Raw genomic sequence first — 922746 nt, forward strand, 5'->3', positions numbered from 1 at the left:
GTCAAGTTTAAGCCGTGCTGAATCTGCTGCAAACTTACAGGAAAAGAAGTTAATATTAAAAGCTAAACAGGAAATTATTGGTGAAGTTATAATTAATGCAAAAGCCTCTCTTTTAAGCTTACCTGATAAGGAATATTTTGATGTAATAATCAAAATGATTCAAAAGCATGCACTGGCTGGGGCGGGATATATCCTGTTTTCTGATACCGACTATAAACGCCTGCCGCAACAATTTGATGAATTAATGAAAATCGGCCTGTCAGGAAAAGCGGGAGCATCCTTAACATTAGCCGGTGAAACGGTTAATATAAACGGCGGATTTATATTGGTATATGGTGATGTGGAAATAAACTGTTCCTTTGATGCTTTATTTGCCGCTGCAAAAGAAAACCTGCAGGATAAAGTCAGTGAAATCCTATTTGATTAGGAATACGGTAGAAAGGTAGAGTGTTGATATGGCTGATAACCAATATATATATGCCGTAGCGCGTATACGTTCTTTAGAACTTTCCTTGCTGGATAAAACTTTTTTTGATCAGCTTCTAGCCTGTAAGTCTTTCGAAGATTGCCTGCGTCTGCTGTCCGATAAGGGTTGGGGCAGGAATGGAGATTTAACGGCTGAGCAATTATTGGAATCGGAACGTGAGAAAATCTGGGATACAATAAAAGAGCTGGTAAAAGACACATCCGTTTTTGATACCTTCTTGTATGGAAATGATTTTCATAATCTAAAAGCGGCGATTAAACAAGTTTATATGAATGAGGAGGTACCCGGAATTTTTATTTCCCGTGGGACTATTGCACCGGAGTCTATATTAAAAGCAGTTATGGAACACGATTTTTCCACACTGCCAAAACGAATGTCCGCCTGTGCGGAGGAGGCTTACCAAGTGCAGTTTCATACCGGTGACAGCCAGTTGTGTGATGTCATTATAGACAAGGCAGCGTTAGAATCAATCTATCAAAGCGGAAAAACCTCAGGAAATGATTTGTTGAATGAATATGCAGAACTTAAAGTTGCTTCCGCTGATATTAATATAGCTATAAGAAGTTATAAAACCGGTAAAAAGAGGGAATTCCTGGAGAGGGCAATTGCTGATTGTACCAGCCTTGACAGGAAGAAATTAATTGAAGCGGCGCAAAGCGGGGAAGAAGAAATCTATGACTATCTGAGTAATACCGCTTATTCCGATGCAGTGCAGGCAATTAAGGAATCCTTATCCTCTTTTGACCGGTGGTGTGACAACCTGATAATAAGGCATATAAAACCGCAGAAATATAACTCATTTACCCTTTCTCCCATAGCGGCTTATATATTGGCACGGGAAAATGAGATTAAATCAGTTCGGATTTTGCTTTCCGGTAAGTTAAATGATCTGCCGGAAGAATCGATTCGGGAAAGATTGAGGGAAATGTATGTATAAGATAGCAGTTTTAGGTGATCGCGACAGTGTTTATGGTTTTGCTGCCTTGGGACTGGATACTTATCCTGTCAGTAATGAAGAGGATGCTGCCAAAAAATTAAAAAAACTTGCAGAAGGACAATATGCGGTTATTTATATTACAGAAGCACTTCAGGCAAAACTGGAAACAGAAATAGAGCATTACCGTACGGAAAGGCTGCCAGCGATTATACCGATTCCCGGAGTATCCGGTAATACTGGTATGGGTATGTTAAGTGTTAAAAAATCTGTTGAACAGGCAGTTGGTTCCGATATTATTTTTAACAACAATTAAGGAGAATAGCAAATGAGTAAAGGCACGATTAAAAAAGTTGCCGGTCCGTTAGTAATAGCTGAGGGTATGCGTGATGCCAATATGTTTGACGTGGTACGTGTAAGTGAACAGAGATTAATCGGTGAAATCATTGAAATCCACGGTGATCAGGCATCCATTCAGGTTTATGAAGAGACCTCAGGTTTAGGACCCGGTGAACCGGTGGAATCCACTGGTGCACCATTAAGCGTAGAGCTTGGGCCGGGGCTTATAGGAAGTATATTTGATGGAATACAGCGGCCGTTAGTCAGTATCATGAATGCTACCGGCAATAACTTAACCCGGGGTGTCGAAATTCCATCTTTGGAAAGAACTAAAAAATGGAATTTTGTTCCAAGCTCAAAAATAGGAGATGCAGTGGAAACCGGTGATATCATTGGTACGGTAAACGAAACAGAGATAGTTCTCCATAAAATAATGATACCGAAAGGAATTAAAGGAAATATCACATCCATTCAGGGAGGGGAATTTACCCTTGAAGATACGATAGCCTTGGTTCAAAATGAGAATGGTGAAATCTTTAATATTACCATGATGCAGAAATGGCCGGTTCGTATTGGAAGACCATACAAAGAAAAACTGCCGCCTGCCATGCCCTTAGTTACCGGGCAGCGTGTTATTGATACTTTATTTCCTATTGCTAAAGGCGGTGTTGCATCGGTTCCCGGGCCTTTCGGCAGCGGTAAAACCGTAGTTCAGCATCAGTTGGCGAAATGGGCGGAAGCAGATATCGTAGTTTATATCGGCTGTGGTGAACGTGGAAATGAAATGACGGATGTATTAAATGAATTTCCCGAATTAAAGGATCCCAAAACGGGCCATTCCTTAATGGAGCGGACCGTATTAATTGCAAATACCTCCGATATGCCGGTTGCGGCCAGGGAAGCTTCCATTTATGTAGGTATTACCATAGCGGAGTATTTCCGTGATATGGGATTTTCCGTGGCACTTATGGCAGATTCCACTTCCAGATGGGCAGAAGCACTTCGTGAAATGTCCGGACGTTTGGAGGAAATGCCGGGTGAAGAGGGGTATCCGGCTTACTTGGGAAGCCGTCTTGCCCAGTTTTATGAACGTGCGGGGCGTGTAATTTCCTTAGGTAAAGACGGAAGAGAAGGTGCCCTATCCGTAATTGGTGCGGTATCCCCTCCCGGTGGTGATATCTCGGAACCGGTTTCCCAGGCAACTCTGCGTATTGTTAAAGTATTCTGGGGACTGGATTCTAACCTGGCTTACAGGCGTCATTTTCCCGCTATTAACTGGTTAACCAGTTATTCCTTATATGTGGATAATATGGGAAAATGGTTTAATACCAAAGTGAATGAAAGCTGGATGCCTGACAGGGCCCGAATCATGCGTATCTTACATGATGAATCCGAATTAGAGGAAATTGTAAAATTAGTAGGTATGGATGCTCTTTCCGCACCGGATCGGTTGAAATTGGAAGCAGCCCGTTCCATCCGTGAAGATTTCTTGCATCAGGATGCATTCCACGAAGTGGATACCTATACTTCACTGGAGAAACAATATAAAATGATGGAGCTGGTATTGGGATATTTTGATATTGCATCAGAAGCTTTACAAAAAGGCGCTTCGGTTGACGGACTTGTAAAACTTCCCGTTCGTGAAAGAATCGGCCGTTTTAAATATATAACGAATGATAAGATTGAGAAAGAATATGATGATATAGTAAACAGTTTACATCGGGAAATTAATGAATTGACACAAAAGGAGGAAGCCTAATGCCAAAAGAATATAGATCCATTAGAGAGGTTGCAGGCCCTCTTATGCTAGTTCATGGTGTAGAAGATGTAAAGTATAATGAACTTGCAGAAATAGAACTTGCAAGTGGTGAAAAACGCCGCTGCAAAGTACTTGAAATCGATAAAGGCAATGCACTGGTTCAATTATTTGAAAGTGCTGCCGGTATTAACTTATCCAATAGTAAAGTAAGGTTTTTAGGCAGAAGTATGGAGCTTGGCGTATCGGATGATATGTTAAGCCGTGTATTCGACGGCCTTGGCCGTCCAATCGATAACGGCCCGGAGATTTTACCCGAAAAAAGATTGGATATTAATGGTCTGCCAATGAATCCGGCTGCCAGAAATTATCCTCAGGAATTTATCCAGACCGGTGTATCTGCAATCGACGGACTAAATACACTGGTACGGGGACAGAAGCTTCCGATCTTTTCTGCCAGCGGTCTTCCCCATGCGGAATTAGCCGCTCAGATAGCCCGACAGGCTAAGGTACGGGGGACAAGCGAAGCATTTGCAGTAGTATTTGCCGCACTGGGTATTACCTTTGAGGAAGCAAATTTCTTCACAGAGAGTTTCCGTGAGACCGGAGCCATTGACCGTACGGTTATGTTTATCAACCTGGCTAATGACCCCGCCGTTGAACGTATTGCAACACCACGTATGGCTTTAACCGCAGCCGAATACCTGGCATTTGAAAAAGATATGCATGTACTTGTAATACTGACGGATATCACAAACTATGCGGATTCCTTACGTGAAATCTCGGCTGCTCGTAAAGAAGTTCCGGGGCGTCGTGGATATCCCGGTTATATGTATACCGATTTGGCTTCCCTTTATGAACGTGCCGGACGTCAGAAAGGCAAGGCTGGAAGTATTACCATGATTCCTATTTTAACCATGCCTGAGGATGACAAAACCCATCCGATTCCTGACTTAACCGGTTACATCACCGAAGGGCAGATAATTTTAAGCCGCGAATTATACCGGCAGAGTGTGGCACCGCCAATTGATGTTCTTCCCTCCCTGTCTCGTCTTAAGGATAAGGGAATTGGTACCGGCAAAACCCGTGCAGATCATGCCAATACCATGAATCAGCTCTTTGCCGCATATGCAAGGGGAAAGGAAGCTAAAGAATTAATGGTAGTTTTAGGTGAAGCTGCCCTGACGGATATTGATAAATTATATGCTAAGTTTGCAGATGCTTTTGAGCAGGAATACGTCTCCCAGGGGTATCATACCAATCGGGATATTGAAGAAACCCTGGACTTAGGCTGGAAGCTCTTATCCATACTTCCAAGGACGGAACTAAAAAGAATTAAAGATGAATTTCTGGATCAATATTACGGTAAGTAAAGGAAGGAGGTGCTATCTTGGCCAAAGCACATATTAATCCGACCCGTATGGAACTTACCAGGCTTAAGAAGAAATTAACGACAGCAGTCCGTGGTCATAAACTCTTAAAAGATAAACGGGATGAGCTGATGCGCCAATTCCTTGACCTGGTACGCGAGAATAAAACCTTACGCGAGAAAGTTGAAAAAGCGATTATTACTGCTAACAAAAATTTTGTAATTGCGCGTGCGGGTATGGAGAATGAGGTGGTAAATGTTGCATTAATGGCACCAAGGCAGGAGGTTTATCTGGAAGCGCATACCCGTAATGTTATGAGTGTTGACATTCCGGTATTTGAGTATAAAACCAAAACTCCGGATGTCAATGACATTTATTCTTATGGTTATGCATTTACCTCCAGTGATCTGGATGATGCTGTAAAGTTTTTACAGGACATTTTTCCTGACATGCTGCGATTGGCGGAATGTGAAAAAGCATGCCAGTTAATGGCATCGGAAATCGAGAAAACAAGGCGCCGGGTAAATGCACTTGAGCATGTTATGATTCCTGAGATGCAGGAAAACATTAAGTATATTAAGATGAAACTGGATGAAAATGAACGAAGTACTCAGATACGTCTTATGAAAGTAAAAGATATGATGCTGGAACAGGCACATCATTACAGCGAAAATATGTATTAATAATAACCGGATTGTTCTTATCACCAACAAGTGAAAACAATCCGGTTTTTTTTACAGAATCAGGAAAGTTTTGGTAAACCTGCCTGCATAAAACTTTCATATTTTTATTATTTATATAATTTAAAAGGTTTTTTCTTTAGCGATAAAGGATTCGCAATCAGTATCTTCAGATTTGGATGAGAATGAATCCACTCTGCCCACTGAAATTTGGTCAAGGGTACAATAATCAGTATTTCCGGCATGATATCTGCACTCAGAAACTACACATTGAATACTTGGATTTTTTTTATCCATAATTAAATTCCTCCTTTCGTTTTACACACTTCAAGACATGGTTTTATACCAAAGAAACTGCATAACAGTTTCTTTTTCATAGTTAGCATGTGCGAATAGAGAAATTTTATGCATTGGTATGACTGTGTCTTTTTTACATATAAAAATAAAATAATGAAAAAAATAATTTAAATAGGGTATAATGAAATGTTCGAAAATGAAATATATAAATATTTTGTTTGCTGAAAACGAACAATTAAAGCGATTTTGTTGACAAAGTATTTAATTAATTATATTATTGCAACATAAGCAAACAAAATAGACAATTAACAAACAATATCTAACATTAAGGAGTGTGATTGCTGTTATGCTTGCTGCGGAAAGACATTCAAAGATAATTCAAATGATCAGTGAATCAGGAGTTGTTCAGGTTGAAGAATTAGCAAAAGTATTAGACGTAAGTTTGATGACCATACGGCGGGATTTGGAAAAGTTAAAACAGGATGGAATCATAGAACGCTGTCATGGCGGTGCGGTTATAAAACGGGAAGTTTCCTACATGGAGAAGCGAACTCTTAAGATTGAAGATAAAATTAAGATCGCTGAAAAATGTGCAAGTTTTGTTAAAAAAGGTGATGCGGTTTTTCTAGATGCCGGAACTACAACCTATGAGATAGCAAAACGGATTCAAAATATTCCGGGTATTACGGTTATCACAAATGATTTGGAAATTGCAAGAGTATTACTTGAATCCGATGCGCATCTGATGATATGCGGAGGTATGGTACAAAAATCAACAGGGAGCATGCTAGGCCCGTTTGCAAATCAAATGATGGAAGATATTCGGACTGAGATAGCATTTTTAGGTGCTATGTCTATTGATGATAATTTTAACGTCCTGACTCCGACTATAAATAAAGCGGTTTTAAAACGAACTATCTGTAAAAACTCAAGCCGTCCTTATCTGGCAGTGGATGAATCAAAGTTTGGAAAACAGGCTTTAATGAGAATTAACCATTTATCAGACTATACAGGCGTTGTTACCAATAAATCATTAAATGCCGAAGAAGAAGCAAAAATCAAACAAATGAAAATTAATATGATATGGGTTTAGGAGGAGTACAGATGCCCCAATGTGTAATTATTGCGGATGATTTAACCGGTGCCAATGCGACCGGTGTATTACTTAAAAAAATAAATTATAATACGTATACGGTAATGAATACGGAGAGACTTGAGTTAAGTAAGCTATCGGAAAGTGACTGTATTGTCTATCCCACGGACAGCAGGGCGGTAGATTCCTCTATTGCGTATAACAGAGTATACAACGTAGCTAATTTATTAAAAAATGATGATGTTCTCGTATATTCCAAAAGGATCGACAGTACCCTGAGAGGAAATTTAGGCAGTGAAACAGATGCATTATTAGATGCCCTGAGTAATGATGCCATAGCCATGGTAGTACCGTGTTTTCCACAGGCGAACCGTATTCTGGTAGGGGGATATATGCTTGTAAATACGATTCCCCTCCATAAGACGGAAGCTGCCCTGGATCCCAAAACTCCGGTTGATACATCCGCAGCCGGTGATATATTTGGTAAGCAGTCCATTTATCCAATCGCTTCCCTTTATATTAAAGATATTATGATGGGTAAAAAGCATTTAGCTGATGAGATTAAAAGATTCAGGGAGGAAGGGTACCGGATTATCATTTTTGATTGTGTATCCCAGGAAGACCTGGATACCATAGCCGATGGTGTAATTGAAAGCGGAGTAAAATTCATTTCTGTAGATCCTGGAAGTTTTACAGCAACTATTGCAAGAAAACTCATTGTTCCCCGGGAAATAAAAAATAAGCATAAAGTACTTGCCACGGTGGGCAGTGTAAATGCCGTTGCAAAAAACCAACTGGATGAACTTCTGCTTGCCCAGAAAGTATTACAGGTATATGTCGTTACCAAAGAATTGGTTGAGAGTGAAGAGAGAAGAAAACAGGAAATAAACAGGGTAGTAGGGGAAATTCAGAAAAATTGCGGTAATTATGATATCTGTGCAGTAATCGGCAATGGAATTTTACCGGAGAACCGTTTGAATTTTTCGGAATATGCTGAAAAATTACAGTGTTTACCAGAGGATGTAAGTAATTTAATCAATGATTCCCTGGCAGAAATTACGTATCTGTTATTAAATAATAACCCTGATTTTAAAGGTCTGTATACCAGCGGCGGTGACATAACGGTAGCAGTAAGCAGAAAATTCAGGACAGCAGGCATCCGATTACTGGATGAAGTGGTGCCTTTAGCTGCTTACGGAGAGTTTATTTCCGGTGAATTTGACGGACTCAAAGTCGTTACCAAAGGCGGTATGGCAGGGGATAAAAATGCAATGAACCTGTGTATTCGCTATTTAAAAGAGAAACTTTTTATTTAATGAATTGGTAATACAAACAGTAATAATTGGTGATAAGAGGAAGATAACATTAAGATAACAAAAAAAAGATGAATGTAAAAAGGAGATGTAACACATGGAAAAACCATATATAGCAATACCTTTAGGAGATCCGGCAGGAATCGGACCGGAAATAGTTGTAAAGTCCATAGCAACGAAGCAGGTGTTTGATGCGGCACGCTGTGTTGTTGTCGGGGATAAAAAAATTGTTGATGATGCAATCCGTTTTTCAAGGATTCCATTAAAAGTAAACATTATAAATCATCCCAAGGAAGGAGTGTATGAAGAAAAAGTTTTAAACCTGATTGACCTTGATAATGTAGATATGTCAGAATTCAAAATCGGAGAAATCAGCGGAATGTGCGGGCGGGCTGCTTATGAATATATTAAGAAAAGCATTGAGCTTGCTAATACACGCGAAGTAGCAGCAGTATCCACTACACCAATTAATAAAGAATCTTTAAAGGCAGGTAATGTAAATTATATCGGCCATACGGAGATATTTGGCGCGCTGACCGGTACAAAAGATCCTCTTACCATGTTTGAAGTACGGGGAATGAGAGTATTTTTCTTAACCCGGCATGTATCCTTAAGACGGGCATGTGATTTAGTTACTAAGGATAGAATTAAGGATTATGTAAAGAGATGTAAAGAAGTACTGATGAAGTTAGGCGTAACGGAAGGAACCATGGCGATAGCAGGTTTGAATCCACACAGCGGTGAACATGGTTTATTTGGTAACGAGGAAGTAGAACATGTAACACCGGCGGTTGAGGAACTCAGAGCGGAAGGTTATGACGTAGTCGGCCCGATCGGAGCGGATTCCGTATTCCACTTAGCGTTAAAAGGTCGTTATAACAGTGTATTATCTTTATATCATGATCAAGGTCATATAGCTACTAAAACATTGGATTTTGAAAGAACCATAGCGATAACCGGAGGAATGCCGATCCTTAGAACCTCCGTAGACCATGGAACAGCATTTGATATAGCTGGAAAAGGTATTGCAAGTGAAATCAGCATGGTGGAAGCTATTTTATTAGGGGCGAAGTATTCTAAGAATTTTATGAATTAATGGGGATAGTAAGGTAGGGGTAATTACCTATTATGAGGTATTTTGAAAGGAGAAGGGTAAGATGGAGGTTTCTGTTTCTGGAACTCAAATGTTAATTGGGTTAGGTATTGGGTTAATTGTTTTAATTTTATTGATTTTGAAAACAAAGATTCATGTTTTTCTTGCTTTAATTATTGCAGCAGTAATAGTTGGTCTGGTTGGGGGACTAGCACCTGCTGCTACAGTTGATGCAATTTCAGCAGGATTTGGTGGAACCTTAGGAAATATCGGTATTATCATAGGTTTTGGTATTATGATGGGACAGATATTTGAAATGTCAGGTGCGGCAGAAAGAATGGCGCGTACTTTCTTAAAGATATTTGGTAAGGGCAGGGAAGAAATGGCACTCTCGCTAACTGGTTTCCTTGTTTCCATACCAATCTTCTGCGATTCCGGTTTTGTTATATTATCACCTCTGGCAAAAGCATTGTCACGTAAAACCAAGAAATCCATAGTAGGTTTGTCCGTAGCACTTGCAAGCGGACTTGTTATCACACATTCCTTAGTTCCGCCTACTCCGGGACCTCTTGGAGTAGCAGGAACATTTGGAGTTGACGTGGGACAATTTATTTTATTAGGCATAGTAATTGCAATACCTATGGCCTTGGTTACGATGTTATATGGAAAATTCCTTGGTAAAAAGATATATCAGTTACCAAATGAAGCCGGAGATGGATGGGAGAGACCGGCTTATCAAAAACCAATTTATGATGTTATATCAGATGAAAAGGATAAAAAACTGCCATCCGCATTTTTAGCATTTTTACCTTTAATACTTCCGATTATATTGATACTGCTAAATACGGTTTTAAGCGCTTTATCATTAACAACTGGAATTTATGCAGCCCTCATATTCCTTGGAAAACCAATTATTGCTGTTGCCATTGGTTTGATCATATCTATTTACACCTTAACAGTTTCCGTTGAACGAAAAGCAGTTATCAGTGCTTTGGAAGACAGTATGAAATCCGCCGGCGTAATTATCTTTGTTACCGGAGGCGGCGGTGCATTAGGTCAGGTGTTAAAAGTAGCAGGTGTTGGTGATTATATTGCAAATGGAATAGCGGCTACTTCCATACCGGTTATATTACTTCCTTTTATTATAGCCACTTTGGTTCGTTTCGTACAAGGTTCCGGTACGGTGGCAATGATTACGGCAGCCGGCATAACAGCACCCATCGTAGAAGCAGCCGGCGGCAGCATGTTGTTGGGAGCATTTGCAGCCTGTATAGGAGCATTATTCTTCTCCTATTTTAACGACAGTTTCTATTGGGTTGTAAACCGTTTAAGCGGAATTACGGAAACAAAAGAGCAGATCAGGGTTTGGTCAATCACAACTACAATTGCCTGGGCAGTTGGATTAGTAGAATTATTAATATTAAATATTTTTATGTAATTTCTTTGCATTTGAGGTAATTAAAAACAGGTAGTATATTCCGGAAGTAAATTTATTGATATATTGTATCTTTCAGCGGATTCAATATAAAATATATATTACTCTCGGAATATGTACCTGTTTTTATTCACGAAATAAAGGGGTGTTTGGATTTTAAATTATTAATTGTAATTACAATACCTCACCGTCTTTGTATACTTTTTCTATGTTGTAGTTTTGATCCATAATAATAAAGTCTGCTCTTTTTCCTGCAGAAATAGAACCGATTTCCTTTTCTGCATGAATAGCTGTTGCAGGGATTAAAGTTGCACTAAGAATTGCCTGTTCAACCGGTATACCGTATTGTATGACATTTTTAAATGCTTTATAAACCGTAGTGGTTGATCCGGCAATCGTTCCGTCTTCAAGAGTGGCTTTTCCATTTTTTACATAAACCTTTTGTCCGCCCAATTCATAGATACCATCCTCCAAACCTGCGGCACTCATGGAATCGGATATTAGGATAATTTTATCCGAACAGGCTTTATACATTAGGCGGATTACAGCAGGATGAATATGGATGCCATCACAAATCATTTCCGCGTGGACATCAAAATCGGAAACAGCTCCCACTAAACCGGGCTGCCTGTGGTGCAGACCGTTCATAGCATTAAATAAATGGGTAATATGAGTCGCTCCGGCTTCAATGGCTTGTGCTGCCAGATCATAATCACAACTGGTGTGGGCTAAAGATATTACTTTTGATTTACTATATTTTCTTATAAAATCCATGGAACCGGACAGCTTAGGATCTAAATCAATAATTCTTACATTGTCTCCGGACAATTCATTTAATTCCAAATATTTCTCTTCATCAATGGGCATGAGATATCTCTCATCATGAGCACCTTTTTTATCTGCACCAAGAAAAGGACCCTCCATATTAATACCGATAATACGGCTTCCTTTCTTTTGGGTGTTCATTGTTTCTTTAATATGGAGCATAGCTTTTTTATATATTTCATAATCTATGGTCATTGTAGTTGCCAATATGGAAGTTACCCCGTTTTTACCATAGAATTCACACATTTTTTCTATACCCTCTGTATCGGTAGTTGTAAAGTCATAACCGATACAACCGTGGGAATGTAACTCTATAAAACCCGGTATCATGTATTTGCCGGTACAATCTATAGAATTCTCTGTTTTATCAGTAGTTAATGCAGGATAAACAGCCTGAAAACGTCCGTCGGTAACTTCGATATCGGCTTTTTGAAACCTGCCCTCAATAAATACTTCAGCATTTTTATATAACATAACTGCCTCCTATTCAAAACAATAAACTACAGTTAAATCCGGGTGAAACTGCAGAATGGACGCAGGTACATCCGGTGTTACCGGGCCGTGGAGCGCTTTCTCGATAATATCTTTTTTATCAGGCCCATTGGCAATTAATAATACTTTTTTTGCCTGCATAATAGATTTAATTCCCATGGTAATTGCTTTACCGGGGACCTCATCGATTGTACTAAAAAATCTGGCATTGGCTTGGATGGTGGATTCATCCAAATTAACAATATGAGTAGTTTTTTCAAATGAAATATCCGGTTCATTAAAACCAATATGTCCGTTACGGCCAATACCAAGAAGCTGCAAGTCAATTCCTCCAAGCTCAGCAATCAGATTATCATAACGGGTACATTCTTCCTCATAATTATCAGCCAAACCATTGGGAACATTAGTATTTTTTCTGTCGATATTGATATGAAGAAAAAAGTTATGATCCATGAAATAGCGGTAGCTCTGATTATTCTCGGGTGACAGGCCGCAATATTCATCTAAATTAACGGTTGTTACCTGAGAAAAATCTATATCACCTTTTTTATACCATTCCACTAACTGTTTATAAGTTCCGATAGGTGTGGAACCGGTCGCCAAGCCTAATACACAGTCAGGTTTTAAAATAACCTGTGCGGATATAACATTGGCTGCCTTTCTGCTTAAATCATTATAATCATTTGCTTTTATTAAATTCATTTTTTTCACCAGTACCTTTCATTAAACTTCTATAACTTTATTATTAGTATATTCCAACTATTTTAAAAATCAAGTGAAAATAAAAAAAATTTTTATTTATTTTGAAAATTTGCATAAACATGCGGATGATAACCATTGACATTTGGAAAAATGTAATATAATATTTAAAAAAAGAAAAATATTTTCATATATTAAAGAAATTAATTTTCCGTTTGTATATGAACTTCAGAAACAAAAATGATTTTTGTTGTAATAAAAGTGAAAAAAGGATAAAATTAATTAGACAATTGTCTGAACCAGTTAAAATGGGGGTAATAGTGTTGAAAAATTTAAAAATACTAAGCAAGATAAAAGGTGGATTAATTGTATCCTGCCAGGCACTAAGTAATGAACCTTTATATAGTTCCTATATTATGTCCAGAATGGCATATGCGGCTGAACTCGGGGGAGCCTGCGGAATTCGCGCCAATACACCGGAGGATATTACAGAGATTAAAAAGTCCGTAAAATTACCGGTTATCGGATTATATAAACAGGTATTTCCGGACAGTGAGGTATACATAACTCCTACGGAAGATGCTGTTGATGCCCTTATGGAAAGTCAGCCGGATATTATTGCAATAGATGCAACCGGCCGTTTACGGCCATATGGCAGCAGCCTGAGTGATTTCTTTCATAAAATAAGAATAAAATATCCGGATATGTTATTTATGGGAGACTGTTCTACCTATGAAGATGCATTACAGGCAGAAAAACTGGGGTTTGATCTGGTAGGAACGACATTATCCGGTTATACGAATGAAACGAAAGGTACCAAACTTCCCAACTTTGATTTGATGAAAGAGCTCTCGGTGAATTTAAGTATTCCTGTCATAGCTGAGGGAGGGATATGGACACCGGAGCAATTAAAAGAGGCATTCAGGTGCGGAGTACATGCAGCAGTTATCGGCACTGCAATAACACGGCCTATGGATATTACCAGGAGATTTGTAAACGTCATAAACAGCAAAGAATAAAGGAGTTTGGTTATGGAAGGAATATATTCCAGAATTGATAACAGTTATGCTAAATTTACAAAATCGGAAAAATTGGTTGCGGATTTTGTATTTCAAAATCCGCAAAAAGTATTGTATACATCCATTACGGATTTGGCTGAGATGTGCGGAGTAGGGGATACAACCGTATTTCGGTTCTGTAAAGCCTTGAAATTAAATGGTTATCAGGAATTTAAAATGCTTTTAGCCCAGGACATCGCTAATAAAAAGGGTATGAATAATGCAATCGCAGGAACCATTGAATTAGAGGATGATGTAAGAACAGTATGTAAAAAAACCTTTGCAACTAATATAGCTGCGCTGAATGAAACCTTTAATTTATTGGATTTTGATGCAATAACAAAGGCGGTTGATTTAATATCTGCTGCAAAAAGAATTCATTTTTTTGGAGTTGGTTCATCAGGAGTTATTGCCCTGGAAGCGAAGCAGAAATTTATGAGAATACTTCCAAATGTAGAATTTATTGCAGATTGCCATATGCAGTGTATGGCAGCAGCTCTTCTGGACAGCAGGGATCTGGCCGTCATATTTTCTTATTCCGGTTCCACAAAAGATATGATTGAAGTGCATAAGCTTGTAAAGCAAAATGCCTGCAAATCTATATGTATAACCAGGTTTGCCAAAACAGCCCTGACCAATCAGGCCGACGTTGTTTTATTGTGCGGTTCAAACGAAGGGCCTCTTGACGGCGGTGCCTCCTCCACATCCATGGTACAGCTGTACTTATTAGATGTTTTATATATGGAATATTTTGTTAAGCATTATAATCAATCCAGGGATAATAAAGCCAGAACAACGGAAGCCATATCTTCCAAGCTGTTATAATAGAATAGTTTTCTCCGGTTCACGAGCGCATTCGAATTATTGCAAGCAAGCTTGCTAATTCTCATTTTGCTTTCGCGGAAACCGGAAGAAACACGCTTTGCGAGTTTCTTCGGTTCACGAGCGTATTCGAATTATTGCAAGCAAGCTTGCTAATTCTCATTTTGCTTTCGCGGAAACCGGAAGAAACACGCTTTGCGAGTTTCTTCGGTTCACGAGCGCATTCGAATTATTGCAAGCAAGCTTGCTAATTCTCATTTTGCTTTCGCGGAAACCGGAAGAAACACGCTTTGCGAGTTTCTTCGGTTCACGAGCGCATTCGAATTATTGCAAGCAAGCTTGCTAATTCTCATTTTGCTTTCGCGGAAACCGGAAGAAACACGCTTTGCGAGTTTCTTCGGTTCACGAGCGCATTCGAATTATTGCAAGCAAGCTTTGCTAATTCTCATTTTGCTTTCGCGGAAATGATAAGGACTGCACACTAATTACAATTTAGTGCGGCGGTCCTTAATTTTACCCTCCGGGGGATATGCACTGGCGCGAAGAGGAATTGTGTCATATGTACCCGCACCCGACACCTGGTTTAAGACAACTAATATATGGAAAATATCGTTTGCTGTAATAAATATATATTAAATGTCGAATAATGTATACAAATATGTTGAAATTACCACAAAACAAGATTGAAAGGCATATGCGGTTATTCAAAATGCTATAAATGTATAAATCTTATACCTTTCTATTGAACAATAAACACAAAAGTGTTACTATCAATTATGTGGTTTAAAATAGCCAAAATAATTGAATAGGAGATGAGTAAATTGGAATTTAACGTAGTATTTTTTGAAGTTGTATCAATTATCATTTCTATCCTGGCATTTGGGGCTGCATTTTGGCTCTATAAATGGGTAGCATCACAACCCTCCTCCAATAAGCGCATTGCAGAGGTTGGCAAGCTGATTAGAAATGGAGCAAACACGTTTTTAGCAAAAGAGTACAAAACACTTTCACGCTTCTGCGTTGTGGCAGCTATAGTTATTTTCATATTCCTGCCTTCCCCGATCTGGAATGGCCATCCGTTGGGGAATATTCTGATGGCTGTATCATATTTGTTTGGAACCGTTTTTTCCGGAATTGCTGGGAAAGTCGGTATCAGCATTGCAACGATAGCGAATATAAAATCTGCGGAAGCTTCCACCAAAGGGATAAAACCTTCTTTTATGTCCGGTTTCCGCGGCGGTGCTGTTATGGGAATGGCTGTAGTTGGTTCCAGTCTTCTTGGAGTTACTTTAGTTCTCCTTTTAACAGATAATACAACCGCACTTTTAGGATTCAGTTTCGGAGCAAGTTCAATGGCTCTTTTTGCAAAAGCCGGCGGTGGAATTTTTACTAAAACTGCAGATATCAGTGCCGATTTAGTTGGTAAGGTTGAACTTGGTATTCCCGAAGATGATCCAAGAAACCCGGCAGTTATAGCAGATAATGTTGGTGATAATGTTGGTGATGTTGCAGGTATGGGCGCTGACTTATTTGATTCCAACGTAGCTTCTATGGCAGCAGCCCTGGTTATGGCAGCAGCGATTGATAAAGTAAAAGGCGGAACCATAAATGTCAGCATGGTATTCTGCTATGCAGCAATTGGTTTATTAGCATCTATTATCGGTGTTTTAACCGCAAAAATGGACGAAAAAGGAAGTCCAACGAAAGCGCTTAACAGTAATACATACGTAACAATGATAATCTTTGGTGTTTTAACTGCTCTGGCGACCGTTGTTTTCCGGTTCGAATGGAGAATATGGTTTGCAAGTGCAATCGGATTATTTGTTGGATTTATTATAGGTATCGCAAGTGATTATTTTACAGATGATACAAAGAAACCGGTACATGAAGTTGCAAAAGCTTCCGGATCCGGACCGGCCTTTACTATATTATCTGGTGTTTCTTATGGTTTAATGAGCACTTTGCCATCTATGATTGGAATTGGTATTTCCGCATTGGCTGCCTACAAAATATGCGCTCCTCTCGGTGAAGGATATGCCATGTTCGGTATTTCTATGGCTGCAGTCGGTATGCTTTCCATTGTAGGTATGATTATATCTAATGATGCCTATGGTCCTATTGTTGATAATGCACGCGGTTTAGTTGAAATGGGTAATTTAGGTGATAAAGCCCTTGAAATTACAGATTCCTTAGACAGTGCCGGTAATACTGTAAAAGCAGTAACGAAAGGATTCTCAATCGGTGCGGCCGGACTTACTGTTATAGCACTGTTAGGTGCATTTATCAGTGAGGTAAACGGAGCAGCAGCTGAAATAGGAAAAGAATTAATAACAGGATTTGATATATTAAATCCAACCGTATTTTTTGGATTGTTATTTGGTGCGGCAATACCACCGGTATTCTCAGCTATGTTAATGCTGGGTGTAGATCGCAATGCACAGCGTATGGTTGATGAAATTCACCGTCAGTTCAGGGAAATTCCCGGATTAAAAGAAGGAAAGAAAGGCGTTGTTCCTGAATACGAAAAATGTATAGCAATTGCTACATCCGGTGCCTTAAAGGAATTAGTACCTGCAGGTTTGATGACTATCTTTGCAACACTGATAGTAGGATTTATAGGTGGTGTCCAGGCAATCGGCGGATTTATCTCCGGTAATATTGTTAGCGGTTTAATATTTGCCTTATTTATGTCCAATGCAGGAGGTCTTTGGGACAATACGAAAAAATACGTGGAAGCCGGCAATAATGGCGGCAAGAATTCAGAAACCCATAGAGCAGCAGTTGTTGGTGATACGGTAGGTGACCCGTTTAAAGATACGGCAGGGCCATCGATTAACACCCAGATAACAGTAGTATCCCTTGTTGCTTCCTTAACTGCAACTATTTTCTTAACTTTTAATTTATTTGGTTAATGCTTTAATAGTTTTACTAAAAACCCAAAATATATGAAAACATATTAAAATAATAAAACATAAAAATACAGGTACACGAAATCTTTTTATAAGTTTCGTGTACCTGTATTTTTATGCTTTTTCCGCACTACCTATATATAATTTGATTTTATCAATTCTTTTTTTGTAACGCTTTCAATTTTAAATACCAGATTATCAACTTCTATGGTACGGTCATCATGGTCATTTGGAATTTCACCCATTGTATCAATTAATAAACCGGAAATCGTTTCATAATTATCTGAGGAAATATTTAAATCCAGCTTATCATTTAATTCATCAATAGTTAATAAACCATCAATAAGATAAGTGTTATTGTCTAATTTCTTGATCTTTGGTGTTGTAATATCGTATTCATCCTCAATATCACCCATAACTTCTTCCACCAGGTCTTCCATCGTAACAATTCCGGAAAAACCACCATATTCATCGATTAATACGGCAATATGATTTTTAGATAACTGCAGTTCCTTAAATAATTCATAGATATTCTTACTGTCCGGAACCAAGTATGGTTTAGTCATTATGGAACGGATATCAATATTACGGTAACCCACCTTTATTGCTTCCCTCATAAAATCTTTGGAATACAGGATACCGATAATATTATCAATATCATCTTCATAAACCGGAATCCGGGAGTATTTTGTTTCTAACAATTTGTCAATATAATCGTCAAGAGGATCTAATATATTGATTGCATATATATTTATCTTAGGAGTCATGATCTCCTTAGCAAGTTTATCATCAAATTCAATGATGGAATTAATCATTTCTTTTTCATTTTCATTCAGGACACCATGAACTTGTCCTTCTTCAACAAGGGACTTTATCTCTTCTCTTGATAAAATGTCTTCAACCATATCATTTTTTGCTCCAAATAATTTCATTACTAAATTGGTGGAAGCTGTAAGTAATCGAATAAATGGAGAGGCAGCCTTAGATATCAATATAATCGGTTTAACGGCAAACATGCTGATTGATTCCGTATTTTGTAATGCGACCCTCTTAGGCACCAGCTCACCGAAAACCAAGGTGAAATAAGATAATAATATAGTTATCAGGATTAAGGACATTTGATTACCATATGGTATACGCATAGCTTCCAGCCATTGTCCTAAAGGTCCTGAAAGTCCGGTGGCAGCGGAAGCACTGGAAAAGAATCCGGCTAATGTAATAGCTACTTGAATTGTTGAGAAGAATTTAGTTGGTTCCTCAATTAATTTTTGAACTAGATCTGCCTTTTTATTGCCCGATTCTGCTAACCTTTTAATTTTATTTTTATTAACAGAAACGGTAGCCATTTCGGCACAGGAAAAAAAAGCATTAATAAATGTTAGTATAATAAGTATTACTATTTGAAAAATAATACTATCCCCGTCAGGGTCTGAATCCATTGTAACTTTCCTCCTAAAAATTTTAATATTAGTATAATAGCATAATTTTTTTATTATGCAAGTTTATGAGAAACCAATAACTATTCTAATTAAATAATTCAACAGATATTACTTATAAATAAACAGATTTATTAATCATAAAGGTTCAGTCATTAAGAAAAACAAAGTTGTATTTTTCAATATTTTTTGACCAGTCACAGAAAATCTTTGCTACATTTTCTATAATAAGCCAAATATCGGAAAATACAACTTATAAGTAAGTACGACGGAATATGCGATAGGATTAAAAGTCGTGTTCCTATTACCGTATGCACGGTAAAAAAGCACTATCTTTAGTCAGAATTATGAAAGGTAATTTCTGGTAATAATAGTATTATTGCCTGGAATTATTCATGGGATTTAAGAAAAACTGATTTAAAATTCCAAAGGCCATAAAGTCAGCCATCTGTAATGCCTGAGTTTCAATGCTGTCAAATAAGGCTATATCGGAAGCGTATTTTCCGTTCAACCTGTATACAGCTTCATCTTCCGTCATCTTAAGATGTTCATAAAGTAGTGCCCGAAATTGTCTGGGGGACCAGTGTGGGTTGATTTCTCCAAGAAATAAAGCGATTTCATCCGCATTTTTATGCCATTTTTTCCTGTCCTCGTAAGCTGCTTCCGTATTACCGTTTTTCGTATTATTAACTAAACTGGCAGCTATTAAAAGATGTTCTTTTAATAAACCCTCAAAAGTTCTTGCTTTATCTGCAGAATAAAAATTCTTTAGCACTATAGCAAAATCAGTAGGATTACGCAGCAGTCTTTCCGTAACAAGTTCCAGATCTCCCAGATTAGATGCAGTACTTATTATAAATGTTCTGGTCCAAAAAACATGTTGTTCCCATAATTTACGGAAAGCGTTAAATACATTGATTTGATTTTTGCAGTTGGATAAATTGTTGTTGTTGAATAGCATACAATTTCTCCCTTTATTCTTTTTAGTTATTATATGAGAGCGATTTATTTATGATACAAAAATTAATCAAATGCCGCATAGTAATCCTAACGGATACTATTTTCAGTTATTTTGTTTTTCCCTGATTTGCGACCTGTTCCATCTGTGCTTTTATAATATCCGGATCACCCAGATAATATTTATTTATCACCTTAAAGTCCGTACTAAAGTCATAAACTAAAGGGATACCTGTTGGGATATTTACATCAATAATTTCTGATTCTGATAAATGATCCAGATGTTTTACCAAAGAGCGTATGGAATTGCCATGAGCAGCAATAAGTACTCTTTTACCGGCAAGCATATCTTTCCTTATGACATCATTAAAGTAAGGAATAACACGATCTATGGTATCCTTAAGGCTTTCGCAAAATGGAAGTTCATCTTTGTCTATATTCCTGTATTGCAATTGATTCTTTGGATTTTGTTCGTCTTCATCAGAAAGTTTCGGGGGACGGATATCAAAAGAACGCCGCCAAATCTTAACCTGGTCCTCTCCATATTTTTCTGCAGTTTCTGATTTGTTCAAGCCTTGAAGAGCTCCGTAATGACGTTCATTTAACTTCCAGGTTTTTATAACCGGAAGCCAGGTTCGGTCCATTTCGTCTAATACATAATATAGGGTGTGAATAGCTCTTTTTAGATAGGAAGTATAACAAATATCAAAATCAAACTCATTTTCTTTTAACAATTTACCTGCAGCTTTGGCTTCTTCTCTGCCTTTTGGAGATAAGTCCACATCGGTCCAACCGGTAAAGAGATTTAATTTATTCCACTCACTTTCACCATGCCTGATTATTACCAGTTTCATAATAGAACCTCACTTTCAATTTATTTAATAAGATCTGAGTCTCAAAAGTTACTCAAATCTTATTAGAAAATAACGAAACTTATAATTTTTTAATACCATAAATATTGTTTCACAATTAAAAAAATTAATTTATTTATATATTTCATATTTGGTTATATTGTACTGCTTTTATATGTCATTTACAAGAATAGCCTTTTTAAGAGATATTATATCGAATATCATATGGAATTTAGGATAAATTAATATTATAAAAAACATGTTCCTATAATCGGATACACGACGGTAAAGCACCGCCTTATATCGGAAGAGAAAAGTATTCTTCCCATAAGTAATAATATTGTATGAAAATTATTAATTTTGTTGAGAACATAAAAAAGACTGGTTTATCAATATAAGAAGAAACATAAGAATTATGGCATAAAAAGTCATATTGACAGAGTTAATAAAATAAGATATACTCAGTAGGAAAGTAGGTATTTAAATGACAAAGGGTCAATTAGAAGCTAGGTTAAGCGAGGCAATCAGTAAATATGAGATTGAGTATATGGGCCGAGGTCCAAAGGTAATAAAATCTTATATTATTGGTGACATGATTATTGTAAGACTTCTGGGATTTTTAAGCCCATCGGAACAAAAACTTACAGAGAACCCTCAAGGTATTGAATTGTTTAAAAAAGTACGTACTTCACTCTTTGAAAGCGGGAGAGCATACTTGGAAACATTAATTCGTGAAATCGTGGATGTAGCCATTGTGAGCACTCATAGTGACATTAGCACTAAAACCGGTGAAAAGGTGATCATTATAACTGTTGATAAAAACTTAGAAGACTTAATATTGCAAAAATAATTTCGGAAGACGATACAAAATAGCCAGACTAAGTTGTTAGTAAACCGATATCCATGGGATAACCATGGGTATCGGTTTTTTTGTTTAAAAGAAAAGTTCGGAGAATTTTCCTTTTAAACAAAAAGCCTCTCCGCGCAGGAAACGTCCCTAGCGGAAATAAAATATTAAACGAACAACTTAACCAGTCGATTTCCGTAAAATTATATATTTTCATCAGCATTCATTAGAAAGGATAATAAGGTGATAGAATTGTTTCAAAAATTTATCTTATCGGAAGATGTACAAAATATCTTAAACAATTGTAAAAATGTCATAGTACCAAAAACCAGGGAAGAATTATTGGCATTAACCTTTGGTAATAATACAAATGATACATTTGAGGTAAAATATGAAGTAGTAGGTAAAGGCTCCGTTAGTGAGGCCACGGTTACCCGCTGTAAAAATGGGGCTGTTGTCAACTATCCGGATGATTATATGAGAAGACGCGATCCGGATTGTCTATTGGTTGCCGATGAATTGGGAACAGATAAACCAAGGTATGATGATGTCTATAAAGATGATTTTAATCCTCTGCGTGAGGCTACCTTAACCTGGTTAAAAGAACAGGAATTACTTGTGATACCTTTTATGGCCGGAGGTGTGGAATACGGTTATGAGGCTCTATTACTGGCTCCGGTGAATGCGGCATTTTTTGGAGCGGCATTGGCTGATTTACAGGGATTTATAAATATAGATAAGTTTGAAAAAGAATTTACTCCGAAAGCGGTTGTATATTTGGCTCCTCCTTTTAGGCATACTCATTTTAACGGAAAACAGATAGTGATTCACAACCGATTAACTGATTTACACGAAGTTTTTTCTTATAACCTATATCCTGGTCCTAGTGCTAAGAAAGGCATCTATGGTGTTCTCCTTAATATTGGAGAGAAAGAAGGATGGACTACGGTTCATGCTTCTACGGTAAAGGTTATAACTCCTTATGATAATGAAATCGTAATTATGCACGAGGGAGCTTCCGGCGGCGGCAAAAGTGAAATGGTAGAAAATATTCACAGGGAATTGGACGGAAGGGTTATCTTAGGCAGAAATACTGTAACCAAAGAGAAAAATTATATTGAACTCATTGATACCTGTGAACTTAGACCGGTCACCGATGATATGGCCATCTGCCATCCTGCCATGCAAAATGAAAGTAAAAAGCTGGTTGTAAAAGATGCGGAAGCCGGGTGGTTTTTACGTCTGGACCATATTAAAAAATACGGAACTTCTCCTCAGTTTGAAAGCATTTTTACACAACCCTCAGAACCGTTGGTATTTCTGAATGTACAGGGTGTGCCAAAAGCCACCTGCCTGGTATGGGAACATACATTAGACTCAGATGGAAAACCTTGTCCGAATCCCAGAGTAATATTACCGAGGCATCTGGTACCTAATATTGTAAATGAACCGGTTGAGGTTGATGTAAGAAGTTTTGGAGTAAGAACACCACCTTGTACAAAAGAGAACCCCAGTTATGGTATCCTTGGATTATTCCATATACTGCCTCCTGCTCTTGCCTGGATATGGAGGCTTGTAGCACCCAGAGGGTATAATAATCCAAGTATTACTTCTTCTAATGCCATGACCAGTGAAGGGGTAGGTTCCTACTGGCCGTTTGCTACTGGTAAAATGGTAACCCAGGCAAATTTACTCTTAGAGCAGATTAAAAATTCTTCTCATACAAGATATGTATTAATACCAAACCAGCATATCGGCGCTTATGAGGTAGGATTTATGCCTCAGTGGATCGCAAGGGAATATATAGCCAGAAGAGGCGGAGCAAAATTTAAACCGGAACATCTTGTGGAAGCCAGATGTAAACTGTTAGGTTATTGCCATGATTCCTTAAAGATAGAAGGACATTATATCAGAAAAGCTTTCTTACAGCCGGAGATGCAGGCAGAGGTAGGAACAGAAGGGTATGATAAAGGTGCGGAGATTTTAGTTAATTTCTTTAAAAAAGAATTGATAAAATTTGATAATGAAAATCTTGATCCTTTAGGAAAAGCAATTATTGAATGTTTCTTAAGAGACGGTTCTTTAGAAGAATTTAATCAATTAATTCCAATGAGGTATTAATTTTTTATTGAATATGGTTTTTGATTCCGGAACATACTTATGGTGTAGTAAAAACTAATCTAGGTTAAGTTGTATGGTATATATGGAGAACTATTACATTTACCATAACAACAAATTAATATGAGGAGATTAATATGCCAAAAGATAGTCAGCCAGATAATAAAAAAGCAAGAATGGAAAAAGCAAATGGTCAAACTCCCATAACCCGTGAAAATCAAAATCACAATAAAAATGCAAAGAGACAATCAATCAAAAATAATGATGTTTAGGGGGAGAGCAATATGGCTAAAGCAGGTATGAGACGTCCGGATCCAAGTGAACCCCATGGAACAGAAGGCGGACCGGGGATACACATGCAAAAAAATGATGTGAAACCTGTTCCGGAGATTCAGGGAAAAGCTAAGGCAGGACATGAGAAAGCGAATCCGATAAAATTTGATGGAAAATGGTAATTGTAAAATGGAGTTGTTATAAGTAAAATATAACAGCTCCATTTTTTTGATATGCATTTATTAACTCAGGTATTTTTATAGAAAAAACAGTTTATATTTCATTATTCGTTAAAACATTGTATAATCGAATTGTACGAATTATGAATTCGTATGAAAAATAGTAAAAGTGAACTTATACGTAAAAAAGGATATTGATTTAACATATTGGAGGAATAAAAAATGCAAATAGGTTTCTTTGACTCAGGCATCGGAGGTATTACTGTCTTATATGAGGCATTGAAAGTACTCCCTAAAGAAGATTATATATATTATGCAGATACATTAAACGTACCATATGGACCCAAACCCAAAGATGAAGTAAAAGAATATATCTTTAATGCAATTGATTTTATAACCAAACAAAGAGTCAAAGCTATCGTTATTGCCTGTAATACTGCAACAAGTGTAGCAATTGAAGAGTTAAGAGCAAAATATAGTATTCCTATCATTGGAATGGAACCTGCTGTAAAACCCGCAGTGGAAAATAATAAAGATAATAAAAGAGTCTTAGTGACTGCTACTGCTTTGACACTAAAAGAAGAAAAACTGCAAAATCTAATCGCAAAATTGGACAGCGGACATATTGTAGATTTATTACCTCTTCCTGAATTGGTCCAATTTGCAGAACGATTTGAGTTTGATGAACATACCGTATTACCATATCTTCGGAAACAGTTATCTGAATATGATTTATGTAATTATGAGACTATTGTTTTAGGTTGTACGCATTTTCCTTATTATAAGGATATGTTTCGAAAGCTGCTTCCGCCTGAGGTGAGTATTATTGATGGGAGTTTTGGTACTGTAAAAAATCTGAAAAGAATTCTGGAAGAAAAGGATTTAATTAAGGAAGGTAATGGAAGTATTACTTTCTATCATTCAGGATTAAAAGTTGAGGATAATATAATATTGGATAAATACATAGGGTTATTGAAAAGATTAGATACTATTAATAAATAAAATCATTTTTAATTGAGAATTTAATTCGTTTATGAACAGGAGCCCGAATGAAAGAAAAAATATGAAATATAGTTTGTTAATCGGAATTTTTGTAGCCTTGATTAATTTCCTGTTACTTATCCTGGGAGTGAGATTTTTGCTTTTAAATGCTGTAATATTGCAGAACATGATTGCTTATAGCATTCTCTCCTTAATAGTAGGAGGAATCACTGCAGTTTTAAGTTATTTTCATTTAAAACTTGCTGTTATTATTTATTTTTCAGGGATTGTAATTGGATTTATTAATTTATATACCATGTTTGTTAAAGATACCAACGGATGGGGTGATCTGACTGGATTTATGTCTTATCTTGCCTGGTTATTTATTGGTTTTATATCCGGTTTAATGGTACAATTTGTTTTATATCTTTATAAAAAGGTGAAACAAAAATGAAAAAAGAAGTATATATAGAATTTAAATAGTTAAGGGCTTTCCCATAATTCATTCAGTGAAATTATGATAGAAATATGTGGGATAAATTAAAAAGCATATCCCACATATTACGGGTACAAGTACACTGGGTTAGAGATTGTGCAATCGCCCTTTGCATGAAAAAGTATTTTAAATTTTCTTTACTCAAAGCGAAACTGATTCTAAACAAAACTGATTTTAAGTGAAACAGATTCTAAGCAAATCAGATTCTAAGCGAAACTGCTAAGTCCCAGTTCATTCCGTTTTTTCTCGATATGGTCTACATAAATTTGAACAGTTTTTTCCGCATCCAGTTCTACCACAACTTTTCCAAGACCAAGGGTTTCCGTTGTTTCTGTTAAAGTTTTTACGACAACATCGCTGCCTGTAATAGATGGAACGGGAGCTACATGAACCAGCCAGCCAAGTGCAACTGCAGTGCAGGCATCTGCCACGGCTTTTTGTTCCAGGTATTCCGGTGCACCGATAACTAAGGGCAGTTTATTAGTATCAATTTTAAGTGCATCTGCCAGTTCTTTTGCGGTATGAGTCATTTTACCGATATCAACGCAGGCTCCATATGATAAAACCGGAGGAATCCCTAATTTTTTGCACACGGCTTTTAGACCATCCCCGCATTCCTCTGCGGCTTTTGGATCTGTTAATCCGGTATATTCCATGACAGAGGAAGTACATCCGCCTGATAAAACAAGTATATTATTTTTAATTAATCCTTTTGTGATTTTAAAAATATTACTTCCGCCCTGTCCGAAACGGGCGGTGGTACAGCCGACAATCGTCGCTATTCCACGGATATTACCGTTTGCAATCTGCTCGATTAATGGATCAAAACTTCCTCCTAAAGCATTCCGTACGGATTCCGTACTAAAACCAACGGTGCAATCTGATTTATAAGGAGGGATATAAGTTTTACGATTGTCTGATTTCCGTTTCTTAAAGGTTTCAATTGCCATATCCAAAGCTTTTGCCGCCTGCTCCTCCATTTTTTCAGGGATAAAATCCAGAGTTTCAGTACCCTGTAATTTTATTACCGGATGAGTACTTAACAGCTTAGTACCGAAGCGTTTTGCAAATAACGGCATGGTGGGAACCGTACAGTTGTAGTCAAACATAAACATATCAACAACTCCGGTTGCCAGCAGGTATTCCTGGGACAGCCATTCTCCTTCCTGTCCGCCGTATCCGCTTTGATTATGGGTTCCCTCATAGTTCATTAACTGCTGTCCTTCGCAGACATGACCCAATATCTGGATTCCATCTGCGCCGGCTTCTTTTGCTTTAGCCTGCCATTCCTTTGTGGATGCCATATCAATAGCAACATGTGCTAATAAAGGCATGTGACCATTGGTAACAATATTAACCATGTTTTCTTTTAATAAGCCCATATTCTGTTGTTTTTCTGCTATTTCCTGAGTTCCCATAAGAATTTCCTGTATGATATCTAAGAGAAACAAACCCTGGTATTCATTTGCAACACCAAGTCTTACACTGTTTAATAAGAATTCGACAGGGTCAGAGTTAAAGTTTGTCATACACCTGGTCTGGGCGTAAGCTACTTCACTGTAACCGCCGCCCGGGTAAAGTCCCAGTTCTTTCCAAAGTTCTTTTCTTTTGGTAGGAGCAAATGCTTCCACAGTTTTAGAGGGCTCATAATAAGGCAGATGAATATCATCCATTACCCACTGGGCAAAATGAACAGCCAGTTTCTGGATGGATTCGCTGGTATCCAGACCGGCCATTTCTGCATATTTCTTTAATTTCTCCGGATCTCTTATTTTTAACCCGCTCTCTGGATGTTCTCCGGCAGCTTTTAAGGTTCTGGCAGCCTGTTCACAATGGAAAATATTGGCAGAAGTACCAATGGTAACATGACGGTACACAAAATTTCTGGCAACCATGGTGTGGGCATCAACGCCGCAGGTACCCCTGGGTACTTTATCATTAATACGGCAGGGACCGTTAGCACATAACTGGCAGGACAGACCCTCTATGCAAAACTTACATTGTATCGGCTGCTGTTGGCTAAAACGATCAAATACATTGGTCATGCCGGCATCATGAACGACTTTATACATTTCCCGCATTGCCGGGTCGATAATAACGTTTAATGGGTAACCTTCTTTTGACTGGTCATCTTTTTTAATGTGTTCCCTTTGCCATTTATGGACCTCTTTCATGGATGGTGATCCATCGATGATGTTGTAATCCACCTGGATACGGTTATGGATATCTGTGTGGGTATTAGGATCGTTGGATGCCTCATTGGTAAGCTTACTGCCAAAAGTTGTATTATCCCCCGCATGGTTTTTGCGCTGTTTTCAAATGATTCCATTATATTTTTATCAGACATAATGATTCCTCCTAAGGTATTATTTGACATTAGGTTTTGCGAATCAAACTTTTTTTATACTTTTGATCATGAAAAAAATATAAGTATAAAAGTAAAAGAATAAAAGAAAGTTTCAGGAAACTATTGCATTTGTTATATCCGAGTATTATAATAGGGATTAAAATAGTAGGAAATAAAATAATAGGAATTAAAACAGTAGGAATTAAAAATGAAAACTAAATTATATTTCCTAAATTTCTACGGAAAGGGTAACAGGTGGCAGGAATGTCAAATAAACTATTGGAAATCAATAATCTGCAGGTACAAGCAGAAGATAAAATTATATTAAATAACTTAAATCTTACGGTGAATCAGGGAGAGGTTCATGTAATAATGGGTCCGAACGGCGCCGGTAAATCCACATTAGGTTATACCATTATGGGACATCCGGGTTTTAAAGTAAACCATGGAAACATCTATTTTGAAGGAGAGGATATTACGGAAGAAAAAGCAGATGTCCGGGCTAAAAAAGGAATTTTCCTTTCTTTTCAGAACCCCCAGGAATTACCCGGTGTCACTTTGGAGAACTTTCTTAGAACGGCTCAGACGTCCGTTACCGGTAAACCCATCCGGGTAATGGCGTTTAAAAAGGATCTTAGTAAAACGATGGAAACCTTAAATATGGATAAGGATTATTCCACCAGATATCTGAATGTAGGTTTTTCCGGCGGGGAAAAGAAAAAATCAGAAATCCTGCAGATGTTATTACTGAATCCTAAACTAGCCATATTGGATGAAACGGACTCCGGACTGGATGTTGATGCTGTTAAAATTGTATCCAAGGGTGTAGAAACCTTTAAAAAAAAAATTCCATCGTTGTAATCACCCATAACACGAAAATCCTGGAGTATTTGCCGGTGGATAGGGTGCATATCCTGCAAAACGGAAATATAATAAAGTCCGGTGATGCCGCCCTGATCGATCAGGTAAATAAGAACGGATTCCGGGAACATTCTAAAAATTAAGTAGTTTCGTAATTGCCTTATAACTGAATATATTAGGTAATTGCGAAACTCCACTATGGTATATTTAGAAAACTATATAGTTTCACAATTTACCTAACTGAAATATATAAGAAAGAGGAATTCGTTATGGATATAGAGAGAAATAAAACCTATATTGAAGATATAGATCGGAGCATTTATGATATCAAAGATCAGGTCAAAGCTTCTTATACTTCCAAAAGAGGACTTACCTTTGGTATTGTGAATACGATATCCTTAGAGAAAAACGATCCAAAATGGATGAGGGAATTCCGTCAGGAATCCTTAAAAATATATAATAGTCTGGAGCTTCCGAAATGGGGTCCCAGTCTTTCGGGATTAAATATGGAGGACATTGTTACCTATGTACGGCCTGATACAAAGATGCAGGTAAGTTGGGAAGAGGTACCGGAGGATATTAAAAATACTTTTGAACGCCTTGGGATACCCCAGGCGGAAAGAACTTCTCTGGCTGGAGTAGGAGCACAATATGATTCGGAAGTGGTTTATCATAATGTTAGGGAAGAAGTAAAAAGTTTAGGTGTTATTTATACGGATATGGAGAGTGCCTTACGTGAGCAGGAAGATATGGTCAAAAAACATTTTATGAAGTTAGTACCGCCAAACTCCCATAAATTCGCTGCCTTACACGGCGCGGTTTGGTCAGGCGGCTCATTTGTTTATGTACCGCCGGGGGTATCCGTAGAAATTCCGTTACAGTCTTATTTCAGATTAAATGCACCGGGAGCCGGACAATTTGAACATACTTTAATTATAGTTGATAAGGGAGCCAGCCTGCATTTTATAGAGGGATGTTCCGCACCTAAATATAACGTAGCCAATCTGCATGCCGGATGTGTCGAATTATTTGTCGGGGAAAATGCCAGATTACGATATTCCACCATAGAAAACTGGTCTAAGAATATGTACAATTTAAATACGAAAAGGGCTATTGTGGATAAAGGGGGAACCATCGAGTGGGTATCCGGTTCCTTTGGCTCCCACGTCTCATACCTATATCCCACCAGCATATTAAACGGGGAAAATTCCAAAATGGAATACACAGGGATTACATTTGCAGGCAAAGGACAGAACCTGGATACCGGAGTATCGGTAGTGCATAAGGCCCCAAATACCTCATCCCATATGAATGCCAAATCCATTTCCAAGGATGGGGGATGGAGTACATTCCGGAGTGCTGTAATCGTCGAGGATGATGCTTCACACAGTAAATCCTCCGTATCCTGTGAATCCCTTATGTTAGACGGTAATTCCAGATCCGATACCATACCGGTTATGAATATAAGGAATGATGAAGTTGATATCGGCCATGAGGCTAAAATCGGAAGAATCAGTGATGATACGGTTTTTTATCTTATGAGCCGCGGATTAAGTGAAACAGAAGCAAGGGCTATGATTGTAAATGGATTTGCAGAGCCGATTGCGAAAGAACTGCCTCTGGAATATGCAGTGGAGATGAATCACTTAATACAATTGGAGATGGAGGGCAGTATCGGTTGAGTGTTCTGATAGTAAGGAGGAAAACAGATGAATTTACAATTAAATAACATAAATAAACTTCCGGTCAGAACATGGAGCTGGCTGGGTATCAATGAAGTATCCGTAAAGGAAAACATTCCTGAGGTTACGGCATATAATAAAAATCCGATCAAATCTGATAAAACAATACTTGATAATCTTATATTGCAGAATAGCCTTAATTCTGAAACTTTACTTTCATCAATAGAAACCGGAATGGAAGAGGATACGGTCAGATTTATTAAGAAATATAAAAACAGTGGAATATCCCTTTGCATACCGGAAGGAATCAGAGTAAAGGAACCAATCTATTTAGATTACCGACTGGATGAAACGAATTCTACCGTTGTAGATTTCAATCAGATTATAGCAGAGGAAAACAGTGAAGTTACGGTCGTTCTTTCCTATCGCTCCGACGAGGATAAAACGGTATTTCACAGCGGGTTAACATATCTATATGCCGGTAAAAATGCTGTTATTAATTTAATTCAGGTCCAGTTACTCGGGGAAAATGCAATTCATTTAAATAATGTAGGTGCCAAACTGATTGATGGTGGTACTGTTAGGTATACCCAGAGTGAATTAGGAAGCATTCAATCCTTAAGCAGTGTACATGCGGATTTATCAGGTAATAACAGCAGGATGGACATTAATACCATATTTTTTGGGGATAAAAACCACTCGTTGGATTTTAATTACGTAATAAATCATATTGGTAGAATGACGCATAGTGAGATAACGCTGAACGGGGCTTTGCTGGATCAAAGCAGTAAGGTATTCAGGGGCACTCTGGATTTTAAAAAAGGAGCCTCCGGTTCCGTAGGTCAGGAAAGGGAAAATACTCTGTTATTCAGTCCGAAGATTAAAAACATATCAGCACCGTTAATTCTATGTGCGGAAGAAAATGTTGAGGGTAAACATGCTGCTAACAGCGGAAAGATAGATGAAGATAAATTATTTTATATGATGTCCAGGGACTCGATGATATAACAGCGAAAAAACTGATGATAGAGGCCTGGTTTGATCCGGTTATCAGAGAAATTCCTTTCACTTCATTACAAATGGACATTACAGAATATGTGAAAGCGAGGTTAAACCATGTATAATCAATTCAGGCAAGACTTTCCTGTACTTAATAGTAATTTTCATGATAAACAACTTATTTACCTGGATAATGCGGCAACCAGTCAGAAGCCAAGTTCCGTATTACAGGCAGTGAAGGAATATTACCAGAAACACAATGCCAATCCTTACCGGGGATTATATGGATTAAGTGTGAAAGCTACGGATGCATATGAGAGCGCAAGAAAATTGACAGCTGAGTTTATTCATGCAGATAATCCGAGTGAAGTTATTTTTACCAGAAATACCACCGAAGCTTTAAACCTGCTTGCTTATAGTTATGGTAGATCGGTGCTGAAGAGCGGGGATGAAATTGTATTATCCATATCCGAACATCACAGCAATATTATCCCATGGCAGCAGGTAGCCAAAGAAAAAGGAGCCGTTTTAAAGTATCTTTATCTAAGCGATGACGGACGTATCATAGAGGAGGATTTGGAGAAGAAAATAACAGAACGTACTAAAATTGTTTCTATCGCCCATGTCTCCAATGTATTAGGTACAATTCACCCCATTGAAAAAATAATACAAAAAGCCCATAGCGTAGGTGCAGTTGCCGTTGTGGATACTGCCCAGGGGATTCCGCATTATCCGGTAGATGTACAGAAGTTGGATGTAGATTTTCTGGCTTTTTCCGGACATAAGATGTTAGCGCCTATGGGTATTGGCGTATTATACGGAAAAGAAAAATTATTAAATGCCATGCCCCCTTTTTTAACCGGAGGTGAAATGATAGAAATAGTGTCCGAACAAGATGCAACCTTTGCACCGCTTCCGCATAAATTTGAAGCAGGAACTCCCAATGTAGGCGGTGCTGTTGGATTAGCAGCGGCGATTGAATATATAAATCATATCGGTTATGAAACCATACAGAATATTGAGGAGGAATTAACCGATTATGCCCTGCAGGAATTAAATAAGCTTCCGGAAATAACTATTTACGGTGATAAGGTAAACTGCAGAAAACGATGCGGGGTTATTTCCTTTAATGTTAACGGGGTACATCCCCATGACACGGCGTCCATTCTTGACGGGGATGGAATAGCCGTCCGGGCAGGACATCACTGCGCCCAGCCGTTAATGAAATATTTGAATGTTCCGGCTACGTGCAGAATCAGCTTTTATTTTTACAATACAAAAGAGGAAATTAATCTATTTATTCAAAGTCTGAAAAAAGTAAGGAGGTTGCTAGGTTATGGGAATTGAACAGATATATACGGAAGTATTACACGAGCATACGAATTCCAAGCGGAATAAGCACCACATAGATAATCCTACCGTGAAAAGAAACGGAGTAAATCCAAACTGCGGAGATGAAATACAATTAGAAATGCGTTTAAAAAACGGTGTAATAGAAGATGCCGGTTTTACTGGCAGCGGCTGTGCCATATCCCAGGCATCAGCCTCCATCATGGTTGATCTGATTAAAGGAAAACCGGTGGAGGAAGCCATGAACTTGGCAGATACTTTTTTTGCCATGATAAAACAGGAAATTACGGAGGAAGAAAAGCTGGAGATTTTAGAAGATGCCGTTGCTCTAAAAGATATCTCCTATATGCCGGCAAGAGTAAAATGTGCCGTATTAAGCTGGCATACCTTAAAAGATTGCGTTGAAACGGATTAACAGCAGCCGGGCCTGAATTAGCATAGGAATATGAGTTAATTTAAAATTCAATAAATTCCTTGTTAATATCAGGCCCTTAACTTAAGGGGCTGTTTGGCATTATTTGATAGTATGTATTATGTATTTATATTAGTTAATTAAAATATTAATCTTCTAATTTAATTGCAGAAGCCGGACAATTTTCTTTGGCTTCCATTGCTTCGTTTCTATCCTCTTGTGAAACTTCGTCTACATAAACTTCTGCATATGCTTTCTTCGACATCTTGAATACCGTGGGACAAATGTCTGTACATAGGCCACATCCAATACATTCTTTTTTTACAATTACCGCTCTCATAACCTGGTCCTCCATCTTATTATTTATTTTGCCATAAGTCATGGCGATACCCCTCATTCCAAATGGCATAGTTAAAGAGAAAAATAGATAAAATATGTACTTTTACAAAATTATTTTATCAGAATCTATATTTATTGACAATAAATAGAATTTGTTATTTTTGATAAAATATGTAAATTTTGATATAATATATTAAAGTTAATTTTTTATTAATAAATGATTTTCCATATATATGATATAATGAAGCGGAATGTGGAATTACAAGCTAGCTTGTAAATTCCGATTGGAGCAACAAAATCATGAACGCAGGTTTCGTTCATGATATAATAATTCCAATGTAATTTAAGGAGGAATAGCATGACAACATTTGAAGAGTTATACCGCAGACTTGTAGAAGATTCTTTAATTAATTCGGATAAAAAACAGGACTTACAGGATTATGATCCCCATCATCTGGATTGTTTGTTACATCCGGATAAATATGCGCCTGTTATTAAAATCGGTAATTGTAATTGTCCGCCGGATAAGCCTTCTGCCTGTTCGGAAAGCTGTATCTTTAATGCAATCACAAAGGACAAAGACGGGGTTATTACTATTGATAAAGATCAATGTGTAGGGTGTTACGCATGTATAGATAATTGCAAATCTGAAAAATTAACGGCCAGCAGGGATATATTACCTGCTCTAAATGCAATCCGAACAGCAAATGGGCCGGTTTACGCGTTGATAGCCCCTGCATTTTTGGGGCAATTCAGTAATGATGTTACACCGGGTAAACTGCGTACCGCATTTAAGAAACTAGGGTTTGCAGGAATGATAGAGGTTGCACTTTTTGCAGATATCCTGACATTAAAAGAAGCATTGGAATTTGATAAAAATATACTTACCGAATCCGATTACCAGTTAACAAGCTGCTGCTGTCCTATGTGGATTGCTATGATTCGGAAGGTATATAACGAATTGATGCCCCACGTACCAGGAGCAGTGTCACCAATGATAGCCAGCGGAAGAACGATTAAAGTACTTCACCCGGATGCAATTACCATATTTATTGGGCCATGTTTAGCAAAAAAAGCAGAAGCCAGAGAAAAAGACATTGCAGATGCGGTGGATTATGTCTTAACTTTCCAGGAAGTACATGATATATTTGAATTTGCACAAATTGATCCTTCCAAAATGAAAGAGAGTGAGAAAGATCATTCTTCCAGAGCCGGCAGGATATATGCCAGAACAGGCGGTGTCAGTGAAGCGGTACAGAAAACCGTGGAACGCTTAAATCCGAACCGTAAAATTCATGTACGGACCCAGCAGGCGGACGGAGTACCGGCATGCCGTGAAATGATTAACCAGTTAAGAGATGGAAAAACGAATGCTAACTTTTTCGAAGGAATGGGATGTAACGGTGGATGTGTCGGCGGACCTAAAGTTATGATCGATCATCATGAGGGAAAGAAACATGTTAATGAATATGGTGATTCAGCAACCTATCCTACTCCTATAGACAATCCGTATGTAATTGAATTACTGCACAGGTTAGGCTTTGATACGGTAGAAAGTCTTTTGGAACACAGTGATATTTTTACAAGAGAGTTTAGTTAAATAGACTAGGGCTGTTTTAACAGCCCTTTTAAGATAGACGATACTTAATAAAGGATAAAATGTTAGTTATAGGGGAGGCATAAGAATGTTAGATAATATTATACATAGAAAAGAAAGACTGATTATTACAACGATTGAAATAATTGATGAACTAGGTTTACAGGGATTATCGACCAGAGAGATTGCGGGAAGACAAGGTGTCTCTGAAGCTACTATATTCAGACACTATAAAAGTAAAAATGAATTGCTGCTTGCTGTTTTGGAAAATTTTACTGAATTTGACCAAGATATTTTTCAGTCAATAAAGCTGAAAAAACTCCCGCCCAGGGAAGCAATCAATTTCCTGATACGCTCTCATGTTGAATATTATGAAAATTATCCGGCAATCACTTCTATATTATTAAATTTTGATGAATTAAGACATGAAAAGGTACTTGAGGATAAGGTAAATTGTATTATTAATAACCGTACTGAATATTTAAGAGAATTATTTGAAGAAGCACAAAAGCAGGAGAAACGAATCCTAATGTTAAGATTGATTTTATTCCGGATGTAATATTCGGATCCATTATTATGATATGCATGAAATGGAAGATGGATGGTCGGAAGTTTTCTTTAAAGGAAAGAATTTTATCAATGCTGAATCAAATTTTGGATGCTTTCTTAAAACAATAAAAATACGGAGCTTTATATGCTGCTGGCTAATCATTAGTTCAGCAGCTTTTTTGTTTTTTACTAATAGGTGACATAGTCACGGTTTCTTCCGCGATAGGATGATAAGATACTCCTATAAAATAATTTGCAAACAGTTGAATTCCACTATTATGAAATTATTCGGTGACTGCGGTTCTAATAAGTAATGCATTCATGCGTTTATGAACGTAAAATATGCATTATTTAAGCATGGCTTACAGTACTTTGTATCAACCAGCTCGAAATTCTGCGAATTTCTTGGGTGTCCTGAATAGATACAATTATAGTTCTTTTAGAACAATCGTAAGATATGGATTCAACCTATAGATGGAGGAAAATATGAATAAAATCATTGTTGTTGGTGGAGTGGCAGGGGGAGCTTCTGCCGCAGCGCGTCTTAGAAGATTAAATGAAAATGCCCAAATAATTATGTTTGAACGCGGGGAATATATTTCATTTGCAAACTGCGGTTTGCCTTATTATATCGGTGGGGATATAACTGATAAAGAAGCTCTTACCTTACAGACTCCGGAAAGCTTTCACAGCAGGTTTCGTATCGATGTAAGAAATTCACAGGAAGTTACTCATATTGATAAAACAAATAAAGTTGTAACGGTTAAAAATTTAAAAACCAATGAAACTTATGAAGAGAGTTATGACAAATTGATCTTATCCCCCGGTGCCGAACCGGCTAAGCCTGGTATAGCAGGTGCCGATAATTCCAAAGTATTTACCCTGCGCAATATTCCGGATACTTATAAAATTAAGGAGTATATTGATCAGGAAGATGTGCATTCAGCCGTTGTGGTCGGAGGGGGTTATATCGGAATCGAGATGGCAGAAAACCTTCGCAATGCAGGTTTAACAGTAACTGTTGTGGAATTTGCTGACCATGTGATTGCTCCGCTTGATTTTGATATGGCTGCAGATGTTCATAACCATATCAGAAGCAAAGGAGTAAATTTAATACTGAAAGATGGTGTTAAGGAAATACAAAATAGTGGAAATAAATTAAAAGTATTACTTGGTACCGGAGAAATTACCGCGGATATGGTTATTATGTCCGTAGGCGTAAGACCAGAGAGCTCCCTGGCGGTGGAAGCCGGTTTGTCGGTAAATAGCAGGGGGGCGATCCTGGTTAATGAGCATATGCAGACATCGGATGAAGATATCTATGCAGTGGGAGATGCAATTGAAATTAAGGATTTTGTAACGGGGGAAGCCGGTTATATTCCCCTTGCAGGACCTGCCAACAAGCAGGGAAGAATAGCAGCCGATCATATCTGCGGTATAAACAGTTCCTATCACGGAACACAGGGTACAGGTATTCTTAAATGTTTTGATTTAACCATTGCCACCACAGGGATAACAGAGACAAAAGCAAAACAATTAGGTATAAATTATGAAAAATCTTTTACGTATTCTAATTCCCATGCATCATATTATCCCGGAGCTGTCGGTATGTCCATTAAACTGATCTTTCAAAAAGAGGATGGTAAGGTAATCGGTGCACAGATTGTCGGATATGAGGGTGCAGATAAACGAATGGATGTACTGGCAACGGCCATTCGTGCAGGGATGACCGTATACGATCTGGCCGAATTGGAATTAGCTTATGCGCCGCCTTATTCTTCTGCGAAAGATCCGGTTAATATGGCAGGATTTACAGCAGAAAATGTATTAACGGGTAAAGTTAAAATATTTCATTGGCATGATGTAGAGAAACTACCAAGGGATGGCAGTGTTAATTTATTGGATGTTCGTACGGAATTGGAATATGAGAATGGATCCATAGATGGATTCAGGCACATTTCTTTGGACGAATTACGTGATAATTTATCAGAACTGGATAAATTAAAACCGGTATATGTAACCTGTCAGATCGGATTACGAGGTTATATAGCTTGCAGAATATTGGAGCAGTACGGATACGAATGTTACAACCTATCCGGTGGTTACCGTTTATATCATAGTATTTTTGATAAAATAACCATGGTGACCCGTGATGAAGAAAGAGCTGCCGATGATGAAATATTGTCAGCTGCAGCAATTACCGGCCAGAAACCGGATAAAAAAATAATAGAAATTAACGCCTGCGGGTTACAGTGTCCCGGCCCTATTATGAAGTTAGCTCAGGCTGTTAAGAATGCCAAAGAAGAGGATATTATTGAAATATCCACAACAGATACGGCTTTTGCGGCAGATGTGGATGCCTGGTGCAGGAGAACAGGGAATACTTTTATGGGTATAAATTCAGAGAAAGGTATAGCAAAGGCATCTATTAAAAAAGGCTGTTTAAATAAGCAGGTCGATAAGAATTGCAAGGACGTCCCATCGGAAGGAAATAATAAGAATATAATTGTATTTTCCGGTGATCTGGATAAAGCAATTGCTTCTTTTGTAATTGCCAATGCCTCTGCAGCAATGGGACGAAAGGTCAGTATGTTTTTCACTTTTTGGGGATTAAACATTTTAAGAAAACCGGAGAATGTGCCGGTGAAAAAGGATCTTATCAGTAAAATGTTTGGTTTAATGATGCCGAAAGGAAGTAAAAAGTTAACTTTATCAAAAATGAATATGGGCGGTATGGGAGCAAAAATGATTCGTATGGTGATGAAAAATAAAAATGTTGACAGTCTGGAAAGTCTTATTCAGGCATCCATTGATAACGGAGTTGAACTGATAGCCTGTACTATGAGCATGGATGTGATGGGGATTAAAATGGAAGAACTGATTGACGGAGTAAAACCAGGCGGAGCTGCTGCCATGCTTGCAAACGCAGAAGAATCGGATATGTCCTTATTTATTTCATAATTAATTTTTCCGGGCTAAAATTAGTTACCGCTAAATGGTCTGTTATATCTTTATAATAAACTTTTTCCGGGTATGATAATCCATGTATACATCACCGTTAACGTAAAAGCGGTGAAGTGTAGCAGAGACAATGGATTAGGATACCCGGATTTTTATATTCCATAGGATTAATTTTTATAATTTAAATTAAAAATAAATTATAATGCATATATCTTATAAATCCGGAAATACTAGTTTACGTAGAAAAAGGAGCAGATATTATGGAGATGACTTATTTAAGTATTATGAATAAAATTCAGACAGTAGATGAGCAGAATATATATGATAAATTAACTTTATTCATTGATATTCATCATCACCTATTAGAAGATGAGAGCCCGTCTAATTACTTGAACGAAGCATCTAATAAAAAAATATTTAAAGATGCTCCTTTTTCTATGTTAAATCGACTGAAAGAAACCAAACAGTCACCGATTCATCATCCTGAGGGAAATGTCTGGAATCATACCATGTTGGTGGTAAATGAAGCAGCCGGCAGAAAAAATAAAAGTAAAGATCCGGATGTTTTAATGTGGGCAGCTCTTTTACATGATATCGGCAAACCCGATACGACCAGGTACCGAAAAGGAAGAATAACTTCATATGATCATGATACTGCAGGAGAAGTTCTGGCTAAAGAATTTCTCGAATATTTTTCTTGTAAAGATGAGTTTATAGAGAAAGTAGTTAATCTGGTCAGATTTCATATGCATATTCTGTATGTACTGAAAGATCTTCAATTTGGTAATATCGAATTAATGAAAAAGAAGGTTGATCTGCATGAATTGGCATTACTGGGTTTATGCGACAGACTGGGAAGGCTTAATCCCAACAGGGAAGAGGAGGAAAAAAATTTAGACATTTTTCTCACTAAAGTAAACAATATGGAAAGGTCAGGTAAAACTTATGCCAAAAAATAAAGATAACAAAGGAAGAAATAACATAAATAAAAAGATCATCAATTAAAAACCAATGCGTCGGTTAGTAATAATAATGCAGAAAACAGTACTGCTGATAAAACAGAAAATAAAGCAAAAAATAAGGTGAAAAATTAATAATTAGTAATAACAAACACGCACGCGAACCGAAGAAACCCGGAAAGTGTTTCTTCCGGTTATGAACTTGATTTTTGCTAATTGATAAGTTTATCATTTAGCAAATACATAACTGTGTATGACTCGAAACAAAACAAAGTGATATTTACCTTTTTTCGTTACTGGATTTATGTATATAATTTCATCTCCATTTACAATTTTTGTAGAATCTATTATTATTTATCTAATCAAATTTATTTTAAAATTCCTGTTAAATTTCTGGTTTTAATTCCATTATTCTCTAAAATATATTGATAAACAGGCCTTTCTCGGTATTTTATTGTGCATTCTATTGTAGTGCAAGTAATTATTTTGTAAATATAAGATTATTCAAAGATATATTTGTTAAAATAGTATATAGATTATTTTTTTGATAGATTTATTCTATGAAATAGTGTATTATTAATCCCGTAGCTCCAAGTGGATTCGACAATCAATTGACATTAGAGTATTTTACTGATATGGAGCTGCTTATGTTCCTGACTATTGAAAAAGGTCAAATAATATTATAGGAGGACAAAATGAGAAAAACGAAAATCATTTGTACATTAGGTCCCTCAACAGATCGTGAGGGTGTTTTAAAAGAACTAGCTAAATCAGGTATGGACGTAGCCAGATTTAACTTTTCACATTCAGACCATACAGAGCACTTAAACCGTTTAAATAAGTTAATTGAAATAAGAGAAGAATTAAACCTCCCTATTGCCGCATTATTGGATACAAGAGGACCGGAAATAAGAATCGGTAAATTCCGTGACGGTAAGATAACATTAACCAAAGGACAGACTTTCACCCTGACAACAAAACAGATTGAAGGAACATCCTCCTTTGTATATATAAATTATGAACATCTGGTACGGGATATTAAACCGGGTGCAATCGTGTTAATCGATGACGGTTTAATTGAATTAACCGTTAACAGTGTTACGGATACCGAAATTATCTGTACGGTAAATAACGATGGAATTATATCGGATAATAAAGGTGTCAATGTTCCTGGAACTAAGCTGTCTATGCCATTTATCAGTAAAAAAGACAGGGAAGATATTATATTCGGTATTCAACATGGATATGATTTTATAGCTGCTTCCTTTACCAGATGTGCAGAAGATATTTTAGAAATCCGCAGAATTATGGATGAATATAACTGTACCACAACAAATATTATTGCTAAAATTGAAAACCTGGAAGGCGTAGAAAATATAGATGAAATTATTGCAGTATCCGATGGAATCATGATTGCCCGCGGAGATATGGGAGTTGAAATTCCAAACGAGGATGTACCTGTAATCCAGAAGATGATTATTAAAAAAGTTTACAATGCCGGCAAGCAGGTAATTACAGCAACGCAGATGTTAGATTCCATGATTAAGAATCCAAGACCGACCAGAGCTGAGACAACGGATGTTGCAAATGCAATTTATGACGGAACCAGTGCCATCATGCTTTCCGGAGAAACCGCAGCAGGATTATACCCGGTTGAAGCTCTTCAGACCATGGTACGCATTGCTTTACGTACGGAACAGGATATTGATTACAAGAAACGTTTCCATTTATTGGATCATAAGGAAAATCCGGATATTACCGATGCAATCTCACATGCAACCTGTACAACAGCTCATGATTTAAATGCAAAAATGATTATAACCGTTACAAAATCGGGTAAAACAGCCAGAATGATAAGCCGTTACCGTCCGGCCTGTATGATTATCGGATGTACGACTGAGGAACATGTATGCAGGCAGCTAAGTTTATCCTGGGGTGTAATACCGGTTTTAATTTGCGAAGAAAGAGATACTTTTGAATTATTTGAGCATGCTGTTGATGCAGTGGAGGAAAGGGGATATCTGAAAAAAGGTGACTTAACAGTAATAACAGCGGGTGTACCTTTAAGAGTTTCCGGAACAACGAATTTAATTAAGGTTCATATTGCGGGAAATCAATATTAATGCTATGAATGTATTAAAACTTCATGAATTAAATGAAAAACAAAAAAGCGATGTAGATAATCTGGTCAGGGAATGTCTGAAAGAAGAAAACCTGGAAAGGACCTTATACCTTGAATCCGATATTAATTATTATGTTAATATGAACAGCTTTTATCTGCTGTATAATAATCAGAAATTGGTTAGTGTTCTTACTATTTTTCAACCCCTTAAGGATGAAGCAGAGATAAGTGCCTATACATTGCAGGCGGAAAGAAAAAAAGGATATTTTGATGTTTTGCTAAGCTATGCAGAAGAGGAATTATGTGGATTTGGAGTTAAAAAGATTTTATTTGTGGTGGAGCCGGAGAGTAAAAGCGGTATTGCCGCCGTAAAAGCTTATGATACAATATATTATAAATCGGAATATCTTTTAAGAATTGATACCGGTAAAATAGTGGAAGACAGAACACATACTGATTTTAATCTTAAGGAAATCTCTTTTGATAAGCATTTGGATGCAGTTAATTTAAGCCAGAAAATCTTTGGCATTGAACTTGAAGAGGCTTATGATATTGTTGATACTGCTATGGAATCTGAAACGATGAACTGTTATGGATTTTATACGGGAGACAATTTAATAGGTATCTGCAATGTGAGTTACGGAAAAAATAGTGCATCAATTTTTGGTTTAGGTATTCAACCGGATTATCAGGGAAAAGGATACGGCAGGATCTTATTAAACTTTGTTTTAGTTGCTGTTAAAAAATATGGATTATCATCTATAACTTTACATGTTGGCAGTGAGAACAAGAGAGCTTTCTCATTATATAAAAGCGCTGGTTTTCAAATTCAGAAACAATACGATTATTATGAATATTTTATAGAATAAATAACGAATAAAGCAGAAATTAAATGTTTATTATTTGCCGAATGATGCTGCAAATATGGTAGCAAGAATTTTTTACTGTTCCTTTCTTATGTTCAGTAACCTTATAATGGCACATGCATATTATATTATAAGTTTATTAGGTGTCGAGGATATTATGGCATATAGAATTGTTATAGATGCAGGACATGGTGGCTATGATAATGGTGCTACGTACGATGGACGTCTGGAGAAAGAGGACAATTTAAACCTTGCTTTGGCGGTTGGAGAAATACTGGCTTACAGCGGTATAGATGTCATATTTACCAGAATAGATGACAGTTATATCTCCCCTCTTGAGAGAGCTTATATGGCAAATGAGGAAAATGCGGATCTATTTGTTTCCATTCATAGAAATTCCAGTCCTACACCAAATACTTACAGTGGTGTTCAGACGTTAATTTATGATGAGGGCGGACTTAAACAGGACATTGCGGAAAACATTAATCGGGAATTGGAAGAAGTTGGTTTTACTAATCTGGGGGTTGATATCCGGACTGAATTGGCAGTACTCAGGAGAACGAATATGCCTGCGCTGCTGGTGGAAGTAGGATTTATTAACTCGGATTCGGATAATGAATTATTTGATGATCAATTTAATGAAATTGCTTATGCAATTGCCTCCGGTATTTTAGCGGGATTAGGCGAGGAAGAAGAGGAAGGGCCGATATACCGGGTACAGGTCGGCTTATTTCGTATTTTATCCAATGCCCAAAATCTTCAGAATAATTTGATTGATGCAGGTTATGATGTATTATTAGTTCCCCAGGGTGATTATTATGCTGTTCAGGTAGGCGAAATGCAGACTATGGATGATGCGGTAGAACTGGAACAGGAATTAAGAGAACAAGGGTACAGTACATTTATTGTAACAGATACTTAATATGAAATTTGGGTCATATCAGTATTTCGTAATAGATACAGTCAGGAAGGATGATCTTCTTAACTGTATCTATTATTTTTTATAATATCCGGGAGATGCGCCTAAACGCCAGAAATCTGTTGAGAGAATCTCTTAGGTATAAATCAATCTAATTTTCAGTTACCTGTCTGTCATACTTATAGATTCGACTGCAACACTTCCGCCCCGAACTACTTCAATCTGTTTAAACTGACCGGTAAGGAGCCGGATTAAAGCATCATTTTTCGATTCCGTCTGAACACATTCCAATAGAATACTGTCAATTCCATAATCGACAATCGATAATTTAAAAACCTCTGCAATCTGGAAAATCTCAGTCTTATCTTCTTTGGTGCAATTCTTTATTTTAATAAAAAGGATCTCTTTCATATGAGTTGATGTGTTTGTAAAGTCTAATACTTTAATTACTTCCACCATACGGTTGAGCTGTTTTTTTATCTGTTCAAAGGTAATATCATCACTGTTTAAGCCTATGGTCATTCTTGAGATGGTTGGGTCCTCCGTAGTACCTACAGTTAAGCTTTCCAGATTATAAGATTTACCGGAAAATAATCCGGAAATCTTAGCAAGTACGCCTATATCATTTTCCACCAACAAAGATATCCATCTTTTTTTCATATTCAATACCTCATTTCCTTAATAATTTTACGAAATAATTAATCATTAAATTAGTTTTAACAGTCCAATATCATATAATTTAGTGGCTTACCGCCCTGAACCATGGGTAGTACCAGCTCTTCGCTGTCAATAATAAATTCAATCACCGTAGGTGCCAGTGTATTTTTGGCAGCTTGTAAAAATGCGGACTCGATATCTTTTTCATCCTCTACCCGTATGCCGTACGCACCATAACTTTCGGCAAGCTTAATAAAATCAGGTGAATAAACCGGGCATTTACTGTTAGTACCTCCGCAGTGTTTGTTACAGTTCTTTTTTGAACGTAAGCAAATAGAAGAGTAGCGTTTTCCGTAAAAAAGTTTCTGACACTGGCGTACCATTCCTAAACAGCTGTTATTAAAGATACAAAGAATTAATGGAAGCTCCTGTGCAACTGCGGTTGCCATTTCCTGTATATTCATCTGCATCCCCCATCACCGGAGATACATATTACAGCCTTATCCATATTGCCAAGCTTTGCACCGATTGCTGCAGGAAATCCATATCCCATGGTACCAAGGCCACCGGAAGTTAGTAACTGTATTCCTTCTTTCATCTCCAAAAACTGTGTCGTCCACATCTGATGCTGGCCAACATCAGTAACAATAATGGATGCGGGATATAACTCATTAATCTTCTTAATTATTTTTTGAGGAGTGATTCCTTTGTCTTCTGCCATTCCAAGAGGATGCTCCTGCTTCCATTCACTAATGTGCTTTAGCCAGGAAGTTGTATTACCTATTGTGGAAGAGTTCAAATCTCTGCTGTACTTTAAAGAAGATAATTCTTCCAGCATTTTTTTATGGCCTGCTTTGCATCTGCTACAATTGGGACATCAACCACTACATTCTTAGAGATAGAAGCGGAGTCAATATCGATATGAACAATTTTTGCCTTTGGTGCAAATTTTTCCAGCATACTTGTAACTCTATCATTAAACCTGGTACCTATAGAAAATAGAAGATCACATTCGTTTATAACCTGGTTCGCCGCATAACTTCCATGCATACCGATATTGCCGATATAAAGCGGGTGGGAAGTATCAATAGCTCCTTTGCCCATAATTGTGGTAACTACAGGAACCTTAGTTAGTTCTGCTAGTTTCGTAAATTCTTTATTTGCACGAGAAATGGTTACACCTCCACCTGCTAAAAATACCGGTTTTTCTGCATTTATAATCATTTCAAGAGCTTTTTTAATCTGTCCGATGTGTACATTTTGATTTGGTTTGTAACTACGAAGATTAACTTCTTTCGGGTAACCGTCACTGCCTAATTCCAGCATAATGTCCTTGGGAAGATCTACTACTACAGGTCCGGGTTTCCCTGTGGATGCTATATAGAAAGCTTCTTTTATGATTCTTCCCAGATCCTCACGTCTTCGTACCGTAACACCGTATTTACAGATGCTTCTGGTAATACCGATGATATCCACTTCCTGAAAAGCATCGTTTCCGATCAGATACGTTTGTACCTGACCGGTAAAACATACTAACGGTACACTATCATAATTAGCTGTTGCTATTCCAGTTACCAGATTCGTAGCACCGGGGCCGCTGGTAACAAGGCATACTCCGACTTTTCCGGTGGAGCGGGCATAACCGTCTGCGGCGTGAATCAGTGCCTGTTCATGTCTCGGCAAAATTATATCAATCTCATTTTGTTTGTACAGCTCATCAAAGATATCAAGTACACATCCTCCGGGATATCCAAATAACGTTGTTACCCCTTCTTCCTTTAATGCTTTTACGAATAATTCAGTTCCTGTTACTTTCATATAAAGCTCCTTTCTATGTCTTAAGTTACTGTTGATTGGGAAACATCCGGTTTTTTTAAAATGGTGTTTCGCAATTAAGTGTTTTTAACAAAAATATAAAAAAACGCCCTAAGCTTATTAAAGCTTAGGGCGAACATTATAGTCCGTGTTACCACCTAGATTCAAGGATATATCCTAAGAAAATTCCTGAGGAAAACCTCCTGAGGAAAATATCCTTGCACTCAGCCAGTACGGGATATGATATGAAGAATTTTCATAAGAATATCTGATACCGCTTTCCTTTTAACGGCGGAAACTCCGGTGAAGTCTACTTAAGTTGCCTTGTTCGGTTCACAGCTCAAAGGCTACTTCCAAAGCTTACGCTTAAGTATGTCAAAAACATACTTTACCCCCTCCAGGAAGATTCGCACCAACCATCTTCTCTCTGTGCTTTTGGTGAGTATGTACTACTCCTTGTCAACGCTTCTTATTTTTTATATTTTTGTAATTATATCAAGATATACGTATGGTGTCAAACATTTTTTAAAATTAATACTTTAAGTATGATTCATTTATGATAATGTCTTAGTGTACCACAAATGATTATGTCCCAAATAGTAGTAAGTATATTATAATAGAACCTCATGAGTAAGAAATGAGGTGGCACAATCAGAAAGGTATTACTAACAATGGATGAAAACCATAAGTATGAAATTATTAAAAAGCTCGTTGATACTAACGGTAACAAGAAAACAGCAGCTCTCAAAATCGGTTGTTCAGATCGTCATATAAATCGGTTGATAAAAGATTACAAAGAAGAAGGTAAAGCTTTCTTTGTTCATGGCAACCGAGGTAGAAAACCCGCTATCACTCTACCTACAGATACCAAACAGTTAATCTTGGACTTATATCGTAATAAATACTATGACTGCAACCTAACTCATTTTTCTGAATTACTTGCTGAAAAAGAAAATATCAAGGTATCCGTCAGTACTATTTCTTCTACCCTTAGAAAGGAATTCATCCTTTCACCTAAAGCAAAGCGTTCTACCAAAAAGGAAGTAAAAAAAGAATTAAAGGCTCTTCAATCAAAGACTAAATCGAAAAAGAAAGCAGCCGCATTCCAAAGCTCCATCCTGGAACTTGAGGATTCCCATCCAAGGCGCCCTAGGTGTGCCTATTTCGGCGAAATGCTACAAATGGACGCTTCTCTGCATCATTGGTTTGGAGATACTAAAACACAGCTTCATATCGCTGTTGATGATGCAACTGGAGCAATTCTTGGTGCTTACTTTGATATGCAGGAAACCCTAAATGGCTACTATCATGTACTACATAAGGTTCTTAACTCTTACGGTATACCGTATCAGTTTTTTACTGATAATCGAACTGTTTTTGAATATAAAAAGAAACAGGAAACTTCTGTTGATAAGGATACCTTTACTCAGTTTGGTTATGCCTGCAAACAATTAGGAATTGACATTCAGACATCGAGCGTTGCACAAGCAAAAGGGCGGGTTGAAAGAATGTTTGGCACCCTTCAATCCCGCCTTCCAATAGAGCTACGCTTAGCCAATGTTTCCTCTATCGAGGAAGCAAATGAATTTCTAAACTCCTACATAAAGAAATTCAATAAGCAATTCGCTTTACCTATAGATAGTATCAAATCTGTGTTCGAAACGCAACCAGATAATGAAAAAATCAATCTTACACTGGCTGTGCTGTCTTCTCGCAAGATAGATAACGGGAGTTGTTTAAAGTATCAAAACCAGTATTACCTTCCCGTAAATGGCCAGGGTATTGCTGTACATCACAGAAAAGGTACTACCGCAATGGTGATAAAAGCATTTAATGGCGATCTCTATAGCTGTATTGGTGAGCAGGTCTACGCACTTGAATTACTGCCAGAACATAAACTTTCCTCGAAAGCATTTGATTTAGCAACTATACCTGATGCGCCCAAGAAAAAATACATACCACCAATGAGCCATCCATGGAAACAGGCATCATTTGAAAAATATGCAAAAAGCCAGTTACATAGAAAAGAAGTAGCTTAACTAACATTTAGAAATCGGCAGGTTTATTAAAGTTACCCTAAAACCGACTCAGTAATTAATATTCACCTGAAATATAACCCAAGCTCAGCACCAGAACATGGTGCTTATATTAAAACTTTTTTAGGACATTTTCAAAAACGCTTGACAACATTTTTTAAAATTAATACTTTAAGTGACTTTTCGACAATCGAATCAAATAATAAATTTAGGCAGAATATTCATTTTTATCTTAATATAATTATTTCGCATATATCCTTAATGCTTTTTTAAAGTCACCTTTGACCAGAATAGCAACCTGTTCAGCAATATCCTCAGGTTCTTCTTTCATACCGCCCCGAACCCAGTCCAGTCCCATAGCAACAACGGCAAGGCTGTAAAAATGTGCAATGAATTCTTTATGCTTAACATCAACATTCATTCCTGCTGATTGTTCTTCGACAACCGGATATATGACATCGTGCAAAACTTTATACATAAAAGTTTCCAGGTATTCACGGCTGATGGAACGATAGACATTAACAACAAGAGCCTTATTATCTCTCATGTTTTTAAGCACATGGCAATAACCCTGCTGCCAATTATCAATATTTCGATTATCGGCTAATGCTTTCGATGCTTCTTCTACGAAAATCCATTCCACAAGCTCAAAGATATCATTGAAATGATAATAAAACGCCTGACGGGAAATACCGCAGTCTTTTACTAAATCTTTCACAGTTATTGATTTAAGCGTCTTTTTTTCAAGCATTTTCTTAAGTGATTCCGCCAAGACTTCTTTAGCACTCTTAAGCAACAAATCATCTCCCTTTTATATCACAATATTCAATTATCATAACACTTTTTTAAACTCTTTACAATTCATGGAAATTCGTTTTTTACAAATTAAGTTATCTGTAAAAATGCTTTACACTACGGCATCAGTGTTAATTTTAATTCATAAAAAATTGCATTATAGTATAACTGTAATGAAGCATTAGCAGCACATTCATATTAATGATAAGGAGGTTTACTTATGAACATTTATTCAACGATGTACCATCCCAATAAGCCTGAGGGTATCCATGAAAGAAAGGTTTATATTGTAGGAGGCGGCTTGGCAGGTCTGGCAGCAGCAGCTTTTCTGGTAGATGATGCAGGTGTCCCCGGGGAAAATATTACGATTTTAGAAAAACATAATGATGTAGGCGGGAGTATGGATGGTATACGCAGTGAGTTTGGTTATCTGTGCCGTGGTGAACGTGAAATGGAGCCATATATGGAATGTCTCTGGTATCTGTACAGTAAGATCCCATCTCTTGAAAACCCGGGCCGCACGGTGCTGGATGACATCGTTGACTTTAACAGAGACGAACCGATACATTCAGAATGCCGTGTACTTGTTAACAGGGGAGAAAGATACAATAGGGTTCATGATTACCGTTTTGCTCCAAAAGATATGGCCGATATGCAGCGTTTTCTGAAGTTACCGGAAGCTGCTCTGGAAGATAAAAAAATTTCTGATTTTTTTGATGAATCTTTCTTTAAAAGCAGCTGCTGGATAAACTTTCATAGTTGTCTTGCTTTTAAAACCTATCATAGTGCGCTGGAATGTCAGCGGTATTTTGAGCGGTTTGCGCTGGAAGTCCGCCATGAATACCTGGAAGGAATTATTCATACAAAATACTGTGAGTATGATGCCCTGATTCGTCCTCTGATGACTTGGCTTTGCAATAAAGGTGTTAAAACAGCATACGGATGTTTTGTTTATGATATAGAAATGGATGAGTTATGTAATACGGCAAAAACTATTTTACTTCGTCAAAATGGTGAGGAATCAGTTATCAAAATGGATGGTAAAGACCTTGTATTTGTAACTAATGGTTCCATGACCACAAACAGTACTTTTGGTGATAACAACACGGTTGCACCGGTGAATCGTGATACCTCCGATCTTGGAGCATTTACCCTCTGGCAGAATCTTGCAAAGAAGCATGAGAAATTCGGGCATCCGGAGAAATTTATCGGCCATATTGATAAGACAAAATGGGTATCTTTTATGCCAACTATTAAAGGTTATCCGGAGCTTGTAAGCAGAATCGAAAAGATGACCGGAAGTAAAGCCGGAACCGGCGGAGCTATTACTATTTTGGACTCTAACTGGGATATATCCTTTGAATTGCATCATAATCCATTCTTTTTAGACCAGAAAGAGGATGAACAGGTTATGTGGGGATATGGCTGTTATGGAGAAAATGAAGGCAATTATATTAAGAAACCTATGTTTGAATGTACCGGTGATGAGATAATGACCGAGCTTTTGTATCATCTGAATATGTTGGATATCAAGGATGAGGTGCTTTCCCACTCCTATATTTCTACCTGTATGATGCCGTATATCACCAGCCAGTTTATGCCAAGAAAAGAAACAGACCGTCCGAAGAATGTCCCGGAGGGATGCAAAAATATAGGTTTTCTTGGACAGTATGTAGAAATTCCTGAAGATGTGGTTTTCACAGTAGAAATGTCCGTACGTACCGGACTGGAAGCTGTCTATAAACTTACCGGCCTTGAGAAAGATATATTGGAGGTTTATCCATCCCGCTACGATATCCGCTATACCGTAGAACGCCTTAAAAAGTTTGCAGGAAAAACAGCGGCTGAAAAACTGACCATAGAGGATATCCCGGCACTTAATAATATCCAGGATATAAATGAAATGAAACATATGGCTATTAGCCTGTTAAATTCATTCCCGCCATATTATCGTATGTACCTTGGACGTGACAAAACGGTTCCGTTAAAAGAGACTGTACTTCATCCTGAGGCTCCATTGAGTAGATAAAATTAAAAGTTATAACCGGGTAATTCAATAAGAACATAACAAGAAGCAGATCTGTACACCAGAACTGCTTCTTGCAGTTGTTCTTTATGATAATAATACTGTTAGAATATTCAATGAAAAAATGGAATTTGAGTTTGATAACAATTAAGGATATAACTATAGGAAAAACCTGAAAAGGATATCGTTCTGTACAAGATATTTCTAACCTCAAAATTATTTATTTCTAGACAACTGCATGTATTAAAATATGAGAAAATAATTGTAAAAACATGTAAATAATATAAAATAATACCGAATAAGAAATGCAATAAAAATAACGGCAGTCTCTCGTGATACAGGTAACATTTGCTTAGTATATACATAGATTACAATAAGAATAAATCTTAGTGGTAAATCATGAACGTCAATGAAAAGTTTAAAATCATTAGTAATGACTATGCGGATTTATTAGTTGAATATAAAAGAAGTATGGATTATTTAGAAAATGTTCCTGACGTATCTTATAATCTAGTTAATGATAAATATGCCGTACTGCATATTCCTGTCAGTGAGCTGACAGAAAACAGTATGAATCGGTTTGGTTATGCTGCAATTCCAAAATGTTATGGATTAATGACTCTTTTACCGAGTGGATCAGAAAGCGGATATACGGTCCGCAGGTTACCGGAAGAAAATATTACAGGGAAAGGAGTATTGATCGGATTTGTAGATACAGGAATTGTTTATACAAATCCGATATTCCGGTATCCGGATAATACTACAAAAATAGTATCAATCTGGGATCAGACCATAGATAGTGACGATAAGTATCCCAAAGATTATTATTATGGAACTGAATATACAAGAGAACAGATTAATGAAGCATTAAATTCAGAAAATCCTTTGGAAATAGTACCCAGTACCGATACAATCGGTGAGGGAACTGCAATGGCCGGTATTGCCGCCGGGTTCTATAATGAAGAAAATAATTTTTCAGGGGTGGCGATAGATGCTGAATTAATTATTGTAAAACTAAAACCTGCAAAAACTAATTTAAAAGAGTATTTTGGTATCCCGGAAGACGCAATTTGTTATCAGGAAAATGATATCATGATGGGAATCAGTTATTTGCTATCAATGGCTAACAGATTACAGAGACCTATCGCCATCTGTTTAGGGGTCGCTTCCTCTCAGGGTTCCCACAAAGGGGAAGATATTATGAGCAATTATCTGGCGGAGACAGGTAATCTTCCTGGTAATGCAATTATTCTTGCCGCAGGAAATGAGGGAAATCAGCGGCATCATTATTATGGAGAGATTTCACCGCCTAATTATTATGATATGGTCGAGTTAAATGTTGGTGCTTTGGATAAAAATTTTTCTATGGAAATATGGGGATATCAACCCAATGTCATTAGGATGGAAATTTATGCACCAACCGGGGATTTTATTTATAATATTACTGATAATTTTGTAGGACAAAGCAATTTTACCATAACATTTGGCTCCGCTACGATACTTGCAGATAACGTTACCAGTGAGGCATACTCGGAGCAACAAATAATTTTATTTCGTTTTAAAAATGCAATGGAGGGAGTATGGAGGTTTCGGATAAACGGAGCGGAAGATTTAATTAACCGGTTCCATATTTGGCTGCCAATCCATAATTTTATTTCAAATGAAACCTATTTCTATAATTCAAACCCATATACTACCATTTGCCTGCCTGGTAATGGATATAACACCATAACTACCACAGCATACAATCCCATTGACAGAACTTTGGCTTCCTATGTCAGTAAAGGTTTTAACTCATTAAATATACCAAAACCAGATATAACAGCTCCGGGAGTCAATATTTTGGCACCTACAATTAACGGTAACTTTCTTCCATTTTCAGGCACCAGTATATCTTCCGCTCATGCAGCCGGGATAGCAGCCGGTTTATTGGAATGGGGAATCACAGACGGATATTTTCCCAACGTGGACAGTGCGATAGTTCGTTACATTATAACAAGCACCGCGGAAAGAGAGAATGGAGTAATATATCCAAATCCGGACTGGGGGTATGGTGTTATAGAATAGTCTCTTACCGTTCAGCACCAAGGCTGAACGGTAAGAATAAATTAATGATTTTTACTAAAAAATATTGACTTTAAATGTAGAAAATATTAAAATTATATAAAAATCGGTTGAAGGAGTTGGGAGAGACTGTAAATATATGAAATATTTACAGCGCCGAAGGTGATTCGCAATAACTCTCAGGCAAAAGGACCAACTCTGGACGATACTCTGGAAAGCGATGTAGCACCGACGAAGCAACTTCATGTAATTCTATGGGGGAATCTTTCAGGTAAATCAACAGAGGCGTATTGATTATTCAGTACGTCTTTTTTTATTTGCCTAAATGTATGGAAAGTAATACCAGAGGGTGCCGAAACAGCCGAAATTCATCCTATGATTTCTTTAAGGTTACGCTTATAAAAGACGTTTGAATAATTGTTATTTTCATTCATATTTCAAGGATTATTCCTGAAAGTAAAAAAAGGAGGATGTTATGGAATTAAAAACACCGCTTTACGATTGTCACTTACAATGGAAAGGAAAAGTGGTACCCTTTGCAGGTTACCTATTACCGGTTCAATATGATTCCGGTGTTATTACTGAGCATATGGCAGTAAGAAAAAAGGCAGGGTTATTTGATGTATCCCATATGGGTGAAGTTGTACTTAAGGGCAAGGACGCGTTATGGAATGTGCAGAGACTGGTAACGAATGACTGCAGCAGGATGTATGACGGGCAGGTAAAATACAGTCCCATGTGTAATGAATCCGGTGGGGTCGTAGATGATCTGTTGGTTTATAAAATAAACAGTGAAAAGTACTTACTGGTCATTAATGCCGCAAACCGTTTTAAAGATGTGGAATGGATAAAAGCACATTTGTCTGGCAGTGTGGAATTTAGAGATATTTCCGATGAAGTAGCCCAGCTTGCTCTGCAGGGACCAAAGTCCGGAGAAATACTGCAAAAATTAACTGATAGCAATGATATTCCGGTGAAATACTATAGTTTTGTGGAAAAAGGTTTGGTGGCCGGCATACCTTGCCTTCTATCCAAAACAGGATATACCGGAGAAGATGGGTACGAATTGTATTGTAAACCGGAGGATGCGGTAAACCTATGGAATGCACTTTTGAATGCAGGTAAAGAGGAGGGGCTCATACCTTGTGGTTTGGGGGCCAGAGATACTTTACGGTTGGAAGCTGCAATGCCCTTATACGGACATGAAATGGATGATACGATTTCACCACTTGAAACAGGGTTAGGATTTGCTGTTAAGATGGAGAAAGAGGATTTTATCGGTAAAAGCGGATTGGAGAGGAGAGGTGAAATAAAACGTAAGCGTGTAGGACTCTCCATAACCGGAAGAGGGATTGCCAGGGAAAAATGTCCCGTATATTTTAAAGATAATCTGGTTGGAATAACCACCTCCGGAACACACTGCCCATACCTTGGAAGTCCGGTGGCGATGGCTTTAATAGATCTTGAATATACTGAAATAGGAACACAATTGGAGGTTTTAGTAAGAGGTAAAAAGATAACCGCTGAAGTTGTGGAACTGCCTTTTTATAAAAAGTAATTTGTTATTATAAAATCAGTACATTAGAATTTTAAAATACAAAATTAGATTAGATGCAATCTACTAGATACAATCTAATCATAAAAACATAAAAAAGACGATTATAAAAATTTGGAGGATAGAACTATGAAAGCATTATTATTTACCAAAACTCATGAATGGGTACAATTTTTAGAAGAATCTACCATAAGGGTGGGGCTTACCGATTATGCACAGAAAGAATTAGGAGACCTGGTTTTTGTAAACCTGCCGGAAGTGGGAGATGAGGTAACGGCAGAAGAGGCATTTGCTGATGTGGAATCTGTAAAAGCTGTTTCAAATGTATACAGCCCGGTTACCGGTACGGTAAAGGCTGTGAATGAAGAGTTGCTGGATACGCCGGAATTAATTAATTCAGAACCATACGAAACCTGGTTTATTGAAATTGATAACGTCAGTGAACAGGTTGAGCTTTTATCCAAAGATGAATATGAAAAATTCATCCAGGAGGAGGAATAAATGGGGAGTTATGTACCAAATACCAAAAAAGAGCAGCAGGAAATGTTAGCTTCCATGGGGTATTCCAGTATCGAAGAACTCTTTTCTGCCATACCGGAAGAGGTGAGGATGAAAAAGCCTTTAGATATTCCCGACGGATTATCGGAAATGGAAGTAAGGAATAAATTAACCCGGATAGCAGAAAAAAATAAGGTATTTCGAAGCATTTTCAGAGGATGTGGCGCTTATAATCATTATATTCCATCCCTTGTAAAGCAAATAACCTCCAAGGAAGAGTTTGTTACTGCTTATACTCCTTATCAGGCAGAAATCAGTCAGGGAACCCTGCAGGCTATTTTTGAGTTTCAGACCATGATATGCGAACTTACCGGTATGGATGCTGCCAATGCTTCCGTATATGACGGAGCGACCGCTGCGGCGGAAGCTGTAATTATGTGCAGGGAAAAGAAGAGAAATAAAGCCGTTATCTCGGGTGCGGTTAATAAAGAGATCATAGAAACAGTAAAAACCTACTTGCACGGTACCGGAATGGAAGTTATTGTGGTACCGGAATTGGACGGACGTACGGATATTTTGGCATTGGAGGACGCTTCCGGGGAAGAAACTTCCTGTATTCTTTTGCAGCAGCCGAATTATTATGGACAGCTGGAGGATCTTGATTCCGTAAAGAAAATTGCTGATAAAAGCGGTGCTAAATTTATTATCAGCTGTAACCCGGTCTCCTTAGGAATCTTAAAAACTCCAGGGGAATATGGTGCGGATATTGCGGTAGGAGAAGGCCAGCCTCTTGGTTTGCCTTTATCTTTCGGCGGTCCATACCTGGGATTTATGGCAGCCACGGATAATATGAAACGCAAACTTCCGGGAAGGATAGTCGGTGAAACGAAAGATGTCCAGGGCAGAAGAGCATTTGTACTGACTTTACAGGCAAGGGAGCAGCATATCAGGCGTGAAAAAGCCTCCAGTAATATTTGCTCCAATCAGGCTTTATGTGCTTTAACTGCATCGGTCTATTTAAGTACTATGGGACGTAAGGGGTTAGAACAGGCGGCAGTCCTTAGTATGTCAAAAGCCCATTACCTGGCAGAACGGTTATGCGAATTAGAGGGGTTTGAGATGTTTTATACAGGAGACTATTTTAATGAATTTGTGACAACCTGCAAGGGAGACCCGTATCGCTTGATGAACAAACTTGAACAGCATGGTATCCTTGGCGGTTATCCGTTAAGCGGTAAAAATGCCGGAAATATTCTCTGGTGTGCAACCGAGATGAATTCGAAAGAGGATATGGATGAGCTGATTCAGATTGTTAGGGAGGTGGAGGAATAATGGAATTGATCTTTGAAAAAAGTGTGGAAAATAGAGGTTGTGAGATACTACCGCCTTCCGATGTACCTGTAATCAAAATAGAAAATAGATATTTGCGGCAAAATGATCTTCATTTACCTGAAATGTCGGAAACCGATATTAGCAGGCATTATACGGAGCTTGCAAAACGAACCTATGGAATTAATAACGGTTTTTATCCTTTAGGTTCCTGTACGATGAAATATAATCCGAAAATAAATGAAGAGATAGCAAAATTTCCAGGCTTCTCAAATGTGCATCCTCTTCAGCCTGTGCATACCGTTCAGGGATGCCTAGAAGTTATAAAGTTGGCGGAAAAGTATCTTTGTGAAATTACCGGTATGAATTCCATGACTTTTCAGCCTGCGGCAGGTGCCCATGGCGAATTTACAGGTCTTAAATTAATTCGTGCTTATCATGAAGAGAGAAAAGATAATAACCGTAACGAGATAATAGTTCCCGATTCAGCCCATGGTACCAACCCTGCCAGTGCGGCTATGGCAGGATTTTCGGTTATTAATATATCTTCCACAAAAGATGGATATGTAGATTTAGAAGAACTTAAGAAAGCAGTAGGTGAGAATACCGCAGGGTTTATGTTAACGAATCCTAATACGGTTGGATTGTTTGATAAAAATATTCTTGAAATCACACAGATTGTCCATGATGCCGGTGGTTTATGCTATTATGACGGAGCTAACTTAAATCCTATCATGGGAATTGCCAGACCTGGTGATATGGGATTTGATGTGGTACATTTAAATCTTCATAAAACTTTCTCTACGCCCCATGGCGGCGGTGGTCCCGGCGGCGGTCCTGTAGGCTGTAAATCAATACTAAAAAAATATTTACCGGCACCCCGTGTTATAGAGAGGGAGGAAGCATTTGATAAGTATGATCTGGCATCTGCCGGAGAACTGTCTATCGGAAGAGTAAAAGAATTTTACGGTAACTTTTTGGTAATTGTAAAAGCGCTTACCTACATTCTTACCTTAGGTGGGGATGGATTAAAAGAAGCTTCCGAAAATGCTGTATTAAATGCAAACTATATGATGAATCAGTTAAAAGATACGTATCATATACCTTTTGCAGGTCCCTGCATGCATGAGTTTGTTATGAGTCTGGAAGAACTGAAAAAAGAAACGAAAGTTACCGCTCTGGACATCGCTAAATCTTTACTGGATTATGGGATTCATCCGCCGACTATGTATTTCCCGCTTATTGTTCATGAAGCCCTGATGTTAGAACCAACAGAGACAGAGTCCAAAGAAACTCTGGACCAGGTAATTGCCGTATTTAAAAAAGTATACGAAGATGCTCTGAACAATCCGGAAGTCTTAACTGGAACACCGAAAAAAACTCCGATCGGCAGACCGGATGAAGTAACGGCTGCGAGAAATCCTATGTTAAGATATATATTTTAAGTAAGCCGAAACGGATATTGTTAAGGAGACTTACATTACTTGCTATTAGTTTAATATAACCCCAACAATTAAACAGTAATTTATTTTTATTTTTATCCTATGTATGCTGTCACCGGCGAATTAAAATGCGGGGAAATACCCTTCGCCTTTGCATACATAGGATAAAAATTACTGGTAAACTTAAAGACTGTTTATCTGATTTTAGAATCTTATCGAAAGATCTTAAGAAAGAGGTTTCATTTGATTAAACATATAAACTATATTTTAAATGATGAATATAACCCATATCATAATCTGGCACTGGAAGAATATTTATTGAATCATGTAAAGCAGGATGAATGTATCTTATATTTATGGCAAAACGAAAAAACCGTAGTAATCGGTAAGAATCAAAATCCCTGGAAAGAATGCCGAATAAAAGAATTAGAAGAAAACGGAGGGAAATTAGTCCGAAGATTATCCGGGGGAGGTGCGGTATTCCACGATTTAGGTAATTTGAATTTTACTTTTTTAGTGAATAAAGAGAATTATAATTTAGAGAAACAGTTAGATGTTATTTTAAAAGCTGTCAATCATCTTTCCATACCTGCAGAGAAATCCGGAAGAAATGATATTACGGTAGAGGGTAGAAAATTTTCCGGTAATGCCTTTTATTCAGATGGGAAACAGGCTTATCATCATGGTACCCTTTTAATTAATGTGAATATGGACAATTTATCCAAATACCTTAATGTATCACGGGATAAATTAGTATCAAAAGGTGTGGATTCCGTTCGTTCCAGAGTGATTAATCTGTCTGAATATCAAGAAGGACTAAATATAAATATCATGAAAAATGAACTAATACGGGCATTTGGAGAAGTATATGGAGATGAACCAATACCCTTGGCTGCAGAAAGGATTAATCATAAGGAAATAGAAGACTTAAGTAAAAAGCATTCCTCCTGGGATTGGATCTTTGGGAAGAAGATTCCTTTTAATTATCTCATTGAAAAAAGACTGGAATGGGGGAATATCGAAATCGAGTTTCATGTAGAAGCTGGAATTGTACAGGAATGTATGGCTTACTCCGATTCTATGGATACCGGTTTTATTAACCTGATACCGGACTCTTTTAAAAATTGCTTATTTACCGGTGAAGCTTTAATCAGGCGGTTAAAAGAAATCCCATGTATTGACAGTAATACGGATGCCATACGTGAGGGGATAATCGGTGTACTGAAAGAGGAACAAATTTAAAGGATATCAAAGTTTGCAGGTTGTGAGAAAGGTTTGGTTATTAATATGAATGAAAAATATGATCTTGTAGTAATCGGAGCCGGTCCGGGTGGGTATACTGCTGCTATCAAAGCAGCTAAATTGGGCCTTAAAACCGCAATTATAGAGGACCGGGAAGTGGGGGGAACGTGTTTAAACCGAGGTTGTATACCTACCAAAACATTGATGTTTGCCTCCCATCTGTATTATGAAGCTTCTAGCTTTGAAAAACTTGGAATTAATGTAACCGGGTTAAGTTACGATATGGAAAAAATACAGGACAGGAAAGAAACAGTAGTTGATAAAATTCGGGATGGAATCGGTTCTTTACTGAAAGGAAATAAGATTACCGTTTTAAATGGAACTGCAACTATCTTAAATCAGAATACCATTCGGATTACTGGAAATGCCCCTCAGGTAAGTGAGGAAGAAACGGCGGTATGGGAAATACCAGCGGAAAAAATTCTGATAGCCACCGGATCAAAACCATTTATTCCTGAAATTGAGGGAATTCATAATAAGAACGTAATCACCAGTGATGAACTTTTAACGAAGAGAGAGCAAATATATAAGAAATTGCTGATTATCGGCGGAGGTGTAATCGGTATCGAGTTTGCTACTATTTACCAGGAACTAGGTTGTGAAGTTGAAATCATTGAGGTAATGGACCGAATATTGTATGGCATGGATAAAGAGGTCTCCCAAAGTGTTGCAATGAATCTGAAAAAAAGAGGAATCAAGATCCATACCAAATCGAAAGTTTTAAGAATAATAGAAGAGGGGTTAGGCTGCGAATATGAAGAAGCAGGTAAAGTTAAAATGGCAAACGCAGACGCAATTCTGATTTCAGCCGGCCGTAAAGCTAATACGGAGAAACTGTTTGATTCGGGCTTTCAGATTGATAGGAACGGAGAAAAAATTAAAATCGATACTAATTTTGAGACCAGCGTAAAGGGTATATATGCCATTGGGGATGTGACAGGAGGAACCCAATTAGCCCATGCCGCTGCAGCCCAGGGGATTGCAGCCGTTGAAGTTATGTGTAACCTTACCCCAACGATTAATCTTAACGTAATTCCAGCCTGTATCTATACCTCACCTGAAGTAGCGGTGGTAGGATTTAGCGAAGAAGCAGCTATAAAAAATGGTTATATGGTTAAGACAGGAAAATATCCAATGTCAGGAAATGCAAAAACCTTGTTATCCTTGGATGAACGAAGTTATATTAAGGTAATCAGTGATTCTGAATCTGATAAAATTCTTGGTGCTCAGATTGTCTGTGCAAGAGCAACGGATATGATAGGGGAATTTGCCACTGCTATTGTAAATGGCTTGACGGTTAAGGAAATGGCATCGGTCATTCGGCCTCATCCCACCTATAACGAAGCAATTACGGAAGCAATTGAAGATATAGAGGGAATGGCAATTCACCTTATGCCGGACAGAAAGTAAGATCTGAATTTGATAATCGCATATAATGAATACTTTATGGCAATGAGAGGTGAAAGAACTATTATTTTAGTTAATTCCAAATATATTAATTTAGATTTTACTAAAGTTAAAAAAACATAAATGTGAAATATGCTTATATTACAGTGTTTTATAAAAGTTAGTAAATGATAGTTTATCAAAAGTATAATAATTTATAAAAATGTAAAATATAGCTTGATGTAATCCACTTAAAATAGTATAATATAGACTATGAGGTTTATTTAAAATAATTGTGACTATTTTATCACGGCGGTATTTATCAATGAATATATGGATTTTAACGTACAAAGCAATTGATATCTGTAATAAGCTGAATAACAAGAAATTGAAGTGATTTCTTTGGTATTTTAGAATAGTTACAAATAATTTAACATACTATAATCAATTCATAAGTGAATTGAAAGAAGGCAGGAGGATTACATAATGACAAAAAAGTATGCAAAAATGGTAGTCGATAAGGATTTTAGGATTGCTGAGATCGATAAAAGAATGTACGGTTCTTTTATTGAACATCTGGGCAGGGCTGTTTATGAGGGTATTTACCAGCCGGATCATCCAAGCGCAGATAAGGATGGTTTCAGAAAAGATGTCATGGAGCTTGTTAAGGAATTAAATGTACCGATTATCCGTTATCCCGGCGGTAATTTTGTATCCAATTATTATTGGGAAGATGGAGTGGGTCCGGTAGATGAAAGACCGAAGAGGCTGGAACTTGCATGGAGAAGCCTTGAAACCAATGAAGTCGGATTAAACGAATTTGCGAAATGGAGCAAGCTTGTCGGCAGTGATATGATGATGGCGGTAAACCTTGGCACAAGAGGGGTCGGTGATGCCTGCAACCTGTTAGAATACTGTAATCATGAAGCAGGAACAAAATACAGTGATCTTCGTATCAAACATGGATATAAGGAACCTCATAAAATCAAAACCTGGTGTCTTGGAAACGAAATGGATGGGCCTTGGCAGGTGGGGTCTAAAACTCCGGCGGAGTACGGAAGAATTGCCTATGAAGCAGCAAAAGCTATGAAATTAATAGACCCGGATATCGAACTGGTATCCTGCGGTAGTTCCAGTACCAGTATGAAAACTTTTCCGGAATGGGAAGCTACCACATTAGAGCATACTTACGAACATGTTGATTACGTATCATTACATCAGTATTTTGGGAATGCTGACGGTGACACACCCAATTTCCTGGCGAAATCCATGGAGACGGAACATTTTATTAAAACGGTTATTTCTACCTGTGATTATGTCAAAGCGAAAAAGAGAGGTAAAAAGAATATTAACTTAAGCTTTGATGAATGGAACGTATGGTATCATTCCCATCAGGCAGATGACAATACTATGAAGAGGGAGCCTTGGCAAAAAGCACCGGCATTATTAGAGGATATTTATAATTTTGAAGATGCATTAGTAGTCGGTCTTATGTTGATTACTTTTATGAAGCATGCCGACAGAGTTAAGATGGCTTGTCTGGCACAGCTCGTTAATGTAATAGCCCCAATAATGACGCAGGTTGACGGACCGGCGTGGAAGCAGACAATATATTATCCCTACCTGCATGCCTCTAAATACGGAAGGGGAATTGCACTCCAGCCTGTTTTATATTCCACGAAACATGATACCAAGGAATATACGGATGTTTTTGATGTGGATTCCGTTGCCGTATATAATGAAGAAGCGGAGGAAGTTACCATTTTTGCGGTAAACCGCGATTTAGCGGACAGTATAGAATTTACCTGTGATATCAGGAGTTTTGAGGGTTATGGCTTAATAGAGCATATCGTCTTAACCAATGATGATCTGTTGGCTTCCAACTCAGCCATAAAGCAGGCAGTTGCTCCTGTAACTGTAAATGATACTTTCCTTGATAATGGTATTATAAAAACGAATTTAAGGAAAGCTTCCTGGAATGTAATACGTTTAGGCAAAAAATGATTTTAGTAAAAACGACATAATAAAGTATATGGCTGAAATAATAAATTTGGCTTTATAAAAGAATAATAATGAAATAAATAAAACCTGGCTGAATTAAAGTATACAACCTGTAAAATTACGGGTAGAGAACCTTAATTCGGCCAGGATTTTTGTTGTCGTTTTTTGAACAAAATTTGAATAAATTATTAATTTTTTTTTATTTTAGTAAAAACACTTTTCAATAGAAAATAATCATGATACAATTAAAACAGAAAAGATGATTTATAACAGAATTTCTGTTATAAATAAAATAACGAAGGAGTATGAGACTTGGGTAAAACAATACAGTTGGATTTAGATGATAAGGAACAGCTTGTTTTGTTGGCAAAAGCTCTATCGGCAGAGGTTAGAATTGAAATATTAAAGCTTTTATGCAGGTATGATTTAAATATTAACGAAATTGCCGAACGCTTAGAACTGCCACAGTCTTCCGCTGCGGCTCATATAAAAGTACTGGAAGAGGCAGGATTAATTATAACAAGCCTGAAACCTGCCGTAAGAGGATCCATGAAAGTCTGTACGAAGCAGGTTAAATCATTTAACATTGATTTGACAACAGATCTGGAAGAAGAAACAGAGGTTATTAATATGCCAATTGGCAACTTTGTTGATTATTATGTGGAGCCAACCTGCGGAATAGTCAGTGAAAAGGGACATATTGACGAAGAAGACGAACCCAGGTGTTTTTATAACCCGGATCGAATTAAGGCAAAACTGCTCTGGTTTGGTAAAGGGTATGTAGAATACCGCTTTCCCAATAAAATACTTACTAATCGAACCGAGAAACGGTTGGAGTTATCTATGGAAATCTGTTCGGAAGATCATGAATACAATTTTGATTTTCCCTCCGATATTACCGTTTGGATCAATGGAATTGAAGCCGGTACCTGGAACTGTCCCAGTGACTTTGGCGGCAGAAGGGGAAAATTAAATCCGGATTGGTGGCCGGATAAGAATACGCAGTATGGGGTACTAAAAACCTGGATACTAACGGAACAGGGTACTTATCTTGATGAGGAAAAAGTGGATTCTCTTCCGATTAAAGATTACCATTTATCTGAAAATGCCTATATTTCCGTTAGAATCGGTATTAAAGCAGATGCAGAACATATTGGCGGAGTAAACTTATTTGGGGATTGTTTTGGGGATTATGCGCAAAATATCAGAATGAAATTAGTATTTTAACAAATGTGGTCAAGCAGGGATATTTTACCGTAAGGATGCAGAATTGCTTTAAGTAAACCTGCTTTCTATAAAGAGAAAGAATTTTAAAAGGAGCGCTATATGAAAGAACAGTTATTACAGAAATTTAATGAAATATTTGGTTCAGGCGGGGAGGTACAGGTTTATTTTGCACCGGGTCGTGTGAACCTCATTGGAGAACATACGGATTATAACGGAGGGCATGTATTTCCCTGTGCTCTGACGATAGGTACTTATGCTGCGGTAAGAAAAAGAGAAGATAAAACCTTACGTTTTTATTCCATGAATTTTGATCACCTTGGAGTAATTACTTCCTCTGTGGAGGGATTAACAAAGAAGCAGGAAGATGACTGGGCAAATTACCCAAAAGGGGTTATTTGGGCTCTTAAGCATAGGGGTTATGTCATTGATCAGGGAATGGATATTCTTTATTTCGGTAATATTCCCAATGCCTCCGGATTATCTTCATCCGCTTCCCTGGAAGTTTTAACCGGTTATATCCTAAAAGAACTATTTGGGTTTCATCTCTATATGATTGAACTGGCATTAATCAGCCAGTTTGCAGAAAATAAATTTATCGGGGTAAACTGCGGCATTATGGATCAGTTTGCCGTGGCTATGGGTAAAAAAGATAATGCAATCTTCTTGGATACCAGTAATTTAGCATGTGAATATGCTCCCATTAAACTAGAGAATGCCAGAATAGTCATTGCCTCCAGTAATAAGAAAAGAGGCTTGGGGGATTCTAAGTATAATGAAAGAAGAAGTGAATGCGAAGAAGCACTGAAAGAATTACAGGCAGTGCTCGATATCGCAACCCTTGGAGATTTAAGTGAGGAAGAATTTGAAAAGCATAAAGATGTGATAGCTGATCCGGTACGTATAAAAAGAGCAAAACATGCCGTATATGAGAATCAGAGAACCATTAAAGCCGTAGAAGCTCTGAAAGCAAATAATATAACGGAATTTGGTGAGTTAATGAATGCATCCCATGTTTCCCTCAGAGACGATTATGAAGTTACCGGAATTGAGTTAGATACTCTGGTTGAAGCGGCATGGCAGCAAAAAGGTGTAATCGGTTCCAGAATGACAGGAGCAGGATTTGGCGGCTGTACCGTAAGTATTGTTAAAAATGACTGCGTTCAGGATTTTATAGATAATGTTGGGAATACCTACGAAGAAAAAATCGGATACAAAGCAGATTTTTATGTAGTAGATATCGGTAATGGCCCAAGCAGAATATAAGATAGGAAAATAGGTTGAAAGAAAATAAAAAATTGAAAGGATGCCACATATCAGATTCTTTCAACCGGTGGAACTTATTTCACATTTTATTTGTGGCAGTAATACATCGGTCTGCTGATGTATTATGTAAAGGGTGTTAATATGACAGTATTAGTTTTAGGAGGAGCCGGTTATATTGGCTCACACACTGTTTATGAGTTAATTGACCAAGGTCAGGATGTTGTAATAGTTGATAACTTAGAAACCGGATATAAAGAAGCAGTTCATCCAAAAGCTCGTTTTTATCAGGGAGATATCAGAAACAGAGCATTTATTGACGGTGTTTTTGATCAAGAAAAGATAGATGCGGTAATCCATTTTGCAGCAAACTCTCTGGTCGGAGAAAGTATGACTAACCCACTTAAGTATTATGACAATAACTTAAACGGAACCAAGGTATTATTGGAATCCATGGTTGCCCATGACGTTAAGAAAATCGTATTCTCCTCCACTGCGGCGACTTACGGAGAACCGGAGAAAGTACCTATTTTAGAAACAGACCGTACGGAACCTACCAATACTTACGGGGAAACTAAGTTATCTATGGAGAAAATGTTTAAATGGGTTGATAAGGCACACGGTTTACGTTATGTTTCCCTACGGTATTTTAATGCCTGCGGTGCCCATAAAAGCGGAAATATCGGGGAAGCCCACAATCCGGAATCTCACCTGATACCTTTAATTCTTCAGGTGCCAAACGGTAAAAGAGAATCCATCAGTATCTACGGGGATGATTATGATACAAAAGACGGTACCTGCATTCGTGATTATATTCATGTTACAGATTTGGCTTCCGCTCATATATTAGCTGTAAAGTATCTGATGGAGGGCAAGGAAAGTAACATTTTTAACCTTGGTAACGGAGTAGGTTTTACAGTAAATGAAGTAATTGACGCAGCCAGAAAAGTAACAAATTCTTCTATACCTGCAGTGATAACGCCAAGAAGAGCCGGAGATCCTGCCAAACTGATTGCTTCCAGTGAGAAAGCAAAAACAATCTTAGGCTGGAAACCTCAGCATGAGGATATCGAAGAAATTATTTCTTCTGCCTGGAAGTGGCATAAATCCCATCCAAACGGATATAAAAGCAATTAGAAATTGAAAATGATTTGGTAAAAACCAGCATGGCAGCAAATTAATAGTTTTGCATAAAAGCTTGTATCGGGCAAACCGATGCAAGCTTTCAGTTGTAGGACCGGAGGAAAATAATGATTAATCAATATATAACAGCACTGGTATCATACGGTTTAAAAAAAGGATTAATTGAAGAACAGGATAAAATCTATACAATCAACCGGTTTTTGGAATTATTTGGACTGGAGGAATTTAAAGAGCCAGCCGCTTCCGAAGAATTAACTATGTCTTTGGAACAAATATTAAACGGTATGCTTGATTATGCGTATGAACAGGGAATTATAAAGGAAAACAGTATTGTCTACAGAGATTTATTTGATACAAAAATTATGGGAGTACTGGTTCCTAAACCATCTGAAGTAATAAAGAAATTTCAGTCTTATTATAAGGATAATCCTAAAAAGGCTACGGATTTTTATTACCAATTCAGCCAGGATACCGATTACATAAGACGCTACCGCATAACAAAGGACATTAAATGGGTGACAAAAACGGAATATGGTGATATCGATATCACCATAAATTTATCAAAACCGGAAAAAGATCCAAAGGCGATAGCCGCAGCAAAACTTATGAAACAGAGCGGCTATCCGAAATGTCTGTTATGTAAAGAAAATGAAGGTTATTCAGGAAGAGTAAATCATCCGGCCAGACAAAATCATAGAATTATTCCGGTACAGATTTTTAATCAGAAATGGGGATTCCAATATTCACCTTACGTTTATTATAATGAACATTGCATCGTATTTAATGGCGAACATACTCCAATGAAGATTGATAGAGCGGCATTTGGTAAATTGTTTGATTTTGTAAAACAGTTTCCGCATTATTTTGTAGGTTCCAATGCAGATTTACCTATTGTAGGCGGATCCATACTTACCCATGACCATTTTCAGGGTGGTAATTATGAATTTGCCATGGCAAAAGCACCAATCGAAAAATATTTTACTATGAAAGGATATGAAAAAGTACGTGCTGGTATTGTAAAGTGGCCGATGTCTGTTATCAGACTGCAAGCGGAAAAAGCAGAAACATTGATAGAACTGGGTGACTCTATATTGGGCTGCTGGAGAAATTATACCGATGAAGCTTCCTTTATCTATGCTTATTCCGATTCGGACGGAACCCTTCTTACAGCTGAAAAAGCAGCTGAGAGGACTATTTCTGATAAGTTAAAACTGGAACCTCATAATACCATAACACCGATTGCCCGTAAAGTTGGTAACTTTTTTGAATTGGATTTGGTGTTACGCAATAATGTTACTACGAATGAGCATCCCTTTGGAGTTTATCATCCTCATGATGAATTGCATCACATAAAAAAAGAAAATATAGGACTGATTGAGGTTATGGGACTTGCGGTCTTGCCATCCAGGTTAAAAGAAGAGATGGAAATTCTAAAATCTTATATACTATCAGGAAAAGATATAAACTCCAATAAAATGATTTCTAAACATAAAAACTGGGTGGATGAATTTCTTCCGAAATATCAGAATATTTCAGAAAATAATATAGACCATATTATTCAGGATGAAATCGGTCTGGTATTTTCAAAGGTTTTAGAGCATGCCGGAGTATATAAGCGTAACGGGGAGGGTCAGGAAGCGTTTTTACGTTTTATTAATTATTTAAATGAATCCTATATGAAATAATCTTAGAAATACTCTTATGCCGGTGCATATACTGCCATGCGCATAGGAGTTTTTTAATATATCGGAAGCATTGTGAAATAAGGTCATTAGTGTTAAAATAATATTAGTTTACTGTCTGGGTAAAAGTTAAAATTAAAAAAAGGAAATTAAGGGTATATTTATAAGTAGATAATGTACGGAAGGAGATTATCAAAATTGTAAATATTACATTTTTGGTATATTAATAATATGTATGCAGCGAAAGAAATAAGCGTTTTCGATATTATTGGTCCTAATATGATCGGGCCCTCCAGTTCCCATACGGCTGGAGCTCTCAGAATTGCCAGATTGGCTAAAAATATGGTAAAAAGTTCAATTAAACAAGTTAAATTCATATTATATGGATCTTTTGCAGAGACGTATCAGGGTCATGGTACGGACCATGCATTAGTTGCGGGGATGCTTGGGTTTGATACGGAGGATTACAGAATAAAAGAGTCCTTTGAATATGCGAAAGAAGCAGGACTGCATTATATTTTCGAAACTAATTCCACCAAACAGGATATTCACCCTAATACAGTGGATATCATAATAACGAATGAGAATAATGAAGAAACCACCGTTACCGGCGTATCCATAGGCGGAGGCAGAGCAGTTATTAAAAAAATTAATGGAGTTGATATTGATTTATCCGGTGATTATCACACTTTAGTAATAAGGCATAAAGATCTGCCGGGAGTGGTAGCAGGTGTTACCAATGTGTTAAGTCAATTTGATATCAATATAGCATTTATGAAGTTATACAGGGAAAATAAAGGAACCATTGCTTATTCCATTATTGAAACAGACCAGCCCATCAATGAAGATGTTATTGGTAAAATTGAAGAATTCCAAAGTGTTTTCGATGCGTTTTTAATAGAAAAATTATAGTCAGATTCAAATTAAGTAACTGGAGAGGAAGTTTACACTATGAATTTTAGAACCGGACAGGCACTGATAAAATTATGTGATGAAAATAATATAGCTATTTCAGAAGCGATGATACTTCGGGAAACAAATTATCTGGAAAACAACAGAGAGGAAGTTATAAAAAAGATGGAGCATGCCTGGTCCATTATGAAAAACTCCGCAAAGGAAGCTTTAAAAGGTGATATCGTTTCCATGGGCGGCTTAATCGGCGGTGAGGCGATGAGAATTAACAGCCGAAGAATGGAGGGTAATTCTCCGGTATGCGGTTCCTTAATGTCTAAGGCAATAACATATGCCATGGGTGTTCTTGAGGTTAACAGCTCCATGGGTCTAATTGTTGCGGCTCCAACAGCCGGATCCTCAGGAGTCATTCCCGGAGCATTCTTAGCAATTCAGGAAGAGATGAATTTAACGGATGAAGTAATAATCAAAGCGTTATTTAACGCCGGAGCCATAGGGTATCTCATAGCTTATAATGCAACCGTTGCCGGTGCGGAGGGCGGCTGTCAGGCGGAGGTGGGTTCCGCATCAGCTATGGCTGCATCTGCTATCACGGAAATAATGGGTGGTACTCCAAGACAGTGTCTCCATGCGGCAACCAGTGCTATTGCTAATCTTTTAGGTCTCATTTGTGATCCCATCGGCGGTCTGGTAGAGGCACCCTGTCAGCAAAGAAATGCCATGGGTGTGTCTAATGCTCTGGTCTGCTCAGAAATTGCATTAAGCAGTATAAAAAACATTATTCCTTTTGATGAGGCTGTTACTGTTATGTATAATGTGGGGCGCAGTATTCCCCATGAATTGCGGGAAACTGCTTTAGGAGGATTGGCTGCTGCCCCAAGCGCCTGTGGTGCATGCAGAAAGTGTAAATAAAGTTTAAGATACCGCCGTACTATAATAATTTTATATAGTATAAGAAGCTGTTGTAATTCATAATTATGAATCGCAATAGCTTTTTTTCGTGAATGGCAAGCAGGAGACGGATGCCGGTTCCTGTATAGAACAAAATCCCTGCAAATTCATGTTGTTTACGTTTTATATGTTTTAAAGATTCGATAATTAAGTAAATAAAAATAAAAAATTAAATAAAAAAATAAAATAAAAAATAATTGACACATATTATTTATTATTGTATATTATATTTATTAATAATATTATACAGCATATAATATATAAAATAAAATAGTATTAAAATAGAATATTAAATTGGTGGAACAAATATGTAAAAATCGATGTGGGAATAGAGGGTGAATCAGGAGTATAAATTTGAAAGGAAGTAGATACTATGGTATTCAATACGGGTGCTGCATTACTCGATGCAATTGTACTTGCGGTTGTATCGAAGGAGAAAGAGGGAACCTATGGATATAAAATTACCCAGGATGTAAGGCAGGTCATAGAAATATCGGAATCCACCTTATACCCGGTTTTAAGACGGCTCCAGAAAGATGATTGTCTGGAGGTTTATGATCTGGCATTTGACGGGCGGAACAGAAGATACTATAAAATAACCGATAAAGGTAAAATACAGCTTAGACTTTATTATGAAGAATGGAAATCCTATTGCAATAAAATTAATAAAATGTTCGTGGGGGTGAATTTTTAAATGACCAAGAATGAATTTATAAAACAGCTGGAAGATCTGTTAACCGACATTTCATCAGATGAAAGATTAGAGGCGCTTCAATACTACGAAAATTATTTTGAAGACGCCGGCCCGGAAAGGGAGGAAAGTATTATTTCAGAACTGGGTTCTCCTGCGAAAGTGGCTGCAAGTATTAAGGCAGATCTAAATGCAAGCGAACAGGAAGTAAAAAACCGGGGATATTTTACGGAAAAAGGCTATGAAGATGAAACCTACAAGGAACCTAAATTTGAAATAATGGATGGTAATGGTAAAAGAGCAGAAGGTGACAATTTTAAAGAAAAGAGTACCTCTGGTTCAGGTTATACCAGTGGATATAATAACAATACAAATCAAGGCAGTAATGATTATGGTTATTCTCAAAACAGGTATAATAAAGCTGGTAATACCAACAGTGCAGGAAAGGCAGTATTAATTATACTTCTTTGTATTTTTGCGATTCCTATTGGTCTGCCTTTATTATCTGCGGTATTTGGAGTATTTATTGCAGTGATTGCTACAGTAGCTTCTCTTTGGCTGGCTTTTGTGATTGTATCTATCGTATTAACAGTCGTAGGTATAGCGGCAACGATTGTCGGAATTGTTAAACTACTTACCGTTCCCATCATCGGAATCTGTTTTACGGGCGGAGGTTTGATATTATTTGGCCTTGGATTGTTATTTACCATGGCTACCATTGCACTCAGCACCAAAGTTATGCCGGTAATCATACGTGCATTCATTAATTTATGCAGACTTCCCTTTCAGAACAGGAGGGTAGCAGCATGAACGCATTCATAAAAAATTGTTTAAAAATAGCAGGAATATCCATACTTTTGGGATTGTTCTTACTATTAATCAGTTTCAGTATGGATAATACTGTTTTTAGTAATTGGGAGAATTTTAATATAACATTGGGAAATAATAATAATCATTCCGGCAGATGGTCAGATTCTGATAAAGAAGAAGCATGGGATGATTGGGATAATGAGAAAGCAAAGGAAGAAGAGCCTGATGGGTTGGTTTTGGATAATGCAGACGGTAAACTAACAGAAGTTGAAGCTGAGGATAAATCTTCCCATAACGAAGACAGTTTTAAAGATGTGAAGTCTTTAGCACTGGATATATCCTATGGTACAGTATCGATTAACGAGGGAGAAGATTTTGATATTCATGTAGATAACATAGGCAGTGATAATTATTACAGTACTGTTAAAAATGGAGTGTGGAAAATAGGTGATAATGGTGAAAATAATAACAGCGAATTTTCCATTTTTGGAGTTAAAATATCAGATTCAGCAATCCATCCGTTTAATGCTGCTAATATTGAACTTACCATCCCGGAAGATTTTGTTTTTGAGAATCTGGATATTAAACTTGGCGCCGGTACCATAAAGGCAGAACGACTAACCTCTAAAAAGGCAGATATTGACGTAGGTGCAGGAAGTTTGCATATAGAAGAATTATCAGCCAGTGAAAATTCTTCCTATTCCATTGATACGGGCGAATTGGTTATTGAGAATATAAATGCCCAAGATGCAAATATAAACTGCGGAGTAGGTAATCTTACTGCCTCGGGTGTTATTATCGGCGACAGCTTAGTTACATGCGGTATTGGTAATGTCAGCCTTGATATTAACGGTAACGAAAATGATTATAATTATAATGTTGACTGCGGAATCGGAACTGTTATAATTAATGATAACAGTTATAGCGGAGTTAATTCCAAACATAAGACAAATAATAACGCAAAAAACAGTTTTGATTTGGATTGTGGTATTGGTAAGATAGCACTGGAAATTCATGAATAGGAGGAAATAAATATGGAACAAAAAAGATTGTACAGATCTAATTCAAACAAAATGATTGCAGGTGTATGCGGTGGTATTGCTGAGTACATTAATCTTGATCCGACGGTAGTCAGATTATTATGGGTTTTATTATGTTTCATGGGTGGCACAGGTGTTATTGCTTATATTATTGCAGCAATCATTATGCCAAATCAATATCAATAATTAAAGACTTTAATGAAAATGAAAGAATAATCAATACCAAAGGGAGCTTACTAAAGCTTTGCAAACCTTCAAACTGATGTAAAATAAAATTACTCAGTTTGGAGGTTTTTTACTTTAAATAGTGTATATGACTCAGAAAAATAGTATAAGTAAAAGTAAACTCCCTAAAGAGCATGATAAATCATGATTTAGGGAGTTTTTTCAATAAAAGTTATTATTATAATTTTGTGTATACTTTTTACTTACGGTTATATTCGATTTTAACATTATTACCGTCAAAATATAAAAAGTCACCCTCTGGATAGTGCCATACTGCCTGCAGAACATTAGGACAGCGTAATCCGTTAACAAGTCTGTAGTCACTTAAAATAGCTGACCATTCTGCCTCTCTTTGTGTACCGTCCATATCCGTAGAGGTTCTGTCTTTTGTGCGGAATGAAAGCATTTCTCCCTTTTCATTAAAAGTAAATATACCTTCCGCAGATAATCCGTAACATGTTATAACGGCTTTCGCATGAGTATCATCGATTTCTTCCCAGGTGATATAATCCTGTAAGGCCGCGCTGGGTACAATAAGGCATTCGGACAGAAAAGTTACGAGGCAAGCTTTATCCATGGCTTCTCCGCGTTGATCAAATAAGGTAATAAGTTTAGCAAGTACCCCTTTCATACTTCCGATTCCCTTTTGATAAGAATCAAATCCCTCAAAAGGGATACCATACATAGAGGAGTCAATCAAGGCAAAACGTTCCGGTTTTTTTATAAAGTTATATTGGGTATAATCAATTTTAAGCTTGGATTTTTTTCCCCCTTTTATCATATAGAAGTCAACGTTCTTAAAAGTTGCTTTCATATATGTCATTTTAGGTAAACCAATATAACCGCAGTAGCGGAAATATCTTTGAACCGGTGCCGGAAGATGTTTCATATCTTCTTCGGTTATACTTCCATGTTCACTGGTTATTTCAGATATTTTTGTTTTCATTAACCTGTGAAATACGCTTTTTGTTTTAGAATATGGTATTTGAAAAAATATTACAATAAAAACAATCAATAAAACTGCAATGGTTATAACATACATAAATTTATTCCTCCCACTCTTTAAATTCATAATTTATCTCCATTTCCTTTACAGTATTGCTTAACATTTCGATACCGGAATATAATCCATTCAGAAGATCGGCAGGAAAACCTGTAAACAATTCTTCTATAAATTTGATTTCTTTATTTTCGCGTTTTTTTAAATATTCCTTACAATTACAGGTAAGCTCCAATCTAAGAATTCTGGCATCCTGGGAATCTTTTTTTAAAATAAGGAATCCTTCCCGTTCCAATATTAAAGCCATTTTTTTGATATTCTGTCTGGAATTACCGATCTGTGCCGCGACTTCGCTTAAAGTAGGGGCTTCATTCGTATACTTAGTTAAACCGGCAAGTAATAGCCACTGTTTTACCGTAAGATTTTTATCAAGTTTATCACCAAGAATCTGCAGTCTGTTAGCCAAGGTAAATATGGAACCAAAAACATAAGCCTTTTTATCAATTGAATCCACTAAAATCATCCCTTTCCCTTTATGTAACTGGTTACCTTTATTATATGTAACAGGTTACCTTTTGTCAAGGATAATTTTTCATGTATTTACATCCGAAAATAATTATGGTAGAGTATTTTAAAGAAAGAAATGGTATAAGGAAAGAAAATTTGGGTTAATTTATAAAAGACCCAAAGATTGAATGGAGGAACTTATGAAAAAGTTAATTGATTTAATTGCTGATGAATTAATGCAGGCATTTGAAAAGAAAGGTTATGACGGAAAGTATGGTATGGTTACCTTATCCAACAGACCTGATTTATGCCAATATCAGTGTAACGGTGCATTAGTGGCGGCAAAACTATATAAAAAGGCTCCCATCATGATTGCAAATGAAGTTGTGGACAGTTTAAAGGATAACAAAACATTTGATAAAATTGAAGCAATTATGCCGGGATTTATTAATATTACTTTAAATACTGCTTATCTGGCGGAATATTTAAATAAGATGAGTAAGGCAGAACAATACGGCTGTGAAAAAGCAGAGAATCCGGAGACTATAGTTATTGATTACGGCGGTGCCAATATAGCAAAACCGCTTCATGTCGGCCACCTTCGCTCAGCAATCATCGGAGAAAGTATTAAACGGATTAGCAGATATTTAGGCCATAATGTAATCGGTGATGTACATCTGGGAGATTGGGGTCTGCAGATGGGATTAATTATTTCGGAGCTTAAGAAAAGACAGCCGGATTTAGTTTATTTTGACGAAAATTATACCGGAGAATATCCCAAAGAAGCACCCTTTACCATATCCGAGTTAGAAGAAATATATCCTGCCGCTAACGAATATTCCAAAAACCACCCGGAATTTAAGGAAGAAGCGAAAAGTGCCACGTTTCAGCTGCAAAACGGTAACCGTGGGTATAATGCTCTCTGGAATCATATTCTTAATGTATCGGTATCAGATTTAAAGAAGAATTATGATAATCTCAATGTTACTTTTGATTTATGGAAAAAGGAAAGTGATGCACAACCTTATATTCCCGATATGATAACTTACTTAAAAGAAAATAATTATACCAGAATCAGTGAGGGTGCTTTAGTTGTAGATGTGAAAGAGGATACGGATACAAAAGAATTTCCGCCCTGTATGATTCTTAAATCCGACGGTGCAACGCTCTATAATACCACGGATTTGGCTACCATGGTGGAACGCAGGAAATTATTCGATCCGGATGCCATTACTTATATTGTTGATAAAAGGCAGGAACTTTATTTTGAAACCGTGTTCCGCTGTGCAAAAAAGACAAAACTGTTAGAGGAGAAGGTTAAACTTACCTTTTTAGGATTTGGCACCATGAATGGTAAGGACGGTAAACCTTTTAAGACCAGGGACGGCGGAGTAATGCGTCTTGAGAACCTGATTCAGAATATTAATGATGCCGTATATGACAAAATGATGGAAAACCGTGAAATGTCTGAAGAAGAAGCAAAAGGTATTGCCAAGAAAGTCGGATTGGCAGCATTAAAATACGGTGATTTATCTAATCAGACATCAAAAGATTATATCTTTGATATTGACCGCTTTATATCCTTTGAGGGAAATACAGGTCCTTATATTTTATATACGATTGTACGAATCAAATCAATTCTGATGAAATACAAGGAATTAACCGGAAGTGACTTAAACGATACCGGAAGTATCATTCCATCCGATATACCGGGAGAAATCAGTTTGATGCTTGAAGCTTCCAAATTTAATGATGTCATTGAGCATAGTTTTGAAGAAAATGCACCGAACAAAATTTGTCAGTATATTTATGATATAGCGAATGCATTTAACAGTTTTTATCACGAAAATAAAATTATTACCCAGGAGGATAAAGGGAAACAGAAATCCTGGATTTCCTTGATATCGTTAGTTCAGGGAATCCTGGAAACCTGTATTGATTTACTTGGTTTTGAAGCTCCGGATAGAATGTAATAAAAAAATGGCATAGTATAATACGGATATAATAATAGGTCGAAGAAGCCGATATAAGGACACTCTTCGGCCTTTTATACTTGTTGCATACTTTTAAAAGTGTTATAATAGGCCTTAATATTAAATAATTATGTCATTAGGTAATTGCGAAGCTACATCATTGTATTTATATCCATGCAATTAATATAATTTCAGAGCTGAATTTTGCCCCAAAGGCAACTGAAGCTATGAAATTCGTATAATTGTATGGTATATTCTTTAAAGTTTCGTAATTACCTAGATTGCATCATATTAGAGGAGCAGATTTATGTACAGCAAAATATCAAAATTAGTAATATACCGTAATTTAGGACAAGACAGCATCTTATTTTCTCTGGCAGATGCCATAGAAGATTTAAGAAAATTACCGGCTGACCCAAAGGACCCTGCGTTAAGGGAGGCGGTAACAACTAAGATCTACATACAAATTAACCGCCTGCTGGATATTGCAACGGAATATGGTTTTGATCACAATTTATGGCATAATTATTTAGCGTATATTTTAGCCACCAATGAAAATCCCTTTAGTATAACCTGTGAGAAAGTCGGTAAAAGGGACGGTACGGTAAATCAATTTGCATGTGGCGACTTTAAGATATTTAAAGAGTTATTTGATTATGATTTCAGTAAGGTCGAACAGGAATTAGGGGTTAATTGTTTCAGCATTATTTTAAACTACCAGGCTGTTGCTAAAAACGGAAAAAGATATAATAAAAATGTAAGTGATAAGGTGCGTTTCTTAAGCAGTCAGATTGAACAGGCTAAAAATGAGGATGAAATATTAACGATCGTTACGGACTTTTACAGAGAATATGGTGTGGGCAAATTTGGTTTAAATAAAGCATTTCGTGTGAAACAGGAAGAAAGGAAAGTCGATTTATATCCGATTACCAATACGGATGATATTCGCTTATCGGATCTGGTGGGTTATGATATCCAAAAGAAAAAATTAATTGATAACACGGAAGCTTTTGTAGAGGGCAGAAAAGCAAATAATGTCCTTTTATTTGGTGACAGCGGAACCGGTAAATCCACCAGTGTTAAAGCTATTTTAAATGAGTATTACAGCCGGGGCCTTAGAATGATTGAAATTTACAAGCATCAGTTTGAAGATTTGTCTTCCGTTATTGCACAGGTAAAAAACCGAAATTATAAATTCATTATTTATATGGATGACCTGTCCTTTGAAGAATTTGAAATCGAATATAAATATCTGAAAGCGGTAATTGAGGGAGGACTGGAAACCAAACCGGATAATATTCTGATTTACGCAACATCCAACCGCAGGCATTTAATTCGGGAGACCTGGAGCGACCGTTCGGATATGTCCAAAGATGAGTTGCACCGTTCGGATACCATGCAGGAGAAATTGTCACTGGTTGCCAGATTTGGTATAACCATTAATTATTCGGCGCCGAATCAGAAAGAGTATTATGAAATTGTAAAAGGCCTGGCCAAGCAGATTGACGGGTTAACCTTAAGCGAAGAGGAATTATGTGCACAGGCTAATATGTGGGAAATGAGCCATGGCGGACGTTCCGGCAGAACAGCCCAGCAGTTTATTAATTATCTGGCGGGCCAGGTAAAGGGCATATAGGTTCGAATAAATATCTGAAAAGTTATCAGTATCTAATTAATTCAAAATAGAATTAATTAGATACTTTTTTTTATTTTTAGTTAAAACGTAAATGTTATTGATAATTATTTTCAATTATTATATTGACATGTTTATGGAATAGACATATAATATTTGCAAATGATAATCATTCGCAATATAGTAGAAGGAGAGTGGAAATTATGTCGTTAGCATTTGCAAATTTAGGAGAGACAAAAGTAATCGTTGATTTTACAGGAAAAGAGGATGTAAAAAGACATCTGCAGGATATGGGTTTTGTAAAAGGTGAGAGCGTGAAATTGTTATCTGAGAATGAAAGCGGTATGATTCTCCTGGTAAAAGGTGTAAGAGTAGCAATAAATAAAGGATTGGCATCCAAAATTATGGTAGCTTAGGAGGAAAAAGACATGACATTAAGAGAATTAAAACCGGGACAGGAAGGTAAAGTAACCGGGATTGGAGAAAAGGGTCCCGTCAGACGCAGAATCATGGATATGGGTGTTACTCCGGGAGCTATTATCAAAGTTATTAAAGTTGCACCGTTAGGTGATCCGATTGAAGTGAATATCCGGGGATATGAGTTGAGTTTACGTAAAAATGAAGCAGAGCAGATTGAAATCAGTCAAAACTACTAGATAATAATGAAGGAGAATTTAAAATGAATTATTCCATAGCATTAGCAGGTAATCCTAACTGCGGTAAAACAACCTTATTTAACGAATTAACCGGTTCGAAGCAGCATGTTGGTAACTGGCCGGGTGTTACGGTTGATAAAAAAGAGGGTATTTACAAAAAGGACAAAGAGGTAACTATACTTGATTTGCCCGGTACCTATTCCTTATCACCTTATTCGGCAGAAGAGATCGTTGCCAGAGATTACATAGTGAAAGAAAAACCGAATGCAGTTATAAATATCGTTGACGGTACCAGTATGGAACGTAATCTATATCTGACTTTGCAGATCCTTGAGACCCAGATTCCTGCTGTTATAGCTCTAAACATGATGGATGAAGTGGAAGCCAGAGGAGATGCAATCAACTGCGATAAATTATCTAAATTATTGGGCGTTAAGGTGATTCCAATTGTAGCACGTACCGGTAAAGGCTTAAAAGAACTTATGGATGCGGCCATAGATACTGCTAAGAAGGGTACGAAACCCGGAAGACTTAATATCTTTGATGGTAATATAGATTCTGCCATTTCCGGAATCGAAGAAATCTTAGAGGATAAAGATTCCGAGGAAAGGTTATGGAAGGCAGTTAAGATATTAGAAGGGGATGAAATTGTTACCAATAACCTTTCCGAATCCGTAAGAAGTCAAGTGGATGAAATTGTAAAAGAAGCAGAAAAACACGCGGATGGAGATACGGAAGCAAAGATTGCGGACTTACGATACCAGTTTATAGCTAAAACGGTTAAGGAATCCGTAAAGAAAAAACATATCGGACATGTGGAAACCGTCTCCGATAAACTGGATAAAATACTAACCAACCGATTTCTTGCAATTCCATTATTTGCTGTTCTCATGTATGTAATGTTTGCCATAACCTTTGGCGACAGTCCCATAGGAATCGGAGCCTGGCTGCAGGGATTGGTAACCGGGTTCTGGGATGGCCCCTTACTACAACTATAGAAGATTTTATTGTAAATGCCGGCGGTGCCGACTGGGCAGTTTCCTTAGTAGTAGATGGTATTTTAGCCGGCCTTGGCGGTGTAATATCTTTCCTGCCTCAAATATTAGTCTTATTCTTGCTTATGTCCTTTATGGAAGACAGCGGTTATATGGCAAGAGTTGCGTTTGTTATGGACCGTATTTTCCGCAGATTTGGTCTATCAGGTAAATCTTTTATACCATTACTCATGGGTTTTGGCTGCTCCGTACCGGCTCTTATGGCTTCCAGAACACTTGAAAATGAAAAGGACAGAAGACTTACCATGATGATAACTCCTTTTATGTCATGCGGTGCGAAATTACCGATTTATCTTATGTTTGCAGCTACCCTCTTTCCGAATGATAATCAGACCATTGTGGTTTACTCTATTTATTTACTTGGTTTAGCCGTAGCTATCTTAAGTGGTATTATTTTAAGTAGAACAATGTTTAAAGGTGACATTTCCAATTTTATAATGGAACTTCCTCAATACAGAATACCAACCTTAAGAAGTATATTAATTCATGCCTGGGATAAGGTAAAAGGATTTGCCATTAAAGCGGGTACTATCATTTTTACTTCCACAGTTTTAATCTGGCTGTTATCAAACTTCAACTTCAGTGGTATGTGTGATATGGAAGACAGCTTTTTAGCTTATATCGGAAATGCATTTAAGTTCCTTTTTATTCCGCTTGGTTTTGGTAACTGGAGAGCTGCGGTGGGAACATTTACCGGATTTATTGCAAAGGAAAATATTGTTTCGACTTTTGGCATTTTATTTGGTGCATCTGATGATGTGGCAGCTGCCGCAGCAGAAGGAAGTGCAGTACTTCCCGGGGTTGCAGATGTATTTACTAAAGTTTCCGCTTATTCCTACATGGCTTTCAACTTATTATGTATGCCTTGCTTTGCAACGGTAGGTACTATGAGAAGAGAAATGGGATCTTTAAAATGGACATTAAAAACCATAAGCTTTCAGATGTTAACTGCCTGGATAGTAGCATTTTTTATTTATAATATAGGAAATATCATCTTTTAACTTTACAAGTAATTCCCCGCAAAGAATCTAATTGCCTTATAAGCGGGCGGATGGGAGTGAACTATGAAAATGAAGTCAGATAAGGAACCGATTTTAGTTAAGATTCATAAAAAAGAAATGATTATAGATCAGCTGCGCAAGAGAGGTTACCGAATAACGGAACAAAGACGGCTGCTAATTGATACCATACTGGAAGATGAGTGTTCCAGCTGCAAAGAGATTTATTATAAAGCTGTGAAAAAGGACAACACAGTAGGTATCGCAACTGTGTACCGAATGGTTAAAACCCTGGAAGATTTAGGTGTTATAAACCGCAAGAACCTTTATTTAATTAATTATGAAAATCTTGAATTAAAGCAGGAACAGCAGATTATTTTTGTTGATGAAAAGACCAATCATGCAGTTAATTTAAATAAAGGAGAATGGTTTGAACTTCTGAAAAAGGAACTTATGAAGCAGGGGTTTGATGTTCAAAATCTTTCCGTAGTCATTAAAAATGAAAAGAAAGCAGAGGAGGAAAAATGCGATGATCAATTATATCATAGCTGCCACTGTAACAATTTTGGTTGTAAGTATCATTGTAAGAAGCGTGATGTCTCATAAAAAAGGAATTCAATCAGGCTGCAATTGCAGCGGTTGCAGCGGCTGTGGTATGGAAAAAAAGGAAAATACCTAAATTAAAATACAGTATTAGTTTATTTTAAATTAATTAACAGGATTGAAAAGATACAATGATTTTTTAAAATAAGAATAATCAAAAAAGAGAAAATCCAAAAATAAAGGATATTCAAAGATTATATAATCATCATCTCTGATTCGGTTGGCTTTCTAAGCCTGATACAAAAAGATATGATTACATAGTTTTGAAATATCCTTATTTTTAATTCTAATGACACGAACCGGACAGTGGAGCCTTTCCGCTTCAGAATAATGGCTTTTAAAAGTTAGTAGATTCTCCATATCGGATTTTATTATGGATATAAGTAACTTCCAAAGGAAATTCAGGGTTTGAGATTCTGTATAAAAGTTGTTTTACCAGACGTTTTCCTAATTCTCTGGTCTGAACCTGAACCGTTGTAAGGTAATCAGCCTGATCAATATACTCAGTCGTACCGTCATACCCGGATACGGCAACATCTTCCGGAACTCTGTAATTGTTGGCACTCAGATATTTAATTACAAAATGAGCCACATAATCGCTGGCACATATAAAAGCTTTGGGCATAGGTTTCAAATTAGATAAAAACTCATTAATTTCTTCTGCATAAGTATAAATTCCAATACTGTGAACCAAACTATATTCTTTTTTAATTGGGATTTTGTAGTGATTCATGGCGGTCAAATACCCTTCATAACGATCGTAATTTGTCTTAGCGTATCCAATATCTCCGATAAATCCAATCTCTGTTCTTCCTTTTTTTATAATTGCTTCCGTTATTTTACCGACACTGGATTTTCCCTCAAATAGAAACAAATCCCCGGATAGTATATCTTCCGGTATGGATGTAACCATATCTAAAAAAACTTTCTGGATTTTTAATTCATTTAGCATGTTCAGCAAGTCGTGGTCGTAAACATTTAAAACGATGATTCCCTGTAATGTTCCGTTTGTTAAAACGGATGGAAGACTATAACCGTCAGTAGTTTTGGACGGAAGGTAAGTGTACATCAGATTAATATTTGAGTTGACCAATTCTTTTGCAATTTGATGAATAATATTCATCCAAAACATAGAAGATTCAGGACGGGATACTACGACAGATACTGTCATCTCAGTTTTTACGGGAGTGTTATCGTCAGATTTAATATCCATTATATTATGGGAAAGTTGCGGTTTCATCTTAAAATATCCCAGTTCCTGTGCTTTACTCAGGACTTGTTCTCTTAGGGAATCTGATACTCCTGGATAACTATTAAACACCTTCCAGACGGTAACTCTGGAAATGTTAAGAGCATCAGCGATTTCCTGCATGGTTATTTTCTTCATAAAGTACTCCTTTTATATTCTTAACATTTTGCGGAATGTCTGCCTGCGGCAGCTGCAAATGACGTATGAACGAATGTATCTTGTATTTCATGCTTATTATAGCATAGCAAATATAAAATCACAATAAATGTCTATTCTTTTTTAACACTAAAGTTAACAAAAGATAAAATTGGTTATCCTGATTATGATAAAATATGATAAACAGAATTTAAATACATAAATTTAATGATTTTTTGTAATTGTATAATATTATTACAAATAGAATATTTGATACTTGATATATATAAATATAGTATAAAAATTATAAAAGCATGATAAATACGGTGTTAAAATACTTCATTAAAACTAAAATAAACATTGCAACATATTTTGAAACATGTTAATATAATTTTAATCAAATGATAAGTAATGTATACGATGGAGGTTAACAAAATGAAAAGTTAAAATGCCAATTGGAATATTTAAGATTATCAGTGATGTTCATAACTTATTACGGATGGCTTTCTAAAACGTCGTTATGAAGTGCAATTACAAATGGACGTTTTGAATAATAAATAAAAGAAAATAAAGAGCCGTCAGCTTCAGGCAGGAGACCTGGTTACTTCAGGTTAGTGTACCGCTTATGGCGGCGGAATGAGAAGTTTTGGTAGAAAGGTAAATATAATAAAAGAAAGGAAAGGGCTGTTGCAATTAGTAAATTGACTATTTTGCAACAGCACCTTATGTAAGGGTGAAAATTATGAGTAAAATTATTGGGAGTTCATTACCAAATATTCCGTGGGTAGATAAGCCGGAAAATTATAAAATGCCAATATGGCGTTATCCACAGAATCCGATTATCGGCAGGGATGCAATCGAGTGTTCCAACAGTGTTTTTAACAGCGCAGTTGTTCCGTTTAAAGACGGATATGCAGGTGTATTCCGTTGTGACAGCAAATCCGTCAGTATGGATTTATTTCCCGGATTCAGTAAAGATGGTATCCATTGGGAAATCAATGAAAAACCAGTTACATTTTTAGGAGAAGATAAAGAAATATTAAAAAGGGAATACCGATATGATCCCAGAGTCTGCTTTGTGGAAGACAGATATTATATAACCTGGTGTAATGGATATCATGGTCCAACCATCGGTGTGGGATATACCTTTGATTTTAAAACTTTTTACCAGTTAGAAAATGCTTTCCTGCCATATAACCGCAACGGTGTTTTATTTCCGCGTAAAATAAACGGCTATTATGGTCTTTTAAGCCGTCCCAGTGATACAGGCCATACTCCTTTCGGAGATATTTTTTACAGCCGGAGTAAGGATCTGGAGTATTGGGGACATCATCGTCATGTTATGGCACCAATTAGAGAGGATGCATCCGCATGGCAGTCAACAAAAGTCGGCCCGGGTCCAATACCGATAGAGACAGAAGAGGGCTGGCTGTTAATTTATCATGGTGTTATTAATACCTGTAATGGTTTTGTATACCGTGTCGGTTGTGCATTATTGGATATTGATGAACCCTGGAAAGTTAAATGCCGTTCTAAATATTATGTCCTTGCTCCCTATGAATATTATGAGTGTGTAGGTGATGTACCTAATGTTGTATTCCCCTGCGCAGCATTAACGGATGCCGATACCGGCCGTATTGCCCTGTATTACGGATGTGCGGATACGGTAACAGGATTAGCTTTTACAACGGTAAATGATTTGATGGATTATATGAAAAAATATCCATTATAAGGTTTATGTTAACGAACATTAAGCGGGTCTGTTTTAGAAACACCTTTCTATCAGATAACTGTTAATGAAAATGGTATGTTTACTTCCATCTTTGATAAGGAAAATGCCAGGGAAGTATTAAAGAAAGGTCAATCCGGTAATTTATTCCGTAAATTTAAAACCATATGAAATTAAATCATACAGGGTAATCTTAAACAGATAGTAAAACCATTATATTGTGGTTTTAATAAATAAGTATTAACCCGGAACGTTTCAATCAGAACGGGGTTGCTATGGCTTTTGTCGGGCGAATCAATAAAGAAATGGAGGTCATAACATATGACTGATCTATACCAGGATAATAAATTCTCTGCCAGACAGCGTGCAGAGAATTTATTATCACTTATGACTGTGAAAGAAAAGGTAGGACAGTTAAATCAGCGTTTATATGGTTTTTCCATCTATGAGCGGAATGGTAATGAAATCGAACTGACCGAGGAATTTAAAAATGAGGTAGCAAAATTCGACGGAATAGGCGTCCTATACGGGCTTTACCGTGCGGATCCCTGGTCAGGGAAAGATTTTGAATCTGGTCTTACAGGTGAGCTTGCACCAAAAGCCTATAATATGATACAACGTTATGTTATAGAACATTCCAGGCTGGGAATTCCCATGCTGTTAAGTTCTGAATGTCCTCATGGACACCAGGCACTTAATGGCTACCTTTTACCGGTTAACTTAAGTGCAGGCGCAACTTTTCATCCGGAACTGTTAAAAAGTGCCTATCAGGTATGCGGAAAGCAGTTAAAAGACATGGGCGTTCATTTAGCCTTGATATCGGTACTTGATCTGTTAAGAGATCCCAGGTGGGGCAGAAGTGAAGAATGTTACAGTGAAGATCCCTATCTTTCATCGGAGCTTGCCAAAGCAGCCGTTACAGGGATACAGGTTAATGACATTGTGGCTGTAGCCAAACATTTTTGTGCCCAAGGGGAGGGGACAGGCGGAATTAATGCCAGTGCTGCCCGCATTGGTGAAAGAGAGTTAAGGGAAATTCATCTTCCTGCTGCAAAAGCCTGTGCAAAAGCCGGAGTAAAAGGGATTATGGCTGCTTATAATGAGATTGACGGAATCCCCTGCCATGGAAATAAAAAGTTATTAACGGAAATTCTTCGTGATGAAATGCAGTTTAAAGGTGTGATTATGGCTGATGGAGTTGCAATCGACCGGTTAGATATAATGACCGGAGACAACGTGGCATCCGGTGCTCTTGCACTGAAAGCAGGTGTGGATATCAGCTTATGGGATACCGGATTTTCCAAACTGGAGGAGGCCCTTAACCGAGGTTTCATTATGGAAGAAGATATTGATCAGGCAGTTCTTCGTGTCCTCACTCTGAAATTTGAGCTGGGACTGTTTGATCATCCTTACATCGAAGAAAGGGATTCCAGGACAGATTATACCTATGAGAAATACCCGGAGGCACTTAAGCTTGCAAGAGAATCGGTTGTATTGCTTAAAAATACTAACCATACACTGCCCCTTAACATTAATAACCTCCGCTCTATTGCAGTAATTGGACCCAATGCGGATGAAATATATCATCAATTAGGGGATTATACACCACCAATTAATCATAATGACGGGGTTACGGTTTTACAAGGGATTAAGGATTATATCCAAAAAAATAATTGCTCTGTGGAGATTAAATTTCATAAAGGCTGCGGTTTATTTGAGGGGACGGAAGAGAGTATCAGGGAAGCAGCCAAACTTGCCGAAACCAGTGATTGTACAATCCTGGTCCTGGGCGGTTCTTCCAGCCGTTTTGGCGGAGCACATTTTGACAGTAATGGTGCTGCGAAGATCAGTAATATCAGTGATATGGACTGTGGCGAGGGTGTAGACAGTGCCGACTTAAGACTTCCGGGTTTACAAAATAAATTAGCAGAGGCAGTTTTCAAAGCAGGCCGTTCTGTTGTAACTGTTTTAATCCAGGGGCGGCCTTATTCCATTACAGAGGTTGCCGAAAATTCCGATTCCATTCTATGTGCCTTTTACCCCGGAGTGAAAGGCGGACAGGCCATTACAGAAATTCTATTTGGTAAGATCGCTCCGTCCGGGCATCTTCCGGTTTCCATTCCTAGACATGGGGGGCAAATACCGGTATATTACAATTATAAAAATTCTTATGCCGGTATGAAATATTATGATATAGATAATACTCCGTTATATTCTTTTGGATATGGACTAAGTTATACGGAATTTATTTATAAGAATATTACTCTGGAATGTATTCCGTTTAAGGAAGAAGCCAAACACCTAAAGAAGAATTTTTATGCAAGCGATATTGCAAGAGACAACTCATACAGGATTTCATCATATGAACTGCATTCAGGTGAAATCAGGGTAAATTTTGAGATCTCCAATCTTGGCAATTATGATGGCTTTTCTGTGCCCCAGCTTTATATTAGGGATTTACAAGCAAGTACCATACGCAGGGTAAAAGAATTAAAAGCGTTTGATAAAGTGTGGATTCCAAAAGGAGAAACCAGATCCTCTACATTATATTTAAATGAAGAAAAACTATCCCTATGGAATGATAAAATGCAGTTTGTAACGGAACCGGGAGAATTCAGGCTGCTTCTTACAGACGGCTGCAAAGATATATGGGAGGGTAATTTATTTCTGGAATAGTTGATTCTAAAATAATAAAATAAAAGGCATATTTTTATAGAAAGCCTGTCCATCTGTAAAATTCGATGGACAGTTTTTTATTTCCGCGAAAGCAAAGTGAGAATTAGCAAGCTTGCTTACAATAATTCGAACGCGCACGCGAACCGAAGAAACTCGTAAAGCGTGTTTCTTACGATTTCCGCGAAAGTATTCTTTCCTAGTCAAAATCAGAATATAAATAAAATATTTGTTAGAAAAAATATATTATAATGGCATATGGCTATAATAATGAAATAAGCAGATGTAATAACGGATATTTATAAATATAATAATTTTAAAATTTTTACTAAAAAATATTTTTAAGGTATTGACATTAATATAAAGTTAGTGTACTATATAACTAGTTCACTGGTAAGCGAGTGCAATAAACATAAAATAAAATGGGAAATGGAAGAAAAGAGGAAAGCTTAATTGGTGACAAGGGTAACACAGTCATATAAAAAGATAGAAAGGAGGACATGAATGGAATTTGACAATAATATTCCAATCTATATACAGGTTATTAATGATATCAAAAAAGATATAATAAACGGTGCCCTGGCTTTAGGTGAGAAACTTCCGTCGGGCAGGGATCTGGCTTACAAATATAAAATAAACCCCAACACCGCGAATCGTATCTATAAAGAAATGGAAGCGGAAGAAATATGTTACACGAAAAGAGGACTGGGCACTTTTGTAACGGAGGATAAGGAGAAATTGAAAAATATAAGAGAAGAAATGGCAGGCTCCCTCCTGGATAGTTTTATTGAGGGGATGAAGCAGTTGGGTTTTACAAAAGAAGAGTTAATTCATTTATTAGAGCATAAATATGATTTAAATACAAAGCAATAAGAAATCGGCAAACGACAACCGCCATAGCGGGTGCCAATAAAAAATAATAGGAGTGAGAATATGATATTACAATGTAATGATTTAGTAAAAAAATATATGAATAAAACTGCTGTAGACGGTATTAGTTTTGAAGCAGAAAAAGGTAAAATCTATGCGTTACTCGGGCCCAACGGCAGCGGTAAAACAACACTGATGAAAATGATTGCAGGGTTAGTGAAACCAACCAGCGGAACAATAACGTATAAGGGCAACCCTATCGGGGTGGAATCTAAGAAAAGAGTCGCTTATATGTCAACGGAACCTTTCTTCTATAATTATATGTCTGTAGCAGATGTAGGTAAATATTATAAGGACTTTTTTGAGGATTTTGATGAAAAGCGTTATGAAGAATTAGTAGAAAGAATGGAATTAGGAATGAGGGATAAAGCCAAAACCTTATCCTCAGGTCTGGCAGCCAAACTTAAAATAGCAGCAACTTTGGCAAGAAAAGCGGAACTCTATATGCTGGATGAACCTTTGAATGGAATTGATATTATAGCAAGGGAAAAAATTATCACTGCTGTATTAGAAGTTGCAAGAGAAGATTCAACCATATTGATATCCAGCCATTTGGTAGATGAACTGGAAAAAATCATAGATAATGCGGTATTCATTAAATCCGGTTCAATCGTATTAAATGGCGATGCAGAAAACCTGCGGGCTTCTCACGGTAAATCAATAGTTGAATTATACAAAGAAATTTATGCATAACAGGGGGATGGAAGAATGTTAAAATTAATGAAATATGAATTTAGGAAACAGGCATTTTCAAAGCTTATTATTTTAGCCTTAGTTGGTTTATTAGAATTAGTATTCTTTTTTGGAGTAGTTACGGATAAAGAAAATGTAATTGCAATGGCTATGTCATTGTTAGCAATGTTCACTTTCGGTGCACTGTTTTATCTGGCATTTGAATCCATTATTACTTATTCCAATGATTTAAAGCAGAAATGCAGTTATATGCTTTTCCTGACACCGAATACCAGTTATAGTATTGTGGGTGCAAAAGTTTTAACGGCAGGAATTCAGATCGTTTTGGCAGGTATCGCATTTTTTGCTATATTTGCTTTAGACGGTGGTGTATTAATAGCAAAATATCATGTATTGGCTGAGGCTAAGAAAGTGATTTTACAAGCCATAGATGAATTTTTAAAATTAAAAATAGATTTTTCCGATATTGTATCGGTGGTAGCCGTAGTACTAACAAGTTGGATTAGTACCATAACCATCGCTTTCTTCTCAATTACATTAAGTTCAACATTTTTAGAAAATAAAAAGTTCAAAGGTGTAGTAAGTTTTATTATCTTTATTGCTTTAAATTATGCAACGACTAAAATTTCTCAGCTGCTCCTTGGCAATATTGACAGCTATACCAATAATTTAAGTATCTATTTCATCTGGGAAAGTGTAATAGCACTAGTATTTATTGTTCTGACCTATATCGGAACCGCCTGGATGCTGGATAAAAAAGTAAGTGTTTAATCGTTGTTTAGTGGTTTCCACATAATTTAGACAAAATAATATAAAAATAGTAACCGGAATTTGGTAACAACCGGATAAAAGCATACTATTATATAATAGGAATATGAATAAAAAACAGGGTAAGTCAGCCGTAATTCAAATGAGATGGTAATGATTTACCCTTTTCCTGTATCAGGCATAATCAGAAAGGGGTTTTTTATGTGGAAGAAGAGATATTTTTATGGAATAAATATATTGAAGATATAATGGATGTATATGCTGATACCGTTTACAAATTCGCCTTTGTTCTTACCGGAAATAAAATGGATACCGCCGATGTATTTTCTCAGGTGTTTATTAAATATATAAAACAAATGCCAGTTTTCCATAATAAAGAACAGGAAAAATTATGGTTCATCCGGACCACCATGTATTGTATAAGAAATCTATGGCAGTTTAATTATAAGAAAAGCAGATCAGGAGAAAAAGAAGACTTTACCTGGGATTCAAAATTAGCAGAAAATATATCCGAAAAATCCTTATTTGAAGAATACCTTAAGTTAATCCCAAGGAAATATAACATAGTACTCCATTTATATTATTATGAAAAGATGACAACCAGACAAATCGGCAAACTACTAAATAAAAAGGAGGATATAATACAATTGCAGCTTGAGCGTTTGAATCATCTGCTGAATGAATATATGTCAAGAGAAAATGTGGATTTAGAAAAGAATTATCAATCCTTTCTTATAAAAATAAATGCAGATGAGAAAATAAAAAATAATATTAAAAATATGATGATTCAGACATTCAGGAGTAAATATTCCTACCTTTCAAAAATTAAATATCGTGTTGGGATACTGCTTTGTTATCTGGTTTTTGTTCTGCTTTCCATGTTGATTTTTAATATACAAAATGAACGGTATTTAAAGGATAAATCCGGTAAAGAGGTTGTTTTATTTCAGGAGAACAGTAATTATGCGGAAAATGGAATTGAATATAAAGAAGGAGATATCGTTGATTTAAATATCGAAATACCCGGAAGTTATATTGGTAAAGAAATAGAATTAGTATATCATGATTATTATTCCGGTATAAGTACGGATGTTTTTAAAGGAACCGTACAAGAAACATTGGTTCAAACATTTATTGTGAAAGAAGACGGGAAAGCGGATTTTATTATTTTGGATTCAAATAAACAGAAAATTACCGAGCTGGTTCATATAGATTATATAATAAAACGTTCGAAAGAAAATAAATGATATTTTGTGTTGTTTATCCGGTTGGAGCCAGAGGCTCCAACCTTTTTTCATCCAAGTTGTACGGACTTGTCCGCTTTGTCTTATTTAGAGTTGGAAATGTTAGTATTTATAAGGTATAATAGAAATAGATATGATTAAATTGGTCCTTTTGGGAAAAAAATCATATATGAAACTAAAAATGAAAGGAAGTGTTTAATTGTTATTAATACTGGAAAAAGTGAAAGAGGTTTTGGTCTCCATAATACCAATATTTCTGGTAATCATAGTATTAAGTCTGTCTATAACACCTTTAAGCCTTTTTCTTCTGGGAGAATTTATTATCGGAACACTCTTCATAATTATTGGTATGCCTGTTTTCCTGTTGGGAATCGATATATCCATTACCCCAATCGGTGAGCAGATCAGTGAAACACTAACAAATTCAAATAAGCTTTGGATTATTCTTTTAGGAGGTGCTTTTTTCGGTTTTATGGCTACCATCGCAGAACCGGATCTATACATTCTGGCAGGACAGGTAAAGAGTGTTACAAACGGCAGGTTTGATTCCGGTTTAATGCTTATTTTAGTCTCGGCCGGGATTGGGTTTATGGTAACCTTTGGAATGTTCCGCATATTAAAAAATATAGTTCTTAAAAATTTTATGACTGCTGTTTATCTCATAGTTCTTTTATTGGCCGTTTTCTCTGAAAATGATTTTATTGCCATTGCCTTTGATGCCTCCGGTTCAACTACCGGTTCCATATCCGTACCATTTATACTGGCTCTTTCCGTGGGGGTATCTGCAATGACTCGAAGCAATGAAAAAGAGGAAAATGACGGGTTCGGAATGCTTGGAATAACTTCGGCGGGAGCAATTATAGCGGTTTTATTCCAGGGGCTTTTATCCAATACGGCATTAGAGGGAGACATTCCCGGAGAAAGTCTGGTATCAGGTAATTTGCTGCAAATCTTTGGCACAGGTCTTTTAAGTTATGCCAAAGAGGCACTGTTAGCGCTAATGCCTATATTATCTATTTATTTTATTGCCAATGCTATCTGGATAAAAGTTTCCAAAAATAAATTCAGAAGAATTCTGATAGGGGCAGTTTATACTTATATCGGTCTGATTTTTTTCCTTACAGGGGTTAATATTGGTTTTATCCAGGTATGTACGGATGTGGGTTATCACCTGGCTTCGCTTGAAATACCCTGGCTTCTGGTAATGGTAGGTATGCTTTTTGGAGTTATCACTATACCGGCAGAGCCTTCCGTTCATATTTTAACACGTCAGATCGAAGATGAAACTGCAGGTTCCATAAAGGCAAAGACGGTTATGTTTGCATTATGTCTGGGAGTATCGACTGCCGTTGGTTTATCAATACTTAGAATTTTGATTCCTAAACTTCAGTTATGGCATATTTTGCTGCCGGGAATGCTGATAGCTATTGTGCTGTCTTATATAGTACCGGACATATTTGTCGGAATTGCCTATGATTCGGGAGGGGTTGCAGCCGGAACTATGACCGCAGCTTTCATACTTCCGTATACGCAAGGTGCAGCAAATTATATTCCCACCGCAAGTATTGTAAAGGACGGCTTTGGTGTAATTGCCTTGGTGGCTATGACTCCGCTGATTACTGTTCAGATTTTAGGATTGATTTATAAACTAAAGTCGTCAGCACAACTGGAGTGAGAGAAACGTGATGAATGAAAATAGAGAGGAGATCTAAGATGTTAAGTTATAAACTGCCCGATATCGGATATAGTATGCTGATTGTAATTGTTAGCCGTGGAAAAGGCAGTAAGGTCCTGGACTTTGTAAAAAATATGGGAGCATTGGAAGCGAGTTGTTTCTACGGACGTGGTACTGTTAAAAATAATGTTTTACAGTTGGTGGAGTTAAATGATGTAAATAAGGAAATTGTATTGTTTATCATACATTCCGAAGAGGAAGAAGAAATCTTAAGACAGATCAATTTAAAATTCCATTTGGATAAACCTAACCAGGGAATTGCTTTTACCACATCCCTTGCAGCTTTTCATAAAATGAAAAGTGATGCTGCATTCAAGTATAATACTAATTCTTATTCAGCTCAGAAAAGAGGAAAATATACCGCCCTTTTGATCATTATGGATAAAGGAAAAGCGGATTCGGTTATTGAAATAAGCCAGAAAGCCGGTTATTACGGCGGAACTATTGTTAAGGCCCGGGGAATGGCGGGTAAACTTAACATTATTCTTGACAAACAGGTTGAGCCGGAGAAAGAAGCGGTACTTATGTTAACGGAGAATAAAAGGGCATATAAACTGGCTTCACTGTTAACCAAGCATTTTAAACTGAAACAGCCTAATACAGGAATACTGGTTATGTTTGAACTAAACAGAACTTTAGGGCTGTTTCAGACGTAGAAGTAAAGGCGGGAGGTAGCGATTTGAATCAATTTATGACAATAGTAACGGTTCCCATGGGGCACTCGGAAAAAATACTAAAAGCAGCATGCCAGGCCGGTGCCAATGGAGGCACGGTTCTCAAAGCACGTGGGGCAGGAAAATCTACAAAGGCAGATTTGTTTCATTTTCGGGTAGAACCGGAAGAAGAAATCGTAATCATTATGGCAACCCAGGAAATTACTGAAAAATTAAGTGAAGGAGTTCATGAATTATATAAAGATAACTCTAAAAGTTCCGCAACCTTATTTGTGTTGCCGATAGACTGCCTGAGTCATGTAAACAGTCTGGAGTTTGATGTCTAATTTTGCAGCAACCCATGTTTTTATGTTTTGCATTCCGTGAATTTTTCAGATATCATTATTGAATTGTCTGAACAGGTGGGGTATAATTAATATTTGCATTTATAACAAGTAAATATTAAATAAATAATCGTTCTGGTTGACAAATCTATGGAACACTCCTATTATAAAATTCGTATTAAATTAATAGGATAAGTAAGAATGAGATAGAAAAGATGAAACAGATTATATTCTGTTATGAGATAAAGTAAACAGAAAGGTGCAGGTGCTATAATGATTTATTTGGATTATGCAGCTAATACACCGGTTGATAAAGGGGTATTGGATACATTTTATGATATATCTTTAACTTATATAGGAAATCCCAATTCACCTCATACTTTGGGAGACAAAGCTAGAGAGAGGATGGAACAATCTACGGAACAGATTGCAAATCTTCTGGGAGCAAAAGCGAATGAAGTGATTTATACTTCAGGTGCAAGTGAATCGAATAATATGGCCATAAAAGGCATAACTTCCAGTTATTTACGATATGGTAAACATATTATCACAACCTATCTGGAACATGCTTCCGTGACCGGACCGATAACAAAATTGCAAAATGACGGGTATGATGTGGATTTTGTTAATCTTAAGGATAACGGGCAGGTAGACCTTAATCATCTGAAGGAGTTAATGAGGGACGATACTATTTTAGTTTCTGTTTGTTATGTAGACAGTGAAGTAGGAACCATACAGCCGATTGAAGAAATAAGTAGAATCGTTCATGCAAAACCACATTGTTTTTTACATGTTGATGCCACACAGGCAGTCGGTAAAATACCGGTGAGCTTTGAAAATATCGACTTAATGACATTTTCCGGTCATAAATTTTACGGATTAAACGGATGCGGAATCCTGTTAAAAAAGGAAGCCATTATGCTGGAACCATTAATCCATGGGGGCCTTAGTACGACTTCTTTTCGGAGCGGTACACCTATGCTTGCACTGGCTGCGGCAACGGAGAAAGCTCTGACCATAGGAATAGAGAATCTTGCTGTCCGTTATGAATATGTAAATGAATTAAACAAGGAATTAAGAGAGGCTTTTAAGGCTTATCCAGCTATCAAAATAAATACACCAGCAGAGGGTTCCCCTTATATTTTAAATATCAGCATAAAAGGGGTAAATACCAATCAGCTGCAAAATGAATTAAACAAAAGGGATATCTGTGTGGCAACCAAATCGGCCTGCTGCGCGCCCAATACGGTTTCAAGACCGGTATATGCTATGACCAAGGATCGTAAGGCAGCCTTGTCAACTCTTCGAATCAGTTTAAGTCATTTAACCACCATGGATGAAATTGATTTCTTCCTGGACAATTTTAAGCAGGTTTTGCAATAGATGGGAGAAGATCATGGATAATTATATCGATGTGGAAAGAAGTATTATTAAAAGATTCCGGAAAGAGATCTGGAGAAAATTTATTTCTGCGGTAAATGAGTATCAGTTAATTAAAGAAGGGGATAAAATAGCCGTATGTATCTCCGGCGGCAAGGATTCCATGCTTTTGGCAAAATGTATGCAGGAGCTGCAAAGACATGGTAAAGTAAAATTCGAAACAGTTTTTTTGGTTATGAATCCCGGTTATAATGAATATAACAAACAGGTTATTTTAAATAATGCGGAATATTTAAATATACCCATTCATATGTTTGAAACCGATATTTTTGACATTGTTGCAACGGTGGAGGAATCTCCCTGTTATCTGTGTGCGAGAATGCGCAGAGGATATTTGTATAAACATGCAAAAGAACTGGGCTGTAACAAAATCGCATTAGGCCATCATTTTGACGATGTTATTGAAACGGTTCTTATGAGTATGTTGTACAGCGGGCAGATGAAAGGAATGATGCCAAAACTCCATAGTACAAATTATGAAGGAATGGAATTAATCAGGCCGTTATACATGGTTAAGGAGGCAGATATCATTGCCTGGAGAAAATATAATAACCTGCAGTTTATCCAATGTGCCTGCCGGTTTACCGAGAATTGCATGTTAGGAGATAACGGAGGCGGCTCCAAACGTCAGGAAATGAAAGAGTTAATCAAGAAATTCAGGCAGACAAGCTCTATAATAGATATGAATATCTTCCGCAGTGTTCATAATGTTAATCTGGATACCATGATAGGGTATCAGAAAAAACAGGTATTTCATAGTTTTTTAGACGATTACGATACGGATATCAGCAGTGTGAATTCGGAAAATGAGTAGAATAAGAAGAATAGAATAAAAAGAATAGTATAAAACAACCTTTATGCAATAAAGGTTTTAGTACGTTTCAACGTAGACGAAGTAGGAGAATCATATGACAAAACAAGATTTTTATTTTGATTTACCGGAAGAATTAATAGCTCAGGACCCGCTTCCTGACCGGTCCAGTTCACGGCTGTTAGTACTTAATAAAGATACCGGTGAAACAGAGCATAAAATATTTAAGGATATTATTGATTATTTAAAGCCGGGAGATTGCCTGGTGATTAATAATACGAAAGTAATTCCTGCCAGATTAATCGGTGAAAAAGAAGGGACCGGTGCGAAAGTTGAGATCCTGCTTCTTAAACGGCAGGAAAATGATATCTGGGAAGCTTTGGTTAAACCAGGTAAAAAGGCTAAGGTAGGTACTAAGATCAGTTTTGGTAATGGTTTACTAACCTGCGAAGTTATTAAAATCGTAGATGAGGGGAACCGGTTAGTTCAGTTTTATTATGAGGGAATCTTTGAAGAGATTCTGGATCAATTAGGACAAATGCCGCTTCCGCCTTATATAACCCATCAGTTAGAGGATAAAAACCGGTATCAGACCGTGTATGCAAAGTATGAAGGATCGGCCGCAGCACCCACCGCAGGTTTGCATTTTACGACGGAATTATTGAAATGTATTGCAGAGAAAGGGATTATCATAGCCAATGTTACCCTTCATGTGGGTCTGGGAACTTTCCGACCCGTTAAAGAAGAGAATATCTTAGAACACCATATGCATTCGGAGTTCTATATTATTGAACCGGAAGAGGCGGAAAAAATTAATAATGCCAAGAAAAACGGCGGAAGAATCATATGTGTTGGAACTACCAGCTGCAGAACCGTAGAATCCGCAGCAGATGAACAGGGGTTTGTAAAAGCAGGAAGCGGGGATACGGAGATTTTTATTTATCCCGGATACCAGTTTAAGGTGCTGAATGCCTTAATTACTAACTTCCATTTACCGGAGTCCACATTGATTATGTTAGTATCAGCCTTAGCAGGCAGGGAAAATGTTCTAAAGGCTTATGAACTGGCGGTAAAAGAACGGTACCGTTTTTTTAGTTTCGGGGATGCCATGTTTGTGACAAACAATCTAAAAGTTACAAATATTAACAATAATTGAGTGAGGTAAAATCTCAGTAATACTGTAAAAATGAAAAAGAGATAGATGAAAGCCCGGAGAACATAAGGTTCTAAGGGCTTTTTTTATCACTTCTGAAAAACTGAGAAAAACTGTGAAAAACTGTGAAAAACTGTAGGGAAAACTTGGATTTAGTTAAACATAGAATTAGCGTAATTGACATTTAAATATTGGTAGCTGGTAATTAAAATCATATTAATTTTAGCTTATCCCCTATAACACTTATTATATTAGTTATTGTAATAAAAATATTATATAACATAAAAAGCATTAAATATTTAAATATTTGGCTTCAATACTCATATATAATAATAATTATAAATTTTGGAGATTTTATGGATATATATGTAGTTCAACAAGATGATAATATATCTAAAATCGCTGCAAGATATGGAATTACAATAGAGCGAATAGTAAAAGATAATGGATTGGAATATCCTTTTAATTTAGCCATAGGGCAAGCTTTAATAATTACTTTTCCTAAGCAATCTCATATTGTACAAGAAGGAGACACAGTACAAAGTATTGCAGATTCTTATAATGTAACAATCATGCAAATATTAAGGAATAACCCATATCTGACCATCAGGGAACCTTTAATAGGTGAAACGCTGGTTATAAGTTATTATACGAGCGGGAGTATAGCGACCAATGGATTTTCTTTTCCTTATATACGGATAGAAACATTAGTTCAAACTTTACCCAATTTGACTTATCTATCCATTTTTAATTATACAGTTGCGGAGGGAGGGCAAATAATATCTTATTATGATGATTCAGAGATAATTAGAACTTCAAAGGATTATGGTGTTATCCCACTCATGTTGTTAACCACATTAACACCTCAAGGAGTACCTAATATAGAGATAGCATTTAATATATTGCTAAATGAGGAATATCAAGAGAGACTTATAAATGAATTTATTGATATTATGAAACAACAAGGTTATCAAGGAATTAATATTGTTTTTAATTTTATAAACGAAAACAATCAATCTCTTTATCAGAATTTTGTACAAAAAATATCAAATAGATTGCAACAAGAAAATTTCTTATTCTTTATAACTATTAATTACAATGTACAGATAATTGATAATAAAATATCTGTCGAACAAGTAAATTTTTCGATATTAAGTAATTATGTTAATGGGATAATTTTCTTAAATATTATATGGGGTGCAAATGTTAATCCTCCTGCACCTGTCAGTAACATTAATTATTTAAGAGAGTTAATGAATCATGTAATCTTTAGCACACCAAATAAAAAAGTTTCTATTGGTATGCCAATATTAGGTTATGATTGGCAGCTGCCATTTATACCAAACGTAACCAAAGCTAATTCGCTTACCATGGAATCTGCCATTAATTTAGCATATGATACTGGTTCAATAATTCAATTTGATGAAGACTCACAGACACCATATTTTTATTATAATGATTTTTCATTTGGCTATCCATATCAACATATTGTTTGGTTTATAGATGCGAGAAGTATACATGTTTTAAATCAATTAATTGATGAACATGGCCTTAGTGGAAGTGGTATATGGAATATAATGATTTATAATCAACAATTATGGACACTTATTTGTGCAAGTTATGATGTTGTTAAATTAATTTAACAGTTAAATATTTAGTAAGTATTATCTTTATATTAAACAAATAAAAGGCGAAAATAACTACCGGCTATCAAATTCAGTTGGTAGTTTTTTGTACCCACAATTAGAAATCAGATGACATAGGAGAACACTTTTAAGATACCCAGGGAGTAAACAGCATTTTAAAAGGCCCACCTGGTTGATGGGCCTACGAAATCTAATATTGAATTAATTGCAAGAGCTGATACGGCAATATTTTAATAATTGTCTACATAATTCACTAAAATCGCAAAAAGGGCTTCAGGAGTCTTTGGATTCATGGGGTAGTAAACAGACAGGTGTAGATTCATAAAGTGTTGATTATAAGTATGCTAACGCTCTCCCACTGAGCTATATCCCCGATACTATCGCTTATAGCACGGAATAAGACTTAGTACAAGAATTATAAGCGGACAAATAGAGGAGGGGCCAGCAGGTTATCCTACTGGCCGATTTATGAAAAAGAAATTTATGTCAACAAGGTTGGGGAACCTTGATTTATGCTATGAACTTAGTATACCGTTCATATGTGTCCTGGATATGAAAGGTTATTGAAAAGTTTGTGAACATTGGAGGAAGATATGAGCAATGACGAATTTAAAATTTTACGCTGAGCAGTTAAGTAATATAAGATTTACAGATCAGCAATTATCAATGGCCTTGAAAATACATAACGAAAATCCAGAGGTACATTTGCTCGACCGATGAATTAAATGAAATGATTATTAGATTAAGAACAGAAATAATAAGAATAACTAATAAAGATACAATAAGGTAAAGTTGAAAGGCCGTCTCAAAATAACCTTAACAATACTTGTTAAAGCAATTTTAAGAGAGCCCTTAGCATAAAAAAGTACTGCGTATTGATAAAGGTTATCGCAAATTTAAAATTACCGTATTAACCTCTTCAAGTCCGAATAAAATTCCGGATAAGAGATATTAACACACTCAGCACCAAGTATTTCAGTGTCACCATCAGCAGCCAATGCAGCGATAGCAAAGGACATGGCTATTCGATGATCTAATTTACTGTCTATAACAGCTCCTTTTAACGGGCTGCCGCCCTCAATTATCATGCCGTCCTCTGTGGGAGTTACAGTTACGCCCATTAGGGACAAGTTATGCACCATTACATCAATACGGTTGGATTCTTTCACTTTAAGTTCTGCTGCGTCTTTGATTATAGTTTTACCTTTTGCAAAGCAAGCCATTACAGCAATCACAGGTAATTCATCAATTAATGTCGGGATTAAGGCACCTCCGATTTCAGTTCCCGTTAATTCGCTGTGGCGAACCAGAATATCTGCAACAGCCTCTGTGTCCGCATTTCGTATATTTTCTATTTTAATATCGGCACCCATCATTTGACAAACTTTAATAATACCATCCCTGGTTGGATTGATACCTACATTTTTAACCAATATTTCGGAACCGGGTATTAAAAGGCCGGCCGCTATAAAATAAGCGGCGGAAGAGATGTCACCGGGAACTGTAATTTTTTCGGCATGTAAGTCAGGTTCCGGTTTTATAACCACCGTATTACCTTGATTCTCTATATCCGCACCCAACAATCGTAACATTAATTCTGTGTGATTTCTGGACACATATGGTTCCGTTACGGAAGTAGGACCATCTCCGTATAAACCGGCAAGTAAAACTGCGGATTTCACCTGGGCAGATGCCACCGGTGACTGGTAGGAGATGCCATGAAGCGGTGTTTGTCTGCCTAGGATTTCTAAAGGTGCACAGCCGTTTCCGTTTATGCTTTTTATATCTGCACCCATCATTGCTAATGGTGTGATTACTCTGCCCATGGGGCGTTTTTTAATAGAATCATCACCGGTCATAGTTATAGAAAATGACTGACCGCTAAGGATACCCGACATCAGCCGCATGGTAGTACCGCTGTTACCAACATCCAGGATACCGGAGGGGTGTTTTAATCCATGAAGACCTTTGCCATGTACCAGAACTTTATTACTTAAAGGATCGTTTTCTATAGCAATTCCCATGTTTCTAAAGCATCCGATCGTAGACAGGCAGTCGGCCCCTGCAAAAAATGAGTGATCTCCGTGGTTCCTTCTGCTAAAGCACCGAACATGACGGCACGGTGGGAAATGGATTTATCTCCGGGAACTGTTATCTCACCTTTTAAAGCGTTTACTTTTTGTAATATCATTGTTAAAACTCCAATCTTACTGAATCAATATAGGGTAATACGTACAGCTGTAGAACGAACATTCAGGGTGAATATGCGTTTACCTTTCGTATACAGTATAACGGTATTTTTTTAATAATTCAACTGCTAGTACGGAAGCTTCCTCCTCGTAAAATTCTATTCTGAGTACGCCTTGCTCAAATTCCCTGTTATGAATTATTCCGATATTTTTAATACTGATCCGGTTTGTGGCAAGTAATGTTGCGATGGTAGCGATTGCTCCGGCTTCATCGATAATATCCAGATAAATCTCAAATACTTTTTTCATCATACCGATGGATTTATTTGGAATGGAGTCCCTGTATTCGCTGGCCGTATCAAAGAAACGGTAGATATAATCTTCATCCTTTCGTTCCAGAGCATTTCGCATGTCCTGTAAGCAGGCTATATATTGATTTAATACATTACTTATACTTTCCGTATTGGTTAAACATATATTTTGCCACATAACAGGGGAGGAAGACGCAATTCTTGTAATATCTTTGAAACCGCCGGCTGCCAGCGTGCGCATTTTTTCAGCTGTGTCATCCGATTCCTTAACCAGATTCACCAGACCGGAGGCTATAATATGAGGCACATGGCTGATAGCTGCGGTTATATTATCATGTTCTTTTGGCTCCAAAATCAAAGGAATCGCACCGATTTCACTAACAATTTCATATAGTTTATGAAGTTTATCCTGCGGGGTTTTCTCCGTAGGAGTCAAAATGTAATATGCATTTTCCAGCAGCTTACTGTGAGAATTTTGATAACCTGTTTTCTCCGAACCGGCCATAGGATGTCCGCCGATAAACTGGTGTTCCAGTCCTAATTCTGAAACTGTTTTATGTATATTCCCTTTCACACTTCCAACATCCGTCACAATGCAGTCTGGTTTTATCATGTTTTTCAAATTAGTCAGATAAGTAATATTGGATAATACCGGAGCACATAGGAATATAATATCGCAGGTGGGAAACCTGTCATTCAGATCATATGTGATATGGTCCAGAACCTTATCATCCAATGCTTCCTTTAGGCCGTTTCCTAATTTATTTATATTATAATTAAATGCAATTAAAGTATTGCCTGGATTTATTTCTTTTAATGCGCGGGCAATGGAACCGCCGATCAAACCAAAGCCAATAAAACCAACAATTGAATCATTCATAATTTTCTCCTGAGGGTTAGAATTTTTTACCCATTAATTCAGCTAACGGTCTTAGTTCCGAACACAATTCATTCAGCTGAGGGAATGTTAGAGATTGAGGACCATCGGATAAGGCAATTGCCGGATTGGGATGAGCTTCAATCATCAGCCCGTCCGCACCAACAGCAACAGCACATTTGGCTAAGGGTTTTACATATTTCCTTACACCGGTTGCATGGCTTGGATCAACAATAATCGGTAAGTGGCTTTTCTCTTTTATAACAGGAACCGCACTGATATCCAAAGTATTTCTGGTTGCCGTTTCAAAGGTGCGGATCCCGCGTTCACATAATACTACATTAGGATTTCCTTCCGCAATAATATATTCGGATGCATTTAACCATTCATCAATGGTTGCTGACAAGCCTCTCTTTAACAATACGGGAAGCCCGGTTTTTCCTGCTTCTTTTAATAAGTAGAAATTCTGCATGTTTCTTGCGCCAATCTGAAGCATATCAACATATTTCACAGCTGCTTCGATAGCGGCTAAACTGGTTACTTCACATACAACTGCCAGACCGGTTTCTTCTCTGGCTTCTTTCATAAATTTTAAACCTTCTTCCTCTAATCCCTGAAAAGCATAAGGGGAAGTTCTTGGTTTATAAGCACCGCCCCGTAGAATCTGAGCACCGGCTTTTTTTATTGCCCGGGCGGTTTCTAATAATTGTTCTCTGCTTTCAACTGCACAGGGACCGGACATAATAATAAATTCATCACCGCCGATAGAAGTATTACCTACTTTAATAACAGAGGGTTCCGGGTGAAATTTCTTATTTGCTAATTTATAGCTTTCTGTTACAGGAACAATTTTATCAACATCATCCGCTATTTCCAGATTCTGATCCTGGAGTTTACTTTTATCCCCTACAACCCCTATGATAGTTACCTCTTTTCCATTGGATATGTGGGCGGTAAGTCCTTTCCCCTCAATTATTTCAATAATATTCTGAATGGATTCTTTTTTAGCATTTGGTTTCATTACAATAATCATGTCTATACCTAAACCTTTCTTGTCATTCTAATCTTATTATTCTCATTTTTTATGATAAGAGACTATTAATTTTTATTTTCTGTTTTTATTTTACAACAAACCAATAGGGATGTCAATACTGTAAAACATTAAAGTGTAACAGTTTAAAGTGTTACGGTTTAAAGCGTAAATACAGAAAAAAATGTCTGATAAAGTAATTAAATATAGAAATATGAGAAATAAGAAGAATTATTTGAAAATAATGTCCTGCGTTTTACTATTTTATATAAATATATTTGTTAAACTGGTATAAAATAGTTGTAAAATCTGACAACTTTTAGTAAAATATAGACATGGGTACCTGATCTGGTATGAATACCCATATTTTACTTAAAATCAGTAATAGGATATACAAAAATATTATGTAATGGAGGAAAAAAGGATGAATGTTTACACTTCAGAAAAGATTCGAAATGTTGTATTGTTAGGCCACGGTGGCTGTGGCAAGACGACTTTAGTCGAAGCCATGGCCTACACAACTGGAATAACAAAGCGTCAAGGTAAGATTGAAGAGGGTAATACCATCAGTGATTATGATAAGGAAGAAGTGAAACGTCTTTTTTCTATCAGCACCACAGTGGTACCTGTAATTTGGGAGGATACCAAGATCAATATTTTGGATACTCCTGGTTATTTTGATTTTGTTGGGGAAGCAGAAGAAGCATTAAATGCTGCGGATGCGGCGATAATAGTAATTTCTGCGAAAGCGGGTGTCGAAGTAGGAACCATGAGGGCATGGGATTTTTGTGAAAAGTATAACCTGCCGAGAATGTTTTTTGTAACGGATATGGATGATGATAATGCAAGTTATCGTCAGGTAGTGGAAGATTTAACTGAAATTTACGGTAAAAAATTGCACCGTTTCATATACCAATAAGAGAAAATGAAAAATTTGTCGGATTTGTTAATGTAGTAAAGATGGCCGGAAGAAGATTTACTTCTATGGGAAATTATGAGGAATGCCCGATTCCGGATTACTCCATGGAGAATCTAACCAGATTTCGTGAAACTCTGCTGGATGCAGTCGCTGAGACCAGTGAAGAATTAATGGAAAAATATTTTGCAGGAGAAGAATTTACACAGGAGGAGATTTCTCTTGCACTTCGAAATAATGTAATAGATGGCACCGTTGTTCCGGTTTTAATGGGTTCCGGTTTAAATGCACAGGGAGCGACTATGCTTTTGCAGGCAATCGAGAAATATTTCCCTGCTCCGGGCAAACAGGAGATAGCAGGAACCAATGTAAAAACCAAAGAAATATTTAAGGCGGACTATAATGATAAACTTCCCATGACTGCAAAAGTTTTTAAAACCATTGCAGATCCGTTTATCGGTAAATTTTCACTTATTAAAGTCTGTTCCGGTGTCTTAAAATCCGATTCTTCAATCTATAATGCCGACAAAGATACGGAAGAAAAAATTTCCCGTCTTTATGTATTAAGAGGAAAGGAACAAATTGAAGTAAATGAACTTCATGCGGGTGATATTGGAGCAATCGGTAAATTATCCGATACGACAACGGGTGATACCTTATCAACCAAAGCGGTTCCGGTAGTATTTGAACGGCAGGAAATGCCGAAACCATATACCTATCAGCGTTTTAAGACTAAGAATAAAGGTGACGATGATAAGGTATCCCAGGCATTAGCGAAAATTATGGATGAAGACCTTACTGTAAAAGTTGTAAATGATAAAGAAAACAGACAGACATTATTATATGGTATCGGTGACCAGCAGTTAGAAGTTGTGGTAAGTAAGTTACAGACCAAATACAAGGTCGATATTGATATTATGAAACCCAGAGTACCTTTCCGTGAAACACTTCGTAAAAAAGTCAGAGTTCAGGGTAAATACAAGAAACAATCCGGCGGACATGGCCAGTATGGAGATGTACACATTGAATTTGAGCCTTCCGGTAATATGGAACAGTCTTATGAATTTGCTGAAAAGATATTCGGTGGTTCTGTTCCTAAGAATTATTTCCCGGCTGTGGAAAAGGGAATTGCCGAATGTGTTTTAAAAGGGCCGGTAGCAGGTTATCCGGTAGTAGGGTTAAAAGCTACCTTGGTGGATGGTTCTTATCATCCCGTAGATTCATCGGAAATGGCTTTTAAGATGGCAACCATTCAGGCGTTTAAACAAGGTTTTATGGAAGCTTCACCCGTTCTGTTAGAACCAATTGCTTCCTTAAGGGTAGTTGTACCGGATAAGTTTACAGGGGATATCATGGGTGACTTAAATAAACGAAGAGGCAGAGTATTAGGAATGAATCCGCTTCACGGCGGCAAACAGGAAATTCTGGCTGACATACCTTTATCTGAATTGTACGGATACTCTACCGATCTTCGTTCCATGACCGGAGGGGCCGGAGATTTCTCCTATGAATTTAACCGTTATGAGCAGGCACCGTCTGATATCCAGCAAAAAGTAATTGAAGATAATGAAAAAGAGCTGATGGCAAGCGGTGAGTAAAGATTATATTTAATGGATGTTAATTAAATTGGTTTAAAAGAATGGATTTGTGTCAGCTTATTGATACAAGTCCATTCTTTATCTATTCATAAAAACCATACCTATGTCAAAAAGTTGTTCTGACTATAATTATCTAAGTTAAAATTCTATAATTTGAAATCAAAGATAGATAATTTGTATATTTTGTCAATTGATAATTATTGTATATCTTATATACTTATTATTAAAAAGGTATATAATTCCAAATTATAAAAAAAGTGGAAATAGATTATTGAATATATGGTAATTTTAAAAGAACATGGTAAGAAATAAAGGTATTAGAAATATAATAGAATATAAAATAAAAGGAGAAAAATTTATGAAGAGACGAATATTAAGTTTTTTTATTTGTTTAATTTTGATTAATGTTTCTTTTTTTGCATCAAATCATGTAAAAGCGGTAAAAGCATCAGAAACCATTATATCTGCTGAAAATGCAAAAAAACTAGCGATTGCCCAGGTTAATTCGGATAAACTATCTAATAAGGAATCCTTTAAGGACAATATACATATAAGTAAAATGGATAGTTTATTCGATCTGGATGGTATTATAAGTGCATATCTTTTTCAATTTGAAGATCCTGACAAGACTCCATCCGGATATATGATTGTTGGAGCATCTCGAGATCATCTGCCAATTATAGAGTATGCCTATGAAGGAAGCTGCTTTTTGGAAAGGGCTAAACAGTTTATTGTGAAGAATGAATACCTTACTGAATCCTCAATAAATTATTATTATACAGGAGGATTAGATTATTATATTGGTAAAAATAAGGACAGTTATATTTATAGAGTTTCAGCCAATGGAATAGACAAAATTAAAAGATCGGAAATAAATTCATCTGAAATTGCTGAATTTAATAACTCAGGCAAAGATGAAGTAAATTTAATGTGGAACAACTTAGAGAATAATGTAAAAGAAAATAATATCAACAATAATTTAAATGATAATATCGTTTTCAAGGAGGGTAAATATAAATCAGCATACACAGCAGTAAATTCCTTAACCGTTAAAGATAATGCCAGTGTATCATATACCACAATATATGATCAAAAAATGGTTTATACTCAGCTAAGTGGTGCAGTATGCGGGTTTAATCTGCTAAAATATTGGAATAAGCAAGATAGCAAGTATTATCGTTTAATACAAAATTTAAATTATGTTTTTTATGATTTATATGATGACATGTGCATAGCTGAAAATACAACGACTTATCCTGAAGATTATAGGAATGTTATGGAAGAGTATTTTAAAGATCATGCAGATGGTTACAGTTCTTCCGCTTATTATAGCTTTAATGTAAGTTGGGATAGAATAACAGATGAAATAAATAGTAATTATCCGGTTAGTGTAATATTTAAGGGAAATGATTTAATAATTAGTCAGTATGTTTTAGGAGTTGGATACAAGGAATATACAAATGGTACAAATAATTACCGGTATATCTTGATTGCTGATGGATTAGAAAACAAAGCTACCCGTTATGTTAATTATTATACTGAATATAAAACAGGAGGCGGAGTTGGGGCAATTCGTTTAAGACCTTATTAATTTAAAATTTATGGTCCTATCTAAGAGATATAAATCTATTTATCCTCAGGCTAATTTTACGCAGATTGGTAAATGTTTATATTACATAAATAAACTATCGACTATTTCCTGAAGTTCGGTTATACTAGATAGATGTGACAATAAATAGGCCTTGTCTGAAAGGAGAAAGGGCTGCCGCGGAAGATACTGTGAAACGGCATCCCTATATCAATAGATATGATAAAAGATTTTTTACCTGTTTCCAGAGAAGATATGGAAAAAAGGGGATGGGACCAATGTGATTTTGTTTATGTTATCGGGGATGCTTATGTGGATCACCATTCCTTTGGACCGGCAATCATAAGCAGAGTTTTGGAAAGCCATGGATATAAGGTTGGAATTATTTCACAGCCTGACTGGAAAAACAGTGACAGTATCACCAGTCTTGGAACTCCAAGACTTGGTTTTTTAGTCAGCGGCGGTAATATGGATACCATGGTTAACCATTACACGGTTGCTAAGAAAAGAAGAGCCCAGGACGCTTATTCTCCCGGAGGAGTAATGGGGAAAAGACCGGACCGGGCTACTATTGTATATTGTAATTTAATACGCAAGGTATATAAAAACAAACCGATTATAATCGGCGGGATTGAAGCCAGCTTAAGACGACTGGGACACTATGATTACTGGAGTGATACGGTGAAACGCTCCATACTTCTGGATTCACAGGCAGATCTGATTTCTTATGGTATGGGTGAGCACTCCATAGTTGAGATTGCGGATGCTCTGAACAGCGGTATCGACATAAAGGATATCACCTTTATTGACGGAACTGTTTATAAGGCAAAAGAACTATCTTCTGTCTATGATGCCATTACTTTGCCAAGCTTTCAGAATATAGCAGGGGATAAGAGAAAATTTGCGGAAAGCTTCTATATTCAGTATTCTAATACGGATCCTTATTCCGGAAAACGGTTAATAGAACCATATAAGGAAAATGAATACGTAATTCAGAATCCACCCGCCAAACCACTTACCCAGGCAGAAATGGACCGGGTATATTCCCTTCCATTTATGAGGGATTATCATCCCTCTTATATTCCTTTAGGCGGAATTCCTGCCATTGAAGAATTAAAATTCAGTCTGACCAGTAACAGAGGATGTTTTGGCGGATGTAATTTTTGTGCCTTAACTTTTCACCAAGGCAGGATTATACAGACCAGAAGCCATGAATCCATTGTGGCAGAGGCAAATCACTTAATCTGGGATAAGGACTTTAAAGGCTATATCAATGATGTTGGAGGGCCGACTGCAAACTTCAGACATGTTGCCTGTGAGAAACAGAATACGAAAGGCGCCTGCATAAATAAACAATGTTTATTTCCAACTCCATGTAAAAATCTGAAGATCGATCACAGTGATTATCTTTCTTTACTAAGAAAATTACGCAGTTTGCCAAATGTTAAAAAAGTATTTGTCCGTTCCGGAATTCGGTTTGATTATCTGATTAATGATAAAGATAATGCATTTATGAGTGAACTCTGTGAACACCATATTAGTGGACAGTTAAAGGTGGCTCCGGAGCATATCAGCGACAGAGTATTAGATATGATGGGAAAACCCAAAGATTCTGTTTATGAGGAATTTTTAAGAAGATATAAAAAGACGAATGAAAGATTAGGTAAAAACCAATTCGTAGTACCCTACCTTATGTCTTCTCATCCGGGTTCTACCCTAAAAGAAGCAGTAGCCCTTGCGGAATATTTAAGGGATTTGGGATATATGCCGGAACAGGTTCAGGATTTTTATCCTACTCCCTCCACGATATCTACCTGTATGTATTACACCGGACTGGATCCAAGGACCATGCAGGTTGTATATGTTCCGAAAACGCCTCATGAGAAAGCCATGCAGAGGGCTCTGATCCAATACCGCAATCCTAAGAATTATGATCTGGTGGTAGAAGCCCTGACATTGGCACACCGTACGGATTTAATCGGATTTGATAAAAAATGTTTAATCCGTCCAAAAACAAAGGGAAACCGCTATGATAATAAAAGTGGTAAAACCCGGGAGGGTAAGCGTAAGAAATCTGATCAGTACGGAGATAGACATGGCAGTTCAGAAAATGTGTCTGAAAGGTCAGGGAAAAGTAAAAACAAACTTAATAGTTATAGTTCAAAAAGTAATCCCAAGGGGAACGGTGTATTACCGGATCAAAAGAGAAACGATAAGACCGGAACAGTAAGGGGCAGAAGTAACGAACAAACCCCCATGGTTAAGAATACAGTTAATAAAAGAAATAAAAACAATGGGACCGGTAGAACTAACCGGCATAAAAGGGTAACGGCAAAGCGTTAATCAAAGTAACAGATGTAACAGTATAATAACTTAGCAACATATTTATTTAAGGGATATTGTCAGTAGATAAACTATGAATAGTTTACGGAGAGTACGTTATTACCTCTTCTCATTCATAAAGATTGTCTATTTAACAATAACCCCTGAATTTTTATTTAAGTAAAGGTTAAGTTTGTATTTGTAAATTTTCATTCCTAACTTAAGCAAACACCTGAACATAAGAAATTTACCCAGTGTAAAATTGAGGTTTATACACAGGCATCAACAAATGCTTTAAAGATACGAAAGGCATCATCCTCGGTTTTAAATAAATGTTCCGGATGCCATTGTACACCAAGAAAGAATTTATGTTCCGGCAGATATACAGCTTCAACTAAGGAATCAGGAGAAACTCCGGATGTAACAAGGGAGGGAGCAAGATCTTTAATTGCCTGATGGTGAAAGCTGTTAACTCTGATGGAATCTTTACCTAAAATTGTGTGGAGTTTGGTACCTTTTGTGATATATACACTGTGAGTCAGGACGGAATTACCGGACTGCTGGGAATGGGATAAAGACAGGTCAGAAGAGAACTGGGCAGGTACATCCTGATATAAAGTACCTCCTAAGAATACATTAAGTACCTGTATTCCCCTGCATATTCCAAGAATGGGCTTATCAGATTCCATTGCAATCTGGAATAAAAATTCTTCCATTTTATCTCTTTCGGGAACAACAACACCGCATTGTTTTATGGTTTCTTCACCGAATCGAAAAGGATCGATATCAGGACCGCCGGTAAATAAAAATCCATCACAAACAGAAGCAGCAGCTTCTAATTCATACTTTTCAACCTGTAATGGCAGTAAGATAGGAATACCTCCGGCTGCCCGTATGGCTTCCAGATAATTTGGACCTATCCATACCCTGTTTTTATCGTAATCATATTGTGGAGTTAATCCTATAATTGGTATTCTCATGGAATCACACCCTTTCTAAATTATATCTATAGTATATGATGTTTTGAATTCTTTGCCAGCCTTTATATGATTTCCCCATTCTCTGTCTTCTAAACTACCGTCAAAATCATTGCTGTCACAGCGCCCATACCATGGTTCAATACAGACAAAGGGCGCATTCTTCCCGGCAGGAGACCATAGTCCGAATAAAGGTGCATCAAAGTGAACTGTTACATAGGGATTTTTCTTTGAATCTGCTAAAGAAACCGTATGGGCTTGGTTATTTTCTATAATTAGGGCATCCTCATCAAATAAATGGGGATTAATATTCAGAAATCCATTCTCTGTTTCCAGAACGGCCTGCTCCTCAAATGGTTTCTTCACGACCAGTCCATTATCATTTATAAGCAGATAATGGATAGTATCTTTATTATCAAAAGAAATATAACAATCACTTTGGTTTTCCATATCTTTTAAAGGACATAGAAAGGCCGGGTGTGCTCCTATGGAAAAATACATATCCGAAGTCCCGTTATTGATAACGTTCCACAGGACAGTTATTTGCCTGCCGGTTAAACGGTAACCGATTTCCAAAATAAAATCAAATGGAAAGACTTTTTTGGTTTCATCAGTAGCATTAAGTTGAAACCAGATTTCAGAATCAGAACTACTCATCAAACCAAACTCCATATCTCTTGCAAATCCATGCTGGGGTAAAGAATATTCTTTCCTGTTATAATGATAGCGGTGATTTTTTAAGCTTCCCACAATGGGAAAAAGTATCGGTGAATGACGTTTCCAGTAAGCAGGATCACCGTTCCATAAATAATCGGTGTCCGTTTTTAAATCGGTTATCCTTGTCAATTCTGCCCCCAAGCTGTTAACCGATAATACAAGTTCCTTATTTTTCAGTTCATAATCAGACATAATTTCCTCCTGCTTTCCCTTCTTTACAAAACCTAATATTTGTAGATTTTTCGAGAAGTATCCCGTATATTTTATTAAATAATTACGCATATTGTAACACGGGATAAATATATTTTCCATCCCTGTTTCATATAAGTAAAACTAAATTACCAAAGGGGATCCTTGTTAGTAGTTATCATTTACAAATATGTAAAGACTCATTCCATGGTTACTCTTGCCAAATTAAAATAGCTTCTGCTATAATGGTAGACATAAGATAATAAGATTACAGTTGGAGGTAGGAATGTTCCAAGAATTTTATCCAGATGAATGTGCGGATTCAGCCTATGATATACATTACGAAGCACTCTATCAACAAGGTTATCGGGGGCTGCTTTTTGATATAGACAATACCTTAGTGGAACATGGCGCTGATGCAGATGCAAGATCAATAAAACTTATAAACAAATTAAAGAAAATAGGTTTTAATATCTGTTTGATTTCCAATAATAGTGAAGAAAGAGTAAAGCGCTTTAATAAAGATATAAAGGTTAAATATATATACAATGCCCATAAGCCTTCTGTCAAAAATTATATGAAAGCTATGCAGTTAATGAAAACAAATCAATCGAATACCGTATTTATCGGTGATCAGCTGTTTACAGATGTGTATGGTGCAAAACGTGCAGGTATCAAAAGTTATTTTGTTAAACCCATCGGACCTGAAAAAGAAATCCAGATTATATTAAAACGTTATTTAGAACGTATTGTTTTATATTTCTACAGAAAAAAATACCGTTATAAACAAGTAATGGGAAATAAAAAAAGATAACCGGTGTTTAATATTTACTTAAGAGAGAAATGGGGAATATATGAATAATCTAATTTTAATCGGATTTATGGGATGTGGGAAAACCAGTGTAGGTTTTCAGTTGGCTAAGCGGCTAAATTTTAATTTCTGTGATACCGATCAGATAATTGAAGAGAAAGTTAAGGATACCATCAATCATATATTTGAAATAAAAGGGGAAGAGTATTTTCGAAAATTAGAAACCGAAACTATCAAAGGATTAATCGGGAAGCTGAATAATACCGTATTGTCTGTTGGAGGAGGACTTCCCATACAAACCGGAAATGAAAGATTAATACGGGAACTGGGGTGCGTAGTTTATTTGAAAACATCCAAGGATACCATTATGCAACGTTTGTCCGGTGATACGACCAGACCTTTACTGGCGGGAGATCAGGACAAAAGAATTGAAAAACTTCTAAGCTTTCGGGCACCGATATACGAAGCAGCAGCCCATCTGATTGTTACTACGGATGGAAGACTGATTCACGATATTATAGATGAAATTATTAATAGAACAGGAGTATTATTATGAAATTGTTAGTAATCAACGGACCTAATCTCAATTTTTTGGGTATCCGTGAAAAAGAGGTTTATGGTAATCAGGATTATCAATATTTATTATCTTTAATTAGCGAGAAAGCGAAAAAAGAGAATATTATGATTGATACTTTTCAAAGTAACGGGGAAGGACAAATAATTGACCGTATTCAGGAAGCATATTTTGACGGAACCCAGGGAATTATTATAAATCCCGGTGCGTTTACCCACTATAGTTACGCAATCAGGGATGCTTTGGCTTCCATGGACATGCCCAAAATAGAAGTACATATTTCGAATGTCCATAAGAGAGAGGAATTCAGGAATGTGTCAGTAACAGCTCCCGTATGTACCGGACAGGTAGTTGGATTAGGGTTGAACGGTTACATTCTGGCAGTGGACGCCATGTTAAACATGTTGCAATAAATGGAATAAAACTTAATGACAGTTGGTGATTTCTAACAGTTTAAGTTCGTATATATTTTTTCAATTTAATAAAAAATAGTTGAAAAAACTTGTCAGATAAGATAAACTATAGAGTAGTTAATTTAAGGAGGAAAATATCATATATGGTATCAGCAGGCGATTTTAGAAATGGCTTAACAATCGAATTAGACAATAATATATATCAGGTTATAGAATTCCAACATGTAAAACCTGGTAAAGGTGCAGCTTTCGTTAGAACAAAATTAAGAAATATTAAGAGTGGTGGTGTGGTTGAAAGAACTTTCAGACCTACTGAAAAATGTCCGCAGGCTCATATAGAACGTTCCGATATGCAATATTTATATAAAGACGGTGATTTATATAACTTTATGGATGTAAATACTTATGATCAATTTGCTTTAAATGAAAGTGCAATTGGTGACTCTTTAGAATTCGTTAAAGAAAATGAGATGGTTAAAATGCTTTCTCATAACGGACAGGTATTTGCAATTGAACCACCTTTGTTTGTTGAGTTAGTTATAACTGATACAGAACCAGGCTTTAAAGGCGATACCGCACAAGGTGCAACAAAACCTGCTACAGTTGAAACCGGTGCTACCGTTTATGTTCCTTTATTTGTAGAACAAGGGGACAAGATCAGTATCGATACCAGAACTGGTGAATACTTAAAGAGAGTGTAGAGAGATATCAAGAATTTTATATGGCGCAATTCGTGGAGAATCAAAATTTTCCATGGGTTGCGCTATTTATTTTTATTATCAACAATTATTAAGAGTGTATTGGGAATAGTATTGATTTAAGATACCTAAAAGTAATATAATGAATTAAAGGTTTCAAATAATAAAATTTAAAAAAATGTATTCTAAGAAAAGAGGCTATTATGAAAAGTGTTGTTGAAAGATTTTTAAAGTATGTTAAATTTGATACCCAGTCTTTAGAAGATATGGAAGCAGTACCCAGTACAGAGAAGCAAAAGAAACTGGCGGTTGCATTAGCGGAAGAGTTAAAAGAGATTGGTGCTAAAAATGTAAGAACGGATGAGCATGGTTATGTTTATGGAACGATTCCGGCAACCAGTAACAAGAAATTGCCTGTACTTGGTTTTATAGCTCATATGGATACTTCCAATGCGATCAGCGGTAAAGATGTAAAACCAAGAATTATTGAAAATTATGACGGTAAGGATATCGTTTTAAACGAAGAATTAAAAATAATCATGGAAACTTCACAATATCCCGCAATGGAAAAATATGCGGGCCAGGATTTAATCGTTACGGACGGAACCACATTATTAGGAGCCGATGATAAAGCAGGTATAGCCGAAATTATGTTTATGGCAGAGACTTTATTAACCCATCCTGAGATAGAACATGGAACGATCCAGATTGGCTTTACACCGGACGAAGAAGTTGGACGTGGAGTTGACTTTTTTGATGTAGAGGGCTTTGGTGCTGATTTTGCCTACACCATAGACGGCGGAGAATTAGGTGAGATTGAATATGAGAACTTTAATGCTGCAGCGGCAAAACTAATAATTCAGGGTACCAGTATCCATCCGGGTTCCGCAAAAGGTAAAATGATAAATGCTTTATTGCTGGCTATGGAATTCCAGACTATGCTGCCGGTTGAGCAAAACCCTATGTTTACTGAAAATTATGAGGGATTTTTTATGTTATCATCCTTAGAGGGTTCTGTGGATTCAGCCAAAGCAAGTTATATTATCCGTGATCATGATAAAGTGAAATTCGAAGAAAAAAAAGCAAGATTTCAGAAAATTGCCGATTATCTGAATGATAAGTATGGTGACGGAACTGTTAAGGCGGTCTTAAAAGATTCTTACTATAATATGAAAGAAATGATAGAACCTCATATCCATTTAATCGATAATGCCAGAAAAGCAATGGAGGAACTTGGGGTAACCCCCATCGTAGTCCCAATCCGCGGCGGTACGGATGGTGCCAGATTATCCTATATGAATCTGCCATGCCCGAATCTTTGTACAGGCGGTAATAATTTCCATGGCAGATATGAATATATCTCCATCCAATCCATGGAAAAGGTTACGGAAATATTATTAAAGATTATTGCATTGTATTCCAATCAATAATCTGTAAAATCACCTTAAATATAAAAATTGATTGATTTTTTATCAGAAATAAGTTATTATATACAGAAACCCGAAATTTTATACATTATAAATGTATAAAATTCGGTCTGATTCTGTATGTTACAGCAGACTGAATCATAGGTAAAATTCAATTTTATAGAAAAGGTGGTTATGAATATGAATAGTGATGCAGTTAAATCAGGAATGCAGCAAGCTCCTCATAGATCGCTGTTTAATGCCCTGGGACTAACAAAAGAGGAACTCCGTAAACCAATGATAGGTATTGTAAGTTCCTATAATGAGATAGTCCCGGGCCATATGAATTTGGATAAAATCGTTGAAGCTGTTAAACTAGGTGTAGCTATGGCAGGAGGAACGCCCATTGTATTTCCGGCTATTGCAGTATGCGATGGAATAGCCATGGGACATACCGGGATGAAGTATTCTCTTGTAACGAGGGATCTGATTGCCGATTCCACGGAAGCAATGGCTATGGCACATGCATTTGATGCCCTTGTTATGGTACCTAATTGTGATAAAAATGTGCCTGGGCTTTTAATGGCTGCAGCGCGTATTAACATACCCACAATGTTTGTGAGCGGCGGACCTATGTTAGCGGGAAGAGTACACAGAGAAAAGACCAGCCTTTCCAGTATGTTTGAAGCAGTCGGTGCTTACAGTGCCGGAAATATGAGTGAAGAAGAAGTAGAAGAATATGCATGCAAGACCTGTCCGACTGCCGGTTCCTGTTCCGGAATGTATACCGCCAACAGTATGAACTGTCTGACAGAAGCATTAGGTATGGGGTTACAGGGAAATGGTACAATACCGGCCGTATATTCCGAGAGAATCCGTTTGGCAAAACATGCCGGCATGAAAATCATGGAATTATATGAAAAGAATATCAGACCAAGAGATATCATGACAGAAAAAGCATTTTTAAATGCTTTAACCGTAGATATGGCGTTAGGATGTTCAACCAACAGTATGCTTCATTTGCCAGCCATTGCATTTGAAGCAGGAATTGAATTAAATGTTGATATAGCAAATGAAATCAGTGCAAAGACACCGAACCTGTGCCATCTGGCTCCTGCAGGCCATGCATATATGGAAGATTTAAATGAAGCCGGCGGTGTTTATGCCGTAATGAATGAATTAAATAAAAAGAATTTATTATACACAGATCTAATAACCGCCACGGGTAAAACCGTTGGTGAAAACATAGAAGGCTGTATTAACCGTAATACGGAAGTCATAAGACCTATTGATCACCCATATAGTGAAACAGGCGGTATCGCAATACTAAAGGGTAATCTGGCACCGGATTCAGCTGTTGTAAAACGTTCTGCCGTTGCACCTGAGATGATGAAACATGAGGGCCCTGCAAGAGTATTTGACTGTGAGGATGATGCTATTGTAGCTATTAAGGGCGGTAAGATTGTACCTGGTGATGTTGTGGTAATCCGTTATGAAGGACCAAAAGGAGGTCCCGGCATGAGAGAGATGCTAAATCCTACCTCCGCAATAATGGGAATGGGACTTGGCTCCTCCGTAGCACTCATTACCGACGGACGTTTCTCAGGAGCATCCCGCGGCGCTTCTATCGGCCATGTATCTCCGGAAGCTGCCGTAGGAGGAAATATTGCTCTGGTAGAGGAAGGCGATATCATCCAGATAGACATTAATGCCAATACCTTAAATATCATGATTTCAGAGGAAGAATTAGAAACCAGACGTGCAAACTGGAAACCGAGGGAACCAAAGATTACAACCGGTTATCTGGCAAGATATGCCGCTATGGTAACAAGCGGGAATCGGGGAGCAATCCTTGAGATACCTAAAAAATAAACCCCAGTGACTGAATAGTCACAAATAGACAAGGATTTTCTATGAAAGAGGTGCAAAATGCAGTTAACAGGTTCACAGATATTAGTTGAATGTTTAAAAGAGCAGGGGGTGGATACCATATTTGGGTATCCGGGAGGTTCTGTTTTAAATATATATGATGAATTATACCGGCATCAGGATGAAATACGCCATATCTTAACCTCACATGAACAGGGAGCTTCCCATGCCGCTGACGGTTACGCCCGTTCAACCGGTAAAGTAGGTGTTTGTCTGGCAACCAGCGGTCCGGGAGCTACGAATCTGGTTACAGGTATAGCGACTGCCTATATGGATTCCGTACCTATGGTTGCAATTACAGGTAATGTTACGGTAAATTTACTTGGTAAAGATAGTTTTCAGGAGGTGGATATTGCCGGAATAACCATGCCTATTACGAAACATAACTTTATTGTTAAGGATGTAAATAAATTAGCGGATACCTTGCGTAGAGCATTTAAAATCGCTCAAACAGGAAGACCGGGACCGGTTTTGGTGGATATCGCAAAGGATGTGACTGCGAATAAAGCAGAATACATGAAAGAGGAGATCCCACCGATAGAACGGATAAAGGATACTATAACGGAAGAAGATATTAACACTGCATTAGCTATGATTAAAGAGGCTAAAAAACCTATGATTTTTGTCGGCGGCGGTGCTGTTATATCCGATGCGGATCAAGAATTAAAAGAATTTGTTTATAAAGTGGATGCTCCGGTAACGGACACCTTAATGGGTAAAGGAGCATTCAGCGGCGAAGATCCTTATTATACCGGTATGCTTGGAATGCATGGTACAAAAACGGCAAATTTAAGTGTAACGCAATGTGACCTTTTAATAACCATAGGGGCCAGATTCAGTGACCGTGTTACCGGAAATGCCCAAAAATTTGCCAAAAATGCAAAAATTCTTCAGATTGATATTGATCCGGTTGAAATCAATAAAAATGTAATTGTCAGTCACTGTATCATAGGTGATGTGAAAGAAGTCTTAAAGATATTAAATGATAAAATTGAACAGCATGATAACAAGGAATGGGTTAATCAAGTCATGGAGATGAAAAAGCAATTTCCTTTAAAATATCATCCTGAAGTATTAACCGGTCCTTATATCTTGGAAAAATTATATGAGATAACCGGTGGAGATGCCATTATTACCACGGAAGTGGGACAGCATCAGATGTGGTCTGCACAATATTTTAAATATAAGAAACCAAGGACATTTATAACCTCCGGAGGTCTTGGAACCATGGGTTACGGATTAGGAGCCTGTATTGGAGCCAAGGTCGGAAATCCTGATAAAATAGTAGTGAACATTGCAGGCGACGGCTGTTTTCGAATGAATATGAATGAGATTGCAACAGCAGCCCGTTATCATATTCCAATTATTCAAATCGTATTTAATAATCATGTATTAGGTATGGTAAGGCAATGGCAGTCGTTATTTTATGGGCAGAGATATTCTCATACAACCTTAAATGACAGTGTGGATTTTGTAAAACTTGCGGAAGCAATGGGAGCAAAAGCTTATCGTATCACTAAGAAAGAAGAAGCAGAAGAAATAATTAAGGAGGCTATTTCTTTAAATGTTCCTGTTGTTCTGGATTGCCAGATTGCCAGTGATGATAAAGTATGGCCAATGGTTGCACCGGGAGCGGCGATAGAAGAAGTATTTACGGAAGAAGATTTACAGGCGAAAAAATAATACCGGGTTTAAAACATAAGTGAATTCATCTTAAGTTCAAAGAAGAACAGAGTTTTGTAATATTATATTGACTAAAATTTAACTAAGTTTTATAATGTAGTAGATTAAAGTGGTCAAGTGGCAAATAGGAAAGAGAATAGAAATGAGCATTATGGCATCATATCTTAAAGTCGTGATCCAGTTATAACTAATAATTATGTTTATATATTAAAGGAGGATTTACAAGTGGGAAGAGTTTATAATTTTTCAGCAGGTCCGGCTGTTTTACCCGAGGAAGTACTTAAGGAAGCAGCAGCAGAGATGTTAGATTACAATGGTACCGGAATGTCAGTTATGGAGATGAGCCACAGATCCAAAGCTTATGAGACCATAATAAAGGAAGCCGAACAGGATTTAAGAGATTTAATGAACATACCGGACAATTATAAGGTATTATTTTTACAGGGCGGAGCTTCTCAGCAATTTGCCATGATACCGATGAATCTGATGAAAAACAAAGTAGCAGATTATATTATTACAGGACAATGGGCAAAAAAAGCTTATCAGGAAGCACAAATATATGGTAAAGCAAACGCGGTTGCATCATCTGCTGATAAGACATTCTCCTACATACCTGATTGCTCTGATCTCCCAATCAGTGAAGATGCTGATTATGTTTATATTTGCGAAAATAATACCATCTACGGAACTAAATTCAAAAAACTCCCTAATACAAAAGGCAAAACTTTAGTTGCAGACGTATCCTCCTGTTTTCTTTCCGAACCGGTTGATGTTACCAAATACGGAGTTATTTACGGCGGTGTTCAAAAGAATGTCGGACCAGCCGGTGTGGTTATCGTAATTATCCGTGAGGATTTAATTACAGAAGATACCTTGCCCGGAACACCTACCATGTTAAAATATAAAATACATGCGGATAACGAATCCTTATATAATACACCACCTGCTTATGGTATATACATTTGCGGTAAGGTGTTTAAATGGCTGAAGAAATTGGGTGGGTTAGAAGCGATGAAAGTCATTAATGAAAAGAAAGCAGCAGTCCTTTATGACTTCCTGGATCAAAGCAAGTTATTTAAGGGAACAGTAGTAAAAGAAGACCGTTCCTTAATGAATGTACCTTTTGTTACCGGCAATGAAGAATTAGATGCTAAATTCGTAAAAGAAGCTAAAGCAGCCGGATTTGAGAATTTAAAAGGCCATAGAACCGTTGGTGGTATGAGAGCAAGTATTTATAACGCAATGCCAATGGAGGGTGTTGAAAAATTAGTAGAATTCATGAAAAAATTCGAAGAAGAAAACACTAAATGATATTAAATAAATAAAAGGAGAACTATTATGGTTAAATATAATTGCTTGAATCCCATTGCACCGATTGGTCTGGAATTGTTTACTGAAAGCTATGAAAAAGTAGATAACATTGAAGAAGCTGATTCCCTACTGGTAAGAAGTGCATCCATGCTGGATATGGAACTGCCGGATAATTTAAAAGCCATCGCAAGAGCCGGAGCAGGTGTGAATAATATACCGGTTGATAAATGCGCAGAAAAAGGTATAGTTGTATTTAATACTCCAGGGGCTAATGCCAATGGTGTTAAAGAATTAGTTATTGCAGGTCTTATGCTGGCTTCCCGTAATATTGTAGGCGGTATTAACTGGGTTCAGACTGTTAAAGATGATGAAAATATTGCAAAATTAGTTGAAAAAGGAAAGTCTAAATTTGCAGGAAAAGAAATCGAAGGTAAAAAATTAGGTGTTATCGGCCTTGGTGCCATCGGTGTTTTGGTAGCCAATGCAGCAAAACGCCTGGGGATGGAAGTTTATGGTTGTGATCCGTACATATCAGTTAAGCATGCGTGGAACTTATCAAGAGATATAATATATGTAAAAACAAAGGAAGAAATTTACCGTACCTGCGATTATATTACCGTACATGTTCCACTTTTGGATGATACCAAAAAAATGATTAATAAAGATACCATTGCTCTGATGAAAGATGGTGTAATTGTACTTAACTTTGCAAGGGATCTGTTGGTAAATGATGATGATATGGCTGAAGCTTTAAAGTCTGGTAAAGTTGCTGCTTACGTGACAGATTTTCCAAATGCAAAAACTGCAAATATGGAGGGCGCAATTGCTATTCCTCATCTGGGAGCCTCCACAGAAGAATCTGAAGATAATTGTGCTGTCATGGCAGTGAAAGAAATCATGGAATACATGGAGAACGGTACCATTAAAAATTCCGTTAATTATCCGGATTGTGATGCAGGTGTATGTGTTTCCGGAAAACGTATTACCATATGCCACAAAAATATACCAAACATGTTAACCCAGTTTACCGGTTTGTTTTCCGTTGAAAATATTAACATTTCCAATCTGATTAACAAGAGTAAAGGGGATTTCGCTTATACCGTACTTGATATAGAGGGTGACGTATCCGAATCCACCGCGCAGAAGTTAAATTCCATTAATGGAGTATTGAAGGTAAGAATACTGTAAAGGTATTAAAGATAAAAATACTGTAATAGATGGAAAGAAAATTAATTACAACAAGGGCTGTTACAAAATTCAAAATCTATCTTACCGGGTGAGAATATAATGAATTTTGTAACAGCCCTATTCTTGTATTTTCCTTAAAATAATCTTACATTTTATACCATTAAATGAAGAGCTGGTAATGAGATACAGACTTGCTTTTTATTGGGAATGAATTATAATGGGTGTATAAGTTTGCAGCAAACAAACAGTATAATTACAATCAGGAGGATTTGCTTCATGGCAGATGTGAAACCATTTCAGTGTATCAGACCGAAAAGGGAAGTTGCGGGGAGAATAGCTGCCCTGCCTTATGACGTATATAACAGGGAAGAAGCAAAAAAAGAAATACAAAGAGAACCTTTGTCATTTCTTCGTATAGACCGGGCTGAAACACAGTTCGAAAACAGCGTGGACACTTATGATAATAGAGTTTATGAGATGGCGGGAAATCTGCTGGAAGGAATGATAACAGACGGTTTATTCGTTACGGAAACCAAAGAATGTTATTACATCTATGAGCTGATTATGAACGGACGATCACAAACCGGTTTGGTGGCTTGCGCCTCGATAGATGATTACTTACATAATGTTATTAAGAAACATGAAAATACCAGAGAGGAGAAAGAACTGGACCGGATACGCCATGTTGATACCTGCAATGCACAAACCGGGCCGATTTTCCTGGCTTACCGTTCCCGTGAGGAAATAAATCAGATAATTGATGAAGTAAAACAAGGGGAAGCTTTATATGACTTTCAATCAACGGATGGTATTATTCATCATGTATGGGTGATAACGGAAGAAGATAAGGTAAGGGAAATCCGTAATGCGTTTGATGGTGTTGGGAGTATCTATATCGCTGACGGTCACCACAGGGCTGCATCTGCAGTTAAAGTAGGTTTAAAAAGAAGAGAAGCTAATCCGGGGTGTAATGGCAGGGAAGAATTTAATTATTTCTTATCCGTATTATTTCCCGAAGACCAGCTGATGATAATGCCCTATAACAGGGTAATTAAAGATCTGAATGGAAATAAGTTAAGTGAATTTATAGAAAAAGTGAAAGCGTATTTTGAGGTATCGCTCCTCGGAGAACATCCTTATGCACCGGAAGAAAAGGGATGTTTTGGTATGTATATTGGCGGATGCTGGTATAAACTTACTGCTCATGAGAATATTAGAAATAATGCAGATCCGGTGGAGGTTTTAGACGTATCCATACTGCAGAATTATATCTTATGTAATATTCTTGGCATTAAGGATCCCCGTACTGATAAAAGGATTGATTTCATCGGAGGTATCCGGGGTCTTAGTGAATTGGAAAAAAGGGTCAATACTGATATGAAAATTGCTTTTTCCATGTATCCTACCAGCATAACGGAATTATTTGCAGTATCCGATGCAGGTAAATTAATGCCGCCCAAATCAACCTGGTTTGAACCTAAATTAAGGAGCGGTTTATTTATACATAAACTCGGTTAAAGTCAGCTGTACCGGCTTTTGATCTAATCAATAAGACTAAAATATAAATTGAACCAGTAGCATATAAATAACGGTTCCCACTCCGATACTTAAAAAAGTATTATTTTTCCATAAATGCAGAATCATAATAACTGCAATAGAAATAATCTCCGGTAAGCCATGGGAGGCTTTGGTAAAAGAAACGTCTTTTAAACAATAGACCACCAGCATACTGATGATAGTATATGGTAATACTTTTCCTAAATAGGTAACATATTTTGGCGTTTCTTTATTCTCGGGAAAAAGTAGAAAAGGCAGGACCCTGATAAACATTGTAGTTAAGCTGATTATACCAAAAAATATAATAGATTCACCTGTTGTAAACGGCATTATTTATTCCTCGATTCTATTTTATTTTGAAAAATGGTTACGGAAAGTAATATAACAATCATTGAGGGTATTATAAAATTCGCTGAACCAAATAGGATACGGCATATTACGGAAGCACTTAACCCTATCAGAACAGGCATGTGATTTGGGGCTGATTTCCACTGGTTTATAAATATAACAACAAAAAGTGCGGTAAGTACAAAATCAATTCCCTTTGTATTAAAGTGGAGAAAACTGCCTAATATACTGCCTAAAATGGAACCGCTTACCCAGTATATCTGATTAAGCAAAGTAATAAAAAATAGAAACCACCCTTTATCTACACCGTCCGGTGGCTGCGTCGAACACAATATGGAAAAAGTTTCATCGGTCAGACCTAAAATAAGATAGGGCTTTTTCTTCCCGATACCCTGAAACTTGGAAAGCATTGAAATACCATAAAATAAATGTCTTGCATTAACCATTAAAGTCATAAAACAGGCATATAAAGGATGAAATCCCGCAGCTAAAAGGCTTACGGAAACGAATTGCATGGATCCAGCATATATAAAAATACTTGTAAGCGCTGCCCAAAGATAAGAGTAACCTTTGCTGTTTAATAAGATTCCATAAGCTGTTCCAAGTATAATATATCCCGTAAATACAGGAATCGTTAAGGGAAATGCAGCCCTCAAAGCTTTTATTTTTGTATTCATTGTTTTACTCCTTATGTATAATTATAAATACTTATATCGAATCGTTATTTTTCTTTTATGATAAGTTCTAACAAAAGATTTTGGATAGAATGGCATTGTTTCTAGCTATATCAAGGGTTTAAGAGACCAAATATAATAGTTAATAATAATATAAAACTTATGTTTAGGCAATAACAAATCGGTATAAATTAAAATTTATTAAAGAAATCTAATTTATATGTGATAGGTAAGAAACCAAATATAACTGCCTTTACCGGAAATGTAACATTGATATAAGTTTTTAACAATCATTACAGTAATTTCAAATAAATATAAAATTTAGAAATTAAATGGAACTAAACCAAATTTTACATCGTCTAATGTATGAATGTAAATAGAAAAAGGAGGAATTTATATGTTTAGAAAAAAATTAGTACCCTTGTTTATTGCAGGATGTATGCTTACGTCCAGTTTACCGTCAATGGTATATGCGGCAGCAGAAAGTGACATCAGCACTGCCACCGCAGATATTCCGGTTACTGAGGCTGCGGTTGCAGTCGATAAGACGTCACAGGAACCTGCTGCGGGTGATCTTGAACGTATTATTACGGTTATAAAATCTAAGATTACAATACCTGAGGAGTTAACGCAATTTGATTATAATTTTAGCACGGACAATTATTATGGATCGGCCATATGGAATTTAAACTGGTATGCAAAAGAGGATAACGGACGTATATTCGTTTCCTGCGACCAGAGCGGCAATATATTAAGTTTTTCTTCTTATGACGGCAATTCCAATAATTACGTACCTAAATTTTATAAGTCTGAATTAAAAAATGCTGCAAGTGAGTTTATAAAAAAAGTGACTCCCGACATAGCAGGAAAAATAGAGTATGTTGGAGTGACTGCATACGGAACTTACAGCGGGCAGTATAATTATCAGTTTCAGCGTGTGGAAAACGGTATACCGATGCCGGATAATACGGTAACCGTTGGTGTAAATTATCAGACCGGCAGCGTTACTTCATTTAATTCCAACTGGTTATATAATGTTAAAATTCCATCAGCGGAAACTAAAATTACAAAGAATGAAGCTGCCGAGAAAATAGGTAAAACCGTGACCATGAAATTATCCTATCAGAATGCATATATAACGGATAAGAATGGTGACACCAAGATTAAGGCTTTCTTAGTATATTCTCCGGATAATGCCTATACCGCCGTAGATGCAAAAACCGGTGAAGTATATACGACTCAGAATGAATGGGTTCAGGCAACGGATTCTGCGGCAAGCTCAGAGAAAGCGGCAGGAGACAAGGGTGATAACGGTAATTTATCCAAAGAAGAAGTAACCAAAGTTGACGAGATGAAAGGTCTGATTACGAAGGAAGCTGCAATCAAAGCGGTTACGGAAAATAAAAGCTTATTATTGGATGATACTTTAAAATCCATATCTGCATCCCTTTATAAACAGGATGGTTTCTACCGCGGCAGCGGAGAATCCAAATATATATGGAATATCAGTTTATCTGATCCCAGAGAAGGTAAGGATGCCGGTTCGGATACGTACCGGGCATATGCCTATGCAACAGTTGATGCAGTTACCGGTAAGTTAGTATCTTTTCAGGCAAGTGTGAAAGACTATTATAATATGAGTAAGCAGGAATGGGAATCTGTTAAAGTAAAATATACGAAAGAACAAGGTAAGTCAATTCTGGAAGACTTCTTAAAAGTCCAGATTCCGGAGAAATTTAAAAATTCAAAATTAACTGATAATAAAGAATCTTATATAATTGCATACAAAGACGGAAAAGAAGTTTACGGCGGTTACTATTATAACTATAATAGAGTAAATGCAGAGGTTGAATATCCGTATAACAGTATATACGGAGCTGTTGACGGGGTAACCGGCAAAATTTATTCTTATTCCTATTATTGGGATGATAATGTAACTTTCGAATCACCTAAAAATATTATCAATGAGGAAAAAGCATTTGATGCATATATAGGAGATAAAGGTTATCATCTTGTATACGAAATCAATAATATTCATACCATTTATAACAGCGGTGCAAAGGAAATTATTAAAACGGACGCCTACTCTGTGGATAATGAAGTGCGGCTGGTATACAGAACGGACATTTCTCCAAATTATATATCTCCTTTTACCGGAAAACAATTAAATTATGACGGAGAAGAATATGTAGATCCGGATAAGATGTTTGATTACAGTGATATTAATGATAACGCTTCCAGCCGTAATATAAGGCTTTTGGCTGAAATCGGTATCGGATTTAAAGGCGGTGAATTTCAACCGGATAAATCCATCACAGGGAAAGAATTAACAGAATTTTTAAATGAGGCAGGTATTTATTACAATAATAATAAATACAATCTGAAAAATGACAATTCAGCCATAACAAGGCTTACAGCAGCTAAATTCAGTATCCAGATATTAGGATATGAAAGTGTTGCAAAATTAAAGGGTATTTATAGTACTGATTTTAAAGATATAAGTGAAATCTCCGATGCGAACCTCGGTTATGCTGCATTAGCTCAGGGGTTAAATTTAGTTACAAGCAACAAAGATGGTGAGTTTAGACCAAATGATAAACTAACACGTGCGGAAGCTGCCGATATGTTAATTAGTATGTTAGATGTGGAAGAATAATTATATTTAGCAGGAACGGGGCTGTGGCAAAATAATCTGATTTACTCTAATAAAAGGATTTAGGGTTTAAAGGATATTTTGCCACAGCTCTATTCTGGTTTAAATAATAACCAGGAACATACCGCTAATGCCAGAAAAAGTATATCCTTATTAAAATAATTTAGATAATTTTCACTTTTGTATACAGCAAAAATGTGGTAAAATAAAGGCAAGCTATATAATACTTTAGGAGGCAGCATGAAAGACGTTATATTTTTGGAACCAATATTTAAAGAAATGATTTGGGGCGGTAATCGGTTAAAAACCGATTTCGGTTACGATATACCAAGTGACAGTACGGGAGAATGCTGGGCAGTCAGTGCACATACCAATGGTGACTGTACCGTAAAAAACGGGGAATATAAAGGTGAAAAATTAAGCAGCTTATGGAAAAATCACAGGGAATTATTCGGAGGAATAAAAGGTAATACCTTTCCTCTGCTTATTAAAATAATTGATGCCAAAACTGATCTAAGTATACAGGTACACCCGGATGATGAATATGCAAATAAATATGAGAATGGATCCTTAGGTAAAACAGAATGCTGGTACATCCTTGATTGTGATAAAGACGGTAAAATAGTGGTGGGACATAATGCAAAAGATAAAGAAGAATTAAAAACTATGATAGCCGACCGCAGATGGAATGAGTTAATCCGTGTATTGCCGATAAAGAAAGGAGATTTTTTTCAGATAGAACCAGGAACAGTACATGCAATAAAAGGTGGTACCGTTATTTTAGAAACCCAGCAGAACAGTGATATTACCTATCGTTTATATGATTACGACAGATTATCCGGCGGAAGTTTAAGAGAACTTCATATTGATAAAAGTATTGACGTAATCAAATGTCCTCATAAGGATGTAAATACGGACAGAAAGAAGATAAACTTAGAACAGGCAGAGGTAGAAGAATTAGTAACCTGTGAGTTCTATTCCGTAAGAAAAATATCTGTTTTTGGAAAACAGGTATTGAAACAACCCGAGCTTTTTACTATTCTTAGTGTTATTGACGGAGAGGGAGCAATCGACGGCATTAAGTTAGAAAAAGGCGATCACTTTATATTACCAAACGGTTATGGGGATTATAGCTTAGAGGGTAATTTGCAGCTTATTACATCACATATTTAGCATTGCACATAAGTCCCCCCTCTTCTTTGCAAGACATAAGCGGTGGGTTTGGGACTTACTTGTTTCAGAGTTTAAGCTCCGACTGAAATGCCTGCCTGGCAGGTATAAGGATAGAGCCAGGTAGCAGAGCGGCTTGTGAAGATCCGCCTAGACTTATAGATAAAAAGGAGATTTCAAATGGGTAATTTTTTTAACATGGACAATGGTTTTTTTACAGCCTTGGGCAAATTTGTAGATTTAATCATAATTAGTTTGGTTTGGCTGATTTTATGCATTCCGGTTATTACCATAGGACCTGCGACAACATCCTTATATTACGCTGTTGTTAAAGTAATACGAAGAGAGAGGGGTTATCTGGTACGTGAATTTTTCCATTCTTTTAAAACCAATTTTAAAACAGGACTTGTCGCAGGAGTTATTTTAACTATATTATTTATTGTTCTGGCATTTGACCGCAGATTTGCAACGACTATGACCGGAAAACAGAGTTTTATTTTGCTAAGTGTATTTAATGCCATGATTTTTCTTCTCATTTGTGTGGCACTGTATATTTTTCCGCTTCTCTCCAGATTTACAATGGGAATCAGACAGTTATTTAAAACTGCTGTTTTTATGGCTATGAAGCATTTGCCTACGACTATTCTGTTAATCATAATTTTTGCTGCCATTAGTTTGGGAACTTATATTATGCCTATAGCGATACTGATAACACCGGCGTTATGTATTCTTCTTATGTCTTTCCTATTAGAAAGAGTATTTAAAAAATATATGCCTGAAAAATCCGATGAAGCAGAAAGTTCTGGCAGGGATGAATGGTATTTAGAATAATGTTATTATTCAGCCATACGGATGAATGGTTAACAAAATAATCATAGTTTAGGAGGACTTGTATATGGAAGAGTTGCTTTATGATTTATTAGACTGGACGGAAGCCAGTAAAATTATTTACTCGGAACATGATAATCCACATAGTCTTTTGGGTGCCCATGTTACAGAAAAAGGAATTCTTATTAATGCATTTATTCCTACCGCTGTTCATATTGATGTAAAAATAACCGGTTCGGGGCAGGTCTATCCTATGATTTGCAAGGATAAGGATGGATTTTTTTCTGTAATAGTAACAGGGAATAAAGTGATTCCATATACCTTGTTTGTTACTTACAATAATAATTCCACAGAGGAAATCAGGGATCCGTATTCTTTTGATCCTGTGATTGATCCTATGGATTTAACCCGTTTTGCAGGCGGGATTCACTATAATATTTATGATAAATTAGGTGCTCACATGATGGAAGTAGACGGTGTAAACGGAATTTTATTTGCCGTATGGGCACCAAATGCTGTCCGTGTCAGTGTCGTCGGTAATTTTAATAATTGGGACGGCAGACGGCATACGATGAGAAGATTATATGATTCCGGTATATTTGAACTGTTTATACCGAATCTTAGGCCTGGTGAAATCTATAAATATGAGATAAAAATCAAAGGCGGCTTAATCGTTTTAAAAGCGGATCCTTATGCCAACCAGACTGAGTTAAGACCTAACAATGCCTCTATCGTCTGTAATCTGAATGAATATGAATGGCAGGATGGTAATTGGATTCAGGAAAGGGCGGAAAAGCAATATGAGTCGGAACCAATGAGTGTATATGAGGTACATTTAGGTTCCTGGAAAAAACCTCCTGTGGATGAGGGCAGAGAATTTTATAATTACAGAGAACTGGCACCGATGCTTGCCGGATATGTAAAGGATATGGGTTATACCCATATAGAATTAATGCCTGTTATGGAGCATCCTTTTGATGGGTCATGGGGTTATCAGGTTACCGGTTATTATGCACCGACGGCAAGATATGGCACACCTTCTGATTTTATGTATTTTATGGACTTTATGCACAGGCAGGGTATTGGTGTAATATTAGACTGGGTTCCCGCACATTTCCCAAGAGACACTTTTGGATTGGCTAATTTTGACGGTACCTGCCTTTATGAACACAAAGATCCCAGGCAGGGTTCACATCCGCATTGGGGAACTTTAATATATAATTATGGAAGACCCCAGGTTTCCAATTTTTTAATTGCCAATGCCTTATTCTGGATTGAAAAGTACCATGCGGACGGTATCCGGATGGATGCAGTTGCTTCCATGCTTTATCTGGATTATGGTAAAAAAGCAGGACAATGGGTCGCTAATATTTATGGCGGAAATGAGAATCTGGAAGCTATGGAGTTATTAAAACACCTGAATTCCATATTTAGAAAGAGAAAAGACGGATCCTTAATTATTGCAGAAGAATCTACTGCATGGCCGAAAGTTACCGGAGATGTTAAAGCGGGTGGACTGGGATTTGATTTAAAATGGAATTTAGGCTGGATGAACGATTTTACTAATTATATGAAATGCGATCCGTTGTTCCGCAAAGGAAGGCACGGAGAGCTTACTTTCAGTATGATTTATGCCTATAGTGAGAAATTTATGCTGGTTCTTTCCCATGATGAAGTTGTACACGGAAAAGGCTCCATGATTAATAAAATGCCTGGCAGTATAGAACAGAAATTTGCGAACCTGCGGGTTGCTTATGGTTTTATGATGAGCCATCCCGGTAAAAAATTATTATTTATGGGTCAGGATTTCGCACAATATGCTGAATGGAATGAAGCGAAAAGTCTGGATTGGGATTTGTTAAATGAAGACCAAAACTGCAAATTAAACCGTTATGTAAGAGACTGGAACAAGCTGTACCGTTCCTATCCTGCATTTTATCAATTGGATTATGATGAGAACGGATTTGAATGGATCAGCTGTATGGATGCTGACCATAGCATTATTGTATTTATCAGAAAAACCTCAATAATTGAAGAAACTATGCTGGTTGTTTGTAACTTTACGCCGGTTGTATATAAAAACTTTTTAATCGGAGTTCCTTTTACCGGTAAATATAAAGAAATTTTTAATAGTGATAAAACAATTTACGGGGGAAGCGGCAATATGAATCCCAGACAGAAACAATCACGGAAAGTGGAATCAGACGGCAGGGACCAATCAATCAGTCTTACCGTACCTCCATTAGGGATAGCTGTATTTACCTGTACCCCTGTAATAACAAACTAATAACATGTTTTGAAAGGATTAAGTATGGAATTATTTATAAATCGCTGTTTATCCATATTAGACACAGGCACAAATAATAATAATTATAACAGTATCCTGGGAGATTTTATTGATAATGGGTTAAAAGGTTTCCTTAATGAAGGCTTAGATTTTATCAAACGATTGCTGTTTGCTGTTATAATATTAGTTATCGGTAAAAAATTAATCCACTATTTTACCGGTTTATTAGCTAAATACTTTAACCGTACAAAAATGGAAATCAGTGTCTCCGGCTTTTTATTGGCAATGATTCGGGCGGTATTGTATATTGTACTTGCAGCATTTATAATAATACAGGTAATCGGTATAGCGAGTGCTCCGATAATAGCAATACTCGGTTCAGCAGGCCTCAGTATTGGATTAGCCTTGCAGGGAAGCCTGTCAAATTTTGCCGGAGGAGTCCTGATATTGCTTCTAAAGCCTTTCCGGGTTGGTGACTATATCATAACAGGCGGAAATGAAGGTACGGTTACGGCAATTGATATATTTTATACCAGGTTATTAACCGTGGATAACAGACTTTTAGTTATGCCGAATGGTTCTTTATCAAACGCTAATATTATCAATGTAACTTATGAATCCAAACGCAGACTTGATATCTCAGTTCTGATTGATTATTCGGAGAATATTAAAAAAGTCAAAGACATTTTAATAGAAATTGCAGAAAATCATGAGCTTGTTTTGAAAGATCAGGATATATCGGTGTTTGTTAACAGCTTTGATCCCAGTGCAATTAATATCGGAATCAGAGTCTGGGTTTTGAAAGAAAATTATTGGACTCTAAAATGTGAGTTATTGGAATTAATAAAAAATCAATTTGATAAAAATAAAATTACCATTCCTTTTGATCAATTAGATGTAAATATAAGAAATAATCCTTAATATACCTTTTATTTTAAATTTACTCTTGTTGACAACTTTAATAATGAGGAAGAAAAGCGAGTTCACTACAGTGATTGAATACGATTTTATGTATTTTGATGAAAAAATAGGTTCTTTTTTATTAAATTCCGTATGAATTAACATTTTGTAAGAAAAATTCATTTTTTTAAAAAAAAAGCTTTCCTTTTTCATAAAAAAGTGGTATTTTATCTTTAGACGAAATAATCGTTAGAGCAATGGTGTTCTCAAATGTCTTTTTTGAGAACACTTTTTTATTATACAATTATTGGAAAGTCCGGTTTTTGTATAACTTAAATAATTATGATAATATAAAATATATAATGAATGGAAGGAGCTTTTATTATGGCAGAAAAATTAACAGAAATCTTTGGAATTGATGTATTTGATGAAACAACCATGATTGAACGTTTACCAAAAAAGACTTATGCCGCATTAAAGAAAACAATCCAGAATGGAGAGGATCTAGATCCCGCTGTAGCTGATGTTGTTGCTAATGCAATGAAAGATTGGGCAATTGAAAGAGGTGCGACGCACTTTACCCATTGGTTCCAGCCAATGACCGGCATAACCGCAGAAAAACATGATTCTTTTATCAGCCCTGCTTCCGGCGGTAAAATTTTAATGGAATTTTCCGGTAAAGAATTAATTAAAGGTGAACCGGATGCATCTTCATTTCCTTCCGGCGGATTAAGAGCAACGTTTGAAGCCAGAGGTTATACAGCTTGGGATTGTACTTCTCCGGCATTTTTAAGAGAAGACGCTGCTGGTGTTACCTTATGTATTCCTACAGCATTCTGCTCCTATACAGGAGAAGCTCTGGATAAGAAAACTCCTTTATTACGTTCAATGGAAGCAATCAGTGACCAGGCTGTACGTATATTAAAATTATTCGGACATGACAATGTTAAATCCGTATCCTGCTCCGTAGGACCTGAACAGGAATATTTCTTAGTAGATAAAGCAAAATACTTAAAAAGAGAAGACTTGATTTTCAGCGGGCGTACTTTATTTGGTGCTATGCCTCCAAAAGGCCAGGAAATGGAAGATCACTATTTCGGATGCCTGAAAGAAAGAATTTCTGCTTTCATGAAAGAAGTAAATGAAGAATGCTGGAAACTTGGAATCTTGGCTAAAACACAACATAACGAAGTTGCTCCTGCCCAGCACGAATTAGCTCCTATCTATGCAACTGCTAATATTGCTACCGATCATAACCAATTAGTAATGGAAGTTATGAAAAAAGTTGCTAACCGTCATGGTTTAGCTTGTTTACTTCATGAAAAACCTTTTGCAGGTGTGAATGGTTCCGGTAAACATGACAACTGGTCAATGGTTACTGATACCGGCAAAAACCTTCTTGATCCGGGAAAAACACCTCATGAGAATGTGCAATTCCTGTTATTTTTAGCAGCCGTATTAAAAGCTGTTGATGATCATGCAGATCTTCTTCGTCTGTCTGCTTCTAATCCTGGTAATGATCACAGATTAGGTGCTAATGAAGCTCCTCCTGCTATTATTTCCGTGTTCCTGGGTGATCAGTTAGCAGATGTATTAACTCAGTTAATTGAAACCGGTGAAGCTACCAGCAGTAAACAAGGTGGTAAATTAAATGTCGGTGTTCATACAATTCCTGAATTCAGAAAAGATGCAACAGACAGAAATCGTACATCACCATTTGCATTTACCGGTAATAAATTCGAATTTAGAATGGTTGGTTCCTCTATGTCCATAGCTGGACCAAATACTACTTTAAATACAATAGTTGCAGATGTATTATCAGATTTTGCAGACGAATTAGAAAAAGCTGATAACTTTGATGTAGCAGTTCATGACTTAATTAAGAAAACTGTTACCGAACATCAAAGAATCGTATTCAACGGAAACGGTTACTCAGATGAATGGGTAGCAGAAGCGGAAAAGAGAGGCTTACCAAATATCAAATCCATGGTGGAAGCAATCCCTTGTATGGTTACTGATAAAGCAGTAAAAATATTCAGCAAACACAAAGTATTCTCAGAAGTTGAGCTTCATTCCCGTGCCGAAATTGAATATGAAGCATATTCTAAGACCATAAATATTGAAGCTAAGACCATGATTGAAATGGCTAACAAGCTTTATATTCCAGCTGTAATTAAATTTGCTTCCAGTTTAGCAGCATCCATTAATTCAATAAAATCTGCTGTTCCGGATGCAGATGTAAGTGTACAGGAAAGTTTATTAAAAGAAACTTCTTCCCTTTTAGCAAATGCTAAAACTGCAGTAAGTGCTCTTACCTCCTATGTAGCTGCGGCTGCTGAAAAAGAAGGTGCTGAACAGGCATTATATTTTAGAAAAGTTGTATTCCCTGCTATGTCAAGTCTTAGAACACCGATTGATGAACTTGAGTTAATCGTAGATAAAGAATTATGGCCAGTTCCAACTTATGGTGATTTATTATTTGAAGTATAATTTAACCAGCAAGAAAGGGGCTGTCGCACTAAATGCGGCACCCTTTTTCATTTCCGCGAAAGCAAAGTGAGAATTAGCAAGCTTGCTTGCAATAATTCGAACGCGCACGCGAACCGAAGAAACTCGCAAAGCGTATTTCTTCCGGTTAGAGATGTTTATCACATTTAGGGTATCAAAATAGCGTGTGATTATTATCCAACAGAGACACGTTCTCACTCGGCTGCCAAACATAGCGGTACATAAGTACCGATGGCGGCAAACGGTCTTTTAGTGGATTAATAATCACACGTTATTCTTTACAAATCTACGTGATAAGCATTCAAGATTTCTGAGGCGCCGTCCTACTTTTTCGAAAACAAAACAAATCCCAAGCTTCGAAAAGTAAGGGTTTTATGGTAAAATATTTGTATGGGATTACAAAATAATTTACTTAAAAATTATACTTCATTTCAACAATTTTTCACAAAAGCGAGCTAAAGATATTTCAATTGAGCAGAACATAATTAGCTCTGCACAAAAAAGAATAAGTTGTGACAGAGACAAAAATAATATAACTGGACATTTATGCTAATATGTTGGATAATTATGTCGTTAGTATAGCTAAAAAGAGGTAGATGCCTATAATGCTGTATTACTGAATGAATCTATTTAAAGGAGTAATTATGCGTAATATAAAATTAGTATTGGAATATGATGGATCCCGTTATGACGGCTGGCAGAAACAGGCTGGTAATCTTAAAAGCATTACCATACAGGACAAGTTAGAAAGCGTATTATCTAAAATGGAAAACGAACCTGTAACTGTAATCGGAGCATTAAGGACAGAGGCAGGTGTTCACGCATATGCACAAATAGCAAATTTTACAACAAATTCAGATATGAAGTTATATGAAATCAAACATTATCTTAACCGGTTTCTGCCCAGGGATATTGCTGTGCTGGAGGTAGCGGAAGTGCCAGAGCGGTTTCAGAGCAGTTTTAATGCAAAGGCATTTCGTTATGAATATAAGATATCTATGGGAGAAGTACCGTCTGTTTTTGAACGTAAATATAACTATTACAGCTTTCATAAACTGGATGTTTTAAAAATGAAACAGGGCGCCGCTCATTTAATTGGAAAACATGATTTTAAAGCATTTTCTGATAACAAACGAATGAAAAAATCAACGGAAAGAACCATTAACCAAATTGATGTTTACTCAGATATTAATGAAGTGGTCATTACTATTGAAGCAGATGACTTTTGGCCTAACATGGCAAGAATAATTATTGGAACATTGATTGAAATAGGAGAGGGTACCAGAGAACCTGAATCTATGAAAGAAATTCTGGAAAGCGGTAAAAGGGAAATGGCAGGAATGACTGCAGAAGCCAGAGGATTATTTTTACAGGAAGTGATTTTTTACTAAGGGTTAACTTAGATTAAATCATGATTTTGCAAGTAGCTTTGCAATTATTTATATAAAATTAGTAATGGTTAATAACACTTATAACATGAATTTACCTAAATTAATTGCATATTTTTATACCGGCTTAAATCATTATATTAAAATTAAAAAGATTATTTGGGAAATATATTATAAAATTACTAAAAAAAGGAAATTGATTAAACCAATAATGATATTATGATTAAATTTAAACTGATCTAAATTTTAGTAAGCTAATTTATATTAATTCAATGTTAAATTTAACTGGTAATTTAGTTTAAAATTAGGTTATTATTTTATTGCTATATAGAATAAAAAGGTATATAATTTTCATAGATAAGATTTGGGGAGGATATCTATGAAAAATGTAACAATGAAAGATATTGCTGATAAACTTAATATAAGTACTGTAACCGTATCAAAAGCACTTTCTGATAAGGATGGAGTAAGTAATGAGCTGAGAGATAAAATTAAAAGTATTGCGGAGGAGATGGGGTATCGTTATAATTCTCTGGCAAAAGGAATGAAAGAGGGAAAGAGTTATAATATAGGCATACTCATAGCTGACCGTTTTATCCGGGATGATGGAGATGCATTTTATCTTAAAATGTATCAGGGTGTTGTAAAGGCTTTATCAAAAGTTAACTATTACGGTATTATGGAAATTATCTCATCAGATTCCGAGAAAAAAGTGGTATTGCCTAATATTCTTTCCGATAATAAAGTGGATGGAATCATTATTTTGGGGCAAATAAGCTTTAATTATGTGAATCTTGTCAAGAATACTGCAATACCTTTAGTGCTTTTAGATTTTTATGATGAACTTCTGGATGTTGATTCTATAATCAGCGATAGCTTTTATGGCTCTTATAAAATTACAAATTATTTAATAGCTCAAGGCCACAGAGAAATTGGATTTGTAGGTAATATTTTTTCAACAAGCAGTATTCTGGACCGGTATCTGGGTTATTATAAAGCATTAATATCCAATGGATTTGCTGTGAGAGAAGATTGGATACTTAACGATCGAAGTGAAGAAGGCGAATATATAGACTTTAAGCTTCCGGATCAGATGCCAACGGCTTTTGTATGTAATAACGATGGGGTTGCTTATTTGTTTATGAACAAATTAAAAAAGCTGGGTTACAATGTACCTTCTGAAATATCCGTAGTAGGATTTGATAATGATATAGTTGCCAGTATCTCAATTCCCAAGTTAACAACAGTAGAGGTGGATATAGAAACGATGACAGAAACTGCAGTTGATGTGGTTATACAAAAAATTAACGGGGACAAACTAACAATTGGAAGAAAAGTAATTACCGGGAAGTTAATACTTCGTGATTCTGTTGCTAAGTTGGAACGCAAAACTGATAAATTGGACCATAAGATAAAAGAAGGATTAAAACAATATATCTGATAGAAAGAGGCATTCACAAAACTAAGATTTTTGAGAATGCCTCTTTTATTTCCGCGAAAGCAAAGTGAGAATTAGCAAGCTAATATGTCTTTTTGCATAATTCTTTTAACATTTATCGTTTACTATTATTCTTTTTCGAAAATTTTCGCAATTTCTGATATATAAAGATAGTGATAGTCTTTATCCGGGTAATTGATTCCAGGTAACTCGGTATCAATGAAGCTTTTTTCATCATATTGTTGCATAAACAGTTTTTTACAGAATAACACTGTCTTGGCTTCTGCAAAGTAAGGAATCTTGTCCTCATGAAGTACCGTTAAACCGGATTTTAATATCTTATCTTCATCTCTGCCGGAAACGGAACCTAAATAACCTAAAACTTTGTGATAACTTTCATCATAAAAGCTTAGTGAAAACGAATCTGCTGCATCAATAAATTCTTTTGTGTAACGCTGGGGACGGATTACTATAAATGCTACATTTTTACCCCACATGATACCAAATCCACCCCAGGAAGCTGTCATTGTATTTACTTTACCTTCTTTTTCTGCTGTAATTAACATCCACTCCTGGCCTAGCATATGAAAAGGATTCCCTTGCAGCTGTACAGGTGAAATTTCTTTAAACATAGTATTCAACTCCTTCCTAATCTTAATAAAAACAAGTTGCAATATCCGACTTTTTAAATTATTATAGCTGGCTTTATATTTATTATAGCTGACTTTATAAATATATAACTTTATAACGAACAAAAAATTTGGAAAAGATTTACCTCTAAAGTAAGATATTACTTATATTATAATACTATGTTATTCCCAGAAGCAAGTAAATTAGTTGCAGAATAAAGGGAAGTCAAAAGTTATCTTTTACCAAAATCAGATAAAAATCTAATGTTTGGAGGATATCATTTTGACTTCCCTTACTATTTCTCTAGAACAAAATTTTCAATAATAAACACCGGTTTTTATATTTAATAAAAATCTATTCTACAGTCACGGATTTAGCTAAGTTGCGAGGTTGATCTACATTTAATCCGCGATGTACAGAGGTGTAATAAGCCAGTAACTGCAATACAACAGCGGTCGTAAAGGGCGCCATATTATCTGATAACTTAGGTAAAGCGATATGATAATCGTAAATTGAGGAATCTACTTCGGAATCCCCATTGGTTATTAATATAACCAAAGCTTCTCTTGCACGGACTTCACGGATATTGGAAATCATCTTATTATATACATTGGACTGAGTTGCCAATGCGATTACCGGTATACCCTCCGTAACAAGGGAGAGAGTGCCGTGTTTTAATTCTCCGGCGGCATAAGCTTCCGAATGGATATAGCTGATTTCCTTTAATTTTATAGAACCCTCACAGGAAAGAGCATAATCAAGTCCTCGGCCTATAAAGAATAAATCTTCCTTTTCTGCAAGGGTTTCGCAGATCTTATTTATATCATCTGCCAAAGTCAGGGTTTTTTCAACTGCCGGAATAACCGATTGCAGTTCCTCAATTTGTCTCATACAATCCGTTTCCGATATCGTACCTTTTATTAGTGCAAAATGGTATGCGACTAGATACAGGCAGGATAATTGGGCAGTGTAAGCTTTTGTACTTGCAACGGCGATTTCCGGTCCGGCATGGGTATATAATACATAATCACTTTCTCTTGCGATGGAAGAACCTTTAACATTAACGATAGATAAAGTTTTAGCCTGATGCTTATTGGCAAGTCTTAACGCTGCTAAGGTATCGGCAGTTTCTCCGGATTGGGAAATGGTAATAAGCAATGTATTTTTATCAATAATCGGATCCTGGTAGCGGAATTCTGAAGCTATTTCAACAGTAACCGGTATTCTAAGCAGTTTTTCCATCATTACTTTACCGACTAAACCCGCATGCATAGCCGTACCGCATGCGGCGATTACAATTCGGTTAACATTATCAAATACCTGATCCGGAATTTCATCCGTAGAAAAGTCAGGAAGCTGTTTGTTTTTAATACGGGGTACGATGGTAGAGCGGAGTGACTCAGGCTGTTCATGGATTTCTTTTAACATAAAATGCGGATACCCCCTTTCCTGGCTGCGGTCATATCCCAATTGACATGAAGCATTTTAGGGGTAATTACGGTATCATTTAAATCCATAACGGTTATATTATCCTTTGTTAAGCGTGCAATATGCATTTCCGGCAATACAAAATAGTCCTTGGAATAACTAATTAATGCAACCATATCAGATGCAATAACGGAACCTTCTTTTGCATGGCAGGCAACCAAAGGACTTCCGTTACGCAAACAATAGATTACCTCCGGTTCGTCAGCAAACAAGATGCAAAAAGCGTAGGCACCGTCCAGGCGTTTAATGGCTTCTTTTATGGCAGCAACGGCATCTCCGTCATATAAACTATCGATTAGCATAGCAGCGATTTCCGTATCGGTCTGTGATACGGGATGTTTCCCTAAAACAGCAAGTTCTAACTCTAATTCATGATAATTTTCAATGATACCATTATGAATTAAAGTAACACGGCCAAAAGTATGAGGATGGGAGTTAGTATCTGATACACCCCCATGAGTAGCCCAACGGGTATGACCAATTCCACAGGAACTATTCATATCAGTGGCATAGGTTACCTTATCACGCAGGGAGGATACTTTTCCGGTTGTTTTAATTGTCCGGATACTGCTATTATGAAAGAATGCAATTCCTGCGCTGTCATACCCACGGTATTCCAATGCAGTAAGCCCATCCAAAAGCACATTTTTAGCCTCTAAATATCCTGTAAAACCAATAATTCCACACATAAAATAATCTCCTTCCTTATTTTCGCATAACAATAAGCCGAATGAGGATATAATTTTAAGCAGGGAAAATAACAGTTCCTAAAGATTCCGGGACTGTCTATCAGCGTGTAAATTATATTGTTCATTCAGTTAAAGTATTACGAAAGAGCAAACCGATTTACGGTTCAAATTTAGTTTTCAATGTTCAGTTTTCTATAACAACTTTCGATCAGAATTCACAGTAATACTAAGCTTCAATATATATTGAAGTCAGGGCAGTACCTAATTCTTTTCCTGGTTATGCCGTTTTTGTATTCCGGTTACCCGGAGTTTTTTCGACATATCACACATCCAAGTATGTGAGAGAGCATCCGCCGAATAGTTCGATGACTCTCTTCCTCGTTAACCTCTAAATAACAGGGAGTATCCTTTACTCCGAAGAGTGGTTTTTACTCCGAAGAGTGGTGTTTACTCTGAAGAGTGGTTTTTACTCTGAAGAGTGATTTTTACTCTGAAGAGTGATTTTTACTCTTTACCCAATAGAGGTGCATGGCGCTAATTTAAACATTTCTGTTAGACAGATCTTGGGTTGATCTAATTGACGGGTTTATAAGTATCACAAAATCAATATATGTATTAACACTCCTTCCTGTTACAAATATAAAATTGTTCAGTAACTATGATTTCTGCGATGGTGTCATGGTAACATGAAAATGAGAAAAAGTCAATGTATCAGGCGGTAGAATTGTATTATTTAGAATACTATTATAAGCAAATAAGGACGTAAATTAAATTAAATAGCGTCCTTATTTTTTAAAATAATTTCGGTATAATATAACTTAACGGATGATGCTTTTTATCTTTCGAAAAAAAGGTGCTGGCTTTGTACCGAGCATCCAATTAAAGGAACATGATTTCGTTCCAATAATATAAAAGCACTGACTTATGGGAGATGTGTATTTAGAGGAAGTGAGGATTTATATGCAGAAATACTATTTAGCAGTAGATATTGGTGCATCAAGCGGCAGACACATTTTAGGCTGCCTTACAGATGACAAAATTACCTTGGAAGAAGTTTACCGTTTTGAAAATGGTATGGTAAAAAAAGACGGAAATTTGTGCTGGGAACTGGACAGACTTTTTGAAGAAATCAAAAATGGTTTGAAAAAATGTAAAGAGATTGGTAAAATTCCGACCAGCATGGGTATTGATACCTGGGCGGTGGATTTTGTATTACTGGATTCCAAGGATCAGATTCTTGGTAATACGGTAGGGTACCGTGACAGAAGAACTACAGGTATGGACACTTTAGTTTATAATAAGATTGCCGAAGATGAATTATATAACAGGACAGGTATACAGAAACAGATCTTTAATACCATATATCAATTAATGGCAGTTAAAACACAAAATCCCGATCACATGGAAAAAGCAGAGAGCTTCTTAATGGTACCGGATTATTTTAATTATTTATTAACCGGGAATAAACGGAATGAATATACCAATGCAACAACGACTCAACTTGTGAGTCCGGTAACGAAAGACTGGGATGATGAATTAATAAATCAACTGGGATTTAACAGAAAGATGTTCTGTGAGATTTCTCTCCCTAAAACCGTGGTGGGTAAATTCTCAGATCAGGTAAAGGAAGAAGTCGGATTTGACTGTGAGGTAATTCTGCCGGCTACTCACGATACTGGATCTGCCGTATTATCCGTTCCGGCTAATGATGATGATTACTTCTATATCAGTTCAGGAACCTGGTCATTAATGGGTATTGAAAGAACGGAGGCAGATTGCAGCCAGGTAAGCAAAATGGCAAACTTTACTAATGAAGGCGGATATGATTATCGTTTCCGTTATCTTAAAAATATCATGGGATTATGGATGATACAGTCTGTCAGACATGAATTAAACGATGCTTATTCCTTTGCAAAGTTATGTGAACTGGCAATGGAAGCAGACGATTTTACATCCAGAGTTGATGTAAATGCAGACTGCTTCCTATCTCCGGATAATATGACAGAAGCAATAAAGAAGTATTGCAGGGATACCAATCAGAAAGAGCCTGCTACGGTGGGAGAGCTTGCTGCCTGTATCTATCATAGTTTAGCCAAAAGTTACGCGGATACTGTGGATGAAATTGAAAAGATAACCGGAAGAACATATTCCAGAATTCATATCGTAGGCGGCGGATCCAACGCGGATTATTTAAATGAACTGACTGCAAACTATACAAAAAAGCCGTATATGCCGGCCCAACAGAGGCAACGGCGATTGGTAACATACTAGCGCAAATGTTGAAAGCAGATGAATACAAAACTTTAGAGGATGCAAGAACAGGTGTATTCAATTCTTTCCCAATTAAAGAATTTAAAGGCTATTGCGAAACTATATAGTTTTCTGAATATACCATACAATTAATACGAATTTCATAGCTTCAGTTACCTTTCAGGCAAGATTCAGCTCTGAAATTGTATTATTTGCATGGTATATAGATGCAATAAGCTAGTTTCGCAATTGCCTATTAAAGAATTTAAATAAAAAGGAGAATAAAACAATGACAACAAAACAAAGATATGAATCAGCAAGAGAAATCTATAAAAATATCGGTGTGGATACCGATGAAGTGTTAAACCGTTTAAAAAATGTGGCTATCTCCATGCACTGCTGGCAAGGGGATGACGTGGCAGGTTTTGAAGGCGACGGACAGTTATCCGGCGGTATCCAGGCTACCGGTAATTATCCGGGTAAAGCCAGAAACCCGGAAGAATTAATGGCAGATATTGATAAAGCACTTAGTCTTATTCCAGGTACACATAGAATTAACCTTCATGCTAATTATGCAATCTTTGCACCTGGTGAAGAAGTAGATCGTGACAAATTAGAACCGAAGCATTTTACAAAATGGGTAGAATTTGCAAAAGCAAGAGGTCTTGGTTTGGATTTTAATCCTACTTATTTTTCTCATCCAAAGGCTGACGGATTAACTTTGTCCAGCGAAGATGAGTCCATCAGAAAATTCTGGATAAACCACGGAAAAGCATGCCTTAGAATTTCCGAATATTTCGCAAAAGAATTAAACAAACCTTGTTTAATGAACATCTGGATTCCGGACGGATTTAAAGATATTCCGGCTGACCGTATGAGTCCAAGAGCCAGATTAAAAGATTCCTTAGATCAGATCTTATCTATTGGTTATGATAGAAACCTTGTAAATGTTGCAGTTGAATCCAAAGTATTTGGTATCGGTGTGGAAGCATGCACAGTCGGTTCCCACGAATTCTACATGAATTATGCGGCAAAGAATAACATTCTCTGCTTATTAGATAACGGACATTATCATCCAACGGAAGTGGTTTCCGATAAAATACCATCCATGCTTCTTTTCTCAGACAAACTTGCCCTTCATGTTACAAGACCGATCAGATGGGATAGTGACCATGTGGTTTTATTTGATGATGAATTAAAAGAAATTGCAAAAGAAATCGTAAGATGTGATGCCCTTGACAGAGTATTAATCGGATTAGATTACTTTGACGCAAGTATTAACCGAGTATCTGCCTGGGTAGTGGGTATGAGAAATATGCAGAAAGCTCTTTTATATGCAATGCTTTCTCCAAGCAAAAAACTTGCAGATTTACAGAATGGCAGAAATTATACGGAACTTATGATGTTCCAGGAAGAACTTAAATTCTATCCTTTTGGCGATGTATGGAATTATTTCTGCGAATTAAATCATGTTCCTGAAAAAGAAGATTGGTTTAAGACCATAAAAGAATATGAATCAGATATTTTAGCTAAGAGAAGCTAATAAAATAAAACAGCCTGACATAAGAAGTATCTCTGGGATATCTTTTATGCCAGGCTGTTTTTAACAATATAAAAGCAAATCTAAATTCCTGTTAATAAGATAAAACAAATATAAAATAGAACAAATATAAAATAAAACAAATATAAAAAAATTAAGTCGCATCCGGAGTAGAATTTATTTCTGCCGGAATTCTGATTTCAACTTCTGTATATTCTCCCTCTTTACTCCGGTAAAACAATCCAAACTGTGTATCATAAAATAACTGCAGTCTGTTATGAGTATTTAAGATTCCAACACCGCTTCCGGTGGAACTTTTCGTTTGCCCGGAGAGTAACTGGTTAATTTTCTCCTGGGATATACCGACACCATCATCTGAGATGAGAAAAACCAGAGTGTCTTCTTCCATCCAGCCGGTAATAACAATATTACCTTCTTTGGATTCCTTGCAGAAGATACCATGTTGAATGGCATTTTCCACAACGGGTTGAAAAATAATTTTAGGAATGGTATAGTCCAGCATATTATCCGGTATATCTACGGTAAAATGAATCTTATTATCATAGCGCATATTTTGCAGCTGTATATAGAGTGATACATGTTCTAGTTCTTCTTCAATAGTTACTACGATATTTCCTTTACGCAAGGTCATTTTATAAAACTTTGACAGCGCCTGTACTGCGGTTGAAACGTCTTCGTTTAATCCTTTTTTGGACAGCCAGTTTATCATATCCAGGGTATTATATAAAAAATGAGGATTAATCTGGGCCTGGAGTGCCTTAAATTCAGCGGTTCGAAGTTCACTGGCGGATCTTAACTGCTCCTCGGAAAGATTATTGATTTCACTGACCATATAATTATAGGTTTCAATTAAATCCCCGATTTCATCCCGTTCCAAGGGAGCATCTAATGGGGTGGGTTTATTGATTTTAACCGATTTCATCTGGTTGATAACGGTCGAAATTCTTCGGACAATGGAATTGGATAATAAAAGGGAAACGATACAGGCAAAAGCCAGAACGAGAATATATGCAACTAAAAATTCCATGATTAAAGATTTATTTTCTGACCATATACTGTTAATTGGTATTACCGATATCATATACCAATTAGCACCGTTTATTTCCTGATAGGAGATATAACAACGGTCGGATGAAAAAGTTTTAATTTCAAACTGATTGGTATCCGGTACCAGGGGAGGTATTTCATTGTAATAAACCAGATATTTACCTACCAGATTATTACTGGAGGAGGAAACAATTGCATCTCTTTCATTTACAATATATTTTGCACTTCCCGGAAGCGTTGTATATTCCCGTAACATGGAATTTAGATAAGTCTTATTAAAATAAACAGCTACATAAGCAATTTCTGAGTTATCTTTTCCGCTTATCTTTCGGGTAAATGAAATCAGACCTGAATTTTGTTTTTCTTTGGTGGTCAGATATAGGGTAGGACAGAGCAGCTGCCTTGCTTTTGTACTGGAAAAGATACCGTGCCAGTAAGAGTTTTGGATCTCGCTAACTGGATTTAGAATACCGTTACTGGCCAGTTCTTCATCACTGAAATAATCCTGATAGGCTGGACTTAAATAAATTTTAATATCCGTAATCGTTACACCGTCGATCATGGCATCCACAGTCTGGAGAAAGGAATAAATCCTGGAATAACGTTTATCATCGGGATTTGGAAGGGAACGATTGGAAATAAGTTCGGTAAAGGTTTCGTCTTTTACAATTTCACTTGATATATTTCGTATATCTTCCACCGTATTTTCGATATTTCTTACCGTTTCCCTTGACAGGCTTAATTCCGTATCCTTTGTATTAGAAACAATAATATTAAAGAGCTGGCTGTAAAATAGGGCGGTAATAATTAAGATCGGAGCAAGAATCAGGATAAGATGTGAAATTAATAGTTTATTTTTTAATTTCATATCATAGGAATAATAAGCGATAAGGTTTTTTATTAATTTAATCATTTTCCAAACCGCTCCCTGTACTCCGATGGTGACAAATCAACTATTTTCTTAAACGCTTTACCAAAATAATTACTGTCACTGTAACCTACTTTAGCTGATATATCCGTGATTTTAATTCTGGAATCCATAAGCATATTTTTTGCTTTATCAATACGGTATTCCGTAAGGTATTGGTTTAATGTTTTACCCGTTTCATTTTTAAATAAAGTACATACATAAGAAGAAGACAGGTAGACATGTTCGCTGATATCCTTTACGGATAAGGTTTCGTTCTGATAATTTTTACTTATAAATTCCTTGATGGCATAGATAGTGGCATTATCTTTCGTATGTTCCTGGAGATAGGAAAACAGCAGATTTATTTTATCCAGTAATAATTGATGGAGTTCTATTAAATTATAATTTCTGGTTACGTATTCAAGCACAGCCCAGGAATCTTCTTCAAAAAAAGCCGGTACATGAAGGTTTGAGGCCGTCTGGATCAAAGCATTAAATAATTTGTAATAGAGATCCTTGACCTGATTCGGCAGGACATGCTGGTTTTCTTTGTAATTCTGAAAGATAGCGGTAACCACCTTGGTGATTTCTTCCCGGTTATGTTGGGTTAAGGCATCCAGATACTCGTTGAAAATAGAATGATCTGAAACCGGTGTTTTTGGAGGGGCTGCCTCCGGTACTATGATACTGTTATAATCATAAAAAAAGGAACTTTGCAGTAAAACTACAGCTGAATTATAGGATTCAAACACATTTTTAATACCTTTAACAGTTTTGCCAACCGCAATAAAATACTGGTATGATTTATTAAGGTAAGAAGAAATTGACAGGCAAGTATTACGGATTCCGTAATCAATTGCTTTATTTGCAGAAAACAGGTGCAAGATTAAATACTCGTCATTTTTAACTGCAAGGATATAATTCATATGAAACCGGGTAACAATTTCATCAATAGTATAATATAATTCATTCATATCCTGTTCGGAAATACTGGAAACAGCAGTTTTTAATGTTATAATTACGGTTGTAAAATCAGTAGCAGGTTTAATGGTGTAACCTAATTCTTCAAATTGCCTTATATAATCTGTTTGATTTTCTTTCGCCAACGGGTAAATAATCTGTAATGCTAATTTGTTTTGCGAATACTTATTGTGATACTCCGTCTTAATCTGGTTTTTGACATGATTAAATTGCTCCTCCATAGCCAGTTTGATAGAGTCTTCTAATTCGGCAGCATCAATTGGTTTTTCCACGTAACTGATTACTTTTAATTTAATAGCTTCTTTTAAATATTCCTTATCGGAGTAACCGCTCATAAAAATAATACTGGAATTTGGTAATATTTTTTGAAGCTCTTTTGCCATCTCTATCCCATTCATTCTGGGCATTCGGACATCACTTAATATAATATCCGGTTTATGGATTTTACTCAGTTCAATGCCGTTATATCCGTCATCCGCTTCGTAAATTTCATCAATTCCAAGTTTTTTCCAATCTAAATTAGAGATGATACCTTCTCTTGTCAGTTTTTCATCATCTGCTATTAATACTTTCATGTAAACTCCTATTATTATCTCAAGTCATTCTTAAGATTTTTTCTAATTAAAAATAATTGAATGGTTAAAGAAAAAGGTTTTGCTGGTTAAGATTATTTTGTCCCTTTATTCCGGATTCATTTATTTTAACAAAGAAATATATAAAATGCAATTAGTATCATTTTCTGCAAATATGAATGCAAAACAGATGAAAACCGCTCAAAATCAATAAAAACTCTTGGAAAAAATAACAAAAATCAATAAAAAACAAAAAAATAACAGTAAAAAAATACCCAACATCAAAGAATATTACGATAGGATTTAGGGGGGACGGATGCTATTATAATACTATACTAATTAGCGCATAAGCGTAAAAAAAGCTTATTATAAGTTTTGGAAAGCAGTGGCTGAAGGCGCTGCCAGAAAGAATGGAAGGAGAAAAACATGTCTGATTATGTTCTTGAACTAAAAGGAATAACCAAAATATTTCCGGGTATTAAGGCTTTAGATAATGTGCACTTTCAGTTAAAAAAAGGTGAGATTCATGCTTTAATGGGTGAAAACGGAGCAGGAAAATCAACTTTTATTAAAGTAATTACAGGGGTGCATAAAGCTGAGGAAGGCAGCATGTTCCTGGATGGGAAAGAAGTCAATTTTAAAAATCCTAAGGAAGCCCAGGCAGCAGGTATAGCGGCTATTTATCAGCATGTAACAGCGTATCCTCACTTAACCGTAACGGAAAACATTTTTATGGGGCATGAAAAGGTACAAAAAGGAACCGGCAGAATTCTTTGGAATCAGATGCATGCGGAAGCAAATGAATTGTTAAGACAGTTAAGTGCTGATTTTGATGCCACCACAGAAATGGGTACTTTAAGTGTTGCACAGCAGCAAATGGTTGAAATAGCAAAGGCGTTATCCATGAAAGCAAGAATTATCATAATGGATGAACCCACTGCAGCTTTAACGAAAAGAGAAAGTGAAGAGCTATATAAAATAGCAGAAAAATTAAAGGATGACGGAGCCTCTATCATCTTCATATCTCACAGATTTGAAGATATGTACCGACTGGCGACCAGGGTTACCGTATTCAGGGATTCCAAATATATCGGAAGCTATGATGTAAATGGAATAACCAATGAAGACTTAATTGTTGCCATGGTTGGCCGTGAAATTACTCAGCTTTTCCCGAAACCGGAAATAAAAATAGGGGAAGAAGTTTTAAAAGTTGAGAATTTAAGCCGTGCCGGTTATTTTAAGGATGTTACTTTTCATGTTAAAAAAGGTGAAATCCTGGGTCTTACCGGTCTGGTAGGTGCCGGACGTACGGAAGTATGTGAAACGATATTTGGCGTTGAACAAAAAGAAGCAGGAAGAATTTACTTTAACGGCAAAGAAGTGCAGATTAAAGGGCCGTTACAAGCAATGAATCTGGGTATCGGATACTTGCCGGAAGACAGGCAGAAACAAGGTCTGATATTAGACTGGGGTATCGGACAGAATATAACTTTACCTATAATAGATAAGATGACCAAATACGGAATTATGAATGAGAAAAAAGAAAGAGAACTAGGAAAATCCCTGGCTGAAAAGGTTGACACGAAAGCTGTTACTATCTTTGACAAGGCAAGTTCTTTATCCGGTGGTAACCAACAGAAAGTGGTTGTTGCTAAATTACTTGCTCTGGATTTAAAAGTTTTGATTCTGGATGAACCGACAAAGGGTGTGGATGTCGGTGCAAAGGCAGCTATTTATGAAATTATGGGTGAATTAGCGAAACAAGGTTACGCAATTATTATGGTCTCCTCTGAAATGCCTGAAATTCTTGGTATGTGTGACAGAATCGTGGTAATGTGTGATGGCCGGGTAACCGGTGAACTTACACGTGAAGAAGCAACACAGGAAGCTATACTGGAGTTAGGTATGGCAAAGACTGTTCATAGTAAAGGGTAAGTGAGGTGACAGGGAATGGATAAGAAAAAATTTAACTTAAAAAAAATTACCGGGACACGTGAAATGAGCTTGGTTATCATTTTAATTGTTCTCAGTATATTCATACAAGCCAGAAACAATACCTTTATGTCAATAACAAACATCAATGACTTAGTAACCAATGCCGTAATGATGGGTATTTTAGCAGTAGGTATGATGTGTGTATTGCTAATTGGCGGAATTGATATTTCCATTGGTTCCACCATAGCATTTTCCGGTATGTCGGTGGCATTGCTCTTAAGAGCACATCCGGAAATTCCTACTTTCATATCCTTTATCCTGGGAATTGTGGTAGGAACATTATGCGGATTACTGGTAGGACTTATCATTACCAAGGGTAAGGTTATCCCTATTATTGCAACACTGGGTCTAATGAATGTTTACCGTGGTGCGACTTATCTGATAGCAAATAATCAATGGGTAGCTGCATACCAGCTTCCGGAGGGCTTAAAATCATTTGCAACCGGCAGTGTATTAGGGATTAATAACATGATTCTTGTTGCAGTTTTTATCTACATTGTTTTTGCATACTTTATTAAGTTTACAAGAACCGGAAGAAAGATCTATGCGGTAGGAAGCAATGCGGAAGCAGCAGAAATCAGCGGTATTAATATTGACAGGATTAAAATTTTAGTATATTCCATCATGGGTGGTTTATCCGGTTTGGTAAGTATACTTTGGTTATCAAAATATGCATCAGCCCAAGGTGATGCGGCAACCGGCCTTGAAATTGACATTATTGCGGCCTGCGTTATCGGCGGTGTTAGCTTAAACGGCGGTAAAGGAACGGTATTAGGGGTAATATTAGGTACTGTTACATTAGGTATTTTAAATAATGCACTTCCATTAATTAATATATCTCCTTTCTGGCAGGATGCAATCAAAGGGTTGGTTATTATTTTAGCTATTATAATAAATACAACATCACAAAGATCCATTGACAGAAAGAATCTGAAAAGGAGGGAACTTTAATTATGGGTAAGACAAAAAGAGTAATCAGTGCAGAAAAGAAGTTTTCCCTGAAAAAATTTTTTCTTCAGTGGGAGTGGTTTTTAGTACTGCTGTTTATTGGAATTAATATTATGAATTCCAATCTGTCACCATATTATATGAATGCGGACGGGCTGTTAAATGCAACATCATCCTTTTTGGAAAAAGCTTTCTTAGCTTTACCTATGGCATTTGTATTAATACTTGGAGAAATTGATATTTCAGTAGGTTCAACCGTCGCATTATCTTCCGTAGTTATGGCAGTTTCCTATAACAACCTGGGTGTTCCCATGGGAGTCGCAGTATTAATCTGTTTATTAACAGGAACAATATGCGGATTTATCAATGGTTTTATATTAACCAAATACAAAGAACTGGCACCTATGATTGTTACCTTAGGTACTCAGATATTATACAGGGGTATTGCCACTATGATTTTAAAAGATCAGGCATCCGGTAATTTCCCAACCTGGTTTTCCGATATTTATTGGGGATCCGTTGGAAGTATTCCTTATATGTTAATTACCTTTATTGTATTAGCAGTTATTTTTGGAGTAATTTTACACAAAACTACATTCGGAAGAAGAGTTTTTGCTATCGGAAGTAACCGTGTAACCAGTCTTTACTCCGGTATTCAGGTAGACAGAATCCGGTTGATCATTTATACCTTAACCGGTACAATGGCAGCGATAACCGCAATTTTCTTAACTTCCAGAATGGGAAGTACAAGACCTAATATCGCTATGGCATATGAAATGGATGCAATCGCCATGGTAGTACTTGGCGGTATCTCAACAAGCGGTGGTAAGGGAAGATTTATCGGAGCAATTATATCCATATTTATCATTGGTTTCTTAAGATATGGATTAGGATTAATAAATGTAAGTTCCCAGGTTATGTTAATCATTATCGGTTGTCTTTTAATTGGAGCGGTAATGATACCTAAATTAAATCTTGGAAAATTATTTAAGAAGAAAGCAGCTTAAGATCTTACGCTTTGAAAGTAGAAGACTTACTAGTAAGATTAATTAATTAGTTACAAATAGCGAAAGCTATTAATGTATAAAAATATCTTAGGAGGTTTATTATGAAAAAATTTAAAAAAGTACTCTCTATGGCACTTATACTTTCCATGTCTTTAAGCTTATTGGCAGCTTGTGGAAAGAAAGCACCGGAGGCAACCCAGACCCAGGACGGCGGCACAAATACGGAAGCACCCGCAGCAAGCGATTCCGTAGCAGGAAAGAACTTTGCAATTTTAGTAAAGAGCGCTGGAAATCCTTACAATGAAAAAGAAAGCGCCGGTTTTAAAGAAGTTATTGAAGCAGCCGGAGCAAATGCAATTATTAAAGCACCGGAATCAGCAACCGCTGAAGCACAGATTACCATGATCAATGAATTAATTGCTCAGAAAGTAGATTCCATAGCAATTGCAGGTAATGATTTTGACGCACTTCAACCGGCTCTTAAAAAAGCTATGGAGGAAGGAATTAAAGTATTATCCTTAGATGCATCTGTTAACAAAGACAGCCGTATGGTTCATATTAATCAGGCGGACAGTGAGAAAATCGGCCGTACATTAATTCAGGCTACAAAAGAAATGGTAAAAGGAGAAGGACAGATTGCCATTCTTAGTGCTACCAGCCAGGCTGCTAACCAGAATACCTGGATTGAATGGATGAAAAAAGAATTAGAAGAAGGAGACTATAAAGGTCTTGAGTTAGTTAAAATTGCTTACGGTGATGATGAATTCCAGAAATCCGTAGACGAAACGGAAGCTTTGCTGAAAAACTATCCTGATCTGAAAGCAATTATCGCTCCAACAACGGTTGGTATCATGGCAGCTGCAAAAGTTGTTACTGATAAAGGTTTAATCGGTAAAGTTGCAGTTACAGGTCTTGGTCTTCCAAGTGAAATGGCTGAATACATTGCAAATGGTTCCTGTCCTTGGATGTACTTATGGAATCCTATTGATGTAGGTGGTTTAGCAGCTTATGCATCCATCTCACTTGTTAAAGGTGAAATTACAGGAGCTGCCGGTGACAAATTCGAAGCAGGTACGCTTGGTTCTTATGAAGTTATTTCCGCAGCAGATGGTGGTACAGAAGTACTTTTAGGTGCTCCGTTTAAATTTGACCCTGAAAACATCGACGAATGGAAATCAGTTTACTAAAATAAAATCAGATTACTAAAATAAAATCAGTTTACTTATGCAACATCAAAATACAAAATTTTTGATTTTGCATATAAAATGAAATCAGGGCTGATGCAAAATAAAAGTTTATTTGACTTGTGAATGGGCATTCCGAATTACTTACCTCGCAGGTACTATAGTCTTGAATTTTGCATTAGTCCTTTTTGTATAAAAGATATTTAACATAAGAAACCCGCTGCAGGGTGTCATATTAAGGAGGATTTAACTATGGAAAAAAGTAATAAATATGCTTGGACTTGGAAAGTAAAAGAAGAATGTTTAGAGGAATATGTGAAGATGCATTTGGACCCATGGCCTGAAATCATGGAAGAACATACAAAAGCGGGATATCGTAATTATTCTATTTTCCAAAACGGGAACCAGTTTTTTTATTGTTTTGAGTGCGATGATGTTGAAGCTGCCAATGCCTATATAGCAAAAAGTGAAGCTTGTAACCGATGGAATGCCATTACCTCAAAGATGGTAGAAGGTTCTTTTGATTTTAATGAAAAAGAACCAATTAAATTCATGAATGAGGTATTTTACCTGAAATAAGAATAATGGATACAAATATCCATGATGCAGCCGGAGGATTAATAAGGATGAAACAAAAGAGAAGAAAGCAGAACAAACAAAAAGCAGTGGCTGATTCGATTAAGATTAAACTTGGAAGGTCATTAAGGTTAACAGGTGCTGTCAGTGCATTTTCAATTATTATGGCAATCGTATTTTTACTTAGTATATCGGGAGATGTAAAATCGTTTCGTGACAGTGCATTTTCAGCATCCGATTATGCCTGGCGGGCACGTCAGGCTTTGCTGCTAATTGAATCAAATTTATTAAAGGCAGCAGCGGATTCATCCGGCGAGAAAACCGGTGGTTACTTAGCTGCGGCCAATACCGCCTCTAATGATTTAATCAGTACCGTAACCGTATTGGCTAAATTAAAAGTGGCAACCAAAGAGGATATGAACCGTATTAATGATTTAACCATGGAGATGTCTGCTGTAAAGACGAATATGATGGCCAAAGCATCTCTTAATACGGAGGATGGTTATGGGAAAGTAAAAGAACTCCTGATGAATGATTTTATGAAACCAGCAGATGAAACCGGATTGATACTGGAAAAGATTTCTGAAAGGGCAGCACAGTCAGCCGATCATTTTGTGTTTTGGTCAAGTATGAAATCCTATGCCAGCCTTGGGATTCTGTTTCTTTTCTTTGGTTTGACTGTGATTATCTTAATCAGAACTTCAAAATCTATAATAAATAGAATCACAGCTCCCATTGATACAATTAAAAATGCTTTACTGGAAGTATCAGGAGGCAATTTGGATATAGAATTAAATTATGAGTCAAAAGATGAATTTGGTACTTTGGCGGATTCCATCCGGGAAACAATAACAGAATTAAAAAAATACATTGATAATATCCGTGAGGTTCTTAAAAATATATCAGAGAAGGATATGAGAAACGGTATTGAGATTGAATATAAGGGCAGCTTTTACCCCTTAAAAGTATCTGTAAATTATATTGTAGAATTTTTAAATGAGATAATAGGGAAGATGAAAGAAATGTCCTTACAGGTATCGGATGGGGCAGCGAGAATGGAACAGTCGTCCGTTCGGTTAGCGAATGATGCAAATGACCAGTCCGGCTCTGTAGAGGAATTAGCGGCCACAATACAGGAAATATCAGAAGCGGTGCATATAAATGCAGCTCACGCACAACACGTTAACCGATTTTTTGATGATTCGATTAACGAAATAAATAAAGGCAACGACTATATGCGGGAAATGCTTTTATCCATGGAGCAAATTACGGAACAATCAAACCAGGTATCGGAAATTGTTCAGATGATTGATGAAATTTCCACCCAGACAGATCTGTTATCATTGAATGCATCCATAGAGGCGGCAAGGGCAGGAGCTTTTGGAAGAGGGTTTGCCGTTGTGGCAGATGAAATCGGAAAGTTGGCGAAAGGCAGTGCGGAAGCTGCGAGAAGGTCAACGGAGCTGATTCATAAAACCCTGGAAGCGGTTGAGTCAGGTTCCGAACTAACTAACAGGACCGCAAATGTTTTTGAAAAAATTGTAAAAGATTCTGAAGAAATGAGAAAATTGGTTGACGGGATCGATAAGGCTTGTTCCAAACAGTCGGTAACTTTGGAAGAAATTCTGAAAGCAGTACATCAGATTGCGGAAATAACAGAATCAAATTCTGCAGCGGCAGGGGAGAGTGCTGCCTTAAGTAATGAGTTATTAAAAGGAACAAAAACCCTGGATTCCATGCTTTCCGAATATAAGGTTGGATTGTAAATTATAAACAAATAAAATAACAACAAAAACAACAAAAAACATAATATAACAGTTGACTTAAACACAAATAAATGATACAATACAGTTAAACAAACAAAAAACCAACAAAAACCACACATAAAGGAGATATCTTATGACATCTGAATACGAAATCAAGAAAGAAATTTGCGAAATAGGCAGAAGAATTTATAACAAAGGTATGGTAGCAGCTAATGATGGTAACATTTCCGTTAAATTAAACGACAATGAATTCTTATGTACCCCTACCGGTGTAAGCAAAGGTTTCATGACTCCTGATTATATCTGTAAAGTTGATAAAGAAGGAAAAGTAATTCAGGCTAACGGTAATTTTAAACCCTCTTCCGAAATTAAGATGCATATGCGTGTATATAAAGAAAGACCGGATGTTGTTTCCGTTGTTCATGCACATCCTATGTATGCAACAGGATTTGCGATTGCAGGTATTCCTTTAACACAACCAATCATGCCGGAAGCAGTTATTTCCCTTGGATGTGTTCCTATTGCAGAATATGGCACACCTTCTACAGAAGAGATACCTGATGCAGTATCAAAATATCTTCCATATTATGATGCCGTATTATTAGAAAACCATGGAGCACTTACTTATGCAGATTCTTTATTAGCTGCATACCACAAGATGGAATCCGTAGAATTCTATGCTCAGTTATTATTCATTGCAAAACAAATCGGCGGACCAAAGGAATTATCCGATGCACAGGTACAAAGATTATATGAAATCCGCAGACAGTTCGGTATGACAGGTAAACATCCCGCAGATCTGTGCCAGAACAAAAAAGATGGTAAAGCAAGCTGCTACGGATGCAACGGCAAAGGACATCAGGGTGCGGATGCGAATGAATTAGTCTCTGAAATCACAAAAAGAGTAATTGAACAATTAGGCTTAAAATAAGGTGACTATTCAGCCAAAGATAATCATTCTATAGAAAAGAGGAATGATGATGCCTGTAAACAAAGAAAATGAGAAATCAAATCTTTCGGATCTTTATGAAGATTTAAATAGATTAGCGGGATCTATCGATCAAATTTTAGAGAAATCAAATCAGACAGAATTAAATAGTAATCTCAAGCTAATGAAACATAACGTACAAAAAGCTCAGATGCAAATGGTTGAATCAATCGTAAAAAATGTCGTAGGCGAATATATACCAACCCAAAAGGAAGAGATAAAAAAAGATATCAGTTTGGGACAGGCTGTTGCTTTAATCGGCGAAATCGAGAAAAAGGCAAATGATATGGGAATGAAAGTTGTAATTGCTGTATATAACACTGCAGCCCGCCCGGTTGCCATCCACTGTATGGATGATTCCTATATCGCCAGTTTTGATGTTGCGGAAAATAAAGCGTATACATCGGCAGCTTTAAAAATGTCCACCGCAGTGTTGAAAAATCTTAGTCAGCCCGGACAGGAATTATACGGAATTCAAAACACAAACGGGGGTAAGATTGTAATCTTCGGAGGCGGCGAACCGTTAATCTATCAAGGGAAACTGATCGGTGCCCTGGGAGTCAGCGGCGGTACGGAAGAAGAGGATCGGGATCTGGCAGCATTTGGCAGAAACAAATTAGAGGAGGTTATGGCGTGGTAAATGAGGCACAACTTCAAGACATTGTAAAGAAAGTATTACTTCAGCTGCAACCTGGGACAGGTAATAGCGGTGACAGTACAAAATTATCCGGTGTCTTTGAAGATATGAATGAAGCAATTAATGCTTCCAAAAAAGCGCAGGCAGTGATGCAGAAATTATCCATGGACTGCAGAGAAAAAATAATAAGCAATATTCGTAAGAAAACCATAGAGAATGCTGAAATAATGGCAAAAATGGGTGTAGAAGAAACCGGTATGGGCAATGTGGGACATAAAATTTTAAAACACCAGTTACTGGCAGAAAAAACACCCGGTACAGAAGATATCACAACTACAGCCTGGTCGGGAGACAGAGGACTTACCCTGATTGAAATGGGACCTTTTGGAGTTATCGGTGCAATTACACCATGTACCAACCCAAGTGAGACAATACTTTGCAACAGTATTGGAATGATTGCCGGAGGCAATACGGTAGTATTTAATCCTCATCCGGCAGCGATCAAAGTTTCAAACTTTGCAGTAAATCTGGTAAATGAGGCGTCCATAGAAGTAGGCGGTCCTGCCAATGTTGCAGTATCCGTAACAAAACCAACAATGGCAACCAGTGATATCATGTTAAAACATAAGGATATTCATCTTATTGTTGCAACCGGCGGTCCCGGAGTTGTTACTACGGTACTTTCCTCCGGAAAGCGCGGTATCGGAGCAGGAGCAGGAAATCCCCCCGTGCTGGTGGATGAAACAGCCGATATCAAAAAGCGGCAATGGATATAGTAAATGGCTGTACCTTTGATAACAACCTGCCTTGTATCGCTGAAAAAGAAATTGTTGCTGTAAATCAAATCGTAGATGAGTTAAAACACTATCTTTTGGAAAATGACTGTTATGAAATATCCAAAGAGGAACAGGATAAATTAACCGCAGTTGTATTAAAAGATAATAAATTAAATAGAAAATGTGTAGGTAAAGATGCCCGTACTTTACTTTCCATGATTGGTATTAATGCTCCGGACAATATAAGATGTATTATCTTTGAAGGAGAAAAAGAACATCCTCTGATTGCGGAAGAATTAATGATGCCGATCCTTGGTATCGTAAGAGCAAAAGATATTGATGATGCAATTGAAAAAGCAGTATGGTTAGAACATGGAAACCGTCATTCCGCTCACATGCATTCCAAGAATGTCGACAATATCACCCGTTTCGGTAAAGCAATCGATACGGCAATCTTTGTTAAGAATGCACCTTCTTATGCCGCATTAGGTTTTGGTGGTGAGGGTTATTGTACCTTTACGATTGCAAGCAGAACCGGTGAGGGTCTGACATCAGCCCGTACCTTTACAAAACAAAGACGCTGCGTTATGTCTGACAGCCTTTGCATCAGGTAATGGAATTTGAAAAATGGAGGATTTGTTATGGATGTAAATTCAACAAAAATAGAAGAAATCGTGAAACAGGTTCTGCAGGAAATGACCAGTGCACCTGCTGCTAAACAACCGGCAGCTTCTGCCAATGGAGCTATCCCTAAGACCAGCAGGGCAGCATTACTTTATAAATTGGAACAGTTTGAAATAAAAGAATATCCTATTCCGGAGCTTGGCGATGATGATATTCTTGTAAAAGTAGAAGGCTGCGGTATCTGCGGTACGGATGCCCATGAATTCAAAAGAGATCCCTTTAGTTTAATACCGGTTGTTTTAGGACATGAGGGTACCGGTGAAGTTGTTAAAATGGGTAAAAACGTGAAAAAAGACAGTGCAGGAAAACCTCTTAATGTAGGAGATAAAGTTGTTTCCTGTATGATCTTTAAAGATAATCCCGATATTACCATGTTTGACTTAAATAAACAAAATGTAGGCGGAGCGGATGTTTACGGACTGCTTCCGGATGACGATACACATCTTAACGGATGGTTTGCTGATTACATTGTAATCCGCGGTGGTTCCACCATATTTAATGTAAGTGATCTGGACTTAGATTCCAGAATCTTAATTGAACCCTGCGCAGTATTAATCCATGCAGTGGAAAGAGCGAAAACCACCGGAATATTAAGATTTAACAGCAGAGTCGTAGTACAAGGCTGCGGACCGATCGGACTTATCTGTATCGCTGTTCTTCGTACCATGGGTATCGAAAATATCGTAGCAGTTGACGGCGAACAGAAGAGACTGGATTTTGCAAAGCAAATGGGCGCAGATACCTCTGTAAACTTTAAAGATTATAAAGGAATCGAAGCATTAGCGAAAGGCGTGGAAGATGCATTCGGCGGACATTTGGCAGATTTTGCTTTCCAATGTACGGGTTCTCCGGTTGGACATGCCAATATCTATAAATTTATCCGTAACGGCGGGGGTCTTTGTGAACTTGGTTTCTTTATCAACGGCGGAGATGCTACCATTAATCCTCACTTTGATATTTGCGCAAAAGAAATTACAACGGTTGGTTCCTGGGTATATACCTTAAGAGATTATGCTACCACCTTTGATTTCTTAAAGAGGGCAAAAGGAATTGGGCTTCCTATAGAAAAATTAATTACCCACAAATATCCTTTAAGCCAGATTAATGAAGGTTTTGCTACAAATCTTAAAATGGAAGGCTTAAAGATTGCTGTTATAAATGAATAGGTAAGAAAGGCGTAGATGTATGGTTAATGCTGTTGGAATGATAGAAGTGTTCGGTCTTGTAGCTGCTTTTGTTGCAGGAGATGCAGGCTGTAAAGCAGCGAATGTCACGATTGAGACTTTCGATCGAAATAAACCTGCGAATGCAGACAGCCTTCCGGTCCCTTTAATAGTTATGGTAAAGTTTCGTGGAAGCGTAGAGGATGTAAGGGCAGCAGTTGAAGCAGCAGAAGCTGCTGCAAACAAAGTATCCGGAGTTATTACAAAACATGTTATTGCCAACCCGGAAAAGGATACGGAGAAGATGCTTGCTTTAAACGGACTTGATAAAAACTAAGAAGTTCTAAAGTTAATAAATATTAAAAAGTAATAAACATTCAAAAGTAATAGACATTCTGTTTCACATAAATTATGATAAAACTTTAAAACGTAATCAATCAGGAGGATAATAAAATGGCACAAGAAGCTTTAGGTATGGTAGAAACCAGAGGATTAACAGCCGCTATTGAAGCAGCAGATGCAATGGTTAAAGCAGCAGAAGTAGTATTAGTAGGAACAGAAAAAATCGGTTCCGGACTTGTAACAGTTTTAGTACGGGGTGATGTCGGCGCTGTAAAAGCAGCTACGGAAGTAGGAGCAGCAGCAGCTACAAGACTTGGAGAATTAGTTGCAGTTCATGTAATCCCAAGACCACATACAGATGTAGAAAAAATTCTTCCGAAGATTTGATCTAAACTAAGATTGGAACATGTGTAAAGGAAAACCATCTTTACACACCCTGATTTAAAAATGTGCCAAGGCACGGAGATTGGAGCAAAGCATTTATGAAGTCATACGGATTTATTGAAATCCCAAGCGTAACAGCAGCAATTGAAGCACTTGACACCATGTGTAAAACGGCAGATGTAGAATTCGTTACCTGGGAGAGAAAATTAGGCGGAAGATTGGTGACAATCATTGTACAGGGCGATGTTTCAGCAGTTACGCAGGCGGTTGAAACCGCAGCCAGCAAAGCAATGAAACCCTGTGTACACGCAGTAATTCCAAATCCCCATGAAGAGACAGTTAAGATGGTTAATATAAGTGCCAGCAGATTAAGTAAATAGTAATCCCAACTAAAGTTTAAATTGAGCTTAACGGTGGTTATTAGAAGAAACCAAGTTGAAAGAAAATTAAATGAAGAAAGGTCTGCCAAGTTTTGATTCTTTCAACTTATTTTTATGGCAGTATCACATCTGTAAACTGATGTGATATGCAATGGGTGTAAGTATGGCAGAAGAAAAAAAGCCTGAGGTAAAAGCAATCGCAAAAGAAACAATAAGTGAAGATACAAAAGTAACAAAAGAAGTAAAAGAAACAACAAAACCAACTAAAAAAGAAACAGTAAAAACTACTGTTAAGGAGGAAAAAAGAATGGCACAGGAAGCATTAGGAATGGTAGAAACCAGAGGTTTAGTAGCAGCAATCGAAGCTGCAGATGCAATGTTAAAAGCAGCTAACGTAACTTTAGTAGGAACAGAAAAAATCGGTTCCGGTCTTGTAAGTGTTATGGTAAGAGGTGATGTTGGAGCTGTTAAAGCAGCAGTTGAATCCGGCGCAAGCTCAGCTAGTAAACTTGGTGAATTAGTAGCTACTCACGTAATCCCAAGACCTCATACAGATGTTGAAAAGATTCTTCCGGCATTAAAATAATCTGTTTTGATTCCTATGGATACAGCTCTTTGTAACTGAAAGGTTGCATAGAGCTGTAAAACCCATAAAGATTCTTATAGGTAATTCCAAAACTATGTTAGTTTTTCGAATATACCATACAATTGATACGAATTTTATAGCTTCAGTTGCCCTCCGGGCAAAATTCAGTTCTAATATTGTGGTAATTGCATGGTATCTGGATATAATAGTTGAGTTTCGCAATTGCCTAAGATTCTTAAAGAAAAAGGTGACTTTACAGTTAGGTCAAAAGAAGAAAGTAATAACAGACAGTAGTAATGAATAGGGAAAAATTGCGTTATGTCACGAAGTATCTGAATATGAAAAGAGTAGGTGAATTTCTTGGAAGAAAAAACAATTGAAATGATTACGAAACTTGTAATGGAAGCAATGAATCAACCCAAAAATGAGGAACAGGGATTTATTGTTCCCATAGGCGTATCAGCTAGACATGTCCATCTGACACAGGCGGATGTGGAAACTCTGTTTGGAAGCGGATATGAGTTAACCAAGAAAAAAGAATTAATGGGTGGGCAGTTTGCATCCAATGAAGTAGTTACCATTGTAGGCCTGAAACTTAGAGCAATGGAAAATGTAAGAATATTAGGGCCGGTCCGTAAGGCATCCCAGGTGGAAATATCCGCTACCGATGCAATTAAACTTGGAATCAAGACACCAATCAGGGAATCCGGTGATACCAAAGGTTCTGCCCCGATTGCAATTGTTGGTCCAAAAGGTGTCGTTTATTTACAGGAAGGCTGTATTATAGCAAAAAGGCATATCCATATGTCACCGGAAGATGCAGTGAAAGCAGGAGTTCAGAATGGTGATACCGTATCTGTTAAAGTTGAAAATGAAAGAGGAACTACTTTTAATCATGTTCAAATCCGTGTAGATAAGAGTTTTACATTGGAAATGCATATTGATACGGATGAAGCGAATGCAGCTAAAATCAGTACAGGTGATACTGTAGTTATAATCAAATAGAATGTAATGACAGGAAATAAGTGCAGCATGGAATAAGATTCGCAAATATGCAAGGCTGTACAAGTACAGAACACTGTACTAAGTCAATCAAATAAATATAAGGCTTATTCACTTAAAAATGATAAGTAGGTGAGGATATGATCGTAGGTAAAGTTGTAGGCAGCGTAGTAGCAACAAGAAAAAATGAAAATCTGATAGGAAGTAAATTCTTAATTGTTGAACCATTTGAATCCATGGAACAAGGGAAAGGAAGAATTGTAGCAATCGACAATGTTGGAGCAGGTATCGGTGAAATCGTACTTGTTGCAAAAGGCAGTGCGGCACGTATCGGCTGTAATTTGAAAGATGCACCTATTGACGCTGCGATTGTTGGAATTGTAGATGACGGAATCGGACTGGAGTAGAGCTGATATATGGATATTAAGGAACTGACAAGCAGGCTTAGGGAAAATGGAATTGTTGGTGCCGGCGGTGCCGGATTCCCTACCTATGCGAAAATAGATAAAAAAGCTGATACGATTATCTTGAATTGTGCTGAGTGTGAACCTCTATTAAAAGTCCATAGACAATTATTACAAAAGTATGCTTACGAAATCATGTCCGCTCTCGATATGATAGCAGTATCTGTGGAAGCCAGTGAAGTAATAATATCAGTAAAAGAAGCTTATACCAAAACGGTAGAAGCAATAAGAGCTAATATGGAAACATTCCCAAAGATAAAATTAAAGCTGCTTAAAGAAGTATATCCCATGGGGGATGAAGTTGTTTTAATCTATGAAACAACAGGTAAAAAGGTACCGCCGGGAAGTATTCCCATTGAGGTGGGCGTAGCCGTATTTAATGTTGAGACAGTATTTAATGTTTATAAAGCTGTAATAAAAAATGAACCGGTGTATATGAAATATCTGACTGTAGCCGGTGAAGTGAATACACCGATTACTATAAAAGCACCAATTGGAATGCCGGTAGAAGCTGCTGTGGAATTAGCAGGCGGAAGTAAAATAAAAGATTATGTTTATATTATGGGCGGACCGATGACCGGCAGTATTGTAGAGGGTTATGATACCGTTAAAAAAACCACCAATGCCATTCTGGTTCTGCCAAGTGATCATACGGTAGTTCATAAAAAAGTAGGTAAATCTTCCATTGATATGAAAAGAGCAATGGCCTCCTGCTGTCAATGTGAGATGTGTACGGATTTATGTCCGAGACATTTATTAGGTCATCCCATAACCCCTCATATGTTTATGAGGGCGGCAACCAGTGGAGTAACTAAAGATCTTGCCCCGTTTTTGGATACCATGTTTTGTTGTTCCTGCGGAATATGTGAAATGTTTGCTTGTCCCCAGGATTTATCCCCAAGAAAATTAATTACGGAGTATAAAGCCGGTTTAAGAAATAAAGGAATCCCCATACCAAAGGGAATTCCATCAAAAGATACGGATCCCATGAGAGAATACCGAAAGGTACCCATGGAGCGGTTAACCGCAAGATTAGGTTTAGTGGAATATGATGTCGATGCGCCGCTGGATGAGAAAGATATTGCAGCTGGCCAGGTAAAAATCAGCCTTAGCCAGCATATAGGTGCCAAAGCCCTTGCAGTAGTTAAGAAAAACGACCTGGTAAACAGGGGAGACATTATAGCAAAAGCTGAAGATGGTAAGCTGTCTGCTTCTGTTCATGCCTCCATATCCGGTGAAATCATAGAGGTAAATGACAGATTTGTAATTATAAAATCAATAAGTGACTGAATATAGAGAGGATGTACACTTTATGAGTAAGGCAATCGGAATGGTTGAATATAAAACAGTTTCAACAGGATTATTAGTGGCTGATACCATGTTAAAAACTGCCCAGGTAGAAATAATTGAAGCACAGACGGTTTGTCCCGGTAAATATATCGTTTTATTAAGGGGAGATCTTAGTGCAATCAATGCATGTATCGAAACAGCCAGGACAAGATACAGTGAACATCTGATTGACAGCTTTATACTTGGCAATCCCCATGAATCCATATTTGCTGCCATTTATGGTGCTACACAGATTGAAAAAATCAATGCCCTGGGCATATTGGAGACATTTTCCGCAGCTTCCATTATCGTAGCAGCTGACGAAGCTGCAAAAACAGCCCAGGTTGAATTAATTGAATTAAGAATAGCAAGAGGCATGTGCGGAAAATCGTATTTATTATTAACAGGTGAAGTTGCCGCGGTGGAAGCCGCAATCGCAAAAGCAAAAGCAGCGGTTGGTGAAAATGCAATGCTTTTAGATTCTGCTATTATTGCAAATCCGGATGATAAACTTTGTAAAAGTATATTATAGGAACGAAACCCGTGTTCCTATAATCGGATGGACGGCGCAAGTACAGCGCCTTTTCTCAGAAATTTGAAAAGTACCGCCTTTCAAAGAAATTGTCCCAATTACTTTGAAGATATATTATAATATTATTTATATAATATTAAATGGGTTACCATGTATGAAAGTAGGAATGAGATATGCTTGCAATTGAAAGAAGAAATAAAATACTTGCCATGTTACAGCGGGACAGCCGTGTTGTTGTCAGTGATTTAAGTACGAGTTTTAATGTAACGGAAGAAACTATCAGACGGGATTTGGAAAAACTCGAAAAGGAAGGTTTTGCAAAAAAGACCTATGGCGGAGCTATTATTAATGAAAGTCTGAATGTGGATTTACCCTATACGGTGAGAAAAAAAGCAAATGTAACAAATAAGCAGTATATCGCTGATATTATTAGTTCTATGATCGAAGACGGCGATCATATTATGATGGATGCAAGTTCTACGGCAGTATATGTAGCAAAACATTTAAAAAACAAAAAAAATATTACAATCATAACGAATTCTATCGAAATTTTATTGGAATTATCAGAGGTAGCAGGCTGGAAAGTTTTATCTACCGGCGGTACTTTAAGGGAAGGATCCCTATCGTTGGTCGGATACCAGGCAGAAAAAATGATTACAAACTATCATGTTGACAAAGCTATCATTTCCTGTAAGGGTATTGATATGGAAAAAGGCATTACCGATTCCAATGAAATGGACGCTCATATAAAGAAATTAATGTTGGAGTCTGCAAACATAAAGATATTGGCAGCGGATAATTCCAAATTTAATAAAATATCCTTTACGAAGATTGGTGATTTAACAGATATTGATATCTTAATCACGGATACCGAACTGGATGATAAATGGAAACAGGTTTTTAACACTATGAAAGTAGAGACACAATATTAAATAGATAAAAAACAGTAACTGGTATAAAAGCATGCTAAAGCATACAGATGGGAGCAAGTGTAAAGAAAAGCATATTTACACTGAAAGAACCTTAAAATGAGCACAGAGGTGCTCATTCCAAGCTTCTTTCTTTATTTAAAAGCATGTTAAAGCATGCAGATGGGAGCACAGTATGAAGAAATATAATGATATGGAAATTACAAAAAGTCCTAGAATAACGAAATTAGTGGAAGCCTTATATGCCAATATGCCGGAAATTGAAGCAGACCGGGCGTATTTACTTACGGAGAGTTATAAGCAGACTGAAGCAGAGCCAATTATTATTCGTCGTGCGAAGGCTTTTGAACATATCCTTAAATATATTCCTATAACTATAAGGGAGAATGAATTGATTGTCGGCAGTGCAACAAAGGCTCCCAGAGGATGTCAGGTGTTCCCTGAATTTTCTTATTCCTGGCTGGAAGAAGAATTTGATACCATCAGCACCCGTACTTCCGATCCATTCTTTATTTCAGATGAGACAAAGAAAATTCTTCATGAAGTATATAAATATTGGCAGGGTAAAACGACCAGTGAACTGGCAACTGCTTATATGGCACCGGAAGCAAAACAGGCAATTGATCATAATATTTTTACACCCGGTAATTATTTTTATAACGGTGTAGGACATGTCACTGTTTCCTATGAAAAAATTCTCTCGGTTGGTTATGAGGGTATTATAAAAGAAGCACAGGCTGCCATGGATAGTCTAAAAGCTTCCGATATGGATTATGTGAAACGCCATGGATTTCTTGAGGCAGTAATAACAAGTTGTCAGGCTGCAATCGATTATGCTCACCGTTATGCTGAACTTGCTTTGGAAGAAGCGAGCAGCTGTCAGGATACGGCCCGGAAAGCAGAACTTTTACTTATTGCAGAAAATTGTGCGAAAGTTCCGGGAAAAGGGGCAGCTAGCTTTTATGAAGCATGCCAGTCATTCTGGTTTGTACAGATGTTATTACAGGTAGAATCCAGCGGTCATTCCATCTCACCGGGACGTTTTGACCAATACATGTATCCTTATTATGAAGCAGACATAAAAACAGGCAGAATAACACGTGAATTTGCTCAGGAATTAATGGATTGTATCTGGGTTAAGTTAAATGATTTAAATAAAGCCCGTGATGCTGCTTCTGCAGAAGGTTTTGCCGGATACAGCTTATTCCAGAATCTTATCGCAGGAGGACAAAATAAAGAAGGCGTTGATGTAACAAACGATTTATCCTTTATGTCCATTGAGGCCTCCATGCATGTAGGACTTCCCCAGCCATCTTTATCCGTCAGGGTATGGAACGGAACTCCTTTTGAATTTATGATGAAAGCAGCGAAATTAACCCGTACCGGAATTGGACTTCCTGCTTATTATAATGATGAGGTAATCATCCCTGCTTTAGTAAACCGTGGTTTAACTTTGGCAGATGCAAGGGAATATAACATAATCGGCTGCGTGGAACCGCAAAAAGCCGGCAAAACAGACGGATGGCATGATGCAGCTTTCTTTAATATGTGCAGACCTTTGGAATTAGTTTTTTCCAACGGTATGGATAAAGGTGTTCAGATCAGCATCCAGACCGGTGAAGTAGAAAATATGAATTCTTTTGAAGAATTCTTCGAAGCATACCAGAAACAGATGAATTATATGATCGGGCTTTTGGTCAATGCGGATAATGCAATTGATGTTGCCCATGCAGAGAGATGTCCGCTTCCGTTCTTATCCAGTATGATCGAAGATTGTATCGGACGGGGCAAGAGTGTTCAGGAAGGCGGAGCAGTATATAACTTTACCGGACCTCAGGGATTTGGAATTGCTAATATGACAGATTCTCTATATGCCATTAAAAAATTAGTATTTGAAGAAAAGAAATTAACTCTTTCACAATATAAAAAAGCTCTGGAAATGAATTATGGAAAAGGACTTGATAAAAATGTTGCAGAGAAAGTCACTATGGAAATCGTTCAGAAATTGGTAAACAGCGGACAAAAAGTGACGGAAAAAGAAATTGCTGATATTTTTACTATCGCATTAAACGGTGGTATCTCAAAGGAAGAAAAACAAAAGTATGAGAATTTACTGGATATGATAGCAGAAATTCCTAAGTACGGTAACGATATAGCGGAAGTGGATGAATTTGCAAGAGAAGTTGCCTATACTTATACCAAACCGTTAGAAACTTATAGAAACCCCCGTGGTGGACAGTATCAGGCAGGTCTGTATCCCGTATCAGCCAATGTACCTTTAGGAGCACAAACCGGAGCAACCCCGGATGGACGACTTGCTTTCACCCCTGTTGCAGACGGTGTTTCACCATCCTCAGGCAAGGATACCCACGGACCAACAGCAGCAGCAAATTCCGTGGCAAAACTGGATCATTTCATTGCGTCCAACGGAACATTATTTAACCAGAAATTCCATCCGTCAGCCTTAAGTGGTGTAAAAGGGCTTGAAAACTTTATTTCCCTGATTCGTGCTTATTTTGATCAGAAAGGCAGCCATATGCAGTTTAATGTCGTAAGCCGTGATACTTTACTGGATGCACAAAAGCATCCTGAAAATTATAAAAGCCTGGTGGTACGTGTTGCCGGATACAGTGCTTTATTTACTTCTCTTTCGAGATCACTGCAGGACGATATTATTGCGAGAACAGAGCAAGGCTTTTAAAGTATTAATGGGAAGTTGTTACCAGAAACAATCCTCTTAGTACAGACTTATAAATGCCGGATTACAGATTTAAACACATTAGGAGGAGCAGATGGAAATGGATATAATGAAAGTTAAGGGACGAATATTTGATATACAAAGGTTTTCTATCCATGACGGACCTGGAATACGAACCATTATCTTCTTAAAAGGCTGTGTGCTCCGATGTAAATGGTGTTGTAATCCGGAATCCCAGGAATACGACATACAAACTATGATGGTACAGGGAAAACCAAAAATCATCGGCAGGGATGTTACTGTGGAAGAAGTGATGGAAGAAATTAAAAAAGATCTTCCATACTACCGTAGAAGCGGCGGCGGAGTGACATTATCCGGCGGAGAGGCACTTTGCCAGCCGGAATTTGCTACGGCACTTTTACAGGCCTGTAAGGAATATGGTATTAATACGGCTATTGAAAGCACAGGATACGCCGATTTTAACGTGATTGAAAAGTATCTGCCTTACCTTGATGTATATTTAATGGATATTAAACATGTAAACAGCGCAAAACATGAGAAGTTTACTTCAAAATCCAACGAGTTGATATTGGAAAATGCCAGGAAAATTGCCGAAACCGGTGCAAATCTGATAATACGGGTACCGGTGATACCAACCTTTAATCATACGATAGAGGAAATTAAGGACATAGCTGCTTTTGCAAAATCCCTTCCAGGGGTAAAAGAATTGCATTTACTTCCTTATCATCGGTTAGGACAGGATAAATATGAGGGACTTGGCAGGGAATATACTTTAGCTTCTATTGAGCCACTAAGTAAGGAGTATATGGAAGAGTTGTTAGAAGCAGCAAAACTATCCGGCTTGTTATGTCAGATCGGCGGATAACCATATAATAAATAAAGCAGATCAGGATAACAGACAGAATTCAGAAAACTAACTGATGCTTTTGGAGGATATTTTGAATATTCAGGATATATTAACCAACGACAATAAAATGAGAATCATTCAGGAAATTGTACCGGGAAAACAAATTACTATTGCCCATGTTATTGCTAACCCTGATACGATTTTATATAAAAAACTGGGGTTAAATCCCGAGGTGGATTATTCGAAATCTGCTATCGGCATTGTAACAATGACTCCCAGTGAAACCGCAATTATTGCAAGTGATATTGCGATGAAGACATCCGGCGTGGAATTAGGTTTTGTAGACCGTTTCAGTGGAACCTTAATTGTTACCGGTTCTGTTTCCGAGGTTGAAACTTCACTAAATGCAGTAGTAGATTATGCAAGAGAAAAATTACATTTTACCGTTTGTGAAATTACGAGAACATGAAAAAAATAATTTTAATGGGCAGAAGTGAATGCGGAAAAACTACCTTGACGCAGGCTTTAAGGGGAGAACAGATTAACTATCAGAAAACGCAATACATGAATCATTATGATTTAATTATCGATACTCCCGGCGAATATGCGGAAAATAAAGTCTTAGCCGGTGCCTTAGCCTTGTATGCTTATGAAGCAGATGTTGTGGGGCTTTTACTTAGCGCTACGGAACAATATTCTCTGTACAGCCCTAATATCACCAGTTTAGTAAACCGGGAAGTAATTGGCATAGTAACTCAGATTGACCAACCGGATGCAAATACAGCAAGGGCAATGGAATGGCTTAAGCTTACCGGATGTAAGAAGATATTTTTTGTCAGTGCCTGTACCGGAGAAGGAATTGATAAACTATTAAATTATTTAAATGAAAATGAACAGGCTGAACAGTAATACATCATGTTCAGCCTTTCTTAGAATATTGGTACATTTTATGGGATGGTGGTGATATCATGAATACGGATTTATTACAAATATTAGAGAAAATAACAAAGGAAGAGGAACTGATTTTATCCGGAAGAAATTCCGTAGTTAAAAATTTGTATACGACCAAAAAAGACTTTATTATTGACAGCAAAAAAATGCTTGAAAAAGGAAAATTAATTGATGTAAGAACCCACACCAGGTTTACCCATTTCCCGAAGCATAAACATAATTTTGTTGAAATTATTTATATGTGTAAAGGAAGCACTACCCATATTATAAATGATATCAGTCAGGTAGTTCTTGAAGAGGGTGATTTATTATTTTTAAATCAGAATGCTTATCAGGAAATTTTACCTGCCGGAGAACAGGATATCGCTATTAATTTTATTGTATTACCGGAATTTTTCGATGTGGCTTTCAGTATGCTTAAAGGAGAAAATATGCTGAAAGATTTTATTGTTGATTCCTTACGGCAGGATACCGGAAAGTCAAGTTATCTGCATTTTAAAGTAGCGAATATATTACCCATACAAAATCTCATTGAAAATATGATCTGGTCGTTGATGAATAAACAGCCGAATAATCATAAAATCAATCAGACAACCATGGGTTTATTATTTTTGCAGCTGCTTAATTATACAGATAAAATCGAACAGTCGAAAAATGATCCCTATGATAATTATATGACGCTGTCAGTACTTCGTTATATTGAGGAAAATTACAGGGAGGCAAGCCTTACAAAACTTGCCGAAGATTTAAACCAATCAGTTTATTCCTTAAGTAAATTAATTAAACGGAATACCGGACATACTTATAAAGAACTGCTGCAAGTGAAACGCTTTAATAAAGCGGTGGAATTACTGACAAATACAGAATTATCAGTATCGGATATTATTGCAGTGGTAGGTTATGATAATACAAGTTATTTCCACCGGATTTTTAAAGAAAAATATCAAATGACTCCAAAACAGTTCAGGATGTAATAAAAGCAGGTATTGGGAAACTATATTATTTTCTGAATATACCATGCAATTAATACGAATTTCATAGCTTCAGTTACCCGTCTGGCAAGCTTTTGCCCCATTTTGCATTTTTTATTCTCCGCTTAAACTTTCAAAAGTACCGTAAATATTAACAATACCATAACCCCATTCCTGATTGGGATAGGTCACGGCAGGATTCCTGGTTACGCCACGTATTAAATATTTTTTGATCTGATAAGTGTCCATGGAGCGGTCATTACCTCTTACAATTCCCCATTCAAGCAGCATAGCGGCAACACCGGTCAAATAAGCAGCGGCAATGCTGGTGCCAGAAGCTAATCCATACTGGCTGCCAGGTAAGGGAGAATAGATATTCACACCTGGTGCGGCTACATCAGGATTAATTATTTCATACCGTGTGTAACCTCTGCTGGCATCCAAATAAAGACTTTGATTGACCGGATTATAAGCTGTCACAGTAACGGAAGATAAGTTATTTCCAGGATCCGTTATGGTCGTAAATTGATTTGGCAGTAGAAAAAAAGTGTCTTCGGAGATAAAACCCCGGCATGGAAGCCATATATGAAATCCGGAAGTGGTTTTTGATCCGTAGACTTTGATTTTCCATATACCCGGAGCAGGTTTTCTGAATCGAATCAGAATCAGTTCATCACCTGTTTGTGCTTCTACAATTACATAATCTACAATAATATTAGTACTTTCAAAAATAAATCTGATATTTCTAAATTCTCCTAAACGTGCAGGGATACGGGGGATATATTCTCCGGAGGGAGAAATAATATCAATGGAATAAGTCCCTGGAGTATTACCCCATAATTCCATGGAAAAATTATTTTCGTTATTTCCAATCTTTAATTCTACCAGGGTGCTGCCGATTGATTTATCAATTTCACCATAAAAATGATGTTTGGTATTACCTTCATTACCAACTGCGGTAATCATGGCTACTCCCACCTGATTGGAGTAAGATGATATCAGGTCATTTAAGGGTCCTAATCCTTCATGGCTTCCCTGGTTGGTTCCTAATCCGATACATATGGCAATGGGACGGTTTAATTTTCGAGCTGTATTAACCAAATAGGTTAAACCAAACATAATATCATTTTCCTGATAGCAAATTGCGTTATCAGGTACTCCAAAATAATCTTTTACATATGGCTTTGCAGGTTTTAGCTTTACAATAACATATTCTGAAAAAGGAACAACTCCTGAAAAATCAGAGGTTTCAGTGGGTACTCCGCCTGCAAGGCCTGCCAGTGTTGTTCCATGGCCGGATTCGTCAATACTTGGAACGATGCTAAGTGGCGTGTCACTCTGAATGGCAGCATTAATCTGATCTCTTGTATATTCCGTTCCATAAAAAAAGATATCGGAAGAAGCCTGCATATTTTCAATGGTTTGATCCCAGATAGAAACAATTCTGGTAGTCCGGTCCGTATACTGAAACAGTGGATTGAGATAATCGATTCCAGTATCTATAAAACCCAACAGAACACCATTTCCTTTCAGAGATAAAGGTGATTTTTGAAGTCTTAATACACCCATTTCCTCAAGACTTAAAATATCCAGCAGAGAATAAAGTTTTGGTATGACGGAATAAGCAACTGAGCCGGTTAACCTGTCTGGAATTCTGGAAAGAGGAACATAAACTGCAGCATATTTATAATTTATATAATTTAGAGTCTCACCCGCAAATCTTGCATATTCTTCTGAGCTGACGGCATATTCAACAATACCATCTGTAAAATCGTTACTGACTATTTTCTTTCTTTCTTCCTCATTCATCCTAAAACTACTTTCAGATTAATAAAGTTTATTTATTATATGAAAATTGATGAAAAAGATATCTTTAAAAATGGAGGAGAACGGTATTTTAGTCAGCCCTCGAAATTTATGAAATAAAGATTAGAATCGATTCGACATTGTTCTTTATGGTAAAAACTGTTATACTTAAACTATGAATTAAAGCAGTTTTTCAAAATGATTTGGAGGTCCCAGTCATAAGAACAAAAAAACAAAAGCAGATAGGAGATTATCATGAAAGAGATATATAAAAAAGGACAAATAGTTTTATTTCAAGGAGATAGTATAACCGACTGCGGAAGAAACAGAGAAGACATTACTTCACTATCGGAAGGATATCCGGGTGTTATAGCTAACATGTATAACCTTTTGTTTCCTGATAATGGAGTTACTTTTATTAATAAAGGAATTTCCGGCAACAGGGTTAAAGATCTGGTAGAGCGTTATGACGAAGATTTTAAGAGTATAAAGCCTGATTTTATTTCTATTCTAATCGGAATCAACGATACCTGGAGAAGGTATGACAGCAATGATCCCACCAGTACGGAAGAATATGAGAAAAACTATAGGTTCCTTTTAGAAAAGATTAAGACAGATCTGCCTGATTGCAGGATTATGATTATGGAGCCTTTTGTCTTATATTCCCTGCCTGACCGCGAACAGTGGAGGGAAGACCTGAATCCCAAAATACAGGTAGCCAGAAAACTTGCTAAGGAATATGCGGATTACTATTTACCATTAGATGGTATCTTTGCAAAAGCTGAAGTGGAGGATTATACCTGTAATCAGATAACTGAGGATGGAGTTCATCCAAGTGCAATCGGACATAGTATCATCGCTAAGGAATATCTCAAGGCTTTGGCAAAGGGAAGTTTTTAATCAGTAAAACTACATAAAACTTTATATAAAAGAATAATAACCCCCAATATTATATGGACATTTCCATTTAATGTTGGGGGTATTATATATGAATATTCAGAATACAATAACTTATGTACTGCCTTGCTATTGTATTCAATTTTATGATAAAATAGGTTTAATAAATTGACGAATTTAGGTGATTTCAACATAAATGGAGGAAGAAAATGAATAAGCAGGTTAAAAAACTGAATAAAAATAACTTTAATAAAAGTACAGGCTCATCTAAAATAAATACCGAACAGGATATAAAACAGAAGGTTACCATTACAGATTGGTATTATATGACTCCTGGGGATGTAAATGCAAAAATGATAGCGGACAGGCTTAAAATAAACGGTTTTTCGGAGGTTGAATTATGGGAGGAAATGAATATACTTCAGATAGAATTAGCGGATAAGAAAACGGTTGATTTTGAACCGGTGGAATATTCCTTTAAAGATCCGTCCGATGTATCTTTTATTAAAAACCGTAATATAAAAACCATTTTTGCAGTTACATTGGAGGAAGGAAATATTGAGCTATTTAGACCTGTTTTAAAGATACTTTTGGAAGAATGGGAAGGTTTTCTTTGTGCTGACAGTATTGATTTTAAGCCGATTTATGGAAAAGGTGATGTATAATGAAGTACGGGAAAGCCAATTCAAAAAATAAATATTTGCTTATTTTTACCTCATGCAATACAATGAAACAAGGATAGATAAAATTGTAAATATGTAAGGTGAGTAAGGTCACGGAAAGTATAGGTAGAAGTAATGATAAGATGGATTTTTGGAATGTTATTTGGAATGCTTCTTTTGATTTCAGTAATGTTTGGCCAGCTCTTATATAATGCCAGTGAAGATAAGGGGAAACAGGAACCCATAGAAAAACCGGAATATCATCTCCAAATCATTGTACAGAATACGGACGAATACTTTTGGAACTTTTTTAAAGAAGGAGCCAAAGCAGCAGAAGAGGAGTATGGTGTTTATGTGGAATTTGTTCCGGTATCCAGGAAAGATGCCGGTGTAATTAAAGAAGCAGTTGAGAAAGGAATTAATGCAGGAGTGGATGGAATTGCATTTCAGCCTGCGGACACGAAACAGACAAAGGATATTGTTGCGGAAGCCAAAAAACGGGAGATTGCACTCCTTACCTATGAAAATGACAGTTTTAATATTCCCAATACGCCAATGGTAGGCTCCAGCAGTTATAACATTGGAACTATGGCAGGAAATATGGCCGTGAATGCTACTAACGGAAAAAGCAATGTGGTGGTTATTATGAATGAAGCCGGTGAACAGGGGGATGTTCTATATCGTAATTTATTAATTCAGGGTATTATGGAAGCCTTTTCAAAATACAGTACAATCAATATAAAAGAGATATTTACTCTGGATAAAGATATGTTTGAAGCGGAGAGAGTTACCTCCTCTATTATTTCAGACGTAAAAAATGTAGATTTAATTATTTGTTTCGATGAAAGAAGTACTCCGGCAGTTGCACAGGTATTAGTGGATAATAATATGGTTGGTGATGTTAAAATAATAGGATATGGATTTATGCCCCAGACTCTGGATTATATTGAACGAGGTGTTATTTATGGAACGGTTTGCCCCAATGCCTACGAAATCGGATATTATACGGTAAAACAATTGGCTCAGAGTCTTAAGGGGGAACAAATCAGCGATTATACACCAACGGAGGTTTATTCCATAGATGCAAAAAATGTTAATGAATATAACAACGTAATAAAATAACCGTAGTGTCATTTTAAGGGGAATTAAGAATATGAAGGAAAAACAGGGACTTACGTATCGAACAAAGCTGATTGGTTTCTTTTTACTGGCAACTGTTATAACAACTTTGGTAGGTTTATATAATTATACTTCATCACGGGTTTTAATGAAAAATATGACGGATATGCTAAATAAAAGCCAGGAACTGACCACGGTTTATAATGAATTAGACCAGATTCAGAATAATCTGGAGGTATATCTGTCAACCAGAAGTTCGGACAGCCTGCAGTCTTTTTATGACCACAGCAATTCCATATCATACAATAACAGTATTTTAAAATCCGATGCAGGTTATTCAGACAGAGGTATTAAGATTAAAAACTTGACCGGTATGGTAGATCATTACCTGAAAATATTGGATGAGACGGTAGTGGATAAAAGAAATAAAAAAATCAACGAATATACCGCGGGGTATCAGGAAGCAGTAAAAGAATATAATTATATCGGGAATTATATACAGGAAATCATGAGTACGGATTTAAGTGACAGTGCCCAGAAATATATTGATCTTAAGAAAGAAGCCGATCAGACGGCAATGATTAACTATTTTCTCTTTGGTATTACCATTATATTAATTTCTGTTATTTTAGTTTTATTCAGTATTGAAATTACCAAACCTATTTCCAAGTTGGTTTCTTATGCAAAAGAGGTTTCCGACGGTAATTTTGACGTGGAGATTACCGATGAAAAGACAAGCAGTGAAATCAGTATTCTATACCAGACTTTTCATAGAATGACGATAAGCATTAAGGAATATGTAAATGAGTTAAAAGAAAAACAGAGGTTGGAACGTACCTTAATTGAAGAAAAATTGGACAATCTGAAGATGAAAAATGCGCTTCATGAAGCGGAATTGTTGGCGTTACAGTCTCAGGTAAATCCACATTTTATCTTTAATTCCATTAATATCGGGGCAAAGGTTGCAATGCTTCAGGGGGATGATATCACCTGTGAGTATCTGGAAAATTTTGCGGATATCTTCCGTTATAATTTAAAGGGGTTGGATTATAACGCGACCTTACAGGAAGAAATCAATAATGTTGTCGCGTATATGAATTTGTTGATAACCAGATTCGGTGATATTATTGATTTTCGTCTAGCGGAGCCGGAGGATGACAGTATAAAAAACTTCATTATACCAAGAATGACTTTACAGCCTTTAGTAGAAAATGCGTATATCCACGGTGTCAGTAAGTTTGAGGATGGCGGTACCATTGAACTGAAAACAGCGAAAGATGAAAACCGGTTATACATTACCATTTCCAATACCGGAGATGAATTTCCGGAGGAAACGATAGAATCGATTTTAAACCGTAAATTAAAAGCACAGAAAGAAACGTCAAAAAAGGGACATACAACAGGTATAGGGTTAGATAATGTATTAAATCGTCTTCGATTATTTTACGAAGAAAATAATGTGATGAATATAACCTGTGTAAATGGAAAAACCAATGTAATATTATCATTGCCGCTTAACTTTAAGAAAGAAACAAAATAGAGGTCGACAGGAAAATGTATAAAGTATTAGTAGTTGATGATGAACCGATAGCGGTTGAATCCGTAGTATATATGATAAAAAAGAATTTTGAATCAATTGATATCGTAGGAACCTCCCGCTCAGGGAAGGATGCAATAGAAAAAGCACATAATCTTCACCCTGATATTATCATTATGGATATTAATATGCCCGGAATGAATGGACTGGATGCAATGAAGGAGATAAGACTGCATATTCCGAATGTAAGTTTTATTGTTATCTCGGCTTACGACTATTTTGCCGAAGCGGAAGTAATGGGTATCGAAGAATATATATTAAAGCCGGTGAAAGAAGTGAAATTCATAGAAACTCTAAATAGAGCATTAAGTAAAATCATACTAGCTCCCATGCTTTTTGGGCATAAATCGTGAAGAATAGCGTTTTTTGCTATTCTTTTAATGGCTCGCATGTTCTTGGCGAGACTATTCATACTATGAAAATGATATGCTAAGATTTTTAAGTTTTTAAGAGGAGGGTTTTATGGGAAAGAAAAATCGAATGCCAAAACTCGCAGTATTTATGATTTTTGTCATTAGTACGGCGGTTATGTTTGGGTGCAGCAGAAAAGATGAACTACCGAAAGGTCCGGAGAAAGAGAAAAAGATCGTCGTTGGTTTATCACTGGGAACTTTAATGGAGGACAGGTGGATCAGAGACAGGGACATATTTATGTCTAAAGCCCAGCAGGAGAGAATTGAAGTCATAGTAAATAATGCAAATAAGGATTCTGACCTTCAGTACAAACAGGTGCAGGAGATGATTAAGCAGGGTATCGATGTACTTGTAATTGCTCCCAATGACAGTAATAAAGAGGCGAGATGCGTTAAGGCTGCCAAAGATAAGAATATACCGGTAATATCCTACGACCGCTTAGTTCATGACAGTAATGTGGATGTATATATTTCCTTTGACAACAATCAGGTAGGTAAAATAATGGCTACGTACCTGACGGACCATGTGCCGGAAGGCGGTTATATCATGATCGGAGGTTCTGAAAATGACAGTAACAGTAAAATGTTATACGAAGGAGCAATGAGTGTATTAAAACCATTCATTGATAACAATAAGATACAGATATTGGCGCAGACCTGGGTGGACGGATGGATAAGAGAAACTGCCTATAATTTTTTATTTGAGGAGTTAAAAACACATAAGGATGACGTGAAAGCCATCATCTGTGGAAACGATTCCCTGGCCTGGGGGGCAATTGATGCATTGTCGGAAGCACAAATCGCTGAAAATGTGCAGGTGGCAGGACAGGATGCGGATTTAGTTGCCTGTCAGAGAATCGTTACAGGGAAACAGGCTTTAACCGTATATAAACCAATAAAAGATCTGGTAGAAAAAACCGTGGAACTATGCGTGAAGCTTGTAAACGGAGAGAAAATAGAAAGTGATGGTACCATCAATGACGGAACGTATGATGTACCATACATATTTATTGGAGTACAGGCTGTAACAAAAGATAATATTGACGAGACGGTTATAAAAGACGGTTTTCATCTGTATGAAGATGTTTATCAAATAAAAAATTAAGTAATAATAATATCTTTTATTGCGGTGGTTCGTTTTTTAATTTTTAAAGAAAATAAAAGGAAAATATTGCTATTTTCCATTGAATAAGGTATGATTACTATAGTAATTAATAAGGGGATATATTTATTTTAGTATAAATTTTATTATTTTGGAATTAATGCAAATATGTAGGGAGTGCGAACTATATAGTTTTCTGAAAATACCATACAATTGATACTTGTAGCTTCAGTTGCCCTCTTGGACAGATTTGGCTCTGAAATTGTATTAATTGCAAGGTATATAGATACAATAGTGGAGTTCCGCAATTACCGAAATATAAATATGAGAGGAAAAAACATAATTTATGAAACTGGAGAGAAATAAATTAAATTCTAATAAGTTTTTCATATTGCCCCTATATATCCTTTATATTTTATTCACAGAAGTAATTTTAAGATTCAGTGTCAGCGATGTCTGGGACAGGCTGGTAGCAAATACCGTAAAGAATAATAAAAGGAGTATTTTATGACAGATGATAAGCGCTTTGCTGTTTTAATAGATGCTGATAATGTATCCGCAAAATATATTAAGAATATCCTGGATGAAATATCCAATTATGGTATCGCTACCTACAAAAGAATTTATGGGGATTGGACAAAATCCACAGCAGCTTCCTGGAAAGATGTTTTATTGGAAAATTCGGTGACACCGGTGCAGCAGTATGGTTATACAGTGGGCAAAAATGCCACGGATTCTGCTATGATTATAGATGCAATGGACATACTTTATTCCGGTAATGTAGAAGGCTTTTGTATTGTATCCAGTGACAGTGACTTTACCAAATTATCCTCAAGACTTCGGGAATCCGGTATGCTGGTGGTTGGTATGGGTGAAAAGAAAACCCCAAAACCATTTATAGCTGCATGCAATCAGTTTAAATATCTCGATGTTTTAGCAGCATCAGAGAAAAAAGGGATTGAGATGGAAGTATCTACTCTGCTTCCGGGTGAAAACACAGCAGAAGATAAGAACATAGATGCTAAGAAAACAGAGGATGGTACATTAAATAATAAAGAATCAAAAGGATTACTGTTAACAGAAACACCGGATATCGTTAAGAATATGACGGATCTTAGTGTAATTAAAGCCGCAATTATTAAGATGATGAATGAATCCGAAGAACAAAGTATGAATATGGGAGAATTGGGTAGCCGGCTGGTTAAAAGATATCCTGATTTTGACGTAAGAAATTATGGTGATACCAAATTGTCCAAATTCTTAAGAAAGTTTGACTTTCTTGAAATCAAAGCAATGGGCAAAGAAGGCTCTTCTATGTGGGTATCCCTAAAAACAGATTCGAACCAGAAAGAGGACGGAATTAATAATTCCGGTAATAAAAATTCCGTAAGTCCTCATAAAAACAGAAAAAGAAAAGTTTACAGAAAAAGGAAAAATGTATAATTATTTATATACTAAAAATGTATATTTATTTATATTTAACTATTGACAAATTAATGTACTAAAGTTATACTTAAGTCAATTTAATGATAAAACCGATGAGCAAGAGAAGTAGGTAAAAGAAATCTTACAGAGAGTCGCAGTATGGTGTGAATGCGATAAGACAGATTTTATTGAATGGACTTGTGAGGGTGGCTTGAAACCGTAAGGAAGTAGATGTCAACGGGAACCCCAACCGTTATCAGCGGGGTGTATATGATAGTATACAAACAGAGTGGATGTCTTATGGCATCAATATGGGTGGTATCGCAGAAGTTATTAGCTTTTGTCCCTTAGATTAAGGGATAAAGGCTTTTTTTTATTTCCATGAAAGCAAAGTGGGAGTTAGCAAGCTTGCTTTCAATAATTCCAACGCGTACCGAAGAAACTCGCAAAGCTTGTTTCTTTCGGACATATAGAAAATAAAAGGAGGACTTTAAATGAATGCCAGTTATGAAAAAATGCAGCAATACGAAACAGACTACAATTTAATACCCGTTTGTAAAGAAATCTTTGCTGATATTATTACGCCGATTATCTTATTAAGAAAATTAGCACAGGTAGATAGAAATTATTATCTATTGGAAAGTGTTGAGGGCGGAGAGCGATGGGGCAGGTACTCCTTTTTGGGGTTTAACCCGTTATTGCATCTAACCTGTGAGAATGGAGAGGTTACTGTTAAAAGCGGAGAAATAGTAACAAAAACAACGGAAGATCCGATGACAGTTCTAAGAGGACTTCTGAATAAATATAAATCACCTCATATTGACGGGTTACCGCCCTTTACCGGAGGTTTCGTAGGTTATTTTTCTTATGAAATGATAGGATATGCGGAACCGAAATTAAAAATTAAAACAAATAATTTTAAAGATTATGATTTAATGCTTTTTGATAAAGTGATAGCTTTTGATCACTTAAGACAAAAGATCAGCATTGTAGTCAATTATAAGTCGGAGGACAAAGAATTGGGTTACCATGCCGCCTTATTGGAAATTGAGAAAATTATTCATTTAATTAATGATCCCGCTCCTTTGCAGACATTAAAAGCTGACACCGCTCCCCAATTTACCTGCAATATTTCAAAAGAGACTTATTGTGAAATGGTGGAAAAGACTAAAAAATACATCCGTGAGGGTGATATTTTTCAGGCAGTAATATCCAGAAGATTTGAAGCGGATTATAACAGCAGTCTGTTAAATACTTACCGGGTATTAAGAACCACGAACCCATCCCCTTATATGTACTTTATACAATGCGAAGATGTTCAGATTACAGGGGCATCTCCAGAGACTATGATTAAGTTGGTGGACGGCAAATTAACTACATTTCCAGTAGCAGGAACCAGACCCCGGGGCAAAACGACAGACGATGATCGGGAACTGGAAAAGGAACTGCTTGCGGATGAGAAAGAGTTATCGGAACACAATATGCTGGTGGATTTAGCCAGAAATGATGTAGGTAAAATAGCTAAGTATGGCAGCGTTATGGTGGAAGAATATATGAAAATACACCGGTTTTCCAAAGTAATGCACATTGCTTCCGTAGTAACCGGCCAAATTGAAAAGAGTAAAGACAGCTGTGATACGGTAGCAGCACTGTTACCGGCAGGGACCTTATCCGGTGCACCCAAATTCAGGGCATGTGAAATAATTGATGAACTGGAACCCACACCCAGAGGTATTTATGGCGGTGCTATAGGGTATCTTGATTTCTCGGGTAATCTGGACGTATGTATTGCGATTCGGACAGCCGTGAAAAAGGGAAACAAAGTATATGTCCAGGCAGGTGCCGGTATTGTAGCCGATAGTGTTCCTGAGAAAGAATATGAGGAATGTGCGAATAAAGCCGGAGCAGTAATGGAAGCGATTAAGAAAGCTTGTGAGGTAGAGCTATGATTTTATTAATTGATAACTATGACAGTTTTTCCTATAATCTGGTACAGTTAATCGGAAGTATAATCGAAGAAAAAAAAGGTACTGATGTAAAAACTGAAATCAAAGTAATCCGTAATGATGAGCTAATGGTAAAAGAAATAAAAGCTTTAAAACCCTCCCACATCATTCTTTCTCCTGGACCAGGACGCCCGATGGATGCCGGAGTTTGTGAAGAGGTAGTGAAAGAAATGAAAGAAACAACGCCTATCTTAGGTGTATGTTTAGGACATCAGGCAATCTGTGAGGTATTTGGGGCAACCATAACTTATGCGAGTACCTTGATGCACGGAAAGCAAAGTATAGTAAAAGTTGAAACCGACAGCAGTATATTTAAAGGCCTCCCTGAAAAAATTACTGTAGGAAGATACCATTCTCTCGCAGCGAAACCGGATACTTTGCCGGAGGAGCTAAAAGTAACAGGTATAGCCGATGACGGAGACATCATGGCCGTAAAACATAAAAAATATGAAGTTTATGGCTTACAGTTTCATCCGGAATCCGTACTTACACCAAACGGTAAAAAAATGATGGAGAATTTTTTAAAGTAGTGAAATCCAATTTTAACAATCTTTTATTTAATAGAAGATGCAGGTTGAAAGAAAATAGGTAATTGGGAAACTATATAGTTTTTCGAATATACCATACAATTAATACTTATTTCCAGCTTCAGGTGCCCTCTGGGCAAGAATTGACCCAGAAACTGCATTAATTGCATGGTATAGAAACAATAGTGGAGTTTCGCAATCGCTTAAAAAAATATAAATAGAAAGGAAACCAGTAAAAATGATTAAAGAAGCTATTTATAAGATTACGAATAAGGAAAATCTGTCATACGAAATGGCAGAGAGTGTAATGGATGAAATCATGAGCGGTGAAGCCTCAGATATTCATATAGGAGCCTATCTGACAGGGCTTCGTATGAAAGGTGAAACCACCACGGAGATTACGGCAAGTGCGGCAGGTATGAGAAAACACTGCATACGACTGCTGCATAATATGGATGTACTTGAGATAGTGGGCACGGGGGGTGACGAAGCCTATACTTTTAATATATCCACAACGGCCTCCCTGGTTGTTTCCGCCGCAGGAATTCCGGTTGCGAAACACGGAAACCGTAGTGTATCCAGCAAATGCGGTGCAGCGGATGTGTTAGAAGCATTAGGAGTAAATATTATGATAAGTCCGGCAGAAAGTGCAGATGTTTTAAAAGAAATCGGATTATGTTTTATGTTCGCACAAAGTTATCATACAGCAATGAAATATGTTGCTCCGGTAAGAAGAGAACTGGGTATCCGCACAATATTTAATGTCTTAGGCCCGCTTGCAAACCCTGCAGGTGCCAATATGCAGCTTCTGGGAGTCTATGATGAAGCTCTGGTAGAACCGTTAGCAAAGGTATTAGCCAATCTGGGCGTAAAACGTGGGATCGTAGCTTATGGAAATGACGGAATTGATGAAATATCACTTAGTGCGCCAACAACCTGCTGTGAAATCCGTGACGGAAAAGTTATTTCCTATAAGCTGGAGCCAAAGAATTTTGGACTTTCTACATGCAAAAAAGAGGATTTAGTGGGCGGCGGACCGAAAGAAAATGCCGAGATTACGCTGGCTATCTTAAATGGAGAAAAAGGCCCGAAAAGAGATGCGGTGTTAATGAATGCAGCTGCCTGTATCTTTATGGTAAGAGATAATATTACTTTAAAAGAGGCCGTAGCAGAAGCTGCCGAAGTAATTGACAGCGGGAAGGCATTAGCCCAGCTGGAGAAATTTAAAGCACTTACGAATCGGTAAACTATCAGAGCTTCTATAAGGTAAAAAAATAAACGGAATATTAGCAAAAATAAAATTCAGGATAGTAAAACAGAAAGGTAAGGAAATTATGATACTGGATAAAATAGCAGAAGCCACAAAACGTCGGATACAAAATGACAAAAAGCAGATTCCACTGGAAGCCATAAAGCTGTTTGCAGAGAAAATGCCCCAATATACAGAATTTCCCTTTGAAATAGCCTTAAGAAACGGGGATATCAGTTTTATTTGTGAAGTAAAAAAAGCATCTCCCTCTAAAGGCATCATTACAGAAGATTTTCCTTATGTGGAGATTGCGAAAGATTATGAGCGGGCCGGGGCAAGCTGTATTTCCGTATTAACGGAACCGGATTTTTTTAAAGGTTGTAATGAATACCTGACAGAGATTAAGAAAAATGTAAATATCCCGGTACTCCGTAAGGATTTTATTCTTGAACCTTATCAGATCTATCAGGCTAAAATAATCGGAGCAGATTGTGTCTTGCTTATTTGTTCCCTGTTAGAGGAAAATATAATGAAAGAATATATTCATTTATGTGATAACTTAGGTCTTTCTGCCTTAGTGGAAGCCCATGATGAAGAGGAGATTGCAGCTGCGGTAAATGCAGGTGCAAGAATTATCGGTGTAAATAACCGGAACTTAAAAACCTTTGAAGTAGATATCCATAACAGTGAACGTCTCAGGAAATTGATACCCGGTAATATTCTGTTTGTCGCGGAAAGCGGTATTAAAACTGCTGATGATATTGAAGTATTAAGAGCTGCAAAGGTAAATGCCGTTTTAATCGGTGAAACCTTAATGCGAAGCCCGGACAAAAAGAAAATGTTAACTAAGTTAAGAGGCGGCTATGACAAAAATTAAAATATGCGGCTTGAAAAGGCCTGAGGATATATCCTATGTTAATAAATATCTCCCGGATTATATTGGTTTTGTATTTGCACAAAGCAAACGGATGGTGGACGATGCAACTGCCTTACAATTAAAGAGAGCTTTAGATAAACGAATAAAAGCGGTTGGCGTATTTGTAAATGAACCCATAGATCATATTACGGCATTATGCAGGAATAACATAGTAGATTTGGTACAATTGCATGGAGAGGAAGATGAAAGGTATATAAGGGAACTCAGGCAGCGAATTCCCAATGAGATTATTAAAGCAATCCGTGTAAAAGAACCTTTAGAGCTTGAAACCATACAAAAACTTCCCTGTAACCATATTCTTTTTGATACTTACATCAAGGAACAGTATGGCGGCAGCGGATTAACGTTTAACCGGGAATTAATACCGAAGAACAGCAAACCATTTTTTTTGGCAGGAGGGTTAAATGAAGACAACATACTAAAGGCAATAGAAGATTGTCACCCCTATTGTGTGGATATCAGCAGCGGAGTTGAAGCAAAGGGTATTAAGGATGAGATAAAAATTAAAGAAATAATAAAACTGGTACGAAGTCAGGACAAAGTACTGCATTAGCATATTTATGTAAGATAAAGAAAGGAATGATAGAAAAATGAAAAAAGGAAGATTTGGGCAATACGGAGGTCAATATATACCGGAGACTTTAATGAATGCCGTGCAGGAAGTGGAAAAGGCTTATGAATATTATAAGAATGAACCTCAGTTTGTAGAAGAATTAAATGATTTATATAAAAATTATGCCGGCAGGCCTTCCCTCTTATATTTTGCAGAAAAAATGACTAAGGATTTAGGCGGTGCTAAGATTTATTTAAAAAGAGAGGATTTAAACCATACCGGGTCCCATAAAATCAATAACGTATTAGGGCAGGTACTTTTGGCAAAAAAAATGGGTAAAACTAGAGTAATTGCGGAAACAGGTGCAGGACAGCACGGAGTGGCAACAGCAACAGCAGCGGCGCTTATGGGAATGGAATGTGAAATTTTTATGGGTAAGGAGGATACGGACCGGCAGGCTTTAAATGTATTTCGAATGGAACTCCTTGGGGCGAAAGTTCATCCGGTTACCAGCGGTACCAAAACCTTAAAAGATGCGGTGAATGAAACCATGCGTGAGTGGACGAAACGAGTCGATGATACTTTGTATGTACTTGGATCGGTTATGGGACCTCATCCGTTTCCTACCATAGTAAGGGATTTTCAGAAAATTATCGGAAAAGAAATCAAAGAGCAGTTAAAAGAAAAAGAAGGCAGGTTACCCGATGTAGTAGTTGCCTGTGTCGGGGGCGGCAGTAATGCCATGGGAGCATTTTACGAATTTATAGAGGAAAATGGTGTAGAGCTAATTGGCTGTGAGGCAGCCGGCCTTGGAGTAGATAATCCGAAAAATGCAGCCACAATAGCCAATGGAAGCGAAGGAATCTTCCATGGAATGAAATCAATCTTCTGCCAGGATGAATACGGACAGATTGCGCCGGTTTATTCCATATCAGCAGGACTTGATTATCCGGGAATCGGGCCGGAACATGCCATGCTAAACGATATGGGGCGCGCCAAATATGTTCCGATTACCGACGAAGAAGCTGTCAGGGCTTTTGAATATCTGTCACGTACGGAGGGCATTATACCTGCGGTAGAAAGTGCCCATGCAGTGGCTTACGCCATGAAAGCCGCATCCGCTTATGATAAGGGTAAAATCATGGTTATTAATATATCCGGCCGTGGTGATAAGGATGTAGCAGCAATAGCCAGATACAGGGGGGTTAACATTTATGAGTAGAATCGGAAATGCATTTGATCATGGTAAGGCTTTTATCACTTTTGTTACCGGTGGAGATCCGGACCTTGAAACAACAGAAAAATTAATTTATGCCATGGAAGAAGCAGGGGCAGATTTGATTGAAATCGGAGTACCCTTTTCAGACCCGATAGCAGAGGGTATTGTTATTCAGGAAGCCAATGAAAGGGCACTATCGGCAGGTTGTACTACGGATAAGCTCTTTGAAATGGTAGCAAAAGTACGGCAAAAGGTCCAGGTACCGCTTGTCTTTTTAACGTATATCAACCCAATCTACACCTATGGCAAAGATAAATTTATGTCAAAATGTAAAGAGACCGGTATTGATGGAATTATTGTTCCTGATCTTCCTTATGAAGAAAAAGAAGAACTGGAACCGGATTGTTTAAAATATGGAATAGATTTAATATCACTGGTTGCACCTACTTCCAATGAGAGGATTAAAATGATTGCCGGACAGGCAAAAGGATTTATTTATTGTGTATCCTCCATGGGGGTAACCGGTGTCCGTTCAGAGATTAAGACGGATATTAACGCGATGATACAATTAGTCAGGGAATCAACTACAGTGCCCTGTGCCGTAGGTTTTGGTATATCTACTACGGAGCAGGCTGCTAAGTTTGCCGCCTTGTCAGACGGTGCGATTGTAGGTAGTGCGATTGTAAAAATCGTTGCACAGTACGGCAAATACAGTGAAAAACCTGTCTATGAATACGTAAGATCTATGAAAAAAGCAATTAGCAGCTGACAACAAATAGCAGCTAGTTCCGTAGATGGAATACGCAGTCTTTGTTGTGATATTCAAAAGGGCCATATACTTTAATGAGGACTCAGACTTCAAAACTTTGATTTAAACCTCTCATTTGATATTAGTAGATCAAGTGAGAGGTTTAAATTTGGGTTATAAAACAGCTAAAACCCATAATGTCGTTGCATGCTGCTTAAATAATCCAATAATGTTTTATGATCCAAGTTTTAAAACTGTGCCTCAATAATAAACTTTGAGATTTTTATTCCTGTATATTCTCAGCCATATAATCCATCCCCCATTGATTCATCGAAAATAATACGGGCATAAATGATTTGCCAAATGCCGTTAATGAGTACTCTACTTTCGGAGGTATCTGATAGTATTCTTGTCGTAATATTAAACCATCACGTTCCATTTCCTTAAGTTGCTGTGCCAGCATTTTTCGGGTGGTATTCGGAAACAGGCGTATTAATTCGTTGAATCGTAACGTTTTATTCGATAGTTCCCATAGAAGTACTGCTTTCCATTTACCGCCGATCAGTTCTATCGTCAGTTCAACAGGACAACGGTATACTTTATCTCGAAAAGTAATCATTTTTATCATCTCCATTTGAATGCTTGGTTCCACCCGGTTCCCATATAGGTACTGAGGTACTTATAAGTGCGTACTTGTTCCAGCGATATCAGTATTATATCATAATTATTGGAAACAAAAAACAAAAATAGCGGAGGTTTTTATGAAAAAAGAAATTACCTATTACGAATCTACAAAACAAGATCATACACTTGAAACATTTACACTAGTAGAACAGAAAATAGCAGAAACTGGGGTAAAAAAAGTCATTCTTGCTTCTACAACAGGCCGTACTGCTTTACAGGCCATGGAATATTTTGCCGATAAAGGAATTTCACTGATTATCATCCCTCATCAATATGGTTTTTCCAGTGATACCAATCGGTTTCCCTCTGATACAGTAAAAACCCTACGAGAAAATGGTCATGAAGTACATTTTGGTACAATGCTTTTCCATACCGATAAGTTGTATGGGTCTAATGCTCCTACTATTATAGCAGACTTCCTTCGATGCTTCAGTGAAGGAGTAAAAGTTTGCTATGAAATCACACTAATGGCTGCAGATGGCGGTTTTGTAAAAAGTGGTGAATCTGTGATCGCAATCGCAGGAACCGGAATAAATTCCGATACCGCACTTCTATTGCAGGCATCAACTACCAGAAATATTAAAAAACTTCGTGTTAATGAAATTATCTGCAAACCATATAACAACCAATGAAAAAAGCAGTTAAAACTGCTTATGCAGCTCCACAGATCAATAGCTCCGTGTAAATTGGTTAAGATTTGCTATATATTATAATTTATTAAAAGGTCACAACAGTCGTAATGAAGTGACCTTTTATATATATCATATAAAATTTTGTGTTGGCTTGACTTATTCTATAAAATAAACTTACGCTAAGAAGTTTACCTAAATAATTTCTGCTGTATCACTTTTTGGAAAGATGTATTTGAATCATAAGACCGCTTAAAAACAAGAATTAGGACTTTCTTTCTGCTTTTTATATTAAAAAAACTGCACCACAGCCTTGGCAGGCCATCGCGCAGCGATTTTGATCAACTTATATAGGTTTGCTTTTATATACATAGTAGTTACATGAAATGCTTTTATACTTAATATTCCAATTCGATATCAATCCTAATTAATATTATCTCAGATTCATTGCAAGTGTATTGGCCGACAGCATCCCGCTGTATAAGGAACCTTGCATCCAACCATGTTTTACAGAGGTATGTTCTCCAGCAAAAAAAAGATGGTTATCATATTCCGGCTGCAGCATCGTAAGTCCAAAATTTATCTTCTGACCGGGAAGATTCATGGCAAAAGCCCCTCGAAACCACTGTTGCTGATTCCAATCCACAATTCTGTAATTTTCCACAATAGAATCTAAGAAATTCTCCGACAGTCCATGTACTTCCTCCACATTTCTCTTAATTAACTGAAACCGTCGTTCATTGCTTTGATTAGCAACGCGTATGGAATCCTGATTCAAATTATAGGAGGAAATTAATACCCCTGGTTCAAGAGGTGAGCAAAAGGAAGGTTCTGGACATTGAATATGATCGGAGGGATATACAATGGACTGGATTGGCAGATCAGTAAAGGAAATACCTCCATTCATATTACCATATGCCGCATCTTCCTCCCAAAAACGGTGATTACAGAAAAAGGCAGCCTTGAGGGAATCACTGTAAAACAATTCCCGGATAGCCTGCATCTTCTGGTTACTGAAAAAGGGTTTTATATCAATCACTCGTAAGGTGGAAAATGGGATAGCACAGATAACATAATCAAATTCTTCATATACATCTTTCAGGGATGTATTATTATATCTTAAAATAACTTTGTTATCCGTGGAATTCTGATAAATGCCGGTTATGATATGTCCAAAGTTGATATTAACTTTTCCAAGCATTTCCGGAGCAATATCATATTCTCTCGGATTGGGTGAGGTAAGGGAATGATAAAAAGCAAGAGGGAGGTTTATCATTCCACCTGCTATTCGGTAAGTATTCAGAAAATCCAGGGAATATAACTCCTGCAAGGATTCAGCATAGCTAATATTAAGGAGTCCTCCGGTCAGGGGGTCTACACTGGCAATTAAATTTATGGCATCCTGACTCAAACCACGGCTTTCTAATATTTCTCTTATGCTGTTATTCGTATAGACGGAATACTCAGGTGAATATTCGGGTAAAATCTGCAGCAGTTCCCTCCGTATTTCCGGTGACAGACTAAGTAAAACAGAATTAAATGCATAATCATCTAATTCTGACCATGGCAGAGATTTTTCATATTCTGTAAGATTAAATAAAGGATATAAATATTCCGTTATATTTTTTCCTTCATAGTCTCTTCGTATTCTGGTATTATGAACGTATATAAAATTGTTGGGAAAAGGTGAAGTTATCGGAACGGTATTCAGGTGTAACAGATTTATGTAATGCCAGGTTGTACCATGGGATAAGGGAATTCTCATCGGGCCAAATTCTCCATAATATCGTCTGTTCTGATTAAAATAATACGTATATACCCTGCCTCCGATTCGGTCTTCCATGGCATCATATATGGTAATCTCTGCGCCAAGTTTTCTTAATTCAAATGCAGCAGATAATCCTGCCAGGCCTGCACCTATTACACCTATTTTAATGTTTTTATGCTCTCCTGCAGTTGCATAGGAAGTAATATCAGGTGGGGGATTCAGTAGTTCAAGTACATTTTCAAAATCTTCTGGACGGTGTGCATTAATAAAAGCGTTTCTCAGGATATCATATCTTTCCGAATCACTTGGATTCGTCAGATAACTTACCGGTTGATCGGACATATTAGGATACCTTTCATTTAGTTCTCTTGTTGTAAATGTATTGTCTGAATTAAGAAAGTATACTTGTGTTAAGACTATTCAGAGGAATAAAGTTTATAAATAACTTAAAAAAAATTGTAATCATCAGAGGAATCATGTATAATCAAAAACGAGTTGATTTTTACATAACAGTTATTAAAGAAAGGTTACTAAGATGAAATTATTACAGGAAAGAATAGTTAGAGACGGCAATGTAAAAAGTGGAAATGTACTAAAAGTAGATAATTTTTTAAACCATCAAATGGATATTGAATTATTTAATGAAATAGGAAAAGAATTTAAACGAATTTTTAGTGATCTAAAAATCACAAAGATATTAACGATAGAAGCCTCCGGGATTGGTATCGCCTGTATTACGGCACAATATTTTAAGGTACCCGTTGTTTTTGCGAAGAAAGCACAAAGTATCAACATCGATGGAGAAGTTTATTCTACAAAAATAGAATCTTTTACTCACAAAAAAACTTATGATGTAATTGTTTCTAAGAAATTTATAAGTCCGGAAGATAAGGTGTTAATCATTGATGATTTTTTGGCCAACGGCTGTGCCCTGGCTGGTTTAATTGATTTGGTCAGAAGTGCGAGTGCAAGTGTGGAAGGAATCGGTATTGTGATAGAAAAAGGATTTCAAAACGGTGGAGAAATGATACGTTCCATGGGTGTCAGATTAGAATCCTTAGCTATTATAGAAAGTATGAATGCGGAAAACGGAAGTATTATTTTCAGGGATGAATAGTAAATAGTAAAAGAATCCGTACAGCTTATCTCATTTTATCTGTTTGAATCCCTTTACTATATCAAGTTTATGAAAAAACGTTGGGAGTGTAAGGAAGTTTCCCAATTTATATAATTGTAATCAATTTGCTTAATCCTTTGCTTAATCCAGATATTTTTTTGTATCAGTCTTTAAATTTTTGTATAGTCTTTAAATTTTTGTATAGTATTTTAATTTTTTACTTGCTTATTTTACTATTTCTTAGTAAAATAGATGTGCTGTTAAAAGTATTGGTTTTGTATGCAGGAGTAAGTATGAATCGTCTCACGGAAGACATGTAAGCCAAAGTCTCGGATACGAGACTAGAGAAGAATAGCAGAAGACGTTATTCTTCTGGAGTTGTGCCTGCGGTTCAAAGTTTGCAGGTTATAAGAAAGGTATGGTTATTAATATGAAAAATATTAAAGAGCATATCAGACAGAATCAGTTTAAACCGGTGTATTTGCTGTATGGATCAGAAAGTTATCTTAAGAAATTATATAAAGATAAGTTAAAGACAGCTATACTGGGAGAAAGCGATGAAATGAATTACTCCTATTTTGAAGGCAAAGGTGCGGAAGTTCCCAAAATAATCGCAGCAGCCGATACATTGCCTTTTTTCAGCGATAGAAGATTGATTATCATTGAAAACAGCGGTTTATTTAAAAATCAGAATAACCTGGCTGATTATATAAAATCCATTCCGGAAACCACCCATATAGTATTTGTGGAAACGGAAATTGATAAAAGGAACCGCTTATTTAAGGCTGTTAAAGATGCAGGTTCCATATCGGAAATGAACGGTATGGATGAAAATAATTTGAAGCTGTGGATTACTTCTTTACTGGATAAGGAAAAAAAGAAAATTACAGGTGACAACATTCTGTATTTATTAAGTAAGACTGGAACCGACATGGAAAATATCCAGAACGAAGTGGAAAAATTAATCTGTTATGCTATGGACAGAGCGGTAATTACCTCTGAAGATATCGATGCTGTCTGTACAACCCAAATCAGCGGCAAGATATTTTTAATGATTGATGCCATTGGAAGCAGAAAACAGAAACAGGCTTTGGATTTATATTATGACTTGTTAGCTTTAAAAGAAAAACCCATGTCAATCTTATTTTTAATTACCAGACAGTTTAATATACTGATTCAGGTAAAGGATTTGGCTGCTTTAGGTTACAATAACACCATAATCAGCCAGAAAACAGGCCTGATGCCTTTTACTATCGGCAAGTATCTGGGCCAGGGTAAGAATTTTACCATGAAGACCTTGAAAGAAGCCCTGCAAAGCTGTGCGGAGATCGAGGAATTGATTAAAACCGGACGGTTAATGGATACGATTGGTGTAGAACTTCTGATTGTTAAGTACAGTGCCGCATAAACAATAGCATAAATTAATAATAATCTGGAGAAGTACCCAAGTGGTTGAAGGGTCCGCACTCGAAATGCGGTAGGTCGGGCAACCGGCGCATGGGTTCAAATCCCATCTTCTCCGTCAATCAAAATGAAACAAAAGGATTTGAGCCATTACGGTTTAAGTCTTTTTGTTTTTGTGGCATTTATCCTATCCTGATCGTTCTTTTTATATACTTAAAAAACGGGGCGCACAAAAAGAGTACATTTCGCCAAGGATATACTTTCCCGTCGAACATACCGGCCTAAATTTAATTTAATACAAACAATGACAGCGTGTCAGCTTTCTGGCACTTTGTTCTTTTCATAGGAGGAGACATGAAAAATTTTTTATTAAAACACCATTTATTGCGTACACTTGTCGAGTTACGAGGTAATCCACGGGCTTGTGTTTACACAGAACCGATGTGGGGGTTATCCATGAACCTATGTCTGCCATATGCCACGGTTTACATGCTGACATTTGGTATGAGTGACGTACAAGTGGGATTGGTGACTTCTATTTATATGTTTTCCCAAATGGTTTTTGCTTTTCTTTCCGGAATTATCGTAGATAAGATGGGGCGCAGGCTGAGCACCATGGTATTTGATTTCCTGGCATGGAGCTTACCATGTCTGATTTGGGCATCCAGTCAGGGCTTCTGGTTCTTCGCCGTAGCGGCACTGTTAAACGGTACAATGAAGATAACTACGGTATCCTGGGATTGTCTGCTGGTAGAGGATGCGCCAAGGGATAAAATAACTCAAATCTACTCTTGGGTCATCATCTGTGGGAATCTCTCAGCAATCTTCGCACCGATATCTTCAATTTTAGTTGCGAAGCTGACATTGACACCGGCTATAAGAATACTCTACATCAATGCTTTTGTTATCATGACGGCAAAACTGCTTATATTATATAAGTTTTCCAAAGAAACAGCTGTTGGTAAAATCAGGCAGGAAGCGGCCCGAAAAATGTCATGGGGGGAGATGTTATCCGGCTACAAAGTTGCAATACGAATGATATTTACCTCGCGCGGGACGATATTTGCTATAATAATCAGTATATTGGTTGAGATTGTAGGAATGATTGGGATGACTTTCTGGCAAATTATTGCATCCCGCCGAATTGGGGTCCCGGATACGTTACTGCCCATCTTCCCAATGGTACGGAGTATATTATCTATCCTGCTTTTCTTTACAGTTATCTCTCATATTAAGCAATCGAAGTTAAAATGGCCGTTATTTGGTGGTTTTCTCAGTGCCATCATTGGCTGCTTATTGCTGATAACCATATCAAACACCGGGGTATGGGGGTATGTAATCTTATTCGTTTCGTTATTGTTTGAAGCATTGGGTTCAGCCGTATTAAACACACTCAGGGAGTCACTGGTAGCCATACATGTTAATCCGAATGAACGTTCAGGAATTATGGCCCTACTTCAGACAACAGTTATGTTGGTGAGTGTACCCTTTGGTTACATAGGCGGACTACTTAGTGATATTTCGAGGGTATTGCCCTTTGTTCTAAGTATTGCCCTGCTGCTGTCAGGTATTTTGGCTACCTCTATATTTTACCGAGGTAAAAACTAAACAATGGAAGCAGTGGTAGCCTTTCGTTTTTCCTTTTCACAAAATATCTGTTAAACATAAACTATTTTCTGAATATTGAGTGAGACACATGTCTGCATTGGCAATCACTCATGAAATTGATACAACAGTTACTTAATGAGTACTGCCATTGCAGCTATGTCATGAGAGGCCATTTCAAATTTTGATTTTTCTATCAAAATGTTTCCGCCGGTCATAATGTATGACGGCATAACTCTAATGCTGCCATAATATATTTCGGTACCCCGGAGTTTGTACGTAGATATTGACGGAACAATGTTTTTCTTAAGGGATTTTTTGGTTATCATATTAAAAGACTTTTTTGCTACATCACCCATTAACAGAATGACTTTGACATTGGAAAATAAATTTATTTCTTTCTCCAAAAACGGTAAGCTGTTCTCAATGCTGCTTTTTTCTATGGTATATTCATATTTTGGACTTTTAACGGCATTAGTAATATAAACACCCATCTCCAATATATCACTGATAGAGGATATGGGGAGTCCGGCTTTCTGAAATAATGGAATCGTAGTTTTTAAATAGTCTGCATCATCGTCTCCATAGAAGTCTTGATTAGGATCTTCAGGAACAACTTCGTTAATCATAATTGCCTGGATTTTTTCCGGATTTATTTCCAGATCATTAAATCTTAAATTAGTTTGAGTGGTAACAAGCTTTCGTAACTCCTCTTTAATATTCATTATTATCCTCCTATTTTTTAAACAAGGTATGATAAGGTTATACTATCATATTAAACCTGACAATAGCATGTCAACATATAAACGAATGTTAAAAATACTCTCAAAAAAAATATAGGAATCGCTGCCCGTTTATAACTCACATATTTTATAAAGTTCGTGTAAATCCGAAATAACATAAGTGCTTTTTATATCTTCAGACCCAGCCTGTGATTTTTTATTAAACCAGCAGGTATCTATATCCGCAAGAATTCCCCCTTTGATATCAGTATTAAGGGAATCCCCGATAATAAGGGAATCCTTCCGGTCAAAATCTGTAATATGGCCGGTAACATAATCAAAAAATTCTTTCTGAGGTTTTTGATAACCTATACTTTCGGAAGTAAAAATATCTTCAAACAAATCATATAATCGACTCTGTTTTAATCGTTTTACCTGAGTAATGGTAACACCGTTGGTTACAACAAAGTTCCGGTGGGTTTTCGACAGGGTATGGCACACCTCTAAGGCACCGTCTATCAGCTGATGTCCGTTACCTAGAAGTTCCCGGTAATGACTTTCCCATTCGCTGCCGTCAACCGTTTTACCAAGTTTGCCCATGGTCTTTGAAAATCTTGTATTTAATACTTCTTTTAATGGTATGATACCATTTTCATAAGCAGTCCATAATTGTTTGTTCACGGAATGGTACAGAGTAAAGATTTCATTGGTAAATGTAATACCTTGGCCGGTGAATAGTTTATATAAAGAATCGGCTTCATTCGCAGCAAAGTCTAAGAGGGTATCGTCTAAATCAAAGAGTAGTATTTTATATTTCATGCGTATTCCTTTCCAATAATTTATTGAAGTATTTTATAGTTCTGTAATTTCTGCTATTATAACATGATTTAGATAATAAGGAAATGATAACGGGATTAATTGGGTTTGGAATATTTTTTGCTTATACTACTAAATACTATGTTGATTTTTAAAATGTAACATCACACCGTAAAGCCATAAGTAGAATCATTAAAGTAAAAGTGCTGCTCTTTGGAGATTTCTAAGAACAGCACTTTATTATTTTTACAAACAGTGAGATTAAATAAATGACATTATATTGAAAGTACTTTTGAAGTTTTCGTATATATGTTATACTAAAAACTAAGTTGATTGTTCGAAATGATAAATATTAGTGTAGGAGCAGTTGTGTCGGGATAAAGAAAAGAAAAAAATAAACCTGACAGGAGGATAATTTTATGGAATCAGATTCTCTAAAGCTTTTTAGTCAGTATACAAGTGATTGGTTTACCAACTCCCTTGGGGGCCCCACAGCGGTACAAAAGGCAGCCTGGCCCGCCATAGCAGGCGGTGGGGATACTCTGGTATCGGCACCTACCGGAACAGGAAAGACACTGTCAGCCTTTCTGGTATTTATCGACAGGCTGAAAGCACAGGCCAGGGAAGGTACTTTAAAGCAGGAACTGCAGCTAATCTATGTATCCCCGTTAAAAGCTCTGGCAGGAGATATCCGCGAAAATCTGCGGCGCCCTTTGGCAGGAATAAAAAATGAGGAACGGAAACAAGAAGGTAAAGAACCGACGGATTTGGATATTGCCATCCGGACCGGTGATACACCCCAGAACGAACGGCGCAGGATGATAAAAACTCCGCCTCATATACTAATTACCACACCGGAATCTTTATACCTGATGCTGACCGGCAAAACAGGACAGGTTATCCTGCAAACGGCACGCTATATAATCATAGATGAACTCCATGCACTGATCGACTCCAAAAGGGGAGCTCACTTAATGCTTTCCATTGCCAGGCTGGACAAGCTATGTCAAAATAAGCTGCAAAGAATCGGACTTTCAGCAACCATTGAACCGTTAAGCCGTGCCGCCGAATATTTATCCCCGGATCCCGTGACTCTTGTAGCCCCGAAGATGGAGAAAGAGATAAAATTTATCATAACCAGTCCTTTCGCTGAGAAAAAGCCATTAAGCCGGGACCCGATCTGGCAGGAACTTGCCGGTACCGTCTATGCTTACTGTAAAGATACGAAAAGTGTCATCGCATTTGTGGAGGGCCGGATGTATGCAGAAAAACTGGCCTACTATGTTAACCAGTTAGGAGGAGAGGGTTTTGCAAGAACCCACCATGGAAGCTTATCCAAAGAGCAGCGCTTTGAAGTGGAGCAGTCGCTTCGAAACGGGGAATTGCGCTTATTGTGTGCCACTTCCTCCATGGAACTTGGAATTGATGTAGGCGATATCGATCAGGTATTTCAGATTGGCTGTCCCCGATCCATTTCCAGTACCCTGCAGAGATTGGGCCGTGCCGGACATAATCCCGGACGTGTCAGTGTAATGCATATGTTTCCGCGGGCGGCAGCAGAAAGTTTGTATTGCGGAATGACTGCAGAAACAGCAAGAAATGGGGGAGTGGAGTACTCCCATCCCCCCAGACTATGTCTTGATGTATTGGCCCAGCATTTGGTGTCCATGTCGGTTAACGGCGGATACGGCTTGGATGAAGTTATGGAACTTTTGCCCCGTGCTTATCCTTTCCGGGAGGTAACCAGGGAGGATGTACACGATGTATTATGTATGCTGGCCGGGGATTATGAACATGACCGTGATATACCGGTCCGGCCCAGGCTTCTTTATGACAGAATACATGGATATGCAGAAGGAGATACTTACAGCCGGATGCTGGCGGTATCCACAGGAGGTACCATACCGGACAAGGGTTTGTATAACGTAAAAACTGAAAACGGAGTAAAACTTGGTGAACTGGATGAAGAATTTGTTTATGAGTCCAGAATCGGGGACCGGTTCTTATTGGGTACTTTTGCCTGGAAAATTGCAAGTGTACAAAAAGATACGGTTATCGTTTCCCCTGCAGCGGTTTCCGGTGCCAGACTGCCGTTCTGGAAAGGAGAAATAAAAGGCCGGAGTATGCAGACCGGTATTGCCTTTGGAAAGATCTTTAACAAATTAGAGATTGCTTATAGGTCTCATGAGCTTGAAAATGAATTAAAAAGACTTGGACTTGATGAGGAAGCAGCGTCTGATGCCGGAGATTATATAAAACGTCAGATAGAAGCGACCGGAGGACTGCCGGATAATTCCACTATCATCATTGAACATTTTAAGGATGAAACTGGTTATCAGATGATGGTACACTCCGTATTTGGGCGACAGATAAACAGTCCTCTTGCAATTCTTGCAGGGGAAGCTGCCAGAAATGAATTGAACATGAATATTAATTACGTGGATGATGATGACGGTTTTTTGCTGCTGCCCTATGGGGATGAAGCAGTTCCGGAAGGACTGCTATACCGGATACGTCCGGATTCGGCAAAATCCACACTTGCAGCACTTCTTCCGGCCACACCATTGTTTAACATGAACTTTCGCTACAATTCCGCCAGGGCATTGATGATGGGAGTTAGAAAAGCCGGACGTCAGCCTTTATGGGTGCAGCGGATTCGAAGTGCAGAAATGCTGGATTCCCTGGTCAAAGTGGAGAAACATCCGTTAATTAGGGAAACGAAGCGGGAGTGTCTGGAGGATTATTGGGATCTGCCGGGAGTTGAGAGGGTTTTACAAGGAATACAGGCCGGTACTATCCAAATCCGGGAAATGTATCTGGAAACACCGTCTCCTATGTCAATGCTTTTACGGCAGCAGACGGAAGCCTCCATGATGTACGATTATGCACCAACCCCTGTTGGCATCCAGGTTGCGGCGAAAGAAGCGTTAGAACAGGCACAGGTTACAGTACCGGAACCGGAAGTGCTGGCTAAGGTATCTGAGCGGAAAAAGCTTCCGGAAGATGAAAAGCAGCTCCATTCTCTGTTAATGGCAGAAGGGGATTTGATTGCCGGGGAACTTGCGGTACCTATCGAATGGCTGGTTAGTCTGGTAAAACAGGGGAAAGCCATGTATATTGAACCGGGTTTATGGATAGCAGCAGAACATAAAGACAGATACCATGCCGCATTGGAAGAAGGAGATAAGAATTCCAGGATGTTCATTGTCCGCAAGGTTTTAAGATATCGGGGAGTATTTACGGCTGAACAAATCGGTGAACGTTACTTCTGGACGGAAGAAACTGCAAGGGAGGTACTGAATGATCTTTCCCAGCAAAAACTGGTTATAGAAAGGGAAGGCCTATATTATCATGGGGAACTGTATGACCGTGCACAAAGAGAAACGGTTAAACAACGGCGCATACAGGTTAAAACCCTGCCGTCGGAAAGTTATGCCGCTTTTTTTGCAAACCGTATTTACAGAATGGGACCGCCTTTGGAACAGTTAAAAAATGCCCTGCCTGTACTTTGTGATCAGTCATATCCTGCTGCTATGTGGGAGAATATAATTTTTCCAGCCAGAGTTATAGGATACAGAGCAGAGCTGTTGGATACCCTCCTTTCACAAGGAATCGTATTCTGGAAAATTTCTGCGGATGGAGGGCTTAGTTTTCATTTGTATGACGATATCGATTGGGATGCTGACTTATCGAGTGTTGCGGCTTCTTTGGACGGAGATGAGAAAATCCTGTATGAAGCCTTATTAAAACGGGGTGCCAGCTTTATGCAAAGACTTTCCCCGCTTATAGAGGGAGGTTCTCCATACAATAGTCTGCTTACTCTTGCTGAAAAAGGACTCGTTTTTGCAGACAGTTTTCTGCCGGTACGCATGTGGCAAATGAAAGACAAAATGGAGAAAGCTTCCCCAAGGCAAAGAGTCAGCGCCAGGAGTAAAGCGCTCACAACCGGAAGATGGGAAGTATTAAGGCCTATAAAACAGTTAACCATGGAACAGCAGTTGGAGCGGGTATTTGACCGTGCGGTCCTTATATGCCGTGAAACAGCAAAAGATATTAATTGGACGGCAGCACTGGAAGTATTGCGTGTATGGGAGTATACCGGTCGTGTACGGAGAGGATATTTTATTGAAGGCCTTTCCGGCATGCAGTATATTAGAGAAAAAGATTATGGTGGAACAATCCTGGCATTGGAACAACCTGTGAATCAAATTGTATGGCTTACAGCAGCAGACCCGGCGCAACCTTGGGGAAAGATACTGCCTCATAAACCGGAGAGGGCTTTTATCAATGTAATTGGAACTGCGGTAGCCTTACGTGCGGGTATACCAATAGCCGTATTCGAAAAACAGGGTAAAGTGCTCCGGATTTTTGAGGAAGAATTTTTGTCAGAGGCTCTTATTGAATTTACCCGTTATTTTTCAGAACGCCGGCTGTTTCCGGTGCTTAACCGGATAACCGTAAAACAATATCCCGAGGGAGCAGCAAGAGTCCTGTCGGAGGCAGGATTTATCAGGGAAATGCAGGACTATACCTTGTACCGCAAATAATATCTAATATAATTATAATAATATTACAAATATTACCTATGTTAACTGATGAGCGTTTTGCCCAATACGGATATTACTTGACGTTCCGTATTTAAAATTTAAATCGGTTATGGAACCCATAATTATATTTGGCATATATTATATTGACAAATTACGCTATGAATTGACAGAATTCCTTGGTGTATAAATATGCCAATATATTATAAAGGAGAGTTATTATGGGAAATATAGCTTTACAGATAGAACGTACACTTTTAGGAAATATAGGTCCTTCGGAAAATGTTATATTTGATTTGGTGTCACATTCCACAGGAGATATAGACTACGATAATACAACGGGTGTCATTACTTTCAATGAGGCGGGAAGATATGTGGTAAATTGGTTCGTTGTAACACAATCATCCAGTTATGCAAATGGTGTGGTACTTGTACTGACATCTTCCGAGGGAGACCTTATAACAGGTAATTCAAACATGAAATCAGGTCAGGTGATGGGTATCGGAATCATTGAAATTACAACGGTTCCGGCCACACTCTCCTTAATAAATGCAGCTACGGGAAATTATTATTATTCCGACCAGATTCCAATTAAAGCATCACTGGCTGTAACAAGGGATGATATAACAGAACCTGCAAATATGTACTGTTTTGCAGTCGATCAGCTTATCAATATACTTTCCCAGATGATTACGACGTATGGAACCAATACATGGACAATATATTCAGAGTCACTTGCTTCTTACTCAGGTGTACCGCTTGATTTATATACTGCACCGGGTGCACAGAAACCGGGTCTTTTACGATTAATGGATGCTAATAATGACTTTGAAATAATACCGATTGAAAACATTACCGTTATTTATCCCGGAGATGGAACGGTATATAATCCTGGGTTTACCTACCTGACTCCGCCGGATCCCCTGCCGGTAAGCTGCTACTCAGATTTGTTTGCAGCGATTCAATCCTATCTCACCATCGGTACACCGGTAGAAATGAGACTTGGTCCGACAATTTCAGCCTCCGGTGATGTTTACCGTAACGAATTTGGAGTCGTGGTTCTTTCCGATGCGGACGGGAATACACCAATTTTTATTGCTTCGCCCAAAATTCTCAGGATTTTTATAACCGGGACTCCGCCTGTTTTAAAACAGCCTGATGGCAGCAAAAAACCAAAGGTTGAAATTATAAAAAATATAAGCTAAATGAATCAGGGGATGTTGTAACATCCCCTCAAATATGAATACAAAGGAATTTTTAACAAACAAAGGAACATTGCGATAATTTTGTTTTATGTTTAGTAATGTAAATAATAACTATTCGTTGTAAAAACCATCTTTCCAAAAAAGATAAAAGGAGTGATAAAAATGATTAAGAATGAAGTAGTAAACTGTATTCTTGCCAGGAGAAGTACACGTAAATTCACAGAACAGCAGATAAAAGAGGAGCAGCTGGAAACATTGCTGGAGGCTGCCAGATGGGCACCAAGCGGAAGTAACAGCCAAAGCTGGCTGTTTACTGCAATCCAGAATAAAGACATCCTTCTAAAAATCAATGAACTGGTACGGGAAGGGTTTCAGCACTGGATTCCGGATGACGATTATCCCGGAAAACTTGGGGCCAAAGCAAGTTCGAGCCGGGAAGATTATAATTTTTACTATCATGCTCCGACCCTTATAATAGCCACTAACCGTCCTAATTATGAAAATGCTATGGCAGACTGTGCCCTTGCCCTTGAGAATATTTTTCTGGCTGCTCAATCACTGGGTTTAGGCAGCTGTTATATTAACCATCTGCATTGGCTGCGAAATGACCAGGAGCTTCGTAACTATTTGTCGGAACTCGGAATTCCCAAAGAACATACTATCTGTTCTTCGGCTGCGATTGGATATATCGGAAAGGAATCAAACACACCTTTACGTAAGGACGGTACCATCCATATAATCAGATAAAATAATCTTGATAAAAATTAAATAATTCATACTGCGGAGGAAATAACATGATTTGCTACAGAATAGCTGATATGGATGATATTGATATGTTGACTGGATTACGTTTATCAATGTTAAACGCAGATGGGGATTTAACTGCAGAAAACATAGAAAAACTTGGGATAAATACAAAACAATACATGATAAATGGATATAAAGAAAAGAGCTATATGGTCCTGGTTGCTGAAATAAACAGAGAGATCATTGCTATGAGCGGGGTTACCTTTTATACTTTACCACCAAATGACTGGTGCCCCAATGGTAAGACAGCTTACATAGGTAACATATACACTTTACCGGAATATCGCAGAAACGGTATAGCCTCCAAACTATTATCACTGACGGTAGATGAGGCAAAAAAAACAGGCTGTGAGAGAATACAGCTCCATGGGACGGATATGGGCAGGCCAATATATGAGAAATACGGTTTTGAGGATTCCATAACTTCCATGGCGTATTATCCCTTTGGTAAAACAGGCAGTAAACACTGATATATAATCCGTTATTTTCTGTATGGTAAATGACGGGCATATGAAATTAAAACTCTTTATACTATATCCAGGAGGTGAAGCAATGGATTGGGTTGATAGAATGAATAGTGCGATAGACTATGTGGAAAATAATCTGAATAATGATATAGATTATGAACAGATCAGTAAGATAATGGGGTGTCCTATTTCCGTATTTCAGCGTTCTTTTACACAAATTACAGGCATACCCTTATCGGAATATATCCGAAACAGAAAACTTACCTGTGCGGCTTATGATCTGCAAAATTCGGAGGAGAAAGTAATAGATATCGCCATGAAATACGGTTATGAATCAGCCGATGCATTCAGTGTCGCTTTTAAGCGGATGCATGGTATTATGCCTATTATGGCCAGAAAACCGGATGTTAAACTGACATTCTATTGCCGGCTGCACTTCGAACTTACTATAAAGGGGGTTTATAAAATGAATTACACAAAAGTAAATCGGGAACCGTTTAAGGTAATCGGCCGAAGAAGGACGACTCCATATGGAGGGGGTACTTGGGCAATTGTTAAAAGTGACGGCAGCGCAGAATTTATGAAAGAGTTAAGCGGGCACTTATGCGATTTAGGATTATGTTTTGGCTTTGGTGAAGACGGCAGTAATGATTATATGTGCGGTATTGAATGGGAGAAAGAGGATATTCCCGGATATGAAAGTTATGTATATCCTGACGCTACCTGGCTTATATTTGAAGCAAAAGGAGCAATATCGGATAATATCCTTGGAAGTACCTGGCATCGAATCAACCAGGAATTTCTTCCTCAAAGCAAATATAAGAAGTCTGGGTTACCTACCATTGAAAAATATGTGGAATGGGATGACGCTGCGGATACCTGTAAGGTTGAAATCCGGATACCTGTAGTTATTAAATAGGCTGACAGAATAGGCAGCAAAACAGTTTAACCACAGACATGAGTCGGTATATGTCTTAAATAAACGGTCGTATAAATAAAGAATACCTCCGTTTATTTTTTTTAACCAAAAGGAGCATTAGAAAGCTGATATATTAAAGTTTAAATTTTTTGTTTTATTATATGGAATTATATGGTAATATGAATTTATGTGTATTTATTATGTTGTGTGGAGGATATCATGGAATTTCAAAATTTAGAACAAAGAATCATACATATGTATTTGGATACTTTCCCCGAATTTGTCCCCGTATATGATAAAACCGTATCCGAGCAGGCGCAAAAACAGTTTTATGATTTTATGAAAGATATTTACCGGATTTTGTACGATGACCCTGGTTTATTGTTTACAAGCACTCATGCTGACGATGCCCATACTAACCGGTTTAATAAAAGTGCGGATAAAAAACCGGAATTAACGAATCAGATGAGACGTATCAGTAAAAAAATAGAGGATTTTCTGGCTGTTTTATTTACTATAGGTAATAAGGGGAGCTTGGATAAAAACAGACTTGTTGCCTGGAATGAATTGAAAATCAATAAAAATCATCTTAATATTCTGAATTCATTAGGATTAAAGTATGGGGTGGAGGATAACCGTAAGGTCTTTATCCATGAGGAATACGGGGATTTATTTTATGGGTGGAAATTGCTTACGGACAAACCGGGGGCATCCTTACTATCCTTTTCAAGATGTATGTATAACTCTAAGTACTCCTATGCATGTGACATATATAAACGTCTTTGCGGAAAGGAAGAGGCCTTTGAGAAGCTCATTAACTTCCTGGAGGAAAATGGATATATTCGTATTGATAACAGGGATAATCAGATAGCACTTGATTATGTAAAAAATTACGATTCCAAGGAGCAGCCTGTGAAAGATGCATGGGCTGAACGTACTCACGGCGGAATCTCTGCAAAATATGATCCCTTTATATGGCAGCCGGTATATTTCTGCCTGCGTCTGCCAAAAACGAAAGAAGTTCTGTCTGCTTTTAAATCCATGGAGGAGGAACTTCAGGATTTCATTATAAAATATAATAAAAAATGTGATAATTGCGGTTACTGTACCCAGACTGACAAGACAGGTACACGAAAGCCTAATTATATTACCGTTAACAAGGGTAAGGATTATAACTTATGCCTTTTATTTCCGGGTTTTAATTACTGTTTTACGGATATTCAAGAGGAAGTGGCGGATAGTATGATACGGTGTCTTTCCTTTATTGATAAAGTATTGAAATAAAATTAACAGTTGGTGAAGTAGTGCTTAATCTAGCAGTTTTGTGCAATTATTGCAAGGTATTTGGAGTACATTATTGTTATACTTTATTGGAAAGGAGGAGATACAAGTGAAATGGCTTGAAAACATGAATAATGCGATTGATTATATTGAAAATAACCTTCAGGAGAAAATGGATTACGAAAAAGTGGCACAGGCAGCCTGCTGTTCGGTCTATCATTTTCAGCGAATGTTTTCCTTTATGACAAATATTCCGTTATCTGAATATGTTAGACGAAGAAAGATGACATTGGCTGCATTTGAGCTTCAGAACAGTGACATCAAAATAATAGATCTGGCACTGAAGTACGGCTACGATTCACCGGAATCCTTTACCAGGGCATTTCAATTATTACATGGCATTACCCCTACGACGGCCCGCAAGTTAGGTACGAGTATAAAAGCCTATCCACGTATTTCCTTTCAAATAACAATTAAAGGAGATAGCGAAATGAATTACCGAGTTGTACAAAAACAAGCATTCCAGGTATATGGTATTGAAAGGATTTTCGATACAAAGGATGGAGAAAACTTAAAAGAAATACCGAAATTCTGGACGGAACTTATGGACAAGGGAGAATATGATAAGTTAGCTAAGTCAGCGAATTATCCCAGTTCCCTTAACGCCGTATGCGGATACAGAGAAATGAACGGAACGAAATTTCCGTATATGGTTTGCAGTTTAAAAACTCCCCTTTCTGACACAACGGATTATACGGTTGTGGATGTTCCGGCTGCAACCTGGGCGATATTTGTAAATGAACCTCATGGCATAGAGGATACATCCAAGGAAACACAAGCTTTGATAGCAAGGGTTTATACCGACTGGCTTCCAACGTCTAACTATGATTTGATTCCCGGATATGAGTTTGAAATGTATTATGATACTTTTGACGGAAAATGTTATGAAGAAGCCTGGTATAGGGTCATTCCGAAAAGGTAAATACTGTACCAACACTGGTGTATATAAGACATGTGAATCTAATAACAAGAAATGAATAAAAAAAGGCTGTTGTAAAATTTATCTATTTTATTACTTGCATTTATACAAGTTCAATAAAATTATTAATTTACGGCAGCCTTTTTGCTTGTATAAAAGCAGGGGCAAAAAGACACGAAAACTGTAAAAAAACATATTATAGTAATGTAGGCATAAATATATGAGCTTAACATAACAGTTTTATTATTGATATCAGAAATTTAGATATAATTAATTATTTTAACGTATGGGAGGTTTTAAATGTATAAGTCGGTTCCTATACCAGTACATGTGGAAGAAAAAATGAAAAGATCCTTAAGAAAAATGGATTCAGAACCAACCGTTGGTATTGGACTAGGCAGTGAACATGATAAAGTGACGAGAACCGCCATTTTAAATGCAGGAGGACTTGAGGGTTTCATAAAAGCAAATGATACGGTAGTAATTAAGCCAAACCTGGTAAAACCATCCTTGCCGAACGAGGCAGTAACTACTGATTACAGAGTTGTACAAGAAGTAGTTAATATGGTTAAGGAATGTGGTGCCGGTAAAATTATTATTGCAGAAGCATCCCCTTTTGGAGATGAGTTTGAGCCGGCAAAATTTAATAAAATATCCGGTGCAAAATTATTTAACATGGACGAGTGTAAGGAGGATGAATGTTACAGGCTAAAACCGGAGGGCAGCTTAACAAATGAGGATCTGCTTATTCCTAAAATATACATGGATGCAGATATTGTAATTAGTGTAGCAAAATTAAAGACCCATACCGAAGCCGGTGTTACCTTAAGCCTTAAAAATTCTATTGGGGTCCCTCCAACCGGTTTTTATGGAACAGGAACAAAGCTTAACCTGCATCTATGGGGGCTTGAAAAAGCTATCGTTGATATTAATAAAATTAGGAAACCGGATTTTGCGGTAATTGACGGCATTATAGGCGGTGAGGGAGACGGTCCCTTATGGGTTCGCCCGGTCCAATCCAATATTGTTTTTGCCGGAGTTGACCCGGTTGCAGTAGATACCGCGGCCCTGGATTTTATGGGATTTTCCTTAGAGGAAGTACCGCATGTAAAACTTGCGTCTAAAGAAGGTCTGGGGATAGCAGACTTAACAAAAATTAAAATAAACGGAGCCGATTTAACTGTTAAGAAAATGAAATTCCAGAGATATTAAGGATACGGTTATAGCACGTCTTGCAGTTTCCGTTTTGAAATTACTAAAATTAAGTGTACATGATTTTGATTATAATGCTCTTGTTACAATCGGAAGTGTTGGATAGCAGGGAAAAAATATTTATAATTAAAAAAGTTCTTAACTTAAGTTATAAAATGATATAAAATAAATACGATTATATGTATCGCTTAGACGGCAGTCTGAAAGCCATATAATAAAATTTTCTCAGAAAGGGTGTATCACATGAAAAAAACAATAAAAGCAAATATGAATAAAGTTTGGAGGGCGACTATAATTTAACCCTCCGATATTATGGAGGAGATTTTAATGCATTCTCGTTTCAAAAAATTTATATCTTATTACAGGCCATATCTGGGTTTATTGTCCGCAGACCTGGCGTGTGCTTTTATCGTATCGGCTATTACACTGATACTCCCTCTTTGCACCAGATATATTACTAAAAATGTATTAGAGGGTAATTTAACGGATGGCGGTAATCGGATTTATATGGTCGGCAGTTTGATGCTTGTCCTGGTACTTATCCATACGGTTTGCAATATGTTCATTTCTTATCAGGGGCATATGATGGGAGCATTGATGGAAAGTGATATGCGTATCGAATTATTTGACCATTACCAAAAATTATCTTTTCGCTTTTATGATGAACAGAAAACCGGCCAGTTAATGACCAGAATTACAAACGATATATTATCTTTAACAGAATTGTATCATCATGGACCGGAAGATATAGTCATATCAATTTTAAAGTTTGTCGGCGCTTTTATCATTTTAATCAATATTAATGTTAGTCTGACTATACTGGTCTTTTTATTTTTGCCTGTTATGGCGGTCTTTGGTTTTTATTTAAATAAAAAAATGAATATTGCCTTAAGAACCAGTAAAGACAGAATTGGTGATATCAATGCCCAGGTTGAAGATACTTTATCCGGTATCCGGGTAGTGAAATCATTTGCCAATGAAGAAATAGAGAAAAAGAAATTTGCATATCAGAATAAACGTTTTGTTGAAAGCAGAAGGGAAAGTTATAAATTTGAGACTTACTTTTATGAAGGCCTGTATGCTTTTACTCAACTAATAACAATTGCGGTCATTATTTTTGGAGGAGCAGCGATTATTAAAGCATCTTTGGATTTGGCGGATCTGCTTACCTATTTATTATGTATCGGTAACCTGACGGAACCAATTCAGAGGCTGATAAATTTTGCCAGACTTTACCAGGAGGGGATTACCGGTTTTGACCGTTTTATGGATATATTGGAGGTTGAATCGGATGTTAAAGACAAAACCGATGCATGTGAGCTGGACCAGGCTGAGGGAAATTTAGAATTTAATAACGTTTCCTTTAAATATAAAGATAATTATAATTATGTATTAAAAAACATTAACCTGGACATTAAAGTGGGAGATTATGTGGCTTTGGTTGGTTCATCCGGAGTAGGGAAAACTACTCTTTGTTCCTTAATTCCCCGTTTTTATGAAGTGAATGAAGGAGAAATTAAGTTAGATGGTATCAACATCAGAGATATACAGCTGAAATCGTTAAGAAAGTACATCGGTATTGTGGAACAGGATGTATATTTATTTGCCGGAACCATAGCAGAAAACATCAGTTACGGCAAACCTGGTGCAAGTCTTGCGGAAATCATGGAAGCGGCAAAGAAGGCAAATGCCCATGAGTTTATAATGGAATTACCAGATGGATACGATACCGATATCGGACAGAGAGGTGTTAAGTTATCAGGAGGACAGAAGCAAAGACTTTGTATTGCACGGGTATTTCTTAAAAATCCGCCTGTTCTTATTTTTGATGAGGCCACAAGTGCTTTGGACAATGAAAGTGAAAAGGCAGTACAGGATTCCCTGGAGAAGTTAATTAAAAACCGGACTACGCTTGTCATTGCCCATCGTCTTTCTACTGTTAGAAATGCGAAGAAAATTATCGTATTAACGGATAATGGAGTTGAAGAACAGGGAACCCATGAAGAATTATTAGAACTTAATAATGTTTATGCTCATTTATATAATATGCAATTTAATATATAGAGCTATAGCCGTTATTAAGGTAAATATTTAGCGGGTGGTAGCTGTGTACAAAAAAATATAAAAAATTGAGAGGCTTTTGTAAAATCTCAAACGGCTTAATTTGTCTGATACAAATTTTAGTTTATGAATTTTGCAGAAGCCTCTTTGGGAGTAATTATGCTGAATTAAAAAAAATAAAAAATGTCTTGTACTGTCCTTTAATTAATTAAATAACCCTGTTCTGCCATGTTATAAGCGGAGGCAGCCGCGGCAAATTCATATTGTTTTTGCTTAAAGGTAAGCTGAGCCTGAAGATAAGCGTCATCTTTTGCTGCTAAATCTTCTTTACTTAACACTCCCAAATCGTATTGCATATGACTTTGTTTATTTAAGCTTTCTGTATGAGTTAACTGTTCCTCCAATAAATCTACGGAATCACCTAAAAGTTCAAAATCATGATAATTATTATAGTAAGTATTTTCCGCAGCAGTCATTACTTTTTTTAGATTTATTTCATATTCCTCCAATTTATATTTTTCATTGCGGATTTCATTTTCGGAGCCGTCATATTCGTCTTCCAGGTCATCAATATAATCTTTTTGATTATCACATAACATTTTCTGGTAATTAATTTCAACACCGTCCTTAAGTACTTCATTTAAACCGTCCTGGTAAGAAGGCAGTGTTATTTCATTAAGAGAAATGTCTTCTAATTTAACCTTTGTACCGGTTGGATAACCCATTAAAACTTTTAGTTCATTCATTAGTTGGTCTTGTTGGTTTCGTAACGAATCCAGATTATTTTTTGCATAAAGATAAGTTTCTTCCGTACTTTTTACATTACTCACCTGTGTCAGGCCTAATTGCAATTTAAGATTTTCATTATAAAAGGCTAATTCAGTTAAGGAGAGTGTACTCTCTTTTTTGATTATTTCTAAATCAAGGCTTAAAATCTGAATATATATTTTTTCCAAATTATATTTTAATTTCTCTTCCGTAATAGCCTTGTTCTCTTCTTGTAAATCAATATTATTTCTTATGGAATCTATGTTTGCTTCTAATGAATTTTCGTTATCATTTAATGACCCTATATTGTTAGTCAGGGAGTTTATGGTTTGGTTAAGCTGAGAAATCCGTATATCAAAATCAATAAGTCGGTTTATATATTCATCGGTGGACAAGGGAGGAGTCAGAGGAGCCTCCTGATCGGCGATAAAAGCTGCTTTTTCATTTTCCAAATCAGTTAACTTTGCTTTTAAATCCTCCAGATTTTCGCCATAATCCTCCTGTGAATCCTCCAGATTCTCTAAATCTTCCCTGGAGGATCTGAGTTGGTAATATAAATTATTCAGATTATTTTCCAATAATTCTAAATCCGTATTTTCTTCTAATAATCTCTCTTTCGCATCTGTTAAGGTTAATATAATCTCCGAATCCGGATTGGATTCACCAGCTGCATAAGCAACGGTTGCTGCTAATGTTACTGAAAGGCTTGCTGCTGTTGTAACAAGGCCAAGGGCGATGGATGCGGTTAAAATTTTCTTACATAAGTACATGATATCAATCCTTTCTTTCAGATTTGTTTTCCAATTATAGCATTGAAGTTTTATAGATGTCCATTCCTTTACTAAAAACTTCATACTAACTTCATATTGTCCATGTATAATGGTAAAGAACGGTTGGACGAAAAATTTAATTTTGAGGTGTTAGTGTGTTAAATAAAATTCTTATAGTGGAAGATGATCAGAATATCAGGGAAGTTGTTGAGGAATATCTGTCGGAAGCAGGTTATCTGGTTATTTCGGCAGAAGATGGTAAAAAAGCCCATCATATTATAAAAAAGGATGAAACCATTGATTTGTATATCCTGGATATTATGCTGCCGGAGATTACAGGATTGGAGTTGTTAAAAACCATCCGAAATAAAAATAATACACCGGTGCTGATGTTAACAGCTCTTGATGATGAAAATACACAGTCTGCCAGCTTTGATGCACTGGCAGATGATTATGTAACAAAACCTTTCTCACCAAAATTGCTGGTAAAACGTGTGGAAGCATTGCTAAGAAGAATCGGTCAGGCCGGTACACTTAAGGCTGGTCCGGTCACAATAGATTTAGACCGTTATACTGCTTTTGAGAATGGGGAAAGAGTAATATTAACTTTAAAAGAATTAGAACTTTTGAAAGTGTTAATGACAAATCAGGGAAAAGTGCTTACCAGACAACAGTTATTGAATCTGGTATGGGGGTATGACTATTTCGGAGACGACCGAATCGTAGACGTACATATTAAGAATGTGCGTAAAAAATTTAAAGTTAATATTATCGAAACAGTAAAAGGAGTCGGATACCGAATATTGGAGAGAGCAGGTGATACAGATGTTTAGAAAAAGAGGAATCGTACGTAATACATTTATTTACACTTCCCTGCTGATTACTTTTGTAATATTCATTTCTTTTGGTATCCTTTATCTGGTTTTACCGGATTATTATACTTATTCAAAAAATAAAGTTTTAAAAACCAATGCAGATAATCTTGCGGTAAACATTCAATCCGCTAAAACAGAAAATGAGATAGCTCATTATATTTCAGATTTTTCCGCACAGAATAATGCAATAACTTTAGCATATGATACTGCGGATAACCTGATGCTTAAGTTATCCTCACCTTTTAATTTATATTATAATAAAAATGACAAACTTGCTAAAATTTCAATTCAGATGAATAAAGAAGATTTTATAACAGATGATTTAGATGGATCAAAAAGCAAAGCACTATTTATTAAAAAAAATGACAGCGCTTCCATTATGATTGAAAAAGAGATAGGCAAAAATGGCATAGCCTATATATCCATATTTGGAACCATGCAGCCGATCAACGAAGCCAAAGGTGTGATCATTTCTCTTATGCCGTATCTCTTTGCTGTAAATATCCTTATCGCTTTATTGGCATCCTATTATTTTTCAAAACGAATGACAAAACCTATTGTTAAGCTGTCCCATACTGCCAGGGATATGCAGAATCTCACTCCCGGCATTCAGTCCGGTATCCGTACAAACGATGAGGTGGGTGAACTTTCTGAAAACATGGATTTGTTATATCAGAAGTTATGTTCCAATATTACAAATCTTAAAATAGAGATGGATAAAGTTACGGAGCTGGAGAAATCGAAAACAGATTTTATGCGTGCGGCAAGTCATGAATTAAAAACGCCCATATCAGCGTTATATGGGATTGTTGAGGGAATGATTGACGATGTGGGTAAATACAAAGATAAAGAAAAGTACTTAAAAGAAAGTAAAAAATTAATCGACAATCTTACAAAACTTATAAATGAAATATTATATGCTTCTAAATTGGATTCCACCGAAAAAATTTTAAAAACAGAATCGGTGAGAATTTTACCGCTTTTAGAGCTTTCCTTAGAAAATAACCGGTTATTTATGGAAGAGAAGAAATTAAATGTAATAAAGCCAAATTCGGACGTAGTAATCAAAACAGATGAAAATACATTAAAAACGGTTATTTCCAATATTATTTCCAATGCCGTCAAATATACTGCGGAGGGCGGAAATATAAATATTCATATAACCGAAAAGGATAGCTCCATCTGTTTATCAATAGAAAATCAATGTGAGAATATACCGAAAGGGGAACTAAATAAACTCTTTGAACCCTTTTTTACACGTAATTACAGCAGAAACCGCAATAAAAGCGGCACCGGTTTAGGTTTATATATTGTGAAACGAAACCTGGAAGCATTGCAGATACCTTATGAATTAGTGAATACACTGGAAGGACTTAAATTTAATCTGTATTTTAATAAGAGCAGCAGCTCTTGATTTATCTTCATTTATAATACATGCTAACTTCATAACAACTTCATATTGGGAAAATATACTTATCCTCGTAGAATAATTACATAAATTATTTAAAATTATTTTAGGAGGAAATGAAATGAAGAAACTTCTATCACTAACCCTGATAGTTACTGTATTGTTCACATTTACAGCTTGCAGCAGTCAGGAGACCAATTCTGATACGAAAGATCCGCAGAATCAAAAAAGCGGTTCACAAGCAACAGAAAGAACCGAACCCGTTAACTTAGACGGAGAAGTGAACGGTGAAATTACCGTATACTGTTATGATTCCACATTTTACAAAAATTACCTGGAAGCAGGTGCAAAAGAGTTTGAAGCCAAATATCCCGGAACCAAAGTAAATATTGAGAGTTTTTCCACAGCTCCGGAAGTGAAATCTTCAACTACAAAAAATGGTGGAACAATAAAGATGATAACGAATAACAGAGATACCAAAAGCGAAAATGATTATATTAACCGAATTAATACGGAGCTTATGACCGGCGAAGGTCCGGATATATTGGCAATGGATATCCTGCCTTATTATAAATATGCGGAAAATGGTCAGTTAGTAGACTTAAATGCTTATATGGATGCCGATAAAGACTTTCAGAAAGAGGATTACAGGCAGAATGTGTTAGAAGCAACCAATTATAAAGGTGGTCAATATATATTTCCCATGGGTTATAATTTTGATGTTCTGGGCTATGATAAGACAATATTAGATCCGGCAGAACAGGAAAACTTGAACCCCAATGAGGCTTATACTTACGATCAGTTAATTGAAATCGGTCAGGACTCTTTTGAAAATCAAAAAAATATGGATAAAGAAAATCCTCTTAAGATGTTTGACCGATCCAGCGGTTCAACTGGCGCCGGCACAATGTTCAACCAGCTGTTTCAGTTAGATTATAAGCAGTTTGTGGATATTGAAAATAAAACTGCTAATTTTACCGGCGGTCAATTTGAGAAAGTATTGGAAACGGTAAAAGAATATGAAGAAAACGGTTATTTAAACGTACCTGTAGAAAAAAAAGCTGAGGATATGCTTAAAGTAAGTTCTTCCCAAAGCTTTTTATTCAGAACAGTTGGTGATAACATGCTTCTTCAGGCATTTGATGACAATAACGGAAAGAAAATGAACATAACCTTTAACGGAGGCGGACAGTTCACGGAAAACGATGAAATAGCCGGTATCTTAAAGAATGATAAGGATCAAATTGTATTTGATTATACACAAGCCTATGCCATGAATGCAAATTCCCAAAATAAAAATACATCCTGGGCATTTTTGAAATATCTGGCAGGAGAAGAGATGCAGACTTCTACAACCTTAATGGGCTGTCCTGTTAACATTAAGGCGGGTGAAGAAAAGGCAAAGCTTCAAATTCAAATTGCAGGCAAGAATGCGGTTCCGCTTACAGATAAAGGGGCAGGCAAGGATACGAAAAAACAATCAGGAGCAGTGGAACTGGATGAAAAACAGACAGAAATATTTAATAACTATAACAAGGCTTTAAATCAGTACTCGGATATGCTTAATACTTATATGATACATGATACGGTAATTGATGATATGGTTAATGAAGAAGTGAAGTATTTCTTTGACGGAAGTAAAAGTGCTAAAGAAGTAGCAGAAATTTTACAAGGTAAAGTAGAACTTTATTTAAATGAGTAGAAAAAGTATGAAAAAGAGAAAAATTGACTTGGCAGTATTTTTTATACTGCCCGGTCTGATTGGATTTATTTTGTTTTATATTTGGCCGTTTTTGACTTCTTTAGGATATGCTTTTGTTGACCGGCCCATAGATGGTAAATTCGTCGGATTTAATAATTTTATTGATTTATTTCACAATAAGCCATATTTAATGGGACTAAAAAATACATTTATTTTCATCGGTTTATGTGTGCCGCTAAATATGATTTTATCTCTGGCGGTTGCCATAATGATTAAAAAAACATTTCGGCATAAGAAATTATTTACCCTGGTTTTTCTGATTCCGTTAGTGATACCGTCAGGGTCTATGGTTTTCTTTTGGAAAATGTTTTTTGATTACAACGGATATCTTAACCACCTTTTAGAACTGATAGGAATCAAGCATATTAATTGGCTGGAAACATCTCTGGTACGTTTCGTCATTGTTCTTATTTTTATCTGGAAAAATCTTGGTTACAATATAATTTTATTTATATCCGGTTTAAGTGCGATACCCAAAGAATATTACGAAGCTGCAAAAGTTGACGGCGCCGGTAGTGTACAGGAATTTTTTGGTATTACATTAATAAATTTAACACCCACCTTTATTCTGGTAATAATTATGTCGGTGATTAATTCGTTCAAAGTGTTTAAAGAAATTTATCTGATCACGGGCAGTTATCCCCATGAAAGTATTTATATGCTGCAGCATTTTATGAATAATATGTTTAATTCACTGGATTATCAGAAATTAACAACGGCAACCTGTGTTTTGGTATTTGTCATTAGTTTGTTAACACAATTTCTATTTCGATTGGAAAAGAAGGTGTCATTATGAAACCTAAGATCATAGAGAAAATTTCCTTTGTCATATTGATTTTTACCGGTATTCTCTTTCTTTTTCCGCTGGTGGTTACCTTTACCAATTCTTTTATGACGGAACTGGAGATCAGTTTAAACTATACGACAAAACTTTCTTTTTTTGACTTATATGCCGGAATCAAAGAAAAAATGATTGATATGAATTTAATACCCATGGAAGCAACTCTGGGACAGTATTATGATACCCTGGTCAACCAGCCAACATTTATCCTTTTATTAATAAATTCTCTAAAAATTACCCTTCCGGTGGTACTTGGCAATGTGGTAATATCTTTGCTTACCGCATACGGATTTACCATATGGAAATGGAAATATAAGGATATTATATTTTTGGTTTATATTATAGTAATGCTTATGCCGCTGCAGGCGGTCCTGGTTCCTAATTATATTATTGCAGACCAGTTGAATATAAAGGAAAGTTATCTTGCAATTATTTTACCGGGGATATTTTCGCCCTTTGGAACATTTCTTCTGAACCAAAGCATGAAAGCCATACCTAATGAATATTTTGAAGCGGCATCCGTTGACGGGGCAAACCCCGTATATATTTTTTTTCATATTGTCATACCCCAAATGAAGTCAGGCATAGCAGCTTTGATTATGTTAACTTTTATTGAATATTGGAATCTGGTTGAACAGGCCGTTATCTTTATTAAAGATTATTACCTGGAACCGTTATCGGTGTATTTATCTAGGATTGCCGAAGGTAAAGTCGGCATTATCTTTGCAGCCTCCTGTATCTATATGTTTTTGCCGTTATGGTTTTTACTTATGGGACAGGAAAACCTGGAAAAAGGAATAGAACTTTCCGGAATGAAATGAATTATTACATAATTAAGTGAGGTTTTATATGAATGCCAATAAAAAATTTAAAATAATCGGAGCTCTGTTTCTTGCTGTTTTAACCTTATTCCTGTTTTTATCCAAGACAATCTATTCCTATCATTTACCTGTTGTAACCGGAGTTTCTCCGTCTAATGGGAAGCTGAATAAATCGGAAACGACTACGGGGCTGGCAGATTGGTCAGAGGTGGAAGAAATTTATTCTCAAATCGGGGGTACTATAGACGAAGTACTTGCCAAAGAAGGTGATAAGGTAAAAGCGGGGCAGGAGCTGTTTCGGTTAAGTTTTAATAAGGATGAAATAAATAATAAATTAAAGGAATCTGAGGTGAACAAAAATAAAATTTTAATTGATATGGAAAAGATTCAACTGAATAAGAAAGAAACGGAACGAAAAATTTCTGCATTAGAAGAGGAAATTAAGAAAGAAGAACCGGAAGCTACAAATGATTTAATAAAAATCAAGAAGCAGATTGAGAAATTGGAAGATCAGATAAAACAAGCGGAAGATGATTATGAGAAAGCAAAACTCTTATATGATGGAGGTGTTATTTCCAAGAAAGAATTGGATAGCGCCGAAAGCGCCCTGAAAAACTTAAATTATGATTTGGAGATATTACAAGGGGATTATGATAATCAAAAAATAAAAACAGAACAAACCCACGATACTTATGAAAAGCAATTGGACGAATATAAAAATAATATAGAAGCATTAAAGCATGATCTTGAGGTTTTTGAACAGGATCTGAAATCAAAGGAATTAGACTTAAATAATCTGAATACAGAGAAAGAAAGTTATATAAAAGCCCTAGCCGATTTTAAGGAAAATGAGGTTATTTCAGCACCCAAAAATGCAACTGTCTTATCCATTCCCGTAAAAACCGGTCAGTTTATAAATGCAGGACAATTAATGGTTAGTTTTGGTGTGGGTACTGAATATCAATTAGAATGTGAAATAACGCTGGATAATGATTTTATATCCGTTGGTGATACCTGTGAATTGTCCAACGCTTCCTACGAATTGGAGGGAGAAGTAAGTAAAATAACCCCTGTGGAAAATTCCAAACAGGTAACCGTTGCCTTTCGGTCCAAGGAAGCTTTAAAAGGAGAAACTTTCGAAATCACCTTTGAAAAAGAAAGTACTGCCTCCTATACGTTAATTCCCAATGGGGCGATCAATGAAGATAATGACGGATATTTTATTTATGAAATTAAGAAACGCAAAGGCATGCTGGGAGATGAATTTTATGCAGAGAAAGTCTATGTATATATTGGTGATTCGGATAATGACAATACGGTAATTACAGACGGGCTGGATTTTTTTGAACCCGTTGTACTATTAAGCGATAAATCATTTTCGGATGGTGAAACGGTAAAAGTAGAAAATGTAGGTGATTTTTTTGAAGAATAGAACCAGAGTAATTTTACGTATTGGAATGGTTACGTTCCTTGTTTTTCTTCAGATAATGAATTTGTTAATAAAGCAAAAAGTAAATGAGGGTTTATATCTGATTACTCCAAAGACTGATAAAAACATGGGGATATCTTTGGATGAAATTAATCAGATCAATGATGACAATTTTTTGCTGACATATGAAGTAAATCAGGAAAAACAGGTAAAGATAAATCAAATCCGGTATAATGTATCTGTTAAAGGAACGAATTATACTTATCCCTCTGTTCTTTCCTTAACTTTTATTAAGGGCAGTTATTTTACCAAACAGGCCCAGGAGAAAGAACAAAGAACAGTTGTGTTAAATGAATATGCAGCTTTTGAGATATTCGGCGGTTTTGAGATTACAGGCAGTAAAATTTATCTGGATAATAAACCATATACCATCACTGGTGTTATAAAAGATGGAGATAAAGAAAATAAAAACATGTATATTCCTGTTTCGCTTATGGATCAACAGCCGGATACCTATATGACAAATTTGGATTCCGTTAATGGAATTACGGAAGAATATGTGAAAAATATGTTTAAGCTGGCCGGTATAACGGATAAAGATTATTATTTTGTTAATCTGGATGCATTAAGTAAAATGATTGTTAACGAAAGTAACCTATCCCTGTTAACCCTCCTGGTCTTTCTTTTATTGCTGCTTTTACGGACAGGAATTCATACATTTATCAGAAAAAGCAAAATAACAAAAGAATTATTAAAGCAGTATTATTTTAAAGAAATTATAAGAAAGAAACCTGGATTGATTGCAGGGATTATCGGAACTTGTTTTTTCATTGCCCTTATTGCCGCAGTACTTGTAAAACTATCGGAATATATTTTTTGGTTAATTTTAAATATGGATTTATTCGGTAATCTTCTTTTCGAATTCAGCACCGATTGTTTTATAAACCAGGTACAGCTGATCCGGAAAGTTTCGGTATATTCAAAATTTTCTTTCTGTGTATATATTATCTTATTTATCATTTATGCCTGTTCCATAAAATCTTTCTGTATACGAAGAGATAAGGATTAGTGGATGCAATTAAAGAATGTATTTTTCATGGGGGTAATTCAACATCCGCCAGTTGCTTACAGCCATGCAAGTACGCTTGTTTCCAGGAGAAACTCGTGGAGACTATTTCTTAAGTTTCAGGGAAAGTTATAAGAATTTACACAATTTCCAACATATACCTAGTGCATTATTTTCGATTTTAATTTAAAATAAATTTGTAACATATTTAACAGATTTGTAATAAATGAAGTTGGAGGTTTCAAATGATAAAAATAAGAAAGATTGTTACATATTGTATGATAGGGACAATAGCTTTTGCCAGCAGGGCTACAATATCAAAAGCTGCCGAAATGCCAATTGCGGGAATAGATGTTTTATTAAGTGATTTTTATCAGAATTCGGATAAAGATAGCAAAGATATCAAAAATTATTTATCCTCGGATTTATTCAAAGAATATGCGGATATATCTTTCGCCCAGGTAACCGATTATGTGAACATAAGAAAGAAACCCAGTGAAGACAGTAAAATAATCGGAAAATTATATGATAATTCAGCAGCAACAATTATTACTAAAAAAGGTGACTGGTATAAGGTAAAATCAGGAACCGTTACCGGGTACATAAAATCCGATTTCCTGGTTACAGGTAAGGAAGCGGCAGAAGTAGCAGATTCCGTTGGAACCAGAGTCGCAACCGTAAATACAACTACCTTGAAAGTAAGGAAAGAAACTAATACGGATGCTCCTGTTATTACTTTACTTCCTGTCGGGGAAGAGTTGAAAGTAAAAAAGGAAATGGACGGATGGATAAAAGTTTCTTTAGGCAGTCAGGGAACAGGTTATGTTTCTGCTGATTATGTGGATTTATCAACGGAATTTAAAGAAGCGATCTCCATTGAAGAGGAAAAAGCAAAATTAGAAGCAGAAGAAGCAGCCAGAAAAGCAGCAGAACAATCCCAGTCAACGGATTCTTCTTCCAGTAATAATTCATCTAACAATTCCTCAAATAATGCCGCTCGTTATTCTGTAAAATCAAGCAATTCATCACAGAAAAAAAATTCAAGCAGCAGTAGTTCCAACAGTTCTTCTACCCGTGATAAGATTGTAAACTATGCTCTTAAGTTTCAAGGAAATCCTTATGTCTATGGTGGAACCAGCTTAACCAATGGAACGGATTGTTCCGGTTTTACACAATCAGTTTTTTCTGATAATGGAATTTACATACCAAGGGATTCAAGATCCCAGGCCGCAAGTGGAAGATCGATTTCCGTATCCGATATCAGACCGGGCGATTTAATTTTTTATTCAAGAAACGGCTCTATTAATCACGTTGCACTTTACATAGGCAATGGGCAGGTTATTAGCGCAAGTAGTCCGGAAACAGGTATTGTAGTACGCAGTTATAATTACAGACAGCCTGTAAAAGCAGTAAGTTATATTAATTAAAAAGATGGGGGCTGATAATAATCTAACCTTTACTTAAGTCAAAAGTATGGTATTTTTTATTTCAGCTCCGCTAATGAAATAGGTAATTGTGAAACTATTTAGTTTAAAAAAAACCATACAAGGAGTACTTGTTTCATACTTCAGTGGCCTTTAGGCTTATGTAGAGGTGTAGAGGTACAAATTAATGAATGTAGATTATTTGTATGGTTTTTTCACATCAATCTTAATATGCAACAGAAATGAGGAACATATAACAGATGAAACAATGGAAAAAATACCTGGCCGCGGTGGGAGCTGCAGCCCTTATTCTGGTTTTAGGTCTCAGTATAAAAAACAACGGGAACAAAACGGAAACTGACCTTGTTAAAAACAGCACAATGGTACAGGAAAATTTGCAAACTGAAGTGGAGCCTGCTTCCGATGAAAACGAAACCATTTCAACTTTATCTGCCGAAGAAAAACAGACGTCAGATGATAAAAATGTAAATCAGGAACAAAGCATTTCAGAGGATGATATAAAATCAGAAATTAATAATTTAATTAATACATATTATGATTCTCTTGGTGATGAGAAAAAAGACAGTTTGGATACAAAAGACCAGACAGCAGATGATAAGTCTGTTAAAAAACAGACATCTGGGGAAAAAAAATCTGAAAATGATATTATTGAGAAATATCAGGATATTAAAACTTATATTAAACCAGGATTAGATAAAAATTCTTATGTAGTATTTACCACATATAACATTAAATTATATAATATTGATACCTTAGTTCCCGGAATGAGTTCCATGGTTATTAGCAGAGATAAAGAAGGAAATCTAAGCATTAATCCGGATCAAAATAATAAAAAACTCAACGACTATATCAATAAATTATCGAAAGAAAAAGATATTAAAAAAGTTATTAATGATATTAATTCAAAGTTAGCGAAAGCAGTAAAGAAAGATACTTCGCTCCAAGGATTTATGGATTACTTAAAATAGTAACGAAAAAGGTTTTCTGAAAAAAATTTCAGAAAACCTTTTTTCTTGCTGTAGGGCTATCTTTAAAAAACCACCGGCTAGGCCGGTGGACCATAATGGTTTCTAGCGTTTTCATAAAACTCCCTTGTTATAATAAGTGTGGGTCTCAAACCGCACTACAAACAACAAAGGAGGTATTAAAATCATTGCTCGTATTACTGACCACAATGCCGGTCGGTATCGCTTACGAAAATGCCAGAATTGATGAAAATATTTGAAAGTGTGAAGAAGGGACTGGAAGAAGAATATGAAAATCCTGAGACGCTATGTGCTCTGGAACCGATTATGCATATACATAGCTGCACTGTGGAGAGTTATCCTGAAAACGGTATGAAAGAAAAATATGAATATTCTGCAAAAAAGCTAATTGACCGGATTACAAGGAATAAGACAATTATAATGTTGCGGTAAAAATGAGAGAGTAGATTTTGAATGAGGTCTACTCTCTTTGTTATGAACAAAATGTACTGTAATTGTTGTATGATTTGGATATGACTACGCGATTGTATGCTGCCGTATTACCAGACCATCTGAAAGCGGAAATGCAAAAACTGAAACAACCAACAGTAATACTATAGATCACAATGGTTGGGCAATAAATATGAAAAAGTATGGTAATAATTTTGGGATGATGATAAAATATAGAAAAATTGTGTTTTTAGAAGGTATGTTTATGTAAGAATATACTACTGGTTATCGGATGAGATTACAAAGAGGATATGAAATAGATATAAATCTTATAGATTTAAAGAAGGAAGCTCTACAGTAGCTAAAGTTAAGTGTGATGGAGGCTTTGTAAAGAGCCAATTGATTTGGGTTTATACAGAGTAACTATCATTTTGGGGGCTTTTAGGATGTTGAAAAGATGGAAAGAAAAAACTTCACTATTAAGAAATATAAATATTTTTAGACGATTACTCATCATGTTTATTTTCGCTACAATGCTACCAATTATAATTTATGGAATACTATTATATAACAAAAGCAGTAAAGTTATTCAGGAAGGGATAAGCAGCTCTTTAGAATCTATGCTAATTCAGATTTGTTCCAATATTGAGGAAAAAATGGAGAAAGTTCGAAATGACAGCATTGAAATAAGCTATATGGATGAAATTCAGGACATATTGATTAACTATAATAATTATACAGAAAGAATGAAACATAATACAAAAGTTGTCATTACTGAAAAGATGAGCAGAAAATATGTTTTTGATAATATAGTAACGGAAATTACATTATATACTCTGCAAGGTGATGCGGTGAATGTATATGGAAGCGATGCCTTTCGTCTGAATTTGAAGGAAGATAATTTAAAAGATTTTTTACAGGAATGTAATGAAGGTAATGGAAGATGTATTTTTAAAGCAATGAATGAAAGTTATGAGGTGAGAATTGCATCAGGAGTTAATGTTGGGAGAAAAATATTGTATTAGGAAAAGCAATTAAGAAAAAAAAGGATGGAAATATTATCGGCTATATGCTGATGACTATTGAAGAAGAAAAAATACAAAGTATTTATAGAGAATTGGCTAATAATATGTCTGCTGAAATATTTGTAGTGGATAAAGACAATGTCATTATTTCATCGGTTGAGGATTCTATCAAGGTAGGAAATGTTTATTCTGATAACGATATAATTCGCCGTATAAAGGACGAGCGTTATTTCCTTCAGAAGGGAAAAGAAAATAAGATAGTATATAATAAAATGATAAACAATACTTGGTGTTTGGTTAGTATTGTTCCATTTACATATTTGCATACAGACGCAGAACCCATCATGCGAAATTTCATTTATGTAGGTCTTTTTGGAATAGCCTTTGGAATTGTTATTACCGCGATAGTATCATATAGTATTATTTTACCTATAAACAGGACTATTATTGGCATTAAAGAGTTTGAAACCGGACATATGGATATTACCCTGAAGGAAGATGGGAATGATGAAATTACTATTTTGGCAAAACAATTTAATAGAATGGCAAAAGAGATAAGTAGTCTTCTTGAGAATATACGAAAAGCTGAAAGACAGAAAAGAAAACTGGAGATCCAGGCATTGCAGGCGCAAATAAATCCTCACTTTTTGGCAAATACCCTGAATACAATTTCATTTATTGCAAGAATGAAAAATGAAAACTCAATTGTAACACTTGTGAATGCTATAATAGATTTATTAAGAGGCAGTATGAAAAATGATGATAATCTGCAGACGGTTTCCGATGAGATTGAATTACTAAAGAATTATATTACAATACAGGAATATCGACTGATGAGTAAATTTGATGTCAATTTTAAGATTGATTCCTCGATTGAAAATAAGCTGATGCCAAAGTTCATTTTACAGCCGATTGTGGAAAATGCAATTATTCATGGTATTGAACCGTTAAATAGAAGAGGCTTGATAGAGATTAGCGGATATCAGAAGAAACGGAACATGTTTTTTGAGATAACAGATAATGGTGTAGGGATTGCGCAGACGGAATTCTCAAAAATCCTGAATGATAAGAAGAATGAAGAAAAAGGAAGATTTACTGGTATTGGCGTTGGTAATGTAAATAGAAGAATAAAGCTGTTGTTTGGAAATCAGTATGGGTTACAGATGAAAAGTGAGGAAAATGAATATACAACCTTAATCATAAAATTACCAATAATAAAACGAGGTGAGAAGAATGTATAATATTATGCTTGTAGACGACGATCCGATAGTGTTAGTGGAATTAAAAAAAATGATTGAGTGGGATGTATTAGGATGTGAATTAATTGCAGAAGCGGGTAGTGGTAAGTCAGCTGTTGAGTTGCTGAAAGAGTGTAAACCAGATATTATATTTACTGATATCAGCATGCCAAATATGACAGGCGTGGAATTAATTAATTATATCAATGAATTTGATTCGAATATTAAAGTAGTTGCGTTAAGTGCGTATGAAGACTTTAATTATGTCAGGGGAAGTCTGAAAAACGGTGCAAAAGATTATTTATTAAAGCATCAGATTACGAAAGAAAGTATTAATGATTTGATAAAAGCCATGATTCAGGAAATAGGAGAAGAGAAAATAGAGAAGCTGCCATCGTTTACAGAAGAGAGCAAAGGTGATCTGCTATATAAAATCGTCTATGAGTATACAGATATTGAGAATCTGGATGAAATATTAAAAAACATGAAATTGTCTTGGTTGTATGAGGATATGATAGTGGTAATCGGGGGTACCGATTGTTATTTTGGTGAATTACATGACATAAAAACAGATGAACTGACAATGCGGATGTTAATTGAAGAGACAATTAAATATTATCGGGATTACTTTATGATGCCGCTGGAACCTGGTATATTTGTAATGGCATTCAGTGCAAGAGAAAAGTCAAGAAAAGATATTGATGAAGTAATTATGCAGATACAATCAACATTGTTTAGATTTTGTGGTTTAGAATTGTCGTTTGTTGTATCAGATCCCTTTGAAGGGATTAAACATATCAGAAAGCAAATACAGATTGATAAAGCAGTCCTGCTTGAAAATTATTTCCAGGGTGGGAAAAAGTTTATTGTACATAGTGAGGGAATAGAAGAGCCTGCAGGAGTATTAGATGATGAAAACATTAACCAGCTGAATGAGATTTTATATTTAAAAGAACATAATATCAATGAATACTTTGATTATTTTTTTACAGATGTAATAAAAAGGCATTTGCCAAGAGAACGAATTCAGGTATTGTATATGGAAATTATAATGTTTTTAAAAAGAAAAATTATTAATATGCATTTAGACGAGAAAATAATCTTTAATAAAGAGCAGCCATATGAAATATGCATATCCTTTTCCACCTGCGAGGATATAAAAAAATATCTTATTAATGTTTGCATCAATATGCAAAAAGAATTGAAAAAAAGCGGATTTTCATTTTCAAAATATTCTATTTCGGAAAAAGCAATAAAATATATTGAAATAAACTATAAAGAAAAAATAACGTTACGTAAGTTGGCTGATGCATTGCTTGTTAGTGCCGCATATTTAAGCAGAACCTTTAAAAAAAGTACGGGAGTGAATCTGGTAACATATATTAACCAGATAAAAATGAAACATGCGCGGGAAATGATTTTGCAGGGAAATCTGACGTTGCAGGAGATTGCCGATGAAATCGGTATACAAAATTATAATTACTTCTACATACTGTTTAAAGAGGTATATGGCATTTCACCATCGGATTATATAAAAAGCATTGATATTGAAAGAAAATAAAGAGGACAAAATTTTAAGAAAACAGGTTTATATACTTAATGTACAAAACACAATCTAAAATGTAGAATCAATATTGTTAATAGTTACACTAATAAAAATTATAGGAGGGTAATTATGAAGAAAAAGATGATAGCAATATTGCTTTCTATGACCGTAATTTTGTTAATGTTTACAGGGTGCGGATCGAAGCCTTCTTTAAGTCCAACAGGAGGAAAAGGAGATGCCTCTTCAGACAATGCGAGCACAGAGGTAACAAAACAGGCAGAATCAAAGGGGGAAGTAACACAGTTGACTTTTTGGACATATGTTGAGCAGCATGCGGATTTCTTTCAAGATGCAGCGAAAACCTGGAATGAGAACCACCCAGAGGAACAGATCGAATTAAAGACAGAGACTTATCCGCTAGAAGATATGCATAGTAAATTACTGATTACGTTACAGTCCGGAGACGGGGCGCCTGATATTGTAGATGTTAATGTCGCCAAATTCAGTGATTTTATGCAGGGCGGTGAAAAAGTATTTGTTCCACTGAATGATGTTATCGAACCGGAGAAGAGCAACTTCCTTGAGCCGGTACTTGATATTTATAAATATGACAATAATTATTACGGTATTGAATATCATGTAGGTGCACCTATGATGTACTACAATACGGAAATATTAGATCAGGCCGGGGTAAAAGTAGAAGACATTGTCACATGGAACGATTTGCATGAGGCTGGTAAAAAAGTACTGGCGGCTACCGGTAAACCAATCATTACCTTTGAAGTTGCTGATTCCTGGAGCTATTATATTATGACCGGTGAAATGGGCGGAGATTATTTTGATGAAAAAGGTAATTGTATTATTGATAGTGAAGCTAATGCCAAGACTCTTGATTTTATGATGAGTATGCTGGAGGACGGAACAGCAGTCACAACACCTGGCGGTGGATTCCATACGGAGGAATATTATGGATTTATGTCAAAAGGCGGAGCGGCTTCCATGTTGGAATGTATGTGGTATATGGGAAGATTCACGGACTATATGCCTGAACTGTCCGGTAAAATTCAAATGGCAGCTCCTCCTGTCTGGGATGATAGCAGCGTATATCCGGTTTTTGGCGGAACTGCAACGAGTGTTACTACACAATGTAAAAATCAGGATCTGGCAACTCGATTTCTAGCAGATGCAAAAATTAGTGCTGAAGGTGCAGGAAAGATATGGAATGTACTGGGATTTGATCCGTTGAGGTGGGATATTTGGGAAACTGATGTAATGAAACAGGATAATAAATTTACCGATTATTTTGGAAAAGATATTTTTAATATTGTCATCAACATGAAGGATAAATTCCATACTTCCAATATTACGGCATCACCAAAATTTTCATTAGCAAATTCGTTGGTATCTGGTGATATATTGTTTAAAGTATTAAGTGAGAAGAGTGAAACTCCAGCGGACGCACTGAAGAGTGCAGCGGATGAAATTAATAATTCCAAGTAATAGTTTGGAATAAGCTGCCGCAATACAACAATATTGTGGCAGCTTATTCTATAATAATGAGAGGATGATACCGGTGAATAAAGGAAGAATAATTACAAAACAAACAGCACCTTATTTTTTTTGCGCACCTTTTATAATTTCATTTATGGTTTTTACACTGTATCCTATGCTTTACATGATATATCGCAGTTTTTATAAACTGGAAGGGATTAGTACTTATCAATTTGTGGGTGCAGATAATTATCAAAGAATACTGACAGATCCTCATATTGGTAATGCTATTTTAACAACATTGGGATTTACACTGGGAATAACCATCGTAAATATTATTTTGCCCTTGCTTTTAGCAGTGGTTTTAAATCAAAAATTAACACCATTCAGAAATATATTCAGATCAGCTTTTTATATTCCTGCATTGACCTCTATTGTTGTCGCAGGTATATTTTTCAGGCTCTTTCTGGCCGGGAATGCAAATACACCCCTAAACCTATTGATGCAATTATTTAATAAAGAGCCTAAGGAATGGCTGTATGATACAAAAATTATAGGAGTGATAGCACTGGTTTTTACATCTACTTGGCGCTGGCTGGGACTTAATATATTATACTTTTTATCAGCATTGCAGACGATATCGCCGGAATTATACGATGCTGCCTATGTAGATGGAGCAAATACGGTACAGAAATTTCGTTATATTACACTGCCGGGAATAAAACCGATCTTAATTTTTGTTACAACAATTTTAACCTATGGCGGTTTGCGTATGTTTGGTGAGAGTTATGTATTATGGGCGAGCAAAAGTTCACCCGGAGATATTGGATTAACCATAGTTTTATATATTTACCGAATGGCCTTCGGACATTTTGATATGGGCTATGCATCCGCCATGTCAGTCATACTTTTTATGCTTTTTATGATTCTGAACTTCATCTATATTAAGTCATTGGGTATTGGCAGTAGGGGGAATCAAAGATGATAAACAAAAAGAAGAAAAGTACATATCAATTTTGCATTTTTATTATTCTTTTGATTATGGCAGTTGTATCATTGACACCGTTCTTTTATCTGCTTGTAACATCTTTTGTAACCGATATGAGCCAGGTATTTAAAAACGGAATAGCATTAAAAATCAAAGTAGATATGTTAAGTATTGAGAACTATAAAATGCTGCTTTCGGACAACGAAGGGTTATATTTTTCCTGGTTTAAGAACAGTATTATCGTAACAACGATTTTTACGGTGCTTTCTGTGCTTCTCTGTTCCATGGTAGGATACGGTATATCCATGTATGAGTTCAAAGGGAAAAAGTTCATTATCATTCTGGTGATGAGTACTATGATGATTCCGATTGAGACTCTGATGATACCGCTATACAATGAAATAAACAGCTTTCATTTATTAAATAAATATTTGGGTGTAGTATTTCCGTTTATGGTTGCACCATTTACGATTTATTTTTTTCTTCAATATGCACAAACTCTTTCAAAAGAATTCATGGATGCTGCCAGGATTGATGGGTGCGGAGAGTTTAGTATCTTCCTAAAAGTTATGTCGCCGCTTATGAAGCCGGCATTTTCAACAATGGTGATATTACAGGCTACGAATGCATGGAATGATTTTTTGTGGCCGTTAATAGTGATGTCAAAGAGTAAAAACTTTACTCTGACGGTTGGAATTCAGACATATTTATCGCCATATGGTAACAACTACAATCTGTTATTTGCTGGAGGAGTAATATCTGTAATCCCCGTTGTTGTTTTATTTTTTATATGCCAGAAGATGTTTATGGAAGGTATGATTCAAGGCGGAATTAAAGGGTAAGGCAAAAAATTAGTGATTATTATATTAATTGGAGGAATGAGTATGGAAATGAGATTTCATTATCTAAGACCGGATCAAATAACAGTACAACGGAATGCGTTTCCGGTAGCCTATGTCCCGTTAGGAACCCTGGAATGGCATGGGTTACATAATCCTCTTGGAGCAGACGGATTACAGGCAGAAGAAATAGCAATTCGATGTGCAAAGAAAGGTGGAGGAATTGTATTCCCTACAGTATATTATGGTGAAAGCAGAGTTAATTCCCTTCTTGAAACAGATTTGAAATACCGTGAGGGAATCTGTGAAAGGATGAGTTTACAGCAGGATGCTTTTGATGATAATAAATATCCGTATACAGGAATGCAACAGATAGAGCATTACAACCACCATTTGATTCATATCATGTCAGAAGTTGCATCATATGGATTTAAACTGGTCGTTTTTGTTGTAGGACACTATCCGTTGATAGAGAATGCAAGATGTGCAGTAATATCCTATAATCAATGGGCTTATGATAAAAGATGGGATAGGATTGGGGCTATGGCTGTAGCAGATTTTCTTGCTTTGAGGGATAAGTTTGAGAATGCTGGAGATCATGCTGGTGGTTGGGAGACCTCTCACCTGATGGCATCAAATCCAGAAACAGTGGATTTGAGTTTAGCCGCGGAGAATCTGCAATTTGGTATCATGAGTAAAAGAAATCCTATAACTTCAACAGCTGAGTTTGGAAATGAAATTTATGATATTGCTGTGAATGAGATTGTTGAGCGGGTTAATAAATGGATGAAAGACCCCGGAAAAAATATGGGGCATGGTATAAATCTGGAATAACTGACTTGACAATACAATCTTAAAGTTTGACACTTAAAAATCAATGACAGATTTTATTCATAGATTATATGACTGACGGAAGTAGAATTAATTACATGAAGTATAACGAATATAAGCCGACCGTCTGGGCAAGAGCCTGGATGGCCGGCTCTTTTTTGTAGGGCTTTCTTTAATAAACCACCGGCTAGGCCGGTGGACCATAATGGTTTCTAGCGTTTTCAGTAAGAAAAACTTAATAAAATAGCAGTTGATTTTTTGATTCGCCAAATGTAGAATATATTCATGAACTGATTCGTCAAATGTAGAAAGAGGTGAAACATGAATAAAATGATAAAAAGGCTGCCCGATTCGGAATTGGAAATCATGATGATAATATGGGAAGCGAAAGAGCCTGTAACCAGCGCTTTTGTCAGTGAAAAACTAAAATATAAAAAAGTATGGAAGATTACTTCGGTACTTACATTTCTAGCACGTTTAGTGGATAAGGGTTTTCTATCAAGCACCAGAGAGGGTAAAGTTAATATCTATTCTCCCCTTATCGGTGAACAGGAGTATTTAGAAAGTGAAAGCAAATCCATTCTGGAAAAATTATATGGCAATTCCCTGACTAATTTTGTTAACGCCCTTTATAACAGTAAAGCAATCAGTGAGGAAGATATAACAGAACTTCGCCAATTTATAGATAAAGCATCAAAGGGGGAATAACATATGCTGACTGAAATTTTCCGAAACCTAATAAATGTGTCAATCACTACATCTATACTTATTGGAATACTAATACTTCTGCTTCCCTTGCTCCGTAAAAATTATACGGCGAAATGGAGGTATTGGGTATGGCTGGTAATCGCTGTCAGATTATTGATTCCTTTGAATCTGCCGATACCTAAGCCGCCCATTGAGATATCCGTACCATCTCAAAACGTGGATATTAAAATACCATTACTTAAACCGGTAACCACTCCGGCACCCCATTATTTTACGGCGCCCCCGGCTGTGAAAGAACGTAATATAGAAAAATCAATATCTATTACAGAGATTTTAGTAACCGTATGGCTGTTGGGAATAGTTCTTTTTATACTTTATTATATTGGCGGATATATAGTTTTTAGAAATTCTGTTAAACGGCTTATCAGGCCGGTTAAGGACAACAGAGTTTTAGATTTGTTTAGCGGGATTAAAAAGGAATTAAAGGTTACAAAGAACGTCAGGTTATATTCCTGTAAAAAAGGAATCAGCCCCATGATGACAGGATTTTTTAATCCTGTTATGATATTACCGGATTATGAGCTGGAAAATGATAGTTTGGGTTTAATATTAAAACATGAGTTGATTCACTATAAACGGAAAGATATTTGGTATAAAGGATTAGTATTATTAGCTAATGGAATCCACTGGTTTAATCCACTGGTCTATCTCATGAAAAACCAGTCTGAGAAAGACTTAGAAATGGTATGTGATTCCGAAGTAATAAAGGATAGGGATATTGCCTTTAAACGAAAGTATAGTGAAACTATTTTACTGGCAGTTCATCAGGGAAATATACATAACACTGCATTTTCCACTTATATTCATGGAGGAAAAAAAACTATGAAGAAACGTTTTACAAACATATTTGACAAAGGAAAAAAGAAACCTGGTATTGCTGCATTATGCCTCATACTGGCAGCTGTCTGTCTGATAGGCGGTTTGGTAGCCTGGGAGCGTAAAGATAATATTCCGAAAGATTATAATAATACAGTTGATACCTCTGATAACAGTGATAATGGGGCAAAAAAGGATAATCAGATTGTATATGGAGATAACGGTTTCGGGGCTTCTGATCAGGTGGAAAACTCAGGTTTGCCAGAAACATCAGACAGTATAAATGAAACTGATTCAACAGACTCTGAGGATGATACAGTTCCCCTTACTGTAACAGATAACGCCGGTTATAAGGGCAGTCATAATACGGATGTTGATAACGCAGGTATTGTTGGTACGGACAACGCTGATACAAACACTACAAAAACAGATACCGATGCTACAGAAACTTCAGGTAATGAATTAAATTCTGACGATAATTCATCTGGATCCGATACTAGGGATGAGAATATATTCGGTAAGGGGGTCCTATTATTTATGAAAATAATCAATACGGCTTTGAGTTTGCTCTGCCCTCCAGCTGGAAAGGTTATAAGGTTTTTACAGATAAATGGGAAGGAATCGATTTTAATGAAACCCAGAAAGTTATGGAAACCGGTCCTGTTGTCACCATCAGACATCCCTTGTGGACTTCAAAAGAAACACGTCAGGATATTCCGATTATGGTATTTACTTTAAGCCAATGGGACGCAATGCAGCAGGATAAATTCCATATCGGTGCAGCACCTATAAACCCGGAGGAGCTTGGACGTAATTCCAAATATGTATTTGCATTACCAGCCAGATATAACTTTGCATTTCCGGCTGGGTATGAAGAAGTAGAGAATATTATGGTAAATGCTCCATTAACTCCAACTGAGAATATAACTTCCAATAAGTAAATAGTATAAAAGAGGTGCGGTAAAGTTTAAAATACATAACTTTGCCGCACCTCTTTTAAAATACATGAATTCGCCTGTATAAAATGGTTATCGGGAACTTGGTTGAAAAATAATTAATTGAAACTTGCATGGGAATCATGGTTTTGTTTTCGATAAAATTCTTTAAATTCTGTGGGTGTGCATTTTTTAATCGATTTAAACACCCGGTTAAAAGTCGAAATACTGGCAAAGCCGGACTGGAGAGCAACTTCTATTATTGGTAATTCTGGATTAAGCAGCAGGCTTTCAGCAGCTTTGATTCTTCTTAAGGTTAAATAATCATAAAAAGAAGTTGACGTCATTTGTTTAAACAATCTTGAAAAATGAAATTTGGAAAAGCCGGCTAACGAAGCAGCATTTTCTAACGTGATATTCTCCATATAACTGCGGTCAATATAATCATAAATCATATTCATTTTTTCGATATATTCTTTTTGCTTATTAAGACCTGCCAGAGGTAAGATTGTATTAGTACCCATATGATTACGCCCGATTAAAATAAACAACCGTATTATTAAATTATAAATAGAAGCTTCCCAAAGGGGAATAGCATTCATATATTCTTCTTTCGCCTGGATTAATAATTCATAAGCTTCTTTATAAATTTCCGGTGAGTTTTCAGGAGTTATAAGATTGGGATGGGTTAGTACGGGGGTAATAACGGAAAATCCTTTCTGCTTACTCATTAGTGTAAAATCAAATAGTATAATAATTCGGGAACCTTGTAATGGGGCGTAAAGTTCATGAAGGTCTCCCGGTGGGATAATTAAAATATCACCTTCCCGTAAGGTATAGTCAATTTTATTTATAATTGCGGTATAGGTATTTGATAAAGGCATTATGATTTCCACTGCGGAATGCCAATGGAGAGGAAAATTTTTATTAACCTGATTAACCCATAAAAGTACCGAGGAATTTTCGGAATAACCGACCTCTTCAAGAGTTCCGTTTACCTTACGTTCAAAGTCAGGAGCATATGCAGAAGTATTTTCTGCCAATTGTTTATCAGCCATAATATCCTCTCTAATCATCTTATTTTAGGGTATTTCATAACCTATAGAATTTTCTGTATATCCTGCACAATCATATATTGCTAAAATATGAGATTGATTTACTAATGGGTATGCACAATAATATGTTATAAACAGGGACATATATTTTAAGTCCAATGGGATAATGTAAGTAATTTAATCATATTTTATTATAGGATGTACGGAAAGTAAATAGATTTTGTAAAATAAGAGAGTATTATAACTTAGCAATTACTGAATGCCGCGTAGCAATAATTGATAAGAGTTATTAAATTTTTTATATTATAATAACATCATAAGTTATAGAATTGGACAATAGGTAATTGTGAAACTATATCGTTTTCTGAATATACCATACAATTAATACGAATTTCATAGCTTCAGTTGCCTTTAGGGCAAGATTCAGCTCTGAAATTGTATTAATTGCATGGCATAGAAATACAATATTCTGGTTTCGCAATTACCTAGAATTGGACAAAAAAGCGAGGAGGAACTTACAAAATGGAATCTAATAAGTACTTGGATGAATCTTTATCTTTTGAAGAAAGAGCTGCTGCATTGGTATCTGAAATGACACTGGAAGAAAAGGTTTATCAGACATTACACGGATCAGCCGAAATTAAGCGTCTGGGAGTAAAAGCTTATAATTACTGGAATGAAGCACTTCACGGCGTAGCCAGGGCAGGTGTTGCAACGGTATTTCCACAGGCAATTGGTTTGGCTGCAACTTTCGACGATGAATTTATAGGGAAAGTGGCAGACTGTATCTCCACGGAAGGACGTGCTAAATTCAATATGCAGCAGAAATACGGGGATACGGATATCTACAAAGGACTGACATTCTGGTCTCCTAATGTAAACATTTTCCGCGACCCCAGATGGGGCAGAGGCCATGAAACATACGGGGAAGACCCTTACCTGACTTCCCGTCTCGGAGTCAGCTTTATTAAAGGCTTACAGGGAAATGATAAAAAGTATATGAAAGCGGCAGCCTGTGCAAAACATTTTGCAGTTCACTCCGGACCGGAAGATCTTCGCCACAGTTTTGATGCAAAGGTTTCTAAGAAAGATTTAAATGAAACTTACCTGCCGGCGTTTAAAGCATGTGTACAGGAGGGAAAGGTAGAGGCAGTTATGGGAGCTTATAACCGCACAAACGGTGAACCCTGCTGCGGAAGTAAAACCCTGCTTAAAGATACCCTTCGTGATAAATGGGGTTTTAAGGGACATGTTACTTCAGATTGCTGGGCGATTAAGGATTTCCACGAACATCACATGGTTACGTCTACACCTGTAGAATCTGTTGCTTTAGCTATGAATAATGGCTGTGATCTAAACTGCGGTAATATGTTCGTACATTTATTACAGGCAGTAAGAGATGGTTTAGTGGAAGAAGAGACTATAACACAGGCAGTTACAAGATTATTTACCACCAGAATGAAACTTGGACTATTTGAGACTCCTGAGAAAGTACCTTACAATACTATTAACTATGATGTAGTGGACAGTAAGGAGCATAAAGCGTTAAATATTGAAGCTGTTAAAAAATCCATAGTATTATTAAAGAATGAAAACGGGCTTCTGCCGTTAAATAAGAACAAATTAAAAACGGTTGGTGTGATAGGACCGAATGCGGATAACCGGAAAGCGTTAATCGGTAATTATGAAGGAACTGCATCGGAATATATAACCGTATTAGAAGGAATCAGAGAGTATCTGGGTGAGGATGTTACCATCCGCTACTCCGAAGGATGCCATTTGTTTAAAGATAAAGTCCAGGGTCTTTCCAGAACCAATGACCGTGTTGCTGAAGTCAGGGCTGTTGCCGATGCTTCTGATGTTATCATAGCATGTTTGGGTCTTGATTCCGGTTTAGAAGGAGAAGAGGGAGATGAGGGTAATGAATTCGCCAGCGGTGATAAGCCGAATCTGAAACTCCCCGGATTACAGGAGGATATCTTAAAAGTTCTTTATGAGAGTGGTAAACCGGTTATATTAGTATTACTTTCCGGCAGTGCATTGGCAGTAACCTGGGCAGACGAGCACATTCCTGCTATTATACAGGCTTGGTATCCGGGTGCACAGGGAGGCCGAGGTATCGCTCAGGTGTTATTTGGTGAATATTCACCGGAGGGCAAGTTACCGGTAACTTTCTACCGTACCACCGAAGAACTCCCGAAATTTACGGATTATAATATGGCAGGACGCACCTATCGTTACATGAATCAGGAGGCCTTATATCCGTTTGGATATGGATTAAGTTATACTGATTTTACCCTGGGCGGGGCCGGTATCAGCCAGGATACGATAGCAGCGGGTGGAAATGTGGCCTGCAGTGTTAAGTTAAAGAACACCGGAAAAATGGACGGTGCAGAAACCGTTCAGGTTTATGTAAAAGCACTGGATGTGGAGGGTGCACCAAATCATCAATTAAAAGGAATTAAAAAAGTATTCTTAAAAGCAGGAGAAGAGATGGAAGTTCAAGTTATTCTTCCGGCAGAAGCGTTTGCTTTATTTGATGAAGAGGGGAAACTGGTATTAAACGCAGGCAGTTATGAAGTTTATATCGGAACTTCCCAACCGGATAAGAGAAGCATTTTCTTAACCGGTAAACAACCAGGCATTTTTACGGTAAACTGTAAAGAAACATCTGTAATTGAATCATAATTAGCGGGCAGGGGCTGTTGTAAAAGAATGAATTTAAAGATTCTGATAGTTACAACAACCCCTCTATTTAATTCGTAACAGTTTATTGTTGTAAAATTCTTTATAAATATCCATACTCCTTGTATAATTACTAAATTAAGTTAAAATAACTAGTCTAAATAGATTAGTTACAATTGCATTATTCCATGTTATACTGATTTTATATAATAATGTAAGTATTTTGATATGTATTATATTCCACCTGCAGCATAAGGAGATTGTACATAATTATTGCATATGATATAAATGAAATAGATACATATTGGATAATGCAGATGTAAAGGGGAAGTCTATGGAAAAATATTATAATGTCATGGAGACATTAGTAGAAGAGAAGTTAGGCGAAATCTGGGATACATTAGATTGCTGCAAATGCGAAAAATGCCGTAATGACATCATTGCGTGTACGTTAAATCAAATGACTCCTAAATATGTTGTAACAAAAGAAGGGGAGCTGTTTGCACGTTTATGTATTTTATCTGCAGAACATGAATTTGAGATTGTAAAAGCGATTGCCACATCAGTTAGAATTGTTACGGAGCATCCGAAACATTACATATAATGTTACTGATTCATTTATTTCGGGAACAATATATTTATGGGTTTTAAACGCAATATGTAGAAATATGAATATTTTATGTTAGGAGGTTATCCCTATGTGCGGCCGTTATTATGTGGATGATGAAACATCGAGGGAAATACGTAAGATACTGGAGCAATTAGATGCTAAATATGAGAATAATAAAAGAAAATCCGGAGAAATATTTCCTACTGACACCGCACCGATTCTGGCGGCATATGGGAAGAACATTGAACCGGAATTATCGGTATGGGGATTTCCTAATTATTATAAGAAAGGTGTATTAATTAATGCCAGGGCTGAATCAGTACTGGATAAAAAGACCTTTCGCGAAAGTGTTTTTAGCAGAAGATGCGTCATCCCATCCAGTGGTTTTTATGAGTGGGACAGAAATAAGAAAAAGTTCCTTTTTAAAAGAGAAGAATCAGAAACTCTTTATATGGCAGGCCTTTATAATTTTTTTAATGAGGAATGCCGTTTTGTTATATTAACAACACAGGCGAATCAATCCATGAATGATATTCATGACCGTATGCCGGTTGTTCTTGAAAAAGAAGAAATAGAGCAATGGATAATGGACAATAATAGTACAAGCAGGATTTTAAATCAAGTTCCGCCCGTTCTGGCGCGGATTTCTTAACCATAAATTTCTATTGATGATCGAACATACATTCTGGTATAATGCATATAATGTATTAGAAGGAGAACATATGTATGGAACCGATTATTTTTCATATTGATGTAAATTCAGCATTTTTAAGTTGGGAAGCAGTTTACCGGATTAAAATTCTGGGGGAAAGAACCGATTTACGAGAGATACCATCGGCAGTCGGTGGAGATGTTAAGAAAAGGCACGGTATTATTTTAGCCAAATCACAACCTGCCAAAAAGTATAATATACAGACAGGAGAAAGTGTCAGCGAGGCCGCAAAAAAATGTCCGGATTTGGTATTAGTTCCGCCCATTATGATTTATATGAAAGCTGTTCAAAAGCATTTATGGATATATTAAGGGAATATGCACCCTGTGTGGAACAGTACAGTATTGATGAGGCATACTGTGACATGACCGGAACAGGTTATCTTTATGAATCTCCGCTTAAAATTGCCCACATTATCAAAGACCGTATTTATGAAGAACTGGGTTTTACGGTGAATATCGGCATATCTTCTAATAAATTATTAGCCAAGATGGCTTCAGATCTAAAAAAACCCAATATGGTTCATACCTTATATCCCTGGGAAATAAAAGAAAAAATGTGGAAATTACCGGTTTCTGATCTTTTTTATGTAGGAAGGGCTACTACTAAAAAACTGCATACTCTTGGCATACACACGATTGGGGAATTGGCGGTTACAGATATCAATATCTTACGGTCACATTTTAAAAAATATGGGGAATTGATCCATGATTTTGCCAATGGATTGGATACTGCCTTTGTAACGGATGAAAAACCGGCGAATAAGGGGTACGGCAATTCAACTACCACACCTTTTGATGTGGATAATGAGTTTTCTGCTAAGATGGTTTTACTTGCCCTGGCTGAAACCGTCAGTACAAGACTGAGGAACGACCACGTGATGGCCTCTGTTGTGGCGATTCATATTGTGGACTTTGAATTTCACCATGTTTCCCATCAATTAACTTTATTTACGGCAACAAACATAACCAATGAAATATATAAGGCGGCGTGCAGGTTATTTGATGAGTTATGGGACGGTATTCCGGTCAGACATCTGGGAATCCACACCAGCAGGATTACAGAGGATTATGGAGTACGACAGTTAAATTTATTTGATCTTTATCAGCCATATGAAAAATTAGCTAAGCTGGATAAAGCGATAGATCATATAAGAAACCGGTATGGTATTGACGCAGTGAAACGGGCATCTTTTATTAAGAGTCCCATTTACCACATGAGCGGCGGGGTATCTCCGGAAAAAAGAAAACCAAAAGATTTTAAAAAATAAGACGCTTAAACAAGCGTCTTATTTCTATGAATAAAGTAATATTCAATTTATACAGGTCGGAGTGGGTTATGCCCCTTCCTGAATCTATAATTATTAAGCAATAGAATTAACAGCTTTGCTTAAACGGGATACTTTTCTAGATGCAGTATTCTTATGATAAACGCCTTTAGAAGTAGCTTTATCAATTTCAGAAATTGCAGTGATTAAGCTTGCTTTAGCAAGTTCTTTGTCGCTGGCAGCCACAGCAGCATCAACTTTCTTTATAACAGTCTTAACCTTAGATTTAATCGCCTTATTTCTTAAAGCCTTAGTTTCGTTAACTAAGATTCTTTTCTTAGCAGATTTAATGTTAGCCAAATCGTACACCTCCAAAATGTTCTATTTTTAATTGAATTATTTGTTTCATTAAATCCGGACACGGACGTTCTAATGCAAACATACTATTATATAGTAGTATAAAGCCATAATTCTGTCAATACATATTTTAAAAAAAAATGAAGAAAATATAAGAGAATAACTTTAAACATAGAAAGGTATGATCTTAGAGCATGGACAAAAAAGAAGAAAACGGCAAGATAGCAGGAGTTCCGAGGACGGACCTTGCATTAGAGGTAAGAGAAACCTTTGAGGAAGACAATGTAGAAATACAAGGTGTGGTTTTAAAAGAGGATTATGATAAGAAAAAAGATATCCGTGTGACTACAGTAACCATTAAGGATCAAAAAGGTGCCGATGCCATGGGTAAACCGATTGGTACTTACATTACCATAGAAGCTCCTAAGCTGGGAGAGGAAGATGAAAGTTTCCATGAGCCTATAACAAAAGAAATTGCAAAATATATTAAGCAATTGGCCGGTGAGACATCGAAAAGAGAAATTCTCATAGCAGGTCTTGGCAATCGGGATGTTACACCGGATGCCTTGGGACCACAGGTAGTAGATAATTTATTTGTTACGAGGCATCTGGCAAAAGAGTTTGGCAACAGTTTCTTAGAAGAGAATAATATGGGTAATGTCAGTGCCATTTCCCCGGGGGTAATGGCTCAGACCGGAATGGAAACCAGTGAAGTATTAAGAGGCATTATTCGGGAAACCAAGCCGAAATTAGTAATTGTAATAGATGCATTAGCAGCCAGAAGCATACACAGACTGAATAAAACGGTGCAGATTACGGATACCGGTATCAGTCCCGGATCCGGTGTAGGAAATAACAGGAAAGCATTAAATAAAGATAGTCTTGGAGTAGATGTGATCGCTTTGGGAGTTCCAACCGTAGTTGACGCTTTCACCATCGTAAGTGACACTATGGAACAATTTATGTCAAAACAGGGTTTCGGTGAGAAAGAAATCCATCAATTTATGAATGAACTTAATGAAGAAACTATGGGTAATATGTTTGTTACCCCAAAAAATATTGATGAAACTATAAAGCGCATTAGTTATACCGTCTCTGAAGCTTTAAATAAATGTTTTGCATAAGGCGTTTTTCTCCAAAACCAAAAGCAATCATAATTTAGTTGAATATAAATTATTTTATCATAACTTTAGGTTTTGGGGAATTGGTATAGCCTGTCTAAAAAAAATTATAAAATAGTACCTGAAACGTTATCAGATTGAAAAATGAAGCATATGATAGATTAAGTAGAAGGTCTATTAAGTGTTATTTATGGTTAAAACTTCAGATGGGAGAGATTTATGAGAAGGTATAAATACAGGATTGCAAGACTGTTTCATATAGCGCTTTGGAGTATAATATTAATCCTTAGCTTAAACGTATTGATTAAATGTATTCGCATACTGGGACCGGGTACAGGCGGTAATTCAGGAGAATCTTTCGAGACACATATGGTTACGGCAGCCTGTAATTATATGATGCAATCCGGTATTCCCATATTAGGTTATATATCCGGCAGTGAGGAAAACGAAAATAGAAATTTTATACTTAATACAATGATAGGAAACTTTCCTATTAATCGTTACATAGCCCAGGCAAGTGATGGATCTGAAAATAATTTAATAGAAGATCAAAATAATGCGCTTTTATTTGCAGGAGGTAATAATACTTTATTTAATAATGACTTGTATGTCAGCAAAATTTTAGAGGGAATTGATAGTTATAATCAATTAAATGTACATAATCAGACAGACGATAATACCAATAACAATGATAGAAATTCACAGGAAGGCGATTCTGCCGTGGCAGTGAATGGAATAAACGGTATCATGCCTATTGATATAATAAACGGAGAAGTTTATTTGGAAAGTGAAGAAACTAATATTTCAAGTGAGGATGCAAAAGAAACTTTGGGAATGATTAACGGTCAGAGTTTTACCCTGAACCAGTTATTAAACCGTCAGTTCTTATATAATAATTTTTACATAGTTGATTCTGCAACAGTAGTAAGCGATAAATTATTTGATGCTGAAAAATTAATGGGTGAGGATATGACTATGAAAACAACGAAAGACAAGCCGCAGATCTTAATTTATCATACTCATTCCCAAGAGACTTACAGTGACAGCAGACGGGGAAAAGAAGAAGATACGGTAGTGGGAGTAGGAACTTATTTGACAAAATTACTGGAGGATAACTATGGATATAATGTTATCCATGATAAAACGAAATATGATATAATGGGAGGAGAGCTGGATAGAAATTTAGCTTATAATTACGCCTGTGATGGTGTTGAGAAAATATTAGACAAAAATCCCAGTATCGAAGTAATAATAGACTTACATAGGGACGGTGCAGATAGTAAACGTGTGACTAAAATAGACGGGAAAGACACTGCACAAATTATGTTATTTAATGGTTTAAGCAGGAATTCAAAAGGTGCGATTACTCATTTGAAAAACCCGTATATCCAGGATAATCTGGCTTTTAGCCTTCAGCTGCAGCTAAAGGGCAGGGAAGTATATCCCGGTTTAATGTATAAAAACTACTTGCAACAGTACAGATATAATATGCATCTCAGGAAAAAATCCCTGTTAATAGAACTAGGAACTGATAAAAATACAGTTGAAGAAGCGATGAATGCAATGGATTATTTATCTGAAATCCTTAATGAAGTTCTCTCGGGAGAGAATAAATAGTGATAGAAATCGATAGCTGTTTATAAAATATAGAGTAAGTAACTAGTAACGTTTTTCCTGATATTTCCTGGTATTTATCTATATAGAAACCAGTTATTACATTGACTTTTCGGTGGATTTGTAATATAATACCAGTGATTACAAAAGATGGCTCAATCCGACATATTACGACTTTATTAACAATAAACCGTTAAAGGGTAAGAGTAAGTCCGGGCCTAAAAATAATAGGGAAACCTAAGGAATCTGGTTCCAAAGGTTAACAGGAGGAATTGCATGAACAAATTTTTCAAGAAAATCGCCATACTTCTTTGTGTAATGTTTATTGCACCTGCGGTATTAAATTGCTTACCGTCGGTTCAGACTGTTACAAAAGCAGAGGCGGCAGCAAAAGCAAAAGCAGAATTAACCAATAAGAATGTGGGCATTTGTAGTACCCCGGAGTATTTATACATTGTAAACGCTAAAAGCGGTGCTAAATACACCTATACATCCAATAATACAAAGGTAGCAACGGTAAGCAAAGACGGTAAAATCTCAGGTGTCAGCAAAGGTACTGCAATAATTACGGTATATGAAACCTATAAAGGTAAAAAAACTAAATTAAGTACCCAATCCGTATCCGTAGTAAATTCCAAACTTGCCAGAAACAGTATGGAAGTAATTGCACATACCGGATACCTTGCACCAATACAATATATGAATTTTAAAGCAAAATATACATATACATCTTCGGATCCATCCATAGTAACAACGGATAAAAATGGTTTTATCGTTGGTTTAAAAGGCGGATCGGCAACTTTAACGGTAACGGAAACTTATAAGAATGTAAAAAGAGCTTTAGGTGATATTGCAGTAAGTGTAACAGAATCCTCTATAAGTGATGAAAGTAAGAATATTACCATTGGTATTAACTCAATCAATAGTGTCTACGATGTCATTTACATTACCAACAGTTCCTGGGATGTAGTTTACTCCTATGAATCAGCAGACCGCAATATCGTTTCTGTCGACTCAAGAGATGACGGCTGGGGTTATACTGAAACGGTTTTAAAAGGAGTTAATCTTGGTACTACTACCGTTACTGTTTACGAAACATATGCGGGCGTAAAGAGAGCCGTAGGAACTGTAGAAGTAACAGTAAAAGAGATTCCGATTACCTCCATGAAATTAGAAGATTATTATTTAGAAGCGGATGGTTCCCTATCCTTAACTTATTACCTTGGTAATAAAGGCGATTTTTCTTTAAGTGAATATCTTGTTAAGGAACCTTTTAATGCTACTACGCCAGTAATTTTTACCTCCAGTGATGAGTCTATTGTAAAAGTGGATCAGGACGGATATGTAGAACCGGTAAAAGTAGGAAATGCAGTAATTACAGCATCCTGCGGCAGTTTTTCTGCTAAATTCAATATTACGGTTTCTTCTTACTAATTTTCTGAATTGGTAATAGCATATTAATTTCAAAGTGAAAGAATACTAATTGAATTACAACTTTTTCTATACTATAATTGAGCATGAAGAATAACTCATAAAAGAGTATGAACTCTTTTAGGCATTATCTTTTCATGCTCTGTTTTTCTTCTATATAAAATTAGTTAGGTAATAGTTTACCGATGATTTGAAACTACCGGGGGATTAAGTATATGCGGCCAAAGAAAAAAAGGAAAGAATTTAATGATTTGTTAATTCCCATTATATTCCTATTATCCATCCATCCTTTTATTACACGTTTAATTGTATATGAAAGCGGATTAGCTAAGTACAAGTGGTTTCCGGATAATGATATTGTCTCCGATTTTTTTTCCTACTATAAAAGTTATGGTTTAATTTTAGTTGCAGTTTTTGCTGCTATAATATTATTAATTTATCTATTGTTATACCGTTCCCGGATGAAAAATATGAAATTGTTCATACCATTGGGGATATATTCATTGATTATAATATTATCTGCTGCATTTTCTGTAGACGTACATACTTCATTAGTTGGCGGGATGGCTCATTTCGAATCGGTTTTTGTACTCCTGGGATATGGGGTATCAGCTCTCTATACATATCAAATCATGAAATCGGAAGAGGACTTTAAAAGTGTACTAAAATCTATGATCATCTCAAGTATTGTTATGATTATTCTGGGATTTTTACAAATGTTAGGAAAAGATATTATAGAATTTACCTGGTTTCAGAAATTGATTATACCAAGGGATTATTGGGAAGAATACCTTGGTAATATTAAAAATCTTTTAAGCACGAATGCAGTATCGCTGACCTTATTCAACCCTAATTACGCAAGTGTATATGTGGCGATGTTAATACCTGTTTTTATGGTTAGAATGTTGTCGGTGGATAATAAAAAGAAAAAAGTTTCTTATATTATTCTTCTATGTGCCATGTTAACGGTTCAGTTTAAAACATATTCAAGAACCGGTTTTTTATCCATATTTATCACTATACTGTTTATGGGATATTTTTACCGTGACCGCTTAAAACAATGGAAAAAACAGTGTACCGCAGGTCTCATTCTCTGCTTTGTTTTATTTATTGCAGTGGATTCCCTGAGCGGTTTCCGTTTCATAACCAAACTGAATGATACCTTTAAAAATGTAAACAAAACAGAAGGCAATTCATTGGAAGAAATACTGACCAATAAAGAACAGGTGTCTATCAGTTATAAAGGAGTAAAATTGCAGGTAGCAATTGATTCCTCTCAAGGTTCTCTTGCATTTACCGATGTTTCAGGAGAAGATAAAACAGGGCTTTATAATAAGAATACTAATACATTAGAGTTAGAGCCGTTTCAGGACATAAAGTTTATGATAAAAAATGATAACGGGAAGGAGCTTTTGATTGCCCGAATCAACGGAACGGATTGGAATTTCTATAACGATAAAGAACAGGGATATATTTATCTTAATGATTTCGGTAAAACGGAGAAACTTGAGAAAATAGATACATTGGGATTTAAAAATCAGGAACATATAGCGTCCGGAAGAGGATATATCTGGTCAAGATCCATTCCTCTTTTGAAAAAGAATCCACTAACTGGTACAGGCCCGGATACCTTTCTGCTGGTATTTCCCCAATGGGACCATGTGGGAAAAGCGAACAACTGCAAAACACCTTATACTTTAATTGAAAAGCCCCACAACATGTACCTGATGATTGGAATTCAGACGGGAGTAATATCATTACTATTGTTCCTATTGTTTTACATTCTATATTTTATTCAGTCTTTCCGAATTTATCGTAAGATAACTGGAAACGGTTATATAAAGCAGTTAGGCCTGGGCTGTTTTCTGGCAACCATAAGTTATATGGTAAGCGGTTTATTTAATGATTCCTCCTTACAGACCTCACCGACTTTCTGGATATTAATCGGTATGGGATTAGCGGCGAACTATCAGCTTAGGCAGGGATCTAAAATTGGTACTAAATAAAAATGAGTCTTAATGAAATATGAAAGGCCATACGCTATTACTTCGCAGACATCAAGAAACAAACGCTTTTTCTTGTAAGTAAGTAAGGTCTATGCTATAATACAACAGAAAAGTACTAGTGTACCGGCATGTTGATGTCTGTATCAATTGCTTGTCGGCATACTAGGCGTTGCAGGAGGAATTATAAAAATGATAAACCAAAGCAAAATACGTAATTTTTGCATAATTGCCCATATAGATCATGGAAAATCAACTTTAGCCGACCGGATTATTGAGAAGACCGGATTATTAACCAACAGGGAAATGCAGGCCCAGGTACTGGATAATATGGAACTGGAACGTGAGAGAGGCATTACCATAAAAGCACAGACAGTACGTACGGTTTATAAAGCGAAAGACGGCGAAGAATATATTTTTAATCTTATCGATACCCCAGGCCATGTTGACTTTAATTATGAAGTATCCCGAAGCCTTGCGGCTTGTGAAGGAGCTATATTGGTTGTTGATGCGGCACAGGGTATTGAAGCCCAGACCCTTGCCAACGTTTATCTTGCATTGGATCATAACCTGGATATTATGCCGGTTATTAACAAAATAGACTTACCCAGTGCCGACCCATCCCGTGTTAAAGCCGAAATTGAAGATGTTATCGGATTGGAAGCGGAAGATGCACCTTTAATTTCCGCTAAAGTCGGTATAAATATAGAAGAAGTATTAGAGCAGATTGTAACAAAGATTTCTCCGCCGAAAGGTGATGTGAATGCACCGCTTCAGGCATTAATTTTTGATTCCAAATATGACTCCTATAAAGGTGTAATTATATTCTGCCGTATCATGGAAGGCAGGGTGACCAAAGGAACGGAAATCAAGATGATGGCCACCGGAGCAGTAGCAGAAGTAGTTGAAATCGGTACTTTTGGAGCAGGGCAATTTATACCTTGTGAGGAGTTAACTGCCGGTATGGTTGGTTATCTCACAGCCAGCCTTAAAAATGTTAGGGATACCCGTGTAGGTGATACGGTGACGGATGCGAATAACCCCTGTAAGCAGGCTTTACCCGGTTATAAAAAGGTTAATTCCATGGTATATTGCGGTATGTACCCGGCAGACGGCGCAAAATATCCGGATTTAAGAGATGCATTGGAGAAACTACAGTTAAATGATGCTGCCCTCCAATTTGAACCGGAGACATCCATTGCCTTAGGATTCGGTTTCCGCTGCGGTTTCTTAGGATTACTGCATCTGGAAATCATACAGGAAAGATTAGAGAGAGAATACAACTTAGATATTGTAACTACCGCTCCGGGTGTTGTTTATAAAGTTCATAAAACCGACGGACAGGTAATTGATATTACTAATCCGTCCAATTTACCGGATCCCTCGGAAATTCAATATATGGAAGAACCTATGGTAAGTGCGGAGATTATGGTTACTACGGAATTTGTCGGTGCCATAATGAATCTGTGCCAGGAACGCCGCGGTATTTATCTGGGAATGGAATATATGGAGGCTACCAGAGCGTTATTAAAATATGAGCTTCCTTTAAATGAAATCATCTATGATTTCTTTGACGCTTTAAAATCCAGATCACGCGGGTATGCATCTTTCGACTATGAAATTAAGGGATATGTACAGTCCGAACTTGTAAAACTGGATATTCTGATTAATAAAGAAGAAGTGGATGCCCTATCCTTTATTGTACATGGAGAATCTGCTTATGAACGCGGCAGAAAGATGTGTGAGAAATTAAAGGAAGAAATACCGAGACAACTTTTTGAAGTTCCTATTCAGGCGGCTATAGGAAGCAAGATAATAGCCAGAGAAACGGTTAAAGCTATGCGTAAAGACGTGCTTGCCAAATGTTACGGCGGTGATATCAGCCGTAAGAGAAAACTCCTTGAGAAACAAAAAGAAGGCAAGAAACGTATGCGTCAGGTAGGTAACGTTGAGATCCCTCAGAAAGCTTTCATGAGCGTATTAAAGCTGGATGATTAGGCAATTGCGAAACACCATTATTGTATCTATAATACCATACAACAAATACAATTTCAGAGCTGAATCTTACCCAACGGGCAACTGAAGCTATGAAATTCGTATTGATTGCATGGTATATTCAGAAAATAGATAGCTTCGCAATTACCTGGCAGGATGATAAATATGAGGAGAGACTATGATTAATGGACAGAAAAAGGATTTAGGTTTATATATTCATATTCCCTTTTGTGTCAGGAAGTGTGACTATTGTGATTTCCTTTCTGCTCCGGCAGATGAGGAAACCAAAAATAAATATGTAAAAGCTTTGATCGCAGAGATCAAAAGTTATAAACAGGTTAGTGCGGAGTACCTTGTAAAGACGATATTTATCGGAGGAGGTACTCCCTCTTCTTTGGAGGGAAAATTAATCCAAGCTATTATGGATACTATCCGGGAAGTCTTTAGGATTTCCAGTGGTGATATAGAAGAACAACCTGAAATTACCATAGAAGTAAACCCGGGAACTATAACAAGGGAGAAGCTGCTTTGTTATAAAAATGCGGGAATCAACCGCTTAAGTTTTGGACTTCAGTCGGCAGATAACAATGAATTGAAAATGTTAGGAAGAATTCATACTTATGAAACATTTAAAGAAAATTATAATCTTGCCAGAGAACTGGGATTTCGAAATATAAATATCGATTTAATGTCAGGTTTACCAGGACAGACCTTAGAAAATTGGTTATATACTTTACAGGAAACAGTAAAGTTAGATCCGGAGCATATCTCAGCCTATAGCCTGATTATTGAAGAAGGAACCCCCTTTTATTTACGTTACCGGGAAGAGGACCAGGACGAAGAACTTGACCGTAAGATTTATGCCGAAACCAAAGAATATTTAGAGAAAACAGGTTATTATCGGTATGAAATATCCAATTATGCCAAACCCGGGTTTGAATCCAGACATAATTCCTCCTATTGGCTTCGGACGGATTATTTGGGCCTTGGCCTTGGAGCTTCCTCCTTATTAAATAAGATAAGATTCCAAAACGAAGATAATCTATCTGTTTATCTTAAAAATTCCGCAGAGTATCATAATATTAGAAGAAATGAGGAACCCCTTACCAAAAATCAGCAGATGGAGGAATTTATGTTTTTGGGTTTAAGAATGAGTAAGGGCATCAGTAAAAATAATTTTAAAAAAATATTTGGGGAAACCATAGAATCCATATATGGTGAGATAATAAATAAATCTTTATTTGAGGGATTAATTGAAGCAAAAGGAGATAAAATATATCTGACTGATAAAGGTATTGATTTAAGCAATGTTGTTTTATCAAGATTTTTACTGGATTAAATGAGAAGAAATAGAACACATTGGGTTATGGAATAGGGAAAAATAAGAATTAAAAAATAAAAAATAGCACTTGACAAAGTAAATTGATAGTGCTATTTTATGTATAAAGATATTAGCACTCTATTCGAGTGAGTGCTAACAATCAATAAAGCAGGAGGGATTAGATGCAATTGGATGAAAGAAAATTGAAGATATTACAGGCTATCATCCGTAATTATCTGGAAACCGGCGAACCTGTCGGATCACGGACAATTTCGAAATACACCGATTTGAATCTAAGCTCCGCTACTATAAGAAATGAAATGGCAGATTTAGAGGAACTCGGATATATAATTCAGCCCCATACCTCTGCCGGCCGTATTCCATCCGACAAAGGTTATCGTTTATATGTAGATACTATGTTGGAAGATAAAGTTCATGAAGTTGAAAATATGAAAGAACTTTTGATTGAGAAAGCGGATAAGATAGATTTACTGTTAAAACAGATTGCGAAGCTTCTGGCTGTCAATACAAACTATGCCAGTTTAGTAACGAAACCACAATATAGAAGTAAAAAAGTTAAGTTTATTCAGCTCACGGAATTTGAAGCTGATAATTTACTCGCAATTATTGTATTAGAAGGCAATATTGTGAAAAATAAAGTGGTTGCAATAAAGGATACAATAGACAAAGAAATTATTTTAAAGCTGAATATTGTATTTAATACCTTTCTTCAAGGGTTAGATTTAACAGAAATTAATATGAATGTAATTCAAAAAATGAAAGAACAGGCTGGTAATTACAGTAATCTGGTCAGTGATATTCTGGACGCAATAGCACAAGCTATCAGTGAAGAGGAAGATGTTGAGATTTATACCAGCGGCGCTACGAACATATTAAAATATCCGGAACTTACCGATATGGAAAAGATAACCGAATTAATGGGAACCTTTGAAGAGCAGAAGCAGCTTACGGAACTCATTAATAAAACGGAAAACTCCGATAATGGAGGAATTCAGGTATATATCGGAAGTGAGACACCTGTGGAAGCTATGAAAGATTGTTCCGTGGTTACTGCCACCTATGAAATTGAAGATGGTGTTTATGGTAAGATTGGTATTATCGGTCCAAAAAGGATGGATTACGAAAAAGTAGTCGGTACACTGCACACGCTTATGGTGCAGTTGGATGAAATATTTAAGAAAAAGTGACTGAATAGTTACAAGAAATAAACCTAACATAAGGAAAGGTGGTTACAAGAGTGGAAGAAAAGAAGAATTCTATGGAAGAAAAGATAGAAGATATTGTTAACCAGGAAGTGGAATTAGAAAGGGAAGGAACCGTAAATACGGATGAATCAGCAGATACGACGAAAGCTGCAGGTGAAAACGAAGTTAATACGGATGCGGATTCCCATAACAACACTGAGGATATGGAAGAAGAAATGGATGAGGAAACAGAAGATACTAACGGCGAAAAGAAGACAGTGAAATCATTTTTCCGAAAAGATAAAAAAGATAAAAAAGATCTTAAGATCGAAGAATTAAATGATAAACTGATGAGATGCATGGCGGAGTTTGACAATTACCGTAAACGTTCCGAAAAAGAAAAAGCACAGATGTTTGAAATCGGAGCCAGGGATATCATTGAAAAAGTTCTTCCTGTTATTGATAATTTTGAAAGAGGTTTGGGTGCCATTACAGAGGAAGAAAAAGAAGGAGCTTTTGCCCAGGGAATAGAGAAAATCTATAAACAGCTGGTTACCACATTAACCGAAGCCGGATTAAAACCTATTGAAGCAGTAGGCAAGGCATTTGATCCGAATTTCCATAATGCGGTAATGCATGCGGAAGATCCCGAACAGGGAGAAAACCTGGTAGCGGAAGAATTCCAAAAAGGTTATATGTACAGAGATACCGTGGTACGCCACAGTATGGTTAAAGTAGTAAATTAGTATTATTACCGGCATTTAACAATTCAAAGTGAACATTTAATAGGTGTTTGTGAATATTCACTTTTAATATATTAACATTTAATTTTGAATTAATTATAGGAGGAATATATTATGGGTAAAATCATAGGAATTGATTTAGGTACAACAAATTCATGTGTGGCTGTTATGGAAGGTGGTAAACCTGTTGTTATAGCAAATACGGAAGGGGCCAGAACTACTCCGTCTGTAGTAGCCTTTACAAAAACAGGAGAAAGATTAGTTGGTGAATCTGCAAAACGTCAGGCTGTAACCAATTCGGATAAAACCATATCTTCTATTAAAAGACATATGGGAACTGATTACAGGGTAAGTATTGATGATAAAAAATACACACCACAGGAAATCTCAGCAATGGTATTGCAGAAATTAAAAGCAGATGCTGAAAGTTACCTTGGAGAAAAAGTTACGGAAGCAGTTATTACGGTTCCTGCTTACTTTAACGATGCTCAGAGACAGGCAACAAAAGATGCCGGTAAAATAGCCGGACTTGATGTTAAGAGAATTATAAACGAACCTACTGCTGCAGCTTTAGCTTATGGTCTTGATAATGAACATGAACAGAAAATCATGGTTTATGACTTAGGCGGCGGTACATTCGATGTTTCCATTATTGAAATTGGTGATGGTGTTATTGAAGTTTTAGCAACTTCCGGTGATAACAGACTTGGTGGCGACGATTTCGATGAAAGAGTTACCAGATATATGATTGATGAATTCAAGAAAACAGAAGGTGTTGACTTATCCATGGATAAGATGGCACTTCAAAGATTAAAGGAAGCAGCTGAAAAAGCAAAGAAAGAATTATCTTCAGCAACAACAACTAATATTAATCTTCCTTTTATCACTGCAACTGCAGAAGGACCGAAACATTTTGATATGAACTTAACCAGGGCCAAATTTGATGAATTGACTCATGATTTAGTAGAAAGAACAGCAACTCCGGTTCAGAACGCGTTAAGAGATGCAGGAATCACTTCTTCCGAATTAAAGAAAGTGTTATTAGTTGGCGGTTCAACCCGTATTCCTGCCGTACAGGATAAAGTTAAACAATTAACCGGACATGAACCTAGCAAATCCTTAAATCCTGATGAATGTGTTGCTATCGGTGCTTCCATTCAGGGCGGTAAATTAGCTGGTGATGCCGGTGCAGGGGATATCTTACTTCTTGACGTTACTCCATTGTCCTTAAGTATTGAAACTATGGGTGGTGTAGCAACCAGATTAATTGAAAGAAATACAACCATTCCTACCAAAAAAAGCCAGATTTTCTCCACAGCTGCGGACAATCAGAGTGCAGTTGATATTAATGTAGTACAGGGTGAGAGACAATTTGCGAAAGACAACAAGAGTCTTGGACAATTCAGACTGGATGGAATTCCGCCGGCAAGAAGAGGTGTGCCTCAAATCGAAGTAACCTTTGATATTGATGCCAACGGTATCGTTAATGTATCTGCCAAAGACTTAGGAACAGGCAGAGAGCAGCATATAACCATTACAGCAGGTTCCAATTTATCCGATTCAGATATCGATAAGGCCGTAAAAGAAGCTGCCGAATATGAAGCTCAGGATAAGAAACGTAAAGAAGCAGTTGAAACCAGAAATGATGCTGATTCCATGGTATTCCAGACAGAAAAAGCATTAAAAGAAGTTGGAGATAAGATCAGTCCCGATGATAAAGCCAAAGTGGAAGCTGATTTAACTCGTTTAAAAGAAATGGTAGAAAAATCCAATCCGGAAGTTATGTCCGATGGAGAAGTTGCCGATATTAAAGCAGCAAAAGAAACATTAATGGAAAGTGCGCAGGCTTTATTTGCTAAAGTTTATGAGCAGGCACAGGCTGCCGGCGCAGGTACAGGTCCGGCTCCTGATATGTCCGGAACTCAGGGCACCGGTGCAGATGATGTTGTAGACGGAGATTATAGAGAAGTATAATCAGTGAAATTATTTAGAAAAAAGTTTTAACTTGACGATTTTAGAATAATTCATTACAATATGATTTGACTTGTCGAATCGAAGAATCATTATAATGGTTATGGGTCGTCCCGTAACAGTAACAAATAGGCGGTCTAACGACTGCCTATTTGTCGATATAAATGAAAAAGTTCATAAAACCGTTGTGACATTAAGTCACATGTTAAATAGTTGCATAATTGTAAAACTATTCAGTATACTCAAGTATCTAGGCGCCCAAATATGTGTTTTTCAACATATTTTGTGCGCATCGGTTCGTATGAGCCGCAGTGGCTGAATAGTCACGCATGATTCACTTTAGAATTCATAAGGAGGATGGATTAGAGCATGGCAGATAAACGTGATTATTACGAGGTCCTGGGGGTATCCAGGTCAGCGTCGGATGATGAAATAAAGAAGGCATACAGGCAGTTAGCTAAAAAATACCACCCGGATGCCAATCCCGGTGATAAAACGGCGGAAGCAAAGTTTAAAGAGGCTTCGGAAGCTTATGCCGTATTAAGCGATGCCGATAAGCGAAGACAATATGACCAGTTTGGACATTCCGCTTTTGACGGGGGCGCAGGCGGTGCAGGCGGATTTGATTTTAACAGTATGGATATGGGAGATATTTTTGGAGATATCTTCGGAGATTTATTTGGCGGCGGCAGGACCAGAAGAACCAGCAATGGTCCGATGAAAGGACCTAATGTACGTACCGGTGTAAGGATAACGTTCCAGGAAGCTGTAACCGGTGTTGATAAAGAATTGGAATTGAATTTAAAAGAGGAATGTAATACCTGCCACGGGACAGGGGCGAAACCGGGTACCAGCACGGAAACTTGTAAAAAATGCGGCGGTAAAGGTCAGGTTGTTTATACCCAGCAGTCTTTATTCGGAATGGTTCGTAATGTGCAGACCTGTCCGGATTGTAACGGTACCGGTAAGGTGATAAAAGATAAATGCCCGGATTGCTATGGATCCGGTTATGTAAGCAGAAGAAAGAAAATTCAGGTATCCATCCCGGCAGGAATTGATAACGGTCAAAGTATTCGTATTCGTGAAAAAGGGGAGCCTGGAACCAATGGCGGTGAAAGAGGAGATCTTTTAGTAGAAGTAACCGTTAGCAGACATCCAATTTTCCAGAGACAGGATTATGATATCTATTCCACCGCACCGATTTCTTTTGTTCAGGCTGCATTAGGCGGAGATGTGAGAATCAGTACCGTAGACGGAGATGTTTTATATACGGTAAAACCGGGAACTCAGACGGATACGAAAGTAAGATTAAAAGGAAAAGGTGTGCCTACCTTACGTAATAAACAAGTCAGAGGAGATCATTATGTTACGCTGGTAGTTCAGGTACCAACAAAACTCACCAATGAACAAAAAGATGCTTTGGAAAAATTCGATATAGCTATGAAAAAAGGTGATACTGATTCACCTGAACCGGAAAAAGAGAAAGAAAAAAGTAAAAAGAAATTCTGGAAGTAAGTTGTTTAAAAATTAGGAAAAATTTTGATTTGTATATTATTATATTTGAATAAAAATTAATTACTATTTAATATGGGTATTGGAAGAAAATTAATCAGGGAAAGGAATGCCATACAAATTCTTTCAATTTGTAATGCAAATGCAATGGGAAAAGAGATGAAATGGACGAAATTAACCTTATCAACGATGGCAGATGCTGTGGATCTGGTAAGTAATATGCTGAGTGAATTAGGAATAGAGGGTATTGAAATTATTGATAATGTGCCTATAACGGAAAATGAAAAGAAAGCCATGTTTATCGATATACTTCCGGAATTAAATACTGAGGATAAAACAGCTTTAATCAGTTTTTATCTGGAAGAAAATGAAGACATTCAGGATATGGTGGTTAAAATCAAGTCGGGTTTGAAAGAATTATCGGAATTTATGGATATAGGCAGCGGTCTAATTGAAATATCAGAAACAGAGGATTTGGATTGGATTAATAATTGGAAAGCATATTTTAAACCATTTCGTATTGATGATACTATTGTGATTAAACCTACCTGGGAAAAATTGGATAATGTGAAAGACACAGATCTGGTGATTGAAATTGATCCGGGCACTGCTTTTGGAACAGGATCCCATGAAACGACCAAACTATGTATTCTTGGAATAAAAAAATATATAAAAGACGAAATCCGTTTATTGGACGTTGGCTGCGGCAGCGGAATTTTATCTATTATCGGAGCTAAATTAGGTGCAAAAAATGTTCTCGGTACGGATATTGATCCCAATGCAGTAAATGCAGCAATAGAGAATGCAGAAGTAAATCATATTACAGCTGAAACATTAAAGATAATAAGCGGTGATATTATAACAGATACTGCCATGCAGCAGGAAGTAGGTTATGGCTCTTATGATATGGCGGTAGCAAATATTTTAGCAGATATTATAATACCTTTGTCTGCTGTCATCGGACAGCATATTAAACCAAACGGGATATTTATAAGTTCCGGTATTATTAATACAAAAAAAGAACAGGTTAAAGAAGCTATCTTAAAGAACGGATTTAAAATTCTTGAAATAAATGAAATGGGAGACTGGGTATCCATCGTAGCACAGAAATAACAGATGTGACGTGTTATTTAAATTAAAGAAATTGCCTCGTTAGAGATTGGAGCAAAAGCCTTGGATATGAAGCTTTATTAAACCAGAAGGCATGACGTGAGAATGGAAAAGAAAGGTTTGGTGCTTTTATGTACCGCTTCTATGTGGAGCCGGATCAGATCGGTGAGAAAGAGATATATATAACAGGGTCCGATGTAAATCATATTAAAAATGTGCTGCGAATGAAACCTGGTGAGAAAATAATTATTTGCAATGGACAGGGAAAAGATTTTTATTGTATAATTATGGATGAATCTGACAGTAAAATTCTGGCAGGAATTCAAGAAGCAAGGAACACCGATACGGAATTAGAGGGTAAAATTTATCTTTTTCAAGGGATTCCCAAAAAAGATAAGATGGAACTCATTATACAGAAAGCAGTGGAATTAGGTGTTTATGAGATAATACCGGTAATGACAAAAAGAACCGTAGTGAAACTGGAAGATAAGAAAAAAGAATTAAAAAAATTAGAACGTTGGCAGTCGATTTCTGCCAGTGCCGCGAAACAGTCAGGCAGAGGAATAATTCCAAAAGTTACGGACACTTTCACATGGAAAGAAGCTGTTTCTTATGCAAAAAATCTGGATTGTAAGATGATTCCGTATGAAAATGCAAACGATATTGCCAAAACGAAGAAGATAATAGAAAGTATTAAAAGTCACCATTCGGTTGGTATCTTTATCGGACCCGAAGGCGGTTTTGAAGAACAGGAAGTTGCACAAGCAATGAATGCCGGAATAATTCCTATTACCTTAGGCAGAAGAATATTACGCACGGAGACAGCCGGATTGGCTGTATTGTCCATGTTAATGCTGCAGTTGGAAAGCACAAGATAATACCTGCGTAGAAATGGAGAAAAAATGGAAGTTTATTTGGACAATGCCGCTACCACCAGGGTATTTGATTCAGTTAAAAATATAATGATGGAAACTTTGGGTGTAGATTATGGTAATCCTTCTTCCATGCATCAAAAAGGAATTGATGCAGAGAAATATATAAAAGATGCAAGAGAGCTCCTTGCTAAAAGTCTGAAAGTAGATACCAAAGAGATCATATTTACGTCCGGTGGTACGGAATCCAATAATATGGCTGTAATTGGCACCGCTTATGGATATAAACGAAGCGGTAATCACATTATAACTACCAGGATAGAACATCCTTCCATACATAATCCTCTTCTATTTCTGGAGGAAAATGGATATCGGGTGTCTTATATACCGGTAGATCAGAATGGTAACATTATCATGGAGGAACTATTGAATGCGGTCTGTAATGATACTATACTGGTTTCGGTAATGTATGTGAATAATGAAGTGGGTTCGGTACAAAATATTAGTGAAATATCCAAACGAATAAAAGAGAAAAATCCCAAGGTCTTATTGCATGTCGATGCAATTCAGGCATTTGGTAAATATAGAATTTATCCGAGAAGGGAAGGCATCGATCTGCTTTCCATAAGCGGACATAAAATCCACGGTCCGAAAGGCAGCGGAGTATTGTATGTCCGGGATAAGGTAAAAATTAAACCAATATTATTCGGCGGGGGTCAGCAAAAAGGAATGAGATCCGGTACGGAAAATGTACCGGCAATTGCAGGAATCGGACAAGCTGTTTCTGATATTTATGAAAATCATGAACAAAAAAGAGAAACTTTATACCAGTTAAAGCGCACATTAATTGAGGGAGTCAAACAGATCGAAGGTGTAACGGTCAACTGTCTCGGTAATACCTTAACAGATACGGCTCCTCATATCGTAAGCGTAAGTTTTGATGGCATCCGAAGTGAAGTTTTATTGCATGCATTAGAGGATAAAGGAATTTATGTTTCTTCCGGTTCAGCATGTGCATCCAATCACCCAGATTTAAGCGGAACACTGAAAGCAATCGGACTTAAGGAGAATTTATTGGATTCTACCCTGCGGTTTAGTTTTTCTGTTTTTACGACTATGGAAGATATAGAGTATACCATTAATATATTAAATGAGCTGGTACCGGTTTTAAGAAAATACAGCAGGCATTAAGTTGTGGCTAAATGTTCACAAAGAGAGGATAAAGCATGTATAAAGCATTTTTAATTAAGTATGCGGAAATAGGTATAAAAGGAAAAAACAGGTATATATTTGAGAACGCTTTAAGGGATCAGATTAAAAATTCACTTCGTCCACTTGGTGATTACCTGGTAACCAAGGAACAGGGGAGAATTTATATAGAATGCCCCGATGGTTATGATTATGAAGAGACTGTTGAGGCTTTACAGTGTGTATTTGGGATAGCCCAGATTTGTCCGGTTATGATTATTGATACCATAGAATGGGAACCATTAACCCAAGCGGTAGGTGATTATGTGGAAGAACGGTATCCGGATAAAAATTTTACATTCAAAATGGAAGCAAAACGCAGTGATAAGAATTATCCCAGAACCTCACCGGAAATCTGTATTGATATGGGAGCTTATTTGCTGCGCCGTTTTCCCGAAATGAAAGTGGATGTTCACAATCCTTCCGTTCGAATTATGGTGGAAGTAAGAAATCGCTCCTATGTGTATTCTGAGGTTATTATGGGACCAGGAGGAATGCCCGTTGGTACTAACGGAAAAGCAATGCTTTTGTTGTCCGGCGGTATTGACAGCCCGGTTGCAGGGTATATGATAGCCAAACGGGGCGTTACCATCGATGCGGTTTATTTTCATGCCCCCCCTTATACAAGTGAAAGAGCAAAACAAAAGGTAGTAGACCTTGCAAAACTCATATCAAAATATACGGGACCAATTAAACTTAACGTAATTAATTTTACGGATATACAACTTTATATCTATGAAAAGTGTCCTCACGAAGAGTTGACGATTATTATGCGTAGATATATGATGCGTATTGCAGAGAAAATAGCGGAAGAATCCGGTTGTCTTGGATTAATTACCGGTGAAAGTATCGGACAGGTAGCAAGCCAGACACTTCACAGTTTAGCTTCCACCAACGAAGTATGTTCAATGCCGGTATACCGTCCGTTAATAGCCTTTGATAAACAGGATATCGTTGATATAGCAGAGCGAATCAATACTTATGAAACATCTATCCTGCCTTTCGAGGACTGCTGCACCATATTCGTTGCGAAACACCCCGTAACTAAACCCAGTTTAAAAGTAATTCGTCATTCCGAACGCTGTTTGGAAGAAAAAATAGAGGAAATGGTTAAAACAGCCATGGATTCCAGGGAAATTGTATTCGTTCAATAAATATTTTATCGGTGGCAAGTGAACAATCCTCAGGTTGGCACGAATGATTGTTCATATGCCTGCCTGCTGATAGTCGAAACTTCTATAACAGAACAAAACGGACAAGTCCGTATCCAACCGGATATTTTTATTTTATAGGAGAGTTCTCCGGACTCTTCTATAACATAAAAAAGAGGATACATAAGTATCCCCCCATAAGTAAGCTTAAAACCTTCTTTATTCAATTTACCTTATTCAACAATATAAGGTTTTAAAATACTAAGAATTTTATCAACGTTATCTTCACTATGGATATTTAAATCAATAGGTTTAGATAAATCCAAACTAAAAATACCCATGATTGATTTAGCATCGATAACATATCTACCGGAAACTAAATCAAAATCGGAATCAAATTTAGTTACGTCATTTACAAAGGATTTAACCTTATCAATTGAATTGAGAGAGATTTTTACTGTTTTCATTGAAACTCCTCCTTTTACATAGATTTTTATAGGATAGTGATAACTATCTTAACTACAAGTATATACTACATTTTAGCAATTTAAAAGTCAATATACAAAGTAAATAAAAAAAGCGGATAACTAGGACACATTTCACGAAAATGTGATTTATCAAGGTTTTTTATTAAATGGATGACCATTATAAATATATGCTGAAGTTATGAATTTATTAGTTAAATTAGGTAAAACATAATTGCAATCAGAGGTAAAATAGTTTAGAAAGGATTCAAATGAATATTAATAATGCGCAAGAATCAAATTGTAAATCAGTTGCTTTCCTGACATTAGGCTGTAAGGTAAATTCATATGAAACGGAAGCAATGCAAAAGATTTTTGAAGACGCTGGCTATCGGATTGTTGATTTTAACCAGCATTCTGATGTATATGTTGTTAATACCTGCACAGTAACCAATATTGCAGACAGAAAATCCAGGCAAATGCTTCATAAAGCAAGGAAAATGAATGAAGATGCGATTGTGGTTGCTGTAGGTTGTTATGTACAGACAGCAGAGAAAATCTTAGAGCAGGATGAAGCAATTGATATTGTTATCGGTAATAATAAAAAGAAAGATATCATCCGTATACTGGATGAATATTATAAAGTAAATAAAAATAATACAGCAGATAAAAAATCGGATCTTTCAGAGTACAATGTCAATGCAGATGATTCCGATAACAATTCAGAACAAGATAAGATACAGAGCTTTACTAATACTTTAAAGGATAATGTAATCGATATAGCTTCAGAAACTGAATATGAAGACTTAAGTATTGAATCGGTATCGGAAAAAACCAGAGCATATATTAAAATACAGGATGGATGTAATCAGTTCTGTTCCTATTGTATTATTCCTTATGCAAGGGGAAGAGTTCGCAGCAGAGAAGAAAAATCTATCATAAAAGAAGTTGAAAATTTAGTTTCAAAAGGATATAAGGAGATTGTATTAACTGGTATCCACCTGTCCTCTTATGGTGTTGATTTAGAAAAGAAAAACCTTCTTCTTGAATTAATCGTTAATTTGAGTAAAATAGACGGTTTAAAAAGAATTCGTTTAGGTTCACTGGAACCAAGAATAATTACGGAAGAATTTGCCGAGACTCTATCCAAGGACACTAAAATCTGCCCGCATTTTCATCTTTCCCTTCAAAGCGGGTCTGATGCCACTTTGAAACGTATGAATAGAAAGTATACTGCACAAGAATACTATGAGAAATGTTTACTCTTACGTAAATATTTCATTAATCCGGCAATTACAACAGATATTATCGTAGGTTTTCCGGGGGAAACAGAAGAGGAATTTACCTGCACTGAAAACTTCTTAAGAAAAGTATCTTTTGCGCAAATGCACATTTTCAAGTATTCTATCAGAAAAGGCACTGCTGCAGAACGTATGCCAAATCAGGTAAGAGATGAAATTAAGACGGATAGAAGTAATGTGCTAATTGAGCTGGAAGAAGGGATGGCAAAGGAATACCAATCATTATTTCTTGGTAAAATTGAAAATATCTTAATTGAAGAGACGATTACCGTTGACGGACTGACTTACCAAATAGGTCATAATGAAAGATATTTGAAATTAGCTGTAAGCTCCGATAAGGATTTAACGAATCAAATGATACAGGGAAAAGTTTCAGGATATCTTAACAAAGATATTATGTTCTGTGAAATAATGGATTGATATTTCTCAGATTTTATATTAATATATATATAATATACTGTGCAAATTTGAATTCATTCTTTTTAATAATGGTAAAATATTCATAAAGATATAGATAGAAAGATAAAGGACGTGATGTTATGCAGGAGTTTAACAATACACAATATTTCAAAGTACAGAAAGAAAATGAAATTTCAGTAAGAGAAATAATTTCTGCTGTTTTTGCAGCGATGACAGAAAAAGGATATAATCCGGTAAATCAAATCGTTGGATACGTCATGTCAGGTGATCCAACCTACATAACCAACCATAAGGGTGCCAGAAGTATGATTATGAAGGTTGAGAGAGATGAAATACTAGAAGAACTATTAAATGATTATATAAAGCATAATTTGAATTAATAGATAAAATGAACAAGAAGGAAACAGGAATGTATAGTATGAAAATATCATAGATATTTTCATACCCTGAATTAAGGCAGTAAAACACCTGCATGAAGATGTTTTATGTCATGAGAGGGGTATGAATAGATACAATTCGGGTAATTCTATTGTTTCATGGTTTTGTTACTGTTCGTCACTGCGGTTCTTATAAACCGATGCACTCACTATAACAGAAAAGAGTTTTTAGTGCTGGCCAACTAAAAGTTCTATCAAATTTTTATGTGATTGAATAGTACATTGTTTTATCAATTCAGATATTTAGGAGGAAACATGAGGATTATGGGACTGGATTACGGTTCCGTCACTGTAGGGGTAGCGATAAGTGATGAATTATTAATTACTGCCCAGGGAATTGAAACTATCCACAGGAAACATGAAACAAAATTACGGCAGACTCTGGCAAGAATTGATGAACTCATCAAAGAATATGCAGTGGAACGAATCGTACTTGGATACCCAAAAAATATGAATAATAGCATTGGCGAGCGGGCTGTAAAATCTGAAGAATTTGCGGATGTTTTACGAAAAAGGACCGGACTTAATGTAGTATTATGGGATGAAAGGCTGACAACTGTAGCGGCTCATCAGGCATTAATCTTAGGAGATGTCAGACGAGAGGATCGAAGTAAGGTTGTTGATAAATTAGCAGCTGTATTAATCTTGCAAGGATATTTGGATTTTTTGAGTAATCAGAAAAAAGAAAATTAAGGTAACAGGTTAGTTACAGGAGAATAGTAATGGAAGAGCAGAAAAATAAAGTTATTTTTACAACGGAAGATAATGAACAAGTTGAATTTTACATTTTGGAACAGACTAAACTGAATGGAATTACTTATCTTTTAGTTACGGATTCTGATAAGGAAGAGGAAGAAGGAACTGCTTATATTTTAAAAGATTTATCAAAGGAAGAGGATGAATCGGCACTGTATGATATTGTAGATGATGAGAATGAATTAGAATCCATTGCTAAAATATTTGAAGAATTATTAGACGATATTGATATAGAGACATAAACTATAAGATATATAACCTGCATTTTCGAATTACACAGTGATAACTTTAATATATAACAAACTTAAAAAGATATAAAAGTGCGAATTATTTAATTAGATTTAATGATTTCATGGATTTTGTAACAGTTGTTGTAAAATCAGGAAGGTGATATGCATGCCCGACAAACAGGATCGATTCAAAACTTTATTAAAACAAAACGGACTTAAGGTGACAACACAAAGAATAGATATTCTTGAAGCATTGGAAGACAGACCGGATAAGCATTTAACTGCTGAAGAAATATATGAATGTGTAAGAGTTAAAAATCCGGATATCGGATTGGCTACCGTATATAGAACAATTCAATTATTGGCAGAGTTAAACCTTATAGATAAGCTTAATTTAGGTGATGGGTTTGTACGCTATGAAATCGGCAGTAAAGGCTGCGAAGATACTGCTCACCATCATCATCATTTAATTTGCTTAAATTGCGGAAATGTATTTACTTTTCAAAGTGATCTATTAGAAACCCTGGAACAGAGAATTCAAGAAGCTATGGACTTTGAAGTAGTAGACCATGAAGTTAAAATGTTCGGATATTGTAAGACATGTCGTGAAGAAATTCAGGAAAAACGTGATAAGAATTGAAATCAAATCTAATGAAATATGGAGTGCACTTTAAATATAATGGTCAATAATACATAAACTAACTATTGGAGGTGCATTGTTTGAAAGAAAATTTAACAGATGTAAAAGGTGTAAAAATTATACCTTTAGGTGGATTAGAACAAATAGGAATGAATATAACGGCATTCGAATATGAAGACAGTATCATTGTTGTCGATTGCGGTTTATCTTTTCCGGAAGATGATATGCTTGGAATTGATCTGGTTATACCGGATGTCACTTATTTAAAAGAAAATATAAGCAAGGTAAAAGGTTTTGTAATTACCCATGGGCATGAAGATCATATTGGTGCATTACCCTATATTCTTAGAGATATTAATGTACCGATTTATGCTACAAAATTAACAATCGGTATTATTGAGAATAAATTAAAAGAGCATAATTTATTAAAATCAACAAAAAGAAAAGTTATTAAATATGGCCAATCTATTAATTTAGGATGTTTTCGTATTGAATTTATAAGATCAAACCACAGTATAGCAGATGCAGCTGCATTAGCCATATTTACTCCAGCCGGAATCATTGTTCATACCGGCGATTTTAAGGTTGATTATACTCCGGTATTTGGAAGTACCATAGATTTACAGAGATTTGGCGAATTAGGCAAAAAAGGTGTCTTAGCTTTAATGTGTGATAGTACTAATGTGGAAAGACCCGGTTATACTCCGTCTGAAAAGACTGTTGGTAAGACCTTTGATAATATATTTGCAGAAAGCAGCCGCAGCCGAATTATCGTTGCAACTTTTGCATCAAATGTTGACCGTGTGCAGCAGATTATAAACTCTGCTGATAAATACGGAAGAAAAGTAGTTATTGAAGGCAGAAGTATGGTTAATATCATTACTACGGCATCAGAACTTGGATATATCAATATGCCAAGTAATATTATGATAGATATTGAGCAAATGAAAAATTATCCGGACGAGAAGATAGTCTTAATAACAACCGGCAGTCAGGGTGAAGCTATGGCAGCACTGCCGCGTATGGCAGCATCCATCCATAAAAAAATCTCAATTAAGCCGGGAGATACGGTAATATTCAGTTCTACTCCTATTCCTGGTAATGAGAAACCGGTGTTTAAAGTTATTAATGATTTGTCCATGAAAGGTGCAAAGGTCATTTTTCAGGATACACATGTTTCAGGTCATGCCTGCCAGGAAGAGATTAAGCTTATTTATGCTTTAACCAAACCGAAATATGCAATTCCGGTTCACGGTGAATACAGACACTTGATGAAACATGCTGAATTAGCACAGAATATGGGGATTCCCAAAGAAAATACATTTATCATATCTTCCGGTGATGTTTTGGAAGTTTCGGACCAGAAAGCCGGTGTAGTTGGTAAAGTTCCTGCACAGGGTATATTTGTAGATGGTTTAGGCGTTGGGGACGTAGGTAATATTGTTCTTCGCGACAGACAGCATTTATCCGAAAACGGACTATTAATCGTGGTGGTTACGTTAGAAAAATATACAAACCAGATTCTGTCCGGACCGGATATTGTATCCCGTGGATTCGTATATGTCAGAGAATCTGAGAATTTGATGGATGAGGCCCGAATTGTTGTAAGTGATGCCTTGGACAAATGCCTTAGCAAAAACAATGCGGACTGGGGAAAGATGAAAAATGAAATTAAGGATTCCTTAAGCGATTACTTATGGAAAAAGACGAAGAGAAATCCTATGATACTCCCAATTATTATGGAAGTAAATTGATTTTAAAAGGAGATAGTAAGTATGACTTCTAGGCCTACTTCTGCACAACTAGTTTTAAAAATAACCAGCTTTATATTGCGGACCTTACTGAACATTTTGTTTTATACCATTGTTGTTATATTAATAGCAAGAGCCAGTAAAATTACTTATGAATTCTGCTATCAGATATTTGGACAAGTAACAGTATCAGAAGAGCCTGGACGCGATATAGAGATTCAGATCAGTAAAGGTGAATCAACTATGAATGTGGCGAGTAAGCTGGAGTTAAACAGAATAATAGTCAATAAGTATTCCTTTTATATAAAAGCAAAGCTTAAGAAGCATACTATAATGCCGGGTACTTATACCCTGAATACATCCATGACTTATGATGAGATATTTGCAATCATCACGGTTCCATCGGCAGAAGGTACAGATACCAATACCGGAGATTCTAATACCACCGGTACAACCGAGATAAAGGGTGGTAACAGTACTGCGGATGATAAGTCGGAAACAGGGGATTTAAGTGATACTGCGGATTCTGATGTAACAAATGATACAGACGTTACAGGTGATAATTAATACAATAGAGGCGAACCAAGGCAAGCTGTTTTGGTTCGCCCTAATTAAAGTTAAGGATAAAGTAACTATTCAGAAAACTTGAGAAAAGGGTGTTATAAACGCGCTCAGGCTGTTCGTTAGAACTGCACTGATTAGTCACAGGAATAATGATATGATTGTAGATGAGAGAATAACCGCATATATTAATACATTGGAGAAGGAATTACCATCTTATTTATATGAGCTGGAAAAGGCGGCGCTGACGGAGGGGGTTCCGATTATACGGAAAGAGACGCAAACGTTCCTGCGGTTTTTACTGACGGTTAAAAAACCCCGCCAAATCCTGGAGATAGGAACAGCAGTTGGTTTTTCGGCATTATTTATGAGTGAATATATGCCGGAAGATTGTAACATAACCACGATAGAAAAAGTGGAAATGCGGTTAGTAAAGGCCAGAAAAAACATAGGTTCTGCTCCCAGGAAAGATAAAATAACCTTAATAGAAGGGGATGCTTTAATATTGTTAAAAGAACTGGCTGCTAATAAAAAAGCAGAATATGATTTTATATTTTTAGATGCTGCCAAAGCACAATATATGAACTTCCTGCCTGAAATTATGAAGCTATTATCAAAGGGCGGGTTGTTAGTAACGGATAATGTATTACAGGATGGAACCGTGGCAGAATCCCGTTATGGAATAACCAGAAGAGACCGTACCATACACACAAGGATGCGGGAATATTTATATACCATAACCCATATGGAGGAACTGGAAACAGCGGTAATACCGGTTGGAGACGGAGTTACTGTTAGTACGAAATTATAATAAATCTAATTTTAATAAGCCATAAAGTGTGTTTTTAAGGAATAGGTTTACAATATAAAATTAAAATAAAAAATTAAGAAATATTATAATTCAGAGAAAGGTTAGGAAACAGAATGATAAAAAATAACGACGGCTGCAAAGATCAGGCGGTTAAGGTTAACATAGACGAACATATAAGAGAATTACCGGAAGGTATTAAAAAACCGGAACTGTTAATTCCTGCAAGTAATCTGGAAGTATTAAAAACGGCAGTTATATACGGAGCCGATGCAGTCTATATCGGTGGAGAAATGTATGGACTACGGGCAAAAGCCAAAAATTTCAGTCTGGAAGATATGAAAGAAGGGATTGATTTCGCTCATTCCTATGGTAAAAAAGTATATGTTACTGCCAATATTACCGCACATAATGAGGATTTATCCGGTGTATCCCGCTATTTTGAAGAACTGAAAGAAATCAAACCGGATGCTATTATCATATCAGATCCCGGAGTATTTGAGATAGCCAGGGAGATTGTTCCTGAAATTGATATCCATATCAGCACTCAGGCCAATAATGTCAATTATGGAACCTACCGTTTCTGGCATAGGATGGGAGCATCCAGAGTAGTTTCTGCCAGAGAACTATCTTTAGAAGAAATAAAAGGAATAAGGGAAAATATACCCTGTGATTTAGAAATTGAAACTTTCGTTCACGGTGCCATGTGTATTGCTTATTCGGGCAGATGTTTATTAAGTAATTACTTTACCGGAAGAGATGCAAACAGAGGAGCCTGTACCCATCCCTGCAGGTGGAAATACTACCTCACCGAAGAAACCAGGCCGGGTGAATATCTGCCGGTGGAAGAAAATGAAAGAGGGACCTATATCTTTAATTCCAAAGATTTATGTATGATTGAGTATATACCTGAATTAGTACAAGCTGGTATCGACAGTTTTAAAGTAGAAGGCAGAATGAAAACCGCACTTTATGTGGCTTCCGTAGCCAGAACTTACCGGAAAGCCATAGATGACTTTTTTGAATCACCGGAGCTATACAGAAAAAATATACCTTACTACAAAGAAGAAATATCCAAATGTACTTACAGGCAGTTTACAACCGGATTTTTCTTCGGAAAACCGAATGAAGAAGCTCAAATCTATGATAATAATACCTATATTAAGGAATACACTTATCTGGGTATCCTTAACGGCATCAATGAATCAGGACTTTACGAACTGGAGCAGAGAAATAAATTTTCAGTTGGGGAAGAAATCGAAGTAATGAAACCGGACGGCAGAAATCTAACCGTAATCGTTAAAAAAATTACGGACGGGGACGGGAATGAGATGGAAAGCTGCCCTCACCCAAAACAGAAAATCTTCGTAGATTTTGGTATCCAACTGGATAGGAATGATCTTTTAAGAAGAAAAGAGGATTAGAATTTTAAACAAATTATTTACAGTTCTAGCCCATAAGAAACTTCTTAAAAATCCCTGATAAATACAGGAATATTCCTGAGGATAAATGAAAATATCCATTGATTTTTAAGGCCAAACGTGCTACAATGTAACCCGATTATTAATTAGAAAGGTTGTGATGTTAGGGTTGGAAAAAAAGCTGACTTTGTATGGCTTTAACAACCTCACAAAAACACTTAGCTTCAACATCTATGATGTTTGCTATGCAAAAAGTGAGAGAGAACAAAAGGATTATATTGCCTATATCGATGAACAATATAATTCTGAAAGATTAACAAAGATCTTATGCGATGTAACGCAAACAATTGGAGCTCATATACTAAATATTTCTAAACAGGATTATGATCCACAGGGTGCCTCTGTTAACATTTTAATAGCAGAAGGAGACTTATCTTCCGAGCATATTGATGAGTCCTGCAACCAGGGAAAATACTCCGTACAGTTAAGAGATACGGTACATGCCCATTTGGACAAAAGTCACGTTACGGTGCATACATTTCCGGAGTATCATCCTGATAACTCCATTTCCACTTTTCGTGTAGATATTGATGTATCTACCTGCGGTGAGATATCACCACTTAACGCGCTGGATTATCTAATCGGTAGTTTTGACTCTGACATTATAACGATTGATTACAGAGTCAGAGGTTTTACCAGAGATGTTGAGGGCAAAAAATATTATATTGACCATGATATAACATCAATACAGGATTATATCGATGATGTTACATTAACCAAATACGATGCAATTGATGTGAATGTATATCAGTCCAATATCTTTCACACCAAGATGCTGATTAAAGAAATAGAACTGCAGAATTACCTTTTTAATCTTGATGTCTATGAATTACCGCCAAAGCAAAGACTTGAAATAACGAGTAATCTACGCAAAGAGATGATTGAGATATTCAGCGGAATGAATATATATTAGTTGTGGAGGTAGAGACATGAATTTACTTTTACAACAAAAAGCGCCTATTCACGAAGCGCTGTTAAGGCATAAGTCAAACAGGGTTGTTCCGTTTGATGTACCAGGACACAAAGGTGGCAGGGGAAATAAAGAATTAACGGATTTTTTAGGTGAGAATTGCCTCAAAGTTGATGTTAATTCCATGAAACCCCTGGACAACCTTTGCCATCCTACCTCTGTCATTCGTGAAGCGGAACAAATTGCAGCCGATGCATTTGGTGCTAAGGCAGCATTTTTTATCGTCAATGGAACAACAGCCTCTGTACAGGGGATGATTATGTCCGTCTGTAAAGCAGGGGATAAGATCATTATGCCAAGAAATGTGCACCGGAGCGCTATCAATGCTTTAGTAGTCTGCGGTGCTATTCCTGTATATGTGAATCCGGGAGTAAATAAGGACTTGGGAATTCCTTTAGGAATGTCATTGTCCGATGTTAAGAAAGCAATTCTTGATAATCCCGATGCAAAAGCTATTTTAGTGAATAATCCAACCTATTATGGTATATGCTCTGACTTAAGAGGAATCGTGGATTTTGCCCATGAGCACGGGGTAAAAGTACTGGTAGATGAGGCTCATGGAACCCATTTTTATTTCGGTGAAGACATGCCGGTCTCCGCTATGGCGGCAGGAGCAGATATGGCGGCAGTTAGTATGCATAAAACCGGGGGTTCTCTTACTCAAAGTTCTTTTTTGCTTTGCGGAAATGGAATTAATCCCCATCATGTAAGGCAGGTTATAAATTTAACCCAGACCACCAGCGGTTCCTATCTTTTGCTGGTATCCCTTGATATAGCGAGGAAAAACTTAAGTTTACACGGTACGGAATTAATTCGGAAAACAGTTGAGATTGCGGAATATGCCAGGGGTGAGATTAATAAACTGGGCGGTTATTATGCCTTTGGAAAAGAATTAATCGATAAAGAAGCCGTATACGATTTTGACCCCACCAAGTTGTCCGTCCACACTAGAAACATAGGACTTGCCGGTATAGAGGTTTATGATCTGTTAAGAGATGAGTATGATATACAAATAGAATTTGGTGATATCAGCAATTTTCTTGCTATTATATCTGCCGGGGACAGAGCACTTGAAATTGAACGTTTAATAGCTTCTCTTTCAGAAATTAAGCGTTTATATGGCAAAGATGATAAGTCAGATATGTTTGACCATGAATATATTAATCCGGATGTAGTATTTGCACCACAGCAGGCATTTTACAGTCCTAAGAAATCACTTTCTATAAGAAAAAGCATAGGAAATATCTGCGGAGAATTTGTTATGTGCTACCCTCCGGGAATACCGATTCTTGCACCGGGAGAGCGAATTACGGAAGAAATCGTAAATTATATACTATATGCCAAGGAAAAAGGTTGCCTGCTCACCGGTACAGAAGATATGGCAGTTAATAATATTAATGTGGTGGAGGTAGATTAATGGACTTATGGTATACGGAAAATCATACGGAAGAAGCACGTTTTTCTATTAAGATCGACCGGCAGTTAGTCAGCAGGCAGAGTGAGTTTCAAAGAATTGATATATTTGAATCCAGGGAATTTGGAAGAATCCTGACACTGGACGGTTATCTTATGGTAACGGAAAAGGATGAGTTTATTTATCATGATATGATAACCCATGTTCCCATGGCTACAAATCCTAATATTAAAAAAGTATTGGTAATTGGTGCAGGGGATGGCGGGACGGTCCGTGAATTACTCCGCTATGATTCCATCACCCATATTGATATGGTGGAAATTGATGAAGAAGTAGTAAAGTTGAGTAAAGAGTATTTACCTTTTACGGCTAAGGGTCTTACCGATGAAAGAGTACACCTCTTTTTTGAAGATGGATTAAAATATGTAAGGCATAAGGAAGGGGAATATGATCTGATTATCGTTGATTCCACAGATCCTTTCGGACCGGGAGAAGGCCTCTTTACGAAAGAATTCTACGGTAATTGTTACCGTGCTTTAAATGAAGAGGGAATTTTAGTGAACCAGCATGAAAGTATGTATTATTCGTCTTATGCGGCTTCCATGAAACGGGCTCATCAGAGGATAAAAGATTCTTTCCCTATTGCTAAAATATATCAGGCTCATATACCGACTTATCCATCCGGTCATTGGCTGTTTGGTTTTGCTTCAAAGAAATATGATCCGGTGGGAGACCTGGATGCGGGATTATGGAATAACTTAGGGATAAAGACCAGATATTATAATACCGATTTACATGTGGGTGCCTTTGCCATTCCCAATTATGTGAAAGAACAATTGGAATCGGAATAAGGTAAATAAAAGCATTTATAAAAATACTATTATAGGTAATTGCGAAACTATGTAGTTTTTCGAATATACCATACAATTGATACGAATTTTATAGCTTCAGTTGCCCTCCGGGCAAGATTCGGCTCTAAAATTGTATTAATTGCATGGTATATAGATATAATATTTGAGTTTCGCAATTACCTAAAAATACTAATTGAATCCTAGGAGGAATATACATGGGAAAAGCGTTAATTATTGGTGCCGGCGGTGTAGCCAGCGTTGTAGTGCATAAATGTTGTCAGAATCCTGACGTTTTTGAGGAAATATTAATAGCAAGCAGAACCGTATCAAAATGTGATGCCTTAAAAGAAAAATTACAGGGCGGAAAAACAAAAATATCCACTGCACAGTTAGATGCAGACAATACAGAAGAAATCGTTGCTTTAATTAATAAATTTAAACCGGACATTGTAATTAATGTGGCACTTCCTTATCAGGATTTAACCATTATGGATGCCTGTCTAGCAGCTAAGGTAGATTATCTGGATACAGCGAATTATGAACCGATTGATACTGCTAAATTTGAATATAGCTGGCAGTGGGCTTATAGGGAAAAATTTAAGGAAGCCGGTATTACGGCTGTTTTAGGCTGTGGTTTTGACCCTGGTGTAACCGGTGTATTCTCGGCTTATGCCATGAAGCATTATTTTGATGAAATTAAACAGATTGATATCCTGGATGCAAATGCAGGGGATCATGGATATCCTTTTGCAACGAATTTTAATCCGGAGATTAATATTCGTGAAGTTACTGCTAACGGCAGCTATTTTGAGAACGGTGAATTTATTGAGACAGAACCAATGTCCATTAAGAGAGTATATAATTTCCCTGAAATTGGTGATAAGGATATGTATCTGCTCCATCATGAAGAAATGGAATCCCTGGCTTTAAATATAAATGGTATTAAAAAGATTCGTTTCTGGATGACTTTTTCCGAGCGTTATCTAACCCATCTTAAGGTACTTGAGAATGTTGGCATGACATCGATTGAACCGATAGAATTTGATGGAAAACAGATCGTACCGCTTCAGTTTTTAAAGGCAGTGCTTCCGGATCCCGCTTCCCTTGGACCAAGAACCAAAGGAAAAACCAATATCGGATGTATCTATCAGGGAACAAAAGACGGTCAGCCTAAAAATTATTATGTATATAATGTTTGTGATCATGAAGAATGTTATAAAGAGGTTGGTTCCCAGGCTATTTCCTATACCACAGGAGTTCCTGCCATGATTGGGGCTATGATGGTATTAACCGGAAAATGGAAAAAACCCGGTGTATTTAATGTAGAAGAGTTTGATCCGGATCCGTTTATGGAACAATTAAATAAACAGGGACTTCCTTGGAAAGAGGACTTTAATCCAAGCTTAGTAGATTAAATAATTGCCGCTTAAGGCAGATGACATAAGAGGCTGTTGCAAATTCTACACTAATTTTTAGTAAGTGATAAATTAGTTAATTTTGCAACAGCTTGAATTCATTTAATTATGCAAAACACGCAGATAGGAGTTAGCATGAATTTTGATGTAAAAAACCTACCAACACCTATTTATATTGTAGATGAAAGCCTTTTAAAGAAAAACCTGGAGTTGTTAAAACAGGTATCCGATGCCACAGGTTGTAAAATATTATTGGCGCAGAAAGCTTTCTCCATGTTTTCGGAATATCCTTTAATTGGGGAGTACCTTCAAGGTACGACTGCCAGTTCATTATATGAAGCGAGACTTGGCAGAGAAGAAATGAAAGGGGAAGTGCACATATTTTCTCCTGCTTACCGGGAAGATGAAATTAGTGAAATTATATCCCTATGTGACCACATGGTATTTAATTCCTTTTCCCAGTTAAAAAAATATCATCCTGTAATAGAATCCTCCGGTAAAAAAATAGATTGCGGGCTTCGAATCAATCCGGAATATTCCGAGATTGAGACGGATTTATATAATCCTTGTATCCCTGGCTCCAGATTCGGTATTACCCTGACCCAATTTGAGCATTATTTAGAAACAGAGAATTTAGAGGAAATAAACGGCTTGCATTTTCATACGATGTGTGAACAGAATTCCGATGTTCTGGAGCGAACAGTACGCGTAGTAGATGAAAAATTCGGTAAGTTTATCAGTAAAATGAAATGGGTCAATTTTGGCGGAGGTCATCATATAACAAGACCGGATTATGATATTGATACGCTCATAGACTCCATACAATTCATGAAAGAAAAATACGGAGTAGAGGTATACTTAGAACCTGGGGAAGCAGTAGCACTGAACACCGGTTATTTAGTTACCAAAGTGTTAGATACTTTGGAAAATGGAATGGATATTGCTATTCTTGATACTTCGGCGGCCTGCCATATGCCGGATGTTCTTGAGATGCCTTACCGTCCGGAGGTAATCGGAGCCGGAAAACCAGGAGAAAATCCTTTTACTTACCGCCTTGGAGGTCCTACCTGCCTGGCCGGAGATGTCATCGGTGATTACTCTTTTAAAGAACCTTTACAACCTGGAGATACCTTGGTTTTTTGTGATATGGCTCATTATTCCATGGTAAAAAATAATACATTTAACGGAATCGGGTTACCTGCCATAGGGGCATGGAGTCCGGAAAAAGGAACAAGAATCATCAGACAATTTGGATATGATGACTTTAAAATGAGGTTATCCTAGGATAAATATAAGAATAATCAAGAGTAATCACTCTCCTAGCGGAGGGTGGTTATTTTTGTTATCCGGTTGAAAAACATGTTTCCCTATTCCGTGAAGAAAGATTGATAGAGAATGTCAGGTTTCTTAAATAAAAATTGACACCTATATTTACCTAATTTCATAATGTATTATTAGAAAAATTAAGTAAGAGGTGATAACAATTATTAAAATAGTAGTCATTATCCTAGTTGTAATTATACTACTTGTATTCCTTATTAGATTTTATGGTTCAAAAGTAATCTCAAAACCTAGGAAGCAGACAAACCATATGCTTGATAATATGAATAAGGATAATGGTAATTTAAATATAGAACCGGATATCCATACTGAAAATGTATTGGAAACTTTAGCATCCGGCTTTAACCAGCCTATTTATACGGATAAAAGCAGTGCGGATGTCACACGGATAAATTCTGATATGGCAGCTGATACATCCGGACTATCAGCTTTGGCAGGAGATCGTACGAAACAGAATGAGGATAATATTGTAAATAAAATTGATCTCATTACAGGCGGATTACAAGAAAATGCTGAAATTACAGAAGAAGCACCTTTAAATACAGAAGAAATAACAATTGATGACGTATTGGTTCCAAACGAAGCAGAGAATGTAAATAAATTCAACCATATAGGTTCAGATACCTCTACTGGGAATTTACTGGGATTAAAAGAGCTGGTCCAGACAATAGAAAATGTACAAAAATCCTCCGTATTGGTTTACCAGGTGTTTGAGGAATTAAAGGATAGGTCAGGGCGGATTAATGAAATTAATACTTTAGTAACGGAAATATCAGAACAAACAAACCAATTAGTCTTAAATACAGCCAAGGAAGCTGCCAAAGACAGCGAGGGAGATAGTTTATAATAAATAGCATGCATAAACCTGTTATGTTATTAAAATACAAAAGATAATACTTAAAGATAAAACTAAAGATAAAACAAAAACTTTTAAAATAATATTACTTTAATAAAATAGGAAAGGCACTTAATTTATGCTCTCATCATAGATTAGTAATAAACCCTAATCGTTGAGGTGCTTTTTCAGTGAAATCCTTTCCCAAACCACTGAGCGCCAAGGAAGAAACGGAAATCTTAAACCAATGCATGGAAGGAAGTAAGGAAGCTAGAGACATCCTGATTGAACGAAATCTCCGTCTGGTTGCACATATTGTAAAGAAGTATAATACGGCGGATAAAGAGATAGATGACCTCATATCCATTGGCACAATCGGCTTAATTAAAGCCATAGACACCTTTGATGCAGATAAGGGTATCAGACTAGCGACATATGCATCCAGGTGTATTGATAATGAACTGTTAATGATGCTTAGAAGTGGAAAAAGACAGACAAAAGAAGTGTACTTATATGAACCTATTGGTTCTGATAAAGAAGGTCATGAAATAAATTTATTAGATATAATAGAAAGTTCAGACACAGATATCGTAGATGAGTTGGAATTACAGGGGAATGTAAAGAAACTTTATGAATTAGTCAATAAAGTTTTAACAAAAAGAGAAAGACAGATTATTGAAATGCGGTATGGGTTAAATATGCAGGAAGAAATTACACAAAGAGAAATTGCAAATAAAATCGGCATATCCCGTTCTTATGTTTCCAGAATCGAGAAAAAGGCACTAAAAAAACTGAGAGAAAGTTTTGAAAAAGAAAATAAAGAGTTATAATTTAAAGGTTAAGTTGGCGGATCTGATAAAAAAATCCAGCCGGCTTAACCTTTTTTATGCCTGTCTCCGCCTTATTTATAATGAAAATTTTTATTGACCCATTATGTAAACCATAAATAAACCTATTATATAAATTTAATAAAACTATTATGTAACCATAAACGAACCAATTATATAAACCTAACTAGACCTATTATGTAAACTTATACGAAAACTATTATGAAAATTTTTACTGTATTTATTATATCTGGACAGAAAATTATATGTGGTGTAGAATAAAGTTATTGCTTATTGACTAGAAAGCGAACACAATATTCATACTTAATAAAAGCCTGCTTTTTTGGCAGATTGGAGATAAAATGGGAAGCATTACTAGAATTAAAAAAAGGCTTGGTGATCTTCTTGTTGATGCGGGAATAATTACGGAGAGCCAGTTAAATATAGCCTTAAATGAACAAAAGAAAGTAAAGGGCAGAAAGCTTGGAGAAACGCTTATTGATTTAGGTTTCACCGATGAGATTGAAATTGCAGATGCACTAAAACAGCAACTTCGTCTGGATATGGTTATACTGTCAGGAATACGAATTCCGGGTGAAATTTTAAAATTAATCAGTGACCAAACCGTATTAAGAAAAAATATGATAATCCCCTTTGCATTTAAGGATAATAATCCCAATGTACTTAGGGTAGCCATGGCAGATCCAATGGATATTGTAGCCATGGATGATTTAAGGATATTAACCAATTTACAGATAGAACCTGTAGTATCGACAACAAGAGAAATAGCTGGTGCCATTGACAAATATTTTGGAAATGCGGAGATTCAGGCGGTAGCTGCAAAGTATACCCTGGAAAAAGAACAGCAATATCAGGCGGAGGCAGAACTTGCAGCGGCATATAATGCAGATGTCAACAACTCACCGATTGTTATACTGGTAAGAACGATAATTGAACAAGCTGTAAGACAACGCGCCAGCGATATACATATAGAAGCCATGGAAGATAAAGTCCGCGTGCGTTACCGTGTGGATGGAATCTTATATGAAGCTATGACATATCAGGCAGATTTACTGTCAGCGATTGTGGCAAGAATAAAAATAATTGGGGATATGGACATTTCGGAAAAAAGAAAACCGCAGGACGGCCGTATGACCATTACGGTTGACCGGCAGGAATTTGATATCCGTATTTCCATCCTTCCAACCGTATTTGGGGAAAAGGTTGTTCTACGCCTAACTTCGAAGAAAACCCTTAGTAAAGCCAAAAAGGAATTAGGGCTTACGGAAGAAGATATGGTTAAATTCGACCGGCTTTTATTAAAACCACACGGTATGATTTTAGTTACGGGACCTACCGGAAGCGGTAAATCAACTACACTTTATACCGCACTGAATGAAATCAATAAAAACAATGTCAATATTATTACGGTAGAAGACCCGGTAGAAGCTAATATAACCGGTGTCAACCAGGTACAGGTAAATTCCAAATCAGATCTGACCTTTGCCAATGCGCTAAGATCAATCTTGCGCCAGGATCCGGATATTATTATGGTAGGTGAAATAAGAGATGAAGAGACTGCAAGTATAGCTGTAAAAGCTTCGATAACCGGCCATTTAGTAGTAAGTACCCTCCATACCAATAATGCTGCAAGTACGATCACCCGTCTGGTGGATATGGGAATTGAGCCTTTTTTACTGGCAGATGCCATGGTTGGTGTTATAGCACAACGATTGGTCAGACGGCTGTGCAAATGTAAAAAACCAAGATATGTCGCATCATCTGAAAAAGAATATTTAAACATAGCCCCTGATAAAGAACAGATAATCTATGAACCTTGTGGCTGCCAATTATGTAATGATACCGGATTTTACGGACGTATCGGTATTTATGAGATAATGCCGATTACCCCAAAAATCCGTGATATTATAAGTAAACGAAAGACGGCGGATGAAATAATGGCAGCAGCGTTAGAAGAGGGTATGAGGACATTAAGGATGAATGCATCAAAGTATGTTTTAGACGGTATAACCTCATTAGGCGAAATGAAACGTGTTTCTTTTGAAGATATGATATAAATATATACGAAAATACTGCTTTTTAATGGGTTTTAGTAATTATAAAATTGAATCGTTTCGCAATTATCTATGTGATTTGATAATAGAAAGGGAAAATAGTATGGTAACACTAAAAGAATTATTAACCATTGCAAAAGAGAAAAAAGCATCCGATTTACATGTTACGGTAGGTATTCCGCCTATTTGCCGAATTAACGGAGAATTAACGGATATGGGTTATGATAAAATGCTTCCGGAAGATATGGTGAATTTATTAGAGCCTGTTTTTAGTGAGCACACAAAAGTTATATTTGATGAAAAAGGGGAAGTAGATTTATCTTATTCAATCCCGGGGTTAGGCAGATACCGCGTAAATATTTTTAAGCAAAGAGGTTCCTATGCCTGTGTTATGCGTTTGGTGGGTACCAATATTCCAAAACCTTATGAATTAAATATTCCATCTTCAGTTGTGGACTTAACGAAAAAAAAGAGAGGTTTAATCTTAGTAACCGGACCTACCGGAAGCGGTAAGTCAACTACCTTGGCCTCATTAATAGATATTATAAATACGAATTACAACTCCCATGTTATTACACTGGAAGATCCTATCGAATACCTCCATACCCATAAAAAAGCCATCGTTAATCAGAGAGAGATCGGTCTGGATACGACAAGTTATGCATGTGCTTTAAGAGCAGCATTAAGAGAAGACCCGGATGTTATTTTAGTTGGGGAAATGAGAGATTTAGATACCATATCAATTGCTATCACCGCTGCAGAAACCGGTCACCTTGTATTTTCAACGCTTCATACAACCGGAGCAGCAAATACGATAGACCGTATTATTGATGTATTTCCACCGCATCAGCAACAGCAGATTCGTGTACAGTTATCTTCCGTACTGGAATCGGTCATTTCCCAGCAATTAATACCAACTGCGGAGGGTTATGGAAGAATAGCGGCATATGAGGTAATGCATGCGACTCCGGCAATTAAAAATCTCATAAGAGAGGGAAAGACTCATCAAATTAATTCAATCATCCAGACTAATAAAAAAATTGGAATGCAAACCATGGATGATGCTATCTTCGAATTATATCTAAACAGAACTATAACTGCAGAAAAGGCTATTGATTTCGCCGGGGATTCAACTGTAATGGAACGAAAAATAAACTTATAGCTCTTTTTATGTTGACAGAATGAAAGATAAGGAAAACTATGTAAAATAAAGTCTGATTATTGGGGATTATCGGGGATGATTTTTAAAATTCCATTATTAGTTATGTTGACAGGAATACAAAGCCAGTAGTACAATAGGCCTATAATTTAAAGCAGTTAATTAGATACATAATGAAAGATAGTTTTTTATTCTATTATACAAAAGGAGGAAATAGTGGCAAGCTTTCGATATGTTTTCATTGACCAAAACGGTAAGCAGAAGACAGGAACAATGGAAGCAGTGAATAAGGAAAAAGTAATCCTAACTTTAAAGGCAGAAGATAAAATACCAATTAAGGTAAAAGAGCAGAATTTGTTTACGAAAGATATCAGCTTTTCAATCGGCAGAGCCGTAAAACCCAGAGAACTAGCAATATTTTGCAGGCAGTTTCACAGTATCATTTCGGCAGGAATCAGCATTATTCATGCACTGGAAATGTTAGGTGAACAGACGGAGAATAAAGTATTGCAAAAAGCAATAAAGGAAACGCAGGCAGGGATTGAAAAAGGTGAAACTTTAGCAGCGGCAATGAAGCTGCAAGGTGACGTATTTCCACCAATTTTAATTAATATGATAGAAGCAGGTGAGGCATCCGGTAAATTAGATATATCTTTGGAACGTATGTCTGTTCATTTTGAAAAAGATGCGAAGCTTAAGGCTATGCTTGGCAGAGCTTTTATCTATCCTGCATTTATCGGTGGTGTTTCCCTTGGAGTAATTATTCTTATGCTTCTTGTTGTTGTGCCAAATTTTATGAGTATGTTTCAGGGATTGGATATGAAATTACCCACGATTACCTTAGTAGTAATACATATGAGTAATTTTATCATTGCGTATTGGTATTTTATTATTTTATTTCTGGCTTTTCTCATTTTCCTTCTACTTAAAGTTAAGAAATCAGATTCCGGTAAACTTATATTCAGTAAACTTGGCCTGCGGTTACCACTATTTGGTAAGTTGATTATAAAAACAGCTTCTGCACGGATGGGTAAAACCTTAGGAACTTTATTAGATGCCGGAATTCCGCTTCTGGAAGCGATTGAAATAACAGCTAAGAATATGGATAATGTGATTATAAAAAAGGTTTTGATAGAGGCGAAAGAAGAAGTGGCACGTGGCGTACCGTTATCAGAACCCCTGGCAGCCTCCGGTGTTTTTCCGCCCATGGTATATCACATGATTGGTATAGGGGAGGAAACAGGCCATCTTGAACAAATGCTTAGTAAAATCGCAGTATATTATGAAGAAGAAGTGGAAAATACTTCTCAAGCGTTAGTTGCCATACTTGAACCAATGATAATCATAATTCTTTCATTAATAGTCAGTGTTTTATTATTTGCTATCATTAAACCGTTACTGGCTATGTATCAGAGTTTAGATCAAATTTAAATTACAATTAAATTAAAAAGATTAAAGGGAGATTTCATTCATGAAAAAAAGAATCAAAATTAAGAATGACAAAGGATTTTCACTGGTTGAGTTATTAGTAGTAATGGCTATTATGGCTATTTTGGTAGGAGCAATTGCACCGCAGGTTAATAAGTATGTTGAGAAATCAAGAGAAGCCAGAGATTTACAGCTGGTAAGCACTGTATTTACTGCTGTACAGACAGGGATTGCTTCATCAGAAACTCAGGTAAAAACAATTACAAATAAGGATATAGATTATGTACTCAAAACTGCTGCTTATGAAAATATTCAAGATGAGATAATAGATTTATTAGGGAACGATTTAGTTGCTACTAAGGATGAACCCGCATTTCCAACTGATATTGATGCTGTTGATGCTATTAAATCAAAATGTTTATCTAAGAAAGGTATTAATGGAAGATTATATGTAGATTATACAGCTGATGGTAAACTTTCAGTATATATAGCTAAAAATTCTACTGATACTGAAAATAGAATCGGACCTGTTACCAACTAATTGATACATAAATAATATGTTAAGGCGGAGTTATACTCCGCCTTTCTATACCATAATCGTTATATTATTTTACTGATATAATTGATGAAAGAATCATTTACGCCCAAGAAAGTGAGAATACATATGACAACCTGTGATTATATATTAATTTATTTTCTAATCTTTTTGTCTGGTATTTTTTTTGGCAGCTTGATGAATCTATGTATCTGCCGTATTCCCAATCAGGAAAAAATTATAAAACGGTCGGTTTGTTCTCACTGCGGTTATCAATTACGTTGGTTCGAACTTATTCCCTTATTAAGTTATATTATGTTAAAAGGCCGCTGCAGGAAATGCAGTGAAAAGATTAACATACAATATCCGATCGTTGAATTTGCTAATGGTTTACTTTATGTGTTCATTTTTGCTGTAAGAAATTTTCCTATCGGTTCAGTTAATTTAATACAATATAACATTACTACGGTTTTATTTTGTTTGGCAGCTTCTGCTTTTTTAGTTTTAAGTATTATTGATTTTCGAGTTTATGAGATTCCTGTTAGTATTAATTATTTTCTGGCAGCAATCGGATTTGTACGCATTATACTGGATTCCCGTAACTGGAGCAAATATCTTATTGGATTTTTTACGGTCAGTGTATTTTTATATATAATTTATTTTGTTACAAAAGGAAATGCAATCGGAGGCGGAGATATCAAGTTAATGGCGGCAGGAGGTCTGCTGCTGGGCTGGAAAAATATATGGCTGGCATTTTTGCTTGGCTGTATTCTGGGTTCCGTTATTCACTTATTAAGAATGAAAATAACTAACGCCGGAAGGGTATTGGCCTTAGGGCCTTATCTATCCATGGGTATGTTTATCGCAATGTTATATGGCGATAAGATATGGGATTGGTACCTGGGTGTTTTTTTGATTTGATTCGGGCTTTTGTCGGGCGAATCATGATATAAATTAATTCCGCAAGAGAAAAACTTTTTTCATTAGGAGGTTTTGATGGCAAAAGTATTAAGTATAGAAATTGGCTTAAATACAACCAGACTGTGTTTGATTGAAACTGGTAAGAAAAATACCAGAATATATCATGCTTGTGTTTTTGATACACCGGAGGATAGTTTTGAGGACGGATATATAAAAAATGCTGCAGCTTTAGCAGATATAATTAAAAATAAACTCAGTGAAACGAAAATCAGGACAAGAAATGTTATTTTTACCATATCTTCCTCGAAAATAGCTCACAGAGAGGTAATAATACCTCTGGTAAAAGAAAGTAAAATACCGGTTATCATTACTGCAGGAATTGAAGATTATTTTCCTATTGATATATCGGAATATAATGTAACCTATACAATTTTGGAAAAAGTTAAACTGGAAAAAGAAAAGCATTATAGACTATTGGTCCTTGCAGTACAGAATAATTTAATTTTATCTTATTATGAATTAGCTAAGTTACTAAATTTGAAGATTAAAGCCTTGGATTATTCGGGAAACAGTATTTTTCAAATGGTTCGTAAACAGGTTAACAGTGGTATAAATATGTTTATACAGATAAATAAACAGGACACTTTAATAAATATCTTAAGAGATGATATATTGGTATTACAGCGTACAGTATCTTATGGTTATGAAGCTGTTTTAGATGCCATTACTGAAAATACTCTGTTTGAAGCTGAAACCGAAGCACAGGCTGTAACCATGCTAACTATGAAAGATATACTTTATACGCGGTTCGGTAACCAGATGGATGAGATCGTTTCAACTACCGCAGCTTCAGAAGAATATGTAAATCGATATGAATTAATTTCAGCAAGAGAAGATGTGACGGATACCCTGCATTATTTAATTAATAATATTCTTAGAGTTATGGATTATTTTACTTCAAAAAACCAGGGAGAAAGAATTCAATCCATTTATATAACCGGCAGCGGAGCAGGATTTCTTGGAATAGATCAATTATTTACCAATGAACTGGGGTACCTTACCAGTAAACTTACGAATTTAACCGGGATACAATTTAAGCCGGATATTTTGCCGGAGGGATTTAAGCAGAGTGATTTTATAGCATGTATTGGAGCAGTATTAAACCCAGTAAATATTAAGCCGGGGCATCTGTTAGATAAAGCGGCAAAAAGAAATTCCACCCTGGTTTTTGCAGTTGTATGTACTTTGGCTGTTGTAATTTCTTCCATGGCGGCGGTTGGGTCCGACATTGTACTTAAAAGCGTAAAGGATAAATACAACCGTATCACGTCTCAGATAGAAGAAGCAAAAGATATTGAAGAAATCTATACAGAAAATAAGAACATCCAATATGCCTGGATTACGATGGAATCCATTGAAGAATATAGTTATAGCAATAATGAGAATTTGGGAAAATTATTACTGGAATTACAGCAAAAACTCCCTGATAAAGTAATTGTTCGCTCGTTCCGCGCTACTAATTTGGATATCTTAATGGATCTTACTGTTGATTCGAAAGAAACCGCGGCTATGACTCTTAGTCAATTAAAAAAGGTAAGTTTATTAGCCAATGTAAAAACAGACGCAGTTTCAGAACAGATGGATGAGTATGGTATTACGGAAGTTAACTTTTCCATTACTGCAAATTATGTGCCAATATCCAAAGAAGAATAGTGTGCCATTTGCGGCTGTCAAAGAAGCCTGTTGCAAATCAGGAAAGGATACACATATGAAAAATAAAATACAGTTAAAAGGATTAATAAAACCTGCCCTTGTGTTTTCTGCCTTATTGATTATTCTCTTAAACTACCAATTGATTTATAAAAAAAATATTCAGGAAATAAAGAAAGTTAATGCAGACATAACAACACTCTCCGAAACCTTGTCGGATTTACAGGCTAAACAGGTAAACAGGGATGCAATAACGAAAGAAAACGAATCCTTAACCCAGCAAATCAGCGATAAAATCATGTCATACGGAAGCGGTACAACGGAAGAAAAAAGTATATTATTCATAAACGAATTAGAAAAAAATACAGGTATAAAAATTGACACGGTCATATTCTCCGAACCGGTATATTTCCTTAACGGAAACGAAAACAATCAGATTAATAATAACCAGGAAACAGGGGAGACAGACGAAACGGCAGATGCAGGAAGTACGGCGGGAGCGGATGATACAACCAGTACTGGTGATATAGATAATGATATGCCAAATACGGCAAATCAGCTATCGGAAATTGAAAAAATAGAGTCTGATGAAGAAGATATAACGAACACAGAACTGATAGATGGTTTTGGAGCTACAAAAACCATTGATATGCAGCAAATAAAAGGATACGAGTCGACCTTAACCATTACTTTTAAAGTCAGTTATGAAGGATTAAAGAAATGTATTGATTATATTAACAATTATCCGGAAAAAAGAAATATTGATGAAATTACCCTTTCCTATGATTCTGAAACGGGTAATTTAAACGGTTCAATGAAAATCAATATGTATAATTTGATTGGCACCGGTAAGGAATATTCCGAACCGACTATGGGAAATGTGGGTATCGGTCTTGAAAATATATTTGGAACGATTGATTTTAATCCTAATTAGTGGGAGTTTGTTATGAAACAAAGGAATCAAAACAATGCCGGCTTTACTTTAATTGAAGCTCTTTTATGTATTGCCGTTCTCGGTTTATTAATTACCCCTCTGCTTGGCAGCTTTGTGACTACAGCCAAAGTAAATATTGTAGGGAAGAAGAATCAAAAAGCTACGGTACTTGCCGGAAATATCATGGAATCGATCCAAGCCATGACATTGGAAGAAACGGCATTACAGTTTAATAATGCACAACTCTTTCAAATTATCAATAGTAATTTAAACGGATATAGTGATAGTAATTATCAGTTAAAAGACTATTCTGAGGATGGTTATGGTGAATATTATTCCTATGGTGATGGAATCTACCGAAAAATTACCGAATCAACGAATCCAAGATCAAGCGTAGCAACTGTCCCTGGAGATGGGACGAGTCAAAACTATGTATTTAATCCCCCGGGAAACCGTACGAGTTTTGTTTTTGGTGTACAGAATTTGCTGGATGGAGAAACTGCATATGATACTCTTATCACTTTGGATACCTCAACTTACAGTGACAGGATAAAATATGAAGACACCATGAATAATTACAAAATGCCAAGTTTGGCTGAGTTAAATGAGAATACCCTGGCAATTCTGGATTTGGAAGGGATTAATACCACATGGTCGGATGATTCTGAAAATGCGGAGCCCACCTGGCATATTTCAACGGATGAACAGGCAATTTCGGACTTTTATAATATTTATTTATCACATCAGGCTTTAGAAGATACACAATCAGAAGATACCGATGATACGCATAACATTGGTATTGATGAAATCAAAGATAAGATATCTAAAGATATAGAAATTTATTTAACTAAGGATGATACATTAAAACAGGTAACGGTGGAATGCCGTATTACTTACCGTTGTGATCTGGACTTAAATGAAGACGGGAGAACGGAAAAATTACCGCAGTTAAATCTTATGTCCGGAGTTTACCCTTATATCACAGGCAGTGAAAATCAATGTCAGGTTTACCTGTTTTATACTCCCTCCCAATTTACAGACAGAGACTCTATACTGATTCATAATGACAGCGTAGATGCCGCTATCTATATAGCCAATCAGAACGAAGAAGCAAATACCCGGGTAAAGATTCGAAAGGAAGAGATCAATCACCCAATTACGAAACTATATACCAATCTAAAAAATTATCAGATTGATGTGAATTTCCCAATTAATGATTATAATCTGGTTACAAAAAAAGTTGATTCCAATCGTGTTTATACCATAACGGTTTCTATTTACCCAGCCGGAGCTATACAATCCGGTCAATTGGCCAAAACTTATGCAGTCCTTACTTCTGCCAAGGAGGAATAAGATATGAAAATAATCTCTCACCGGAATCTGGATAACCGAGGTGTTTCTTTTCTTCTTGTTGTAATAGCATTAGGTTTTATTGCAGTACTTGGTACGATTGTAACTACGGCGGCGGTAAGAAATATTACGATGAAAACAGTGGATAAGAAATCCAAAGAGGACTTTTATTCTGCGGAAGCAGCATTAGAAGAGATGAAAGCCGGAATTACGGAAATAACAGCAAATGTAATGGCAGATTCTTATGAAACCGTACTAAAAGAATACTCTTCCAATAATACGGCGAAACGTAATAAGATTTTTAAGAATACCTTTTTAAATGGTATTAAAATAAAGTTACAGGTATCTGTATCCGATCATGTTATTCCGGCTACGGTTATTGCAGGCTTATTAAAAGAAACAAAAAAAGCTGAAAACTCTGTTAATGGAGCAGAAGTTAAAAGCTCTCCGATTTTTATAGATAACATTAAGAACGATAATTCTGTAACGATACAGAATATAAAAGTAATATATTCTCTGGATGGATATACATCAACGATTACTACCGATTTAAAAATAACCGTTCCCGATATATCATTCCGTAAATCCGCTTCGGGATCCGCACACATGCCATACAAAAACTTCGCCTTAATTGGAAACCAGGCCATAATAGCAGGTTTTAGTTCCCACAAGATCAATGGCAGTGTATACGCCGGAATAGATGGCCTGCAGGTGAGTAATGAGGGAAATTCCATGGAAATAAACGGGTCAGAGATCATTTGTGCAGGTAATATATCAGCCATGGATAAATCTAAACTTCTTATTAAGGGAACCGGTACGGAGGTTTGGGCAACGAATCTTTTAACCTCAGAGTCAGATAAAAAAGAAAATACGAACCTGGAAACATCCATTCAGATAGATGGGCACTCTTATATTAAAGATGATCTTATCTTGGATGCAAAAAAAAGCAATGTTAAATTAACCGGTGAATATTACGGCTATGGTAATGGCACAGACGCCCCAAATAACAGCGCAATCATGATAAATTCCATAAATTCCACGCTGCAGCTGGAGGGGTTAAGTAAACTATACCTGGCAGGCAGAGCATTTATTTCCATGGATAATACAAATGTTACCTTTGATCCGGATCAGGAACATGGAGTTTCTTGGGGGGCTAACAGTAATATATTAACTGGTGAATCTTTATCCGTTAAGGGAAGTCAGGGTGCTTATCTTTTACCTGAGAAATTCATTTCCGCAGGTCATAATCCTATTACCTGGGATGAATACATTAATTATTATAATAATCCGGACAAGGAATTAATCAAACTGTCTGAGGATGCCATAGTTTTTTCGAACCCATCCATTTCAGAGGAAGAAAGTAAATTATATTATTATGTTGATGGGGTTAATCCGGTTAAAAAAGAATTTTATAAGTTTGGTTTAGATTCCAATGCGGTTTATTTCTATCTGAATTTTAAATCAAAAGAAACAGCCACAACCTACTTAAAAAATTATGAAATGTGCTACCCGGGAAAAATTTATAATGGTTTTCCAATATCGGCAATTACGGTGAACAATTCCCCTGATGCTGTTGTTAGTGCCGGTAATCTATTAACCTATGAGGATGGTTTGAAAGTTACCCCGGGGAATAACGGGTTGTTTACTAATAACTACGAAATCCAATATAATAATCTCTCTAAAACTCTGGAAAAGAATATTTCCGGGGAAGGCACTGTTTTTGATCATCTAATACATGGAGACAGAATCAAGGAAGATGGTGAATCAAGGGGAGGACAAGCCTTACTTACCAATTCCGGTTATTATGTAAATATTATAGATAATAAGTCATACGGAGTTCCCTTATTTTTTAATGAATATAATAAAGAGGGAATCATTATCGCTACAGGAGATATTGAAGTATGTTCGGATTTTAAGGGATTAATTATTTCCGGAGGCAAAATAACCTTATATAACGGAGCCGGTATCAATGCGGATCCAGACCTTATATCCTCCATCTTAAGTGAAAATGTAAATGTACGCCGGTATTTTAAAGAATTTGACTCTTATAAGGAAGGAGAAGCAGATGCTTCTTTTCAGGAATTAAATATTACTGATTTAATACAATATGAGAATTGGAAGAAGAAATGATAAATCTGAGGCAATCAATGAAAAATGATAAAGGATTTAGTCTGGTAGAACTACTGGTTGTAATTGCGATTGGGGCTATATTGATCGGGGGCGCAGCTATTGCAACAAACTTTTTTAAGTATGAAGATGTAACAAAATGTACAAGGAAAATTAATGATGCCATACGTAATCTGAAGGTTGAATCCTTAAGCAGAAGTGCAGAGTATTGTTATCTCATCATTTACTGGGATGCAACAGATGAATCGTATTATATGGTAACTGCTATAAGTGATGAAGAATTAAATGAAACTAATTGGGAAGAGAAAGCCCAGAAATTAAGTTATCGCCAAAAATTAGCAGCAAATAAGGTTAACATTTCTTATACAAGCCAGTCCGATGGCACCGGAATGACAGATTTAAGGGAGAATACTCCATTAATGATCAGTTTTAAAGCTGAATCCGGAGCATTTACAAGCGAATGGAAACAAATTACCATAACATCGAATGAGATAACTTCATCCATTCATATGGTTACAAAAACAGGCAACCATTATATAGAGTAATCCTAGTTTTAACAAATGTAAACTGAATATTGAGTGAAATACAAAATATCAGGTGAAGAAGGATAGTTATGAAAAAAGTGATAGTTGCAAAAGAAATTTTTATGAAATCAGAAAAGGAATGCTTTGATAGGGAAAATAACATAGATAATAACGGTTTTACACTTGTAGAATTAATTGCAGCCATGGCAATTTTCGTAATTATATTATCCATAACGGTATCTTTTTTATCCTTCGGTGCAAAAAGTTATACCAAAACCAGGGATGAAGCAGATTTACAGATGGATTCACAAATTATCATGAATCAGATCGAAGATTTAGCAGTGGAAGCTTATTGGATAGATTTTGCGGAGGTTTCTACTAATGTAAAAGCTTTATTACTATATAAATCAGACTATGTTGATATGATATTTTGGGACAGGAATTTAGAAAAATTATACCTGGTAGATGAGCAGGAAATAACGGATACCGATTCATTGACTTCTATTTCTTATACGGATGAAAAAAATCTAATGGCAGAGAGAGTAACAAAATTTAATGTACCAACAAGCTCTGAGGCCCTAAAAAAGGAGAGTAAAATCCAGATTGAAATCAGTTTTGCATCAGGTAAGCAGGTATATCCTGCAGTTCTTAACATCCATTTACGTAATAAAGTTAAGGAACCGTAGGGCATTAATTTAAAATTATAAGAGAGGAGAGCCGGAATGAAAAAATATATACTTGGAAGTATCCTGTTATTAATGATAGCATTTATATTAACAAAAGGTATTTTAATCTATACACATAAAGAAGAAGGTACAAAAGCTTCCGCCGCTATTTACGGTACGGATGGTATCATTCCGGTTCCCAAAGAGGAAGGAATGCAGGGTACGGAAAATAATCCTTTTGTTATACTTGAGGTGGTTCCTTATGAGGGTTATGCGGAAATCGGTTACTTAATCGGGGGATGTGAACCGGTAAATTTAGAGGATTTGGCACAGGATGGTGTGTCGGCAGAAATCATTAAATCTACAAATACCCTGAATTACTCCTATGGATATGAATATAAGTTTGATTTGGAAGAGGGAGACACAGTTGGCGGTGGACCAAAAGATTGGGAATATGTCTATTACCAAACCCGGGCCCAATATGGGTATTATGAGAAAGTTGAAAACGGGAAAGGTAATTTCATTCAGACGGTTACTTCCCAGACAGTAACGGAAGCCCCGGCAGGAAATGGCGGATATAATAAAACGAATTTATACTCCAAAGATAATTATTACACTTTATATGATACGAAAGTAAAATTCGTTCCGGTTACGGAGCAGACACCACCTGATGTTATACGTTATTCAACGGAAGAAATTGACCAGTACAGCAGTAAAAAGTTCTATAATTATGATAAAAAAGCAGATTTATATACATTCAATGACAGTGGACGGGGAAGTACCAATGTCTATTTTTACCGGGATGATGTGAATGGTAAATATACCGCGGAAGTAATACCCTCAAGCGGTTATATAAGCTGGGATGATATTATGATTACATATAAAAAATCAGATGTTTATGTACCGGCTGCTGATGAGTACGGCAAACCCAATGGAAAATACAATATAAATATAACGAAAGCCGATTATACGGATGTGGGCGAGAAAAATGGTAATTTCATATGGGTACCCAATGAAGATAGTAAAAATATAGAGACAAATCATAATGCCATAAAAATCGGAGACAAAGTTCATACATACCGTAACCGAACTTATTACCGGAGAATGAAATATACCTTAACAAATAAAAACTATTTCCTCACGGAGTGTTTAGATATTCCGGAAAATAAAATAAATAATTATTATACCGACGATGAGGGAAAAACACACCCATATAATATTCAGGTAATTACGGTTACCCCCCAGGAACTTAACCGTGTTGAAAACCAACCTGTTATTGACCGGGCAGATTTGATTTATTTTACCTCCAGGGACCATTTTAACGGGGATTTAGCAGAGGTTTGGGAGAAATATCATCCGGAAAAAAAATTAAATAATCCTCCCAAGGAGCTTGCAGACATTGATCTGACCTGGGAGACAACGGTTAAGATATTAAAAAAAGCAGCTGTATCAGAGGATACGGCACCACTTATTTTCGATGTTACGGTTTATACGGAGATATCAAATGCTTATAAAATGAACGATTCACCGGATAAGTATTACAGTGACGGAAAACCCGTAGATAAAAATATGTTAAAAGCGAATGGATACTGCAGTAATATAGCCAAATTATTTTTAATGACGGAGCAGATGGAGCCTGGCAAATTCTATAATGAATATATTAAAACCGGAAGGATTATATCGGTCCCTACTAAAAATGCCAGCAATAAAGAAGAGGATAAATACGGAACAAGGATGACAACAGGTTATTATACGGAACAATCCGTAGAAAAAAGTGCCATTTATTGGTCCAATCAGACCTTTCTTCCTTATGAATTATTTAAAGATTATTCAGCATTAGATAATAACAAGGTATGGGAAACCATAGGAATTGATAACTACCGTATCATTGTCGATAGCGGAGCCTCTAATGTAAGTGTCAGGCATAATGCTTATACTTATGATGGAGATAACAGTATTACACAGCTTTTTATGAATTCCGGCATAAGCGAGAATATTTACCGCAAGGAAGCCTTTGACTTTTTTGAAGAGTTAAATGGTGTCAGACCAAATTATATCTCTCCTGCAGAAGCAGTTTATTATTTACTGCACCAGCATAAAACCGGTTATGATAAGGATACGTTAAGAATACTTGAAATTGAACCCTGTAATGATTTCATATGGGATGGTAATTCTAGTACCTGGGAAACAGGAAGTGAGACCGGTAATGGTTCTCCTTACGCAAGACAGTATTTCACTAAATTTTTCCCGAACTTTCATGGCAAGGTTCTGATTAAAACGATAACTACCTCCGAATTGATCGGTTCGAAAACAGATTTAAATGCAAATTATGATATGATATTTTTCGGTTTACAGGATGGGCTTTTTAACAAAGGAAATACCTCAATTAACGGAAACTGGTTGAATAACGTTCCTTTATATAATGATATTTTATTAAATGGTAAAGTATATCTTCATAACGGCGATAAAATATTGGGAATGAAGAAGCTTCGCGGGACTTTAGGCGGAGATTATGACTATACGGATGTCTATACTTTTTCCGGAAATGATATTACCAAACTTAAGTTAGACGAACTAACGAATTTTATGGAGGGAGGCAAACCTGTTCTATTAGATACCGGATTTTATACGGATGAGTCCAGAAACAGAGTAAATGATATCAAGGTTGATTCCGATTCCTATGTCTATGACCTTGCAAAAAACTCCCGGGATGAACTGTTTTATGCAGATGGTATTTCTACTGATAAACTGGAGGCATTATTATCCATACCAGTAACAAAACTGAATCTTGGGTGGAATAACAGTTCAAGTCCAATGGAGGGTATTGATTACCCGGTTGTATATAAAGACAAGACAAAACCGGAAAATACAGCTTTAACCGATGATAAAATCTATATCAATGGCCTTGATATGAATAACAGGACATTACAATATAGATTAAATATAGAAACAGCATCAGATACTGATTTTACGGTAAAATTGTATACGGATAATAACGGTGACGGTCAATTTACCGAAGAATCTGAGCGTGCGGTGAATATGACAATCTTATCTGAAAGCGGAAATTCAACAGCGTCAAATGAGTTAAAAGGTAATACAAATTATACTATAACTTATCAACTGGATCCGGATTTTTCAGGTGTATTACCATGGAAGCTTTTGATTCTGTCTAACAATAAAACCGGTATCCGTGACTCTGTCATAAATTACTGTGCTGTTAAGGCTAATGGGAAGAAAGACCTGAATATCCTGCAGATAAAATCTAATGATGGGAATACAATTGATTTATCCAGTAATGCAAGATTTTTAACTGATACAGAAAATTTAACTGATTATAATCTCCATATCACAACCTGGACCGTAGAGGAATTTATACAAAAATGTCCCCGTGGTGAGTATCAGTATATTCTCGAGGATAATGAGGATAATAATTCTATGAACAGAGACTTAAGTAAAGCCGTTCCGTATATTGATGATGACGGTGACGGTTTCTATGAAGTAGATATGTTGATCCTGGGATTTGCCCATATGTATACTGATATTAATTCAAATAGTGCATTGCAGAATATTAAGGATTTTATAAAGACAGGAAAACCGGTTATATTTACACATGATACAACTTCTTATGTTAATACAAGCCTGACACGGTATAAACAAAACGGCGGGTCAGAAAGTACGTATTGGGGATATAAGATAAATCAAAATTTCAGGAACCTGCTTGGAATGGACCGGTACGGAGTTACAGGACCTAATGGTAAGGATTGTGAAATTTTGGGACAGGGTTTCACCAATCTGCTGCTTAGCAGTAATGCCGAATCTAATCCAATCGGCGATCTATTAAACCGGTACGGCTTTAATAAGTATGTCAATCCCAATAACCGACTTAATCTGGATACGAAATATGTAACTAATGTCAATAACGGCCGTATAACATCCTATCCTTATAAGATTGATCAGAACTTTCAGGTTGGGACCACTCACAGCCAGTATTATCAACTGGATATGGAGAATAAAGATTTAATCGTATGGTATTGCCTGTCAGATGAAAAAAGTAAGTTAATTAATTCAGTAACCGGTACGGATACAGGTTTATATAGTTCCGCACCAAATGATGTACGGAATAATTATTATTTATACAGTAAAGGCAACCTTACTTATTCCGGTATGGGGAATACGGAGACGGTCAGTGATATGGAAATGAAATTATTTATCAATACTATTATCGCCTCCTATACAGCTGCACCGAAAGTACCCCAGATAGTTATCAATAACAGTAATAAATCCACAGATGAAAACGGTAAGGATTATATCTATGTCGATTATGACATTTATGATACTTCCCGGGGTTACGGTTCCGATGTTATAGATGGGGATATACAAAAGCAAAAAGTGAAATTTGAAATTTTGGATTCCAACCTGCTGCCGAATGAAAAATTCACTGTAAAATATTTTGAGATAACCGATCAGGAAGATGGTACCAGAACCGAATCGGAATTAACCGAATTGAAAACGAAACAGTCAAGTACGGGTGAAGTTACGGAACAGATAAGAAGCGGGGAAGAGTATTATATTGAATTACCATTAACGGAATTAGCACTGTATCATAAAGGAAAAGAAATATCCATCAAAGTATTTCTGTCATACGGTAATACTTCAGAAAATACAATGACATCAGTTAAGGAATTTACTTTATTCCGAAGAGGGTTATTTGATTTAGATTAAAGGAGAAATCAATGTTTCAAAGATTACCGGGAATATATAAATCCATATGGAAAAGGGCTGTAAACAGGGAGACAATTACCTATGGAATCGCGGGTGCTCTGACAACGCTGGTTAATTATGCGGCTTATTATATATTCTGTAATAGAATCGGAATAGAGAATCTGATTGCCAACATAATAGCCTGGATAATAGCAGTAATTTTTGCGTATATTATTAATGATATATGGGTATTTAAAGCACAGATGTCAGGTATTCAATCTGAATTTATTAAGGTTATCAAATTTTTCGGAGCAAGATTATTTTCCCTTATTGTGGAAGAAGCCGGTTTATTTCTATTTGTAGATATATTATCCTGGAATAACCTGGTTGTTAAGGCTGCACTGGCAGTTATTGTAATAATTTTAAATTATTTTTTCAGTAAGCTTTATATTTTTAATAAAAGAAGTATTGAAATATAATGATTCGTATGGCTTTGGCCGGGTGAATCATATAACCGGAAGAAACACGCTTTGCGAGTTTCTCCGGTTCGCGTGCGCATTCGGATATTGCAAGCAAAACTTGCTAATTCTCACTTTGCTTTCGCGGAAATTAAGGGGTTATTGCATAATTTTCGGATAATGCAATAGCCCCTGTTATATATCATTAATTTTAAATTCTTGTAGACCAATCGGTACAATCCCAGACTTTCGTAGCAAATTCTTCATAAAAATCTGGTTCATGACAAATTAAAAGAATACTACCTTTATATTCGGTAAGCGCTCTTTTTAATTCTGTTTTTGCATCCACATCTAAGTGATTGGTAGGTTCGTCCAATAATAATACATTAGTTTCCCGGTTGATTAACTTACATAAACGTACCTTTGCCTGCTCACCGCCACTTAACACTCTTACCATACTTTCAATATGCTTTGTAGTGAGACCGCATTTAGCCAGGGCGGAACGAACTTCATACTGGGTAAAGGATGGGAAATCCCGCCAGAGTTCTTCTATACAGGTATTATTTTTGGCTCCGCTCATTTCCTGCTCAAAATAACCCTGATATAAATAATCCCCAAGGGTGACTTTACCCTCAAGGGAAGGAATTAACCCGATAATACTCTTTAAAAGTGTTGTTTTACCGATACCGTTTGCTCCCTTTAACACAATTTTATCCCCGCGTTCCATGGTTAAAGTTAAAGGTTTTGACAAAGGTTCATCATAACCGATCACCAGATGTTCTGTCTGGAAGATATATCTTCCGGCTGCCCGGGCTTCTTTAAAATTAAATTCCGGCTTGGGTTTTTCTTTGGCAAGTTCAATCACATCCATTTTATCCAGCTTCTTTTGTCTGGACATAGCCATGTTCCGGGTGGAAACCCTGGCTTTATTTCTGGCAACAAAATCCTGTAACTCACTGATTTCCTGCTGTTGTTTTTTATAAGCAGATTCCAGCTGGGCTTTTTTTACTTCGTATACTTCCAAAAATTTATCGTAATTTCCTACATAACGGTTTAATTCCGCATTTTCCATATGATATATAATATTTATTACACTGTTAATAAAAGGTATGTCATGGGAGATTAATATAAATGCATTTTCATAGTCTAATAAGTAACGTTTAAGCCATTCTATGTGTACCGTATCCAGATAATTGGTGGGCTCGTCCAATAATAAGATATCCGGCTTTTCTAATAATAATTTACCTAATAAAACCTTTGTTCTTTGACCGCCGCTTAATTCCGTAACATCCTGATCTAAGCCAATCGCATCCAGTCCAAGAGCCCGACCGATTTCTTCAACTTTAGAATCTATTACATAGAAATTATTGTTATCGAGAACATCCTGTATTGTACCGAATTCTTCCATAATAATCATAAGTGTGTCAGGATCTGCATCTGCCATTTGGTTACAGAGTGAATTCATTTTTGCCTCTAATTCATACAAATAAGAAAAAGCGGACTTTAAAACCTGGCGGATAGTCATCCCTTTTTCTAATACGGAATGCTGATCCAGATAACCAACCCTGACGTTTTTAGCCCATTCAATATTACCCTCATCGGGCATTAACTTACCGGTTACAATATTTAAGAATGTGGATTTGCCTTCCCCATTGGCACCAACCAGACCTATATGCTCCCCTTTTAAAAGACGAAAGGATACGTTATTAAAAATAGCCCTGTCGCCAAAACCATGAGTGAGATTCGTTACATTTAAGATGCTCATACATGCTCCTTGCTCGATTTATTATATAGTTAATTACGAAATTATTATAGTTATGCAATTAACGATTTGTAACTTAAGGGTTACCTTATAGATTATACATAAATTTTATATAAATTCAAGTGCAAAATTTTATGTAATTATTACAATAAATGCTTTAGAAATAAAAATGATAAAAATGTTAAACCCTTATTATAAGCGGTTTTTATCTGGTGAGAGAGTTATACTTCACAATAATTATCTGGTATAGATTACAGAAATGTTACATGTTATACAAGATTGCTCTCTATAAATTATCTAAGAAATATAACTCCTTACCTGTTTAAGATTTTGGTAATAATAACAAATATTATGTTTCAATAAATTTCCTTAATTCCAGATTGAATTTCCCCTGTTCTTCATAAAACAAGGCATGGCCGCTGTTAAGAAATGGAACCAGCGTGGAATTCCTGATTAATTCATTTTGTGCCTGCCCTAGGGGAAAATAACATACCGCATCATGCACACCATGAAGTATTAGGGTAGGGACATTAATTGCAGTTAAATCAAAAAAAAGACTTTCTTCATCAAGCCAGGTATTGGCTATTTTAGCAGTGGCCCAAGAGGCAGCCATAAGGCCCAAACGAAATAACCAATCTTTCATGGGTTCACCTACCTCCTGATAAAAAAAGATAGTTCCAAAGTCGCGGAGCATTTGCGGGCGGTTATGATAAGTACCTCTTATAATATCTATTACGGCTTCCCTCGTCTGGCCGTACGGAAAATAAGGTCTCCTAATCAGGCTAGGTGCTGCGGCAGCGCATAAAACCAGTTTGGAAATGCCATATTCCCGATGCCTTGCCATATAACGAACTGCAATAGCACCTCCGGTAGAATGACCTACTAAGGTTACATTATTCAATCCTAAAGTATCAATTACAAAACGAACATCATCGGATAGGCGGTTGTAATCATAACCCTCAAAAGGTCTGTCTGATAACCCAAAACCTCTTTGGTCCAAACCGATACAGCGGTAACCCAGTTTCGGCAGCTGATTAAACTGATACTCAAACAAATTGTGGCTCCCTGGCCAGCCGTGTAAAAATACAATCGTTTTTTCGCCCTTAGGATTGATATCTTCACAATAAAGATTTACACCCGGTTCTACATTTATATAGTATCCCAACAGAATACCTCCAAGATAATGCTTTTCTATTAGTTTATTCCTGAAGCTCAAATGTGTTATCAAGTAGTAAAAATTATGATTTACCGGAATAAACTTTACCTTGTATTAACATTACTATTATACAAATGTGTAAAAGTGTTTCTTGTACTTCCCATTTAAGAAGTGTATAATATCAAAAAGTGATTATATGGTTAAATTTTCAAACTTCAGGGAATTATTATATTAGTTTTTTACAGACTTTTTGAAAAAATAAATAGAACGAATCTTAAGGAGATTATTCATGATTACTTATAGTGAAATTAAAAAGAATAGACAAATAAAAACTTATATACAAAAAGCAGATGAATCTTTAATTGCTTTAGGATATACGGAACATAGCTTTGCTCATGTGGGAATTGTTGCGGAAATGGCAAAATATATATTAACTACCATGGGGTACCCGGATAGAACCATTGAATTGGCTCAAATAGCAGGATATATGCACGATATCGGAAATGTAATAAATCGTGTGGATCATGCCCAGAGCGGAGCAGTTATGGCATTTCGTATTTTAGATAAAATTGGTGTGGATGCGAACGAAATAGCAACGATTATATCCGCTATAGGAAATCATGATGAAAGCACTGCCGTACCGGTCAATGAGGTGGCAGCAGCTTTAATATTAGCTGATAAAACCGATGTTCGATATACAAGAGTCAGAAACAGGGATCTTGCCAGCTTTGATATCCATGACAGGGTAAATTATGCGGTAAAAGAGTCAAAAACGATTATAAATGAAGAAAAAACCAAAATATCGCTAAATCTTACCGTAGATACGGAATTTTCATCTGTAATGGATTATTTTGAAATATTTCTTGAACGAATGATCTTATGCAAAAAAGCCGCTGAGAAATTAAATCTTAGATTCCAGCTTGTTATTAATGGACAGAAATTATTATAGTTAATAACGATTTAAAACCGGAGGGGATAGTCATGCAGGTTAAAATCTATCGTACAGTTGAAAAATTTCTACAGGAAAATGAAACAGTTCTTTTGGAAAAGGAATCTGTGAGTCAATTAATTTTATTTAATGCTATGGCAAACAGGGATTTGCAAACCAATCAGTCCATGATATTTGGCAGGGTGGCGGATGAGTTTCATCATCCGTTCGTACTTTTTGCCAATGTACTTCCCTTTAACCTGCTGATCCATTGGATCTCCGGTACTGTAATAAAAGAAGCAATTTCGCCTATAGTGGATTACATAATTGGAAATAATATCCAGATAACAGGAATCAATGGGAATAAAGCAATTTGTGATTTGTTTATTTCGGAGTATAAGAAAAAAAGACCGGAGAGTGAATTTAAGATACGTCTCCCTATGGATATTATGGAACTAAGAACCTTAAAGGATATTGATTTAGTAAAAGGAATTGCCAGAAAAGCAAATAATACGGAAGTTAATCAAATTGCAAAATGGATGGTGGAATTTGCAAAAGAGGCTTTAGGGGAAGAAATCTTATATGAAGATCAAATTCCTAAAGCCGCCAGGATGATAGAAAACGGAAGGCTGTATACCTTTGAAAAACCGGATGGAGAAATTGTATCTATGGCTGCCGCTTCCAGACAATTAGTTAACGGAATCTGTGTGAATTATGTCTATACCCCAAAGAACTACAGGAACAAGGGGTATGCGGCAACTACTATGTATTGCCTTAGTAAAGAAATGCTGAATAATGGAAATCAATTCTGCGCTTTATTTGTTGATAAAAGGAACCCTGTTTCTAACAGGGTATATAGTAAAATCGGATATGAGATTAAGGACAATCAGTATGATATGCGATTGATACGTAATTAGTATAATTTTATTAATTCAGTATTATTGCTGTAGTGGCCTTTATGGCTAAAAAGTAGATTGTAATTATAATAGAAAGGAGCAAGGAGCTGTTGTAGAATTATAAATGTATTGAGCTTGGGTCTGGAATATAGTATCTATTTCCCACATTTTGTGCTAAATCCCGGAATAAGAGGGTTCTTTCTCTCCCAAGTAAGATAGATTTTAAATTTTATGGCAGTCCTAATGGGACATTTACCGTTCCCAATGACAAAAGTATGGAAATAGAACGTAAATTTAAAATATTAAATAAACCGGAGGGTTTAGACCGATATCCGAAAAAAGAAATCGAACAGGGTTACCTGTGTATCAATCCGATTGTTCGCATCCGTAAAAGTAATGAAGAATATTATTTAACCTACAAATCCAGATTAAATATGAAAGATAATCCCAAGGATATCGCCTTAACCTGTGAAGAAGTAGAATTGCCGTTAGTCAAAGAAGCCTACGAACATTTACGAAGTAAAGTGGATGATTACCTGATTACAAAAACCCGTTATCTGATACCTATCGGTAATAATTATACTGCGGAATTAGATGAATTCCATGGATATCTGGAGGGATTGATATTTGTTGAGGTAGAATTTCCGGATGAAGAAAAGGCCGAAGCCTTTCAACCTCCGGAATGGTTTGGAGAAGATGTATCTTTAGATAAGCGTTATAAAAATAATTATCTGGCAACTATTAATAATCTGGCAGTATTTTAACATCAGGCAGAAGCAGTTCCCACGGCAGGATCCACATGACTCACTGCCGGAAGCTGCCACCGAGTCACAGCTTATCAGCACCAGAGTCTGACAAGTCAAACTCTTTCCTGTCTCATAGGAAAGTTTGCCCTATGGGACAAAAAGTCCCTTATGAGTGTGGACTATCGGGAGTTGATGTGGACATATCCGCTTTGTTCATATAGATTCTCTTAAACCTTAAGATCGCTTTAAATAAATCTCCGTCCAGTTCAATATCAAAAACAGCATTCTGGAGTGCAGCCAGACTTTTTGCGATAGACAAACCTAAGCCGCTGCCTTCCGTATTACGGGATAAATCGCCGCGGACAAAACGTTCCATTAATTCGTCCGAATTAATATTTAACTTATTAGCAGAAATGTTTTTTACGGAAACCGTTACATTATGTTCATCTGTTAAGATATCAACATAGATTCTTGTACCGCTTAAAGCGTATTTATTTGCATTTGAAAAGATATTTTCTATGATCCGATAGGTGCTCCGGCCGTCTGCCATGATATAAATGGGTTCTTCTTTCATATTTAAAACCACTTCCAAATTATGGTCGACAAAGCGGTCTTCAAATTCACCGATGGACTGTCTTACAAGCTCAACCAGATTGAGACATTCCAGGTTTAAGGAAATAGCACCGGAAGATGCCTTGGAGGCTTCCATGAGATCTTCGATTAATGTTTTCAGCCGCCAGGTTTTGGATGATAAGATATCCAGGTAACCTTTGGCTGTATCGTTTTCCAAATTTTCTTTCTTTAATAAATCCACATAATTAATGATAGATGTTAAAGGCGTTTTAATGTCATGAGAAACATTAGCGATTAATTCTGTCTTAAGCCTTTCACTTTTTAACTTTTCATCAACAGCAGCGGAAAGACCATCACCTATATTATTAATATACTCAGCCAACGAAAGAGCAGGTTCATGCATTGGTGTTACGGGAATTTTATGTGTCAGGTTGCCATCAGCTATTTTCTTTATCTCTTTCGTAATGATATTGTAATCGATTGCGGCTTTTAAGAAAACGTAACCTAAATAGAGATAACCGGCTGCGGATATAATAAAAAATTCTTCTTTCCCATCAAAGAAAATAGGATAATTATATAAATAAAAAGCAACGAACTGTATTGCTGCAAATAAAATTAAAATTGCAAATACACGGTAGGTTATATTCTGCTGAGCAAAAAAATCATGGATGAATAGGCGAAGATTTATTAAAAATCGGACCATAAGGGAATTCTCAAATAATATATTTGCTTTAATTCTCCGTATCAGACTTAATAATCCAAACATACAGAAAGGATATAACAACAAATAGGCCAGCAAAATTAAGTAAATCATATCTAATCTAAATTGCCGGTATAATAAAAAGCAGATATTATAAGCGATTAGAGCTAATATAATAATTCCCGATACGACAAAACCAAATCCGAGTTCGGTATACCACCGGTCAAATCCATTTATAATAATAGCTTCCGAACCTTTTTTGTGACCGGAAAAAGTTATGGCGATTCCTAAAAATAACAATAAAAACAGAAAAGAGACAGGAACCGGATATAAGGAATTTTGGTAATTATCATGCAGCTTCTGGAATTCCTGATACAAAGTTCCGAATTCATCATTATGGTTTGGGAAGCCGTTTACTATGGAAGTACATATGATGTATTCTCCGCGGCTTAAATCCGGTTTTATATATTTGCTTACAAAATTACCATTAATATAATCCATTACCCACCTTAAATTCTCATCATTAAGGTATTGATAATCCCGGTTTACATTTGTGGCATAACGTTCCGTTTTCGTGTTAATGATAAGATAAGCAGGATTCGTTCTAACACTTTCCAGATAAGCATCCATAGCATCGTCGCCATATTTTTTGTTTAAGGCAGACAGAGTTTTTTCAAGATCGGATGAATAATAAACCTTACCTGTTTTTAAGTTCTTAACATAATATAAAAAATTACTGTTTGGCTGATTTAAAATCGCGTTATAATAATCAAAATCTGCCTGTTGCTCTTCCGTATCGGAATATCTGGGTTTTTCTTTATCTGTCTTAAATAATTCGGATAAATCAAGGGAAGAAGAGTCATAACCTAAACTGCCGGTGTAACCTTTCTCACGATAATCGGCGTATACGGCTACCCTTTCAACGTACTTTAAATATTTGCTTTGGAATTCAGAGGTTTCTTTAAAGTCATTCGTACTGGCAGAATAGGAATCCAGATAATTTAAAATATGATAGGACCCAATCAGAAGATTAAGGCCGCACAGAAAAAGAGCTATATGTATCAAAACCTTCATAAGGAAGGAACCTTTCAATTTATTCATTGTACAACTTCCTTTCAGTATTTTTCTACTTTATATCCAATTCCCCATGCAACTTTTAAATATTTCGGTTCTTTTGGGTTGATTTCAATTTTTTCACGAATATGACGAATATGAACTGCAACAATATTGTCAGCACCATACGAAGGCTCATTCCAGATCAATTCATAAATTTCATTGATAGAAAAAACCCTCCCTTTATTTTTTACCAATAATTTTAACAGGTTATATTCAATTGGAGTTAGTTTAATAAGTTCATCATCAACATACACTTCCTTACGGTCATCATTTACCACTAAACCGCCGGAAGAGTAAATATTCTGTTCTTCCGTAACAATACTTCCAAGCTTGGTATAACGTCTGAGTGCGGATTTTACCCTGGCGATTAATTCTAACGGGTTAAACGGTTTTGTTATATAATCATCCGCACCAACATTTAATCCCAGAACTTTATCACTGTCCTCTGATTTTGCAGTCAGTAATATAATGGGAAGAGTACTGTTATTTTCCCTTAATTTCATAGTAACCCGGATACCATCCATCTGTGGCATCATTATATCCAATAAAGCCAGGTGGATTTCATTGGAATTAATAATTTCGATTGCTTCTTTTCCGTTGTAAGCTTTAATTACTTTATATCCCTCTGCACTTAAATAGATTTGAATTGCTTCTACAATATCTTTATCATCATCACATACTAATATGTTATACATTAACCGATCCTCCCTGTTCCCTTATGTAATATCTTACATTATTATATATTATTTTGGAGAAAACTTCTATATTTATATAGTCTTGTAATTATTTAACTAATTCAGTCTTATTCCTATAAAATCTTTTAATATAACCGACTATAGCTTATCATGTAAAAATAAATTTGACAGATATAAAATCTTAAGAATTTATGAATTAAGTTATAGTTAATTATTATGGAAATTCGGAATATTATTCATCTTTCCTAAATAAAAATACTGGATTTTTTAATGATTATATTTTATAATGTAGAAAGTTGTTAAATGCTTAAGTTTTTAGCAGGTTTACGGAAATGGAGGAAAACAACATGTATGAGATATTGAAAAAAGAGTTATTGGCACCAAATATTTATCTTATGGATATACATGCACCCAGGGTAGCGAAATCTTGTTATCCGGGTCAGTTTGTAATAGTGAAGATGGACGAGAAGGGAGAAAGAATTCCCTTAACTATATGTGACTATAACAGTGAAGACGGTACGGTTACCATTGTATTTCAGGCTTTAGGAAATTCCACGAAACGAATGGCAGAGTATGAAGCAGGGGATGGTTTCCGTGATTTTACCGGTCCTTTGGGATGTAAATCCGAATTAGTGGATGAACCCATTGAAGAACTAAAAAAGAAAAATATCCTTTTTGTTGCCGGCGGCGTAGGTACGGCACCTGTTTATCCCCAGGTCAAATACATGAAAAATCTTGGGATTGATGTAGATTGTGTCATAGGTGCAAGAAATAAAGAACTGATTATTTTAGAAGAAGAGATGAAACAGGTTGCAAAAAATGTATATGTTACAACCGATGACGGTTCCTATGGTTTTAAAGGTAATGTAAATGACTGCATTAAAGACCTGGTTAATAATCAGGGGAAACATTATGATCTGGTTATAGCCATTGGTCCGATCATTATGATGAAGTTTGTATGTATCCTTACGAAAGAATTAGGAATCCATACAATTGTAAGTATGAATCCTATCATGGTAGACGGAACCGGTATGTGTGGAGCTTGCCGTTTAACCGTTGGGGCCAGGTGAAGTTTGCCTGTGTGGACGGTCCTGAATTTAATGGCCATCTTGTAGACTTTGATGAATCCATGAAAAGACAGCAGATGTATAAGACGGTTGAGGGAAGAGCCATCTTAAAGGAAAGGGAAGGTGCCACTCATAAAGGAGGCGGCTGCGGCTGCAGTGATAATTAATTACAACTAAGGTTTTGCCTTTAGGGCATTTAATACAACAGATAGGAGTTAAAGGGATGGATGTATTAAAAAGAATACCTGTCAGAGAGCAGGATCCAGAAGTAAGATCACATAATTTCAGTGAAGTATGTTTAGGATATAATATGGAAGAAGCTATGGAGGAGGCCAGCCGTTGTTTAAAATGCAAGAATGCCAAATGTATAACGGGTTGTCCTGTATCCATTGATATACCGGAATTTATTAAGGAAGTAGAAGCTGGTAATATTGAATCTGCCAGTAAAGTTATCGGTCAGTATTCAGCACTTCCTGCTGTTTGCGGCAGGGTATGTCCTCAGGAATCCCAATGTGAAGAAAGATGTATCCGGGGAATTAAAGGAGAGCCGGTATCCATCGGCAAGTTGGAACGTTTTGTTGCCGACTGGTCCAGAGAGAATCATATAAAACCGGAAATTCCTTCCGTAAAAAATGGTAAAAAAGTAGCTGTTATCGGTTCCGGTCCTGCCGGTTTAACCTGCGCCGGTGATTTAGCCAAGATGGGCTACGAGGTAACCATATTTGAAGCATTACATGAGCCGGGCGGTGTATTGGTATATGGTATACCGGAATTCCGTCTGCCAAAAGATACTGTTGTAAAAACGGAAATTGAGAATGTAAAAGCATTGGGTGTCAAGATTGAAACTAATGTAGTTATTGGAAAATCCACAACAATTGATGAATTAATGGAAGAGGAAGGTTTTGATGCCGTATTTGTAGGTTCCGGAGCAGGGCTTCCTAAATTCATGGGTATTCCTGGCGAAAATGCCAATGGTGTTTTTTCAGCAAATGAATATCTTACAAGAAGTAATCTGATGAAAGCATTTGATGAAAGTTATGATACCCCTATTGCCGCAGGCAAAAAAGTTGCGGTGGTCGGCGGCGGTAACGTAGCCATGGATGCTGCCAGAACTGCATTAAGACTTGGAGCAGAGGTATATATTGTATACAGAAGAAGTGAAGAAGAGCTTCCTGCCAGAGTAGAAGAAGTGCATCACGCAAAAGAAGAGGGAATTATCTTTAAATTATTAACTAATCCTAAGGAAATATTGGTAGATGAAAACGGATGGGTTAAGGGGATGATCTGCGTAGAGATGGAACTCGGTGAACCCGATGCATCAGGAAGAAGAAGACCTGTAGAGAAGTCAGATTCTGAATTTGAACTGGAAGTGGATACGGTTATTATGTCTTTAGGAACAAGTCCGAATCCTCTTATTTCCTCAACCACCAGGGGACTTGATATCAATAAATACAGATGTATCATTGCAAATGAAGAAAACGGTCAAACCACAAAAGAAGGTGTCTTTGCCGGCGGAGATGCCGTAACCGGTGCGGCAACCGTAATTCTTGCCATGGGTGCCGGAAAAGCCGCAGCAAAAGGTATTGATGAATATCTAAAAAATAAATAAGTAACGATATAGTACTGCCGCCTCGGATACTGCTATCATTCCGGGGCGGATTTTAATTTCCGCGAAAGCAAAGTGAGAATTAGCAAGCTTGCTTGCAATAATTCGAACGCACACGCAAAACGAAGAAACTCGCGAAATATGTTTCTTCCGGTTTTCGTAAAAGCATAGTGAAAACATGCAAACTTTCCTGTATTAATTCCGGCACGCTCGAACAACAGAGAAACTCACACATTAGGTTTCTTCCGTTTCGATAAATATCCATAAACTTACTTGTTCGTATATACGAATCATATTGTATAATATGGGAAAAAAAGATTGCCTAATGCATTGATTATTGGTATAATAGATAACAAACAGAGCTTTTTTAGTGCTGGTAAAGCGGAAGGACTAAATTATTTGGGGTGCAATGAATGCAATATAATAAGATAGAACTGCAAACACTAACAGATGGCGGGAAAGCTTATATAGTTGATTGGGGTATTGGTAATATAATTATTTTAGCTGCACTTGTTTTAATAATCCTTTTGATCATCCTTTTGGTTATTTGTTATGGTAAAACAAAAAGTGAAAAGGCTGCATTATTAGAGAAGCAGAATTTAAGTAACAATTATACGGAATTAGAAACTGCTTACGAAGAAATTTCCACAGCAAAAAATGAACTTAGCATAAAATATGATGAACTAAAGCGAAGCAAGGATAAGATGCAGAAGTTAGCTTATTCAGATTATCTGACAGAACTTCCGAACCGGTTAGCCTTTACGGAAGTATTGGATGGAGTTATGCTGACTCTCAGGAATGAAGAAGTTATTGCCATAATGAATGTTGATATCGATAATTTTAAAGCAATTAATGATACGTTAGGACATTCTTACGGAGATGAATTATTAATTGACGTCACACATCGTCTGAAACAGGCTATGGATGATAATGATTACCTTGCAAGATCCGGCGGAGATGAATTTGTTGTACTTACTCAAAATCTTACGGATATCGGTGAGTATGAGGCAAAGATTAAGAAAATCCGGAAAATATTTGACTATCCTTTCGTTTTATCTATGAAAGAATACTTTATTACAGTCAGTATCGGAATCGCCCTTGCTCCCAAAGATGGAAAAACAACTCAGGTATTAATTAAGAATGCGGATTCTGCTATGTATGCGGCAAAGGCCAATGGTAAAAACACATTTGTTTATTTTAATGATGCTATCAATGAGAAACTGATGGATAAGATACAAATCCAATCCGAACTTAGAAAAGCCATTGAAAATAATGAGTTTATTGTTTATTATCAGCCGCAGATTGACTTAAGTACAGAAAAAATTGTTGGATTTGAAGCTTTAATCCGATGGAATCATCCGGAAAAAGGAATATTATCCCCAGGTGAATTCATAGCATTTACAGAAGAAACCGGATTGATAGTTCCGATTGGTTATTGGGTATTAAAAAGTGCCTGCTGTCAGCTGAAGAAATGGGAGGAGGAAGGGTTCCATAATCTTACCATAGCTGTTAATATTTCTGCACGTCAGTTTAAGGACCAGGATTTTGCTAATATGGTTAGAGAAACAATCAATGAAACCGGAATCAATCCGGGTAATCTAGAATTAGAAATAACAGAGTCTATTGCATTACTGGATTTAGAATACTCGGTTGCAATGATACAGAAGCTTAAGGATTTAGGGGTTAAATTCTCTCTTGATAATTTTGGGACGGATTATTCCTCCATGAATTATCTGAAGCGTTTACCGGTTAATAATCTTAAAATTGATAAGAGTTTCTTAGATAGTGTAACGGATAATCGAAGTGAACAAAACATTGTTCAAACAATTATCTCTTTAGCACAGAATCTGGATATTGCCGTAATTGCTGAAGGTGTGGAGAAAAATGAACAGGCACAATTTCTTAAGAGTGTGAAATGTAATAAAGCGCAAGGATTCTTATTCAGTGAACCCGTATCCGGTGATATGGCAGATCAGGTTTTAAAAAAGATAGGAACCTTATAATCAATTGTTTTCACAAATACTAAGACCGCTGATAATTACAGTGAATGTAATTAAATCAGTGGTCTTTCTAAATGGATTATTACAACGAATGTAAACTGAGGGAAAAAGGTATGGTAATTGCAAATAAAAAGTTTAATAATAAAAAGTTTAATAATAAAAAGTTTAATAATAAAAGGATTTGTAATAAAGGGAAAAGTAATAAGGAGATTCGTAATAATAGAACTAGTAATAAAAAGAGTTTTATTATTGTATATATATTAATTCAGATATTAGTATATATTAGTTTTATGACCATCGATATTACACAAAGCAGTTTATATAGTGCTTCTAGTTTCTTGAAATTCTCCGGTATCATACTGTGCTTTTTATTTACCATTTTATATGATAGCCGTAACTGTGATCGGAAAGATATCCATATCCTTAGATTAGCTTTGCTTTTTACTGTTATATCAGATTTATTTATTTTAATATTGGACTATTATTTAATCGGTTTGGTAACTTTTTGTATAGTACAAAGTCTGTATTTAATCCGCCTGGGTAAATGGCGTAATGATTTAAAGATTGGAGATACTGCCGCCATTATTCTAAAGAATTTTATTAGAAATTTAATTATAACTTCTATTGTTCTGATCATTTTAATCGTGATTAAGATTAAAATGGAATGGCTGATTATAATATCTTGTTATTATTTTATCAGTATACTTTTTAACGTTATAGATGCTATTCTGCTTGCAGCTAAATCTAAACATAAAAATAAAGTTATATTCGCGGGGAGTATGATATTATTTATATTATGTGATATTAATGTGGGTTTTTTTAACCTATCTGATTTTATCTTCATCAGCAGCAAGTGGTTTACATTACTTTATAGCTTTTCAACAATAGCCATGTGGATGTTTTATTTGCCTGCGCAGCTTGGTATTTCGCTGAGCGGACAAATGAATGAGTATGGGAACAACATGTAATCTAATTATAATTATGTAAAAGTATACAAAATGAATTAGAAAAAATCTCCATAATTTCAAAAAAAATTACTTGCTTATTGAACACTATTTTGATAAGATAATTTTATAGAAACATATGTTCCGTTAATTTTTAGTATTCATAGTTTTATTTATATTTTATATTTTATATTTTATATTTTATATTTTATATTTTACATTTTACATTTTACATTTTACATTTTATATTTCTTATTTCATATTTCATATTTTCAAATTTCATATATTGTGATTCGAGAAACACTTATCATGATTCGAGAATTTATATCATTTTATTCCATAAGTAAGACTAATTAATATGCTATAATCCGTATTGCCTAAATCATTTTCTGATTTTATCTATTATTAATAAAGTATTGCTTTTTAAATATCTATTAATCTTTTCAACTGTCTAAAATCGAAACGGTTTAATCATTAATCCCAGTATTAAAGAGAATAGAATTATCTTACGAATGCTTGAAAATGTTTGTATGAATGTCTGTAAAATGCCTGAAATAGTATTATAAGAAAATATTTGAGAATATGGTTATTTCGAAAGAAAAATTAACGGAATATAATAAAGAAAAAATTTTATAAAAGGAGAAAACCTATGGTAAATAAGGAGACATTTGAATTAATTGGATTTCAAGAATTTCTTGGTTTAATGAAAACAACAATAAAAAAGGAGGTTGGGGAGGAGTATCACGTAGAAATCAATCATGTAATTAAAAATAATTCCATTGAGCTGGATGGGTTGATTGTTAAAAAGAAAGATGAGTATATAACACCATATATTTATATAAATTCCTATTACGAACGTTACATAAATGGAGAACCGATTAAATCGCTGGTGAAAGAAATTATTTGTATTTACAGAAATTCAATGGATAAAGAAGATAAAGAGGTTGTAAAAATATGTTATGAGTTTAATGAGATGAAATCCTGTATAATTTACAGGTTAATAAATTATGATAAAAATAAGAAAATATTGCAGGAAATCCCTCATATTCGATTTCTGGATCTGGCAATATCTTTCCATTGCCTGGTTAAGAATAATGAACATGGGATCGGAACGATACGAATTACAAATGAACATCTAAAAAACTGGAACATTACATTGGAAGATTTAAAAAATGTTGCCCGGATTAACACACCAATTTTATTTCCTACTGTAATTAAATCAATGAATGATGTTATTACAGAGATTATTAAAACCGAGTTACAGGAGCAATCCCAGGACGACGGGATTGAAAGCAGATATTTTCCTAAAGAATGCGAGATGCCAGGTTCGAACAATATGTTTGTAGTATCTAATGTAAAAGGTATCAATGGAGCAAGCTGTTTAATTTATCCTGATGTAATAAAAAATCTCGCGGAAGAATTAGATTCCGATTTGTATATACTACCAAGCAGTATACATGAAATCATAGTAGTGAAAAACAATCAAAAGATGGATAAAAATACGTTTCGTGAGATGGTAACGGATATAAACCGTACACAGGTGCCGGAAGAAGATATATTATCGGATAATGTATATTTTTATTCCCGTAAGCGTAATGCCATAACAATGTAATGAGGTATTCATTAAATTTGTGGTTTTTATAAATTCCTCGTTGAAATATCCTGTTGTAATTTGTTTATTTAAAAAAAGAGTTATAATATTTTTTCAGCTTTAGCATATCCTATCTTTCAAAAGAAATTATTTTAAAAATTAGGAGGAATTCTTTATGGAGGTGTTAAAGATAATTATAGTATCCCTGGGTTCGCTTGTGATACTTTTTATATTTACAAAATTAATGGGTAAACGGGAATTATCACAATTAAGTATGTATGATTACATCAACAGTATAACAATAGGTTCCATAGCGGCTGAAATGGCGACTTCTCTGGAGGGGGATTTTATTAAACCTCTTACGGCGATGATTGTTTATGGCGTTATATCCTTTTCGATATCCTATTTGACTTGTAAATCAGTCGTACTACGGAGATTTTTTGAAGGGCATTCCTTGTTATTATACCAAAACGGTCAGGTATATGAAAAAAATTTATTAAAAGCAAAAATTGATATAAATGAATTTTTGGCAATGTGCCGCTCCAGCGGATATTTTGATCTGGAAGAAATTCATACAGCACTACTTGAGACAAATGGACAGCTTAGTATTATCCCTTCTGCAAAACACCGTCCGGTTACTACATCTGATTTGAATTTAAATCCGCAGCAAAACGAAATATTAGCTGATGTAATAATTGACGGAAAAATATTAAGTAATAACCTGAAATCAACCGGTAAAAACGAAAAATGGCTGGATAGACAGTTAAGTGCACATGGAGTATCGGATATTAAAGAAGTTATATTAGCAACTTTTGATTCTGGCAGCGATAAATTAAATATCTATGTCAAATTACATGTGAAAACGAAAGGAGATTTATTTGAATAGGAATTCTGTTAAATTTAGATTTTTTAATAGGGAAGCAGCAGCCGTATTCCGACTTTAGGATGGAGTACGGCTGCTTTTCATTTCCGCGAAAGCAAAGTGAGAATTAACAAGCTTCCTTCCAATAATTCCAACGCGCACGCGAACCGAAGAAACTCGCAAAGTGTGTTTTTCCGGTTAATAAAAGAATATTTATCCAGAGTATTTACCATTCAGCTATGGATCCATCTCCGTGACGCCATACTGGATTCTTCCAATTATGGGGTGTTTTATTTTCTTCCAGAACCAGTGCTTTATTTACTTCAACACCTAACCCTGGTTTAACAGGCATAGGCAGATTACCATCAATAAATTTAAAATCTTCTTTATTCATGACATAATCCAATACACTGCGATTTTCATTATAGTGGATACCCATACTTTGCTCCTGTATGATTGCATTGTGGCAGGTTGCATCGACCTGTATGCAAGCCGATAATGCGATAGGGCCAAGAGGGCAGTGGGGAGCAAGAGCTACATCATAGGCTTCTGCCATTGATGCAATTTTCTTCACTTCGGTAATCCCACCGGCGTGGGATAAATCTGGTTGAATAATATCGATACAGCCTAATGATAACAATCTCTTAAAGTCCCACCTGGAGAAAAGCCTTTCACCGGTAGCAATGGGGATATTAGTATAACGGGCTACTTCTAAAAAGCCTTCCATATTATCACAAAGAACAGGTTCTTCTATAAACATAGGATTAAATTCTTCTAATTTTTTTGCCAAAACTTTAGCCATTGGTTTATGTACTCTGCCATGAAAATCAATGGCTATTCCAAAATATTTCCCCACGGCATCCCGTATGGAAGATACCCGCGCTAAAACCTGATCTACTTTCTCATAAGTATCAATATATTGTAATTCTTCCGTTGCATTCATTTTAATTGCTGTAAAACCTTCTGCTTTTTTTTCTTTTGCCGCATGTGCAACTTCGGAAGGGCGGTCCCCACCAATCCAGGAATAAACTCTTATATTATTTCTACAGCTTCCGCCAATTAAGTCATAAACGGGTGCATTGTAATATTTGCCTTTTATATCCCATAGGGCTTGATCTATACCGGAGATAGCGCTCATTAGTATAGGACCTCCGCGATAAAAACCGCCGCGATAGAGGGTATTCCATATGTCCTCAATGTTTTTGGGATCAACACCCAATAAATAATCTTTCATTTCTTCTACACATGCTTTAACCGTCGCCGCTTTTCCTTCAATTACCGCTTCGCCCCAACCGGTTATATCTGCATCTGTTTCAATTTCAACAAAACACCAGCGAGGTCTTACTAAATAAGTATTAATTTTTGTAATTTTCATAAACCTCATCCTTTCTGAGTAAATGTATTGATTCTTTTATCTCCAGGGTTATCTGTGCCCATTGCCTGTTATGCAAGTGTTCTTTTGATACTAAATTACTCCCGATACCCACACCAAGAAACCCACGATTTAAAAATTCGGTAAAGTTTTTCGTATTAACACCTCCGACAGCTACATAATCCGTTTTATCAAAAGGCCCTTTCAGACTATTAATGTAGTTCAGGGGAAGATCAGAAGCAGGAAATAGTTTCAGGACATCAAAGCCGTAACGGATACAGTTACTAACATCAGTAGGTGTCATAACTCCCGGGAGCAGCTTGACTTTATTAATGGCGCAGTATTCCAAAACTTCCGTATTAATGGAAGGTGAGAGGAGAAATTGCGCTCCGGCATCCAAAGATTTTTTAACATCTTCTACGGATAATACGGTTCCTGCACCTATCAAAAGATCTTTATTACTAATCTGCCGGGCTTGTTTTATCTGATTGACAGCATCCTGTGAATTCAGTGCAATTTCAAAACAATTAATTCCACCTCTTGCAATACTTTCTATATATTCAGTAGTAATTGAAAGGGGTATATTTCTCATTATGGCAACGATGGGGTTTTCTTTTATAATATTTCGCATGGTATCCTCCGATTCCGTATATATAGTTTATTGAATTTCATTAACTGATTAAAGGGTATATTTTTCTATTCAACATTATATTTACTTTATATACTAACGCTTTTATGTTTGAATCTTAATAAGATATCGGATTATCTTGTTACAATGGTCTTATTATTTAGAATATCCAACATTTCTTCTTTTGATAATAAACCCTCAATATCCCCGAAAGTAGTTGTAGCATAAGCACCTGCAATTCCTCCTAACCGGCCGCAGGTAATAAGGTCCTGATTATCTAAAAGACCGGATAAAAATCCTGCATTAAAAGCATCACCTGCCCCTACGGAATCGATGGACTTACATTTTACTGCGGGTGTAAAATGATTTTGCTCTTTATTTGCCACCCAGGCTCCGTTGCTTCCATCTTTTATAGCTACATATTGCAGATTGTATGAGGAAAACATTCTATCGAAAATAACATCTATTTTATTGCTATGAAATAAAAAATCAGCCTCTTCACGTCCTATTAACAGTATATCTGACATAGAAATAAATTCTTTTATCATATTGCTGTTGTCTTGATCTTTCCATAATTTAAATCGAATATTGGGATCAAAACTGATTAATGTTTGATTTGATTTCGCTGTTTTAATTGCATATCTTAATGTTTCATAACAGCTATTACTTAATATTGGTGTAATTCCGGTTATATGTAGAATTTTTGCATCTGCAATATATGACTCGCTGATAAGGGAGGGTTCTAAATACGTCGCAGCTGATGAATCCCGGTAATAGATTACCCGTGTTTCATTTGAGGGAGAAATAGATTTAAACATTAATCCGGTTTTATGTTCTTTATCTACCGTAACTTGTGAGGTATCAATACCTTCCGCTCGAATCATACGTAATATAAATTGTCCAAATTCATCATTTCCTATACGGCTTATCCATCCGGCTGTATGGCCAAGTTTCCGGACTCCTATTGCCGTATTACTTTCCGCGCCTGCAATATGCATAGTAAAGTCTGCCCCATACTGGAGGGAATTATAGTTCTTTGGAACAAATGAAACCATGGTTTCCCCAATTGTAACTAAATCCATGAATAAATTCCTTCTTTCGCCTTATTTTTATATTAGATGTTTGAAATCCGCATCAAGATTTTTTAAAATACTTTCTAATTTATTTTGTGCATCTGATAATAACATTTTGATAAGTGTACTTTTTTCTTCAGTGTAACGAAAAGTTGGAACGGCAACACTAATTGCTGCAACAATGGCACCCTTATGGTGTATAGGTACAGCAATACAACGGATGAATTCATTGGATTCCTCAATCTCATAGGCATAACCGTCCATTCTGGCTTTTATTAACTGTTCCTGTAACTGATCAAAATCTGCAATGGTGTTTTTGGTTAAAGGAACTAATCCCTTGGGATAAAGTTTCTTTAATTCATTCAAATTGTAATCCATTAGCAGGGCTTTACCCAGAGCGGTTCCATATGCAGGTATTCTTTTGCCTACGCTGGAGAACATACGGATTGATTCCGGCGAATCTATCTTTTTCAGATATAGTACGTCCCCTTCGCTTAATATGGCGAAATGACAGGTCTCAGCACAGCGATTCACAATATTTACCAGTATGTTCTGGGCTTCCTCTAAGAAGTTGAGATGTTCCAGATAGCTGTTACCTACCTGAAAAGCGGCACGGTCAATTTTATATCTGGATTTAGCATCAATAAATAAATAGTGGCGATCTACTAACGTATGTAGTATGGGAAACATACTGCTTTTCGGTGCGTCTATTTTTTCACATATCTCAGTATAAGTATATCCTTTCTGATTGGAAGCGATGAGTTCAAGAACATCAAGCACACGGTTGGTCGAACGGTGATTGTTTTTATCTTCCGTCATTTAAAAACCTCCTTATATTTTATAAATAATATACGGATATAGAAATGATATTCGTATATAAGAACTGATAATATTATAGCATTTTAATGCAAAGATGTCAATTTAAGGGAAATTATTGATGTGAGTTAGTGGAAGGCTGCCACGACCTTATGTACCGCTATGTGCGGCAATCGAGTGAGAACGTGTCTTTTGTTGGATAATAATCACACGCTATTTTGATACCCTAAAATGTGATAAACATCTCTAACCGGAAGAAACACGCTTTGCGAGTTTCTTCGGTTCGCGTGCGCGTTCGAATTATTGCAAGCAAGCTTGCTAATTCTCACTTTGCTTTCGCGGAAATGAAAAAGGGCGCCGCATTTAGTGCGACAGCCCCTTCATTTATAACCTATGAACATAACTAATTAGTTATTTAATAATATTTTTCTAAATCCAACCGATAAGCAGAACCTCGTTCTGTTTTTTTATATGCATTAAATCCATTCCTTAAGAATAAAGCTCTTGAAACCTCATTATAGTCATAGATTTCATTCACATAAATAGTTTTGAACCCAATACTTATTGCTCGTTTTATTAAGGTTCTAATTACAAGAGTTCCTATTCCACAATTTCGATATCTTTTATCACCAATCACTATGGGTATATCTTCCTGCCAGAATGTAACATCACCAATAGGAATATACTCATTCAATTTAAGTATTTCTATAAAGTACAACTCGCCATGATTATTTAGGTAATCATACATTCTATGAAGTTTCTCCATGTCGTATACTGTTGCATATTCTCCATCAACAAGTCTGACAGTTTCTTCATCTTGATACCATTGAAAAGCAAAATCAAAATAACCGTCAAATTTTTTTAGTCTTAAACTTGAATTTATTTGAATGATATCTGGCTGTTCAATTCCTTGTATCATAATAATTTCCTCCAATGGATCTAAATTATGACCATATCAATTATAAGTACGATATGTATTTACTAAGTAATTATGTTTCCGACTCAATTATATGAGTAATTTAAGGCATAGGCTAACGAAAAAGATTAGTAGAGTACAGTGAATACAAATAAGATTTTTTATACAGTGATAGAATAAAAGATAATGGTTGTTGTGTTATTTCAGTTTATGTAATTCTTTCTATTTCTTGTAGTAAAATTATAGAAAGTCTGATTTAATATCATTATATTAAAATAAAAATCTGCCTCATTATGTTAAATAGAGGAAAAGATTTCATACTCACGAAAATGTAATATATTTACATGTCCGGTAAAATCAAAGGTTTCAGATATACTTCCTGATTTTGGGCAACAAAAAATGCACCTAAAGGGACTCGAACCCTTAAAAAAAATCACTGAAAAGACTGATTTTACTATATAAATTAAATTTGAAAAACATTGATGATTACAATATGATTACAAACCGGACTGCATATATGATTTTAGGTTGAAATAGTTCACGTTGTAGGAAATACTCTGGTTTATTGCTGTTTTTTAGTCAATTAATTAAGAATGGTTAAATATCGTTTTATTACTGGGAAAATTGTGTTAAAATATAATTGCAGGATATAATTAATATAAGCTGCTTGGTATAAAAACTATTTGAAAAGAGGTGTCCTTTAGTGAATGATAATATGATACAGGAACTACTTTACGGTTTAAATACTATATATGGAACTGTTTTATTGCAAGTTATCTTATATGGATCCGTAGCTAGAAATACGAATACTTCCGAATCAGACATTGATATAGCAGTAATACTTAATACAAATAACACAAAGGATTACGAAGAAGCATTATTGGATTTTATAGTTGATATGAATTTAAAGTATGATCGAGTGTTTTGCGCCCGTTGTAACTATAATCTGTTCCGGCTCACATTGAATCCCCCTGGCTTTCTTCAGATAATCAACAAGTGTTCTCCGAAGCTCCAATCTACCTTCCGGATAATCATATCCCAGAGCAGATATGGGAGCTTCATTAAAGGCCTGTGTGACAGCTCTATTCCATTTTCCTCTTGGAAACAGATCAATTGCCGGTATTCCACTATCAAAATCAATGACGTCCTGAGTTATTACATCGTTGGAGAGCGATGAAACACGGCTGTCTATAATTTTGTCCGAATACTTAATTGCATGAAATCCTTTATTTACATAGACACCGGAGCCGGCAATGCTATGCACATATCCTTCGGATATTAACATTTCGTAAGCAGACAGGACAGTATTTCTGGATACATTCAACTCACCGGACAATTCTCTGGTAGAAGGAAGACGCAAACCGGATTTGAGCTCACCGGTTAATATTTTTTCCCGTAACTGATTGTATATCTGTAATTTCACAAGACGCTTCTTGCTCTTATCTAATTCAACATATAACATATCCTTCTCACTTTCTAACCGGCCCAATATAATATCATTCGAATTGGACCTTTTGTAAACCAATTCATTATGATATGATTTTAGCAAACCAGTTTACATTTGTAAACAATACTAAGGAAAGGAGAAGGAAGACTTATGAAAATAAATGACAGTCCGCATCCGTATGCAGCAGTCACCATTATTTTTTGGTCCTTGGCATATGTTCTTACCCGTGTTGTACTGCAATACTTTTCCGCCTATTCGGTTGGCTTTTTAAGGTATTTTGTAGCTTCCTGCACGCTGGTCATCCTGGCACTTATTATGAAAATGAAAATACCAAGGATAGCCGATTTAAAGTGGTTTCTTATGTCGGGTGCTGTAGGTTTTTTCCTCTACATAATTGCTTTTAATAAAGGCAGCGAAAGGGTTACGGCATCTATGAGTAGTGTGGTCATAGCGACGGTACCTATAATGACAGCATTATTCTCATATTTTATTTATCATGAAAAATTAAAAGGGTTTCAATGGGCTGCAATTGTAATAGAATTCTTAGGTGTTATTATACTAACGCTGATGGATGGGATATTTACGGTCAATACCGGACTTATTTGGCTGCTTTTTGCAGCGATAGCATTAAGTGCTTATAACCTGTTACTTCGTAAATTATTGAAGGATTATTCTGCTTTACAGGTATCAACCTTTAGTATTTTTGCAGGTACACTTATACTTACGATTTTCCTGCCGACATCGGTAAGAGAAATAAGGAATGCTATGCCAATCCACCTGCTCTATATCCTGATACTTGGGATTTTTTCCAGTGCTATTGCATATCTGGCTTGGTCTAAGGCATTTTCAAAGGCAAAACATGCATCCACCGTAAGTAACTATATGTTCATTACCCCTTTATTGACAACTCTTCTGGGTTTCCTTATAACAAAGGAGATACCGGATTGGTCGACAATCTTTGGAGGCACGATTATTCTACTTGGATTATTTATATTTAATTTTGGTGAAAGGTTATATAATAGAATTTCTATGAATCGAAGTTCTTCCTAAGAAAATTGCAATATATATGCAATATATATATTTTGGACTGATAGGATCAAAGGAGAGCTAAATAAATTAATTGAGATTGGAGTTACCATGCAATATTCAGAAGTAAAAGAAAAGCTGCTTTCACTTTTTGACAGGAAAAAATTAATGGTTATGCCGAAGGAATGGGAATTTTTCAATGAACATGACAGGAGTATCAAACGGATAGGTTATGTAGTAAACCTGACACCTGAGATTATTGAGAAGGCCCATCAACTTAGGGTGGATTTTTTGATTACACATCATCCCTCAATATCGGAGTTGAAGGATGAATGCTATAAAATGCTTGAAGTATATGATATAATACATACTTTTTTTCATGCACCTCTGGATGATGCTGATTTTGGTAATAGCCGTTCCATAGCAGTTGCCCTGGGGCTGATCAATTGTAAGAAAATCATCCCATATCAATATGATTATTATTGGGGAATCACTGGAGAACTGGTGGAGAAGACTACTTATGAAAAGCTATTGAATAAACTTTCCATGATATTGAATGAAACGGTGAAAGGGTATAAAAACAATGACACGCTAATACATAAAGTCTGTATCAACGCAGGTGGTGGAGATGATATCAATAAATTAAAGGAAGCGCTTGATCATCAATGTGATGTCTATATAACAGGAGGCTATAATTTGGATTTCCAGCTATACGCGAAATATAGAGGCATAAACCTGATGATTGGAAGCCACACCAATACAGAGCTTATGGGTATTCAGAACTTTGCTAATTTGCTGACCTCACATACAGGTGTAGAGGCCACGAAAATTGATGAGAGTAATTATTAATATGCTTCAGTTTTCATATAGATGAGGTTTTATATGAGGATTAAAGTGTCAAAAGCACCGTAGGTGCTTTTGACACTTTAGTCATATGAGACAAATAAGAAGAAGTCACTTTATGTAAAGCTGTTACTGCTTTTTCACCCAGGCTGCAATATCCTTAATCACTTGAGCTTTTACATGGTTTGGTTCATTATATACCGTAATGTCTGGAACATCGTTTGCAGATTTCTGGTTTGTCATAAACAGATGGCTAAGGCCCGGATGGAGCTAGAAAGCAACATTTTTATGTCCCTTTAGCGTAGTCCTCCATAGCTCATAATCTTTGTCAGCATAAACCTGGAAGCCGTCGCCACCCTGAAGGATCAGCACGGGAACTGAAGAACCACTGGTAGATGAAACACATGAGTAATTGATATGTTTCCTTGAACGGCGATTTTTCAGAAATCATCGAAAAACCCATTGACATGTTCCTACGAAGAGATACCATAAAAAATAGTACTCAGACATCAATTCCATCAACTCAAACCATGTGGAGACGGTAGTTTTGATGTCACGCAAAGATAAATAAATAGGCTTAAATAGCTTGTATCAAAGGTTTCCAGGCTTTCGGTTATTATAGACGATTGATGGAAACCTTGTTTTTTATTCTCCGAGTTAATTTCGGAACCTGAAATATAGGTTAGGGTTGAGACCACAGAACTGCTTTTTGCCTTACGAGACAATGAAACTACTGTTTTTTGGATAGGTTGAGACTAGAGAACTGATGTTAAATGAACGAAGTAAAAGGTAGTAGCCCTATTACAGAACTACTGCCTTTTGCTATGTCATTTTGTCGACTTCCTTTATTATAGAATGCTTTATATCATATTTATCATATACTTTTTAAAATCTGTATAGAAACGAATTGGATTGGTGGTTTCATTTTTTGTCTTTCCATCAATTACCGCTTTTGTCATAAGCATAAGATTTTTTGCCCCGTCTTTTGAGAAACCTGCTTGTATCAATGTACTTTCCCATTCTTCAGGTAACACTTGCTGAACTTTAACATTTCTATTTAATACATCTCCAAATATTTTTGCTATGTCTAAAGAACTATAAAGATTTGGTCCAGTTAACTCATATATTCGTTCTTGCCTGGTTTTACAAATCATTATGTCTGACAAAAATTCAGCAACATCTGGCGGAGCAATCATGGCCACCTTCATTTCAGGTGGGAAAAAGGTTGGTAGAACTCCATAGTTCTTAACTAAGTCCAAATACCCAAGCCAATTACTGAAATAATAGGCAGGGCGAACATATATTTGTTCAATGTTAATATCAGAGAATGTATGTTCCAGCATATAGGAAGCCTCTAGATTGCCTGTTCCTGATTCGTTCTGAGCCCCACCAGATGATAGTCCAACAATTTTTGTGGCCCCAGATGGTAAAATAGCCTCTCTGAAATTATTTAAAAGTATTTGAGTTTCTATTAAAAAATTATTACAATTAGGATTTTCAGGCGTGAGTAGAAAAATTGACCTTCCTCCATAAAAGGACTTTTTTAAGGCTTCCATATCTGAATAATCAGCAATAACAACCTCAACACCTTTATTTTTTAGTTCCAGCGCTTTTATACTATTCCGGATAATAGCTCTCACTGGTTGACCCTTCTTTAAAAGATTATCGACAAGCATTGAGCCTATCTGTCCCGATGCCCCCAATACTATATTCATATTATCTTCATCTCCTTTATAAGTTATTTTTAAAATCAATATTAAAGTTTTCTTTTTGACACTGTTGTATTCTATCATATAACCTTGACAGCAGTATGTCATAGTTATATGATAATATAAATTTATTAAGGACTGATGAAATTGAAGATTGATAGGCTGATATCCATTATTATGATATTGCTTCAACGTAAAAAAATTAGCGCAACTAAGCTTGCTGAGATGTTTGAAGTAAGTACCAGGACTATATATAGAGATATAGAAACAATAAACTCAGCAGGTATACCTATAATTACTTATCCTGGGATTAACGGTGGTATTGGAATTATGGAAGAATATAAGATTGACAAAAAACTATTTACGACTTCAGATATTACAGCGCTTTTAATGAGCCTTGGAAGCATTTCACGGGCACTGACAGATGACGATATTATGAATACTCTTGCAAAGATAAAAAGCTTAGTTCCAGATGAACAAATTAGGGATATTGAATTAAAGTCAAACCAAATCACTGTCGATCTTACACCGTGGATTGGATATGGGAAGCTGCATCCCAATCTTGAGAAAATTAAGAAAGCACTAGATGAGAAAAAATTTCTATCGTTTGAATACTCAAATAGTGATGGTAAAAAAAGCAACAGGAAAATTGAGCCTTACCGATTAGTTTTGAAGAAATCAAATTGGTATTTACAAGGCTACTGCACTTTTAGGCAGGAATTCCGTACTTTTAAGCTATCTCGTATTTCATCGATAGAAGTTCTATATGAGACTTTTATTCCACGGGAATTTGATACCAAACCATTAGGTGCCTGGGACAACTTAGGGAAAAACATTATTATAATAAAACTATTGGTGCATGAATCCCTAAGAGATAAAATTTCAGAATACTGCGGAGAAGAAAGTATTCAGCCTTATGGGGAAAACAAGTTAATCGTAAACTTTCCATTTGAGCAAAATGAATTTGGATATAATCTGCTGCTCAGTTTTGGCGATAAATGTGAATGTCTGAAGCCTGTACAAGTAAGGGAGGAAATAATTCGTAGGATTAATAACTTATTGAGAGTTTATAATAATTGACAATTGGAAGGCTACGGGGTAATATTATGTCGAAGTAGGTAATAGTTTTCCTCTTAACGGAGAAGTAAACAAAAATAGCGACCACAGAATATGAACATATACCGGGAGAAATTCTGGATTTGCTGCTATATGGAATTCTAAAGCAGGACAACATATAGCTATCCAAATAATCATATTTATAGAGTTGCTCTAATAAAGTAATTTTTCATTCGTTTATCACATTGAGTATGTAACAAAGAACTACCGAAATGAAACTTCATTAATAAGATGCCTGACCGAGGCATTATAACTTCTGGGATTGTTATTTTAGTTAAGTTAAAATACATTGATCTGAGAAGATCGAGAAAGGTGGATATGATATGATACTATCAAATGAACAGTTAAAGAAGATTTATTACGGAGCACTTAGCATTTGTGAAACTGAGGATGGATATTTACAATCTTTTCAGTATACACAGCAGCAGATGCAGTATTTTAAGGAAAGTTCTGAATTCTGGTATGACAGGTGTAAGGCTTCCAGTTCCAAAACACTTGAGTTTAGTACAAGAGCGACGCAATTTTCTTTTGAGTACAAAATCATTTGGCTGGGGTCAGAGGACACCATTGAGATTGCTGTTGATGGACTAATCACAAAAATATATTACATGAAAGATTTGCAGAAAGAGGGAAAAATATCCTTCGAAATGCCTGATGGGGAAAAGAAAGTCATTGTTTATTTGCCTGCTGATGCGACCATTCTGATTCGTAATTGTGAGATTAATGCGGACGTGTTTCCCGTGAAGAAAAAGGAGAAGGTTTTGTGGATGGGTGATTCCATAACACAGGGGTTTGGTCCATTACGTTCTGCACATACCTATGTTAGTGTGGCAAATCGCCTACTTAACTACGATATTATCAATCAGGGAATTGGCGGATACATATATGATAAAAACGTACTTGTTAGTATGGAAGGCTATTCTCCTGATAAAATAATTATCTCTTTGGGTACCAATCAATATGGAACGGAAAGTATGAAGGATATTGAGGAATATTACGAAAGATTATCAGAAGTATATGGAGATAGGCCGGTACTTTGTATCACACCAATTTGGAGGGGGATTCACCTGATGGGGTAGAGGTACTTGCAAAGTTCTGTCATAAGGTGAAGGATATTTGTACAAAGTATTCTAATATAACTGTAGTTGAGGGCTTTAGGCTCGTGCCCCATTTATCAGAATATTTTCTGGACAATCTTCATCCCAATGCTCTTGGCTCGGAAATATATGCAAGAAACCTTGTGTTAGCAATACAGGAAGTAGGCTTCTAAAATCTATACAGCTAATACATGTTAATATGTTACCGATAGCAGCCATATGTTGATATGTTACCAAAACCAAAAGCCGTTGATATGTTTCCTCAACGACATATTTAGCCCTTTGATATGTGTTTGTGGAAACATATCAAAGGGCGTTTTAATGTAGTGATAAAATCAAAAATTACTGATTGGCTGAAAGCCTTATTTTTATTCTTGGAGTAAAACTTGAAATATAAAATATATCTAGGGTAGAGACTATAGTACTGATTTTTGCCTTGATTACTCATTGATTTATTCAAAAGAATAAACCCTTAATTTTATCATTTATATTTGACATATCTTTTCTATAGTTTAAAACAAAATTAATCCATACTCCTTAAAATTTTGTCTATTTTCATCATCTGATCTTGTGAAAGTGGACCCCAATCCATGGCTTTAGCGTTTTCTTTTATCTGTTTTACGGTTTTGAAACCCGGAATCGGGATGGTAACACCACTTTTTGCCCAAATCCAGGCGAGTGACCCTTGAACCAGAGTCCTTCCTCCAATAGTTAAAATATCACGGATAGCCTCCAGTTTATCATAAGCAGCGGGATTTGGTTTACCATCCTTGTATATTGCTTCAGTCCATGCATGACCAGCTCCGCGGATATCGTTCTTGGATATCATGGTGTCCCTTTTATGTTTACCGCTTAAAAAGCCCATTGCTAAAGGACTCCGATTAATACTGGCAAGTCTTTTTTCTTCACATAACTGAAGAATTTCCTCGTTACCACCAAGAATATTCAATTGTTGCTGGATGGCACTACAGTTTTGTTGCTCTGCGAATATTTTGGTACCGCTTGTTAAATCTGTACTCCAGCCATAAGTCCTGATTTTCCCTTTGGAGACGAGTTTATCCAAGGTTTCGATTACAGAATCAATCTCTGAGAGTCCAATTTCCCATACATGAAGCTGATAGAGGTCAATATAGTCTGTCTGGAGACGTTTCAGTGAAGCCTCGCAGGCCCTTTCAATGTAATCCGGAGTTACGTTGTAACCATGAAGAGTTTTTGTCGCTTCACTACCTATGTAACCAAACTTTGTGGCGAGGACAATCTGAGATCTACGGCCTTTAATAGCTTCTCCGATTAACCTTTCACTATGTCCAATACCATAGGCATCCGAGGTGTCTATAAAATTAATACCTAAATCCAGTGCAGTCTGGATAGCTGCAATTGACATATTATCGTCGGTCTCACCATAACCATCAATTTTACTGTCCATATAAAATTGACCTCCGATTGCCCAACAACCTATGCCCATAGGGCTTACCTTAATACCTGATTTTCCTAAAACTCTTTGTTCCATATGAATATCCTCCTCTATATAATAATTTCTCAGAATCTCTGCCCCTTGTTTTGTAAGAGTTTCAGATTCTAATTATAATAACCAACTAGTTGGTTGAATAGTAGTAATAAAATAAAAGATACTTACATACCTTTTATTCCATTCCATAAAACTTCAAAACAGTTATCCATTTCTAGGAGAGCCTGTTCTTTACTCATCAATCCTGATGATAAATCGATGCAGGTTAATATATTGTAAAATGTATACGCCATATGACTTGGATTCATTTGCTGAAGCTCCTTTTGTTTTATACCTTCCTCCATGATACAGGCCAGATTTGCAACAAATTCTTTCTTGCTTTCTGAAGTAATCGATATGATTTCTTCTCTTAGATTGGTAGGGGGTAAGTAGTATATCCGATTCCAAAAATCCATTTCAGCATTATCCAAATTGTATTCCAGATATTCACGATATATTGTTTTTAATCGCTCCTTGCATGGCATATCCTTGCATCCTGTAACGATTGCATTCATCTTATCTCGGTATTTCAGTACAATATCCTGAAAAAGTTCTCGTAAGATATCTTCCTTACTTTTAAAATGAAAGTAAAGAGTAGCTTTATTAATATCGACTTCGGCAGCTATCTTATCCATACGTGCACCTTCATATCCATGCAAAGCAAAGGCCTTCAGTGCTGCCTGAAAGATTCTTTCCTTTGTTAAAGCTCCCTGCCCCATAAAGTAGACCTCCAAATTAAAATTAACAACCAAATGGTTGGTGAGTAGATAATAACAAAATATAACTATAATGTCAAGCACATGTTGTAATTTTTTCATTGATGATAACGATGATGTTATGATTACATATTTTTATGCTCCGCTTTATCAGTTAATAAGCATTTCAGACGCAACTTCTGGCAGAGAAGAAAATATCAGGTTTTTAACTGCGCATATTGACCAGTTTACAAAGCAAAATTTGGTTGAGGGTCCATCAAAGGAGAGTTGATAATGAGTAGGATTCATATGACTGCCCCTTGTTTTTCCGATCGTTTCGCTGCTTTGACCGCAGGCTTTCCCGGACTTACCGTCGACAGGATATTGTCACAGGAAAAAGGGCTTTATCGCGTGATGTGTGAACGCGGAGGGTATCTTGCAGAAATCTCCGGCAAATTCCGATATGAGGCTCAAAACGTTTCGGATTTTCCTGCCGTTGGTAATTTTGTAATGCATGACCGCCGGGAAAACAGCGGTCATGCTATCATTCATCATGTCTTAACGAGAAAAAGCATGTTCATTCGTAAAGCGGCGGGAACCTTATATAAAGAACAGGTCTTAGCAACGAATATAGACACGTAGTGGTGCTGACAAAAGCAGATGATGTGAAAATATAGCGGAAAAAATAGCAGCGGTAAAACCGTTGCCGTTGGGGTAGATAGTTTGGTGAATTCCGTAATAGAACAAGATGGTGCAGTCAGATTTTACCCTATATCCAAAGGGTCAGACCGTTGCATTGATTGTTTCGTCTGGTGTAGGGAAACCCCGCAGAGCCTGTCCTCTCCAAACAGAGGGTGGGCCTCTGTTCTCCGTCTAGTGGGAATCCAGAAAAGGTTTTCTTTAGTGAATGGCTTCTCGTTTCAAAATAGCAAGAATAATCAAAATTGGGTTGCTTGATTTTGGTATACTATGATATATCCGCATAGCATCAATCGAAAGGAGGCAAAACGAAATGATAAATAACAGCATTAAAAATGTGGCATTAGCCATTGATTATATTGAAGCCCATTTAACTGAAAAAATTGATTTGGATATTATAGCAAACGCGATTCATTATTCAAAATATCATCTCCACCGAATGTTCACAAACACTATTGGACTTACCATTCATGAGTATGTTCAGCGCAGGAAACTAACCGAGGCCGCGAAGCTATTGGTTTTTTCAAATAAGCCAATTCTTGATATTGCTCTGATTGCGGGATACGAAAGCCAACAGGCGTTTACAAATATTTTTACTGCCATGTATAAGCAGCCTCCCAGCAAGTATCGGGATAATGAAAAATTCTATCCGCTACAAGCAAAATTTGAATTTGAGGGAGGGTACGATATGCTTGATAATGAAGAAAATATTCAATGGGATATTGATTATGCATCAGAAGAGGACATATCCTGTTGGATGGTTCTGGTTCGGCTTGTCATTGATGGCTTCCCACATTTGCATGAAGATGAATATATACAGGTATTAAAACAGCGAATCAAAACCAAACAGGCGTTGATATTAAAAGATAATGAGATTGCAATTGGAGCCATGCTTTTTTCTTATAAAACTGGAAGCATTGACTTTTTGGGGACACACCCACTCTACCGTAAAAAGGGAATTCCCCAAGCCTTTCTTGATAAGGTAATGAGAGAATTGTTAAAAGGAATGAAGATTAGTATTACCACATATAGAGAGGGCGATAAAGCGGATACCGGACATCGTAAAGCGATTATGGATTTAGGATTTGCGGAGGCCGAGTTGCTGGTCGAGTTCGATTATCCTACACAACGATTTGTTTTGCCAAAGGAGAAAGTAAATGAGTACACGACAGAAACTTAACCGGAGCAGTCAAGATATAAATAGCAGCATCCCTTTTCCAGATGAAATACTCCATCTTGAAGAAATAAATCATAAACTGGATGATGCTTTGAGAAAAGCTGATGCCGATGTTGATCGACTTGATGAAGAATACATGGAGTTTAAGCGCTACATGGTGGAAAATCGCGGTGAAATAGACCCGCATGAAATGTTCCAAAATGAGTTGGCATTAAACCGGATTGATAATTCCGGGGCATTTGCGGTAGGCATACGGGATAAAATTGCTAAGCTGAAAGAGTCGCCTTATTTTTCCCGCATAGACTTTCGGGAGGCCAACGCCGCAGAATCAACAGCTTACTACATTGGTCGATTTTCATTCAGTCATGGAAATGAATTGCTGATATTCGATTGGCGCGCTCCTATTGCCAGTATGTTTTATGATTATGAGATTGGCCCGGCAGGCTTTGACGCTCCCCAAGGGAGAATAGAAGGAGCTTTAACCCGTAAACGGCAATTCAAGATTAAAGATGGAAAATTGGAATATGCTCTTGAAAGCTCTGTCAACATCCAAGATGATATTCTACAACAGGAATTGAGCCATACTTCTGATGAAAAGATGAAATCCATTATTGCCACCATTCAGAAAGAGCAAAACCAAATCATTAGAAATGAAAAAGCAGGTACACTTATCATTCAGGGAGTTGCTGGTTCCGGGAAAACCTCTATTGCCCTTCATCGAATTGCCTTTTTGCTGTATCGCTTCAAAGACAGTTTATCCGCAAAAAACGTAACGATATTGTCACCAAACAAGGTTTTTGGGGATTATATTTCAAATGTTCTGCCGGAGCTTGGTGAAGAGCCTATTTATGAACTGAGTTTTGCGGATATTGCCAAAGTGCAATTGGAGGGTGTCGTTGATTTTGAAGCAGACAAAGACCCCATAGAAACAAATGACGGAGCATGGGCAGAACGTGTACGCTTTAAGTCTACATTGGATTTTGTTAAGCAAATGGATAGCTTTATTGCCCAAATGCCCGGCATAGTTTTTGAACCTGTTGATTATACTTATGGACGCTTCACCGTAAAGGCAGATACGATAAGCGCGCGTTTTGATGCTTATAGCAAATATCCTGTCAAACGACGTTTGCAGATGGTAGCAAATGATATTTTTGACCGTTTTGATACTGATAATTACATGGAAGAGGATATACCGAAAAGCAGAACCATTCAGAAGGCGTTAAGCAAAATGTTGAAGGTGAAAGATACGCTATCTCTTTATAAGGAATTCTATAATCATATTGAGAGGCCGGAGATGCTTGTCATGCCTGCAAAGAAAACCTTGGAGTGGGTTGATGTTTTTCCTTTTATTTATCTTCACACCGCATACGAGGGATTAAAGGAGAGTAGCATAATTCGACATTTGGTTATTGATGAAATGCAGGATTATACCCCTATCCAATACGCGGTAATCAATCTGCTGTTCAAATGCAAAAAAACCATTTTGGGGGATTTCGATCAATTTATCAACCCCAATCATTTACACACATTAGATGATATACAGCTACTATATGATGATGTTGAATTCGTTGAATTATCAAAAAGCTATCGCTCCACCTATGAGATTATCTCTTTTGCCAAGCAGATCAAGTGTACAGGAACGATAGAAGCTATAGAACGTCATGGAGAAACCCCTGCACTAATCAAATGTCAGAATAAGCGTGACGAGCTTATGCGTATAAAGAGTGGAATTGAGACCTTTTCCCAAACAGCATATTCCTCTCTTGGGATCATTACAAAGACCAACCATGACGCGAAATTGCTTTACTTTGAGCTATCGCATAATTATGATGTGCATTTGATTTCGCCGGAAAGCACCCACTTTGTAAATGGTATATGTATTACATCCATACAGATGTCAAAGGGATTGGAATTTGATGAGGCCATAGTCCCTTATGTGGACAAGAATACTTATTTTACGGAATATGACAGAAGCTTACTTTATATCGCCTGCACACGAGCTATGCATAAGCTGACACTTTTATATACAAAGGAAATTTCTCCTTTATTGGGATAGATACGATTTGGGGATTAAAAACATTATTTGACAATGTACAACAAACCGCGTAATGTAGTGAAATGATAAATCGGTCAAATTTTCCATTCAATCTGAATTACTTCCGTTTGTGGCCCTGATGGTAAGAGATAAGGCCATATACTATCGTTTAAAATAAGCAAATTTGTAAAGGAGATGCAGCCATGTTTAATGAACTAAAAAAATATACGACTAAACCCAGTTAAATGCTCCAAGCACCAATAAATTTTGGGATGATGAACATATCTCTAAAGGTATGTTGGAAGCTCACCTAAATCCAAATTGGGATGCGGCAACCCGCAAACCTGAATTTCTCGATAAATCAGTAAATTGGATTACAAAAATTGCACCATCATCTCAATATAAGTTTTTACTTGACTTAGGGTGCGGTCCCGGATTATATGCAGAGCGGTTTAATAGTGCTGGATATTCTGTCACAGGCGTGGATTTTTCTAAACGATCCATTGCTTATGCAAAGGAACAAACGTTATTTAATAAAAGCAATATCGAGTACCATTACCAAAACTACTTGACAATTGATTATGTAGAACAGTTCGATGTAATAACATTGATATATTGTGATTATGCTGTGTTATCAATCACGGATAGGCTTATTTTACTGAAAATATAATACACCTGAATTATAGGCGAAAATCATGGGCCCGAATCCCATCAAACAGGGAGAAGATTATGCTTGATCACAAAATCTCTGACGGTGAGGTTATCTGCGATTTTGGAAGCGTTCAGGGATTAACCAGTGTGTTTCTGGCGAAGGAATACGGTTTTACCGTGTATACTACTGATCTTTGGAGTGATCCGGTGAGCTGTGACGCGGAGGTCACTTCTGTTCATGAGATGGAAAGCAATGATGAAGTTTGGGCTGACTGGCTGAAGCAGGATAATGAATTATGCCATTGGCGACCGCAGGGTATTGGAAGCCGGTGGCGGAAAATATCTAAACTTTATTGCGATTATGCTCAGAAAAAGGAGTGAGAATAAAATTGCTTGATAAACCAATGATAGATTTTTTGAATAAAATTCGAAGGCCTATAAACATATCGCTATCAAGAAAACTTGTATATTCAACTTTAATATTTGTTATAGGAGTTATTTTAGGCGTAATTTCCAAAATATTTGATGAAACCGCTAGTAATTTATTACCGTATTTCCTTGAAGTGTTGGATTTAAGAAATTTCCTTTCTCGTATGGGAGTTTGGATTTTCCTGGCGGTGCTAATATCTGTGAATAGTAAATCGCCAGTTAGATCTGGCATAAATATATTTTTGTTTTTTGTAGGCTTGATAGGCAGTTATTATTTATATACCGTTATGATAGCTGGTTTTTTCCACAAATCGTATACGATGATTTGGATTATTATGACTGTTATTTCACCATTAATGGCTTTTATATGTTGGTATGCAAAGGGGAAAGGAATAATTGCTATTTCTATTTCATCCATAATAATTATGTTTATTTCAAGACAGGCTTTTGCATTTGGATTATGGTATGTTTCTATTAGAAGTATTTTAGAATTATTACTCTGGATAGCTACGGTTTTTGTTTTATATCAGTCTCCAAAACAAATAATGAAGGTGATTACCATGGGATTACTTCTTTACTTAGTTACTGCTCAAATTAATTTATTCTGGGGAATATTGTAGTTTCTACTGATCTTTACTATTTTAATATTAAATGAAGTCGTTATGTTCCCTTGAACTTCAGTTTTCGGATGCCCTGCCGCCAAGGGGATACCAGAGGGGTATGACATTTTTTGACCACCCAAGGCATGTAGAGGCCGTATTCCTGTTGCAGAACTTAAAACGTTGAAATTTCAAGAAGTATGGCTATTGGTGAAATAAGTTAAAGTTTTGACGGGAGAGGATACTTTCCATTGGACAAATGAATTTTTTATCGTCCATAATGTATCCCTACTTTCCTTAAAGGTAGTACTTTACATAAAAGTGCGTACTTTCCATTAACTTATATAATTCTATAATAATAGTATAAGATACTAAGGCGCAAATGTAAATCATTTGATACAAGGGGGGACAGGGCTAAATCAATAAGTATTTGAAACATTTTATTTAAGCTTATGCATTTGTGGTTAGGGTTATATTTTGAACTAATTAATTGAGAAGGAAGGATTTAGTATGAGTTTTTACGGATTGTCAATTTTTGATTTAAGTGGTACGATTATTTCGATTTTTTCTGTATATTGTATGCTTAAAAAAAGCATATGGTATTGGTATTCTGGAATTATATGTAATACGCTATGGTTAGTTATGTTTTTGAGTAAGTCATTACTCAATTCAAGCTGTAGATAATATTTTGTAATCATTATTTTTGTACTGTGTAGAAATTTCGAGATGGTACATTCTCTTTTAATCTTGGCTCATTCTTCTTTCTCAAAGAATTTTGAGGTATCTGATTGCATCTACTATGTGGTATAATTTTCCTACCAAAAATATGGGAAGTGATACCTGTGGTAAAATAGGTTACTTAAAAGGATTGAATAGTAAATAATAAATAAATTAATTAGCATCAATTAGAGATAAAGGTGTGGAGATTGGAGAATAATATGGAAATAAAAAGCATACCTTGCTTGAATTGCATGAAACCTTATGCAGCTTTAAGTCACATCGGCAATGCAAACTGTTATATGATATATCGCGAAAAGCCGCGGTCATCCGAGCCGCAGATTAAAATGGGAGGATAATATCGATGGGATTAAAAGATATAAAACTTTGGGAAAAAAATGTTCCTGATGCCGACTTAACTTCTACTATTGGGGACTTGAATAACGAAGGGTTACCTACCCTGACTCCTTATTTATTAAAAGGGGGGAAACCCCGCCCTGCAATTATTGTTTGCCCGGGTGGATCATTTCAATTTAGAGCGTCTAATGAAGGAAAACCAATTGCAAAATGGCTAAATCAAATAGGAATAAATGCTTTTGTTTTAAATTATCGGGTTGCTCCTTTTACTCCATTTACATCAACCAAAGATGCAGTACGAGCGGTTAGGTATATTCGGTATCATGCCCTAGAATTTAATATTGATCCGGAACGGATCGGCATGATAGGATTTTCAGCTGGCGGTTATCTCACCGCTTTTATAGGAACTCGTTTTGATAATGGAATTATAGAACCGGATAGTCGAAATGCGCAAATTATGTCGATGCTTTTGGGAGAACCAGATTTTTACGATCCGATTGATCAAACGAGTTCTAAACTTAATGCGATTATTTTATGTTATGCTGAGACATCCCCCTTTTCTAAGGAAAAATTGCCCCCAGATTCTCTATTAACAAAAGATATTACAGTGGATGAATTTATAGACTTTACTTCAAATCATAAACATGTTACAGCGAAAACACCACCGACTTTTCTATGGATTACAGCGACCGATCACTGGAATTTTCAGCGCCAAAACTTACTTTTTGCTCAAGCTCTAAATGAGCTAAATCTACCATTTGATTTACATATATTCTCCAAAGGTCCCCATGGTTTAGGATTAGGTGAGGATGAACCTACGGTAGCAATCTGGCCAAAACTTTGTGAAAATTGGCTTCAAGGATTATAATATTCCGTTGATTAATCCACTCTTGTAATCTCAGCATGGGAAAATGAACGCTTGATTGGGGCTGTGAGGGTTTTGAGCGATAAAATGTTCAGATCTATAATTTATGTTTTACCGAAATTTCAAAACAAGGGAATAGGCAAAGAATTACTAAAATGCTGCATTGAGCATTTCCCAAACTCGGAATGGTTAGTTCAAACAACAGAAATAGTATCAAGTTATTACGAGAAAAATGGATTTAAACACTATTTTTGATAGGCTATCTCGGCACACCTTTTTCATTCCTATTTGTGCCGGCGGCAGCCGGAATGGAGAATTTTTATGAAAAAGAAGGAAATCGTGACCAAGGAAAACCTAATAGAAGTTTTGGATTTATTAGATAGTATGGAAATGAGATATTGGATAGATGGTGGATGGGGAATAGATATTTTACTTGGGAAACAAAACAGAGAACATCGAGATATTGACGTTGACTTTGACGGAGAGTTTACGGAAACTCTATTAAATAAACTGAAAGAAAAAGGTTATGAGATTGTAGTTGATTGGAGTCCTTCTCGCATCGAGTTATATCATCCTGAATTGAGCTATATAGATATACACCCATTAATAATAAATAAAGATGGAAGCGCTCGGCAGGCTGATCCACAAGGTGGTTGGTATGAGTTTGAATCAAAATGGTTTTCGACTGCAGTGTTTGAAGGTCGGGTTATTCCATGTATTTCTGCTGAAGCTCAAAAATTATTTCATAGTGGATATGAACTTCGGGAAGTTGATAAAATCGATTTGAAAAATCTTGATAGCTTACAGTACAAATATTTTAATGTGACATAAGAAAGATGCCAAACAACTCAATAAATAGCAATTTGAAAAGGAGATTAAAATGGTTTTATTGGTAGTTGATACACAAAAGTTGATAACAAATGAAGGATTATATGAATATGATATGTTTGTATCTAATGTTAAAGAAATAATACTTGAGGCCAGGGCAAATAATATTGAAGTAATTTATGTACGTCATGATGATGGAATAGGAAATGAATTAACAAAAGGAAATGACGGCTTTGAAATATATGAAGATTTTCAACCTATAAATGATGAAAAAATATTTGATAAAAAGGTTAATAGTGCTTTTAAAGGGACTGGATTATTGGAGTATTTAATAGATAATGGCGAAAAAGATATAATTATTGTAGGGCTTCAAACAGATTATTGTATTGATGCTACTATAAAATGTGGATTTGAACATGGATTTAATATGATAGTTCCAGCATATGCAAATACAACAGTTAATAATAAATTTATGTCATCAGAACAAAGCTATCAATATTACAATGAATTTATGTGGAATGGAAGATATGCAGAATGTATTTCATTAGATGAAACAATTAGTAGAATGAAATAGCTAAATTCCAATTTTCCGGTGAGAGATGAGTTATAATTCGAGAATTATGGGGGGCTTGCTTTATGAGAATGCCAGAAAAGTTAGAGGCGAGAATGATTGCGCCATGCGGAGTAAACTGTCTTGCATGTATCGTACACATTTGGACATCAAAAAGCCATGTCCCGGCTGCCGAGCGCCGATTGAAAAAATCACTTGAAAAAGTTGCCGGAATTGTGTCAAAAACAATGTGCCTTTAAGCGAGGCTTCCAATGGTGCTTTGAATGTAGCAGCTTTCCTTGTGCTCGAATAAGAAGTCTTGACCAACGGTATTGGCAAAATTATGATGTAGATTTCATACAAAATGGCTCGGATGCAAAGCGAGACAATGTATGCTTTTTTACAGGAGCAAAGATAGTGTTTTGCTGTCAATCATGCAGCGGTATCATAGACCAGCATCATCAGAGATGTAACGAGTGTGGCAAGAACGTAGATAGTAAATGAAAGCTCTATCCTGTGAGGGGAGTGTTCAGAGGCTTGGTAAGCTCTCGGTCAAGGGCTTCCTGCTTCACCAGACGGTCGATTTCCTTGCCGAGGGCGACCACGTCAGCTTCCATTTTCTCGTAAGTTGTGGTGTCTTCGGCAGAAACCAGACCGTCGATACCGCGCTTGGCGTCGAGGAAAGCCTTTGTGGCTTCCCATGCTTTTACGCGTTTTTCGGAAATATGTGTCTACTTTATTTGATGCAAATGAAAAGGCCAAAAGATTGGAAGAAATATTTCCACTTGACTGTAAAAAGGCTTTTGAAATGGGAGCAAGGATTGCCAAGCATAAATAAGAATGAGTAGATAGGAGAAAAAACGTGGACATGGTGAAGGCTGTATAACGAAGCAAAAAGATGGTCGTTGGGTAGCACGTATACAGATAGGTAAAACGCTTGACGGAAAGCCTAAAATAAAAGCATTATGCGGAAAAACCGAACCAGAATGTAAACGTAAGTTAAAAGAGTATAAGAAAGAAATAGCAAAGGGTATTAATGAGGTATCAAAACTAACTGTTGCAGAATATATAGAGAGGTGGTTAAAAGCTTATAAATTCTATTCATTGAAACCGGCATCCTATGATAGGCTTGAAAGTGTATTCAACAATTATGTAAAAGACACTATAGGATACTATCAAATGGGTAATATTACGTCAAATGATATACAGAAACTTATTAATAAAATGAGTAAATCTTTATCATATTCTAGTGTTAAGAAAATAATTGAATTATTAAGACCATGCTTTAAACATGCTGTTTTGGTTGGTGTTATTCATAAAAATCCATGTGACGCAGTAATATTGCCCAGACAGAATTCAATGGCTGTAAAGACTAAAAAAATAGATATATTAACAGATAAAGAAGTTAGTGTTATTAAAGATATCACTAATGATGTAATATGTAAAAAGTCAAGAAAACATAAACATGCTCCGGTTTTTGTTTTAATATTAAATACAGGATTAAGGTGTGAAGAAGTTCTTGCCCTAGAATTTAGTGATATTGACTTTGATAAAAAAGTACTTCATGTTAGTAAGAGCGTTAGTATTATTAAAAACAGGGATGAAAATGATGTAAAAATAAAACTAAAGTAATCATCACAGATACTAAAACAGTTAACGGTGATAGATATATTCCGCTGAACAATACGGCTATTAATGCGTTAAAACAAATTCAGGATTATAATCAATATTATAATATACAGACTAATCTTGTAGTATCGAATGACAAAGGCGCCATGGTAAATGAGAGAAATTTACAAAGAACACTTGATAGGGTATTAAAAAAGGGAATGGGTGATGATTATAAACATCACGGTATACATAGTTTAAGACATACCATGGGATCTATGGCTTTATCAACAGGTAAAATAGATATTAAGGTGGTATCCGAAATTCTTGGTCATAGTGATATAAATTTAACTTATAATAAGTATATTCATATCATTAAAGAGCAGAAGACACAGGCTTTAGAGTTATTAGATGTTATATAAATCTGATTATAATAAGATTACAAAACAAACGATTTTAAACGAACCAAAATGAACCGTAACGGTAAAAATGGATTCCATAGGAGCAGTTGTTCATGCTGTATAAAACCAGTAAAATCAATACTTTCAGGCATTTTCACATCCGGTTTTTTGATAACAAAAAATGCACCTAAAGGGACTCGAACCCCCGACACGAAGCTTCGGAAGCTTCTGCTCTATCCACTGAGCTATAGATGCATAGACATATTGTACATGAAAAGTTGAAAATGGGCAAGATGTTTTTTAAAGTTTTTTATATTTATTTTTGTGACAAAAACTCCCACAAATTGTTACGTAATTATTAAATATATTACAAAAAGAAAAAACATAGTATTGCTTTTTTTTCAAAAATTTGTTATTATAGGAAATAGATATTTGAAATGGCTCTGTTTACTAAATAAAGGAGATTACAATGAAACTTAAATATAAAAAATTGGTAGTAATGATCACCATGTGTACAATGGGAATCGGATTAGTTACATTTTCAATTACCAGACCATCTGATAAAAGCACTACAGTAGTAGAAAATTCAAGCGATGATGCGGTTAAAGTTGAAGCAAGTTTAGATACAGATATAAGCAATGCTTCCGTAAAATCTGCTTCATTATTACCATCAGCTACACCGACTCCGACGGAAGTACCGGAAACCAAGGACGATGTGGCGGTGGATCAAGCGGATCCATTGGAAAAGAATGCACATAAAGAAATTAATACATTGATTAAAAACTATCTTAACGCTAAGCTAAGCAAAAAAATTGATAAATTTAAACCATTGGTAAATGATATAAGTTATATTGATTTGAAAGATATTGCAAGAAAAACCAAGTATATAGAAGCATATAAGAATGTAACCTGTTATACCAAGAAAGGACCGGAGGAAGGCTCTTATATAGTTTATGCGTACCATGAAGTTAAATTTAGCAGCATAAAAGCATTGGCACCAGCAATGAATGAATTCTATGTAAAGATGAATGAGAAAGGTAAGCTTTATATTTATTTAGGTGAAATCGATAATACAACGAAACAGTATCTGGATGAAGTGCGTGATTCGGATGAAGTTATGGATTTAATATATGATGTTAATGAAAAATTGCAGAAAGTCGTAGCAGATGATAAAGAGCTGCATGAATTTTACTCAAAGCTTGAAGAGTCTGCTAAAAATGTTACAATGAACAATTAATCTTACCTGTTAGTTTTAATTTAACATGAGAAGTTAAATTCATTTAATTATGTATTGAAAATATTCAATCAGAATTTAAGTATATTCGTCTATCCCAATTTAAATTGGGATAGATTTTTTTTCGTAAAAGGGATATGCCGCAAAGATAAATTCTATACGAACATATATTTGATATTTTCTCTTAAACGCAAGCTTTAGCTTGTACTTTTTAATTGGGACTGTTATAATACTTAAGAAGTGTGCAAACTATTTTATATAATTTGTACAGGCGTAAAACGCAGAGAAGGAACGGATATGGCCAAAAGAACGAAAAAATTAATTGAAAATACTTCAAACGATACGGATATCAGAGTAAATAAGTACTTAAGTGACGCAGGTGTGTGTTCCCGAAGAGAGGCAGATAAATATATCTCGGAAGGCAGGGTTACAATAGACGGGGTAACAGCTGTTATGGGGTCTAAAATACAAAAAGGCCAAGTTATTTTATTGGATGGAAAAGCGGTAGATAAAGATGAATCGTTGGTTCTCATTGCATTTCATAAACCTAGGGGTATTGTTTGTACTACGGATAAAAGAGAGAAAGACAATATAATAGATTTTATTCAATATCCCAAGAGAATTTATCCGATTGGAAGACTGGATAAAGACTCTGAGGGATTAATTCTTCTAACAAATGATGGCGATATCGTAAATAAGATATTACGTGCCGGCAATAACCATGAAAAGGAATATATAGTAACACTTAATAAAGCGATTACATCTGAATTTTTAAAAGGTATGGCGGCCGGGGTGCCTATTTTGGATACGATTACCCGTCCCTGTCCAATAAAAGCTTTAGATAAATTTACTTTTCAGATCATACTGACCCAAGGATTAAACCGGCAGATAAGAAGAATGTGCGAGTATTTTGATTATAAAGTATTATCACTGAAAAGAATCAGAATTATGAATATCAATTTAGGATATTTGCAGGTTGGTGGGTATCGTAATGTTACAGAGAAAGAAATTGCCGGATTAAACGAATTAATCAGCAAATCCGTTAATACTCCGGATGATATATGGAACTCATTAGAAGATGCATCGGATGATGCCTTAGACAAAAGTATAAAGGTAAAACATTTTAAAGCACCTGGTAATTCATATAAAAAGAATGTGACCACTTCCGCATCAAACCGGGAAAAAATCCAAAAAGATATATCAAAGAAAAGCACCAATAAGAAAGGTACTGAGGTTACTAAATTAAATAAAGAAACAACCGGGAAAGAAAGTAACAAGAAGAAAAACTTGCAAAAAAATAAAATAAAAATTAATACAAAAGGTAAACCAAAAGAAAATCCAAGAGAAAATCCAAAGGGTAATATAAAAGGTTATTCAAAAGTTAATAAAGAGAATAAAATAAATCACTTAAACGGTGGTTCAAGCAATAATTTGTACAAATCAAGAGCAAAGGTTTTAAATAAATCAAATAAAAGTACTTCGCGTGGAAGTAAATAATGATAAATTACGATTTTACTACGGATAGATCTTCCCCTATTGTATGAGATACCCCTTATACGAATTTATGAAGGGAAGCGTGAAAAAGAAACTGCTTAACAGTTTTTGGGGAAGAGTGAAAGAAAATATAATTAGGAAAGGATGCCGTGTTAAGACTCTTTCACTTTAGTTTGTTCAATAGGTTTATTTTGGCAATGCCGCAATAGGCTATCAATATATGATTGCCTGAGGTATTTGTAATGGCAACGGGAATAAAATGGAAGATAAAATGGAGCAAATGAAAGAACTGGTCAATCGTTTAAATGAAGCCGGTAAGGCTTATTATCAGGAAAACAGGGAAATAATGAGTAATTTTGAGTATGATGCCCTGTATGACCAACTATTGGAATTAGAAAAAGAGACCGGAATTGTTTTATCAAACAGTCCGTCCATACATGTTGGTTATGAGATTTTAAGCGAATTGCCAAAGGTTAGACATGAAAAGCCTATGTTATCTCTGGATAAAACAAAAGAGGTTCCAACGTTAAAGGACTGGCTCGATAGTCAAGACGGCCTGTTATCGTGGAAACTGGACGGACTTACCATCGTCCTGACATATAAAGAGGGTAAGTTGTTCAGTGCCGTTACCAGAGGAAACGGTGAATACGGTGAAGTTATTACGAATAACGCCAGGGTATTTAAAAATATACCTCTTAATATAACTTATAAGGGAGATATGGTACTTCGTGGAGAAGCAGTAATCAAATACTCCGATTTTGAAAAAATCAATGCGGAAATTGAAGATGTGGAAGCAAAATATAAGAATCCCAGAAATCTCTGCAGCGGAAGTGTAAGACAGTTAAATAATGAAATTACGGCAAACAGAAAGGTACATTTTTTCGCCTTTGGTTTAGTTAGCACGGCAGGAGATGTGGAATTTCATAATTCCAGAAAGAATCAGCTGCTGTGGCTTAAAAGCTTAGGATTTGATATTGTTGAAAATAAAAGCGTTACGGAAGATAATCTGGAAGAGACGGTCAAATGGTTTGCTGAGCATGTGGCTGGTAATGATTTCCCTTCCGACGGTCTGGTATTAACCTATGATAACATAAGTTATGGAATTTCCCTTGGAACTACTGCGAAATTCCCAAGGGATTCCATCGCTTTTAAATGGGTGGATGAAATTCGGGAAACTACCTTAAAGGAAATAGAGTGGAGCGCATCCAGAACCGGCCTTATTAATCCCATAGCTGTATTTGATCCGGTGGAGTTGGAGGGAACCACGGTAAGCCGTGCAAGTATTCATAATATCAGTATTATGGAAGCTTTAGAACTTGGGATAGGAGATACCATTCAGGTTTATAAAGCCAATATGATTATTCCGCAGATTGCGGATAATTTAACCAGAAGCGGGTTTATTGACATACCTAAGGTCTGTCCCGTCTGTTTGCATCCTGCGCAGGTAAAACAGGTAAATGATGTGAAAGCTTTATTTTGCACCAACTCAGAATGCCTGGCTAAGAAAATCAAATCATTTACCCATTTTGTAAGCCGGGATGCAATGAACATGGAAGGGTTATCGGAAGCAACCATTGAAAAATTCATTGCAAAAGGGATGATACACGAATTAGCGGATTTATTTCACCTCAAGAAATATAAGGATGAAATTGTCACAATGGAGGGCTTTGGTGAAAAGTCCTATAAGAATCTTATTTCTTCCATTGAAAAAGCAAGGTCAACGACCACTGCCAAATTCTTATACAGTTTAGGAATTCAGAATATCGGTTTATCCAATGCAAAGTTAATCTGCAGAGAATATAAAAATCAGTTTAATGAAATAAGGAATGCAGAGAAAGAAAGATTGCTAACGATACCCGGTATCGGTGATGTAATAGCAGATGCTTTTATCTGGTTTTTCAGAAACGAAAATAATCAGATTATCATCGATGATTTATTAAAGGAAATACAATTTGAACCGTCTGAAGTAGCTGAAGATGACAGCGTTAATCTGTTAGAAGGTAAGACATTTGTAATTACCGGTTCGGTAGAACATTATGCCAACCGGAATGAATTAAAGGAAGTGATTGAACAAAAAGGCGGAAAAGTAACAGGCTCTGTCACTGCGAAAACCGACTATTTAATTAATAACGATAATTTATCAAATTCCACGAAAAATAAGAAAGCAAAGGAACTTGGAATTCCGGTTATAACAGAAGAAGAATTTATACAAATGATACAAGGCTAAGTTCTATAGAAATAACGCAGATAATAAATGTAAAAATATTATGGATGATAAATATGATAAAAATGTTATTGATAAACGCTTGTAAAAACTTATATACTATTTGAACTAATATGAAAAAATATTTTAAAAGTATTTTCAAAGATGATATATGTAGGAAAGCATAGTGGTAAATGTTATGAAAAACCTTTGTTTATATGAGAATTATCTGAATTACGTTTATAAGATAATTATCTGAATGATTGACTTTTCAATAAAAGTATTATACTATATTATTATGAAATAATAAAAGGCTATGAAAAGAAAAGTAAGCAATGGGGTATGTAACAGAGAGCTTTATAGGTGAGAAGAAGCACAGAATACATTGCCGAAAATGGTCTTGGAGCTGCGTACCGACTACAATTATTGTATAGGCTGCGATGGGAGTGCCCATTATAGCATCAGAGTATCGAAGTGAATTCCGTACTTGCAGAGGTCTGTATTGTGAAATACAGATAAATTAAGGTGGTATCACGAAGCATTTATGCTATCGTCCTTGAAATATAAGTAAAGGAGGATAGCTTTTTTATCTAATAAAAAGTAATACTGCTGAATGGATTGTGCAGATAAAAAATAATAGAAATGATGGTGATAATATGCCTATTAAGGTACAAAGTGATTTACCTGCAAAAAAAATTTTAGAAGATGAAAATATATTTATCATGGATGAAACCAGAGCCATGCATCAGGATATTCGTCCGCTTCGTATTGCTATTTTAAATCTGATGCCTCTTAAGGAGGATACGGAAGTACAGCTGCTGCGAAGTTTATCCAACACGCCGTTACAGGTTGACGTCACCTTTTTAACGACCGGTTCCTATGTGGGAAAAAATACGGCAGCCAGCCATCTGGATCAATTTTACCTGACGTATGAAGACGTAAAGAATCAGAAATTCGACGGGCTTATTATTACCGGAGCCCCGGTAGAGCAGATGGAATTTGAAGAGGTGGACTACTGGGATGAATTAGCAGAAATCATGAAATGGTCTAAGAGCAATGTTACTTCCACCCTTCATATCTGCTGGGGAGCCCAGGCCGGCCTTTATTACCATTATGGAATTCATAAAATACCTTTGGAACAGAAGATGTTCGGGGTATTTCTCCATCGTGTATTAAACCGTAAAGTACCGTTTGTCCGTGGATTTGACGACATTTTCTATGCACCCCACTCAAGACATACAACGGTTTCGAGAGAGGATATTATTAACAATCCTGAGCTAACCATATTAGCGGAGTCTGATGAAGCCGGAGTATTTATTGTAACAGCCCAAGAGGGCAAGCAGATATTTGTCATGGGTCATCCGGAATATGACAGGATAACTTTGGATAAAGAATACAAGCGGGACAAGGGAAAGGGATTAGAAATACAATTACCTAAGAATTATTATCCTGATAATAATGATGATTCGAGACCAAATCTAATCTGGCGCGCCCATGCAAATGCTATGTATACGAATTGGCTGAATTATTATGTATATCAGGTAACTCCTTACGAACTTTAGAGAATGCCTTGAAAACCTAGATTATAAGCGGTTTACAGCGATTATTGAAAATATGCAAAGTGTTATAACTTATTATAAATTATTATAGAATTTTACTTGATTGGGGTACGATTGGGGGTACGAATCGTATACTAATTGGGGTACGATAACAGAGAAAAACCACTTCATAATCAATAACTAAAGATTAAAACAAGAGTCTTACAAGTTCCACTTATGTGGAGTGTAAGGCTTTTTTTTAATACTTAACAAATAATTACATTATATAATTGCAAAAATTTTTCATAAAAGATAAAATTAATAAGTAAACTTTTATTTAATTTCATTTGGAGGTACTTGACGACCCCGCTGATTTATTTTAAATAGTATATGAAGAAGTAAAGTAATAACACTTAAAAATTAATTTTGCCTGTTGTTCCTATCGATTATTTAAGTAAAAGAATCATTTGGCTTGGTAAATTGAATTAATAATAGGAAGTCGCGGCATAAAATTAGCGCCATCAGGTAATTTGAGGAGGATATGAACATGGAGAAATTTGAATACAAAACACTTTTTACTGATGCTAAAGGAGTATTTGGGGGTAAGGTTGACCAATACTCGTTCCAAAATGAATTAAATGAATTGGGTTCACAGGGATGGGAGTTAGTAAACACTGTTGCTGCTGCTCAAAGTTACGGTAGCACAAGGTGGATTATCTCAATATTCAAACGTAAGATACAATAACGTCATAGTATGAGTAAACCGAGAAGTTGTTATAGGACAAAAAGAAATAAATTTATTGAAGAATATCTCTGATGGGTTTTGTAACTTTAAAAATATTGACTTAAAATATTGGATTACTATTGAATGAAAAATTTGTTAGTAGTGAGGACATTATGAAAAACTTAGTTGAATTGAAGGACTTAACGAGAGAAGAAATATTACAAGTATTTGAGCTGGCCGATAGAATCAAACAGGGTGAATATAGCCATTTCCTATCAGGTAAAACAGTGGTGTTGTTTTTTCCAAGTTCAAGTGTCAGAACCAGGGTTACATACGAAAAGGGAATCAATTTATTAGGCGGTCATACAATTCTGTTTGATAGTGATGTGTTAGAAAAGAAGGAAAAGATAGAAGATGTTATTGGATATTTAAATAATTGGGCAGATGCTATTGTTGTAAGGCATGGTGATATAGAACTTGTGAAAGACATGGCAAAATGCGCGAAAGTCCCTGTAATCAATGCCATGACAAAAATTAATCATCCCTGTGAAATACTTACTGATTTGTATGCACTTTCAAAAATCCGAAAGGATTATCTGGAGGGAGAGTATTTATATGTTGGTGCATCCGGCAATATTGGTCGAACTTGGATAGACGCCTCTGATTTACTTGGTTTTTCAATTACGCAATGCTGCCCGAGCGGATATGAAATGGAAAGTACAAACATTGCTTATGATATAGCTGATGCGATAATGGATAAGGACATTGTGTTAACTGATTCTCTAAGTAAGGAACAATTACAAGATTTTAATGATTACCAGATTACATGTGAGTTGATGGATAAAGCGAATGATAATGCCTTGTTAAATCCATGTCCTCCATTTTTCAGAGGCGAAGAAGTGGCAGATGATGTTATAAGCAGTAAATATTTTGTAGGGTACGATTTCAAAAAATCATTACTTGAAGTACAGCAGGCCATAATAGTTTTTACGATGACAAATTAGGGAGTCAGTTATTAATTAATGAAACTAAGGCTGAGGGGTAGAATATTACATATGTGGCAATATATTTTGTTCGGCATGCTGGGCCGGATTACACGAACCATAATAATTATCACATCTAGAATCAGTTAAAGAAGGTGAGAAAGATGTATTTCAGATATCATGTTAATTATGACAGTCCTAAGACTGGACAGCCTGTAGGTTTGTTTGTAGCTGTATGGCATTTGGTAGGTAAATGCTTGACAGAGGAGGAAACTCAGGAATATTGGAAGAACCGCAAATATTTTGAAGAAGCATTACCTATTCCCCCATTTTATTCTGATGGAAATACGATTGGTGCAGTAACTTGGTTTAAAAATAATGATAAAACATCAAAATTAGTGAATAAATTAGAATTCTATTTTAGAATGCTGAAGAAATACAATGTGAGCGTTGAAGTGACTGAAACGGATAGCCCGGGAAAAATCATATATGAAGATGATTATCAGGTTGGAGTAGTAGCATCTGATATTGAAAAATAGCATTTTAATAGAATTATGAGATTATTGGTGATAGAGATTATATACAGAACAAAGATGGAATGTCTAATGCACAAGTAATTTGCTTTAATGATTTCGTTCTAAAGAAAGAAAAACCAACCGAAGAATCACAGAATGAGTATAAAATGATGGCATGGTTGGCAGAGAAGCTTCCGGTACCCCAAGTTGTCTGTTATGAGAAAGACAGTGATATGAGTTATTTACTAATGAGTAGAATTGCCGGTGAAAAAATAAACCTGTCGAAGAATTTGCTTTTTCACATGGGGATTATTGCCAAATATTTTTATTAAGGAATAACAAAATTAATGGTTTCATTGACTTGGGAAGAAGCGGAGTTGCAGATAAGTACCAAGATATCGCTCTCTGCTATTGAAGTCTGAAACATAATTATGATGGTTCACACGGTGGAAAAGTCTATGAAAGCTTTAATGCAGAGAGTCTTTTTATCGAATTGGGTATTGTGCCTGATTGGGAAAAAATTAAATATTATATCTTGATGGATGAGCTGTTTTAGCGTATAGAAGAGTTCAGTAATCATTGCCCAAGGATGAGAATTACCCTCCTTTTGACAAAAAACAAAAAGAAATATATAACCAGGTACTTAAGAGGCAATAGCTGAAAATGGTTTAAGAATACAGGAGAAAATGTAGATGATAAATATTATTAAAGCGACCGCTGCTGACTTAGACAAAGTAATAAGCAGTAGAATTGATGAAGATGCTGATTGAAGAAGCAGAACAAAAGGGAGTCACGGAAATAAGTCTTGGTGCAACAGAATCAGGCAGGCCGTTATATGAAAAATGTGGATTTGTAAAAACAGAAGAAGGAATGGTTCTTAATCTGTAATAACAGAGTTTAGCAGTATATCATCGGGAATGAATATACGTGATTGAGCCTGGGAAGTGATAAATAGGAACTTGTAGTTTGGATTATTTATATAATAGGGGAGGTAATTGCTTTGAAAAAAATATCGCTTGATGAGTTTTTGAGATTAAGAAAACTGATTCACCGTAACGCAAGACCGCTTGACTTTACAAAATGGAAATATTTATTTGAAAATGGGAGCTGCGAGGATTTCCTTTCGGTTCTGTCCAGTTACCAAAATGAGGATGGCGGTTTTGGATACAACATCGAGTGCAATAATTGGAACCCTAATTCTTCACCTTATACAATATGTATAGCGTTGGATTATCTGGACACGGCAGATGATTCTGTTAGCAGTATAAAAGACACAATTATTTTGGGTATCATCAAATACCTTGATTCCTGTACACATTTGTTGGAAAACGGCTGGGTGGGGATGCAAGGAATCCCCAGCAACAATGATTTCGCACATTTGCCATGGTTTCATTTCGACCCAAAGAAAGCCACGGAAGCTGATATTGGAGTAACAAAGCGACTTTCAGACTTTATACTCAAATATGCAGACGAAAACAGTGATATCTACCACAAGGCATTGGCTTTAAAAGACAAGTATAAGCTGTGTGGTCAAATCCTACTCAATGGCGTCCCCGATTATGACCCGGTATCGTTGGAAATGAAATCATTTGACCCTGCAACATGGCCGTTTTGGTTACCATTACCAGTGTACTTTATTGGTTCGCCAAAAAGCAAGCATTATCCAGAACTTAAACATGTTGTGGATATAAATCTGGATACGATTATTGACACACTGCGCAATACAAATGAGATTCAAATAGCACCTGAGGAAGAATTAAACGCATTTGAACAGAATAACCCACATCCGGATGGCAAACGATGGTGTGTCGCTGAACAAGCAATCGGAAATTATTATTGGGGTACTCATAATATTACCTCCAATTTGGATATATTGAGGAAATTTGATAGATTGGATTTTCATCTACCTATTCAAGCAAAATGAGCATAATGTGATGTTCAACAAATTGTAAGCTATAAGAGAAGTTTTTGAGTTCTTATTAGAGTATGATTATATTTATAAAGCTATAACAGTGGAAGGCTGTTGTAGGTTGTATTATCATGGGTGATTGTAAAGCAGGGCATATCCTGCGGACGGACTTTCAAATACATAACTTAGATTTATAATAAAAACAAAAGGACGGAAAATGGATATGGATAAGTCAAATAAGAGATTTTGGGAAAGGTTTGCATTTCTATATACAGGATTTATGAAAAAGAATGATACGGCCTACACTGAATTGTGCGGTTACATTCGAAAACATCTGACGCATGCTGATTCTGTATTGGAATTAGCCTGCGGTACAGGCCAACTCACTTATCGTCTTGCTGGAGAAGTGAACGCATGGACAGCAACCGACTTTTCACCAAAGATGGTAGAAGAAGCTAAGAAACAGGGAAAAGAAGCTAACATTGAATTCGGTGTTGAAGATGCGACGGCTCTTACATATAATGATGATTCGTTTGATGTTGTAGTGATAGCAAATGCTCTGCATATTATGCCAGAACCTGATAAAGCATTGTCAGAAATTTGCAGAGTATTAAAACAGGGAGGGCTTTTGATTGCACCAACTTTTGTATATGATGGGAATTATAATAAACTATTAATTTGGATGATGGAAAAGGTAGGGTTTCGTACCTTCCATAATTGGAAGGCAAGAGAACTGAAAGATTTTGTTACATCATATGGATTTACATTAGTAAGTGGTGAAATTGTCAAAGCAAAACCGCTTGATGAATGCATTTTAATTGCACATAAAAAGTGATAGATTTTATTTGTCAAATGATTGAGGAAAAAGTTTTATTGGTTCATAATATTCAATATTGATAGAAATACGAGCGAGGGCCTTTTTATGGAAGCATATCTTCAGATGGGAAACCAAGAAGAAGCGAAGAGAAGTGCCATAAAAATGATGAATGATATCGTTGGTACGCTTCAGAATCCAAACCCATTGTTATTCTATCCGATAATCAAGATACAGGAAGGACAAACAGCAGTAATAAAAGAAATGAAGGAAATGCCATTAGAGGGATTATTGAAAGAAGAATCCTTGGCCGACTTTCAGCAGGACGAAAAATTCCAGATAGCTATCAAAAAATTACAGCAGGATATACAAAATTGTAAATAAAAACTTAACTTATCGATGACTTGAATATTAAATTATTCGATTTAATATATAACATAGGTTTTGCAAATATAATCTATGAAGTATGATAAAGAGGGCGTTCCAAAAGTATGGAAATGACTTGAGGGATACCCTGTTTTGTTTTTAAACTGTTCTGAGAAAAACGGGAGATATTCTGGGCAGCCTCGTTCTTTCGTCAGTTAATTAAGTGATACAGTGACTGCGATACCTTTTTATGATATGATTTTTGCAAATTCTATACATGGAAATTATGGATGCACTGAAATAAAATGATATTTTAGTATTGACTCTTACATTATGGTATACTTTATCATAAAGATGAGCTCAAAAACACATATATGTGAGGAAAATAAAATGTTAAGAATAGGTGATTTTTCAAAATTATCAAGGATAAGTATACGGATGCTGAGGCATTATGATGAAGTGGGACTTCTAATACCAAAACACATAGATAATTTTACAAGCTATCGTTATTATAGCGAAGAGCAACTTGCAGTTGCCAGTAGAATTATTTCATTGAAGGACATGGGTTTTAGCTTATCGACTATTAAAGAAATATTAAAAAGCTATGATAACCCAAAAGCATTATCTGACTATTTAATGGTAAAACATACAGAAATGCAGGAAGAAGAAGCTGAAATTCAGCAACGTTTACTTCTCCTTGAAACAGCTATTAAAAGGCTGAGAGAGGATGATAATGCTATGAAGTATGATGTTATTTTAAAAACTGTTCCGCAGCGGTATGTAGCAAGTGTTAGAAAGATAATACCGGCATATAATCAGGAAGGAATGCTTTGGAATATCCTGATGACAGAAACAGCGGCGCTGCAAATGATACCAGAAGATAATTGCTGCAGTTTAGCTATGTATCACGATGGAGATTACAAAGACAGCGATGTGGATGTTGAAATTCAGATATCTGTAAAGGGAAAATATGAAAATACGGAGCATGTAATTTTTAAAGTAGTTCCTGAAGTACAGATAGCTTCTGCAACTTATAAAGGAAGCTATGAACAAATCACTGAAGTGAATCACACAGTGGCAAACTGGGTTAGAGATAATGGTTATGAATTTAATGGTGCAATGTTTTGTATTTATCATGTAAGCCCTGCGCAAACTAAGAATCCAGATGACATGGTAACTGAAGTTTGCTATCCAATCAAAAAGAAATAGCAGTTTAAACCAAAACCGTCTGTTATTATACAGGCGGTTTTGTATTTCAAAATGTAGAAAAAGTTAATAATCAAAAATGTTGTGATCTCTCATCCTCTATACTACACCAGAAAATAGTGGTAGTAAATACTGGAACGATGGTGTAAAATGGAAATAATTAAGAGGGATATTGCATGTGTGAGGATCAAAAACTGAAGTTTATTTGGGGTAAATATGGAACTCTGGGATGTATATGATATAAATAGAATCAAAGCAAACAAAACTATGGTTCGTGGGGAATCTTTTGAAATAGGAAATTACCATTTAGTCATCCATGTATGTATTTTTAATTCGGAAGGTAATATGCTGATTCAACAAAGACAACCTTTTAAAGAAGGGTGGCCAAACATGTGGGATATCACTGCCGGCGGAAGTGCTACAAAGGGTGATACAAGTCAGTCTGCTGCAGAAAGAGAATTGTTTGAAGAAATTGGATTAAGGCTGGATTTAAAAGATATTAGGCCTCACATAACTATAAACTTTAGCAACGGATTTGATGATGTTTATCTGTTGGAAAAAGATGTTGATATCTCTAAGCTATCCTTGCAGTATGATGAGGTTCAAAATGTTAAGTGGGCTTCAAAAGAAGAAATATTTTTGATGATAGAGCGCGGTGAATTCATACCATATTACCCAAGTTTAATACAGCTGCTTTTTGATATTCGAAAACAATACGGATGCCATCAAACAAAATGAGTATATGAGGTGGTTTATATATGAAATTTGCAGTCTTTGCGGATTTACACTACGACGTTATACATGACGGAGACAGGCGATTGCATGAGTTTATTAATTCGGTGAAAGAAGAAAACATAGATTTTATAATTGAGATGGGAGATTTATGCCATCCGACTGATGCGAATAAATATCTGATTTCGGAATTGAAAGAAGTAGGAGTTCCATGCTTCTTTACTGTAGGCAATCATAATTCGGATGCTTATTCAATTGATACCGTGCTTAAATTCTGTGAGATGGAAAATAATTATTATTCCTTTATATTTGGAAATATCAAGTTTATTGCTCTTGACGCAAACTATATCAAAACTGCTGATGGATATGAACCATACTGTAAACGAAACTATGAAAGAACGAATGGAGAGTATCCGTATATCCCTCCAGAAGAAATAGAGTGGATGAAAAATGAATTGCAAGAGGAACAGTATTATTATGTTGTATTAACTCACCAAAGTCTTTCAAATGATTTTATTAATCGTGGTATATCTAATCGTAGAGAAATTAGAAGAATTCTTGAAGAAAGAAATCGTAACGGGAAGAAAGTATTGCTTTGTATGAATGGACATGACCACGGGATGATGTGAAAATTATCAATGAAATTCATTATTATACCTTGAATTCAATGTCATATATATGGCAGGGAATAAAGGAGACCTTTAATTATAGTGGAGAAATACATAAACAATATCCCTCTTTAAAGAACTTAATTCTATATCAGGAGTCATTACATGTCATTGTAGCTATTGATGATAATATGAATATTCAGATAAATGGGATGAAAGGACATTATCAAAATATAACGCCATCTGATATTGGTATGGGAAATACATGGAATGGCGTTTCGATTGAACCAAGAACAACGTCCTTTTACATTGGATATAAGTAAATTCGATATGTAAGAATATATTGATGCTATAAATATGGTAGTACTCATTTAGAGTTGCTGAAATAATTATAGTAAATCATAACTGATTGCATTAAGAAAAAGAGATTAAAGGAGACAAAATGAAGATAACAGTAATAGGATGTGGAAGATGGGGTTCCTTAATAGCTTGGTATTTAGATAATATTAAGCATGAGGTTACGTTATATGGACGTGAATCATCAGGTAATATGCAACGTTTCATCAGGGAAAGAAAGAATGAATTGCTACAACTTCCTGATGCAATTAAGCTTACAACAAATCTGAATTGCGTCAGAGATACAGAAATTATAGTAATATCTATCAATTCACAGGGATTGCAAGGGCTAATGGATGAACTGAAAGAATATAATTTGAAAAATAAAATAATTGTCTTATGTATGAAGGGCATTGAGATATCAACTGGACGTAGACTATCACAAGTCGCGAATGATAGCTTGGATTATTCGAATGAAGTAGCAGTGTGGCTTGGTCCAGGTCATGTACAAGAGTTTTATAAAGGTATTCCAAATTGTATGGTAATAGACAGTAATAATGAATCAGTTAAAAAATTGTTGGTTGATAGCTTTTCAAGTAATTTAATACGTTTCTATTACGGACAGGACTTGATAGGAAATGAAATCGGTGGAGCATCAAAGAATGTAATAGGAATAGCATCAGGAATACTTGATGGGTTAAAGCTATCAACCTTAAAAGGAGCACTGATGTCAAGAGGAACAAGGGAAGTGGCAAGACTGATAAAGGCTGTCGGTGGAAATGAATTATCAGCATATGGTTTGTGTCATCTCGGCGATTATGAGGCAACGGTATTTTCGAAATATAGTCATAACAGGCAGTTTGGTGAAGCGTTTGTAAAACATGAAAAATATTATGAATTGGCTGAAGGATATTATACAGTAAAAGCGTTGATGAAACTTGGAAAATATTATGGCGTTGAATTGCCAATATGTACTGCAGTATACGATATTCTTTATAATGGTGTAGATGCAAAAGAAGCATTGGACAGTTTATTTACACGAAGTATAAAAAATGAATTCTAAAGCGAATTTTTTCATACCGCTGCCCCGTTTTAGGGCAGAAATATGATATTCCAAGTGATTATTGGGAGAAATATATAATTACACCTGTTATAGAAACGGAAAGAATGATTTTGAGACCATTTTACTTGCCGATGCAAGTGATGAATAGAATTTGAAATGAAGTTGTGGGATTTGCCTTAAACGATAGAACAATTGGGATGTAAGTCAGAAGAATGTTTATATGTGGATGACAGAGGGGGGATTTGGAAGCAGCAAGCAAAGTTGGAATGAATACAGTTTTGTTCAATAGCAGAATTGTTCAATATGAAAGCAATACGGTTACTGATTTTAACCGACTTACTAATATGTTGTCATAATAACGTCAAATTCCAAGTTGTGTAAAGTATTAATTCGAATTTATCTGGAATTTTGAATAAGTTAACTTGCATTTTGAATGATGAATACATATAGTTTCTATTCAAAAATATTGAGAGGAATGGAACAATGAAAGATATTCCGATATATGACACGTTTGCTAAGATTGAGCCAATTACAAAAGGCATGTCAGGAGATCAAAAATATTATATTGAAACAATAGATGGTAAACATCTGTTACTTAGGATTGCTGATTCCTCGCATGGAAGCACTTCACTCCGAAGCTGTTCGTTTTCCCGGAGATACTATCATTTTGAATTATCTTGAAAGGAATGGAGAAATATTAGACAACCGTCCACATTGACGTCATCTCGGCGATTACCATATGGGTAATATGATACAAAATAAACATATGTAATGAAGAGGGAAGAGGACCATGGAGCAGATAGTTGAAGCAAAATCAATACTCAAAAAAAAGGATTTACTAGCTGTACTAGCAGAAAGCGTATATAACCCAACTGAAGAAAGATTAATGAATCGGGCAAATAATTACATAATTAACCCGAATACAGCAGTTTATGCGAATAAGGAAAATGATACATATAAAGGGATCATTGTTATAGACTTTAGTAATATTAATGCAATTGAAATACTTGATATTGCTGTTTCTGCCAGCTTTCAAAAGTCAGGGATAGGAAGCTCTTTGATTAATCATTGCATTAATATGTTTCATCCAGATGAAATAATTGCCGAAACGGATGATGATGCTGTTGAGTTTTATGAAAAATTCGGTTTTCATATATTATCTTTGGGTGATAAGTACGGGGCCGGAATAATGAGATACCAATGTACTTTTAAATGTAAATAGTCTTTAGCGTTATGTAATTCCACACGATAATCCCTTGTTAAAATAGATATTTTTTGAACAAGGGAGATGATTTGGATGATAATAAATAATACTGTATGTCTGAATAATAAGAGGGTGGCTACATCATAGTTCCCCTCTAATATGGAGGGAAAAATGGTTACACAAATTATTGATAATATTTCTTTTACACTGAAAGAATCCTGTGATTTTTCTTTTTTATCAGAATACGGGAAGCTGTTCAACGTTTTTGACCAAAATGACTCAGGAAATATTAGTTTTGGCATGAAAAATGGGAACATAAAGTATTTTATAAAAGTTGCTGGAGCTAAAACGGCAGAATCCTGCATAGATACTCAGGAAACAGTGGGAGTTCTCAAAAAAGCAATGCCTATATATGAAATATTGAAACATCCTGTTTTAATAGAATTAGTTGAACATTATAAGCATAAGGAGTTGTATATAGCAGTATTCAAATGGGCAGAAGGCGATTGTTTATTTGACCATTGGAATTTTGAAAAATATGCAATGAATCCGCTATTACAATCACCGAAAAGCAAATTCAAACAATTACCGATTGATAAAAGACTTAAATCCGTAAGAACCATGTTTGAGTTCCTGGTATATGTAGAAAGTAAGGGATATGTTGCAGTTGATTTTTATGACGGAAGCATCATGTATGATTTCGATAATGATACTACCACGATTTGCGATATAGATTTATTTCGCAAGACACCAACATTTAATGATATGGGCGAAGAGTACTGGGGACGAAGAGGCTGAAAGCGCCAGAAGAATATACATATGGAGCGGTTATTGATGGAGCTACGAATGTCTTTACGTTAGGAGCTCTGATATTTCACTTTTTTGGTAGTTATTCAGAAGCTGATATTGGACAAATGTATAAAAACAATACATTTTTCCCATGTGCTTTGGAAAAATGGGAATTAAACAGGAAAGCATATGAGGTTACACTAAAAGCAGTGAATAAAGATAGAAGTGGAAGATATCAGACAATGTCAGATTTTTTTAGGGCATGGGAAAAGGTATAATTTTATACTTCTTGGGGAGAAATAGATGCAGGAAAGTTTTATCGTTATTATAGCCCAAATTGGGTATATTAAAGTTTAAGCTTAAATTAAAGGAGGAGTTATCTATGAACAAGTTTATTATCAATGATTATTTTTATGAGCCACAGGGAAAAATCGCCAAGCGAATGCTTTTCAAAAGCGATAATGTAATTGCTTTTGTTCTAAACATTGCAAAAGGAGAAATGCTGCCGGGACACACACATCTAGAATCGACCCTTTTCTTGCAGGTCATGGAGGGTAATGCCAAGGTTGTCACAGATGGCAAGGAAACCTCGTTGCAGGTGGGCGAGTTAATGCAGGTTGATGGTCAGGAAAGCTTGCAGGTTATAAACACCGGTGAAGATGTCTTACGCCTTTACGTCACAATTTCACCAATGGGTTCTGAAGCCTTTGCAACAGATGCAAATGTTTAATGACTTATCTTTATTCTTGCCAAGTTAATAACTTTTTTCTCCATTTATATCGCTTATTTAAATTGATAGATATAAGGCAAGATAAGCATACAGCGACGCTGATTGGTGGTTGGATGAGAAAAACTTTGAAGCTAGGAAAACCTGTGTCAGCGCTGCAAAGGGCTTGTATCAAATCGTAGCGGACAATGGAGGTATCGCATAGAAAAGGTTCATCTAACAATGCAACAAAGAAGAATCCCAGGAAAATCAAGCGTTTCAGTTCTTTTCGCTTTTTGAAAGAAAGAAATGGAATAAGAGGAAGTAAAGTCAGGATCATAATCGTCATAACATAAATCGCAGTAATGCATTAATATATCCTTAACCGAAGCGCTGGCTTCAACCTGGTATACCATTTTTTTCTCCTGAATTCTCTCTCATAATTTCAACTAATTTCTTTGGCAGGGAGGCCTTGTATTCCATGGCTCCTTTGTTCTGCAATTTCAAGAAGCTTTTCTCTGAGTTCCAGTCGTTTTGTTCTCTGGTCAAATGAATCAATATCCATTACAACTAAATCACCCTCTCCATTTTTGGTAAGGTAGACAGGTTCACCGGTCGTTTTACAGAGAAGAAAGAATAAGAAAAAATATGCACAATAAAGTTAGCGTATATGCAAATAAGAAACAACTTGATTTATAGTTGGATATGCAGCGCGGAAAATAATTAATGGAGTATATTGTTATGGCATATTAGACTCTGTTATGATAAAATATATTAAATGATGACATAGGAAAAAAAGTTCGGAAAATCCAATGATTTACTATATCAAGAAAGAACTTGTACCTTTCGGACAAGTTTGAGAGGTGAATGAAATGAATAAAATATATGAGTTTGAAGCAGAAATCAAGAAAGTGCCCGACATGGACGGTGCGTATGTTGAATTCCCTTATGATGTGAAAGCGGAGTTTGGCAAGGGCAGAGTAAAAGTCCGGGCAACTTTTGATGGGGAGCCTTATAATGGGAGTATTGTTAATATGGGTGTGAAGAATCCGGATGACTCGATTTGCTATATCATCGGTTTGCGTAAGGACATTCGTGCAAAAATCGGTAAACAATCAGGTGATCGTGTGAAAGTTACCATAATAGAGGATGAGGTGAACACTTTGTGGCAATGCCCTAAATGCGGACGAGAATTCAAAAACACTTCTCAAGACCATTACTGTGGTGAGCCGCCGAAAACGATTGACGCATATATAGCAGCACAACCTGAGGGTGTTCAACCATATTTGAATCAGGTCCGAGCTACAATCCGTGCTGTACTCCCGGACGCACAGGAACGTATCTCGTGGAGTATGCCGACTTACTGGAGCAAGCATAACATTATCCATTTTGCGGCGTTTAAAAAGCACATTGGGTTATACCCCGGCGAAAAAGCGGTTGAGTATTTTACAGACCGTTTGACGGAATACAAGACAAGCAAAGGTGCAATACAGTTACCATACAGTAAGCCGCTTCCGTTGGAGTTGATCGCAGAAATTGCGAAATGGTGCTATGAAACAGGGAAACATCATTGATAAGTCGGTGAAACGATATGGTTTAAATGCAGGCATTCTATACTTCATTATAATCCGAAACAATAGCTGAAGAAATAAAAAAGTTTACGATTGAATTTTGACCTTTCAACTTATAATTATAGTGGCCATCCATTTTCATGATAAATGAAGAGGGATGGCTTTTATTCGTTTTAGTCAGTTAAGATTGATTCGTCAAGAAATAAAATTTCTGTTATACTGGGATTAACAGGAGCAGGAGGGAATCATATGTCAGAACAGAAGTGTAAGGAAGAGTACATACGAAGAATTCATAAAGTGCAGGATTACATCGAGCATCATATAGGACAGTCCCTGTCCACCACGGAGCTTGCCGGTGCCGCAGGGTTTTCCAAATATCATTTCAGCCGGATCTTTCAGGGTATGTTACATGAACCGTTAGCCCATTATGTGAACCGGATTCGAATGGAGAGGGCAGTATTTTTGCTGGCACACCGGACAGATAAAAATATAACGGACATTGCCTATGAACTTGGGCTCTCGGATTCAGCCGTATTTTCCCGGGCATTTAAGAATTACTATGGCGTCAGTCCAAGAGAATACCGGAGGGAATATAGCAAGAATTGCAAAGATTCTTACCTTTTATCTGAGTACAATAAGAACACAGCAAAGAAAGAATGGGCAGGAGATCCGTTTCCTGTTACCGGGCAGATTACCATTGAAAACCTGGATGAGAAACAGGTTGCTTATGTGAGACATACAGGCACTTATGAGACATTAGCGAAAGAGTATGGGGGCCTGATGCAGACGTTATTTGCTCATGCAAAGAAGCAGAACTTTCTTAAGGATGGTCAGAACTGGGTGCTTGCTATGTATCATGACAATCCTGAATTCGGAGAAGAGAGCCAATTCCGTACCAGTTTATGCCTGACGGTGCCAGAGAACATTCGGATTCAGGAGGACGGAATCCTTGGAAGGATGAAGCTAGAAGGCGGTCTGTATGCGGTCGGACATTTTCAGATTCAGCAGGAACAGTACGGCGATGCCTGGAATTACATGTATCAGGAGTGGATCATGGGCAGTGGTTATGTTCCGAGAGACTACAATCCATTTGAAGTGTATCGTAACGATGCGTCTGCCAATGAGAGTCATATCCATGAAGTAGACATCTACGTTCCCATTGAACCCATTCGTTTCTAACATGCTGCAAATCGATTCCGAGGTGAGCATATGGAAGAAATCAAAATTTGGGGAGCACGAATCCATAATTTGAAAAATATCAATCTAACAATTCCCAAACGGGGGCTTGTAGCTATTACCGGTATCAGTGGCTCCGGTAAATCCAGTCTTGCATTTGATATCCTGTTTGAAGAAGGCAAGAACCAGTATCTAAGGTCGATTGGCATTCTGGCCGGACTTGATAACGAGGACCGGTTCAATACGATGGAAGGCATCGGTCCAACGGTGGCGGTACGCCAGAATACAATAAGACTGAGCAATCCCCGTTCTACAGTTGGCACAAAGACCGGAATTCTAAACCAGCTGGCCCTCATTTATGCCAGTGACGGAAAAGCTTTGGATGAGAATAGTGAACATCTCTCCCCAGGCTTCTTTCTCTATACAACGGCTGATGGCATGTGTCTTAGCTGCCAGGGCAGAGGTTTTTATTATGATATCAATCTAAAGCAGTTGATTCCAGATAAAACAACATCCCTTTTGGAGGTCTATAAGAGTCTGCAGGTAACCGATGGTTTCTTACGGATATTAAAGAAGAAATACGGCATGTATTTTGAGACCCCATTCTGGGAACTTCCAGAAGATATTAAAGGTCAAGTTGTTTATGGAACATATGACAATGGTAAACAAAGTTACTGTCTGGAGAGAATACTAAGAAATGCTTATGAAAAGGGCGAGGATGTGGAGGAGGTCTATGAGGAGAAGATCTGTACAGCCTGTCAGGGGAGAGGATCGGCGAAGAAGCGAAAAAAGTATTCCTTGGCGGAAAGCTGATTGGCGAGCTGGGACAGATGACACTGTCCGGTCTTCTCCATTTCTTAAGCCAAATACCGGAGGAAGAGCTATCCCAGTTTGGCAGAAACGTGGTAAAAAATGTGAAAGAGAAATTAAAGCATCTGATCCGGTTTCGCTTAGGACATCTGACTCTTTACCGGGAGATGGCGTCCTTAAGCGGCGGCGAAGTCCAGCGCATTTTTCTCCATCTCCATCTGGAGTCTGGACTGGATTCCCTGATCTATGTCTTTGATGAACCCATGGCAGGATTGCATCCATCGGAGAAGCAAAGTATGATTAAAGCGGTAAAGGAATTAAGAGACCTTGGTAATACAGTGATTGTAGTGGAGCATGATAAAGAGATGATTCGTCATGCCGATTATATTATCGAGATTGGTCCTAAGGCAGGTGTAGAAGGAGGAACAGTGGTCTACCAGGGTGATTATGAAGAATACGAGAAAGCAGATACACTGCTTAGTCAGTTCTTTTATGGCAAACGTTTGATGCCGGAACGGACGGTCAGAAAGCATAACATTGATAAGGAAGACTGTCTTACCTTGGACCATGCCAATACCCATTATTTAAAAGATTTAACCGTAACATTCCCGCTTCATGTTATGATTGGTATTGCCGGATTATCCGGAAGTGGTAAGAGTTCTCTGATTGAGACACTTTTGAAACGTCTTGCAAGTGCATGCAAATTTGGTAAAGCAGTTGGGCATGCAACTGGTATAGCAGGAGTAGAACGAATTAATGGTTTTGTAAAGATATCCCAGGAACCTATTGGAAGAAATGCCAATTCTACACCTGCCTCTTATATTGGTATCTGGGATAAGATTCGGGAACTTTATGCAAAACAGCCGGAAGCAAAAATAAGAAACAAAAGTGCCGGACATTTTTCGTTTCATTCGAAAGGAGCATGTAGGGATTGTGGCGGCAGCGGTTTTGAAAGGATTTTTCTGACCTCTGATTTTTCCGTAGATAAACTCTGCAAGACATGTCAGGGCAAGCGGTTTAACGAAGAAAGTCTTTCCGTAGATTATAAAGGAAAAACGATTGCCGATGTGTTAGAAATGAGTATAACAGAAGCTGTTTTCTTCTTTGCAGATCAAAATAACATTGTAAAACCTCTGTGTATCTTAGAACAGATAGGCATGGGTTATTTAAGACTTGGCCAGCCATCAGCTACTTTAAGCGGTGGTGAGGCACAGAGGGTGAAGCTTGCCAAAGAGCTGGGACGGCAGTTAAAGGGTAATATGCTATATGTATTAGATGAACCAACGACCGGACTTAGCCTGTATGATACGGCATTGCTGTTAAAGCTGTTAGATCAACTGGTAGCCGGGGGCAATTCGGTGATTGTCATTGAACATAATATAGAGGTCTTAAAGAGTTGTGATTATATCATTGAACTTGGTCCGGAAGGCGGGGATAAGGGCGGTGAGATTATTGCCCAAGGAACTCCGGGGAGTCTGAGAGATAATCCAAATTCCAAGACAGGGAGGTATCTAGTGTAAATAGTCTCGTAAAGTACATGCGGGCCAAAAGCCTCGGATACGATACCTCCGAAGAACAGCTGCCTTTGCTGTTCTTTGGGATTTATGGAGCCGCTGCAGCGGAAGGGATTTAATATTACCTAGGTGGAATTGGAACTATATGAGATTTGGTGGAAAGGAAACTATATGGATCAAAGAAAAAAGGTATTGTTAGAAAAGATAATAAACAGCAGCTATAATAACACAGCAGGTTTAATAGTACTAAAAAACGGTAAGACATTATATGAAAACTACTTTAATGAATATACTGGTGCCAACGCCGTTCATGTAGCATCGGTAACAAAAAGTATTTTTTCTGCTTTGATTGGTATCGCCATAGGGAATGGGCAAATCAAAAGTATGGATCAGAAAGTATTGGAGTTTTTCCCGGATTACACCATAAATAGAGGCGAAAAAACGATACAGCGAGTTACGATTAAGAATATGCTCACTATGACTGCCCCTTATAAATATAAATCGGAACCATACGAACAGTTTTTTGCAAGTGATAACTGGATAAAATTTGCTCTGGATTTATTAGGAGGTAGGGGACAGATAGGAGAATTTACGTATTCAGCTATCATAGGTACACATATTTTATCGGGTATTCTCATTAAAGCAACAGGACAATCAGTGTTTGATTTTGCAACAGAAAAATTATTCTCCCCATTGGAAATTCAGGTAGGAAACAATGTGGTATTACAAAATAAAGAAGAACAGCTTGCTTTTTTTAAGGATAAAAATGTTAGGGGTTGGGTGGCCGACCAGCAAGGGGTAAATACAGCAGGCTGGGGCCTCACCCTGACCCCTATGGATATGGCCAAAATAGGTCAATTGTACTTAGATGGCGGGTTATGGAAGGATAAACAAATAATACCGGCATGGTGGATAGATGAGAGTACAAAGGAACATAGCCGATGGGGTAAATTATCGTATGGCTATCTCTGGTGGATTCTTGATGATAAAGAACATATCTATGCAGCTTTGGGAGATGGAGGAAATGTGATTTATGTTAACACTAAGAAAAAAATGGTAGTTTCAATTGCTTCTCTTTTTGTGCCCCATGCTAAGGATAGAATAAAACTAATTAAAGAGTATATTGAGCCAATGTTTGAAAATTGTGTATAGTGAAATCTGCTTTCGGGGAGATTTATACGAGAGAGTACAACAACTTCCAAGTTGCATGGTAAACGAAAAAATATTACGATTTATATGAAATAAGTGTTATAAACGGCATAGTGAATAAAGATATAGCCGAGGAGTAATCCCCGGCTTTTACTTTGTTTAAAGGAAATGGTATATTAAAGTTTGTTTTTTTGACACTCGAAAGAGTATCCCTAAGTATGTCAGGAAAAGTTGATATTTATAAATTCGGATGTCTGAAATATTGTGGACGAATTTAAGGACATGTGGTATCCTTGAAATAGCGAGATCCGACTATATATTTATATTGAAGATTTGAATAACAATAAAAACCAGGAGGCTGTTTTATGCAACATGGAATATACTATGCGTATTGGGAAAAGGAATGGGCAGGAGATTATCTTTATTATATAAAGAAAGTTGCGAAGTTAGGCTTTGATATTCTCGAAATCGCTGCAGGTCCTCTTCCGGACTACACTGACTTACAATTAAAAGAATTAAAAGAATGTGCAGAGGCAAATCATATACGTTTGACAGTAGGATATGGCCCCTCTCCGGCTAATAATATAGCTTCAAGTGAGGAAGCGGTACATAAAAATGCTATGACTTTTTATACCGATCTTTTTAAACGTATGAGAAAAATAAATGCGACCTTAATTGGCGGGGCGATTTATTCTTGTTGGCCTATTGATTATTCCAAAACGGTTGATAAAAAAGGTGACTGGGGCAGAGGTGTAGAAGGAATAGCAAAATTGAGTAAAATTGCCCGTGAATGCGGCGTTGAAACATTAGGGTTAGAGGTATTAAACCGATTTGAAAATCATGTTTTAAATACCGCTGAAGAAGGGGTACAGTTTGTAAAGGAAGTTAGAGAGTTAGACCCGGATGCAGTTAATGTAAAAGTAATGCTCGATACATTCCATATGAATATAGAAGAGCAGAGTATCGGTCAGGCAATTCGAACAGCAGGTGCGTATTTGGGTCATTTTCATACCGGGGAATGTAATCGTATGGTTCCCGGAAAGGGACGCACACCTTGGCGTGAAATCGGTGAAGCACTAAGAGATATTAATTATAATAAAACTGTTGTAATGGAACCTTTTGTAAGATCTGGAGGTCAGGTAGGCCAGGATATTAAAATATGGCGTGAAATCATAGAAGATACTACAGAAAGCTCTCTTGATAAAGATGCCAAGGCTGCTTTGGAATTCCAAAGATATATGCTTGGTTAAAGGCATGGTCAGCCTGTTTTCTTTTACGGGTCTGGCGGGCCTGGCTATTGAGTATTCCCAAATGGTATAAATCGAATTGTAAAAACTGCCAAATAATGTTAATATATATAATATAATTAAAATAAATCTTGATTTAATTTTATGTTTTGAAATCAATGTAGTAAATAATTTTGTATTAAATTTATAAAAAGTATTGCATAAGATGGGAATATGTAGTACAATATTCCTATATTTGGTAAGGGCAAACTTATCGAAAGATAAGGACGCAAAGCTTAGGGTCTAAATCTGATTACAGATACGACAGCCGGTTGCACAAAGGTAATTTAGATTACTGTTTCTATGCAATTTAAGCTCTGTGTTTTTCACAGAGCTTTTTTACATTTAACATCTGTTCTAAACAGATGTTATTATTTGCATAAGACGTTCGCTTGAGCGGGTAGCGTTAAATTTTAAGGCGTTCAACAAGTGGGCGTCATTATTTACGCGTTGATAAAACAAGCATATGCAGGATTACCTGCATTAATGTGAGTGTACACGCGAACCGGAGAAACCATACAATATTTCTTACGGTTTATGCTAATGAATGTTGCAGAGTTTATTTACAAAAGAGAACAGTAATGATAAATATTAATGTGAATTAAAGAAGGTGGAATCAGGTGAAAAAAGGAACGCTCTGTTATATTTTTCACAAAGCTTTGCGTAGCAGATTTGTCTCAATTTTATTCGTAAATATTATACTAGTCTTATTATTTTCTTTAAAAATAGTACAAGCACAGGAAAATCTGCCGGAAGATACATATCTGTATTCGAATACTGTTTATTTTGCAGTATTTTGCTTATGTTTAGTGATATTGTGTATACTGGCTATTATTTTTATTTTAAGGTTAAAGCATACCAGTGAAAAAAAGGTAAAGGAAGCTTCCCTGGAGTTGAGGCATATAACAAACAGCATTCATGCAGGGTTTGTTAATTTTAATTTAGAACATAATTATGAGATAATTTATGCCAGTAACGGTTACTATGATATTGTAGGTTATAGCAAAGAAGAAATGCAACAGGAATTAGAGAACAGTGTTACAACATTAATCTTTCCGGATGATTTGGATAAGTTTGCGGCGCTTAAAGATGACTTTGAGAATGGGGAATACATTCAAAAAGAAATCAGGATGAAAACCAAAAGCGGTAATATCATTTGGATTTTATTAAACGGTAATTATATTGAAGATAAAAACGGAAGCCATACGGTATCCGCAGTACTGATAGATATCACGGAATCGAAATTAATGCAGGAAAGGCTTTTATTAGAAGAGGAACGGTATCGGGTAGCAGCTGAAATATCCAACGATATTTTATTTGAATATGAGATTGATGAAGACTTAATGACCTTTGCAGACAAATATAAAGAACTGTATGGCAGGGTTCCGGTAATACCTCATTTTTCAGATTTAAAAACAAATGCGGAAATCATGATTCATCCGGAAGATATGGGGTATTTTCCGAGTATTGCAGGGCACTGCGAAGCGGTAAAGAGATGATCGAATCGGAATTTCGTATAAAAGATATAAAAAACGATTATGTATGGTGTCATACCAGGGGTAAAACAATTTATGATGATAATAAACGTGCCATCCGGGTGATCGGTAAGATAGTTAATATTGATTTACACAAAAAAGAACTGCAAACTTTAGAATACAAAGCAAAAAGGGATCCCTTAACCGGTGTCTATAACAAAAGTGCAACTAAGGATCTAATTGACCATTACATACAAAAACACAGTGATACAAAACACATCTTTATGATTGTGGATATTGATGATTTTAAAAGCATTAACGATAAATTTGGACATTTGCAGGGAGATAAGATATTATCTTTTGTAATTAATCAGGTAAAGATGATTTTTTCGTCAGGTGAAATCATAGGAAGAATCGGCGGAGATGAATTTGCCGTATTTATAGGAGATATCTCTAATAAAGAGACAGTTTTTATTAAGGCAGATTTGCTTCAGCGTGCATTAAGATCTGTTTATCGGGAAGAAGAGTATGAAATATCCGTTTCCGGCAGCATTGGAGTTTCCTTATATCCAAGGGACGGAAAGAATTATAACCAATTATTAAATTGTGCGGATAAAGCTTTATATGATGTGAAAGACCAAGGCAAGGATGGATTTAAGCTGTTTACTTAAAATCTTTTAAGGAAACAGCTTTTGTTATGCCAAGTAATAATATAAAGGATATGCAGATTAAAAAACAGCATCCTAATACAATGGAAAGACTTCCTGCCGCCGGTGCTATGTATTCATATAACCTGAACAACAGATAGCCGCTTAAGGCCACAATAATTCCAGGTTTTAATATGAAATCTGCAGCATCAAAAGGCGGTTTAATTCTTTTAATTACAATAAAACCATCAAAAGCCGTAATTACCAATTGACTGATTAAAAGACTGATTAAATAGCCATTCATACCCTGCTTCGGTACCAGATAAAGTATCAGTAATATACGGAAGGACATACCGACTACGGAATTAGCAAAGGTTAAATGAGCCAAACCTAAACCGTTGATAATACTGCTTAATGTTGTGGTAATATACAGGAATGGACATAACCAGGCTAAGGTAGTAAGCAGACTTCCTGCAAGTTCATTATGAAATATGATATTGCCTAATTCCTGGCCGAAGCTGACAAAAATTCCTGCACTTAAGATACCGATTAACATACTATATTTAATAGAAATAGCAGTTGTTTTTTTAATCATGGTATCATTACTTGATGACTGGGCTTCTGAAATGGTTGGAAGTAATAATACGGATAAGGAATTTGTTATTGCGGAAGGAAACATAATAAAAGGCATGGACATTCCGTTTAATATACCGTAGATACTTAATGCTTCCGAATTGCTTAAGCCATATTTCTTCAGCATATTTGGTATAAGAATAGCTTCCACACTATGTAATATACTAATTAGTAACCGGTTTGCCGTTAGCGGAACAGTCATACGAAACAGACGGCCGGTTATTTTTTCGTTTTTATAATGAGGCGAAGTTTGGGTAGATTTAGCAAGGTGTGATAATTCCCTTGGAGTGCTGGTACAATATAAAGATGCTAAATTATAAACCTGAGATGCGATTTCTCCGATTACAACACCTAAGACTGCTAATTCACTGGTGATTTTTATATCTCCTTTTCCAACATAAGATGCTACGATATAAACAAAAAAAACACGTATTATTTGTTCTAATAATTGAGTTGTTGCAGGAACACCTGCTTTTTTTAAACCATAATAATAACCATTAATACAGGCCGTTATACCGCAGAATGGGAAAGCATAGGCAAGTATCCGTAAAGAAGAGGCGCAGCCTGGTTCTCTTAGAATATTGGTTGCAATCATATTCGAATAGCGGGATACAAGAAAGGTTAATACTATAGCTGTACTTAATGACATAATAATACCGATTTTTAGTACATTCTGTAAATTTTTATAATGTTTTTTACCTAGTTCGTTGGCCACCAAAGTTGATATGGCTGTCTGAATACCGGAAGCAAATATGGTAAAACAGATCATATAAATTGGAAATACCAACTGATAAATTCCCATGATTTCAGCGCCCATCGCGTTGGATAGAAAAATACGATAAAAAAAACCGATAAAACGGGTGGCCAGGCCCGCTAAGGTAAGTACTACGGTACCCTTAATTAAATTACTTTTATTTTTTGTCATGAATAATTCCTACCGATGATAATAGAACTTATTTAAATATATTCGGAGAGTATAAAACAATTCCAAATCTATTGACAAATTGGAAATGGAATGATAATATGTAACAATAAAGTGCACTGTTTTAGTAGGAAATAAATTACTAGGAAATGAAATAGTAGGAATTAAACTCCCGAAATGGATAAAAGTGAGGTGGTATGATGAAACTATCTACAAAGGGTAGATATGGATTACGTGCAGTTTTAGATTTAGCTATAAACGGGAAAAATGAAGCAGTTGCTTTAAGTGGAATTGCGGAACGTCAGGATATTTCCATTAGTTATTTGGAACAGTTAATTGCGAAATTGAAAAAAGCAGGAATCGTAAACAGTATCAGAGGTGCACAAGGCGGCTATATCTTAGCTAAAAAGCCGGAAGAGATATCCGTTGGTGATATACTGAGAGCTTTGGAGGGAGATTTAAATCCTGTCGATTGTGCTGAAATCATTGGCAGCGGATCATCTTGTACCGGTGCGGATTTGTGTGTAACAAAATATGTCTGGATGCGTATTAGTGATAGTATAAATAATACCGTTGATACCATGATGCTATCTGAATTAATGGAAGAAAGCGAAAAGATTCGTTCCGAACATGGAATTTCGGAAAGTGACAACCGTAAAAGACCGACTTGCGGGCAATAGGAAATTTTAAAATAGGAGATGACACAGATGGAAAAAAAGATTTATTTAGATAATGCAGCTACAACAAAAACACGTCCGGCAGTTGTGGAAGCTATGCTCCCATATTTTACGGAGAGCTTCGGTAATCCATCCAGCGTGTATGAACTTGCAACACAGAATAAAAAGGCAGTTGACGAGGCCAGAGGTATTATTGCAAAAGCCCTGAATACAGAAATTTCTGATATTTATTTTACTGCCGGCGGTACGGAATCAGACAACTGGGCATTAAAAGCTACCGCAGAAGCTTACGCATCAAAAGGTAATCATATCATTACTTCAAGAATTGAACATCATGCCATTTTGCATACCTGTGAGTACTTGGAAAAACATGGTATGGAGGTATCTTATATTGATGTGGACGAGAATGGCCTTATTAAGTTAGACGAGTTAAAGAAAGCAATCCGCCCGACTACCATCTTAATCTCTGTTATGTTTGCTAATAATGAAATTGGTACCATTCAGCCAATTAAGGAGATCGGTGAAATAGCAAAGGCAAACAATATATTATTCCACACAGATGCTGTCCAGGCATTCGGTCAGCTTGCTATCGATGTGAACGAATTAAATATAGATATGTTAAGTGCCAGCGGACATAAATTAAACGGTCCGAAAGGCATCGGATTTCTTTATATCCGCAAAGGTTTAAAATTAAAATCTTTTGTACACGGCGGAGCACAGGAAAGACACAGAAGAGCCGGAACTGAAAATGTTCCAGCCATTGTCGGACTTGGCAAAGCAGTTGAAATTGCTATGGAAACCCTGGAAGAACGTCAGCAAAAAGAAATTGAATTAAGGGATAAACTGATTAAGAGAATTTTATCAGAAGTAACTTATGTACGTTTAAACGGACACAGGACAAAACGCCTTCCTAATAATGCAAATTTCAGTTTTCAGTTTATTGAGGGTGAATCTCTTCTGATTATGCTTGATATGCAGAATATTTGTGCTTCCAGCGGTTCAGCCTGTACTTCCGGTTCTCTGGATCCATCCCATGTTTTATTAGCAATAGGACTGCCTCATGAAATTGCACATGGTTCCTTACGTTTGACTTTATGCGAGGATAATACGGAAGAAGAAATGGATTATGTAGTAGAAAAAATTAAAGAAATCGTGGAAAAATTGCGTTCCATGTCACCTCTTTATGAGGATTTTGTTAAAGGCAGTCATAAGTAATATAAATAAATTTTAGCATCATTTGGTGATGGTCTTGTGATAAAGGAGGAATTAAGATGTATAGTGAGAAAGTAATGGATCATTTTACTAACCCAAGAAATGTAGGGGAAATAGAGAATGCCAGCGGTGTGGGTACTGTCGGTAACGCAAAATGCGGTGATATTATGAGAATTTACCTGGATATTAATAAAGATGGAATAATCCAGGATGTTAAGTTTAAAACATTTGGTTGCGGTGCTGCCGTAGCTACCAGTAGTATGGCTACCGAATTGGTAAAAGGTAAAAATGTTCAGGAAGCATTACAGATTACCAATAAAGCTGTTATGGATGCATTAGATGGTCTGCCTGCAGTTAAAGTTCATTGTTCTTTATTAGCAGAAGAAGCAATTCATGCAGCTTTATGGGATTATGCTACTAAGAATAATATTGAAATCGAAGGATTGGAAAAACCCAAATCAGATATCAGTGAAGGGGAAGAAGAAGAAGTCTACTAGGAGGTTTAATGGAAAAAAAGAAAGTAGTAGTAGGCATGTCCGGTGGAGTTGATTCTTCTGTTGCTGCCTATCTACTGAAAGACGCCGGTTATGATGTAATTGGTGTTACCATGCAGATATGGCAGGATGAAGAGGTAGCGGCGCAGGAAGAGAGCGGAGGCTGCTGTGGATTAAGTGCAGTGGATGATGCGAGAAGAGTAGCCTTTGCACTGGACATACCTTATTATGTAATGAATTTTAAAAATGAATTTAAAAAAGCTGTTATTAATTATTTTGCAGAAGAATATGTAAAAGGTAACACACCCAATCCGTGTATCGCATGTAACCGTTATGTAAAGTGGGAATCTCTTTTAAAACGTTCTTTGGATATTGGCGCCGATTATATTGCCACCGGTCATTATGCTAGAGTAGTACAATTGGATAATGGAAGATATACTTTAAAAAAATCAGCAACGTCAGAAAAGGATCAGACTTATGCGCTGTATAATCTGACTCAGTATCAGCTGGCACATACCCTTATGCCGGTAGGGAGTATACAAAGGATGAGATTCGTAATATAGCTAAAAATATTAATCTAAGGGTTGCGAATAAACCGGACAGCCAGGAAATCTGTTTTATTCCGGATAATGATTATGCAAAATTCATCACGGAATATTCCGGAAAAGAACCGGAGGAGGGTAATTTTGTTACCCCGGATGGAAAGATTATCGGCAAACATAAAGGTATCATTCATTATACCGTCGGACAAAGAAAAGGTTTAAATCTTGCAATGGGACACCCCGTATTTGTCCTGGCTATACGTCCTGAGACAAATGAAGTTGTTATCGGTAACAGTGATGAAGTATATAGTAATAAGTTGTATGCTGATAACCTGAATTTTATGTCCATAGAAGATTTAGCGGATGAAATGGAAGTGATTGCCAAGATTCGTTACAGCCATAAAGGGTCAAACTGTACGATCCGCAAAATAGATGAGAATAAAGTAGAATGTATTTTTGAAGAACCACAAAGGGCAGTAACTCCCGGACAGGCTGTTGTATTTTACGACGGTGATTATGTCGTTGGCGGAGGAACGATTGTTCGAACGTGATTCGTCTATGATTAAAAAACGTGAGAAACTTACATTAGGTAGTTCCTCACGTTTTTTATTATCCGCGAAAGCAAAGTGAGAATTAGCATGCTTGCTTGCAATATTTCGAACGCACGAACGGAAGAAATTCGGGGAGCATGTTCTTCCGTTTCTCTTAGGTAAACCTTAATGGTAAATTTAAGCTAACCATATGTTATTATTTAAGCTAACTTTATGTTGTTATATATGTTAAGCTGACATGTCTATTTTATACTTTATTTAAGTTTCTCAAATATAGGTTTTCTGTTTTCATAAGTTACATAATAGTCAAAACCCAGAGTGCGTAATAATTCTTCCGCCTTTGGAAAGTCATATCCCAAATGTTCGGGAGCGTGGCCGTCGGAACCTATGGTAATTACTTCACCGCCTAATTCCTTATACCGCTTTAGAATATCACTATGGGGATGTGCGAAACCGAGTCCGTATTTATAACCGGCAGTATTCACTTCGATACCTTTACCATGTTGAATAATGGTTCTTAATACCTCATCAATAATATCCCCATATTTTTTATAAGAATAAGTCTGTATCAGGGTCTTATCCGGTACATAACGGATGACATAGTCCAAATGTCCATAAACCTGAAAACCGGCAAAAGCCTTAACATTATCTATAATGCTTTGAAAGTATATTTCAACACCTTTTTCCGGTGACTGATTCATCCAATATTCAGGGTAATAGGGATCCAGGCCGTTAACCAGATGAGAAGAACCAATTGCAAAATCAAAATCATACTTTTCAATCAAAGCTTCGTACCTGGGAGCAAGGTAGGGTTGTAATCCAAGTTCAATTCCTTTTAAAACTTTAATTTTTGACTTATAATGCCCGGTCATGTCGGCTAATTTTGTAAAATATTCCTCCGGATTAAAAATAAAGGGCAAGCCATTGGTATTTGGAAAGTCATAATCCATATGGTCAGTAAAGCATATTTTACTCATTCCAAGAGATATTGCCTTTTCAATCATATCCTCCATGGGAGCAGTAGAATCACTGGAAAAAGAGGAATGTACATGGTAATCTGCTATAATCATTTTAACCTCCCTTGTATAACACATCTGCGTACCGATGCGCTACTGCCGCATAATAAAATGTGAAACTAGGTTCACAGGTTGAAAGAATCTGCATGCGGCACCTTTCTATTCTTTTATTTTCTTTCAACCTATCTCCGCTTTATGAAATCTGAACAATACCCGATATATCAGGAGATACTAACATGGAGTAGTTGGTATAATATACTACAAAACCAGGTTTTCCTCCACTTGGTTTTTTAACATTTTTCTTTTCCGTATAATCAATTTCTACCTTGTCTGCATCTCTTCCTTTAGAGTAATAAGCAGCAAGTTTTGCGGCTTCTTCAAAGGTCCTGTCCGGTATTTCATTACCCCCGGTCTGTACGATAACATGAGAACCGGCAATTTTTTTCGCATGAAACCACCAGTCGGCTCCCACAGCGAACTTGAAAGTCAGTTCATCGTTCTGATAATTATTTTTGCCTACATATATGTGATACCCATCGGATGAAATATAATGAAACGGTTTACTGGTTATTTTTTGTTTTTTAATTTTAGCACCCGGTTTACCTGCTGTGTATTTACGTTTCATATACCCATATTCCATGAGTTCTTCTTTTAACTGGGCTAAATCTTCTTCCGCCAGTGCGATATCCAGAGAAGTTCGTATGGAATCCAAATGCACCAGATCCATCTTGGTTTCTTCTATAAAATTAGATAATGCTTCGTAGGTACGTTTTAATTTGTTGTATTTTTCAAAATAATGTTTGGCGTTTTCAGCCGGAGTTATTGTTGAATCTAAAGGGATAGTAATCTCTTCATTGGTATAATAGTTCAGGGCTGTCAATGACTTGGCACCTGGTTCTAAACTGTAACCGTAGGTATTAATCAATTCCCCGTATACTTTATATTTATCCCTTTTTTCCGTATCTTTTAATTGTTTTAACTGAAGTTCGTATTTCTTCGTATTCCTTTCTATGGCATTGGCAACTATCTTACGCAAATCCACAGATTTTTGGCGGATACGGGTAACCGTATTTTTAGCAGCATAAAAAGATTCTAGAACTTCTGAAATAGATTCAAATTCTTTCTTATCAAGGCCATCATAACAAGATAGAGGAAAACAGGAGAATTCAATAGGAACCCCTTCCTCTAATACGATATTGGGGATATAATTATGTTCCTTTATATCAGAAATTAAACGTTCCAGATTCTTGTATAAATGCAGCCCCTCCGATTCCGAAAGAGAACTGGTTGAAGCCTCGGAATCAATAGAAGACCGGTAACAGACTTCATTAGCCATTAACGGACTGAATCCGGTAAGTGAAGTATAAATTGCTTTTCCAATAGGTAACGGTTTAACCAAAACAGCTTCCATAAATTCTTCATAATTTATGGTTAAAGGATCTTTTTTCTCTCCGACTAAGGGAAGAAAATATTCCCTGCCCGGAAGTACTTCGCGTACGGAGCTAACTAAATGGGAAATATGTTTTATACTGTCTATAATCATATCTTTATCATCCAGAAAGATAATATTACTGTGTTTTCCCATTACCTCCAGAACGAGATACTTGATACATAAATCACCCATTTCATTAAGATGCTCAATCTTAAACCTTAAAATTCGCTCAAGCCCCGGCTGCGTAATGTCTAAAATTCTTGCACTGTTTAAATGCTTTCTAAGCAGCATACAGAATCCGGGAGCAGTCATTGGATTTTGTTTGTTTTCTTCCGTTAAATATACTAACGGTAAACTTGCGTTAGCAGAAAGAAATAGTTTGTAGTTATCCCGGTTATTTTTTATAGTCAGAACTAACTCATCTTTTTCAGGCTGGGAAATCTTACTGATTCTGCCGTCTATGAGTTTTGTTTTTAATTCATAAACCAGATTAGATATGACAAGTCCGTCTAAAGCCATGTTATTTCTCCTTTATATTAAAGTGGATACAACTTATTATATAAAAATTGTTCCGTGTTTATTTATGCGAAAGCATAGAAAGGCTGTTACTGATTTCTTCTCATATTATAAGGGTACTATCAAGAATCAGTATATTAATACCAAATAGTATAACATTAGACAGTAGGAGAAGCAATAATTTTTCTGACATATTTTATGAACCAGTCTTGACTTGTCGTAGTATATCTACTATAATAAATTCAAATGCCTGTAAAGATTCCGAGGTGAGTCGAATATATATCATTTCTGGCATTATAAAACTTTATATTGAAAGAACGTGTGAATATGTTAAAAAGTATGACTGGCTTCGGTAGATGTGAAGAAGTAGGAGAAGAACGAAAGATAATTGTTGAAATGAAGGCAGTAAACCACCGGTATTGTGACATTTCCATTAAGATGCCCAAGAAACTTAGCTTTTTTGAAGCAGGTATACGAAATGTTTTAAAACAATATATTGGACGTGGTAAGGTGGATGTATTTATCACGTATGAAGATTTTACTGAAAATAATGTTTGTGTAAAATATAATGAAGACATTGCAAAAGAATATTTAAAATATCTGACTCATATGAGTGAAACTTTTCAAATCGAAAATGATATCAGGGTATCAAATTTATCCAGATTTCCGGATATATTTACCTTGGAAGAGCAGACTATAGATGAACAGGAACTTTGGAAAATAGTTGAGAAAGCGGTTAGAACTGCTGCAGAACAATTGGTAGAGGCGAGAATTGCAGAAGGTTTGAATCTAAAAAAGGATTTATATGGGAAACTGGATGGCATGGTGGACTACATTAATTTTATTGAAGAAAGATCACCCCAGATTGTTACTGAGTATAGACAAAAGCTTACTGCTAAAGTATATGAATTATTAGGCGATACCAAATTAGATGAAAGTATCCTTGCAACTGAAGTTACTGTATTTGCGGATAAAATCTGTGTAGATGAAGAAACCGTAAGGTTAAGAAGTCACATAATGAATATGAAAAATACGTTGGAAGCCGGAGAGGAAATCGGACGAAAACTGGATTTCATCGCCCAGGAGATGAATCGCGAGGCCAATACCATATTGTCAAAAGCAAATGACATTCATATAACCAACAAAGCGATTGATTTAAAAACGGAAATAGAGAAAATCAGAGAACAGATTCAGAACATAGAATAACACATCGAAATGAGGTACAGAAATTGAATCGATTAATTAATATAGGATTTGGTAATGTAGTCAATTCGAATAAGATAGTTGGAATCATTAGCCCTGAAGCTGCACCGATAAAAAGAATGGTACAAAGTGCCAAGGATGCCGGAACAGCGATAGATGCAACCTGCGGAAGGAAAACAAAAGCCGTTATTGTAACAGACAGCGGACATTTGGTATTATCCGCTTTATTACCTGAAACCATTGCAAATCGGGTAAATATAAAAGAAGAAACTGATACCGTGGTATCTTACAATGAATAAAGATAAAAATATATCCGATATATCAATTATAACTTACAAAAAAAGAAATATATAAAATAAAAATATATAAATAAAAATATATATTTTGAAAGCTTATGCATACGGAAGGAGATTAATATGTTACATCCATCATATACAGACCTAATGAAAGTAGTAAACAGCGAGGTAGAACCAGGAGAACAGCCTGTAGTAAATAGCAGATATTCCATCGTTTTAGCAACTGCTAAAAGAGCCAGACAACTAATTAACGGAGTTGACCCTATGGTTCGTGCAACTTCCGCAAAACCTTTATCCATAGCGGTAGAAGAATTATATCAGTCAAAAGTAAAAATTGTGAATGACGATGAAACAAAAGAAGCATAATATTAGCTCATGCGTATGATTTAGATGAGCTCTGGTGAGCACTTTCGTGTGATTCCTTATTTAATATTGAGATTCTATAGCAGAATTATAGAATCATCATAAAATAATAAGGTATCCTGCGAGAGTGCTTTATCATATATTATGCTACGGCTTAATAAGCCTAAGCCTAAGATGGGAGATCTATATGGAAGACAATAAGGATAGGTCCTGGTTAAGGGTATCGGAAGAGTTAAATACAACAGATGATCAGGAATTGGAACAGAAGGTAAAACAGGCAAATTACGGAAAAGAAATTAGTGAAATGATTATTTACTTTGTTGTGGTCATTGTATCTGTGCTATTAATACATCAATTTGTGGGGCAGCAGATAGAAGTTAGCGGCAGTTCCATGGAGAGTACGCTACATAACGAAGATCATTTAATATTGGAAAAAGTATCTTATGAAATAAATAAACCAAAGCGCTTTGATATTGTTGTCTTCAGACCTTATGAGGAGGATAAAGACACTTACTATATAAAAAGGGTAATTGGACTTCCAGGAGAAACGATTCAGATAATCGGAAGTGATATCTATATTAATGATCAACTCCTTAATGAAGATTATGGAAATAATCCCATAGCAGACGGCGGGATAGCGAAAGAACCGATTGTTTTAGGAAAAGATGAATATTTTCTATTGGGAGATAATAGAAATAACAGCAAGGACAGCCGAGATTCCAGTATTGGTGCTGTAGAAAGAAAAGCTATCATCGGACGCGCATGGGTAAGAATCTGGCCATTTGAGAAGTTTGGTGTATTGGAGCATCAATAAATTACTGAAAGCTGATTGGAGATTATAATAATGAGCGGAGAGAAAAAAACAGAAGAATTCGAAGAAGAAAACGGTAAAGAGAATATAGAAGAATACGAGCCATATTATTCAGTTGATAATACAAAGGTAAAGAAAGAAGAGAAAAAGCGGAAACATTTATCTATCCTGATGGATATTATTATATATGCAATTATTATATATACTTGTGTTTACTTAATACCGACTTATGTAATACAAAGAACTATAGTGGATGGTCCATCAATGGAAAATACCCTGCATAACGGGGAGCATCTTATGGTAGAAAAAATAAGTTATCATTTAGATAAATTAAAACGCTTTGATATTATAGTATTCTATCCTCATGGAAGAAAGAATGAAGAGTATTATGTAAAGCGGATTATCGGTTTACCGGGAGAGACGATACAGATAAAAGGCAGCGATATCTATATCAATGGTGAAAGACTGAAAGAAAATTACGGAAAAGAACCGATTACCTTCGCCGGGACAGCAGAAGAACCGTTGACTTTAGGAGATGGTGAATATTTTGTTATGGGAGATAATCGGGAAGTAAGCTTAGATAGCCGCTATGAGGAAGTCGGAGTTGTTCCGAGAGAAAATATCGGTGGACGTGCAATTCTTCGAATATGGCCGCTTAAAAAATTTGGTTTATTAAATTAAATACTAAATATAAAAATCAGAAAAAAGCAGTTACAAATAAGTGAAAAACTATTTGCAACTGCTTTTTTTTATTTCCGCGAAAGCAAAGTGAAAATTAGCAAGCTTGCTTGCAATAATTCCAATGCGCCCGTAAACCGGAAGAAACTCGCAAACGTGTTCTTCCGGTTTTAGTTACGCAAAGGGCATAAGTATATTACTAATATAAACAGGAATGGGAACGGAAGATAAGAGCTAATGGAATAACCCGTATAAATGATTTTAATTAATTTATATAGTAAATAATAAAATAATTGACATTTATATAAAACAGATTTACTATAAAGAGGTAATAAGTATAGTTAATAATAAATTAGTTTACTACAATGTAAATAATAACTACAACATTAATGGGCAATTACCTAATAACATTAATAATAGGGGGTTAATATGAAAAAAAATATGTTTATAGGTTTTATTACTATGTCTATGGTACTGTTAACAGGTTGTTCAGGGAATATTCATGAAACAGTGGCAAATACAGGACGAAATATAAAAAATAATCCGGACAAATTGGTTTCATCAGTTATTACTGTTCCGAAGGATATGAAACTGAAAGCGGATAATCCGGTTACTTATACTTTTAAAGATGTGTCGGTACATGATCCCTCCATTATAGAAACAGGAGGAGAATATTACATATTTGGTTCTCATTTGGCAGGAGCAAAGTCAAAAGATCTTATGAATTGGGATTTAATCGGATCCGGTGTTACAAAAAATAATCCCATTATACCGGATGCCAGGAATGAAATGAAAGAAGCTTTCCAATGGGCTAAAACAAATACTTTTTGGGCGCCGGATGTAATACAGCTTAAGGATGGCCGTTATTATATGTATTACTGTACCTGTGAGGGAAGTTCGCCCTTAGCCAGTCTGGGAGTAGCCGTTTCGGATAAGGTGGAAGGACCGTATAAAGATCTTGGAATTATACTAAAATCGGGAATGGGTCCGGGGATACCCAGTGAGGATGGTAATACCTATGACGCTACCATTCAGCCTAATGTAGTGGATCCGTGCTTATATTACGACACCAGCGGCAGGTTATGGATGTCTTATGGTTCCTATTCGGGTGGTATTTTTATATTGGAAATGAATCCGGAAACGGGGTTTCCGTTAGAAAAAGGGTATGGTAAGAAAATACTGGGAGGCAATCATGTCAGGATAGAAGGCTCTTTTGTTATATATAGTCCTGAAACAAAATATTATTATATGTTCTTATCCTTTGGTGGGTTAGCAAAAGACGGAGGTTATAATATAAGGGTGATCCGGTCTAAAACACCGGACGGACCTTTTTACGATTCCAATGGAAATGATATGATTCATTGCAAAGGTAAGGACGGAACTTTTTTTAACGATGAATCCATTTACCAATATGGTACTAAGCTAATGGGAAGCTATCGATTCGATTGGGTGAAAGGAGAAGAAGGGGAGAAACGGTATGGATATGTATCCCCCGGTCATAATTCTGTATTATACAATGATAAGACCGGACAATATTTTTAATTTTCCATACACGTTTTGAAACAAAGGGTGAATTTCATGAAGTACGGGTACACCAGATGTATTTAAATGAAGATGGCTGGCCGGTGGTATCACCTTACCGTTATACCGGTGAAAAAATTGAAAGATATTCAGATAAACAAATAACAGGAATTTATAAATACATTAATCATAGCAATACCATATCTCCGGAAGTGGTCGTGTCAAAATTAATAGAGTTGAACGAAGATTATACCATAACCGGAGCGGTAATCGGTTCCTGGAAATTGGATAAAGACGGTACCGGCATTATTATAACGATAGGAGAAAATTCATACAAGGGTGTTGTGAATAAAGAGTGGGATGAATCCGGTAAAAAGAATGTAATGACCTTTACGGCACTTTCTGATAAAGGTATAGCCATATGGGGAAGCGGCCTTGCGCCAATGGAATAATTAAGAAAGAGGGAAGCTGGTTTTTCAGGAGGTCCTAGTACTCACTTGCTCTGTCTCTTTAGTAAAGATTTCATAATCATGTCATGTGCAGGCCATGGTAGTATAGCTCATAGGGAGTAACTTCCTATGAACTAAAAATGGGTATATAATTCAAAGAAGCTTCGAACTATATACCCATATTGTATTTTATAAAGTATCCGTATTGGATTGGTTAGAATTATCCTCAATAGGACTATAATGGATACGAACTTTAATATCCTGATTATAATTGCCGAAATTACGTCCGAATATAGTTAATCCGCCTACATGTTCCGCATCATCCGGAACTGCAAATTTAAACTTAATAGTACTTCTATAATCCAGATTCAAATCCTTTAAGGAGACGCCTGAAATTTGAAGGCCGTCAATAAATGTTCCGGTATTATTAATTACGATTAATTTAAGTAATCCATATTGATTCCAGTTAGGGTACCACCAGTCAGGGGTAAAAATCCCTTTTACATCACCAAAATCTCCGGGGCTGGTCCACATTCCAAGGCATTTTTCATTTAAATAAAAGTAAATATCGGAGGCCATACATCATTGACTCCCGGTGCTTCCGAACTAAGCTCAGCGGATATAGTTATTTGATCTATTTTTTGCTGTACCGGTAAAAAGTTAGGAATGATATATTCCACATATCCTTTTGTAAACCATAAAATGTCACTATCTATTCGGCTGGGATGAGCAAAATATCTGGCATCGTCTACTTCACCGATTAACTGATTTGCAGTTGCCAGTCCACAAGTAGGAAATATCTTGTAATCGGAATAATGACCGATTTTAAGTTCGGTTTCATAGATATTTTTCTTTTGCTCTTCACTATCAAATTCAACAAGTATTTTGTCCAGGTGTACCATACATTTTTTTTGATTACCGTGGCCTGCGGATTCACTGACAATTGTAACGATTCCACAATCCTCTAATTTTTTTATATGACTGGTCAGAGCGCCGTTTGTAATGTTTAAACTGCTGGCTAGTTCGTTCATATTCATTCCTTTATTTTTTAATAATAACTTAATGATAGATATCCTGATCTCCGAACCAAGAGCTTTAAATACATCCAGGCCTTCATCCAATGTTTTAATATGCAGCATGTATGATACCTCCCTTTTCTCTTTGTATATTTTTTCATATTAGCTTATTATAAAGCAAAATCTAAAATAAATCAAGAGTATGCAATGTTAGAAATAAGATTTTATATATAGATTAATTTAAAATACATATAAGATTTTTTTATAAAATCAGTTACTTTTGTATCAGTTTTCCTGTTTTATAAATAGAAATTTAATAAAATAAGGAATATAATCTGTACAAATAAAAATAATTTAGCATTAAAATATTAATCTAAAAATGCTAAATTATTTTATGATTATTTTAAGTTAATAATTTTTATCTTATCCAGTAATCAACCCTTTTTCCAGTAAAAATTCTTTTGCAACAACCGCAGGTTCCATCTGGAGTTCATCAACCTTATAATTTAATTCAATCATTACTTCATCGGTCAGTATATCACCAAGTTCTTCTATGACAGGTACCAATTCAGGATAGGTTTTAATGATTTCAGCTCTTGCTAAAGGTATTGCATAATAGGGTGGAAAGAAGTGTTTATCATCTTCTAAGGTAACCAGATCAAATTTCTTTAATAAACCGTCTGTAGAAAAGGCATCAACAACATCTGTTTCCTGATTCATTAAAGCAACATATCTTGGTGAACCATCCAGACCGGTTGTATCTTTAAAATTAAAATTATAAAATTTTGTCAACCCGGGTACACCATCAATCCGGTTCAAAAATTCCAATGTAGTACCGGCACGCAGATCGGATGCAACTTTTGCAAGATCACTAATGGTTTTAAGGTTATATTTATCAGCGGTTTCTTTTGTTACGGCCAGAACATAAGTATTATTAAAAGCCATTTGTTTTAAAACATCAATGTCAAATTTGTTATTAAAATCTGTCTTAACCGTGTTATATACTTTCTCCATATCAGAAATAGGAGGATAATTTAATGTATCACCATAAGCGGTTCCGCTGTAATCAAAATAAAGATCAATATCACCGGATTTCAGTGCTGAAAAGCATACCTGGGTTCCGCCAAGATTTATTTTACGTTCTACTGTGATATCTGTTTTTTCTTCTATTAAATCAGAAAACATATTAGCTAAGATATGCTGTTCGGTAAAATCTTTACTTCCTATTCGAATTACTTTTTCGGACCGGTTTATTCCGGTTACTGCTGTAATAACCAATATTACTGCTAAACATACCGCAGTTGTTAATAAAATAAATTTATGAATTCTATTTTGATTTGCTTTTTTTCTATTTAGTAATCCATCCTTTTGCAGGCTGATGGGTGTCACTGATTTCTCAATTAATCCAATCAGAAAATCTACAAGCAATGCAAGGATACATGCAGGGATTGCACCTGCTAATATTTGATTGTTATTTACCGTTCTGATACCGGAGAAGACTAGAAAGCCAAGACCGCCTGCACCGATAAAAGCTGCCATTGTCATAAGTCCCACGGCCGTAACAGCAGATATCCTTACACCTGCCATTATAACAGGCAGAGCTAAAGGAATCTGTACTTTATATAAAATCTGTAGTTTAGTCAGTCCAATTCCGCGTGCGGCTTCTAAGGTCTGGGTATTTATATTCTGGATTCCTGTATAGGTATTTTTTATGATCGGCAGTAATGAGTATAATATTACCATTACCACTGCCGGTAAAGTACCTATACCTAAAAACGGTATTGCAAATCCAAGCAAAGCCATACTTGGGATTGCCTGAACAAGATTGGCAATTCCTAATATAGGTTTATTCAATTTTTTTACATAACTTATCAGGATACCTAACGGAACTCCGATTAAAATAGCAAAACCAACCGATATGGCTGTAAGCCGGATATGTTCCATAGTTAATGTTAGTATTTGATTACTGTTTTGAATGATATAATTAATAAAATTCATAATACTATACCCCCTCAACTTCTAAATATTGCTGACTTAATGTAGTTACCAGGCTGCTTTTGGTTATTAAGCCGAGCAGAGTATTATCTTCATCTATTACAGGAATATTGGAAACTTGATTTTCTTCAACAAGTTTTAATATGTCTATAATATTATCCTGGGGAGATACGCTAAGAAAATCAGTCGACATGATAGAATTTACTTCCCTGGCCCGGTCAGATTGCTGCTGTATTTGTTGTGCGCTTATAGTGCCTATTAAATGATTTGTAGTATTCTCAATTATCATAAGGCTGTCAACTTTATTGGAGCGCATTTTATCCATACAACGAAGTAATGTCATATTTTGCATACAGGTAACAGGGGAAGTAATCATGATATCTTCCGCTTTAATAAATTCGGGAGAAGTCCATATGCGGTTTTTTCCTACGAATTTAGAAACAAAATCATTGCATGGATTTTTTAAAATATTTTCCGGAGTATCATATTGAAGAATTTCCCCGTTTCTCATAATGCAGATCATGTCGGCAATTTTAATTGCCTCATCCATATCATGAGTTACAAATACGATTGTTTTTCTTAGATGTGACTGTAAATTGATTAACTCATCCTGCAGGCCAATTCGGGTTATGGGGTCCAATGCAGAAAAAGGCTCATCCATTAAGATGATTTCCGGATCTGTTGCAAATGCTCTGGCAACACCGACTCTTTGCTGCTGGCCGCCGCTAAGTTCGACAGGATATCGGTGTAAATATTCTTCCGGTTTTAGACCGACCATTTCCATCAGTTCATAGGTTCTTTTTTCAATCACGGATTTATCCCTTTTTTCTGCTTTTGGGATTATTTCAATATTATCTTTGACGGTCATATGGGGAAACAGTCCGGTCTGTTGGATTACATAACCCATTTGTCGGCGTAGTTCTATGATATCTCTTGATTCGATATTTTCTCCATTGATATATATATTACCGGAAGATGGTCTGATCAGCCGGTTTATCATTTTTAGCGTGGTAGTTTTACCACAGCCGCTTTCTCCGATAAAAGCAACCAGATTCCCTTTGTTTATATCTAAGGTAATGTTTCTTAATACTTTTTTATCCTTAAAGTTTTTTGTTACATTTTCAAATTTTATCATTATTTTACCTCCCTTTTTACAAAGTAATAACTTGTGTAAAGTAATAAGTTGTTACTAGTGACAATCCAATTATAAATAAAAGTTGTTACTAGTGACAATCCAATTATAAATAAAAGTTGTTACTTTGTCAAATCTAAAGGTATTACTTATATAGCAGCTGTTTTTAATATGTTCAAGTGTATTTCATACTGGTTGGGCTATGATTCACTACATTAGCCATTCCCGTTCGTTTTTATAAAAAACCGGAAGAAAAACTTCGCTAAGTTTCTCCGCTGCTTGGACGTTCACAATTATTCAGCTTACTCTGAGGATCATTCACCTCGCGGAAACCGGAGGAAACACGCTTTGCGAGTTTCTCCGGTTCGCGTGCGCGTTCGAATTATTGCAAGCAAGCTTGCTAATTCTCACTTTGCTTTCGCGTAAATAAAAAACCTTATACAAAACTACTTGATTTGTATAAGGTTTAACTCTGTTCGATATGAAAAACTGGATGGTAAGATTAATGCTGTTTTTTAGTGAGTTTTTTATTTTTACGTGGATACATAAATAATCTGACTCTGTCATAGCTGTTTTCATCACCGATAAAATATAATATATCATGTTCTAAAAATACCGCATAGGGACCCGGTGATAAAATTAATGAATCATTTCTTTTTATTGCAATGATTGTTGCGCTGGTATTATGCCAGAAATTAACTTCTTCAATCGTTTTATTAAGATAGACAGATTTTGAGGTAATCTCCAGTTCAGATGGAATAAATGGGTTTATTGACCGAAAACGATCGGTATAATCGATAAGTTTGGCCAGGCATTGGTTAAAATAATCAATTTCTTTGGATTGACGGTTAACACTATCCATTATTTCTTTTTTCAGATTGGTGATGGTTTGAATATCATTATATTGCCGTACAAATTTTAATGCATTTTCATAAGACTTTATGATTACTCCGCTACCCTTGGTTGTATCCACAATATTAAGATCAGATAGGATACACATGGCTCTTCTGGCTGTTTCGGAGGATACACCGTATTGGCTTGCTACGGAGGACCTGGCATATATTTTATCACCGATGTTGTAGTGTTTATCTACGATTTTTGAAGCGATATCCATAGCTATCTGCTGATATCTTGGATTAGTAATTTGGTTTTTTCTTTCCATTATATCTCCTGTCTTGTCGGTCGGTAATCCGCTTTATTATTTATGATAAATAGTGTATTTTCTGTTAAAAAGTATTTTCTTCTATATAAAATATAATTTAATTTAGAGCTTAAAACCGCATTTTGGGCAATATAAATAATCAGGAGCCATTAAATATCCACAATTTGGACACGCATTATTTTTTGTATAAGAGTCTCCATTATATACTTCGTGTAAATCCTGTTCCGATAATGTTAAGGCTTCTCCTTTTACAATTCTCTTGCCCAGGGTTTCATCTATCATATAGAGTGTTCCACAGCAGGAGACTTTAGCATAAAATTTTTTGTTCCATTTAAAAATCGGAATAAAAAACAAACTAAAGTAAGTATAAGTCATAAAAAGTTCTAACCTGCCGAAATGATTGCATTTTTTACACAGAATAGTCTGTATAAATTCTAGCTTTTTTTGGGCGGAGGATATTCCCATTATAAAAAACATAATATTCACCTCTGATTACTTTATTAATATACATATACCAATAAAGTATAGCATAGGATGATAATATTTTCTACCTGTTTAGTTAGGGAAGTTAGGGAAAAGAAATTTGACAAGCCATATATCCTGTTATATAATAAACGGAGAAATATACCAAGTGAAAGCAAACTGTGGAAACGATATATTCTATTTGGCATATTGTATTATTGTCATGATTCATTCCCATCCGGAGTAATATTTTGGATGGGATTTTGTAATATAATATGGTAAAAAGCATCGCCATTGATAAAATATTTTGAAAGTAATTTCTTATAAGTTGTTCGGCGGAAATAGCACTTTTTACCGGCAGTTAAATATAAAATTAATATGAAATAAATATTGGGAGGGTTCCTATGAATTTAAAGTATATGCTTGAAAAAGCAGAGTATTCTTGTCTTAAAGGAGATTTGGAGAGGGAGGTTACTGCCTTAGTTTATGATTCCAGAAAAGTAATTCCAGGTTCTGTTTTCATCTGTATTACAGGAGCAGTAAGAGATGGCCATGACTTTATTCCGGAAGTAATAAAAAAAGGCGCAGCAGCAGTTGTAGTAGAAAAGAAGTTTCTGTACCGGAAGAAGTTACAGTAATTCGTGTCGCAGATACCAGGCTTGCTTTAGCCCAGATGTCGGCAGCTTATTTTGGTTATCCGGCAAAACAGCTTAAAACAATCGGCATAACCGGAACAAAGGGTAAAACAACAACAACCTATATGGTACGTTCCATATTGGAGGGAGCAGGAATTAAAACCGGTTTAATCGGAACCATTGAAGCGATTATTGGTGATGAGGTGATACCGGCTAATAATACAACTCCGGAATCCTATGTAGTTCAGGAATATTTTCGTAAAATGGCAGATGCCGGTTGTACCTGCGTCGTTATGGAAGTTTCTTCACAGGGATTAATGCTGCATCGTGTTGCAGGTTTTTCATTTGACTTCGGTATCTTTACCAATATCGAACCGGATCATATCGGACCAAATGAGCATAAAGATTTTGAAGAATACATGGCGTGTAAAGGTATATTATTTAAGAACTGTAAAGTCGGCATAGTTAATATGGATGACAGTCATGTATGGAAAGTACTTGAGGACCACACCTGTGAGTTGGAGACTTACGGTTTGTCAGATAATGCGGACTTACGTGCGGTAGATATAGATTTACACAGTATGGGCGGAAGTCTTGGGGTTAAGTACAGGGCAGAGGGGCTTATGAATTTTGATGTTAAGATTAATGTGCCCGGAAGATTCAGCGTATATAATTCCTTAACAGCCATCGCTATCTGCAGGCATTTTGAGATTCCGGTGGAAAATATACAAAAAGCGTTAAGTGCTGTAAAAGTAAAAGGCAGGGTTGAACCGGTAAATATTTCCGATCATTTTACTTTAATGATTGATTACGCCCATAATGCCATGAGTCTGGAAAGTCTTCTTACAACATTAAAAGAATATAATCCAAAAAGACTTGTCTGTCTGTTTGGCTGCGGAGGCAACCGCTCTAAATTAAGAAGATATGAAATGGGAGAAATCTCTTCTAAACTGGCAGACCTTACCGTAGTTACATCAGATAATCCAAGGAATGAAGAACCACAGGATATTATCAATGACATTATAAGCGGAGTAAAAAAAGGTCCCGGTAAATATATATCAATTATTGACCGGAAAGAAGCAATCCGTTACTGTATCCAAAATGCTAAGACCGGTGATGTAATCATTCTGGCAGGTAAGGGACATGAAGATTATCAGGAAATAAAAGGTGTCAAATATAAAATGGATGAAAGAGATTTAATAAAAGAAGTATTAGCTGACTTAAAAGAGGAAGGAATACAGATTATCTAAATATAAAAAGTGTAGAAATTAAGAAGGCAGGAGTAAAATGGAAGCTTTAAGCGTAAAAGAAATTGCAGAGGCAGTCGGCGGAAAAATTTTGAATGGTGATGAAAATACCAAAATTACTTCAGTAGGTACCAATTCCAAGAATGCGGAATTGGGATCCCTTTTCGTTCCTATCGTAGGGGAAAGAGTGGATGCACATGATTTTATTCAAGATGCATTTGCAAATGGTGCCACAGCCTGTTTTACCAGCAGACATACGAATGTGGATCGGGAGGATAAGGTATATATTAAAGTAGAGGATACCCTTAGGGCATTACAGGCTTTGGGAACATTCTACAGAAGTAGATTTAATATACCCGTTATTGGTATAACCGGCAGTGTTGGAAAAACTACTACGAAAGAAATGGTTGCGGCGGCATTAGCTACAAAATATAATGTTCTAAAGACGGAAGGTAATATGAATAGTCAGGTAGGACTGCCTCTTATGATGCTTCGTATTAACTCGCAGCATGACATAGCAGTAATTGAAATGGGTATGAGTGAAGCGGGAGAAATGGAAAAGCTGGCCGCCATAGCAAAACCGGAAGCAGCTATTATGACCAACATCGGAGTTTCCCATATAGCACAACTTAAAACCAGGGAAAATATCCGTAAGGAGAAATTAAATATCATTAACTGTTTTCAGAAAAGCTCAGTTTTATTTATTAACGGTAATGATGATTTGTTAAGTGAATTATATAAAGATAATAATAATCATTTATCAGATTTGGATATCTGTGAAAAAACAAGGGAAAAGTACTTGGCTGCCAAAGTAACAGCCTTTGGAACAGAGGAGTTCTGCGATTACAGGGCAGAGAAGATACAGACGGTAAATGGGGAAACCCACTTTATATTAAGGAAGAAACAAAGTACCAACCTGGGTATGGATGGTGACGGGGAAGAAATCGTACTGCGTGTTTTAGGGCTGCATAATGTATTTAATGCCCTGGCTGCAATTGCGGTTGCTGAGCAATATAATATCCCTGTAACTACCGCAAAGGCAGGTCTCTATGATTACCAGCCTATCGCTATGAGGGGCCAGATTAAAGAAGTGAATCAGGTTAAAATAATAGACGATTCTTATAATGCAAGTCCGGATTCCATGAAAAGCGGTGTTCATGTTTTATTGGAATTAGACGGTGTCAAAAGAAGAATAGCCGTGTTAGCTGATGTCTGGGAATTAGGTGAGCTTTCCAGGCAGCTGCATTATGATGTAGGGGTTTATATAGCGGATCAGAAAATTGATGAGGTAATTACGATTGGTAAAGATGCTTATCATATTGCCCAAGCAATTCGGGATAAAAAGGCGGATATCATAACTCAAACATTTTTTAATAATCAAGAGGTTATAACATATCTTGCAGAACATTTAAAAGCCGGAGACGGAATTCTTATTAAAGGTTCCAGAGGAATGAAAACAGATGAGATTGTAAAAGCAATCAGTGAAGAGACGAAATAAACTGGTTACAGAGCTTCTAATATCGGGATGAAACAAAGGCGGTGATTTGGTATGCATTATGCAGATATTATAGTAGATATTTCCCACGAAAACTTAGATAAATCATACCAATATTCCATACCGGAGGAATTCAGGGAGGAAGCAATAATAGGAGCCTTAGTAATTGTTCCCTTTGGAAAGGGCAACCGATTTATAAAAGGTTATATTGTAGATATATCCGAGACCGCTAAATGGAAAGTAGAATTAATTAAGCCGATTCATCAAATCGTGCCAAATGGTTTGGTGATTGAAAGTCAGTTAATCAGCCTGGCTTATTGGATTAAGGAAACTTTTGGGGCTACTATGAATGATGCCCTAAAAACTGTAATTCCGGTGAAAAAATCCGTGAAATCCATAGAAAAGAAAACTATCAGGCTTGCAATATCAGCCGAAGAAGCAGGGAACTATCTGGAAGTATTTAAAAAGAAAAATAATAAAGGCAGGGTCCGTTTGTTAGAAGCGTTCTTCAGTGATTCGGATGAACAGCCGCAGGCAATCGAAGAGCTTGATTATGAGCTGGCAGTGAATAAATTAAACATTGCAAGAACAACCATTCAGGATCTGGAAAAGATAGGGATTATTACTACAAAAGTAGAAAGATTATACCGGAATCCTTTAAGCAATAGAGAAACTGAATATGAATCCATCCTATTATCAAAGGAACAGAAGTTTATTGCAGATGAGATAATCAGGGATTATAAAGCCGGTTTCCGTAAAACCTATCTGATACACGGCGTTACAGGAAGCGGTAAAACCGAAGTTTATTTAGAAATAATTTCTTCAGTAATTAAACAGGGTAAGAAAGTAATTATGCTGATTCCTGAAATAGCTTTAACATACCAGACCGTAATGCGTTTTTATAAACGGTTTGGCAGTAGAATTTCCATTATGAATTCCAGGCTATCCCAGGGCGAGCGTTATGATCAGTTTATGAGAGCTAAGAATGGTGATATTGATATTATGATTGGCCCCAGATCTGCACTGTTTACGCCCTTTAAAGATTTAGGATTAATTATTATGGATGAAGAGCATGAGAGCAGCTATAAAAGTGAAAATCCGCCCAAATATCATGCGAGAGAAGTGGCCATAAAACGAGGGGAGTTATCCGGAGCAAGTATTATATTAGGATCAGCAACACCATCCCTGGAATCTTATAAGAAAGCGTTACAAGGCGAATATAAGTTATTTACGTTGCCCTCCCGAAACGGGGAAGGCAGAATGCCTAAAATTTGGATTGAAGATTTAAGGGAAGAATTAAAGAAAAAAAATAAATCAATCTTTAGTTTGCATTTAAAAGAACTGATACAAGATAGGCTTAATAAAAAGGAACAGATTATATTATTTATAAACCGAAGAGGTTACGCAGGTTTTGTTTCCTGTAGAAGCTGCGGTTTTGTTATGAAATGTCCTCACTGCGATGTTTCTCTAACTGCTCATAATAATGGGACACTTATCTGTCATTATTGCGGTCACGAAGAATCTATGCCTTCCAAATGTCCAAGCTGTGGATCCAAATATATTGCTGCTTTCGGAACCGGAACCCAGAAAGTGGAGGAAATGGTGAAAAAGGAATTCCCGGAAGCCAGGGTATTACGTATGGATACGGATACGACAAAAACAAAAGATGGGCATGAGAAAATATTATCTGCCTTTGCTAATCAGGAAGCAGATATTTTAGTAGGTACACAGATGATTGTAAAGGGCCATGATTTTCCCATGGTTACATTGGTTGGTATTCTTGCCGCCGATTTATCTTTATATGCTTCCGATTACCGCGCGGCGGAGAGAACCTATCAGCTTTTAGTTCAGGCAGCGGGCAGGGCAGGGCGCGGAAGGCTTCCCGGAGAGGTTGTGATACAGACCTACCAGCCGGAACACTATAGTATATCTGCAGCTAGTAATAATGACTACGACGGTTTTTACAAACAGGAAATGAACTACAGGGATTTACTGAAATATCCGCCGGCAGCTCATATTTTAGCAATACTTATTGCATCCAAAGATGAAAATAAAGCAATATTTGCCGCGAAACTACTTGGCGGCGCTGCCAAAGAATGGGCTGAAACAGAGCAAATAACCGAGGATACCATTATAATCGGACCAGCTGCAGCAGTTTTATCCAAAGCAAATGACATTTATCGTTATATGATTTATGTGAAGCAATCAGATTATAAATATCTAATTCTTTTAAAAAATTACCTGGAAGGTTATATTAATTTTTCCGAACATTTTGAAATGTGTAATGTTCAATTTGATTTTAACCCTATGAACAGTTACTGATATATTTTTATCCACTGATTGACATAATGTGAATTTAAGGATATTATTTATTCGGCAGAATTTTTTGATATATTCAGTAAATCAGCCGGTTATGAAATAAATGAATTAATTTTAATGGGAAGGACAGATAACATGGCGATTAGAAATATTCGATTGATAGGAGATAATATATTAACCAAGAAATCCAAAGAAATAACGGAGATGACATCTAAACTGAAAGTACTGATTGGCGATATGATTGATACGATGCATAAAGCAGAGGGGGTTGGACTTGCAGCTCCTCAAATTGGTATTTTAAAGAGACTGGTAGTAATTGATGTATCACCGGAGGGTGACAGCCCTATTATTTTAATAAACCCGGAGATTCTTGAAACAAGCGGCGAACAAACAGGAGAAGAAGGCTGCTTAAGTGTTCCGGGTAAATCGGGACTGGTAACAAGGCCTAATTATGCTAAGGTTAAGGCATTAAATGAAAATATGGAAGAGATTATAGTGGAGGGGACGGAACTGTTGGCTAGAGCACTATGTCATGAGATTGATCATTTAAATGGTATTTTGTATGTAGATAAAGTAATCGGCGGGTTACACTCTGTATCAGATGATGAAGAACAATAATTGGTTTATTTAGAACAACCGGAGTGACTGAATAGTCACAATAAAGATTAAAAAACTCTTAAATAATCTAAAGTCTTTCTTAATCCGTAGATTTTACCTTTCTATTCTTATATAATGAATACAAGGGGCTGTGAAAAAATCAAAAAGTTAAGTTAGTAAAAAATATTTTATAACTGTCCCTAACGACAGATTATATGTGTAACAGGAGGCATTCATAAATGAATATTGTATTTATGGGAACACCGGATTTAGCAGCAGTCGTATTAGATAAATTAATTCATTCGGAACACAAAATTCTTGCAGTAGTAACTCAACCGGATAAACCCAAAGGCAGAGGAAATCAGGTACAATTTACGCCTGTTAAAGAACTGGCACTCCAATATAATATACCGGTATTACAACCTCGCAGGGTAAAAGAGGAAGGGTGTCTCCCGATATTAAAAGAAATTAACCCGGAAGTAATCGTCGTTGCTGCTTTCGGACAGATTTTACCAAAATCGATATTGGAATTTCCAAAGTATGGATGTATCAATGTACATGCGTCTTTACTGCCCAAATATCGTGGTTCCGCACCGATTCAATGGTCGATTATAGACGGCGAAGATAAAACCGGAGTTACCATTATGCATATGGATGCAGGTATTGATACCGGCGATATGATTATGAAAGCAGAAGTTCCCATTGATTCAAAAGAAACAGGTGGAAGCTTGCACAATAAGTTGGCAGAATGCGGCGGTGCATTACTCTTAAAGGCACTAAAAGCCATTGAAGATGGTACCGCACCCAGAGAAAAACAAAAGGATGAAGAATCCTGTTATGCTAAAATGCTGGACAAATCCATTGGACTGATTGATTTTAACCGTCCGGCTATAGAGATAGAACGTTTCATCAGAGGGTTAAATCCATGGCCAAGTGCTTATACATTTTTAGACGGGAAAACTATTAAAATCTGGGATGCAGATGTGATTGAAGAGGAATCTGCTGGGATTCCTGGTGAAATTGTATCAGTAACAAAGAATACCATTGTAGTTAAAACTTCTAAAGACAGTCTTGCAATTAAAGAGCTTCAGTTAGAAGGAAAGAAACGTATGACGGTGGATGCTTTCTTAAGAGGTTATTTGCTTGAAACGGGAAAAATACTAAATAATAAAAACGGGTAAGGAATATAATACTATTAAATATAAAATAACTGCTAATAAACTTCGAATTAATAGCAAATATTTTGCAGATAGGAGGAAACTTATGTTTTATCCATTTTTTGATCCAACCTATATTCTGGTTATCATTGGTGTCATTCTATCTTTGGGAGCTTCAGCAATGGTAAAGTCCACTTTTGCTAAATATAACCGGGTTAGAAGTTTGTCTGGAATGACCGGCGCACAAGCTGCTGAGAGAATTCTTCATTCGGCAGGTATTTATGACGTATCCGTACAGCACGTAAGCGGTAACTTAACGGACCATTATGACCCCAGAGATAAAACCTTAAAATTATCAGATAATGTATACGGGCAGACTTCTGTTGCAGCCATCGGGGTGGCGGCTCATGAATGCGGGCATGCTATCCAGCATGATAAAGGTTATGTGCCTTTACGTCTAAGAACCGCATTTGTCCCGGTTGCCAATATTGGTGCAACCGTATCCTGGCCGTTGATTATTATTGGTATATTTTTAGGATATTCCCAGACTTTAATTAATTTAGGAATTATCCTATTTTCCTGTGCCGTATTATTCCAGCTTATTACCCTGCCGGTGGAACTGAATGCTTCTGCAAGAGCAGTGAAGATTTTGGATGAGACTGGTATATTATATGGAGAAGAAGTAACCCATACCAAGAAGGTATTAAGTGCAGCTGCGTTAACCTATGTTGCAGCGGCAGCGGCTTCCATCCTGCAGCTTCTAAGATTGTTTATTTTGTTTGGAGGAAGGGATCGTGATTAATAAAAATGAGTATTTAAGCGCCAGGGAAATTGCACTGGGAATAATAATGGATATCGTCCAAAACAGTAATTTCAGTCATACGGTTATGAGTCGTACCCTGAATCAGTACCAATACCTGGAAAAACAGGACAGAGCTTTTATTACCAGACTGTGTGAGGGAACCATAGAACGGATGCTGACCTTGGACTATATTCTAAACCAGTATTCCAGTGTTAAGGTAAATAAAATGAAACCTTTGATCCGTGGTCTACTTCGAATGAGTGTTTATCAGATAAAATATATGGATCAGATTCCTGATTCCGCAGCCTGTAATGAAGCAGTCAAATTAGCCAAAAAAAGAGGATTCGGGAATCTGTCCGGTTTTGTAAACGGTATTTTAAGAAATATAATCAGGGATACGAAAAAGGTTAGTTTTCCAAGGGAAGAGAAAGAAAAGAGTCTTTTTTAAGTGTGGCTTATTCCGTACCGGAATGGTTGGTGAAACATTTCCTATCCCAATATGATTACGCTTTGGTTAAAAGTATGTTAGAGGCTTCTTTTCAGGATAAAAAAACAATTATTCGTTGTAATACGAATAAAATAGCAGTTGAGGATTTAAAGGAATTGCTGAAACAAAATAATATTTCCGTAGAACACGGAGCTTATTTATCCTATGCACTTAAGATATGGGATTACAACTTTCTGGGGCAGCTGGATGCTTTTAAAAAAGGGTATTTTCAAGTACAGGATGAAAGTTCTATGTTAGTGGGAGCCGTTTCCGGTGCAAAAAAGGGTGATTATGTTATTGACGTTTGTGCGGCACCCGGTGGAAAATCTCTTCATCTGGCGGAATTATTAAAATCTACCGGCCAGGTGGATTCCAGAGATGTATCGGAGGCTAAGGTTAACTTAATAACTGAGAATATCCTACGTACCGGCTACACCAATATAAAAGCAAAAATTGCGGATGCCCTTATTCCTGATAAAGAAAGTGTTGAAAAAGCGGATATAGTTATAGCAGATTTACCTTGCTCCGGATTGGGAGTTATCAATAAAAAGCCGGATATTAAATACAATATGACCAGGGAAAAACAAAAGGCTCTGGTAAAACTACAGCGGGACATTCTTTCAGTTGTACAACAATATGTAAAAAAAGGAGGTACTTTGTTATACAGTACCTGTACGGTAAATAAAGAAGAAAACATTAATAATGTTCGATGGTTTACAGAACATTATGATTATAAAATGGAAAGTATAGATGAATTTCTTCCGTCATCCCTATTATGTGACACCTCTAAGGAAGGGTATATTCAGTTACTGCCTGGAATTCATAATATGGATGGTTTTTTTATTGCTAAATTACGAAGAAATATGTGAGTTTTAAATTACCTGGAACACATAGTTTTAAAAATTTAAATTACTGTAATATTTTTGAAATATTTCAGATAAAGGAAGTTATATGTCAAAAATTGATATTAAATCATTAAACTTAGATGAACTAAAGGATTTGTTGCAGCAAATTGGGGACAAACCTTTTCGTGCAAAGCAGATCTATGAATGGCTTCATGTAAAACTGGTTTCTGATTTTAACGAGATGACCAACATTTCGAAACAATTAAGAGAACAGTTAAAGGAAATCAGCGAAATTACCAACCTTGCGGTTGTTAATAAACTGGAATCGGAAGACGGTGAAACCACAAAGTTTTTATTCCGCTTATGGGACGGGCGGGTTTTAGAAAGCGTTCTTATGAAATACCATCATGGTAATTCCGTCTGCATATCCTCACAGGTGGGGTGTAAGATGGGATGTAAATTCTGTGCTTCTACCATTGGAGGATTTGAGAGAAATTTAACCGCTTCCGAGATGCTGGATCAAATATACTGTATTCAACGGATATCCGGAGAGAGAGTATCTAATGTTGTGGTAATGGGAACCGGAGAACCTCTGGATAATTACGACAACCTCGTTCGGTTTATACACATGTTATCAGATGAAAATGGCCTAAATATCAGCCAGAGAAACATTACGGTATCAACCTGCGGCCTGGTTGATAAAATAAAAGCCCTGGCAGATGAGAATCTTCAGATCACCCTGGCACTGTCCTTACATGCACCTAATGATACGGTAAGAAAACAGCTAATGCCCATAGCGGAAAGATTTGATATCGATTCTGCAATAAATGCATGTATTTACTATTACGAAAAGACCGGGCGAAGAATAACGTTTGAATATAGTATGGTAGAAGGGATAAATGATTTACCGGAGCATGCACTTGAACTGTATAAGCGTATCAAAGGTCTTAACTGCCATGTAAATTTAATTCCGGTTAACCCAATAAAAGAAAGAAATTATAAGCAATCACAAATGAAAAGTATACAAAATTTCAAAAATATACTTGAAAAATATAGAATTAATGTTACTATTAGAAGAGAAATGGGTACAGATATTGATGCTGCCTGTGGTCAATTAAGAAAAAGCTATATGGATAAAACTTCTGATTAGTTATAATTCTGTATTTCAAATGGGAACCAGCAAATCTTTAAGTTTGTCTGGTATTGAAATTCAAGGAGGTGTAAGCATGAGATCATTTTCAATAACGGATATTGGGGAGAAAAGGCAAATTAACCAAGATTACGTTTTTTGTGAAGAAAAAAGTATTGGCGGTCTTCCGAATCTGTTTATTGTTGCAGATGGAATGGGTGGTCATAATGCCGGTGATTATGCGTCTAGATTCTGTGTTGAAGTCTTTACGGAGAAAATCAGAACGAATCAGCAAAAAACTCCAATTGGAATGATATCAGAAGCGTTACAATATACCAATGACTTATTATTGGAAGAAGCCAATACTAATTATGACCTGCAGGGGATGGGTACCACTTTCGTAGTTGCAACAATCATTGAAAACATAATGTATGTGGCGAATGTTGGTGACAGCAGACTTTATGTCATCCGTGACAATATAAAGCAAATTACAGAGGATCATTCCTTGGTGGAAGAAATGGTAAAAACCGGTGAAATTGAAAGGAAAGATGTACGATTTCATCCGAATAAAAACATTATTACAAGAGCCTTGGGAGCTAATGCGAGTGTAACGCCGGATTATTTTGAGGTAGAATTAAATAAAGATGATATTGTATTAATGTGTTCAGATGGGCTAACGAATATGATGGAAGATAAAGATATCATGGAAATTGTCAGAGAATATCCCGAAGATTTAGAGACGGCTGCAAAAACTTTAGTAGACAAAGCCAATAAAAACGGCGGGAATGACAATATATCCATCGTAGTTGTAAAACTGTAGAAAGAGGTGAGGTAGAATGTTAAAACCGGGTATGTTTATTAGTGACCGATACGAAATAATTGATAAAGTAGGCTCCGGAGGAATGGCGGATGTCTATAAAGCCAGATGTCACAGGTTAAATCGTTTCGTTGCCATTAAGGTGCTGAAACCTGAATATAGTGATGATAAAAACTTTGTTAAGAAGTTCAGAGGAGAAGCACAATCGGCGGCAGGTTTATCCCACCCGAATATAGTAAATGTTTATGATGTTGGTGATGACAACGGTCTTCATTATATCGTAATGGAGCTGGTTGAGGGTATAACGTTAAAGAATTTTATTGAAAGAAAAGGTAAATTAGAGGTTAAGGAAGCTGTCGGTATTGCAATCCAAATTGCCATGGGTATGGAAGCCGCACATATGAATCATATTATCCACAGGGATATAAAACCTCAGAACATAATCATTTCTAAAGAAGGAAAAGTAAAGGTAACTGACTTTGGTATAGCAAAAGCAACCACATCCAATACCATTACTTCTAATGCTATGGGTTCCGTACATTATTTGTCTCCGGAACAGGCAAGGGGCGGTTATAGTGATGAAAAGAGTGATATTTATTCCCTTGGTGTTACTTTATATGAGATGCTTTCAGGACAAGTACCTTTTGCCGGGGATAATACGGTTTCCGTAGCTCTTCTTCATATTCAGGGTGAAGCAGCTCCCCTTAGAGAACTGGACCCCAATATACCTCTAAGTGTAGACCGGATTGTCCAGAAATGTATGCAGAAAAAACCGGAGCGCAGATATCTGTCCGCATCAGAATTAATTGCAGATTTAAAACGTTCTATTTCTAATCCTAATGGTGATTTTGTAGTAATCCCTAATGCATCGGTAAATGATTCACCTACCATTAACATATCGGATGACGAAGTAAATCACATAAAAAGTGCAACCAAAATGACGGGGGCCGGTTATGATACCTCCAAAGATATCTATCAGAATACGGACGGACGCAGGATGGGGGATACCAATTATAACCAGAATGATTCCGATGAAGAGGAAGAACTTGACAGTGTGGACCCCAGAGTTGAGAAAATAATTTTAGTAGGCTCCATTGCAGCCGGTGTAATTTTAACAATACTGATTATTTTCTTTGTGGTGCGTTTCTTTAAGTTATTTCCAGGTTCGGATAATAAACCCGGAATCAGTACTACGGAAACAACAACAGAGGAATCTATTGATTCTACAACAACGGAAGAGACCAGTGAAACCATCGTTATTCCTCCGGTTGTCGGATTAAAATTAAAAGATGCGGAAGATACGTTATATGCTAAATCGGAATTCTTAAAAGTCACTTCAACGGAAGAATATTCCGACGAATATGAAAAAGGAATGGTTATGAAACAGTATCCTGCTCAGGATACTGAAGTAGAGTCCGATGCTGAGGTCAGTTTAGTAGTAAGTCTTGGTTCGAAACCTTTCCAGGTTCCTAATGTATATAACTTAACGGACAATCAGGCGGTAACCATACTGCAGGAAGCAGGTCTGGTAGTACAGCATGATTATGCTTACAGCGATGAGATAGAAGAAGGAAGAGTAATTGAAACAAACCCTGCAAGAGATACCGATGCGGTTAAAGGTGATACGATAACAGTTATAATCAGTAACGGTCCGGAAGTTAAAACGGTAAAGGTACCGGCTATCCTTGGCCTTACCGAGAAAAAAGCAGCTGAAAAGTTAGTAGCTGCAGGTCTGAAAAAAGGAGAGGTTGCTACGGATTATTCAGACACCTATCCGAAGGGTCAGGTTATGTCTCAAAGTAAGGGAGAAGGAACAGAAGTAGACAGCGGTACGGCAATTGATTTCGTAGTCAGCTTAGGATCCGGTGTAACCGATCCGCCGGAAGACAATACCCAGACTTTCATCGGGCATATTGAAATTGATGAAAATCCTTTTGATTACCAGGGTGACAGTGGAATTGTTAAAATACAGCTTATTCAGGATGGCAATACCACAACACTCTTAAAAGAAAATCTGGATTACGACAGTTTCCCGTTAAATGTAGGTGATTACACCAGTGAAAGTGGTTCTACCGGAACTGTTAAGATGTATATCGGAAGGGAAGCCGCGGACGGTGAAGACGGAGCTGTCAGTGAGAATGGAAAACTGATAAAATACGAACAATACCCTACAACATGGCGAGTTGAATTTACACCGGTGGAAGAATAATGGAAGGCAAGATTATTAAAGGTATCGCAGGTTTTTACTATGTTTATGTAAAAACATTCGGTTTGTATGAATGCAAGGCGAAAGGAATCTTTCGTAATCAAAAGATAAAACCATTAGTTGGTGATAACGTAATTATTGATGTAATTGATGAAAATGAAAAGAAGGGAAATATCAGTGATATTCTGGAACGTAAAAATGAATTAATACGTCCGGCTGTTGCTAATGTGGATCAGGCGCTGGTTATTTTTGCGGCAGCCGATCCAGCCCCGAATTTGAACTTATTGGACCGTTTTTTAATTTTAATGTTAAAACAACAGGTGGATACCGTTATCTGTTTTAATAAAAAAGATATCGTAACGGAAAAAGAAATCAGACTATTAGAGGAAGCATATATTAAATGCGGTTATAAGGTTATTTTTACTAGTACGTATACAGAGGATGGAATAGAGACCCTGCGTGAATTGTTAAAAGATAAAACAACAGTTCTGGCAGGGCCGTCCGGTGTGGGCAAGTCTTCTATTATAAATAATATCCATCCGGATGCTAATATGCAAACAGGTATGATCAGTGAAAAAATAAAAAGAGGTAAGCATACCACAAGACATTCCGAATTATTTTATATACAGGGTAATACTTTTATTATGGACACCCCTGGATTTAGTTCCTTGTATATTCAGGATATGGAGAAAGAAGAATTAAAAAATTATTTTGCTGAGTTTCATGAATATGATGGTTTTTGCAGGTTCAATGGCTGTGCTCATTTAAATGAACCCGGCTGTGCAGTGAAAGAAGCATTAAAGGAAGGGAAAATCAGCAAAATCCGTTATAACAACTATACAGAAATTTATGAAGAAATTAAGAATCAAAAGAGATATTAAGAATAGTTGAAAATAATTTCACATGGTACTTTGTGCCTGGGGCTTAAAGCTTGCAGGTTGTGAGAAAGGTTTGGTTATTATTATGGTTAAATTAGCACCATCTATACTGGCAGCAGACTTTGCTAATCTGGGTAATGATATTCTACAGGCAGAAATGGCAGGAGCAGATTATCTTCACATCGATGTAATGGATGGAGCTTTTGTTCCAAGTATATCTTTTGGTGTTCCCATCATACAGGCAATACGTCCTGTTTCGAAACTTTTTTTTGATGTACATTTGATGGTAGAGGAACCGATTCGCTATATTGATGATTTTGTAAAGGCCGGTGCGGATTTGATTACTGTTCATGCGGAAGCATGCAGACATTTGAACCGTACGCTTGCTAAAATTAAAGAAAATGGTATAAAGGCCTGTGTATCGCTGAATCCGACAACTCCTTTATCTGCACTTGAATATGTTCTTAACGATGTGGACATGATTCTTTTAATGAGTGTAAATCCGGGTTTTGGAGGACAGTCTTTTTTACCGTTTATGTTTGAGAAGATAAGTGATTTGAAAAATATGGCGCTTCGTCGAAATTGTAACATAGATATTGAGGTTGATGGTGGCATTTCCGCTTCCAATGTTGAACAGGTAATAAAAGCCGGTGCGAATGTTATTGTAGCCGGAACCGCTGTTTTTAAAGGTGATATTAATAAGAATATTGCAGATTTTAGAAAGATATTTGCAACATATCCAGATTAAAAGGTACGGGTATTTATATGAAAGAAAATCGTATTCTGATTATTACAGGCGGAGCGGCATCCATAGATTTCGTAAGGGAATTTCTTATAAAGAACAGGTTTGATACTATAATAGCGGTTGACAGCGGACTGGTAACAGCCAGTAAACTGGGAATTCCCCTCCAATATATAGTAGGTGATTTTGATTCCGTACCACGTGAATTAATTGAAAGTTACCGGAATGATAAATCTGTTATTATTAATGAATTTAATCCTGAGAAAGACGCTACGGATACTCATATTGCCTTAAGTTTAGGGCTTGAATTAAATGGCAGTGAAATTGTAATATTAGGAGCAACCGGCACTCGTATTGACCATATGCTCGCTAATATTCATTTATTATATTTACCTCTGAATAAAAATATAAAAGCTTCTATTATTGATGAGCATAATAAAATATATATGATTAATAAAAGTACTGCCATATATAAAAATAAGCTCTTTGGTCCTTTTGTTTCGCTTCAGCCTTTTACGGAGGTTGTAAAGGGAATAACATTAAAAGGATTTAAATATCCGTTAAACAACTATACAATGTTAAAAGGCGATAGTATAGGAACCAGTAACGAAGTTGTAGAGGAACAAGCAGATATTTCATTGGAGGATGGAATACTTATTGTAATAGAAGCAAGAGATTGAAAGGAAGACACATATGAAACTAGGTATAGTAGGTTTACCCAATGTAGGAAAGAGCACATTATTTAATTCACTGACGAAAGCCGGCGCAGAATCCGCCAATTATCCTTTTTGTACAATAGATCCTAATATCGGAATTGTTGCGGTACCGGATGAAAGACTTAAAGTTTTAGGTGATTTATATCATTCGGAAAAAGTGGTTCCGGCAGCAATTGAATTTGTGGATATTGCAGGTTTAGTGAAAGGTGCTTCCAAGGGAGAGGGATTAGGAAATCAGTTTCTGTCCAATATCAGAGAGGTAGATGCCATTGTTCATGTCGTAAGGTGTTTTGAAGATACAAATATTATCCATGTTGACGGATCAATAGATCCCTTAGAGATATAGAGACAATTAACCTTGAATTAATCTTCTCTGATATGGAAATGCTTGAGAGAAGAATTGCCCGTACCTCTAAAGGTTCCAAGAATGATAAAGCCTGGCGAAGGAATTGGAATTATTGGAGCGTCTGAAAGCGCATCTGGAATCTGGTAACATGGCAAAGAGTTTTGCAACGGATGATGAAGAAGAACTTGTCTTATTGAACGGATATAATTTATTAACTTATAAACCGGTTATCTATGCAGCCAATGTAAAAGAAGAGGATTTGGCAGATGATGGTGCCGGTAATGCTTTTGTTAAAAAAGTTAAGGAATTTGCCTCCCAAGAAAACTCTGAAGTTTTTGTAATATGTGCCCAGATTGAACAGGAAATTGCCGAACTTGATGACGATGAGAAGAAGTTATTCTTAGAAGATATGGGACTAAAAGAATCAGGTTTGGAAAAATTAATCCGCGCAAGTTATCATATCTTAGGTTTAATCAGTTATTTAACAGCCGGACCCAAAGAAACGAAAGCATGGACGATTGTGAAAGGTACAAAAGCTCCGGGGGCAGCCGGCAAAATCCATACGGATTTTGAGAGAGGTTTTATCCGCGCAGAAATTGTTAACTATGAAAATCTCGTTGAATGCGGCAGCTACAATGCGGCAAAAGATAAAGGTTTGGTACGTTCAGAAGGTAAAGAATATGTAGTTCAGGACGGCGATGTGGTATTATTCCGTTTTAATGTATAAGAAAGTGGTGAACTAATATGTTAATAAGTGCTGCAACTAGTATTTGGTTTCCTAATTTAGGTATTGAACTGAAAAATGTAGGTTCACACATTAATGTTTTTGGGTTTGAAATAGCTTATTATGGTATTGTAATTGCTTGTGGAATGGCACTAGGTTATCTGATAGCGGAATGGCAGGCAAAACGGACCGGACAGGATAAAGATTTGTATCTGGATTTTGCACTTTATGCTATTCTATTATCTGTAATCGGAGCCAGAATATATTATGTCATTTTTGCCTGGGATGAATTTAAAGCGGATCCCATTCAGATATTTAACATAAGAAATGGCGGACTTGCTATATATGGCGGTGTCATCACAGCTATTATTACGGCCTTTGTTTACACAAGAATAAAAAAGTACTCCTTTGCCCTTTTAGCCGATACCGGATGTCTTGGATTAATAACGGGACAGATTATTGGCAGATGGGGTAACTTCTTTAATCGTGAAGCATTTGGTAAGTATACCAATAATCCTTTTGCAATGCTTTTGGATATTAAAGATGTAAGCAGTGATTATACTGCTCCTGTGTCTTATCTGACAGAAAAATATGCAGGCAGGCCCGATGCACTGAAACGGATCATGGAGATCAGGGAGAATCCGGTAGTTATTAATGGGATTACGTATATTCAGGTTCATCCCACTTTTCTTTATGAGTCGTTTTGGAATTTATGTGTTTTAATATTATTAATAATATATTCGAAACATAAAAAATTTAATGGTGAAATATTTTTATTATACCTGGCTGGATATGGTTTGGGAAGAGTCTGGATAGAAGGCTTAAGAACGGATCAATTATTTTTGTGGAATACGCCATTTGCCGTATCCCAGTTACTATCCGGTTTATTGGTTATATCGGCTGTAGCAATTATTATCTTCAAACGTACTTCCTTAAAAAAGAAAAAAACAATAAATTAAAAAATCAACGTTAACCAAAGTATTGAGATTGGATTTTAACAGAACTAGATTTGGAGGAGTAGGACCAAAAGACTATTCCTCTTTTTTGTGCCCAGATATAGTTGAATTATAGTACATTTACTCATTTTATACAATATATTGTGCATATTATGTATAAAGTTGCAGGCTGCCAAATATAACCATGGCTGCTTGCCTTTTTTTTATGCAGAAATACTTGATAATTTCCCATAAGTGGTATAAAATATCAATAGAAGTGGAGGAAAGTGGTGCGAAGTGGTAGTAAGTGGTAGATAGGTGGTGAGATCCATGTTCATGGGAGAATACAATCATACGATTGATATCAAGGGTAGAATAATTATACCATCCAAGTTCAGAGAAGCGTTAGGTGATGAATTTGTTGTTACCCTGGGTTTAGATGGCTGCTTATTTGTATATCCTAATGAGGAATGGATGAACTTCGTCACTCAGCTTAAAAATCTCCCCGGAAGTAAAGAAGCCAGACAATTACAGCGTTATTTTATGGCAGGAGCTGCCACGTGTGAGGTGGACAAGCAGGGAAGAATTCTGATTCCAAACAAATTAAGAGAGCAGGCAGGGTTGGAAAAAGATATCGTGTTTGTCGGAGTCTTAAGTAAAATTGAGATCTGGAGCAAAGATAAATGGGAAAGTAATAATGATTATGATGATATGGATCAGATTGCAGAACATATGTCGGAGTTCGGACTAAGCTTTTAGGGGGTTTTAGATTGGACACTTTAACAGAAAATTTTAATTTTAAACACAAATCCGTACTATTAGAGGAAACAATTGAAGCACTTAATATAAAAACGGATGGGATATATGTAGACGGAACTTTAGGCGGAGGCGGACATTCCTATGAAATATGCAGACGATTATCGGGAAATGGCAGATTAATCGGTATTGATCAGGATGAAGCAGCCATAAGAGCCGGAAGCGAACGATTGAAAGAATTTAAAGATAAGGTAACCATAGTCAGAAGTAATTATTCGGATATGAAGAGAGTACTAGCGGATCTTGGTATTCAAAAGGTTGATGGGATACTATTGGATTTGGGTGTTTCTTCCTACCAGCTGGATACTCCGGAAAGGGGATTTTCTTATAAAGAAAATGCGCCGTTAGATATGCGGATGGATACCAGGTTTGACAAAACAGCAAAAGATATTGTAAATGGGTATAGTGAATTTGATTTATACCGAATCATAAGAGATTACGGAGAGGACAAGTTCGCAAAGAACATTGCCAAGCATATTGTGCGGGTGAGAGAAGAAAAATCCATAGAGACGACGGACGAACTGACAGAAGCAATTAAAGCGGCTATTCCAATGAAGATCAGGATGAATACAGGTCATCCTGCAAAAAAAACTTTTCAGGCAATACGAATTGAATTAAACAGGGAATTAGAAGTTTTAAATAAATCGCTTGACGATATGATTGGGATGTTGGCAGATAATGGCAGGCTGTGTATCATTACTTTTCATTCTCTGGAGGATAGAATCGTAAAAAGCAGTTTTAGAAATAATGAAAATCCCTGTACCTGCCCGCCAAACTTTCCTGTTTGTGTTTGCGGGAATATATCAAAAGGAAAGGTAATTACCAAAAAACCAATCCTGCCAACGGATCAGGAAATTGTTGATAACAAGAGATCGAAAAGTTCAAAACTTAGAGTTTTTGAGCGACATTAGACATTAATAGAAAATTGGGGGGAGAAAAGCATGGAGGCAAAAAGACAACGTTATCAATATAATAATTATTCCATAGATGGAAGCAATGCTAGAAAATTACAGGTTATTCCGGGATACGGCGAACCAGAAGAGATAGAACCGATACGACAACCGGCAAGAGAGAAAAGAAGAAAACCAAAAGCCGACATAGGTATCGATCTATTTTCTGTGCTTTTTTTAACCATTGCTATAGCCGTAACATTATATACCTGTATTAATTATCTTCAGGTTCAATCCGATCTTACGGAACAAAACAAGGAAATAGCCCAATTGGAACACAATTTGGTAAAATTACAGAATCAAAATAAAGATGCCTTATCTCAACTGAATACTTCACTGGATTTAAATTATATCTATAAAATTGCAACAAAAGAACTTGGTATGGTTTATCCTAAAGATAATCAGATCATAACATATAAAAGTAATTTAAGTGATTATGTAAGACAATACGAAGATATACCGGAAGAAAATGGTTCTGACTTACTAGATAAGATTTTGAATTAATTATCCGATATATAAGAAAAGAAAAATTAATACCTTGATTAGAAGGTATGATTTTTAATCAATCAATATTGCTAAATTACTTTGTTTGAGGGGAATCTATGAGAAACGTAGCAAGAGAGAAAAAAATGAAAAAATTTACAAACAAAATGCAAGCAAAGTTATTGCTTGTTTTTTGTATTATTATCCTCACAATGATAGGACTGATTGTGAGGCTGGTACATATAAACCGTACCGATGGGGAACGTTATGCGAAAAAGGTTTTATCCCAGCAAACTTATACAAGTACAGTTATACCCTTTCAAAGGGGAAGCATTCTTGACAGAAAAGGTACGGTTTTAGCAACCAGTGAAAAAGTATATAACATTATTCTGGATGTTAAATTTATGCTGGAGGATAAAAAGTATTTAACCCCAACAATCAAGGCATTAACGGATTGTTATGACAGTATCAAGGAAGATACTATCATGGATTTGGTAAATAAAAGACCGGAAAGCCGGTATGTCGTTCTGGAAAAAGGTATCAGTTATAAGAAGATGATGCAATTTAAGGACAAAGAAAAAAAGGATAATAACATACAGGGCGTTTGGTTTGAAGAAGATTACGTAAGAAAATATCCATATAAAACATTGGCAAGTGATGTAATTGGTTTTACCTCAAGCGGTAATGTAGGTAACTGGGGTATCGAACAATTTTACAACGATCAGTTAAACGGGGTAAACGGTATTGAATACGGTTACATAGACTCCGAATTAAAACTGGAACAAACAACGAAACCGGCAATAAACGGGAATACGATTATATCAACTATTGATGCAAATGTTCAGGGTATCGTTCAGGAACATATTAAAAAATTTAATAAGGATATGGATTGTAAAAATATCGGTGTTATAGTAATGAATCCAAACAACGGCGAGATATTAGCCATGGCATCCAATGAAGAATATGATTTAAATAATCCAACGGATCTGACTCCTTTTTATACAAAAAAAGAAATCGGTAAAATGACCGATAAGGAAAAATTAGATGCTTTAAATGCAATCTGGAGAAATTATACCATCAGTGATATGTATGAACCAGGGTCTACTTTTAAGCCATTTACTGTTTCTGCGGGCCTGGAAGAAAATATTATTCATCCAAATGATACTTATCTTTGTGATGGAGGGCAAAATATTAACGGAGTTGAAATTGGGTGTTCCCATATACATGGTACGGTTGATCTGACTCAAGTTCTTATGAAGTCCTGTAATGATGCACTGATGCAGATTGGAGCCAAAGAAGGGAAGCAACTGTTTTATGACTATCAGAACTTCTTTGGGATGGGACGTAAGACAGGAATAGACCTCCCCGGTGAAGCGTTAGGTATATTAGTTCCGGAAAACAAAATGAGTCCTGTAGATTTAGCTATCAGTAGTTTTGGGCAAACCTTTACTGTTACTATGATTCAGATGGCAAGTGGATTCTCCTCCTTGGTAAATGGCGGTTATTATTATGAGCCTCATATTGTTAAGCAAATAGTAAATCCGGGAGGTGCAACTTTACAAAATTTTGACAAGGTACTGGTAAAGGAATCTGTTTCCAGTGAAACCTCTGAATTTATCAATAATGCTATGTATCTAACCGTAGAAGGGGAAGGGGGAACTGCATCTGGAGCAAAGGTTCCGGGTTATAAAGTAGGCGGTAAGACCGGAACTGCGCAAAAATTTCCTAGAAAAGATAAAAGGCATCTGTTATCCTTTATTGGTGCCGTACCGGCAGACAAACCTGAAATGATTATATATGTTGTTCTTGATGATCCGCAGAAGGTTGAGCCTTCAGCACAATCAAGCGGTATCGCTACAGAATTTGCAGGAGAAATTTTAAAAGACATCCTGCCGTTTTTAGAGATATATCCTACCGAATCTTCGAAAGGGCTTAATATTTCGAAGACAACTCCTGTACTGCCCAGTACTGGTACACAGACAAATTCAGATAAGAATACAACGGAGGATACCAATATGTCTAACGGGAATTCTAATGAAGATAATGCTGATGGGAATACTACAGAAGCAGACGATAAGGATGCGAATGCTAAAGATAATAAAGATTCAGACAATACCTCGGATTCATCAGAGGGTGACGGTTTAGAAACCGACAATGACAATACTTTCACGGAATCTGACGAAGATGGTGAAATTCTTGATTTTATACCGGATACCTTAGAAAGCGACAATGGGTTGGGTATACAATCTGAAAATAACAATTAGTTTATAAATATATTATCATAACCTCATATAGTTTGTAATAAAATAAAACGATAAGATATGTGAGGTTATCCTATGGCACGTAATAAAACCTTTAACCGCCGTAATGTCCTCGTCATCGTTACTGTAATTCTGATAGCGGCAGTGGGCTTAACGGTTAGATTGGGTTATCTGATGATCCTCAAATCGGCCGAATATGCGGAACGCGCAGAAGATCTGCATGAAAGAGAAAGGGCAATCAAGGCGGAGAGAGGAACCATATATGATAAAAATGGAATAGCTATTGCGACAAATAAACCTGTCAGTACTATTTCTGTTATACATAGCCAGATTAAAGATCCGGAGCGGGTAATTCAAGTGTTATCTGAATTACTTTCGTTAAGCGAGGAGAAAGTAAGGAAGAGAGTTGAGAAAGTTTCTTCCATAGAAAGGATAAAATCCAATGTAGATAAAGAAATTGCAGATAAAATCCGTGAGTATGATTTGGACGGAGTTATGGTGGATGAGGATTACAAAAGGTATTATCCTTATGGCAGTTTAGCTTCCAAAGTAATTGGTTTTACAGGAAGTGATAACCAGGGTATTATCGGTCTGGAAGTTGCTTATGATAAATATTTAAAAGGAACAGATGGCACTATTTTGACTTTAACTACTGCTTATGGTGTCGAGATTGACAATGCTGCGGAAGACAGGATAGAACCCAGGGCCGGAAATGATTTATATATCAGTCTTGACGTAAATATCCAAAAATACGCAGAACAGGCCGCTCTAAAAATCATGGAAGCCAAAAACGCGAATAATGTAAAACTGATTCTGATGAATCCTCAGAATGGTGAATTATATGCAATGGTTAATGTCCCTGAATTTGATTTAAATGATCCGTATACCTTAACGGACAATATGTTAAAAGGTGCCACCCCTTCCTCATTAACCAGTAAACAAACCAACGATTTACTGAATAATATGTGGAGAAATGCCTGTATCAGTGATACGTATGAGCCGGGTTCCTGTTTTAAAATTGTAACGGCTACTGCGGCGTTGGAAGAAAAAGTCGTTAAGCTGGATGATAAATTTTTCTGTCCGGGTTATAAAATAGTAGAAGACCGAAGAATACGGTGTCATAAAGTCGGAGGCCACGGCAGTGAGACTTTCGTAGAGGGAATAAAGAATTCCTGTAATCCAGTTTTTATGGAAATTGGAGCTCGGGTTGGAATCACCAATATGTATAAATACTTTGGTAAATTGGGACTTTTCAATAAAACAGGTATCGATCTTCCAGGGGAAGCAAAATCAATTATGCATAAACCTGAAAATGTAGGAGCTGTTGAATTAGCAACTATTTCTTTCGGCCAGTCTTTCCAGATAACGCCGCTTCAGCTGTTAGTTGCAGCGAGTGCAGTTGTCAACGGAGGCAATATCGTTACACCGCATTTTGGTGTTCAGGTAAAAAGTCCCGAAGGTACTACTGTAAAAACTTTTCATTATGAAGGTGCACAAGGCGCAGTATCAAAAGAAACTTCGGATACCATGAAGAAATTATTGGAGGCAGTTGTTTCTGAGGGTACCGGTAAAAGAGCTTATTTACCCGGATTTAAAATTGGCGGAAAAACTGCTACTTCAGAAAAATTACCGCGTAGCAGCAACAAATACATATCATCCTTTCTTGGATTTGCACCAGCAGATAATCCCCAGGTTATTGCAATCGTTTTAATCGATGAGCCAACCGGAATCTATTATGGCGGTACCATAGCAGCACCGGTAATCGCTGAGGTACTTGACAATGTACTTCCTTATTTAGGTGTTGAACCCCATTATACAGAAGCCGAAACGAAAGAATTTAACGTTGGAACCATAAACATGCCGAATCTGGTGGGTAAGAAAAAAGATGAGTTAAAAGAAATCTTAAAAGACACCGATTATGGTGACATTTATTATTTAGGTGAGGGTGAAACGATCAAGGAGCAATTCCCGTTACCGGGTGAGAAGATAAATCTAAATAGTGACTTGATTCTATATCTGGAATAGAATATAATAAAAAAGTTGGTTTTACGAAAGAAATAACAAGAGGATTCACTTGGGAGGAAAAAAAGATGGATTTTAAAATATTAATGCCGGTTATCATATCATTTGTTATCAGTGTAATTTTGTGCCCGATTTTAATACCTTTTTTAAAGAGGCTAAAATTTGGCCAGTTTGTACGTGACGATGGACCGGAGAGCCATTTAAAGAAATCGGGTACGCCAACCATGGGCGGAATCATTATTTTACTCAGTGTTACCCTTACTTCTTTAGCTTATATTGGTAAATATCCGGATATGATACCGGTCTTATTCTCAACAGTTGGATTTGGTATTATTGGATTACTGGACGATTATATCAAGGTTGTTATGAAAAGATCGATGGGATTAAGGGCCTGGCAGAAACTGGTAGGCCAGATATTAGTTACTGCAATTTTTGGTTATTATTTAGTAAATTATACCGATGTTGGTTCAACTATGCTTATCCCTTTTACCGGTGGTTTTAAAGGCGGTATGTATTTAGATACATCATATTTATTTATTCCATTATTATTTTTGGTTGTATTAGGTACCGTAAACGGTGCCAATTTCACAGATGGCCTGGATGGTTTAGCAAGCAGTGTAACGCTTTTAATTGCTACGTTTTTTTCTGTTGTTGCAATCGGAATGGGGAGCGGTATTTCTCCTATCACCTGTGCCGTAGCAGGTAGTTTATTAGGATTTCTGGTATTTAATATTTACCCGGCAAGGGTATTTATGGGGGATACCGGTTCACTGGCCTTAGGAGGATTTGTGGCTGCTTCGGCATATATGCTTCGAATGCCGTTATTTATACTCATTGTAGGATTAATCTATCTGATTGAGGTTCTGTCAGTTATGCTCCAGGTCGGATATTTTAAATTAACCGGTGGTAAAAGAATTTTTAAAATGGCGCCGATTCATCATCATTTTGAGTTATGCGGCTGGGCGGAGACAAGAGTAGTAGCAGTTTTCGGGGTCATAACAGCAATTCTTTGTTTAATAGCACTAATGGGAATATAACATCAGGGAGGATTTAATACGATGAAACTGAATGATAAACGGATTTTTGTATTTGGAACCGGTATAAGCGGTATTTCTGCTGTGAATTTATTGCAGAAAGTTGCTGCTGATATTATCGTATATGATGGCAATGATAAGTTAAATAAAGATGAAATAAAGGCCAAATTACCGGAGGATTTTAATGGCACCATTCTTCTGGGTTCCATACCGGAGGGATTAATTGATACCATTGATTTGGTAATCTTAAGTCCGGGTGTACCTACTGATTTAGAGTTAGTAAACCAAATGAGGGATAAAAAGATTCCCATCTGGGGAGAAGTAGAGCTTGCATATTATTTTTCCAAGGGTAAAATTGTGGGAATTACCGGTACGAATGGTAAAACAACTACTACAACACTGGTCGGTGAAATTATGAAGACCTATTTTAATAGTGTATTTGTAGTTGGGAATATCGGAGTGCCTTATACGGAAATGGTACTAAATACAACGGAAGAATCCGTTACGGTTGCAGAAATGAGCAGCTTTCAATTAGAATCTATTGAATCTTTCAAACCCAATGTAAGTGCTATTTTAAATATAACGCCGGATCATTTAAACAGACATCATACGATGGAAAACTACATTGAAGCGAAAAAAAACATTACACGAAATCAGGATAGTAGTGATGTTTGTGTTATAAATTATGAAGATGAAGTTTTAAGAAAAATAGGGCAGGAGCTAAAAACAAAAGTATTCTACTTTAGTAGCCTGCATGCGTTAGATTATGGTATTTATCTTGAGGGCGAAAATATTATTTATAATGACAGCCAGAATAAAACCTTAGTATGTAATATACAGGAATTAAATATTTTCGGACGTCACAGTTATGAAAATGTAATGGCTGCGGTTGCCTGCGGAATTTCCCTTGGAGTTCCTATGGATAAAATTAAATATGCAATTACCAATTTTGTTGCAGTGGAGCATCGAATCGAATTTGTTACTACCAAACACGGCGTTAAATATTATAATGATTCCAAAGGAACAAATCCGGATGCATCTATGAAAGCAATTGAATCCATGCAGACACCGACGCTTTTAATAGCCGGCGGTTATGATAAAGGTTCCGAATATGATGAGTGGCTGGAGGCTTTTGGCGGTAAAATCCGCTATTTGGTATTATTAGGTCAGACCAGGGATAAAATTGCAGAAACAGCAAAACGCCATGGTTTTGAAAATATTATTATGGTAGAAAGCCTGGAAGAGGCTGTAAACGTGTGTGCAAAGAAAGCGAATCAAGGTGACTCCGTTCTTCTGTCACCTGCCTGTGCAAGTTGGGGAATGTTTAAAAATTACGAGGAACGCGGGCACTTATTTAAGGAATATGTAAAAAATTTGGATTGATAGATTTCTAAAGATTAATCGATTTCTAAAATAGGATTTAGATTAATTGACTAGAATAAAAATAAATTCCAAATCCGGCAGTATGATACGTACATTTCGTACAGATAGGAGCAATCAATGACTAGAGCAGAAAGAGAACAGGGAAAATTAAAAAAATTCCATAGCTACTATGATTACAGTCTTCTGTTCTTAACACTGTTTCTGGTATGCTTTGGGTTGGTTATGATTTATAGTACCAGCTCGTATAATGCAAGCAGAGATTTTGGAAATCCGGCTTTCTATTTGGAAAAACAAGGAGCCTTCGCAGTACTTGGTACGGTGGTTATGTTAATTGTATCAAAAATAGACTATCGTATTTATATTACAAAATTACCAATTCTAAAAATGAAGCCAGTTACATTACTGTTTATATTTTGTATTTTATTACAAACCTATGTTTTGATTTTTGGTGCGGAAATCAACGGTGCGAAACGCTGGATTGATTTAGGACCGCTTGGCAGATTTCAGCCATCAGAGCTTTCCAAAATAGCAGTAATCTTATTTACTGCATACATAGTAAATTTATCACCGGTAAAACTGGATAAATTCAAAGGTTTTATAAGGGTAGCCGTATTTATCGCTCCATTAATTGTATTGGTCTTAATACCTAACTTTAGTACTGCATTAGTAATGTCCGCTATCATGGTTGCAATTTGTTTTGTAGCCAGCAGGAAAAAATTATATTTTGTCGCATCCGGAATCATAATGGGAGCAATCGGAGCTGCTTTTGTATTCGGGGTAAGTTACCGAAGCACCCGTATAGATGTTTGGAGGAATGTTGAAACCCATCCAAAAGGATATCAGATTTTGCAGGGATTATATGCCATCGCATCCGGAGGAATTTTTGGCAAAGGACTTGGAGAGAGTATGCAAAAGCTGGGCTTCATACCGGAATCCCATAATGATATGATTTTTTCCGTAATTTGCGAGGAACTTGGACTTTTTGGAGCAGTCGCCGTAATCATGTTATTTGTTTTAATGGTATGGAGATTATTTGTGATCGCGATCAATGCCTCTGATTTATATGGAGGTCTCATTGCTACAGGAGTACTGACACATATCGCAGTACAGGTTTTACTTAATATAGCCGTTGTTACCAATACAATTCCCTCCACAGGAATTCCGCTGCCTTTTATCAGTTACGGAGGTAGTTCTTTAATGGTTTTACTGTTTGAAATGGGAATTGCGCTAAGTGTTTCAAACCAGATTAAATATGAGAGATAGGTATTTACTATTACCATTTGGCTACAGGCACAAATCAAAGAATATTTCATATAGTAATTGTATATTCAAGTTTGATGAGGTGCACCATGGCATTTATAGAGATCATTGGAGGAAAGCAGCTGAATGGTGAAGTTAACATACAAGGTTCAAAAAATGCAGTATTACCGATTTTGGCAGCTACTGTACTGATAAATGGAATAGTAAAGCTGAATAATTGTCCCAAGATATTAGACGTTTTTCATATGATTAAAATATTGGAGGCAATCGGTTGTAACATATGGTGGGAAAAATCTTCTCTCATTATTGATACAACTAAGCTTAATACATCGACGGTTCCGGAAGATTACGTCAAGATGATGCGGTCTTCCATCATATTAATGGGTGCTTTATTAGGCCGTACACATTCGGTAACCATTACGTATCCGGGGGGATGTACCATTGGTGCAAGACCAATTGATTACCATTTAAGTGCTTTTCAGGATATGAACGTCTCATTGGAAGAAGAGGACGGGCTGATTAAATGTACTACTACAGGTATAAAAGGCAATGATATATTCTTAAAATTCCCGAGTGTGGGGGCAACGGAGAATGTAATACTTACCGCAGTTTTAGCCTCAGGCAAAACCAGTATAATCAATGCTGCAAAAGAGCCGGAAATAACAGAATTATGTAAATTTTTAAATGCTGCCGGTGCAAAAATCACAGGTGTCGGAACGGAAACGATTGAAATCATAGGAGTTGATTTTTTACGCCCTACTGAATATACCGCTTGTTCCGACAGAATCGTAGCAGGTACTTACTTAGCTGCTGTAGCCGGAACCGGAGGAGAAGCGGTATTAACAGGTATAGGCAAAGATAGCCTTAATACTGTTATTAAGTTGTTGCGGGAGATGGGCTGCAGTATATTAACAGGAGAAGACTATATTATAATTGCTTCTTCGGGAAGACCAAAGCCAATACCTTTTATCCGTACCATGCCCTATCCTGGTTTTCCAACGGATATGCAGTCCCAAATTATGTCAGTTCTTATGATGGCTACAGGTACCAGCAAAATTGTAGAAGAAATATTTGAGGGAAGATACCAAAATGTAAAAGAACAGATTAAATTTGGAGCAGATATTCGCATCTCCGGAAGGGAAGCTACTATTTACGGTGTGCCCACCCTTTATGGATGTGAGGTATTTGCCAGTGAATTAAGGGGTGGTGCAGCACTGGTTATTGCTGGACTTATGGCAAAAGGTAAAACAACTATATATAATCCTTATTTTATTGAAAGAGGATATGAGGACATATGTAGAGATTTAAGAGGGTTAGGTGCAGACATCAAAATGATAACCTAGTATTAAAAAGCAGCAAATAGCACGCAGTGAATACGATAGGAGCTGAAATGAAGGAACAGAGGGTAAAATATCATAATAACGGTTTATTACTGGGCTTGATGAAATTGCTTATTCTCTGCCTTGTTATAATCATTCCTGCGTTTATACTGTTTGTAACCTGCAGGCTGGATACGGTTATTGTAGAAGGCAGCAGTCATTATACAAATGAAGAATTACAAGACAAAGTGATTACCAAAAAGACAGATCGGAATACAATCTTACTTTATCTTCGTTATAAATACGGCAAGGTAGATAGTATTCCATTTGTCGAAGATATAGATATCGAATTGGTAAACAAAAATACAGTAAAAATACATGTATATGAGAAAGTAATTACCGGCTGTATAGAATTTATGGGTGGTTATATGTATTTTGACAAAGATGGTATTGTTGTGGAAAGTTCGAATGAAAAATTGGATGAGGTACCGTTTATAACGGGTTTAAGTTTCAACCGGATTATTTTATATGAGAAACTCGAAGTTCAGAAGAAATCCTTGTTCCATGTAATTCTTAATATTACGCAGTTAATTAAGAAATTCGGATTAAAAATCAATACGATTCAATTTAATTCCAATTTGGATGTTACGCTATACAGTGGGGATATTAAGATTTTGTTAGGAAAAAGGGATACTTATGATGAACAGATTGCTGAACTAAAGAATGTGTTACCAAAGGCAAAAGGTAAAAAAATTATTTTGGATATGACGGATTTTAAAGAGAGACAAGATGAAATAATTGCCAAACCTTTGAAGTAAAAAAATATTAATTTAGGGTTGATTATTTTAGTAAATAAATATATTATATACTATAGGTAAAGAATATACTCGTCTAATTATACATATAAGCAGGACAAGCGTATGAAAGGGAAATTTTAATCTAATTTGAATATGTTATTAGTTTATCAGGGTTATGAAATATAGTATAGAACGATTAGTATAGTGAAGGAGGAAGTACCTTGCTTGAGATAAGAACAAATGAAGCTGATTCAACTGCAAAAATACTTGTTATTGGAGTAGGGGGTGCAGGGAATAACGCTGTTAATAGAATGATTGAAGAGAACATCATTGGAGTGGATTTTATTTGTGTTAATACGGATAAACAGCACTTGAAGAATTGTAAAGCACCACAGTGTGTTCAAATTGGCGAGAAGTTAACAAAGGGGTTAGGAGCAGGTGCTCAACCTGAAATCGGAGCCCAGGCTGCTGAAGAGAGCAGGGAAGAGTTAACTGAAATTATCAAAGGCTCGGATATGGTATTTGTTACCTGCGGTATGGGTGGCGGAACAGGAACCGGTGCAGCACCGGTAGTTGCCCAGATTGCCAAAGAGATGGGGATCTTGACGGTAGGAATTGTGACAAAACCATTTAAATTTGAAGCAAAAGCCCGTATGAACAATGCATTAAGCGGAATTGAAAAACTGAAGGAACATGTAGATACTTTGATTGTAATACCTAATGATAAATTACTTGAGATTGTAGACCGAAGAACTACTATGCCGGATGCACTTAGAAAAGCAGATGAAGTATTGCAGCAGGGTGTGCAGGGAATTACGGATTTAATTAATGTTCCCGGCTTAATTAACCTGGATTTTGCCGATGTACAGACAGTTATGAAGGATAAAGGAGTCGCACATATTGGTATTGGTGTTGGCAAAGGAGATGATAAGTGCGTAAATGCAGTAAATCAAGCTATCACCAGCCCATTATTAGAAACTACAATACAGGGTGCTACCCATGTTATTATTAATATCTCCGGAGATATAAGTCTTATTGAAGCTAACGAAGCAGCAACTATGGTTCAGGAATTATCCGGTGACTCTGCTAATATTATCTTTGGTGCCATGTATGATGAAACTACTCCGGATGAAGCTACGATTACTGTAATTGCTACCGGTTTAGACAGTAAAGCTTCCGGAGTTAAAGAACAGGTATCCGGACCCAGTTTTTTGAAACAGCCAAATACAAGATCCGAATATAAATTTAACAGCGGGGTAAATACTTCATCCTCTTATGCGAAAGCGCATTCGCAAGTAGCTGCAGCAAACAGCAGCAACAACATAAATAGAACACCTTCACAAAATTACGCAGGTTCAAATCCTATTTCTTCCGGCAGCAGTCCTTTTAATACCGGAACGACGGAACCTAGCGGTATAAAAATACCAGAATTTTTACAGAAAAACCGAAATCATAAATAAATAATAAAAAAATATTGAAAAGAGCCTGTCTCAACTTTTACCGAAAGTTGGGACAGGCTCTTTTTCGTTTCAAAGGAAAGTTCTAAGAACTTCCGTATGAAATAAAAGTCCTCCGGGCAGGATACTCACGCATGCATACTGTAGTGTATTAGCATGGCATTTCTTCAGGAGGCTTGAAATTTGCAGGAAATATTATGCAACTTTAGTTAGAATATATTTGTAAAAAAAATACATATTTAAGTACCATAGTGATATATTAACCATTATTTTGTAAGTATGAGTAAATGAAAAAGACAAATTAATTACCAGAAAATGACAAATTCTACAGGGCAAAGAAGCTATAATAGGTAAAGAAATACAAGTTATGGAAGCGGGGGTGGACTTGTACCTTGAGATTTATGTAGATGTAATTTTTGTAATTAATTTTATCATGGATATCCTGTTGCTTCTGATAGTAAGGAAAATATTAAAGTATAAAAATTCTGTGTTCCGGTTATTGTCAGGAGCCGCTATAGGAGCCTTGGGAGCCTGTATACTGGCGGTTCTGCAGGGGCTAAACGGTTTGATTCAATTTTTAGCTGCTTATGTTGTAATTTGTTTTGCTATGATAATAGTTTCATTTCAGTTTAGAAACCTGGCGGCAACATTAAAAGCAGTTTTTATACTTTATATTACCACTTTTTTTTTAGGTGGGGTACTAAATTCACTTTATTATCACTCCATGTTGGGATATTATTTTACAGAATTAATTCAGGGAAGATTATTTCAGAATCTTAATATGGGTTATTTTGTCCTGGCGATTCTTGTAGGTACTTTAGCGGTGAAGATTCTTATTTTTACTGTAAATAACATACGAAGCGGGGAATTACAGACGTTTGAGACAGAATTAACATATGGAGATAAGAGTATTAAAATAATCGGATTGTTAGATACAGGTAATGATTTGTATGATCCGATTTATGGGAAGCCGGTAATAGTTGCAGAATTTGCTGCAATAGAACCGTTATTAACGGTACGCCAAAAGAATCAACTTCAAATAATGTTAGATACATTTGATGGAGGGCGCACCTTTTTGAATGAAAAGGGAAATTCATTAGAAAACAGCAATTTACAGGAACAGGAAGAGGAGCATTTTAATATTATTATGATTCCGTATCATTCAATCGGTAAAAAAAACGGTATGTTACCTGCAATAGTGATGAATCGGGTAGTTATATTTAATGGTGAAGAAAAGATATACAGCGAGAAAGTATATACGGCCATTAACAGGGAGAAATTGTCAAAAAGACGTGAATATCAGGTTATTTTACATAGGGGTATTATGTAACAGATAGGTACGGAAGTGGTGCATTGGGTGAAAGTGTAAAGGGAGGAAAAGTAAAAAATGCTATTGAAAATTACAATACCAAATAAAATTCAATTTAGGGTTATTCCTGACTTTAGAAGTATATTATTTAACGGTCATGGAGATATACATTATATTGGTGGAGCAGAAGTTCTTCCCGCACCATTGGATGCAGAAAGGGAAGCGGAAGAAATTGCAAAGCTGGGAACGGAATATGATACTGAGGCAAAATCTATTTTAGTTGAACATAATTTGCGGTTGGTTGTATATATAGCTAAAAAGTTTGATAATACCGGTGTTGGCGTGGAGGATTTAATTTCCATTGGTACAATCGGTTTAATTAAAGCAATTAATACATATAATCCGGACAAAAATATTAAGCTTGCAACCTATGCTTCCAGGTGTATTGAAAACGAAATATTAATGTATTTAAGGAGAAATAATAAAACAAAACTGGAAGTATCCATTGATGAGCCATTAAATGTTGACTGGGACGGAAACGAATTACTTTTATCTGATATTTTAGGCACGGAAGAAGATGTTATTTATAAAAATATTGAAGAAGAAGTGGATCGGAAACTTTTGGGAAAAGCGTTGTCTAAGCTCAGTGAAAGAGAACGAATCATCGTACAGTTACGATTTGGTTTAAATACGGAGGATGGAAATGAGAGAACCCAGAAAGAAGTGGCGGATCTTTTAGGAATTTCCCAATCTTATATTTCCAGATTAGAGAAGAAAATTATTAAACGGTTGAAAAAAGAAATGTTAAGACTGGAATAAAATTACTGCCAAAAAAGGAAATTATTACATTCTAATTTATCGTATAAAGAGAACCCAAATAGTGAATCATTAATTTAGTAAATATAATTTGGGAGGTTTCAATATGGCTCTTTATAAGGTAGAAATATGTGGTGTAAATACGTCGAAATTACCATTATTGAACAATAGTGAAAAGGAAGAATTATTTAAGCGTATATTAAAGGGGGATAAAGAAGCAAGGGAATTATATATAAAAGGTAATCTTCGGTTGGTACTTAGTATTATACAACGTTTTTCCAATAGCAATGAAAATGTTGATGATTTATTTCAAATTGGTTGTATTGGACTTATGAAAGCAATCGATAATTTTGACATTACGCAGAATGTTAAATTCTCAACTTACGCTGTTCCCATGATTATAGGCGAAATAAGGCGCTATTTAAGAGATAATAACAGTATACGTGTCAGCCGTTCCCTTAGGGATACGGCCTATAAAGCTATTTATGCCAAAGAAGCTTTATTAAAAAAGAATGATAAAGAACCAACCGTTTGTGAAATTGCCGACGAAATCGGTATGAGCAAAGAGGATATCGTATTTGCCTTAGATGCAATACAAAGTCCTGTCTCACTTTATGAACCTGTATATTCGGAAGGCGGAGATACGCTTTATATTATGGATCAGGTCAGTGATAAAAAAAATAAAGAAGAAAACTGGGTTGAAGAAATTTCTTTAAAAGAGGCCCTATCCAAATTATCTGAACGTGAAAGAAATATTATTGAACTGCGCTTTTATGAAGGTAAAACACAGATGGAGGTAGCCAAGGAAATATGTATCTCCCAGGCTCAAGTTTCCAGACTTGAAAAATCAGCTTTAAAAAGTATGAAAAATTATTTGGTACAATAATTATTAATATATTGATATGGTATAAGTGCATATTATATGATTGAAGACTTTAATAAAAATTCTGAAATTAAGAAAATACTTTAAAATAAAATATTATAATACAAGAACACTGGGTTGTTGCAAAATTCTTCAAATATAAAAAATATAAATAGTTACCTGTTAATATTTATTATAAGAAATTTTGCGACAACCATATTTTTTATAGGAAAGCAGATTTTACAAGAGCTTTCTCCGAATCAATATCTACTAGGATTACATCGGCACCGATCTGCTTGATACAGGTGTAATCAATCACATATTCCTGATCTCTCCCTAAGATTCCCCATATTTTACATGGACCAGGCACTATAAGCCGAACAACAATTCCGGTATGTATATCGATTTCCACATCACAAATAAAGCCAAGTCTTTCACCGTCTCTGCAGTTTATAACTTCCTTTTCTTTTAACTCACACATTCTCATCTTGCTAACACCTCACTGGATTCGGTTAAGCAGCTGCATTTATTATTAAATATATGTTTTAAAATATGGATATATGTAGAAAATGACTTGACCAAAAGGTAAAACTTCAATATAATCGAGCTATAATTATATTAAAATATTGGCAAGAAAAGAACTATATAACTAAATGAAGTTTAGTAAAATTGATTTAGGGGTAATTAACGAAAATTGATAATGAGAAAGAAGTATAAGGTTGAAAGGAAATATAAGAAGAGAAAGGATGCCACATACAGATTCTTTCAACCAGTGAATGATGTTTCACGTTTTATTAAGTGGCAGTACCGCAGACTTGTCTGTGGTATGCAATTGCAGATTGCAATGGGTGTAAACAATGAAATGTCCATTTTGCGGTAAAGAAAATACCAGGGTTATCGATTCAAGACCTGCAGATGATAACAGTTCTATCAGAAGAAGACGTCAATGTGATGAATGTTCCAAAAGATTTACAACATATGAAAAAGTAGAAGCGATTCCATTAGTCGTTATTAAAAAAGATAATAACAGAGAACCTTATGACAGGGCCAAGATTGAAGCGGGTGTATTCCGGTCCTGCCATAAGAGACCTATATCTGTTGACCAGATTAATGCTTTAGTGGATGAAGTAGAAAATGCCATCTTTAATTTGGAAGAAAAGGAAGTTCCCAGTTCTATTATCGGTGAAATACTAATGGATAAACTAAAAGATTTGGATCCGGTCGCCTATGTGAGATTTGCTTCCGTTTACAGGGAATTTAAAGATGTAAATACTTTTATGAATGAATTAAAGAAGATACTGGATAAGGATAATTTAAAATAATATTTTATTATCATGTATGGTTTCACAGCATAAAATATGAATATAAGGATGAGCTGGATTTAATCATAAAATATCCTGGAAAATAATCATTTTTAATTATTAAATTCATAATGAGGGGAGGTAGTTATGAAAGTATTGGAAACTGACAGGTTGTTGCTTAGAAATTGGGAGATTTCTGATTTGGAAGATTTTTATGAGTATGCTAAAAGTCCCAACATAGGGCCTATGGCAGGATGGAAACCTCATCAAAGTCTTGACGAATCACAGAAAATACTAAATTCATTTATTGAGGAGGAAGAAGTCTGGGCAGTAGTTTATAAATCGAATAGGAAAGTAATCGGCTCAATCGGATTACATAATGACAGAAAAAGAAATGCAGAAAACATAAGGATGATCGGTTATGTACTTTCCGAAAACTATTGGGGGCTGGGATTGATTCCGGAAGCGGTAAGAGAAGTAGTCCGCTATTCTTTTGAAGAACTGGATTTGGTGCTGATATCGATTTATCATTATCCATTTAATTATCAATCCAAACGGGTAATAGAAAAATGTGGATTCCAATATGAAGGAATTTTACGGATGGGAAGTCAGATTTATAATGGACAGGTATATGATGATGTCTGCTATTCCATTAAAAAAGAAGAATGGCTTTTAGGAACGGTTAACTAATTATTAGTTTAAATATTTTCTGAATAAGAGGTTTTGTTAATCTTAGATTGACAGAAACCTCTTTTATCTTTCAAAAAATTAACTTGTAAGAATCAGGGTTCTTTGTTATACTGAATCTGGATGATGTTTCCTTTTATTAGAGAGATAATGAAAGGAGCATGTATGTTCAGTAAAGCTTTCAGTGCTGCTGTGAACGGAATCGATGGCATCATTGTATCCGTGGAAGCGGATGTCAGTGACGGACTACCAATTTTTGATCTGGTTGGTTACTTGGGATCCGAAGTAAGGGAGGCCAGGGAAAGAGTCAGGATATCTCTGAAAAATTCCGGTTTTCAGCTGCCAGCCAAGAGAATTACCATTAATTTATCTCCCGCAGACCTTAGAAAAGAAGGTACTGCATTTGATCTGCCTATTGCAATCGCAATTTTAACCGCTTTCGGTTATATTCCCCAAGAAAATCTTGATAAAACTCTTTTTGTAGGTGAAATGAGCCTAAATGGTGAAATTAATAAGGTAAATGGTGTACTGCCTATTGTTTATACCGCATATAAGCTGGGTTTTGAACGTTGTGTCGTTCCGGTGGGAAATATTAAGGAAGGCGCCGTAGTACAGGGTATTGATGTTTATGGTATTAAAAATCTGCAGGAAGCAGTAAGATTTTTAAATAATGAAACAATCCTGGAACCATATTTTATTCATACGGAAGACCTGTCTTTTACCAGAGAAGATGCGGACAATCTGGACTTTTCCGATGTGACCGGACAGGAACTGGCGAAAAGAGCAATAGAGATAGCAGTATCCGGTATGCACAATATCCTTATGGTCGGACCTCCCGGAGCCGGGAAAACTATGCTGGCTAAGAGAATTCCAACAATTATGCCTGAACTAACCTTTGAAGAAAGTTTAGAAATATCAAAGATCTACAGTGTATCCGGCTTATTAAATAATAACTGTTCCTTAATTCAAAAAAGGCCGTTTCGTTCTCCACATCATACAATTACTGCCGCAGCATTAGCCGGCGGCGGCAGAACTCCCATGCCGGGTGAGATTAGCTTAGCCCATCTCGGTGTCCTTTTCCTTGACGAATTTCCCGAATTTAACCGTAATACCATAGAAATATTAAGACAGCCCCTTGAAGAAAGTGAAGTTACCATTGCAAGACTTTATGGAACTTATAAATATCCGGCGGATTTTATGCTGGTTACAGCCATGAATCCATGTTCCTGCGGATATTATCCGGACCGTAACAAATGCAACTGCTCAATAAATCAGGTAAAGCGGTATATTGGGAAAATAAGCAGGCCGTTATTAGACCGGATTGATATTTGCATTGAAGCACTGCAGGTTAATTATAAAGACCTGGAAAATCATAAACTATCGGAGACTTCGGAAAGCATTCGAAAGCGGGTTATGTCAGCCAGAGAGATACAGTTAGAACGTTACAGGGATGAAATATTTTATTTTAACTCCCAACTGACACCTAAAACCATAAATCAGTATTGCAAGTTAGGCAAAAAAGAAAAGGGCCTGTTGGAGAAAGCTTTCACCAGGATGAATTTAAGCGCCCGGGCATATCACAGGATATTAAAAGTATCACGCACGATTGCCGATTTGGACGGTTCCGAGGACATTAAAGAAAAACATTTAAGTGAAGCGATTTGCTATAGATCATTAGATAAGAAATATTGGGAAGATTAGATATAATAACAGGCAGTAAAACTTAAAGATAAAATATTGTTTTATATATACCATTATTATGGAACAGGAGAGGAAAAAAGCATGATAAATAAAGAATATTGGTTTTGGTTATGCAATCTGGATGGGATTGGTGTTAAAAAAATACAGGCAATATTGGATTTTTTTGAAACACCGGAACAGGTTTTTATGGATAAAGGTACTGGGCTGAATCAAATCGGAATATTAACGGATGCTGATAAAGATACAATTATAAATAGTAAAGAGGTGGGAAGAATACAAGAAAACTATGCTAAATTAATCAGCAAAGGCATATATTTTGTAACGAAAGAGGAGGCTCATTATCCGTCTAAACTGCATAATATATACAATCCGCCGTATGGTCTTTATGTTAAAGGGAAATTACCGGAAGAGAACAGGTTAAGCATCGCAATCGTAGGGGCCAGAAACTGTTCTGATTATGGTAAAGAAACTGCCGGATACATTTCTTACGAATTGGCAAGTGCAGGTGTCCAGATTATCAGCGGACTGGCAAGGGGAATTGACGGTTATGCTCATGATGGCGCTCTTGCGGCAGGAGGTTATACCTGTGCAGTTGAGGGGTGCAGCGTTGATATCTGCTATCCCAAAGAGAACTTTAACATATATATGGAAATGCAGCAAAAGGGTGGGATCGTATCAGAATACGGGCTTAATTGTTATCCGAAAGCCTGTAATTTCCCGATAAGAAACCGTTTGATCAGCGGTATGTCCGACGGAATATTAATAATAGAAGCAAAAGAAAAAAGCGGTTCTTTAATTACGGTAGATATGGGTTTGGAGCAGGGGAAAAATATTTATTCTATTCCGGGAAGAATAAACGACCTCCTGAGTGCGGGATGTAATAACCTGATAAAAATTGGTGCCAAGATGGTTACAGGACCGGAAGATATACTGGATGATTATGGAATTATTTATAAAAATTGTAAAAACCAAATGAAAAAAATTGATAAATTACTTGAAACCAAAGAAAAAATAGTGTATGCTTGTTTAAGTTTCTTTCCAAAGCATATGAATGAAATAGCTGGAGAGACTAATTTAAGTATAATGGAATTAACGGAAATTCTTGTGAACTTAGAATTGAAAAATTATATTAAACAAATCAGAAAAAATTACTATGTTTATATATCTTAATTATATATTGAAACATTATAGAACCAAATAAGGGGAGTGGGTATATGTCAAAAAATCTAGTTATAGTGGAATCACCGGCTAAGGCGAAAACAATAAAAAAGTTTTTAGGTAATAATTATGAAGTTATAGCATCAAACGGACATGTGAGGGATTTGCCGAAAAGCCAGTTGGGAATTGACGTAGAAAATGATTATGAACCTAAATATATTACAATAAGAGGAAAAGGTGATTTATTAGCTAAAATTAGAAAAGAAGTGAAAAAAGCAGATAAAGTATATTTAGCAACTGACCCTGACCGGGAAGGAGAAGCTATTTCCTGGCATTTATCTAAAACCTTAAAGTTAGATGAAGCGAAATCCAGCAGAATCACATTTAATGAAATAACAAAAAATGCAGTAAAATCTTCCATAAAGCAGGCACGGGATATTGATATGAATCTGGTGGATTCTCAGCAAACCAGAAGAATATTGGATCGTATGGTAGGTTATAGAATCAGTCCCGTCCTATGGGCTAAAGTAAAACGAGGTTTGAGCGCGGGGCGCGTTCAATCTGTTGCTCTTCGAATTATTTGTGACAGGGAAGAAGAAATAAATGCATTTGTACCGGAAGAATACTGGAACCTGGAAGCTGTTTTTCATATAAAAGGTGATAAAAGGCCTCTGGAAGCTAAATTTAACGGTTACGGCAGTGATAAGACAGTGATTCATTCGGAAGATGAATTAAATGATATTTTAAATAAACTTAAGGATGCCGAATATAAAATTACGGAAATAAAACGAGGAGAAAGACAGAAGAAATCACCGCTTCCTTTTACAACCAGCACATTACAGCAGGAAGCTGCTAAGAATTTAAATTTTTCAACCTCCAAAACCATGCGTTTGGCCCAGCAATTATATGAAGGGGTAGATGTTGCAAATCATGGTACGATCGGTTTGATTACCTATCTTCGTACTGACTCTGTCAGAATTTCAGAAGAAGCGGATGTAGCAGCAAGAGATTTTATAACAGCCAATTACGGGGGCGATTTTGTTGCAGATAAGGAAAAAAGTAAGGATAGCGGTAAAAAGATACAGGATGCCCATGAAGCAATCAGGCCTACTTATGTAGACATAACACCTGTTGCACTTAAGGAATCCCTAAGCAGGGATCAATTCCGACTATACCAGTTGATCTGGAAACGATTTATTGCCAGCAGAATGCAGCCTGCTAAATATGAAACAATTTCTGTTAAAATTGATGGAAACGGATACCGTTTTTCTACTTCCGGTTCTAAATTAATATTTGATGGTTATATGTCCGTATATACAACGGAAGAAGATGAAAAGCAAAATAATCTAATGCTAAAGGATTTAACGGAAGATGCCGATTTAAATTTAAAGGAATTTAACCCTTCCCAGCATTTTACACAAGCTCCGGCACATTATACGGAAGCATCTCTGGTTAAAACATTAGAGGAGCTGGGTATTGGAAGGCCAAGTACTTATGCACCTACCATTTCAACGATTCTAGCCCGCAGATATGTTGTGAAAGAAAATAAAAATTTATATGTAACTGAACTTGGGGAAGTCGTTAATAATATTATGAAACAAGCATTTCCAAGTATTGTAGATGTAAATTTTACAGTGAATCTGGAGTCCCTTCTTGACAGGGTTGAAGATGGATCGGTTGCATGGAAAACGGTAGTGCGTAATTTTTATCCTGATTTAGAGGCTGCCGTTTCCCAAGCAGAAGAAAGCCTGGATGAGATTAAAATAGAAGATGAAAAAACTGATGTAATATGCGAAGAATGCGGCCGTAACATGGTTATAAAATACGGCCCGCATGGTAAATTCTTAGCTTGTCCGGGATTCCCCGATTGCCGTAATACAAAACCTTATCTGGAAAAAATAGGAGTTGCTTGTCCGATGTGCGGCAAAGATGTGGTTATCCGTAAGACCAAAAAAGGAAGAAGATATTACGGATGTGAGAATAATCCGGAATGTGAATTTATGACCTGGCAAAAACCATCGGAAAGCAGATGCCCAAAATGTAATGGAATTATGGTTGAAAAAGGATCAAGTTTAGTATGTAATGACGAAAAATGTGGATGTATTGTTGCTAAAAATTGATAAATAAGATAAAAATAACATTTTTTTTGGTATATGTGTGTCAAAATACGTGAATAACTATTGTTTTTATGAAAAATGTATGGTAAGATTTATTTGATGACACAATTATGAGGCTTATTCGTTTAAATTATAGAGAATTTTATTAGTTTCTATAATCAGATGTACGGCGGTAAAGTACACCGCCATTATCAGAAATTTGAGAGTAAATTCTGATAAATTAATATGTGAATAGTACAGATGGATACTGGGAGAAGATAAGTATCAAATCGGTGGGGGTACTGGGAGGATGTTACATGAGCGTACAGTTGCTAGACAAGACAAGAAAGATTAACAAACTATTACACAATAATAATTCCCATAAGGTTGTCTTTAATGATATTTGTGAAGTATTAAGTGAAATTTTGGAATCCAATATTCTTGTGATAAGTAAAAAGGGTAAAGTATTAGGAATTAAGAACAGGGATGACATCACTGAAATCAAGGAATTAATTAAGGACACAGTAGGCGGATATATTGACCAGTTATTAAATGAAAGATTGTTAAATATATTGTCTACAAAAGAGAATGTTAATTTGCTGACTTTAGGGTTTGAATTTGTACAGGAGAATAATTATCAGGCGATCATAAATCCAATTGATATCGCCGGCGAAAGACTTGGTACTTTATTCCTATATAAAAGCAGCAAACAATATGATCTGGATGATATTATATTAAGTGAATATGGTACTACGGTTGTCGGTCTTGAAATGATGCGTTCCGTTAATGAAGAAAATGCCGAAGAGAACAGGAAAGTTCAAATTGTTAAATCGGCTATCAGTACACTGTCATTTTCCGAATTGGAAGCTATTATTCATATATTTGAAGAATTGGAAGGCAATGAAGGAATTCTGGTTGCCAGCAAAATTGCAGACAGGGTCGGTATAACCAGATCCGTAATAGTGAATGCGCTGCGCAAATTTGAAAGTGCGGGAGTAATCGAGTCCAGGTCATCCGGCATGAAAGGTACTTACATTAAGGTATTAAATGATGTGGTATTTGATGAATTAAAAAAATTGAATAAATAATTATAATAATGAATTTTATTAATAGTTTGAAAATTTATGAAGTTATATTTTAAATAAAATAAAATGATTTATTTAGGACTGTGATTTTTATAAAATTTATACAAAAATTAAATAATTAGGGGGATTTATGATGATTTTGTACATAAATCCCCTTTTTTGATGTTTTATTACAATCTTGTCGATAAAATTTTACATTTTATGATATAATAGTACTAGTTGTTTAAATATTGCTTGTTTTTTTGTCATAAAATAATTATAATTATACCAGATACGAAAGGAGTGTAAATATGATAGGTTCGAATGCATTTAATTATATCAATGTCTTGAATAAAGCAGCAGATGCCAGTTGGATGAGGAATAAGTTAATAACCAATAATTTAGCGAACGTGAGCACACCAAATTATAAAAGAAAAGATATAGAATTTCAGACTTATCTGGCAAATGAACTAAAAGGGGAGGGAACCTTAGATCAGAAAATTGCTGATATAGACCTGAATTCTTTAGAAGCTTCTGTATATACAGATCATTCTTCATTAAGTTATCGTCTTGACGGAAATAATGTTGATATTGATACGGAATCAGCAAATGAGGCAGAAAATCAGATAAGATATTATTCATTGTTAGATGCCATGACGCAGGAATTCAGCAGAATTAAATCTGTTTTGACCAATAATTAGGAGGGGAATATATGTCTATAATAGATGGAATGAATGTCAGTGCAAGCGGAATGACTGCACAGAGATTAAGAATGGACATCATATCACAAAATATTGCTAACGTAAAAACGACCAGGGATGAAAACGGGGAAGTATACAGACGAAAAATGGTGGTGTTTGCAGAAAAAGGAACAGATTCCTTTGCAGATATATTAAATAGTAAAACTGGTGTAAAAGTAGGTAACGGAGTAAAAGTAACTCAGATTGTAGAAGATACCAAGACACCTATGGAGATGGTTTATGATCCTTCCCATCCAGATGCAAATGAAGAAGGATATGTTGCATATCCAAATGTAAACACGGTAACTGAAATGACAAATTTAATTGATGCAAGCAGATCATATGAAGCTAATGTTACAGCTTTTAATGCCACTAAGAATATGGCTTTAAAGGGATTAGAAGTAGGGAAATAATAGGGGGTAACTTATGGACATAGCATTACTGAATAGTATATCGGATCTTAGTACGTTTGACAGAAATACAGCTACAGTTAATAAAACGAATAAGAATGAAACTTTTGAGAACTTGTTTCAATCAGCACTCTCCATGGTAAAGGATACAAACGATTTAACGAATACTGCTGAGAAAGCGGAGATGTCTTATGCATTGGGTTTTAATGAAAATACCCATGATTTGCAGGTTGCACAGTGGAAGGCCAACCTATCACTGCAATATACGGTTGCAGTAAGAAATAAGGTATTAGAATCTTATAAAGAGATTATGAATCTCCAATTCTAACTCGATGACTAGAGGAGCAGTAACATGGTAGACAAACTAAAACAGATACCGGTTCAGCTATTAAATCAATGGAATAAATATACCAGCAAACAGAAAACAATTATTATTAGTGTAATTGCTACTGTTTTTTTGGCATTGATTATCTTAGTAACATTTATGAACAGGACGAGGTATCAAACTTTAATTGTAAATGAAACAACAAAGGATGCAAGTGCTGTAGCAAAACTATTGGATGACGAAGGGATTGTTTATAAACTTGGTAGTGATAAAGTTACTATTATGGTGGATAAAAAGAAATATTCAGATGCTCTTCTTTTGGTTTACAGCAGTGATGTTCCTACCTCCGGGTTAACTATGGAACAATTGATGAATAATGATTTGAGCACTACCAATAGTGACAGGAATTTAAAGAATCATTTATATATACAATCAGAAATCAGAAAATATTTAATTACAATGACCGGTATTAAAGATGCACAGGTTACTTATGTGCCGCAGGAGAATACTTTCAGTGTGTTATCTGAAAAGCAGGATTATCCGGCCAGTGTGGCTTTAACCATCACGGATGAATTTAATATATCTACTGCCCAGGCTGTTGCAGAATATGTTGCAGCGGCAATAGGTAACGAATCTACAGAGAAAATTAAGGTAATTGATCAGAACGGCAACCTCTTATTTGGAGGCAAAGATGATTTGTATTCTGGAAGTGCCAACTCTGTCTTGGATTATCGCGAAAAACTTCAAAATACATATAACAACAATATCTATATGCTTATGATGAAATTAGGTTATAATGACGTTCAGCCTATGTTTAACTGGGTGCTTAATATGGACAAGGTTACAGAATTATACACCGAACAGATTCCTGCAGAAGGTTCGGACCAGGGCTTATATAAAACGTATTATTCCTATGATACCCAAAATACAAGTAATGATGCAGGGGGAACACCGGGTACTGATTCTAATGATGAGACCTCTTATGATGTACAGACGGATAAGAATCAAGGTTCCTCATCCTCACAGGTTAAAATTGAGTATTTGCCAAGCGAAAGAGTAACCAATACGGAATATGAAGTCGGTGCCGTAATACCGGATCAATCCTCCGGTAGTATTGTATGTACCAAGGTTGTAACTTATAAAGAGGAAGACTTAAAAGCTCAGGGCTTGTTAGATGGGACGACATTTAATCAATATGTAGCACAAAACCAGGATAGGAAACCGATTACAATTGGTGATGACATTTACAATATGGTATCAAATGCTACTGGTATACCGGTTGATCGATTATCTATTGTTGCATATGAACAACCAGTATTTGTGCCGAAAGAAGCAAACGGAAGAGGTCTCACTTTCTACCTTCAGATTATTCTGGCTTTGTTAATTATAGCTTTATTGGTATATGTAGTATTTAAAGGTACTTCACCGGTTGAAGTAACGGAATTAGAACCGGAATTATCGGTAGAACAGCTCTTGGCTACAACAAAAGAAAACCAGTCTTTGGATGATATAGAATTTAGTGAGAAATCTGAGACTAAGAAGATGATTGAAAAATTTGTGGATGAAAACCCTGATGCAGTGGCCCAATTATTGAGAAACTGGCTGAATGATGAATGGGGTTAAAGAAACTGTATTGCAAGTAACTTAAAGGAGTATACCATATGGCTAAGAATAGTGAAATAACAGGGGTCCAAAAAGCAGCGATTCTTTTAATTGCCCTGGGACCCGAAAAGTCGGCCAGTATTTTCAAACACCTCAAAGAAGATGAAATAGAACAGCTGACCTTAGAAATTGCCAATACCCGTAGTGTTTCACCTGCTACGAAAGAACAGGTCTTGGATGAATTTTATGAAATTTGTTTAGCTCAGCAGTATATTGCCGAAGGTGGTATCGCTTATGCCAAAGAACTTTTGGAGAAAGCTTTAGGGGAAGAAAAAGCGAAGGATGTTATTGGTAAACTAACGGCTTCCTTGCAGGTTCGTCCTTTCGAATTTGTACGAAAAACAGATGCAAGTCAGATGTTAAACTTTATACAGGACGAACATCCGCAGACGATCGCTCTTATTTTGTCATACCTCTCCTCAAGCCAGGCTTCATCCATTATTTCAGCTCTGCCTCCGGATAAACAGGCGGATGTAGCAAAACGTATTGCTCAAATGGACCGTACTTCACCGGATGTTATTAAAGAAGTGGAAAGAGTACTGGAACGTAAGTTATCCTCTTTGGTAAATCAGGATTATACTATCGTTGGTGGTGTAGATTCCATCGTAGCTATTTTGAATACAGTTGACCGTGGAACTGAAAAACACATTATGGAAACTTTGGAAATCGAAGAACCAGAATTAGCCGATGAAATCAGAAGAAAGATGTTCGTATTTGAAGATATTCTCTCTCTTGATGATAAATCGATACAGAGAGTACTTAGAGAAGTTGACAATAACGAGTTGGCAGTTGCCTTAAAAGGCTCCAATGAAGAAGTACAGACAGTTATATTTAACAACCTTTCAAAACGTCTTGCTACAATGATTAAGGAAGATATGGAATTTATGGGTCCTGTCAGATTAAAAGATGTTGAAGAAGCACAGCAAAAGATTGTTAATATAATAAGAAAATTAGAGGACTCCGCTGAAATTATTATTTCCAGAGGTGGAGGTGACGAGATTATTGTCTAATATTATAAAATCACGATTTATTTATGTAAATGGTGAGAATAAAAAAGTTATTGATTCGAATGAAAGAAGCGAGCAATTTCGTCTGATAAACCTAACGAAACAATTTAATACAGATTCCGCCTGGGAAGAAACAGCAGCTGTAAAAGAAGAGGAAAGTGCAATCTTTACGGAGGGAATTAAAGCCACAGTCATAGATACGGTTTCCCAGGAAGAGGAAGAAGAAGTATGGAATCAGAAACGGGAAGAAATCTTGAACGAAGCAAAAGAGCAGGCTGAACAAATCTTAAAATCCGCAGAACTGGAAGCAAAGAGAACCAGTGAACTTCTTTATGAGGAAGCGCGTAATAAGGGGTATCAGGATGGTTTGGATAAGGGAATGTCGGAAATCAGGCAAAAGGAAATTGAGCTGGAGCAGTTAACCCGGAAGCAGAATCTGGAATATCTGGATCAGATAAAGAATCTGGAACCACAGTTTGCTGAAATCGTTGCTTTGCTGGTTGAAAGAGTTACCGGAATTATAGCGGAAGATAAAAAGGAAGTAATTCATTATCTGATACATAAAGCAATGTTAAATGCTGATAACAGTAAAACCTATATAATCAGGTCTTCACCGGATGATTTTGACTTTATAATGTCGAAAAAAGACGAATTAATAGCTCTTGTAAAAGAAGAAACAACAGTTGATATTACTTTAGATAAAGAGCTTCTGAAAAATCAATGTTTAATAGAAACGGATACCAGTATAATTGACTGTAGTCTGGATGTTCAATTAAGTAATTTAATACAGGATATTAAACTTTTATCCGGTAATCTTGATTAGCAGATTTAAATCTATCATAAAACTATGAAATGGGAGCCATTTATGATTACTGTAGATTTTAATAAGTACCGGAATTTAGTTGACAAATCATATGAAAAATCTCTGGGGAAAGTAGTTAAAGTTGTTGGCTTAACCATTGAATCCATTGGTCCCAAAGCAAATCTGAATGATTTATGTCTTATTGTCTCAAAGGATAAAAAACAGACTGTTATGGCTGAAGTAGTTGGATTTCGGGATAACCGGATATTATTAATGCCTTACGGTAATGTGGAGGGTGTTGGGGTTGGAAGTACGGTGGAATCCACTAATGAACCGCTAAAAGTCTGGGTTGGTGAAAGTCTGCTTGGCAAAACCTTAGACGGATTAGGAAGACCGATTGATAATTCCAGTCTTGAACTTACAATCGGTTATTCAGTGGAAGCGGAGCCACCGGATCCTTTGAAACGAAAGTTAATAGACGAAGTACTACCGTTAGGAGTGAAAGCAGTTGATGCTATGATAACTGTTGGCAAGGGGCAGCGTATTGGAATTTTTGCCGGCAGTGGTGTAGGAAAGAGTACCCTCCTTGGAATGTTTGCAAGAAATACGAAAGCAGATATCAATGTGATTGCTTTAATTGGGGAGCGTGGAAGAGAAGTAAGGGAATTTATTGAAAGAGATTTGGGAGAAGAGGGTTTAAAACGTTCGGTAATGGTGGTCGCTACATCGGACAAACCGGCTTTAATCCGTAAAAAAGCGGCGAAAACTGCAACAGCCATAGCGGAATTTTTCAGGGATCAGGGGAATGATGTATTGTTAATGATGGATTCTCTTACCCGTTTTTCCATGGCACAAAGAGAAATCGGTTTAGCTTCCGGTGAACCGCCGGTTTCCAGGGGTATCCGCCCAGCGTTTATTCCGAAATGCCTAAATTATTGGAACGAGCAGGTAATTCCGAACACGGGTCTATAACAGGCCTCTATACGGTATTAGTTGATGGTGATGATTTTAACGAACCGATAACGGATACAGCACGAGGTATATTAGACGGGCACATCATGCTGACCAGAAAATTAGCCAATAAAAATCACTATCCGGCTATCGACGTACTTCAGAGTATATCCCGTGTTATGTCATCCATTGTTTCAAAGGAACATAAAGCGGCAGCCGGAAAGTTGAAAATGGTTTTAGCGACTTATAGTGAAGCGGAAGATTTGATAAATATCGGTGCCTATAAAAACGGATCCAATAAAAATATTGATTATGCTATATCAAAGATTGATATAGTGAATGAATTTTTAATGCAGGATGTTGATAATAAATTGGAATTTGGACAAATCATAGATTCCTTAGCGGAGATTTTTGAGGATTAGGTGAATAAATGGCTACTAAGTTTGTCTATAAGATGGAAAATATTTTATCCATTAAATATAAAATAGAAGATCAGGCAAAGACAGCTTACGGTTTTGCACGTATGAAACTTACGGAAGAGGAAGATAAATTATTGACTCTAAAGAATAAGATAATCCTTTATCAGGAACGTAAAAAAAGTCTTATGTTGTCCAGACTAAAACTTCTGGAAATACGAAAATGTGAGGAAGCAATAGAAATAACGAAACATTTTATTGAGCAGCAGCAAATTGCCGTTAAAAAAGCGGAAAAACAGCTTGAAAGCGCACGTTTGCGTCTAAATGCGGCTATGCAGGACCGAAAAACCCATGAAAAATTAAAGGAAAATGCTTTGACAAATTTTTTTAATGAATATGAAGCAGATCAAAGAAAAGAAATCGATGAATTAATCAGTTTTAGATATAATAATCCTACCGATTACTAGGAGGAAAGAAAATGGCTAAAAAAAACAAGGAACTTGATAATAATGAAAATGAAAAAAGTGCGGGGAGTAAAATAATAGCTGCCGTCATCGTATTGTTTATCGTCCTTATCTGGCTGGCAGTTTTTGCAGTATTAATTAAGCTCGACGTCGGCGGATTTGGCAATTCCATATTAAGACCTTTACTAAAGGATGTACCTCTGGTAAATAAAATTCTACCGGATGTACCTGAGGAACAAATAGCTTACGAAAAAGATTATCCTTATTCCACCTTGGAAGAAGCAATTAATCGTATTAAAGAATTAGAAGCTGAAATTGATGGTCTGTCAAAAAACAATAAATCTGATGCAGATAAGCTTAATGAATTAAAAGCTGAAGTTAAAAGATTAAAAGTTTTTGAAGAGAATCAGACAGCCTTTGAAGAAAAAGTTAAAGAATTTGAAGAGAATGTGGTTTTTGCAGATCAGGCTCCGGACATTGAAGAATATAAAAAATATTATGAGAGTATTGACCCGACCCATGCGGAAGAAATATACAGGCAGGTTATCGAACAGCTGCAATATTCGGCGGCAATAAAGGAAAAAGCTGATATTTACCGTAAGATGAAACCGGCACAAGCAGCCGCTGTCCTACAAACCATGACTGCTGATATCGATTTTGTAGCCGAGATGCTTTTAGCGATGAGGCCATCGGAAAGTTCCCTTATATTAGCACAAATGGATCCAACCGCCGCTGCGAAAATTACAAAAAAGATGCTTGATATGGATGCGGAAAAGCTGAATAAAAGTATAAGTGAAACAACAAATTCAAATTCGGCGGAAAGTGATAGTACATCGAATAATTAGTTTTACAAAAGACTTATGCCGGTATTTCCTATAAATACCCCTTAAGTATAAATATTACGAAAGAAAGGAGGAGAAAATATGACGACCCAAAGCATTAAAGCACAGACAGCTAATTTATTCCCTGATGCAAAAAGCGGTAACAATACATCTTCAGTAGCAAAAAGTTCCGGTAAAAATTTCAGCAGTATTATGGATAGTAGTTTAAAATCCAAAGGTGCTGATAAAAACGAAAATAGTACTTTGAATGAGAAGGCTGACAGCAGTAAACTAGATACGAAAACTACGGATGGTAAACAAACTGTTATCAGACAAGATACGGACGTTCATACCAAAACGGTTAAAGATACTCAGACAACCGGTAAAGAAATAAATAAAAACGAACCGAACAACCTGCAAATGGATGAGCTGGAAGAGAATAATACGGATTTAGCCGGTTATGCGGAAATTATTCAAAATATTCTAGGTATGCTGCAAAATACGGTACAGACTAATCTGGGAATTACGGAAGAAGAATTAAACAAAGCAATGGAAGACCTTGGTCTTACAACTATGGATCTTTTTAATCCGGATAATCTGAAACAATTGGTTTTACAAATTAGCGGAGCAGATAATATTTCGGATATTTTAACAGATGAAAACCTTGCTGATACCGTAAACCAGCTTATACAAGCGGTAGATGAATTAAAATCTAATCCGGATTTACCTATTTCACAAGAAGAACTTACGGATATAATAAACCGCTTTCAGAAGAATCAATTAACGGATGCTCAGACAGTTTCAACGGTACAGGATATAAAGGAGCAGAAAGTAAGTGACGTATCAGATGATATGCAAAATGAAATTACTTTCGAAGTACATAAATTTACGGATAAGGATTCTGATACTGATGTAAATCAATCCTTTGCCCATGATTCTGAACAGAAAGAACCGGAAGTAAAAACTCAGTCACCTATCGATACGTTTATTCAAAATCTCGCTGTGAAAGGAAATGATACCGGGTTAAGTTTTACGGAACAGATAGCTAATGTAAGACAAATGCAGGATATTACAAGACAAATCGTAGAACAGATTAAAATTATGATTAAGCCGGAACAGACATCCATGGAATTACAGTTAAACCCGGAAAATCTTGGTAAAATCAATCTGTCCGTTATTGCTAAAGACGGAATTATGACTGCACATTTTACAGCTCAAAGTGAATTAGCAAAAGAAGCAATCGAAAGTCAAATGCAGTTTTTAAAGGATAACTTAAATAATCAGGGATTAAAAGTAGAATCCATTGAAGTAACGGTTTCTAATTTTTCCTTTGACCAAAGCAATCAAACGCCAGGCGGCAGTGAAAAAGGGCAGCAGAATCATTCACAGAATCATAATTTAAATTTAATGGAAGCAGATCAATCGGTAAATTCCAATGATAGTGAAACGCAGGATATCGGCCTGATGAACCAAACCGGCAGTAGTATTGATTATACCGCTTAATTTAGGAGAAAGGAGAAAAGAATGAGCGAATCAACACAATCGATTATTAATAGTCTGAGAAACCAGACAACTACAGGTACAAAGTCATCATCAGAAACCGGCAACAGTTCTTTGGATAAAGATGCTTTCCTGCAATTATTAGTAACCCAGATGAAATACCAGGATCCATTAAATCCTAGTACGGATACGCAGTTTGTTGAACAGTTAGCAACGTTTTCCCAGTTGGAACAGATGCAGAATCTGAATCAGACATATTCCAATAGCCAGGCCTTTGGGTTAGTGGGTATGAATGTTGTTGTGAAGGAAACTGATTCTGCCGGCAAAGTTACCACAAAGAGCGGAACCGTAGATTATGTAGTTATGTCTAATGGAACTGCAAAATTGGCAATTGATGATAATTTGTATTCCCTGGATCAGTTAGATCAGGTTATTGACACTACTTATCTGATAAAACAAGGTCTTCCCTATATCCCTAAAAAGGTTGAAGAGACTTTTGATAAAGCAAATCCTAAGGATATTTCTTTTGAGGTTAACTTAGGAAAAGGGGATACGGTAGCTACCGATGTGGCAGTAGTAATTGGAGGTAAAGTCGTGGATGAAAAACTGGTATCGGTAAACGGTACTAAGGTAACGATCCAGAAAGATGCGTTTAAAGATTTAGAGAATGGAGTTTACAAACCGACCTTAGTCTTTAATGATGCTTTATATACCACAATTACAGATGAAATAGTTATTACGGTAAAAGGGGAATCGGCTGCTGAGAATCCAGATACTGGGGATGATCCAGACGCTGGGGATGATTCAGATACAGGGGATGATCCGGATACAGGGGATGGAACTGTTTCATAGATAACCATTAACATAATCAGTGATTGTTAAGGCTAGTACTGGCAAGACAGAAAAGAGGTTTGTATGAATCCTATATCACAAGCTAGTTTTACTTCTATTGAGTCAATGACTGGGCAGCTCTTAAAAAATAAGAGCACCGTTACAAATCAGGTTTCGGATAGCAGCAAAGTGTCTTTTCTTGATTTATTGGAAAAACAACAGGCAGCTGAAACAGGAACATTAAAATTTTCAAAACATGCCAATGACAGGCTTACCAGCCGGAATATTGATTTGTCCGATGAACAGCTGGAAAGGCTTAACACTGGTGCAAGAAAGGCACAAGAGAAGGGAATAAATGAGTCACTGGTATTGGTTGACAATATTGCTTTTATTGTTAACATTAAAAACAAAACAGTAGTAACTGCTTTAAATGACAGTGATGACAAAGTATTTACAAATATTGACGGTGCTATCATTATATAAAAATATGCCGGACCTAAGGGAGGCATAGTACCCTTGACTGACAGATTGGGTACGACAGCACATAATAATAAGGAGGTCATTTCATTATGATGAGGTCATTATATTCTGGTGTTTCAGGTTTACGGGTTCACCAGACAAAGATGGATGTTATAGGTAACAATATAGCAAATGTTAATACGGTCGGTTTTAAAGCCAGTTCCGTAAATTTTTCCGATATCTATTATCAGACATTACAAAGTGCTACAGGTCCCAATGAGACAACCGGTGCCGGCGGACAAAATGCAATGCAGATCGGTCTTGGATCGAGCGTTGCTTCCATAGTTGCATCGATTACCCAGACCGGCGGCTCCCAAAGAACAGATAATCCATATGATGTTATGATTTCAGGAGATTCTTTCTTTATCGTTAACAGCGGAGGTACCAATTATTTCACCAAAGCGGGTGATTTTCTTCCGGATGAAAATGGTACCCTTACTACTTCAAGCGGCGCAGTTGTTATGGGCTGGCAGCCGGATCCTGCTGATCCGACCACTATTTTGAAGGATACGGTATCACCCCTTAGAGTTATGTCACCGGAGAATCTTTTTTCTGAACCGGAGGCAACTACGGAAGCTAATATATCGGGTAATATTGATCCTCAGGATAAGAATATTGTCAGCAGCGGAAGCGGTGAATTCGTTTCGATATCCTTTTATGACAGTATAGGACAGGAATATACTGCAAAATTTAAAGTATTACAAACAACAACCTCTACGAGTGTATATAACGTGACACTCTCCGATATTACCGATAAAAACGGCAAATCGATTTTTGTTACTTATGATGAAACAAACAAAAAATACATAGCTAATGCTGCAATTGGTACCGTTAAATTTGGCGGTCAGACATTACCGGATATAGCAGATTCCAATGTAGATCCGGATACCGGTGAAATAACCTGGCCGGCTTCCACCGGAACCAATACGATGTCCTTTAATGCAAGCGGTAAGTTTATCGGAATTGATGATAGCGCAACGGCTCCAACTGCATCAGCAGATGATACGAAGTCATTAGGATTAAGCATTGGTGTTACCGGAAATAATCCTTTCAAAGACGTTAACGTTGATTTTTCAACCATAACACAATACGGCGCCAGCGGAACAACCTCGATAGAAGGTGATAACGGTACTACCGACGGTAAAAAAGGTGGTAGAAAAGCCGGAACCATGACCGGTATCGGCATTGATGAATCAGGTAAAATTTATGGTAAATACGACAATGGGGACAGCAAATTATTAGGTCAGATTGCTGTGGCATCTTTCTCAAACCCATCCGGCTTGGAAGCAGTTGGTAACAATATGTTTGCTGAAACACTGAATTCCGGCAGTTTCGACGGAATCGGACATGATGTTACCAGTGATGGCGGTGGTATGACTACAGGCGTTTTGGAAATGTCCAATGTGGATCTATCAGCGCAGTTTACAGATATGATTACAACCCAGAGAGGTTTTCAGGCTAACTCCAGGGTTATCACAACTTCAGATACATTGCTGGAAGAATTAATTAATTTAAAACGTTAGTATTGATTTAATATATTTCATCTGTGAAATATAAAAAGGTAAGATACATATCTGATGGCGGATTACCATCTGCCATCAGATAAAACCAAATTTGTAAAGACAAATAGTCCATTTGTATATAGGGAGAGTTTTAATGATTAATGTAACGAAAATGAATAATATGAATATAACAATAAATTCAGATCTAATTGAGACAATAGAAGAAACTCCTGACACAGTCATTACACTTACGACTGGGAAAAAAATACTGGTAAAAGAGAGTAGACAAGAGATTGTTAATCTTGTAAAATTATACAAAAAAGAACTTTTTTCGCGTTATATTTATGATTAAAGAATACAGTTAGGTGGGTGGCGTTTTGAATATAGCTTCTATTATTGGTTTAATAAGCGGAATTATTATAATGATATTTGGTATTGCTTTTCAGCAGGATTCAATGAGTTTTGATTTTACCATGGTAATGAACTTCATTGATATTCCATCCGTGTTAATTACTTTCGGTGGTTCATTTACCACATTAATAACCATGGAACCAAATATGAAATCATATCTTGGAAAGTTAGCTTCTTTCCGATTAGTTTTACATACTCCCGCTGTGAATGAAATCGAAACGATTAGAAGTATTATCGGATTATCCAATGTAGCCAGAAAAGAAGGTCTTCTGGCATTGGAGGAAACAGCAAATGGTATAGAAGATGAATTTTTAAAAAAAGGCATTTTATTAATTGTAGATGGTACTGACCCGGAATTAGTACGAAGTATTATGGAAACAGAACTTAATTGTATTGAGGGAAGACATAAGGAAGTAATCGGATTTTGGGATAAACTTTCTGCAATGGGTCCTGCCTGGGGTATGATTGGTACCTTAATCGGTTTAATTAACATGTTAAAAGATTTAAATGATCCATCTACAATTGGTCCAAATATGGCAGTTGCATTAGTTACTACATTTTATGGATCTTTGTTAGCAAACTGGGTATGTATTCCGGTTGTGAATAAACTAAAAATCAATAATTCTTCTGAAATCCAGATGAAAGAAGTTATTGTTGAGGGCTTATTATCAATCCAGGCAGGAGAAAACCCCAGAGTAATTGAAGAAAAATTAAAGTCATTCTTAAATCCTGCGAATCGAATAGAATTTGATGCTGCTGAAGGCGGTGAAGTAGATGGCTAGAAAGAAAAATGACGAAGAACAAAGTGCGGGTTCACCATGGCTGAATACTTTTGCGGATTTAATGAATCTGCTATTATGCTTCTTCGTTTTACTTTTTGCTTCCTCAACGGTAGATGCCGAAAAATATGAAGAAATAGTTGCTTCCATGTCAAGCAGTTTTAGTATATTTAGTGGCGGAGGTTCCGCCGTAGATGAGGGACGATTAATTTCAACAGGTATATCACAGCTAAATGATTTATCCGATTATTATAATACTACAGGAAAGAGCAGTGAGGATTCATCAGCTTCCGATGAATACGAACAGTCTGAAGCCATGCAGGAATTGTTAGAACAAAATAAAGCAGCTTCCCAAGCTATTTATGATAAAGTTTCTGATTTAGCGGAGCAAAAAAACCTGGATAATTATATTGAATTAAGTATGGACACGAACTACCGATATGTTAAAATTTCACTTAGCGGTTCTATCCTTTTTGATTCCGGAAAGGCAGATATTAAACTCGAAGCAATTCCTATTTTCAGTAAGGTCGGGGATATTTTACAGGTTTATAAGGAGTATCATATCGAATTAGAAGGACACACGGATAATGTGCCTGTGAATATTAACAATATATATAAAAATAATAATTGGTTATCATCTGCCAGAGCGTTAAATGCTGCTACATATCTAATGAACGAAAAAGGATTAAATCCGAAAACGCTAAGCTGGACCGGCAGAGGAGAATATGATCCGGTTGCTAGTAATGCTACACCTGAGGGCAGAGCAAAGAACAGACGTGTTGAGATTAAAATATATAATGATATAAATAATTAAGACATAAGAAACTTGCCTGATTAGGCAGATGGGAGACATTATGAAAAAAAACTTCTTAACTATTATCATCTTAGCATTAGGAATATTAAATATGATCTTAACTGCAGTTATTGTATTTGCTGTAGTACCAACAACGATGAGAACAAACAATCTAATATCAAAAGTAGCATCGACCATTGACTTGGAATTGGAGAGTCCGGATGCCAATGATCCGAATCAAATTAATATTGCTGATATTGAGGTTTATCAGATACCGGAAGATTTGACGATTAATTTAAAGCAGGATCCGGGTGATACAAAAAGTCATTATGCATTAGTATCCGTATCCCTGTCCATTAATACGAAATCGGAAGATTACAAATCTCTGCAGCCTACAATTGCAACGAATCAAAGTTCCATTACAGAAATTATTAACGATGAATTTTCGAAATATACGGTTTCCACTGTAACTGAAAATAAAGATAAAATAAAATCTGAGATTTTAAAAAAGATACAGGAACATTTTAAATCAGATTTTATTATAAGTATTTCAGTTGGGAAATTAGTCGTTGAATAAAATATTTTGGTGATTTTATTCGAACTATGTGATAATATAGTATTAAGTAATCACCCGGGAGGTAATGACAATGGGCGACGTCTTGTCTCAAAACGAGATTGACAATCTGCTTAAGGCGTTAAGCAGTGGTGAACTAGACGCGGACGAATTTAAGGGGAATGGTGAAAAACAGGTAAAGAATTACGACTTTGCCAGGCCGTCAAAGTTCTCAAAAGAACACCTGAGAACTTTAGAGATTATATTTGAACATTATGGGAGATTGCTTTCTACGAATTTACCGGCATATTTTAGAAAAAATGTACAGGTTGAAGTTATGAATTCTGAGGCAGTTGCCTATTCTGAATTTACCAATGCTTTATCAAATCCGGTTTTATTAGGAATCGTAGATTTCTCTCCACTGGAAGGAAATATCATAATCGAATTTGCAGACAATCTCGGATATGCAATGGTTGACCGTATGTTAGGCGGAGGCGGCGTCCCATTAGAGAAAGCAAGAGATTTTACCGAGATTGAATTAACCGTTATTGAAAGAATATTTAATGTATGTACCAATCTATTAAGTGAACCGTGGAATAATGTCATCCACATAGAACCAAGATTAATCCGAATCGAAACGAATTCACAATTTGCGCAGATTATTGCACCAAGTGAAATGACATCCATTGTGACTATGAATATTAAGATTGGTAATGTGGAAGGTATGATGAATGTCTGTCTGCCGTATGCATGCTTGGAGAGTGTTATAGATAAATTAAATACCAAATACTGGTTCTCAACCATGCAGATTAAAGACGACGAAACGTATAAAGAACTAATTGAAGTTGCAATATCAAAAGCAAAAATTCCTATTAAGGCAGTTCTTGGTAAAAGCGCTATCTCAGTTAATGATTTTCTCGGTTTACAGAGAGGCGATATTATTAAGTTAAATACAAAAGTAGAGGATGAGCTGAATATTTATGTTGGAAATATAAATAAATTTAAAGCATTACCGGGTGCATCTTCAGATTCTTATGCAGTAAGAATTTCATCAATTATTAGAGAGGAGTAACAGAATATGGATGGTATGTTATCTCAAGAAGAGATTAATGCGCTTCTAAGTGGGATGAGTTCTAACGTAGAGAGTGCGGAAGCTAACACAGAATTAGAATCATTATCCGATGCCGAAAAAGATGCAATAGGTGAAATTTCTAATATAAGTATGGGAACAGCAGCAACCACTTTATCTTCCCTGGTTAACCAAAAAGTTATTATTACGACACCGGTAGTTTCTTATGCTACATGGGATGATTTGGCGGATAATTACACCAGACCCTGTGTCTTTATACAGATTTATTATAAAGACGGATTGGATGGTAACAATATTCTGATATTGAAAGAATCCGATGTTAAGATAATAACCGATTTGATGATGGGCGGAGATGGTACTAATGTAGATGGGGAACTTTCTGAACTGCATTTAAGTGCAATCAGTGAAGCTATGAACCAGATGATGGGATCTGCATCTACATCTATTTCATCTATGCTGGAAAAAAGAGTGGATATCAGTCCTCCGATAGCTAAATTGGTAGATTTGAATGATTCGATTGATGCAGAAGATATATCTCCATTCCTGAAAAGCCGATTTACGAAAGTATCTTTTAAAATGCAAATCGGAGATCTGGTAGACAGCGAATTGCTGCAATTATATCCATTTGATTTTGCAAGGGATTTATATAGGAAATTTATAAAAGAAGATCAGACAGCAAATAGTACACAAAAAGCAGTAGAAGTATCACAGCCGCAGATAAAACAAGAAGAACCGGTCAATAATGCCGCAGCGAATAACGTGCAGATTCCGCAAGGACAGATGCCGTATATGCAGCCAATGCAAGGCACACAAAATATGTATGGGGGGATGAATTTTATGATGCCACCAGTTCAAGATGTGAATGTACAGCCAGCTCAGTTCCAACCGTTTATGGTACCTCAAAATCCAGTTATTCAGCCTGAAAACATAGACCTGATTATGGATGTACCGTTAGAAGTAACCGTTGAATTAGGAAGAACAAGTAAATCCATAAAAGAAATACTTGAATTTTCACCAGGAACTATAATTGAATTAAATAAACTTGCAGGAGAGCCGATTGATGTATTGGTAAATGGCAAGTTTGTAGCAAAAGGTGAGGTTGTTGTCATCGAAGAATCCTTTGGTATCCGGGTTACAGAAATAATTAAATAACTAATATATAAAACATATGATAGGAGATTAGAACAAAATGGCAAAAAGTATATTAATTTGTGATGATGCAGCTTTTATGAGAATGATGATTAAGGATATTTTGAGTAAAAATGGTTATGCGATTGTTGGTGAAGCTGAAAATGGAGTAAAAGCAGTAGAAAAATATAATGAAACCAGACCGGATTTAGTAATGATGGATATTACCATGCCTGAGATGGACGGAATCCAGGCCTTAAAGAAAATTAAAGCAGCGGACCCAAGTGCAAATATTATTATGTGTTCGGCTATGGGACAACAAGCCATGGTTATCGAATCGATCCAATCCGGTGCAAAGGATTTTATTGTTAAACCATTCCAGGCGGACAGAGTACTTGAGGCAGTTAAAAAAGCTGTTGGTTAAGTTTGCAGTAATGCAATGGGAGCAACTATGATAATTTTAACGGCAGGAATGTCAAACCTGGATAATCTGCTTCAATTACTTGGAGTCAGTATTCTATTTATTTTCATACTGGTTATTACTTATTATACTACTAAATTTGTTGGCGGAGCAAAATTAAATATAACAAAAAACAGTAATTTTAAAGTTCTTGAAACTTATAAAATCGCTCAGAATAAATACCTACAGATAATACAAATTGGTACAAGATATTTTGTGATTTCAGTAGGTAAGGATGATATACGGTTTTTAACAGAATTAAATGAAAATGAAATATTGAAACAGGATGATTTAAAACTACAAAAAAATAACTTCACAGATATATTCAATATTTCATTGAAAAAAATAAAAGATAAAAATAAAAATGATCAGGGAAATGATCAGTAGTAAAGGTTGGTATTCATGAATATATCTATTAAGCGGCACTTAAGAAGCATGTATGAAAAGATCAGAATCTTATTTGTGATATGTATATTAACCTTTATTTTTGCTACGCCTGTTTATGCTACGGAAACGGGTAATAATAAAACGGCAGATACCCAGACGGAAGAAAATGCAGACACTGCAGATAATTCCGATGTGGATCTGAATGGGAATATAGGACCTTTTGAATTTAACCTGGATACCGGAGAAAAAGCCGGCGGATTAACTTCCACTTTGCAGATATTAGTTGTTTTAACCCTGATATCATTAGCGCCCTCCATAATCATTATGGTTACATCCTTTACCCGTATATTAATAGTACTTCATTTCGTAAGGTCTGCTCTTGGAACACAAACAACTCCGCCGAATCAGATTTTAATCGGCTTAGCATTATTTTTAACACTTTTTATCATGTCACCGGTATTTACGCAAATTAATAATGAAGCTATAAAACCATTATCAAATGGAGAAATAACTCAGGAACAAGCCATCACTTCCGGTATTGCTCCACTTCGGGAGTTTATGCTGAAACAGGTAAAACCCAAAGACTTAAAACTCTTTATGGATATTGCTGAAATCGGGACGGTTGATTCTGTTGACAAGATTCCGACGACAGTTATTATTCCGGCTTTTATTATAAGTGAGTTGCGTATTGCATTTATAATAGGTTTTGTTATCTATATCCCATTTATAGTGATAGATATGGTCGTTGCATCGACGCTAATGTCTATGGGTATGATGATGCTTCCCCCAACAACGATATCAATGCCTTTTAAAATACTGTTGTTTATACTGGCAGATGGATGGGGACTGATTATAGGTGAATTAGTAAAAACATTTTATTAATTGATAAGCAGTTTAGTCAGGAAGGGGTTTATCAGGAAATGAGGTTGAAATGAATGAAAATATTATTATTGATATTGCCAGAGATACACTTTGGTTAATTATAAAAGTTTCAGCACCGATGCTGTTAACTTCCTTAGTAGTGGGTCTGGTTGTAAGTATCCTGCAGACAGTAACATCGATTCAAGAACAAACCCTCACTTTTGTTCCAAAGTTAATTGCCGTATTTTTAGTTATTATGCTGTTTGGAAGTTGGATTATGACAGAAGTTAGAGATTTTACAATCAATCTGATAACCAATATCAGCTACTACATTAAGTCCTAATGACATTTACAGTACATAACTTTGAGATTTTTTTGCTGATACTAGTGAGGATAACAGCATTCGTCTATGTTGCGCCGTTTTTTAGCTTAAAGAATGTTCCTCAAAAGGTTAAAGTTGGTTTTTCCCTGTTCTTTTCTTTGATATTATTTCAGACAGTACCGGGACAAATCCAATATGATGGAGTTATTGGTTATGCTGCTTTAGTAATCAATGAACTTATGGTTGGTTTGATAATTGGTTTTTTTACTAATGTCAGTTATTATATTCTGAATTTTGCAGGTAGTATGATGGATATGGAAATCGGTTTTTCCATGGTAAATGAATTCGATCCGGTATCCAATGTACAGACAACCATTACCAGTAATTATTATTCTTACATTGTCATGTTAATGATGTTAGTGACAAATTTACATCACTATATTATTAAGGCAATGGTTGATGCTTTTAAAGTAATACCCATAGGAGGAGCCTCCATCAGCCCTAATTTATATATTCTTATGCTCAAATTCATTAAAGACTATTTTATCATTGGATTTCGCATTGTTTTACCAGTATTTGCAGGAATGCTGATTGTAAATTCCATTTTGGCAATCCTAGCTAAGATAGCACCTCAATTAAATATGTTTGTAATCGGTTTACAGCTGAAAGTTTTTGTTGGTTTACTTATACTGTTTCTACTGGTAGGTTTTACACAGACGGTTTCGGGATTTATATTTGATGAGATGTTGGCTATGATGAAATCTGCAATAGAAGCATTATCTCAAGGGTTTACATGGGGAGGTTAATAGCATGGAGAGGCTTTTAAAGTATAAACTGCAATATTTTGCAGAAGGAGCCGGCGGGGAAAAAACGGAAGAAGCTACCTCCAAAAAATTAACGGATGCAAGAAAAGAAGGTCAGGTTGCGAAAAGCACGGATTTAATTACGGCAGCAGCACTTTTAGCATTATTTTGGACTTTAAAGACTTTTATTGGGGTAATTGGTAACAATTTTATCAATTCGTTTATAAAAACATATAACAGTATCGAACTTTATGCAAATGATGATTTTACTCATGCTACGGCACAATGGATTTTTCAGGACACGGCATTTACCATTATCAGAATATCCATACCGGTATTTATTTCGGCTTTTGTAGTAGCAATCATAACGAATATAGCACAGGTGAAATGGCAGATTACCGGTAAGCCGCTTCAGCCGAAATTCAGTAAATTTAATCCGATCAAAGGATTTAAAAAAATTTTTTCAAAAGATAAAATTGTAGAACTGATTAAAGAGGTTCTAAAAATTGGAGTAATAACCTATGTTGCTTATGATACTTTAATAAAACACAAAGATATACTCTTAAAGCTTTATGATATGGAACTATTACAGGCAATTTATTTAATCGGAAACATCGTTTTAGATTTAGGTTATAAAATAAGCATTATATTTTTAATAATTGGTTTTGCCGATTACATTTACCAGAAATTAAAATTCAAAAAAGATATGAGGATGACCAAACAGGAAGTCAAAGATGAGTACAAACAGGCGGAAGGAGATCCTCAGGTTAAAGGTAAAATACGTTCAAAGATGAGAGAGGCTTCACAACGAAGAATGATGCAGCATTTACCGGAAGCAGATGTAGTTATTACAAACCCGACTCATTTTGCTGCTGCGATTAAGTATGATAAAGAAACCTCAGAAGCGCCGGTCCTTATTGCAAAGGGTGCGGATTATTTAGCACAAAAAATAAAAGAAGTTGCAAGGGAAAATAAGATTGAAATTGTAGAAAATAAACCCCTTGCCAGAATGTTATACTATAATGTTGAAATTGGAAATGAGATTCCGCCGGAACTATACCAGATGACAGCTGAAGTTCTGGCTTATGTATATAATTTAAAGAACAAGCATGTTTAGCATGTTTGGGTAAGATTACCAGGGGAAAGTAAGGTTGAGAGAAAATATAATGAAAGAAAGGATGCCACTTTATAAATCTTTCAACCACATTTACTAGTGGCAATATCGCAAGCAGGCTTACGATATGAGGTGGGTGTATAAATGAAAAAAACAGATTTAGCCATAGGCCTGTATCTGCTGGCTGCAATAATCTTTCTGATTGTACCAATCCCTTCCGTTTTATTGGATATTTTATTAGCTTTAAATATTTCGTTAGCCTTAATTGTCCTGTTTAATGCTTTATTTACAAAGGAAGTATTAAATATGGCGTCTTTCCCGACCATATTGTTATTTACTACTATATTCCGCATTTCCTTAAATGTATCTTCCACCAGATTAATTCTTACAACCGGTGAACCAGGTAATGTAGTAGAAACTTTTGGTGGGTTTGTCGGCGGCGGAGATCCGATAGTTGGTATAATTGTATTTATAATTCTTATTTTAGTTCAGTTTATGGTAATTAATAAAGGTTCTGAAAGAGTTGCGGAAGTTACGGCCAGATTTACACTGGATGCAATGCCAGGTAAACAGATGGCAATTGATGCGGATCTTAATACCGGTGCAATTACTGATACACAGGCGAGAGAGAGACGTGAAAAAATCCAGGAAGAATCCGGTTTCTTTGGTTCCATGGATGGTGCTACCAAATACGTAAAAGGGGATGCGGTAGCCGGCTTGATCATTACGGTAATCAATTTTGCCGGTGGTATCGCTATGGGTGTTATAAGACAGGGTATACCAATGGCGGAAGCTTTTAATAAGTATACCATATTAACCATCGGTGACGGCTTAGTAAGCCAGATTCCATCCCTGTTAATCTCTTTAGCAACCGGTATTCTTGTTACAAAAGTGTCCAAAGAAGCAGATTTTGGAGATTTACTGGTTAAGCAATTATTTTCCATACCGAAAGTTTTATATATGGTTGGTGGTTCTTTAATTTTTCTGGGTATTGTAACTCCATTAAGCGCTTTGGTCTTCTGTACTTATGGTGTGGTATTTATTATTTGCGGAAGAGTGATAGCCGGAAGGATTGAAGTGGATGATATTGAAGAGCAGGCTTCCATGGATGAAATATCAGGAGATGAAATCAGAAAACCTGAAAATGTTGTATCCCTGTTACAGGTTGATCCCATCGAATTAGAATTCGGTTATGGTATCATCCCTCTGGCTGATGTGAATCAGGGAGGTGACTTATTAGACCGAGTTGTTCTGATTCGAAGGCAAATAGCCTTAGAACTTGGCTGTGTTGTACCTATGATACGTCTTAGGGATAATATCCAGCTTAATCCGAATCAATATGTAATTAAGATAAAAGGTATCCCGGTGAGTGAGGGTGAAATTTTATTTGATCATTATATGGCTATGAATCCAGGTTTTGTAGAAGAAGAAATCACAGGTATTCCAACCTTTGAACCCTCATTCCATCTGCCAGCAATCTGGATAACTGAAAATCAGAGGGAAAGAGCAGAGTCTGTGGGTTATACCGTGGTAGATCCCCCATCCATTATAGCAACACATTTAACAGAAATAATAAGAGGACATATACATGAGTTATTAACCAGACAGGATGTTCAGAATCTCATTAATAATGTACAAGAAGCAAATCCTACCCTTATAACAGAATTAGTTCCCAAATTATTAAGTGTTGGTGAGATTCAGAAAGTATTACAGAATCTGTTAAAAGAAGGTATTTCTATTAGAGATTTAATAACTATTTTTGAAACCTTGGCAGATTATGCTGCTACGACCAGAGACACGGATGTTTTAACGGAGTATGCAAGACAAAGTTTAAAAAGAGCAATCTCAAGCAAATATTTTCCGGCCAGTGAAACTACGAGTGTCGTAACCCTTGATCCAAAGATTGAACAAGAAATCATGGGTTCTGTAAAACAAACGGAACAGGGTGCCTATCTGGCATTAGACCCGGATAAAACACAAAACATAATACATTCTGTGGAGGAAGAAATACAAAAATTAGAGAACATCGGTAAAAATCCAATTGTTATTACTTCCCCGATTGTGAGAATGTATTTTAAAAAATTAACACAAGACTATTTTAAGGATTTAATCGTTATATCTTATAATGAAATTGAATCTAATGTAGAATTACAGTCGGTAGGGATGGTGACAGTATAGTGATAATTAAGAAGTTTCAAGCAGGTACGGAAACTGAGGCAATTATGCTTGCAAAAGATGAGTTGGGTAAAGATGCTATTGTAATGAATATTAAAACAGTTTCGCCCAAAGGAATATATAAACTATTCCGGAGAGCTTCTGTTGAGATAACAGCCGCAATAGATGATACCATTTCGCAGTCTGCTGCGAAAAAGGATTCTGATAAACAAGATACCGCAAAACCGGAAAAGAGCAGTTTTAAATTTAATCCTAATATTATTTATGATAATGAAAATTCTTTAACCGGAAAAGAGAATGAAAATAAATTGCCTGAAGAAAAGAATGAAACCTCAGCAATTGAAAAAAAATTAAATAATCTTCAAAATCTATTAGAAAAACAGTTGAATGAGAAACGAATGGAAGAAAAAGCAGAAGTAAAAAAGGAAGAGGATAAGAGTCTTCCATATGTGCAGCTGATCTACAATCAACTGGTAAAAAATGAAATGGATGAAAAATTTGTAAATCAAATTTTAAGTGAAATTGAAAATAAATTTAAAAAGGATGCATCCTTAGATAATGTTCTGGCAAATGTATACCAAAAGATTATTCTGAAATTAGGGCAGCCTCAGACAATTGAACTTCTTGATAACCAAACAAAATTCATATTTTTTATTGGACCTACCGGGGTAGGGAAAACCACTACCATTGCTAAAATTGCCTCTTATTTAAAGCTGAATAAAAAAGCCAAAGTAGCTATGTTGACATCAGATACCTATCGAATTGCTGCTGTGGAACAGCTTAGAACTTATGCCAATATTCTTGGTGTTCCCATGAAAGTAATTTATTCTGAGGATGAAATTAAGGAAGCCAGAGAAGATTTTAAAGATTTTGATGTTGTTTTAGTCGATACTGCCGGCAGATCCCATAAAAACCGTGAACAAAGAGATGATATTGAAAGGTTAATACAATCTATAGATGTAAAGGAAAGGGAAATATATCTGGTTCTAAGTGCTACAACCAAATATAAAGATTTAATCAAAATAACGGAAAGTTATTCAGAAATCACTAATTATAGGCTTATTTTTACTAAGTTGGATGAAACCATATCCGTTGGAAATATATTTAATATTAAAATGTTAACCAATGCTGATTTATCTTACGCAACTTATGGACAAAATGTTCCGGACGATATTGGTAAGATTGACACTCAGGAAACTGCTAAGAAGTTGTTAGGAGGCAATGATTAATGGATCAGGCAGAACAATTAAGAAATATCATTAAAAAAAACGCTGCCTGTCAGGGTCAGCCGACTATTAATAACCAAAACCAAACCGGAAAAATAGCCCGCGTTATAACTGTAACAAGCGGAAAAGGCGGTGTTGGAAAGTCAAATATATCTGTTAATTTAGGTATACAGATGAGCAGACTCGGAAAACGTGTTATTATATTGGATGCTGATTTTGGATTAGCAAATGTCGAAGTTATGCTGGGAATCAGACCTCAGTATAATTTGGCAGATTTAATGTTCCGTGGGAAGGGACTTTCGGACATTATTACAAAAGGTCCTGAGAATATTGGTTTTATATCCGGTGGGTCCGGTATACATGAATTAGCGAATATTAATAGAGATCAAATATTATTCTTAACACAGAAACTTTATGAATTGGATGAATTAGCTGATGTAATTATTATTGATACAGGAGCTGGCATAACAGATAGTGTGCTGGAATTTGTAACTGCCAGTTCTGAGGTATTATTAGTAGTGACTCCGGAACCCACATCAATAACGGATGCCTATGCATTACTTAAAACGCTGAACCGGAAGATGGACATATCTTCGGATCGTACAGTAATAAAAATGATTGCAAACCGTGTAGATTCCTATGAGGAAGCGAAACAATTATATACAAAATTGAATTTAGTAGTAGAGAAGTTTCTTACCGTAAAAATGGAGTTTCTTGGTGCGGTTCCTCAAGATCCCAATGTATCAAAATCCGTAATGCAGCAGAAACCTTATTCTACCTTGTATCCAAATTCGTCCTCTTCCAAAGCAGTTTTAGAATTAGCTAATATATTATGTAATAATGTTACAAATAAAGTGCATTCCAGCAATGGAATAACAGGACTTTTTTCTAATTTAATCCGTTTAAAATTTAAGAAATAATGGGCAGGGAGGCAGTATATGGTTAGTGATGTAGTATCCATAGGTGATAAACTGGAATTAAAATTATTAAACTTCAGTACAAAAAAAGTTGAAAATGAAAGAGTTTATAAAAGTCAGGTTTTAGATTTTATCAATGACGATACAGCCAGTATTTTAATGCCCATAGAAGGAGGCAGGATAATCCCATTATCGGTGGGTGACAAATATAATATTTGTTTTTTTACCAAAAAGGGCCTTTTTCAATGTAAATGTGTCATTGCAGAACGCGGACGTATCAATAACATTTATGTTCTGAATGTTCAATTTACTTCGGATCTGGAAAAATACCAGAGAAGAAAATTTTATAGACTGGAATATTTACTGGAATTTAAATATTATTTCATTACGGATATGGAAATATCGATTTTAAATAAACTACATAGTAATAATTTTAAAGATGAAGAAGAAAAACAAGAATATATTAACACGTTAGATAATTTAAAACAAGAATGTTTATCCGGGACGATTTTAGATATAAGCGGTGGCGGAGCAAGATTTGTTTCAGAACATAGTCATGAACATGGCAATATGATACAGATGTCCATGGATTTTAATAACAGCTTGGGTATTAAAAATTTTAATATACAGGCTATGATTATATCTTCGAATAAAATGATAAATCGTCAGGGATTTTATGAACATCGCGTTCAATTTATAGATATTTTAAAAGAAGAGAGAGAGGCTATTATCAAATTTATTTTTGAAGAGGAACGTTGTCAAAGAAAAAAAGAAAAAGGGCGAACTTAGTAAAACGGAGGCGGAAAATGCAGAAAAAAGTTTTGATTGTTGATGACTCTGCACTCATGAGAAGAGTGCTCTCTGATATAATAAATTTAGATTCAAGGTTTCAAGTTACAAAAGTAGCAACAAATGGGTTAGAAGCGCTTAATCTGTTAGTTCAGGAAAGAGAAGTTTATGACGCCATCCTATTAGATATTAATATGCCTAAGATGAGCGGTCTGGAATTACTGGAACAATTGGATAAGCATAAAGTGAAAGCTACAGTGATTATTGTAAGTACGGTAGCGAAAGAAGGTGCCAAAGAAACAATCCGTGCTTTAGAATTAGGAGCTTTTGATTTTGTAACAAAACCGGATAGCTTTTTTGATGTGAAAAGTGATAATTTCAAAAATAAGATTATTGACTGCCTGACAGTAGCAACGAAACTATACCAGGTCACAGCAAAAGATGTGTTACCGCTGGAACAGCCGACCATGTCTAAAGTCAATCCAATTGAATCTAAGAAACAGCCTAACATTCAAATAGTACAAGCAGAAAGACCTGTTATTAAATCATTAAATACTAAAAAACTAGTGGCAATTGCCTGCTCCACAGGAGGACCGAAAGCACTTGCACAGGTGATACCTTTATTAACGGAAAATTTGGGCTGTAGTGTACTGATTGTCCAGCATATGCCGGAGGGCTTTACAGCTTCATTAGCAAACCGGCTGAATGAGATGAGCAAAATTCAGGTAGGAGAAGCGGCAGATAAAGAAATAATTAAAAATGGAGCTGCTTATATCGCAAAAGGCGGACACCAGATGCGTTTATTACCGGCAGGAAATGGTTCATGGCAGTTGTCAGTTACGGAGGAACCGGCAAGGAACGGCTTAAAGCCCTGTGCTGATATTATGTATGAATCGTTAATTGATACGGATTATACGGAAATTATCTGCGTTGTATTAACCGGAATGGGTGGCGACGGTACGAAAGGCATCAAAAAATTAAAAGAAAAAAAAAATATTTATGTAATAGCACAGGATGAAGTAACCAGCACGGTTTATGGTATGCCTAAAGTGGTTGCGGAAGCAGGGCTTGTGAACGAAATTGTTCCTTTAAACCAGATAGCGGGTGCTATACTAAAGAACTTGGGGTGTGTTAAGATGGACGTTAGTCAATATCTTGAGATTTTTATCGATGAAACAAAAGAACATTTACAGAGTCTGAATGAGCAGTTATTAGTTTTAGAGACCGAGCCGGAAAATACCGAAACGATTAATGAAATATTCAGAGCTGCCCATTCCCTGAAAGGTATGGCAGGTACCATGGGATATAAGAGAATGCAGCGGCTCACCCATGATATGGAGAACGTTTTTTCAGAAATCAGAAACGGTAAGATGGGCGTTACTGCAGACTTGGTTGATGTATTATTTAAAGGTTTGGATGCTTTAGAAGCCTATTTAAGTAATATTCAGGAAAGTGCGGACGAAGGAACCGAAGACTACGAAGATATTATAAATCAGTTAAATACAATATTAAATATTGGATTAGGCAAAGAAACAGCCAAGGAAACAAAGAAAGAATCAACGGAAGCAGTTGTATCGGCAGCCGATACTGCAGCTAATACAGCAGATAATACTGTCATTAAATATAACAACCTGACTATTGCCGATTACGAAAAAAGAGCAATAAAAAAAGCAGAGGATATGGGCATCAATGCATTCGGTATTACTGTTTTTATCCAGGAATATTGTATTTTAAAGGCAGCCAGGGCATTTTTAGTATTTAAAGCGTTGGAGGAACTTGGTGATGTGATTAAATCCCAGCCGGAAGTACAGGATATTGAAGATGAAAAATTCGAGCTGGATTTTAGTGTAATTTTATTATCAAAAGTAAGTGTAGATAAAATTAAAAGCACGATTATGAATGTATCCGAAGTAAAAGATGTTGCTATTGAACAAATCAGTGTAGACAACAGCGAAATTAACGACACAGTCGAAGATAATAATGTTACAATGGAAACAAATCAGGAAAAAGCAGCAAGCCAGACTGCAATAACCGGTAAAGGAGCCGTAGCGGCAGCAAAACAAACATCGAAACCGGTAGTTAACCGCTCTGTTCGTGTAGATATTGAAAAACTGGATGTCTTAATGAACTTAGTAAGCGAGTTAATCATTGCGAAAAATGGTTTGGTTTCTATTAGTTCCAATGAGAAAAATACGAAAAATGAATCCGGTTTTAATGAACAGATTGAATATCTGGAACGAGTTACAACCAATCTTCATGAATCCGTTATGAAGGTACGAATGGTTCCAATTGAAAGTGTAGTAAACCGCTTCCCTAGAATGATTCGTGATTTATCAAAGAAACTGGATAAAAAGATGGAACTGTATATGACCGGTGAGGAAACAGAACTGGATCGTACGGTTATTGACGAGATTGGTGATCCGTTAATGCATTTACTTCGTAATGCAGCTGACCATGGTCTGGAAAGTAATGAAGAACGTGTTGCTGCCGGTAAACCTTTAGTGGGTTCTATCTTCTTGGATGCATACCAGGATGGTAATAATGTAGTAATTGAAGTAAGAGATGACGGTGCAGGGATTAATGTAGAGAAAGTTAAGAAAAAAGCCGTTGAAAAAGGTACTATTACTGCAGATCAGGCTGAAGTAATGACAGATAAGGAAGTTATTGATTTATTATTCAGACCCAGTTTTTCAACTGCGGAAGTTATATCGGATGTTTCCGGCAGAGGTGTAGGTCTTGACGTAGTAAAAACTAAGATAGAGGCACTCGGCGGCGATATAGAAGCAAAAACAAAATTAGGAGAAGGAAGTAATTTTATTATCCGTCTTCCGTTAACACTTGCTATTATCCAGGCACTTATGGTGGAACTGGGACCAGAAAAGTATGCTATTCCATTAGGAAGTATTCAGACAATAGAAGATGTTGCAAATTCAGATATTAAATATGTTCATTCAAAAGAAGTAATTAACTTAAGAGGTACTGTAATTCCTCTTATCCGTCTGGATAAACTGCTGGAAGTACCAAAAACAGAAAAACAACAGGAAAACCTTACAGTAGTTATTGTTTCCAAGGGAGACAGGTTAGCCGGTATTGTAGTAGATAACTTAATCGGACAACAGGAAATAGTTATTAAATCCATTGGTAAGTACATTAATAATAATAAAATTATTGGTGGAGCAACCATTCTTGGTGATGGCGAAGTTGCCCTGATTCTTGATGTAAATACTTTAGTCTAAGGGGGTGGAAACTATGGAAGCAAATGTAAATGATTCAAAACAGTATATTGTGGTGAAGATAGGTATTGAACAATATGGTATAGACATCAAGTATGTGGATAATATCGTAAGAATGCAGAGAATAACCAGAGTTCCTAAGGCACAGTCTTATTTTAAAGGTGTTATCAATCTCAGAGGTGAGATTATACCGGTTATGAGCATAAGGCTGAAATTCGGACTGGAAGATGATGTGGTAACAAACGCTACCAGAATAATTATCATTAAATTAGAACCCCAATCAGCCGTAGGTATTATTGTGGATGAAGTTAAGGAAGTAGTAACTTTAGACGATACTATGATTGAGAAAGTTACAAATAGTGCCGTAGAAGATAAATATGGTTATTTAAGCGGAATCGGCAAACACAAAGACGGATTGATTTCTTTGTTGAACATTTCCAGTGTAATTATAGAAAAAGAAACAGTTTAAGGAGTGTTACCATTGTCAAACATTAACTTTGATCAAATTGATAGTATGCAGTTTGACGTACTAAAAGAAATAGGAAATATTGGTGCAGGTAATGCTACCACAGCCCTGTCTACTATGATAAACGGCAAGGTAGATATGTGTGTACCTAAGGTTGCATTACTTGAATTTAAAGAACTTCCTGATATGGTAGGTGGTGCGGAAAATATTGTTGTTGGTATCTTAATTACCCTGGAAGGGGAAGTTAACGGTATGATGATGTTTATGATGGAACAAAAATCTGCTTACCACTTAGTTAATCTTTTAATGGGTAATTCCGTTACAAACGAAAATTTTACTGAAATGGAATTATCAGCATTAAAAGAAATCGGCAACATTATTGCAGGGGCTTATCTATCATCCCTGTCAACACTGATTAATATTAGAATTGATGCTAGTGTTCCATATATGTCTATTGATATGGCAGGTGCTATTTTAAGTGTTCCAGCTATCGAATTTGGAAAAGTCGGTGACAAAGCTCTTATAATCGAAACACAATTTAGTAAAGACGATTCTGATGTAAATGGTTATTTCATATTAATCCCTACTAGAGAATCATATGATGTAATTCTTACATCTTTGGGACTATAGGGGAATATGAGTGTAATGATAAAAGTTGGAATGGCAGACTTAAATGTCTGTGCTGCGCCGGAAGCGTTGACTACGCTGGGACTTGGTTCCTGTGTCGGTATAGTTTTATATGACTCATCCACCAAAACTGCTGGAATGGTACATGTAATGTTGCCAGATAGTACTAAGATAAAAAATAATGAGAACGTAGCAAAATTTGCAGACACAGGAATCGATGCTTTAATTGGCAAATTAATTTCCATAGGGGCTAACAGAAATCGTCTAATTGCCAAGATTGCAGGCGGAGCGCAAATGTTCGCTTTTAATTCAAATAATGATATGCTTCGTATAGGGGAACGAAATACGGAAGCCAGCAAATTAAAATTGCAATCCTTAGGAATACGTATTTTGGCTGAAGATACCGGATTAGATTATGGTAGAACCATAGAATTTTATCCGGAAACAGGACAGTTGTACATAAAATCAGTTGGAAAACCTCTAAAGATATTATAAGAACAATAAACGTGTTCCTATAATCGGGTGAACGGCGCAAAAAACAGCACCTTTTATCGGAAATTTGAAAAGCAATTTCCGGTAAGTTATACTATAGGAACAAAATCATGTTCCTATAGTTGATGCACGGCGGTAAAGTGCACCGCCTTTTATCAGAAGTTTAGAAAGCAACTTCTGATAAGTTATACTATAGGAACAAAATCATGTTCCTATAGTTGATGTACGGCGGTAAAGTGCACCGCCTTTTATCAGAAGTTTAGAAAGCAACTTCTGATAAGTTATACTATAGGAACAAAATCATGTTCCTATAGTTGATGCACGGCGGTAAAGTGCACCGCCTTTTATCAGAAGTTTAGAAAGCAACTTCTGATAAGTTATACTATAGGGAATCAGATGATTATGTTATATAGAAGAGGGTGATGATATGAGGGATAGATATATTGCTCCCGCCATTATGTTAATTGCTGGAGCAGTAACCAGTATTTTTAATATAATTAATGGAATAGATTTTTTAAAAGGCCTGGAACGATTATTACTTGTACTGATTCTATTTTACATACTGGGAAGAATAGCTGCAAGAATTATAAAGAAAGTAACTGCTGCTGAGCAAAAACCGGATAGTACAGAAGAAAATAACCCACGGGAAGAAGAAGTTATAACCGAAGAAGCTGAAGATAATGAATAAACACATGGGAAATAGTAAGTACGCAGTTGTTTGGCGCAAAGAATAGGAAGACATGTTTGAAATATGCATGTTTTTGCATATTTTGTATGCGCATGAGCGCGTAAATGCGTTGTTCGTTAGAAACGCAGTGACTGAATAGTCACAACACATGAAACAAAAGGAGCACTATTATGAATGCGGAATGCAGAGCTAAACTTTGGGAGGATTATACTAAATATAAAACCACCGAAAGTCGCGAAAAAATCATAATTGAATATGCTAGTTTAGTGAAAATTGTGGCAGGACGATTAAGTATGTATTTAGGCTATAATGTGGAATATGACGATTTAGTCGGATATGGGATTTTCGGGCTGATCGATGCGGTTGATAAATTTGATTACAGCAAAGGTGTAAAATTTGAAACTTATGCTAGTTTCAGGATACGCGGGGCTATATTGGATGAAATCCGTAAGATGGATTGGATACCAAGAACGTTAAGGCAAAAGCAGAGAAAAATAGATGCAGCCTACCAAAAGATAGAATCGGAACAAGGCAGAATGGCAACGGATGAAGAAGTTGCATGTGAATTGGAAATCTCTTTGGAAGAATTTGATGTTTGGCAAAGTCAGACCAAAGTATCAAACCTCCTTTCATTAGATGAATATATGGAACAGGGCAGTGAGGTCAAGATGGAATCGAGCCTTAGTGCACAATATGAAACTCCGGAGAGAATTATTGAAAAACAGGAATTAAAAGAAATATTAATTAAAACCTTGGATTCCTTAACTGAAAAGGAAAAAAAGGTGATAATTTTATATTATTATGAAGATTTAACACTAAAAGAAATTAGCTCAATATTGGAAGTATCGGAGTCTAGAATCTCTCAACTGCATACAAAAGCGTTACAGAAGATGAAGCTAAAGCTTGGAAGTAATATGGATATTTTAATAAGGACTTAATGGGGAGGGGAACCTTATGGAGAGTCGTAACAGTTATTTCAGTCTTGTAATAAAGCAGGATGGAACCTATTTAAGACTGTATCCTGCAGTTGGAATCGGAAAACCGATTAATTATGATGAAATCAATAATTATTTAACAGATAAAAGAATATATGATTATGATATTAAAGCTTTAGGGCGTGCAATTACTGCTTTAAGCGATCAGGTGATTGAAGTTAAACTAACACCCGTTACTATTCTACCGGAAAATGAATATGTAAGAATCAGTGTTTATCCGGAACATATGTATGTTATTGGAAGGTTCTATCCGCCCTCCACTCAGGGTAATCCAATCACGATGAATGAAATCGTTAACAGCTTAAGCCAGGCTGGAGTTAAATATGGGATTCAAAATAATAATATCGAGGCTTTTTTGGCTAACCGAAAATACTGCGAAGATTATGTACTGGCCAGAGGAACCAATCCGGTAGAGGGTAAAGATGCAATCATAACCTATAATTTTAACACGGATAATACTCTGAAACCTAAGATAAATGAGGATGGTACGGTAGATTTTCATCAGTTGGATACGATTAGTTCAATAAACAAAGGAGATATACTGGCGACCTTAAGTCCTGCGGTGCAAGGTAAAGCAGGAATGGATATATACGGGAATCCGATTCCACCGAAAAAAGTTGTAAATAAAATATTAAAACATGGCCGGGATATTCATCTATCCGAAGATGGATTAGTTATGTACTCTGATGTAAGCGGACATGCTGTGTTAACAGACGGAAAAGTTTTCGTATCAAATACATATGAAGTACTGGCTGATGTGGATGCTTCTACCGGGGATATTGTTTATGAAGGTAATGTAACGGTCAAAGGAAATGTAATAACAGGTTATTCTATTATGGCAAAAGGTGATATTATCGTGAACGGCGTAGTCGAAGGAGCAACCTTAGTTGCTGGAGGACAAATCGTTCTTAAGCGTGGTATGCAGGGAATGAGTAAAGGCAGGATGGACGCCGGAAGTAATATTATCACCAAATTTATAGAGAATGCCCAGGTTAAAGCAGGCGGATATATTACAACGGAAGCAATTTTACATAGTAAAGTATCTGCGAAGGGGGATATTGTAGTAGGTGGCAGAAAAGGCTTTATTACCGGTGGTGAAATTCGTTCCGGTACAACAATAACCGTCAAAAACGCAGGCTCTACTATGGGAACCAGTACTTTATTGGAAGTAGGTATTGATCCCGGTATCATTGAAGAGTTTCGAAGTCTTGAGAAAAGTATAATGAATATGAATACTGACATGGAGAAAATTATGCCGATTTTAGAAGCATATAAAAAAAAGCTGAACTCCGGAGAAAAATTATCACAGGATAAACTTGATTATGTCAGAATGGCAACGGAGAATTGCCTGGCCTTGAGAAATAAGATTAAAGAATCGAATAATCGATATGACCAATTACGAATTGAGATGAATAACAGTGACAGCGGCAGTATTAAAGTAGAGAATATTGCTTATCCTGGTGTTAAAATAGTAATTTCAAATGTAAATTATTATGTACGCAGTGAAATTCATTATTCTAAATTCATTCGTGACAGAGCGGATATTAAGATAATAGGATTGTAAAGGAGGGAATATCGATGCCGATTACACCAATTGAAATTGCAGCGATGGCTCCCAAATCACAAGAGGCGTCTCTTTATAAACATCAGGAAAGCCAAAAGCCTTTAAATGAACAAATCGTGATAGGGCAGCAGTTTAATAATCATATTAAACAAAACAATCAACAGACAGTGGGAACAATTAAAAGTGAGAATAAGGAATACCGTTATGATGCCAAAGAAAAAGGTAATAATTCTTATTCCGGTTCTAAACAAAATAAAAAGAAGAACAACAACAAAGGAGCAGCTCCTAAAGATAATTTTCGATCTGGTTCCATAGATATTAAAATATAGCAGGAGAGAATAAAATGACACCTTTAGTAATTTTTTTAATTATAGTAGGAGCAGGAATCCTAATACTTAGTTGCTTCTTAGTAGAAAAATCCGGTAATGACGGAGATGTTTACGCGACATTGGCTAATGATCGGGAATTAAACCTGACGGAAATGGAAGAAATAAAAAACAAAGTGGAAGCAATAATTTCTGATGTTTCTGAGCTAACTATATCGCAAACGGAAGAAAAGTTGAGTCAGATATCCAATGAAAAGATAATCGCTGTAAATGATTTTTCAAATCAGGTAATCGAAAAGATTAACCAAAATCACGAGGAAGTCGTCTTTTTATATAATATGTTAAATGAGAAAGAGACTGAGTTAAAAGAAACTGTTAAGAACATTGATAAAGCAAAAAGGAACTTAGCAGAAACGAATAAATCGGAGGCGGAAGCAGATAAATCAAAAAATAATTCTAAAACTTCCAATCGTAAAGCTGTAAACGAGGAGAAAGAAAACCTGAATGTAAATACGGATTCTGAATCTTTAAATAATAATAACCAAAAAATACTGGAAATGTATTCACAAGGATTTTCTGTTATTGATATATCCAGAACCTTAGAACTTGGACAAGGTGAAGTTAAGCTGGTTATTGATTTGTATAAAGATAAATAATCGTAGGTCTTAGAAAATTGAAAGGCATGAGTGTTAATATGAAACTAAAGTATTATTTAAGAGGTATGGGAGTAGGTATCTTATTTGCGACCGTTATTTTAGCAACTTCCATTCATGTATCCTCTAAAACACAGTTATCCGATGAAGAGATAATAAGACGGGCAGAAAACCTGGGGATGGTAAAACAAAGCGACACTAATCTGGATGATATAATTAAGCCGTCCATAACACCTACGGTTGAACCTGAAAAGGATCCAACGGCCAGTCCCACAGCACAACCAACTGATACTCCGACGGCAACACCTACGGTTAAACCCGCTGATACGAAGGAAGTTAAACCCACAAAAAGCTTGGAATCAGAACCCATAAAAGAGCCGGATAATCCTATTATTGATAAAGATGAAACTTTAACACCGGAAGTTAATAATATTACGGAACAAAAAGATATCACTTTTCAAATTGTACCTGGAATGACATCAGAAGATGTATCAAATTTGTTAAAAGATAAGGGTATCATTGAAGATGCGAAAGCATTTAATCAATATTTAAAAATCAAAAATATACTACCGCCATTAATATTGGTGAATATCAGATAGAAAAATATTCTTCCTATGAAGATATCGCAGATGCTATTATAAATAAGTAAGGTATAGTATAGAATCACTTGGCAAATAATTTATTATATTAAATTATTTGCTTTTTATTTCCGCGAAAGCAAAGTGAGAATTGGCAAACTTGCTTGCAATAATTCGAACGCGCCCGCGAACCGAAGAAACTCGCAAAGCGTGTTTCTTCCGGTTTCCGCGAAAGCAAAGTGAGAATTGGCAAGCTTGCTTGCTTCGTTCTTATAAGTGATTGGAGGAATATATGAAAAACCATTATACAAATCGCGGTTCTGTACCAACGGATACAAAAGAATTTAGCCAGGATAGCTATGTAATATTGCTACAAGCACAGAAAGATATATTTTATCTGCTTGAAAGAGGATATCCGATTAAAAGTGCATCTACATTTGTTGGAAATCATTATTTATTATCCGAAAGACAACGGTTGGCTCTGGTACGTGCTACCTCAACCTATAAAATTATTAATGAGCGAAAAAATAAAGAAAATACAGATATAATTCAATCGCAAAAAGTTTATATAGATGGGTTGAATTTGATTATTACATTAGAAGTAGCTTTATCGGGATCTATTTTAATCAGTTGTATGGATGGAACAATCAGGGATCTTGCAGGCCTTAGGGGTACATACCGTTTAATTGATAAGACAGATATTGCGATACGCTTAATTGGGGAAAAGTTAGAAAAACTTCATATAGATACCGCTTGTTTTTATCTGGATTCTCCAGTCTCCAATACGGGAAGATTAAAACAACGAATAGCGGAATTATTAGAACCATATCATTTTGAGGTTGAAATTAATCTTGTTAATAATGCAGATATTAATTTGGAGAATAAGTCAAATATAATAACAAGTGATTCTATTGTATTAAATAAGTGTATCAGCTGGATTAATTTGGCGGCTGAAATAATCAGAGAAAGTATTCCCAATCCATTTCTTATTGATTTAAGTAAAATTGACGATGAAAATACTTCTTATACAGTAGTAAACACTTAAAAACAAATATAAGGAAGCTGTCAGATTAATGAAAAATAAGCCATATGGCTGAAGTTTTTAATAATTCTGAAGCTTCCTTAAATTTTCGATATTACATTTTATTTTTATTTCTTTAATTCCTGTTTACCGGTTATTTTACTTGTATCATCCATCTTAAAAGTGGATTTAGCATCATCTGTAGTAAAATATACATTTCCGTCAACAGTGGCATCAATTAATTGAAAATCACTGACATTAACATATACATCCCCTTTAAAGGTACCATGCTGGATACTGGCCATAGGGCTGTTAATTGTTATTTTCGGTGCGGTTAAAGTATATCGGGCAGTAATATTTCTATTTTCATCCTGAGAATATAGTGCTATTTTACGTTGGATTTCATCTTTACCTTGATCATCTTTCTTTCCGTTTTTAAATTCACCCTCCAGGTTAAGATCCTGATTAACCGTTAAGTCCTTTATTATGGCAATAATCCAGGTTCCTTCTTTACTTATTGCTTTCACAAATGCATCTTCTGAATCTACGATAGAAGCGGTTGTTACCGTATCCGGTTGCTCACCTGTGGTAGTTTCTCCAGTATTTGATGCTGTATTAGTTTCTGTTGAGGTTGTTTCACCTTGTGTATTCTGATTTTGGTCAGTATTCTTTTTTGTACAACCTGTAAATAGTGCAATGAATAATAATAAAGTTAAAAATAAGACTTTAAATTTCATTGTATGGCCTCCTTATATACATATAGTTATATCTTGTATTCATTAAATTATTACCCCAAATAAATAGAATTATTCTATTATAGAATTTGAGACCGGTGTATTTAATGTAAATTTATACGGATATAATAAATGTAAAAGTAAAAAAGGACATCAATTTCTCGAAGAAATAAATATTTCTAAAATAATAAAAAGAGTTTTCGAAAGCCTTAAAAAAGGGGTTCAAAAACTCATTCCTAAACTCTATTTAGTTATCTGTCTTTCTAGGTTATTATACTTTTCACTTAAAACAATAATATCAATACGTCTATTTTTGGCTCTTTTTTCTTTCGTTGAATTATCTGTAATTGGTTTGTACTCTCCGTATCCAACTGCAACTACTTTTTCAGGTGAAACATTGCACTCATTAATAAATAATCGTACTACACTGGCCGCTCTTGCTGTAGACAATTCCCAATTGGAAGGGTAAACAGCGGAATGTATCGGGAGGTTGTCTGTATGACCTTCTATACGTATGTAATTATTCAAAGTATTTATAATTTTAGCTATTTTTATTAATGTAAATTCGTTTTGAGGTTTGATCTCTGCACTTCCGGACTCAAATAGAATTGCATTATTAAGACTAATAATCAGGCCTCGCTTATCAATACTAGTTGTAATATCAGTGGTTAAATCCTCATTTTTGAACATAACTTCGAGCTTGGATTTTAATTCTTCTAAATTACCCAGTTCTGTCGTACCTAAGAATTCTTCTAATTCGTCCTGTGATACATTTGCCTGTTGCGTAGTATCAGTTTCACTATTTTCAGTACCTTGCTTCTGAGGTGTTTCTTCTTCCGCTCCTTCCGAATGATGTGGAACAAAAGAGTCACCAACACCGGATAAAATACCTTCCGAGCCAGACATCATACCCTCACGAAATGCTTCAGCAATTTTTTCTGCTTTTGTTTCATCTACTTTACTTACGGCAAATAAGACTATAAAAACTGCTAATAGTAAAGTCATTAAATCAGAATATGGAAGCAGCCAGGCTTCACCGTTTTCCTCTTCACCATGTTTTTTTTGCTTGTGTTTTTTTGCCATGCTGTATTCTCCTTATTCCTGATTTAACTCACCAAGTATTTTTTCCTGTTTCGAATACGGAAGTACAGAAAGCAACTTTTCCTGTACCATAAGTGGAGATTCACCTTTTTGCAGAGATAGTATACCTTCAATAGCCATACCTTTAATTAATGCTTCTTCATGACTTTTTACTTTTAATTTTTTTGCAAATGGATTCCACAAAACATACCCTGTAAAAATACCAAGAATAGTTGCTATGAAAGCAGCGGCAATTGCTTCAGCCATAGCTTCTGTATCATCTATATGTGACATAGCAGCGATCAAACCAAATACGGCACCTAAAACACCTAAGGTTGGTGCATACATACCTGCTGATGAAAATATACTGGCATTTACCTCATGTCTTGCTTCCATTGCTGATATTTCAGCTCCAAGAATGTCTGTAATAACCTCTTCATCCATACCATCTACAACCAGACGAAGTCCTTTTCTTATAAAAGGATCTTCTATATCATTCAATCTACCCTCTAATGACAAAAGTCCTTCTTTCCTGGTTACATTCGACAACTCAACCATTAAACGAATGATTTCCACCTCGGAAATACCCTTCCGTTTTGTAAATAGAATTTTAAATAATGATCCAAGGCTCTTGAGATTTTCACCAGGATAAGAATTTAGTATAGTAGCAACTGTACCAACAAATATAACAAAAAAAGCCGCCGGATTAATAAAAACCGTAAAACTAATGTGTTTAAATATCATTGCCCCGACTACAGCAATAATTCCTACAATAATCCCCAGAAGTGTAGTAATTTCCATAAATTCTCCTTAAATTCAACAATAATTTATTAATTACGTATATTCAATAATATCATTTTATTTTCATTTAGACAATTGGTATTTATTACATTATTTTAAAACTTAATACTTAACTTATTGGCACTTTTAATTATGAATTTATTCTTCTTAAAATCAATCATATAAAAGGATAATAACACTTCTGAATTTCCACAGACAAGATAAGAGGGCAGATTTAATTATTGCTAAAATATGGTAGAATTTATTATATAATTGGTCATTACTAAATCATTTGCAAAGAAAAAGCTCTGAAAGCTTTAAATAAAAGCCTTCAGAGCCTTTTTAATTACTGCGGATAGAGGGACTCGAACCCTCACAAGGTCACCCTTGGCAGATTTTGAGTCTGCTGCGTCTGCCATTCCGCCACATCCGCTTGAACCAGCGAAGATTATTTTATCATAATTAATTTCAATATGCAAGTCTTAATATAAAATAAATGAAAAAAATTCTAAAATATCTATTTATTTGAATAACAAGCGTATGATTCTGATAAAATGCAAAAGATTAGTTGAAACCTTACATAAAAAAGGGTAAAATGAATTATTAACGGATACAATATTTACTAGTTGTATACGCAGGAGGATATTTATGAATTGCATTAGTATTCAAAGGCTCATTGTGCCATTTATAAATGATGAATTAAATATAAGCCAATTGGAAGAATTCATTCATCATATTCATTCGTGTCCAGACTGCATGGAGGAATTAGAAGTGCATTACGTACTTTTAGCCGGTATGAAACAATTAGACGAAGATAAAGAACTGTCTGATAACTTTCATCAGGATTTAATGGATTTATTAAGGCTATCGGAAGACCGCATTATACATGACAAATTCTTACATATCAGAAAACGGATTATATTAATAATCGTGATTACATTAGTAGCAATCGTCTCCAGTTTTCGAATTGGTGAATTTGTAGTGGAGGATGTATTAAATAACGATAATAAGGAAAGTGATTTTTTAGTTGATAATATATTCCTGGTAGATAAGCCGGCTGCGTTTGGTAATGCGGAGGCAGAACTTGATAATAATAGTTTATCCGGTATGATAATGAATCATTTATCTGACATATATGTTTATCTCAAAACAACGGATCCGGAAGGGGCTAAACGAATGGAAGAAAAATTGGGCGACCGGATATGGAAAGATGCCAAAATTCAAAAAAGCATAGGAATGGATTTTAACGTAGATGATTGGATTTTATGGAATTATTAAATAGGAATGAGGAGAAGAAAAGTGAAAAAAATAGTATTAATTGACGGACATAGTATATTAAATCGTGCATTCTATGCAATACCCGATCTTACAAATTCAGAGGGTATTCATACCAATGCCATATTAGGTTTCTTAAATATTATGTTTAAAATATTAGATGAGGAGAAACCGGAATATCTTACCGTAGCATTTGATGTTCATCAACCGACTTTCCGTCATGAGATGTTTGAACAATATAAAGGAACCAGAAAATCTATGCCTGAGGAATTGCGTGAACAGGTTCCGCTTATGAAAGAGGTACTTAAAGCCATGGGCATAACCATCATGGAAAAACCGGGTTATGAGGCAGATGATGTATTGGGAACCATAGCGAAAACCAGCGAACAAAAGGGGTACCAGGTATCCTTAGTATCCGGAGACAGGGATTTACTCCAACTTGCCAGTGAAAATATCAAAATACGTATTCCAAAGACAAAAAAAGGAGGCACAGAAATTGAAAACTATAACACGCAGGATGTTATAGAAACCTATGGTGTTACTCCAAAGCAATTTATTGATTTAAAGGGTTTGATGGGAGACACTTCCGATAATATACCAGGAGTTCCCGGAATTGGTGAGAAAACAGCAGGAAAGATCATATCCACTTATGATTCCATTGAAAATGCTTATGAACATTTAGAGGAAATAGGACCGGCCAAAGCTAAGGAAGCATTAAGAAATAATCACGATTTAGCTATTTTAAGTAAAACCTTAGCAACGATTAAAACGGATTGCGATATAGAGTTTCATCTCGAAGATGCTCTGGTCGGTAATCTATATAATGAAGGTGCTTATTCTTTCTTTAAAAGATTGGAGTTTAAAAGTCTGTTAAACCGTTTCCAATTGGAAGTAACCCATTATGAAGGGATTGAAGAGTATTTTAAAGTACTTAATGACTTGGAACAGGCAGAGATGGTATTTAACAAACTGCTAAAGTCAGCTTCTGGGCATATGACAGCAGGTCTCCAGTTTATAACCGCGGGTGATAAAATTTTAGGATTATCTTTAACCTACAGTGATAAAGATATTTATTTTATTAAGGTGGAAGGATTTATTACAGAAGAGTATTTAAAAGATAAAGTATGTAACTTACTCGATACTCCAATCAGTTTGGCTACTATAAATCTGAAACCACAATTAGATTATATCAGGGCAGCTGAGAAAAGTAATGTTTTTGATGAAGGAATAGCCGCATATCTATTAAACCCTTTAAATAGTACCTATTATTATGATGATATTGCAAGAGATTATTTGAAAATGACAATACCATCCATGAATGATTTATTTGGAAAAAATGATATCGCTAACTTAAGTTCCGAAAATGATAAGGAATTCCGTAACTATTGCTGTTATCAGAGTTATGTCTGTTATAAGGCATATGAACCTTTAGTGGATGCTCTTAAGAATACGGATATGTATCAATTATTCGTTACTATTGAAATGCCGCTGGTTTATACGTTATATGATATGGAACTAAGAGGAATTCATATAAACAGGGAGGAATTAAAAAAATACGGTGAAAAACTTGCCGTAGGAATAGCAGATTTGGAGACTAAGATCTATCATCTGGTAGGAGAAGAATTTAATATTAATTCTCCAAAACAATTAGGTGTAATTTTATTCGAAAAATTAAGGCTTCCTTTTGGTAAAAAGACGAAAACCGGTTATTCTACTTCTGCAGATATTTTGGATAAATTGGTACAAGAGCATCCAGTTGTCAGTATGATTCTGGAATACAGACAGCTAACCAAGTTAAAATCCACCTATGCAGACGGTCTTGCAACCTATATTGGAAATGATGAAAGAATCCATGGAAAATTTCATCAAACGATTGCTGCTACGGGAAGAATCAGCAGTACGGAACCGAATCTGCAGAATATTCCCATACGAATGGAATTAGGCAGAGAAATCAGAAAAGTTTTTATACCGGAAGATGGCTATATCTTTCTAGATGCGGATTATTCACAGATTGAGCTGAGAGTATTGGCTCACATGTCGGAAGATGAAAGGTTAATTGCTGCTTACAGAGAGGCTCAGGATATTCATCGGATCACTGCTTCCCAGGTATTCCACACACCTCTGGATGAAGTTACACCATTACAAAGAAGTAATGCAAAAGCAGTTAATTTTGGAATCGTATATGGAATTAGTTCTTTCGGATTAGGACAAGGGCTAAATATATCCAGAAAAGAAGCCGAAGATTATATTAACAGGTATTTTGAAACTTATCCAAGAGTAAAGCAATATCTGGATGATTTGGTTCTAAACGGAAAGAAAAATGGTTATGTTACTACCTTATTCGGCAGAAGAAGACCAATACCTGAGCTAAGTTCCTCCAACTTTATGCAGCGATCTTTTGGAGAAAGAGTTGCCATGAATTCGCCGATTCAGGGAACGGCTGCAGATATTATTAAAATAGCCATGATTCGTGTCAATGAACGGCTGAAAGAATTAAAACTTCGTTCCAGACTGATATTACAGATTCATGATGAATTATTAATTGAAGCTCATAAGGAGGAAATAGAAGAAGTGAGCAGCATATTAAAGGAAGAAATGCAGAAAGCTGCAAATATGAGTATACCGTTAGAAGTGGAAGTAAAAACAGGTACAAACTGGTACGAAGCAAAATAACGTATCTATGCTGAATGAAACGAAATAACATCATTATACAGGAGACGGGATATGAAAGTAATTGGTATTACCGGTGGAGTTGGCAGCGGTAAGTCCTTAATCGCAGGTATTATGAAAGAACATTATCATGCTTATTTAATAAATACGGATCAAATTGCACATGCACTGATGGAAAAAGGAAAGGTATCCTATAATCTCATAGTTAGTTATTTTGGTGAGGGAATTTTAAATTCATCCGGTGATATTGACCGGATGGTGTTAGGGAATATCGTATATCAAACACCGGATAAACTCTTAAAATTAAATTCTTTCACCCATCCCTATGTAATGGATTATGTGAAAGAACTAATTGATGAAAAAAGGAAAGAAAATGAAAAGCTGATTTGCGTGGAAACTGCATTACCGGTACAGGCGGGCTTAAAAGAGTTCTGTGATGCAATTTGGTATGTTTTTGCTCCGGAAGACATTCGAAGAGACCGTCTGAAACAATCGAGAAATTATGATGAACATAAAATAGATAAAATATTCAAAAATCAAATCAGCGATTTGGATTACCGCAATAACAGCACCCATGTTATAATAAATGATTGCTCCAGGGAAAAAATACTGGAGCAAATCGAAGTTTTACTAGAGAAATAGCCAAAGTTATAATATAATGAGAACGGAGAGAGGAAAATACAAGCTTGCTTGTATTTTTCGAACGGAGTGACAAGAGCATGAACACGGTTTATGTTCATGATATAATGAGAACGGAGAGAGGAAAATACAAGCTTGCTTGTATTTTTCGAACGGAGTGACAAGAGCATGAACACGGTTTATGTTCATGTTATAACCAATAATTTAGGCATACGTTTGGGGATTTTGTATGGAAAACAAAAGATATCCGGAGCATTTAGTATTTGGATTAGATATCGGAACCAGAAGTATTGTTGGCACAGTAGGCTACCGGGAGAATAACCAAAATTTCATAGTAGTTGCCCAATGTGTAAGAGAGCATGATACCCGTGCTATGATGGACGGACAGATTCACGATATTCCTAAAGTTTCCGAAACAATACTTGAAGTGAAAAAAGAATTAGAAGCCCAGATTGGCAGAAAGCTGACCGATGTTTGTATTGCAGCCGCAGGCAGGGTGTTAAAAACAGTAACGGTAAGTGCAGAATATGAATTCCCAAGTGAAACAACTTTAAATGAAGAACATATACATTCCCTGGAATTGATTGGTGTGGAAAAAGCATACGATACTCTCAGGGAAGAGGTTAAGGAAGATAAAATTAATTTTTACTGTGTCGGTTATTCTGTGATCCGGTACTTTTTAAACGGATATTCCATGATAAAGTTAGAGGGGCATAAAGCCAGTAAAATCGGAACGGAATTGTTAGCAACCTTTTTGCCGGATGAAGTTATTGATGGGTTGTATACAGCTGTAGAACGCGCCGGTCTGCAGGTTGCGAACCTGACTTTGGAGCCGATTGCAGCTATTAATGTAGCCATTCCTGAGAAATTCCGCCTATTGAATATAGCAATGATTGATGTGGGGGCAGGAACCTCGGATATATCCATAACCAAGGACGGAAGTATCATTGCCTACGGTATGATTCCTTATGCCGGCGATGAAATAACAGAAGCGATTGTGCAAAAATATCTGGTGGAATTTAAAACGGCAGAAATAATGAAATTAGCCTGCTTAAGAAAGAAAAAAGTTACCTATAAGGATATTATGGGAATCAACCACAAGGTAACAACAGAAGAAATTATTGACTCTGTTTCCGAAGCAGTACATAGAATAACTAAATGCGTTGCGGAGAAAATTATTGAACTCAATGGCGGAAAATCCGTCAGTGCTGTTTTTGTAGTAGGCGGTGGTGGGAAAATACCCGGATTTGTAACCAGTCTGGCGGAATATCTGAATCTACCGAATGACAGGGTCGCTCTTCGGGGAGAAGAGGTGTTAGGAGATGTTACATTCCTGCAGGAAAATATTAAAAAGGATCCGCTTCTGGTAACACCTATCGGAATATGTCTTAATTTTTATGACCAGACCAATAATTTTATCTTTGTAAATGTGAACGGAGAGCGTGTAAAATTATACGATAATAATAAACTTACCATTGTGGATGCGGCAATACAGGTAGGTTTTCCTAATGAAAAATTATTTCCAAGAAGGGGAAAAGCAATTAATTTTACTTTAAATGGGAATAAGCGATTAGTCCGCGGCGAACTGGGTGAAGCAGCAGTGGTAAAATTAAACGGTGAATTGGTTGGTATCAGCCATAGTATCGTTCAAAACGATAAAATAGAAATAATAGAATCCACCGTGGGCGAAGACGCGGTTTATGAGGTAAGACAGCTCGCCGAATATAATGGTACGATATCATTTATATGCAACGGACAGAGTATTATTTGTCCTAAATTTGTTATGGCAAATGGAAAGCTGGTATCTGAATTTTATAGTATCCAGGACCAGGATGAAATTCAGATTTTAAATTATTATACGTTGCAGCAGGTATTGGAATTTATGGATATAAAAACAAAAGGTACCATATATGTTAATAATATGCCTGCCAAAATGGAAGAAAAAGTTTATGAGAATTTTACGATTCAATGCGAATTAAAGAAAGAGCAGCCGGAAGAGAATACTGGTATTTTAGAGGAAGCATCGGAACAGTATGAGGGAGCAGAACAAGAGGAAACGAATCTAAATGTTGATAACAGTTTAAATACTAAAACAGTGTCTGCTGTAGCTGTTAAAAATAACGAAACTGGAACTAGTATAATAAAAGAAGAAAATAACCGGAAGACGGATTTATATGTAATTATTAATCTGGAACCGGTAAAGCTATCTAATAAAAGTAAATATATATTTGTCGATATCTTTGATTTCTATCCTTTTGATCTGAAAAAGGTTGGAGGTTCGGAACTGGTAGTGACCCTGAATGGAGAAAAAGCCGACTTTACGACTCCTTTAAAAGAAAGGGATGTTATCGAATTATATTGGAAGGAATAATTCTATTCATTCCAACGGAAGCAGAGTAAACACAGAGAATTAGAAGGCAGATTTGCCCATGTAAAATATTATATTGACAAATCCTCCGGAATAAGGGATACTTTTTCATGATGCGGTTAACATACATAGGCTGCATTACAGCGGTATAACAGTGATATAAGCAGTAATACATTAAATGGAATAACAGACATATAAGCAGTATTACTTTAATAGGATATTAATTTACAAAATTCATTGAAATCAGGTCAGGAGGGTACTTATGAATTTATGCAGTATAGCAAGCGGCAGCAGTGGGAATTGTACCTTTGTAGGCAGTGAACATACGAAGCTGTTGGTGGATGCGGGAATCAGCGGAAAAAAAATTGAGAACGGTTTAAACAGTATAGATGTTTCACCGCAGGATATACAAGGAATATTAATAACCCATGAGCATGCAGATCATATCCAGGGCCTGGGTGTGCTTGCCAGACGTTACCATACTCCGATTTATGGTACTGCGGAAACGATTAATTCCATACTTAGAATGAATAGTATCGGACGTATTTCGGATGAGTTACTGCATTATGTAGTACCGGATGAAACTTTCCGGATAAATGATATTACAGTGGAACCATTTTCCACATCTCATGATGCTTCAAATCCGGTCTGCTATACCTTTCAGGCAGACGGTCATAAAATCGGTATGGCTACGGATTTAGGAAAATATGATGATTATATAATATCAAAATTAACCGAATCCGAGATTCTTTTGTTAGAAGCAAATCATGATGTGAATATGTTGATGGTAGGTGGTTATCCTTATTACTTAAAACAAAGAATTTTAGGCGACAGGGGACATTTATCCAATGAGAATTCCGCCAGGTTAATCTGCAGGCTTTTTCATGAAAAATTAAAATACATCACGTTGGCTCATTTAAGTAAGGAAAATAACTATGAAGAATTAGCTTATGAGACAGTTCGGGTAGAATTAAATCAGTATACCCAGGATAAAAGTTTAGAATCCATATTAAGTGTTGCCAAAAGAGACATGGTTTCTGAGATGCTGTCGGTCATATAGATAAATTAGGATATCTTAAGGTGTCAGTTAGGATGATATTTGAAAGCGTCAGTTAGGATGATATCTCAAATCGTTATTATAATTAATTAAATAGATTTATGGAGGATATAACAATGAAAAAAACAATTATAACCGTTGTTGGAAAAGACTGCGTGGGAATTATTGCAAAGGTATGTACATATCTTGCTAATAATAAAGTGAACATTTTAGATATTTCCCAAACCATTGTACAGGGTTATTTTAATATGATGATGATTGTGGATGCCAATGATGCTCCAAAGAATTTTGAAGATCTTGCAACGGAATTAGAGCAGATTGGTGAAGAAATTGGTGTTATCATTAAAGCGCAACATGAGGATATCTTTAATAAGATGCATCGTCTATAAAATAAGCCGGTAGGATATGTTTACCGGTTTTATCTGTAGAATATGCAGCAGCCCATGTATAACGGAAAGGCAAAGATAATAGTGTGAAAGAAAATATAATAAAAGAAAGGTATGCCACATATTACTTCTTTCACCCTTTTTATTAGTGGCAGTAACACATGTGTGAACAGATGTGTTATGCAATGGGTATTACTATGATAAATATACAAGAAGTTATTGAAACCAATAAAATGATAGAACAGGAAAATCTGGATGTCCGGACGATTACATTAGGTATAAGCCTATTGGATTGTGCGGATAATAATTTAGATGAAGTAAACCGAAAAATATTTGAAAAAATTACTACCGTTGCAAAAGATTTAGTGGCAACCGGAAAAGCTATTGAAAGAGAATACGGTATTCCTATTGTAAATAAAAGAATCTCTGTTACTCCTATCTCCTTAGTTGGAGCAGCAGCATGTAAAAGCCCGGAAGATTATGTTACAATTGCACAGACGCTGGATGACGCTGCCAAGAAAGTAGGCGTTAATTTTATCGGAGGTTACTCCGCTTTAGTATCCAAAGGGATGACAACCAGTGATTTGAACTTAATTAAATCCATTCCAAAAGCATTAGCTATTACGGAAAGGGTATGCAGTTCGGTAAATGTGGGGTCTACCAAAACAGGTATTGACATGGACGCGGTAAAACTATTAGGTGAGATTATATTAGAGACCGCAGAGCTGACGAAAGAAAGAGATTCCCTGGGATGTGCCAAATTGGTTGTATTCTGTAATGCTCCGGATGATAACCCGTTTATGGCAGGAGCTTTCCACGGTATTACGGAAGGAGATTCTATTATCAATGTAGGAGTCAGCGGACCAGGAGTTGTAAAAACAGCTTTACAGAATGTCAGAGGTGCTGATTTTGGAACTTTATGCGAAACTATAAAGACCACTGCATTTAAAATAACCAGAGTCGGACAGTTAGTTGCCCAGGAAGCCTCCAGAAGACTAAATATACCTTTTGGGATTATAGATTTATCCTTAGCACCTACTCCGGCCGTCGGAGACAGTGTAGCTGAAATTTTCCAGGAAATCGGTTTGGAGCATGCAGGTGCTCCGGGTACGACTGCTGCGTTGGCACTGTTAAATGACCAGGTGAAAAAGGGCGGCGTTATGGCATCTTCTTATGTAGGAGGGTTAAGCGGTGCATTTATACCGGTAAGTGAAGATCAGGGTATGATTAATGCGGTACAGGCAGGAGCTCTTACTTTAGAGAAACTGGAAGCAATGACTTGCGTATGTTCCGTTGGTCTGGATATGATAGCGATACCGGGAGATACCAAAGCTACAACAATATCCGGAATTATAGCGGATGAGATGGCAATTGGTATGGTAAACCAGAAGACAACCGCAGTTCGTCTGATACCGGTTATCGGTAAGAAGGTTGGAGATATGGCCAGCTTTGGAGGTTTATTAGGATATGCTCCCGTTATGCCGGTAAATTCTTTTAGTTGTGATGCATTTATTAACCGAGGCGGAAGAATACCTGCACCTATTCATAGTTTTAAAAATTAAAAATATTAAAGGCGTTGTTCTTAAGCCATGTAATTTTTATAAGTGAAAGAAAATATAGACAGAAAGGATGCCACAAAAGTAATAATTCTTTCACCAGTGAAGCTTAATTCACATTCTATGTTGTGGCAGTACCGCAAAAAGACACGCGGTATAAAGGGTTACCATTATGAATCAACAATTACAAGAATTGGATTATAAGAAGGTATTTCATTTCTTCAGTGAAATATCAGCTGTTCCAAGAGGGTCAAGAAATAATACTGCAATCAGCAACTATTTAGCAGATTTTGCGAAAAGCCGTGACCTTAAATATGTTCAGGATGAATATGAAAATGTGGTAATTATAAAGGAAGCTACCCCGGGTTATGAAAATGTACCGGCCATTATTTTACAGGGACACATGGATATGGTTTGTGAAAAAACCAATGACTGTACACATGATTTCCTGACTCAGGGAATTGAACTATATGTGGATGGAGATTATATTCATGCAGACCGCACTACGTTAGGAGCAGATAATGGTATAGCAGTGGCATATGCTTTGGCATTATTAGATGATGCGAGTTTAAAACACCCCAGAATTGAAGCTGTTTTTACCACAGATGAAGAAACCGGTATGGATGGTGCAATCGGACTTGATGTTTCTGCACTGCAAGGGAAATATCTGTTAAATATTGATTCAGAGAATGAAGGTTCTTTATGGACCAGTTCAGCAGGCGGACTAACCAGTACCTGTGATTTGCCTGTTAACCGTATCTCTGATAAAGGAGTAAAAATTAATATAGCTATCAGTGATTTACAAGGCGGGCATTCCGGTGCAGAGATCCATAAGAACAGAACCAATGCAACCAAACTTATGAGCAGAATGTTGTTTGAGTTAAGAAATTATGTTCATTTTGGACTTATAGATATGATGGGCGGACTTAAAGATAATGCGATACCCAGAGATGCGGTTGCAAATCTGGTTTTACAACCGGAAGATTTAGAAGAGTTCAATTTAGGATTTGAAGAATTAGCAAAAAATATAAAAATGAACTAGTTTCCAGCGAACCTAATTTAGAAATTCATATGAGTAATTTAGGAGAGGGAGAGTTTAAATATCTGCATCCCACCTCCTTTGAAAAAGTATTATTCATGCTGTTGAATACACCGAACGGAGTACAGGTTATGAGTACCGATATTCCTGGATTGGTTGAAAGTTCTGTTAATTTAGGAGTTTTTCGTGTTGAAGAAGAGAAAGCAATGTTCTGTTTTTCTGTCCGAAGCTCCGTAAACAGCTACAAACAGTATTTATGCGATAAATTAAGTTATATGTCCCAGTTCCTTGGCGGAGAATTTTATGTGAGGGCACAGTATCCTGCCTGGGAGTATAAAAAAGAATCTCCTTTAAGAGAATACTTAATTAAAGTATTTAAGGAGCAATATGGTAGGGAACCTGAATTAGAAGCGATTCATGCCGGACTGGAATGCAGCTTTTTCGCAGAAAAAATTCCAGGAGTGGATATTGTGTCTCTGGGACCTGATATGTTTGATATTCATACACCAAAAGAACGTCTAAGTATTTCTTCAGCGATTCGTGTTTATCAATACCTGGAGAAAGTAATTGAAGGATTGAAATAATAATGAGTAAAAAGAAGATGTATCGTCTATTGGCTTTTATTTTATTTACATTTGGCTTATTAGCTGTTGTAATAACGATAGAATTCAGCCGATATTCGAACCGTACAGAAGAACAATCGAATAATGGATTGCAAAGTACCAATGAAACCGTGAATACGGCTGATAAAGAAAATTTTAATGAAACAACAGATTCAGTTGATACTTCCACAGAGGATGAGAATCTTGACTCTGCCGTTTCTCCTGTACCGGTAGAAAATACGGTTGAGAACGAAAGGAAAGATACAAAAAAACCTTGGAAAGATATAAATTTGTTATTCAGCGGGGATATTTATTTGTCTGATTATGTTCTAAATCAGTATAAGCAGAATGGGATAGACGGTATACTTTCAAAAGACTTACTGGATGAATTTCAGGTAGCTGATATTGCTATGGTAAATCAGGAGTTTGCCTTTACCAACCGGGGAATAAAAGCAGAGAATAAGCAATATACTTTTCGGGTGGATCCCCAAAATGTTCAGATTTTTAAGGATATGCAGATTGATATTGTTACCTTGGCAAATAATCATACCATGGATTTTGGAATAGAGGGATTAACCGATTCTTTTGAAACTTTAAAAAGTGCCGGCATAAAATATGCCGGTGCGGGTAATGATTTATCAGAAGCCAGAAATATAAATTATTTTAATGTAAATGGCAAAAAGATTGCATATCTGGCTGCTTCCAGAGTTATTCCGGAACCAGGCTGGAATGCATATAAAACTAAGGCTGGTATGTTAACAACTTATGACCCGGCGTTTCTCCTTGAAGATATTAAAACGGCTAAATCGCAAAGTGATTTTGTTGTTGTTTATGTTCATTGGGGGTTGGAAAAACATGAGTTACCGGAAGAATATCAGCGTAACCTGGCAAAACAATACATAGATGCGGGGGCTGACTTGGTACTGGGAAGCCATCCCCATGTATTACAGGGGATTGAATATTATAACGGTAAACCAATCGTATACAGTTTGGGAAACTTTATATTCTATAATTCCATAAATCAAACAGCCCTGCTTAAGGTAAGTCTGAACGAAAAAAATGAAGCAAAAATTCAATTATTACCAGGAAAAGCTGAAAATTCCCGAACTATCGGGTTCGGCAACGATTCGGATAAAGCAGAATTTTATAACTATATGACGAATATTTCTTTCGGAATTCATTTTGACGAAGAGGGTAATATCATTCCTCAATCGGAATATTGATAGAAATATGGATAGAATTATTTTTACTCTGATAGATTTTTTTAAAAGTTAGATAATCGGCTCCCTTATAATTTGAGACTAATAAAGTTAAACTCAAGTTATAAGGGAGCTTTTATTTTGGCGAAAGCAAGTGAGAATTACAAGTTGCTTACAATAATTCCAACGCGCAGGCGAACCGAAGAAACTCACAAAGCTTGTTTCTTCCGGTTATGTGTTTTTTTGAATTGCCAGAGAGAGGATTTTGTATTTGCTCCATTGAGGATTTTGTATCTGTTAAAACAAGTAAGTATTAGTTGGATAATATAATAAGATACAAAAGATTGAAGAAATTTACATTTATTTAAAAACAATTTTACATTCTGAAGTAACCATGCTATAATATTCCATGCCAGTATTTGGAAATTAAATTGTGAATGAATATGCGGGAGTTATTATATGAATAAGCAGAAACGAAATAATCCAGAAGTGTCTAAGGATTCTACATTTGATAAAGGAAAAGCAGACAATTTTTCCGATGAACAATTTGATTATATGCAGTTTATTGATGAGTTAATAACAGAAGAACCTATAGAGAAAGAAATCGTTATTAATAATGATGAAGAGATATTTGATAATTTAAATAAATCATTAAGCAGACAAGTCTTAAGTGAGATGGAATTACAAAACGGGCTGAATCAAAACAAAACCAAAAAGGGAAAAACTTCTAAAATCAAATACACGCTTATCGGAGTAGGAACGATTTTAGGCATTTTTGTTTTTTTATTTTTAACCCCATTAGGCAGAAATTTTTTATGGCAGACAGCGGCAAATTATGCTTATGGTAAAATGAATTATGATGAAGGCTTAAATGTAGTTACCCAGGAAGTTGTAGATGACGTAGAAGAAGCTTTGCCAGAATCCCCAGCCCAGCCTACGGAAACTCCGGTGCAATGGGATACCAATACAACGGACGACGGTGCCAGGATAGAAGAAGGAATAACCAATATCTTGTTATTAGGAGAAGAAGCGATAGATTCCGGCAGCGGTCGCGGACGCACTGACATAATGATGATTGCAACTATGAACACCACGGATAAATCCTTTAAATTAACTTCTTTAATGAGAGATATGCTGGTACAGATACCGGGTAATAAAGATAATAAATTAAATACAGCCTATGAGATTGGAGGAATCCCTTTACTTTATCAAACCATAGAATTGAATTTTGACATTAAATTAGATGGTTATGTTTTAGTAGGTTTCGATGATTTTGAAAATGTCATCAACAAACTTGGCGGGGTTCGAATCACATTAACTGACGAGGAAGCAAATTATTTAAATACAACGAATTATATTTCAAAACCGGAATTCAGGAATGTCGTGGGAGGCTCCCAAGTTCTGAATGGAAATCAGGCATTGGGATATTGCAGAGTCCGTTATGTGGCAACAGGGGATGAGCAGATTAATGATTTTGGAAGAACATCCAGACAGAGAACGGTTTTAAATGCCATCTTTGATCAGTATAAATCTAAAAGTATGCCGGAACTGGTATTATTAATGAATGATATCCTGCCGCTTATTACTACAGATATCAAACAAGATGATTTTGAGACTTATTTAAGGACAGCGATGTCTTTGGGGGTAACACAAATACAAAATTTAAGACTCCCTGCCGATCATACCTTTGATGAGGGTTATGTACGGAAAATGTCCGTTTTAATTCCGGATCTTCAGGAGAATATTGAGATATTACATGAATTCATTTTTGGAAATGATTACGCTTTAAAAAAATAATAACTTTTACAAGCTTACTATTACCTTTGTGAGAGTTTATGAATTAGGTCATATCGCAAGCGGAAATGGGGTTAAATAAAATGTCTATAGAGAAACAATATTTATCAGATTTTGAAGCAATATTATCACATCGATATGATAATGGAGCTGACTATTGGACTACATCTGACAAACGCCTGATAAAAGGAGCGCCGTTTTCCACTTTGGAATGTGTGTTTTATTTATTGGAATTAGGTTTGGAACCCACGGAGCCTTTGCTCAAAGAATGTGCTGATTTAATATTTGGCACATGGAGGGAAGATGGAAGTTTTAAGTTGTATCCGCAAGGCTCTGTTTATCCTTGTCACACCGTTAATGCAACCAATGTGCTTTGCCACATGGGTTATACTCTTGATACCAGACTTCAAAAAACTTTCCGGCACCTTTTAGATACCCAATATACAGATGGCGGCTGGCGCTGTAATAAGTTCAGTTTTGGAAAAGGGCCGGAGACTGAATATTCAAACCCATTTCCAACCCTTACTGCCCTGAATGCATTCCGGTTCAGTGATTATCTAAATAAAGAACCAATGCTTGACAGAGCCGTGGATTTCTTACTTGAACATTGGACAATCCGAAAACCAATCGGCCCATGCCATTATGGAATAGGTACCTTGTTCATGCAGGTCGAATATCCATTTCGTAACTATAATCTTTTTGTTTATGTCTATGTATTATCCTTTTATAACCGCGCGAAAGAGGATAAGCGTTTTCTTGAAGCTTTGGAAGCTTTGGAATCAAAAATGGTGGATGGACAGGTTGTTGTCCAGCGTGTTGTTCCGAAACTGGCTGATTATTCTTTCTGTAAAAAAGGGGAACCAAGTACTTTGGCAACAAAACGTTATCACGAGATCTTAAAAAACCGCAGAAAATGATAAAACAAAGAGCATTTCTTAGAAGTTTATAAATAGAAATTTATTCTTATGTAATTTACTTCAAAATATAGTAGTTTATAATAAAAGGGCGATTGCAAAATCTTTAGTTTACTTAACTTGAGCATTTACAAGTTTATACTATAAGAATTTTGTAATTGCCCTTTATGTTAAAATATGAGTTTTAAGCATATCTTTTTTTGGCAAACATATAATAATAAGGACGTCCAAACTATATCCGGAGATAATTATGTTTTCTAGTAAGAATTTATATAAAAAAAGGAGATTACAGAATCATTATAGAACAAGAAACCAATATATAAACAGAGAGCTTAATCCTTATACTTATAATAGAAGTAACAGGAGTGATACTTTCATTATTGGAAGACAACTTCGTTTTTATTTCCTGTTATTTATCATTACCACATTTATCGTGGGAATTACCTTAAACCGGATTGAGTTAAATATTGCAGTGGAACAGCTAAAGGAAGAAGGAATTGATTACGATTCCTTTCGTGAAATGCTAATACCGTCAAAGATGATAAAAGATATAAAAAGGAAAATGGATAAGGAATTAGAATCAAATGAAATAAACACAAAAAAGGGATCGCAGACTTATGATACGGCGGATTATATTACTTTAGCCATGCTGTTAAACAGATATAATTTAAATAATGCCAGAAATATCGGTAAAAGCAACAGTAATTTTCTTATCAGTAATTTATCTCAAAACAAAAGTTTTATGGAATTAAAAGCTTATTATAAAGCCATACTTGGAGATATCAAATGTTTTCCCGTAATTCCTAATTCTGATGGAGAGCTAAATGTTACTTTTATTGATACCTGGAATGCCTATCGAAGTTACGGCGGTAACAGAAGGCATGAGGGTACGGATATTATGTCTAAGGAAAATTTAAGAGGGGTATATCCGATTGTCAGTATGACGGACGGAACCGTTGAAAAGATGGGATGGTTGGAACAGGGCGGCTATCGAATCGGAGTCCGCGGTACATATGGTGCATATTATTATTACGCACACTTGGAGTCGTATGCACCGGATTTAAAAATCGGTGACAGCATAAATGCAGGAGATTTCTTAGGTTACATGGGAGACAGCGGATACGGGGCAGAAGGAACCGTCGGTGAATTTGATGTACATTTGCATGTGGGAATTTATGTTGAGACGGATTTTGGGGAATTAAGTGTAAATCCGTATTCTATTTTACTTTATTTAGAATCAATAAAGGGCAGTAAGGAGAAATAAGTGGCTGGGTTTTGCACCAGGAATTGTGTAAATATAAAATATTTTCCACAAACAAATAGGTTTATGATATAATGAAGCGGAATGAGGAATTACAAGCTTGCTTGTAAAATCCGATTGGAGCAACAAGAGCATGAACACAGGTTTTCGTTCATGCTATAATGAAGCGGAATGAGGAATTGCAAGCTTGCTTGTAAAATCCGATTGGAGCAACATTCATGATATAATAATATGAATTAATTATATGGGGGACAAGGAGTGAGGTTAGATGGAGATACAATTATGGAGGGAAATACTGGATCCATACTTTTTGGCAGTAGATGAACTAGTTGTAAAATTTAATCATATTATTGAAGAATATCGGAAAACAGGGGATTATTCACCGATTGAACAGGTTAACGGACGGGTTAAAACAATTTCCAGTATATTGGAGAAAGCACAAAAGAAGCAGATAGCCTTAGAAGATATGGAAGAAAAAGTGGAAGATATTGCGGGAATCCGTATTATATGCCAATTTGTTGAAGATATTCAGAAAGTAGTGGAAATAATTAAAAAAAGAACTGATATGCGGATTAAAAGTGAAAAGGATTATATCACGAAGATGAAACCAAGCGGTTATCGAAGCTATCATATAATTATTTATTATACCGTTCAGACTCTAAAGGGAACAAAAGAATTGCAGGCGGAAATACAGATACGTACACTGGCTATGAATTTCTGGTCTACCATAGAACATTCCCTGCAATATAAATATAAGCAGAATATGCCGGAACATATCCGGGACAGGCTGTCAAAAGCAGCAGATGCCGTTATTATATTAGACCAGGAGATGTCTTCTGTCCGGGATGAAATTATGGATGCGCAAAATTCCTTTAAAATTAAAGCTAATATGGTTGCAGATATATTAACTAATATCCAGAATCTATATAAAGTGGCGAATAAAAGAGAAGTTGTTAAGATACAGGATGAGTTTTTCCAAATCTACGAATCCGGCGATTTGGAACAGTTAGAACGTTTTAATAAAGAATTGGATATTATATCAGAAGGATATCGGGCACAAAGCCTAAGATAAGGAAAGTACAGTTTAAGGAGAAACCAATGACATTACCAAAGCTTTTTGAAAACCGGATGAGGGAGTTATTAAGGGAGGAATATGAAGAATATATAAAATGCTTCCATGAGAAACATTACAGCGGCTTAAGGGTTAATACCTTAAAAATAACACCGGAAGAATTTGAGAAAATTTGTCCTTATGAAATTAAACGAATTCCATGGATTGAAAACGGTTATTATTATGACGCAAAAGATCAGCCGGCAAGGCATCCCTATTATTATGCCGGTTTATATTATATACAGGAACCCAGTGCAATGACACCTGCTAATTTACTTCCGGTCAGCCCTGGAGATAAAGTGTTGGATTTATGTGCCGCTCCCGGCGGAAAAAGTACGGAATTAGCCGCAAAACTAAAAGGAGAAGGTGTATTAGTTGCAAATGATATCAGTAATTCCAGAGCAAAAGCGCTGTTAAAAAATATTGAGCTGTTTGGTGTGAAAAATGCAATTGTTGTCAGTGAAGCACCTGCGAAATTAGTAAACTATTTTGAAGGATATTTTGATAAGATTTTGGTAGATGCTCCCTGTTCAGGCGAAGGAATGTTTCGAAAGACACCCTCCATTATGAAAAACTGGGAACAGTACGGGGTGGATTATTATAATAAACTACAGAAAGAGATTATATTAAGTGCCGCAAAGATGTTAAAACCAGGAGGTAAAATGCTCTATTCTACCTGCACATTTTCACCGGAGGAAAATGAAGGTACAATAAAGTTTTTGATGGAACAATATCCTGAATTCCGTGTGTTAAATCCGTTAAAGGAGGAAAGCACAAGCGGGGTTTCCTACGACGGATTTTCTTTTGGCAGGCCGGAATGGGTGGATGGACCGGAGGAATTAACCAACTGCATCCGGTTATGGCCTCACCGTATCCACGGGGAAGGACATTTTATAACTTTGTTGGAAAAAACCTCGGATGGCGCTGTTGCTGGCTCTTGTGCAGAGAACAAGGATAAAATAAGTTTGTCCGGGGAAGCGGTAGAATTCTTAAATCAACTTGAGCTGACCATAGATTATAAGAACCTAAATTTAAGAGAAGATAAACTTTACCTGTTACCTGGAGATATTCCAAGTATTAAGGGACTCCGTATACTAAGGCCAGGATTATTCCTGGGTGAAATAAAAAAGAACCGGTTTGAACCAAGTCAGGCTTTAGCCTGTACCTTAAAAAGCCAGGATTATTCTAAAATAATTAATTTAACGGCAGATAATCCGGATGTGGTAAAATATTTAAAATGTGAAACTATAACTGTGACAGGTGAATATCAGGAAGGGTGGAATCTGTTGTGCGTAGATGGATATCCGCTGGGCTGGGGAAAGTTAAGCTCTAATGTTTTAAAAAATAAATATCTGCCTGGCTGGCGATGGATGTAAATGCAATTACCTAATATGATTATACTTGGTAATTGTGAAACTATTTTGTTTTCAGAATATACCATATAATTAATACGAATTTCATAGCTTCAGTTGCCTTGAGGCAAGATTCAGCTCTGATATTGTATTAATTATATGGTATATCAATGAAATAATGATGTTTCGCAATTCCCTATGATTATAAAATAAGAGAGGATGGCGGATATGAGTACACCGGTCCGATTAGATAAATATCTTGCTGATATGGGTATTGGCACCAGAAGCGAAGTAAAGAGTTATATCAGAAAAGGAAGAGTAGAAGTAAACGGAATTGTGGTAAAAGAACCGGATATAAAGCTGGACACCGTAAAGTCCGAAGTATATTTTGATAAGGAACAGATAACATATGAGTCTACGGAATATTATATGCTAAATAAACCTGCCGGTGTGGTTTCTGCAACGGTTGATAACCATTGTGAGACAGTTGTAGAATTAATAAAAAGCAGTAAGAATAAAGATTTATTTCCGGTGGGCCGGTTGGATAAAGATACGGAAGGGTTATTGTTAATAACCAATGACGGTGATTTGGCACACCGGTTACTTTCTCCCAAAAAACATGTTCCCAAAGTATATTACGCCCAAATAAAAGGATTGGTCACTAAGGAAGATGTAGTAAAGTTTAAGGCGGGTATAAAATTGGAAGAAGACTTTATTACACTCCCGGCACAGCTGGAAATATTGGAAGCCGGTGAAGTATCGGTTATAAAAGTAACCATATATGAGGGTAAATTTCACCAGGTAAAGAGAATGTTTGAGGCTGTTTCTAAAGAGGTACTCTATTTAAAAAGATTAAGTATGGGTGAATTGGAACTGGACGAATCTCTGGCACCGGGAGAGTACCGCAAGCTTACTGAGAATGAATTAAATAAATTAAAAGGAAATGAATAAGTGTGAAAGAAAATTGCGTGTCACAGGCTGATCTTTGACATGTAACGGGTATAAAATATGAATGGTATGTTTCAGGATATTAAGGCAGTGATATTTGATCTGGATGGAACCTTGGTTGATTCCATGTGGATGTGGCGTGATATTGATATTGAGTTTTTAGGCAAATACGGGATAGAATTTCCTGAAAATCTGCAGAGTGAAATAGAAGGAATGAGTTTTTCGGAAACGGCAGTTTACTTTAAAACACGTTTTGCTATGAATTTAACCATAGAAGAGATCAAAGAGGAATGGAATCAGATGGCATGGGATAAATATATGACACAGGTTCCGTTAAAAACAGGAGCTTTGAAGCTGCTGCAGTTTTTAAATGAAAATGGTATAAAAGCTGGGATAGCGACCAGTAATTCAAGAGAATTGGTAGATTTAGTTATCGATAAGTTAAATGTAAAAGAGTATTTTTCGTCTATTCGCACTTCCTGTGAAGTGGAAAAAGGGAAACCTGCTCCGGATATCTATCTGTTAGTTGCGAAAGATTTAAAAGTACCGGCGGATAAGTGTCTGGTATTTGAAGATGTTATTCAGGGAATTATGGCCGGTAAACATGCAGGTATGAAAGTTTGCGCTGTTTACGACCATTTTACCAAAGAAGATAACAATAAGAAACAGGAACTGGCAGATTATTATATAGAGTCTTTCAAAGAACTGTTTTGAGAGATCCATTCATTTAGGTTAAAAAAGTATAAATTATATTTTATACTATATTTTCGATAGGAACTGAGAGTAATTATATGAAAATAATAAAAGTGGACAAAAACGAAGCCGGTCAGCGCCTGGATAAGCTTCTTCTGAAACAATTAAATAAGGCACCGAAAAGCTTCATCTATAAAATGCTCCGGAAAAAAAATATTACTTTAAACGGGAAAAAAGCGGATGGTTCTGAAAAAACTCAAATTAATGATGAAATTAAACTTTTTCTGTCCGATGAAACAATAGAAAATTTCAGCGAATCATTTTGTACTACAATTGTAGATTATAATTTCACGGTTGTTTATGAGGATTCCAATATCCTTATAGTTAATAAACCTGCAGGATTATTATCTCAAAAAGCAGAAAAAGATGACATATCATTAGTGGAACATATAATTTCCTATCTATTAGCACAAGGTAAGATAAATACAGAAGAACTGCAGACTTTTAAACCCGGAATCTGCAACCGATTAGATAGAAATACCAGCGGGCTGGTAGTCGCAGGCAAAACGCTCCTAGGCTTACAGACTATGTCGGAATTGTTTAGAATAAGGACTTTGGATAAATATTATTTGTGTATTGTTAAAGGATCCATTAAAGAAGCCCAGAAAATAACCGGTTATTTAAGAAAAGATGAGAAAACGAATAAAGTTTCAATATCAGAAAAGTTTTCTGAGGGAAGCGAGCCGATTCAGACCGAATATCAGCCGGTTCAATACAATGATAAATATACCTTGTTAAAGGTTAAACTGATTACGGGTAAAACACACCAGATACGTGCACATCTAGGCAGTATAGGGCATCCTATAGCAGGGGACGGCAAATATGGGAATAAAATGCTAAATACCGAGTTAAGAAAAGAGTTTGGATTAGAACATCAGTTGTTACATGCCTATCAGCTTATATTTCCGCATATGTACGGGGAATTTGAGCACTTGTCAGGGAAAGAATTAATTGCCCAGGTGCCGGATTATTTTCTGAAGATACAGAACAAATTATTGTAGTATATTCAGAAAACTATAAAGTTTCACAATTACCTAAATTATATTGTAAATGAAAGGAGAAAGCTATGCCTTCATGGAATTCCAGAGGTCTTAGAGGTTCTGCACTGGAGGAATTAATCAATATAACCAATACCAGATACCGGGAAAAAAAGCTGGCGCTGATACAAAAAATTCCTACGCCAATAACACCAACGAATATTGATAAGGAGAAAAGGCATATTACACTTGCTTATTTTGAAGAGAAAAGTACGGTAGATTATATTGGCGTTGTACAGGGAGTGCCGGTATGTTTTGACGCGAAAGAATGTGCGACCGATACCTTCGCACTTCAGAATGTACATGAACATCAGGTTAATTTTATGAGAGATTTCGAAGAACAGGGAGGGATTGCTTTCCTGTTGATTTATTATTCCAAGAGAAATTTTTATTATTATCTGCCTTTTAAACAACTATCCCGGTTTTGGGATAGAGCAAAAAACGGCGGAAGAAAGAGCTTTCGTTTTGAGGAATTAGATTTGGATCATGAAATTTCATGTAAAAACAATTTATTTATACATTATCTTGAGAATATCGCTAAAGATATAGAGTGCCGGGATCCGGAACTTGGCGAATCAAAGAAATAACGAATCATTTGTTATAGTTCAGTTTGGTTCTGTGATTGTTTTTGAGAGTGGAGCGAAGCAAAATGCTCAGAAAACCCGAGACATGTATATCTGCAATTTGGCATAACTATTATAAAAAAGATTCAGACGGTTGACTTAATGAAAGGATTGTACTATAATAGTTAACATTATTATGGTAGTGAATTATCACGTTACCACGGTAAAGAGTTTTAAACCGGAAGAAAACCTTAAAACTGAAGTTTGTTTATAAATTTAAAACTTGGAGGAAACTATGATAGAAAAATTACTACATACACCGGAAGGGGTAAGAGATATCTATAATGCAGAATGTGAGAGAAAATTACAATTACAAAACCGTCTGCATCATGTTATGAAACTCCATGGTTTTAAAGATATACAGACACCAACCTTTGAATTCTTTGATATATTCAGTAAAGAACGTGGTACGGTTGCTGCAAAGGACATGTATAAATTTTTTGACCGTGACGGTAATACTTTAGTACTTAGACCGGATATTACTCCATCAATAGCAAGATGTGCTGCGAAATATTATAAAGAAGAGTCTTTTCCCATTCGGTTATCCTACATGGGAAGTACCTTTATCAACAACAGCAGTTATCAGGGAAAGCTAAAAGAATCTACCCAGTTAGGTGCGGAATTAATCAATGACAGTTCTACAGATGCCGATGCAGAGATGTTAGCTTTAACGATAGAATGTTTATTAGAAGCGGGTCTTAAAGAATTTCAGGTTGAAATCGGTGAGGCGGACTTTTTCCGAGGTCTGGTGGAAGAGGCTGGTTTTGATGAAGAAGAAGAGTATCAGCTGCGAATATTAATTGAAAAGAAAAATATGTTTGGGGTGGAAGAATTAATTTCAAGCAAAGAAATCAGTTCCGAATTAAAACATGTATTTCTTACTTTACCAGAGTTATTTGGAACAATCGATAAACTGATCTCTGCAAAATCTTTAACAACAAACCTTAGAGCATTAAAAGCGATTGAACGTCTGGAACAATTATATACAATTTTAACTGCATATGGGCTGGAGAAGTATATTACTTTTGACCTTGGTATGTTAAGCAAATATAATTATTATACAGGAATCATTTTTAGGGCTTATACCTACGGCACCGGGGATACCATTGCTAATGGAGGACGTTATGATAATCTTGTGGGTCAGTTTGGAAAAGACGCACCTGCAATCGGATTAGCCATTATGGTAGACCAGCTTATGCTTGCCTTATCCAGACAGAAGATTGAAATAAAACCGGAAACAGAAAACACCTTGATTTTATATCACCATAACCTCTTGGAGAATGCCATCGCTCTGGCCAACCATTTCAGAAATCAGGGAATGAATATTGAGTTATTACGTGTAAGAGATAACACATCCCTGGAAGAATATATAGCATATTCGAAACGTAATGGGAATGGAGGCATACTGTATTATGAAACTGCGGAACTGATTAAAGTAATTAATTCCGAAAGCAGTGAAATACAGGAGGCGAACATTAAGGATTTAATAAGGTAAGTTTTAGAAAAGGAGGTTTTATGAGATATTTAACATTTGCTTTGGCTAAGGGCAGATTAGCAAAAAAGACCCTGGAGATATTAGAACAAATCGGTATTACCTGCGAAGAAATGAAAGATCCCAATTCCCGGAAATTAATCTTTGCTAATGAAGATTTGAAAATAAAAATTTTCCTTGCAAAAGCCAACGATGTACCTACCTATGTAGAGTATGGGGCTGCGGATATCGGAGTCGTTGGCAGGGACACCATATTGGAAGAAGGCCGTAAGTTATATGAGGTAATTGATTTAGGACTTGGCAAATGCAGGATGTGTGTGGCAGGCCCTAAAGAAGCCGGAGAATTGTTGAGGCATGGTGAACTGATCCGCGTTGCAACGAAATACCCTAATATAGCGAAGGATTATTTTTATAATAAAAAACATCAGACGGTCGAAATTATTAAATTAAACGGTTCCATCGAATTAGCCCCTATCGTCGGTTTGTCTGAAGTAATTGTTGATATCGTTGAAACTGGTTCTACACTTAAGGAGAATGGGTTGGAAGTTTTGGAGGAAATATGCCCGCTCTCCGCGCGTATGGTAGTAAACCAGGTAAGTATGAAGATGGAACATGAAAGGATAACCAAATTAATTACTAATTTAAAGGAAGTCCTACTAAGTACTAAGGAGGTCTAAGTGTATGAAGATAATTAAGTTGGATTCAGAATCTAAAAAAGATATTCTGGAAAACTTATTAAAAAGAAGTCCAGGCCAATATGAAAAATATGCGAAAACAGTAAATGAAATTATTAACGAGGTTAAATCGCAAAAAGACCAGGCATTATCTTATTATACGAAACAATTTGATAAAGCAGATATAAACAGCGGAAATATCCGGGTTACCGAGGAAGAAATTAAGGAAGCATACTCTTTAATTGATCCATCCGTATTGGAAGTAATCCGAAAAGCTGCATATAATATAGAAACATATCATACAAAACAGAAACAATATAGCTGGTTTGACAGTGAACCAAACGGTATTATTTTAGGGCAGAAAGTAACTGCTATCGGTTCTGTCGGAGTTTATGTTCCGGGAGGAAAGGCAGCCTATCCCTCTTCCGTATTAATGAACGTTATACCTGCCAAAGTTGCCGGTGTGAAGAGAATTGCAATGGTAACACCTCCGGATAAAGACGGTAAAGTATATTCCGGAACTTTAGTTGCGGCCAAAGAAGCAGGAGTTACGGAAATATATAAAGTGGGCGGGGCACAAGCCATTGCAGCTTTAGCCCATGGAACAGAAAGTATTAAAAAAGTAGATAAAATTGTCGGACCGGGAAATATCTATGTAGCATTAGCTAAAAAAGCAGTATATGGACATGTAAGCATAGATTCAATAGCCGGTCCCAGTGAAATATTAGTAATTGCAGATGAGACAGCGAATCCAAGATATGTCGCTGCAGACCTTTTGTCTCAGGCTGAACATGATGAGCTTGCGTCCGCCATATTAATCACCACCAGCAAAGAAATAGCGGAACAAGTATCAATAGAAGCTGCTAAATTTACGGAACAGTTATCAAGAAGAGATATCATTCAGAAATCGTTAGATAATTATGGTTATATTTTATTAGCGGATTCTATGGAGGATGCAATTGAAACAGCCAATGAAATAGCTTCCGAACATTTGGAGATTATAACCAGGGATCCGTTTTTAGTAATGACCAAAATTCAAAATGCCGGTGCTATTTTCTTAGGCGAATACAGCAGCGAACCATTAGGTGATTATTTTGCCGGTCCTAACCATGTTTTACCCACAAATGGCACTGCTAAATTTTTCTCACCCCTAAGTGTGGATGATTTTATTAAAAAATCCAGTATTATTTCTTATTCAAAAGAGGCGCTTAAACCAATCTACCCGGATATTGTTAAATTTGCCAAGGCGGAGGGTTTAACTGCCCATGCTAATTCCATATCCGTTCGCTTCGAATCATAAAAAGGGGGCAAAGAAATTGGGAAGAACTGCGGAAATTCAAAGAAAAACAAATGAAACAAGTATTGTATTGCAGCTTAATTTAGATGGAACCGGAATATCGGATATTAATACAGGAATCGGTTTTTTTGACCATATGTTAAACAGCTTCGCAAGACATGGTTTTTTTGACTTAAAATTAAATGTTGTTGGAGATTTACACGTAGATGCTCATCATACCGTAGAAGATACGGGTATTGTATTAGGTCAGGCAATCAAGGCAGCGCTGGGAGATAAAAAAGGAATTAAAAGATACGGTGATTCCGTCCTTCCCATGGATGAAACCCTGGTTTTGTGTGCCATTGATTTATCAGGCAGACCATATCTGGTTTATGATGTATCTTTAACCGTTGAACGTGTCGGTTATATGGATACGGAATTGGTAAAAGAATTTTTTTATGCCATAAGTTATGCGGCGGGAATGAATCTGCATTTAAAATTACTTCATGGTTCAAACAATCATCATATTATCGAAGCTTTATTTAAAGCGTTTGCAAGAGCACTCGATGAAGCAATCGGACAGGATACCCGGATTTCGGATGTCCTTTCAACGAAAGGTACGGTAGATTAGTAATAAAAATAGTATAGGTAATTGCGAAACTATATAGTTTTTAGAATATACCATACAATCGATACGAATTTCATAGCTTCAGTTGCCCTCTGGGACAGATTTGGCTCTGAAATTGTATTAATTGCATGGTATATAGATACAATATTGGAGTTTCGCAATTGCCTATTATAAATAGTATTTTGGAGGCGCAGCGTTGTATAAAAAAATTATTCCTTTTATAAATTGCGAAAATGAATTGCCGGTTAATGTTATTTCAGAGGCGGTCCAGTATGAAATCGGCGGAGCGGATGAATTATTTGTATATAATTATTCTAAGGATGAAGCATCCAGAGAGGAATTTTTAGGTGCGGTAAAAGAAATTACAAAACATATTGATATTCCTGTTTATATAGGATGTTATGTGGAACGATTTGAAGATGTTAAAAAAGCTTTGTATACCGGTGCTTCCTATGTAATGATAAAATACTCTTTGTTAAAAAACAACAACGTAGTGAAAGAAGCTTCCGAACGATTCGGTAATGATACGATCATTCTTGAATTAGAAGATTATAAGGATATTCATAATAAAGATTTTATTGATATAATCAAAGACTTGGGTGTTTATGCTTTATTGTTAAAACATGTTGAATTAACCAAAGACTTAACTGATTCAATTAATTCACTTGAGATTCCGGTTATTATACGCGACAGTCTGTCGAGTAATGATATAGCTTCTTTATTAGAACCGGTTACGGTACTTGGCATTTCAACGAATTATTATAAAAATAAAGACATGTTCAAAGTAAAATTATCTTTAAAAGCACAGAATATAGAGGTAAATACCTTTGACAGCAGTATTAAATTCAGTGAATTTAAATTAAATAATGACGGTTTGATTCCGGTAGTTGTTCAGGAATATAAGACCGGTGAAGTTTTGATGGTCGCATACATGAATGAAGAAGCTTTCAGAAAAACAATAGAAACCGGTAAGATGACTTATTACAGCAGAAGCCGAAGCACTTTATGGACTAAGGGCGAAACCTCCGGTCATTATCAATATGTCAAAGCTCTTATGTTAGACTGTGATAAGGATACCATCTTAGCGAAAGTCCTGCAGATAGGACCAGCCTGCCATACCGGCAATGGGTCCTGTTTTTATACGGAACTGGTTAAGAAAGAATATGATGATACCAATCCTCTGACAGTTTTTAATGAAGTGTTTAATGTAATTCTGGACCGTAAAAAAAATCCAAAGGAAGGTTCCTATACCAATTACCTGTTTGAAAAAGGAATTGATAAGATATTAAAAAAATGCGGGGAAGAGGCTACAGAGATAATTATTGCGGCTAAAAACCCGGATTCGGAAGAATTAAAGTATGAAATTTCAGACTTCCTCTACCATATGATGGTACTTATGGCAGAGTGTAATTTGGATTGGTCCGATATTGTTAAGGAACTTGCACATAGAAGATAAGTAAAATGGAAATATTTTAATATTATGGCTTGCATAATAAAATAATTAGTGCTATAATAAGCTAACGTAAGTATGATACAGTGACGAATGGGAGTGGACGAAAGTCCACTCTTTATATTTGTGTGAATAGACTCGTATAGAATATGCGGGCCAAAAGCTTCGGATACGAGGCTTGAAAAGAATGGCAAAAGGCGCTATTCTTCAGGAATTATGTCCAAAGAGCATAAGCAGGTTGTGAGAAAGGTTTGGTTATTATAATGACTAAAAAAGAAGAATATGAACAGAAGACTGAAAAACTGTTAGAACCCATAATGCAAAAAAATAATTTTGAACTTGTTGATGTAGAATATGTAAAAGAAGGCGGTAACTGGTATCTCCGTGCCTTTATTGATAAAGAGGGCGGTATTACAGTTGATGATTGTGAATTAGCCAGCAGAGCATTGAGCGATTTATTGGATCAGCATGACTTTATACCGGATGCGTATATTCTTGAAGTCAGTTCACCTGGCTTAGGCAGGCAGTTAAAGAAAGAAAAGGATTATGCAAGGAGTATAAATAAAGAAGTTGAAATTAAACTTTATAAACCAATTAATAAACAGAAAGAAATCGTAGGTTTTCTGGTTGGTTACGATGATGAAAAATTCATAATTAAACTGGAAGATGAAAGTACCATAGATATCCCGCGTTCCAATACGGCACTCATTCGTTTAGCTTTTGATTTTTAAGACTTATTTTTAAGGGATAGAACTAAGAACATTTATGAGGAGGATCAGCAGAAAATGAATAACAACAAAGAGTTAATTGATGCATTAAATCAGATTGAAAGGGAAAAAGATATCAGCAAAGAAATATTATTGGAAGCTATGGAGAATTCCTTAGTAGCAGCCTGCAAAAATCATTTTGGCAAGGCAGATAATATCAGGGTAAATATTAACAGGGAAACCGGTGCGGTTGCTGTTTATGCTGAAAGAGAAATCGTTGAAACCGTAGTGGACCCTGTAACACAAATCAATGCCCTGGAAGCAAAATTAAAATATCCAAAAAATAATATCGGTGATATCGTTAATGTTGAAGTAACTCCTAAAAATTTCGGACGTATTGCCGCCCAGAAAGCAAAACAGGTGGTAGTACAAAAAATCAGGGAAGAAGAAAGAAAAGTTTTATTTAATCAGTATTACAGTAAGGAAAAAGATGTAGTAACCGGTATTGTACAGCGTTATGTAGGTAATAATGTAAGTATCAATCTTGGTAAAGTAGATGCTGTTTTAACGGAAAATGAGCAAGTGAGAACAGAACATTTCAAACCTACGGATCGTATTAAGCTATATGTATTAGAAGTAAAAGATACCACAAAAGGTCCCAGAATCACTGTTTCAAGAACACATCCGGAATTGGTAAAACGGCTGTTTGAGGCAGAAGTAACCGAAGTAAAGGATGGTACTGTGGAAATTAAGAGTATTTCCAGAGAAGCAGGCTCCAGAACGAAAATGGCAGTATACTCCAATAATCCGGATGTAGATCCTGTTGGGGCTTGTGTTGGTATGAATGGTGCCAGAGTTAATGCGATTGTGAATGAATTAAGGGGCGAGAAAATAGACATTATTAATTGGAGCGATGATCCGGTAGTTTTAATTGAGAATGCCTTAAGTCCTGCAAAAGTAGTATCCGTATATGTAGAAGAGGGCGAGAAAAGTGCCCGCGTTATCGTACCGGATTATCAATTATCCCTTGCTATCGGTAAAGAAGGACAGAATGCCAGATTAGCAGCCAGACTTACCGGTTATAAAATAGATATTAAGAGCGAATCGCAAGCAGAAGGGTATGGATGGGAGTAGGTAATTAATGAGTGTTGCGAAAAAAATTCCCCAAAGACAATGTATCGGATGCGGGGAAATGAAAAATAAAAAAGATATGATCAGGGTTATAAAAACACCGGAGGAGAATATCATTATTGACGCTACCGGCAAGAAGAACGGAAGAGGAGCATACATATGCAAATCAACAGAATGTCTTCAGAAAGCCGCAAAAAGCCGTGGACTGGAACGTTCCTTAAAGGTGAGTATTCCGCGAGAAGTCTATGAAGAATTAGAAAAGGAGCTGAGTGGACTTGAATTATGAAAAGGATAATACCGGGCCCAGGCCTATTGCACAAAAAAAAGTATTTTCTTATATTGGAATAGCAGCCAAAGCGGGTCATCTTTTAAGCGGCGAATTCATGGCAGAAAAAACCGTTAAGGAAGGCAGGGCTAAATTAGTAATTGTTGCTGAGGATGCATCAGATAATACGAAAAAAATGTTTACCAATATGTGTACTTACTATAAAGTGCCGATTTACTTTTTTGGTGAAAAAACAAATCTCGGCCACGCAATAGGAAAAGAATTCAGAGCATCTCTGGTTCTGTTAGACCAAGGCTTGGCTGATGCGGTAGAAAAGCAACTGAACACAATCAACAAGGATGGAAGTATGGACACATACACCAGGTCGTAAAAAGTGGAGGTAGTAAGTATGGCAAAAATTAAAATATATGAATTAGCAAAGGAAATAGATAAACACAGTAAAGATATTATAACTTTTTTAAATGAAAAAGGTATGGAAGTAAAAAGCCATATGAGCAGTATTGATGATAATACTGTTTCTATGGTTAGGAGTCATTTTGGGTCTAATGTGAAACCGGCTGAGGCTCAACCGGCAATTAAATCAGACAATGTTTCCAAGGCAGCTCAGGCTCCAACTACACCGGCTTCCAGTACTACAGTTCATACAGCTTCTGTTGCACAACAAAATAACAGACCTGCCGGAAACAGTTATACTGGGCAAAATAACCAAGGAAATACCAGATACAATCAAGGTAATACCGGTGATCAAAGAACACCTGGACAATATAATCAAAATCGTCCTTATAATCAAAATGGGCAAGGACAAAACCGCCCTTATAACAGACCACAGGGTGATCAGCAAGGACAAAGAACCGCCGGTGACAGTGGTATGAGGAATTCCGGTCAGGGTAATCAGCATTCATCCATGCAAAACCGTAACTATGGTCAGAATAACGGGCAGGGTCAGAACCGTCCTTATAACCAGAATCAAGGCGGACAGAACCGTCCGTATAATCAGAATGGTCAGGGGCAAAATCGTCCGTATAATCAGGATGGTCAGGGACAATACCGTCCTTATAATCAAAATAGTCAGGGACAAAACCGTCCTTATAACCAGGGTGGTTCCTATGGTCAAGGAGGTCAGCAGGGTCAGAACCGCCCGGTTGGTCAAGGCAGCCAATCCGGTCAGAACCGCCCTTATGGACAGAATAATCAATCTAATGGACAATACCGTCAAAACCGTCCTTATAATCAGGATCAAAGCCGTCCAATGAATAATGGGCAGGGAAGACCGAATAGCTATAATAATGGAAATGACAGACCAAACCAAGGCGGTCGACCATATAATTCGCAAAATAACAGACCGGGTCAAAACAGCGGTTATAATAACTATAACAGATCACAGAGTGGTTCAGAGAATTCCGGCGGTTACCAGAATAGAAACTTTGGTTCCGGCTTCGGCGGAATGAACAAAGACAAAGATGATTATAATAAAGACGGAGATGTAAGGAAAAGAACTCCTGGCAGATCAGATTCCAGAAGCAGTGATGCGAAGAAATTTGACGCTCCGATAGGAATGTCAAGAAGTGATTCTGCCAACAATAGAAACAGCAGAGCCAATAAAAATACAAAAAACACAAAAACCAATTATACTCATAAGGAAATTGATAATGACGGCATAGAGGAAATCAAAATACCGAAAAAAGGCCAGTTTATTAAACCAAAGCCTGTACAGATTCAGGAAACGAAAGAAGATGACGTTAAAACAATTACACTTCCGGATGTATTAACAATTAAAGAATTGGCAGACAAAATGAAATTGCCTGCATCTGCATTGGTAAAGAAGCTTTTCTTAGCAGGTAAAATGGTATCCATTAACCAGGAGATATCATTCGAAGAAGCGGAAGAAATCGCAATTGAATTTGATATCATTGCAGAGCATGAAGTTAAAGTGGACGTAATCGAAGAATTACTTAAGGAAAAGGAAGAAGACGAAGAAAATTTAGTAAAACGCCCTCCTGTAGTTTGTGTTATGGGTCATGTCGATCACGGTAAAACATCTCTTTTGGATGCCATTCGTGAAACTAACGTAACCTCTCATGAAGCAGGCGGAATAACCCAGCATATCGGCGCTTATGTAGTTGAAGTTAATGGGGAAAAAATTACATTTTTAGATACACCGGGTCATGAAGCATTTACTTCCATGAGAATGAGAGGAGCACAGTCTACGGATATTGCAATTTTAGTTGTCGCTGCCGACGACGGTGTTATGCCTCAGACCGTAGAAGCTATCAGCCATGCGAAAGCTGCCGGTATTCAGATAATCGTAGCAATCAATAAAATAGATAAACCAAGTGCAAATATCGAACGTGTGAAACAGGAATTAACAGAATATGAACTGGTTGCGGAAGACTGGGGCGGTGATACGGTATTTGTTCCGGTTTCAGCCCACACTAAGGAAGGGATTGATCAATTATTGGAAATGATCATACTTACAGCCGAAATGGTTGAATTAAAAGCCAATCCTAACCGTAATGCCAGAGGTATTGTTATCGAAGCGGAACTAGACAAAGGCCGCGGTCCGGTTGCTACCATTCTTGTACAAAAGGGTACATTACATGTGGGTGATGCGATTGCCATCGGCTCCTCTTACGGTAAAGTAAGAGCAATGATGGATGATAAAGGAAGACGTGTAAAAGAAGCAACTCCATCCACTCCAGTGGAAATATTAGGTTTAAATGAAGTGCCTGATGCAGGTGAAATCTTTATTGCAACCGATAATGAAAAAGAAGCACGTTCCATTTCAGAAACTTATATATCACAGGGAAGGGAACGACTCTTAGCAGATACCAAAGCAAAATTATCTTTAGACGGCTTATTCTCACAAATTAAAGCCGGTAACGTTAAAGAACTTAACCTGATTATTAAGGCCGATGTTCAGGGTTCTGTGGAAGCGGTTAAACAAAGTCTGGTTAAACTTAGTAATGAAGAAGTAGCGGTACGTATTATCCACGGTGGTGTAGGTACTATTAATGAATCTGACGTTTCACTGGCAAGTACCTCCAACGCGATTATTATTGGCTTTAATGTTCGTCCGGACAATACGGCTAAGGAGCTTGCAGACCGTGAAAAGGTAGATTTAAGACTTTATCGTGTAATTTATAATGCGATTGAAGATGTGGAAGCAGCCATGAAAGGTATGCTTGATCCTACTTATGAGGAAAAAGTCATCGGTCATGCGGAAGTTAGGCAGGTATTTAAAGCTTCCGGCCTTGGAACTATTGCAGGTTCCTATGTACTAGACGGTAAAATTACGAGAGGTTGTTCCGCTAGAATAACAAGAGAGGGCGAACTCATATTTGAAGGTGCCCTGGCTTCCTTAAAGAGATTTAAAGATGACGTAAAAGAAGTGGCAGCAGGATATGAATGCGGTCTTGTATTTGAAAAATTTAATGACATTAAAGAATTTGATACCGTAGAATTGTATATTATGCAGGAAGTTCCCAGATAATAAGAACATGTGGAATCATTGTACCAATTTATAGTAAGTTAAAATATATGCGCCATAAAAACGGACTGTTACTCAGTTCCGTTATGGCGCTGCTATATTAATTGAGGCGGTTTTCTTGCGGTATGCAACGAAATCCTCGGCCCAAACATGAGGCGCGTTGGAAATAACATGGCGGTTAGTGTGAAGAAAAAGCATCTTCATTGAAAAGAATCTGGAAATAAGTACAGACGGGGCTTATTACCAGCTTCTTACCCATAATTTAGGATGCCGCAGGAGTGGCATCGGACGGGAAGGTTGAAAGAAAATATAGAAAGTGAAAGGATGCCACAAGATGGATTCTTTCAACCTGTTTATTTTGAGGCAGTACCGCAAACCATTTTGCGGTATGCAATAGGTGTAAAAATGAGAAAAAACAGTATTAAAAATACAAGAATTAACGGAGAAGTTCAGCGGGAATTAAGTCAGCTTATCAGCAGAGAAATTAAAGATCCAAGGATCAATCCAATGACCTCAGTCGTTGCCGTTGAGGTAGCTCCGGATTTAAAACATGCTAAAGTTTATATCAGTGTTCTGGGTGATGAAGAATCACAGAAAAACACTTTGGCCGGTTTAAGAAGTGCAGCTCCTTATATGAGAGGGCAATTAGCCAGAAGTATCAATCTGCGTAACACACCGGAGCTTACCTTTATTTTGGATCAATCCATAGAATATGGTGTCAATATGTCCAGGTTAATTCATGAGGTAAATAAAGATTTAGAGAATGAACAAACTGAGGATTCTTCTTTGGAAGAGGAAGATGATGGTTATGACTCTGAGGATAATTCGGAAGATGATGTAGAAGACGATATGAAAGTAATAAATGAAACAAAATTAGATCAAGAGTAAATAATTTAAAATGGATAATGAAAAGTAGCCCGGAATGGTACAAACATGGTGGGATGCCTGTTAAAGCAGCATTAGTTTGAATAATCAAACGATATATTGCTTTACTGGCATTGTTTGTGTATGGAGGTTAGTATGAAAAATGTATTAGATGAATTAAGAAATGCCAGAACCATAGGAATTGCCGGTCACGTCAGACCAGACGGCGATTGCGTGGGGTCCTGTCTGGCATTATATCATTATTTGAAGAAAAATCTATCCGGGGATCCGGTTATCGATTTATATCTGGAGACAATACCGGAAAAATTTAAAATCATTGGAGATACCGAAGTAATTAAGCAGGAGAATATGGATAGTATTATTTATGATGCTTTTATATCATTAGACAGCAGCAGTTTAGACCGCTTAGGATTTGCTCAGGTTTATTTTGAACAAGCAAATAAAACCATAAATATAGATCATCATATCAGCAATTTGAAATTTGCGAACGCTAATCATGTGGAAGAAAAAGCAAGCTCAACCTGCGAAGTGCTTTTTGGTTTATTTGAAGAAGAAAAAATAGATATTACAATAGCAAAAGCGTTATATCTCGGGATCATTCATGATACCGGAGTATTTAAGCATTCCAATACTTCGGAAAAAACCATGAATATAGCCGGAAAACTTATTTCCATAGGTGTTCCGTTTTCCCAGATGATTGATGAAACTTTTTATATTAAAAACTATCATCAGAACCAGATTTTAGGTAGATGTCTGTTAGAAAGCATGTTAATTCTTGACGGTAAGTGTATTGTATCATCCGTTAGTAAAAAAATGCTGGAGTTTTATGATTCAACCTCTGCGGATTTGGATGGTATCATAGACCAACTCAGGATTACGAAAGGTGTGGAGGTAGCCATACTTCTTTATGAAACGGATTTTCATGAGTATAAGGTGAGTATGCGCGCTAACGGAGATGTTGATGTCAGAAAGATTGCGTCTTATTTTGGCGGAGGCGGACATATTAAGGCAGCCGGCTGTACGATGCACGGTACCATTCATGATGTAGTAAATAATCTGACCGGACATATAGAACACCAATTAGCGAATTTAACAAGTGAACAGGAGTCAGAATATTGATTAACGGAATCATCAATGTATATAAAGAAAAAGGATTTACTTCCCATGATGTTGTTGCTAAATTAAGAGGCATTATAAAGCAGAAAAAAATCGGTCATACCGGTACCCTGGATCCTGATGCGGAAGGGGTACTGCCTGTTTGCCTTGGAAATGCAACAAAATTATGTGATATACTGACAGATAAGGATAAGATCTATGAAGCGGTTCTGTCACTTGGATTAACTACGGATACGCAGGACATAACCGGTACTGTAATAAGTACTTATGAAGTTACTGCAGACAGAGAGCAGATTGAGAAGGCTATTTTTAGTTTTATCGGAGATTACAATCAATTACCGCCCATGTATTCTGCCATAAAAGTAGGCGGAAAACGCTTGTATGAACTGGCCAGGGCGGGTAAGGAGATTGAAAGGGAGCCTAGAAAAGTAAGGATACATAATATCCGGATTCTTGAATTTAATGAAGAAAAGCATGAAATAAGAATGTCGGTGGAATGTTCAAAGGGTACTTATATCAGAACCTTATGTCATGATATCGGTGCCAGTTTAGGGTGCGGCGGTTGTATGAAAAGTTTGTTAAGAACTAAAGCAGGAGCCTTTACCTTGGAAAACAGTTTAAAATTGTCGGAAGTTCAAGCGGCTTTCATGCAGGAACGTTTACAGGATTTTATTATAAAAGCGGATGATATGTTCCCTGATTACCCCAAAATTATTGTAGCAGAGGAATATACGAAATTAATATATAATGGCAACAGTTTTCATATCGATCAGTTAAAAAAAGAAGCCGTTCCATGGTATAATAGTAATGTTAATGAAAATAACGGATTTGTACGGGTTTATGACTGGCAGAATCAATTTATCGGGATATATGAATATGTGTTAAAAGATAAAATTTATAAACCGGTAAAAATGTTTTTATAGACATTAATAGGAGCATATAAGTGAAAGAAAATTTAGTAAAAGAAAGATGCCACATGTAGATTCTTTCACTTTTTCTTATTTGTGGCACTATCGCAGGCATCCTGCGATATGCAATGGGTGGAAAATATGGAATATATAACAGGAAGAACTGATTTTAAACTTCATAATTCAGCCGTATCTTTGGGAAAATTTGATGGAATACATCGCGGACATCAACTTTTGCTGAATAAGATATTAGAGCAAAAAAGTAAAGGATATCAGGCTGTGATGTTTACTTTTATGTTTCATCCAAATAACCTGTTTTCAGATAAAGAAATTGACACTATTTATACGGAAGAGGAAAAACGGTATTTGTTGGAACAAAGCGGTTTGGATGTTTTGGTCTCATATCCCTTTACGGAAGAAACTGCTTCCATGGAACCGGAGGATTTTATTAAAGATGTTTTGATTAATAAACTGGATGCAAGGATGATAGTTGTCGGTTCGGACTTTCGTTTTGGACATAAGCGGAGAGGAAATGTAGCTTTACTTCAAAGTATGTCTGGTACTTATGGTTATGAGTTAGTTGTATTTGACAAAATGAAATTAGAAGATCAGGTAATCAGCAGTACTTATATCCGTAATGAACTTTTGGAAGGACATATAGAAAAGGCAAATTCCATGTTAGGCAGACCATTTTCCATAATAGGAGAGGTGCAGCATGGCAGAAAAATAGGGCGTACTTTAGGATTTCCTACTACAAACCTGATTCCGGCGGAACATAAATTACTGCCGCCAAATGGTGTTTATGCATCAATTACCATAATAAACGGTAAAAAATATCCCGGAGTAACTAATATCGGATTTAATCCGACGGTGGGTACTACGCCGGAACCCAGGGTTGAAACGTATATAATTGATTTTGATTCTGATTTATATGGTACCACCATTGAAGTTTGTTTGTATAGCTTAGAGAGACGTGAGGTTAAATTTCATTCATTGGATGAATTGAAAGCACAGATGCAAAAAGACATAACATTCGGACGAGAATATTTTGCAAAGGTAAGTTATTAAAATAAAAACTTTTTGTAATAATAGGAGGAATGAGTATGAAGATAATACGCGGTACTTTATTTATAGTGCATTTATTTGTTGGTTTTGGAGCTTTGGCAGGTGGTTTTGCAGCAATTACCAATCCGTGGAAGCCGCTTGGAATTACAGTCGATGCTTTAAAGTACTCCCCGTTTCATAATTTTTTTATACCGGGATTGATCTTGTTTCTTGTTATGGGTTTTGGAAATATTTTTTGTGCTTTTCTGTTTCACTTTAAGACACGGTATCAAGGGTATGTAAGCGGTGTTTTTAGCGGGGCTTTAGTTATTTGGATTATTGTACAATGTATTATGCTTCAGGCTGTTGCTTCTCTTCATGTAATATTTTTTTTGATAGGATTTATTCAGGGAATTTTATCTTTGACTCTTTTATTTGAACAACGGTTATTTCCTGCAAATATAATTTTAGCTATATTAAAAGAGGTAAAATTAGTAAAATAATATAGTTTTTTTATTTACATAACCAAGATATATCGGATGAGTGCTTTGAAAAATACATAACTTCTTTCGTATCCCATATCTTATCCAATATACCATTTTGAATACAATATAAATGAAACAAATAATGAAAAATTTTATAAATAATTTGATTAATTTTGGGATAGAATAATATTATAAAATAATGCATAATGAAAGGGGAATCTTATTCCCCCTTTCATTATGCACTTTTTTATTTTATAAAAAATTATGTCCTAAGAGATAAAAAACCTCCGGGCAGGATGCGCATGAATGCAGTCACGCCAGATACTCTTTTAGTGCTTCATATAAAGCATTAATTCCGTCAGGAATAGTTTCTTCCGGTACATTGGCGTATCCTAACAGAATTGAGGGTGCAGAAAGGGTATCCGGTTTTTTATATAATGTTCACTAAGTCCGTATAATTTAATGCCCTTTTTTCCAGCCGTTTCTATTATTTCATTTTCAGATACCTTACTGTTAAAATTCAATACCAAATGTAAACCTCCGTTTTCTCCCTCAATAATTACTTTCTCCCGAAAGATTTTCAAACATTGAACGAGCAGGTCATGTTTACTTTTATAGATTTTTCTCATTTTATTTAAATGCCGTTCGAAATATCCATCTGTAATAAAATGGGTAATTATGTTCTGATCCACTCGGGATACCGTAGAGGAGTAATAATATAAATTCTTTTTATACAATTCCAGAAGCCTTTTGGGTAACACCATATAACCTACACGGATAGCCGGTGCAACGGCTCTGGAAAAAGTTCCAAGATAAATAACTTTACCGGAGGAATCAATACCCTGTAATGCAGGAATTGGTTTTCCTTTATATCGGAATTCACTGTCATGATCATCTTCAATAATATAACGGTCAGGATCCTTATCGGCCCATTGCAATAATTCCATCCGGCGCTTAATTGGCATAACTATTCCCAACGGATATTGATGGGAGGGAGTTACGTATACTACATTAGCTTCCGACTCATATAAAGGCAGAATCTTAATTCCATTCTGGTCTAAGTCAATTGGCAATACGGAGTAATGCAGTCCGGTAAAAATTTTATAGGCCTGTTTATAAGTTGGATTCTCCATGGCTATATTTTTAATCGTATTTACATATTGAAAAAGTTGTGAAAGCAGCTGAAGCAGGTAATCCGCCCCGCTCCGACTATAATCTGCTCTTCACTGCAATTAACACCACGGGATTCAAAAAGATATCTGCTTATGGCACTTCGAAGACTTTCGTCACCCTGGTTATTGCCTAAGAGAAACATATCGTTATTATATTCATTCATGCAGTTTTTAGATAACTTACGCCAGATATTATAAGGAAAATTATTAATATCAATGGCAAAAGGTGAAAAATCGTACCTGTACGGTAATTTGGCCTGCAAGGCTGGCTTTGTTATAGATGGACCACGCGGGTTTATGTGCATCAGGTCGGATACCATCGCTACATAATATCCGCTTTTTGGTATAGATTCAATATAACCCTCCGAAACCAGTTGTGCATATGACATATCCACGGTATTCCGGCTTACCTGAAGATTCATCGCTAAGCTTCTGGTAGAAGGTAATTTATAATGATAGGGAAGTGTACCGTCTTTTATCTCATTTTTTATATAATTATAAATCTGTTCATACATAGGCAGGGAGGAACGGGGATCAATATTTATGGTAAGCATTCTGATACCTCCTAAATTGGTATGGCAATAAAATGATTTTCTTGATAATAGAAGCATACCAGTTGCTTTGTTATTTTGCAAGTAATGACCTGGCTGTTACCAAACATAAGCACCTATTTTTAGTTTCAATATAATTAGTTTTCACTGTCTATATGAAAAATTCCGATTTCCTTATAATGTTCTATTTTATAATTAATAGTACTTAAACTGCTTTCTAATTGTTTCATCTGTGATAATATATTCTCTTTGTGTTTCAAGAGAATATTTTTCTTGTCTCGACTGTTTCGTTTCCTTGTAAGCACAAATTCATAAATTCTTTAATGTTGTCAATTGACATTCCTGAATTTTTTAAGCAGCAGATTAACCCTATCCAGTCAATATCGTTATCCGTAAACTTCCGTATCCCGCTTGGACTTCTTTTCACCAGAGGCAATAAACCCTCTTTATCATAATAACGTAAAGCGTATATGGAAAGTCCGGTTTTTTCTGAAACCTGTTTAATCGTATATTCCATGTTAACTTCCTCCATTGTCTCCTAAGTTTCCCCATCCTTTATAAAATAACACATTAAAAAAATTGTGTCAATTGGATTAAAAATCTTACTTTATCTCCTTTATTTTATGAAATCTTACGTGATCTTATGAAAAACCATTGACCTAGAGTTAACTCTATGGATTATACTCGTGTTATGTTTTGTACTATAGAAAAAAATTTGTTCCTATAGTCAGATGCACAGCGCAAAAGTAGCGCCTTCTATCAGAAGTTTAAAAGTAACTTCTGATAGATTTAATTATGTATTGGTTTGAAAGGAGTTTATTATGAATTACAGAAAATTTGGTAACACCGGTGAGGAAATATCAGCACTTGGATTTGGCTGCATGAGACTTCCGGAATATGAAAAAGACGGTAAATGGTTTGTTGATCAGGATAAAGCGACTGAAATGCTGCTGCATGCCTATGAAAATGGAGTAAATTATTTTGATACTGCGCCATATTATTGTCATTCTAACAGTGAAGAAGCAGTGGGAAAAGCCTTAAAGGGCATTCGCGATAAGGTAATGATATCTACAAAGATACCGGTAACCGATTGTAAATCAACCGGAGATTTCAGAAAATTCTTAGAAAATAGTCTTGCCAAATTAGATACACCTTATATTGATTTCTATCATTTCTGGGTATTAATAAGAAGTCCTTTGATGAGGGAATCATAGGAATGCATTTATTAGAAGAAGCTAAGAAAGCAAAAGACGAAGGTTTGATCCGTCATATTTCTTTTTCATTCCATGATGATGCGCAGAATATTAAGTATATTATTGATACTGCTGAAGAAAACGGTATTCCCATGGAAACTATGCTGGTACAATATAATCTGCTGGACAGAAGCAATGAAGAAATGATTAATTATGCAGGCTCAAAAGGCCTTGGTGTGGTAGCCATGGACCTGTTGGCGGAGGAAGGCTCGCTGCACCTACCGACCTTTATACCAAATTAACCGGTAAACCCTCCATCGCTACCTATGAACTTGCTTTTAAATTTGTATTAGGTAATCCATATTTGAGCTGTGCTTTGTCCGGTATGCAGAATATCGATATGGTGGAAAAAACCTGGCCATCGGCAGTGATAACACAATACTTTCCAAAGAAGAATGGACTCAATTAGGTGATGCGGTAGAGCAGCTTAAAAAATTCAGTGAATTATATTGCACCGGATGTTCATACTGCCAGCCATGTCCGGTAGGTATTAATATTCCTCATATTTTTAACCTGTATACTTACCATAATGTCTATGGATTAACCGATTATGCTAAATCAGAAATGAATAAGTACAAAGCGGAAGCCGGTAAAACAATTGAAAATTGTAAAAATTGCGGTCTCTGTGAAAAGAAATGTCCTCAGAAGCTTAAAATCCGTGAGGAATTAAGCCGTGTCGAGGGTATTTTAGCCGCTGTATAATACAGAATAGCAGCTTTTACGTATAACTTTATTAAACGCTTTTAATCTTTCTATCATTATTAATTTTAAGCATCAGCTTTCTTTGATTAAAAATAACATTAATCATGGAAAGCTGATTTTATTTCTGTGAAATCGAAGTTGGAATTAACAAGCTTGCTTGCAACGTGCACGTGAACCTGAGAAATTAGGGCGGTTTGTTCGTTTGGCTGTACTAAATCTGAGAAAATTTAACAATTTATGTGGTAATGATTTTTTTAAATGGTATAATGTTGAAATATAATAAGGGGTTAGTGTGAATTATTGAAAGGCATAATTCACACACATGTTTGTGCCTGCGAAAACCTCGGCCCAAACATGAGGCGCGTTGGAAATAACATGGCGGTTAGTGTGAAAAATGAATTTTTCACACGCAACTTTGTGCCTGCGGCTCAAAGTTTGCAGGTTGAGAGAAAGGCATGGTTAGAATGAAAAATAAGATTGATTTATGTTCACTTATACCTATAGGGCATATCGAAACTAAAACATCAGATAAAAATTTATATATGATGGCAACAAAAAGATTAACAACGAATTTTGATAAAGAAAATATGACTGCAGATTCGTATGTTGCCTTACCAGACAAGTTGCATATACCATTTCGAATTGATCTTACCGTAAAATTGGATGCACCAGGATTGTACTTATTATTAGGGAGGGGGCACATCAGTTTCGGAACCCTGCATTCTGATAACAGAAGATTGGATGATATGATAGAACCTAATTATAAACCCAGATTCTATCATAATCATATTCCGATGAACGAATTTGTTGACATATCCATTCTATACGCTAGTAAGGCAATGCAGATATTAATTAACGGGGAAGAGCGTTTTTACTCGGAAAAAGAAAAATACATGAAAGCTAAAACGTTCAAAGAATATAACGATACAGGTTTTACACTAAAAATAACTGGGGAAAAATATACCAATATAGTTGTAAAATCGTTACTGATTACAGAGTATAATAATCAACCAGAAATAAAACATAATGCGGAAAACCTGCCAAAACCATTGATAATCAACGAGGCAACAGGAGCTGAACAAAAACCAACTTTTGATAATTGTATTTCTTTATTGCCAAAGGTGATTCAGGAAGAAATAAAAAAAACAGATAATTATCTCCGTTCCTTAAAACCTATGAAATTTAAACGGCAAATTGAGAAATATGGTAATAAAATCACTTATCTTGCCTCCGATTATGGTTTCTCTTATCAGATATATCCCAGCAATGATATGATGAATCACTCATTAAGCTGGTATATTATAACTGGCAGTAAACCGGAATTTTGGCATAGAAAAGATGATAGGATGGAGATGACATTAAATAAGTTAATTATAGATTCTCCTGATTTAGCCGAAGGTTTATTTTCGAAGTTATCAGAATGTATTGGCTGCTGTAGCCAATGTATAGTAAAAACACCATATGAATTTAATGGGAAAAAGAAAATAACCTGCCACGGCAGAATGAAATTTAAAATGTGTCTTTCTGATTTTGACGAAGTAAGAACATTTATAAATGCGGTTAATGAATTAGTGAGTGAAGACAGCAGTAAAGTGTTATAATTATAAAAGGAAGATAATAGGAGTGTAGAAAATAACATTGAAATATATTGCCAACATGATTACAGCAACAAGAATTGTTTTATCCCTTATATTATTTTTTATGTTCCAGTATCCATGGATATTTATAACCTTATATATGATTTGCGGTTTGAGTGATATTTTGGATGGATATATTGCACGTAAAACGAATACACAAACCGAACTTGGGGCAAAACTGGATACAATCGCCGACTTAATCTTTTTCACTATAATAGCGGCATTTGTTATACTATGGATGAGACAGGAACTAATCAGATTTATCCCATTCCTTATACTAATTATGATTATTCGCCTGATCAATATAGGAATAGGAGTTTATAAATATCACACTTTCGTTATATTACATACCTGGGGTAACAAATTTACCGGATTACTTACCTTTATAACACCGATCATCAGTATAATTCATCAGTATGAAGTATTGTGGTTAATCTGTGGTATAGCAGTTTTATCTGCCTTGGAAGAAACTCTAATACATATAACTTCCAAACATCTTAATAGGAACAGAGAAAGTATATTTATGAGTTTAAAGTCCCTTTTTCCGTATGTAAGGAAAAAGTAAAGATTTATAGAATAAAATATGATATCATGGCAGTTATAGGAAGCATTTTTTAATAATTTTTCTATGATACCAGTTATTAATACTTATGAAACCTTATAGTAGCAATTATATATAAGTAAGGAGCAGAGATATGAATTTAGCCAGTAACATTGTTATAAACGTATATTCAATAGGGATTCTTTTAATCATCTATATCTTCTCAATAAAACATAATGATGAGAATTCCCTTCAGAATAAACATTATAAATGGATGCTGAAGATTACCATATTTATGCTTTTAGTTGATATATTGAGCAGATTTGACGGTAAAACGGTAACTATTTACCCGGTTCTTAACCATATAGGCAACTTTGCAATATTTTTGCTTAATCCAATGATATCATCCCTATGGCTGATTTATGTATATGACCAGATATACCCTAAAATAGAAAAACCTAAATGCCTGCTAATACCAATATATGCTGCAAATTGTTTAAATTTGGTACTATTGATATTCACACAATTTTTCGGTTGGTATTACTATATTGACACTGATAATATTTATCATAGAGGACCACTTTTTTGGTTAGCAGCATTTATGACTACAGTTTTAATTCTTGTAGCTTTTATACTAACCCTTATCAACCGGAACAGAATTGATAAGAAACATCTTTTTTCACTTATGTTTTTTGGTATTCCACCATTTGCCTGTGTAATAATACAGATTATATTCTATGGGTTATCCATAGTTTTAAATGGAATTGTTTTTTCTTTATTAATTGTTGCTTTGTATGTCCAAAACAATAATATATATACGGATTATCTTACGGGAGTATATAACCGTAAAAAACTCGAATTATATTTAAAGCAGAAAATTAGTACAAGTACGAATGGTAAGACGTTTTCAGCTATAATGCTGGACTTGGATAACTTTAAATCAATTAATGATACATATGGACATGATACGGGTGACCGTGCTTTGCAAATATCTGTTAAATTATTAAGAGGCTGCTTACATGCAAATGATTTTATATCACGTTTCGGAGGGGATGAATTTTGCATCATTCTTGATATATCCGATATAACCGAACTAGAAGGGGTTGTATCTAAGATCAGAAGTGCGTTAGAAAAGTATAACAGTACCAATGATCAGCCTTTTATACTAAGTTTCAGTATGGGATATTCTGTTTATGATTTACGTTCTAACCTAAGTATGGAAGACTTTAAAAAACAGATTGATAAATTTATGTATGATAATAAACAGATAAAGAAAGAATTGCTTAAACTGGAATAGCCAAATTGGTATTGCAATTACACGGATAAAAGACTACAATAATATTAATTAAACTGCTTTTATATCATTACTATCACAAAGCTGTGGGGGTAGAAATGTCAGATTGTTATATTAGTTATGGTGATATTAAACGTAAAATCAGAAATCTAAAGAAAGTTGAACTTAAAATACGTTTTCATGTGATGGATTTCTCCGAAAGTAATAATAAATATACATTGTCTAAAATGAATAATACCAATCTAATCTGGGATGATTTCTTTGATCTTCATGAGAGCACTTCAAAATCTGTTAAATATCCGTTAAAACGATTAGCTAAAATGAATAAGGATGAACTAAAAAATATCATCAGTGAGTTTTATTATGGTGTTTATTATCAATTTTACAAAGATAACGGAATGCTGGATATGAGTTTTTACGATCCGGATATACTTGCTCAGTTAGGCCTGCCCTTTGATGCAGACATATGTGCAATAAAGAAAAGATTTCGCGAACTGGCTAAAATCTATCATCCGGATGTGGGTGGGGATGGAACTAAGTTTATTGAATTACTTGAGCAATTTGAATCATTGCATATAAAATAATCAGGTTTCAAGCCTGATGGGATAAAGAATATTTTTTTTACGAATGATCCATTTGCACATGCTATGGGTCATATTTTCTTTATGGAACTTATCTGACAGGTTAAAGGAAAAGTTTACTTTTAACATGGAACATCCAGTATAATAATTCCATTTTTGTATCATTATAACATTATACGAAAACATTAAATATTCCGATTTGAAAGAAACAGATGACAATAAAACATATTATTGTTACTATGATAAAAGAAGAACATATCTGTTAATGAAAGAAAGGAAGTAAGAATGAAACAATTCAAAAGACTGCCCCGGCATATTGGTATTATACCCGATGGAAATAGAAGATGGGCATTAGGCAACGGATTAAATAAGGAAGATGGATACGAGCATGGTATTAGCCCGGGTTTTGAATTATATAGGGAGTGTATTGAATTAGGTATTAAGGAAATGACTTTTTATGGGTTCACCCAGGACAATACCAAAAGGCCTGCCGTTCAGACGAAAGCATTTCAAAAAGCCTGTGTGGATTCTGTTATGCAGTTAACGGGACAGGATGCAAATTTACTGGTAGTGGGAAATTCAGGCTCTCCATTATTTCCTAAGGAACTGCTTCCTTTTACGAAAAGAGTAACCCTTGGAAAAGGTCTAATGAATGTGAACTTTCTGGTTAATTATGGATGGGACTGGGATTTAAGACAATCCATTAAAAACCCGCAGAATGATCAGAATGATAATTTTACCACAAGTATTGCTTCCTCAGATATTTCCAGGATTGATTTAATTATAAGATGGGGAGGCAGGAGGCGGTTAAGTGGATTTTTACCGATTCAGTCCATATATGCTGATTTTTATATAATAGATGATATGTGGCCGGAATTTAAAATCCAGCATTTATATGATGCCCTGGAGTGGTATCAGACCCAGGACGTTACTTTGGGAGGTTAATACCAGAAGAAGCGGGACTTCTAATATATTTATAAGGCAATTGCGTAACTATATAGTTTTCTGAATATACCATACAATTAATACAATTTCATAGCTTCAGTTGCCTTTCAGGCAAGATTCAGCTCTGAAATTGTATTAATTGTATGGTATATAGATGCAATAAGCTAGTTTCGCAATTGCCTATTTAATATATTTATATATGTAAGGGGATATCATGAATCATTTGAAAATTAATTCATATATCCCCGTATTTTTCATTTTAACTTAATAACGGAAATTAATTTCATAAATTGTTTATCAGCTTTAATAAGATTATAGCATTAATCATATAAGGAAGATGGTTATCAGAATGGACTTATAACAACCGGCTGTATCTGTTTGCCCTCCAAGGCACTTTCTATTGTTAATTTTAACAGGTGGGTATGGGCTATCATGGATTTTGGTTTATTGTCCGGGCTATCCTGACCAAATGGAACAAAGTAGATATTTTTAGTATTTAATAAAGTACCTATATTTTTTAGATTTAAACCGAGTGCGTCATTGGTAGCTACGGATATTACTAACGGCTTATTGTTACGGATATGAGCTTTTGCTGCCATTAAAACAGGCGTATCTGTAATTCCATTAGCCAGTTTTGCTAATGTATTACCGGTGCAGGGAATAATAGCCATGATATCGAACATATTCTTTGGACCGATTGGCTCTGCATCTTCGATGGTAGTAATCGGTTCTTTACCGGTCATTTGTTTTAATCTATCATAGAAATCGGCAGCTTTGCCGAAACGGCTGTTAATTTTTTGTGAGTTAAAGGAGAGGATTGGATAAACATTTACATTTTCAGCAAGAAGATGTTCAATTTCTTCAAATGCTTTATCAAAGGTACAGAAGGAACCAGTTAATGCAATTCCTATATTTTTATTATGCAAAGACATATGAATCACTTCTTTCTAGATTAGTTAACAGGTAATTAGTTAAAAAAGCCGCAGAGGATTTCGGGGCATATTTACCCGGAAGCCCAAGACAAAGTTTGGCATTTCTGGATAGTTCTTTTGCCGATGGAAAATCTATACCACCGGGAGCAGAGGAAATATCAATAATTACAACATCGGGATTTGTTTTAATTAGCAGTTCTCTTGTTACTATTAAAGAGGGTATGGTATTAAAAATGTAATCATATTGGTCAATTTTCTCTTCCAGGGCGGAAAGAGCTACCGTACCAAAAGAAGCTGCATTTGCAGCAGCTAAAGCAAGGTGAGATCGGGCGGCTATATCAATATTACCGCACAGACCTTTTAGTTTTTCGGCTAAGGTTCTGGCACAGCGTCCAAATCCCAGGATAAGGCAGGAACTACCGTGAAGGTTAGTGGTACTTGAAAGAATTGCTTCAGCAATAGTACCCTCGGCAGTTGCAATTGTATTAAAGAGAATAACTTCTTCCTGCTCCATGAAATCATGATAATAGATACCTAAATTATCACACTGTTTTTTCATTTCTTTTGTAAGGCATCCACCATATAATTTTTGACCGGAGGAAAGTAAAGCGCACAATTGTGTTATGGTTAAATCCGGTTGTGCTGTTTGTGCAATTATATTCCGTCCATCCTTTGAGACAGGGATTGGGGTGATTATAATTTGACTGGAATCTATAGCTTCTGCTAAGGAATCAGCAGTAGTACAGGATAAATCCAAAGATGGATCTGTAAGACCGTATACAATGACAGAGTAATTACGGGCGATTAAATCATTTGCCATAAAAATCTGTCTCATATCTCCGCCTATAATTGCAAAATCATAATTAGTAGGATTCATAAAAAGCCTCCCAAATTTATTAAAGAAAAAGTTTTATGGAAAAACTCTTAAGTTAATAAGTATTGCATGCTTCAATATATGGTATTTTATTAAAAAAGTTCTTGCTTAACCTATGCCTAATATGGATAACGATTTTTTTATATGACAATACATGAGTATAATCTTGTTTGTTCAACGTATTATGAAAAAGGTGCAATCTGTAACTGGAAATTTAACGTATTTTTCGTACAATTATTGAATTAACTGTTTACATTTTACCGATACTATGCTATGATAAAAAACGTCAACTAGCCAATACTCAGAATAAGGACACTCCGACCTTTATCTTAGTATCAGGCGTTTAAAATTTAGGAGGAAAAAACCATGATTAGTAAAGAAAAGAAACAAGAAATTATTGCAAGTTTTGGAAGAACACCGGAAGATACCGGTTCACCAGAAGTACAGATCGCTCTTTTATCTGCAAGAATTAATGAATTAACAGAGCATTTAAAGAGTAATAAGAAAGATCATCACTCAAGAAGAGGTCTTCTTAAAATGGTTGGTCAAAGAAGAGGTTTATTGGAATACTTAAAGAATACGAACATTGAAGGATATCGTACTTTGATTGATCGTTTAGGATTAAGAAAATAATTCAAAACTTTAGGATTCGTTCGTTGCTATATTTACAGCGACATAGATTATAACTTCGTGAACATTCTATTTTAAAAACCGGAAAGGGTGGATTTTATCCATCCTTTTTTTATCGGAGAAAATATAAAATGATTGGGTGTAAATAATGTACATAACAAACCAAATGAAAATAATAGCTAAGGATAAACCTTTCCTTAGCAAAACGATTGCTATTACGATACCTATAGCCCTGCAAGGTCTTTTAAATACTATCTTAAATTTTGTAGATATTTTAATGATAGGTAAATTGGGAGAAAGCACGATAGCAGGTGTCGGATTGGCGAATAAAGTCTTTTTTGTATTTACGCTGCTGGTTTTTGGTATCGTCAGCGGTTCAGGTGTTCTGACAGCCCAGTACTGGGGGAAGCGGGATGTAGTAAATATCAGAAAAGTTTTGGGAATCTCCCTAATTTTAGCATTAAGTGCATCAATATTATTTGTCGTACCATGTATCATTAACCCGAAATTCGTCATGGGTATTTTTACAAATAGTGAAGAGACTATAAGAATCGGGGCAGTATATCTTTCAATTGTAGTTATCAGTTATCCATTTACTGCAATAACCAATGCATATGTATCTCTTCTTCGCGGGGTAAATCAGGTAAAAGCACCGGTTATTATAAGTATAGCATCAATTTTAGTGAATGTTATATTTAACTACATACTTATTTTTGGTAAATTTGGCTTTCCGGAATTGGGAGTAGCAGGAGCGGCCATTGCTACATTAATGGCAAGAGTTGTGGAAAGCAGTGTTTTACTTTTCATAGTTTATAAGAATCACGGACCGGCTGCAGCTAAACTAAAAGAGTTATTATCATTTAATCTTGAATTTATCAAAAAGTATTTTGTTACAGTATCACCTGTAATTGCGAATGAGTTTATGTGGGGATTAGGAGTTACCTTATATTCTTTAGCTTATGGAAGAATGGGGGATTCTGCGGTAGCAGCAATCACCATAACACAGACGGTGGAGCAGATTATGCAGGTTATTTTTATGAGCCTGAGTAATGCAGCAGCGGTTATCCTTGGAAATGAGATGGGAGCTGGGCATCTTAAGGATGCAGAAAAACACGCAAAAAATCTGATTTTTATTCAATTAACGTTAACAGTATTTGTGGGAATATTCTGCTTTTTTATAAGACAGCCAATTATTAATCTCTTTGATGTAACCGATATTGTTGCCGGGTATGTTAAATTATGCTTTTTAGTATTTATTCTATATATGCCGTTTAAAATGTTTAATACGATTAATATCGTTGGAATTTTAAGAAGCGGAGGAGATACGAAAGCCTGCTTATTCTTAGATTGTACCGGAGTTTGGTTTATCGGCATTCCAATGGCTTTTATCGGCGGACTAGTTTTGCATTTACCAATCTATACGGTATATGCCATGGTTTTAATCGAAGAAATATATAAATTTATTCTTGGAATTAAACGTTACCGCAAGAAAAAATGGTTGAGGAATCTTGTGGCAACTGAATATTAATGAAAAATTAAGTATAAATTGAGCTCAATGATATATAAAGCCGGAGATACATAATGTTACGGTAACAGTTACTTAATAGTAATTGATAAAATCATAATAAATAAAAACACAAATAAAAAATGTTTCCTGCCTGAAAGCTGCAGGAAACATTTTTATTTTCCGGTTTACTGATTCATTTTTGCTAAAATACTTCTAGCAACACTGATTCCGTTGGCAGATGCCTGCTGTAATCCTCTGGTTACGGAAGCACCGTCACCGATTGCTCTAAGTCCGTTAATACTTGTTTCAAAATCTTTGTTAACAACTACTTTATTGGAATAGAATTTAACTTCCACGCCATAAAGCAGTGTCTCATCACTGGCAATACCAGGAGTCACCTTATCCAAGGCAAGAATCATCTCTTTAATATCCACCATAATTCTATGAGGGAAGACTAAGGATAAATCTCCGGGTACGGCATCCTTTAAAGTGGGAATAAGATTATTTCTACAGAGCCTTTCTTCGGTTGTTCTTCTGCCTCTTTGGAAATCCCCGAATGTCTGTACGAGAATCCTGCCGTCACATAACATGTTGCTTAATTGTGCAATGTATTTACCGTATTCAATTGGAGTTTTAAATGGTTTGGTAAAATTCTTGGAAACAAGAACAGCAAAGTTTGTATTATTTGTTTTGTATTCTTTGGATTTATAAGCATGCCCATTAACTACCGCAAGACCATTCTCATAATATTCCGTTGCTACCTCACCGGATGGATTGGAGCAGAAAGTACGTACTTTATCATCAAAAGTTGGTGTATAATAAACTAGTTTTGCTTCATAAAGATTTTTATTTAGAAATTCCATAACCTCATCACGGACTTCAACACGAACACCAATATCAACAGTACCTACTTTTGTTTCAATTCCGTGGGAAGCGCAGATATGGCTGAACCAGTCGGAACCCTCGCGGCCGATAGCAGATACGATTTCATCTGCGTAATAAGTAGTTCCGTCGCCGATGATGATACCTTTTGCCAGCTGATCTTCTATTATAATGTCCTGAACCATGGTGTTAAATAACATCTCAACACCGGAAGCTAACAGATGTTCCTGCAGGCGGGTATAAATTTTATAACCCTCCTCCGTACCCAGATGTCTGATGGGACATTCGATTAATTTAAGATTAGCGTTGATGGCACGTCTTCTGATTTCATGTATTTCATTTTCTTTATCTATTCCGTATACATTGGTGTCTGCACCAAATTTAAGATAGATGTCATCCGATTCTTTTAACAGTTCAATGGTATTTTCATAACCTAAGATGTCAGGAAGATTTCCGCCAACGTCCGGGGATAAGGAAAGTTTACCGTCTGAAAATGCACCGGCACCTGCAAAACCGGTTGTTATCGAGCAGGGTTTGCAGCCTACGCATTGTTTTGTTGTCCTTTTAGGACACATTCTTTTTTCAATTGGGCGTCCCTTTTCTACCATTAAGATTTTTAAAGCTTTATTTTCTTTTATTAATTCATAAGCACAAAAAATACCGGATGGGCCGGCTCCTATAATAATTACATCATATCTTTGCATAGTAACCTCTTTTCTGAATATCCTATGGAAAATTAGATATTCTTTAATACTAAGTCGAAAAATTGTATTCAACTTATATACCGTCTCGTGTATATGTCTTCTGATTGCCAACGAAATTCTAACATAGATTTCATAAATATGCAAGAAAATATGAATTTCATTAAATTAACTGTCCGGGCAGCGTTAATATGAACGGAAACGGTAATGGGATCTGCATAAAATGTTATAATAATGCTAAGTTAATTGAAGCTTTTTTTACAGGAAGTAACACCACTTACATAATCGAATGTATGTCATTCAACTTTTTTACAGAAAAATATTATCATATAAGTCCGTTTTATAATTTTCAAATAAGTAATTTAAAGTTATATAAAAATGGAACAGATTGATAGAAAAATTGAAAAATTTAGTAGTAATTTTATCATTTTAGTGCTATAATATACTATTAGAGGGCCTTTTTACCCTTTTCAATCAGTGAATGTTGGAGATATATCCCGAGACTTCTGAAAAGGTTATCGGAATAAAAGTATTCTTTTGAACTTTTTATTAATATAGATTCGGTGAATTTTTCAGTAGTTTCGGCATCTCCAACAAAAATTATTCTTTCAAAGGAGAGCAAAATATGTACAAAAGTTTTTCCATGGAGTTAGCCGGAAGAACTCTTACCGTTGATGTAGGTAGAGTTGCGGCACAGGCAAATGGTGCTGCATTTATGCATTATGGAGATACGGTTGTTTTATCAACAGCAACTGCATCCGATAAACCAAGAGAGGGAATTGATTTCTTCCCATTAAGTGTTGAATATGAAGAAAAATTATACGCAGTCGGTAAAATTCCGGGAGGGTTTATTAAAAGAGAAGGAAAAGCATCCGATAATGCCATCCTGACTTCCCGTGTAATTGACAGACCAATGAGACCGTTATTCCCAAAAGATTACCGTAACGATGTAACACTCAATAACCTGGTTATGTGTGTAGATCAGGACTGCAGCCCTGAATTAACAGCTATGCTGGGTTCTGCAATTGCAACTGCAATTTCTGATATTCCTTTCGATGGACCGACTGCTTCCACCATGGTTGGTATGGTTGATGGGGAATTCGTATTTAACCCGACAAGTTCTCAAAGAGAAAAGTCAACTTTATCATTAACTGTAGCATCTACAAGAGATAAGGTTATCATGATAGAAGCCGGAGCCAATGAATTACCGGAAGATAAGATGATTGAAGCTATCTTTGCTGCACATGATTTAAATAAGAAAATAATCGAATTCATTGATACAATCGTAGCCGAATGTGGTAAACCAAAACATGATTATGTAAAATGTGATACACCGGATGAGTTATGGCAGGATATGGTTTCCTTTATTACACCGGAAGCAATGGAAGAAGCAGTTTTTACTGATGTTAAGCAGGTAAGAGAAGCCAATATCAGAGAAATCAAAGATAAATTAACAGCAAGATATGAAGAAACCAATCCCGATTGGATTCCGCTTATTGATGAAGCAGTATATAAATTCCAGAAGAAGACAGTTCGTAAGATGATTTTAAAAGACAAGAAACGTCCGGATGGAAGAGACATTACTCAAATCAGACATTTAGCAGCAGAAGTGGATATACTTCCCAGAACTCATGGATCTGCTATGTTTACCCGTGGTCAGACTCAGGTTCTTACCATAACAACCTTAGGTGCATTAGCTGAAATTCAAAAATTAGACGGTATTGACGAGAATGAAACTTCTAAGAGATATATGCATCATTATAATTTCCCATCCTACTCCGTTGGTGAGACGAAACCATCAAGAGGTCCGGGAAGACGTGAAATCGGCCATGGAGCTTTAGCAGAGAGGGCATTGGTTCCGGTGCTTCCTACAGAGGAAGAATTTCCTTATGCAATCCGTACCGTATCGGAAGTTCTTGAATCCAACGGTTCTACTTCCCAGGGTAGTATCTGTGCTTCCACACTTTCCTTAATGGCAGCAGGTGTACCGATTAAGCGAATGGTAGCCGGTATTTCCGTAGGTCTTGTTACCGGGGAAACGGATGATGATTATATCATATTAACTGATATTCAAGGTTTGGAAGATTTCTTTGGTGATATGGATTTTAAGGTGGCTGGTACCCACAAGGGTATTACAGCAATTCAGATGGATATCAAGATTCATGGTTTAACCAGAGAAATTATTGAAAAAGCCATCTATAGAACGAAAGAAGCCAGAACTTATATTTTAGATGATATTATGGCTCCTTGTATTGGCGAACCTCGTCCGGAAGTTGGACCATATTCACCTAAGATTGTTCAGATCAAGATTGATCCAACTAAGATTGGTGATGTAGTTGGTCAGAGAGGCAAGACAATTAATGCAATTATTGACCAAACCGGTGTTAAGATTGATATCACGGATGATGGTGCCGTATCTGTTTGCGGTGTAGATGCGGATAGTATTCAAAAAGCCATCAAAATAATCCAGACTATCGTTACTGATTTTGAGGAAGGTCAAATCTTTGAAGGTAAAGTCGTAAGTATTAAAGAATTTGGTGCTTTCCTTGAGTTTGCACCCGGTAAAGAAGGTATGGTTCATATTTCAAAGATATCCAAAGAAAGAATTGACCGCGTTGAAGATGTTCTTACTTTGGGTGATGTTGTTAAAGTTGTATGCCTTGGAAAAGATAAAATGGGAAGAATCAGCTTCAGTATGAAAGATGTTAAATAAATATATAGTTTAAAGATATTAGAATATAATATATTAAAAATATAATTGGGGTAGTTACACAATAGCTTTTTAAAATGCTGTAGTGTGACTGCCCCTTTATTATAATACTTCAGAACTATTCACTACAGGAAGCAGATGGTTTATTTCCTCTTGACTTTCTATTTTTAAACGGGTAAAATACAGAACATAAAATAAACGAAACAAATCAAAACATAACTATTTGATAAAACATTACATAACCAGAATAACATGATCAAGCTACCATAAGTCTCTCAGCTTCAATGAGTACTATGGTAAGACAAAGGTGTCTAAGACAATATGTCTTAGGCATTTTTTATTGCCGAGAAAGCAATGTGGCCGATCATTAAGTTTGTTGATTGTAACGTGGTAGAGCGCATAGCAAGTAGTTTAACGATCAAAACGATTTCATAGGATTTTCTTTAGCAGAATCATTCTCGTTTTATTATTGATTTAGTTAACAGAAAGAAAGGAGACTTTATATGAAAAAAGGTAAATATGTATTATTTCTAATTATTTGCATGTCGGTAATGTTAACAGTTGGATGCGGTAAAAATAATACCGGTCAGGTCAGCGGTACAAAAGACAGTAATACAGCTGCTAAGGGAACTGCCGGTTCTGCGGAAAACAGTGATTCCAATGAAACAGCTCCGGTTGAAATCCTTGTAGTAGCTGCAGCAAGTTTACAAAATTCCATGGAAGAAATCGGTGAAAATTATCAAAAGGAAAACCCTGATGTTACAGTAATCTATACATTCGGCAGTTCAGGTACATTACAGGAACAAATAGAACAAGGCGCTCCGGTGGATGTATTTATGTCTGCGGCATTAAAGCAAATGGAAACATTGGAGAAAGAAGGATTGATATTAGATGGAACAAAAAAGAACTGTTAGAAAATAAGTTAGTATTAATAGTTCCGAAAGACAGTAAACTTGGTATTACTAGTTTTGAGGATATATTAAAAGCACCTGTGATTGCTTTAGGAGACCCGGAAAGTGTTCCGGTCGGACAATATGCCGAAGAAGTATTTACTTCCCTGAATAACTTAGACGATGTAAAAAAACAGGCAACCTACGGAAAAGATGTAACGGAAGTATTATCCTGGGTAAGTACCGGCAACGCAGACGCAGGGGTTGTATATGCCACGGATACCAAATCCTGTGATTCAGTTACAGTCGTAGCAGAAGCACCGGAGGGAAGTACTTCTAGGGTAATATATCCGGCTGCCGTTGTAAAAGATACGAAATCAGTCGAAGCTGCAAAAGCATTTGTAGAGTATCTGACTACGGATGAAGCGCTGGGGGTTTTTGAAAAATACGGATTTACGGCTAATAAATAAAATTATCTATATCCCATGCAATTGATACAATTTCAGAGCTGAATCTTGCCCATAAGGCAACTGAAGCTATAAAATCAGTATCAATTGTATGGGATATTCGGAAAACTATATAGTTTCGCAATTACCTATGTACTATGTATATTTTAATAAGAAAGGAGTAAAAGAATGGACTGGTCACCTTTATTGATATCACTAAAAACTGCAATGGCAGCTACTATAATCACATTTTTTCTTGGCATTTATGCTGCTAACCAGATTCTGAAATTAAGGGGCAGGATAGCGTGGTTTCTGGACGGTTTATTTACCCTTCCCCTTGTATTACCACCTACCGTGGCAGGTTTTTTTCTGCTGGTATTGTTAGGAAAACATGGTCCTGCCGGTAAACTTTTATCCTATTTTGGCATACAGGTTATCTTTCATTGGTCTGCAACGGTAGTGGCAGCGGTTGTGATTGCCTTTCCTCTCATGTACCGATCCGCAAAGGCGGCCCTCGAGCAGATTGATATAAATTTACTATTTGCAGCCAGGACCCTTGGTTTATCGGAGTGGCATATATTCTGGAAGATTGCCATACCCCTTGCTCTTCCGGGAATTCTATCCGGCGGAATACTGGCATTTGCAAGAGCTTTGGGTGAATTCGGTGCGACTCTTATGATAGCCGGTAATATACCAAAAGTCACCCAGACGATTCCCGTTGCAATCTATATGGCAGTGCAGGGAAACAGAATGGACCGGGCTGCTGTCTGGGTTATCCTTATAGTAATCATATCCTTTACCGTTGTTTTCTTTATGAATTATCTGCCAAACAGGAAGAGAAAATACGGAACCTGGGAGGGGAAGAAATGAGCTTATCGGTGAATATCAGAAAAAAATTAGGGAGCTTCTCCCTGAATGTTAATATGAATATGGATAAAGAAAGAATGGGGCTTTTGGGGGCTTCCGGATGCGGTAAAAGTATGACATTAAAATGTATCGCCGGAATAGAAACACCGGATGAGGGAAGTATTATTCTAAATGGCAGAGTATTATATGATTCAAAACAGAAGATTGATTTACGGCCTCAGGAAAGAAAAGTCGGATATCTATTTCAAAATTATGCTCTTTTTCCCAATATGACAGTGGAAGAAAATATTGGTTGCGGATTAAAGGGTACTAAAAAATATAAAAAACCCAGAGTGGATCAAATGGTAGAATTTCTGCAGTTAAAAGGTTTAGAAAAAAGATACCCCATGCAGTTATCCGGCGGGCAGCAGCAGAGAGTAGCGTTAGCGAGAATACTGGCATATGAACCGGATGTGATTTTACTGGATGAACCTTTTTCAGCATTGGATTCTTATCTTAAGGAATATCTTTGGCGGGAACTGTTAGAGATTCTAAAAGCATATCACGTGGATACTATTATGGTATCCCATAACAGGGATGAGATTTATGGTTTATGTGACAGCATTGCTATCATGGATACCGGAAATCTGATATTAAGCGGTAACACGAAAGACCTCTTTGATAAACCCGGTAAGCTGACTGCCGCAAGACTGACGGGATGCAAAAATATATCGAGAATAAAAAACAGTCGGAGAATACAGTGGAAGCCTTAGATTGGGGAATATTATTAAAAACAGAAGAAGTTAGTGATAATATAAGTTATATAGGAATCCGTGCTCATGATATCAGGCCTTCTGATGATAAAACAATTGAAAATACACTGCCCTGCAATTGTATTCGTATCACTGATAGCCCTTTTGAAAAAAACCTAATTATAAACAGTAATTCCAATGAATTATGGTGGAAAATCAGTAAATCCTATTGGATTAATACACTAAATGAGAAATTACCTGATTATATAAGGCTTCCCAAGGAGCATTTGATGTTACTGGAATAAGAACTTTTTGTTTAAAATTAAAGTGTTAAATTATGTATGCATAAGCGTTTAATTGCGCTGTTCGTTGGAATAGCAGAGCTGGATAAACATGATAGTTCTAATACTTAAATAAACCGGTTGAATTAGATGAGATACACATCTTTTCAACCGGTTTTTTCTGTTACTGCCAAGGCATATAAACGAGTAAAAAAGCATAGCAATAAAGGAGATTAATAAAGTCTTAAAACTTCATTAGAATTTACCGAAAGATGGAAAAATAAATATTTTAGTGTTAAAATAAAAATATTAGTATCAAAACAAAAGGTATCTAATAGTAGTAAAGAAAAGTTTCTTTTATACATAGAAAGAAATATCATTAAAAATATCAAGTTGGGAGTCAGGGATGAATTTTGAATTTAATTTAGAAGAATATTTAAGCAATGGTGTGGAAAATATAATTAAAGGTGCTGTCAAAGCATCATTAAAGAATCCAAAAGAAAGTGCATTTATTGCAAAATTCATGTTAGAAATAAGAAAATCCAGAAAAATCAGACAAAAGCAGGAAGCCGCAGGAGAACATATTCCTCCTTTTCTTATTGCAAGTATTACGAATTCCTGTAACCTTCATTGTAAAGGCTGTTATGCCAGAGCAAATAAATCCTGTACGGATAAAGGTACAGATAATCAGCTTACAGAAAAGGAATGGGATTTCATTTTTAAAGAAGCGGGTGAAATTGGTATTTCTTTCATTCTGCTAGCCGGTGGTGAACCCATGTTACGTAAAGAAGTGATACAAACAGCAGCGAAATATAAAAACATAGTATTCCCGATTTTTACAAATGGAACAATGTTAGACGAAGATTATATAACGTTATTAAATCATAACCGGAATTTAATCCCAGTCTTTAGTATCGAAGGTGATTCTTTAACTACGGATGAAAGAAGAGGAGCAGGTATTTATTCCAAATTATTGATGGGTATGAATGAAATGAAGAATAGGGGAATTCTCTACGGGGTGTCAATTACTGTAAATAAAGAGAATTTGGGAGAAGTTACCGAAGAAAGTTTTATATCGAATCTTTATAATCTGGGATGCAAAGTAATTTTTTATGTAGAATATGTTCCCGTAACATCGGAAACCGCAGATATAGCACCCTCAGAGGTAGACAGATTGTATTTGGAGCAACAATTATTAAGTTTAAGGAAAAACTATGATGATATGATTTTTATTTCATTCCCGGGAGACGAAAAGTCATCGGGAGGATGCCTGGCGGCTGGCAGAGGATTTTTTCACATTAATTATCAGGGCGGTGTGGAGCCTTGTCCTTTTTCTCCTTATTCGGATATTAATATAAAAACGGTAACATTAAAAGAAGCATTACATTCTCCATTCTTTCAAAAGTTAAGAAATAACAATATTTTATTGGGTGAACATCATGGTGGTTGTATTTTGTTTGAGAGAAAGGACATAGTAGAAACGTTAATTAATTAGTAAGAACAAAATGCATCAATCGGTTTCTTTTGCATAGTCTTTCTCCAATTTGCTAATATTATTATCAATAACATGTATTTATTAGTACAGGAGGAAGTAATATGATGGACAAAATAGAGAATGGAAAAGATAAAGTTTTAGGTAAAATGAAAGAAACAGCAGGAAAATGGATGGATGATGAAGATCTTGAGTTTCAGGGTAAAGTCCAAGGTATGAAAGCTGCCATCGGTGAGAAAGCCGATGATATGAAAGATGCCGTATTGGGAAAAACAAATGATCTTTTGGATAAAGTTAATGTAGTAATTGAAGATAAAAAGAAAAAGTAAATTTTATATTGATAAATACGATTGGACAGCGTATAATGTTGAATATTGTCAAATAAGATTCAATAAAGGATGGTTTTACATTATGACGGATTTATCATTTAATAAAGATAACAGTGCGTTGTTGATCATTGATATGCAGAACGCATTCATTCATAAGGATGGATCATTATCTAAAATGGGTCTTGATACATCAAGAACGTCCATAGTTATCGAACCTATTAAAAAAATAAAAAAAGAATTTAAAAAAATAGGTCGTCCGGTTATTTATATTCAGCATACTCATCGTACCGATAAGGCAGATGCAGGACTCATTGCCAGTGTTTTTCCTCCGATTATGGATTTAGGCCATTGCTTTGAGGGGACTTGGGATGGAGACTTCATTGAAGAATTAAAACCAGAAACGGGTGATTATATTCTTAAAAAGCACAGGTTCAGCGCTTTTTATAATACTCAGCTGGAAGATATACTAAAAGGTTTAGAAGTTAATAACTTAGTAATTACCGGAATAGCAACGAATGTATGTGTGGAATCAACGGTCAGAGACGCTTTTTATCGTGATTACAATGTATTTGTACCAAGAGAAACCACCGCATCTTTTACGGAAGAAGCTGAAGCCGGTTCTTTTGGCAATTTTGAATTCGCTTTTGCCAGGGTAATAACACTGGAAGATATGATATATCAATTAAATCAGTAAATTATTAAGCTTTCCCGGAATATTCCGGGAAGGCTTTTTTATTTCCGCGAAAGCAAAGTGAGAATTAGCAAGCTTGCTTGCAATAATTCCAACGCGCACGCGAACCGAAGAAAGTCGCAAAGCATGTTTCTTCCGGTATTAATACGAGGAAAGTTCCCTGAACTTCCTCGTATAAAATGAAAAACCTTCGGGTGGAAGCGGACTTGTTTACTTTATTCCAGAATCCGGGAAACATCTCCGGTTCGTAATAACCGATTATTCTTGATATTTTATAAATATAATATTACAATATAAAGAACAGAAACTTTGTTCGGGTAATGAAGAGTTTATTCTATATTATTAACATAATACAATACAAAAATATTCCGAAAAGGAAACATACCGGTTGAGAGAAAATAAATAAATGAAAACATCTGCTTCAGATGAGTTATATAATGGGGGCTAATATGAAAATTGACCGTTTACTTGGAATAACCATTTATCTGTTAAATCATGGTGTGGTCAGTGCCAGGGTTCTGGCGAAAGAATTCGAAGTATCCATACGTACTATTTTAAGAGACATGGAAACTCTTAGCTTAGCCGGTATTCCGGTTACCTCCTTGTATGGTACCGAAGGGGGATATAAAATATTAGAAAATTATAAGTTAGACAGTAAACTTATGGATGCAGAAGATTATTCCTATATTCTGACAGCATTACAGGGGCTTCAGTCCGGCTATAATAAGAAAGGTATCCGGGATACCTTTGAAAAAATACAACATAACGTACCGGATAAAAAGCTAAAACAGAATATATTCGTGGATTTATCCGTATGCCATGAGGGGAATCATATAGATGAATACATAAAGAGTATCGAAAAATCCATAACAGATAAAAAATGTATTCATTTTAACTATACAAATTCTAATAATAAAACATCGGGTAAAGAAGTAGAACCAATAGGGCTGCAATACAAATGGTATGCATGGTATTTACTCGCTTACTGTCATTTAAGTAAAAATTACCGGTGGTATAAACTGATACGTATGCGTGAACTGTCTGAAACCAATATACCATATTCCATAGAACATGAACCTTCTGATATATTGATGAAACGGATGGAGGAAGAAGATAACCAAAGCTATACTACTATAAAATTGAAATGTAAAAATGAAATAAAAATTCCTGTACAGGAGTATTTAAGAGGAAAAATTTTAGAAGAAAATGAGGCGTATTTTATTTTGCAGATAGAGGAACCAACCCAGGAAAGAATGTGGTTTTCATTATTATTGGGCTTTGGCAATGACATTGAGGTTCAGGAACCGGATTCTCTAAAAGAGCGGATGAAAACTGTGGCAAGGGGGATTTACGACTTGTATTTATAATATTAAAATAAAGATAAGTTTCTATAAGTCTGACATACTGATGTCGTATATCCCATGTTAACATATATCCAGGAATAACAACATAAGACTTTTATTACGTTTTGTTATTCAAATATAAATGAATGAAAGGATTTTTACTATGATAAAAGTGAATCCATTTGAACAATGTCCGGCTTTTGAAACTGCTAATTTCCTGTTAAGAAAGACAATACCTGATGATGCCAAAGAACTGTTACAATGTTATTCGGACCAGGAAGCAGTTAAGTTTTTTAATGCAGATAATTGCCATACTGATTTTTATTTCCAGACACTGGAGAAGATGCAGGAATATATGAAAGTATGGGAAAGTGAATATCTGAATAAAGTATATGTTAGATTTAGTATTATGAATAAAAGCAATAATCAAGTGATTGGAACCATAGAATTTTGTCCTTGGTTGAAAAAAGCAGAGGGGTTTGGAAAATTAGCCGTACTTCGATTAGATCTCTGTTCTTCTTATGAAAAAGAAGAGATCATATCAGAACTTTTGCAGGCAGTAGATGAGTATCTCTATGATTTATTTCAAGTAGATGAAGTATTTACAAAAGCAATTCCAACAGCATCAGAACGAATATCGGCACTTTTAAACTGCAGTTATTCTAAATTAGCGGATGGTTCTATTGTTCCGTACGGCAATTATTATATAAGACAGAAATAAATGAAAAAGTTATAAAAATATTAAGGTACTGTTACGACGTCATATTGATAATAGTCGGGACGGATTTGCATTATGATACGGACCAAGCAAGGAGGATAAAAGTGGATGTAAAACAAGTAGCTCGAAATATTTAGCAGAGTTTAAAATAATATTATTTTTCAATCATCGGTTGTGACAAAGTCGATATGAAACAAGCATCGATAAGTAACTGTGATTGATTTTCAGGAGTATTATATGGAACAAATATTTCTAACAAATAAACAGGCACGAAGATTTATATTATTAAAGCAAGGTCTGATAGGCGGTTATAGGTTTTCCGGTAAACGTGGAATTTTAGAATTTATAAAACAGGCAGGCTGTATCCAATTTGATCCGATTGATATCTGCGGTAAAAATGCAGAATTGGTATTACAGGCAAGGATTAAAGAATTTTCCAAGCAGAAGCTTTATGAACTATTGTATAAAGAACGGTCATTAATTGATTACTATGATAAAAATCTTGCAATTATAGGAGTTGAGGACTGGATATATTTCGGACGAATAAGGGATTATTATAGAAATCACGGCAGAAATAAGGTTGAGATAGATGCGGTTGCCGATCAAATTAAAGATTTTATATGGCGGAATGGACCGGTTTGCTCAAAAGATATAGATTTTGGACAAAAGATAGACTGGTACTGGGGGAACAGTACCAGTCTGTCAAGAGTGGCTTTGGAAACCATGTATTTTAGAGGTGAACTAATTATCCATCATAAAAAAGGCGCCATTAAATACTATGATTTGGCGGAAAATTATATCCCGGAACAGGTACTTAAAGCAGAAGAACCAAACAAAGACGATATAGAATACATGAAATGGAATGTTTTACGTAGAATTTCAGCAGTGGGGTTGTTATGGAATAAACCCTCAGATGCCTGGTTATTTATCCGGAATATGAAATCGAAGGAAAGAAATCAGGTGTTTGATGAATTGCTTCGGGAAGATAAAATAATCATAATTACCGTACAAGATATAAAAGAGAAGTTCTATTGCCTTAAATCAGACATGGGGTTGCTTCAGCTTATCTTAAGTAATCCGGTTCTAAAAAGACGTATGGAATTTATCGCTCCCCTGGATAACATGATATGGGACAGAAGACTCATAAAAGCAATATTTAACTATGATTATAAATGGGAAATCTATACACCTCAGACAGAACGCAAATATGGTTATTATGTACTGCCGGTTTTATACGGTGACACATTTATTGGAAGAATAGAGCTTGTAAATGACCGGAAAAACAAATGTCTTCAGGTTAAAAATATCTGGTTGGAAGAGGGTAGCAAACCTACTAAAAAATTAGAAGAAAACCTGAAGTCTGCAGTTAACAAATTTGCTGATTTTAATGGATGTCATACTATTCAGTATTCGATAGTACTGTAAAAGCGGAGAAGATCATAATCTTATTTGTGTTTATTTCGAAATAAAAGTTAGGGCTCCTGAGGGAATATCATTTCATTTAATACCGGATAGAAAGATTGGATTTGTATAAAATCCAGTCTTTTTTTATAAATGGGAGATTGTATCCTATTATTTAAAATTGCCTGCTATGGATTTCCTAATTATTAAAGATAATATCGGTTACAATTAATCTTATATTGTATATTCGTATAGTTAGTGATACAATTTAGGCTATATGAAAAATAGAAAGGAAGTAATTCATGGTTAACCGTAAAAAGTTATCAAATGGAATAACTGTAGTTTTAGAAACAATGCCTTATTTAAGGAGTGCTGCTTTTGGCGTTTGGGTCAAGGTAGGATCCTCCAATGAAAATGAAAAAAATAATGGAATTTCACATATAATTGAGCACATGCTGTTTAAGGGAACTAAAAATCGTACGGCAAAACAAATAGCTGATGATATGGCAAGAATCGGAGGAGATATTAATGCTTATACCAGTAAGGAATGTACTTCTTTCTATGCGGTTACTTTGGATGAACATCTGCCGATTGCAATCAATATCATCGGTGATATGTTAAATAATTCTCTAATTGATGAAAAGGCACTGGAGAAAGAAAAAGGCGTTATTATAGAAGAAATCGATATGTATGATGATTCGCCGGAAGATCTGGTTCATGAAATGCTTCAAATGAAAATATGGGATAAACATCCTTTAGGGTACCAGATTTCCGGTAGTAAAAAAACAGTGAAAGCAATAACCAGACAAGAAATTCTTGACTTTATTGCGAGGTATTATGTTTCGGAAAATATAGTCATATCTCTAGCAGGAAATATTAACGAAGAGGAAGTAATGGATCTGTTAGAAGCTAACTTTTCCGGTATCCCTGCAGGGCCCAGACAGCCTGATTGTACGGTGCCAATTTATCATCCATCCATTTACACTAAGGAAAAAGATGTGGAACAGCTTCATTTAAATATTGCTTTTGAGTCCGTTGTAGCAGATGCGGAAGAAAAATACGCTTTAACCATTTTAAATTCCGTTTTAGGCGGAAGCATTAATTCCAGGTTATTTCAGGTTATCCGGGAAAACCTCGGACTCACCTACACCATATATTCTTATGGAAGTTCTTATAAAAAAGCAGGTTTATTGCACATATACGGGGCAATGAACCCGAATCAGTTAGAACAGGTTTTCAAAAATTCTTTTGATGTTATTGAAGACTTAAAAGTGAATGGGTTAACGGATGACGAATTATCCATGTCAAAAGAACAGATTAAAACAGAACTGATAATGGGAAATGAAAGTGCTAAGAACAGGATGAACAGCAATGGTAAATCCATTCTTCTGAAAAATTATATCATTCCGTTGGAAGAAACCATTGATAAGGTAAATGAAGTTACGAAAGATGAAATCATGGATTTTGCAAAAAAATATCTTGTGAAAGAAAATTGCAGCATCTCCTTAGTAGGAAACTTAGAAAACATTGACAAACTTAAATTCTTTTCATAAAATATTCCATATAATGAACGAAAGAAAGGCATAAAAATGAAGAATTATCATATTAATACCAAATGTATCCAGGAAGGTTACGCCCCTAAGAACGGTGAATCCCGAGTACTGCCGATTTACCAAAGTACAACTTACAAGTATGATTCCAGTGAACATGTAGGAAAGTTATTTGATTTGGAAGAGGAAGGGTTTTTCTATACCAGATTAGCAAATCCTACGGTTGATTGTGTAGAGAGGAAAATTGCAGCATTAGAGGGTGGCATTGGTGCCATGTGTACCTCTTCAGGACAAGCTGCCAGTTTAATCGCCATATTGAACATCTGCGGTTCCGGTGACCATATGATATCATCTGCTGCGATTTATGGCGGTACAACAAATTTATTTGCAGTTACTTTAAAAAAGCTTGGAGTAGAAGTAACTTTTGTAGATCCGGAAGCTTCCGAAGAAGAATTACAGAAAGCATTTAAGGAGAATACCAAGTTAATTTTTGCTGAAACCCTTGCAAATCCGGCTTTAGTTGTAACGGATATTGAAAAGTTTGCAACCATTGCTCATAAGAACGGTGTACCTTTAATCATTGATAATACCTTTGCGACGCCGATTAATTGCCGGCCATTTGAATTTGGTGCGGATATTGTCGTACATTCTACTTCAAAATATATGGATGGACATGCTGTTGCATTAGGCGGTGTTATTGTTGACAGCGGTAATTTTGACTGGGATAACGGTAAATTTCCAGGGTTGTCAACTCCGGATGAATCTTACCACGGTATGATTTATACGCAAGCCTGCGGCAGAAGTGCTTATATAGTTAAAGCCAGAGTACAATTAATGCGGGATCTTGGTTCCTCTCCGTCACCTAACAGCGCATTTTTATTAAATCTTGGTCTCGAGACCTTGCATTTAAGAATGGAGCGTCATTGCAGCAATGCTTTAACTGTAGCAAAATGGCTGGAGGCAAATGACAAAATTGCCTGGGTGAACTATCCGGGACTAAAAAGTAATAAGTATTATAACCTGGCTCAGAAATATATGCCAAATGGTACCTGCGGTGTTATTTCTTTCGGAGTTAAGGGCGGAAGAGAAGCCGCGGTTAAATTAATGGATAATTTAAAATTAGCTGCTATCGTTGTTCATGTTGCTGATGCAAGAACCAGTGTTCTTCATCCGGCAAGTACTACTCACAGACAATTAACGGATGAACAATTGGTAAGTGCCGGCGTAGCACCGGATTTAATCCGTATGTCAATCGGTATTGAATATGTAGAGGATATCATAACCGATATAGAACAGGCTTTGGAACAATTATAAAATAGTATGATAAATGATAAAAAAGGATTTTATGTTTAGCTTTAATTTTAGTAAATTCAAGGCTTGATGTAAGGTCCTTTTTTAAAGCTTAATGGATAACTGATAAAATAATTCAATTAATTGATTATTATTTTACTGAATTAGTATACATTATTTAATTATAAAATATTGAACTACATAGTTATGCATATAAAATCAGTATAAAAATGAAAAGTTAATCGTAATGAATTTTATGTAAGATTACTTTACTAAAAAATATTTATGTGTTATATTCTAATAAAAAACTGGTGGTGGAAAAATGTCCCATATAGTAGGAAAATCAGCTTATAAAAGCTTAGAAGAAAGGATAAATAAATTCCCGCAAGGCGCGCCTCCCTCCAAAACTCTTTATAAGATTTTAAGTATACTTTTTAGTGAGAAGGAAGCGGCTTATGTGGCGCAGCTTCCTATTCGGCCATTTACTGTTAAAACAGCAGCTAAGGCATGGAAGATGGATGAAGTTAGTACCAGAAAGCTTTTAAAGCAGCTTGCAAGCCGGGCGTTACTTCTGGATATGGATAATCATGGTACGGAACAATTTATGCTGCCGCCTCCTATGGCGGGTTTTTTTGAATTTTCCATGATGAGAATCCGTGATGATATTGATCAGAAGTTACTTGGAGAATTGTTTTATCAGTATCTGAATGTGGAAGAAGATTTTGTAAAAGAATTATTTTTAAGTACGGAAACCAGGCTTGGCAGAGTATTTGTCCAGGAAGGAGTACTTACTAACGAAAATGAAGTGCAGATTCTGGATTTTGAAAGAGCAAGCCATATCATTAAAAGTGCATCACATATTGGGATCAGTACTTGCTACTGCCGCCATAAAATGTATCATGTGGGGCGTGCCTGCGATGCGCCTATGGATATCTGTATGACCTTTGGAAATGCTGCGGCGTCCCTGATTAAATATAATTATGCCAGAAAAGTCGATGCATCAGAGGGCATCGAACTTCTGCATAAAGCCTATGAACATAATCTGGTTCAGTGCGGTGAAAATGTCAGGGAAGATGTAACCTTTATCTGTAATTGCTGCGGGTGTTGCTGTGAGGCAATGATAGCTGCAAAGAAATTTGGTATGCTGCATCCGGTACAGACCACTAATTTTATACCCAAAATTAATGACAATACTTGTATCAATTGCGGTAAATGTGCGAAAGCCTGTCCAATCGGTGCAATTGAAAAGGTTACAGATGAAAAAGGAACCCAGACCATGAAAATCAATGAAGATATCTGTCTGGGATGCGGAGTATGTGTAAGAAACTGCAGTAAGAACAGTATTATGCTGCAAAGAAGGAACCAAAAAATTATAACTCCGGTAAATTCTGTTCACAGAACCGTACTTATGGCAATAGAAAAAGGAACCCTTCAAAATCTGATTTTTGATAACCAGGCCTTTGGAAGCCACAGAGCTATGGCAGCAGTTTTATCAGCAATATTAAAAATGCCGCCGATAAAGCAGGTTATGGCCAGTAAGCAGATGAAGTCCGTATATTTGGAAAAATTAATTACCATGTCTAAAAAATAAATAATGATAAAATAGGGCTTAAGCAAAATAATAGGATCAGTTAAAGTCACATCCAATTTTGCATAAGCCCTGTTTTATATTATGAAACATAATATAAAATAGCCAGAATTACATTGCTTTGACGCTATTTCGTTCAATTAGCAAAACTGCCAATTCTATCTTGATATTATCTGTATTTGTTTCATCTATTCGGTTTAATAACCGGTCAACGGCAAGAGCACCCAGTCTTTGTTTTGGTACATACATGGTAGTTAAAGTCGGATCAGTAAATTGACAGATAGGCATATCATCAAATCCTATAATGGAAATCTGTTCCGGAACTTTTATATGAAACTCTTTAAAAGCCCTGATCGCAGCTGCGGCAATGATATCATTGTCCGCAAAATATGCAGTGGGGAATGCAGGGCTCCCGTTTAAATATTCTATTAAATCGGTATAAGCCTGTTCTGTAGTAGGTGTAATATTTACTACATAAGGATGACTGGTTGGAATATTGTTATGGCGCAGGGACTTATAATATCCGTCTTCCCGTTCGGCGAAATTGCTTATCCGCGTATTGGACCTTAGGTAGCCAATTTCTCTATGGCCCTTTGCTATCAGATACTCCGTAGCAAGATAAGCACCCTGAACATTATTGATTAATACGGAATCGCAGTTTATATCATCAAAATAACTATCTAAAATCACATAAGGGACTTTTAAACTTTGAAAAAGATTTAAGTCATTTACTGTCATTTCTGTTCCCAAAAGTAAAATTCCGTCACAGTTAGATTTCTTTAACTCCTCAATCTGTTCGTTTTTATCCTGATTGTCATAAAAATAGGTTATCTGCAGATGATAACCATTCCCGGCACATTGATAATTAATGCCTTCTGTTACCTGGGAAAAAAAGGGCGTATCTGTAACTACCGTACCATATTTTTTATATATAACAAATTGAATGGTTCTGTTGATACTTTTTTGTAATTGTTTCTTTGAAGACTGGTACCCACGGTCCGCCGCGGTATCCAATACGATTTTTCTGGTCTTCTCGCTTATTCCCGGTTTGTTATTTAATACCATGGAAACCGTTGCAGGTGATAAATTTAAAATTTCAGCAAGTTCTTTTGCAGAGATTGACATAAAAACCTCCATTCACATACCTATTCGTAATATGTAATTTAATTATGTAATAGGATGTAATTTCCTGTTACATAAAATAGAGTACAGTAAAATCCTGTCTACGTCAATGAAAATTTAAGTTTAATAAATTTATTTAATAATTTAATAATAAATTAAGTTAATTAGATTGACAATTTAGTAAATGTTAAATATAATTAAATTATAAATTTAGTAACAAATTCAGTTGAAAAATACTATCAAATTTATTTCGTTCCTATGAAGGAACAGATTGGAGAGCAGGATGAAAAAAGTAAAATTAGGATTTGCACCAACCAGAAGAAGCATTTTCAGTGCACCGGATGCAATAAAATATGCAAACCTTACACGTAAGAAATTAGAGGAACTTGGCGTAGAGTTTGTTGATATAACGGATATTAATGAAGAAGGCCTATTATATAACGATGAGGATATGCAAAAGGTTTATGAAAAGTTCACGAAAGAAAAGGTAGACGGTTTATTTTTCCCCCATTGTAATTTTGGTACGGAATATGTCTTGGCAAGGCTGGCCAGAATGATGAACCTGCCGGTACTGATCTGGGGACCGAGAGACGAAAGGCCGGATGAAAACGGAATTCGTTTACGTGACAGTCAATGTGGATTATTTGCTACCGGTAAGGTATTAAGAAGATTTCAGGTTCCGTTTACATATATGAATAACTGCCGTCTCGAAGACAGTGAGTTTACCAGGGGAATTTATGACTTTTTGGCAGTATGTAATGTTGTTAAGGTATTTAAACATACCAGAATTCTTCAAATTGCACCCAGGCCGTTTGATTTCTGGTCTACTATGTGCAATGAGGGAGAATTATTAGAAAAATTCAATATACAGCTTTCCCCTATTCCTATGCCGGAATTAACGAAAGAAGTTAAAAAGGTGAAAGAAGAGGGTAGTGAAGCAGCAAAAGTCGTGGCTTACATAAAAGAGAATATGAACGTAAAAATCAAAGAAAATGAGCTTCTCAATGTGGCAGCTCTTAAAGTAGCAATGAAACAATTGGCAGAACGTTATGGATGTAATGCCATTGCAATCCAATGCTGGAATGCTCTTCAGGGAGAGATCGGAATCATGCCCTGTGCGGCTAACTCCTTATTGAATGAAGAGGGAATTCCGGTAGTCTGCGAGACAGATATTCACGGTGCCATTACCGCATTAATGGTAGAAGCTGCTGCGTTAGATGATACCAGATCTTTCTTTGCTGATTGGACCGTACGCCATCCGGATAATGAAAACGGAGAACTGCTTCAACACTGCGGGCCATGGCCGATTTCCGTTGCGAAAGAAAAACCTACCATCGGTTATCCTCTTGCTTTTGAACATCCGGGTGCAGTGGAAGCAGAAGCAAAGCAGGGAAATATGACACTTTGCAGATTTGACGGAGACAATGGAGAATATTCCTTATTATTAGGTCGTGCGAAAGGTGTGGACGGACCTCATACAAAAGGCACTTTTGTATGGGTAGAAGTAGAAAATCTGAAGCGATTGGAAGCAAAGATTGTAGAAGGACCATATATCCATCACTGTGTTGGAATTCATAAAGATGTAGTACCTGTTTTATATGAAGCATGTAAGTATATCAAAGTGAAACCGGACCTTTACGATCCCATTGAAGAAGAGGTAAAAGCTTATCTTCGCGGAGAAAATTAGGAGGAACCTATGGAAAATTTAACTGCAAAAGCATTTGAACTCCGAAAAGATATTCTGGATATGATTTACCGCGGTAAATGCGGGCATATCGGAGGAGATTTCAGCGTTCTTGATATTTTAGTAACTCTTTATTATAAACAGATGAACATCTCTCCTGAACTGGTTAATGACCCAAACCGAGATAGATTCATATTAAGTAAGGGTCATTCCGTAGAAGCGCTGTATGCTGTTTTGGCTGATAAAGGATTTTTTCCGAAAGAAGATCTGCTCACCTATTCTAAGTATCAGTCTAAATATATAGGGCATCCGAATAATAAAATCAATGGTATTGAGATGAATTCAGGTTCTCTTGGTCATGGATTATCTGTTTCCGTTGGTATGGCTTTGGCAGGTAAAATGAACAAAGCTTCTTACCGTGTATATACGGTTATGGGAGACGGCGAACTGGCGGAAGGCTCCGTATGGGAAGGAGCTATGTCTGGCGGCCATTATCATTTGGATAATTTATGTGCGGTAGTGGACAGAAACAGATTGCAGATTTCCGGCAGTACGGAAGAAGTTATGTCCCAGGATTCTCAGGATGAGAGATGGGCCAGCTTTGGATGGAATGTAATACATGCGGTGGGAAATGATATTATGGCTTTAGATAATGCCTTTGAGCAGGCGAAAGCTGTTAAGGGTAAGCCCACTGTTATAATTGCAGATACGATTAAAGGTTATGGAGTATCGTTTATAGAAAATTCTGCTCCTTGGCATCATAAAGTACCAAGTGAAGAAGAGTATCAAAAGGCAGTTAATGAATTGGAAGAAAGGAGAAAAACATCCTATGAATAAAATTCCAAATCGTCAGGTAATATGTGATGTATTATTAGAAAAAGCAAACGAAGATAAAGATATCGTTGTTTTATGCAGTGATTCCAGGGGTTCTGCTTCTATGACCGGTTTTGCCTCTGCTCATCCGGATCAATTCGTAGAAGTAGGAATTGCGGAACAAAGCCTTGTAAGTATAGCTGCCGGTCTGGCTAAATGCGGCAAGAAAACCTTTGCAGCTTCGCCTGCCTGTTTTTTATCTACCAGAAGTATGGAACAGGCGAAAGTTGACGTAGCTTATTCTAACACCAATGTTACATTGATCGGAATCAGCGGTGGTGTAAGTTATGGTGCTTTGGGTATGACGCATCATTCTGCTCAGGATATAGCTACGATGGCGTCCATTCCAGGTATGCGTGTGTATATTCCAAGCGACAGATTTCAGACGAAATATCTGGTAGAAGCTTTGCTTCAGGATGAAAAACCGGCATACCTAAGAGTAGGCAGAAATCCGGTGGAAGACGTTTATGAAGAAGAGACTACACCGTTTGTTATGGATCAGGCAACAGAAGTGAAATCAGGTAATGATATTACGATTATTGCCTGCGGTGAAATGGTAAAACCGGCTAAAGATGCGGCTGACATTTTAGAAAAGGAAGGAATACAGACAAGAGTTTTAGATATGTATTGTGTAAAACCTATTGACAGAACAGCAGTTATGAAAGCTGCAAAAGAAACAAAAGCAATCATCACAGTAGAGGAACATACCTTTATCGGCGGCCTTGGTGCAATGGTAAGTCAGATTGTAAGCAGCGAATGTCCGAAAAAAGTGATCAATATGTCCTTACCCGATGCTCCGGTGGTAACCGGTAATTCCAAAGAGATCTTTGACTATTATGGGTTAAATGCTGAAAATATTGCCAAAACAGGGTTGGAGCTGATTAAAAATGTCTGAAAAATATGTATTAGGAATAGATCAAAGTACCCAGGGGACAAAAGCATTGTTATTTAACAGCGATGGATTGCTGATTGTAAGATGTGATCTTCCCCATAAGCAAATGGTGAATGAGAAAGGCTGGGTTTCCCATGACGGCAATGAAATATTTGAAAATGTCATAAAACTCATACCCATGGTGGTTGATAAAGCCTCCATTGATAAAAATGACATAACTTGTGTCGGTATCAGTAATCAGAGGGAAACTTCCATTGCCTGGGATAAGAATACCGGATTACCCATTGCGCCGGCTATCGTATGGCAGTGTTCCAGGGCTAAGGAAATAACAGAAAAATTATCGGAAAAGGGTTATGGGGACCTGGTAAGAGAAAAAACAGGGATTCCCCTTTCTCCTTATTTTCCTGCTGCAAAAATATCCTGGATACTTGGTAATATAGACGGTGCCAGAGAGAAAGATCTCACCGGCGATTTAAGGTACGGAACGATGGACAGCTATTTAATTTACCGGCTGACTGGCGGTAATTCCTATAAAACAGACTATTCCAATGCCTCCCGTACACAATTGTTTAATTTATATTCTTTGCAATGGGACAGAGAAATCGGTAAGCTGTTTGGAATCAATACATCAAATTTACCGGAAGTATGTAATTCGGATGAATTTTTTGGAGAAACTGATTTTAACGGATTTTTAGATAGGAAGATTCCGATTCTGTGTGCTTTAGGCGATTCCCACGGTGCCCTTTTTGGCCAGGGCTGTCATACGAAGGGAATGATAAAAGCTACTTATGGTACCGGCTCCTCCATTATGATGAATATAGGAGATAAGCCCATTCAGAGTAAACATGGATTAGTTACGTCACTGGCATGGGGATTTGACGGAAAAGTTCAATATGTACTGGAGGGTAATTTAAATTATACGGGTGCCGTTATCAGCTGGTTGAAAGATGATGTTCAGCTAATTGGGTCGGCTGGTGAGACAGAAGAACTGGTAAAAAAAGCGAACCCCGCTGATACGACTTATTTAGTACCGGCCTTTACCGGCTTGGGTGCTCCATATTGGAAAAATGATGCAAAGGCAATTTTAATAGGAATGAGCCGAACAACTGGTAAAGCGGAAATTGTTAAGGCTGGCCTGGACTGTATCGCTTATCAGATTACAGATATCATTTTGGCGATGGCAGAAGACTCGGCTGTTAAAATAAATGGTTTACGGGTTGACGGAGGGCCCACCCGTAATGAGTATTTAATGCAGCTGCAAAGTGACTTAACGGATATTCCCGTTCAGGTTCCCGACGTGGAAGAATTAAGCGGTATGGGTGCGGCATACGGTGCCGGTATAACATACGGCTTGTATAAAAAAGAGGATATTTTTCAAAATATTAATAGAAAAGAATTTAAACCTTCCATGAATCCTTCCGATAAGGAGATAAAATATCAGGGCTGGAAACAAGCCGTTTCTGTCATATTAAATAAATAATTACTTTTATGCCACAGGGGATCTTCTGCCCTTATCAACCATTGAAAGGGGTAAGCTGCCCTGCCGATACAGTTATTCAGTTCTTACTAAGTCAAAAAGCGGACTACGAGGAATCGAGCCGAATGGTTTAATGAGCTAAGAAGACTTTTGAATATCTGTTATCATTCTGCACAGAAACAAAAAAGCAGACAGAAAAGCCCGGTTTCAACATTTTTTTTTATTGCTGAAACCGAGTATTTCTATCTGCCTACGGTTGGTGGATATTTGATTATTAGTCGGCCTTATCTAAAAATCTAATAATTGCTTCAATCCGCTCCCAACGATTTTAAGCTATCGCGGTAACTCCGCATTTCTTTTTCACTTGAAGTGTTAATAATATGCTGTAGTTTCCCAATAATCTCCTTTTTTTCCTTTGGGAAAAAGCCGGTTAAGGGCTTGAAGTTGGAAATGGTATCAGCTTGTACCCGTGTTCTAAGCCTGAGGTTTTGCAAAAGCGTAATCAGTTCTTCCAGTCTTTCCTTCTCATCGGCAGGGGTAAACTCTCCGTGCTGTGCCATTTTGTACAGTTCCGTGTCTGGGAACAATGTCAGGGAATCTATATTGAGGAAATAGGGATTTTCCACAAAGTACGGACTAATTTGATTAAGTGTTTCGGAGGTATTCAGAGCGTTGCGCTGTCCATTTCCCTTTCCTGCCAGCCCGGTCATATAAACGAGGTAATACTCAATCCCGGCTTCATCCAACTTGGCAAGCTGTTCTACAATATCAGTGGCAGTATAACCTTTGTTTACAAAAGCAAGAGTTTCATCATCCCCGCTTTCCATGCCGATACTCAAGCCGTTAATCCCCATAGCCCGTAATTTTCGTAGCTGTTCTACGCTCTTAGGCTTTATATCCCGAATACTCGAAAACATAGCGATACTTTGGCATTTAATCAGATAATCCCTTACCGTCAAAGCGCGTTCTTTTAGGTTTTCATAGCTCATGGCAAAAGGATTTGCCCCCGTCCAAAATAAGCGTCGGGCGTGTGGCTGATGGCTTTTGATTTCCGCTAAATCTTCCTCAAATTCGTTTATCGGCGTCATGCGGAAACATTCTCCGTGATAAAGGCTGCAAAACTTGCACTTGTTATAGGTACAGCCGGATGTTGCCTGTATGATTACAGAGTACGCCTCATATGGCGGTCTCCATGTTCTTCCTGTGAAATGCGTAAAATCAAGTCCTTTCTATAAAGAGCGTATGCCGTTTCTGTAAGCATTAAGGCTTTCAATAATCCCTGTGTAATTCCGCTAAGTCTTCCTCTATTTCGCTCATTGGAGACATACGAAACGGTGTTCCGTCATACAAACTGCAAAATTTGCATTTATGGTGCATACAGCCTGATGTAATCTGTAATAATGCGTTCTGCGCCTCAAATGGCGGCCTCCAAACCTGTCCTGTAAAGTGCATTATGAACAACTCCTATCTGTTTATTGAGCCTACTTTTCATGGCTAATCCAATGTTAGCATGGTATAATTATTTTGAAAAGTACGGACTTCAAATGTATATAGTATCATATTTACTACTAACATCAACATTGTGATGTACGTTGACTTTATGAACAAACCTCACTATAATGAGAAGCAAGGAGATGGACTTTATGCAAAATCATGCAAACACAGTAGAGCGTTGCGCGACGGTTTCCACAATCCAAAAGGTTTTAGGCGGCAAATGGAAAATTGAAATTCTGTACTACATTTCACTAAAAACAAGACGGTTTGGTGAATTACAGCGTCAAATCGGAGACATTGCCCAATCCACGCTGACAAAACAGCTTCGGGAATTAGAAGCGGATGGCTTTATATCGCGCCATATCTATCAAGAAATACCGCCAAAGGTGGAGTATTCGTTGACTGACTTAGGACAAAGCTTTGTACCAGTTTTAGAGTTTATGAAACAATGGGGAGAGGTTCATTTACTGTAAGTATTATTTTTATTTTAGCTAAAATAGAAAACGGCAGAAATAAAGAAACCCCAAGCTAATTTATACTTAAAATGGGATTGAAGAAAAAAGTGCAATCATATATAATGTTTTGTAATGGAACTTTTTGGCGTAACTGTAAACTTGGAATGACGTAAATTAAAGGGAGAGATTGTTATGAAAATTGATGTAAGTAGTTTTTCGGCTCCATGTCCTTGTGGCAGAGAACATAAGATTCATGTAAAAGATATCTTAATTGAAGCAGGAGCAATCAATAAAATACCCGAATTGTTATCTGAAATTTTTATCGGCAAGCCGGAGGAGATTTGTATCATATGCGATGATAATACATATTCTGCCGCCGGAGCGCAGGTAGAAGATAAAGTAAAAGACTGCATGGTAATCGTATTACCGTCTAAAGGACTTCATGCTGATAACCACGGTGTCAAGCTGGCAGAAGAAAAATTAGCGGATAATATAAAATTAATTCTGGCAGTCGGTTCCGGTACCATACATGATTTAAGCAGATACCTTGCAAATAAAAGAGGTATCCCCTTTGTTTCCATACCTACTGCGGCCAGTGTGGATGGATTTGTTTCTACTGTTGCAGCAATGACCTGGAATGGATTTAAAAAAACATTTCCGGCAGTTTCGCCTATTCTGGTGATAGCCGACAGCGCCGTTTTTTCAAAAGCACCTTACAGGCTGACAGCTTCCGGTATTTCAGATTTGTTAGGTAAATATACGGCATTAGTTGATTGGGAAATCGCTCATCTGGTTACGGAGGAATATATCTGCAATCGTGTGTGTGACTTAGAGTTAACAGCATTAAATGAAGTCTGCAGCTGTTTGGAGGATCTGCGTGGCAATGTATCCGAAGAGAAACGGTTAAAAGCATATGAACAACTTATGTATGCCTTATTATTATCCGGTATTGCAATGCAAATGATTGGGAATTCCAGACCGGCATCCGGTGCGGAGCATCATATATCCCATCTCTGGGAAATGGAGGTTATAAACAGTCCTCTGGATGCTTATCATGGTGAAAAAGTTTCCATTGGACTTATGATAGCTGCCGAAGCTTATCATACAATGAAAGATGCCATCCGTAGCGGACAATATGAAATGGTATCCTATAACGGATTAGATTATATGAGTCTAAAAGAGTCCTTTGGACCTAAGGGTTTATATGAGGGAATGCTTGAGGAAAATACGCCGGATCCTCTGGAACAGATAGATGTCATGGAATTTGAAAGACTGTTGCCCCAGATTGCGGACATAATAGATAAACTTCCCTCCGTTGATACAATAGATGAATTGCTGACCAGGGGAGGCTGTATTAAATATGTTCATGAAATTGGGTTGGATGAACACATTATTCCCAAAACAATCTGCTTATCACCTTTTGTTAGAAACAGACTTACCTTTATGAGGCTGACCAAATTAATAAAATTATTATAATTTTTAAATAGGAGCTTTATAAAAAGCTCCTATTTTTATTTCCGCGAAAGCAAAGTGAGAATTAGCAAGCTTGCTTGCTATAATTCGAACGCGCACGCGAACCGGAGAAACTCGCAAAGCGTGTTTCTACCGGTTTCCGCGAAAGCAAAGTGAGAACTTCCCGATGAAATCAAAGGTACGGTCCTGCGGGATACTTACAAAAAATTTCTAATTTTCTATGTGTTTAATAAGTTTTGTTATAGAATCCTTAATCTGGATAAATAAAAATAAATAATTTCCATATAATAAACTAGTATTACAGGTTGATTCTGTTTTTTCTATATATTATTCTATCTACCGGAAAAAGCTGAATAATATGCAGGTATAAAACAGAAGATTTTTGTTAGTAAATATAGGCAACTGCGAAATTCAAAGGGCAGCTGAAGCTAGAAACAAGTATTAATTGTATGATAACTTCAGAACGTTTATTGTTTTGCAATTACCTGGTTAAATAATAACTCGTGAGGAGATTTATATGGAAAACAATACAACTAAAATTGACAAGGAAAAAGAACAGAAAGAAAAAGAAGAATTGGATGATGGTAAAATTCGGGAGTATGGACAAACAACTCTAGTAAATGAACAAAGAAAATCTAAAATACATTTATTATCCATTATTGGAGAAATTGAGGGACATGAATGTCTTCCTCAACATAATAAAACAACGAAATATGAGCATGTTTTACCACAACTGGCAGCCATTGAAGACAGTGCTGATATTGATGGGTTATTAATATTAATTAATACAGTTGGAGGAGATGTGGAAGCCGGACTTGCTATTGCAGAGATGATTGCATCCTTAAGTAAGCCAACTGTTTCGTTGGTTTTAGGCGGAAGTCATTCCATTGGTGTTCCTTTAGCCGTTTCTGCACAATATAGTTTTATTGTTCCGACTGCAACTATGATAATTCATCCTGTCAGAATGAATGGAACGGTAATTGGTGTATCTCAAACTTACGATTATTTTGAGAAAATTCAGGATAGGATTTTAAATTTCGTGTCCAGCCATTCCAAAATTGATAAAGAAGAACTGAAGCACTTAATGCATAATACCAAGCAATTGGCTAAAGATGTAGGTTCTATCTTAATCGGAACCGAAGCGATTGATATGGGTATTATAGACGAAGTTGGAGGAATTAAAGAAGCTTTGAAAAAATTGTACCAAATGGCCGGAAGAGGTGAAGAATAATGTTATATACCGTAGTTCCTTTAGAAAGAATCTACAGCTATAGAACGGAGAGCATCCTGGTTAATACACATCAAAAAGAAGAAAAAAATGAACCTACTGATGTAGAATGCGGGGATATCATGTTGAAACATGGAAAAATCAGTACCAGAAGAATGGGTGACAATTTTATAGTGGAGGGAATAAATTCCACGGATATGGGGGATTATTTAAAAAAAGAATATATGCCGGGAGCTGTAATTGACCCTAATAGATAGGTAAACCATTCCGGAATTTGCAGTAATTTCTTTCATTCTTTATCGAACGTTTTTTCGGCAATTACAATATTTTTCCTTGCAACAATAGTAAAATAAGGGTATAATAGAAATTGGTTCTATGTTAACCTGTCCTATTTGGCGGTAACTTAGAATCAATTCTTATTTACACGATTATAATGTGAGAACGCCAGGCGTTTCTCGGATTACGTTATGTAAAACGCATATATACTTAAAGTAGCTTAAGGAGGATATGGTGTGGCTGCAACTCAAAATAAAAGTTACAAATCAGGTTCGAAAAGGCAGACAAATCGTACAACAGGAAAAAGAAAATCTACCGGAAGCAAAAAAGTACATAATAAGATAAATGAAGATCCGAATAAAGAACTATACCACGACGAGATAACTTTAATAATAACTTTAGTAATATCGCTGCTGTTAATATTAAGTAATTTTAATCTAAGTGGAAGTTTCGGTAAAGCAATTAATGGATTAACTTTTGGTTTATTTGGATTTGCTGCTTATTTATTGCCGTTTTTTCTGTTTTTTGGTATTGCCTTTTATCTTGCTAACAGAGGGAATCCGATAGCTCTGCGTAAGTTGATCAGTGCAATAATTTTGGGAATTATCTTCACGGCTTTCATTCAACTGATTATTGTTGGCTATTCTTCCGATGTTAAATTGGCTGAATACTATATAAAATCTGCCAAATTAAAAAACGGTGGCGGTATTATTGGAGGATTATTGTGCCGTTTGTTATATCCTCTGTTTGGAGCTGTTGGAACCTATGTTATTTTAATAGCTTTTATGATAATATCCTTTATGTTTATTACAGGTAAAGCGCTGTTTGCATATTTAAGTTCCAAAAGTGAAGAATCTCTGAATCATATGCGGGAGAGAAGAATGCAGCAGGAGGATGAGGAGATTTATGATAAGGAGATGGATGAAGAAATTGTTCCCAGGAGAAAGGCCAGAACAGTACTTCTTAAGAAAACTGATGCATCAGCAGTTGTACAAAATTCAGAAAGTAGTAATAATCCGGATAAAAATTCAGAAGATGGTTTTCTTAATAGATTAAAAAAGAAAAAACCAAAATTAAATCAGGAAGATAAGAGCACTGTATCCAATTTTGATATGGAGGAGATTACATCAGGTTCTGTCAGTGATATATCCATTCAGCGCGGTGGCTTATACACGGAAGGGACAAGCTCTGAAGATAAAATAAATTCCTATGAAGAACAGATGAAGCTGAAATTTGGGAAAAATTCGGAAGAAGTTAATGGGGTGCAATCCAATGAAGAACGTCCAGGGATTGATGACGATATAGCGAGACTTCTTCATGCTGCAAATGAGGATGCAAAAATACAGGATAATGAAACACATACAGAGTTATTTATAAACGATAAACAATCGAATATGACTAGCAATCATCCTGATGATGCTGCAGAATCCGCCGATTTTGCAGGAAACCCTACCGACAAATCAGAAAAGAAATCTATAAATTCTGAAAGTGGGTCGAATACAGCGGATATAAAAATAAATCAAAATCAGGGAGAAAAGAAAGAATATATATTTCCTCCCCTTAATTTATTATCAAAACCAAAGCATGATGCTAAGGGCATGTCAGACAGGGATTTAAAAGAAACAGCCCTAAAACTTCAAAAAACATTGGAAAGCTTCGGTGTTCGGGTAACAGTAACCAATGTTAGCTGCGGGCCGGCCGTAACCCGTTATGAATTGCAGCCGGAACAAGGGGTGAAAGTAAGCAGGATAACAGGTTTGGCTGATGATATTAAATTAAACCTGGCTGCTGCAGATGTAAGAATCGAAGCACCTATACCGGGCAAGGCTGCGGTGGGTATCGAAGTACCGAACAAAGAGAATTCAGCAGTCATGTTCCGGGAATTAATTGAGAGTAAGGACTTTAAACAACATCCATCCGATATAGCATTTGCTGTTGGTAAAGATATCGGAGGTCAAACCATAGTAACGGATATAGGCAAAATGCCCCACCTACTCATCGCAGGTGCTACCGGTTCCGGTAAATCTGTATGTATCAATACGCTTATCATGAGTATATTATACAAAGCGAAACCATCCGATGTAAGGATGATCATGGTGGATCCTAAGGTAGTTGAATTAAGTGTTTATAACGGGATACCGCACCTATTAATACCCGTTGTAACTGACCCTAAAAAAGCTTCTGCAGCTTTGAATTGGGCAGTTATGGAGATGACGGAGCGCTATAAAAAGTTCGCTGACTTAGGAGTAAGGGATGTAAAGGGATATAATGAAAAGATCGCAACTGTCGCTGAATATCAGGACGAAAGATATCAAAAACTTCCCCAGATTGTAATAATCGTAGACGAGCTGGCAGACCTGATGATGGTCGCTCCCGGTGAAGTTGAAGATGCTATCTGCCGGCTTGCTCAGATGGCACGTGCGGCAGGATTACATTTAATCATAGCCACCCAGAGGCCGTCCGTTAATGTTATCACCGGTCTTATTAAAGCAAATATCCCATCCAGAATCGCATTCTCTGTTTCTTCGGCTATTGATTCCAGAACGATTATAGATGGTTCCGGCGCAGAAAAGTTACTGGGTAAAGGGGATATGTTATTTTTCCCTTCCGGTTATCCCAAACCGGTTCGTGTACAGGGTGCTTTTATTTCAGATAAAGAGGTAAGCGCTGTGGTAGAATTTTTAACTGCTCAGAACAGCGCTGCTGAATATAACGAAGATGTGGCAAATAAAATTTCCAATGCGCAGGCTGTTGATAATTCAGGAAGTAACAGTGCAAATGAACGCGATGATTATTTTATTGAAGCAGGTAAGTTTATCATAGATAAAGATAAAGCCTCTATCGGAATGCTGCAGAGGGTATATAAAATTGGATTTAACCGTGCAGCAAGAATTATGGATCAGCTGGCAGAAGCCGGTGTCGTAGGTCCGGAGGAAGGTACGAAACCAAGGAAGATATTAATGTCCCTGGAGGAGTTTGAACAATATGTAGATGAATATATCTAAGGAATAGGTAATTTCACAATCGCCTATTTTGTTAGATATGAGAGGAGTATTTTATGAAGGGCTGGTTAATTACCAATGCTTTTTTACATACCCATAAATTTACGGAAATTCACCTCTGGTTAACAGAAGCAGCAAAAAAATTGGGTGTAGATTTAATAATTAAAACCAATGCAGAAGTTTTAGTACTGTTAAATTCTGATTCTACCAATGTAGAATTTAACAATATCAAGGAAAGACCGGATTTTATTTTATTCTGGGATAAAGATGTCAGGCTGGCAAAATATCTGGAGATAAAAGGATATCATGTTTTTAATTCTTCCCAGGGAATTGCTGCATGTGATGATAAATCACTGACACACCTATATCTGCAGAGTGCAGGTGTTAAAATGCCCCGCACGATTGTGGCACCTATGACTTTTTCCAATATTGGGTATACAAAGCTTGATTTTTTAGACCGTGTTGAAAAGGAATTAAATTATCCGATTGTTATAAAGGAATGTTTCGGATCTTTTGGTCAACAGGTATATTTAGCGGGGAACAGACAGGAACTTATAGACCGTGTTACGGATATTGGTGCTAAACCTATGTTATTTCAGGAATTTGTCCAAAGCAGTAAGGGAAAAGATTTAAGATTACAGGTAGTGGGAAATCAAGTGGTTGCAACGATGTACCGATATTCAGATAATGGGGATTTTCGTGCTAATATAACGAATGGCGGTAAAATGAAACCCTATGAACCAACTCAGAAGCAAATAGAGCTGGCAATACAGTGCTGCAAAATACTTGGACTGGATTTTGCCGGTGTAGATATTTTATTTGGTAAAAACCAGGAACCGATTGTCTGCGAAGTAAATTCCAATGCCCATTTTAAAAATATCTATGATTGTACAGGGGTAAATGTGGCTGATTCAATACTGGCATATATAATAAAAAGAATTTGTATAGGAAATAAATAAAATTTTATAAGTAAAAGTGTGATATTCCAATTTAGCGCTATGAATAAGAGCTTGGATAATTTGAAAGTAAATAGTTATGTTACATAATAATAGTTGTATAAAATATTAGAGATAATACAAATTTGAATTAATGATATTTAGGAGAAATAATGGTAGGTTGGCTGATATACAGTGCACAGGACATAGAAAAGAATAATAGATATATTCAATTTTATATGAATGAAGGTTTATTACGTAATATTAAGATACAGTTAATAATAGCAGAGGAGTTAGTATTCGGTGTAAGAAAGAATCAATGGTTTCTATCTTATCAAAATGAAGAAATAAGTCATCCGGATTTTGCTATATGCAGAACTATATACCCTTTATTAAATAAACAGCTTGAGTATATGGGAATACCGGTTTTTAATAATTCTCATATTGCTGAAATATGTAATGACAAAGCGAAAACATATCAATATATAGCCCAGCTTGGAATTCCCATGGTAGATTCTAAATTCGTAAAATATCCCTTTATAAAAAAAGAATTGACAAACATAACAGAACCAACCGTTATAAAAGCTGTAGCCGGACATGGTGGCAGCCAGGTCTTTTTATTGAAACCGGCTGATTTGTCCGTTATTAATGATTCTGAAGATGGCTTCTATCGGAAACTTAATAATTCTGATGTTGTCATTCAGCCTTTGGTCGGTTTCAGGCATCAGGATCTTAGGGTGTATGTTATTGGAAATGAAATTATTGCCAGTGTGCTTCGCACGGCCAGAGAGGGTTTTAAGTCGAACTTTTCCCTGGGAGGAGAAGTAAAAAGGTATGAATTGTCATCTGATGATATACAGCTGGTTAAAAAAATTATATCCAAGTTTGATTTTGGAATGGTTGGAATTGATTTTATTATAGGTGATAAGGAAGAATTGATATTCAATGAAATCGAAGATGTTGTTGGTGCAAGAATGTTGTATCAAACCGGCAATATCAATTTAGTTGGATTATATTTGGATTATATAAGATCCAAAATATAATCCAGATATAAATCTAAATCTATATCTAAATATAAATCTAATATAAATAAATCGATATATAAATATAACATTGACATAAGATATGTAAGGTGCTAAAATAAGAAAAATTTGTTTCAGCATTAGGAGATTATAGGATGATTCGATTATATAGCTTTCAGCTTAATAGGGACGACGATATTTGGCGCTTATAGCTGTGGATTTTCCATAGGTATAAGCGCTAAAAGGCTTATACCTATGCTGGCTAATTTTCGATTTATATTTATAATAGACGAATTAAAACCGCATTGGTATAATAATATATTTTTTATTATATCCATGCGGTTTTTTTATATATTCTTACGATAAAGGGGCGTGATAGTATGCAGCATATAGATTATGTTGGAAAGGATTCTGATTATAGGTTAAATTTCTAATTGAGTTCTGGCCTTTAAGGCCACTGAAACTAGCTAAAAGAATTAATTTTATTATCCTTAAAACATTAGTTTCGCAATTGACTATACAATATATTTCCTATAAGGAGGAATCTATCATGATGAAAATAACAGGTACAATACAACAGAATATAGAAGCAGAAGAGTTAAACAATTATATAGGAAAAAATGTTACGCTAACAGGTTCTGTATATAAAATAAGGAATATGAGCGGATTCGCGTTCGTTATACTTAGGATGAAACGTTCCCTTGTTCAATGTATCCATAGTAAAGAGTATACGGATTATAATATAGAGGAATTAAAAGAGAACAGCTGCATTCATTTAAACGGGGAGGTCGTTGAAGACGGCCGTTCCAAAAAGGGGTATGAAGTCCGCATAAAAGATATATCAGTTTTATCAAAACCGGAAAAAGAAATGCCGGTAGTAATAAATAATAAGGAAATTACAGCGTCCCTGGAAACAATTCTCGACTACAGACCTATTACCTTACGTAATGAAAAAGAACGTGCCATCTTCAAAATACAGGAAGGTATCTGCATTGCTGCGAGAAAATTTTTACAGGAACAACGATTTACTGAAATTCATAGTCCTAAAATAGTATATGCCGGTGCGGAAGGCGGCGCTAATATTTTTAAGCTGGACTACTTTGGCAGGGAAGCTTACCTGGCACAAAGTCCTCAATTCTATAAACAGATGATGGTAGGTGTATATGACAGAGTTTATGAAATCGGTGCGGTTTACAGGGCAGAAAAACATGATACATCCAGACACTTAAATGAATATACCGGTTTGGATTTTGAAATGGGATATATAGATAATTTTACTGATATAATGGAAATGGAAGCCCGAATGTTGCAAAGAGTGATGGATCATTTATTAAAAAATTATTCTCCGGAAATTGAATTATTAAAGGCAAATATTCCTAACTTAACAGAGATACCCTCCATACGGTTTACAGAAGCAAAAGAGTTAATCAGTAAAACCTATCAAAGGGAAATTAAAGATATGGGGGATTTTGAACCGGAAGAAGAACGTTTACTCTGCGAATGTATAAAAAAATCCACCGGAAGTGAATTTGTTTTTGTAACTCATTATCCGACAGTTAAAAGACCGTTTTATGCTATGGAGGATCCTGATAATAAAGAATATACACTTAGCTTTGACTTATTGTTTCGCGGAGTTGAGGTTACTACCGGAGGGCAGCGAATTCACGATTATAAAGAACAGATTGCTAAAATGGAGTATCGGAATATGAATCCTGAATTATTTGAAAGCTTTTTAATGATTCATAAGTATGGAATGCCACCGCACGGCGGGCTGGGTATGGGATTAGAGCGTTTTACCATGTGTTTGTTAAATCAAAATAATGTAAGAGAAGCGTCCTTATTTCCAAGAGACCAGAACCGTTTGGTACCATAATTATAAAAATGTACAAGAATTCCAAAATGTGGTATTATAATAGAAAGTAAATGGTGGCGGAATGATTAAAGATTAATTAAAGGCCAGAAGCCATAATTGGGGGATGTTATGAAGATTCTTGCAATTAACAGTAGTATTAGAAAGCATGGAAATACGGAACGAATATTTCATCTAATGGAGCAGTCCCTGCTTAAAATAGCAAAAGAAAAAGGAAAAACAGTAGAGCTTGAATATATTTCTTTAGGAGAAACCAATATTGAGCCATGCCGTGGATGCCGGTTTTGTTTTGAAAAAGGAGAAGAATTTTGCCCAATAAAAGATAATCTTACCCTGATTAGAAGAAAATTACAGGAAGCAGACGGAATAATTCTCGGAAGTCCCATATATGTTGAAGACGTTAATGGACCGATGAAAAATCTGATAGACCGTATGGCTTTTTATTGCCATCGTCCTTCATTTTCTGGAAAATCTGCGCTTATTTTTACAACTTCAGGTGCCGGTTCCACCAAACACGCATTAAGAACTATGAGAAATGCTCTTAGTACCTGGGGATTTTATATAGCAGTAGAATATAGATTTCGTATGGGTGGATCGGTAATAGCAGAACTGGATGTTATCCAAAAATATAGTGACAAAGTAAATAAATTAGCAACCGTTTTTTTTAATTCCATAGATAATAATAAACCTTTGCACCCGACCATCTATTCATATATGATATTTAAAATACAGCAAACTTACTGGCAAAAGGAAAGTAGTAAGAGAAATAAACTGGATTATGAGTATTGGAAAACGAAAGGATGGCTAGAGCCGTTTTGTGATTATTATATAGATCATAAATGTTTATCGATTAAAAGTAAAACAGCAAGAGTATTGGGAAAGATTATATCCAAATTTTTTGTTTGATGTGGAAGCGGTTTAATCATATTAACTATGTAAGAGGAGTTATAAACTGACTCCTCTTGCAAATAATTTACGCGAAAGCATAATGAGAATTAGCAAGCTTGCTTGCAATAATTCGAACGCCCACGCGAACCGGAGAAAATCGCAAAGCGTGTTTCTTCCGAACATATTCCTATGGTATAAAGTATAATATTATCTTTCAATAATATTATTTCACATATTGCAGCAACTCTTCCGGTTTATCAATAATGTAATCGGCACCTTCCCTTTTTAATATTTCCCGGTTACGAAAACCCCAGGTTACCCCCACACATTTTATACCGGCATTATGGGCGGTGTGCACATCTACATCGGAATCGCCGACATATAGGGCGTCTTCTTTTTCTGAACCTAATTCTTTCAGGGCAGCAAATACACTATCGGGAGCGGGTTTTTTCGCGACATCCGGTGATTCTCCAATAGCAACTTCTATATATTCCTTATAATAGTCGTTACATAAAGCTTTTACTGCAGTGTCATACTTATTTGACACAACAGCGAGTTTAATACCCTTTTCTTTTAAGCTTTTTAACATTTCTGTTATTCCATCATACGGCCTTGTTTTGTTCTGCATGTTTTCGGAATAATGCTTTCGATATAATTTCAGGCATTTGTCAGTATCCTCTGCAGATGTTTTGTTCGGAACGGCAAGATTGATCAATACCTTAACTCCGTTGCCCACAAATTGACGTATTTCATCTATGGTTCTTAAAGGATATCCGAATTTACCTAAGGCGTAATTGACGCTATCGGTTAAATCCTCCAGAGTATTTAAAAGTGTACCGTCTAAATCAAAAATTACTGTAGTATATTTCATTTGTTTCTCCTATCTTTTTCTGGCATAGCTGGGATAAGATTCCTAAATTATGAGATATTAAATTTTTATATCAGCTGCAATAAATTTTACTGCATTACCCTGCTAAATTATATATTGGTCATTCCAATTTATTATAACTCTAACTGTCTGGCAGGTCAAAGTATAATTATTAATAAAATTAATTTCAAATATTAATGAATATAAGCCTTTCTTTCTTAATTTAATTTGCTATAATAGATTTGGAAACATTAATCATATATGGGAGCAAAAACCCGTTCCTATCATCATATGCATGGCGCGAAGGGAGCGCCTTTTATCAGAAATGGAAAAGTAATTTCTGATATATTATATTATCAGGAGGCTTATACCTTATGAAAACCGATATACAAATTGCCCAGGAAGCAAAAATGCAGCATATTAAAGAAGTAGCAGCAACATTAAATATCACGGAAGAAGATTTAGATTATTACGGTAAATATAAAGCTAAATTTTCCGATGAATTATGGGATAAGATAAAAGAGAATCCGGACGGTAAACTGGTACTGGTAACCGCGATTAATCCTACACCGGCCGGAGAGGGTAAAACTACTACAACGGTTGGGCTTGGACAGGCGTTGGGACTGCTTAAGAAAAAAGCAATAATTGCGCTCCGGGAACCTTCCTTAGGACCATGTTTTGGAATCAAGGGGGAGCAGCCGGCGGAGGATATGCTCAGGTAGTTCCCATGGAAGATCTTAATTTACATTTTACCGGTGATTTTCATGCCATTACTTCTGCAAATAATTTATTGGCAGCTATGATGGATAATCATATCCAACAGGGAAATTCTTTAAACATTGATCCAAATCAGATAGTGTGGAAACGCTGCCTTGACATGAATGACAGAGTACTTCGAAACATTGTTGTAGGACTTGGAAGAAAAGCAGATGGTGTGGTAAGAGAAGATCATTTTATCATAACGGTTGCTTCTGAAATAATGGCGGTTTTTTGCCTGGCGGATGATTTAAATGATTTGAAAAATAGACTTAGCCGAATAATAGTTGCTTATACTTATGAGGGTAAACCAGTAACAGCCGGAGACTTAAATGCAGTAGGAGCGATGGCAGCTTTATTAAAAGATGCGATTAAACCGAATCTCATTCAGACCTTAGAAAATACTCCGGCGATTATACATGGCGGACCGTTTGCTAATATTGCCCATGGCTGCAATAGTGTCAGGGCTACCAAAACTGCTCTTAAATTAGCGGATATCGTTGTAACGGAAGCAGGTTTCGGTGCAGATTTAGGTGCGGAAAAGTTTTTTGATATAAAATGTGTCAGCGCCGGTTTAAAGCCAAGTGCTGTTGTACTAGTAGCTACAGTTCGTGCTTTAAAATATAACGGCGGCGTGGAAAAGAAAGATTTGGCTGCCGAAAATCTTACCGCTTTAAAGAACGGAATCGTAAATCTGGAAAAACACATTGAGAATCTTCAAAAGTATGGGGTACCGGTTGTTGTTACTTTAAACCGGTTTGTAACAGATACGGAAAATGAACTAAAATATGTGAAAGAATTCTGTGAAAGCAAAGGATGTGATTTTTCCTTATCCGAAGTATGGGAAAAAGGCGGCGAGGGCGGAATTGATTTAGCTAACAAAGTAATACAGGTTATTGAAACAAAGGAAAGTAATTTTAAACCTTTGTATCAATTAAATATTTCTCTGAAAGAGAAAATTGAGGCCATTGCCAAGGAAATATATGGAGCTGCCACCGTTTCCTATGATCCTGCTGCCGATAAAGCGATAACCCATATTGAAGAATTAGGCTTTAAAGAAGTGCCGGTATGTATGGCAAAAAATCAATATTCCTTATCTGATGATCCGTCTAAGCTTGGCAGACCGACCGGTTTTAATATCCATATCCGGGAAGTTTATATCTCTGCAGGAGCCGGATTTGTGGTTGCCATAACCGGTACCGTTATGACTATGCCTGGGCTTCCTAAAAAACCGGCTGCGGAAGGCATTGATGTGAACAGTGACGGGGTCATAACCGGATTATTTTAGATGACTCTTTCCTTAAACTTGGTCCTTATGAACAAAGTACTGTCTTAATTATGAGTTTTAGGGACTATAAAATGTGCAAAAAACTAATAGTTAATAATAAACCTCCAAGTGTTGCGTATACTTATATTATAAAATAAGAGTATCATGGAGGTTTATTTTTTTTATGGAGATAGTAAAACTGAATTTTGAATATTCAGATGATGTTACCGTAATTAATCGGGAGCAGTTTGAAGCACATATGAGATTATATGAGGGATATGTTAATAAAATAAATGAAATTGATGGATTACTTGCAGATGATCCTGATTTAGAAGGTGCGAATTCTACTTACAGTGAATTCAGGGGTATAAAAAGAGGTGAAACCTATGCATTAAATGGAGTTATTTTACATGAGTTTTACTTTGAGAATATTGGATCAAACAATAATGAACCAGATGAAGTGGTGATGAATTTCCTGTCCAGATTTTTCGGAAGCTACGAACTTTGGCAGGAGCATTTTGTGGCTACGGCAAAAGCCAGCCGAGGTTGGGTAATACTTTGTTATGATCCCCGTTCTGACAGTTTGAGAAACTTAAGCCTGGATTTACATGACTATGGTAATGCAGCTATGTCAATTCCATTATTAGTACTGGATATGTATGAACATGCCTATTTCCTCCAATATGCAGATAATAAAGCAGAATACATAGATAATTTTATGAAAAACATTGATTGGAGCGTTGTAAAGGATCGAATTGAAAGCATGTGAGGATATAACTTATCAGAATTTGATTTTCTAAATTCTGGTAAAGATATTTCCTTAACCATCTTGAAAATGACTTGAGTCTGGTTCGCCAGACTCTTTGTTTTTGATGAAAAAGAAATCCATAACAGATGTTTTCCTGGACGATAATTATTAGGAAGATATTCATATTTTCATATAAATTATAACTTATTGGTATACAATATTTGTTTCATACATATAGTATATAGTAAGTAATAAGTAATAAGTAATAAGTAGTAAGTAATAGGCAGCAAGTAGTAGCTAGTAAGTAATAAGCAATAAGTAATAAGCGGTAATTAGTTAGTAATAAGTAGTGTGGAAATAATTGTAATAATAGTATTAAACAGTATTTGGATTTGAACGATCTGACATAATATAACTTAACATTTATCTTTATTCGGAAAGGAAATAAAATGAATGACTTATCGTTAGTTAATAGATTTGCATTAATATCTTTAAATGGAATACGGGTATCACAGAACTCATTCATATCCCATATGAGAAATCGCTGTTTTATAGCTGCAAAACTACTGGATTTTATTTTTGATGGTATCATGGTGGAAGCAAATAATAATTATCATTTTGCCGATATATCAGGCTATAGATGCGGTGGTACGGACAGAGTGATTTATGATATGTTAAAAAATAAAATTTCAAAAGACTGTACCATTGCAGGATGGATGAAAGTGATAAACACTTTTCCTCAGAAAAAATGTAATCAAATCGCAGAACTAATAATAGATGGTTTAATAAATAACTGCTTACTGGATAATATCCCTTCATTATTAGAATGTGATTTATATTACCAAACTTCTGAAGTAAAGATAAGGCAATATAGATCAGCCCACGGGTTGTATCATTCGGAAATTGATTATATAAAAGCCGAATTATTAGATAATGGTGTTATTTCAGATGAGGTAATATCTTTAATTTGGCTGTTAAAACAGAACGGAGATTTAAAATATATTTTTTCACCAGAAGAGTTAGATAAAGTACAGGAAGTTGTAAATAACATTTATAGAGTAAATAGTTTTGGACATAATTTATTAAGTGCAAGTATAGGTTATGAAACTACCCGCGGGTGGAAAGCGTTTCTTAAAATTAAGAAGAATTTTAGTAAAACACAGCTAGGAAGCGGCATTGTGTTTAAAATTCCTGCCCTGCAAAAAGATGAATCTATTTTTATTGAAACGAATAAAATGTTCTCAAATGCTCAGGAACGTCTTGCTGACGTAAAAAATCGATTAGAGACAAACGGTCACATTTGTGAGGTGAAATCAGAAGGAGAAGTTCCTTTGGTAGAGATTGATAATATATTATATGAACTCATTCCAGACGCAGTAAGTGTCAGTCTATTAAACGTTCATGGAGTTCGTCTAAGGCGTTTTTTAGTTTGATTCTGTAATTAGATAAAGCAGGTGAGTATTATGTCCAGACAGAGAAGTATTGAAACAATCCAGACAGCAGAATATGTATCCATAGGAGAATTGGTACGTTTAACAGGAATAAGGTATAGTACGCTTAAGTTTTATACCGAAGAAGGGTTCCTTCCATTTATACAAGAGGGAGAGAAATTAACCAGGCGTTATCATAGAGTGGAATCTATAGATAAAATTAATAAAATAATAGATTTAAGAGAAAAAGGTTTCACTATTAGTCAGTTAAAGGAAATCTTTATTTAATCGGAGCAAGAATAATGAGGTTACCGGCCAGTGCCGAAAGGCACTGGCTTTCACTTTTATTCAAACCAGGGCTTTCATGGAATTATATATTTAATTTCTCTTAAAAGCCTGTTCGCAATAGATACAGCGGTAAACCCCTTTTTCTCTGTCCGTTAATTTGAAACTGTGGGGTAATTCTCTTTCAATGGATGTGATACATCTGGGGTTTTTGCATTTAATTATATTGGTAACTTTTTCGGGGAGATTTAAATTGCGTTTAGTGATTATCTGCCCGTTTTCTATGATATTAATGGTTATATTCCGGTCTAAAACACCCAGAATATCAAGATCAATATCTAAATGGCCTTCGATTTTAATGATATCTTTTTTACCCATTTTATTACTTTTGGCATTTTTAATAATGGCCACGCTGCAGTCCAGTTTTTCTAAGTTCAGGTAAGAATATATCTTCATGGCACCGCCAGCTTCAATGTGGTCAATTACGATTCCCTGATTTAATCCGCCGATATTTAACATGTTTCAACCTCCAATAATTTCATAATCAATGCCATTCTTACATAAACCCCAAATTCAGCCTGCTTAAAATAAACGGCTCGTGGGTCTTTATCTACTTCCGTGGCGATTTCATTTACCCTTGGCAGAGGATGGAGTACCAGCATGTCTTTTTTAGCATATTCCATTTTTTTAGCATCAAGAATGAAAGAATCTTTTAAGCGGATATAATCTTCTTCATTAAAAAAACGTTCCTTCTGTACTCGGGTCATATAAAGTAAATCAAGCTGCGGCATAACCTCTTCCAATACTTTAACTTCCTTATAAGGTACATGGTTGGCATCCAATACTTCTTCTCTTAAATAGGTAGGAATCTTTAATTCATCCGGTGAAATTAATACAAAATTTATATTCTCATAACGAACTAATGCATTAATTAAGGAGTGGACGGTTCGGCCGAATTTTAAGTCTCCACAAAAACCAACGGTAAGATTATTTAACCGTCCTTTTAATGTTTGAATTGTTAATAAATCGGTAAGTGTTTGAGTGGGATGATTGTGACCGCCGTCACCGGCATTGATAACTGGAATGGAAGAATAAATAGAAGCAACTAAGGGAGCACCCTCTTTAGGATGGCGCATAGCACAGATATCAGCATAACTGGAAATAACTCGAATCGTATCGGCAACACTTTCACCTTTTGCAGCAGAACTGGAATCTGCAGAAGAAAAACCTAAAACACTGCCGCCAAGATTTAGCATGGCAGCTTCAAAACTTAATCTGGTTCTTGTACTTGGTTCATAGAATAGAGTTGCTAACTTTTTGCCATGGCATACATTAGCATATTTCTTGGGATCTAAAATGATATCACCCGCTAAATCCAGAATTTCCTTTAATTCGGAAACCGATAAGTCAAGGGGACTGATCAGATGTTTCATAAGCACCTCCGTAAATTAGGTTTATTATTCAACTGCATATTATACTATAGTGTGATTTTTATTACAACTAACTTTTTATCGTTTTATAATTAATAAATATTATAAGTATTTATTAAAATATATAATAAATCTCTCAATCTTAAGTATTATTCATTTTTCCTATTTTATATCAATGAAGCTGGTACAGATATGTAAAATAATAGGTATACTTTATCCAAAAATAAGTTATAATAGATATGATAATAAATAATGGCGTTCTAAAGTCTGACGTCTTATGTTAAGGAGGAAATAAGCATGAAATCAAAAGTAGATCCAGATCTTTGCATATCATGTGAACTTTGTACGAATATTTGTCCTGATGTGTATAGTATGGGCGATGATGGATATGCACATGCTATCGACGGAGACATCCCGGAGGAAAAACTGGCTGATGCTGAAAATGCCCGTGACAGTTGTCCGACAAGTGCAATTGATTTATTTTAACTACCTTGTATTGTGAGAATAGTCTTATAGAAACACCAGAAAAATTTCATAATCTCACTATGCTTATGTGTAGATTAAAGGAAGGGTTAAGTGTATTTATACCGAAAGGAAGGAACCAACCAGATAAATACACTCAACCCTTTTAACTTTAAAGTATAGTGAGAATATGTATGATTTCTTGAACCAAAACCAACTACTTAGAAACCAAAATATCTCTTTGAATTATTGTAAGAGATATCTTTCACCATCTGTCCCAAATAGTTCATATCCTTTGGATATTCACCATTTTCAACCCATTTGCCAATCATGTCACAGAGTATCCGCCTGAAATACTCATGCCTTGTATAGGAAATAAAACTTCTAGAATCCGTTAGCATACCGATAAAATTTGATAGCAGTCCCACATTTGCAAGAGCGGTCATCTGATCTGTCATACCCATTTTATGGTCATTAAACCACCAGGCAGATCCGTGCTGTAATTTACCTATGGCTTTTGCATCCTGAAAGCATCCGATAACGGTATTAATTGCCGCATTATCGTTTGGATTTAAGGAATAGATAATAGTTTTAGGTAATTCGTCCGTACAGTTTAAGGCATTTAAAAATTCTGACATTTGAGCAGAAGAGGAGTAACTATTAATACAGTCATATCCCGTATCCGGACCTAATTTAGCAAATCGAAGAGAATTATTGTTACGTTTTGTACCGTAATGTAACTGCATAGTCCAACCAAATTTATTATATTGTTTTCCAACATAAAGCATGAAAGCGGTTTTGAATTTTAATTGTTCTAATTCATCCGGTATATTATCTGACATCCTTTTGGCAAAAATAGCTTCAATTTCGTCCAAACCGGCAGGCTGATACATAATATATTCCAGGGCATGATCCGATAATTTGCAACCCATGGAATCAAAGAATTGAATTCGGTTTCCAAGTGCATCACAAAGGGAAGCAAAATCAGTGACAGGGATCTTACTTACATTAGATAACTCAGCCAGATAATCGAGGTATTCCGGTTTCTCAATATTCATAGCCTTATCCGGGCGGAAAGCAGGAAGGACTTTTACATCAAAAGAAGAGTCTTCTTTTATTTTTTTATGCCATTCAAGTGAGTCCACAGGATCATCGGTTGTACAGATAATTTCCACATTGGATTGTTTTATAATATTATGTACATTCATGGAAGGTTTTTTTAGCTTTTCGTTACATAGATTCCAGACTTCTTCTGCCGTATCCGCATTTAAAACACCGTGATAATCAAAATAGCGCTGTAATTCCAAATGACTCCAATGATATAACGGATTACCGATAGCTTTTGGAAGTGTTTCAGCCCACTTCATGAATTTTTCTTTATCCGGGGCATCTCCGGTAATATATTGTTCCTCAATGCCATTAGCTCTCATTAAACGCCATTTATAATGATCGCCGCCAAGCCAAACCTGTGTAATATTTCTAAAACTGATATTTTCTGCAATTTCTCTTGGACTGATATGGCAGTGATAATCGATGATTGGCATAACCGATGCATAATTATGGAATAATTCTTTTGCTGTCTCTGTCGATAATAAAAAATCCTTATCTAAAAAAGCTTTCATTTCTAAATCCTCCTGGCATATTAAAAATTTGTTGTATAGCGTTCTACTAGATCGTTGGAAATAGTAGTTTTATTTGGAGCTTTTTGATTGTTTAGTACACGCATTAAGGTATTGACGGTAGTAATGCTTAAGGTTTCTACATGGTTGTCGACGGAAGTAAGTTCCGGTTCACAGCAGGTTGCTAACAGAGAGTTATTATAACCGATAATACTTAAATCCTCAGGGATGCTAAGACCTTTTAATTTTGCATATTTTATTGCACCAACACCCAGAATATCTTCTGCTGCTATCACCGCATTAAATTTTAAACCATTCATTGATAAATGAAGCAATAAATCCCTGGTACCCTCTATGGTAGCCGGGCAGATATGGATGTTTTCTTCCTTTAATGTATGCAATTTATCCATAAGAGCGGCTTTAAAGCCATTCAGTTTTTGTATACTGCTATAGGATTTGGATGTATATAAGAATAAGATATCCTTTTTTCCCTGGTTCAGTAAAAGGGAAGTTGCATCATAAACGGCTTGATGATCATCGCATAAGGTACAATAAATATTGGGTTTGTTTAAATTTCCATTCATAAGCATGATTGGAACTTCATCAGCAGCTTCCATAATATAGGTATTATCTTTCGTATTTGCTTCCAGAAAGTAGGAACCCACAATTACTAAAGCATCGATTCGTTTCGATAGAAGAAGTTTCAGATAATTCTGCTTATTCTTTAATTCATATCCGGTACAGCATAAAAAGGAATCGTATCCGTTTTTACGGAGTTCCCGTTCTAAATAATAAACAGCATTTGCTAAAAATGGGTCTGAGGAATCTGCACACATAATTCCAATGGTTTTCATGGTATTTAACCCCAGACCTCTGGCAAAAACATTAGGGGTATAACCGAGTTCTTCCATGACCCTCAGAACTTTTTGTTTTGTTTTCTCACTTACCTTGGAATTTCCGTTAATAACTCTGGAAACGGTTGCAATGGATACACCGGCTTTTTCTGAAACATCATATATATTCATATACCACCTCCGTATATGTAAGTACTTACATTTAAATATAAATCAATCTTCGATCTGGATTTTATTATACTATAAAATAGTGTCAGTTACAATACATGAATTCAATATATTTTAGTAATATTATTATCTTTAACAATAATCTATCGATTAGATTTTAAAGAATTTCTAAGAAATGATTGACACAAACTTGTATTACTATTAAAATAAATGTAAGAGCTTACATATATTTAATTTCATAGAAATGAGAGACAATAATCCTATTAATTAAAATCAAGGAGGCTATTATGAAAAGTTTAAACAAATCAATGACGAATGCAACCCAAAGGCCGGTTAAAGTATTACAATTCGGAGAGGGTAATTTTTTGCGTGCTTTTGTAGATTATATGATTGATATTGCTAATGAACAGGGGGTATTTAACGGGAACATCGCTATCGTAAAACCGATTGCTTACGGCAATTTAGATGCATTTCATAAGCAGGAATGCTGTTATACCGTTTCTTTGAGAGGAAAGGAAAACGGTGAAACAAAGGTATTAAACCGGATTGTTACAAGCGTTTCCGATGCGATAGACTGTATCAACGAATATGATAAATACAGCGCTTATGCAAAATCGGAAAGCTTAAGATTTATCGTGTCCAATACCACGGAGGCAGGTATTGTTTTTGATAAGACAGATTCATTTAAAGAAAATCCTCCTAAAACATTTCCCGGAAAATTAACAAAATTATTATTTGAAAGATACGAATATTTTAAAGGAGATTCAACAAAAGGATTAGTAATGATTCCTTGTGAACTAATTGAAAATAATGGCGGATCTTTAAAACAGTGTATTTTAAAATATGCTGATCTATGGAAACTGGACGGAGGTTTTCTTAATTGGATAAATGAAGCCTGTATATTCTGCAGTACTCTGGTAGACAGAATTGTAACGGGTTATCCCAAAGAGGAAGCAGAAACTATATTCAAAGAATTAGGATATGAAGATGCCTTATTAGTAACCGGTGAAATCTTCGGATTATGGGTAATTGAAAGTGAAAAAGATATATCTGAGGAATTCCCTTTGGATAAAGCAGGACTTCCTGTTATCTTTACGAATAATCAGAAACCGTACAGAGAGAGAAAAGTAAGAATTTTAAATGGTGCCCATACTTCTTTTGTACTGGCATCTTTCCTCGCAGGCAATGATTACGTAAAGGAATCCATGGAAGATGAAGATGTTAAAACGTTTATGACTAAAACAATATTTGATGAAATAATACCTACCCTATCTCTACCTAAGGAAGAACTGATTACCTTTGCGGAATCAGTGATTGAGAGATTTGAAAATCCATATATTAAACATGCTTTATTATCTATTTCGCTTAATTCCGTGTCCAAATGGAAAGCAAGGTGCCTTCCGAGCTTTCAAGGTTATGTTAGTAAATATGGTAAAATCCCGTCCCATTTAACTTTTTCCTTAGCTGCATTACTTAGTTTTTACCGCAGTGAGGAACGTGGTGAAAATGCATTAATCGGCCGCAGAGATGATGAAACCTATATGATAATGGATGATGAATATGTCTTGGACTTTTTCGTTAAGTATGCGAAACTCCCAACCAGAGAAATGGTGGAGGCATATCTTAAGGATAAGTCCTTATTTGGGGATGATATAGCAAAATACAGAAGCCTTGCCGATATTATTACATTATATATGGAAAATATCGAAAAATACGGCATGCGTGAAGCAATGAAAAAAATTTCCGAATAAGGATGGTGCAGGTCATATGCAGGAATTTATAAGAATTAATAAATTGGATAATGTGGCTGTTGCTTTAACAGAATTGCAGGCGGGAATTACTATTGCAGCAGACAATAAAAGTATTATATTAAAAGAAACGATACCGGCAGGACACAAGTTTGCGGTGAAAGACATCGGTTTAAATGATAAGGTTATAAAATATGGTTCACCTATTGGAGTAGCAAAAGAAGATATAAAAAACGGCAGCTGGGTTCATACCCATAATATTAAAACAACTTTGGATGAGAGCAGGGAATATGAATATCAGCCGGAGTTTAAAGATATAAAATCAACACAAAAGGCGTATTTTCAGGGATTTAAAAGAAGTGATGGAAAAGTGGGAATCCGTAATGAAATATGGATTATACCAACTGTTGGGTGTGTTAATTCCATAGCAACTGCTTTGGAAAAACAGTCGGCATCCCTTGTACAGAATAATATTGAGGGAATTGTCTCATTTCCTCATCCTTATGGATGTTCCCAGATGGGGGATGATCAGGAAAACACTAGACAAATACTGGCAGATATTATTAATCATCCAAATGCCGGGGGTGTACTGGTATTAGGATTAGGTTGTGAAAACAGTAATATAGCTGAATTAATGCCATATATCGGCAAACATGATGAGAAACGTGTTAAATTTCTTCAATGCCAGGATGTTGATGATGAGATGGAAGCAGCAATGACTTTGTTAAAGGAATTAGCAGATTATGCTGATACCTTTAAGCGAGAGAAGATAAGTGCAGAAGAATTGATTATTGGTTTGAAATGCGGCGGTTCTGACGGATTCTCCGGAATTACAGCAAATCCATTGGTAGGAGCTTTTTCAGATTTGATCATTTCCAAAGGAGGAACTACTATTTTAACCGAAGTACCTGAAATGTTCGGCGCGGAAACCCTTCTCATGAACCGTTGCAAAAATGAGGAATTGTTTGAAAAGACGGTAAAACTTATCAATAATTTCAAACAATATTATATCAGCAATAACCAGACCGTATATGAAAATCCGTCGCCTGGTAATAAAAAGGGAGGAATCTCTACCCTTGAAGATAAATCTTTAGGTTGTACACAGAAATCCGGTAATGCACCGGTATCCGATGTACTTTCTTATGGTGAAATAGTAAAGGCGAAAGGTTTGAACCTCTTAAGTGCTCCTGGTAATGATCTGGTTGCTTCAACTGCTTTAGCAGCATCCGGAGCACATATAGTACTTTTTACTACGGGCAGGGGAACTCCTTTTGCATCACCGGTACCAACGGTAAAAATAGCCAGCAATACGCCCTTGTCTAAGAAAAAAGTAAATTGGATTGATTTTAATGCAGGCCAGCTTGTGGAGGGCAGCGGAATGGAAGAGTTATCGGAGCAGTTATTCCAATATGTAATAGAAGTGGCTTCAGGAAAAAAAGTAAAATCAGAAGAAGAGGGATACCACGATATGGCTATTTTTAAAAAAGGTGTTACACTTTAATCAGGGATATAAATGGGAAGGTACATATATTAAAAATAAAGCTCTGTTAGATAATAATATTGGTATAAGAATGTGATAGAAGGAGGGATATGATGTTCCCTCCTTTTAAGCATATAATAGTGAAAGATGAGAAGCTATTACTATTTATTTTCTGCCAAATTACATTTGAAGTATTGCATATATTAAATTCCTCAGGTAATTTATATCCTTTTTCTCGTTCGTTCCTTTCTGCTCAATTGCACATAGTGTAAATTTCTCCAATAAATAAATTCTATCCACTTATAATATTTAGCATTACTGAACCCGAATTGGGGAAATTACAAAATTTCTGTGAGAAACTTATCAAAAATCTTTTTATGATCTCTAAAGATAATCCCATCTGTTTTTTAAAGCCGGTATTCCGCTTCCGGTGTTTACGAGTAAATTTTTCTTTTAACTAAATGTTCCTTTATATAGGGATACTTGTTTATTATAAGTAATTCCCCTATATGTAAGTGCTTACACAATATAAGTTGTTTTATACCCTCCGCTTATATTGTGATTTAGTTAACAGGAATAATGTTATAGTTAAAGTTTTTGTATTACATAATGCAAACGTTTGAAATAAAAACTTGATAAAATATACAATATGCACAAAATAAGTTACTTAAAATGTAAATTAAGGTGAATTGACAGTGTTTTCCAGTAATGATATACTGAGATTGTAAAGATTAATACTACATAATTGCTAAATAATATGGGGAAAAACCAACACAAAGTGACAATATACATAAACTACAATCTTTCTCTATATTGTCGGTTGCAAACGGCGGAGCAAAGTAACTATTAAAAAGAAAGGGAGAAATGAATATGAAAAGGCTTACAAAAAAGACATTATCTGTCCTGTTGGTTCTTATATTGGTATTATCTCTTAATGCCTGTGGAGCCAAAAAGGGCCAAGAGACAACTACCGTGACAGATAGAACGTCTGAAACATCAGAAAAAACGGCAGTTAGCGAAGCAACTGCCACGCAGGAGAAAACAGTACAGAGTGAGAGTAATTCATCCGTACTGGAACCTGACTTAAAGGATCCCATAGAATTAAGATTTTCCTGGTGGGGAGGAGATACCAGGCATGAAGCAACAATTAAGGCGTTAGATGCTTTCACCGCCAAATATCCTAACATTACGGTGAAACCGGAATATGGCGCCTGGACAGGGTGGCAGGAAAATATAGCAACACAGCTGGCAGGAAAAACAGAAGCAGATTTACTTCAGATTAATTGGAACTGGATATCCCAGTTTTCACCCAATGGAGATAAATTTTATGACTTAAATAAATTATCCAATATTATAACTATATCAAATTATCCCAAGGAACTGCTAGACCTGATGACAGCAAACGGTTCACTCCAGGGTATACCTCTTGGAACCACCGGAAGAGTATTTTATTGGAATGAAGCGACCTTTAAGAAAGCAGGAATTCCGATTCCGGTATCTTTTGAAGATATTATTAAAGCAGGTGAAACTTTTAAAACTGTACTGGGTGATGATTATTATCCGATAGCCCTTGGTGAATATGACCGGATCCTGTTGTTAATGTACTATCTGCATCAGACCTATGGAAAGCCATGGGTGGTTGATAAAAAAGTGAATTACACCGCAGATGAAGTGAAAGCAGGTCTGGATTGGATTAATATGCTGGAAGATAAACATGTTACCCCGACGCTAGCAACCATTGCCGGAGATGGGGCAGAATCCCTGGATAAGAACCCTAAGTGGATGAATGGTAATTACGCCGGTATTTATGAGTGGGACAGCAGTGCCTCCAAATTCCAGAGTGCGTTATCAGAAGGTCAGAACTTTGTAATAGGTCAATTCCCTAAGGATTTAGGACCTAATAAGAGCGGATTCACCAAGATTTCCATGGGTTTTTCAGTCAGTGCCAATTCAAAACATCCGGCTGAAGCCGCATTATTGCTTGAATATTTAACATCCGATCCGGAAGGCGTTAAGATTATGGGAATGGAAAGAGGTACCGTTTCTAACAGTGCGGCGGAAGCCACATTAGTATCAGAAGGGTTATTAAGCGGTCTGACCTATGAAGCCAACAAACTTGTTATGGGATTTAAAGGTTATGATATTGATCCTAATTTTGAACACTCTGCTTTAAAAGACAGCACCGGATATTATTATGAAATATTCCAGAACTTAAGTTATGATCAAACAGATACCGAGACGGCAGCACAGTATTTAATTGACTGTGTAAATGAAGTCAACGCAGCGAATTAAATAAAAGCATATACAGTAAGGAAAAGGAATAGACATACCCACTAAGCCGTCAGGGTGTCAGCTGCTCTGACGGTTTTTAATTAAATAGTTAATAATAAACAATAATAGACATTAATGGGGGGTAATGGAAATGCATGGTGAGGATAGGAGATTTGAACAATACGTTACTTCTTATTTAGAAAATTACCAAAATGCAAAAAGTAACTGGAATTATGAAGATGGGTGTGTTCTAATGGGCGTCTCTCTTTTGTATCAGGTTACAGGGGATGAGTATTATAAAAATTTCATAGTACGATATATGAAACAGTTTATAAATGAGGATGGAAGTATTAATTATTATAATAAAGAACATTATAATATTGATAATATCAGTACCGGAAAAATACTCTTTTTTTTATATGAAGAAACAAAAGAAGAAAAATACAGGCTGGCGATAGAAACTTTAATGGATCAATTAAGAAGCCAGCCGAGAACGAAATCCGATAATTTCTGGCATAAAAAAATTTATCCGAATCAGGTTTGGCTGGATGGTTTATATATGGCTCAGCCATTTTATATGGAATATGAAACGAAATTTAACCAAAAGAAGAATTATAATGATATTATCAGTCAATTTAAAAATGTCCGGAAGTTTTTATTTAATGAAGAAAAAAAATTATATTATCACGGATATGATGAAGCAAGAATTCAGTACTGGGCAAACAAAGATACCGGATTGTCCTCTAACTTCTGGTTAAGGGCTGTTGGATGGTATATTATGGCGTTAATCGATACCATGGAAAAGATTTCAAAAGAAATATTCGAACATTATAAAACTCTGGAAACGTTATTTAAGGAAAGTATCAAAGGTATATTATTATATCAGGATAAAGAAACCGGACTGTTTTATCAGATTATTGACAGGGCTGATATAGATAATAATTACCTTGAAACCTCCGGCTCTGCAATGATTGCCTATGGGTTATTAAAAGGATGCAGATTAGGTGTTTTGCAGAAAGAAAAATACCAGGCTGTAGGAGAGAAAATAGTAATGTCCCTTTTGAATAATAAATTAGTAGAAGAAGATGGAATTATTAAATTAAAGGATATTTGTTCGGTTGCGGGATTGGGACCGGATAATACCAGAGATGGGAGTGTTTTATATTATCTTTCCGAACCGGTAGTTTGCAATGATCAAAAGGGCGTCGGAGCATTGATTATGGCTTACGCACAGTTGCTTATGCTCCGGTTGGATGATTAGGCCAAGAATGGAGGAATAAATTCATGAGTAAGAATAAGTTAGATACAATCCGTCTGCGACGCAATTCTACTGAAACCAGCAGCGGGATATCAGAAGCTGTTCTTAGTAAAAGAGGGTTTGGTTATAAGATAAAAAGCAATATCGGATTTTTTTATATTCTACCCTGGCTGGTTGGTTTTTTAATATTTAAATTATATCCTTTTGCAGCTTCCCTTTATTATAGCTTTACGGATTATGATTTATTTAAGGATGTTATCTCCTTTATCGATTTTGACAATTACAAAAATATCTTTCAAACAGCTAAAATAAGAAAGGCTTTTGGGGTAACTTTCCAATATGCATTTATGACAGTTCCTCTTAAATTAGCCTTTGCATTATTTATCGCTTACATATTAAACTTCAAGATTAAAGGTGTCAATTTGTTCCGGACCATGTATTATGTTCCTTCCATATTAGGTGGTTCCGTAGCAATTGCTGTATTATGGAAATTCCTGTTCCAGACGGATGGTTTAATCAATCAGATAATAAGTATTTTTCGGGTTACAGGGCCAAATTGGCTGGGAGACTCAAAGTATTCCCTGTTTGTTGTCAGTTTGTTAAGGGTATGGCAGTTTGGCTCTCCAATGGTTATCTTTTTAGCTGCCTTAAAGAGTGTACCTGCTGATCTTTATGAAGCCGCCTCCATCGACGGTGCCAGCAAGCTGAAACAATTTTTAAGAGTAACAGTTCCGCTTATAACCCCGGTAATTTTCTATAATCTGGTGACCCAGTTATGCCAGGCGTTCCAGGAATTTAACGGACCTTTCATTATAACAAACGGCGGGCCTCTCGGGTCAACCACATTAATATCTTTACTGGTTTATCAGAATGCCTTTAAAACATACCAGATGGGCTTTGCAAGTGCAATTTCATGGCTTTTGTTCCTCATAGTCATGACATTAACCATCATATCTTTTATGAGCCAGAAGTATTGGGTATATTATTCGGATGAGGATGGGAGGTAAAAAATGACCAGAAAACAACGTTATATAATGAATACTTCCGTACGATATCTTGTGCTGCTGGCAGTTGGTTTAGTTATGGTTTATCCCATGCTGTGGATGGTTGGGGCTTCTTTTAAAGCGGATAATAATGAAATCTTCTCATCCATTGGAATAATACCCAGAAAATTTTCATTACAGGCATATATTGACGGCTGGCATTCCACAGAATATACCTTTCTTACTTATTTATTTAATACATATAAAATCGTACTACCCAAAGTTCTTGGTACGGTTATATCCGCCACCATTACGGCTTACGGATTTGCCAGGTTTCAATTTAAAGGTAAAAAATTATTTTATGCAATTTTATTATCAACCTTATTTTTGCCTCAGGTTGTATTAAACATTCCCCAATATCTCTTGTTTCGGGAGATGGGTTGGCTGACACCTGCTTTATCTTATTTTCCATTGGTTATACCAGCCTTTTTTGCCAGTGATACTTATTTTGTATTTATGCTGGTACAATTTCTGCGCGGTATTCCCAGAGAACTTGAAGAAGCGGCTAAGATTGACGGCTGTAATACGTTACAGACGTTATGGTATATTATTTGTCCTGTGTTAAAACCCTCCATTGTATCCGCGGCATTATTTCAGTTTATGTGGTCTTCCAATGACTTTATGGGACCCCTGATCTACGTTAAGACGGTTGCCAAATATCCTGCGTCCTTAGGCCTTAGGTTATCCATGGATGCAGAAGTGGGATTTGAATGGAATAAGGTATTAGCCATGTCCATCGTAACCATTATTCCATCCCTAATAGTATTTTTCGCAGCCCAGAAACAATTTGTGGAAGGTGTCACGGCCGGAAGTGTGAAAGGATGATCCTGAAATATTAGTAAAAATAATTGCAAATTAGCTACAAGGTTGAATTACAACGAAAAACGGCAGTGGGAGTTTTGGGGAGTATTTATCGTGAGGGGAGGAGTATCATGGAGTTTAAAATAATTTTTACTACAGCAAGACAGGTTGTAATTGAAATATTGGATGAAGGGATATATGAAATAGAGGAGTATGAAATTTATCTGAATGATGAGGTTATCAAAAACAGCCAAAAGGCAGTTGAATCTAATGATAACCTCCATCCGGATACTCCATACAGCATTTTTATCAAAACTAAATTTGACATTTCTGAAAAAAAATATTTGACTACGAATAAGGAATTTGTAACTCTCAATGTAAAAGAATTTGGAGCAAAAGGGGATGGCATTCAAGATGCTACCGTATTTATACAAAGTGCAATTTGTGCCTGTCCGAGAGAAGGGCGGGTTTTAATTCCAAAAGGAATCTATAAGGTTACCAGCTTATTTTTAAAAAGCAATCTGGTTCTGGAATTGGCGAAAGATGCTGTTCTCTCTGCCATAACGGATAAGAATAAGTTCCCTGTGCTTCCGGGTTTAATTGAGAGCTATGATGAAACGGAGGAATATAACCTGGGCACCTGGGAGGGTAATCCCCTGGATATGTTTTCTGCGGTTATCACCGGTATTGGGGTATCCAATATAACCATATGCGGACAAGGAGTCCTGGACGGAAATGCTGATTTTATGAATTGGTGGAAAGACCCGAAAGTAAAGAATAAAGCTTACCGGCCAAGAATGATATTTCTGAACCATTGTGATAAGGTAACAGTTCAGGGTATTACAATCAGGAATAGTCCAAGCTGGAATATTCATCCCTATTTTTCTAGAAACCTAAAATTCATTGATTTAGCTATTCTTAATCCTAAGGACTCCCCTAATACCGACGGAATTAATCCGGAATCCTGTACAAATGTTGAAATAACGGGAGTATATTTTTCTGTGGGTGATGACTGCATTGCAATTAAATCCGGTAAAACCTATATGGGTTCCAAATATAAAACAGCTTCTGAGAATATCATAATCCGTCAATGTTTTATGAAAGACGGGCATGGTTCCGTAACCATCGGCAGTGAGATGTCGGGTGGGGTACGGCAGGTAACAGTCAGGGATTGTATGTTTTTTTCTACTGACCGGGGATTTCGGCTTAAAACAAGAAGGGGAAGGGGTTGGGATGGTGTGATAGATGAAATTTTACTTGATCATATTATTATGGATCAGGTAAAAACACCAATTGTTATTAACTCTTTCTATTATTGTGATCCGGACGGACACAGCGAATATGTAAGTACCAAGAAAGCTCAGCCTGTGGATGAACGTACTCCGAGTATTCATAACATTGCCTTCCAGAATATAACCTGTACAAATTGCCATGTAGCCGCAGCATTTATTTACGGACTTCCCGAGAAAAAAATAAATAAAATATTTATGAATCATATTCAAATCGATTTTACGGAAAATCCGGTTTCCGGTATTCCGGATATGATGGATGGAATAGAAAATTTAACAAATGGTGGTATTTTTGCGGAAAATATAGTAGAATTAGAGATGAAACAGGTTATAATAAAAGGATTTAAAGGAAAAGGAATGAAACTTAACAATATAAATCATTTGAATTTGGATAAAATAACGAATGATTTATTATAAGTAATTGTGATACTATATTAAAACTATATGATTGTTTCACGATTACTTAATATCATCTATTGGACGAGGAGGAACAGTTATGAGGATTGGTATCCGTGCCCATGATATGGAGAGGGCGCCTTTTGAAGAATTGGTTCAGAATATAAATAAAAAGGGTTTTTACAGTGCCCAGCTTGCCTTGCAGAAAGCAATTCATGAATTTAATGTTAATATAGAAGCTATGACACCTGGTATGGCATTCTATATCAAAGAAGTATTTGCAAAATATAAGGTCGATATTGCCGTACTCGGTTGTTATTTAAATCTTACTAATCCAATAGATCAAGAACGAAAACACATAATGGAGACATATAAAACCCATATACGCTTTGCCAGTCTTTTGGGCTGTGGTATGGTGGGAACGGAGACGGGATCACTGAACCCGGATTACTCTTTTAAAAAAGCAAATCATTCCGAAGCAGCTTTGGAGTTGTTTATTGAAACTATAAAGAGAATCGTGGACTATGCGGAAAAAATGGGTGTTATAATTGGAGTTGAGCCTGTATTTAAGCATATTGTATCCGACTTAGAACGTACATACCGGGTATTAAATGCAGTGAATTCACCGAATCTGCAGATTATATTCGACCCGGTGAATCTGTTAAATTATGATAATTATATGGAACAGGATGATATAATAAAAGGTGCTTTTCAATTATTCGGCAAAGATATTGCAGTGATTCATTCCAAGGATTTTCGGATTGAGAATAAAGAAATTGTGGAAATCACTACAGGAACCGGTTCCTTTCATCATGAATTATTATTAGGCTTGGTTAAGCAAAAGAAACCGTTTATGCACGTACTGTTAGAGGGTACCAAACCTGATGAGGCAATTACAGCCAGAAAGTACCTGGAAGAAATGTATCAAAATATTTCCACAGAGGAATAATAATATGCCTGTAACAATTAAAGACATAGCAAAAGAAGTAGGAGTTTCCTATTCAACCGTATCACGGGCATTAAGCGGGGAACTCGGTGCAGGTTCCAAAACCAAAGAAAAAATACTGGAAGCAGCAGACAGACTGGGCTATACGCCAAATCAAAATGCTATTAATCTGAAGCTGGCGAAATCTTATACGATCGGACTTTATTTTTCAAATATCGGCAGCATGTCCTCGCCTTTTATTCTTCACGATATAGTAAAATCCGTATATAATACCATTGATAATTCCTATAATGTGGTTGTAAAAGGTATCGACCGTCATAAACCGGGTACCTTGAGCAGCGCGAAATATGACGGATTATTAATATTAAGCCAAAAACCGGAGGATGATGAATTTATTGAAGAAGCTTTTGAAAAGAAAATCCCGTTGGTTGTATTTAACCGCGCCGTTTATCATAATGTAGCAAACCTTTTGACCGATGAGGCAAAGGGTGAGATGGAAGCCATGGAATATTTAATTCGGAATGGCCATAAAAAAATCGGAATCATTGAAGGAATTCCCACTTTGGCATCAACCAGGGCAAGGCATCGGGGATGGAGGCAGGCATTTCTTAATCATAATTTAGATATTAATTCGGTACCTATAGTGACTGGGGATTATCGTATCAAAAGCGGTTACCATGCAGGAAAAGAATTATTAAAACATGATCTGACTGCTATTTTATCTTTTAATGATGAGATGGCATTTGGTGCTGCGAAAGCCATGGAAGAAGCCGGACTTAAAATACCTGAAGATATATCGATTGTAGGTTTTGATAATATAGTCTGGTTATGCAATACGGTTTTTCCTTTAACGACTGTGGAGCGTAATATGGGTATGATTGCTGCTAAAGCGACGGAATTGCTGTTTGAATTGATCGAAGATAGAAGTAAAAGTATAGGCAAGGTTTATTTGGATACGAAACTGATTATAAGGAATACTGTAAAAAATATATTGGATATGTGATTATATAAAACTAATAGAATTTGCAGTAAAAGTAAGAGAATATAATAGAATTAACCATAAATAAATTAAGGGAAGCAAGTAACTTCCCTTAATTTATTTTGTTCACTTCCCTTAAGTAAAAATATGTAAGCTTTTACTATAAGAGTATATTTGATTTATATAAATCAAATATTTGCATATATATACATTTTGAGTGAATTATTTTATAAAAAATCAAAAAAATCTTGATTATTTCTTCCATAAATATTATCATTATGGATGACATGTTAATTTTAATTTGATACAGGTTAGAATTTTCTAATTAAAATTGTTACTGAATCCCGGTAACTTTTAATAAAGAGCAGTGTGAAACTTTATACCATAGGAGCAAAAAGCCACAGAAGGAGATAAGAAATATGATTAAATTATATGAAAAAGGTGCCTATGTATTAAATGGCAATGAGATAATTGATGAAAAAGAAACATCTGCAGAGCTGCTTAAAGCTAAAATTGGTGAGGCCTGTTCCAAGGAAGAAGCTGCACAAAATACATTGGCATATGATATCTTAAAAGCTCACAATACATCCGGTAATATGGAAAAACTAAAGATTAAATTTGATAAATTAACTTCTCATGACATAACATTTGTTGGTATCATACAAACAGCTAGAGCAAGCGGACTTGAGAAATTCCCTGTTCCCTATGTACTTACCAACTGTCATAACAGTTTATGCGCCGTAGGCGGTACCATTAATGAAGATGATCATATGTTTGGCTTATCCTGTGCGAAAAAGTATGGCGGTGTATATGTTCCTCCTCATCAGGCAGTTATTCATCAGTATGCCCGTGAAATGCTTGCCGGCGGCGGTAAGATGATTTTAGGTTCTGACAGCCATACCCGTTATGGTGCATTAGGTACCATGGCAATGGGAGAGGGTGGACCTGAAATAGTAAAACAGCTTCTATCCAGAACCTACGATATTAATATGCCGGAAGTTGTTGGTGTTTATTTAACCGGCAAACCAAGGAAAGGTGTGGGACCGCAGGATGTAGCTTTAGCAATTATCGGCGCCGTATTTGAGGGCGGTTATGTAAATAATAAGGTTATGGAATTTATCGGTGATGGTGTGAAAAACCTCAGTGTGGATTACCGTATCGGTATCGACGTTATGACAACGGAAACGACTTGTCTTTCCTCCATCTGGATTACGGATGATGCGGTTAAGGAATTTTATGAGATCCATAACAGACCGGAAGAATATAAGGAATTAAAACCTAAGAAAGTTGCTTATTACAACGGTATGATTTATGTGGATTTATCAGAAATCAAACCTATGATTGCAATGCCTTTCCATCCAAGCAATGTTTATACGATTGATGACCTCAATGCTAATCTTTCCGATATATTAGAAGAAGTTGAAAAGAAAGCTTTAATCAGCCTTGGTAATAATAATATTAAATACACACTAAGAGATAAAATCAGAAACGGTAAATTGTACATCGACCAGGGTATTATTGCCGGATGTGCCGGCGGTGGTTTTGAAAACATATGTGATGCTGCAGACATTTTAAATGGTAAATATATCGGAGCGGATGAATTCTCCTTAAGCGTATATCCGGCGAGCCAGCCTATCTTCATGGAATTGGTGAAAAACGGCGTGATAGCTAAGTTAATGGAGACAGGTGCGACGATCCGTACCGCTTTCTGCGGACCTTGTTTTGGAGCAGGAGACGTTCCGTCCAATAATGGCTTAAGTATCCGCCATTCCACCAGAAACTTCCCGAACAGAGAAGGTTCCAAGGTTACCAACGGACAAATTGCATCCGTAGCTTTAATGGATGCCAAATCCATTGCGGCAACAGCTGCTAACAAAGGTTATTTAACTTCTGCAGAAAACATAGATGTGGAATTTACAAAACCGAAATACTTCTTTGACAGTAAGATATATGAAAACCGTGTATATGACGGAACAGGCAGACCGGACCCTGATGCGGAAGTTAAGTTTGGACCTGGTATTGTTGACTGGCCGGCTATGGCAAATTTAACCGATGATATGGTATTAAAAGTTGTCTCTGTTATACATGATCCGGTTACTACAACGGACGAATTAATTCCGTCAGGAGAGACATCTTCATACCGCTCTAATCCTTTAGGTCTTGCGGAATTTACCTTATCCAGAAAAGATCCTGCCTATGTGGGACGTGCGAAAGAAATACAAAAAGCAGAGAAAGCAAGAATAAAAGGTGAAGATATCTTTAATTCCAATATAGAAATAAAAGGAATTTTTGATAAAATTAATACCAAATTCCAGATTGATGAAAAATCTACTGAAATCGGAAGCGTTATTTATGCAGTTAAACCGGGAGATGGTTCTGCGAGGGAACAGGCAGCAAGCTGCCAGAAAGTTCTCGGCGGGTTAGCCAATATTGCGAAAGAATATGCGACTAAGAGATACCGCTCCAACTTAATAAACTGGGGTATGCTGCCTTTCCTATTTACGGAAGAGTTACCGTTTGAAAACGGAGACTTTATATTTATTAAAGACATTAAAAAGGCCGTTACCGATAAAATCTCTGAAATCAAAGCATACGTAGTTAATAAGGATATGAAAGAATTTACTCTAAAACTCGGCGAATTAACGGATGATGAAAGAGTAATCATTGAAAAAGGATGTTTAATAAACTACTATCGTGATATAAATAATGAATAATTGATCTATATTGAGTTAGGTTTTTGCAATATTATGAAATGGGGGTTGCTGCCAATTTGCCGCTGCAAATAATCAACAAAGCAACTCCCATTATTAATCGAAACGGAAAGGTTAGGTGTGTTAGAATGGCATTGATTATTGACGGTAAAAAAATTTCCCAGGATATTAAAGATGAATTAAAAGAAAAAGTATCCGTTTACAAATCCCAGGGAATCCAGATTACCCTTGCGGTGATACAGGTGGGTAATGATCCGGCTTCCAGTGTATATGTAGGAAACAAAAAGAAAGCTTGCGAATATATAGGAATTCGTTCTTTGGCGTATGAGCTTCCGGAAGCGACAACAGAAACTGAACTTTTGGATTTGGTCAAAGAGCTGAACTTAAGAGAGGATGTCAATGGCATTTTAGTTCAGCTGCCTTTACCAAAGCATATTAATGAAGATTTGGTTATACAGACTATCGTACCGGAAAAAGATGTTGACGGATTCCATCCTCAAAGTGTCGGTGCCTTAAGTATTGGTCAAAAAGGTTTTGTTTCCTGTACGCCCTCCGGTGTAATACAATTATTAAAACGCTCCGGTATCGAAATAGAAGGAAAAGAATGTGTTATTATCGGAAGAAGCAATATCGTTGGAAAACCTATGGCTTTTTTATTATTACGTGAAAATGGTACTGTTACCATATGCCATTCCAGGACAAAAAATTTACAGGAAGTAACGAGACGTGCAGACATATTAATTGTAGCAATCGGTAAACCTAAATTTATTAATAAGGATTATATAAAAGAGGGAGCCGTTGTTATAGATGTTGGTATTCACCGCGATGAAAACAACAAGTTATGTGGTGACGTGGATTTTAATGATACAGTTGATCATGTTAGTGCCATTACCCCTGTTCCAGGAGGCGTTGGGCCTATGACCATAGCCATGCTTATGAATAATTGTGTAGAAAGTATCCGGAAATAATAGAAGAGGAGATGAAGTATGGATACGAAAGATACTATAATTTCTGATGAATCGACTTTTTTAATATTAAAATGTGAAATGAAATCCATTTTTAAACCGGATAACTTTGGTATATCACCAATATGGTCAAATGATCCGAACTTCAGATACAACTCTGACTTTGAAATAAAAGAGTATCAATTGTATTTAAAGAATTTAATAATAACCGGAGACATAGGATATCCTGTTATAAACGGTATTAAGCCGGAACCTTTTTATTCTGAAAAGGGGCCTGAAACAGTACAGTATAATAATATTATGACACCGATTAAATTCAGCGGCGCAGTCGTTATTGGGAATAACTTGATAAAAAATTATGGGTCAGAAGATGAGGTTCCATGTTATAGCTATAAAGTTGTTTGGGAACTTATTTTTCAGGATGGCAAATTGGTTACAACGATTGATCATAGTAAAGCAATGCTTCGAATAAGAAAAAACCTTGATTTAGGTCTTAGAAACTTAAATAAAACGAGGGATATGAAATGTATAAAACATTATATTAAGTCTTCTTTTGTGGGAGATTATGAGCATCCGGAAAAAATGAGTAAATATAGTAATAAGAAGAAAATTCCTTTTCAATTTTATGTTCAGAAAATAAAAAACTATTATTCCCGTATAAAATCTTTCCAGGTATAAAAGATAAAATTAAAAATAACCGGTAGAAAAGCCTGTTACGGACCATACTATTAATCTAATATGGTCAATAACAGGCTTTAATCTAATCAAAAGCTACAACCGCTTCAAATAACAAATTTATTCAACTCCAAGTACGGTATTGGATTCCGTTCCTTCTGAATATGAGAAACTTATTGTATCACCTACATTATATTTTATGATATTGATGAAATTAACTACTTCAACATCAAAGATCGCATCGCTGCTATTTAGCAGTATATAATAATGGGAATTGCCGTCTACAACACCCTCTGCAATTTTTGTGATAGTACCGGTGATTTTCGGAAACTTAGACGAATCTTTCACATTAATATTATTGGATTTCATTAATTCCAGATATATTTTTTCGCATTCATTAACCGTATCACCTATAGCTACAATCTGATATTGGGATATATTAACCATAGCATATTTTTTAACCAGACCGGCGGCGTCTTTTAAAGCTATAAAATAAGTAGGTTCACCTCCGATATTAAGTAAAAGCGGAAAAGTGGCCCTATAACCCAGATGTTGTACCTGACCCTCGGCTGAAGCCATGGCAGAATATTCTTCCGCCCCGGATATAGCATAAAAACGTGTTTCTGCGGTTCGTTGATTCATAAGAACAAAACCTACATTGGATTCATCTCTTGCAACACTGGTTACACCGGTATATACCCAGACATCGTCTTCTAAAGCTATATAGTTATATCCATCGGTGGTCTGTAATGCATCTTTCTGGCTGAATACGGAATTCCAATACCCATGTCTTAAAGTTCCGTAATAATCGTATAACGAAATTAACAATTCAGCAGAAAAAACCCTGTCGACCCATTTGGGCACGTCAGATACCGCATAATCTTTAAATTCACCCGTAATTGCATTTACCATCACAACTCTGCCGACGGTTTGTCCGCCGAATAATCCGATCGTATAATCTTTAACAGGACAGATCCAGTATGGAATACCCTCATCATCAATCTCAAAATTAATGGTATCAAAAATATAGGTAGGGTAGTTAAAACGTAAATAACGGTGAATATTTCTTCCGAAATATTCGGATTCCGAATAATGAATCCCTTTGGTTAATTTCATCAGATTAACTTCCTGGGTCGTCATATCAATCTGCATATAAGCCGGGATCCCTTCGGAACGGTTGGTAATCCATTTAAAGAAACTTCCGTATTGCAAAGGAGTAACCCTTGTAGGAACACCTTTAAAATTAATCTGGGTATAGTTATTGCCAACCTCAAACTGGGACACATATTCCACGATACTGCCTATTTTTCTGGACCCTAACAGCGCGGCGGAGTCTTTATCCAGGATAGGTATTTTATTAAAGGATATTTCTTTTATATCTTCCGTAAAATTACCATCGTTAATTTTCAACATCTGCTGGTACTTTTTCGCATTGATCATTGGAGAAGATAAGATACTTCCTATAATATAAACCAATACAACGATTACTGTTAACCCAAATATGAAAGTAAACAGCTTATTTTTGAAAACTGATCCCCGGTATAAGGTACTTCCCGGATTAGCTGTAATTAAGCCGATTATGATACAGATTACAACCAGGGCACCAATAATAAAAAACCAAAATCCGGGAGAATGGATATTAACTGCAGGTAATGTGATATAATAGTAAATATACGCAGCAATCAATAATATAATAATAGGTATAAAGATTTTTAAAAACTTTTTCATAATTTCCTCCGTTTCCAATCTCCAATCTTTCCTTGCATGCTATTATCATAACAAAACCAATGTAAATGTCAATTATAAATAGATTAGAAATTGGTGATTTTATTTTAATCCAATAGGAATTGAAAATAATAGTTTCCTTTTTATATAAAAACTGTTAAAATGTCAGGGATGATATTTTTTAAATAAGTAATGCAGAGCACCTCTACGACAACCATGTGTATAAGTATAAATACTTATATTTGTGTTTCATAAGATGTGGGATGATTAAAGGATCATTAAATATTTAAAAATATTTTTACTATATTATTTGGAGGTACACATGAATATATTATTTGTTTCACTAGGTTGTGATAAAAATTTAGTGGACAGTGAGGTTATGTTAGGTTTAATACGTGAAAAGGGTTATCAGATTACTAACGATGAGAAAGAAGCAGATATCATTGTAGTAAATACCTGTTGTTTTATAAATGATGCCAAGGAAGAAAGTATTAACACCATTTTAGAGATGGCCGAATATAAAAAAACCGGAAAACTGAGAGGTTTAATTGTAACCGGTTGTTTGGGTCAGAGATATAAAGAGGATATTCAAAAAGAAATCAGTGAAGTGGATGCTATTTTGGGAACTTCCAGTTATAATGAAATCGTAAATGTGATTGAACGTATAATGGAAGGTGAAAAAACAGTATCTATAAAAGAACCGGAAGAAATTTCATTTGTAAATACGGAAAGAATTAATACAACCGGAGGTTATTTTTCCTATTTAAAAATAGCGGAAGGATGCGATAAACACTGTACTTACTGTATTATTCCAAAGATCAGGGGAAACTATAGAAGTGTACCCATGGAACGGCTGATGAAAGAAGCAGAAAGCCTGGTACGGGGCGGTGTTAAGGAATTAATTTTAGTAGCACAGGAAACTACTCTATATGGAAAAGATATTTATCAAGAAAAAGCGCTTCCTAAGTTACTGAAAGAATTATGTAAAATAGAGGGCTTAAACTGGATTAGAATTCTTTATTCATATCCGGAAGAAATTACAGATGAATTAATAGAAGTAATCCGAACAGAAGATAAAATATGCAACTATCTTGACATGCCAATACAGCATGCCAGTGATACTATTTTAAAGAAAATGGGAAGAAGAACCAACAAAGAAGAATTAATTCAGATTATTACCAAACTTCGGAATAAGATTCCTGATATTGCTCTTAGAACTACTTTAATTACTGGTTTTCCGGGAGAAACAGAAGAGGATCATGAAGAACTAAAAGAATTTGTAAAGGATATGGCATTTGACCGGTTAGGTGTATTTACTTATTCGAAAGAAGATGATACGCCTGCGGCTAAATTGAAAAACCAGATCCATAAACACATTAAAAAGCGCAGACAGGCAGAAATAATGGAATTGCAGCAAAATATCGCTTTTGAACATGCAAAGGATATGATTGGAAAGAAATTAAAAGTTTTGATTGAGGGAAAGTTACCTGAAGATGCTATGTCTGATCAATCATCGGAAAAGCAGGAGCCATTAATGGAAAACGGGTCCGTTTATATAGGAAGGACTTATATGGATGCTCCAAATGTGGACGGATATATCTTCGTTCAGGCCCGGGGCGAATTAATATCCGGTGATTTTGTTGATGTTTTAGTAACCGATGCAAAAGAGTATGATTTAATCGGAGAATTATTATAAAATCCCAATGGGAGAAAGGGTGTTTTCATGAATTTACCAAATAAAATTACAATTGCTAGAGTATTTATGATTCCGTTATTTCTGATTGTTTATTTAGTACCAAATATCCCTTATGGTAACTATATTGCTGCGGCAATTTTTGTTATCGCTTGTTTAACGGATGCTCTAGACGGATATCTGGCAAGGAAATATCACTTGGTGACTAATTTCGGAAAATTTATGGATCCTTTGGCTGATAAGTTATTAGTATCCGCAGCTTTGATATGTTTTGTAGAATTAGGACTGGTTCCTGCCTGGATTATCATTGTCATTATATCAAGAGAATTTATTATCAGCGGATTCAGACTAGTGGCATCGGATAACGGTGTAGTTATAGCAGCAAGTTATATTGCTAAATTCAAAACAACTGCCCAGATGATTATGTCGGTTTTATTAATCATCAATTTTAATTTGCCTGTTTTTAATGTATTGGAGCAAATATTTATCTATTTATCCCTGATATTAACCATAATTTCCTTAGTGGATTATCTATATAAAAATAGGAAGGTTTTATCAGAGAATAAAAGATAAAAAGATGGAATGAAAGATAATATACAAGATGGAATGAAAGATAATATATTAAAGAATATATACAAAAAATAATAAAGAAAACAATAAAAGAGATATATAAGAAGCTAAATTAAAGAAGCTAAATTAATGAAACTATATAAAAGAAAGGTTACCGCAATATAATTTTTTTGCATTTTTATATTGTGGTACTATCGCAGAACGGTCTGTGATATGCAAGAGGTGTAAAATATGATAGCAGAATTCATTAGTGTTGGTACTGAGATACTGCTTGGTAATATTGTTAATACCAATGCCAATTACCTGGCAGTTAAATGCGCAGAACTGGGGATATCAAATTTTTATCAGGTATCTGTGGGAGATAATGAAGACAGGTTAAGTCAGACTTTGAATATGGCCTTATCCCGTTCGGATATTGTTATTTTAACCGGGGGGTTGGGACCAACCAAAGATGATTTGACAAAAGAGGTAACAGCAAAAGTCTTGCAAAGAAATCTCATTGAGGATGCTCGCTCTAAAGAAAGAATCATGAAATATTTTAAGGACAGAAAATTTGATGCTATTCCCGAAAATAATTGGAAGCAGGCATTAATTATAGAAGGTTCTCTGGTAATTGATAACCATAATGGTACTGCTCCCGGGCTGATCGTTAAAACGGATGAGTCAAATGATGTTGTCAGCCATATGAATCCATATAATAACAAAGTGATTATATTGCTGCCGGGACCTCCTAATGAATTAATTCCTATGTTTGAAAGTGATATCATTCCCTTTTTAAGAAAATTACAGCCGGGTATTCTTTATTCTGAGATGGTTAAAATATGTGGTATCGGCGAAAGTAAGGCAGAAATTATGGTGCAGGATTTAATTGAACAGCAGACAAATCCAACCATTGCTACTTATGCTAAAAACGGAGAAGTTCATATAAGAATAACAGCAGCTGCAGATAGTGAGGAAAATGGCAAATTACTGGTGAAACCACTGGTTGATGAATTAAAGAGAAGATTCACAACAGCAATCTATACTACTGATGAAAGCGAGAATTTGGAAGATGTTGTTGTCTCTATGTTAGCGAAACATCATATCAGGTTAACCACGGCAGAATCCTGTACAGGGGGATTAATTGCCGGAAGAATTGTTAATGTACCCGGAGCTTCTGCTGTTTTAGGAGAAGGGTTTATCACATATTCCAACGAGGCTAAGCAAAAGTATCTGAAAGTCAGTGCACAGACCTTAATGAAATATGGAGCGGTAAGCAAAGAAACTGCGGCTGAAATGGCGCAGGGAGCCGCATCCGTATCCGAAAGTAATGCTTCACTTGCCGTAACAGGCATAGCCGGTCCGGATGGTGGGACGGAAGAAAAACCAGTAGGACTTGTATATATTGGATGTACTGTAAATGGAAAAATTCGTGTAAAGGAATGCAGATTAAAAGGTAATCGTCAAAAAATAAGAGACTTAACCGTAATTTATGCTTTGGATCTTCTTAGAAATGCAATTATGGAAGAGTATGGAATATAAGAATATTTGGAAAATAGAATTATAATTTTTATCAATCCTTGATTATTTACTGAATAAAAAAGCTCATGGTAAAAGATCAGTAACTTGAAAAAGACCTTTAAATTACCCATGTTTTAACATAAAATGACATAGTTAATGAATATTATATTTATTATGAATTGTGATTTTATAATATTTCTAAATTGGCATTATCAAGCTAGCTATTTTTTATAAGCAAAAGGAATCAGTATTTCAGTCAGGAGTGATGGTTATGAGGCATAATTATTTAAAACGAATTTTATTTATCACTACATTTTCTATGTTTATTGCTGCAAATGGGTGTAGTTTAAAATCAGACAAGCAAATATTGGAAAATACAAATATTGATGGTAAAAAGACCATTGAAAATAGCCAGTCAGTTGATACGGACGTGCTGACGGAAGAAAGTAATACAGACGAAATAACGAAGTCACAGGACTCTGAAACGGTTGAACCAGCGACAGACGAATCAGCGACAGTAGAACGGGTTGCGACAAAGGAAGTATCTATCTATACGATTAATAAAGACACCCAGGGGTTGAAGCTGTCGTTGCTTTAGTTCCGGAAAACAGTGAAATTACACCGGAGTTAATCATTGATCTTGTGGCAGATTCATTGGCGGACAGACTTATTACTGTTGGGATCGATTCTGTCGAAACAAAACAGGATACGGTAATTGTGAATTTTAAATTGGACCAGCCCCTTTAACGAATGTTGGAAGTGGTTTGGAGAAGACCATATTGGATGCCATTGCGCAAAGCCTCGTAGATAATTTACCGGATTATCCAAAGGTCATTTTTAGAGTGGAAGGTCAGGCATATGAATCCGGACATCTTGCCTATGGCTTAAATGAAGTATATCTGGATAACAGTAAAACGAAATAGTAAATAATTTTTATTATGCAGGGTAACATAGGTAATAGCAATTCAATCATTTATGTAATTGTTTCATATAAGCAGTTCAAACGAATCTGGAAGAATTCTGATTCTTTAATTAATAAGGATTAGGATTCTTTCCTTATATTATTAAGTTAGGTATATTTTAGGTAATTAAGAAATAAAAATTATTTTTACATGCTGTACATTTGGTGTGAATTTCGAAGCTGAATCCGGGCCTAAAGGCACTATAAATCAGGAGATGATAGTATGAATGTAAATAATAAAAAGGTTATCGTAGTAGGCGGTGGTGCTGCAGGAATGCTGGCTGCTATATTTGCAGCGAGAAACAAAAACCAGGTTATTTTATTGGAAAAGAATGAAAAGTTGGGTAAAAAACTGTATATCACCGGCAAAGGAAGATGTAACCTTACCAATGCCTGTGATATGGATGATTTATTTCAAAATGTTGTTACCAATCCTAAGTTCTTATATGGTGCATTTTATTCCTATAGTAATTTTGATGTAATTAATTTTTTTGAAGAAATTGGATTAAAAACGAAAATTGAAAGAGGCAACCGTGTATTCCCGGAATCGGATAAATCTTCGGATGTACTTGCTGTTTTATTAAAAGAATTAAAACAGCTTGGAGTTGATATCAGATATAACTGTGAAGCTTCTGAGATAATACTTAAGGATAACTCCTTTTGCGGAGTAAAAATTAAAAATAATCCTGAAATGATCCATGGTGATAAAGTAATTATAGCAACGGGCGGTTTATCCTATCCGGCAACCGGCTCAACCGGTGACGGATATCGGTTTGCTAAAGAAATGGGGCATTCTGTCACCAAATTATATCCATCCTTAGTGCCGATGAATGTGGCTGAGGTTAGTACCGTAAAAGAATTACAGGGACTATCCTTAAAAAATATTCATATCAGGATTACGTCCAAAAATAAAGAAATTTATTCCGATTTTGGAGAACTTCTTTTTACTCATTTTGGAGTAAGCGGTCCGGTAATATTAAGTGCCAGCAGTTATTGCATCTCATATATGGAAAATAAAGATTTAGTCCTTTCCATTGATTTAAAACCGGCCCTGTCAAAGGAACAATTAGATACCAGAATTTTAAGGGATTTTGATGAATTTAGCAATAAACAATATAAGAATGCGTTAGATCAACTATTGCCACGTAAGCTAATTCAAGTTATAATAGCATTAAGTAAAATTGACCCGGAAAAAAAGGTTAATTTAATTACGAAAGAAGAAAGAAGCCGTTTGGTAGATTTATTGAAAGGGATGGAATTTCATATAACACGCTTAAGAGATTATAATGAGGCGGTTATCACCAAGGGTGGAATTCAGGTAAAAGAAATAAATCCATCCACAATGGAATCAAAATTAATCTCCGGTGTTTATTTTGCCGGTGAAGTATTGGATCTGGATGCATTAACCGGAGGGTTTAATTTACAAATAGCATGGTCTACCGCTTATTCCGCAGGCAGTGCCGTATAAAAAAAACGTATAATGATATAAACAGATATAAAGATACAGGTAAGATACGGTATCGTGTAATAAGTAAATGTAAGTCAGAGTAAATTAATTAGTAAATATACTTGAGATAAATACTCGTATATACAGGAGGACAATTATGAAAAATTATAATATAGCGATTGACGGACCTGCCGGAGCGGGTAAAAGTACGATAGCAAAAAATATCGCAAAAAAATTACAATATATTTATGTTGACACAGGGGCTATGTACCGGGCAATGGCCTTATCCATGATGAGACAGGGTATATCTACTGAAAATGAAGAGGCGGTATCAAAAGCCTGCAGTCTTATAAAAATTACAATTGAATACATAGACGGATTACAGCAGGTAAAGTTAAACGGCGAAAATGTTACTGCTTTCATTCGTGACGAAGAAGTGGGAAAGAATGCATCCGTAGTAGCCAGATATAATACCGTACGAAAAAAGATGGTTGAACTGCAGCAGAGTTTGGCTTCTTCTTCTAATGTAATTATGGATGGAAGAGATATCGGAACGGTTGTATTACCAAGTGCTGATCTTAAAATATTTCTTACAGCCAGTTCAAAGACAAGGGCATTCAGAAGATGGAAAGAATTAGAAGAAAAAGGTATCTTAAGTAATATAGATGATATCGAAGCTGATATCATAAACAGGGACAGACAGGATATGAACAGGGAAATATCACCTTTAAGGCAGGCAGAAGATGCAGTACTTGTCGATTCTTCCAATTTGACAATAGATGAAGTAATTGATAAAATAATTCTATTATTTAAAGAAAAATGCAAAGGTGATCTAATATGAAAGTAGTACTTGCTAAAACTGCCGGCTTTTGTTTTGGAGTAAAACGTGCAGTAGATGTGGTATATGAAGAAATAAAAAAAGGTACTAAAGTTTATACCTATGGACCTATCATCCATAATGATGAAGTTGTAGCTGATTTAACATCAAAAGGTGTTGGGCTCATTAATACAATAGAAGAATTAAAATCCATTACAGAGGGTACAATAATTATACGTTCTCATGGAGTATCTAAGGAAATCTATGATATCATTGAAAAACAGGGTTTAAAAACAGTTGACGCAACCTGTCCTTTTGTAATAAAAATCCATAAAATAGTTAAGGAACAAAGTGAATTAGGGCGTCACATCATTATAATCGGCAATAATAATCATCCCGAAGTGGAAGGAATTATTGGCTGGTGTTCGAATAATTATACAGTAATTGAAAATGCCGAACAAGCGGAAAACTTGAATTTAACTGGGGTTGATAAGATCTGTATTGTATCCCAAACGACATTTAATTACAAGAATTTTCAAGATTTAGTTGAAATTATATCAAAAAAGGGTTATGATATAATTGTTTTAAATACGATATGTAATGCTACCGAAGAGCGTCAAACGGAAGCAAGGCAGCTTGCTAAAGAATCTGACGCTATGATTATAATCGGCGGTTTGCATAGTTCGAATACCAGGAAGCTATACGAAATATCTAAATTAGAATGTGAAAATACTTACTATATACAGACACTTAGAGACCTGGATTTGGAGGAACTCAAATCTTTTCGTAGCGTAGGTATTACAGCAGGGGCATCCACCCCAAACAATATTATCAAGGAGGTTCATACCGCATGTCAGAAATGAGTTTTGAACAATTATTGGAGGAATCATTAAAAACAATACAAAACGGAGAGGTAGTAGAGGGCACTGTAATACGTGTAAAAGAAGACGAAATCGTATTAAATATAGGCTACAAAGCAGACGGTATCATTACCAGAAGTGAATATACCAATACACCAAATGCTGATTTAACTACACTCGTTAAAGAAGGCGATGTAATGCAGGCTAAAGTATTAAAGGTGAATGACGGTGAAGGACAAGTTCTCTTAACTTACAAGAGATTAGCTGCGGAAAAAGGCAGTAAGAGACTGGAAGAAGCTTTTAATAATAAAGAAGTATTAAAAGCAAAAGTAGCTGCTGTTTTAGAAGGCGGCTTAAGTGTTATTATTGATGAAACAAGAATTTTTATACCTGCAAGTTTAGTATCAGACGGATACGAGAAAAACCTTGCAAAATATGCAGGAGTGGAAATCGAATTTGTAATTTCTGAATTTAATCCGAAAAAGAGAAGAATCATCGGTGATCGTAAGCAGTTAATCGTTGCGAAAAAACAAGCAATGCAAAAAGAATTATTTGAAAGAATCAGCGTAGGAATGACAGTGGAAGGTGTTGTTAAGAATGTTACAGATTTCGGCGCATTCATTGATTTAGGCGGTGCTGACGGCCTTCTTCACATATCTGAAATGTCATGGGGCAGAGTAGAGAATCCGAAGAAAGTATTTAAGGTAGGCGATACGGTAAAAGTTCTTATCAAAGATATTTCAGGAGAAAAAATTGCCCTCAGCTTAAAATTTGAGGATGCTAATCCTTGGCTTAAAGCAGATGAGAAATATGCCGTAGGTAACATTGTTACCGGTAAAGTTGCACGTATGACTGATTTTGGTGCGTTTATTGAATTAGAACCAGGTGTTGATGCTTTATTACATGTATCTCAGATTTCTAAAGAACATGTTGAAAAACCATCTGACGTACTTAAAGTAGGGCAAGAGGTAACAGCTAAGGTTGTTGATTTTAATCATGATGAAAAGAAAATCAGCTTAAGCGTAAAAGCAATGGAAGATACTGCTGAATCAGTTGAGGCAAGTGAACCTGCAACAGAGGAATAATTAACCGGTTAAAGATAATACAGAAGAAAAAGGAGTTTTTCTATTTGGCAGATAATTATGAGGTATTTAAGGAACAGATTTACCATATCACCAAAATTGATTTAAATTCATATAAAGAGCGCCAAATGAAACGAAGAATTGATGCATTAATCGCAAAACATAAGATTACTTCTTATAATGCTTATGTAGAGACGATAAAGAAGAATCCTGTTATGCTCGAAGAATTTGTCAATTATCTGACCATTAATGTATCAGAATTTTATCGTAATCCCGAACAGTGGAATTTGTTGGAAGCTGATGTATTACCATATTTATTTAATAGATTTGGCAATGGCTTAAAAATATGGAGTGCTGCTTGTTCGACCGGGGATGAACCTTATTCACTGGTTATGCTTTTATCCAAGTTTATGCCTCTTTCCCGTATCAAGATAATTGCGACGGATATTGATAAACAGGTACTGGAAAAAGCAAAATTAGGCTTATATAATATTAAAAGTTTAAAAGGCCTTCCCCAGGAATTTATATCTAAATATTTTCGTGAAGTTAATACCAGTACCTACCAGATATTGGATAGTGTTAAAGCATGTGTGGAGTTTAAACAGCATGACTTATTAAAAGATTCATATCCAAACCAATGTGATTTGATTATATGTAGGAATGTTTTAATCTATTTTACGGAAGAAGCCAAAGATGAAATATACAAAAAGTTTAATGGGGCTTTAAAAAAAGATGCAATATTATTCGTAGGCAGTACGGAACAGATCATTCAGCCCCAGAATCTGCAGTTTACTACCTATAAGTCTTTCTTCTATAAAAAAATATAACAGGATCTGATTATATTAATTTTTCTTTAATGTATTGTAAATAAATTGTATTTACTTAATTGGATTAAAGAATCTTCAACCAATATCATATGGGTGAAGATTCTTTTTTGGGTTATATTTAAGAAACGAAATAAATCATGAATTATTGGCAAGACCTCGTACCGACACAGGAATATCATTTTTTTTTAATAAATTGTGGTTGATTTTTATAATAATATCTAGTATATTGTGTATAGATACTGACAGGAATCTTGCGGATTGGAAAAAGGTGGAATATTAACAGCAATTTAACCTTTAATCGAATGCAATGGGAACTTAGATGAATCAGTATAGATGTAATAATGCGCAGACGGGGGTAGGCGATGGATACAAATGTAAGAATTGCAGTTGACGCAATGGGTGGGGATAATGCTCCAGGTCAAATTGTAAAAGGTACGGTAGAAGCAGTTAACGAAAGAAAAGACATTAAGGTGCTGTTGGTAGGAAAAGAAGCGGTTATCAAGGAAGAGTTAAAAAACTATAACTATGATAAGGAACGCTTGGTTATTGTAAACGCCGATGACGTTATTACCAATGATGAAGCACCGGTTATGGCTATTCGCCGCAAAAAAGATTCTTCTATAGTAGTAGCAATGAATCTTGTTAAAAGCGGTGAAGCTGATGCGTTCGTATCTGCCGGAAGTACAGGTGCAGTTTTGGTAGGAGGACAATTTATTGTTGGTAGAATCAAAGGAGTAGAAAGACCTCCATTAGCTCCGTTACTGCCGACGATGAATGGCGTATCCTTGCTGATAGACTGCGGAGCTAATGTTGACGCAAGACCAACACATTTAGTTCAATTTGCTAAGATGGGTTCTATTTATATGGAACATGTTGTTGGTATTAAAAATCCAAGAGTAGCAATTGTTAATATTGGTACTGAAGAGGAAAAAGGTAATATGCTGGTTAAGGAGACGTTTCCGCTTCTTAAGAATTGTAATGATATTAATTTTATCGGTAGTATTGAAGCCAGAGAAATACCAAACGGAGCTGCGGATGTAATCGTATGTGAAGCTTTTGTTGGTAATGTTATTCTTAAACTTTATGAAGGCCTTGGCGGTGCTTTGATCAGTAAGATTAAAACCGGATTAATGAGTACCACCAAAAGTAAAATTGGTGCATTACTTTGTAAGCCGGCATTAAAAGAAACTTTAAAATCCTTTGATGCATCCGAATATGGCGGAGCCCCGCTATTAGGTTTAAATGGCCTGGTAGTTAAAACCCATGGAAATTCCAAGAGTGTTGAAGTTAAAAATTCAATCATTCAATGTGTTACATTCACAGAACAACAAATAAACGAAAAAATTAGAATGAATATTCAAGAAGAATAAAGGCAAAGAAAGGTGATAGGAATGGAATTTGAAAAATTACAAAAAATAATCAGTGAAGTATTAAACGTGGAAGAAGACGAAATTACAATGGAAACGACCTTTGTAGATGACTTGGGAGCGGATTCCTTGGATCTTTTCCAAATCATTATGGGAATTGAAGAAGAATTTGATATTGAAATTGCCAATGAAGAAGCAGAGAATATCGTTACTGTAGGAGATGCAGTAGAACAAATCAAAAACGCACTTAACCAATAAGTAACTATACTTATTTGAAGCCCTTTCAATAGGGCCTTGCTCTTGTTTACAGGAGCTTTGCCTTTTTGAAAGGGTTTTTCATATACTTGTTTTATTAATCCAGTTAAATGCGAAACAATTTAACTTTTGCTATAATAATGTTTTGCAATTACCTAATAATCTATAATGAATTGAAAGGAGGAATAACATGAAACGAATGGAAGAGGCCGGCTTAGAAAAGCTAAAGGTTTTTGAGGAAACAATCAATTATAAATTTAATGACAGAAAAATATTAAAACATGCATTGACCCACAGCTCTTATGCTAATGAAAAGCGTATGAGCAAGCTTGAGAATAATGAGAGACTGGAATTTCTTGGGGATGCTGTGTTGGAATTAGTTACCAGTGAATTTCTGTATCTACAAAATCCGAAAATGCCGGAGGGGGATCTGACTAAGTTAAGAGCCAGATTAGTATGTGAGCAGACTTTGGCAGCCTGTGCCCGGGATATAAAAGTCGGTAATTATATTCATCTTGGTAAAGGGGAAGCCGCAACAGGAGGCAGCGAGCGGTTATCAATCCTTTCTGATGCCATGGAAGCCATAATCGGTGCTATTTATTTAGACGGTGGTTTTACTAATGCAAAAGAGTTTATCTGCAACTATATATTAGCAGATGTTGAAAATAAAAAGCTCTTTTTTGATAGCAAGACTATCTTACAGGAAATTGTTCAGAGTGAATACAAAGAACAGTTATCTTATGAATTAATTAAGGAAGAAGGCCCGGATCATAACAAGCAATTTACGGTGGTTGCTCTTGTAAATGATATTCAGCTTGGAATTGGTGTCGGAAGAACGAAAAAAGCTGCCGAACAGGAAGCGGCATATCAATCCATTATTAAAATGAATAAGAAAAAATCTATACTGTCGGGGGAAAAATAATGTATTTAAAAAGCATTGAGGTTCATGGCTTTAAATCATTCGCCAATAAAATAACATTTGAGTTTCACGATGGTATTACAGGTATAGTAGGGCCAAACGGCAGCGGCAAAAGTAATGTTGCGGATGCCGTTCGCTGGGTTTTAGGTGAGCAAAGTGCAAAGCAGTTAAGAGGTGCCAAGATGGAGGATATTATATTCTCCGGTACGGAAACCAGAAAGTCCATGGGATATGCTTATGTTGCTATAACCCTTAATAACTCAGATCATAAGCTGCCAATTGAATTTGATGAAGTAACAGTAGCAAGAAGAGTTTACCGATCCGGTGAAAGTGAATATTTAATTAATGGAAATAGCTGCAGACTGCGTGATGTGCAAGACTTATTTCTGGATACCGGTATTGGTAAAGAAGGTTATTCTATCATTGGACAAGGTCAGATTGATAAAATTCTGAGCGGAAAACCGGAAGACAGAAGAGAACTTTTTGATGAAGCAGCCGGTATTGTAAAATTCAAAAAAAGGAAACAAACGGCTGAAAAAAACCTGGAAGAAGAGAAACAAAATCTATATCGAATTAATGATATTCTGTCTGAAATCGAAAAGCAGATAGGTCCCTTGGAACAACAATCTGCTGTCGCAAAGGAATATCTTAAGCTCCGTGATCAATTGAGAATTCTGGAAGTAAACTTATTCCTTTTGGAAAATGAAAAAATGGAGGAATCCAAAAAACAAATCGAAGATAAAATTAAGATTGTTCAGGACTCTTTACTAACCAGTAATAAAAATTATGAAAATATAAAAGAAGAATATGAAAAACTTGAATTACAGATAGAAAAAATAAATGAGGAATTGGAACAATATAAAAACGCTTTAAGTGAATGTAAACTGGCTAAAGAAAAACAGGAAGGAAAAATAAAGGTTTTAAACGAGCAGATCCTGTCTGTTAAACAAAATGACAGGCACTATGAGTCAAGAATTCAGACAATTAACGATGAAATCAGGTTAAGAAAAGAAGAACAGGAAAGTTATATTAAAGAAAAAAAAGAACTTGATTCAAAGCTTGATTTATTAGACGAGGAACAAGCAGCCGTTACAAATGAACTTGAGAATATTCGATTCAATATATCTGGTTACACCAAACAAATTGAAGAATGTAATGGTGAAATCTTTGAATTTCTTAGTGAAAATTCAACTATCAAAACTAACCTGCAAAGATATGAAACCATATTGGAACAAAATAATATCAAAAAGGTGGAATTAAATCAGAAGCTTTTGCGAAATAAAAGTGAAGAAGCTTTTATTGATATTGCTATATCCGAGCAACAGGAAAAATTGCGGAAACTAAAAGAGCAAATAAAGGCAATAGATTCAGAAAATAAAGAGTTCGAAACATCCGTAACGGTTTTACAGGAAGAAATAGACCTATTCACAAAGCAGATAACAGAGAATCAGCAGAAGTTCCATCAGGAAAAATCTAAATTGGAATCCTTACGGAACCTGACCGAACGGTATGAAGGATATGGCAATAGTATTAAGAAAGTAATGGAAAGAAAAGAGGCCCAGTCGGGTATCATTGGTGTTGTGGCTGATATTATCAAGGTAGAACCGAAATATGAGACAGCAATTGAGACCGCATTAGGCGGAAATATACAAAATATTGTTACTGATAATGAAGAGACAGCAAAAAGTTTAATTGAGTATTTAAAGACTAATAAATTCGGCAGAGCAACTTTCTTGCCTTTAACCAGTGTTACCGCCAGGGATATGATTAATAATGATAAAGTATTATCAGAAGACGGTGTATTAGGACTTGCCAATACTTTAGTAGTTACCGAATCCAGATTCAGCGGGCTTATGTCTAACCTGCTGGGCAGGAGTATTGTTGTCGATAATATTGAACATGCTTTAAAATTAGCCAGAAAATATAACTATACCCTAAGAATTGTCACATTAGACGGTGAATTATTAAATCCAGGAGGTTCCTTATCCGGTGGTGCATATAAAAATTCCAGTAATTTACTTAGCCGCCGCCGGGAAATAGAGGAGCTGGGTGCAGCCGTTCGGGAATTGGAAAGTACCACACTTAAGTTGAATTCCGAAAAAGAAAATAAAAAGAAGGAACGGAATCTCGCCAGAAACCGGATAGAGAATAATAAAGTTACTTTACAGGATTTTTATCTGAATCAGAATACGATAACAATGAATCTGAATCAGGAATTAAAAAAGAAAGAAGAAGGTAAGGTAATTTACGAAGAATTTACAAATGAAATAAAAGAAATTGAACAACAAAGTATAGAATTAAATAGAAATATCAATAAATTAAAGGAATCCTTACAATCAAACGAGTTAAAGAGTAAAGAAAATGAAACAAAAATAGAAGAAATTAATAAAAAACTGGAATCAGAAAAAGTTCTGGAAAATAAACTAGTTGAAAAAGGGGCTTCCATCCGTGTTGATTTTTCAGCTCTGGAACAGCGAAATCAAAATACGTTGGAACACATCAAACGTATAAAACGGGAATTAGAGAAACTCTATGAAGAAGAAACAACGCTGAATGCTAACAAGAAAGATGCAGCCGTTCAAGTAGATGAAAAACAGGAGCAGATTAAAAATACAGAAGCAGAGATAGAAAAATACTCGAATCAGGCTAAGGATTTTGAAGGTAAGATAACAGGTTTAAATGAGGTTAAAGAGGACATATCTAAAAATCATAAAAATTTCTTCCAGAAAAGAGAAGAATTAGCCAAAGAAATCAATGATTTGGATAAAGAGGTATTTCGTTTAACAAATCAATTAGAAAAACTTTCCGAACAATGTGATGAAAAAATAAATTATATCTGGGAAGAATATGAACTTACACTTCATACTGCAATGGAATTTAAATCGGATTCCGTTGATAATATGCCTCAAGCCAAGAAGAATATTTCTGATATGAAAGGAAAAATTAAAAATCTTGGTGATGTTAATGTTAACGCCATTGAAGATTATAAGAATTTATCCGAACGGTATACATTCTTAAAAAATCAAAGAGATGATTTATTAAAAGCAGAAGAAACGTTATTAGGAATTATTAAAGAACTGGATGATGAAATGAGAAAACAGTTTGAAGAGAAATTTCATTCCATTCGCTTACAGTTTGATGCTGTTTTTAAAGAATTATTCGGAGGCGGAAAAGCAACGCTGGAATTGACGGAAGAGGAAGACATTTTAGAGGCAGGTATTATTATAACTTCCCAACCGCCTGGTAAGAAACTGCAGAATATGATGCAGCTATCCGGTGGTGAAAAAGCTTTAACTGCAATTTCTTTATTATTTGCCATACAGAATTTAAAACCCTCACCTTTCTGTCTGCTGGACGAAATTGAAGCGGCTTTAGATGATTCAAACGTTAAGCGTTTTGCAAAATATCTACATAAATTAACAAAAGATACCCAATTCATCATCATCACACATAGAAGAGGTACAATGGCTGCAGCTGATATTTTATATGGTATCACAATGCAGGAAAAAGGTGTATCAACTTTGGTATCCGTTAATTTAATAGAAAATGATTTAGATAAATAATGTAACAGGAGGGTAATACCATGGGAGAAACAAAGAAAGGATTTTTCAGTAAATTAGTTGCCGGTCTGTCTAAAACCAGAAATAATATTGTTGCCGGTATTGAGTCCATTTTTAATGGATTTTCTAATATAGACGATGAGTTTTATGAAGAACTGGAAGAAATACTCATAATGGCAGACCTGGGTATTAATACGACGGGAGCTATAATTGAAGACTTAAAAAGAAAAGTAAAAGAGAAGAAGATAAAAGAACCAAAAGAATGTAAGGATTTATTAATCCAAAGCATTATGGAGCAGATGAAAGTCAGTGAAACTGCCTATGAATTTGAGAATAGAAAATCCATCGTTTTATTAATTGGAGTTAACGGAGTAGGTAAAACTACTTCGGTAGGTAAGTTAGCCGGACAGTTAAAAGATAAAGGGAAAAAGATATTAGTTGCAGCTGCCGATACTTTCCGTGCTGCGGCGATTGAACAATTAACGGAATGGGCAAACCGCGCAGGTGTTGAAATTATTGCACAACAGGAGGGATCCGACCCGGCTGCTGTCATTTACGATGCGGTTACCGCGGCCAAAGCACGTAATACGGATGTTTTAATTTGTGATACTGCCGGAAGGCTTCATAATAAAAAGAATTTAATGGAAGAGCTTAAGAAGATTGACAGAGTTATTACCAGAGAATATCCGGATGCCTACCGGGAGACTTTGGTAGTTTTGGATGGGACCACCGGACAAAATGCACTTGCCCAGGCAAAGCAGTTCAGTGAAGTTGCAGATATAACCGGTATTATTTTAACTAAATTAGACGGTACAGCGAAAGGCGGAATCGCGATTGCTATACAATCGGAGTTGGGCATACCGGTAAAATATATTGGAATAGGGGAACATATTGATGACTTGCAAAAATTCAACGCAGAAGATTTTGTAAACGCGCTGTTCAATTAAAAGGAGACAAAAGATTATGATGACATTGGATAAGTTTGAAGAAGCTGCAGAAACGGTCAAAAAGGTAACATTGAGAACAAAACTGATTTACAGTGATTATTTTTCGGATTCCACCGGCAACAAGGTATATCTGAAACCGGAAAATATGCAATTTACCGGAGCTTATAAAGTACGTGGAGCTTATTATAAGATTAGTACCCTGTCGGAAGAAGACAGAAATAAAGGATTAATCACAGCTTCTGCCGGTAATCACGCTCAGGGAGTTGCTTATGCTGCTAAAATGTACAATGCGAAAGCTGTCATTGTAATGCCTACAACGACACCGTTAATCAAAGTAAACAGGACCAAAAGCTATGGGGCTGAAGTTATCCTCAAGGGTGACGTTTATGATGATGCCTGTCAATTTGCACTTAAATTAGCTGAAGAGAAAGGTTATACCTTTATTCATCCTTTTGACGATGAAGTTGTATCAACCGGTCAGGGTACCATTGCGATGGAAATATTCAAAGAACTTCCGACGGTAGATATTATATTAGTACCTATTGGCGGCGGCGGTTTGGCAGCAGGTGTATCCACTTTGGCTAAATTATTGAATCCGAATGTTAAAGTGATCGGTGTTGAACCAATGGGCGCCAACTGTATGCAGGAATCCTTAAAAGCCGGTCATGTTGTAACCTTACATAGTGTTGAAACCATTGCAGACGGTACTGCAGTTAAAACTCCTGGTTCTACAATATTCCCTTATATACAGAAAAATATTGATGAAGTAATTGCAATTGATGATCATGAACTGATTGTAAACTTCCTTGATATGATTGAAAACCATAAAATGGTGGTAGAAAATTCCGGATTATTAACAGTTGCCGCCTTAAAACATTTAAACTGCAAAAATAAAAAAGTGGTATCCATCCTTAGCGGCGGTAATATGGATGTAATAACCGTATCCTCCATTGTTCAGCATGGACTGATTCAGAGAGGCCGTATCTTTACCGTATCCGTTCTTTTACCTGACAGACCGGGTGAATTAGTGAATGTCTCCAGTGTCATTGCAGCAAATCAGGGAAATATTATCCGTCTGGATCATAATCAGTTTGTAAGTATAAACAGAAACAGCGCTGTTGAATTAACCATAACCATGGAAGCCTTTGGTCATGAACACAAAGATACCATTGTAAAAGCTTTAAAAGATAAAGGATATAATCCGAAGATTGTTCAGCCAAAGAATACTTACCGATAAGTGTATGACATCTTGTCAATAATATTTTATTAAAGTAGCAAATTATTAAAAATGAATAGCAGATTAATGATAACTTAGAATTGTACCATTGCCTGTTTAATTATATAAAGACCAGACAATGGTACAATATTTTTTTAACTCGCGTGAAATCAATCTATATGGCAGTTAATTCCGATTTTTCTTTAAATCGTTTAGATAAACCACATCTTCCAGAACTACATCATATTTTGGCATAACTTCATTATAAAATCCTGTAAGAAAATATTTACAGGCAGATAATCCTATGCTACAATTAATATGTCTTTATATTCTGATATGAAACATCTACAATTTTTATTTACACTTAATTCTTTTTATTTCACAATATAATCCCATAAAACTACTTATTAAAACAAATATGAGATAATTGACACAACATCCAATGTGGGAGTACAAATGAATTCATTATTGACAAAAAGCAGGTAATCAGTTATTATTATAACAAGAACATAAGTTCGTGAATGTAAAGGAGATTAATTATGTCAAAGGAAGATAAAACAAGAGCATTAGAATCAGCATTAGCGCAGATAGAGAAACAATATGGTAAAGGATCTGTAATGAAATTAGGGGATACGGCTGCCCACATGAATATTGAGACAGTTCCCACCGGATCAATCAGTTTGGATATTGCATTAGGCCTTGGCGGTGTTCCAAAGGGTAGAATTATTGAAATCTATGGACCGGAATCCAGTGGTAAAACGACAGTAGCATTACATATGGTAGCAGAAGTTCAGAAGAGGGGAGGAATTGCCGGATTTATTGATGCGGAACATGCACTCGACCCTGTTTATGCTAAGAATATTGGGGTAGATATCGACAATTTATATATTTCCCAGCCGGATAATGGGGAACAGGCTTTGGAAATTACCGAAACGATGGTACGTTCCGGAGCGGTTGATATTATCATAGTAGACTCCGTTGCGGCATTGGTTCCTAAGGCAGAAATCGACGGAGATATGGGGGATTCCCATGTGGGTTTGCAGGCCAGATTAATGTCACAGGCATTAAGAAAATTAACGGCTGTAATCAGCAAGTCTAATTGTATTGTTATTTTTATTAATCAGCTCCGTGAAAAAGTCGGCGTTATGTTTGGTAATCCGGAGACGACAACAGGCGGTAGAGCTTTGAAATTCTATTCATCCATACGTTTAGATGTACGTAGAATTGAATCCCTGAAGCAAGGCGGAGATATAATAGGTAATAGGACAAGAATTAAAGTTGTTAAGAATAAGATTGCACCTCCGTTTAAAGAAGCTGAATTTGATATTATGTTTGGACAGGGAATTTCCCGTGAGGGCGATGTATTAGATCTGGCTGCTAACGAGAATATCATAGTCAAGAGTGGTGCATGGTATGCATATAATGATGCCAAGATTGGACAGGGACGTGAGAATGCTAAACTTTTCTTAAAAGACAATCCTGATATTTTTGCAGAAGTTGATAAAAAAGTGCGTGATAAATACAATATTGCCGATGATATAACTGATTTTCTAAAAACACAGAGGAAAAAGAATAAATTTGAAGATATAATTTAGAAAGCATATTTAGAAGATATTTGCGTTCCATATATAATTATTTAACCGGAGAAACTTGGCATAGCGGGTTTCTCCGGTTCGTGTGCATGGGTATACATTATTCATAATGCTAGACTGATATCTTTTGGATATAGTTAAAAAGAAAGGAATATAATGATAGTCACAAAACTAGAAGAAATTGATAAAGGGAAAGTAAAAGTTTATATCGATAATGAATTCCATTTTTGTCTGTATCGTAAGGATTTAATGGTCTATCAGCTAGGAGAAAAAGATATAATATCTGATTTGGTTTATCAGGACATTTATATAAATGTCATATTAAGAAGAGCGAAACAGAAAGCTTTGGCTATATTAAAGTATATGGACCGGACTGAACAGGAATTAATTCTGAAATTAAAGCAGGCAGATTATACGGATAATATTATATCTGACGTAATTACATATATTAAAAAATATCATTATATCGATGATTTAAGATATGCCATTAGTTATATACGGTCAAAAAAAGATACAAAAAGTAAACGTCAGATTTATGGGGAACTAATTCAAAAGGGCGTTACGAAAGAGAATATTGAACAGGCTTTTTGTGAAGAATATGAAGATGAAGACACTGCATTACAAAAAGCAATAAAGAAAAAAACCCATGACATTAATAATTTGCCTGAGGAAGAAAAAGTTAAATTGATTTCCAGTTTATATCGGAAAGGATTTCAATTGGATTCTATTAAAAAATATATAAATAGCATAGAATGACCTTAATTTTATTACAATTATATATTGTTAAAATATAATCAAAATTGAAGTTTTATACATTTTAGTATTGAAATTTTGGCAAAAAGGAATATACTTATAATCGGCAGAAAATTTGATTTTAATTTTACTAAATAGAAAAACGGAGGGCAGAAAATGAATACGACAGCGCAATTGTCAGCAAGAGAAAGAATAAACTCTTTGCTTGACGACAATAGTTTTGTTGAAGTCGGTGCATTAATAACAAGAAGAAGTACCGATTTTAATCTGCAGCAGAATGAGGTTCCTGCTGACGGTGTTATAACCGGTTATGGAGTTATTGACGGTAATCTTGTATATGTATACTGTCAGGATAAATCAGCATTAAATGGAACAATCGGAGAAATGCATGCAAAAAAAATAGCACATATTTATGATTTAGCACTTAAGGTAGGAGCACCGGTCATTGGCATTATTGATTGTGCCGGTTTAAGACTGCAAGAAGCAACAGATGCCTTAGACGGATTTGGACAAATCTATTTAAAACAAACCTTAGCATCTGGTGTTATTCCACAAATTACAGCAGTACTTGGTACTTGTGGTGGTGGAGCAGCAGTAATGACGTCCTTAAGTGATTTTTCATTTATGGCTAAAAACGGCGCTAAATTATTTGTTAATTCGCCAAATGCGATAGAGGGTAATTTTACATCGAAACTTGATACGGCTACTGCTGATTTTCAATCAAAATCCGGAGCTGTAGACTTTATTTTAGAGGATGACGCAGCTGTTCTTGAAGCAGTCAGGGATTTAGTAAGTATCTTACCATCCAATAATGAAGACGATGCATCTTATGATGAATGTACGGATGACTTAAATAGACTGGTTCCTGAATTTTCCGCAGCAATCGCTGACGCAGCCGTTGCTTTAGAGAAAATTTCCGATAATAATTATTTCCTTGAAGTAAAAGCTGAATATGCGAAGGAAATGGTTACAGGATTTATCCGTCTTAACGGTATGACAGTAGGTGCTATCGCAAACCGTACAGAAGTATTGGATGAGAATGGTAAAGTAACAGAAAAATTTGACGGATCCTTAACAACAGCAGGTTGTTATAAAGCAGAAAAGTTTGTTCAGTTATGTGATTCTTTTAATATACCAATTTTAACTTTTACCAATGTTACAGGATATAGAGCTACAATGGAAGAAGAAAAATCCATAGGTATTGCAACAGCAAAACTTACCTATGCATTTGCAAATGCAACCGTACCGAAAGTAAATGTAATAACTGGTAAAGCTTATGGAAGTGCTTATTTAACCATGAACTCCAAACATATTGGCGCAGATCTTGTTTTTGCTCTTGAGGGTGCAGAAATAGGAATGATGGATGCTAAACTAGCTGCCCAGATTATGTATGAAAAAGATCCTTCTGCTATCGAAGCAAAAGCGGCTGAATATGCTGAACTTCAATCCAGTGCAGTAGCTGCAGCAAAACGTGGTTATGTTGATAGTATTATTGACGCTGCATCAACTAGAAAACATTTGATTTACGCATATGAGATGTTATTTACAAAAAGAGAAAGCCGTCCAAGTAAAAAACACGGTACTATATAGTAAATCACATCCCTGATATAACTTGCGCAGGTTGCGCAGATGGGAGCAAAATATGAGTTTATTACATTTAGAATTAAATAACGTCACGTTAGCAGCAAATTCCAATGTAAATTTTGCAGATAGCATTCCACAGCCATTATTAAATATTTTAGTTGGATTGGGAATTGTATTTGCAGCATTGATTGTAATTGCTGGTGTGATATCAATTTTAAAATATATAACAAATTTAGGAACCGGTAATTCAAACCAAACATCGACTAACACGGCTAATGTGGTAAGTGCACCGGTTAGTTCAGCAGCTGATGCGGTATATGGTAAGAATTTAGTTAATGATTCAGAATTAGTAGCTGTTATTACCGCTGCAATTATGGCGTCTATGGGTGATGAAGCACCTGCTGACGGATTAGTTGTAAGGTCAATAAGACGAGTGAATAATAAAAGATGGCAGAATGCATAAGTGTTTTATGTTTAATATTGGATTAGGAATAAATAATTTAGTTAGCTTGTAAATAGAGAATATTTATAAGGAACACAAGGAGGAAATTAAATATGAAGAATTACACAATTACCGTTAATGGAACAGCATATCAAGTAACAGTACAAGAAGGTTTTACAAGTACATTTCAGGCAGCTCCTGTTGCAGCACCAGTAGCAGCAGCACCGGCACCAGTAGCAGCAGCACCGGCTCCAGCACCAGCCGCAGCAGCACCGGCTCCTGCAGCAGCACCGGCAGCTCCTCAAGGTTCAGCTGGAAATATTAAAGTAAATGCTCCTATGCCAGGTAAAATTTTGGCTATTAAAGCCAGTGTCGGACAAACCGTAAAACGCGGTGAAGTTCTTTTAATCTTAGAAGCCATGAAGATGGAAAATGAAATCGTATCTCCTGAAGACGGTACTGTTGCAAGCATTAATGTTTCCAGTGGTGATATGGTAGAATCCAGTACTTTATTAGCTACTTTAAATTAATAGATCGTTTAAATTAAATTCTAATAATACAGCGCATATATTTACAGTAATGAAACCAAGTGTTTATTCTTGAACGTATTTTGTTAATGCTTTAACAACACACTTTAGAATAACCCAATTCATTATGTTAACATACACATTCCTTGTTGTTTTTGGAGTTTAATTAATTTAATCAAAATATTTATATCAATTCTAAATTTCCAGGACTTGAATAAATTGTAAAAATTATACAACAGGAGGTATAAGAATGTCAGATCAAGCAAAAAGACCGGTAAAAATTACCGAAACTATATTACGTGACGCACATCAGTCCTTAATTGCCACAAGAATGACAACAGAACAGATGCTTCCCATTATTGATAAAATGGATAAAGTCGGCTACCACGCAGTTGAATGCTGGGGTGGCGCAACTTTTGATGCTTCTTTAAGATTCTTAAAAGAAGACCCTTGGGAAAGACTCAGAAAATTAAGAGCTGGTTTTAAAAATACGAAATTACAGATGTTATTCAGAGGACAGAATATATTAGGTTACCGTCATTATGCAGATGATGTGGTAGAGTATTTTGTTCAGAAATCAATATCCAATGGTATTGATATCATTAGAATTTTTGATGCATTAAATGACTTAAGAAACTTAGAATGTGCTGTAAAGGCTGCGAATAAAGAAAAAGGTCATGCTCAGGTTGCTATATCATATACATTAGGGGATGCATATACTACAGAATATTATATTGATATGGCTAAGAGAATAGAAGATATGGGTGCTAACTCAATTTGTTTAAAAGATATGGCCGGACTCTTAGTGCCATATGAAGCAACCAGTTTAATTACCGCACTTAAATCTGCGGTAAGTATTCCTATTGATCTCCACACTCATTATACCAGTGGTGTTGCTGCCATGACTTATATGAAAGCAGTTGAAGCTGGTTGCGATATAATAGATACCGCTATGTCTCCGTTTGCTATGGGTACCAGTCAGCCGGCGACTGAAGTTATGGTTGAAACCTTTAAGGGAACTCCATATGATACCGGATTTGATCAGCAATTACTTGCCGAGATCGCTGATTACTTCAGACCAATGAGAGATAAGGCATTAGAAACAGGATTATTAAATCCTAAGGTAATGGGCGTTGATATTAAAACTTTATTATATCAGGTACCAGGTGGTATGTTATCCAACCTCGTTTCTCAGTTAAAGGAACAAAAAGCGGAAGATAAATACTATGATGTATTAAGAGAAATACCTAGAGTACGTAAAGACTTTGGTGAACCTCCGTTGGTAACTCCATCCAGCCAGATCGTTGGTACTCAGGCTGTACTTAATGTTATCGCCGGTGAACGTTATAAGATGGTAACGAAAGAGACAAAAGCTGTATTATCAGGAGAATATGGACGTACCGTTAAACCTTTTGATCCTGAGGTACAAAAGAAAGTTATCGGAGATGCAAAACCGATTACCTGCCGTCCGGCTGACCTTTTAAAACCTGAATTAAAAACCATTGAAAAAGAAATGGAACAGTGGAAAGAACAGGATGAAGATGTATTATCCTATGCGTTATTCCCTCAGGTTGCAACAGAATTCTTTAAGTATCGTCAGGCACAGAAAACAAAAGTAGATTTATCTGCTGCGGATACACAAAATAAGGCTTATCCGGTTTAATATAAGTTAATGAATTACAATAGTTTCAGGGCAAATTTCAACAAAATGAGATTTGCCCTGAAACTTTTAATATATATTATATTTTGATTATGGTTAAATAAATGACATGCATTATAGGTATACATAAAAATATTATGTTAACTATTGGAAAGATTATTAAACGAAATCTAAATATAAAAAATGTAGATTTAAAACCAATGATACTATTTACTTATATTAAAAAATAGATTACTATAGTAGGATAAAATAATGACTTATGAATAATGATATTTAATGTATCTTTTGTAATAAGAATTCGGAGGATGGTATATGGAACAAATTAAACCATATAAAAAAGGTGTGGATTATTCTTACACCTTAGGAGCTTTTCCAACGTTTGAATTAATAAAAAGTCATCCAGAATTGGTACAGGCAGTATATTTACATTCTACTTTTACGGATCGGGAAAGTTTGGTCCACTTATGTAATAAATATAAAATACCGGTATTAACGGATGATAAATTATTCCGAAAAATTAGTGATAAAGAGAATTGTTTTGTTATAGGAGTATTTGATAAATATGAATGTACCCTTGACCAAAACAAATCTCATATTGTTCTGGTTAATCCAAGTAATATGGGTAATTTGGGTACTATTATACGTACTGCAGTGGGCATGGGTATTCAGGATATAGCTTTAATTTCACCATGTGCAGATATATTTAATCCTAAAACAATACGGTCCTCCATGGGTGCTCTTTTTAAGTTAAGACATCAACATTTTGATTCTTTTAAGGAATATAGGGAATTATATCCTAAACAAGATGTGTTTACTTTTATGCTTAACGGAACGAATACTTTGGAAATACAAAATTGTCCTAAAACAGAGTTGTTTTCCCTTGTTTTTGGTAACGAAGCTACCGGATTAGATGATTCTTTTCTAAAGGAAGGAACAAGTATATGTATTCCCCAATCTCCGGAGGTGGACTCATTAAATATAACCATTGCAGTAGGAATTGGAACTTTTCTATTTACGCATCAAGGTAAATAGAAGTAATAGAATTTTGCTATGATACAAAATAAAAATAAAACAGTTCTATAAATATTAAATTTCTTTAATATTTTATAGAATCTATAAAAATAGGAGATAAAATGAGCCGGATTACCATACGTATGGCAAAATTAGAAGATGCTGAGGAAGTATATAAAGTATATGAACCTTACATCCTAAATACAGTTATTACTTTTGAATATGATAAAGTTCCGGTTGAGGTTTTTCGTGAACGTATGAAGAATGTTATGGATAAATTTCCATGGCTGGTATGTTTAATTGATGGAGAAATCGCCGGATATGCTTATTGTTCACCTCACCTGGAAAGAGCAGCTTTTGGTTGGGATTGTGAGTGTTCTGTTTATTTAAACGAAAAATATCATCGAAGAGGAATAGGAACCGCATTATATGAGGCATTGTTTCATATTGTTGAACAGCAGGGAATCTATAATATTTACTCCTTAATATGTATTCCTCATGAAAGCAGTGTTGCCCTGCATAAAAAATATGGATTTACGGAAGTAGGAACATATTATAATACTGCCTATAAATTGGGAAAATGGCGTCATCTGTTAGTAATGGAAAAAAGGTTGAAAGAAACTATAGGAGAACCCGCCCCGGTAATACCTATACATAAAATTGATAAAAAATTTCTGGAAAATGAATATGAGATTGCAGTAAAAAAGATAGTGACAACTAAACAATAATGACAAGAAAATAACTTGACAAACCCTAGAAAAAAAGTTATACTATCACCTGTAAAGAAAAATGCTTTACAGGTGGTGCTGAAATGGAAGATATGGTTATGGACGATAAACTGAAAGAAAAAGTGGAACTTTCGATTTTATTTGATTTCTACGGTGAATTGTTAAAAAGCCATAATAAACACGTATTTGAAGATTATATACTTAATGATTTATCCTTAAGTGAGATAGCAGAAGATCAAGGCATCAGCAGGCAGGGAGTATTTGATATCGTAAAACGCTGCAGCAGACAGTTGAAGGATTATGAAGAAAAACTTTGTCTGGTAAAGAAGTTTGAAGAGACAAAAGAAAAGGTAAACCGAATTAAAGAAATTTCGGAGCAAATGATGGAAAGTAAAAATCATAACTGTCTGGAAGAAATAATTATGATATCGGATAAAATATTAAAAGATTTATAGCTTACCACGAAATCAACGTAACTATTATTGTAAATTTTAATAAAGTTGTATTCTCAATTTTGAGATGTGATAATAATCAGGAGGTTGTACATGGCATTTGATAGCCTATCCGAAAAACTACAGAATGTATTTAAGAACCTGAGAGGCAAAGGTCGTTTATCGGAAGCAGATGTTGCTACTGCTTTAAAAGAAGTAAAGATGGCTTTGCTGGAAGCAGATGTTAACTTTAAGGTTGTTAAGAATTTTATAAAATCCGTTCAGGAGCGAGCAGTCGGTCAGGATGTTATGTCAAGTTTAACTCCCGGACAGATGGTAATAAAGATTGTTAATGAAGAGATGGTTAATCTGATGGGTTCAGAAACCACTGAAATATCTTTCAAACCCGGTAATGAAATAACCGTAATTATGATGTGCGGACTTCAGGGTGCAGGTAAAACCACTACAACAGCAAAACTAGCAGGCAAATTTAAATCCAAAGGTAAAAAGCCATTATTAGCAGCTTGCGATATTTACAGACCGGCGGCAATTGAACAACTTCAAATTAACGGAGATAAACAGGGTGTTCCCGTATTCACCATGGGTGATAAACATAAACCGGTTAATATAGCAAAAGCCGCTATTGAACATGCTGCTAAAAATAATTATAATGTTGTTATTTTAGATACAGCCGGACGGCTTCATATCGATGAAGATATGATGAACGAGTTAATTGAGATCAAAGAAAATGTTAACGTACATCAGGCTATCTTAGTAGTTGACTCCATGACCGGACAGGATGCTGTAAATGTTGCGGAGATGTTTAATAATAAAATAGGTATCGATGGTGTAATTTTAACAAAATTAGACGGTGATACCAGAGGTGGTGCGGCTCTTTCCATTCGTGCCGTAACCGGCAAACCGATTCTATATGTCGGTATGGGTGAAAAATTATCCGATTTGGAACAATTTTACCCGGACCGTATGGCTTCCAGAATCTTAGGGATGGGAGATATTCTGACATTAATTGATAAAGCTCAGATAGATTTTGATGAGGATAAAGCAAGACAATTAGAGAAGAAAATCAAAAAAGCCGAATTTGACTTTAATGATTTCTTAGAACAGATGCAGCAGATTAAAAAAATGGGCGGCATCGGTGATATATTAAAGATGATGCCCGGCGGTATGGGCGGTGGATTAAAAGATACGGAAATTGACGAAAATGCTCTTTCCGGTGTTGAAGCAATTATTTATTCCATGACTAAGGCAGAACGCGCGAATCCGGATATTATTAATCCATCCAGAAAAAAACGTATTGCAAAAGGTGCCGGAGTTGATATCAGTGAAGTAAATAAGCTAGTGAAACAATTCGAACAGATGAAAAAGATGATGAAGCAATTTTCCGGCATGATGGGCGGCAAGGGAGCAAAAAGAGGAAAATTTAAGTTGCCCTTTGGATTTTAACCTTACAAGTAAGTACACCGTTTACAAAGCGTAAGCAGTGGGGTTTGGACTTACTTGTTTCAGTCGGAGGCAGAGCTCCGACTGAAATGCCTGCGTAGCAGGTGTAAGGTTATGAGCAAGTACGTAGCGGACCTAAGAATATCCGCTTTGACATGGTTGTATGTTATACAAACTATTTGTTATAACTTTTACAATAGAGACTTAATATATAATGTATATTAAGAGATATTAATTTAAGGAGGTGAATACAATGGCAGTAAAAATTAGATTAAAGAGAATGGGACAAAAAAAGGCTCCTTTCTATAGAATCATAGTTTCTGATTCCAGATCACCAAGAGATGGTAAATTTATTGAAGAGATTGGTACTTATGATCCAACTCAGGAACCAAGCGCTTTCAATATTAATGAAGAAGCAGCTAAAAAATGGTTATCAAATGGTGCTCAACCTACTGAAACAGTTGGTAATTTATTTAAAAAAGCAGGCATTACAAAATAATGTTTACGGATTAGTTGCTACAAAGAATCGTACCGTTTTGTACTATGCATTTCACATTCCAGTGGAGGTGAAGAGTAATGAAAGAATTAGTTAAAGTAATTGCTACATCACTCGTTGATCACCCTGAAGAAGTTGTTGTAACTGAGAAGGAAACCGATAAGTCTATTATTGTTGAATTGAAAGTGGCCCCTGAAGATATGGGAAAAGTCATTGGAAAACAAGGCCGTATTGCAAAGTCCATTCGTACAGTTGTTAAAGCAGCAGCTACAAAGGATGATAAAAAAGTTGTAGTCGAGATACTACAATAAATAATTTCCCAACTAAAAAACAAAGGTCGAATGCTAGAGCAGAAGCTTTGTTTAATTACGGAATTCTTTTTAAAGGTTCCGTTATATTTTACAAGAACCCAGTCTTATCAGACTAGCCTTTTCGGCATGGGTTCTTGTTTTGTCATATAAATAATAAATCAGGAACAGATTGGAGCCGTAATGAACGAGTATTTAAGAGTTGGAGTAATATCCTCCACCCATGGTATCCGTGGTGAAGTAAAGGTTTTCCCTACAACTGACGATATCAATCGATTCAAATATTTAAAACATGTAATATTAGATACAGGAAAAGAACAGTTAGAACTTGAAGTAGAAGGTGTGAAATTCTTTAAACAGCAGGCTATTCTTAAATTCAAGGGAATTGATAATATAAATGACATAGAAAAATATAAAGGTAAAGACTTGCTTGTAACCAGAGAAAATGCAGTTAAGCTCGAAGATGACGAATACTTTATATATGATATCATAGGTTCTAAAGTGATTACGGAAGATGAAGCTGAATTAGGTGAATTAACGGAAGTAATGACAACAGGAGCAAATGATGTATATATTGTAAAAACAAAAGAAGGCAAAGAAATTTTATTGCCGTCTATTAAGGAATGTATCTTAGACGTAGATGTTACCAATAAAATCATTAAAGTTCATGTTTTACCCGGTTTACTATAAGGAAGGAGTTTCTCATGAATTTTTATGTTTTAACTTTATTTCCGGAAATGATAGAGCAGGGACTTAATACAAGTATAATTGGACGGGCTTTGGAAAAAGGACTTTTGTCGCTTAAAACGGTTGATATCCGTAATTTTTCAGAAAACAAACATAATAGGGTGGATGATTATCCCTACGGCGGCGGTGCCGGTATGGTTATGGCACCCGGTCCGGTCTACCGTGCGCACCAATATGTTGAAGAATTAATCCGCAACGAGAAAAATACAGCTGAATTCACCGGTGGAATCAATATTACGGGGCATGAAGATATAAATGATTCAAATACCTTAAAAACAAACACGAAGAAGACCAGAGTTATTTATTTAACACCCCAGGGACGGGTATTTAATCAAACGATGGCAGAGGAATTTGCGAAAGATGAGGACTTAATCTTTTTATGCGGTCATTACGAGGGAATTGATGAACGGATTCTAGAAATGATTGTTACGGATTATGTATCTATCGGAGATTATGTTCTGACAGGAGGGGAATTGCCCTCTATGGTTATGATTGATGCCATTGCCAGATTAGTACCGGGAGTATTAAATAACGATGTATCTGCCGAATTTGAATCTTTTCAGGATAATTTATTAGAATATCCCCAATATACAAGACCGGAAGTTTTTATGGAAAGATCCGTTCCGGAAATTCTATTGTCCGGCCATCATGCCAAAATTGAAGAATGGCGAAAACAACAATCCATACTTCGCACAGCTAACACAAGACCTGATCTACTGGAAAAGGCAGTGCTTACCAGTAAAGAAAAGAAGTTTTTGCATGATTACCTGAATAAACAGGCGGATTAAAATTTATATTGTATAAATACTGGATATTTTGTGTAAGATAAAAATATATCTGGAAATATTATAATAAAATACTTGCAATCTATAAATGAATATGTTAAAGTAAGATGTTGTGAGATGGGATGGTCCTCTGATACACCGCTTTTCTAATTTTAGGACAGGGTATTACATATCCGACAGGCAAGGTATTAAGAACATCTAAATATTAAGGAGGTCACAAAATGAACGATATTATTAAGAACATTGAAGCTGCTCAGCTCAAAGAAGACATAGCTAGCTTTAACGTAGGCGATACTGTAAAGGTATATGCTAAAGTAAAAGAAGGTAACCGCGAAAGAACTCAGATCTTTGAAGGTACCGTATTAAAAAGACAAAACGGTGGCGCAAGAGAAACTTTTACAGTTAGAAAATCATCTAACGGTATCGGTGTTGAAAAAACATGGCCGTTACATTCTCCAAGTGTAGAGAAGATCGAAGTTATCAGACATGGTAAAGTTAGAAGAGCTAAGTTAACTTATTTACGTAATAGAGTAGGTAAGAAAGCAAAAGTTAAAGAAATCGTAAAATAATTCATTACAGAATGAACAAAAAAACGAGAAGGGACAACTACTTAGGTATTGTCCCTTTTTTAACATAGGAAAGTAAACTGACCTGTCCGTTAGTTTTATAGGAGTTTAGATATGGAATTTGATTTTGACAGAGATAGTAAGAAACCGTTAGTTAAAAAAATTATCGTTAGTATCATCATTTGGATCATTGAAATTGTTATAGTTGTAGCATTAGCTTATCTCATAGTAAATTATGCCTTAGAAAAAACCACCATGTTAGGTGAGTCCATGGAAACAACCTTGAAAGATCAGGATAAAATTATTATTAATAAATTTGCATATAAAATTGCAAAACCAAAACGGTTTGACGTAATTGTATTTAAACAAACGAATAAAGAACATAGTTATTTTAATATTAAAAGGATTATCGGTCTTCCGGGAGAGAAGATTCTTATTGAAAACGGACATATTCGTATTAACGGTGAAATTCTTTCAGAGCCCGTTATTACGGAATCAATTAAAAACAGCGGGCTTGCTGCTGAAGAAATTAAGCTTGATGATAATGAATATTTTGTATTAGGCGATAACCGGAATAACAGTGAAGACAGCCGGTTTGCCAACATTGGAAATATATTATTTGATGACATCGTTGGTAAAGCTTGGATTCGTACCAATAATTTTGGTTTTATAAATAATATACACAATAAAAATAGTTCAAGCGGGAACAATTCTTTAGAAACAAGTGAAGAAACTACAAAAGAGGAATAAATTAATAGAAAATAATAGAAATTAACTGACAAATAGAACCAATACCAATAGTAAGGAGGAATGTGAATGCATTTCCAATGGTACCCCGGTCATATGACAAAAGCAAAACGTATGATGCAGGAAGATATGAAATTAGTGGATGTTGTTATAGAACTGGTTGATGCAAGGATTCCGTTTAGCAGTAAAAATCCTGATATCGATGAAATGGCAAAGAATAAATCAAGAGTTATTTTATTAAATAAATATGATCTGGCTGATGAAAACCATACAGATAATTGGAAGACATATTTTGAAAGTCAGGGTTATTTTGTCACTCTGGTAAATTCTAAAAACGGAAATGGCGTCAGGAAAGTAAATGATGTTGTTCAGCATGCCTGTAAAGAAAAAATTGAAAGAGACAGGAAAAGAGGTATATTAAACCGCCCCTTCGCGCTATGGTCGTAGGTATTCCCAATGTAGGTAAATCAACTTTCATTAACAGCATAGCAGGTAAAGCAGCTACAAAAACCGGTAATAAACCGGGTGTAACAAAAGGGAAACAATGGATTAAAATAAATAAAAATATAGAGTTATTAGATACCCTGGTATTTTATGGCCTAAATTTGAAGATCAGGCTGTTGGTTTAAGACTGGCATTTATTGGATCAATCAGAGAAGAAATACTGAATATTTATGAACTGTCCATAGAATTAATAAGCTTTTTATTAAATAACTACAAGGGTTGCCTGGCAGGACGTTACGGGATTGTAGAGGGCGATTCAGCCATAGAAACTTTAAGCCGGATTGCTGAAAAAAGAGCTTGCAGAATTAAGGGCGGTGAATTAGACTTAAATAAAGCAGCCGGTTTTGTTATGGATGACTTTAGAAATGGAAGATTAGGTAATATAACTTTAGAATTTCCGGAGAATTCTGATACTGAATGACTAGACCCAAATGGTTAGAAAGCGGTGGTTGTGTGTTAGAACAGCAAAATTTAGAATTGAACGAGAGCAGTAATAGTGGGAAAGCAAAGAGAATCGCTTCAGAGAGTCTGCATATGTTGTTTTATATCATATTAGTTTTTCTTTCAACATTTTTAATCTTGCATTTTGTCGGTCAAAGAACACAGGTTCTTGGCAGGTCCATGGAGAATGCACTTTCGAATCAGGATAATTTAATAGTAGATAAGTTATCTTATCATTTTATGAAACCTCATCGTTTTGATATTGTTGTATTTCCCGTGGATGATACAAAAGATGTATTTTATATTAAAAGAATCATTGGACTGCCGGGAGAGACAGTCCAGATAATTGACGGAAAAGTATACATTAATAATAAATTACTGAATGAACACTATGGTAAAGAAGAGATTTCCCTTGACAGAGAAGGAATAGCAGTAAAACCTATTATACTTGGCGATAAGGAATACTTCGTTTTAGGAGATAATCGAAATCATAGTATGGACAGCAGGGATCCTGAAGTCGGTAATATTTCCAAATCAGCAATAATAGGTAAAGCATGGATTCGCGTGTGGCCGCTGAATCGGTTTGGTTTCTTAAATCACTAAGGAAAAGGGAGAATTACTTTGGATATTAAAATTAGCGATATTAAAAATGAATTAGAATTAACGGATACAAGTAAACTTGACGATATTATCAATAAGTATAGATCTGACACCCGTACCGGTGTTATAAAATTAATTCAGAAATTTGACAGGGAAAGAGAGAAACTGTTAAACGAGCAAAAAAGAATGGAACAAATGAGAGTATATGAGAATAAATATAATGAATATACGTACATTTGCGGCATTGATGAAGTTGGAAGAGGTCCTTTGGCAGGCCCGGTTGTAGCAGCGGCGGTAATTCTCCCCAAAGATTGCAATATACTTTATATCAATGATTCCAAGCAGTTATCAGAGAAAAAAAGGGAAGAATTATACGATTTAATCATGGAGCAGGCGGTAGCGGTAGGGGTAGGAAGTGTTCCGCCCTCCAAAATCGATGAAATAAACATATTACAGGCAACGTATGAGGCTATGCGTCAGGCTGTCGCCAATCTGTCCGTGAAACCGGAGATATTACTTAACGATGCGGTTACTATACCGGAAGTAGCTATAAAACAGGTACCAATCATTAAAGGGGATGCTAAAAGCATATCGATTGCAGCTGCCAGTATTATCGCGAAAGTAACCAGGGATCGTTTAATGGTTGCTTATGACAGTATCTTTCCTCAGTATGATTTCGCTTCTAATAAAGGTTACGGTTCTAAAGAACATATTGAAGTATTAAAAAGGTTAGGACCTGCCCCTATCCATAGATTAAGTTTTATTAAAAACTTCTTCTAGGTTGGAAATTATACAGTAATATTACATATTCCGATTAATAAGATAAACAAAGGAGCAAGGTAAATGGCTGAAAGCTTTAATCAATTTCAGAATAAAAAAAATACCAATCCAAAGAATAAAACTGCAATTGCATTAGGATATAATCCTGATGAAGCCGCGCCTAAAATAATTGCTACAGGGAAAGGATATTTGGCGGATAAAATCCTTAGGAAGGCAAATGAGAATAAAATTCCGGTACATAAAGATGAGCAATTAGCTGCTACGCTCTCTAAATTAGACGTAGGAGATTATATTCCTCCCGAATTATATGACGTTGTATCCGAAATCCTATTATTTGTTGATAACATGGATCGCATTAAATCCAAGGTACTTCCGAAAGGGGAATAGTTTATGTATAATAAACGGACTGTCGGAACTCAAAAAGAACAGATGGCTGCTGATTTTCTTAGGAAAAACGGTTATTTAATTCTGGAACAGAATTTTAGCTGCAGAACCGGTGAAATTGACATTATTGCAAAAGATAAAAGTTATCTTGTTTTTGTAGAGGTTAAATACCGCAAGGATATTACCAAAGGATTTCCGCAGGAAGCTGTAGATTTATACAAAATGAAAAAAATTACCCATACCGCACTTTATTATATGATGTTAAAACGGATTCCAACGGATACCCCGTGCCGTTTTGATGTGGTGAATATATTAGATCAGGAAATCTCTTTAATTCAGAATGCTTTCGAAGCTATTTATTAGTCCCAAATCTTTTAAATCGGAACTAAAATTCCCTATAAATATATAATATTTGTATAAAATTGATGCTTTCTGCAATAATTGTATTCACCCAGCAGATTACCATCAGTATGAACCTATAACAGAATTAATTATTATTATCGAAAGAGGTTATTATGATATTTCAAAATAATGAATATGCAGTACTTAACACTGATAAAATTGCACCTTTTATTACTTTTCCCTGCTTTTCCCATATCGATTTTATAAGACATGGTTTTTCTACCAGACTGGGTGGAGTCAGTTCAGGTATTTATGAATCTATGAACCTTGGATACAGCAACGGAGATGATTCTGATAATGTAATGGCAAATTATAAAAGAATCAGTGAGAGTATCGGGTTTTTAACGGAGAATATAGTTACGACAGATCAGGTACATAATACAGAGGTACGTTTGGTAACAGCAAAAGATAAAGGGAAAGGTGTAATTAAAAAGAGGGACTATAAAGGGATTGACGGCTTAATTACAAATGAACCCGGAATTACTTTAGCTACCTATTATGCCGATTGTGTTCCTTTATATTTCGTAGATATGAAAAATAAAGCAATTGGTTTAAGCCATTCCGGCTGGAGAGGTACTGTAAAAAGAATGGGTAAGGTTACCCTTAAGGCAATGAAACAGAATTTCAATACGAATCCGGAAGATGTGATAGCGTTAATCGGACCGTCCATATGTATGGACTGTTATGAGGTTAGTGAAGACGTAGCAGAGGCATTTGAGAAAGAATTTAATTCGGAACAAATAAAAGATATCCTGCTTGATAAAGGTAATGGTAAATATCAATTAAACTTATGGCAGGCCAACCGCCATATCTTCTTAGATGCCGGTATAAAAGAAGAAAATATACATATTTCTTCCGTATGTACCTCGTGTAACAGCGATTTATTATTTTCCCACCGTGCAACGAAAGGAAAACGGGGAACTCTTGCGGCATTTTTAATGATTAAAGAATAGAAAAATAAGAAAATTACATTTTTTATTGATTGATTACTTAAGAATTTATAATTTTATTTTTGCATCTCACTTAATATTCAGTTTTCATTCGATTATTCTAATAAATTAGCCTCCGCCTTTGTCCTCATTTGTTTTATTCAAGCAAATGAGTGGATTTTGGCGGAGGTTTGTTTTAATTAATTATTACTTTTATAATCTGCTACGATATCCTGAATACGGGTTTTTGAATCTAAAATTCCGTCAACGGATTGATCGTGATTGATCGTATGAATGATAAGTGCGAGATATCTGCTTAAATCTACATTGGTATAATAATTTTTCTCCAGTAATTGAGGAGGGCAGTAGGTAAGATTTGTAGTAAAAACACGGTTTATAATTCCATCCTCGTAAAATTTATCAAATGAAGCGTAACCCTCAGCAAATAAACCAAAGGTAGCTGCAATAAATATTTTGGAAGCTTTTCTTTTCTTCAATTCTAATGCAATGTCAAGGATACTCTTTCCTGTAAAAATCATATCTGCAACGATTAAAACATCTTTTCCTTCCACGTCGGGACCTAAAAACTCATATACCGATGAAGGACTGGAAGTATTATTTTCCATGCCTGTATAATCATGCCTTTTATAAAACATACCTAAATCCACACCTAATATGTTAGTATAAAAGATTGCTTTGGCCATAACGCTTTCGTCCGGGCTGATAATCATTAAATGATCGCTGTCTAATTTTAATCCTTTTTCCGTAGCCAATAAAGACTGGATAAACTGATATGAGGTATAAAAATTATCGAATCCTTTAATGGGTATGGCATTTTGTACACGGGGATCCAATGCATCAAATGTAATTATATTTTTTACACCCATTTTGGCCAATTCCTGCAGGGCAGTTGCACAATCAAGAGATTCCAAGTATGTACGTTTATGCTGCCTGCCTTCGTATAAAAAAGGTATGATAACATTGATACGATGTGCTTTTCCGTTACAGGCATCGATTAAACGCTTTAAATCCTGAAAATGATCGTCCGGTGACATCATATTGTTCATACCATCTAAACTATAATTTATGCTGTGATTTGTTACATCTGCTAAAATATATAAATCTGTTCCATGAATGGATTCACGGATGATACCTTTCGCTTCTCCTGAATTAAATCTCGGACATTCGGCATCCACTAAATAAGTATCGGCTTCATAACCTAAAAAAGCGGGTAAATTTGTATATTCCAGAGCTTGGTCATGTCTTGCTTTTACAATCAGGGAATTTATTTTTTCCGCCAGAGGACGAAAACCATCCAATGACATTATTTTTAAAGGTGCTACGGGAATTGTTTCTATATTATTCGTGGTTGTCATAAAAGCCTCCAAAGAAATCATTATCATACTATTTATAACACTCCAAAATCCATTCGTCAATAAAGAACAAAGTAATATATAAAATAAATTTAATAAATGTACTTTTTACATTCTTAGAGAAGTAGTTCATTTATTTTTTTGTTAATGTTAAACCTTTGTCAAAGTTCGGATAACATTAAGGAGCATCCGTTTAAAATATCCAAACTTGAACGCTCCCTAATTATTAATTCAAGAAAGTTTTAAGTAATTCAATTACTTTCTGCAACGAAATATGCCTGCCTTTTTGGTTATTTTTAGATTACCTGTCTTTTGCAGCTTTTTCTTTATAAAATCCCTAAATTCCGTATATCTGTCTATTAGATACTCCTGCTGATTCCCATGACAGGATAAAATATAATCAATCAGTGCCTGTTCAGTATCAACGATAAGATAATCATTATAATCTAGTTCTTCTACGTCACTAAAATATCTGCCAAGTTCTTCTTTACCATTTTCCAAACCAAAGATTTCATATAAATTGATTTCAGAAAGTGCGATCCTGGAATCAAATTCTTTGACCAGCTGTTCAATTTCTTTCATATGATCTTTCCCATAGGTACTGCAGTAAAAGTAACGATCCTTTTTTAAAACTCTGGTGATTTCACGAAAAGCTTTTTCACGGTCTTTCAGATAGAACACCATGTGGTTGCCGATAACATAATCAAAGGAGTTATCCGGGGCAGGAATCTCATGGCAGTCAAAAACCTGAAAGCTTATATTTTCTCCATAATTGACAAGATTCTTTTTTGCATCGCCAATCATTCCTACTGAAATATCGGACAGCAGGAGAGAGCAACCTTCTGGAATGAACTCTTTGTTAACCCTCCAAAGTTCACCATTCCCGCATCCTATCTCCAGAATATTCTCTTGAGGTTTTAAGTCTAATTTTGAGAAAATCCATTGAAACCAGCCAATAGGATTAACTGAGTAATTTTTATGCAGGCTTATACGGATATCAACATTAACAGAATTTTTATATTGTTTAATCAAATCCTTTTCCATATTGGTTATGTGTATCAGATCAATTACTTTGTTCCAATCAACAGTCTGGTGTTCATCAAAAAGTTTAGATGTATCTTTTATGGATTGCTCGACTAGTTGAAGCTCTTCGATTTTCCTTTGTACCAGTTTTAGCTGTAATTGAAATGATTGCTTAACATAGTTCTGATTGTTATCATTTCTGGTAATATCCATAATTTCAACTAAGGAAAACCCCAGATATTTTAAGGATAATATTTTTTGCAGTCTACCAAAATCGGAATCTGTATAATACCGGTACCCTGATTCATTTATAAAACTGGGTTTTAATATACCTTGTTTATCATAATAACGAATTGTGCGGATGGTTACTTTTGCTCTTTTAGCAAACTCTCCGGTAGAATAATACATATTATCTTTCATATATAGGCGGTCTGACCTTTCGTAATTTTCTGTTCTTTGATAAAGGATTCCGAAATTAAGAGTAATCTTTTACAGTATCCATATTATTCACATACCATTTTATGGTTTCTTTTAGACCTTCGTCAAAGGTTTTACTCGGTTTCCAACCTAATTCCATACTTATTTTGGAGAAATCAATTGCATATCTGCGGTCATGGCCTTTCCGGTCTTCGACAAAAGTAATACTATCCTCGGGAATTTTAATATTAAATTCATTCTTTAAAATTTCAATAATGGTCTTAGCAATTTCTAAGGTTGCTTTTTCATTGTGACTGCCGATATTGTAGACGTTACCCGGCTTGCCGTTTTGAAGAACTAAATCAATGGCGCAGCAATGATCATAAACATAGATCCAGTCACGAACCGCACTGCCATCCCCATACACAGGCAGCTTTTTATTTTGTATGCTGTTCTTAATAAATAAAGGTATTAATTTTTCATAATACTGGTGTGGGCCGAAGTTATTAGAACATCGTGTCCTGACAGACGGGAAACCATAGGTTTCGAAAAAAGCTTTAGTCATCATATCTCCGCTTGCTTTGCTTACAGAATAAGGGTTTCTTGGTGCGATCGGTGATTCTTCCGTAAAATACCCTTTTGCGCCTAATTCACCATAGACCTCATCGGTAGAGATATATAAGAATTTTTTGCCGGTTTTAAACCCGCTATCAAGTTCCCATGATTTCTTCGCACAATTTAATAAATTTATTGTCCCCATTATATTGGTTTGAGCAAACACATCGATTTCTTTGATACTTCGGTCCACATGGGATTCGGCAGCAAAATGAACGATATAGTCAACGTCATAGGTTTTCATAATATTCTCCACAAGCTTAGTATCACAGATATCACCTTCTATAAAGTGATAGGTGGGATAACCCTCTATCTTTTTCAAATAATGAAGATTCCCTGCATAAGTCAGAAGATCCAGATTAATAACCTCGATTTCAGATCCATATGTCTGATACAAATAAAGTATAAAATTTGAGCCGATAAAACCTGCGCCTCCGGTTACAAGATAAGTTTTCATTCAATACATCCTCCTTTTTTGTTTGTGATGTAATTATATGGGATTACGCAAGGTCACGGTCAATAGGGAATTTCAAAAATATGTTAACTATTTCAAAAAATCTATTTTTAAAATGAGAAATTAATAAATGAAAGTCAGATAAGAGGTAGATTTATAAGGATTATTTGTCTAAATTAACCCACTGAAACATACCAGCACCAGTATCCGATGTCGGACGTTTTACAAAACCAAACTGTTCATAGAAACTTTCACGGTTAGAAGCGGACATAAGGTTCACCATAACAGGAGCTCCGTTTGATATAACTTCATAGATGTATTTCATAACATCCTCCATTATAAATCGTCCAATTCCTTTACCCTGATATTCCGGTATAACAATAACATCCGCAATATAAACAACATAACCGCCATCACTAATAACTCTCGCCATACCAACCGTTTTATCACCATCAACAGCAGCAACTAAATAGTAAGTATTTTTAATTCCACGACTCGCCTGTTCTTCCTCCAAAGTGATCCAATTAACTGCTTTACGAAGCATATTATAATCATTCACTGAGATCGTGTGATTGAGTGTGATATTCATAAATTATTTTTGTATGATGTATTGTTATCAAAATACATCCATACGCTCCTTTCTTTTTAAATTATGTAAAATCAATTTGAACACGGATCAAGCATAAAGTATAATTTAAAATTGATTAACATTTGATAGCTTCACCGCTTTGAGAAAATCCTTTGGTGCTTCTGCAATAATCTCCTTTAATGGAATTTATTGATCAATCACATAGTACCACAAAGTTATAGTTAATACAAAGGTAAAACTGTGAAACCGTATTGAAAACTATAAGGTAAAGCGTTCCCTTTTATGTCTGAAATAGTATAAACTACCTAATTAAAAAGAAAATTCATTTGATAATTTTTAACACAACTGCTATACTAATAAGGTAAAAATTAGAGAGGACAAGAGTTACAATGAATAGAAAAGGTCATCTCATTAAGAACGTAGCAGCAGGAAGTATAGCCGAGGAGATGGAAATTGAACCCGGCGACCGTTTGCTGTGCGTCAATGAGAAAGAAATAGAAGATGTTTTTGATTATCATTATGCTGTAAATGATGAGTATTTGGTATTACTCATTAGGAAGCCTGATGGCGAAGAATGGGAATTGGAAATAGAAAAAGAGTATGAGGAAGATTTAGGAATCGAATTTGAAGAAGGTTTAATGGATTCCTACCGTTCCTGCAGAAATAAATGTATGTTTTGTTTTATCGATCAAATGCCTCCTGGAATGCGCGAAACTTTATATTTTAAAGATGATGATGCAAGATTATCCTTTTTACAGGGTAATTATATTACGTTAACAAATATGTCTGAGGAGGATATAAACCGCATTATATTTTACAAATTATCACCGATTAATATATCCATTCATACTACCAATAAAGAACTGCGCTGTGAGATGATGAATAACCGCTTTGCAGGCGAAGCTTTGGATAAAATTAAAAAGCTTTTCGATGCCGGTATTACCATGAATGGACAGATTGTACTCTGTAAGGGAGTGAATGACGGCGAGGAGCTTAGGCGCTCTATACGGGACTTATCCGCTTATATTCCGCATATGCAAAGTGTATCTGTGGTTCCGGTCGGTCTGACGAAATACCGGGATAATTTAAATAATCTGGAAAAATTCAACAAAAAAGACGCTTTGGAAGTACTTACTATAATTCACCACTGGCAGGATGTTTTAGTTAAAGAATACGGAACCAGGTTTATTCATGCCAGTGATGAATGGTATATTACAGCTGAACTACCGATTCCGGATGCTGATAATTATGAGGGTTATTTACAGATTGAAAATGGAGTTGGTATGGTCCGCTCTTTAATGGATGAATTTAATGATTATTATGATACGATTAAAGGTGATAATCGTATAAAAACTGTATCAATGGCAACTGGTATACTTGCTGCACCTATTCTTAAAAATTTAATGGCTCAATTAAATCAAAAATATCCTAATATTCAAATAACCGTATATACTATTGTTAATAAATTCTTTGGAGAAGATATTACAGTAGCTGGATTATTAACAGGTCAAGATATAATGGACCAGTTAAAAGGAAAAGAATTAGGGGATTATCTGATATTACCTGACGTACTGTTACGTAACGGCGAAAATGTATTATTGGATGATATTACCGTTGATGATTTGAAAAATACTTTACAAACTGAAATCCGTATTGTACAATCAGACGGAAAGTCCTTAATCAATGCTATAGTGAATTAAGACATAAGGAGAAAATAATATGAGTAAACCGATAGTAGCAATTGTTGGCAGGCCTAATGTAGGAAAGTCAACTTTATTTAATGTTCTTGCAGGAGAGAGAATTGCCATAGTCCAGGATGTACCGGGTGTCACAAGAGACCGCATCTATGCGGATGTGACCTGGCTGGATAAGCGATTTACCATGATAGATACCGGTGGTATTGAACCGGAGAGTAATGATGTATTACTTTCCTATATGAGACAGCAGGCGGAAATTGCCATTGATACCGCAGATGTAATTATGTTTATTGTAGATGTAAGACAAGGTCTGGTAGATGATGATTTTAAAGTAGCGGATATGTTAAGACGTTCTACGAAACCAATTGTTTTAGTCGTAAATAAAGTAGACAGCTTTGAAAAATTAATGCCGGATGTATATGAATTTTACAATTTAGGAATTGGAGATCCAATGCCAATATCCGCAGCCTCAAGACTGGGTTTGGGAGATATGCTGGATGAAGTGATTAAACATTTCCGTCCGGAAGATATGGCAGAAGAGGAAGATGAAAGGCCGAGAATTGCCATAGTCGGCAAACCAAATGTAGGTAAATCCTCCATCATCAATAAATTAATCGGTGAGGAACGGGTTATTGTTTCGGATATTGCCGGTACTACCAGGGATGCAATCGATACAACCGTAAAATACCATGGCAAGGAGTATATATTTATTGATACGGCAGGACTTCGCAGAAAAAGTAAAATCAAGGAAGATATTGAGCGGTTTAGTATTGTCAGAACCGTATCGGCCGTTGAACGTGCGGATGTGGTTGTCCTTGTAGTTGATGCCAAAGAGGGAGTTACGGAGCAGGATGCTAAAATTGCCGGAATTGCCCATGAACGCGGAAAAGGTATTATAATAGCTGTCAATAAATGGGATGCCATTGAAAAAAATGATAAAACAATTTATCAGTACACAGCCAAGATAAAAGAAACCCTATCTTACATGCCATATGCCGAGATGATATTTATTTCAGCCCTGACCGGTCAAAGAATGCCTAAATTATTTGATTTAATCGAACAGGTTATCCAAAATCAGAATTTACGTGTCGCTACCGGTGTGTTAAATGAAATTATGACAGAAGCAGTTGCGCTGCAGCAGCCGCCTTCCGATAAAGGAAAACGTTTAAAACTTTATTATATCACCCAGGTTTCCGTAAAGCCTCCGACATTTGTTATTTTTGTTAATGATAAATCTCTGATGCATTTTTCCTATACCAGGTATATAGAAAATAAAATCAGGGAAGCCTTTGGTTTTAAAGGAACATCACTTAAGTTTTTTATCAGGGAGCGAAAGGAAAAAGAATAATATGCTACTTAAAATATTGATTTGCTTAATCATTGGATATGGTTTTGGATGCTTCTCAACCGCTTATGTTATCGGTAAGGCAAATAATATTGATATCAGAAATTACGGCAGCGGTAATGCCGGTACAACCAATGCCCTCAGAACCTTGGGTTGGAGAGCGGGATTTTTGACTTTTTTAGGTGATGCTATTAAAGCAATTATTCCTGTTTTACTGGTTCGTTTTATGATGCAGAATGACAGTTATGGACAGCTCTTACCCCTTTATGCGGGACTAGGAGTTGTATTAGGTCATAATTTTCCGTTTTGGCTTAAGTTTAAAGGTGGAAAGGGAATAGCGGCAACGGGAGGCGTTATGTTTGCTTTTGATTGGCGCCTTGGTATAGCTGCACTTGTTTTATTTCTAATAGTTGTTGTTCTGACAAGATATGTATCACTTGGGTCCTTAATGATATCCCTTCTGTTCCCGGTATGGATAGTAATTATGTACTCAGGTAACTTACATATGCTTATTGTCAGCCTGATATTTACGGTATCAGCTTTTATAAAACATCGTTCCAATATGAAAAGACTTATAAACGGAACAGAAAATAAAATCGGACAAAAGGTAAAGATTGAAAAATAAGGAGGCAAATAAATGGCAAAGGTAAGCATTTTAGGCGCTGGAGCTTGGGGAACTGCTATAGCAATATTATTAGGAAATAACGGACATGAGGTTACACTTTGGTCTGCGTTGCCGGCGGAAGTGGAACTCCTAAAGAACGATAGGGAACTAAAGGATAAACTTCCCGGTGTGAAACTCCCGGATTCTGTAATTATTTCCGATGATTTGGAAAGTTCCTGTAAGGATAAAGACTTAATTGTATTTGCGGTAGCCTCTCCATATGTAAGAAAAACAGCTAAAATGGCAAGACCGTTTATTAGAGAAAATCAAATCGTTGTTAATGTTGGAAAAGGTATTGAAGAATCAACACTTGATACTTTAACAGATATATTAAAAGAAGAATTGAATAATGCGGATGTGGCAGTTATGTCAGGTCCAAGCCATGCGGAAGAAGTAAGCAGGGGAATTCCTACAACCTGTGTAGTTGGAGCTGATTCTAAAGCTACTGCTTATTTTATTCAGGACGTATTTATGAGTGAACGCTTCCGTGTTTATACCAGTCCGGATGTAATTGGCATTGAATTAGGCGGTTCCATTAAAAATGTTATCGCTCTGGCAGCAGGTGTAGCAGATGGTTTAGGTTTTGGCGATAACACTAAAGCAGCGCTAATGACAAGGGGTATTGCAGAAATTAGCCGCCTGGGAATTGCCATGGGCGGGAAGATTGAAACCTTTGCCGGTTTATCCGGTGTCGGAGATTTATTCGTAACCTGTACCAGTAAGCATAGCCGTAACCGTAATGCCGGTTATCTCATCGGAAAAGGATATACCATGGATGAAGCTATGGCAGAAGTAAAGCAGGTAGTAGAAGGTGTTTATTCTGCAAAAGCAGCTCTAGCCCTGGCGAAAAAATATAACGTGGAAATGCCTATTGTAGAACAGATCAATTTGGTATTATTTGAGAATAAATCTGCGGAAGAAGCAGTTGCCGATTTGCTGCTCCGAGATAAAAGAAGAGAATATAGTGAATTAAAATGGAATAAGTAATTGACTAATGTAATATATTTTACTGACCTATATAAATGACTGGAATATAAGAGCTTCTTATTTAAATAGACTATGTCATTCCATAAATTGCATTGGCAGTAATTATTAAAAAGTTATATTGATATGATTATTTTATCTTAAGTGAATAGTAAGTAAAATATATAAACAATAATATAGAACAAAGACATGAATAAATAAGATTGCTCTTGCATATGCTTAATTAGAACCGAAAGGAGGATGGCATATGTTAGAGCAATTTTCGTCACTTGACTTATCAAATCAGATATACGACGTATACAATGATATTAAGGCTAGGACAGGCGGTGACATATACATAGGTGTGGTGGGGCCGGTTAGGACGGGAAAATCTACCTTTATCAAAAGATTTATGGATCTATTGGTTATTCCGAATATTCAGGATATACATAATAAGGAAAGAGCAATAGATGAATTACCCCAAAGTGCTGCCGGTAAAACCATAATGACTACAGAACCAAAGTTTATACCAAAAGAAGCAGCGGAAATACAACTGGGGGATAACACAAAAGTAAACATACGCCTTATAGATTGTGTAGGTTATATGGTAGAAGGAGCTTCCGGCCATATTGAAAATGAGCAGGAGCGTTTGGTAAAAACACCATGGTTTGACCATGAAATACCATTTACCCAGGCAGCTGAAATTGGAACCCAGAAAGTTATCAATGATCATTCTACAATTGGAATAGTTGTAACAACGGATGGCAGTTTCGGAGATCTCCCAAGAGATAATTATATTCCACCTGAAGAAAAAACCATTGCAGAATTAAAAAGGTTGAGAAAACCTTTTATTGTATTACTGAATACCAATAGACCTTATTCCGAGAGTACAATAAATTTAGCAAATGATATTGCAGCAAAATATAATGTGACTGTTATGCCGGTTAACTGTGAACAATTGAAAAAAGATGATATTCATCGTATTATGACGAATATATTATCTGTTTTTCCAGTATCCGAAATTAATTTTTACATACCAAAATGGGCTGAGATGTTACCTGATGAACATTGGCTGAAACAGGACTTAATTGAATCAGTAAAGCAGTTATTAAAGAAAATCTCTTTAATACGTGATGCAAGATCGGATAATCTGACAACGGATAGCCAGTATGTTAAAAAATTTAATATTGATAAAATAGAAATGGAAAACGGTAAAGTCAAAGTTAATGTAGAATTTGATGATACTTACTATTATACAATATTAAGTGATTTAATCGGTGTTCCGATTGAGGACGAATATCAGTTAATCAGTACAATCAGGGAACTGGCTGACATGAAAAATGAATATCAGAAAGTAAGCAGCGCCTGCGGTCAGGTGCGTTCCAGAGGTTATGGGGTAGTTGCGCCAACCAGGGATGAAATTACGATTGAAGAGCCTGAAATTATGAAACATGGTAATAAGTATGGAGTAAAGATTAAAGCTAAGGCACCATCCATCCACATGATAAATGCCAATATTGAAACGGAGATTGCTCCCATTGTTGGAAGTGAAGAGCAGGCAAATGATCTGATTGCCTATATTAAAAAGAATTCAGCCGAAAATCCGAATGGTATTTGGGAAACAAATATTTATGGAAAATCGATTCAGCAATTAGTGGATGATGGTATCAGCTCAAAGATAAATAAGATGACAGATGAAAGCCAGTTAAAACTTCAGGAAACGATGCAGAAGATTATTAATGACAGTAATGGCGGAATTATCTGTATTATAATTTAAGTTTTTTGGTAAGGCAGTCTGAAAGATGACTGCCTTTTTTCTGTTTACGCGAAAGAAAAGTGAGAATTAGCAAGCTTGCTTGCAATAATTCGAACGCGCACCGGAGAAACTCGCAAGGCGTGTTTCTTCCGGTTTGAGTAAAGAAAATTAGTGCAAAAAACATTTGTAAAATTTGTTCTACACATTATATAAAAAAACTTGTTTAATTTCCTGTAATTTACAGTATTAAGAAAGTTTTATTCAATTTAACAAAATTGTAAAATATTTCTGACACATAGTTGACAAAATTGTGAACAGTTGATATAATAAATTAGAAATAAATTTAATATATTTGTAACAACTTAAATAAACCTGTTACAATTACATATTAAATGAATGTTCGCAGGAGGAAACCGATGAACAAAGCAAATACAAAGTTTCTGAAGATTTCATGCCTCTGTGTAGCTGGAACCGTTTTAATTGCTATAAATTCTAAAACTTCAAGTGCTGAAACTGTATATGGGGAACAACCTATAGCAGGAATAACTGTTACATTAGATAATTATTATAATTCTGGTAATACAGCCGCAGCTTCGGAGATAACGATAGCTACCCTGGAATCCAGCGTTGCAGCTTATGATTATAATAATTTAGGTATTGCAGATGTGGAAAACCATTTGAATATTAGAAGCGGTCCTGGTGAAGATGAGAAGATAATTGGAAAGCTACCAAAGAATGCAGGTTGTACCATTTTAGATGTTGACAAAGATGGTTGGGCTAAGATAAAATCAGGTAAGGTTACCGGATATGTAATGAAATCTTATTTAATTACGGGAGATAAAGCAGTTAAACTTGCTAAGAAAGTTGGAAGCTTAATAGCTACTGTTAATACCGAAACCTTGAATGTAAGAACGGATGAAAGCCTATTATCCGGGGTTCTTACAAGTGTACCGATAGATGAAGAATTAGAAGTAGAAGAAGTAAGTACCGATTGGATTAAAGTTAATATTGATAGTGATGAAGGGTATGTAGCCAGACAATATATTGATTTATCCTATGAATTGCAGAAAGCGGTAACGGTGGAAGAATTACAGGCCGGGGTTTCCGGGGTAAGAGCGGATATTGTTGCATTTGCAAAACAATTTTTAGGTAATCCCTATGTTTGGGGCGGTGACAGCTTAACGAACGGAGTTGACTGTTCCGGGTTTACCAGAGGAATCTATGCACACTTTGGTTATTATCTTCCAAGAGTATCCAGAGGTCAGGCTTCTGCCGGATCTTCGATTAATTCATCAGATGCAAGACCTGGTGACCTTGTATTTTATGGAAGTGGAAGTTATATCAGCCATGTTGCCATGTATATTGGTAATGGTCAGGTTATCCATGCAAGTAACCCAAGAACGGGTATTAAGATTTCGAATATGTATTACAGATCTCCGATTAAAGTTGTAAGATTTATTAATGATTAAGTAATAATTTAAGTAGTTTAAATTAGCGGGATGGAATTCTAAAGAATTCCATCCCGCCTTTTATTTCCGAGAAAGCAAAGTGAGAATTAGCAAGCTTGCTTGCAAGCTATGTAATCCGTCCGGGCGTGACAGTTCATCTCTTTTAGAATAAGCCATTTCGTGTGATTATTATATTATATGTGGGTGAGAAAACATTGACATAATGAACGGTAAATTTTATAATAATTTGAATGATATTTATACAGAATAAAAATAAAAAACTCATCAGCAAGGCATGCTAAGGCATACAGTAAGGAGAAATATGGAGTTTATAGTTATTGGATTTGCAATTTTTGCTGCATTTATAGCGAAAGGTATTTATGATAAGAAAAATAACAGGATTAAATTAATACAGAAATTTAAAAGAGAATGGGGCCAGATACCGGATGAAGAGTATACCTATGAAACATTAAAATCCCTAGCAAGTTATTACCGTTCCATTAAAGAGGATAATAAGGATGTTGATGATATTACCTGGAATGATATTGACATGGACCAGATCTTTATGTTGATTAATAATACGGGAAGTGCTATGGGTGAGGAGTATCTTTATTCTGTTTTACGAAAAGTTAAATTTAAGGAAGCAGAATTATTGGAACGCAATCGTTTGATTGAATTTTTTCAAAAAAATGAAGAAAAAAGGATTATGCTACAGATCGCTTTTCGTGGAATGGGTAAATTAAGGCATATTTCCGTATATGAATATATCAATCAATTGGACAGCTTAAAACAAAAAAGCAGTCTTCCCCATTATCTTATGGCTGGTGGATTAATAGCGGCTATTCTGCTTATATTCTTTAATCCTCCTACAGGTGGGTTCTTAACCTTTGTAATGGTTGCCAATAACATAATTCAGTATTATAGGCGTAAGGCAGAAATTGATACTTACTTTAGTGTTTGTTCTTATATCATCCGATTACTTAATTCCGTAAAAGATATTACCAAACTGGATATCCCGGAAATAAAGTCCTATACGGATCAATTGGAAAAAGCAAGTACACAGTTTGAAAAATTTAAAAAAGGTTCCAGAATAGTTGCAGGTAAAAATCCTAACGGTGATATCCTGGATTTGATTTTAGACTACGAAAGAATGTTGTTCCATACAGATTTAATCAAGTTTAATTCAATGCTGAATACATTTAAAAAAAATCGTGCAGTCTTAAATGAAATGTATGTTAACATCGGAACCCTGGACAGTATGATTGCAGTTGCCTCGTTTCGAACAATGCTTGACTACTACAGCCTTCCTGAACTTACCACGAATTCAGCACCGTTTCTTGATGTTACAGAACTTTTCCATCCGATGATTGAAGATCCGGTAACCAATTCCATCGGCGAAAACCGTTGTGTACTTATAACCGGTTCCAATGCTTCCGGTAAATCTACTTTTATAAAAACCCTGGCTATTAATGCGGTTCTTTCCCAAACAATTTATACTTCCATGAGTAAAAGTTATAAAGCAAGCTTTTTTCAGATAGCCTCCTCCATGGCATTACAGGACAGTATTTTCAGTAAGGAAAGTTATTATATAGTGGAGATTAAATCATTAAAAAGGATATTAGACCGCCTAAATGAAAAAATCCCTACTTTATGTTTTGTAGATGAAGTATTAAGAGGTACGAATACATTGGAGAGAATAGCAGCATCCTCTCAGATATTATATAGTTTATCTCAGGGAAATGCCATGTGTTTTGCAGCAACTCATGATATAGAATTAACTCATATTCTTGAAAATTATTATTCAAATTACCACTTCCAGGAACAGGTAGTTGATAATAATGTTTTATTTGATTATAAACTATTATCCGGAAGAGCTGTATCAAAGAATGCAATTAAACTTTTAGGCGTTATGGGATATTCCCAGGATATAATCGACAATGCGACAAACAGTGCTAATCATTTCTTAGAGGAAGGTATCTGGGATATACTGAAATAACTGAATTAAGAAGAATACCTGTATTAGATAAAATTAACTGAATTATACAAAAGAATCACATAAATAATTCGTATTTAAAATAAATATTAGTTTTTTTAAATAAACTCCGGATATCTCAGTTTGAAAAATTATTTTCTGAAACGGAAATAAGGAACATCAACTACAACAGAAAAATCCGGAGTTTTATTTACATAGAATCATTAGAATATTTCATAATGCTGGGAATAAAGGTAATAATTATAATATGTTACAACGATATAGACCCAAACAAACTTATTAAGGATACGGATGTTTATATATTGTACTTTTTTATAGGCAAGCCATAATATAATAAAGATTGTTAAATTGTGATTAAATACTGAAAGGAAGGGAAAATGAGTATTAGATTATTTGTTAAGAAGAATAGATTATTTTTATTAATTGCGGCATTCGCTTTACTGATTCTGTTTTTTTATTGGCAAAATAATAACATAACAATTAACCGTATTCAGTATTCAAATGATAAAATACCTGAAGCTTATCAAAGGTTTAAAATTCTGCAAGTGTCTGATTTACATAACAAAGAATTTGGGCCGAATCAGGTAAAGTTGATAAAGTTAACAAAAAAAATAAAACCGGATATTATCGTTGTTACCGGTGATCTAATTGACAGTCATCGTACCAATATAAATATTTCCATGGATTATATAAGACAGGCCGTAAAAATTGCTCCAGTCTATTTTGTGACCGGTAATCATGAAAAATGGTCGGATGAATATGCAGAATTAAACAAACAGTTACTGGAAACCGGAATAGATATATTGGACAATCAAGCTATGCTGTTAACCAGAAACAAGGAATCAATTGTTCTTATGGGATTAGGCGATCCTTTTCCATTAACACAAATGGAAGAAATCAATGAAAATTTAGGTAAAATGGTAAAGTCGGCATCAAATCAAATATCTGATAAATTTACTATCTTATTATCCCATAGGCCGGAGTTAATAGATCTTTACGCTGTCAATAAGATTGATTTGGTTTTTTGCGGCCATGCACACGGCGGGCAATTCAGACTTCCATTGGTTGGTGGGCTTTATGCTCCGAATCAAGGCTTTTTTCCAAAATACACAAATGGTATAACGTTAAAAAAAAGTACATCCATGGTTGTGAGCAGGGGCCTAGGAAATAGTGTAATACCTGTTAGGATCTTTAACAGGCCGGAATTGGTTGTCGTGACTTTAAATTCAAAGAAGCAGGATAAATGAACCGGGATTTCCAGATTGTGTAAGGCTATAGGACTATTATATTAAGACCGGACTAAATGGATTATAAACATAAATAATGAATAAAGAAAAAGGTTATCCTATCTATGTTTGGATAACTTTTTTCTTCATTATACCGGGTTTACCTACGAGTAAATAAGTGGTATTATTAAAAGAATGGATTAGTAAGTACAAAGGAGAAACTTTGATATGGAAGAGTGGAATAAAGATTTTAATAATATATCAATTCAATATGATGGAGGCGTTGTTCGTATTAAAGCAGATGATGCACTAATAAAATTTCTGGAGTTACCATCCCATGGTTCTTATCTTTTATCTCAGCACATTTTAAAAACCTATGAAAAAATATTTAAAAAAACCATAAAAATAAGTATCCACTCTTTGGCTATAGAGATCATCGCCCATGTCTTCGTTGATACAATCTTAGAGAATATCAGTGAATTTAGTGATTCTATTTCCCATGAAAAATTAAAACCGGTTATTGACACACTGGAACACTTAAGAGAACATACCAGGATAATAGATTGCGGAGAATCTTCACTGGATAATAACCGTTTTATATGGGATTCCCTTGTCCCTTTTCATACCATTATATATGGTATAGCGGAAATGGCTTCAACGAAAGATGAAAATCAGATAGAGGTTTAAAATAATGTTGAAAATTATGGAGGTTATATGCTTAAAATTGATAAAACGAGTGTAATGAATTTGGAAAATTCCATACGGGGTGCAAGAAATCCTATGAACAGCTGGGAGAAAAGTGACAGTTATTATTCCGCGGATGGTACGTATATATTAGGAGAAAATGATTTGGCACTTGCTATAAAATTATGCCGTGCCGGAAGTGACCACCGGAAATTTATACGTCAGATCATGGTATCCGTAGATATTACGGCTCCTTTATATTGGTGGAAGGAATTTGATACTTACAAAGTCGCAACAGTCTCAAATTCAACCAGCACCATGCATAAAATACATAGTAAACCTTTTGAACAGGATGATTTTAGCTGCGATCAACTAAACACGGAATCGAAAGAACAATTGTTATGTTTAATTAATTATTTGGAAAAATTAAGAATCAGATACAACGAAAATAAAGATAAAACTATATGGTATAATATGATTCAGCTGTTACCGTCAAGCTATAACCAGCTTAGGACCTGTACCTTTAATTATGAAACCCTAACGAATATCTATCACGCAAGAAAAAACCATAAACTGAATGAGTGGCATGTTGTATGTGATTGGATACGTATGCTTCCATATGCTGCGGAATTAATCATTGGGGAATGATTTTTAGTTAATAAATGTATCTGTTTTTTTCATTAGCAGAACAGTATTTTGCATTACATTAGTAATTATGTTATAATGTTTTTGAATTTTAACCTTTTGAATCTGCAACATGATGTGTTAACAGAATAGAATATTGGAAAAATACAAGCATTATTTTGGAGGAAATAAATGAAAGTAACAATTTTTACCGATGGGTCTGCAAGAGGTAATCCGGATGGTCCTGGCGGATATGGAACTATATTAGTATATATAGATTCCAATGGTACGGAGCATGTGAGGGAATATTCCGGCGGGTTTAAGAAAACTACGAATAACCGTATGGAATTAATGGCGGCCATTATGGGACTGGAAGCATTGACAAAACCCTGTGAAGTGGATTTATATTCGGATTCTCAATATTTAGTCAAAGCCTTTAATGAGCATTGGCTGGAAGGCTGGATAAAAAAAGGCTGGAAACGCGGTAAAAATGAGCCGGTAAAAAATATAGATCTGTGGCAGAGACTTTTAAAAGCCATAGAGCCTCATAAAGTTCGGTTTATTTGGGTAAAAGGCCATGATGGACATCCGCAGAACGAAAGATGCGATGTATTAGCAACGACTGCAGCAGACGGAGATAATTTAGCAGATGATGTTATCCTGTAAGATGTTGTTATTTTTTCACATAAGTAAACAGAACAGAGATTTCAGTTGCTTAGTTAGTCGGAAAAGACACGTAGGTTTTTCTGCAGGTTTAAAAAGAAATTGCTACAATTAACGAGAATAGGAACGGTTGAAACCAGAAAAATGTTTCTTCGGGTTCGAATAAACTTTAAAGAAAAACATGAATTAGGAAGATACGGAAGGACGAACAAATATGGCTGAATTAACACCTATGATGCAGCAGTATATGGAAATAAAAAATCAATATAAAGATTGTATTCTTTTCTATCGCCTGGGGGATTTTTATGAAATGTTTTTTGAGGATGCATTAACCTGCTCAAAAGAATTAGAAATCACTCTCACCGGCAAAAATTGCGGACAGGAGGAACGTGCTCCCATGTGCGGGGTACCCTATCATGCCGTAGAAAGTTATTTAAGTAAATTAATCAGTAAGGGATATCGCGTAGCTATTTGTGAACAGGTGGAGGATCCCAAAGCCGCAAAAGGAATCGTAAAAAGAGAGGTAATTCGTATTGTTACACCCGGAACCAATTTAAATCCCCAGGCTCTGGATGAAAGTAAAAATAATTATTTAATGGGAATCGTACATACCATAAATGCTTATGGAATCGCAACCGTAGATGTAACTACCGGTGACTTTTATGTGACGGAAGTAGATACGGATCGGAAACTTTTAGATGAAATTAATAAATTCAATCCCTCTGAAATTATATGTAACAGTACCTTTATTGTAAGCGGAGTTGATACCCTGGATTTAAAAAACCGGCTGCAGATTTCTATCTCTGATTTAGAACCCTGGTATTTTGATGATGACTTATGTGTAAATGCATTAAAAGAACATTTTAGTGTATCCTCCCTGGCCGGCCTTGGATTAAAGGATTATACCATTGGGGTGATTGCGGCAGGCGCAATCATGCAGTACTTATATGAAACCCAGAAAAATTCCCTGAGCCACTTAACGAGACTGACTCCTTACATCACCAGCAAATATATGATTTTAGACAGTTCAACCAGAAGAAACCTGGAATTGGTGGAAACCTTACGGGAAAAGCAAAAACGTGGTTCCCTATTATGGGTGCTCGACAAAACCAAAACAGCGATGGGTGCCAGGTTATTAAGAAGTTATGTGGAACAGCCTTTAATTGATAAGAACGAAATTAATGAAAGACTGGACGCTATTACTGAATTAAATAATACTGTTATTATCAGAGAAGAAATTCGTGAATATTTAAATCCCATCTATGACCTGGAACGTTTAATCAGCCGTATCAGTTATAAAAGTGCAGGCCCCAGGGATTTAATTTCCTTTAAATCTTCTTTATCCATGCTGCCATATATTAAGGGGCTTCTTCAAGGTTCTTCCGGTAAATTATTAAACCAAATTTATACGGAATTAGACCCATTAGAAGATATTTTTAATCTAATAGAACAGTCTATCGTGGAAGAGCCGCCTCTTGCCGTTAAGGAAGGCGGTATTATTAAGGACGGCTATCATGATGAAGTAGATAAGTTGCGGAAAGCCAAAACGGAAGGAAAAACCTGGCTGGCTGAACTGGAAACCAGAGAAAAAGAAAATACAGGAATTAAAAATTTAAAAATTAAATTTAACCGTGTGTTTGGTTATTATCTGGAAGTTACTAATTCCTACCAGAACCTGGTTCCCGATACCTGGATAAGGAAGCAGACCCTTGCTAATGCGGAACGGTATACCACCACAGAATTGAAAGAACTGGAAGAGGTAATCTTAGGGGCTGAGGACAAGCTGTTTTCTTTGGAATATGATATTTTCTGTGAAATCAGGGACAAGATTGGTAATGAGGTAAACCGGATTCAACAAACGGCTAAAGCCATAGCTAAAATCGATGTATTTGCTTCCCTGGCTCTGGTTGCAGAACGAAATAATTTTACCAGGCCATCCATCAATGAAGATGGGGTAATTGATATTAAAGACGGAAGACATCCTGTGGTTGAGCAGATGTTATTAAGTGATATGTTTGTAACCAATGATACCTATTTAAATAATAAAGAGAACCGGGTCTCCATTATTACCGGACCCAATATGGCGGGCAAATCTACCTATATGCGTCAGACTGCTTTAATTGTTTTATTGGCTCAGATCGGAAGTTTCGTGCCTGCGTCCCACGCAGAGATAGGTATTGTGGACCGAATCTTTACCAGAGTAGGTGCTTCCGATGATTTAGCTTCCGGTCAAAGTACGTTTATGGTTGAGATGACGGAAGTGGCAAATATTCTGCGCAACGCCACCAAAAACAGCCTTTTGATCTTAGATGAAATCGGAAGAGGTACCAGCACCTTTGATGGATTAAGTATTGCATGGGCTGTGGTGGAACATATCAGTAATCCTAAATTACTGGGTGCCAAAACACTGTTTGCTACCCATTACCATGAACTAACTGAATTAGAGGGGAAACTTGACAGTGTAAATAACTATTGTATCGCCGTAAAGGAACATGGCGAAGATATTATTTTTCTGCGTAAAATCATTAAGGGCGGAGCAGATAAAAGTTATGGTATTCAGGTAGCAAAATTAGCCGGTGTACCGGACAGTGTATTAAAGCGGGCTTTTGAAATCGTGGATGAATTAAGTAAAAATGATATAGCAGAAAAAGCCAGAGCTATTCATGTGGATAAAAAATCCATTATGAAAGACAATGAAGATATTACTTTAAGAGAGCAAAGTGTTTCGGATCTAACAGTAAAAACAAAAAAGCGCCATGGGGAAATACCGGATCAGATGTCCCTATTTGATTTGAGCTCAAACGATGATATTATTATGGAGTTAAAAGAATTGGATATGAATGTTCTTACTCCCATGGAAGCAATGAATAAGTTATACCAAATGCAGCAAAAGGTCAAAAAGCGTCTGTAATACAGGAGGTTAAACTTATGTCTAAAATTACCGTTTTAGATGATAATACAATTAATCAGATAGCAGCCGGAGAAGTAATCGAACGTCCTGCCGCTGTCGTTAAAGAATTAGTGGAAAATGCCATTGACGCAGGTGCCAACGCAATCACTGTGGAAATAAAAGAAGGCGGTATTAGTTTTATCCGTATTACGGATAACGGTTCCGGTATTGAGGAAGAGGATATGCCTCTGGTTTTCTTACGTCATTCTACCAGTAAGATACGAACAGCAGAAGATCTACTTCGGGTTACCAGTTTGGGTTTCAGAGGGGAAGCGTTATCCAGTATTGCAGCTATTTCACAGGTGGAATTAGTTACAAAAACCAGTGAGAGTTTTACCGGGCTGCGTTATTTAATAGCCGGAGGGGAAGAAAAAAGCCTGGAGTATATCGGCTGCCCTAACGGAACGACATTTATTATACGGAATCTTTTTTATAATACACCGGCGAGAAAAAAATTCCTGAAATCCCCTGTAACCGAAGCGGGATACATTGGTGATTTAATGGAACGTTTAGCGGTATCTCATCCGGATATCTCCTTTAAATTTATCAATAACGGACAGATTAAACTGCATACTGCAGGAAATAACAATCTAAAAGATATTATATATAATGTTTATGGACGGGATATTACGGCAAACCTGTTATTAACGGAAAGCAGTAATGAACAGATTTCCATTGAAGGATATATTGCCAAACCGTTAGTATCCAGGGGTAACCGAAATTATGAAAATTATTATATAAACGGAAGATATGTAAAAAGTTCCTTAATCAGTAAGGCTATAGAAGAGGCTTACAGACCATTTATCATGCTTCACCGATATCCGTTTACTTCCCTCCATATTCGAATTAAAAGCGAATTAATCGATGTGAATGTTCATCCTGCTAAATTAGAAATTCGTTTTAAAAACGGAGAGGAGTTATATCAGCTTCTCTATCATACGATTAAAAGTACTCTGGAAGGAAAAGAAATGATTCCGGCAGTACATTTAACAGAAGAAAAACAGGAAATTAAAATTGACCAAAAGATACCAGAACCTTTTGAAGAAAAACGCAGGCAGGAATATATCGGAGAATTAAACCAAGACAGAGAAATTCCAAATAAGAAAACTGGTTTAAACGGTTTTTCTTACCAGGAAAAGAATCAATGCGACCAATTACCAGGGCAGGATGTTAAAGCTTCAAATGATTTTAATCGCTCGGTGGATCAGGAAAGATTTAAAAATCAGAATAAAGGTTCTGTTAATTCTTACCAGAATAATTGGAATAAAAGTTTAGAATATAATGATAATAAAAGTAAAAACAATTATTCTACAATAATAGAACTGACATCCCCAAATAAAAATACTGCAGCAGATAAGGTTTTGATAAAAGAAACAGAGATAGGCAAATTGAATGAAGTAGTAAACGATGCACCTGCCCTTGTAAAAGAGGAGAGGCTTTCCGCTCATAATACGGATCAGAAAGAAGAACTAACTGAAATTTTATCGGACAGTGCGGACTTTAATAAGGAAGCTCGGATGATTGGTAAAGCGGAACAATTATCTTTCCTGTCGGAAGAAGCGATAAAAAGCCATCGAATTATCGGCCAGATTTTCTCTACTTATTGGATTGTTGAGTTCGGTGACAAGTTGTTTTATATAGACCAGCATGCAGCTCATGAAAAAGTACTATATGAAAAGATTATGAAATCTTTAAAAGATAAAACTTATACATCCCAACTTTTAGAACCGCCGATTATTTTGTCACTGACCATGCGGGAAGAGGAAGCTTTAAAGAAACATATTACCTATCTGAATAATATCGGTTTTGAAATAGAAGAGTTCGGCGGCAAAGAATACGCCGTTCGGGCCGTACCCAGTGATTTATTTGGTTTGGCACAGTATGAAATATTAATAGAACTCATTGACGGATTCGCCCTGGAGGTATATAATGATACGCCGGAACTGATTCTAGAAAAAATTGCTTCCATGTCCTGTAAGGCAGCAGTGAAAGGTAACCACCGGTTGTCAGGTGAAGAGGCGAGGGCATTAATTGAGGAATTATTAACCCTGGATAATCCGTATCATTGTCCCCATGGAAGACCGACAATTATTTCCATGAGCAAATATGAGTTGGAGAAAAAGTTTAAAAGAATTGTATAAATAGAGTGAAAGAAAATATAAAAAGAAGGATGCCACACATGGATTCTTTCACTCTGTGAAACTAATTTCACATTCTTATATTGTGGCAGTTCGCAGGACAGTATGCGTTAGGCGGAAAAAATGAAGAAACCCTTGATAATATTAACAGGACCTACTGCTGTGGGAAAAACGGAATTATCGATTAAACTTGCAAAAGCGATTGATGGAGAAATAATTTCTGCAGATTCCATGCAAGTATATAAATATATGGATATTGGTACTGCGAAGATTACAACGGATGAAATGCAGGGGATTAAACATTACCTGATAAATGAGCTGGAGCCGGAAGATGAATTTAATGTAGTTAAATTTAAAGAACTTGCATTAAAGTATATGAGTGAAATTTATTCCAAAAGTAAGATTCCTATTATAGTCGGCGGAACTGGTTTTTATATTCAAGCAGTTCTGTATGGTATTGATTTTAAAGATAACGGTGAAGATACTATTTACCGTAAGCAGTTGGAAGAACTCTACGAAAAGGAAGGTGCTGTTTATCTGCATCAAAAACTGGCTGAGGTCGATCCTGGATCGGCAAAAGCAATTCATCCCAACAATGTAAAACGAGTGATTCGAGCATTGGAATATTATTATCAAACCGACAGCAGGATATCAGCACATAATGAAGAGCAGCGGCAGAATGAATCACCTTATAATTTCTGTTATTTTGTATTAAACAATGAACGTGAAATTGTATATGAAAGAATCAACAGCCGGGTTGATTTGATGATAGAAAAAGGCCTTATAACTGAAGTAAAAGCTTTACTGGATAAAGGCTGTACGAAAGATATGGTTTCCATGCAGGGTTTGGGTTATAAAGAAATTATTTCTTATTTGGATGGGGAATGTTCCCTGGAGGAAGCGGTATATACCTTAAAAAGAGATACCAGGCACTTTGCCAAGCGGCAGCTTACCTGGTTTAAACGGGAAAAGGAAGTTACTTGGATTAACAAGCAGGATTATTTTAATGATGAAAATAAATTACTGGAAGTACTTCTAAAAGAAATCAAGAAAAAAAGTATTATATATTCAGAAATAGATTAATAAATTTCTGATAAAAGGCGCTGATTTTGCGCCGCACCCATTCTGACATTATCTCAAAAGAGAAAGGTTAATCATGGATAATTTATTTAAACAAATGTATAAAGATTTGCATATTGACGAAGTTATTTTAAGTTACTGCGGTTCCATCGAAAATACTTTAAAGAAACGATTTGAGGATATTGATAAAGTAGCAGAATACAATCAGCTTAAGGTTTTAAAAGCAATGCAGGATAACCGTGTAAGTGATATTCATTTTGCAGCAACAACCGGTTATGGTTACAATGATCTTGGGCGTGATACTTTGGAAAAAGTATACGCAGATGTTTTTCGCACGGAATCCGCTCTGGTAAGGCCGCAGTTAATCAGCGGCACACATGCTTTAACCATAGCATTGTCCGGTAACTTAAGACCCGGAGATGAGATTTTATCACCTGTTGGGAAGCCTTATGATACTTTGGAGAAAGTAATCGGAATAAACACCGATATGGAAGAAGCGATAACAGATGAAAAAAATGAAACTGGGAAAACCGGACACACGAAGAGAACTGGGCGTTTAACCGGTTCCCTGGCAGAATATGGCATAACCTATTCCCAAGTTGATTTGTTACCAGATGGAAGGTTTGATTATGACGGTATCCGGGGAGCAATGAATAAACGAACAAAATTAGTCACAATACAGCGTTCCAAAGGATACGCAACAAGGCCGACTCTATCGGTAGAACGTATTGGGGAATTAATTCATTTTATAAAAGAAATAAATCCCAATGTTATCTGTATGGTTGATAATTGTTATGGAGAATTTGTTGAAACTATGGAACCAACGGAAGTAGGGGCCGATCTTTGTGTAGGTTCCCTGATAAAAAATCCGGGAGGTGGCTTAGCACCAATCGGTGGTTATATTGTTGGTAAAGAGGAATTTGTAGAAAATGCGGCTTTCCGTTTAACAGCTCCCGGTCTTGGGAAAGAAGTTGGAGCAACACTGGGGATTAACAGCCAATTATACCAGGGATTATTTTTAGCGCCTTCTGTAGTTTCAGGTGCATTAAAAGGTGCTATTTATGCAGCTAATATTTATGAAAAATTAGGTTTTTCCGTTATACCAAACGGTACTGAGTCCCGTCATGATATTATACAGGCAGTAACCTTGGGAACTCCGGAGGGGGTAGTTGCTTTCTGCAAAGGAATACAGGCTGCCGCACCGGTTGATAGTTTTGTAACTCCGGAACCATGGGCTATGCCGGGATACCACTCCGATGTTATCATGGCTGCCGGTGCATTTATTCAGGGAGCTTCCATAGAATTAAGTGCGGATGCACCCATTGAACCTCCCTATGCGGTATATTTCCAGGGAGGACTGACCTGGTATCATGCGAAATTCGGTATTCTAATGTCGGTTCAGAAATTATATGAAGAGAATTTAATACGTCTGGATAGATGATTATATGATATGTTTTATATACCGAAGGGATAGACAGATGTTAATTATATTTAAAGAGTAAAATAACATGTAAACCGCTTTCATGCATATTCATATAAATAAAATGTATAAGTACTTTTTAATACAAGAATATTTGGTAATCTGCTAATATAATTAAGTTGCATTAGGTATTTTATGCTATTTTTGTATACAAACGTGATGAATTATGTTAGAATGGACAATAGAAATCTGATATTTGGAGGTAATATTGTTATGGCTAGAGTAAGCGGTAAGAACTCATGGGCATTATTACTGTTGATTTTAGCAGGTATAGTATTAGGCGGCTTTATCGGATATCTGGCTAAAGATATATCGGGATTCTCCTGGTTAAACTATGGACAAAACTTTAGTCTGGGAGATACGGATGGTGCCGGCATTATACGGTTAAATTTAGGAGTTATGGTTATTAGCTTCGGTTTATCAATTAAGATTACAATCGCAAGTATTATAGGTGTAGTCTTAGCTATAATAATATATCGTAAACTTTAGAATCGGTTTCCTATTTATTTTCTTGGAGAGAGAATAAACGGGAGGTTATATGATAGAAAAGTATTACACTGTTAAAGAATTGCCTGTTTCAGAAAGACCTTATGAAAAATATGAGAAATCCGGCCCGTCTGCTTTATCAGATGCTGAACTGCTGGCTATTATCATTCGTTCCGGATCACGGAATGAAAGAGCTGTTGATTTAGCCACAAAAGTTTTAGGATATTCGGGCAGCTATCCCGGGTTAATTGGATTAAATCATATGAATTTGAATGAATTGCAGTCAATTAAAGGTATCGGAAGAGTAAAAGCGATTCAGTTGTTATGTATTGCCGAATTGACAAAACGTATGGCGAAAGCAACCAATGAAGGGAGACTGAAAATGAATACTCCTGAAGCGGTTGCTCATTATTATATGCAGGACATGCGGCATTTATCAAGGGAAAGAGTTCTGCTTATCATGTTAGACTCCAAAAGTAAGATTTTAAAAGATATGATCATTTCTACCGGTACGATAAACAGTTCACTATTATCACCCCGGGAAATTTTTTTGAATGCTTTAAAATATGAAGCGGTATTTGTTATTTTACTACATAATCATCCAAGCGGTGATCCAACTCCCAGTATGGAAGACATTCAAATTACGAAAAGAATGAAAGAAGCTGGAAATTTAATTGGAATTAAACTTATGGATCATATTATTATTGGAGATAATAAATATATAAGCTTAAGCGAGCAAGGTTATATTTAAACTTGTTATAATAAGCTATTTATGTAAAATAATAAATTTCTTGTGACTATAAAGTCACTGTGGTTCTATGATTAACGCATACATGGGTGTGTGTAAAATATGCATGCTGTTTTAAAGCTGCATATGGCATTGGCTAACAAGTTTGGAAGGAGACAACAGGTATGGCAGGAAACATATATGGTATTGATTTTGGAACCAGTACCATTAAAATATATCATAAAAATGTTGGAATAATCTTAGATGAAAAAAACATGATAGCAGTTGCAAATAGAAAACAGGTTATTGCAGCTGGAAACGAAGCATTTGAAATGTACGAAAAGGCACCCTCTAACATACATGTAAGTTACCCGGTGAAAAATGGAGTAATTGCAGATATAGCTAATATGTTAGAATTATTAAACTATATGATACGTAAAATTAATAAAAAGAGCAAAAAATTGTCTGCAGCAGCTATTATCGTAGCAACTCCCTCTGATATAACAGAAGTAGAAAAAAGAGCATTTTTTGATCTGGTTGCCAGTTCTAATTTTAAGTCTAAAAATATTAAAATAGTTGAAAAACCCATTGCAGATGCCGTTGGAATTGGCCTTGACGTAACCAATGCGAAAGGGGTTATGGTTGTGGATATCGGTGCGGATACTACAGAAGTATCCATCATGTCCCTGGGCGGTATCGTTATTAGTAAGCTGATCCCTATTGGAGGTAACCGGCTGGATGAATCCATAAAGATTTATGTGAAGAAAAATTACAATTTGGTTATCGGAGATAAAACTTCAGAGAGTATTAAAAAGGAATTGGCTTGTGCTTTTCCGATGGACGAAAACAGTATTAAAGTTTATGGACGTAACGTTGTCACCGGTCTGCCTGCAGAAGTTGAGATAAGTTCAGCCAGTGTACATGAATCCATAACGGAATATCTTTATACAATCGTAGATGCTATCCGAATCATATTAGAAAGAACACCGCCTGAAATTTCATCGGATATTATAGATTCCGGTATTTTTATAACCGGCGGGTCAGCTTCTATATCTGGCTTGGATAAATTAATCGCAAAAGAAACGGGACTAAAAGTGAATATCTGTAAAGATGCAACAGACACTGTCGTAAATGGACTTGGCCAAATCATCGAAGATAAGAAACTCTCATCACTGGCCTGTTCATTAAAACAAACAAATTTTAGCGGTTGATCCCTAATTTCCGCGAAAGCAAAGTGAGAATTAGCAAGTTTGCTTGCAATAATTCGAACGCGCACGCGAACTGAAGAAACTCGCAAAGCGTGTTTCTTCCGGTTTAGTATAGGAATAATCCGGCCTAAGGGTATCTGTTAAACATATACCAGGTCGGACATTTTTAAAATATTCAATAATCCGGTTTATTGTCATCAATCATTTATAGGATAATAATGTTACTCGGATTATGGGAAAAGAGGTATTTATGAGAAGAAGGACAAAGTTCAATATAAATCCAAAGCATTTATTCATTTCAGGTGCTTTGTTGTGCTTTGTATTAATATTTGTTTCTTTTCAATATAAAGAGCAATTGTCACCGGTAAAAACAGCAGCGGGAAACGTTATATCACCTATGCAGGATGGGATTAATTCCATAGGGCATGCAATTTCAAGTCAGGTTGAAAAATTATCCAGCTTAAGTAAATTATTAAAAGAGAATGCAACTCTTAAGGATCAGGTCAGTACTTTATCTTACGAAAATAAAATATTACTGCAGGACAAATACGAATTAGACCGGTTCCGTGATTTATATAAATTAGATAAGAAATATGCGGATTACCCAAAGGTTGGTGCAAGGGTAATTGATGCGGACCCTAACAGCTGGTATAACAGCTTTCGAATTGATAAAGGTACGGATGACGGAATAGCTGTTAACATGAATGTTATCGCCGGTAACGGTCTGGTTGGAATTATCGAAGAAGTAGGTAAAAACTGGGCAAGGGTTAAATCCATCATAGATGATTCCAGCAATGTAAGCGGTATGTTTTTAAAAACTTCAGATCGATGTATTGTAAACGGTGATTTGGAATTATATAATTCAGGAGTAATTGGTGTCGAATTAATCGGTAAGGATACCAAAGTATCCGATGGTTATGAAGTAGTAACCTCACCAATCAGTGATAAATATCTGCAGGGAATACTTATCGGTTATATCAGTGACTTAACCGTTGATCCGAATAATCTAACCAAAACAGCACATTTAACTCCGGCTGTGGATTTTGACCGATTAGAAGAAGTACTTATAATCACTGAATTAAAAGAACCACTGGTAGATATAGATGATACAAAAAAGAAGTAATACACCAGAAAGGCAGGAGTGTAATTTTTAGTGAAACGGTTTATTGTAGTAATAATTGAAATTTTAATATGCTTTTTATTGCAGACTACGGTATTTCAATGGTTAGCACTTGCCCATGTAACTCCAAACCTCCTGCTTATATTAACGGTAGCTATTGGTTTGATGAGGGCAGAACCGAAGGCCTCATTGTAGGATTTGTATGCGGGTTATTGATTGACTTTTGTTATGGTGATATACTTGGATTATATGCCTTAATTTATATGATAATCGGCTATTTAAACGGCTACAGCCATAGGATATTTGTAAAAGATGATTTAACGATTCCGATTTTTTTAGTAGGAGTAAGTCAATTCTTATACTTTTTTTTATTTTATATATTTGAATTTTTATTAAAAGGTAAATTAGATATTTTATTTTATCTCGTAAGTATTGGACTACCGGGAATTATATATACGGTAGTTGTTTCTATTGTATTATACAAGTTACTGAACCTAATCAATACGCGGCTTGACCGTAAAGAGGAAGAGGAGGTGTAGCGAATTGATTGATATTATTTGGGAAAAAGTGAAGCAGATACTTTCTTCCAGACTGCTTCCCATTTCATTGATATTTATATTTTTATTCAGTTTATTGGTAAACCGGATTTTTACCCTTCAGATCGTGGAAGGGGAAGAACATTCTCAGGACCTTTCATTAAAATACACAAAAACCAGAGAAATTAAAAGTACCAGAGGTAATATTTATGATAGAAACGGAATTTTACTGGCTTATAACAAATTGACCTATTCCGTAGTATTGGAAGAAAGTACAGAGCTTACAACTAACGAAGAAAAAAATGACATGCTTTATCAGTTGATATTATTATTAGAAAAGTATGGCAATACTATAGAAAGTGAATTTGGCATAGCCGTTGATGAGGATGGTAAGTTATATTTTACTGTTGATGATAAAGCGGAACTTAGGTTTAAGAGGGATGTTTATGGAAAACGTTCCGTAGATGAACTGACGAAAGACCAAAAAGCTGCAACAGCAGAAGAAGTGTTTGAGTATTTACGGTACGGAGATAAAAAATACAATCCGATGTTTAATATTTCTGAAGAATATTCTTTAAAAGACACATTAAAAATTATGACTTTAAGATATGCCATCTATACGAATTATCCGAAATATAATCAGATAATTATTTCTTCCAATGTAAGCGATGAAACAGTAGCTGCCATATATGAAAACAGTTCCACACTTCCGGGAGTCGGAATTGCGCAGCAGACGAACCGTGTTTATAATGACAGTATCTATAATTCGCAGATTTTGGGATATACAGGATTAATTAACTCGGATGAATTGGAGGGTCTGCCTGAGGATTCCGAATATAACAATTCGGATATTATCGGTAAGACAGGAATTGAAAAGGTATATGAATCCTATTTAGCCGGGAAAAAAGGTCTGGAGACGATATCAGTTAACTCCGCTGGTAAGTTTCTGGATGTTTTGGAACGTAAAAATCCGGTTGCAGGCGGAGATGTCTATCTGACAATCGACGATAAGCTTCAAAAAGCTTATTATAAGATTATAGAAAGGCATCTGGCAGGTATTCTTCTTTCGAAAATAAATAACAGCACGGATGCCGGAACCAGGGGTACTTCATCAAAAGATATCCGAATTCCAATATATGATGTATACTTTGCATTAATAAATAATAACGTTATTGATGTGAATGCATTTACGGAAGATGATGCAACCAGCTTAGAGAAACAGGTACATCAGAAATTTTTAACGAAGCAGGATGAAGTTCTGGGTGAACTGGACAATTTACTGGATATAAACAGTACAACTGTTAACAGTGCGGCTTCAGAAGAAATGCAGGATTATTTATCTTATATCTACGAGAAATTAGAAGATAGTGATGTTTTAATTGCATCTAAAAATCAAATAAGCAATGATACAATGTTGGTATCTGCCATAGACCAGGATGACAGTACGTATAAGGACTATGTAAACGATAAAATAAGTCTCAGCAAGTTCCTGCAATATGCAATATCTAAGAATTGGATAGATCTGACAAAGTTAAATATTGGAGATGCTTATTTCAGTACGGATGAACTATATGAAAAACTCCTGGATTATATTAAAAAACTCTTATTAGAAGACAACACTTTTCATAAAAAAATATACAAGGATTTGGTATATTCGTACAAATTGTCAGGAACAGAAATTTGTCTTTTATTATTTGACCAAGGTGTGTTAAAATATAATGAGGAAGAAATTTCAAAATTAGAGAACGGAACGACTTCCGCATATTCTTTTATAACGGGTAAGATTAAAAAACTTGAAATTACACCTGCTCAGTTGGCTCTGGATCCCTGTAGTGCTTCCATTGTTGTAACAGATGTAAAAACAGGTGATGTGTTAGCACTGGTATCCTATCCGAGTTATGACAATAATAAATTTGCTAACAAAATTGATCCCGGATATTACACCAAAGTGAATAATGATCTTACGTATCCATCCATTAATCGTGCCACGAAGCAAAGGACAGCACCAGGTTCTACTTTTAAGATGGTTACTGCTACAGCGGGTTTGGAAGAGGGAGTATTGGGCCCTGCGGAAACAATTTACGATCATTATGAATTTGATAAAATTACTCCGTCACCACATTGTTGGTCTACTGCCAGCCATGGTTCCATAGATGTAACAACTGCACTGGAAGTATCCTGTAACTATTTCTTTTATGAGTTAGGCTGGCGTTTGGGACTTGACAGTACAGGAGTAAACAGAGATCAGCTTGGACTGGAAAAACTTGCCAAATACGCCTCGCTTTATGGGCTGGACAGAAAGTCGGGTATTGAGTTAGAAGAAGCAGAACCCAAGATTTCCGATGAAGGATCGGTGCGGTCTGCCATCGGTCAAGGTACCAATAGTTATACACCTGTACAGTTAGCCCGTTATTTAACTGCGGTAGCAACAAGCGGTACGCTGTATGACTTAACCCTTATTGATAAAGTTGTTGATAAAGATGGTTCAGTTATATTGGATAATAAAGCAAAATCAAAAGAAATAAAACAGGTAAGTGATAGCACATGGAATCTGGTACATGAGGGCATGTATAAGGTTGCCAATGGCAGCCGAAGTTCTTCTTCCTATGTATTTAAAGATCTGCCTTATAAAGTAGCAGGCAAAACCGGTACCGCACAGGAAAGTACCTTAAGAGCGAATCATGCATTGTTTTTGTCCTATGGGCCTTATGAAAATCCTGAAATATCAGTTGCTGTTGTAATTCCCAATGGTTATGCTTCCGGTAATGCAGTCGAACTTGCACGTGATATTTATAGCTATTATTTTGATGTAAAAGATAAAGATAAATTAGTTAACGGTGATGCAATTTTACCGGAATCTGATTCACCGACTTTTACGGATTAATGTGAATCATAATATAAAATCGGTAACTATTCAGCACTGCGGTTCATACGAACATTGTTTGAAAACACTTCGATTTTCTCAAGCAGACTGAATAGTTACAATAAATTAATCCATCCGGGAGGTATTCATGAATAATCCAGTCATTATAAAAGGTAATAAATATGGCATCGTTGTAGTACTGGATGCTGAAATGGAATTTGAAGAACTGAAAGATAAAATTGCGGAAAAGTTTCGTGATTCTTCGAAATTTTTTGAAAAAGCACAGATGGCGATCAGTTTTGAGGGAAGAAAATTAACCAATGAGGAGCAGCGTGATATTTTAAATATTATTGCTGAAGAAACAGATCTTCATGTTGTATGTGTCATAGAGAATGACCCGCAGAAAGAAATAGTATTTAAAAAAGCCCTAGACGAAAAATTGATGGAACTTTCTAATACAACAGGTCAATTTTATAAAGGGAATCTCAGGTCGGGACAGGTTTTGGAATCAGAAACCAGCATAATTGTTATAGGTGATGTAAACCCGGGTGCCCGTATTGTGTCAAAAGGTAATATTATTGTATTAGGATCATTAAAAGGAACGGTATTTGCCGGTGCTACCGGAAATACGAATTCTTTTGTTCTGGCCCTTGCAATGAATCCGGTTCAAATCCGAATCGCAGATACGATTGCAAGATCTCCGGACAAACCTGCGAAAGACGGCTTAAAAGAAACAAAAATTGCATTTTTAGAGGATGGCAATATCTATATTGAGCCTTTAAGTAAAGAGGTTTTAAATGATATCAATATATAATATTTCATTTTTATATAATTTAGTTTAAATTATTAGAATAAAAATTCTATATTCGGAAAGTAAAAAGCTTAAAATTTAAAAAGTAATTTCCGAGAAGTTAGATTATAGGAATAAAAAACGTATTCCTATAATCGGATGCACGGCGAAGAAAGCATCGCCTATTCTCAGAAATTTGAGAAGCAATTTCCGAGAAGTTAGATTATAGGAATAAAAAACGTATTCCTATAATCGGATGCACGGCGAAAAAAGCATCGCCTATTCTCAGAAATTTGAGAAGCAATTTCCGAGAAGTTAGATTATAGGAATAAAAAACGTATTCCTATAATCGGATGCACGGCGAAAAAAGCATCGCCTATTCTCAGAAATTTGAGAAGCAATTTCCGAGAAGTTATATTAATGAATCTTTTGGAGGAAATCAGTAATGGGTGAAGTAATCGTAGTAACATCCGGTAAGGGTGGAGTAGGTAAAACAACAACAACTGCAAATGTTGGAACCGGTTTAGCGAAACTAGATAAAAAGGTTGTGTTAATTGATACAGATATAGGGTTGAGAAATCTTGACGTAGTTATGGGACTTGAAAACCGAATCGTCTATAATCTTGTAGATGTTATCGAGGGAAATTGCAGAATCAAGCAGGCATTAATAAAAGATAAACGGTATCCAAACCTTTACTTATTGCCATCTGCGCAGACGAGAGATAAAACAGCCGTAACTCCGGAGCAGATGAGAAAATTAGCAGATGAATTAAGAGATGAATTTGATTACATATTAATGGACTGTCCAGCAGGTATTGAACAAGGGTTTAAAAATGCAATAGCCGGAGCAGACAGAGCATTAGTAGTTACTACTCCTGAAGTATCCGCAGTACGTGATGCGGATCGAATCATAGGCTTACTGGAAGCAAATGAAATGAAGCAGACTCACTTAATCGTTAACAGACTCAGAATGGATATGGTAAAACGCGGAGATATGATGTCAAGCTCTGATGTTGTTGAAATTCTGGCAGTAGATTTAATAGGAGTTGTTCCGGATGATGAAAACATAGTTATATCAACTAATCAAGGTGAACCGTTAGTTGGTTCTGATACTTTAGCCGGACAAGCATATTTGAATATATGCCGCAGAATACTTGGAGAGGATATTCCGTATTTAGATTTAAACGGTAAACAGGGATTTTTGGGTAAGCTTGCTAATCTACTAAAGAAAAACTAACTGAGAGGGATAGTATGATGAGTTTGGCGGATTTCTTCAAGAAAAAAACGTCCAGTAACGTGGCTAAAGATCGGTTGAAATTAGTACTTGTTTCCGATCGTGCCGGCTGTTCTCCTGAGATTATGGAACAGATAAAAAATGATATTATAACTGTAATATCAAGATACATTGAGATCGATTTAGAGGGATTAGATATTAAAATAACCCAGACTGAATCAGAAGGAAATAACGGAGTTGTTCCAGCGCTTTTTGCAAATATTCCGATAAAAGATCTTAAAACCAACAAAAAATAAGGATGATTTGCATGTTTCAATTTAAGCAGTACAATATAAAACATTATGATATATCCATGATGTTTTTGGTTATAATTTTAAGTGGTATAGGTGCTTACCTGGTACGCTTGGTAGAAACGGAAGGAGAAGGGTTATTTACCAAGCAGATATTAGGTATAATACTTGGTGTTTTTGTCCTGGTAGTAGTATCCTTAATTGATTATCATTTTATCAGCCAGTTTTATATTATCTTGTATATAATAAATCTGGTATTATTAGTAGCTGTCAGAATTGGCGGAGTTACGATTAATAGTTCGAAAAGATGGTTGCAGATAGGACCAATTCAGTTCCAACCATCCGAATTAAGTAAGATCATAACAATAATAGTTCTAGCAAAATTATTTACTATATTTCGTGATAAAATGAATAAATTCTATGTTCTTTTATTAACAGGAATACTTACTGCAATACCAACTTTTTTTATATTAATCCAGACAAATCTATCAACCAGTATTGTTATTATGTTTGTGTTTGTCATAATGATTTTTGGAGCCGGATTAAGTTATAAGATAATACTGCCAATCCTGATAATCGGTGTACCAGCTATTTTAGGATTATTGTGGTGTATTGATCAGAATTATGATATCTTTTTCTTAACGGACTATCAACAGACCCGTATCGAATCATTTTTAAATCCTGAAGCAGATACTTCCAATGCAACCATGTATCAGCAGGATAATTCCATACAGGTAATCGGTTCCGGTAAATTAATCGGTAAATTACTCACAGAGGGTGAAGAATCCTTGCAAAGTGATACTTATGTACCAATTTCTGAGAGTGATTTTATTTTCTCTGTTATTGGAGAAGCACTTGGATTTATTGGCGGATGTGTTATAATAGTTATATTATCCATCATAATTTTTAAGTGTATCAGTATAGCTTATCATGCACCGGATTTTATTGGAATGTTAATAGCAATTGGTGTGGCCTCCATGTTTATGTTCCAGGTATTTGTGAATATCGGAGTTGCCACTGCACTGCTTCCAAATACCGGTATACCGCTGCCCTTTGTAAGTTATGGTTTAAGTTCCATGATCAGCAGTATGATAGCAATTGGATTAGTTATGAATATCAGTTTACAGAGAAAAAATAAAAGGGGGTAAAACCATATGAATATTGGAATGATTGCACATGACGCAAAAAAGAAATTAATGCAGAATTTTTGTATAGCATATCGTGGAATTTTGAATAAACACGAGCTGTATGCGACCGGTACTACCGGAAGATTAATTGAAGAAGTAACAAATCTTAATGTTCATAAATATCTTGCAGGACATCTTGGTGGTGAACAACAGATGGGAGCACAAATCGAACACAATCAAATAGATCTGGTTATTTTTTTAAGGGATCCGCTTTCACCTAAATCTCATGAACCTGATGTGAATAATGTTGTTAAATTGTGTGATACTCATAATATACCTTTGGCGACTAATCTTGCGACCGCTGAATTATTGATTAAGGCATTGGACCGCGGAGATCTGGATTGGCGTGAAATATTTAAAGCATAAAATGCTAGCATTAATATGGAATGGGTGTAAATCATGAAGAAAAAGTTAATATATATTGTTATGTCACTTACAATTTTAACAGGGTGTTCAAAATCTACCGATGTTTTATTACCTTATTCTGAAACAGATAATTTAATAAGTAATGAAAATAATATTGGCACGGATGAAGTATCAGATTTCTTTGCAAGTGATCTGACAATTATTCCTGATGAACTAAATCATATGGAGGATTCCAGTATAACTGCTACATCAGCACTAATTGTTAATGCCAGTGATGATGTAGTATTGTATGCCAATAATGTTTATGAACGTATGTATCCTGCCAGCCTGACCAAATTAATTACTGCTTTAGTAGTATTAAAAGAAGCAAATTTAAAAGATACGGTAACTATAAGTTATAATGCTTCCCATATAACAGAAAGCGGTGCGAAATTATGCGGTTTTAAGGAAGGGGATAAAATTAATTTAGAAGACTTATTAAACTGTCTATTAGTATATTCCGGAAATGATGCCGGTGCTGCTATTGCAGAGCATATAGGGGGAAGCCTGGAAGGTTTTGCAAAAAAGATGAATGAAACAGCAAAAAGTGTAGGTGCTGTGCATTCTAATTTCATTAATCCGCATGGATTGCATGATGATAATCATTATACTACAGCTTACGATTTATATTTGATTTTCAATGAATTACTTAAATATGATAAATTTGTATCCATTATTAATCAGGAAAGTTATACTGCTACTTATAAAGATGCAGAAGGCCAGGCTGTAACGAAAGAATTTGCTACCACAAACCGTTATTTAAAAGGAACAGAGAAAGCTCCGGATGGTGTAACAGTTGTTGGCGGGAAGACAGGTACAACCAGTAAAGCAGGTAATTGCCTTATTCTTTATAGTAAAGATAGCCAGAATAAATCATATATCTCTTTAATATTACAAGCAGATGGTGGTAATAGTTTATTTTCACAAATGACTCATTTATTAGATAAGATTAATTAATCAATTTCTATTTTTTGGTTGTTTTTTGAGTGATAATATACTATAATTATTTTATATTAATTATTTATTTATACATATCACCCAAATTTTGTACACATCTTAAGGAGGAGATTACAATGATACAGATTATTGCAGGCGAAAAAGGTAAAGGCAAAACCAAAATCTTAATTGAAAGAGTAAATTCCGCAGTAAAAGAAGCAAAAGGTAGTATTGTTTATCTTGACAAAAGCAACAAGCATATGTACGAATTAAGTAATAAAATAAGATTAATCAATGTGAAAGACTATTGTATCGAAAATTACAGTGAATTTATAGGCTTTATCTGTGGACTTATTTCACAGGATCACGACTTGGAAGCAATATATCTGGATAGTTTCTTGAAGATTGCTTATTCTGAAGGACCTAACATCTCCTTAATCCTTGAGAAATTAGAACATATATCAAAAGAATTTAATATAGATTTTGTAATTAGTATCTCTTTAAATGAAGCCGATTTTCCCGAAAATGTAAAAAATAATATTGTTGTATCCTTATAAATAAATATTTAATATGAATCCATAGATGAAAGATATTAGAATATATATCTAACTATCCTAAATTTTATAAATAAATAGCTGCGGCACATTAGTGCCGCTTTTTTGTCTCCTAGGACGATTCTTCTCCTAGGACGATTCTTCTTATGGGACAAAAATCCTCCGGGGATGCGCACGAATGCCAAAGGTAGATTTCTTTGTCGTTTATACCCTGCCGACTCCTCTTACTGACTTTTACATTTACATGATAAAAGACATCCGCTAATAGCAGATGTCTTATATTTTGACATTAGAAAAACGTAAAGTATAAATAAAAAAATAATTTTAAATTAATATGCGTTTTTCCAAAGCCAAATTGTTTGAAAAAAGTATGAGTTGCTGAAACTTTTTACAAACAAATCATTAAGTTTTTAAATTAATTACTCCGTATTGCTTAATTATTCGTTGCGCAGTCTTCCAAAATAACTTAATGCATATAATCCGGCAATACCGACAACGGCATAGATAACTCTTGATATCCATGTCATATCACCAAAAATTACTCTTACCAGGTCGAATCCCAAGAATCCGATTAAGCCCCAGTTGATGGCTCCGATAATAACTAAACACAATGCTATATAATCTACTGTTTTCAATTGATTACCTCCTTTTTGTTGCATTAATTATTGTTACCATTTTTATGCTTAATATTCCTAAAGAGAATTTGTAAAAAAGTACATTTAGGGCTTTTATTATTTGTTAAATAAAAGTATAATATAACTTATCAGAAATTGCTCTTTAATTTCTGATAAAAGGCGCTGTTTTTGCGCCGTACATCCGACTATAGGAACGTGTTTTTTGTTCCTATAGTATAACTTATCAGAAATTGCTCTTTAATTTCTGATAAAAGGCGCTGTTTTTGCGCCGTACATCCGACTATAGGAACGTGTTTTTGTTCCTATAATATGTAGGAACTGGCAAGGAGGAAGTTTATTTGAGTTCGGGTAAAAAAATCGCTAGATATCGTAAACGTAAAAGTATTAATATTGGCTTTTTAGTATTCCTAATTATATTTGTATACGTTTTAATTACTGTTTATATATATTTAACAAAAGACCACTTAACTATTTACGAAGTAAAAGAAGGGTCAACATCCGATGATAGTTTATTTACAGGTATTATTCTACGAGATGAAGAAGTTCTTACCACCAATACGGCAGGATATATTAATTATTATCATGGAGATGGCGACAGGGTTTCTAAAAATTCAACTATTTATTCGGTGGATGAAAATAAAAATTCTTATGACTTAATCGGCAATACTGAAAATGCAGTAAATTTATCTCCGGAAGATACCATGAAATTTAAGAATGAGATAACCAGTTTTCAAAAAATTTATCAAGACAGTAATTATAAGTCTGTTTATAACTTTAAATATAATATGGAAAATTCCGTATTAGAAATCGTTAATAACAGTAAACTAGCTAAGCTTCAGAGTGTATTGAAAGATAATGGGACAAGCAGTACTTTTAAAGTAGTAAAATCGAAAACCAGTGGAATAATTACATATAGTGTAGATGGTATGGAGGATCTTACTAAAGATTCCGTAACCGCAGAAAATTTTAAATCGGATTCCTACAAAAAGACCCAGCTTCGTACAATGGACCTAATAGAAAAGGGCAGACCGGTATATAAAATTGTAAAAAGCGATAAATGGAGTATTGTTATATTGCTGGATAAAGATCAATACAAGAAATTAAGTGATATGGAATCCGTTCGTATTATTTTTTCAGATGACGGTCTTTCAACTATTGTACCTATAAGTGTTTACCAAAAAGGTACTGATTATTTTGCAAAACTGGATTTGGATAAATTTATGATTCGTTATATTAATCAAAGATTTATCAATGTTGAAATTAAAGTGAATTCTGCGGAAGGTCTTAAAATACCAGTTTCTTCAATTGTTGAAAAAGATTTTTATCAAATTCCATTGGATTATTTTACAGTTGGCGGTGACAGTGGAAGTAACGGTTTAATAAAAGAAACCTATAAAGATAATGGTGATGTGGATTATGTATTTTTTCCGGCAGATATTTATTACCGCGATGAAAAGTATGGTTATATTGATGCAAGATTATTTGAATCCGGTGATAGAATTCATAATGAAAAAACAGATGAGCAATTTAATATAAGCCAAAAACAAACTTTAGAGGGCGTATTTAATGTAAATAAAGGATATGCAGTTTTCAGGCGTATCGAAGTCTTATATGAAAATGAAGAATATTGTATTATAAAAGAAGGCACCGAATACGGCTTGTCCGTTTATGATCATATAGCACTGGATGGTAAAACAGCTGTTGAACAAAAAATTATTTATTAATGGATACGTTATAGCTATATGATGTATTGAAATTAATTATTTTCCCAACTTAATGAATAATAAATGAAAGGGGATATCACTTTGATAAAAGAGAATCTTTTTAGCGTAGAGCAGAATATACTGGCAGCATGTAAAAGAGCTGGACGTAAAAGAGAAGAGGTAACTTTAATAGCCGTAAGTAAAACAAAACCGGTTTCTATGATTCAAGAAGTACTAGAGGAAGGAATACTGGATTTTGGTGAAAATAAGGTACAGGAATTGACTGCCAAATTTGAAGTATTGCCAAATAATTTGAGATGGCATTTAATTGGACATTTGCAGACAAATAAGGTAAAATACATTGTAGATAAAGCGGTTTTTATTCATTCTGTTGATTCTTATAAACTCGCGGAACAGATTAATAAAGAAGCAGCCAAAAAAGGAATCATCAGCAATATTTTAATTGAAGTTAATATTGCCAGAGAAGAAACAAAATACGGGGTATTTGCTGAGGAAACTTATCCCTTAATTCAGGAAATAGCTAAGTTAAATAACATTCGTGTGAGAGGACTTATGACAATTGCACCTTTCGTAGATAATCCTGAGAAAAATAGGGAGCATTTTAGAAATTTGCGACAATTAAATATTGACATCAAAATGAAAAACATTGATAATGTTAGTATGGATGTACTTTCAATGGGGATGACAGGCGATTATGAAATTGCCATTGAAGAGGGTGCGACAATGATACGAGTTGGGACAGGTATTTTCGGAGAGCGTGATTATTCGATATAACTAATGCAGTAAATTAAAAAATAATTCGTTATGTAGAATTATGTTGGATAGGAGATTTGGCATATGGCAAATATATTTAAGAACATATTAGATTCACTAAAATTGACAGAAGATGATGACTATGATGATTACGTCAGTGAAGAAGAAGAAAAAGAGGCAAAACGTGTTGAAAGATTAGAACGTAAAGCTTCAAAACAGCAGGTTCGTCCAATATACGAAAAGAAGAACCGACACCTGTTATAAACACCATGACAAATGAACTTCGGAAAGATAAAGTGACAAAAATGGAGAGAACTACATCTAATAAAGTAGTTCCAATTCGTACTACACCAAAAGGTTTTGAAGTTTGCATCATGAAACCAACTACTTTTGAAGATTCACAGGATATTTGTGATATGCTTTTATCCGGCAGAGCTGCTGTTATTAATCTGGAAGGTTTTGATGTAGACCTGGCTCAGAGAATTATGGATTTTATATCTGGTTCGGTATATGCCATGAATGGGAAGCTTCATCAAATATCAAGTTATATATTTATAATTTCACCGGATACCGTTGATATATCCGGGGATTATCTTGATTTAATCCGCAGTGATGGATTTGAAGTACCGACTCTTAATAAGGAATTTTAGACGATATGATTAATAGGATATATGATGCATTGTACATTTTTTTTATTGTAATCGAGATGATTTTGTTTTTATATGTAATAACATCGTGGTTTCCAATTAACAATCGTTTTAAAAATTTAATTTGTTTTTTAATTGATCCTATCTTGGTACCGGTTCGATATTTATTAAAACACTCAATTTTTAATACACCTACGGCAGATTTATCACCGGTAATCGGTTTTGTTATAATTTTATTTTTACAGGAGTTTTTCTATATTCTTAAATAAACAAGGGACTTAATTATATTAAGAATATAAGAGATTCTATTGATGAAAAACAGGAGATAGGTATGAATAGCGATAAAGAGGAACAGATTCTTCGAAAGAGGATTTTGGATTTAGCGAGAGCAGCTGAAAATAAAGATATATGTACATATACTGACTTTCTGAACCTTAATGAAGCCAGTATATTCTTTCGTATAATAAAGGATATACCGAATGTGAATTATGACCTATTTGGCGGCTATAATGGTGCTGAAAGGAAAGTATTATGCTTTTACGGAGATAATTCTGTAAAAGCTTTTTCAGATTACATCACCTGCATTCAAATTCTTCCTTTAAACAAAAAATTTAGTGACGACTTAAATCATCGAGATTTTTTAGGTTCGCTTATGAACCTTGGTATTGATCGTAGTAAAATTGGAGATATTCTGGTTAGAGAAAAGGAAGGATATGTATTTTGTGAGACTTCCATCAGCCAGTTCATTATAGATAATTTGGATAAAGTAAAGCATACTAATATAAAGTGCAGCGTTATGGATAAAGATGCCCCGGATATTCAACCGAGATTTCAGGAAATACGCGGGTCTGTCTCCTCTGCCAGATTGGATTCTATCATTGCTTTAGCGTTTAATTCCTCCAGAACCAGTATATTGGGATTGATTTCGGGAGGAAGAGTATTTGTTGATGGTAAATTAATAGAATCCAACAGTTATATGTTAAAAGAAGAGGAAACGGTATCCGTACGTGGGCTGGGTAAATTTATTTATAAAGGGATGCAGAATCAGTCCAAAAAAGGAAGATATTTTGTGGTGGTATTAAAATATATCTAATTTTTTCTTTTAAATAGCTGCACATATTAAAATCAATGAATGCTTATGCAGCAACAAGGAATGTATGTAACAGAATCATTAAATATATAGATCTGAAATGATGAATGCTTATAGCAGAAACAATGAAAATATATAGCAGAATCATAAACGTATATGGCTAAAATCAAAGAATCATTTTTGCTTAAAAGTGGGAAACAATATTTTTAAAAGAAATAGCAGATATTTACAAAAGAACTTATTTTAATACATTTTGGAGGAGAAGAAATGATTACACCAATTGAATTGCAAAGTAAAACATTTAAAAACGGCATTGGTTACGATAAAAAAGATGTAGATAATTTCTTAAATGAATTACAGTCAGGTTATGAAACGCTTTATAAAGAAAAGATGGAATTAGGCGATAAAGTTAATACCTTAAATGAGGGATTAAATTATTATAAAACAATTGAAAAAACACTACAAAAAGCCCTTGTACTTGCGGAACAGACTGCTGAGGATACGAAAGAAACGGCTAGAAAACAGGCAAAGGCTATCATAGAGGAAGCAAAAGGCAAAGCACAATTAATTCTTTCTGATGCTTCTAACGAATTTAATAAAATTCAACAGCAAACGATACAATTAATCAGACAATATGAAGCATATAAAGCACAGTTTAAACATCTTGCCGCTTCTCAATGCGAACTTTTGGAAAGTGAAAGTTTTCAAATACATATTGCTAATTTAAATACTTTTATTGAGAGAGAAGATTCAAATAAAGCTGAAAATGTTCCTGAGGATAAAACTTTAGGCCTTAGTAAAGATAATAAATTAGAACAAACGAAACCGGAAACTGAAGATGAAGATTTTGAATTTTATAATCTAAATGAGGATGAACAGGAGTAACTTAAATGAGTACAAATATTACGGTAAAATATAATGAATCGCCGGTCTATGATATTGTTCTGGAACAGGATTATAATACAATTTATCGTGAACTTAATAAATTGAATACGAAAAACAAAAAGATATGTATTGTAACAGATTCAAATTTAAGTAAATTATATTTAAATGAAGTTATGGAAATTGTAAAAGACTATGCCAGGGAGGTAGAAACATTTACTTTTCCAGCCGGTGAAGAAAGTAAGAATCTGGATACTGTATATCTGCTTTACGAGCGGCTTATTCGATCCGGTTTCGACCGTAAAGATCTGTTAATTGCTCTGGGTGGTGGAGTTGTAGGTGATTTGACCGGTTATGGGGCCGCAACTTATTTAAGAGGAATAAACTTTATCCAGATGCCTACTTCCTTGCTTGCAATGGTTGACAGCAGTATCGGAGGAAAAACCGGTGTGGATTTTCTAAAGTTTAAAAATATGGTTGGTGCTTTTCATCAGCCTAAATCCGTATATATGAACCTGAAAACACTATTATCCCTTAATGACGAACAATATTTTTCCGGATTTGGCGAGATAATCAAACATGGTCTGATTAAGGATGCGGATTATTATCAATGGTTAAAAGATAATAGTAAGGCAATAGAAAGACGGGATTTGGCTGTTTTAAATGAAGTGATTTATAGAAGCTGTCAGATTAAACGGGAAGTGGTTGAAAAAGATCCAAAGGAATTAGGAGAAAGAGCTTTATTAAACTATGGTCATACCATAGGACATGCTGTTGAAAAACATATGGAGTTTAAATTATTGCATGGGGAATGTGTCGCAATTGGTATGGTTGCTGCCAGTTATTTATCATATAAAAGAAATAATATTACTCAGAACCAATTACAGGATATTGTAGAAGTTATCAAAAGCTTTCGACTTCCGGTATCCGTATCCGGTATTGCCGCTGAGGATGTTTTAAAAGCAACGTTAAACGATAAGAAAATGGAGTCAGGTAGAATTAAGTTTATATTATTGTCAGAAGTTGGCAATGCCTGTATAGATACAACGGTTACTGAAACAGAAATGTTAGAAGCAATCGATTTTATAATAAAATAACTTAATATTATAACTGGAGGTTATATGAAAAAATTCAGACATTTGATCTATGTGGTACTTTTAATTGCCTTAGATCAATTTACAAAATATTTAGCCGCAACAACCCTTAAAGTTAACGGACCATTCCCTATTATACCTAAAGTATTTAGTTTATATTACCACGAAAATAATGGGGCAGTTTGGGGGATTATGAGCGGTAAAATAAGCTTTTTAATTATCACTTCTATTATAATTATGACAGGTATGGTACTTTTTTATTTTAAAATACCTGCTGGAAAACGTTATAATTTTATGCGTATCGTTTTAGTTTTTCTTTCCGCCGGAGCGATAGGTAACTTAATTGACCGAAGCATTAACAGATATGTTGTCGATTTTATATATTTTGAATTAATAGATTTCCCTATTTTTAATCTTGCTGACTGTTATGTAACAGGCTCCGCAGCTTTATTAATCATTTTAAGTTTGTTTTATTATAAAGATGAGGATTTTGCTTTCTTAAACAGGAAAGAAGAACAAAAACATGAATAATGAGATTATCGATTTGACTGTAGATTCAGAAGAGCGCGGTATTAGAATTGATAAATACATTGCAGATAATAGGGAAGAACTTACAAGGTCATACATTCAGAAATTGATTCAGGATGGAATGATATTGGTAAATAATAAAACAGTTAAAGCTAATTATAAAGTAACACCGGATGATTCAATCCTTATTCAGGTACCTCCGCCAGTTGATTTACAAATTAATGCAGAGGATATTCCTATAGATATTTTATATGAGGATAAGGATATTATCGTGGTTAATAAAGCGAAAGGTATGGTGGTTCATCCGGCAGCCGGCCATTATTCCGGCACTTTAGTTAACAGTCTTCTTTATCATTGTAAAGAAGAATTATCGGGAATTAACGGCGTATACCGGCCAGGGATCGTTCATCGTATTGACAGAAATACTACAGGTGTGCTTGTAGTCTGCAAAAATGATAAAGCTCACCAATTTATTGCAGAACAGCTTAAGGTCCATTCTATCACAAGGAAGTATAATGCAATCGTATATAATTCTTTTAAAACGGATAAGGGTACAATTGAAGCACCAATCGGCAGACATCCAATTGACCGTAAAAAAATGTCCATAAACAAAAAGGGAAAACATGCAATTACAAATTTCAATGTTTTAGAAAACTTTTCCAATCGATATGCTCATATAGAGTGTTCTCTCCAAACAGGGAGGACACATCAGATCAGAGTCCATATGTCAAGTATTGGACATCCTTTATTAGGGGACGATATTTATGGCCCCTCAAAGGATAGTTTTCATTTGGAAGGTCAGGCACTACATGCCAGAATATTAGGCTTTATACATCCGACAACTAAGGAGTATATGGAATTTGAGGCTCCATTGCCGGACTATTTTACAGCCTTGTTAGAAAAGTTAAGAAAATAAGCAATATCATTTAATTGGTATTTACTTAAAATTTAAGTATTTATAATAAGTTAGAAATAATTAAGGGGTACTGCTTTGAAGAGGAAACTGATTAATAAATTATTAGAGTGGAAAGAAGAAGCACATAAAAAACCAATTTTGCTTACCGGTGGGCGTGGTGTAGGTAAGACTTATTTTGTGTACGATTTTGCTAAATCTTTTTATGCAGACTATATATATATTAATTTTGAAAGTGACCCTTACCTTTATGATTTTATAAATAACGATCTTTCACAATTTGAAAGTGTTTTGCGGGATTATTTTCATTTGCCGGAGGCGGCAATACCTATTTTAGTTATATTGGATGAAATAACGGGATGTCCGGATATTAATAACATTATTAATAAATTCCTTAATACTGAAAATATGAATCAGGTAATTGCTATCACCAGCACTTTATCCCAAGAGCTTTTATTTGATCCCATGTTTCATCAACTTGAACTTTTTCCTCTGGATTTTGAGGAATTTCTCATTGCAACCGGAAATGAGTGGTATATAGAAGTTATTACCGTACATTTTTTATCTGACACAAAGATACCGGATATTGTTCATCAGGAGCTGCTTGCTTTATTTGAACTATACCTTCAAATAGGCGGAATGCCCATGGCTGTTAATGAGTATATCAATACCGGTTCTGCTTTTAATGTACCTGAACAGCATAGAATCATAATTAATTCTTATTTAACGGATATTTACCGGTTAAATACTGAGGGAGATTTTTTAAAGATTAGCCAGGCCTTTAGCACCATTGATAAGCAATTAATGAAAAATAATCGTAAATTTCAATATAAATTAATTCGTAAAGGTGCAACCCAGGCGTTATATGGGGATGCACTTCGATACATAATGGATACCGGATATGGAGTTTGTTGTATCAAGCTGGGAGATGATAATCTTATCGATTTAATATCTACCGATACGATTACTACATTTGTTGAATCAAATCAATTTTATAAGAATAATCCGCACCTTAACTTTAAATTATATATGTTGGATATCGGCATTTTGTATTCTACCTTAAAAACCCAACATATAAAAATTATGGAACAGCATAAGGTTGGACTTATAGAAAATTATGTAGCTCAATGTCTGTCTGCCAAAGAATATCCATTATATTTTTGGGAATCGGATTCTCAGGCTAAAATTGATTTTATAATAAAAAAAGATAATAAGATAATCCCTATTGAAGTCAGATCAAATGACCAGACCCGTTCCAGGAATGTAAGTATATTTCGCAGTAAATTTAAATCAGTAACGGATTCCATCAAAATTTCCACCAGAAATTTTGAATATAGTAACCATGTAAAATATGTCCCAATCTATGCGGTTTTTTGCATTTGATTTATGATAGGACCACAGTTATGATAGGATCCCCGCTTTATCATAGCGCAAAAGAAACCTTATCCAATCTTAATTGGATAAGGTTTTTCTTTTAATTTACGTGAAAGCAAAGTGAGAATTAGCAAGCTGGCATGCAATAATTCCAACGCGTACGCGAACCAAAGAAACTTGCAATGCATATTTCTTCCGGGTATTTGAGATGGCTCAATATGTAAAATGTGCCAATTTTTTGAATATTGAGGTAAAAGTTATTGACAATTGAATTCTATTTGGGTAGAATTGAATCAATGGTTGTAATCTACTTACGTAGTTTACAACCATTGAGTTTAATATGCAGCATTCGACAGTAGTAGACCAATGATAACAAAGATATTGTAAAAATGATAGTTATTATTTGGAAAACTGTTGTATTTAATTTTTATGATAATGTTTATTAATAATAAGAAAATATTCAATAATAATTAGTGATCATAAAATATAGCAGAACATCAGAATAGATATACATAAACTTTTGGGATAGATTTTATAATTGTATCAATGTTCTACGTTTGTAGTATACATATTTTTTTCTTAATATTCTTAAATGAATTTTATATAGATATTTTTTATCATCAAAGCACGCAAGTGGTTTGTACATAAACGTGCAGATAGGAGAAAGTATGAATGAAATACGTCTACACGAGGGGGAATTAAATATTATGGAGTTATTATGGTCAAATAAAGTTTTGGCTGCTAAGGATATCTCCAAAATAATAAAAGAATATATTGGGTGGGAAAAAAATACAACATATACGGTTATAAAACGATTAATTGATAAAGGGGCTATTAAACGGGAAGATCCCGGATTCTTATGCAGGGCACTGATTTCAAAGAGAACCGTACAGAATATTGAAACCAAAGCATTACTAAATAAATTTTATAACGGCTCTCTGAATACGTTTTTTTCAGAGTATTTAAAATATCAAAAGTTGTCTCCTGGAGAACTGCTTGAATTAGAAAGAATTATAAGTGAGCAAAAACTATAAAGTAACAAAATTATAAGGGGTATATACTATAAGGGAATAAATAATCAAATATTGAATAATTCAGAAAATCCAATTTATTACACCAGGAGAGGATGAACTTGCATAATAAGGTTTTGAATAAGAAAATTTGCTTATTAGCTGAAGAATATATGCGGAATCATATGAAGCTGGATTCTTCGCATGATATAAATCATGTTTATCGGGTTTTGTTTATGGCTATGGATATCGTTCAATCTGAAGTCGCAGATGCTGAGATAGTTTACTTGGCAGCTGTTTTACATGATGTTGGTAGAAGATATGAATCTGAGCAAAACAGATCCCATGCGGCTATTGGTGCAGATATGGCATATGAGTTCCTAATTAATAGTAAGTATGACAGGAGAAGAGCTTTGTGGATTTCTGAATGTATTCGTTCCCACAGACAGAGCGATAATGTTGAACCGACTACGATTGAAGGTAAGATTCTGTTCGATGCTGATAAACTGGATTTTACAGGAACAATGGGGATTTCACGGGCATTGATGTCAATTGGTAAGATGAACATGCCGCTATACTGCATTATGGATAAGTCTACTTGTGCGGGTGGACATTTCTTAGAATATTATGATTCTGTGTTAAGCAGGGTTAGTGAAAAAATGTACACTGATAGAGCAAAAGAAATTGCACATATGAGAAAAGAAATTGCAGATGTTTTTGTTTGTGAATTGAAAAATGAAATAAATCAGTGTTATAAGGTGGAACAGACTATTGAACGATTGTTTATATAATTATACATGAATCAATTAGATTAACTAATACTATGAGATAAGATAGTTTTCGACTATAGTTTAAGTTTTTATAATATTTGCATAATAAAAATAGAGTGGATTGTAAGTGACTAAATCACATACAATCCATTCTATTTTTATTAAGATAACCATAACAGCAAAGAAACGATATTTAATTAAGTTGCTGTGAAATCACAGAAATAAAAAGTACAAATTAATTTACCAGTATATAAAGTTATTTCGCTTTATATTTATTTCATCTTATATATTTATTTCACCATATAAATTAATCATATTAATTTATTGCACTGCCCAATATTATATTTTATATTAGAAGCCAAATTACTTATAAATTTGTTATTATTCTGAATACTATTCATAGCAAATATATTACTTCATATATAATAGTAATGGCTATATATATTGCATAAGGAAAGGAGACACAAAATGAGCAATAATAGTTATAATTTTAATGACTTAATGGATAAAAATGAGAATCGCCAATATATACAGATTACATCCCCACTAGATAATTCGGTAATAGGAAAAGTGCCGGCGTTGAATCAAGAGGAGGTCGATCGGGCAATTCAGTCGGCAAAAGCAGCTTTCCCCTCCTGGAGAAATGTACCTCTGAATGAACGGGCAGAAATTTTATACAAAGCTGCCAATATCCTGTTGGAACATATAGACAGGCTTACGGAATTATTAGTGAGAGAAGTAGGTAAAGATAGAAAAAGCGCAGGTTCTGAAATAACAAGAACTGCAGATTTTATCCGTTTTACTGCAGATACAGCTAAAAGTATACATGGTGAAAGTATTCAGGGAGATACTTTTTCCGGATTTAATAAAGAAAAATTTGCTGTGGTTACCAGAGAACCAGTGGGAGTTGTTCTTGCCATATCACCTTTTAATTATCCCATCAATCTTGCAACCTCAAAGATTGCTCCGGCACTTATAGCAGGTAATACGGTTATTTTTAAACCGGCTACTACCGGAAGTTTATGTGGAATTGAATTGGTTAACATATTTAAAGCAGCTGGGCTGCCGGAGGGAGTTTTAAACATTATTACAGGCAACGGAAGTGAAATCGGAGATTATGTGGTAACTCATCCTGACATAAATTTTATTAATTTTACCGGAAGTACGGAAGTTGGTATAGGTATTTCTGAAAAAGCCCACATGGTTCCTTTACTTATGGAATTAGGCGGTAAAGATGCTGCAATTGTTCTAAAAGATGCCGATTTGGCTTTTGCCGCAAAAAATATAATCGCCGGAGCCTTTTCTTATTCCGGGCAGCGTTGTACCGCTGTAAAGCGGATTCTGGTTGTAAATGAAGTTGCTGATTTATTAATTTCCCATTTAAAAGAAGAAATTCAAAAATTACAAGTCGGTAACCCTTTAGAAAAACAGGTAGATATCGTTCCCTTAATTAATACTAAAGCTGCAGATTATGTTTGGGATTTAATTGAAGACGCAAAAGCAAAAGGTGCCCAATTAATATACGGCGGAGAAAGAGAAGGTAACCTCATTTACCCAACCTTATTTGATTATGTAACCACTGATATGAGAGTTGCCTGGGAAGAACCTTTTGGACCGGTTTTACCAATTCTTCGTGTTAATAGTATAGATGAAGCCGTGGATTTGGCAAATCAATCCGAATATGGACTACAGAGTTCCGTATTTACGGAGAATTTGCATGATGCATTTCATGTAGCCAGCAGACTGGAAGTAGGTACAGTTCAGGTAAATAATAAAACAGAGCGTGGACCGGATCATTTCCCGTTTTTAGGAGTTAAAAAATCAGGGATCGGAACACAGGGTATCCGTTATTCCATCGAAGCAATGACAAGAGTAAAAGCAACCGTAATAAATTTAAGTCATTAAAATAATAATTTCTTAATAGGCTGTAACTAATAGGAACTATACTTGTTATTAAGGATTTTTGACAGGTATAGAAAGCTATTATGTTACAGCTTATTTTTATACTTGACATTTTTGGTAGAAATCTTTATACTAAGTGTACTAATAAGAATAGTACGCACGACATAGTATATATAATAAATAAAATATATTTAAATAAACAGTATAAAAGAGAATAAGAGGTTATGTGAAGTTTATAGAAAGCTATTTGTACCCGTTCGTTTTTCATTGTGGTAATTTTAAATATAAAAAAAGAAAGGAGCCTTTATGATCATTATTGACTACAAAGACCGCAGACCTATATATGAACAGATAGTGGAACGATTTCAGGATTTAATATTAAGAGGAGTCTTGGAACCTGATTCTCAGCTGCCCTCCGTAAGGAATCTGTCCATGGATTTATCCATTAATCCGAATACCATCCAGAAAGCATATACAGAATTAGAGAGAAGAGGTTTTACCTATTCCGTGAAAGGCAGAGGTAGTTTTATAGCAGCCAACGGTAATCTGATAGAACGTAAAAAAGAAGAACTTTTAGAGGAGTTGTTATTGTTAGTTAAAAAAGGAAAAGAGTTAGGCATAAAGAGGGAACAATTTATGAATAAATTAGATGAGGGCTTTGAGGAGGTAATTAAACATGATTGAAGCGTTAAATGTAACAAAACGATTTGATAAGATTATTGCTGTAGATCAAATTACTGCTTCCATAAGAGAAGGTAATGTATTTGGTCTAATCGGAACCAACGGAGCAGGAAAAAGTACTTTCTTACGAATATTATGCGGTATTTTAAAACCGGATACCGGTTCTGTTAAAGTGGATGGTTTTGAAGTATATGAAAATACCCAGGCAAAGGAATTATTTTTCTACATATCGGATGACCAGTACTTTTTTAGCAACGCCACACCGGATGATATGAAAAAGTTTTATAGGATTTGTTATAGAAACTTTGATGAGAAACGGTTTGACACTATGATGAAACAATTTGATCTAGATCCCAAGCGAAAAATAAATACCTTTTCTAAAGGTATGAAAAAACAAGTATCCGTTATCTGCGGGGTATGTGCAAATACAAAGTATATCTTTTGTGACGAAACCTTTGACGGTTTAGATCCCGTTATGCGGCAGGCTGTTAAAAGTATATTTGCGAAAGAAATGTCAGACCGGAATATGACACCGGTAATTGCTTCCCATAATTTACGTGAGCTGGAGGATATCTGTGATCATGTAGGGCTGCTTCATAAAGGCGGAATTTTATTTTCAAAGGATTTATTTGATATGAAATTAAGTATCCACAAGATACAATGTGTATTTCAAAAAGAAGAGAATGTTAATGATGTTTTTGAGGGTGTGGAAGTTTTAAAGGTTGATAAAAGGGTTCCCTTTATACCATAACGGTTAGGGGAGCCGGTGAAGAAATTACAAAAAGGATTGAAAGTGTTAACCCGATATTTGCAGAGGTTCTTCCATTAACTCTGGAAGAAATATTTATCAGTGAAACGGAGGTAGTCGGTTATGATATCAAGAAACTTATTTTCTAAGCTTTTAAAAGAAGATTTAAAAAGGAGAATATGGACCATAGCTCTGGCTTCCCTGGTTCTTTTCCTCTTTCTTCCTGTTGCCTGTGCTATTATAGTGGGAAATTACAGAGATGTTATATCCCGCACATATATTATTAATTCCTTAACAAACTTACTGGAATCCCAGTCAGTATTGCTTATAATGATTACAATTGCCGGAGCCGTAATCTGCGGTTTAAGCAGTTTTTTCTATCTGCATTCAAAAAAGAAAGTAGATTTATTTCATAGTATTCCAATAAGGCGGGAAACTATGTTTGCTGCGTGTTATTTGAACGGAATATTGATCTATATTGTACCTTATATCTTTAATCTTTTATTGTGTTTTATCGTATTACAGATAAACGGATTTATGAGCAGTTCCATTTTTGCTATTGCTTTATCAGCACTGGTTGTGAATTTTCTATATTACTGTTTGATTTATACGCTTTTAGTAATTGCGGCTATGTTAACGGGTAATTTTATTATCAACTGTATTGGAGCTGCTGTATTTATATTGTATGGTCCAATGGTTAAACTGATTAAGGAAATATATTTTAGTGATTTTTTTAAAACATATTACTCAAGGAATTTTGAATCGGAATTTTTATTCTTATCCCCTCTCGGAAGTTATGTTGAGGCCGTACAAAAAATAAACAAGGTACTAAATAAAGATGTATTTTTTAATATAACCAGTGCTGTTGTAGTTACGGTTCTAATGATAGGCTTTGCTTTATTTCTATATCAAAAACGTCCGTCGGAAGCTGCGGGAAAAGCAATGGCCTTTTCCATATCCAAACCAATCATCAAATTTTTACTTGTCATCCCTGTAACATTAGGAGGAGGTATTATTTTCAGGGAAATCTCCTATAAAGGTGGGATGGCTGGTGGTTATTTGGCCTGGTATTTTCTTTCCTGCTATCCTACGCAATTATAGAGATTATTTATAATTTTGATATCCGCTGTGCATTTCATAATAAAAACCATATGATAATTTGTGCGGTCACTGTTTTATTTATCGCAGGAATTTTTAAATTTGATGTATTTAGATTTGATTCCTACATTCCGGATAAAGATAAAATAGAGAGCGTAAGTGCAGCCCTAACCGGTATGGATGATGATATAAATTATTACTTGGCTGATATAAGGAGAAGTGACAGTATCAGTTATCAATTAAAAAATATGAAATTAACTGATATTACCGTTGCCTATCAATTGGCAGAACAAGGTATAAAAAATCCGTTAAAAGAAACGGACGGACAGCAGGGCTGCACTTATTATATCAAATATAATTTAAAGAACGGAAGGAAAGTTTATAGAACCTATCAACTAAAGTCAAAGGACAATTATGACAGATTAAAAAATCTTTATGCAAGCAGAGATTTTAAGGATGGACATTACCCAATAAATAAATGGAAACTCCAGGATATCTTGTCCATATCCTGCGATAATGAACTCGAGTATAAAAAATTCAGTTTAAGTAAGGAAGAAAAACAGCAATTACTTGATATTTTTAAAGAAGAACTTAATAATCTTACGTTAGATGAGATAAGAGATACGGTTCCTCTTGCGAGGATTATATTTGAATTTAAAGATGACAGGTCTGAATATAAGATATATCCATCCTGTGTTAAAACGATAGAGTTTTTAAAAAATCATGGATTTAAAGCAGAGGATGTTCTGGATGAAAATAATATTGATGAAATAGTAATAACAAATAATGGGCTAGCGGATGAAAATCGAATGGATCTGAAAAGCAGTTCAAAAACATCTACCGGTGTTACCGCATCATATACAGATAAAACACAGATAAAAGAGATATTTGCCGCTTTGGTACCAAATAATTACTATTGGAATAATGTTGCCTTTATTGAGGCAAATCAATATATTGATGTTACAGTTACATTTATTCAAGATGAGTATGGAAATAAAGCTCAGGATTCATATTTATTTAAAAAAGATCGGATACCGGACTTTGTTAAAACGGCATTATCAATAACGGAAGAATAATATCATACCGGATTTAAAAAGCTTCTTACCTGTCTTTCGCGGCAGAAGAAGCTTTTTATGTTTTTTATTTTAACACAGTTAATAAAGTTATTAAAATTCCTTCAGATTTATGTTATAATTAATTGGATTTAAAATTGACCGGAAGGGGAATGCTAGTATGAACAAGAGTTTTATGGATATGATGGATGAATGTCCGATTATTGCAGCCATCAAAGATTATGACGGATTAAAAAGATGTCTGGAATCCGAAAGTAAAATCATATTTGTTTTATTCGGAGATATCCTGACGATAACGGATATTATAAGAACAATTAAAGAAAGCGGACGTATTGCAATTATTCATATTGATTTAATAGGAGGCCTTAGTTCGAAAGAAATTGCAATAGATTTTATAAAAAATAATACCAAAGCAGACGGAATTATCTCAACCAGGCAGGCTTTGATAAAACACGCCAAAGAACTGGGTCTGTTTACCGTGTTTCGGTTCTTTGTAATCGATTCCATGGCTTTTGAACATATAAAAAAGCAAAGTGAGACGGTAAAACCGGATTTCATAGAAATATTGCCTGGCGTAATGCCCAAGGTGATTAAGCGTATCAGCAGTATGGCCAATGTACCGGTAATTGCCGGAGGTTTAATATCGGATAAAGAAGATGTAATTTCTGCCTTGTCTGCCGGAGCAGTCTCCATTTCCTCCACCAATCCGGAGGTCTGGTTTATGTAAAAAAAGCAGTTGAAATTTATCTGGAGATATGTTATAACTAAACTAAGTAAATAATTATTGCATGAGAATTGGAGTCAAGCAAATACAATATCTTTTAAGGTGTTGTTTGCTTGCTTTTTTTTATGCCTTTTTAGGAGGAAAAACATATGCAGGATGTAATTATCATAGGCGCAGGGGTAATCGGATGTGCAATAGCAAGAGAGTTATCCAGGTATCAGCTTAAAATTCTTGTATTAGAGAAAGAGAGTGATGTGTGCGAGGGTACATCAAAAGCCAACAGCGCAATCGTACATGCGGGATACGATGCTAAACCAGGCAGTTTGAAAGCAAAGCTTAATGTGGAAGGAAATAAGCTAATGGAAGACTTATCACATGAGTTGGATTTTGCTTTCCGAAGAAATGGTTCTCTGGTTTTATGCTTTCACAAAGAGGAACGGGAACAGCTGGAAAAGCTGTTTAATAACGGTCTGAAAAATGGCGTAACCGGTCTTAAAATCCTTGAAAAAGAAGAAATTAAAAAGCTGGAACCAAATATCTCTGATGAGGTCTGTGCTGCATTATATGCACCAACAGGAGGTATCGTCTGTCCATTTAATTTAACCATAGCACTTGCGGAAAATGCATATACCAATGGTACGGAATTTAAACTGAATACGGAAGTTATGGATATTATAAAAATTATGGAATCTACATATGAAAATTATTACAGATTAAAAACAAACCAAGGTGAGTTTACCACTAAAATTGTAATTAATGCTGCCGGAGTGTATGCGGATAAATTTCATAATATGGTCAGTGAGGATAAGATGCACATCACGGCAAGAAAAGGAGAATACTGTCTTATGGATAAAGCAGTTGGGGATTATGTAGATAAAACCATTTTTCAACTGCCGAATAAATTCGGGAAAGGAGTCTTAGTAACTCCAACCATTCATGGAAATCTTCTGATCGGACCAACCGCTTTGGATATACAGGATAAGGAAATGATTAATACAACTGCGGATGCCCTGAATGAAGTGATAGAAAAAGCAAAGAAAAGCGTTAATCAGCTGCCGTTAAATAAAATTATAACGTCCTTTGCCGGACTTCGCGCCCATGCGGAACAGGACGACTTTATTATAGAAGAAGTGAAAGATGCTCCCGGATTTATTGATGTAGCGGGAATAGAATCACCAGGTTTGTCTTCGGCACCTGCAATAGGCAGATTTGTAGAAAAAATGGTGTTACAGATATTACCTGCCATGAAAAAGAATAATTTTATCGGTCATAGAAAAGGTGTAATTAATTTATCATCTTTAACTTATGGGGAGAGGAAAGAATTAATTAAAAAAAATCCGGCATATGCCAATGTGATATGCCGGTGTGAAACGGTAACAGAAGGAGAAATTATGGATGCCATAAATCGTCCTCTTGGTGCCGTAACCCTTGATGGCATTAAAAGAAGAACCAGAGCTGGATCCGGAAGGTGTCAAGCCGGCTTCTGTCTACCAAAAACCATGTCAATTCTTGCGAGAGAACTTCATGTTGATAGTAAGGATATTACAAAATGCGGCGGTAAATCTTACATTCTATTAAAAACTGATGAGGAGACGGAAAGGTAGACCGGGTAATCTGGCAGATGGAGGTTGGTTTGAATGGAAAATATTGTGAAAGAGGAAACAGCTTATATGAAAAATTATAATATTATCATTATTGGGGGCGGCCCTGCAGGTCTCGCGGCAGCCACTGCAGCTTCAAAAAGCGGCTGCAACAGCATATTAATTCTGGAACGTGATAAAGAATTGGGGGGATATTAAATCAATGCATTCATAATGGTTTTGGCCTGCATACTTTTAAAGAAGAACTCACCGGACCGGAATATGCGGACAGATTTATTACCATGGTTAAAGACTTAAATATCGAATTTAAGCTGAATACTATGGTTATTGATATAAATGAAGAGAAACAGATTACTGCAATGAACAAAGAAGAGGGCTTATTCATCCTAAATGCAAAGGCTGTCATATTAGCTATGGGATGCCGTGAACGAGCAAGAGGAGCACTTAATATACCAGGATACCGTCCGGCAGGTATTTTTTCTGCTGGTACGGCTCAACATTTACTGAATATCGAGGGACTTATGCCGGGAAAAGAAGTTGTCATTTTAGGTTCGGGAGATATTGGATTAATCATGGCCAGAAGAATGACGTTAGAGGGGGCAACCGTTAAGGTGGTGGCAGAATTAATGCCTTACTCCGGCGGCTTAAAGAGAAATATAGTCCAATGCCTGGATGACTATCATATACCACTTAAGTTAAATCATACGATTATAGATATTGATGGAAAAGAGCGTATTCAAGGTGTTACGTTAGCGAAAGTAGATGAAAACCGAAAGCCGATACCAGGTACGGAGGAGTATATTTCCTGTGATACCCTTTTATTATCGGTTGGATTAATACCGGAAAATGAACTTTCACAAAGTATGGGCATTAAACTTGACCCTGTTACCTCCGGGCCAATCGTAAATGAAAGACTGGAAACTAACAGAAAGGGAGTATTTGCCTGCGGTAATGTGTTACATGTACATGACCTGGTTGATTATGTTTCGGAAGAAGCAGGGATAGCAGGAAGAAATGCCGCAGAATTTGTGAAATATCTTAATTCGCAGCCTGATACCGTGAACGGAGAGATTATTACTCTTATTCCGGAAAGTGGAGTACGGTACACAGTACCCCAATATTTAAACCCTGAGAAAATGGAAGAAATCTTAACAGTTCGTTTTCGAGTGGACAATGTCTATCAAAATAAAAATGTAAGTGTTTATTATAATGACAAGCTTATTGTAAAAAGAAAAAAGAAAATTATGGCACCTGGTGAAATGGAAGAAATCAAACTTAAAAAACAGGATTTATTTTCTTTTCCTTCCTTAAATAAAATATCTTTGAGAATTGAAGAATAATGATTCTTGATTATTATGCATCAGATTGACAAGAAGATGAAATAAAGATTAATGAGATACAATCAGAATTTAGAATTGAAAAATTCTCAATTACTAAAACACAGGTATAAAATAATTATAACACAAGTATAAAACAAGATTGGAGTGGTATTATGGAAAACAAAGATTTAATCTGTATCGGTTGCCCATTAGGCTGTATGATTCATGTGGAGATGCAAAACGGGTTAATTATAAATGTAAAAGGAAATTCCTGTAAAATCGGAGATGAATATGCAAGAAAAGAAATAACGAATCCAACAAGGATTGTCACCTCATCGGTCCGGATAATAAATGGTGCCGTGCCCATGGTTTCCGTAAAAACAAGTAAAGACATACCAAAAGATAAAATAAATGAATGCATGGAAGCAATAAAATCCTGTACGATAAATGCTCCGGTACATATAGGAGATAAAGTAATTAAAAATGTTGCAGGTACGGGTGCCGATATCATAATTACAAAAAATATTGATAGGGCGGCATGACATTCTTGAGCGTATGAAAAAAACTCTGTAAATAGTGTCTTCTATGATTTGATTTAGACGGCAGGTGGCTTATAGTTTAGAGTCATCTGCTTTTGTTATTATCGCACATAACTTGTTATTGTCAAGTTTTTATGCTATGCTTATTTCATAAAATTGCAGAATTTGGTAGGAAACAGAAACTTTGAATTTGTCGGTGCTTTATTCAAGGTTTATTTCGTGTTTATATCAACTTTTATAGTATATAATTACGATTAGAAAAGGAGTTGATGAAATATGAATCAAAAGAAAATTGGAACATTTATTGCAGAATGCAGAAAAAGAAAAAAAATGACACAATTGGAATTAGCTGAAAAATTAGGTGTGACAGACCGTTCTGTTTCAAATTGGGAAAATGGAGTTTGTTTACCTGATGCAAGCTTATATAGATTACTTTGTGATATACTACAAATATCTATCAATGAATTATTTGCTGGTGAATTTGTTTGTAATGAAAATTATAAAAATGTTGCAGATGACAATCTTCTTATTTTGTTGGAACATAGGTTATATGATACCACTTCCAAAGAGATAACTTTTGACGAGTTTCATAATTCATTAAAGAGAATTTCGGAAATAACTTTGTTATTACAAAGATTTGAAGATAAACAAGAAGCCATAACTTATCTTGTGAATGAAACGGGGTTATCAGAAGAAGAGTGTACTTCCGCATATGATATTTATATGAAAATGTTCGATTATAAATAATATTGATTTAAACAAATTCCAGTTTGGTGGAGATACAAAATCCAAGCTGTCGTATCGGAATTCACGGCGAGAGGTACCAAAACCTCTCGCCGCTATTATATTAGTCAGGAATTCTATCCTGGAACATTATTGCCAGTTCACCTCTAACTTTACCCCAATTTCTAATCGGCATTGTCCATTTCTTGGTGGATTCAAAGGTCGCTAAATAAAGTGCCTTAAGAAGTGCCTGAGAGCTTGGAAATACGCTTCTCTGGCGGTTTAGGCGACGATAGGATGAATTAAGTGATTCTATGGAATTTGTCGTGTAGAAGGCAGTTCTGACATCAACGGAAAACTTAAAAATAGGTGAAATCACATCCCAGTTATCAAACCAACGCTTCATGGAATTTGGATACTGTGGACTCCATTTTTATGAACTTCCTCCAGTTGCTTTAAAGCAGCCTTTTCATCATGGGCGGTGTAGATTGTTTTGAGGTCTTTTGCAAATGATTTCATATCTTTGTTTGCCACATATTTCAGGGTGTTACGAACTAAATGCACAATGCAACGCTGATGCTCTGTTTTTTGGATATGCCGTAGCAATAGCTTCCTTCAGGCCTGAAAGTCCATCAGAGCAGAGAATCAGAATATCCTGTACTCCACGGTTTTTAAGGCTATTAAGGACACTTAACCAATATTTGCTGGTCTCGTTTTCGCCAACTTCAATGGTCAGAACTTCTTTCATTCCGTTTTCATTGATTCCAAGAACTATGTATGCTGCCAGTTTTCTTACAAGACCATCCTCTCGGACTGAAAAGTGAATAGCATCGATAAAAATGATAGGGTACATACTTGATAAAGGGCGATTCTGCCAATCTTCAATCTGTGGCAGTATTTTATCGGTTACATCCGAAATAAAACCTTCGGATGCTTCAAAGCCATAAATATCCTCCAATGTTTCCGATATCTGTGAAGTTGTCATTCCCTTAGCATACATGGAGATAATCTTCTGTTCGATGCCAGAGATATCTTTTTGCCTCTTTTTGACAACCTGTGGTGCAAAAGAAGATAGCCTATCCTGAGGAGCATCAATTTCAAAACTTCCGTAACTACTATTGATTTTCTTTGACTTATAACCATTTCTTGCATTGTCACTGTCTGAACGAGCTGACCGTTCATAACCCAAGTGGTTATCCATTTCTGCTTCCATCATTTCTTTGATGGTTCCTCCGAGAAGGTCTTTGAGCGCATCTTGGATGTCTTCAGCCGTCTCAATGTCATACTCCTGAAGAAGCTGGTGGATAAGAGCTTTCTTTCCATCTGTCATTTGTACCTTGTGAATCATTTTCTTTTCTCTTGCCATAGTAATAGGCCTCCTTGATAATAATATTTTATCATAGAAGACCTATATAATCTTTAAATATTCAATTCACAGAAAAAGTTTCATACTCTCACATTCTTTGAAGTTATCGTTGGTAAAGGGCCGGCAGTGGGATTGCTTTACTCTATATTTTTTTAGGTATACTGGGACTTGCAGGATGCTGTATGTTTCGAATGAATAAAAGTATGCGAACATTGGATGAAATATAATAGTAATCGTTTATACTTAACTAAATTTCTAATAAAATATCATATTACAGTTATTTGATTAACTGCTTTAAAAACCCTAAGCTTAAAAAAGGAAATATAAGCTTAGGGTTTTCGTTTATCAGTAATTGTTTTATTTTGTGAAATACATATAATATTTCTGCTTCCGTTTACAAATGTAATAATTTATGGTAGTATATTTATAATAACCCCCCAGGGGGATATAGTGAAATCGGAGACAACCCTATGAACCGTAAACAAAAAATATCCATTTTATGGGCAATTTTAGCTGCTGTACTTTATGCCGGAAGTGCTCCTGTCTCAAAATTACTTTTACAGCATATACCGCCAACAATTATGGCTTCTTTTTTATATCTGGGTGCCGGAATAGGGATGAGTATGTTACGATTCTTCCGTTTAAAATTCAGCCGAACTTATAAGGAGCAAAAATTATCCAAAAAAGAAACTCCCTATACGCTTGGAATGATTATCTTAGATATTGCAGCACCAATATTATTAATGATTGGTTTAACCAAAACGACTTCTGCAAATGCATCACTTTTAAATAACTTCGAGATAATATCTACATCTTTGATTGCATTATTATTTTTCCATGAAACTATTCATAAAAAGCTTTGGATTGCAATTGGGTTAATAACCCTATCCAGTATGCTGCTTTCTTTTGTTGATAGCAGCAGTTTCTCTTTTTCAGCCGGCTCTTTGTCTGTAATTTTAGCTTGCCTATGCTGGGGCTTAGAAAATAACTGTACCAGGATGCTTTCATCCAAAGATCCAATGCAAATTGTAGTTATAAAAGGGTTCGGTTCAGGATTTGGCTCATTCGTAATTGCATTACTGATTGGTGAGCAATTAGTAAATGTTAAATATATGCTTCTTGCATTAATAATTGGCTTCCTATCTTATGGATTAAGTATTTTTTTCTATGTTTATGCCCAAAGGGAACTTGGTGCAGTTATAACAAGTACTTATTATGCTTGTGCTCCTTTTATTGGTGTTATTTTATCTTGTATCTTTCTTAAAGAAACACCAACGATAACTTTTACCATCGCTTTTTTATTTATGTTAGCTGGAACATATTTTGTAACTTCTGACTCTAAATCAAACGCTGATATTATGAAAAATGTATAAATCAGCCATAGAGTTTTATAATTATTCGTTGTATAATAGGAAAGGTTACGTCGTTAAAATTGAGACGAAGGCCAGAATCAGAAAATAGCAGTGAATGGTAAAATTGAGACCCGATGGATTAAGACAATATGTTAGGAGTTAGGCATGCAAAAGAAAATGAAAAGAATTTTAATGGCATTAATTGGTGTCACAATCAGTGGAATTTGTGTAGGGATTTTTAATACGGCAGTATTGGGAGCAGATCCTTTTACTGTATTTGTAACCGGTATCGGTAATATTTTTGGATTAGAATATGGAAGTATTTATCCTATGGTTACTGGTATATGTCTGGTACTTGTATTTTTTATAGATAAGCATTACATAGGGATAGCAACCATTTTTAATTTGTTTGGAGTTGGTTTTGTAGGGCAGATTACAATGGATTTATTAGCGCTCATTTTTCATAATGAACCCCTATGGGTGAGAGTATTATTATTGTTGTTTGGATTGATTTTATTATGTTTTGGAGCATCATTATATTTTACTGCTGACTTAGGGGTATCTGCTTATGATGCCATGGCACTGATTCTTTCTAAGAAAACACCGATAACCTTTCGTATTTGCAGAATCAGTACAGATGTAATCTGTGTTATTATTGGCTTTATATTCAAAGCAACTATTGGTATTGGAACACTGCTTACTGCATTTTTTATGGGACCTGTAATTCAATGGTTTATTGAGCATGTGGCTGTACCAATGTTAAATGGTAAAAAGACTGTAACACAAGATTAAAAATCCATGAAACGCTGTAAGGCCAAGTCCTTGCCTAACAGCGTTTCATGGATTTTTTGCCATTTTTACGTATAATTTTTCATAGGTTTTTATTTGAGAATTTTTACAAACCATCGATAGGAATCCATATACTTAGAACCTACCCTTATTGTATGAATTTTATAGGAACAACCAATAAAAACGGATAATAGTATAAGAAAAATAAAATAGAGAATAGTCATATTCCTCACCCCTTTACCTATGGATAAAAATTTACATGGAAAAGAATTATCTTATACATTCAGAATAGCATTGCATATAGCATAAAACTATCCAGTTATTGTTAAATGTAGGTAAAGATAAGGTAAACAAAACTTATTCTATTTTAAACTTTCAGAATCCGTGTTTTTATTGTTTAAATCAATCGTTAATTTATTATCATAAATATCTTTATCACTTATTATACTTGCAATATAACTTTTACGAAAGCTGTCAGGGAATTCCGTCCATAGTTTATACCCGTCTGTATGAATTAAATCTTTTTCATTTAAATTTTCGGTTCCTGAAAAGTATCTGATATTTAACGTTTTAATGGTATCAGTCATTAACTTAATCTGAGCTTCGGAATAACCGGAATTCAGTAATGACTTGTTAATTTTAGCAGATACAGCTTTGCCAAAGTATTCTTTTGAAAAGTTACTAAAATTCAAAAGGTTCTTATCTTTTATATGATTGTTTTTAGCCCAATTTTCTACAGCTATTGTATTGGTACTATAATTTAAGCTGTTATCCCGAAAGGAATATTTAATATACCATAATGATGAGGATATACGGATAATGCACCGGATGCAATATCATACATAGTATTTATTTCTTTCTGATCTGAACAGATATCCTGAATGTGGATATGACCGCTAAGGACCAGATGTACCTGATATTCCTTAAATAGAATGGATACCTGACCATGATTATTCAAAGTGTAACCATCCCGTATCACTTCACTATGATCCATAATATTATGGTGCATAACTACAATTACTTCAGATCCATTTTCTTTGGCTGACTCCAGGCACTTTTGAATCCAATCATAGGTTCCTTGCTTTATGAGACCATCCACAGCCGGTATACCAACAGAAATATTATCCTTATATTTATTTGTATCCAGCATTAAAAGCCATAATTTATCCGTTGGGGCAGCAAGGTAACTTAAAGACCCTTCATCCCTTGATATAGCCTTATCATAACCAAAATCAGCATATATTTTGCTGAAATCCTTGTCGGTGATATAATCGGCCAGGTACTGTTTTTCACCTTTAAATTGTCTTGCCCAGGGATTGTTAATATCATGATTACCTGGTATTACAAAGACTGACGTACCGTTTTTTCAATTGTTTTTAATTTATCTGCCAGATCCAGATGGCTTTCTTTCTCTCCGTTATTGGTAAGATCACCGCTTATAATAAGAAAATCCGGCTTAACCTTTTTTATATCAGTTATAAACGCGTTAAGGATATTATCAATATAATTTAATTGTTTTCCGTCACCGGAAGATATATATTTTTCAAATGCGACACCATGATCAGTCAGTTTCTCTGACAGGTAATGAATATCGGAAGCAACATAGAAAGTTTGGTTTTTATCTGAAGTATTATGTGAATATTGGATATTATCTTTTTTGGAATAAAGGGAATAAAAATATCGGGCAAGTAAAATTAATATTAAGATAACCAGAAAAATAGTTAATAATTTCACTAAATTTCTTTTATTCTTTTCATTTATACTATAATTCATAATGATATTTACTCCTTATATTCATACCTTTTGTATGGAAGTTTATGTTTAGGATAATATATTTATTATATACATGGGGCGGGTAAATAGCAATAAATTTAAGAAATAGCAATAAATTTAAGAGAAACAGATTTTTGGTTAATGTAACGTATAACCTCATGAAGAGTGTATATAATATTTTAATGGGTAATGGGGAAACGATATACCTAACAAATAATAAAAATATGGAGGTCCGGGTATGAAAGGAAAACAGTCCGGTTCAAAGGACAAGAATAACGAAAAAAGAGGTTTGGAAGATTATAACATAAGAGTTGCCCGAAACTATGTAAGCGGCGAACCTGCTCCGTCTTCTGCTAATCACAAATTTGAAGATATACAAAGAGATACTTTAAAAGAAAAATAAAAAACTGATTAAAAATAAAGAAAAGATAGAAAGAAAAAAGTCTATCGCCCAGAGCGAAAATAAAATATAATTGACACCTGTTTGAAAAAGTTGTATAGTTATGTTATAAATACATTAATTAAAGAGGTTAAGAATATAATGAGGATTCGTAGATAAGGTTCATATACAATAATAACAGTGATAATAAGTCTTTATTCTGGTTGGTAAAGGTTTTATCAATGTACGTTTGTTGTATAATGAATCTATTTTTATGTCCAATTATATTCTTGGGCTCTTTTTTTATTTATACAAAAGTAAAGCGAAGGAGGTATCTATGATGTGGATGATTCGGATTAGGAGAAGTAATTTCGCAAAATAAAACCTGGCTGATTAAATACTATAAATCGTATTGATAGCCAGGTAAATCAAAGGAGGCTATCTATGTCGAAAATAATAATAAATGAAATGAGTTATCACTATACAAACTATTATAATCCAATATTTAATAACGTTAATTTAGTCCTGGACACGGGCTGGCGGTTAGGGCTGATAGGACGAAACGGAAGAGGAAAGACAACATTCTTAAAACTCCTTCTGGGTGAGTTAAAGCCGGACAAAGGTATTATAATGAATAAATTGGATATGGTTTATTTTCCATTTATTAACATGACAACCTATCGTAAAACAATAGATGTTATAAAAGAAAACATTGGATTTCTAAAAAGTATGGAAGATAAGATGGAAACAATTCTGGCAGATAATATGGAAAGCAGACTGGAAGAGTATCAATCTATATTAGAAAATTATTTGCAGATTGACGGATTTGAAATGGAAAGCAGAATAAAAAGAGAGCTGAATATGATGCATTTATCCGAAGAACTTTTGGAGCGGGATTTTGATTCCTTATCCGGCGGAGAAAAAACCAAAATGCTTATCATTTCACTGTTTTTAAGAAAAAAAACATATATTTTACTGGATGAACCTACAAATCACCTGGATATGGATGGAAAGAGGACTTTATCAGAGTATTTAAAGCATAAGACCGGCTTTTTGATAGTATCCCATGACCGTCAATTTCTAGATATTGTAACCGATCATATTATGGCAATAAATAAGGCGGATATTGCTTTGGAAAAGGGTAATTATTCTACCTGGAAAGATAATAGGGATAAGACAGAGATATTTGAATTACGGACTAAAGTCAGGTTAGAAAAGGAGATAACCAGTCTAGAAAAACGTTCTGTTCAAAATAGGAACTGGGCAGCCGCAGCTGAAAAAGAGAAGAATCCATACGCGACCCATAACCGCGGGAATGGTTCCAGAGCTGCTAAATTCATGAGACAGGCAAAAGCATCTGAATTAGCTATAGAGAAAAATATACAAAATAAAAAGGAATTATTAAAGAACTATGAAGTTGTACAGGATTTAATCCTGGAACAGCAAAACTCTGAAATAATAACACTAGTATCGGTTAAAATTTAAATTTCAGGTATTCAAAGGAATATATATTAAAAAATCTATCATTAAAAGTTAACATCGGTGACAGGATATGGGTACGCGGCTTAAATGGCAGCGGAAAAAGTACTTTGCTTAAAATTCTGGGAAAATATATTACTGCGGAGAATATAACTTTCCATGAGAATTTAAGTATTACGGAAATTTTCCAGGAACCTGTCTGGACTTCCGGTTTTGCAAAAGATTTCTTTATGGATGGTCCGGGGTTGGAAAAGTTTAAAAATCTATGCGAATGTCTGGATATAGATGCTGAAACATTAAAACGGCCAATCGAAACTTTCAGCAGCGGTGAAGTTAAAAAAATTGAAACCGCCAGAGCATTGGCTTTGGATAATCAATTGATTTTAATGGATGAACCCCTGAATTATATGGATGTTTATTTTAGAGAGCAGCTGGAGAAAGCGATTTTAACTTACCAACCTACCATTGTATTTGTTGAACATGATGAACGGTTCGGTTATAATGTTGCGACTAAGATTATTGATCTTTAAATAACCAGAAGAAACTTTATCTGTAAAACCGGAAGAAACACGCTTTGCCCTCGAATTATTGCAAGCACGCTTGCTAATGCTCACTATACTTTTCCCGAAATAAAAGGTATGGGATTATAAAATGAAATCCCATACCTTTTATATTAAGATAGTAAGCTATTAAACATGTAAAAAGTTAAAATTATTGAAAATCTTTCATATAATCCCCATGAGCTGCAATCAGTTCATCACACATATTTCTGATATCTTCCATATTAAGTTCGGCAGCAGTATGAGGGTCCAGCATAGCAGCGTGATAGATATGGTTACGGTCTTTGGTTACCCATGCTTCTATTGTTAAAAGCTGTACATTAATATTAGTCATATTCATGGCTGCTAATTGAACCGGAAGTCTTCCGACATGGCAGGGATTAATTCCCCTTGCATCTATCATACAAGGCACTTCAACACAGGCATCTGCTGGAAGGTTATCAATAAGACCGGTATTTAATACATTACCGCCAATTTTATAAGGTGTATTGGTAACAACTGCTTCCATTATGTAAGATGCATATTCCCGGGAACGTTTATGTGTGATTTGACCGTTATCAAGAATACGGGCACGTTCTTCTTCCCAATCAGCAATCTGTTTGATACATCTTCGAGGATATTCATCCAGCGGAATATTGAATTTATCAATCATTTCAGGGTATCTGGACTTAATAAAAAGAGGATTGTATTCTGAATTATGTTCACTGGATTCAGTACAGTAATATCCTAAATTTTTAATGTATTCATAACGTACCATATCGTTGTGTTTCTTTTCTGCATTCATTTTTAAAGCACGCTTTTTAATTTCAGGATATAAATCATTTCCATCTTTATCTTTAATATCAAGGAGCCAGCCCATATGGTTAATACCGGCTATTAACTCATTGCGGCCCTCTAATTTATCTTCCATATCAAGGTCTTTTAAAAGCCCTTCGGAACATACCTGAACGCTGTGGCAAAGTCCTACAGTCTGGATCTTAGTATAACGCTGCATATATCCAGTCAACATGGCCATAGGATTTGTATAATTTAAGAATAAAGTATTAGGGCAAACTTCCTCCATATCTCTTGCAAATTCTTCAAGAACCGGAAGTGTACGTAATGCACGCATGATACCGCCGATACCTAAAGTATCTGCTATGGTTTGTCTTAAGCCGAATTTTTTAGGTATTTCAAAGTCAGTAATGGTACAGGGATCATAACCGCCAACCTGAATAGCGTTAACTACAAAATTAGCATCTCTTAGCGCATCTTTACGGTTTTCTACACCTAAATAAGTCTTAATTACCGCACGGCTTTGATTTTCGTTTTTGTTGATTGCATCCAAAATAATTTTAGAATCTTCAAGTCTCTTTGCATCAATGTCATAAAGTGCTATTTCACTTTCGCAAAGTGCCGGGGTACACATACAATCACCCAATACATTTCTAGCAAAAACAGTGCTTCCAGCACCCATAAAAGTTATTTTAATCATAAAAACCTTCCTTTCATCTTGTTAAGAATGTAAAGTCATTATATAATTAGTAAGAGAAAATGTCTTTGAATTTTGTTTCCTTATCTTTGTTATTTTGTTGAAAAATAGGAATTGCTTTTTGCACCTAAAATCATGGTATATAAATACAAGGATCTAACTTAACAACTGTCAAATTAATAATTATAATACTGGGAGAATATCATGAAAAATACAATAAAGGGGCCAATTAACATCTATTATTGTGGGAAAGAAAAGTGTGCACCGGGACATTATTTCGGACCGGCAGTCAGACCACATTATTTAATGCATTTTATATTAAGTGGAAAAGGAATCTATCAGGTTGGAGATAAAGTATATGAAGTAAAAAAGGGCGGGGCTTTTTTAATTCTTCCGAATGAGATTACATATTATGAAGCGGACAAGAGTGAACCGTGGGAATATGCATGGGCAGCCTTTGACGGGGAAGAATCTGAAGAAATGCTTCAAATTGCAGGAATATCAAAATTAAATCTTGTTTGTAATATTTTAAAACTGGATGAGTGCAGTAATTATTTGGAGAAAATGATTGAAAGATTTCAAAATCCGGGATGTCATAATTATGAATTAATTGGTTTGTTTTATCTTGTTTTTTCAACAATAGCAAGAACGGAAACCAGAATAAAAAAAGTTCCGGAGCTGGGTTATCTGGATAAAGCCGTTTCCTATATCCGGCAAAATTATAGTTATGATATCAATGTATCTGATATTGCAAGGTATGTGGGGATTGACAGGACTTACCTTTTTAAAATATTTAAAAAATATAAGAATACCTCAGTGAAAAAATATCTTATTGAATATCGTATCCTTGCTGCTAAAGATATGATTGGTAATACGAAATATAACATGACAGAAATAGCCTTATCCTGCGGATTTTATGACTTACCGTCGTTCTGCAGGTCATTTAAGCAGCTGAGGGGTATAACTCCCACAGAGTACAGGAATAGGACAAATAAATCGGTACAATAAAAACTTGTCTTAATCAGCCATATTGTGTTAAGATAATACCAGTTTTTTGAAACGAACCAAAGATCTATTATATTAATGATTAAAATAACTTTTAATAAATAAAATGGTACCGCTTATTATAAGTAAAGCAATTACTGATTTCTTTACATTTTCCTCATTCATTTTTGAATCAACTTTAACCCCTATTATCATGCCTATTAGAACTGCCGGCGATAGAATTAGCGCAATATGTAGAATTTCTTTATTTAATATACCGGTATATAAATATAAGAAAAACCGGAATATATTATCTACTAAAAATACACAACAGATATTAGCTCGAAATTGCCCCTTATTATCCGTAGTTCGAATTATATAGGATACTAAGAGAGCTCCGATGCCATAAAGTCCGGCTAATACTCCGGAAAGAACACCAATAACAATTAGAACTACGGGATTCGTTTTTTTTATTTCATTCTCATTTGATTTCCTGGTTAGCATTTCTATTCCCAGACCAACTATAATAATACCTAAAGTAGATTTCAATACCCAATCTGTACCGACCTTTAATAAAAAAGTACCAGGTACGATTCCTGCTAACAGCATAAGGGATAAAGGAACAACCACTTTAACAGAGAGATTTTTTCGCTCTTTCCATACTATATAAATATTAGTGGGAACGCTAAAAATAAGGTCTATAGGTGTTGTCAATCTATTTGATGTTACAAAGGAAAATAATGAACTCATAACTAGTGTATTCCCGAAACCAGTAATAGCCTTAATAACATATGCGAATAAAGTAAAAATAAAAAGTAAAATATTTTGCATCTTTAGCTCCTAATTGTCTATATTCATTATTTTAGAAATTGTTACGTAGTTCTCAATGGGATATTTTAAAGTAAATCCAAATGGATTTCAAGAGATATTTTAAACATAATATTATAACTGGACAAAGAATACATATTCCAGTATAATTACTAAAGCTGACTTAACGAGGGAAAATGAATGGTAAAATTTAGCATCTTAGCATTAGGTGTATCAAACTTAAGAAAAAAATAACTGATAGGAAGTACTAAAAATGGATTTAAGAAAGAAAAAAATAGCGATAGCGTTAATGTTAGCAATGTTCCTAGGTGCAGTTGAGGGTACGGTTGTGACAACGGCGATACCGACTATTGCCAATGAACTCCATGGATTTGAGATTATTAGTTTAATCTTTTCCTCCTATTTATTAACATCTGCAATATCAACTCCAATATGCGGGAAACTTTCTGATTTATATGGCAGAAAAAATGTACTTTCTATTGGTATAATTATATTTTTAATTGGGAGTTTCTTATGTGGGTTATCGCAAACAATGTATATGTTGATTGGATTTCGTGCAATTCAAGGTATTGGGGCCGGTGCCGTATTTACCGTATCGTATACGATAGTAGGAGATGTATATGATATAGAAGAAAAACCGAAGATACAAGGAATTTTAGGAACCGTTTGGGGAATTGCCAGTCTTGTTGGTCCATTTTTAGGGGGTACTTTAATTGATGTACTTTCCTGGCATTGGATTTTCTTTATCAATATTCCATTTGGAATATTATCCATTATATTATTGCAAAGAAGTCTGAAAGAGGATTTTGATAAGAAAAAACATAACCTGGATTATGCAGGAGTAATCACTTTATCTGCAGCATTAATTTTATTTCTAAGCATATTTTTATCGACGGATATGAATAAACTATTTATTGGATTTTCTGTGGTGTTAACTATAATATTGCTGCTGATTTTTTATATGATAGAGAGAAGAGTAAAAGAACCGATTATACCTTTTGACATATTTAACAGGAACAGTACCTTAGTTAATAGTATCAGTCTATTTATAGCAGCAGTATTAATAGGTATTAACGTATATATCCCAATATATCTGCAGAATATACTGGGGTTAAGTGCTACCGTATCCGGATTAGCCTTAGTTTCCATGTCATTTTCCTGGCTCTTAGCTTCATTTGTATTAGGCGGGAGAATAGTCAAAAACGGTGAAAAGCAGGTAAATTTAATATCCGTAGTTATTTTACTGATAGGTATGCTATTACTTTCTACCTTAGGGATTAATTCACCTTTGGCATTGGTATTAGTATATGTATTTATAATAGGATTCGGATTTGGCGGAGCTTTTACCGTGTTAACTATAATCATTCAGGAATCGGTGGATTATACAAAGAGAGGTGCCGCAACCGCAGCGAATGCTCTGCTTAAGACGTTAGGACAAACAATCGGTGTAAGTGTATTCGGAAATTTATTTAACATTAATATAATTAAATATTTTAATCAAATAGGTTTAAAAGATATAAATCCCAATGATTTATATGGATCTGCCGCACAAAATTTATCAATTAGTGGCGAGCAGACAAAGCTTTCATTAAATAATTCAATGTCTGTTTTATTTATAACTTTTATCGTTTTAACCGGCATTTCGTTGATATTATCAGTTGTGTTGCCTGAAAAATCAACTGAAGTTTAACATAATAAAAGCTTTTCTAAAAATTCACTGATACACTTAATGGATTGGAGGAAAAGCTTTATTAAGCAGATACTTAATAATATTTCTAGAATCACATCTTTGGATTTATTCAGTAAAATGTTCATGTTTTTTCTCTTTTCTTATAAATGGATCAATAATTCATATTCTCATATATCCACCTTTATTCTGATTTCGTGTATATTTTTAAATCACATCCTATATATTTTTTAATATTGGCAATAATTTAGTCTTAATTAGTCATACAATAAGAGTGATAAATACACAAGATAAAAGATTGCATTACACTAAAATAAATGCAGTGTATCTGTTAAAACCGGGAAAATGATACAAATCCGTTAAAAAGAATATTTGAGGTGGTTAAACTATGAGGGCAGGCAGAAAATTGATAGTAATACTAATATTATTTATAATTATCTTTCTGTTTCTATATCTTATAAAACCATCACATATCATTACTGTCGGAAAAGAATATAATTTAGTTAAAAAAATATTAATTGAATCAGATCCTGATTTATTTGGTGAAAATAATTTGACGATTACGGAAAAAGAACTGAATCGTTTAATCGCCAAAGATGTCAGTGTAAAATTACAGAATAAACTGCCTAAAGGGATCATACTTAATGGTTTATATATTGAATTAGCTGAAAATAATATTGTCGTTAAAACTTCAATGAAAACTTTGAGTATTCACTTCGGTATAAACTTAGAGTTACAACCAATAAAAGTGAACGGTAAGCTGGCATTTAAAGTAAATGAAATTCATTTAGGGAGATTAAATCTTCCTTTAATAGTTTTAAAAATGAGTAAAACATTTCAAAATAATACTTATTTTATTAATGACAATATTAAAGCTATTAATTTAATCAATATAAGTGAGCTATATTGTTTCGAAAATAAATTAAATATAAACTATACCTTTAACCGGGACGCTATAATTAATACTTATATAGATCCTGAGCATAGGGAAGCTATACAGAGTTTTATGAAAGTATTAAACAAGAATCAGGATTCCAGGTTTTTTTTCAATGATCTATTAAAAGCTTTTATAACCATAAGTATGAAAGAAGATTTATCCAAAAACTTTACGAGAAAGATAAAAAAGGACTTTAATAGTTTGGATTTTAATACAAAAAAAGATCTCTTTTTCTTATTATTAAAGTATAATCTTCAAGTTATTAAGAACTTATTATGATAGGGATTGACCGAATTACAAAATAATTGAGAAAACAAATTGAAATAATAATAACCGGAAGTAACACGCTTTGTGAGCTTCTACGGTTCGCGTACGCCTTCGAATTATTGCAAGCCTGCTATTCTCACTTTGCTTTCGAGAAAATAAAAATATGGTTGCATAATACAACTGTTGTATGATATAATGCATTCAGACAGAGAAAAGAGGTGAATGGATGTTAAACCAAGGAAGCGAAACCTTGAGAGAACTATTGCGAATACTAGTAAGAAATTTAGGTATTCTAGAAAAAAGTGATGCCTCATGCTGCGGAGTGACTATTTCTCAATGCCATGCATTAGTTGAAATCGGAAGAGCTAAGAAAATTTCCTTGATTGATCTTGCTGAGTTACTTGAATTAGATAAAAGTACCATGAGCAGAACAATTAATAATTTAGTAGATGCTGAAATAGTAAAAAGGGAAACAGATCCAGAAAACAGGCGTTATATATCAATTCAGTTAACGGATAAAGGGACCGAGGTATTTAAAAGCATTGAAGATAATATGTTTGCTTATTACACCAGCATCTTTCGTTCCATTCCGGAGGATAAAAGAAATCAAGTTTTAGAAAGCCTGCAGATATTAGTTCAATCAGTCAAAGATAATAATTGCAGTTAAATAGCGTAACCGGTACTTTAAAATGGAATTAGTAAAGGTGCACATGAAAAAGCGCACAAAGGAGAGGAGAAATTATGGACTTCATAATAGATAATATGAAAGAAACAGATTGGCAGCAGGTTTCTGCCATATACTTAGCCGGAATTAAAACGGGAATTGCTACTTTTCAAAATGATATACCAACTTGGGAAGATTGGAATCGGGGGCATAATACGAATTGCCGTTTTGTTGCCCGTTCAGGAGATAAAATAGTAGGATGGGTAGCTATATCTCCTGTATCAAGCCGTTGTGTTTATGCCGGCGTAGCCGAAGTCAGTATTTATATTGGAGAAGAATACAAAGGAATGGGTGTTGGTACTGCACTTCTTAATAATTTGATTGATCAATCAGAAAAAGAGGGGTATTGGACTTTACAATCAGGAATTATTAAAGAAAATATACCAAGCAGGCAATTACATAAGAAATGTGGATTTAGAGAAATCGGTTACAGAGAACGTGTTGGAAAAATGGAGAACGGAAAATGGCATGATGTTATACTGGTAGAGCATAGAAGTAAAAACATCGGTAACTAAAGAATGGAGGAATTTGAATGTTATTATAATTTAATATAGATTTACATTTTAAACCCTTTAAAACTATTGGAAGTTTTAAGGGGTTTTGTCATTAAAATAGAGAAAAAAATATTAATTAAAAAGAGCAGCATATTGACAATTATCTATATGTTACATATAATGATGATATAGATAAATATCTATATCATTGAAATATTTCTATGAGAGGTGAATAGATGCAATACAATTATAGTGATTATGTGCCGATTTTTAAAGCCCTTGCTGATGAAACAAGATTAAAGATAATCGATATGTTATCCTGCGGTGAACTGTGCGCTTGTGATATATTAGAATCTTTTAATATTACTCAGCCAACACTCTCTTATCATATGAAAATATTAACCGAAAGCGGCCTGGTTTATGGCAGAAGAGAGGGTGCCTGGATGAAATACAGCTTAAATACGGAAAAAGTTAATGAGGTGAAAGAAGTATGGCACTTTATAACAACGGATAAGCAATCCTGCATTTGTAAAACTGTTAAGGAGGAGAATAAATGCGATTAATTATCATAGGTGCGGTGGCTTCGGGAACAAGTGCTGCAGCTAAGGCAAGACGAAATAGGGAAGATGCAGAAATCATAATATATGATAAAGGGGATTATATCTCTTATTCCAGTTGCGGTATGCCTTATTATATAGGCGGAGAAGTGGATAATGCAGAATTGTTGACGCCCAGAAATCCTGCATTTTTTAAGAGTAAATACAATGTTGATATTTTTACGAATCATGAGGTAATAGCTATAGACGGTAAAGTTAAAACGGTAGAAGTTAAAAATCTTGCTACAGGAGAAATCTTCATGGACAGCTATGATAAACTTGTGATTGCAACAGGAGCAAGAGCGTCTGTACCGCCGATAAAGGGTATCGAATATAAAAATGTATTTACACTTCGTAATATTGGAGATATGAATCATATAAAAGGTTTTATTACTGAAAATAATCCGAAATCTGCCGTTATTATCGGTACCGGATTTATAGGCCTTGAAGTGTGTGAGAACCTGAAAGCTCTTGGTATTGAGGTAACCCTGATAGAAAAACTTTCCCAGGTAACACCGGGGCTTGATACCGATATGTCGGTATATGTTGAGGACCATCTGAAAAAAAATGGCGTAAAAGTATTTACAGGTGTTACTGTACAGGAAATTAATGAGAAAGGTATTATGTTAGAGGATGGAAGAGAAATAAAAACAGATTTTATTCTGATTTCCACCGGAGTAAGACCAAATACGGAACTGGCTGAAAAAGCAGGAATAAAATTAGGTGTTACGAAAGCCATTGAAGTAAATGAGAAGATGGAAACAAACATGGAAGATATTTACGCTTGCGGCGATTGTATAGAACAGTTTCATGTTATAACCGGTAAAAAGGTATATCGTCCTATGGGCTCCACTGCAAATAAAACCGGCCGAATTGCAGGGGATAGTATTACCGGAGGTAATCTGAGATTCAGGGGAATATTGGGTACCGGAATATTCAAGGTTTTTGACTTGGCAGTTGCACAGACAGGTTTATCGGAAAGAGAAGCAAAAGCCGAAGGATATGAAGTAGTGGTATGTCATAATATAAAGCCAAATAAACCTGAATACATGGGTGGAAAAGAAATGATAATCAAGGGGATTGCCGATAAAGCAAGCGGACGGCTTTTAGGTGTACAGATCGTTGGTTATGACGGTGTTGATAAAAGAATTGATGTTTTTGTTACGGCAATTACTTATAAGGCTAAGGCAGAGGATTTATTCCATTTGGATTTAGCATATGCTCCGCCATTTTCCACAACGAAAGATCCGGTTATGTATACGGGAATGATTTTGGATAATGCAATTAATGGAAACAGAAAACTAATTACTCCAGATGAATTGGATACATTAATTAAGTCGGGAGAAAATTATAAACTAATTGATGCAAGAGTTGTGTCACAGTATGATAAAGATCATATTAAGACTGCTGAAAATATTCCTCACTCTAAATTAAGAAAAGCTCTGAATGATTTTGATAAGGATACGGTAACCGTAACTTACTGCAATAAAGGAGTTACCGGAAATGCTGCCCAAAACATATTGTTAAATCATGGATTTAAAGAAGTATTTAATCTCTCCGGAGGCCATAAACACTTTCGCAAGAATAAAAAATCATAGGAACAAAGATTTTATTTAATCATATAATATGTCTATATGCTCATATATCAATCTAATCATATAAGGGGGGAGTCAGTTTGGTAGAAATATTCAAAGCACTGTCAGAAGAAAGCAGATTAAGAATCTTATCATTGCTTTTAGATAGAGAAATGTGTGTCTGTGAAATTGAGTTTTGTCTTGAGATGTCACAATCCAATGCTTCAAGACATTTGACTGTCTTAAAACAATGCGGAATTCTTGATTACTATAAAAAAGCACAATGGGCGTATTATCGAATCAATGATACTTTTAAGCAGGAGAATATTGAACTATGGGATTATCTGCTTGTTAAGCTGAAACAACTTCCAACTTACCAGCTGGATTATGAGAAAAGTAAAAATTGCTCCAACGATATCTGTGATAAATAAAATCTTTTTCAAGGAGGATATTATATATGAGTGAACAAAAGAAAGGTAAATTATCTTTTTTAGACCGTTTTTTAACAGTATGGATTTTTTTGGCTATGGGTATTGGGATATTAGGTGGTTTTGCATTTCCGGAACTAGGCAAAACCTTGGAAGGAATGAGTACGGGTACCATATCTTGGCCAATTGCAATTGGTTTAATTATAATGATGTATCCGCCTTTGGCAAAAATCAAATATGAAAAAATTGGGGACGCAGCAAGAAATAAGAAAGTTCTTGTACTTTCTTTAGTTCAAAATTGGATTATTGGACCTTTGTTGATGTTCTTCCTGGCAGTTTTATTATTGCCGGATATGCCGGGTTATGCAGTTGGATTAATTATTATAGGGCTCGCACGCTGTATTGCTATGGTTATTGTCTGGAATACCCTGGCTAAAGGAGATAATGAATATTGCGCTGCACTGGTTGCATTAAATTCTATTTTCCAGATATTCTTATACTCATTTTATATTTATCTGTTTGTAACCGTTCTTCCAAAATGGCTGGGATTATCCTGGGGCGGTCAGGTTATTAATATTTCTATATTGGATGTGGCAAAAAGTGTACTGATCTATCTTGGGATACCATTTGCGGCCGGATTTTTAACCAGACTTGTGCTATTACGTGTGAAAAATAAGGAATGGTATGAAAATGTATTTATTCCTAAAATATCACCTCTAGCACTAATTGCATTACTTTATACAATTGTTGTGATGTTTGCATTAAAAGGTCAATTTATAGTAGCATTACCAATGCATGTTATACGAATTGCAATACCATTATTAATTTATTTTGCTATCATGTTTTTAGTAAGTTTTTATATGTCCTACAGACAGGGAGTTAATTATGAACAGGCAGTAACATTGTCCTTTACAGCAGCAAGCAACAACTTTGAGCTTGCTATCGCAGTCGCAGTAGCTGTTTTTGGAATCTCATCAGATCAGGCATTTGCAGCTGTAATCGGTCCGTTGATTGAAGTCCCGGTTATGATAAGTCTTGTTAACCTGGCACTTTATTTTAAAAAAAGATATTTTGATACAAATAAAGTTTATATAAAATAATATAGGAGGCTGCAGTATGAAAAAAATGCAAATATTTGAACCGGCAATGTGTTGTCCTACAGGTCTTTGTGGAGTTGGAGTAAATCCGGAACTGATGAGAATCTCAACAATACTTAATACACTGAAAAAGAATGGAATTAATATTGACAGGTATAATCTGACGAATACACCACAGGAATTTGTAAATAACAAGTTAGTAAATAATTGTTTAAAGGAAAAAGGTGTAGAAAGTTTACCAATTATCGTATTAAATGATGAAATTGTTATCACCGGAAGATATCCTACCAATGATGAATTTGTAAAATTACTTAACATCCCTAAAATTTATATTGGTGTAAAACCTAATTTAATGAATGCAAAAATTAAAAAGACTAGGGGATGCAGCTGTTCCGGAGGAGATTGCTAATTGTATGGTATATTTAAAAAACAAAATAGTTTCGCATTTGCCTATAGAATTGTAAATACTGAAAGGAAGTTCGTAAAATGGAACAATTCGATCTAAATAAAGCAGAACTTACGAAGTATCTTTTTTTCACCGGAAAGGGTGGAGTTGGAAAAACCTCCACAGCTTGTGCTACTGCAGTAACTTTAGCCGATAACGGAAAAAAAGTTATGCTTATCAGTACGGATCCTGCATCTAATTTACAGGATGTCTTCCAAACAGAACTGAACAATAAAGGAGTTATAATAAACGATGTTCCAAATCTTGTAGTGGCTAATCTGGATCCAATAAAAGCGGCAGAGGAATATCGGGAAAGTGTTATTGCCCCTATCGTGGTCAGCTCCCGGATGTGGTAATAAATAATATGGAAGAACAACTTTCCGGTTCCTGTACCGTTGAAATTGCAGCATTTACTGAATTTTCCAAATTTATTACGGATGAAAAGGTACAAAGAGATTACGATTATATCATTTTTGATACTGCACCCACGGGACATACTTTAAGAATGCTCCAACTTCCCTCTGCCTGGAGTAATTTTATTAGTCAAAATACCCATGGTGCATCCTGTCTTGGTCAATTATCAGGTTTGGAAAGTAAAAAGGAAATATATAAAAAGGCTGTAGAAACCTTAGCAGACAAGAAAATTACTACGTTAATACTGGTTTCAAGACCGGAGAAAACACCCCTGGCAGAAGCGGAAAGAGCTTCAAAGGAATTAGCAGAGATTGGTATTAACAACCAAATTTTAATCATAAATGGTGTCCTGTCCTCATATAATGACAAAATATCCGAGAGTTTGTATCTAAAACAGCAAAATGCACTTTTGGATATGCCTGAGGGAATAAAGAAATTAAGAATTTATACGATTCCTTTAAGAGCATATAATATTACCGGCATAGAAAACGTCAGAGCGTTATTAACAAGGGATAATTATAAATTCTGTGAAGAAAAAATCAATGCTAAAGTAATTCCTCAAATAAATGACATTATAACTGATTTGTATGATTCGGATAAAAAGTCATATTTACTATGGGAAAAGGTGGTGTCGGTAAAACCACCATAGCCGCATCCATTGCTTTGGGGCTTGCCAAAAGAGGTAAAAAAGTACATCTGACTACTACGGATCCGGCAGCCCATCTAAAATTCGTTATTAATGAATCAGCGGGTATTACAATGAGTCATATTGATGAAAAGGAAGAATTAAGAAAATACCAGAATGAGGTACTAAGTAAAGCAAAGGAAACTATGTCAGAGGATGACATAGCTTATGTAGAAGAAGATTTAAAATCCCCATGCACCCAGGAAATCGCCGTCTTCAGGGCTTTTGCAGAAATTGTGGAAAAAGCTGATAACCAGGTTGTAGTAATTGATACCGCACCTACGGGTCATACATTGTTATTATTGGATTCAACACAAAGCTATAATCAGGAAATGAAACGTTCTCAAGGTGACATTCCGGAATCAGCTAAAAAGCTGCTGCCAAGGCTTAGAAATCGGGAAGAAACAGAAGTAATCATTGTTACACTTGCCGAAGCTACACCGGTATATGAAGCAAAACGTTTAGAGGAGGATTTAAAACGTGCTAAAATATCAAGTAAATGGTGGGTGATTAATGCATCTTTGTACCGTACTGGAACCAATAATCCATTATTATCAGCGAAAGCCAGTAATGAAATTGAATGGATTAATAAAGTAGATAAACACACAGATGGAAATTTTGCTGTTATCGGATGGACAGCAGAAGATATAAGAGATGATAAACTTTTATTAATTTAACTTAATAATATTATACTTCCAAAAGCTGCTTACAACATTTGTCAGGCAGCTTTTGATTTATAGAATATTATCCATATTTAATTCAAGATATTGATTAAAAATCAATTGTAGGTATTATAGTGGTCAGTATACTGACGAATTTATATATCAACGGCGAGATTATGGAACAAATGGACTTTGAAGCTGACTGCAATAATCCGAATAATATTATTTCTCTAATTGACAAAATGGAATTCGCATCTGATTTCAAATCAGTTCCGTAAAGTTACCAAAACGAAAAATTCCTTCACTAATGATACATCCCTTGAAAAAATGCTGTATCTGGCATCCATGAATGTGTTAAAGAAATGGACGCAACGTTACAGGAACTGGGACATGGTATTAAGCCAACTAAGTCTCATTTTTGAAGATAGACTGGCACCAATACCTGTAAGTAGAATAAGCAACCGGCATAAGCTTCAGAAAACCTGAACCCATACGCCGGTTGCATTTATTCCATCGGCATTATAATTATTGCCGGTACACCCATATTTATTCCAGAGGCGATTTTTATGTAAGACTTTAATATCAAAACGGACGGTGCAAAATATAGAAACAAAAGCATTACTAAATAAGTTTTATAATAGTTCTTTGAATACATTTTTATCTGAATATCTAAAAATCAGATTTTAATACCAGGGGAGCTGCTAATTTTAAATTAACACCTTTTCCAATTCTTTCTTAGCCTGTTCCCGTAATATAGACTTACGAACCTTTCCGCTTGAAGATACAGGAAAGCTATTTACAAATACTATATACTTAGGGACTTTGTACTTTGCCATATTTTTGTGGGCAAAATCCAGAATCACTTCTTTTTCCAGAGCTTCTGCATTTGGCTTTTTAATAATAAATGCAAAAATTTCTTCGCCCAGAAGTTCATCAGGAACACCAATAACAGCAGCATCCATAATCCCTCTATGACGTTTTAAAACATTTTCAATTTCTACAGTAGAAACATTTTCGCCGCCGCGGATGATAAGCTCCTTTATACGGCCTTTAATGGTTATGTAACCTTCACTGTCACAACTGACAATATCGCCGGTATGCAGCCAACCGTCTTTATCAATAGCCCTATTTGTAGCTTCCATGTTTTTATAATATTCGTCCATAATATAAACGGATTTCACACATAATTCACCTTTTTCTCCGCAGATTACCTCTTCACCGGTTGAGAAATCTAAAACTTTAATTTCAACGCCGGGTAAGGGTTTTCCAATGGAATGGAGACGGTGGTAAAGCACATCTTCGGCAGCCATCTGTGTAATACCTATGGCTTCTGTTTGTCCATATAAATTAGCGATGTTTTCAATGCCTAATTCTTCAATAATTTTCATAAGAAGGTCTTCACTGCAGCAGGAGCCGGCTATAAAACCTTTTCTTAAACTAGAAAGGTCAAATATACTTAAATCATTGTTTAAGAGAAAATTAAACATGGTGGGAACGCCGTTAAATACCGTACAACTTTCTTCCATAATCAATTCCGGTACTTTTTTGGTCTCAAAACGTTCGGCAATGACGATAGCAGAACCATAGAGGAGACCGGATATGGTACTTAAAACAAAACCGATAACGTGGAAGAGGGGAAGACATAGTAAAATCCTGTCCTCCGGATCATATTCCATACGTTCTCCGGAAGTTATGGCATTATTTACCGTGGAAAAGTGATTTAAGACTGCACCTTTTGCTTTACCCGTGGTACCCGAGGTATAGAAGATATTAAGAGGATCTTTTGAAGTAACCTGATTTTGAATTTGGGCTAATTCTTCCGTGTTTATTTTTTTACCCAGTTTTAACATGGCACCCAAAGAAAATGTACCGGGAAATTGTGTGTTATCCAGCGAAACAACGGTTTTTAACTTAGGCAGTTCTTTACTGGAAAGGCAGCCGGGTTCTGCGCTTTTAAGCTCCGGGCAAAGGCTCTGTAAATGCTCCATAAACGGATTACCTTTAAAACCCTTTGTAATAAATAAAAAGGTGCTTTCCGACTGGTTAAGGACGTAGGAAAGCTCACTTTTTGTACTGCTTGTATTTATACATACCAATACAGCCCGATTCTGGCAGCTGCAATCTCCAAGGCTACATACAGAGGTGAATTTAAAGACAGAATAGCAATATGATCTCCTTTTTTAACACCTAAAGCAGCCAGTCCTTTAGCAAAGGAAGTACTTAGTTCTTTTAGCTGGCCATAAGTTAATTTTTCACCGGTTAAAGGATAAACAAGGGCTTCCCTGTCCTCAAATTCCAAACATTTTTTATCTAATACATCTGCAAGATTTTTATTTACAAACACATGCGCTCCCCTTTATCATTGAAAGTTTTAGAAATGTTGCCTGCTGTTAGTATTTAAACAGCAGACCAATATTTTCTGAACCGCAGCCGATTGTCCATAAGACAATATAATCGTCTCTGTTTACCTGGCCTCTCTTTATGGCTTCATATAAGGTAATAAAGGGACTGCTGGTTCCTGTGTATCCGTAAATATCACCGATATATAAACTGTGTTCTTCGTCAATGTTAAGTATTTCTCTTATTTTTTGAATATTGATAAGAGCGTACTGGGAAAAGCAGAACATTCGGATATCCGATGGCTTTAATTCATTTCTTCCAAGAACCGTAGTGATGGTTTCAACAGCTGATTCCGGGACATTTTCTTCCGGCGGTGTAAATTTAATAAGGAGTTCCTCCCGGTCTTTTGAGCGGAACATATTGGAAAACCCGCAACCGGGAATAAGGGCTACATCCACGCCTTCATTCTTTACAATACACATGGAATCCAGGACGCCACGTTCTTCTTCGGTTTTTTCCAGAATAACTGCACAGGCTGCGTCACCGTAATGGCCATAGAGATTTTCTTCTTCTGTATCAATGATTAAATTAATATAATCACAGCCAATAAGCAGGGTTCGGTTAATATTAGGGCTGACGGACATATATTTGGAAATCCAGTCAAAGGCCAAGGTCATGCCGCAGCAGTTAGAATTCATATCATAACAGATACATTCTTTTTTACCACCAATTAAACTATGGATTTTAATTGAAGTAGGAGGAGCAATATATTCCGGAAGCTGACTGGATAATATGATCATATCCATATCTGCACCGGAAAGTCCGGTTTTATGAAATAATTCCTCTACAGCCTCTATGGAAAGTGTGAGAGTATTCTGACCATCCTCATCAAAGAGGTAACGTTTATCCCTGCCTATTATATCTTTTAGAAAATGTTCCACGTCTTTCCCACGTTTCTTAAAATGCTCGATATACATTTTATTATCCATGACTTTTTTACCGTGGCTGACAGCCAAATCTCTTATTTTTACCTTAACCAAATTTTGCTCCTCCTTAAATTTATTCATGTTAATTTATAAAGTAAGCATTATAGAATGTCAAAATTTATATTATAAGATTTTAAAATCGGTTATACCAGCTTCCATAGCAAGTCTTTTTACCTGCATGGATAAAACTGCACTATCCAGTATTCGAAGAGTTACGGTATGAAAACCGGTTTGCTTGTAAAGAATAAAGAATTGTTTCAGCTTATCCTGCTTGTCCGTAGTAATTACACCCATATTTCTGGCATCCAGTTCCAATGTATACTGAATCGGTTTAATTTTAGAAACCGCTGCTCCATATTCTTGTCTGAAGACTTTAATATCCTCATCTCCAAAGGTACCGTCAAGTACAATTTTCATAGTATTTCCTTCTACATTGATACTAAATTTTTTCATCATCATTCTCCTTTGTATTATTATTTTATCAAAAAAGAAAATGTGCTCCATGAAACTAGTAATTTAAAAAAGAAAAATGAGCCGGCAAAAAAGCCACGGCTCGTCTGTGAATTCATGGCAACCCGGCGACCATAGTATAAACCTTAGGCCCGTAGCTTTGCGTCCCTGTCTTTCGGCAGGTTTGCCTTTGTCACTTTAATTTTCTTTTGATTTTGAAGTAAAAAGTACAATACGCTTACATTATATATTTATTTTGACAATTAAGCAATACATTTCTTTCCATTATTATGAAAAATAGCCTATTTTTTACATTACCATTACAATTAGTAAATATGTTGATGCCGTAGAGGTCCTATAAAGCCTGTGAAGTCTTACGCAAAGACAGACTGAGATTTACATGAAGGGTAAGACAAAGCGACATGATGTGAGCATCGTTTTTCCTGAATTTCAGGGATGAGGCGTTCTTTGGCAGGGTATCCAGACTCATCTTAAAGAAATTCATAGTAAACTCACGGTAGAGATAGTGTAGCTTATACTCATTTTTCTTATAGCCCTTTAAGTCATCATTCGGTACATTGGTTGTGTAGATAATAAGGGCATTTGGGGTTGACACACTTGTGTATGGTAAAGTATTTACGATCTTTCTTAGGAACAAGAGCATGGGAGTAATAAGGGCATCGCAGAGTGTATTGCGGAGTGAGAGAAGTTGTCCCTGGTTATTTAAGATATATTAAAGATGGTTAGGGAAAGAACTATTTAAGGACAGTTGCAACTGGAGGATGTGTGAATGCTTATGACACATATTTAACTCTACTTAATGTTGAGGGTTTGAATAGGGGGATTTGGCGGTATCTTCCATTGGAACATGAGTTATATTTTGAGGAGGCAGTCATGTCTGGCACATTAATACATTTATCTCTCCAGATGTAATATATACTAAATTGGTTCGACATATTTCATAACGAAAAACTAAAACCAAAAAATAAACAACATAACTATAACCATCTATTAGCCCTTTAAACTTAAGAGCACTGAAAAACCCCTGGTTTTTTTTCATAGCAGGGGTTTGGTGCATTATTATACAGCTGAGAAACATTTGTTATGCGTCCGCAAACTAAAAACAGCCTTATTAGGCCTCTTTCATTTCAATCATCTTTACAATTCTCTTTATATTAACCGCAAAGGCAGTAAAAGCTTTTTCAAAAGCATCAGTTTAAACATCATCTCCGGTTCGGCTGCCGGTCGACCGAATTTTTCACAGTACTGTTCTTTCAGCATTGGGTTAACGAAGCTGAAATCTATGTTTTCTTTAATTTTTCTCAGTAAGTTATCTTTAGGGATTAAAATATCATACAGATTTCTATACTGTGACAGTTTCATTTGCACATTTTCTTTCAGCATATTTCCCCGCCTTTTATCCTTGTTTATAGCATAATTATACTATTTTCATGCAAAAAATCCATTCACTCAATGCGAACAGACTTTTTCAGTGCTCTTTAAACTTTAGTGTTTGAGGGGTTTTGTCGTTCCATAGATTGGGTATGTAATAAAATATAATATCTTAGTATATAATTTGAAATATTATCCATTTAGTGATATATTTAAACTACACATATTTATATTTGCAGAGTTTCTACCAATCCAATGGAAAAGCATAAAAGTTTCTAACAGGATATAATATGCCGTTAGAAAAAGACAGAATAACTTATGATGAAGAAGTATATATGCGCAAAAACCATGTGGTATACGAATGATGATTAAACTAAAGTGTTTGAGGGGTTTTGTCTTTATTATAATAAAACCGGAATTACTACTAAACCGACAATTATTAGGGAGGTTAAAATGCGATTTTTTCATGAAAGTGAAGAAAATAATATTGATATTTTTAACCCAAGAATACTAGAAAGAGACGACTTAGATAAAAGTCAAACCTTTATTTTAAAGAATATTCCAATATAAATTATCTATATCAAAGGAGGAAATAAATGTCTATTGAAATACGCAAACTGACACCCGACCTTGCAGAAGATTATGTACATTTTTTTGATATTACGCCACACGATGATAATGTGGACGAGCATAAATGTTATTGCGTGTGTTGGTGTAACGAGGATTATATGAGCATAGACCTTTCAACCGCAGAGAAAAGAAGAGAATGTGCTTTTCAGTATGTGAAAGATAATAACATTCAAGGTTATCTTGCCTATAATGGAGATATGGTGGTTGGCTGGTGTAATGCGAATACGAAATCAGATTGCCTGAAATGTGCCAGCTGGCAGAGGTTTATGTCATATGTACCTTTAGAAGAAGCTAAAGAAGACATAAAGGTGAAATCCATATTCTGTTTCATGATCGCACCGGACATGAAAAGACAGGGCGTTGCTACCCAATTATTGGAGCGTGTGTGTAAGGAAGCGGCTCAAGACGGGTTTGACTTTGTGGAGGTATACCCGTATAAAGAATCCAGTTATCAATCCTCAGATTTTGGCGGACATTTTGAGATGTATAAAAAAGCGGGATTTTATGTCACGAAAGAGACGGAACAAGGGCTTGTCATGAGGAAACAGTTAAGTGTATGAGGAAGTTTAAATCTGGTTATTTATGTAAACGATAAAACCTTATGGATTTCTATTATTCTGAATTATGAGTGCAGATAAAATTTTATGGAGGGATAAAAATGCCGACTTTAAAAAAGATAAGAGACACAATGAAAAAGCAGAAAATCAACGGCGAGATTATGGAGCAAATGGACTTTGAAGCTGACTGCAATAATCCGCATAATATTATTTCTCTAATTGACAAAATGGATAAGTTGCTCACAAGGGAGCAATGTCTTTCAATTATGGAAAAACAAGGTTGTTGTAAAGGAGGTCAGCGTGACAAGGATTGTAAGGCATTTGCCTTGGAACACACGGATAAATCTTTTTCTGAAAAACTTGCATTGATGTCAAACATTCAATATATGATGTCGCCTTATCTAAATGACGACGGTACATTTACAATTACATTTAGCGGCTATCAAAATGGTGTTCACTCGGGTAAAACCACTTGTGCCTGTAGTTCGATAAAAAAATTAAAACAACCTTTTTCTGTTTCACCTACATACTGCGGTTGTTGTGCAGGACACTTTTTATATCACTATCAAAACGCTTTGGGAGTAAAGTTGAAATTGAAAGAAATCAATTCATCACCACTCAATACAAACGGTGAAAAGCCATGCAAGTTTACATTTGAAGTTCTCGATTAACTAAGCGATGAGTTAAAAAAGTTATACTTAAAATGGAGATGGCTCTTAATCACTTTTCTTTGAAGCCCTTTTTGATCATGAAAATGCCGCGTTGATTGAGGAACGTTTCTCATTATCAGAAAAAATGGATATTTATGTGTGGCAGACATAGATGGTGTTTTACGTGTAAGGGAAGACAAAATTGACATGAAGAACTTAAGTTTGTGATAATGATAATTTCCGTTATATCTAAGTAAGCTAACAAAGTACAAAAGAAAGAAAAGGACAAATCAGATTTTCAGGAAGGAAAAACAATGACACGAGCAGTAATTTTTGACATGTTTGAAACGTTGATTACTCATTATCATAGTCCGCTATATTTCGGAGCACAGATGGCGGAGGATGCAGGAATTCCAGAAGACAAATTTCAGTCTCTTTGGCGTCCGACTGAACATGAACGCTCTATAGGGAATTTAATATTGGAGGAAGCATTGGAAATAATTCTTAAAGAGAATCATTGTTACTCCGAAACACTTTTAAAGAAACTAGTAGAAAAACGTATTGCAGCAAAGGAAGAGTGTTTTAGACAGTTACATTCTGAAATTATTCCTATGCTTTCAACTTTGAAAAAAAAGGGTTATTTGATTGGATTAATTAGTAATTGTTTTTCTGAGGAAGCTGATGTAATCCGAAGAAGTGAACTATTTCCATATTTTGATGCCGTTTTATCTTTCATATGAACTAACGAAGTATTATTTGAATGGTTAAGAATGAAACCTCATCATGACGATTATGTTATCAATACCGATAAAAAAACAATTGCACAAGTTGTTGATGAAATAAAAAGTATAATAAATTAACTGACCATGCAGCTTGATTTTCTTGAGTAGATAGTCATAATAAAGTACTAAAATTGGCCTTAAGTAAATAACCGGAGGTTTAAATGAACAAAATGATTAAGATTAGGAATGAAGAAGAAACAGATTATGAGAAAGTTGAAGAAATAACAAGAAAATCTTTTTGGAATTTATATATTCCGGGGTGTATTGAACACTATTTAGTTCATGTTATGCGATCCCACAAAGACTTTCTGCCGGAGTTGGATCTGGTAATCGAAGTTGATAACCAGATTATTGGGAATATCATGTATACGAAAACAAAACTAATTAATGAGTCTGGAGAAGAAAAAGACATCCTCACTTTCGGTCCAGTTTGCATTTTGCCAGAATATCAGAGAAAGGGGTATGGAAAAAAACTAATGGAGTATTCCTTTGAACGGGCGGCCGCACTTGATTATGATGTGATTGTAATATTTGGAAATCCGAATAATTATGTAAGCCGCGGTTTTAAGAGTTGTAAAAAGTACAACGTCTGTCTTGAAAATGGAACCTATCCGGCTGCAATGATGGTTAAAGAACTCAAACCAGATTTCTTAGACGGAAGGAAATGGGTTTACTATCAAAGTCCTGTATTTGAGATAGATGAACAAGAAGCTGGGCGTTTTGACGAGCGTTTAGAAAGCATGGAGAAAAAATACCAGCCGAGTCAGGAAGAATTTTTTATTCACAGTCATTCTATTATACAGTGAGTTTCCTTTATTGGAATAAGGATAAGCTATAACTTTCAATTAGCCGAACAAACCAACTCCCTATTATATTTATAAACAGGAGTGAAAATAATTTGCAGAGGAGAAAAAAGTGAATATTAAAAAAGTTATGGGTGCCAAAAAAGAATATATTGCTTTGCTTTTATTGGCTGACGAACAGGAAAACATGATTGATAAATACCTTGAGAATGGTGAAATGTTTGTTTTGGATGATGATGGTATAAAAGCTGAGTGTGTAGTAACCAAAGAAGCCGATTGTATTTATGAGCTTAAAAACATTGCTGTTTTGCCTGAGTATCAACGAAGAGGTTATGGGAAAAGCCTGATAGAATATCTGTTTGCCCATTATTCTGATTGCAATGTTATGTTTGTCGGAACTGGCGACTGTCATTCGATTCTTTCTTTTTATAATATCTGCGGTTTTACAGAATCGCACAGAATAAAGAACTTTTTTATAGATAACTACGACCATCCAATGTTTGAAGACGGAAAACAACTGGTTGATATGGTTTATCTGAAAAGAGAACGATAACTTCGAACTAGTCTAACCCTCATAAATTCCAAATACCAGGGGTGATTTACTTCGCACTTGTCCACAATAGTGAAGTGAAAATCTCATTATATTTATTAAGCAGTCATTTTAAAGAGACAAAATACATATTTTTACAGATGTATTTTTCTTGGAAATGAATCCGAAAGTAGTCCAAATGTGCGAGCAACCCTTATAAATTGAAGTTATGATTGACGGTAAACACGAAAAATCAATACTTGATTTCTGGATTAAATATGATAATGGAAGTGAAGAAATACAAGAAGTATATTTATTAAGTTAAATGAGCTTATTCTAACCAAATTCCAAGCTGATATAGAAAATTCCTTTAATTATAATAATAAAATAGAGTTTAATGTACCAGATTATGTTATCGTTAGTAGGGATGATTACTATGAAATATATGAAATAGAGGAGTAACGTATATTTCCAGTAATTTCCTTATATTATTTGCAGTATTGTAAAAGTGTGGTATAATCTTCGTATGTAAATCTACATTTGATGGCGATTTTATATCAATATCAATAACGACTTTTTACAATTACTATTGTGTACTATTGTGAAACTTGTGATGGAGAAAATACGGATGAAGAAAGTAGTAATAATTAATGGTCCAATTGGAGTCGGAAAAACAACTGTCGGAAAACTACTTTGTAATAAATTAAATAAATCTGCATTTATTGACGGTGATTGGTGCTTTGATTTACATCCGTTCATCGCCAGCAAAGAAACTAAGGACATGGCAATTGATAATATAGTATATTTAATTACTAATTATCTTAACTGTTCTCAGTGTGATTATGTTGTATTTAATTGGGTTATGGACAAAAGATTTTGTCTTTATAAAAATAAAGTCGACATTACTGCTGAAACGACAATTTAAAACAGCGTTGTAATGTCTGTTAATTTACTACAAACCGTCTATAACTATAATTAGTTTTGTCATTTTTATAAATTAAGAATGTAATAAAAGATAATATCTTAGTATATATAATTTGAAATATTATCCACATAGTGAAATATTATACATGTTAGGAAGTTGAATAAATTTATAACAGTTAGAAAAGGACTTGACAACAAAGGAAGAAATGATACAATAGATTTAATTATCTCTAATAATTTCACATTTTATTACAGCGATGATAAGGAGTAGTAAAAGCTTGATATCTTACAGAGAGCCATTGGGTGGTGGAAAATGGCAGATTAAAACTTTGAACTCGCTTTTGAGCTCTCTGACTGAAACAAAGTAGGCAGAGCGGGAGATCCCGTTACAGATTATACGAGTACATTACCTTTGGGTTATGGACTAGAGTGGTACCGCGGATTGCAGTTCTTAACTGATAGAACCTCTTCGTCTCTAGATTATTAGAGATGGAGAGTTTTTTTATTCATAGGAAAGTTCAGAGAACTTTCCTATGAAATAAAAAGCCCTATCGGGCAGTATGCGCATGACGCGCTATCTATCTGAAATTAGTCACTAAAGTGACAGCGCGCCAGCGCTAGAGTCTGGCAAACCAGACTCTTTTTTATTGTATTAATATTAGGAGGAATTTAAAATGAGTGAGTTTTATTCACCAAAGGACATTGAACAAAAATGGCAGGAAATCTGGGAAAAGGAAGAAGCCTTTAAGGTAGGAACAGACAAAAGCAAACCGAAGTTCTTCGCATTGGTTGAATTCCCTTATCCATCCGGTCAGGGTCTTCATGTAGGACATCCAAGACCATATACAGCACTGGACATTATAGCAAGAAAAAGAAGGCTGGAAGGATATAATGTATTATATCCTATGGGCTGGGATGCTTTTGGTCTTCCAACGGAAAACTATGCAATCAAAAATCATATCCATCCAAAGATTGTTACCAAGAAAAACATTGAACATTTTACGGAACAGTTAAAAGCCCTTGGTTATTCCTTTGATTGGGATAGAGAGATTAATACAACGGATCCCAATTATTACAAATGGACCCAGTGGATCTTTTTACAGTTATTTAAAAAGGGTCTTGCATATAAATCTGAAATGCCTATCAACTGGTGTACATCCTGTAAAGTTGGTCTTGCCAACGAAGAGGTTGTAGGAGGTGTATGTGAACGCTGCGGCGGCGAAGTGGTACGTAAGGTTAAGAGCCAGTGGATGTTAAAAATTACAGAATATGCGGATAAATTAATCGATGACCTGGATATGGTAGATTATATCGAGAAGATTAAAGTATCCCAGGTTAACTGGATCGGCCGTTCCGTAGGTGCGGAAGTAGACTTTAAAATTCCAGGAAAAGAAGAGAACTTACGTATTTTTACTACCAGACCGGATACCTTATTTGGTGCCACCTATATGGTTATTTCACCGGAACATCCGCTTATTGATAAATATAAGGATGAAATTAAGAACTATACGGATTTAATCAATTACCGCGAACAGGCGGCTAAAAAGTCTGACTTTGAAAGAACGGAATTAGTAAAAGAAAAGACCGGCGTGGTAATTAACGGTTTAACTGCCATTAATCCGGTAAACGGAAAAGAAATTCCTATCTGGATTTCCGATTATGTACTAATGACCTATGGTACCGGTGCCATTATGGCGGTGCCTGCCCATGACGAACGTGACTGGGATTTTGCTAAAAAATTTAATCTGCCTATTATCGAAGTAGTTGCCGGCGGTAATGTAAATGAGGCTGCCTTTACTAACACTTCTACCGGTAAATTAGTAAATTCCGAATTCTTAAACGGCTTGGAAGTTGCAGATGCAAAGATAAAGATACTGGAATGGCTAACGGAAAAAGGTATCGGTTATAAAAAAGTAAACTATAAATTGAGAGACTGGGTATTCTCCCGCCAAAGATATTGGGGTGAACCGATACCCATTGTTCATTGTGAAAAATGCGGATATGTTCCTGTACCGGAAAGTGAACTGCCTTTAATGCTTCCGGAAGTAGAAAGCTATGAACCTACCGATAACGGTGAATCCCCTCTTGCAGCCATGACCGACTGGGTGGAAACCACCTGTCCTCACTGCGGAGGCCATGCTCACAGGGAAACGGATACCATGCCTCAATGGGCAGGCTCCTCCTGGTATTATTTAAGATACATCGATCCACATAACAGCGAAGCCTTTGCCGGTAAGGAAGAGCTGGAATACTGGCTTCCGGTAGACTGGTATAACGGCGGTATGGAGCATACAACCCTCCATTTACTTTACTCCCGTTTCTGGCATAAATTCCTCTATGATCAGGGATTGGTAAATACCCCGGAACCTTATAAAAAGAGAACTTCTCACGGTATGATTTTAGGTGAGAACAATGAAAAGATGTCCAAATCCAGAGGTAATGTAGTTAATCCGGATGATATCATAGGTGAATTTGGTGCTGATACTTTAAGAACCTACGAAATGTTTATCGGTGCCTTCGACTTAAGTGCTGCCTGGTCTAATGAAGGTGTAAAAGGCTGCCGCCGTTTCCTGGATAGGGTTTGGAAGTTAAAAGATATCGTAACTTCTGAAGAAGCTTATTCGGATAATCTTGAGACAAAGATGCACCAGACCATTAAAAAAGTTACTTCTGACTTTGAAAGTATGAAGTTTAATACCGCCATTGCAGCCATGATGTCTCTGGTAAATGAATTTTACCGTGTGGGCAGCATTACAAAAGGGGAATTCAAAACACTTTTATTACTTCTTAACCCAGTAGCGCCTCATATTACAGAGGAATTATGGCAGATAATCGGAGAAAAGGGAAGAGTATACCAGGAAACTTGGCCAGTTTATGAAGAAGCAAAAACCATTGAAAATACAGTGGAAATCGCTGTGCAGATAAATGGTAAGGTAAAAGCCAACCTGACTATTTCATTAGATGAGAAACAGGAAGAAGTGGAAACGAAGGCGAAAGAATTGGATTCAGTAAAAGCAGCTTTAAATGGTAAAAATGTTATGAAAGTAATCTATGTTCCAGGAAGAATTTTAAATATTGTTGTGAAATGAAACACTGGCAAGATTTATGAAATTCTGGCGGATGAATACGGCATCAGCGTACTGATAAAAAAGCTATCCCTGGTAAAACATCATTTTAAGTATTACGTCCAGACTAATCATTGAATGGAGAGATATTAATATTTGAATATAGATGAAGATATTATATTAGAAAATTACGGACAGAATGTGTGGTGGAATTGCGTCAAATGTGGAAAATCATATGAAATGAGTCCAAAAACTAAGATATTATATCATAAACGCAATCAGAAATCATGTGGGTATTGCAAAGGATACAGAAATACTAAAATTCATTTCTTTTCATTTCCGATATAATATACCAAAAGGAATTTATAGTTCCTATATAATATACGAAAAAGGAATTTTAATTCAAGACTTAGTAGGAATTATAAATTCCTTTTTTGTTTAAATAACATACTGGATGGACTAGTTATTAAAAATATTTTATTTTAGTTTTAACAGTGATAGTAGTAGAAACGACCAAATTAATGTGAAAAATTTTTTTTGGTCGAGGGACATAAATGTTTCTAAATAAAAATTTCTTAAAACCGCTTAAATGCGGTTTTTCTTTTTGTCATGGAAATTATTTAGATAATATTCTGCCATAATAAATGACGTAAAATAGTCTAATAGTAGAATTGAGGACAATAAACTTTCTAAATGCAGTAAAAAGGACATAAATGTGTAAAAATGTATATTTATGTTTGACACACAAAAACATATGTTCTATAATTTGAATATGCAAACTAATGTTCTGCACTTCTATATTATTAAACATACTCTAAAAACGATAGGGCATAAGGAAGCTTTATTATAAGATAGATAATGATGAATACTTAAGAGCAGCTGCTACTATGAAATATGAAATATGAAAAGATAAATAAGTAGTTAAAGTTACATGTAAAAGTTGATTTTGACGAGTATTTTAAAAAACATTTGTTTAATTGGAAAATTGAGGTATAATTTATATTATTAATTCACATTAGCTGCAAAAAAAAACGGAACGAGGAAAAGACTATCTAAAGGGAGAATAATAAATGATAAAAGCAGTATTTTTTGATTTGTTTTTTACTTTGATTTATCCGCAATATTTCACAGGAAAAAATGAATATGATGTAGTTGGAATTTCGGCAGAAGAGTGGGAACATTATGCGGAAAAAGATGATTTATATAAGGAACGTGCATTAGGTAAAATTAAAGAGGAAAGGGATATTATTGATAAAATTATCTATTCCATGCCTTATAAAGTAAGTGAAAAACAAATGATTGAAATACTGAATTTACGACAAGCCAGAATGCAAAAAGCATTATTCGAAGTAGATGAAAAAATATTACATACGATTAGAGAAATTCATGAAAAAGACATTAAAACATGCCTTATTAGTAATGCAGACGTTATCGACTGTAAATATTGGAGCCAATCACCCTTGGCGTCTTTTTTTGATGAAGCAGTTTTTTCCTGCGATGTAGGTATGATGAAGCCAGATTTAAAAATATATGAATATGCATTGAGCAAATTGAATGTAAAAGCAGATGAAAGTTTATTTGTCGGAGACGGCGGTTCAGATGAATTAGCTGGGGCCAGAAGGGTAGGAATGAAAACAGTATTTACAGAATATCTGGATAAAAAAGAGGATAAGATGAGTGAAATACTGTTGCAGGAGGCTGATTATTATATCAGACAATTTGATGAACTTACCAAGAAAGTAATTCCATTTTGTTACAAATAGTGAAGTGAAAACTATTTTCTAACAAAATTGGAGGCAATATAAGAAGTCATAATTTTAAAATTTTTAGTATTTTATGAGGTGCATATGTATTGGGATGAAGTTATTAAAATGAAGACAAATGAAAATATTAAATATGATGGCTGGTTAGATAGATATCTTCTAGGAAAGGTTAGTGAAATAACCACTTTAATTGAATTGGGGTGTGGTTGGGGAGATGATACGTCATTTTTGCATACTTTAAATTGCAATCTTATTAGTTGTGATATCTCGTCAGAATCCATGAAATTTATCCATAAATATTTTCCTGATATAGAAACAAGACAGTTTGACTTACGAGAAAAATTCCCGTTTCAAAATGAAACTGCAGATTATATTGTTGCTGATTTATGCCTCCATTATTTTGATAATATAGAATTAAATAGGATTCTATTAGAAATCATCCGTGTAACAAAAACTAACGGCATGTTATATGTAAGGGTTAATTCTATTAATGACACAAATTACGGTGTTGGACAAGGCAAGCAAATCTCAGAAGGAATATATATGACAGAAACGGGGAAAAAACGATTTTTCGATAAGAGTAATATCCTTAATACTTTTAAGATTTTTAAAATCATTGACATGGAGGAAGTGATACTGATGAAATATGGCGAAGCAAAAATAGCATGGGAACTTGTTTTGCAAAAAATGTAAAATGTGCCTAATACCAGAGTAGATATGGTATTATTTCCTCCATCCAACTATTCGCAAAACGCAAGTTTAACGAATAGTTGGATGGAAATTCCACAAAAGAGTCTTTTCACTGAATCAATTCTTCTTGATTGTTATTCATTCAATTTGGCAATTGAATTTTAAAATGAAATTTTGTTTCTTATTTTTTTGACGAGAAACCCTCTATAAACCAAGTTATATCTTTCAATTTTAATTCTTGAGTACTTAATTTTTTGAGCTACGAATTTTATTAAGATTTCATCATATATTAAATCATTATTATCATAATTGTTTTTTGTATAACATTCAATTTTTTTTAAGTTATATGGAATAATCATCAACCTTGTATCAATCATTTGGTTGATTCATTAATTTCTTTACTTCTATAATTTATAATAATTAATGCGTTTTAGATTATTAGTCAGTTCCTCTCTAATAATAGCATTTATTAGTGCTAATCAATTTATGTGACACGGTGTCTCTTGCTATTTCCTATTTTTTGTGTTATACTAGTTATATAATTATGTAATGTAAAAACTTTACATTTTATTTTTTGGAGTGATATAAATATGGATTTTATCAGAGCAAGAAGTGAAGAACAAAAAGATGTTCGTCTAAATCAAATAAAAGAAGTCGCAAAGAAACAATTTTATTCGTTAAGTTACGACAAAATAACGATTAAATCAATCTCTTTAGAATTGGATTTTGCGCGTTCAAATTTGTATAAATATTTTAGTACAAAGGAGGAAATATATGCTACCATTCTGATTGATGAACTTGCCGAATGGATACAGGAACTTAAGGAAGCCAGTCCGGATAACGCAATTTCAACCTCAGAAGTTGATACATTTTGTTTATATTGGTCCAGTATAACATGTAAGTATCTTGGAATGATAAGTCTTTATGCCAGACTGACACCATTATATGCTCAAAACATACCAAATGAATCGTTACAAAAAATCAGACATAATTTTCTTATACATTATCATGATCTAAATAGCTTATTGCATTCATTGTTTCCAACTCTGACACAACGTCAGGTACAACACTTCTGCCAATATCAGTTTAGTTTTATCGCTGGATTTTCACCAGTTATTAAAGATAATGTAGCCAAGGGGGAAATGGTAAATCAACCTAATAAAAAGCTATCATTATCGGATTTTCAAGTTTCTTTTCAAGAATTTTTGAAAACTTTACTCGTAGGAATATTTAACACTTAATACTTAATTTTTTACTTAACAATAGAATAAAAATCCTCCTGATAGGACAAGTTTTGCTGAAACTCTATCAGGGGGATTTCCTTATAATATATATTATTATATAAAATTAAATTATATACCTAAGACAAAATTTTATTGTTTACCTAAAATTTATTACCTTTATTTTATCTTTATTTTTACGTTTGCATTCGTACCGATGATGTTTTTTAGATTAATGTTTTCATTTAACTTAATCTTAATTGGAATAAGCTGTGTTACTTTTGTATAGGTCCCTGATGTTGTAAAACTGGTGGTCATGTTAGAAAGTTTATTTGTTGTAATTTTATCAACTTTTTCCACATATCCGGGGAAAGACTTTTTTCCATATGCATCCAGGCTTATGGTAACCTCCTGTCCTTCCGCAATTTTAAGTATATCATCTTCCTCAATATTGGCTGTTATATACATATCATTTACACCTGCGACAACAAAAACGACATCCGTCGGTGATACCAACTGGCCAAGATCTGCTTTTATATCCATTACTTCTCCATTAATAGGTGATTTTATATAGGGGCCGCCCTCTGCCCTGCCAAGAATCTGCCCTGCTTGTACAGAGTCACCTATGGCTACATTAATCTTAGTCAGCTTACCATTAGTACCCGGTGTAATCTGAAATATTTTAGTATCAACTTTTGCATTATCAGTTGATATATATTTTGTACTTTCCATATAATATTCCGAACCAAAATATGCTCCGACTATAATGACTATCGCAACGATTATTAAAATGAAACCTTTCTTGCTGCTCTTCTTTTTCTCGACTATATCGTCTTTAAATTCATCCATTTTTTTATCCTCCTTTTTCACTACTAGATGTCAAACCGCTTCCCTATTCAAACTGGCTGTTATATAAACCGGCATAAAAACCGTTTAGTGCCAATAATTCATCATGATTTCCCTGTTCTATGATGTCACCATCCTTGAGTACCAGGATTAAGTCAGAATTTTTAATTGTTGACAGCCTGTGTGCGATAACAAAGCTTGTTCTTCCTGTCATAAGTGAATCCATAGCTTTTTGTATTAAGATTTCTGTTTGAGTATCGATTGAGCTGGTAGCCTCATCCAATATAAGGATTTTAGGATTAGCAAGTATTACCCTGGCTATTGTGAATAGCTGCTTCTGACCTTGTGAGATATTACTTGCTTCTTCATTCAGAATTGTATCATAGCCATCAGGCAGAGTACGGATAAATTCATCGCAATGTGCCGCTTTGGCAGCTGCAATAACCTCCTCTTTTGTGGCATCAAAGGTTCCGTATCTAATATTGTCCAATATGGAAGCATTATAAAGCCATGTTTCCTGCAGAACCATTCCAAACAGTGCTCGTAAATCATTTCGTTTAAAATTATAGATATTATGTCCGTCAATCAAGATTTCTCCCGAATTAATATCATAAAAACGCATCAATAATTTTACCAATGTGGTTTTTCCTGCACCTGTCGGGCCTACAATTGCTATCTTTTGCCCCTGTTTTATTTTGGCAGAAAAATCATGAATAATCAATTTTTCAGGATTATATCCAAAGAATATATTTTTAAATTCCACATTACCATGAAATTCGTATTCCGGTATCTGATCCGCATCGTCTGCTTCCTCTTCTTCATCCAGAAATTCAAATACTCTTTCTGCAGCTGCAATTGTCTGCTGCAGTGTATTTGATATAGAAGCAAGCTGAGTAATCGGCATGGTAAAGTTTCTCATATATTGTATAAAAGACTGGATATCACCGATTTCTACAACTTTTTTTACCGCAAGGTATCCCCCGAGTATACAGATAAGTACATATCCAAGATTACCTACAAAATTCATGATAGGCTGCATAATGCTCGTAACAAATTGTGACTTCCATGCACTTTCACATAGATCATTATTAATATTTTCAAATTGCATAACGGATTCCGCCTGTCTGTTAAAGGCTTGAATTACATTATGTCCGCTGTACATTTCTTCAACATGTCCATTAAGGGAACCAAGTGATTTTTGTTGTGCTTTAAAAAATCCCTGAGAATTTTTTATGATAATATTAACGATTACAAGTGAAATCGGAATTACGATCAGAGCTGTTACAGTCATTAACACACTAATAGAAAGCATCATGCAAAATACGCCGATTATGGTGGTTATGGAGGTAATCAGCTGCGTTAAGCTTTGGTTTAAGGTTTGACTCACTAAATCCACATCATTTGTAATCCTTGACAAGACTTCTCCGTATGTTCGGGTGTCATAATAATTAAGAGGTATTTTCTGCATTTTCTGCGAAATCTCTTTTCGCAGTTTAAAGGTAACCTCCATAGAAACCCTTGTCATAATGAAATTTTGTATGTAGGAACAGAATGTTGAAATAAAATACAGTAATATAAGCAGCATTGTCATTTTGCCCATATAGTCAAAATCCATATACAAGCCGGTCTGCAAATAGTAAGCAACTAACCCGTCTGCCAGTTTTGTTATTATCTTACCAAGAAGCTTTGGTCCTAATATGGAAAATACGGTAGATATGGCAGCAAATATCAGTACTGCCATTATCTGTATCTTATAGGGAAAAAGATAAGTTCCAAGGGTTCTGATCGTATTTTTTGAGTCCTTGGCCTTGCTTGCTGTAATTACATTCATTCTAGGCATTGGTCAAGTTCCTCCTTTGACATTTGTGATAATGCGATTTCCCGGTAAACCATACAGTTTTTCATAAGTTCTTTATGTGTACCTTTTCCGACAATTCTACCTTTATCCAAAACAATAATCTGATCGGCGTTCATAATGGTACCGACACGCTGAGCGACCAGTAATATTGTACTGTCCCCTGTCTCACTTTTTAATGCCGCACGAAGTTTCTTATCCGTATTTAAATCCAATGCTGAAAAGCTGTCATCAAAAATATAAATAGGAGCATTTTTGACCAATGCCCTTGCTATGGATAGTCTCTGCTTCTGTCCGCCCGATACATTAGTACCGCCTTGTGCAATGGGTGCGTCATAAGTTTCGGGTTTTGATTCGATAAACTCCGTTGCCTGAGCGATATCTGCAGCTTTTTGTATATTTTCAAAGGTACTGTTCTTATCTGCATAATAGAGGTTTGAACGGATATTTCCCGAGAATAGAATGCTTTTTTGTGGTACATAACCAATCTTACTTCTCAGTTCCTGACGGTCAACATCCCGTATATCTTTTCCGTCAATCAGAATCTGACCGTCTGAAACATCATAAAAACGCATCAACAGGTTGATGACCGTTGATTTTCCGCAACCTGTTGCTCCTATAATAGCGGTAGTTTGGTGTTTCTTCGCGGTAAAACTTACATTTTCAAGTACATGACCTTTCCCTTCCGGATAGGTAAAACTGACATTTTTAAATTCAACATCAGGATCGAAATTTTCGTCATATATTAAGGTGTGCTTTTTATCTCTGATGGAAGGTTTCATGTCTAATACCTCTTTGATTCTGTTGGCACTGACTGCGGCCCGAGGTATCATAATAAACATTACGGAAAGCATTAAAAACGCTGAAATAATCTGTATGGCATACTGCATAAATGCCATCATGGTACCGATATCGATATCCAGCTTAGAAATCTGTTTAGCACCAAACCAGACAATTAGTACAATAGTTATATTCATTATTAATGTCATTGTTGGCATCATTATTGTCATAACACGGTTTACAAATAAATTAGTATTTGTTAATTCTTTATTTGCTTTATTAAACCGTTCGGCTTCAAATTTCTGTGTGTTAAAAGCTCGAATTACCAGCATACCTTCTAGATTTTCACGACTTACCAGATTTAGGCGGTCAATGAGAGTTTGTACCATTTTCATTTTGGGCATTGCAACTACAAAAATGAATATGATAAACATAAAAATTACAATCAGAGAAAGTACAATCATCCTGGATAGAGACAGGCTGCTTGAAACAGCCTTTATTGTCCCGCCGATACCAAGAATGGGTGCATAAAAAAGTAATCTTACCATCATTACAATCAGTGACTGAATCTGGGTGATATCGTTAGTCGTTCGTGTAATTAAGGATGCCGTTGAAAATTTATCAAATTCTTCATTTGAAAAGCTCTGGACCTTTCGAAATACATCACTTCGCAAATCTCTTGACGTCCGTGCAGCCACTCTGGATGCAAAATAACCCACAGAAATAGAACATAGGGTTCCGATAAGGCTGATTATCAGCATTTTCTTTCCTGTATCCAATATAAAATTAATATCACTGTTTATAACTCCTGTGTTAATTATATCAGACATATAATCCGGCAATGTTAGTTCACACATTGCCTGGATAAAAAGAAGGATTACTGCCATCAGAACAAAAACCCAATAACGTGATATATATTTAAATACTCTATCCATCTTGTGTCCCTTTCAAACTGTCATATTAGCTTGTGTTCTTATGGCCTGGAAGCTGTACCGTCCTCTTGGTTTTCGATACTTGTTTGTCCGTCCTGATTATTTTGAGTTTGTATTTCCGTTTGAACCGGAATTTGGTTTCCAAGAACAAAAAGTTCTTCTTCACCGGTTAATCCATTTACGATCTCCGTATATTTACCATCTGTAAAGCCTGTCTCAACCTTAACTTCTTTAAACCCAACCGGCACATGATCAACTACTTCTTTAACCGCAGGGTCTTTAACATATACAACATCTCCACGAATCAAAGCACCATTTGGAACTGTCATAACATCTTTTACTTCATTTATAATAATTTCACCCGTTACATTCATGCCCGGATATAATTCACCGAAATCATCTATTCTTACGGTAACCGGATATTCCGGCACACCGTTTGTGTATGTACTTTCCGGGCTTATATTAGTAACTACGCCATGAAAGGTAAAACCTTCTAAAGCATCCGAAGTTACGCTGACTTTCTGACCGACCTTAACTTTTTTAATATCCATTTCATCTACCGGCATATCAAACTTAACAGCAGATAAATCATAAATAGTACAGAGTTTTGGTGTTGCAGTTCTGATCGTGTCACCTTCTAAAACGTCCTTACTGGCTACCAGACCGGAAATCGGAGCCGTTACACTATAATCCGTTTTATCATCTATGATATCCCCAGAGAAGTTTTCGCATCATCGATTTTTTCCTGTGCTTTTTCCAAAGTATTTTCTGCATTATCCATTACGTCTTTTGCATTATCTACTTTATTCTGATAAGCATCCAACTGATCCTTATATGTATCGCTGTCTAATACGATCACTGTATATTTTTCTGATATCTTATCCCCTTCTTTTATATTAAGTGAGTGAATTTCGCCAGCTTTATCCGCTGTTATTATCCCCTCTTCCAATACGTTAAAAGTTCCGTCATTACTGCTGTATAAATCACCGATTGATGCGGTAGCTTTTGTACCGGCGGTTAAACCGCCCGGATTTTTAACCTTAATGGTTACCGTTTTAACTACACGGTTACCACTTAATACATCTTCAATATTACTTATTTCCGTTACTTTTCCTTCTAATTTCTCATTGCTGTCGGTAACTTCTATTTTTGCAGTTTTTCCTATCAGAGATTGTTTTACATCAGATGAATTAAACGGAATCTTTAGTTCCATGTAACTATTATCATAGATCTCAGCTATCTGAGTTCCAATCTGTATTTTATCTCCTTCATCAACAAATAAAGTTTTAACAATACCGGATTTTTTAGATTTAATGGTTAAATCACCATAGTCTTTTGCTGCATCGTCATAATCATTCAATGCATCATTATATTTCTGTATGGCTTCAGTATATTTATCTTGTGCAAAGTTGTAATCTTCTTTTGCTCTTGGAACTGCATTTTCTGCGTTACGCAGTTTACTGTCTATATCGTCTGTTGTTATCTGATATAATACATCATCTTTTTTAACCTGATCCCCTTCTTCAAAGTCGGCGGAGATTACGTCTCCAACCACCTGACTGGTTACCTCATAAATATTCAGAGGTTCTATGACGCCGGTAGAAGAAAGTATATTCTGAATATCTCTGGTTTCAACTTTTACCGTATGTGTTACTTCTTTGGCATTTGATTTTTCCATTTTGCTGTTAATTCTGTTGAATATTAAAACTGTTATAAATATAAGAACTACAAGTAAAACCAAAGGCTTAAGGAAATTTAAACCTTTACCTTTATGGGTCGTGTTTAATGTTTCCTCAGATTTTTCAGTATTGGAAGACTTCTTTTTTGAATTGTTATCAATACCCATCTTGTGTATTCATCTCCTTGTCAATCATTATTTTCTGCCACGATAACACGTATTCTGCCGCCGGCGGACATAGTCTTGTCATAATAAGCAGTTAATTTATATTTCTTTAAGTTGGATACGTCACTTAAAGTGGATGTAGTGTACTTTCCGGCATCATGGAAAAATACAGCAACTTGATCTGCCAATTGATATTTTTGAGTACTATCCTGTACGGTATTTACCTCTAAGGATTTTACCTTTACCTCAGTTAGATCAACCATATCTTCTATCTTGGTAGAATCATCATCATCTAATATAAATCCTTTGGGTCCTATCTCAGTATCATAATAATCACCGGAAGCAGTTCCTGTCGTGCCATCTATGTTATATCCGTAATTCGTACTGTCGGCGCTGCTGTCTCCAATCTCCGTTAAAATTCCGTATTTGTAAACATCTCCTGTTACATTGCTTAATATTAATTTAGATATATCACCTGAGCTGTTTTTTTCATAGTAATAAACGGTATGACCCCCTAAAGATATATTAGCAAGTCTGGAAGCATTTACGGTAACATAACTTCCATCACAATAATCCAAAATCTTAACATTTGCTGCCAGCTCATCATTGCCTAATTTCTTTCCGTCACTCGAGAAAGCGTTATTACCAAAGGATACACTTCCTGACTGGTATCTTGTGACAGAGGCAATACCACCCGTATAAGTAACTCGTACAATGTCACCTTCCGTAAAATTATACGCTTTTATATCATAATCCTGCTCATATTCATTTCCACTGGCATCTACGATTGTTACATAATTTGTGCTTACCAGTTCATCATTTTCATTGGTAATAACATGTTCGCCATGGTTAATAACGATTCCGGTAACCGTTACATTGTACTCATCAATCCCTAATACATCTACAACCGTATCATCCTTGCCTAAAATTAAAGTTACAACATCTCCTTCATCCACTTTACCTAAGGAGGAGAATGCAACGGACATATCATTGGAGCCTAAGGTATATTCTTTTCCGCCCAGTTTAACGGAGGTGGGAGCTAAGCGGTTCGGTAAAATGGACTGTATGGAACCGGTAACCTTATTATCATAAGCCCATACGGATTTACAATGTCACCTTCAGTAAAATTATACGCTTTTATATCATAATCCTGCTCATATTCATTTCCACTGGCATCTACGATTGTTACATAATTTGTGCTTACCAGTTCATCATTTTCATTGGTAATAACATGTTCGCCATGGTTAATAACGATTCCGGTAACCGTTACATTGTACTCATCAATCCCTAATACATCTACAACCGTATCATCCTTGCCTAAAATTAAAGTTACAACATCTCCTTCATCCACTTTACCTAAGGAGGAGAATGCAACGGACATATCATTGGAGCCTAAGGTATATTCTTTTCCGCCCAGTTTAACGGAGGTGGGAGCTAAGCGGTTCGGTAAAATGGACTGTATGGAACCGGTAACCTTATTATCATAAGCCCATACGGATTTTAAATCTTCCGAATAATAAACCACATCATTTTCCTGAATATCATTCAGGGTACCTAAGGTACCGTCTTTATAAAAAGTAGCATTGCCTAAGAAAAACGGTATTTGAGTCTTCCAGTCATTATCCACTAAGATAGGGCCTTCCAGGTTGGAATTCACTAAAGATAAATAGTCCATTTCCCCTTTGGAATCAACCGTATATCCCAGAGTTTCCGCATAAATCTTACCGTCTTTGGTTTTCGCGGTTAAAGTGTTATAAAAAAGATTCGTGCAGTCTTTTCTGGTCAGTGCCTGTTTTTGTGTCTTTGTTATATTTTTGTCTAAGTCCTTGGACTCATACAACGCCATTTCAGCTGCACTGATGTTACCGGTAAAGTCGCTGTTGGTATATCCTAAAAGCTTTAAAACACCATTTACTGCTTCAATTAAGGTAATACTTTGAGATGGTTTAAAAGTTCCGTTCATGTAACCGGACATCCATCCCTGATTAATTGCTGTTTGTATGTATCCTGCCGCCCAATATTTTTTTGTTACATCTTTAAATAAAGATACATTGCTTTTCGCAGAAGTCTGATCTTTTAAGGCTGACATATTCACTAACATCTGTGCATACTGCGCTCTTGTTACTTTAGCAGCCGGATTGGTGCTGTTACCCTGATCCGTATCCATGATTTCTAAGGCTTCGATTACTTTTTCCACATTATTAGTACCGGAGGCAGCTTCCACCGGTTTTACCGGAACTGTAATTGTTCCAAACAGCATAATCACAGCAAGTAATAGAGTTAAAATTTTTCTTTGCATCTTCAGTCTCCTTAATTTAACTTTATTATGTATTTACAAAAGATCATCACATATCTAATAACCTTTCCTTAAGGCTTAAGATATGTTCCCTCGTTGCCCAGTTAAAATTTGACCGTCAAAAGATGGCAGTTCTAACCATTGGTAAGAAGCTTTCCAATTTAGAATCCACACTTTCGTATTTCCAGTTAAACACAATACCCTTTTTCATATGACACCTCTTTTCAAATCCGATTATGTGACACAGTGTTTCTTACATTTCGTTATTATAAGTGACATATTGTCTCTTGTCAAGATAAAAAAATCAGAGGTATTTAAATAAACCTCTGATAAAAAACATACATATGAACATAATTTAAAATAACAAATTAATTAATCCTAACACAAATCCTATTACAGCCCCAAGGTTAACAACAGCCCCCAATTCCTTTTTCATAATAGAGAGAACAAGCTCCTCCACCTCTTTGGTATCCATTGCATTTACTTTTTCCTCTGCTATTTTGGAAAGGTTTAAAGACGTTAATATTTTTTCAGAATAATCAGTAATCAGCATACGATAAACTTTTAGTATTGTTTCTTTTAATTCAACAGTATTAATGTGATCAAATAATGAGGATATGGTCTGTTGATTTAATTTTGTATATTCGTCCCGTATAAGATTGTTTACTTTATCTTCTGCATGTTCTTCTATATATATATTAACTCGGTCTTTGATTGTATTTTCAATAGGTTCTAAAACAGAAGGGTTTAAAAACATTGCTAACATTGTACCCTGAACTTTTTCTACTACTGCTGACCTAACTTCAGCGGCTATAACTTGGCCTAAATTCATTGTAATTAGTTCATTGCTTATCTTTTGGGTTAACGTCTCTACAATATCCGATTCAAGCTTTATCTGGGCAGAATCGCCTATCATAGTATTTAATCTTACTTCCAAGGTAGTATTATCATCAGATAATTTTTGGAAAATGAGATCGAGCTGTTTTCCGATTTCCTGTTCCTTATCAGGGGATAATAAAGTCTCTTTGATAATAACCGGATTTAAAAGATTATTTCCTACCACATTTCCAATAGCTTTAGCAAATCTGGCCTTCCCCCTTGGGATAATACCCGGTGTAAAGGGTATACGGTATTTTCCGATATAAACCGGGTTGATCGGATGAAATAACATTTGAACTGCTATTAAGTTCGTAACATATCCAATAACTGCTCCCAGTGCAGGTCCAATTAAAATATTCCATTGCATATTAAAATCCCTCTTTCGTAATAAAAAATAAAGTCAAAAATAATATACTATCTGTAAATGAATATTACAAGTATAATTGCATAATTTATTATTTTATTTAATTCTTTGGTTATATAAGTAGATAGACGCTAACCAAGCTAAGTATTTTAAATATCATCTAATATTTGTTTCCGTTATTTATCATATTCATCTTCCGTTATTACATTTTTTTCATATTGAATATGTAATTCGTTTAACCTTTCTTCTGATGTTTTAGTGTTATTGTTTTTCTCCTGATTATAATCATTTTCAACATTATAGTCATCTTCAATAACTATTTCATGAGTGGCAATGCCTTTGCTGGAAAATGCATTAACCCCACTGATAATAGTTATAACTAAAGCAAACAGTGTCCATAGAAGTCCCCTTCTTTCTCATCGTTTTTCTCCCTTTTTCTATTATTTTGTAATACAAAAATATCACTGAATTTCTATGTTCTACGAAAGAAATATTAATTATTTATAGTATACCAAATATCACAGATGGTACTACATAATTTACATTAGTCAATATTATTGTTGTAAACGGAAAAATCAACTGACCCGTCAATTTATGGCAAGTCAGTTGATTCTAAATATATATATAATGTTTACTATTTATTATTTTCTCTCTCGCTTTTTACTCTCTGTGACAACTGCTTTCCTTGTGTGAATCGTCTCTTTTGGATGTAGTGGTCATGCGAAAATTGAATATAATAAACTAATGAGTTATATTTCGGCTACCTTATAACAGAAGTAAGTTCCTGGTTTTATACTGTCATCATCATAATAAAGTAGTCCAAGCCTATCAAATACAAAAGCTTTTTGATAATCTTTCTTTTTCATTTCAATGAATGCCTTTTCATAATTAACATAAGGAGCACCGCCGATTGCTATCGTCATATGAAATACATAATCGTCATCGTGCTCTGCAGGACATCGGCCAAAACGTTCTTCCAAACGCCAAAATAGATTATTTTGAATATCAGTTAATTCAACTGATTTCACAGCGCTGATTGACATACACCCTGATGGATAACCTAAAACCTTACTTGGATGAATAGTAACCTCTTTGAATTTAACTGCGACTGGCTTTATATCCTTTGCAAATTGATCAAAGAATTCTTCGAATTGTACTAAATCAGGTATGGAAAAGGGCTGCTTCAAAGATACATGCTGGGGAAGCCTTGCCATTTCAAACCCCAGGTTACCGGCTTTATGAGCTTCTAACATTAACTTTTTACCATAATTTTCGGCTTCATTATTGGCAATTAAAACAATTGTAGCTTTCATGTTATCTCAAACCTCCAATTAATAAATGCTTCAGTGGGTAATTGCAAAATTCTTATTTTTTGAATCTACTATACCGCTAATTAAAATTTCAGAGCTTCTGGCCTTTAAGAGTTTCCTGTATTAATTTTATAAATTCTGAAAGGTTCATTTCACCCAGATTGCCTTTTTCAAGATTTCTGACAGATAACGTATCGCATTCTTTTTCTTTTTGACCAATGATTAACATATATGGTATCTTGTCAAGTTGTGCCTCACGGATTTTATATCCTATTTTTTCATCTCTCGTATCTATTTCACACCTGTAACCGGCAGTTTTTAATTTTTTTATAACGGATTCAGCATATTCAATAAATCGATCAGATAACGGCAATATTTTTATTTGTACTGGAGACAGCCATAAAGGAAATTTGCCGGCATAGTGTTCAATTAATATACCGATAAAACGTTCTATGGATCCAAAAACAACCCGATGAATCATAATTGGTCTGTGCTTCTCTCCATCATAGCCAGTATATTCTGCATGAAAGCGTAAGGGAAGTTGAAAATCAAGTTGAATTGTACCACATTGCCATGTCCGTCCGATGGAATCCTCCAAATGAAAATCAATTTTTGGACCATAAAAAGCTCCATCTCCCTCATTAATAATATAATCCATGTTAAGTTCAGTCAGAGCCTGCTTTAATCCATTTGTCGCAGTATCCCAGTCTTCATCGCTGCCTATACTGTTTGCAGGACGGGTGGATAATTCTACATGGTACTTGAATCCAAATTTACTGTAAACCTCATCAATTAATTGGATGACACCCTTTATTTCATCTGGTACTTGTTCTTCCGTCATGAAAATATGGGCATCATCCTGAGTAAAGCACCGTGCTCTCATCAATCCATGCAATACACCTGATTTTTCATGTCTGTGAACCAATCCCAATTCACCGATTCTGAGTGGAAATTCTTTATAGGAATGTGGGGTGGATTTATAAACCAGCATACATCCTGGGCAATTCATTGGCTTTATTGCATAATCCTCTTCATCAATAATAGTCGTATACATGTTTTCACGGTAATGATCCCAGTGGCCTGAAGTCTCCCAAAGCTCTCTGTTCAATATGGTTGGAGTTTCTATTTCAACATAACCCTCCCTTTCATGAATCATACGCCAATAGTCAATCAGAAGATTTTTTAGAATTACCCCTTTTGGAAGAAAGAAGGGAAATCCAGGTCCCTCATCCATAATAGAAAACAGTCCCATTTCCATCCCAACTCTTCGATGATCCCGCCTGCGGGCTTCTTCCAACTGCTCCAGATACTCCTCTAAATCACTGTTCTTTGGAAATGCTGTTCCATAAATACGTGTGAGCATTTTATTCTTCTCATTACCGCGCCAATAAGCTCCTGCAATAGTCATAAGTTTGAATGCTTTTATGCTTATTGTACTTATTAAGTGTGGACCGGAACATAAATCAGTAAAATCTCCCTGCTCATAAAAACTTATTTCTGCGGTAACGGGTAAATCGTTTATCAATTCTACCTTATAGGGTTCGTTCTTTTCTGCCATAAGTTTAATTGCGTCTTCTCTGGATAAATAAAACCTGTGTAACTTAATATCCTCTTTTATTATTTTTCTCATTTCCTCTTCAAGTGCTAGTAAATGCCCTGCAGTAAAAACAAAATCAAACTCAAAATCATAATAAAATCCATCTGTAATTGCAGGTCCGATCGCTAACTTTGTGCTTGGATATAATCGTTTTACCGCCTGTGCCAAAATATGAGCTGTTGTGTGCCGAAAAGCTGCCCGCCCGTCGGTTTCTTTAAAGGTAAGGATATTTAAATAACAGTCAGACGTTATCATAGTTCTTAAATCGACAATATCTCCATTCAATTCTGCTGCACATGCATCTTTTTCCAATTGCCTATTCATCTCTTTGGCAAATTCAAAAATACTTTTTTCCTCATTTAGTTCCCGCTTGGAACCATCTTTCATTGTAATAATCATTTCTTGCATTCTCCTTTCGATTCTTGTTAAATAAATACGAATGAAACGATAACATAAGAAAAGCACCCCAAGGAAATGACATCAGCCATTTACTTAAGGGTGCATAAATTATAAATGCACGGTTCCACCTTAACTTTTTACTTCAGATTCTAACAAATCCTATTCTTTAACGCAGACATACGGTAACACATACTAATTACATAACGTAATTCATTCAATGCTACAGCTCAGGAATGGTTTTCATCTATACTCTTTCATAAAGAACTTCCACCAAATGTTCTTCTCTCTGGATGTTTCCTACAGATTACTCTTTTCCGTCATCGCTTTTCCTATGTTATTATTAATATAATATCATTCTTCCTTAATTTGTCAAGGATAAATTACACTGTAATTGTTATTTTAATAGGTATAGTAACAGAATATTTCTACTTTTGATTATTACTCACATTTAGATATCCGTTCTATTATCTGATGGAAATATAATACCTAACTGCTTACGAACTTGATCCATAACCTTTATTGCATTTAAGGATACTTCGTTATAGTAATCCAATTTTTCATTTTTCTCTATTGCTTCCATAAAGGTATTAAGTTCATAAATCATATTATTTTCACAGGCTTCTGCAACAATTTCTTCCTCGGAATTATCATTGTATTTAATCTTAAAGTTTCTTGGACTTGATATATGGGGAATAAGTATTACACCGTTTTCTCCTTGTATCTGGCTTGGAACTTGTGAATTCGTAATTTTTGAATAAATTAATTCAGAAATCATATCTTCGTATTTTGCTAGAATACTGCCTGCTCCGTCTATTCCATTACTTAATATAACAGAAGCTGAATTCACTGAATCGGGATGACCAAACAAATCAATTAAAGAATGCACACAATAAACACCGATATCCATTAAAGCTCCGGCTGATAATTTGGGATCAAATATATTTGCAGTTTCACCTTTTTTAAAAGCATCATATCTTGAAGAGTACTGACAGAAATCCAAGGTTACTCTTCTTACCGTTCCTATTTTAGATAAATTTTCTTTTATTAGTTTCTGGCCGGGATCAAAAATAGGTCTCATTGCTTCCAATAGTTTCACATTATTATCCTTCGCGACCTGTAACATACTTTTTACTTCTTTTACATTAGCTCCCATGGATTTTTCGCATAGAACATGTTTACCGGAACGTAACATTTTAACAGTCTGATCATAATGCAAACTATTTGGACTGGCAATATATACTGCATCAATCATGGAACAATCGGCTAAGTCATCTAAATTATGAAAGAAAAGCTCAGCACCAAATTCCCGTCCAAAGCTTTCTGCTTTTTCTAGCTCTCTTGAATAAGCACCTAATAATTTAAAATTATCTAATTGTGCCGCAGCCCCCAATAATTGTCTTGTAATTTTACTTGTTCCGATGGTTGCAAATCTTATCATTTTTTCTCTCCTGTTATTATTGTAATTTTTAAAATTGCGAAAACTGAACCGGTATCCCCTGATTTCTAAGGGCTTTTACATAAGTCCAATGAATCCTACAGAATCATTTTAATACAAAACATATGGATAGACAACAAAATGTGTGATATTGAAAAAAAGCCGGTAAGGGTAAGCTGCTTCCTATTATTATTAAGGCTTTTATCAATTTTTAATCCTCACTTTCCATCATAGATTTCTATTTCTATATTTACATTTTAATTTATATTTTTACAAAGTACCAGATCAAATTTTTTCAATATATCAGGTATATCAATATTCTGCGGGCAAAGTTTTTTACATGCGCCACAGTTTAAGCAGGCCCCGGGCAGTTCTGAATTTTTCATTGCATCTAATGTGAATTTTAGGATGGATGGATTATCAAAGGTACTCTCATTATACATAGATAAGAGCTTTGGGATATCTAATCCCTGAGGGCAACCCTCACAGCAATATCGACAGGCGGTACATGGTATAAGGTTTATCATAGTAGACACAACCTGATTAAGTAATTTGTTCTCATACGCAGTCGTTGGATTATTTTGAGAGAATATATCGATATTTTCTTTCAATTGTTCCATGGTAGTCATGCCACTTAGAACGGTTTGTATATTTGGTAAAGACTGCAGATAACGAAAAGCCCAGGATGCAATGGAATCGTTAGGACGTTCTTTTTTTAACAGGTTATTGGCTTTCTCGTTAAGATTTGCCAGCTTGCCGCCTCTACATGGCTCCATTACGATTACTGGAATACCATGATTCGTTAATATTTCATATTTTCTTCCTGCATCCTGAAGAAACCAGTCCATATAATTTAATTGGATTTGTGCAAATTCAAAACAATCTTTCCATTTCAGAAATTTTTCAATAGTTTCAGCTCTTCCATGGGCAGAGAAACCTAAATGCCGGATACGTCCCGCTTGTTTTTGTGCGAGAAGATATTCTACAATTCCTAAATCCTCATCGGTATAAAAGTCATATGAGGTTTCGCATAAGTTATGTAACAAGTAGAAATCGAAATATTCCACACCGCATTTTTCCAATTGTTCCTCAAAGATATCTGCAGTAGAACACTTCTTCATACCGGACAAATAACCGATAAACTCCAATTTACCATTTTTGTATTGCATCATATGTCCTGGCATTTTTGATGCCAGATACCAGCTTTCACGAGGATATTGGTTTAGCACTTTCCCAACAAATTTTTCTGATTCCCCTTCATGATACCGATAGGCGGTATCAAAATAATTGACACCGTTTTCATAAGCATTTTCAATAATCGCTCTTGCTTTTAATTCGTCAATCGGACCATGTTTATCAATAGTAGGAAGGCGCATATTACCCATACCTAAAGTGGAGAGCTGCAGTTCCTGGAACGGTTTATATATCATAATATTCATCCTTTCATATTTATGACATGCTTAAGTAATTACGAAATCCCAATTACTCCAATATTGTATCTATATACCATGCAATTAATATAATTTCAGAGCCAAATCTGTCCCCAGAGGGAACTAAAGCTGGAAACAAGGGTCAATCGTATGGTATATTCAAAAAAACTATGTAGTTTCGCAATTATCTATTATAACATGATATTAGTTAGGAATAAGTTTCCTTAATTTATTTTGACCTCACCGGTAAGTATCTTTTTATAATCTTCATAATTTTTCTTTAATAATCCCGGTGTATCCAGACTATACGGGCACCGCGTTTTACATTTTCCGCATTCAAGACAATCTTCTACTTTCTTCATCAATTCCTGTGCTTTTGGTGTCAAATGATTTTTCGAGGGAGAACGCCTTATTAAAAGTGACATTCTTGCACAGGTATTGATTTCAATCCCAACCGGACATGGCATACAATAACCGCAACCCCTGCAGAAATCTCCGGTAAGTTCCTTTCTCTCTTGTTCAATATAAGCTTTTCTTTCCTCAGTCATCAGCGGCGGGTTATCTATATAACTTAAAAATTCAACCAGTTCCGATTCTCGTTGGATTCCCCAGATTGGCAGTACATTATCATACTGTGACATAAATGCATACGCAGCAGCAGAATCTGTAATCAGACCACCGGACAATGCTTTCATAGCAATGAAACCCATATTAGCCCTCTTACATTTTTCTACCAACGAGATTTCCTTATCGGATGATAAATAACTAAATGGAAATTGAAGTGTTTCATATAATCCTGAGTCGATACACTCCTGTGCTATATCTAATTTGTGGTTTGTCAAACCAATGTGCCTTATTTTTCCAAGTTTTTTAGCCTCCAGCATACATTCATACATCCCTGTACCATCACCTGATTTATAACATACACCTGGCCAATGAAACTGATAGATATCAATATAATCAGTCCTTAAGACGGTTAAGGAAGTCTCTAAATCTCTCCAGAACTTTTCCGGAGTATCAGCCCGCGTTTTTGTTGCAATGATAATCTTTTCACGTATACCATGAAATGCACGTCCAATTTTTTCCTCACTATCTGAGTATACACGTGAAGTATCAAAGAATGTAATACCTCCATCAAATGCTTTTCGTAAAATACCGACCGCTGATTCCATATTCACTCTTTGAATGGGAAGTGCTCCAAATGCGTTACGGTCGGATACAATCCCGGTACTTCCTAATGTGATTTGTGTCATTATTAACTCCTCCTCATATAAATTACCAAATTGAATATTTTTACTATATACAGAAAAAGCGACTCCCGTTTCTCTTCATGAAATGATAGATAATCCTAAGTATTCTTTCTTTGTAATGTCTTTTCTTTCGCAACCACCGTTTGTTCGTATCTGAATCTGCCACATTATTTAACAAATCGGTTTGATTTTCTATTAGATACTTCTTAGAATATTCAGTTATTTCCATCATTAGACTCCTTTCGATAGTTATATTTTTATCTTCTTATAGCTTAACACTTGAAGTTAACTCCAAGTCAAGTAAAATATTAAAGATATTTTGAAAAATGTAAAGGTAAATTCTTATTTGCAAGGGTAAATTCTTGTTTGATGATTTTAGTCTTGCATTACTTTTAGGAATTTCCCTAGACTACATCGAGTTTTTATTCATAACCTCTGCTTTTATTAATACAACCGGATTATTATAATTTTACTTCATGATATTTGTATGCAGAAAGAGGTATCTTCATGGAGTGTTCATATATGTAAAAAGCCGGATGAAACAATAATTATATGTTTCTCCGACTTTAAGACGATATAAATTAATGATTTAAAAATTATCAAACTTTCCTGTAAAAATTGAATGACTTCTCCGTTTATAAAACAATACCGTAGGATTATTCTATTACTTTTTATTATAAAATATCAATATGTTCTCCCGCAAGTGCTTTGTTCATACTTCTAACGGCACAGAATTTTCCGCACATGGAACAGGTATCTTCATGTTCCGGTTTCCTGTCCGCGCGGATTGCTTTGGCTGTTTCCGGATCGATTGCACACTCCCATTGTGCTTCCCAGTCAAGTACTCTTCTTGCATCTGCCATCTTATCATCAATTTTCCTGGCGTCCCTTACACCTTTGGCTATGTCGGCGGCATGGGCTGCAATTTTGGAGGCAATGATACCTTGTTTTACATCATCTAAATTTGGCAGCGCCAGGTGTTCAGCCGGAGTGACATAACACAAGAAAGCTGCACCTGCTGAAGCTGCAATAGCTCCACCGATTGCCGAAGTTATATGATCATATCCAGGTGCTATATCTGTTACTAAAGGCCCCAATACATAAAACGGTGCTCCGTTACAGATGGTCTGCTGAAGTTTCATATTGGCAGCGATTTGATCCATAGGCATATGACCGGGACCCTCTACCATTACCTGTACATCCTTTTCCCATGCTCTTTTAGTTAGTTCACCAAGGCGGACCAGTTCTTCAATCTGGCATACATCCGAAGCATCTGCAAGACATCCCGGCCTGCAGGCATCTCCCAAAGATATGGTCACATCATATTCACGGCAGATATCGAGAATTTCATCATAGTACTCATAAAATGGATTCTCTTCTCCGGTCATACACATCCATGCGAAAACGAGTGAGCCTCCTCTGGATACAATATTCATTTTTCTTTTATGCAATTTTATCTGTTCAATTGTTTTTCGCGTGATTCCGCAGTGCAGAGTTACAAAATCAACACCATTTTCAGCATGAAGCCTCACTACATCAATAAAATCCCTTGCGGAAAGATCCGACAAATCTCTTTGGTAGTGAATAATCGAGTCATATACCGGTACAGTACCAATCATAGCAGGACATTCGGCTATTAGTTTACAACGGAACGGAATGGTATCGCCATGAGAGGATAAGTCCATGATTGCATGTGCTCCCATATGAACGGCTTCCATTACCTTTTTCATTTCTGTATCATAATCCTTACAGTCTCTTGAGACACCAAGATTAACGTTTATTTTTGTTTTCAGCATAGATCCCACGCCCTGGGGATCTAAACATTTATGGTTTTTGTTCGCACATATTACTACTTTTCCGGATGCTACGAAAGGTAATAATTCCTGGGGTGTCATAAGCTCTTTCTTTGCCACATTTCTTAATTCTTCAGTGATAATCCCTTTTCTTGCAGCTTCCATCTGTGTTGCATATTCTCTCATTGTTTATCTCCTTTAAATATATTCCATACGTGATTAAGCGGTCCGCTTCCTTTACCCAGATTAAGGTTGGCCTTCAAAGCTCCGGATATATATTCTTTTGCTAATCGTATTGATGTCTCCAGATTAAGACCCTTAGCAAGACCGGAAGCGATGGCACTGGACAAAGTGCATCCAGTTCCATGTGTATCGTTATTATTAATTCTCTCTCCGTTAAACCAGGTATACGAATGATTTAGATATAATAAATCATTGGCATCATTAAAACTGTGTCCGCCTTTGCATAAAACAGCACATCCGTATTCACTGCTTATGATTTTTGCTGCTTTAATCATATCTACTTCATCATTAATGGCTATACCTGATAACACGGAAGCTTCCGGAATATTAGGCGTCAATAAAACTGCTTGCCTGAACAAACAATTCTTTAAGGTTTCTACTGCATCATCTCTAAGCAGCGTCGAACCACTGGTAGAAATCATTACCGGATCCACAACAATGTTTTTTGCATTATAATATTTTAACTTTTCCGATATTATTTCAATCAGACTGTTGGATGAAACCATACCGATTTTAACTGCATCCGGGTAGATATCCGTAAAAATACTATCCAATTGTTTCCCTAAAAATTCTTCCGTAACTTCCATAATTCCAGTGACACCGGTTGTATTCTGAGCAGTAAGCGCAGTAATCGCACTCATGGCATATACGCCATAGGCGGTCATTGTCTTAATATCTGCCTGGATGCCGGCGCCTCCGCAGGAATCACTGCCTGCAATTGTTAATGCTGTTCTCATCTTTTCACCATAACAAGGGATGTTGGAAATAATTTATTATACTTTAGATATTGCGAAATCCCTTATCCAATCCTTACTTATTTTTTGTTCAAGCATTAATTTTATAAAGCGGCAAAAGGTGGTGCCCCCGGTTTACCGCTTGGGTATCAAACAGTTTTATCTGCTCTTTCTAAAAAAAGAGCTATATTATCTAAGTTTTCTAAGTAGATATCACTAAGACTTTTTATCTCATTTTGATCTGCTATACTGGAATCATCAAATACACCTGCCGTTTTAAATCCTGCATTTTTGGCTGTTTTTATTGCATATAATGCATCTTCAAAGACCCAGGTTGACTTAATATCCGTTTTCATATATTCCGCTGCCTTAAGATAAATATCAGGTTTTTCTTTACTTACGCCTACCTCCGTACAGGTAAAAATCCTGTCAAAGTAATAAATAACTTCTAACCTTATCAGCGCTTTTTCAATTATCTTACGGTCACTGGAGGTTGCCAGGGTTATTTTAATACCTGTTTTTTTTAATACATCTAAGAACTGCGTCACACCATCTTTTAACAAAACTTGGAAATAGTAAAAATGTTCGATGGTACGGTTAATCCCATCTAAAATGGCATCGTAAGTCAAATCCAATTTATATCTGTTTTTTAAGTATTCGGACCCTTCTTTCATACTCATAGAGTACATAACTTTACTTAGGTTAGGTTCTGCTGTTATTCCTAAACTGTTTAAGTACATTTCACCGGCCTTATCCCATATTGACATGGAATCCAGTATCGTCCCATCTAAATCAAAGATTGCCCCTGTTATCACTTTATCACCATCTTTTTCGTTAATTCTTTTAATTCTGCTGTGGCGTTAACAATATCCGGCTGTGCAAAAATTGCGCTGATAACTGCTATTCCACATATTCCTGAACCTGCCAGTTCCATTATATTATCTTTACTGATACCTCCAATTGCTATAACAGGAATGGTTACGGCTTTACAAATTGCTTTCAAAGTTTCATAACTGACATCTTCTGCATCTGCTTTAGAACCGGTAGGAAACACTGCTCCTACTCCTAAATAATCTGCACCTTGTTTTTCTGCCAATACTGCCTGTTCTACTGTTTGGGCCGATACTCCAAGAATTTTATCAGGTCCGATCAATTGACGTACATTCACAGCCTCCATATCATTTTGGCCTACATGAACTCCGTCGGCATCCATTGCCATAGCTATATTTACATTATCATTGATGACAAAGGGAACATGGTATCTTTTACATAATTCCTTTATTACAATGGCTTCCTGTAGGAATCTGTTTTCCTCCAATTCTTTCTCGCGAAGCTGTAAAAAGGTAATTCCGCCTTCTAAAGCTTTCTCGACCTGGCTTCGGAGGGATTCACTTCCAAGCCAAAACCTGTCGGTGACAGCATATAAAAGCAGCTTTTTGTTATCGCAATTCATAATTTACTCCTTTTTCCAGGGTTTCACCATCCATATTATAAATAGCATCAATAATTCTGTTTCGATATGTAGAATTTCCGTCGGAAGGCAGCATATTGTTCCACCCGATTTCCCCCGCAAGTCCCATGGTGCATACGGCTGCTGCAGCAGCTTTTAATTCGTTATTCGGATTTGCAATTAAAAAAGCGGTTACCAATGCGGAAAGCTGACAGCCTGTACCAGTAATTTTACTCATTTCCGCCCTTCCGTTTCGAATAACAAAACATTGGTTACCATCGGTAACCAGGTCAATTGCTCCCGTTACTGCTATAATACATTTTGCTTTTAATGCAAATTTTTTCACAAATGTTACCGCATTATCAAGGGAGGTTTCAGTTACAGCATCCGTAACATCTGCATCAACTCCTTTGGTACTGCCGTTTCCAAGTGCTAAAGTTTTAATTTCAGAAATATTTCCTCTTATTACACAAAATTGAATCTCTTTCATCAGATTAATTGCCGTGTCGGTGCGAAGTTTACTTGCGCCTGCACCAACGGGATCCAGTAAAACCTTATGACCTAGTTCATTAGCTTTTTTCCGGCAAGTAACATGGCCGGTATTGTAATTTTATTCAGTGTTCCAATGTTAATGTTAAGACCTCCGCAGATGGATGTGATATCCTCCACATCCTCCGGACCATCTGCCATGATAGGGCTTCCTCCGCAAGCAAGCACAACGTTTGCTACATCATTTACAGTTACATAGTTGGTAATGCAATGAACAAGTGGCCCATTCTTACGTACATTATCAAGAAATTCTTTAAACATGATATCTCCTTTCACAAATACAAACTGAAAGGTCTGTCAACAATACTTTCGCAAAAAAATGCACATATACCAATAAAGTATATATGCAGAAAATTCCACAAAATATATCCCTACGTTGGCATTATCCAAATCAGGTTATGGGTCTAAGCAAAACAGCTTACTCTCAGCCTGCTTTTCGCAAGCTCCCCTTTGTATTTATTTTAAATTATACTACAGTATAATGAAAAATCAACCATATTTTTAGTTTTAGATTTTATTTACCATTTATCAGTCACTTCATAATAATTGTACATATTTCTGTAAAGGTAAGTAAATAGGCTTTTTGAGAAAGTATAAAGGGTGTTGTAAAATAATATATTTACCGAGCTATATATTTTCCCAAGTAAGATAAGTTTTGAATTTTACAACAGCCCTTTGTATTAATTGATATTTATTATAGGTTCTTAATTACACTATGATTTTTAATATATTTATTATAGTTGAATGTTACAAATGTTACTTATTACATTTTACTACGGGTCTAGCTTCGATATAACCTCTATATCCCATAGGGGCAAGCTGAAAACGCGGTGCTTGCTCCGGAGCCCATTGATATCCGTATACTTCGGGATTAAATTTTTCAATATGTTTCCATACCTCACCGATTTCATACTGAAAATCCTCATCATTATAGGGTTCACCCTGAAACACCATCATTGTACAAGGCGGTAATATAATCAGTTCATACCCATCCGGAATGTTCTTATCATAGTCCATTGGCAGTTCCACTCCTTGAATATATGAAGATGTATCTTCAGGTATAAAATGGGACGGAAGCCACATACCAATAGGCTCATAAAGTGCTTCTTTTACACTTGATAATAAACTCCATACATCACATCCAACTTCTTCACAGTATTCAAAATAGTCCTCCGCTTTTTTTCCTCTTTTTAAAAGGCATTTCCTTTCCGGTCGTTCAATAATCTGCACAAATATTGACTTTGTCATATTTTCCATCCTTTCATCCATTTTATTTGAATTATGAAATGCTCGGTAGGTATCATAAGCTTTTTCAGGTAAAAACAATTTTATGGGAGGTGTTTTGGATTTATATCTGCCAGGCGCAATACCAAATTCTCTGGAAAATGCCCTGGTGAATCCCTCCTGACTATCAAAAACAAAATCCAGAGCGACGTCGATCACTTTCTTGTTTTCATCTCGTAGAATAAGTGCAGCCTGTGTAAGTCTTCTGGAACGTATATATTCAAAAATTCCTTTCCCGGTAACCTCTTTAAAAGTTCTGGCAAGATACCAGGAGGAATACCCAGCCTCTATGGATAATTGTTTCATGGTTATAGGCTTTGTTATATTCCGTTCAATATAATTCTGCACTCTTTGTACGACATATGCTGATTCCCTTTTGGTCATATTTTACCCCATTGCATATACTGCACAGATCTGCAGTACTGCCATAAATGAAAATGGTTGAAAGAATCGGTATATGGCTCCCTTTTTATCTTTTAGTTTCTTTCAACTATGAATACCTCCGATAGATCAAGAATACAATATTTTAGCATAATTTTCTTGACCGCCAGTGCGAAATTTATAAATAGACTATCATTCAATATTGGAGTAGTTTTCTTAAACTTAACTGTTTCAGCTGTTAAATTATTCGTTTATGGTGGTTATTACCATTTCCTTGCTGTTTGGCTTCATAGGACCTTTTGCTTCATAAAAAAATACATATCATCAGAAATTATTATATCTCCAATAATATGTATTTTAAAGATAAACTAATGTGTAATTAATTAATATGTACAAACGGATCTATAAGTTAATAAATATTAACTTATTTCATTATTTCCAATAATTTATCAACACCTGGTTTCGTTGTCTTATTATTGAAGAAATCATAACGGAAGAATATAAATCCGTCTACCTTGCCGGTATCTCTACTGTATTCAACCTGTTCCTTTAACTCATTGGTGTTATTTTTCCAATCTTTTTCTAATGTTGAACCAGCTTTATAGGTGGCAATACCAACATACATTTTAACCGTGGAACTAGTACGGAAAGATAACCATTTATCCAATGTTTTATCAAAAGGATAACTGCTGTTGGAAAATGTCCAGTAAATCTGAGGACAAATGTAATCAATGTATTTATCAGAGGATAACCAGGTTTTATAATCTACATAATAACCTAAATTACTGGTTAAGGAATCATAGAAACCACCCGGGCTGATACCAAATTGAACGGAAGAATCTATCTTCTTAATGGCTGAATAGATTCCTTTGACCAAAGTATTTACGTTATTCCTTCTCCAATCGGCAATTGATAAAGCAGTCTTTTTACTCTCTTTGCATTCTGAAACGTAGGTCTTATATTCGGCAGCATCAAAATTAGTTGCATAACTGCTTCCTAAGGAAGGATAAAAATAATCATCAAAGTGAATTCCGTCCACATCATAATTCTGTACGATTTCTTTCACACCGTTGGTAATTAAATTCTGTACTTCTTTTGATGCGGGATTATAATAAAGGTTGCCGGCATAAGATAACACATTACGATCGTTTGTTTTATCTTTGTCATCATGCCATACTCTGGCAGGATTATCTTTGGATAATTTAGTATAATCCGTACTTGCAGTTGTTACACGGTAAGGATTCAACCAGGCATGTATTTGTAATCCTCTTTCATGTGCAGCTTTAACCATATATTCTAAAGGGTCAAATCCCGGATCCGTGCCTTGTGTACCGGATGCATATCTTGACCATGGAAAATACTCCGAATTATACATGGCATCACCAAACGGCCTTACATGAACAACAACCGCATTCATATTCATATCTACTACTTTATCAAACATCTTATCAATGGCAGATTCAAAGCTGGCTTCTGTAAATCCATCTTTACCATAATTCATGTATTCTAAGTATGAAATCCAAACTGCACGAAACTCCAAGACTACATTAACTACTTTTATTACAGAATTTCCTGCTTTATCTGTTACTAAAACACTGTAATTACCGGAAGAGGTTACAGTGAATTTACCTGTACCCGTTACATCCTTTGCGTTACTCCACTTATCTGAGCCAATATCCGTTACATTTCCTTTTAAATATTTGATAACGGATATACCGGAAGTTGTATCTTTGGCATTATATGTAATAATAGCTTTCTGATTGGTAACGGTATAATTTAAAGAAAGTGTTGGTAACGCCTTATCAATATTGGAAATGGTAATAATTTTTACAGATTGATTACCGACAATATCGGTTGCCAAAACGGTGTAATTACCATTATTGCTTACTTTAAAACCGCCTTTTCCGTTACTGTCCAGTTTTATTAAGGTTGGTTTACCCGCATCCGTAAAATCTGCAGCTGTTTTCTCCCCTGAGAGATATTTAGCTTCCTTAACACCGGACCCGGGATCAGTAGCGGTAAGATTAACTGTTACAGAAGATTTAGTCGGTTTTGTTGTACTTAAAGTATAGGCAATCTCAGGAGTTGTTTTATCAATATTCTCTACCGTTACCGCTTTTATTGTTTTATTTCCGGCGGTATCTTCTACTAAAAAAGTAAATGTGTTATTGGTTTTTACCGTTAACTTACCGGAATACATGTAATTATACTCAGCTTTTGTTACCTCAGTTTTGGTTAAGCTGATACTTTTACCTGCTTCTCCAAAATCAGCAGCTGTTTTAGTACCGATAAGGTATTTTAAGCTCTTTACCCCTAACCCTTTTTCACCAACCAGAAAAGATAAGGTGACATTCCCTTTCGTTAAATCACTTGTACTTTTTGTTACTTTAATTGCAGGTTTTGTGATATCAATATTTGAAATTGTGATTTTTTTTAATGAATCATTACCCGCTTTATCTACGGCATAAAATGAATAGGTACCGTTAGCCGTAATCGTAACAGTATATACATTTTTTGAGTTTAATTTTATTAATTTACCTGATTTCTTAAAATAATCGGCATTTTTACTGCCGGAAGACCATTTTAAAGATTTTATACCAGAGGCATCTGATACTTTAACTTCTACTTTAATGGATTTATTAGTTGGTTCTTTTGTATCTGCTTTTAATGTAATTGCAGGATCTGTTTTATCCGACGCTGCATACACGGGCACTGTAGCGAATAGGACTGCTCCTATTATAAAAATCATTAAAAGACCAGATAACCATTGTACTTTGTTCTTATTTATCATTTGTCTAAATTCCCTCCAGAAACTGTTATGGCATCCCCCTAAATCTCCGCTCGTCAATATGTTCACTCCCTTTATGTAATTTAACTTATTATTCCAAATAAAATATTGTGTATCTTGAAAAGCCTGCCATTTAAAGTCAAATAAATTATTAAGAATAGACTCTTTTGACTTTTGTTGACAGGCATTTCTATTATTTATCTTCCAGTGGGATAAGAACTAAATACATCACATAATATATCATAAATTGCTTCTGCAGATTTTTCCTGAAAATCAGAATCTGTTATTTTTTTCAAATCGCTTGTATTAGACATAAAACCTAATTCAATTAATATAGCAGGTACTGTATTCTCTCTGCATACTGCAAGGTTTTTATCACTGATATATCTCTTATCTGTACCGATTTTACCAGGCAATGAATTTAAGAACATATTAGCTAAAATTTTGCTGTTTAATCCATTATCCGTAGTTGCTTTATTAGAACCGGTATAATAAATTTCGGTTCCCTTTGGTGATGTGTTAATATTTGCATTCATATGAAGACTGATAAATAAGTCAGCTCCAACTTTTTTTGCAAAAGCTGCTCTTTCATATAAATCAACTTTCGTATTATTATATCTGGAATAATATGCTTTTATTTCAGAATCTTCAGCATTAAAATATTTCTGAGTCAATTCATACATAATTTTAAAGTTTAAATCTTTTTCATTAATGGTCACACCATTTAATTTACGGCTTGCACCCGGATCGGTTCCGCCATGTCCGGCATCCAATACGACAATATTTTTATAGATATCTCTTGGATTACCGAGAGCTACTCCAATATATCCACCCAGATCTTTTAATTTATATCCCTGAAGTTTAGTTGTACCGATAACTATTTCGGTCATATCATTTTTATAACCGACAGAAATATCACTTATTACACTATTAGAGGAATCGATTGGATAAGTATTATATAGATCCCTATAATCACCAGGTATACGAAGAACGATTTGATTATTATAATAAAGGTCTTCATTGGTTATTTCAGAATAAAATACTTCATCCGGAATTTTAATCTGTAAAGCGTAATCCAAATTATCGTTGGAACTTTCTTCGGTAAAAGTAAGTAAATATGTATTACCGGTATTAGTTACTTCATAATTGGCTGAACCGGATGTTTCTAAAATAATCTTAGTAGTATTGCCATCAGTAGAGGTGCTGGTTACGGATTGCAGGGTGTTAAGAGCTGTATTTAAATACTGCTCTCCTACACTGTTAATTGTATTAGGTATTTCCAAAGAAATAATATTGCCATTTTCTGTTAAATCAACATTAAGTTCTCTCAAACCGGTAATCTTAACATAATCATTACCAGCTTGTGTACCTGCCTCAATATTAGAAATGTAGTTAGGATATAAAGTCAGGTATAAAGTACATTTATCATCAGATAATGATAATTCATAACTGGTATTCGGATCCATTAAATCAAAATCTATGTCGGTAGATAAATCGGAATGATCGGTTGTAGCTGTGATATGATCGGTTAATTTACCGCCTAAACTGTATTCTTTCGTATCACTTTCTTCAAGATAAGAATTATTAATATGAAGATTCAATGTTTGATCATTAATCTTAACAGTAGACTTACCAAAAGGTGCATAGGAATTAATGGCATATACTTCAATGTTGCTGCTGAATGGAGAATCCATTTTTATTGAAGTAATATTAGAAGACGTATCATTATCGTCCGAAATTTCGGATGCAGTATTATGGCTGTTTGCTTTGTTATATTCTTCTGTATAGTCAGATGAGATACCCCAATTAAAAGCAACAGAGTCCGGTACAGGATCACCGCCTAATTCAGGACCATCTTCACCATCCTGGTCATCCTCATCTTCCGGTGCTCTTGACGTAATAACCGAAGTTTTGGTTGAGGAATTCCATGTATAATCGTAACCCAGATAAGAGGAAACAAAACTTCCCGGAACCATGACATAAGATACTTTCGAATCTTTATTCTCAACTAACAGAGGGCGGTATCCATCGTACGGGATTTACCGTTTACCAAAGCGGTTTTACTTCCAAGCGTCAGCTTAACAACAGTGTCGTTTAGCCTAAGTGTTACTACTTTCGTACTGCTGTTATAAGAATAACCAGCCTTGATGGAAGATGCACTGAATACTTGATATGCACGGAGCATCGCCGTATTATCAATAATAATACTTGGCATAGAACCTAAATTTACTGATTTGCCGTCAATGGTAACTTTACCCAAGGTCCCATTATAAGATACATTTTTATTATTATAATATAGATGCATCGGTGATGTTATGGAAGCGGTTGAAGTAGAGCTGTTCCAGTCATATTTATAACCAAAAGTCTCTGCAACATATCTTGCAGGAACTAAGAGCTTGGTAACTTTCTGATCTTTATATTTAACTTTCATGGGGGCTAAAGACAAAGTAACGGATTTTCCGTTTAAGGTTGCCTTTTTACTTCCTGCAGTTAAAACTAAAGTTGTACCGTTCTGGGATAAGGTCAGCTTACCTTTTGTGTCATCATATTTATAATTCATTTTAATAGCAGATTTAACGAAAACATCGTTAAAGGGAGCCAGGGAAGTGCCGTCAAAAATGATCCCAGGAGTATTTCTCATATTAATAGTTGAGCCATTATATGTATATTTAACCTGTTGACCTGTATAGGTTACATTCTTATTTGACCCATAATAATATAAGTTAAGTTTTGTTGCAGCCAGTGCACTTGTAACCGGTAAACACACCAGCACAACTGCTAAAATCAGCAAAAATTTTAAATTGTTACATTTCCTATACATATTTAAATCATCCTTTTGTATTTTATCATTACTTTGCAATAGCATAAAAAATAGACTGCTTACGGTAGAATAAATATGTGCCGTAAGTAAATGTAATATAATATCATGCTATCCGATTCATGTATTAACAAGTTTCAGGGCATTACATTTTCATCGTTTCCTATTTCTCTTATTCCATAAGACGACCGCTATTATAGCAGACCGTATTACTTTTTATGCTTTCATTACCAGTTTTTTCTTTAGTGATTATTCAGATATCATCTTTTTATCTTTTGTAACTACTTTAACTATTAACACCTCCCATTAGTAAATCAAAAACTATTACATCATTTCTTTGTTCATTTTGCATAATATACCTAATACATTTAAACAATACTGTTAAATAGTGTTAAAAGTATGTCATTTTATTGTTGATTTTCAATTTTATGGTCAAATTATTAAAATTATGTTATAATTACAATAATTATGAAATTTCATAGAAAGGATAGCAGAAATGGTTGAGAATAATTATCATGACCAAAAAAATATTGAAAATACAGTAAGGTTACGTGAAATCATAGCAGAACTCCCTCGTTTCTGCGGCGACTTTTTCCGTGGCATAGAGCCAACAACTTCTTCGTTGACAAGAATTGCCTATGCCTATGATTTAAGAGTTTTCTTCCAGTTTTTATATAACTCCAATCCTTTATTTAAGAAGACTTCCATCAGAGATTTAAAAGTTGAAATATTAGATCAGATTAAACCTATTGATATTGAAGAATATTTAGAGTATCTCTCCTACTACCAAAAAGGGGATGTGAAAATCTTAAACCAGGAAAATGGCAAGAAAAGAAAATTAATATCTTTACGAAGCTTTTATAATTACTTTTATAAGAGAGAAATGATTCAGTATAATCCTGCCGCACTAGTCGATATACCCAAACTCCATCAAAAAGAAATTATCCGGCTTGATATTGATGAAGTTGCAAAAATGTTAGATGAAGTTGAATCCGGAGAAAACATGACAAAATCCCAGCAAAAGTATCATAATAAAACAAAGGTAAGGGATTTGGCAATTATTACGCTCCTGTTAGGAACCGGTATTCGTGTCAGCGAATGTGTCGGCTTGGACATCAATGATGTGGATTTTAATAATGACGGTATTAAAATCAGGCGTAAGGGTGGATACGAATCTATTATCTATTTTGGTGATGAAGTACAGGAGGCCTTAGAAAATTATTTACTGGAACGGGAAGCTGTTATTCCGGCGACCGGCAGTGAGAATGCCCTGTTTTTATCCATTCAGAAAAAAAGAATCAGTGTAAAAGCAGTTGAAAACCTGGTCAAAAAATATGCCGGATTGGTTACCAGACTTAAAAAAATCACTCCTCATAAATTAAGAAGCACCTATGGTACAAGCCTTTATCGGGAAACCGGAGATATTTATCTGGTAGCCGACGTCTTAGGCCATAAAGATGTAAATACAACGAAAAAACACTATGCCGCCATTGAAGATACCAGGCGCAGGAGTGCTGCAAGTAAGGTTAAGTTAAGGGAAAAATAAGATTCCCGATAACTGAAAAGAAAATTTAAAAAATTACCAAATAATGGACTTTATTGTTATGAAAACTTAAAAATAATATTGTTAATATTTTATAAAAATTGAACTTTATAGTTAAAAAGCTCTATAGATAATAATATTTGTATATGGATATGATTGAATGAGGGATATTTTTTTCCCTCCTTTTAATTGCGTACCAATATTAAAAATCCTTCGGAACGGAATAAATAGTTCAATTGACTTAATTTCATTTTCCATCATAGTTCTAACCTTGTTATATCCTTTTAAAAAATAATTCTTACCTTGCTCTATCTTTTTTTAATTTTGTTACATCAATTTATGCAGATAATGGAAAGCAATATGCTTATATTACAAATATGAACTTATTCTCCATCAAGATAGTTAACTTCCGACTCAATTTTGAATGATTTTTGCATGTCTCCAGCCATAATACGCACTTTGCCTGTATTGGGATAGATAACTACTTCCGGTGTACCTACTGTATGAACATCAAGGTAAAAAAGCGGTTCATTTGAATTATTGCTCAACATGTGCGCGCCGTTTTCATTTGGCGGCATTACAATTACATCACCTTCAGAAACTTCAATATCACCTTTTGGTGTTTTTAACGTAGCAGTCCCGGATATAATATAGAAAACTTCTTCATTCCCTGTATGCTGATGATATGGATAATTACTTTTACCTGGTTGTAACATATAGAAGTTAACACTGAGTTTTCCCTCGCCACTTCTGTATGGCGAAACACTTTCACTCCTTTGAAATTCGAACAATTGTTCATTCTTACCGATGTAGTCATAAATCTGATTCAAATTGAAATCGCGGTACTGTGCTGTCTTTACATTTTTTATTTCCAGTTCTCGCATGATAACATTCCTCCCAAAATATAAATATTGACTAGTTCGTAAATTAATGATGGCATATAATTATATGGTAATATTATACATTACATATTTGCACAAAACAACGGTCAAGCAATGAACTTTTGGAATAAATGTATTGTTACAACAAATAGACTAAAAGTAATTATAATATATAGTTTACTTATTAGAACCACTATACTCCATATGGACAGACATACAAACACATACCGCATACATGAAGTTTACCGGCTTCGTTCAGTTTCTCAAAATATTCTTCACATTTTTTTACATCAAACTTTATGTGATAAAATCAATACCGTGAAAATCTCCTAATTCTTTTATTCTTTCTAACAGACTCATATTTTTTACCTCCTAAACTTAAAAATCCGTTTAAAAAAATTAACCGGAATTACACCATTAGATAATATACTTTTCCATCAAATAAAACTTTCCTTTTCTCCAATGTGCCTCTCCTACAATGTTATATCCTAATGACTTATACATTTTAAGAGCATATGGGTTTAATGAAAAAGCATCTAATCGAATAGCCTCTATTCCTTTCTTTAGCAGCAAGTTTTCGATATATTGCAATGTTCTTGTACCAATTCCCTGATTCTGAAAATCCGGGTTGACACATAAACGATGTATTACATAAAAGGGAGAATCTGGATATTTCCAATTCCCATTTACATATTGTTTATCTGCTTCCTGATTTAAAACAAATACGGAACAAATTTGACTATCGATTTCTCCGACAAACAGCTGATTTTCTTCAATGTCATTACTTAAGACCTCTTTATTTGGATATAATTCATCCCACTGAGGTATCTCTTTCCTATTCATTTCTATTATTGCTTTCAGGAAAAGCTGATTAATGAATTCTAAGTCTTCCATACAAGCCTTTCTGAAGCTTATTCTACTAACTTTCATTTTAATCCTCCATGCTGTTGTAAAGCGTTATTATTCTGCCGATTGGTCAAAAAGCCCAATTTATTGTTTTGAATGAATACGGGCGTAATATTTACTATCGTAAATATATATATTCATAATATCTAAGATTAAAGGGCTTTTGACCCTCGAATCAAAAAATATTATTAAAATTATTATTATAATGGTTGAATACCAGTTATTAGAATACGGCATATAATAGAATCATAATAATATGCAAATTAGAGGATTTTATGGATTATACCGATGGATTTTTTCAGGAAATAATGTTTCAAAATGGCAATGTCTTGCGTATAGATAATGCCTTAATTGAGGAGGTATATAAAACAAATCAAAGAACCGGATATGTACTGATATCTTACGGAATTGAGGACCGGACAAACCGGATAAACAATGATTTCCTCAGACTCAACGTAGGAAAAGATACCATAATTATGAATCAATTCGGTGAAACTCTTTGCCTTTGTGATCTGGCTGAGGGTATTACGGTAGATGCAGAGTTCTCATCTGCTATGACGAGAAGCATTCCCCCTCAAACGAGAGCTTTCCGTATTATTGCCAATACTGAGGCTCCTACCGTAATGGTTAAGACAGACCGCGTAGTGAATACCGATGAGGAGAACGGCTTTCTCACGACGGGAAATCCTTATGACATAAACGATCAAATGATATTTACCATCTCCGGAGAAACAATCATCATAGATCAAAACTATAACCAGATTTCATTAAATGAAATCCAGCCAGGGCAGTTAGTGAGGGTCGAGCATGCCATTTTCCAGACATTGAGCATTCCCCCCAAAGCCCGGCTTTTCTTGTTCAGCTTCTTTAAACAGGGTAAGAAAGGACTGTAGCAATGGAATAAACTTATCTGGCTTGGAATAGAGGATATATTCTCGCCCATGTAAAATAGATTTTGAATTATGCAGCACAGTCCTTTCCAATTTATGTTTTAGAAAGATTAAGCTGTTTTGTTCTTCTGCTATCGCTTTGCAATCTGAAGTTGCTAAATATATTGGGTTTTAATATCTATTTCAGGATTTTCTTCATCAATAACGGCAATATCTGCCCCCAAATCAAAAAGTTTTTCAAAGAAATTATCGTATCCTCTTAATATATGCTCTAATCCATAGATTTTTGATTCACCTTCTGCAATCAATGCCGCCATAACCAATGCCGCACACATTCTAATATCCGTTCCTGTCATAGTTGTTCCGGTTATTTTTTGCATACCCTCGATAATAACCTGAGAATACAGACTTTCATATACCATGCCCATTCGGTTCATTTCAAATAAGTGATTAAACCTCACCGGAAAAATCGTATCTTTTATGGTGGATTTACCGTTGCAAATTAAAGCATAAACTGTTGCAAATGGTTGTAAATCCGTCGGAAAACCAGGAAATGGCAACGCATCAATATTGATCGGTTTTAGTTCGCAATTAGCTGCATCAATATGAATAGTATTCTCATCTACTTTTATATCTGCACCCGAATCGGATAATATTGTAATTACTGATATCAAATGCTCTGGGATTACATTTTTAATTATTCCGGAACCTTTCGTTGCCGCAATCATAAATAAGAATGTCCCAACTTCCAACCGGTCAGGCATAACTTCATGAATTGTTCTTTTTAATTTTTTTACCGATGGTTTAATATGAATGACAGGTGTACCTGCGCCAGATATTTTAACGCCCATAGAGTTAAATAAGATAGCCATATCCACAATTTCTGGTTCCATAGCAGCATTATAGATAATAGTTTCACTATCAGCTGCACTTGCTACTAACATAGCATTTTCCGTTGCACCTACACTTGGAAATCTTAAGAATATTTTTTGACCCTTATAAGGAAATTGTGTTGCCTCACATTTCACATATCCGTCAATGATTTCCGTATGAATTCCAAATTTATTAAAGACATACAAATGAATATCAATTGGTCTGTTGCCTATCTTATCTCCGCCTGAAAGAGGTACGGTTGCCTTACCGAATCTAGCCAGTAAAACACCAAGAAATAAGTTGGATGCCCTGATTTTAGAGACATATTGTTTACTCAAATCTGAATAAACCATATTTCCTTTGATTATTACCGTATTATTTTCACATGTCAAATGTATACCGATTTCATCTAAGATACCTTTCATTGCATCAATATCAGATATTTCAGATATATTTGTTAACATTCCCTTACCATTTCCTAAACACATGGTCGGTATTAAAGCTAAAATCGAATTCTTAGAACCACATATTTCTACTTCTCCCCGCAGTGCTTTACCACCATTAACTTGTAAATAAGTTTTGTTATTTATCATTATATATAACCTCTCTAATCCCTTTTTAATGCAATAATCCTTTCTTAATATAAGTATTCAAAATTGAAATATACGTTAAACATTCTTGAAATATATAGTATCTTTACTGATATTCAATTATTTTATGTAATAATTTTACTATTTTTTACCATATAAATCAATGTATATTTACAAGGAATAAATAATTACTAAATTAGATGTCCGTTGTGGCAGCTCTGACCTGTATTATTATAATTATTTATTAGTTCAAAATGAAACATTTTTCGACAATTATTAATATAATATAATAGTGATATGGTATCACTAAAATTCATTTAAGGAATTACAAATTATAGAAGTGATTTTCAAATGTAATATAAGTATAAATGAATACATGTTAGGAGCTTCTTATAAAAAATAATTCCGGAAAGGAATATTGTAATGTCTAAACTATCTAAAATATTTCTGAAAAGAAAAAGAATACGTTTAGTCCCCTTTAGGGTTAAAGAAATCATAGAGAATGTTAATGAGATACCACAAGGAGTTCAGATGATTCAGGCTCCTGCAATCTGGGATAAAAGCCGGAAAGGGGAAGGGGTTGTTATTGCGGTCATTGATACAGGCTGCCAGATCGATCACCCTGATTTAAGGGACCGAATCATTGGTGGGAGAAACTTTACAAAAGATTTTAATGGCGACCCGAATAATTTTTCCGATAATAACGGACATGGCACACATGTTGCCGGTACTATAGCTGCTACGGAAAATAATAACGGGTTCTTGGGGTTGCACCTATGGCAAAACTTCTGATTTTAAAGGTACTCGGTAAATCCGGCGGTGGAAACTATCAAAATATTATTGAAGCTATTAATTATGCTATTAAGTGGCGTGGTCCTAAGGGTGAAAAGGTCAGAATTATTTCCATGTCCTTAGGTGGAAGTACGGATGTACCCAAATTACATGATGCTGTAATAAAAGCAGTTAATAATAATATTCTTGTTATCTGCGCTTCCGGTAATAACGGGGACAACAATTATAAAACGGATGAGTTAAATTATCCGGCTGCTTATAATGAAGCTCTATCTGTTGGGGCCATTGATTTTAATAAAAATATAACCAAATACAGTAATTCCAATAATAACGTCGATTTAGTAGCTCCGGGAAATGAAATCATATCAACCTACCTTGACAGTAAATATGCAAAATTAAGTGGAACGTCAATGGCTACACCCCATGTTTCCGGTGCAGCAGCCTTAATTATAAATATGTGTGAAGAGGAATATGGCAGAACTCTTACGGAAACTGAAATCTACGCCCAATTAGTAAAACATACTACTTCTCTTGGTTTGGACAAAAGAAATGAAGGAAATGGTATGTTAGATCTGTCGAAGTAAATTTCCGCTTAACAAAATCTATTGAATTATGATCATCCTCCATTCATAAATAAATGAACTGATTGATAGGTAAAATCTTATCAATCAGTTCATTTTTAGGATTTCCGCTAAAGCCAGCTTCAGTTCTTTGTATCAACGATATTTTTAAAGTCCTTATATAGTTTATCCTGGATCACTGATTTCCTATGATTGTAAATACCGCATTCCCATGCTTTTTTCTGATATTCATACATCATAGCATGTTGAAGATACAATTTTTTCAATGCTCCATAGATTCGTCTGGTATTTTCTATACATACGGCAGCATCTTGTTTATTAAGGTATTCATAACCCGGATTATCAATAGGACAGATGGCCAAAGTACAGCAATTACTTGCCAGACAATCAACTACTTTTTCAGAGAAATTAAATTTTTTTTGTTTTCTGTTTTTTTTATCAAACGCTTCTAAAAGAAGGATAATATCTGCATTTCTATATACCTTTTTAAACTCATCAGCAGTAACCGGCGGTTTAATAAAAGTTTGTATTCCGTCTGCCAACAGATTTTTTTGGTGTTTCGTAATTTTATCTGAAGGATAAATACTTAAAGTCATTCTGGTTGTATTTTTATTCATTTTCTCAAGTGCTTTTTTTATCTGTATTAGTATCTTCCATCGATTATTATTTAAACTTCCTGCATACACTAATTTAACAGGAAAATGTACTTCCTTAATGTTAAAATTATCCCTGAACTCACCGCTTTTCCTTAAAACACCGGTATCAACTTTGAATATGTCCTTATATAAATCTGCTTGTTTCTCTGAGAGGGTATAATATTTCCTGTAAAACTTCATGTTTTTTCTCAGGTCTTTTCTCAGATGAAAACGCCGCAGCCAATACAGAGGTGAGATTTTAAATTGATCCAATAGATATTCATCATCTCCGGAAAAAACTACAATCGGTTTATCCGTAAGGTTTGCTATTACTCTTTCTAGGTTTAGCATTTTTCTGGAAGCCTGCCGCAAACTGAATATAATATCCGGATCAAAATCCTGTATAAAGGAAGAAAGACTGGTTTTATCAAACTTACCCCTCATCCATAAAATATCATTAAAAAAACGAATGGTTTCGGCTGAAGCAGTTTTCCTATGAGGTCTTAAGTACTTATTACTTTCTTTTTTATTTATCTTAATTTTATATTTAGCCTGCTCCTTATCTAACGTAGAAAATTTGACACCTGCTTTTTGTTTGGTAAGTAGGCTTTTTAACATCATCTTATCGGTTATCTGAAAGTATTTACTGCAGCACTTATTTTCCGGTACTCCGGGAGCTAAATATATATTTGCAAGTTCAAAAGCCGAATCATTAAACCAGTTTGAGAGAATATTATTTTTATAAACAGTATCATTCCATACTTCATCCGTTAATAATAACACTTTCATAATACACCATAACCTTTCCATAAATTTTAAGTAAATTGAAGCAGCCTTTTTACTGCAAGAGAACATTTATCTGGTGCAACATAAAATGCAGTAAACATCATCTTATAAGAAAAGGGTGTAATTTGGTTATGTTTTACTTTTTTATAAGCTTTTTTATATAAATTAAGGATTTCTTTCTTGTTTTCGTTATGCTTATCCTTCTTATAATTTGAGTAAAGCCGCATTAAGTAAATGCAATAATATTCCCAGGATAAATCTAATAAACCAATATCTCGTTTTTCAAAAAAGTTTATTCTTTCCTCTAAAATATTGGTAAATACCGATACATTAAATGGTTTCGGCTTTTGATTTGTGTTAAATGGATTATGAAAACTATAATACATTTTTTATCAATACATGTTACAAGATATGATTTGTAAATCAGCTTATAAGTTAAGGATTCCTCACTGAAATTAAATTGTTTATTTTCTGAAACCTGTTCCTTAACCGGAAATCTTTCATTGGCAAACAAGGTTGTTCTGTATAATTTGCCTGCCAGTCCCGACTTTATTTTTCTGCTCATAAACGCATCTTTATTGTTATAAACATAAATTTTTCCATTTTTAGAAACACGGTGAAAACTACTGCCATTTCCATAACAAACGCCGCAGGCGGCAATATCTGTTTTATATTTTAGGCATAAGAAAATCAGGGTTTTTAAATAATCCTTGTAAATAAAGTCTTCACAATGAATAAATGCAACATAGCTGCCGGTCATTACGTCTAAACCGGCATTCCTGGCAGAAGAGATACTTCCATATTCTTTATGAATTACTTTAATTCTTGAATCCAATTTAGCAAAATTCTCACATATTTCAGGGCATTTATCTGGGGAACCGTTATCAATAAGAATAATTTGCAGTTTTGAATAAGTTTGTTTCCGAATACTTTCCACACAACGGTATAGATAATTCTCAGCCTTATATACCGGCACAATAACGCTTACAAGAGGTTTATTTTTCATTTTAACACCCATTGCATGCAGGCTGATGTGGTATTACCATATAATAAAATGATTATGAGCTGTTTCATGTCTTTAATTTTATTTATTTTGAAATCCATATTTTTACCTGATCTACTTTCGAATATCTAATATTAATCTATTATATTCATGATAAATGTAAGATTCTTCTGTTAATCCCTGGAATCTGATAAAAATTTATATTTACTATCAGATGCAATTATTACATTTCCAGTTAGCTAAATTGCTTGTTAAGACGAACCGAAGAAACACGCTTTGGGAGTTTCTTCGGTTCGCATGCGCGTGGGAGTTATTGCAAGTAAGCTTGTAAATCCCACTTTGCTTTCGCGGAAATAAAATACCCGGTATAATCGTAATTCTTAAATACGAAACGTATTTAAATTATTACGAATATACCGGGTATTTATAAAAAGTCTTTTAGCTTATTCCTATCTATATTAATTCATGATCTTTTGCTGCCGTAACACTTATTCTTCTAAATCACTATATAATGCATTAGTAAATATAATTTATATAAGTAATATGATTTGCATAAGTAATATAATTTTCTTATGTAATATAATTTACATAAGTAATATAATTTTCTTAAGTAATACATATTACATATGTAATGTAATTCTATAAGGATAGAATGAAATAAGTTATAAAAAAAGTTATAAAATATCACCTCTTCTAAGCATATAGGTATCATAGGGTTTATCATACTCATACCCTAGTTTTTCTGCAAGATGAACCGATGTCAAATTCGCGGCATCCCAGCTTGGATATAAGCCTTTTTCACGGCAGGCAAGAATTAACGCTGCCCCGGCAATTTGGGCCAGACCTTTATTTCTGAATTCTTCCCGGGTTGCTATTTCAATTTCAATACCGTCATTATAAATTGTATAGGAAGAAGCACCGCTGATTATTTTGCCGTTATAAGTAATAACCCTGCCAATACCTCTGGTTAAATAATCTTCTTTGGATAAAAAATTAGAAACAAAGTCTTTTGACCACGCTTCCTTAAGAGCTTCATCATACCATATTTCATTGATTGGTGATATAGTATATTCATTTGGCAGTTTTCTTACGATAGACCTAAGGTATTCGATATTAAATTCATCTTTCTTTTTCTTAATACTGTAACGTTTGATTTTTTTGCAATTATCACCATAAATCTGTTCTATTTTATCTCCAATCTTAGTATTATCTGTTATTACAAATGCTAAGGGAAGTTCAGTTAAATTAAGAATCTGGCTAATAAGCTGATTCGTCGATTCTTTGGTGGCATCACCGTTAAGGAAACAAAAATCACCGCCTTGTACCATAGCACAGGCCGGATTTTGCAAATCATCGGTAAAAGCTCTGCCCATATGTCCCTGAAGGCAGGTCAGAATCACCGTATCATGCATAGTTATAAAAAATTTTTCTATTTTATATCGGTTCCCTTTTTCAAGTTCTATCAAATCTATTCCTCCTATTCTACATCCGTTTAAACAAATCTCTTCGTTTTAACCCATGTTCTTTCGCTGACATTCTCCAGCCAAAATGTGCTGCCTGTATGTAGGCGAATCTTGGAATATTCATATTAATATATAGATTCTCAGATAATTCATTAGAATTCGATTCCAACCCAGTTAGATTAGATTGAATCTGCTTTAACACACGTTCTAAAGCTATGCTTAAATTCTTTTTTGGGCCGCGTCCTGCCGGTATGTTTTTTACGGATAGCAGCATTCCACCTGAACCTATACCTATTCCCTGTCCCCAGGTCAGGCCTGATTTATATGTCCAATTCTGCATGATCTCCAGTGCAATTTTATTTTGGACTCCCTCATAAAAACCGCAATTAACAAGGGCATATACTATAGCATTCCTACTGCCCTTTGTAGTATAGTAATTTTGTAAGATAGTCAGGACGTTTAAAAGATGGGATGGAATGGAATCTACATAAAGAGGAAATGCAAAAATTAATATGTTACATTGATATAGTTTCTTAAGTTCCACTTCTTCAATCTCCGGTTTATGTATTTCAAATTCATACATTTCCAATTTTTCATCTAAAGTTGCGCTGACATCCTGATTGTTGACTTTTATAAAATCCTTAACCTCACTAAGTAAATATCCTGATGCACTATCCTTAATTTTTGGACTACCATTTATTAATGCTATCTTCAAATTTAATTCCCTCCATTTCATCTAACTTTCTGAAAAACCGAACAGAGGTTTTTGTGTATTCAAATTAACCCCATTTGCTGTAACTAACTTCTCTGCTGTCTTTTGTTCTGCTATGGTTATGTCCGATCCATAAAAATATACGGTCAGATTTAACTTGTTATCATACCGGCTTTTGTGGTGCATCTCACCGTTACGCAAAGTAAAATATGGGTGAACATAGGAGATACTTCTATCCAGAATATTTTTAATAAAGGGGCTATAACAACCGTAACAGCATTTACTGATAATTATTACTTCTTCACTTTTTGAGAATAATTCTCCCATATCACCATAGGAATCCCTGATAATACAAGCTCCAGGAGTTTTAACCCAACAACCAAAACAACCGATGCAGTTGTATATCGGAGCATTTTCGGAAATAACGTTAATACTGCCGCTTATATCCGGAAAATACTTCTCAAAATCCTGGCTTTCCAAATCATGTATAACTGTTTTCATTTTAACAACCCTCCCTGATCTTATAACCACATTTTTCATAAAAAAGTATAACATAATAGTTGATAAAATGATACAGGGAAAACGAGTTGCCTGGAAATAAATTCGTCCTAACAACCCGCTTCTTTATTATCAAATATATAAATAACCAAAACAAATACAACTGATATATCATAAATTGGATATAATTATTATTCCCAAATTACCTCTTTACAGCATAGTAAGGAACAATAATATAACTACCTTCGTGAATCACTTCCGAAGTTAAACCATTACTATACTTAATCTCATCTATATAAGAATTCATATCATCGTATTCCTCGGTAATATACTGACTCGCAATACTCCATAAAGAATCTCCTTTTTCTATCCTTACACTGGTTACATATTTTTCACGGTTTACAGCACGCTCTGCTGTAACTTTTGTGGATATAATACTTAAGGAAAGTATTATACTGCAAGTTATCAGTAATCCAATTAAAATCATAGCTCGTCTTTTCTCTATAAATGTTATTAAATTAGCTGAAAAAGATCTCATCTTCCTGATTTCATAATAATTTCTGTAAGTCATAGAAATACCTCCTTATAATGTATAAATCGAACATATGATACGAACAAACGTTTTCTTATTTGTAATTATACAAAGCAAACATTTGTTTGTCAATACCATTTACGGAAAATTTTATTAAATTAGCGAACATAAGTTTTGCATTTCAATAAAATCTATGATATAATGAAAGCGAAACGGGGAATTGCAGGCTTGCTTGTATTTTCCAACTGGAGCAACAAGATTATGAATACGTTTTATATCCATGATCTAATGGGATAAGTTAATGAGTATTCTATGAAAGAACATCTGATTTTCGATAATTCGATATCATTTAAATAATTAGGAGGTTACTATATGAGTTATGGTAAGATAAGTGCAAAGCAGAGAGAAATCTTAGAATATTTAAAATCACAAATTGTGAACAGAGGTTATCCGCCCGCTGTACGGGAAATATGTGAGGCTGTTAAATTAAAATCTACTTCTTCCGTACATTCCCACTTAGAAACCCTTGAGAAAAATGGATATATCAGACGTGATCCGTCAAAACCCAGGGCAATTGAAATTATAGACGACGGTTTTAATATAACCAGAAGAGAGATTGTTAATGTACCCATTGTTGGAACTATTACCGCAGGACAGCCTATATTAGCGGTTGAGAATCTGGATGGCTATTTTCCCATTCCAACAGAATATATGCCCAATGAAGAAACCTTTATGTTAAAGGTTAAGGGCGAAAGTATGATTAATGTCGGTATATTTGACGGAGATAAAATTCTTGTGCAGAGACAGTCCACTGCTTCTAACGGAGATATTGTTGTTGCACTTATTGAGGATTCGGTTACCGTAAAGACTTTCTATAAAGAAAATGGTTATTATCGATTACAACCTGAGAATGATACCATGGACCCGATTATTGTTCCTGAATTAAATATATTGGGCAAAGTAATTGGATTATTCCGTATGTTTCAATAGTCCGGTAAGATTACATATAACTTTGCCGGTAAAGCTAACAAATACTTGATTTGCTTTCTCGCATAGTTAAAGCCCTGAACCAGTTTTCGAGTAGATACTCTATTGATTGGTCAGGGCTTTTTTAATGCCGTAAAAATACATATAGTAATCAGTAGCTTTTGCTAAACACTTCTTTATACTTCCAGTTGCTCTCTTTCCACTACTTTTCCATCCCTCCAGATTCGTTCCAGATCATAGAACAAACGGTCTTCTTTCGAAAATATATGAACTACAACATCACCATAGTCTAACAGAATCCAGCTTGCAGAACGGACTCCTTCAATTCGTTTTGGCTCATATCCGTGTTTTGCCAAAACCTGTTGTACGTTATCCACTAATGCCTGAACCTGCGAAGAGTTGGTACCATTGGCTATAATAAAATAATCAGCGATAATGGTTATATCACCTATTTCTATCACTTTAATATCTTCTGCTTTTTTTTCATCTAATGCATTATAAGTAATCCTTGCTATCTCTTTCGAAATTTTATCCATTTAAATCTCCTTTCAATGTCATATATTTTCAGGCGATTGCGAAACGATATAGTTTTCTGATACACCATACAATTAATACGAATTTCACAGCTTCAGCTGCCTTTTAAATACAATAGCCTTGTTTCGCAATTACCTATCCTATATTCTGATTTTATAATATTCATATGCATCTACTGTTAATTGGTCAATTTCCTGACCTTCTTTTTCCAAATACGAAAGGGTATTTTCCAGTATATCAACTGTTGCCTTGTTTAAATCGTAAAATGCGGTCTGCCTTATGGAATTTAATGCAGGAATCCGTTTTGAAGAACGGTTTGGCTCTATATAATCGGCAACAAAAATTATCATTTCCAGTAGCGTCATATCCGGTTTACCGGTAGTATGATAATAAATTGCCGAGAGGATCTCTGTATCAGTAACACCATACTTATGCTCTGCATAAAAAGCGCCGAGTTTGCCGTGAAGCAAGAACCCGTTACGATTTTCCACCTCGGTAATTGGCAGTTTATACTTTCTGCATTCTGCGATTAATTCCTCATCTTTCATATCTTTCGCACAATCATGGAGTAAACCTGCTAAGTTAGCTTTATCCATGTCATAACCGTATTTAATTGCCAAAGCAAAACTCATACCTTGAACGCCCAGAGAATGATAAAATCTCTTCTCTGTCATAATTGCCGTTAAACTTTTCTGTAAAGCTAAGATGTCATACTCCATTGTTGTCCTCCACTATAGCATACAGGTTATGATCCGTAATATATCGAACCACCTGATCCGGAACATAATACCGAATTGATTTGTTTAACCTTATATTTTGCCGGAGCATTTTAGAGGAAATATCCATATTTGGGGTACTTAATAAATGAATTTTTGCCTCATATTTATTTGCTAAATAGTCAACCTGCTTGTCTAATTCTTTTCTGGTTGCATGATCTCTTACAGCTGCTACAATATTGGTCAGACTAAATATATTTTGCGGATGCCACCAATCCTCTATTTGAAATAAAGAATCCGCCCCCATAATAAAATAAAACTCATCCATAGGATATTTTATATTTAATTCTGCCAAAGTATCTGCTGTATAAGTGATGCCTTCCCGTTCCAGTTCTAATGAGGATAGTTCAAAGTGAGGATTATCTTTAATTGCCAGGTCTATCATCTGAACCCTGTGCTCATCCTTTACTATACTCTCATGGAGCTTATGAGGCGGTTTTTTGGATGGCATAAAAAGTACCTTATCCAGTTTACATTCATCATATGCATTTTCAGCCAATATCAAATGGGCGAAATGAATTGGATTAAAGGTTCCACCCATAATTCCTATTTTACTCATCAGGCTTTCCTTTCGTACAAATCAATTATTATTTCTTCTTTTTGTCAACCGGAAGTTCAATTTTCTTTTTCTCTTTAGATTCACGATATAAAACTATTTTTTTACCTATGACTTGTACTACTTCAGAATGGGTTCTTTCTGCTATAATCTGAGCTATTTCACCCGGATCATCCAGACAGTTTTTTAATACATTTATTTTTATTAATTCCCTGGCTTCTAAAGCTTCATCCAAACCTTTTGTAATTTCCGGTGTCAGACTTGACTTGCCAACCTGATATATGGGATCAATATTCATTGCTAATCCTTTTAAATAAGCTCTTTGCTTACTTGTCATTATTTAATCTCCTTATTCTTTTACTTATAATTAGGTAAGTGCGAAACTATCCGGTTTTCCGAATATACCATACAATTTATACAAATTTCGTAGCTTCAGTTGCCCTATGGGCAAAATTCAGCTCCGAAATTGCATTAATAGCATGGTATATATATGCAACAATGGTGTTTCGCAATTAGTTATTACTTATAATAATCAAAATGAAGACCGTACATTCTCACCGTATCGCCTTCCTGAATGTTTAAGGCTTCCAATTCATCCAAAATTCCGCTTTCCTTTAAGAAACGCTGGAAGAATTCAAACCCTTTTTCTGAATCCAAGTTGGTATATCCAAGCATACGCTCGATTCTTGGTCCTTCCACGGCAAAAAGGTGCTCTTCTTCCTGTACTACCGTATAGGGCTCGTTGGAGAAATCAAGTTCTTCAGGGAAGAATTCCCGTTCAAAAATAACAGGTGCCGTATCGATAGAATCTAATAATTCCCTGACATAATAAAGAAGTTCCTTAACTCCTTTTCCGCTGACAGCAGAAATAGGAAATACCCTAATTCCTTTTGGTTCAAATTCATTTTTTAACTTAGCTACCGCCTGCTCTTCCTCTTCTCCATACAAGACATCCAGCTTGTTTGCTGCAATTACCTGTGGCCGATGCGCCAAATCTTCATTATAAGCTTTTAACTCTGCATTAATGGTATTAATATCTTCTATTGAATCTCTTCCTTCCGTAGAAGCTGCATCTACCATATGGATAATAACTTTGGTACGTTCAATATGCTTTAAAAATTCATGGCCTAAACCAATCCCTTCCGAAGCTCCCTCAATTAATCCCGGGATATCTGCCATTACAAAGCCGTCGCCGCCCTCTAGATCTACTACACCTAAATTAGGATTAAGAGTTGTAAAATGATAGTTGGCGATTTTCGGCCTTGCATTCGTTACCCTGGATAAAAGTGTTGATTTACCTACATTAGGAAAACCAACCAAACCAACATCGGCAATTACTTTTAACTCTAATGTTACGTTTAATTCCTTACCGGATTGTCCGGGCTGAGCATATTTCGGAACCTGCATGGTGGGAGTTGCATAATGCTGATTGCCTTTTCCGCCGTTACCGCCCCTTAAAATAACTTCTCTCCGGTTATCGTGGGACATATCGGCTATTACTTTACCGGTTTCGGTATCCTTAATTACGGTACCTTCCGGAACTTTAATGACTAAATCTTCCCCATCCTTGCCATGACAGCGTTTTTTACCACCATTTTCGCCATCCTCGGCACTGAATTTTTTTACAAAACGGAAATCTGACAATGTATTTAAACCTTCATCCACTTCAAAGATTAAATCACCGCCTTTTCCACCGTCGCCACCGTCCGGTCCGCCGGCAGGTACATATAATTCCCTGCGGAAACTTACATGGCCGTCGCCGCCTTTTCCGGAACGTATATATATTTTAGCACTATCTGCAAACATTGTATTTCACCTCTTTTTCATGTGTTTTATTATAATCGGATTTAGCAATAATTACAAGAAAAAATACGTTTCGAGTAATTTTTGTAACTTGTTATTATTTATTAATATAACTAAAAATGAACCCCATATTCATGATTTAATCAAGAATTTGGGGTTCATAATCATCTCATATTATTTAGATTCTACTGGATAAACAGAAGCTTGTTTCTTGTCTCTGCCTTTTCTTTCGAAACGAACAACACCGTCTACTAAAGCGAATAATGTATCATCTCCGCCACGTCCAACGTTATTGCCTGGATGAATTTTAGTACCACGTTGTCTGTAAAGTATATTACCAGCTAAAACGAATTGTCCGTCAGCTCTTTTCGCACCTAATCTTTTGGATTCGGAATCTCTACCGTTCTTAGTAGAACCAACACCCTTTTTATGAGCGAAAAATTGAAGGTTCATCTTTAACATAACCTACACCTCCTTGAATGTTTGGCTGCAGAATTGATCATCAACCCTGCTAAATCAACTTAATATATTCCTGACCATAATCCTCTCTTATTCCTTGTATACCAAGAAATAAAGAGTTCAATAATAAACTTGACTCATTACTAAGTTTTGAAACAATCTTGAAATCTATCTCGCCTTTATTCTCATCTTCCTTATAATCAAAGGTATCTGAAGTAAAATGTTCTATAGAATTCACAGTATTAATTACCAGAGCCGATACGGCCGCACATACAATATCCTGTCCGCTTTCCGCAAACCCTGCATGTCCTAAGCACCGGAAACCAATAATTTTACTTTCTGCATTCTTATAAACGGATATTTTAATCATATCACTTACCTGTGTGGTATTAATTATGCATTGATTTTTTCAATCTTAACCTTAGTATATGGCTGTCTGTGACCGTTTTTCTTGTGATATCCGGTTTTTCTCTTGTATCTGTAAACGATAACCTTTTTGTTTTTACCTTCTTCAACAACGGTTGCTGTAACGGTTGCATTAGCTACAGTAGGATTTCCTACTACTAATTCACCCTTGTTTACTACAAGAACTTGATCAAATGAAACAGTTGAACCAGCTTCTACACCAAGCTTTTCTACTTTAATGATATCGCCTTCGGCTACTTTGTACTGTTTACCACCTGTTGCTATAATTGCGTACATATGGCACCTCCTATTATCATTACTCGCCAACTATGGTATCTGTTATTTATAAAAATACAGAATTTTAGAACCTCGTTGTGCGGCACACTAAAGTATATTAGCATATAAGACATTATTTGTCAATACATTTTTCAAAACAGACCGCTTCTTCATTGTCGGTATATTTACCATAATTCTCTATTTGATGGTATCCCAAGGCTTCATAAAATAAAACCGCGTTTTTATTTATTAATCGAGTTTCCAGCCTAAGCGCCTTATAACCCAGATTTTTTGCCTCTATTTCAAGCTGAGTTAAAATTGCTCTCCCTATACCGGAACCCTTATACATTGCATACATTCGTTTCACTTCAGCCGTTTGCTCATCCAGGGGACGTATTGCTCCGCAGCCGATAGCTTCACCTTTCTGATTATAGGCTGTAATAAATAAACTGCGAGTCACTTTAAAATCAGCAGAATAATAGGAACTTCGTCCACTGCTGCCGGTTAGTGCTTCCAGGTAATCGGATAATTCATCCATTAATGCTAAAGCTTCTGCGGAATCCGGGTCTGTTTTCCTTAAATATGCCACATTATTCTCATTTTCATTGATTTTATTGTTATCTTTATTATCCAATTTACTAATAAAATCATCCCCTTATCAATTCATATTGAAAGAATACTAATTTCAGTTAATTCAATTTATACTAACAGTTTATTTCCTCATATAGGAGTTTTTCATATCCCTTATTATTGGAAGATTGATTACTACCTTGGCACATAAATCCCTTTTCATTGTCAATTATTATAAACTGTAATTCATCAAATGATTCAGAAAAATTAAAACTGCCAGTTAACTACATATCCTTTATATAGTATAACTCATATTTTATAAAATGAAAATAAAATATCATACTCCTTTACAGATAGTTGCTATAATGATTTGACTGTATTATAATACATAGGATAAATAGAAAGGCGGATATTACCATGAGTGAACCAACCATTCAATTATATAATCAGGACAGTTATATGAAAACATTCCAGGGTACTGTTTTAACCTGTGTGAAGCAAACGGTAGAAGGGCAGCCGGATAAACCAAGTTATATTGTTACGTTAGATGTTACGGCTTTTTTCCCGGAGGGAGGCGGACAAGCTTCCGATACGGGAAGTATTAATGGTATAACAGTTACAGATGTACAGGAAGACGACGGAATTATCTATCATACCATGGTGGCCCCGCTTACCGTTGGTGAAACAATTACCGGAGAGATAAATTGGAATAGGCGTTTTGACTTTATGCAGCATCATACGGCGGAACATATTATTTCCGGTTTCGTTCATAAATATTTTGGCTATGATAATGTAGGGTTTCATTTAGGCAGTGAAGTAGTCACTATCGATTTTAATGGTAGTTTAACAGAAGAAGATATTAGAAATATAGAACTAAAAGCAAATCAGGCTGTATATGAAAATATTCCAATCAAGGTCAGTTTTCCAAATCCCCAGGAATTAAAAGAACTGGATTACCGAAGTAAAATAGAGCTTTCCGGTGATATCCGAATCGTAACCATTCCAGGTTGTGATATCTGCGCCTGCTGTGCACCCCATGTAGCTTTAACCGGTGAAATAGGCGGAATTAAAATAACCTCCTTCCAGAAATATAAAGGCGGGATCAGAATCAATATGTTATGCGGAACCCGGGCACTTAAAGATTATAATAAGAAAGAAAAGAGTGTAACGGATATATCTGTTTTATTATCTGCTAAACCAGATGAAGTCCAGGATGCTGTAAAGAACATAAAAAATGAAAATCAAACTCTAAAAGGCCAATTATTAAATTTACAGAACCAAATATTAGTATATAAAGCTGCTGCCTTTCAGACTGGAACCGATTCCATCTGTATTTTTGATAACGATGTGGCAGCTGCTTCTTTAAGAACTTATGGAAATCTGCTTATAGAACATTGTGAGGGAATCTGTGCAGTATTTACAACTACTGATGAACAGGAATACAAATATGTACTTTTATCTAAAACAATTGACGTACGCCCTATAGGTAAAAGGCTGAATGAATCATTTGGAGGAAAAGGCGGCGGTTCCAAAGAGATGGTTCAGGGCTCAGTCAAGGGTAAGAAAGAGGATATAGAGGCCTTTATCAATAATATTAAGTAAAAATAACTGCATTTCCGGAATTCTTTTATTTTCGCGAAAGCAAAGTGAGAATCAGCAAGCTTGCTTGCAATAATTCGAACGCGCACGCGAACCGAAGAAACTCGCCAAGCGTGTTTCTTTCGGTTGTGCAATTAAACCGTGACGTATAGTTTGTGAAAACGGAGTTTTCACAAACTGAACAGAGAAAATAGTTAAGCTGTTTTCTACGATCTTATTCAATTCCGTCAACATTGGGATGCATGTAATCAGGATTAAATCTTTCCATTTTTTTTACCAGAGATACAAATTCATCTTTATATTCGTCCCTTTCCGTATTTATCCTGCTTAAGTTATCTAAGATCATATCATAAGAAGAAGTTCCTTTCCATTTACTGTCCCTTAATAACATTCCAAATGAAGCCACAGAACTTGCAAAGGTCAGATTATCCGGCATGGATTTTGTGTAAATGCCTGCATCAACCGATACGGACATAAGTTTACTCTTATTTTTATCCGGATCTTTATACCGTATATTAATGGTAAGCCACTCTTTGCTGTTCGCAAAGCCGGGTAATTGTTCTTTGGTTTGATATTTTAATTCGGTTTCCGGTATGTCCTGCCTGGAATCTGCGGTAAGCAGTTCATAAAGAGCAGTTACCCGGTGTCCCGCCCCTATTTCACCGGCATCTTTCGTATCATCTTCAAAATCTTCCGTATTTAATAAACGGTTTTCATAACCGATCAAACGGTAACCTTTAATTTGTTCCGGATTGAATTCTACCTGAAGTTTCACATCCTTGGCAACAGTAAATAAGGTACCTCCCATTTCTTCTACCAAAACTTTTTTCGCTTCCAGAAGTGAATCGATATAGGAATAATTTCCGTTACCATTATCCGCTAAGGCTTCCATTTTATTATCCTTTATATTTTCCGTACCAAATCCCAGGACGGACAGAAATACACCGTTTTCCCTTTTCTCTTCTATCAATCTGGTGAGGGCTCCTTCACTGGTAATACCTACATTTAAATCTCCGTCCGTCGCCAATATGACCCGGTTATTACCGCCTTTGATATAATATGCTTCTGCTAATTCATAAGCCTTCTCAATTCCGGCTGAACCTGCGGTACTTCCGCCTGCTGTCAAATCTTCGATTGCAGAAGAAATTTTCATCGTTTCATCTCCTCTTGCCCCCTCTAACACTACCCGTTCTTCTCCGGCATAGGTAACGATGGAGATCCGGTCATTTTCATTCAAATTTTCTGTTAGCATAACAAATGCTTTCTGCATAAGAGGCAATTTATTTGCTTCATCCATGGAACCGGATACATCCAGTAAAAATACAATATTAGAACTGGGACATTCCTTCCTATCAATATCTTTTGCTTTTAAACCGATTAACAACAGCTTCGCATTTTCATTCCAGGGACAATCGGATAATTCGGTATTAACGGAAAATGGGTTGCCTGACTCTGGTTCTTTATAATCATATTTGAAATAATTAATCATTTCTTCTAATCTTACAGCATCGGGTTCTACCGGTTGATTTTCATAGATCATCCTTCTGATATTACTGTAGGAAGCCGTATCCACATCAACAGAAAAAGTAGATAACGGATTATTTAAGACAGAAACAAAATCATTTTCCACAATGGCTTTATATTCTTCCGTATTATAATTTCCTAAACCATTATTTTCTTTATCTAATAAGGTTCCCATTCCATACTCATCTACCTGGACTTTATCCTCTTCCACGGCTATTCCGTCTGTTCCGGCAATTCCTGTATTACTATCAGCTTTATCACGAACAGCAGATGAATCCATGACCTGGTTTTGTACCTGACTTTCTGATAGAACCGTATTGACACTATTAGCTTGGCCTCCCGAAACATTCGTACCGGTAGCGGAATCCGGGATTTCCATATTAGCTTTTTTACCGGAACACCCTGTTATGCTGATTACGATTAAAATCAATACCAAAAATAAATGGATAAAGTAATTCTTTTTCTTTTTCATAAACAATCCTCCTATATTGAATTCACATTGCTGCTAATTAGACGAATTCAAATGGAATTTCGTTCCATTTATTTATAGAAAAATGGATAAATTTTTGCATGTTCTACAAAAGATAAGTGGTTTAACCTTTGATTACAACGCATCCATAAAAATAAATATAAAATTATGTTAATCTGCAATTATTGAAAATAAAAGTATTTAAATTAAATTAGAAAAAAACCTAATCGGCTCATTCCCAAATAGAACCAATTAGGTTTTGAATTTTATAAAATTTGCATATATTTTACTGAATATACCTGAGCAGGTTAAAATTGAATTAATCCGTCAAATCAAAAAAGGCAGCATTTGTATATTCTCTTAACTGTTCCGGATTAATAATAATCTGGCAGCCCCGGACTCCGGCGCTAACTGTTATTTCATCAAAAAGGATTGCTGTTTCATCAATAAAAGTAGGATATTTTTTCTTCATACCAACAGGAGAACATCCGCCCCTTATATATCCGGTAAGCCCTAATAAATCCTTAACATGAATCATCTCGATTTTTTTATCACCTACGGCTGCGGCAGCTTTCTTTAGATTCAATTCGGCATTTACCGGTAAGCAGAATACAAGGATTCCTTTTTTCTCTCCTTTTGCCACTAATGTTTTAAAAACCTGTTCTGTCGGATAACCGATTTGTTTTGCTACATGTTCCCCTGAAAGATCATTTTCATCTACTTCATACTCCAATGTTTTATAACTGATCTTTGCCTGATCGAACAAACGCATGACATTTGTCTTTATCATATGGTATCACTATCCTTACTATTTCTTATTTATTAGGTAATTGAAACAGCATAATTGTGCTTAAAGGTTTCGCAATTAGCTGTCTTTTTTATAATTGCTCATACAGAGGTTTTCTTACCTTCTTTCTGGTTACCTCCACCAGATTAAGAGCTGTCATATCAACCAATGTAGTTTTAATTGGATCGCTTTTAAATAATTCTTCCAATTCATTCATCAAGCGGTTTTTATATTCCTGTTCATCCATATCGATAAAATCAATTATAATAATCCCGGATAAATTCCGAAGTCTGATTTGTTTGGCAATTTCTATGGCAGCCTCCATATTTATCTTATAAAAAGTATCCTGTGCTTTCTTTTTACCACTGATTGCCTTGCCCGTATTCACATCAATTACGGTTAAAGCCTCAGTAGGTTGTATGATAATCGTTCCTCCTGACTTTAACCAGACTTTTTCCCGTAATGCGTTATCGAGTTTTGTACGGATACCATAAAGATTACCAAGGGTAATTAATTTATCTTCATATAATTTAAGTTTTGGTAGATCTTCTTTTTGATAACTTTTTAAATAGGAATAAATATTTCATATAAATCCGGTTCATCCGTTTGTATTTCGTTGATTTTATCTGCAAACCCATCACGGATATCACAGATAAACCCTGGAGGTGTCTCATAGATAAGAGAAAAAGTTGTTTTATGAACACCAAATTCTTTTATTTCTTCATATTGCCTGATTAGTTCCGTTACTTCTTCCTGTATCCGTTCTGCAGGTTTATTTACTGCATTTGTCCTGATGATAAAACCGTAGGTTTCCTGTTTAAATGGTTTCATAATTTCTTTTAAACGTTTCCGTTCGTTTTCATCATTAATCTTTGAAGATACCCCCAAAGTAGATTTACCATGGATTAAAACAACATATTTTCCTGTAAAATTTAGATTCGTTGTAACAACCGGTGCTTTGGTTTTCACATCTTCCTTGGATATCTGTACAAGTATTTCGTCCCCAATTACAATTCGGTCCGTTTTCTTTGGTTTCACGTAGATAGGTCCGGGGTTTTCTTCTATTGCTAAATAACACATTTTGCCGCCCGTTATTTCCACAAAGGCTGCATTTATATTTTTTACGATATTCTTTACTTTACCGATATAGATATTACCCAAAATACTTTGTTTATCCGCTTTATCCAGATTTACCTGAAGCATGTCATTTTCCGCAAACACTGCGGATACAATATGATTATCCAGTTTTGTAATGATTAATTTATGATTCATGGTAACTCCCGAAACGATCTAATGGAATAAGTTTTCTGTTAATTTCATCACCAAGATCCGCATATACTTCTAACCGGTGGACCTGAAATGCAAATGGTTTAAATTCCACTCCTGTATATTGGCAAAATGCTTCCATCACCAACTCCGGTTTCAGATTATTCACACTACCGGTTGCCAGCTGCATATATACTTTAATTCCGTTCTCATAAGTTTCAGCGACGGTTTGTATATTTTTTGTTTCGGATACGGAACCTTTACTTTCCAGAAATTTATCCTCTTCAAAAGCTATATGATAGATCATTGGTTTAATATCAACTATATTTTCACTCTTTTTTGATTTTTTGGTAATGGTAATATTCTCTTGCTTAAAAAACGCCGTAAAATTCTGTTCAAATACTGCCTTATCCATAAAATCATAATCATCTTTTAAGGAGAGCAGATAATCCGCTCCTGCAACGATGGACATGGCATTTTTACTATTGTCCGGTAAAATTTTAAAATCCACAATCCGGATATATTCATTCATAACATCATTTATTTTCTGTATCATCTGATCAGGAGCTTCACAGGATATCATGGACACATCCAGATATTCTCCGTCGCTGGTTAAACCGACACCTAAAGGGGCCGCAAAAGACATTAATTGATGGGGGCTGTAACCCTGGGAATATTCCACGTCTAATTCTGCTCTGCGAAAAGCTTTTTGGAAATAACGCATAACATCCAGATGACCGATAAATTTTAAAGGACCTGATTTACTAAACTTTATACGAACTTTCATTATACAGTAACCTCCTGTCCTTTTTCTTCATAACAGACTCCGCCGTTAAATACCTTAGCACCGCAGTCAGCGCAAGCTCTTCTGCAGTTTGGCGTTACCTTTTCATGAATTCCTCTGTTGTATTCCCGCCATAAAAATTCCTTTGTAACACCTACATCAATAAAATCCCAAGGCAAGTTTTCCTCTTTCACTCTTTCCCTGCTGGTATAAAAAGGAATATCTATATTATTTTCTTCAAATGCTTTTATCCAAACATCATATTTAAAATACTCTGACCAGGAATCATAGAGGCAGCCTGCTTTATAAGCATCAAAGATAACTTTACTTAACTTACGGTCACCTCTTGCAAATACTCCTTCTAAAATACTCACTTCTGCCTCATGCCAATTATACTTTATGCTTTTACGGTTTAATTGATCATTAATCTTCCCGCGTAAAAAACGCTGTTTTGCTATATATTCCTCCGGTGTATCCATTCTGGCCCATTGGAATGGGGTAAAGGGCTTAGGCACGAAATAAGAAGTACTGGCAACAATACTGACTTTACCGTTTCTCTGATCTTTAGGAATGGTATAATATTCTCTTGCTATTTGATCGGAAAGGACAGCGATTCCCTCGATATCTTCTTCCGTTTCCGTAGGTAATCCAAGCATAAAATATAATTTCACACGATTCCATCCGCTTTTAAAAGCATCCATGGCACCATTTAATATATTCTCTTCTGTTAAGCCCTTATTAATAACATCGCGAAGTCTCTGGGAACCGGCTTCCGGAGCAAAGGTTAAACTGCTTTTCCTTACATCCTGTACTTTGCTCATAACATCTAATGCAAAAGCATCAATACGAAGAGAGGGTAAGGAAATGTTAACGCCTTTCGAACTGAATTCCTCAATCAAATAGTATACTAATTCCTGAAGGGCAGAATAATCGCTTGAACTTAACGAACTCAAGGAAATCTCTTCATGTCCGGTAGCTTTTAACATCTGATAAGCATAGTCTTTTAAAAATGCCACATCCCGCTCCCTTATGGGTCTGTAGATCATACCTGCCTGGCAGAAACGGCATCCGCGGATGCAGCCTCTTTGGATCTCTAATACAACCCTGTCCTGAGTAACTTTTATATAAGGTACCAAAGGTTTTTTCGGATAAAAAGTATCACTCAAACTCATTTCAACCTGTTTGCGGATTTTATCCATGGCATGTCCATTTGTTTTATAAAACGTTTTAATCGTATTATCTTTGTTATATTCCACTTCATAAAATGACGGAACATATATGCCTTCAATTTTTGCAACTTTCTCCAGGTAATCCTTTCGGCTGCCGCCATTTTTCTTATTTTCCTTATAAGCATCTAATATCTGGTCATAAACGGTTTCACCCTCACCGATATAAAAGAAATCAAAGAAATCGGCAATCGGTTCCGGATTATAGGTGCACGGTCCTCCGCCTAATATAATGGGGTCATCCTCACCCCTGTCTTTGGCATAGATAGGAATCTGAGACAATTCAAGTATCTGCAGAATATTTGTATAACACATTTCATATTGTAAGGTAATCCCTAAAAAGTCAAAATTTTTAATGGGATCCTGTGATTCTAAAGCAAACAACGGAATCTGTTTTTCCCTTAATATTTTATCTAAATCAACCCAGGGAGAATATACTCTTTCGCAATACGTATCTTCTCTTCGGTTAAACATATCGTATAATATCTGAATTCCAAGATGGGACATACCTATTTCATATACATCCGGAAAACACATACAAAATCGTATATCTATCTTATCCAAATCTTTTTGAACCATATTGATCTCATTACCGATATATCTGGCAGGCTTATCAACGGTTAATAAGATTTCATCGGATAGTGCTAATTTTTTCATTTTTACCTCCATTCCTGCGCAAGTTTTATGCGCCTTTGAAATTTGCTCCGAGAATTACGCCGGTACAAATTTCTGAGGTTGAAAGTGAATTTCTTTCAACCTTTGTAGCCAATCCTTAGAAAAACACATTGGTTAACATAATATAATTATGTAAATCAATGTGTTTGGAACAGCAATGACTGAATAGTCACCATTATTTATTATTATAACTTATAATCAGAAAAAATACAATTTATAAATAAGTTCGTTTATTCCTCTGTCTTTACGAACTGTTTGAATAAAGAAACAAAATAATCTTCTGCCTGTTCAATACTTTGATTGGAGGTAACCATATCCTTTATGTATTTTGTGTTAAATGTATTTACTTTAAGATCAAATTGATCAAATATAAAAACTGCTAAAAACAGAATCAAAGCACAAATGGTACGGATTAATAAGGATTTTAAATTTACATTTGACATATTAAATCCGGATTCACTAAGGTTATATCTGTTCATTGAATCAGCCTGGTCCCAGGTTCTGAATTTTTCTGAATTCACATATCCCTTGTTCTTATTTGTTCCATGGTTTTTTGCATTACTGCTGTTATAACCTACATTTCTGTTACAACTCTCTCTTGCCATTCTTATATATTCATCCCTGGATAGAGCTCTCATATGCTCTTGATTGTCCATATTTATCCTCCTATCATTATTTTCGCAGGCACCAACTGCAAAGCTGTGCTGATATAGTACTTTTATATTTTTCTCATACTAAAATATATTCGGGACTTGTTCAAATATATGTCTACCATAGTTAATAATTTTATCTTCCTGTTTGATTCGTCAATAAGATTTGAGTGTGAAAAGAAAAAGTTTTGTTTTCTAAGTGAATTCTTGATAAATTATCCCAGTTCTGGTATAGTTAATAAGTCAAAAAATACTGATAGCAGAGTAGGATTTTGTGCGTTAAGTGTCACCGGAACGGGGAGTTGTCCGATGAACGAAAAGTTATCTTGCGGTACAGAATTCGCATCCCGCTGCTACATGATAGGCATGATACCTTCTAGTAGTAGCAATATTTTAAGACATCTAATTATTAGGTAATTGCGAAACTATTTAATTTTCTGAATATACCATATAACTAATACGAATTTCAGAGCTTCAGTTGTCCGTTGGACAAGATTCAGCTCTGAAATTGTATTAGTTGTATGGTATATAGATACAATAATGGTGTTCCCAATTACCTGACATCTAATTATTAGAAAAGGAGGTATACTATGCAAAAATTAATTTATTCTTTAAAAGAATCTGCAAAAGAATTGCGGAAAGTACATAATTTGGCTATAACAGCCATGCTTGCGGCATTAAATACGGTAATCGGTTTTTTTACCATTACAATCGGTGAATTTATTAAAATCGGTTTTTCCTTCCTCACCATAGGTATTGCCGGTATGCTTTATGGACCAGTTATAGCCGGTATATTAGGTGGTACTTGTGATGTCTTAAATTACCTGATAAAACCGACCGGTCCTTTTTTTCCGGGTTTCACCTTAAGTTCAATACTATCCGGTTTCATTTATGGTTTGTATCTTTATAAAAAACCAATCAGTATCCGCAGAGTTTTTTTTGCTAAATTAACGGTTGTTATTTTTGTTGACTTAATTCTTACAACTACATGGCTATCCATTTTATATGGTAAAGCATTTATCATTTTGCTGCCTATGCGTCTCTTAAAAGCAATCATTATGCTCCCCATCGATACCGGAATCCTATATATTGTCCTGAAAAGAATCACTGCCTATGCCAGTCCTGGTGAAATCCATCAAAAACGTTGAAAAATAGAAAAATATCATTTATAATGAAAAATAACTTATTGAAGGAGGAATATAAAATGTCAACCAATGTATATGATATTTTATTGGAACGTGGATTTATCGAGCAAACAACCCACGAACAAGAAATCAGGGAACTATTAGGGAAGGAAAAAGTTACCTTTTATATAGGTTTTGATGCAACAGCTGACAGTTTAACCGCAGGTCATTTCTTAACCGTTATGGCTATGATGCATATGCAAAAAGCAGGTCATAAGCCCATTGCTTTACTTGGAGGCGGGACAACCATGATTGGAGATCCTACCGGTAAATCCGATATGAGAACCATTATGACGAAAGAAACCATACAGCATAATGCAGATTGTTTTCACAAACAGCTTGCCAGATTTATTGATTTTGACAATGATAATGCCATTATTGCAAATAATGCGGATTGGCTGTTAAATTTAAATTACGTAGATTTCTTAAGAGAAGTAGGTGTTCATTTTTCCGTTAATAAAATGCTTACTGCCGAATGTTATAAACAAAGAATGGAAAAAGGACTAACTTTCTTCGAATTTAATTATATGATTATGCAGTCCTATGACTTTTTAAAATTGAACCAGCTTTTCGGTTGTTCCTTACAGTTAGGCGGTAATGACCAGTGGTCCAATATTTTAGGCGGTGTTGATTTAATCCGTAAAAAAGAACAGAAACCTGCGTTTGGATTGACCTTCAAATTACTTACCACCAGTGAGGGAATCAAGATGGGAAAAACCATGAAAGGTGCTGTGTGGTTGGATCCTAACAAAACATCACCTTATGAATTCTATCAATACTGGAGAAATATTGAAGATGTCAAGGTTGAAGAATGTCTTGGTCTTTTGACTTTCCTGCCTATGGATGAAGTCAGAAGGTTAGGAGCCTTAAAGGATGCGGAAATCAATTACGCAAAAGATGTACTTGCCTTTGAGATCACTAAAATTGTACATGGTGAAGAAGAAGCTAAAAAAGCAATGGAAGCTTCCAAAGCATTATTTAACGGTGGTATGAAATCCGAAGATATTCCTACTACCACGTACTCCGCTGAACAGTTTGCTGCAGGAATTGATTTGATTACCCTTTTAGTGGACGGTAAAATGGCTGTATCACGCTCTGATGCAAGAAGAAATATTGTTCAGGGTGGCGTTAGCGTTAATGATATTAAAATTACGGAATTTGATAAAGTATTTACAAGCAATGATTTTGACTCGGACGGATGTTTACTTGTAAGAAAAGGCAAAAAAGCATATCATTGTTTTAAAATAAATTAACCTGAATAGGAGTGATAAAAATGCCCTGGTGTCCTAATTGTAAAGAGGAATATGTGGATGGTATAACTGTTTGTGTAGACTGCGGCACGGAATTGGTTGAAAATTTACCGGAAGAACCTACTGTTATACCTTTCATGGAAACTGAGAAAGAATTATTTGCTAAAAAATTTGTTGAATTTCTTCATTATTCAAAAGTTGAATCTGCATCTTATGAATTTGATGAGGAAAAACAGCAATGGATCGTAACTATTGATGAAAAATCATTAAAACAGGTTACTAAACTTTATAATGCTTTTTACTCTGTGGAATCTGATAATGCACTCTCCTCTTTACAGGGAAATAATGATCAGCAGGTAAAGGAAAACGAAACTGACGCCGAATATGAAGACGAGGAATATGAGGATGAGGAAGCTATTGATGAGGGTTTCGATGAGGAATTTGATGAATATGAAAGAATGGATGAGGAAGTTACCGTTCATAATCAGTCTGATTCGGAATATCAAACCATGTTCAGTGAAGATGAATTAAAAAATATTATGGAAAGCAGGCAGCCAAAGCCAATTGAACCTTCTACCGTTTATGTAAAAAAAGAAGAACAATATAAGGATTATAAATCTTCCGCTTCGACTTTTATTGTGGTTTCTGTTTTAGGCATTGCCGTTCTTATATTAAATGCGGTTGGAATCATAAACATCTTTGCCGGTCCGATGCCCTATATCGTAATGGGTGCGTTATTTATTGCATTTTTATATATTGGTATTTCCTCCTATGCGAAAGCACAGAAAATAGAAAAAGAAATTGATGATGAAAATAATGTAACCCAGTCCATTAATGACTGGTTAACCCAGAATGTAACGGCCGAACAGCTGGATGCTCTAACCGATCCCAGTGAAACGGCAGAAATCCGTTTCTTCCATAAACTTGAGAAAATGAAAGAAATGATTACTGCCCAATTCGGTGAAATGAATGAATCCTATTTAGATCTTTTGGTTGAGGAATATTACAATAATCATTTTGAGACAAATCAGGAGCCGGAAGAATAATCTTCAATTGGCAGGGTATAATATTGCTCTGTGTTAAGTACAGGAAAGACCATAATGATAAATAAGCCGCATATGGTAAGCATAACCATATGCGGCTTATCTTTTATACAATCCTGACTGAGTAACCATTTATACTTCTATCAACCTGTTAAAAGTCTTAATTCATACAATATCCGGATTCTTAGATAGAATACTCTCCGTTACCTCCCATAGATCTGGCAGGAATTTTATGACCTCATCTGCTCGTCTGATAAAATCTTCATTGGAATTAAAACCAAGGTCCGACATAATGTTTTTAAAAGCAGGAAGATATAATTGCTGCTTAAGAGGTGCATCTGCCTCAAAAATTTTATGGCATCGTGCAAAAGTAGCGACAATCCAGAAGATTGCTTCATGATGGTGGCCCGATTTAATCAGTTCTGTACTTCCCTCTATCGCAATTGGTTTTGCAAAAGGTGTAATATCCGTACTAAATAAAAAAGGTGTTTTAGCTACAGATGCTGCGGCATCAAACGTTTCTGCCAAAGCTTTTAAGTGTTCTTCAATCCGGCTGGGAGTCATATGAGTACAGCCAAGTAAATTCAAAAGTTTTGGATAAAATTCAGCATAACCATATTCGAAAAGCATATCCTTTACGGCTAAATAACGCCGGCGTACGGTTGGGTTACGCAGTGCAGCTAAAAGCAATACATGTGTGGTTATTCCTGTTGGAAAAAGCCAGGCCAATACCAAATCAGGATAAGGTACAGAGATATTAATATGTTTTAATGAATTCTCTATGTTATTACAAACATTCTCACAGCGGAGTCGTACCCATTTTTTCTCCGGGAATTGTTTAGCTGCCTCTGACTGAAGTTTATGTAAACAGCCGGTTGCATCACTGATGATTGTATTTTTCCGTAAGCTGTTTGCCAAATGATGTGATATCAATACTTGCTCTATATTTGATATCTGATTCCAGGATAAATAAGTAACCTCCAACATGACATCACGATAGATAAACTTTCCAAGCTTATTTGGTGTTTCATCCGTTGAAATCACAATCATGATGTCAATATCAGAATATGCGGATAACTCTGCATTATCAGGTATATCTGTTATTGAGCCGGCAAAATATGCTCCCAGAAACCCCCTGCCTTACTGCCATGCTGCTTAACCCATTCAACGGCTGTTTTTTTAGCCAATCCTACTATCATTATACTTCCCTCCCCCTTATTTATAACATTAGGTTTAGCGAATATTAACCAGATTAATTATAATATTACATACGATAATACATAACTATATTGCTTACTATATTACTAATTACATTACTTACTATGTTACCTGTTACTTATTACATTACATAACTATATTACTCAAAACCTCAGGCAAAATATAGGCTTAAAATATATTTTATTTTATGGTATTATATAAGTATATGAAAGGATAAACTTTTTCGCTATGATAAAAAAATTTATATTAGCAAAAGTTTATATCATATTAAATTAGCTGTGAAACAAATACTTTGCTTTTTCTATCGTTTCTATTTATCTTAAACATCAAGATTTAAAAATAAACAACATAAAAAGGGCTTCCCTTTTGTATAATGAATTAGTAATAATAACAAATATACAAATGAGAAGTCCTTAGTACTATTTAAAATATAAAATCAAGTACAAATTAAGATATATTTAAGATATAAGATCTATTTTTCACCTGGAATCCATCTTAAGATTAGATCTGCTTCAGGAGAAAGAGAATCCTTACCCGAAAATATCCTCCAGCTCTTCTTTCGTCAACGAATTAATAAATACTTCCTGGGATTGGATTACAGAATCGGATAAATTCTTTTTCTTAAGCTGGAGTTTATATATCTTCTCCTCAATCGTTCCCTTTGTTATTAATTTAATAACGTGAACAGAATTTACCTGACCGATTCGGTAAGCACGGTCCGTGGCCTGATCTTCCACCGCCGGGTTCCACCAGGGATCATAATGAATTACCGTATCCGCTCCAACCAGATTCAGGCCTGTTCCGCCGGCTTTTAATGAAATTAAAAAGACTTTCCCTTCTCCCTGGTTAAACCGTTTCACATAATCATTCCGGTCCTGGACTTTAGTAGAACCCTCCAGATAAAAGCTGGGAATATTCTGAGTTTTTAATTCTTTTTCAATGATGGATAACATAGAGGTAAATTGGGAGAATACTAAGATGCGGTGTTCATTGGCAATAGCATCCGTAATAATTTCCATCAATAATTCTAACTTACCGCTTCCGCCGCTATAATTCTCAATAAAAGTACCCGGATGACAGCAGATCTGGCGTAATCTTGTTAATACTGCAAGTATTTTAAGTTTGCTCTTTTCTAATCCATTTTCTTTAATTTCATTATCTAATTCCGTTTTAGCACTTTCAACATAAGAAAGATAGACTTTTTTCTGTTCTTCCACCATATCATTTAGCATTTTAGTTTCGACTTTATCCGGTAATTCCTGTAATACATCTTTTTTCATACGGCGCAGGATAAAAGGAAGAATCCGTCTGTTTAAATCTTCTAATACCCCCTCTTCCAATCTCAGGATGGGTTTTTCATATTGATTCATAAATTTTGTATGGCTAAATAAATAATCCGGCATAATAAAATCGAAAATTGACCATAGTTCAGACAAGGAATTTTCAATTGGGGTTCCTGTTAGTGCATACCTATGATCCGCCTCCAGCAATTTGACGGATTTAGCATTAAGAGAATCTGCATTCTTAATATATTGTGCTTCATCGATAAATACCGTATGAAAACGCAGTTTTTGATATAAATTAATATCCCGGCGCATTAGGGGATAAGAAGTAATCAGAATATCCACGTTCTCTTCTGATTCAATTAATTCCTTACGTTCCTTTGGAGTCCCTGTAACAACGTATGAGGTCAGAAAAGGTGCGAAATTTTCGAGTTCGTCCTGCCAGTTATAAATCAGAGAAGAAGGACAGACTATTAAAAATTTGGCGGATTGTATTATTTTTTTAATTGCAGCTATATAAACAATGGTCTGTAAGGTTTTACCTAATCCCATATCATCTGCCAGTATTCCGCCAAGGTTATTTTCCGATAAGGTACGAAGCCATTTATAACCGGTAACCTGATATCCTCGAAGTTCAGCTTGGATTCCGTCCGGAATGTCGTATTCCGTAATATTCGGATTTAATATTTTTTCCACTAACTGTGAAAAATCCTCATTTTTCTCCACTTCGAGATTTTTTTCCTGGAATACATTGTTAAGGTAGAGAGCTTTATTCTTAGATAAACCAATCGTTTCATTATTTAATTCTTTACCGGATACTCCCAGATAACTTAATATATCCCATACTTCTTTTATATTTTCCTCTTCCAGATTAATAAAACTTCCGTTTTTTAAGCGGTAGTATTTTTTCTTCATACGATAGGATTTAAATAAATCTTTTAACTCTTCTTTGGGCACTTCCTCATAATTTAAGTCCATTTCAAGGAGATTTAGGCCATTACTTACCCTTAAACCAGCCTTAAAACTACCCGGAGATTTTATATTAATCTTCTTAAATGAGTCGGAATAATATAATTCACATTCTTTCGACAGTTCATGAATGTGATTGATTAAAAAATCATAGATTTCGTCCTCGTTACGCATGATAAAGCCGTGTTGCTTTGGTTGAAATCCAATCCTTTCCAGATAATCAATATAATAATCTTCTTTATGGGGTTGGCGGATAATAATAAAATTATCGGAGGGAGCATTTTCAAAAGCGTTAAATTCGTGTTCTCCGTAACGGTATCTTAATTCTGCCTGAATATAATTTTTTACTTTATCCAGATAAATAACCGGTTTTAATTCTTCAGTAATAAATCGGTCTTTAATTTCCTGCGGTACGGTTAATTCCATTGTCTCACTTATTTTAGGGAGTACTACCTCTAAAAACTTGTTTTTATTAGTCCCCTTAAAAATTAAGGGTTCTTTTTTAGCCCCCAGATTATTATAAAAAGGCAGATAATTTCCTAAAAACCTCTTGGTCGGTTTATAGATACAGCCATTGTAAAAAAGCAGCTCACCTGCTTCTGTTATGGGAATTACGCTGTATTTACCATGATAATCCATAACAATTCCGTCATCGATTAAAGATAAATCATACTCTATCTTCGGATTGGCAGCCGTATATATGACATCTTCATATTCCTTTCCGTATAATTCCAAATCAAAAGGACTATCCTCCATGATATCCAAAAGGCGAAACAACATATTTTTGTTAAAATGATATTGGATTTGGCAAATAGTTTTGAATAAAATAATTTATCAATAGCTTCCTGGATTTCATATATTTGAAGTATATAATCCAGTACTTTTTTTGATTGTTTATCAAATTTACTCTCACCATGTATGAACTTAAACTCTTTTCCTAACATAATATTTTCTTTATTATAGAAATCTGTTAGAAATTTTTTTATGGATTGTACTTTATAATAATGATGATTTCCCACCCGCAGAGAAAGAATTGCAGAACCGGTTTCAGAACGTAAGATGTTCGGAATAGATAACGATACTTTGATATGGTAAGTTTCCCCCTGCATTACGCTATCTTCCTGATTACTGAAATATCCGAGAATCTGATAAACCGTTTTTTCAGCCGGATTATCCGGTTCTTCCATAAGAGAACGTTCCACATAATTCAAAACGAAAAACAGTGCAGTTACTACATGTCTGCACGCACCCTCTTCCTTTAGATGTTCCGAACAATTACATTTATGTTCAAATGATCCATCAGGGGAAACATGAATCGTAACCAAATATTCAAAATTTTCCCTGACTGTAATACGATATTGCTGTTTAGAATTGGACCAAGTGGCATTCACCACATGATTTTGTTTGTAATCCTGCAACCCTCTTGCATAAACGGTTTCACTTGCTGCTAAATTTCTTATTCCCATTCTGGATAATCGTATCATTTCGTAACTCCTTTTACTTGTCCAATCTTTGCATCCTATTATTATACCACAATTTTGGGATAAATGTTAAGTTTATTCCTATTTTTACAAAGAAATATATAAGTAATTTTATATATAGCGGAATTGAATTTCTGAAGATGAAAGATTGAGATTTAATATTAAGAAAGGAAATTAGAAAAATCATTAGGCTTATATAAAACAAAATTAATACAGCCAGTACGGATTCAAACCTTAATAAGGATTTAACAAGCGGCTTTGACTGTTTTATCTTTCCGAAACATAGAATACAGTCCGGATATTAAACAAATCACTATACCAAGTAACGCTATAACTAATTCCAGGTAGGTTCCTTTCGAGAGTATTATTATTGAAATTCCCCAAATAAAAAACGGAAATGCCAGAATTGCAAATAAAGTACCGCTGATTAATTTATGATATTTACTTTTTCGAATTGCCGATATCATTTCTTTCATAACTAACTCCTATGCTTCCAATTAATACTATTACGAGTAAAAACTTATTAATTTTTTAACAAAAAATTTTATCTATATATAAAACGATTTAAACATTAAAAAAGTTTCACAATTCTTACAATTTTTTAAAAAAAGTTTTAGAAAATATAAATATGGTATTATTAAATACTATTATTAACCCTGTTATTGTATCATAAGGAGAAATTACGAAACTAGATTCTTTAAGAAATATTTTTATAAGAAATATTTTTTCATGAATTAACATGTTTCTCTTTCAGGCGTTTTCTTATAATAAAACAAATTGCTCGTAATAAGATAAAAAAACCTGTCACAATAAAAACAATCTGCTTGTGACAGGTCAATTAAAACTGCAATTTAAAACCATTTACCCTATTAAAACAATAATTTCTCTAATTCCTCCATTGGCATAGGTTTATAGAAAAAATAACCCTGAACCATATCACAGTGATTCTCTTTCAAAAATCTTGCCTGATCCAGTGTTTCTACCCCTTCCGATATAACCTTTAATCCTAACCCTTTGGCAAGATTAATAATATTAGCAATAACAATCTTATCTTTATCATCCATAACATCATAGGTTAAAAAGTCTTTATCCAGCTTAAGAATATCAACCGGTAAAGTTTTTAACAGATTTAAGGATGAAAATCCGGAACCAAAATCATCTATTGAAATAAGAAATCCTTTTTCACGCAGGTTACCCAAAAATCTTTTTAAACGGTCTAATCCATTTAAGAAAATACTCTCTGTGATTTCTATTTCAATAAGGTTCGTGGGCAGATTATATTTACGAATTAAATACTCCAGCTTCTGGATAAATAAATCGTCATCAATATGAAGTCTGGATACATTTACGGATATGATTACCGGATTTTTTCCCATATCCAGCCATCTTCTCAACATTTTAAAGGCTTCTTCATAAACATAAAAATCTAACTCCAATATAAAACCGTTTTTCTCAAATATAGGAATAAACTCCGATGGATTCATAATCTCTCCATTACGGGTTTTCCATCTTACTAAAGCTTCTGCACCGGTGATGTTTAAGGATCTTAGTTCAATTTTCGGCTGCATGTATACGATGAATTCATGACTCGTAAGTGCCGTATGCATCCTGTTTTCAATCATTTTTTCTTTGGTAATGGTCTTATGTAAGTTCTCATCATAGATGGATAAGGTACTTTTATGAAAACCTTTTAATCTTTTTCTGGCCATATTTGCCTTGTCCATAGCAATACTTAAAACCTTATCCTCTTTCGTCATAAAATAAATTCCGCTGATTATAATCGGATTAATTTTAGGAAAATAAGTTCGATAATCCTGATTTATGGCTTGAAATATGATTTTTATTCTATCTAAGATCTCTTCTTTGTTCTTATAAAGAAGTAAGCAAACAAATATGTCCCCGCTAATCCGGCAGAATAATTCCATAGGATAAAGATGTTTGGATATTTTTTCGGCGTAGAATTTTAAAATATCATTACCTATTGAATATCCCCATTCGTCATTAATGTATTTAAATTTATCAAAATCAGAATATACAATAGCATATTGAAACTCTTTTGAACTGGCAATTAGTTTCATTGCCTCTGCTTCAAATTTGGACAATGTAAGTAAACCTGTTAAATTATCCTTGGATTTTACCCGTTCCATAAACCCGGTTACATCGGAGGAACAAAGCAGATTCATCTTCTGTCCGTTTGGCATATCTACAGTCGAAGCTGTTGTACTAAGCCATGCACCTAATTTTTTATTATAAGCTTCAACTGAATAGCGTTTATTTGCATGATCCAGTCCATTTAAAGGGCAGGCAGCACATGGTTTACTGCGGCCGAATATGGCATTATAACATAATTCTCCCAGTTTTACATTAGGAAACAGTTTTTCCGTATATTCGCTGACATATAACAGTTCGTATGTACCTGCTTTTATTGCATAATTACTTAGCTTTTGATTATTTAACATCGCCTGGGTGAAGAAAATTTCATTATTTAATTCTTCTTTATTACGAAGCTGCAATATATAATTACTTACAACTTTCGTGATGATTAACAGGGTATTTAACAAGGATTTTGGCCAAATACGGGTTCTTTCGCAATCTTCAAAATTTATGGTTCCAATAAATTGATTGGAATCATAAATGGCACATTGCACGAATGACTTTATACCCATTTGTTCATAAAGCTGTTTTAACTCCGGATTAATATCCACCTTTGTTATATCATCAAAATAGTAAATACTGTTATTGGTAAATATACTTTTATATTGTTGGCTAAGTGAATCGGTTTCCGGAATAAGTATGCAGGGAGAAATTCCATCATTAAGCCATTCATAAGATACTCTTGCTTTTTGATTTATTGTTTCATCTTCAAATATGGTAATTCGGGATAAATTATAAAATTTTCCGATTTCAGTAAATATTTTATTAATTGATACTTCAACTGAATTATCTTCGCTTAAAATATCAAATGTGTAGTTTAATAACCTTTTTTCCGCATCTAAGATATCTTCATAATTCTGTTTTTTCTTTTTCTTATTTCTCTTCTGTTCCATTTCACCTTCAAAGATGTTACTATTCAGCTCGGAATTATAGAGGACAAATTTATCTTTCCCGCTTATTTTAGCTTTGTTTAATGCAATATCTGCTTTTTGAAACAGTTCCTCATAAGTTGTCCCATCCTTGGGAAAGATTGAGATCCCAATGCTGACAGTTAACTTTACATCTGCTTTTAGCCCCGGAAGCTTTTCTCTTACAAGACTGCATATGGTTTCAGCTATATAAAAAATATCATCCTGACTTTTTATATTATTATGTATTACTACAAATCCATCTCCATCAATTCTGCCTATTATATCTTCTTCCTCTATCGATTGAGCTAAATATGCCGCAAATGTTTCAAGAACAATATCACCATATATATGTCCGCAGGTTTCATTTATCCTTTTTAAATTGTCAATATCAATTAACAGAAAGGAATGATTTCCAATGAAATCTTTATTCAGACTTTCTATCAGATGCTTTTCGATTTTATTTATTACTGTTTTTTTGTTAAATAATTGCGTCTGGCTATCCCTTTCTCCACGAAAGATCGGATTAATCCATTTATACGCATTATTATTTTTTTCAGTTAACTCATTCTGAAGCTTACCATTTTCTTCTTTATACGTCATATCCAAATTAATAGTCTCCTTTTATTCTTTTATTGTAAACGATATAGACATATTCGGTTTTAATTAAAAATAAAAAGATAATTTTCTCTAATTAACAGAGTTAATTTTAAATATTTTTTGTTAAAATGACTATTTTCTCTATTATATTACATTAACAATTATATGGCAATCGTATTAAAAGTAAAATGTTCATTTTTCAAGATTTAAGTACTCTTTCGTAAAACCATCCCGGAATTTTATGATTTCTAAATTTAACAAAAAGCATGCACATAATATCACGCATGCTTTTGTTAATTTCCGCGAAAGCAAAGTGAGAATTAGCAAGCTTGCTTGTAATAATTCGAACGTGCACGCGAACCGAAGAAACTCGCAAAGCGTGTTTCTTCCGGTTTATTTTTAACTGAAAATATAGGGGATGCCATTTATAAGATTAATTTCCTGTTTAACACCTTTATAGGATACCTGGCACTTTCTGTCTTTCTTTGACAGAAGCTTTGCAAACTTAAGTTGACCATTCTCCCAAAAAAGGTCAACGGTAATATTTCCTCTTGCAAGAAGCCCGGTAACACTTCCCGTTTCCCAAACCTCCGGCAGTGCAGGCAACAAGCGAAGAATTCCGTTATGGCTTTGCAGCAGCATTTCAGCTATGGAAGTAGTCAGACCGGTATTTCCGTCTAACTCATATACGTGGTCAAAAGCATAAGCGCCTCTTGTGGGGGGATGATAGACGAGATTATTTGGTTCTAACAGATGACTGGTCATGCTTTTTATATGCATATATGCTTCGTCACCATTAGAAAGTCGTGCTTCATATAATATGAGCATTGACCTTGCCCATCCGGTATCTTCCCAGTTTTCTTCCGGTATTAGTTTTCCGTCGATCGTTTTCTTGGCAGCCTCACATAATTCAGGTGTTTCCTCTAAAGTCAGCTGTGAAAACGGGAACAATCCGAGTAAATGGCTGGTATGTCTGTGCTGCGGGTCTACTGGGGGTAACTTATGGCTCCATTCTGCTATGGTTCCTTCTTTAGTAATCCGATATGGCATTAATTTTGGAAGTTTTTCACTTACCTCCTTGTAAAGCACGGAATCTTCCAACTGAAGGATACTGCAGGAAGCCAGATAAACCTGAAACAATTCCCGGATCATAAGTATTTCATAAGTACAGCCATTACTGATCTGGAAAGGCATATCCTTATATAAAAAGCTATTTTCCGGAGATATGGAAGGACCGCTGGTGAGGTATCCTGTTGTTTCGTCTTCAAAAACATAACGGTTAAAAAAGCCTGCAGCCGATTGAATCAGCGGAAATGCGGTATTACGCAAGAATTCCGCATCCTCCGTAAACAGATAACGCTCCCACAACTGCATGAGCACCCATATACCTCCGGTTGGGCAGGGTGCAATCGGCGAAGCCCAATAAGGAGCGGCATATCCCCAGGCATTGGATACAAGTTCACCTACCCAGCCATTCAGTCCATAGGATTCTTTGGCTGTTATTTCTCCGGAATGGGATAAGTCATCCTTGATCCAGTCAAACAGCGGTTCTACAGTTTCAGTAAGGTTGGTTATTTCGGCTGGCCAATAATTCATCTGTGTGTTAATATCCAAATGCATATCGCAGGTCCAACCAATACGGCATGCTACATTATCATTCCAAATTCCCTGGAGATGAGCCGGAAGCCTGGAATCATTTCTGGAACTTGATAGTAATAGATAACGGCCATACTGAAAAAGAAGCGGAATTTTTTCGACAAGGGAATCTTTCCCTGAAAGTTTAAGATGAACTCTTTCCATCAGTTTTCTAATATCTTTTATATGTTCGTCTCGTATTTTAGCAAATTCTTTATCCATACAATTCTTTACTTGCTCTTTTACTTCTTCCTTTAATTTTATACGTCCTATTTCTTTTGAACTAAACTCTCTTTTAAAGTCAGTATTCATATAGAAATACAGTCGTATATCCCTGGCATTGCTGATATAAAGTCCATCCAACGCAGTGTCACAGATGCCATCGGTAATAACATGCCCGTAACCAGCCAGCATAACTCCGCTTAATTCATCACAATGTTTCGTTTCATATGCAAAACAGGTAAATTGCAGGGAGTTCTCACTGTATTCCGTATCACCAAAGCTGTTTCCCGGGTGAAAGGTAATTTTGATTTTACGGTTTTCTCTAAAAACCAGATGATATATCATAATATTATCCGGATGGGAAACAAAAACCTCTTCTTTTACCGTATCCTGCCCTATACTGAAAGTACAATCAGCTATACCATCCATAATATTTAGATTTCTTTCGTAGTTGGAGACCTCTTCAGGTGAGGCCCCATAATCTATCTGAAGATAACCCACCGGCAGATTGGTCCCGTAATTTTTACGTATTCCGATAAATTTTTCAGCGATTTTATGAACTTTTTCATAATCTCCTATGATTGCCTGCTCCCGCATTTTATAGAAGGCTTTTTCAGCATCTTTTTGATTATTGTTACTGCTCTTTTCACCGCTGTAAAATGTATTTTCAGACAGGTCAATACGGCTTACCAGATTACCGGATGATATCATCGCTCCCATATGCCCGTTTCCCAGTGGATAACCCTCACTCCATTTATTAGCAGGCTGTTTACTTGATATATTCATTTTTCCTCATTCTCCTTATAAAAACAGGGATTGGCTGAACTGCCATCCCTGAAATTTTATACTTAGTGACTAAGTTTGACACAGCGGTCTATTCTTTTACTGCTCCGGAGGTCATACCACCGATAATATATTTTTGTCCGATTAAGTAAACCAGTATAACCGGTATACAGGTTAGAATAATATCGGCAAATATATAGTTCCAATAATTTTTATTTTTACCAAAAAACTGATAAACCGCCATTGTCATAGGGAAGAGTTTACTCTGGCTGGATAAGTATAAAGGTGTCAGGAAATCATTCCAAACTCCCATGAACTGAAGAATAAAACAGGTTATCAGAGTAGGTTTTAACAGCGGCATGATAATTTTAAAGAATAGAGCTATAGGCCCTGCACCGTCAATAACCGCTGCTTCATCAAGTTCAACCGGTATGGATAAAATAAAGTTTCGTATGGTAAATACACAAAAAGGTATCATTGCACTGGTAAAGGTTATAATAATTCCTGTTCTGGAATCTGTTAAGTTAACAACGTCAAGAACCTTAACCAAAGTAACGTAGTTTACAGGGAAAAACAAACCGCATAAGATAAAGTAGTACAAAAACATATTACATTTAGTACGCTTTCTGCACATAACAAAGGAAGCCATGGCGCAGGAGATAACTCCTACTACGGTAGAAACTAATGCATAGGTAAGACTGTTGGAAAATCCCTGAATTAATTTACCCTGCTGTATTACTTCGGTATAATTACTGAAAAACCATTCGGTAGGCAGGGATAGTTTCATTCTGGCTGCTTCTCCTTTGGATTTAAAGGAGTTAATGAGTACCATATAGAAAGGTATTGCTACGGTAAGGCTTAATAGAATGCAGACAATCTGTTTTAAAACCGTTTTAATTATTTTACTCATTATTGCTGCACCTCCTTCTTACTCATAACCCTAACTACCAGAACACCGATAACTGCCGTAATAATCAAAAGAATTGCATTCAGTGCGGTAGACATACCGTATTGTCCGCTGGAATAAAGCTGATAGGAATAGGTTGTTAATACTTCTGTGGCATGACCCGGACCGCCATTTGTCAATACATATATAATATCAAAAACTTTTAATCCATAAGTAATACCGAAGACGAGGTTAATCATGATTGCCCCTGATAACATGGGAAGAGTAATATGAACAAGCCTTTGCCAGAAGTTTGCTCCGTCAATTTGTGCCGCTTCATAATAAGATTTTGGTATTGTATTTAAACCGGCCAAGAAGATGGTCATTACGTAACCGATACCACGCCATGCATCTACGCCATAAATAGATTTCCACACTACAGATAAGTCAGACAGCCATTTTTGTTTTAATATTCCCAGATGCAAAGCATCCAAAATTGCATTTAATAAACCGGTATTATAATTTAAAATTGACTTAAATACTAAGCCTATAATTACAAAAGGAAGGATGGATGGCAGATATAACAAGGTTCTGTATAATCCTTTTCCCTTAAGTCCCTCCTGCAGCATAATTGCAAGTAGCAGAGCAGGTATTAATTTAACGATATTTGATATAATAGTAAAGACAACGGTATGGGAAATACCTAATACATAATTTTTATTGGAGGTAAAGATATCAATATAATTTTGTAAGCCTACAAAATGTACTCCATTTGATAATGTTCTGTTACTCCAATCCGTAAAAGAATAAAATATACCAAGTAAACTAGGCAGTAAATAAAAGCAAACATAGAGTACTAAAGGGATAATTAAAAACCACTGCGGATATATATTTTTTTGTTCACTGCTAACCCTCTTTTCCAATAGGGCCTTTGAAAAATAGAATTTTTCGCCGGCCCCATATTTATATAATTCTGGTTTTAAACTATTTCCAATTAGGATCTTTTGCTACTTTTGCAGCTTCCGCTCTATTGGTATCCATATTTTTCAGTACATCATTAGCTTCAATGGAATCCTGGCAGAATGCTATCATGTCAGCTCCAAAATCCATCCAGTAGCTATTGGTGTATTTGGTAGCAGTCTGAAGAACACCTGTCTGCATTTTTTCTTTCGGAATACTTGACATGAATTCTTCTTCTTCCGGTAACCAGTGCTGCTGTAACTGATCATCAATTACGTCAAGATTGGTGTATTGAGGTGAATTATCAAGGATTTCCTGTAATGTTTCTGTCTGTGTACAGAAATCAAAAAATGCTTTTACCAGATCAGGATGTTTACTTGCTGTTGAACCAAACATGGTAGGACCGCCCGGATTGGTAGGGAATGTGTCATTATCACCAAGGGGAATTAAGAATAATCCAAATTCATCTGCTGTTCCGGTATCATCCTTAATTTGTTTAATAAAGCTGGAATTAGCCATTGCCATAGCTACATTTCTGTCACCAAATTCATTGGACATATTAGTACTGTCCGTACCAATCCAGTCTTCGCCAAAATATCCTGCATCGGATAATTCCTTAAACTGTCCCAATACTTCTAACATTTTTTCATTTCCTGCAAAGGTTGCCGTATTATTGTTCAGACCATCATATAAACCGGGTGTTGCTGCTTCGTATACTCCACCGATCTGAAAAAATGCTAACTGATGCTGCCAGCCATCCGCACCGGGGATAAACCATGGTGTGATATCTTTAGCTGCAATCTTCGCACAAAGATCTTTTAATTCAGCATAGGTTTTTGGAATCGTCCACCCATTTTCTTCAAACAGTGTCTTGTTATATAACATTACATATTCCGGTGAGTTATGCCAGATCTGTAATCCATATAATTTTCCGTTGTACATACCTGACTGAAGTCTTGTCTCAGGTATTTTTTTCGCCCATTCCGCACCGGTAAAGTCGATACAATATTTCTCCGGTTCTACAATCTGGGAACCGATTGCAAATGGATCGGACTGAATCCAGAAAATATCCGGTGTGGATGCGGATGTTAATTTAACCTGCAATACATCGGAATACTGATCTGCCGGAATAGTCTGAAGATCTACGGTTACACCATATGTATCTTCAAAACGTTCTATGGATGCATCATAACGATTGTCCATCCAACCTGCCGATACCAGAATGCTTAATTCTTCTCCGGCAAATTGATCCGTTACATCTGGGGTTTCTGTTTCCGTGTTTTGTGTTTCTTCCGTAGTTGTTTTACTCTCCGAAGTTGTATCGGAACTAGAACTTACAGATTTGTCTTTTGTTCCGGAAGATTTCGAACATCCGGATAATAAAGAAACAACCATTAGTACACATAATAGTAATGCTGCCACTTTCTTCTTCATAAAATACCTCCTGTATTTTGGTTACCAAACGTTTTATGGTAATTAAATTTTATCGAAACGAGTATAAAAAGTCTATGCACTTTTTGAGATACATTTTGGACTATCTTAACATATTTGTATACTATCTTACGATTACTTTAAATAATGTGCCTATATAACATGTTAGTAATTAAAAAAATGTGATGGATATTGCTTAGATACCATCACATTTTTAGTATTGTTTTATTTAATATGTTATTTTTTTACTTCTTATTTATGAATGGTCCCCTGTATGTCACTCCAGTTTTTATCCGCGTATTCAATCAGTATATTGGCCTGCTCCAATGACATTTCCGGGAAAAATAAAAATAAACTGTGTGATCCGTAACGCTTTACGATTCTGTCTACATTTTTAATCCAATCTTCAAACTCACCGGAATATACCTTAACCCATAAGGATTTTCCGGCCATAATAGCCTTGTCATAGATAGGATACCATTCTTCCAGGGTACCATCCGGGCCCATATCTCCGCTTGTCCATTGCAGAGCATCAATCTCTTCCACTTCCATTAATGCATCCATGTGTTTAATGGCATCCGGCCCGTCTAAATGATATAACACACAATCCGCTTTCGCAGCCTGTTCTTTTAAGGATTCCAAAATAAATTCACGGAATTGATCCGGTGACATTAATGCGGATAAGTCACACTGGAGCTTTACTGTTTTACCCGGTCCCAGATCTGGAATACCGTATAGGCATTACCGCCTTCTTCATCTTTAATAATATCATAAAAACGGTCAAAATATTCATAATAGATATTTGTAATCTGTTTTACACGTTCTTCAATTAATTCCGGTTCATCAATCATATCAAACAGTAAATTCTGAACTCCACGCATAGAGGCAAGTACATCTACATTTTCCATCAGATCCGGCATATCTACATAAAAATCATCACCAGCAATTTTACGGCATTCTTTAACAAGTTCAATATGCTTTTTAAACCATTTGCTTTCCGGATCAAAACGGAATTCCTCTACCCCATCCCAATCGTCAAGGCACTCTTTAAACCATACGGTATCCTCCTTAAATCCGATATCGGAACCTATATAGGAAGCAAGGGAGCCTGGACCAAAATCAACATTTAAATTAGGGAAACTTTCTGCTAAAAACAAATGGTTTTCACAAAAATGACGGTATCTTTTTACGATACGCTCCGCATTCTGATACTTATCTTCCATGTCCTTCCAACGCAGGTCATCCGGCAGATTATAATATTTTCCCTGACATATAACATCCCTGTAACCGCCCTCGGTAGGTCTGTTATCTGATAAATGCTCAATCTCCGGTTTTCTGGCTACTACACACATAAGCGGCCTGCCGGTATTCTTATGCTGCCAGTAATTTGTCCATTTTGCCTTAGTTTCTTCCCAGTTCGGTTTATACATCATATATATTAATCTCCTGTCTTATTTTTTTCTATTATAACTTTACAAATTATCTAAGTCTATACACTTTTCCAATTACTATTTGTACTTTTTTAACAAAGGTGTTATACTATAAATAGCTGCTTAAATTTCAAGTTAATTTTAATAAAACTTTCTTCTTATTCTATCCAAACTAACACCCATGCCTTTTTGGGCATAAATCCCGAAGAATAGCTGTTTTTGCTATTCTTCTAGTGGCTCGCATGTATTTTAGCGAGACTATTCATACTAATAACTTCCCAAGACATTAGAAAGAGGAATTAAGACATGCGCCAGCTGAAACTTCAGACTAAATTATTTTTAGCCTATGTTGGACTTGCAATATTAATATTATTGACGTTTAGCATTTTTTTCTACAAATATGTTTCCAATCAATTAATCAGGCAGGAAATTAATAACCTGACCCAGCAAAATTCTTATTTCATGGAGCAGACAGATACGATTATTAATGATATGGATACTGTTTCCATTAACATTAATTACAGCAGTCTGGTAAAAGATAAACTGGATTCGTCCTTTAATCTTGATATTTCAAGGAATACCCTGGACAGCCTAGCCAGTCTGTTTGTTACCATTAATGGTGCAGATATAAAGGTAGATCAGATAAATCTGTATGATATGAGAGGCAACAGGTTAAAAGTTGGAATTAAAACCAATACGGATACGGTTAATTTAAAAAACATTTCCTGGTTTAACAAAGCCCTTGAGTTAGATGGACAAAAATTGATCAGTAAACCTTATAATACTTCTTCTTTGTCAACTTCTGTAAAATATCCTGACTGGTTCCTTTCTGTTTACCGCTCTTACAATAACCAATACGGACGAACAGTAGGGGCAGTGGAAACAATTAAACGCTGTAAAAGCATTTTTAAAAATATAACCAGTTATAAAAGAAAAGTTAAGGATTCCGCACAGGTTTATATTTACTCGGCAGATAACAGCCTGATCTATCCTTATAATCTGACCAAGAAAGAACAAAATTCCATTCCTGATTATTATTCTATTGTTAAAAATAAGAATAATATCATATCCTTGATTAATCCTGGTACAGGAGAACGGGAATATATGGTTTTTAGTACCTCTTCCTACAGCGGTTGGACCTATATAACCGTACAGCCGGAATCCTATATATTAAAACCAGTTAACGGACTGGTTAAAATATTACTTTTGTTTGTACTTATTCTGCTTGCGGCTTCCCTGCTGATTTCCTATTCCTTATCACGAAGTCTGGTAAAGCCGATTAAGCATTTAAAACACATTATACAGCGGATACAGATTGATACCCTTGGCGAAGATAAAGTTTCTAATTACCCCGGTACTTATAATGAGGTATCGGAACTATATCTTGCATTCCAGTCCATGAGTGAAAACCTCAAAGTATCCATGAATGAGCTGATTGATTCAAGACAGCAGGAATTAAAATCCCGTACCCTTGCCCTGCAATCCCAGATAAATCCGCACTTATATTATAACACACTCTCCAGTATCATTGTCCTGGCGGAAAACGGACAACCCCAGGAGGTTATTACCATGTGCCGTTATCTTTCACAAATTATGAGGTATATTACAGACAGTTCTGCCACTATTGTTGGAATTGGTCTTGAAATCGACTATGTGAATAAATATCTTTATTGTATGAAAGTAAGGTACCAGTCAAGCCTTAATTATACCGTTGATATTGAGAAAGCTTTATTAGAATACCGTGTTCCAAAACTGATTATACAACCAATTGTTGAAAACGCCGTCAAGCACGGCACCAATTGTATCCCCCCTGGAATCTGTCTATTACGGGACGGATATATGAGGATTACTGGCAGATTGACATTATAGACTCCGGAAACGGATTTTCCGACCAGGATATTGAAACCATTAATGAACGGATCAGAGAAGTGAACAGTAACCCAGGAATGCCGGAGATGCAAATTAACGGTTTAGGTATGATTAATGTATATATGAGATGGAAACTCTTTTGCGGGGATACCATGATATTTCATTACGGTAATACAAAAGAGGGGAATGGCATTGTATCCATCGGGCAAAGACTTAAAGTTAAGGAGGTAGCAAAGGAAAAATGAAATATTCCGTAGTTATTGCTGAAGATGAAGAACTGTTACTTCATAATTTAGTAAAAAAAGTTGAAACATCAGATACTGATTTCGAAGTTGTAGGTACTGCACAGACCGGTATTCAGGCGTATGAATTGGTGGAGAAGCTGACTCCTGATTTAGTTATCACCGATATCCGGATGCCGGTTATGGATGGAATTACACTGATCAAGAAAATCCAGGATAATTATCCACTGACAGATTTTATTATAACCAGCGGTTATTCCGATTTTGAATATACCAAAAGTGCCATACAACTTAAAGTAACGGAATACCTGCTCAAACCGGTAGATCCGGACGAACTTAAATCTACTTTATTACAGCTGAGGAATAAATTTAAATTACAGCAGAGCTCCTTTGAAGATATTTTCAATCCTTCCACTACCCGTAACCCACCTGCTCAGATTGCAAGTATTCTCAAGGACTATATTGCCAAAAATTACTGTAGCGATATTAATCTTAATTTGATTGCAGGCAATATGAACTACAGTTCCAGTTATCTTACCAAAATATTTTATAAACAATACAACTTAAGTCCTTCCAAATACCTGATTTCCCTGCGTATGCAAAAAGCCCAACAGGTTCTTTTACATAATCCGGAACTTTCGGTCCGTCAGGTAGGGGAATGTGTCGGATATCATGATCAAGGGTATTTCAGCAGGATTTTTAAAAAGCAGGTTGGGGTCAGTCCGCTGGAATATAGGGAGAGGCCTTAAGGTTTTGGAGGATATATTCGAACGTAAGGCTGTGAAAGCTTTATAAAATCAGTATTTTACATTATATGTAAAATATAAGTTATGATAGTTCCTCAGACAACGAGCTTTTTCAGCTCTAAACCAAAGTGTTTAAACTTATAAGCAAGTTCTACGCTTCTTAGTACATCGGACTTAAGAATATCTGCTTTGAATTTCTTAATATTTTACTATTTTAAGGACATGCAGAATATTGTGATAGGTCAACCGGTATACCCCATAGAGCAGGATACTGCATGCTGTTACTAAGAGAAGACAGTTACCCATACCAGCCAACTCGCTGGGAGTAAATTTGCCACCGTCATTGAAGTATATGATTAGGGAATATAGTGCAAACATAGCTATGGTACCTACCAGAGCCGGTACTAAAAACACACGGCTTATCTGGCCCCGCGCCGAACAACGCAGATAATTTCCATCCGCTCCAAGATGCTTAAGGTCATCATAGACCTGCCGGTTGTTCAGTGCAATGGTCAGGCAGCGGGTGTAGGCTATCACCATAACTGCCGAAAAGCAGACAATGGCGATAAAGATAAAAAGCATTAGGTATACCGCCATGGTTTTTATGAAGTCGGACTGATCCAATGAACGGAACAGGGGCATATAGAGCCAGGTCAAACGAAACTCGGAGCTGTCCCGCTGGTTGTATGAGATTGCAGAGAAGCCATGCTCTTCGATAGTTTCTTTGTCATATTCATATCTCTCTCCTGCATCCTCTGCTATCTTTTTCGCTGCCTGATCCCAGTATTCTCCTTGTTCCACTTCCGGACCGGAATGGTCCACAATGGTATAGAATAATTCCTTGGAGAATCCGTACAAATCACCCTTATCAGTATCATCGAAAAAAACATAGTTTTCCAGCCATTCATTGGTTAAACCCGAAGTGATACGGTCATAGTCGGTGTTATCCAGTACATGTACCCTGGTAGCCAGCATGGCATTGTGAAGGTAACCCGCAAAACCGGTAACCAGTTTTTCACCGGTGACCATGTTATGCAAGAGTCTCTGATCGACAGAGACCATGTAGTCTCCTTCACCGTTTGCTCCTAAAACAGACTGAAAGGTTCCGGGTTTGACATCGGCGTTCTCTCCTGTAAGACGGTTATAGGCACTTTCAGACATATAACAATCACCTCCCAGCAGCTTTCGGTACTCTTTCCGCCAGGTAATGCCCATGGGCCCCTTTTCCTCGATGTGCTTAAAACCGTCCTGTCCCAGAATGGCACATTGTCCCTCTCGCCGATTCTTCAGGGAAACTCCATATTTTGCAGCTAAACCCTTTGTTTCACCCTCTCCTATCATGTTCTGATCCATACGGTAGTGATATACATAATCCGTTGGACGGGCCTTATAGCCAAGCATTGCAGTAGTACCCATCATGGAGAATAGAACATGGCAAAATAAGCTCCTGCCAAAAGAACTGTCATGACCAGCATATTTCGTACGGTCTGGCGGCCCTGGAATTTCATCATACTTGTAGCTATCATATTTTTATAGTGTTTATGTTTTCTGCTCCAGCCGTTTACTACCGAATGGAGTAAAATCATATAAAGCCCTATGAACAACGGTACGTAGAAAATAGCTCCGAAACCTTCCGGAGGATACCAATGGAGTACCCTGACGAAAAAGGAAGGCATTAAATATCCTAAAACTCCGCCAAATATCATGAGTCCAATGCCCACACAGCCGTACCAAAGAGGCACAGCTTTAATAGGCTCTGCTTTTCTTGCTTCATTTACGATGTCGATAATATTTGTTTGGCGGATAAATCTTCCGCCCATTCCAAAGAGTATCAAAATAACAAATAAGGAATATAAAAGAGCAAAATACAAGACACTGGGTTCAAATATAAATTTCATCTCCTGGGTATCCACAATGAAAATCCGAAAGATATTCCACAGCCCCAGGCCAGGGGTGTGCCAAGCAAGGCACCCGTACCGCAGGATACGAAAGAAATCAGAGTCAGGTCCTGATATAAAAGACGTTTCAGTTGCCTGCGGGATGCACCAAGGGCAAGAAGCATACCTGTGTCCCGAGCCTTGGAACGAAAAAAAATCCGGATGTATAGGTGGTGAATGCAGCACAGCCAATTGCGACCAGAACAAAAATCATTATGACCTGCTTTTTGGAATAACACAATAATAGAAATACGGGTTTTACCTTGCCATAAACAGTAGTTACTGATGTCAATTTCGGTTTACCATTGCAAATTATGTAAAGTTTGACAGCTCTAATGTAAAGTTTGGTAGAACCTAAGCCATTATCTCGTTTAAACGATTGGGACGACATGGTATAATATAGATAGATATTATACTGGTGCCGAACGTAGTGAGTGCATATAAACGGCACGAAGTGGTGTAAGCCTTGGGCCAGGGATATGATATAATATTAAAAACGGGTATATCATGGTATTTAAAACCTGGGTATTTCTACCAAAAGGTGTGGGAGGTGAATCCAGTGCTGCGAATTGCTATTTGTGATGACGAGAGACGGGCGCGGGATATGCTGCGGTTCTCTTTAGAGAAGATACTGCAGGAAGATAAGGAAGAGGTGGTTTATGAGTTTTCCTCCGGTGCAGTTGCGGTACGCTGGCTGAAGCATCACCCGGGAGAGATCGACCTGTTATTCCTGGATGTGGAGATGGAGGGTATATCAGGTATAGAGACGGCCAGGCAAATAAGAATATTTGATCAAAAAATGTATATTGTATTTATTACAGGATTTCCGGATTTCGTTTTTGACGGTTACCGTGTTCAGGCATTGGACTACCTGTTAAAACCAACGGATCAGGGCCGCCTGAACGAGTTGCTGCAACTGGTCCGTAATTTAGTCTCAAAATCCTTTAATGAGCAGTTCACGTTCCAGAATGCTGACGGTATTTACCGGTTATATTTGACGGATATTCTTTATTGTTACAGCGATCGGCGCAAGGTATTTGTGGTAACGCGGAACAAAACCCTTTCTCTTTATGCAAAAATGGAAGATGTTCAGAATCAGCTTGGTGCGGAATTTATCCGCATCCATCAGAGGTTTTTGGTCAATGCTACCGCAGTAGAACAGATTAATAATAAGATGGTGGTAGTTGACGGGCGGGAATTACCTTTGAGCCGCTCCTTAAAAGCTGAAGCTTCCACAAAACTTGCGAAAGTTATGCTGGGAGAGGGAATATCATGAATGAAATTCTTTATTGGATGATTGGTTTACCGATCCAGGTGCTGATAGGGTTTCTCTGTTCCAGGGTACTAAACATCCTGGTTCCGTTTCGAAAAGAGCTCTGGCGGCAAATATTTCTTTTTATCGGTTGTTGGCTTCTGACAGGTATGATTATTTTTGTCGGAGATTTTGCCAATCTGCCGCCCACTATTATTATCTTCCTTATAACGGTATTTTTGGGGTGCGGTGGTTCCAGACTCCAAAAGACCACAGTAGCACTTATGGTTGCAAGCACCGCATTTGCATTCAATGCGCTGGCAGACAGCTATTTCCGGATTGGCAGCTATTTGCCGCCCCGGGTATTTTTCTGGCTTATGCTCTACCTGCTAATGCGGCACTATGGGCCGCCAAAAAATTATGAACTGACTCCACCAATGTGGCGTCTGCTTCTGCTGCTGACCGCCACCCCGCTTGGTATCGTATTATCATTGGTGCTGCTGCAGACTCCTTACTATGACCATTCCGATCCCATCATGCTCTCCAATTTCGTCCTGTTGCTGATTGCAGTACTTTCTTTCGTGGGACTTCTCTGGACGGTAACTGTACTGGCAAGACAACGGAGGTTAGAACAGCAGGAACAACTTTACGAGTTTAACCGCGCTTATTATCAGGCCCTTGAAAAGCAGCAGTTTGAGGTTCGGCGCGTACGCCATGATATGGCAAATCATCTTCAGATTTTGATGTCTCTACCGGAAAATGAAAAAAATAGCTATGTTGAAGAATTAATCCATCTGCCTGTGATGCAAAACAGCATTCATTATTGTGAAAATCAGGTGGTCAATGCAGTCATAAATGCAAAAATCACTTTGATTGAGCAGGCAGATATTAAATTGAACCACAGTCTGTTCGTTCCTGAAGGAGGAAATATGGAAAAATCCGAATTGTGTGCTCTCTTTGCAAATGTTTTGGATAATGCTATCGAAGCCTGCCTGAAGCTGCCGCAGAAACAACGTGAGATTACTTTGGAGGTCCGGGCCGAGAAAGGTTTGCTGGTCTGCCGGATATCCAACTCTATGAATGACACAGTTAAATCAGAGCAAGGACTTCCCGTTACCAGTAAGCGGGATAAGAATCTCCATGGCTATGGCCTCCGAAACATTCAGGAAATCGTTGAACGGTACCATGGTCAAATGGAAATTGAGACGGGGAATGGAAAATTCTCGTTGTTTTTTTATCTGCCGTATTATTTTTAGTAATAAGCGGGTTTTTTTAATACATAATTGCTTTTGACATTAAAAATACCCCCATGTAGGACTTTTATATTTCATTGTCCTGTATAGGGGTAGTATCATAACTCTTCCTGCCGGTTCTTTCTATTTTTTATTGCCGATTTATTTACCTTAGGTGTATTCCTTTTTCTTTCAGTATGGAAAGAAGTACCTCTGTCATTTCATTTATTTCTTTGCTTTCCAAGGTCCTTTCATCGGAACCGAATTCAAACCTGACAGTTATACTCTTATTCCCCTTTAACAAGGTATCGTCCTCAAATACATCAACAACCCCGTAGGATTTCAGGTACTCACATCGGAATGCAGATATATCTCTTTGTAATTCTTCATATCGTTTTTCTTTATCAACCAGAAAGCTGTAATCAATATAAATGCCCGGGTATTTGGAGATTTCCCTGTATTTAATAGTTTCCTTTCCCAATTCCAGTAAATCATCCATATCGATTTCTGCAAAAGCAAGATTCAGCTTTTTATCGATTCTTTCCCTCACTTTAGGATGGATACCGGAGAAATATCCGATTACACGTTCATGAATCCTAATCACTGCCGAATTAACCGGATGGATATAATTGCAATTTTTACTGATTTCCGTATTCTGGTAAGCTGGCAGGCAGTTCCTGATAGCGTAGGTAATATTTTCTATTATTTCTTTTATCTGAAAGAAAGTCTGCTTCTCCGTCATATCCCTGCTTGCAATTACAATACCCAGCTTTTTTCTCTCTCTGCACAGACCGTCCTCTTTAAAACCTTCCGTTACGCGCCCGATTTCAAATATACCCATTTCCGGTATAAGTGCAGCATTCCTGTTTACGATATTTAACAGAGAAGGGATCAGGGTTGCCTTAATAGTATCATTTTCAGCCGTTACGGAGTTAATAATACGGACATTGGGAGGTGTGTTTATACCCAGTTCCTTATTAGACTTGGAATCATACCAGATATAGGTGTGTACTTCATTCATACCGAACCTGTCTGCCAGAAGCTGTTTGATTCTGTATTCATCTTCACGGCTGCTATTATGGTGTACAGGCGACAGCAGAGATTTATTGGACTTGATTTCTATATTATCATACCCGTAAATTCTGGTTATTTCCTCTATAATATCCGCTTTGATGGTTACATCTTTCGTTGCCCGGTAGGAAGGAACAGTTACGGAAAAATTATCTCCGTCACGTGCTACGATAAATCCGAGAGCCGTAAGGGTTTCGGTAATATGGTCCGTACTAATAGAAATACCTGTGTATTTATCCACAAATGCCTTATCAAAGTCAATGTTTACAATTGCATATTTCTTTACATACACATCAGTAAGAGAAGATGTAATCTGAATCCCCTTATCTGCTTCTGTTAATAATTTCAAAAACCGTTCGATAGCCGGTACTGTCATCTCCGGATCCAGAGTTTTTTCATATCTTGCACTGGCATCCGTACGCATACCAAGCCTTACTGCCGATTTTCTGACAGAAACACTGTCAAAATTGGCCGATTCCAGAAGTAAGCCGGTCGTATTTTCATTGATGCAGGAAAGTTGGCCGCCCATAATACCGGCTATGGCGGCAGGTTTACCATCTGCGGAACAGATCATTAAGGTATCCTTATCAATGGTTCGGTTCACCTCATCCAGTGTCCTGAATTCAAAGGACTTATCAAAGGTTTTCACCCTGATATCCTTTATTATGGCGTTATCAAAGGCATGCATCGGCTGTCCCAGTTCCAGCATAATATAATTGGTAAGATCCGTTAACAGGTCGATCGGCCTCATTCCGCAATAAGTAAGGCGGATTTTAATACCTACCGGTGAAAGCTTCCTTGTAATATTGCTGGCGGTAATCGTCGAATACCGGTAGGTCTTTTCGGTGTTTTCAACCGTAACAGGTACCTTGGGAAAGTCCGCAAATTGCTTTGTGTCAAGTACCTCCAAAGGCTTTAGCGGGCGTTTGGTAAGACAGGCTATTTCCCTTGCAATCCCATAATGTCCCCATAAATCCGGCCTGTTGGTAAGAGATTTGTTATCCACTTCAAATACAACATCCTCAAGCTCCATAAACTCCCTGATATCCGTTCCCGGAGCGTGGGACTTATCCAGAACCATCAAACCTGTATTATCTTCACTGACACCGATTTCCTTTTCCGAGCAGCACATACCGCAGCTTCTTTCTCCGGCAAGTATAACCTCTTTAATTGCCAAATCACCTACCTGACCGCCGGTTTTGGCAAACGGTACATACATGCCTTCCATAACCCCCGGAGCCCCGCATACACAGTCCACAATTTCATCTCCTGTATTTACCTTTAACAGGTGCAGTTTCTTTGAACCGGGATGTTCTTTCACCGAGAGGATCTCCCCTACCACGACATTTTTTATATCCTTACCCTTTTCATAGATATCTTCCACCTCTGCCGTTGACAGGGTAAATCTGTTTATAAGATCTTTTAAATCTATTCCTGATAAATCCGTAAATTCCGAAATCCAATTCATTGAAATCAACATAATTCTACCTCCTATCTGTCTTTGAACTGTCTTAAAATCCTAAGGTTACCACTATTAAATATACGGATATCCTTAATTTCATATTTCATCATTGTAAGCCTTGTCAGTCCAAGTCCAAAAGCAAAACCGGTATATTGATCCGGATCGATTCCTCCCATCCGAAGAACATTGGGATGTATCATTCCACAGGGGAGAAGCTCCAGCCAACCCGAATGCTTACAGGTCGGACAACCTTTTCCTCCGCAAATGAGGCAGTTAATGTCAAGCTCAAAACCCGGTTCCACAAAGGGGAAGTATCCCGGCCGTAATCTTACTTTGACCTCCTTTTTAAATACTTCCGAAAGCAGCAATTTCATGAAGTAGATAAGATTAGCGATTGATATATCTTCTCCGATCATCATCCCTTCCATCTGGAAAAAAGTATTTTCATGACTGGCATCTATATTTTCATTTCTGAAACACCTTCCGGGGAAGAGTACCTTAAGGGTTTCCTCTTTTTTTGGTGCACCGTATTTTCTCATAATATAATTCTGGGCAGCCGAGGTATGTGTCTTAAGAAGCTGTCCGTTTTCCAGATAATAGGTATCCTGCATGTCTCTGGCCGGATGATTCTTCGGAGTATTGACAGACTCAAAATTATCGAATTCCGTCTGTATTTCCAACCCGTCCTCAATAATAAAACCCATGGTTTTGAAGATTTCTTCCACCTGTCTCTGTACAATAGTGATGGGATGAAGGGTACCTGCTGACACCGGTGAGGGTATGGAAAAATCATATTTAACCGCACCTTTTAAGGTTTCCTCTAACTCTTTTTCTTCAAATTTCTTATAATACTCATCAACTATTCTTTCGATTTCATTTTTGAAGACGTTAATTTCCCTGCCGATTTCTTTCTTATCATCAGTGTTTAGCTTTTTCATCTCATTAAAGATTTCCGTAACAAAGCCTTTTTTACCAAGATAAGTTATTCTGATTTTTTCTACATCTTCTTTTTTCTTAACTGCCTTCATTTCCTCCTGAAAATTAACATTAAGCTGTTTGATTCTCTCTTTCATAGAAGTACCTCCATTTCGTTATGATTGTTTCAGGAACGAATTTTAAGGCAGTTTAATTTATAACGCAAAAAAATCCGTCCCTGTAAAATAACAGGGACGGATCAACAGTTTAATCCGCGGTACCACCCAGTTTCCCATGATTGATATAATAACTATTTTATCTGCTTTGATTCTTACAGCAAATAATCCTGTATTACTAGTCATGGACACTTTTCTTTGCATAACGTGCAACTTACGTCACATCCTACTCTGCCACGGCATTTAAGACATGAAGCTCCGGCGTGAAAATTCAATACTTACCTTAACTTAAGGGAGCTTTCAGCCGGTGACTCCCTCTCTCTGACAGAATGTAAGCATCTACTATGCGCCATCAAAGCTTTTGTTTATTGAATAGTATTAACTTAGCACATTATCATATGACTGTCAATATCTTACTTAACAATCTTAAATTTTAAATTAGTCTGTCTCTCTCACGTACTTTTCTTTTTTATTAGCCACTAACGGCTAAAAGTAAGCACGATTCTCGATTTTTGGCTAGAGTTTTAATTAATAATTAACTATTAATCAGGGTTATTATTATTTCATCACCGGAGTAATTAACTTCTTTTATAATTTCACCAATCTTAAGTTTGAAAGTTCTTTCAGCTTCCATTCCGTCAAAATAACCCTGACGGTCTCCGATAGTCAATTTATTATCTGTATCATTCCACTTAAATTCAATGGTTGTATATGCCCCGTTTTCATAGTTGTAATTGTTTCCTTCATCTTCATATAATACAAAGGTTCCGTCGGCTCCGGGGTATATTTGTATTTCCAGGGGAGGCCGTTTTTTTCATCCGCATATTGCAGTCCTTCTGTAACAGGGAGGATGGAGCCTGCTTTTACAAAGAGAGGGATTATGTCAATCGGAGTTTCTATTGTAATTGTCTGTCCGCCGTTATACGCTTCTCCGGTCCAGTAGTCATACCAACAGCTTTCTTCCGGCAGATAACAGTCTTTTTTCTTTTCTTTTTCAATTTTGATATTATTTGCTTCATAATACATGGGTTCCGTTACCGCATATACCAAAAGGGACGGGCCAAACAGAAAACCGTCTTTAATCTCCCTTGCCTTCTTATCTTCCATATAATCAAATAGCAAACTTCGCATAATGGTGGCACTTTGTAAACGTACGGCACCTGCCAGGGAATAGATATAAGGCATAAGGTGGTATCGTAAGTTTATAAATTTTTCTATTGTCTCATAAAACATTTCACCTTTTTTGCCAAAATTCCATATTTCCCTTGGGGTATCCGTTCCGTGGGAACGAAACATGGGAAGAAAAGTTCCGAATTCCAGCCAGCGTACATATAATTCACAGTAACCGGCATCCTTTACGCCTTCATTATATTTGCCCTGCCAGAACCACTTGGGAGTAGGATCCGTATTGCAGCCGCAGCCGCGGTTTTGCCATTTATCCCCTACGGTAAAGAATGCACCGATATCCAGGGTCCAGTAAGGATAACCACTTAAGCCCACATTTAACCCCTCTATAATTTGTTTCTTTAAAGTCTCCCAGCTTGCATAAGTATCTCCGGACCAAAGCATGGCACCGTATTTCTGCCCGGAAGCATATCCCGAACGGGTTAAGTTTAAGACACGGATATCCGTTGTTTCTGCTTTCTGGTTTTCATAGATTCCTTTGGCATGCATCAGGGCGAACAGATTGGCATATGCCGGATCAAGATACTTCTTATGTTCGGTACCAACAAGGTTATAACGCTCCCAGGGTTCTCTCTTTACTTCTCCGCCCCAGTCCGGGCCGCTGAAAGGTTCCGTGGAATCACACCACCAGGCATCAAAGCCTCCGTTAAATAGTTCCTCTTTCGCCTGTTTCCAGTACATTTTACGGGCTTCTTCGTTAAAAGCATTATAGGTTGCATAATCATTTAAGAGATATCCCGCTTCCAGAAACTCCGTATGGTTTTTGCCTCCCGCGTTCATATTGGGCCATACGGAAACCATGGCGTGGGCATGCAGGTCATGAATCTGGTCCATACATTCTTTAAGATTGCCATACCGCGTTTTATCTACTAATTTTTCACCCCAATTGCCCGGATCCCAGCTGTTCCAATCCTGCACTACACAATCGATTGGAACTTTTAATTCACGGTAATGCCTGATAATATCTACGAGTTCCTCCGCTGTATAATATTGTTCTTTGGATTGAACGTATCCAAAAGCCCATTTAGGGAGCATGGCTGCATCACCGGTAAGATAACGGTACCCCGCGATAATATCGTCTGTTTTATCTCCTGTTATAAAATAATAATCTAGCTGGTCAACTGTATCCAAAAACAGATAGGAACCATTCTCATCATCATTAAAGGTCATTAAGGAATTGCAATCCACTAATATACCATAACCTTTGGTGGAAACAAATATCGGCATGGGAATTCTCATATTATGCTGATAAAGATATTGGCTGTGCTTTCGGTAATTATAAATACCTTCCTCTGCCTGTCCAAGGCCGTAAATGCCCTCATCATCCTGCCATTCAAAATTTAATTTACCGCGGTATGCGCTTCGTTCAACTACTGTTCTTAAATTTTTTACAAAATTCCGTTCCCCATCCACGGTTTTTACCCTGTCTATAACAGGCTTTTCATCCCCGGTAGTATAACGGATTACATCAATTTTCGATAAGGATTTTCCTGCTTCCTTTAAAAATACTTCCTTTGTATTTTTATCTTTCCAGATAATATTACCTGTATCCTGCAGGATGAAAATCTCCAGCTTGTCCGTAGATAGACAAACCTTTCCCTCTTCTTCCGATACGGTAAATTTAACGGGTATATCCTTTTTTCTGCTTATAATAACCGATTCCGGCTTATAATGCTCGTTTTTTGTATAAATACAACGGATTATAGAAGCTGTTACCGGTTCCAGACGCATTTTAGCGTCCTTTAATATAAAATCAATATAATTCTCACTAACGAAATATTCCATTCATGCCCTCTCCTTTTTTGAATATTACAGATATTTCACGGTTTATAACACCTGAAATACATTCCGTTTATCACTTTATACTAACACACCGGGTAATTATCGTCTATGCAGTATCCTGCCGGCATTTTGTATTTATTTTACCTTAGTTCCGTTTTTTTGTATCTTTTTTTTCTCTCTTGGCGAAAAACCTGTCTGCTTTTTAAACAGTCGGTAAAAGTTGGACATATTGCTAAAACCACACCTGACGGCAATTTCTTTACTGCCAAGAGATGTATTTTTCATTAATTCCTTTGCCTTTTGCACCCTTAATTTAACGATATAATCACTGAAACCTATATTGGTTGCTTTTCTGAAATAAGTAGAGAAGTAATTCGGACTCATATGTACAGATTCTGCCACTTCATTTAATGTTATTCTTTCGCAGAAGTGAAGGGCTATATAATCAAAGGCATCCTGTAACCGTTTCATTTCGAGTTTCTTTTTCCTAAGTTCTTCACCGGACTTGGATTCATCCTGTGAATAACGGATAAGCAAGGTAAGTATACGTAATACATTGGCTTTTATCATAAGGCGGTAACCAACCCCCCTTATATTCCACTCCTGATAGATTTCTGTAATCATATCACGGATTTCTTTTGTAATTTTGTCTTCTTTTTCAATTTTATTTCTGAAATTACTGCCTCGTTCAATAAAAGGCCTTAAATAATCCAAATCAAAAAGACTTATCCGCTCTGCAACAAAATCTGGGGAAAATATCATAACCAGTGTACGCATATCTTCGTCATACACACTCCAGCCATGGGCTTCCACGTTATTAAAGATTATGATGTCCCCTGGTCAACATCATACTTTTGCCCATTTACATAGTAATTACCGCAACCTTTATAGATATAAGTTATTTCAAAAAAACTGTGCCAATGGAAAGAATCTTCACAGTTATCCGCTTTCTTTAAGATCTGTTCACTTATCTCAAAAGGGTATTCTGGTTTTAACTTCTTAGTATCTTTTATTATAATCACTACGTAACCTCCACTATAACTCATAGAAGCAAAAAAAACAAATTGATTATTCGTCTTCTCCAAAAAACATATATTTCATATAAAAATCATTAAAAGCTATGTCATTTGCCAAATTGATCTCGGAAGATACATGAACGATATGCTCCAGGGAAGCTTTGGAATTTTTTTCCGTTAAATACTTAACGGCTCCTCCTAAGGAACTGTTTCCTACCGCTTCAATTTTACCTCTGAATTCTTCCGGCAGCATCCCTATGGCAATGGCTTTATCCTGATCCATCTTAAATCCAAAACCACCTGCCAGGTATACCTTGTTTATTTCACCATATTTTACACCATAACGTAAAAGCAAAGTCTCAACACCCGCCCGGACTGCCGATTTAGCTAACTGTAATTCCCTGATGTCTTTTTGGGTAAATACGATACTATCTCCTTTTGTAGTTTTCGCCAGGGGATAACCGTTTTCAAAGTAGTCTTCTGCCATGAGTCCCGTCTCATCAATGATTTTTGCTTTCATAAGTTCCGCAGCAGTTTCAATTACACCGGTTCCGCAGATACCAACCGGTTCTTTGCCCCCAATGGTTCGTATGGATACCTGGTTATCACTTATGTCCACATTACAGACTGCACCTTGTATACTGCCGGTTCCCCAGGTAATATTACCTCCCTCAAAAGCAGGTCCGGCGGCTGTGGAAGTAGTAATGATTTTATCATGTCTGCCAATTCCCATTTCTCCGTTAGTTCCAAGATCTACCAAAAGATTAATTTCATCTGTTTGATGGAACCCCAGGAAATATAAACCGGATACAATATCTGCTCCGACATAAGTAGAAATACCGGGTAACAAGGTAACAGGGCACTCCATTCCAAAAGAATCTCCAAACACCTCATTAAAAGGACGCCGTATCAGGCCGATGTCCACCGGCGTAAAGGGAAAAATCCCAAGTTTACTGCAATCAAACCCCAATAGCAAATGCCCCATCGTGGTGTTACCTGCTATGGCAATTTCCTTAATCTGCATTGCATTCAGACCGTTTCGATTTAGGAGTTGATCCATTCCTGTTAATAAATCTTTACAAATACTTAATTTTAATTCACTGCTTTTTCCATTTGCGGATGCCTGCATTCTGGAAATAACATCGGCTCCGTAAGCCCGCTGCTGATTGACCGCAGTATAGGTATCTATAGAGTCTCTGCTTGTATTCCCAACCAAAGTTATCGCAATGGTAGTGGTTCCTATATCAATTGCAACGGAATAATCTTTCTCAATCAAATTCTCTTTCTTTTCTGTTTTCCTCCTATAACCCGAAAGAACCTCAAAATCAGATTCATCCTTTTGCATGACCATAACTTTACAGGAATCTTTTGGATGTACCTGGCAAGCCAGTCTCCACCCATTTTCTAATTCTTCTTCTGTAAAATAATTCTTATCGGAAAGGGTAATGGATAAATTTCCCTCCAGTAACCGGATTTTACACTTTCCGCAAGTACCGTTTCCTCCGCAAACAGCACTAAGATAGATACCGTCACGTATCATAGCTTCCAGAAGGGTTTCTTTTTCTCCACATTCTATAACTTTTTCTCCTTTTGCTGTTACTACCGTTACTGTAACAGGTAAAACATTTCTTACCTCACAATTCACATTATCACACTCCCTGCAGTCATGTTCTAAGCGGAACATCTTCTCATTTTTCGTAAGTGCGTATACCTGGCAATTAGTTTTTACCGGATCAAACATATAACCGGAAGTGATAGCAAGTCCCAGGGTTTCTTTCGCTTTTGTTTCTACATAAGCAATTATCTGAGCTTCCATGGGTATATTAACCGGTGCTTCATAACGATGACTGACACCTGCCTTTCGTTTTCTGCATTCTGTTTTAATCCAGGCTTTTAAGTCCTCTTCCATTCCAAACAGGCAGGCATCTCCCATGGCATCCACTAACATGCCTTTTAAATACTCATCATTAGAGAAATATTGCCTGGCCAGCTCTCCTATTTCTTCTCCAAGTGTCGCTATGGAATATAAGACGGGACTTTTTTCCGGCAGGATGTCAGCATATTTCTCTTGTATGACAGTAAAACAAATAACGGCTTTAGGATGGATCCGGTTTAAAACGATAGGTTTTAATTGTTCATATTCTTCCAGAACTTCACTATAAATCGGACTATCTTCATAACATTGAATTAGCCGTAATACGTTTTTGGGTTCAATCTCTATGTGAAATTCGTCCTTTACTAAAATGTCTCCCATGTAAACTCCTTACATAAAAATTTATTATCATTAAAATAAAACTTGTTCATGATCTTGTTGCTCCAATCGGAATTTACAAGCAAGCTTGCAATTCCTCATTCCGCTTTCATTATATCATGAACTAAAAACTTGTTCATGATCTTGTTGCTCCAATCGGAATTTACAAGCAAGCTTGCAATTCCTCATTCCGCTTTCATTATATCATAGTTTTATAATATAACATATGCTAATACTCTATAGCAGAAAAAACGTAGAGTTAAGCTTGTGGTACCGCAAGATATTTTCTGTGACTATCGCTTCACTCCGGTCACAAAAATCCGTCCCCATGTACAGCCTTATGTTTAATAGGTTGCAATTTATTTACTTATGCTATATACTTAATAAGTATTCCTTGTTTTTTATATATAATTGATACTAAATATAGAAAATTGCGAATCTAGGAAATTACATTTATATACCATGTAATTGAAACAAATGTAAGAGCTGCATCTTGCCCAGAGGGCAACTGAAGCTATGACATTTGTTTCAATTGTATGGTATATTCGAAAAACTACATAGTTTCGCAAATGCCTGTACTATATAAATTCTCAGAAAGGAAGCTTTTATGGAATTTGTCGATATTTTAAATGTAAATCTGCAGACTTATGCTAATGCAACAAATATTACATTAACAGTTCTTGATAAAGACGGAAATCAAACTTCCCAATTCGGCCAGACTTATCAGTATTGTTCCCTTTTTGAAGAAGCTACCGGTAAATATTGCCCATGTTCCAAAAAGCACCAGGATTCCTGTATGCAATCCCTTAATCTGGGGGAATCTTATATTTATTTATGCCCGGGCGGCCTTATCCATTTTACCGTTCCGATCGTAAAGGATAATTCTTATCAGGGAAGCGTACTGGCAGGCCCTATTTCTTTGGATTATCCGGATATTACCCTTGTTGACGGTATTATTCAGAAATACAATATCAGCCTGGACTATCGCAGGAAGATGTATACCGCTTTAACTGCCATTCCGTTAATTGAACCTTTTCAGGCAAGGCATTTAAGTAAATTATTATTTTTACTTGTAACAAACCTGATCACGGGGGAAGCGGAACGTACAAAAAATTAAGTGAAAAAGCTTTCCAGCAAGCCAAAATTGGCGAATATATTCAGTTAACTAAAGAAGACAAGCCTTATTCCGCCACTCAATATGCCATGGAGAAAAGTCTGATTCATGACGTATTGTCCGGAAATTCAAAGGGTGCCAAAGCAACCTTAAATGAAATGCTGGGGCAGATTTACTTCTCCTCGGGCAATAATATCGAGATTATAAAGGTAAGGACCATTGAATTAGTTGCTTTATTATCCAGGGCAACCTATGAGGCCGGTTCTAATGAAAGTTCCGTTTACCATATGACGGAATCTTTTATGATGGAATTAACCAACGTTAAGAATCTTACCGATCTTTCCTATGTGTTAATGGAAACCCTGGAACAGTTTACGAATATGGCATTTTCCCATACCAATAATAATAATCTTTCTGTTATAAAAAAGAGTATTGATTTTATCAATGACCATTACAATCAAAATATCACTTTGGAAATGGCAGCCGATCAAGTAGGGCTGAATCCTGCTTATTTTTCAACTTTGTTTAAAAAAGAGACAGGAATCAACTTTTCCAGTTATCTGTTAAATCTGAAAATTGAAAATGCCAAGCTTTTACTGAAAAACTCCAACCTTTCTCTTATTAACATAGCCGTAGAATTAGGATTTGATAATCAAAGTTATTTTTCTAACGTCTTTAAAAAGGCCACCGGAATGACTCCTAAGCAGTATAGGCAAACTTTATAATATTATTTGCCGGCAATAGTCTCATAAATCGTATCTGATTTAAAATTTAATTATTAAAAACTTTATCCAGTTTTTCTGCCTCAAGACTCCTGCCAATCAGACATATTTTTGTCTGTCCCGATCTTGCTGTCTGGTCCGGCAATTGCTTTATATTAGTTTCACCCGGTACGTATTCCACGGAATATAATCCTTGTTCGGAATCCGTACAGATACCTTTTAACCTGTGTACTTCACCATAGATATTATTTTCTATGTCATTGATAAAAAGCCGGACTTCATTGATATTTATACTATCTTCCCTTATAATTTCATAACTTTCAAAATCATTGACATGATTGATTCTAAGCCGAAGCTGCTGTTTGGACACGGGAGCATCGTTTTTTAACTCCATAAGCTGTTTAAAACTTGCTAAAGGGATACTGTCCCATGGGTCTGATATGATATGACAGGAGGGGTTGATTTTATATATCTCTGTTATGATAGTATGCTTTTTGAATTCATCCATTCCGTCTGTTTTACTTAAAAATATTACCTGGCTTGCCCGTATCTGGTCTTCAAAAAAGTCTTTTGATATCATGGTTCTTAAGTAGTAATTTTTCCCGTCCACAATCGTAATAATATGGTCTGTTTCACATAGTTCCTCCAGTTCTTTTTGTAACAGGAGTTTTTTCATTTCTGATAACTTTGCAATACCTGTAGGTTCCACAATGATTCGGTCGGGGTGAAATTCTTCTGTTATATCGAAAATACCTTTTGACAATTCCATGGAACTGCTGCAGCAAATACAGCCTGCCTGTATGGGTTTTACAGTCAAACCTTCCCTTCCTAAGTTTTCCTGGTCAATATTAATTCTTCCAAATTCATTTTCCAGAATCACAATGGTTTCATCCGGAAATACACCTTCCATTAATTTTTTAATAAAGGTTGTTTTTCCTGCTCCTAAAAAACCGGATATTATATCTATTTTTGTTTTTTTCATTTTACACCCCATGCATTTTGCAAGTTTACTTGCGAAACTGCCCAAATAGAAAGTGAAAGTTTAATTTTCACACTATTGCCCATTACCAAACCAATTCACCTTGGTATAAGAATATAACAAGAACCTAACCTGCTTTACGTTGCAGGTATTAGTTATTATCCAGTCTTTGAAAAATAACTGGGAATCCCAAAGGTTATTTTGTGATTTACCCAGTTATTTTAGATAACAATTAATTAAAATTTTTCTGTCAAATTTTATGAATTCCAACGGAACTTAAGATGTTATAGTTCTTCCTTACGGTAAAAATGTAAATTTTAGATTCCGTACTCAGCCGGATTATATTTAGAAGTATCTACTTCTTTTTTCATTTCTGCGATGAATGCTTCTTCATCTTCCGGAATTTCTTCTATCTGTGATTCTAAAATATCAAGCCAGTTTAATTCTCTTTCTTCTAATACAAGCTCTTTATTTTTTACCGCTCTTTGTAATATCTCTAGTGTTAATTTAGCTGTATTTAATGTACGGATAAACGGATCCTGGGTCTTAACGATTTCATTACCGATTTCAAAAGCGATCTCCGGTCTTAAAATATAAGCCTGGGGATCTAAGTAGCAGTCTGATTCCACAAGGAAATCCCTCATTAACTTAGCTTGTCCTTTATTTGCGGCAGTATTCATAAGGCGGCAGTCATAGATTAACTGTTCCGTAGATACAACCGGTGCAAAACCGCTTAATAATTTAACCTGCTGAACAGATTCATTACTCCAAAGGTCGGCTACGGAAGCTGCTATATTACCGATGGGGCTGAAGTGAGCACATGCTGCACTCTTACCCTCCAAAGCGATCGGAGTACCGGTTATTGCTTTCAGATAAACATTTTCGTAAGCACAGTCTTTACCAGGTCCTACCGCGCCGTTTTCAATGGCAATAAGCGCTCTTGGTGTGGTAATGGTTCTCATTACGGTCGCATATACCTTAGGAATAAAGCCCTGTTCTGCAAGTACCATGGAAGTATTGGCAAAACCACAGGCAGAATCTCCGCCGGATATGGCATTATGAGCTTTGGCAATGTCAGAAATATTTGTCCATAACCATTTCATATCTCTTGAAGCCAGGCAGCCAAGTGCAAAGATAGAGGTTCTAAGATCTGCATTTACGATTGCTTCGTCATTTACTTCTTTACCGCCGGTGGATTCAATGGCTAATATGTCGGCACCATCTCTTGCAGTACCCTCAAATGTCTTAACCATGGCTTCCCAATACTGTCCGCTTCTCATAACAGGCGGGCGGCTCATTTCTCTAAGGTCGTTAGGAGTCATTCTCATGGCACTTTTTAAACCATATTTTGCTTCATATTCAAACATGGTATCACGAAGTAATTTGTGTATTTCAATACCCCACTCCGGATGTTCCGTCATATCCGGTAAGGTTTCAAATTCTACTACAAGTCCGGGCGCATGTAATTCATGGGCCTTTTTTAATACTCCATCAATAATATCCTTGTAAATCCTCAATACTTCAGGCATGGTTTCCTGTCTGATATTCATTGGAGGAAGGGTAAAATTAACTTCCGGATAAATCAGACCTCCACCAATCACTAAACCATTTTTGGTTGTTACAGGATTGGGACAGGAACCGTAAGTAAAATCATCTACGGAAGTGTATGCTAATTTTGTAAACTGTCTGCTCATATAGTGTCCTCCAATTACTTATTAGATTTAGATAACAAAAAGGCTTTTGCGTTTTCTGCCGCATCACTTGCATTGGCAGTGTATGCATCTGCACCTACGGAATCAGCAAAAGCCTGATTAACCGGAGCTCCGCCTACCATAATTCTATATTTATCCCTTACACCTGCTTTTTCAAATTCACGGATAACATCTCCGATCGCCGGCATGGTTGTTGTTAATAAAGCGGAAATACAAACGATATCGGCACCCACTTCTTCTGCTTTTTCCACAAATGCGATATCAGGAACGTCAATACCTAAATCATATATTGTTGCTCCCATACCTTTCATCATCATGGCAACTAAGTTTTTACCGATGTCATGTAAATCTCCTTTTACAGTACCGATAACTATTTTACCAATTGGTTTTACGCCGGTAGCGGTAAGTAATGGTTCAAGAATTGCTAACCCAGCTGACATAGCTCTTGCAGCAACTAACATTTCCGGAACATAAATTTTATTATTCTTAAAATTATCACCTACAATTCCCATGGCACTGATAAGACCTTCATTTAAAATCTTTTCAATGGATATACCTTCTTCTATTCCCTGATTTACAAGCTCTTTTACCTGCTTTGCTTTTCCTTTTTGTACTGCCAATGATAATTCTTCAAAATCCATAAAATACCTCCCAAAGTATTGTTGTTATTTAAAGTTGATGGTATAAGTATATCTTTTTCCGACGGATAAGTATTTCATTCTCTTTATAATTTTTATAAAATTTTTGGGACTTATCCTTAAACTTCAAACACAAATTAAGTATTTTATCAGTAGATTAACATAAATCTAAAAATATGAATAAATAATGTTATTATTTTTAGATAAAACACGCAATCTTCCTTAGGTTTGGCAGATGCATCCCGCCGCCCAGAGGGTTTTATATTTAATCGGGAAGTTCGGAGAACTATCCGTTTAAACCGGAAGAAACACGCTCTGCGTTTCTTCGGTTCGAATGCGCGTTGGAATTAGTGCCGGCAAGCTTGTTAATTCTCACTTTGCTTTCGCAGAATAAAAAAGGATTTGCTACAGATATATGAAATCCGGAACAAATCCTTAATTCTTATTATACGAGTATGTATTAGTGCATTAATAAAGTATTCCATAATTTTTTAATACAAAAATTAAAATCTATCTTATCCACATCCTCTTTTGTTAAAATAGGTATCTCTTTTACAAACTCTTTCCCCACATAATATTTTGCAAAACCTACGGGGGAACCCGCTTTCACGGGTGCTTTAATAGCAGACGGAATTTTATAAATAATATTTACTTTTTCATTTTCGCTTATTAATAAAGTAATGTCCCCTCATAATAAAGATCAACATAATTCTTCTTGCCATCTTCTACATAAACTGGGTTAAATACTTTATCTGCCTTAAATATTTGTTTTAACTCAAAATTATCCATACCAAAATCCATTAATTTCGTTGTATCAGACCACTTATAACTTTTATGAGGCGGCCAACCACAGGCTAAAACCGTAGATATAAAAGTTTTGTTATCCTTTTTTACTGCCCCTACAAAACAATAACCGGCCTTACCGGTAAAACCGGTTTTTACACCAATTGCTCCATCATATATGTAGAGAAATCGATCTTTGTTACTGACTGAAAAAGTCCTGCCTTTTTTTAACTCTTGAAATTCCCAGGCAGATGTATTGGTGATTTTAATAAACTCATCATTTTTTACAGCATAACTGGCGATTTTAGCGAGCTCTACAGCTGTAGTATAGTGTCCTTCCGCATCCAATCCGTTGGGTGTAACAAAACGAGTATGCTCACAACCTAATTCTTTCGCCTTTTTATTCATCATCTTAGCGAACCCTTCAACTGAACCGCCTACATGTTCTGCAATTGCGACTGCTACGTCATTATGGGACTCAAGCATTAAGGAATAAAGAAGGTCACTTAATTTAAACTGCTCACCCTCCCTGATATTTAACTGTACATCCGGCATGGTGGAAGCATATTTTGATACGGTAACGATATCATCTAATTTAGCATTTTCCAAGGCTACAATACAAGTCATTATTTTAGTTGTACTAGCCATTGGCATTTCCTTATATCCGTTTTTTTCATATAAAACACGCCCGGTATCAGCATCCATTAAGGCCGCCGATTGGGCGTATAATTTAATACTTTCATTATTGGCTGAATCTGCGGATTCCATTATTTTTTTTTCCAGTTTTTCTAATTCGCTGTCTGTATCGGCTTCCGATGATTTATCCGTATTCGGACTATTTATATTTTCTGCCTGGAGTTTGTCTGTAATACCTTCAAAATATGTTATTCCCATAAAATACAGAATGATTAAGGATATTATAATACCAAAAATTTTTATCTTCACTTTATTAACTTCCTACAAATATACTTAGTTAAAGTTTATTGAAATTCTGTAATAATATGCGTATAAATTAACTTGTTTTCTAAACTGTTTGACATTCTTTTTTACCGGCATTATCATTAGAATAAGATATCTTTCTATGTTAAGTTTTTTAGATTGTTTATTTATGTTTTAATTATGAAAACAGGGAGGAAAAAATTATGGAAAAGGATTTATATACTTTAGCTAAAGATAAAGCTTTGGAATATTTTGAAAAAGCTCATATTGTTTTAACGGAAAAAGAAAAAAATGAAGTAGAAGTTGCAGATTTTGGATTAGGGGATTTGTATCAGACCGGACTTGAAAGTGTTGTTTATATTAATACGGATAACTGCTGTGCAAAAGAAATGGTCCTCTTTCCTTACCAGACTTGTCCGGAACATATTCATCCTCCCATCGGTGACCATTATCCAGGTAAAGAAGAAACCTTCCGTGTCAGAATGGGTACTGTATACTTATATGTTGAAGGGGACCCTGTTTCAAATCCAAAAGCGATAATACCGAAAAATTCCGAAAAATTCTATACGGTTTTTCATGAAATCACTTTACAGGCTGGAGAACAATATACCCTTTATCCAGGTACGAAACATTGGTTCCAGGCAGGAAGCGAGGGTGCGGTAGTGAGTGAATTCAGTACTCATTGCTACGATGAATATGATATTTTTACGAATCCTGCTATAAAGCGAATACCAGATATAATTAATTGATTATTTCTTTTCTAGTCAAAGAGCAGACGGCACTAAAAGTAGATCTCCATCTGCTCAAAATAATCTTATAAAGTTCCAATTTTACTTAGGTAATTGCGAAACGAGTAAATTGTATTAACTGTATGGTATATTCAGAAAACTATATCGTTTCGCAATTACCTGGTTTTATTTTACTAGTGAATTTTAACTGCCTGCATCTGGGCTTTTACACAAAGTTCTGCTGCTTTAAAAGCGTGTTCCTGGGTCATGGCATTCTCTGTCCGGTTTAGACAATCTAAAATCAATTGCCCGAAAAACGGATAACCTACTTTACCATTTACGTCAAAATGCTGTTCTCCGTCTCCATTAACTAAATACACATGGTTTGAAGTCTTTTCACGTGCCACATCTACATACTTGCGGATTTCCATATATCCATCCGTACCAAGTAGAAATGTCCTGCCGTCTCCCCAGGTACTTAAACCGTCGGGAGTGAACCAATCTACTCTGAAATACTGCGTCGCACCATTATCCCCAACTAAAACTGCATCACCAAAATCGTCCAATTCAGGGTAAGCCGGATGATTGTAATTGGCTATCTGGCTTCGAACTACGGTTGCATCTTTAACATCGGCATAAAATAAAAATTGTTCAATCTGGTGGCTGCCTATATCGCAAAGTATACCGCCATATTTATCTTTCTTAAAAAACCATTCGGGTCTGCCTGCCGCTCCCAGCCGATGTGGTCCCATTCCCATAACCTGAATTACCTTGCCAATTGCACCACTTTTTACTAATTCACCGGCATAAACTGCACTTTCAACATGGATTCGTTCACTATAATAAACCATATATTTTTTACCGGTTTCTATTACGGCAGCCTTAGCTAATTCCAGTTGTTCTAACGTAGTTAATGGTGCTTTATCTGTAAAATAATCTTTTCCTGCTTTTAACACCCTTAGCCCCAGTGCACATCGTTCTGAAGTTATAGCGGCACCTGCAATTAATTTTACCTCCGTATCAGACAGAATTTCATCTTCTCCCTTGGCCATTTTCGTCCCCTGAAAAGCTTTACAGAAATCCTCCATCTTTTTTATATCCGGATCATAAACATATTTTATCACAGCACCAGCTTCCACTAAACCATTACACATACCATATATATGCCCATGATCTAATGCAATTACCGCAATAACAAATTCACCGGATCCTACTACGGGCTGTGGCATACCTTTTGGTGCATAATTCATTCCATCGCTCTTTTGCATACGGTTATCCTCCACTATGTCAATTCTCATAATTACTTCCTGTTGTAATTACTTCATTTTCAAAATTTTCTACAGCTGTAGATTTATTATAAAAGTATTTTGCATTTTTTAAAATTCCCTTTACCGTATAAAATTCGTCCTCATTTGCAATAGGAAGAGAAACTGTCTGCTCCGTACATCCTGCTTTGTATATGGCAGTAATCAGTTCAATTGTCCTTCTTCCGTCAATACCGCCAATGAATGGGTCTGTTTGATTGAGAATTGATTGAATCACATTATGTATCTGTCCGGTATGTTTTTCATAGGGAAGCACCGGAAGGTTTTTGTATGTTTCATTTAATTCATTTTCTAATTCTATATTTTCTTTCGGAAAACCGTTACTTCTGGACAGAGAGGCAGCTACTTTCCAGGGAACCGATATTCTGGCTTTTTCACCCTGAAATATAATCTGCTGTTCTTCTCCATGATGAATTACCGAGCTGGTGATTTGTGCCAGGCTCCCTTTCGGATATTGTAATATGGCAATTGATATATCTTCTACCTCCGCATTGTCATGTGCGGTATTACTTAGAATCGAAGTTACCTTATCCGGCAGCCCCATCATCCAGTTTAACATGTCAATATGGTGCACGGCATGATTTAAGGTACAGCCTCCGCCTTCTTTTTCCCAGGAGCCCCTCCACCATAAATCATAATAGCAATGTCCTCTCCACCACAAAGAATCAATTTGTGCATGCAAAACCCGCCCAATTAAACCACTGTCCAGAATCTTTTTTACATGATTAATCGGATTGCGGAAACGGTTTTGTGCGATTACGGAAAGGATTCCTTTACCAATTTTCTGTGCTTCAATAATCTTATCGCATTCTTCAAGGGAAGCAGCCATTGGTTTTTCTACAATTACATTTTTTCCATCTAAGAGGAAGTCACACGCAATTTCCGCATGGGTATAAGGCGGCGTACATATACTAATAAGATCGATATCTTTTCTTCCTAATAATTTTTTGTGGGAATCCAATATTTCAACATCAACATTCCATTCTTTAGCTTTAGCCGCCGCTTTTTCCGGATAAATATCTATAAAAGCAACTAATCTGCACTCTTCGGGGAAGGTTAAATAACCCTCTATATGCGAACCTGATATATTACCGGTTCCTATAATTGCTACATTTAACATAATAACTCCATTCCATTAAAATTTTATTTCATAACTATTCTTATGTTTAAGATTATACCCTTGGCTTAAGTATACCATAAATTTACATATAGTAGTTATATTTCTAATATTTTTAGATTATTAGGACTAATTATTAATATTTTAATCGATACTGTTATAATATTCTGTGCGTTCTGCTATAATATCGTCCAGACCGTATTTTTGCAGTTCGGATTTCCATTCTGCTACGACAGCATCAAATTCCGCCGGAGGACAAGTAATCGCTTTAACAGAGTATGTATCATTGGTAATTTGAATATTGGCACTTTGTTCAACCATAGTTGGTGCTGAGAAAGTCGGCTCAAAAAGACGTGTGCCTGCAATTGCGTTATTATAGTTTTCCAATACATACTTCTCCCATCCGGGTAATTCCTTTGCAGTTGCATTCATGAATTCGTCTTCTGTTTTATAATAACCTTGATTTCCGACTAAAAATAAATCATGTCTGGTCCAATCTTTTGTTTTAGCATTATACTCAGCATCCTTTACGACAGGTATTCCATTATCATATTCAAAATGTTCTCCCTCGAAACCATGGAAAATAGTAAACCCGCCGTTTCCGGCTAAGAAATTAAGGTATTCCAAACAAGCTTCAGGATTTTTTGCTGTTTTTGGTATAAATACATAAGCACCATTAATAGGATAGGAAGTATTATAGATTACACCGTCATTGACATTTTTAAAGGGTTTTATAGATATAAATTCTGACTCCGGAATATTTTGTTTTAGGTTCTGCAATAACCCTCCCTTAAGGTATCTACATTTCCATTCACGTCATATTCCCACACCCCTAAGGTACCGTTTACAAAATACTCTTTCTGGGTTTGAGAAAAGTCTACATGCGCATAATATTCGCTGTCCATTAAGCCCTCATTATAAAGTTTATTTAAAAATCTCATATAATCAGCGAATCCTTCATCCGAATAAATCCAGCTTCGCTCAATATAATTAATTGCATATTGTTTGGGATCCGAACAGCTTTTTAAAAATGCATGTGCAACCGGTCCCGCGGCACCATCTGTAAACATGGAAGCTGCTATTACGTTTTTACTGCCAACACCACCCGGATCTTTTTCTTTAAATGCTTTTAAAACCGTATGAAGTTCATCAATGGTAGTAGGAATTTCCATATTCAAGGTATCCAGCCAGTCTTTGCGGATATTAATATTAGTTCTTGCAGAAGTCGCGCGTCTGGCAGGTATACTCCATATCTCCCCATTTTGATTAGTTCCTACCTTAATAACATTTTCACCAAGATATTCTTTCAACATTGCATATTTATCGGATCCGTTGATATACTCCGCTAAATTGTAAGTACCACCGTCATTATAAAAACCCTGCACCGTAGATCCGGTATAACAAAGCATAATATCTGCAGCAGTTCCTGAGGCCATCATGGTGTTAACCTTATTTAACTCTTCACTCCTGGCAACTGCTATATATTTCACTTCAATACCGTATTCCGCCATCTGCTCATTAATCCATTTTGTCCAACGGTTATCTGTTACTGTTCCTTCTCCGTCCGGTGCATTACTTCGATCAAAAACCATAGCCGTTATGGTACAATTGTATTGGGTTTTCTCAGTACTATCATTCGATTGACCGGCAGTATTAATTTCTTTTGTATTTTCTGATGTTTTACTCGTTTCTTCCGCCGTACCCTGAACTTCCTTTAAAGTATTGGATTCGCCTTTGTTTGCGCAGGCTGTTAATAGTACAAGGACTGCTGTTAATAGTAATGTTAATACCTTTTTAATACATTTTTTCATAAATCCACCTCTCTCTTTCTTTTTCATTTATTAGACTAAAATACCTATTCCGTATCAGCCTTTCACTGCTCCTAACATAACACCTTTCACAAAATATTTCTGCAGCCATGGATAGATTGCCACAATGGGCAGAGTAGCTACAACAATACTAGTCATTTTTAGTGATTCCGCCATAACCTGATTGCCAAGACCTTCCGTATTGTTATTTAATTGATTTAATTCCTCCGTAAATAATAACTGTCTTAACCGCAGCTGCAAGGTAAATTTCTCAGGACTTTGAATATACATTAATGCAGAAAAGTACTCGTTCCAGTATGCGACTGCATAAAACAGGCCTATCGTCGCTATAATAGGCAATGATAAGGGAAGAACAATTTTCAATAAACAGGATAAGTCATTGCAACCGTCTAAAACTGCAGCTTCTTCCAGACTTTCCGGGAGCTGCATAAAGAAAGTTTTCATTACAATAAAATTAAAAACATTCATAGCGGAGGGTAAGATTAACGCCCATACGGAATCTACTAAATTTAAATTCTTAACAACAAGAAATGTAGGGATGATACCACCGCTGAAATACATGGTAAACATAATAAATGCAGTTAATATACCTCTGCCCTTTAATCTTTTTTTAGACAATGCATAAGAGGCTCCAATGGTTAAGAGAAGTCCCAATATTGTTCCGATTGCAGTAACAAATATGGTGATTCCCATAGAGGTCCAAATTGCATTTTTCCCTAATATTTCTATATAAGATTTAAATTGCAGTTCCTTGGGGAAAAATGTGATTTCTCCTGACAGGATAGGACGGTTACCGCTTAAAGAATAAGCCAAAACGTTTAAAAATGGATATACACATATAATTACAAATACTGCTATAATCAAATAATTAAGTACCATCATCCCGGTTATCGGACGCTTCTTATATAATTTTTTATTTTCCGTTTCCAAGTAATATTTCCCTCCTATAATAATCCTTCTTCACCCATCGCTTTCGAGAACCGATCCGCTGTTAATAAAAGGATAATATTAATAACCGATTGGAATAATCCAACGGCGGTTGCCATACTGTACTGTGCTTTTGTTAATCCTATCTTGTATACATAAGTACTGATTACTTCCGATACGGCGGTTACCTTTTGATTACCCAGCAATAAAGGAGCGTCCAGCCCTATTGTCATCATACGGCTTAAAGAGAGAATTAACATCATGACAATTACGGGTTTAATCGATGGCAGGGTAATATACCAAAGCCTTTGCATCTTACTTGCACCATCTATGTAAGCAGCTTCATATAATGTTTCATCCAGTCCGGTCAATGCAGCTAAATATACGATAGTACCCCACCCAATCTCTTTCCAGACATTTGCAATTACATAAGTAAAAATCCACCACTGGTCACTGCTTAAAAAAGGAATTGTAGGGATTCCGATTGAATTTAATACATTATTAATGGTTCCTCCGGTAGCAGAAAATAAATTCGTAACCATTCCGGCAACAACCACCCATGAAATAAAATGCGGCAGATATAATAATGATTGGGATAATTTTTTAAACTTAAGGCTTACTACTTCATTAATCATAAGAGACAGTATTATTGTTAATGGAAAATTAACCAATAATGTTAAAATATTTAAAACCAGGGTGTTCTTAACAGAAGACCAAAATAAAGGTTCAGCAAATACTTTTTGAAAAACTTTAAGACCTACCCAGGCGCTATCGGTAATTCCTTTAAACATGTTAAAATCTTTAAATGCTATTACAACACCATACATTGGTATATATTTAAAAACATAATAGTATGCAATAACCGGTATCATCATCAGATATAACCATCGATCCCTTTTCAGATAATACAGGATTTTGATTTTCTTATTTCTTTTGTCTGATATTTTATTTTTTGATATATTCATATTTTATACCTTTGCATATCACTGGTGTATCAGTGATATAGCCACACAATAAGCAGCGAAAGAATTCTTTTGTGGCATCCTTTACTTAGATTTTCTTTCTCTCTTTACATAGCAAGTATTCTGTACTTTTTTCTGCACTCCTCTCCCAGTTATATAATTCACAGATAATGCCTCCTTTCTAATTATGTAGAAATTTTACATAAAAATCATAGCATCATAATTCTATAGGGAACAAGTCTTAATCTATCGCATTTAATATCAATTTCTATTCCGGTATTAAAAAGAGCGAAATTGATATAATTAACTATTTTCTGATAGGGCTATTCACATTGACATATATTCCTGAATTTTCTATAATTTAATTGTCTGTAAATAAATATTTCATGAAAAGGGCTTGTCACTTTTTTAGGCAAAATATGATAATACATTGTGACATAATGGTATTTGTATGAAAAAAATAAGAGATATATTTAAATATGATAAACTTCTTAGCGGTTACAGAAAATTTTATACCTCAATCTTATTATCTTTTATTCTTTCTTTAATTCTGCCTGTTTTAATATCCGGAATTATCCTATATGTATCTCTATATCATAATGCGAAAAACGATTTTTATAAGACACATGAAAAACAAATAAGTGAAATTACCTCCTATATCTGGCAGACTACTAATAATATAGAAACCGATTTGTCTTATTTAAAGACGGATACTGCATTCCGAAACTATCGTAAATTAATAAATGACGAAGTAAAAACCTCAGTTTCAGAGTATCAGCATATTGCCAACAATCTGTTAAGTATTACTTCAAAATATTCTTCGTTATACTCTATTTATTTTTATGATAAAGATTTTGATACCATATATAATACAGATTATGGTTCCAGTACCTGGGATAACTTTCATGATACGGATTGGATAAAAGAAATTTCGAATGTTTCAAGAGTCCAGCGGTTAAAACCAAGAATTAATATGAATCTGTCTTATTATAAACAATTAAAACCTTCCTCATTTTTATTATATAAACCCCAGCAAGTGTTAAGTTTGGTTTGTCAGGCAAATACTACAAAAATGTTTGTAGCGAACATAAGTATTGCAGACCTTTATAATGATTTGGTGAATCTTTATTCATTAAATCAGGATGGATGTTTGTTTTACATAATAGACGACACAAACCAAATAATCTATGCCCAGAATTCGAATCAAATAAATACCGTATTTCCGGTAGATCTAAAAAAACAAAAAAATTTAGCGTTTTCAAATCAAGATAGCGTATATTTTGCTTCTGATTTTTATGACGGACAGTTGTATTGTGTAATATCTTATCCTATTGCTACAATGAATACCGCGACCAATTACTTTGCTGATTATGTCATATTAATCTGCATTTGTTTACTTATTTTTTTAGTTTTTTTAGCAAAGATAGTATCAAAAAAACTGTATCACCCAATTGATGATTTATATAAAAATATCCAAAATACTTTTACGGAGTCGGTAGCTTCCAAAAAGAACATAAAAGATGAAATAGCTGTATTAAAGGAAACTTTTCAAAGCCTTAACGCTAATAATTCCTCTATGAACTTTATACTTTCCTCTTACGAAACTATAGTACGAAATCATAATTTAAAAATGTATTTTGAAGGTTCCTTAAGTTATGAGGATTTAGTAGACGGAAATAAGGTTCCATATATTAATATTGATAAATCCTATTATAATCAATTAATATTATTCCGTTTACCAAAGGAATTTTTATTAACTAAGTCTGTTCATGAAATGTCATTGCTGCATAATAAAATTAAAGATGTAATGAATACCTATATTAAGAATGCTCCCAATGGGTTTTTCATCCATTTTCAGCAGGATACTTTTCTGGCGTTTATAAGTATTAAGAATACGAATGCCCTGCAGCAATTAAAGCAAATTCTGTATACCGTTATGGAAGAACTTTTAGAACAGCAGGTTTTCTGCATTGAATCAAATTATATAAGAACAGCTGATGAATTACTGCCCTCCTATCATGAATGTGTTAATGCAATGAAACATGCCGTATTTTTCGGTCAAAATGAAGCTATAATACCAGTTACAAATATTATAAAAATTATAAGTTTAATTATGATTTTCTTGTTAACGCTGAGGCAGGATTAATACGTAATATTCTCCTTTATAACCAGGACGGATGTAATCACATTATAAAAGATGTTTCTCAAAAAATACGTACCACACCGAATGTTTCCTATGCTATTGATATCTGGACACAGATACTGGCAATTGTGAATAAAAATATGTATTTGGAAGATATATTAAAGATACATGTATCTGCAGGAATCAGGCAGCTGGATACTTTAATTGAAATGGAGGAATTTTTAATCGATATATGCAGCGGAACTATTAAATATTATATATCCCATTCTCAGACAGAAGGTCAATATTGTACCGATGCAAAGAATTTTATAGAAGAAAATTATATGAAAGATTTCAGTATTTCAGATGTAGCAGATTCCTTAAATATCAGTTACCAGTATTTAAGTAAAATTTTCAAGACCCAATGCGGACGTAGTATGTCAGACTACCTTAATTATATCAGGATTGAAAAAGGAAAAGAATATTTGCGTAATACCAATGAATCATTTACTAAAATTGCTCAGAAAATTGGCTATAATAATGTACAGAGTTTTCAACGTTTTTTTAAAAAATATGAAAATGTAACACCTTATAATTATCGAAAGTTAAATTCAATACGATAATTTATTATGAATCATTTTAAAAAGAGTTTTCATACTTAAAGAAAAATGCTAAGAGAGAATGCCTATTTCAAGACTCTGATTCTATGTCTTAAATAGGCATTCTCTCTTAGCGTTTATAAACGAACCGTTATTTAAAACCGGTTATTATTGAATTTTAGTGTTTAATTCTCCGCAGAAATTTGTCTGTAATATTTTAATGATTTCTTCATAAGAATCTGTTAAACTTAATATCCAGATTAGTTTGGTATAAACCGCTTCCGTAGTCATATCATATGCGGAAATCATCCCGATTTTATTTGCTTTAATACCGACTTCATAAGTGTCCAAATTTACTCCGTCATAAACACATTGGGTAGCCATTATAATAGGTATTTTTCTTTTAATCAATGTTTCCAGTTTATTCATCAATTCCGTATTGGCTACCGGCATACCGCCAAGACCGTACCCCTCAATGATCAGCCCCTGGTAGTTTTCATTCTGAATATAATCGATTATGCTCTCATCTATACCAGGTATCATTTTAAGCAGATATATTTTCGGTATAATTGTCTCTTTTCTCTTGCGGGCGGGTATAATATCCGTTCCGGATTCATTTTCTTTAATTTTTTTGTAATCAGAAGTTATAAACAGTGTTCTGTCCTTGATTACACCCACATAAGGATAATTACAGCTGATATAGGCATCAATATTAATGGAACTACGTTTGTAAGCCCTTGTTCCGTTAATGATTTTATCATGGAAAACAACAAAAACACCGGACAATCTTCCATCTCCAGCCGTAATAATTGCATCGATTAAATTATTTACGCCATCGCTGTTATCATATACAATAGGTAACTGGGAACCGGTAAGTACGATGGATTTATTTATCCCAAGGAACAGATAAGATAACATTGCGGCACTGTAAGACATCGTATCCGTACCGTGTAATATTACGATTCCATCATATTGATTAATATGTTTTCTGATGGAGTCTTCAACGATATACCAGTCACTCGGTATAATATTACTGCTGTCTTTATTAAAAATAGGTTCAATTGTTACATCATAATCGCCTGCCAGACTATAGATTTTTTCATACAAAATATGAATAATATTTTCATTATCAGGTTTTAAACCATCCATAGTCTGTAAACTGACGATTGTCCCGCCTGTTGTAAGAACCAATATTCTCTTCAAAATGATTCCTCCATTTTTAACTTAAGTAATTTATTGATATTACTTGTTTTCCCCATTATATGCCCTGAAATATAAATTTGCAATGTTAATTCCAAACATAATATATAGGAGTTTTTCCCTGCTAATATGTACACTCGTATTCATTTTGGACCACGAAATTAACCTTTAACACTTAAAGCCTTATAGTCCTTTAAAAAATAATTTGATTCCGCTTGTTGTATAATGTTTTAAAGCCAAAATTTAAGGAACAGAATACCGTTAAACATACTGCGGTACAAATGGCTATCATAATGGCTATCTGGTACATAATGGCTGTTGTCGGTAATGTACCGGATAAAATCTGGCCGGTCATCATTCCGGGCAAGGAAACGATTCCCATACCCAGCATATTGTTTAAGGTCGGTAAAAGTGCGGTTTCTAAAGAATTATTGACATAAGGCAATAAAATTTTTTTAGGAGTAACACCTAAGTTTAATAGCGCATCAATTTTATTTCTCTGTTTTTTTATATTTTCCGTAAATGTCTTTAGCCCTAATGTCATTCCCGTCATAGCGTTACCGATTATCATACCTGCAAGAGGTATGGTATATTGCGGATTAAAGATATCTTCCCCTACTACTGCCAGTACAAAAAAAGCAAGGACGATAACACCGGATAAACCCATAGATAAAGCAACCGCTATTTTAAAATTTATATTAATATCCTTATTTTTGGATAACACCCTGCGAATGGAATACCCAACCATAATTATGATATATATCACAACAAAAGCAGGATGAGGATTCCCGAAAATATAGGTTAAAATTAATCCGGCCAAAACAAGCTGTACCGTCATACGAAAACTTGCCAGTAGAAGTAATTTTGTTTGGTTTATTTTTGATTTTTTCATGATAAACAAAACAATCAATAACAATAAATAAACAAGGCTAAATTGCAGTATATTTAATTGTACGATTCCATTCATACCTTTTCCCTCTTTTCAATCGTAATTATAGTATCTGCAAAAGAATCGGTCAGCTCCTTATCGTGACTGACAATAATAGCAGTTATCCCGTTTTCTTTACAAAATATAAGCACATTATGTATCACATTAAAACTGTTTTGTTTATCCAATGCGGAAGTAGGTTCGTCTAACATAATTACTTTCGGTAAAAAGGATAAAAAAATAGCTGTATATACTCTTTGTCTTTCACCACCTGACATGGTAAGGCAGTCTTTATCCAACGGAAAATCGATGCAGCAGATATCTAAAAATTCTTTCATCTTTTGCTCTGAGGGAACAGTTTTTCCCCTATATTCATAGAATTTATTAAAATTTTCTTTAATACTTTCATCAAAGAGGTATAATGACTGGCTTATTAACAAGATCTCTTTGCGTAAATTTATAGTATCAACTGTTAATATATCCTTACCCCGATAATATACAGCCCCGCCGCTTGGTGACAATGTCCCGTTAAATAACCGAAGCAAGGTGGATTTACCGGTACCGCTTTTGCCTACAATGAAATTAACCTTATTTTCATTGATTTGAATATCCTGATAATAAATCATATTCTGAAAACTCAAAGACTTTGTTTCTATTATTATTTTGTCCATTTTAGCCTCCGATGATAACGCTTTTATTAATAATAGCATTTAACTAGCATTGTGTCAAAGCAACATACCAATATTTGAAATAATTTACATATATTAATAATTGCAAAGAATAAAATAAGCCTTTCATAAGTATTTCTTAATACTTTATAAGAGTAACTTAAAAAACACTCCCGTTTTATTTGGTATAATCAACTCTGAACTTAGGATAATAAGTTATGAAAATAATATTCCAAAGAAAAAGGAATATCAATCTGTTACAAAAAGGAAACTATCATTTAAATTTAGTTTTCCAGAAAAGAGGTTAAAATGGTAAAGAAAAAAATAGCAGTTTTATTTGGAGGATGTTCCACTGAATATGATGTATCCCTTCAATCAGCTTATGCAGTTATTACCCATATGAATCTTGATTTGTACGAAGTGATTATGATAGGAATTACAAGGGAGGGTAATTGGTATCGCTATCAGGGAGACACTTCAAAATTATTAGACAATACCTGGTTTATGGACGTATCCTGTACTCCCGCCCTATTATCACCAAACAGATCAGACCATGGTTTAATAGAATTTAAAGAAGATGGAATTGTTCTTACAAAATTAGACGCAGCCTTTCCGGTACTTCACGGTAAAAACGGTGAAGACGGTACTGTCCAGGGGCTTATTGAACTTGCCGGTATCCCATTGGTCGGTTGTGATACCTTAAGTTCAGCGATTTGTATGGATAAAGATTACGCTCATAAAATTGTTTCTTTGGCAGGAATTAAAACACCTGCTTCCGTTGTTATTCGGAAAGGATTACCAAAATTCCAGCTGCAAAAGCTGACTGAACATTTAAATTATCCTTTATTTATAAAACCCGTTAAATCCGGTTCTTCTTTCGGAATAACCAAAATTGAATATGAGGAAGATTTGCTGGAGGCAGTAAATACAGCATTTTTACATGATACAAAAGTTGTTATTGAAGAGAATATTAATGGATTTGAAGTAGGTTGTGCCGTATTAGGCTCAGAAGAATTGATTATAGGAGAAGTGGATGAAATAGAATTGTCCCACGGTTTCTTTGATTATACGGAAAAGTATACATTAAAAACCTCCAGTATCCATATGCCGGCAAGAATTTCCGGGGAAACAGCTAATCATATTAAAGAAACAGCACTTAGAATTTACAGAGAATTGGGATGCAGTGGGTTTGCCAGAGTTGATATGTTCTTGACACCGGAGGGAACCATTGTTTTTAATGAAGTTAATACGATTCCCGGTTTAACATCCCATAGCCGGTACCCCAATATGTTAAAGGGTATAGGTCTCAGTTTTGAGAATATTTTGGACAAACTGATATTATTAGCACTTAAAAACTGACTATATAAGGGGGGTATGTTGAAAGAAAATATAAGAATAGAAGGGATGCCACATGCAGAATCTTTCAACCTTTCTATTGTGGCAGTAACACATCTGCCTGCAGATGTGTTATATAATGGGTGTTAAAATGAGAACTTTAAATTTCGATACGCTTAACATATATAATGGTAATCTGATCCTTGTTAACAAAGAACATCCGATTACACGCAGGGATAATAAATATGCGGCTTCCCTGGTTTCCGTTGATTCCAGACATCCGGAAATATTATTAGATTATATTGCTGCAAAAGAATTATCACAACTTATAAATCACTTAAATGCAGATAACGAAATACTCCCCGTAAGCGGTTATCGGACCCTATCCGTGCAGAAACAAATATACTCTGATTCCGTAGATGAAAACGGGGTTGAATTTACGGAAAAATATGTAGCACTGCCAAACCGGAGTGAACATCAAACCGGTCTGGCAATCGATCTGGCAGAAAATAACGGAGAATATGATTTTATAAGGCCATATTTTCCATATTCCGGTATTTGCATGCAGTTTCGTAAAAAAGCTATACATTATGGCTTTATTGAACGTTACCCGAAAGGGAAAGAAGGAATTACCGGAATCGCCCATGAACCATGGCATTTTCGATATGTAGGCTATCCACATTCGGAAATTATGAGTTTAAAAAATCTGACTTTGGAGGAGTATATAAAATATATCAAAAACTTCCCTTATAAAGGAAAACATTTAAAATTCTTTAATTATGAATTTACCTATGAAATTTTTTACTGCAGCCTTGCTTTCATACAGCAGAATCCACTAACCTTACCTGCTAATACACCTTATCAGATTTCGGGAAATAATATAGATGGATTTATTATTACATTGAGGAAAATAAAATGAATCATATCACTACCGCTCGCAAAGGGCAGACAAACTTAATAAAAGAAAATTATGACGGTTTAGACTATTTCAGGATGATAGCGGCATTTCTAATTGTGGCAATACATACTTCCCCCCTTACATCCATTAATACGACTGCTGATTTTGTATTTACCAGGATAATTGCCAGGGTTGCAGTTCCATTCTTTTTTATGGTAACCGGATTTTTTATAATATCTGGATTTCTAAAGGATAACAGTTTTAGAAATCCGGATAAATATTCCGTTAAGCCAGACACCGCTCCGCTCACGAAATTCCTGAAAAAAACGGCGGATCTCTATGGAATTGCCATGTTAATCTATATTCCGGTTAATCTCTACAGCGGATATTTTAAACAAAATAATATGTTTTTAAAATTACTAAAAGATATCCTTTTTAATGGAACCATGTATCATTTATGGTATTTACCGGCTGTAATTACTGGAGTACTCTTTGTATATTTACTCTTAAAAATAAATAAAGGTACCGTGTTTTTACTCATTAGCATCATACTCTATCTTGCCGGATTATTAGGAGACAGTTATTACGGATTGACCGAATCGATTCCCATATTAAAAAATTGTTATGACTTTTTGTTCCAACTATTTGATTATACCAGGAACGGGATCTTTTATGCTCCGGTATTTTTGGTTATGGGAGCTTTTATCGCCCGCTCTGTGAAACCGTTATCATTAAGAAAATGTATCGCAGGATTCATTGCCTCCTCTGTGCTATTATTTATAGAAGGATTATTATTGCATGCTCATAATATGCAGCGCCATGACAGCATGTATTTGTTTTTAATACCCAGTATGTATTTTCTTTTTCAGCTGCTTTTGCACTTTAAAGGAAATTATTATAGAAGTTTCCGAACCTTTTCCATGATTATCTATATTATTCATCCTTTTGCTATCATACTGGTAAGGGGATTAGCAAAAGTATTGGGTTTGGAAGACTTTCTTATCTATAACAGTCTTATCCATTACCTGGCGGTATGTCTTCTGTCCTTAGTATTCGGATACTTTTATGTATATGCAATCCGCCATATAAAGCAGGGCAAGCCGGACATAAAGGGAAGGGCATGGATTGAAATTAATTTAAATCATTTAAGACATAATGTGAAAGAATTTCAATCCATATTACCGAAAAATTGTACTCTAATGGCAGTTGTAAAGGCCAATGCCTATGGACATGGGGATATTAGAATTTCAAAAGAGCTTAATAAAATTGGAGTAACTTCCTTTGCTGTCGCTACTCTGTCCGAGGGGGTGCAGCTTAGAAAAAACGGGGTTAAAGGTGAAATATTAATATTCGGTTATACTCATCCACAGGATTTCAAACTTCTGGTAAAATATCGTTTAATCCAAACTGTGGTGGATTTGGAATATGCCCAGATTTTAAATCGTTATGGCAGCAAAATAAAGGTTCATATTAAGATTGATACCGGTATGCACCGTTTAGGAGAAAATTATAATAATATATCCAATTTGGAAGCAATTTTTAATTTAAAAAATCTGGTTATATTGGGTGCTTATACTCATCTTAGCGTATCGGACAGTTTAACAAAAGAAAATACCGCTTTTACGAAAGCACAGATCGAACATTTCTATAAGACCATACAAAACCTCAATGATTTTGGTTATAATCCCGGTAGACTTCATATTCAAAGCAGTTACGGTGTTTTAAACTATCCGGAACTATCCTGTGATTACGCCCGAATCGGAATCGCACTTTACGGGGTATTAAGTTCTGCTTATGATAAAACCAGAGTATCCATTGATCTAAAACCGGTATTATCGGTAAAAGCCAGAATTGTTATGACCAAAACGATTGAAAAAGGGGATGCTGTCAGCTACGGACGAACCTTTACCGCATCGGAGGAAAGAAAGATCGCAACGGTGACCATAGGTTATGCAGACGGAATTCCACGAAATTTAGAAGATGGATATATCCTTGTAAATGGATACCCTGCACCGATAATCGGCAGAATATGTATGGATCAGTTGATGATAGATATTACGGACATACCGGGTGTTGAACCGGATGAAATTGTCACTGTAATTGGTATTAATGAAACAAATCAGATAAAAGCTGAAGAAATAGCCATGAATTCCGGTACCATTACAAATGAATTATTAACCAGACTTGGTAACCGTTTAAAACGCATCTATATCAACTAAAATATTGCAACAACCTAACCTAAGAACTGTTTAGATATGGGGTTGTTGCAATATTTAAAATAACCTTTATATATTTTTTAAAGCAACGGACAGCATTAATTTAATCCTGTTTAATTGATTAACATGGGATATTCCCGGATCATAATCAATGGGCATAATATTAGCCATGGGATATTTTTCTTTTAAAGGTTTAAACATTCCTCTTCCGGTTATATGATTGGGCAGGCATGCCAGGGGTTGTACACATAAAATATTGTTTATACCGCTTTCTATACATTCAATCATTTCAGCCGTAATCAGCCAGCCCTCTCCGGTTTGATTACCAAGAGATAATACTGAGGAAGCCATAGTTGCTAATTTATGAATGGGAGTAGGCGGAGAAAACCTTTTACTCTTTTCCAATTCTTCTTTCATAACTTTTCGATAGTGGTCCAAATATACCATGCTGAATTCACATGCATTTTTTTTAATTCGTTTTCCACCCAGATATTTATACTTAAACTCTGAATTAAATAAGCAATACAGTAAGAAATCCAGCAAATCCGGAAGAACGACTTCCGCACCACCCTCTTCTAAGGAGGAAATTATCCCATTGTTAGCCATAGGATGGTATTTGGCCAATATCTCCCCAACAATTGCAACCTTGGGTTTTTTAATATTCTTAACTTCTAATTGATCAAATTCTTTTACTATATTTTTAATATTTTGATCAAATTCTTTTTTACTCCCGTTTCTGATATTACCTTTAACCAGTTCATTCCATTTACAGTATAAAGCTTCCGAGGAACCGGGATGCACTTCATAAGGTCTTGAACCATACAGGACTCTCATAAATAAATCTCCATAGATTAAAGCCATAATGCATTTATTGATAAAACTGATTGACAATTTAAAACCCGGCTGTTCCCCCAGCCCGACTGCATTTAAAGAAATTAAAGGAACATTTTCAAAACCGGCTTGTTTTAAACCCAATTTTAAGAAAGCCATATAATTCGTAGCCCTGCAGCCGCCGCCTGTTTGGGATATAATGACGGAGGTATTATTTATATCATATTTTCCTGATTTTAAAGCATGTACAATTTGCCCGATAATCAGGATTGCAGGATAACAGGCATCATTATTTACATATTTTAGCCCTTCATCTACGGCAGCTTGATCGATACCGGGTAAAATCTCAAATTGATAATCGCTGGATCTTGCTGCTTCTTTAATCAAATCAAAATGAACCGGTGAGAGCTGCGGAACCAAAATAGTATGAACTTTTCTCTTCTCTTTGGTAAAAATAGGCGTTGTGTAATTCATATCTTCCTTAACAGGCTGATATGCCTTTTTATCCCGTTCTTCCATTGCCGCTTTTAAAGAACGGATTCTTATCTTAGCCGCTCCAAGATTATTTCCTTCGTCAATTTTCAGCATAGTATAGATTTTGCCGCCGGCTGCCAGTATTTCCGCAATTTGATCCGATGTCACAGAATCCAGGCCGCATCCAAAAGAATTTAATTGTATCAATTCCAAATTCGGTTCTTCTGCCACTTTGGCTGCCGCCCGGTATAATCTGGAATTATAAGTCCATTGATCTACAACACGCAGTTTATTTTTTAAAGGAGTTAAATGAGAAATGCAGTCTTCCGTTAGAACTGCCATACCGAAGGAATTAATCAGTCCGGGAATCCCGTGATGTACTTCCGGATCGATATGATAAGGTTTTCCGCAGAGAACGATCCCCTTTTTATTGTTCTTTTTCAGAAATTCTATTACTTCTTCTCCTTTTTTCTGTAAATCCAGTTTATAGGAATCAAGTACCGCCCTTGCGGCTTTTACGGCTCTATTAACTTCCGACTGGGATATCTCATAGTCGGCTAATACTTCTTTCATTCTTTTAGCAAGTATTTTATCATCATTCATTGATAGAAAAGGAGCAATTAATTTTACCTGATGTATTTCATCTATATTGTTTTTTATTACTTCGGAATAGGAAATAACAATCGGACAATTATAATGATTATCCACATCTTCATACTCTTTCTTTTCAAATACAATAGAAGGATAAAATATCGTATCTATACCCCGCTCCATTAAATTGTAAATATGTCCGTGACTAAGTTTTGCAGGGTAACAGACAGATTCCGACGGTATGGTACCCAATCCTTTTTCATACATTTTTTTATTTGAGGGTGCGGATAATTCCACCCGGAATTCCAGTTCGGTGAAAAGTGTAAACCAAAACGGATAATTATCATACATATTAAGAGTTCTAGGAATACCAATCGTCCCTCTTTTAGCTTTTGAGAGACTTAAAGGTTTATACGCAAAGGTTTTTTGGTATTTATATTCATAGAGATTTGGCATCTTCATAGAACCGGTTAACCGGGATTCCTTTGTTCCTAGTCCTCTTTCACACCGGTTTCCTGAGATAAAGGATTCTCCGCTTGAGAACATATTTACGGTTAAAAGACAGTGGTTCCCGCACTTTTCACAACGTTTAAAAGCTGCTTTGGTTTCGAAACAGGATAATTCCCAACGTGAGAGTAAATTGGAAGCGGCTGCACTTTGATTACTATTAATAACTTGATTTACGGAAGCTGTTGTACTTCTAAGCACCTGTTCTTCCGATTCTTCCGTAAACCTTTCTTTCGCTATTAGTGCGGCTCCGAAAGCCCCCATTAATCCTGCAATGTCCGGTCTTACTACTTCCCTGCCCGATATCATTTCAAAACATCTTAATACGGCATCATTATAGAAAGTACCTCCCTGTACGATCATTTTTTTACCCATATCTTTTTCATCCCGTATTTTAATAACCTTAAATAATGCATTTTTTATGACGGAATATGATAATCCAGCGGATAAATCAGCAATCTCTGCTCCTTCTTTTTGTGCTTGTTTCACTTTTGAATTCATAAAAACCGTACATTTGGTACCTAAATCTACCGGTGATTTTGCAAATAGTGCTTCTTTTGCAAATTGCTCCACTGTCATATTTAAGGATGCGGCAAACCCCTCCAGGAAAGAACCGCAGCCTGAGGAACAGGCTTCATTTAACAGTATACTGTCTATGGTATTATTCTTTATCCTGAGGCATTTCATGTCCTGACCGCCGATATCCAGAATAAAATCAACACCGGGTAAAAAATACTCTGCTGCTTTATAATGAGCAATGGTCTCTATTTCACCATAATCAATATGAAGTGCGGCTTTCATTAGCCCCTCTCCATATCCTGTAACGGTGCTTCTTGTAATTCTAACTCCTTTGGGCAGTCTATTGTATAAATCTTTTAGTATCCATATTACTTTTGTTATAGGTTCCCCTCATTGCTGCCGTAATAGCTGTATAAAAGTTCGCCCCTATCGCTGATTAATGCAGCTTTTGTTGTAGTCGATCCTGCATCAATACCCAAAAATGTATTTCCCTGATACTCGGATAATACAGCTCTTTTTATTGTGGAACAGTTATGCCTTTCCTTAAAAATCTTATACTCTTCTTCCGTTTTAAATAATGGAGGAAGCTTACGTACATCATTATCTTTAATTTCTGCTATATCAAAAACTTTTTCTATTATTACTTTTAAACTGATTTCGTTGGAATCTTTTAGTTCAGATACATTTGTTTCTCCTGATAGTAGTGCTGCACCAATGGCCGGGTACAGAATTCCGTTCTCCGGAATGATCACTTCCTCCGGAGCCAGATTCAGACTTACTATAAACCTTTCTCTTAGTTCGGACAGAAAATACAAAGGACCGCCTAAAAATGCGACTTTTCCGCGTATTGGTTTACCGCATGCCAACCCACCGATGGTCTGGTTCACTACTGCCTGTAAAATCGATGCGGAAATATCTTCCTTACTTGCTCCGTCATTTAAAAGCGGTTGAATATCCGTTTTTGCAAATACTCCGCATCTGGAAGCGATAGGGTATATAACTTTATGTTTCTTAGCATATTCATTCAGTCCGGAAGCATCCGTATTTAATAAAACAGCCATCTGGTCGATAAATGCACCGGTTCCTCCGGCACAGCTGTTGTTCATCCGTTGTTCCAACCCATTTTTTAAATAAGTAATTTTCGCATCTTCTCCGCCAAGTTCAATAACAACATCCGCTTCCGGAATAATACTTTTTACAGTTTTCGTACAGGAAACCACTTCCTGTTCAAAAGGAATTCCTAACCATTCCGAAACAGACAAACCGCCTGACCCGGTTATATTTACCGTGCAAGTTAAGTCCCCCAGTTTTTTATAACAGGTATTTATTATACTGATAATCGTACTTTTTATATCGGACAGATGCCGCTTGTAATCACTATAAATCAAACGGTTATCTTCATCCAGTACCGCTATTTTTACTGTTGTAGAACCAATATCTAATCCTATTTTATATTTATTCATTCTTCTAAAAATCTCCTATACATAAAACATAATTTAAAATCAATGTTTGCAGTACTTATACTGATTTCAAGTTTCTCCAAGAGAGGGTTTCCTTTAATTTCCAGGGCGGTCTCTTTGTTCTACTTATTTATTATGTACAGGAAATTTTGAATCATTCAAAAGAACGGTGAAATCTTTAAGAAGGACTAATGGAATTACTTCGTATTTCTTATATAATAAAACATGTATTGTTGAACGATTCCGGCAAAGCCGTTATATGGTTCTAAGTTAAAGTGATCATTGTATATATCTTTTAATATTCTGGCAATCCATACATCAATAGGGAACGCTTCAATATGGTGTAATCCATAAAGTGCTACACAATTTGCTACTTTAATTCCCACACCGGATAATGTTTGCAACTGTATTAATGTTTCTTCAAAACTTAACCGCTTTAAGGTTTTAAGATCAATATCTCCTTTTGAAACTGCTTGAGAGGTTTTTAAAATATAGCTATCACGATAACCTAAACCGGTAGTCTTTAAATCCTGGGCTGAAGCATTAGCTAAGCTTTCAGGAGACGGAAAAGTATAATATTCTTTTCCCCCACACTCCCTGCTGGTCTTTCGCTTACCATACTTCATACATAACATTTCGATACAGCTTTTGATAGCCGGAATATTTTTTCTCTGGGAAATAATGAAACTTATTAAGGTTTCAAAAATATCCTGTTTTAATATTCTAAGTCCGCATCCAAATCGAGCAGCATTTTTTAAAAAATTATCCTGGCCATCTAATAAACCGGCAACGATTTGCTCATAATTAAAATCCATATCAAAATAATCTTTCCAAATCAGATTATATTCGTCCTCACTGCAGGAAAGCTTTATACAATTATCTTTCACCTGCGTTAATTCTATGTATTTATCATATGCTATCAGACTATACTTATCATCTCCCATCGGATTCATTCGAAAGCATTGTCCGGAATCAGCTATATGTTTTAAATTAAAGTTATTTGAATAGATTAACAATGTAAATCCTCTCTTTATCTTCTTATATTAGGTAATTGCAAAACTAATAAATTTTCGGAATTTCACAATAATATATCTTGCATAATAATTGTGAATTATTTATTTGTTAGAATCAAGCTGTAATTCTTATACCTCCGTAAAAGTAAAGTATATCGTTATTATACAATTTAATCTATCGGTTGTCACTTAGGGAAATAAATCCGCAAAAAATCCTCGCGTAGGAGCTCTTTCCGCTTAGCTTCCTCTCCGGACTTGCTGCTTAGTTGCTTCACTGAAAAATTAGGCAGATTGGCCGGGTTTACCGTTTAACCAATCTGCCTATAACCTCATAGAATTATTAACTGCCTGTTTTATGAATGTTCTTACTCAAGAATACTTATAATATTTCTCAAAGACTCCTTGAATTCGTCATCAGATGAATTTTTAAATATTAATAAATCATTTGAAATTTTCGGATCATCTAAAGCATTGGGTATATTGAAATTACAACCGGAAATATATTCACCCCAATGTGCCAGCTTCCAGGAATCTCTGTCGGAATTTCTTTCTATCATACGCTGTTTGCATACCTCAATTGTAGTTTCAACCCATATTACTGTCAGAACCGCATCTTTTTCTTTTAATTTATCTTTTAATTTGTCAATATAAGCTTTATCCCTGATTTCTCTGGTAAACGGAGCATTAATCAGTACCGTATCATCGTAGTCCAAAGCTTCCAAAGCCAGAGCTACAATTGCTTCGTACTCATAATCTCGGATATTTTCCTCAAAAAATTTTGAACTTCTATTATATTCTTCTCCTGCAACTTTAAAAATCTGTTTTGATAAGCAGATTAATGTGTCTTTATCCAAATAAACTACATGTTTCAATGCTTTTGCCAGTTGTTTTGATACAAAGGTTTTACCGCAGGCAGGCGGAGATGTTACTAAAATTAATTTTTTCATCCATAATTCCTCCAGTATTTACTTATTTAACTTATTCTACTAAAGGATTATTGAATTAGCAAGAAAATATTACCACTATTTAGCCAGTACACAATATTGCTTTAATATTGAAATGTACCAGGTTATTAACAATTTCCTTCATAAACATATAACAGAGATTCTCTGGCAATGTCGGCTAATTCATAGATCCTGCTGACTTTTGTAGCTTCCCGGTCTCTCATCTTATAACGTGGGAAAAACCTGGTGAGGTGCAGCGGAATATCTTTACGAACAGAGGCAAGCCAGACAGAGAGATCACGAATCTCTTCATCACTGTCATTATCCCCCGGCACTACCAGAGTGGTTACCTCAACATGATTCTTTTTTGCAGATAATTCTATAGAATGTTTTACAATCTCCAAACCACCGCTTAAATTTTTATATAGTTTTTCATTAAAGGCTTTTAGATCAATATTCAAAGCATCCAAATATTCTAATAACGCAAGAAAAGGGTCTTCGTTGATATAACCATTGGTTACCAAAACATTTTTTAGGCCTTCTTTTCTTGCTAATTTAGCACAGTCATATACATATTCGAAACCCACCAAAGGTTCATTATAGGTATAAGCAATTCCGATATTACCTTCCGGCTGAAGCTCTTTCGCCATACGGATTACTTCCTTAGGACTCACATACTGCGTTTTTACCTGTTCTTTTTTGGCCATGGAAATTTCATAATTCTGGCAGAAAGAGCATCTGAAATTACAACCAAAACTACCTACGGAAAGTATCTGACTGCCAGGGTTAAAATGATATAATGGTTTTTTTTCAATTGGATCTAAGGCAATACCGGTTAACAATCCATAATTTATAGGAATAATCTTTCCATCGGCATTACTTCTTGCACCGCAAAAACCAATGTGATTTTCTTCAATATTACAGTAATGGGGACAGATATTACAGATTACTCTGCTCATAGATGCCTCATCACCTCAAATCGTTCCATCTCAAATGGTTCTTCGGGAGAAATATTTCCTTTTTTAAGTGCGATACTCACTTGTTGTTCCGGGGTATCAACACCCTCCAGATTAGGCAGTAATAAGCCTCGTCTTCCCTGATAAGACACAATAACACCATACCGTTTTACATCAAGGTCATGAATGGAAGTAATGGGTTCACTTTCGCTTAACACATCAACATCATAAACTAACCAAGGTAATTCCTCCGGTTGAACAGGTTCAAAACGATAATCTTTCGTACCTGCACTGACAGCATTCTGAATAATTTCATCCGCAATACAATCCGTTGTCGGCATTATCGTACCGATACACCCTCTTAAGCGGCCTTCCTTTTTAAGTGAAACAAAGACGCCGGCTCTGTTGCTTACCAATTCAGGCAGCAACCCCGCAGGACGCTTTAAATGTCTGCGTTTTTTTAAATAATATTCTAAAGATTCCCTGGCCAGTTTCACATAAGGATCTTCATTTTCCTTTATATCATTGAGTTCTTTTCTTAGAACTTCTTCCATCTTATTATCAAAACATCTCTCCTGATCTTCACCGGTAATCGTAAATGCCGCAACACCATAACCGACTCCAAAAGGTCCTTCATAGGATAAAAGTTCAGACTTTACCGTTTTTCCATCCAATATTCCTGCCATAATGATAAATGAGCGGAGTCCGCATTCTGCTGCTTCGTCACAAAAGCTTTCACTAAATTTCAGGAATTCTAAAAAATCTCCTTTTTTAAAAGCTTCCGTAATCTCACGGTCAAACTGAACTCCATACTCGGAATATCCATAAGGACCATCTTCCTTTAACCGATGGGACAAATCTCCGCTGGCTATATATACATATTGTTTATCACTTTGATTAACTACTTGTGCAATACATTTTCCATAACGGTAATGAGTAAGAGGAGAAAGGCCAGATATGGATAACCGGACTAATTTATAATCTTTATAATATTGATTGATGAAAAAAAGAGGAACCATGGTACCATGATCCAGGACTTTTTTCTTCTCTCCTAACGTACCTGCACTAATGCCATTTTCTTCTGCAAGCTCCGTAAGCTTATTTACAAATTCTTCATCATACTCTGCCGACATTTTTACTTCTGGTACCCCAAAACTTGAAAAATCCCCCTTTGCATTTTTACCTGAGGAAATTTGCAAATAATCCGAATACATGATGGAGTGGGGTGTAGATAATATTATCGTATCAGGCTTTAAGCTGCTGATTCTAAGAGCGATTTTCTTATAGGCATCAATTGTTTTTTGTATTTCTCTTTCTTTTCCTTTACCTACTTCCGGTACAATTAAAGGAGGATGCGGAACAATAAATGAACCAAGTAACGTCAAAGTTAACACTCCTTTTAAATTAAAAAATAAGCTTACCTAACAATAGGATTAATATAAAAATAATTAAAAAAATAAAAAACAGCACTTTCGCTATGGTTTTCGAAGTTCTTGCAACACCGGTGAAACCAAACAATCCTGCAATAATAGAAATTACTAAAAATATAATGGCCCATTTTAACATATTTTTAAGCTCCTTTACCAATTTTAATATATCCTTACAGATATTCTTGGCAAATTACTTAATATTTATTAATATAATACTTTAACTTACAAATAAAACACCTAAAGTTTTTGGACCGCAATGGCTGGATATAACTCCTCCTGCTTTCGTTATGATAATCTCTCGGAAAATATGTAGATTATTGATATAGTCATAAATTAATTTCACTGTTTCATCATCACATCCGGAATGAGTAATAAACACTCTTTCTTTATCAGCCGAAAGTAATTCGGTCTTTAAATCCTTAACGTAATTTAGCAGAGATTTCTTAATATTTCCCCGATATTTTTTACCCACACCCATTTTCCCATGTTTGACAACTATCATCGGTTTTAGCTGAAATGTATTACCTATAAGTGCAGCTACCGATGAGCAGCGGCCACCCCGGTTAAGATAGGTTAATGTATCCACGATAAAACTAGCTTTTACTCTTTCCTGCATGGTATTTACTATATAGTCCTCTATAGATTCAGCAGACTGTCCATCTTCTGCCATTTCCGCTGCTTTCATTACCTGTAAACCAATTCCCGTTGACAAATTTCCGGAGTTTATGATATGTACCTTTTTATAATTTAAAATTCCGGCAGCAAGACGTACCACATTACAGGTCGATGACATATCTTCCGAAATTCCGATAAAAACAATATCCATCTTATCCTCGGTAAAAGGTTTAAGGATATCAACCACATCATTTAATAAAGGTGCTGCCGTCTTTGGTGTACTGTTTTCCTTTTCCGACCATTCATATATATCTTCCGGAGTTACATTAACCCCATCCTGGTATGTCGCATCACCCATTATCACACATAATGGAATAACGGTTATATTATATTTTTGAAGAATTTCATCTGTTAAATCACAGGTACTGTCAGCTATAATTTTTATCTTTTCCATAAGTCCCCTCCCATATTAACTGCCGTAAAAATAATACAGAAATATCCTTTTATAAAATAAAATTTATCAGTTAGATTGTAAAACTCTAAATATACCGTACAATTGAATTTCATAACTTCAGTTGCCTTTAAGACAACATTCACCACTAGAAGCAGTATTAACTGCATGGCATATACATAGTTTAGCAATTACTTAAATAAATATTATATGATAAAATAAATCATAACACTTTTAAATGCTCTGTCAAGTCAAAAAATCACATGAAAATAGCTGTTACAAAATCTGAAATTATAGAATCTGCCTGGAAACAGAATATAATTTATATTTTTGTAACAGCATCTTCTTATTGCATTTTTAAATCCACTTCAATGGTATATTGCAAATCCTGAATAAATTGATCTTCTCTATTTGTATATGTTAACCACAGCTTTCTGTTTTTATAGCTTGTCATACGGTATAAATTCATAAAATCAACGTAAGCACCTTTCATAATTTCTTCCAGGTTTTTTGCTATTTTTGTTTTTATTATAATATTACAACGGTTCTCGATATCCTCTATTACATTTGCATTAACCTTGTTAGAAGTTTGCCCAGTATCTTTAAAACCTTTTTCTATCATTCCTATTCCTTCAATTTTAATGGTTAATTGAGGCGTATTGTTAATATTTGAAAACTCCAGAGTCCTGGTAATATTATTAATTTTAACAACATATTTTGAAACCGCTTCACTGTTTGTTTCCTTTAAATCTTCTTCCGGATTCTCTGTTAGGAAAATCAGATTATTTTTTCCATAACCATTGGCTATATCAATGAAGTCTGCTTCCTCTTTATTGACTTCATAGACTAACCGGTTATGATAGTACATAACAAGACCGATAGTTTCCATGGTTTTCTTCTTTGCTTTTAAGAGGGGCACACCAATTACCGGATTTTGTTCATTCATGGCATAAACCAAATCGCCAACTGTTATAACTTTTTTCCATTATTTTTTAAATTGATTCGATACAGACGGTCAAGGAAATCGCCAATACCTCCCTCCAGTTCCTTATTTAAGGAGACAATATCTTTTGCGGTGGAATCGGAAGTAAACATCAGGGTATTTCTGCCCAGTTCATATTTATTTTCCACATAGGTTAAAAACTGTGTTAACTTTATTTGATCTTTTGCTAATTCTTTTCCTATAATGATGGCTTTTAAATGACTGAAATCCAACCGCTTATTATATTCCAAATTATATAATTCTTCTATTTCCCAGAAGTCAAACCCATTTAGCTGAAGAATTAACTTCTCAGGATTTTCGCTTCCTTGTTCTGTTAATGCTTTTAAATCGGGTAATACATAATAGACGGTCAGCTCACCGGAATCATTTAAATCTATTCCCATCGCCTGTATGAAATTACGGTCCTCAATTTCTGTCATATCACTGCATCCCGTAAATGAGGTTACGGATAATAAAGTTGTTATAAATAACAGAGTTTTAATTATAGGTTTACTGTTTTTAATTTTTCTTACCTTACCTATAAATACTATAAAAACAGGTAATAAAATAGATTGGGGCATACCGATAAATTTCATATAATATTCAAAATAATAGAAAAATTGTTCCGTTTCAATCGGTATTACAGAAGCAAAAAACAGTAAAATAATAAATGGAATTAATAAATAATTTTGCTTTGGGATGTGAAAGATAAATTTTGTTATAAAACTGATATAATAAAAGAAAGCACTTATAATGGTAAATATACTCAACATCCAAAAGCCAAGAATAATGGCATCCTGTCTCTGGATAAATCCTCCGGGTAATTTTATCACCTGAATCATATTAACCATAGACCATAACTTCTGCCCCGTTTCGCCTCTCCCCAGAATACCTAAAGTAACAACAAATAACAGAACATCCAATACACCGACCACAACAATAGCATGGGTTATAAAATGCATTAAACGCCCGGGATGCCCGATATCTGATTTCTTAAATTTAATCATTGGTCCCGTAAACATAATTAATTCTAATATACTAAAGGTCAGAAATACACTATACCCACCCCATAAAATATCGACTGTTCCCTCTGTAAATAATGGCATTAAATTTGAAAATTTAATCTTATTAAGTCCTAAAATCAAAAATATAAATATAGGAACAATAACAATAAAGTACAGGATTTCAGCAATTCTTGCCCTGACTTCAAAACCCTTTGATGCTGCATAAGCGGATACAATTAATAATAATAATATAATCACCTTTGGATCCGTATCTTCCAATAAAGTTTCATTAATTACCTCTCCGAATAAACGGGCAGCAAATATACAACATACGGATAATTTTATTATATAAAGAATTCCGATTATGAATGTAAGCAGACTGCCCACACTTCTCTTCGAATAATCCAGATAATTACCACCAGTACACTTTGATAAGGATAAAAGAATCCATGCATAAAAAATTGCAAAAAGAATTGCAAGTAGTATGGCTATAATACCGTCTTTACCGGAAGATGCTGTTGCTATACGCGGTACGATAATTCCTGATACACTGAATAAATCAAAAACTAATAACCGTTTTAATTGTCTTAAGGAGATTTTTTCATTGTCTGAAAACATATTTATCTATGCCTTTCTAAATAATCTGCGGCTATTCGGCCACAACGTTTCTTACGAGTAATCCAATACTACTCGTCTTTATTTTTAACAAGTCTGGTCCGCTCATCTTTTCTGGAGAAAATTGGACGCCTCTTTAAATCTCTTAAAGGTAATCGGACAATGGCATCCTTGGTATCAGTACCCTCATTGATACCGGATGCAGCAAATGGCACAAGATAGGGCATACCAAAGCTTTTCAAACCGCCTAAATGATTTAATAGCAGCATGATGCCTAATATAAAACCATATAATCCTAAAAAAGCTGATAAAATAATTATTAAATAGCGAACAATGCGAAAAGCCGAAGCAAACGGTTCATTTGGTACCGTAAAAGCGGAAATTGCAGTCAAAGCGATAACAATTACAACAATAGGGCTTACCAGATTGGCATTGACTGCCGCATCACCGATAATTAAGCCGCCGACGATACCAAGCGTACTTCCCATAGGCCCAGGGAGTCGTATTCCAGCTTCCAGTAACATTTGAAAAGCTACTTCCATCATTACAACTTCAAATAAAACAGAAAACGGGACACCATCTCGTGCGGCTGCAAAGGATAATGCCATTGCTGAGGTTAATACTTCCGCATTGTAATTAATAACTGCAATATAAAGCCCCGGAAGAGCTATGGATAAAAAAGCTCCGAAATAACGCAATATTCTGGTAAAAGTTGCAACTTCCCATCTGCTGTAAGAATCGTCGGAAGCCTGAAAAAAGGAGTTTAAAGTAGTCGGCAGTAATAAGGCAAGGGGCGAGTTATCAACCAGTATGACAACCCTGCCCTCTAATATAGCCGACGCAGCTTTGTCCGGTCTTTCTGTCGTCTGAAACTCCGGGAAAGGCGAATATACGTTTCTTTCCGTTAGCTGTTCTAACATCCCACTGTCAAAGATTCCGTCTATTACATATTCTTTTAATCGTTTTTCAATATCCCCTACTATTTCCGGTTTTGCCACATCTTCCAGATAACATATAGCTACATCGGTATGACTTCTTACTCCGACTTTAAATTGTTTTATTTTAAGGTTCGTATCTTTGATTCTACGCCTTAATAAAACCCGGTTAATATAAAATGCTTCACTGAAACTTTCTTTGGAACCGCGGATAGCTACTTCATTTTCACTGGTAGGAACACCACGGTTTGGCATCCCCCTTACCGATACTTTAATCGCTTTATCATAACCATCCACCAGGATTACCGTATCACCGGACAGGACATTCTCAATGATGGCATTCATGGTAATAACTTCGGCTACATCTACCGTTCTAAGACCTTTTTCCTTAATATAATCAAATTGTCCCTCCGCAGGCATATCCGTCATGCTGGCGAAAAGCTGTTGGACGGTTACTTCTTCCAGTAAGCCTTTATTTATCATGTTGTCTACATATATGATATAGATGTCTACCTTATTAGTATCTCCAACTGTAAGTTTACGTTTTGTTACATCCGCACAATCTACAAATAATGCACTGAGCGTATCTATATTTTCACTTAAATTTTTGGACATTATTGCTGTGATTCTATTTTGTTCATCATGTAAAAGACTCATATAGACCTCCTTAAGAACTGTTTGGAACAAATCTCTTTCATATTATATCCAGTTTCTCTTATATTATTTGAAACAAAAAAATACTTACCTAATATACATTGGTATTACTAAAATAATACCGTGTATATTAGGTAAGTATTTAAAATTGATTCAACTCGGAGTTATGTATTCTTTACATTTTGTATTATAATTATCATTAAGTGAATTATTATTTATGTAATTATGCAAAAAAATTAGTTTAAATAATATTAGAGAACAACTTTATATATCTGAAAAACTTTATATATCTAATTTTAATTGTATTTCTTCCTCAGCTTCAAGTTTAAAGTCCTCGATTTTTTCAGGATTCACAATCGGTAAATCCTCCAACGACTGTATTCCAAAGCATCTTAAGAAATCCTCCGTAGTTCCAAACAGAATAGGCCTTCCCGGAGCATCCATTCTTCCAACTTCACACACTAAATTATATTCTATTAATTTATTTACCGCATGATCTGATTTTACTCCACGGATTGCTTCTATTTCCAACTTGGTTATAGGCTGTTTGTAAGCAATGATTGATAAGGTTTCCAACAGAACATCTGTCAATATATGTTTTTTGGGGATATGGGCAATCTTTATAATGGATTCATACATTTCCGCTTTAGTACACATCTGAAAAGCTCCATCTAATTCAATGATCTGAATTCCCCGCTCCTTGGCATCGTATTGATCCATCATATTCCGGATAATTTTTCTGGTGGTATCTACATCATGTTCAATGGCTGCCGCGATACGTTCTAACTCCACTGCTTCCCCCATAGTAAATAATATAGCCTCTATAACCGCTTCCAGTCTCTTTATCTCCATAAATCCTCCAATTAGTACTTACATTGTAACTATTCAGTGCTCCCGGGAAAAGAACGTAAAAAATACGCTCCTTAGTATATGCGTTGTTCTTTTAGAACCGCAGTGACAATAGTCACTACTTTAATTTAAAACCAGATTATCATCTAATTCCGTAATTTTATTTCCGGTAAAAGTTACCATGATATCGTCAAATAAATTTTCCTGTTTTATAATAACCTGTCCGATTTTAATTAATTCCAGTACACCTAAAAAAGTTACGATAACATCCATTTTACCGGCTTGTTTCATTAAAAGTCCTCTGAAACTAAATGTCTTATGTAATAACCCGTATTTCTGTATTGCTATTATTTTTTCTGACAGGTTTATTTCTTCTTTTTCAATTTTTCCGAATTTACTTCGTATAGGATCGATCTTATCAACTTGTTTTTTCATTACTGATTCAAATATTTTATGTAATTTTGCTAAAGTAAGATCGGATAATAAACTCTTTGGATCAATTTCTTCCTTAAAATCTTCGATTTCTTTTGGAATCGTTGCAATCTTATACAAAATTTTAGCAGCATCCATTTCGCGGTCCTTTAAGTCTATGGAAATATATTTATACATCTTATATTCCAATAAGCGCTCAACCAATTCCTGTCTCGGATCCTCTTCTTCCTCTTTTGTCTCATCCTTAGGTAACAGCATCTTGGATTTGATATTAATCAGAGTAGCTGCCATTACCAGAAATTCGCTCATTACATCCAGGTTTTTAGTCTCCATTTGACGGATATATTCCATATATTGCTCGGTTATAATGGCAATGGGTATGTCATGAATATTAACTTTATTTTTATCAATTAAGTGCAGCAGAAGGTCTAAAGGACCCTCGAACGCTTCTAATTTCACTGATATACTCATAGGTTGTCCATCCTTACTGTATCATGTTAGATTTATTACATTTTGGTACTTGCTGTTTCGCTGTTATTTTACAAAAATGATGACATTATCAATGTACTGAAACTTGTGATAAATTGAAACATAATAACCAATAAAAGAACCATTTTAATGAAATAATCATTCCGAATTATGACAAAATATTTTGATGGCGATTTTCCTGCAATGCACAGTCCCATATCAAAAGTTGAGATTGGAAATAAGTTTACGATAAACATGCTGATACTTATTAATGCAATATATACCAAAATAAATTGAAATATTAATTCATAAATGCTAATCGTTTCAGAATAATTCAGTTTGGAATTAACACCAATTCCAAACCGCAGTATTGCCATACTTACCATAAATACGATAAGCAGTGTGATTAATCCGGTTAACCCTAAGATAAAATTAGTCTTTTTATCTTTAATCCGATACATATAGGGTTTTGAAAACCCGGCCTGATTGGTAATACATAATATAATTCCTATGGGATCAATGTAATGATGAAGTTTATATATGCCTCGTTTACGTTTTATATCCTGCGACGGATTTAAACGATTGTAAATATAAGCTTTGGGAAATTCGTGCAGAATCATTACGATTCCACCGGCTATAAAAGCGGCTAATACTCTTATTAGCTGTATTTTCATAGTAACCTCTCTCCTGAATATCATTCTTGGATTTGATATTCATTAATACGTAGTTGAATAATCTATTTTACTTATTCGCTATTAATTGCTTCGTTACTAATATAATTTTTAATTACGAATATAGTTCCAATACCAGTGTAATTACTTAGTTATTATATTTAACCTTATCCTTTTGATCTTGAACTTTGTCTAATGTTACAACCATTAATTCCGGGCGGTTATGAATCCGGAGCTTGATCGTATGCAATCCCAATCCTCTGGATACTAACATAACTTTCCCATCTTCTTCATATATCCCTGCGTCATATTTTGGCATAAATTTATATTGGGGTGAAATAAAACCTCTCAAACCAGGGATTCTGATTATACCACCATGGAGATGACCGGAAAAAATCAGATCTGCTCCCCATGTTGTATAGAATTTAAAATAAACGGGATTATGTGCAATTAATATATTATAACATTTTTCTTCGGGAATTCCTACTAATTTTTCAATATAACCCTGATTCATCTTCGGTTGTTTTAATTTTTTAAAATAATCCATGTCAATTACTAGACCGGTTATAACCACAGCTTCACCGTTTCTATACACGAATGCCCGTTCATTTTCAAGAAATTTAACACCCTGTTTTTGCAGATTATCCTTAAAGGTATCGTAATTTTTATAATGAATCGTATCCTTGGGCTGTAATCGCTGTTCATGATTTCCTAAACTATAATAAATAGGATATGTTTCAGCCAGTTCCAATAATAATGTGTAAGGTACGGATAAATTATCCGGTTCACTGCTTACTATCATATCACCGGCGACTATTATATAATCAGGATTTATTTTTCTGATTTCATCCAGTAATTTATTATTATCCCTGCCATATTTATTATTATGAAGATCTGCTAATACAACCAGCTTTACCCCGTGGAATGCTTTCGGAATTCGTTTTGATCGGATGGTATAATGGGTAATTTCTAAATTATGATTTTCATAAATAATATACAGTATGAAAATCAGCAATATTACTCCTGTTATTATGTTGCGATCCATGACTACCTCCAAAATATTTTCCTACAATTTACAAAACCACAGAAAAAGTCCGTTATAAATTATAACACAGACTTATCCTGTGGTCTATAGTTTAAAAATATATTGTATTTTTTAAATCCACCTTTTAATTGGCATATAAAAACCGTAGAATGAACATCATGATATCTATTTTTTTCTATAACAGCAGCTTTGACCATGCCCGTATAAAATAATCTTTAAATTTAGCTTTCTTAATATTTTCAGCAGCAACAATATCTACGGTTCCGATTTTATTACCACCTAATTTATATGTAATTTCACCGACTTTATCATTTTCCTTAACCGGTGCCGTTACACTTTCATAAATAGCTATTTCTTTTGTTATATCAGCCGGATTGGTTCCTTTTAAACATAAATAGGAAAATTCATCATTAACCCGGTAGCTGACTCCGGTTGCAACACCTTTTTTCACCGGTACGGGCACTACCTGAAGATCCTTATTAGCATCTTTATAGATACTACAATTGGCAAAACCGTAATCTAACAATTTAGATGCTTCTGCAAACCGTACCTTTGTTTCCGGCGCCGCCATAATTACTGCGATTAAATCCATGCCTTCTCGCCTTGCTGTCGCAGACAAACAATATTTAGCTAAGCTGGTTGAACCTGTTTTCAGTCCCGTAATACCATTGTAATGTTTAATTAATTTATTCGTATTGGTTAATCCGAATTCACTTTGCCCTTTTTTCGTCGTATGAATGATGGTATCCATCCATACAGTGGAGTAATTACTGATTTGCGGATGTTTTGTAATTAATTCCCTTGACATCAATGCGACATCATACGCTGTGGAATAATGGTTATCTACATCCAGTCCGCAGCAATTCACAAAATGAGTATTTAACATTCCCAACTCTTTTGCTCTCTCATTCATCCGTGCTACAAATTCTTCTTCCGATCCGGCAATTAATTCTGCCATGGCTACTGAGGCATCATTAGCACTTGCTATACTGATGCATTTTATCATGGTATCTACCGTCTGGGTTTCAAACGGTTCCAGATATACCTGAGAACCACCCATGGATGCCGCATATTCACTTACGGAAACTTCATCGGTAAGTTTAATCTTTCCACTGTCCAATGCCTCAAAAATCAGTAATAAGGTCATAATTTTAGTTATACTGGCCGGTTTTAGTTTTTCATCTTTATTTTTTTCATATATGACTGAGCCGGTAGAACCTTCAATTAAGACTGCAGAGGTGGAAGTAATGTTCATTTGGTTATCCTCTGGTGCGGCATATACATTCATGCAGAACAGAGAATTCATCAGTAAAATAATACTTATGAAAAGCGCTCCAAATCTCTTCATTTACAACCTCACGTCCAAATTATATATTACTATTTTAAGCAAGGGAGGTGGATTTTAGACCAACTTTTACTCGCTTCTTAATGCATCGATTGGATTTAATTTTGCAGCTTTATTAGCCGGCATATATCCGAACCCGATTCCGATTCCGGCGGAAACACTAAAAGCTAAAATAATGGAACCAATGGTTGGTACCGCTTCTAAACCAAATGCCTTGCCTAATGTCACCGTACCTATCCACCCAAAAATAATACCTATAATGCCTCCAATGGTACTTATGGTTGCAGCTTCAATAACAAACTGGCTCATAATATCTTTCTTTTTCGCTCCGAGGGATTTACGTATACCGATTTCCTTGGTTCTTTCAACAACGGATACGAGCATGATGTTCATAATACCGATACCTGCTACTAATAAGGAAATTCCTGCTATACCGCCCAAAATAGATGATAACATGCCGGTCATCTCATTAACCTGATCCAATAGTTCTGCCATGGTTGAGATATTATACAAATCTTCATTTTTCATAATACCATAGATATAATTATCCAATAACTCTTTTCCTGTATCGACTAAATCTATATTATAAGCCGATAAGGTGTAAGCTGATATATTAGCGGAACCAGACATTCTGACTGCATTGGAATAAGGTATGTAAAGACAGTCATCCGAGGAACCCTGGGTGGAGTCTGCTTTTTCTTCCAAAATACCAATTATTTTATATACCTGCCCGTTAATTTTAAGTGTATCACCTACATTGGCTTTGCCGTCAAATAATTCTTCTACTATGTAAGTTCCAATTACACACCCTTTATAACGATTCTTAATGTCAGAATATTGAATAAATCTTCCGCTCGTTAAATTCAGATTGTTCATATAAGCAAAATCTTCACTAACGCCAGATACCGAAGTTGTGGCAGATTCTGTCCCGTTTTTAACGGTGTACTGTCCGCTTACTCTAGGTGTAACATACTGAAAGATATCACTATTTTCTTCTGTAAATTTATATACATCTTCTGCATCTACATGCCTGGTATCGGTATTGTTTAACTGCACAGTAATCGTATTGGTTCCTAAATCAGCGAACATGGATAACATATAGTTTGTTACACCATTCATGAGACCAACTAATGTTATAACCGACGTTACACCGATTATCATACCCAGCATTGTAAGAAATGATCGCATTTTACTGCTTACAATACTTCTTCCTGCTAATTTAAATGCTTGGATTATATTCATAGCTGGCTCCTTTTATATTCTTCTACCGGTCCGTCAAATACGATTTGTCCGTCGTGTATTTTTACAACACGTTTTGCTTCTTCTGCAATCGTCCGGTCATGTGTAATTAAAACTACGGTATTTCCTTCTTCATTTAATTTTTTAAGAAAATCCAATACTTCACGGCTTGTTCTGGAATCCAGGGCCCCCGTCGGCTCATCCGCAAGGATGAGAGACGGATTTCCTGCCAAAGCCCTGGCAATGGAACCTCTTTGCTGCTGTCCGCCGGAGAGCTGATTCGGCTTGTTATGCCACTTATCTGCTATTCCGACCCGTTCCAGAGCTGCCATAGCCATCTCTCTTCGTTTACTTTTACCGACCCCTGCATATAACAGGGGTAATTCAACATTTTCCAGCATATTCTGCTTGGCCAGTAGATTGTACTGCTGAAAAATGAATCCGATCGTTTTATTTCTTACCTCGGCGAGTTCATCGTCCTTCATGGTACTGACGTCCTGGCCTTTTAAAATATAATGGCCCTTAGTCGGAACATCCAAAGCACCAATGATATTCATAATAGTTGATTTACCGCTACCGGATTTCCCTACGATAGCAACAAACTCACCATGATAAATTTTAAGATTAATGCCGTTATTCGCACGAACTTCTGTGTTACCCATCTGGTAGACTTTGTAAATATCAACCAAATTAATAAGAGGTATTCGTTCTTCATCCATTTTTAATTCATCCATCAAAACACCTCCTATTAAGGTCTTGAGTCTGCTTCAGCCTGATGGGCCTGTCGTACTTCACCCTGACCGCCGCCTTGGCCATCTGGTCCTCCGCCCGGTCCATATTGTCCCATCATTTGAACTCCCGTGGCATTACGTTTTACATAAACTTCTTCATTACCGGTTAATCCACTGGTAATCTCGGTATAATTATCATCCGAAATACCCGCTTTAACCTGAACTTCCTTAAAACCTGCTGGTACATCACCAACTGCCTCTTTAACGGAAGCATCTTTAACATATACAACATCGCCGCGCATTAAAGCGTCATTTGGAATTGCAAGTACACCACTTACTTCATCTAATACAATCTCACCATCTACATTCATACCTGGTAATAAATCCCCTACTTCATCAATTCTTACGGTAACCGGATATTGGGTTACACCTTCTTTAGTAGTGCTTTCCAAACTGATATTAGTTACTTCACCAGTAAATGTTTTCCCCTCCAGGGCATCGGCTGTAATATTAACTTTCTGTCCGACTTTAACCTTCATAATATCCAGTTCATCAATCTGCATATCAAAAGTTACTGCTGATAAATCATAGATAGTACAAAGTTTTGTTGTCGATTCCCTGCTGATGGTATCACCTGCTAAAACATCTTTACTTACAACCTGACCGGATATAGGTGCCGTTATGCTATAATCGGTTTTATCATCAATTACATCATCTAAAGAATCTTCTGCATCTTCAATTTTTTCCTGTGCATCATCCATGGAGTTTTTTGCATTATCAACAGCGTCCTTTGCTGAATCCAGCGCATTTTGATAAGAATCCAACTGATCTTCATAAGTATCACTATCTAAAATAACTACTGTGTTTCCGGAAGATATTTTATCTCCTTCTTCAATATTTAAAGTATGGATTTTACCTGCTTTATCTGCAGTAATGGTACTTTCCTCCAATACTGAGAAGGTTCCTTCCCCACTGCTGTACAAATCTCCGATCGAGGCAGTTGCATTCGTACTGGTCATTAATCCACCTGGATTTTTTACCTCAATGGTTACCATCTTAACAACCCTGTTACCGCTTAATACATCTTCAAGATTACTAACCTTAGTTACTTTACCTTCTAAAGTTTCATTACTGTCTACCAGTTCAATTTCAGCTGTTTTACCAATTAAAGAAGAACTGACATCGGCGGAATTAAAAGGTACTTCTAATAGCATGGAACTATTATCATATATATCTGCAATTTGAGTTCCTATTTGTATCGTGTCTCCTTCTTCTACATATACCTTTTTAACTACTCCTGTTTTTTTAGATTTTATTGCTAAATCACTGTATTCTTCTTCTGCATCATTATAATCAGCCAAAGCATCATTGTATTTATCCACTGCCTTATTATAATTATCCTTAGCTATTTTGTAATCTTCTTTTGATCTTTCTACGGAATTTTTTGACGTATCAATCTTACTGTCAATATCATCTGTGGTTACCTGGTATAATACATCATCTTCCTTTACCTGATCCCCCTCCTCAAAATCAGCGGAGATAACTTCACCTTCCACTAAAGTTTTAACATCATAAGTATTTAAAGGTTCAATAGTACCCGATGATGATAGTATACTTTTAATATCCCTTTTCTCTACTTTCGCTGTCTGAGTACCGAATCCTGCACCTGTCATGGCGGCTTTTTTATTCAGAGAACGATTATAAACGACACTGACTATCAGAATCAAAACAATTAAAACCGCCGCAATCTTGAATATTTTTTTCTTTTTCGATTTTTTCGGTATAATTAACTGTTCTGTACTGGATAGTTTATCGGACTTTTTAAATAATTTCAATTTAATACCCATTTTTTATACTCTCCTGATTAATCGATATTTTCTGCCACGATAACACGTATTCTGCCGCCGGCGGACATAGTCTTGTCATAATAAGCAGTTAATTTATATTTCTTTAAGTTGGATACGTCACTTAAAGTGGATGTAGTGTACTTTCCGGCATCATGGAAAAATACAGCAACTTGATCTGCCAATTGATATTTTTGAGTACTATCCTGTACGGTATTTACCCCTAAGGATTTTACCTTTACCTTAGTTAGATCAACCATATCTTCTATCTTGGTAGAATCATCATCATCTAATATAAATCCTTTGGGTCCTATCTCAGTATCATAATAATCACCGGAAGCAGTTCCTGTCGTGCCATCTATGTTATATCCGTAATTCGTACTGTCGGCGCTGCTGTCTCCAATCTCTGTTAAAATTCCGTATTTGTAAACATCTCCTGTTACATTGCTTAATATTAATTTAGATATATCACCTGAGCTGTTTTTTTCATAGTAATAAACGGTATGACCCCCTAAAGATATATTAGCAAGTCTGGAAGCATTTACGGTAACATAACTTCCATCACAATAATCCAAAATCTTAACATTTGCTGCCAGCTCATCATTGCCTAATTTCTTTCCGTCACTCGAGAAAGCGTTATTACCAAAGGATACACTTCCTGACTGGTATCTTGTGACAGAGGCAATACCACCCGTATAAGTAACTCGTACAATGTCACCTTCCGTAAAATTATACGCTTTTATATCATAATCCTGCTCATATTCATTTCCACTGGCATCTACGATTGTTACATAATTTGTGCTTACCAGTTCATCATTTTCATTGGTAATAACATGTTCGCCATGGTTAATAACGATTCCGGTAACCGTTACATTGTATTCATCAATCCCTAATACATCTACAACCGTATCATCCTTGCCTAAAATTAAAGTTACAACATCTCCTTCATCCACTTTACCTAAGGAGGAGAATGCAACGGACATATCATTGGAGCCTAAGGTATATTCTTTTCCGCCCAGTTTAACGGAAGTGGGAGCTAAGCGGTTTGGTAAAATGGACTGTATGGAACCGGTAACCTTATTATCATAAGCCCATACGGATTTTAAATCTTCCGAATAATAAACCACATCATTTTCCTGAATATCATTCAGGGTACCTAAGGTACCGTCTTTATAAAAAGTAGCATTACCTAAGAAAAACGGTATTTGAGTCTTCCAGTCATTATCCACTAAGATAGGGCCTTCCAGGTTGGAATTCACTAAAGATAAATAGTCCATTTCCCCTTTAGAATCAACCGTATATCCCAGAGTTTCCGCATAAATCTTACCGTCTTTGGTTTTCGCAGTTAAAGTGTTATAAAAAAGATTCGTGCAGTCTTTTCTGGTCAGTGCCTGTTTTTGTGTCTTTGTTATATTTTTGTCTAAGTCCTTGGACTCATACAACGCCATTTCAGCTGCACTGATGTTACCGGTAAAGTCGCTGTTGGTATATCCTAAAAGCTTTAAAACACCATTTACTGCTTCGATTAAGGTAATACTTTGAGATGGTTTAAAAGTTCCGTTCATGTAACCGGACATCCATCCCTGATTAATTGCTGTTTGTATGTATCCTGCCGCCCAATATTTTTTTGTTACATCTTTAAATAAAGATACATTGCTTTTCGCAGAAGTCTGATCTTTTAAGGCTGACATATTCACTAACATCTGTGCATACTGCGCTCTTGTTACTTTAGCAGCCGGATTGGTGCTGTTACCCTGATCTGTGTCCATGATTTCTAAGGCTTCGATTACTTTTTCCACATTATTAGTACCGGAGGCAGCTTCCACCGGTTTTACCGGAACTGTAATTGTTCCAAACAGCATAATCACAGCAAGTAATAGAGTTAAAATTTTTCTTTGCATCTTCAGTCTCCTTCACATATTAAAATCCTACATGTTATACTTTCCATTTTATTCTATTTAAAAAAAGTGAACATTCTGTGAACGTGTTGTGAAAGTATTAATAAAACACTGAGGTTTTTGTTAAAAAATAGTTAAATTTTTAATAACAAGATATAAATAAAATTTTATAATTTAATTTACATAACTTTCCACTAACATGCTGTGCTACTTATAAATCACTCTAAAAGTTGAATATTCACTTTACTTTCTAAAAACCGGAAAACCACTTCTGGTCAAGTTTTGAGTATTCAGGAAATACTCGATTTATGCAGATAAGTTTTAATGATAACCCTTGTGATTTTCATAAATAAAAATTTGCAGTAATAATAAAAGAAAGGCGCAGAATTTGCGCCGTGTTATCAAAGATATAATAAAACTGGTTTTTGTAATCAAGGCATTATCTTACTGTTACCGTACAGGATAAGGTTTTCCCCCTTACCTTTCCATATATTTTTACCGTTCCTTTTGATATTGCTGTTACATTCCCATAGCGGCTTACCCTGGCAATAGATGAATTACCACTGGACCAGGATACGCCAAACCAAACCCCTTTTACGTTCAGCCTGTAATTTTTACCGGCTTTTAAGTTTAATTTCTTTTTATTTATATCAATTACACGTACTCTGCATTTTAATACCTCATCTCTCATTTTAACTCTGATTATGGTTGTACCTGCCCGGTAAGCAGTCACTGTTCCAAAAATATTTACGTCAGCCACTTTAATATCCGTTGAGGAAAAATATAACCTTTTATTAAAATTCATAACCCGAAGTGTAAATTCCTCTCCTTTTATTAAAGTTATATCTTCTTCGTTCAGGCGTTTATTAAAAGGTGTAAAAATTTTGTTATTAAAATAGAGGGAAGTATGAGGTATAATGAGATACCATAATAAAAAAGCAAAAGCAAAATAATAAATGATTGATATGGCTCCTCGAAATTGAAATAATCTAAGTATATTATTTTTCTTCAATTTATGAATCCTTACCGTCTTTCTATCATTCTATTATATTGTATTTACCTGTATTCATTACATCTTTTAAAATCTTTTCTTTATTACATTAACACAATTATATAAATTATTCCACATTTTTAAGGACTCTTCCATATCAATTTTTCTGAGTTTATAAAGATGACATGGTTAACAATTCATGCGGGTTGCATCAGCAATATAATTTCCCTGCCGCAGTTGCGATCCAAAGGGGAACGTTTTATCTCATAGGACACAGTTCCCTATGAGATAAAAACAGCCTGTCATCTTTTTTTCTGTATTGATATATATCATTCATATCAATGTCTGAAATAAAAGATAAGTGACAGGTTGATTTTTTATATTAAATTATAAGATTACCTTTTACTGTTAATTATTTCATTCGCTTTCGAATAGATCTTTTCAACGTCTTCCCCTACATAAAAATTATTATCTTCATACAGAATCCGGCCGTGAATCATGGTTAGTTTCACATTTTGTTTGCTTCCGCTGTATACTAAGTTTTTTGTAATATTATTTAAAGGCTGCATATTGGGCTGATTCAGATCTATTACTATTAAGTCGGCATACTTACCCTGTTCTAAGCTATCACAATCTCTCAATCCCATTGCGTTAGCACCACCAATCGTTGCCATATACAATACCTGGTTTGCGTCCATAGCAGAAGCATCATTTTCTTTTAACTTCTGAAGTGCCGTTGTTAAAAACATCTCCCGGAACATATCAAGACAATTATTACTTGCAGGGCCATCCGTACCGATTGCAACAGGAATACCCAGGTCAAGCATTCGCTTTAGTGGTGCAATTCCACTCGCAAGTTTGGCATTTGAAGCAGGGTTGGTTACTACCGTTAAGTTTTTTTCCTTAAAAATTTTCAAATCCCCTTCCGTCATATGTACACAATGAAAACCGCCTCCTCCATAATTATGAATGCCGAGGCTGTTTAAATACCCCGTTGGAGTCATACCGTTACGGATGATACACTGCTCTACTTCTGCCAGACTTTCGGAATTATGAGTAAATACCGGGGCTTTATATTTTTCTGCTAAGGAAGCAATTCCTTCCAGTAATGGCCTGGTTGCCGTGTATTCCGCATGAAATCCTAAACGATATCCGATCCGCTCATGATAATGATTAAACTTCCGGTAATAGCCGTCCAATAAGTCCAATGAATAATCCGTTTCACCGGTAAACTGGCTGATACCGCCGCACATAACCGTACGAAACCCCATTTCAATAGAAGCTTTTGATACATCTTCCGGGCAAAAATACATATCAAAATTTGCCGTAATCCCACTGGTCAGATACTCAAGAATCGCCAGTTTTGACAGGTGGTACATCTCTTCTCCGTTTAATTTCGCTTCCATAGGGAACACCTGGGTATTAAGCCAATCTAAAAGCGGCATATCATCCGCATAGGATCTTAAAAATGTCATAGCAGAATGAGTATGGGCATTTTTAAATCCCGGCATAATAAGATTTCCATTCACGTCTATTTCTCTGTCAAAGATATCTTCAGAATCTAATATACCTTTTCCAACGTAAGTAATTCTGCTGTCCTCAACCCATAATTCACCTTCGATTATTTCAAAATCCTTTGTGAATGTTAATATTTTAGCATTGTAAAATCTTATTTTCAAAACGCCTCATACCTCCTATAAACCATATTATTTTTTAATCGTATATTATTTGCCAAACATTTTCCGTCATTATAATTGTTATAAATATATTCAGTACTTTGACATTTTTTCTCTTGAACGTAATTATTTTCTAACGTTTTCCTCTTTAATTAACCACATTTTTAACGTTTTCCTTTATCGTAAATCTCACCTAATGCTCTTGGAGCGCGATTGGTTTTGGAGAAAAAGATTAGGAGTAATAAAGTTAAAACATACGGTAAAATCATAATTAAATCGGAATAAGCACTTGGCAATTTCATTAGCTGTACAATCCGGTATCCGCCGGATTTTGCAAAACCAAATAATAAACATGCTCCCAGGGCAGGAAGTATCTTCCAGTTACCAAATATTAAAGCAGCAATCGCTAAATAACCGTAACCCATATATATATTGGAAGAAAAATTTGCAGATATGGAATATGCAAAACACATTCCGCCTAAACCGGATAAAGCACCGGATACCATAACGGCAACAAAGCGTATTCTGGATACTTCAATACCTGCCGCATCAACAGAATGAGGATTATCACCGCAAGCCCTTAAGCGTAAACCATATTTTGTTTTATATAATACATACCATGCAAAAAAAGCAATTATTATGATAACAATTTCAAAAGGATAGATATCTTTAAATAAGGCGCCGAATACCGGTATATCTGACAAACCTCCAATAGTAAACCTTTTGGATACTCCAAGCTGGAATTTATCGGAAGCCGCTTTAAATACATTACTGTTAATCTGGCTGGTCAAAAAGCTGGTAAGTGCAGCCGATAAAATATTAATAACTACACCGCTGATAACCTGATTCGCTTTAAATTTAATACATAACAGAGCATGCAACGTGGAAAATAACATACCGCCGATCATTGCAAAGATAATCGCTGCGTAAAATAAAGATTCTAAGTCCATTCCAGCAAAATTAGAAATCAGCACCACTGCCAAGGCTCCAATAAACGCTCCAAAACCCTGTAAGCCTTCAATCGCCAGATTAGTAATACCGCTCTTTTCGCTGTATATACCGCCGATTGCCATAATAAAGAGTGGCAGCGCAAAGGACAAGCCGTCAATAATTATTGTATCCATTAAGCCTCTTCCCCCTTTCTCTCCAGCTGTTTATCTTTACTTCGCTTAATTTTATATTTTATGTATTCACCACAGGCACTGAATAATAATATGGTTCCGGTTATAACAGATGCAATATCCTGATCAATACCTGCAATCGAACTCATATAAGTACTCCCTTTACTGATTATAGAAATTAATAAAGAGGAAAAGATAATTCCCACCGGATTAGAGTTACCAAGGAGGGATACTGCAATTGCATCATAACCCACACTGGATAAAACTTTCGGTTGTATGGAGGAAAAATATCCAAGATAGAAAGTAACTCCGGCCAAACCGGCTAAGGCACCGGATATAACCATAGCCAGGACAATATTTTTTCCCACATTGATTCCGGCATATTTTGCAGCATTCCGGTTTGCACCTACTGTCTGAATTTCGTAGCCAAGCACTGTCTTATCCATAAAAAATTTGATAAAAACAGCAACTGCGATTGCTAAAATAAATCCTAAGGGGATGTCCATTTTAAGACCGCCGTATTCCACATTGACCAGTGTCAGTCTGGAATTATCCAATATGTATCTGGATTGTCTGGATACCGGATCAATAAAATACATATTAATAAAGAAACCAAAAACGTATTGGGCTATATTATTTAACATAATAGTAGATACAACTTCATTAATATTAAATTTATATTTCAGCCAGCCTACGAAAGCCCCCATAATTGCCCCTACGATGATACCAATTAGCAGTACAAAGGGTTTTGCTAAAAAGCTGTTTAAACGACTGTAACCGATAATTACCGTTGCAGAAAAGCCGGCCGCTAACATCATACCGGACACACCAATATTAAATAAACCTGCCTTATATGCCACCGCAACAGCTAGAGATGCAAACAACAAAGGTGTCATTGCATTTAGCAGGCTTAGAAAATCGGTAAGAATTCCTTTATAACCTGCGTAAGAAGGTTTCGGTAAAATTCCGGCACCCTGCAGTAAATTATAGAAAGCACCCAGTGGATTTTTACCTATAAGTAATATTACAATAGAAGCTGCAATTAAACTTAGCAGTATAGAGAATAAAGGTATGGTTATAGGCTGCCACTTTTCATTACTTAATAAATGAAAGGAGGCAGCTTTTGATTTTGGAGCTGACATTTGATTCCCATCATTGCTGTTTGATTTTGATTTATCTTTCTTCATGCTTTACCCCCATCATAAATTCTCCGACTTCATTGGTGGTTAGTGATTTTGCATCAGCTATCTTTTGAAACTGGCCATTATAAATGACACCGATGGTATCTGCCACGTTCATAATTTCATCCAGCTCCAAAGATACCAGTAAAATGGCCTTCCCTTTATCCCGTTCCTCTAAAATCATTTTATGTATATTTTCAATTGCTCCAATATCTAAACCTCTTGTAGGCTGAACAAATATCATCAAAGGAGACTGTAATTCAATTTCTCTTGCAATAATAGCCTTCTGCTGATTTCCGCCGCTCATGGAACGAACTCTCGTCTTAACTCCCTGACCGCTTCTGATATCATATTTTTCAATTAATTTGTTGCCATAACGCTCAATTTCTTCATTATTAAGAATACCTTTGGGCGAGAATGTATCTTGATAATATGTTTTTAAGGCCAAATTTACCGACAGGGAAAAGTCTAAAACCAAACCGTAATTCTGTCTGTCTTCCGGTATGTAGGAAATTCCGCATAAAGTTCGTTTCCTGATATTATAGTTAGTAATATCCGTTCCGTTTAACCTGATCGATCCGCTGCTTATCTTAGTTAAACCGGCTATGGCATCGGCAATTTCCACCTGTCCGTTGCCGGATACACCTGCAATGGCAAATACTTCACCGCCCCGGATGGAAAAAGATACATCCTTTACAACTTCAAAATTATCCTGATTCTTCACAGTCAGATGCTCAACCTGCAGGACAATCTCTTTCATATGGGCAGGTTTTTTCGCCATCTCAAAATTAACTTCCCTGCCAACCATAAGATTTGCCATCTGCTTTGTGGAGGTTTCCTTTACCTCTAATACATCCACCAGTTTTCCTCTGTTCAAAACCGCACAACGGTCAGCTACTTTTTTGATTTCCTCCAGTTTATGGGTAATCAGGATTATGGTTTTACCGCCTTTTCTTAACTCTTTTATTATTTCCAGTAAAAATTCTATTTCCTGTGGAGTCAGAACTGCCGTAGGTTCATCAAAAATTAATATTTCTGCTTCACGGTATAACATCTTTAATATTTCAACACGCTGCTGTATGGATACATTAATATCTTCAATTTTTTTCGTTGGGTCAACTTCTAATCCAAATTTTTTCGACAGTTCCTCGATTTTATGATCCGCATTTCGAAGATCAACATATGGAAAAATGCCTGCAAACCGTTTCACGGGTTCTACACCAAGAATGATATTTTCTGTTATGGTATAATTTTGTACCAGCTTAAAGTGCTGATGAACCATCCCTATATTCAGTTTAGCAGCATGATTTGGAGAATCAATTTTAACTTTACTGCCGCGTATCCATATTTCCCCTTCATCCGGCTCATACATACCAAAAAGCATACTCATAAGTGTTGATTTACCGGCTCCGTTCTCACCAAGCAATGCATAAATTTCCCCTTTTTTTATCTGGATTGTAATATCATCATTAGCAACAATCCCGGGAAATTTCTTTGTAATATGTTTCATTTCTACAATATACTCAGGCATTATAGGTCTCCTTAAACTTTTATTTACTGGTTTCTTTTGTTGACAAGCTAGGGTATTACGAACCATAACCCCAGCCCTTATACGCTGTCATTTTATTGAAAAACTTAACTTATTTAAAAGAAGTTTATCATTTTCTACCATTTTTCTCAATAGAAAACAATAAACTTCTAAAAGTCTTATTACTGGACATAAAACATGATCCTGTAATCGGATGCACAGCGCAAAATCAGCGCTTTTTATCAGAAGTTTATAAAGCAAACTTCTGATAAGTTATATAATAGGAACAAAACCCGTGTTCCTATTATCAGATGCACAGCGCAAAATCAGCGCTTTTTATCAGAAGTTTATAAAACAAACTTCTGATAAGTTATATTAACGGCTCATAGGATACCGTCTTTATTTTTCAGGAAGACCCGGGAAAGCATCGGAAGTAATTCCATTAAAGTTGGAAGCCGGTACAATCGTTCCTGCTTTCACTAATTCATAAGCCTCATTTAACTTGGATATCGTATCTGCAGATAATTGCTGACGTCCTTCTGTACTTACATATCCGGTAGAATCGGTATTTGCCTGAAGAAGTACATTTTGTCCTTTAAAGCTGCCGTCTTTTACAGCGTTTAACGCTCTTTCAACATTAATACTCATTACTTTTAATGCAGAGGTAAGCACTACATTGGAATCGCCGTTAGCACCATCATCATACTGGTCAACGTCACATCCGATTACCTTAACACCTTTTGCTTCTTTTGCGGCTGTGAATACACCGTTACCGGACGCACCTGCTGCAACGAAGATAATATCGCAGCCTTCATCAATTAAAGCTTTACCAACTACTTTACCAGTAGCTTCATCAGCAAAGGAGCCTACATAGTTACCACCTACGTTGGCATTTGTTACGTCGGTACCTGCATAAGCCGGTAATTCAATAAATTCAACTTTTTTATCATAAAGTGCATTCACATAATTAACACCGGATTCAAATCCATACTGGTAATTAACATTGGATGGATAAGCTACACCATTTACCACGGCAACTTTTCCAGAAGTCGATTCCAATGCTGCAGCCATACCTGCGAAAAATCCGCTTTCTTGTTCAGCAAAGGTCATAGCATAAATATTATCAAATTCGGTCTGATCACCCTGTGCCGCAGGGTCAGAATCGATCAATATGAATTTTTTATCCGGATTTTCCAATGCAATACTGGAAATTCCTGCAAATTGAAAGCCAGGGCATACAATTACATCATAATCTGCAACAATATTAGCAACGGCCTGTACAGCAGCTGCGGTGTCTCCGGTAGGTTCATTAACCGGTGTCACAGTGGAATTAGGATTCTCTTCAATAAACTTTAAGACACCGTTATAATTATCCTGATTAAAAGAACCGTCATCTACTCCGGATGGGCTGGTAACTATTGCAATTTTTAATGCTACTCCATCGGCTTTCGTTTCTGTTGCTGCTTCACTGGTTGCCGCATCAGCGGTGGTTTCACCGGTAGCTGTATCTGTGGCAGTAGCTTCTTCCGTAACTGTCTGGTCCCCTCCCGCAGTTGGTGCGGCATCTTTCTTCGCACAGCCTGTAAATGCGGTAGCCATTAAAGTTAAAGCTGTAGCAAATACTAATAAAACTTGCATCTTACTTTTTTTCATAATATGTACCTCCTATTGGTTGACTTAAGTTTCCCTGTCATACCCGGTTCCGGGTTATTTTCAAAAAAGATAGACGGGACTTAGCCTTTTTGCCCAATCTATCTAATGATTTTCAATGTTAACACATTTATGTACGTTTGACAATAAGTCAGCAGGCAAAATATGCTATTAAATTTATTTATAAATTTCATTAATAAATTTCATCAATCTTTTAGTAAAATTAATAAATAACATTTTTAATGTAATTTTATGCGTACAACTCAGAATTTAATTCGTACTTATTCAGGCATTTTATACAAAGAGTGCCTTTATACTTTTTTCAAAAGGAGCATAACAGATTCCTTTTTCTGTAACAATTCCGCTTATCAGGTTATGATCCGTAACATCAAATGCCGGATTATAACACTTCACTTCTTTTAAAGCCATAGGCTCTTTATAAAACTTATTCCTGATTTCTTCCGGATCCCTCAGTTCAATCTCAATATCTTCACCGGTTTTACAATTCAGGTCTATTGTTGAAGTAGGGCCTAATACATAAAATGGAATACCGTAATGTTTCGCCAGGATTGCAACTCCGCTTGTACCGATTTTATTAGCTGCATCCCCATTGGCAGCTATACGGTCACAACCAACAAAACAAGCCTGTATCCATCCGTTTTTCATAACTATACTGGCCATATTATCACAGATTAAAGTAACATCAATACCTGCTTTCTCAAGTTCATATGAGGTTAATCTGGCACCCTGAAGTAAAGGTCTGGTTTCATCTGCAAAAACCCTGAAATTTAAGCCCCTTTCTTTTCCTAAAAATAAAGGTCCAAGTGCTGTTCCGTAACGGGAGGTTGCTAACGGTCCTGCATTACAATGAGTCAGAATACCATCACCGTCTTTTATCAGTGATAATCCGTATTCAGAAATAGCCCCGCACATTTTAATATCTTCTTCATGGATAGCCCTGCATTCATCACCTAATAATTTCAGGATTTCACCGATTGTTTTATTCTTGTTAGCAGTTACAACTTCCTCCATCCGGTTTAAAGCCCAGCTTAAATTAACTGCCGTCGGCCTGGATGAATTTAAATAATCCTTGTATTTTACAAACTCCCTGTAAAATTCATCAAAGGTTTCTGCTTTAATTGTCTGAGCCAATACATAGATACCGTATCCGGCGCAGATCCCAATTGCCGGCGCTCCTCTTACCTTTAATTCAAATATGGCATCGTAGATATCTTTATCACTACCAAGAGTCAAATACTCCGTTACATTAGGAAGTTTTGTCTGGTCAATAATAATGACTTTTTTACCGTCCTCACTTAATTTCACATTATCAATATGGGTAACTTCATTTAGATTATTCATAAATTCTCCGTTTCGTAAAATAGACTAGTTATAAAAAGATAATAATAAAACTTTATCCGATACCGTTGTGATCCGTGTATGGAAGTAATTACATTAAAATTTAAAACCCGCTTTAAATGCTTTTGATTCAAAAGCCTGTTCGTAATCCTTAAGCTCATACAGCTCGATTGCCGGTAAGGTTATAAGACCTCTTTTGAGGAGCTGTAAGGCAGGTTCAAAAGGACCGCATCTACTGCCCTTTATTGTGATTTCATTGACTACAAAATAACTCATATCAATATCTGTTTTACCGGCATAAGTACTTTTTAAAACAATTGTCCCCTTTTTCCGTACTAATCTGCCAGCAGTAACGATACCAGATGGTGAACCGGAGGCATCGATTACTACTTCAAAAGTCTCATTTGTTTCGGTTGCAACTTTAGCAAATTTTTTGAAATTTATTAATTTTTCCTTATGTCTGCCAATGACCGTCAGGTCTGTTCCCGTTAATGACACTGCCTGAGCTATCATATAGGCTAATCTTCCGTCTCCGATTACCGCTACGTTCCGGGACGGTTTTATATGGACTTGTTCCATAATCTCCAGAGCGGCTGCCAGAGGTTCCGTAAAAACAGCGACTTCAGAGGGGATTTCATCCGGAATGATATGTAATAGATCTGTATCGATTGTCATATATTCCGCAAAACAGCCGTCCTTATCCGCAATCCCAATCACTTTTCGATTCATGCAATGGGTTTTCCGTCCGGTTTTACAATAAATACATTCTCCGCACCCCTCATTGATTTCACCTACAACACGTTTACCGATTAAATCCCTGTTATTCGATTCTTCTACTACTCCCACAAATTCATGTCCTAAAACACCATGAAAATCTGGTTTATATCCTTTTCTTATCTCTTTATCCGTATTGCAAACCGCACTGAGGATAATTTTAATCAGGCTTTCTTTCGGCCCAGGTACAGGTTTATTATAATCCTCAAGATAAGTTGTCACTTTATCAAAATATAATGCTTTCATAATTTTATCCTCATTTCATACCGCATACAATTATATGATTCACCCGATAAAAACCAATTTCAAATTATGGTTCCGTCAATTTGACTAATTCAGTTCTTGTACTCATCGAACTAAATGAAACATCGCGCTAATGAAGATATTTGGATTTGCAAATTGACGAATATAAATTATTTGTATGGCTTTTGTCGGGTGAGTCATTATATGTAAAGGCTGTGCATCTTAGTTGATTTTCTTTATTCTGGGAGTATTTGCACCAGCCGCTTTGCTTCACCTATATGGATATTTTATCGATTTCCGAATAATTCTTTTATGTCAGTGATCTGCCAATATTAATAATTGTTTCAGTAATTAATTTTTTAAACATAGGTGCCACACGATCTGCTGTTTCCTGAACTTCCTCATGAGTCAGGGGTTGGTCCATCATTCCTGCGCATAAATTGGAAATGCAGGAAATTCCGCATATTTTCATACCCATATGATTAGCGGCTACTGCTTCACAAGCCGTACTCATACCAACTGCATCTGCTCCCAGAATTCTGCACATCTTAACTTCATGAGGGGTCTCAAAATTAGGGCCGGTAAGCTGTATATAAATGCCTTCCTGTAACGGAATATTTAAATTTTGGGCAGTGCCCCGTATAATTTCCTGTAAGTCCAAATCATAAACATGGCTCATATCCGGAAAGCGTAAACCAAGCTCATCTATATTTTCTCCAATTAACGGGGATGGAACAAAATTAGATATGTGGTCAGTGATCATCATAAAGTCACCGCTTTTGAAGAAATAATTTATACCGCCTGCGGCATTGGTTAAGAACAAAACCTCAGCCCCCATTAACTTCATAAGCCTGACTGGCAAAACAACATCCGTTATTGGATAGCCTTCGTAATAATGTACTCTTCCCTGCATAATCACCACCGGTACAGTACCAACATAGCCAAATACAAATCTTCCTTTATGGCCTTTTACAGTGGACACCGGGAACCCTTCTATTTCATTGTAATCTAAAACAGCTTCAATTTTTATACTTTCAGCATAGTCTCCCAACCCTGAACCCAGGACAAGGGCAACTTTTGGATGAAAATTGATTTTTTCACTGAAACTTTTATAACATTGATTTAATTTTTCGTAAACTGGATTCATGTTAATCTCCTTCTTGCCTTTATTTACCATGCCTTATTTTCATGTTGCGTAATATTATAGCAGAAAATACTAAAATCTTCAACGCAGTTGTAAAAATATTCATTCCCCGCTGGGATCATGGAGTAACGTTATCAGCCGAAAACCGTGCTGATGACCTGACGTAACATTAGTAAAAGAATCTATATAATGTATGTGTCTATCCCCAATTTCTATGGCGCCCGAGGACCTTCCGATATATTCATGGTAATGCCCGTTTACAAAATCGCTTCGAAAAACAATCTCGTGTATGTGATCCTTTTTATCTATGGGAATGGCTTCTCCAGTAATGCCTGTACATCTGTGGTAATGATCCTCTGTCGTTTTTAGGTAACCTTGAAATTCGTGGACATGATACTGGATTTCAACATCTTTTTTTTCGAAATTTAATTTTATATACTCCAAAATAATCAGCTCCTTAATCTATTTTAGCAAAAAAAGTGCTTCTAAGTATCATATGCGTTTTACTTTAATAAGTGCAAAAAACCGGAAAAACACACAACATGTGTTCCTCCGGTTTTACTATTTTTTTCTTTTATTTTCTAATTCCATTTTACAATTTTGTAATAAGTCTTTGCCGTAAGCCGATAAACAAGAATATAAGCAGCCATAAAGACGATACAGGTTATAAATATACACCAGGCAGTTAAGGTGTTGTTAAACAGATGAAACGCTTCCAGGAGTTTCGTAATCATGTGCTCTGCCATAGAAACATGAAGTAATGCTCCAAGTAACGGTAAAAAGAATACAATTAATATCTGCTTATTTATGGTTCTTTTCACTTCAAAATCATCCATTCCTACTTTTTGCAGGATGATAAACCGTTCTTTATCTTCATACCCCTCCGATATCTGCTTGAAATAGATGATAAGAACCGTTGCAACTAAAAACAATATAGTAAAAAAGATTCCAAGAAACAGTAATCCGCCATACAATCCATAACCTTCTTCCCTGTCTGTAAAGATGGATTTAAAATGCGCCACATTTTCTATTTTTAAACTTTTATCCTGCACTTCCTTTGAAAAAAGATTCAGATTATTATTTTTGCCTGTTATATTAATAATATGGATACGATTCAGATAAATTTCTCTTAAGTTTGGGTTCAGTAATTGCATTAGATTAAGACCCTCTTTCTTATCAGCAGCTACTATAAATAATTTAGAATCTTCCTCGCTGTTTTTTCCCTGAATAAATTTTGAATCCAGAATGATTGATTTAATTTTGAAATCTCCTGAGAGTGAAGTAATTTCGGAAGCCATATTATTATCGGCATGATTGGTCAATAAAAGGATTTCATTGGGGGACAAAGTTTCTTTCGTACTACAGATTTTATTATAATCCTCCAGGGTAATATAATCTACCTCCCGTAGATACAACGTTATTTCCGCCATTGATGCACCGGATTCATAAGCTTCAGGGCCAGGAACTTTTAAAGCCCCATCTTTTAAAAGCAGGTCGTCCCTATAGAAATTGTAGCCAAACTGATCCGTTATGGTAATATCATGTTTATTCACCAAGGAGGATATCAGTGTATCCAATTGTTTGATCTGCCCCTCTGATACTGCTTCTGACATCTCAATCTGCATATCATTGGGATTCAGCCTTGTTAACATATCCTCCTGACCTAAAAACAGGGCTGTACAGGTAGAAACCGTAACCAGTACCATGGTCGAGAGAATACAGATAGACGCAAGTCCTGCGGCGTTCTGTTTCATGCGGTGGAATAGGCCTGCAATAGCTATAAAATTATTTGATTTATAATATACTTTTTTCTTTCCCTTTAATATATTCAGAAAAAATAAACTACCGGCTTCAAATAATAAGAAAGAAGCAGCGATTACCGCTAAAACAGCAAGCAAAAACTGCGTCAGGGCTGTAAATGCATTGTTTACCGTAAGTGCCGAGTAATATGCCCATCCAAGTAAAACAGCACCTGATAAGGTTTTAAGGAATATAAAATGCACCTTTTTTTCACCCATACGGTCGCCTTTAATTAAATCAATGGGATTAGCCATTCTAATCTGAAGTAAATTGAATAAGGAAGTAAACAAAAATATTCCCAAAAATAAAATTATGGTTAACTCAAAAGCTTCTGCCGGTAACTGAAATCTGCTGTTGGGTGATACTCTTAATGTATAAAAAATAATCATGAATATTAATTTGCTGAAAATACATCCAAATAATATTCCCATAAATATAGAGGCTCCACTGATTATAAAATTTTCCCAAATAATAATTCTGCCGACATGGCGTTTTTCCAAACCCAATATACCATATAATCCGAATTCCTTTTTTCTTCTTTTGATTAAAAAACTGTTAATATAAAACATAAATATTACAGTTATAACATTCATAATAACCATACCGATAGAAAACATATCCTGCAGGTTCTTGCCTGCGGGAACATCGGCTATACCTTTGGAATACATAATTGTAACTACCATAAAATAAATACTGACAAATGCTGTGGAAGCAATTACAAAAGGAAGATACATCTTTTTGTCCCTTTGTATATTAGTGAGTGCCAGTCTTAAAAAGAAACTCTTACCCAATATCAACACCTCCATCTGAGAGAACGGACAGATTTGATACTATTTTATCAAAAAATTCTTTATTATTATCATTACCGCGGTAAAGCTGGCTGAATAATTCACCGTCTTTTATAAATAGAACCCTTGAAGCGAAACTTGCAGCCATGGAACTGTGGGTTACCATCATTATTGTTTGACCGTTCTTATGCAAATCTTCAAATAAATTCAATACTTTAGAAGAAGCTTTTGAATCCAGTGCTCCGGTTGGTTCATCCGCAAGGATCAGTTTTGGCTCGGTTATTACCGCTCTGGCCATGGCAGTTCTTTGTTTTTCACCGCCGGATACCTCATAAGGAAATTTATTTAACAACTGTTCCAGACCTAACCGATGTGCTAATGGTTTCAGCCTGCTTTCCATTTCCTCCAGATTTTCGTTGGATAAAACCAAGGGCAATAAAATATTATCCTTTATGGAAAAGGTATCTAAAAGATTAAAATCCTGAAAAACAAATCCAAGATTTTTTCTTCTAAAAGCCGATAATTCTCTGTCTTTTATGGATTTTATACTTCTGCCCTCTAATATTACATCTCCTCCGGTTGCTTTATCTAAAGAAGCAATAATATTTAATAATGTTGTTTTTCCCGAGCCAGAAGCTCCCATAATCGCTACGAATTCTCCCCTTGCTATTTCAAATGTCACGTTTTTTAATGCTGTAAACTGCTGGCCGCCTAAACGAGTATTATATACCTTTTTCACATTTTGTACCTGTAATAATTCCATCTGTAAATCCTTCCTTTCGGTTTTAGAATACTATCATGCTAAAAGCTTGTAATAGTATTATAAAAAGATGAGAAATGTCCTGCCATCGAATTACATTACATTTCCCACCTATAACCTTACAAATATGTCACATTTACATTTATTATTATTCATAATTAAGGTCTTCCTTGGGAAAAGTCAAAAATGCTTTCGTTCCGACCGAGACTTCTGATTCAATCCTAACTTTTACAGCTAAAGCGTCTGCGACCTTTTTCACCAGATATAATCCAATACCGCTGGCTTTTTTATCCAATCTTCCGTTAAATCCCGTATAACCTTTTTCAAAGATACGTTCCATATCTTCCTTGTATATACCAATACCGGAATCCTCAATGACTAAATTATTTTCTTTCCAATATATCTTTATACCACCCTTGTTTGTATATTTAACAGCATTGGACAGGAGCTGTTCAATAATAAACGAAAGCCATTTACTATCGGTTAAAACCGTATGTTCTATATTGCCGATATCTATGGACAGCTTTTTATAAATAAAAAGGGAAGCATATTTCTTAACACTGGAATTGACTATGGGTTTTAGGTCGTATTTACGAATCACAAGATCCGATGAAAGTTGATTCATCTTTATATATTGTAACGCCATCTCTACATATTGTTCGATTTTAAATAATTCCTGGTCAATAATCAGATTATCAACGGTTTCCCTGCTTTGCAAGGCTAAACGTATAACAGAAATGGGAGTTTTTATCTGATGGACCCACATGGTATAATACTCTATCTGATCTGAATGAGAGCGTTCCATGGATTGAATATTACGATTCAAAAGTTCATAAAGTGCTTCAATTATTTTTTGGTAATCTGCTTCTATAGAATCTGCAGGCTCAGGTAGTTCCTGAATATCACTGCTTAAATTATCTGGTACAGACCTGATTTTCTTTTCTTTTTGGTAAAAGTAATAACCATCCAGGATAACCCAGAGAACAAACAAAAATGTAACTATGAAACAGCTGTAAAAAATGGATTCCATGGGAAGTCTTTGCAGAAATTGAACAAATGGAAATAAAAGGATAACAATGAAATAAAAGACAAAATAAGCTGTTCTGTATTTTATATAATCCTTAATCATGTACCAGATACCCCATTCCTTTTTTCGTAATAATATAATCTTTTAAACCAAACTCTTCCAGCTTCTTTCTTAACCGGTTCACATTAACCGTCAGCGTATTATCATCTATAAAACAGTCGCTGTCCCATAAGCTTTTCATGATTTCTTCCCTGGATACTACTTTATTTTTATTTTCCATTAATAACCTCATGATTTTATATTCATTCTTGGTAAGTTCAATTTTGTTGTTTTGATAGCTTAAGACCGTATCCTTTAAATTTAAAAGTACACCCTTAACCTCAAGTGTTTCTACTTCTCTATAATAATCATAGGTTCTTCTAAGCAGTGCCTGGATTTTCGCTATGACGATATCAAGAGAAAATGGTTTTGTAATATAATCATCACCTCCCATATTCATAGCCATAACTATATCGAGATTCTCTGTATGAGAGGAAAGAAATACAATCGGAACATTGGAAATTTTTCTTATTTCACAACACCAGTAAAATCCATTATAAAATGGCAGGGAAATATCCAATAAAATTAAATGTGGCTTCCTATTTTGAAATTCATTTAAAATCTCATTAAAATCAGTTATATAATATGATTCGAAACCCCATTTTTTTATATTTTCATTTAAAAGTGACGCTATTGTAAGGTCATCCTCAATAATCATTATTTTATACATAAAACCTCCGGGTTAAGTAACAGTGTTACATTTTTCCATAACAGAATTATAACTTTAATAATTGACATTTTCAAATAAATTATTATTTCACTGTTATAGATGTTAATTGTCCGATCCGGTGTTATGAATCCGAGTGTATATATTAACACCATTAACACTAGTACCTCCAAAAGAATTAAACCGGAGAGTTTTATTCTTTAGTTTGTATTGAAAGAAAATAACTGGCCGAAACACTGTAACATAAGCAGGAGGTACTCCTAATCTGTTGCATGTCTTGGCCAGTTATTATTTTTTATTAGCGTAACCGTCTGTTTTCAAAGCGGGCATGGGTCTGCAGACAATAAGCAAACTCAGCAATACGTTCCTCAATAGCACCATCATCCAATGTACAATCAATGGATACAGCCATATCATTTAAAACCTTATCCGTAATATATTTTTTCTTATGCAGAAGAATGGCAAGCTTTTCTTCATAGGAATCTGCTTCCAGAAATTCAAGCAGTACAGGGTTAATGCTGCCTTCTTCATCTTGTGGCATATTGCTGTTATTCGCCGCTGTATTTATATCCGAAGCAGTATTACTTTTTGATTCTTCATTTATCTTAAATTGCGAATTATATTTTGAAGTAGTATTTGATTCCAATGTTATATTATATTCAGGAACACTTCCACTTTCTGTGGTTGCCTTATCTGTTATATCCAAAGGATTCTCACTATTTTCATCTTGAAGAATTATTTGCTCAAAACGATATTTCTGTTTTGCCTCCGGGTATTTCTTAAAGTCAACTTCACTGGTAAACATAGAAAGCGGCCTTACATAAGTTTTAAAATTACCATATAGAGCCTGATAAACAACCATCTTTTCCCCTGTCTCAGTATGGATGGCAACAGTAATGATCTGATATAAATTATTTTTAAAATGATTATATACCTGACCTGGTTTCGGTATTCTTTCCTGTTCCATTTCTTTCCTCCCTTACTTTCCTACGAATATTATAATTTAAGTGTTTTCCTGATTTTTTTCATGATAATGATACAACTGATGCATAAAATGATTAAACCTATTATGGAATACACCTTGGGAACATATCCGTAAATTGAAAGTATTTCCGTACAAATTACTATAACCAGTATGGCAGTCTGAATAATATTCAGATACATAACACGCTTCTTTTGTTCTTTTTGCAGCTTATTCCTTTCGGAAATTTCTTTCATCCTGGATTGTCTTATTAACTTACCATCGTCCTTTTTCTGCTTTTGTATTCGTTTATCTTCTTTCGTTTTTTTCTGAAATCTGATTTCATCCTGTTTGTCACTCATAAAGATTTTTCCTTCCAGTTATTAAAATCGAATTAAGCCATCTTTCGTAACAATACCATATATATATTTTGTAGGCTCTGATTTAGACTCCTCTATGGTATAAGCCTTCAGACACCGCTCTTTAGCTGCTTTTACTTTTTCCGCATTATTGCCATATAACGTAGCCAAGGATTCGCCTGCTATAACTTTATCTCCCAACTTCTTGTGTATATAGATACCTACACTTAAATCAATGATACTATCTTTGGTTTCTCGTCCGCCGCCTAAAACCAGGGATGTCATTCCAATCTCATCTGTAACAATTTTGGTTACATACCCATCCTTTCCCGCAGTTACCTCTTCCTGAATGGAAGCTTTCGGGAACAGATCTGAATTATAAACCGCACTGTCATCGCCTCCCTGCGCTCGGACAAACTCACCCAGTTTATTCAGAGCCGAGCGGTCCGTAATGGTTTGTAGTAATAATTTCCTGGCTTCTTCCACTGATCCTGTTTTTTTTGCACCAAGTAACATATAACTTCCTAGTGTTAAACTAACTTCCAATAAATCTTCGGGACCCTGTCCATTCAGTGTTTGAATTGCTTCCGCTACTTCTATTGAATTACCTACCGCACGTCCCAGAGGTTGATTCATATCCGTTATAACAGCATAAGTTTCTCTTCCGATACCATTACCGATTTCCACCATTGCTTCAGCTAAAGAGATGGAATCCTCTAATGTTTTCATAAAAGCACCACTGCCGGTTTTAACATCCAATACGATTACATCAGCTCCGGAGGCTATCTTTTTACTCATAATACTGCTTGCAATCAAAGAAATATTGTCAACGGTTGCCGTAACATCCCTTAAAGCATAAATCTTTTTATCTGCCGGTGCAAGGTTAGCTGTCTGCCCTACAATTGCCATCTTCATTCGATTAACATTTTCAATAAACTGTTTCGTTGGTATGGAGGTGGAAAATCCGGGAAAGCTTTCTAATTTATCTATGGTTCCGCCGGTATGTCCCAAGCCGCGGCCTGACATTTTAGCAACCGGAATTCCTAAAGATGCAACCATTGGGCTTAAAACAAGGGAGGTTTTATCACCAACACCACCCGTACTGTGTTTATCTACTTTAATTCCTTCAATTTCAGATAAATCCAGCATATCACCGCTGTGTGCCATCGCCATGGTTAAAGCAATTGTCTCAGATTTATCCATCCCTTTTAAACAGACTGCCATTAGGAAAGCAGACATTTGGTAATCCGGTATTTCGCCTTTTGTAAAACCATTCACTATATAAGTTATTTCCTCTTCTGTTAAAGATTTTCCCATCTTCTTTTTCACAATTAAATCATACATTCCCATAGTGATACCTCCTGTTTAACCATAATACTTTTCCTATATTATCTGATGCTGCATCTTAAAAATACGTTATCTAATTAAAATATTTACCTTATAATGTATCTTATAATTCATTATATAATTTAATATAAAATTATTCAACCACAACTCATTTACAATGTAAGGTTGACTTGACATATAATTTATGAAATGTTATATTACATGTAAGGTAAGCATTACTTGTTATGAATATTATACATGGAAAGGCGGATAATTCATGAAAAATAGAATCAGGGAACTTCGTGAATCCATGGGAATAACCCAGGAACAGCTTGGAGAACTTGTTGGGGTATCAAGACAAGCTATTATTGCAATTGAAACGGAAAAGTATGAACCCTCCATTTGGCTTGCTTATGATATATCGAAAGTATTTGACTGCCCTATAGAAGAAGTATTTTTATTTGAAAAAAGTGAGCATAAATCAAGGTCTATGCAGAGAAGAGGTAATACATTATGGCATTAAGGCTGATACGTCTAAAAGATGACCCTATTCTAAGGAAAATAAGTAAAAATGTAGCACAGGTAGATGATAAAATACGGCAGCTCCTGGATGATATGACAGAAACTATGTATCATTCCGAAATCGGAGGCGGGCTGGCTGCTCCACAGGTAGGTATATTAAAGCGGCTTGTCGTTATTGACATGGGACAAGGACTGTTAAAACTGGTTAATCCGGTTATTACCTGGAAAGAGGGTACACAGGAAGTGATTGAGGGGTGTTTAAGTATTCCAAATACCTGGGGAAAATTAAACCGTCCTGCAAAAGTAACTATACAGGCATTAAATGAAAATGGTGAAACTATTACTCTTACCGGTACGGGAGCTTTGGCAAAATGTTTTTGCCATGAAATCGATCATCTCAATGGAATTCTTTTTACCGACTTGGTTACCGAATATGTAAAAATTTAATTTCATTGACTTAGCAATCAAAAAAGTTTAAAATACACTAATATGCTAAAGGTAATTGGGAAACTACATCATTGTATTTATATACCATGCAATTAATACAATTTCAGAGCTGAATTTTACCCAAAGGGCAACTGAAGATCTGAAATTCGTATCAATTGTATGGTATATTCAAAAAAACTATATAGTTTCGCAATTACCTATAAATACGCTAAAGTGAAAGGAGATTTACTATGAGTTTTAAGTTTGTGAAAAAGGTCATCTCACCTTCTGAATTGCTTCAAATGTATCCAATGCCTGAAAAAGATGTTTTAGTAAAAAAGGAAAGAGATAATCAGATTAAAGATGTTTTTACCGGGGTCTCCGATAAATTTATCGTTATTATAGGGCCATGTTCCGCAGATAATGAAGATTCTGTCTGTGATTATATCAGCAGACTTGCCAAAGTACAAGATAAAGTTAAAGATAAAATTATTATCATTCCAAGAATATATACCAACAAACCCAGAACGACCGGTGAAGGTTATAAAGGTATCGTACATCAACCGGATCCGGAAAAGGAACCGGATTTACAGGAAGGCTTGATTGCCATGCGTAAAATGCATTTAAGAGCCATAGCAGAAACCGGATTAACAGCTGCAGATGAAATGCTTTATCCCGAGAATTGGCCTTATGTGGAAGATATCTTATCCTACGTTGCAGTTGGCGCTCGTTCCGTAGAAGATCAACAACATAGGTTAACCATCAGTGGAATGGATTGTCCGGCCGGTATGAAAAACCCTACCAGCGGTGATTTTTCCGTTATGCTAAACTCCTGCGTTGCGGCGCAAGGCAGTCATACCTTTCTTTATCGTGCTTATGAAGTACACACTTCGGGTAATCCCCTTGCCCATACCATCTTAAGAGGTGCAGTAAATAAACATGGACAATCCATTCCCAACTACCATTATGAAGATCTGGTACGTCTCCTTGAGATGTATAATGAGAGAGAACTTGCCAATCCGGCTGCAATTGTAGATGCTAATCATGCTAATTCCAATAAACTATATTATGAACAACCTAGAATTGTGCGTGAAGTATTACACAGCCGTTTGGTTAATTCTGATATTGCAGGACTTGTAAAAGGTGTCATGATAGAAAGTTATATTGAACCGGGTAATCAGAAAGTATCGGATCATATTTATGGCAAATCCATTACTGATGCCTGCTTAGGTTGGGAAGAATCGGAAAAATTGATTTACACAATTGCTGACCATTTGTAATTTACCGGAGAATTTAGGTCCGGAATTTAGTTTATAAATCTTAAATATTATAAAAGTAAGTGCGAATGACCTACATACTCTGCTTTGTAGTCATTTGCGCTTACTTTTCATAAATTCTATCAGTACGGAACATTATTTAAGCCCTTGGATGTGCTTGTGCATAAACTTCCCTTACCTTTTTATTTCTATTCTGCATATATACCTGGGTTGCCGCTGCATCGGAATGTCCTAATAATTCCTGAATACTTTGGATATCAGCTCCGTTATCAATCATATGTACTGCAAATGAATTTCTTAATATCTGAGGGGTTATCTCATCTTGTATCCCTGCAATCTTGCCATAACTTTTGATTATCTTCCAGAAACCCTGCCTGCTCATAGGTTCGCCGGATAAGTTAGTAAAACAGATATTCGTATCCATATTACCCACCAGCTCTGATCTGGCTTTTATAAAATAATTTTCAAGTGCTTGTTTTGCCATATTACCAAAAGGTATTATCCGTTCTTTACTTGCGCTGCAACATCTTAAAAATCTGTTTTTTAAGTTAATATCATCCAAACGAATCGATATTAATTCAGATACACGTATTCCTGTTGCATATAAAAGCTCCAGCATTGCTTTATCACGAATTCCTTTAATCGTACTGATATCAGGCTGTTCCAATAATCCTTTTATCTGATTCAGAGATAAAATCTGAGGAGGTTTTTTTTCAACTTTTGGGGCATGCATTCTTTCCGTCGGGTCATTCTGTAATCTTCCCTTTCTAACCAGATATAAAATAAAAGCCTTTATGGAGGCAATATTTCTCGAAACCGTTGCCGGAGCCATTCCTTCCCGTTCCATATTTAATATATAGGAATTCAAGCTTGTTTCGCTTATTTTCCCTATATCCGTAATATTCTGATTCGCCAAATGTTTTATCAGTTTGGTCAAGTCATTTTGATAAGACATAATGGTATTAACGGATGCCTTCTTCACTTCCGACATATATATAATAAAATCCTGCAATGCCGCCTTCATGTAATTTAATCTCCTTCATATATACATGATAGATCACCTATCTATAATGCTATTATTCACTATTTACATTATAGTTTGTACCAACAATAAATGCAAACGCTATTTTTGATTTCCATTATAAATTATTGGTAATAATTAAAATAGCAGTAAAATTTTTTTCAACAGAAAAGAAGAAACATAGGTTTCTAATAACGCTCCGATTAGTAAAACCAATGCAAGAACTATAATTAATATAATATGTCTTGCTATTTTTCTGCTTTTCCCTTTCGCCCCAGCTTATTGTCATAGTACATGCTTCGGCATAACCAGTAACCGGTACGCAGGCATAGAAATGCTACCGGTATATAAATTAAGTAATGCGGAAAAGTATAACCAAATATAAGCAATATACCTTTCAGATTAAAACGCATAAATATAACCGTCAGGAAAAAACCGCACTGAAATCCACCATAAAGTATGCACAGAGCCATATACGGTATACCTATCGCAGTAGCACTGATAATCCAAAACAAAACAAAGCTGCGGTAAATATTCCACAATACATATCTTAATAAAACCGGATAATCAATGGCTGTATCTCTTATTTTATATAAATAATCCGTATTAATCAGTTCCATGGAGTTCCAGTAATATCCTTTAAAAATTCTGGCAAATAAAAACCCTAACACGATACCGGTTATCAAAATAAATAAACCCAGTTTCACCTCTCCTAGTTTTCTTAATTGCAATTGTATAAAACGCATAAAATCCCTCCGGTTTTTGCTTTAGGTAATGCTTGATCAATTAACTGACTGCTAACACTAACATATGACTCAAATATAAAAATAATGCCGATAGGAAAAAAGATATCGGCATTTTCTAAGATAGTTTATTTAATTTGCAGCTGAATAATTTAATCCAAGATTACGTTAAAGATATTCATTGGAATTTTACTGTGTCCTCTATAATCCCATTTTAGTTTTATACGCCAAAACAGCTGAAATGGTTTTAGCATCATTAATTATTCCGTTAAATATTAAATGTATTAATTCCTCTACCGTATATCTTTCTATTGTTACAAACTCATCTTCATCCAGATTCTGTTTGGAAGGAATTAAATCCGTAGTGTAATAAATCCCGATTTTTTCATTGGAAAATGCTACCGTGGTATATATGTCAATTAAATGTTCCACATGATCGGAACGAAACCCTGTCTCCTCTTCCAATTCCCGTGCAGCGCAGGTTTTCATGTCTTCCCCTGGATTAATCCCTCCGGCAGGAATTTCCAAAGAATATTTTTCAATTGCATTACGATATTGTCTTACCATTATGATCTTACCATCTTTATCTACCGGCACAATAGCTGCGGCTCCCTTATGTCCGATAAAATCCCAGTCTGCCGTGTTACCGCTCGGCAATTGCATGGTATCATTATAAAAATCAACTATATGGCCTTTATGTACCAGTGTCCTTTTTAACCTTTTGTATTCGCTCATTAAAAATCCCCCTATTAACATGGTATAAGCCCTAAACCTTAGAATAAACAGATTTAGGACTTTAAGAATCATCGTATTATTATATGATAAATTATTTATATCTGATATCATAGTTGTAAAATAGTTATTTCTTTAAGGAAACAGCTCTTTCATAACAGGCATCCGTTGCTTTTATAATAGCGTTACGGAATCCATATTCCTCAAGGGCAGCTACAGCCGCAATCGTAGTTCCCCCCGGTGAACAAACCTGATCTTTTAATTTACCGGGATGCTCTTTGGTTTCTAAAACCATCTTAGCCGCTCCAAGGACAGTCTGCGCAACCAAAGTATATGCCTTATCTCTTGGAATACCATATTTAACCACGCTGTCAGCCAAAGCTTCTATAAACATATATACATAGGCAGGGGAACTTCCATTGGCACATACAACGGCATTCATTAACTTTTCATCAAAAATCTGGTATTGTCCGAAAGAGGAAAATAACCGGTCAACTACTTCTTTTTCCTCTTCATTATAAATATCCTGTGAAAAGCAAACTCCGGACATCCCCTCAGTTACCATTGCAGGAGTATTTGGCATAGCACGCACTACCCTGACCGTACCGCCTAATGCGGATTTAACATTGTCAATGGTTACACCTGCAGCAATCGATATGATTACCTGTTCTTTTGTTATAATTTCCTTTATGTCATTAAACACATCTTCATAAAATTGAGGTTTTACTGCTAATACAATAAATTTACATGCGGCAGCGATGGATACATTATCACTAACATAATTTAGTCCTGTTTCCTGTTTTATAAATTCGCGTCTTTCTAAACTAACGTCGGTAAATATGACCTGTTCCGTACCAAAAGCCTTCATGGCTCCCCGTATCATCGGATATCCCATATTACCAGCTCCAATAAATCCCATCATTGCCATAGCATTATCCTCCTGCATTTTAATTACCCTGAAACTTCGGTTTAGGTTTTAAATTTACCATTATAATGTCTTTAAAAATTCTTCGATGCGGTCCAGACCTTTTTTAATCTGTTCCTGGCTGATGGCATAAGATAAACGGATATGATCATCAAAACCAAAATCACCGCAAGGTATAACAGCTATATTATAGTCACTAATTAAAATTTCTGCAAGTTTATCTCCAGTAGCAATTTTATTTCCTTTATATTCTTTTTCGAGAACTTTACTTACATCAACAAACAGATAAAAAGCTCCCTGTGGTGTCAGTGCATCAATTAACGGCATGGCCGCAACTCTTTCTACCATATATTCTCTTCTTGTGTTAAATTCGTTACTCATCGCTATAACGGTATCCTGAGGACCATTTAAAGCTTCGGTAGCAGCTTTCTGGGCGATGGAGTTTGGATTTGAAGTCTGATGGCTTTGTACACTGCCCATTAATTTGGCAATTTCTGCGGAAGATCCGGTATAACCGATTCTCCAACCTGTCATGGAATAGCTTTTTGCTACACCGCTGCAGGTAATGGTTCTTTTATATATTTCATCATTAAGGGAAGCGATACTAACCTGTTCATCCTCCCCATAGATTAAATTCTCATACATTTCATCTGCAACTACATATATGTCTTTTTCCACTACGACTTTTGCTATGGCTTCTAATTCTTCACGTGTATATATCATACCGGTGGGATTGTTCGGCGTATTTAAAATTAAAGCCTTGGTTTTGCCGGTGCAGACATCTGCTATCTGTTCCGCTGTAATCTTATATTTCTGCTCTTTATTCGCTTTAACGATTACAGGAACACCATCTGCAAGTTTTACAATCTCCGGATAACTTAACCAATAAGGTGCAGGGATAATTACTTCATCTCCCGGATTAAGAATTGCTTCAAAGACATTGGTTAAAGAGTGTTTTCCTCCATTACTTATTACAATTTGATTTGGCTTATAACTTAACTTATTAAACATCTCAAATTTTTTACAAACAGCCTGTTTTAACTCTAAGGTACCTGATGCATCCGTGTATTTTGTAAAACCATCATGAATTGCCTTAATTGCTGCTTCACAAATATTGTCAGGAGTATTAAAATCCGGTTCTCCTGCTCCAAATCCTACTACATCAATTCCCTGTGCTTTTAATTCTTTTGCTTTCGCAGTGATTGCCAGGGTTGATGAAGGCTTTACTGCCTGCGCTTTCTTTGATAGTTCTAATGACATCGTTATCCTCCTTATAAAGCGCTCCAATGGAATTTTAACTTTCCAAAGAATTCGCTGTCTTTCAATTGGTTTATTGTATACAAATATACACTTTTTAAAGTTTCTCTAGTATTGTATTATATCTGGATATAGATTTCAAGTAAAAATTATTAAAAAATTTAAAAGTTATGTAAATCAGAAACAAACAAATGTTTTTATTCAGCAGACAATTCGAGATGCAAATATGCCAGTTTTGCAGAAACATCTACCCAAAAGGATTATTCTTTTGCATTCGTGAGCATCCAGCCCGGGGAGGGCCTTTTATTTCATAAGTAGTTCTAAAAATTAAACAGTGAAATAAAAAAAGCGAAATCTTTATAAATTTCTCTATAAAGATCTCGCTATAAACTTAATAAAAATTATTTTGCATAATCAGTTACTCTGGATTCTCTGATTACATTTACTTTGATCTGACCCGGATATTCTAATTCGGATTCAATCTGTTTTGATATGTCACGTGCAAGTAAAATCATATCGGCATCTGTAATCTGATCCGGTATAACCATAATTCGGACTTCTCGGCCTGCCTGAATTGCAAATGACTTATCTACCCCTTTAAAGCTGTTTGATATATCTTCTAACTGTTTCAATCTGTTTGTATATGTTTCCAATGTTTCTCTTCTTGCACCAGGTCTTGCCGCTGAAATAGTGTCGGCAGCCTGTACGATACATGCAATTAATGACTCAGGTTCAACGTCACCATGATGTGACTCTACCGCATTAATAACAATCGGAGATTCCTTATGCTTTCTGCACAAATCAACACCAATCTGAATATGTGAGCCTTCCATCTCGTGGTCAACAGATTTTCCAATATCATGTAGTAATCCAGCCCTTTTTGCCATCCTGATATCTACTCCGATTTCACCAGCCAACAGGCCTGATAAATGGGCTACTTCAATCGAATGTTTCAAAGCGTTTTGTCCATAGCTTGTTCTAAACTTCATTTTACCAAGTAAACGTACAAGTTCCGGATGAATTCCATGAACACCAACTTCAAGTGTTGCTGCTTCACCTTCTTCACGAATCATGACTTCAACTTCTTTTTGAGCTTTTTCAACCATCTCTTCAATTCTTGCTGGATGGATTCTTCCATCTACAATCAGTTTTTCAAGAGCAATTCTTGCTATTTCCCTTCTGATTGGATCAAAACCGGATAAGATAACTGCTTCCGGTGTATCATCGATGATTAAGTCAACACCGGTTAAGGTTTCTAAAGTACGGATATTACGCCCTTCTCTACCAATGATTCTTCCTTTCATCTCATCATTTGGAAGTTGAACAACAGATATGGTTGTCTCTGCCACATGATCTGCAGCACATTTTTGAATTGCAGTTACAACATAATCCTTTGCTTTTTTGTCAGCTTCTTCTTTTGCTTTGCTTTCAAGTTCTTTTACTAACATAGCCGTTTCATGTTTAACTTCGTCTTCAACAGTTTTTAAAAGATATTCTTTCGCTTGTTCGGAGGTAAGTCCAGAAATTTTTTCTAACTCCTGCAATTGTCTGCTGTGAAGTTCTTCTGCTTCTGCCTTGATTCTGTCAAGTTCTGCTTCTTTTGCAGTAAGCTTAGATTCTTTCTTCTCAAGTGCTTCCGTCTTCCTGTCTAAAGTTTCTTCTTTAGAAAGAACACGTTTCTCGTAGCGCTGCACTTCTGCTCTTCTTTCCTTAGTTTCCTTCTCTAGTTCATTCTTAGTCTTTAATGACTCTTCTTTTGCTTCGAGTAAGGCTTCTCTCTTCTTAGTTTCAGCTGTTTTTAAAGCTTCATCTATGATTTCTCTTGCTTTTTCTTCTGCAGAACCAATCTTAGCCTCAACGACTTTTATTCGATAGGCTATAGCAAAATGCCAAACAAGAGGAGCAACTACTACCAAGGTTACTAAAATAGCAATAACTATTTTTAGTATTTCTTGCACAGGAGCACCTCCTTATTTAATTTTCATTGTACAAAGATACAACACTTAAATTTTATACTGTTTTGCTCAGTATGTCAAGTATACTTCCTAAATTTTTATGCATTATGTCATAATATAACGAAAATAATCGATATTATTTTGAATTATTATACTAATCGCCCTATTAATGTGCAAAAGTATAAATCAACTTATCAAATGTTTCATTCATATAATTCATAAGAATAATAGGGGTCTTTTTATTATATTCTTTCACCAATAAAATAAAATCCTTTACATTCCGTTAACTTTACTTTTATTAATGAGCCGATCATATCCGGAGTCCCGTTAAAATGAACCAGCATATTATTACTTAATCTTCCGGTTAATAAGGAATTGTTTTGTTCATTTACTTCTTCGACAAGAATTTCCTGTACTTCACCTTCATGTGTCTTTGTAAGTTCAGATGAGATCTCCTGAATAACCTTTAACAAACGGTCAAACCGTTCCTTGGCAACTGCCTCTTCTACCTGATTGTCCATATTAGCTGCAGGAGTTCCGGTCCTTTTTGAATACAGGAAAGTATATGCACTGTCATATCTTACTTTTTTAACTACATCTAAAGTCTCCAAAAAGTCCTCTTCCGTTTCTCCTGGAAAACCTACGATAATATCTGTTGTCAGTGAAATACCCGGCATTGCGGTTTTTATGCGTTCAACCAAGGATAAATAATCTTCTTTGGAATACTTTCGGTTCATTATTTTTAAAACCTTACTACTGCCTGACTGCACGGGCAAATGCAGATGATTACAGATTTTCTTCGAATTTTTCATGACTTCGATTAAAGAATCGGATAAATCTTTGGGATGGGAGGTCATAAAACGAATTCGTTTCAGTCCTTCAATTTTTTCAATTTCTTTTAACAGGTCTGCGAAAGACATAGTTGTGCTAAGAGTCTTTCCATAGGAATTAACATTCTGGCCCAAAAGCATAATTTCTACTACACCGTCAGCAACCAAATCCTTAATTTCATTTATTATATCTTCCGGATTACGGCTTCTTTCCCTGCCCCGCACATAAGGTACAATACAATAGCTGCAGAAATTGTTACAGCCATACATAATATTAACTCCGGCTTTAAACTGATATTTTCTTTCGCTTGGGAGATCCTCTACAATTTGATCAGTATCTTTCCAGATATCGATAATCATTCCCTTGGAAGTTAATCTGTTATACATTAATTCAGCCAGTTTAAATATATTGTGAGTTCCAAATATAATGTCAACAAAGCGGTAGCTTTTTCTTATCTTATCCACTACAGCATCCTCCTGCATCATACACCCGCATAATGCAATCATCATATTGGGGTTTTTCTTTTTTAGACTGTTAAGGTAACCAAGCCTTCCATATACTCTGGTATTTGCATTTTCTCTTACCGTACAGGTATTATAAATAACAAAGTCAGCTTCTTCCGTATCCGTTTCCTTAAAACCTATTTTCTCCAGAATACCAGCTAACTTCTCAGAATCTTTCGCATTCATCTGACACCCAAAAGTCTGTGTAATGAAAGTTAATGGCCTTCCTGTTTCTGCTTCTTTTTCTTTCACCCAATCCCTGCACTTAGCCATAAAATAATATTGACGCTCCGGTTCTTTGCTGGGTTCTGTTCCCAAACTATCTATTCTATCTAAATCAATTTCCATATAATTCATATCTAATCTCAACTTTCTAAATAATTTATACCGGCTATAATTCTTATGATAAAAAAGCGTTTAAAGTTATAAGCCGGATGAAAGGTTTCTCTGCTAGTTACTTACAAAATTAATAACAGTTATTTTGTAACATTAAGATTATATATGAATCATGGGAAAATTACAACACCGTATTCATTCTGTATAATACGATAGGGATAAAAAATGTTCCTATAGGCGAATGCTAGGTACGAAAGCAGCACCTTTAACAATGAGCTGGTTATCTTTGTTTGGATTCAATTTGATTCAGTTTAATTCATTTTTTATCCGTTCCTCTTTATCCATCGGTTCTTATATCACTCATTTATATATTTGCCGCATTTTTATGTTTTATATATTCATATTTTTCTAACAGAACCGTTTCAATATCAATATCATATTGATAACATATTTCAAATATTCTGATTATAACATTTGCTAATTCTGCCGGTATACCTTTTGGATCACTGTCTACTCTGTAATAAGTATAACAAGGGTGATACCTTTATAAAACTCATCCAAAGTTTCCGATAAATCTTTGTGGCATAATGCGATCATCTCAAAAAAGTCTCTCTCCCGTTCGTTAAAATACCCGAGTCCCATCGAATATTCTCCTATTTCATTCACATAATCCTTGATACTTAATATATCATAAAGTTTTAAGGTATGTTTTTTATCATCTTCAAACGTTAATTTTCCATTACTATAAAGAGTTAATACCCAACGTCCTAAATCTTTTAAAGCGCTGTTAAATGATTCTGCAGTTCCTGAATTAGGATTGGTTTGTTCTGTGCATCTTTTTATCAACCTTTGTAATTTGGTCATAATTTAATCTCCTGTCAGTCAAGAAAAAAATATTTTGAACGAATTAATTCCTAAAATTCTTTGCTGTTGTTATAACTCCTTATGCTCTCCCTTTATACAAAATTTATGGGATATATATTAAGGGTAAAATACCGCATTTTATCCATTCACACATATCCCAAAGAAGTTTTTAATATTAAATGGTTAACACTACCTGATTTGCCCATTTCCAAATATAATATATTTGGTCGATGTCAGAGCTACCAAGCCCATAGGTCCTCTCGCATGTAATTTCTGTGTACTGATTCCTATTTCCGCCCCAAATCCGAATTCTCCACCGTCTGTAAACCTTGTAGAAGCATTAACGTAAACTGCAGCAGCATCGATTTCATTTAGAAACTTCATTGCATGGTTATAATCATTGGTTATAATAGCTTCTGAATGTTTGGTATTATAACAATTGATATGTGCAATGGCTTCGTCAATGGAATCAACTACTTTTAATGAGATAAAACGGTCCAAGTATTCTTTTCCATAATCCTCCTCCGTAGCAGGTTCCATTTTATTACAAATTGTCCTGGCTCTCTCATCTGCGCGAAATACAATCTCTTTTTCTGTTAATCTTTCATAGACCAGAGGTATAAATTTATCAGCTATTTTGCTGTGAACGACAAGGGATTCACATGCATTGCAAACACCCAGTCGCTGTGTTTTTGCATTATCAATGATATTTAATGCCATATCAAAATCTGCATATTCATCTACATACACGTGGCAATTACCTGTTCCTGTCTCGATAACCGGAATTGTACTGTTTTCAACAACCGTACGAATTAAACCGGCACCGCCTCTCGGTATTAATAAATCGATGTATTGGTTTAACCGCATCATTTCCTTAGCTGTTTCTCTGTCAGTATCCTCAATTAACTGAATGGAATCTTCACAAAGATTAACTTGTTTCAGAGCTTTTTTAATAGCTTTAACAATTGCGATATTAGAATGGAGCGCATCACTTCCGCCACGTAATATAACAGCATTTCCTGTTTTAAAGCATAAACCGAAAGCATCTGCGGTAACATTTGGACGGGATTCATAAATAATTCCGATTACACCGATCGGCACTCTTTTTTGGCCAATCGTTAATCCATTAGGCCTTGTAGTCATGGAAATTACTTCTCCAACCGGATCATTTAAATCAACGATTGCAAGCAGCCCCTTTGCCATAGCTTCAATTCGATTATGATTTAGGCGTAAACGGTCAATCAAGGACTCCATCATACCATTTTCCCTTGCTGCCTTTATGTCTAATTCATTTGCATTTAGTATATCGGCTGCATTATCAAGTAAGGACCTGGCTGCACTTCGAAGTCCTTCATTCTTACGCTCTACGCCTAAGACATTTAACAATGTTGCTGCTTTTTTTGCCTTTAGACCGATTTCTTCCAAATATTTCATAGGAACCACCCTTTCTATACTCTAATAATTAGGTCATTACAAAACAACATTATTCATAAACTACATCGTTTCGCAATGGTCTGTTTTTATTATTAATATCACATTATCTGATTATGCCGCATTGGGTAATAATAGAATCAACCTTTATATCAAAATCATCTGCCGGTACTTTCTTAAGTATCTGAAAATCATAGGCTAATGCAATTTTTATTAAAGGATAAGATTGATATTTTGCAAAAAAAGAATCGTAATATCCTTTTCCGTAACCAATTCGGTTTTTATGTTCATCGAATGCCAATCCGGGTACAATAACCAGATTCTCTTCCAATGGGTCTGGAATCGCTTCTTCATTCGTAGTTGGTTCTAATATTCCAAGTACACCCGGCTTTAAATCTTCAAATGAATGAATGAAAAAAAACTTCATGCCTTCCTTTGTTATTTTAGGGACCGCTGTTTTTTTACCCTGTTCGAAAGCTGTCTTTATAAGTGAGGTGGTTATTACCTCCTGATTAAATGAAACATAACTGAAAATCATTTTACATTTATTAAATTCAGGAATATTATATAACTGCTCCAGAATTCGTTCACTGTAACTCTTTTGATCCGATTCCGGTAAATACTTCTTTAAGTCTTTTATAGATTTACGGATTTCATTCTTTTCCATCTAATGTTTATCCTTCTTTGCCAATTCCGTAACAGTACCGTCCGGGTTTAAAATCGAAACCTGATTTAATGTACCTCTAAGATTTTTTCGTACTGCCTGAATGTACTCATTTCTTAAGTCTGCCTGTTCCATCTTTTCTTCTTCTGTCAATCCTTCGTTCTGGGATTTATGATATAACTCATTTATTCTGGCTAGCTTTTTATCATCCATTTTTTTACCTCTTGCATACCGTAAACTTTTATCCGGTTCTGCTTCTTTATTACCTTTCTTAAGCATTTTAAAATCATCAAATAATTTATAACTATCAGGGATATTGTTTTGTTCGTATATAATCCAATAAAACAAAATTCTCATCTTTATGAGCTTTAAATAAGGTTCCTACATTTTTACCTTCCATAATTTCATTAATTATGTATACGTCTTCCCCATTGGCAATAATCATGTCTGCGCCGGAATCGGTTGCAATCTTGGCAGCCGAAATTTTAGTCGCCATACCTCCGGTTCCAACGGATGAGGAAGAATCTTTGCCCATCTCACAGAGTTTTTCATCAATGACTTCAACATAATCAATAAAGACAGCTTCCTTATTTTTGTGCGGATCATCCGTATATAATCCGTCAATGTCGGACAATAAAATCAACATATCTGCATGTACCAGCGCTGCTACGATTGCAGATAAGGTATCATTATCACCAAATTCCAATTCATCGGTGGATACCGTATCATTTTCATTTACAATAGGAATGACTCCCATATTTAATAATTCTTCAAACGTATTCCTTGCATTTTTTCTGCTGATATCATTAATCATAGTATATTTTGTCATTAATATTTGTGCCGGTACCTGATTGTACTCAGCAAATAATTTCTGGTATACCATCATAAGTCTGGCCTGTCCTACTGCCGCACATGCCTGTTTAACGATTTTATCACTGGGTTTTTCTTTTAGCCCTAAAGTCTCTCTTCCTACCGCAATAGCTCCGGAGGATACTAAAATAACATCCTTACCCTGATTTCTTAAATCTGTTAAAATCCTTATCAGCTTCTCCATTTTAGATAGATTTAAACTGTTGGTTGTTTCATGCGTTAAAGAGGAGGAACCGATTTTTATTACTATTCTCTTTTTATCCTTAATTGCTGTTCTATTTAAAGACATAAAATACTCCTTTCAAACTAACACCCTCGTAAGCTTACTTGCGATACTGACATTATTATCATATTTTCAAAGAAACTGCAAAGCAGTTTCTTTTTTACACTATACTCTGTAACGTTTTGCAATTGCTTCAAAAACTTTAATACCATCCATGGCAGCCGAAGTGATTCCGCCGGCATACCCGGCCCCTTCCCCGCAGGGATAGATTCCGGATATATTGGATTCATAATATTCATTCCGTTCAATCCTGATAGGGGAAGAAGTCCTGGTTTCCACTCCGGAGAGCACCGCTTCCTCATCCCCATAGCCGGGTATGATTCTGTCAAAAGCTTGAATACCTTCTGATAACGATGTTATAATATAGTTCGGAAGGCATTGACTTAAATCCGCCAGCTGGTATTTTCCTTTAATATTGGGTTCAATATGGCCTATTGTAACACTCGGCCGGTTATTTAACAAGTCTCCGAATAACTGCACCGGTATATTGCCTTTACCGGTTTGATATGCTTTTCTTTCCCAGGTACGTTGAAATTCCACCCCTGATAAAACTTCCGGCACTTCAGCCCGCTTGGGAAAATCAGCCGGAGTTACTGTTACTATTAATGCACTGTTGGCATTTGCTTCATCCCTTGCATGATTGCTCATACCATTTACAGCAATTCCGCCTTTTTCGGAAGAAGCATTCACTACGAATCCCCCCGGGCACATACAGAAAGAATAAATACTTCTTCCCGTACTGGCATTATAGGTTAACTTATAATCCGCAGCAGGCAGTTTTGGGTAATATGCTCCATACTGATTCTGATTGATTAAAAACTGGGGATGTTCAATTCTTACACCGATAGCAAAGGATTTTGCAGACAGTTTAAGGCCTTTCTTATATATCAATTCAAAGGTATCCCTTGCACTATGCCCTATTGCCATAACCAGTACACTGCAAGCAAGCCGTTCATTCTTATTAACCTCAATACCGGTTAATTTACCATTTTCTAAAAAGATATCAGTAAGACAGGTATTAAATCTTACCTCTCCTCCTAATGATATTATTTCTTCGCGGATTCCTTTCACCACTGTCCTGAGCTGATCCGTTCCGATATGGGGTTTATTGAGATATAATATTTCACCGGGAGCACCGTGTTCAGCAAACACCTCCAAAACTTTTAGATTTCTTCCGTATTCATCTTTTACCAAGGTATTAAGCTTTCCATCAGAAAAAGTACCTGCTCCGCCCTCACCAAACTGTACATTGGAATCAGGATTCAGTTCACTGGTTTCCCAATATTGCTCTACTGCTTTTATACGGTTGCTTACGTCATCTCCCCGATCTATAATAAGAGGATGATACCCATTTTTAGCTAACATAAGTCCGCAGAACAATCCGGCTGGGCCGGTTCCTACTATGACAGGCCTGTTATTAAGCTTCTCTTCACCGGTTGCTTTAAAATTATACTTCGGCCTCTCTCCCAATGTTATGTTAGGGTTATGAATCCGCTTTATTATCTTTTTTTCTTCAGGTACTTTCACTTCCACGCTGTACACAAAAAGGATATCATTCTTTTTTCTTGCATCAATGGATCTTTTTAGTATGGAATATTCTATAATTTCCGTCTCAGGGATTTTTAATTGTTTTGCGATTAATTTCTTTAAGTCTTCCATCGTATGATCAATCTTTATTTTTAACTGATTTATTTGAATCATATATTACCGTTTATTACTACAGGTAATCCTGTAATACTGCCGCTAATTGTTGAATGAGTTCCTTACGGCATTCCTTTCTTTGATATTTTCCTTCAATATCTGACTATTTAACTCCGCAATTCATTCCGGCTAATGCACCGGTGGACCAGGCCCACTGGAGATTATAACCACCGCAGGTTCCATCCACATCGAGTAATTCACCGGTAATATATAAACCTTTCATTAACTTTGATTCAAGGGATACCGGATTAATGTCAGCTGTATCAACTCCTCCGGCGCTAACCTGTGCCTGATCAAAGGAATTAGGTTCCGTAATGATAACCCGCCATTCCTTTAATTGCTTTACAAAATCTTTAATCTGATTATTATTAATAGAACTGCTGATCTTGGTTGGTTCTACTCCTGCCTCTATCAGTCCAATATATATTAATTTATTATTTAATAAGCCAATCAGATTCTCTTCCACGGTTCTGGATGGGTTTCTATTTATTCTGTACAATATCAGATTGTAAGCTTCTTCAGCAGCCATATGGGGCAGATAATCTATAATAAGATGTACTTTTTTATTTTCACTTAAGGCTTTGGATGCAAATCTGCTAATCTGTAAGATAGGGATTCCGGATACGCCGTATGCTGCTAATAATAACTCACCCTGCTCTTTTGTAACAAACTTCTCATTGACATATAAGGCAACCAACGCTTCCGTCCGAACCCCAGACAATGTTTTAAAATATTTGGAATTGGACTTTAATTGCACCAGCGCCGGCAAAGGTTTTATAATCCTGTGTCCTAAACTTTTTGCTAATTGATAACCGCTGCCGTCGGATCCAAGATTCGGTGACGCACAACCGCCTGCCGCCAATATTACCTGATCCGCAAGATAGGTCTCCTTGTTGGTTATAATTCGAAATTGATCTTTTAATTTAAAGATCTGTTCCACATGTGTATCGGCAATAATCCTGACTTTCAGCTGTAACAACTCCAAACGGAGTACTTCTACCACTGACGATGCCTGTTCTGAATTGGGATATACATATCCGTTTTTCTCTTTTGGATATATTCCAAGTTCCTTAAATAAATCGATGGTCTGTTCTGCTCCGAACCCGGATAACACTTTCATGGCAAACGAATTGTCATTACCTCTGTAATGTTCCGCTTTCTGGTTTAAATTTGTATAATTACACTTTCCATTACCGGTAGCCAGTATTTTCTTGCCAATCTTATCTTTATGTTCCAGAATAGTGACCTTATTCTTATTCCTTGCCGCATAAATCGCCGCTACCAGCCCGGATGCACCGCCACCGATAATTATTATATTACTCATTAAGGGAATCCTCCCAGCTTATCTGAATTTAAAAATAAAAAGAATTGAGCAGGATAATCTATATTAAATCCTGATTAATATCTATATTTATCCTGATTATAATATCTATATTTTAACCATAATCCAATGATTTTTTCAAGCCTTTATTATTAAAGGCCGGATTTATATGGTAAGATTACCTGAAATCCATTATTAATTCTATAGAAATAATACTATATATTTATCATCATAACAATTAATTAACAATCTGTCATTCTTAAAATTATACAAAAAAATGTATAATTTTTATAATATAAAACACTGATTCTTTAATTCTAATTTTTGTTTGAATAATTTTTAATCTGGCACCATTAAATTAATATATATTGGCTATTTTAATAGGGGCAGAACTCAGTATAATGTTCTCATAACAATAACTGCTAAAACAGTTATACTATCCGGATATGTGTTAAATTTATCATTAAAATAATGGAGGTTATATGAAAGAGAACAGATATGAACTTAATAAGGAATTGGCCCAGATGCTTAAAGGTGGTGTAATCATGGATGTAACCACACCTGAGCAGGCAATTATCGCCGAGGAAGCAGGTGCTTGTGCGGTTATGGCGTTGGAAAAGATACCGGCAGATATCAGAGCTGCCGGTGGTGTGGCCAGAATGAGTGATCCGAAAATGATTAAAGGAATTCAGGAAGCAGTATCTATTCCGGTTATGGCTAAATGCAGAATTGGCCATTTTGCAGAAGCACAGGTTTTAGAAGCTATCGAAATTGATTACATTGATGAAAGTGAAGTTCTCTCACCTGCAGATGATGTTTATCATATAGACAAAACTAAGTTTAAAGTACCGTTTGTATGCGGTGCGAAAGATTTAGGAGAAGCATTAAGACGAATTAATGAGGGTGCCTCCATGATACGCACCAAAGGTGAGCCGGGTACCGGTGATATTGTGCAGGCGGTTCGCCACATGAGACGGATGAATGGAGAAATTGCCCGGATAGCCGCTTTAAGAGAGGATGAATTATACCAGGCAGCTAAGGAAATACAGGTTCCATATGATTTAGTTCTGTTTATTCATAATAACAGAAGACTACCGGTCGTTAATTTTGCGGCAGGCGGTGTTGCAACACCGGCGGATGCTGCACTTATGATGCAGCTTGGAGCAGAAGGGGTATTTGTAGGTTCCGGTATCTTTAAATCCGGTGATCCGGCCAAAAGAGCCGCAGCAATCGTAAAAGCCGTCACGAATTATAACGACTCAAAGATGATAGCTGAATTATCCGAGGATCTGGGTGAAGCAATGGTTGGAATTAATGAGAACGAAATTAAACTTCTTATGGCAGAAAGGGGCCTCTAAATGGTAATCGGTGTTTTGGCACTTCAAGGGGCTTTTATCGAACACGAAAATACCTTAAACAAATTAGATATAGATTGTTTTGAAATTCGAAAATGCTCTGATATAGAAAGAGATTATGACGGACTCATCCTGCCTGGTGGAGAAAGTACTGTAATGGGTAAGTTATTACGGGAATCAGGGCTTTTTAAACCGCTTAAGGATAAGATACAGGCGTGTATACCTGTTATGGGTACCTGCGCAGGATTAATACTGCTTGCATCTGAAATTGCAGATTCTGATACGGTTCATTTTGGAACCCTGCCGGTTACTGTTAAAAGAAATGCATACGGGCGTCAATTGGGAAGTTTCTATACGGAAAGTAATTTTGATGATATTGGTGTCGTTCCCATGAAATTTATCCGGGCACCCTATATACAATCAGTTAAGGATGGTGTTAAGATTTTAGCTGTAGTTGAAAATCATATTATTGCAGTACGGTATCAGAATCAATTAGGGATTGCTTACCACCCGGAACTTACCGATAGCTTAGCAGTTCATAGATATTTTATTAACATGATTAAAGGAACCGATGAAATCTAAAGGAAACTTTCAATTAACTCCTTTCGTATTTAAAAAATCAGACTGTTGCAAAATAATAAAAATAGGAACTCTTAATGAATAGAAATATAAGTCAATTCCTATAATTTTGCAGCAGTCCATTTTAATAGTTACAGGCATTAGTTGAAAGATATTTATTTGCATTAAAAAGTAAGGCTTCTTGCCCAGTTAATTGCTTTCCGTAAATTCTTTTCTTTATTTTTCATTAAGGGATTTACGAAATCTGTTTGTCCTATAAAATGATTATTTTTTAAGGCTTTCTTAATCAGCCTTAAGCATTTGTCAGCCCCTCCTCCTATATGACAGGCAAAAACTGCTACATTTTTACCCTCAAAACTATACTGTTTTATGAAAGTATTAAACGGAGCAGCATATTTCCCGGCCCATACCGGTGTACCAATTATTATGTTTTCATATGGTTTTAGATCAATTTTTTCATTAGTTAATTCCGGCTCTTCCTTAAAAATAACGCTTTTACCACCAAAAAAGAATTTTTTAAACCCTGACTGGGGGTATACATTTTTTGTTTTTAATTCCAAAATATCTGCTTCCAATTCTTTTGCTAGAATTTCCGAAATATACTTTGTATATCCTCCCAAGGAATAGAATACAACTAACGTTTTCATTAAAATCTCCTTTCTATTATACCCTTCTGCCCCTATGTACTTAATTTTAAACCCCGATCACGTTTCCATTTTTTCACTAATCAAATAATAACATATTAATGTAAAAAAGATAGTAAAAATGACAATTATTTTTACTATCTTTTCCATATCCTTATGTTATTATGTACCAAATTAGGTTTAATATTTAATATTTTATCGATAAAATAACCTATGCTTTTTTATTATATTTCAATTATAATATCTAAATTCATAATATTTAAATGTAGTAATGAGCTTATTTTATTATTATTCAAATTAATTCTCATATATATTATTATTTAAATAACTATATTTTGATACGAGCGTCAAAAGCCATACAAATAAATTACATTCGTTGATTTGCACATCTTTAACTCTGCATCACGCTATTCAAAATATAAATTGTGTAAATTGACGAAACTATAATAATTGGCTTTTGACGCTGGAATCAGATTATTAAATGAAACATTTTAGATAGTACTGTATTAAAATATTTTATATTATCCTATTTAAATATCCTTAATAACCTGGCAGGTTCTCCTTATATCTTCTTCCGTGTGGGCAGCCGATACAAACATTGCTTCAAATTGGGACGGAGCGATATAAATTCCTTTGTCCATCATTTTTCCAAAATAATCAGCATACTTAACCGTATCCGAAGTAACAGCAGAATTATAATCTTTTACTTTATAATCCGTAAAAAATGCACATATTAAGGAACCAATCTGGTTCACCTGAATAGGTTCCTTTTTGTCTTTACTGCGTTCTGCAAAGGCATCTGCAAGTTGTATTGCTTTCAATTGCATTTCCGTATATAGCCCTGGATTTTCGTATAATATTTCAAGAGTCTTAATTCCGGCTGCTGTGGCTACGGGATTTCCGGATAAGGTTCCGGCCTGATAAACCGGACCTAAGGGTGATACCATCTGCATAATATCTTTTCTTCCGCCATATGCTCCTATTGGCATACCTCCGCCTACAATTTTCCCAAGAGTAGTAAGATCCGGTTTTATTTTATAATACTCCTGAGCTCCTCCGATTCCTAAACGAAAGCCGGTAATTACTTCATCAAAAATAAGTAAAGAACCATTCTCATTTGTAATATTTCTTAAGAAAGGTAAGAAATCTTCTTCCGGAAGAACCACACCCATATTAGCAGCTACCGGCTCAACGATAACTGCAGCTATTTTTCCTTTATATTCTTCAAACAACTGCTGCACGGATGATTTATCATTATACTCCGCAATTAAGGTATTCTCGGTATAGGATTTCGGTACACCTGCACTGTCAGGTACCGCCTGAGTAAGTGCCCCGGAACCTGCCTTTACTAATAAACCGTCAGAATGACCGTGGTAACAGCCTCTGAATTTGATTATCATATCCTTTTTTGTGAAACCTCTGGCAGTCCGAATGGCACTCATGACGGCTTCGGTCCCGGAACTTACTAAACGTACCATCTCCATGGAAGGCATTATCTGGGATATTAATTCAGCCAGTATCACTTCTTTTTTTGTAGGTGCTCCAAAAGTCAAACCGTCTCTTACAGCCTTGTTAACCTCTGCTATAACTGCTTCCTGGGCATGACCTAAAATAGCCGGTCCCCAGGAACAAACATAATCAATATATTCATTGCCGTCTGCATCATAGATTTTACTGCCTTTTGCTTTTTCTATAAAGACAGGAGTTCTGCCTACCGATCCAAATGCTCTGACCGGACTGTTCACACCACCCGGCAGGAACCGGATTGCTTCCTTATATAATATTTCTGATATTTGATTTTTCATGCTTTATCCCTATTACATATCGCAAACCCATCTGCGATATTGCCACTATATATGCGAAGAATAGCTGCGTGGCAACCTTTCCTGATCTAAATTTTTTATCACTATTAATTATTGGATATCCAGCCTGCAACGTCCAAGGCATGATATGTAATAATAATTTTAGCACCGGCACGTTTCATTGCAATCAAATTTTCCATAACTATCTTCTTCTCGTCAATCCACCCGTTTAAAGCTGCCGCTTTTACCATAGCATATTCTCCGCTTACATTATAAGCAGCAATTGGATAATCCGTTTCCAAAGCAACGGATTTAATGACATCCAGATAAGCCAAAGCCGGCTTTACCATGACAATATCGGCACCCTCCTCAATATCATCCTTTACTTCTCGAATAGCTTCTTTCACATTAGCATAATCCATCTGATACGTTTTGCGGTCACCAAATGCCGGTGCGGAATGTGCCGCATCGCGGAAAGGTGAATAATAACCGGAAGAATATTTTGCGCTGTAGGCCATAATAGGAGTATGAAGAAAGCCGTGTTCATCCAGTGCCGTACGGATTGCATGTATATGACCATCCATCATATCGGATGGTGCTATAATATCAGCTCCTGCTTTAGCACAGCTAACGGCTGCATCTGCCAATAAGGGTAATGTTTCGTCATTTAGTATAACCCCGTCCTTAATTAAACCGCAATGACCATGAGAAGTGTATTCACAAAGGCAGATATCCGCAACCACGACAAAATCTGGATATTTTTTCTTTATAAAACGGATCGCCTTTTGAACAATTCCGTTCTCATTATATGCCTGACTACCTACTTCATCTTTATGTTCCGGAATTCCAAATATCAGGATGCTTTTTATTCCGCGTATATTAACGCGTTCTAATTCTTCTCCCAATCTGTCAATGGAATATTGATAAATTCCAGGCATGGACTCCACGGGATTCTTTTGATTTTCCCCTTCGACAACAAACATTGGATATATAAGATCCGATATCTGTATACTGGTTTCCCTGACTAAAGCCCGTATCGTTTCATTTACCCGAAGCCTTCTTCTCCTAATCATAATTATCCTCCTATTATCATTGAATTATATATTTTTCTTTAGTATGATTCGCCCGGCAAAAGCCAATATTAAATTATGGTTCCGTTAATTTGCATAATTTATTTCTTGATTGCTTTACTGGTAACGTTTGCTTTAGACCTTTTTTATATCTTCCATAATACAATCAACCAATCCGGGTACGCTATATTCTCTTGCAATAAGGTAATTTGTTATTCCGTATTCATTAAGTTTTTTCGCTGTAATATCACCGATACAGACAATCTTAGTTTTCCCGGTATTTAGTTTTAAACTGTCTGATTCTCTAAAAAATCCCTCAACTCCTGAAGCACTGGCAAATGTTAAATAATCATAATCAAGCAGGTTAGAAGTTATCCTGTTATACTTTTCTTTATCTGTTTCGATTGAATATAATTTAATATCCGTATAGGGTATGGAATAATCACTTAAAATTTGTGTAAGATCTTTGGAACCGTTTACAGCGCGGGGAATCAGCACCTTATCTTCTTTTTTCAAGCTTTTCACCAGACCGTGAGCTAATGATACGGTTGTATACACCTCCGGCATATAATCAGCTATAAAACCCTGCCTCATAAGGGCTTCTTTTGTCCCATTTCCTACTACTGCAAAGGAAATATGACCTAATTTACGATAGTCAAATTGGTTTTCTTTTAAATATTGAAAGAACAGATCAACTCCATTGGTACTGGTAAATACAATCCAGGTATACTCCAGAATACAATCGATAGCCCTTTTTAATTCAGTAAGTTCCTCCGTTTCTTTCACATATAAAAAGCTTAGATTATCTACATAAGCTTCCTCATTTCTTAACTGGTTCGTTAATTTTTCCGTTAATTTAGGTGTGCCGGTAACACCAATCCTTAACCCCGATAATCTTCCGTATTGTAACGATTTCATATCAAGTTCTGTAACAGCACCAATAAGAATAACAGCCGGTGCCTGAATATTCTCTTCCTTTACTTTTTCTTCTATGGTAAGTAAGGTACCTCTAACCGTTTTTTGCTGATTGGTCGTTCCGTTAGAGATAACCGCTGCCGGCGTATTGCCATCCTTACCGTATCTGATTAGTTCGTTAACAATAAGGGATAAATTACCCATTCCCATTAAAAAAATAAGAGTTCCCTCTAATTTAGCCAAAGTTTCAAAATTCTCCACAAGTTCGTTATCAGTGTCTTTCGTATGACCTGTAACAACGTGAAAACTTCTGCTGATACCCCTATGGGTTACGGGAATACCTGCATATGTTGCAGCCGCAATAGCTGAAGTAATTCCCGGAATTACCTGGAAAGGTATACCGGCCTTTTGCAAAGCAATTACTTCTTCCCCGCCTCTTCCGAACACAAAAGGATCTCCGCCTTTTAAGCGAACGACCCTTTTTCCCTCTAAGGCTTTTTCTATGATGATTTGATTTATGGCTTCCTGATTAAAGCTATGTCTTCCAACTTCTTTGCCTACATATATTTTCTCACTTTGATAAGGTACGAAATCCAGTAAAGAATCAGAAGCTAATCTGTCATAAATAACTACTTCACATTCTTCTAATCTTGCTTTTCCTTTTAAGGTCAGCAGTTCCGGATCGCCCGGCCCGGCACCTACCAAATAAACCATCCCATTTTTATTCATATAAATCTCCTGCAATTATACATTTATCATTATTAGTTAATATACGGCATTCATAAATATTCATTATTCTTAATTAATAAAACTATTTATTCAAAATTAATAATATCATTTACTAATTTTTTTGCTAAAAGCAATCTCTCTTCAATTTTTGCAATCCCATTTACCCGGATAACTTTATTCTTATATTTATATATTACGCGAAGTATTATCTTGTCTTTATCTATATTGGAATAAACTCCGACAGGCTCACTGCATCCGGCATTAAGAAGCTTTAATACTTCTCTTTCTGTCTCCAGGTTATACATGGATTCCATATGATTGAAAGATTGCAATACAGCTTGTAAAGCTGCTTCCTCTCTTCCCTCTATGGCAATGATACCCTGCCCCGCCGCAGGAATAAAGCTATCCTCATCTAAATACATGAAATCGTATTCCTTGTCCTCCTGGAAGTTAAGTCTCTTTAAACCGGCTGCCGCTAAAATAATGCCGTCATATTCTTTATTTTGCAATTTCAAAAGCCTGGTACCAACATTCCCCCTCAGGTTTTTCGTCTGTACCGGGTAAAGTTCTTCTATCTGAATCTGTCTCCTTAAACTGCTGGTTCCAACAATACCATTTTGAGGAAGCGGGCAATTTTTTCTGGTTACAAGTACGTCTCTTGGATCTTCCCTTAAGGATACGGCAAGAATTGATAGTCCTTTCGGAAGACTGATTGGCATATCCTTTGCACTATGTACTGCCATATCAATTTTCCCCGTAAGCAAAGCATCTTCAAACTCACTGATAAACGCTCCTTTTCCGCCAAAACTTTCTAAAGGCTTATCCAAAACCTTATCACCAATGGTAGTCATTGGAACAAGTTCAATTTCAATATCAGTATTTACTTTTTTGATTGCATTCACAACCATTTCCGTCTGTACCATGGCAAGTTTACTTTTTCTTGTTCCTATTTTAATATACTGTTTCACTGATTCCTCCGCAAGACTTAGCTAGGCTAGATTTCCTAATTTTCTTTTATTTTCTTTATAATATCCTGTATATCCGTTTTTGTAAGTTTACCTTGTTTTAAACAACCTAATTCCATTAACTGCTTATATACCTGTTTTCGCTCTTCTTCCTGTTCAAAAGATAACTGTACCTCATCCCTTATGTCACCAAGAATCTCTACCAGCTCTTCCATGTAATCAGGAATAACCTCTTTTATTTTATTTTTGATTCGTTGTGAAATAATAGGACTTTTACCGGAACTGGTTACGCCTACGGTTATGGCACCTTTCTTAACGTACGCCGGAAATATAAAACTGCATTCTTCCTTTTTATCAACCACATTTACCGGGATCTTAAGTTCCCTGCATTCCTTTGAAATCCTTGTATTTAAATTAATGTCATCCGTTGCTGCTATTACTGTAAATGCAGCTTTTATATCAGTAGTTTCATAGGATTTATTTAGCATTGTAATTTTATTCTTTAAAGACCTTACACATTCACAAAATTCCGGGGCAATAACAACTACTTCGGCTTCAAATTCCAGTAAGGCTTTTATTTTCCTATAAGCAACCATACCACCGCCGATTACAATACACACTTCATCTTTTAAGTCTACAAACATGGGGAAATATGCCACGTTAAATTCTCCTTAAACTTTTTATACTATTTATTTTCTATCAGTTTTGTAAAGCTTTGTATTATTACTTTCAACTCATCATTGGTTACCTGATTCCGAATCTTATACATAATACTTTCAAAGGATTGATTTTCAAACACTTCTTTTAATTCATTCATGCAAGGAATAAAATTCCTGAAATTAATTTCTTTATAAAATTCATCCACCTGTTTATCAATGATTATTTTTGCTGCTTCAATTTCCTGATGTTTTAAGTTATTATTTACTTCAGCGATTTGTTTGAAATAATCTATATCTATAAGCTTCACGTTCTCTAATTTCTCAATATTTTTATCTATATCCGTAGGTACTGCCAGATCTATAAACAGCCGTTCCTTTTTATCCGATATATACTTCTTTAGTTCTTCAGAAGTAATGGTGTAGTGAGGACTTGATGTTGCGCTGATTATGATATCTGCGTCTTTTATTGTATCATATCGTTTATTATAATCAATCATTTTTACTTCAGGATAGGATATGACTAATTCATCCGGTATATTGTGGTTTCGTATTGTTCCCATAATTTTAACACTTTTATTATGGTACAGATTTTTCATTACTATTGTTCCAAATTTACCGGATAACCCAATAATTAAAACTTTTTTTACCTGAGCTTTATCAGAAAAGCGAAATACCTCATTTGCTGCTAAGGTACCGATGGAGATTGAAGTTTTTGATATTTTCGTATCCGTTTTCACTTTTTTGGCACAGGTTATGGCAATCCGAAACAAGGTATTTAATAAGAAGTCCGTTGTACCTGCCTGCAAGGCTAGTTGATAATCATCTTTTACCTGACCCAGAATTTCATCTTCTCCAATTAACATGGAATCCAAGCCACAGATAACCTGAAATAAATGTTTCACTGCCTTTTCATTCTGATACCTAAGATAATACTTTATCACATGGTCATAATTTAAATTTTTTCTTTCCACTAATAACTGCATTATCTGATCGGCTGCCATTTTCCCGCCGGCAGCATATACTTCCGTTCGATTACAGGTGGTTATCAACACACATTCCCTGACATCACTTTTTTGCAACGCAGCTTTAATGAAATCTTTTTTTTCTTCCTTCTGAAATGCCAGTAATTCTCTTATTTCAACGGGAGCTGTTTTATAACTTATACTGATATTATAAATATTCATTTGTAAACCTCTCTCTGTCTGTTTCCCGTTTATTCCTGCAAGAACGATGGAATATAACATGCAATTCTTCATTCATTATATCATGAACGAAATCCGTGTTCATGATCTTGTTGCTCCAATCGGAATCTGCAAGTTCTACTTGCAATTCCTCATTCCGCTTTCATTATATCATGAACGAAATCCATGTTCATGATCTTGTTGCTCCAATCGGAATCTGCAAGTTCTACTTGCAATTCCTCATTCCGCTTTCATTATATCATAAACTTTTTAAAACATACACGAAAATTTCAATATGTAATGGAACAATGTCGACAAGTTCGCTTAACCTCTCTAAATTCCTCACATGAGGGCCTTGATCGCTTTGTGAGCCAAATGCAGTCGCGCCGGTGCTACCCAAAGGATATAATCTTTTTTGCATTCGTACGCCTCCGGTCGGGCTTTTATTAAATAGAAAAATTTGAAGAACTTTCCTATTTAAATAAAAGCAGACCTGATTATTAAGGTTAATCAGAAAATTCTGACATCTCAAACATCAAGTCTGTTTTCTATTATTAGTATTAAACATTAAGATAAACTAAAACTGTTATTCTTCCACTACAACACCTTTTTGCAGCATGATATTGGCATAAAGTGCTTTTTCACTGGTAGCTATGATAGCATAAGCTGTTTTCGCTTCTTCATAAAATTTAAACCGCTCAATGCCTCCAACCGCTTTTTCACCACGATTATCATATTTTGTTACAATTTTTTTATACGTATCCCAAATAGGTGTTTCAACCGTATCACCAGGCATAACCTCCATGAGATTAACCGGTTTATCGGTATAAGTATCTAAAGGAAATACTTTTAAAATAGCATCTAATAGTTCCGGTACTCCATGACCGTCACAACGGATAACAATTGCATTTTTTCCCATGGATTCCGCGGGAAAATTACCGTCTGAGATAACCAAACGGTCACTGTGTCCCATTTCACACAGAACTTTTAATAATTCCGGTGATAAAATTGCAGGTATACCTTTTAACATATTGACCTCCATACATCATTCATTCACGCGGTTGTTGTAATTATTTGATTAATTTTTCTATAATTAATTATTGTAATTATTATTAAATATTACATGATTTCATATAATTCCTATAAAGTTCATTACAACAACCGCAGCAGAATAAATATAAAATAAAATTTAATAAATCTTTATACAGTTAGTTTATCCAATAAAAATTGGCTTACTTCTGTATAATTTTCTTATAACGCATATAAGCTTCTTCCCAGGACTCTTTCTCTGTTGGTTCATATTTTACTATGTCAGGTGACTGTCCGATTATCCTTCTTGCCTCTGCAATATCCTTAATCTGACCGGATGCCATTAACTGAAGGGCAACATTACCAAGAACCGTAGCTTCAACCGGTCCGGCTGTTACTGCACATCCGCTGGCATTAGCCGTAAATTGACAGAGTTGTTTGCTTTGGATGCCTCCGCCTACCATATGAATATTATTATAAACATGTCCTGTACAATCGCTGATTTGTTCCAGTGCATAGCGATATTTCAGAGCCAGGCTTTCGTTAATACAGCGCACAATCTCACCCACTGTTTCGGGTACTATTTGTCCCGTACGTCTGCAATAATCCTGAATTCGTGAGGGCATATCCCCTGCCGGTGAAAATTCCGGGGCATCCGGATCAATGAAACAGGCAAATGCTTTTGCATTAAGTGCTAAATCTTCCAGCTGGCCAAAATTGTACTCATGACCTTCCCTGATCCATTGTCTTCTGCTTTCCTGAATAAGCCACAAACCGGTTATATTTTTTAGGAATGAAGCTTTACCGCCGTAACCGCCTTCATTGGTTATATTATAATAATCGGATTTCTCATTGATAAGAGGCTTATCCAGTTCTGTTCCGATCAGAGACCAGGTACCGCAGCTTATGAAAATAAAATTATCTTCTTCTGCCGGTACTGCAACTAAGGCGCTTTGGGTATCATGACCGGCTACGGCAATGACATCACATTTTTTAACACCCAGTTCCTCACAGATTTCATCCGATAGAACACCGACTTTAGTACCGCTTGCCACAATAGAAGCAAATATACTCTTTGGTAAACCAAGGGCTTCAATAACCTTTTCTGACCAGACACCCTTTTTTGCATCCAAGAGCTGACTGGTTGAAGCGATGGAATATTCCGATGCTTTTACTCCGGTTAACATAAAGTTAAATAAATCCGGTGTTAATAACATTTTATCCGCCCGCTCTAATAATTCTGCCCTGTTTAACTTTAGGGATAATAACTGGAAAGCTGTATTTATCTCCATAAACTGATTACCGGTAATACTGTAGAAATCTGCTTTAGGTAATTTTTCAAAACTTTTCTCCAGCATTCCTAAGGTTCGCTTATCCCTGTAATGTACCGGATTCTCCAGTAAATTTCCGTCTTTATCAAGCAAACCAAAGTCAACACCCCAGGTATCGATTCCGATACTGTCAAAATCCGACTCATGTTTTGCTTTTAATAATCCCTGCTTAATTTCATGAAACAATCGGAGGATATCCCAGTACATAGTTCCGTTAACTATAACCGGATCATTGGAAAACCGGTGAATTTCCTTTAACTGTATCGAGGTACCGTCGTAAATACCAAGCATAGCTCTTCCGCTGGAAGCTCCAAAATCAAACGCTAATACTTTTTTCACGGCTAAACCCTCCTTTATTATTTATAAAGCGGACCATAAGCCTCACATGCTCTGTAATCCTGTCCTTCTTTATCCATACCGAAAGCATTCCAGGATGCAGGTCTGAATATTTTTTCATCCGGTACATTATGCATACATACCGGTATTCTTAAGATAGAACATAATGTGATGATATCGGCTCCGATGTGACCATAACTGATAGCACCATGGTTTGCACCCCAATTATTCATAACGTCATAAGCTGATTTAAAGGCTCCTGTTCCGGTAAGTCTTGGAGCAAACCAGGTACATGGCCAGGTATAGTCTGTTCTCTTCCATAACTTGTCAGATACTTCTTCCGGAAGATTTACGGTATAACCCTCTACCAATTGCATTACAGGGCCTAAACCTTTTACAATATTTAAACGCATCATAGTAACCGGCATTTCACTTCTGGTTAAAAATCTGGAGGAATAACCGCCGCCTCTGAAATAACCGTTATCGGCCGCATTCCAGGTAGTTGCTTTTAAGCAGGCTTTTTGATCGTCTTCTGTCATTTCCCAGAAAGGTTTGATTATACCATTACCATCAGTATCTTTTACTTCACCGCAGGCATCAATGCAGGCTGCACCGGAATTAATTAAATGAATGAAACCTTGGGATTCCTTAGCCACACCCTCAAGATCATAACCGGTTGCTTTCTTTACTGCTTCAGGACTCCAGTAAGTTCTTACGTCTGCAAAAATCTGTGCTGTATTGGTTAATAATTTACCGAATAACATGCTGGTACCGTTTAAGGTATCATTTTCTGTTGCAAGGATATAAGGTTCTCTTGCACCCTCCCAGTCAAAAGAAGAATTAAGCATTGCTTCCGGGAAGTCACAGTTTGGATAAAAGTCAGTCCATTGTCTTTGTCCCTGGAAACCACCTGCTATTGCATTATGTCCAACTCTTTCTTCCTTAGCCTCTTCAGGAAGATTTGGATTACCATTATATAAATCCTTGATAATACACATCATTTTAACAACAAATTCCCAGTCTTTTTCTTTTTGTTCCGGTGAACTCTGTATGTCTGATGGATTTTTATCGAAGCCTTCCGGACAGTTTGCTTTTGTCCAGGCTAATGCTTTCTCATATTCTGCTTTATCATAAATTTCTTCAGTCATTCTACGGATAATTTCCACTTCATCTACGGATTCAACTCTCATTCCCAGATATTCTTCAAAGAATTCAGGATTGATGATGGAACCGGCAATACCCATACAGATGGAACCGATCTGTAAATAAGATTTACCCCTCATAGTAGCTGCTGCTACGGCTGCACGTCCGAAACGTAATAATTTTTCTTTTACATCTTCAGGAATATCCGTATCATCAGCATTCTGAACGTCATGTCCGTAAATACCGAATGCAGGAAGTCCTTTTTGTGCATGTCCTGCTAAAACTGCTGCCAGATATACTGCTCCCGGTCTTTCTGTTCCATTAAATCCCCAAACACCTTTAATTGTCATTGGGTCCATATCCATGGTTTCGGAACCGTAACACCAGCAAGGTGTAACGGTAAGAGTAATATCCACACCTGCTTTTTTAAATTTGTCTGCGCAGGCTGCTGCTTCTGCAACACGTCCGATGGTAGTATCGGCGATAACAACTTTCACCGGTTCTCCATTGGAATATCTTAAATTCTTTGTAAAAAGTTCTGCTGCTGCCTTAGCCATATTCATAGTCTGTTCTTCCAGTGATTCACGCACCTTAAGAACTCCTCTTCGTCCGTCAATAGTAGGTCTGATTCCGATTACCGGATAATCTCCAATTAATCTGCTTTTTGCCATTTGAAATACCTCCATTAATATAATAATTTGATAGATAATACATACTATCTTCAGTTCTATTATAGTATATACTTGAATCTACTTTAATACTTGTGATATAATAGCAAAAAATATAACAATTTTCACATTCAGGGGGTCATATGCAATATATAGATTATAATGAAAGAAAAATGCGCGGAACCTTTGATTTTCCTATAGAATTTTATCATATCGACAGTCAGCACCCCCAATATGCCATGCCTTATCACTGGCATGTAGAATATGAAATTATTCGTATTTTGGAGGGTACTTTTACCATATCTCTGGATGAAAATGAAATTCGGGCAGAACAGGGTGATGTAATTTTATAAACAGCGGGACGCTGCATGCCGGGATACCGGAGGGTTGTATATACGAATGTATTGTATTTGACATGAATATGCTTTTGAAAAAAGATAATGTCTGTCAGAAATTTATCCAGGACATCATGAATCATGTCATAAATATAAAAGAATTTTATAAAAAAGAAACTTCGGAATTTCATAAAGCGGTATGGCAATTGTTTGATGTTATGGATCATAAAAAGTACGGGTACCAATTAATTGTACAAGGCTGCCTCTATCAGCTTTTGGGAATTATATTAGAAAACGGTGATTATGTAACCGATTCCCTGCAGACACCACAGAACCACAGACGTATTCTGCAATTAAAACAGGTGTTGGAAGTAATAGAGAATTCCTACCCCGACCAGATAACCTTAGAACAGTTATCCAAAGCAGCCGGTATGTCACCAAAATATTTCTGCCGCTTTTTTCAGGAAATGACTCATAAAAGTCCGATTGACTATTTAAATTATTACCGGGTGGAACGTGCCTGCTATCAATTGCTTAATACAGACACATCCATAACGGATATATCCTTTGGCGTCGGTTTTAATAATTTAAGTTATTTTATCAAATCCTTTAAAAAATATAAAGGAATTACACCGGCGAAGTACCGAAAACTTAATTATTCTCCGATTTAATAATACATTGTTGCAATTGCCTATATAATATGTATTGTCACTTCTACTTACAGTTTTGCAAATAATTTATTACTTCTGACAAGGAATCAAATTTTCCATCTATTAATTTTTTAATTTCTTCATCCGGTTGAATTAAATCCGGTACCATAATTGGTTTCATACCGGCATGATAGGCGGCTTTTAAACCATTGGGGGAATCCTCTATGGCTATGCTGCATTCCGGTATGGAACCAAGTTCCATACATGCTTTTAGATAAATCTCAGGATCCGGTTTTCCGTGTTCAACCATATCACCTGTTACGATTGCCTGAAAATAATGGGTGATCCCTGCCTTATTAAGGTAATTCATAACATTCCCTTTATTAGTTGAAGTAGCTAATGCTATTTTATAATCATTCTCCTGCAAAAAGTTAAGTAGTTCAAACACCCCCGGTTTTACCGGAAGACCCTCTGTTTCTATAATTTCTCCAAATAATACAGAGGAACGTTCCCGAAACTTTTCATACGGGAAATCAGATCCAAACTGTTTTAAAAAGAACTGTCTGGTATCAACCGAATTTAATCCTACACATTTCGTTATGGCTATATCAATATCTTTTATATTCATTTCTTCTCCAACCTGAAGCCAGACATCATTACACACTCTTTCCGTATCAAATAGAACACCATCCATATCAAAAACTACACTTTCTATCATATATAAGCCTCCATTTTTTCTTCCATAGTTTCACTGTTCTAAATAAATAGTATTTATGGGGTTATTTAGCATAATATCAATGCTTAAAATCATATACTTGTCACTCTTGCTTTCTTTAATGACCATAATTTCATTTTTATATCAGCAATGGGTCTGAAAATGAGTACTATTAGGTAGTTTATTACATTCTATTCTAATTTGCAATAGATACAGTTTTCAAATTTAACTGACATTTCGTTTTAACTAAAGCAGCCAAAGAGAAAAAGAACTTAATAACTGTAAACTAAGTTCTTACTCTTTGGCTGAAAAAGCTGCATTAATATCTACATTTTATATATTATATTCAATCGTATAAACGTCCTCATTGAATTTAATATGTTTATATTGATCTAAGGAAAACCATTGGTTGGAAAATTCTACATCTGTAGTAATATTTAGCTTACGATTACGTTCTTCCATTAATTGTTCAAACTCTTCTTTCGTACTAACACGGATACCAAAACCTCTTGCATTGATAAGCGGCAGATTATCATAGGTATAATCCTGTAAAGCCAATATATCTTCTATGATCCTGCCGCGTATTTTAACAACGACACCATCACGGATACCTATTATGTTAAAAGAATCCGGATAGGAATAAGTATCACCAACCGTGCCTATTTCGTTACCCACATGATACAGCTTATTATCTGTCTGAACATTTTAATACTATTGTCCTGAACACTGTAATAATATTCATCAAAAATTCTGCTGTTTAAGTAAAGGTCATCCTTAACAAATCCGCTCTTTAAATTCGCCGCTTCCTCTGCTTTGGAGATAATACCGCCGCCGGCGACATCATAACCGTCAACAATAACAAAACGGCCTGTTACCTTACTGTTTCTGAATTCATCAAAAGCAACCGATTCCTTGGTTTCAACGATGATTTCAGCAACATCATTTATCTTAACTCTCAATGCCTTTTCTTCACCGGATAAGGTACTGGCATCAATAACTTTTAAAATAGATTTAATTTCAGCTTCTACCTCCGCCGTTGCCAGTTTGATTTTATACTTCTTATTGGTAACCAGGTCATTTTTGCCCATCCAGAACACATTGGCACGGAAACGGTTGGAAACAACGGGTATAACATCCTTATGGCTGATAATCTCTCCACGTTTGTTGAAAAACTCATCTTCCACTGTAATACCCACCGATTGTCCGGCAGATACCACATCGGTCTGATCTTTTTGAACCCAGGCTTCTATTGTCTTAACTCTGGTAGTTTTATTACCGGGTGTTATGTGTATCTCATCCCCAGCCTTTAAGGTTCCGGCTTCTATTCTGCCCACAATAATTCTTCTATTATCAAATTTATAGACATCCTGTATGGGGAGACGCAACGGTTTATGAGAAATATCCTTATCCTTTGGAATCTCGTCAATGGCTTCTAAGATGGGTTTACCATGGTACCAGGGCATTTTTGCAGAATAACTTGCAATATTCTCACCATAAAATGCGGAGATTGGAATATAATCTAAAGGAGTAACCTGTAAGGAATTTAAGAATTCATTGAATTCCTTTTTAATAGCATGATATGTTTCTTCGGAATAGTCAATTAAATCCATTTTATTTACAATTACATAAACTTTCTGGATTCCCAATAAAGATAAGATGTAACCATGTCTTTTGGACTGTTCTTTAATTCCTTCATTGGCATCAATTACAAGCAGTGCCGCTTCTGCACTGGCCGCACCGGATATCATGTTTTTTAGGAACTCTTTATGACCGGGAGCATCAATTATTACATAATCTCTTCTCTTGGTAAAAAACTGAAGCTGGGTGGTATCAATGGTAATGCCCTGTTTCTGTTCTTCTTCAAAGGCATCTAACAGGTATGCATATTCAAAAGGTTTTCCTTTTTCTTTTGAAATACGTTTTACCCTGTCAATAGCACCTTCCGGCAAAGAATTGGTATCGTATAACAGGCGGCCGATTACTGTTGATTTACCATGATCAACATGACCTACTACTACAATCTTTAAAGTCTCTCTATTCTTGCTCATTCTTTCGGTCCTCCTTACATGTAACCATCTTTACGGAGCTTCTGCATGGCATATGCATCCTCCTGATCCTGGGCACGGCCTGCACGTTCACTGGTTTTCGTATGTTTTAATTCTTCAATGATTTCTTCAATGGTACTTGCAGTTGAATCAATGGTACCGGTACATGGAGCACAGCCTAAACTGCGGTAGCGTTTTCCGTCTTTTGCAAAGTATAAATCTATTAAAGGAATATTTTCCCTTAATATGTATTCCCACACATCAATCTCATTCCAGTGAAGAATCGGATGAACACGGATATGATTGCCTTTCGGAAAATCCGTTTTAAACTGGTCCCAAAGTTCCGGAGGCTGGTTGGTATAATCCCATTCATAGTCTTTATTTCTTTCACTGAATACTCTTTCTTTGGAACGGGAACCTTCTTCATCCCGTCTGACACCTAAAATCAAACCTTCAAATTCATATTTTTCCACAACCTGCTGTAATCCGTCTGTTTTTAAAGCTTTGCAGCATATCAGTCTTCCATGGTCCGGTCCCATACCAGCTTTCACAGCTTCCTCGTTGGTATGTACTATGAGGTCTATATTTAATTCCTTAGCAATTTTATCACGGTATTCAATCATCCGGGGTATCTTATAGGTAGTATCTACATGGATAAAGGGAAATGGGCAGTAACCGTAAAAAGCTTTTTTGGCCAACCACATAAGTACGGTTGAATCCTTTCCAATGGACCAGAGCATACCCAGTTTTCCAAACTTTTATATGCTTCCCTAAGTATATAGATACTTTCTGCTTCTAACTCATCTAAATGATTCATGTTAAGTCCTCCTCTTTCATATTAGATTTTCCATATTGATTATCAGCCGGTAAAAAATTACCTGCTGCCAGCTCTATCCTTAATAAGAATTTGCTTTCGTTTTATCTATGGTGATAATCTTTTTACTGCCATCGTGATTTGCTATATACCAATGAAGTTCTTTTTTCTCTTCTTTCACATGCATTGTAGTGCCATTTCCGCCGATATCTGCTCCTAAGAAATATGAGATTGCTTCAAATTCGCATTCCTTTAGACAGGAGGTACAACCCCAGCATTCATCCGGATATTTGATAAAGGTTTTATTATTCTCTTTATCTTTGAACAATAAGGATCCAGGACATACTTCCCTGCAGTTTCCGCATCCGACACATAAATCAGGATTAATTCTTATGCTCATAAGTCTGCCTCCGATCTACAAAATTTCTTTTCATAATTTGAATTTCACCGTCTTTTAAAATAGAATTAATATATACAAAATAATCCTTATCATTTTGCTCTGGATAATCCAGATTTTCCTGGAACGAATGCCATCTTGTTTCTTTTCTGGCTTGTAAATGGGCAATTACTGTTTTGGCTACCACAAGGCGGTCTATTAATTCATAGATTTTCATCAGATCATAATTATCATCTGCATGAAGTTTTCCTGCTAATTTTATAATATCCTGTATCCTGTTTTTAGCTATTGTAAGTTTCACCTCGTTATAGCCATAGTTGCCGGATATTCCCCCCGCATATTCATCCATTACTTTCTGCATGGCTTCTTCCAGCTGATTCACGGTATAAACACCCCCCGGATTAACAAAATAGTTTGAAATTTCTTCGTATTTCTTATCTTCTTCCTCAATGAAAGCTTCTTGGGACAAAATTTCAGTTAGTTGACAATTTCGCGTCCGGGTGGATTTCGTAGTAATATACCCGATTACTGCCTCCGCAGCGATTTCTCCTTCTACCAGGCTGCCTGTAACATACTTCTGGGGACATCCTCCGGCCACATCACCTGCGGCATATAACCCGGCAATTGTGGTCTGCCTGTCTGTATCCACCCAGTATCCGCTGCTGGTATGACCGCCGACAATATAAGGTTCTGTTCCTTCTATCTCTACATTTTCTGTTGCAGGTCCAACCCCTCGTTCCATCCATTTTAAGGTTTGTGCCGGTGCCATATTAAGATATGCCTTTAATAATTCTTCTTCCGCTTCAGGACTGATTCCCTCTGTCTTTAAAAAGCAGGGCCCCCTGCCCTGTTTGTTTTCTTCAACTGTAGAATAAACCCGGTTCGGTGTGGTTGGTGCCCCATATTTATTATCATAGATTTCACCTAAACTGTTAATCTGGGAGCAGATACCCCTTGTGCTATGGTTCCGGTTGGAGCGATGGTATCCTTACATCTTAATGCAATAAAGCGCATTTCAAATGTAGTCATTTCTGCTCCGGCTCTTATTCCCATAGCATAACCGGCACCGGTATTAAAGGGAGGATACCACATTTTATGTTTGGAAAATCCGGTATTATTAGGTTTGTAGATTCCGGCTGCACCACCGGTGGAACAAATGACACCTTTTGCATAAATGATATAAAAAATATTTTCTTCTATACTGAAACCATATGCACCTAAGACACAGTTGTCTTTGACAATATAATCAATGATATTAACCTTATTTATGACTTTTATATTTTCCTGTTCATATACCGCATCAGCTAAAATAGGTTTAATATTTTCTCCGTTAATTTTGATATTACGGTTACCTCTCGTAACGTATTCTCCATTTTCATCTTTTAAAATAACTAAACCCAGTTTTTCCAAATGACGGGTTACCTTGTTGAGACGTTCCGCCATGGTTAATACCAGGTCCTCCCGTATCAGCCCATTCGCATCTTGTTTTACATATTCCAGATAATCTTCAGGAGTTTTTCCTTTGACAATATAAGCATTCAGTGCATTTACTCCGGCTGCCAGACAACCACTACGCTTTATATTCGCTTTTTCTGCTATTATTACCTTCTTATCACTTTGTCCGGTTATAGTAATAGCAGCATAACAGCCTGCAGTTCCGCCGCCGATGATTAAAATATCCGTATAAAGTTTCTTTTTCTTTAATACCACCCGTGTTCGCTCCTTTAAGTTATAGTAAATTCTAAATATATACCGGCATTGGATCAATTTTTAATTTATTTTCGATAATCTTGGTTTCCTGATCATCAAATAAATAAAGCCTGTGAATCAGTACCCCAACTTCCTCTCCCTCTTTAAGAGGAGCCTTTTCCAGAGAACGGTAGCCGGACAGCTGACAGCCATTAATATCAACTGTAATTTCCCAGGAAGAACCATGGAAATTAATATTACGTATAATCCCCTTATCAGCAGCAGAGGGATTGCTGAATTCTTCCATCCTGCCAATTTCTATAAATTCAGGTCTTATAATGGATTTTTTATCTTCATACAAATCTTTAAATCCTTTAAATATTCCGGCATTTTCAATTACACTGGATTCCCCGATAAAATGTGCTACAAATGGCGTTAATGGATTTTTATATATTTCAACAGGAGTTCCTTTCTGCTCCACCACACCCAGATTGGTAACAATAATTTCATCTGCCACATCAATAGCTTCTTCCTGGTCATGGGTTACGAAAATACTGGTTACACCCAATTTATGAATCATATCCTTTAACCAGTTGCGGAGTTCTTTACGAACCTTTGCATCAATGGCTGCAAAAGGTTCATCCAACAGAAGCACGGAGGGGTTAGGTGCCAGGGCTCTGGCAAAAGCTACCCTTTGTCTTTGACCACCGGAAAGCTGGTGAGGATATCTTTTATCCAGTTCTTTAAGCCCCACTAACTCAATTAATTCCTCCGCTCTTCGTTTGACATCTGCCTTACTAACCTTTTTAATCTGTAAGCCAAAGGCAATATTTTCATAAACGGTCATATGACGGAACAAAGCATAATTCTGAAATACAAATCCAATTCCGCGTTCCCCCGGGATATGTCATTGACCCGTTTACCATCAATATAGATATCTCCTGAGTCAGGACCTTCAAGACCTGCTAACATTCTAAGGATTGTGGTTTTACCGCTGCCGCTTGGCCCCAGCAGGGCGACTAAATTCCCTTTTTTGATAGTAAAACTGACTTCTCTGGAGGCTTTATAATCTCCATATGATTTGTTTAAATTCTTAACTTCTATATACATAAGTTTCCTTTCCTATCTGCTCTTTTTGGCTTTCCACTCAACTATGTTTCGAAGAATCAGAATTAGTATGGCTATAATTACTAAACAAGAGGATACTGCAAAGGCTGACGAGAATTGATATTCACTGTATAAAATTTCAATATGTAAAGGCAGCGTGTTCGTTTTTCCTCTAATATGGCCGGAGACAACCGACACAGCTCCAAATTCTCCCATTGCTCTTGCCGTACATAATATAATTCCGTATAATAACCCCCATTTTATATTGGGTAATGTAATTCTCCGAAATATAGTAAACCCTTTTGCTCCCATACTTGCAGCAGCAACTTCTTCCTCGTATCCCTGTGCCTCCATAAGAGGTATCAGTTCTCTAACTACAAATGGAAATGTTACAAATACGGTGGCCAGTAATATACCTGGCAGTGCAAAAACTATTTTTATGCCGAATCGATCCATTAAATCATAAAATAGTCCTTTTCTGCCAAAAGTAAGGACAAAGATCAGACCCGCTATAACAGGCGAAATCGAAAAAGGCAGGTCTATCAATGTTGTCAGAAACTGCTTTCCCTTAAATTTAAATTTAGTAATACACCAGGCCGCCGTAATACCAAACAGTGTATTGGCTGCTACGGCAGTCAGTGTAGCAAGCAACGTCAGCCGTAATGCTTCTACCGTATACTTATCAGTAATCGCTCCTAGGTAAGCTCCCAGGCCTTTTTTCAGTGCTTCTGCCAGGATTAAAAATAAAGGAAGAATTAACATGACAGTTAAAAAAATTATACCGATGCCAATCAGAAGTAACTTTATCCCTTTTGATTCTGTCATTTGATTATTATTTTCTTTCATAGTAACACCCCCTATCTGAAGTTATAAAACACTTTTTGTTTCTTCAGCTTAACTTCCCTATCATATAAATTTTCTTTGACTTTAGGCCTTCAAGAATTTAGCGGTTCTGATACGAAGCAGATTCATAACCAGTAACATGATAAAGGAAACAAAAAGCATAACGATAGCTATAGCAGTTGCCCCCTCATAATCAAACTGCTCAAGTTTTGACATAATAAGCAAGGGAGCTATTTCCGTTTTCATTGGCATATTCCCTGATATAAAAACAACGGATCCATATTCCCCGATTCCCCTGGCAAAAGCCAGGGAAAATCCGGTCAATATCGGTGAAATCAACTCAGGTAATATAACTTTACGAAATATCTGAAAGCGGGTTGCACCAAGCATTAAAGAAGCTTCCTCAACACTCTTATCCAGCTCTTCCAGCACCGGCTGAACATTCCTGGTTACAAACGGTATTCCTATAAAAACCAAGGCGATTGTAATACCAAATAAAGTATAGGAACCTTTTAAACCTAATTTAAGCAACTGGCTGCCAATCCATCCATTTTCCGAATAAAGGGCAGTTAAAGCAATACCTGCTACCGAAGTCGGAAGTGCAAAGGGAAGATCAATCATACCGTCCATAATCCGTTTGAAAGGAAAATTGTACCTTACAATGACCCAGGCTAGTAAAACACCAAATACTACATTAATAGATGCTGCCAAAAAAGCACTGGTAAAACTTACACCATAAGCATGTAAAACTCTTTTATTAAAGGCTGCTTCGATAAACTCCGGTAATCCCAAATCAGCAGTTTTAAAAATTATGGAGGATAATGGGATTAAGATAATAATTGATAAATATGCCAGTGTAATTCCCAAGGTAAGTTTAAAACCTGGAACAACGCTATTTTTACGGGCCATTTTCTTTCCCCTTTTCATTTAATTTCTTTATTGCAATAAACATGGTGGGATGTTGAATAATCATATAAATCAACCTTCTAATTTCATTAGTAAAGCATTGCATATTTATTGGCTGATTTCTCCATAAAGCTGATCAAATATACCACCATCTGCAAAATGAGTCTGCTGAACTTCTCTCCAGGTCCCAAATTTATCGGATAATGTAAACAGTTTCACTTCTTTAAATTGATTTTTATATTTCTCCGCTATGGATTCCATTCTGGGTCTATAATAATTTTTTGCTGCTATCTCCTGGCCCTCTTCCGAATATAAGTAATTGATGTATTCTTTTGATACTTCTTCCGTATTATGTTTTTTCACATTCTCCGTTACAACAGCAACGGAGGGTTCTGCCAATATACTGACTGAGGGAACAATTATCTCGAATTTTTCCGGTCCTAATTCTTTCACAGCCAGATAAGCTTCATTTTCCCAGGCTATTAATACATCACCGATTCCGTTTTCTACAAATGTAGTTGTTGAACCTCTGGCGCCTGAATCCAGAACTTCCACATTGGAATATAATTTTTTTACAAATTCTTTTGTCTTTGCTTCGTCATCGTTATATGTAGTCAATGCATATCCCCATGCGGCCAGATAGTTCCAACGGGCTCCGCCTGATGTTTTAGGATTTGGGGTTATTACGGATACGTCCTCCCTGATAAGGTCATTCCAATCCTTAATATTTTTAGGATTACCTTTTCTTACCAAAAAGACAATAGTAGAGGTATAAGGTGCACTGTTATCCTCAAATTTATTTTCCCATTCTTTCTCCAGCAAACCGGAATCTGCAATTTCATCAATATCGTAAGCCAGGGCTAATGTAGCAACATCTGCTTCAAGTCCTTCTATGATTGCTCTTGCCTGTTTTCCCGAACCACCATGACTTTGTTCTACGGTAACCTGTATTCCTGTTTTTTCTTTATAGTACTTTAAAAAAGCTTCATTATATTCTGTATAAAATTCTCTTGTAGGATCATACGAAACATTAAGTAAAGAAACTTCCTTTGCTTGCTGACTGGTATCTTTAGTATTGCATCCGGAAACACCTGTTATGGTCAAAGCCAATACAATGATTCCAGTTAATAGGGATTTTCTTCTCATGTATATTTCCTCCTTTTCATATTTGATTAATATGATTTTAACGATTTTTATCATTATATTAGACATTTCCTACTTTGTCAATATGAATTTAGATATTTATAAATTTAATTTCATTTCTTTTAATAATTATTAGTTTTATGAATTTATTTGATCATAATGCATACTTAATTTCACAAATATGAAAAAAGGACTTGTAATTTTATAAATTTAAGCAATAAACTTAATTCATAAAAAAACAAATCCTTTTTAATATAATGTTCCTATGGGTATCTTATTTACTCATCTTAATCTGCAAGTATCTATTGCAGTTTTCTTAATCTGTGTTATTTTAGCTGGAATAATTCTCTAGCAAGGCATATAACTCGTCCAGATCTTTAACAGGAATCCCCTCTTCAAGCTTTTGCTGTTCAGCTGCGGAAAGATTTTCTGTTGAAACTCCCGTATAATCGAATACTGTCTTCTGATCCCCGTAATAAGCAATGATATAACCGTTCTGCGCTTTAAGATAATACTTGTATTCCGCATTATCTGTATTATATGTTTTTTTCAGAGTAATATCATCCTTTGAAAATTTAACGACCTCAAAGGAAATCAGACCTTTTTGAAATTCATTTAACGGTAAATCCTGCATATAGTCATTGAGGTACTGGATTACTTCCTCACGATTCAGACCAATTAAATAACTTGGCGTTGGTAATACTTCTTCACTGGTTACTCCTGTTTTTACATCATATGTCTGTAAAGTATATTGGGTTGCAGGTAAGACTGTATCTTCCTTAACCTGATCAACCGGAACAGTTGTATCTGTTGTATTTTCAACCGTAATATTTGACTCTGCTTCGGTACTTTGTATCGGTTCCTGTGTTTGAGCCTGATTATTCGCCGCAACCTGGTTACCAATCTGCAAATATCCGTTTTTCTCTAATGATAATATAAATTCATTATTCCGCTCTACCGCACTTTCATTAAAATCTCTTAACGCATTTTTATAACTTATATAATAACAGGCGGAGAACATTACTGATAATGAAAAAAAACTAATGAAATAAACTAATGCCTTCTTGATTTTCACAAAAATCACTCCTTTGGCATTAAGTATTCACTAGTTTTTCCCACTTTATACTATAAAATTTTATACTATAAAATTAAATACTATAATTTTATTAATGTACATTATTTGTTATTTCTATTTCAAAACCAATTAATAAATAAATTTTTATAATGATATACTTGCTATCATTTACTTATCATAATCAGCTTATATCAAATGTATTTTACCGGCAATTCGTGCTAATGTTCTGCCCAAGGGCATTTCTCGTAATTCTTCCTCCGTAAGCCCTTTAAATAATAACAATAAACAGCCATAGGTTATAATAGAAACAAAAACAGCCACCAAAGTACTGATCGAATTCCTTCCGGTTAAACTATGTAACCCAAAATAAGTTATAAATGCCAGAGCTCCCATAATAACAGAACAAACCGCCGGAATTAAGAAAGTCTTTTTCACTTCCTGTTTATAATTTAGATTCTTCCCTACTGAAATCCAGTTTAAAATACATACAACCAAAGAAAATGTTACATTACCTATTACCAAAGCATAGGTACTTAAATTAAAGAATTGCAATAGTATGTATAACAGTATTATATGAATAACCAGGGATATTGCAGAATGGATAACCGGAATTCTCATCATATTAATTCCCTGTAGAACCGCATTGGTAATGGTTGATAAAGCAAAGGATACGATAGCGATAGAACCAATACGTAATAAATTAGCCGGTAATACCCTGGCATCTCCAAACAATAACTGCAGAATCGGAGAAGCTAATACACCCATACCTACCGCTGCCGGTATAGCAATGATCATATTAAATTTAACAGCCTGATGTACTTTGGTTTTCACTTCATAATTTGTTCCCCCTGCTTTTGAAGCTGCAAGGCTTGGAATAATTGCCACACCCATAGCGGAAGCAATGGATACGGGAACATTAATCAGTAAATTATATTTATTGGAATAGATACCCCATAATTCACTTCTTGACGCTTCCTCCAGGCCTTTCTCTGAAAGGACATGTCCAAAAATGGAACCGTCTAAAACTCCGCTGATTTGATAAACCGTCTGACTTAAGATAACCGGTACTATGGTAACCAACAGGACTTTAAACACGTCGGGATAGGATTCCCGTATATTTCCGGTATCTTTCCTTAACTGTTTATCTATAATCGGTTTATATAAGGCAAAAATAAAGGCCAAAAAGATAAGTGCCGCACAAGCTCCAATAAAAGTACCCAGCGTGCCGCCTGCTGCTCCAAATGCAGCTATATCCGGTGAGGCACTATGATATTTCATTAAATAATATGCTGCTACAATGCTGACAATGGCGTTAATGATCTGTTCTAATACCTGGGATAGGGAAGTTGGCAGCATTGTATTTTTTCCTTGATAAAAACCCCTTAAAACGCCCATCACAGCAAAAACAAAGATCGTTGGAGCCAATATTCTAAGAGGGATCGCACTGCGGGGAGACTCATAAATGGAATTGGCTAAAAAATCTGCTCCAAAATAAATTACCAGAGATGCTATGGTGCCCACAACAATAGCAAATCCCATTGCGCATAAAAATATACGGTAAGAATTGCGGTATTGCTTCTTTACTCTCCTGTCGGCAACTAATTTTGAGACAGCTAACGGTAAACTATAGGAGGATAAAATCAAAGCAATATTATAGATTGCAAATGCATTGGAATAGTAACCAATTCCCTCATCTCCAATAATATTGGTTAAGGGAATACGGTAAAGCAGGCCAATTAGCCTCACAATTATGGAAGCGACTGCCAATATTCCTCCCTGCACCAAAAAACTGTTACTTTTCTTACCTGTTCCCATAAAATCCTCCTATATAAACATAAGCCGGCCGCCTGATGAGAGGCGGCTTATGATAATCATTCTTTTGTAATAATAATATAAAATATAATATCTTTTATTGCCCTATATCTGAAAGTACAACATCTTCTGTTCTGTCATTCGGGAAAAGTGCAATATAGGTTTTACCCGGATTAATCGTTAATTCTTTACCCTGTGCATCATAATACCGCATCTTTCTTGTACCTTCATTCTTTTTCCAGGTTATATCAACTTTTTTGCCGTTCGTTATATAATAACCCTTTCCTTCCGAATTTTCAATATCCATGGTTTGATATCCATTTTTATCTATATTCCATTCCTTAACAAACTGTACAATAATATTTTTATAGGCTAACTGTTTGCCCGTATTGTAATCTATATGTTTGGTATCAAATTGAAAACGGTCATATAACTTTTCTTTACTGTCATAAGTAAAATATGGGCTGGCATAATTAGAAAACTTAAGTGTTATTTTATTGACATTCTTATCTGAACTTAAATTTGTATCTTTATCATAAAACGTAAAATGTCCTTCATAATCTTTAGGATATTCTGTTTCATAACCTTTAATTTCCGTACCTTTTAATATACCCTCTTTCGTCGCAAATGCATTATGCGGTGCAGGTATGGAATGATCCCGATAAAATACCGTATCGCCTATACCGGTTAATCCACTTAGATTATTAATACCTAAAGCACTGATTTTCTTCGTTGCATAGGTGGTCTCTCCATAATGAACATAAATTGCATCGTATTCATCTGCGATACTGACAAAATAATGTCTCGCACTTCGAACCGAACCAATCCTGGTTTTATTAAGATCTTCAAATATACCCATCATTCTGGTGATCCCACCCTCCACCAGTGCTTCATATAAAATGGAAGCTTCAGAAGTACCGCTTTGTGGGGAAGCTTTCTTAATGTTATTAAACATAATAGCATAAGGTCTTTTATTACTTACTTTTTTTGAAACCCAAAGCCCCGTTAATTTACTTTTTGCTTCTCCGTCATGATTTTCAGGTTTTACTGTTGGTGATGGTGTTGGAGTAGCTGTCGGTGTAGGGGTAGCTGTCACCGTTGGCGTAACTGTTGGTTTTATTTCGGTATTATCTTTCTTTTTACATCCTGCCATTGAAAGAATCATAATTAAGATTAATAATAAAATAACACTTTTTTTCATATTTTTATCTCCTGTTATACAAAGTATCAGCGATAGATATGGAGCTCGTCCAACACATTCCTTTGCTTTTCTTCCATGATTATTCTTTCTTCCTCTTCCATATGATCATACCCAAACAAATGCATCATACTATGTGCCGTTAAAAACGCAAGCTCCCGTTCGGCTGAATGGCCGTATTGTTCCGCCTGTACTATAACCTTTTCTACGGAAATAATAATATCTCCCAGTAAAAGTTCACCGGTCTCCGGATTGAAATAATTATCTTCCTCTTCTTCCAGGCCTGAAAAATCTGACGGGGTTTTGTAATCAATCATAGGAAAAGATAACACATCGGTTGGTGCATCTATACTTCTGTAATTGTTATTGATTTCTTTAATCTCCTGATTATCCGTTAAAATCACGTTTAATTCCACTTCATATGGACATTTCTCCCTGTCAAGGGACTTTTCAACTACTTTTGCAATAATACTTTCATAATCAAAGCTTAATTTAATATCTGTCTCATACTCTATATTTAACGTCATTTTATTTCCTTTCTATTTTATAATACTTAAGCAATTGCGAAACACGGTACTTGTATTTATGTACCATACAAATAATATAATTTCAGAGCCGAATCCTGCACAGAGGGGAATTGAAGCCAGAAACAAGTATCCATTGTATGATGTATTCGAAAAACGATATAGTTTCGCAATTGTCTATTTATTCTTCGGTTATAAACTGGTTACATATGTAGAAAAAATTCTTTTAATTGATTATATTGCTTTAAAGTTAATCCGGATTCATCCAGACTGCCTCTGGTTAACCGCATTTGAAAAACATTATCTACTATTTTTTCAATGGGGATGTTAACTGACTGTTTGCCACCGCTATTACTTTTCACTTGTTTTTCCAGATATTCTTTTGTTGCGATAATACTGATGGTTATCATAATGATAGCTGCTTCCGGTGATTTTGGCTTTTCATATTTAATATTATGCTGGCGGATAATGTCAACAATAAAAGCAGGCAGATGATATTCTTCTACTAATTTTACTCCCTCCTCAATATATTCTTTGTTTTCAATTCTTCCTATTTCATGATAAAGACCACCGGCTTTTGCCTTATTTTCATCAGCTCCTACCGCTTTCGCAGCCATACCGGCAATTTCGCTAATTAGCAGGGAATGCTTATACACTTTTATGGAATGTTGTTTTAAGCGGAGCAGCAAAGGAAATTCCGTATCCAGTATTTCATCCATATTATATGCCTGAGTATTTTCCGCAGAGATTTCTGCTGCAATATTATCTGCGGTTAATTTATTACTTTCGCTTTCTGTAAAAATTGAATCATTCCTATCATTAGATTCTTTCTTCCATAGGTTAGGCTCATCCCCCTGAGTAACCAAAACCGGTTTCGCCTTTTTTATATAAATAGTATACATCCAGTAGGAAAAACCAATGGATACCAAGCTTGAAACTAAAGAATAAAGGGCAGTTATATTCAGTGAATTCTGCATTATAAAATTATTAATAATAAAGATTAGTATAAGCTGCATGGACAAAATTATAATTGCAGTATAACCAAGTGTTGTTATCCTTTTCATAAAGCTGGAAAGCAGACACATAAATGTACCAAGAATAAGCAGATACACAATATATTCTATATCCAATCCACCTGCCAAACTGGTGATCAATATGAAATTAAACATAACAAAAAAACCAAGATACATATTAAACAGTATGGCTATTAACAAACCACCGGACATCCACACAGTTAATTCCGGTCTTTCTTTTGTAAACATTATAATTAGCAAGGAAGATATATAGATTAATGTAAAAATAACGGAAAATCCTGGTAGCTCTTTTATTTTTTGATAAGTGATATAAAACAATGCAATGAATAAGAGAACTATGGAAAGTACACATAATTTTAAAACTGTGGTTAATTCTACTCCATTCATACGACCAAAGAATACTATGACGAAAACAGATAGAATTCCCAATATTCCGCCAAGTGATGATATAGGCAGATTTTTCCCGGCAGTACTAAGATGTTTCACAAAAACCCCCATCTGTCTGTTTAAACAGACTTAACTTTTGTATTTTCTATAAACTTTGTGACTATTCAGTCACTGCGGATTGGTGTGCTGAATAGTTACCAAACTTTTATCTTTTTCGTCTATTTGATTTATCCGAATTACGCTGATAATTAGTTACCTTGGTGCCATTTACATGTTTTCTTTGGAATTTCAAACGACTTTCCTTTACATCTGCTTTACTGACTTTACTTTCATATGCCTCATAAGCCATAACAATTTTTTGAACCAAAGGATGTCTTACAACGTCCTGTCCGGTTAGATAAGAAAATCCTATATCCTCAATTTTGCTTAAAACCTTTATTGCGGTATCCAAACCGGATTGTGTACCGACCGGTAAGTCTTTTTGGGATAAGTCCCCTGTAATTACAACCTTTGATCCAAATCC

At 35.9% G+C, this 922746-nt stretch carries 811 protein-coding genes, 3 tRNA genes, 38 pseudogenes, 7 riboswitches and 5 other annotated features (2 of these 864 running past the window's edge); of the genes and pseudogenes, 595 read left to right on the top strand and 257 right to left on the bottom strand.

Translation table 11 applies throughout. From position 1 onward, the window contains the following. The 6 genes in view from Ana3638_RS13920 to Ana3638_RS13945 are tightly spaced (at most 28 nt apart) and all read left to right on the top strand, a layout consistent with a single transcriptional unit that may run on beyond the window. Nucleotides 1–427, top strand: the 3' portion of a protein-coding gene (locus Ana3638_RS13920; RefSeq protein WP_161838565.1) for a V-type ATP synthase subunit E. The gene continues 170 nt to the left of window position 1, outside the view; only the last 427 of its 597 coding nucleotides appear in the window; the start codon falls outside the window, past its left edge; it ends in the stop codon at nt 425–427. Between the two features lie 28 nt (nt 428–455). Then, a complete protein-coding gene (locus Ana3638_RS13925) occupies nt 456–1424 on the top strand; it encodes a V-type ATPase subunit (protein ID WP_161838566.1) in 969 nt (322 codons plus the stop codon). Then, nucleotides 1417–1737 carry a V-type ATP synthase subunit F gene (locus tag Ana3638_RS13930; protein ID WP_161838567.1) on the top strand — a complete coding sequence of 107 codons (321 nt, stop codon included), beginning with the start codon at nt 1417–1419 and terminating at the stop codon, nt 1735–1737. Before Ana3638_RS13925 ends, Ana3638_RS13930 begins: the two co-directional genes overlap by 8 nt. A gap of 12 nt (nt 1738–1749) precedes the next feature. Further along, complete coding sequence (locus tag Ana3638_RS13935; RefSeq protein ID WP_161838568.1) at nt 1750–3519, top strand: V-type ATP synthase subunit A; 1770 nt, start codon at nt 1750–1752, stop codon at nt 3517–3519. Beyond that, complete coding sequence (locus Ana3638_RS13940) at nt 3519–4889, top strand: V-type ATP synthase subunit B (protein WP_161838569.1); 1371 nt, start codon at nt 3519–3521, stop codon at nt 4887–4889. The genes Ana3638_RS13935 and Ana3638_RS13940 overlap by 1 nt, the downstream gene beginning before the upstream one ends. Before the next feature lie 17 nt (nt 4890–4906). Then, the gene (locus Ana3638_RS13945) at nt 4907–5569 is read left to right on the top strand and encodes a V-type ATP synthase subunit D (RefSeq protein WP_161838570.1); all 663 of its coding nucleotides are present in this window, start codon (nt 4907–4909) and stop codon (nt 5567–5569) included. Between the two features lie 120 nt (nt 5570–5689). On the opposite strand, the gene Ana3638_RS13950 is transcribed toward Ana3638_RS13945, so the two are convergent. Next, complete coding sequence (locus Ana3638_RS13950; protein WP_161838571.1) at nt 5690–5863, bottom strand: DUF1540 domain-containing protein; 174 nt, start codon at nt 5861–5863, stop codon at nt 5690–5692. 346 nt (nt 5864–6209) lie between these two features. Here Ana3638_RS13950 and Ana3638_RS13955 point away from each other — a divergent pair, with 346 nt between their 5' ends. From Ana3638_RS13955 to Ana3638_RS13970, 4 genes are all read left to right on the top strand, one after another. Then, nucleotides 6210–6956 (top strand): DeoR/GlpR family DNA-binding transcription regulator, encoded by a 747-nt coding sequence (locus tag Ana3638_RS13955; protein WP_161838572.1) that lies wholly within the window; start codon nt 6210–6212, stop codon nt 6954–6956. 11 nt (nt 6957–6967) lie between these two features. Further along, complete coding sequence (locus tag Ana3638_RS13960) at nt 6968–8272, top strand: four-carbon acid sugar kinase family protein (RefSeq protein ID WP_161838573.1); 1305 nt, start codon at nt 6968–6970, stop codon at nt 8270–8272. Nucleotides 8273–8366: 94 nt separating this feature from the next. Continuing rightward, the gene (gene pdxA / locus Ana3638_RS13965) at nt 8367–9365 is read left to right on the top strand and encodes a 4-hydroxythreonine-4-phosphate dehydrogenase PdxA (RefSeq protein ID WP_161838574.1); all 999 of its coding nucleotides are present in this window, start codon (nt 8367–8369) and stop codon (nt 9363–9365) included. A 61-nt stretch (nt 9366–9426) separates the two neighbouring features. Continuing rightward, nucleotides 9427–10800, top strand: a complete 1374-nt coding sequence (locus Ana3638_RS13970) for a GntP family permease (RefSeq protein WP_161838575.1) — start codon at nt 9427–9429, stop codon at nt 10798–10800. Between the two features lie 171 nt (nt 10801–10971). Here Ana3638_RS13970 and nagA read toward each other — a convergent pair whose 3' ends face one another. Then, nucleotides 10972–12096 (bottom strand): N-acetylglucosamine-6-phosphate deacetylase, encoded by a 1125-nt coding sequence (nagA, locus tag Ana3638_RS13975; protein ID WP_161838576.1) that lies wholly within the window; start codon nt 12094–12096, stop codon nt 10972–10974. A gap of 9 nt (nt 12097–12105) precedes the next feature. Further along, on the bottom strand, nt 12106–12816 hold the full coding sequence (nagB, locus tag Ana3638_RS13980; protein ID WP_161838577.1) for a glucosamine-6-phosphate deaminase: 711 nt from the start codon (nt 12814–12816) through the stop codon (nt 12106–12108). A gap of 305 nt (nt 12817–13121) precedes the next feature. Here nagB and Ana3638_RS13985 point away from each other — a divergent pair, with 305 nt between their 5' ends. The 3 genes from Ana3638_RS13985 to Ana3638_RS13995 all read left to right on the top strand — a co-directional run bounded on the left by Ana3638_RS13985 (nt 13122) and on the right by Ana3638_RS13995 (nt 17605). Beyond that, nucleotides 13122–13832: an N-acetylmannosamine-6-phosphate 2-epimerase gene (locus Ana3638_RS13985; RefSeq protein WP_161838578.1), complete on the top strand. Its 711-nt coding sequence runs from the start codon at nt 13122–13124 to the stop codon at nt 13830–13832. Between the two features lie 12 nt (nt 13833–13844). Then, entirely contained in the window at nt 13845–14696 is an 852-nt protein-coding gene (locus Ana3638_RS13990) for a MurR/RpiR family transcriptional regulator (protein ID WP_161838579.1), read from the top strand. Between the two features lie 818 nt (nt 14697–15514). Beyond that, nucleotides 15515–17605: a sodium-translocating pyrophosphatase gene (locus tag Ana3638_RS13995; protein ID WP_246240229.1), complete on the top strand. Its 2091-nt coding sequence runs from the start codon at nt 15515–15517 to the stop codon at nt 17603–17605. Between the two features lie 131 nt (nt 17606–17736). On the opposite strand, the gene Ana3638_RS14000 is transcribed toward Ana3638_RS13995, so the two are convergent. From Ana3638_RS14000 to gpmA, 3 genes are all read right to left on the bottom strand, one after another. Further along, nucleotides 17737–19041, bottom strand: coding sequence for a hemolysin family protein (locus Ana3638_RS14000; RefSeq protein ID WP_161838581.1), 1305 nt, complete (start codon nt 19039–19041; stop codon nt 17737–17739). A gap of 373 nt (nt 19042–19414) precedes the next feature. Further along, complete coding sequence (locus tag Ana3638_RS14005) at nt 19415–19999, bottom strand: acetylglutamate kinase (protein WP_161838582.1); 585 nt, start codon at nt 19997–19999, stop codon at nt 19415–19417. Nucleotides 20000–20105: 106 nt separating this feature from the next. Beyond that, complete coding sequence (gene gpmA, locus Ana3638_RS14010; protein WP_161838583.1) at nt 20106–20849, bottom strand: 2,3-diphosphoglycerate-dependent phosphoglycerate mutase; 744 nt, start codon at nt 20847–20849, stop codon at nt 20106–20108. A gap of 481 nt (nt 20850–21330) precedes the next feature. On the opposite strand from gpmA, the gene Ana3638_RS14015 reads away from it, so the two are divergent. The 6 genes from Ana3638_RS14015 (at nt 21331) to Ana3638_RS14030 (ending at nt 25698) form a co-directional block, all read left to right on the top strand. Next, a complete protein-coding gene (locus Ana3638_RS14015) occupies nt 21331–21696 on the top strand; it encodes a DUF2294 domain-containing protein (RefSeq protein ID WP_161838584.1) in 366 nt (121 codons plus the stop codon). Nucleotides 21697–21936: 240 nt separating this feature from the next. Beyond that, on the top strand, nt 21937–23814 hold the full coding sequence (locus Ana3638_RS14020; protein ID WP_161838585.1) for a DUF4914 family protein: 1878 nt from the start codon (nt 21937–21939) through the stop codon (nt 23812–23814). Nucleotides 23815–23948: 134 nt separating this feature from the next. Then, nucleotides 23949–24083: a hypothetical protein gene (locus tag Ana3638_RS25745; protein ID WP_281352829.1), complete on the top strand. Its 135-nt coding sequence runs from the start codon at nt 23949–23951 to the stop codon at nt 24081–24083. A gap of 12 nt (nt 24084–24095) precedes the next feature. Next, the gene (locus tag Ana3638_RS24715) at nt 24096–24266 is read left to right on the top strand and encodes a hypothetical protein (RefSeq protein ID WP_202621498.1); all 171 of its coding nucleotides are present in this window, start codon (nt 24096–24098) and stop codon (nt 24264–24266) included. 219 nt (nt 24267–24485) lie between these two features. Next, a complete protein-coding gene (murI, locus tag Ana3638_RS14025; protein ID WP_161838586.1) occupies nt 24486–25265 on the top strand; it encodes a glutamate racemase in 780 nt (259 codons plus the stop codon). A 136-nt stretch (nt 25266–25401) separates the two neighbouring features. Beyond that, complete coding sequence (locus tag Ana3638_RS14030) at nt 25402–25698, top strand: hypothetical protein (protein ID WP_161838587.1); 297 nt, start codon at nt 25402–25404, stop codon at nt 25696–25698. A 248-nt stretch (nt 25699–25946) separates the two neighbouring features. Here the strand turns inward: Ana3638_RS14030 and cooS are convergent, their stop codons facing one another. Together cooS and Ana3638_RS25240 are read right to left on the bottom strand one after the other, a co-directional pair. Beyond that, nucleotides 25947–27914 carry an anaerobic carbon-monoxide dehydrogenase catalytic subunit gene (gene cooS, locus Ana3638_RS14035; protein ID WP_246240232.1) on the bottom strand — a complete coding sequence of 656 codons (1968 nt, stop codon included), beginning with the start codon at nt 27912–27914 and terminating at the stop codon, nt 25947–25949. Next, complete coding sequence (locus tag Ana3638_RS25240) at nt 27911–28087, bottom strand: hypothetical protein (RefSeq protein WP_246240235.1); 177 nt, start codon at nt 28085–28087, stop codon at nt 27911–27913. Before Ana3638_RS25240 ends, cooS begins: the two co-directional genes overlap by 4 nt. Nucleotides 28088–28351: 264 nt before the next feature. Between Ana3638_RS25240 and sufC the strand changes: the two are divergent. The 5 genes and pseudogenes from sufC to sufU all read left to right on the top strand — a co-directional run bounded on the left by sufC (nt 28352) and on the right by sufU (nt 33394). Next, nucleotides 28352–29091: pseudogene (gene sufC / locus Ana3638_RS14040) on the top strand (Fe-S cluster assembly ATPase SufC). A gap of 126 nt (nt 29092–29217) precedes the next feature. After that, a complete protein-coding gene (sufB, locus tag Ana3638_RS14045; protein WP_161838588.1) occupies nt 29218–30630 on the top strand; it encodes a Fe-S cluster assembly protein SufB in 1413 nt (470 codons plus the stop codon). A 27-nt stretch (nt 30631–30657) separates the two neighbouring features. Further along, nucleotides 30658–31638, top strand: coding sequence for a SufD family Fe-S cluster assembly protein (locus tag Ana3638_RS14050; protein ID WP_161838589.1), 981 nt, complete (start codon nt 30658–30660; stop codon nt 31636–31638). A gap of 108 nt (nt 31639–31746) precedes the next feature. Next, the gene (locus tag Ana3638_RS14055) at nt 31747–32976 is read left to right on the top strand and encodes a cysteine desulfurase (protein ID WP_161838590.1); all 1230 of its coding nucleotides are present in this window, start codon (nt 31747–31749) and stop codon (nt 32974–32976) included. Continuing rightward, nucleotides 32966–33394, top strand: coding sequence for a Fe-S cluster assembly sulfur transfer protein SufU (gene sufU, locus Ana3638_RS14060; RefSeq protein WP_161838591.1), 429 nt, complete (start codon nt 32966–32968; stop codon nt 33392–33394). The genes Ana3638_RS14055 and sufU overlap by 11 nt, the downstream gene beginning before the upstream one ends. A gap of 145 nt (nt 33395–33539) precedes the next feature. Here the strand turns inward: sufU and Ana3638_RS14065 are convergent, their stop codons facing one another. After that, nucleotides 33540–33773: a ferredoxin gene (locus Ana3638_RS14065; RefSeq protein WP_202621499.1), complete on the bottom strand. Its 234-nt coding sequence runs from the start codon at nt 33771–33773 to the stop codon at nt 33540–33542. A gap of 315 nt (nt 33774–34088) precedes the next feature. Between Ana3638_RS14065 and Ana3638_RS14070 the strand changes: the two genes are divergently transcribed. The 7 genes from Ana3638_RS14070 (at nt 34089) to Ana3638_RS14100 (ending at nt 43706) form a co-directional block, all read left to right on the top strand. Continuing rightward, nucleotides 34089–35330, top strand: a complete 1242-nt coding sequence (locus Ana3638_RS14070) for a [Fe-Fe] hydrogenase large subunit C-terminal domain-containing protein (RefSeq protein ID WP_161838592.1) — start codon at nt 34089–34091, stop codon at nt 35328–35330. An 85-nt stretch (nt 35331–35415) separates the two neighbouring features. Next, on the top strand, nt 35416–35886 hold the full coding sequence (locus Ana3638_RS14075) for a TetR/AcrR family transcriptional regulator (RefSeq protein ID WP_161838593.1): 471 nt from the start codon (nt 35416–35418) through the stop codon (nt 35884–35886). A gap of 476 nt (nt 35887–36362) precedes the next feature. Further along, nucleotides 36363–38837, top strand: a complete 2475-nt coding sequence (locus Ana3638_RS14080; RefSeq protein WP_161838594.1) for an FAD-dependent oxidoreductase — start codon at nt 36363–36365, stop codon at nt 38835–38837. A 260-nt stretch (nt 38838–39097) separates the two neighbouring features. Then, nucleotides 39098–39796: an HDIG domain-containing metalloprotein gene (locus tag Ana3638_RS14085; RefSeq protein ID WP_246240238.1), complete on the top strand. Its 699-nt coding sequence runs from the start codon at nt 39098–39100 to the stop codon at nt 39794–39796. A 695-nt stretch (nt 39797–40491) separates the two neighbouring features. Then, nucleotides 40492–41919: a pyruvate kinase gene (gene pyk / locus Ana3638_RS14090; protein ID WP_161838595.1), complete on the top strand. Its 1428-nt coding sequence runs from the start codon at nt 40492–40494 to the stop codon at nt 41917–41919. A 4-nt stretch (nt 41920–41923) separates the two neighbouring features. Beyond that, the gene (locus tag Ana3638_RS14095) at nt 41924–42787 is read left to right on the top strand and encodes a GNAT family N-acetyltransferase (RefSeq protein ID WP_161838596.1); all 864 of its coding nucleotides are present in this window, start codon (nt 41924–41926) and stop codon (nt 42785–42787) included. Between the two features lie 154 nt (nt 42788–42941). Then, nucleotides 42942–43706, top strand: a complete 765-nt coding sequence (locus Ana3638_RS14100) for an N-acetylmuramoyl-L-alanine amidase (RefSeq protein ID WP_161838597.1) — start codon at nt 42942–42944, stop codon at nt 43704–43706. Nucleotides 43707–43865: 159 nt separating this feature from the next. On the opposite strand, the gene ilvN is transcribed toward Ana3638_RS14100, so the two are convergent. Both ilvN and ilvB (Ana3638_RS26795) read right to left on the bottom strand, forming a co-directional pair. After that, on the bottom strand, nt 43866–44363 hold the full coding sequence (gene ilvN, locus Ana3638_RS14105) for an acetolactate synthase small subunit (protein WP_161838598.1): 498 nt from the start codon (nt 44361–44363) through the stop codon (nt 43866–43868). A gap of 56 nt (nt 44364–44419) precedes the next feature. Further along, nucleotides 44420–46178, bottom strand: a pseudogene (gene ilvB, locus Ana3638_RS26795) (biosynthetic-type acetolactate synthase large subunit). A 668-nt stretch (nt 46179–46846) separates the two neighbouring features. On the opposite strand from ilvB (Ana3638_RS26795), the gene Ana3638_RS14115 reads away from it, so the two are divergent. Then, nucleotides 46847–48214 (top strand): ISNCY family transposase, encoded by a 1368-nt coding sequence (locus tag Ana3638_RS14115; RefSeq protein WP_161838599.1) that lies wholly within the window; start codon nt 46847–46849, stop codon nt 48212–48214. Nucleotides 48215–48452: 238 nt separating this feature from the next. Here the strand turns inward: Ana3638_RS14115 and Ana3638_RS14120 are convergent, their stop codons facing one another. After that, nucleotides 48453–49007: a TetR/AcrR family transcriptional regulator C-terminal domain-containing protein gene (locus Ana3638_RS14120; RefSeq protein ID WP_161838600.1), complete on the bottom strand. Its 555-nt coding sequence runs from the start codon at nt 49005–49007 to the stop codon at nt 48453–48455. A 219-nt stretch (nt 49008–49226) separates the two neighbouring features. On the opposite strand from Ana3638_RS14120, the gene Ana3638_RS14125 reads away from it, so the two are divergent. The 19 genes from Ana3638_RS14125 (at nt 49227) to Ana3638_RS14215 (ending at nt 72511) form a co-directional block, all read left to right on the top strand. After that, on the top strand, nt 49227–51035 hold the full coding sequence (locus tag Ana3638_RS14125) for an oleate hydratase (protein ID WP_161838601.1): 1809 nt from the start codon (nt 49227–49229) through the stop codon (nt 51033–51035). Nucleotides 51036–51431: 396 nt separating this feature from the next. Next, nucleotides 51432–53099, top strand: coding sequence for a S8 family peptidase (locus Ana3638_RS14130; protein ID WP_161838602.1), 1668 nt, complete (start codon nt 51432–51434; stop codon nt 53097–53099). Nucleotides 53100–53206: 107 nt separating this feature from the next. After that, nucleotides 53207–53301, top strand: a riboswitch (glycine riboswitch). 3 nt (nt 53302–53304) lie between these two features. After that, nucleotides 53305–53381: riboswitch (glycine riboswitch) on the top strand. Between the two features lie 190 nt (nt 53382–53571). Beyond that, nucleotides 53572–54654, top strand: coding sequence for a glycine cleavage system aminomethyltransferase GcvT (gene gcvT, locus Ana3638_RS14135; protein WP_161838603.1), 1083 nt, complete (start codon nt 53572–53574; stop codon nt 54652–54654). A gap of 126 nt (nt 54655–54780) precedes the next feature. Next, nucleotides 54781–55152, top strand: coding sequence for a glycine cleavage system protein GcvH (gcvH, locus tag Ana3638_RS14140; protein WP_161838604.1), 372 nt, complete (start codon nt 54781–54783; stop codon nt 55150–55152). Next, nucleotides 55153–56481 carry an aminomethyl-transferring glycine dehydrogenase subunit GcvPA gene (gene gcvPA / locus Ana3638_RS14145; RefSeq protein ID WP_161838605.1) on the top strand — a complete coding sequence of 443 codons (1329 nt, stop codon included), beginning with the start codon at nt 55153–55155 and terminating at the stop codon, nt 56479–56481. Further along, the gene (gene gcvPB / locus Ana3638_RS14150) at nt 56481–57923 is read left to right on the top strand and encodes an aminomethyl-transferring glycine dehydrogenase subunit GcvPB (RefSeq protein ID WP_161838606.1); all 1443 of its coding nucleotides are present in this window, start codon (nt 56481–56483) and stop codon (nt 57921–57923) included. The genes gcvPA and gcvPB overlap by 1 nt, the downstream gene beginning before the upstream one ends. 240 nt (nt 57924–58163) lie before the next feature. Then, nucleotides 58164–59162 carry a lipoate--protein ligase gene (locus tag Ana3638_RS14155; protein ID WP_161838607.1) on the top strand — a complete coding sequence of 333 codons (999 nt, stop codon included), beginning with the start codon at nt 58164–58166 and terminating at the stop codon, nt 59160–59162. Between the two features lie 33 nt (nt 59163–59195). Further along, complete coding sequence (lpdA, locus tag Ana3638_RS14160) at nt 59196–60632, top strand: dihydrolipoyl dehydrogenase (RefSeq protein ID WP_246240242.1); 1437 nt, start codon at nt 59196–59198, stop codon at nt 60630–60632. Nucleotides 60633–61094: 462 nt separating this feature from the next. Beyond that, nucleotides 61095–62612: an arabinosylfuranosidase ArfA gene (arfA, locus tag Ana3638_RS14165; RefSeq protein WP_161838608.1), complete on the top strand. Its 1518-nt coding sequence runs from the start codon at nt 61095–61097 to the stop codon at nt 62610–62612. A 309-nt stretch (nt 62613–62921) separates the two neighbouring features. Further along, entirely contained in the window at nt 62922–63836 is a 915-nt protein-coding gene (locus Ana3638_RS14170; protein ID WP_161838609.1) for an ArsR/SmtB family transcription factor, read from the top strand. 99 nt (nt 63837–63935) lie between these two features. Beyond that, nucleotides 63936–65099, top strand: a complete 1164-nt coding sequence (locus tag Ana3638_RS14175) for a galactokinase (protein WP_161838610.1) — start codon at nt 63936–63938, stop codon at nt 65097–65099. A 141-nt stretch (nt 65100–65240) separates the two neighbouring features. Then, on the top strand, nt 65241–66233 hold the full coding sequence (galE, locus tag Ana3638_RS14180; protein WP_161838611.1) for a UDP-glucose 4-epimerase GalE: 993 nt from the start codon (nt 65241–65243) through the stop codon (nt 66231–66233). A gap of 113 nt (nt 66234–66346) precedes the next feature. Continuing rightward, complete coding sequence (gene galT / locus Ana3638_RS14185) at nt 66347–67924, top strand: UDP-glucose--hexose-1-phosphate uridylyltransferase (protein ID WP_161838612.1); 1578 nt, start codon at nt 66347–66349, stop codon at nt 67922–67924. A gap of 228 nt (nt 67925–68152) precedes the next feature. Continuing rightward, on the top strand, nt 68153–68833 hold the full coding sequence (gene sdaAB / locus Ana3638_RS14190) for an L-serine ammonia-lyase, iron-sulfur-dependent subunit beta (RefSeq protein WP_161838613.1): 681 nt from the start codon (nt 68153–68155) through the stop codon (nt 68831–68833). A gap of 39 nt (nt 68834–68872) precedes the next feature. Beyond that, entirely contained in the window at nt 68873–69745 is an 873-nt protein-coding gene (gene sdaAA, locus Ana3638_RS14195; protein WP_161838614.1) for an L-serine ammonia-lyase, iron-sulfur-dependent, subunit alpha, read from the top strand. 412 nt (nt 69746–70157) lie between these two features. After that, nucleotides 70158–70478, top strand: a complete 321-nt coding sequence (locus Ana3638_RS14200) for a PadR family transcriptional regulator (protein ID WP_161838615.1) — start codon at nt 70158–70160, stop codon at nt 70476–70478. Next, complete coding sequence (locus Ana3638_RS14205) at nt 70479–71285, top strand: DUF1700 domain-containing protein (RefSeq protein WP_161838616.1); 807 nt, start codon at nt 70479–70481, stop codon at nt 71283–71285. It begins immediately after the preceding gene. Continuing rightward, entirely contained in the window at nt 71282–72307 is a 1026-nt protein-coding gene (locus Ana3638_RS14210) for a DUF4097 family beta strand repeat-containing protein (RefSeq protein WP_161838617.1), read from the top strand. The genes Ana3638_RS14205 and Ana3638_RS14210 overlap by 4 nt, the downstream gene beginning before the upstream one ends. 12 nt (nt 72308–72319) lie before the next feature. Beyond that, the gene (locus Ana3638_RS14215; RefSeq protein ID WP_161838618.1) at nt 72320–72511 is read left to right on the top strand and encodes a PspC domain-containing protein; all 192 of its coding nucleotides are present in this window, start codon (nt 72320–72322) and stop codon (nt 72509–72511) included. Nucleotides 72512–72749: 238 nt separating this feature from the next. Here the strand turns inward: Ana3638_RS14215 and Ana3638_RS14220 are convergent, their stop codons facing one another. Together Ana3638_RS14220 and Ana3638_RS14225 are read right to left on the bottom strand one after the other, a co-directional pair. Then, nucleotides 72750–73622: a DUF6544 family protein gene (locus Ana3638_RS14220; protein WP_246240244.1), complete on the bottom strand. Its 873-nt coding sequence runs from the start codon at nt 73620–73622 to the stop codon at nt 72750–72752. Then, on the bottom strand, nt 73597–74064 hold the full coding sequence (locus Ana3638_RS14225; RefSeq protein WP_161838619.1) for a MarR family winged helix-turn-helix transcriptional regulator: 468 nt from the start codon (nt 74062–74064) through the stop codon (nt 73597–73599). Before Ana3638_RS14225 ends, Ana3638_RS14220 begins: the two co-directional genes overlap by 26 nt. 193 nt (nt 74065–74257) lie before the next feature. On the opposite strand from Ana3638_RS14225, the gene argS reads away from it, so the two are divergent. The 8 genes from argS to Ana3638_RS27075 all read left to right on the top strand — a co-directional run bounded on the left by argS (nt 74258) and on the right by Ana3638_RS27075 (nt 81051). After that, on the top strand, nt 74258–76030 hold the full coding sequence (gene argS / locus Ana3638_RS14230; RefSeq protein WP_161838620.1) for an arginine--tRNA ligase: 1773 nt from the start codon (nt 74258–74260) through the stop codon (nt 76028–76030). A 307-nt stretch (nt 76031–76337) separates the two neighbouring features. Next, nucleotides 76338–77666 carry an ATP-binding protein gene (locus Ana3638_RS14235; RefSeq protein WP_161838621.1) on the top strand — a complete coding sequence of 443 codons (1329 nt, stop codon included), beginning with the start codon at nt 76338–76340 and terminating at the stop codon, nt 77664–77666. A 200-nt stretch (nt 77667–77866) separates the two neighbouring features. Beyond that, entirely contained in the window at nt 77867–78079 is a 213-nt protein-coding gene (locus Ana3638_RS14240) for a FeoA family protein (protein WP_161838622.1), read from the top strand. 12 nt (nt 78080–78091) lie between these two features. Continuing rightward, on the top strand, nt 78092–78319 hold the full coding sequence (locus Ana3638_RS14245; protein ID WP_161838623.1) for a FeoA family protein: 228 nt from the start codon (nt 78092–78094) through the stop codon (nt 78317–78319). 23 nt (nt 78320–78342) lie between these two features. Beyond that, on the top strand, nt 78343–79317 hold the full coding sequence (locus tag Ana3638_RS25245) for a ferrous iron transporter B (RefSeq protein ID WP_246240247.1): 975 nt from the start codon (nt 78343–78345) through the stop codon (nt 79315–79317). Nucleotides 79318–79325: 8 nt separating this feature from the next. After that, nucleotides 79326–80375, top strand: coding sequence for a ferrous iron transport protein B (feoB, locus tag Ana3638_RS25250; RefSeq protein ID WP_246241143.1), 1050 nt, complete (start codon nt 79326–79328; stop codon nt 80373–80375). A 63-nt stretch (nt 80376–80438) separates the two neighbouring features. Beyond that, a complete protein-coding gene (locus tag Ana3638_RS14255; RefSeq protein ID WP_161838624.1) occupies nt 80439–80978 on the top strand; it encodes a Fur family transcriptional regulator in 540 nt (179 codons plus the stop codon). Next, a complete protein-coding gene (locus Ana3638_RS27075; RefSeq protein ID WP_246241146.1) occupies nt 80938–81051 on the top strand; it encodes a hypothetical protein in 114 nt (37 codons plus the stop codon). Before Ana3638_RS14255 ends, Ana3638_RS27075 begins: the two co-directional genes overlap by 41 nt. A 261-nt stretch (nt 81052–81312) precedes the next feature. On the opposite strand, the gene Ana3638_RS14265 is transcribed toward Ana3638_RS27075, so the two are convergent. Further along, nucleotides 81313–82362, bottom strand: a complete 1050-nt coding sequence (locus Ana3638_RS14265) for a LacI family DNA-binding transcriptional regulator (protein WP_161838626.1) — start codon at nt 82360–82362, stop codon at nt 81313–81315. 739 nt (nt 82363–83101) lie between these two features. Between Ana3638_RS14265 and Ana3638_RS14270 the strand changes: the two genes are divergently transcribed. The 14 genes and pseudogenes from Ana3638_RS14270 (at nt 83102) to Ana3638_RS14335 (ending at nt 98175) form a co-directional block, all read left to right on the top strand. Continuing rightward, nucleotides 83102–84091, top strand: a complete 990-nt coding sequence (locus Ana3638_RS14270; RefSeq protein ID WP_161838627.1) for a glycoside hydrolase family 130 protein — start codon at nt 83102–83104, stop codon at nt 84089–84091. A 45-nt stretch (nt 84092–84136) separates the two neighbouring features. Further along, nucleotides 84137–84259 (top strand): annotated as a pseudogene (locus Ana3638_RS27080) (glycoside hydrolase family 38 C-terminal domain-containing protein); the annotation flags it as partial. Nucleotides 84260–84409: 150 nt separating this feature from the next. Further along, nucleotides 84410–86764: a glycoside hydrolase family 3 N-terminal domain-containing protein gene (locus Ana3638_RS14280; RefSeq protein WP_161838628.1), complete on the top strand. Its 2355-nt coding sequence runs from the start codon at nt 84410–84412 to the stop codon at nt 86762–86764. Nucleotides 86765–87265: 501 nt separating this feature from the next. Next, a complete protein-coding gene (locus tag Ana3638_RS14285) occupies nt 87266–87634 on the top strand; it encodes a GntR family transcriptional regulator (protein WP_161838629.1) in 369 nt (122 codons plus the stop codon). 60 nt (nt 87635–87694) lie between these two features. Then, nucleotides 87695–88384 (top strand): ABC transporter ATP-binding protein, encoded by a 690-nt coding sequence (locus Ana3638_RS14290; RefSeq protein ID WP_330587577.1) that lies wholly within the window; start codon nt 87695–87697, stop codon nt 88382–88384. Nucleotides 88385–88399: 15 nt separating this feature from the next. Then, complete coding sequence (locus Ana3638_RS14295) at nt 88400–89155, top strand: hypothetical protein (protein WP_161838630.1); 756 nt, start codon at nt 88400–88402, stop codon at nt 89153–89155. A gap of 200 nt (nt 89156–89355) precedes the next feature. After that, entirely contained in the window at nt 89356–90399 is a 1044-nt protein-coding gene (locus Ana3638_RS14300; RefSeq protein WP_161838631.1) for an RNA polymerase sigma factor, read from the top strand. Between the two features lie 196 nt (nt 90400–90595). Beyond that, nucleotides 90596–92071 (top strand): DUF1538 domain-containing protein, encoded by a 1476-nt coding sequence (locus tag Ana3638_RS14305; RefSeq protein ID WP_161838632.1) that lies wholly within the window; start codon nt 90596–90598, stop codon nt 92069–92071. 38 nt (nt 92072–92109) lie between these two features. Beyond that, nucleotides 92110–92787 (top strand): hypothetical protein, encoded by a 678-nt coding sequence (locus Ana3638_RS14310; protein ID WP_161838633.1) that lies wholly within the window; start codon nt 92110–92112, stop codon nt 92785–92787. Between the two features lie 23 nt (nt 92788–92810). Beyond that, nucleotides 92811–93131, top strand: coding sequence for a P-II family nitrogen regulator (locus Ana3638_RS14315; RefSeq protein ID WP_161838634.1), 321 nt, complete (start codon nt 92811–92813; stop codon nt 93129–93131). Nucleotides 93132–93401: 270 nt separating this feature from the next. Continuing rightward, complete coding sequence (locus tag Ana3638_RS14320) at nt 93402–94511, top strand: cysteine desulfurase family protein (RefSeq protein ID WP_161838635.1); 1110 nt, start codon at nt 93402–93404, stop codon at nt 94509–94511. Between the two features lie 13 nt (nt 94512–94524). Continuing rightward, on the top strand, nt 94525–95382 hold the full coding sequence (locus Ana3638_RS14325) for a tRNA 2-thiocytidine biosynthesis TtcA family protein (protein WP_161838636.1): 858 nt from the start codon (nt 94525–94527) through the stop codon (nt 95380–95382). 94 nt (nt 95383–95476) lie between these two features. Continuing rightward, nucleotides 95477–96535 carry a tRNA preQ1(34) S-adenosylmethionine ribosyltransferase-isomerase QueA gene (queA, locus tag Ana3638_RS14330; RefSeq protein ID WP_161838637.1) on the top strand — a complete coding sequence of 353 codons (1059 nt, stop codon included), beginning with the start codon at nt 95477–95479 and terminating at the stop codon, nt 96533–96535. A 353-nt stretch (nt 96536–96888) separates the two neighbouring features. Further along, on the top strand, nt 96889–98175 hold the full coding sequence (locus tag Ana3638_RS14335; protein WP_161838638.1) for a LysM peptidoglycan-binding domain-containing protein: 1287 nt from the start codon (nt 96889–96891) through the stop codon (nt 98173–98175). Between the two features lie 905 nt (nt 98176–99080). Here Ana3638_RS14335 and aroA read toward each other — a convergent pair. From aroA to aroF, 3 genes and pseudogenes are all read right to left on the bottom strand, one after another. After that, nucleotides 99081–100369: pseudogene (aroA, locus tag Ana3638_RS14340) on the bottom strand (3-phosphoshikimate 1-carboxyvinyltransferase). 79 nt (nt 100370–100448) lie between these two features. Then, a complete protein-coding gene (locus Ana3638_RS14345; RefSeq protein WP_161838639.1) occupies nt 100449–101558 on the bottom strand; it encodes a prephenate dehydrogenase in 1110 nt (369 codons plus the stop codon). 16 nt (nt 101559–101574) lie between these two features. Further along, nucleotides 101575–102588, bottom strand: a complete 1014-nt coding sequence (gene aroF / locus Ana3638_RS14350) for a 3-deoxy-7-phosphoheptulonate synthase (protein ID WP_161838640.1) — start codon at nt 102586–102588, stop codon at nt 101575–101577. A gap of 421 nt (nt 102589–103009) precedes the next feature. Between aroF and fusA the strand changes: the two are divergent. From fusA to Ana3638_RS14365, 3 genes and pseudogenes are all read left to right on the top strand, one after another. Beyond that, a pseudogene (gene fusA / locus Ana3638_RS14355) lies at nt 103010–105099 on the top strand (elongation factor G). A 358-nt stretch (nt 105100–105457) separates the two neighbouring features. Next, nucleotides 105458–106690, top strand: a complete 1233-nt coding sequence (locus tag Ana3638_RS14360; RefSeq protein WP_161838641.1) for a cysteine peptidase family C39 domain-containing protein — start codon at nt 105458–105460, stop codon at nt 106688–106690. Nucleotides 106691–106906: 216 nt separating this feature from the next. Next, a complete protein-coding gene (locus Ana3638_RS14365; protein WP_161838642.1) occupies nt 106907–109030 on the top strand; it encodes a YgiQ family radical SAM protein in 2124 nt (707 codons plus the stop codon). A 248-nt stretch (nt 109031–109278) separates the two neighbouring features. On the opposite strand, the gene Ana3638_RS14370 is transcribed toward Ana3638_RS14365, so the two are convergent. Beyond that, a complete protein-coding gene (locus tag Ana3638_RS14370; RefSeq protein ID WP_161838643.1) occupies nt 109279–109989 on the bottom strand; it encodes a gamma-glutamyl-gamma-aminobutyrate hydrolase family protein in 711 nt (236 codons plus the stop codon). A 15-nt stretch (nt 109990–110004) separates the two neighbouring features. Then, nucleotides 110005–110895, bottom strand: coding sequence for an aldose 1-epimerase family protein (locus tag Ana3638_RS14375; protein WP_161838644.1), 891 nt, complete (start codon nt 110893–110895; stop codon nt 110005–110007). 283 nt (nt 110896–111178) lie between these two features. Between Ana3638_RS14375 and Ana3638_RS14380 the strand changes: the two genes are divergently transcribed. From Ana3638_RS14380 to Ana3638_RS14425, 10 genes are all read left to right on the top strand, one after another. Next, nucleotides 111179–111706 (top strand): YqeG family HAD IIIA-type phosphatase, encoded by a 528-nt coding sequence (locus Ana3638_RS14380; RefSeq protein ID WP_161838645.1) that lies wholly within the window; start codon nt 111179–111181, stop codon nt 111704–111706. Between the two features lie 40 nt (nt 111707–111746). Continuing rightward, nucleotides 111747–112259 (top strand): shikimate kinase, encoded by a 513-nt coding sequence (locus Ana3638_RS14385; RefSeq protein WP_161838646.1) that lies wholly within the window; start codon nt 111747–111749, stop codon nt 112257–112259. Beyond that, nucleotides 112256–112690, top strand: a complete 435-nt coding sequence (gene aroQ, locus Ana3638_RS14390; RefSeq protein ID WP_161838647.1) for a type II 3-dehydroquinate dehydratase — start codon at nt 112256–112258, stop codon at nt 112688–112690. The genes Ana3638_RS14385 and aroQ overlap by 4 nt, the downstream gene beginning before the upstream one ends. Nucleotides 112691–112833: 143 nt before the next feature. Beyond that, complete coding sequence (gene efp / locus Ana3638_RS14395; RefSeq protein WP_161838648.1) at nt 112834–113391, top strand: elongation factor P; 558 nt, start codon at nt 112834–112836, stop codon at nt 113389–113391. A 200-nt stretch (nt 113392–113591) separates the two neighbouring features. Next, the gene (pepT, locus tag Ana3638_RS14400; RefSeq protein ID WP_161838649.1) at nt 113592–114818 is read left to right on the top strand and encodes a peptidase T; all 1227 of its coding nucleotides are present in this window, start codon (nt 113592–113594) and stop codon (nt 114816–114818) included. A gap of 177 nt (nt 114819–114995) precedes the next feature. Continuing rightward, the gene (gene ilvD, locus Ana3638_RS14405; protein WP_161838650.1) at nt 114996–116666 is read left to right on the top strand and encodes a dihydroxy-acid dehydratase; all 1671 of its coding nucleotides are present in this window, start codon (nt 114996–114998) and stop codon (nt 116664–116666) included. 57 nt (nt 116667–116723) lie between these two features. Beyond that, entirely contained in the window at nt 116724–118406 is a 1683-nt protein-coding gene (gene ilvB, locus Ana3638_RS14410; protein ID WP_161838651.1) for a biosynthetic-type acetolactate synthase large subunit, read from the top strand. A 225-nt stretch (nt 118407–118631) separates the two neighbouring features. Next, complete coding sequence (serC, locus tag Ana3638_RS14415; RefSeq protein ID WP_161838652.1) at nt 118632–119717, top strand: 3-phosphoserine/phosphohydroxythreonine transaminase; 1086 nt, start codon at nt 118632–118634, stop codon at nt 119715–119717. Nucleotides 119718–119744: 27 nt separating this feature from the next. Further along, nucleotides 119745–120905 carry a phosphoglycerate dehydrogenase gene (locus Ana3638_RS14420; RefSeq protein WP_161838653.1) on the top strand — a complete coding sequence of 387 codons (1161 nt, stop codon included), beginning with the start codon at nt 119745–119747 and terminating at the stop codon, nt 120903–120905. Between the two features lie 276 nt (nt 120906–121181). Further along, nucleotides 121182–122423 (top strand): DUF1015 domain-containing protein, encoded by a 1242-nt coding sequence (locus Ana3638_RS14425; RefSeq protein WP_161838654.1) that lies wholly within the window; start codon nt 121182–121184, stop codon nt 122421–122423. Nucleotides 122424–122459: 36 nt separating this feature from the next. On the opposite strand, the gene Ana3638_RS14430 is transcribed toward Ana3638_RS14425, so the two are convergent. Both Ana3638_RS14430 and Ana3638_RS14435 read right to left on the bottom strand, forming a co-directional pair. Then, nucleotides 122460–122792 (bottom strand): branched-chain amino acid transporter permease, encoded by a 333-nt coding sequence (locus Ana3638_RS14430; protein ID WP_161838655.1) that lies wholly within the window; start codon nt 122790–122792, stop codon nt 122460–122462. Further along, on the bottom strand, nt 122792–123487 hold the full coding sequence (locus Ana3638_RS14435) for an AzlC family ABC transporter permease (protein ID WP_161838656.1): 696 nt from the start codon (nt 123485–123487) through the stop codon (nt 122792–122794). Before Ana3638_RS14435 ends, Ana3638_RS14430 begins: the two co-directional genes overlap by 1 nt. Before the next feature lie 394 nt (nt 123488–123881). Between Ana3638_RS14435 and Ana3638_RS14440 the strand changes: the two genes are divergently transcribed. The 8 genes and pseudogenes from Ana3638_RS14440 (at nt 123882) to Ana3638_RS14475 (ending at nt 136659) form a co-directional block, all read left to right on the top strand. Further along, nucleotides 123882–126140: a YcdB/YcdC domain-containing protein gene (locus Ana3638_RS14440; protein ID WP_161838657.1), complete on the top strand. Its 2259-nt coding sequence runs from the start codon at nt 123882–123884 to the stop codon at nt 126138–126140. Between the two features lie 237 nt (nt 126141–126377). Further along, nucleotides 126378–127310, top strand: coding sequence for a mannose-6-phosphate isomerase, class I (gene manA / locus Ana3638_RS14445; protein ID WP_161838658.1), 933 nt, complete (start codon nt 126378–126380; stop codon nt 127308–127310). Between the two features lie 177 nt (nt 127311–127487). Next, a complete protein-coding gene (locus Ana3638_RS14450) occupies nt 127488–128138 on the top strand; it encodes a YesL family protein (protein WP_161838659.1) in 651 nt (216 codons plus the stop codon). A 64-nt stretch (nt 128139–128202) separates the two neighbouring features. Further along, nucleotides 128203–130407, top strand: a pseudogene (gene glgB, locus Ana3638_RS14455) (1,4-alpha-glucan branching protein GlgB); the annotation flags it as partial. A 39-nt stretch (nt 130408–130446) separates the two neighbouring features. Then, complete coding sequence (locus Ana3638_RS14460; protein ID WP_161838661.1) at nt 130447–131343, top strand: mechanosensitive ion channel family protein; 897 nt, start codon at nt 130447–130449, stop codon at nt 131341–131343. A gap of 363 nt (nt 131344–131706) precedes the next feature. Further along, complete coding sequence (locus tag Ana3638_RS14465; RefSeq protein WP_161838662.1) at nt 131707–133812, top strand: glutamine synthetase III family protein; 2106 nt, start codon at nt 131707–131709, stop codon at nt 133810–133812. A 662-nt stretch (nt 133813–134474) separates the two neighbouring features. Beyond that, nucleotides 134475–135221, top strand: a complete 747-nt coding sequence (gene truA / locus Ana3638_RS14470) for a tRNA pseudouridine(38-40) synthase TruA (protein ID WP_161838663.1) — start codon at nt 134475–134477, stop codon at nt 135219–135221. A gap of 376 nt (nt 135222–135597) precedes the next feature. Beyond that, entirely contained in the window at nt 135598–136659 is a 1062-nt protein-coding gene (locus tag Ana3638_RS14475) for a substrate-binding domain-containing protein (protein ID WP_161838664.1), read from the top strand. Between the two features lie 125 nt (nt 136660–136784). Here the strand turns inward: Ana3638_RS14475 and Ana3638_RS14480 are convergent, their stop codons facing one another. Together Ana3638_RS14480 and glmS are read right to left on the bottom strand one after the other, a co-directional pair. Further along, a complete protein-coding gene (locus tag Ana3638_RS14480; RefSeq protein ID WP_161838665.1) occupies nt 136785–137288 on the bottom strand; it encodes a flavin reductase in 504 nt (167 codons plus the stop codon). Nucleotides 137289–137640: 352 nt separating this feature from the next. Beyond that, nucleotides 137641–139463: pseudogene (gene glmS / locus Ana3638_RS26800) on the bottom strand (glutamine--fructose-6-phosphate transaminase (isomerizing)). 960 nt (nt 139464–140423) lie between these two features. Here glmS and rhaB point away from each other — a divergent pair. Together rhaB and Ana3638_RS14495 are read left to right on the top strand one after the other, a co-directional pair. Then, nucleotides 140424–141841: pseudogene (rhaB, locus tag Ana3638_RS14490) on the top strand (rhamnulokinase). A gap of 161 nt (nt 141842–142002) precedes the next feature. Then, on the top strand, nt 142003–143256 hold the full coding sequence (locus tag Ana3638_RS14495; protein ID WP_161838666.1) for an L-rhamnose isomerase: 1254 nt from the start codon (nt 142003–142005) through the stop codon (nt 143254–143256). Between the two features lie 151 nt (nt 143257–143407). Here Ana3638_RS14495 and Ana3638_RS14500 read toward each other — a convergent pair whose 3' ends face one another. Beyond that, a complete protein-coding gene (locus tag Ana3638_RS14500) occupies nt 143408–145234 on the bottom strand; it encodes a sensor histidine kinase (protein ID WP_161838667.1) in 1827 nt (608 codons plus the stop codon). Beyond that, the gene (locus tag Ana3638_RS14505) at nt 145231–146787 is read right to left on the bottom strand and encodes a response regulator (protein ID WP_161838668.1); all 1557 of its coding nucleotides are present in this window, start codon (nt 146785–146787) and stop codon (nt 145231–145233) included. The genes Ana3638_RS14500 and Ana3638_RS14505 overlap by 4 nt, the downstream gene beginning before the upstream one ends. Nucleotides 146788–147210: 423 nt before the next feature. Here Ana3638_RS14505 and Ana3638_RS14510 point away from each other — a divergent pair, with 423 nt between their 5' ends. The 24 genes and pseudogenes from Ana3638_RS14510 (at nt 147211) to Ana3638_RS14625 (ending at nt 169947) form a co-directional block, all read left to right on the top strand. Further along, nucleotides 147211–148719, top strand: a complete 1509-nt coding sequence (locus Ana3638_RS14510; protein WP_161838669.1) for a sugar ABC transporter ATP-binding protein — start codon at nt 147211–147213, stop codon at nt 148717–148719. Between the two features lie 15 nt (nt 148720–148734). Further along, complete coding sequence (locus Ana3638_RS14515; protein ID WP_161838670.1) at nt 148735–149730, top strand: ABC transporter permease; 996 nt, start codon at nt 148735–148737, stop codon at nt 149728–149730. A gap of 2 nt (nt 149731–149732) precedes the next feature. After that, nucleotides 149733–150734 (top strand): ABC transporter permease, encoded by a 1002-nt coding sequence (locus Ana3638_RS14520; protein WP_161838671.1) that lies wholly within the window; start codon nt 149733–149735, stop codon nt 150732–150734. Between the two features lie 101 nt (nt 150735–150835). Further along, nucleotides 150836–151921 carry a rhamnose ABC transporter substrate-binding protein gene (gene rhaS, locus Ana3638_RS14525; RefSeq protein WP_161838672.1) on the top strand — a complete coding sequence of 362 codons (1086 nt, stop codon included), beginning with the start codon at nt 150836–150838 and terminating at the stop codon, nt 151919–151921. Nucleotides 151922–152170: 249 nt separating this feature from the next. Further along, a complete protein-coding gene (locus Ana3638_RS14530; RefSeq protein ID WP_161838673.1) occupies nt 152171–152497 on the top strand; it encodes an L-rhamnose mutarotase in 327 nt (108 codons plus the stop codon). A 47-nt stretch (nt 152498–152544) separates the two neighbouring features. Continuing rightward, nucleotides 152545–154260 carry a methyl-accepting chemotaxis protein gene (locus Ana3638_RS14535; RefSeq protein WP_161838674.1) on the top strand — a complete coding sequence of 572 codons (1716 nt, stop codon included), beginning with the start codon at nt 152545–152547 and terminating at the stop codon, nt 154258–154260. Nucleotides 154261–154393: 133 nt separating this feature from the next. Continuing rightward, nucleotides 154394–155191: a class II aldolase/adducin family protein gene (locus tag Ana3638_RS14540; protein ID WP_161838675.1), complete on the top strand. Its 798-nt coding sequence runs from the start codon at nt 154394–154396 to the stop codon at nt 155189–155191. Between the two features lie 43 nt (nt 155192–155234). Then, nucleotides 155235–155888 (top strand): GlcG/HbpS family heme-binding protein, encoded by a 654-nt coding sequence (locus tag Ana3638_RS14545; RefSeq protein WP_330587584.1) that lies wholly within the window; start codon nt 155235–155237, stop codon nt 155886–155888. Continuing rightward, a pseudogene (locus Ana3638_RS26805) lies at nt 155882–157275 on the top strand (aldehyde dehydrogenase family protein). Before Ana3638_RS14545 ends, Ana3638_RS26805 begins: the two are co-directional and overlap by 7 nt. Nucleotides 157276–157302: 27 nt before the next feature. After that, nucleotides 157303–158511 carry a zinc-dependent alcohol dehydrogenase gene (locus Ana3638_RS14555; RefSeq protein WP_161838676.1) on the top strand — a complete coding sequence of 403 codons (1209 nt, stop codon included), beginning with the start codon at nt 157303–157305 and terminating at the stop codon, nt 158509–158511. Nucleotides 158512–158530: 19 nt separating this feature from the next. Then, the gene (locus Ana3638_RS14560) at nt 158531–158845 is read left to right on the top strand and encodes a BMC domain-containing protein (RefSeq protein ID WP_161838677.1); all 315 of its coding nucleotides are present in this window, start codon (nt 158531–158533) and stop codon (nt 158843–158845) included. Nucleotides 158846–158961: 116 nt separating this feature from the next. Beyond that, the gene (gene pduA / locus Ana3638_RS14565; protein WP_161838678.1) at nt 158962–159237 is read left to right on the top strand and encodes a propanediol utilization microcompartment protein PduA; all 276 of its coding nucleotides are present in this window, start codon (nt 158962–158964) and stop codon (nt 159235–159237) included. A 95-nt stretch (nt 159238–159332) separates the two neighbouring features. Beyond that, entirely contained in the window at nt 159333–159614 is a 282-nt protein-coding gene (locus Ana3638_RS14570) for a BMC domain-containing protein (protein ID WP_161838679.1), read from the top strand. Between the two features lie 307 nt (nt 159615–159921). Beyond that, a complete protein-coding gene (locus tag Ana3638_RS14575; protein WP_033167462.1) occupies nt 159922–160200 on the top strand; it encodes a BMC domain-containing protein in 279 nt (92 codons plus the stop codon). Nucleotides 160201–160581: 381 nt separating this feature from the next. Continuing rightward, the gene (gene pduL / locus Ana3638_RS14580; protein ID WP_408609523.1) at nt 160582–161205 is read left to right on the top strand and encodes a phosphate propanoyltransferase; all 624 of its coding nucleotides are present in this window, start codon (nt 160582–160584) and stop codon (nt 161203–161205) included. A gap of 137 nt (nt 161206–161342) precedes the next feature. Further along, nucleotides 161343–161609 carry a EutN/CcmL family microcompartment protein gene (locus tag Ana3638_RS14585; RefSeq protein ID WP_161838681.1) on the top strand — a complete coding sequence of 89 codons (267 nt, stop codon included), beginning with the start codon at nt 161343–161345 and terminating at the stop codon, nt 161607–161609. 9 nt (nt 161610–161618) lie between these two features. After that, entirely contained in the window at nt 161619–162956 is a 1338-nt protein-coding gene (locus tag Ana3638_RS14590) for a 4Fe-4S dicluster domain-containing protein (RefSeq protein ID WP_161838682.1), read from the top strand. Nucleotides 162957–162978: 22 nt separating this feature from the next. Then, the gene (locus tag Ana3638_RS14595; protein ID WP_161838683.1) at nt 162979–163527 is read left to right on the top strand and encodes a BMC domain-containing protein; all 549 of its coding nucleotides are present in this window, start codon (nt 162979–162981) and stop codon (nt 163525–163527) included. A 173-nt stretch (nt 163528–163700) separates the two neighbouring features. Then, nucleotides 163701–164459 (top strand): DeoR/GlpR family DNA-binding transcription regulator, encoded by a 759-nt coding sequence (locus Ana3638_RS14600; RefSeq protein WP_161838684.1) that lies wholly within the window; start codon nt 163701–163703, stop codon nt 164457–164459. Nucleotides 164460–164631: 172 nt separating this feature from the next. Next, nucleotides 164632–167157 carry a glycyl radical protein gene (locus Ana3638_RS14605; RefSeq protein WP_161838685.1) on the top strand — a complete coding sequence of 842 codons (2526 nt, stop codon included), beginning with the start codon at nt 164632–164634 and terminating at the stop codon, nt 167155–167157. 91 nt (nt 167158–167248) lie between these two features. Then, nucleotides 167249–168040, top strand: a complete 792-nt coding sequence (locus Ana3638_RS14610) for a glycyl-radical enzyme activating protein (RefSeq protein WP_161838686.1) — start codon at nt 167249–167251, stop codon at nt 168038–168040. Between the two features lie 109 nt (nt 168041–168149). Further along, complete coding sequence (locus tag Ana3638_RS14615; RefSeq protein ID WP_202621642.1) at nt 168150–168491, top strand: BMC domain-containing protein; 342 nt, start codon at nt 168150–168152, stop codon at nt 168489–168491. Beyond that, nucleotides 168488–168931: a EutP/PduV family microcompartment system protein gene (locus tag Ana3638_RS14620; RefSeq protein ID WP_161838688.1), complete on the top strand. Its 444-nt coding sequence runs from the start codon at nt 168488–168490 to the stop codon at nt 168929–168931. The genes Ana3638_RS14615 and Ana3638_RS14620 overlap by 4 nt, the downstream gene beginning before the upstream one ends. Nucleotides 168932–168990: 59 nt before the next feature. After that, nucleotides 168991–169947 (top strand): AraC family transcriptional regulator, encoded by a 957-nt coding sequence (locus tag Ana3638_RS14625; RefSeq protein ID WP_161838689.1) that lies wholly within the window; start codon nt 168991–168993, stop codon nt 169945–169947. Between the two features lie 111 nt (nt 169948–170058). Here the strand turns inward: Ana3638_RS14625 and Ana3638_RS14630 are convergent, their stop codons facing one another. Continuing rightward, nucleotides 170059–171753 (bottom strand): S8 family peptidase, encoded by a 1695-nt coding sequence (locus Ana3638_RS14630; RefSeq protein ID WP_161838690.1) that lies wholly within the window; start codon nt 171751–171753, stop codon nt 170059–170061. A 252-nt stretch (nt 171754–172005) separates the two neighbouring features. Between Ana3638_RS14630 and Ana3638_RS14635 the strand changes: the two genes are divergently transcribed. The 14 genes from Ana3638_RS14635 (at nt 172006) to trpA (ending at nt 186225) form a co-directional block, all read left to right on the top strand. Beyond that, entirely contained in the window at nt 172006–172650 is a 645-nt protein-coding gene (locus Ana3638_RS14635; protein WP_161838691.1) for an SGNH/GDSL hydrolase family protein, read from the top strand. A 206-nt stretch (nt 172651–172856) separates the two neighbouring features. Then, nucleotides 172857–173312, top strand: coding sequence for a hypothetical protein (locus Ana3638_RS14640; RefSeq protein WP_161838692.1), 456 nt, complete (start codon nt 172857–172859; stop codon nt 173310–173312). A gap of 132 nt (nt 173313–173444) precedes the next feature. Next, nucleotides 173445–174431 carry a sugar ABC transporter substrate-binding protein gene (locus tag Ana3638_RS14645; RefSeq protein ID WP_161838693.1) on the top strand — a complete coding sequence of 329 codons (987 nt, stop codon included), beginning with the start codon at nt 173445–173447 and terminating at the stop codon, nt 174429–174431. Nucleotides 174432–174462: 31 nt separating this feature from the next. Then, nucleotides 174463–175968, top strand: a complete 1506-nt coding sequence (locus Ana3638_RS14650; protein ID WP_161838694.1) for a sensor histidine kinase — start codon at nt 174463–174465, stop codon at nt 175966–175968. A gap of 14 nt (nt 175969–175982) precedes the next feature. Next, nucleotides 175983–176378: a response regulator gene (locus Ana3638_RS14655; RefSeq protein ID WP_161838695.1), complete on the top strand. Its 396-nt coding sequence runs from the start codon at nt 175983–175985 to the stop codon at nt 176376–176378. Nucleotides 176379–176487: 109 nt separating this feature from the next. Further along, nucleotides 176488–177543, top strand: a complete 1056-nt coding sequence (locus Ana3638_RS14660; RefSeq protein ID WP_202621500.1) for a sugar ABC transporter substrate-binding protein — start codon at nt 176488–176490, stop codon at nt 177541–177543. Nucleotides 177544–178047: 504 nt separating this feature from the next. Further along, entirely contained in the window at nt 178048–178983 is a 936-nt protein-coding gene (locus Ana3638_RS14665) for an NYN domain-containing protein (protein ID WP_161838696.1), read from the top strand. 86 nt (nt 178984–179069) lie between these two features. Next, nucleotides 179070–179316 (top strand) — a binding site (T-box leader). A 143-nt stretch (nt 179317–179459) separates the two neighbouring features. After that, a complete protein-coding gene (trpE, locus tag Ana3638_RS14670; RefSeq protein ID WP_161838697.1) occupies nt 179460–180914 on the top strand; it encodes an anthranilate synthase component I in 1455 nt (484 codons plus the stop codon). Further along, nucleotides 180911–181501 (top strand): anthranilate synthase component II, encoded by a 591-nt coding sequence (locus tag Ana3638_RS14675; RefSeq protein ID WP_161838698.1) that lies wholly within the window; start codon nt 180911–180913, stop codon nt 181499–181501. The genes trpE and Ana3638_RS14675 overlap by 4 nt, the downstream gene beginning before the upstream one ends. Before the next feature lie 235 nt (nt 181502–181736). Next, nucleotides 181737–182744 carry an anthranilate phosphoribosyltransferase gene (trpD, locus tag Ana3638_RS14680; protein WP_161838699.1) on the top strand — a complete coding sequence of 336 codons (1008 nt, stop codon included), beginning with the start codon at nt 181737–181739 and terminating at the stop codon, nt 182742–182744. 88 nt (nt 182745–182832) lie between these two features. Continuing rightward, nucleotides 182833–183624: an indole-3-glycerol phosphate synthase TrpC gene (trpC, locus tag Ana3638_RS14685; protein ID WP_161838700.1), complete on the top strand. Its 792-nt coding sequence runs from the start codon at nt 182833–182835 to the stop codon at nt 183622–183624. Next, nucleotides 183611–184237 carry a phosphoribosylanthranilate isomerase gene (locus Ana3638_RS14690; protein ID WP_161838701.1) on the top strand — a complete coding sequence of 209 codons (627 nt, stop codon included), beginning with the start codon at nt 183611–183613 and terminating at the stop codon, nt 184235–184237. The genes trpC and Ana3638_RS14690 overlap by 14 nt, the downstream gene beginning before the upstream one ends. Before the next feature lie 37 nt (nt 184238–184274). Further along, the gene (trpB, locus tag Ana3638_RS14695) at nt 184275–185459 is read left to right on the top strand and encodes a tryptophan synthase subunit beta (protein WP_161838702.1); all 1185 of its coding nucleotides are present in this window, start codon (nt 184275–184277) and stop codon (nt 185457–185459) included. Beyond that, nucleotides 185452–186225 carry a tryptophan synthase subunit alpha gene (trpA, locus tag Ana3638_RS14700; RefSeq protein ID WP_161838703.1) on the top strand — a complete coding sequence of 258 codons (774 nt, stop codon included), beginning with the start codon at nt 185452–185454 and terminating at the stop codon, nt 186223–186225. Before trpB ends, trpA begins: the two co-directional genes overlap by 8 nt. Nucleotides 186226–186487: 262 nt before the next feature. Here trpA and Ana3638_RS14705 read toward each other — a convergent pair whose 3' ends face one another. After that, nucleotides 186488–186823, bottom strand: a complete 336-nt coding sequence (locus tag Ana3638_RS14705) for a winged helix-turn-helix transcriptional regulator (protein WP_161838704.1) — start codon at nt 186821–186823, stop codon at nt 186488–186490. A 142-nt stretch (nt 186824–186965) separates the two neighbouring features. Between Ana3638_RS14705 and Ana3638_RS14710 the strand changes: the two genes are divergently transcribed. Next, complete coding sequence (locus Ana3638_RS14710; RefSeq protein ID WP_161838705.1) at nt 186966–187520, top strand: pyruvate kinase alpha/beta domain-containing protein; 555 nt, start codon at nt 186966–186968, stop codon at nt 187518–187520. 430 nt (nt 187521–187950) lie between these two features. Here Ana3638_RS14710 and Ana3638_RS14715 read toward each other — a convergent pair whose 3' ends face one another. Next, complete coding sequence (locus Ana3638_RS14715) at nt 187951–189627, bottom strand: flavin monoamine oxidase family protein (protein ID WP_161838706.1); 1677 nt, start codon at nt 189625–189627, stop codon at nt 187951–187953. Between the two features lie 193 nt (nt 189628–189820). Between Ana3638_RS14715 and Ana3638_RS14720 the strand changes: the two genes are divergently transcribed. From Ana3638_RS14720 to Ana3638_RS14735, 4 genes are all read left to right on the top strand, one after another. Beyond that, complete coding sequence (locus Ana3638_RS14720; protein ID WP_161838707.1) at nt 189821–190402, top strand: xanthine phosphoribosyltransferase; 582 nt, start codon at nt 189821–189823, stop codon at nt 190400–190402. 430 nt (nt 190403–190832) lie between these two features. Beyond that, complete coding sequence (holA, locus tag Ana3638_RS14725; protein ID WP_161838708.1) at nt 190833–191810, top strand: DNA polymerase III subunit delta; 978 nt, start codon at nt 190833–190835, stop codon at nt 191808–191810. 26 nt (nt 191811–191836) lie between these two features. After that, nucleotides 191837–191924, top strand: a tRNA-Ser gene (locus Ana3638_RS14730). A 236-nt stretch (nt 191925–192160) separates the two neighbouring features. Then, on the top strand, nt 192161–193414 hold the full coding sequence (locus tag Ana3638_RS14735) for an MFS transporter (RefSeq protein ID WP_161838709.1): 1254 nt from the start codon (nt 192161–192163) through the stop codon (nt 193412–193414). A gap of 128 nt (nt 193415–193542) precedes the next feature. Here the strand turns inward: Ana3638_RS14735 and Ana3638_RS14740 are convergent, their stop codons facing one another. Beyond that, nucleotides 193543–194136: a uracil-DNA glycosylase family protein gene (locus tag Ana3638_RS14740; protein ID WP_161838710.1), complete on the bottom strand. Its 594-nt coding sequence runs from the start codon at nt 194134–194136 to the stop codon at nt 193543–193545. A 129-nt stretch (nt 194137–194265) separates the two neighbouring features. Continuing rightward, nucleotides 194266–194952, bottom strand: a complete 687-nt coding sequence (locus Ana3638_RS14745; protein ID WP_161838711.1) for a YjjG family noncanonical pyrimidine nucleotidase — start codon at nt 194950–194952, stop codon at nt 194266–194268. 416 nt (nt 194953–195368) lie between these two features. On the opposite strand from Ana3638_RS14745, the gene Ana3638_RS14750 reads away from it, so the two are divergent. The 9 genes from Ana3638_RS14750 to Ana3638_RS14790 all read left to right on the top strand — a co-directional run bounded on the left by Ana3638_RS14750 (nt 195369) and on the right by Ana3638_RS14790 (nt 208427). Beyond that, entirely contained in the window at nt 195369–199496 is a 4128-nt protein-coding gene (locus Ana3638_RS14750; RefSeq protein ID WP_161838712.1) for a DEAD/DEAH box helicase, read from the top strand. 218 nt (nt 199497–199714) lie between these two features. After that, nucleotides 199715–200698, top strand: coding sequence for a hypothetical protein (locus Ana3638_RS14755; protein WP_161838713.1), 984 nt, complete (start codon nt 199715–199717; stop codon nt 200696–200698). 162 nt (nt 200699–200860) lie between these two features. Further along, nucleotides 200861–201445, top strand: coding sequence for a nitroreductase family protein (locus Ana3638_RS14760; protein WP_161838714.1), 585 nt, complete (start codon nt 200861–200863; stop codon nt 201443–201445). Between the two features lie 47 nt (nt 201446–201492). Next, on the top strand, nt 201493–201975 hold the full coding sequence (locus Ana3638_RS14765) for a GNAT family N-acetyltransferase (RefSeq protein ID WP_161838715.1): 483 nt from the start codon (nt 201493–201495) through the stop codon (nt 201973–201975). 82 nt (nt 201976–202057) lie between these two features. After that, on the top strand, nt 202058–202891 hold the full coding sequence (locus Ana3638_RS14770; RefSeq protein ID WP_161838716.1) for an AraC family transcriptional regulator: 834 nt from the start codon (nt 202058–202060) through the stop codon (nt 202889–202891). A gap of 219 nt (nt 202892–203110) precedes the next feature. Then, nucleotides 203111–204175, top strand: coding sequence for a hypothetical protein (locus Ana3638_RS14775; protein WP_161838717.1), 1065 nt, complete (start codon nt 203111–203113; stop codon nt 204173–204175). Between the two features lie 106 nt (nt 204176–204281). Further along, on the top strand, nt 204282–205154 hold the full coding sequence (locus Ana3638_RS14780) for an AraC family transcriptional regulator (protein WP_161838718.1): 873 nt from the start codon (nt 204282–204284) through the stop codon (nt 205152–205154). A 297-nt stretch (nt 205155–205451) separates the two neighbouring features. After that, nucleotides 205452–206363, top strand: a complete 912-nt coding sequence (locus tag Ana3638_RS14785; RefSeq protein WP_161838719.1) for a DUF362 domain-containing protein — start codon at nt 205452–205454, stop codon at nt 206361–206363. 327 nt (nt 206364–206690) lie between these two features. Then, nucleotides 206691–208427, top strand: a complete 1737-nt coding sequence (locus tag Ana3638_RS14790) for an ABC transporter ATP-binding protein (RefSeq protein WP_161838720.1) — start codon at nt 206691–206693, stop codon at nt 208425–208427. A gap of 197 nt (nt 208428–208624) precedes the next feature. On the opposite strand, the gene Ana3638_RS14795 is transcribed toward Ana3638_RS14790, so the two are convergent. Next, the gene (locus Ana3638_RS14795; protein ID WP_161838721.1) at nt 208625–210046 is read right to left on the bottom strand and encodes a TolC family protein; all 1422 of its coding nucleotides are present in this window, start codon (nt 210044–210046) and stop codon (nt 208625–208627) included. Nucleotides 210047–210117: 71 nt separating this feature from the next. On the opposite strand from Ana3638_RS14795, the gene Ana3638_RS14800 reads away from it, so the two are divergent. The 20 genes from Ana3638_RS14800 (at nt 210118) to Ana3638_RS14895 (ending at nt 231507) form a co-directional block, all read left to right on the top strand. Further along, the gene (locus Ana3638_RS14800) at nt 210118–210795 is read left to right on the top strand and encodes a response regulator transcription factor (RefSeq protein ID WP_161838722.1); all 678 of its coding nucleotides are present in this window, start codon (nt 210118–210120) and stop codon (nt 210793–210795) included. Continuing rightward, nucleotides 210788–212251 (top strand): HAMP domain-containing sensor histidine kinase, encoded by a 1464-nt coding sequence (locus Ana3638_RS14805; protein WP_161838723.1) that lies wholly within the window; start codon nt 210788–210790, stop codon nt 212249–212251. Before Ana3638_RS14800 ends, Ana3638_RS14805 begins: the two co-directional genes overlap by 8 nt. 115 nt (nt 212252–212366) lie before the next feature. Next, on the top strand, nt 212367–213947 hold the full coding sequence (locus Ana3638_RS14810) for an ABC transporter substrate-binding protein (RefSeq protein ID WP_161838724.1): 1581 nt from the start codon (nt 212367–212369) through the stop codon (nt 213945–213947). Between the two features lie 7 nt (nt 213948–213954). Then, a complete protein-coding gene (locus tag Ana3638_RS14815; RefSeq protein ID WP_161838725.1) occupies nt 213955–214803 on the top strand; it encodes a carbohydrate ABC transporter permease in 849 nt (282 codons plus the stop codon). Further along, nucleotides 214800–215669 (top strand): carbohydrate ABC transporter permease, encoded by an 870-nt coding sequence (locus tag Ana3638_RS14820; RefSeq protein WP_161838726.1) that lies wholly within the window; start codon nt 214800–214802, stop codon nt 215667–215669. The genes Ana3638_RS14815 and Ana3638_RS14820 overlap by 4 nt, the downstream gene beginning before the upstream one ends. 28 nt (nt 215670–215697) lie before the next feature. Further along, nucleotides 215698–217101 carry an HlyD family secretion protein gene (locus Ana3638_RS14825; RefSeq protein ID WP_161838727.1) on the top strand — a complete coding sequence of 468 codons (1404 nt, stop codon included), beginning with the start codon at nt 215698–215700 and terminating at the stop codon, nt 217099–217101. Beyond that, nucleotides 217091–218167, top strand: coding sequence for an ABC transporter permease (locus Ana3638_RS14830; protein ID WP_161838728.1), 1077 nt, complete (start codon nt 217091–217093; stop codon nt 218165–218167). The genes Ana3638_RS14825 and Ana3638_RS14830 overlap by 11 nt, the downstream gene beginning before the upstream one ends. Nucleotides 218168–218409: 242 nt before the next feature. After that, complete coding sequence (locus tag Ana3638_RS14835; RefSeq protein ID WP_161838729.1) at nt 218410–219591, top strand: C40 family peptidase; 1182 nt, start codon at nt 218410–218412, stop codon at nt 219589–219591. Between the two features lie 257 nt (nt 219592–219848). Then, nucleotides 219849–220577: a hypothetical protein gene (locus tag Ana3638_RS14840; RefSeq protein WP_161838730.1), complete on the top strand. Its 729-nt coding sequence runs from the start codon at nt 219849–219851 to the stop codon at nt 220575–220577. Between the two features lie 243 nt (nt 220578–220820). After that, nucleotides 220821–221027, top strand: a complete 207-nt coding sequence (locus tag Ana3638_RS14845) for a hypothetical protein (protein ID WP_161838731.1) — start codon at nt 220821–220823, stop codon at nt 221025–221027. Between the two features lie 443 nt (nt 221028–221470). Next, nucleotides 221471–222049 carry a hypothetical protein gene (locus tag Ana3638_RS14850; RefSeq protein WP_161838732.1) on the top strand — a complete coding sequence of 193 codons (579 nt, stop codon included), beginning with the start codon at nt 221471–221473 and terminating at the stop codon, nt 222047–222049. A 44-nt stretch (nt 222050–222093) separates the two neighbouring features. Further along, nucleotides 222094–223290 (top strand): sensor histidine kinase, encoded by a 1197-nt coding sequence (locus tag Ana3638_RS14855; protein WP_161838733.1) that lies wholly within the window; start codon nt 222094–222096, stop codon nt 223288–223290. Next, nucleotides 223283–224848 (top strand): response regulator transcription factor, encoded by a 1566-nt coding sequence (locus Ana3638_RS14860; protein WP_161838734.1) that lies wholly within the window; start codon nt 223283–223285, stop codon nt 224846–224848. Before Ana3638_RS14855 ends, Ana3638_RS14860 begins: the two co-directional genes overlap by 8 nt. A gap of 114 nt (nt 224849–224962) precedes the next feature. After that, nucleotides 224963–226333, top strand: a complete 1371-nt coding sequence (locus tag Ana3638_RS14865) for an ABC transporter substrate-binding protein (RefSeq protein ID WP_161838735.1) — start codon at nt 224963–224965, stop codon at nt 226331–226333. Nucleotides 226334–226406: 73 nt separating this feature from the next. Then, nucleotides 226407–227309 (top strand): carbohydrate ABC transporter permease, encoded by a 903-nt coding sequence (locus Ana3638_RS14870; protein ID WP_161838736.1) that lies wholly within the window; start codon nt 226407–226409, stop codon nt 227307–227309. Beyond that, nucleotides 227306–228154, top strand: coding sequence for a carbohydrate ABC transporter permease (locus tag Ana3638_RS14875; protein WP_161838737.1), 849 nt, complete (start codon nt 227306–227308; stop codon nt 228152–228154). Before Ana3638_RS14870 ends, Ana3638_RS14875 begins: the two co-directional genes overlap by 4 nt. Before the next feature lie 42 nt (nt 228155–228196). After that, nucleotides 228197–228985 (top strand): creatininase family protein, encoded by a 789-nt coding sequence (locus Ana3638_RS14880; protein ID WP_161838738.1) that lies wholly within the window; start codon nt 228197–228199, stop codon nt 228983–228985. Between the two features lie 58 nt (nt 228986–229043). Then, a riboswitch (ZMP/ZTP riboswitch) is annotated at nt 229044–229122 on the top strand. A gap of 181 nt (nt 229123–229303) precedes the next feature. Then, the gene (locus tag Ana3638_RS14885; protein WP_161838739.1) at nt 229304–229690 is read left to right on the top strand and encodes a BlaI/MecI/CopY family transcriptional regulator; all 387 of its coding nucleotides are present in this window, start codon (nt 229304–229306) and stop codon (nt 229688–229690) included. Between the two features lie 3 nt (nt 229691–229693). Continuing rightward, a complete protein-coding gene (locus Ana3638_RS14890) occupies nt 229694–231304 on the top strand; it encodes a M56 family metallopeptidase (protein ID WP_161838740.1) in 1611 nt (536 codons plus the stop codon). After that, nucleotides 231289–231507, top strand: a complete 219-nt coding sequence (locus tag Ana3638_RS14895) for a hypothetical protein (protein WP_161838741.1) — start codon at nt 231289–231291, stop codon at nt 231505–231507. Before Ana3638_RS14890 ends, Ana3638_RS14895 begins: the two co-directional genes overlap by 16 nt. 113 nt (nt 231508–231620) lie before the next feature. Here Ana3638_RS14895 and Ana3638_RS14900 read toward each other — a convergent pair whose 3' ends face one another. Continuing rightward, nucleotides 231621–232559 (bottom strand): AraC family transcriptional regulator, encoded by a 939-nt coding sequence (locus Ana3638_RS14900; protein WP_161838742.1) that lies wholly within the window; start codon nt 232557–232559, stop codon nt 231621–231623. Nucleotides 232560–233078: 519 nt separating this feature from the next. Here Ana3638_RS14900 and Ana3638_RS14905 point away from each other — a divergent pair. From Ana3638_RS14905 to Ana3638_RS14920, 4 genes and pseudogenes are all read left to right on the top strand, one after another. Beyond that, a complete protein-coding gene (locus Ana3638_RS14905; RefSeq protein ID WP_161838743.1) occupies nt 233079–235244 on the top strand; it encodes a glycoside hydrolase family 3 C-terminal domain-containing protein in 2166 nt (721 codons plus the stop codon). Between the two features lie 331 nt (nt 235245–235575). Then, complete coding sequence (locus Ana3638_RS14910; protein WP_161838744.1) at nt 235576–235845, top strand: late competence development ComFB family protein; 270 nt, start codon at nt 235576–235578, stop codon at nt 235843–235845. A 94-nt stretch (nt 235846–235939) separates the two neighbouring features. Next, nucleotides 235940–236503 carry an SOS response-associated peptidase gene (locus tag Ana3638_RS14915; RefSeq protein WP_161838745.1) on the top strand — a complete coding sequence of 188 codons (564 nt, stop codon included), beginning with the start codon at nt 235940–235942 and terminating at the stop codon, nt 236501–236503. A 74-nt stretch (nt 236504–236577) separates the two neighbouring features. Then, nucleotides 236578–237833, top strand: a pseudogene (locus Ana3638_RS14920) (DNA polymerase Y family protein). 93 nt (nt 237834–237926) lie between these two features. On the opposite strand, the gene rpsT reads toward Ana3638_RS14920, so the two are convergent. Beyond that, complete coding sequence (gene rpsT, locus Ana3638_RS14925; RefSeq protein ID WP_161838746.1) at nt 237927–238190, bottom strand: 30S ribosomal protein S20; 264 nt, start codon at nt 238188–238190, stop codon at nt 237927–237929. 191 nt (nt 238191–238381) lie between these two features. Between rpsT and gpr the strand changes: the two genes are divergently transcribed. From gpr to thiI, 14 genes are all read left to right on the top strand, one after another. Beyond that, on the top strand, nt 238382–239311 hold the full coding sequence (gene gpr / locus Ana3638_RS14930) for a GPR endopeptidase (protein WP_161838747.1): 930 nt from the start codon (nt 238382–238384) through the stop codon (nt 239309–239311). A gap of 216 nt (nt 239312–239527) precedes the next feature. Further along, on the top strand, nt 239528–240925 hold the full coding sequence (gene spoIIP, locus Ana3638_RS14935) for a stage II sporulation protein P (protein WP_161838748.1): 1398 nt from the start codon (nt 239528–239530) through the stop codon (nt 240923–240925). A 273-nt stretch (nt 240926–241198) separates the two neighbouring features. Next, entirely contained in the window at nt 241199–242356 is a 1158-nt protein-coding gene (locus Ana3638_RS14940; RefSeq protein ID WP_161838749.1) for an Ig-like domain-containing protein, read from the top strand. A 212-nt stretch (nt 242357–242568) separates the two neighbouring features. Further along, nucleotides 242569–244359, top strand: a complete 1791-nt coding sequence (locus tag Ana3638_RS14945) for an O-antigen ligase family protein (protein ID WP_161838750.1) — start codon at nt 242569–242571, stop codon at nt 244357–244359. Between the two features lie 189 nt (nt 244360–244548). Further along, on the top strand, nt 244549–246354 hold the full coding sequence (lepA, locus tag Ana3638_RS14950; RefSeq protein ID WP_202621501.1) for a translation elongation factor 4: 1806 nt from the start codon (nt 244549–244551) through the stop codon (nt 246352–246354). 175 nt (nt 246355–246529) lie between these two features. Then, on the top strand, nt 246530–247690 hold the full coding sequence (hemW, locus tag Ana3638_RS14955; RefSeq protein WP_161838751.1) for a radical SAM family heme chaperone HemW: 1161 nt from the start codon (nt 246530–246532) through the stop codon (nt 247688–247690). Nucleotides 247691–247854: 164 nt separating this feature from the next. Continuing rightward, the gene (gene hrcA, locus Ana3638_RS14960; RefSeq protein ID WP_161838752.1) at nt 247855–248880 is read left to right on the top strand and encodes a heat-inducible transcriptional repressor HrcA; all 1026 of its coding nucleotides are present in this window, start codon (nt 247855–247857) and stop codon (nt 248878–248880) included. 50 nt (nt 248881–248930) lie between these two features. Further along, nucleotides 248931–249623: a nucleotide exchange factor GrpE gene (gene grpE, locus Ana3638_RS14965; protein WP_330587589.1), complete on the top strand. Its 693-nt coding sequence runs from the start codon at nt 248931–248933 to the stop codon at nt 249621–249623. A 111-nt stretch (nt 249624–249734) separates the two neighbouring features. Beyond that, nucleotides 249735–251594: a molecular chaperone DnaK gene (gene dnaK, locus Ana3638_RS14970; RefSeq protein WP_161838753.1), complete on the top strand. Its 1860-nt coding sequence runs from the start codon at nt 249735–249737 to the stop codon at nt 251592–251594. Between the two features lie 366 nt (nt 251595–251960). Next, entirely contained in the window at nt 251961–253106 is a 1146-nt protein-coding gene (gene dnaJ, locus Ana3638_RS14975) for a molecular chaperone DnaJ (RefSeq protein WP_161838754.1), read from the top strand. A gap of 156 nt (nt 253107–253262) precedes the next feature. Next, nucleotides 253263–254216, top strand: coding sequence for a 50S ribosomal protein L11 methyltransferase (gene prmA / locus Ana3638_RS14980; RefSeq protein WP_161838755.1), 954 nt, complete (start codon nt 253263–253265; stop codon nt 254214–254216). 128 nt (nt 254217–254344) lie between these two features. After that, on the top strand, nt 254345–255091 hold the full coding sequence (locus tag Ana3638_RS14985; RefSeq protein ID WP_161838756.1) for a 16S rRNA (uracil(1498)-N(3))-methyltransferase: 747 nt from the start codon (nt 254345–254347) through the stop codon (nt 255089–255091). Between the two features lie 24 nt (nt 255092–255115). Further along, complete coding sequence (locus Ana3638_RS14990; RefSeq protein WP_161838757.1) at nt 255116–256276, top strand: cysteine desulfurase family protein; 1161 nt, start codon at nt 255116–255118, stop codon at nt 256274–256276. Nucleotides 256277–256311: 35 nt separating this feature from the next. Next, entirely contained in the window at nt 256312–257487 is a 1176-nt protein-coding gene (thiI, locus tag Ana3638_RS14995; protein WP_161838758.1) for a tRNA uracil 4-sulfurtransferase ThiI, read from the top strand. A gap of 29 nt (nt 257488–257516) precedes the next feature. On the opposite strand, the gene Ana3638_RS15000 is transcribed toward thiI, so the two are convergent. Beyond that, a complete protein-coding gene (locus Ana3638_RS15000; protein WP_161838759.1) occupies nt 257517–257669 on the bottom strand; it encodes a hypothetical protein in 153 nt (50 codons plus the stop codon). A 48-nt stretch (nt 257670–257717) separates the two neighbouring features. After that, nucleotides 257718–257951, bottom strand: coding sequence for an HPr family phosphocarrier protein (locus Ana3638_RS15005; protein WP_161838760.1), 234 nt, complete (start codon nt 257949–257951; stop codon nt 257718–257720). 269 nt (nt 257952–258220) lie between these two features. Here Ana3638_RS15005 and mtaB point away from each other — a divergent pair, with 269 nt between their 5' ends. The 29 genes from mtaB (at nt 258221) to Ana3638_RS15150 (ending at nt 292594) form a co-directional block, all read left to right on the top strand. Continuing rightward, nucleotides 258221–259669, top strand: coding sequence for a tRNA (N(6)-L-threonylcarbamoyladenosine(37)-C(2))-methylthiotransferase MtaB (gene mtaB / locus Ana3638_RS15010; RefSeq protein WP_161838761.1), 1449 nt, complete (start codon nt 258221–258223; stop codon nt 259667–259669). Between the two features lie 119 nt (nt 259670–259788). Beyond that, entirely contained in the window at nt 259789–260049 is a 261-nt protein-coding gene (locus Ana3638_RS15015) for an IreB family regulatory phosphoprotein (protein ID WP_161838762.1), read from the top strand. Between the two features lie 312 nt (nt 260050–260361). Then, a complete protein-coding gene (ruvX, locus tag Ana3638_RS15020; RefSeq protein ID WP_161838763.1) occupies nt 260362–260799 on the top strand; it encodes a Holliday junction resolvase RuvX in 438 nt (145 codons plus the stop codon). A gap of 29 nt (nt 260800–260828) precedes the next feature. After that, on the top strand, nt 260829–261104 hold the full coding sequence (locus Ana3638_RS15025; RefSeq protein ID WP_161838764.1) for a DUF1292 domain-containing protein: 276 nt from the start codon (nt 260829–260831) through the stop codon (nt 261102–261104). A 154-nt stretch (nt 261105–261258) separates the two neighbouring features. Beyond that, nucleotides 261259–261732 (top strand): Fur family transcriptional regulator, encoded by a 474-nt coding sequence (locus tag Ana3638_RS15030; protein WP_161838765.1) that lies wholly within the window; start codon nt 261259–261261, stop codon nt 261730–261732. Nucleotides 261733–261812: 80 nt separating this feature from the next. Beyond that, a complete protein-coding gene (locus tag Ana3638_RS15035; RefSeq protein ID WP_161838766.1) occupies nt 261813–263486 on the top strand; it encodes a ribonuclease J in 1674 nt (557 codons plus the stop codon). 21 nt (nt 263487–263507) lie between these two features. Then, a complete protein-coding gene (locus Ana3638_RS15040) occupies nt 263508–264050 on the top strand; it encodes an endolytic transglycosylase MltG (protein ID WP_161838767.1) in 543 nt (180 codons plus the stop codon). A 151-nt stretch (nt 264051–264201) separates the two neighbouring features. Beyond that, nucleotides 264202–264855, top strand: a complete 654-nt coding sequence (locus Ana3638_RS15045; protein ID WP_161838768.1) for an O-methyltransferase — start codon at nt 264202–264204, stop codon at nt 264853–264855. Between the two features lie 194 nt (nt 264856–265049). After that, nucleotides 265050–266276, top strand: coding sequence for a peptidase U32 family protein (locus Ana3638_RS15050; RefSeq protein ID WP_161840575.1), 1227 nt, complete (start codon nt 265050–265052; stop codon nt 266274–266276). A gap of 166 nt (nt 266277–266442) precedes the next feature. Next, the gene (speD, locus tag Ana3638_RS15055; protein WP_334297140.1) at nt 266443–267246 is read left to right on the top strand and encodes an adenosylmethionine decarboxylase; all 804 of its coding nucleotides are present in this window, start codon (nt 266443–266445) and stop codon (nt 267244–267246) included. A 16-nt stretch (nt 267247–267262) separates the two neighbouring features. After that, nucleotides 267263–268720 (top strand): aminotransferase class I/II-fold pyridoxal phosphate-dependent enzyme, encoded by a 1458-nt coding sequence (locus Ana3638_RS15060; protein WP_161838770.1) that lies wholly within the window; start codon nt 267263–267265, stop codon nt 268718–268720. After that, a complete protein-coding gene (gene speE, locus Ana3638_RS15065) occupies nt 268720–269568 on the top strand; it encodes a polyamine aminopropyltransferase (RefSeq protein WP_161838771.1) in 849 nt (282 codons plus the stop codon). The genes Ana3638_RS15060 and speE overlap by 1 nt, the downstream gene beginning before the upstream one ends. 215 nt (nt 269569–269783) lie before the next feature. Next, nucleotides 269784–270983, top strand: a complete 1200-nt coding sequence (locus Ana3638_RS15070; protein WP_161838772.1) for a saccharopine dehydrogenase family protein — start codon at nt 269784–269786, stop codon at nt 270981–270983. Nucleotides 270984–271118: 135 nt separating this feature from the next. Then, entirely contained in the window at nt 271119–272267 is a 1149-nt protein-coding gene (gene nspC / locus Ana3638_RS15075) for a carboxynorspermidine decarboxylase (RefSeq protein ID WP_161838773.1), read from the top strand. A gap of 307 nt (nt 272268–272574) precedes the next feature. Beyond that, a complete protein-coding gene (locus Ana3638_RS15080) occupies nt 272575–273171 on the top strand; it encodes a methyl-accepting chemotaxis protein (protein ID WP_161838774.1) in 597 nt (198 codons plus the stop codon). A gap of 179 nt (nt 273172–273350) precedes the next feature. Continuing rightward, nucleotides 273351–273989, top strand: coding sequence for an RNA polymerase sporulation sigma factor SigK (gene sigK, locus Ana3638_RS15085; RefSeq protein ID WP_161838775.1), 639 nt, complete (start codon nt 273351–273353; stop codon nt 273987–273989). Nucleotides 273990–274348: 359 nt separating this feature from the next. Further along, nucleotides 274349–276064 carry a GspE/PulE family protein gene (locus Ana3638_RS15090; RefSeq protein ID WP_161838776.1) on the top strand — a complete coding sequence of 572 codons (1716 nt, stop codon included), beginning with the start codon at nt 274349–274351 and terminating at the stop codon, nt 276062–276064. A gap of 100 nt (nt 276065–276164) precedes the next feature. Beyond that, complete coding sequence (locus Ana3638_RS15095; RefSeq protein WP_161838777.1) at nt 276165–277223, top strand: type IV pilus twitching motility protein PilT; 1059 nt, start codon at nt 276165–276167, stop codon at nt 277221–277223. Nucleotides 277224–277436: 213 nt separating this feature from the next. Then, the gene (locus tag Ana3638_RS15100; protein ID WP_161838778.1) at nt 277437–278651 is read left to right on the top strand and encodes a type II secretion system F family protein; all 1215 of its coding nucleotides are present in this window, start codon (nt 277437–277439) and stop codon (nt 278649–278651) included. A 40-nt stretch (nt 278652–278691) separates the two neighbouring features. Further along, nucleotides 278692–279189 carry a type II secretion system protein gene (locus Ana3638_RS15105; protein ID WP_161838779.1) on the top strand — a complete coding sequence of 166 codons (498 nt, stop codon included), beginning with the start codon at nt 278692–278694 and terminating at the stop codon, nt 279187–279189. Between the two features lie 123 nt (nt 279190–279312). After that, on the top strand, nt 279313–280104 hold the full coding sequence (locus Ana3638_RS15110) for a prepilin peptidase (protein WP_161838780.1): 792 nt from the start codon (nt 279313–279315) through the stop codon (nt 280102–280104). Between the two features lie 75 nt (nt 280105–280179). Next, nucleotides 280180–281817: a pilus assembly protein PilM gene (gene pilM / locus Ana3638_RS15115; protein WP_161838781.1), complete on the top strand. Its 1638-nt coding sequence runs from the start codon at nt 280180–280182 to the stop codon at nt 281815–281817. 55 nt (nt 281818–281872) lie between these two features. Then, nucleotides 281873–282748 carry a hypothetical protein gene (locus Ana3638_RS15120; RefSeq protein WP_161838782.1) on the top strand — a complete coding sequence of 292 codons (876 nt, stop codon included), beginning with the start codon at nt 281873–281875 and terminating at the stop codon, nt 282746–282748. A 12-nt stretch (nt 282749–282760) separates the two neighbouring features. Further along, nucleotides 282761–284101 carry a type IV pilus modification PilV family protein gene (locus Ana3638_RS15125; protein ID WP_161838783.1) on the top strand — a complete coding sequence of 447 codons (1341 nt, stop codon included), beginning with the start codon at nt 282761–282763 and terminating at the stop codon, nt 284099–284101. A gap of 3 nt (nt 284102–284104) precedes the next feature. Next, nucleotides 284105–286228, top strand: a complete 2124-nt coding sequence (locus Ana3638_RS15130) for a hypothetical protein (RefSeq protein ID WP_161838784.1) — start codon at nt 284105–284107, stop codon at nt 286226–286228. A gap of 17 nt (nt 286229–286245) precedes the next feature. Then, nucleotides 286246–286770, top strand: coding sequence for a prepilin-type N-terminal cleavage/methylation domain-containing protein (locus Ana3638_RS15135; RefSeq protein WP_246240251.1), 525 nt, complete (start codon nt 286246–286248; stop codon nt 286768–286770). Nucleotides 286771–286838: 68 nt separating this feature from the next. Then, nucleotides 286839–287435, top strand: coding sequence for a PilW family protein (locus Ana3638_RS15140; RefSeq protein WP_161838786.1), 597 nt, complete (start codon nt 286839–286841; stop codon nt 287433–287435). Between the two features lie 36 nt (nt 287436–287471). Beyond that, on the top strand, nt 287472–292136 hold the full coding sequence (locus Ana3638_RS15145) for a DUF5057 domain-containing protein (RefSeq protein ID WP_161838787.1): 4665 nt from the start codon (nt 287472–287474) through the stop codon (nt 292134–292136). An 11-nt stretch (nt 292137–292147) separates the two neighbouring features. Then, nucleotides 292148–292594, top strand: a complete 447-nt coding sequence (locus tag Ana3638_RS15150) for a GtrA family protein (RefSeq protein ID WP_161838788.1) — start codon at nt 292148–292150, stop codon at nt 292592–292594. Nucleotides 292595–292784: 190 nt separating this feature from the next. On the opposite strand, the gene Ana3638_RS15155 is transcribed toward Ana3638_RS15150, so the two are convergent. Then, entirely contained in the window at nt 292785–294338 is a 1554-nt protein-coding gene (locus Ana3638_RS15155) for an ABC-F family ATP-binding cassette domain-containing protein (RefSeq protein ID WP_161838789.1), read from the bottom strand. Between the two features lie 346 nt (nt 294339–294684). Next, nucleotides 294685–295500, bottom strand: a complete 816-nt coding sequence (locus tag Ana3638_RS15160) for an alpha/beta fold hydrolase (protein WP_161838790.1) — start codon at nt 295498–295500, stop codon at nt 294685–294687. Between the two features lie 280 nt (nt 295501–295780). Between Ana3638_RS15160 and Ana3638_RS15165 the strand changes: the two genes are divergently transcribed. The 3 genes from Ana3638_RS15165 (at nt 295781) to Ana3638_RS15175 (ending at nt 298079) form a co-directional block, all read left to right on the top strand. Then, the gene (locus tag Ana3638_RS15165) at nt 295781–296440 is read left to right on the top strand and encodes an HD domain-containing protein (protein WP_161838791.1); all 660 of its coding nucleotides are present in this window, start codon (nt 295781–295783) and stop codon (nt 296438–296440) included. Nucleotides 296441–296472: 32 nt separating this feature from the next. Further along, on the top strand, nt 296473–297336 hold the full coding sequence (locus Ana3638_RS15170) for a GNAT family N-acetyltransferase (RefSeq protein ID WP_161838792.1): 864 nt from the start codon (nt 296473–296475) through the stop codon (nt 297334–297336). Between the two features lie 254 nt (nt 297337–297590). Further along, complete coding sequence (locus tag Ana3638_RS15175; protein ID WP_161838793.1) at nt 297591–298079, top strand: CYTH domain-containing protein; 489 nt, start codon at nt 297591–297593, stop codon at nt 298077–298079. A 148-nt stretch (nt 298080–298227) separates the two neighbouring features. On the opposite strand, the gene Ana3638_RS15180 is transcribed toward Ana3638_RS15175, so the two are convergent. Both Ana3638_RS15180 and Ana3638_RS15185 read right to left on the bottom strand, forming a co-directional pair. After that, nucleotides 298228–300435 carry a sensor histidine kinase gene (locus tag Ana3638_RS15180; RefSeq protein WP_161838794.1) on the bottom strand — a complete coding sequence of 736 codons (2208 nt, stop codon included), beginning with the start codon at nt 300433–300435 and terminating at the stop codon, nt 298228–298230. Nucleotides 300436–300449: 14 nt separating this feature from the next. Continuing rightward, nucleotides 300450–301145, bottom strand: a complete 696-nt coding sequence (locus Ana3638_RS15185; RefSeq protein WP_161838795.1) for a response regulator transcription factor — start codon at nt 301143–301145, stop codon at nt 300450–300452. Between the two features lie 347 nt (nt 301146–301492). Here Ana3638_RS15185 and Ana3638_RS15190 point away from each other — a divergent pair. From Ana3638_RS15190 to Ana3638_RS15215, 6 genes and pseudogenes are all read left to right on the top strand, one after another. Then, a pseudogene (locus Ana3638_RS15190) lies at nt 301493–302379 on the top strand (sulfide/dihydroorotate dehydrogenase-like FAD/NAD-binding protein). Nucleotides 302380–302435: 56 nt separating this feature from the next. Continuing rightward, nucleotides 302436–303821 (top strand): NADPH-dependent glutamate synthase, encoded by a 1386-nt coding sequence (gltA, locus tag Ana3638_RS15195; protein ID WP_161838796.1) that lies wholly within the window; start codon nt 302436–302438, stop codon nt 303819–303821. A gap of 410 nt (nt 303822–304231) precedes the next feature. Continuing rightward, on the top strand, nt 304232–305821 hold the full coding sequence (locus Ana3638_RS15200) for a putative bifunctional diguanylate cyclase/phosphodiesterase (protein WP_161838797.1): 1590 nt from the start codon (nt 304232–304234) through the stop codon (nt 305819–305821). Nucleotides 305822–305892: 71 nt separating this feature from the next. Further along, nucleotides 305893–306786 (top strand): lysoplasmalogenase family protein, encoded by an 894-nt coding sequence (locus Ana3638_RS15205; protein WP_161838798.1) that lies wholly within the window; start codon nt 305893–305895, stop codon nt 306784–306786. Between the two features lie 625 nt (nt 306787–307411). Beyond that, a complete protein-coding gene (locus tag Ana3638_RS15210) occupies nt 307412–308374 on the top strand; it encodes a DUF5688 family protein (protein ID WP_161838799.1) in 963 nt (320 codons plus the stop codon). A 154-nt stretch (nt 308375–308528) separates the two neighbouring features. Beyond that, complete coding sequence (locus Ana3638_RS15215) at nt 308529–309239, top strand: DUF421 domain-containing protein (protein ID WP_161838800.1); 711 nt, start codon at nt 308529–308531, stop codon at nt 309237–309239. Nucleotides 309240–309441: 202 nt separating this feature from the next. Here Ana3638_RS15215 and dgoD read toward each other — a convergent pair whose 3' ends face one another. From dgoD to Ana3638_RS15240, 5 genes are all read right to left on the bottom strand, one after another. Then, entirely contained in the window at nt 309442–310590 is a 1149-nt protein-coding gene (dgoD, locus tag Ana3638_RS15220; protein WP_161838801.1) for a galactonate dehydratase, read from the bottom strand. Then, complete coding sequence (locus Ana3638_RS15225) at nt 310571–311218, bottom strand: bifunctional 4-hydroxy-2-oxoglutarate aldolase/2-dehydro-3-deoxy-phosphogluconate aldolase (RefSeq protein ID WP_161838802.1); 648 nt, start codon at nt 311216–311218, stop codon at nt 310571–310573. The genes dgoD and Ana3638_RS15225 overlap by 20 nt, the downstream gene beginning before the upstream one ends. A gap of 131 nt (nt 311219–311349) precedes the next feature. Continuing rightward, nucleotides 311350–312297, bottom strand: coding sequence for a sugar kinase (locus tag Ana3638_RS15230; protein WP_161838803.1), 948 nt, complete (start codon nt 312295–312297; stop codon nt 311350–311352). A gap of 27 nt (nt 312298–312324) precedes the next feature. Next, on the bottom strand, nt 312325–313107 hold the full coding sequence (locus Ana3638_RS15235) for an IclR family transcriptional regulator (RefSeq protein ID WP_161838804.1): 783 nt from the start codon (nt 313105–313107) through the stop codon (nt 312325–312327). A gap of 412 nt (nt 313108–313519) precedes the next feature. Beyond that, nucleotides 313520–314023, bottom strand: a complete 504-nt coding sequence (locus tag Ana3638_RS15240; protein WP_202621503.1) for a GNAT family N-acetyltransferase — start codon at nt 314021–314023, stop codon at nt 313520–313522. Between the two features lie 712 nt (nt 314024–314735). Here Ana3638_RS15240 and Ana3638_RS27085 point away from each other — a divergent pair. Further along, nucleotides 314736–314909: pseudogene (locus Ana3638_RS27085) on the top strand (nucleotidyltransferase domain-containing protein); the annotation flags it as partial. A 15-nt stretch (nt 314910–314924) separates the two neighbouring features. On the opposite strand, the gene Ana3638_RS15250 reads toward Ana3638_RS27085, so the two are convergent. Further along, on the bottom strand, nt 314925–315482 hold the full coding sequence (locus Ana3638_RS15250) for a GntR family transcriptional regulator (RefSeq protein ID WP_161838805.1): 558 nt from the start codon (nt 315480–315482) through the stop codon (nt 314925–314927). Between the two features lie 135 nt (nt 315483–315617). Between Ana3638_RS15250 and Ana3638_RS15255 the strand changes: the two genes are divergently transcribed. Beyond that, nucleotides 315618–316517, top strand: coding sequence for a DMT family transporter (locus Ana3638_RS15255; RefSeq protein ID WP_161838806.1), 900 nt, complete (start codon nt 315618–315620; stop codon nt 316515–316517). Between the two features lie 87 nt (nt 316518–316604). Continuing rightward, a complete protein-coding gene (locus Ana3638_RS15260; protein ID WP_161838807.1) occupies nt 316605–317342 on the top strand; it encodes a Nif3-like dinuclear metal center hexameric protein in 738 nt (245 codons plus the stop codon). A gap of 854 nt (nt 317343–318196) precedes the next feature. On the opposite strand, the gene Ana3638_RS15265 is transcribed toward Ana3638_RS15260, so the two are convergent. Beyond that, nucleotides 318197–319129: an NmrA family NAD(P)-binding protein gene (locus Ana3638_RS15265; RefSeq protein ID WP_246240254.1), complete on the bottom strand. Its 933-nt coding sequence runs from the start codon at nt 319127–319129 to the stop codon at nt 318197–318199. A gap of 57 nt (nt 319130–319186) precedes the next feature. On the opposite strand from Ana3638_RS15265, the gene Ana3638_RS15270 reads away from it, so the two are divergent. Both Ana3638_RS15270 and Ana3638_RS15275 read left to right on the top strand, forming a co-directional pair. Further along, nucleotides 319187–320125 carry a helix-turn-helix transcriptional regulator gene (locus Ana3638_RS15270; RefSeq protein WP_334297116.1) on the top strand — a complete coding sequence of 313 codons (939 nt, stop codon included), beginning with the start codon at nt 319187–319189 and terminating at the stop codon, nt 320123–320125. Between the two features lie 359 nt (nt 320126–320484). After that, nucleotides 320485–321240 (top strand): SGNH/GDSL hydrolase family protein, encoded by a 756-nt coding sequence (locus tag Ana3638_RS15275; protein WP_161838809.1) that lies wholly within the window; start codon nt 320485–320487, stop codon nt 321238–321240. 541 nt (nt 321241–321781) lie between these two features. Here the strand turns inward: Ana3638_RS15275 and Ana3638_RS15280 are convergent. Further along, nucleotides 321782–322768: an aldo/keto reductase gene (locus Ana3638_RS15280; protein ID WP_161838810.1), complete on the bottom strand. Its 987-nt coding sequence runs from the start codon at nt 322766–322768 to the stop codon at nt 321782–321784. A 122-nt stretch (nt 322769–322890) separates the two neighbouring features. Then, on the bottom strand, nt 322891–323484 hold the full coding sequence (locus tag Ana3638_RS15285) for a TetR/AcrR family transcriptional regulator (RefSeq protein WP_161838811.1): 594 nt from the start codon (nt 323482–323484) through the stop codon (nt 322891–322893). Nucleotides 323485–323754: 270 nt separating this feature from the next. Between Ana3638_RS15285 and Ana3638_RS15290 the strand changes: the two genes are divergently transcribed. From Ana3638_RS15290 to Ana3638_RS15340, 11 genes are all read left to right on the top strand, one after another. After that, on the top strand, nt 323755–324102 hold the full coding sequence (locus Ana3638_RS15290) for a ribosome small subunit-dependent GTPase A (RefSeq protein WP_161838812.1): 348 nt from the start codon (nt 323755–323757) through the stop codon (nt 324100–324102). A 370-nt stretch (nt 324103–324472) separates the two neighbouring features. Then, nucleotides 324473–325339 carry a helix-turn-helix domain-containing protein gene (locus Ana3638_RS15295; protein WP_161838813.1) on the top strand — a complete coding sequence of 289 codons (867 nt, stop codon included), beginning with the start codon at nt 324473–324475 and terminating at the stop codon, nt 325337–325339. Then, entirely contained in the window at nt 325317–327392 is a 2076-nt protein-coding gene (locus tag Ana3638_RS15300; RefSeq protein ID WP_161838814.1) for a HelD family protein, read from the top strand. Before Ana3638_RS15295 ends, Ana3638_RS15300 begins: the two co-directional genes overlap by 23 nt. A 274-nt stretch (nt 327393–327666) precedes the next feature. Further along, complete coding sequence (locus tag Ana3638_RS27090) at nt 327667–328041, top strand: class I SAM-dependent methyltransferase (RefSeq protein WP_246240257.1); 375 nt, start codon at nt 327667–327669, stop codon at nt 328039–328041. Between the two features lie 59 nt (nt 328042–328100). Continuing rightward, entirely contained in the window at nt 328101–328403 is a 303-nt protein-coding gene (locus Ana3638_RS15310; protein ID WP_246240259.1) for a hypothetical protein, read from the top strand. A gap of 8 nt (nt 328404–328411) precedes the next feature. Continuing rightward, on the top strand, nt 328412–329071 hold the full coding sequence (locus Ana3638_RS15315; RefSeq protein WP_161838815.1) for a hypothetical protein: 660 nt from the start codon (nt 328412–328414) through the stop codon (nt 329069–329071). Nucleotides 329072–330131: 1060 nt separating this feature from the next. Further along, nucleotides 330132–330992, top strand: a complete 861-nt coding sequence (locus Ana3638_RS15320) for an alpha/beta hydrolase (RefSeq protein ID WP_161838816.1) — start codon at nt 330132–330134, stop codon at nt 330990–330992. Nucleotides 330993–331019: 27 nt separating this feature from the next. Beyond that, the gene (locus Ana3638_RS27095) at nt 331020–331244 is read left to right on the top strand and encodes a GNAT family N-acetyltransferase (protein WP_408609525.1); all 225 of its coding nucleotides are present in this window, start codon (nt 331020–331022) and stop codon (nt 331242–331244) included. Between the two features lie 66 nt (nt 331245–331310). Next, nucleotides 331311–331820 (top strand): nucleotidyltransferase domain-containing protein, encoded by a 510-nt coding sequence (locus Ana3638_RS15330; RefSeq protein ID WP_161838818.1) that lies wholly within the window; start codon nt 331311–331313, stop codon nt 331818–331820. Nucleotides 331821–331869: 49 nt separating this feature from the next. After that, nucleotides 331870–332391: a cysteine hydrolase family protein gene (locus Ana3638_RS15335; protein WP_161838819.1), complete on the top strand. Its 522-nt coding sequence runs from the start codon at nt 331870–331872 to the stop codon at nt 332389–332391. Between the two features lie 62 nt (nt 332392–332453). Then, entirely contained in the window at nt 332454–332627 is a 174-nt protein-coding gene (locus Ana3638_RS15340) for a hypothetical protein (protein WP_161838820.1), read from the top strand. A 255-nt stretch (nt 332628–332882) separates the two neighbouring features. On the opposite strand, the pseudogene Ana3638_RS26810 reads toward Ana3638_RS15340, so the two are convergent. Continuing rightward, a pseudogene (locus Ana3638_RS26810) lies at nt 332883–333092 on the bottom strand (phage major capsid protein); the annotation flags it as partial. Between the two features lie 307 nt (nt 333093–333399). Between Ana3638_RS26810 and Ana3638_RS25750 the strand changes: the two are divergent. After that, complete coding sequence (locus tag Ana3638_RS25750) at nt 333400–333999, top strand: tyrosine-type recombinase/integrase (RefSeq protein WP_281352946.1); 600 nt, start codon at nt 333400–333402, stop codon at nt 333997–333999. A gap of 44 nt (nt 334000–334043) precedes the next feature. Further along, nucleotides 334044–334397 carry a tyrosine-type recombinase/integrase gene (locus Ana3638_RS25755; RefSeq protein WP_281352947.1) on the top strand — a complete coding sequence of 118 codons (354 nt, stop codon included), beginning with the start codon at nt 334044–334046 and terminating at the stop codon, nt 334395–334397. 161 nt (nt 334398–334558) lie between these two features. Here Ana3638_RS25755 and Ana3638_RS15360 read toward each other — a convergent pair. Beyond that, nucleotides 334559–334631, bottom strand: a tRNA-Arg gene (locus tag Ana3638_RS15360). A 214-nt stretch (nt 334632–334845) separates the two neighbouring features. Here Ana3638_RS15360 and Ana3638_RS15365 point away from each other — a divergent pair. From Ana3638_RS15365 to Ana3638_RS15465, 21 genes are all read left to right on the top strand, one after another. After that, a complete protein-coding gene (locus tag Ana3638_RS15365; protein ID WP_161838822.1) occupies nt 334846–335613 on the top strand; it encodes a hypothetical protein in 768 nt (255 codons plus the stop codon). 294 nt (nt 335614–335907) lie between these two features. Then, nucleotides 335908–337107 carry a 23S rRNA pseudouridine(2604) synthase RluF gene (gene rluF / locus Ana3638_RS15370; RefSeq protein WP_161838823.1) on the top strand — a complete coding sequence of 400 codons (1200 nt, stop codon included), beginning with the start codon at nt 335908–335910 and terminating at the stop codon, nt 337105–337107. 256 nt (nt 337108–337363) lie between these two features. After that, nucleotides 337364–339331 carry an NAD-dependent DNA ligase LigA gene (gene ligA / locus Ana3638_RS15375; RefSeq protein ID WP_161838824.1) on the top strand — a complete coding sequence of 656 codons (1968 nt, stop codon included), beginning with the start codon at nt 337364–337366 and terminating at the stop codon, nt 339329–339331. Nucleotides 339332–339614: 283 nt separating this feature from the next. Next, nucleotides 339615–339868 (top strand) — a binding site (T-box leader). 95 nt (nt 339869–339963) lie between these two features. Further along, nucleotides 339964–340869, top strand: coding sequence for a homoserine O-acetyltransferase MetA (metA, locus tag Ana3638_RS15380; protein WP_161840579.1), 906 nt, complete (start codon nt 339964–339966; stop codon nt 340867–340869). A 523-nt stretch (nt 340870–341392) separates the two neighbouring features. After that, entirely contained in the window at nt 341393–341590 is a 198-nt protein-coding gene (locus Ana3638_RS15385) for a DUF4177 domain-containing protein (RefSeq protein ID WP_161838825.1), read from the top strand. Nucleotides 341591–341742: 152 nt separating this feature from the next. Next, complete coding sequence (locus tag Ana3638_RS15390) at nt 341743–342573, top strand: ornithine carbamoyltransferase (RefSeq protein ID WP_161838826.1); 831 nt, start codon at nt 341743–341745, stop codon at nt 342571–342573. Nucleotides 342574–342716: 143 nt separating this feature from the next. Beyond that, nucleotides 342717–343091 carry a hypothetical protein gene (locus tag Ana3638_RS15395; RefSeq protein ID WP_161838827.1) on the top strand — a complete coding sequence of 125 codons (375 nt, stop codon included), beginning with the start codon at nt 342717–342719 and terminating at the stop codon, nt 343089–343091. A gap of 59 nt (nt 343092–343150) precedes the next feature. Continuing rightward, the gene (locus tag Ana3638_RS15400; RefSeq protein ID WP_161838828.1) at nt 343151–343399 is read left to right on the top strand and encodes a phosphotransferase; all 249 of its coding nucleotides are present in this window, start codon (nt 343151–343153) and stop codon (nt 343397–343399) included. Nucleotides 343400–343820: 421 nt separating this feature from the next. After that, nucleotides 343821–343955: a GNAT family N-acetyltransferase gene (locus tag Ana3638_RS15405; protein WP_161838829.1), complete on the top strand. Its 135-nt coding sequence runs from the start codon at nt 343821–343823 to the stop codon at nt 343953–343955. Between the two features lie 112 nt (nt 343956–344067). Continuing rightward, a complete protein-coding gene (locus Ana3638_RS15410; RefSeq protein WP_161838830.1) occupies nt 344068–344991 on the top strand; it encodes a hypothetical protein in 924 nt (307 codons plus the stop codon). Nucleotides 344992–345199: 208 nt separating this feature from the next. Continuing rightward, nucleotides 345200–345811, top strand: a complete 612-nt coding sequence (locus Ana3638_RS15415) for a class I SAM-dependent methyltransferase (RefSeq protein WP_246240263.1) — start codon at nt 345200–345202, stop codon at nt 345809–345811. 87 nt (nt 345812–345898) lie between these two features. After that, a complete protein-coding gene (locus tag Ana3638_RS15420; RefSeq protein WP_161838832.1) occupies nt 345899–346174 on the top strand; it encodes a hypothetical protein in 276 nt (91 codons plus the stop codon). A 372-nt stretch (nt 346175–346546) separates the two neighbouring features. Beyond that, nucleotides 346547–347365, top strand: a complete 819-nt coding sequence (locus tag Ana3638_RS15425) for a MerR family transcriptional regulator (protein WP_161838833.1) — start codon at nt 346547–346549, stop codon at nt 347363–347365. 213 nt (nt 347366–347578) lie between these two features. Then, entirely contained in the window at nt 347579–348100 is a 522-nt protein-coding gene (locus Ana3638_RS15430; protein ID WP_161838834.1) for an NUDIX hydrolase, read from the top strand. 20 nt (nt 348101–348120) lie between these two features. Continuing rightward, nucleotides 348121–348723: a metallophosphoesterase family protein gene (locus Ana3638_RS15435; protein WP_161838835.1), complete on the top strand. Its 603-nt coding sequence runs from the start codon at nt 348121–348123 to the stop codon at nt 348721–348723. After that, a complete protein-coding gene (locus Ana3638_RS15440; RefSeq protein ID WP_161838836.1) occupies nt 348720–349025 on the top strand; it encodes a hypothetical protein in 306 nt (101 codons plus the stop codon). The genes Ana3638_RS15435 and Ana3638_RS15440 overlap by 4 nt, the downstream gene beginning before the upstream one ends. 119 nt (nt 349026–349144) lie before the next feature. Next, nucleotides 349145–350101 carry an NAD(P)H-dependent glycerol-3-phosphate dehydrogenase gene (locus tag Ana3638_RS15445; protein WP_161838837.1) on the top strand — a complete coding sequence of 319 codons (957 nt, stop codon included), beginning with the start codon at nt 349145–349147 and terminating at the stop codon, nt 350099–350101. Between the two features lie 483 nt (nt 350102–350584). Next, entirely contained in the window at nt 350585–350782 is a 198-nt protein-coding gene (locus Ana3638_RS15450) for a hypothetical protein (protein WP_246240266.1), read from the top strand. 109 nt (nt 350783–350891) lie between these two features. Then, nucleotides 350892–351323 (top strand): GNAT family N-acetyltransferase, encoded by a 432-nt coding sequence (locus Ana3638_RS15455; protein ID WP_161838838.1) that lies wholly within the window; start codon nt 350892–350894, stop codon nt 351321–351323. A gap of 153 nt (nt 351324–351476) precedes the next feature. After that, nucleotides 351477–352103, top strand: coding sequence for a serine/threonine protein kinase (locus Ana3638_RS15460; RefSeq protein WP_246240269.1), 627 nt, complete (start codon nt 351477–351479; stop codon nt 352101–352103). Between the two features lie 373 nt (nt 352104–352476). Then, nucleotides 352477–352824 carry a cupin domain-containing protein gene (locus Ana3638_RS15465; protein WP_161838839.1) on the top strand — a complete coding sequence of 116 codons (348 nt, stop codon included), beginning with the start codon at nt 352477–352479 and terminating at the stop codon, nt 352822–352824. A gap of 209 nt (nt 352825–353033) precedes the next feature. Here Ana3638_RS15465 and Ana3638_RS15470 read toward each other — a convergent pair whose 3' ends face one another. Further along, nucleotides 353034–353216 (bottom strand): hypothetical protein, encoded by a 183-nt coding sequence (locus Ana3638_RS15470; RefSeq protein ID WP_161838840.1) that lies wholly within the window; start codon nt 353214–353216, stop codon nt 353034–353036. A gap of 29 nt (nt 353217–353245) precedes the next feature. Then, a pseudogene (locus Ana3638_RS15475) lies at nt 353246–353404 on the bottom strand (type II toxin-antitoxin system Phd/YefM family antitoxin); the annotation flags it as partial. Nucleotides 353405–353672: 268 nt separating this feature from the next. On the opposite strand from Ana3638_RS15475, the pseudogene Ana3638_RS26815 reads away from it, so the two are divergent. The 9 genes and pseudogenes from Ana3638_RS26815 to Ana3638_RS15515 all read left to right on the top strand — a co-directional run. Continuing rightward, a pseudogene (locus Ana3638_RS26815) lies at nt 353673–353948 on the top strand (DUF1905 domain-containing protein); the annotation flags it as partial. 144 nt (nt 353949–354092) lie between these two features. Continuing rightward, nucleotides 354093–354374: pseudogene (locus Ana3638_RS26820) on the top strand (iron chaperone); the annotation flags it as partial. 246 nt (nt 354375–354620) lie between these two features. Further along, on the top strand, nt 354621–355550 hold the full coding sequence (locus Ana3638_RS15490) for an AraC family transcriptional regulator (protein ID WP_161838841.1): 930 nt from the start codon (nt 354621–354623) through the stop codon (nt 355548–355550). 30 nt (nt 355551–355580) lie between these two features. Next, nucleotides 355581–356360, top strand: coding sequence for a hypothetical protein (locus tag Ana3638_RS25270; RefSeq protein ID WP_246240271.1), 780 nt, complete (start codon nt 355581–355583; stop codon nt 356358–356360). Between the two features lie 17 nt (nt 356361–356377). Next, nucleotides 356378–357877, top strand: a complete 1500-nt coding sequence (locus tag Ana3638_RS15495) for an excinuclease ABC subunit UvrA (protein ID WP_246240274.1) — start codon at nt 356378–356380, stop codon at nt 357875–357877. A gap of 165 nt (nt 357878–358042) precedes the next feature. After that, nucleotides 358043–359023 (top strand): serine hydrolase domain-containing protein, encoded by a 981-nt coding sequence (locus tag Ana3638_RS15500; protein WP_161838842.1) that lies wholly within the window; start codon nt 358043–358045, stop codon nt 359021–359023. 362 nt (nt 359024–359385) lie between these two features. Continuing rightward, entirely contained in the window at nt 359386–360270 is an 885-nt protein-coding gene (locus Ana3638_RS15505; protein WP_161838843.1) for a D-psicose 3-epimerase, read from the top strand. Nucleotides 360271–360500: 230 nt separating this feature from the next. Continuing rightward, a riboswitch (cyclic di-GMP riboswitch) is annotated at nt 360501–360586 on the top strand. Between the two features lie 340 nt (nt 360587–360926). Beyond that, complete coding sequence (locus tag Ana3638_RS15510; protein ID WP_161838844.1) at nt 360927–361805, top strand: PAS domain-containing protein; 879 nt, start codon at nt 360927–360929, stop codon at nt 361803–361805. Next, nucleotides 361802–362452, top strand: coding sequence for a sensor domain-containing diguanylate cyclase (locus Ana3638_RS15515; RefSeq protein ID WP_161838845.1), 651 nt, complete (start codon nt 361802–361804; stop codon nt 362450–362452). Before Ana3638_RS15510 ends, Ana3638_RS15515 begins: the two co-directional genes overlap by 4 nt. On the opposite strand, the gene Ana3638_RS15520 is transcribed toward Ana3638_RS15515, so the two are convergent. Further along, nucleotides 362445–363986: a putative polysaccharide biosynthesis protein gene (locus Ana3638_RS15520; protein ID WP_161838846.1), complete on the bottom strand. Its 1542-nt coding sequence runs from the start codon at nt 363984–363986 to the stop codon at nt 362445–362447. The two genes, Ana3638_RS15515 and Ana3638_RS15520, sit on opposite strands and share 8 nt — an antisense overlap. Before the next feature lie 197 nt (nt 363987–364183). Here Ana3638_RS15520 and Ana3638_RS15525 point away from each other — a divergent pair, with 197 nt between their 5' ends. The 4 genes and pseudogenes from Ana3638_RS15525 (at nt 364184) to mnmA (ending at nt 367459) form a co-directional block, all read left to right on the top strand. Beyond that, nucleotides 364184–364663 (top strand): RrF2 family transcriptional regulator, encoded by a 480-nt coding sequence (locus tag Ana3638_RS15525; RefSeq protein WP_161840581.1) that lies wholly within the window; start codon nt 364184–364186, stop codon nt 364661–364663. Nucleotides 364664–364690: 27 nt separating this feature from the next. Next, entirely contained in the window at nt 364691–365875 is a 1185-nt protein-coding gene (gene nifS / locus Ana3638_RS15530; RefSeq protein ID WP_161838847.1) for a cysteine desulfurase NifS, read from the top strand. A 56-nt stretch (nt 365876–365931) separates the two neighbouring features. Next, nucleotides 365932–366369, top strand: coding sequence for a Fe-S cluster assembly scaffold protein NifU (gene nifU / locus Ana3638_RS15535; protein WP_161838848.1), 438 nt, complete (start codon nt 365932–365934; stop codon nt 366367–366369). An 8-nt stretch (nt 366370–366377) separates the two neighbouring features. Further along, a pseudogene (gene mnmA, locus Ana3638_RS26825) lies at nt 366378–367459 on the top strand (tRNA 2-thiouridine(34) synthase MnmA). Nucleotides 367460–367713: 254 nt separating this feature from the next. Here the strand turns inward: mnmA and Ana3638_RS15545 are convergent. Beyond that, nucleotides 367714–368529: a histidinol-phosphatase HisJ family protein gene (locus tag Ana3638_RS15545; protein ID WP_161838849.1), complete on the bottom strand. Its 816-nt coding sequence runs from the start codon at nt 368527–368529 to the stop codon at nt 367714–367716. Between the two features lie 139 nt (nt 368530–368668). Next, nucleotides 368669–370426, bottom strand: coding sequence for an Rqc2 family fibronectin-binding protein (locus Ana3638_RS15550; protein ID WP_161838850.1), 1758 nt, complete (start codon nt 370424–370426; stop codon nt 368669–368671). A 324-nt stretch (nt 370427–370750) separates the two neighbouring features. On the opposite strand from Ana3638_RS15550, the gene Ana3638_RS15555 reads away from it, so the two are divergent. The 7 genes from Ana3638_RS15555 to Ana3638_RS25275 all read left to right on the top strand — a co-directional run bounded on the left by Ana3638_RS15555 (nt 370751) and on the right by Ana3638_RS25275 (nt 375747). Then, nucleotides 370751–371629 carry a YicC/YloC family endoribonuclease gene (locus Ana3638_RS15555; protein WP_161838851.1) on the top strand — a complete coding sequence of 293 codons (879 nt, stop codon included), beginning with the start codon at nt 370751–370753 and terminating at the stop codon, nt 371627–371629. A 23-nt stretch (nt 371630–371652) separates the two neighbouring features. Beyond that, entirely contained in the window at nt 371653–371925 is a 273-nt protein-coding gene (locus tag Ana3638_RS15560) for a DUF370 domain-containing protein (RefSeq protein WP_161838852.1), read from the top strand. A 117-nt stretch (nt 371926–372042) separates the two neighbouring features. Further along, a complete protein-coding gene (rpoZ, locus tag Ana3638_RS15565; RefSeq protein ID WP_161838853.1) occupies nt 372043–372288 on the top strand; it encodes a DNA-directed RNA polymerase subunit omega in 246 nt (81 codons plus the stop codon). A gap of 301 nt (nt 372289–372589) precedes the next feature. After that, nucleotides 372590–373099: a signal peptidase I gene (gene lepB, locus Ana3638_RS15570; RefSeq protein WP_246241152.1), complete on the top strand. Its 510-nt coding sequence runs from the start codon at nt 372590–372592 to the stop codon at nt 373097–373099. 30 nt (nt 373100–373129) lie between these two features. Then, nucleotides 373130–373777 carry a signal peptidase I gene (gene lepB, locus Ana3638_RS15575; protein ID WP_161838855.1) on the top strand — a complete coding sequence of 216 codons (648 nt, stop codon included), beginning with the start codon at nt 373130–373132 and terminating at the stop codon, nt 373775–373777. Nucleotides 373778–374203: 426 nt separating this feature from the next. Next, nucleotides 374204–375316, top strand: coding sequence for a family 43 glycosylhydrolase (locus tag Ana3638_RS15580; protein WP_246240277.1), 1113 nt, complete (start codon nt 374204–374206; stop codon nt 375314–375316). 56 nt (nt 375317–375372) lie between these two features. After that, on the top strand, nt 375373–375747 hold the full coding sequence (locus tag Ana3638_RS25275; RefSeq protein WP_246240279.1) for a lipocalin-like domain-containing protein: 375 nt from the start codon (nt 375373–375375) through the stop codon (nt 375745–375747). A 186-nt stretch (nt 375748–375933) separates the two neighbouring features. On the opposite strand, the gene Ana3638_RS26345 is transcribed toward Ana3638_RS25275, so the two are convergent. From Ana3638_RS26345 to Ana3638_RS15605, 6 genes are all read right to left on the bottom strand, one after another. Beyond that, on the bottom strand, nt 375934–376323 hold the full coding sequence (locus Ana3638_RS26345; protein WP_330587597.1) for a hypothetical protein: 390 nt from the start codon (nt 376321–376323) through the stop codon (nt 375934–375936). Beyond that, entirely contained in the window at nt 376296–376883 is a 588-nt protein-coding gene (locus Ana3638_RS26350; protein WP_330587598.1) for an ArsR/SmtB family transcription factor, read from the bottom strand. The genes Ana3638_RS26345 and Ana3638_RS26350 overlap by 28 nt, the downstream gene beginning before the upstream one ends. Before the next feature lie 300 nt (nt 376884–377183). Beyond that, on the bottom strand, nt 377184–378758 hold the full coding sequence (locus Ana3638_RS15590; RefSeq protein ID WP_161838856.1) for an ABC transporter permease/substrate-binding protein: 1575 nt from the start codon (nt 378756–378758) through the stop codon (nt 377184–377186). 4 nt (nt 378759–378762) lie between these two features. Beyond that, on the bottom strand, nt 378763–379890 hold the full coding sequence (locus tag Ana3638_RS15595) for a betaine/proline/choline family ABC transporter ATP-binding protein (RefSeq protein WP_161838857.1): 1128 nt from the start codon (nt 379888–379890) through the stop codon (nt 378763–378765). 499 nt (nt 379891–380389) lie between these two features. Next, nucleotides 380390–381049, bottom strand: a complete 660-nt coding sequence (locus Ana3638_RS15600) for a TrkA C-terminal domain-containing protein (RefSeq protein WP_161838858.1) — start codon at nt 381047–381049, stop codon at nt 380390–380392. 102 nt (nt 381050–381151) lie between these two features. Next, on the bottom strand, nt 381152–381526 hold the full coding sequence (locus Ana3638_RS15605; RefSeq protein WP_161838859.1) for a zinc ribbon domain-containing protein: 375 nt from the start codon (nt 381524–381526) through the stop codon (nt 381152–381154). 389 nt (nt 381527–381915) lie between these two features. On the opposite strand from Ana3638_RS15605, the pseudogene Ana3638_RS15610 reads away from it, so the two are divergent. The 30 genes and pseudogenes from Ana3638_RS15610 (at nt 381916) to sigG (ending at nt 416381) form a co-directional block, all read left to right on the top strand. After that, nucleotides 381916–383396 (top strand): annotated as a pseudogene (locus Ana3638_RS15610) (UDP-N-acetylmuramoyl-L-alanyl-D-glutamate--2,6-diaminopimelate ligase). A gap of 37 nt (nt 383397–383433) precedes the next feature. After that, nucleotides 383434–384891 carry a UDP-N-acetylmuramoyl-tripeptide--D-alanyl-D-alanine ligase gene (locus tag Ana3638_RS15615; RefSeq protein ID WP_161838860.1) on the top strand — a complete coding sequence of 486 codons (1458 nt, stop codon included), beginning with the start codon at nt 383434–383436 and terminating at the stop codon, nt 384889–384891. Between the two features lie 51 nt (nt 384892–384942). Continuing rightward, a complete protein-coding gene (gene priA / locus Ana3638_RS15620) occupies nt 384943–387210 on the top strand; it encodes a replication restart helicase PriA (RefSeq protein ID WP_161838861.1) in 2268 nt (755 codons plus the stop codon). A 132-nt stretch (nt 387211–387342) separates the two neighbouring features. Next, the gene (gene def, locus Ana3638_RS15625; RefSeq protein ID WP_161838862.1) at nt 387343–387825 is read left to right on the top strand and encodes a peptide deformylase; all 483 of its coding nucleotides are present in this window, start codon (nt 387343–387345) and stop codon (nt 387823–387825) included. Between the two features lie 218 nt (nt 387826–388043). Beyond that, complete coding sequence (fmt, locus tag Ana3638_RS15630) at nt 388044–388985, top strand: methionyl-tRNA formyltransferase (protein ID WP_161838863.1); 942 nt, start codon at nt 388044–388046, stop codon at nt 388983–388985. A gap of 82 nt (nt 388986–389067) precedes the next feature. Continuing rightward, entirely contained in the window at nt 389068–389763 is a 696-nt protein-coding gene (locus tag Ana3638_RS15635) for a zinc metallopeptidase (protein WP_161838864.1), read from the top strand. Beyond that, the gene (locus tag Ana3638_RS26360) at nt 389756–390211 is read left to right on the top strand and encodes a transcription antitermination factor NusB (RefSeq protein WP_330587600.1); all 456 of its coding nucleotides are present in this window, start codon (nt 389756–389758) and stop codon (nt 390209–390211) included. The genes Ana3638_RS15635 and Ana3638_RS26360 overlap by 8 nt, the downstream gene beginning before the upstream one ends. 2 nt (nt 390212–390213) lie before the next feature. Continuing rightward, entirely contained in the window at nt 390214–391119 is a 906-nt protein-coding gene (rsmB, locus tag Ana3638_RS15640) for a 16S rRNA (cytosine(967)-C(5))-methyltransferase RsmB (RefSeq protein WP_330587601.1), read from the top strand. A gap of 82 nt (nt 391120–391201) precedes the next feature. Next, nucleotides 391202–392245, top strand: a complete 1044-nt coding sequence (rlmN, locus tag Ana3638_RS15645; protein WP_161838865.1) for a 23S rRNA (adenine(2503)-C(2))-methyltransferase RlmN — start codon at nt 391202–391204, stop codon at nt 392243–392245. 76 nt (nt 392246–392321) lie between these two features. After that, entirely contained in the window at nt 392322–393044 is a 723-nt protein-coding gene (locus tag Ana3638_RS15650; RefSeq protein WP_161838866.1) for a Stp1/IreP family PP2C-type Ser/Thr phosphatase, read from the top strand. Between the two features lie 16 nt (nt 393045–393060). Beyond that, entirely contained in the window at nt 393061–395250 is a 2190-nt protein-coding gene (gene pknB / locus Ana3638_RS15655; protein ID WP_161838867.1) for a Stk1 family PASTA domain-containing Ser/Thr kinase, read from the top strand. Further along, nucleotides 395250–396128 carry a ribosome small subunit-dependent GTPase A gene (gene rsgA / locus Ana3638_RS15660; protein ID WP_161838868.1) on the top strand — a complete coding sequence of 293 codons (879 nt, stop codon included), beginning with the start codon at nt 395250–395252 and terminating at the stop codon, nt 396126–396128. Before pknB ends, rsgA begins: the two co-directional genes overlap by 1 nt. A gap of 82 nt (nt 396129–396210) precedes the next feature. Next, nucleotides 396211–396873 (top strand): ribulose-phosphate 3-epimerase, encoded by a 663-nt coding sequence (rpe, locus tag Ana3638_RS15665; RefSeq protein WP_161838869.1) that lies wholly within the window; start codon nt 396211–396213, stop codon nt 396871–396873. Nucleotides 396874–396890: 17 nt separating this feature from the next. Then, on the top strand, nt 396891–397547 hold the full coding sequence (locus Ana3638_RS15670; RefSeq protein ID WP_161838870.1) for a thiamine diphosphokinase: 657 nt from the start codon (nt 396891–396893) through the stop codon (nt 397545–397547). 13 nt (nt 397548–397560) lie between these two features. After that, a pseudogene (gene ychF / locus Ana3638_RS26830) lies at nt 397561–398656 on the top strand (redox-regulated ATPase YchF). Nucleotides 398657–398673: 17 nt separating this feature from the next. After that, nucleotides 398674–399612, top strand: coding sequence for a prolipoprotein diacylglyceryl transferase (lgt, locus tag Ana3638_RS15680; RefSeq protein WP_161838871.1), 939 nt, complete (start codon nt 398674–398676; stop codon nt 399610–399612). A gap of 306 nt (nt 399613–399918) precedes the next feature. Next, a complete protein-coding gene (gene mraZ / locus Ana3638_RS15685; RefSeq protein WP_161838872.1) occupies nt 399919–400347 on the top strand; it encodes a division/cell wall cluster transcriptional repressor MraZ in 429 nt (142 codons plus the stop codon). A gap of 11 nt (nt 400348–400358) precedes the next feature. Then, complete coding sequence (gene rsmH, locus Ana3638_RS15690) at nt 400359–401315, top strand: 16S rRNA (cytosine(1402)-N(4))-methyltransferase RsmH (protein ID WP_161838873.1); 957 nt, start codon at nt 400359–400361, stop codon at nt 401313–401315. Nucleotides 401316–401345: 30 nt separating this feature from the next. Continuing rightward, complete coding sequence (locus Ana3638_RS15695) at nt 401346–401858, top strand: septum formation initiator family protein (protein WP_161838874.1); 513 nt, start codon at nt 401346–401348, stop codon at nt 401856–401858. Nucleotides 401859–401956: 98 nt separating this feature from the next. Then, nucleotides 401957–404101, top strand: a complete 2145-nt coding sequence (locus Ana3638_RS15700) for a peptidoglycan D,D-transpeptidase FtsI family protein (RefSeq protein WP_161838875.1) — start codon at nt 401957–401959, stop codon at nt 404099–404101. A 72-nt stretch (nt 404102–404173) separates the two neighbouring features. Next, nucleotides 404174–406123 carry a penicillin-binding transpeptidase domain-containing protein gene (locus tag Ana3638_RS15705; RefSeq protein WP_161838876.1) on the top strand — a complete coding sequence of 650 codons (1950 nt, stop codon included), beginning with the start codon at nt 404174–404176 and terminating at the stop codon, nt 406121–406123. Nucleotides 406124–406188: 65 nt separating this feature from the next. Beyond that, complete coding sequence (mraY, locus tag Ana3638_RS15710; RefSeq protein ID WP_161838877.1) at nt 406189–407157, top strand: phospho-N-acetylmuramoyl-pentapeptide-transferase; 969 nt, start codon at nt 406189–406191, stop codon at nt 407155–407157. Between the two features lie 21 nt (nt 407158–407178). Next, nucleotides 407179–408537: a UDP-N-acetylmuramoyl-L-alanine--D-glutamate ligase gene (gene murD / locus Ana3638_RS15715; protein ID WP_161838878.1), complete on the top strand. Its 1359-nt coding sequence runs from the start codon at nt 407179–407181 to the stop codon at nt 408535–408537. A 117-nt stretch (nt 408538–408654) separates the two neighbouring features. Beyond that, complete coding sequence (locus Ana3638_RS15720; protein ID WP_161838879.1) at nt 408655–409800, top strand: FtsW/RodA/SpoVE family cell cycle protein; 1146 nt, start codon at nt 408655–408657, stop codon at nt 409798–409800. Between the two features lie 86 nt (nt 409801–409886). Continuing rightward, nucleotides 409887–411140, top strand: a complete 1254-nt coding sequence (gene murA, locus Ana3638_RS15725; protein WP_161838880.1) for a UDP-N-acetylglucosamine 1-carboxyvinyltransferase — start codon at nt 409887–409889, stop codon at nt 411138–411140. Nucleotides 411141–411187: 47 nt separating this feature from the next. After that, nucleotides 411188–411934: a cell division protein FtsQ/DivIB gene (locus tag Ana3638_RS15730; protein ID WP_161838881.1), complete on the top strand. Its 747-nt coding sequence runs from the start codon at nt 411188–411190 to the stop codon at nt 411932–411934. Between the two features lie 200 nt (nt 411935–412134). Further along, entirely contained in the window at nt 412135–413373 is a 1239-nt protein-coding gene (gene ftsZ / locus Ana3638_RS15735) for a cell division protein FtsZ (RefSeq protein ID WP_161838882.1), read from the top strand. A 382-nt stretch (nt 413374–413755) separates the two neighbouring features. Next, on the top strand, nt 413756–414700 hold the full coding sequence (locus Ana3638_RS15740; protein WP_161838883.1) for a sigma-E processing peptidase SpoIIGA: 945 nt from the start codon (nt 413756–413758) through the stop codon (nt 414698–414700). A 57-nt stretch (nt 414701–414757) separates the two neighbouring features. Then, complete coding sequence (gene sigE / locus Ana3638_RS15745; protein WP_161838884.1) at nt 414758–415498, top strand: RNA polymerase sporulation sigma factor SigE; 741 nt, start codon at nt 414758–414760, stop codon at nt 415496–415498. Between the two features lie 103 nt (nt 415499–415601). After that, entirely contained in the window at nt 415602–416381 is a 780-nt protein-coding gene (sigG, locus tag Ana3638_RS15750) for an RNA polymerase sporulation sigma factor SigG (protein ID WP_161838885.1), read from the top strand. A 199-nt stretch (nt 416382–416580) separates the two neighbouring features. On the opposite strand, the gene Ana3638_RS15755 is transcribed toward sigG, so the two are convergent. Beyond that, nucleotides 416581–416844, bottom strand: coding sequence for a YlmC/YmxH family sporulation protein (locus tag Ana3638_RS15755; RefSeq protein WP_161838886.1), 264 nt, complete (start codon nt 416842–416844; stop codon nt 416581–416583). Nucleotides 416845–417214: 370 nt separating this feature from the next. On the opposite strand from Ana3638_RS15755, the gene nrdR reads away from it, so the two are divergent. From nrdR to Ana3638_RS15985, 47 genes and pseudogenes are all read left to right on the top strand, one after another. Beyond that, nucleotides 417215–417679, top strand: coding sequence for a transcriptional regulator NrdR (gene nrdR / locus Ana3638_RS15760; protein ID WP_161838887.1), 465 nt, complete (start codon nt 417215–417217; stop codon nt 417677–417679). A 126-nt stretch (nt 417680–417805) separates the two neighbouring features. After that, complete coding sequence (locus Ana3638_RS15765) at nt 417806–418348, top strand: GNAT family N-acetyltransferase (protein WP_161838888.1); 543 nt, start codon at nt 417806–417808, stop codon at nt 418346–418348. 162 nt (nt 418349–418510) lie between these two features. After that, nucleotides 418511–420046, top strand: a complete 1536-nt coding sequence (locus tag Ana3638_RS15770; RefSeq protein WP_161838889.1) for a YifB family Mg chelatase-like AAA ATPase — start codon at nt 418511–418513, stop codon at nt 420044–420046. 81 nt (nt 420047–420127) lie between these two features. After that, complete coding sequence (gene dprA, locus Ana3638_RS15775; RefSeq protein WP_161838890.1) at nt 420128–421216, top strand: DNA-processing protein DprA; 1089 nt, start codon at nt 420128–420130, stop codon at nt 421214–421216. A 44-nt stretch (nt 421217–421260) separates the two neighbouring features. After that, on the top strand, nt 421261–423324 hold the full coding sequence (gene topA, locus Ana3638_RS15780; RefSeq protein ID WP_161838891.1) for a type I DNA topoisomerase: 2064 nt from the start codon (nt 421261–421263) through the stop codon (nt 423322–423324). Nucleotides 423325–423617: 293 nt separating this feature from the next. Further along, entirely contained in the window at nt 423618–424388 is a 771-nt protein-coding gene (codY, locus tag Ana3638_RS15785) for a GTP-sensing pleiotropic transcriptional regulator CodY (RefSeq protein WP_161838892.1), read from the top strand. A 287-nt stretch (nt 424389–424675) separates the two neighbouring features. Continuing rightward, complete coding sequence (flgB, locus tag Ana3638_RS15790; RefSeq protein ID WP_161838893.1) at nt 424676–425065, top strand: flagellar basal body rod protein FlgB; 390 nt, start codon at nt 424676–424678, stop codon at nt 425063–425065. 11 nt (nt 425066–425076) lie between these two features. Beyond that, nucleotides 425077–425517: a flagellar basal body rod protein FlgC gene (gene flgC / locus Ana3638_RS15795; RefSeq protein WP_161838894.1), complete on the top strand. Its 441-nt coding sequence runs from the start codon at nt 425077–425079 to the stop codon at nt 425515–425517. Nucleotides 425518–425530: 13 nt separating this feature from the next. Next, nucleotides 425531–425842: a flagellar hook-basal body complex protein FliE gene (locus Ana3638_RS15800; protein WP_161838895.1), complete on the top strand. Its 312-nt coding sequence runs from the start codon at nt 425531–425533 to the stop codon at nt 425840–425842. 24 nt (nt 425843–425866) lie between these two features. Continuing rightward, complete coding sequence (locus Ana3638_RS15805) at nt 425867–427462, top strand: hypothetical protein (protein WP_161838896.1); 1596 nt, start codon at nt 425867–425869, stop codon at nt 427460–427462. A 38-nt stretch (nt 427463–427500) separates the two neighbouring features. Then, nucleotides 427501–428511, top strand: a complete 1011-nt coding sequence (gene fliG / locus Ana3638_RS15810) for a flagellar motor switch protein FliG (RefSeq protein ID WP_161838897.1) — start codon at nt 427501–427503, stop codon at nt 428509–428511. Then, on the top strand, nt 428504–429331 hold the full coding sequence (locus Ana3638_RS15815; protein WP_161838898.1) for a FliH/SctL family protein: 828 nt from the start codon (nt 428504–428506) through the stop codon (nt 429329–429331). The genes fliG and Ana3638_RS15815 overlap by 8 nt, the downstream gene beginning before the upstream one ends. 42 nt (nt 429332–429373) lie before the next feature. Beyond that, nucleotides 429374–430683, top strand: a pseudogene (gene fliI, locus Ana3638_RS15820) (flagellar protein export ATPase FliI). A gap of 8 nt (nt 430684–430691) precedes the next feature. Then, complete coding sequence (locus Ana3638_RS15825) at nt 430692–431144, top strand: flagellar export protein FliJ (RefSeq protein ID WP_161838899.1); 453 nt, start codon at nt 430692–430694, stop codon at nt 431142–431144. Between the two features lie 11 nt (nt 431145–431155). Continuing rightward, the gene (locus tag Ana3638_RS15830; RefSeq protein ID WP_161838900.1) at nt 431156–431986 is read left to right on the top strand and encodes a MotE family protein; all 831 of its coding nucleotides are present in this window, start codon (nt 431156–431158) and stop codon (nt 431984–431986) included. 78 nt (nt 431987–432064) lie between these two features. Continuing rightward, nucleotides 432065–433465, top strand: coding sequence for a flagellar hook-length control protein FliK (locus Ana3638_RS15835; protein WP_161838901.1), 1401 nt, complete (start codon nt 432065–432067; stop codon nt 433463–433465). Between the two features lie 21 nt (nt 433466–433486). After that, entirely contained in the window at nt 433487–434314 is an 828-nt protein-coding gene (locus tag Ana3638_RS15840) for a flagellar hook capping FlgD N-terminal domain-containing protein (protein ID WP_161838902.1), read from the top strand. Between the two features lie 63 nt (nt 434315–434377). After that, on the top strand, nt 434378–434776 hold the full coding sequence (locus Ana3638_RS15845; RefSeq protein ID WP_161838903.1) for a TIGR02530 family flagellar biosynthesis protein: 399 nt from the start codon (nt 434378–434380) through the stop codon (nt 434774–434776). An 86-nt stretch (nt 434777–434862) separates the two neighbouring features. Beyond that, the gene (locus tag Ana3638_RS15850) at nt 434863–436335 is read left to right on the top strand and encodes a flagellar hook protein FlgE (RefSeq protein ID WP_161838904.1); all 1473 of its coding nucleotides are present in this window, start codon (nt 434863–434865) and stop codon (nt 436333–436335) included. Between the two features lie 133 nt (nt 436336–436468). Next, on the top strand, nt 436469–436666 hold the full coding sequence (locus tag Ana3638_RS15855) for a flagellar FlbD family protein (protein WP_161838905.1): 198 nt from the start codon (nt 436469–436471) through the stop codon (nt 436664–436666). Between the two features lie 25 nt (nt 436667–436691). Further along, nucleotides 436692–437507: a motility protein A gene (locus tag Ana3638_RS15860; protein ID WP_161838906.1), complete on the top strand. Its 816-nt coding sequence runs from the start codon at nt 436692–436694 to the stop codon at nt 437505–437507. After that, entirely contained in the window at nt 437500–438318 is an 819-nt protein-coding gene (locus Ana3638_RS15865; protein WP_161838907.1) for an OmpA/MotB family protein, read from the top strand. Before Ana3638_RS15860 ends, Ana3638_RS15865 begins: the two co-directional genes overlap by 8 nt. A gap of 40 nt (nt 438319–438358) precedes the next feature. After that, nucleotides 438359–438874 carry a flagellar basal body-associated FliL family protein gene (locus tag Ana3638_RS15870; protein ID WP_161838908.1) on the top strand — a complete coding sequence of 172 codons (516 nt, stop codon included), beginning with the start codon at nt 438359–438361 and terminating at the stop codon, nt 438872–438874. Between the two features lie 70 nt (nt 438875–438944). Then, complete coding sequence (gene fliM / locus Ana3638_RS15875) at nt 438945–439922, top strand: flagellar motor switch protein FliM (RefSeq protein WP_161838909.1); 978 nt, start codon at nt 438945–438947, stop codon at nt 439920–439922. Nucleotides 439923–439928: 6 nt separating this feature from the next. Beyond that, nucleotides 439929–441092, top strand: coding sequence for a flagellar motor switch phosphatase FliY (gene fliY / locus Ana3638_RS15880; RefSeq protein ID WP_161838910.1), 1164 nt, complete (start codon nt 439929–439931; stop codon nt 441090–441092). A gap of 37 nt (nt 441093–441129) precedes the next feature. After that, on the top strand, nt 441130–441492 hold the full coding sequence (locus Ana3638_RS15885) for a response regulator (protein WP_161838911.1): 363 nt from the start codon (nt 441130–441132) through the stop codon (nt 441490–441492). A gap of 27 nt (nt 441493–441519) precedes the next feature. Further along, nucleotides 441520–441915 carry a flagellar biosynthetic protein FliO gene (locus tag Ana3638_RS15890; protein WP_161838912.1) on the top strand — a complete coding sequence of 132 codons (396 nt, stop codon included), beginning with the start codon at nt 441520–441522 and terminating at the stop codon, nt 441913–441915. Nucleotides 441916–441930: 15 nt separating this feature from the next. Then, nucleotides 441931–442797 (top strand): flagellar type III secretion system pore protein FliP, encoded by an 867-nt coding sequence (gene fliP, locus Ana3638_RS15895; RefSeq protein ID WP_246240282.1) that lies wholly within the window; start codon nt 441931–441933, stop codon nt 442795–442797. 49 nt (nt 442798–442846) lie between these two features. Next, on the top strand, nt 442847–443119 hold the full coding sequence (gene fliQ / locus Ana3638_RS15900; RefSeq protein ID WP_161838913.1) for a flagellar biosynthesis protein FliQ: 273 nt from the start codon (nt 442847–442849) through the stop codon (nt 443117–443119). A gap of 32 nt (nt 443120–443151) precedes the next feature. After that, the gene (gene fliR / locus Ana3638_RS15905) at nt 443152–443904 is read left to right on the top strand and encodes a flagellar biosynthetic protein FliR (protein WP_246240285.1); all 753 of its coding nucleotides are present in this window, start codon (nt 443152–443154) and stop codon (nt 443902–443904) included. Between the two features lie 4 nt (nt 443905–443908). Next, nucleotides 443909–445018, top strand: a complete 1110-nt coding sequence (gene flhB, locus Ana3638_RS15910) for a flagellar biosynthesis protein FlhB (RefSeq protein ID WP_161838915.1) — start codon at nt 443909–443911, stop codon at nt 445016–445018. A 141-nt stretch (nt 445019–445159) separates the two neighbouring features. Beyond that, a complete protein-coding gene (gene flhA, locus Ana3638_RS15915) occupies nt 445160–447193 on the top strand; it encodes a flagellar biosynthesis protein FlhA (RefSeq protein ID WP_161838916.1) in 2034 nt (677 codons plus the stop codon). Beyond that, nucleotides 447193–448419, top strand: a complete 1227-nt coding sequence (gene flhF / locus Ana3638_RS15920; protein ID WP_161838917.1) for a flagellar biosynthesis protein FlhF — start codon at nt 447193–447195, stop codon at nt 448417–448419. The genes flhA and flhF overlap by 1 nt, the downstream gene beginning before the upstream one ends. Next, nucleotides 448419–449336 (top strand): MinD/ParA family protein, encoded by a 918-nt coding sequence (locus Ana3638_RS15925; RefSeq protein WP_161838918.1) that lies wholly within the window; start codon nt 448419–448421, stop codon nt 449334–449336. The genes flhF and Ana3638_RS15925 overlap by 1 nt, the downstream gene beginning before the upstream one ends. An 18-nt stretch (nt 449337–449354) precedes the next feature. After that, nucleotides 449355–450122, top strand: coding sequence for a flagellar brake protein (locus Ana3638_RS15930; protein ID WP_161838919.1), 768 nt, complete (start codon nt 449355–449357; stop codon nt 450120–450122). A 17-nt stretch (nt 450123–450139) separates the two neighbouring features. Continuing rightward, nucleotides 450140–451234: pseudogene (gene cheB, locus Ana3638_RS26835) on the top strand (chemotaxis-specific protein-glutamate methyltransferase CheB); the annotation flags it as partial. A gap of 24 nt (nt 451235–451258) precedes the next feature. After that, entirely contained in the window at nt 451259–453358 is a 2100-nt protein-coding gene (locus tag Ana3638_RS15935; RefSeq protein WP_246241155.1) for a chemotaxis protein CheW, read from the top strand. A gap of 13 nt (nt 453359–453371) precedes the next feature. Next, entirely contained in the window at nt 453372–453824 is a 453-nt protein-coding gene (locus Ana3638_RS15940; protein WP_161838921.1) for a chemotaxis protein CheW, read from the top strand. A 12-nt stretch (nt 453825–453836) separates the two neighbouring features. Next, the gene (locus Ana3638_RS15945; protein WP_246240288.1) at nt 453837–454451 is read left to right on the top strand and encodes a chemotaxis protein CheC; all 615 of its coding nucleotides are present in this window, start codon (nt 453837–453839) and stop codon (nt 454449–454451) included. A gap of 6 nt (nt 454452–454457) precedes the next feature. After that, complete coding sequence (locus tag Ana3638_RS15950) at nt 454458–454943, top strand: chemotaxis protein CheD (RefSeq protein WP_161838922.1); 486 nt, start codon at nt 454458–454460, stop codon at nt 454941–454943. A gap of 424 nt (nt 454944–455367) precedes the next feature. Beyond that, nucleotides 455368–455628: a hypothetical protein gene (locus Ana3638_RS15955; RefSeq protein ID WP_161838923.1), complete on the top strand. Its 261-nt coding sequence runs from the start codon at nt 455368–455370 to the stop codon at nt 455626–455628. A gap of 170 nt (nt 455629–455798) precedes the next feature. Beyond that, nucleotides 455799–456566, top strand: a complete 768-nt coding sequence (locus tag Ana3638_RS15960; protein ID WP_161838924.1) for a FliA/WhiG family RNA polymerase sigma factor — start codon at nt 455799–455801, stop codon at nt 456564–456566. A 16-nt stretch (nt 456567–456582) separates the two neighbouring features. After that, on the top strand, nt 456583–458187 hold the full coding sequence (locus tag Ana3638_RS15965; RefSeq protein ID WP_161838925.1) for a DUF342 domain-containing protein: 1605 nt from the start codon (nt 456583–456585) through the stop codon (nt 458185–458187). A gap of 14 nt (nt 458188–458201) precedes the next feature. Beyond that, nucleotides 458202–458516, top strand: a complete 315-nt coding sequence (locus tag Ana3638_RS15970; RefSeq protein ID WP_161838926.1) for a hypothetical protein — start codon at nt 458202–458204, stop codon at nt 458514–458516. A gap of 14 nt (nt 458517–458530) precedes the next feature. Next, complete coding sequence (locus tag Ana3638_RS15975; RefSeq protein WP_161838927.1) at nt 458531–459169, top strand: DUF6115 domain-containing protein; 639 nt, start codon at nt 458531–458533, stop codon at nt 459167–459169. Nucleotides 459170–459207: 38 nt separating this feature from the next. Continuing rightward, nucleotides 459208–459765: an endolytic transglycosylase MltG gene (locus tag Ana3638_RS15980; protein ID WP_161838928.1), complete on the top strand. Its 558-nt coding sequence runs from the start codon at nt 459208–459210 to the stop codon at nt 459763–459765. 271 nt (nt 459766–460036) lie between these two features. Beyond that, the gene (locus Ana3638_RS15985) at nt 460037–460789 is read left to right on the top strand and encodes a DUF434 domain-containing protein (protein ID WP_161838929.1); all 753 of its coding nucleotides are present in this window, start codon (nt 460037–460039) and stop codon (nt 460787–460789) included. Nucleotides 460790–460893: 104 nt separating this feature from the next. Here Ana3638_RS15985 and Ana3638_RS15990 read toward each other — a convergent pair whose 3' ends face one another. The 4 genes from Ana3638_RS15990 to Ana3638_RS16005 all read right to left on the bottom strand — a co-directional run bounded on the left by Ana3638_RS15990 (nt 460894) and on the right by Ana3638_RS16005 (nt 463792). Further along, on the bottom strand, nt 460894–461502 hold the full coding sequence (locus Ana3638_RS15990) for a hypothetical protein (protein WP_161838930.1): 609 nt from the start codon (nt 461500–461502) through the stop codon (nt 460894–460896). Between the two features lie 240 nt (nt 461503–461742). Further along, on the bottom strand, nt 461743–462582 hold the full coding sequence (locus Ana3638_RS15995; protein WP_161838931.1) for an OmpA/MotB family protein: 840 nt from the start codon (nt 462580–462582) through the stop codon (nt 461743–461745). 12 nt (nt 462583–462594) lie between these two features. Further along, nucleotides 462595–463380 (bottom strand): flagellar motor stator protein MotA, encoded by a 786-nt coding sequence (gene motA, locus Ana3638_RS16000; protein WP_161838932.1) that lies wholly within the window; start codon nt 463378–463380, stop codon nt 462595–462597. A gap of 329 nt (nt 463381–463709) precedes the next feature. After that, nucleotides 463710–463792, bottom strand: a tRNA-Leu gene (locus tag Ana3638_RS16005). 215 nt (nt 463793–464007) lie between these two features. On the opposite strand from Ana3638_RS16005, the gene Ana3638_RS16010 reads away from it, so the two are divergent. The 34 genes from Ana3638_RS16010 to Ana3638_RS16170 all read left to right on the top strand — a co-directional run bounded on the left by Ana3638_RS16010 (nt 464008) and on the right by Ana3638_RS16170 (nt 501530). After that, on the top strand, nt 464008–464637 hold the full coding sequence (locus Ana3638_RS16010) for an anti-sigma factor family protein (protein ID WP_161838933.1): 630 nt from the start codon (nt 464008–464010) through the stop codon (nt 464635–464637). 6 nt (nt 464638–464643) lie between these two features. Continuing rightward, nucleotides 464644–467307 (top strand): DNA polymerase I, encoded by a 2664-nt coding sequence (polA, locus tag Ana3638_RS16015; protein ID WP_161838934.1) that lies wholly within the window; start codon nt 464644–464646, stop codon nt 467305–467307. Between the two features lie 51 nt (nt 467308–467358). After that, entirely contained in the window at nt 467359–467946 is a 588-nt protein-coding gene (gene coaE, locus Ana3638_RS16020) for a dephospho-CoA kinase (RefSeq protein WP_161838935.1), read from the top strand. 226 nt (nt 467947–468172) lie between these two features. Next, nucleotides 468173–470314 (top strand): cell division FtsA domain-containing protein, encoded by a 2142-nt coding sequence (locus Ana3638_RS16025; protein WP_161838936.1) that lies wholly within the window; start codon nt 468173–468175, stop codon nt 470312–470314. Between the two features lie 259 nt (nt 470315–470573). Beyond that, entirely contained in the window at nt 470574–471371 is a 798-nt protein-coding gene (locus Ana3638_RS16030; RefSeq protein ID WP_161838937.1) for an MBL fold metallo-hydrolase, read from the top strand. 113 nt (nt 471372–471484) lie between these two features. Beyond that, on the top strand, nt 471485–471757 hold the full coding sequence (locus tag Ana3638_RS16035; protein ID WP_161838938.1) for an ACT domain-containing protein: 273 nt from the start codon (nt 471485–471487) through the stop codon (nt 471755–471757). Nucleotides 471758–471951: 194 nt separating this feature from the next. After that, nucleotides 471952–473316, top strand: coding sequence for a PFL family protein (locus tag Ana3638_RS16040; protein WP_161840584.1), 1365 nt, complete (start codon nt 471952–471954; stop codon nt 473314–473316). 166 nt (nt 473317–473482) lie between these two features. Beyond that, complete coding sequence (gene pepD, locus Ana3638_RS25285) at nt 473483–474352, top strand: beta-Ala-His dipeptidase (protein WP_246240290.1); 870 nt, start codon at nt 473483–473485, stop codon at nt 474350–474352. A 29-nt stretch (nt 474353–474381) separates the two neighbouring features. Beyond that, nucleotides 474382–474933 carry a M20/M25/M40 family metallo-hydrolase gene (locus Ana3638_RS25290; RefSeq protein ID WP_246240292.1) on the top strand — a complete coding sequence of 184 codons (552 nt, stop codon included), beginning with the start codon at nt 474382–474384 and terminating at the stop codon, nt 474931–474933. Nucleotides 474934–474935: 2 nt separating this feature from the next. Continuing rightward, nucleotides 474936–476174 (top strand): CapA family protein, encoded by a 1239-nt coding sequence (locus Ana3638_RS16050; protein WP_161838939.1) that lies wholly within the window; start codon nt 474936–474938, stop codon nt 476172–476174. Between the two features lie 435 nt (nt 476175–476609). Then, nucleotides 476610–477947, top strand: a complete 1338-nt coding sequence (locus Ana3638_RS16055) for an LCP family protein (protein ID WP_161838940.1) — start codon at nt 476610–476612, stop codon at nt 477945–477947. A gap of 80 nt (nt 477948–478027) precedes the next feature. Further along, on the top strand, nt 478028–478861 hold the full coding sequence (locus Ana3638_RS16060; RefSeq protein ID WP_161838941.1) for a prenyltransferase/squalene oxidase repeat-containing protein: 834 nt from the start codon (nt 478028–478030) through the stop codon (nt 478859–478861). A gap of 247 nt (nt 478862–479108) precedes the next feature. Next, complete coding sequence (locus tag Ana3638_RS16065) at nt 479109–480122, top strand: M23 family metallopeptidase (protein ID WP_246240295.1); 1014 nt, start codon at nt 479109–479111, stop codon at nt 480120–480122. Between the two features lie 265 nt (nt 480123–480387). Then, entirely contained in the window at nt 480388–481191 is an 804-nt protein-coding gene (locus tag Ana3638_RS16070) for a GTP pyrophosphokinase (protein WP_161838942.1), read from the top strand. A gap of 26 nt (nt 481192–481217) precedes the next feature. Continuing rightward, nucleotides 481218–482606, top strand: a complete 1389-nt coding sequence (locus Ana3638_RS16075) for an RsmF rRNA methyltransferase first C-terminal domain-containing protein (protein ID WP_161838943.1) — start codon at nt 481218–481220, stop codon at nt 482604–482606. Between the two features lie 204 nt (nt 482607–482810). Beyond that, nucleotides 482811–483533, top strand: a complete 723-nt coding sequence (locus Ana3638_RS16080) for a pseudouridine synthase (protein WP_330587609.1) — start codon at nt 482811–482813, stop codon at nt 483531–483533. Between the two features lie 66 nt (nt 483534–483599). Continuing rightward, the gene (locus tag Ana3638_RS16085) at nt 483600–484244 is read left to right on the top strand and encodes an HAD family hydrolase (protein ID WP_161840586.1); all 645 of its coding nucleotides are present in this window, start codon (nt 483600–483602) and stop codon (nt 484242–484244) included. A gap of 77 nt (nt 484245–484321) precedes the next feature. Continuing rightward, nucleotides 484322–485284, top strand: coding sequence for an RluA family pseudouridine synthase (locus Ana3638_RS16090; RefSeq protein ID WP_161838945.1), 963 nt, complete (start codon nt 484322–484324; stop codon nt 485282–485284). Nucleotides 485285–485349: 65 nt separating this feature from the next. Continuing rightward, nucleotides 485350–485907 (top strand): Holliday junction resolvase RecU, encoded by a 558-nt coding sequence (locus tag Ana3638_RS16095; protein WP_161838946.1) that lies wholly within the window; start codon nt 485350–485352, stop codon nt 485905–485907. Between the two features lie 271 nt (nt 485908–486178). After that, a complete protein-coding gene (gene hisZ / locus Ana3638_RS16100; RefSeq protein WP_161838947.1) occupies nt 486179–487438 on the top strand; it encodes an ATP phosphoribosyltransferase regulatory subunit in 1260 nt (419 codons plus the stop codon). Between the two features lie 20 nt (nt 487439–487458). Further along, complete coding sequence (hisG, locus tag Ana3638_RS16105; RefSeq protein WP_161838948.1) at nt 487459–488112, top strand: ATP phosphoribosyltransferase; 654 nt, start codon at nt 487459–487461, stop codon at nt 488110–488112. A 4-nt stretch (nt 488113–488116) separates the two neighbouring features. Next, on the top strand, nt 488117–489409 hold the full coding sequence (gene hisD, locus Ana3638_RS16110; RefSeq protein ID WP_161838949.1) for a histidinol dehydrogenase: 1293 nt from the start codon (nt 488117–488119) through the stop codon (nt 489407–489409). A 16-nt stretch (nt 489410–489425) separates the two neighbouring features. Further along, nucleotides 489426–490016, top strand: a complete 591-nt coding sequence (gene hisB, locus Ana3638_RS16115; RefSeq protein WP_161838950.1) for an imidazoleglycerol-phosphate dehydratase HisB — start codon at nt 489426–489428, stop codon at nt 490014–490016. A 193-nt stretch (nt 490017–490209) separates the two neighbouring features. Continuing rightward, nucleotides 490210–491469, top strand: coding sequence for a bifunctional phosphoribosyl-AMP cyclohydrolase/phosphoribosyl-ATP diphosphatase HisIE (gene hisIE / locus Ana3638_RS25760; RefSeq protein ID WP_161838951.1), 1260 nt, complete (start codon nt 490210–490212; stop codon nt 491467–491469). Between the two features lie 257 nt (nt 491470–491726). After that, complete coding sequence (gene rimP / locus Ana3638_RS16125) at nt 491727–492194, top strand: ribosome maturation factor RimP (protein ID WP_161838952.1); 468 nt, start codon at nt 491727–491729, stop codon at nt 492192–492194. 54 nt (nt 492195–492248) lie between these two features. Next, a complete protein-coding gene (nusA, locus tag Ana3638_RS16130; protein WP_161838953.1) occupies nt 492249–493304 on the top strand; it encodes a transcription termination factor NusA in 1056 nt (351 codons plus the stop codon). A gap of 7 nt (nt 493305–493311) precedes the next feature. Next, on the top strand, nt 493312–493587 hold the full coding sequence (gene rnpM / locus Ana3638_RS16135) for an RNase P modulator RnpM (protein ID WP_161838954.1): 276 nt from the start codon (nt 493312–493314) through the stop codon (nt 493585–493587). After that, entirely contained in the window at nt 493577–493957 is a 381-nt protein-coding gene (locus Ana3638_RS16140; protein ID WP_246240298.1) for a L7Ae/L30e/S12e/Gadd45 family ribosomal protein, read from the top strand. The genes rnpM and Ana3638_RS16140 overlap by 11 nt, the downstream gene beginning before the upstream one ends. Nucleotides 493958–493975: 18 nt before the next feature. Next, the gene (gene infB, locus Ana3638_RS16145) at nt 493976–497077 is read left to right on the top strand and encodes a translation initiation factor IF-2 (protein ID WP_161838955.1); all 3102 of its coding nucleotides are present in this window, start codon (nt 493976–493978) and stop codon (nt 497075–497077) included. A gap of 402 nt (nt 497078–497479) precedes the next feature. Continuing rightward, entirely contained in the window at nt 497480–497962 is a 483-nt protein-coding gene (gene rbfA, locus Ana3638_RS26840) for a 30S ribosome-binding factor RbfA (RefSeq protein ID WP_161840588.1), read from the top strand. A 132-nt stretch (nt 497963–498094) separates the two neighbouring features. Then, complete coding sequence (locus tag Ana3638_RS16155) at nt 498095–499078, top strand: DHH family phosphoesterase (RefSeq protein WP_161838956.1); 984 nt, start codon at nt 498095–498097, stop codon at nt 499076–499078. Then, nucleotides 499075–499998, top strand: a complete 924-nt coding sequence (gene truB / locus Ana3638_RS16160) for a tRNA pseudouridine(55) synthase TruB (RefSeq protein WP_161838957.1) — start codon at nt 499075–499077, stop codon at nt 499996–499998. Before Ana3638_RS16155 ends, truB begins: the two co-directional genes overlap by 4 nt. A gap of 126 nt (nt 499999–500124) precedes the next feature. Continuing rightward, nucleotides 500125–501051 carry a bifunctional riboflavin kinase/FAD synthetase gene (locus tag Ana3638_RS16165; protein ID WP_161838958.1) on the top strand — a complete coding sequence of 309 codons (927 nt, stop codon included), beginning with the start codon at nt 500125–500127 and terminating at the stop codon, nt 501049–501051. 35 nt (nt 501052–501086) lie between these two features. Next, the gene (locus Ana3638_RS16170; protein WP_161838959.1) at nt 501087–501530 is read left to right on the top strand and encodes a hypothetical protein; all 444 of its coding nucleotides are present in this window, start codon (nt 501087–501089) and stop codon (nt 501528–501530) included. 294 nt (nt 501531–501824) lie between these two features. Here Ana3638_RS16170 and pdxR read toward each other — a convergent pair. After that, nucleotides 501825–503238, bottom strand: a pseudogene (pdxR, locus tag Ana3638_RS26845) (MocR-like pyridoxine biosynthesis transcription factor PdxR). A gap of 253 nt (nt 503239–503491) precedes the next feature. Further along, on the bottom strand, nt 503492–503752 hold the full coding sequence (locus Ana3638_RS16180; RefSeq protein WP_330587613.1) for a MerR family transcriptional regulator: 261 nt from the start codon (nt 503750–503752) through the stop codon (nt 503492–503494). 304 nt (nt 503753–504056) lie between these two features. Here Ana3638_RS16180 and Ana3638_RS25765 point away from each other — a divergent pair, with 304 nt between their 5' ends. From Ana3638_RS25765 to Ana3638_RS16210, 8 genes are all read left to right on the top strand, one after another. Further along, the gene (locus Ana3638_RS25765; RefSeq protein WP_281352837.1) at nt 504057–504449 is read left to right on the top strand and encodes an aldo/keto reductase; all 393 of its coding nucleotides are present in this window, start codon (nt 504057–504059) and stop codon (nt 504447–504449) included. Nucleotides 504450–504451: 2 nt separating this feature from the next. Then, complete coding sequence (locus Ana3638_RS25770; RefSeq protein ID WP_281352838.1) at nt 504452–504730, top strand: aldo/keto reductase; 279 nt, start codon at nt 504452–504454, stop codon at nt 504728–504730. A gap of 136 nt (nt 504731–504866) precedes the next feature. After that, on the top strand, nt 504867–505190 hold the full coding sequence (locus tag Ana3638_RS25775) for a 4Fe-4S dicluster domain-containing protein (RefSeq protein WP_281352948.1): 324 nt from the start codon (nt 504867–504869) through the stop codon (nt 505188–505190). A 455-nt stretch (nt 505191–505645) separates the two neighbouring features. After that, entirely contained in the window at nt 505646–506791 is a 1146-nt protein-coding gene (locus Ana3638_RS16190) for a hypothetical protein (protein ID WP_246240300.1), read from the top strand. A gap of 37 nt (nt 506792–506828) precedes the next feature. Then, nucleotides 506829–507392 (top strand): CDP-alcohol phosphatidyltransferase family protein, encoded by a 564-nt coding sequence (locus tag Ana3638_RS16195; RefSeq protein ID WP_246240303.1) that lies wholly within the window; start codon nt 506829–506831, stop codon nt 507390–507392. 130 nt (nt 507393–507522) lie between these two features. Beyond that, complete coding sequence (locus Ana3638_RS16200) at nt 507523–508665, top strand: GGDEF domain-containing protein (protein ID WP_161838960.1); 1143 nt, start codon at nt 507523–507525, stop codon at nt 508663–508665. A gap of 95 nt (nt 508666–508760) precedes the next feature. After that, nucleotides 508761–509246: a J domain-containing protein gene (locus tag Ana3638_RS16205; RefSeq protein WP_161838961.1), complete on the top strand. Its 486-nt coding sequence runs from the start codon at nt 508761–508763 to the stop codon at nt 509244–509246. 282 nt (nt 509247–509528) lie between these two features. Continuing rightward, complete coding sequence (locus Ana3638_RS16210) at nt 509529–510188, top strand: undecaprenyl diphosphate synthase family protein (RefSeq protein ID WP_161838962.1); 660 nt, start codon at nt 509529–509531, stop codon at nt 510186–510188. Between the two features lie 344 nt (nt 510189–510532). Here Ana3638_RS16210 and Ana3638_RS16215 read toward each other — a convergent pair whose 3' ends face one another. Together Ana3638_RS16215 and dpsA are read right to left on the bottom strand one after the other, a co-directional pair. Next, on the bottom strand, nt 510533–511120 hold the full coding sequence (locus tag Ana3638_RS16215) for a dipicolinate synthase subunit B (RefSeq protein WP_161838963.1): 588 nt from the start codon (nt 511118–511120) through the stop codon (nt 510533–510535). After that, nucleotides 511107–511997, bottom strand: a complete 891-nt coding sequence (gene dpsA, locus Ana3638_RS16220) for a dipicolinate synthase subunit DpsA (RefSeq protein WP_161838964.1) — start codon at nt 511995–511997, stop codon at nt 511107–511109. Before dpsA ends, Ana3638_RS16215 begins: the two co-directional genes overlap by 14 nt. A gap of 363 nt (nt 511998–512360) precedes the next feature. Between dpsA and rpsO the strand changes: the two genes are divergently transcribed. Next, nucleotides 512361–512627, top strand: a complete 267-nt coding sequence (gene rpsO, locus Ana3638_RS16225) for a 30S ribosomal protein S15 (RefSeq protein WP_161838965.1) — start codon at nt 512361–512363, stop codon at nt 512625–512627. 142 nt (nt 512628–512769) lie between these two features. Further along, nucleotides 512770–514152, top strand: a complete 1383-nt coding sequence (locus tag Ana3638_RS16230) for an MATE family efflux transporter (protein ID WP_408609526.1) — start codon at nt 512770–512772, stop codon at nt 514150–514152. Nucleotides 514153–514316: 164 nt separating this feature from the next. On the opposite strand, the gene Ana3638_RS16235 is transcribed toward Ana3638_RS16230, so the two are convergent. Then, a complete protein-coding gene (locus Ana3638_RS16235; RefSeq protein ID WP_161838967.1) occupies nt 514317–515717 on the bottom strand; it encodes an NAD(P)/FAD-dependent oxidoreductase in 1401 nt (466 codons plus the stop codon). Nucleotides 515718–516339: 622 nt separating this feature from the next. On the opposite strand from Ana3638_RS16235, the gene Ana3638_RS16240 reads away from it, so the two are divergent. From Ana3638_RS16240 to Ana3638_RS16300, 14 genes and pseudogenes are all read left to right on the top strand, one after another. Further along, nucleotides 516340–518427 carry a polyribonucleotide nucleotidyltransferase gene (locus tag Ana3638_RS16240; protein WP_161838968.1) on the top strand — a complete coding sequence of 696 codons (2088 nt, stop codon included), beginning with the start codon at nt 516340–516342 and terminating at the stop codon, nt 518425–518427. A gap of 737 nt (nt 518428–519164) precedes the next feature. After that, nucleotides 519165–519781 (top strand): annotated as a pseudogene (locus tag Ana3638_RS16245) (extracellular solute-binding protein); the annotation flags it as partial. Nucleotides 519782–519949: 168 nt separating this feature from the next. Continuing rightward, nucleotides 519950–520630 (top strand): molybdate ABC transporter permease subunit, encoded by a 681-nt coding sequence (modB, locus tag Ana3638_RS16250; RefSeq protein WP_161838969.1) that lies wholly within the window; start codon nt 519950–519952, stop codon nt 520628–520630. Beyond that, a complete protein-coding gene (locus tag Ana3638_RS16255) occupies nt 520627–521379 on the top strand; it encodes a sulfate/molybdate ABC transporter ATP-binding protein (RefSeq protein ID WP_330587614.1) in 753 nt (250 codons plus the stop codon). Before modB ends, Ana3638_RS16255 begins: the two co-directional genes overlap by 4 nt. Then, on the top strand, nt 521367–521663 hold the full coding sequence (locus Ana3638_RS26395; RefSeq protein WP_330587615.1) for a hypothetical protein: 297 nt from the start codon (nt 521367–521369) through the stop codon (nt 521661–521663). The genes Ana3638_RS16255 and Ana3638_RS26395 overlap by 13 nt, the downstream gene beginning before the upstream one ends. A 382-nt stretch (nt 521664–522045) precedes the next feature. Continuing rightward, complete coding sequence (locus Ana3638_RS16260) at nt 522046–523134, top strand: radical SAM protein (RefSeq protein WP_161838970.1); 1089 nt, start codon at nt 522046–522048, stop codon at nt 523132–523134. Between the two features lie 101 nt (nt 523135–523235). After that, nucleotides 523236–523460 carry a CsbD family protein gene (locus Ana3638_RS16265; RefSeq protein WP_246240306.1) on the top strand — a complete coding sequence of 75 codons (225 nt, stop codon included), beginning with the start codon at nt 523236–523238 and terminating at the stop codon, nt 523458–523460. 82 nt (nt 523461–523542) lie between these two features. Beyond that, the gene (locus Ana3638_RS16270; RefSeq protein WP_161838971.1) at nt 523543–524154 is read left to right on the top strand and encodes a cysteine hydrolase family protein; all 612 of its coding nucleotides are present in this window, start codon (nt 523543–523545) and stop codon (nt 524152–524154) included. 446 nt (nt 524155–524600) lie between these two features. After that, a complete protein-coding gene (locus tag Ana3638_RS16275; RefSeq protein ID WP_161838972.1) occupies nt 524601–525518 on the top strand; it encodes a helix-turn-helix transcriptional regulator in 918 nt (305 codons plus the stop codon). Nucleotides 525519–525657: 139 nt separating this feature from the next. Next, complete coding sequence (locus Ana3638_RS16280) at nt 525658–526215, top strand: GNAT family N-acetyltransferase (RefSeq protein WP_161838973.1); 558 nt, start codon at nt 525658–525660, stop codon at nt 526213–526215. A 234-nt stretch (nt 526216–526449) separates the two neighbouring features. Beyond that, complete coding sequence (locus Ana3638_RS16285; protein WP_161838974.1) at nt 526450–527637, top strand: winged helix-turn-helix domain-containing protein; 1188 nt, start codon at nt 526450–526452, stop codon at nt 527635–527637. A gap of 278 nt (nt 527638–527915) precedes the next feature. Next, entirely contained in the window at nt 527916–529166 is a 1251-nt protein-coding gene (locus tag Ana3638_RS16290; RefSeq protein ID WP_161838975.1) for a M16 family metallopeptidase, read from the top strand. 36 nt (nt 529167–529202) lie between these two features. Next, nucleotides 529203–530477, top strand: a complete 1275-nt coding sequence (locus Ana3638_RS16295; RefSeq protein ID WP_161838976.1) for an O-acetylhomoserine aminocarboxypropyltransferase/cysteine synthase family protein — start codon at nt 529203–529205, stop codon at nt 530475–530477. 298 nt (nt 530478–530775) lie between these two features. Next, nucleotides 530776–532044 (top strand): 4Fe-4S dicluster domain-containing protein, encoded by a 1269-nt coding sequence (locus tag Ana3638_RS16300; protein WP_161838977.1) that lies wholly within the window; start codon nt 530776–530778, stop codon nt 532042–532044. Between the two features lie 108 nt (nt 532045–532152). Here Ana3638_RS16300 and Ana3638_RS16305 read toward each other — a convergent pair whose 3' ends face one another. Beyond that, nucleotides 532153–533166, bottom strand: coding sequence for a LacI family DNA-binding transcriptional regulator (locus Ana3638_RS16305; protein ID WP_161838978.1), 1014 nt, complete (start codon nt 533164–533166; stop codon nt 532153–532155). A 280-nt stretch (nt 533167–533446) separates the two neighbouring features. Between Ana3638_RS16305 and Ana3638_RS16310 the strand changes: the two genes are divergently transcribed. From Ana3638_RS16310 to Ana3638_RS16325, 4 genes are read left to right on the top strand one after another with little or no spacing between them, the layout of a single operon-like run. Then, complete coding sequence (locus tag Ana3638_RS16310; RefSeq protein WP_161838979.1) at nt 533447–534850, top strand: L-fucose/L-arabinose isomerase family protein; 1404 nt, start codon at nt 533447–533449, stop codon at nt 534848–534850. Nucleotides 534851–534859: 9 nt separating this feature from the next. Continuing rightward, the gene (locus Ana3638_RS16315) at nt 534860–535684 is read left to right on the top strand and encodes a transketolase (protein WP_161838980.1); all 825 of its coding nucleotides are present in this window, start codon (nt 534860–534862) and stop codon (nt 535682–535684) included. Then, nucleotides 535677–536615 (top strand): transketolase family protein, encoded by a 939-nt coding sequence (locus tag Ana3638_RS16320; RefSeq protein ID WP_161838981.1) that lies wholly within the window; start codon nt 535677–535679, stop codon nt 536613–536615. Before Ana3638_RS16315 ends, Ana3638_RS16320 begins: the two co-directional genes overlap by 8 nt. Next, nucleotides 536608–538092, top strand: a complete 1485-nt coding sequence (locus Ana3638_RS16325; protein ID WP_161838982.1) for an FGGY-family carbohydrate kinase — start codon at nt 536608–536610, stop codon at nt 538090–538092. Before Ana3638_RS16320 ends, Ana3638_RS16325 begins: the two co-directional genes overlap by 8 nt. A gap of 305 nt (nt 538093–538397) precedes the next feature. Here Ana3638_RS16325 and Ana3638_RS16330 read toward each other — a convergent pair whose 3' ends face one another. Both Ana3638_RS16330 and Ana3638_RS16335 read right to left on the bottom strand, forming a co-directional pair. Continuing rightward, nucleotides 538398–539252: a radical SAM protein gene (locus Ana3638_RS16330; RefSeq protein WP_161840592.1), complete on the bottom strand. Its 855-nt coding sequence runs from the start codon at nt 539250–539252 to the stop codon at nt 538398–538400. Between the two features lie 106 nt (nt 539253–539358). Further along, entirely contained in the window at nt 539359–539541 is a 183-nt protein-coding gene (locus tag Ana3638_RS16335; RefSeq protein WP_202621504.1) for a hypothetical protein, read from the bottom strand. 191 nt (nt 539542–539732) lie between these two features. On the opposite strand from Ana3638_RS16335, the gene Ana3638_RS16340 reads away from it, so the two are divergent. From Ana3638_RS16340 to Ana3638_RS16380, 9 genes are all read left to right on the top strand, one after another. Further along, nucleotides 539733–540056, top strand: coding sequence for a winged helix-turn-helix transcriptional regulator (locus tag Ana3638_RS16340; protein ID WP_161838983.1), 324 nt, complete (start codon nt 539733–539735; stop codon nt 540054–540056). 174 nt (nt 540057–540230) lie between these two features. Beyond that, nucleotides 540231–541514 carry a sn-glycerol-1-phosphate dehydrogenase gene (locus Ana3638_RS16345; RefSeq protein WP_161838984.1) on the top strand — a complete coding sequence of 428 codons (1284 nt, stop codon included), beginning with the start codon at nt 540231–540233 and terminating at the stop codon, nt 541512–541514. A gap of 514 nt (nt 541515–542028) precedes the next feature. Then, nucleotides 542029–542742 (top strand): ClpP family protease, encoded by a 714-nt coding sequence (locus Ana3638_RS16350; RefSeq protein ID WP_161838985.1) that lies wholly within the window; start codon nt 542029–542031, stop codon nt 542740–542742. Further along, nucleotides 542742–542996: a YlzJ-like family protein gene (locus Ana3638_RS16355; RefSeq protein WP_161838986.1), complete on the top strand. Its 255-nt coding sequence runs from the start codon at nt 542742–542744 to the stop codon at nt 542994–542996. The genes Ana3638_RS16350 and Ana3638_RS16355 overlap by 1 nt, the downstream gene beginning before the upstream one ends. Before the next feature lie 255 nt (nt 542997–543251). Then, entirely contained in the window at nt 543252–546020 is a 2769-nt protein-coding gene (locus Ana3638_RS16360) for an FtsK/SpoIIIE family DNA translocase (RefSeq protein ID WP_161838987.1), read from the top strand. A gap of 53 nt (nt 546021–546073) precedes the next feature. Beyond that, the gene (locus Ana3638_RS16365; protein WP_161838988.1) at nt 546074–546976 is read left to right on the top strand and encodes an ATP-grasp domain-containing protein; all 903 of its coding nucleotides are present in this window, start codon (nt 546074–546076) and stop codon (nt 546974–546976) included. 149 nt (nt 546977–547125) lie between these two features. Continuing rightward, nucleotides 547126–547995 carry an ATP-grasp domain-containing protein gene (locus tag Ana3638_RS16370; RefSeq protein WP_161838989.1) on the top strand — a complete coding sequence of 290 codons (870 nt, stop codon included), beginning with the start codon at nt 547126–547128 and terminating at the stop codon, nt 547993–547995. A gap of 529 nt (nt 547996–548524) precedes the next feature. Continuing rightward, nucleotides 548525–549847, top strand: coding sequence for an aspartate--tRNA(Asn) ligase (gene aspS / locus Ana3638_RS16375; RefSeq protein ID WP_330587616.1), 1323 nt, complete (start codon nt 548525–548527; stop codon nt 549845–549847). A 108-nt stretch (nt 549848–549955) separates the two neighbouring features. Further along, a complete protein-coding gene (locus tag Ana3638_RS16380; protein WP_161838990.1) occupies nt 549956–550750 on the top strand; it encodes a flavodoxin family protein in 795 nt (264 codons plus the stop codon). 205 nt (nt 550751–550955) lie between these two features. On the opposite strand, the gene Ana3638_RS16385 is transcribed toward Ana3638_RS16380, so the two are convergent. Next, the gene (locus Ana3638_RS16385; RefSeq protein WP_161838991.1) at nt 550956–551603 is read right to left on the bottom strand and encodes an HAD family hydrolase; all 648 of its coding nucleotides are present in this window, start codon (nt 551601–551603) and stop codon (nt 550956–550958) included. A 371-nt stretch (nt 551604–551974) separates the two neighbouring features. Here Ana3638_RS16385 and Ana3638_RS16390 point away from each other — a divergent pair. From Ana3638_RS16390 to Ana3638_RS16405, 4 genes and pseudogenes are all read left to right on the top strand, one after another. After that, nucleotides 551975–553644 (top strand): annotated as a pseudogene (locus Ana3638_RS16390) (formate--tetrahydrofolate ligase). Nucleotides 553645–553807: 163 nt separating this feature from the next. Beyond that, a complete protein-coding gene (locus tag Ana3638_RS16395) occupies nt 553808–554392 on the top strand; it encodes a superoxide dismutase (RefSeq protein ID WP_161838992.1) in 585 nt (194 codons plus the stop codon). Between the two features lie 569 nt (nt 554393–554961). Beyond that, entirely contained in the window at nt 554962–555804 is an 843-nt protein-coding gene (locus Ana3638_RS16400) for a hypothetical protein (RefSeq protein ID WP_161838993.1), read from the top strand. A 30-nt stretch (nt 555805–555834) separates the two neighbouring features. Next, complete coding sequence (locus tag Ana3638_RS16405) at nt 555835–556089, top strand: helix-turn-helix domain-containing protein (RefSeq protein ID WP_161838994.1); 255 nt, start codon at nt 555835–555837, stop codon at nt 556087–556089. A 90-nt stretch (nt 556090–556179) separates the two neighbouring features. Here the strand turns inward: Ana3638_RS16405 and Ana3638_RS16410 are convergent, their stop codons facing one another. Further along, a complete protein-coding gene (locus Ana3638_RS16410) occupies nt 556180–556605 on the bottom strand; it encodes an aspartate carbamoyltransferase regulatory subunit (protein WP_161838995.1) in 426 nt (141 codons plus the stop codon). Next, complete coding sequence (pyrB, locus tag Ana3638_RS16415; protein WP_161838996.1) at nt 556599–557519, bottom strand: aspartate carbamoyltransferase; 921 nt, start codon at nt 557517–557519, stop codon at nt 556599–556601. The genes Ana3638_RS16410 and pyrB overlap by 7 nt, the downstream gene beginning before the upstream one ends. A gap of 294 nt (nt 557520–557813) precedes the next feature. Here pyrB and Ana3638_RS16420 point away from each other — a divergent pair, with 294 nt between their 5' ends. Continuing rightward, nucleotides 557814–558002 carry a ferredoxin gene (locus Ana3638_RS16420; protein ID WP_161838997.1) on the top strand — a complete coding sequence of 63 codons (189 nt, stop codon included), beginning with the start codon at nt 557814–557816 and terminating at the stop codon, nt 558000–558002. 197 nt (nt 558003–558199) lie between these two features. Here the strand turns inward: Ana3638_RS16420 and uxaC are convergent, their stop codons facing one another. Together uxaC and Ana3638_RS16430 are read right to left on the bottom strand one after the other, a co-directional pair. Continuing rightward, entirely contained in the window at nt 558200–559600 is a 1401-nt protein-coding gene (gene uxaC / locus Ana3638_RS16425) for a glucuronate isomerase (RefSeq protein WP_161838998.1), read from the bottom strand. Nucleotides 559601–559620: 20 nt separating this feature from the next. Further along, entirely contained in the window at nt 559621–560622 is a 1002-nt protein-coding gene (locus Ana3638_RS16430) for a LacI family DNA-binding transcriptional regulator (protein WP_161838999.1), read from the bottom strand. Between the two features lie 284 nt (nt 560623–560906). On the opposite strand from Ana3638_RS16430, the gene Ana3638_RS16435 reads away from it, so the two are divergent. The 12 genes from Ana3638_RS16435 (at nt 560907) to Ana3638_RS16490 (ending at nt 577184) form a co-directional block, all read left to right on the top strand. Then, the gene (locus tag Ana3638_RS16435) at nt 560907–562370 is read left to right on the top strand and encodes a tagaturonate reductase (protein ID WP_161839000.1); all 1464 of its coding nucleotides are present in this window, start codon (nt 560907–560909) and stop codon (nt 562368–562370) included. A gap of 16 nt (nt 562371–562386) precedes the next feature. After that, nucleotides 562387–563868, top strand: coding sequence for a UxaA family hydrolase (locus tag Ana3638_RS16440; protein ID WP_161839001.1), 1482 nt, complete (start codon nt 562387–562389; stop codon nt 563866–563868). A gap of 849 nt (nt 563869–564717) precedes the next feature. Then, nucleotides 564718–566139, top strand: coding sequence for an ABC transporter substrate-binding protein (locus tag Ana3638_RS16445; RefSeq protein ID WP_161839002.1), 1422 nt, complete (start codon nt 564718–564720; stop codon nt 566137–566139). A gap of 130 nt (nt 566140–566269) precedes the next feature. Then, nucleotides 566270–567379 (top strand): glycoside hydrolase family 88/105 protein, encoded by a 1110-nt coding sequence (locus Ana3638_RS16450; protein WP_161839003.1) that lies wholly within the window; start codon nt 566270–566272, stop codon nt 567377–567379. A 23-nt stretch (nt 567380–567402) separates the two neighbouring features. Beyond that, a complete protein-coding gene (locus tag Ana3638_RS16455; RefSeq protein WP_161839004.1) occupies nt 567403–568383 on the top strand; it encodes a carbohydrate ABC transporter permease in 981 nt (326 codons plus the stop codon). Nucleotides 568384–568386: 3 nt separating this feature from the next. Further along, complete coding sequence (locus tag Ana3638_RS16460) at nt 568387–569244, top strand: carbohydrate ABC transporter permease (protein ID WP_161839005.1); 858 nt, start codon at nt 568387–568389, stop codon at nt 569242–569244. A gap of 107 nt (nt 569245–569351) precedes the next feature. After that, complete coding sequence (locus Ana3638_RS16465; RefSeq protein ID WP_161839006.1) at nt 569352–570926, top strand: glycoside hydrolase family 28 protein; 1575 nt, start codon at nt 569352–569354, stop codon at nt 570924–570926. A gap of 79 nt (nt 570927–571005) precedes the next feature. Continuing rightward, nucleotides 571006–571854, top strand: a complete 849-nt coding sequence (locus Ana3638_RS16470; protein ID WP_161839007.1) for a sugar phosphate isomerase/epimerase family protein — start codon at nt 571006–571008, stop codon at nt 571852–571854. A 4-nt stretch (nt 571855–571858) separates the two neighbouring features. Next, nucleotides 571859–572854 (top strand): LacI family DNA-binding transcriptional regulator, encoded by a 996-nt coding sequence (locus Ana3638_RS16475; RefSeq protein ID WP_161839008.1) that lies wholly within the window; start codon nt 571859–571861, stop codon nt 572852–572854. Between the two features lie 395 nt (nt 572855–573249). Next, nucleotides 573250–575544 carry a hydratase gene (locus Ana3638_RS16480; protein WP_161839009.1) on the top strand — a complete coding sequence of 765 codons (2295 nt, stop codon included), beginning with the start codon at nt 573250–573252 and terminating at the stop codon, nt 575542–575544. 125 nt (nt 575545–575669) lie between these two features. After that, a complete protein-coding gene (gene folD, locus Ana3638_RS16485) occupies nt 575670–576509 on the top strand; it encodes a bifunctional methylenetetrahydrofolate dehydrogenase/methenyltetrahydrofolate cyclohydrolase FolD (RefSeq protein WP_161839010.1) in 840 nt (279 codons plus the stop codon). Between the two features lie 18 nt (nt 576510–576527). Further along, nucleotides 576528–577184: a hypothetical protein gene (locus tag Ana3638_RS16490; protein ID WP_161839011.1), complete on the top strand. Its 657-nt coding sequence runs from the start codon at nt 576528–576530 to the stop codon at nt 577182–577184. 117 nt (nt 577185–577301) lie between these two features. Here the strand turns inward: Ana3638_RS16490 and Ana3638_RS16495 are convergent, their stop codons facing one another. Next, nucleotides 577302–578909, bottom strand: a complete 1608-nt coding sequence (locus Ana3638_RS16495) for a CvpA family protein (RefSeq protein ID WP_161839012.1) — start codon at nt 578907–578909, stop codon at nt 577302–577304. Nucleotides 578910–579228: 319 nt separating this feature from the next. Between Ana3638_RS16495 and rimO the strand changes: the two genes are divergently transcribed. From rimO to pgeF, 38 genes and pseudogenes are all read left to right on the top strand, one after another. Beyond that, nucleotides 579229–580602 (top strand): 30S ribosomal protein S12 methylthiotransferase RimO, encoded by a 1374-nt coding sequence (rimO, locus tag Ana3638_RS16500; RefSeq protein ID WP_161839013.1) that lies wholly within the window; start codon nt 579229–579231, stop codon nt 580600–580602. 27 nt (nt 580603–580629) lie between these two features. After that, complete coding sequence (gene pgsA, locus Ana3638_RS16505; protein ID WP_161839014.1) at nt 580630–581172, top strand: CDP-diacylglycerol--glycerol-3-phosphate 3-phosphatidyltransferase; 543 nt, start codon at nt 580630–580632, stop codon at nt 581170–581172. 228 nt (nt 581173–581400) lie between these two features. Then, entirely contained in the window at nt 581401–582690 is a 1290-nt protein-coding gene (locus Ana3638_RS16510; protein WP_161839015.1) for a competence/damage-inducible protein A, read from the top strand. A 250-nt stretch (nt 582691–582940) separates the two neighbouring features. After that, a complete protein-coding gene (locus tag Ana3638_RS16515) occupies nt 582941–583267 on the top strand; it encodes a hypothetical protein (protein ID WP_161839016.1) in 327 nt (108 codons plus the stop codon). 166 nt (nt 583268–583433) lie between these two features. After that, the gene (locus tag Ana3638_RS16520) at nt 583434–583592 is read left to right on the top strand and encodes a hypothetical protein (RefSeq protein ID WP_161839017.1); all 159 of its coding nucleotides are present in this window, start codon (nt 583434–583436) and stop codon (nt 583590–583592) included. 261 nt (nt 583593–583853) lie between these two features. Continuing rightward, nucleotides 583854–585098 carry a BaiN/RdsA family NAD(P)/FAD-dependent oxidoreductase gene (locus tag Ana3638_RS16525; protein WP_161839018.1) on the top strand — a complete coding sequence of 415 codons (1245 nt, stop codon included), beginning with the start codon at nt 583854–583856 and terminating at the stop codon, nt 585096–585098. A gap of 136 nt (nt 585099–585234) precedes the next feature. Further along, nucleotides 585235–585918 (top strand): (d)CMP kinase, encoded by a 684-nt coding sequence (gene cmk, locus Ana3638_RS16530; RefSeq protein WP_161839019.1) that lies wholly within the window; start codon nt 585235–585237, stop codon nt 585916–585918. After that, nucleotides 585915–586757 carry a 4-hydroxy-3-methylbut-2-enyl diphosphate reductase gene (gene ispH, locus Ana3638_RS16535; RefSeq protein ID WP_161839020.1) on the top strand — a complete coding sequence of 281 codons (843 nt, stop codon included), beginning with the start codon at nt 585915–585917 and terminating at the stop codon, nt 586755–586757. Before cmk ends, ispH begins: the two co-directional genes overlap by 4 nt. After that, nucleotides 586745–587839 (top strand): 30S ribosomal protein S1, encoded by a 1095-nt coding sequence (gene rpsA / locus Ana3638_RS16540; RefSeq protein WP_161839021.1) that lies wholly within the window; start codon nt 586745–586747, stop codon nt 587837–587839. The genes ispH and rpsA overlap by 13 nt, the downstream gene beginning before the upstream one ends. A 44-nt stretch (nt 587840–587883) precedes the next feature. Continuing rightward, nucleotides 587884–588663, top strand: a complete 780-nt coding sequence (locus Ana3638_RS16545; protein WP_161839022.1) for a CheR family methyltransferase — start codon at nt 587884–587886, stop codon at nt 588661–588663. A 362-nt stretch (nt 588664–589025) separates the two neighbouring features. Further along, a complete protein-coding gene (gene plsX, locus Ana3638_RS16550; protein ID WP_161839023.1) occupies nt 589026–590033 on the top strand; it encodes a phosphate acyltransferase PlsX in 1008 nt (335 codons plus the stop codon). A gap of 21 nt (nt 590034–590054) precedes the next feature. Next, entirely contained in the window at nt 590055–590288 is a 234-nt protein-coding gene (gene acpP, locus Ana3638_RS16555) for an acyl carrier protein (protein WP_161839024.1), read from the top strand. A 196-nt stretch (nt 590289–590484) separates the two neighbouring features. Then, nucleotides 590485–591207 carry a ribonuclease III gene (gene rnc, locus Ana3638_RS16560; protein WP_161840594.1) on the top strand — a complete coding sequence of 241 codons (723 nt, stop codon included), beginning with the start codon at nt 590485–590487 and terminating at the stop codon, nt 591205–591207. Further along, on the top strand, nt 591207–594767 hold the full coding sequence (gene smc / locus Ana3638_RS16565; protein WP_161839025.1) for a chromosome segregation protein SMC: 3561 nt from the start codon (nt 591207–591209) through the stop codon (nt 594765–594767). Before rnc ends, smc begins: the two co-directional genes overlap by 1 nt. Nucleotides 594768–594787: 20 nt before the next feature. Then, nucleotides 594788–595711: a signal recognition particle-docking protein FtsY gene (gene ftsY, locus Ana3638_RS16570; RefSeq protein WP_161839026.1), complete on the top strand. Its 924-nt coding sequence runs from the start codon at nt 594788–594790 to the stop codon at nt 595709–595711. A 16-nt stretch (nt 595712–595727) separates the two neighbouring features. Beyond that, nucleotides 595728–596948, top strand: a complete 1221-nt coding sequence (gene ilvA / locus Ana3638_RS16575) for a threonine ammonia-lyase (protein ID WP_161839027.1) — start codon at nt 595728–595730, stop codon at nt 596946–596948. Nucleotides 596949–597466: 518 nt separating this feature from the next. Next, a complete protein-coding gene (gene recA, locus Ana3638_RS16580; RefSeq protein ID WP_161839028.1) occupies nt 597467–598522 on the top strand; it encodes a recombinase RecA in 1056 nt (351 codons plus the stop codon). 153 nt (nt 598523–598675) lie between these two features. Further along, complete coding sequence (locus Ana3638_RS16585) at nt 598676–599275, top strand: regulatory protein RecX (protein WP_161839029.1); 600 nt, start codon at nt 598676–598678, stop codon at nt 599273–599275. A gap of 153 nt (nt 599276–599428) precedes the next feature. Next, the gene (locus Ana3638_RS16590; RefSeq protein ID WP_161839030.1) at nt 599429–600862 is read left to right on the top strand and encodes an acyl-CoA carboxylase subunit beta; all 1434 of its coding nucleotides are present in this window, start codon (nt 599429–599431) and stop codon (nt 600860–600862) included. A 52-nt stretch (nt 600863–600914) separates the two neighbouring features. Beyond that, nucleotides 600915–601319 carry an OadG family protein gene (locus tag Ana3638_RS16595; protein ID WP_161839031.1) on the top strand — a complete coding sequence of 135 codons (405 nt, stop codon included), beginning with the start codon at nt 600915–600917 and terminating at the stop codon, nt 601317–601319. A 92-nt stretch (nt 601320–601411) separates the two neighbouring features. Continuing rightward, nucleotides 601412–601828, top strand: a complete 417-nt coding sequence (locus tag Ana3638_RS16600) for an acetyl-CoA carboxylase biotin carboxyl carrier protein subunit (RefSeq protein ID WP_161839032.1) — start codon at nt 601412–601414, stop codon at nt 601826–601828. Nucleotides 601829–602075: 247 nt separating this feature from the next. After that, nucleotides 602076–603488, top strand: coding sequence for an oxaloacetate decarboxylase subunit alpha (locus tag Ana3638_RS16605; RefSeq protein WP_161839033.1), 1413 nt, complete (start codon nt 602076–602078; stop codon nt 603486–603488). 309 nt (nt 603489–603797) lie between these two features. Further along, the gene (locus Ana3638_RS16610; RefSeq protein WP_161839034.1) at nt 603798–604517 is read left to right on the top strand and encodes a TrmH family RNA methyltransferase; all 720 of its coding nucleotides are present in this window, start codon (nt 603798–603800) and stop codon (nt 604515–604517) included. 101 nt (nt 604518–604618) lie between these two features. After that, a complete protein-coding gene (locus Ana3638_RS16615; protein WP_161839035.1) occupies nt 604619–605224 on the top strand; it encodes a GNAT family N-acetyltransferase in 606 nt (201 codons plus the stop codon). Nucleotides 605225–605334: 110 nt separating this feature from the next. Then, entirely contained in the window at nt 605335–605679 is a 345-nt protein-coding gene (gene ylxM / locus Ana3638_RS16620; RefSeq protein ID WP_202621643.1) for a YlxM family DNA-binding protein, read from the top strand. 90 nt (nt 605680–605769) lie between these two features. Continuing rightward, nucleotides 605770–607119 (top strand): signal recognition particle protein, encoded by a 1350-nt coding sequence (gene ffh / locus Ana3638_RS16625; protein WP_161839037.1) that lies wholly within the window; start codon nt 605770–605772, stop codon nt 607117–607119. Between the two features lie 250 nt (nt 607120–607369). Continuing rightward, nucleotides 607370–607615, top strand: coding sequence for a 30S ribosomal protein S16 (rpsP, locus tag Ana3638_RS16630; RefSeq protein ID WP_161839038.1), 246 nt, complete (start codon nt 607370–607372; stop codon nt 607613–607615). A 77-nt stretch (nt 607616–607692) separates the two neighbouring features. Then, nucleotides 607693–607923 carry a KH domain-containing protein gene (locus tag Ana3638_RS16635; protein WP_161839039.1) on the top strand — a complete coding sequence of 77 codons (231 nt, stop codon included), beginning with the start codon at nt 607693–607695 and terminating at the stop codon, nt 607921–607923. Nucleotides 607924–608103: 180 nt separating this feature from the next. Continuing rightward, the gene (gene rimM / locus Ana3638_RS16640; protein ID WP_161839040.1) at nt 608104–608610 is read left to right on the top strand and encodes a ribosome maturation factor RimM; all 507 of its coding nucleotides are present in this window, start codon (nt 608104–608106) and stop codon (nt 608608–608610) included. A gap of 14 nt (nt 608611–608624) precedes the next feature. Further along, entirely contained in the window at nt 608625–609455 is an 831-nt protein-coding gene (trmD, locus tag Ana3638_RS16645) for a tRNA (guanosine(37)-N1)-methyltransferase TrmD (protein ID WP_161839041.1), read from the top strand. Nucleotides 609456–609673: 218 nt separating this feature from the next. Then, the gene (gene rplS / locus Ana3638_RS16650; protein WP_161839042.1) at nt 609674–610021 is read left to right on the top strand and encodes a 50S ribosomal protein L19; all 348 of its coding nucleotides are present in this window, start codon (nt 609674–609676) and stop codon (nt 610019–610021) included. Between the two features lie 111 nt (nt 610022–610132). Then, a complete protein-coding gene (lepB, locus tag Ana3638_RS16655) occupies nt 610133–610768 on the top strand; it encodes a signal peptidase I (RefSeq protein ID WP_161839043.1) in 636 nt (211 codons plus the stop codon). 66 nt (nt 610769–610834) lie between these two features. Continuing rightward, nucleotides 610835–611690 (top strand): annotated as a pseudogene (ylqF, locus tag Ana3638_RS26850) (ribosome biogenesis GTPase YlqF). Continuing rightward, on the top strand, nt 611687–612313 hold the full coding sequence (gene lepB / locus Ana3638_RS16665) for a signal peptidase I (RefSeq protein WP_330587622.1): 627 nt from the start codon (nt 611687–611689) through the stop codon (nt 612311–612313). Before ylqF ends, lepB (Ana3638_RS16665) begins: the two are co-directional and overlap by 4 nt. Before the next feature lie 18 nt (nt 612314–612331). Next, nucleotides 612332–613090: a ribonuclease HII gene (locus tag Ana3638_RS16670; RefSeq protein WP_202621505.1), complete on the top strand. Its 759-nt coding sequence runs from the start codon at nt 612332–612334 to the stop codon at nt 613088–613090. Between the two features lie 63 nt (nt 613091–613153). Beyond that, on the top strand, nt 613154–613477 hold the full coding sequence (locus Ana3638_RS16675) for an EscU/YscU/HrcU family type III secretion system export apparatus switch protein (RefSeq protein ID WP_161839044.1): 324 nt from the start codon (nt 613154–613156) through the stop codon (nt 613475–613477). Between the two features lie 3 nt (nt 613478–613480). Continuing rightward, nucleotides 613481–613837: a YraN family protein gene (locus tag Ana3638_RS16680; protein ID WP_161839045.1), complete on the top strand. Its 357-nt coding sequence runs from the start codon at nt 613481–613483 to the stop codon at nt 613835–613837. A 152-nt stretch (nt 613838–613989) separates the two neighbouring features. Continuing rightward, on the top strand, nt 613990–614829 hold the full coding sequence (gene pgeF, locus Ana3638_RS16685) for a peptidoglycan editing factor PgeF (protein WP_161839046.1): 840 nt from the start codon (nt 613990–613992) through the stop codon (nt 614827–614829). 176 nt (nt 614830–615005) lie between these two features. Here the strand turns inward: pgeF and Ana3638_RS16690 are convergent, their stop codons facing one another. The 4 genes from Ana3638_RS16690 to Ana3638_RS16705 all read right to left on the bottom strand — a co-directional run bounded on the left by Ana3638_RS16690 (nt 615006) and on the right by Ana3638_RS16705 (nt 619231). Beyond that, entirely contained in the window at nt 615006–616181 is a 1176-nt protein-coding gene (locus Ana3638_RS16690) for a ribose-phosphate pyrophosphokinase (protein WP_161839047.1), read from the bottom strand. Between the two features lie 252 nt (nt 616182–616433). Next, nucleotides 616434–617621: a MerR family transcriptional regulator gene (locus Ana3638_RS16695; RefSeq protein WP_161839048.1), complete on the bottom strand. Its 1188-nt coding sequence runs from the start codon at nt 617619–617621 to the stop codon at nt 616434–616436. A 55-nt stretch (nt 617622–617676) separates the two neighbouring features. Beyond that, nucleotides 617677–618690, bottom strand: a complete 1014-nt coding sequence (gene rfbB, locus Ana3638_RS16700; protein ID WP_161839049.1) for a dTDP-glucose 4,6-dehydratase — start codon at nt 618688–618690, stop codon at nt 617677–617679. A 160-nt stretch (nt 618691–618850) separates the two neighbouring features. Continuing rightward, complete coding sequence (locus tag Ana3638_RS16705) at nt 618851–619231, bottom strand: GNAT family N-acetyltransferase (RefSeq protein WP_161839050.1); 381 nt, start codon at nt 619229–619231, stop codon at nt 618851–618853. Between the two features lie 434 nt (nt 619232–619665). Here Ana3638_RS16705 and Ana3638_RS16710 point away from each other — a divergent pair, with 434 nt between their 5' ends. The 28 genes from Ana3638_RS16710 (at nt 619666) to Ana3638_RS16845 (ending at nt 652326) form a co-directional block, all read left to right on the top strand. Continuing rightward, on the top strand, nt 619666–620976 hold the full coding sequence (locus tag Ana3638_RS16710) for a DUF512 domain-containing protein (protein ID WP_161839051.1): 1311 nt from the start codon (nt 619666–619668) through the stop codon (nt 620974–620976). 19 nt (nt 620977–620995) lie between these two features. Continuing rightward, complete coding sequence (gene der, locus Ana3638_RS16715) at nt 620996–622321, top strand: ribosome biogenesis GTPase Der (RefSeq protein ID WP_161839052.1); 1326 nt, start codon at nt 620996–620998, stop codon at nt 622319–622321. 1 nt (nt 622322) lies between these two features. Continuing rightward, on the top strand, nt 622323–622943 hold the full coding sequence (gene plsY, locus Ana3638_RS16720) for a glycerol-3-phosphate 1-O-acyltransferase PlsY (RefSeq protein WP_161839053.1): 621 nt from the start codon (nt 622323–622325) through the stop codon (nt 622941–622943). Nucleotides 622944–622955: 12 nt separating this feature from the next. Next, nucleotides 622956–623969 carry an NAD(P)H-dependent glycerol-3-phosphate dehydrogenase gene (locus Ana3638_RS16725; RefSeq protein ID WP_161839054.1) on the top strand — a complete coding sequence of 338 codons (1014 nt, stop codon included), beginning with the start codon at nt 622956–622958 and terminating at the stop codon, nt 623967–623969. Between the two features lie 244 nt (nt 623970–624213). Then, nucleotides 624214–625722, top strand: coding sequence for a stage IV sporulation protein A (gene spoIVA / locus Ana3638_RS16730; RefSeq protein WP_161839055.1), 1509 nt, complete (start codon nt 624214–624216; stop codon nt 625720–625722). Between the two features lie 395 nt (nt 625723–626117). Continuing rightward, on the top strand, nt 626118–627170 hold the full coding sequence (locus tag Ana3638_RS16735) for a C40 family peptidase (RefSeq protein WP_161839056.1): 1053 nt from the start codon (nt 626118–626120) through the stop codon (nt 627168–627170). 301 nt (nt 627171–627471) lie between these two features. Then, nucleotides 627472–629145, top strand: coding sequence for a MutS-related protein (locus tag Ana3638_RS16740; protein WP_246240309.1), 1674 nt, complete (start codon nt 627472–627474; stop codon nt 629143–629145). Between the two features lie 374 nt (nt 629146–629519). Then, the gene (locus tag Ana3638_RS16745) at nt 629520–630389 is read left to right on the top strand and encodes a metallophosphoesterase (RefSeq protein WP_161839058.1); all 870 of its coding nucleotides are present in this window, start codon (nt 629520–629522) and stop codon (nt 630387–630389) included. A 207-nt stretch (nt 630390–630596) separates the two neighbouring features. Continuing rightward, nucleotides 630597–631055, top strand: a complete 459-nt coding sequence (locus tag Ana3638_RS16750; RefSeq protein WP_161839059.1) for a hypothetical protein — start codon at nt 630597–630599, stop codon at nt 631053–631055. Between the two features lie 27 nt (nt 631056–631082). Further along, entirely contained in the window at nt 631083–631700 is a 618-nt protein-coding gene (locus Ana3638_RS16755) for a hypothetical protein (protein ID WP_161839060.1), read from the top strand. A 168-nt stretch (nt 631701–631868) separates the two neighbouring features. Next, entirely contained in the window at nt 631869–632342 is a 474-nt protein-coding gene (gene rnhA / locus Ana3638_RS16760) for a ribonuclease HI (protein WP_161839061.1), read from the top strand. Nucleotides 632343–632553: 211 nt separating this feature from the next. Further along, entirely contained in the window at nt 632554–635250 is a 2697-nt protein-coding gene (gene mutS / locus Ana3638_RS16765) for a DNA mismatch repair protein MutS (protein WP_161839062.1), read from the top strand. Nucleotides 635251–635267: 17 nt separating this feature from the next. Then, entirely contained in the window at nt 635268–637430 is a 2163-nt protein-coding gene (gene mutL, locus Ana3638_RS16770) for a DNA mismatch repair endonuclease MutL (protein ID WP_161839063.1), read from the top strand. Between the two features lie 120 nt (nt 637431–637550). Next, complete coding sequence (miaA, locus tag Ana3638_RS16775) at nt 637551–638510, top strand: tRNA (adenosine(37)-N6)-dimethylallyltransferase MiaA (protein WP_161839064.1); 960 nt, start codon at nt 637551–637553, stop codon at nt 638508–638510. 73 nt (nt 638511–638583) lie between these two features. Further along, entirely contained in the window at nt 638584–639948 is a 1365-nt protein-coding gene (locus Ana3638_RS16780) for a methionine gamma-lyase family protein (RefSeq protein WP_161839065.1), read from the top strand. A 252-nt stretch (nt 639949–640200) separates the two neighbouring features. Then, the gene (locus Ana3638_RS16785; protein WP_161839066.1) at nt 640201–640476 is read left to right on the top strand and encodes a DUF4321 domain-containing protein; all 276 of its coding nucleotides are present in this window, start codon (nt 640201–640203) and stop codon (nt 640474–640476) included. A gap of 49 nt (nt 640477–640525) precedes the next feature. After that, entirely contained in the window at nt 640526–641224 is a 699-nt protein-coding gene (radC, locus tag Ana3638_RS16790; RefSeq protein WP_161839067.1) for a RadC family protein, read from the top strand. A gap of 161 nt (nt 641225–641385) precedes the next feature. Next, the gene (gene mreB / locus Ana3638_RS16795) at nt 641386–642411 is read left to right on the top strand and encodes a rod shape-determining protein (protein WP_161839068.1); all 1026 of its coding nucleotides are present in this window, start codon (nt 641386–641388) and stop codon (nt 642409–642411) included. Nucleotides 642412–642658: 247 nt separating this feature from the next. Continuing rightward, nucleotides 642659–643531 carry a rod shape-determining protein MreC gene (gene mreC / locus Ana3638_RS16800; protein WP_161839069.1) on the top strand — a complete coding sequence of 291 codons (873 nt, stop codon included), beginning with the start codon at nt 642659–642661 and terminating at the stop codon, nt 643529–643531. A gap of 68 nt (nt 643532–643599) precedes the next feature. Continuing rightward, complete coding sequence (mreD, locus tag Ana3638_RS16805) at nt 643600–644067, top strand: rod shape-determining protein MreD (protein ID WP_161839070.1); 468 nt, start codon at nt 643600–643602, stop codon at nt 644065–644067. Between the two features lie 4 nt (nt 644068–644071). Further along, a complete protein-coding gene (locus Ana3638_RS16810) occupies nt 644072–646948 on the top strand; it encodes a penicillin-binding transpeptidase domain-containing protein (RefSeq protein ID WP_161839071.1) in 2877 nt (958 codons plus the stop codon). Between the two features lie 127 nt (nt 646949–647075). After that, nucleotides 647076–647741: a septum site-determining protein MinC gene (gene minC, locus Ana3638_RS16815; protein WP_161839072.1), complete on the top strand. Its 666-nt coding sequence runs from the start codon at nt 647076–647078 to the stop codon at nt 647739–647741. A 421-nt stretch (nt 647742–648162) separates the two neighbouring features. Continuing rightward, on the top strand, nt 648163–648954 hold the full coding sequence (gene minD / locus Ana3638_RS16820) for a septum site-determining protein MinD (protein WP_161839073.1): 792 nt from the start codon (nt 648163–648165) through the stop codon (nt 648952–648954). 17 nt (nt 648955–648971) lie between these two features. Continuing rightward, the gene (minE, locus tag Ana3638_RS16825; RefSeq protein WP_161840597.1) at nt 648972–649247 is read left to right on the top strand and encodes a cell division topological specificity factor MinE; all 276 of its coding nucleotides are present in this window, start codon (nt 648972–648974) and stop codon (nt 649245–649247) included. 11 nt (nt 649248–649258) lie between these two features. Then, nucleotides 649259–650389, top strand: coding sequence for an FtsW/RodA/SpoVE family cell cycle protein (locus Ana3638_RS16830; protein ID WP_161839074.1), 1131 nt, complete (start codon nt 649259–649261; stop codon nt 650387–650389). Between the two features lie 6 nt (nt 650390–650395). Then, on the top strand, nt 650396–650794 hold the full coding sequence (locus Ana3638_RS16835) for a methylglyoxal synthase (RefSeq protein ID WP_161839075.1): 399 nt from the start codon (nt 650396–650398) through the stop codon (nt 650792–650794). A 33-nt stretch (nt 650795–650827) separates the two neighbouring features. Then, a complete protein-coding gene (locus tag Ana3638_RS16840) occupies nt 650828–651790 on the top strand; it encodes a D-alanyl-D-alanine carboxypeptidase family protein (RefSeq protein ID WP_161839076.1) in 963 nt (320 codons plus the stop codon). 116 nt (nt 651791–651906) lie between these two features. Then, on the top strand, nt 651907–652326 hold the full coding sequence (locus tag Ana3638_RS16845; protein WP_161839077.1) for a cupin domain-containing protein: 420 nt from the start codon (nt 651907–651909) through the stop codon (nt 652324–652326). A 434-nt stretch (nt 652327–652760) separates the two neighbouring features. On the opposite strand, the gene Ana3638_RS16850 is transcribed toward Ana3638_RS16845, so the two are convergent. Next, nucleotides 652761–652982, bottom strand: coding sequence for a DUF378 domain-containing protein (locus tag Ana3638_RS16850; protein ID WP_334297118.1), 222 nt, complete (start codon nt 652980–652982; stop codon nt 652761–652763). 314 nt (nt 652983–653296) lie between these two features. Here Ana3638_RS16850 and Ana3638_RS16855 point away from each other — a divergent pair, with 314 nt between their 5' ends. From Ana3638_RS16855 to Ana3638_RS16965, 23 genes and pseudogenes are all read left to right on the top strand, one after another. After that, nucleotides 653297–654682, top strand: a complete 1386-nt coding sequence (locus Ana3638_RS16855) for an HlyD family efflux transporter periplasmic adaptor subunit (protein ID WP_161839079.1) — start codon at nt 653297–653299, stop codon at nt 654680–654682. An 81-nt stretch (nt 654683–654763) separates the two neighbouring features. Further along, complete coding sequence (locus tag Ana3638_RS16860) at nt 654764–655456, top strand: YggS family pyridoxal phosphate-dependent enzyme (protein ID WP_161839080.1); 693 nt, start codon at nt 654764–654766, stop codon at nt 655454–655456. Between the two features lie 63 nt (nt 655457–655519). After that, the gene (locus tag Ana3638_RS16865; RefSeq protein ID WP_161839081.1) at nt 655520–655699 is read left to right on the top strand and encodes a hypothetical protein; all 180 of its coding nucleotides are present in this window, start codon (nt 655520–655522) and stop codon (nt 655697–655699) included. A 41-nt stretch (nt 655700–655740) separates the two neighbouring features. Further along, on the top strand, nt 655741–656085 hold the full coding sequence (locus tag Ana3638_RS16870) for a cell division protein SepF (RefSeq protein WP_161839082.1): 345 nt from the start codon (nt 655741–655743) through the stop codon (nt 656083–656085). Between the two features lie 5 nt (nt 656086–656090). Further along, nucleotides 656091–656351 carry a YggT family protein gene (locus tag Ana3638_RS27100; protein WP_161839083.1) on the top strand — a complete coding sequence of 87 codons (261 nt, stop codon included), beginning with the start codon at nt 656091–656093 and terminating at the stop codon, nt 656349–656351. Between the two features lie 62 nt (nt 656352–656413). Beyond that, nucleotides 656414–657175, top strand: a complete 762-nt coding sequence (locus Ana3638_RS16880) for a YlmH family RNA-binding protein (protein WP_161839084.1) — start codon at nt 656414–656416, stop codon at nt 657173–657175. Nucleotides 657176–657439: 264 nt separating this feature from the next. After that, a complete protein-coding gene (locus Ana3638_RS16885) occupies nt 657440–658057 on the top strand; it encodes a DivIVA domain-containing protein (protein WP_161839085.1) in 618 nt (205 codons plus the stop codon). Nucleotides 658058–658062: 5 nt separating this feature from the next. Further along, nucleotides 658063–659151: a 3-dehydroquinate synthase gene (gene aroB / locus Ana3638_RS16890; protein ID WP_161839086.1), complete on the top strand. Its 1089-nt coding sequence runs from the start codon at nt 658063–658065 to the stop codon at nt 659149–659151. A 24-nt stretch (nt 659152–659175) separates the two neighbouring features. Further along, a complete protein-coding gene (gene lspA / locus Ana3638_RS16895; RefSeq protein ID WP_161839087.1) occupies nt 659176–659679 on the top strand; it encodes a signal peptidase II in 504 nt (167 codons plus the stop codon). After that, complete coding sequence (locus tag Ana3638_RS16900; protein ID WP_161839088.1) at nt 659672–660592, top strand: RluA family pseudouridine synthase; 921 nt, start codon at nt 659672–659674, stop codon at nt 660590–660592. Before lspA ends, Ana3638_RS16900 begins: the two co-directional genes overlap by 8 nt. Before the next feature lie 75 nt (nt 660593–660667). Further along, nucleotides 660668–661972 (top strand): ATP-binding protein, encoded by a 1305-nt coding sequence (locus tag Ana3638_RS16905; protein WP_161839089.1) that lies wholly within the window; start codon nt 660668–660670, stop codon nt 661970–661972. Between the two features lie 659 nt (nt 661973–662631). Beyond that, the gene (locus tag Ana3638_RS16910; RefSeq protein ID WP_246240311.1) at nt 662632–662997 is read left to right on the top strand and encodes a BlaI/MecI/CopY family transcriptional regulator; all 366 of its coding nucleotides are present in this window, start codon (nt 662632–662634) and stop codon (nt 662995–662997) included. 98 nt (nt 662998–663095) lie between these two features. Next, a complete protein-coding gene (locus Ana3638_RS16915; RefSeq protein WP_161839090.1) occupies nt 663096–663764 on the top strand; it encodes an HD domain-containing protein in 669 nt (222 codons plus the stop codon). 447 nt (nt 663765–664211) lie between these two features. Continuing rightward, on the top strand, nt 664212–665648 hold the full coding sequence (locus Ana3638_RS16920; protein WP_161839091.1) for an NADP-dependent glyceraldehyde-3-phosphate dehydrogenase: 1437 nt from the start codon (nt 664212–664214) through the stop codon (nt 665646–665648). A 303-nt stretch (nt 665649–665951) separates the two neighbouring features. Further along, nucleotides 665952–666329: a GntR family transcriptional regulator gene (locus Ana3638_RS16925; protein ID WP_161839092.1), complete on the top strand. Its 378-nt coding sequence runs from the start codon at nt 665952–665954 to the stop codon at nt 666327–666329. Next, nucleotides 666322–667223: pseudogene (locus Ana3638_RS16930) on the top strand (ABC transporter ATP-binding protein). Before Ana3638_RS16925 ends, Ana3638_RS16930 begins: the two are co-directional and overlap by 8 nt. Further along, entirely contained in the window at nt 667198–668175 is a 978-nt protein-coding gene (locus Ana3638_RS16935) for a hypothetical protein (protein WP_161839093.1), read from the top strand. Before Ana3638_RS16930 ends, Ana3638_RS16935 begins: the two are co-directional and overlap by 26 nt. A 50-nt stretch (nt 668176–668225) precedes the next feature. Next, complete coding sequence (locus Ana3638_RS16940; RefSeq protein ID WP_161839094.1) at nt 668226–669248, top strand: DUF6449 domain-containing protein; 1023 nt, start codon at nt 668226–668228, stop codon at nt 669246–669248. Between the two features lie 157 nt (nt 669249–669405). Then, nucleotides 669406–669972: a glycerol-3-phosphate responsive antiterminator gene (locus Ana3638_RS16945; RefSeq protein WP_161839095.1), complete on the top strand. Its 567-nt coding sequence runs from the start codon at nt 669406–669408 to the stop codon at nt 669970–669972. A 146-nt stretch (nt 669973–670118) separates the two neighbouring features. Then, nucleotides 670119–671573, top strand: coding sequence for an NAD(P)/FAD-dependent oxidoreductase (locus Ana3638_RS16950; RefSeq protein ID WP_161839096.1), 1455 nt, complete (start codon nt 670119–670121; stop codon nt 671571–671573). A gap of 66 nt (nt 671574–671639) precedes the next feature. Beyond that, nucleotides 671640–672910, top strand: a pseudogene (locus Ana3638_RS16955) (NAD(P)/FAD-dependent oxidoreductase). 152 nt (nt 672911–673062) lie between these two features. After that, nucleotides 673063–673431 (top strand): DUF1667 domain-containing protein, encoded by a 369-nt coding sequence (locus tag Ana3638_RS16960; RefSeq protein ID WP_161839097.1) that lies wholly within the window; start codon nt 673063–673065, stop codon nt 673429–673431. 273 nt (nt 673432–673704) lie between these two features. Beyond that, on the top strand, nt 673705–674175 hold the full coding sequence (locus Ana3638_RS16965; RefSeq protein ID WP_161839098.1) for a helix-turn-helix transcriptional regulator: 471 nt from the start codon (nt 673705–673707) through the stop codon (nt 674173–674175). A 100-nt stretch (nt 674176–674275) separates the two neighbouring features. Here Ana3638_RS16965 and Ana3638_RS16970 read toward each other — a convergent pair. After that, a pseudogene (locus tag Ana3638_RS16970) lies at nt 674276–675499 on the bottom strand (IS256 family transposase). A 488-nt stretch (nt 675500–675987) separates the two neighbouring features. Between Ana3638_RS16970 and Ana3638_RS16975 the strand changes: the two are divergent. Then, on the top strand, nt 675988–676890 hold the full coding sequence (locus tag Ana3638_RS16975) for a DMT family transporter (RefSeq protein WP_161839099.1): 903 nt from the start codon (nt 675988–675990) through the stop codon (nt 676888–676890). A gap of 144 nt (nt 676891–677034) precedes the next feature. Then, nucleotides 677035–677661: a YczE/YyaS/YitT family protein gene (locus tag Ana3638_RS16980; protein WP_202621506.1), complete on the top strand. Its 627-nt coding sequence runs from the start codon at nt 677035–677037 to the stop codon at nt 677659–677661. A gap of 359 nt (nt 677662–678020) precedes the next feature. On the opposite strand, the gene Ana3638_RS16985 is transcribed toward Ana3638_RS16980, so the two are convergent. The 3 genes from Ana3638_RS16985 to Ana3638_RS25785 are packed head-to-tail and all read right to left on the bottom strand — an operon-like array spanning nt 678021 to nt 679431. Continuing rightward, nucleotides 678021–678488, bottom strand: a complete 468-nt coding sequence (locus tag Ana3638_RS16985) for a hypothetical protein (RefSeq protein ID WP_161840600.1) — start codon at nt 678486–678488, stop codon at nt 678021–678023. Then, nucleotides 678419–679000 carry a metallophosphoesterase family protein gene (locus tag Ana3638_RS25780; RefSeq protein ID WP_161840601.1) on the bottom strand — a complete coding sequence of 194 codons (582 nt, stop codon included), beginning with the start codon at nt 678998–679000 and terminating at the stop codon, nt 678419–678421. Before Ana3638_RS25780 ends, Ana3638_RS16985 begins: the two co-directional genes overlap by 70 nt. Beyond that, nucleotides 679000–679431, bottom strand: coding sequence for a metallophosphoesterase family protein (locus Ana3638_RS25785; protein ID WP_161839100.1), 432 nt, complete (start codon nt 679429–679431; stop codon nt 679000–679002). Before Ana3638_RS25785 ends, Ana3638_RS25780 begins: the two co-directional genes overlap by 1 nt. A gap of 238 nt (nt 679432–679669) precedes the next feature. Here Ana3638_RS25785 and Ana3638_RS17000 point away from each other — a divergent pair, with 238 nt between their 5' ends. The 3 genes from Ana3638_RS17000 to Ana3638_RS25320 all read left to right on the top strand — a co-directional run bounded on the left by Ana3638_RS17000 (nt 679670) and on the right by Ana3638_RS25320 (nt 681819). After that, complete coding sequence (locus Ana3638_RS17000; RefSeq protein WP_161839101.1) at nt 679670–679834, top strand: hypothetical protein; 165 nt, start codon at nt 679670–679672, stop codon at nt 679832–679834. A gap of 420 nt (nt 679835–680254) precedes the next feature. Beyond that, entirely contained in the window at nt 680255–681295 is a 1041-nt protein-coding gene (locus Ana3638_RS17005) for an ATP-binding cassette domain-containing protein (RefSeq protein ID WP_246240316.1), read from the top strand. Nucleotides 681296–681360: 65 nt separating this feature from the next. After that, the gene (locus Ana3638_RS25320) at nt 681361–681819 is read left to right on the top strand and encodes an ATP-binding cassette domain-containing protein (protein ID WP_246241163.1); all 459 of its coding nucleotides are present in this window, start codon (nt 681361–681363) and stop codon (nt 681817–681819) included. Between the two features lie 181 nt (nt 681820–682000). Here Ana3638_RS25320 and melA read toward each other — a convergent pair whose 3' ends face one another. Beyond that, complete coding sequence (gene melA, locus Ana3638_RS17010; protein ID WP_161839102.1) at nt 682001–683323, bottom strand: alpha-glucosidase/alpha-galactosidase; 1323 nt, start codon at nt 683321–683323, stop codon at nt 682001–682003. A 201-nt stretch (nt 683324–683524) separates the two neighbouring features. On the opposite strand from melA, the gene Ana3638_RS17015 reads away from it, so the two are divergent. Next, a complete protein-coding gene (locus Ana3638_RS17015; RefSeq protein ID WP_161839103.1) occupies nt 683525–684328 on the top strand; it encodes an AraC family transcriptional regulator in 804 nt (267 codons plus the stop codon). 72 nt (nt 684329–684400) lie between these two features. Here the strand turns inward: Ana3638_RS17015 and Ana3638_RS17020 are convergent, their stop codons facing one another. Further along, nucleotides 684401–685135: a sulfite exporter TauE/SafE family protein gene (locus Ana3638_RS17020; protein ID WP_161839104.1), complete on the bottom strand. Its 735-nt coding sequence runs from the start codon at nt 685133–685135 to the stop codon at nt 684401–684403. A gap of 250 nt (nt 685136–685385) precedes the next feature. Here Ana3638_RS17020 and Ana3638_RS17025 point away from each other — a divergent pair, with 250 nt between their 5' ends. The 13 genes and pseudogenes from Ana3638_RS17025 to Ana3638_RS17075 form a co-directional block, all read left to right on the top strand. Continuing rightward, nucleotides 685386–686822, top strand: coding sequence for an MDR family MFS transporter (locus tag Ana3638_RS17025; protein WP_161839105.1), 1437 nt, complete (start codon nt 685386–685388; stop codon nt 686820–686822). A gap of 385 nt (nt 686823–687207) precedes the next feature. After that, nucleotides 687208–688035 (top strand): hypothetical protein, encoded by an 828-nt coding sequence (locus Ana3638_RS17030; protein WP_161839106.1) that lies wholly within the window; start codon nt 687208–687210, stop codon nt 688033–688035. Nucleotides 688036–688249: 214 nt separating this feature from the next. Continuing rightward, nucleotides 688250–688690, top strand: a complete 441-nt coding sequence (locus tag Ana3638_RS17035) for a MarR family winged helix-turn-helix transcriptional regulator (protein ID WP_161839107.1) — start codon at nt 688250–688252, stop codon at nt 688688–688690. Between the two features lie 74 nt (nt 688691–688764). Continuing rightward, nucleotides 688765–689262 carry a GNAT family N-acetyltransferase gene (locus Ana3638_RS17040; protein WP_161839108.1) on the top strand — a complete coding sequence of 166 codons (498 nt, stop codon included), beginning with the start codon at nt 688765–688767 and terminating at the stop codon, nt 689260–689262. Between the two features lie 215 nt (nt 689263–689477). Continuing rightward, nucleotides 689478–689804, top strand: coding sequence for an ArsR/SmtB family transcription factor (locus Ana3638_RS17045; RefSeq protein WP_161839109.1), 327 nt, complete (start codon nt 689478–689480; stop codon nt 689802–689804). Then, complete coding sequence (locus Ana3638_RS17050; protein ID WP_161839110.1) at nt 689795–691435, top strand: FAD-dependent oxidoreductase; 1641 nt, start codon at nt 689795–689797, stop codon at nt 691433–691435. The genes Ana3638_RS17045 and Ana3638_RS17050 overlap by 10 nt, the downstream gene beginning before the upstream one ends. Before the next feature lie 77 nt (nt 691436–691512). Continuing rightward, a complete protein-coding gene (locus Ana3638_RS17055; RefSeq protein ID WP_161839111.1) occupies nt 691513–691842 on the top strand; it encodes an ArsR/SmtB family transcription factor in 330 nt (109 codons plus the stop codon). A 26-nt stretch (nt 691843–691868) separates the two neighbouring features. Further along, complete coding sequence (gene arsB, locus Ana3638_RS17060) at nt 691869–692939, top strand: ACR3 family arsenite efflux transporter (RefSeq protein WP_161839112.1); 1071 nt, start codon at nt 691869–691871, stop codon at nt 692937–692939. Nucleotides 692940–692955: 16 nt separating this feature from the next. Next, nucleotides 692956–693345, top strand: a complete 390-nt coding sequence (arsD, locus tag Ana3638_RS17065; protein WP_161839113.1) for an arsenite efflux transporter metallochaperone ArsD — start codon at nt 692956–692958, stop codon at nt 693343–693345. Between the two features lie 77 nt (nt 693346–693422). Beyond that, nucleotides 693423–693737: an ArsA-related P-loop ATPase gene (locus Ana3638_RS27255; RefSeq protein WP_330587627.1), complete on the top strand. Its 315-nt coding sequence runs from the start codon at nt 693423–693425 to the stop codon at nt 693735–693737. A gap of 8 nt (nt 693738–693745) precedes the next feature. Further along, on the top strand, nt 693746–694444 hold the full coding sequence (locus Ana3638_RS27260) for a TRC40/GET3/ArsA family transport-energizing ATPase (RefSeq protein ID WP_330587628.1): 699 nt from the start codon (nt 693746–693748) through the stop codon (nt 694442–694444). After that, on the top strand, nt 694411–695157 hold the full coding sequence (locus Ana3638_RS27265) for an ArsA-related P-loop ATPase (protein ID WP_246240319.1): 747 nt from the start codon (nt 694411–694413) through the stop codon (nt 695155–695157). Before Ana3638_RS27260 ends, Ana3638_RS27265 begins: the two co-directional genes overlap by 34 nt. 243 nt (nt 695158–695400) lie before the next feature. Then, a pseudogene (locus Ana3638_RS17075) lies at nt 695401–695628 on the top strand (hypothetical protein); the annotation flags it as partial. Between the two features lie 221 nt (nt 695629–695849). On the opposite strand, the gene Ana3638_RS27110 reads toward Ana3638_RS17075, so the two are convergent. From Ana3638_RS27110 to Ana3638_RS17105, 6 genes and pseudogenes are all read right to left on the bottom strand, one after another. Next, nucleotides 695850–696305 (bottom strand): AMP-binding enzyme, encoded by a 456-nt coding sequence (locus Ana3638_RS27110; protein WP_408609527.1) that lies wholly within the window; start codon nt 696303–696305, stop codon nt 695850–695852. 45 nt (nt 696306–696350) lie between these two features. Further along, nucleotides 696351–697486, bottom strand: a pseudogene (locus Ana3638_RS27115) (AMP-binding protein); the annotation flags it as partial. 46 nt (nt 697487–697532) lie between these two features. Then, nucleotides 697533–698522 carry a 3-oxoacyl-[acyl-carrier-protein] synthase III C-terminal domain-containing protein gene (locus Ana3638_RS17090; protein ID WP_161839116.1) on the bottom strand — a complete coding sequence of 330 codons (990 nt, stop codon included), beginning with the start codon at nt 698520–698522 and terminating at the stop codon, nt 697533–697535. 69 nt (nt 698523–698591) lie between these two features. After that, the gene (locus Ana3638_RS17095) at nt 698592–698921 is read right to left on the bottom strand and encodes a hypothetical protein (RefSeq protein ID WP_161839117.1); all 330 of its coding nucleotides are present in this window, start codon (nt 698919–698921) and stop codon (nt 698592–698594) included. Nucleotides 698922–699034: 113 nt separating this feature from the next. Beyond that, nucleotides 699035–699117, bottom strand: a riboswitch (cyclic di-GMP riboswitch). A gap of 159 nt (nt 699118–699276) precedes the next feature. Further along, nucleotides 699277–699604 (bottom strand): annotated as a pseudogene (locus Ana3638_RS26855) (transposase); the annotation flags it as partial. Between the two features lie 484 nt (nt 699605–700088). Beyond that, complete coding sequence (locus Ana3638_RS17105; RefSeq protein ID WP_202621507.1) at nt 700089–700322, bottom strand: hypothetical protein; 234 nt, start codon at nt 700320–700322, stop codon at nt 700089–700091. 584 nt (nt 700323–700906) lie between these two features. Here Ana3638_RS17105 and Ana3638_RS17110 point away from each other — a divergent pair. From Ana3638_RS17110 to Ana3638_RS17160, 11 genes are all read left to right on the top strand, one after another. Continuing rightward, the gene (locus Ana3638_RS17110; protein WP_161839118.1) at nt 700907–701500 is read left to right on the top strand and encodes a GNAT family N-acetyltransferase; all 594 of its coding nucleotides are present in this window, start codon (nt 700907–700909) and stop codon (nt 701498–701500) included. A 98-nt stretch (nt 701501–701598) separates the two neighbouring features. After that, nucleotides 701599–702168, top strand: a complete 570-nt coding sequence (locus Ana3638_RS17115) for a hypothetical protein (RefSeq protein WP_161839119.1) — start codon at nt 701599–701601, stop codon at nt 702166–702168. 293 nt (nt 702169–702461) lie between these two features. After that, on the top strand, nt 702462–702887 hold the full coding sequence (locus tag Ana3638_RS17120) for an HAD family hydrolase (RefSeq protein ID WP_161839120.1): 426 nt from the start codon (nt 702462–702464) through the stop codon (nt 702885–702887). 212 nt (nt 702888–703099) lie between these two features. Further along, nucleotides 703100–703735 (top strand): GNAT family N-acetyltransferase, encoded by a 636-nt coding sequence (locus Ana3638_RS17125; protein WP_202621644.1) that lies wholly within the window; start codon nt 703100–703102, stop codon nt 703733–703735. 127 nt (nt 703736–703862) lie between these two features. Next, nucleotides 703863–704285: a GNAT family N-acetyltransferase gene (locus Ana3638_RS17130; protein WP_161840602.1), complete on the top strand. Its 423-nt coding sequence runs from the start codon at nt 703863–703865 to the stop codon at nt 704283–704285. A gap of 604 nt (nt 704286–704889) precedes the next feature. Next, nucleotides 704890–705186, top strand: coding sequence for an AAA family ATPase (locus tag Ana3638_RS17135; RefSeq protein ID WP_161839122.1), 297 nt, complete (start codon nt 704890–704892; stop codon nt 705184–705186). 247 nt (nt 705187–705433) lie between these two features. Next, nucleotides 705434–705665 (top strand) — a binding site (T-box leader). Nucleotides 705666–705859: 194 nt separating this feature from the next. Beyond that, nucleotides 705860–708274, top strand: coding sequence for a leucine--tRNA ligase (leuS, locus tag Ana3638_RS17140; protein WP_161839123.1), 2415 nt, complete (start codon nt 705860–705862; stop codon nt 708272–708274). A 132-nt stretch (nt 708275–708406) separates the two neighbouring features. After that, a complete protein-coding gene (locus tag Ana3638_RS27120) occupies nt 708407–708598 on the top strand; it encodes a zinc-ribbon domain-containing protein (RefSeq protein WP_161839124.1) in 192 nt (63 codons plus the stop codon). A 722-nt stretch (nt 708599–709320) separates the two neighbouring features. Beyond that, nucleotides 709321–710013: an HAD family hydrolase gene (locus Ana3638_RS17150; RefSeq protein ID WP_161839125.1), complete on the top strand. Its 693-nt coding sequence runs from the start codon at nt 709321–709323 to the stop codon at nt 710011–710013. 84 nt (nt 710014–710097) lie between these two features. Beyond that, nucleotides 710098–710706 carry a class I SAM-dependent methyltransferase gene (locus Ana3638_RS17155; RefSeq protein ID WP_161839126.1) on the top strand — a complete coding sequence of 203 codons (609 nt, stop codon included), beginning with the start codon at nt 710098–710100 and terminating at the stop codon, nt 710704–710706. A 587-nt stretch (nt 710707–711293) separates the two neighbouring features. Continuing rightward, nucleotides 711294–711944 carry a TetR family transcriptional regulator gene (locus tag Ana3638_RS17160; protein ID WP_161839127.1) on the top strand — a complete coding sequence of 217 codons (651 nt, stop codon included), beginning with the start codon at nt 711294–711296 and terminating at the stop codon, nt 711942–711944. A 159-nt stretch (nt 711945–712103) separates the two neighbouring features. Here the strand turns inward: Ana3638_RS17160 and Ana3638_RS17165 are convergent, their stop codons facing one another. From Ana3638_RS17165 to Ana3638_RS17270, 22 genes and pseudogenes are all read right to left on the bottom strand, one after another. After that, nucleotides 712104–712772 carry an HlyD family secretion protein gene (locus Ana3638_RS17165; protein ID WP_161839128.1) on the bottom strand — a complete coding sequence of 223 codons (669 nt, stop codon included), beginning with the start codon at nt 712770–712772 and terminating at the stop codon, nt 712104–712106. 43 nt (nt 712773–712815) lie between these two features. Continuing rightward, complete coding sequence (locus Ana3638_RS17170; RefSeq protein ID WP_161839129.1) at nt 712816–714609, bottom strand: ABC transporter ATP-binding protein; 1794 nt, start codon at nt 714607–714609, stop codon at nt 712816–712818. Further along, on the bottom strand, nt 714597–716339 hold the full coding sequence (locus Ana3638_RS17175) for an ABC transporter ATP-binding protein (protein ID WP_161839130.1): 1743 nt from the start codon (nt 716337–716339) through the stop codon (nt 714597–714599). Before Ana3638_RS17175 ends, Ana3638_RS17170 begins: the two co-directional genes overlap by 13 nt. 38 nt (nt 716340–716377) lie before the next feature. After that, nucleotides 716378–717046, bottom strand: coding sequence for an efflux RND transporter periplasmic adaptor subunit (locus Ana3638_RS17180; protein WP_330588042.1), 669 nt, complete (start codon nt 717044–717046; stop codon nt 716378–716380). Beyond that, nucleotides 717040–718182 carry an efflux RND transporter periplasmic adaptor subunit gene (locus Ana3638_RS17185; RefSeq protein ID WP_161839132.1) on the bottom strand — a complete coding sequence of 381 codons (1143 nt, stop codon included), beginning with the start codon at nt 718180–718182 and terminating at the stop codon, nt 717040–717042. The genes Ana3638_RS17180 and Ana3638_RS17185 overlap by 7 nt, the downstream gene beginning before the upstream one ends. Nucleotides 718183–718202: 20 nt before the next feature. Beyond that, complete coding sequence (locus tag Ana3638_RS17190; RefSeq protein WP_161839133.1) at nt 718203–719165, bottom strand: hypothetical protein; 963 nt, start codon at nt 719163–719165, stop codon at nt 718203–718205. A gap of 53 nt (nt 719166–719218) precedes the next feature. Continuing rightward, a complete protein-coding gene (locus Ana3638_RS17195; protein WP_161839134.1) occupies nt 719219–720478 on the bottom strand; it encodes an S-layer homology domain-containing protein in 1260 nt (419 codons plus the stop codon). A 352-nt stretch (nt 720479–720830) separates the two neighbouring features. Continuing rightward, the gene (locus tag Ana3638_RS17200) at nt 720831–721721 is read right to left on the bottom strand and encodes a DUF445 domain-containing protein (RefSeq protein ID WP_161839135.1); all 891 of its coding nucleotides are present in this window, start codon (nt 721719–721721) and stop codon (nt 720831–720833) included. Nucleotides 721722–722467: 746 nt separating this feature from the next. After that, nucleotides 722468–723031 carry a 2'-5' RNA ligase family protein gene (locus Ana3638_RS17205; protein WP_161839136.1) on the bottom strand — a complete coding sequence of 188 codons (564 nt, stop codon included), beginning with the start codon at nt 723029–723031 and terminating at the stop codon, nt 722468–722470. Nucleotides 723032–723119: 88 nt separating this feature from the next. Further along, nucleotides 723120–725024, bottom strand: coding sequence for a threonine--tRNA ligase (thrS, locus tag Ana3638_RS17210; RefSeq protein ID WP_161839137.1), 1905 nt, complete (start codon nt 725022–725024; stop codon nt 723120–723122). Nucleotides 725025–725116: 92 nt separating this feature from the next. After that, nucleotides 725117–725354: a binding site (T-box leader), on the bottom strand. A gap of 118 nt (nt 725355–725472) precedes the next feature. Then, nucleotides 725473–726462: a Gfo/Idh/MocA family protein gene (locus Ana3638_RS17215; protein ID WP_161839138.1), complete on the bottom strand. Its 990-nt coding sequence runs from the start codon at nt 726460–726462 to the stop codon at nt 725473–725475. Nucleotides 726463–726716: 254 nt separating this feature from the next. After that, nucleotides 726717–727889 (bottom strand): aldo/keto reductase, encoded by a 1173-nt coding sequence (locus tag Ana3638_RS17220; RefSeq protein WP_161839139.1) that lies wholly within the window; start codon nt 727887–727889, stop codon nt 726717–726719. Nucleotides 727890–728113: 224 nt separating this feature from the next. After that, nucleotides 728114–729142, bottom strand: a complete 1029-nt coding sequence (locus tag Ana3638_RS17225) for an aldo/keto reductase (RefSeq protein WP_161839140.1) — start codon at nt 729140–729142, stop codon at nt 728114–728116. A gap of 671 nt (nt 729143–729813) precedes the next feature. Then, entirely contained in the window at nt 729814–731118 is a 1305-nt protein-coding gene (thiC, locus tag Ana3638_RS17230; protein ID WP_161839141.1) for a phosphomethylpyrimidine synthase ThiC, read from the bottom strand. After that, entirely contained in the window at nt 731115–731912 is a 798-nt protein-coding gene (gene thiD, locus Ana3638_RS17235) for a bifunctional hydroxymethylpyrimidine kinase/phosphomethylpyrimidine kinase (RefSeq protein WP_161839142.1), read from the bottom strand. The genes thiC and thiD overlap by 4 nt, the downstream gene beginning before the upstream one ends. 146 nt (nt 731913–732058) lie before the next feature. Next, a complete protein-coding gene (locus tag Ana3638_RS17240; RefSeq protein ID WP_161839143.1) occupies nt 732059–732724 on the bottom strand; it encodes an HAD family hydrolase in 666 nt (221 codons plus the stop codon). Then, nucleotides 732721–733362 carry a thiamine phosphate synthase gene (gene thiE, locus Ana3638_RS17245; protein WP_161839144.1) on the bottom strand — a complete coding sequence of 214 codons (642 nt, stop codon included), beginning with the start codon at nt 733360–733362 and terminating at the stop codon, nt 732721–732723. The genes Ana3638_RS17240 and thiE overlap by 4 nt, the downstream gene beginning before the upstream one ends. Beyond that, nucleotides 733349–734169: pseudogene (gene thiM / locus Ana3638_RS17250) on the bottom strand (hydroxyethylthiazole kinase). Before thiM ends, thiE begins: the two are co-directional and overlap by 14 nt. Before the next feature lie 90 nt (nt 734170–734259). After that, nucleotides 734260–734369: riboswitch (TPP riboswitch) on the bottom strand. Between the two features lie 295 nt (nt 734370–734664). Then, complete coding sequence (locus Ana3638_RS17255; protein ID WP_161839145.1) at nt 734665–735576, bottom strand: helix-turn-helix domain-containing protein; 912 nt, start codon at nt 735574–735576, stop codon at nt 734665–734667. Nucleotides 735577–735997: 421 nt separating this feature from the next. Continuing rightward, nucleotides 735998–738364, bottom strand: a complete 2367-nt coding sequence (locus tag Ana3638_RS17260; RefSeq protein WP_161839146.1) for a glycoside hydrolase family 10 protein — start codon at nt 738362–738364, stop codon at nt 735998–736000. Between the two features lie 194 nt (nt 738365–738558). Beyond that, complete coding sequence (locus Ana3638_RS17265; protein WP_161839147.1) at nt 738559–740337, bottom strand: N-acetylmuramoyl-L-alanine amidase family protein; 1779 nt, start codon at nt 740335–740337, stop codon at nt 738559–738561. A gap of 32 nt (nt 740338–740369) precedes the next feature. Further along, nucleotides 740370–741182 (bottom strand): stalk domain-containing protein, encoded by an 813-nt coding sequence (locus tag Ana3638_RS17270; protein ID WP_161839148.1) that lies wholly within the window; start codon nt 741180–741182, stop codon nt 740370–740372. Nucleotides 741183–741675: 493 nt separating this feature from the next. On the opposite strand from Ana3638_RS17270, the gene Ana3638_RS17275 reads away from it, so the two are divergent. Beyond that, the gene (locus Ana3638_RS17275; RefSeq protein WP_161839149.1) at nt 741676–742725 is read left to right on the top strand and encodes a tyrosine-type recombinase/integrase; all 1050 of its coding nucleotides are present in this window, start codon (nt 741676–741678) and stop codon (nt 742723–742725) included. Nucleotides 742726–743105: 380 nt separating this feature from the next. On the opposite strand, the gene Ana3638_RS17280 is transcribed toward Ana3638_RS17275, so the two are convergent. Together Ana3638_RS17280 and Ana3638_RS17285 are read right to left on the bottom strand one after the other, a co-directional pair. Next, entirely contained in the window at nt 743106–743606 is a 501-nt protein-coding gene (locus tag Ana3638_RS17280) for a cupin domain-containing protein (RefSeq protein WP_161839150.1), read from the bottom strand. A gap of 414 nt (nt 743607–744020) precedes the next feature. Further along, nucleotides 744021–744533, bottom strand: coding sequence for a GNAT family N-acetyltransferase (locus tag Ana3638_RS17285; RefSeq protein ID WP_202621508.1), 513 nt, complete (start codon nt 744531–744533; stop codon nt 744021–744023). Nucleotides 744534–744784: 251 nt separating this feature from the next. Between Ana3638_RS17285 and Ana3638_RS17290 the strand changes: the two genes are divergently transcribed. Then, entirely contained in the window at nt 744785–745402 is a 618-nt protein-coding gene (locus Ana3638_RS17290) for a hypothetical protein (RefSeq protein ID WP_161839151.1), read from the top strand. A gap of 152 nt (nt 745403–745554) precedes the next feature. Here the strand turns inward: Ana3638_RS17290 and murA (Ana3638_RS17295) are convergent, their stop codons facing one another. Then, nucleotides 745555–746865, bottom strand: coding sequence for a UDP-N-acetylglucosamine 1-carboxyvinyltransferase (murA, locus tag Ana3638_RS17295; RefSeq protein WP_161839152.1), 1311 nt, complete (start codon nt 746863–746865; stop codon nt 745555–745557). Between the two features lie 528 nt (nt 746866–747393). On the opposite strand from murA (Ana3638_RS17295), the pseudogene Ana3638_RS17300 reads away from it, so the two are divergent. Further along, nucleotides 747394–748238 (top strand): annotated as a pseudogene (locus Ana3638_RS17300) (S8 family peptidase). A 119-nt stretch (nt 748239–748357) separates the two neighbouring features. On the opposite strand, the gene Ana3638_RS17305 reads toward Ana3638_RS17300, so the two are convergent. From Ana3638_RS17305 to Ana3638_RS17330, 6 genes are all read right to left on the bottom strand, one after another. Continuing rightward, nucleotides 748358–749659, bottom strand: a complete 1302-nt coding sequence (locus Ana3638_RS17305) for a glycosyltransferase family 1 protein (protein ID WP_161839153.1) — start codon at nt 749657–749659, stop codon at nt 748358–748360. Nucleotides 749660–749960: 301 nt separating this feature from the next. Continuing rightward, nucleotides 749961–750662 (bottom strand): glycosyltransferase family 2 protein, encoded by a 702-nt coding sequence (locus Ana3638_RS17310; RefSeq protein WP_161839154.1) that lies wholly within the window; start codon nt 750660–750662, stop codon nt 749961–749963. A 671-nt stretch (nt 750663–751333) separates the two neighbouring features. After that, nucleotides 751334–752125 (bottom strand): GNAT family N-acetyltransferase, encoded by a 792-nt coding sequence (locus Ana3638_RS17315; protein ID WP_161839155.1) that lies wholly within the window; start codon nt 752123–752125, stop codon nt 751334–751336. A gap of 16 nt (nt 752126–752141) precedes the next feature. Continuing rightward, a complete protein-coding gene (locus Ana3638_RS17320; protein WP_161839156.1) occupies nt 752142–752837 on the bottom strand; it encodes an NAD(P)H-dependent oxidoreductase in 696 nt (231 codons plus the stop codon). Between the two features lie 21 nt (nt 752838–752858). Beyond that, entirely contained in the window at nt 752859–753335 is a 477-nt protein-coding gene (locus tag Ana3638_RS17325) for a hypothetical protein (protein ID WP_330587631.1), read from the bottom strand. 199 nt (nt 753336–753534) lie between these two features. Then, nucleotides 753535–753903, bottom strand: coding sequence for a LysM peptidoglycan-binding domain-containing protein (locus tag Ana3638_RS17330; protein ID WP_161839157.1), 369 nt, complete (start codon nt 753901–753903; stop codon nt 753535–753537). A 333-nt stretch (nt 753904–754236) separates the two neighbouring features. On the opposite strand from Ana3638_RS17330, the gene lexA reads away from it, so the two are divergent. Further along, nucleotides 754237–754854 carry a transcriptional repressor LexA gene (gene lexA / locus Ana3638_RS17335; protein WP_161839158.1) on the top strand — a complete coding sequence of 206 codons (618 nt, stop codon included), beginning with the start codon at nt 754237–754239 and terminating at the stop codon, nt 754852–754854. A 173-nt stretch (nt 754855–755027) separates the two neighbouring features. Here the strand turns inward: lexA and rsfS are convergent, their stop codons facing one another. From rsfS to Ana3638_RS17380, 9 genes are all read right to left on the bottom strand, one after another. After that, on the bottom strand, nt 755028–755387 hold the full coding sequence (gene rsfS, locus Ana3638_RS17340; RefSeq protein WP_161839159.1) for a ribosome silencing factor: 360 nt from the start codon (nt 755385–755387) through the stop codon (nt 755028–755030). Between the two features lie 138 nt (nt 755388–755525). Next, complete coding sequence (gene yqeK, locus Ana3638_RS17345; protein WP_161839160.1) at nt 755526–756104, bottom strand: bis(5'-nucleosyl)-tetraphosphatase (symmetrical) YqeK; 579 nt, start codon at nt 756102–756104, stop codon at nt 755526–755528. After that, nucleotides 756094–756720, bottom strand: coding sequence for a nicotinate-nucleotide adenylyltransferase (nadD, locus tag Ana3638_RS17350; protein WP_161839161.1), 627 nt, complete (start codon nt 756718–756720; stop codon nt 756094–756096). Before nadD ends, yqeK begins: the two co-directional genes overlap by 11 nt. A 28-nt stretch (nt 756721–756748) precedes the next feature. Continuing rightward, on the bottom strand, nt 756749–757054 hold the full coding sequence (gene yhbY / locus Ana3638_RS17355) for a ribosome assembly RNA-binding protein YhbY (protein ID WP_161839162.1): 306 nt from the start codon (nt 757052–757054) through the stop codon (nt 756749–756751). Nucleotides 757055–757236: 182 nt separating this feature from the next. Beyond that, the gene (gene obgE / locus Ana3638_RS17360) at nt 757237–758523 is read right to left on the bottom strand and encodes a GTPase ObgE (RefSeq protein WP_161839163.1); all 1287 of its coding nucleotides are present in this window, start codon (nt 758521–758523) and stop codon (nt 757237–757239) included. Between the two features lie 171 nt (nt 758524–758694). Next, on the bottom strand, nt 758695–758982 hold the full coding sequence (gene rpmA, locus Ana3638_RS17365) for a 50S ribosomal protein L27 (protein WP_161839164.1): 288 nt from the start codon (nt 758980–758982) through the stop codon (nt 758695–758697). A 49-nt stretch (nt 758983–759031) separates the two neighbouring features. Continuing rightward, entirely contained in the window at nt 759032–759349 is a 318-nt protein-coding gene (locus tag Ana3638_RS17370) for a ribosomal-processing cysteine protease Prp (RefSeq protein ID WP_161839165.1), read from the bottom strand. Between the two features lie 23 nt (nt 759350–759372). Further along, complete coding sequence (gene rplU, locus Ana3638_RS17375; protein WP_161839166.1) at nt 759373–759681, bottom strand: 50S ribosomal protein L21; 309 nt, start codon at nt 759679–759681, stop codon at nt 759373–759375. Between the two features lie 112 nt (nt 759682–759793). Next, nucleotides 759794–760294 (bottom strand): GNAT family N-acetyltransferase, encoded by a 501-nt coding sequence (locus tag Ana3638_RS17380; RefSeq protein WP_246240323.1) that lies wholly within the window; start codon nt 760292–760294, stop codon nt 759794–759796. 353 nt (nt 760295–760647) lie between these two features. Here Ana3638_RS17380 and Ana3638_RS17385 point away from each other — a divergent pair, with 353 nt between their 5' ends. Then, nucleotides 760648–761832 carry an alanyl-tRNA editing protein gene (locus Ana3638_RS17385; RefSeq protein WP_161839167.1) on the top strand — a complete coding sequence of 395 codons (1185 nt, stop codon included), beginning with the start codon at nt 760648–760650 and terminating at the stop codon, nt 761830–761832. A 211-nt stretch (nt 761833–762043) separates the two neighbouring features. On the opposite strand, the gene Ana3638_RS17390 is transcribed toward Ana3638_RS17385, so the two are convergent. From Ana3638_RS17390 to Ana3638_RS17415, 7 genes are all read right to left on the bottom strand, one after another. Next, nucleotides 762044–763825 carry a vWA domain-containing protein gene (locus tag Ana3638_RS17390; protein WP_161839168.1) on the bottom strand — a complete coding sequence of 594 codons (1782 nt, stop codon included), beginning with the start codon at nt 763823–763825 and terminating at the stop codon, nt 762044–762046. A gap of 316 nt (nt 763826–764141) precedes the next feature. Further along, nucleotides 764142–764612 carry a Cys-tRNA(Pro) deacylase gene (ybaK, locus tag Ana3638_RS17395; RefSeq protein ID WP_161839169.1) on the bottom strand — a complete coding sequence of 157 codons (471 nt, stop codon included), beginning with the start codon at nt 764610–764612 and terminating at the stop codon, nt 764142–764144. Nucleotides 764613–764700: 88 nt separating this feature from the next. Beyond that, nucleotides 764701–765189, bottom strand: a complete 489-nt coding sequence (locus Ana3638_RS25795; protein ID WP_281352952.1) for a ribonuclease E/G — start codon at nt 765187–765189, stop codon at nt 764701–764703. Then, nucleotides 765174–765881, bottom strand: a complete 708-nt coding sequence (locus tag Ana3638_RS25800) for a ribonuclease E/G (protein ID WP_281352840.1) — start codon at nt 765879–765881, stop codon at nt 765174–765176. The genes Ana3638_RS25795 and Ana3638_RS25800 overlap by 16 nt, the downstream gene beginning before the upstream one ends. After that, a complete protein-coding gene (locus Ana3638_RS17405) occupies nt 765871–766662 on the bottom strand; it encodes a TIGR03936 family radical SAM-associated protein (protein WP_161839170.1) in 792 nt (263 codons plus the stop codon). Before Ana3638_RS17405 ends, Ana3638_RS25800 begins: the two co-directional genes overlap by 11 nt. Further along, entirely contained in the window at nt 766662–768542 is a 1881-nt protein-coding gene (locus Ana3638_RS17410) for a TIGR03960 family B12-binding radical SAM protein (RefSeq protein WP_161839171.1), read from the bottom strand. The genes Ana3638_RS17405 and Ana3638_RS17410 overlap by 1 nt, the downstream gene beginning before the upstream one ends. Nucleotides 768543–768790: 248 nt before the next feature. Then, complete coding sequence (locus Ana3638_RS17415; protein ID WP_161839172.1) at nt 768791–769216, bottom strand: hypothetical protein; 426 nt, start codon at nt 769214–769216, stop codon at nt 768791–768793. 252 nt (nt 769217–769468) lie between these two features. Beyond that, nucleotides 769469–769565: riboswitch (THF riboswitch) on the top strand. Nucleotides 769566–769800: 235 nt separating this feature from the next. On the opposite strand from Ana3638_RS17415, the gene Ana3638_RS17420 reads away from it, so the two are divergent. Genes Ana3638_RS17420 through Ana3638_RS17430 form a run of 3 tightly spaced genes read left to right on the top strand, consistent with a single transcriptional unit; the run spans nt 769801 to nt 772690 of the window. Further along, nucleotides 769801–770358, top strand: coding sequence for a folate family ECF transporter S component (locus Ana3638_RS17420; RefSeq protein ID WP_246240326.1), 558 nt, complete (start codon nt 769801–769803; stop codon nt 770356–770358). A gap of 56 nt (nt 770359–770414) precedes the next feature. Further along, the gene (gene tyrS / locus Ana3638_RS17425) at nt 770415–771647 is read left to right on the top strand and encodes a tyrosine--tRNA ligase (RefSeq protein WP_161839173.1); all 1233 of its coding nucleotides are present in this window, start codon (nt 770415–770417) and stop codon (nt 771645–771647) included. Nucleotides 771648–771667: 20 nt separating this feature from the next. Beyond that, on the top strand, nt 771668–772690 hold the full coding sequence (locus tag Ana3638_RS17430; RefSeq protein ID WP_161839174.1) for a hypothetical protein: 1023 nt from the start codon (nt 771668–771670) through the stop codon (nt 772688–772690). 162 nt (nt 772691–772852) lie between these two features. On the opposite strand, the gene Ana3638_RS17435 is transcribed toward Ana3638_RS17430, so the two are convergent. The 11 genes from Ana3638_RS17435 to Ana3638_RS25345 form a co-directional block, all read right to left on the bottom strand. Continuing rightward, a complete protein-coding gene (locus Ana3638_RS17435) occupies nt 772853–773737 on the bottom strand; it encodes a hypothetical protein (protein ID WP_202621509.1) in 885 nt (294 codons plus the stop codon). 698 nt (nt 773738–774435) lie between these two features. Next, nucleotides 774436–776892: a DEAD/DEAH box helicase gene (locus tag Ana3638_RS17440; protein WP_246240329.1), complete on the bottom strand. Its 2457-nt coding sequence runs from the start codon at nt 776890–776892 to the stop codon at nt 774436–774438. Next, nucleotides 776832–777641, bottom strand: a complete 810-nt coding sequence (locus Ana3638_RS17445) for an SWIM zinc finger family protein (protein WP_161839176.1) — start codon at nt 777639–777641, stop codon at nt 776832–776834. Before Ana3638_RS17445 ends, Ana3638_RS17440 begins: the two co-directional genes overlap by 61 nt. A 242-nt stretch (nt 777642–777883) precedes the next feature. After that, nucleotides 777884–778114: a hypothetical protein gene (locus Ana3638_RS17450; RefSeq protein ID WP_161839177.1), complete on the bottom strand. Its 231-nt coding sequence runs from the start codon at nt 778112–778114 to the stop codon at nt 777884–777886. A gap of 393 nt (nt 778115–778507) precedes the next feature. Beyond that, complete coding sequence (locus Ana3638_RS17455) at nt 778508–781303, bottom strand: bifunctional diguanylate cyclase/phosphodiesterase (RefSeq protein ID WP_246241169.1); 2796 nt, start codon at nt 781301–781303, stop codon at nt 778508–778510. A gap of 396 nt (nt 781304–781699) precedes the next feature. Next, complete coding sequence (locus Ana3638_RS17460) at nt 781700–783943, bottom strand: glycosyl hydrolase family 95 catalytic domain-containing protein (protein WP_161839179.1); 2244 nt, start codon at nt 783941–783943, stop codon at nt 781700–781702. 88 nt (nt 783944–784031) lie between these two features. Then, nucleotides 784032–784850, bottom strand: coding sequence for a carbohydrate ABC transporter permease (locus Ana3638_RS17465; protein ID WP_161839180.1), 819 nt, complete (start codon nt 784848–784850; stop codon nt 784032–784034). After that, nucleotides 784850–785749 carry a carbohydrate ABC transporter permease gene (locus Ana3638_RS17470; protein ID WP_161839181.1) on the bottom strand — a complete coding sequence of 300 codons (900 nt, stop codon included), beginning with the start codon at nt 785747–785749 and terminating at the stop codon, nt 784850–784852. Before Ana3638_RS17470 ends, Ana3638_RS17465 begins: the two co-directional genes overlap by 1 nt. Before the next feature lie 61 nt (nt 785750–785810). Next, entirely contained in the window at nt 785811–787220 is a 1410-nt protein-coding gene (locus Ana3638_RS17475) for an ABC transporter substrate-binding protein (protein ID WP_161839182.1), read from the bottom strand. 249 nt (nt 787221–787469) lie between these two features. Beyond that, nucleotides 787470–787889: a hypothetical protein gene (locus Ana3638_RS25340; RefSeq protein WP_246240331.1), complete on the bottom strand. Its 420-nt coding sequence runs from the start codon at nt 787887–787889 to the stop codon at nt 787470–787472. Nucleotides 787890–787915: 26 nt separating this feature from the next. Then, a complete protein-coding gene (locus Ana3638_RS25345) occupies nt 787916–788650 on the bottom strand; it encodes a hypothetical protein (protein WP_246240334.1) in 735 nt (244 codons plus the stop codon). Nucleotides 788651–788953: 303 nt separating this feature from the next. Here Ana3638_RS25345 and Ana3638_RS17485 point away from each other — a divergent pair, with 303 nt between their 5' ends. The 3 genes from Ana3638_RS17485 to Ana3638_RS17495 all read left to right on the top strand — a co-directional run bounded on the left by Ana3638_RS17485 (nt 788954) and on the right by Ana3638_RS17495 (nt 791507). After that, a complete protein-coding gene (locus Ana3638_RS17485; RefSeq protein WP_161839183.1) occupies nt 788954–790516 on the top strand; it encodes a sensor histidine kinase in 1563 nt (520 codons plus the stop codon). A gap of 86 nt (nt 790517–790602) precedes the next feature. Then, nucleotides 790603–790761: a hypothetical protein gene (locus Ana3638_RS17490; protein WP_161839184.1), complete on the top strand. Its 159-nt coding sequence runs from the start codon at nt 790603–790605 to the stop codon at nt 790759–790761. After that, complete coding sequence (locus Ana3638_RS17495; protein WP_161839185.1) at nt 790758–791507, top strand: response regulator transcription factor; 750 nt, start codon at nt 790758–790760, stop codon at nt 791505–791507. The genes Ana3638_RS17490 and Ana3638_RS17495 overlap by 4 nt, the downstream gene beginning before the upstream one ends. Nucleotides 791508–791702: 195 nt before the next feature. Here the strand turns inward: Ana3638_RS17495 and Ana3638_RS17500 are convergent, their stop codons facing one another. From Ana3638_RS17500 to Ana3638_RS27125, 3 genes are read right to left on the bottom strand one after another with little or no spacing between them, the layout of a single operon-like run. Then, nucleotides 791703–792905 carry a hypothetical protein gene (locus Ana3638_RS17500; protein WP_161839186.1) on the bottom strand — a complete coding sequence of 401 codons (1203 nt, stop codon included), beginning with the start codon at nt 792903–792905 and terminating at the stop codon, nt 791703–791705. A 14-nt stretch (nt 792906–792919) separates the two neighbouring features. Then, a complete protein-coding gene (locus Ana3638_RS17505) occupies nt 792920–793402 on the bottom strand; it encodes a hypothetical protein (protein WP_161839187.1) in 483 nt (160 codons plus the stop codon). After that, nucleotides 793399–793680 carry an FtsX-like permease family protein gene (locus Ana3638_RS27125; RefSeq protein ID WP_408609475.1) on the bottom strand — a complete coding sequence of 94 codons (282 nt, stop codon included), beginning with the start codon at nt 793678–793680 and terminating at the stop codon, nt 793399–793401. The genes Ana3638_RS17505 and Ana3638_RS27125 overlap by 4 nt, the downstream gene beginning before the upstream one ends. Nucleotides 793681–794000: 320 nt before the next feature. On the opposite strand from Ana3638_RS27125, the gene Ana3638_RS17510 reads away from it, so the two are divergent. Together Ana3638_RS17510 and Ana3638_RS17515 are read left to right on the top strand one after the other, a co-directional pair. Continuing rightward, nucleotides 794001–794717, top strand: coding sequence for a LytR/AlgR family response regulator transcription factor (locus Ana3638_RS17510; protein WP_161839188.1), 717 nt, complete (start codon nt 794001–794003; stop codon nt 794715–794717). Next, nucleotides 794714–795949 carry a sensor histidine kinase gene (locus Ana3638_RS17515; protein ID WP_161839189.1) on the top strand — a complete coding sequence of 412 codons (1236 nt, stop codon included), beginning with the start codon at nt 794714–794716 and terminating at the stop codon, nt 795947–795949. Before Ana3638_RS17510 ends, Ana3638_RS17515 begins: the two co-directional genes overlap by 4 nt. 142 nt (nt 795950–796091) lie before the next feature. Here Ana3638_RS17515 and pheT read toward each other — a convergent pair whose 3' ends face one another. The 7 genes and pseudogenes from pheT to Ana3638_RS17545 form a co-directional block, all read right to left on the bottom strand. Beyond that, nucleotides 796092–798476, bottom strand: a complete 2385-nt coding sequence (pheT, locus tag Ana3638_RS17520; protein ID WP_161839190.1) for a phenylalanine--tRNA ligase subunit beta — start codon at nt 798474–798476, stop codon at nt 796092–796094. 11 nt (nt 798477–798487) lie between these two features. Beyond that, nucleotides 798488–799531: a phenylalanine--tRNA ligase subunit alpha gene (gene pheS, locus Ana3638_RS17525; protein WP_161839191.1), complete on the bottom strand. Its 1044-nt coding sequence runs from the start codon at nt 799529–799531 to the stop codon at nt 798488–798490. A gap of 89 nt (nt 799532–799620) precedes the next feature. Further along, nucleotides 799621–799914 (bottom strand) — a binding site (T-box leader). A gap of 170 nt (nt 799915–800084) precedes the next feature. After that, nucleotides 800085–800348: a DUF5110 domain-containing protein gene (locus Ana3638_RS25350; protein ID WP_330588043.1), complete on the bottom strand. Its 264-nt coding sequence runs from the start codon at nt 800346–800348 to the stop codon at nt 800085–800087. A 107-nt stretch (nt 800349–800455) separates the two neighbouring features. Then, nucleotides 800456–802519 (bottom strand): annotated as a pseudogene (locus tag Ana3638_RS17530) (TIM-barrel domain-containing protein); the annotation flags it as partial. A 132-nt stretch (nt 802520–802651) separates the two neighbouring features. Beyond that, on the bottom strand, nt 802652–803308 hold the full coding sequence (locus Ana3638_RS17535) for a helix-turn-helix domain-containing protein (RefSeq protein WP_161839192.1): 657 nt from the start codon (nt 803306–803308) through the stop codon (nt 802652–802654). Between the two features lie 32 nt (nt 803309–803340). After that, on the bottom strand, nt 803341–803538 hold the full coding sequence (locus tag Ana3638_RS17540; protein WP_161839193.1) for an AraC family ligand binding domain-containing protein: 198 nt from the start codon (nt 803536–803538) through the stop codon (nt 803341–803343). Nucleotides 803539–803584: 46 nt separating this feature from the next. Next, nucleotides 803585–805786 (bottom strand): ASKHA domain-containing protein, encoded by a 2202-nt coding sequence (locus Ana3638_RS17545; RefSeq protein ID WP_161839194.1) that lies wholly within the window; start codon nt 805784–805786, stop codon nt 803585–803587. Nucleotides 805787–806390: 604 nt separating this feature from the next. On the opposite strand from Ana3638_RS17545, the gene Ana3638_RS17550 reads away from it, so the two are divergent. Next, nucleotides 806391–806900: a PocR ligand-binding domain-containing protein gene (locus Ana3638_RS17550; RefSeq protein ID WP_161839195.1), complete on the top strand. Its 510-nt coding sequence runs from the start codon at nt 806391–806393 to the stop codon at nt 806898–806900. Nucleotides 806901–806986: 86 nt separating this feature from the next. Continuing rightward, on the top strand, nt 806987–807622 hold the full coding sequence (locus Ana3638_RS17555) for an AraC family transcriptional regulator (RefSeq protein WP_161839196.1): 636 nt from the start codon (nt 806987–806989) through the stop codon (nt 807620–807622). A 46-nt stretch (nt 807623–807668) separates the two neighbouring features. Here Ana3638_RS17555 and Ana3638_RS17560 read toward each other — a convergent pair whose 3' ends face one another. The 5 genes from Ana3638_RS17560 to Ana3638_RS17580 all read right to left on the bottom strand — a co-directional run bounded on the left by Ana3638_RS17560 (nt 807669) and on the right by Ana3638_RS17580 (nt 812676). Beyond that, nucleotides 807669–808601: a CobW family GTP-binding protein gene (locus Ana3638_RS17560; protein ID WP_161839197.1), complete on the bottom strand. Its 933-nt coding sequence runs from the start codon at nt 808599–808601 to the stop codon at nt 807669–807671. Nucleotides 808602–808915: 314 nt separating this feature from the next. Beyond that, nucleotides 808916–810292, bottom strand: coding sequence for a methyltransferase MtaB domain-containing protein (locus Ana3638_RS17565; protein WP_161839198.1), 1377 nt, complete (start codon nt 810290–810292; stop codon nt 808916–808918). A gap of 14 nt (nt 810293–810306) precedes the next feature. Beyond that, nucleotides 810307–810951 carry a corrinoid protein gene (locus Ana3638_RS17570; RefSeq protein WP_161839199.1) on the bottom strand — a complete coding sequence of 215 codons (645 nt, stop codon included), beginning with the start codon at nt 810949–810951 and terminating at the stop codon, nt 810307–810309. A 457-nt stretch (nt 810952–811408) separates the two neighbouring features. Further along, the gene (locus tag Ana3638_RS26860; protein WP_334297119.1) at nt 811409–811558 is read right to left on the bottom strand and encodes a hypothetical protein; all 150 of its coding nucleotides are present in this window, start codon (nt 811556–811558) and stop codon (nt 811409–811411) included. 59 nt (nt 811559–811617) lie between these two features. Further along, the gene (locus tag Ana3638_RS17580; RefSeq protein WP_246240337.1) at nt 811618–812676 is read right to left on the bottom strand and encodes a D-alanyl-D-alanine carboxypeptidase family protein; all 1059 of its coding nucleotides are present in this window, start codon (nt 812674–812676) and stop codon (nt 811618–811620) included. A gap of 197 nt (nt 812677–812873) precedes the next feature. On the opposite strand from Ana3638_RS17580, the gene Ana3638_RS17585 reads away from it, so the two are divergent. Further along, nucleotides 812874–813419 carry a cupin domain-containing protein gene (locus tag Ana3638_RS17585; RefSeq protein ID WP_161839200.1) on the top strand — a complete coding sequence of 182 codons (546 nt, stop codon included), beginning with the start codon at nt 812874–812876 and terminating at the stop codon, nt 813417–813419. A 173-nt stretch (nt 813420–813592) separates the two neighbouring features. Here the strand turns inward: Ana3638_RS17585 and Ana3638_RS17590 are convergent, their stop codons facing one another. The 6 genes from Ana3638_RS17590 to Ana3638_RS17615 all read right to left on the bottom strand — a co-directional run bounded on the left by Ana3638_RS17590 (nt 813593) and on the right by Ana3638_RS17615 (nt 819561). Further along, nucleotides 813593–814696, bottom strand: coding sequence for a Gfo/Idh/MocA family protein (locus Ana3638_RS17590; protein ID WP_330587632.1), 1104 nt, complete (start codon nt 814694–814696; stop codon nt 813593–813595). Next, on the bottom strand, nt 814686–815843 hold the full coding sequence (locus Ana3638_RS17595) for a Gfo/Idh/MocA family protein (protein WP_161839201.1): 1158 nt from the start codon (nt 815841–815843) through the stop codon (nt 814686–814688). Before Ana3638_RS17595 ends, Ana3638_RS17590 begins: the two co-directional genes overlap by 11 nt. A gap of 141 nt (nt 815844–815984) precedes the next feature. Further along, on the bottom strand, nt 815985–816620 hold the full coding sequence (locus tag Ana3638_RS17600) for a type 2 periplasmic-binding domain-containing protein (RefSeq protein ID WP_161839202.1): 636 nt from the start codon (nt 816618–816620) through the stop codon (nt 815985–815987). Beyond that, nucleotides 816608–817651, bottom strand: coding sequence for an extracellular solute-binding protein (locus Ana3638_RS17605; RefSeq protein ID WP_161839203.1), 1044 nt, complete (start codon nt 817649–817651; stop codon nt 816608–816610). The genes Ana3638_RS17600 and Ana3638_RS17605 overlap by 13 nt, the downstream gene beginning before the upstream one ends. Nucleotides 817652–817705: 54 nt before the next feature. Further along, entirely contained in the window at nt 817706–818599 is an 894-nt protein-coding gene (locus Ana3638_RS17610; protein ID WP_246240340.1) for a carbohydrate ABC transporter permease, read from the bottom strand. 14 nt (nt 818600–818613) lie between these two features. Further along, nucleotides 818614–819561, bottom strand: a complete 948-nt coding sequence (locus tag Ana3638_RS17615) for an ABC transporter permease (protein ID WP_161839204.1) — start codon at nt 819559–819561, stop codon at nt 818614–818616. 448 nt (nt 819562–820009) lie between these two features. Between Ana3638_RS17615 and Ana3638_RS17620 the strand changes: the two genes are divergently transcribed. Together Ana3638_RS17620 and Ana3638_RS17625 are read left to right on the top strand one after the other, a co-directional pair. Beyond that, nucleotides 820010–821704 carry a hypothetical protein gene (locus tag Ana3638_RS17620; protein ID WP_161839205.1) on the top strand — a complete coding sequence of 565 codons (1695 nt, stop codon included), beginning with the start codon at nt 820010–820012 and terminating at the stop codon, nt 821702–821704. A 125-nt stretch (nt 821705–821829) separates the two neighbouring features. Continuing rightward, nucleotides 821830–822303, top strand: coding sequence for a helix-turn-helix domain-containing protein (locus Ana3638_RS17625; RefSeq protein WP_161839206.1), 474 nt, complete (start codon nt 821830–821832; stop codon nt 822301–822303). 144 nt (nt 822304–822447) lie between these two features. Here Ana3638_RS17625 and Ana3638_RS17630 read toward each other — a convergent pair whose 3' ends face one another. The 3 genes from Ana3638_RS17630 to Ana3638_RS17640 form a co-directional block, all read right to left on the bottom strand. Further along, nucleotides 822448–823482 (bottom strand): asparaginase, encoded by a 1035-nt coding sequence (locus Ana3638_RS17630; protein ID WP_161839207.1) that lies wholly within the window; start codon nt 823480–823482, stop codon nt 822448–822450. Between the two features lie 190 nt (nt 823483–823672). Then, on the bottom strand, nt 823673–824446 hold the full coding sequence (locus Ana3638_RS17635) for an ABC transporter permease (RefSeq protein WP_161839208.1): 774 nt from the start codon (nt 824444–824446) through the stop codon (nt 823673–823675). Further along, nucleotides 824443–825078: an ABC transporter ATP-binding protein gene (locus tag Ana3638_RS17640; RefSeq protein WP_161839209.1), complete on the bottom strand. Its 636-nt coding sequence runs from the start codon at nt 825076–825078 to the stop codon at nt 824443–824445. Before Ana3638_RS17640 ends, Ana3638_RS17635 begins: the two co-directional genes overlap by 4 nt. Before the next feature lie 306 nt (nt 825079–825384). Here Ana3638_RS17640 and vanG point away from each other — a divergent pair, with 306 nt between their 5' ends. The 3 genes from vanG to vanT all read left to right on the top strand — a co-directional run bounded on the left by vanG (nt 825385) and on the right by vanT (nt 829527). Further along, on the top strand, nt 825385–826434 hold the full coding sequence (gene vanG, locus Ana3638_RS17645; RefSeq protein ID WP_161839210.1) for a D-alanine--D-serine ligase VanG: 1050 nt from the start codon (nt 825385–825387) through the stop codon (nt 826432–826434). A gap of 127 nt (nt 826435–826561) precedes the next feature. Then, nucleotides 826562–827329, top strand: a complete 768-nt coding sequence (locus tag Ana3638_RS17650; protein ID WP_161839211.1) for a D-alanyl-D-alanine carboxypeptidase family protein — start codon at nt 826562–826564, stop codon at nt 827327–827329. Beyond that, nucleotides 827326–829527 carry a serine racemase VanT catalytic subunit gene (gene vanT, locus Ana3638_RS17655; RefSeq protein WP_161839212.1) on the top strand — a complete coding sequence of 734 codons (2202 nt, stop codon included), beginning with the start codon at nt 827326–827328 and terminating at the stop codon, nt 829525–829527. Before Ana3638_RS17650 ends, vanT begins: the two co-directional genes overlap by 4 nt. Nucleotides 829528–829593: 66 nt before the next feature. On the opposite strand, the pseudogene Ana3638_RS17660 reads toward vanT, so the two are convergent. From Ana3638_RS17660 to Ana3638_RS17835, 36 genes and pseudogenes are all read right to left on the bottom strand, one after another. Then, nucleotides 829594–833909 (bottom strand): annotated as a pseudogene (locus Ana3638_RS17660) (acyl-CoA dehydratase activase-related protein). 194 nt (nt 833910–834103) lie between these two features. Further along, complete coding sequence (locus tag Ana3638_RS17665) at nt 834104–834922, bottom strand: DNA-3-methyladenine glycosylase family protein (protein ID WP_161839213.1); 819 nt, start codon at nt 834920–834922, stop codon at nt 834104–834106. Nucleotides 834923–835284: 362 nt separating this feature from the next. Beyond that, nucleotides 835285–835866 carry an AAA family ATPase gene (locus tag Ana3638_RS17670; RefSeq protein WP_161839214.1) on the bottom strand — a complete coding sequence of 194 codons (582 nt, stop codon included), beginning with the start codon at nt 835864–835866 and terminating at the stop codon, nt 835285–835287. A 125-nt stretch (nt 835867–835991) separates the two neighbouring features. Further along, on the bottom strand, nt 835992–836822 hold the full coding sequence (gene amrS, locus Ana3638_RS17675) for an AmmeMemoRadiSam system radical SAM enzyme (protein ID WP_161839215.1): 831 nt from the start codon (nt 836820–836822) through the stop codon (nt 835992–835994). Beyond that, entirely contained in the window at nt 836819–838204 is a 1386-nt protein-coding gene (gene amrA / locus Ana3638_RS17680) for an AmmeMemoRadiSam system protein A (protein ID WP_161839216.1), read from the bottom strand. The genes amrS and amrA overlap by 4 nt, the downstream gene beginning before the upstream one ends. A 19-nt stretch (nt 838205–838223) precedes the next feature. Further along, nucleotides 838224–838385 (bottom strand): DUF1328 domain-containing protein, encoded by a 162-nt coding sequence (locus Ana3638_RS17685; protein ID WP_161839217.1) that lies wholly within the window; start codon nt 838383–838385, stop codon nt 838224–838226. 81 nt (nt 838386–838466) lie between these two features. Continuing rightward, nucleotides 838467–839318, bottom strand: a complete 852-nt coding sequence (locus Ana3638_RS17690; RefSeq protein ID WP_161839218.1) for a DegV family protein — start codon at nt 839316–839318, stop codon at nt 838467–838469. Nucleotides 839319–839661: 343 nt separating this feature from the next. Continuing rightward, nucleotides 839662–840261 carry a Ger(x)C family spore germination C-terminal domain-containing protein gene (locus Ana3638_RS17695; RefSeq protein WP_161839219.1) on the bottom strand — a complete coding sequence of 200 codons (600 nt, stop codon included), beginning with the start codon at nt 840259–840261 and terminating at the stop codon, nt 839662–839664. Nucleotides 840262–840284: 23 nt separating this feature from the next. Next, nucleotides 840285–841919 carry a GerAB/ArcD/ProY family transporter gene (locus tag Ana3638_RS17700; protein WP_161839220.1) on the bottom strand — a complete coding sequence of 545 codons (1635 nt, stop codon included), beginning with the start codon at nt 841917–841919 and terminating at the stop codon, nt 840285–840287. A gap of 68 nt (nt 841920–841987) precedes the next feature. Beyond that, the gene (locus Ana3638_RS17705) at nt 841988–843508 is read right to left on the bottom strand and encodes a spore germination protein (protein ID WP_161839221.1); all 1521 of its coding nucleotides are present in this window, start codon (nt 843506–843508) and stop codon (nt 841988–841990) included. 279 nt (nt 843509–843787) lie between these two features. Next, nucleotides 843788–844357 (bottom strand): SMC-Scp complex subunit ScpB, encoded by a 570-nt coding sequence (gene scpB / locus Ana3638_RS17710; RefSeq protein ID WP_161839222.1) that lies wholly within the window; start codon nt 844355–844357, stop codon nt 843788–843790. 120 nt (nt 844358–844477) lie between these two features. After that, nucleotides 844478–845257, bottom strand: coding sequence for a segregation and condensation protein A (locus Ana3638_RS17715; protein ID WP_161839223.1), 780 nt, complete (start codon nt 845255–845257; stop codon nt 844478–844480). A gap of 68 nt (nt 845258–845325) precedes the next feature. Further along, nucleotides 845326–845928: a hypothetical protein gene (locus tag Ana3638_RS17720; RefSeq protein ID WP_161839224.1), complete on the bottom strand. Its 603-nt coding sequence runs from the start codon at nt 845926–845928 to the stop codon at nt 845326–845328. A gap of 145 nt (nt 845929–846073) precedes the next feature. Next, entirely contained in the window at nt 846074–846970 is an 897-nt protein-coding gene (locus Ana3638_RS17725) for a metallophosphoesterase (protein WP_161839225.1), read from the bottom strand. Between the two features lie 175 nt (nt 846971–847145). Continuing rightward, nucleotides 847146–848318 carry a D-alanyl-D-alanine carboxypeptidase family protein gene (locus Ana3638_RS17730; RefSeq protein WP_161839226.1) on the bottom strand — a complete coding sequence of 391 codons (1173 nt, stop codon included), beginning with the start codon at nt 848316–848318 and terminating at the stop codon, nt 847146–847148. A 66-nt stretch (nt 848319–848384) separates the two neighbouring features. Further along, nucleotides 848385–849551 (bottom strand): ABC transporter permease, encoded by a 1167-nt coding sequence (locus tag Ana3638_RS17735; RefSeq protein WP_202621645.1) that lies wholly within the window; start codon nt 849549–849551, stop codon nt 848385–848387. 2 nt (nt 849552–849553) lie between these two features. After that, the gene (locus Ana3638_RS17740; RefSeq protein WP_408609476.1) at nt 849554–850288 is read right to left on the bottom strand and encodes an ABC transporter ATP-binding protein; all 735 of its coding nucleotides are present in this window, start codon (nt 850286–850288) and stop codon (nt 849554–849556) included. A gap of 14 nt (nt 850289–850302) precedes the next feature. Continuing rightward, a complete protein-coding gene (locus Ana3638_RS17745; protein WP_161839227.1) occupies nt 850303–852132 on the bottom strand; it encodes an efflux RND transporter periplasmic adaptor subunit in 1830 nt (609 codons plus the stop codon). A gap of 17 nt (nt 852133–852149) precedes the next feature. Then, entirely contained in the window at nt 852150–854030 is a 1881-nt protein-coding gene (locus Ana3638_RS17750; protein ID WP_161839228.1) for an S-layer homology domain-containing protein, read from the bottom strand. A 436-nt stretch (nt 854031–854466) separates the two neighbouring features. Beyond that, nucleotides 854467–855039: an Ig-like domain-containing protein gene (locus tag Ana3638_RS17755; RefSeq protein ID WP_161839229.1), complete on the bottom strand. Its 573-nt coding sequence runs from the start codon at nt 855037–855039 to the stop codon at nt 854467–854469. Nucleotides 855040–855413: 374 nt separating this feature from the next. Continuing rightward, nucleotides 855414–856697 (bottom strand): amidohydrolase family protein, encoded by a 1284-nt coding sequence (locus tag Ana3638_RS17760; RefSeq protein ID WP_161839230.1) that lies wholly within the window; start codon nt 856695–856697, stop codon nt 855414–855416. 161 nt (nt 856698–856858) lie between these two features. After that, the gene (locus Ana3638_RS17765) at nt 856859–857818 is read right to left on the bottom strand and encodes an ABC transporter permease (RefSeq protein WP_161839231.1); all 960 of its coding nucleotides are present in this window, start codon (nt 857816–857818) and stop codon (nt 856859–856861) included. Then, nucleotides 857818–859002, bottom strand: a complete 1185-nt coding sequence (locus tag Ana3638_RS17770) for an ABC transporter permease (RefSeq protein WP_330587635.1) — start codon at nt 859000–859002, stop codon at nt 857818–857820. Before Ana3638_RS17770 ends, Ana3638_RS17765 begins: the two co-directional genes overlap by 1 nt. After that, nucleotides 858989–860527, bottom strand: coding sequence for an ABC transporter ATP-binding protein (locus Ana3638_RS17775; protein ID WP_161839232.1), 1539 nt, complete (start codon nt 860525–860527; stop codon nt 858989–858991). Before Ana3638_RS17775 ends, Ana3638_RS17770 begins: the two co-directional genes overlap by 14 nt. Nucleotides 860528–860923: 396 nt before the next feature. Then, complete coding sequence (locus Ana3638_RS17780; RefSeq protein WP_246240343.1) at nt 860924–862177, bottom strand: BMP family lipoprotein; 1254 nt, start codon at nt 862175–862177, stop codon at nt 860924–860926. Between the two features lie 291 nt (nt 862178–862468). Beyond that, on the bottom strand, nt 862469–863536 hold the full coding sequence (gene mtnA, locus Ana3638_RS17785) for an S-methyl-5-thioribose-1-phosphate isomerase (protein WP_161839233.1): 1068 nt from the start codon (nt 863534–863536) through the stop codon (nt 862469–862471). A gap of 93 nt (nt 863537–863629) precedes the next feature. After that, nucleotides 863630–864553: an MDR/zinc-dependent alcohol dehydrogenase-like family protein gene (locus Ana3638_RS17790; RefSeq protein ID WP_161839234.1), complete on the bottom strand. Its 924-nt coding sequence runs from the start codon at nt 864551–864553 to the stop codon at nt 863630–863632. A gap of 307 nt (nt 864554–864860) precedes the next feature. Continuing rightward, nucleotides 864861–865697, bottom strand: coding sequence for a purine-nucleoside phosphorylase (locus tag Ana3638_RS17795; RefSeq protein WP_161839235.1), 837 nt, complete (start codon nt 865695–865697; stop codon nt 864861–864863). Nucleotides 865698–865796: 99 nt separating this feature from the next. Further along, a complete protein-coding gene (locus Ana3638_RS17800) occupies nt 865797–866138 on the bottom strand; it encodes a YmaF family protein (protein ID WP_246240346.1) in 342 nt (113 codons plus the stop codon). 137 nt (nt 866139–866275) lie between these two features. Then, complete coding sequence (locus tag Ana3638_RS17805) at nt 866276–868285, bottom strand: ABC transporter permease (RefSeq protein ID WP_161839236.1); 2010 nt, start codon at nt 868283–868285, stop codon at nt 866276–866278. Beyond that, nucleotides 868278–869045, bottom strand: a complete 768-nt coding sequence (locus Ana3638_RS17810; protein WP_161839237.1) for an ABC transporter ATP-binding protein — start codon at nt 869043–869045, stop codon at nt 868278–868280. Before Ana3638_RS17810 ends, Ana3638_RS17805 begins: the two co-directional genes overlap by 8 nt. A gap of 145 nt (nt 869046–869190) precedes the next feature. Then, entirely contained in the window at nt 869191–870171 is a 981-nt protein-coding gene (locus Ana3638_RS17815) for a sensor histidine kinase (protein ID WP_161839238.1), read from the bottom strand. After that, nucleotides 870164–870838: a response regulator transcription factor gene (locus Ana3638_RS17820; RefSeq protein WP_161839239.1), complete on the bottom strand. Its 675-nt coding sequence runs from the start codon at nt 870836–870838 to the stop codon at nt 870164–870166. Before Ana3638_RS17820 ends, Ana3638_RS17815 begins: the two co-directional genes overlap by 8 nt. Before the next feature lie 295 nt (nt 870839–871133). After that, complete coding sequence (locus Ana3638_RS17825) at nt 871134–871802, bottom strand: DUF1653 domain-containing protein (RefSeq protein WP_161839240.1); 669 nt, start codon at nt 871800–871802, stop codon at nt 871134–871136. A 29-nt stretch (nt 871803–871831) separates the two neighbouring features. Continuing rightward, entirely contained in the window at nt 871832–872158 is a 327-nt protein-coding gene (locus tag Ana3638_RS17830) for a hypothetical protein (protein WP_161839241.1), read from the bottom strand. Nucleotides 872159–872179: 21 nt separating this feature from the next. Continuing rightward, on the bottom strand, nt 872180–873505 hold the full coding sequence (locus Ana3638_RS17835; RefSeq protein WP_202621510.1) for a pyrimidine-nucleoside phosphorylase: 1326 nt from the start codon (nt 873503–873505) through the stop codon (nt 872180–872182). A 253-nt stretch (nt 873506–873758) separates the two neighbouring features. Between Ana3638_RS17835 and Ana3638_RS17840 the strand changes: the two genes are divergently transcribed. From Ana3638_RS17840 to Ana3638_RS17850, 3 genes are all read left to right on the top strand, one after another. After that, nucleotides 873759–874004, top strand: a complete 246-nt coding sequence (locus tag Ana3638_RS17840) for a helix-turn-helix transcriptional regulator (RefSeq protein ID WP_161839242.1) — start codon at nt 873759–873761, stop codon at nt 874002–874004. Continuing rightward, the gene (gene def, locus Ana3638_RS17845; RefSeq protein ID WP_161839243.1) at nt 873995–874450 is read left to right on the top strand and encodes a peptide deformylase; all 456 of its coding nucleotides are present in this window, start codon (nt 873995–873997) and stop codon (nt 874448–874450) included. The genes Ana3638_RS17840 and def (Ana3638_RS17845) overlap by 10 nt, the downstream gene beginning before the upstream one ends. A gap of 230 nt (nt 874451–874680) precedes the next feature. Next, nucleotides 874681–875709, top strand: a complete 1029-nt coding sequence (locus Ana3638_RS17850; RefSeq protein WP_161839244.1) for a 3-deoxy-7-phosphoheptulonate synthase — start codon at nt 874681–874683, stop codon at nt 875707–875709. Nucleotides 875710–875845: 136 nt separating this feature from the next. On the opposite strand, the gene Ana3638_RS17855 is transcribed toward Ana3638_RS17850, so the two are convergent. From Ana3638_RS17855 to Ana3638_RS17920, 14 genes are all read right to left on the bottom strand, one after another. Then, on the bottom strand, nt 875846–876730 hold the full coding sequence (locus tag Ana3638_RS17855) for a tyrosine recombinase (RefSeq protein WP_161839245.1): 885 nt from the start codon (nt 876728–876730) through the stop codon (nt 875846–875848). Nucleotides 876731–876975: 245 nt separating this feature from the next. Next, a complete protein-coding gene (locus tag Ana3638_RS17860; protein ID WP_161839246.1) occupies nt 876976–877473 on the bottom strand; it encodes a stage II sporulation protein M in 498 nt (165 codons plus the stop codon). A 198-nt stretch (nt 877474–877671) separates the two neighbouring features. Continuing rightward, nucleotides 877672–878205, bottom strand: a complete 534-nt coding sequence (locus Ana3638_RS17865) for an NUDIX hydrolase (protein WP_161839247.1) — start codon at nt 878203–878205, stop codon at nt 877672–877674. Between the two features lie 124 nt (nt 878206–878329). Next, nucleotides 878330–879130, bottom strand: coding sequence for a pyrroline-5-carboxylate reductase (gene proC, locus Ana3638_RS17870; protein ID WP_161839248.1), 801 nt, complete (start codon nt 879128–879130; stop codon nt 878330–878332). A gap of 60 nt (nt 879131–879190) precedes the next feature. Beyond that, nucleotides 879191–880387, bottom strand: a complete 1197-nt coding sequence (locus tag Ana3638_RS17875) for a pyridoxal phosphate-dependent aminotransferase (protein ID WP_161839249.1) — start codon at nt 880385–880387, stop codon at nt 879191–879193. 398 nt (nt 880388–880785) lie between these two features. Beyond that, nucleotides 880786–882333: a ribonuclease Y gene (gene rny / locus Ana3638_RS17880; protein WP_161840616.1), complete on the bottom strand. Its 1548-nt coding sequence runs from the start codon at nt 882331–882333 to the stop codon at nt 880786–880788. A gap of 248 nt (nt 882334–882581) precedes the next feature. Further along, complete coding sequence (gene miaB, locus Ana3638_RS17885; RefSeq protein ID WP_161839250.1) at nt 882582–884030, bottom strand: tRNA (N6-isopentenyl adenosine(37)-C2)-methylthiotransferase MiaB; 1449 nt, start codon at nt 884028–884030, stop codon at nt 882582–882584. Between the two features lie 489 nt (nt 884031–884519). Then, nucleotides 884520–884873 (bottom strand): hypothetical protein, encoded by a 354-nt coding sequence (locus tag Ana3638_RS17890; protein ID WP_161839251.1) that lies wholly within the window; start codon nt 884871–884873, stop codon nt 884520–884522. Between the two features lie 189 nt (nt 884874–885062). Continuing rightward, a complete protein-coding gene (locus tag Ana3638_RS17895; RefSeq protein ID WP_161839252.1) occupies nt 885063–886307 on the bottom strand; it encodes a glutamate-5-semialdehyde dehydrogenase in 1245 nt (414 codons plus the stop codon). A gap of 103 nt (nt 886308–886410) precedes the next feature. Next, nucleotides 886411–886971 (bottom strand): 5-formyltetrahydrofolate cyclo-ligase, encoded by a 561-nt coding sequence (locus tag Ana3638_RS17900; RefSeq protein ID WP_161839253.1) that lies wholly within the window; start codon nt 886969–886971, stop codon nt 886411–886413. Next, nucleotides 886972–887181: a DUF896 domain-containing protein gene (locus Ana3638_RS26865; protein ID WP_161840617.1), complete on the bottom strand. Its 210-nt coding sequence runs from the start codon at nt 887179–887181 to the stop codon at nt 886972–886974. A gap of 94 nt (nt 887182–887275) precedes the next feature. Beyond that, on the bottom strand, nt 887276–888127 hold the full coding sequence (gene proB, locus Ana3638_RS17910) for a glutamate 5-kinase (RefSeq protein ID WP_161839254.1): 852 nt from the start codon (nt 888125–888127) through the stop codon (nt 887276–887278). 99 nt (nt 888128–888226) lie between these two features. Further along, nucleotides 888227–889822 (bottom strand): NAD(P)/FAD-dependent oxidoreductase, encoded by a 1596-nt coding sequence (locus Ana3638_RS17915; RefSeq protein WP_161839255.1) that lies wholly within the window; start codon nt 889820–889822, stop codon nt 888227–888229. Between the two features lie 103 nt (nt 889823–889925). Continuing rightward, nucleotides 889926–891146, bottom strand: coding sequence for a BaiN/RdsA family NAD(P)/FAD-dependent oxidoreductase (locus Ana3638_RS17920; protein ID WP_161839256.1), 1221 nt, complete (start codon nt 891144–891146; stop codon nt 889926–889928). Nucleotides 891147–891625: 479 nt separating this feature from the next. Between Ana3638_RS17920 and pdxS the strand changes: the two genes are divergently transcribed. Together pdxS and pdxT are read left to right on the top strand one after the other, a co-directional pair. Further along, on the top strand, nt 891626–892501 hold the full coding sequence (gene pdxS / locus Ana3638_RS17925; protein ID WP_161839257.1) for a pyridoxal 5'-phosphate synthase lyase subunit PdxS: 876 nt from the start codon (nt 891626–891628) through the stop codon (nt 892499–892501). Next, a complete protein-coding gene (gene pdxT, locus Ana3638_RS17930) occupies nt 892502–893080 on the top strand; it encodes a pyridoxal 5'-phosphate synthase glutaminase subunit PdxT (protein WP_161839258.1) in 579 nt (192 codons plus the stop codon). 161 nt (nt 893081–893241) lie between these two features. Here pdxT and Ana3638_RS17935 read toward each other — a convergent pair whose 3' ends face one another. The 11 genes from Ana3638_RS17935 to Ana3638_RS17985 all read right to left on the bottom strand — a co-directional run bounded on the left by Ana3638_RS17935 (nt 893242) and on the right by Ana3638_RS17985 (nt 905552). Then, complete coding sequence (locus tag Ana3638_RS17935) at nt 893242–893724, bottom strand: flavodoxin family protein (protein ID WP_161839259.1); 483 nt, start codon at nt 893722–893724, stop codon at nt 893242–893244. 527 nt (nt 893725–894251) lie between these two features. Then, entirely contained in the window at nt 894252–895526 is a 1275-nt protein-coding gene (gene hemL, locus Ana3638_RS17940; RefSeq protein WP_161839260.1) for a glutamate-1-semialdehyde 2,1-aminomutase, read from the bottom strand. A gap of 104 nt (nt 895527–895630) precedes the next feature. Next, nucleotides 895631–896596: a porphobilinogen synthase gene (gene hemB, locus Ana3638_RS17945; RefSeq protein WP_161839261.1), complete on the bottom strand. Its 966-nt coding sequence runs from the start codon at nt 896594–896596 to the stop codon at nt 895631–895633. Nucleotides 896597–896728: 132 nt separating this feature from the next. Continuing rightward, nucleotides 896729–898237 (bottom strand): uroporphyrinogen-III C-methyltransferase, encoded by a 1509-nt coding sequence (cobA, locus tag Ana3638_RS17950; RefSeq protein ID WP_161839262.1) that lies wholly within the window; start codon nt 898235–898237, stop codon nt 896729–896731. Nucleotides 898238–898323: 86 nt separating this feature from the next. Continuing rightward, nucleotides 898324–899205, bottom strand: coding sequence for a hydroxymethylbilane synthase (hemC, locus tag Ana3638_RS17955; protein WP_161839263.1), 882 nt, complete (start codon nt 899203–899205; stop codon nt 898324–898326). Nucleotides 899206–899240: 35 nt separating this feature from the next. Then, nucleotides 899241–899861 carry a precorrin-2 dehydrogenase/sirohydrochlorin ferrochelatase family protein gene (locus Ana3638_RS17960; RefSeq protein ID WP_161839264.1) on the bottom strand — a complete coding sequence of 207 codons (621 nt, stop codon included), beginning with the start codon at nt 899859–899861 and terminating at the stop codon, nt 899241–899243. A gap of 26 nt (nt 899862–899887) precedes the next feature. Next, nucleotides 899888–901045, bottom strand: a complete 1158-nt coding sequence (gene hemA / locus Ana3638_RS17965) for a glutamyl-tRNA reductase (RefSeq protein ID WP_161839265.1) — start codon at nt 901043–901045, stop codon at nt 899888–899890. A gap of 256 nt (nt 901046–901301) precedes the next feature. After that, on the bottom strand, nt 901302–901463 hold the full coding sequence (locus Ana3638_RS17970; protein ID WP_161839266.1) for a hypothetical protein: 162 nt from the start codon (nt 901461–901463) through the stop codon (nt 901302–901304). Between the two features lie 165 nt (nt 901464–901628). Further along, nucleotides 901629–902072 carry an RbsD/FucU family protein gene (locus tag Ana3638_RS17975; protein WP_161839267.1) on the bottom strand — a complete coding sequence of 148 codons (444 nt, stop codon included), beginning with the start codon at nt 902070–902072 and terminating at the stop codon, nt 901629–901631. A 202-nt stretch (nt 902073–902274) separates the two neighbouring features. Next, nucleotides 902275–903741, bottom strand: coding sequence for a rhamnulokinase (locus tag Ana3638_RS17980; RefSeq protein ID WP_281352841.1), 1467 nt, complete (start codon nt 903739–903741; stop codon nt 902275–902277). Nucleotides 903742–903758: 17 nt separating this feature from the next. After that, entirely contained in the window at nt 903759–905552 is a 1794-nt protein-coding gene (locus Ana3638_RS17985) for an L-fucose isomerase (RefSeq protein ID WP_161839268.1), read from the bottom strand. Between the two features lie 140 nt (nt 905553–905692). On the opposite strand from Ana3638_RS17985, the gene Ana3638_RS26440 reads away from it, so the two are divergent. Together Ana3638_RS26440 and Ana3638_RS17995 are read left to right on the top strand one after the other, a co-directional pair. Continuing rightward, nucleotides 905693–905902 carry an AraC family ligand binding domain-containing protein gene (locus Ana3638_RS26440; RefSeq protein WP_161839269.1) on the top strand — a complete coding sequence of 70 codons (210 nt, stop codon included), beginning with the start codon at nt 905693–905695 and terminating at the stop codon, nt 905900–905902. Nucleotides 905903–905976: 74 nt separating this feature from the next. Beyond that, nucleotides 905977–906555, top strand: a complete 579-nt coding sequence (locus tag Ana3638_RS17995; RefSeq protein WP_330587638.1) for a helix-turn-helix domain-containing protein — start codon at nt 905977–905979, stop codon at nt 906553–906555. 43 nt (nt 906556–906598) lie between these two features. Here the strand turns inward: Ana3638_RS17995 and Ana3638_RS18000 are convergent, their stop codons facing one another. From Ana3638_RS18000 to Ana3638_RS18075, 16 genes and pseudogenes are all read right to left on the bottom strand, one after another. Then, nucleotides 906599–907252 carry an HAD family hydrolase gene (locus Ana3638_RS18000; RefSeq protein WP_161839271.1) on the bottom strand — a complete coding sequence of 218 codons (654 nt, stop codon included), beginning with the start codon at nt 907250–907252 and terminating at the stop codon, nt 906599–906601. A gap of 330 nt (nt 907253–907582) precedes the next feature. Continuing rightward, nucleotides 907583–907924 carry a hypothetical protein gene (locus Ana3638_RS18005; RefSeq protein ID WP_161839272.1) on the bottom strand — a complete coding sequence of 114 codons (342 nt, stop codon included), beginning with the start codon at nt 907922–907924 and terminating at the stop codon, nt 907583–907585. Beyond that, complete coding sequence (locus tag Ana3638_RS18010; RefSeq protein WP_161839273.1) at nt 907909–909297, bottom strand: sulfate adenylyltransferase subunit 1; 1389 nt, start codon at nt 909295–909297, stop codon at nt 907909–907911. The genes Ana3638_RS18005 and Ana3638_RS18010 overlap by 16 nt, the downstream gene beginning before the upstream one ends. A gap of 14 nt (nt 909298–909311) precedes the next feature. Then, a pseudogene (cysD, locus tag Ana3638_RS18015) lies at nt 909312–910111 on the bottom strand (sulfate adenylyltransferase subunit CysD). A gap of 79 nt (nt 910112–910190) precedes the next feature. After that, entirely contained in the window at nt 910191–910508 is a 318-nt protein-coding gene (locus tag Ana3638_RS18020; protein WP_161839274.1) for a 4Fe-4S dicluster domain-containing protein, read from the bottom strand. Next, nucleotides 910492–912215: pseudogene (locus Ana3638_RS26870) on the bottom strand (adenylyl-sulfate reductase subunit alpha). The gene Ana3638_RS18020 and the pseudogene Ana3638_RS26870 overlap by 17 nt, the downstream one beginning before the upstream one ends. Nucleotides 912216–912246: 31 nt before the next feature. After that, nucleotides 912247–913304 (bottom strand): annotated as a pseudogene (locus Ana3638_RS18030) (sulfate/molybdate ABC transporter ATP-binding protein). Between the two features lie 12 nt (nt 913305–913316). Further along, the gene (gene cysW / locus Ana3638_RS18035; RefSeq protein ID WP_161839275.1) at nt 913317–914147 is read right to left on the bottom strand and encodes a sulfate ABC transporter permease subunit CysW; all 831 of its coding nucleotides are present in this window, start codon (nt 914145–914147) and stop codon (nt 913317–913319) included. Between the two features lie 81 nt (nt 914148–914228). Beyond that, a complete protein-coding gene (cysT, locus tag Ana3638_RS18040) occupies nt 914229–915053 on the bottom strand; it encodes a sulfate ABC transporter permease subunit CysT (RefSeq protein ID WP_161839276.1) in 825 nt (274 codons plus the stop codon). 105 nt (nt 915054–915158) lie between these two features. Next, nucleotides 915159–916196 carry a sulfate ABC transporter substrate-binding protein gene (locus Ana3638_RS18045; RefSeq protein ID WP_161839277.1) on the bottom strand — a complete coding sequence of 346 codons (1038 nt, stop codon included), beginning with the start codon at nt 916194–916196 and terminating at the stop codon, nt 915159–915161. Between the two features lie 328 nt (nt 916197–916524). Next, nucleotides 916525–917268, bottom strand: coding sequence for a BofC C-terminal domain-containing protein (locus Ana3638_RS18050; RefSeq protein WP_161839278.1), 744 nt, complete (start codon nt 917266–917268; stop codon nt 916525–916527). 186 nt (nt 917269–917454) lie between these two features. Then, nucleotides 917455–919083: a putative polysaccharide biosynthesis protein gene (locus tag Ana3638_RS18055; protein WP_161839279.1), complete on the bottom strand. Its 1629-nt coding sequence runs from the start codon at nt 919081–919083 to the stop codon at nt 917455–917457. Nucleotides 919084–919177: 94 nt separating this feature from the next. Continuing rightward, on the bottom strand, nt 919178–920281 hold the full coding sequence (locus tag Ana3638_RS18060) for a DUF3048 domain-containing protein (RefSeq protein ID WP_161839280.1): 1104 nt from the start codon (nt 920279–920281) through the stop codon (nt 919178–919180). A gap of 26 nt (nt 920282–920307) precedes the next feature. Next, a complete protein-coding gene (gene ybeY / locus Ana3638_RS18065) occupies nt 920308–920805 on the bottom strand; it encodes an rRNA maturation RNase YbeY (RefSeq protein ID WP_161839281.1) in 498 nt (165 codons plus the stop codon). 200 nt (nt 920806–921005) lie between these two features. Next, a complete protein-coding gene (locus Ana3638_RS18070; protein ID WP_161839282.1) occupies nt 921006–922322 on the bottom strand; it encodes an HDIG domain-containing metalloprotein in 1317 nt (438 codons plus the stop codon). Nucleotides 922323–922428: 106 nt separating this feature from the next. After that, nucleotides 922429–922746, bottom strand: partial view of a PhoH family protein gene (locus Ana3638_RS18075; protein WP_161839283.1) — the final stretch only. It continues 753 nt past the right edge of the window; 318 of the gene's 1071 nt are visible here — the last part of the coding sequence; its start codon lies beyond the right edge, outside the window; the stop codon is at nt 922429–922431.

It is taken from the genome of Anaerocolumna sedimenticola, from assembly GCF_009931695.1.
Taxonomy (GTDB): domain Bacteria; phylum Bacillota; class Clostridia; order Lachnospirales; family Lachnospiraceae; genus Anaerocolumna; species Anaerocolumna sedimenticola.

Excerpts from the sequence above, each read along its gene's own strand:
- Ana3638_RS17730 (WP_161839226.1), bottom strand. The coding sequence starts at position 848,318 with ATGAAGAGATTTGGAGCGCTTTTCATAAGTATTATTTTACTGATGAAT.
- Ana3638_RS15270 (WP_334297116.1), top strand. The coding sequence starts at position 319,187 with ATGAAATTGAAGATTGATAGGCTGATATCCATTATTATGATATTGCTT.
- Ana3638_RS17920 (WP_161839256.1), bottom strand. The coding sequence starts at position 891,146 with ATGAGTAATATAATAATTATCGGTGGCGGTGCATCCGGGCTGGTAGCG.
- Ana3638_RS13925 (WP_161838566.1), top strand. The coding sequence starts at position 456 with ATGGCTGATAACCAATATATATATGCCGTAGCGCGTATACGTTCTTTA.
- Ana3638_RS16385 (WP_161838991.1), bottom strand. The coding sequence starts at position 551,603 with ATGAAATATACTACAGTAATTTTTGATTTAGACGGTACACTTTTAAAT.
- Ana3638_RS14310 (WP_161838633.1), top strand. The coding sequence starts at position 92,110 with ATGTTAAGTTATAAACTGCCCGATATCGGATATAGTATGCTGATTGTA.
- Ana3638_RS25785 (WP_161839100.1), bottom strand. The coding sequence starts at position 679,431 with ATGAATTATAGTATAAATGAAAAGAATAAAAGAAATTTAGTGAAATTA.
- Ana3638_RS14335 (WP_161838638.1), top strand. The coding sequence starts at position 96,889 with ATGGATATATATGTAGTTCAACAAGATGATAATATATCTAAAATCGCT.
- miaA (WP_161839064.1), top strand. The coding sequence starts at position 637,551 with ATGAAGAAACCCTTGATAATATTAACAGGACCTACTGCTGTGGGAAAA.
- Ana3638_RS17485 (WP_161839183.1), top strand. The coding sequence starts at position 788,954 with ATGCGCCAGCTGAAACTTCAGACTAAATTATTTTTAGCCTATGTTGGA.
- mreC (WP_161839069.1), top strand. The coding sequence starts at position 642,659 with ATGAGAAGAAGGACAAAGTTCAATATAAATCCAAAGCATTTATTCATT.
- trmD (WP_161839041.1), top strand. The coding sequence starts at position 608,625 with ATGAATTTTTATGTTTTAACTTTATTTCCGGAAATGATAGAGCAGGGA.
- melA (WP_161839102.1), bottom strand. The coding sequence starts at position 683,323 with ATGATTAAAATAACTTTTATGGGTGCTGGAAGCACTGTTTTTGCTAGA.
- Ana3638_RS16590 (WP_161839030.1), top strand. The coding sequence starts at position 599,429 with ATGAATACGACAGCGCAATTGTCAGCAAGAGAAAGAATAAACTCTTTG.
- Ana3638_RS16880 (WP_161839084.1), top strand. The coding sequence starts at position 656,414 with ATGAATAGCGATAAAGAGGAACAGATTCTTCGAAAGAGGATTTTGGAT.
- Ana3638_RS17035 (WP_161839107.1), top strand. The coding sequence starts at position 688,250 with ATGTTAAACCAAGGAAGCGAAACCTTGAGAGAACTATTGCGAATACTA.
- Ana3638_RS17155 (WP_161839126.1), top strand. The coding sequence starts at position 710,098 with ATGTATTGGGATGAAGTTATTAAAATGAAGACAAATGAAAATATTAAA.
- pilM (WP_161838781.1), top strand. The coding sequence starts at position 280,180 with ATGGCAAAAGTATTAAGTATAGAAATTGGCTTAAATACAACCAGACTG.
- Ana3638_RS13970 (WP_161838575.1), top strand. The coding sequence starts at position 9,427 with ATGGAGGTTTCTGTTTCTGGAACTCAAATGTTAATTGGGTTAGGTATT.
- Ana3638_RS16205 (WP_161838961.1), top strand. The coding sequence starts at position 508,761 with ATGTCAGATTGTTATATTAGTTATGGTGATATTAAACGTAAAATCAGA.
- Ana3638_RS16965 (WP_161839098.1), top strand. The coding sequence starts at position 673,705 with ATGAATCAAAAGAAAATTGGAACATTTATTGCAGAATGCAGAAAAAGA.
- Ana3638_RS15295 (WP_161838813.1), top strand. The coding sequence starts at position 324,473 with ATGATAAATAACAGCATTAAAAATGTGGCATTAGCCATTGATTATATT.
- pgsA (WP_161839014.1), top strand. The coding sequence starts at position 580,630 with ATGAATTTACCAAATAAAATTACAATTGCTAGAGTATTTATGATTCCG.
- Ana3638_RS16900 (WP_161839088.1), top strand. The coding sequence starts at position 659,672 with ATGAATAATGAGATTATCGATTTGACTGTAGATTCAGAAGAGCGCGGT.
- sufB (WP_161838588.1), top strand. The coding sequence starts at position 29,218 with ATGGATATAGAGAGAAATAAAACCTATATTGAAGATATAGATCGGAGC.
- pepT (WP_161838649.1), top strand. The coding sequence starts at position 113,592 with ATGAAAAGTGTTGTTGAAAGATTTTTAAAGTATGTTAAATTTGATACC.
- Ana3638_RS17220 (WP_161839139.1), bottom strand. The coding sequence starts at position 727,889 with ATGATATATAAACCGTTCCAGGAACTGCAGCTCTCCACTTTAGGTATG.
- rlmN (WP_161838865.1), top strand. The coding sequence starts at position 391,202 with ATGTCAAAAATTGATATTAAATCATTAAACTTAGATGAACTAAAGGAT.
- Ana3638_RS14320 (WP_161838635.1), top strand. The coding sequence starts at position 93,402 with ATGATTTATTTGGATTATGCAGCTAATACACCGGTTGATAAAGGGGTA.
- tyrS (WP_161839173.1), top strand. The coding sequence starts at position 770,415 with ATGTCAACCAATGTATATGATATTTTATTGGAACGTGGATTTATCGAG.
- Ana3638_RS16320 (WP_161838981.1), top strand. The coding sequence starts at position 535,677 with ATGAATAAAATTCCAAATCGTCAGGTAATATGTGATGTATTATTAGAA.
- dpsA (WP_161838964.1), bottom strand. The coding sequence starts at position 511,997 with ATGAATCCTACTAATTATGATTTTGCAATTATAGGCGGAGATATGAGA.
- Ana3638_RS15940 (WP_161838921.1), top strand. The coding sequence starts at position 453,372 with ATGGAAGCAAATGTAAATGATTCAAAACAGTATATTGTGGTGAAGATA.
- Ana3638_RS17975 (WP_161839267.1), bottom strand. The coding sequence starts at position 902,072 with ATGTTAAAAGGTATACCTGCAATTTTATCACCGGAATTATTAAAAGTT.
- Ana3638_RS16070 (WP_161838942.1), top strand. The coding sequence starts at position 480,388 with ATGGAGATACAATTATGGAGGGAAATACTGGATCCATACTTTTTGGCA.
- Ana3638_RS15450 (WP_246240266.1), top strand. The coding sequence starts at position 350,585 with ATGAAAGATATTCCGATATATGACACGTTTGCTAAGATTGAGCCAATT.
- Ana3638_RS16365 (WP_161838988.1), top strand. The coding sequence starts at position 546,074 with ATGAAGGGCTGGTTAATTACCAATGCTTTTTTACATACCCATAAATTT.
- Ana3638_RS15955 (WP_161838923.1), top strand. The coding sequence starts at position 455,368 with ATGAGGGATAGATATATTGCTCCCGCCATTATGTTAATTGCTGGAGCA.
- Ana3638_RS14585 (WP_161838681.1), top strand. The coding sequence starts at position 161,343 with ATGATCGTAGGTAAAGTTGTAGGCAGCGTAGTAGCAACAAGAAAAAAT.
- Ana3638_RS17505 (WP_161839187.1), bottom strand. The coding sequence starts at position 793,402 with ATGAAATTTATATTTGAACCCAGTGTCTTGTATTTTGCTCTTTTATAT.
- Ana3638_RS14360 (WP_161838641.1), top strand. The coding sequence starts at position 105,458 with ATGAAGAGACGAATATTAAGTTTTTTTATTTGTTTAATTTTGATTAAT.
- Ana3638_RS17430 (WP_161839174.1), top strand. The coding sequence starts at position 771,668 with ATGCCCTGGTGTCCTAATTGTAAAGAGGAATATGTGGATGGTATAACT.
- Ana3638_RS15430 (WP_161838834.1), top strand. The coding sequence starts at position 347,579 with ATGGAACTCTGGGATGTATATGATATAAATAGAATCAAAGCAAACAAA.
- Ana3638_RS16455 (WP_161839004.1), top strand. The coding sequence starts at position 567,403 with ATGAGTAAGAATAAGTTAGATACAATCCGTCTGCGACGCAATTCTACT.
- Ana3638_RS15470 (WP_161838840.1), bottom strand. The coding sequence starts at position 353,216 with ATGGTATACCAGGTTGAAGCCAGCGCTTCGGTTAAGGATATATTAATG.
- ilvN (WP_161838598.1), bottom strand. The coding sequence starts at position 44,363 with ATGAAAAAAAGATGGATATCTTTGTTGGTGGAAAATGATATAGGCGTA.
- Ana3638_RS15825 (WP_161838899.1), top strand. The coding sequence starts at position 430,692 with ATGGCTACTAAGTTTGTCTATAAGATGGAAAATATTTTATCCATTAAA.
- Ana3638_RS17410 (WP_161839171.1), bottom strand. The coding sequence starts at position 768,542 with ATGAAAAAATTAGCACTATCCGATGAAATCTTATTAACCGTTGATAAG.
- Ana3638_RS17850 (WP_161839244.1), top strand. The coding sequence starts at position 874,681 with ATGAGTTTTAAGTTTGTGAAAAAGGTCATCTCACCTTCTGAATTGCTT.
- Ana3638_RS15990 (WP_161838930.1), bottom strand. The coding sequence starts at position 461,502 with ATGAAATTTAAAGTCTTATTTTTAACTTTATTATTATTCATTGCACTA.
- Ana3638_RS25745 (WP_281352829.1), top strand. The coding sequence starts at position 23,949 with ATGCCAAAAGATAGTCAGCCAGATAATAAAAAAGCAAGAATGGAAAAA.
- Ana3638_RS15030 (WP_161838765.1), top strand. The coding sequence starts at position 261,259 with ATGCCCGACAAACAGGATCGATTCAAAACTTTATTAAAACAAAACGGA.
- Ana3638_RS14460 (WP_161838661.1), top strand. The coding sequence starts at position 130,447 with ATGGAATTATTTATAAATCGCTGTTTATCCATATTAGACACAGGCACA.
- leuS (WP_161839123.1), top strand. The coding sequence starts at position 705,860 with ATGAGTGAGTTTTATTCACCAAAGGACATTGAACAAAAATGGCAGGAA.
- rsfS (WP_161839159.1), bottom strand. The coding sequence starts at position 755,387 with ATGGATAAAATTTCGAAAGAGATAGCAAGGATTACTTATAATGCATTA.
- Ana3638_RS25245 (WP_246240247.1), top strand. The coding sequence starts at position 78,343 with ATGAATTATTCCATAGCATTAGCAGGTAATCCTAACTGCGGTAAAACA.
- Ana3638_RS14070 (WP_161838592.1), top strand. The coding sequence starts at position 34,089 with ATGACAACATTTGAAGAGTTATACCGCAGACTTGTAGAAGATTCTTTA.
- Ana3638_RS17830 (WP_161839241.1), bottom strand. The coding sequence starts at position 872,158 with ATGAGTGACAAACAGGATGAAATCAGATTTCAGAAAAAAACGAAAGAA.
- pyk (WP_161838595.1), top strand. The coding sequence starts at position 40,492 with ATGAGAAAAACGAAAATCATTTGTACATTAGGTCCCTCAACAGATCGT.
- Ana3638_RS15805 (WP_161838896.1), top strand. The coding sequence starts at position 425,867 with ATGGTAGACAAACTAAAACAGATACCGGTTCAGCTATTAAATCAATGG.
- Ana3638_RS17225 (WP_161839140.1), bottom strand. The coding sequence starts at position 729,142 with ATGACACAAATCACATTAGGAAGTACCGGGATTGTATCCGACCGTAAC.
- codY (WP_161838892.1), top strand. The coding sequence starts at position 423,618 with ATGAGCGTACAGTTGCTAGACAAGACAAGAAAGATTAACAAACTATTA.
- gcvPB (WP_161838606.1), top strand. The coding sequence starts at position 56,481 with ATGGAATTGATCTTTGAAAAAAGTGTGGAAAATAGAGGTTGTGAGATA.
- ilvB (WP_161838651.1), top strand. The coding sequence starts at position 116,724 with ATGCAGTTAACAGGTTCACAGATATTAGTTGAATGTTTAAAAGAGCAG.
- Ana3638_RS16480 (WP_161839009.1), top strand. The coding sequence starts at position 573,250 with ATGATTAAATTATATGAAAAAGGTGCCTATGTATTAAATGGCAATGAG.
- Ana3638_RS15250 (WP_161838805.1), bottom strand. The coding sequence starts at position 315,482 with ATGTTATATGTTGAATTAGATAAGAGCAAGAAGCGTCTTGTGAAATTA.
- trpC (WP_161838700.1), top strand. The coding sequence starts at position 182,833 with ATGATACTGGATAAAATAGCAGAAGCCACAAAACGTCGGATACAAAAT.
- yqeK (WP_161839160.1), bottom strand. The coding sequence starts at position 756,104 with ATGGAGTATGACATCTTAGCTTTACAGAAAAGTTTAACGGCAATTATG.
- Ana3638_RS16475 (WP_161839008.1), top strand. The coding sequence starts at position 571,859 with ATGCCTGTAACAATTAAAGACATAGCAAAAGAAGTAGGAGTTTCCTAT.
- Ana3638_RS15545 (WP_161838849.1), bottom strand. The coding sequence starts at position 368,529 with ATGATTATAGCAGATTACCATGTACATTCCTCTTTTTCCAGTGATTCT.
- Ana3638_RS15070 (WP_161838772.1), top strand. The coding sequence starts at position 269,784 with ATGGGAAAAGCGTTAATTATTGGTGCCGGCGGTGTAGCCAGCGTTGTA.
- Ana3638_RS14515 (WP_161838670.1), top strand. The coding sequence starts at position 148,735 with ATGGATAAGAAAAAATTTAACTTAAAAAAAATTACCGGGACACGTGAA.
- Ana3638_RS15045 (WP_161838768.1), top strand. The coding sequence starts at position 264,202 with ATGATTGTAGATGAGAGAATAACCGCATATATTAATACATTGGAGAAG.
- Ana3638_RS15700 (WP_161838875.1), top strand. The coding sequence starts at position 401,957 with ATGAGAAACGTAGCAAGAGAGAAAAAAATGAAAAAATTTACAAACAAA.
- Ana3638_RS16865 (WP_161839081.1), top strand. The coding sequence starts at position 655,520 with ATGGCAAATATATTTAAGAACATATTAGATTCACTAAAATTGACAGAA.
- Ana3638_RS14845 (WP_161838731.1), top strand. The coding sequence starts at position 220,821 with ATGAAAATATTTGAAAGTGTGAAGAAGGGACTGGAAGAAGAATATGAA.
- Ana3638_RS15395 (WP_161838827.1), top strand. The coding sequence starts at position 342,717 with ATGTATTTCAGATATCATGTTAATTATGACAGTCCTAAGACTGGACAG.
- Ana3638_RS15310 (WP_246240259.1), top strand. The coding sequence starts at position 328,101 with ATGCTTGATCACAAAATCTCTGACGGTGAGGTTATCTGCGATTTTGGA.
- pheS (WP_161839191.1), bottom strand. The coding sequence starts at position 799,531 with ATGAAAGAGAGAATCAAACAGCTTAATGTTAATTTTCAGGAGGAAATG.
- hisZ (WP_161838947.1), top strand. The coding sequence starts at position 486,179 with ATGATAGAAAAATTACTACATACACCGGAAGGGGTAAGAGATATCTAT.
- ispH (WP_161839020.1), top strand. The coding sequence starts at position 585,915 with ATGAAAGTAGTACTTGCTAAAACTGCCGGCTTTTGTTTTGGAGTAAAA.
- Ana3638_RS17325 (WP_330587631.1), bottom strand. The coding sequence starts at position 753,335 with ATGAAAACAGTTATACATGATTTGGAAAGCCAGGATTTTGAGAAGTAT.
- mraZ (WP_161838872.1), top strand. The coding sequence starts at position 399,919 with ATGTTCATGGGAGAATACAATCATACGATTGATATCAAGGGTAGAATA.
- Ana3638_RS17855 (WP_161839245.1), bottom strand. The coding sequence starts at position 876,730 with ATGAAGGCGGCATTGCAGGATTTTATTATATATATGTCGGAAGTGAAG.
- Ana3638_RS27100 (WP_161839083.1), top strand. The coding sequence starts at position 656,091 with ATGATTAATAGGATATATGATGCATTGTACATTTTTTTTATTGTAATC.
- Ana3638_RS17570 (WP_161839199.1), bottom strand. The coding sequence starts at position 810,951 with ATGGATTTTGAAGAATTATCATTGGCAGTACAAAAAGGAAAAGCAAAG.
- Ana3638_RS15935 (WP_246241155.1), top strand. The coding sequence starts at position 451,259 with ATGGACGTTAGTCAATATCTTGAGATTTTTATCGATGAAACAAAAGAA.
- Ana3638_RS18055 (WP_161839279.1), bottom strand. The coding sequence starts at position 919,083 with ATGGGAACAGGTAAGAAAAGTAACAGTTTTTTGGTGCAGGGAGGAATA.
- Ana3638_RS15255 (WP_161838806.1), top strand. The coding sequence starts at position 315,618 with ATGAAAATAAATGACAGTCCGCATCCGTATGCAGCAGTCACCATTATT.
- Ana3638_RS15755 (WP_161838886.1), bottom strand. The coding sequence starts at position 416,844 with ATGAGAATGTGTGAGTTAAAAGAAAAGGAAGTTATAAACTGCAGAGAC.
- Ana3638_RS16495 (WP_161839012.1), bottom strand. The coding sequence starts at position 578,909 with ATGAAAAAGTTTTTAAAAATCTTTATACCTATTATTATATTATTGATT.
- Ana3638_RS17285 (WP_202621508.1), bottom strand. The coding sequence starts at position 744,533 with ATGAAAGTTAGTAGAATAAGCTTCAGAAAGGCTTGTATGGAAGACTTA.
- Ana3638_RS15670 (WP_161838870.1), top strand. The coding sequence starts at position 396,891 with ATGAAAGAAAATCGTATTCTGATTATTACAGGCGGAGCGGCATCCATA.
- Ana3638_RS17130 (WP_161840602.1), top strand. The coding sequence starts at position 703,863 with ATGGGTGCCAAAAAAGAATATATTGCTTTGCTTTTATTGGCTGACGAA.
- Ana3638_RS16410 (WP_161838995.1), bottom strand. The coding sequence starts at position 556,605 with ATGTTAAATATCGGCGGATTAAATCAGGGAATCGTAATTGACCACATT.
- Ana3638_RS17865 (WP_161839247.1), bottom strand. The coding sequence starts at position 878,205 with ATGAGCGAATACAAAAGGTTAAAAAGGACACTGGTACATAAAGGCCAT.
- Ana3638_RS16755 (WP_161839060.1), top strand. The coding sequence starts at position 631,083 with ATGCTTAAAATTGATAAAACGAGTGTAATGAATTTGGAAAATTCCATA.
- Ana3638_RS14645 (WP_161838693.1), top strand. The coding sequence starts at position 173,445 with ATGATAAGATGGATTTTTGGAATGTTATTTGGAATGCTTCTTTTGATT.
- Ana3638_RS16910 (WP_246240311.1), top strand. The coding sequence starts at position 662,632 with ATGAATGAAATACGTCTACACGAGGGGGAATTAAATATTATGGAGTTA.
- Ana3638_RS14495 (WP_161838666.1), top strand. The coding sequence starts at position 142,003 with ATGACAACAAAACAAAGATATGAATCAGCAAGAGAAATCTATAAAAAT.
- ligA (WP_161838824.1), top strand. The coding sequence starts at position 337,364 with ATGGAAGATAAAATGGAGCAAATGAAAGAACTGGTCAATCGTTTAAAT.
- Ana3638_RS16840 (WP_161839076.1), top strand. The coding sequence starts at position 650,828 with ATGAAGAAAAAGTTAATATATATTGTTATGTCACTTACAATTTTAACA.
- mreB (WP_161839068.1), top strand. The coding sequence starts at position 641,386 with ATGGCAGGAAACATATATGGTATTGATTTTGGAACCAGTACCATTAAA.
- Ana3638_RS14610 (WP_161838686.1), top strand. The coding sequence starts at position 167,249 with ATGGAAATGGATATAATGAAAGTTAAGGGACGAATATTTGATATACAA.
- Ana3638_RS16710 (WP_161839051.1), top strand. The coding sequence starts at position 619,666 with ATGAATAGAAAAGGTCATCTCATTAAGAACGTAGCAGCAGGAAGTATA.
- Ana3638_RS17615 (WP_161839204.1), bottom strand. The coding sequence starts at position 819,561 with ATGAATATATCAAAAAATAAAATATCAGACAAAAGAAATAAGAAAATC.
- Ana3638_RS17725 (WP_161839225.1), bottom strand. The coding sequence starts at position 846,970 with ATGGATCGCAACATAATAACAGGAGTAATATTGCTGATTTTCATACTG.
- rnpM (WP_161838954.1), top strand. The coding sequence starts at position 493,312 with ATGAGTGTTGCGAAAAAAATTCCCCAAAGACAATGTATCGGATGCGGG.
- Ana3638_RS14535 (WP_161838674.1), top strand. The coding sequence starts at position 152,545 with ATGAAACAAAAGAGAAGAAAGCAGAACAAACAAAAAGCAGTGGCTGAT.
- Ana3638_RS14905 (WP_161838743.1), top strand. The coding sequence starts at position 233,079 with ATGGAATCTAATAAGTACTTGGATGAATCTTTATCTTTTGAAGAAAGA.
- Ana3638_RS15275 (WP_161838809.1), top strand. The coding sequence starts at position 320,485 with ATGATACTATCAAATGAACAGTTAAAGAAGATTTATTACGGAGCACTT.
- Ana3638_RS17765 (WP_161839231.1), bottom strand. The coding sequence starts at position 857,818 with ATGGATACAATAATTATTGACGGCTTGTCCTTTGCGCTGCCACTCTTT.
- Ana3638_RS14215 (WP_161838618.1), top strand. The coding sequence starts at position 72,320 with ATGGAACAAAAAAGATTGTACAGATCTAATTCAAACAAAATGATTGCA.
- Ana3638_RS17705 (WP_161839221.1), bottom strand. The coding sequence starts at position 843,508 with ATGAGTCTTTTACATGATGAACAAAATAGAATCACAGCAATAATGTCC.
- Ana3638_RS25800 (WP_281352840.1), bottom strand. The coding sequence starts at position 765,881 with ATGAATCATAAATTAATCATTACAAAACTGGATAATCATATTGTATCC.
- thiC (WP_161839141.1), bottom strand. The coding sequence starts at position 731,118 with ATGAGAGAATATGCAACACAGATGGAAGCTGCAAGAAAAGGGATTATC.
- Ana3638_RS15855 (WP_161838905.1), top strand. The coding sequence starts at position 436,469 with ATGATTAATGTAACGAAAATGAATAATATGAATATAACAATAAATTCA.
- Ana3638_RS17815 (WP_161839238.1), bottom strand. The coding sequence starts at position 870,171 with ATGATTAAGGATTATATAAAATACAGAACAGCTTATTTTGTCTTTTAT.
- metA (WP_161840579.1), top strand. The coding sequence starts at position 339,964 with ATGCCTATTAAGGTACAAAGTGATTTACCTGCAAAAAAAATTTTAGAA.
- Ana3638_RS16780 (WP_161839065.1), top strand. The coding sequence starts at position 638,584 with ATGGATAATTTATTTAAACAAATGTATAAAGATTTGCATATTGACGAA.
- Ana3638_RS15000 (WP_161838759.1), bottom strand. The coding sequence starts at position 257,669 with ATGTATCCTCTTTTTTATGTTATAGAAGAGTCCGGAGAACTCTCCTAT.
- Ana3638_RS17650 (WP_161839211.1), top strand. The coding sequence starts at position 826,562 with ATGAGAACTTTAAATTTCGATACGCTTAACATATATAATGGTAATCTG.
- Ana3638_RS17290 (WP_161839151.1), top strand. The coding sequence starts at position 744,785 with ATGGATTATACCGATGGATTTTTTCAGGAAATAATGTTTCAAAATGGC.
- Ana3638_RS17715 (WP_161839223.1), bottom strand. The coding sequence starts at position 845,257 with ATGAGTATATCAGTGAAATTAGAAGCGTTCGAGGGTCCTTTAGACCTT.
- Ana3638_RS16725 (WP_161839054.1), top strand. The coding sequence starts at position 622,956 with ATGGCAAAGGTAAGCATTTTAGGCGCTGGAGCTTGGGGAACTGCTATA.
- recA (WP_161839028.1), top strand. The coding sequence starts at position 597,467 with ATGTCAAAGGAAGATAAAACAAGAGCATTAGAATCAGCATTAGCGCAG.
- Ana3638_RS17445 (WP_161839176.1), bottom strand. The coding sequence starts at position 777,641 with ATGATACGATTATCCAGAATGGGAATAAGAAATTTAGCAGCAAGTGAA.
- Ana3638_RS15840 (WP_161838902.1), top strand. The coding sequence starts at position 433,487 with ATGAGCGAATCAACACAATCGATTATTAATAGTCTGAGAAACCAGACA.
- Ana3638_RS17555 (WP_161839196.1), top strand. The coding sequence starts at position 806,987 with ATGGAGAAAAGTCTGATTCATGACGTATTGTCCGGAAATTCAAAGGGT.
- Ana3638_RS15335 (WP_161838819.1), top strand. The coding sequence starts at position 331,870 with ATGGTTTTATTGGTAGTTGATACACAAAAGTTGATAACAAATGAAGGA.
- Ana3638_RS17490 (WP_161839184.1), top strand. The coding sequence starts at position 790,603 with ATGCAAATTAACGGTTTAGGTATGATTAATGTATATATGAGATGGAAA.
- Ana3638_RS15095 (WP_161838777.1), top strand. The coding sequence starts at position 276,165 with ATGGTAACACTAAAAGAATTATTAACCATTGCAAAAGAGAAAAAAGCA.
- Ana3638_RS15185 (WP_161838795.1), bottom strand. The coding sequence starts at position 301,145 with ATGTATAACATATTAGTATGTGATGATGATAAAGATATTGTAGAAGCA.
- Ana3638_RS15960 (WP_161838924.1), top strand. The coding sequence starts at position 455,799 with ATGAATGCGGAATGCAGAGCTAAACTTTGGGAGGATTATACTAAATAT.
- rnc (WP_161840594.1), top strand. The coding sequence starts at position 590,485 with ATGGAAGAGGCCGGCTTAGAAAAGCTAAAGGTTTTTGAGGAAACAATC.
- Ana3638_RS15385 (WP_161838825.1), top strand. The coding sequence starts at position 341,393 with ATGGAGAAATTTGAATACAAAACACTTTTTACTGATGCTAAAGGAGTA.
- trpE (WP_161838697.1), top strand. The coding sequence starts at position 179,460 with ATGAATGCCAGTTATGAAAAAATGCAGCAATACGAAACAGACTACAAT.
- Ana3638_RS15590 (WP_161838856.1), bottom strand. The coding sequence starts at position 378,758 with ATGAATTTTATTAATTATATCATTCAAAACAGTAATCAAATACTAACA.
- Ana3638_RS14325 (WP_161838636.1), top strand. The coding sequence starts at position 94,525 with ATGGATAATTATATCGATGTGGAAAGAAGTATTATTAAAAGATTCCGG.
- Ana3638_RS14605 (WP_161838685.1), top strand. The coding sequence starts at position 164,632 with ATGAAGAAATATAATGATATGGAAATTACAAAAAGTCCTAGAATAACG.
- priA (WP_161838861.1), top strand. The coding sequence starts at position 384,943 with ATGCATTATGCAGATATTATAGTAGATATTTCCCACGAAAACTTAGAT.
- Ana3638_RS15505 (WP_161838843.1), top strand. The coding sequence starts at position 359,386 with ATGCAACATGGAATATACTATGCGTATTGGGAAAAGGAATGGGCAGGA.
- rplU (WP_161839166.1), bottom strand. The coding sequence starts at position 759,681 with ATGTACGCAATTATAGCAACAGGTGGTAAACAGTACAAAGTAGCCGAA.
- Ana3638_RS16695 (WP_161839048.1), bottom strand. The coding sequence starts at position 617,621 with ATGAAAGATAATATGTATTATTCTACCGGAGAGTTTGCTAAAAGAGCA.
- Ana3638_RS17255 (WP_161839145.1), bottom strand. The coding sequence starts at position 735,576 with ATGACCAAAAGGGAATCAGCATATGTCGTACAAAGAGTGCAGAATTAT.
- gcvPA (WP_161838605.1), top strand. The coding sequence starts at position 55,153 with ATGGGGAGTTATGTACCAAATACCAAAAAAGAGCAGCAGGAAATGTTA.
- lepB (WP_161838855.1), top strand. The coding sequence starts at position 373,130 with ATGAGCGGAGAGAAAAAAACAGAAGAATTCGAAGAAGAAAACGGTAAA.
- Ana3638_RS15555 (WP_161838851.1), top strand. The coding sequence starts at position 370,751 with ATGTTAAAAAGTATGACTGGCTTCGGTAGATGTGAAGAAGTAGGAGAA.
- Ana3638_RS14790 (WP_161838720.1), top strand. The coding sequence starts at position 206,691 with ATGCATTCTCGTTTCAAAAAATTTATATCTTATTACAGGCCATATCTG.
- Ana3638_RS15040 (WP_161838767.1), top strand. The coding sequence starts at position 263,508 with ATGACTTCTAGGCCTACTTCTGCACAACTAGTTTTAAAAATAACCAGC.
- Ana3638_RS14290 (WP_330587577.1), top strand. The coding sequence starts at position 87,695 with ATGATATTACAATGTAATGATTTAGTAAAAAAATATATGAATAAAACT.
- pdxS (WP_161839257.1), top strand. The coding sequence starts at position 891,626 with ATGAAAGAGAACAGATATGAACTTAATAAGGAATTGGCCCAGATGCTT.
- Ana3638_RS17895 (WP_161839252.1), bottom strand. The coding sequence starts at position 886,307 with ATGAAATATTTGGAAGAAATCGGTCTAAAGGCAAAAAAAGCAGCAACA.
- fliP (WP_246240282.1), top strand. The coding sequence starts at position 441,931 with ATGAATATATCTATTAAGCGGCACTTAAGAAGCATGTATGAAAAGATC.
- Ana3638_RS15890 (WP_161838912.1), top strand. The coding sequence starts at position 441,520 with ATGATAATTTTAACGGCAGGAATGTCAAACCTGGATAATCTGCTTCAA.
- Ana3638_RS15330 (WP_161838818.1), top strand. The coding sequence starts at position 331,311 with ATGAAAAAGAAGGAAATCGTGACCAAGGAAAACCTAATAGAAGTTTTG.
- trpB (WP_161838702.1), top strand. The coding sequence starts at position 184,275 with ATGAAAAAAGGAAGATTTGGGCAATACGGAGGTCAATATATACCGGAG.
- Ana3638_RS14850 (WP_161838732.1), top strand. The coding sequence starts at position 221,471 with ATGTTGAAAAGATGGAAAGAAAAAACTTCACTATTAAGAAATATAAAT.
- Ana3638_RS16165 (WP_161838958.1), top strand. The coding sequence starts at position 500,125 with ATGGAATATATAACAGGAAGAACTGATTTTAAACTTCATAATTCAGCC.
- Ana3638_RS16950 (WP_161839096.1), top strand. The coding sequence starts at position 670,119 with ATGCAGGATGTAATTATCATAGGCGCAGGGGTAATCGGATGTGCAATA.
- Ana3638_RS14530 (WP_161838673.1), top strand. The coding sequence starts at position 152,171 with ATGGAAAAAAGTAATAAATATGCTTGGACTTGGAAAGTAAAAGAAGAA.
- rluF (WP_161838823.1), top strand. The coding sequence starts at position 335,908 with ATGGCCAAAAGAACGAAAAAATTAATTGAAAATACTTCAAACGATACG.
- Ana3638_RS27110 (WP_408609527.1), bottom strand. The coding sequence starts at position 696,305 with ATGGACGAATATTATAAAAACATGGAAGCTACAAATAGGGCTATTGAT.
- Ana3638_RS16155 (WP_161838956.1), top strand. The coding sequence starts at position 498,095 with ATGAAAAATGTATTAGATGAATTAAGAAATGCCAGAACCATAGGAATT.
- Ana3638_RS14770 (WP_161838716.1), top strand. The coding sequence starts at position 202,058 with ATGGATTGGGTTGATAGAATGAATAGTGCGATAGACTATGTGGAAAAT.
- Ana3638_RS13935 (WP_161838568.1), top strand. The coding sequence starts at position 1,750 with ATGAGTAAAGGCACGATTAAAAAAGTTGCCGGTCCGTTAGTAATAGCT.
- Ana3638_RS16285 (WP_161838974.1), top strand. The coding sequence starts at position 526,450 with ATGGAACAAATATTTCTAACAAATAAACAGGCACGAAGATTTATATTA.
- Ana3638_RS14100 (WP_161838597.1), top strand. The coding sequence starts at position 42,942 with ATGGCATATAGAATTGTTATAGATGCAGGACATGGTGGCTATGATAAT.
- Ana3638_RS15615 (WP_161838860.1), top strand. The coding sequence starts at position 383,434 with ATGGAAGCTTTAAGCGTAAAAGAAATTGCAGAGGCAGTCGGCGGAAAA.
- Ana3638_RS15260 (WP_161838807.1), top strand. The coding sequence starts at position 316,605 with ATGCAATATTCAGAAGTAAAAGAAAAGCTGCTTTCACTTTTTGACAGG.
- gcvH (WP_161838604.1), top strand. The coding sequence starts at position 54,781 with ATGAAAGCATTATTATTTACCAAAACTCATGAATGGGTACAATTTTTA.
- nrdR (WP_161838887.1), top strand. The coding sequence starts at position 417,215 with ATGAAATGTCCATTTTGCGGTAAAGAAAATACCAGGGTTATCGATTCA.
- Ana3638_RS16240 (WP_161838968.1), top strand. The coding sequence starts at position 516,340 with ATGTACAAAAGTTTTTCCATGGAGTTAGCCGGAAGAACTCTTACCGTT.
- dgoD (WP_161838801.1), bottom strand. The coding sequence starts at position 310,590 with ATGAAAATTACAAAAATTAATACTTATTTAGTAAGACCTCGCTGGTGT.
- Ana3638_RS14765 (WP_161838715.1), top strand. The coding sequence starts at position 201,493 with ATGATTTGCTACAGAATAGCTGATATGGATGATATTGATATGTTGACT.
- flgC (WP_161838894.1), top strand. The coding sequence starts at position 425,077 with ATGTCTATAATAGATGGAATGAATGTCAGTGCAAGCGGAATGACTGCA.
- Ana3638_RS15205 (WP_161838798.1), top strand. The coding sequence starts at position 305,893 with ATGGATTATTACAACGAATGTAAACTGAGGGAAAAAGGTATGGTAATT.
- Ana3638_RS14895 (WP_161838741.1), top strand. The coding sequence starts at position 231,289 with ATGGTATTTACTTTAAGCCAATGGGACGCAATGCAGCAGGATAAATTC.
- Ana3638_RS14660 (WP_202621500.1), top strand. The coding sequence starts at position 176,488 with ATGGGAAAGAAAAATCGAATGCCAAAACTCGCAGTATTTATGATTTTT.
- Ana3638_RS14065 (WP_202621499.1), bottom strand. The coding sequence starts at position 33,773 with ATGACTTATGGCAAAATAAATAATAAGATGGAGGACCAGGTTATGAGA.
- Ana3638_RS16440 (WP_161839001.1), top strand. The coding sequence starts at position 562,387 with ATGCAGGAATTTATAAGAATTAATAAATTGGATAATGTGGCTGTTGCT.
- Ana3638_RS14880 (WP_161838738.1), top strand. The coding sequence starts at position 228,197 with ATGGAAATGAGATTTCATTATCTAAGACCGGATCAAATAACAGTACAA.
- motA (WP_161838932.1), bottom strand. The coding sequence starts at position 463,380 with ATGGAAATTACTACACTTCTGGGGATTATTGTAGGAATTATTGCTGTA.
- Ana3638_RS15130 (WP_161838784.1), top strand. The coding sequence starts at position 284,105 with ATGAAAATAATCTCTCACCGGAATCTGGATAACCGAGGTGTTTCTTTT.
- Ana3638_RS16735 (WP_161839056.1), top strand. The coding sequence starts at position 626,118 with ATGAACAAAGCAAATACAAAGTTTCTGAAGATTTCATGCCTCTGTGTA.
- Ana3638_RS16465 (WP_161839006.1), top strand. The coding sequence starts at position 569,352 with ATGGAGTTTAAAATAATTTTTACTACAGCAAGACAGGTTGTAATTGAA.
- Ana3638_RS14425 (WP_161838654.1), top strand. The coding sequence starts at position 121,182 with ATGGCAGATGTGAAACCATTTCAGTGTATCAGACCGAAAAGGGAAGTT.
- Ana3638_RS17560 (WP_161839197.1), bottom strand. The coding sequence starts at position 808,601 with ATGAAAAAAACAAAAATAGATATAATATCCGGTTTTTTAGGAGCAGGA.
- arsB (WP_161839112.1), top strand. The coding sequence starts at position 691,869 with ATGAGTGAACAAAAGAAAGGTAAATTATCTTTTTTAGACCGTTTTTTA.
- mraY (WP_161838877.1), top strand. The coding sequence starts at position 406,189 with ATGGATTTTAAAATATTAATGCCGGTTATCATATCATTTGTTATCAGT.
- proB (WP_161839254.1), bottom strand. The coding sequence starts at position 888,127 with ATGTCTTTAAATAGAACAGCAATTAAGGATAAAAAGAGAATAGTAATA.
- Ana3638_RS17415 (WP_161839172.1), bottom strand. The coding sequence starts at position 769,216 with ATGGACAATCAAGAGCATATGAGAGCTCTATCCAGGGATGAATATATA.
- Ana3638_RS16960 (WP_161839097.1), top strand. The coding sequence starts at position 673,063 with ATGGAAAACAAAGATTTAATCTGTATCGGTTGCCCATTAGGCTGTATG.
- Ana3638_RS16675 (WP_161839044.1), top strand. The coding sequence starts at position 613,154 with ATGGCTGAAAGCTTTAATCAATTTCAGAATAAAAAAAATACCAATCCA.
- Ana3638_RS14540 (WP_161838675.1), top strand. The coding sequence starts at position 154,394 with ATGACATCTGAATACGAAATCAAGAAAGAAATTTGCGAAATAGGCAGA.
- flgB (WP_161838893.1), top strand. The coding sequence starts at position 424,676 with ATGATAGGTTCGAATGCATTTAATTATATCAATGTCTTGAATAAAGCA.
- Ana3638_RS15850 (WP_161838904.1), top strand. The coding sequence starts at position 434,863 with ATGATGAGGTCATTATATTCTGGTGTTTCAGGTTTACGGGTTCACCAG.
- Ana3638_RS17740 (WP_408609476.1), bottom strand. The coding sequence starts at position 850,288 with ATGGATGAATTAAAAATGGATGAAGAACGAATACCTCTTATTAATTTG.
- gpmA (WP_161838583.1), bottom strand. The coding sequence starts at position 20,849 with ATGAAACTGGTAATAATCAGGCATGGTGAAAGTGAGTGGAATAAATTA.
- Ana3638_RS15580 (WP_246240277.1), top strand. The coding sequence starts at position 374,204 with ATGAAAAAAAATATGTTTATAGGTTTTATTACTATGTCTATGGTACTG.
- Ana3638_RS18045 (WP_161839277.1), bottom strand. The coding sequence starts at position 916,196 with ATGAGAAGAAAATCCCTATTAACTGGAATCATTGTATTGGCTTTGACC.
- Ana3638_RS14480 (WP_161838665.1), bottom strand. The coding sequence starts at position 137,288 with ATGTTTAAAGAAATTTCACCTGTACAGCTGCAAGGGAATCCTTTTCAT.
- Ana3638_RS14345 (WP_161838639.1), bottom strand. The coding sequence starts at position 101,558 with ATGAATGATTCAATTGTTGGTTTTATTGGCTTTGGTTTGATCGGCGGT.
- Ana3638_RS17110 (WP_161839118.1), top strand. The coding sequence starts at position 700,907 with ATGTCTATTGAAATACGCAAACTGACACCCGACCTTGCAGAAGATTAT.
- Ana3638_RS16835 (WP_161839075.1), top strand. The coding sequence starts at position 650,396 with ATGAATATTGGAATGATTGCACATGACGCAAAAAAGAAATTAATGCAG.
- Ana3638_RS14005 (WP_161838582.1), bottom strand. The coding sequence starts at position 19,999 with ATGCTATTCAACAACAACAATTTATCCAACTGCAAAAATCAAATCAAT.
- flhB (WP_161838915.1), top strand. The coding sequence starts at position 443,909 with ATGGAGAGGCTTTTAAAGTATAAACTGCAATATTTTGCAGAAGGAGCC.
- Ana3638_RS17305 (WP_161839153.1), bottom strand. The coding sequence starts at position 749,659 with ATGAAAGTGTTATTATTAACGGATGAAGTATGGAATGATACTGTTTAT.
- Ana3638_RS16290 (WP_161838975.1), top strand. The coding sequence starts at position 527,916 with ATGGTTAACCGTAAAAAGTTATCAAATGGAATAACTGTAGTTTTAGAA.
- fliG (WP_161838897.1), top strand. The coding sequence starts at position 427,501 with ATGGCTAAGAATAGTGAAATAACAGGGGTCCAAAAAGCAGCGATTCTT.
- Ana3638_RS14690 (WP_161838701.1), top strand. The coding sequence starts at position 183,611 with ATGACAAAAATTAAAATATGCGGCTTGAAAAGGCCTGAGGATATATCC.
- Ana3638_RS18000 (WP_161839271.1), bottom strand. The coding sequence starts at position 907,252 with ATGATAGAAAGTGTAGTTTTTGATATGGATGGTGTTCTATTTGATACG.
- spoIVA (WP_161839055.1), top strand. The coding sequence starts at position 624,214 with ATGTTAGAGCAATTTTCGTCACTTGACTTATCAAATCAGATATACGAC.
- aspS (WP_330587616.1), top strand. The coding sequence starts at position 548,525 with ATGATGAAAATAACAGGTACAATACAACAGAATATAGAAGCAGAAGAG.
- Ana3638_RS14615 (WP_202621642.1), top strand. The coding sequence starts at position 168,150 with ATGAGAATCATTCAGGAAATTGTACCGGGAAAACAAATTACTATTGCC.
- Ana3638_RS15515 (WP_161838845.1), top strand. The coding sequence starts at position 361,802 with ATGATCGAATCGGAATTTCGTATAAAAGATATAAAAAACGATTATGTA.
- Ana3638_RS14590 (WP_161838682.1), top strand. The coding sequence starts at position 161,619 with ATGGATATTAAGGAACTGACAAGCAGGCTTAGGGAAAATGGAATTGTT.
- Ana3638_RS13950 (WP_161838571.1), bottom strand. The coding sequence starts at position 5,863 with ATGGATAAAAAAAATCCAAGTATTCAATGTGTAGTTTCTGAGTGCAGA.
- obgE (WP_161839163.1), bottom strand. The coding sequence starts at position 758,523 with ATGTTTGCAGATAGTGCTAAAATATATATACGTTCCGGAAAAGGCGGC.
- lepB (WP_330587622.1), top strand. The coding sequence starts at position 611,687 with ATGACTAGACCCAAATGGTTAGAAAGCGGTGGTTGTGTGTTAGAACAG.
- Ana3638_RS16235 (WP_161838967.1), bottom strand. The coding sequence starts at position 515,717 with ATGCAAAGATATGATGTAATTATTATAGGAGCCGGCCCATCCGGTATT.
- Ana3638_RS17900 (WP_161839253.1), bottom strand. The coding sequence starts at position 886,971 with ATGGAAAAGAATGAAATCCGTAAATCTATAAAAGACTTAAAGAAGTAT.
- Ana3638_RS13985 (WP_161838578.1), top strand. The coding sequence starts at position 13,122 with ATGGGGGTAATAGTGTTGAAAAATTTAAAAATACTAAGCAAGATAAAA.
- Ana3638_RS14625 (WP_161838689.1), top strand. The coding sequence starts at position 168,991 with ATGAATACGGATTTATTACAAATATTAGAGAAAATAACAAAGGAAGAG.
- Ana3638_RS16310 (WP_161838979.1), top strand. The coding sequence starts at position 533,447 with ATGAAAAAAGTAAAATTAGGATTTGCACCAACCAGAAGAAGCATTTTC.
- Ana3638_RS15300 (WP_161838814.1), top strand. The coding sequence starts at position 325,317 with ATGAGTACACGACAGAAACTTAACCGGAGCAGTCAAGATATAAATAGC.
- Ana3638_RS16025 (WP_161838936.1), top strand. The coding sequence starts at position 468,173 with ATGGAAAACAAAAGATATCCGGAGCATTTAGTATTTGGATTAGATATC.
- Ana3638_RS16940 (WP_161839094.1), top strand. The coding sequence starts at position 668,226 with ATGATAATTTGTGCGGTCACTGTTTTATTTATCGCAGGAATTTTTAAA.
- Ana3638_RS17810 (WP_161839237.1), bottom strand. The coding sequence starts at position 869,045 with ATGGAATTATTACAGGTACAAAATGTGAAAAAGGTATATAATACTCGT.
- Ana3638_RS15405 (WP_161838829.1), top strand. The coding sequence starts at position 343,821 with ATGAAGATGCTGATTGAAGAAGCAGAACAAAAGGGAGTCACGGAAATA.
- infB (WP_161838955.1), top strand. The coding sequence starts at position 493,976 with ATGGCAAAAATTAAAATATATGAATTAGCAAAGGAAATAGATAAACAC.
- nusA (WP_161838953.1), top strand. The coding sequence starts at position 492,249 with ATGAATAACAACAAAGAGTTAATTGATGCATTAAATCAGATTGAAAGG.
- Ana3638_RS15500 (WP_161838842.1), top strand. The coding sequence starts at position 358,043 with ATGGATCAAAGAAAAAAGGTATTGTTAGAAAAGATAATAAACAGCAGC.
- Ana3638_RS15835 (WP_161838901.1), top strand. The coding sequence starts at position 432,065 with ATGACGACCCAAAGCATTAAAGCACAGACAGCTAATTTATTCCCTGAT.
- Ana3638_RS16270 (WP_161838971.1), top strand. The coding sequence starts at position 523,543 with ATGACGGATTTATCATTTAATAAAGATAACAGTGCGTTGTTGATCATT.
- lspA (WP_161839087.1), top strand. The coding sequence starts at position 659,176 with ATGAAAAAATTCAGACATTTGATCTATGTGGTACTTTTAATTGCCTTA.
- Ana3638_RS15605 (WP_161838859.1), bottom strand. The coding sequence starts at position 381,526 with ATGTTTTTTATAATGGGAATATCCTCCGCCCAAAAAAAGCTAGAATTT.
- Ana3638_RS17370 (WP_161839165.1), bottom strand. The coding sequence starts at position 759,349 with ATGATTAAAATATCCGTTTATAAGAATGCAGAAAGTAAAATTATTGGT.
- Ana3638_RS17835 (WP_202621510.1), bottom strand. The coding sequence starts at position 873,505 with ATGGGAATGTATGATTTAATTGTGAAAAAGAAGATGGGAAAATCTTTA.
- Ana3638_RS14385 (WP_161838646.1), top strand. The coding sequence starts at position 111,747 with ATGAATAATCTAATTTTAATCGGATTTATGGGATGTGGGAAAACCAGT.
- Ana3638_RS15165 (WP_161838791.1), top strand. The coding sequence starts at position 295,781 with ATGATTACTTATAGTGAAATTAAAAAGAATAGACAAATAAAAACTTAT.
- Ana3638_RS15845 (WP_161838903.1), top strand. The coding sequence starts at position 434,378 with ATGAATCCTATATCACAAGCTAGTTTTACTTCTATTGAGTCAATGACT.
- Ana3638_RS17585 (WP_161839200.1), top strand. The coding sequence starts at position 812,874 with ATGGAAAAGGATTTATATACTTTAGCTAAAGATAAAGCTTTGGAATAT.
- Ana3638_RS15230 (WP_161838803.1), bottom strand. The coding sequence starts at position 312,297 with ATGGATTTAGTTACAATTGGGGAAACCATGGTTTCATTTGTTCCAAAG.
- nifU (WP_161838848.1), top strand. The coding sequence starts at position 365,932 with ATGTATAGTGAGAAAGTAATGGATCATTTTACTAACCCAAGAAATGTA.
- Ana3638_RS16420 (WP_161838997.1), top strand. The coding sequence starts at position 557,814 with ATGAAATCAAAAGTAGATCCAGATCTTTGCATATCATGTGAACTTTGT.
- Ana3638_RS17750 (WP_161839228.1), bottom strand. The coding sequence starts at position 854,030 with ATGCAAAGAAAAATTTTAACTCTATTACTTGCTGTGATTATGCTGTTT.
- Ana3638_RS17390 (WP_161839168.1), bottom strand. The coding sequence starts at position 763,825 with ATGAAAAAGAAAAAGAATTACTTTATCCATTTATTTTTGGTATTGATT.
- Ana3638_RS15925 (WP_161838918.1), top strand. The coding sequence starts at position 448,419 with ATGGATCAGGCAGAACAATTAAGAAATATCATTAAAAAAAACGCTGCC.
- murD (WP_161838878.1), top strand. The coding sequence starts at position 407,179 with ATGAAACTGAATGATAAACGGATTTTTGTATTTGGAACCGGTATAAGC.
- lgt (WP_161838871.1), top strand. The coding sequence starts at position 398,674 with ATGTTAATAAGTGCTGCAACTAGTATTTGGTTTCCTAATTTAGGTATT.
- aroB (WP_161839086.1), top strand. The coding sequence starts at position 658,063 with ATGAGTACAAATATTACGGTAAAATATAATGAATCGCCGGTCTATGAT.
- Ana3638_RS14280 (WP_161838628.1), top strand. The coding sequence starts at position 84,410 with ATGACTGATCTATACCAGGATAATAAATTCTCTGCCAGACAGCGTGCA.
- Ana3638_RS16275 (WP_161838972.1), top strand. The coding sequence starts at position 524,601 with ATGAAAATTGACCGTTTACTTGGAATAACCATTTATCTGTTAAATCAT.
- Ana3638_RS15210 (WP_161838799.1), top strand. The coding sequence starts at position 307,412 with ATGGTAAATAAGGAGACATTTGAATTAATTGGATTTCAAGAATTTCTT.
- Ana3638_RS17840 (WP_161839242.1), top strand. The coding sequence starts at position 873,759 with ATGAAAAATAGAATCAGGGAACTTCGTGAATCCATGGGAATAACCCAG.
- Ana3638_RS15650 (WP_161838866.1), top strand. The coding sequence starts at position 392,322 with ATGAGATCATTTTCAATAACGGATATTGGGGAGAAAAGGCAAATTAAC.
- Ana3638_RS15125 (WP_161838783.1), top strand. The coding sequence starts at position 282,761 with ATGAAACAAAGGAATCAAAACAATGCCGGCTTTACTTTAATTGAAGCT.
- pdxA (WP_161838574.1), top strand. The coding sequence starts at position 8,367 with ATGGAAAAACCATATATAGCAATACCTTTAGGAGATCCGGCAGGAATC.
- Ana3638_RS15290 (WP_161838812.1), top strand. The coding sequence starts at position 323,755 with ATGAGTAGGATTCATATGACTGCCCCTTGTTTTTCCGATCGTTTCGCT.
- Ana3638_RS14875 (WP_161838737.1), top strand. The coding sequence starts at position 227,306 with ATGATAAACAAAAAGAAGAAAAGTACATATCAATTTTGCATTTTTATT.
- Ana3638_RS16305 (WP_161838978.1), bottom strand. The coding sequence starts at position 533,166 with ATGTCAATCTCTGCAAAAGAACTTGCTGAAATTTTAAATTTATCACCT.
- Ana3638_RS25345 (WP_246240334.1), bottom strand. The coding sequence starts at position 788,650 with ATGATGTATAAACCGAACTGGGAAGAAACTAAGGCAAAATGGACAAAT.
- Ana3638_RS14760 (WP_161838714.1), top strand. The coding sequence starts at position 200,861 with ATGATTAAGAATGAAGTAGTAAACTGTATTCTTGCCAGGAGAAGTACA.
- Ana3638_RS16010 (WP_161838933.1), top strand. The coding sequence starts at position 464,008 with ATGAATTGCATTAGTATTCAAAGGCTCATTGTGCCATTTATAAATGAT.
- Ana3638_RS17175 (WP_161839130.1), bottom strand. The coding sequence starts at position 716,339 with ATGGATAGAGTATTTAAATATATATCACGTTATTGGGTTTTTGTTCTG.
- hemW (WP_161838751.1), top strand. The coding sequence starts at position 246,530 with ATGATTAATGGACAGAAAAAGGATTTAGGTTTATATATTCATATTCCC.
- proC (WP_161839248.1), bottom strand. The coding sequence starts at position 879,130 with ATGGCAATGATGGGATTTATTGGAGCTGGTAATATGGGATATCCGATG.
- ybeY (WP_161839281.1), bottom strand. The coding sequence starts at position 920,805 with ATGACGTTAAATATAGAGTATGAGACAGATATTAAATTAAGCTTTGAT.
- Ana3638_RS14075 (WP_161838593.1), top strand. The coding sequence starts at position 35,416 with ATGTTAGATAATATTATACATAGAAAAGAAAGACTGATTATTACAACG.
- Ana3638_RS16595 (WP_161839031.1), top strand. The coding sequence starts at position 600,915 with ATGAGTTTATTACATTTAGAATTAAATAACGTCACGTTAGCAGCAAAT.
- Ana3638_RS14365 (WP_161838642.1), top strand. The coding sequence starts at position 106,907 with ATGATAAAAGATTTTTTACCTGTTTCCAGAGAAGATATGGAAAAAAGG.
- Ana3638_RS25275 (WP_246240279.1), top strand. The coding sequence starts at position 375,373 with ATGTATTTAAATGAAGATGGCTGGCCGGTGGTATCACCTTACCGTTAT.
- Ana3638_RS15965 (WP_161838925.1), top strand. The coding sequence starts at position 456,583 with ATGGAGAGTCGTAACAGTTATTTCAGTCTTGTAATAAAGCAGGATGGA.
- Ana3638_RS16445 (WP_161839002.1), top strand. The coding sequence starts at position 564,718 with ATGAAAAGGCTTACAAAAAAGACATTATCTGTCCTGTTGGTTCTTATA.
- sigE (WP_161838884.1), top strand. The coding sequence starts at position 414,758 with ATGCTATTGAAAATTACAATACCAAATAAAATTCAATTTAGGGTTATT.
- Ana3638_RS15280 (WP_161838810.1), bottom strand. The coding sequence starts at position 322,768 with ATGGAACAAAGAGTTTTAGGAAAATCAGGTATTAAGGTAAGCCCTATG.
- Ana3638_RS17690 (WP_161839218.1), bottom strand. The coding sequence starts at position 839,318 with ATGGAAAAGATAAAAATTATAGCTGACAGTACCTGTGATTTAACAGAT.
- Ana3638_RS14655 (WP_161838695.1), top strand. The coding sequence starts at position 175,983 with ATGTATAAAGTATTAGTAGTTGATGATGAACCGATAGCGGTTGAATCC.
- Ana3638_RS16095 (WP_161838946.1), top strand. The coding sequence starts at position 485,350 with ATGCCTTCATGGAATTCCAGAGGTCTTAGAGGTTCTGCACTGGAGGAA.
- Ana3638_RS16265 (WP_246240306.1), top strand. The coding sequence starts at position 523,236 with ATGATGGACAAAATAGAGAATGGAAAAGATAAAGTTTTAGGTAAAATG.
- rnhA (WP_161839061.1), top strand. The coding sequence starts at position 631,869 with ATGAAAGTAACAATTTTTACCGATGGGTCTGCAAGAGGTAATCCGGAT.
- Ana3638_RS14825 (WP_161838727.1), top strand. The coding sequence starts at position 215,698 with ATGAATGCCAATAAAAAATTTAAAATAATCGGAGCTCTGTTTCTTGCT.
- Ana3638_RS17005 (WP_246240316.1), top strand. The coding sequence starts at position 680,255 with ATGTCGAAAATAATAATAAATGAAATGAGTTATCACTATACAAACTAT.
- Ana3638_RS17275 (WP_161839149.1), top strand. The coding sequence starts at position 741,676 with ATGGTTGAGAATAATTATCATGACCAAAAAAATATTGAAAATACAGTA.
- modB (WP_161838969.1), top strand. The coding sequence starts at position 519,950 with ATGGACTGGTCACCTTTATTGATATCACTAAAAACTGCAATGGCAGCT.
- Ana3638_RS16945 (WP_161839095.1), top strand. The coding sequence starts at position 669,406 with ATGAACAAGAGTTTTATGGATATGATGGATGAATGTCCGATTATTGCA.
- folD (WP_161839010.1), top strand. The coding sequence starts at position 575,670 with ATGGCATTGATTATTGACGGTAAAAAAATTTCCCAGGATATTAAAGAT.
- galE (WP_161838611.1), top strand. The coding sequence starts at position 65,241 with ATGACAGTATTAGTTTTAGGAGGAGCCGGTTATATTGGCTCACACACT.
- Ana3638_RS15870 (WP_161838908.1), top strand. The coding sequence starts at position 438,359 with ATGAAAAAAAACTTCTTAACTATTATCATCTTAGCATTAGGAATATTA.
- Ana3638_RS16830 (WP_161839074.1), top strand. The coding sequence starts at position 649,259 with ATGTTTCAATTTAAGCAGTACAATATAAAACATTATGATATATCCATG.
- Ana3638_RS17115 (WP_161839119.1), top strand. The coding sequence starts at position 701,599 with ATGCCGACTTTAAAAAAGATAAGAGACACAATGAAAAAGCAGAAAATC.
- Ana3638_RS17860 (WP_161839246.1), bottom strand. The coding sequence starts at position 877,473 with ATGCGTTTTATACAATTGCAATTAAGAAAACTAGGAGAGGTGAAACTG.
- Ana3638_RS17745 (WP_161839227.1), bottom strand. The coding sequence starts at position 852,132 with ATGGGTATTAAATTGAAATTATTTAAAAAGTCCGATAAACTATCCAGT.
- Ana3638_RS17795 (WP_161839235.1), bottom strand. The coding sequence starts at position 865,697 with ATGAATCCAGTTTACGAAAAATTAAATCAATGTTATAAAAGTTTCAGT.
- Ana3638_RS16690 (WP_161839047.1), bottom strand. The coding sequence starts at position 616,181 with ATGACAACCACGAATAATATAGAAACAATTCCCGTAGCACCTTTAAAA.
- Ana3638_RS16295 (WP_161838976.1), top strand. The coding sequence starts at position 529,203 with ATGAAGAATTATCATATTAATACCAAATGTATCCAGGAAGGTTACGCC.
- hisG (WP_161838948.1), top strand. The coding sequence starts at position 487,459 with ATGAGATATTTAACATTTGCTTTGGCTAAGGGCAGATTAGCAAAAAAG.
- ruvX (WP_161838763.1), top strand. The coding sequence starts at position 260,362 with ATGAGGATTATGGGACTGGATTACGGTTCCGTCACTGTAGGGGTAGCG.
- Ana3638_RS15950 (WP_161838922.1), top strand. The coding sequence starts at position 454,458 with ATGAGTGTAATGATAAAAGTTGGAATGGCAGACTTAAATGTCTGTGCT.
- ilvD (WP_161838650.1), top strand. The coding sequence starts at position 114,996 with ATGAATAGTGATGCAGTTAAATCAGGAATGCAGCAAGCTCCTCATAGA.
- mtnA (WP_161839233.1), bottom strand. The coding sequence starts at position 863,536 with ATGAATAATCTAAATGAAGTTACCCATATTGATAATGTGAAATTAAGT.
- Ana3638_RS15025 (WP_161838764.1), top strand. The coding sequence starts at position 260,829 with ATGGAAGAGCAGAAAAATAAAGTTATTTTTACAACGGAAGATAATGAA.
- dprA (WP_161838890.1), top strand. The coding sequence starts at position 420,128 with ATGATAAATAAAGAATATTGGTTTTGGTTATGCAATCTGGATGGGATT.
- trpD (WP_161838699.1), top strand. The coding sequence starts at position 181,737 with ATGATTAAAGAAGCTATTTATAAGATTACGAATAAGGAAAATCTGTCA.
- Ana3638_RS16610 (WP_161839034.1), top strand. The coding sequence starts at position 603,798 with ATGGAACAAATTAAACCATATAAAAAAGGTGTGGATTATTCTTACACC.
- Ana3638_RS16035 (WP_161838938.1), top strand. The coding sequence starts at position 471,485 with ATGAAAAAAACAATTATAACCGTTGTTGGAAAAGACTGCGTGGGAATT.
- Ana3638_RS14860 (WP_161838734.1), top strand. The coding sequence starts at position 223,283 with ATGTATAATATTATGCTTGTAGACGACGATCCGATAGTGTTAGTGGAA.
- Ana3638_RS16460 (WP_161839005.1), top strand. The coding sequence starts at position 568,387 with ATGACCAGAAAACAACGTTATATAATGAATACTTCCGTACGATATCTT.
- Ana3638_RS17780 (WP_246240343.1), bottom strand. The coding sequence starts at position 862,177 with ATGAAAAAAAGTAAGATGCAAGTTTTATTAGTATTTGCTACAGCTTTA.
- Ana3638_RS15060 (WP_161838770.1), top strand. The coding sequence starts at position 267,263 with ATGAATTTACTTTTACAACAAAAAGCGCCTATTCACGAAGCGCTGTTA.
- Ana3638_RS14085 (WP_246240238.1), top strand. The coding sequence starts at position 39,098 with ATGGAGATGACTTATTTAAGTATTATGAATAAAATTCAGACAGTAGAT.
- Ana3638_RS17595 (WP_161839201.1), bottom strand. The coding sequence starts at position 815,843 with ATGTTAAATGTAGCAATTATAGGAACCGGTAATATATCAGGTTCGCAT.
- Ana3638_RS14900 (WP_161838742.1), bottom strand. The coding sequence starts at position 232,559 with ATGGCTGATAAACAATTGGCAGAAAATACTTCTGCATATGCTCCTGAC.
- cysT (WP_161839276.1), bottom strand. The coding sequence starts at position 915,053 with ATGGCCCGTAAAAATAGCGTTGTTCCAGGTTTTAAACTTACCTTGGGA.
- Ana3638_RS14125 (WP_161838601.1), top strand. The coding sequence starts at position 49,227 with ATGAACATTTATTCAACGATGTACCATCCCAATAAGCCTGAGGGTATC.
- Ana3638_RS25240 (WP_246240235.1), bottom strand. The coding sequence starts at position 28,087 with ATGTCTGATAAAAATATAATGGAATCATTTGAAAACAGCGCAAAAACC.
- minE (WP_161840597.1), top strand. The coding sequence starts at position 648,972 with ATGAGTTTGGCGGATTTCTTCAAGAAAAAAACGTCCAGTAACGTGGCT.
- hisD (WP_161838949.1), top strand. The coding sequence starts at position 488,117 with ATGAAGATAATTAAGTTGGATTCAGAATCTAAAAAAGATATTCTGGAA.
- Ana3638_RS16395 (WP_161838992.1), top strand. The coding sequence starts at position 553,808 with ATGGAGATAGTAAAACTGAATTTTGAATATTCAGATGATGTTACCGTA.
- Ana3638_RS17015 (WP_161839103.1), top strand. The coding sequence starts at position 683,525 with ATGAAAAATACAATAAAGGGGCCAATTAACATCTATTATTGTGGGAAA.
- Ana3638_RS14205 (WP_161838616.1), top strand. The coding sequence starts at position 70,479 with ATGACCAAGAATGAATTTATAAAACAGCTGGAAGATCTGTTAACCGAC.
- miaB (WP_161839250.1), bottom strand. The coding sequence starts at position 884,030 with ATGAATTATATGGAAATTGATTTAGATAGAATAGATAGTTTGGGAACA.
- Ana3638_RS18020 (WP_161839274.1), bottom strand. The coding sequence starts at position 910,508 with ATGAGCATAAGAATTAATCCTGATTTATGTGTCGGATGCGGAAACTGC.
- Ana3638_RS17405 (WP_161839170.1), bottom strand. The coding sequence starts at position 766,662 with ATGAAAGTTCGTATAAAGTTTAGTAAATCAGGTCCTTTAAAATTTATC.
- rpe (WP_161838869.1), top strand. The coding sequence starts at position 396,211 with ATGGTTAAATTAGCACCATCTATACTGGCAGCAGACTTTGCTAATCTG.
- acpP (WP_161839024.1), top strand. The coding sequence starts at position 590,055 with ATGGAATTTGAAAAATTACAAAAAATAATCAGTGAAGTATTAAACGTG.
- Ana3638_RS14370 (WP_161838643.1), bottom strand. The coding sequence starts at position 109,989 with ATGAGAATACCAATTATAGGATTAACTCCACAATATGATTACGATAAA.
- Ana3638_RS14000 (WP_161838581.1), bottom strand. The coding sequence starts at position 19,041 with ATGGATTCAGACCCTGACGGGGATAGTATTATTTTTCAAATAGTAATA.
- ftsY (WP_161839026.1), top strand. The coding sequence starts at position 594,788 with ATGGGAGAAACAAAGAAAGGATTTTTCAGTAAATTAGTTGCCGGTCTG.
- Ana3638_RS15225 (WP_161838802.1), bottom strand. The coding sequence starts at position 311,218 with ATGCGAAATATTATAAAAGAAAACCCCATCGTTGCCATAATGAGAAAT.
- Ana3638_RS16030 (WP_161838937.1), top strand. The coding sequence starts at position 470,574 with ATGAATTTATGCAGTATAGCAAGCGGCAGCAGTGGGAATTGTACCTTT.
- Ana3638_RS13930 (WP_161838567.1), top strand. The coding sequence starts at position 1,417 with ATGTATAAGATAGCAGTTTTAGGTGATCGCGACAGTGTTTATGGTTTT.
- Ana3638_RS26440 (WP_161839269.1), top strand. The coding sequence starts at position 905,693 with ATGCAATATATAGATTATAATGAAAGAAAAATGCGCGGAACCTTTGAT.
- Ana3638_RS13960 (WP_161838573.1), top strand. The coding sequence starts at position 6,968 with ATGCCCCAATGTGTAATTATTGCGGATGATTTAACCGGTGCCAATGCG.
- Ana3638_RS17545 (WP_161839194.1), bottom strand. The coding sequence starts at position 805,786 with ATGGGAGACATTTTAGTAAAGGACGAATTTCACATAGAGATTGAACCC.
- gpr (WP_161838747.1), top strand. The coding sequence starts at position 238,382 with ATGGACAAAAAAGAAGAAAACGGCAAGATAGCAGGAGTTCCGAGGACG.
- Ana3638_RS14245 (WP_161838623.1), top strand. The coding sequence starts at position 78,092 with ATGACATTAAGAGAATTAAAACCGGGACAGGAAGGTAAAGTAACCGGG.
- Ana3638_RS14570 (WP_161838679.1), top strand. The coding sequence starts at position 159,333 with ATGAAGTCATACGGATTTATTGAAATCCCAAGCGTAACAGCAGCAATT.
- Ana3638_RS14220 (WP_246240244.1), bottom strand. The coding sequence starts at position 73,622 with ATGAATTTAAAGAGTGGGAGGAATAAATTTATGTATGTTATAACCATT.
- trpA (WP_161838703.1), top strand. The coding sequence starts at position 185,452 with ATGAGTAGAATCGGAAATGCATTTGATCATGGTAAGGCTTTTATCACT.
- Ana3638_RS27255 (WP_330587627.1), top strand. The coding sequence starts at position 693,423 with ATGGAACAATTCGATCTAAATAAAGCAGAACTTACGAAGTATCTTTTT.
- Ana3638_RS15885 (WP_161838911.1), top strand. The coding sequence starts at position 441,130 with ATGGCAAAAAGTATATTAATTTGTGATGATGCAGCTTTTATGAGAATG.
- Ana3638_RS15365 (WP_161838822.1), top strand. The coding sequence starts at position 334,846 with ATGAAACTTAAATATAAAAAATTGGTAGTAATGATCACCATGTGTACA.
- Ana3638_RS17000 (WP_161839101.1), top strand. The coding sequence starts at position 679,670 with ATGAAAGGAAAACAGTCCGGTTCAAAGGACAAGAATAACGAAAAAAGA.
- rpsA (WP_161839021.1), top strand. The coding sequence starts at position 586,745 with ATGTCAGAAATGAGTTTTGAACAATTATTGGAGGAATCATTAAAAACA.
- Ana3638_RS16975 (WP_161839099.1), top strand. The coding sequence starts at position 675,988 with ATGAACCGTAAACAAAAAATATCCATTTTATGGGCAATTTTAGCTGCT.
- Ana3638_RS17125 (WP_202621644.1), top strand. The coding sequence starts at position 703,100 with ATGATTAAGATTAGGAATGAAGAAGAAACAGATTATGAGAAAGTTGAA.
- dnaK (WP_161838753.1), top strand. The coding sequence starts at position 249,735 with ATGGGTAAAATCATAGGAATTGATTTAGGTACAACAAATTCATGTGTG.
- Ana3638_RS16705 (WP_161839050.1), bottom strand. The coding sequence starts at position 619,231 with ATGCTTCGTAAAGCAGTTAATTGGATCACTTTGGAGGAAGAACAGGCG.
- thiD (WP_161839142.1), bottom strand. The coding sequence starts at position 731,912 with ATGAGAACAGCATTAACAATTGCAGGCAGTGATTCCTGCGGAGGCGCC.
- Ana3638_RS16260 (WP_161838970.1), top strand. The coding sequence starts at position 522,046 with ATGAATTTTGAATTTAATTTAGAAGAATATTTAAGCAATGGTGTGGAA.
- Ana3638_RS15235 (WP_161838804.1), bottom strand. The coding sequence starts at position 313,107 with ATGACGGAAGATAAAAACAATCACCGTTCGACCAACCGTGTGCTTGAT.
- Ana3638_RS14620 (WP_161838688.1), top strand. The coding sequence starts at position 168,488 with ATGAAAAAAATAATTTTAATGGGCAGAAGTGAATGCGGAAAAACTACC.
- speE (WP_161838771.1), top strand. The coding sequence starts at position 268,720 with ATGGACTTATGGTATACGGAAAATCATACGGAAGAAGCACGTTTTTCT.
- Ana3638_RS16075 (WP_161838943.1), top strand. The coding sequence starts at position 481,218 with ATGACATTACCAAAGCTTTTTGAAAACCGGATGAGGGAGTTATTAAGG.
- Ana3638_RS14745 (WP_161838711.1), bottom strand. The coding sequence starts at position 194,952 with ATGAAATATAAAATACTACTCTTTGATTTAGACGATACCCTCTTAGAC.
- Ana3638_RS14285 (WP_161838629.1), top strand. The coding sequence starts at position 87,266 with ATGGAATTTGACAATAATATTCCAATCTATATACAGGTTATTAATGAT.
- mtaB (WP_161838761.1), top strand. The coding sequence starts at position 258,221 with ATGAATATTAATAATGCGCAAGAATCAAATTGTAAATCAGTTGCTTTC.
- Ana3638_RS17040 (WP_161839108.1), top strand. The coding sequence starts at position 688,765 with ATGGACTTCATAATAGATAATATGAAAGAAACAGATTGGCAGCAGGTT.
- Ana3638_RS14650 (WP_161838694.1), top strand. The coding sequence starts at position 174,463 with ATGAAGGAAAAACAGGGACTTACGTATCGAACAAAGCTGATTGGTTTC.
- Ana3638_RS16280 (WP_161838973.1), top strand. The coding sequence starts at position 525,658 with ATGATAAAAGTGAATCCATTTGAACAATGTCCGGCTTTTGAAACTGCT.
- arfA (WP_161838608.1), top strand. The coding sequence starts at position 61,095 with ATGACAAAAAAGTATGCAAAAATGGTAGTCGATAAGGATTTTAGGATT.
- prmA (WP_161838755.1), top strand. The coding sequence starts at position 253,263 with ATGAAATGGACGAAATTAACCTTATCAACGATGGCAGATGCTGTGGAT.
- Ana3638_RS17635 (WP_161839208.1), bottom strand. The coding sequence starts at position 824,446 with ATGAATGGAATCGTACAATTAAATATACTGCAATTTAGCCTTGTTTAT.
- Ana3638_RS16315 (WP_161838980.1), top strand. The coding sequence starts at position 534,860 with ATGGAAAATTTAACTGCAAAAGCATTTGAACTCCGAAAAGATATTCTG.
- Ana3638_RS14720 (WP_161838707.1), top strand. The coding sequence starts at position 189,821 with ATGAAATTATTACAGGAAAGAATAGTTAGAGACGGCAATGTAAAAAGT.
- Ana3638_RS17420 (WP_246240326.1), top strand. The coding sequence starts at position 769,801 with ATGCAAAAATTAATTTATTCTTTAAAAGAATCTGCAAAAGAATTGCGG.
- Ana3638_RS16740 (WP_246240309.1), top strand. The coding sequence starts at position 627,472 with ATGGAGTTTATAGTTATTGGATTTGCAATTTTTGCTGCATTTATAGCG.
- Ana3638_RS17465 (WP_161839180.1), bottom strand. The coding sequence starts at position 784,850 with ATGAGTAAAATAATTAAAACGGTTTTAAAACAGATTGTCTGCATTCTA.
- sdaAA (WP_161838614.1), top strand. The coding sequence starts at position 68,873 with ATGAATTTTAGAACCGGACAGGCACTGATAAAATTATGTGATGAAAAT.
- fmt (WP_161838863.1), top strand. The coding sequence starts at position 388,044 with ATGAATATTGTATTTATGGGAACACCGGATTTAGCAGCAGTCGTATTA.
- Ana3638_RS16065 (WP_246240295.1), top strand. The coding sequence starts at position 479,109 with ATGTTTTCTAGTAAGAATTTATATAAAAAAAGGAGATTACAGAATCAT.
- Ana3638_RS26350 (WP_330587598.1), bottom strand. The coding sequence starts at position 376,883 with ATGCTGCATATTAAAACATTGGATGAAGGCCTGGATGTATTTAAAGCT.
- Ana3638_RS16350 (WP_161838985.1), top strand. The coding sequence starts at position 542,029 with ATGGAAAACAATACAACTAAAATTGACAAGGAAAAAGAACAGAAAGAA.
- Ana3638_RS15730 (WP_161838881.1), top strand. The coding sequence starts at position 411,188 with ATGAAGGAACAGAGGGTAAAATATCATAATAACGGTTTATTACTGGGC.
- Ana3638_RS16635 (WP_161839039.1), top strand. The coding sequence starts at position 607,693 with ATGAAAGAATTAGTTAAAGTAATTGCTACATCACTCGTTGATCACCCT.
- Ana3638_RS16450 (WP_161839003.1), top strand. The coding sequence starts at position 566,270 with ATGCATGGTGAGGATAGGAGATTTGAACAATACGTTACTTCTTATTTA.
- ybaK (WP_161839169.1), bottom strand. The coding sequence starts at position 764,612 with ATGATAAAGACAAATGTCATGCGTTTGTTCGATCAGGCAAAGATCAGT.
- Ana3638_RS15550 (WP_161838850.1), bottom strand. The coding sequence starts at position 370,426 with ATGGCTTTAGACGGACTTGTCATATCTAATCTGGTTTATGAATTAAAA.
- Ana3638_RS15520 (WP_161838846.1), bottom strand. The coding sequence starts at position 363,986 with ATGACAAAAAATAAAAGTAATTTAATTAAGGGTACCGTAGTACTTACC.
- Ana3638_RS16845 (WP_161839077.1), top strand. The coding sequence starts at position 651,907 with ATGATACAGATTATTGCAGGCGAAAAAGGTAAAGGCAAAACCAAAATC.
- Ana3638_RS15465 (WP_161838839.1), top strand. The coding sequence starts at position 352,477 with ATGAACAAGTTTATTATCAATGATTATTTTTATGAGCCACAGGGAAAA.
- Ana3638_RS17985 (WP_161839268.1), bottom strand. The coding sequence starts at position 905,552 with ATGGCAAAAAGCAGATTAATTGGAGATTATCCGGTAATCGGAATCAGA.
- Ana3638_RS17820 (WP_161839239.1), bottom strand. The coding sequence starts at position 870,838 with ATGTATAAAATAATGATTATTGAGGATGACCTTACAATAGCGTCACTT.
- Ana3638_RS14715 (WP_161838706.1), bottom strand. The coding sequence starts at position 189,627 with ATGTCCGATCAACCGGTAAGTTATCTGACGAATCCAAGTGATTCGGAA.
- Ana3638_RS17435 (WP_202621509.1), bottom strand. The coding sequence starts at position 773,737 with ATGATTGTGATTTCAACGGATGAAACACCAAATAAGCTTGGAAAGTTT.
- Ana3638_RS15080 (WP_161838774.1), top strand. The coding sequence starts at position 272,575 with ATGCTTGATAATATGAATAAGGATAATGGTAATTTAAATATAGAACCG.
- Ana3638_RS17515 (WP_161839189.1), top strand. The coding sequence starts at position 794,714 with ATGAATGAAATTCTTTATTGGATGATTGGTTTACCGATCCAGGTGCTG.
- Ana3638_RS16615 (WP_161839035.1), top strand. The coding sequence starts at position 604,619 with ATGAGCCGGATTACCATACGTATGGCAAAATTAGAAGATGCTGAGGAA.
- fliM (WP_161838909.1), top strand. The coding sequence starts at position 438,945 with ATGGGCGACGTCTTGTCTCAAAACGAGATTGACAATCTGCTTAAGGCG.
- Ana3638_RS17695 (WP_161839219.1), bottom strand. The coding sequence starts at position 840,261 with ATGAATGAACAAAATCCGGTAATTGGTGTGCCCCTCTTAAAAGCAAAG.
- minC (WP_161839072.1), top strand. The coding sequence starts at position 647,076 with ATGAATAATCCAGTCATTATAAAAGGTAATAAATATGGCATCGTTGTA.
- Ana3638_RS26865 (WP_161840617.1), bottom strand. The coding sequence starts at position 887,181 with ATGGATGATAAAAAGCTAGCCAGAATAAATGAGTTATATCATAAATCC.
- Ana3638_RS15170 (WP_161838792.1), top strand. The coding sequence starts at position 296,473 with ATGCAGGTTAAAATCTATCGTACAGTTGAAAAATTTCTACAGGAAAAT.
- pduL (WP_408609523.1), top strand. The coding sequence starts at position 160,582 with ATGATTACGAAACTTGTAATGGAAGCAATGAATCAACCCAAAAATGAG.
- Ana3638_RS16060 (WP_161838941.1), top strand. The coding sequence starts at position 478,028 with ATGTCTATAGAGAAACAATATTTATCAGATTTTGAAGCAATATTATCA.
- nagA (WP_161838576.1), bottom strand. The coding sequence starts at position 12,096 with ATGTTATATAAAAATGCTGAAGTATTTATTGAGGGCAGGTTTCAAAAA.
- Ana3638_RS17890 (WP_161839251.1), bottom strand. The coding sequence starts at position 884,873 with ATGACCAAATTACAAAGGTTGATAAAAAGATGCACAGAACAAACCAAT.
- sdaAB (WP_161838613.1), top strand. The coding sequence starts at position 68,153 with ATGTATGCAGCGAAAGAAATAAGCGTTTTCGATATTATTGGTCCTAAT.
- Ana3638_RS16785 (WP_161839066.1), top strand. The coding sequence starts at position 640,201 with ATGGCTAGAGTAAGCGGTAAGAACTCATGGGCATTATTACTGTTGATT.
- Ana3638_RS27265 (WP_246240319.1), top strand. The coding sequence starts at position 694,411 with ATGGGAAAAGGTGGTGTCGGTAAAACCACCATAGCCGCATCCATTGCT.
- Ana3638_RS16170 (WP_161838959.1), top strand. The coding sequence starts at position 501,087 with ATGAAGATAATACGCGGTACTTTATTTATAGTGCATTTATTTGTTGGT.
- hrcA (WP_161838752.1), top strand. The coding sequence starts at position 247,855 with ATGCAATTGGATGAAAGAAAATTGAAGATATTACAGGCTATCATCCGT.
- Ana3638_RS15985 (WP_161838929.1), top strand. The coding sequence starts at position 460,037 with ATGAAAAACCATTATACAAATCGCGGTTCTGTACCAACGGATACAAAA.
- Ana3638_RS14675 (WP_161838698.1), top strand. The coding sequence starts at position 180,911 with ATGATTTTATTAATTGATAACTATGACAGTTTTTCCTATAATCTGGTA.
- Ana3638_RS26345 (WP_330587597.1), bottom strand. The coding sequence starts at position 376,323 with ATGGCCTCCGATATTTACTTTTATTTAAATGAAAAATGCCTTGGAATG.
- Ana3638_RS16040 (WP_161840584.1), top strand. The coding sequence starts at position 471,952 with ATGATAAATATACAAGAAGTTATTGAAACCAATAAAATGATAGAACAG.
- Ana3638_RS16585 (WP_161839029.1), top strand. The coding sequence starts at position 598,676 with ATGATAGTCACAAAACTAGAAGAAATTGATAAAGGGAAAGTAAAAGTT.
- fliY (WP_161838910.1), top strand. The coding sequence starts at position 439,929 with ATGGATGGTATGTTATCTCAAGAAGAGATTAATGCGCTTCTAAGTGGG.
- Ana3638_RS17260 (WP_161839146.1), bottom strand. The coding sequence starts at position 738,364 with ATGATAAATAAGAACAAAGTACAATGGTTATCTGGTCTTTTAATGATT.
- plsX (WP_161839023.1), top strand. The coding sequence starts at position 589,026 with ATGGATACAAATGTAAGAATTGCAGTTGACGCAATGGGTGGGGATAAT.
- Ana3638_RS15155 (WP_161838789.1), bottom strand. The coding sequence starts at position 294,338 with ATGAGCATCTTAAATGTAACGAATCTCACTCATGGTTTTGGCGACAGG.
- lexA (WP_161839158.1), top strand. The coding sequence starts at position 754,237 with ATGAGTTATGGTAAGATAAGTGCAAAGCAGAGAGAAATCTTAGAATAT.
- topA (WP_161838891.1), top strand. The coding sequence starts at position 421,261 with ATGTCAAAAAATCTAGTTATAGTGGAATCACCGGCTAAGGCGAAAACA.
- manA (WP_161838658.1), top strand. The coding sequence starts at position 126,378 with ATGAAAGACGTTATATTTTTGGAACCAATATTTAAAGAAATGATTTGG.
- holA (WP_161838708.1), top strand. The coding sequence starts at position 190,833 with ATGAAAAATATTAAAGAGCATATCAGACAGAATCAGTTTAAACCGGTG.
- Ana3638_RS25270 (WP_246240271.1), top strand. The coding sequence starts at position 355,581 with ATGGAAGAAATCAAAATTTGGGGAGCACGAATCCATAATTTGAAAAAT.
- Ana3638_RS17685 (WP_161839217.1), bottom strand. The coding sequence starts at position 838,385 with ATGTTAAAATGGGCCATTATATTTTTAGTAATTTCTATTATTGCAGGA.
- Ana3638_RS14200 (WP_161838615.1), top strand. The coding sequence starts at position 70,158 with ATGGTATTCAATACGGGTGCTGCATTACTCGATGCAATTGTACTTGCG.
- Ana3638_RS17135 (WP_161839122.1), top strand. The coding sequence starts at position 704,890 with ATGAAGAAAGTAGTAATAATTAATGGTCCAATTGGAGTCGGAAAAACA.
- dnaJ (WP_161838754.1), top strand. The coding sequence starts at position 251,961 with ATGGCAGATAAACGTGATTATTACGAGGTCCTGGGGGTATCCAGGTCA.
- Ana3638_RS15460 (WP_246240269.1), top strand. The coding sequence starts at position 351,477 with ATGGTTACACAAATTATTGATAATATTTCTTTTACACTGAAAGAATCC.
- rplS (WP_161839042.1), top strand. The coding sequence starts at position 609,674 with ATGAACGATATTATTAAGAACATTGAAGCTGCTCAGCTCAAAGAAGAC.
- Ana3638_RS17495 (WP_161839185.1), top strand. The coding sequence starts at position 790,758 with ATGAAATATTCCGTAGTTATTGCTGAAGATGAAGAACTGTTACTTCAT.
- nagB (WP_161838577.1), bottom strand. The coding sequence starts at position 12,816 with ATGAATTTAATAAAAGCAAATGATTATAATGATTTAAGCAGAAAGGCA.
- Ana3638_RS14865 (WP_161838735.1), top strand. The coding sequence starts at position 224,963 with ATGAAGAAAAAGATGATAGCAATATTGCTTTCTATGACCGTAATTTTG.
- Ana3638_RS14595 (WP_161838683.1), top strand. The coding sequence starts at position 162,979 with ATGAGTAAGGCAATCGGAATGGTTGAATATAAAACAGTTTCAACAGGA.
- Ana3638_RS17095 (WP_161839117.1), bottom strand. The coding sequence starts at position 698,921 with ATGAAAAAATTTAGTATCAATGTAGAAGGAAATACTATGAAAATTGTA.
- Ana3638_RS14985 (WP_161838756.1), top strand. The coding sequence starts at position 254,345 with ATGTACCGCTTCTATGTGGAGCCGGATCAGATCGGTGAGAAAGAGATA.
- Ana3638_RS17205 (WP_161839136.1), bottom strand. The coding sequence starts at position 723,031 with ATGAAAGCTACAATTGTTTTAATTGCCAATAATGAAGCCGAAAATTAT.
- Ana3638_RS14750 (WP_161838712.1), top strand. The coding sequence starts at position 195,369 with ATGGAATCAGATTCTCTAAAGCTTTTTAGTCAGTATACAAGTGATTGG.
- thrS (WP_161839137.1), bottom strand. The coding sequence starts at position 725,024 with ATGATTATTACAATGAAAGATGGTTCCAAGCGGGAACTAAATGAGGAA.
- Ana3638_RS25290 (WP_246240292.1), top strand. The coding sequence starts at position 474,382 with ATGAGTAATTTAGGAGAGGGAGAGTTTAAATATCTGCATCCCACCTCC.
- Ana3638_RS17280 (WP_161839150.1), bottom strand. The coding sequence starts at position 743,606 with ATGCGAGAACTGGAAATAAAAAATGTAAAGACAGCACAGTACCGCGAT.
- minD (WP_161839073.1), top strand. The coding sequence starts at position 648,163 with ATGGGTGAAGTAATCGTAGTAACATCCGGTAAGGGTGGAGTAGGTAAA.
- Ana3638_RS15525 (WP_161840581.1), top strand. The coding sequence starts at position 364,184 with ATGAAACTATCTACAAAGGGTAGATATGGATTACGTGCAGTTTTAGAT.
- Ana3638_RS14015 (WP_161838584.1), top strand. The coding sequence starts at position 21,331 with ATGACAAAGGGTCAATTAGAAGCTAGGTTAAGCGAGGCAATCAGTAAA.
- rfbB (WP_161839049.1), bottom strand. The coding sequence starts at position 618,690 with ATGAAAACTTATCTTGTAACCGGAGGCGCAGGTTTTATCGGCTCAAAT.
- polA (WP_161838934.1), top strand. The coding sequence starts at position 464,644 with ATGAGGAGAAGAAAAGTGAAAAAAATAGTATTAATTGACGGACATAGT.
- thiE (WP_161839144.1), bottom strand. The coding sequence starts at position 733,362 with ATGAATTGCGATAACAAAAAGCTGCTTTTATATGCTGTCACCGACAGG.
- Ana3638_RS17050 (WP_161839110.1), top strand. The coding sequence starts at position 689,795 with ATGCGATTAATTATCATAGGTGCGGTGGCTTCGGGAACAAGTGCTGCA.
- Ana3638_RS15705 (WP_161838876.1), top strand. The coding sequence starts at position 404,174 with ATGGCACGTAATAAAACCTTTAACCGCCGTAATGTCCTCGTCATCGTT.
- Ana3638_RS17825 (WP_161839240.1), bottom strand. The coding sequence starts at position 871,802 with ATGGAACAGGAAAGAATACCGAAACCAGGTCAGGTATATAATCATTTT.
- Ana3638_RS14630 (WP_161838690.1), bottom strand. The coding sequence starts at position 171,753 with ATGAATGAGGAAGAAAGAAAGAAAATAGTCAGTAACGATTTTACAGAT.
- cysW (WP_161839275.1), bottom strand. The coding sequence starts at position 914,147 with ATGAAAGAAAATAATAATCAAATGACAGAATCAAAAGGGATAAAGTTA.
- Ana3638_RS14270 (WP_161838627.1), top strand. The coding sequence starts at position 83,102 with ATGAGTAAAATTATTGGGAGTTCATTACCAAATATTCCGTGGGTAGAT.
- rpsO (WP_161838965.1), top strand. The coding sequence starts at position 512,361 with ATGATTAGTAAAGAAAAGAAACAAGAAATTATTGCAAGTTTTGGAAGA.
- Ana3638_RS14785 (WP_161838719.1), top strand. The coding sequence starts at position 205,452 with ATGTATAAGTCGGTTCCTATACCAGTACATGTGGAAGAAAAAATGAAA.
- Ana3638_RS14990 (WP_161838757.1), top strand. The coding sequence starts at position 255,116 with ATGGAAGTTTATTTGGACAATGCCGCTACCACCAGGGTATTTGATTCA.
- Ana3638_RS16515 (WP_161839016.1), top strand. The coding sequence starts at position 582,941 with ATGAGGCATAATTATTTAAAACGAATTTTATTTATCACTACATTTTCT.
- gltA (WP_161838796.1), top strand. The coding sequence starts at position 302,436 with ATGGATGTATTAAAAAGAATACCTGTCAGAGAGCAGGATCCAGAAGTA.
- Ana3638_RS16605 (WP_161839033.1), top strand. The coding sequence starts at position 602,076 with ATGTCAGATCAAGCAAAAAGACCGGTAAAAATTACCGAAACTATATTA.
- rimM (WP_161839040.1), top strand. The coding sequence starts at position 608,104 with ATGAACGAGTATTTAAGAGTTGGAGTAATATCCTCCACCCATGGTATC.
- Ana3638_RS14080 (WP_161838594.1), top strand. The coding sequence starts at position 36,363 with ATGAATAAAATCATTGTTGTTGGTGGAGTGGCAGGGGGAGCTTCTGCC.
- Ana3638_RS14510 (WP_161838669.1), top strand. The coding sequence starts at position 147,211 with ATGTCTGATTATGTTCTTGAACTAAAAGGAATAACCAAAATATTTCCG.
- Ana3638_RS17460 (WP_161839179.1), bottom strand. The coding sequence starts at position 783,943 with ATGAATATATCAAGTAAACAGCCTGCTAATAAATGGAGTGAGGGTTAT.
- mreD (WP_161839070.1), top strand. The coding sequence starts at position 643,600 with ATGCTTTTTATTGCAGACTACGGTATTTCAATGGTTAGCACTTGCCCA.
- queA (WP_161838637.1), top strand. The coding sequence starts at position 95,477 with ATGACAAAACAAGATTTTTATTTTGATTTACCGGAAGAATTAATAGCT.
- Ana3638_RS15765 (WP_161838888.1), top strand. The coding sequence starts at position 417,806 with ATGAAAGTATTGGAAACTGACAGGTTGTTGCTTAGAAATTGGGAGATT.
- pheT (WP_161839190.1), bottom strand. The coding sequence starts at position 798,476 with ATGTTGATTTCAATGAATTGGATTTCGGAATTTACGGATTTATCAGGA.
- Ana3638_RS15420 (WP_161838832.1), top strand. The coding sequence starts at position 345,899 with ATGGAAGCATATCTTCAGATGGGAAACCAAGAAGAAGCGAAGAGAAGT.
- Ana3638_RS15285 (WP_161838811.1), bottom strand. The coding sequence starts at position 323,484 with ATGGGGCAGGGAGCTTTAACAAAGGAAAGAATCTTTCAGGCAGCACTG.
- Ana3638_RS14265 (WP_161838626.1), bottom strand. The coding sequence starts at position 82,362 with ATGAAGAAAATAACCATGCAGGAAATCGCTGATGCTCTTAACATTTCC.
- Ana3638_RS16435 (WP_161839000.1), top strand. The coding sequence starts at position 560,907 with ATGAAAAGTTTAAACAAATCAATGACGAATGCAACCCAAAGGCCGGTT.
- aroQ (WP_161838647.1), top strand. The coding sequence starts at position 112,256 with ATGAAATTGTTAGTAATCAACGGACCTAATCTCAATTTTTTGGGTATC.
- Ana3638_RS14705 (WP_161838704.1), bottom strand. The coding sequence starts at position 186,823 with ATGATTACTTTTCGAGATAAAGTATACCGTTGTCCTGTTGAACTGACG.
- Ana3638_RS17550 (WP_161839195.1), top strand. The coding sequence starts at position 806,391 with ATGGAATTTGTCGATATTTTAAATGTAAATCTGCAGACTTATGCTAAT.
- Ana3638_RS14380 (WP_161838645.1), top strand. The coding sequence starts at position 111,179 with ATGTTCCAAGAATTTTATCCAGATGAATGTGCGGATTCAGCCTATGAT.
- Ana3638_RS25765 (WP_281352837.1), top strand. The coding sequence starts at position 504,057 with ATGAATTACAGAAAATTTGGTAACACCGGTGAGGAAATATCAGCACTT.
- spoIIP (WP_161838748.1), top strand. The coding sequence starts at position 239,528 with ATGAGAAGGTATAAATACAGGATTGCAAGACTGTTTCATATAGCGCTT.
- Ana3638_RS15490 (WP_161838841.1), top strand. The coding sequence starts at position 354,621 with ATGTCAGAACAGAAGTGTAAGGAAGAGTACATACGAAGAATTCATAAA.
- sufU (WP_161838591.1), top strand. The coding sequence starts at position 32,966 with ATGGGAATTGAACAGATATATACGGAAGTATTACACGAGCATACGAAT.
- Ana3638_RS16180 (WP_330587613.1), bottom strand. The coding sequence starts at position 503,752 with ATGGAATATACGATTAAACAGGTTTCAGAAAAAACCGGACTTTCCATA.
- Ana3638_RS15215 (WP_161838800.1), top strand. The coding sequence starts at position 308,529 with ATGGAGGTGTTAAAGATAATTATAGTATCCCTGGGTTCGCTTGTGATA.
- Ana3638_RS14885 (WP_161838739.1), top strand. The coding sequence starts at position 229,304 with ATGAATAAAATGATAAAAAGGCTGCCCGATTCGGAATTGGAAATCATG.
- Ana3638_RS17700 (WP_161839220.1), bottom strand. The coding sequence starts at position 841,919 with ATGTTTTCAGACAATGAAAAAATCTCCTTAAGACAATTAAAACGGTTA.
- Ana3638_RS17775 (WP_161839232.1), bottom strand. The coding sequence starts at position 860,527 with ATGCCTGAGTATATTGTAGAAATGAAACATATTACAAAGAAATTTCCC.
- amrS (WP_161839215.1), bottom strand. The coding sequence starts at position 836,822 with ATGAGCAGAGTAATCTGTAATATCTGTCCCCATTACTGTAATATTGAA.
- Ana3638_RS14055 (WP_161838590.1), top strand. The coding sequence starts at position 31,747 with ATGTATAATCAATTCAGGCAAGACTTTCCTGTACTTAATAGTAATTTT.
- Ana3638_RS16925 (WP_161839092.1), top strand. The coding sequence starts at position 665,952 with ATGATCATTATTGACTACAAAGACCGCAGACCTATATATGAACAGATA.
- Ana3638_RS14755 (WP_161838713.1), top strand. The coding sequence starts at position 199,715 with ATGGGAAATATAGCTTTACAGATAGAACGTACACTTTTAGGAAATATA.
- pyrB (WP_161838996.1), bottom strand. The coding sequence starts at position 557,519 with ATGAAACATCTGATCAGTCCCCTTGACTTATCGGTTTCCGAATTAAAG.
- Ana3638_RS15390 (WP_161838826.1), top strand. The coding sequence starts at position 341,743 with ATGAAAAACTTAGTTGAATTGAAGGACTTAACGAGAGAAGAAATATTA.
- Ana3638_RS17185 (WP_161839132.1), bottom strand. The coding sequence starts at position 718,182 with ATGGGTATTGATAACAATTCAAAAAAGAAGTCTTCCAATACTGAAAAA.
- def (WP_161838862.1), top strand. The coding sequence starts at position 387,343 with ATGGCGATTAGAAATATTCGATTGATAGGAGATAATATATTAACCAAG.
- Ana3638_RS16405 (WP_161838994.1), top strand. The coding sequence starts at position 555,835 with ATGTCCAGACAGAGAAGTATTGAAACAATCCAGACAGCAGAATATGTA.
- pdxT (WP_161839258.1), top strand. The coding sequence starts at position 892,502 with ATGGTAATCGGTGTTTTGGCACTTCAAGGGGCTTTTATCGAACACGAA.
- Ana3638_RS16355 (WP_161838986.1), top strand. The coding sequence starts at position 542,742 with ATGTTATATACCGTAGTTCCTTTAGAAAGAATCTACAGCTATAGAACG.
- Ana3638_RS15695 (WP_161838874.1), top strand. The coding sequence starts at position 401,346 with ATGGAGGCAAAAAGACAACGTTATCAATATAATAATTATTCCATAGAT.
- rimO (WP_161839013.1), top strand. The coding sequence starts at position 579,229 with ATGAATATATTATTTGTTTCACTAGGTTGTGATAAAAATTTAGTGGAC.
- rsgA (WP_161838868.1), top strand. The coding sequence starts at position 395,250 with ATGGAAGGCAAGATTATTAAAGGTATCGCAGGTTTTTACTATGTTTAT.
- Ana3638_RS17455 (WP_246241169.1), bottom strand. The coding sequence starts at position 781,303 with ATGACGTATAAAGAAGAAAATGGTAAGCTTCAGAATGAGTTAACTGAA.
- Ana3638_RS16380 (WP_161838990.1), top strand. The coding sequence starts at position 549,956 with ATGAAGATTCTTGCAATTAACAGTAGTATTAGAAAGCATGGAAATACG.
- Ana3638_RS16085 (WP_161840586.1), top strand. The coding sequence starts at position 483,600 with ATGTTTCAGGATATTAAGGCAGTGATATTTGATCTGGATGGAACCTTG.
- rpmA (WP_161839164.1), bottom strand. The coding sequence starts at position 758,982 with ATGTTAAAGATGAACCTTCAATTTTTCGCTCATAAAAAGGGTGTTGGT.
- nifS (WP_161838847.1), top strand. The coding sequence starts at position 364,691 with ATGGAAAAAAAGATTTATTTAGATAATGCAGCTACAACAAAAACACGT.
- Ana3638_RS15240 (WP_202621503.1), bottom strand. The coding sequence starts at position 314,023 with ATGATACAAGGAATTGAACAGCCAGATATCATTCAAATAAATTCAAGT.
- Ana3638_RS14520 (WP_161838671.1), top strand. The coding sequence starts at position 149,733 with ATGGGTAAGACAAAAAGAGTAATCAGTGCAGAAAAGAAGTTTTCCCTG.
- Ana3638_RS15495 (WP_246240274.1), top strand. The coding sequence starts at position 356,378 with ATGACACTGTCCGGTCTTCTCCATTTCTTAAGCCAAATACCGGAGGAA.
- Ana3638_RS16335 (WP_202621504.1), bottom strand. The coding sequence starts at position 539,541 with ATGCACTTTACAGGACAGGTTTGGAGGCCGCCATTTGAGGCGCAGAAC.
- Ana3638_RS15800 (WP_161838895.1), top strand. The coding sequence starts at position 425,531 with ATGGACATAGCATTACTGAATAGTATATCGGATCTTAGTACGTTTGAC.
- Ana3638_RS15595 (WP_161838857.1), bottom strand. The coding sequence starts at position 379,890 with ATGATAAAATTTGAAAATGTAACAAAAAACTTTAAGGATAAAAAAGTA.
- der (WP_161839052.1), top strand. The coding sequence starts at position 620,996 with ATGAGTAAACCGATAGTAGCAATTGTTGGCAGGCCTAATGTAGGAAAG.
- vanG (WP_161839210.1), top strand. The coding sequence starts at position 825,385 with ATGGTAAAGAAAAAAATAGCAGTTTTATTTGGAGGATGTTCCACTGAA.
- cobA (WP_161839262.1), bottom strand. The coding sequence starts at position 898,237 with ATGAATAAAAATGGGATGGTTTATTTGGTAGGTGCCGGGCCGGGCGAT.
- Ana3638_RS17215 (WP_161839138.1), bottom strand. The coding sequence starts at position 726,462 with ATGATAAGATTTGCAACCATCGGAACAAGTAAAATTACAAGACAATTA.
- Ana3638_RS17105 (WP_202621507.1), bottom strand. The coding sequence starts at position 700,322 with ATGCTGAAAGAAAATGTGCAAATGAAACTGTCACAGTATAGAAATCTG.
- rhaS (WP_161838672.1), top strand. The coding sequence starts at position 150,836 with ATGAAAAAATTTAAAAAAGTACTCTCTATGGCACTTATACTTTCCATG.
- Ana3638_RS17165 (WP_161839128.1), bottom strand. The coding sequence starts at position 712,772 with ATGGATGAATTTAAAGACGATATAGTCGAGAAAAAGAAGAGCAGCAAG.
- Ana3638_RS14795 (WP_161838721.1), bottom strand. The coding sequence starts at position 210,046 with ATGAAGTTTTTAGTAAAGGAATGGACATCTATAAAACTTCAATGCTAT.
- Ana3638_RS15200 (WP_161838797.1), top strand. The coding sequence starts at position 304,232 with ATGCAATATAATAAGATAGAACTGCAAACACTAACAGATGGCGGGAAA.
- nadD (WP_161839161.1), bottom strand. The coding sequence starts at position 756,720 with ATGAGTAAAATAGGAATTATGGGTGGAACCTTTAATCCAATTCATTTC.
- Ana3638_RS17195 (WP_161839134.1), bottom strand. The coding sequence starts at position 720,478 with ATGCAAAGAAAAATTTTAACTCTATTACTTGCTGTGATTATGCTGTTT.
- Ana3638_RS14640 (WP_161838692.1), top strand. The coding sequence starts at position 172,857 with ATGAATAAGCAGGTTAAAAAACTGAATAAAAATAACTTTAATAAAAGT.
- nspC (WP_161838773.1), top strand. The coding sequence starts at position 271,119 with ATGAATTTTGATGTAAAAAACCTACCAACACCTATTTATATTGTAGAT.
- Ana3638_RS16325 (WP_161838982.1), top strand. The coding sequence starts at position 536,608 with ATGTCTGAAAAATATGTATTAGGAATAGATCAAAGTACCCAGGGGACA.
- Ana3638_RS14375 (WP_161838644.1), bottom strand. The coding sequence starts at position 110,895 with ATGTCTGATTATGAACTGAAAAATAAGGAACTTGTATTATCGGTTAAC.
- Ana3638_RS17590 (WP_330587632.1), bottom strand. The coding sequence starts at position 814,696 with ATGAGAATTGACATAGTGGAGGATAACCGTATGCAAAAGAGCGATGGA.
- Ana3638_RS15105 (WP_161838779.1), top strand. The coding sequence starts at position 278,692 with ATGAAAAAAAGAATCAAAATTAAGAATGACAAAGGATTTTCACTGGTT.
- gcvT (WP_161838603.1), top strand. The coding sequence starts at position 53,572 with ATGGAATTAAAAACACCGCTTTACGATTGTCACTTACAATGGAAAGGA.
- Ana3638_RS17330 (WP_161839157.1), bottom strand. The coding sequence starts at position 753,903 with ATGACTTACAGAAATTATTATGAAATCAGGAAGATGAGATCTTTTTCA.
- Ana3638_RS18010 (WP_161839273.1), bottom strand. The coding sequence starts at position 909,297 with ATGAGCAAGAATAGAGAGACTTTAAAGATTGTAGTAGTAGGTCATGTT.
- Ana3638_RS15180 (WP_161838794.1), bottom strand. The coding sequence starts at position 300,435 with ATGAATAAATTGAAAGGTTCCTTCCTTATGAAGGTTTTGATACATATA.
- Ana3638_RS16870 (WP_161839082.1), top strand. The coding sequence starts at position 655,741 with ATGGAGAGAACTACATCTAATAAAGTAGTTCCAATTCGTACTACACCA.
- Ana3638_RS16510 (WP_161839015.1), top strand. The coding sequence starts at position 581,401 with ATGATAGCAGAATTCATTAGTGTTGGTACTGAGATACTGCTTGGTAAT.
- Ana3638_RS27090 (WP_246240257.1), top strand. The coding sequence starts at position 327,667 with ATGTTGGAAGCTCACCTAAATCCAAATTGGGATGCGGCAACCCGCAAA.
- Ana3638_RS14115 (WP_161838599.1), top strand. The coding sequence starts at position 46,847 with ATGGATGAAAACCATAAGTATGAAATTATTAAAAAGCTCGTTGATACT.
- rimP (WP_161838952.1), top strand. The coding sequence starts at position 491,727 with ATGACTAAAAAAGAAGAATATGAACAGAAGACTGAAAAACTGTTAGAA.
- Ana3638_RS13955 (WP_161838572.1), top strand. The coding sequence starts at position 6,210 with ATGCTTGCTGCGGAAAGACATTCAAAGATAATTCAAATGATCAGTGAA.
- thiI (WP_161838758.1), top strand. The coding sequence starts at position 256,312 with ATGTATAAAGCATTTTTAATTAAGTATGCGGAAATAGGTATAAAAGGA.
- Ana3638_RS16490 (WP_161839011.1), top strand. The coding sequence starts at position 576,528 with ATGGATACGAAAGATACTATAATTTCTGATGAATCGACTTTTTTAATA.
- Ana3638_RS15340 (WP_161838820.1), top strand. The coding sequence starts at position 332,454 with ATGAGAATGCCAGAAAAGTTAGAGGCGAGAATGATTGCGCCATGCGGA.
- Ana3638_RS16080 (WP_330587609.1), top strand. The coding sequence starts at position 482,811 with ATGAGTACACCGGTCCGATTAGATAAATATCTTGCTGATATGGGTATT.
- lepB (WP_161839043.1), top strand. The coding sequence starts at position 610,133 with ATGGAATTTGATTTTGACAGAGATAGTAAGAAACCGTTAGTTAAAAAA.
- Ana3638_RS14710 (WP_161838705.1), top strand. The coding sequence starts at position 186,966 with ATGAAAAAAGAAATTACCTATTACGAATCTACAAAACAAGATCATACA.
- Ana3638_RS17475 (WP_161839182.1), bottom strand. The coding sequence starts at position 787,220 with ATGAAGAAGAAAGTGGCAGCATTACTATTATGTGTACTAATGGTTGTT.
- Ana3638_RS16430 (WP_161838999.1), bottom strand. The coding sequence starts at position 560,622 with ATGAATATATATGATGTTTCAGAAAAAGCCGGTGTATCCATTGCAACC.
- Ana3638_RS14235 (WP_161838621.1), top strand. The coding sequence starts at position 76,338 with ATGTACAGCAAAATATCAAAATTAGTAATATACCGTAATTTAGGACAA.
- Ana3638_RS17770 (WP_330587635.1), bottom strand. The coding sequence starts at position 859,002 with ATGAAGAAAGATAAATCAAAATCAAACAGCAATGATGGGAATCAAATG.
- Ana3638_RS16980 (WP_202621506.1), top strand. The coding sequence starts at position 677,035 with ATGCAAAAGAAAATGAAAAGAATTTTAATGGCATTAATTGGTGTCACA.
- Ana3638_RS16525 (WP_161839018.1), top strand. The coding sequence starts at position 583,854 with ATGAATGTAAATAATAAAAAGGTTATCGTAGTAGGCGGTGGTGCTGCA.
- Ana3638_RS13940 (WP_161838569.1), top strand. The coding sequence starts at position 3,519 with ATGCCAAAAGAATATAGATCCATTAGAGAGGTTGCAGGCCCTCTTATG.
- aroF (WP_161838640.1), bottom strand. The coding sequence starts at position 102,588 with ATGATTATTGTAATGAAACCAAATGCTAAAAAAGAATCCATTCAGAAT.
- Ana3638_RS14500 (WP_161838667.1), bottom strand. The coding sequence starts at position 145,234 with ATGATTAAATTAATAAAAAACCTTATCGCTTATTATTCCTATGATATG.
- Ana3638_RS16600 (WP_161839032.1), top strand. The coding sequence starts at position 601,412 with ATGAAGAATTACACAATTACCGTTAATGGAACAGCATATCAAGTAACA.
- Ana3638_RS14855 (WP_161838733.1), top strand. The coding sequence starts at position 222,094 with ATGCTGATGACTATTGAAGAAGAAAAAATACAAAGTATTTATAGAGAA.
- Ana3638_RS15455 (WP_161838838.1), top strand. The coding sequence starts at position 350,892 with ATGGAGCAGATAGTTGAAGCAAAATCAATACTCAAAAAAAAGGATTTA.
- Ana3638_RS24715 (WP_202621498.1), top strand. The coding sequence starts at position 24,096 with ATGGCTAAAGCAGGTATGAGACGTCCGGATCCAAGTGAACCCCATGGA.
- flhA (WP_161838916.1), top strand. The coding sequence starts at position 445,160 with ATGAAAAAAACAGATTTAGCCATAGGCCTGTATCTGCTGGCTGCAATA.
- Ana3638_RS16200 (WP_161838960.1), top strand. The coding sequence starts at position 507,523 with ATGAATTTAGCCAGTAACATTGTTATAAACGTATATTCAATAGGGATT.
- Ana3638_RS14240 (WP_161838622.1), top strand. The coding sequence starts at position 77,867 with ATGTCGTTAGCATTTGCAAATTTAGGAGAGACAAAAGTAATCGTTGAT.
- Ana3638_RS17915 (WP_161839255.1), bottom strand. The coding sequence starts at position 889,822 with ATGATTCAAATAAATCAGTTAAAAATAAAGATTGATCATACGATGGAA.
- Ana3638_RS15975 (WP_161838927.1), top strand. The coding sequence starts at position 458,531 with ATGACACCTTTAGTAATTTTTTTAATTATAGTAGGAGCAGGAATCCTA.
- Ana3638_RS15720 (WP_161838879.1), top strand. The coding sequence starts at position 408,655 with ATGACTAGAGCAGAAAGAGAACAGGGAAAATTAAAAAAATTCCATAGC.
- Ana3638_RS15175 (WP_161838793.1), top strand. The coding sequence starts at position 297,591 with ATGGAAATAGAACGTAAATTTAAAATATTAAATAAACCGGAGGGTTTA.
- uxaC (WP_161838998.1), bottom strand. The coding sequence starts at position 559,600 with ATGAAAGCTTTTTTAGATAAGGATTTTTTATTATCGACAGAGACAGCA.
- Ana3638_RS17385 (WP_161839167.1), top strand. The coding sequence starts at position 760,648 with ATGAGTGAACCAACCATTCAATTATATAATCAGGACAGTTATATGAAA.
- hemL (WP_161839260.1), bottom strand. The coding sequence starts at position 895,526 with ATGAAAAATCAAATATCAGAAATATTATATAAGGAAGCAATCCGGTTC.
- Ana3638_RS16745 (WP_161839058.1), top strand. The coding sequence starts at position 629,520 with ATGAGTATTAGATTATTTGTTAAGAAGAATAGATTATTTTTATTAATT.
- ilvA (WP_161839027.1), top strand. The coding sequence starts at position 595,728 with ATGATGACATTGGATAAGTTTGAAGAAGCTGCAGAAACGGTCAAAAAG.
- Ana3638_RS15865 (WP_161838907.1), top strand. The coding sequence starts at position 437,500 with ATGGCTAGAAAGAAAAATGACGAAGAACAAAGTGCGGGTTCACCATGG.
- arsD (WP_161839113.1), top strand. The coding sequence starts at position 692,956 with ATGAAAAAAATGCAAATATTTGAACCGGCAATGTGTTGTCCTACAGGT.
- Ana3638_RS15150 (WP_161838788.1), top strand. The coding sequence starts at position 292,148 with ATGTTTCAAAGATTACCGGGAATATATAAATCCATATGGAAAAGGGCT.
- pknB (WP_161838867.1), top strand. The coding sequence starts at position 393,061 with ATGTTAAAACCGGGTATGTTTATTAGTGACCGATACGAAATAATTGAT.
- Ana3638_RS15770 (WP_161838889.1), top strand. The coding sequence starts at position 418,511 with ATGTTCAGTAAAGCTTTCAGTGCTGCTGTGAACGGAATCGATGGCATC.
- Ana3638_RS16050 (WP_161838939.1), top strand. The coding sequence starts at position 474,936 with ATGAGTAAAAAGAAGATGTATCGTCTATTGGCTTTTATTTTATTTACA.
- Ana3638_RS15435 (WP_161838835.1), top strand. The coding sequence starts at position 348,121 with ATGAAATTTGCAGTCTTTGCGGATTTACACTACGACGTTATACATGAC.
- scpB (WP_161839222.1), bottom strand. The coding sequence starts at position 844,357 with ATGGAGATAAAGAGACTGGAAGCGGTTATAGAGGCTATATTATTTACT.
- Ana3638_RS15995 (WP_161838931.1), bottom strand. The coding sequence starts at position 462,582 with ATGGCAAAAAAACACAAGCAAAAAAAACATGGTGAAGAGGAAAACGGT.
- lepA (WP_202621501.1), top strand. The coding sequence starts at position 244,549 with ATGATAAACCAAAGCAAAATACGTAATTTTTGCATAATTGCCCATATA.
- pduA (WP_161838678.1), top strand. The coding sequence starts at position 158,962 with ATGGCACAAGAAGCTTTAGGTATGGTAGAAACCAGAGGATTAACAGCC.
- Ana3638_RS14665 (WP_161838696.1), top strand. The coding sequence starts at position 178,048 with ATGACAGATGATAAGCGCTTTGCTGTTTTAATAGATGCTGATAATGTA.
- Ana3638_RS15930 (WP_161838919.1), top strand. The coding sequence starts at position 449,355 with ATGGTTAGTGATGTAGTATCCATAGGTGATAAACTGGAATTAAAATTA.
- Ana3638_RS17120 (WP_161839120.1), top strand. The coding sequence starts at position 702,462 with ATGACACGAGCAGTAATTTTTGACATGTTTGAAACGTTGATTACTCAT.
- Ana3638_RS16935 (WP_161839093.1), top strand. The coding sequence starts at position 667,198 with ATGATATCAAGAAACTTATTTTCTAAGCTTTTAAAAGAAGATTTAAAA.
- Ana3638_RS17270 (WP_161839148.1), bottom strand. The coding sequence starts at position 741,182 with ATGTATAGGAAATGTAACAATTTAAAATTTTTGCTGATTTTAGCAGTT.
- Ana3638_RS14435 (WP_161838656.1), bottom strand. The coding sequence starts at position 123,487 with ATGAATACAAAAATAAAAGCTTTGAGGGCTGCATTTCCCTTAACGATT.
- Ana3638_RS16255 (WP_330587614.1), top strand. The coding sequence starts at position 520,627 with ATGAGCTTATCGGTGAATATCAGAAAAAAATTAGGGAGCTTCTCCCTG.
- Ana3638_RS14560 (WP_161838677.1), top strand. The coding sequence starts at position 158,531 with ATGGTTAATGCTGTTGGAATGATAGAAGTGTTCGGTCTTGTAGCTGCT.
- efp (WP_161838648.1), top strand. The coding sequence starts at position 112,834 with ATGGTATCAGCAGGCGATTTTAGAAATGGCTTAACAATCGAATTAGAC.
- Ana3638_RS14910 (WP_161838744.1), top strand. The coding sequence starts at position 235,576 with ATGGAAAAATATTATAATGTCATGGAGACATTAGTAGAAGAGAAGTTA.
- Ana3638_RS14940 (WP_161838749.1), top strand. The coding sequence starts at position 241,199 with ATGAACAAATTTTTCAAGAAAATCGCCATACTTCTTTGTGTAATGTTT.
- Ana3638_RS14890 (WP_161838740.1), top strand. The coding sequence starts at position 229,694 with ATGCTGACTGAAATTTTCCGAAACCTAATAAATGTGTCAATCACTACA.
- Ana3638_RS17605 (WP_161839203.1), bottom strand. The coding sequence starts at position 817,651 with ATGAAAAAATGTATTAAAAAGGTATTAACATTACTATTAACAGCAGTC.
- radC (WP_161839067.1), top strand. The coding sequence starts at position 640,526 with ATGATAGAAAAGTATTACACTGTTAAAGAATTGCCTGTTTCAGAAAGA.
- galT (WP_161838612.1), top strand. The coding sequence starts at position 66,347 with ATGATTAATCAATATATAACAGCACTGGTATCATACGGTTTAAAAAAA.
- Ana3638_RS17970 (WP_161839266.1), bottom strand. The coding sequence starts at position 901,463 with ATGCAAAAAAGATTATATCCTTTGGGTAGCACCGGCGCGACTGCATTT.
- ffh (WP_161839037.1), top strand. The coding sequence starts at position 605,770 with ATGGCATTTGATAGCCTATCCGAAAAACTACAGAATGTATTTAAGAAC.
- truA (WP_161838663.1), top strand. The coding sequence starts at position 134,475 with ATGCGTAATATAAAATTAGTATTGGAATATGATGGATCCCGTTATGAC.
- Ana3638_RS14450 (WP_161838659.1), top strand. The coding sequence starts at position 127,488 with ATGGGTAATTTTTTTAACATGGACAATGGTTTTTTTACAGCCTTGGGC.
- Ana3638_RS16850 (WP_334297118.1), bottom strand. The coding sequence starts at position 652,982 with ATGCAACAAAAAGGAGGTAATCAATTGAAAACAGTAGATTATATAGCA.
- Ana3638_RS17160 (WP_161839127.1), top strand. The coding sequence starts at position 711,294 with ATGGATTTTATCAGAGCAAGAAGTGAAGAACAAAAAGATGTTCGTCTA.
- Ana3638_RS17310 (WP_161839154.1), bottom strand. The coding sequence starts at position 750,662 with ATGAAAAATAAACCTCTTGTAAGCGTTATTGTGCCGGTATATAAGGCT.
- rbfA (WP_161840588.1), top strand. The coding sequence starts at position 497,480 with ATGAGAAAAAACAGTATTAAAAATACAAGAATTAACGGAGAAGTTCAG.
- Ana3638_RS14050 (WP_161838589.1), top strand. The coding sequence starts at position 30,658 with ATGAATTTACAATTAAATAACATAAATAAACTTCCGGTCAGAACATGG.
- Ana3638_RS15320 (WP_161838816.1), top strand. The coding sequence starts at position 330,132 with ATGGGATTAAAAGATATAAAACTTTGGGAAAAAAATGTTCCTGATGCC.
- Ana3638_RS14420 (WP_161838653.1), top strand. The coding sequence starts at position 119,745 with ATGGTTAAATATAATTGCTTGAATCCCATTGCACCGATTGGTCTGGAA.
- murI (WP_161838586.1), top strand. The coding sequence starts at position 24,486 with ATGCAAATAGGTTTCTTTGACTCAGGCATCGGAGGTATTACTGTCTTA.
- Ana3638_RS14840 (WP_161838730.1), top strand. The coding sequence starts at position 219,849 with ATGAAACAATGGAAAAAATACCTGGCCGCGGTGGGAGCTGCAGCCCTT.
- Ana3638_RS15830 (WP_161838900.1), top strand. The coding sequence starts at position 431,156 with ATGGCTAAAAAAAACAAGGAACTTGATAATAATGAAAATGAAAAAAGT.
- Ana3638_RS15135 (WP_246240251.1), top strand. The coding sequence starts at position 286,246 with ATGAAAAATGATAAAGGATTTAGTCTGGTAGAACTACTGGTTGTAATT.
- Ana3638_RS17565 (WP_161839198.1), bottom strand. The coding sequence starts at position 810,292 with ATGAGCAGACAGTTTACAAAATTAGCATACACTTCCGTAGATGATTTT.
- Ana3638_RS16885 (WP_161839085.1), top strand. The coding sequence starts at position 657,440 with ATGATTACACCAATTGAATTGCAAAGTAAAACATTTAAAAACGGCATT.
- Ana3638_RS17265 (WP_161839147.1), bottom strand. The coding sequence starts at position 740,337 with ATGGTTCCGGGAAGTTTTGTTTCCTCTTATCTGGGTTACGATTATACA.
- Ana3638_RS17045 (WP_161839109.1), top strand. The coding sequence starts at position 689,478 with ATGCAATACAATTATAGTGATTATGTGCCGATTTTTAAAGCCCTTGCT.
- Ana3638_RS13990 (WP_161838579.1), top strand. The coding sequence starts at position 13,845 with ATGGAAGGAATATATTCCAGAATTGATAACAGTTATGCTAAATTTACA.
- Ana3638_RS15145 (WP_161838787.1), top strand. The coding sequence starts at position 287,472 with ATGAAAAAATATATACTTGGAAGTATCCTGTTATTAATGATAGCATTT.
- Ana3638_RS15140 (WP_161838786.1), top strand. The coding sequence starts at position 286,839 with ATGAAAAAAGTGATAGTTGCAAAAGAAATTTTTATGAAATCAGAAAAG.
- Ana3638_RS14175 (WP_161838610.1), top strand. The coding sequence starts at position 63,936 with ATGAAAGAACAGTTATTACAGAAATTTAATGAAATATTTGGTTCAGGC.
- Ana3638_RS15015 (WP_161838762.1), top strand. The coding sequence starts at position 259,789 with ATGCAGGAGTTTAACAATACACAATATTTCAAAGTACAGAAAGAAAAT.
- Ana3638_RS14505 (WP_161838668.1), bottom strand. The coding sequence starts at position 146,787 with ATGAAAGTATTAATAGCAGATGATGAAAAACTGACAAGAGAAGGTATC.
- Ana3638_RS14430 (WP_161838655.1), bottom strand. The coding sequence starts at position 122,792 with ATGCCGTTTACAACAGGTGAATCTATTATATTTTTTGGTATAATCAGC.
- Ana3638_RS17200 (WP_161839135.1), bottom strand. The coding sequence starts at position 721,721 with ATGCAATGGAATATTTTAATTGGACCTGCACTGGGAGCAGTTATTGGA.
- Ana3638_RS17020 (WP_161839104.1), bottom strand. The coding sequence starts at position 685,135 with ATGCAAAATATTTTACTTTTTATTTTTACTTTATTCGCATATGTTATT.
- Ana3638_RS14255 (WP_161838624.1), top strand. The coding sequence starts at position 80,439 with ATGAAAATGAAGTCAGATAAGGAACCGATTTTAGTTAAGATTCATAAA.
- Ana3638_RS14820 (WP_161838726.1), top strand. The coding sequence starts at position 214,800 with ATGAAACCTAAGATCATAGAGAAAATTTCCTTTGTCATATTGATTTTT.
- Ana3638_RS14815 (WP_161838725.1), top strand. The coding sequence starts at position 213,955 with ATGAAAAAGAGAAAAATTGACTTGGCAGTATTTTTTATACTGCCCGGT.
- Ana3638_RS17875 (WP_161839249.1), bottom strand. The coding sequence starts at position 880,387 with ATGTCATTAGAACTATCAAAGAAAGCGCAGGCAGTAAAGCCTTCATCA.
- cmk (WP_161839019.1), top strand. The coding sequence starts at position 585,235 with ATGAAAAATTATAATATAGCGATTGACGGACCTGCCGGAGCGGGTAAA.
- Ana3638_RS14735 (WP_161838709.1), top strand. The coding sequence starts at position 192,161 with ATGAAAAATTTTTTATTAAAACACCATTTATTGCGTACACTTGTCGAG.
- yhbY (WP_161839162.1), bottom strand. The coding sequence starts at position 757,054 with ATGACAAGTAAGCAAAGAGCTTATTTAAAAGGATTAGCAATGAATATT.
- murA (WP_161839152.1), bottom strand. The coding sequence starts at position 746,865 with ATGATAAATAACAAAACTTATTTACAAGTTAATGGTGGTAAAGCACTG.
- pgeF (WP_161839046.1), top strand. The coding sequence starts at position 613,990 with ATGATATTTCAAAATAATGAATATGCAGTACTTAACACTGATAAAATT.
- Ana3638_RS14475 (WP_161838664.1), top strand. The coding sequence starts at position 135,598 with ATGAAAAATGTAACAATGAAAGATATTGCTGATAAACTTAATATAAGT.
- Ana3638_RS16750 (WP_161839059.1), top strand. The coding sequence starts at position 630,597 with ATGGAAGAGTGGAATAAAGATTTTAATAATATATCAATTCAATATGAT.
- Ana3638_RS14740 (WP_161838710.1), bottom strand. The coding sequence starts at position 194,136 with ATGAATATTAAAGAGGAGTTACGAAAGCTTGTTACCACTCAAACTAAT.
- Ana3638_RS15635 (WP_161838864.1), top strand. The coding sequence starts at position 389,068 with ATGTTTTATCCATTTTTTGATCCAACCTATATTCTGGTTATCATTGGT.
- def (WP_161839243.1), top strand. The coding sequence starts at position 873,995 with ATGGCATTAAGGCTGATACGTCTAAAAGATGACCCTATTCTAAGGAAA.
- Ana3638_RS14635 (WP_161838691.1), top strand. The coding sequence starts at position 172,006 with ATGAAAGAGATATATAAAAAAGGACAAATAGTTTTATTTCAAGGAGAT.
- Ana3638_RS16680 (WP_161839045.1), top strand. The coding sequence starts at position 613,481 with ATGTATAATAAACGGACTGTCGGAACTCAAAAAGAACAGATGGCTGCT.
- Ana3638_RS14945 (WP_161838750.1), top strand. The coding sequence starts at position 242,569 with ATGCGGCCAAAGAAAAAAAGGAAAGAATTTAATGATTTGTTAATTCCC.
- Ana3638_RS17150 (WP_161839125.1), top strand. The coding sequence starts at position 709,321 with ATGATAAAAGCAGTATTTTTTGATTTGTTTTTTACTTTGATTTATCCG.
- Ana3638_RS15090 (WP_161838776.1), top strand. The coding sequence starts at position 274,349 with ATGGGAAGCATTACTAGAATTAAAAAAAGGCTTGGTGATCTTCTTGTT.
- Ana3638_RS15445 (WP_161838837.1), top strand. The coding sequence starts at position 349,145 with ATGAAGATAACAGTAATAGGATGTGGAAGATGGGGTTCCTTAATAGCT.
- Ana3638_RS25340 (WP_246240331.1), bottom strand. The coding sequence starts at position 787,889 with ATGTCACCGGATCAATTCCGTGAATTTATTTTGGAATCCTTAAAAGAA.
- murA (WP_161838880.1), top strand. The coding sequence starts at position 409,887 with ATGGCATTTATAGAGATCATTGGAGGAAAGCAGCTGAATGGTGAAGTT.
- Ana3638_RS16370 (WP_161838989.1), top strand. The coding sequence starts at position 547,126 with ATGGTAGGTTGGCTGATATACAGTGCACAGGACATAGAAAAGAATAAT.
- Ana3638_RS15265 (WP_246240254.1), bottom strand. The coding sequence starts at position 319,129 with ATGATAGAATACAACAGTGTCAAAAAGAAAACTTTAATATTGATTTTA.
- rpoZ (WP_161838853.1), top strand. The coding sequence starts at position 372,043 with ATGTTACATCCATCATATACAGACCTAATGAAAGTAGTAAACAGCGAG.
- Ana3638_RS14465 (WP_161838662.1), top strand. The coding sequence starts at position 131,707 with ATGGCAGAAAAATTAACAGAAATCTTTGGAATTGATGTATTTGATGAA.
- Ana3638_RS16190 (WP_246240300.1), top strand. The coding sequence starts at position 505,646 with ATGGTTAGAATGAAAAATAAGATTGATTTATGTTCACTTATACCTATA.
- Ana3638_RS15005 (WP_161838760.1), bottom strand. The coding sequence starts at position 257,951 with ATGAAAACAGTAAAAATCTCTCTCAATTCAATTGATAAGGTTAAATCC.
- Ana3638_RS15110 (WP_161838780.1), top strand. The coding sequence starts at position 279,313 with ATGACAACCTGTGATTATATATTAATTTATTTTCTAATCTTTTTGTCT.
- Ana3638_RS17500 (WP_161839186.1), bottom strand. The coding sequence starts at position 792,905 with ATGCTTGGCTATAAGGCCCGTCCAACGGATTATGTATATCACTACCGT.
- Ana3638_RS15425 (WP_161838833.1), top strand. The coding sequence starts at position 346,547 with ATGTTAAGAATAGGTGATTTTTCAAAATTATCAAGGATAAGTATACGG.
- Ana3638_RS17450 (WP_161839177.1), bottom strand. The coding sequence starts at position 778,114 with ATGAAAGAAATGATATCGGCAATTCGAAAAAGTAAATATCATAAATTA.
- Ana3638_RS15415 (WP_246240263.1), top strand. The coding sequence starts at position 345,200 with ATGGATAAGTCAAATAAGAGATTTTGGGAAAGGTTTGCATTTCTATAT.
- Ana3638_RS14805 (WP_161838723.1), top strand. The coding sequence starts at position 210,788 with ATGTTTAGAAAAAGAGGAATCGTACGTAATACATTTATTTACACTTCC.
- smc (WP_161839025.1), top strand. The coding sequence starts at position 591,207 with ATGTATTTAAAAAGCATTGAGGTTCATGGCTTTAAATCATTCGCCAAT.
- Ana3638_RS15600 (WP_161838858.1), bottom strand. The coding sequence starts at position 381,049 with ATGGAAAGAAAAAACCAAATTACTAATCCAAGATATCAGCAGATAGCT.
- vanT (WP_161839212.1), top strand. The coding sequence starts at position 827,326 with ATGAATCATATCACTACCGCTCGCAAAGGGCAGACAAACTTAATAAAA.
- Ana3638_RS16215 (WP_161838963.1), bottom strand. The coding sequence starts at position 511,120 with ATGTCTTTGCATAATAAAAATATAGGAATTGCATTAACTGGTTCCTTC.
- cooS (WP_246240232.1), bottom strand. The coding sequence starts at position 27,914 with ATGAAAGAGGTCCATAAATGGCAAAGGGAACACATTAAAAAAGATGAC.
- Ana3638_RS25770 (WP_281352838.1), top strand. The coding sequence starts at position 504,452 with ATGCATTTATTAGAAGAAGCTAAGAAAGCAAAAGACGAAGGTTTGATC.
- Ana3638_RS16300 (WP_161838977.1), top strand. The coding sequence starts at position 530,776 with ATGTCCCATATAGTAGGAAAATCAGCTTATAAAAGCTTAGAAGAAAGG.
- mutL (WP_161839063.1), top strand. The coding sequence starts at position 635,268 with ATGTCTAAAATTACCGTTTTAGATGATAATACAATTAATCAGATAGCA.
- Ana3638_RS17025 (WP_161839105.1), top strand. The coding sequence starts at position 685,386 with ATGGATTTAAGAAAGAAAAAAATAGCGATAGCGTTAATGTTAGCAATG.
- Ana3638_RS15120 (WP_161838782.1), top strand. The coding sequence starts at position 281,873 with ATGAAAAATAAAATACAGTTAAAAGGATTAATAAAACCTGCCCTTGTG.
- Ana3638_RS14295 (WP_161838630.1), top strand. The coding sequence starts at position 88,400 with ATGTTAAAATTAATGAAATATGAATTTAGGAAACAGGCATTTTCAAAG.
- Ana3638_RS17790 (WP_161839234.1), bottom strand. The coding sequence starts at position 864,553 with ATGAAAGCATTATATTTTGATAAAGTGACAACTTATCTTGAGGATTAT.
- Ana3638_RS14915 (WP_161838745.1), top strand. The coding sequence starts at position 235,940 with ATGTGCGGCCGTTATTATGTGGATGATGAAACATCGAGGGAAATACGT.
- lepB (WP_246241152.1), top strand. The coding sequence starts at position 372,590 with ATGATTATTTACTTTGTTGTGGTCATTGTATCTGTGCTATTAATACAT.
- Ana3638_RS16470 (WP_161839007.1), top strand. The coding sequence starts at position 571,006 with ATGAGGATTGGTATCCGTGCCCATGATATGGAGAGGGCGCCTTTTGAA.
- Ana3638_RS14600 (WP_161838684.1), top strand. The coding sequence starts at position 163,701 with ATGCTTGCAATTGAAAGAAGAAATAAAATACTTGCCATGTTACAGCGG.
- coaE (WP_161838935.1), top strand. The coding sequence starts at position 467,359 with ATGAAAGTAATTGGTATTACCGGTGGAGTTGGCAGCGGTAAGTCCTTA.
- Ana3638_RS16400 (WP_161838993.1), top strand. The coding sequence starts at position 554,962 with ATGGTGGAAGCAAATAATAATTATCATTTTGCCGATATATCAGGCTAT.
- argS (WP_161838620.1), top strand. The coding sequence starts at position 74,258 with ATGAAAAAGTTAATTGATTTAATTGCTGATGAATTAATGCAGGCATTT.
- Ana3638_RS17935 (WP_161839259.1), bottom strand. The coding sequence starts at position 893,724 with ATGAAAACGTTAGTTGTATTCTATTCCTTGGGAGGATATACAAAGTAT.
- Ana3638_RS14130 (WP_161838602.1), top strand. The coding sequence starts at position 51,432 with ATGAACGTCAATGAAAAGTTTAAAATCATTAGTAATGACTATGCGGAT.
- Ana3638_RS17620 (WP_161839205.1), top strand. The coding sequence starts at position 820,010 with ATGAAAAAAATAAGAGATATATTTAAATATGATAAACTTCTTAGCGGT.
- Ana3638_RS18060 (WP_161839280.1), bottom strand. The coding sequence starts at position 920,281 with ATGAAAAAAAGTGTTATTTTATTATTAATCTTAATTATGATTCTTTCA.
- Ana3638_RS17640 (WP_161839209.1), bottom strand. The coding sequence starts at position 825,078 with ATGGACAAAATAATAATAGAAACAAAGTCTTTGAGTTTTCAGAATATG.
- Ana3638_RS17670 (WP_161839214.1), bottom strand. The coding sequence starts at position 835,866 with ATGAAAAAATTAATTTTAGTAACATCTCCGCCTGCCTGCGGTAAAACC.
- Ana3638_RS14575 (WP_033167462.1), top strand. The coding sequence starts at position 159,922 with ATGGCACAGGAAGCATTAGGAATGGTAGAAACCAGAGGTTTAGTAGCA.
- Ana3638_RS27260 (WP_330587628.1), top strand. The coding sequence starts at position 693,746 with ATGGAAGAACAACTTTCCGGTTCCTGTACCGTTGAAATTGCAGCATTT.
- Ana3638_RS14095 (WP_161838596.1), top strand. The coding sequence starts at position 41,924 with ATGAATGTATTAAAACTTCATGAATTAAATGAAAAACAAAAAAGCGAT.
- mutS (WP_161839062.1), top strand. The coding sequence starts at position 632,554 with ATGGCTGAATTAACACCTATGATGCAGCAGTATATGGAAATAAAAAAT.
- Ana3638_RS16920 (WP_161839091.1), top strand. The coding sequence starts at position 664,212 with ATGAGCAATAATAGTTATAATTTTAATGACTTAATGGATAAAAATGAG.
- Ana3638_RS14440 (WP_161838657.1), top strand. The coding sequence starts at position 123,882 with ATGTTTAGAAAAAAATTAGTACCCTTGTTTATTGCAGGATGTATGCTT.
- Ana3638_RS16090 (WP_161838945.1), top strand. The coding sequence starts at position 484,322 with ATGAAAATAATAAAAGTGGACAAAAACGAAGCCGGTCAGCGCCTGGAT.
- sigG (WP_161838885.1), top strand. The coding sequence starts at position 415,602 with ATGGCTCTTTATAAGGTAGAAATATGTGGTGTAAATACGTCGAAATTA.
- hemA (WP_161839265.1), bottom strand. The coding sequence starts at position 901,045 with ATGAATATTTATAATATCAGTATAAGTTATAAAACAGCTCCCGTTGAA.
- pepD (WP_246240290.1), top strand. The coding sequence starts at position 473,483 with ATGAATCAACAATTACAAGAATTGGATTATAAGAAGGTATTTCATTTC.
- Ana3638_RS15400 (WP_161838828.1), top strand. The coding sequence starts at position 343,151 with ATGTCTAATGCACAAGTAATTTGCTTTAATGATTTCGTTCTAAAGAAA.
- Ana3638_RS16345 (WP_161838984.1), top strand. The coding sequence starts at position 540,231 with ATGAAAATTGATGTAAGTAGTTTTTCGGCTCCATGTCCTTGTGGCAGA.
- Ana3638_RS14545 (WP_330587584.1), top strand. The coding sequence starts at position 155,235 with ATGATGATGCCTGTAAACAAAGAAAATGAGAAATCAAATCTTTCGGAT.
- rpsP (WP_161839038.1), top strand. The coding sequence starts at position 607,370 with ATGGCAGTAAAAATTAGATTAAAGAGAATGGGACAAAAAAAGGCTCCT.
- Ana3638_RS17030 (WP_161839106.1), top strand. The coding sequence starts at position 687,208 with ATGAGGGCAGGCAGAAAATTGATAGTAATACTAATATTATTTATAATT.
- Ana3638_RS16340 (WP_161838983.1), top strand. The coding sequence starts at position 539,733 with ATGCAAAATCATGCAAACACAGTAGAGCGTTGCGCGACGGTTTCCACA.
- Ana3638_RS14775 (WP_161838717.1), top strand. The coding sequence starts at position 203,111 with ATGGAATTTCAAAATTTAGAACAAAGAATCATACATATGTATTTGGAT.
- Ana3638_RS15980 (WP_161838928.1), top strand. The coding sequence starts at position 459,208 with ATGAAACTAAAGTATTATTTAAGAGGTATGGGAGTAGGTATCTTATTT.
- fliQ (WP_161838913.1), top strand. The coding sequence starts at position 442,847 with ATGAATGAAAATATTATTATTGATATTGCCAGAGATACACTTTGGTTA.
- Ana3638_RS14835 (WP_161838729.1), top strand. The coding sequence starts at position 218,410 with ATGATAAAAATAAGAAAGATTGTTACATATTGTATGATAGGGACAATA.
- Ana3638_RS14210 (WP_161838617.1), top strand. The coding sequence starts at position 71,282 with ATGAACGCATTCATAAAAAATTGTTTAAAAATAGCAGGAATATCCATA.
- Ana3638_RS17170 (WP_161839129.1), bottom strand. The coding sequence starts at position 714,609 with ATGCCTAGAATGAATGTAATTACAGCAAGCAAGGCCAAGGACTCAAAA.
- Ana3638_RS17190 (WP_161839133.1), bottom strand. The coding sequence starts at position 719,165 with ATGTCCGTTGCATTCTCCTCCTTAGGTAAAGTGGATGAAGGAGATGTT.
- Ana3638_RS14810 (WP_161838724.1), top strand. The coding sequence starts at position 212,367 with ATGAAGAAACTTCTATCACTAACCCTGATAGTTACTGTATTGTTCACA.
- Ana3638_RS17720 (WP_161839224.1), bottom strand. The coding sequence starts at position 845,928 with ATGAAAATACAGCTAATAAGAGTATTAGCCGCTTTTATAGCCGGTGGA.
- hemB (WP_161839261.1), bottom strand. The coding sequence starts at position 896,596 with ATGATTAGGAGAAGAAGGCTTCGGGTAAATGAAACGATACGGGCTTTA.
- plsY (WP_161839053.1), top strand. The coding sequence starts at position 622,323 with ATGCTACTTAAAATATTGATTTGCTTAATCATTGGATATGGTTTTGGA.
- Ana3638_RS16055 (WP_161838940.1), top strand. The coding sequence starts at position 476,610 with ATGAATAAGCAGAAACGAAATAATCCAGAAGTGTCTAAGGATTCTACA.
- Ana3638_RS15970 (WP_161838926.1), top strand. The coding sequence starts at position 458,202 with ATGCCGATTACACCAATTGAAATTGCAGCGATGGCTCCCAAATCACAA.
- Ana3638_RS14555 (WP_161838676.1), top strand. The coding sequence starts at position 157,303 with ATGGATGTAAATTCAACAAAAATAGAAGAAATCGTGAAACAGGTTCTG.
- Ana3638_RS16210 (WP_161838962.1), top strand. The coding sequence starts at position 509,529 with ATGAAACAATTCAAAAGACTGCCCCGGCATATTGGTATTATACCCGAT.